General features: G+C 52.5%; 774 protein-coding genes, 10 tRNA genes, 1 other RNA gene, 26 pseudogenes, 1 riboswitch and 1 other annotated feature (1 of these 813 running past the window's edge). Of the genes and pseudogenes, 365 read left to right on the forward strand and 446 right to left on the reverse strand.

Annotated elements, in window-relative coordinates; genetic code table 11:
- On the reverse strand, positions 1–70 hold the 5' end (the start) of the coding sequence (gene sppA, locus J5067_RS03990; RefSeq protein WP_264650482.1) for a signal peptide peptidase SppA. Its footprint begins 1781 nt before the window's first position; 70 of the gene's 1851 nt are visible here — the first part of the coding sequence; its start codon is at positions 68–70; its stop codon lies beyond the left edge, outside the window.
- A 612-nt stretch (positions 71–682) separates the two neighbouring features.
- On the opposite strand from sppA, the gene J5067_RS03995 reads away from it, so the two are divergent.
- The 3 genes from J5067_RS03995 to J5067_RS04005 all read left to right on the forward strand — a co-directional run bounded on the left by J5067_RS03995 (position 683) and on the right by J5067_RS04005 (position 3485).
- Positions 683–1234: an NAD(P)H nitroreductase gene (locus tag J5067_RS03995; protein WP_264650842.1), complete on the forward strand. Its 552-nt coding sequence runs from the start codon at positions 683–685 to the stop codon at positions 1232–1234.
- 2 nt (positions 1235–1236) lie between these two features.
- Positions 1237–3165 (forward strand): DNA topoisomerase III, encoded by a 1929-nt coding sequence (locus J5067_RS04000; RefSeq protein WP_264642613.1) that lies wholly within the window; start codon positions 1237–1239, stop codon positions 3163–3165.
- Between the two features lie 74 nt (positions 3166–3239).
- Complete coding sequence (locus tag J5067_RS04005; protein ID WP_264643719.1) at positions 3240–3485, forward strand: YnjH family protein; 246 nt, start codon at positions 3240–3242, stop codon at positions 3483–3485.
- A 46-nt stretch (positions 3486–3531) separates the two neighbouring features.
- On the opposite strand, the gene xthA is transcribed toward J5067_RS04005, so the two are convergent.
- Positions 3532–4341, reverse strand: a complete 810-nt coding sequence (gene xthA / locus J5067_RS04010; RefSeq protein ID WP_264642614.1) for an exodeoxyribonuclease III — start codon at positions 4339–4341, stop codon at positions 3532–3534.
- A 142-nt stretch (positions 4342–4483) separates the two neighbouring features.
- Positions 4484–4576, forward strand: a riboswitch (glycine riboswitch).
- 133 nt (positions 4577–4709) lie between these two features.
- Between xthA and J5067_RS04015 the strand changes: the two genes are divergently transcribed.
- Positions 4710–5336: a trimeric intracellular cation channel family protein gene (locus J5067_RS04015; RefSeq protein ID WP_264642615.1), complete on the forward strand. Its 627-nt coding sequence runs from the start codon at positions 4710–4712 to the stop codon at positions 5334–5336.
- Positions 5337–5440: 104 nt separating this feature from the next.
- Positions 5441–6646, forward strand: coding sequence for an MFS transporter (locus J5067_RS04020; protein ID WP_264650483.1), 1206 nt, complete (start codon positions 5441–5443; stop codon positions 6644–6646).
- A 74-nt stretch (positions 6647–6720) separates the two neighbouring features.
- Here J5067_RS04020 and J5067_RS04025 read toward each other — a convergent pair.
- The 3 genes from J5067_RS04025 to J5067_RS04035 form a co-directional block, all read right to left on the reverse strand.
- Positions 6721–6805 (reverse strand) — tRNA-Tyr (locus J5067_RS04025).
- 156 nt (positions 6806–6961) lie between these two features.
- Positions 6962–7810: a formyltetrahydrofolate deformylase gene (purU, locus tag J5067_RS04030; RefSeq protein ID WP_264643720.1), complete on the reverse strand. Its 849-nt coding sequence runs from the start codon at positions 7808–7810 to the stop codon at positions 6962–6964.
- 140 nt (positions 7811–7950) lie between these two features.
- Positions 7951–8421, reverse strand: coding sequence for a YchJ family protein (locus tag J5067_RS04035; protein WP_264642617.1), 471 nt, complete (start codon positions 8419–8421; stop codon positions 7951–7953).
- A 151-nt stretch (positions 8422–8572) separates the two neighbouring features.
- On the opposite strand from J5067_RS04035, the pseudogene rssA reads away from it, so the two are divergent.
- The 3 genes and pseudogenes from rssA (at position 8573) to galU (ending at position 11767) form a co-directional block, all read left to right on the forward strand.
- A pseudogene (gene rssA, locus J5067_RS04040) lies at positions 8573–9487 on the forward strand (patatin-like phospholipase RssA).
- A 112-nt stretch (positions 9488–9599) separates the two neighbouring features.
- Positions 9600–10616, forward strand: coding sequence for a two-component system response regulator RssB (gene rssB / locus J5067_RS04045; protein ID WP_264643721.1), 1017 nt, complete (start codon positions 9600–9602; stop codon positions 10614–10616).
- A gap of 236 nt (positions 10617–10852) precedes the next feature.
- Positions 10853–11767 (forward strand): UTP--glucose-1-phosphate uridylyltransferase GalU, encoded by a 915-nt coding sequence (gene galU, locus J5067_RS04050; protein ID WP_264642619.1) that lies wholly within the window; start codon positions 10853–10855, stop codon positions 11765–11767.
- A 113-nt stretch (positions 11768–11880) separates the two neighbouring features.
- Here galU and hns read toward each other — a convergent pair whose 3' ends face one another.
- Positions 11881–12288 carry a histone-like nucleoid-structuring protein H-NS gene (hns, locus tag J5067_RS04055; RefSeq protein ID WP_222160708.1) on the reverse strand — a complete coding sequence of 136 codons (408 nt, stop codon included), beginning with the start codon at positions 12286–12288 and terminating at the stop codon, positions 11881–11883.
- Between the two features lie 620 nt (positions 12289–12908).
- Between hns and J5067_RS04060 the strand changes: the two genes are divergently transcribed.
- Positions 12909–13496 (forward strand): thymidine kinase, encoded by a 588-nt coding sequence (locus J5067_RS04060; RefSeq protein WP_264650484.1) that lies wholly within the window; start codon positions 12909–12911, stop codon positions 13494–13496.
- Between the two features lie 104 nt (positions 13497–13600).
- Here J5067_RS04060 and adhE read toward each other — a convergent pair whose 3' ends face one another.
- On the reverse strand, positions 13601–16267 hold the full coding sequence (gene adhE, locus J5067_RS04065; protein WP_264650485.1) for a bifunctional acetaldehyde-CoA/alcohol dehydrogenase: 2667 nt from the start codon (positions 16265–16267) through the stop codon (positions 13601–13603).
- Positions 16268–16874: 607 nt separating this feature from the next.
- Here adhE and oppA point away from each other — a divergent pair.
- The 5 genes from oppA to oppF all read left to right on the forward strand — a co-directional run bounded on the left by oppA (position 16875) and on the right by oppF (position 22541).
- Positions 16875–18575 carry an oligopeptide ABC transporter substrate-binding protein OppA gene (gene oppA, locus J5067_RS04070; protein WP_264650486.1) on the forward strand — a complete coding sequence of 567 codons (1701 nt, stop codon included), beginning with the start codon at positions 16875–16877 and terminating at the stop codon, positions 18573–18575.
- Between the two features lie 101 nt (positions 18576–18676).
- The gene (oppB, locus tag J5067_RS04075) at positions 18677–19597 is read left to right on the forward strand and encodes an oligopeptide ABC transporter permease OppB (RefSeq protein WP_264642622.1); all 921 of its coding nucleotides are present in this window, start codon (positions 18677–18679) and stop codon (positions 19595–19597) included.
- Between the two features lie 11 nt (positions 19598–19608).
- The gene (gene oppC, locus J5067_RS04080) at positions 19609–20514 is read left to right on the forward strand and encodes an oligopeptide ABC transporter permease OppC (RefSeq protein ID WP_264650487.1); all 906 of its coding nucleotides are present in this window, start codon (positions 19609–19611) and stop codon (positions 20512–20514) included.
- A gap of 9 nt (positions 20515–20523) precedes the next feature.
- Positions 20524–21537, forward strand: a complete 1014-nt coding sequence (gene oppD, locus J5067_RS04085) for an oligopeptide ABC transporter ATP-binding protein OppD (protein WP_264642624.1) — start codon at positions 20524–20526, stop codon at positions 21535–21537.
- Entirely contained in the window at positions 21534–22541 is a 1008-nt protein-coding gene (gene oppF, locus J5067_RS04090) for a murein tripeptide/oligopeptide ABC transporter ATP binding protein OppF (protein WP_264642625.1), read from the forward strand. Before oppD ends, oppF begins: the two co-directional genes overlap by 4 nt.
- Positions 22542–22585: 44 nt before the next feature.
- Here the strand turns inward: oppF and J5067_RS04095 are convergent, their stop codons facing one another.
- Together J5067_RS04095 and cls are read right to left on the reverse strand one after the other, a co-directional pair.
- The gene (locus tag J5067_RS04095) at positions 22586–22909 is read right to left on the reverse strand and encodes an HI1450 family dsDNA-mimic protein (protein ID WP_264642626.1); all 324 of its coding nucleotides are present in this window, start codon (positions 22907–22909) and stop codon (positions 22586–22588) included.
- A 94-nt stretch (positions 22910–23003) separates the two neighbouring features.
- Positions 23004–24464 carry a cardiolipin synthase gene (gene cls / locus J5067_RS04100; RefSeq protein ID WP_264642627.1) on the reverse strand — a complete coding sequence of 487 codons (1461 nt, stop codon included), beginning with the start codon at positions 24462–24464 and terminating at the stop codon, positions 23004–23006.
- Positions 24465–24667: 203 nt separating this feature from the next.
- Between cls and J5067_RS04105 the strand changes: the two genes are divergently transcribed.
- A complete protein-coding gene (locus tag J5067_RS04105) occupies positions 24668–24844 on the forward strand; it encodes a YciY family protein (protein ID WP_196907077.1) in 177 nt (58 codons plus the stop codon).
- Between the two features lie 78 nt (positions 24845–24922).
- On the opposite strand, the gene J5067_RS04110 is transcribed toward J5067_RS04105, so the two are convergent.
- Together J5067_RS04110 and J5067_RS04115 are read right to left on the reverse strand one after the other, a co-directional pair.
- Positions 24923–26578: a methyl-accepting chemotaxis protein gene (locus tag J5067_RS04110; RefSeq protein ID WP_264650488.1), complete on the reverse strand. Its 1656-nt coding sequence runs from the start codon at positions 26576–26578 to the stop codon at positions 24923–24925.
- 217 nt (positions 26579–26795) lie between these two features.
- Entirely contained in the window at positions 26796–27092 is a 297-nt protein-coding gene (locus J5067_RS04115) for a YciI family protein (RefSeq protein WP_264650489.1), read from the reverse strand.
- A gap of 138 nt (positions 27093–27230) precedes the next feature.
- On the opposite strand from J5067_RS04115, the gene tonB reads away from it, so the two are divergent.
- Positions 27231–27995, forward strand: coding sequence for a TonB system transport protein TonB (tonB, locus tag J5067_RS04120; protein ID WP_264650490.1), 765 nt, complete (start codon positions 27231–27233; stop codon positions 27993–27995).
- Between the two features lie 67 nt (positions 27996–28062).
- Here tonB and yciA read toward each other — a convergent pair whose 3' ends face one another.
- The 4 genes from yciA to J5067_RS04140 all read right to left on the reverse strand — a co-directional run bounded on the left by yciA (position 28063) and on the right by J5067_RS04140 (position 30510).
- Positions 28063–28494 (reverse strand): acyl-CoA thioester hydrolase YciA, encoded by a 432-nt coding sequence (gene yciA / locus J5067_RS04125; protein ID WP_264642631.1) that lies wholly within the window; start codon positions 28492–28494, stop codon positions 28063–28065.
- Positions 28495–28521: 27 nt separating this feature from the next.
- Positions 28522–29076 carry a septation protein A gene (locus J5067_RS04130; RefSeq protein ID WP_222160695.1) on the reverse strand — a complete coding sequence of 185 codons (555 nt, stop codon included), beginning with the start codon at positions 29074–29076 and terminating at the stop codon, positions 28522–28524.
- Positions 29077–29258: 182 nt separating this feature from the next.
- Positions 29259–30011 carry a YciC family protein gene (locus J5067_RS04135; protein WP_264642632.1) on the reverse strand — a complete coding sequence of 251 codons (753 nt, stop codon included), beginning with the start codon at positions 30009–30011 and terminating at the stop codon, positions 29259–29261.
- Positions 30012–30135: 124 nt separating this feature from the next.
- Positions 30136–30510, reverse strand: a complete 375-nt coding sequence (locus J5067_RS04140) for a YkgJ family cysteine cluster protein (RefSeq protein WP_264650491.1) — start codon at positions 30508–30510, stop codon at positions 30136–30138.
- 283 nt (positions 30511–30793) lie between these two features.
- On the opposite strand from J5067_RS04140, the gene ompW reads away from it, so the two are divergent.
- The gene (ompW, locus tag J5067_RS04145; protein WP_264642634.1) at positions 30794–31426 is read left to right on the forward strand and encodes an outer membrane protein OmpW; all 633 of its coding nucleotides are present in this window, start codon (positions 30794–30796) and stop codon (positions 31424–31426) included.
- A gap of 187 nt (positions 31427–31613) precedes the next feature.
- Here ompW and J5067_RS04150 read toward each other — a convergent pair whose 3' ends face one another.
- The 6 genes and pseudogenes from J5067_RS04150 to J5067_RS04175 form a co-directional block, all read right to left on the reverse strand.
- A complete protein-coding gene (locus J5067_RS04150; RefSeq protein ID WP_264650492.1) occupies positions 31614–32354 on the reverse strand; it encodes an oligogalacturonate-specific porin KdgM family protein in 741 nt (246 codons plus the stop codon).
- Positions 32355–32851: 497 nt separating this feature from the next.
- Positions 32852–33658 (reverse strand): tryptophan synthase subunit alpha, encoded by an 807-nt coding sequence (gene trpA, locus J5067_RS04155; protein ID WP_264650493.1) that lies wholly within the window; start codon positions 33656–33658, stop codon positions 32852–32854.
- Complete coding sequence (trpB, locus tag J5067_RS04160) at positions 33658–34851, reverse strand: tryptophan synthase subunit beta (RefSeq protein WP_264643722.1); 1194 nt, start codon at positions 34849–34851, stop codon at positions 33658–33660. Before trpB ends, trpA begins: the two co-directional genes overlap by 1 nt.
- Positions 34852–34916: 65 nt before the next feature.
- Positions 34917–36293, reverse strand: coding sequence for a bifunctional indole-3-glycerol-phosphate synthase TrpC/phosphoribosylanthranilate isomerase TrpF (trpCF, locus tag J5067_RS04165; protein WP_264650494.1), 1377 nt, complete (start codon positions 36291–36293; stop codon positions 34917–34919).
- 7 nt (positions 36294–36300) lie between these two features.
- Positions 36301–37982, reverse strand: a pseudogene (gene trpD / locus J5067_RS04170) (anthranilate phosphoribosyltransferase).
- The gene (locus J5067_RS04175) at positions 37982–39568 is read right to left on the reverse strand and encodes an anthranilate synthase component 1 (protein ID WP_264650495.1); all 1587 of its coding nucleotides are present in this window, start codon (positions 39566–39568) and stop codon (positions 37982–37984) included. The pseudogene trpD and the gene J5067_RS04175 overlap by 1 nt, the downstream one beginning before the upstream one ends.
- Before the next feature lie 66 nt (positions 39569–39634).
- Positions 39635–39738 (reverse strand) — a sequence feature (Trp leader region).
- A gap of 249 nt (positions 39739–39987) precedes the next feature.
- On the opposite strand from J5067_RS04175, the gene J5067_RS04180 reads away from it, so the two are divergent.
- Together J5067_RS04180 and J5067_RS04185 are read left to right on the forward strand one after the other, a co-directional pair.
- Positions 39988–40911, forward strand: a complete 924-nt coding sequence (locus tag J5067_RS04180) for a PHP domain-containing protein (protein WP_264650496.1) — start codon at positions 39988–39990, stop codon at positions 40909–40911.
- 22 nt (positions 40912–40933) lie between these two features.
- Positions 40934–41554 (forward strand): L-threonylcarbamoyladenylate synthase, encoded by a 621-nt coding sequence (locus J5067_RS04185; RefSeq protein WP_264642641.1) that lies wholly within the window; start codon positions 40934–40936, stop codon positions 41552–41554.
- A gap of 34 nt (positions 41555–41588) precedes the next feature.
- Here the strand turns inward: J5067_RS04185 and J5067_RS04190 are convergent, their stop codons facing one another.
- Complete coding sequence (locus J5067_RS04190; protein WP_264628544.1) at positions 41589–42434, reverse strand: N-acetyltransferase; 846 nt, start codon at positions 42432–42434, stop codon at positions 41589–41591.
- A 504-nt stretch (positions 42435–42938) separates the two neighbouring features.
- Between J5067_RS04190 and J5067_RS04195 the strand changes: the two genes are divergently transcribed.
- The 4 genes from J5067_RS04195 (at position 42939) to J5067_RS04205 (ending at position 46371) form a co-directional block, all read left to right on the forward strand.
- Complete coding sequence (locus J5067_RS04195; protein ID WP_264628478.1) at positions 42939–43661, forward strand: HNH endonuclease; 723 nt, start codon at positions 42939–42941, stop codon at positions 43659–43661.
- A gap of 345 nt (positions 43662–44006) precedes the next feature.
- Entirely contained in the window at positions 44007–44783 is a 777-nt protein-coding gene (locus tag J5067_RS04200) for a hypothetical protein (RefSeq protein WP_264627941.1), read from the forward strand.
- A gap of 306 nt (positions 44784–45089) precedes the next feature.
- Entirely contained in the window at positions 45090–45377 is a 288-nt protein-coding gene (locus J5067_RS23265) for a helix-turn-helix domain-containing protein (RefSeq protein WP_369076095.1), read from the forward strand.
- A 274-nt stretch (positions 45378–45651) separates the two neighbouring features.
- Complete coding sequence (locus J5067_RS04205) at positions 45652–46371, forward strand: inovirus Gp2 family protein (RefSeq protein WP_264650497.1); 720 nt, start codon at positions 45652–45654, stop codon at positions 46369–46371.
- Positions 46372–46872: 501 nt separating this feature from the next.
- Here J5067_RS04205 and J5067_RS04210 read toward each other — a convergent pair.
- From J5067_RS04210 to J5067_RS04230, 5 genes are all read right to left on the reverse strand, one after another.
- A complete protein-coding gene (locus J5067_RS04210) occupies positions 46873–48615 on the reverse strand; it encodes an ATP-binding protein (protein WP_264650498.1) in 1743 nt (580 codons plus the stop codon).
- Between the two features lies 1 nt (position 48616).
- The gene (locus J5067_RS04215; RefSeq protein WP_264627644.1) at positions 48617–49759 is read right to left on the reverse strand and encodes an SIR2 family protein; all 1143 of its coding nucleotides are present in this window, start codon (positions 49757–49759) and stop codon (positions 48617–48619) included.
- Between the two features lie 145 nt (positions 49760–49904).
- On the reverse strand, positions 49905–50474 hold the full coding sequence (locus tag J5067_RS04220; protein ID WP_264627645.1) for a recombinase family protein: 570 nt from the start codon (positions 50472–50474) through the stop codon (positions 49905–49907).
- A 334-nt stretch (positions 50475–50808) separates the two neighbouring features.
- Positions 50809–51423, reverse strand: a complete 615-nt coding sequence (locus tag J5067_RS04225) for a hypothetical protein (RefSeq protein WP_264650499.1) — start codon at positions 51421–51423, stop codon at positions 50809–50811.
- A gap of 12 nt (positions 51424–51435) precedes the next feature.
- Positions 51436–51678, reverse strand: coding sequence for a hypothetical protein (locus J5067_RS04230; protein WP_264627647.1), 243 nt, complete (start codon positions 51676–51678; stop codon positions 51436–51438).
- Between the two features lie 189 nt (positions 51679–51867).
- Between J5067_RS04230 and J5067_RS04235 the strand changes: the two genes are divergently transcribed.
- On the forward strand, positions 51868–52080 hold the full coding sequence (locus tag J5067_RS04235; RefSeq protein WP_264627648.1) for a hypothetical protein: 213 nt from the start codon (positions 51868–51870) through the stop codon (positions 52078–52080).
- Positions 52081–52202: 122 nt separating this feature from the next.
- Here J5067_RS04235 and J5067_RS04240 read toward each other — a convergent pair whose 3' ends face one another.
- Positions 52203–53864: a tyrosine-type recombinase/integrase gene (locus tag J5067_RS04240; protein WP_264650500.1), complete on the reverse strand. Its 1662-nt coding sequence runs from the start codon at positions 53862–53864 to the stop codon at positions 52203–52205.
- A gap of 113 nt (positions 53865–53977) precedes the next feature.
- On the opposite strand from J5067_RS04240, the gene rluB reads away from it, so the two are divergent.
- Positions 53978–54850: a 23S rRNA pseudouridine(2605) synthase RluB gene (rluB, locus tag J5067_RS04245; protein WP_264642643.1), complete on the forward strand. Its 873-nt coding sequence runs from the start codon at positions 53978–53980 to the stop codon at positions 54848–54850.
- A 72-nt stretch (positions 54851–54922) separates the two neighbouring features.
- Here the strand turns inward: rluB and cobO are convergent, their stop codons facing one another.
- Together cobO and J5067_RS04255 are read right to left on the reverse strand one after the other, a co-directional pair.
- Positions 54923–55513 carry a cob(I)yrinic acid a,c-diamide adenosyltransferase gene (cobO, locus tag J5067_RS04250; RefSeq protein WP_264642644.1) on the reverse strand — a complete coding sequence of 197 codons (591 nt, stop codon included), beginning with the start codon at positions 55511–55513 and terminating at the stop codon, positions 54923–54925.
- A 13-nt stretch (positions 55514–55526) separates the two neighbouring features.
- Positions 55527–56288: a YciK family oxidoreductase gene (locus J5067_RS04255; protein WP_264650501.1), complete on the reverse strand. Its 762-nt coding sequence runs from the start codon at positions 56286–56288 to the stop codon at positions 55527–55529.
- 315 nt (positions 56289–56603) lie between these two features.
- Here J5067_RS04255 and sohB point away from each other — a divergent pair, with 315 nt between their 5' ends.
- Positions 56604–57650: a protease SohB gene (gene sohB, locus J5067_RS04260; RefSeq protein WP_264650502.1), complete on the forward strand. Its 1047-nt coding sequence runs from the start codon at positions 56604–56606 to the stop codon at positions 57648–57650.
- A 51-nt stretch (positions 57651–57701) separates the two neighbouring features.
- Here the strand turns inward: sohB and J5067_RS04265 are convergent, their stop codons facing one another.
- The gene (locus J5067_RS04265) at positions 57702–57986 is read right to left on the reverse strand and encodes a YciN family protein (protein ID WP_264642647.1); all 285 of its coding nucleotides are present in this window, start codon (positions 57984–57986) and stop codon (positions 57702–57704) included.
- A 514-nt stretch (positions 57987–58500) separates the two neighbouring features.
- Between J5067_RS04265 and topA the strand changes: the two genes are divergently transcribed.
- From topA to J5067_RS04280, 3 genes are all read left to right on the forward strand, one after another.
- Positions 58501–61092 carry a type I DNA topoisomerase gene (gene topA, locus J5067_RS04270; RefSeq protein ID WP_264650503.1) on the forward strand — a complete coding sequence of 864 codons (2592 nt, stop codon included), beginning with the start codon at positions 58501–58503 and terminating at the stop codon, positions 61090–61092.
- A gap of 321 nt (positions 61093–61413) precedes the next feature.
- Positions 61414–62388 carry an HTH-type transcriptional regulator CysB gene (gene cysB / locus J5067_RS04275; protein ID WP_264642649.1) on the forward strand — a complete coding sequence of 325 codons (975 nt, stop codon included), beginning with the start codon at positions 61414–61416 and terminating at the stop codon, positions 62386–62388.
- Positions 62389–62420: 32 nt separating this feature from the next.
- The gene (locus J5067_RS04280; protein ID WP_264650504.1) at positions 62421–63428 is read left to right on the forward strand and encodes a S9 family peptidase; all 1008 of its coding nucleotides are present in this window, start codon (positions 62421–62423) and stop codon (positions 63426–63428) included.
- 15 nt (positions 63429–63443) lie between these two features.
- On the opposite strand, the gene nth is transcribed toward J5067_RS04280, so the two are convergent.
- The 10 genes from nth to J5067_RS04330 all read right to left on the reverse strand — a co-directional run bounded on the left by nth (position 63444) and on the right by J5067_RS04330 (position 73472).
- Positions 63444–64079: an endonuclease III gene (nth, locus tag J5067_RS04285; protein WP_264642651.1), complete on the reverse strand. Its 636-nt coding sequence runs from the start codon at positions 64077–64079 to the stop codon at positions 63444–63446.
- Between the two features lie 16 nt (positions 64080–64095).
- Entirely contained in the window at positions 64096–64800 is a 705-nt protein-coding gene (locus J5067_RS04290; RefSeq protein ID WP_264642652.1) for an electron transport complex subunit E, read from the reverse strand.
- A gap of 1 nt (position 64801) precedes the next feature.
- A complete protein-coding gene (rsxG, locus tag J5067_RS04295; protein WP_264650505.1) occupies positions 64802–65428 on the reverse strand; it encodes an electron transport complex subunit RsxG in 627 nt (208 codons plus the stop codon).
- Between the two features lie 9 nt (positions 65429–65437).
- Complete coding sequence (gene rsxD / locus J5067_RS04300; RefSeq protein ID WP_264650506.1) at positions 65438–66493, reverse strand: electron transport complex subunit RsxD; 1056 nt, start codon at positions 66491–66493, stop codon at positions 65438–65440.
- On the reverse strand, positions 66494–68536 hold the full coding sequence (rsxC, locus tag J5067_RS04305; RefSeq protein WP_264650507.1) for an electron transport complex subunit RsxC: 2043 nt from the start codon (positions 68534–68536) through the stop codon (positions 66494–66496).
- Positions 68529–69107 carry an electron transport complex subunit RsxB gene (gene rsxB, locus J5067_RS04310; RefSeq protein ID WP_264642656.1) on the reverse strand — a complete coding sequence of 193 codons (579 nt, stop codon included), beginning with the start codon at positions 69105–69107 and terminating at the stop codon, positions 68529–68531. The genes rsxC and rsxB overlap by 8 nt, the downstream gene beginning before the upstream one ends.
- Positions 69107–69688, reverse strand: a complete 582-nt coding sequence (gene rsxA / locus J5067_RS04315) for an electron transport complex subunit RsxA (RefSeq protein ID WP_264642657.1) — start codon at positions 69686–69688, stop codon at positions 69107–69109. The genes rsxB and rsxA overlap by 1 nt, the downstream gene beginning before the upstream one ends.
- 199 nt (positions 69689–69887) lie before the next feature.
- The gene (gene ydgT, locus J5067_RS04320; protein ID WP_264642658.1) at positions 69888–70103 is read right to left on the reverse strand and encodes a transcription modulator YdgT; all 216 of its coding nucleotides are present in this window, start codon (positions 70101–70103) and stop codon (positions 69888–69890) included.
- Between the two features lie 129 nt (positions 70104–70232).
- Positions 70233–71738 (reverse strand): L-arabinose isomerase, encoded by a 1506-nt coding sequence (gene araA / locus J5067_RS04325; RefSeq protein ID WP_264650508.1) that lies wholly within the window; start codon positions 71736–71738, stop codon positions 70233–70235.
- Positions 71739–71786: 48 nt separating this feature from the next.
- Positions 71787–73472, reverse strand: a complete 1686-nt coding sequence (locus J5067_RS04330) for a ribulokinase (protein ID WP_264650509.1) — start codon at positions 73470–73472, stop codon at positions 71787–71789.
- Positions 73473–73913: 441 nt separating this feature from the next.
- On the opposite strand from J5067_RS04330, the gene J5067_RS04335 reads away from it, so the two are divergent.
- The 4 genes from J5067_RS04335 to araC all read left to right on the forward strand — a co-directional run bounded on the left by J5067_RS04335 (position 73914) and on the right by araC (position 78606).
- A complete protein-coding gene (locus tag J5067_RS04335) occupies positions 73914–74897 on the forward strand; it encodes an arabinose ABC transporter substrate-binding protein (RefSeq protein ID WP_264642661.1) in 984 nt (327 codons plus the stop codon).
- A 121-nt stretch (positions 74898–75018) separates the two neighbouring features.
- Positions 75019–76542, forward strand: coding sequence for an L-arabinose ABC transporter ATP-binding protein AraG (gene araG / locus J5067_RS04340; protein WP_264642662.1), 1524 nt, complete (start codon positions 75019–75021; stop codon positions 76540–76542).
- 20 nt (positions 76543–76562) lie between these two features.
- Positions 76563–77549, forward strand: a complete 987-nt coding sequence (gene araH, locus J5067_RS04345; protein ID WP_264642663.1) for an L-arabinose ABC transporter permease AraH — start codon at positions 76563–76565, stop codon at positions 77547–77549.
- A gap of 121 nt (positions 77550–77670) precedes the next feature.
- The gene (gene araC / locus J5067_RS04350) at positions 77671–78606 is read left to right on the forward strand and encodes an arabinose operon transcriptional regulator AraC (protein ID WP_264650510.1); all 936 of its coding nucleotides are present in this window, start codon (positions 77671–77673) and stop codon (positions 78604–78606) included.
- 52 nt (positions 78607–78658) lie between these two features.
- Here the strand turns inward: araC and J5067_RS04355 are convergent, their stop codons facing one another.
- Positions 78659–79576 carry a YopJ family acetyltransferase gene (locus J5067_RS04355; protein ID WP_264628348.1) on the reverse strand — a complete coding sequence of 306 codons (918 nt, stop codon included), beginning with the start codon at positions 79574–79576 and terminating at the stop codon, positions 78659–78661.
- A 211-nt stretch (positions 79577–79787) separates the two neighbouring features.
- On the opposite strand from J5067_RS04355, the gene J5067_RS04360 reads away from it, so the two are divergent.
- The 3 genes from J5067_RS04360 to J5067_RS04370 all read left to right on the forward strand — a co-directional run bounded on the left by J5067_RS04360 (position 79788) and on the right by J5067_RS04370 (position 83190).
- Positions 79788–80834, forward strand: coding sequence for an oxidoreductase (locus J5067_RS04360; protein ID WP_264642666.1), 1047 nt, complete (start codon positions 79788–79790; stop codon positions 80832–80834).
- 138 nt (positions 80835–80972) lie between these two features.
- Positions 80973–81983 carry a bile acid:sodium symporter family protein gene (locus J5067_RS04365; protein ID WP_264650511.1) on the forward strand — a complete coding sequence of 337 codons (1011 nt, stop codon included), beginning with the start codon at positions 80973–80975 and terminating at the stop codon, positions 81981–81983.
- Between the two features lie 160 nt (positions 81984–82143).
- On the forward strand, positions 82144–83190 hold the full coding sequence (locus J5067_RS04370; protein WP_264650512.1) for an acyltransferase: 1047 nt from the start codon (positions 82144–82146) through the stop codon (positions 83188–83190).
- 30 nt (positions 83191–83220) lie between these two features.
- Here J5067_RS04370 and add read toward each other — a convergent pair whose 3' ends face one another.
- The 4 genes from add to manA all read right to left on the reverse strand — a co-directional run bounded on the left by add (position 83221) and on the right by manA (position 88159).
- Complete coding sequence (gene add / locus J5067_RS04375) at positions 83221–84234, reverse strand: adenosine deaminase (protein WP_264650513.1); 1014 nt, start codon at positions 84232–84234, stop codon at positions 83221–83223.
- Positions 84235–84332: 98 nt separating this feature from the next.
- Positions 84333–85319, reverse strand: a complete 987-nt coding sequence (locus J5067_RS04380; RefSeq protein WP_264650514.1) for an arsenic resistance protein — start codon at positions 85317–85319, stop codon at positions 84333–84335.
- Between the two features lie 56 nt (positions 85320–85375).
- The gene (locus tag J5067_RS04385; protein WP_264650515.1) at positions 85376–86938 is read right to left on the reverse strand and encodes a YdgA family protein; all 1563 of its coding nucleotides are present in this window, start codon (positions 86936–86938) and stop codon (positions 85376–85378) included.
- A gap of 48 nt (positions 86939–86986) precedes the next feature.
- On the reverse strand, positions 86987–88159 hold the full coding sequence (gene manA, locus J5067_RS04390; protein WP_264642673.1) for a mannose-6-phosphate isomerase: 1173 nt from the start codon (positions 88157–88159) through the stop codon (positions 86987–86989).
- Between the two features lie 190 nt (positions 88160–88349).
- Between manA and fumC the strand changes: the two genes are divergently transcribed.
- Positions 88350–89747: a class II fumarate hydratase gene (fumC, locus tag J5067_RS04395; RefSeq protein ID WP_264642674.1), complete on the forward strand. Its 1398-nt coding sequence runs from the start codon at positions 88350–88352 to the stop codon at positions 89745–89747.
- 5 nt (positions 89748–89752) lie between these two features.
- Here the strand turns inward: fumC and tus are convergent, their stop codons facing one another.
- Positions 89753–90682, reverse strand: a complete 930-nt coding sequence (tus, locus tag J5067_RS04400; protein ID WP_264642675.1) for a DNA replication terminus site-binding protein — start codon at positions 90680–90682, stop codon at positions 89753–89755.
- Positions 90683–90905: 223 nt separating this feature from the next.
- On the opposite strand from tus, the gene J5067_RS04405 reads away from it, so the two are divergent.
- Positions 90906–91382 (forward strand): OsmC family protein, encoded by a 477-nt coding sequence (locus tag J5067_RS04405; RefSeq protein WP_264650516.1) that lies wholly within the window; start codon positions 90906–90908, stop codon positions 91380–91382.
- Between the two features lie 61 nt (positions 91383–91443).
- Here the strand turns inward: J5067_RS04405 and J5067_RS04410 are convergent, their stop codons facing one another.
- Entirely contained in the window at positions 91444–92652 is a 1209-nt protein-coding gene (locus tag J5067_RS04410; RefSeq protein WP_264650843.1) for an MFS transporter, read from the reverse strand.
- A 252-nt stretch (positions 92653–92904) separates the two neighbouring features.
- On the opposite strand from J5067_RS04410, the gene J5067_RS04415 reads away from it, so the two are divergent.
- The 4 genes from J5067_RS04415 (at position 92905) to J5067_RS04430 (ending at position 97648) form a co-directional block, all read left to right on the forward strand.
- Positions 92905–93825 (forward strand): LysR family transcriptional regulator, encoded by a 921-nt coding sequence (locus J5067_RS04415; RefSeq protein ID WP_264643724.1) that lies wholly within the window; start codon positions 92905–92907, stop codon positions 93823–93825.
- Positions 93826–94001: 176 nt separating this feature from the next.
- Positions 94002–95219 (forward strand): ROK family protein, encoded by a 1218-nt coding sequence (locus J5067_RS04420; protein ID WP_264642677.1) that lies wholly within the window; start codon positions 94002–94004, stop codon positions 95217–95219.
- A gap of 150 nt (positions 95220–95369) precedes the next feature.
- The gene (bioD, locus tag J5067_RS04425; protein ID WP_264642678.1) at positions 95370–96035 is read left to right on the forward strand and encodes a dethiobiotin synthase; all 666 of its coding nucleotides are present in this window, start codon (positions 95370–95372) and stop codon (positions 96033–96035) included.
- A 317-nt stretch (positions 96036–96352) separates the two neighbouring features.
- Positions 96353–97648, forward strand: a complete 1296-nt coding sequence (locus tag J5067_RS04430; RefSeq protein WP_264650517.1) for a hypothetical protein — start codon at positions 96353–96355, stop codon at positions 97646–97648.
- A 57-nt stretch (positions 97649–97705) separates the two neighbouring features.
- Here the strand turns inward: J5067_RS04430 and J5067_RS04435 are convergent, their stop codons facing one another.
- From J5067_RS04435 to J5067_RS04450, 4 genes are all read right to left on the reverse strand, one after another.
- On the reverse strand, positions 97706–98056 hold the full coding sequence (locus tag J5067_RS04435; RefSeq protein WP_264642680.1) for a DUF1283 family protein: 351 nt from the start codon (positions 98054–98056) through the stop codon (positions 97706–97708).
- A gap of 160 nt (positions 98057–98216) precedes the next feature.
- Positions 98217–98966, reverse strand: a complete 750-nt coding sequence (gene ydfG, locus J5067_RS04440) for a bifunctional NADP-dependent 3-hydroxy acid dehydrogenase/3-hydroxypropionate dehydrogenase YdfG (protein ID WP_264642681.1) — start codon at positions 98964–98966, stop codon at positions 98217–98219.
- A gap of 114 nt (positions 98967–99080) precedes the next feature.
- Entirely contained in the window at positions 99081–100298 is a 1218-nt protein-coding gene (locus tag J5067_RS04445) for a glycosyl transferase (RefSeq protein WP_264650518.1), read from the reverse strand.
- The gene (locus J5067_RS04450) at positions 100291–101130 is read right to left on the reverse strand and encodes a mannosyl-3-phosphoglycerate phosphatase-related protein (RefSeq protein WP_264650519.1); all 840 of its coding nucleotides are present in this window, start codon (positions 101128–101130) and stop codon (positions 100291–100293) included. Before J5067_RS04450 ends, J5067_RS04445 begins: the two co-directional genes overlap by 8 nt.
- Before the next feature lie 329 nt (positions 101131–101459).
- Between J5067_RS04450 and J5067_RS04455 the strand changes: the two genes are divergently transcribed.
- Positions 101460–103433 (forward strand): methyl-accepting chemotaxis protein, encoded by a 1974-nt coding sequence (locus J5067_RS04455; RefSeq protein ID WP_264650520.1) that lies wholly within the window; start codon positions 101460–101462, stop codon positions 103431–103433.
- A gap of 79 nt (positions 103434–103512) precedes the next feature.
- Here the strand turns inward: J5067_RS04455 and J5067_RS04460 are convergent, their stop codons facing one another.
- Positions 103513–103779, reverse strand: coding sequence for a DUF3811 domain-containing protein (locus J5067_RS04460; protein ID WP_264642685.1), 267 nt, complete (start codon positions 103777–103779; stop codon positions 103513–103515).
- A gap of 172 nt (positions 103780–103951) precedes the next feature.
- On the opposite strand from J5067_RS04460, the gene J5067_RS04465 reads away from it, so the two are divergent.
- Positions 103952–104875, forward strand: a complete 924-nt coding sequence (locus tag J5067_RS04465; RefSeq protein ID WP_264650521.1) for a hypothetical protein — start codon at positions 103952–103954, stop codon at positions 104873–104875.
- 519 nt (positions 104876–105394) lie between these two features.
- Here J5067_RS04465 and ampC read toward each other — a convergent pair.
- Positions 105395–106537 (reverse strand): class C beta-lactamase, encoded by a 1143-nt coding sequence (ampC, locus tag J5067_RS04470; RefSeq protein ID WP_264628218.1) that lies wholly within the window; start codon positions 106535–106537, stop codon positions 105395–105397.
- Positions 106538–107069: 532 nt separating this feature from the next.
- On the opposite strand from ampC, the gene J5067_RS04475 reads away from it, so the two are divergent.
- Positions 107070–107783 carry an oligogalacturonate-specific porin KdgM family protein gene (locus J5067_RS04475; RefSeq protein WP_264642687.1) on the forward strand — a complete coding sequence of 238 codons (714 nt, stop codon included), beginning with the start codon at positions 107070–107072 and terminating at the stop codon, positions 107781–107783.
- Positions 107784–107842: 59 nt separating this feature from the next.
- Here the strand turns inward: J5067_RS04475 and J5067_RS04480 are convergent, their stop codons facing one another.
- Positions 107843–109306, reverse strand: coding sequence for an aspartate aminotransferase family protein (locus tag J5067_RS04480; protein ID WP_264650522.1), 1464 nt, complete (start codon positions 109304–109306; stop codon positions 107843–107845).
- Positions 109307–109323: 17 nt separating this feature from the next.
- The gene (locus tag J5067_RS04485; RefSeq protein ID WP_264643726.1) at positions 109324–110706 is read right to left on the reverse strand and encodes a diaminobutyrate--2-oxoglutarate transaminase; all 1383 of its coding nucleotides are present in this window, start codon (positions 110704–110706) and stop codon (positions 109324–109326) included.
- Between the two features lie 290 nt (positions 110707–110996).
- On the opposite strand from J5067_RS04485, the gene J5067_RS04490 reads away from it, so the two are divergent.
- Positions 110997–111278 (forward strand): VF530 family protein, encoded by a 282-nt coding sequence (locus J5067_RS04490; protein WP_264628876.1) that lies wholly within the window; start codon positions 110997–110999, stop codon positions 111276–111278.
- 68 nt (positions 111279–111346) lie between these two features.
- On the opposite strand, the gene J5067_RS04495 is transcribed toward J5067_RS04490, so the two are convergent.
- The gene (locus J5067_RS04495) at positions 111347–114052 is read right to left on the reverse strand and encodes a cation-transporting P-type ATPase (protein WP_264650523.1); all 2706 of its coding nucleotides are present in this window, start codon (positions 114050–114052) and stop codon (positions 111347–111349) included.
- A gap of 338 nt (positions 114053–114390) precedes the next feature.
- Between J5067_RS04495 and J5067_RS04500 the strand changes: the two genes are divergently transcribed.
- Positions 114391–115200: a hypothetical protein gene (locus J5067_RS04500; RefSeq protein WP_264642690.1), complete on the forward strand. Its 810-nt coding sequence runs from the start codon at positions 114391–114393 to the stop codon at positions 115198–115200.
- Positions 115201–115281: 81 nt separating this feature from the next.
- Here J5067_RS04500 and pemB read toward each other — a convergent pair whose 3' ends face one another.
- Positions 115282–116586 carry a pectinesterase PemB gene (gene pemB, locus J5067_RS04505; RefSeq protein WP_264642691.1) on the reverse strand — a complete coding sequence of 435 codons (1305 nt, stop codon included), beginning with the start codon at positions 116584–116586 and terminating at the stop codon, positions 115282–115284.
- Between the two features lie 238 nt (positions 116587–116824).
- Positions 116825–117688, reverse strand: a complete 864-nt coding sequence (gene pdxK, locus J5067_RS04510; RefSeq protein ID WP_264628626.1) for a pyridoxine/pyridoxal/pyridoxamine kinase — start codon at positions 117686–117688, stop codon at positions 116825–116827.
- A gap of 169 nt (positions 117689–117857) precedes the next feature.
- Between pdxK and hisN the strand changes: the two genes are divergently transcribed.
- Complete coding sequence (gene hisN / locus J5067_RS04515; RefSeq protein ID WP_264650844.1) at positions 117858–118649, forward strand: histidinol-phosphatase; 792 nt, start codon at positions 117858–117860, stop codon at positions 118647–118649.
- A gap of 6 nt (positions 118650–118655) precedes the next feature.
- On the opposite strand, the gene J5067_RS04520 is transcribed toward hisN, so the two are convergent.
- From J5067_RS04520 to J5067_RS04535, 4 genes are all read right to left on the reverse strand, one after another.
- Positions 118656–119693 carry an AI-2E family transporter gene (locus J5067_RS04520; RefSeq protein WP_264642693.1) on the reverse strand — a complete coding sequence of 346 codons (1038 nt, stop codon included), beginning with the start codon at positions 119691–119693 and terminating at the stop codon, positions 118656–118658.
- Positions 119694–119828: 135 nt separating this feature from the next.
- Positions 119829–121115, reverse strand: coding sequence for a glycoside hydrolase family 10 protein (locus tag J5067_RS04525; protein WP_264642694.1), 1287 nt, complete (start codon positions 121113–121115; stop codon positions 119829–119831).
- 41 nt (positions 121116–121156) lie between these two features.
- The gene (locus tag J5067_RS04530; RefSeq protein WP_264643728.1) at positions 121157–121993 is read right to left on the reverse strand and encodes an N-acetylmuramoyl-L-alanine amidase; all 837 of its coding nucleotides are present in this window, start codon (positions 121991–121993) and stop codon (positions 121157–121159) included.
- Between the two features lie 323 nt (positions 121994–122316).
- Positions 122317–123540: an MFS transporter gene (locus J5067_RS04535; RefSeq protein WP_264650524.1), complete on the reverse strand. Its 1224-nt coding sequence runs from the start codon at positions 123538–123540 to the stop codon at positions 122317–122319.
- A 115-nt stretch (positions 123541–123655) separates the two neighbouring features.
- On the opposite strand from J5067_RS04535, the gene J5067_RS04540 reads away from it, so the two are divergent.
- The 4 genes from J5067_RS04540 to J5067_RS04555 all read left to right on the forward strand — a co-directional run bounded on the left by J5067_RS04540 (position 123656) and on the right by J5067_RS04555 (position 131804).
- Positions 123656–124744, forward strand: coding sequence for an MBL fold metallo-hydrolase (locus J5067_RS04540; RefSeq protein WP_264650525.1), 1089 nt, complete (start codon positions 123656–123658; stop codon positions 124742–124744).
- Between the two features lie 175 nt (positions 124745–124919).
- Complete coding sequence (locus J5067_RS04545) at positions 124920–126326, forward strand: SrfA family protein (protein WP_264650526.1); 1407 nt, start codon at positions 124920–124922, stop codon at positions 126324–126326.
- A gap of 4 nt (positions 126327–126330) precedes the next feature.
- Complete coding sequence (locus J5067_RS04550; RefSeq protein ID WP_264650527.1) at positions 126331–129318, forward strand: virulence factor SrfB; 2988 nt, start codon at positions 126331–126333, stop codon at positions 129316–129318.
- Positions 129315–131804, forward strand: coding sequence for a putative virulence factor (locus J5067_RS04555; protein WP_264650528.1), 2490 nt, complete (start codon positions 129315–129317; stop codon positions 131802–131804). The genes J5067_RS04550 and J5067_RS04555 overlap by 4 nt, the downstream gene beginning before the upstream one ends.
- A 49-nt stretch (positions 131805–131853) precedes the next feature.
- Here J5067_RS04555 and J5067_RS04560 read toward each other — a convergent pair whose 3' ends face one another.
- The 4 genes from J5067_RS04560 to J5067_RS04575 all read right to left on the reverse strand — a co-directional run bounded on the left by J5067_RS04560 (position 131854) and on the right by J5067_RS04575 (position 136813).
- A complete protein-coding gene (locus tag J5067_RS04560; protein WP_264650529.1) occupies positions 131854–132945 on the reverse strand; it encodes a hypothetical protein in 1092 nt (363 codons plus the stop codon).
- 136 nt (positions 132946–133081) lie between these two features.
- On the reverse strand, positions 133082–133675 hold the full coding sequence (locus J5067_RS04565) for a HupE/UreJ family protein (RefSeq protein ID WP_264642701.1): 594 nt from the start codon (positions 133673–133675) through the stop codon (positions 133082–133084).
- Positions 133676–133965: 290 nt separating this feature from the next.
- Entirely contained in the window at positions 133966–135285 is a 1320-nt protein-coding gene (locus tag J5067_RS04570; protein ID WP_264642702.1) for an ABC transporter substrate-binding protein, read from the reverse strand.
- Between the two features lie 238 nt (positions 135286–135523).
- Positions 135524–136813: a Gfo/Idh/MocA family oxidoreductase gene (locus J5067_RS04575; RefSeq protein ID WP_264642703.1), complete on the reverse strand. Its 1290-nt coding sequence runs from the start codon at positions 136811–136813 to the stop codon at positions 135524–135526.
- Between the two features lie 149 nt (positions 136814–136962).
- Between J5067_RS04575 and J5067_RS04580 the strand changes: the two genes are divergently transcribed.
- From J5067_RS04580 to J5067_RS04600, 5 genes are all read left to right on the forward strand, one after another.
- Complete coding sequence (locus tag J5067_RS04580) at positions 136963–138579, forward strand: hypothetical protein (RefSeq protein WP_264650530.1); 1617 nt, start codon at positions 136963–136965, stop codon at positions 138577–138579.
- 290 nt (positions 138580–138869) lie between these two features.
- Positions 138870–139412: a methylated-DNA--[protein]-cysteine S-methyltransferase gene (gene ogt / locus J5067_RS04585; RefSeq protein WP_264642705.1), complete on the forward strand. Its 543-nt coding sequence runs from the start codon at positions 138870–138872 to the stop codon at positions 139410–139412.
- 175 nt (positions 139413–139587) lie between these two features.
- Positions 139588–140340 carry a fumarate/nitrate reduction transcriptional regulator Fnr gene (gene fnr / locus J5067_RS04590; protein WP_264642706.1) on the forward strand — a complete coding sequence of 251 codons (753 nt, stop codon included), beginning with the start codon at positions 139588–139590 and terminating at the stop codon, positions 140338–140340.
- 120 nt (positions 140341–140460) lie between these two features.
- Complete coding sequence (uspE, locus tag J5067_RS04595) at positions 140461–141420, forward strand: universal stress protein UspE (protein ID WP_264642707.1); 960 nt, start codon at positions 140461–140463, stop codon at positions 141418–141420.
- 196 nt (positions 141421–141616) lie between these two features.
- Entirely contained in the window at positions 141617–143389 is a 1773-nt protein-coding gene (locus J5067_RS04600; RefSeq protein ID WP_264650531.1) for a glycoside hydrolase family 3 protein, read from the forward strand.
- Between the two features lie 69 nt (positions 143390–143458).
- On the opposite strand, the gene pntB is transcribed toward J5067_RS04600, so the two are convergent.
- Positions 143459–144847 (reverse strand): Re/Si-specific NAD(P)(+) transhydrogenase subunit beta, encoded by a 1389-nt coding sequence (gene pntB, locus J5067_RS04605; protein WP_264642709.1) that lies wholly within the window; start codon positions 144845–144847, stop codon positions 143459–143461.
- 10 nt (positions 144848–144857) lie between these two features.
- Positions 144858–146387 (reverse strand): Re/Si-specific NAD(P)(+) transhydrogenase subunit alpha, encoded by a 1530-nt coding sequence (pntA, locus tag J5067_RS04610; protein WP_264650532.1) that lies wholly within the window; start codon positions 146385–146387, stop codon positions 144858–144860.
- 525 nt (positions 146388–146912) lie between these two features.
- Between pntA and ydgH the strand changes: the two genes are divergently transcribed.
- The gene (gene ydgH / locus J5067_RS04615; RefSeq protein WP_264650533.1) at positions 146913–147863 is read left to right on the forward strand and encodes a DUF1471 family protein YdgH; all 951 of its coding nucleotides are present in this window, start codon (positions 146913–146915) and stop codon (positions 147861–147863) included.
- A 174-nt stretch (positions 147864–148037) separates the two neighbouring features.
- Here the strand turns inward: ydgH and kdsA are convergent, their stop codons facing one another.
- Genes kdsA through hemA form a run of 6 tightly spaced genes read right to left on the reverse strand, consistent with a single transcriptional unit; the run spans position 148038 to position 153368 of the window.
- Entirely contained in the window at positions 148038–148892 is an 855-nt protein-coding gene (kdsA, locus tag J5067_RS04620; protein ID WP_264650534.1) for a 3-deoxy-8-phosphooctulonate synthase, read from the reverse strand.
- 41 nt (positions 148893–148933) lie between these two features.
- Positions 148934–149743, reverse strand: a complete 810-nt coding sequence (sirB1, locus tag J5067_RS04625) for an invasion regulator SirB1 (RefSeq protein ID WP_264650535.1) — start codon at positions 149741–149743, stop codon at positions 148934–148936.
- 2 nt (positions 149744–149745) lie between these two features.
- Entirely contained in the window at positions 149746–150138 is a 393-nt protein-coding gene (locus tag J5067_RS04630) for a SirB2 family protein (protein ID WP_264650536.1), read from the reverse strand.
- The gene (gene prmC, locus J5067_RS04635; RefSeq protein ID WP_264650537.1) at positions 150138–150989 is read right to left on the reverse strand and encodes a peptide chain release factor N(5)-glutamine methyltransferase; all 852 of its coding nucleotides are present in this window, start codon (positions 150987–150989) and stop codon (positions 150138–150140) included. The genes J5067_RS04630 and prmC overlap by 1 nt, the downstream gene beginning before the upstream one ends.
- Positions 150989–152071 (reverse strand): peptide chain release factor 1, encoded by a 1083-nt coding sequence (gene prfA / locus J5067_RS04640; RefSeq protein WP_264642716.1) that lies wholly within the window; start codon positions 152069–152071, stop codon positions 150989–150991. Before prfA ends, prmC begins: the two co-directional genes overlap by 1 nt.
- A gap of 40 nt (positions 152072–152111) precedes the next feature.
- On the reverse strand, positions 152112–153368 hold the full coding sequence (gene hemA / locus J5067_RS04645; RefSeq protein WP_264642717.1) for a glutamyl-tRNA reductase: 1257 nt from the start codon (positions 153366–153368) through the stop codon (positions 152112–152114).
- Between the two features lie 258 nt (positions 153369–153626).
- On the opposite strand from hemA, the gene lolB reads away from it, so the two are divergent.
- From lolB to J5067_RS04665, 4 genes are all read left to right on the forward strand, one after another.
- Entirely contained in the window at positions 153627–154250 is a 624-nt protein-coding gene (gene lolB, locus J5067_RS04650; protein ID WP_264642718.1) for a lipoprotein insertase outer membrane protein LolB, read from the forward strand.
- Positions 154251–154252: 2 nt separating this feature from the next.
- Complete coding sequence (ispE, locus tag J5067_RS04655; RefSeq protein WP_264650538.1) at positions 154253–155128, forward strand: 4-(cytidine 5'-diphospho)-2-C-methyl-D-erythritol kinase; 876 nt, start codon at positions 154253–154255, stop codon at positions 155126–155128.
- A gap of 152 nt (positions 155129–155280) precedes the next feature.
- Positions 155281–156228, forward strand: a complete 948-nt coding sequence (gene prs / locus J5067_RS04660) for a ribose-phosphate diphosphokinase (RefSeq protein ID WP_195313487.1) — start codon at positions 155281–155283, stop codon at positions 156226–156228.
- A 131-nt stretch (positions 156229–156359) separates the two neighbouring features.
- Positions 156360–156488, forward strand: a complete 129-nt coding sequence (locus J5067_RS04665; RefSeq protein ID WP_264642720.1) for a hypothetical protein — start codon at positions 156360–156362, stop codon at positions 156486–156488.
- A gap of 5 nt (positions 156489–156493) precedes the next feature.
- On the opposite strand, the gene ychH is transcribed toward J5067_RS04665, so the two are convergent.
- On the reverse strand, positions 156494–156766 hold the full coding sequence (ychH, locus tag J5067_RS04670) for a stress-induced protein YchH (RefSeq protein ID WP_222160621.1): 273 nt from the start codon (positions 156764–156766) through the stop codon (positions 156494–156496).
- A gap of 363 nt (positions 156767–157129) precedes the next feature.
- Between ychH and pth the strand changes: the two genes are divergently transcribed.
- The 3 genes and pseudogenes from pth to J5067_RS04685 form a co-directional block, all read left to right on the forward strand.
- Complete coding sequence (gene pth / locus J5067_RS04675) at positions 157130–157717, forward strand: aminoacyl-tRNA hydrolase (RefSeq protein WP_264650539.1); 588 nt, start codon at positions 157130–157132, stop codon at positions 157715–157717.
- 128 nt (positions 157718–157845) lie between these two features.
- Positions 157846–158940, forward strand: a complete 1095-nt coding sequence (gene ychF, locus J5067_RS04680; protein WP_264642722.1) for a redox-regulated ATPase YchF — start codon at positions 157846–157848, stop codon at positions 158938–158940.
- 87 nt (positions 158941–159027) lie between these two features.
- Positions 159028–159180 (forward strand): annotated as a pseudogene (locus J5067_RS04685) (IS3 family transposase); the annotation flags it as partial.
- A gap of 104 nt (positions 159181–159284) precedes the next feature.
- On the opposite strand, the gene J5067_RS04690 reads toward J5067_RS04685, so the two are convergent.
- Positions 159285–161120 (reverse strand): DNA/RNA non-specific endonuclease, encoded by a 1836-nt coding sequence (locus J5067_RS04690; protein ID WP_264650540.1) that lies wholly within the window; start codon positions 161118–161120, stop codon positions 159285–159287.
- A 461-nt stretch (positions 161121–161581) separates the two neighbouring features.
- Between J5067_RS04690 and J5067_RS04695 the strand changes: the two genes are divergently transcribed.
- The 14 genes from J5067_RS04695 to J5067_RS04760 all read left to right on the forward strand — a co-directional run bounded on the left by J5067_RS04695 (position 161582) and on the right by J5067_RS04760 (position 183568).
- Complete coding sequence (locus tag J5067_RS04695) at positions 161582–162166, forward strand: DUF4255 domain-containing protein (RefSeq protein ID WP_264642724.1); 585 nt, start codon at positions 161582–161584, stop codon at positions 162164–162166.
- Positions 162167–162949: a hypothetical protein gene (locus J5067_RS04700; RefSeq protein WP_264627679.1), complete on the forward strand. Its 783-nt coding sequence runs from the start codon at positions 162167–162169 to the stop codon at positions 162947–162949.
- 591 nt (positions 162950–163540) lie between these two features.
- Positions 163541–165100, forward strand: a complete 1560-nt coding sequence (locus tag J5067_RS04705; RefSeq protein WP_264642726.1) for a phage tail sheath C-terminal domain-containing protein — start codon at positions 163541–163543, stop codon at positions 165098–165100.
- A 78-nt stretch (positions 165101–165178) separates the two neighbouring features.
- Positions 165179–165649 (forward strand): phage tail protein, encoded by a 471-nt coding sequence (locus J5067_RS04710; RefSeq protein ID WP_264642727.1) that lies wholly within the window; start codon positions 165179–165181, stop codon positions 165647–165649.
- 49 nt (positions 165650–165698) lie between these two features.
- Positions 165699–166175 (forward strand): phage tail protein, encoded by a 477-nt coding sequence (locus tag J5067_RS04715; RefSeq protein ID WP_264650541.1) that lies wholly within the window; start codon positions 165699–165701, stop codon positions 166173–166175.
- A 198-nt stretch (positions 166176–166373) separates the two neighbouring features.
- Complete coding sequence (locus J5067_RS04720) at positions 166374–167027, forward strand: peptidoglycan-binding protein (protein ID WP_264628618.1); 654 nt, start codon at positions 166374–166376, stop codon at positions 167025–167027.
- Between the two features lie 14 nt (positions 167028–167041).
- Positions 167042–168835, forward strand: coding sequence for a type VI secretion system tip protein VgrG (gene vgrG, locus J5067_RS04725; protein WP_264650542.1), 1794 nt, complete (start codon positions 167042–167044; stop codon positions 168833–168835).
- Positions 168836–168854: 19 nt separating this feature from the next.
- Entirely contained in the window at positions 168855–169154 is a 300-nt protein-coding gene (locus J5067_RS04730; RefSeq protein WP_264628032.1) for a PAAR domain-containing protein, read from the forward strand.
- 29 nt (positions 169155–169183) lie between these two features.
- Complete coding sequence (locus J5067_RS04735; protein WP_264628031.1) at positions 169184–169633, forward strand: GPW/gp25 family protein; 450 nt, start codon at positions 169184–169186, stop codon at positions 169631–169633.
- The gene (locus J5067_RS04740) at positions 169633–173604 is read left to right on the forward strand and encodes a hypothetical protein (RefSeq protein ID WP_264650543.1); all 3972 of its coding nucleotides are present in this window, start codon (positions 169633–169635) and stop codon (positions 173602–173604) included. The genes J5067_RS04735 and J5067_RS04740 overlap by 1 nt, the downstream gene beginning before the upstream one ends.
- Positions 173597–174427 carry a hypothetical protein gene (locus J5067_RS04745; protein ID WP_264627592.1) on the forward strand — a complete coding sequence of 277 codons (831 nt, stop codon included), beginning with the start codon at positions 173597–173599 and terminating at the stop codon, positions 174425–174427. Before J5067_RS04740 ends, J5067_RS04745 begins: the two co-directional genes overlap by 8 nt.
- The gene (locus tag J5067_RS04750) at positions 174400–176802 is read left to right on the forward strand and encodes a hypothetical protein (protein ID WP_264650544.1); all 2403 of its coding nucleotides are present in this window, start codon (positions 174400–174402) and stop codon (positions 176800–176802) included. Before J5067_RS04745 ends, J5067_RS04750 begins: the two co-directional genes overlap by 28 nt.
- Positions 176799–180914 (forward strand): contractile injection system tape measure protein, encoded by a 4116-nt coding sequence (locus J5067_RS04755; RefSeq protein ID WP_264650545.1) that lies wholly within the window; start codon positions 176799–176801, stop codon positions 180912–180914. Before J5067_RS04750 ends, J5067_RS04755 begins: the two co-directional genes overlap by 4 nt.
- 11 nt (positions 180915–180925) lie before the next feature.
- Positions 180926–183568 carry a hypothetical protein gene (locus J5067_RS04760; protein WP_264650546.1) on the forward strand — a complete coding sequence of 881 codons (2643 nt, stop codon included), beginning with the start codon at positions 180926–180928 and terminating at the stop codon, positions 183566–183568.
- A gap of 216 nt (positions 183569–183784) precedes the next feature.
- Here the strand turns inward: J5067_RS04760 and J5067_RS04765 are convergent, their stop codons facing one another.
- The 5 genes from J5067_RS04765 to J5067_RS04785 form a co-directional block, all read right to left on the reverse strand.
- Entirely contained in the window at positions 183785–185353 is a 1569-nt protein-coding gene (locus J5067_RS04765; protein ID WP_264650547.1) for a hypothetical protein, read from the reverse strand.
- Positions 185354–185474: 121 nt separating this feature from the next.
- On the reverse strand, positions 185475–185909 hold the full coding sequence (locus J5067_RS04770) for a DUF4157 domain-containing protein (RefSeq protein ID WP_264650845.1): 435 nt from the start codon (positions 185907–185909) through the stop codon (positions 185475–185477).
- Positions 185910–185984: 75 nt separating this feature from the next.
- A complete protein-coding gene (locus J5067_RS04775) occupies positions 185985–187358 on the reverse strand; it encodes an ATP-binding protein (protein WP_264650548.1) in 1374 nt (457 codons plus the stop codon).
- Between the two features lie 260 nt (positions 187359–187618).
- Positions 187619–188053 carry a carboxymuconolactone decarboxylase family protein gene (locus J5067_RS04780; RefSeq protein ID WP_264627998.1) on the reverse strand — a complete coding sequence of 145 codons (435 nt, stop codon included), beginning with the start codon at positions 188051–188053 and terminating at the stop codon, positions 187619–187621.
- Positions 188054–188080: 27 nt separating this feature from the next.
- Positions 188081–188515, reverse strand: coding sequence for a GNAT family N-acetyltransferase (locus J5067_RS04785; RefSeq protein ID WP_264627997.1), 435 nt, complete (start codon positions 188513–188515; stop codon positions 188081–188083).
- A 101-nt stretch (positions 188516–188616) separates the two neighbouring features.
- Between J5067_RS04785 and J5067_RS04790 the strand changes: the two genes are divergently transcribed.
- Positions 188617–190026, forward strand: a complete 1410-nt coding sequence (locus J5067_RS04790; protein ID WP_264650549.1) for a PLP-dependent aminotransferase family protein — start codon at positions 188617–188619, stop codon at positions 190024–190026.
- On the opposite strand, the gene J5067_RS04795 is transcribed toward J5067_RS04790, so the two are convergent.
- The gene (locus J5067_RS04795; protein ID WP_264650550.1) at positions 190015–190500 is read right to left on the reverse strand and encodes a DMT family transporter; all 486 of its coding nucleotides are present in this window, start codon (positions 190498–190500) and stop codon (positions 190015–190017) included. The genes J5067_RS04790 and J5067_RS04795 overlap by 12 nt on opposite strands.
- Before the next feature lie 147 nt (positions 190501–190647).
- Between J5067_RS04795 and J5067_RS04800 the strand changes: the two genes are divergently transcribed.
- Positions 190648–191571, forward strand: coding sequence for a LysR family transcriptional regulator (locus tag J5067_RS04800; protein ID WP_264650551.1), 924 nt, complete (start codon positions 190648–190650; stop codon positions 191569–191571).
- A gap of 5 nt (positions 191572–191576) precedes the next feature.
- On the opposite strand, the gene J5067_RS04805 is transcribed toward J5067_RS04800, so the two are convergent.
- Positions 191577–192110 carry a GNAT family N-acetyltransferase gene (locus J5067_RS04805; RefSeq protein WP_264650552.1) on the reverse strand — a complete coding sequence of 178 codons (534 nt, stop codon included), beginning with the start codon at positions 192108–192110 and terminating at the stop codon, positions 191577–191579.
- 348 nt (positions 192111–192458) lie between these two features.
- Between J5067_RS04805 and J5067_RS04810 the strand changes: the two genes are divergently transcribed.
- A complete protein-coding gene (locus J5067_RS04810; RefSeq protein ID WP_264650553.1) occupies positions 192459–193571 on the forward strand; it encodes an anion transporter in 1113 nt (370 codons plus the stop codon).
- 135 nt (positions 193572–193706) lie between these two features.
- On the opposite strand, the gene J5067_RS04815 is transcribed toward J5067_RS04810, so the two are convergent.
- Complete coding sequence (locus tag J5067_RS04815; protein WP_264650554.1) at positions 193707–194780, reverse strand: alpha/beta hydrolase; 1074 nt, start codon at positions 194778–194780, stop codon at positions 193707–193709.
- Positions 194781–195150: 370 nt separating this feature from the next.
- On the opposite strand from J5067_RS04815, the gene J5067_RS04820 reads away from it, so the two are divergent.
- Positions 195151–196131: a GlxA family transcriptional regulator gene (locus J5067_RS04820; RefSeq protein ID WP_264650555.1), complete on the forward strand. Its 981-nt coding sequence runs from the start codon at positions 195151–195153 to the stop codon at positions 196129–196131.
- 78 nt (positions 196132–196209) lie between these two features.
- Positions 196210–197223 (forward strand): type I glyceraldehyde-3-phosphate dehydrogenase, encoded by a 1014-nt coding sequence (gene gap / locus J5067_RS04825; protein ID WP_264650556.1) that lies wholly within the window; start codon positions 196210–196212, stop codon positions 197221–197223.
- Positions 197224–197342: 119 nt separating this feature from the next.
- Here the strand turns inward: gap and fucA are convergent, their stop codons facing one another.
- A complete protein-coding gene (fucA, locus tag J5067_RS04830) occupies positions 197343–197990 on the reverse strand; it encodes an L-fuculose-phosphate aldolase (protein WP_264650557.1) in 648 nt (215 codons plus the stop codon).
- A gap of 565 nt (positions 197991–198555) precedes the next feature.
- Here fucA and fucP point away from each other — a divergent pair.
- From fucP to fucR, 5 genes are read left to right on the forward strand one after another with little or no spacing between them, the layout of a single operon-like run.
- Entirely contained in the window at positions 198556–199866 is a 1311-nt protein-coding gene (gene fucP / locus J5067_RS04835; protein WP_264650558.1) for an L-fucose:H+ symporter permease, read from the forward strand.
- Between the two features lie 30 nt (positions 199867–199896).
- The gene (gene fucI, locus J5067_RS04840; RefSeq protein WP_264650559.1) at positions 199897–201672 is read left to right on the forward strand and encodes an L-fucose isomerase; all 1776 of its coding nucleotides are present in this window, start codon (positions 199897–199899) and stop codon (positions 201670–201672) included.
- Between the two features lie 54 nt (positions 201673–201726).
- Complete coding sequence (gene fucK / locus J5067_RS04845) at positions 201727–203145, forward strand: L-fuculokinase (RefSeq protein WP_264627968.1); 1419 nt, start codon at positions 201727–201729, stop codon at positions 203143–203145.
- Between the two features lies 1 nt (position 203146).
- A complete protein-coding gene (fucU, locus tag J5067_RS04850; RefSeq protein WP_264642753.1) occupies positions 203147–203569 on the forward strand; it encodes an L-fucose mutarotase in 423 nt (140 codons plus the stop codon).
- 59 nt (positions 203570–203628) lie between these two features.
- Positions 203629–204363: an L-fucose operon activator gene (gene fucR, locus J5067_RS04855; protein ID WP_264650560.1), complete on the forward strand. Its 735-nt coding sequence runs from the start codon at positions 203629–203631 to the stop codon at positions 204361–204363.
- Positions 204364–204413: 50 nt separating this feature from the next.
- Here fucR and J5067_RS04860 read toward each other — a convergent pair whose 3' ends face one another.
- Positions 204414–206078 (reverse strand): phosphoethanolamine transferase, encoded by a 1665-nt coding sequence (locus tag J5067_RS04860; RefSeq protein WP_264650561.1) that lies wholly within the window; start codon positions 206076–206078, stop codon positions 204414–204416.
- Between the two features lie 98 nt (positions 206079–206176).
- Here J5067_RS04860 and J5067_RS04865 point away from each other — a divergent pair, with 98 nt between their 5' ends.
- Together J5067_RS04865 and J5067_RS04870 are read left to right on the forward strand one after the other, a co-directional pair.
- On the forward strand, positions 206177–206887 hold the full coding sequence (locus tag J5067_RS04865; RefSeq protein WP_264650562.1) for a response regulator transcription factor: 711 nt from the start codon (positions 206177–206179) through the stop codon (positions 206885–206887).
- A 10-nt stretch (positions 206888–206897) separates the two neighbouring features.
- A complete protein-coding gene (locus J5067_RS04870) occupies positions 206898–208130 on the forward strand; it encodes a HAMP domain-containing sensor histidine kinase (RefSeq protein ID WP_264650563.1) in 1233 nt (410 codons plus the stop codon).
- A gap of 24 nt (positions 208131–208154) precedes the next feature.
- Here the strand turns inward: J5067_RS04870 and J5067_RS04875 are convergent, their stop codons facing one another.
- Positions 208155–209111 carry a DKNYY domain-containing protein gene (locus J5067_RS04875; RefSeq protein WP_264650564.1) on the reverse strand — a complete coding sequence of 319 codons (957 nt, stop codon included), beginning with the start codon at positions 209109–209111 and terminating at the stop codon, positions 208155–208157.
- A 317-nt stretch (positions 209112–209428) separates the two neighbouring features.
- Here J5067_RS04875 and blc point away from each other — a divergent pair, with 317 nt between their 5' ends.
- A complete protein-coding gene (gene blc, locus J5067_RS04880) occupies positions 209429–209962 on the forward strand; it encodes an outer membrane lipoprotein Blc (RefSeq protein WP_264642759.1) in 534 nt (177 codons plus the stop codon).
- Positions 209963–210028: 66 nt separating this feature from the next.
- Here blc and hypB read toward each other — a convergent pair whose 3' ends face one another.
- The 8 genes from hypB to J5067_RS04920 are packed head-to-tail and all read right to left on the reverse strand — an operon-like array spanning position 210029 to position 215207.
- Complete coding sequence (gene hypB / locus J5067_RS04885) at positions 210029–210787, reverse strand: hydrogenase nickel incorporation protein HypB (protein WP_264642760.1); 759 nt, start codon at positions 210785–210787, stop codon at positions 210029–210031.
- An 18-nt stretch (positions 210788–210805) separates the two neighbouring features.
- The gene (locus J5067_RS04890) at positions 210806–211033 is read right to left on the reverse strand and encodes a hypothetical protein (protein ID WP_264642761.1); all 228 of its coding nucleotides are present in this window, start codon (positions 211031–211033) and stop codon (positions 210806–210808) included.
- On the reverse strand, positions 211030–211251 hold the full coding sequence (locus J5067_RS04895; RefSeq protein ID WP_264642762.1) for a CooT family nickel-binding protein: 222 nt from the start codon (positions 211249–211251) through the stop codon (positions 211030–211032). The genes J5067_RS04890 and J5067_RS04895 overlap by 4 nt, the downstream gene beginning before the upstream one ends.
- Before the next feature lie 3 nt (positions 211252–211254).
- Positions 211255–212034, reverse strand: coding sequence for a carbon monoxide dehydrogenase accessory protein CooC (locus tag J5067_RS04900; protein ID WP_264650565.1), 780 nt, complete (start codon positions 212032–212034; stop codon positions 211255–211257).
- Positions 212035–212094: 60 nt separating this feature from the next.
- On the reverse strand, positions 212095–214005 hold the full coding sequence (gene cooS / locus J5067_RS04905) for an anaerobic carbon-monoxide dehydrogenase catalytic subunit (protein WP_264642764.1): 1911 nt from the start codon (positions 214003–214005) through the stop codon (positions 212095–212097).
- A complete protein-coding gene (locus J5067_RS04910; protein WP_264642765.1) occupies positions 214005–214583 on the reverse strand; it encodes a 4Fe-4S dicluster domain-containing protein in 579 nt (192 codons plus the stop codon). The genes cooS and J5067_RS04910 overlap by 1 nt, the downstream gene beginning before the upstream one ends.
- Before the next feature lie 16 nt (positions 214584–214599).
- Positions 214600–214938 carry a hydrogenase maturation nickel metallochaperone HypA gene (hypA, locus tag J5067_RS04915; protein WP_264650566.1) on the reverse strand — a complete coding sequence of 113 codons (339 nt, stop codon included), beginning with the start codon at positions 214936–214938 and terminating at the stop codon, positions 214600–214602.
- Positions 214939–214961: 23 nt separating this feature from the next.
- Positions 214962–215207: a HypC/HybG/HupF family hydrogenase formation chaperone gene (locus J5067_RS04920; protein WP_264650567.1), complete on the reverse strand. Its 246-nt coding sequence runs from the start codon at positions 215205–215207 to the stop codon at positions 214962–214964.
- Positions 215208–215531: 324 nt separating this feature from the next.
- Here J5067_RS04920 and J5067_RS04925 point away from each other — a divergent pair, with 324 nt between their 5' ends.
- Genes J5067_RS04925 through J5067_RS04950 form a run of 6 tightly spaced genes read left to right on the forward strand, consistent with a single transcriptional unit; the run spans position 215532 to position 222910 of the window.
- Positions 215532–219323 carry a proton-conducting transporter membrane subunit gene (locus J5067_RS04925; RefSeq protein WP_264650568.1) on the forward strand — a complete coding sequence of 1264 codons (3792 nt, stop codon included), beginning with the start codon at positions 215532–215534 and terminating at the stop codon, positions 219321–219323.
- Positions 219324–219327: 4 nt separating this feature from the next.
- The gene (locus J5067_RS04930; protein ID WP_264642769.1) at positions 219328–220281 is read left to right on the forward strand and encodes a respiratory chain complex I subunit 1 family protein; all 954 of its coding nucleotides are present in this window, start codon (positions 219328–219330) and stop codon (positions 220279–220281) included.
- A 7-nt stretch (positions 220282–220288) separates the two neighbouring features.
- Positions 220289–220720 carry an NADH-quinone oxidoreductase subunit B family protein gene (locus J5067_RS04935; protein ID WP_264642770.1) on the forward strand — a complete coding sequence of 144 codons (432 nt, stop codon included), beginning with the start codon at positions 220289–220291 and terminating at the stop codon, positions 220718–220720.
- Between the two features lie 9 nt (positions 220721–220729).
- Positions 220730–221308 (forward strand): 4Fe-4S ferredoxin, encoded by a 579-nt coding sequence (locus tag J5067_RS04940; RefSeq protein ID WP_264650569.1) that lies wholly within the window; start codon positions 220730–220732, stop codon positions 221306–221308.
- On the forward strand, positions 221301–221831 hold the full coding sequence (locus J5067_RS04945; RefSeq protein ID WP_264650570.1) for an NADH-quinone oxidoreductase subunit C: 531 nt from the start codon (positions 221301–221303) through the stop codon (positions 221829–221831). Before J5067_RS04940 ends, J5067_RS04945 begins: the two co-directional genes overlap by 8 nt.
- Complete coding sequence (locus tag J5067_RS04950) at positions 221828–222910, forward strand: nickel-dependent hydrogenase large subunit (protein WP_264650571.1); 1083 nt, start codon at positions 221828–221830, stop codon at positions 222908–222910. Before J5067_RS04945 ends, J5067_RS04950 begins: the two co-directional genes overlap by 4 nt.
- Positions 222911–222952: 42 nt before the next feature.
- Here the strand turns inward: J5067_RS04950 and J5067_RS04955 are convergent, their stop codons facing one another.
- From J5067_RS04955 to J5067_RS04970, 4 genes are all read right to left on the reverse strand, one after another.
- Positions 222953–223624 (reverse strand): Crp/Fnr family transcriptional regulator, encoded by a 672-nt coding sequence (locus J5067_RS04955; protein ID WP_264642774.1) that lies wholly within the window; start codon positions 223622–223624, stop codon positions 222953–222955.
- Between the two features lie 169 nt (positions 223625–223793).
- A complete protein-coding gene (locus J5067_RS04960) occupies positions 223794–225704 on the reverse strand; it encodes a methyl-accepting chemotaxis protein (RefSeq protein WP_264650572.1) in 1911 nt (636 codons plus the stop codon).
- Between the two features lie 217 nt (positions 225705–225921).
- Positions 225922–226365: an acetyltransferase gene (locus J5067_RS04965; protein WP_264628244.1), complete on the reverse strand. Its 444-nt coding sequence runs from the start codon at positions 226363–226365 to the stop codon at positions 225922–225924.
- Between the two features lie 95 nt (positions 226366–226460).
- Complete coding sequence (locus J5067_RS04970; protein ID WP_264642777.1) at positions 226461–227252, reverse strand: MipA/OmpV family protein; 792 nt, start codon at positions 227250–227252, stop codon at positions 226461–226463.
- A gap of 125 nt (positions 227253–227377) precedes the next feature.
- Here J5067_RS04970 and J5067_RS04975 point away from each other — a divergent pair, with 125 nt between their 5' ends.
- The 6 genes from J5067_RS04975 to J5067_RS05000 all read left to right on the forward strand — a co-directional run bounded on the left by J5067_RS04975 (position 227378) and on the right by J5067_RS05000 (position 235321).
- Positions 227378–228073 carry a response regulator gene (locus J5067_RS04975; protein WP_264628630.1) on the forward strand — a complete coding sequence of 232 codons (696 nt, stop codon included), beginning with the start codon at positions 227378–227380 and terminating at the stop codon, positions 228071–228073.
- Between the two features lie 12 nt (positions 228074–228085).
- Positions 228086–229264, forward strand: coding sequence for a cell wall metabolism sensor histidine kinase WalK (locus J5067_RS04980; protein WP_264642778.1), 1179 nt, complete (start codon positions 228086–228088; stop codon positions 229262–229264).
- A gap of 99 nt (positions 229265–229363) precedes the next feature.
- Positions 229364–230500, forward strand: a complete 1137-nt coding sequence (locus J5067_RS04985; RefSeq protein WP_264650573.1) for an efflux RND transporter periplasmic adaptor subunit — start codon at positions 229364–229366, stop codon at positions 230498–230500.
- Entirely contained in the window at positions 230497–233583 is a 3087-nt protein-coding gene (locus tag J5067_RS04990; RefSeq protein WP_264650574.1) for an efflux RND transporter permease subunit, read from the forward strand. Before J5067_RS04985 ends, J5067_RS04990 begins: the two co-directional genes overlap by 4 nt.
- 221 nt (positions 233584–233804) lie before the next feature.
- Positions 233805–234884 (forward strand): histidinol-phosphate transaminase, encoded by a 1080-nt coding sequence (gene hisC / locus J5067_RS04995; RefSeq protein ID WP_264627922.1) that lies wholly within the window; start codon positions 233805–233807, stop codon positions 234882–234884.
- An 11-nt stretch (positions 234885–234895) separates the two neighbouring features.
- The gene (locus J5067_RS05000; RefSeq protein WP_264650575.1) at positions 234896–235321 is read left to right on the forward strand and encodes a GNAT family N-acetyltransferase; all 426 of its coding nucleotides are present in this window, start codon (positions 234896–234898) and stop codon (positions 235319–235321) included.
- A gap of 182 nt (positions 235322–235503) precedes the next feature.
- Here the strand turns inward: J5067_RS05000 and J5067_RS05005 are convergent, their stop codons facing one another.
- Entirely contained in the window at positions 235504–236799 is a 1296-nt protein-coding gene (locus tag J5067_RS05005) for an MFS transporter (protein ID WP_264650576.1), read from the reverse strand.
- A gap of 429 nt (positions 236800–237228) precedes the next feature.
- On the opposite strand from J5067_RS05005, the gene J5067_RS05010 reads away from it, so the two are divergent.
- The 3 genes from J5067_RS05010 to J5067_RS05020 all read left to right on the forward strand — a co-directional run bounded on the left by J5067_RS05010 (position 237229) and on the right by J5067_RS05020 (position 240022).
- Positions 237229–238089, forward strand: a complete 861-nt coding sequence (locus J5067_RS05010; protein ID WP_264650577.1) for an AraC family transcriptional regulator — start codon at positions 237229–237231, stop codon at positions 238087–238089.
- A gap of 28 nt (positions 238090–238117) precedes the next feature.
- Positions 238118–239182 carry a glutathione S-transferase gene (locus J5067_RS05015; protein WP_264642785.1) on the forward strand — a complete coding sequence of 355 codons (1065 nt, stop codon included), beginning with the start codon at positions 238118–238120 and terminating at the stop codon, positions 239180–239182.
- A 75-nt stretch (positions 239183–239257) separates the two neighbouring features.
- A complete protein-coding gene (locus J5067_RS05020) occupies positions 239258–240022 on the forward strand; it encodes an HNH endonuclease (protein WP_264642786.1) in 765 nt (254 codons plus the stop codon).
- A gap of 44 nt (positions 240023–240066) precedes the next feature.
- Here J5067_RS05020 and J5067_RS05025 read toward each other — a convergent pair whose 3' ends face one another.
- The 6 genes from J5067_RS05025 to J5067_RS05050 form a co-directional block, all read right to left on the reverse strand.
- On the reverse strand, positions 240067–240825 hold the full coding sequence (locus J5067_RS05025) for an amino acid ABC transporter ATP-binding protein (RefSeq protein WP_264642787.1): 759 nt from the start codon (positions 240823–240825) through the stop codon (positions 240067–240069).
- The gene (locus tag J5067_RS05030) at positions 240812–241555 is read right to left on the reverse strand and encodes an amino acid ABC transporter permease (RefSeq protein ID WP_264642788.1); all 744 of its coding nucleotides are present in this window, start codon (positions 241553–241555) and stop codon (positions 240812–240814) included. The genes J5067_RS05025 and J5067_RS05030 overlap by 14 nt, the downstream gene beginning before the upstream one ends.
- Positions 241556–241572: 17 nt before the next feature.
- Positions 241573–242415, reverse strand: coding sequence for a transporter substrate-binding domain-containing protein (locus J5067_RS05035; RefSeq protein ID WP_264650578.1), 843 nt, complete (start codon positions 242413–242415; stop codon positions 241573–241575).
- Between the two features lie 66 nt (positions 242416–242481).
- Positions 242482–243447: a glutathione S-transferase family protein gene (locus J5067_RS05040; protein ID WP_264642790.1), complete on the reverse strand. Its 966-nt coding sequence runs from the start codon at positions 243445–243447 to the stop codon at positions 242482–242484.
- A gap of 189 nt (positions 243448–243636) precedes the next feature.
- Positions 243637–245592 (reverse strand): autotransporter domain-containing protein, encoded by a 1956-nt coding sequence (locus tag J5067_RS05045; RefSeq protein WP_264650579.1) that lies wholly within the window; start codon positions 245590–245592, stop codon positions 243637–243639.
- A 120-nt stretch (positions 245593–245712) separates the two neighbouring features.
- The gene (locus tag J5067_RS05050) at positions 245713–248334 is read right to left on the reverse strand and encodes an EAL domain-containing protein (protein WP_264642792.1); all 2622 of its coding nucleotides are present in this window, start codon (positions 248332–248334) and stop codon (positions 245713–245715) included.
- 636 nt (positions 248335–248970) lie between these two features.
- On the opposite strand from J5067_RS05050, the gene J5067_RS05055 reads away from it, so the two are divergent.
- Entirely contained in the window at positions 248971–250548 is a 1578-nt protein-coding gene (locus tag J5067_RS05055) for a methyl-accepting chemotaxis protein (protein WP_264650580.1), read from the forward strand.
- 63 nt (positions 250549–250611) lie between these two features.
- On the opposite strand, the gene J5067_RS05060 is transcribed toward J5067_RS05055, so the two are convergent.
- The 5 genes from J5067_RS05060 to J5067_RS05080 form a co-directional block, all read right to left on the reverse strand.
- On the reverse strand, positions 250612–252891 hold the full coding sequence (locus tag J5067_RS05060) for an excinuclease ABC subunit UvrA (protein ID WP_264650581.1): 2280 nt from the start codon (positions 252889–252891) through the stop codon (positions 250612–250614).
- Positions 252888–253370, reverse strand: a complete 483-nt coding sequence (locus J5067_RS05065) for a MarR family winged helix-turn-helix transcriptional regulator (protein WP_264642795.1) — start codon at positions 253368–253370, stop codon at positions 252888–252890. The genes J5067_RS05060 and J5067_RS05065 overlap by 4 nt, the downstream gene beginning before the upstream one ends.
- 104 nt (positions 253371–253474) lie before the next feature.
- Entirely contained in the window at positions 253475–253984 is a 510-nt protein-coding gene (locus J5067_RS05070) for a ClbS/DfsB family four-helix bundle protein (RefSeq protein ID WP_264642796.1), read from the reverse strand.
- 84 nt (positions 253985–254068) lie between these two features.
- Positions 254069–254731, reverse strand: a complete 663-nt coding sequence (locus tag J5067_RS05075; protein ID WP_264628220.1) for an HAD hydrolase-like protein — start codon at positions 254729–254731, stop codon at positions 254069–254071.
- Positions 254732–254741: 10 nt separating this feature from the next.
- A complete protein-coding gene (locus J5067_RS05080) occupies positions 254742–255962 on the reverse strand; it encodes a multidrug effflux MFS transporter (RefSeq protein WP_264642798.1) in 1221 nt (406 codons plus the stop codon).
- 303 nt (positions 255963–256265) lie between these two features.
- On the opposite strand from J5067_RS05080, the gene J5067_RS05085 reads away from it, so the two are divergent.
- Entirely contained in the window at positions 256266–264854 is an 8589-nt protein-coding gene (locus J5067_RS05085; RefSeq protein ID WP_264650582.1) for a glycoside hydrolase family 94 protein, read from the forward strand.
- A 53-nt stretch (positions 264855–264907) separates the two neighbouring features.
- Here the strand turns inward: J5067_RS05085 and J5067_RS05090 are convergent, their stop codons facing one another.
- The 22 genes from J5067_RS05090 to J5067_RS05195 form a co-directional block, all read right to left on the reverse strand.
- On the reverse strand, positions 264908–265861 hold the full coding sequence (locus J5067_RS05090) for an ABC transporter permease (RefSeq protein WP_264650583.1): 954 nt from the start codon (positions 265859–265861) through the stop codon (positions 264908–264910).
- Positions 265858–266832: an ABC transporter permease gene (locus J5067_RS05095; protein WP_264642801.1), complete on the reverse strand. Its 975-nt coding sequence runs from the start codon at positions 266830–266832 to the stop codon at positions 265858–265860. Before J5067_RS05095 ends, J5067_RS05090 begins: the two co-directional genes overlap by 4 nt.
- Positions 266825–268309, reverse strand: a complete 1485-nt coding sequence (locus J5067_RS05100; RefSeq protein WP_264650584.1) for a sugar ABC transporter ATP-binding protein — start codon at positions 268307–268309, stop codon at positions 266825–266827. The genes J5067_RS05095 and J5067_RS05100 overlap by 8 nt, the downstream gene beginning before the upstream one ends.
- A gap of 54 nt (positions 268310–268363) precedes the next feature.
- Positions 268364–269347, reverse strand: coding sequence for an autoinducer 2 ABC transporter substrate-binding protein (locus J5067_RS05105; protein ID WP_264625190.1), 984 nt, complete (start codon positions 269345–269347; stop codon positions 268364–268366).
- Positions 269348–269692: 345 nt separating this feature from the next.
- A complete protein-coding gene (locus J5067_RS05110) occupies positions 269693–270802 on the reverse strand; it encodes a hypothetical protein (RefSeq protein ID WP_264628310.1) in 1110 nt (369 codons plus the stop codon).
- A 135-nt stretch (positions 270803–270937) separates the two neighbouring features.
- Positions 270938–272218 (reverse strand): cytochrome P450, encoded by a 1281-nt coding sequence (locus J5067_RS05115; RefSeq protein WP_264650585.1) that lies wholly within the window; start codon positions 272216–272218, stop codon positions 270938–270940.
- Positions 272208–273977 carry an ABC transporter ATP-binding protein gene (locus J5067_RS05120; RefSeq protein WP_264650586.1) on the reverse strand — a complete coding sequence of 590 codons (1770 nt, stop codon included), beginning with the start codon at positions 273975–273977 and terminating at the stop codon, positions 272208–272210. Before J5067_RS05120 ends, J5067_RS05115 begins: the two co-directional genes overlap by 11 nt.
- Positions 273968–275755 carry an ABC transporter ATP-binding protein gene (locus tag J5067_RS05125; protein ID WP_264650587.1) on the reverse strand — a complete coding sequence of 596 codons (1788 nt, stop codon included), beginning with the start codon at positions 275753–275755 and terminating at the stop codon, positions 273968–273970. Before J5067_RS05125 ends, J5067_RS05120 begins: the two co-directional genes overlap by 10 nt.
- Positions 275718–277244 carry an ABC transporter ATP-binding protein gene (locus tag J5067_RS05130; RefSeq protein ID WP_264650588.1) on the reverse strand — a complete coding sequence of 509 codons (1527 nt, stop codon included), beginning with the start codon at positions 277242–277244 and terminating at the stop codon, positions 275718–275720. Before J5067_RS05130 ends, J5067_RS05125 begins: the two co-directional genes overlap by 38 nt.
- Positions 277241–277993 (reverse strand): ABC transporter permease, encoded by a 753-nt coding sequence (locus J5067_RS05135; RefSeq protein WP_264650589.1) that lies wholly within the window; start codon positions 277991–277993, stop codon positions 277241–277243. The genes J5067_RS05130 and J5067_RS05135 overlap by 4 nt, the downstream gene beginning before the upstream one ends.
- Positions 277990–278943, reverse strand: a complete 954-nt coding sequence (locus tag J5067_RS05140; RefSeq protein ID WP_264642809.1) for an ABC transporter permease — start codon at positions 278941–278943, stop codon at positions 277990–277992. Before J5067_RS05140 ends, J5067_RS05135 begins: the two co-directional genes overlap by 4 nt.
- Complete coding sequence (locus J5067_RS05145; protein ID WP_264650590.1) at positions 278933–280468, reverse strand: ABC transporter substrate-binding protein; 1536 nt, start codon at positions 280466–280468, stop codon at positions 278933–278935. The genes J5067_RS05140 and J5067_RS05145 overlap by 11 nt, the downstream gene beginning before the upstream one ends.
- A gap of 54 nt (positions 280469–280522) precedes the next feature.
- Positions 280523–282739 (reverse strand): TonB-dependent receptor, encoded by a 2217-nt coding sequence (locus J5067_RS05150; RefSeq protein ID WP_264642811.1) that lies wholly within the window; start codon positions 282737–282739, stop codon positions 280523–280525.
- A 132-nt stretch (positions 282740–282871) separates the two neighbouring features.
- On the reverse strand, positions 282872–283825 hold the full coding sequence (locus J5067_RS05155; RefSeq protein ID WP_264642812.1) for an AraC family transcriptional regulator: 954 nt from the start codon (positions 283823–283825) through the stop codon (positions 282872–282874).
- A gap of 34 nt (positions 283826–283859) precedes the next feature.
- Positions 283860–285203: a salicylate synthase gene (locus J5067_RS05160; RefSeq protein ID WP_264643730.1), complete on the reverse strand. Its 1344-nt coding sequence runs from the start codon at positions 285201–285203 to the stop codon at positions 283860–283862.
- The gene (locus tag J5067_RS05165) at positions 285203–286867 is read right to left on the reverse strand and encodes a (2,3-dihydroxybenzoyl)adenylate synthase (RefSeq protein WP_264650591.1); all 1665 of its coding nucleotides are present in this window, start codon (positions 286865–286867) and stop codon (positions 285203–285205) included. The genes J5067_RS05160 and J5067_RS05165 overlap by 1 nt, the downstream gene beginning before the upstream one ends.
- Positions 286860–287564, reverse strand: a complete 705-nt coding sequence (locus J5067_RS05170) for a trans-aconitate 2-methyltransferase (protein WP_264650592.1) — start codon at positions 287562–287564, stop codon at positions 286860–286862. The genes J5067_RS05165 and J5067_RS05170 overlap by 8 nt, the downstream gene beginning before the upstream one ends.
- 4 nt (positions 287565–287568) lie before the next feature.
- Positions 287569–288330, reverse strand: a complete 762-nt coding sequence (locus tag J5067_RS05175) for a thioesterase II family protein (RefSeq protein WP_264650593.1) — start codon at positions 288328–288330, stop codon at positions 287569–287571.
- Positions 288327–289406 carry a Gfo/Idh/MocA family oxidoreductase gene (locus tag J5067_RS05180; RefSeq protein ID WP_264650594.1) on the reverse strand — a complete coding sequence of 360 codons (1080 nt, stop codon included), beginning with the start codon at positions 289404–289406 and terminating at the stop codon, positions 288327–288329. The genes J5067_RS05175 and J5067_RS05180 overlap by 4 nt, the downstream gene beginning before the upstream one ends.
- Positions 289403–290527, reverse strand: a complete 1125-nt coding sequence (locus tag J5067_RS05185) for a saccharopine dehydrogenase NADP-binding domain-containing protein (RefSeq protein ID WP_264650595.1) — start codon at positions 290525–290527, stop codon at positions 289403–289405. Before J5067_RS05185 ends, J5067_RS05180 begins: the two co-directional genes overlap by 4 nt.
- Complete coding sequence (locus J5067_RS05190; protein ID WP_264650596.1) at positions 290524–295938, reverse strand: non-ribosomal peptide synthetase; 5415 nt, start codon at positions 295936–295938, stop codon at positions 290524–290526. The genes J5067_RS05185 and J5067_RS05190 overlap by 4 nt, the downstream gene beginning before the upstream one ends.
- Entirely contained in the window at positions 295935–305579 is a 9645-nt protein-coding gene (locus tag J5067_RS05195; protein WP_264650597.1) for a non-ribosomal peptide synthetase, read from the reverse strand. The genes J5067_RS05190 and J5067_RS05195 overlap by 4 nt, the downstream gene beginning before the upstream one ends.
- Positions 305580–306035: 456 nt before the next feature.
- Between J5067_RS05195 and J5067_RS05200 the strand changes: the two genes are divergently transcribed.
- A complete protein-coding gene (locus tag J5067_RS05200; protein ID WP_264650598.1) occupies positions 306036–307277 on the forward strand; it encodes an amidohydrolase in 1242 nt (413 codons plus the stop codon).
- 14 nt (positions 307278–307291) lie between these two features.
- On the opposite strand, the gene J5067_RS05205 is transcribed toward J5067_RS05200, so the two are convergent.
- Positions 307292–308320 carry a Gfo/Idh/MocA family protein gene (locus J5067_RS05205; protein ID WP_264650599.1) on the reverse strand — a complete coding sequence of 343 codons (1029 nt, stop codon included), beginning with the start codon at positions 308318–308320 and terminating at the stop codon, positions 307292–307294.
- Between the two features lie 175 nt (positions 308321–308495).
- Here J5067_RS05205 and J5067_RS05210 point away from each other — a divergent pair, with 175 nt between their 5' ends.
- A complete protein-coding gene (locus tag J5067_RS05210; protein WP_264642822.1) occupies positions 308496–308657 on the forward strand; it encodes a hypothetical protein in 162 nt (53 codons plus the stop codon).
- 54 nt (positions 308658–308711) lie between these two features.
- Here the strand turns inward: J5067_RS05210 and J5067_RS05215 are convergent, their stop codons facing one another.
- From J5067_RS05215 to J5067_RS05255, 10 genes are all read right to left on the reverse strand, one after another.
- Complete coding sequence (locus J5067_RS05215; protein WP_264650600.1) at positions 308712–309524, reverse strand: hypothetical protein; 813 nt, start codon at positions 309522–309524, stop codon at positions 308712–308714.
- Between the two features lie 406 nt (positions 309525–309930).
- Positions 309931–310395, reverse strand: a complete 465-nt coding sequence (gene imm40, locus J5067_RS05220; protein ID WP_264628038.1) for an Imm40 family immunity protein — start codon at positions 310393–310395, stop codon at positions 309931–309933.
- Positions 310388–310660: a VENN motif pre-toxin domain-containing protein gene (locus J5067_RS23270; protein ID WP_369076098.1), complete on the reverse strand. Its 273-nt coding sequence runs from the start codon at positions 310658–310660 to the stop codon at positions 310388–310390. The genes imm40 and J5067_RS23270 overlap by 8 nt, the downstream gene beginning before the upstream one ends.
- A complete protein-coding gene (locus tag J5067_RS05225) occupies positions 310645–311004 on the reverse strand; it encodes a hypothetical protein (protein ID WP_264650601.1) in 360 nt (119 codons plus the stop codon). The genes J5067_RS23270 and J5067_RS05225 overlap by 16 nt, the downstream gene beginning before the upstream one ends.
- Positions 311005–311132: 128 nt before the next feature.
- On the reverse strand, positions 311133–311672 hold the full coding sequence (locus J5067_RS05230; protein WP_264628619.1) for an immunity 42 family protein: 540 nt from the start codon (positions 311670–311672) through the stop codon (positions 311133–311135).
- Positions 311669–313366, reverse strand: a complete 1698-nt coding sequence (locus J5067_RS23220) for a VENN motif pre-toxin domain-containing protein (protein ID WP_319802380.1) — start codon at positions 313364–313366, stop codon at positions 311669–311671. Before J5067_RS23220 ends, J5067_RS05230 begins: the two co-directional genes overlap by 4 nt.
- A 404-nt stretch (positions 313367–313770) precedes the next feature.
- A complete protein-coding gene (locus J5067_RS05240) occupies positions 313771–329163 on the reverse strand; it encodes a hemagglutinin repeat-containing protein (protein ID WP_264650602.1) in 15393 nt (5130 codons plus the stop codon).
- A gap of 49 nt (positions 329164–329212) precedes the next feature.
- Entirely contained in the window at positions 329213–330877 is a 1665-nt protein-coding gene (locus J5067_RS05245) for a ShlB/FhaC/HecB family hemolysin secretion/activation protein (RefSeq protein WP_264650603.1), read from the reverse strand.
- A 307-nt stretch (positions 330878–331184) separates the two neighbouring features.
- Positions 331185–331517, reverse strand: coding sequence for an HrpE/YscL family type III secretion apparatus protein (locus tag J5067_RS05250; protein WP_264628797.1), 333 nt, complete (start codon positions 331515–331517; stop codon positions 331185–331187).
- Between the two features lie 165 nt (positions 331518–331682).
- Positions 331683–332621, reverse strand: coding sequence for a LysR family transcriptional regulator (locus J5067_RS05255; RefSeq protein ID WP_264650604.1), 939 nt, complete (start codon positions 332619–332621; stop codon positions 331683–331685).
- 135 nt (positions 332622–332756) lie between these two features.
- Here J5067_RS05255 and J5067_RS05260 point away from each other — a divergent pair, with 135 nt between their 5' ends.
- Positions 332757–334172, forward strand: coding sequence for a M20 family metallopeptidase (locus J5067_RS05260; protein WP_264650605.1), 1416 nt, complete (start codon positions 332757–332759; stop codon positions 334170–334172).
- Positions 334173–334222: 50 nt separating this feature from the next.
- On the opposite strand, the gene J5067_RS05265 is transcribed toward J5067_RS05260, so the two are convergent.
- The 4 genes from J5067_RS05265 to J5067_RS05280 all read right to left on the reverse strand — a co-directional run bounded on the left by J5067_RS05265 (position 334223) and on the right by J5067_RS05280 (position 337939).
- On the reverse strand, positions 334223–335050 hold the full coding sequence (locus J5067_RS05265; RefSeq protein WP_264650606.1) for a MetQ/NlpA family ABC transporter substrate-binding protein: 828 nt from the start codon (positions 335048–335050) through the stop codon (positions 334223–334225).
- 68 nt (positions 335051–335118) lie between these two features.
- Positions 335119–336231: an o-succinylbenzoate synthase gene (gene menC, locus J5067_RS05270; RefSeq protein ID WP_264650607.1), complete on the reverse strand. Its 1113-nt coding sequence runs from the start codon at positions 336229–336231 to the stop codon at positions 335119–335121.
- Positions 336232–336264: 33 nt separating this feature from the next.
- Positions 336265–336924 (reverse strand): methionine ABC transporter permease, encoded by a 660-nt coding sequence (locus tag J5067_RS05275; RefSeq protein WP_264650608.1) that lies wholly within the window; start codon positions 336922–336924, stop codon positions 336265–336267.
- Positions 336917–337939, reverse strand: a complete 1023-nt coding sequence (locus J5067_RS05280; RefSeq protein ID WP_264642836.1) for a methionine ABC transporter ATP-binding protein — start codon at positions 337937–337939, stop codon at positions 336917–336919. The genes J5067_RS05275 and J5067_RS05280 overlap by 8 nt, the downstream gene beginning before the upstream one ends.
- A gap of 267 nt (positions 337940–338206) precedes the next feature.
- Between J5067_RS05280 and J5067_RS05285 the strand changes: the two genes are divergently transcribed.
- Entirely contained in the window at positions 338207–338992 is a 786-nt protein-coding gene (locus J5067_RS05285; RefSeq protein WP_264650609.1) for an alpha/beta hydrolase, read from the forward strand.
- 43 nt (positions 338993–339035) lie between these two features.
- Here the strand turns inward: J5067_RS05285 and J5067_RS05290 are convergent, their stop codons facing one another.
- The 3 genes from J5067_RS05290 to J5067_RS05300 all read right to left on the reverse strand — a co-directional run bounded on the left by J5067_RS05290 (position 339036) and on the right by J5067_RS05300 (position 341059).
- Positions 339036–339344, reverse strand: a complete 309-nt coding sequence (locus tag J5067_RS05290) for an AzlD domain-containing protein (RefSeq protein ID WP_264642838.1) — start codon at positions 339342–339344, stop codon at positions 339036–339038.
- Positions 339341–340084 carry an AzlC family ABC transporter permease gene (locus J5067_RS05295; protein WP_264650610.1) on the reverse strand — a complete coding sequence of 248 codons (744 nt, stop codon included), beginning with the start codon at positions 340082–340084 and terminating at the stop codon, positions 339341–339343. The genes J5067_RS05290 and J5067_RS05295 overlap by 4 nt, the downstream gene beginning before the upstream one ends.
- 108 nt (positions 340085–340192) lie before the next feature.
- Entirely contained in the window at positions 340193–341059 is an 867-nt protein-coding gene (locus J5067_RS05300; RefSeq protein ID WP_264642840.1) for an AraC family transcriptional regulator, read from the reverse strand.
- Positions 341060–341290: 231 nt separating this feature from the next.
- Here J5067_RS05300 and J5067_RS05305 point away from each other — a divergent pair, with 231 nt between their 5' ends.
- The 7 genes from J5067_RS05305 to J5067_RS05335 all read left to right on the forward strand — a co-directional run bounded on the left by J5067_RS05305 (position 341291) and on the right by J5067_RS05335 (position 348491).
- The gene (locus J5067_RS05305) at positions 341291–341974 is read left to right on the forward strand and encodes a GntR family transcriptional regulator (protein ID WP_264650611.1); all 684 of its coding nucleotides are present in this window, start codon (positions 341291–341293) and stop codon (positions 341972–341974) included.
- 135 nt (positions 341975–342109) lie between these two features.
- Positions 342110–343561: an NAD(P)-binding domain-containing protein gene (locus J5067_RS05310; RefSeq protein ID WP_264650612.1), complete on the forward strand. Its 1452-nt coding sequence runs from the start codon at positions 342110–342112 to the stop codon at positions 343559–343561.
- 17 nt (positions 343562–343578) lie between these two features.
- Positions 343579–344613, forward strand: coding sequence for a dipeptidase (locus J5067_RS05315; RefSeq protein ID WP_264650613.1), 1035 nt, complete (start codon positions 343579–343581; stop codon positions 344611–344613).
- 41 nt (positions 344614–344654) lie between these two features.
- Positions 344655–345698, forward strand: coding sequence for an ABC transporter substrate-binding protein (locus J5067_RS05320; RefSeq protein ID WP_264650614.1), 1044 nt, complete (start codon positions 344655–344657; stop codon positions 345696–345698).
- Positions 345699–345749: 51 nt separating this feature from the next.
- Positions 345750–346823, forward strand: coding sequence for an ABC transporter ATP-binding protein (locus tag J5067_RS05325; protein WP_264650615.1), 1074 nt, complete (start codon positions 345750–345752; stop codon positions 346821–346823).
- On the forward strand, positions 346820–347686 hold the full coding sequence (locus tag J5067_RS05330; protein ID WP_264650616.1) for an ABC transporter permease: 867 nt from the start codon (positions 346820–346822) through the stop codon (positions 347684–347686). Before J5067_RS05325 ends, J5067_RS05330 begins: the two co-directional genes overlap by 4 nt.
- 7 nt (positions 347687–347693) lie before the next feature.
- On the forward strand, positions 347694–348491 hold the full coding sequence (locus J5067_RS05335) for an ABC transporter permease (RefSeq protein ID WP_264650617.1): 798 nt from the start codon (positions 347694–347696) through the stop codon (positions 348489–348491).
- Positions 348492–348523: 32 nt separating this feature from the next.
- Here J5067_RS05335 and J5067_RS05340 read toward each other — a convergent pair whose 3' ends face one another.
- The 3 genes from J5067_RS05340 to J5067_RS05350 are packed head-to-tail and all read right to left on the reverse strand — an operon-like array spanning position 348524 to position 351061.
- Positions 348524–349114, reverse strand: coding sequence for a peroxidase-related enzyme (locus J5067_RS05340; RefSeq protein ID WP_264650618.1), 591 nt, complete (start codon positions 349112–349114; stop codon positions 348524–348526).
- Entirely contained in the window at positions 349111–349632 is a 522-nt protein-coding gene (locus J5067_RS05345; protein ID WP_264628404.1) for a CMD domain-containing protein, read from the reverse strand. Before J5067_RS05345 ends, J5067_RS05340 begins: the two co-directional genes overlap by 4 nt.
- A complete protein-coding gene (locus J5067_RS05350) occupies positions 349616–351061 on the reverse strand; it encodes an NAD(P)-binding domain-containing protein (RefSeq protein WP_264650619.1) in 1446 nt (481 codons plus the stop codon). The genes J5067_RS05345 and J5067_RS05350 overlap by 17 nt, the downstream gene beginning before the upstream one ends.
- Positions 351062–351321: 260 nt before the next feature.
- Here J5067_RS05350 and J5067_RS05355 point away from each other — a divergent pair, with 260 nt between their 5' ends.
- The 5 genes from J5067_RS05355 to J5067_RS05375 all read left to right on the forward strand — a co-directional run bounded on the left by J5067_RS05355 (position 351322) and on the right by J5067_RS05375 (position 356814).
- The gene (locus J5067_RS05355; protein WP_264627899.1) at positions 351322–352287 is read left to right on the forward strand and encodes a LysR family transcriptional regulator; all 966 of its coding nucleotides are present in this window, start codon (positions 351322–351324) and stop codon (positions 352285–352287) included.
- A 402-nt stretch (positions 352288–352689) separates the two neighbouring features.
- Complete coding sequence (locus J5067_RS05360) at positions 352690–353667, forward strand: tripartite tricarboxylate transporter substrate binding protein (protein ID WP_264642852.1); 978 nt, start codon at positions 352690–352692, stop codon at positions 353665–353667.
- Entirely contained in the window at positions 353658–354128 is a 471-nt protein-coding gene (locus tag J5067_RS05365) for a tripartite tricarboxylate transporter TctB family protein (protein WP_264642853.1), read from the forward strand. Before J5067_RS05360 ends, J5067_RS05365 begins: the two co-directional genes overlap by 10 nt.
- Positions 354125–355615 (forward strand): tripartite tricarboxylate transporter permease, encoded by a 1491-nt coding sequence (locus J5067_RS05370; protein ID WP_264642854.1) that lies wholly within the window; start codon positions 354125–354127, stop codon positions 355613–355615. The genes J5067_RS05365 and J5067_RS05370 overlap by 4 nt, the downstream gene beginning before the upstream one ends.
- 101 nt (positions 355616–355716) lie before the next feature.
- A complete protein-coding gene (locus J5067_RS05375) occupies positions 355717–356814 on the forward strand; it encodes an NAD/NADP-dependent octopine/nopaline dehydrogenase family protein (RefSeq protein WP_264650620.1) in 1098 nt (365 codons plus the stop codon).
- A 30-nt stretch (positions 356815–356844) separates the two neighbouring features.
- Here J5067_RS05375 and J5067_RS05380 read toward each other — a convergent pair whose 3' ends face one another.
- The 8 genes from J5067_RS05380 to J5067_RS05415 all read right to left on the reverse strand — a co-directional run bounded on the left by J5067_RS05380 (position 356845) and on the right by J5067_RS05415 (position 366353).
- The gene (locus J5067_RS05380) at positions 356845–358134 is read right to left on the reverse strand and encodes an aspartate aminotransferase family protein (protein WP_264650621.1); all 1290 of its coding nucleotides are present in this window, start codon (positions 358132–358134) and stop codon (positions 356845–356847) included.
- Positions 358127–359185: a phosphotransferase gene (locus J5067_RS05385; protein WP_264650622.1), complete on the reverse strand. Its 1059-nt coding sequence runs from the start codon at positions 359183–359185 to the stop codon at positions 358127–358129. The genes J5067_RS05380 and J5067_RS05385 overlap by 8 nt, the downstream gene beginning before the upstream one ends.
- Complete coding sequence (locus J5067_RS05390) at positions 359178–359912, reverse strand: SDR family NAD(P)-dependent oxidoreductase (RefSeq protein WP_264642858.1); 735 nt, start codon at positions 359910–359912, stop codon at positions 359178–359180. The genes J5067_RS05385 and J5067_RS05390 overlap by 8 nt, the downstream gene beginning before the upstream one ends.
- Positions 359913–360082: 170 nt before the next feature.
- A complete protein-coding gene (locus J5067_RS05395) occupies positions 360083–360907 on the reverse strand; it encodes an ABC transporter permease (protein ID WP_264642859.1) in 825 nt (274 codons plus the stop codon).
- Positions 360908–360925: 18 nt separating this feature from the next.
- Positions 360926–362197, reverse strand: coding sequence for an ABC transporter permease (locus J5067_RS05400; protein WP_264642860.1), 1272 nt, complete (start codon positions 362195–362197; stop codon positions 360926–360928).
- Positions 362198–362233: 36 nt separating this feature from the next.
- Positions 362234–363295: an ABC transporter substrate-binding protein gene (locus J5067_RS05405; protein WP_264642861.1), complete on the reverse strand. Its 1062-nt coding sequence runs from the start codon at positions 363293–363295 to the stop codon at positions 362234–362236.
- A gap of 327 nt (positions 363296–363622) precedes the next feature.
- Positions 363623–365074, reverse strand: a complete 1452-nt coding sequence (locus J5067_RS05410) for an NAD-dependent succinate-semialdehyde dehydrogenase (protein WP_264650623.1) — start codon at positions 365072–365074, stop codon at positions 363623–363625.
- Between the two features lie 13 nt (positions 365075–365087).
- On the reverse strand, positions 365088–366353 hold the full coding sequence (locus J5067_RS05415) for a 4-aminobutyrate--2-oxoglutarate transaminase (protein WP_264642863.1): 1266 nt from the start codon (positions 366351–366353) through the stop codon (positions 365088–365090).
- 156 nt (positions 366354–366509) lie between these two features.
- On the opposite strand from J5067_RS05415, the gene J5067_RS05420 reads away from it, so the two are divergent.
- The 3 genes from J5067_RS05420 (at position 366510) to J5067_RS05430 (ending at position 370182) form a co-directional block, all read left to right on the forward strand.
- A complete protein-coding gene (locus tag J5067_RS05420; RefSeq protein ID WP_264650624.1) occupies positions 366510–367997 on the forward strand; it encodes a PLP-dependent aminotransferase family protein in 1488 nt (495 codons plus the stop codon).
- Between the two features lie 204 nt (positions 367998–368201).
- Positions 368202–369296, forward strand: a complete 1095-nt coding sequence (locus J5067_RS05425; protein WP_264643731.1) for an ABC transporter ATP-binding protein — start codon at positions 368202–368204, stop codon at positions 369294–369296.
- Positions 369297–369564: 268 nt separating this feature from the next.
- Positions 369565–370182 (forward strand): LysE family translocator, encoded by a 618-nt coding sequence (locus J5067_RS05430; RefSeq protein ID WP_264642865.1) that lies wholly within the window; start codon positions 369565–369567, stop codon positions 370180–370182.
- Between the two features lie 29 nt (positions 370183–370211).
- On the opposite strand, the gene J5067_RS05435 is transcribed toward J5067_RS05430, so the two are convergent.
- On the reverse strand, positions 370212–370460 hold the full coding sequence (locus tag J5067_RS05435) for a GlsB/YeaQ/YmgE family stress response membrane protein (protein WP_264628123.1): 249 nt from the start codon (positions 370458–370460) through the stop codon (positions 370212–370214).
- Positions 370461–371181: 721 nt separating this feature from the next.
- Here J5067_RS05435 and J5067_RS05440 point away from each other — a divergent pair.
- Positions 371182–372459, forward strand: a complete 1278-nt coding sequence (locus tag J5067_RS05440; protein ID WP_264642866.1) for a PTS ascorbate transporter subunit IIC — start codon at positions 371182–371184, stop codon at positions 372457–372459.
- Between the two features lie 71 nt (positions 372460–372530).
- Here J5067_RS05440 and narI read toward each other — a convergent pair whose 3' ends face one another.
- From narI to J5067_RS05465, 5 genes are all read right to left on the reverse strand, one after another.
- A complete protein-coding gene (narI, locus tag J5067_RS05445; protein ID WP_264642867.1) occupies positions 372531–373208 on the reverse strand; it encodes a respiratory nitrate reductase subunit gamma in 678 nt (225 codons plus the stop codon).
- Positions 373195–373926, reverse strand: coding sequence for a nitrate reductase molybdenum cofactor assembly chaperone (gene narJ, locus J5067_RS05450; RefSeq protein ID WP_264650625.1), 732 nt, complete (start codon positions 373924–373926; stop codon positions 373195–373197). Before narJ ends, narI begins: the two co-directional genes overlap by 14 nt.
- Positions 373926–375482, reverse strand: a complete 1557-nt coding sequence (gene narH / locus J5067_RS05455; RefSeq protein ID WP_264642868.1) for a nitrate reductase subunit beta — start codon at positions 375480–375482, stop codon at positions 373926–373928. The genes narJ and narH overlap by 1 nt, the downstream gene beginning before the upstream one ends.
- The gene (locus J5067_RS05460) at positions 375482–379255 is read right to left on the reverse strand and encodes a nitrate reductase subunit alpha (RefSeq protein ID WP_264650626.1); all 3774 of its coding nucleotides are present in this window, start codon (positions 379253–379255) and stop codon (positions 375482–375484) included. Before J5067_RS05460 ends, narH begins: the two co-directional genes overlap by 1 nt.
- A gap of 515 nt (positions 379256–379770) precedes the next feature.
- Complete coding sequence (locus tag J5067_RS05465) at positions 379771–381171, reverse strand: NarK family nitrate/nitrite MFS transporter (protein ID WP_264650627.1); 1401 nt, start codon at positions 381169–381171, stop codon at positions 379771–379773.
- Positions 381172–381587: 416 nt separating this feature from the next.
- Here J5067_RS05465 and narX point away from each other — a divergent pair, with 416 nt between their 5' ends.
- Entirely contained in the window at positions 381588–383399 is a 1812-nt protein-coding gene (gene narX / locus J5067_RS05470; RefSeq protein WP_264650628.1) for a nitrate/nitrite two-component system sensor histidine kinase NarX, read from the forward strand.
- Between the two features lies 1 nt (position 383400).
- Positions 383401–384051, forward strand: a complete 651-nt coding sequence (gene narL / locus J5067_RS05475; protein ID WP_264650846.1) for a two-component system response regulator NarL — start codon at positions 383401–383403, stop codon at positions 384049–384051.
- 48 nt (positions 384052–384099) lie between these two features.
- Here the strand turns inward: narL and J5067_RS05480 are convergent, their stop codons facing one another.
- A complete protein-coding gene (locus J5067_RS05480; RefSeq protein ID WP_264650629.1) occupies positions 384100–384888 on the reverse strand; it encodes a PhzF family phenazine biosynthesis protein in 789 nt (262 codons plus the stop codon).
- Between the two features lie 359 nt (positions 384889–385247).
- Between J5067_RS05480 and J5067_RS05485 the strand changes: the two genes are divergently transcribed.
- Together J5067_RS05485 and J5067_RS05490 are read left to right on the forward strand one after the other, a co-directional pair.
- Complete coding sequence (locus J5067_RS05485) at positions 385248–386540, forward strand: acyltransferase (RefSeq protein WP_264642873.1); 1293 nt, start codon at positions 385248–385250, stop codon at positions 386538–386540.
- Positions 386541–386802: 262 nt separating this feature from the next.
- Positions 386803–387849 (forward strand): DUF481 domain-containing protein, encoded by a 1047-nt coding sequence (locus J5067_RS05490; RefSeq protein ID WP_264650630.1) that lies wholly within the window; start codon positions 386803–386805, stop codon positions 387847–387849.
- Between the two features lie 68 nt (positions 387850–387917).
- Here the strand turns inward: J5067_RS05490 and J5067_RS05495 are convergent, their stop codons facing one another.
- Complete coding sequence (locus J5067_RS05495) at positions 387918–388616, reverse strand: gamma-glutamylcyclotransferase (RefSeq protein ID WP_264642875.1); 699 nt, start codon at positions 388614–388616, stop codon at positions 387918–387920.
- A 307-nt stretch (positions 388617–388923) separates the two neighbouring features.
- Between J5067_RS05495 and J5067_RS05500 the strand changes: the two genes are divergently transcribed.
- From J5067_RS05500 to dauA, 3 genes are all read left to right on the forward strand, one after another.
- Positions 388924–389754 carry a siderophore-interacting protein gene (locus J5067_RS05500; RefSeq protein WP_264642876.1) on the forward strand — a complete coding sequence of 277 codons (831 nt, stop codon included), beginning with the start codon at positions 388924–388926 and terminating at the stop codon, positions 389752–389754.
- Positions 389755–390053: 299 nt separating this feature from the next.
- On the forward strand, positions 390054–391154 hold the full coding sequence (gene chaA, locus J5067_RS05505) for a sodium-potassium/proton antiporter ChaA (protein WP_264650631.1): 1101 nt from the start codon (positions 390054–390056) through the stop codon (positions 391152–391154).
- Positions 391155–391306: 152 nt separating this feature from the next.
- Positions 391307–393007, forward strand: coding sequence for a C4-dicarboxylic acid transporter DauA (gene dauA, locus J5067_RS05510; protein WP_264642878.1), 1701 nt, complete (start codon positions 391307–391309; stop codon positions 393005–393007).
- Between the two features lie 30 nt (positions 393008–393037).
- On the opposite strand, the gene J5067_RS05515 is transcribed toward dauA, so the two are convergent.
- Positions 393038–393442 (reverse strand): hypothetical protein, encoded by a 405-nt coding sequence (locus J5067_RS05515; protein WP_264642879.1) that lies wholly within the window; start codon positions 393440–393442, stop codon positions 393038–393040.
- Positions 393443–393760: 318 nt separating this feature from the next.
- Here J5067_RS05515 and rstA point away from each other — a divergent pair, with 318 nt between their 5' ends.
- The 5 genes from rstA to J5067_RS05540 all read left to right on the forward strand — a co-directional run bounded on the left by rstA (position 393761) and on the right by J5067_RS05540 (position 399702).
- The gene (gene rstA, locus J5067_RS05520; protein ID WP_264643734.1) at positions 393761–394507 is read left to right on the forward strand and encodes a two-component system response regulator RstA; all 747 of its coding nucleotides are present in this window, start codon (positions 393761–393763) and stop codon (positions 394505–394507) included.
- Positions 394504–395811 (forward strand): two-component system sensor histidine kinase RstB, encoded by a 1308-nt coding sequence (gene rstB, locus J5067_RS05525; RefSeq protein ID WP_264642880.1) that lies wholly within the window; start codon positions 394504–394506, stop codon positions 395809–395811. Before rstA ends, rstB begins: the two co-directional genes overlap by 4 nt.
- 123 nt (positions 395812–395934) lie before the next feature.
- Positions 395935–396429 (forward strand): acid resistance repetitive basic protein Asr, encoded by a 495-nt coding sequence (gene asr, locus J5067_RS05530; protein WP_264643735.1) that lies wholly within the window; start codon positions 395935–395937, stop codon positions 396427–396429.
- Between the two features lie 415 nt (positions 396430–396844).
- Positions 396845–397681 carry a serine protease gene (locus J5067_RS05535; protein ID WP_264642881.1) on the forward strand — a complete coding sequence of 279 codons (837 nt, stop codon included), beginning with the start codon at positions 396845–396847 and terminating at the stop codon, positions 397679–397681.
- Positions 397682–397920: 239 nt separating this feature from the next.
- Entirely contained in the window at positions 397921–399702 is a 1782-nt protein-coding gene (locus J5067_RS05540; protein WP_264642882.1) for a sensor domain-containing phosphodiesterase, read from the forward strand.
- 180 nt (positions 399703–399882) lie between these two features.
- Here J5067_RS05540 and hrpA read toward each other — a convergent pair whose 3' ends face one another.
- Positions 399883–403770: an ATP-dependent RNA helicase HrpA gene (gene hrpA, locus J5067_RS05545; RefSeq protein ID WP_264650632.1), complete on the reverse strand. Its 3888-nt coding sequence runs from the start codon at positions 403768–403770 to the stop codon at positions 399883–399885.
- A gap of 268 nt (positions 403771–404038) precedes the next feature.
- Between hrpA and J5067_RS05550 the strand changes: the two genes are divergently transcribed.
- The gene (locus J5067_RS05550) at positions 404039–404644 is read left to right on the forward strand and encodes an FMN-dependent NADH-azoreductase (protein ID WP_264642884.1); all 606 of its coding nucleotides are present in this window, start codon (positions 404039–404041) and stop codon (positions 404642–404644) included.
- A 126-nt stretch (positions 404645–404770) separates the two neighbouring features.
- On the opposite strand, the gene J5067_RS05555 is transcribed toward J5067_RS05550, so the two are convergent.
- Entirely contained in the window at positions 404771–405079 is a 309-nt protein-coding gene (locus J5067_RS05555; RefSeq protein ID WP_264650847.1) for a YnbE family lipoprotein, read from the reverse strand.
- A 25-nt stretch (positions 405080–405104) separates the two neighbouring features.
- Positions 405105–407690, reverse strand: coding sequence for a YdbH family protein (locus J5067_RS05560; protein WP_264650633.1), 2586 nt, complete (start codon positions 407688–407690; stop codon positions 405105–405107).
- 307 nt (positions 407691–407997) lie between these two features.
- Between J5067_RS05560 and J5067_RS05565 the strand changes: the two genes are divergently transcribed.
- The 3 genes from J5067_RS05565 to J5067_RS05575 all read left to right on the forward strand — a co-directional run bounded on the left by J5067_RS05565 (position 407998) and on the right by J5067_RS05575 (position 412493).
- Positions 407998–409551, forward strand: coding sequence for a PAS domain-containing methyl-accepting chemotaxis protein (locus J5067_RS05565; protein WP_264650634.1), 1554 nt, complete (start codon positions 407998–408000; stop codon positions 409549–409551).
- A 273-nt stretch (positions 409552–409824) separates the two neighbouring features.
- Positions 409825–411381, forward strand: coding sequence for a PAS domain-containing methyl-accepting chemotaxis protein (locus J5067_RS05570; RefSeq protein WP_264642888.1), 1557 nt, complete (start codon positions 409825–409827; stop codon positions 411379–411381).
- 119 nt (positions 411382–411500) lie between these two features.
- Positions 411501–412493 (forward strand): 2-hydroxyacid dehydrogenase, encoded by a 993-nt coding sequence (locus J5067_RS05575; RefSeq protein ID WP_264650635.1) that lies wholly within the window; start codon positions 411501–411503, stop codon positions 412491–412493.
- 24 nt (positions 412494–412517) lie between these two features.
- Here J5067_RS05575 and J5067_RS05580 read toward each other — a convergent pair whose 3' ends face one another.
- Together J5067_RS05580 and J5067_RS05585 are read right to left on the reverse strand one after the other, a co-directional pair.
- A complete protein-coding gene (locus J5067_RS05580; protein ID WP_264629310.1) occupies positions 412518–412805 on the reverse strand; it encodes a DUF333 domain-containing protein in 288 nt (95 codons plus the stop codon).
- A 377-nt stretch (positions 412806–413182) separates the two neighbouring features.
- On the reverse strand, positions 413183–413305 hold the full coding sequence (locus J5067_RS05585; RefSeq protein WP_264642890.1) for a hypothetical protein: 123 nt from the start codon (positions 413303–413305) through the stop codon (positions 413183–413185).
- A 639-nt stretch (positions 413306–413944) separates the two neighbouring features.
- Between J5067_RS05585 and J5067_RS05590 the strand changes: the two genes are divergently transcribed.
- From J5067_RS05590 to ttcA, 3 genes and pseudogenes are all read left to right on the forward strand, one after another.
- Positions 413945–414955 (forward strand): hypothetical protein, encoded by a 1011-nt coding sequence (locus J5067_RS05590; protein WP_264642891.1) that lies wholly within the window; start codon positions 413945–413947, stop codon positions 414953–414955.
- A 63-nt stretch (positions 414956–415018) separates the two neighbouring features.
- Positions 415019–415231: pseudogene (locus tag J5067_RS05595) on the forward strand (site-specific integrase); the annotation flags it as partial.
- 54 nt (positions 415232–415285) lie between these two features.
- Positions 415286–416218, forward strand: a complete 933-nt coding sequence (gene ttcA, locus J5067_RS05600; protein WP_264643736.1) for a tRNA 2-thiocytidine(32) synthetase TtcA — start codon at positions 415286–415288, stop codon at positions 416216–416218.
- 274 nt (positions 416219–416492) lie between these two features.
- Here ttcA and zntB read toward each other — a convergent pair whose 3' ends face one another.
- Positions 416493–417476 (reverse strand): zinc transporter ZntB, encoded by a 984-nt coding sequence (zntB, locus tag J5067_RS05605; protein ID WP_264642892.1) that lies wholly within the window; start codon positions 417474–417476, stop codon positions 416493–416495.
- A 254-nt stretch (positions 417477–417730) separates the two neighbouring features.
- Between zntB and uspF the strand changes: the two genes are divergently transcribed.
- On the forward strand, positions 417731–418165 hold the full coding sequence (gene uspF / locus J5067_RS05610) for a universal stress protein UspF (protein ID WP_264650636.1): 435 nt from the start codon (positions 417731–417733) through the stop codon (positions 418163–418165).
- A gap of 43 nt (positions 418166–418208) precedes the next feature.
- Here uspF and J5067_RS05615 read toward each other — a convergent pair whose 3' ends face one another.
- Positions 418209–419858 (reverse strand): peptide ABC transporter substrate-binding protein, encoded by a 1650-nt coding sequence (locus J5067_RS05615; protein WP_319802381.1) that lies wholly within the window; start codon positions 419856–419858, stop codon positions 418209–418211.
- Between the two features lie 204 nt (positions 419859–420062).
- Between J5067_RS05615 and mpaA the strand changes: the two genes are divergently transcribed.
- Positions 420063–420794 (forward strand): murein tripeptide amidase MpaA, encoded by a 732-nt coding sequence (gene mpaA / locus J5067_RS05620; RefSeq protein WP_264650637.1) that lies wholly within the window; start codon positions 420063–420065, stop codon positions 420792–420794.
- Between the two features lie 53 nt (positions 420795–420847).
- The gene (gene tpx / locus J5067_RS05625; protein ID WP_264642895.1) at positions 420848–421351 is read left to right on the forward strand and encodes a thiol peroxidase; all 504 of its coding nucleotides are present in this window, start codon (positions 420848–420850) and stop codon (positions 421349–421351) included.
- A 50-nt stretch (positions 421352–421401) separates the two neighbouring features.
- Here tpx and tyrR read toward each other — a convergent pair whose 3' ends face one another.
- The 6 genes from tyrR to pspA form a co-directional block, all read right to left on the reverse strand.
- Positions 421402–422973, reverse strand: coding sequence for a transcriptional regulator TyrR (gene tyrR / locus J5067_RS05630; RefSeq protein ID WP_264650638.1), 1572 nt, complete (start codon positions 422971–422973; stop codon positions 421402–421404).
- A gap of 142 nt (positions 422974–423115) precedes the next feature.
- Positions 423116–424174, reverse strand: coding sequence for a YcjF family protein (locus tag J5067_RS05635; protein ID WP_264650639.1), 1059 nt, complete (start codon positions 424172–424174; stop codon positions 423116–423118).
- A complete protein-coding gene (locus J5067_RS05640) occupies positions 424171–425568 on the reverse strand; it encodes a YcjX family protein (RefSeq protein WP_264650849.1) in 1398 nt (465 codons plus the stop codon). The genes J5067_RS05635 and J5067_RS05640 overlap by 4 nt, the downstream gene beginning before the upstream one ends.
- Positions 425569–425636: 68 nt before the next feature.
- Positions 425637–425996, reverse strand: a complete 360-nt coding sequence (gene pspC, locus J5067_RS05645) for an envelope stress response membrane protein PspC (protein WP_264643739.1) — start codon at positions 425994–425996, stop codon at positions 425637–425639.
- A 20-nt stretch (positions 425997–426016) separates the two neighbouring features.
- A complete protein-coding gene (gene pspB, locus J5067_RS05650; RefSeq protein ID WP_264642898.1) occupies positions 426017–426259 on the reverse strand; it encodes an envelope stress response membrane protein PspB in 243 nt (80 codons plus the stop codon).
- Positions 426260–426317: 58 nt separating this feature from the next.
- Positions 426318–426983, reverse strand: coding sequence for a phage shock protein PspA (pspA, locus tag J5067_RS05655; protein WP_264624540.1), 666 nt, complete (start codon positions 426981–426983; stop codon positions 426318–426320).
- A gap of 243 nt (positions 426984–427226) precedes the next feature.
- On the opposite strand from pspA, the gene pspF reads away from it, so the two are divergent.
- The 6 genes from pspF (at position 427227) to J5067_RS05685 (ending at position 434059) form a co-directional block, all read left to right on the forward strand.
- Positions 427227–428219: a phage shock protein operon transcriptional activator gene (gene pspF, locus J5067_RS05660; protein WP_264650640.1), complete on the forward strand. Its 993-nt coding sequence runs from the start codon at positions 427227–427229 to the stop codon at positions 428217–428219.
- Positions 428220–428601: 382 nt separating this feature from the next.
- Positions 428602–430296 carry an ABC transporter substrate-binding protein SapA gene (sapA, locus tag J5067_RS05665; RefSeq protein ID WP_319801658.1) on the forward strand — a complete coding sequence of 565 codons (1695 nt, stop codon included), beginning with the start codon at positions 428602–428604 and terminating at the stop codon, positions 430294–430296.
- Positions 430293–431258, forward strand: a complete 966-nt coding sequence (gene sapB, locus J5067_RS05670) for a putrescine export ABC transporter permease SapB (RefSeq protein WP_264642900.1) — start codon at positions 430293–430295, stop codon at positions 431256–431258. The genes sapA and sapB overlap by 4 nt, the downstream gene beginning before the upstream one ends.
- 178 nt (positions 431259–431436) lie before the next feature.
- Positions 431437–431625 carry a DinI-like family protein gene (locus J5067_RS05675; protein ID WP_264628155.1) on the forward strand — a complete coding sequence of 63 codons (189 nt, stop codon included), beginning with the start codon at positions 431437–431439 and terminating at the stop codon, positions 431623–431625.
- Between the two features lie 57 nt (positions 431626–431682).
- Positions 431683–431916, forward strand: coding sequence for a hypothetical protein (locus J5067_RS05680; protein WP_264650641.1), 234 nt, complete (start codon positions 431683–431685; stop codon positions 431914–431916).
- A gap of 172 nt (positions 431917–432088) precedes the next feature.
- Positions 432089–434059, forward strand: a complete 1971-nt coding sequence (locus J5067_RS05685; protein ID WP_264650642.1) for an acyltransferase family protein — start codon at positions 432089–432091, stop codon at positions 434057–434059.
- Positions 434060–434241: 182 nt separating this feature from the next.
- Here the strand turns inward: J5067_RS05685 and J5067_RS05690 are convergent.
- Positions 434242–434403, reverse strand: a pseudogene (locus tag J5067_RS05690) (IS3 family transposase); the annotation flags it as partial.
- Positions 434404–434835: 432 nt separating this feature from the next.
- On the opposite strand from J5067_RS05690, the gene J5067_RS05695 reads away from it, so the two are divergent.
- Positions 434836–435918 (forward strand): linear amide C-N hydrolase, encoded by a 1083-nt coding sequence (locus J5067_RS05695; RefSeq protein ID WP_264650643.1) that lies wholly within the window; start codon positions 434836–434838, stop codon positions 435916–435918.
- A 33-nt stretch (positions 435919–435951) separates the two neighbouring features.
- Here the strand turns inward: J5067_RS05695 and J5067_RS05700 are convergent.
- Positions 435952–436200 (reverse strand): annotated as a pseudogene (locus J5067_RS05700) (Arm DNA-binding domain-containing protein); the annotation flags it as partial.
- 24 nt (positions 436201–436224) lie between these two features.
- Between J5067_RS05700 and sapC the strand changes: the two are divergent.
- The 4 genes from sapC (at position 436225) to fabI (ending at position 439893) form a co-directional block, all read left to right on the forward strand.
- A complete protein-coding gene (sapC, locus tag J5067_RS05705) occupies positions 436225–437115 on the forward strand; it encodes a putrescine export ABC transporter permease SapC (protein WP_264650644.1) in 891 nt (296 codons plus the stop codon).
- A gap of 15 nt (positions 437116–437130) precedes the next feature.
- Positions 437131–438123, forward strand: a complete 993-nt coding sequence (gene sapD / locus J5067_RS05710) for a putrescine export ABC transporter ATP-binding protein SapD (protein WP_264650645.1) — start codon at positions 437131–437133, stop codon at positions 438121–438123.
- On the forward strand, positions 438123–438938 hold the full coding sequence (sapF, locus tag J5067_RS05715) for a putrescine export ABC transporter ATP-binding protein SapF (RefSeq protein WP_264643740.1): 816 nt from the start codon (positions 438123–438125) through the stop codon (positions 438936–438938). Before sapD ends, sapF begins: the two co-directional genes overlap by 1 nt.
- Positions 438939–439104: 166 nt before the next feature.
- Positions 439105–439893 carry an enoyl-ACP reductase FabI gene (fabI, locus tag J5067_RS05720; RefSeq protein ID WP_264642904.1) on the forward strand — a complete coding sequence of 263 codons (789 nt, stop codon included), beginning with the start codon at positions 439105–439107 and terminating at the stop codon, positions 439891–439893.
- 57 nt (positions 439894–439950) lie between these two features.
- Here fabI and J5067_RS05725 read toward each other — a convergent pair whose 3' ends face one another.
- Complete coding sequence (locus J5067_RS05725) at positions 439951–440856, reverse strand: LysR family transcriptional regulator (protein ID WP_264650850.1); 906 nt, start codon at positions 440854–440856, stop codon at positions 439951–439953.
- A 273-nt stretch (positions 440857–441129) separates the two neighbouring features.
- Here J5067_RS05725 and J5067_RS05730 point away from each other — a divergent pair, with 273 nt between their 5' ends.
- From J5067_RS05730 to J5067_RS05740, 3 genes are all read left to right on the forward strand, one after another.
- Complete coding sequence (locus J5067_RS05730; RefSeq protein ID WP_264650646.1) at positions 441130–443445, forward strand: FdhF/YdeP family oxidoreductase; 2316 nt, start codon at positions 441130–441132, stop codon at positions 443443–443445.
- Between the two features lie 197 nt (positions 443446–443642).
- Complete coding sequence (locus tag J5067_RS05735) at positions 443643–445580, forward strand: exoribonuclease II (RefSeq protein ID WP_264650647.1); 1938 nt, start codon at positions 443643–443645, stop codon at positions 445578–445580.
- A 258-nt stretch (positions 445581–445838) separates the two neighbouring features.
- Positions 445839–447905: a carbon starvation CstA family protein gene (locus J5067_RS05740; RefSeq protein ID WP_264642907.1), complete on the forward strand. Its 2067-nt coding sequence runs from the start codon at positions 445839–445841 to the stop codon at positions 447903–447905.
- A 69-nt stretch (positions 447906–447974) separates the two neighbouring features.
- Here J5067_RS05740 and J5067_RS05745 read toward each other — a convergent pair whose 3' ends face one another.
- Positions 447975–448583 (reverse strand): YitT family protein, encoded by a 609-nt coding sequence (locus J5067_RS05745; protein WP_264642908.1) that lies wholly within the window; start codon positions 448581–448583, stop codon positions 447975–447977.
- A 140-nt stretch (positions 448584–448723) separates the two neighbouring features.
- On the opposite strand from J5067_RS05745, the gene J5067_RS05750 reads away from it, so the two are divergent.
- Positions 448724–450151, forward strand: a complete 1428-nt coding sequence (locus J5067_RS05750; protein WP_264650648.1) for a PLP-dependent aminotransferase family protein — start codon at positions 448724–448726, stop codon at positions 450149–450151.
- Positions 450152–450153: 2 nt separating this feature from the next.
- Here J5067_RS05750 and araD read toward each other — a convergent pair whose 3' ends face one another.
- On the reverse strand, positions 450154–450849 hold the full coding sequence (gene araD / locus J5067_RS05755) for an L-ribulose-5-phosphate 4-epimerase (protein ID WP_264643742.1): 696 nt from the start codon (positions 450847–450849) through the stop codon (positions 450154–450156).
- 330 nt (positions 450850–451179) lie between these two features.
- Between araD and osmB the strand changes: the two genes are divergently transcribed.
- Positions 451180–451392, forward strand: a complete 213-nt coding sequence (osmB, locus tag J5067_RS05760) for an osmotically-inducible lipoprotein OsmB (RefSeq protein WP_264642910.1) — start codon at positions 451180–451182, stop codon at positions 451390–451392.
- Between the two features lie 42 nt (positions 451393–451434).
- Here the strand turns inward: osmB and yciH are convergent, their stop codons facing one another.
- The 6 genes from yciH to pgpB form a co-directional block, all read right to left on the reverse strand.
- Positions 451435–451761, reverse strand: coding sequence for a stress response translation initiation inhibitor YciH (gene yciH, locus J5067_RS05765; RefSeq protein ID WP_264650649.1), 327 nt, complete (start codon positions 451759–451761; stop codon positions 451435–451437).
- Complete coding sequence (gene pyrF / locus J5067_RS05770) at positions 451758–452495, reverse strand: orotidine-5'-phosphate decarboxylase (protein WP_264650650.1); 738 nt, start codon at positions 452493–452495, stop codon at positions 451758–451760. The genes yciH and pyrF overlap by 4 nt, the downstream gene beginning before the upstream one ends.
- A gap of 233 nt (positions 452496–452728) precedes the next feature.
- The gene (gene lapB / locus J5067_RS05775) at positions 452729–453898 is read right to left on the reverse strand and encodes a lipopolysaccharide assembly protein LapB (RefSeq protein ID WP_264642913.1); all 1170 of its coding nucleotides are present in this window, start codon (positions 453896–453898) and stop codon (positions 452729–452731) included.
- 12 nt (positions 453899–453910) lie between these two features.
- Positions 453911–454216, reverse strand: coding sequence for a LapA family protein (locus J5067_RS05780; RefSeq protein WP_264642914.1), 306 nt, complete (start codon positions 454214–454216; stop codon positions 453911–453913).
- Between the two features lie 113 nt (positions 454217–454329).
- Entirely contained in the window at positions 454330–454869 is a 540-nt protein-coding gene (locus J5067_RS05785; RefSeq protein WP_264642915.1) for a hypothetical protein, read from the reverse strand.
- A 274-nt stretch (positions 454870–455143) separates the two neighbouring features.
- Positions 455144–455923 (reverse strand): phosphatidylglycerophosphatase B, encoded by a 780-nt coding sequence (gene pgpB / locus J5067_RS05790; RefSeq protein WP_264650651.1) that lies wholly within the window; start codon positions 455921–455923, stop codon positions 455144–455146.
- Between the two features lie 294 nt (positions 455924–456217).
- Between pgpB and ribA the strand changes: the two genes are divergently transcribed.
- A complete protein-coding gene (gene ribA, locus J5067_RS05795; RefSeq protein WP_264642917.1) occupies positions 456218–456817 on the forward strand; it encodes a GTP cyclohydrolase II in 600 nt (199 codons plus the stop codon).
- Between the two features lie 87 nt (positions 456818–456904).
- On the opposite strand, the gene acnA is transcribed toward ribA, so the two are convergent.
- Positions 456905–459577 (reverse strand): aconitate hydratase AcnA, encoded by a 2673-nt coding sequence (acnA, locus tag J5067_RS05800; protein WP_264650652.1) that lies wholly within the window; start codon positions 459575–459577, stop codon positions 456905–456907.
- A 417-nt stretch (positions 459578–459994) separates the two neighbouring features.
- Between acnA and gstA the strand changes: the two genes are divergently transcribed.
- Complete coding sequence (gene gstA / locus J5067_RS05805) at positions 459995–460603, forward strand: glutathione transferase GstA (protein ID WP_264642919.1); 609 nt, start codon at positions 459995–459997, stop codon at positions 460601–460603.
- A 39-nt stretch (positions 460604–460642) separates the two neighbouring features.
- Here the strand turns inward: gstA and pdxY are convergent, their stop codons facing one another.
- From pdxY to anmK, 5 genes are all read right to left on the reverse strand, one after another.
- Positions 460643–461503, reverse strand: a complete 861-nt coding sequence (pdxY, locus tag J5067_RS05810) for a pyridoxal kinase PdxY (protein ID WP_264642920.1) — start codon at positions 461501–461503, stop codon at positions 460643–460645.
- A gap of 88 nt (positions 461504–461591) precedes the next feature.
- Positions 461592–462869: a tyrosine--tRNA ligase gene (gene tyrS, locus J5067_RS05815; RefSeq protein ID WP_264650653.1), complete on the reverse strand. Its 1278-nt coding sequence runs from the start codon at positions 462867–462869 to the stop codon at positions 461592–461594.
- A 136-nt stretch (positions 462870–463005) separates the two neighbouring features.
- A complete protein-coding gene (pdxH, locus tag J5067_RS05820) occupies positions 463006–463689 on the reverse strand; it encodes a pyridoxamine 5'-phosphate oxidase (protein ID WP_264642922.1) in 684 nt (227 codons plus the stop codon).
- An 84-nt stretch (positions 463690–463773) separates the two neighbouring features.
- Complete coding sequence (locus tag J5067_RS05825) at positions 463774–464106, reverse strand: MliC family protein (RefSeq protein WP_264628830.1); 333 nt, start codon at positions 464104–464106, stop codon at positions 463774–463776.
- Positions 464107–464228: 122 nt separating this feature from the next.
- Complete coding sequence (anmK, locus tag J5067_RS05830; protein ID WP_264650654.1) at positions 464229–465341, reverse strand: anhydro-N-acetylmuramic acid kinase; 1113 nt, start codon at positions 465339–465341, stop codon at positions 464229–464231.
- 393 nt (positions 465342–465734) lie between these two features.
- On the opposite strand from anmK, the gene J5067_RS05835 reads away from it, so the two are divergent.
- A complete protein-coding gene (locus J5067_RS05835; RefSeq protein WP_264642925.1) occupies positions 465735–466202 on the forward strand; it encodes a glycine zipper 2TM domain-containing protein in 468 nt (155 codons plus the stop codon).
- A 410-nt stretch (positions 466203–466612) separates the two neighbouring features.
- Here the strand turns inward: J5067_RS05835 and slyA are convergent, their stop codons facing one another.
- Entirely contained in the window at positions 466613–467059 is a 447-nt protein-coding gene (gene slyA, locus J5067_RS05840; protein WP_264642926.1) for a transcriptional regulator SlyA, read from the reverse strand.
- A 231-nt stretch (positions 467060–467290) separates the two neighbouring features.
- Positions 467291–467539 carry a DUF1289 domain-containing protein gene (locus J5067_RS05845; protein WP_264629429.1) on the reverse strand — a complete coding sequence of 83 codons (249 nt, stop codon included), beginning with the start codon at positions 467537–467539 and terminating at the stop codon, positions 467291–467293.
- A 315-nt stretch (positions 467540–467854) separates the two neighbouring features.
- Between J5067_RS05845 and gloA the strand changes: the two genes are divergently transcribed.
- Positions 467855–468262, forward strand: coding sequence for a lactoylglutathione lyase (gloA, locus tag J5067_RS05850; RefSeq protein WP_195312293.1), 408 nt, complete (start codon positions 467855–467857; stop codon positions 468260–468262).
- Between the two features lie 193 nt (positions 468263–468455).
- Positions 468456–469106: a ribonuclease T gene (gene rnt / locus J5067_RS05855; protein ID WP_264642928.1), complete on the forward strand. Its 651-nt coding sequence runs from the start codon at positions 468456–468458 to the stop codon at positions 469104–469106.
- A 96-nt stretch (positions 469107–469202) separates the two neighbouring features.
- On the opposite strand, the gene J5067_RS05860 is transcribed toward rnt, so the two are convergent.
- On the reverse strand, positions 469203–469559 hold the full coding sequence (locus J5067_RS05860; RefSeq protein ID WP_264642929.1) for a Grx4 family monothiol glutaredoxin: 357 nt from the start codon (positions 469557–469559) through the stop codon (positions 469203–469205).
- Positions 469560–469968: 409 nt separating this feature from the next.
- On the opposite strand from J5067_RS05860, the gene J5067_RS05865 reads away from it, so the two are divergent.
- Positions 469969–470886 carry a C40 family peptidase gene (locus J5067_RS05865; protein WP_264642930.1) on the forward strand — a complete coding sequence of 306 codons (918 nt, stop codon included), beginning with the start codon at positions 469969–469971 and terminating at the stop codon, positions 470884–470886.
- A gap of 82 nt (positions 470887–470968) precedes the next feature.
- Here J5067_RS05865 and J5067_RS05870 read toward each other — a convergent pair whose 3' ends face one another.
- Positions 470969–471058 (reverse strand): YnhF family membrane protein, encoded by a 90-nt coding sequence (locus J5067_RS05870; RefSeq protein WP_196907316.1) that lies wholly within the window; start codon positions 471056–471058, stop codon positions 470969–470971.
- 393 nt (positions 471059–471451) lie between these two features.
- On the opposite strand from J5067_RS05870, the gene purR reads away from it, so the two are divergent.
- The gene (purR, locus tag J5067_RS05875; RefSeq protein WP_264628173.1) at positions 471452–472477 is read left to right on the forward strand and encodes an HTH-type transcriptional repressor PurR; all 1026 of its coding nucleotides are present in this window, start codon (positions 471452–471454) and stop codon (positions 472475–472477) included.
- A 431-nt stretch (positions 472478–472908) separates the two neighbouring features.
- Positions 472909–474060, forward strand: coding sequence for a cyclopropane fatty acyl phospholipid synthase (gene cfa, locus J5067_RS05880; protein WP_264642931.1), 1152 nt, complete (start codon positions 472909–472911; stop codon positions 474058–474060).
- 66 nt (positions 474061–474126) lie between these two features.
- Here cfa and J5067_RS05885 read toward each other — a convergent pair whose 3' ends face one another.
- Entirely contained in the window at positions 474127–474777 is a 651-nt protein-coding gene (locus J5067_RS05885; protein ID WP_264642932.1) for a riboflavin synthase subunit alpha, read from the reverse strand.
- A 463-nt stretch (positions 474778–475240) separates the two neighbouring features.
- On the opposite strand from J5067_RS05885, the gene J5067_RS05890 reads away from it, so the two are divergent.
- From J5067_RS05890 to J5067_RS05910, 5 genes are all read left to right on the forward strand, one after another.
- The gene (locus J5067_RS05890; protein ID WP_264642933.1) at positions 475241–476608 is read left to right on the forward strand and encodes an MATE family efflux transporter; all 1368 of its coding nucleotides are present in this window, start codon (positions 475241–475243) and stop codon (positions 476606–476608) included.
- 206 nt (positions 476609–476814) lie between these two features.
- Positions 476815–476891, forward strand: a tRNA-Val gene (locus J5067_RS05895).
- 193 nt (positions 476892–477084) lie between these two features.
- Positions 477085–477567, forward strand: coding sequence for a cold shock domain-containing protein (locus J5067_RS05900; RefSeq protein WP_264642934.1), 483 nt, complete (start codon positions 477085–477087; stop codon positions 477565–477567).
- Between the two features lie 162 nt (positions 477568–477729).
- Positions 477730–478269, forward strand: a complete 540-nt coding sequence (locus J5067_RS05905; RefSeq protein WP_264642935.1) for a DUF2058 domain-containing protein — start codon at positions 477730–477732, stop codon at positions 478267–478269.
- Positions 478270–478351: 82 nt separating this feature from the next.
- Positions 478352–478597, forward strand: a complete 246-nt coding sequence (locus J5067_RS05910; protein ID WP_264628391.1) for a YmjA family protein — start codon at positions 478352–478354, stop codon at positions 478595–478597.
- 95 nt (positions 478598–478692) lie between these two features.
- Here J5067_RS05910 and J5067_RS05915 read toward each other — a convergent pair whose 3' ends face one another.
- The gene (locus J5067_RS05915) at positions 478693–479583 is read right to left on the reverse strand and encodes a LysR family transcriptional regulator (RefSeq protein ID WP_264642936.1); all 891 of its coding nucleotides are present in this window, start codon (positions 479581–479583) and stop codon (positions 478693–478695) included.
- A 115-nt stretch (positions 479584–479698) separates the two neighbouring features.
- On the opposite strand from J5067_RS05915, the gene J5067_RS05920 reads away from it, so the two are divergent.
- From J5067_RS05920 to nhaC, 4 genes are all read left to right on the forward strand, one after another.
- Entirely contained in the window at positions 479699–481120 is a 1422-nt protein-coding gene (locus J5067_RS05920; RefSeq protein ID WP_264650655.1) for a coniferyl aldehyde dehydrogenase, read from the forward strand.
- A 31-nt stretch (positions 481121–481151) separates the two neighbouring features.
- Positions 481152–481850 (forward strand): type 1 glutamine amidotransferase domain-containing protein, encoded by a 699-nt coding sequence (locus J5067_RS05925; RefSeq protein WP_264628401.1) that lies wholly within the window; start codon positions 481152–481154, stop codon positions 481848–481850.
- A gap of 80 nt (positions 481851–481930) precedes the next feature.
- Positions 481931–482929, forward strand: coding sequence for a LacI family DNA-binding transcriptional regulator (locus J5067_RS05930; protein WP_264642938.1), 999 nt, complete (start codon positions 481931–481933; stop codon positions 482927–482929).
- 157 nt (positions 482930–483086) lie between these two features.
- A complete protein-coding gene (gene nhaC / locus J5067_RS05935) occupies positions 483087–484535 on the forward strand; it encodes a Na+/H+ antiporter NhaC (protein ID WP_264642939.1) in 1449 nt (482 codons plus the stop codon).
- Positions 484536–484633: 98 nt separating this feature from the next.
- Here nhaC and J5067_RS05940 read toward each other — a convergent pair whose 3' ends face one another.
- Together J5067_RS05940 and J5067_RS05945 are read right to left on the reverse strand one after the other, a co-directional pair.
- On the reverse strand, positions 484634–486835 hold the full coding sequence (locus J5067_RS05940) for a bifunctional diguanylate cyclase/phosphodiesterase (protein WP_264650656.1): 2202 nt from the start codon (positions 486833–486835) through the stop codon (positions 484634–484636).
- Positions 486836–486940: 105 nt separating this feature from the next.
- Positions 486941–487093 (reverse strand): hypothetical protein, encoded by a 153-nt coding sequence (locus tag J5067_RS05945; protein ID WP_264642941.1) that lies wholly within the window; start codon positions 487091–487093, stop codon positions 486941–486943.
- Here J5067_RS05945 and J5067_RS05950 point away from each other — a divergent pair.
- The 11 genes from J5067_RS05950 (at position 487092) to J5067_RS06000 (ending at position 499078) form a co-directional block, all read left to right on the forward strand.
- Positions 487092–488240, forward strand: a complete 1149-nt coding sequence (locus tag J5067_RS05950) for an iron-containing alcohol dehydrogenase (protein WP_264650657.1) — start codon at positions 487092–487094, stop codon at positions 488238–488240. The genes J5067_RS05945 and J5067_RS05950 overlap by 2 nt on opposite strands.
- Before the next feature lie 895 nt (positions 488241–489135).
- Positions 489136–489690 carry a fimbrial protein gene (locus J5067_RS05955; RefSeq protein ID WP_264650658.1) on the forward strand — a complete coding sequence of 185 codons (555 nt, stop codon included), beginning with the start codon at positions 489136–489138 and terminating at the stop codon, positions 489688–489690.
- A gap of 50 nt (positions 489691–489740) precedes the next feature.
- Positions 489741–490457: a molecular chaperone gene (locus J5067_RS05960; RefSeq protein ID WP_264650659.1), complete on the forward strand. Its 717-nt coding sequence runs from the start codon at positions 489741–489743 to the stop codon at positions 490455–490457.
- A complete protein-coding gene (locus J5067_RS05965) occupies positions 490432–490992 on the forward strand; it encodes a fimbrial protein (RefSeq protein ID WP_264642945.1) in 561 nt (186 codons plus the stop codon). Before J5067_RS05960 ends, J5067_RS05965 begins: the two co-directional genes overlap by 26 nt.
- A gap of 7 nt (positions 490993–490999) precedes the next feature.
- Positions 491000–491737, forward strand: a complete 738-nt coding sequence (locus J5067_RS05970) for a molecular chaperone (protein WP_264650660.1) — start codon at positions 491000–491002, stop codon at positions 491735–491737.
- Entirely contained in the window at positions 491734–492507 is a 774-nt protein-coding gene (locus tag J5067_RS05975; protein WP_264650661.1) for a molecular chaperone, read from the forward strand. The genes J5067_RS05970 and J5067_RS05975 overlap by 4 nt, the downstream gene beginning before the upstream one ends.
- 60 nt (positions 492508–492567) lie before the next feature.
- The gene (locus J5067_RS05980; RefSeq protein WP_264650662.1) at positions 492568–495153 is read left to right on the forward strand and encodes a fimbria/pilus outer membrane usher protein; all 2586 of its coding nucleotides are present in this window, start codon (positions 492568–492570) and stop codon (positions 495151–495153) included.
- A gap of 8 nt (positions 495154–495161) precedes the next feature.
- Positions 495162–496256, forward strand: a complete 1095-nt coding sequence (locus tag J5067_RS05985) for a fimbrial protein (RefSeq protein ID WP_264642949.1) — start codon at positions 495162–495164, stop codon at positions 496254–496256.
- A gap of 45 nt (positions 496257–496301) precedes the next feature.
- Positions 496302–496535, forward strand: a complete 234-nt coding sequence (locus J5067_RS05990) for a FimD/PapC C-terminal domain-containing protein (protein ID WP_264642950.1) — start codon at positions 496302–496304, stop codon at positions 496533–496535.
- Between the two features lie 8 nt (positions 496536–496543).
- Positions 496544–497656: an adhesin gene (locus J5067_RS05995; RefSeq protein WP_264642951.1), complete on the forward strand. Its 1113-nt coding sequence runs from the start codon at positions 496544–496546 to the stop codon at positions 497654–497656.
- 228 nt (positions 497657–497884) lie between these two features.
- Positions 497885–499078: an MFS transporter gene (locus J5067_RS06000; protein WP_264650663.1), complete on the forward strand. Its 1194-nt coding sequence runs from the start codon at positions 497885–497887 to the stop codon at positions 499076–499078.
- Positions 499079–499139: 61 nt separating this feature from the next.
- On the opposite strand, the gene J5067_RS06005 is transcribed toward J5067_RS06000, so the two are convergent.
- Positions 499140–500066 (reverse strand): DMT family transporter, encoded by a 927-nt coding sequence (locus J5067_RS06005; protein ID WP_264650851.1) that lies wholly within the window; start codon positions 500064–500066, stop codon positions 499140–499142.
- A 413-nt stretch (positions 500067–500479) separates the two neighbouring features.
- Here J5067_RS06005 and J5067_RS06010 point away from each other — a divergent pair, with 413 nt between their 5' ends.
- Positions 500480–501034 carry a TetR/AcrR family transcriptional regulator gene (locus tag J5067_RS06010; protein WP_264642953.1) on the forward strand — a complete coding sequence of 185 codons (555 nt, stop codon included), beginning with the start codon at positions 500480–500482 and terminating at the stop codon, positions 501032–501034.
- A 14-nt stretch (positions 501035–501048) separates the two neighbouring features.
- On the opposite strand, the gene J5067_RS06015 is transcribed toward J5067_RS06010, so the two are convergent.
- Complete coding sequence (locus J5067_RS06015) at positions 501049–501942, reverse strand: ABC transporter six-transmembrane domain-containing protein (protein ID WP_264642954.1); 894 nt, start codon at positions 501940–501942, stop codon at positions 501049–501051.
- 93 nt (positions 501943–502035) lie between these two features.
- On the opposite strand from J5067_RS06015, the gene J5067_RS06020 reads away from it, so the two are divergent.
- On the forward strand, positions 502036–502596 hold the full coding sequence (locus tag J5067_RS06020; protein WP_264629186.1) for a TetR/AcrR family transcriptional regulator: 561 nt from the start codon (positions 502036–502038) through the stop codon (positions 502594–502596).
- A 121-nt stretch (positions 502597–502717) separates the two neighbouring features.
- On the opposite strand, the gene J5067_RS06025 is transcribed toward J5067_RS06020, so the two are convergent.
- Positions 502718–503932 (reverse strand): diguanylate phosphodiesterase, encoded by a 1215-nt coding sequence (locus J5067_RS06025; RefSeq protein ID WP_264642955.1) that lies wholly within the window; start codon positions 503930–503932, stop codon positions 502718–502720.
- A 481-nt stretch (positions 503933–504413) separates the two neighbouring features.
- On the opposite strand from J5067_RS06025, the gene umuD reads away from it, so the two are divergent.
- Positions 504414–504845: a translesion error-prone DNA polymerase V autoproteolytic subunit gene (gene umuD / locus J5067_RS06030; protein ID WP_264642956.1), complete on the forward strand. Its 432-nt coding sequence runs from the start codon at positions 504414–504416 to the stop codon at positions 504843–504845.
- A gap of 48 nt (positions 504846–504893) precedes the next feature.
- Here umuD and J5067_RS06035 read toward each other — a convergent pair whose 3' ends face one another.
- On the reverse strand, positions 504894–505391 hold the full coding sequence (locus tag J5067_RS06035) for a YgjP-like metallopeptidase domain-containing protein (protein WP_264642957.1): 498 nt from the start codon (positions 505389–505391) through the stop codon (positions 504894–504896).
- A gap of 237 nt (positions 505392–505628) precedes the next feature.
- On the opposite strand from J5067_RS06035, the gene umuC reads away from it, so the two are divergent.
- Positions 505629–506891, forward strand: coding sequence for a translesion error-prone DNA polymerase V subunit UmuC (gene umuC / locus J5067_RS06040; RefSeq protein ID WP_264642958.1), 1263 nt, complete (start codon positions 505629–505631; stop codon positions 506889–506891).
- Between the two features lie 57 nt (positions 506892–506948).
- Here umuC and J5067_RS06045 read toward each other — a convergent pair whose 3' ends face one another.
- The gene (locus J5067_RS06045; RefSeq protein WP_264628359.1) at positions 506949–507833 is read right to left on the reverse strand and encodes a LysR family transcriptional regulator; all 885 of its coding nucleotides are present in this window, start codon (positions 507831–507833) and stop codon (positions 506949–506951) included.
- A 142-nt stretch (positions 507834–507975) separates the two neighbouring features.
- On the opposite strand from J5067_RS06045, the gene J5067_RS06050 reads away from it, so the two are divergent.
- The 5 genes from J5067_RS06050 (at position 507976) to J5067_RS06070 (ending at position 513025) form a co-directional block, all read left to right on the forward strand.
- Complete coding sequence (locus tag J5067_RS06050) at positions 507976–509229, forward strand: FAD-dependent oxidoreductase (RefSeq protein ID WP_264642959.1); 1254 nt, start codon at positions 507976–507978, stop codon at positions 509227–509229.
- A gap of 14 nt (positions 509230–509243) precedes the next feature.
- On the forward strand, positions 509244–510473 hold the full coding sequence (locus J5067_RS06055) for an MFS transporter (RefSeq protein ID WP_264642960.1): 1230 nt from the start codon (positions 509244–509246) through the stop codon (positions 510471–510473).
- Positions 510474–510777: 304 nt separating this feature from the next.
- On the forward strand, positions 510778–511836 hold the full coding sequence (locus J5067_RS06060; RefSeq protein WP_264642961.1) for an NAD(P)-dependent alcohol dehydrogenase: 1059 nt from the start codon (positions 510778–510780) through the stop codon (positions 511834–511836).
- Positions 511837–511890: 54 nt separating this feature from the next.
- On the forward strand, positions 511891–512787 hold the full coding sequence (locus J5067_RS06065) for a LysR family transcriptional regulator (RefSeq protein ID WP_264650664.1): 897 nt from the start codon (positions 511891–511893) through the stop codon (positions 512785–512787).
- A gap of 161 nt (positions 512788–512948) precedes the next feature.
- Positions 512949–513025 (forward strand) — tRNA-Val (locus J5067_RS06070).
- Between the two features lie 450 nt (positions 513026–513475).
- On the opposite strand, the gene J5067_RS06075 is transcribed toward J5067_RS06070, so the two are convergent.
- From J5067_RS06075 to J5067_RS06090, 4 genes and pseudogenes are all read right to left on the reverse strand, one after another.
- Entirely contained in the window at positions 513476–514978 is a 1503-nt protein-coding gene (locus J5067_RS06075) for a tripartite tricarboxylate transporter permease (protein ID WP_264650665.1), read from the reverse strand.
- The gene (locus tag J5067_RS06080; protein WP_264642964.1) at positions 514975–515445 is read right to left on the reverse strand and encodes a tripartite tricarboxylate transporter TctB family protein; all 471 of its coding nucleotides are present in this window, start codon (positions 515443–515445) and stop codon (positions 514975–514977) included. Before J5067_RS06080 ends, J5067_RS06075 begins: the two co-directional genes overlap by 4 nt.
- A 70-nt stretch (positions 515446–515515) precedes the next feature.
- On the reverse strand, positions 515516–516484 hold the full coding sequence (locus tag J5067_RS06085; protein WP_264642965.1) for a tripartite tricarboxylate transporter substrate binding protein: 969 nt from the start codon (positions 516482–516484) through the stop codon (positions 515516–515518).
- A 405-nt stretch (positions 516485–516889) separates the two neighbouring features.
- Positions 516890–517768: pseudogene (locus J5067_RS06090) on the reverse strand (aminotransferase class I/II-fold pyridoxal phosphate-dependent enzyme); the annotation flags it as partial.
- On the opposite strand from J5067_RS06090, the gene J5067_RS06095 reads away from it, so the two are divergent.
- The gene (locus J5067_RS06095; RefSeq protein ID WP_264650666.1) at positions 517716–517883 is read left to right on the forward strand and encodes a hypothetical protein; all 168 of its coding nucleotides are present in this window, start codon (positions 517716–517718) and stop codon (positions 517881–517883) included. The pseudogene J5067_RS06090 and the gene J5067_RS06095 overlap by 53 nt on opposite strands.
- Before the next feature lie 133 nt (positions 517884–518016).
- Here the strand turns inward: J5067_RS06095 and J5067_RS06100 are convergent, their stop codons facing one another.
- Entirely contained in the window at positions 518017–518961 is a 945-nt protein-coding gene (locus J5067_RS06100) for a LysR family transcriptional regulator (protein WP_264650667.1), read from the reverse strand.
- Positions 518962–519263: 302 nt separating this feature from the next.
- On the opposite strand from J5067_RS06100, the gene J5067_RS06105 reads away from it, so the two are divergent.
- On the forward strand, positions 519264–520310 hold the full coding sequence (locus tag J5067_RS06105) for an MBL fold metallo-hydrolase (protein WP_264650668.1): 1047 nt from the start codon (positions 519264–519266) through the stop codon (positions 520308–520310).
- Between the two features lie 142 nt (positions 520311–520452).
- Here J5067_RS06105 and J5067_RS06110 read toward each other — a convergent pair whose 3' ends face one another.
- Positions 520453–521382, reverse strand: a complete 930-nt coding sequence (locus tag J5067_RS06110; RefSeq protein WP_264650852.1) for an aromatic alcohol reductase — start codon at positions 521380–521382, stop codon at positions 520453–520455.
- A 266-nt stretch (positions 521383–521648) separates the two neighbouring features.
- On the opposite strand from J5067_RS06110, the gene J5067_RS06115 reads away from it, so the two are divergent.
- A complete protein-coding gene (locus J5067_RS06115; RefSeq protein WP_264650669.1) occupies positions 521649–522554 on the forward strand; it encodes a LysR substrate-binding domain-containing protein in 906 nt (301 codons plus the stop codon).
- Between the two features lie 683 nt (positions 522555–523237).
- On the opposite strand, the pseudogene J5067_RS06120 reads toward J5067_RS06115, so the two are convergent.
- A pseudogene (locus J5067_RS06120) lies at positions 523238–523494 on the reverse strand (DDE-type integrase/transposase/recombinase); the annotation flags it as partial.
- Between J5067_RS06120 and J5067_RS06125 the strand changes: the two are divergent.
- Positions 523474–523669 (forward strand): annotated as a pseudogene (locus J5067_RS06125) (ABC transporter ATP-binding protein); the annotation flags it as partial. The pseudogenes J5067_RS06120 and J5067_RS06125 overlap by 21 nt on opposite strands.
- 123 nt (positions 523670–523792) lie before the next feature.
- Here J5067_RS06125 and ggt read toward each other — a convergent pair.
- From ggt to J5067_RS06170, 9 genes are read right to left on the reverse strand one after another with little or no spacing between them, the layout of a single operon-like run.
- Positions 523793–525415 carry a gamma-glutamyltransferase gene (ggt, locus tag J5067_RS06130; RefSeq protein WP_264650670.1) on the reverse strand — a complete coding sequence of 541 codons (1623 nt, stop codon included), beginning with the start codon at positions 525413–525415 and terminating at the stop codon, positions 523793–523795.
- Positions 525405–526934: a class I adenylate-forming enzyme family protein gene (locus J5067_RS06135; RefSeq protein ID WP_264642971.1), complete on the reverse strand. Its 1530-nt coding sequence runs from the start codon at positions 526932–526934 to the stop codon at positions 525405–525407. The genes ggt and J5067_RS06135 overlap by 11 nt, the downstream gene beginning before the upstream one ends.
- The gene (locus J5067_RS06140; protein WP_264642972.1) at positions 526927–527697 is read right to left on the reverse strand and encodes a VOC family protein; all 771 of its coding nucleotides are present in this window, start codon (positions 527695–527697) and stop codon (positions 526927–526929) included. Before J5067_RS06140 ends, J5067_RS06135 begins: the two co-directional genes overlap by 8 nt.
- On the reverse strand, positions 527694–528104 hold the full coding sequence (locus J5067_RS06145; protein ID WP_264642973.1) for a PaaI family thioesterase: 411 nt from the start codon (positions 528102–528104) through the stop codon (positions 527694–527696). Before J5067_RS06145 ends, J5067_RS06140 begins: the two co-directional genes overlap by 4 nt.
- A gap of 14 nt (positions 528105–528118) precedes the next feature.
- Positions 528119–529153 (reverse strand): zinc-binding dehydrogenase, encoded by a 1035-nt coding sequence (locus tag J5067_RS06150; protein ID WP_264642974.1) that lies wholly within the window; start codon positions 529151–529153, stop codon positions 528119–528121.
- 13 nt (positions 529154–529166) lie between these two features.
- On the reverse strand, positions 529167–530144 hold the full coding sequence (locus tag J5067_RS06155; RefSeq protein WP_264642975.1) for an ABC transporter substrate-binding protein: 978 nt from the start codon (positions 530142–530144) through the stop codon (positions 529167–529169).
- Between the two features lie 26 nt (positions 530145–530170).
- Positions 530171–530938, reverse strand: coding sequence for an ABC transporter permease (locus J5067_RS06160; protein ID WP_264642976.1), 768 nt, complete (start codon positions 530936–530938; stop codon positions 530171–530173).
- Between the two features lies 1 nt (position 530939).
- A complete protein-coding gene (locus J5067_RS06165; RefSeq protein WP_264627740.1) occupies positions 530940–531698 on the reverse strand; it encodes an ABC transporter ATP-binding protein in 759 nt (252 codons plus the stop codon).
- Positions 531695–532393 carry a GntR family transcriptional regulator gene (locus J5067_RS06170; protein WP_264627739.1) on the reverse strand — a complete coding sequence of 233 codons (699 nt, stop codon included), beginning with the start codon at positions 532391–532393 and terminating at the stop codon, positions 531695–531697. Before J5067_RS06170 ends, J5067_RS06165 begins: the two co-directional genes overlap by 4 nt.
- Before the next feature lie 302 nt (positions 532394–532695).
- Here J5067_RS06170 and J5067_RS06175 point away from each other — a divergent pair, with 302 nt between their 5' ends.
- Genes J5067_RS06175 through J5067_RS06195 form a run of 5 tightly spaced genes read left to right on the forward strand, consistent with a single transcriptional unit; the run spans position 532696 to position 536937 of the window.
- Positions 532696–533760 carry an ABC transporter substrate-binding protein gene (locus J5067_RS06175; RefSeq protein ID WP_264650671.1) on the forward strand — a complete coding sequence of 355 codons (1065 nt, stop codon included), beginning with the start codon at positions 532696–532698 and terminating at the stop codon, positions 533758–533760.
- Positions 533757–535064 carry an acyl-CoA thioester hydrolase/BAAT C-terminal domain-containing protein gene (locus J5067_RS06180; protein WP_264650672.1) on the forward strand — a complete coding sequence of 436 codons (1308 nt, stop codon included), beginning with the start codon at positions 533757–533759 and terminating at the stop codon, positions 535062–535064. Before J5067_RS06175 ends, J5067_RS06180 begins: the two co-directional genes overlap by 4 nt.
- Positions 535061–535819 (forward strand): ABC transporter ATP-binding protein, encoded by a 759-nt coding sequence (locus J5067_RS06185; RefSeq protein ID WP_264642980.1) that lies wholly within the window; start codon positions 535061–535063, stop codon positions 535817–535819. The genes J5067_RS06180 and J5067_RS06185 overlap by 4 nt, the downstream gene beginning before the upstream one ends.
- Positions 535764–536570, forward strand: coding sequence for an ABC transporter permease (locus tag J5067_RS06190; RefSeq protein ID WP_264650673.1), 807 nt, complete (start codon positions 535764–535766; stop codon positions 536568–536570). Before J5067_RS06185 ends, J5067_RS06190 begins: the two co-directional genes overlap by 56 nt.
- A gap of 46 nt (positions 536571–536616) precedes the next feature.
- Positions 536617–536937, forward strand: coding sequence for a hypothetical protein (locus J5067_RS06195; protein ID WP_264627687.1), 321 nt, complete (start codon positions 536617–536619; stop codon positions 536935–536937).
- A 229-nt stretch (positions 536938–537166) separates the two neighbouring features.
- Here the strand turns inward: J5067_RS06195 and J5067_RS06200 are convergent, their stop codons facing one another.
- Positions 537167–538585, reverse strand: coding sequence for a PLP-dependent aminotransferase family protein (locus J5067_RS06200; RefSeq protein ID WP_264650674.1), 1419 nt, complete (start codon positions 538583–538585; stop codon positions 537167–537169).
- A gap of 96 nt (positions 538586–538681) precedes the next feature.
- Between J5067_RS06200 and J5067_RS06205 the strand changes: the two genes are divergently transcribed.
- Positions 538682–539452: an arylamine N-acetyltransferase gene (locus J5067_RS06205; protein WP_264627688.1), complete on the forward strand. Its 771-nt coding sequence runs from the start codon at positions 538682–538684 to the stop codon at positions 539450–539452.
- Between the two features lie 201 nt (positions 539453–539653).
- Here the strand turns inward: J5067_RS06205 and J5067_RS06210 are convergent, their stop codons facing one another.
- Complete coding sequence (locus J5067_RS06210) at positions 539654–540853, reverse strand: MFS transporter (RefSeq protein ID WP_264627857.1); 1200 nt, start codon at positions 540851–540853, stop codon at positions 539654–539656.
- 171 nt (positions 540854–541024) lie between these two features.
- Here J5067_RS06210 and J5067_RS06215 point away from each other — a divergent pair, with 171 nt between their 5' ends.
- A complete protein-coding gene (locus J5067_RS06215) occupies positions 541025–541645 on the forward strand; it encodes a TetR/AcrR family transcriptional regulator (protein WP_264627858.1) in 621 nt (206 codons plus the stop codon).
- Positions 541646–541828: 183 nt separating this feature from the next.
- Here J5067_RS06215 and J5067_RS06220 read toward each other — a convergent pair whose 3' ends face one another.
- On the reverse strand, positions 541829–543031 hold the full coding sequence (locus J5067_RS06220; protein WP_264650676.1) for an MFS transporter: 1203 nt from the start codon (positions 543029–543031) through the stop codon (positions 541829–541831).
- 62 nt (positions 543032–543093) lie between these two features.
- Between J5067_RS06220 and J5067_RS06225 the strand changes: the two genes are divergently transcribed.
- Both J5067_RS06225 and J5067_RS06230 read left to right on the forward strand, forming a co-directional pair.
- The gene (locus J5067_RS06225; protein ID WP_264650677.1) at positions 543094–544116 is read left to right on the forward strand and encodes an AraC family transcriptional regulator; all 1023 of its coding nucleotides are present in this window, start codon (positions 543094–543096) and stop codon (positions 544114–544116) included.
- 274 nt (positions 544117–544390) lie between these two features.
- Entirely contained in the window at positions 544391–545206 is an 816-nt protein-coding gene (locus J5067_RS06230; protein WP_264650678.1) for a hypothetical protein, read from the forward strand.
- Between the two features lie 180 nt (positions 545207–545386).
- On the opposite strand, the gene J5067_RS06235 is transcribed toward J5067_RS06230, so the two are convergent.
- Complete coding sequence (locus J5067_RS06235; RefSeq protein WP_264650679.1) at positions 545387–546295, reverse strand: LysR substrate-binding domain-containing protein; 909 nt, start codon at positions 546293–546295, stop codon at positions 545387–545389.
- Positions 546296–546460: 165 nt separating this feature from the next.
- Between J5067_RS06235 and J5067_RS06240 the strand changes: the two genes are divergently transcribed.
- The 5 genes from J5067_RS06240 to J5067_RS06260 all read left to right on the forward strand — a co-directional run bounded on the left by J5067_RS06240 (position 546461) and on the right by J5067_RS06260 (position 549987).
- Entirely contained in the window at positions 546461–546994 is a 534-nt protein-coding gene (locus J5067_RS06240) for a sugar ABC transporter (RefSeq protein WP_264650680.1), read from the forward strand.
- A gap of 4 nt (positions 546995–546998) precedes the next feature.
- On the forward strand, positions 546999–547325 hold the full coding sequence (locus tag J5067_RS06245) for a hypothetical protein (RefSeq protein ID WP_264628497.1): 327 nt from the start codon (positions 546999–547001) through the stop codon (positions 547323–547325).
- 13 nt (positions 547326–547338) lie between these two features.
- Positions 547339–548178, forward strand: coding sequence for an MBL fold metallo-hydrolase (locus J5067_RS06250; RefSeq protein WP_264650681.1), 840 nt, complete (start codon positions 547339–547341; stop codon positions 548176–548178).
- Positions 548179–548749: 571 nt separating this feature from the next.
- Positions 548750–549250: a GNAT family N-acetyltransferase gene (locus J5067_RS06255; protein ID WP_264642990.1), complete on the forward strand. Its 501-nt coding sequence runs from the start codon at positions 548750–548752 to the stop codon at positions 549248–549250.
- A 146-nt stretch (positions 549251–549396) separates the two neighbouring features.
- The gene (locus J5067_RS06260) at positions 549397–549987 is read left to right on the forward strand and encodes a GNAT family N-acetyltransferase (RefSeq protein ID WP_264627909.1); all 591 of its coding nucleotides are present in this window, start codon (positions 549397–549399) and stop codon (positions 549985–549987) included.
- Between the two features lie 461 nt (positions 549988–550448).
- Here J5067_RS06260 and J5067_RS06265 read toward each other — a convergent pair whose 3' ends face one another.
- The 27 genes and pseudogenes from J5067_RS06265 to J5067_RS06395 all read right to left on the reverse strand — a co-directional run bounded on the left by J5067_RS06265 (position 550449) and on the right by J5067_RS06395 (position 575223).
- Positions 550449–551084 carry a CatA-like O-acetyltransferase, family 1 gene (locus tag J5067_RS06265; RefSeq protein WP_264650682.1) on the reverse strand — a complete coding sequence of 212 codons (636 nt, stop codon included), beginning with the start codon at positions 551082–551084 and terminating at the stop codon, positions 550449–550451.
- A 285-nt stretch (positions 551085–551369) separates the two neighbouring features.
- On the reverse strand, positions 551370–551588 hold the full coding sequence (locus tag J5067_RS06270) for a hypothetical protein (RefSeq protein ID WP_264650683.1): 219 nt from the start codon (positions 551586–551588) through the stop codon (positions 551370–551372).
- A 299-nt stretch (positions 551589–551887) separates the two neighbouring features.
- A complete protein-coding gene (locus J5067_RS06275) occupies positions 551888–552148 on the reverse strand; it encodes a PAAR domain-containing protein (protein ID WP_264650684.1) in 261 nt (86 codons plus the stop codon).
- 10 nt (positions 552149–552158) lie between these two features.
- Entirely contained in the window at positions 552159–552905 is a 747-nt protein-coding gene (locus tag J5067_RS06280; RefSeq protein WP_264642994.1) for an immunity 52 family protein, read from the reverse strand.
- Between the two features lie 9 nt (positions 552906–552914).
- Complete coding sequence (locus J5067_RS06285) at positions 552915–553289, reverse strand: restriction endonuclease fold toxin 5 domain-containing protein (RefSeq protein ID WP_264642995.1); 375 nt, start codon at positions 553287–553289, stop codon at positions 552915–552917.
- 109 nt (positions 553290–553398) lie between these two features.
- Positions 553399–553659, reverse strand: a complete 261-nt coding sequence (locus J5067_RS06290) for a PAAR domain-containing protein (RefSeq protein WP_264642996.1) — start codon at positions 553657–553659, stop codon at positions 553399–553401.
- 10 nt (positions 553660–553669) lie between these two features.
- Positions 553670–554365 carry an immunity 52 family protein gene (locus J5067_RS06295; protein WP_264650685.1) on the reverse strand — a complete coding sequence of 232 codons (696 nt, stop codon included), beginning with the start codon at positions 554363–554365 and terminating at the stop codon, positions 553670–553672.
- Positions 554366–554766: 401 nt separating this feature from the next.
- Positions 554767–555036, reverse strand: coding sequence for a PAAR domain-containing protein (locus tag J5067_RS06300; protein WP_264628450.1), 270 nt, complete (start codon positions 555034–555036; stop codon positions 554767–554769).
- Between the two features lie 272 nt (positions 555037–555308).
- Positions 555309–555821, reverse strand: a complete 513-nt coding sequence (locus tag J5067_RS06305) for a hypothetical protein (protein WP_264650686.1) — start codon at positions 555819–555821, stop codon at positions 555309–555311.
- Positions 555822–555838: 17 nt separating this feature from the next.
- Positions 555839–556744, reverse strand: a complete 906-nt coding sequence (locus tag J5067_RS06310) for a hypothetical protein (protein ID WP_264643002.1) — start codon at positions 556742–556744, stop codon at positions 555839–555841.
- A gap of 8 nt (positions 556745–556752) precedes the next feature.
- The gene (locus J5067_RS06315; RefSeq protein WP_264650687.1) at positions 556753–558657 is read right to left on the reverse strand and encodes a hypothetical protein; all 1905 of its coding nucleotides are present in this window, start codon (positions 558655–558657) and stop codon (positions 556753–556755) included.
- The gene (locus tag J5067_RS06320) at positions 558647–559498 is read right to left on the reverse strand and encodes a hypothetical protein (protein ID WP_264650688.1); all 852 of its coding nucleotides are present in this window, start codon (positions 559496–559498) and stop codon (positions 558647–558649) included. The genes J5067_RS06315 and J5067_RS06320 overlap by 11 nt, the downstream gene beginning before the upstream one ends.
- Entirely contained in the window at positions 559498–560076 is a 579-nt protein-coding gene (locus J5067_RS06325) for a DUF4123 domain-containing protein (protein ID WP_264628708.1), read from the reverse strand. Before J5067_RS06325 ends, J5067_RS06320 begins: the two co-directional genes overlap by 1 nt.
- The gene (locus J5067_RS06330) at positions 560073–562103 is read right to left on the reverse strand and encodes a type VI secretion system tip protein VgrG (RefSeq protein ID WP_264650689.1); all 2031 of its coding nucleotides are present in this window, start codon (positions 562101–562103) and stop codon (positions 560073–560075) included. The genes J5067_RS06325 and J5067_RS06330 overlap by 4 nt, the downstream gene beginning before the upstream one ends.
- A 93-nt stretch (positions 562104–562196) precedes the next feature.
- A complete protein-coding gene (locus J5067_RS06335; RefSeq protein ID WP_264643010.1) occupies positions 562197–562715 on the reverse strand; it encodes an Hcp family type VI secretion system effector in 519 nt (172 codons plus the stop codon).
- Between the two features lie 352 nt (positions 562716–563067).
- On the reverse strand, positions 563068–563427 hold the full coding sequence (locus tag J5067_RS06340) for a hypothetical protein (RefSeq protein WP_264627962.1): 360 nt from the start codon (positions 563425–563427) through the stop codon (positions 563068–563070).
- A gap of 147 nt (positions 563428–563574) precedes the next feature.
- Positions 563575–564675, reverse strand: a complete 1101-nt coding sequence (locus tag J5067_RS06345) for a hypothetical protein (protein ID WP_264650690.1) — start codon at positions 564673–564675, stop codon at positions 563575–563577.
- 105 nt (positions 564676–564780) lie between these two features.
- A pseudogene (locus J5067_RS06350) lies at positions 564781–565048 on the reverse strand (PAAR domain-containing protein).
- Positions 565049–565074: 26 nt separating this feature from the next.
- Positions 565075–566043, reverse strand: a complete 969-nt coding sequence (locus tag J5067_RS06355) for a hypothetical protein (protein WP_264628289.1) — start codon at positions 566041–566043, stop codon at positions 565075–565077.
- A gap of 175 nt (positions 566044–566218) precedes the next feature.
- Positions 566219–566486: pseudogene (locus tag J5067_RS06360) on the reverse strand (PAAR domain-containing protein).
- A 26-nt stretch (positions 566487–566512) separates the two neighbouring features.
- Positions 566513–567535, reverse strand: a complete 1023-nt coding sequence (locus J5067_RS06365; RefSeq protein WP_264650691.1) for a hypothetical protein — start codon at positions 567533–567535, stop codon at positions 566513–566515.
- Between the two features lie 285 nt (positions 567536–567820).
- Positions 567821–568789: a hypothetical protein gene (locus J5067_RS06370; protein WP_264627949.1), complete on the reverse strand. Its 969-nt coding sequence runs from the start codon at positions 568787–568789 to the stop codon at positions 567821–567823.
- Positions 568790–568854: 65 nt separating this feature from the next.
- Positions 568855–570465 carry a hypothetical protein gene (locus tag J5067_RS06375; RefSeq protein ID WP_264650692.1) on the reverse strand — a complete coding sequence of 537 codons (1611 nt, stop codon included), beginning with the start codon at positions 570463–570465 and terminating at the stop codon, positions 568855–568857.
- An 11-nt stretch (positions 570466–570476) separates the two neighbouring features.
- A complete protein-coding gene (locus J5067_RS06380) occupies positions 570477–571373 on the reverse strand; it encodes a DUF4123 domain-containing protein (RefSeq protein ID WP_264650693.1) in 897 nt (298 codons plus the stop codon).
- Entirely contained in the window at positions 571366–573336 is a 1971-nt protein-coding gene (gene tssI, locus J5067_RS06385; RefSeq protein ID WP_264650694.1) for a type VI secretion system tip protein VgrG, read from the reverse strand. The genes J5067_RS06380 and tssI overlap by 8 nt, the downstream gene beginning before the upstream one ends.
- A gap of 119 nt (positions 573337–573455) precedes the next feature.
- Positions 573456–573974, reverse strand: a complete 519-nt coding sequence (locus J5067_RS06390) for an Hcp family type VI secretion system effector (RefSeq protein WP_264643019.1) — start codon at positions 573972–573974, stop codon at positions 573456–573458.
- A 325-nt stretch (positions 573975–574299) separates the two neighbouring features.
- A complete protein-coding gene (locus J5067_RS06395; RefSeq protein ID WP_264650695.1) occupies positions 574300–575223 on the reverse strand; it encodes an AraC family transcriptional regulator in 924 nt (307 codons plus the stop codon).
- Between the two features lie 250 nt (positions 575224–575473).
- On the opposite strand from J5067_RS06395, the gene yqhD reads away from it, so the two are divergent.
- Complete coding sequence (yqhD, locus tag J5067_RS06400) at positions 575474–576637, forward strand: alcohol dehydrogenase (protein WP_264650696.1); 1164 nt, start codon at positions 575474–575476, stop codon at positions 576635–576637.
- Between the two features lie 63 nt (positions 576638–576700).
- On the opposite strand, the gene J5067_RS06405 is transcribed toward yqhD, so the two are convergent.
- Together J5067_RS06405 and J5067_RS06410 are read right to left on the reverse strand one after the other, a co-directional pair.
- Complete coding sequence (locus J5067_RS06405) at positions 576701–577807, reverse strand: NADH:flavin oxidoreductase (protein WP_264650697.1); 1107 nt, start codon at positions 577805–577807, stop codon at positions 576701–576703.
- Between the two features lie 71 nt (positions 577808–577878).
- Complete coding sequence (locus J5067_RS06410; RefSeq protein WP_264650698.1) at positions 577879–578349, reverse strand: MarR family winged helix-turn-helix transcriptional regulator; 471 nt, start codon at positions 578347–578349, stop codon at positions 577879–577881.
- Positions 578350–578518: 169 nt separating this feature from the next.
- Between J5067_RS06410 and J5067_RS06415 the strand changes: the two genes are divergently transcribed.
- The 3 genes from J5067_RS06415 (at position 578519) to J5067_RS06425 (ending at position 581717) form a co-directional block, all read left to right on the forward strand.
- Entirely contained in the window at positions 578519–579052 is a 534-nt protein-coding gene (locus J5067_RS06415; RefSeq protein ID WP_264643024.1) for a hypothetical protein, read from the forward strand.
- A 649-nt stretch (positions 579053–579701) separates the two neighbouring features.
- Entirely contained in the window at positions 579702–581114 is a 1413-nt protein-coding gene (pykF, locus tag J5067_RS06420) for a pyruvate kinase PykF (protein ID WP_264643025.1), read from the forward strand.
- Positions 581115–581480: 366 nt separating this feature from the next.
- Positions 581481–581717, forward strand: coding sequence for a major outer membrane lipoprotein (locus J5067_RS06425; RefSeq protein WP_195312335.1), 237 nt, complete (start codon positions 581481–581483; stop codon positions 581715–581717).
- Between the two features lie 217 nt (positions 581718–581934).
- On the opposite strand, the gene J5067_RS06430 is transcribed toward J5067_RS06425, so the two are convergent.
- The 7 genes from J5067_RS06430 to sufA form a co-directional block, all read right to left on the reverse strand.
- Entirely contained in the window at positions 581935–582948 is a 1014-nt protein-coding gene (locus J5067_RS06430; RefSeq protein WP_319802382.1) for a L,D-transpeptidase family protein, read from the reverse strand.
- 286 nt (positions 582949–583234) lie between these two features.
- Entirely contained in the window at positions 583235–583651 is a 417-nt protein-coding gene (gene sufE / locus J5067_RS06435) for a cysteine desulfuration protein SufE (RefSeq protein ID WP_264643026.1), read from the reverse strand.
- Positions 583652–583751: 100 nt separating this feature from the next.
- On the reverse strand, positions 583752–584975 hold the full coding sequence (gene sufS / locus J5067_RS06440; protein WP_264650699.1) for a cysteine desulfurase SufS: 1224 nt from the start codon (positions 584973–584975) through the stop codon (positions 583752–583754).
- On the reverse strand, positions 584975–586279 hold the full coding sequence (sufD, locus tag J5067_RS06445; protein WP_264650700.1) for a Fe-S cluster assembly protein SufD: 1305 nt from the start codon (positions 586277–586279) through the stop codon (positions 584975–584977). Before sufD ends, sufS begins: the two co-directional genes overlap by 1 nt.
- Entirely contained in the window at positions 586254–587000 is a 747-nt protein-coding gene (sufC, locus tag J5067_RS06450) for a Fe-S cluster assembly ATPase SufC (RefSeq protein WP_264650701.1), read from the reverse strand. Before sufC ends, sufD begins: the two co-directional genes overlap by 26 nt.
- A gap of 108 nt (positions 587001–587108) precedes the next feature.
- The gene (gene sufB / locus J5067_RS06455; protein WP_264643030.1) at positions 587109–588605 is read right to left on the reverse strand and encodes a Fe-S cluster assembly protein SufB; all 1497 of its coding nucleotides are present in this window, start codon (positions 588603–588605) and stop codon (positions 587109–587111) included.
- Between the two features lie 8 nt (positions 588606–588613).
- Positions 588614–588988 carry a Fe-S cluster assembly scaffold SufA gene (gene sufA / locus J5067_RS06460; protein ID WP_264643031.1) on the reverse strand — a complete coding sequence of 125 codons (375 nt, stop codon included), beginning with the start codon at positions 588986–588988 and terminating at the stop codon, positions 588614–588616.
- A gap of 444 nt (positions 588989–589432) precedes the next feature.
- Between sufA and J5067_RS06465 the strand changes: the two genes are divergently transcribed.
- Positions 589433–589834: a hypothetical protein gene (locus tag J5067_RS06465; protein WP_264643032.1), complete on the forward strand. Its 402-nt coding sequence runs from the start codon at positions 589433–589435 to the stop codon at positions 589832–589834.
- Between the two features lie 57 nt (positions 589835–589891).
- Here the strand turns inward: J5067_RS06465 and J5067_RS06470 are convergent, their stop codons facing one another.
- Together J5067_RS06470 and J5067_RS06475 are read right to left on the reverse strand one after the other, a co-directional pair.
- Positions 589892–590308: a hotdog fold thioesterase gene (locus J5067_RS06470; RefSeq protein WP_264629308.1), complete on the reverse strand. Its 417-nt coding sequence runs from the start codon at positions 590306–590308 to the stop codon at positions 589892–589894.
- 12 nt (positions 590309–590320) lie between these two features.
- On the reverse strand, positions 590321–593377 hold the full coding sequence (locus J5067_RS06475) for an FAD-binding and (Fe-S)-binding domain-containing protein (protein ID WP_264650702.1): 3057 nt from the start codon (positions 593375–593377) through the stop codon (positions 590321–590323).
- A gap of 372 nt (positions 593378–593749) precedes the next feature.
- Here J5067_RS06475 and ydiK point away from each other — a divergent pair, with 372 nt between their 5' ends.
- From ydiK to apbE, 3 genes are all read left to right on the forward strand, one after another.
- A complete protein-coding gene (gene ydiK, locus J5067_RS06480; protein ID WP_264643747.1) occupies positions 593750–594868 on the forward strand; it encodes an AI-2E family transporter YdiK in 1119 nt (372 codons plus the stop codon).
- A gap of 280 nt (positions 594869–595148) precedes the next feature.
- Positions 595149–595262: antisense sRNA RprA (rprA, locus tag J5067_RS06485), an RNA gene on the forward strand.
- A gap of 131 nt (positions 595263–595393) precedes the next feature.
- The gene (apbE, locus tag J5067_RS06490; RefSeq protein ID WP_264643035.1) at positions 595394–596440 is read left to right on the forward strand and encodes an FAD:protein FMN transferase ApbE; all 1047 of its coding nucleotides are present in this window, start codon (positions 595394–595396) and stop codon (positions 596438–596440) included.
- Positions 596441–596491: 51 nt separating this feature from the next.
- Here the strand turns inward: apbE and ppsA are convergent, their stop codons facing one another.
- Positions 596492–598867: a phosphoenolpyruvate synthase gene (gene ppsA / locus J5067_RS06495; protein WP_264650703.1), complete on the reverse strand. Its 2376-nt coding sequence runs from the start codon at positions 598865–598867 to the stop codon at positions 596492–596494.
- Positions 598868–599201: 334 nt separating this feature from the next.
- On the opposite strand from ppsA, the gene J5067_RS06500 reads away from it, so the two are divergent.
- The 6 genes from J5067_RS06500 (at position 599202) to J5067_RS06525 (ending at position 605247) form a co-directional block, all read left to right on the forward strand.
- Entirely contained in the window at positions 599202–600023 is an 822-nt protein-coding gene (locus J5067_RS06500; protein ID WP_264643037.1) for a pyruvate, water dikinase regulatory protein, read from the forward strand.
- Positions 600024–600356: 333 nt separating this feature from the next.
- A complete protein-coding gene (locus J5067_RS06505) occupies positions 600357–601403 on the forward strand; it encodes a 3-deoxy-7-phosphoheptulonate synthase (protein ID WP_264650704.1) in 1047 nt (348 codons plus the stop codon).
- Between the two features lie 203 nt (positions 601404–601606).
- Positions 601607–602656: a hemin-degrading factor gene (locus J5067_RS06510; RefSeq protein WP_264650705.1), complete on the forward strand. Its 1050-nt coding sequence runs from the start codon at positions 601607–601609 to the stop codon at positions 602654–602656.
- Positions 602653–603471 carry a hemin ABC transporter substrate-binding protein gene (locus J5067_RS06515; protein WP_264650706.1) on the forward strand — a complete coding sequence of 273 codons (819 nt, stop codon included), beginning with the start codon at positions 602653–602655 and terminating at the stop codon, positions 603469–603471. Before J5067_RS06510 ends, J5067_RS06515 begins: the two co-directional genes overlap by 4 nt.
- The gene (locus J5067_RS06520) at positions 603468–604472 is read left to right on the forward strand and encodes an iron ABC transporter permease (RefSeq protein WP_264650707.1); all 1005 of its coding nucleotides are present in this window, start codon (positions 603468–603470) and stop codon (positions 604470–604472) included. Before J5067_RS06515 ends, J5067_RS06520 begins: the two co-directional genes overlap by 4 nt.
- Positions 604465–605247, forward strand: a complete 783-nt coding sequence (locus J5067_RS06525) for a heme ABC transporter ATP-binding protein (protein ID WP_264650708.1) — start codon at positions 604465–604467, stop codon at positions 605245–605247. The genes J5067_RS06520 and J5067_RS06525 overlap by 8 nt, the downstream gene beginning before the upstream one ends.
- Before the next feature lies 1 nt (position 605248).
- Here the strand turns inward: J5067_RS06525 and J5067_RS06530 are convergent, their stop codons facing one another.
- The 12 genes from J5067_RS06530 to lolC all read right to left on the reverse strand — a co-directional run bounded on the left by J5067_RS06530 (position 605249) and on the right by lolC (position 616817).
- Complete coding sequence (locus J5067_RS06530; RefSeq protein WP_264650709.1) at positions 605249–606700, reverse strand: YdiU family protein; 1452 nt, start codon at positions 606698–606700, stop codon at positions 605249–605251.
- A gap of 89 nt (positions 606701–606789) precedes the next feature.
- Entirely contained in the window at positions 606790–607515 is a 726-nt protein-coding gene (locus J5067_RS06535; RefSeq protein ID WP_264643044.1) for an EAL domain-containing protein, read from the reverse strand.
- 127 nt (positions 607516–607642) lie between these two features.
- A complete protein-coding gene (locus tag J5067_RS06540) occupies positions 607643–608659 on the reverse strand; it encodes a lipoate--protein ligase A (protein WP_264643045.1) in 1017 nt (338 codons plus the stop codon).
- Between the two features lie 57 nt (positions 608660–608716).
- On the reverse strand, positions 608717–609184 hold the full coding sequence (locus J5067_RS06545) for an NlpC/P60 family protein (protein WP_264624007.1): 468 nt from the start codon (positions 609182–609184) through the stop codon (positions 608717–608719).
- A 132-nt stretch (positions 609185–609316) separates the two neighbouring features.
- The gene (gene btuD, locus J5067_RS06550) at positions 609317–610063 is read right to left on the reverse strand and encodes a vitamin B12 ABC transporter ATP-binding protein BtuD (protein ID WP_264650854.1); all 747 of its coding nucleotides are present in this window, start codon (positions 610061–610063) and stop codon (positions 609317–609319) included.
- A 45-nt stretch (positions 610064–610108) separates the two neighbouring features.
- On the reverse strand, positions 610109–610660 hold the full coding sequence (locus J5067_RS06555; RefSeq protein ID WP_264650710.1) for a glutathione peroxidase: 552 nt from the start codon (positions 610658–610660) through the stop codon (positions 610109–610111).
- 23 nt (positions 610661–610683) lie between these two features.
- On the reverse strand, positions 610684–611700 hold the full coding sequence (gene btuC, locus J5067_RS06560) for a vitamin B12 ABC transporter permease BtuC (protein WP_264650855.1): 1017 nt from the start codon (positions 611698–611700) through the stop codon (positions 610684–610686).
- Positions 611701–611824: 124 nt separating this feature from the next.
- On the reverse strand, positions 611825–612655 hold the full coding sequence (gene cobB, locus J5067_RS06565; RefSeq protein WP_264643048.1) for a Sir2 family NAD+-dependent deacetylase: 831 nt from the start codon (positions 612653–612655) through the stop codon (positions 611825–611827).
- 66 nt (positions 612656–612721) lie between these two features.
- Positions 612722–613636, reverse strand: a complete 915-nt coding sequence (gene nagK / locus J5067_RS06570; RefSeq protein ID WP_264650711.1) for an N-acetylglucosamine kinase — start codon at positions 613634–613636, stop codon at positions 612722–612724.
- A 34-nt stretch (positions 613637–613670) separates the two neighbouring features.
- Positions 613671–614918 carry a lipoprotein-releasing ABC transporter permease subunit LolE gene (gene lolE, locus J5067_RS06575; RefSeq protein ID WP_264643050.1) on the reverse strand — a complete coding sequence of 416 codons (1248 nt, stop codon included), beginning with the start codon at positions 614916–614918 and terminating at the stop codon, positions 613671–613673.
- Positions 614915–615622, reverse strand: a complete 708-nt coding sequence (lolD, locus tag J5067_RS06580) for a lipoprotein-releasing ABC transporter ATP-binding protein LolD (protein WP_264643051.1) — start codon at positions 615620–615622, stop codon at positions 614915–614917. The genes lolE and lolD overlap by 4 nt, the downstream gene beginning before the upstream one ends.
- Positions 615615–616817 (reverse strand): lipoprotein-releasing ABC transporter permease subunit LolC, encoded by a 1203-nt coding sequence (gene lolC, locus J5067_RS06585; RefSeq protein WP_264650712.1) that lies wholly within the window; start codon positions 616815–616817, stop codon positions 615615–615617. Before lolC ends, lolD begins: the two co-directional genes overlap by 8 nt.
- 136 nt (positions 616818–616953) lie before the next feature.
- On the opposite strand from lolC, the gene mfd reads away from it, so the two are divergent.
- A complete protein-coding gene (gene mfd, locus J5067_RS06590; RefSeq protein WP_264650713.1) occupies positions 616954–620403 on the forward strand; it encodes a transcription-repair coupling factor in 3450 nt (1149 codons plus the stop codon).
- 230 nt (positions 620404–620633) lie between these two features.
- Here the strand turns inward: mfd and J5067_RS06595 are convergent, their stop codons facing one another.
- Together J5067_RS06595 and J5067_RS06600 are read right to left on the reverse strand one after the other, a co-directional pair.
- Entirely contained in the window at positions 620634–621047 is a 414-nt protein-coding gene (locus J5067_RS06595; protein WP_264628757.1) for an N-acetyltransferase, read from the reverse strand.
- A gap of 134 nt (positions 621048–621181) precedes the next feature.
- Positions 621182–622624 carry an MFS transporter gene (locus tag J5067_RS06600; RefSeq protein ID WP_264650714.1) on the reverse strand — a complete coding sequence of 481 codons (1443 nt, stop codon included), beginning with the start codon at positions 622622–622624 and terminating at the stop codon, positions 621182–621184.
- Positions 622625–622722: 98 nt separating this feature from the next.
- On the opposite strand from J5067_RS06600, the gene J5067_RS06605 reads away from it, so the two are divergent.
- Positions 622723–623514: a helix-turn-helix transcriptional regulator gene (locus J5067_RS06605; protein WP_264650856.1), complete on the forward strand. Its 792-nt coding sequence runs from the start codon at positions 622723–622725 to the stop codon at positions 623512–623514.
- A 119-nt stretch (positions 623515–623633) separates the two neighbouring features.
- Entirely contained in the window at positions 623634–624986 is a 1353-nt protein-coding gene (yegD, locus tag J5067_RS06610; protein WP_264650715.1) for a molecular chaperone, read from the forward strand.
- Between the two features lie 41 nt (positions 624987–625027).
- Here yegD and J5067_RS06615 read toward each other — a convergent pair whose 3' ends face one another.
- The 21 genes from J5067_RS06615 to yceD all read right to left on the reverse strand — a co-directional run bounded on the left by J5067_RS06615 (position 625028) and on the right by yceD (position 642994).
- A complete protein-coding gene (locus J5067_RS06615; RefSeq protein WP_264643057.1) occupies positions 625028–625567 on the reverse strand; it encodes a glycine zipper 2TM domain-containing protein in 540 nt (179 codons plus the stop codon).
- 329 nt (positions 625568–625896) lie between these two features.
- Positions 625897–627204, reverse strand: a complete 1308-nt coding sequence (locus tag J5067_RS06620; protein WP_264643058.1) for an NAD(P)/FAD-dependent oxidoreductase — start codon at positions 627202–627204, stop codon at positions 625897–625899.
- A gap of 299 nt (positions 627205–627503) precedes the next feature.
- Positions 627504–628046, reverse strand: coding sequence for an alpha/beta hydrolase YcfP (gene ycfP / locus J5067_RS06625; protein WP_264650716.1), 543 nt, complete (start codon positions 628044–628046; stop codon positions 627504–627506).
- Positions 628047–628195: 149 nt separating this feature from the next.
- On the reverse strand, positions 628196–629083 hold the full coding sequence (locus J5067_RS06630; protein ID WP_264650717.1) for a phosphotransferase: 888 nt from the start codon (positions 629081–629083) through the stop codon (positions 628196–628198).
- Positions 629043–629621, reverse strand: coding sequence for a penicillin-binding protein activator LpoB (gene lpoB / locus J5067_RS06635; RefSeq protein WP_264643061.1), 579 nt, complete (start codon positions 629619–629621; stop codon positions 629043–629045). Before lpoB ends, J5067_RS06630 begins: the two co-directional genes overlap by 41 nt.
- Positions 629622–629641: 20 nt before the next feature.
- The gene (locus tag J5067_RS06640) at positions 629642–630028 is read right to left on the reverse strand and encodes a YcfL family protein (protein ID WP_264643062.1); all 387 of its coding nucleotides are present in this window, start codon (positions 630026–630028) and stop codon (positions 629642–629644) included.
- A 4-nt stretch (positions 630029–630032) separates the two neighbouring features.
- The gene (gene hinT / locus J5067_RS06645) at positions 630033–630383 is read right to left on the reverse strand and encodes a purine nucleoside phosphoramidase (protein ID WP_264650718.1); all 351 of its coding nucleotides are present in this window, start codon (positions 630381–630383) and stop codon (positions 630033–630035) included.
- A gap of 185 nt (positions 630384–630568) precedes the next feature.
- Entirely contained in the window at positions 630569–632002 is a 1434-nt protein-coding gene (gene ptsG / locus J5067_RS06650; protein WP_264650719.1) for a PTS glucose transporter subunit IIBC, read from the reverse strand.
- Positions 632003–632309: 307 nt separating this feature from the next.
- Positions 632310–633107 carry a metal-dependent hydrolase gene (locus tag J5067_RS06655; RefSeq protein WP_264643065.1) on the reverse strand — a complete coding sequence of 266 codons (798 nt, stop codon included), beginning with the start codon at positions 633105–633107 and terminating at the stop codon, positions 632310–632312.
- 19 nt (positions 633108–633126) lie between these two features.
- Positions 633127–634140, reverse strand: a complete 1014-nt coding sequence (gene holB, locus J5067_RS06660; protein ID WP_264650720.1) for a DNA polymerase III subunit delta' — start codon at positions 634138–634140, stop codon at positions 633127–633129.
- Positions 634141–634142: 2 nt separating this feature from the next.
- The gene (gene tmk, locus J5067_RS06665) at positions 634143–634811 is read right to left on the reverse strand and encodes a dTMP kinase (protein WP_264650721.1); all 669 of its coding nucleotides are present in this window, start codon (positions 634809–634811) and stop codon (positions 634143–634145) included.
- The gene (gene mltG, locus J5067_RS06670; RefSeq protein ID WP_264650857.1) at positions 634801–635826 is read right to left on the reverse strand and encodes an endolytic transglycosylase MltG; all 1026 of its coding nucleotides are present in this window, start codon (positions 635824–635826) and stop codon (positions 634801–634803) included. The genes tmk and mltG overlap by 11 nt, the downstream gene beginning before the upstream one ends.
- Positions 635827–635840: 14 nt before the next feature.
- Positions 635841–636641, reverse strand: a complete 801-nt coding sequence (gene pabC, locus J5067_RS06675; protein WP_264650722.1) for an aminodeoxychorismate lyase — start codon at positions 636639–636641, stop codon at positions 635841–635843.
- Between the two features lie 196 nt (positions 636642–636837).
- Positions 636838–638079 (reverse strand): beta-ketoacyl-ACP synthase II, encoded by a 1242-nt coding sequence (gene fabF, locus J5067_RS06680; RefSeq protein ID WP_264643069.1) that lies wholly within the window; start codon positions 638077–638079, stop codon positions 636838–636840.
- 82 nt (positions 638080–638161) lie between these two features.
- Positions 638162–638398, reverse strand: coding sequence for an acyl carrier protein (gene acpP / locus J5067_RS06685; RefSeq protein ID WP_012765204.1), 237 nt, complete (start codon positions 638396–638398; stop codon positions 638162–638164).
- Between the two features lie 154 nt (positions 638399–638552).
- Positions 638553–639287 (reverse strand): 3-oxoacyl-ACP reductase FabG, encoded by a 735-nt coding sequence (fabG, locus tag J5067_RS06690; RefSeq protein ID WP_264650723.1) that lies wholly within the window; start codon positions 639285–639287, stop codon positions 638553–638555.
- Positions 639288–639301: 14 nt separating this feature from the next.
- Positions 639302–640231, reverse strand: a complete 930-nt coding sequence (gene fabD / locus J5067_RS06695) for an ACP S-malonyltransferase (protein ID WP_264650724.1) — start codon at positions 640229–640231, stop codon at positions 639302–639304.
- Positions 640232–640249: 18 nt separating this feature from the next.
- The gene (locus J5067_RS06700; RefSeq protein ID WP_264650725.1) at positions 640250–641203 is read right to left on the reverse strand and encodes a beta-ketoacyl-ACP synthase III; all 954 of its coding nucleotides are present in this window, start codon (positions 641201–641203) and stop codon (positions 640250–640252) included.
- A gap of 6 nt (positions 641204–641209) precedes the next feature.
- The gene (gene plsX, locus J5067_RS06705; protein WP_264643073.1) at positions 641210–642256 is read right to left on the reverse strand and encodes a phosphate acyltransferase PlsX; all 1047 of its coding nucleotides are present in this window, start codon (positions 642254–642256) and stop codon (positions 641210–641212) included.
- 29 nt (positions 642257–642285) lie between these two features.
- Positions 642286–642456: a 50S ribosomal protein L32 gene (rpmF, locus tag J5067_RS06710; protein ID WP_009112338.1), complete on the reverse strand. Its 171-nt coding sequence runs from the start codon at positions 642454–642456 to the stop codon at positions 642286–642288.
- Positions 642457–642472: 16 nt separating this feature from the next.
- Complete coding sequence (gene yceD / locus J5067_RS06715) at positions 642473–642994, reverse strand: 23S rRNA accumulation protein YceD (protein ID WP_264650726.1); 522 nt, start codon at positions 642992–642994, stop codon at positions 642473–642475.
- A 158-nt stretch (positions 642995–643152) separates the two neighbouring features.
- Between yceD and J5067_RS06720 the strand changes: the two genes are divergently transcribed.
- Entirely contained in the window at positions 643153–643749 is a 597-nt protein-coding gene (locus tag J5067_RS06720) for a nucleoside triphosphate pyrophosphatase (protein ID WP_264650727.1), read from the forward strand.
- Positions 643750–643906: 157 nt separating this feature from the next.
- On the opposite strand, the gene rluC is transcribed toward J5067_RS06720, so the two are convergent.
- A complete protein-coding gene (rluC, locus tag J5067_RS06725) occupies positions 643907–644860 on the reverse strand; it encodes a 23S rRNA pseudouridine(955/2504/2580) synthase RluC (protein WP_264643076.1) in 954 nt (317 codons plus the stop codon).
- A 597-nt stretch (positions 644861–645457) separates the two neighbouring features.
- Here rluC and rne point away from each other — a divergent pair.
- On the forward strand, positions 645458–648796 hold the full coding sequence (gene rne, locus J5067_RS06730; protein ID WP_264650728.1) for a ribonuclease E: 3339 nt from the start codon (positions 645458–645460) through the stop codon (positions 648794–648796).
- 72 nt (positions 648797–648868) lie between these two features.
- Here the strand turns inward: rne and J5067_RS06735 are convergent, their stop codons facing one another.
- Positions 648869–649156 (reverse strand): putative quinol monooxygenase, encoded by a 288-nt coding sequence (locus J5067_RS06735; RefSeq protein WP_264650729.1) that lies wholly within the window; start codon positions 649154–649156, stop codon positions 648869–648871.
- A gap of 249 nt (positions 649157–649405) precedes the next feature.
- On the opposite strand from J5067_RS06735, the gene pyrC reads away from it, so the two are divergent.
- From pyrC to bssS, 4 genes are all read left to right on the forward strand, one after another.
- A complete protein-coding gene (gene pyrC / locus J5067_RS06740) occupies positions 649406–650449 on the forward strand; it encodes a dihydroorotase (protein WP_264643079.1) in 1044 nt (347 codons plus the stop codon).
- Between the two features lie 142 nt (positions 650450–650591).
- Entirely contained in the window at positions 650592–650831 is a 240-nt protein-coding gene (gene dinI, locus J5067_RS06745; protein WP_264624041.1) for a DNA damage-inducible protein I, read from the forward strand.
- An 88-nt stretch (positions 650832–650919) separates the two neighbouring features.
- Complete coding sequence (locus J5067_RS06750) at positions 650920–651177, forward strand: hypothetical protein (RefSeq protein WP_264643752.1); 258 nt, start codon at positions 650920–650922, stop codon at positions 651175–651177.
- A 197-nt stretch (positions 651178–651374) separates the two neighbouring features.
- Positions 651375–651629 (forward strand): biofilm formation regulator BssS, encoded by a 255-nt coding sequence (gene bssS, locus J5067_RS06755; protein WP_264624042.1) that lies wholly within the window; start codon positions 651375–651377, stop codon positions 651627–651629.
- A gap of 111 nt (positions 651630–651740) precedes the next feature.
- Here bssS and J5067_RS06760 read toward each other — a convergent pair whose 3' ends face one another.
- Positions 651741–652811: a rhodanese-related sulfurtransferase gene (locus J5067_RS06760; RefSeq protein WP_264650730.1), complete on the reverse strand. Its 1071-nt coding sequence runs from the start codon at positions 652809–652811 to the stop codon at positions 651741–651743.
- Between the two features lie 198 nt (positions 652812–653009).
- On the opposite strand from J5067_RS06760, the gene J5067_RS06765 reads away from it, so the two are divergent.
- The gene (locus J5067_RS06765) at positions 653010–654104 is read left to right on the forward strand and encodes an NADH:flavin oxidoreductase/NADH oxidase (RefSeq protein ID WP_264650731.1); all 1095 of its coding nucleotides are present in this window, start codon (positions 653010–653012) and stop codon (positions 654102–654104) included.
- A gap of 288 nt (positions 654105–654392) precedes the next feature.
- A complete protein-coding gene (locus J5067_RS06770; protein WP_264650732.1) occupies positions 654393–655313 on the forward strand; it encodes a Kdo(2)-lipid IV(A) acyltransferase in 921 nt (306 codons plus the stop codon).
- A gap of 88 nt (positions 655314–655401) precedes the next feature.
- On the opposite strand, the gene mdoH is transcribed toward J5067_RS06770, so the two are convergent.
- Both mdoH and J5067_RS06780 read right to left on the reverse strand, forming a co-directional pair.
- The gene (mdoH, locus tag J5067_RS06775) at positions 655402–657942 is read right to left on the reverse strand and encodes a glucans biosynthesis glucosyltransferase MdoH (protein ID WP_264643083.1); all 2541 of its coding nucleotides are present in this window, start codon (positions 657940–657942) and stop codon (positions 655402–655404) included.
- On the reverse strand, positions 657935–659470 hold the full coding sequence (locus tag J5067_RS06780) for a glucan biosynthesis protein G (RefSeq protein WP_264643753.1): 1536 nt from the start codon (positions 659468–659470) through the stop codon (positions 657935–657937). Before J5067_RS06780 ends, mdoH begins: the two co-directional genes overlap by 8 nt.
- Before the next feature lie 535 nt (positions 659471–660005).
- On the opposite strand from J5067_RS06780, the gene J5067_RS06785 reads away from it, so the two are divergent.
- Positions 660006–660380, forward strand: a complete 375-nt coding sequence (locus J5067_RS06785; protein WP_264650733.1) for a DUF2946 domain-containing protein — start codon at positions 660006–660008, stop codon at positions 660378–660380.
- 106 nt (positions 660381–660486) lie between these two features.
- On the forward strand, positions 660487–661908 hold the full coding sequence (locus J5067_RS06790) for a PepSY domain-containing protein (protein ID WP_264650734.1): 1422 nt from the start codon (positions 660487–660489) through the stop codon (positions 661906–661908).
- 54 nt (positions 661909–661962) lie between these two features.
- Here the strand turns inward: J5067_RS06790 and J5067_RS06795 are convergent, their stop codons facing one another.
- From J5067_RS06795 to J5067_RS06805, 3 genes are all read right to left on the reverse strand, one after another.
- Positions 661963–663564, reverse strand: coding sequence for a methyl-accepting chemotaxis protein (locus tag J5067_RS06795; protein WP_264650735.1), 1602 nt, complete (start codon positions 663562–663564; stop codon positions 661963–661965).
- A 696-nt stretch (positions 663565–664260) separates the two neighbouring features.
- Complete coding sequence (locus tag J5067_RS06800; protein ID WP_264650736.1) at positions 664261–664602, reverse strand: hypothetical protein; 342 nt, start codon at positions 664600–664602, stop codon at positions 664261–664263.
- A gap of 80 nt (positions 664603–664682) precedes the next feature.
- The gene (locus J5067_RS06805) at positions 664683–664964 is read right to left on the reverse strand and encodes an Arc family DNA-binding protein (RefSeq protein ID WP_264643088.1); all 282 of its coding nucleotides are present in this window, start codon (positions 664962–664964) and stop codon (positions 664683–664685) included.
- Positions 664965–665334: 370 nt separating this feature from the next.
- On the opposite strand from J5067_RS06805, the gene J5067_RS06810 reads away from it, so the two are divergent.
- Positions 665335–665520, forward strand: coding sequence for a GhoT/OrtT family toxin (locus J5067_RS06810; RefSeq protein WP_264643089.1), 186 nt, complete (start codon positions 665335–665337; stop codon positions 665518–665520).
- A gap of 40 nt (positions 665521–665560) precedes the next feature.
- On the opposite strand, the gene J5067_RS06815 is transcribed toward J5067_RS06810, so the two are convergent.
- Entirely contained in the window at positions 665561–665989 is a 429-nt protein-coding gene (locus J5067_RS06815) for a universal stress protein (RefSeq protein ID WP_264650737.1), read from the reverse strand.
- Positions 665990–666085: 96 nt separating this feature from the next.
- Between J5067_RS06815 and J5067_RS06820 the strand changes: the two genes are divergently transcribed.
- The gene (locus tag J5067_RS06820) at positions 666086–666454 is read left to right on the forward strand and encodes a DUF4186 domain-containing protein (RefSeq protein WP_264650738.1); all 369 of its coding nucleotides are present in this window, start codon (positions 666086–666088) and stop codon (positions 666452–666454) included.
- A gap of 70 nt (positions 666455–666524) precedes the next feature.
- Here the strand turns inward: J5067_RS06820 and J5067_RS06825 are convergent, their stop codons facing one another.
- A complete protein-coding gene (locus J5067_RS06825; RefSeq protein WP_264650739.1) occupies positions 666525–666947 on the reverse strand; it encodes an NUDIX hydrolase in 423 nt (140 codons plus the stop codon).
- Positions 666948–667193: 246 nt separating this feature from the next.
- On the opposite strand from J5067_RS06825, the gene mgtS reads away from it, so the two are divergent.
- Together mgtS and J5067_RS06835 are read left to right on the forward strand one after the other, a co-directional pair.
- Complete coding sequence (gene mgtS / locus J5067_RS06830) at positions 667194–667289, forward strand: protein MgtS (RefSeq protein ID WP_195312406.1); 96 nt, start codon at positions 667194–667196, stop codon at positions 667287–667289.
- A 249-nt stretch (positions 667290–667538) separates the two neighbouring features.
- Positions 667539–667913, forward strand: coding sequence for a hypothetical protein (locus tag J5067_RS06835; protein WP_264650740.1), 375 nt, complete (start codon positions 667539–667541; stop codon positions 667911–667913).
- Between the two features lie 115 nt (positions 667914–668028).
- Here the strand turns inward: J5067_RS06835 and J5067_RS06840 are convergent, their stop codons facing one another.
- Both J5067_RS06840 and J5067_RS06845 read right to left on the reverse strand, forming a co-directional pair.
- Positions 668029–668427, reverse strand: a complete 399-nt coding sequence (locus J5067_RS06840) for a hypothetical protein (RefSeq protein WP_264629366.1) — start codon at positions 668425–668427, stop codon at positions 668029–668031.
- A gap of 313 nt (positions 668428–668740) precedes the next feature.
- Positions 668741–668828: transfer RNA gene (locus J5067_RS06845), tRNA-Ser, on the reverse strand.
- Between the two features lie 228 nt (positions 668829–669056).
- On the opposite strand from J5067_RS06845, the gene yccA reads away from it, so the two are divergent.
- Together yccA and tusE are read left to right on the forward strand one after the other, a co-directional pair.
- Positions 669057–669716, forward strand: coding sequence for an FtsH protease modulator YccA (gene yccA, locus J5067_RS06850; RefSeq protein WP_264643095.1), 660 nt, complete (start codon positions 669057–669059; stop codon positions 669714–669716).
- Between the two features lie 154 nt (positions 669717–669870).
- The gene (tusE, locus tag J5067_RS06855) at positions 669871–670200 is read left to right on the forward strand and encodes a sulfurtransferase TusE (RefSeq protein WP_264643096.1); all 330 of its coding nucleotides are present in this window, start codon (positions 669871–669873) and stop codon (positions 670198–670200) included.
- A 7-nt stretch (positions 670201–670207) separates the two neighbouring features.
- Here the strand turns inward: tusE and yccX are convergent, their stop codons facing one another.
- Complete coding sequence (gene yccX, locus J5067_RS06860) at positions 670208–670486, reverse strand: acylphosphatase (protein ID WP_264650741.1); 279 nt, start codon at positions 670484–670486, stop codon at positions 670208–670210.
- Positions 670487–670687: 201 nt separating this feature from the next.
- On the opposite strand from yccX, the gene hspQ reads away from it, so the two are divergent.
- Entirely contained in the window at positions 670688–670996 is a 309-nt protein-coding gene (gene hspQ, locus J5067_RS06865; protein ID WP_264643098.1) for a heat shock protein HspQ, read from the forward strand.
- Between the two features lie 36 nt (positions 670997–671032).
- On the opposite strand, the gene J5067_RS06870 is transcribed toward hspQ, so the two are convergent.
- Positions 671033–671446, reverse strand: coding sequence for a CoA-binding protein (locus J5067_RS06870; RefSeq protein ID WP_264628471.1), 414 nt, complete (start codon positions 671444–671446; stop codon positions 671033–671035).
- 207 nt (positions 671447–671653) lie between these two features.
- Here J5067_RS06870 and J5067_RS06875 point away from each other — a divergent pair, with 207 nt between their 5' ends.
- Both J5067_RS06875 and J5067_RS06880 read left to right on the forward strand, forming a co-directional pair.
- Positions 671654–672304, forward strand: coding sequence for a DUF2057 family protein (locus tag J5067_RS06875; protein WP_264650742.1), 651 nt, complete (start codon positions 671654–671656; stop codon positions 672302–672304).
- 142 nt (positions 672305–672446) lie between these two features.
- Entirely contained in the window at positions 672447–672905 is a 459-nt protein-coding gene (locus tag J5067_RS06880) for a methylglyoxal synthase (RefSeq protein WP_264627459.1), read from the forward strand.
- Positions 672906–672947: 42 nt separating this feature from the next.
- On the opposite strand, the gene helD is transcribed toward J5067_RS06880, so the two are convergent.
- Complete coding sequence (gene helD, locus J5067_RS06885) at positions 672948–675002, reverse strand: DNA helicase IV (RefSeq protein ID WP_264650743.1); 2055 nt, start codon at positions 675000–675002, stop codon at positions 672948–672950.
- Between the two features lie 225 nt (positions 675003–675227).
- Here helD and J5067_RS06890 point away from each other — a divergent pair, with 225 nt between their 5' ends.
- Positions 675228–675674, forward strand: coding sequence for a YccF domain-containing protein (locus J5067_RS06890; RefSeq protein ID WP_264643102.1), 447 nt, complete (start codon positions 675228–675230; stop codon positions 675672–675674).
- 20 nt (positions 675675–675694) lie between these two features.
- On the forward strand, positions 675695–677824 hold the full coding sequence (yccS, locus tag J5067_RS06895; RefSeq protein ID WP_264643103.1) for a YccS family putative transporter: 2130 nt from the start codon (positions 675695–675697) through the stop codon (positions 677822–677824).
- A 98-nt stretch (positions 677825–677922) separates the two neighbouring features.
- Here the strand turns inward: yccS and J5067_RS06900 are convergent, their stop codons facing one another.
- Positions 677923–678540, reverse strand: coding sequence for a TfoX/Sxy family DNA transformation protein (locus J5067_RS06900; protein WP_264643104.1), 618 nt, complete (start codon positions 678538–678540; stop codon positions 677923–677925).
- A 221-nt stretch (positions 678541–678761) separates the two neighbouring features.
- Here J5067_RS06900 and sulA point away from each other — a divergent pair, with 221 nt between their 5' ends.
- Both sulA and ompA read left to right on the forward strand, forming a co-directional pair.
- Positions 678762–679271, forward strand: coding sequence for an SOS-induced cell division inhibitor SulA (sulA, locus tag J5067_RS06905; protein ID WP_264643105.1), 510 nt, complete (start codon positions 678762–678764; stop codon positions 679269–679271).
- 359 nt (positions 679272–679630) lie between these two features.
- Positions 679631–680719, forward strand: a complete 1089-nt coding sequence (gene ompA, locus J5067_RS06910) for a porin OmpA (protein ID WP_264650744.1) — start codon at positions 679631–679633, stop codon at positions 680717–680719.
- 91 nt (positions 680720–680810) lie between these two features.
- Here the strand turns inward: ompA and matP are convergent, their stop codons facing one another.
- Complete coding sequence (gene matP, locus J5067_RS06915; RefSeq protein ID WP_264643107.1) at positions 680811–681284, reverse strand: macrodomain Ter protein MatP; 474 nt, start codon at positions 681282–681284, stop codon at positions 680811–680813.
- Positions 681285–681497: 213 nt separating this feature from the next.
- Between matP and J5067_RS06920 the strand changes: the two genes are divergently transcribed.
- Positions 681498–683225: a Lon protease family protein gene (locus J5067_RS06920; protein ID WP_319802383.1), complete on the forward strand. Its 1728-nt coding sequence runs from the start codon at positions 681498–681500 to the stop codon at positions 683223–683225.
- Positions 683226–683315: 90 nt separating this feature from the next.
- The gene (gene fabA / locus J5067_RS06925) at positions 683316–683834 is read left to right on the forward strand and encodes a bifunctional 3-hydroxydecanoyl-ACP dehydratase/trans-2-decenoyl-ACP isomerase (RefSeq protein WP_264643108.1); all 519 of its coding nucleotides are present in this window, start codon (positions 683316–683318) and stop codon (positions 683832–683834) included.
- Between the two features lie 48 nt (positions 683835–683882).
- Here fabA and J5067_RS06930 read toward each other — a convergent pair whose 3' ends face one another.
- Positions 683883–684548 (reverse strand): tellurite resistance TerB family protein, encoded by a 666-nt coding sequence (locus J5067_RS06930; RefSeq protein WP_264628684.1) that lies wholly within the window; start codon positions 684546–684548, stop codon positions 683883–683885.
- 266 nt (positions 684549–684814) lie between these two features.
- Here J5067_RS06930 and J5067_RS06935 point away from each other — a divergent pair, with 266 nt between their 5' ends.
- Together J5067_RS06935 and J5067_RS06940 are read left to right on the forward strand one after the other, a co-directional pair.
- Entirely contained in the window at positions 684815–685453 is a 639-nt protein-coding gene (locus tag J5067_RS06935; protein ID WP_264643110.1) for an RpiB/LacA/LacB family sugar-phosphate isomerase, read from the forward strand.
- A 242-nt stretch (positions 685454–685695) separates the two neighbouring features.
- A tRNA-Ser gene (locus J5067_RS06940) sits at positions 685696–685785 on the forward strand.
- Between the two features lie 60 nt (positions 685786–685845).
- On the opposite strand, the gene J5067_RS06945 is transcribed toward J5067_RS06940, so the two are convergent.
- The 20 genes from J5067_RS06945 to J5067_RS07040 all read right to left on the reverse strand — a co-directional run bounded on the left by J5067_RS06945 (position 685846) and on the right by J5067_RS07040 (position 708412).
- On the reverse strand, positions 685846–687507 hold the full coding sequence (locus tag J5067_RS06945) for an iron ABC transporter permease (RefSeq protein WP_264650745.1): 1662 nt from the start codon (positions 687505–687507) through the stop codon (positions 685846–685848).
- A gap of 41 nt (positions 687508–687548) precedes the next feature.
- Positions 687549–688553, reverse strand: coding sequence for an ABC transporter substrate-binding protein (locus tag J5067_RS06950; RefSeq protein ID WP_264643112.1), 1005 nt, complete (start codon positions 688551–688553; stop codon positions 687549–687551).
- Between the two features lie 12 nt (positions 688554–688565).
- Positions 688566–689252: an ABC transporter ATP-binding protein gene (locus tag J5067_RS06955; RefSeq protein ID WP_264650746.1), complete on the reverse strand. Its 687-nt coding sequence runs from the start codon at positions 689250–689252 to the stop codon at positions 688566–688568.
- Between the two features lie 316 nt (positions 689253–689568).
- Complete coding sequence (phoH, locus tag J5067_RS06960; RefSeq protein ID WP_264643114.1) at positions 689569–690357, reverse strand: phosphate starvation-inducible protein PhoH; 789 nt, start codon at positions 690355–690357, stop codon at positions 689569–689571.
- Positions 690358–691032: 675 nt separating this feature from the next.
- Complete coding sequence (fliZ, locus tag J5067_RS06965; protein WP_264643115.1) at positions 691033–691542, reverse strand: flagella biosynthesis regulatory protein FliZ; 510 nt, start codon at positions 691540–691542, stop codon at positions 691033–691035.
- 138 nt (positions 691543–691680) lie between these two features.
- On the reverse strand, positions 691681–692403 hold the full coding sequence (locus tag J5067_RS06970) for an RNA polymerase sigma factor FliA (RefSeq protein ID WP_264643116.1): 723 nt from the start codon (positions 692401–692403) through the stop codon (positions 691681–691683).
- A 255-nt stretch (positions 692404–692658) separates the two neighbouring features.
- Positions 692659–693393 (reverse strand): hypothetical protein, encoded by a 735-nt coding sequence (locus tag J5067_RS06975; RefSeq protein ID WP_264643117.1) that lies wholly within the window; start codon positions 693391–693393, stop codon positions 692659–692661.
- 28 nt (positions 693394–693421) lie between these two features.
- Positions 693422–694627 carry an acyl-CoA reductase gene (locus J5067_RS06980; RefSeq protein ID WP_264650747.1) on the reverse strand — a complete coding sequence of 402 codons (1206 nt, stop codon included), beginning with the start codon at positions 694625–694627 and terminating at the stop codon, positions 693422–693424.
- Complete coding sequence (locus J5067_RS06985; RefSeq protein ID WP_264643119.1) at positions 694611–695693, reverse strand: acyl-protein synthetase; 1083 nt, start codon at positions 695691–695693, stop codon at positions 694611–694613. Before J5067_RS06985 ends, J5067_RS06980 begins: the two co-directional genes overlap by 17 nt.
- A complete protein-coding gene (locus J5067_RS06990) occupies positions 695680–697104 on the reverse strand; it encodes an AMP-binding protein (RefSeq protein WP_264650748.1) in 1425 nt (474 codons plus the stop codon). The genes J5067_RS06985 and J5067_RS06990 overlap by 14 nt, the downstream gene beginning before the upstream one ends.
- Complete coding sequence (locus J5067_RS06995; RefSeq protein WP_264643121.1) at positions 697101–698066, reverse strand: transketolase family protein; 966 nt, start codon at positions 698064–698066, stop codon at positions 697101–697103. Before J5067_RS06995 ends, J5067_RS06990 begins: the two co-directional genes overlap by 4 nt.
- On the reverse strand, positions 698060–698875 hold the full coding sequence (locus tag J5067_RS07000; RefSeq protein WP_319801661.1) for a transketolase: 816 nt from the start codon (positions 698873–698875) through the stop codon (positions 698060–698062). The genes J5067_RS06995 and J5067_RS07000 overlap by 7 nt, the downstream gene beginning before the upstream one ends.
- An 8-nt stretch (positions 698876–698883) precedes the next feature.
- Positions 698884–699627: an SDR family NAD(P)-dependent oxidoreductase gene (locus J5067_RS07005; protein WP_264628061.1), complete on the reverse strand. Its 744-nt coding sequence runs from the start codon at positions 699625–699627 to the stop codon at positions 698884–698886.
- A gap of 15 nt (positions 699628–699642) precedes the next feature.
- Positions 699643–700386 carry an SDR family NAD(P)-dependent oxidoreductase gene (locus J5067_RS07010; protein ID WP_264643123.1) on the reverse strand — a complete coding sequence of 248 codons (744 nt, stop codon included), beginning with the start codon at positions 700384–700386 and terminating at the stop codon, positions 699643–699645.
- Between the two features lie 10 nt (positions 700387–700396).
- A complete protein-coding gene (locus tag J5067_RS07015; protein WP_264627957.1) occupies positions 700397–700633 on the reverse strand; it encodes an acyl carrier protein in 237 nt (78 codons plus the stop codon).
- Between the two features lie 30 nt (positions 700634–700663).
- Entirely contained in the window at positions 700664–701755 is a 1092-nt protein-coding gene (locus J5067_RS07020; protein WP_264643754.1) for an FkbM family methyltransferase, read from the reverse strand.
- A gap of 47 nt (positions 701756–701802) precedes the next feature.
- The gene (locus tag J5067_RS07025; RefSeq protein ID WP_264643125.1) at positions 701803–702450 is read right to left on the reverse strand and encodes an acetyltransferase; all 648 of its coding nucleotides are present in this window, start codon (positions 702448–702450) and stop codon (positions 701803–701805) included.
- A gap of 25 nt (positions 702451–702475) precedes the next feature.
- The gene (locus tag J5067_RS07030; RefSeq protein ID WP_264650749.1) at positions 702476–703603 is read right to left on the reverse strand and encodes a DegT/DnrJ/EryC1/StrS aminotransferase family protein; all 1128 of its coding nucleotides are present in this window, start codon (positions 703601–703603) and stop codon (positions 702476–702478) included.
- Positions 703604–703799: 196 nt separating this feature from the next.
- On the reverse strand, positions 703800–707291 hold the full coding sequence (locus J5067_RS07035) for a methyltransferase regulatory domain-containing protein (protein WP_264650750.1): 3492 nt from the start codon (positions 707289–707291) through the stop codon (positions 703800–703802).
- Positions 707292–707536: 245 nt separating this feature from the next.
- Positions 707537–708412 (reverse strand): flagellin, encoded by an 876-nt coding sequence (locus J5067_RS07040; RefSeq protein WP_319802384.1) that lies wholly within the window; start codon positions 708410–708412, stop codon positions 707537–707539.
- A gap of 500 nt (positions 708413–708912) precedes the next feature.
- On the opposite strand from J5067_RS07040, the gene fliD reads away from it, so the two are divergent.
- From fliD to fliT, 3 genes are read left to right on the forward strand one after another with little or no spacing between them, the layout of a single operon-like run.
- A complete protein-coding gene (gene fliD, locus J5067_RS07045; RefSeq protein WP_264650751.1) occupies positions 708913–710319 on the forward strand; it encodes a flagellar filament capping protein FliD in 1407 nt (468 codons plus the stop codon).
- 25 nt (positions 710320–710344) lie between these two features.
- On the forward strand, positions 710345–710758 hold the full coding sequence (gene fliS, locus J5067_RS07050) for a flagellar export chaperone FliS (protein ID WP_264628968.1): 414 nt from the start codon (positions 710345–710347) through the stop codon (positions 710756–710758).
- Entirely contained in the window at positions 710758–711132 is a 375-nt protein-coding gene (gene fliT, locus J5067_RS07055; protein ID WP_264643756.1) for a flagella biosynthesis regulatory protein FliT, read from the forward strand. The genes fliS and fliT overlap by 1 nt, the downstream gene beginning before the upstream one ends.
- A 118-nt stretch (positions 711133–711250) precedes the next feature.
- On the opposite strand, the gene fliE is transcribed toward fliT, so the two are convergent.
- Positions 711251–711565 carry a flagellar hook-basal body complex protein FliE gene (gene fliE / locus J5067_RS07060; protein ID WP_264643129.1) on the reverse strand — a complete coding sequence of 105 codons (315 nt, stop codon included), beginning with the start codon at positions 711563–711565 and terminating at the stop codon, positions 711251–711253.
- 336 nt (positions 711566–711901) lie between these two features.
- Between fliE and fliF the strand changes: the two genes are divergently transcribed.
- The 13 genes from fliF to fliR all read left to right on the forward strand — a co-directional run bounded on the left by fliF (position 711902) and on the right by fliR (position 722827).
- Positions 711902–713629 (forward strand): flagellar basal-body MS-ring/collar protein FliF, encoded by a 1728-nt coding sequence (fliF, locus tag J5067_RS07065; protein WP_264643130.1) that lies wholly within the window; start codon positions 711902–711904, stop codon positions 713627–713629.
- Complete coding sequence (fliG, locus tag J5067_RS07070) at positions 713626–714618, forward strand: flagellar motor switch protein FliG (protein ID WP_264643131.1); 993 nt, start codon at positions 713626–713628, stop codon at positions 714616–714618. Before fliF ends, fliG begins: the two co-directional genes overlap by 4 nt.
- Positions 714611–715324, forward strand: coding sequence for a flagellar assembly protein FliH (gene fliH, locus J5067_RS07075; RefSeq protein ID WP_264643132.1), 714 nt, complete (start codon positions 714611–714613; stop codon positions 715322–715324). Before fliG ends, fliH begins: the two co-directional genes overlap by 8 nt.
- Complete coding sequence (fliI, locus tag J5067_RS07080; RefSeq protein ID WP_264643757.1) at positions 715324–716694, forward strand: flagellar protein export ATPase FliI; 1371 nt, start codon at positions 715324–715326, stop codon at positions 716692–716694. Before fliH ends, fliI begins: the two co-directional genes overlap by 1 nt.
- Positions 716695–716702: 8 nt before the next feature.
- The gene (fliJ, locus tag J5067_RS07085) at positions 716703–717149 is read left to right on the forward strand and encodes a flagellar export protein FliJ (RefSeq protein WP_222157430.1); all 447 of its coding nucleotides are present in this window, start codon (positions 716703–716705) and stop codon (positions 717147–717149) included.
- On the forward strand, positions 717146–718489 hold the full coding sequence (locus tag J5067_RS07090; RefSeq protein WP_264650752.1) for a flagellar hook-length control protein FliK: 1344 nt from the start codon (positions 717146–717148) through the stop codon (positions 718487–718489). Before fliJ ends, J5067_RS07090 begins: the two co-directional genes overlap by 4 nt.
- A gap of 155 nt (positions 718490–718644) precedes the next feature.
- On the forward strand, positions 718645–719124 hold the full coding sequence (fliL, locus tag J5067_RS07095) for a flagellar basal body-associated protein FliL (protein WP_264643134.1): 480 nt from the start codon (positions 718645–718647) through the stop codon (positions 719122–719124).
- A 5-nt stretch (positions 719125–719129) separates the two neighbouring features.
- Positions 719130–720143: a flagellar motor switch protein FliM gene (gene fliM, locus J5067_RS07100; RefSeq protein WP_264643135.1), complete on the forward strand. Its 1014-nt coding sequence runs from the start codon at positions 719130–719132 to the stop codon at positions 720141–720143.
- Positions 720136–720546, forward strand: coding sequence for a flagellar motor switch protein FliN (fliN, locus tag J5067_RS07105; RefSeq protein WP_264643136.1), 411 nt, complete (start codon positions 720136–720138; stop codon positions 720544–720546). Before fliM ends, fliN begins: the two co-directional genes overlap by 8 nt.
- The gene (fliO, locus tag J5067_RS07110; RefSeq protein ID WP_264643137.1) at positions 720546–720974 is read left to right on the forward strand and encodes a flagellar biosynthetic protein FliO; all 429 of its coding nucleotides are present in this window, start codon (positions 720546–720548) and stop codon (positions 720972–720974) included. The genes fliN and fliO overlap by 1 nt, the downstream gene beginning before the upstream one ends.
- A 29-nt stretch (positions 720975–721003) precedes the next feature.
- Complete coding sequence (gene fliP, locus J5067_RS07115; protein ID WP_264650859.1) at positions 721004–721744, forward strand: flagellar type III secretion system pore protein FliP; 741 nt, start codon at positions 721004–721006, stop codon at positions 721742–721744.
- 19 nt (positions 721745–721763) lie between these two features.
- Positions 721764–722033, forward strand: a complete 270-nt coding sequence (fliQ, locus tag J5067_RS07120; protein WP_195312453.1) for a flagellar biosynthesis protein FliQ — start codon at positions 721764–721766, stop codon at positions 722031–722033.
- 2 nt (positions 722034–722035) lie between these two features.
- A complete protein-coding gene (gene fliR / locus J5067_RS07125; protein WP_264650753.1) occupies positions 722036–722827 on the forward strand; it encodes a flagellar biosynthetic protein FliR in 792 nt (263 codons plus the stop codon).
- Between the two features lie 173 nt (positions 722828–723000).
- Here the strand turns inward: fliR and flgL are convergent, their stop codons facing one another.
- The 11 genes from flgL to flgB all read right to left on the reverse strand — a co-directional run bounded on the left by flgL (position 723001) and on the right by flgB (position 733212).
- Complete coding sequence (gene flgL / locus J5067_RS07130; RefSeq protein ID WP_264643139.1) at positions 723001–723963, reverse strand: flagellar hook-associated protein FlgL; 963 nt, start codon at positions 723961–723963, stop codon at positions 723001–723003.
- A gap of 30 nt (positions 723964–723993) precedes the next feature.
- On the reverse strand, positions 723994–725685 hold the full coding sequence (gene flgK / locus J5067_RS07135) for a flagellar hook-associated protein FlgK (protein ID WP_264643140.1): 1692 nt from the start codon (positions 725683–725685) through the stop codon (positions 723994–723996).
- A gap of 120 nt (positions 725686–725805) precedes the next feature.
- Positions 725806–726777, reverse strand: a complete 972-nt coding sequence (gene flgJ, locus J5067_RS07140) for a flagellar assembly peptidoglycan hydrolase FlgJ (protein ID WP_264643141.1) — start codon at positions 726775–726777, stop codon at positions 725806–725808.
- 1 nt (position 726778) lies between these two features.
- Positions 726779–727888, reverse strand: a complete 1110-nt coding sequence (locus J5067_RS07145) for a flagellar basal body P-ring protein FlgI (RefSeq protein ID WP_264643142.1) — start codon at positions 727886–727888, stop codon at positions 726779–726781.
- A 20-nt stretch (positions 727889–727908) separates the two neighbouring features.
- Positions 727909–728622: a flagellar basal body L-ring protein FlgH gene (gene flgH / locus J5067_RS07150; protein WP_264643759.1), complete on the reverse strand. Its 714-nt coding sequence runs from the start codon at positions 728620–728622 to the stop codon at positions 727909–727911.
- A 128-nt stretch (positions 728623–728750) separates the two neighbouring features.
- Positions 728751–729533: a flagellar basal-body rod protein FlgG gene (gene flgG / locus J5067_RS07155; protein WP_264643143.1), complete on the reverse strand. Its 783-nt coding sequence runs from the start codon at positions 729531–729533 to the stop codon at positions 728751–728753.
- 28 nt (positions 729534–729561) lie between these two features.
- Positions 729562–730314 (reverse strand): flagellar basal body rod protein FlgF, encoded by a 753-nt coding sequence (locus J5067_RS07160; RefSeq protein WP_264643144.1) that lies wholly within the window; start codon positions 730312–730314, stop codon positions 729562–729564.
- Between the two features lie 20 nt (positions 730315–730334).
- Positions 730335–731576: a flagellar hook protein FlgE gene (flgE, locus tag J5067_RS07165; protein WP_264650754.1), complete on the reverse strand. Its 1242-nt coding sequence runs from the start codon at positions 731574–731576 to the stop codon at positions 730335–730337.
- Between the two features lie 85 nt (positions 731577–731661).
- Positions 731662–732342 (reverse strand): flagellar hook assembly protein FlgD, encoded by a 681-nt coding sequence (gene flgD, locus J5067_RS07170; protein WP_264643146.1) that lies wholly within the window; start codon positions 732340–732342, stop codon positions 731662–731664.
- Positions 732343–732359: 17 nt separating this feature from the next.
- Positions 732360–732764, reverse strand: a complete 405-nt coding sequence (gene flgC, locus J5067_RS07175; protein ID WP_264626961.1) for a flagellar basal body rod protein FlgC — start codon at positions 732762–732764, stop codon at positions 732360–732362.
- A 31-nt stretch (positions 732765–732795) separates the two neighbouring features.
- Positions 732796–733212, reverse strand: coding sequence for a flagellar basal body rod protein FlgB (flgB, locus tag J5067_RS07180; RefSeq protein ID WP_264643147.1), 417 nt, complete (start codon positions 733210–733212; stop codon positions 732796–732798).
- Positions 733213–733370: 158 nt separating this feature from the next.
- Between flgB and flgA the strand changes: the two genes are divergently transcribed.
- From flgA to J5067_RS07195, 3 genes are all read left to right on the forward strand, one after another.
- A complete protein-coding gene (flgA, locus tag J5067_RS07185) occupies positions 733371–734042 on the forward strand; it encodes a flagellar basal body P-ring formation chaperone FlgA (protein WP_264650755.1) in 672 nt (223 codons plus the stop codon).
- Between the two features lie 146 nt (positions 734043–734188).
- Positions 734189–734485 (forward strand): flagellar biosynthesis anti-sigma factor FlgM, encoded by a 297-nt coding sequence (flgM, locus tag J5067_RS07190; RefSeq protein ID WP_264643148.1) that lies wholly within the window; start codon positions 734189–734191, stop codon positions 734483–734485.
- A 5-nt stretch (positions 734486–734490) separates the two neighbouring features.
- Positions 734491–734928, forward strand: coding sequence for a flagella synthesis protein FlgN (locus J5067_RS07195; RefSeq protein ID WP_264643149.1), 438 nt, complete (start codon positions 734491–734493; stop codon positions 734926–734928).
- Between the two features lie 23 nt (positions 734929–734951).
- On the opposite strand, the gene J5067_RS07200 is transcribed toward J5067_RS07195, so the two are convergent.
- The 15 genes from J5067_RS07200 to flhD all read right to left on the reverse strand — a co-directional run bounded on the left by J5067_RS07200 (position 734952) and on the right by flhD (position 751177).
- Entirely contained in the window at positions 734952–735362 is a 411-nt protein-coding gene (locus J5067_RS07200) for a flagellar protein FlhE (protein ID WP_264643150.1), read from the reverse strand.
- Positions 735359–737440, reverse strand: coding sequence for a flagellar biosynthesis protein FlhA (flhA, locus tag J5067_RS07205; protein WP_264643151.1), 2082 nt, complete (start codon positions 737438–737440; stop codon positions 735359–735361). The genes J5067_RS07200 and flhA overlap by 4 nt, the downstream gene beginning before the upstream one ends.
- On the reverse strand, positions 737433–738590 hold the full coding sequence (gene flhB / locus J5067_RS07210) for a flagellar biosynthesis protein FlhB (protein WP_264643152.1): 1158 nt from the start codon (positions 738588–738590) through the stop codon (positions 737433–737435). The genes flhA and flhB overlap by 8 nt, the downstream gene beginning before the upstream one ends.
- A gap of 218 nt (positions 738591–738808) precedes the next feature.
- On the reverse strand, positions 738809–739456 hold the full coding sequence (gene cheZ, locus J5067_RS07215; RefSeq protein ID WP_264650756.1) for a protein phosphatase CheZ: 648 nt from the start codon (positions 739454–739456) through the stop codon (positions 738809–738811).
- 9 nt (positions 739457–739465) lie between these two features.
- Positions 739466–739855: a chemotaxis response regulator CheY gene (gene cheY, locus J5067_RS07220; protein ID WP_195312472.1), complete on the reverse strand. Its 390-nt coding sequence runs from the start codon at positions 739853–739855 to the stop codon at positions 739466–739468.
- A 41-nt stretch (positions 739856–739896) separates the two neighbouring features.
- Complete coding sequence (locus tag J5067_RS07225; RefSeq protein ID WP_264643154.1) at positions 739897–740949, reverse strand: chemotaxis response regulator protein-glutamate methylesterase; 1053 nt, start codon at positions 740947–740949, stop codon at positions 739897–739899.
- Positions 740949–741821, reverse strand: a complete 873-nt coding sequence (cheR, locus tag J5067_RS07230) for a protein-glutamate O-methyltransferase CheR (protein ID WP_264626970.1) — start codon at positions 741819–741821, stop codon at positions 740949–740951. Before cheR ends, J5067_RS07225 begins: the two co-directional genes overlap by 1 nt.
- A gap of 39 nt (positions 741822–741860) precedes the next feature.
- Positions 741861–743477: a methyl-accepting chemotaxis protein gene (locus J5067_RS07235; protein WP_264643155.1), complete on the reverse strand. Its 1617-nt coding sequence runs from the start codon at positions 743475–743477 to the stop codon at positions 741861–741863.
- A gap of 112 nt (positions 743478–743589) precedes the next feature.
- On the reverse strand, positions 743590–745287 hold the full coding sequence (locus J5067_RS07240; protein ID WP_264650757.1) for a methyl-accepting chemotaxis protein: 1698 nt from the start codon (positions 745285–745287) through the stop codon (positions 743590–743592).
- A 126-nt stretch (positions 745288–745413) separates the two neighbouring features.
- Positions 745414–745911 carry a chemotaxis protein CheW gene (gene cheW, locus J5067_RS07245; RefSeq protein ID WP_195312477.1) on the reverse strand — a complete coding sequence of 166 codons (498 nt, stop codon included), beginning with the start codon at positions 745909–745911 and terminating at the stop codon, positions 745414–745416.
- A gap of 35 nt (positions 745912–745946) precedes the next feature.
- Complete coding sequence (cheA, locus tag J5067_RS07250; RefSeq protein ID WP_264643157.1) at positions 745947–747974, reverse strand: chemotaxis protein CheA; 2028 nt, start codon at positions 747972–747974, stop codon at positions 745947–745949.
- Between the two features lie 16 nt (positions 747975–747990).
- Positions 747991–749232 carry a flagellar motor protein MotB gene (gene motB, locus J5067_RS07255; RefSeq protein ID WP_264643158.1) on the reverse strand — a complete coding sequence of 414 codons (1242 nt, stop codon included), beginning with the start codon at positions 749230–749232 and terminating at the stop codon, positions 747991–747993.
- On the reverse strand, positions 749232–750116 hold the full coding sequence (gene motA / locus J5067_RS07260) for a flagellar motor stator protein MotA (RefSeq protein WP_264643159.1): 885 nt from the start codon (positions 750114–750116) through the stop codon (positions 749232–749234). The genes motB and motA overlap by 1 nt, the downstream gene beginning before the upstream one ends.
- A gap of 129 nt (positions 750117–750245) precedes the next feature.
- A complete protein-coding gene (gene flhC / locus J5067_RS07265) occupies positions 750246–750824 on the reverse strand; it encodes a flagellar transcriptional regulator FlhC (RefSeq protein ID WP_264643160.1) in 579 nt (192 codons plus the stop codon).
- A 2-nt stretch (positions 750825–750826) separates the two neighbouring features.
- A complete protein-coding gene (gene flhD, locus J5067_RS07270; RefSeq protein ID WP_264643161.1) occupies positions 750827–751177 on the reverse strand; it encodes a flagellar transcriptional regulator FlhD in 351 nt (116 codons plus the stop codon).
- Between the two features lie 648 nt (positions 751178–751825).
- On the opposite strand from flhD, the gene J5067_RS07275 reads away from it, so the two are divergent.
- Positions 751826–752977: an iron-containing alcohol dehydrogenase gene (locus tag J5067_RS07275; RefSeq protein ID WP_264643162.1), complete on the forward strand. Its 1152-nt coding sequence runs from the start codon at positions 751826–751828 to the stop codon at positions 752975–752977.
- Between the two features lie 39 nt (positions 752978–753016).
- Here J5067_RS07275 and J5067_RS07280 read toward each other — a convergent pair whose 3' ends face one another.
- Complete coding sequence (locus J5067_RS07280; RefSeq protein ID WP_264643163.1) at positions 753017–753943, reverse strand: DMT family transporter; 927 nt, start codon at positions 753941–753943, stop codon at positions 753017–753019.
- Positions 753944–754274: 331 nt separating this feature from the next.
- On the opposite strand from J5067_RS07280, the gene J5067_RS07285 reads away from it, so the two are divergent.
- Positions 754275–755996 carry a methyl-accepting chemotaxis protein gene (locus J5067_RS07285; protein ID WP_264643164.1) on the forward strand — a complete coding sequence of 574 codons (1722 nt, stop codon included), beginning with the start codon at positions 754275–754277 and terminating at the stop codon, positions 755994–755996.
- Positions 755997–756034: 38 nt separating this feature from the next.
- On the opposite strand, the gene dsrB is transcribed toward J5067_RS07285, so the two are convergent.
- Positions 756035–756241 carry a protein DsrB gene (dsrB, locus tag J5067_RS07290; RefSeq protein WP_264643165.1) on the reverse strand — a complete coding sequence of 69 codons (207 nt, stop codon included), beginning with the start codon at positions 756239–756241 and terminating at the stop codon, positions 756035–756037.
- Positions 756242–756264: 23 nt separating this feature from the next.
- Positions 756265–756669, reverse strand: a complete 405-nt coding sequence (locus tag J5067_RS07295; protein WP_264643166.1) for a helix-turn-helix domain-containing protein — start codon at positions 756667–756669, stop codon at positions 756265–756267.
- Positions 756670–756824: 155 nt separating this feature from the next.
- Here J5067_RS07295 and J5067_RS07300 point away from each other — a divergent pair, with 155 nt between their 5' ends.
- The 3 genes from J5067_RS07300 to J5067_RS07310 all read left to right on the forward strand — a co-directional run bounded on the left by J5067_RS07300 (position 756825) and on the right by J5067_RS07310 (position 758820).
- Entirely contained in the window at positions 756825–757379 is a 555-nt protein-coding gene (locus J5067_RS07300; RefSeq protein WP_264643167.1) for a flavodoxin family protein, read from the forward strand.
- Positions 757380–757517: 138 nt separating this feature from the next.
- Positions 757518–757727, forward strand: coding sequence for a hypothetical protein (locus J5067_RS07305; RefSeq protein WP_264643168.1), 210 nt, complete (start codon positions 757518–757520; stop codon positions 757725–757727).
- Between the two features lie 247 nt (positions 757728–757974).
- Positions 757975–758820 (forward strand): DNA/RNA non-specific endonuclease, encoded by an 846-nt coding sequence (locus J5067_RS07310; RefSeq protein WP_264627625.1) that lies wholly within the window; start codon positions 757975–757977, stop codon positions 758818–758820.
- A 63-nt stretch (positions 758821–758883) separates the two neighbouring features.
- On the opposite strand, the gene J5067_RS07315 is transcribed toward J5067_RS07310, so the two are convergent.
- The 4 genes from J5067_RS07315 to J5067_RS07330 form a co-directional block, all read right to left on the reverse strand.
- On the reverse strand, positions 758884–760050 hold the full coding sequence (locus J5067_RS07315) for a fimbrial protein (protein ID WP_264650758.1): 1167 nt from the start codon (positions 760048–760050) through the stop codon (positions 758884–758886).
- Positions 760051–760154: 104 nt separating this feature from the next.
- The gene (locus J5067_RS07320) at positions 760155–762755 is read right to left on the reverse strand and encodes a fimbria/pilus outer membrane usher protein (protein ID WP_264650759.1); all 2601 of its coding nucleotides are present in this window, start codon (positions 762753–762755) and stop codon (positions 760155–760157) included.
- A 73-nt stretch (positions 762756–762828) separates the two neighbouring features.
- Positions 762829–763497 carry a molecular chaperone gene (locus tag J5067_RS07325; protein WP_264650860.1) on the reverse strand — a complete coding sequence of 223 codons (669 nt, stop codon included), beginning with the start codon at positions 763495–763497 and terminating at the stop codon, positions 762829–762831.
- 79 nt (positions 763498–763576) lie between these two features.
- Positions 763577–764116: a fimbrial protein gene (locus J5067_RS07330; protein ID WP_264628749.1), complete on the reverse strand. Its 540-nt coding sequence runs from the start codon at positions 764114–764116 to the stop codon at positions 763577–763579.
- A gap of 926 nt (positions 764117–765042) precedes the next feature.
- On the opposite strand from J5067_RS07330, the gene J5067_RS07335 reads away from it, so the two are divergent.
- The gene (locus J5067_RS07335) at positions 765043–765963 is read left to right on the forward strand and encodes a LysR substrate-binding domain-containing protein (protein ID WP_264650760.1); all 921 of its coding nucleotides are present in this window, start codon (positions 765043–765045) and stop codon (positions 765961–765963) included.
- 47 nt (positions 765964–766010) lie between these two features.
- On the opposite strand, the gene J5067_RS07340 is transcribed toward J5067_RS07335, so the two are convergent.
- The 9 genes from J5067_RS07340 to J5067_RS07380 form a co-directional block, all read right to left on the reverse strand.
- Positions 766011–766277 (reverse strand): type VI secretion system PAAR protein, encoded by a 267-nt coding sequence (locus tag J5067_RS07340; protein ID WP_264628790.1) that lies wholly within the window; start codon positions 766275–766277, stop codon positions 766011–766013.
- Positions 766278–766312: 35 nt separating this feature from the next.
- Positions 766313–767020: a DUF2931 family protein gene (locus J5067_RS07345; protein WP_264650761.1), complete on the reverse strand. Its 708-nt coding sequence runs from the start codon at positions 767018–767020 to the stop codon at positions 766313–766315.
- Positions 767020–769014: a DUF2235 domain-containing protein gene (locus J5067_RS07350; protein ID WP_264650762.1), complete on the reverse strand. Its 1995-nt coding sequence runs from the start codon at positions 769012–769014 to the stop codon at positions 767020–767022. Before J5067_RS07350 ends, J5067_RS07345 begins: the two co-directional genes overlap by 1 nt.
- The gene (locus J5067_RS07355; RefSeq protein ID WP_264650763.1) at positions 769014–769811 is read right to left on the reverse strand and encodes a DUF4123 domain-containing protein; all 798 of its coding nucleotides are present in this window, start codon (positions 769809–769811) and stop codon (positions 769014–769016) included. Before J5067_RS07355 ends, J5067_RS07350 begins: the two co-directional genes overlap by 1 nt.
- Positions 769808–771835 carry a type VI secretion system tip protein VgrG gene (locus tag J5067_RS07360; protein WP_264650764.1) on the reverse strand — a complete coding sequence of 676 codons (2028 nt, stop codon included), beginning with the start codon at positions 771833–771835 and terminating at the stop codon, positions 769808–769810. The genes J5067_RS07355 and J5067_RS07360 overlap by 4 nt, the downstream gene beginning before the upstream one ends.
- A 114-nt stretch (positions 771836–771949) precedes the next feature.
- A complete protein-coding gene (locus J5067_RS07365) occupies positions 771950–772468 on the reverse strand; it encodes an Hcp family type VI secretion system effector (RefSeq protein WP_264643179.1) in 519 nt (172 codons plus the stop codon).
- Between the two features lie 862 nt (positions 772469–773330).
- Positions 773331–773669 (reverse strand): zinc ABC transporter substrate-binding protein, encoded by a 339-nt coding sequence (locus J5067_RS07370; protein WP_264628127.1) that lies wholly within the window; start codon positions 773667–773669, stop codon positions 773331–773333.
- Position 773670: 1 nt separating this feature from the next.
- Positions 773671–778800: a DUF637 domain-containing protein gene (locus J5067_RS07375; protein WP_264650765.1), complete on the reverse strand. Its 5130-nt coding sequence runs from the start codon at positions 778798–778800 to the stop codon at positions 773671–773673.
- 69 nt (positions 778801–778869) lie between these two features.
- A complete protein-coding gene (locus J5067_RS07380; RefSeq protein ID WP_264650766.1) occupies positions 778870–780465 on the reverse strand; it encodes a ShlB/FhaC/HecB family hemolysin secretion/activation protein in 1596 nt (531 codons plus the stop codon).
- A 539-nt stretch (positions 780466–781004) separates the two neighbouring features.
- On the opposite strand from J5067_RS07380, the pseudogene J5067_RS23225 reads away from it, so the two are divergent.
- Positions 781005–781215: pseudogene (locus J5067_RS23225) on the forward strand (hypothetical protein); the annotation flags it as partial.
- Positions 781216–781539: 324 nt separating this feature from the next.
- Entirely contained in the window at positions 781540–782460 is a 921-nt protein-coding gene (locus J5067_RS07385; RefSeq protein WP_264627902.1) for a hypothetical protein, read from the forward strand.
- Between the two features lie 189 nt (positions 782461–782649).
- Here J5067_RS07385 and J5067_RS07390 read toward each other — a convergent pair whose 3' ends face one another.
- The 3 genes and pseudogenes from J5067_RS07390 to J5067_RS07400 form a co-directional block, all read right to left on the reverse strand.
- Positions 782650–782859 carry a hypothetical protein gene (locus J5067_RS07390; RefSeq protein WP_264650767.1) on the reverse strand — a complete coding sequence of 70 codons (210 nt, stop codon included), beginning with the start codon at positions 782857–782859 and terminating at the stop codon, positions 782650–782652.
- Between the two features lie 164 nt (positions 782860–783023).
- Positions 783024–783914 carry an Rpn family recombination-promoting nuclease/putative transposase gene (locus tag J5067_RS07395; protein ID WP_264650768.1) on the reverse strand — a complete coding sequence of 297 codons (891 nt, stop codon included), beginning with the start codon at positions 783912–783914 and terminating at the stop codon, positions 783024–783026.
- Positions 783915–784125: 211 nt separating this feature from the next.
- Positions 784126–784220, reverse strand: a pseudogene (locus J5067_RS07400) (helix-turn-helix domain-containing protein); the annotation flags it as partial.
- A 381-nt stretch (positions 784221–784601) separates the two neighbouring features.
- On the opposite strand from J5067_RS07400, the gene J5067_RS07405 reads away from it, so the two are divergent.
- The 3 genes from J5067_RS07405 (at position 784602) to J5067_RS07415 (ending at position 786068) form a co-directional block, all read left to right on the forward strand.
- Positions 784602–785186, forward strand: coding sequence for a DUF2857 domain-containing protein (locus J5067_RS07405; protein WP_264628483.1), 585 nt, complete (start codon positions 784602–784604; stop codon positions 785184–785186).
- Entirely contained in the window at positions 785176–785385 is a 210-nt protein-coding gene (locus J5067_RS07410) for a TraR/DksA family transcriptional regulator (protein ID WP_264628482.1), read from the forward strand. The genes J5067_RS07405 and J5067_RS07410 overlap by 11 nt, the downstream gene beginning before the upstream one ends.
- 125 nt (positions 785386–785510) lie before the next feature.
- Positions 785511–786068 (forward strand): histidine phosphatase family protein, encoded by a 558-nt coding sequence (locus J5067_RS07415; protein WP_264650769.1) that lies wholly within the window; start codon positions 785511–785513, stop codon positions 786066–786068.
- Positions 786069–786161: 93 nt separating this feature from the next.
- On the opposite strand, the gene J5067_RS07420 is transcribed toward J5067_RS07415, so the two are convergent.
- The 3 genes from J5067_RS07420 to J5067_RS07430 all read right to left on the reverse strand — a co-directional run bounded on the left by J5067_RS07420 (position 786162) and on the right by J5067_RS07430 (position 789118).
- Positions 786162–786647 (reverse strand): N-acetyltransferase, encoded by a 486-nt coding sequence (locus J5067_RS07420; RefSeq protein WP_264628068.1) that lies wholly within the window; start codon positions 786645–786647, stop codon positions 786162–786164.
- A gap of 605 nt (positions 786648–787252) precedes the next feature.
- Complete coding sequence (locus tag J5067_RS07425; protein WP_264650770.1) at positions 787253–788020, reverse strand: TSUP family transporter; 768 nt, start codon at positions 788018–788020, stop codon at positions 787253–787255.
- A gap of 120 nt (positions 788021–788140) precedes the next feature.
- Entirely contained in the window at positions 788141–789118 is a 978-nt protein-coding gene (locus J5067_RS07430; protein WP_264650771.1) for a hypothetical protein, read from the reverse strand.
- A 202-nt stretch (positions 789119–789320) separates the two neighbouring features.
- Here J5067_RS07430 and J5067_RS07435 point away from each other — a divergent pair, with 202 nt between their 5' ends.
- Positions 789321–790190: a LysR family transcriptional regulator gene (locus tag J5067_RS07435; RefSeq protein ID WP_264627930.1), complete on the forward strand. Its 870-nt coding sequence runs from the start codon at positions 789321–789323 to the stop codon at positions 790188–790190.
- A gap of 75 nt (positions 790191–790265) precedes the next feature.
- Here the strand turns inward: J5067_RS07435 and J5067_RS07440 are convergent, their stop codons facing one another.
- Positions 790266–791303 (reverse strand): hypothetical protein, encoded by a 1038-nt coding sequence (locus tag J5067_RS07440; protein ID WP_264627748.1) that lies wholly within the window; start codon positions 791301–791303, stop codon positions 790266–790268.
- A 639-nt stretch (positions 791304–791942) separates the two neighbouring features.
- On the opposite strand from J5067_RS07440, the gene J5067_RS07445 reads away from it, so the two are divergent.
- The 12 genes from J5067_RS07445 to J5067_RS07500 all read left to right on the forward strand — a co-directional run bounded on the left by J5067_RS07445 (position 791943) and on the right by J5067_RS07500 (position 801592).
- Complete coding sequence (locus tag J5067_RS07445) at positions 791943–792221, forward strand: TrbC/VirB2 family protein (RefSeq protein WP_264650772.1); 279 nt, start codon at positions 791943–791945, stop codon at positions 792219–792221.
- Between the two features lie 10 nt (positions 792222–792231).
- On the forward strand, positions 792232–794928 hold the full coding sequence (locus J5067_RS07450) for a VirB3 family type IV secretion system protein (RefSeq protein WP_264650773.1): 2697 nt from the start codon (positions 792232–792234) through the stop codon (positions 794926–794928).
- 25 nt (positions 794929–794953) lie between these two features.
- Positions 794954–795670, forward strand: a complete 717-nt coding sequence (locus J5067_RS07455) for a type IV secretion system protein (protein WP_264650774.1) — start codon at positions 794954–794956, stop codon at positions 795668–795670.
- A gap of 10 nt (positions 795671–795680) precedes the next feature.
- A complete protein-coding gene (locus tag J5067_RS07460; RefSeq protein WP_264627651.1) occupies positions 795681–795908 on the forward strand; it encodes an EexN family lipoprotein in 228 nt (75 codons plus the stop codon).
- 7 nt (positions 795909–795915) lie between these two features.
- On the forward strand, positions 795916–796944 hold the full coding sequence (locus J5067_RS07465; RefSeq protein WP_264650775.1) for a type IV secretion system protein: 1029 nt from the start codon (positions 795916–795918) through the stop codon (positions 796942–796944).
- An 81-nt stretch (positions 796945–797025) separates the two neighbouring features.
- Positions 797026–797166, forward strand: coding sequence for a hypothetical protein (locus J5067_RS07470; protein WP_264650776.1), 141 nt, complete (start codon positions 797026–797028; stop codon positions 797164–797166).
- A complete protein-coding gene (locus J5067_RS07475; RefSeq protein ID WP_264650777.1) occupies positions 797159–797842 on the forward strand; it encodes a virB8 family protein in 684 nt (227 codons plus the stop codon). The genes J5067_RS07470 and J5067_RS07475 overlap by 8 nt, the downstream gene beginning before the upstream one ends.
- On the forward strand, positions 797839–798717 hold the full coding sequence (gene virB9 / locus J5067_RS07480; protein ID WP_264650778.1) for a P-type conjugative transfer protein VirB9: 879 nt from the start codon (positions 797839–797841) through the stop codon (positions 798715–798717). The genes J5067_RS07475 and virB9 (J5067_RS07480) overlap by 4 nt, the downstream gene beginning before the upstream one ends.
- A complete protein-coding gene (gene virB10, locus J5067_RS07485; protein WP_264650779.1) occupies positions 798714–799931 on the forward strand; it encodes a VirB10/TraB/TrbI family type IV secretion system protein in 1218 nt (405 codons plus the stop codon). The genes virB9 (J5067_RS07480) and virB10 (J5067_RS07485) overlap by 4 nt, the downstream gene beginning before the upstream one ends.
- Positions 799921–800952, forward strand: a complete 1032-nt coding sequence (gene virB11, locus J5067_RS07490) for a P-type DNA transfer ATPase VirB11 (RefSeq protein WP_264650780.1) — start codon at positions 799921–799923, stop codon at positions 800950–800952. Before virB10 (J5067_RS07485) ends, virB11 (J5067_RS07490) begins: the two co-directional genes overlap by 11 nt.
- Before the next feature lie 13 nt (positions 800953–800965).
- Positions 800966–801268: a TrbM/KikA/MpfK family conjugal transfer protein gene (locus J5067_RS07495; RefSeq protein WP_264650781.1), complete on the forward strand. Its 303-nt coding sequence runs from the start codon at positions 800966–800968 to the stop codon at positions 801266–801268.
- 18 nt (positions 801269–801286) lie between these two features.
- On the forward strand, positions 801287–801592 hold the full coding sequence (locus J5067_RS07500) for a hypothetical protein (protein ID WP_264650782.1): 306 nt from the start codon (positions 801287–801289) through the stop codon (positions 801590–801592).
- A 17-nt stretch (positions 801593–801609) separates the two neighbouring features.
- Here the strand turns inward: J5067_RS07500 and J5067_RS07505 are convergent, their stop codons facing one another.
- Together J5067_RS07505 and J5067_RS07510 are read right to left on the reverse strand one after the other, a co-directional pair.
- Entirely contained in the window at positions 801610–802158 is a 549-nt protein-coding gene (locus J5067_RS07505) for a hypothetical protein (RefSeq protein ID WP_264650783.1), read from the reverse strand.
- Positions 802159–802254: 96 nt separating this feature from the next.
- On the reverse strand, positions 802255–802881 hold the full coding sequence (locus tag J5067_RS07510; RefSeq protein WP_264650784.1) for a hypothetical protein: 627 nt from the start codon (positions 802879–802881) through the stop codon (positions 802255–802257).
- 39 nt (positions 802882–802920) lie between these two features.
- Between J5067_RS07510 and J5067_RS07515 the strand changes: the two are divergent.
- Positions 802921–803070, forward strand: a pseudogene (locus J5067_RS07515) (TA system toxin CbtA family protein); the annotation flags it as partial.
- Positions 803071–803252: 182 nt separating this feature from the next.
- Here the strand turns inward: J5067_RS07515 and J5067_RS07520 are convergent.
- Both J5067_RS07520 and J5067_RS07525 read right to left on the reverse strand, forming a co-directional pair.
- Positions 803253–803441 (reverse strand): annotated as a pseudogene (locus J5067_RS07520) (Rpn family recombination-promoting nuclease/putative transposase); the annotation flags it as partial.
- 28 nt (positions 803442–803469) lie between these two features.
- On the reverse strand, positions 803470–804423 hold the full coding sequence (locus J5067_RS07525) for an Rpn family recombination-promoting nuclease/putative transposase (protein ID WP_264650785.1): 954 nt from the start codon (positions 804421–804423) through the stop codon (positions 803470–803472).
- A gap of 351 nt (positions 804424–804774) precedes the next feature.
- Between J5067_RS07525 and J5067_RS07530 the strand changes: the two are divergent.
- Positions 804775–805028, forward strand: a pseudogene (locus tag J5067_RS07530) (helix-turn-helix domain-containing protein).
- A gap of 489 nt (positions 805029–805517) precedes the next feature.
- Here the strand turns inward: J5067_RS07530 and J5067_RS07535 are convergent.
- Positions 805518–805697 carry a hypothetical protein gene (locus tag J5067_RS07535; protein ID WP_264650864.1) on the reverse strand — a complete coding sequence of 60 codons (180 nt, stop codon included), beginning with the start codon at positions 805695–805697 and terminating at the stop codon, positions 805518–805520.
- A gap of 12 nt (positions 805698–805709) precedes the next feature.
- On the opposite strand from J5067_RS07535, the gene J5067_RS07540 reads away from it, so the two are divergent.
- Together J5067_RS07540 and mobC (J5067_RS07545) are read left to right on the forward strand one after the other, a co-directional pair.
- Entirely contained in the window at positions 805710–807515 is a 1806-nt protein-coding gene (locus tag J5067_RS07540) for a type IV secretory system conjugative DNA transfer family protein (RefSeq protein ID WP_264650861.1), read from the forward strand.
- Positions 807515–808261, forward strand: a complete 747-nt coding sequence (mobC, locus tag J5067_RS07545; protein ID WP_264650786.1) for a MobC family replication-relaxation protein — start codon at positions 807515–807517, stop codon at positions 808259–808261. The genes J5067_RS07540 and mobC (J5067_RS07545) overlap by 1 nt, the downstream gene beginning before the upstream one ends.
- A gap of 257 nt (positions 808262–808518) precedes the next feature.
- On the opposite strand, the gene J5067_RS07550 is transcribed toward mobC (J5067_RS07545), so the two are convergent.
- Positions 808519–809073, reverse strand: coding sequence for a hypothetical protein (locus tag J5067_RS07550; RefSeq protein ID WP_264650787.1), 555 nt, complete (start codon positions 809071–809073; stop codon positions 808519–808521).
- A 331-nt stretch (positions 809074–809404) separates the two neighbouring features.
- A complete protein-coding gene (locus tag J5067_RS07555; RefSeq protein WP_264650788.1) occupies positions 809405–810349 on the reverse strand; it encodes an ArdC family protein in 945 nt (314 codons plus the stop codon).
- 360 nt (positions 810350–810709) lie between these two features.
- Here J5067_RS07555 and J5067_RS07560 point away from each other — a divergent pair, with 360 nt between their 5' ends.
- Positions 810710–810928, forward strand: a complete 219-nt coding sequence (locus J5067_RS07560) for an AlpA family transcriptional regulator (protein ID WP_264650789.1) — start codon at positions 810710–810712, stop codon at positions 810926–810928.
- 121 nt (positions 810929–811049) lie between these two features.
- On the opposite strand, the gene J5067_RS07565 is transcribed toward J5067_RS07560, so the two are convergent.
- A complete protein-coding gene (locus J5067_RS07565; RefSeq protein WP_264650790.1) occupies positions 811050–811313 on the reverse strand; it encodes a helix-turn-helix transcriptional regulator in 264 nt (87 codons plus the stop codon).
- Between the two features lie 280 nt (positions 811314–811593).
- On the opposite strand from J5067_RS07565, the gene J5067_RS07570 reads away from it, so the two are divergent.
- The 6 genes from J5067_RS07570 to J5067_RS07595 all read left to right on the forward strand — a co-directional run bounded on the left by J5067_RS07570 (position 811594) and on the right by J5067_RS07595 (position 818201).
- On the forward strand, positions 811594–811845 hold the full coding sequence (locus J5067_RS07570) for a helix-turn-helix transcriptional regulator (protein WP_264628501.1): 252 nt from the start codon (positions 811594–811596) through the stop codon (positions 811843–811845).
- Positions 811846–812340: 495 nt separating this feature from the next.
- Positions 812341–813774 (forward strand): DNA cytosine methyltransferase, encoded by a 1434-nt coding sequence (locus J5067_RS07575; protein ID WP_264650791.1) that lies wholly within the window; start codon positions 812341–812343, stop codon positions 813772–813774.
- Positions 813775–813780: 6 nt separating this feature from the next.
- Entirely contained in the window at positions 813781–814248 is a 468-nt protein-coding gene (locus J5067_RS07580) for a very short patch repair endonuclease (protein ID WP_264628412.1), read from the forward strand.
- A 172-nt stretch (positions 814249–814420) separates the two neighbouring features.
- Positions 814421–815743, forward strand: coding sequence for an MvaI/BcnI restriction endonuclease family protein (locus J5067_RS07585; protein ID WP_264650792.1), 1323 nt, complete (start codon positions 814421–814423; stop codon positions 815741–815743).
- A gap of 795 nt (positions 815744–816538) precedes the next feature.
- Positions 816539–817588 (forward strand): DUF262 domain-containing protein, encoded by a 1050-nt coding sequence (locus tag J5067_RS07590; RefSeq protein WP_264650793.1) that lies wholly within the window; start codon positions 816539–816541, stop codon positions 817586–817588.
- Positions 817581–818201 carry an MAE_28990/MAE_18760 family HEPN-like nuclease gene (locus J5067_RS07595; RefSeq protein WP_264650794.1) on the forward strand — a complete coding sequence of 207 codons (621 nt, stop codon included), beginning with the start codon at positions 817581–817583 and terminating at the stop codon, positions 818199–818201. The genes J5067_RS07590 and J5067_RS07595 overlap by 8 nt, the downstream gene beginning before the upstream one ends.
- A gap of 379 nt (positions 818202–818580) precedes the next feature.
- Here J5067_RS07595 and J5067_RS07600 read toward each other — a convergent pair whose 3' ends face one another.
- From J5067_RS07600 to J5067_RS07645, 10 genes are all read right to left on the reverse strand, one after another.
- On the reverse strand, positions 818581–819840 hold the full coding sequence (locus J5067_RS07600; protein WP_264650862.1) for an integrase arm-type DNA-binding domain-containing protein: 1260 nt from the start codon (positions 819838–819840) through the stop codon (positions 818581–818583).
- Positions 819841–820042: 202 nt separating this feature from the next.
- A tRNA-Leu gene (locus J5067_RS07605) sits at positions 820043–820129 on the reverse strand.
- Positions 820130–820135: 6 nt separating this feature from the next.
- Positions 820136–820209, reverse strand: a tRNA-Cys gene (locus tag J5067_RS07610).
- 211 nt (positions 820210–820420) lie between these two features.
- The gene (cobA, locus tag J5067_RS07615; RefSeq protein WP_264650795.1) at positions 820421–821275 is read right to left on the reverse strand and encodes a uroporphyrinogen-III C-methyltransferase; all 855 of its coding nucleotides are present in this window, start codon (positions 821273–821275) and stop codon (positions 820421–820423) included.
- A 17-nt stretch (positions 821276–821292) separates the two neighbouring features.
- Positions 821293–823959, reverse strand: a complete 2667-nt coding sequence (locus J5067_RS07620) for a nitrate reductase (protein WP_264650796.1) — start codon at positions 823957–823959, stop codon at positions 821293–821295.
- On the reverse strand, positions 823956–828083 hold the full coding sequence (nirB, locus tag J5067_RS07625) for a nitrite reductase large subunit NirB (protein WP_264650797.1): 4128 nt from the start codon (positions 828081–828083) through the stop codon (positions 823956–823958). Before nirB ends, J5067_RS07620 begins: the two co-directional genes overlap by 4 nt.
- A 15-nt stretch (positions 828084–828098) precedes the next feature.
- Positions 828099–828893, reverse strand: coding sequence for an ABC transporter ATP-binding protein (locus J5067_RS07630; protein WP_264650798.1), 795 nt, complete (start codon positions 828891–828893; stop codon positions 828099–828101).
- Positions 828894–828905: 12 nt separating this feature from the next.
- Positions 828906–829835 (reverse strand): nitrate ABC transporter permease, encoded by a 930-nt coding sequence (ntrB, locus tag J5067_RS07635; RefSeq protein ID WP_264650799.1) that lies wholly within the window; start codon positions 829833–829835, stop codon positions 828906–828908.
- Between the two features lie 2 nt (positions 829836–829837).
- A complete protein-coding gene (locus J5067_RS07640) occupies positions 829838–831100 on the reverse strand; it encodes a CmpA/NrtA family ABC transporter substrate-binding protein (protein ID WP_264650800.1) in 1263 nt (420 codons plus the stop codon).
- Positions 831101–831540: 440 nt separating this feature from the next.
- Complete coding sequence (locus tag J5067_RS07645) at positions 831541–832830, reverse strand: nitrate regulatory protein (protein ID WP_264650801.1); 1290 nt, start codon at positions 832828–832830, stop codon at positions 831541–831543.
- 220 nt (positions 832831–833050) lie between these two features.
- On the opposite strand from J5067_RS07645, the gene J5067_RS07650 reads away from it, so the two are divergent.
- The 3 genes from J5067_RS07650 to J5067_RS07660 all read left to right on the forward strand — a co-directional run bounded on the left by J5067_RS07650 (position 833051) and on the right by J5067_RS07660 (position 835638).
- Positions 833051–833407, forward strand: a complete 357-nt coding sequence (locus J5067_RS07650; protein WP_264650863.1) for a YdiL family protein — start codon at positions 833051–833053, stop codon at positions 833405–833407.
- A 9-nt stretch (positions 833408–833416) separates the two neighbouring features.
- On the forward strand, positions 833417–833932 hold the full coding sequence (gene aroL / locus J5067_RS07655) for a shikimate kinase AroL (RefSeq protein ID WP_264650802.1): 516 nt from the start codon (positions 833417–833419) through the stop codon (positions 833930–833932).
- Between the two features lie 458 nt (positions 833933–834390).
- Complete coding sequence (locus tag J5067_RS07660) at positions 834391–835638, forward strand: MFS transporter (protein ID WP_264650803.1); 1248 nt, start codon at positions 834391–834393, stop codon at positions 835636–835638.
- 40 nt (positions 835639–835678) lie between these two features.
- On the opposite strand, the gene J5067_RS07665 is transcribed toward J5067_RS07660, so the two are convergent.
- Complete coding sequence (locus J5067_RS07665; protein WP_264643272.1) at positions 835679–836578, reverse strand: LysR family transcriptional regulator; 900 nt, start codon at positions 836576–836578, stop codon at positions 835679–835681.
- 623 nt (positions 836579–837201) lie between these two features.
- Here J5067_RS07665 and J5067_RS07670 point away from each other — a divergent pair.
- The 5 genes from J5067_RS07670 to J5067_RS07690 all read left to right on the forward strand — a co-directional run bounded on the left by J5067_RS07670 (position 837202) and on the right by J5067_RS07690 (position 843108).
- Entirely contained in the window at positions 837202–838437 is a 1236-nt protein-coding gene (locus J5067_RS07670; RefSeq protein WP_264643273.1) for an MFS transporter, read from the forward strand.
- A 131-nt stretch (positions 838438–838568) separates the two neighbouring features.
- The gene (gene ydiB / locus J5067_RS07675; RefSeq protein WP_264643274.1) at positions 838569–839435 is read left to right on the forward strand and encodes a quinate/shikimate dehydrogenase; all 867 of its coding nucleotides are present in this window, start codon (positions 838569–838571) and stop codon (positions 839433–839435) included.
- A gap of 76 nt (positions 839436–839511) precedes the next feature.
- Complete coding sequence (gene aroD / locus J5067_RS07680) at positions 839512–840270, forward strand: type I 3-dehydroquinate dehydratase (RefSeq protein ID WP_264643275.1); 759 nt, start codon at positions 839512–839514, stop codon at positions 840268–840270.
- A 76-nt stretch (positions 840271–840346) separates the two neighbouring features.
- A complete protein-coding gene (locus J5067_RS07685) occupies positions 840347–841942 on the forward strand; it encodes an acyl CoA:acetate/3-ketoacid CoA transferase (RefSeq protein ID WP_264643276.1) in 1596 nt (531 codons plus the stop codon).
- Positions 841943–841956: 14 nt separating this feature from the next.
- Positions 841957–843108 (forward strand): acyl-CoA dehydrogenase, encoded by a 1152-nt coding sequence (locus J5067_RS07690; RefSeq protein WP_264625854.1) that lies wholly within the window; start codon positions 841957–841959, stop codon positions 843106–843108.
- Between the two features lie 51 nt (positions 843109–843159).
- On the opposite strand, the gene J5067_RS07695 is transcribed toward J5067_RS07690, so the two are convergent.
- Entirely contained in the window at positions 843160–844071 is a 912-nt protein-coding gene (locus tag J5067_RS07695) for an AraC family transcriptional regulator (protein ID WP_264643277.1), read from the reverse strand.
- A 594-nt stretch (positions 844072–844665) separates the two neighbouring features.
- Here J5067_RS07695 and J5067_RS07700 point away from each other — a divergent pair.
- The 5 genes from J5067_RS07700 (at position 844666) to fadK (ending at position 849780) form a co-directional block, all read left to right on the forward strand.
- On the forward strand, positions 844666–845430 hold the full coding sequence (locus J5067_RS07700) for an electron transfer flavoprotein (protein WP_264650804.1): 765 nt from the start codon (positions 844666–844668) through the stop codon (positions 845428–845430).
- A 16-nt stretch (positions 845431–845446) separates the two neighbouring features.
- Positions 845447–846397: an electron transfer flavoprotein subunit alpha gene (locus tag J5067_RS07705; protein WP_264643279.1), complete on the forward strand. Its 951-nt coding sequence runs from the start codon at positions 845447–845449 to the stop codon at positions 846395–846397.
- Between the two features lie 74 nt (positions 846398–846471).
- Positions 846472–847761 carry an FAD-dependent oxidoreductase gene (locus J5067_RS07710; protein WP_264650805.1) on the forward strand — a complete coding sequence of 430 codons (1290 nt, stop codon included), beginning with the start codon at positions 846472–846474 and terminating at the stop codon, positions 847759–847761.
- Positions 847758–848051, forward strand: a complete 294-nt coding sequence (locus tag J5067_RS07715; protein ID WP_264643281.1) for a ferredoxin family protein — start codon at positions 847758–847760, stop codon at positions 848049–848051. The genes J5067_RS07710 and J5067_RS07715 overlap by 4 nt, the downstream gene beginning before the upstream one ends.
- Before the next feature lie 61 nt (positions 848052–848112).
- Entirely contained in the window at positions 848113–849780 is a 1668-nt protein-coding gene (fadK, locus tag J5067_RS07720; protein ID WP_264643282.1) for a medium-chain fatty-acid--CoA ligase, read from the forward strand.
- Positions 849781–850010: 230 nt separating this feature from the next.
- Here the strand turns inward: fadK and J5067_RS07725 are convergent, their stop codons facing one another.
- The 4 genes from J5067_RS07725 to J5067_RS07740 form a co-directional block, all read right to left on the reverse strand.
- The gene (locus J5067_RS07725; protein WP_264643283.1) at positions 850011–850970 is read right to left on the reverse strand and encodes a helix-turn-helix domain-containing protein; all 960 of its coding nucleotides are present in this window, start codon (positions 850968–850970) and stop codon (positions 850011–850013) included.
- Positions 850971–850982: 12 nt separating this feature from the next.
- Positions 850983–852281: an MFS transporter gene (locus tag J5067_RS07730; RefSeq protein WP_264650806.1), complete on the reverse strand. Its 1299-nt coding sequence runs from the start codon at positions 852279–852281 to the stop codon at positions 850983–850985.
- A gap of 71 nt (positions 852282–852352) precedes the next feature.
- On the reverse strand, positions 852353–853519 hold the full coding sequence (locus J5067_RS07735) for an acyl-CoA dehydrogenase family protein (RefSeq protein ID WP_264650807.1): 1167 nt from the start codon (positions 853517–853519) through the stop codon (positions 852353–852355).
- 386 nt (positions 853520–853905) lie between these two features.
- Positions 853906–854199: a hypothetical protein gene (locus J5067_RS07740; RefSeq protein ID WP_264628008.1), complete on the reverse strand. Its 294-nt coding sequence runs from the start codon at positions 854197–854199 to the stop codon at positions 853906–853908.
- Here J5067_RS07740 and J5067_RS07745 point away from each other — a divergent pair.
- The gene (locus J5067_RS07745; RefSeq protein WP_264628007.1) at positions 854161–854397 is read left to right on the forward strand and encodes a class II SORL domain-containing protein; all 237 of its coding nucleotides are present in this window, start codon (positions 854161–854163) and stop codon (positions 854395–854397) included. The genes J5067_RS07740 and J5067_RS07745 overlap by 39 nt on opposite strands.
- A 371-nt stretch (positions 854398–854768) precedes the next feature.
- On the forward strand, positions 854769–856715 hold the full coding sequence (locus J5067_RS07750; RefSeq protein ID WP_264650808.1) for a TonB-dependent receptor: 1947 nt from the start codon (positions 854769–854771) through the stop codon (positions 856713–856715).
- A 117-nt stretch (positions 856716–856832) separates the two neighbouring features.
- On the opposite strand, the gene J5067_RS07755 is transcribed toward J5067_RS07750, so the two are convergent.
- The 5 genes from J5067_RS07755 to uvrY form a co-directional block, all read right to left on the reverse strand.
- Positions 856833–857594 (reverse strand): NAD(P)H-dependent oxidoreductase, encoded by a 762-nt coding sequence (locus J5067_RS07755; RefSeq protein WP_264650809.1) that lies wholly within the window; start codon positions 857592–857594, stop codon positions 856833–856835.
- Positions 857595–857813: 219 nt separating this feature from the next.
- Positions 857814–857889, reverse strand: a tRNA-Gly gene (locus tag J5067_RS07760).
- A gap of 159 nt (positions 857890–858048) precedes the next feature.
- The gene (pgsA, locus tag J5067_RS07765) at positions 858049–858597 is read right to left on the reverse strand and encodes a CDP-diacylglycerol--glycerol-3-phosphate 3-phosphatidyltransferase (protein ID WP_264643290.1); all 549 of its coding nucleotides are present in this window, start codon (positions 858595–858597) and stop codon (positions 858049–858051) included.
- Between the two features lie 54 nt (positions 858598–858651).
- On the reverse strand, positions 858652–860484 hold the full coding sequence (gene uvrC, locus J5067_RS07770; RefSeq protein WP_264643291.1) for an excinuclease ABC subunit UvrC: 1833 nt from the start codon (positions 860482–860484) through the stop codon (positions 858652–858654).
- A 24-nt stretch (positions 860485–860508) separates the two neighbouring features.
- Positions 860509–861165, reverse strand: a complete 657-nt coding sequence (uvrY, locus tag J5067_RS07775; RefSeq protein WP_264643292.1) for a UvrY/SirA/GacA family response regulator transcription factor — start codon at positions 861163–861165, stop codon at positions 860509–860511.
- Between the two features lie 831 nt (positions 861166–861996).
- Here uvrY and J5067_RS07780 point away from each other — a divergent pair.
- Positions 861997–862221, forward strand: coding sequence for a DUF2594 family protein (locus J5067_RS07780; RefSeq protein WP_264643293.1), 225 nt, complete (start codon positions 861997–861999; stop codon positions 862219–862221).
- A 67-nt stretch (positions 862222–862288) separates the two neighbouring features.
- Here the strand turns inward: J5067_RS07780 and J5067_RS07785 are convergent, their stop codons facing one another.
- A complete protein-coding gene (locus J5067_RS07785) occupies positions 862289–862585 on the reverse strand; it encodes a hypothetical protein (protein WP_264643294.1) in 297 nt (98 codons plus the stop codon).
- A gap of 376 nt (positions 862586–862961) precedes the next feature.
- Positions 862962–863037 (reverse strand) — tRNA-Lys (locus tag J5067_RS07790).
- Between the two features lie 346 nt (positions 863038–863383).
- On the opposite strand from J5067_RS07790, the gene cycA reads away from it, so the two are divergent.
- Positions 863384–864787 (forward strand): D-serine/D-alanine/glycine transporter, encoded by a 1404-nt coding sequence (gene cycA, locus J5067_RS07795; RefSeq protein ID WP_264643295.1) that lies wholly within the window; start codon positions 863384–863386, stop codon positions 864785–864787.
- 186 nt (positions 864788–864973) lie between these two features.
- Here cycA and J5067_RS07800 read toward each other — a convergent pair whose 3' ends face one another.
- Positions 864974–865234 carry an anti-adapter protein IraP gene (locus J5067_RS07800; RefSeq protein ID WP_264643296.1) on the reverse strand — a complete coding sequence of 87 codons (261 nt, stop codon included), beginning with the start codon at positions 865232–865234 and terminating at the stop codon, positions 864974–864976.
- Positions 865235–865515: 281 nt separating this feature from the next.
- Positions 865516–865770 (reverse strand): annotated as a pseudogene (locus tag J5067_RS07805) (LysR family transcriptional regulator); the annotation flags it as partial.
- A 388-nt stretch (positions 865771–866158) separates the two neighbouring features.
- On the opposite strand from J5067_RS07805, the gene J5067_RS07810 reads away from it, so the two are divergent.
- Positions 866159–866234 (forward strand) — tRNA-Asn (locus J5067_RS07810).
- 160 nt (positions 866235–866394) lie between these two features.
- Positions 866395–867678, forward strand: coding sequence for an integrase arm-type DNA-binding domain-containing protein (locus tag J5067_RS07815; RefSeq protein ID WP_264641936.1), 1284 nt, complete (start codon positions 866395–866397; stop codon positions 867676–867678).
- A gap of 74 nt (positions 867679–867752) precedes the next feature.
- On the opposite strand, the gene J5067_RS07820 is transcribed toward J5067_RS07815, so the two are convergent.
- Complete coding sequence (locus tag J5067_RS07820) at positions 867753–867938, reverse strand: hypothetical protein (protein WP_264627904.1); 186 nt, start codon at positions 867936–867938, stop codon at positions 867753–867755.
- A gap of 129 nt (positions 867939–868067) precedes the next feature.
- Between J5067_RS07820 and J5067_RS07825 the strand changes: the two genes are divergently transcribed.
- Together J5067_RS07825 and J5067_RS07830 are read left to right on the forward strand one after the other, a co-directional pair.
- Positions 868068–868418 (forward strand): hypothetical protein, encoded by a 351-nt coding sequence (locus J5067_RS07825; protein WP_264641935.1) that lies wholly within the window; start codon positions 868068–868070, stop codon positions 868416–868418.
- Between the two features lie 344 nt (positions 868419–868762).
- Positions 868763–869683: a hypothetical protein gene (locus J5067_RS07830; RefSeq protein ID WP_264641934.1), complete on the forward strand. Its 921-nt coding sequence runs from the start codon at positions 868763–868765 to the stop codon at positions 869681–869683.
- 73 nt (positions 869684–869756) lie between these two features.
- Here J5067_RS07830 and J5067_RS07835 read toward each other — a convergent pair whose 3' ends face one another.
- Together J5067_RS07835 and J5067_RS07840 are read right to left on the reverse strand one after the other, a co-directional pair.
- Positions 869757–870707 carry an Rpn family recombination-promoting nuclease/putative transposase gene (locus tag J5067_RS07835; RefSeq protein ID WP_264650810.1) on the reverse strand — a complete coding sequence of 317 codons (951 nt, stop codon included), beginning with the start codon at positions 870705–870707 and terminating at the stop codon, positions 869757–869759.
- 177 nt (positions 870708–870884) lie between these two features.
- Positions 870885–871124, reverse strand: a complete 240-nt coding sequence (locus J5067_RS07840) for a helix-turn-helix transcriptional regulator (RefSeq protein WP_264628201.1) — start codon at positions 871122–871124, stop codon at positions 870885–870887.
- A 104-nt stretch (positions 871125–871228) separates the two neighbouring features.
- On the opposite strand from J5067_RS07840, the gene J5067_RS07845 reads away from it, so the two are divergent.
- The 10 genes and pseudogenes from J5067_RS07845 (at position 871229) to J5067_RS07890 (ending at position 877118) form a co-directional block, all read left to right on the forward strand.
- Positions 871229–871486: a helix-turn-helix domain-containing protein gene (locus tag J5067_RS07845; protein WP_264646094.1), complete on the forward strand. Its 258-nt coding sequence runs from the start codon at positions 871229–871231 to the stop codon at positions 871484–871486.
- A gap of 87 nt (positions 871487–871573) precedes the next feature.
- Positions 871574–871822 (forward strand): helix-turn-helix domain-containing protein, encoded by a 249-nt coding sequence (locus J5067_RS07850; protein ID WP_264646093.1) that lies wholly within the window; start codon positions 871574–871576, stop codon positions 871820–871822.
- Between the two features lie 242 nt (positions 871823–872064).
- Positions 872065–872274, forward strand: a complete 210-nt coding sequence (locus tag J5067_RS07855; protein WP_264629054.1) for an AlpA family transcriptional regulator — start codon at positions 872065–872067, stop codon at positions 872272–872274.
- A 2-nt stretch (positions 872275–872276) separates the two neighbouring features.
- Positions 872277–872861, forward strand: coding sequence for a DUF2857 domain-containing protein (locus J5067_RS07860; protein ID WP_264646092.1), 585 nt, complete (start codon positions 872277–872279; stop codon positions 872859–872861).
- Positions 872851–873060, forward strand: a complete 210-nt coding sequence (locus J5067_RS07865) for a TraR/DksA family transcriptional regulator (protein ID WP_264628375.1) — start codon at positions 872851–872853, stop codon at positions 873058–873060. The genes J5067_RS07860 and J5067_RS07865 overlap by 11 nt, the downstream gene beginning before the upstream one ends.
- Before the next feature lie 528 nt (positions 873061–873588).
- Complete coding sequence (locus tag J5067_RS07870) at positions 873589–875013, forward strand: hypothetical protein (RefSeq protein WP_264646091.1); 1425 nt, start codon at positions 873589–873591, stop codon at positions 875011–875013.
- Positions 875014–875624: 611 nt separating this feature from the next.
- Positions 875625–875951 (forward strand): hypothetical protein, encoded by a 327-nt coding sequence (locus J5067_RS07875; protein ID WP_264628132.1) that lies wholly within the window; start codon positions 875625–875627, stop codon positions 875949–875951.
- Positions 875938–876049 (forward strand): annotated as a pseudogene (locus J5067_RS07880) (hypothetical protein); the annotation flags it as partial. The gene J5067_RS07875 and the pseudogene J5067_RS07880, both read left to right, overlap by 14 nt.
- Before the next feature lie 229 nt (positions 876050–876278).
- Complete coding sequence (locus J5067_RS07885; protein ID WP_264628131.1) at positions 876279–876509, forward strand: hypothetical protein; 231 nt, start codon at positions 876279–876281, stop codon at positions 876507–876509.
- Between the two features lie 63 nt (positions 876510–876572).
- Positions 876573–877118, forward strand: coding sequence for an immunity 42 family protein (locus J5067_RS07890; protein ID WP_264628130.1), 546 nt, complete (start codon positions 876573–876575; stop codon positions 877116–877118).
- A 302-nt stretch (positions 877119–877420) separates the two neighbouring features.
- Here J5067_RS07890 and J5067_RS07895 read toward each other — a convergent pair.
- Positions 877421–877776 (reverse strand): annotated as a pseudogene (locus J5067_RS07895) (transposase); the annotation flags it as partial.
- Between the two features lie 598 nt (positions 877777–878374).
- Between J5067_RS07895 and J5067_RS07900 the strand changes: the two are divergent.
- From J5067_RS07900 to J5067_RS07920, 5 genes are read left to right on the forward strand one after another with little or no spacing between them, the layout of a single operon-like run.
- Positions 878375–878653: a TrbC/VirB2 family protein gene (locus tag J5067_RS07900; protein WP_264627749.1), complete on the forward strand. Its 279-nt coding sequence runs from the start codon at positions 878375–878377 to the stop codon at positions 878651–878653.
- Positions 878654–878664: 11 nt separating this feature from the next.
- A complete protein-coding gene (locus J5067_RS07905; protein WP_264646090.1) occupies positions 878665–881361 on the forward strand; it encodes a VirB3 family type IV secretion system protein in 2697 nt (898 codons plus the stop codon).
- A gap of 22 nt (positions 881362–881383) precedes the next feature.
- A complete protein-coding gene (locus J5067_RS07910; protein WP_264646089.1) occupies positions 881384–882100 on the forward strand; it encodes a type IV secretion system protein in 717 nt (238 codons plus the stop codon).
- A gap of 10 nt (positions 882101–882110) precedes the next feature.
- On the forward strand, positions 882111–882338 hold the full coding sequence (locus J5067_RS07915; RefSeq protein ID WP_264646088.1) for an EexN family lipoprotein: 228 nt from the start codon (positions 882111–882113) through the stop codon (positions 882336–882338).
- 7 nt (positions 882339–882345) lie between these two features.
- Positions 882346–883374: a type IV secretion system protein gene (locus J5067_RS07920; protein ID WP_264646087.1), complete on the forward strand. Its 1029-nt coding sequence runs from the start codon at positions 882346–882348 to the stop codon at positions 883372–883374.
- Positions 883375–883393: 19 nt separating this feature from the next.
- Here the strand turns inward: J5067_RS07920 and J5067_RS07925 are convergent, their stop codons facing one another.
- Entirely contained in the window at positions 883394–883516 is a 123-nt protein-coding gene (locus J5067_RS07925; protein ID WP_264646096.1) for a hypothetical protein, read from the reverse strand.
- Between the two features lie 73 nt (positions 883517–883589).
- Between J5067_RS07925 and J5067_RS07930 the strand changes: the two genes are divergently transcribed.
- From J5067_RS07930 to mobC (J5067_RS07960), 7 genes are all read left to right on the forward strand, one after another.
- A complete protein-coding gene (locus J5067_RS07930; RefSeq protein WP_264650811.1) occupies positions 883590–884273 on the forward strand; it encodes a virB8 family protein in 684 nt (227 codons plus the stop codon).
- Positions 884270–885148, forward strand: coding sequence for a P-type conjugative transfer protein VirB9 (gene virB9, locus J5067_RS07935; protein WP_264646085.1), 879 nt, complete (start codon positions 884270–884272; stop codon positions 885146–885148). Before J5067_RS07930 ends, virB9 (J5067_RS07935) begins: the two co-directional genes overlap by 4 nt.
- On the forward strand, positions 885145–886371 hold the full coding sequence (gene virB10 / locus J5067_RS07940; RefSeq protein ID WP_264646084.1) for a VirB10/TraB/TrbI family type IV secretion system protein: 1227 nt from the start codon (positions 885145–885147) through the stop codon (positions 886369–886371). The genes virB9 (J5067_RS07935) and virB10 (J5067_RS07940) overlap by 4 nt, the downstream gene beginning before the upstream one ends.
- The gene (virB11, locus tag J5067_RS07945; RefSeq protein ID WP_264646083.1) at positions 886361–887392 is read left to right on the forward strand and encodes a P-type DNA transfer ATPase VirB11; all 1032 of its coding nucleotides are present in this window, start codon (positions 886361–886363) and stop codon (positions 887390–887392) included. The genes virB10 (J5067_RS07940) and virB11 (J5067_RS07945) overlap by 11 nt, the downstream gene beginning before the upstream one ends.
- A 13-nt stretch (positions 887393–887405) precedes the next feature.
- Positions 887406–887708: a TrbM/KikA/MpfK family conjugal transfer protein gene (locus J5067_RS07950; RefSeq protein WP_264646082.1), complete on the forward strand. Its 303-nt coding sequence runs from the start codon at positions 887406–887408 to the stop codon at positions 887706–887708.
- 929 nt (positions 887709–888637) lie between these two features.
- Positions 888638–890443: a type IV secretory system conjugative DNA transfer family protein gene (locus tag J5067_RS07955; RefSeq protein ID WP_264650812.1), complete on the forward strand. Its 1806-nt coding sequence runs from the start codon at positions 888638–888640 to the stop codon at positions 890441–890443.
- Entirely contained in the window at positions 890443–891189 is a 747-nt protein-coding gene (gene mobC / locus J5067_RS07960; protein ID WP_264650813.1) for a MobC family replication-relaxation protein, read from the forward strand. Before J5067_RS07955 ends, mobC (J5067_RS07960) begins: the two co-directional genes overlap by 1 nt.
- Before the next feature lie 287 nt (positions 891190–891476).
- Here mobC (J5067_RS07960) and J5067_RS07965 read toward each other — a convergent pair.
- The 4 genes and pseudogenes from J5067_RS07965 to J5067_RS07975 all read right to left on the reverse strand — a co-directional run.
- Positions 891477–891647 (reverse strand): annotated as a pseudogene (locus J5067_RS07965) (zincin-like metallopeptidase domain-containing protein); the annotation flags it as partial.
- A gap of 74 nt (positions 891648–891721) precedes the next feature.
- A complete protein-coding gene (locus J5067_RS23275) occupies positions 891722–892231 on the reverse strand; it encodes a hypothetical protein (RefSeq protein WP_369076099.1) in 510 nt (169 codons plus the stop codon).
- A complete protein-coding gene (locus J5067_RS07970; RefSeq protein ID WP_264627695.1) occupies positions 892113–893582 on the reverse strand; it encodes a reverse transcriptase domain-containing protein in 1470 nt (489 codons plus the stop codon). The genes J5067_RS23275 and J5067_RS07970 overlap by 119 nt, the downstream gene beginning before the upstream one ends.
- 596 nt (positions 893583–894178) lie before the next feature.
- Positions 894179–894997, reverse strand: a pseudogene (locus tag J5067_RS07975) (ArdC family protein); the annotation flags it as partial.
- 403 nt (positions 894998–895400) lie between these two features.
- Between J5067_RS07975 and J5067_RS07980 the strand changes: the two are divergent.
- Positions 895401–896511, forward strand: a pseudogene (locus tag J5067_RS07980) (IS3 family transposase).
- 17 nt (positions 896512–896528) lie between these two features.
- Here J5067_RS07980 and J5067_RS07985 read toward each other — a convergent pair.
- The 7 genes and pseudogenes from J5067_RS07985 to J5067_RS08010 form a co-directional block, all read right to left on the reverse strand.
- Positions 896529–896657 (reverse strand): annotated as a pseudogene (locus J5067_RS07985) (helix-turn-helix domain-containing protein); the annotation flags it as partial.
- A gap of 215 nt (positions 896658–896872) precedes the next feature.
- Complete coding sequence (locus J5067_RS07990) at positions 896873–897271, reverse strand: hypothetical protein (RefSeq protein ID WP_264646078.1); 399 nt, start codon at positions 897269–897271, stop codon at positions 896873–896875.
- A 197-nt stretch (positions 897272–897468) separates the two neighbouring features.
- Positions 897469–897945: pseudogene (locus J5067_RS07995) on the reverse strand (IS3 family transposase); the annotation flags it as partial.
- An 80-nt stretch (positions 897946–898025) separates the two neighbouring features.
- Positions 898026–899524 (reverse strand): annotated as a pseudogene (ltrA, locus tag J5067_RS08000) (group II intron reverse transcriptase/maturase).
- Positions 899525–900130: 606 nt separating this feature from the next.
- Positions 900131–900532: an IS3 family transposase gene (locus J5067_RS23280; RefSeq protein WP_369076096.1), complete on the reverse strand. Its 402-nt coding sequence runs from the start codon at positions 900530–900532 to the stop codon at positions 900131–900133.
- A 44-nt stretch (positions 900533–900576) separates the two neighbouring features.
- Positions 900577–900894: a transposase gene (locus J5067_RS08005; protein WP_264628332.1), complete on the reverse strand. Its 318-nt coding sequence runs from the start codon at positions 900892–900894 to the stop codon at positions 900577–900579.
- Between the two features lie 74 nt (positions 900895–900968).
- A pseudogene (locus J5067_RS08010) lies at positions 900969–901454 on the reverse strand (winged helix-turn-helix domain-containing protein); the annotation flags it as partial.
- A 94-nt stretch (positions 901455–901548) separates the two neighbouring features.
- On the opposite strand from J5067_RS08010, the gene J5067_RS08015 reads away from it, so the two are divergent.
- Positions 901549–901779: a hypothetical protein gene (locus J5067_RS08015; protein ID WP_264650814.1), complete on the forward strand. Its 231-nt coding sequence runs from the start codon at positions 901549–901551 to the stop codon at positions 901777–901779.
- The last annotated feature ends 223 nt before the right edge of the window (positions 901780–902002 follow it).

Genomic DNA, 902002 nt, shown 5'->3' on the forward strand with positions numbered 1-902002 from the left:
CGCGGGTGAAATTGAGCAGACGCCAAGTCCACTTGAAAAGTCCGCTAAAGATTCGCCACAGTGTGCGCATGTTATCTCCAAAAACGCCAAACATAATGCCTGCTCGCTGTTCCTTTTGAGGGCAATGCAAGCAGTAAAGGGTTGCCCCGCGACATTCACGCTAATATGGGCGAACTTACTCTCTATCCTAATGAGCGTATAGGAAAATGCCAACTTCATTAGTAGCTTCCGTTGATAAAAATGTGTCTATTTTGTAATGAAAAGCGATTGCCTGCACAGAAGAAAAAGGCATTATCCGTATCGGTCACAATAAAGGCGGTGCCTTCGCCTTTCGTCGTGCAGGAGACGACAAGCTGATTGGCCTCGATTTTTGGAATCAGCTAAAGGTGTACCATCTGCGTCACGACGCGAAGTGATCGCGGCGCAGCATTGAGCGCGTTGCAGCTCACTGCGTTGGATGCGCAGGCAGGCGTTTGCTGCTTGCGCATCATTACCTGCCAACCGCCAGAACAGCGCCAGTAACAATCAGAATCTCCCCGCATTATTACCGGTATCCGCTATGATAGGATTGCCATAAAACCGTTACTGACGCACCGCGAGTTGTGATACCGTGGCGCGCAATGACAGGTAATGGCAACGCGTGGCGCTGTTTTTCACGCAGGCCGTTCACAGGAGAAAAATGATGGATGCACTGGACTTGTTACTCAATCGCCGTTCGGCCTCGCGTTTGGCCGCTCCGGCACCGCAAGGCGACGCGTTAGCCAACATTATTCACGCCGGTATGCGCGCGCCAGACCACGGCACACTGCAACCGTGGCGTTTTGTGATTGCACAGGATGAGGGGCTGGCCCGCCTGAGTGAGGTATTGCACACCGCAGCTCAACAGGAAGGATTGGACGCCGCCGCACAGGACAAAGCCCGTCAGGCACCGTTTCGCGCCCCAATGGTCATCACCGTGATTGCACACTGCGAAGATCATCCCAAAGTGCCCAAATGGGAGCAGGTGATTTCTGCGGGCTGCGCGGTACAGGCGATGCAAATGGCTGCACTGGCGCAAGGGTTCAACGGTATCTGGCGCAGCGGTCTTTGGACTGAACACGAACTGGTGCGTGAAGCCTTCGGTTGCCGCGAACAAGATGAAATTGTTGGGTTCCTCTATTTGGGAACACCGCAACTGAAAGCGTCCACCACGGTTGTGCCGTTGGACACGGAAAAATTTGTTCGTTATTTCTGATAATGCGCCTGTTTATTGCTGAAAAACCCAGCCTCGCCCGAGCGATAGCCGATGTTTTGCCCAAACCTCATCGGCGAGGCGACGGCTATATTGCCTGCGGTTCACAGGATGTGGTTACCTGGTGCGTCGGGCATTTGCTCGAGCAGGCCCAGCCCGATGCCTATGATGCACGCTATGCGCGTTGGTCATTAGCCGATCTGCCGATTATCCCCGAAAAATGGCTGTTGATGCCGCGCCCGTCGGTGAGCAAGCAACTGAATGCCATCAAGAAGTTACTGGGTGAGGCGACCGAGGTAATTCATGCCGGTGACCCGGATCGCGAAGGGCAACTGCTGGTGGATGAAGTGCTGGAGTATTTGGCGTTGGCTCCGGAAAAACGCCAGCAGGTGCGGCGCTGCCTGATCAACGATCTCAATCCGCAAGCGGTGACGCGTGCGGTGGAACGCCTGCGCGATAACCGCGACTTTGTGCCGCTGTGCGTATCGGCACTGGCGCGTTCGCGCGCTGACTGGCTCTACGGCATCAACATGACCCGCGCCTATACCCTGTTGGGGCGCAATGCCGGCTATGACGGCGTGCTTTCCGTAGGACGGGTGCAAACGCCGGTGCTGGGGCTGGTGGTACGCCGTGATGAAGAGATCGAAAATTTCGTCGCCAAAGATTACTTTGAGGTCAAGGCGCACATTGTCACGCCCGCCGATGAACGCTTTGTGGCGCTGTGGCAACCGAGCGAATCCTGTGAACCGTATCAGGATGAAGAAGGGCGCCTGCTGCACCGTTCTTTGGCTGAACATGTGGTCAAACGCATTGCCGGACAGCCTGCCACCGTCACGGATTACACCGATAAGCGCGAGTCGGAAACGGCACCGCTGCCATATTCTCTCTCTGCATTGCAGATCGAAGCCGCGAAACGCTTTGGCCTGAGTGCACAGCAGGTGTTAGACACCTGCCAGCGGTTGTATGAAACCCATAAGCTGATTACCTATCCGCGTTCGGACTGCCGTTACCTGCCTGAAGAGCATTTTGCCGGGCGTCACGCGGTTATCAACGCGATTACGGTGCACGCCTCCGGGCTATTGCCGCAACCGGTGGTCAGTCTTGAGCGCCGTAACCGCTGTTGGGATGACAGCAAAGTCGATGCGCACCATGCGATTATTCCCACTGCACGCAGCGCCAACGTCTCGCTGAGCGACAACGAGCGTCAGGTGTATGGGCTGATTGCCCGACAGTATCTGATGCAGTTTTGCCCTGATGCGGTGTTTCGTAAATGCGTTATTACCCTCGATATCGTCGGGGGGAAATTTATTGCCAAAGCGCGTTTTCTGGCCGATGCGGGCTGGCGTGCGCTGCTGGGTGCCAAGGAGCGCGACGACGAAAACGACGGCCTGCCGCTGCCAGTGGTGGCTAAAGGAGATGTGCTGCTGTGTGAGAAAGGTGAAGTGGTGGAGCGGCAAACCCAGCCTCCACGTCCATTTACCGATGCCACGTTGCTCTCCGCCATGACCGGTATTGCCCGTTTCGTGCAAGACAAAACGCTGAAGAAAATATTGCGTGAAACCGATGGCCTCGGCACCGAAGCCACGCGTGCAGGCATTATTGAGCTACTCTTTAAACGAAGCTTTCTGTTTAAAAAAGGGCGTTACATTCACGCCAGCGAAGCGGGGCGGGCGCTGATTCATGCATTACCGCCTAGCGCCGCGTTGCCGGATATGACCGCCAACTGGGAAGCCACCTTGACGCTGATCAGTGAAAAAAAACATCGTTATCAAGATTTTATGCAACCGCTCACCGAAACCCTGAGCGGATTGATAGCGCAAGCGCGGCAAAACCGGTCCGCATCGGCGTTTCGCGGGCTGCAAGCACCACAAAAAACACAGAAGAAAACACGTAAACCCACGGCGAAAAAGGCCGCGAAGGAGCAGAACGGATGAAATCATCACAGGTGATGTTGTTTGTCGGCGCACTGGCCTCTCTGCCCGCGTGGGCGCAATCTGCCGCGACGACCATGCCCGTGCCCTCTCGGGGCAACACGGATATCGTGGTTGGCGTACCGCCCAGTGTGATTTGGGGCGATAACAATGGTTCGACGCGGCGAGAGCCACAAAACCACTGTATGCGTTGCTGCGTGTTTGAGAACCGTAATTATACCGAAGGTGCCGTGGTGCGAACGGAAGGCGTGTTGTTGCAGTGCACGCGTGACAGGCAAACGTTGGGCACCAATAATCTGATTTGGCAGGTGCTGAAACAGTAATGGTTTTAGAGACAGGGCAGCCGCGAGCGGCTGCCGGTGCGGGGTGTTACAGCCCAGAGAACGTGGCCCAAATCGGCGCGTGGTCGGACGGCTTTTCCATGCCGCGAATCTCATAATCAATATCGCTGGCGGTGCAGTGCGATGCCAATCCCTGACTGGCGAGGATTACATCGATACGCAGGCCGCGGTTGTCATCAAAACCGGCAGAGCGGTAGTCAAACCAGGAATAGCGATCGGTACTGTCTGGCGCCAGCGCGCGGAAGGTATCGACCAATCCCCATCCCAGCAGGCGCGCCATCCATTCACGCTCTTCGGGTAAAAACGAACACTTACCGGTGCGCAGCCAGCGCTTACGGTTTTCTTCGCCAATGCCAATGTCCAGATCCGTCGGGCTGATATTGATATCCCCCATAACGATCAGCGGCTGTTCCGGGGTGTGATGCTGTGTCAGATAGCTCTGCAAGTCGGCATAGAAGCGCGTTTTGGCCGGGAATTTCACCGGATGGTCGCGACTCTCGCCCTGCGGGAAATAACCATTGATCACGGTCAGCGTGCCAGCGGGTGTGGCAAAATCCGCCATGATGATGCGCCGCTGAGCATCGGGTTCGTCGGTCGGAAAGCCGTAGCGCACGGCAATCGGTGTCTCTTTACACAACAATGCGACGCCATAGTGGCCTTTTTGCCCGTAGTAGTAGACCTGATAGCCGAGCTTGCGTATCTCTTCGAAGGGAAACATATCATCGTGCACTTTGGTTTCCTGCAAGCCAATGATATCCGGCTGATGCTGGGCGATGATGGCGGCCAGTTGGTGCGGGCGAGCACGCAGCCCATTGATATTAAAAGAAATAACTTTCATCTTCACTGCCATGTCAGGAAATTGTGACGCTGATGGTATCAGAAAAAACAGGCAAAGGTCACGCCAGAGGCGCACGGCGGATGCTATCTCAGGTCTGCCGAACGAACGGAAGGTTGAAGTAGCGATAGTAAGCCCTTATACTTCGCAGCTCGCAGGAGAGAGGACCGCGCAACGCGCGACCCGCCGAAGGCGCAAACTCCCATAATCGCTCAGGCCACCTTACTGCACTTTGTTGATACGCCGACTGGAGAGCGGTGTGCACGCTGCTTAGCGGCGTAGCCACCCACCGAAGGGGCAAGCGGCGTAAGCTGCATAAACTCTCAGGTAAAACGGACAGGGGGAGAGGCACATTTCACAGGAAAATTTGTGTGCTTACTTACATCTATCTGATCGCTATTACCGCAGAAGGCATGTCCGGCGCATTGGCCGCCGGGCGCAGGAACATGGATATTTTTGGTGTGGCGATGATCGCCTTTATCACCGCACTGGGCGGTGGCACCGTTCGTGATATTCTGCTCGGCAACTATCCCATTGGCTGGACGCAACACCCCGGCTATATCTATCTGACGATTGGTGCTGGCCTGTTCACTATCGTCATTGCCCGTATCATGCACCACCTGCATCGACTGTTCCTGATCCTGGACGCCATGGGGCTGATTGCCTTTACCATTATCGGCTGCAACGTAGCACAGAAGCTGAACTACTCCTTTACCGTGGTGATTATGGCCGGGATTGTTACCGGGATCTTCGGCGGTATTCTGCGCGACATCTTCTGCAACCGCACGCCGATGGTACTCAGAAAGGAGCTCTATGCCAGCGTATCACTGCTGGTAGCGCTGCTTTATCTCGGACTGAAAGCGTTACAGGTAGACCACGATATTAATCTGCTGGTGTCGTTTACGCTGGGGCTGTCGCTGCGTCTGGCGGCGATCCGCTGGTCATGGCAGTTGCCAGTATTTTCATACTCGCCGGGCAGTTGGAAAGGCAAAGCGTAAGAGATGTGGGGAACCGCACCGTAATCGGTAACAAAACAGCGTAATGTTGCTTCTTCATGACAATGTAGCAGACGGATCTGATCGTCTTCAGCTATCAGGATAATATGAAGAACAACTTCAACGTTTTTGTCGCGAGTTCTGCGTTTTCACTACTGGGAATAGAAATTTACCACATTACGCTGCCTTTGTTGGCGTTGAGTCTCAGCCTTGACCCTGTTCAGATTAGCTGGTGTGTGTTTGCCTTTTATTGTCCGGTGATTTTTATCAAAATAATATCCTCACCGCGCATAGAAAAATCAAATAAAATCAATGTACTAAAATTTAGCGAGTGTGGGCGCATCCTCTGTCTGGCGCTATTCCTGCTATTTCTCACCTTGTTCCGCGATGCCAGTTTCCTGTGGATTCTGGCGGTTTCACTCGCTTATGGCGTATTTACCGTGTTTACCGAAGTGGCTGAGCCTGTTCTTATCAAAGGGTTGCTTCAGGGCCATGCGTCTACTTCAGCCTTGTCAACCTACGAGATACGAACCCGCGCTGTTCAACTGGTGGCGCCCGCGCTGTGTGGATACCTGATATCCGTGAATGTTTTCTTTCCCTATTCCGTCAACCTGATATTTTCGCTGTTAGCCGTGTGCTTGCTGTTCATGATGCGTATCGATGTTCCGCAGACAGTAAGTCCTGCTCATTCCACGATGGGTGCGGATATTCAACAGGCATTTCGCTGGTTGCGAGACAATAAATTGTTTACCGTCATCGTTGCGCTGACGGCGGTTAACAATTTTCTGCATCCGATTCTCTATCTGACCGTGATATGGAGCCTGAAAGCGCAAAATACCGCCTTTGAAATAACCGGCCTGGTGCTTTCTGGGCTGGGAGCAGGCGGTCTTATCGGCAGCTTTATTTCACGCAAAGTGATTAGGGTATTGTCGCTCAGGCAGTTGGTTCTCACCGTAAACCTGGCCCGCGTGCTGATTTTTTTCGGATTTGTTGTTTTCACCGATCCCGTATCGATCTTTGTGCTGTTTGTCCTTAAAGCCATTATGGGGGGGATCTGGAACGTCAGCTATAACGTGTACACCCTTCAGCAGATGCCGCTCAAACTGGCGGCAAGGATTTCCGCGGTGAGTGGCACGATGGTTAAAATCAGCGCCGGTATTGGTAGCCTGGTGGCCGGTTATTCTTTAGGTTTTATCGGGGCAGACCTGACGCTGATTACCCTGGCTTCGTTGACCTTGTTCATGCTCTCCGGCTCTTTTGTCTGCAAAAAAGAGTACGGTAAATACCACGAGCAAAAAGCGTTAGAAGGGTAGGGAGTAAAATTAATATGCTAACAGGGAAGTGGAGTAAACAGTGAAGGTAAACCGGTGCAACGGACGCTGCGAGATGGTGGTGGGGGAAGGATTCGAACCTTCGAAGTCTGTGACGGCAGATTTACAGTCTGCTCCCTTTGGCCGCTCGGGAACCCCACCATGGCCTAACTGATTGTGCGCTTTCTTAGTAAGCGGGGCGCATCATACCAAATGCGCCGCCCCTGTAAAGCCCGAACGCAAAAAAACGCGTTTGTTTGCCGTTTTTTCACACGTGTTGCGGATTTTCCACTCAACGTTGAGTGGAAAAACAGCGGCTTAAAGAATAATGGTGCGATTGCCGTAAACGAAAACCCGTTGTGCCAGCACGCGGTAAAGGGCACGACTCAGGACGTTTTTCTCGACGTCGCGGCCGGCACGCATCATGTCATCGGCGGTATAAGTGTGATCAACGTTAATCACATCCTGCATGATGATCGGACCTTCATCCAGACTGTCGTTCACGTAGTGCGCGGTAGCACCGATGATCTTCACGCCGCGCTCATAGGCCTGATGGTAAGGGCGCGCACCGATGAACGCAGGCAGGAACGAGTGGTGAATATTGATCACCCGATTCGGGTAGTGCTGCACAAAAGCAGGCGTCAACACGCGCATGTATTTGGCCAACACCACGTAATCCGGCTTGTAGGCATCAATCTGCTCAATCATCACCTGGTCGTGCGCTTCGCGGGAAAGCCCTTCATGGCTCACCAGATGGAACGGGATATCAAAACGCTCAACCAGCGTCTGCAACGTATCGTGGTTGCCAATCACCGCGGCGATTTCAACATCCAGACCACCGTAGGCGCTCTTCATCAGCAAATCGCCCAGACAGTGCGCTTCTTTGGTAACCAGAACCACGATGCGACGACGGCCCGCATCGCTCAGTTCACGCACGGAACCTTCCGGCAACGCACCGTCCAAATCGGCCAACAGCGTGGTGTCATTGAAGATCCCTTCTAATTCGGTACGCATGAAAAAGCGCCCGGTACGGTGATCGACAAATTCATTGTTCTGCACAATGTTTAATTCGTGCTTGTAGCAGATGTTGGTAATTTTCGCGATAAGCCCCTTTGCATCGGGGCAAATGGTACGCAACACTTTTCGTTGTATTGCCTGAGATTGCATCGTTTGGGATTGCATGGAAATAAGAACCCTGTCCAAAATCGTCTGTCATCATGCCCGAAAGCTGCTACGTGCGTGCGATTTATCGCCGCGATAAGGGGAAGCATGCCACCGGGTTACATTTTTTGCCGTACACTACGCGCCTATCCACGCCCGCAGCACTGTTTGTATTTTTTGTCCGAACCGCACGGACAGCGATCGTTTCTGCCTGTTTGCAGATGCACGCCATCTACATAGTACCAGCGATCGAGGCGACGAAGGAAGCGCGAGCGCTCGCGCATCAACGAGGTTCGCGCTGGCTGGGCGGTATCGGTATAGCGCGCGGCGAATTCGACATAGCCTTCCTCCGCATCGCGGCCCGGGCTGGTAGCCAGCACGTTCAACTTTTGCCACTGCGTATCCTGAGCGCTTTCGGTGATTGAGGCACGCCATTTTTCAGGCTGAAGCGCCGGGTCCCAGGTAGCGATAAGATAATCAACGTCATGGGCCACGTAAGCACAATAGCGTGAACGCATTAATGCTTCTGGCGTGGGTGCGATGTCGGTGCGTTGCAGATAGGGAAGGCAGCATGCGGTATACTGCTTGCCACTACCGCAGGGACAGCTTTGCGGCACGGTGACTCCTGAATGTATTACTAACAGTAAAAAAAATTAAAAAATATCGATATTTGCGTGAAAATAACTCAACGGCGTGGCGATATGTTACCTAACAATCTCGGTGAGTGGCAATGTGCGCTAAAATGAATAGCGAGATGAGAAGGATATCATGAAGCAAAGAAAGATTGGTTTGGCGCTGGGATCGGGTGCGGCAAAAGGATGGGCCCATATTGGTGTCATTCAAGCACTGACCGAAATGGGTATCGTGGTCGATGTAGTCGCGGGCTGCTCTGTCGGGGCCTTGGTGGGGGCGGCTTATGCCACCAATCGCTTGAATGCCATGGCGCGCTGGGTGAGCGGGTTTCATCATTGGGATGTGATTCGCCTGATGGATCTCTCCTGGCAGCGCGGCGGATTATTACGAGGCGATCGGGTATTTAACCAGGTGCGACACATCTTGCGTACCCAGCAGATAGAGGAGTGTGCTATCAAGTTCGGGGCGGTGGCGACCAACCTGACAACGGCACGCGAGCTGTGGCTGACCGAGGGCGATCTGCACCATGCAATCCGCGCCTCGTGCAGCATGCCGGGGCTGTTTGCGCCCGTGCGACACAATGCCTATTGGCTGGTTGATGGTGCCGTGGTGAACCCGGTGCCGGTTTCTTTGGCTCGCGCGCTGGGCGCTGACGTGGTGATTGCGGTGGATTTGCAGCATAACGCAACGCTGGGACATGACGACATGCTGTCAGTGGCCGCGATGGCTGAGGAGAACCCTGCGGATTAGACGTCGCTCAACTGGCAGCACAAGCTCCGGCGGCGCTTGTCGATGGGATTGCAGCGTCAGCGTGCCAACCGCGCACCTTCAGCAATGGATATCATGACGGCCTCCATTCAGGTGTTGGAAAACCGTTTAAAAATGCATCGTATGGCTGGCGACCCGCCTGATGTGGTGGTGCAGCCCTATTGCCCGCAAATTGCCACGCTGGATTTTCACCGTGCGCAAGAGGCGATTGCCGCAGGACGCCTGGCGGTTGAGAAAAAGCAGGATGAATTGCAACTGTTGGTAAACCGAGAGGCAGTCTAGTGCGAGTCGCTGCGCCCTGATGGGTAGTGAAGCGGTTAAAAGTGTAGAGTGGCAGGGGTTAAGGCCGAACAACGCGAGGGAATTTGCATGAAGTTGACGTATGAGGTCATCGATGGGTCAGCCATTAACAGATAAGCACATTTTGATTGTTGAAGATGAGGCGGTGTTTCGTTCAGTGATCGCTGGCTATCTGACATCGCTCGGTGCGTCTGTGCGTGAAGCTGTCAACGGGGTTGATGCATTAGCCGTGATGCAAGACTATCACCCTGATTTGATCGTGTGCGATTTGGAAATGCCGCTGATGGGCGGCATTGAGTTCGTTGAAACGCTCAGATTGCACGATAATCGCACGCCGATTCTGGTGGTGTCTGCCACCAGTCAGATGGGAGATGTCGCCAAAGTACTGCGCCTGGGCGTACAGGACGTGATGCTCAAACCTATCCGCGATTATGCGCGCTTGCGCGAAGCCGTGATGACCTGCATGTATCCCGACATGTTTACTTCTCAACTCAACGAAGTTGAGCAGTTGATGGAGGACATGGATTCACTCAATCAATCGCCAGACGCGGTCAATCAACTGCTGGCGCAGCTACAGCCGCCGGTGCAACAAAAAATGGCAGGTTGCAGCGTGCGTTATCGCCAACTGACCTCATTGGAGCAACCGGGTCTGGTGCTGGATATTGCCGCGTTGTCTGATGATGATTTGGCGTTCTATTGCCTTGATGTGACGCAAGCTGTGAACAATAACGGCACGCTGGCCGCCCTGTTGCTGCGCACGCTGTTTAACGGGTTGTTGCAAGAGCACCTGGCTAATCAGCAACACCGTCTGCCCGAATTGCCCGTCTTGCTGCGACAGGTCAACCAATTGCTGCGCCAGGCCAATCTTAATGGGCGTTTTCCGCTGCTGGTGGGCTACTATCACCGGGGATTGAAACGACTCATCCTCATTTCAGCCGGTTTGCATGCCATGCTGAACGCGGGAGAGGAGCAGTTGGTGCTAAACAATGGCATTCCGCTCGGCACCCTGGATGGGGCATATCTTAACCAATTAAACTATGAGTGCGCCGCTTTCGAATGTCAGGTGTGGGGACGCGGTGGACGCTTACGACTGATGTTATCAACAGATTGAACGCCCGCGCCGTGTGATGAAGCCTACGGAATAGTCTGATAGGCGCTCATCATGCAATTTGTTGCATACTCTTCTCTTTCGTAATTAATTTTTATTTCCTACTATATAAAGCGTTGTTTTATTTTTATCATAGCCATCGCGTTTACCGGGTGTCGTCTCTGGCCGAGCAGGCTGGTGTATCCCGAATTAAACCCGGCAATAAAGTTCATTATTTGAACGGTATATCAGAGGTTGTTATGTCAACGGTGAATAAAAAAGTTAGAAAAGCGGTCATCCCCGTCGCAGGGCTAGGGACTCGGATGCTGCCGGCAACAAAAGCGATTCCAAAAGAAATGTTGCCGCTGGTGGATAAGCCGCTCATTCAATACGTCGTCAATGAGTGTATCGCCGCAGGCTTGAACGAAATTATTTTAGTAACACATTCATCCAAAAACTCCATTGAAAACCACTTCGATACCAGTTTTGAGCTGGAAGCGATGCTGGAAAAGCGTGTTAAACGTCAATTGCTGGAAGAAGTTCAGTCTATTTGCCCGAAACATGTCACCATCATGCAAGTACGTCAGGGACTGGCAAAAGGATTGGGGCACGCCGTTATGTGCGCACATCCTTTGGTAGGGGATGAGCCCGTCGCCGTTATTTTGCCCGACGTTATCATTGATGAATTTGAATCCAATCTGAAGAAAGACAACCTGAGTGAAATGCTGGCGCGTTTCTCCGAAACGGGTCACAGCCAAATTATGGTTGAACCGGTTGAAGAAGTGAGCAGCTATGGCGTTGTTGATTGCAAAGGGCAGACATTACAGCCTGGCGACAGTGCACCGATGGTGGGCGTAGTAGAAAAACCCAAGGCCTCAGAGGCGCCTTCAAATTTGGCGATTGTCGGTCGCTATGTGCTTTCGGCTGATATTTGGTCTCTGCTGGAAAAAACACCGCCGGGAGCAGGTAATGAAATCCAGTTAACGGATGCTATTGCCATGTTGATGGAAAAAGAAACCGTGGAAGCTTACCACCTTAAAGGTGTAAGCCACGACTGCGGAAACAAATTGGGTTACATGCGTGCATTTGTAGAATACGGCCTGCGTCACAATACGCTGGGTAATGATTTTGCCGCATGGCTTAATGAAACCGTTAATGAAAATGATGTGAAATAACCGGGTTCGATGGCGCTTTGCCTGTGGTTCGCGGGGCGTCACGAAAAACGGATATAAAAAAACCCCGGTTACCGGGGTTTTTGCTAAATAAGCACATCGATTCCGATGGGGAATTACAGCAGGAAATCGTCCAGCGATTTACCTTGCTCTTCAATAGCTTTCTTGATCACGGCAGGGGTGCGGCCTTGGCCAGTCCAGGTTCTTGCTTCGCCGTTTTCATCGGTATATTGATATTTTGCCGGGCGCGCGGCTCGTTTGCTTTTGCCCGGCGTTTTGGCTGCGCCCAAAGATTGCAACAGTTCATTCGGGTCGATGCCGTCAGCAATCAACATATCGCGATATTGCTGTAATTTGCGGGTACGCTCTTCGATTTCAGCTTGCGCCTGATTATCTTCGTCACGACGCTCATTGACAACGACTTCCAGTTTTTCCAGCATTTCTTCCAAAGTATCCAGGCTGCATTCTCTTGCCTGGGCGCGCAGAGTACGGATGTTGTTTAGAACCTTTAGTGCTTCGCTCATTGTGATAATCTCAAATAATATTATTGGTGGCGTATGTAGGGTGATAATAGATGGCTATTTTATTTTCTGCAATAGTCAAATTTGTAAGATTGTTAAAAAATGGCGTTTTTAAAACCGATATCACGTTGCTGCTCAGTGAAATAAAACCACGTTGTTAACGAATGAAATACCGGTTACTTGAGTATTACTCCGCACGCTGCGTTAAAGCGGTCAACGGCGCTGCTGACTGGGCGCGATATAAGCATTTTTTATACCCGGCAACGTTTACCTGTCGTCAGGTTGTCGCGTCGATAAACACAAATCAAGTTACTCGTTCCCTTACTCACAAGAGGGCGATTCCGCGTTGTTCTTGCCAATATCATACAATGCTAATTATTTACGCTAAATATCGCTCATGCTGTTAATGTTTTCCCCTGTATAGGAATTTTCACAATTGTCTATCGCCTTATATACGCCGATTACCTACGCCATTGTGGCGGTGATGGCGGCGTGAGCCCGACGTTTTGCCGCTCACGGCCCTTGGGGCAGCAAAGGCAAGCGGGCACCCCGGTTATTTCAAAATATGATACAATGCGCCGCCGCGCGTTGCGCGGGTAAAGCGCTCTTTTGGGGTTATAAACATGGCACAACTTTATTTTTATTACTCGGCAATGAACGCGGGAAAGTCTACCGCATTATTACAGTCCTCTTATAACTACCAGGAACGGGGGATGAGGACGCTGATTTTAACCGCTGAAATAGACCACCGTGATGGTATCGGGCGGGTCAGCTCGCGTATTGGACTTTCCGCCCCGGCCCTGGTGTTTAATTTACAAACTGATTTGTATACCGTATTGGTTAATGCGCAACGTGAGCAGCCGGTGCACTGTATATTAATCGATGAGTGTCAGTTTTTAACCCGTGAGCAGGTGAACCAGCTGTCGGACATTGTCGATGAACTGGATATTCCGGTGCTGTGCTACGGCCTACGTACTGATTTTCAGGGCGAATTATTCTCCGGCAGCCAGTATTTGCTCGCCTGGGCGGATAAGCTTATCGAGTTGAAAACGGTGTGCCATTGCGGGCGCAAAGCCAATCGGGTGCTGCGGCTTGATGCGCAGGGCAACCCGCTGCGTGAAGGTGAACAGGTGGTGATCGGCGGCAATGAGCGCTATGTGTCGGTCTGTCGCAAACACTACAAAAGCGCATTGGGATTAATCCGCGCGTGAACACAGGCAGGTAAAAGATAGGCAGATAAAAAACCCCAGCGAGGCGGTGCGTCGCTGGGGTAAAGGAGGCCCCCACCTTAACGGCAAGGGCGGGTTAGCACTTCTCAGCTAGCCTTTTTGCCTTTTTTCTCGGTTTTTGCCGGGGCTTTCTCTTCTTCAACACGCTCCGTATACGGACGGCCGTAGTAGGTGTCCAGCATGATCTGTTTCAGCTCAGCGATCAGCGGATAGCGCGGGTTGGCACCGGTACACTGATCGTCAAAGGCATCTTCAGACAGCTTGTCCACTTTCGCCAGGAAATCAGCTTCCTGCACGCCAGCCTCGCGAATCGAGGTGGGGATGCCCAGTTCAGTTTTGATTTCATCTAACCAGGTCAACAGCTTCTCAATCTTCGCGGCGGTGCGATCGCCGGGTGCGCTCAGCCCCAGATGATCGGCCACTTCGGCATAACGACGACGCGCTTGCGGACGGTCGTATTGACTGAATGCGGTCTGCTTGGTCGGGTTGTCGTTGGCGTTATAACGAATGACGTTAGCGATCAGCAGGGCATTGGCCAAACCGTGCGGAATATGGAACTCGGAACCCAGCTTGTGCGCCATGGAGTGGCAGACCCCAAGGAAGGCGTTGGCAAAGGCGATACCGGCGATGGTGGCGGCGTTGTGAACGCGTTCACGCGCAACCGGGTTTTTTGCGCCGTCACGGTAGCTGGCTGGCAAGTTCTCTTTGAGCAGCTTCAATGCCTGCAACGCTTGTCCATCAGAATATTCGTTGGCAAGCACCGAAACGTAGGCTTCAAGTGAGTGGGTAACCGCATCCAGGCCGCCAAAGGCGCACAAGGATTTCGGCATGTTCATCACCAGATTCGCATCAACGATAGCCATATCCGGGGTTAGCGCATAGTCAGCCAGTGGGTATTTTTGCCCTGTGGCGTCGTCCGTTACTACGGCGAACGGCGTCACTTCAGAGCCGGTGCCGGAGGTGGTGGTAACGGCAATCATCTTCGCCTTCACACCCATTTTCGGGAATTTGTAGATACGCTTACGGATATCCATAAAGCGCAGGGCTAACTCTTCGAAATGGGTATCCGGGTGCTCGTACATGACCCACATGATTTTGGCCGCGTCCATCGGCGAACCGCCACCGAGTGCGATGATCACGTCAGGTTTGAACGCTTGCATTTGTTCAGCGCCTTTGCGCACGATGCTCAGCGTCGGATCGGCTTCCACTTCAAAGAACACGTCGGTTTCCAAGCCGTGCTGTTTCAGCACCGAGGAGATTTGATCCACATAGCCGTTGTTAAACAAGAAACGGTCAGTGACGATAAAGGCGCGTTTGTGACCATCCTGGGCCACTTCTTCCAGTGCGATGGGCAAGGAGCCACGACGGAAATAGATGGATTTCGGAAGTTTATGCCACAACATATTTTCAGCTCGCTTGGCTACCGTTTTCTTGTTAATCAAGTGTTTGGGTCCGACGTTTTCTGAAATGGAGTTACCGCCCCAGGAGCCGCAGCCCAGGGTCAGCGACGGCGCCAGCTTAAAGTTGTACAGATCGCCGATACCGCCCTGAGAGGCTGGCGTATTGATTAAAATACGCGCGGTTTTCATCATCGCCCCGAAGTGGTTGACGCGTGCCAGCTGGTTATCCTGATCGGTATACAGACAGGAGGTGTGACCGATACCGCCCATGGCGACCAGTTTCTCGGCTTTGGCGACGGCGTCGTCAAAATCTTTGGCGCGATACATGGCAAGCGTTGGCGACAGTTTCTCGTGGGCAAAAGGTTCTGACTCGTCCACGTTGACCACTTCGCCAATCAGCACTTTAGTGCCAGCGGGGGCGGTAAAGCCGGCCATCTCAGCAATTTTTGGCGCTGCCTGACCTACAATCGCCGCGTTGAGCGAGCCATTTTTCAAAATGATCGATTGGATGGCTTCGAGCTCTTTACCTTGCAGCAGATAGCCACCGTGGGTTGAAAAACGTTCCCGCACCGCGTCGTAAACGCTGTCGACTACAATCACCGACTGTTCAGACGCACAGATCACACCGTTATCGAAGGTTTTCGACATCAGAATCGAGGCAACGGCGCGTTTGATATCTGCCGTTTCATCGATCACCACCGGTGTATTGCCTGCGCCCACCCCGATGGCCGGTTTGCCGGAACTGTAGGCGGCTTTTACCATACCGGGACCGCCGGTGGCGAGGATCATATTGATGTCCGGGTGGTGCATTAACTGGTTGGACAATTCAACGGAAGGCTCATCAATCCAGCCAATAATGTCTTTCGGTGCGCCGGCTGCGATGGCGGCCTGGAGTACGATGTCTGCGGCTTTGTTGGTGGCATTCTTGGCGCGCGGGTGCGGCGAGAAGATAATGCCATTACGGGTTTTTAAACTGATGAGCGCTTTGAAAATGGCGGTGGAGGTCGGGTTGGTCGTCGGGACAATCCCGCACAGCAACCCGATAGGCTCGGCGATGGTAATGGTGCCGAAGGTGTCATCCTGGGACAAAATGCCGCAGGTTTTATCATCCTTATAAGCATTGTAGATATATTCAGAGGCAAAGTGGTTTTTAATCACTTTATCTTCCACGATACCCATACCCGATTCCGCTACCGCCATTTTAGCCAGCGGAATGCGGGCGTCGGCGGCGGCGAGGGCGGCGGCACGAAAGATTTGATCGACTTGCTCTTGAGAAAAATTGGCGAAGACCTGCTGTGCCTTCTTTACGCGTTCAACCAATGCGTTCAGTTCAGCAACGTTTGTTACGGCCATAATGCTCTCCTGATAATGTTAAACTCTTTCAGGCAATGATCTGCCAAACCCTGTGCTGCCAAATCATTATTACAAAACGCTAAGTATAGATAACGACATCGCATTCGTGGCTGAATGCAGGGTTTACCTACTCATTGCCTGAAAGGGCTGTGGGTCAGCGGTGGCGTAATCTCCTCTCTTCCCGGTGGGTGATAGTGGTTCATTCCGCATCTTCTGTTTAACACTGTGAAAGCAGCATACCTATTAGTGGGTGCCTTTTGTGTGATCTTCATCCCGATTCAAAAATGCTGACTCCTTTCAGCAAGCATATTTGTTAACTGCTGTGGTTATTTGTAGTGTTATTGTTGCTTTTGTTGGTATTTATAACCTGCCATAGGCGGGAAAATATTTGGATTATTCTCTGAATATTTCGATTACCATAAAATTATTCACCTGTTACTTGCGTGAGAATAGCCCGTCGTTTATTGCGTCATTTCAGAATGGGCAGCGGTTGACCAGAATAACGTTTGAAACACTTTCCAGGAAACGTCTTGCATTTCCGTCAGAGCGGTTAGTCTTGACGGAATCCATGTGATATCAATGTGATAACATAGAGAGGACAGGAGATATGGACAACGGGTTATCGGGTTACGCTGTTTCACAAAAAGGAGATGCGACGCAAAAACGGCGTCAATGGCTGACGGGGACGACACGACTGGCCGCAACCGTGGCATTGCTGCTCGGCACGTGGGGAGGCGCTGTTCTTGTCGCGGAGGCGGCACCGCCGCCCGGCGCACTGTTAGCCAAGGATCAAGTGCTGGTGCGCAACAACGGTGCGGAAGTGGCCTCCCTCGATCCGCATAAGATAGAAGGCGTGCCAGAGTCCAACGTCTCGCGCGATCTGTTGGAAGGGCTGGTGATTACCGATCCGAATGGAAAAATAGTGCCCGGTGTGGCCGAGCGTTGGGAAAATAAAGATTTCCGCGTTTGGACTTTCCATTTACGCAAAGACGCGCGTTGGTCAAACGGCGATCTCGTCACCGCGCAGGATTTTGTCTACAGTTGGCAACGATTAGCCGATCCGGCAACCGCTTCGCCTTATGCCAGCTACTTGCAGTACGGACATATCGTCAACATTGACGACATTATAGCTGGAAAGAAAACGCCGGACACGTTGGGCGTCAAAGCCGTGGATGACCATACGCTGGAGGTGACGCTGAGCGAAGCGGTGCCTTATTTTGATAAACTTCCGGTTTATCCTGCCATGTCGCCCGTTAATCGTTCCGCGGTTGAAAAGTTCGGTGAGAAATGGACCCAGCCAGAACATTGGGTGGGGAACGGTGCCTATACCTTGAAAAATTGGGTTGTCAATGAACGCCTGGTTTTAGCGCGCAACCCTCACTACTGGGATAATGCCCATACTACCATTGAGCAGGTGACGTATTTACCCATCTCCTCAGAAGTGACGGACGTAAATCGCTATCGCAGCGGTGAAATTGATATCACCTACACCAATTTACCGATTGAACTGTTTCAAAAAATGAAGCAGGAAATACCTGATGAAGTGAAGGTGACACCTTATTTGTGCTCTTATTATTACGAAATTAATAACCAACGTGCACCTTTTACTGATGTGCGGGTGCGTCAGGCGCTGCGTTTAGGGCTCGATCAGGCGATTTTGACCAACAAGGTCAAAAACCAAGGTGATATGCCTGCTTATGGATTCGTACCACCGTATATTGATGGCTTAAAAGCCAGCGTGCCTGAATGGTTTACCTGGCCGCAGGAGAAACGTAATGCCGAGGCCAAGCGACTATTGCGTGAAGCAGGGTATTCGCCCGAAAAGCCGTTGACGCTGACGCTGCTTTATAATACTTCCGATCTGCACAGGAAAATGGCGATTGCCGCCGCGTCGCTCTGGAAGCAAAATATCGGCGTGAATGTGAAATTGGAAAATCAGGAATGGAAAACGTTTCTCAGCACGCGCCATCAAGGGAATTATGATCTGGCGCGCGCCGGGTGGTGTGCGGATTATAATGAGCCGTCGTCATTTTTGAACAGCATGTTATCGGACAGCAGCTCAAATACCTCACATTACAAAAGCGCGGCGTTTGATGCGTTTATGGTGAAATCACTGCAAGTGACCAATGACGAAGCGCGCACGGCCGTGTATCAACAGGCCGAAACGCAATTGGATCGCGATGCGGTGACGATACCGATATTTTATTACGCCAATACCCGGTTGGTGAAACCGTATGTCGGCGGCCTGACCGGAAACGATCCGCTCGACAATATTCATGTGAAAGATCTTTATATTTTGCAACATTAACGCCGTCCCTGAATGTGCTTCGCTGCTCTCTTGCCGAAAAAAATCCTCGGTGAAGAGGGGGCGAGCACAGTAACAGGTGCCATGCCTTTATAGGTAGAACCATGCTGAAATTTATACTGCGTCGTTGTCTGGAAGCGATACCGACGCTGTTTGTATTGATTACGATCTCGTTCTTTATGATGCGGCTAGCGCCGGGAAGTCCTTTTACTGGCGAACGCAATTTGCCCCCGGAAGTGATGGCAAATATTGAGGCCAAATACCATCTCAACGATCCGGTATTGAAGCAATATGGTAATTACCTGCTGCAATTGGTACAGGGGGATTTTGGCCCGTCATTTAAATATAAGGACTACTCGGTTAACGATCTGGTGGCGAGTGCATTTCCCGTTTCCGCGAAACTGGGTGCGGCCGCCTTCGTGTTTGCCGTGTTATTGGGCGTGACGGCAGGTACCGTAGCGGCGCTGTATCAAAATAGCCGTTGGGACTACACCATTATGGGATTTGCCATGACCGGCGTGGTGATCCCCAGTTTTGTGGTTGCGCCCCTCTTGGTGCTGGTGTTCTCGATTACCTTGCGCTGGCTGCCCGCCGGGGGATGGAACGGTGGGGCGGGAAAATATGTATTACTGCCGATGGTGGCGCTGTCGCTCTCCTACATCGCCAGTATCGCGCGCATCACGCGCGGCGCGATGATCGAAGTGCTGCACGCCAATTTTATCCGCACCGCGCGCGCCAAAGGGTTGCCGATGCGCCACATCATTCTGCGCCATGCGCTAAAGCCGGCCTTGTTGCCGGTGCTCTCCTACATGGGCCCGGCGTTTGTCGGCATTATTACCGGTTCAATGGTGATCGAGACCATTTTTGGTCTGCCGGGCATTGGGCAACTGTTTGTTAACGGTGCATTAAACCGGGACTATTCTCTGGTGCTCAGCCTGACCATACTGGTGGGCGGTTTGACGATCCTGTTTAACGCCATCATCGATGTGTTGTATGCCGTCATCGATCCCAAAATTCGTTATTGAGTGAGGTGAGGATGTTTAGAAAGCAGAATCATCACGCGCTAATGCAGATGGGGCAATCATTGGACATCAAAGGACGCAGCCTCTGGCAGGATGCCGGGCGGCGGTTTATGCATCACCGGGCCGCCGTGGCGAGCCTGATGATGCTGGGGAGCATTGCGCTGTTTGTTACGCTGGCTCCGCTGTTGTCCCCTTTCAATTTTGCCGATACGGATTTTGCCATGATGTCGCAGGGACCGGATTTGGCCTCAAAGCACTATTTTGGTACCGATTCTAACGGCCGCGATCTGCTGGTGCGCGTTGCCATCGGCGGGAGAATTTCGTTGATGGTGGGCATTGCCGCCGCGCTGATTGCTGTGCTGGTGGGGACGCTGTACGGGGCCATTTCGGGTTACGCGGGCGGCAAGGTCGATTCCATCATGATGCGCTGGCTGGAGATCCTGAACTCCTTCCCGTTTATGTTTTTCGTCATTCTGCTGGTGACCTTTTTTGGGCAGCAGCTACTGTTGATCTTTATTGCGATTGGCATGGTGTCGTGGCTCGATATGGCGAGAATTGTGCGCGGGCAGACGCTCAGCCTCAAACGTAAAGAGTTTATCGAAGCGGCAGTGGTGTGCGGCGTTTCTACCACGGGCATTGTGTTACGCCATATCGTGCCAAATGTGCTGGGCGTCGTGGTGGTTTACGCGTCATTGCTGGTTCCCAGCATGATCCTGTTCGAATCGTTTTTAAGTTTTCTTGGGCTGGGCGTGCAAGAGCCGCTCAGCAGCTGGGGCTCGCTGCTCAATGACGGAGCGAACTCAATGGAAGTGTCGCCTTGGCTGCTGCTGTTTCCGGCCGCGTTTTTGGTTGTCACCCTGTTTTGTTTTAATTTTATCGGCGATGGCTTACGGGATGCCCTGGACCCGAAGGATCGTTAAGGAGCCGCTATGATTGCAAAAGACGCAGAACAGAGAGGGGATAACCTGCGCGCGCTGCACCCGTTACTGAGCGTGACGGATCTCAGCGTGCGATTTGCCACCGAGGAAGGTGATGTCACGGCGGTGAACGCGCTGAGTTTTACCATTGATCAGGGCGAAACGCTGGGCATTGTCGGAGAATCAGGCTCGGGAAAATCACAGACCGCGTTCGCGCTGATGGGGTTGCTGGCGGCAAATGGCCAAGCCAGCGGCTCGGCCCGCTTTATCGGGCATGAGATTCTTAATCTGCCTGAAAAATCGCTCAATAAGCTGCGGGCGAAAGAGATCGCCATGATTTTTCAGGATCCGATGACCTCGCTCAATCCTTATATGCGCGTCGGTGAACAACTGATGGAAGTGCTGATGTTTCATCAGGGGTGCAGTCGCAGCGAAGCGTTCGACGGTGCGGTTAACATGCTGGATGCGGTGCGCATGCCAGAGGCGCGACAGCGGATGAAGATGTACCCCCATGAGTTTTCCGGCGGCATGCGCCAACGGGTGATGATTGCCATGGCGCTGCTGTGTCAGCCAAAGCTGCTGATCGCCGATGAACCGACCACGGCGCTGGATGTGACGGTTCAGGCGCAAATGATGATGTTGCTTGCGGATTTAAAACGGGAATTCAACACCGCCATCATCATGATTACCCATGATTTAGGCGTGGTGGCAGGCATTTGTGACAAGGTGTTGGTGATGTATGCGGGTCGCACTATGGAGTATGGCAGCGCGCGCGATGTATTTTATCGTCCCTCGCACCCTTATTCGGTAGGATTGTTGAACGCAGTGCCCCGTCTGGACGTCAGTGACGAAACGCTGGCCACGATACCCGGTAATCCGCCCAATTTGTTGCATTTACCGCCGGGGTGTCCCTTCCTTCCCCGCTGTCCTTATGCCATGGAGCGTTGCCAGGAGGTGCCCGCGTTAACCACGTTTGATGCGGGTCGGATGCGTGCCTGTTTTCGCGCGGTAGAGGAGGTGCTATGACAACCCAACAGGAAAAACGCGTCATCCTCGACGTACGTGACCTCTGTGTACATTTCGCTGTCAATGCGCGCAAAAAATGGTTCTGGCAACCCGCACAGTCGCTCAGAGCGGTCGATGGCGTCACGTTTCGCCTCTATGAAGGTGAAACGCTGGGTATCGTCGGTGAATCGGGTTGCGGTAAATCGACCCTGGCGCGTGCCATCATCGGGCTGGTGAAAGCCACCAGCGGACAGATTTGCTGGTTGGGTCAGGATTTGTGCCACATCCATCAGGACGGGTGGCGTCACGTTCGCAACGATATTCAAATGATTTTTCAAGACCCGCTGGCGTCTCTTAACCCGCGTATGACGGTGGGTGAGATCATTGCCGAGCCGCTGCGCACTTATCGTAACGATCTGTCCCGGCAAGTGATCAACGAGCGCGTCAAAAATATGATGCAGAAGGTGGGGTTACTGCCTAACCAGATTAACCGCTATCCCCACGAGTTTTCCGGAGGCCAGTGCCAGCGTATCGGTATTGCCCGGGCGTTGATTTTACGCCCCAAGTTGATTATTTGTGATGAGCCGGTATCGGCGCTCGATGTGTCGATTCAGGCGCAGGTGGTGAATCTGCTGCGTCAATTGCAGAAGGAAATGCAACTGTCGCTGATTTTTATCGCGCACGATCTCTCGGTGGTGAAACACATTTCCGATCGCGTACTGGTGATGTATCTCGGGCACGCCGTGGAGTTGGCCACCGATGACGCCTTGTTTGGCAACCCGTTGCACCCTTACACCCAGGCGCTGATGTCGGCAGTGCCGATCCCCGATCCCGACAAAGAGCGCAGCAAGCGGATACAGCTGTTGGAGGGGGAGTTGCCTTCACCGATTAACCCGCCCACCGGCTGCGTATTTTGCACTCGCTGTCCGATAGCCAGCGAAACCTGTGTCAAGACGCGCCCGTTGCTGGAAGGCAATTTTACCCATGCGGTCTCGTGTCTGAAAGTCGATCCGCTACAAGGCTGATCATAAAAAAGGCCTGCACATAGGCAGGCCTTAAGCGCGGCGAGTTACTCACGCCACAAGATATGGCACATCTTGTTGTCTTTTTCCCGGCAAATCAAAATACGCGCAAACACGTCGTCGATCGGGTCGCCATCTTTTGCTGCCAAACCAATCACCACTTCAGCAAAAAAGTCCGGATTCAAATCGACATCGACATGTTCCTGCCAGTCCTCGGCAGGATCGAATAATTCCGCACCGCCGCGCTCTTCAAATTGAAGATTGAACAGGATGATATCCGCCGGGTCGAGGTTGTCTGACGCCAGTTCAAGAAAGATATCGTAGGCTTGCTCAAGCGTTTCATCTTCCGTAAGACGGTTGTTCAGGTCCATAAGACATTTCCATAGATTCAGTAATGGCACTATTAGAACATGACGGCTCGGCTATTGACAGCGCAACGCACGGCGATTATCAGGAGCTCGTGCATCACAAAAACGGGCTGAAAAAGTAAAACAGGCGCTCGACAATACGCTGCCAGTAGGGACGCTGTTGCCATTTGCTTTCATCCATCAGGCGTGAACGTGCGATGTAGTCTTCCTGCACGCAGGCCAGATCGCTGCCAAAGCCGTCATCGTCGATCACCAGCGTGATTTCGAAGTTAAGCCACAGGCTGCGCATGTCGAGATTAACGGTGCCTACCAGACTGAGTTGTCCATCGACCAACACGCTTTTGGTGTGCAGTAATCCATCTTGAAACTGATAGATTTTTACTCCTGCGGCAAACAGCTCATTGAAAAAAGCGCGGCTGGCCCAGCCGACTAACACCGAGTCGTTTTTGTGCGGCAAGATAATGCTGACATCGACGCCGCGCTGTGCCGCGGTACAGATGGCGTGCAGCAGATCGTCACTGGGTACGAAGTAGGGCGTGGTCATGATCAACTGGTGTCGCGCGGAGTAGACGGCCGTCAGCAGCGCTTGGTGGATCATGTCTTCGGGGTAGCCCGGACCGGATGCAATCACTTGCACGGTATGTCCGCGTTCCTGTTCGAACGGCATCAGCCCGACGTCCGGCGGTGGAGGCAACAGGCGTTGACCCGTTTCCATTTCCCAGTCGCAGCAATAGATGATGCCCATGGTGGTAGTGATCGGACCTTCAATACGCGCCATCAAATCGACCCACTGGCCGACGCCCGCATCCTGTTTGAAAAAGCGCGGATCGACCATGTTCATGCTGCCGGTATAGGCAATCCGGTTATCAATCAGGATCACTTTGCGGTGCTGGCGTAAATCCATGCGACGCAGAAAAGCACGAAACAGGTTAACCTTGAGGGCTTCCACCACCTCAATACCGGCATCGCGCATCTGTGACGGGGCTGTGCTGTGGAAGAAATCGACGCTTCCCGCAGAATCCAGCAAAATTCGACAGGTTACGCCGCGTTGCGCCGCTTTTTTCAAGGCCGCAGTAACCTGTTCTACTAACCCGCCGGGTTGCCAGATGTAAAACACCATCTCGATGTCGCTGCGTGCCAGGTCGATATCCCGCACCAGGCCTTTGATGGTATCTTCAAAGGTGGTCAACAGTTGCAACTGGTTTCCCTTGATGCCGCCAATCCCCTGACGGCGCTCGCACAGTTGGAACAGCGAGCGAGCCACTTCACTGTTCTCCGTGGCGAAGATCTGCCGATACTCGGCCAGTTCCCGCAGCCATTTTGCCGTTGAAGGCCACATGCGGCTGGCGCGTTCGGCGCGCCGCTTACCCAGATGCAACTCACCAAACGAGAGGTAGGCGATAATACCGACCAGCGGCAGAATATAGATGACCAGCAACCAGGCCATTGCAGAAGGAACCGCACGGCGCTTCATCAAGACGCGAAGTGTGACGCCAGCGATCAGCAGCCAGTAACCCAGAACCAGTAGCCAACTTAACAGCGTGTAAAAAGTGGTCATAGCAGCGTACAGATCCCTTCAGCACACGATTGACATAAAGTGTACGCATAGTTTGTCAAAAGAGGAAATTCCTTTCGTCTGAATAGAATAGGGCGAAATTGCCGGTACCGACACAGCAAAAAGGCCAGGGTGCTTGGAATGACCTGAGAACGCGCTATACTACCACGCCGCACCCCCTCCCGTTTTCGATAAAGAGTGTTGTCATGAGACGCAGCAGAAATGAAGTGATCCGGTGGCGCATGTTACGCCAGGTTCAACGACGCAGAGGTCGTTGGTTGGAAGCCCAGTCACGCACCTATCGGCATATTCACTATGCCCGTTATCTGCAACAGAAACATCAGCGTCGTGCTCTGCTGTATGCGGTGGCCTACGAGTGGTAGTGGTCCAAACGGACATGCTAGCTGTCTGAACGGCCACAGGTTGTGGCCGTTGTTTGTTAGTGCGTTGTCCGTGCGCGGCTAGCGCGCCATTCCTAATAGTGCGGATGAGGCAGGTTGCCCCGTTTCCAGCGCGTTTGCGGTGGGCAGGGTGAAGAGGGTGACGGATGAGCGCAATTGCTCGGTCTGGTCCAGTAACGAATTGAAGGTATCGGCGCTGGCTTCGACCTGACTGACATTCTGTTTGACCGTATCGTTCAGGGTTTGAATGCGGTCAGTTACCGCCTGAATGTGCTGGGTTTGCTGCGAGGAAATGTCGGCGATTTCATTAAGAAAAGCACCGGTGCCCTGCGCGGAGCTGATGATATTTTGCAGACTGTCGCTCAATTTCTTGACCAATTTGGCACCGGTCGCGACGCTGCTGTCTGAGTCGCGAATCAGTACATTAATGTGCTGTGCCGACTGGCTACTCTGCGCTGCCAGAGTACCAACCTCACGGGCAACCACCGCGAAACCGCGTCCCAGTTCACCCGCTCTCGCGGCCTCAATGGCGGCATTCAATGAAAGAATGTGCGTTTGAAACGCCACGTTTTCAATCATCCCGATAGCATCCGTCATCTCTTTGGTGCGTCCGGTGATATCGGACATCGCAGCATGCACGTCATTCATCATCAATTCACCGTGAGCCGCCATGGAGCTGGTATTCAAGGCATGCTGGCTGGCCTGCTCGGTATGCTGGGTGTGCTGCGCCAGTTGTGCATTCAACTGAAGAATGTTGTCCGTGGTCGCTTTAAGCTCATTGGCTTGCAGGCGCGCCTGTGAAAACAGCGCCTGATTATCCACCGCGACGCGGTCAACGTGCTGCGTCATGCCGTCAATGCCGTGGCGCACTTGGCTAACAAGATTGGTTAACCCGGATTGCATTTGTGCCATGCTGCGATTTAACACAGCGATTTCGCGGGTGCAGCCGCTGTTCTCATCAAGTTGCTGGGAGAGATCTCCCGACGCAATGCGTCCAAGGTGATGAATAATGCGGTTGAGGGGGCGAATGATGATCCGGTTTACGGTGGCCCACACGCACAGCGAGACGGCCAGCAGCAGCCCGAGAACCACCATGAAGATGGTGTGAGTGCGGTCGAGGGAAATCAGAAATTGTTCGCCGTGCTGCTTTTGGCGTGAGGCATTATTCGCCAGATAGTGGCCGTATTTCTGCGTGAAATCATTTTGGTAAGCCTGAATCGGCACCATAAAAAAGATATCGATCTGATTGCTCTGTTTGATCCCGTCAGCCAGTTCGACCAACCCTTGATACAATTGTTGGTAGCTACGCAGTAACGCCTGACTGTCACTGTCATTGTCGTCAGGTTTTTCGATCTGTTGATAATAGTCCTGAGCCTGTTTGAGTGAGACTTGCGCCTCTTCCATCAGGCTATTCCAACTGCCGACGGAACCGGTTTCTTTATCAACCATCAGGTAGATGCCAGCCCGGTTTAGCTTATCGCTGGCGGTCATCGCCGCCATACGCGCCTGATCCAACAGCGCCTGTTGTTCACGTAAACGATCGTTGGCAGCGGTATCACGCTGTACCTGGGTCATGGTGTTGGAAATAATCGCGATTGACATCAGTTGCAGCAGTGAAAACAAACCGATAATCAGCAATAACCCCAAAAAAATGCTGGGTCGGAATCTGCGGAACAATGTCCCTTTTCCCTTCAGAAACGCGAATTGTGCTAGCATAAGTCCTGGCTCTCAATCAACAAGAGTCAGTACCCTAACATTGTTAAATGACTATATTATTTCAGCTTTTTCCTTCAGTGGCTGATGTTATTCAAATTCACTGAAATAGTTATGGCGTTGAATTGCTGCCAGTAATACAGCAAAAACGCGCCAAACCGGGCGCTTTTGCTGCGTCATAAATGCTGTCTTAAACAAAATAACCGTTGAAATTGCAGGGTTAAAATACCTTTTTATAGGGTTTTACGGTTACGCTCTGGTACACGCCTGCGGCCACGTAGGGATCGGCATCGGCCCAGCGCTGCGCATCGCTCAGAGAGGGAAATTCGGCGATAACCGCGGAACCGGTAAATCCTGCATCACCGGGCGTTTCACTATCAACGGCGGGTAACGGACCTGCCGTCAGCAAGCGACCTTCATCGCGCAAGGTTTGCAACCGTGCCAAATGGGCAGGGCGTGCAGCCAGACGATTAGACAATGAACTGGGAACGTCCTGAGCAAAAATGATGTACAACATCTTGATAATCCTCAAGGGAATAGCGTGAAAATACCATCATACTCCGCCCGTGGTTTTTTTAACAAACTATCGGGTTCTTATTGAATATGATTGCTATTTGCATTTAAACTTGGGCGGCTAAGAGGACAACGAAAAATTATGCCGCAAACAACTTTATTAGGTATCCGCCGCCAATCCTGGTCTTTTTTACTTTCTGTTGGCGCTCATGGTGGATTAATCGCCGTATTGTTATACGCATCGTTTAATGACGCACTTGAACTTCCGCAAGCGACGAAGCCGATCAGCGTCGTGATGGTTGCGCCTGCGGCGACGGAAGCGGCCCCTGCACCGCAGGCCGCACAGCCCGAGCCGGAGCCAGAACCGCAGGTTGAGGCAGTGAAACAGCCGGAGCCTGAGCCGGAACCCTTACCGCAGCCTGTCGCGATCCCGTTACCAGAGCCCAAGCCAGAACCGAAGCCCAAGCCGAAACCGAAAACGGAGCCGGTAAAGAAAAAGGTTGAGCCACCGAAGAAGACGCAAGAGAAGGCAGATGAGAAACAGCCTCCTTCGCCGTTTACCTCGGAGGATGCCAGCAAAACCCGTGACAATGCGCCTGTGCGCCAAGCCCCGGCACCGTCTGCCTCAGCGCAGTCATCAGGACCGCGGCCGTTGAGCCGTGCGCAACCGCAGTATCCGGCACGCGCTTTTGCGCTGCGCGTAGAAGGCCGGGCAACGCTTCAGTTTGATGTGGATAGCGAAGGGCGAGTAGACAATATTCGCGTGCTGAACGCCCAGCCGCGCAACATGTTTGAACGCGATATTCGTCAGGCAATGCGTAAATGGCGCTACGAAGCGGGAAAACCGGGCAAGGATTTGCAGGTAACCATCATCTTTAAAATTGATGGCGGTGCCGTGGTTGAATAAACCTGCCACTGCAAACCAAAAAAAAGAACCGCAAATGCGGTTCTTTTTTTGCCCAAGCCCGATGACGTTAGGGGGCCGGGTCGGGTGCGGTAAAGTGGCTTTTCCCGGCCGGTAGTTCGCAGGGATGGCCCGCTTCATCCACCGCAACGTAGGTGAAAAGCGCCTGGGTTGCACGGTAACGTTGCCCGATGGGGGCGGTGGAGACCTTCTTCACCCACACTTCAACGTTGATATCCAACGAACTGCGCCCGGTTCGCAGACAGCGGGCATAGCAGCAAACCACGTCACCGACGGCGACAGGCTTGAGGAAGCTCATGCCGTCAACGCGTACTGTGACAACGCGCCCTTCGGCAATCTCTTTCGCCATGATGGCACCGCCAATGTCCATTTGCGACATCAGCCAGCCACCAAAGATATCGCCATTGGCATTGGTATCCGCGGGCATGGCCAGCGTGCGCAGAACCAGCTCACCGTGAGGTGCAGTTTGAGTAGTGCTCATCGTCGTCTCAGGTTAACGGTTAAAGGATTACTGTTTGCTTTCGTTATTGTTCTGCTCAGGCGGCAGATGGCGATAGATATACACGCCACAGGCCAGTGTAAACAACAAGGTGAGCCCTGTCAGCCCAAACACTTTGAAGTTCATCCACAGCCCTTCTGATAACCAGAATGCGACATAGATATTGAGCAGTCCACAGGCAATGAAAAACAGCGCCCAGGCCGTATTCAGTTTACGCCACACCGGCTGCGGCAGCGTAATCTCTTTACCCAGCATGCTCTGAATCAGCGACTTGTTGAAAAACCACTGACCAATCAGTAACGCACCGGCGAACAGCGCATAGATGATCGTCACTTTCCATTTGATGAATTCGGGGTTATGGAAATAGATAGTCAGCCCGCCGAACACCGCCACCAACACCACAGTGACCAGCATGGTTTTTTCCACTTTGCGAAATTTGTACCAGCTGTAGAGAAAAGCAGCGAGTGTGGCAGCGATCAGCGCGCCAGTTGCCCAAAAGATATCGTGCAGTTTATATACGACGAAAAAAATAACTAAAGGTAAAAAATCAAGAAGTTGCTTCATTATATCGACCCATTACAACGCGAGGTGCCAAAGATTAACCACATTCACCCGTAGGCGATCGTCTGCTGCTGGTTGTCATTATCCTTGATTGCGCCATTCGCATCCTGTTTTATCGTAAGAATTTGCAGAACATTACTTTTCTGTTAATCAAACATGCCGCCCGCAGACGGCATGTTCGCTCATTATTGACGCAGCAACATATACAGACGGAAAAGGTAAATCAAAAAGAGCGCAGAGATCAGGTTACTCACCCCATTCATCAGGATTGCCATGGTGGTAGGCGATGCCAGCGGCAGACGCGCTACCAGCATCAGCAGGGCAACCTTTGCCAACAACCAAAAGAGCACAGCAGGAGCAATCAGCTTCAGATTGGCATAGGCGAGCTTTGCGCTGAGGCGGATGGAGGCGAAAACGCCTTTATTCTCAACCGCGGCGATCACGGGAGATAAACTGACTGCGATGGCCAGCAACACCCCCGGCACGATCAACAGCAGCATGCCCAGTTGCACTAAAATGGTACCCACCAGGATCAAAAAGAACAGTCGCGGCAGCAGCGGTGCGGAGGCACCAATCGCGCGCAGCGCGCTGGTGGCTTGTCCGGCCGAAACCTGTCTCACCAGCGTCAACACACCGCCGGTCAGCAACGCATTGCCGACCAATGCGGCAAAGGTGCTGGCTGCGGAAACTTTAAGCAGCACCATCTGTTGCTCGGGCGTCATTTGTTGAATCAGATCGTGCAGCCCCAACTGGCCGGTGCTGGAGAGATCGCCACTGACATTACTCAATAGCTGTAACTGTTCCGGTGCCGGTATTAATGCCTGATTTAACATGACAGTAATGACCGCCGTGAGTAATGACAGCAACAACAGGCCGATAAGTTGGTTACGCGTAAAATTCATAGTGTCACGGTAGAGGGTACCGGCCGTGATAGACATGAAGGCTCCTTGGCTATTCAACAGTGAAAACGACGCGTCTCCGCGCCCAATGATCCACATTGTAACCTGTTACCTCAAAAGGTTGCACCTTGCTGCACGTCTGAAAAGGGTATTCGCTGCAAATTTATTCGGCAGGGTAAAGCGGGGGCAAGCCATAGCGGGCTCTGGCGCGATTGCAGGCGTCATTTTCCTCACCGTTCTCACCAGACCGTAAAAACTCACGGCACGGTGAGGGGCGCTGTGCATAGATGTTGCAACTGACAGCCTGACCGATCTCGCCTTCAAGCGCAGCACAGCGGCAGTGCGCTGTGCTGTTGGTGCCCTGCATACAGCGGATAAACGGGGTAATGGGTTCTGTCAGGTTTGCTGGCGTCAGTCCGCCGCCGTCATCAGCCTCTGCCCAGTAAAATGAGACACGAAAAAAACCGCAGCAGGCACCGCATCGCAGGCAGCTGTTGAGGTTATCACCGATATTCGATTTCCGGTTCGACGTATCCATGGTTTACCTCTTCCACAACGTCATCACAGGGGGCCGGGCAGTCATTCACTATAGCGCTACGGCCTCAGCGCCGTGAAGGCTCAGTATCACTCTGCGCACTAAATGCGCTTTAAACTAAAAATTGATGTGAATCAATTTTAGGATTTTTAAGCATTTAGCTCATCTTGATGTGTTTTGGATTTCGCTTTTTTAGCGTGAAAGTTGTGATCTGGCTTAAAACAAGAATACCTACTTAGAGGTATTCTGCGCTCGACTTTAAACCATATAAAGGGAGTGGGTAATAATGAAAAAAACGTCTTTGGCTCTACTCGTCGCAACGTTGCTGCCTGTTTTCGCTCAGGCGCATCAGGCAGGTGATTTTATTGTGCGTGCAGGAACGGCTACCGTGCGCCCGAATGCGGGTGGGGACACGGTGCTGGGTGTCAGCTCTTTTAAGGTCGATAACGATACGCAGTTGGGGCTGACGTTCAGCTACATGGTCACGGATAACATCGGTGTTGAATTGCTGGCTGCAACCCCGTTTACGCACAATGTTGGGTTGCAAACGGTCGGTAATGTGGCACAGGTGAGCCATTTGCCCCCGTCTTTAATGGCGCAGTATTATTTTCGTGATGCGAAAGATAAGCTGCGTCCGTATCTGGGGGTGGGGATCAACTACACCCTATTCTTCGATGAGAAATTCAACGATCATGGTAAGAGTATGGGCTTAAGCGATCTCAGTGCGAAAAACTCGTGGGGGGTGGCCGCACAGGCTGGGTTGGATTATAACCTGGATAAAAACTGGCTGATTAATGCCTCGATTTGGTGGATGGATATTGATACCGACGTCCGTTTTAATTCGCCTGCTGGCCCACAATCGATCAGCACTCGGCTCGATCCGTTCACCTTTATGTTTGGGGTTGGCTATCGTTTTTAATATATATACAACCTGATAGTAACAATTATACCTGCGGCGCTTTCGAGCGCCGTATTTATTTCCAGATAAACTATCACGCACTAAACTATATATTCTACTGGCACAAAAAAACGGCGGGTATTAATCCGCCGTTTTTCAACACAGGGTAAAACCAACCAATAAGGCTAACGTAATAAACGGTTAGCTATTAGAAGTTGTACTGCACACCAACACGGTAACGAGTTTGACGCTCGTCAGTGGTTTTGGCGTAATCAACGTTGCCGACCTGAACGTACGGAGTCCAGTTTTTATCCACTTTGTAAGACAGTTTTACATCGTGGTTCATGTTGTAGTTGTCGTTGTCGAACAGGTAACCGTCTGAACCGGCTTTGTTGTTTTTGTTATATTCGAACTCATACTCAACCGTGAAGTTGGCAGGCAGTTTATAACCGAGGGTAGCGGTGATAGTATAACCGGTCATATCGGTCATTTTGTTCTGGCCGATGTTGCCGCTGAAACGTTGGTAGAACGGACGATAGCGCAGGCCAGCGTAGAAGGAATCCGTGACGTTAGCGGTACCTTTGATGTAAGGGCGGTAGTTGTTGGTAGTAGATGCCGATACCATGTTTAAGCCCGCTTCAACACCAAACGTTTTGTCGAACTTATAAGCATAGCTGGCAGTCACTTCGGTGCCGTTGCTTACTGGTTCATTATAAGCTTTGTTCGGGGTAATACGGTTACCAACAGTTTTGTCGTTAGGTTCACCGTTTTTCCATTTGCCTTCCAGAGAAAGACCGAAACCGTTATCAAAACGGTTGGAGATCAGCAGACGGTCTGCGTGGTCAGCTTTAGCGGTATCTTTCATTTCATGACGGTAGTCAATGGTCACAGCCATGGAGCTCATGCTGACTAACGAGGTTACCAACACCGCGAGTAATTTAGCTTTCATTATATCATCCCATGTCAAGAGAATTATTATTAAAGAGAAGACGCTACTTTTTTATAGCAAGTCCATTGTATGTATTCTTTCTTACAGTAATGTGAACAAGATCTTCAAAATCAGATATTAGTTCAGCTATTTCATTTTTGTGATTTCGTTCAATTAATCAAGCGAAATTTTATGTATTTAAAATTGAAATATCGTTTTGAATTTTATATATTTCTGTTTTGAAGTTTATCTTTCAATTGGAAATTATTTTTTACAAATTAACGCAAATTGAAATATATTTATTGTTGATTATTTGATTGTGTTAAAAATCGATTTCCCCAGCAATGAATTTCTCCGTAAAATAATCATAAATAGGGTCTTGTCAGGGCGAAAAAATATTTTTCCCACTGCCATGTCCGGTGCCAGGTCTGATAAACGGTGGGATTTGCGCGATAACGCAGTGAAAAATGCTATCCCCGCCAGAGGAATACCTGGCGGGGAGGGGAGAAAAGGCAGGATCAGACGCGCGTAGCGGCTTTCATACGACTGACGAAATCATGCAGTTTTGCCAGCATTACGTCGGGCTGGTGGTGATGTTGTTCAATGATTCGCACAATGGCGGAGCCAGAAATCGCGCCAGCGGCACCGGAAGCGATAGCCTCTTTTACCTGTGACGGTTCTGAAATACCAAAGCCTTGCAGAGCAGGCGCAGCGTGATACTCCGTCAGCGTGGCTATCAGGTGGTGCAACGGCAGCTCAGCGCGCTTCTCCGCGCCCGTCACGCCCGCACGCGACAACAGGTAAGTATAGCCGCGGCCATGAGAGGCAATCTCTCTGAGCAAGGCGTCACTCGCGTTAGGCGGGCAGATAAAAATCGGCGCAACATTGTGTCGCAACGCGGCAGTGCGGAAGGGCGCAGATTCTTCAATCGGCACGTCGGCGATCAGCACGGAATCAACGCCCGCGTCGGCACAGCGCTGATAAAAAGCATCGATACCGTTGCTGAATACCAGATTGGCGTACATCAACAAGCCAATAGGCATGGTGGGGTGCTTCTGACGGATGGCCGCCAGCATCTCAAAACAGTGTCCAGGGGTGACCCCCGCTTCAAACGCGCGCAAGGTTGCGGCCTGAATCGTGGGGCCGTCCGCCAACGGATCGGAAAAGGGAATGCCTAATTCTAACGCATCGGCACCGGCATCGATTAAGGTATGAATAATCTGCAATGAGAGTGCCGGGGTTGGATCGCCTAAGGTGACGAAGGGAACAAAGGCACCTTCTTTCTTTTCAGCCAGCTGTGCAAACCGTTGTTGATAACGCTCCATCAGATCTCCCCCCGACCTTTCAAAATATCGTGCACTGTAAATATGTCTTTATCGCCGCGGCCAGAGAGGTTAACCACCAGCAGTTGCTCTTTTTCAGGCTCCTGACGAATCATCTTCAAGGCATGTGCCAGCGCGTGAGACGATTCCAGTGCCGGAATGATGCCTTCATGGCGGGACAGCTCCTGAAACGCGTCGAGCGCTTCATCATCGGTAATAGAGACGTAGTCGGCGCGCCCAATGCTGTTCAGGTGGGCGTGCTGCGGACCGACTGACGGGAAATCCAGCCCGGCAGAAAGGGAGTAGGACTCCTCGATTTGGCCGTCGGACGTCTGCATCATGGGCGATTTCATGCCAAAATAGATCCCCACGCGGCCGTGTTTCAGCGGTGCGCCGTGTTGCCCGCTCTCAATACCCAGTCCCGCAGGTTCAACGCCAATCAAACGCACCGGGGTTTCTTCGATGAAATCGGCAAACATGCCGATGGCGTTGGAGCCGCCGCCGACGCAGGCGATAACGGCGTCAGGTAAACGCCCTTCGTGCTCCAGAATCTGCGCTTTGGTCTCTTCACCAATCATGCGCTGGAATTCACGCACAATCGTCGGGAACGGGTGCGGCCCGGCGGCGGTCCCCAATAAATAGTGTGCCTTGTCATAGCTGCCAGACCAGTCGCGCAGCGCCTCGTTACAGGCATCTTTCAGCGTGGAAGAGCCGCTGTGCACCGGGATCACTTCGGCACCCATCAGTCGCATACGGAACACGTTGGGTGACTGACGCTCGACGTCTTTGGCCCCCATATAGATACGGCATTTCAGGCCAAGCAGGGCACAGGCCAGTGCGGTTGCCACACCGTGCTGCCCTGCGCCGGTTTCGGCGATGATCTCGGTTTTCCCCATGCGCTGGGCTAACAACGCCTGGCCCAACACCTGGTTGGTTTTATGTGCGCCACCGTGCAGCAGATCTTCACGCTTGAGATACAGCGTGGCGCGTGTGCCCTGGGTCAGATTACGGCAGCGGGTGAGCGCCGTGGGACGACCCGCATAGTTTTTCAGCAGATCGGTAAAGGCGGCCTGAAATTCAGGATCTTTCTGTGCGTCAACAAAGGCCTGTTCCAATTGCTGTAACGCGGGGATCAGTATCTGCGGCACATACTGCCCGCCGAATTCACCAAAGTAAGGATTAAGTAACGTCATAATGTTCCTGTCTTTCCTGTCAGTGCTAATCGAAAAATTGAAGCGTGTCGCGCCGTACTGTCCGGCGATTATTGCGGGTAGAGCGGGGCAAAGGCGGCATGGATTTTCACCGCGTCTTTGATCCCGGGTTCGCTTTCGACACCTGAGTTAACATCCAGTCCGGCACAGCCGAGCTGTGCGGCTTTAGCGCTATTGAATACATTCACGCCACCGGCCAACAGCACGTTACTCAGATCGGCCTCATGCAATAAATTCCAGTCAAAACGCTCGCCGCTGCCGCCTTGTCCGTTATCGAACAGGTAGCGATTCACACCGGCAAAATCGCGTTTGGGCAGTCTTTTTTCAACGCTGAGCGCTTTCCAGATCTGGCAGGTGGCGGGCAGCAGCGCGCGCAGATCATCAATGGCGGTCTGATTTTCATTGCCGTGTAGTTGCACGGCGAACAACCCCAGTTGTCGGGCGGTCTGTGCAATCTCTGCGGCAGGCGCGTTACGAAATACGCCAACGTAGCGCAACGGTGCACCGGACATCACCGTCGGTGCGAACGCCGGTGTCACATAGCGTGGAGAGGAGGGCACAAAGATCAACCCGCCATACACTGCACCGGCGTTGTACGCCGCCGCGGCGTCCATGGCACGTGTGAGCCCACACACCTTATTCTCACCCAGGATCAGGCGGCGCACCGCTAACGACAGATTGGGCTCTGACATCAGCGAACTGCCAACCAGAAAACCGTTGGCATAGGCGCTGAGCTCGCGGATTTGTGCGGCGTTATGAATGCCGGATTCACTGATTACCGTAACATTTTTGGGCAAGCGCGGGGCCAGCGTGCGCGTGCGGTCGAGGTCGATAGACAGATCGCGCAAATCGCGATTGTTGATACCGACCACGCGAGCCTTGAGCGCGATAGCCCGTTCCAGCTCGGCCTCGTTACTCACTTCTGTCAATACGCCCATTTTCAGGCTGTGCGCCACCTGAGCCAGTTCGCGGTACTCATGATCGTCAAGCACCGACAGCATCAGCAGAATGGCATCGGCCTGATAATGGCGCGCCAGATAAATCTGGTATTCCGAGATGATGAAATCCTTGCACAGCACCGGCTGTCTGACGACAGCGCTGATGCGCGGTAGAAAATCAAAACTGCCCTGAAAATATTTCTCATCGGTCAGTACTGAGATAGCGGAGGCGTAATCGCTGTAGACGCGGGCAATGGCCACCGGATCAAAATCTTCGCGAATCAGCCCCTTGGAAGGCGATGCCTTTTTGCATTCCAGAATAAACGCGGGCTTTTTATGTTTGAGCGCCGCATAAAAATCGCGCTGGCTGGGAACAAGATCCGCTTGAAAGCTGGATAACGGCTGTGCTTGCTGGCGCGCAACAATCCAACTCACTTTATCTTTAACGATGTTACCCAATACGGTCTTGTTCAGTTCTGACTCTTGCATAGCACCTTTACCCTCTGGCGGCGAGCGCTGTCACGCGCTGATAGGCCTGCCCGCTGTGAATAACATCCAATGCCTGCTGCGCGTTCTGGCGCAAATCTTCTTGCCCGAACAGACGCAGCAATAATGCGACGTTGGCGGCCACGGCATTACCGTGCGCGCGTTCGCCTTTGCCTTGTAACAGACGCGCCAGAATATCACGGTTTTCTTCGGGCAGCCCGCCCTGGAGTGCAGAAAGCGAGGCGCTTTCCAGACCAAAATCGCGGTGGGTCAATTCATAGGTTTCCACCTTGCCATCACGTAATTCCGCCACCTGTGTAGGGGCGTGCAGCGCGACTTCATCCATACCGCCGCCGTGCACCACGGCTGCGCGTTGATAGCCGAGCACGCGCAGCGTTTCGGCGATGGGTGTCACCAGATGCGGGCTGTAAACCCCAATCAACGCCAGCGGCGGGCGTGCCGGGTTAATCAGCGGGCCCAGCACGTTAAACAGCGTGCGCGTTTTCAACAACTGACGTACCGGCATCGCATGGCGGAATCCGGTGTGGTACTGCGGTGCAAACAAAAAGCAGACGCCGAGATCGTCCAGCGCCTGACGCGATTGTTCGGGTGCCATATCCAGTTTAATGCCGAACGCGGACAGCAGATCGGATGAGCCGGAACGGCTGGAGACGCTGCGATTACCGTGCTTGGCAACCTTCACGCCACAGCCAGCGGCCACGAACGCGCTGGCCGTAGAGATATTGATACTGTTGGTGCCATCGCCGCCGGTGCCGACGATATCGGCAAACAGATAGTCGGGACGCGGAAAAGGTTGCGCATCAGCCAGTAAGGCCGCAGCCGCACCGGCGATCTCTTCCGGGTGTTCACCGCGAACCTTCATGCTGATCAGTGCGGCTGCCAACTGCGCGGGCTCCAACTCACCGTGCACAATCGCGCTGAACAGCGCCTGACTCTCCGCGCGCGAGATGGCCTGAGCGCCAAACAGTTTCTCCAGAATGGCTTGTTTTTCCAGTGTGGCGTCGATAGGTGCCGCGGCCAGCGTATTCACAGATGCGTGCATAACATATCCTTAAATTCGGTAATGATTTTTGTTGTGGGTCGCGATAAGGCTTATGCCAGCGCCCACGCCAGCGTCTGCTCCAGCAGACGGGCACCGTGAGTGGTCAGGATAGATTCGGGGTGAAACTGGAAGCCGCAGACGCGATCGGCGTCGTGACGCACTGCCATCACCATGCCGTTAAAATGGGCATTGACCGTGAGTTCATCAGGCACCTGACTGCCTACCAGCGAGTGGTAACGCGCGACCGGCAGTGGGTTAGGTAATCCCTGAAACATCGCCTGGCCGTCGTGCTCAATGGCCGAGGCTTTACCGTGCAGGATCTCACCGGCTTGACCCACGTGACCGCCATAGGCTTCAACAATCGCCTGATGCCCGAGACAGACGCCAATAATCGGCAAACGACCGCGCAGTTGGGTTAACAGCGCAGGCATGCAGCCTGCCTGTGCCGGGGTGCCGGGGCCGGGCGAGAGCATCAGCACCGGATTTTCCAGTGTTTTCAAGCGGGCAATGAGGGTGTCCACCGGTACCTGATTACGGTAAATCACCACGTTGTGGCCGCTGGCGCGCAACTGATCCACCAGGTTGTAGGTAAAGGAATCAATGTTATCGAGCAACAGGATATCGGCCATCAGAAGATCTCCTTGGCATGGTGAGCCGTGGCAATGGCGCGAAGCACCGCGCGCGCTTTATTACGAGTTTCGTCGGCTTCCGCCTGCGGTTGTGAATCGAGCACCACGCCCGCACCGGCCTGCACGGTAGCGATACCGTCTTCAACATAGGCAGAGCGGATGACGATGCAGGTGTCCAAATCGCCGTGAGCCGTGAAATAGCCCACGGCGCCGCCGTAGCTGCCGCGCCGTGTTTTTTCACTGTCGGCAATCAGTTGCATGGCGCGCACTTTCGGCGCACCGCTCAGCGTGCCCATGTTCATGCAGGCGCGGTAGGCGTGCAGCACGTCCAAATCCTTACGCAGCGTACCGACAACGCGGGAAACCAGATGCATCACGAATGAATAACGATCGACCTTGGTGAGGTCGGCCACGTAGCGACTGCCTGCTTCACAGATACGTGCCAGATCGTTACGCGCCAGATCGACCAGCATCAGGTGCTCAGCCAGCTCTTTATGGTCAGTACGCATTTCCAGCTCGATGCGGCTGTCGAGATCGCGATCCAGTGAACCATCCGCGCGACGGCCGCGTGGGCGCGTACCGGCAATCGGGTAGATTTCAATCTGGCGAGAATCCGCGTCGTATTTCAGCGAGCTTTCAGGCGACGCGCCAAACAAGGTGAAGTCTTGATCCTGCATAAAGAACATATAGGGGCTGGGATTGTTCTCTTTCAGCGTCTGGTACGCGGCCAGCGGCGATGGGCACGGCAGTGAGAAACGGCGTGACGGCACCACCTGGAAGATTTCACCGATGCGAATCGCTTCCTGCATTTGACGTACCACGTCACCGTATTCTTCATCGCTCTGGTTACAACTGAGCGTCATATCGGTCAGCGTCTGGCGCGGCAGCGCGGGTGCTGGCTGCTGCAACTGGTGCCCTAACTGTGCCAGACGGTGTTGCAGACGCTGACGTTCGGCGGCATCGGGCGTGAACAGACTGGCCTGTAAATGCGTGACGCGCTGTTGGTGATCGAGGATCAACAAGGTTTCTGCCAGATAAAAGCAGTAATCCGGGCAGCGTTGCTGTTGGCTGAGCGGCGGTAATGCTTCGAACCCGGCAACCAAATCGTAAGCGAACAGGCCACCGAAGAACATCGCTTCCCGCTCATCGGCGGGGCTGGTGACCAGCGTTTGCAGCAGACGCAACGCATCAAAAACTGACAGCGAACGCAGACGTGCATCTTCGTCTTGCAGGGTATCAACGGCGGGGAAGGTTAACTCACGACCGTTGGGGCGCACGGCGACATCGATATCTGCCGGTAATAGCTGGTCGAGCAATGGCAGCAGCGTCGCGCCGTTAGCGGTCAATGCCTGAATGGAGACTTGCTGCCCCAGTGCGGTGATCCGCAATGCACTATCAATGATCAACAGGCTTTTCAGATCCTGTTTACTGTCAATTTCCGCGGATTCCAGCAGCAGCGTCGCCGGTCGGGCACCGCACAGCTGATGGAAAACCGCGCTCGGATTATCGCGATAAGCGGCTTCGATGCGCAGCAGTTCAAGCTGCGGCTTATCGGTGGATGAAGATATCGTTGCTGATGTTTGCATCGTCGCTACTCTGGTTGTCTGCTGCCCGTTTATGTCGGTTTCACGTCATCGCACAGCAGTAAGTCATAAAAAAAACCCGCCAATTAAGCGGGTTTAGAGATTTTGCATGTTGTGATAACAGCTATGCGTTAATACTCCACCCGCCACAGGGAAGAGCGCCACCAACCAGCGGTTTTGAAGCTGCCGCGCGGGCTGCTGTTTACCATTGCGAGAGAGTGCGTTGCCATTATCACATTTCCATTTATTCGCTGAACTTGCGTACTAGTTAACTAGTTCATGAGCGCATTGTCAACGGGTTAACGTATTTTATTTTATCGATACCACACCGCCGTCGTGTGGTTCCCCTGCGGCGGTGTTTAATGGCATGATGTCCCGCGCCTCAGATTCCCTGAGCCGCATTAACAACCATAGGTGCCTGTGTGTCCGAACTTTCCGTTGCTCTGTCTCCCAGTCCGCTGTTTGATTTGCACAGCCACACTACCGCTTCGGATGGAGAACTGTCGCCCGGCGAACTGGTGCAACGTGCCGTCGAGATGCGCGTTGGCGTGCTGGCGATTACCGATCACGACACCGTGGGCGGGCTGGCCGCTGCGCAGCAGGCGATAGCCGCATTGAATCTGCCGTTGCGGCTGGTGCCTGGGGTTGAGATCTCCACGCTGTGGGAAAACCATGAGATTCATATCGTCGGTCTCGGCATCGACCCTGAACACGCCGCGCTGACAGACTTGCTTGAACAGCAAAAGCGCCGCCGCTGGCAGCGCGCGCAGGCGATCAGTGAGCGTTTGGAAAAGGCGCGTATTCCGGGCGCACTGGAAGGGGCGCAGCGCCTGGCCGGAGAGGGCGAAATCACCCGGGGTCATTTTGCCCGTTTTCTGGTGGAACAGGGCAAAGCCAGCAATGTGGGGCAGGTGTTCAAATCCTATCTGGCAAAAGGGAAAACCGGATATGTCCCGCCGCAGTGGTGTACAATAACAGAAGCCGTTGATGTTATTCATCATGCGGGCGGTGTAGCGGTATTGGCGCATCCTGGGCGCTATGATTTGTCGCCCAAATGGCTAAAGCGGGTGCTGGCCAGTTTTGTGGCAGCAAGCGGGGATGCGATGGAAGTGGCCCAATGCCAACAAGCGCCGGACGAACGCACTCAACTGGCGCGCTATGCGCAGGATTTTCAGCTCTATGCCTCGCAGGGCTCTGATTTTCACCGGCCCTGCGCCTGGATCGAGTTGGGTCGCAAGCTCTGGTTGCCCGGCGGCGTGACGCCGGTGTGGCAACATCCCTCGCTGGCAGTACTGCCTGTGAGCGCAGAAGCGCTGCACCGCGACGGATGCGACGCGTCGCGCTAAATTCGATGTTTAAGGACGTATCATGAGTCAGTTTTTTTATATTCATCCACAAAACCCGCAGACCCGGTTGATCAATCAATCCGTCGATGTGCTGCGTAAAGGTGGTGTGCTGGTCTATCCCACCGATTCCGGTTACGCACTGGGATGCATGTTGGGCGAGAAGAATGCCATGGAGCGCATTTGCCAAATTCGCCATCTGGACAGCAACCACAACTTCACCATCGTGTGTCGCGATCTTTCTGAAATATCGACCTATGCCTATGTGGATAATGCGGCGTTTCGCCTGATTAAAAACAATACGCCCGGTAATTACACCTTTATTTTAAAAGCCACTAAAGAGGTGCCGCGTCGGTTGATGAGTGAAAAACGTAAAACCATCGGTCTGCGTGTGCCTTCTAACGAGATAGCGCTGGCGTTGCTGGAAGCGCTGAATGAGCCGCTGATGTCGACCACATTGATGTTGCCGGGCAATGATTTTGCGGAGTCCGATCCGGAAGAGATTCAGGATCACCTGGGCAAACGGGTGGATTTAATTATCCACGGTGGATTTCTCGGACAAAAACCCACAACGGTGATTGATTTGACCGACTCCGCACCGGTGGTGGTGCGTGAAGGCACCGGTGATATCTCACCGTTTCAGTGAGATACGCGGATAAGATTGCACTGCCGCCATGCGCTTAGTTTTCCGTTTCTGACAGTGCGTGGCACAGGGTAAATTGGGTAATCGGGTGCTGTTCCCAGCCAGCCTGCAAAAATAACGGGGTCAACGCCTGCGGTACCGCGACAGGGGTAGAAATGCCCTGATGCAGTACGGCCAGCGCTTGCAGCAACCGTCGTGCATGACCTTGTCGACGGGCGGTGGGCGTGACATAAAGCGCCCGCAGCTGGGGTTTGGTAAACGCGGTGGCAACAATGGCATAGGCGTCATTGCCCGAGCGATATGCCTGTGCCGGCAGTGCGACCGTCCCCAACGGATCGAGCATCCAGGGTAACGCGTTATCAGGCGCGGCGATCATGCTGCCGATAACGCTGACCGGATCGCAACGTGTTAATGGTGCGGCTGTGTTTGTTGTTTCATCCGGTAGAGGGGCAATAAAGCCGCACAGGGTGTCCTGGCGCGTAAATCCCATCCTGTCATACAAGGCAATGCCAGCCACATTGTTGCTAATCACTTCGAGCCACAGGGCGCTGTCGCCCCGTTGACGCGCTTCATCCAGCAATCGCCCTAACATCGCTGTTCCCAACCCGCCACGACGCCAGCGCGGATGAATGGCAAAGGCAGCCAAACGGCAACGCGAGCCGCGACGCACCATGATTGCCAGCGCCACCGGGTTATTGTTGGCGCTCCAGATACGGCTCTCGGTCAATGACAGACCCTCTGCGTTAAAGCGCGTGGCAAACGTTGGGCCATCGAGGGTAAAAGGGATCACATAATCCGTGAAGCACTCGGTCAATATGGCGGCGAGCTGATGGCTGTCGTAGTGCGTGGCATCCCGGCAGACCAGCGGTGAAATTGATGTCATGGGCGTTTAACCTGTTGTGTCGGCGATAGCGTATACGGTTCCCTGGAAACAGGATTATCGGCCGATATAGCGTTGTACTCAAACAAGATGCGCTTTTTGACCTAAAATTCATGTAGAATGATCGGCCACTCGTGCTACGGGTACGGCGATGTGGCGATAAACAGAGGAAGGCATTGCCCGAATTCCTCTGCTAAACAGATACTCATCAGTGAGTTAGACGGAAAGTGACGTTAACTCATTGTTTTATCCGACGCCTGTGAAGGCGTGCAAGTGAAATATTAAAATATTTATAATCAATAAGTTAAATACTTCCAGTTAATGACTGTTACCACCTTGTGTGACAGCCATTAGTCACATCTTAACACTCATCCTGTATGTACACATTTCCCCTTCCATTTTACATTTCCACCTGACGGCTCTGCATGTTGTCCAAAATTTGTCAGTTGCACATTTTCTGCACTCTGGTTAGCCTGAGTTTAATATTAGTTTCAGATTGGGCCGACGATGACAACAGGAACAAACCGTGCTTTCAAGTACGGTAATCAGCCGATAAGAATCACTACTGTTCAGGTGGTAGAGGAGTTAGGTGGGGCTGCAACTATAAAGCAGGTCGATTCTTTTCTTAGAAGAATGTATCCTCACTATCGCGACAATACGCGCTCAAATCTTGTGATTAACACCGTAAATTGCAATCGAAGTCATTGGGATTGTAATAAAGTTGCAAGAAGAACAGATGATACCAATCATCGATACCATCAGTATGATCGATTATTCAAACGTGGAAACGTTTTTGAAGTTTATCAACCCTCTGTTCATGGTGTTTGGGAGTTGTACCAAGATCAACAAGGCAAATGGTGTTACCGCAAAGTGAAATCTGAGTTTGAAAAAGCTGTTGATGCTGCGTCAAAACTTTCCTCATCAGAACGCAAAGAGATTTTAAAAACGGAGAGTAAAACTCCCGAGCTAATCGTGGTAACAACACGAGTTTATAAGCGAAGCCCGTATGTAGTTGCCGAAGTTCTTTTAAGGGCTAATGGCAAGTGTCAAAGCTGTAAGCGTGATGCTCCTTTCCTGAAAGAAGATGGCACACCATTTCTTGAGGTTCATCACATTGAGTGGCTTTCTAATGGAGGCGATGATTCTGTGGAAAATGCTATTGCGTTATGTCCGAACTGTCACCGACAGGTACATTATGGGGTTTTGGCGTTAGTATCAATTAATAAATAAAGAATACCGGTTTGTGATAATATGAGTAGAGCAAATATCCTGAGGATTCTATGGGGATTGATTTGATATCTGGCTTAATTAGCACTATAATCGGCGGTATATTCACATTGTGGGGGACGATGATCGAAGGTAGACACCAGCAGAGAGGAAATGAAGAACAGACTAAGGATATTAAACTAAATGTATTGATTGGCGTTAAAGTGGAAATAATATCCCTCCTTGATGTTTATAATAATAGAATGTTTAAGGCAATCAAACTATATGATTGTTCTAGCCCATTTTTTCTATTTTTCCCAATCACACAATATAACTTTTCTTTCTATATGACTGGTAACGTGAGGGCTTATGAAAGGAATCTGTAAGTTATGTCTCGAAGAGAAAGAACTTCAGGAATCTCATAGCATACCCAGAAGTTATTTCAAACGTTTAAAGAAAAATGATTCACAGTTGATTACATGTCAGAAAGGAAGCAAACCAAAACGAGAAAATGTTGATCCGAAAGAGCCATTGTTATGCTTCGCATGTGAGCAGTTTATTAGCCATGAGTTCGAATCATATGGAACAAGGTTGTTGAGAAATCATCATAATATACGTAAAAACTCTGACCATATAATCATCAACTCATTCGATTACAAGCGATTTTATCTTTTCTTGCTAAGCATACTATGGCGAGCGTCCGTCTCTAAAAGCGTTCATTATTCAACAGTGAATGGTGTACCTGAGCTCGATGACTTGATGAGATATTGCATTAAAAACAAACAGGTGAGGATCAATAAACTTAGCCATTTGAAGGTGGACAACTTCATCCGTATTTGTGTGTTCAGATTGATAGACACTACTAATAACATTCCTGATCATGTTATTAAATCTATTCTTAGCAACTTTGCCTTTTTAAAAAATGATGAAACAGACAGTGTAATATGGTATTTTATTGTGGAAGGGTTTGCTATATTCTATGTTTTCTCTGCTTCTAAAGATTACCATGATGTCATTAAAATAAGGTTAAAATCACAGTTGACTATGGGTAGTCATCAGAAGATCTTTAAGATTGATATTTTTAAAGATGCACTTTTTTCAGAAATTTTTATTGATTTGCTTACTTCCGCAAGTGAACATAAATGATTATTTCATACTGGTGTGGCCGACTTTCAGTACAAAAACTCAGGTACACAAAAATAGTTGAATAATTTATAGTATGTACGACCATGAATCATTGTGCATGCTCTGGTTTGGGGATATAAAAAGTGCTATTAAATTACCGTTTTATATACCAATGTTTAACTTAAGAACTTGATGGTGATTATTCTCATTTATAGAATTTTATGATAAAATACTTTCCAAGTTAAATTTAATCAAAGAGAGTATATATTGCATACAGAGTTCATGTTGCCTGTGTTTAACCTCCCATTAAGGGATGAGCCTAACCGTATGGCGACTATCCTGAAGTCAGCAGGATTGACACTGACAACATCACGTATTGATATTTTGTACCACCTCACTCAAACTTCTATTCCTTGTACAGCGTCAGAACTTTCAAAGCTCTTGGACATCCCGCTGTCAACAACACACCGCAATCTTTCAGTATTGGCTTGTGCTGGTTTAGCCAATTACATTATTGACCGATCAGGGGTATCCCGCTGGTTTTTGTTGGTAAAGGGAAAGACTAATTTTTGTCCATGCTGCAATCAGGAATACCGTTCCGTTTGTTGTACGTAGTGGGTAACATTTTCCTGCTAAATCTTCCTCAATAAGTAGGGCAGGGGAAACTCGCGCTTGCAAATCTGGATGTATTGGTGTAGGGTTTGAAATGGATATTTATGTAAAAAAACTTTGTTCGAAAAAAATCCATCATACCCTGCACCTCTCGCCTCAGTTCTAAAGGGGCTTTTTGTCATGTCCTTTTGTTTGTTTTGCGGTGGTCTGATGGTAATAACTTGTAGTTTAGCTTGTGTATGTACGTGGGTTAATATAACTACCTGAAGGGGGGCCTTTGATAGAAAAGTCATATCCAGTACCAACTGATTCAATTATTACTCCATACAAAACCATCACACACGATTACGGTAGTTATCCACTTATTATCGGTGATCGCTTCCACCATAATGGCTACGCATATTTAATCAATACAACAGAACCTTCCGGTGTAAGGTTAGATATCCTCTGCCCAATAGCCGCAGAACTAGAAGCTATTCTGGCAACCTATAGCCGTGTATTTTTCGCTTGTTTTGAATTACGCTTGCCTAGTGGTAGTCCTGTTGAAGTTGGCAATAAGTGGGTGCGTCAGCTATTCAAAAAACTGCGTGAACGCCTCAAGTCTAAATACAAGAGACCGGAGGGCGTCACAAGTCCAATCAACGATTTTGCATTCGGCTGGGTACGGGAGAAAGAGAGAGCAAAACAAGACCATTACCATTGCTGGATTGCACTTCCGCATCGTCAGGTTCAAAGATTAGGCGGCCCGACATATGGGATTGGGGGTGCAGTTATGGATGTCTGGAGTCAGCTAACTGGCGGAGAACACACGCTGGTGGACCTTTTGGGCAAAGATGAACGGTATCCGAAAAGTTATGTTATTGAGCGTGGTAAGCCCGAAACACTTGAAGGTCCGTTATATTGGGTATCATACCTTGCAAAGGTGCGTGGAAAGTATCAAACTGGTAAAGGTGACCGTGTACATTCAACATCACAATTAAGAAATAAGAAATTGTAGTCTCCAAATCCTTCATAGGAAGGCCAGTATCTAAATTTGCACTATAAGCAGTACCAACCCATTACCCATATCAAAAAAACCTTATAGTGACGCACTCAGGATGTTTAACAGGGTTCTTTTCCCATCACCTTAAGTTAGATTTAAATTTATGAACATCATTCTCGATTTTGCTCAAGGATTAACCGTAGGGCTACCGCTTTAATCGGAGTAGCCCTTTATTGTTTTCTCAGATCTATTCACGAAAAATAAATATTATAAAAATGTACAACAAAACTATAAGTTTCATAAACCAAAAATGCTCAGATCAGAGCCATTTGATAGGTTACTACAAATAAAATAAGGTTTTTTTCAATACGTTATAGGCGTGAAACCAATAATCACTGTGTGAAATCTGTTGGTTTCCGCCTAAAGAACGATCTACTGTGCCAATGTATAGTTGTAAGAGGCCTAAGTTTTAGTTCGTCTAATGGCATGATGCTTTTAAAAGTAAACGCCGATTAATCATTTACTTTGATAGCGCCATTTCTTAACAACCAAATTAATCTGTTCCAAGGTCAGGGCCTGTTGTTGCCAACCCTTGTCAAAATCTACATCATTAGACCGAGGTAGTTGTTCTGCCAATAAATTACGAATCATAACCCTAGTAGGCAACGTTGCGGCTTGACCGACGAAAATAGCCTCTTGCCGCCGTAAGCCTGAAAGCATTTTTGTTAAACCGGACATTGAATCTGGCAATACACTACGGACGTGTTCTCTATCTGCATCATTGGTGATCCGTAGTACAATCCATGAATTACATTGTGATAAAACAGTAGCTTCAACTTCACTGGGTCTTTGCGAGACTAGCAATAAGCCAACGCCATATTTTCGACCCTCTTTTGCAATCCGGCGAATAGCTGATTGCGCTGCTTCATACTGTGCTTCGCCACGATTGGGAACATATCGATGCGCCTCTTCACAGACTAATAATACAGGGCTATTTTGACGCTCTGTTTCAGACTGCCAAACTTTAAGCTGAAAAACAATTCTTGCTATTGCTGCGCTTGCAACTCCAGCCACTTCATTTGGAACGCCAGAGAGATCAACTATCTGTACAGTTGTATTTTGAGTCAAAAATTGATTAACGACAATTGGTAAAGGATCTTGCTCTCCATCCCAACCATTCATCATAAATTTAAGCCGTCCATCTTTTAACAACGAATCGATCTTGCGAACGACTTTACTAAAGTCCTCATGCTTGTTTTTATCCTTACCATCTGGTCGTTGTATATTTATTGCACCAATTAGGCCTTCCTCATATAATACGCCACCTTTGCAACCAAAATGGTCTAACCCTTCAGCACTACCTAAAATATACGGAACTGGCGAATCAACAGTTAATTGACTTTTATCCAAACCAAGTCTCTCAGCTGTTTGTTCACGTACATAAATTAAAGCATTCTTAATGATATTAGATTGAGATGTAGCAGCGAACTCTGTTTTACCTATGAACAAACTTAACGATTCTTCTAGATCAAGTAGCCAGTAAGGTAATTTTAGCGTCCCTTCATCTGTAGATAACCGTTGATGCTTAGGAAATGCTTTGCCGTACTCATTATGTGGATCGAGAATGATAACTTGCGGATGCCAGTGCGTATGCTGAGCAATCTCACCACGTTCAAGAATGCTGTGGATCACCGCCGCTACTGTACCTGATTTACCTGAGCCAGTTGAGCCTAAGATTGCAGTATGTTTCCCTAGCAACTCATTAAGGTCGGCATAGCATGGAGCGCCACCAGAGCCGACATGCTCGCCAAGCTGTATTACAACACCTTTGGCATCACCATATATAAACCTAAGCTCTAATTTCGGTGTAAGATAAATTGTTTGCTGCGGCAAAGGGTAAGTAGCAACACCTCGTTCAAATTCAAGTGTAAACTCGCTTTCAGCCTTTAATCTCCATTCGCCTTCACCAAATAGTTCAGCTTCAATAATTCTCTCATCCGAACCAACAACCGGTATCCCTTTTTCAAGCTGATAATCCGATTTCATACGTAAACGACTAACCAATCCATAAATCGTACGACGACCAAAGTGAACTTTAATAATGGAGCCAAACTGACCAATGGGGTAGTTCTCCCCTGCAAAAACTCTGGATAATTCGGAAATGGAAGGATCAAGTTCTGCAATTATACGTGAACCATCTACCTCTATAATCTTACCAATAGCCAAATTTTCGATTGGTTTTGTATACTTACTATCCATATCAAACTCCGCCTTCAAGAATCTGTGTCAGATATTCAAATCTCCACCATTGAATACTGTGGGGCGATTCAATAGTAGTATCTGCATGGAAAAATCCTTTATCAGCAAAAATAAGTACTTGCTCACTGATAGCATTATCTTCATGCCAAGCCTTTAACACACCCGTGGGGTTTGCATCACTTGTGAAAACAATTATGGTCAAATTACCATGGGACGATTTTAACCCTTTATCAATCTCTAAATTGATATGTGCATCGCCAAAGCTATATCCGATAATTAATAAAACACGTTGATTACCATTTCTAGGGTTTAAAACAAGTCGAGCTCTTTGCATCAGATTTGCATATGGATCGAGCTGAGTTTCTCGATATTTTGTTGATGCAGGCCAAATCATAATTTTCGATGATTGATTTCTACTATGCTTAAGATGCGGGGCAATGCGTAAAGGCGTAGATGATAAAGGATGTTCAACCCAATTTATTGAACCATGCAGCTTTAATACTCGTGCTTCTAATCCTTTTTGCTCAAACGTAGAAGGAGACCACCACCCTGACACGCCACCTTCTAGACCATCAGCATAACGCAATTCGGACAATGCTAGAGAATCTTCAATTAATGTATCGTAATTCATCACTAGATAATCGATAGTTCCCGAATGGTTATCTTTTCCTGGCCTCATAGGTCGATGAAGTGCTTTCACAAATCGCTCATGAATTTCAGAATCTATGTCTATGTTGATAACTTCAAAAATCGCCAATTTGATTTCATCAATAACTTTCAACAATTGGTCATTACTATACTCTACATTCCCGATTTTTACGTTACTCGTATCAACACCACGGTTAGCACGGCGAGAAGTAATAGCTAACCAATCAACTAATTCACTTAAGTAGTCTTCGATGTGTGAGGCTGGATTTGCATCAGCAAAAGAAGATTGGATAACATTCAATATCTGCTTTGAATCCGCAGATAGTTTATCGCTTTCTAGTGCTTTGGCAGTAAGCTGATTAGTTAAAGGTAATCCCGCACAAGCGCTGGCTCCTGCTCCAAGCAATACAGATTTTGAATGTGAAAGCAGCTCCTCAAGCTTATTTAAAGCACTTCTGAATTCTTTTTTTTCAAAAATACTAATATCAAATGCCATACTCTCTCCCTGCTACCTTTACATAATCAAGAGTTGAATGTTCTAAAGCATTTTTGAATCGCCTGATTAGTTTTAACTTAGTGCAAACCCCACTTAATTGACTTTTCTTATTTAGAAAAATGATGAAAATTTAACAAAAACCGATTTAGATATTCCAATGGCGCTTAATGGTTGCTATACCCACCCCTAACGCGACAGCTGCTTTAGCTTGGCTCAAGCCTTGCGCTCTGGCCTCCTGTACTCGTTTGAAGGTGCCTGTAGCAGCGGGGCGACCTAATTGCCTTCCTTCTCTCTTCGCCCTCATTAAGCCCTCTTTGGTGCGTTCTACAATGCGTGATTTCTCGAACTCCGCAAAGGCTGAGAACATTTGCAGCATCAACTTACCTTCTGCACTGGCAAGGTTCCTCACAGGCAAATCCAAAGATACCACATCAATATTACGCTCAACCAACATTGCGATAGTCTGCTGTACATCAATATTATCGCGACCAAGGCGGTCGAGTTTTAACACAACCAATCGATCCCCAGCTTCCAGTTTATGATTGACCATATCGGCGAAGGATTTACGTTGCATTGCCAGTACACCACCGGAAACAACTTCCGATACAACACGGCTGTCAATTACCTCATAGCCAGCCTGACGGATCGCCATGATTTGGTTTTCTGTCGTCTGCTCGCTGGTGGAAACGCGACAATAGGCAAAAGTACGGCTCATAACATCCCCTCAGTTGGTATCAATATACGGTATCATAATCAATCTTTGGTATCTTTATGTCAATACCCTAATTTTTTGATACTAGTTCTGGGGGATGTACACTGGTGTCATAAAACGTTCGATTGTTGATACCGCTCTGACTACCATCTCGAAACCACTATGCTGATATTTGCCAAACATCCAGTAGCCCCCTTCGAGATAGAAATAACCTGCTTGATCATGCAATCCAAATTTGACGATATTTGAATTATGAAACATCGATTTAATGAAGGTGCTTTATGCGGATGTTAGGAGAGTAAAGTGAGGTAGCAAAAGTACTACCTCTAAGTGGGATTTAGCGAAAGTCTTTCATTGTGTACTTGTACGTTACAACATCGGAGCCAGCGTGAAGCTCGGTTATGGTCAACGCACTGCCATTAACAGAAAATACTACATTGAACTCAACGGTGCCTGAACCATTCCAGCGGTTGGAACTTTGCCCCGTTTCTTTCCATATCACATTTGCATCAGAAAGCTTGCAATCATAAGAAAAACGTTGACCATCAGATTGTCTACGGTAAGAAAGAGTGAATACGCCTGCTGTATTCGTTTTCTCTGCTTTGACACTATTCAAATCACGCCCAAACATCCCGGCGATTGCGCTTCGGCAAACCTGCATATCAGAGAACGGCTTTGTACTTGCCGCTGCCATGTTTGCTGGTGCTGCGGCTTTAACCTTAGCTACGCTCGTTGCTGCGAAGGTGGTGCTTGTCGGTGCAGCTGCTGCTTGGGGCGCAGATGATTTGTCAGAGCTGCTGCTACAACCTTTAATGACAGCAAAGACCACAATGGCAATAAAGATAAAACCACGCACAGGAGACTCATAGGGTTTTTTAACGCCGCAATTGGGACATATCTTTGCACCAGATGAAACCGCGTGCCCGCACTCCCTGCACATTTTCATTGCCATGATAATCTTTCCTTAATCATCAAGTTCAACAACATAGCGACCACCTTTATCTTTAATAATGTACTTGTACAAGTCATCACAGAAGACCGTGACCGAACCTCCAAAAGCTGCGGGATAGACGCCATTCACCTTGTTACATCGATAACCAGCCTGCTGTATCACAGCCTGACTTTCTGCCTTTAACTCAGGTGAGCCATCGTCTGCGAACGCACTACATGCACTTAATCCCAGAGCTACTATAAGAATCTTTTTCAAAATCAGTCTCCATCGCTGAAATGGTTAAGAAATAATCGGCATACACACAAAATTTATTAATTAGTAAAATCGATCATTAATATACTATCGATCGTTAAAACTGATCAATATGGTTATTATAATGATTGGGTGAAATTCTACACAGGTTGCTGAAGTGTAAGCGAACGTTCGGTACAGGAGGGGGGTAAGATGAAAGGCCATATATTTGTGATGTGTGGGTTACTAACGACGTTTGCCGCCGAGGCTGGGCGGATCACCATGAGCAATTCTGACGAACAGGAGTTGCAGGGCGAAAAGCGGTTGTGCTTTTACGAAAACAGCATTTACTTGTTTACACTGGTGACGCGCTCTCAGTCCTGCCCGCATACTATGACTTTCAATACCGCTGAGAATGAAAAATAACCAACCAAAAACCCCCATACAGGCGGGGTTAGGTGTATGCTGATTGTGTACATTTTCTATATATGTTATTGAAATATAGATATAATGTATTATCAATGTGTTAATAATGCACAGGGTTAGCATTACTGATTTGTTAAATCAACCACACGAAGTAAATCCTTCAAGGGTGGTGTATGTGTATATCTTGCTGTGATGCCTAGTGATTGAGTTCTACTATGACCTACGACAAACTGAACAAGCGATGAATTACCAACGGTAGCTATTGCATTGCTTATGAATGTATGACGTAACGAGTGCACTCTACGTTTGAGGCCATACTCGTTGTAGTGGGGAATGCCTAATTCATCCATCAAGCTTATCCAGTCTTCCGTAGTAGTCGTGTAGTTTGGAAGATTGCCAAAGACAGGATCGGAATCTTTTAGGTTTTCCACACAGGCCAAAAGCCCTGCTTCTATAATTCTATGAATTGGAACCTGTCGTCTGGCGTGTTCGGTCTTCCCTGTGTCAATAAAGATATACCAGCGCCCGGTTTCCTCATCTTTTCGTATGTGATTCTTACGGATCTCCGATATCTCACCACGCCGAGCACCTGTATAAACCAGTGTAAGGAAATACCATTTCCGATAATCACTATCTGGTAGGGCTAAAAGACGCTCTTTGATCCGGTTCAGTTCGCTGGCGTTGTAGTTTCCACCCCGGTTGGGTTTCACCTCGCAACTAATCTGATCAGTAGGAGATTTGGTCAGAATATCCTTCTGATCTACAAGATATGTTTTAAACAGCGAGCGCCAGAGCTTTAAATGCTTGTGGACGTGCTCACTGGCGATGAGGTCATCTTCGGGAACGTCATATTCGATGCAATCAGCAAGACTCATTCTGGAGTAGGGCAGTCTAGTCCTAGTAGGCAAATTTTCCGCAACCTTGAGAGCTTCCCTTATATGTTGTTTAGAGATTTTATCGACGGGAATATTACCAACAACATGGTAGAGGACATCAAAGAAGCGCTGATTCTCGTTTGCTGTCTGCTTACGCCACTTTTGACCTTTATCCTTTCTGAAGTCATGCCACGCTTCCAACAATCTTGGGCCGTGCGCTGTTTCAGTCTCGGCAATTGTCGTCATATTTTGCTCTACTGGCGTCGGGTTAACTGGCGAGACTGCATTTTGTAAAGCTGACCCCATCGAATCAATGATCTGCTGGTATCGTGGCAAATCACCAGAATAGAATGCTTCATAAGCCTGTGACATAAGGGCCTGATTCATATCTATCTGGCTGGCAATATGGTGAATCTGTTCAAGGTCGGATTCATTAACCGTTAACCTCTTCATTCTGAGTGCTGCAGTAATCATTCTGGCGGAAAAATTGTCGCCATTGTACATATTACTCAAATGGTGGCTTGCGTAGCCCCGCGCCTCTTTTGCCGTGTCTAGGGGCGATAAAGGTTCACCTGTAATCTGTTTGTGATATCGGCCTAATTCTGGTAACCGTTTAGCCTCTTCAATGCCACCTTTTAGCCAATTCAAAAGATATTCATCAAAGTCTTGTTTTGTGGCGGCGCGGTAGCCTTGCATTTTGTGTTTGAACTCTTCGAGGCTCATAGTTCCATTCTGCACAAGGGGAATGAAAGGGCGGAGCTGATTCATGATCACTTCTGCTTGCTTTCGGCTATCAGTGCCGAGAGTCAGACGTACAAAACTTGTTGAATCATTTAGTCTAAAGTTAGTGTAGAATGTGCGCCCACGAATCATTGTGTGTGGCAGCTTGTGTGACATATTGTTTGCCATGCTGTGTACCATGAAATAGTTATATATCAGTGAGTTAAGTTATTATTGGTGCTAACTCGTTGTTTTTGAAAGTATACCAGACGCCTGTGAAGGCGACACTCTGAGGCTGCTCAATGAGCGAAAAGTTACAAAAAGTGCTGGCGCGCGCTGGCCACGGCTCACGCCGCGAGATTGAAGGTATTATCCAGGCAGGCCGTGTGAGCGTGGACGGCAAAATTGCGACGCTGGGTGACCGCGTCGAAGTGACCAAGGCAACCCGCATTCGTATCGATGGTCATGTGGTTTCCGTTAAAGAAACCGAAGAAGCGGTCTGTCGTGTACTGATCTATTACAAACCGGAAGGTGAGCTTTGCACCCGGAGCGATCCCGATGGCCGCCCGACGGTGTTCGATCGCTTGCCGAAAATGCGCGGTTCGCGCTGGGTGGCGGTAGGGCGTCTGGATGTGAATACCTCCGGCCTGTTGCTGTTCACTACCGACGGCGAATTGGCAAACCGCTTGATGCACCCCAGCCATGAAGTAGAACGTGAATATGCGGTGCGGGTGTTTGGTGAAGTGGATGAGGATAAACTCAAGCTGCTGACCAAAGGCGTACAGCTTGATGACGGTCCTGCATCGTTCTGCACCCTGAAGTACAGCGGCGGCGAAGGATTAAACCAGTGGTATAACGTCACGCTGACAGAAGGGCGTAACCGTGAAGTGCGTCGTCTGTGGGAAGCGGTTGGCGTGCAGGTAAGCCGCCTGATTCGTGTGCGCTATGGCGATATTCCCTTACCAAAAGGGTTGCCGCGCGGTGGCTGGACAGAAATGCCGCTCGAGCAACTTAACTACCTGCGCGAACTGGTGCAATTACCGGCTGAAACCACCAGCAAGCTGCCGGTTGAGCGCGAGCGTCGTCGGGTGAAAGCGAATCAAATTCGTCGTGCGGTAAAACGCCACGGCCAGGCCGGTCCAGCGCGGCGCAGTGCGCCAAAGCGTAACGGCTAAGCGCGATGTTAAGGTAGTCGGTTTTACGCGGGGTGTGTCGTCGCCACACCCCGTGACATCAGTCCAATCTGCTTACCAATCAATCCCTTGTTGGGCCTTTATGCCCGCATCAAATGCATGCTTTGTCGGTCGCATTTCCGTTACCGTATCCGCCAATTCCAGCAACTCGCGGTGGCAGCCGCGCCCGGTAATAATGACGCTCTGATGGGCCGGTCGCTGTTGCAGTGCGGTCACCACGTCTTCCAGCGCCAGATAGTCGTAGCTCACCATGTAGGTCAGTTCGTCGAGGATCACCACATCGAGCGAAGCATCGGCCAACATACGTTTGCCGTGCTGCCAGACGGCTTGTGCTGCCAGCGTATCACCGGTGCGATCCTGTGTGTCCCAGGTAAATCCGGTTGCCATCACCTGAAACTCAACGCCGTGCTGGGCGAGCAGGTTGCGCTCGCCGTTGGGCCATTCACCTTTGATAAATTGAATCACGCCGACGCGCAGGCCGTGGCCTACCGCGCGTGTCGCGGTGCCAAACGCCGCCGTAGTTTTTCCTTTGCCGTTACCGGTAAACACCATCAGGATGCCGCGCACGTCGTTGGCCGCCGCGATGCGTTCGTCGACCCGTTGTTTCAGTTTTTGCTGGCGCTGCTTGTGGCGATCGTTATCCATGGTCAGGGCTCCCTTATACGGCTGGGCCGGGCTTTCTGCCCGGCTGTGCGTCGAAACTCATGCCGGTTTTGCGTTTGCTGTCATCACCCATTAAATAAAGGTAGAGCGGCATAATCTCGGCCGGGGTTTTGAGGCGTTGGGGATCTTCATCCGGGAACGCGCTGGCGCGCATTGCGGTGCGCGTGCCACCCGGATTGATACAGTTAACGCGCAAATGCTGGTTGCGGTACTCATCGGCCAATACCTGCATAAGCCCTTCGGTGGCGAATTTGGAAACCGCATAGGCTCCCCATTCAGCGCGACCGACGCGACCCACGCTGGAACTGGTGAACACCAGAGAGGGGCTGGCGGCTTTTAGCAACAGGGGTAATAGCGCCTGCGTCAGCATAAACGTCGCATTCACGTTAACTTGTATCACCTGATGCCAGTTCGTCGGATCCTGTCCGGCGATCGGTGCGATATCCCCGAGCAACCCCGCGTTATGCAGTACGCCGTCAAGGTGCGGTATCTGTTTTTCCAGGTCAGCCGCCAGCGCAGCGCATGTCTCGGCGGTGACTGTCAATAAATCGCAGGGCACAATCAGTGATGGTGTCCCGGTTTCACGCAGGATTTCTGCTTGTACATCCTGTAATTTATGTTCGGTGCGACCCAGCAGGATCGGCCGGGCTCCGTGGCGCGCGTAAGTGAGCGCGGCTTCGCGGCCGATGCCATCGCCCGCGCCGGTGACCAGAATAAGGCGGTGTTTGAGAAGATCATTCATGGGTTGATAATGCACGGTGCTTTCCTCTATACGCCGCAAACCATAGGACGTAACGGCAGTTATGCCTCAATGCGACGGTGAATTCAATGCGCGTCGGGCGCATTCTTGGGCCGCTGCGGTAAAAAACAGCAACAGGTGTAAAAAACCCATGAATAACATCGCCATATTTCACGCCATACGTTAGGCTGTCTTTTTGCTCTCGCGCTGGTTTGATGAAAACCGTGGAGTGGCGTAAGACGAGCGGTATGATGGTGTGGTGTGTCGCAGGCGACTGCGCAGGTTAACATCGGCGGCGTCATGATATGACTCAGTAAACGAGGGACGGTATTTGTGGAATTGCTTTCTCAGTACGGCTTATTTCTGGCAAAAGTAGTCACGATAGTGCTGGCCATTGGCGCACTGGTGGTGTTGACCTTTGGTGTCACGCAGCGAAAACGCCCGCGCAAAGGGGAGTTGCAGGTGATGAACCTGGGCGAACAGTATCGCGAAATGCAAAATGAAATGCGCGACACCTGCATGAGTGATGCGGAACGCAAACTGGTCGCCAAGCGTAAGAAAAAAGAAGACAAGGCTGCCGCGAAAGAAGAGAAACTGCGCGCCAAACGCGGCGATGAGAAAGTGCTAAAACCACGTCTTTACGTATTGGATTTTAACGGCAGCATGGACGCCGGTGAAGTCTCGGCACTGCGTGAAGAAGTCTCGGCGGTGCTGGCGGTGGCGACGCCGCAGGATGAAGTGCTGTTGCGTCTGGAAAGCCCCGGCGGCGTGGTGCACGGCTACGGGTTGGCCGCTTCTCAGTTACAGCGTCTGCGTGACGGCGGCATTCGGTTGACCGTTGCGGTGGACAAGGTGGCTGCCAGCGGCGGATACATGATGGCGTGCGTGGCCGACCGCATTGTTGCGGCGCCGTTTGCCATCATCGGTTCTATTGGCGTGGTCGCTCAGATCCCCAACTTCAATCGGTTGCTGAAAAACAATGATATTGATGTCGAATTGCACACTGCCGGTGAATATAAGCGCACGTTAACGCTGTTTGGTGAGAATACGGAGCAGGGGCGTGAAAAATTCCGTGAAGAGCTGAACGTCACTCACGGCCTGTTCAAACAGTTTGTCAAAGAGATGCGGCCCTCGCTGGACATCGATAAAACCGCCACGGGCGAACATTGGTTTGGCACGCAGGCACAAACGTTGGGACTGGTCGATGCGATTGGCACCAGCGACGATTTGCTGATCCAGGAAATAACCACGCATGAAGTGCTGAGCGTGCGTTATACGCGGCGCAAGCGCCTGTTGGACAAAATCATGGGAAACGCGGGTGAATCCGCCGAACGTCTGCTGCTGCGTTGGTGGCAGCGGGGCAGCCATCCGTTTGTTTGAGGCGTTTAACCCTGTGCGCGGCAAAATACACCGCGTACAGGGATATCCCGCTTAGTCGATCAGTTGATACTTCTCTGACAATTCATGCGCCAAATGCTTGAACATGTTAAACACCGCCGTGGTTTTTAATGTCGGCAGGCCGTTGTCATCCAGGAAATAATCCCCTTTAAACACCAGCACGCCGCTCTTCTGATTGACGTCGGTGGCAATCATGCCGTGCAGATAGTCATCATGGTTCTGAATCAAACGGTTAGCTTCTTCCAACAGCGTCTGGCGATCGATGTTAACCTTCTCTGTGGCGCTGTGCTCTGCGGCAATAGTCTCATTGTCTGACATGGTGTTACTCCTACTGAAACTCATGACGCTATTCTAACGCTACCCCGGCGGCATTCGCTTGTGCTTTTTTGCGCTTTTTTCGCAGAGCCTGTGAAAACAGATTGATATGACGACGTAATTTTTCTGAAGACTACGCCGTTTTCAGCCGATAACGATGAGCAGCAGAGGTTGGCGAAAACCGCGTTTCCATGCTAATTAGGTTGCGTGGCGGCATTTATCAGGTAGAGTGTGGGATTTTGTATCGTTAAGCGGAAAAAATTCTTTACGGTGTCGCAGCAGCGTTAGGCGGCACCGCGGGCAGTTAACCGTCATTACAGCAAAAAAACGTGGATGGTCATGTGGTTATGGAATGGTTTATTGACCGTTACGTACTCTTGAATCTCCACCCAGTGAAGCTGGAAGTACGCCAACAGGCGTAGCGGTAGAGAATAAATGACGTATATGCCCCTTGAAAAAGGGAGCAGACGCCCTCAACAACACGTTAATATGAAGCATTCGGTAGGTAACAATACATATGGGTAAAGCTCTCGTCATAGTTGAGTCCCCGGCCAAAGCCAAAACAATCAACAAATATCTGGGCAATGACTACGTGGTGAAATCGAGCGTCGGTCATGTGCGTGATTTGCCGACCAGCGGTTCTGCGGCGGCGAAGAAGAGCGCTGAGCCTGGCAAAGCGAAAAAAGCCGGCAAAAAAGATGAGCGCACTGCGCTGGTCAATCGTATGGGGGTCGATCCGTACCACGGATGGCAGGCTGATTACGAAATATTGCCCGGCAAAGAGAAAGTCGTCTCTGAACTGAAAACGCTGGCGGCCAATGCCGACCACGTCTATCTCGCAACCGACCTTGACCGCGAAGGGGAAGCCATTGCCTGGCACCTGCGGGAAATCATTGGGGGCGATGAAGGCCGTTTCAGCCGCGTGGTGTTTAACGAAATTACCAAGAACGCGATCAAGCAGGCGTTTGAAAAACCAGATAAATTAAATATCGACAGGGTCAATGCGCAGCAAGCGCGGCGTTTTATGGACCGTGTCGTGGGCTATATGGTTTCTCCGCTGTTGTGGAAGAAAATCGCCCGTGGGCTTTCTGCCGGTCGCGTGCAGTCCGTTGCGGTACGCTTGGTCGTGGATCGCGAGCGCGAAATCAAGGCCTTTATCCCGGAAGAGTACTGGGAACTGCATGCTGATTTGCTGTCATCGAGTGCCGCATTGCAAATGCAGGTGACGCATTTTGATGGCAAGCCGTTCAAGCCAGTCAATAAAGCGCAAACGGCGGCTGCGGTCAGCGTGCTGGAGACCGCGCGCTATGTGGTTGCGGAGCGGGAAGACAAGCCGACCAGCAGCAAACCGGGGGCACCGTTTATCACCTCCACGCTGCAACAGGCGGCAAGTACCCGCTTGGGGTTTGGCGTTAAAAAAACCATGATGATGGCGCAGCGTCTGTATGAAGCGGGCTACATCACCTACATGCGTACCGACTCTACCAACCTGAGTCAGGATGCGCTGACCATGGCGCGCGATTATATTACGTCCAGCTTTGGTAACGCTTACCTGCCGGAGAGCGCGAACCTCTACAGCAGTAAAGAAAACTCTCAGGAAGCGCATGAAGCGATCCGCCCCTCGGACGTCGCCGTTCTGGCAGAAGCGCTGAAGGATATGGAAGCCGATGCGCAGAAACTTTACCAGTTGATCTGGCGCCAATTCGTTGCCTGCCAAATGACACCGGCCAAGTATGACTCCACAACGCTGTCGGTGAACGCGGAAGGCTATCAACTGCGCGCCAAAGGGCGCACCCTGCGTTTTGATGGCTGGACCAAAGTGATGCCAGCGCTGCGTAAAGGTGACGAAGATCGCACGCTGCCGACCGTTGACGTCGGTGAAGTGATGACCCTGGATAAACTGCTGCCGAGCCAGCACTTTACCAAACCGCCTGCGCGCTACAGCGATGCCTCGCTGGTAAAAGAGTTGGAAAAACGCGGTATCGGTCGTCCGTCTACCTACGCTTCTATCATTTCAACCATTCAGGATCGTGGCTATGTGCGGGTAGAAAACCGCCGTTTCTACGCGGAAAAAATGGGTGAAATTGTCACCGACCGTCTGGAAGAAAATTTCCGCGAGTTGATGAATTACGATTTTACTGCGCGTATGGAAAGCAGCCTCGATCAGGTCGCCAACAATCAGGCGGAGTGGAAAGGGGTGCTGGATGAGTTTTTTGCCGAATTCAGCCAGCAGCTAGAAAAAGCGGAAATGGATCCGGAAGTGGGGGGAATGCGACCCAATGCCATGGTGCTGACCACCATCGATTGCCCAACCTGTGGGCGCAAGATGGGGATTCGTACCGCCAGCACCGGGGTGTTCCTCGGCTGTTCCGGCTATGCATTGACGCCAAAAGAGCGCTGCAAAACCACCATCAACCTGATTCCTGAAGCTGAAGTGTTGAACGTGCTGGAAGGGGATGAGGCGGAAACCAATGCGCTGCGCGCACGCCGTCGTTGCGGCAAGTGCGGCACCGCGATGGACAGCTACCTGATCGATAACCAGCGTAAACTGCACGTGTGCGGCAATAACCCGGCATGTGATGGTTATGAGATAGAAAACGGTGAGTTTCGCATCAAGGGTTACGACGGTCCGGTGGTGGAGTGCGACAAGTGTGGTTCCGATATGCACCTGAAAATGGGGCGTTTTGGCAAATACATGGCCTGCACCAATGAAACCTGCACCAATACCCGCAAGATTTTGCGCAACGGTGAAGTCGCTCCGCCGAAGGAAGATCCGGTTCCCTTACCCGAACTGCCGTGCGAAAAATCCGATGCCTATTTTGTGCTGCGTGACGGTGCCGCAGGAGTGTTCCTGGCCGCCAACACCTTCCCGAAATCGCGTGAAACCCGCGCGCCGTTAGTGGAAGAACTGGTGCGATTCCGCGATCGCCTGCCGGAGAAACTACGCTATCTGGCCGATGCGCCGGTGGAAGATGCCGAAGGCAACAAGGCGGTGGTGCGCTTTAGTCGTAAAACCAAGCAACAATACGTTGCTTCGGAGAAAAACGGCAAGGCGACCGGATGGTCTGCATTCTATGTCGATGGCAAATGGACCTCTGAGAAAAAATAATTCTCTGCCATGTGAATAAAAGCCAGCCTTTTGGGCTGGCTTTTTTGATCTGGGTAGGAAGATAGCGATCTAGCTGAGAGGATAATGCCGCCGTGCGCTAGAATGAGCGCCCCCACTCAGCTCACGTTGAGGGATCTATTTCTATCGATGAAAAGATAATAGTTATATAAAAATATTTTTTATGATTAAATGACCTTAATATGATGAAATAACCGTCTGCTTTTCATCGCATTGCAAACGTTGCGGCGTCATGAAAAAGTAAAGCAACGGTAGATAATTTATTCGTGCCTGATGCACATGCTCAATAACATGGGATGACATATGAAATTGCAACAGCTTCGTTATATCGTTGAAGTTGTTAATCATAACCTGAACGTTTCCTCAACGGCTGAAGGCTTGTACACCTCGCAGCCGGGGATCAGTAAACAGGTGAGAATGCTGGAAGATGAGCTGGGAATTCAAATTTTTGCGCGCAGCGGTAAACACCTGACTCAGGTCACGCCCGCCGGTCAGGAAGTGGTGCGTATTGCCCGGGAAGTGCTCTCCAAGGTGGATGCCATCAAGGCGGTAGCCGGAGAACACACCTATCCCGACAAAGGTTCGCTCTATGTGGCGACCACGCATACGCAGGCTCGCTATGCACTGCCGGATGTCATCAAAGGCTTTATCGATCGTTATCCTCGCGTTTCACTGCATATGCATCAGGGATCGCCGACGCAGATAGCCGAAGCGGTTGCGAAAGGGACAGCAGATTTTGCCATCGCCACTGAGGCGTTGCACCTGTATGACGATTTGATCATGCTGCCGTGCTATCACTGGAATCGCGCGGTGGTGGTGAAACCCGATCATCCGCTGGCAACCAAAAAAGATATCACCATTGAAGAGCTGGCGGCGTATCCGATCGTTACCTACACCTTCGGTTTTACCGGCCGTTCGGAGCTGGATACCGCATTCAACCGTGCAGGGCTGACGCCGCGCATCGTGTTCACCGCAACGGATGCCGACGTAATCAAAACATACGTGCGTCTGGGGTTGGGCGTTGGTGTCATTGCCAATATGGCCGTCGATCCGCGCACCGAGACAGATCTGGTGACCATCAACGCTAACAGCATTTTTAGCTACAGCACCACCAAGATCGGGTTCCGGCGCAGCACCTTCCTGCGCAGTTATATGTATGATTTTATTCAACGCTTTGCGCCGCATCTCACGCGCGATGTGGTGGATTCTGCCATTGCCTTGCGTTCCAATGAAGAAATTGAAGCCATGTTCAAGGACATCACGCTGCCAGTGAAATAGCGTCGGCTATTTGTTTGCAAGGAGGGCATAGCATGATCAAGCTGGTACTATCGGTAACGGCCTGTGCGCTACTTGTGATATCAGGCATTGTGCTGCATGGCCTCTCCGCTTTTGAACTCCCTGAACGCGCCCAGCAGACGTTATCGTTTTCGCTGGGCGATGCCCATCTTGAAGGCACACTGTTATTGCCTGATAACCAACAAAACCCGCCCGTGGTGCTGCTGGTGCATGGCGACGGTGCCCAGGATCGCTGGTCTGACGGTGGCTACCTTCCGCTGGTCAATGCGCTTGTTGCACAGGGGATTGGCGTCTTTTCCTGGGATAAGCCCGGCGTAGCGGCCAGCAGCGGTGATTGGCTGGCGCAAACGCTTCGCGATCGCGCCGAGGAAGCGGTTGCCGCAGTACAGACGTTGCGTGCGCGGCCGGAATTGAAAGAGAGTCGTCTCGGGTTTCTCGGTTTTTCTCAGGCCGGATGGGTGGTGCCCTATGCCAGTCAGCATTCAACGGCAGATTTTATCGTGTTGATTGGCCCCGCAATAAACTGGCGCGAACAAGGCTTCTACTATATGCAGCAGCGCTTAGCAGCAGAAGGCGCAGAGCCTCCAGTGATTGCCGCAGCCATCGCAACAGAACGTGCGGCCTATGCACAACGCTTTTCCCCCCAAACCGTGATGCAACCTTGCGCGTCACGTTGCACGCGCGACGATTTTGAGCGACGTAATGCGTTGTCGGACGCCCGTCAGGACATTGCCGCGCAGCGGGTGCCGGTGATGGTGCTGATGGGGGCTCAGGATCTCAATGTTTCCTCGAAGGAGACATTAACCGTGTGGAGCCGGTTGTTGCCGGTGGCTACCTCCCGCTGCTTGCGCGAGGTCAAGGATGCCACCCACGGTTTGCTGCGCGCCAAATGGTTTAATTACCAGCTAAGTGAACAATGGCCGCGTTGGACGCAGTGGGGATTTTTAGCCGCAGGGCAGTCTGCCTACGCGCCCGGTGCCCTGAACGCGATATCAGAATGGGTTTTGGAGAGACGTTGCTGAGCTTGTTGAGTGACGTCAGGGGTAAACTTTGTCACCGAACTCGCACAAATCTTCAATCAGGCAGGAACCGCAGCGCGGTTTACGGGCGATACAGGTGTAACGTCCGTGCAGAATCAGCCAGTGGTGACAGTCGATTTTGAATTCCGCTGGCACCACCTTCAACAGCTTTTCTTCTACCGTGTCCACGTTTTTTCCCGGCGCGAAACCGGTGCGGTTACACACGCGGAAAATATGGGTGTCAACGGCAATGGTAGGCCAGCCAAAGGCGGTGTTTAACACCACGTTGGCGGTTTTACGGCCGACACCGGGCAGGGCTTCTAACGCTTCGCGATTTTCCGGCACCTGACCCTGATGCTTGTCTAACAGAATACGGCAGGTCTTGATGATGTTTTCAGCCTTGCTGTTAAACAGGCCAATGGTGCGGATATAGGCTTTTACACCGTCAACCCCAAGCGCTAACAAAGCTTCTGGTGTGTTGGCGACCGGATAGAGTTTTGCCGTGGCTTTATTAACGCTGACGTCCGTGGCCTGCGCTGACAGCAGCACGGCAATCAACAGCTCGAACGGCGACTCAAAGTGTAGCTCGGTGGTGGGATGTGGATTCGCATCGCGCAGACGACGCAAGATTTCGCCGCGTTTTTCCTTGTTCATCGTCTTATCCTTGTGCTTATTGCGCCGTTCCGGTCAGCGTAGCGACGGGCGCAGCGTGCTGTTTTGCTTCGCTAACGGCGCGGCGGCGTTTCATTTTTTCGTCAATCAGATACTTGGCGGCAAGCAACAGCGCCAAACCGATAAACGCGCCGGGAGGAAGCATCGCCAGCAAGAACGGGGTATCAACGTGGATCACTTCAATGCGCAGCACTTTAGCCCAATTGCCCAGCAGTAAGTCTGCACCGTCAAACAGTGTGCCGTTACCCAGCAGTTCACGCAGCGAACCCAATACAAACATGGTACAGGTCGCCCCCATGCCCATGGCGAAACCATCCAGCGCCGAGAGGGCGACGGGGTTTTGTGCGGCGTAGGCTTCCGCGCGGCCGATGACCAGACAGTTGGTCACGATCAGCGGAATAAAAATGCCCAGCGACTGGTACAAGCCATAGGCGTAAGCATTAATCAGCATCTCTACCGAGCTGACCACAGCCGCGATAATCATGACATAAATAGGAATGCGGATTTCTGACGGCACCCAGCGGCGCATGGCGGAAATCGCTGCATTGGTACAGGTCAGTACCAGCGTGGTGGCTAATCCCAAACCCAGGGCGTTGGTGGCGGTGGAGGTGACGGCCAGCAGCGGGCACATGCCCAACAGTTGCACCAGCGCCGAGTTGTTTTTCCAAAGCCCCTGGACCAGAAGGCGTTTCGCTTCACTCATGTTACTCTGCTCCACAATTCGGCAATGTCGCCAGGCGCGCCGGGATGTTCTGCATAAAAAGTGCAGTGCGTTTGCTTGCGTTTACCACCGCGCGGGGCGTAATGGTGGCGCCGGTAAACTGATCGTATTCTCCGCCATCCTTTTTGACGGCCCACTGGCGATCGTCAGCGCCTTGCACGGTGCGCCCGGTAAAGCGGGTTATCCAGTCTGACACCCGCAGATCAATTTTATCGCCCAAACCGGGCGTTTCATGGTGCTCAGTTACCCGAACCCCGAGTACCTTACCATGGAAATCTGCCCCTATCAGCAGATGAATCGCGCCGGAATAACCGTCCGGTGCGCTGGATTCAACGGCTGCGGCCACCGGGGTATCACCTTTACGCGCAATGTAGAGATGGCGTGGGGATGCCGTGCCCAACGCCTCATCGGTGACAAGGTAACATTCTTGCAGAATGTTGTTGTCGTAACTATCCGGCGGAATTACCTGATCCAACAGCGCTTTTTGTTGCAACTGTGTTTGATGGGCAATGGTGGGTTTGGTCAGGCTATTGACCAGCGCCGTCAAGCCGGTGGTCAAGGCGGCAAACAGCGCCAGCGTGGTCGCGTGACGTCGCATCGTACTGATCATGCTATTTCCTTATCGACGATGGCCATAGGCGCGTGGCTGGGTAAAGTAATCGATGAGCGGCACGGTAATATTCGCCAGCAATACCGCAAATGCGATGCCATCCGGGTATCCACCGTAGGTACGGATCAGCCACACCAGCAGTCCAATCAGCGCGCCAAACAATAAACGCCCTTTGTTGGTGGTGGAGGCGGTCACGGGATCGGTGGCGATAAAAAAAGCACCGAGCATGGTGGCACCGGAGAACAGGTGCAACAGCGGGGGTGCGGCTTTTTCCGGCATCAGTAACCAACCGAGCGCGGCGCACAGCAGCAAAGAGAGCAGCATGCTGACGGGAATATGCCAACGAATGGCGCGGGTCAGCAATAACAGGATGCCACCGGAAAGGTACGCCACATTGACCCATTGCCAGCCCACGCCTGCCAGACTCTCCGCAAAGATCGGGTGTTGCAACACTTGGGCAGGGGTTTCCCCGGCCCGCAGGCCAGTTTTGAAGCCATCTAACGGTGTGGCCTGAGTAATGCCATCAATGTTCTGCATTAACCCCTGAATGTGCAAGCCAGCATCGGTCTGTCCGGTGAAAATCACATGCAGCGCATCAATAACGTTGACCGGCGCTACCTGCAATGCGGTGGGCGGCAGCCAACTGGTCATTTGGACCGGAAACGAGATCAACAGAACCACGTAACCGACCATGGCCGGATTAAACGGGTTGTTTCCCAATCCACCATAAAGTTGTTTGGCGATCACGATGGCGAAAAAAGTGGCCAGCACCACCATCCACCAGGGCGCTAACGGGGGCAGGCTAACGCCGAGCAAAATGGCGGTTAGCAGCGCAGATTGATCCGCTAGCGTGGTGCGTACTGCAAATTTCCTCAGTGACAACGTCACCGCTTCCGCCGTTAGCGCGGTGACCGAGGCGAGGGCGATTTGTATCAAGGTGCCGACGCCAAAAAACAGGGTCTGGGCAACGATACCGGGCACACAGGCGAGTATTACCCACAGCATGATGCGCTGGGTGCGCTGATGGTTATGGGTAAAAGGCGAACTTGCGATCTTGAAGGCCATCTATTCCTCGTGAGTGTGGATTAACGCCTGTTCGGCTTTACGTGCTTTAACGCGGGCAATGGCAGCGGCTACGGCGGCCTTGCGTGGGTCGCTGAGATCGGGCTCGGGTACGGCTTCGGGTTCAGGCGCGGTGACAACCGCTGCTGTGGTGGCGTCTGGTGCCTGCTGGGCTGCTTTTTTAGCTTTAACCCGGGCAATGGCGGCGGCTACGGCGGCCTTGCGTGGGTCGCTGAGATCGGGCTCGGGCACCGCTTCGGGTTCAGGCGCGGCGACAGCCGCTGCTGAGATAGCGTCTGGTGCCTGCTGGGCCGCTTTTTTAGCTTTAACCCGAGCGATAGCCGCAGCTACCGCAGCCTGTCGCGGATCCTCTGGCGCGGTTGCAACCGGTTGGGCTTGTTCAGCCTCGGCCTGTATCCGTTGCATTTCTCGCGCCTGGGTTTTTCGTGCTTCGCGCGCCGCGATGACCGCGCTGTTATCCGGCGTGTGATCGGGGTGTATCGCAATCGGGGCAAGCGCTTCAGTAAGCGTATTTTTGCTGCGCACGCGCTCCAGCGCAGCCTGCACGGCCTGTTTATCGGTGGTGGAAACCGTAGCAGCGGCTTGCTGATGGCGCCGTTCGCGTGCCGCTTTTTCTCGCTCCAGACGCAGCTGTTTCGCATCAAAACGCGCTTTTGCCTGATGTGCGCGCGATGCCTCAAGATCGATGGCGCGGATTTCGGCCTTTTCCTGACGATAGTATTGCACCAACGGAATATTGCTCGGGCAGACATAAGCACAGGCACCGCATTCAATGCAGTCAAACAAATGGTGCGCGCGCGCCTTTTCATGCTCCTGCCCACGGCTGAACCAGTAAAGCTGCTGTGGCAACAGGCCTGCCGGACAGGCGTCAGCGCATTTACTGCACCGAATGCAGGATTGCTCTTGCTCGGGCACCTGCATTTCGCTCACTGACGGCGCCAGAATACAGTTGCTGATTTTGACAATCGGAACGTCGAGCGCGGGCAGGGTGAAGCCCATCAGCGGCCCGCCCATGACAACCATCGGGGTTTTGTTTTCGGCATGAAACCCGGCCTGCTTCAGCAAGTGGCGCACTGGCGTACCGAGGCGCGCCCACACATTGCCCGGTTGACGCAGGGCTTCCCCGGTCAGGGTAACCACCCGCTCCGTCAAGGCTTCGCCGTCGATCACCGCACGTTTGATGGCATAAGCGGTACCAACGTTTTGCATCAATACGCCGATGGAGGCAGAGTGTTTATCAAACGGCACTTCCTTACCGGTCAAAATCTTGGTGAGCTGCTTGGCACCGCCGGAAGGGTATTTGGTGGGAACCACACGTAACCGGATGTCCGCGCGATCGGCCAGTGCATGACGCAGTGCCTGAATCGCCTCCGGCTTATTGTCTTCAATGCCGATCAAGGTCCGTTCAGGAGAAAGCAAATGCATCAGGATCTCAATCCCTTGCACAATCTCATCGGCATACTCTTGCATCAACCGGTCGTCGGCGGTGATATAAGGCTCACATTCAGCGGCGTTGATGATCAGCGTCGCGATACCGCGCAGCCCGCCTTTGAGTTTGGCCGAGGTCGGGAAGCCTGCGCCACCCAGACCGGCGATGCCTGCCTGATGTAAATGCGCGAGCAGGGTATCGATCGAATGCTGCTGATAATCAGGAAAACACTGCCTATCGCACCAGCGATCTTCCCCGTCAGGAATAATAATGATGCTTAACTCCGGCAAGGCCGAAGGGTGTGCCGTCATGTGCGGACGGATGGCATGTACGGTGCCGGAGGTGGGGGCGTGCACCGGCAGCATACGTCCCGTGCCGCGCGTCAGGGGTTGACCGCGCAGTACGCGATCGCCGACGTTCACGCAAAGTTCGCCTTCCGGCCCGAGGTGCTGTTTTAGTGGAATGATAAACTGTTCCGGCAGCGGAATGTGACGCATCGGCACGCGGCTGGATTGGGTTTTCATCTCCGGCGGATGAATGCCACCGTCGAAATCCCAAATTCTCTCTTTACGAAACAGGTTTAACAGCTTAAGCATGATGTTCTACTTGGATAAGGCGAACCGGAATGGTCTCGAGATCCCATTTCCAGTTGGACGTCGTGGTGGCTACCGGGCGCAGTTCGATGCAGTCTGTCGGGCAAGGGGCGACACAGAGATCGCAGCCGGTACAGAGATCGCTCACCACGGTGTGCACGGCGCGGGTGGTGCCAATAATGGCGTCAACCGGGCAGGCTTGAATACATTTGGTGCAGCCGATGCAGTTGCTTTCATCGATCCAGGCCACTTTGAGTGCCGGTTGCAGCTCCGGCGCGTCACCATCGAGCGGCTGCGGGTCAATATTGAGTTTCTCGGCCAGCTTCAACATCATGGCCTCACCGCCGGGGACGCATTTGTTGATCTGCTCACCGTTCAAGGCTACGGCTTCGGCATAAGGACGGCAACCCGGATAGCCGCATTGACCACATTGGCTTTGCGGCAGCATGGCTTCGACCTGTTCGACGATAGGGTCGGCGTCAACGTGAAAACGGCGTGAGGCAAAACCAAGAATCAAGCCGGAAACCAGCGCCAGCACACTCAACGCGGCAATCGCAATCCAAATGGCATTCATTAGAATTTCACCAACCCGGTAAAGCCCATAAACGCGAGCGACATCAACCCAGCGGTGACCAATGCAATCGATGATCCGCGAAACGGCGCAGGCACATCCGACACGGCAATGCGTTCACGAATGGCGGCGAACAACACCATCACCAGAGAGAAGCCAGCGGCGGCGCTGAAGCCATAGACCGTTGATTGCAAGAAATTATGTGACAGGTTGACGCTGATCAGCGCAACGCCCAGCACGGCGCAGTTGGTGGTGATCAGCGGCAGGAAAATCCCCAGCAGGCGATAGAGTTCCGGGCTGGTTTTGCGCACGGCCAGTTCGGTGAACTGCACCACGACCGCCAGGATCAGAATAAAGGCCATGGTACGCAGGTAGACAATCCCGAGCGGCAGCAGCACGTACTCGTTCACCAGCCAGGAGAACATCGAGCCGAGCGTCATGACGAAGGTTGTTGCCAACCCCATGCCAATGGCGGTTTCCAGTTTCTTGGACACGCCCATAAAGGGGCAGAGCCCGAGAAATTTCACCAGAACAAAATTGTTCACCAGCAGCGTGCTGACGAAAAGAAGTAGATAGTCGGTCATTACAATGCCTAAAAAATAAAACCGGACCATTATCCGGCATTGCAAGGCTTTCGACAACACACCCAGAATAGGGATATTCACCAAAAGCGGATATTTACCCCGCAGTTGGCAGGGTAAACCGGCATAGTGAAAGCCTTTTAGGCAAGTAACGCAAGGTGTGAGTAAACAGGCCGCACAGGAAACGACCGGTTGCCGGGCATTAAAGCACGAAACGCCAGACGGATTTGGGAATACAACCGAGGTCGTACAGTCTTCCCCCCGAAGAGAGTTCTGCGCGACGGTGATCGGCAGCGCGTGACATACTGATAATCTCCTTATTATCCGTCAGCGAATAATTCAAATGGTCGTAGAGTTTTTCAAGGCTGTCCAGAGTGTTCACTTTGCGAAACTTGAGTAAGTATTCAGCAGTGGTCATGATTTTTAATTTAATAATTATGTGGGTAGGGGATTTCAGTATATGCCAGAGAAAACAGGTGTCTAGCGCAATAGGAATTATGAATGAGAGGTGGAACCCGATCTTGATAATCGGGTTCCGTGCTACCACTTAGCGTGAGGTGAGTTTGTAGTACATGTCATTCCAACGCAGTGCGTCTTTGAATGCCGGAATGCGGGTTTCGTTATCAATCACCAGCAGTTCGATGTGATTTATCTCTGCATAGAGCCGCAGGTAATCCAGATCTAACGCCTGACTGAATACCGTATGGTGCGCGCCGCCCGCCAGAATCCAGGCTTCGGCAGCCTCTTCCAGCGACGGTTGTGCCTGCCAGATAGCCCGGGCAACCGGTAGTTTGGGCAAGGGGTGCGGCTGCTCGATGGTATCCACCACGTTGACCAACATACGGAAACGATCGCCCATGTCGATGACGCTGGCATTGAGCGCCGGGCCCGCCGGGGTGGAGAAGATCAGCCGTGCTGGATCGGCTTTGCCACCGATGCCCAGATGTTGCGCATCCAGTATCGGTTTCGCCTCTTTCGCGATGCTTGGGCACACTTCCAGCATATGGGAACCTACCACCAAATTGTTACCGTGGACAAAATGGTAGGTATAATCCTCCATAAATGAGGTGCCGCCTGGCAAGCCTTCTGCCATCACTTTCATGATGCGCAGCAGTGCCGCCGTTTTCCAATCGCCTTCGCCGCCAAAGCCATAGCCTTTTTGCATCAGGCGCTGTACCGACAGACCGGGCAACTGCTTAAGCCCATAAAGGTTTTCAAAATCGGTGGTGAAGGCGCGATAACCGCCTTGCTCCAGAAAACGGGTGAGCCCCAGTTCAATTTGCGCGGCATCCAGCAGATTCTGGCGGTTAGGGCCGTTGAGTTTGACAGCGTCGGTTAACTGGTAGCTGGCCTCATACTCGTCGATCAGCGCGTCGATATCCCCTTTGCTGACCGCATCCACTTCACCGGTAAGATCGCCCAATCCCCAGGCGCTGACGGAATAACCGAATTGGATTTGTGCCCCCACTTTATCCCCTTCGGTTACTGCCACTTCCCGCATGTTATCGCCAAAGCGAGCCACCTTAAGCTGTTTGCTTTCCGCAATGGCGGCGGCAACGCGCATCCATTTGGCAATACGTTGGTGGGCGTTTTTGTCCTTCCAGTGGCCGACCGCAACCTGATGCGATTGGCGCATACGCGCGCCGATAAACCCGAACTCACGCCCGCCGTGTGCGGTCTGGTTCAGGTTCATGAAATCCATGTCCATGGTGTCCCAGGGGATTTCCGCATTGAACTGGGTGTGGAACTGCATCAGCGGTTTGGTGAGTACGCTCAGTCCGGCAATCCACATTTTGGCGGGAGAGAAGGTGTGTAACCACACCAGCAAACCGATACAGCTATCCTGATAGTTGGCGTCGCGACACAGCGCCAGAATTTCGTCGGGCGATTTGGCGACCGGCTTGAGCACCAGTTTTACCGGCAGTCCGGCATCCTGATTCAGCCCTTGCACCACTTTTTCAGCATTCTCTTTTACCTGACGTAAGGTTTCCGGGCCATAGAGATGTTGACTGCCAATGACAAACCAGACTTCACGCTGTTGTAAATTCCCCATGATAACTCCTGCTTGCACGTAGCTTCGAAAACGGAAAATAACCGGTGATCAGTTTGTCGCTTTACGCTGCGCGGCATACGCAGGCTCGGCGAGACGACACCACTGTTGATAACGTTCATACAGCGCCTGATAGCGGGCCACGCGTGTGGCATCGGGCGTCAAAGTGCGCTCGATGCGGCTGGCCATGTGGCGCTGCGCGGTCGGAATATCGGGATGTACCCCAGCGGCCACGGCACCGAAGATAGCGGCGCCCAGGGCGCAGCACTGATCGGAGGCCACGACCTGCAACGGACGATTCATCACATCGGTGCACACTTGCATGATAGTTGGGGATTTGCGGGCGATGCCGCCCAGCGCCAGCAGGTTTTCCACCGGCACCCCTTGAGATTCGAAACACTCCATAATGGCGCGGGCACCAAAGGCGGTGGCGGCGATAAATCCGCCGAACAACACCGGGGCATCCGTCCCCAGGTTGAGATCGGTGATCACGCCTTTCAGTCGCTGATTGGCGAACGGGGTGCGTCGGCCGTTAAACCAGTCCAACACCACCGGCAGATGATCGAGTGAGGGATTGTCCGCCCAGCGTTGGGTCAAGGCTTCCAACAGATGGGCTTGCGTTTGTGCCAACTGCGGCTGAAGTTCGGGATGTTGTTGGGCTGCGAGCTGCAATGACCAGCCTAACAACCGGCCAAACCAGGCATACATATCACCAAACGCCGACTGTCCCGCTTCCAGTCCGACAAATCCGGGCACGACGCTGCCGTCGACCTGACCGCAGATCCCGGCAACCGGCGTGGTGCCCACGCGATCCTCATCGGCGATCAGAATATCGCAGGTGGAGGTACCGATAACCTTGACCAAGGTATAGGGCTGTGCGCCCGCGCCAACGGCACCCATGTGGCAGTCAAACGCACCGCCCGCCAGTACGGTGTCGGCGGGAACCCCCAATCGGGTGGCCCATTCGGCAGTGATGGTGCCTACCGGCAAATCGGCGGTCCAGGTGTCGGTGAACAGCGGATACTGTAAATGGTCAGTCAGCAGCGGATCGAGCGCGTGGAGAAAATCTTTCGGCGGCACGCCGCCCCATTCAGGATGCCACAGCGATTTATGTCCGGCGCTGCAACGTCCGCGTTTGATGTTATGGGGCGCTTGAGTCCCCGAGAGCAGGGCCGGAACCCAGTCACACAGCTCAATCCAGGATACTGCGGCCTGATGCACGGCGCTGTCGGCGCGCGAGACGTGTAAAATCTTGGCCCAGAACCATTCAGAGGAGTACACACCACCAATGTATTTGGTGTAGTCGGGGAACTGACCGCTTCGACACAGCGTATTGATAGCTTCTGCTTCTTCAATCGCGGTGTGATCTTTCCACAGCACAAACATGGCGTTGGGATTGTCGGCAAATTCCGGACGCAGTGCCAACACCTGGCCTTGCTCGTCAATCGGAGCCGGTGTCGAGCCGGTGGTATCAACGCCAATGGCGCGGATCTGCGCGCGCTGCTCGGGAGTCAACCGCTGCACCACCACCTGCACCGCCTGTTCCAATGCTTCTATATAGTCGAGTGGATGATGGCGAAATTGATTCTCCGCAGGCAGACAATAGCGTCCTTCCCGCCACCGAGGATAGTAGACCACCTCGGTTTCTAACTCCTGTCCAGATTGACAGTCAACGGCCAGTGCGCGCACTGAATCGCTGCCAAAATCCAGGCCGATTACTATTGCACCCGCGTTCATCGTTCAGCTCCTGTTGTTGCGTCACTGTGGGGGTGTGGATCGCGCTTAAAAGTGCGTGTTGTCATGGGACGGGATAAGCGGGAACGCACATTCCGGATGCACATACGATAATCAGCAGAAAAGCGCGCAGTGAGGAGGGGTTAGCTGGAAGTATGCATTTTTCTGCCACCTGTCATGATTTTGTGACATCAATCAAAGGTTAATGGCTGGTTAAATTCGCTAAATCTATGCACAAACCTGTCATTGTTTCGGGATGTGATAACGCTCTAGATTCTCGCGCAAAATACCCGCTACAAATACAGCGTCTGAATGTTGCACTGTGGAGGATAAATACTAAGTCCGTGTTTTTTCTCTAACCAGATTGAATGTGTCTTACCGAGAGTGATAACGCAGGCTGTGCCGAGCAACCTGCAAAAAAGAGAACCCCTACCGGAGAACATCATGCATAAATTCACTAAGGTGCTGGCTGCCATCGGACTGGCGACAGTTATGTCACAATCAGCTATGGCTGAAAATCTTAAGCTGGGGTTTCTGGTGAAACAACCGGAAGAACCCTGGTTCCAAACTGAATGGAAATTTGCCGATCAGGCCGGGAAAGATCTTGGCTTTGACGTGATTAAAATTGCAGTGCCCGATGGCGAGAAAACGCTGAACGCGATTGATAGCCTGGCGGCCAGCGGCGCGAAGGGGTTTGTTATCTGTACGCCAGACCCTAAATTGGGGCCAGCCATTATCGCCAAGGCACGCAGCTATGACTTGAAAGTCATAGCGGTGGACGATCAGTTCGTTAACGCCAAAGGTGAGCCGATGGATACGGTGCCATTAGTGATGATGGCAGCGACCAAAATCGGTGAGCGTCAGGGTGAAGAACTCTGGAAAGAGATGAACAAACGCGGCTGGAAAGTCGATGAAACCGGGGTGATGGCGATCACCGCCAACGAACTGGATACCGCACGCCGTCGTACCTCCGGCTCAATGGAAGCGCTGAAAGTCGCGGGCTTCCCGGAAAAACAGATCTATCAGATTCCGACCAAATCCAACGATATCCCCGGTGCCTTTGACGCCGCCAACTCGCTGCTGGTGCAGCATCCGAAAGTGAAAAACTGGCTGATTATCGGCATGAACGATAACACCGTACTGGGTGGCGTGCGTGCGACAGAAGGTCAGGGCTTTAAAGCGCCTAACGTGATTGGTATTGGTATCAACGGTGTGGATGCGGTGAATGAATTGTCCAAAGGGCAAGCCACCGGATTCTTCGGTTCGCTGCTGCCAAGCCCGGACGTTCACGGCTACAAGAGTATCCAAATGCTGAATGAGTGGGTGACCAAAGGGGTTGAACCGCAGAAATTCACGGAAGTGACCGATGTGGTGCTGATTACGCGCGAAAACTTCAAAGAAGAGTTGAAGAAAAAAGGCTTGATGTAACCACGGTGATACCGCCTCGAAGTGAGGCGGTATCGTTAATCGTGTCACCCAATCTTGACTGTGACGACCCCTTGCTGGCAAGGGTGTCCTCGTGTGGAGCACTACGATGGAGCACAACGACATGGCAACATCGTCGCCTTATTTGTCGTTTCACGGCATAGGGAAGATTTTTCCCGGTGTGAAAGCACTCGATGATATTACTTTTTCATGCCACGCCGGGCAAATACACGCCTTGATGGGAGAAAATGGGGCCGGTAAATCGACGCTGCTGAAAATCCTCAGCGGTAACTATCTGCCTTCCTCCGGGGAAGTGCATATTAAAGGCCAGCCAGTCCATTTCGCCAATACCATGGACGCGCTCAACGCCGGAGTGGCGATCATTTATCAGGAATTGCATCTGGTGCCAGAAATGACGGTGGCAGAGAATATTTACCTGGGGCAGTTGCCGCACAAGAAGGGCATCGTCAACAAAACCCTGTTACGTTACGAATCCAAGCTGCAACTGGAACATCTCGGGCTGGATATCGATCCGGATACGCCGCTGAAATACCTCTCTATCGGGCAATGGCAGATGGTGGAAATCGCCAAAGCGCTGGCCCGTAATGCCAAGATAATCGCCTTTGATGAACCGACCAGTTCGCTGTCCGCGCGTGAAATCGAGCAGTTGTTTCGCGTGATTCGTGAGCTGCGCAGTGAAGGTCGGGTGATCCTCTACGTGTCACACCGTATGGAAGAAATTTTTGCGCTGAGCGATGCCATCACCGTGTTTAAGGATGGCAAATATGTGCGCACCTTTGACGATACGGCGGCGGTGAATCACGAAATGCTGGTCCAGGCGATGGTCGGACGCGATTTAGGCGATATCTACGGTTATGCACCGCGCGAATTAGGGCCGGAGCGTTTTACGCTGCGTGAGGTGAAAGCGCCGGGGGTGAAAAGCCCGATCTCGCTGAGCGTCAAGCAGGGCGAAATTGTTGGTCTGTTTGGGCTGGTGGGTGCCGGACGCAGCGAATTGATGAAAGCGCTGTTCGGCGGTACCCGTATCACCGGCGGTGATGTGCTGCTGGACGGTGAACGCCAAACGATTAAAACCCCGATGGATGCGATTCGTCAGGGCATCATGCTGTGCCCAGAGGATCGTAAAGCGGACGGCATTATTCCGGTGCATTCGGTGCGCGATAACATCAACATCAGCGCGCGTCGCAAGAGTCTCAAAGCCGGGTTTGTCATTAATAACCAGTGGGAAGAAGAGAATGCGGAGCGCAGAATTCAGGCGTTAAACATCAAAACCCCTTCCGCTGAACAGTTGATCATGAACCTTTCCGGTGGCAATCAGCAAAAAGCAATATTAGGCCGTTGGCTCTCCGAAGAGATGAAAGTGATCCTGCTGGATGAACCGACGCGTGGCATTGATGTAGGGGCTAAGCATGAAATTTATAACGTGATTTATGCGCTAGCCAAGCAGGGGATCGCGGTGCTGTTTGCCTCCAGCGATTTGCCCGAAGTGCTGGGACTGGCTGACCGTATCATCGTGATGCGTGAGGGTGCCATTTCAGGCGAACTTTCACACCAAGAGGCCAGCGAGCAGAAAGCGCTGAGCCTGGCGATGTTACGAACTCCCGAAATCAACGCTGTGGTCGCGTAAACGCGAAGGAGCACACAATTATGTCAACGGTTACCTCTGCTTCACCTGAAAAAAACAAGCGCGCCGGAGGAATGTCGCGCATCTGGGATAACTACGGCATGCTGGTGGTGTTTGCCGTACTGTTTCTCGCCTGCGCGCTGTTTGTGCCCAATTTTGCCTCCTTTATCAATATGAAAGGGCTGGGGCTGGCTATCTCCATGTCCGGCATGGTGGCCTGCGGGATGTTGTTCTGTCTGGCGTCGGGCGACTTTGACCTGTCCGTGGCCTCGGTCATTGCCTGCGCCGGGGTGGCAACGGCGGTAGTGATTAATCTCACCGAAAGCCTGTGGATCGGCGTCGGTGCTGGCCTGCTGCTGGGCGTCGCTTTCGGATTACTTAACGGTTTTGTTATCGCACAGCTTAAAATTAACGCCTTAATTACCACGCTTGCCACCATGCAGATTGCGCGCGGTTTGGCATATATCATTTCGGACGGTAAAGCGGTAGGGATTGTCGATGAGCGTTTCTTTACGCTGGGTTACGCCAACTGGCTGGGGTTGCCTGCGCCGATTTGGATAACCGTGGTGTGCATGATTTTGTTTGGCTTGCTGTTGAATAAAACCACCTTCGGTCGCAATACCCTGGCAATTGGCGGCAATGAGGAAGCGGCGCGTCTGGCCGGTGTACCGGTGGTGCGCACCAAAATCATTATTTTTGCCTTGTCTGGGCTGGTGTCGGCCGCAGCCGGGATCATTCTGGCATCGCGCATGACCAGCGGGCAGCCAATGACCTCTATCGGCTATGAGCTGATCGTGATCTCTGCCTGTGTGCTGGGCGGCGTCTCCCTGAAAGGGGGGATTGGCAAGATTTCTTACGTGGTGGCCGGGGTCCTAATCCTCGGTACGGTAGAAAATGCGATGAACCTGCTCAACATCTCGCCGTTTGCTCAGTATGTGGTGCGTGGTCTGATTCTGCTCGCTGCGGTGATTTTCGACCGCTACAAACAAATGGCGAAGAAAACCGTATAGTCGCATCAGCAGTTAGGTGTTTATGGGCTAGCCGCCTGAGAGGATGTCGGGTAGCAGTGACAATGTCACTTATTGCGCTGCTACCTGGTTCTGTTTGCACCCGATGATTCCCGGAGGGCCGATGTACCAGCGCATGACGCATGAGTCGCAATCAAACCCATTGTTGCCAGGCTATTCATTTAACGCTTATCTGGTGGCGGGTTTAACGCCCATTCTGGCTGACGGGCCGCTTGATTTCTTTATCGACCGGCCGGATGGCATGAAAGGCTACATTATTAACCTGACTATCAAAGGCCAAGGCAGGGTATCTGACGGGGAAACCGATTTTTTCTGCAATCCGGGGGATCTGCTGCTTTTCCCGCCGAAATCCAAACATTTCTACGGTCGCTCGCCGCACAGTGATTGCTGGTATCACCGCTGGGTCTATTTTCGTCCACGCGCTTACTGGGCTGATTGGCTGGAGTGGCACAGTAAACAGTGTGATATTGGCCGCCTGACGTTACCCAACAATCACCTGTTGCTGGAGTTCGATCGCCTGTTTGCCAACATAGAACAGACCCATCGCTCGGGACGGCGCTTTTCCGAAGAGTTGGGCATGAATCTGCTGGAGCGGCTGCTGATCCGGGCCATGGAAGAGGATCCGCAAAGCCCGCAGCGTATTATGGATCCGCGCGTGATTGAGGCATGTCAGTTCATCACCAGCAATCTTTCCGGTGAGTTGCGTATTGATGAAGTGGCGCGTCACGTTTGCTTATCGCCTTCACGTCTGGCTCATTTGTTCCGCGAACAAGTGGGGGTCAATATTTTGCGCTGGCGTGAAGATCAACGGGTGATTCGGGCCAAGCTGTTACTGCAAACCACGCAGGAATCGATTGCCAATATCGGGCGGGTGGTGGGCTATGACGACCAGCTCTATTTTTCTCGCGTGTTTCGCAAACGTGTTGGCGTTAGCCCGAGTGATTTTCGGCGTCGTAGCAGTGAAATCAATTATCCCACGGCGGCAAAAGCGGAATCGGCGAATTGGCATGGTCAACGTACGCAAGCGATCGGCGTGTAGATCATTGCTGTCAGAGGTTAAGCGAGAGGCAAGGTAGTTAGCCTTGCCTCTATCATGAGGATGATAATGTTTTATTTGAAAGATCATAGCGATTGTTAAGCAGATCATCTCTTAGTGCTTTATATTCAGTAAGTCGCTTAATGTGGATCGACTTTGAGATTAATTTTCCATTAATCTCGGTATAACTGGCTTTAATATGATCCATGATTTTTTTATGTTTGCCATTGATTGGCTGATGTATGCTTTCTGGTTTTGTTTCTAAATATTCACTCATGCGTTTTAATCCCTGAGTATGTTTATAGAAAAGAACAGAAAGAAATTTGTCTGCAATGCCTTTGCTTTCCGCTAACGTGGACGTTTCAATTTTTCTCGCTGCGACTTCGTGATGTAACTTGAGAACGCATTCGTCATTTTTAAAAGCTTTTTTGGCTAAAGCCAGGCTGAAAATCCCACATTCATAGTCACTTCTTTGTATATCCATTTGTAATACAAGTGGTTTTTTTATCGTTGGCAATTCTCGCCCAAGGGCCGAGTTAATCCTCACTGCTAACAAGGCCGGCGCTGTACAATTTAATGATGTCGGTTCAAATAAAATCATTGATAGCTGATTATCAATAAATCTTGCATCAAGCATACCCATATGCACTTTATCATCACCAGCACAGATAATATATTTATGAGAGTGATAGTCATTAGGTGAGAGTGACATCAGTTGCTCAGGCAAGTCATAAGGGGAGTCAATATATGTCAAGTTCAACCCCGGTTTTCTTCTGTTAGCCAGTGCCACTAGATGTGGCATCACGACTTGATCTGTTAGGGAAAACTTCAGATCCATCCACGTGTTATTCTCAAGGCTTTCTTCTATTTTTTCGATATATTGTTCAAGTATATTCATCGGCAAATCTTCCGCATCGCTATATGCAGGAAATGAATGTGAGGATTTGATATTACAGCCACTGACACTAAACATGAATCATCCTTAATATATAATGATAACCGAGATGGAGCCCCTGAGATAACGCAATAAGCGTAACCTAAAATTTTACACAGAGCGTTGGCAGTATTCTTTTCTTATATTTTCGAAAGCGCCAGCCATTAAAGCGCATACAGCGCTACCATCGTTGATGCTATACTCATGCTAATGCCTTGATGACAAGGACAATACTACCGAGGGGACATTCATGAGTGATACCATTCGCGTCGGGCTGGTAGGGTATGGCTATGCCAGCAAGACGTTCCATGCGCCGTTGATTACCGCCGTGCCGGGGATGGAGCTGGTCGCCGTATCAAGCAGTGATGCGCAAAAAGTGCATGCGGATTGGGCCGACGTCAGCGTGGTTGACGATCCGCAGGCGCTGTTCAGCCGTTCCGATATTGACCTTGTTGTCATTCCCACGCCTAACGAAACCCATTTCCCTTTGGCCAAACAGGCGCTGTTAGCGGGCAAACACGTGGTGGTTGATAAGCCCTTCACCGTGATGTTGTCACAAGCGAAAGAGCTGGCGCAGGTGGCGGCTCACAGCGGCAAGCTGTTGTCCGTGTTCCACAACCGTCGCTGGGACAGCGATTTTCTTACGCTAAAACAGTTAATTGATACTGGTGTGTTGGGCGAAGTGGTTTATCTTGAGTCCCATTTTGACCGTTTCCGCCCGGAAGTGCGCCAGCGCTGGCGTGAGGATGGCCGCGTGGGCAGCGGAATCTGGTATGACTTGGGGCCGCATCTGTTGGATCAGGCATTGCAACTGTTTGGTCTACCAGTGGCTATCAATGTGGATTTGGCGCAACTGCGCCCTGGCGGTAAAGCGACGGATTATTTCCATGCCACCTTGATTTATCCACAGCGTCGTGTGGTGCTGCATGCCAGTATGCTGGTGGCCGCCGAGTCTGCTCGTTTTACGCTGCACGGCACCAAAGGCAGCTTCATCAAATATGGCCTTGATCCGCAAGAAGATCGTTTGAAAACCGGTGTACGTCTGCCGCAAACGGATTGGGGGCAGGATTCGCGCCATGGCGTGCTCACTCTACATCAGGACGGGGTAATGGCCGAGCAGGCGGTAACCACGTTGCCCGGTAACTATCCCGCCTATTACGCCGCGGTGCGCGATGCGCTGCAAGGCAACGGCGAAAACCCGGTGCCGGCCGAGCAGGCGATACAGGTGATGGAATTGATTGAGCTTGGCCTGCTCTCGCATCAGGAGCGACGTGCGGTGATGGTCAAAAACCAGTGATATCGCAATCGGACAGCATAATGCCTTATCATTTCATCTCCTTATGATGCAAGGTTAGTGTTGATCTTGTTGGCGTTTCGTTGATAAAGGCGATCGTAAGATTGCCTGTATTTTTTTAAAAAACAGCAGGTTCCTGTAATGGCTTCATTCTCTCCATCGTCATGGTTACAACGCCTTCGTATTGATAAATTTTTACTGGTATTGATTGTGGTGGTGCTGACAGCATCGATTTTCCCGTGCGAAGGTAACGCGAAAACGTTCTTCGAATATCTGACCACGGCAGCTATCGCACTGCTGTTTTTTATGCACGGCGCAAAGCTCTCGCGTGAAGCCATTACGGCAGGCATGGGGCATTGGCGCTTGCATCTGGTGGTGTTCGCCAGTACTTTTTTGCTCTTCCCGCTACTGGGTATGGGGATGAATGCACTGGTGCCCACGGTGTTGACGCCAACGCTCTATCTCGGGTTTCTCTACCTGTGTGCGCTGCCTGCCACGGTACAATCGGCGATTGCCTACACCTCCATGGCGGGCGGCAACGTAGCGGCTGCCATTTGCAGCGCGTCTGCGTCCAGCATTCTCGGTGTGTTCCTATCCCCGATTCTGGTCGGCCTGTTGATGCACACCCAGGGTGGGGAGACGGACACCCTGCACGCGATTGGCTCGATTATCCTGCAACTGATGGTGCCGTTTGTGTTAGGGCATCTTTCTCGTCCGCTGATTGCGGGCTGGGTCGAACGTCACCGCAAATTGATTAATATCACTGACCGGTCATCAATTCTTTTGGTGGTGTACGTGGCCTTCAGCGAAGCGGTGGTGCAGGGGATTTGGACGCAAATTAACGGCTGGTCACTGCTTGCCGTGGTGGTTTGTTCCATGGTGCTACTGGCGATTGTGCTGGTGGTCAATACCCTGGCCGCGCGTAAATTGGGCTTCAATACCGCCGATGAAATCACCATTGTATTCTGTGGTTCCAAGAAGAGTCTGGCGAACGGAATTCCTATGGCTAACGTGCTGTTTCCAGCCGCTGCCGTTGGTGCCATGGTGTTGCCGTTGATGATTTTTCATCAGATTCAATTGATGGTGTGCGCCGCGTTGGCACAGCGCTATGCCAATAAAAAGGCCAATGCGCAACCGGTGAAATCGGCGTAATGGTTCAGGCTGTTTAGTGATATTTTCAGGCCGGATAATCGTCCGACCTTAACGATCTTCCTCAGCAACAATCGTTTTCTGCATTATACCCTCGTAAAAATCACCAATACTTCTCCAACGTGAGTTATCTCGGACAATCTCTTGGTGATAAGGGCGAGGTATGCGAATTTATAGTCTCGATTTGATGAAGATTATTGCGATTTTTCTGGTTATTCTTTCACATGTTTCTCTCTATTTTATGAATCGCGATCCTCAGGACTTCGGCGTATTGTTTATTCGTCAGACTGGACAGTTTGGTGTGGCGATGTTTTATATGGCGAGTGGTTATTTTTTACTGAATAATCGCCATGAGGATCAATTTTGCTATGCCATGACTAAATCAAAAGCCATCGCCATCGCACTGGTTTTCTGGCTCTGTTTTTATTATCTGTATGACAATGTTGTGCTGACGCGCGTGCTGGGTGCACCGCATTACGATTTCTGGGCGTACCTTAATACCGATCGCACCGCGAGTGAGGCCAGCCACCTGTGGTTTTTATTCTCGATTATTGGTCTCTATTTTATCGTGCCGTTGCTGCGTCCTGTGTTTGTTGATGCCAACCGCCAGATGCTGATTTATGTTATTGCTGCGCTATTTCTATTAGCCAACGTGACGCTGGTTGAGAAAATAATGAATAGCCTGTTCGCTATTCCCTCGTTTATTCATCCGGCATTGTTGATGTCCAGCCAGGTATTTGGTCTGGTCAGTTTTCTTATTGGTGGCTATTTTGGATTGGTGTACCAGCATACTTCATTATCGGCACGTCACTATTTACCGGGGATCGCGCTGGCATTACTCAGTTTCTGTGCGTTAACTCTGCTCACGCAGCACTGGGGCATCGTGTTTTTCTACGGGAAGTTTTATAACCTGCCACTGCAAATCTCAGCCGTTTGCCTGTTTTATTTGATGCTACATACCCGTTTTACCCGGCTTGAAGGGATGATCAGTCAGGTTGGCAGTAAGACGTTGGGGATTTATCTGGTGCACAATATTTTCGTGATAGAGATTAACAACACCGCGCTTTATGACTGGCTGTATCCGGCGTTCAGCTTCTTAACCGTCTATGGCTTTATTGTGCTCTATGGCGTGCTGACCTTCGTGCTGTCATACCTGATTTGCTGTCTGTTAAGCCGGTTGCGCTGGATAAACCGTGTTATTAGCCTGTAGGGGCGAGGTGTCGCCCCTAGGAACCTGAGTTTATACGCGAGCGCGCTTACGTTGTACCTTTTCCCGAATACGCTGTTTGTCCCAATCGGAAAGAAACGCTACGGTCAATCCGTTGCTCTGAGCCTGACGCACTTCATCGGTAGTCAACCCGGCCTGCGGGGCGGCTGTGAGATATTCGTGCGCTATCTCGATCCCTTGTACTGCCGGATCGTCAGTATTAATGGTTGCGAGGATACCGTGGCGCAGAAAGTGGGGCAGAGGATGTTCGGCTAACGACATGACGGTACTGGTTTGAATGTTTGACGTCAGGCAGGACTCAATGGCGATCTGCTGCTGCGCCATGTGCGTCATCAGCGATTTATCCACAATGGCGGCCACGCCGTGACCAATACGTTCTGCCCCCAATTGACGAATCGCCTGCCAGATACTCTCCGCATCGGCCGCTTCACCGGCATGAACCGTAATATGCCAACCATTATCGCGCGCTTGACGGAAGTGCGAGGTAAACAAACCGCCCGGGAAGCCCAGTTCATCCCCAGCCAAATCGAGAGCCACGATATTGTCGCGGCAGGCTTGCAGCGCGTTTAACTCTTGCTGGCACGCCTCAGATCCAAAGGTGCGGCTCATGATACCAATCAGTTGGATATCGGTGTCGTAATCACGGCAGCCAGCCTGTATACCATCGATAACCGCTTCGACCACACCTTGCAACGGAAGCCCATGACGCTGCGCCATGTAATAGGGGGAGAATCGCAGTTCGGTGTAATCAATACCGGCGCGCACTGCATCTTCCACGTTTTCATAAGCAACGCGGCGACAGGCATCGAGAGAACCGAGCACGGCAACCCCCCAATCCAGTTTTTGCAGAAAGTCCAGCAAGTTAGCGGCTTTGTCGATGACCTGTACGTGCGGGATCAGCGTTTCAAGCGTTTGCGCGGGGAGGGTGACGTTAAACTGGCGTGCTAAATCGAGGATCGTTTGCGCGCGAATGTTGCCATCAAGGTGGCGGTGGATGTCTGTCAACGGGATTGAAGGATCGATCATAATGGCTTCTTTCGCTGCGCGCACCAAGGTGCAGTGAGCATATAAATTATTAAGGTACTGTTTAGTATAAACAATAAGTCATGGAATACCATTGCAGATTACACCGAGGGGCGATTTCTGCGCGTGTTACGCACCAGGCGAGGGATCACGTGCACATAGCAGGATTCCGCGATCAATTCGATCATGGTTTGCGCGACCAGGATCGCAGGCAGTATCGGCATGGCGCCTGGGATCGATAACGCCAGTGGCAGGATCACTAATGAATTGCGCGTGGCGCAGCTAAATGCCACCGCACGCCTGCTGGCGGTGTTCAAGCCAAAGGCGTGCGCGACCAACGCACCAATGCCAGGCGCGACGACGGCAAACAGCAGGTAAAACGGCAACGCCTGACGCACCGGGTCGATCGCCAGTTCCAGTTGCGGCACGATAGATGCAACCACTAAAAATATCACCATGACCGTCGCGGGCACCGGTAACCAACCGACAGCGTTGGCGATCCGTTGCGCGATCATAAAACGTGATTGAGCGTGTTGTAATACACCCGCGCCGATAAGCGGCATCAGGATCAACCAGATAAAGGCTTCAGCAAACGGGGCTGGCGAGATTAACGCCGCAGCCGCGTCATCCAGGAACAGCGTCAGATAGAGCGGTAACAACAGCAGTTGCATCGCCAGCAGCAGCGGGGTACAGGCAAGCAAACGCGCAGCATCTCCGCGTCCGAGGTGGCAGAAGGTCACGACATAATCGATACAGGGCGCTAACAGCACCAGCAGAATGCCGAATTGCACCAGAGGGATATCCGGTAACAATGGGCGGATCAGCAGCAGTAATAGCGGAACGCCGATAAAATTGGCGGCCAACAGCGCGCCAATAAAGCGCAGATTGCGCAACCCGTCGAGCAACGTTACCAGCGGCACCTGCATAAAGGTCACGAACAGCATAATGGCTAACGCCGGGTTGATGAACCTTACCCAACTGTCCGTTTCAGAAAAAATGTGGGCTGCCAGCCAGGCCAGTGCCATTGCGGCAAAATAAAGTAGGCTTTGGCGCGACTCGACGGTGTGTTTATCCAATGGTATGACCATTCACTCTGTGGATTCTGGGGGTTACCGCCTGCCAGAGTGCGCAGGCGGTAGATGCATTACTGCGCTTGCGGGGGAACGACTGCCGGCGCGTCTTGTGCTTCCGGCTCGGCATCATCGCCTTCGTCACCTTCATCGGTAGAGATATCGATAAAAGGGGCAATAAACTCCGCCAGTGAGATTTTGCGGCCGTTGAACTCAACCTGATTGTCAGCATAGTGCAGCGAACTGGTGATTGCGTCATCTTTGGTGACGGTGATCTGGTTCATTTCGCCTACGCTTGCCAGCATTTTCACTTGCTCCTGTGCGCTGGCAATCAGTTGCTGATGTTCTTGATCCGATTGTGCCTGTCCACCGGCCTGAACAACGCCTTCGGCCAGCATCGCCATCGGTGCGTTTAACGTCACATCCAGTTGTTTTACCGCACGGCGGATCACGCCTTCTTCATCGCTTTGTGCTGGCGGTGTTAACGCCGTGGTCTGCGCCGGATTACTCAAATTGAGTGAGGCGTTGAGCGTGCTTTCACCTTTGGCATTTTTCCAGCTCAAAGGCGCGATGGTAAAGTTCGGATTGCCTTTCAGCAGGCTGGGCAGGGCGTTGCGTACCGATTGCCCAAGTTCATACTGAAAACGCAGTGGGTCCATGACGGACTGGGACTCCAGGAATGACGCACTCAGGGTCTTATAAGTTTTGGCGAACTGCTGTGTCGCTTCACCATCCAGTTGGTTAAAACTGAAATTGAACTTCATGCTACCCAGGTCGCGATCTTTAAGCAGCAGCGCGTCTAATGACAAGGCTATCGCGCCAGCGATGTTTTTGTCGTCTTCGCTCATGGTGCTTGTGAGCACGAAGTTATTCAACGTGACAGGGTCACTTGTTGGCGGCGTGACCTTCATCGATTTCAGGGTAACGCTGCCGTCGCCGAGGTCCAGATTAAACTTGCCGCGGTGGTTTTTCGCTTCAAGCCCAACGCCTTCAAGAACGATAGTCTCTTTGCCGCCCTCATAGTTGGTGGTCTCTGATAAGAAATGAGAAACCGTGCCTGAGATGCGGCTGCTACGCAGATCGTGGGCAAGGTCTAGCGCAATGTCACTGCCGCTGAAGGTAAATTTAGTCCCTTCACTGTCAACATCGAGCGGGCGCAGAGAGATAACCGAAGCGGTATCCCCGTTGAATGCCACGCGCGTTTCTGCGCTGACGAACGGCTGGTTTTGAAGTACCACAAACAGGTCTTTGGTCGCTTCGGTGTTAGCCAGTTCGCTGTGAATGTGCGCCATGCTGGGACGGAAATTCATTTTTTTCAGCAGCGCAAGCGGCAGTGGGCCGTGTGAAACGGTTTCGTTGAGCACCACTTCATGTTTAGGCGCTAACGGGCGCGTTTCTGACGCAGAACCGTCAGGCTGCAACACCAGCGAAAACGTACTGCTAAACACGCCCCCTTGATAATCACGATACACCAGCTTGAAACCTGAATTCGGGTAGGTTTCCTGCAACTGCTTGTTAAATTCAGCAGTTACCGTATCGATGTTTTGTGCCAATTGCTTGCCCGTATACCATGACGCACCGGTCCACACGGCACCCAGCGCGACGATAATTCCGACGGCAACCAGAGACTTCTTCATAGTGTGATTCCTTTTCTAAGTAAGCATCCCTTTGAGGGAAGAATGTTTCTAACCATTATACACGCGCGCCAGTCGTCCACTTCCCTCTACGCTGACGGGAGACTCGGACGCACGCAAAAAGCAGGATTCGCCGGGGCGAAGCGTAAGTTGCTGGCCATTTTTCGTCAGCGTGGCTTTTCCGTCGATACAAAAGACAACGGCAGCGCTCTGTTGGTTCAGCGTTTGTGGCTGCGCCTTCAGGTGATGCAGAGAAAAGGCAAAATCAGCGACAGGTACCGGAAAATAGCAGGTTTCGCCGTCTTCAATCGGCTGAGTTAACAACTGGTTCGCCGGTTTGGCGGTAAATTTCACGTTCGCCAGCAGTTCGGGAATATCGATGTATTTCGGGGTCAGTCCAGCCCGCAGTACGTTATCCGAGTTTGCCATCACCTCCAGCGCCACGCCGTGCAGGTAAGCATGCGGGGTTTCGGCATAAAGAAACATCGCTTGTCCCGGTTGCAGCGTGATGACATTGAGCAACAGCGGGGAAAACAGTCCGCTGTCATTCGGGTACTCCTGAATGATGTTGCGCAGCGTCGCCCAAGGCTCACCCTGCTGTGAGGTAAGCGCGGCTTTTAACACCGCCAGGGCGCGATCCTTGCTCTCTGCGCGCATACTCAATAAGTTGGCAAACAGCATCGACAGATTTTTGTCATCGGGCTGCTGCAAATAGGCGGTGATGGACGGATGTGCGCTGGCAACGGGCTGCAATAGCGCCACGATATCGTCGTGCTCGCGAAAACCGTTCATCGCCTGAAAGGGCGTTAAGGCAAACACCAGTTCTGGCTTGTGGTTGGCATCTTTGTAGTTGCGATGGGGCGCATCGAGTGGGATCGCCTGTGCGTTTTCCCTGGCAAATCCTTGCTCTGCGGCGGGTTTGCTGGGGTGAACCTGAATGGAGAGCGGCTGTGCTGCGCACAGGACTTTAAACAGAAAGGGCAATTCACCAAACTGTGCAGCGATCGCGGCACCCAAGATCTCCGCGGGCGCATCGTTGATGACGTCACGTAAACGCTGCTCCTGACCCTGTTCATTCACCACCCACGAACTGCTTTTGGGATGTGCGCCCATCCAAAGCTCTGCCATCGGTAGATTGTCTTTATTCTCAATACCGTAGAGTTCGGTTAATGCTGTTTTGCTTCCCCAGGCGTAGTGCTGGATGCTATTGCGCATTTTTTGCATGTTCACACTCGATTGTTATGTAATTTGTTAAACTATGTGACTATAGAGGTTAATAAATGCATTAAATATGAATACACTGCCTCTGCTTGCAGACGATGGCGCTTGATGTGCATGTTAATGTTTTCTCAATCGCGATGCCAGACAAGGCCATGATCCCCGTCCTTTTTAGGAATGTTAGGAGAAAAAACCAATGACCACACGTATCGAAAAAGATTCCATGGGCCCGATTGAGGTTCCCGCCAATAAGCTGTGGGGGGCTCAAACGCAGCGCTCTTTGGAGCATTTTCGTATCTCTGAGGAGAAAATGCCGCAAGCGCTGATTTTCGCCCTGGCGTTGACCAAACGTGCAGCCGCACAGGTCAATAACACGCTCGGCCTGCTGCCGAATGACAAAAGTGCGGCGATCGTTGAGGCCGCCGATGAGGTGCTGGCCGAAAAACACCCAGGCGAATTTCCGTTGGCGATCTGGCAGACCGGCTCCGGCACGCAAAGCAACATGAACATGAACGAAGTGCTGGCCAACCGCGCCAGCGAAATATTGGGGGGAGAACGCGGTAACGCGCGCTTGGTGCATCCCAATGATGATGTTAACAAAAGTCAGAGTTCGAACGATGTGTTCCCCACGGCGATGCACGTGGCCGCCGTCATTGCCCTCAACACCCATCTGTTGCCCGAGCTTGATGCACTGTTGGCAACGTTACAGGCCAAAGCCGAGGCGTTCAGCGACATCGTTAAAATCGGGCGCACCCATTTGCAGGATGCAACGCCGCTGACCCTGGGGCAGGAGATTTCCGGTTGGGTTGCCATGTTGCAACATAACCGCAAGCACATTGAGAACAGCATTCCCCATTTGAGTGAACTGGCGCTCGGTGGTACCGCGGTGGGAACGGGTCTCAATACCCATCCTGAATATGCGGTTCGCGTTGCCAGTGCGCTGGCCGAATTGACCGGACAACCGTTCATTACCGCACCCAATAAATTTGAAGCCTTGGCAACCTGTGATGCACTGGTGCACGGCCACGGCGCATTGAAAGGGCTGGCGGCATCGCTGATGAAAATTGCCAACGATGTACGTTGGCTGGCATCCGGTCCGCGCTGTGGTATCGGCGAGTTGAGCATCCCAGAAAACGAGCCGGGCAGCTCCATCATGCCGGGGAAAGTGAATCCTACCCAGTGTGAAGCGCTGACCATGCTGTGTTGCCAGGTGATGGGCAACGACGTGGCGGTAAATATCGGGGGCGCGTCGGGAAATTTTGAGTTGAATGTCTATCGCCCCATGGTGATCCATAATTTCCTGCAATCGGTGCGTTTGCTGGCGGATGGCATGAAGAGCTTTGATGAGCATTGTGCCATCGGCATTGAGCCTAACCGCGATCGTATTGAACAACTGCTTAATGACTCACTGATGCTGGTGACCGCATTAAACACCCATATTGGTTACGATAAAGCGGCGGAGATTGCCAAGAAGGCGCACAAAGAGGGATTAACGCTTAAAGCGTCCGCGCTGAAACTCGGTTATTTAACCGAGTCGCAGTTTGATGAGTGGGTGCGCCCGCAGGATATGGTGGGTAGCCTGCATATTGGATAACCGTGTTACGCGCTTTCATCCAGATAAAGGTGAAGGCGCGGAATCAACAGCCGCAGCGCTTTAGCCTTTGGCCTGAATTTAGGTTGCGCGCTGTCGGCCAGGTAGTTTCCCAGTTCACCAATCACCGGGACACGTGACGGATCGCGGCACAGCACCAATAACGGCGACGGGCAGGGGTGCTGAACCTGTTTCTGTGCGTCCTGATACCATACGCGGGCAATCGGCTGCACTTTTACCGGCCGTTTAATCTTCAACACGGCGTCTTGCGGCAATTTTTTGATATCAATCAGTTCCTGAGTTACTCGAGCGTGCCATGTGACTTTGTCTGTCGGTGAAATTCCCCGCGTTGCCTGAAGGCTCTTCTCCAGTTTTTCTACTACCGCCTCTCGCGTCAGTGTATTGACTACATGCTTATTGGCCCAGCCAAACCGCACCGTGTCGGGTTCTGTTAACAGCGTGAGCGAACGATAGGCGCTCAGTGTGATCAATCCGGGCAGGTGAGCGTGCACGAATTCAAACCGTTGCTCGGCAGCCAAACCGGATTCGCGCGTAATCAACTGCTCCAGCGTCGCTTTCAAGGTGTTAATCGTCTCGGCGGATTGTCGGATATGTTGGTATTCAGTCTCCGTCACCTGAAAACACAGCGCACCGGGTAAGCGAATCGCGGCTTTGCTGCTCACCGTCTCGGCGTAATGATGAATAAATAAACGCTGAAAATGTGCCAGACCCGCCTCACAGGCCGCTTCGCCTTGCAACGCCGTAACGGGGATCTGGGTGATGGGATCGTGTTCTTTCCCTTTTTCCACCGTGGGGAGGGTGAATACGCGTGCATTGAGCAACGTAACCGAAGCCAAACGCTGCCGAAACGTCATAAGCTGCTGTTCCAGCGTGGAAAAAGTGTCGTGAAGGGCAGCAATCAGTTGATAGTGATCCATAGCATCTCATGGCTAATACGGCGATTTAGTTACAACATACTTATAATGTAACAACAATATTCTGGGTCAGCAACGGTGCTTCGAACCGGTCTGGCAGCGAGAAAGGGGGGTAAGGGAGAGTCTGTTACTACCATCGTGCGGTAAATAAGTGGACGGTGCCTATTTTAAGAATATATTGTTGTCTTACAACGTATTTTTCTAGAAACCACCAGGAGTAACCGCTATGTCACAGCGCGAACACCATTATCAGGTCAATATTGAATGGACCGGCAACAAGGGATGTGGAACCGAATCCTACCAAGCCTACAGCCGTGATTATGAAATATCCTCGGGAAATAAACAGATTATTGCCGGTTCATCTGACCCCGCCTTTTTAGGCGATGCTGCACGCTGGAATCCTGAAGACCTGCTTGTCGCGTCGGCATCAGCATGCCATAAACTCTGGTACCTGCATTTGTGTGCAGAGGCTGGCATAGTGGTTTACGCGTATCGGGATCACGCTGAAGGCACGATGGTGGAAGGTAAAAAGGGGGCGTTTACGAAGATTGTGCTTAAACCTGAAATTACGCTGCGTCCCGGTGATGATCTTGACCGTGCTTATGCGTTGCATCATCAGGCACATGAACGCTGTTTCATCGCCAATTCGCTTAATTTCCCGGTGACCTGCGAACCTGTTATCAAGCACCATTCTGCTTTGTGATTCGGGACGGTACATCCAGACAAGATGGATATACCGTCTGAAGTCTATTGCCGCGACTAATCTACAGGTTACGCCGCAAATACAGGCTGACATAGAGTGCAATCAGCAGCAGCAGCCCGATAAACAGCGCCACGCCCTGCCAGCCGTAATGTGACCAGAACACGCCGCCGAGCGTACCCGCCAGGCTGGAGCCAAGATAGTAGCAAAACAGATACATTGAAGAGGCCTGACCGCGCGCACGGCGTGCTCGCACGCCAATCCAACCGCTGGCAACGGCGTGTGCCGCAAAGAAACCGGCGGTAAACAGCATCATGCCGATAAAAATCAGCCACAACGCGCCAAAGGCTGTCAGGCATAACCCCGCAAGCATCAGCCCGACGGAGCCGGCCATCACCGCGCCGCGCCCGTAACGTGTCGTCATCGCGCCAGCACGCGGTGAGCTGATGCTGCCGGTGAGATACACCACCGACAGCAAGCCAACCATGGCCTGATTCAGGGTGAAGGGCGGTGCCAGCAGCCGGTAGCCAATGTAGTTGAACAGGGTAACAAAGGCTCCCATCAATAAAAATCCCTGAAGGAACAGCCAGGGCAACCCGGCGTCATGCCAGTGGATCTTGGTGTTAATCAACAATGATTTGGGCCGCAGCGAACCGGGCCGAAAATGACGGGAGTCAGGCAAGATACGCCAAAACATCAACGCCGCAAACAACGCGAGAACCCCCATAACCCCGATAGCCACGCGCCAGGGGAAATAATCAGTCAGCACCCCGGTAACCAAACGACCACTCATGCCACCGATAGAGTTCCCGCTAATGTATAACCCCATGGAGAAGGCCAGGAAGCTGGGGTGAATCTCTTCGCTCAGGTAGCTCATGGCCACCGCGGCTACGCCGCTTAGCGATAACCCAATCAGTGCGCGCATTAATAGCACGCCGTGCCAACTGGTCATAAAGGCGCAAATCAGCGTGCAGAACGCGGCCAACAGTAGCGAAATCACCATCACATTCTTGCGGCCCAGCGTGTCGGAGAGCGGGCCGGTAAACAATAACCCCACCGCAAGCATCACCGTAGCAATCGATAATGACAGGCTACTGGCTGCCGGAGAAATGCCAAAATCCTGCGACAACACGGGTAAAATCGGTTGTACGCAATACAGCAAGGCAAAGGTCGCGAGCCCGGCGGAAAACAGCGCCAGCGTCACGCGAATAAACGCGGGCGTACCACGGGTGATATACGGTGATTTTGGCGCGACGGGGGTTTTGCGATTCAGCGGCTCTTCGCGGCGATCGTCATCGGGTAGGGTGACCGAATCGGATACTGAAGAAAGTGACGTACTCAAAACTATTCCTTGGCAACAGGGGGAAAGTAGCAAATTTATGCGGCATTCTGCGTGCGATGCAGTGCAGGACGCGTAATGGATCATAGAAGGGTAAAAATGTTTTGTATAATATATTAATAATACCAATTGATATGTTTAAAATATGATTAGTGAATCCCATCCATTTGTTTGAGGGTGCTTGCCATCAACATCGAATTGCGTCACCTCCGCTATTTTCTTGCGGTTGCAGAAGAACTGCATTTTGGCCGGGCAGCTGAGAAGCTCAACATTTCACAGCCGCCACTGAGCCAGCAGATACAGGCATTAGAGGCGCAGATCGGCGCGACGCTGTTTGAACGCAACAACCGCAATGTCAGGCTGACGCCGGCAGGCGAAGCGTTTCGCAAAGCAAGTTGGGGAATATTGCACCAGGTGGAACAGGCATCTGCACACGCCGCCAGGTTACAACGTGGTGAAATCGGCGAACTGCGGATTGGTTTTACCTCCTCAGCGCCTTTTATTCGTGCGGTTTCACGCAGTTTGCTACATTTTCGGCAACGTTACCCGGATGTTCATCTGCAAATGTTGGAGCTGAACACCAAACAGCAGATAGACCCGTTGCTGAGCGGAAAGCTGGATATTGGGGTGATGCGCAATAATCCGTTACCGGCGGATTTACAGCACCAGTTACTGCTGCATGAAGCGTTGGTTGCGGTGGTGCATGAAACCCACCCGTTGGCAGACCAGCCGCAAATCAGCGTGCGGCAATTGGCTAACGAGCCTTTTGTCTTTTTTTCCCGGGAAGTAGGAACGGCGCTCTACGACGAAATCCTTCGTTTGTTGAAAAATTATGCCATTGATCCCTACATTACGCAGGAAGTCGGGGAAGCGATGACCATTGTGGGCTTAGTCTCTGCGGGGCTGGGCGTTTCGATTCTTCCCGCATCCTTTTTACGTATCTCCGTGGATGGCGTTAAATATGTGCCACTCAGCGAACCGGATGCCACCACGGAAGTGTGGCTGGTCACCTCGCGTCGCGCGGCACTTAATCCTGCGGCAAACACGTTGATTTCATTTATGTTGGAACAGGATGCGGGTAAATATGTGCACCAAATCACAAAATGAATCAAAGAGTTGACGCAATTCACTAAAAGCCCCACCATACCCGCAGTTTTTTTATTTTGCAGCGTGAAAAATACGCATTGATGCTAAGAACCTTCGCTGCACAATGTATGTATCAAATCACCTTATGCATCAGCGAACGCTCAGCGTGGCAATTCGTAGACAGTAGGAGCCGTTTTGTGATTGCGGATGGTCAACCCGGACATATCGATCAAATTAAACAAATGAACGCCGGTGCGGTATACCGGCTCATTGACCTGCACGGCCCCGTATCCCGCATTGCGTTATCAAAACTGGCCCAATTGGCCCCTGCCAGTATCACCAAGATCGTGCGCGAATTGATGGAAGCGCATCTGGTGAAAGAGACCGAGTACCAGGATGTCGGCAGTCGTGGCCGCCCTGCGATTGGATTATTACTGGATACCGATGCCTGGCATTATCTTTCAGTAAGAATCGGCCGTGAAGAAATCACGCTGTCGCTGCGCGATCTCAGTAACTCGTTGGTTGTTGAGGATTGTGTAAACCTGCCGGGCGACCATCCGCAGCCGCTGCTGGAACGTATCCTGCATGAAGTCGACCAGTTTTTTATTCGTCACCAGCGCAAACTGGAGCGGTTAACGGCAATCGCCATTACGTCACCGGGCATGGTCGATGCCGTCGCCGGGGTGATTCACCGCATGCCATTTTATGCGGTTGAAGAGATGGCGTTAGGCCCTGCGTTAGAAAGCCGCACCGGGCTGCCGGTCTTCCTTCAGCACGACATTTATGCCTGGACCATGGCCGAAGCGATGTACGGCGCCGCGCGGGGATCACAAAACGTTATTCAGATTGTTATCGATCACAATGTCGGCGCGGGGGTCATCACCGGCGGCCACTTACTCCATGCGGGCAGCCGTAACCTGGTTGAAATCGGTCATACGCAGGTTGATCCCTACGGCAAGCGCTGCTACTGCGGTAATAATGGCTGTCTGGAAACCGTTGCCAGTATCGAAAGCATGCTTGAGCTGGCGCAACAGCGCCTGAACGGTTCGATGAGCTCCTTGCTGAACGGTTCACCGCTTAGCGTAGAGAACCTCTGCGATGCCGCGATGAAAGGGGATCAGTTAGCCAAAGACATTATCAACGGCGTTGGCAGCAATGTGGGCCGTATCGCGGCTATCATGGTTAACCTGTTCAATCCCGATAAAATTCTGGTTGGCTCTCCGTTAAACAAGGCCGCGAGCATTCTGCATCCTGCGATCCTGGATTGTGTTCGACAACAGTCTTTGCCTGCCTACAGCCACAATATACAGGTGGAATCTACTGCGTTTTATAATCAGGGTACCATGCCGGGTGCGGCGTTGGTCAAAGAGGCGTTGTACAACGGTTCTCTGCTGGTGAAACTGTTGCAAGGCTGATGTGGTACAAAAATTTATAAAACGTTTCATGAATTACAAAACATTGCGCTAACGCAAGCCCTGCCTGATGTACATCACCTAGACTTTCACTATTGGAAGCCTTTTTGCTGTGTTTTTTATTTTCAGGTGGGACCTCCGGAGCTTATATCCATGTTAACGCGTCTTTTTGTTACAGGTACCGATACTGCCGTGGGAAAAACGGTGGTGTCACGCGCATTGTTGCAGTCGCTTGCTCAAAGCGGAAAGTCAGTTGTCGGTTACAAGCCGATTGCCAAAGGGTGCGTGGAGACCGAAGAGGGACTACGCAATAAAGATGCGCTGCTGTTGCAAGAGGCGTCAACGGTGGCGTTGCCTTATGACCACATCAATCCCATCGCGCTGCGTGAGGATGAAATCAGCGCGAGCCAGCACGCGATTGACTATTGCGCCATGACGCAAGGTTTACAGCACCTGTGCGGTATGGCCGATATGGTTGTTGTCGAAGGCAGCGGCGGATGGCGCACGTTAATGAATGATTTGCGCCCCTATTCGGAATGGGTGGTGCAAGAGCAGTTGCCGGTCGTCTTGGTGGTAGGGATCAAGCTGGGCTGTATTAGCCATGCATTGTTGAGCGCACAGGCAATAATCAATGATGGCTTGCCTTTATTAGGGTGGGTTGCGAACCGAATAAACCCTGGGTTGGCGAATTATGCGGATATCATTACGGCACTGCGCAAGAAAATTCCCGCACCACAGTTAGGGGAACTGCCGTATTTACCGCGTGCAGAGCAACGCGATCTCTCCGGTTATATTGATCTTTCTTCTATTCGTTATTAATTTATCCTTCATTCCCCATTCGTCCCCTACGACAGGGGATGATATCTATTTATTCCTCACCTTCTCATAAGATAATCGTATAATCTGTTTTTGGAAGTATTTCAACAAATAGGCTGTAAATTAACTGCTAGAGTTTAATTGATAGGGGAATGATATTAATATCATGGCAACACCACTCGATTTAAATACGCAGGCTGCATTATTTCACGAGTGATGATGTATTGTTAGATAATCTATAAATTCAGCACACTAAACATAACTTATCCACTTGCAATGCTATTCCATTAGCCTTATATATCACTAGGGGAGTTATCTCTGTGCAGGTAAATATTGAAAGAGCACATTCGTTACCCTTTGAATCTTTCCTCATGCCGAATCATTTCACTACGCCACCACGGCCAGTTTCTCTGGATATTGCACACATTGAAAATACCGTAGATGAACGCTCCTCGGAAACCAGTAGCAACTATTCGCTCTCGCAATTAAGTACCCTTAGCCAATTAAGTATGGTCTACTCTTCAAGTGATAGCCTCAGCGGAGCTTCAACGCCAGCATCGCCGTCTCCCATTCCTTTAATGTCCCCACCCGCCGCTTTTGGTAGTGAAGCCACACGAGATAGCCAGGCGAGCAGGGAGGTTTCTAATGCCGAATCATTGAAACAACGGGGAGAACGCTATGCCAGCAATATGGGGGCTGTTTTGCTGCGAAATAGCTTGTCGGTTGCGGTTGGAACGGGAATCCGGGAATATGTCAGACGCGGTGCGCTGTCTGAAACATTTGCCAACCTGCCTCGAAGTTCGCTGGCGCTTATTTCTTCCATCATTATTGCCACGCCGCTGGTGTTACACTTTTCTGGACTTGCTCGTGATTATTTCAGTGGTGGATTAAACGGGTCAGTGTTTATGGGTCGGCTCAGCAGTTTGTTATTTGTTGCCGTTACCGGCATGTGCTTGTGGTACAGCAATAATTTTGAGCATGCGGCACTGTTACTTGTTGCCGGGCTGGCTTATGTCCTATTGCGCGATATCGCACAATTTATCTTCCCGCTACGGGACAATAACAGTGACCAACTGTCACTGGCTGCGGTGACGGCTTCAGGCATTCTTTATTCCGGCAATCAAACCATGGTAGACATTGGTATGGATATCGCGACAAATGCGCTATCAGGATCAATGAGCGGCTTAATGGCGAATATAGTAGGCAGGTCGGCCGTCAATCTCATTGGTGAATTTGGCGATGAATTTTGCTATCGTGGCATTAATGCATTTCGCAAGAAAAATCCTGCGCTGAACGTCACATTGGCGATGCGTAATAAAGAGGATTTCACACGTAAAGCCATCATGGATTGTACGTTAAATACTATTGCGAGTCGGGCATCTATTATTGTCTCCGCCTACGCGGCGGCAAGTGCATTGCCCTTTGGCGGATATGCCGCCAGTGCGATAGTGGGAAGCACCATGGGTACCGCTTATGCCGGATTTGCCTATGCCCACAACCAGAATAGAAAAAATCCCTTACCGGAAACGGTGGAAATGGAAGACATTAAGACAGAGGAAAAGCAGGATGTAGAACAACAAGATGTCGTGAAGAGGAACGCGATGTTATATCTGTGATTCAGTCAGGACAAGATGCCTGGCGTTGAAGCCAGGCATAAGGCGCAATAGAAAAAATCAAGGTGCTATCGCACGACCGGTGCGGCGATCCAGACAACGGTCGCTATTGGCTTCCCAATAGGCATTGACGTTGCTGCTGGTATTGCATTTCTCTTGCAAATCAATGGATTTGTCGAACTTATCGAATTCTTTCTCTCTGCGGTTATTCACTTTGTTACGCAGTGAACGGGTGCTATCCCATTGCTCTTTGCTTTGACGCGCCGCTTCTTTAGAGAGCGCGCTATCGCCTGATTCCACAATGATGTGGCGGGTATCTGCGAGAGCATTAGCCTGCCATGCACCGGCCAAAACGACCAGCGACAGGGGGAACAGTGCACGTCGCAGTAATTTGAGGGTTTGATGGTTCATGTTTCATCCTGACGAACTAAAGGGTGATGACCCGCGGTGTTTCCACAAACGCGCCGATTGCGCGGGTGTCAGCATCGCAACAGAAGCACTATAGCATTCTTGTCTGCAATAACTCTATAACACCACACGCATCCTATGACACCGGCAGGGCTGATAAGTTTTATGCGTCGCGATGTACGCTCAAGCCCGCATAGGATTGACTCACCGGCATCATCTCCAGGGTATTGATATTGACGTGTGCAGGCAGCGTTGCCACCCAGAATACGGCTTCAGCAACGTCCTCTGCGCTTAACGGCTGGGTGTTGTCGTAGGTTTTGGAAACCTTGTCCTCATTGCCTTTGAATCTGACCGATGAGAATTCGGTGCCACCAACCAGTCCCGGCTCGATATTGGTGACGCGTACCTGTGTGCCGAACAGGTCAGCACGCAGGCCCAAACTGAACTGACGCACAAACGCTTTGGTGGCACCATAAACGTTCCCGCCAGCATAAGGCCAGTTGCCTGCGGTAGAGCCGATATTGATCACGTGGCCCTGATTGCGCTTCACCATTTCAGGCAACACGGCACGGGTCATGTAGACCAGTCCTTTGTTATTGGTATCGATCATCGTTTCCCAGTCATCCAACTGGGTGTTGTAAGCGGGCTCCAACCCAAGCGCTAACCCCGCGTTGTTGACCAGAACGTCAACATTGCGCCAGTCAGCGGGCAGGGCGGCAATCGCGCTTTCGACTGATTGACGATCGCGCACGTCAAACGTCACGGTATACACCGAGTCACCCAGCTCCGCTTTCAGTGCGTCCAGACGATCCTGACGTCGACCGCTGGCAATAACGCGGTGACCAGCCTGAATGAATTTACGCGTAATCGCCGTACCGAAACCCGCTGTTGCGCCAGTAACAAAAATAATCATGGTAGTCCTCACGTCTGATTCCATTAGTGCACGCTCGTCACGATCCCTCAGGGATCGTGGCAGAATGTCAGATATGCTAGCAGCTTACCGGAAAAAGGCATGCGGTTACTACTGTTACGCGGCGTCGTTATCCGCTTCAACGGCTTGATAAAGACGTTCCAGTATGTCAGGAAAGGCCGACTGCACCCGGTTCCAACTTGGCACGAAGGGCTTATCACCGGGGCTTTCACTGTATGCCTGGCCGGACGCGGTAATCACATCCGAGAACAACTCAACCGCCAGCTCTTCACCGTGGCGATCGAAAGCCAGGCCATTCATTTTGGCATCATGCTCGAAAGCATCGATCATATCCAATGCGGTACGGTAATAGGTGGCACGCAGCACGCGGAACGCGTCGGTGGTAATGGCGACGCCCTGTATTGCCAGCTTGCGGTACAGGGCTTTGGTAATGTCCATGGCCATGCGCTGCAATCCCGAGTCGGGATTGTCTTCAGACATGGGCTGATGTTTGTGATCGTAATTATCGGCGATATCCACCTGGCAAATGCGGCTGGTCGCCGTGCCGCGATGTATTTCTGACAACACACCAATTTCTAATCCCCAGTCGCTCGGAATACGCAGGTTATTCAGCACGTGGGTGCGCATCGCAAACTCCCCGGACAAGGGATAACGGAAGCTGCGCATGTAATCGAGATAGTCCGAATTGCCATAAACCTTTTGCAGCGATTTCAGCAGCGGAAAAACCAGAAGTCGGCCAACACGCCCATTGAGTTTCCGGTTAGCAACGCGAGCATAGTAACCTTTGCAAAAATCATAGTGAAAGTGCGGATTGGCAACCGGATAGAGCAGGCGAGCCAACATCTCACGGCTATAAGTGACAATGTCACAATCATGAAGTGCAATGCAGGCGCTACGGCGTGACGCAAGCGCATAGCCAATGCAGAACCAGACATTTCTCCCTTTGCCTGGCTCTTCGGGAGCCAACGATTTTGCTGCCAATTCCTCACTCAATGCGGTAAGCCGCGGGCCATCATTCCAAAGAATCCGATGCCGCTGTGGTAAACGAGAGAAAAAGGAGCGAGCGTATTCAAATTGCTCGCGGTCGGCGCGATCCAGCCCGATAACGATTTCTGTCAGGTAGTTAACCTGCGACAGTTCATCAATGATATGCGTGAGTGCAGGGCCTTCCAGTTCAGAAAAGAGCGACGGCAGTATCAGACCCATACTGTTTTGACCAGAAAAAACCTGCAACTCATACTCCAGTTCTTCGGGATTTCTTCTGGTAAGATTATGAAAATTGGTAATTATCCCATCCTGATAAAATTCACTCATCGCATACCTCGCGTTTCTTGTTGTCGGAAATGAAATGGCATAGACCTTCACTCCATCCCGTTGGCCCAGTGTCGTGCGTGAAATAGGCCTTGCCCGTGTAAGCCTCTCCCAGTGTGATGTGCTGCTGGCTTTGGCTCTTGATCACCACGGCATAATCGGTGCTTTGCAACAAAGCAATGTCGTTGGGGCCATCCCCCAGACTCAGTGTAATGGGTGTCGTTCCGGTAACTTGCTGATATTGCAGACGTAGCCAACTGGCCGCACGCCCTTTATTGATGCCTTTACCCATCACATGATAGAAGCGTCCACCTTGCGTCAACGCTAACCCGTGGCGATCCAACAGATGGATAAAGCGTTGCAGTGCAGCGTCATCGTCGTGCCACAGCAACGGCTCAGACGCTTGACGCTGGCGCGCGCGTTTGGCGTCGGCTAACGGCAAGCCGGTAAGTGTTGCAACGTCAGAATCGGTCAGGGTTGAAAAGCCGCTGAAGCTAAAGGACTGTTCCAATCGAAGACGTTCTAGTACAGCGCAAATCTCAACATAGCCAGCCGAAAATAGCTTACAAGGGTAATCAGCATGGGTGTGCCAGTGTTCAGGCAATGCGACGCTGGCCCCGTTCTCCGCAATAAAGGGACAGTGTTCCAGCCCCAACTCACGGCGAATCAGTAGGGTTTCGCAGGCGGTTTTACTGGTGGTAATGATGACGGGAATACGGTGTTGTCGCAGGCGCCGCAGCCAGTGCGCAGCGGGTTGCCAGTCGTAGGTATCGTGATCCAGCAGTGAACCATCCAGATCGCTAAAAATGAGCATATCATCACCAAGCTCAGGCATATCGCGTCTCCTGTCATCAATACCGGCGTCGACCACGCCGGCAATGTGTTGGAGCAGGACCAACCGTGTAAGCTGAGCCTACCGGGCCTCACAATGTGATGCAAATCACACAACAAACTGTATGTACAAATACGGGATAATGCAAAGCACCCCGGTTCAAAGCCCTTTCTTTTCGGAATAACCCCTGTTCTGTTGTGCGGCGATCGCTATTGATTTGCATCATTATCGTTAAATTAAAGTTAAATAATGAGTTGCCGATAGACTATTCACAGGGAGCTCGTCGCAATGGAATGTTGATTATAGGTAGGATCAACACCAGGAGAGCCATAATGGCCATACCCGCTATAAATAAAAAAACAATGAGTACTCGCGCACAAATGTTACTGACCGGTGCGCTGACCATCGCTCTCGGTTTTACTGTGACGATTGGCGTTCTGAGCTGGCAATCGAGCCGCGAACAAAAATTTCTGGCAGAAAGCTACTTGCAGCAAATCGCGCAGAGTGAGGCGCTGAAAATTCAGCAAGAGCTCAATTATGCGCGTGATGTGGCCCACAACCTTGGACACAGCCTGATAGCGCTTGCCGCCGCTGGCGTGCGGGATCGTGCGGTTGTCGACAAGCTGATGGAGCAGGCGCTGCGTGATAATCCTGACTACCTTTCTATTTCTGTGATTTTCGAACAAGACGCGTTCGACGGGCGGGATGCGGAGTTTGCCGCGCAACCCGGTCAGGCACCCAACGGCCGCTATGCCTGGTTTGTCGATCGCGATCAGGCAGGAAAATTCAACATGCATCCGCTGTTATCTTATGCGACGCCGGGACAGGGGGATTACTACCTGCTGCCGCAAAAGAGCCAAAAGGATACGCTGATCGAACCCTATTCCTACGCCTACAACGGTGTACCAACGCTGTTGACGTCCGTGGCGGCCCCCATCGTGTCACAGGGCAAACTGTGGGGCGTAGTGACCTCGGATATTTCTCTCGCATCATTACAACAGCGGGTTAACCAGATAAAACCCTGGGAAGGCGGCGGCTATGCGATGCTGCTTTCCAGCGCGGGTAAAGTGATCTCTTATCCGGATAAAACGCAAACCAGCAAAGCCTGGCAGGGCGAAACCGACAATTACACGTCTGCGGTACTACAACATCATGATGCCATTTTGGGTGAGGAGGCCTTGGTTACCTGGCAGCCGGTTACCATTGGTAACAGCGCTGACAAATGGTACCTGGGCGTGGTTGCACCGGTTAACGCAGTCATGGAAGCCTCTGAGCGTCAGTTACGCAATGCATTGATTTTAATGGTGCTCAGTATTCTTTTTGTCAGTGCGCTGCTGGGCATGGTGTTCAACCGTAAAGTGCTAAAACCGCTGGGCGGCGAGCCGCTCGAGGCTGCAACCATCGCCTTGGCCGTCGCGGAAGGACAACTGAGCAATACGATTGTGGTACAGCCCAACGATCGCAAGAGTCTGTTTTATGCGCTGAATACCATGCAAACACAGTTACGGCAGGTTGTGGGGCAAATCAAAGATGCCAGCGGTGCGGTGCGACAAGGCGCGGCAGAGATAGCCAGCGGCAATATCGATCTGGCCTCACGCACCGAGCAACAAGCCGCAGCGCTGGAGCAGACGGCTGCCAGCATGGAGCAGATTACCGCCACGGTAAAACACAATGCCAACAATGCGTATCAGGCAACGGTGTTGACCGAAAATGCCACTAAAATTGCCCTCAAAGGGGAAGGGTTGGTGAGTCAGGTGGTGAAAACCATGGCGGAAATCGATGAAAGTGCGAGGAAGATCGGTGACATCACCACCATGATCAACAGCATCGCATTCCAAACCAATATCCTGGCATTGAACGCCGCAGTCGAAGCGGCACGGGCAGGGGAACAGGGAAGGGGATTTGCCGTAGTGGCTTCAGAAGTGCGCAACCTGGCACAACGCAGCGCCAGCGCGGTCAAGGATATCGCCACCTTGATCGAAGAATCCAGCCAGCGCGTTGGAAGTGGTGTTCAACTGGTGAACGATGCGGGTAAAACCATGCAGGAAATGACGCAGGCGGTCAGTTCTGTACAAAGTATCATTGGTGAAATTGCCACTGCATCAGATGAGCAGGCGAAAGGCATTAGCCAGGTCAGCATTGCCGTCAATGAAATGGATGGCGTCACCCAGCAAAACTCTGCCTTGGTTCAGGAGATGTCCGCTGCGGCCAGTTCGCTTGAGGAGCAATCCCTCTTGCTGGCACAAACCATTGAACATTTCCGTCTGAATGCAGAACCAACGCTGGCACTGCCCGGCGCACGCTAAACGGCCGTACAACGCGTCACCCAAGGACGGTATCATTGGTTTATTATTCTGATGATACCGTTCACCACACCACGCGCGCCTAACGACGTCCCCGCACATGGGTATTGGCAGACCATTCATAGGTGGTATTAGTATCAGGTTTAAATTTATTTTTCTTCTGCTCTGCGCGAGCCTGCTTAGCTGCCGACTCGCGTTCTTTCATCAACTTATCGATGTAATCGTCTTTAATACGGTTATTTTCAGCGTTGGTTAACGTTCGACCTCGTTTCTTCCTTTCCTGATCCAGCAGCGTTTTGAGCTGTCGCTGTTCACTTTCAGTCATGTCTTTCTGTGTCAGTCTGGGCATAGGAGGGTATCTCGTCGTGGGTTAGAAAATCCATTGTAGAGTAAATTAGCCAATTTTACATTGGTTTCAATGCCATTGAACGTCAGATGCTTATATATAGGGCCTGGTGGTTATTTTGCTTCAGATTATAACCAGTGGATTTTTCACCAGGAAAAAAGATGAAAGGAATCTTATGAAGAAATTTGGGGTATTAATTTTCACCTTGACGTTGAATATTTGTGTACCCACCTCCGCTCAGGGAACCCTGTCAACAACGCCGCCACGGATGGATAATATTGAAAACGTTTTAGCGTTAAGCGGCCGAGCGGGGGTTATTCCTGCAAACAGGTTGGTTGTCTATTATGGGAATTTTAACTCTCGTAGAATGGGAATACTGGGTGAATATCCTGCACCTGAGCTGTGGAAAAGATTGACCGCTGAAGCTCAGGAATGGGAAAAAGCAGATCCCTCAAAGCCTGTTATTCCTGGATTGGAATACATCGCTACCGTAGCAAGCAACCAGCCTGGACGAGATGGCCTCTATCGTAACCGGATGAGTGATAAACAAATTGATATCGCGCTGTCAGTGGTAAGGATGACGCCGGGTGCTGTACTTATTCTGGACGTTCAGCCCGGCCGGAGCGATTTGCACCGTGAGATATCTCGCCTTGAACCTTTTCTTATTCAACCGGATGTTCATTTAGGCATAGACCCTGAATTTATCATGATGGGAAAATCCATTCCGGGTGCGAGAATCGGAACAATTAACGACAAGGATATCAACAGGGTCGTTGATTATCTTTCGGCATTGGTTGTAAAAAATAATCTGCCACCCAAAGTATTAGTGGTTCACCGTTTTACTAAAAAGATGGTGACAGGATTTGATAAAATAAAATCAGATCCAAACGTGCAGGTAATATTGAGCATGGATGGGTGGGGTGCTCCTGAAACAAAGGTTTCAACGTATGAAAAAGTGGTATCGGCTGAAAAAGGGGTATTGTATCCGGGTATCAAAATTTTCTATAAAAATGATATCAGAAAACCGCCACACAGACTGTTATCTAAAGCTGAAGTGCTCGGTTTGCAACCTCAGCCGGTTTATATTCAATATCAGTAGTTGTGGTGTGAATCGTCATGTAGATCATTCCAGTCCTGCAAAATAAGAGTTGCTTTATAACTATCTGTGAGCTTTTAAAAGACTATGTCTGCTTAAAACCTTGTCTATGTGATAAGTAATGCAGAAAGGAACGCCTTTATGGTCTGTCTACAATAGACATGCCCAAGTCTGGCTGGTGTTGCTTTGTGAAGATGCGTGCGTGATGGCGATGTGCGAGAAGCGTATCTCGTATCAGCCAGTAAAGTGGCGATGAGGCTGAAAAGTGGCACTTGATGAACGAAGAACAGTCGCTGGATTTACCAAAGCCCATCATGACCGCAAAACACCAGATTTCGCCTCCTTATCCATTGGTTCGCATAATGTATATTATGTTAAATTACATGTATGCAACCCAGAACACCTGTGCTACCTATCCCACCTCACCTCTTTTACTTGGTTGATCTTATCCAGATGCGATAAAGCCGCTTAATGGTTTATCGCACCCGGTCCTGTTTGAACGGTTGAACTGGGGTTATGCTGTTATTGCAATGCAGTGAGAATTTGCATCGCCGCTTTGACGCGCATCGGGTTAGGATAATTTTTATTAGCCAACATCACTATCCCAACCTGCTTTTCGGGAATGAAGGCAACATAGGCACCGAAACCGCCAGTTGCACCGGTTTTATGTACCCATGAGGCAGCCACAGGTGGTTGAGGCTGATTATCGATGACCTTTTGCGGACTCAACGCCACGGTGTTATCGCTGCCGGAGATTATCTTATCCGCCTGCCCAGGCCAATCGAGCATTTCCCAGCCCAGCCCTTGATAAAGTGCATCAGTGCGGTAGTAACGCGTCTGTGCGATATGAATGCCTTTTTGCAGCACGCGATCGGTGACCTGGTCGGGATTCATATTGGCTTGCATCCACGCTAACATATCTTTCGATGTCGTTTTTACACCATAAGCCTCTGCATCTAAGGCACCAGGAGAAACTCGTACCGGCTCACCATTTCGGTATCCCCACGCATAATCTTTCATGGCAGAGTCAGGTACTGTTATAAAAGTATGGGTGAGTTTTAACGGGCTAAATACGCGTTGTTGCATTGCTTGCTCATACGTCATCCCTGTATTTTTTGCCGCTAATGCGCCAAACAGCCCAATGCTGGAATTCGCGTATTGCCGCATTTCACCCGGAGCCCATTGTGGTTGCCAGTGCAGATAGAACTGTAGCAACGCAGAAGGCGTTGTCACCTCGTCTGGAACTTGTAATGGCAAACCGCCTGCGGTGTAGGTAGCCAATTGCAACAGCGTAATGTGTTGCCACTGAACGGTATTTAACGCCGGCCAGTACTTCTTGGCGGGATCGTTGAGCGCAATTTCCCCCTTCTCGACCGCCACACCGCCCAGCACGCCATTAAAGGTTTTACTGACCGAACCCAGCTCAAAGAGCGTATTTTCTGTCACCGGGCGAGCAGGTTTTACCTCCGCCAGACCATAATTAAAGAAGTAAGGCTTGCCGTGAATCAGCACTGCTACGGCCATACCAGGAATGTTTTGTGATTTGAGTAAAGGTTCAATGGCTTCATTTACCGTTTTTTTTACATCCAGTGTGGCCGATGCAATACTGGAAAAGGAAACGCACAGAGAGGCCGAAATCAGAATAGACGGAAACACATTTTTCATAATAAATCTCATGATAATAGTGAGCGCATTAGCACTTCTCATGGCCAGCATCATCACTGGCTATGTTGATTATAGCGCTTATTTTTTTAACAAAATCGAAACAGTGTTAATCCTGAGCGTGTTTCGCACGCTGTTTATGCCCACCTTATCCTCCAGTCTACCGCCCCGCTTCCCTTCACTGCCCCCGCTAATCCCTATCGAACGACGTTTCTACTGAAAGAAATGTTCGGTTTTTTTAGTTTTTGCATAATCAACCAAATAAATGAGGTTTTATCGAAAACACGTCTCATTATTTTTTCATTAAGTTGATGGTAAATAAGCCTTCATTTTGTTGCAAGTAACAATGACCATTACCCTGCATTCTCATTGCTCAGCGGTTTATTTTATCGACACCGCTTATATTATATTCTTGGCAAGGTAATAAAGATGGTTTTTTAGTTTATCTCATTAATGCGCCGTTATTTATGACGGCAGGGATCGCTTTTGTCTGCGGAGTTGTTGACGTTAATGTTATTTTTCTCGGAGAGATATAATGAAATTAAAGTTAGTTACGTTGGCAATGGCTTCATTGATCACACTCAACGCCCATGCTACCGCCATTGATTATCAGCATGAATTTAAAGATTCATCAAACGGGGAGCACAATGATAGCTTTAAGTTTTCGACGCTTTTTGAGCAAGGTTTTGGGTTGTCAGCAGAAGCGCGCTGGGCTCAGCATGCTAATGATAAATCGGAGAAAAGTCCGTTCAGCGAACGGGTCAGTAGCGGTACGGAAGTCGTCGCCAGTTACTCTTATGATGTAAACAAAGACTTTTCTTTGGAACCTGGGTTTTCGTTGGAATCCACTGCTGATTACAACAGCTATCGCCCTTATCTGCGTGGCAAGGCGAATATTACCAACGATCTTTCCGTATCATTGACCTATCGCCCTTATTATAAACGAAACAGTAAAAATATCGGAACACCGAAACAAACTACGGAAAAGGGGTATAATCTAACGTCAGCTATAGCGTATAAATTTCTTAATGACTATACGTTTGAATATGAACTGGATTATCAAAACTCCAATGAGGAAAAGGACAACCCGTCAGAAAACAAGAAATATGCATTTAGTCATGATTTTAAATTGAGCTATCAATGGGATAAAAATTGGCGCCCTTACCTTGCTGTCGGTAATGTTCCCGCGATAGACAAAGGGAATGATCGACAAACGCGCTACCGTATCGGGGTTCAGTATAGTTTCTGATATATCGGGGCGTAAAAAAGCCGACACCAGAGATGCTGTCGGCTTTTATTTTCAGATCGCTACGCTTTTAGTAACTGCAATGCGCACGCTTTCACACTTTCCAGCAGGAGTTTAACGTCTGCCAGGCAAACGGTAGGATTCAGCAAGGTAAGTTTCAGGCAAGTCACCCCGTCGGATTCGGTAACGCCCACATTGGCGCTGCCAGAAGCGAGCAGTGCGTCACCAATGCGTTGGTTCAGCAAGGCGACTGCCGCTGCGTCGCCAGACTCAGGGCGGAAACGGAACAGCACGCTGGCCAGTTGTGGTTGCATCACCAACTCCAACTGCGGCTGCTCGGTCACAAACTGTGCAACCTGTTGTGCCAGCGTTACGCCATTATCAATGATTTCGGCGTACTGCTTCTTACCCAATGCTTCAAGGCCCATCCACAATTTCAGAGCATCGAAACGGCGTGTTGTTTGCAGCGACTTCGATACCAGATTCGGCACGCCCTGCTCTTCATCAAAGCCTGAATTCAGGTAAGCCGCCTGATAGCGCATCAGTTCATAGTGGCGGGCATCTTTCAGCAAAAAGGCACCGCAGCTGATGGTCTGGAAGAATTGCTTGTGGAAATCCAGCGTGACGGAATCCGCCAATTCAAGGCCATCCAGGTAGTGGCGATATTGCTCAGAAAGCAACAGCGCGCCGCCCCAGGCTGCGTCAACGTGCAGCCAGATGTGCCGTTCGGCCGCCATAGCCGCAATTTCTGCCAAGGGGTCGATGGCGCCGGCATCGGTGGTTCCAGCCGTTGCGACGATGGACAGCACCTGCTCACCATTGGCGTCGGCCTGTGCCAATTTCGTGGACAAATCACTGAGATCCATGCGCGAGAACGCATCCGTTTTTACCAGCGTAACGGATTGATATCCCAGTCCCATCAACGCCATGTTTTTTTGCACGGAGAAGTGTGCATTTTCAGAACACAGCACTTTGATTTTGCTCAGATCGCCGGTTAAACCATGCTGCTGAACGGAATGTCCCTGACGTGCAAAAAAGGCATCCCGCGCCAGCATCAATCCCATCAGGTTGCTTTGGGTGCCGCCGCTGGTGAATACGCCAGCGTCACCCGCCGTATAACCTACTTGCTGGCGTAACCATTCGATCAGCTTCATCTCAATGATGGTGGCTGAAGGGCTCTGATCCCAGGAATCCATGCTTTGGTTGGTGGCGTTAATCAGCACTTCTGCCGCCTGGCTGATCACCAGACTCGGGCAGTGCAGATGGGCAACACATTGCGCGTGATGCACGGACAAACTGTCTTTAAGAAAATATTCAACAGCGCGCTCAATGGCGACCTGGTTGCCTAGCCCCTGAGACGTAAAGGATAACTGGATACGCTCACGCAACTGCTCAACGGTCTTGCCTTGATACATTTCGGGCTGCTGTAACCACGCCACGACAGCCTGGGTACTCTGCTCGATAGCGTCCTGATAGGCGGCAATGCTCTGCGCCGAACTTGACAGAATAGGGTTTATATCAGACATTAGATGGCTCACTCCGGTTAAACAGGCTTGACGCCAGCATTCAGCAATGCACTTTCGAATTTATCGAAGAAAATGTCCAACTCGGCATTGGTAATAAGCAATGACGGCAACAGACGCAATACGCAACCGTTGCGGCCACCCCGTTCAAGGATCAGGCCAGCTTCAAAGCATTTTTTCTGCAACAGCGCTGAGAGTTCACCGTCCGCCGGGTAGCATCCCATCTGATCCTGCGCTTCATGGGGTTTCACGATTTCAATGCCGATCATTAAACCAAGACCGCGCACATGACCGATCACCGGGTAGCGTTTTTGCAGTTCGGCCAGCTTGGCTTTCAGCCATTCGCCCTGTGCAGCAACCTTATCTGCAATCCGATCGTCTTTAAGGATTTTGAGCGTAGTCAGGCCGGTGGCCATCGCCAACTGGTTGCCACGGAAAGTGCCGGTGTGGTGACCGGGTGCCCATGCATCGAACTGCTTTTTGATGCCCAGCACGGCCAGCGGCAAACCGCCACCGACTGCTTTGGACATGACGATGATATCGGGTTCGATGCCCGCGTGTTCGAACGCGAACAGTTTACCGGTACGGGCAAAGCCAGCCTGTACTTCATCGATAATCAGCACAATGCCATGCTCTTGAGTCACTTTGCGAATGCGTTGTAACCACTCTGCCGGCGCCGGGTTGACGCCCCCTTCACCTTGTACGGCTTCAAGGATCACTGCGGCAGGCTTTCGCACTCCGCTTTCGACATCGTTGATCAGATTATCAAAATAGTAGGTCAGCGCTTTAACGCCCGCCTCGCCGCCGATGCCCAGCGGGCAACGGTATTGGTTCGGATACGGCATAAACTGAACTTCAGGCATCATGCCATCGACAGCTTCTTTGGGGGACAGGTTACCCGTGACAGCGAGCGCACCGTGGGTCATACCGTGATAGCCCCCGGAGAAGCTGATGACACCAGAACGACCGGTCACTTTTTTAGCCAGTTTTAACGCGGCCTCGACGGCATCGGCACCGGAAGGACCGGTAAACTGCAAGCAATATTCTTTGCCCTGACCCGGCAGCAATGACAGCAGATAAGAGGAAAACTCGTCCTTTAACGGCGTGGTCAGATCAAGGGTATGTAACGGTAAGCCACTGGTAATGACACTTTGAATGCTTTGAAGCACATCAGGATGATTATGACCCAGTGCCAGGGTTCCGGCACCGGCAAGGCAGTCAAGATATTGATTATTCTCAACATCAGTAATCCAAACGCCCTGCGCTTTGGCAATCGCCAAGGGCAATTTGCGCGGATAGCTCCTGACATTAGATTCAAATTCAGCTTGTCTTGCTAAAAAGGTTTCATTGCGTTGCGGTAATGAATTAGCACTCAAAGTATCAATACGGACTTTATCCGTCATCATATCACTCCTACAACCGCGGGTATGGTTAACGCCGGGTTGAATAATGGTTTAAGGGGTAAAAAACGCGGCTAATATATGTTGTTTAAGCAATGGACTCAATATTTTATTTTGTAGGGATATTGGCGGGATTTCACGCAGTTATAAATAACAAAAAAAACGCCAGACAGACTTAACTTAGTTAAATTGTAACTAATTATACCATTGCTGGTTGTGGGCTTTTCTTGTAACCTGCCGGGATTCCAGACGCATTTTGTTAATCACCAAAATATCACCTTACCGGACGTTACATGACCGCTCACATTTCAAAAGATCCTCTGCATGGCGTAACCCTTGAAATGCAAGTCAATGCGTTGGTTGAACGTTTTGGCTGGGTAAAACTGGGTCAACGGGTTAATATCAATTGTTTTAAAAGCGATCCCAGCGTCAAATCCAGTTTAAAGTTTCTGCGTCGCACCCCGTGGGCGCGCGCTGAAGTCGAAGCGCTGTATCTTGATTCGTTGAAAGAGGCGCCTGCCGCAAAAGCCGATGATGCCGATCCCTGGGCAAATAGCCGTGGTAACAAACGTTAACCTTTTCTCCCGCCAACGTTGACGCAGTGAGTGTGCCGCTCAGCAAAAGCGGCACACAGTAGCCTGCGTTACGATGAGCGCCAGCGTCGCGTCAGCGGTTTCTCCGCTTCAACAATCAAGAACATGACAAAACCAATGGCAAAGGTGATGAGCCAGTAACGGAATGGCAACGCCTCGGTGCCAAACAGCATTTGCATAAAGGGAAGGTAGATAATCGCCAGTTGCAGCACGAGCAATACGGCGCTGACAATCCAAATCCCCCGGTTGGCTAATAACCCCTTGGTCAGCGAAAAGCCGTTGGATACTCGGCAGTTAAGCATATAGAACCACTGTGCGGTGACCAGCGTTTGCAGCAGGACGGTACGAATCAGCTCGGCAGAGTGGCCTTGCGGTTGGAGCCAGGCTTCCAGTGCGAAGGCGCTGAGTGCAATCATGGTGCCGACAAACGCCACGCGCCAGATAGCAAAACCGTCCATTACGTGCAGGCTTGGGTCACGCGGCGGACGCTTCATGATGGTTTTCTCACCGGATTCAAACGCCAGACCAAAGGATAACGTGGCGGAGGTCGCCATGTTCATCCACAGGATCAGCACGGGAGTTAGCGGAATCAGATTGCCGGCTAACAACGCGATAATGATCAGTAAGCCTTGCGCCAGGTTGGTTGGCATAATAAACAGGATGGTTTTTTTCAGATTGTCATAAACGCGACGCCCTTCTTTCACGGCGCTGGCGATGGTGGCAAAATTGTCATCGGTCAATACCATGTCTGCGGCTTCTTTGGTTACCTCCGTGCCTTTTATCCCCATGGCGATCCCGACATCCGCTTGCTTCAGCGCAGGCGCGTCGTTCACGCCATCGCCGGTCATGCCGACAATCTCTTTTCGGGTTTGCAGCGCCTGCACCAGCCGGAACTTGTCCTCGGGGCTGGTTCGGGCAAAAATATCATAATTCTGCGCCGCGGAACTGAGCGTTTCCGCATCCATTTTTTCCAGCTCGCGGCCGGTAATCGCCTTATCCGCATTGCCGATACCGAGCATTTTCCCGATGCTCATTGCCGTTTCTGGATGGTCGCCGGTAATCATCTTGACGCGAATGCCCGCCTGCAAACAGTCGCTGATCGCGGTAATCGCTTCCGGACGTGGCGGATCCATCATGCCTGCAATACCAAGAAATACCGCGCCCTGTTCCAGATCCTGATGCGTCAGCGCCTGTTGCCCTTCAGCGGCGGGCTTCCAGGCGGCAGCTACCATACGCAGCCCTTCCCGCGCGTACTCTGCCATTTTGCTTTCCCAATAGCCCAAATCAAACGGTTGAACGCCGCCATCCGTTAGCTGCTGCTGACACAATCGGAACAGCACATCGGGGGCACCGGTGATCAAGATCTGCTCTTCGGTGCCAACCCGATAATGGGTCGCCATATATTTGTATTGGGAATCAAACGGGATTTTACTGCGCAGTGCCGTTTCCACGGCTGGCAACGTCGCCTTGGCGGCGAGCACTTTGAGTGCACCTTCTGTTGGGCCACCGGTGATTTTCCAAAAACCGCTATCGTCTTTGATCAGTTGGCTGTCATTGCATAAATCGATGGTGCGCAGATAGCGCGCAAGCAATGAATCTGCCGCGATGGATACCGGGTGAGAATCCTCCAGTGAGTGAATCGCGCCTACCGGTTCGTAGCTGTCTCCGTCGACGCGATAGACCGCATCCGCAGTGATAATGGCTTTGACTGTCATTTCATTCATGGTCAAGGTGCCGGTTTTATCAGAGCAGATAACCGTCATCGCGCCTAAGGTTTCTACCGTGGGCAGTTTGCGGATAATCGCGCGTTGACGCGCCATGGCTTGCACGCCCAGCGACAGAATGATGGAAATAATGGCTGGCAGCCCTTCCGGTACAGAGGCAACCGCCAGGCTTATCAATGAGAGTGTTAATTCAGAAACCGGCATATCACGGAACAGGATGCTAAAAACAAACAGCGCTGCCATCATCACCAAAATGAGGATAAAAATCGCCTTGCCCAGTTTGTCCATTTGCACCAACAGCGGCGTGCGATGTTTCTCAATATCGGCCATCATCTGGTTAATGTGGCCCAGCTCCGTGTCGCCACCGGTGGCGATAACCACCCCCTGCCCGCCGCCAGAACTGACCGTTGTGCCCGAGAACAGTAAATTGAGGCGATCGCCGAGCGGCAGATCGCCGCTTAACGCCCCGGTTTGTTTCTGCACGACCGTCGATTCACCCGTCAGGATAGCCTCTTCAACGCACAGGTTGTGCGCTTCGATAACCCGTAAATCGGCAGGGATGCGGTCTCCGGCGCGAATGACGACGATATCGCCAGGGACCAATGCCGTCGTCGGCACCGTTTCATGCTTTCCCTGACGTATTACTAATGCCTCACTGGAAAGCATGTTACGGATGCTTTTCAGCGATTTTTCTGCGTTGCTTTCCTGAATATGGCCAATCAGCGCATTGATAACGGCCACGCCAAGAATCACTGACATATCAACCCAGTGCCCCATGACGGCCTTTAATAGCGCCGCAGCAAGTAAAACGTAGATCAAGACATCGTTGAAATGGGCTAAAAAACGCAACCAGGCCGGCTTACCCTGCTTTTGCGGCAAGGTATTTTCACCGTAGGTTTGGAGGCGTTTCACGGCATCCTGGCTATCCAGTCCCGTCACGCTGGTATCCAGCCGGGCCAAGACCTGTTCTACATCGCGCTGGTAATCGTTATTCGCAGCGGGTTTGTCATTTGAAAGCATATCGTTGTGCATAAGCGCTGACCCTTTTCGTATTCATTTACCTGATACCCAAGCGGACAGAAACGCATTAACCTGGTGACAAACCAAGCTGAATTAAACGTAGCACAAGGTTATGGATTTTATAGGGTTAAGTGCGAATACACCTAAAAATATCACACAAGCATTTTTTCATGGTGATTTAATCTGAGCAGCATTCACCTGGCTTTTATCAAACAAGCTACAAGTATCAATATAACCGTAATGCCAAAAAATGACTCTACGTAGACGTGCCACTTCTGACTTTTATTGTTTTCAGGTTAAGCTGGATTTTCTATTTTCATTTTTACAACAAGTCATAATGGAGTGGGCTGATGAGAATATATTCGTCAATTATTAATCAAAATACTGACTCGTTAGATGTGGCCTTGGCAAAAAAAACAAAAAACTCTGACATTTCCAGAAAAACCCTTAATAAGCTGGTAAAAATCGCTACCAAATCCATTGGCTTATCCAAAAGTGATGCGAAAAGTATATTTCACAACACGGGAAAAACAATAAAAACGCCAGAATCAAAACAGCTGAGCAATGAAATATGCAAAGTCCTACGCCATGTATCCCATCAGCACGTAAAGCAGATATATACTACCTGGATGAAGAACTGCGGTGTCACCCTAACGCCTAAAACACCCGATGGGTGTTGTTACTCGGATTTTATGCATGACCACAGCAATATTATCGGCAGCGTGATTGCAGAAAGCAAAGAAGCCGTTGTGGTCGTTGATAAATTGCAAGCTAATCGTTTGATAAAAATCTTTTTCGACGGTGAATCACCGGGCATGATCAAAGATCAAACAGAGGCATTTAATCGTTATTACGGCGATGGTACCGCCAGTACGTTATCCGGTCGAGCGATTGTGTTAAACAATATCAGCGGTTATCCGCTGTCACAGGTACACCGTTTTCACGAAAATGCCGATGTCGATTTTGTGAAAACGGTGGCAAGAATGATTGATAAAGATGTGCATTCAATGGGATTGTCCAAGGATGATTTCTTATACAACGCGCAACATGAAAGGTTCCTCCCCATCGAGATGGAAACGCTCAAGGTCAACGCCATTAACCATGAGGCTTTGCAGTCAGCGCTGATCTATATCAGAGAACGGGATAGCGCTGGCAATTAGACGGTGCGCTACCTTGCGGTAAAGTATAATAAGAATGCCGGGTGTGAATCACCACCACCCGGCGCAGCAAGTAATACAATATTATTGGTTTAGCAATACGGTGGTTTTATATTCCCATAGCCGATTGTAATTAATGTCATCCAGATCGCGCTGTAGGTTTGCGTTACCTTTGAACGGTCTACGTGTGGTGGCGGCTGCACTCCACGGATTGAGCAAGTCATAGCCGCTATCAACGCTGCTGTCTCGAATCACCAGTTGACCATTTGCTGTTTTACCCGGCAAATAACCAGTTTGGCGCGCGCCCTGATCCCAGGCCCGGCCCATGTTGGCCTTTTGCTTGCCAGTCTTATAGCCACTGTCGGACGTCAGCGCGCTGTTGATCACCAGGAAACCGTGTTTTACCCACGGCATGGTGTCGGGAGCGAATACATAGGCTTCTTTTGATTTGCGCGTCGATACGGTATGGAAACGGACGTTATCAAACACGGCGGTGGCACGGCCAAAAACGTAGTCGACATCCCCTTCGATATAACTGTCTTTGATATAGGCGCGGCTGTAGTGATCGGTGACGTAATTATTCATTTTATCACTGGTGTTGACGAAGAACGTATCTTGCCGCCCAATCAAACGCACCTGCTCTAACTGAACCTTATCGCCATCCGTTCGCAACGCGACGCCCTGATGTGTGCCACTGTCTACCGTATCCAGCAGCGAGTTCACCACCGTCAGATTTTTTAACTGAAATTCATCGCTCTGTGACCATAAGACCGCGGCGCAGATGGTATCAATCGTTTTATTCTGCTTCGATGCGCAAACGTCATACATATACCAGGCAGGGTCGCCAGGCTGATATTGTTGATTGGCATTAACCATCGTGCGGTAGGTTTCCGGTGAAATCATCGAGTCCAATCCCAGCGATATCACGGTTTTTTCCGGCGTATCGCCAGCGCCAAACAGCGTGATCGGTGGCGCTTCAGCGGGTACGTAAACTGTGCCGATGTAGGTTCCTGGCTGCAATTTGATGTAAATACGCTGATTACCTTTCTGCTGTTTCAATGCCTCATTCACCGCGTCTTGTATCTGCGTATAACTGGCACCGTCAACCCCTTTTGTTGGCCCCACCACATAGGGCGTTTTTACTGAAGCGATGTTGATAGGCTGAGGTGTCCAGGCGTCGGCAATGGGGGAAGCATAGAGGCCGCGATAGGCAAAATAGTGCTGTTGTGTAAAACGCGCAGCCTCATCGCTGGACAGCACGGGCCGTTGTGCTGTTCCTGGGAACGAAGGCTGATACTGTGCCTGCGGCGATGTTGCCGTTTGACACGCCGCTAATAATAAGGAAACGGATACCGCAGCAGCAATACCGGAGAATGGCTGATATTTCACTTCTCACCCCATGCAGATTAGTAAAATGAAATCGAGTTTCAATTCTATTTGCAAGAAAAAGAAAAAAAGTGAAGCGCGATCATGATTTTAGTATTGTCTGCCCCACCAGGTACTGTTGACGGGGTTTTATCAACGAGAGGCGTTATCTCAGGAGAGTGGTTGTTGATATAATGCAATGTATGTTGTAACTAAATTAAGCTTGTACTGATATGATTCGAGCGTCATTGTCGTTATCCCCTTACACCAGCGGAGCCAGACACAGCTCTTCGCTTTCAGCCAACTGGGTTTTCAACACTGAGCGTTCCACCTGATGGCAGGCATGTTGTGCGGCCTGTGCCGGAGATTGTCCGGCGAGTAAAGCCGCGGTCAGTTCTGCACAGAACAGATCGCCAGTGCCTTTCGGCGCAATGGGTAAACGGTTATGCAGGATCGGTACCACCGCATCGCGTGTGACGCACAGCGCCTGAATCCGTTGCTTATCGAGGTTGCCCGGTGCACTGGTGACAACCACCCACTCCAGCGTTCCCTTTAGCAACGAACGTGCAGCGGCAATAGCCGATTCGGCACTGTCCAGCGTCATCGCCGATAAACAGCTCAGCTCAAACGCATTTGGCGTCAGCCCGGTAGCCAGCGGTAATACCTCATCGCGATAGCAGGCATTTATCTCGGCATTGACGTAGTAACCGCAGTCAGTATCCCCCATCACCGGATCGAGAATGATGTGAATATCCGGCCAAGAGGCGCGCACCTGTTTAAGCCAGGCAACCAACGGCGGCACCAGCGAGGTCGTGCCGATATAGCCAATAACGATAGCACGCGCATGTGTCAATGCGCCCCGCTCCAGCAGACCTTGCAGAAAACCTTCAAACCATTCGACCGGAATTTTCCCACCATAGCAGCTAGGATAATGAGGCGTATTGCTGAGGATGACCGTAGGCACCAATGCAACACGCAACCCATGTTGCGCCAGCGCCGGTACCGCGATACTGTTCCCTACGCAACCATAAACCACCTGCGACTGAATGGAGATCACATCATAGTGTGCAGGCCCGGAATGAAAATGGGCGCTTTCCGCGTCCGGCGTAATGGGTACGTACTGCATGTTATTCCTTTATCTGAATGATAACGTTATCGTTAACATCCGTAGCGAAGACCATCGTGTTCATGATGTCAGGATAGCGCAAACGTGCAATCCTGAATACCGACAGAAGCGCGCATTACCGAATAAACGGCACCCGCGCCGATATTAGAACTGCATTAGAAGGGAGATCATCGTGCATAACTTACCTGATATTGCTTTTTTTCACACGCTGGCCGATGCCGCCGCTGAGCAAACCCTGCCGCGCTATCGTTCAGCGCAAAATCTTCATATTGGCAATAAACCCAAGGAAGGTTTTCGCTTCGACCCGGTGACCGATGCCGATCGCGAAGCGGAACGCGCCATCCGAGCCCTGATTAGCGCGCACTACCCTGAACATGCGATTTTGGGCGAGGAGTTTGGCGCTGTTGGCAGCGGCGAAATCCAATGGATATTGGATCCGGTTGACGGTACCCGGCCTTTTCTGTGCGGCATTCCGGTGTGGGGAACGCTGATGGGCTTGCTGTATCACGGGCGCGCCGTCATGGGAATGATGAGCCAGCCTTTCACGCAAGAACGCTTCTGGGCCGATGGGATTCAGTCGTGGTATCGGGGCCCCTACGGTGAGCATGCGTTGCAAACACGTAAAAATCTACCGCTCGCGCACGCTATCCTACACACCACGTCACCCGAACCGGTGCTGAGCCACCCTACTGTCCATTTTCAGGATTTGACGCAACACACCTTGATGACCCGTTATGGCGGAGAGTGCTATGCCATGGCGATGCTGGCCGCTGGCCACATCGATATCTGCGTCGAGTATGGCCTGCAACCTTACGATATTGCCGCGCTGATCCCGATTATTGAGCAGGCAGGCGGCACCGTGACCACGCTCGATGGCGGGCGTCCCGAAGGCGGCGGGAATATCGTTGCTTCTGGCGATCCGCAACTTCATCAACAGGCGTTAGCCATACTCAATGGCTGACAGGTGCTAGTGCTCCTTCCCCCCTTCCAGCAGGCGCGCCCAGCGCGCGCCGCCATCGACTTGCTCGACAATCAGTTTCAGGGTCATGGTCAGCGGCACCGCCAACAAAATGCCGATCAGCCCCAATAATCCCTGCCACACCAACAGTGAAATCAGGACCACGCTGGTGGCGATATTCAGCTTCCGGCCGCACAGATAAGGGTCAACGATCCAGCCCAATATCAGGTTGATGACCAGGAACGCGGCCAGTGCCGCCATGCCGGTGCTCATGCCGTTAAAGGCAAATGCCTGAATGATAGGCGGTACTGCCGCCAGAATCGATCCCAGAACGGGAATAAAATTCAGCAGAAAGGCCAACACAGCCCAAATAAAGGCGAATTTAACCTGCAAAATGGTTAACAGCACCCAGATCGCCACACCGTTTAATACGCTCATCAGCGTTTTAAGCATCAGATACTGCGTCACGCTGTCAATACCGCGGCGCACGGCTTTCATGCCAGCGGATTCCGTGCGAAATAGCCGTTGGATTTTCTCCACTAATACCGGCACCTCGATCAGCATAAAAATCACGGTGAGAAACACCACCAATGCCGACGAAAAAAAACTGGATACGTGACTGAGCACGCGGGTAATCAGCCCAAGAAATTGCCCTGGGTCAATCAGCGACATCGCGGCTTCTGGCGATAGCGTTAGCCCCAACTCCTGTAATGGTGCCATGCCGACGGCAAGCTGACGCGTCAGCAAGCTGCGCATTTGCAGGCTCATTTGATTTAACTCGGGCAAAGCCGCCACCATCCGGAGCAGGACGTAGACCAGCAGCATCAGCAATACGCCGCCCAGCAACACCACAATCAGAGAGCGCGGTAAGCGTGTGCGACACAACAGCGCCACCACAGGCTCTAGCACGATAGCCAAAAACAGGGAAAGCAGGATAATGGAAAGAATGGAGGCTGCCAGATGGATCCCCATCATGACGATAGCCAATGCGGCTAATAGCAGCATGCGATGCAGCAACGTATCATCGGAGCACACAGGTGTTTTCATGGTGGCCTGCTTAGGGTTAACACGACGTTTAAATCCTGCCGCGCGCGGTAAAATCCATTTTTGAAAATGCGCGTCGGAAAGTCTGTTCTTCAACAGAAAATATAGCGGCTTTTCGCCGCAACGTCGTTGTAACCGCTATTTACCCCAGTGCGTTCTGAGGTATTCCACCGCCGGTGCGGTTTGAGGTTGATGCAGAAATCCTTCGCGAAAGAGCACGCTGCCTTTCACTTCCGGCAGCGCTTCATTGAGCGCCAACTGCCGCCGCAGTTCAGGCACGCCGCCGTCCCGCGCCCAATCAGGCTCCTTTTGCGCAGGCACGCCGACTTTATACAAGGCGACACCAATGTAGAGACGGGTTTTTGTTGGCCTTACCACGTCCGCCCACCATTTTACCAGTGTGTCATAACGGACGATTTCTCGTGAAAAAGGCCAGTAGATTTGCGGGATGATATAGTCAATCAAGCCGCGTTCCACCCACAACCGGGTATCCGCATAAGCGATATCGTAGGTTGCACCGCCACGCGTATCCGAGCCGCGTGCGTCATTCTCCGCGTTGCGCCACACACCCGCCGGACTGATGCCAAACTCAACCTGCGGCTTGACCGCTTTGATCGCCATCGATATTTGCTCAATCAATAGCAAGGTGTTATTGCGCCGCCAGTCCCCTTTGGTGGCAAACCCCTGTCCATATTGCCGATAGGTGGCATCGTCTTGCAAACGAGAAGCAGGCGTTTCGTAGTAGAAATAATCATCAAAATGGATGCCATCCACGGCGTAGTTGTTGATCAGTTCCACCACCACATTGGTGATCCACTGACGCACCTCTGGGATACCGGGATCCAACACGAACCGATCGCTCGCCGTGCGTATCCACTCAGGGTGTAGCGCATACACGCTGGAGGGTGAAGCGCTAAGGGTATGCCGCAGCGCGGCCACCGTTTTTGGCTGGGTATTGCTGGTCACACGGTAGGGATTGAGCCAGGCGTGAATACGCAATCCACGCTTATGCCCTTCAGCCAACATAAAAGCCAAGGGATCGAAACCGGGATCTTTGCCCACCACACCGGTTAATACGTCAGACCACGGCAGTAACGCCGAGCGGTATAGCGCCGTGCCATCCGGTTTTACCTGAAAAAAGACCGTGTTAACGCCCAGACTCACCAGATTGTCTAGTTTGTCAATCAGCGCCTGTTTTTGTAACGCAATACGGCGCGCATCAGACGGTTCATCACTTGACGCTGGCGTCGGCCAGTCAAGGCCAGAAAGCGTGGTCAGCCAAACGCCCTTGACGTTCTCCGGCACAGCCGGAGAAACGCGGACGGGAGCCTCAACCACGGAGGGAGGAGTGACTTTGCTGTTACTGCACCCAAGTAACCCACACACCAAACACAGCAAAAAACAGCGACGTCGATAACTCAGCATGTTTGGGCAATTCCTTGGCAGTAAAAAAGTCAATCACGGGTTCAGGTACGGTATTTTTCCACCAGCGCTTTGGCAATCGCCTCCGTTTGCGCATCGGCATTGCCTTCAATGTCCGCCGGGCGGAAATGCATCTGGAACGCGCTGATGGTCAAACGCGTATCTTTATCCAGCTCACCGTTTTGTGGAATTTTATCATAACCATACTTATGCAATGCTTTCTGAAGCGTCAGCACATCAGTCGGCGCAGTGGGCTGCCGTCCGGCCAGATACTTGTTCACCGTTGCGTCATCAGGCCAGGCACCAACGCCCATCTCCGCAAACCGTTTCCAGGGAAACAGCTTACCGGGGTCCTGTTTGCGCAGCGGTGCAATATCGCTGTGCGCCAGGACATTATCCGGCGTGATGTTGTTACGCTTGATGATGTCTTTGGTCAGCGCGGCAAGCGCGGTAATCTGCATTTCATTGTAAGGATACCAGGTGCGAACGCCAAGCATGTTATCGGTAAACCCGAGATTCACAATCTCAATGCCCACTGAAGAATCATTGACATTTACCCGGCCATTCCAATTACTGACCCCCGCATGCCAGGCTCTCATATCCTCTGGCACCAGTTGCATTACCACGGGCTTGTTATTACGCAGCGGTGGATATTTCGCGACCAGATAATGCGCGCTGACCTGCCCCTGGGTTAATACCTCTAACGAGCGCGCATCATTCAGCGCGGTGTAATGCAAAATCAGAAATCGGACACGCTCATTCTGGCCTTTAGCCGGATGAGTGGTATCCACGATGTAATCACCGCGATCGATTAACGTTGAGCGCGGCGTAGAACATCCGGCCACCACCAACGCGAGCCCCCCTACCGCGAGCCATTTCAGCCCGTGTGGGCGCATGGTTGATAAAAAAGAATTGAATATCATAGAAAAATTCACCTCCTTGGCGATTATTAACAGCAATAAACATCACAATAAGCAAGTAAACAGGTGCTTTGTTCTAATAATATTTACGCGGTTGCTATTAAATCATCGCTAAACCATTGCAATAATTAATCGTTTTATAGCATTTACCCATATTAATTACCCTTTTTAACAACAAAAAAGTGACGTCGTCACTCATTGCGTTAACCCTACTGCGGTAATCGTTTCTGTAAAACAGACAAAAAAAAAGGGAGCCGCCCGGCCCCCGTTTATTTCATTCGACGCTACAGTGCACGCTGTCGCGTTTCCTGCCCCAGCAGCACGATAGCAAAGACAGCAAGCAGTATTGCCAGGCTAAACAAGGCAAAAATACCGCCGATGGGCACGCCGCTTGCGACCAACGTGCCGACCAATAACGGGCCAAAGATCCCACCGATACGCCCCACTGCCGCCGCCATTCCAGCACCGGTAGCGCGAATGGATGTCGCGTATTGTTCTGGCGTATAGGCATACAGCGCGCCCCAGGCCCCGAGGTTGAAAAATGACAGCAGCGAACCGGAGAGCAGCAGTTGCGGTGCACTGGTAGCAACGCCGAAAAAATAGGCGCTGATCAGCGTTCCCAGCAAATAGACCACCAGCACAACCTTTCTCCCTGCGCGTTCAATCAGCCAGGCAACGGTAAAATAGCCGGGTAACTGCGCCAGCGTCATCACCAGCACGTAACCGAAACTTTTCACCATATCAAACCCTTTGAGCATCATCACGCTCGGCAACCACAGGAACATGCCGTAATAGGAGAACACCACGCAAAACCAGACAATCCACAACATCACGCTGGCACGCCGCTGCTCCGGTACCCAGAGTGCGGCAATCTTATGGCGAAAAGCACTTTTTTTCTCTTTCTGGCTCAGTTGCAGATAGTGCGGCGAATCCGGCAAACGAAAACGCAGGTATAACGCGTAGAAGGCGGGCAACGCACACAGGATCATGGCACCGCGCCAGCCAACGCTCGGCAACGGAATCAGAAAATAGGCGATTAACGCCGCCAGCAGCCAGCCAACGGCCCAAAAACTTTCGAGCAGTACCACCACGCGGCCGCGTACTTCCGGGGGCACACTTTCGCTGACCAACGTTGATGCCACCGGCAGTTCGCCGCCTAATCCCATGCCGATAAAGAAGCGCAATACCAGCAGGCTGCCGAATCCCCAGGCAAAAGCGCTTAATCCGCTGGCGATGCTGAACATTAACAGCGTGATCATAAAGGCAGATTTACGCCCTTTACGATCGGCATAGAGTCCGAAAACAAATGCGCCAACCGCCATGCCGATGGAGTTGACGCTGCCGATCAGCCCTAACTGTGCGGCGGACAGCCCCCACTCCAGTTTTAGCGCTGCCAGAACAAAAGACAACAGCCCGACATCCATGGCATCAAACAGCCAGCCGGTGCCACAAATGAGCAATAACTTATTACTGGATAACGCACCCTGTCTAACCTGAGATAAAATCATGATATTGTTATGTCATCGTCAATCACGGTTTGTTTAGCATACTAAACACGCGTGACGCTGTCATGCAGCTTTTTTACCCAGACAGCACAATTTCACCTTAAGGCGGAGTGATACCATGACCGAAAAGGCGATATCAAACACCACACCACCCCACTATTCTGCGGCTGAACGGCGTTTTCACAACGTGCGCCCCAGCGTATACCTGCACATGGGTTGGCGCGAACGCCTTTCGGTACTCAGACGCCTGTTGTTTACTGCACGATCCCGTATGCCGGAACAGCGTTTGCCCGAAGTCCCGCCGAATTGGCGGGAGTTTCTCAAACCGGACAGTAAAACCCGCGTCATCTGGTTTGGTCACTCCAGTCTGTTGCTCAACATGGATGGCGTCACTGTGCTGATCGATCCGGTATTTTCCGCATCCGCAGCCCCCTTTCCTTTTCGCATCAAGCGTTTTCAACCGCCGGTGGTCCCGATGGAAGCGTTGCCGTCCATCGATGTGATTGTGTTGTCGCATAATCATTACGATCATCTGGACCGCGTAACCGTTGAGTTTTTCCGCGATAAGAAAACCCATTTCGTTACCCCGCTCGGTATGGCAAAAACGCTGCAACAATGGGGCATCGCCGCAGAACGCATTACCGAACGGGATTGGTATCAGGCATACACGTGGAAGACGCTGAGATTAACCGCAACGCCAGCGCGTCATGCCTCCGGGCGCACCCCCTTCGATCATAACCGCGCGCTCTGGTGTTCCTGGGTGCTACAAAGCCCGCATGAAACCCTGTATTACAGCGGAGATTCGGCCTACGATGACCACTTTACGGCCATCAGAGAACGGTTTGGTCCTATCGATCTCGCGTTTGTCGAGAATGGTCAATACAACCGGCGCTGGCCCGATTCCCACATGACACCGGAACAAACCCTTCAAGCGGTACTCGATTTGGCACCGCGCACCTTTGTTCCTATTCACTGGGGCATGTTTACCCTGTCGCTACATCATTGGACAGAGCCGGTACAACGCAGCTACACGCTGGCCGCGCAGAAAGGTATTCAGATGCTTTGTCCGCGTCTGGGTGAAGTGGTGGACAGTCACTCATCATCGCCCCCACCGTTATGGTGGATGCCCTTTGTGCCCGAGAAAGCGTCGGTCCCCCTCCCGCCCGCATCACGAGGCACGGCATACTCGGAAAACGACAGCCCATAGAAAAAAACCGCCGATACGCGACGCTAAACCCAAGAAACAGCGTTGATAGGTCAAATATTTGGTGGTTTTGTCGTTTCTTTATCCGTTTGACATTGCCATTTCCGGTTTAAAGTACATTTTATAGTAAACTGATTTGATTTCAGCTTTTAACCCTCCATTTAATAAGGTCTTTTTCTTGGCAAAATCATTACTACGCAGCGGAAGTTTGGCCGATTTTTTTGCGCTGGGCGAAAATGGGCAACCGGTGTATGCATCGGCTCTTCAGTTGCGGGAAACTCTACGTTTACGGCGACAACAAGCAATCGCTGACTGCCTGGCCATTCCGCAGCCTAATGAAACGGGCGATCGTCTTGATTGGTATGCTCCCGGCGAAGGAAAAGTCACCTCATGGATGGCCGCTAGCGAGGAGGAACGGGAGGCAGCACTGGAGCAGTTGCAAACCTTTCTGACCACCGTTGCGGCGCTGAGTGAACGCGCGTTGGCGTCAGACAGTGCGGCGCAGCAACGATTTGGTGCCCTGCTCGCCAAAGCATTCCAATTTCCCGCGGCAAATTACGTTTATCTGGTTGATGGCCGCCCCGTCATCACCTTTTGGGGTTTTATTAATCTCGACCAAAAACCTCGAACCGACGCCTTAGCGTGCCTGCGCGAAGCCTTACCGGTCATCACGGCACAACCGCTGGTCGATCCGATTGCACCGCCCATTGCACAGCCCAACGCTGCCGCCGTCTATGCAGAAACGGCGTCACTACCGGTTGAGCCAGAAAACGAACCCGACGACGCGCCCAAGGTGGCGATCCCTGCTGTGCCAGCGACGGCACCAGGGAAATCGGCATTGCGTCGCTGGTGGTGGGTTGCACCGGGCGTGGCACTCGCCGGTGCATTAGTGTGGCAGTTCCGCGCTGGCGTACCGAGTAAACCGATAACTTCAGAACCCGTGGTGGCACATACGCCAGAAAAACGCGTGCTGCCTGCCACGGAAAAAGTCAAAGAAGCTGAGACCGTTGCACAAAACGCCACACCGATAGCACCACCGCCCGTTGCTGCTGAAACGCCGCCAGAAGCCGAAAAGGCGCCCGCCGTTGCGCATCCAGAAACAGCGCCGGTAGTAGCACAGAAACCGGCCCCGGTGCCCAGCGCACCACCGGTTGAAACCGTGGTAGCAGAAGCAAAACCGGAAGAAGCCAAGCCGGTAGACAAAAACGCGCTGGTAATGCCATCGTTGGCGGTCAAGCTGGGAAAAACCGATTTCCTCAACGGCACCTGGCGCGTAACCGCCGATACCAAAACCCCCACGATTGGCAAACCGGCCAGCCTGCGTTATCAACTGAAGGATGGTCAGGGTACGGTGCGCCTCACGCACGGTGAAGGAGTCAGCTGTCGCGCCAACGTTACTGCCGGATTAATGCAATCGGGCAATCTGATTATCAACAGCCGGGTAAAAGCGCGCTGTAGTGATGGGTCACGCTATCAAATGCCAGAAATTGTTTGTTCTCAGGGGGCCAGCGGCCCGGCTGAGTGCTCAGGCCGTTATGACGACGACAACCTGATCCCTTTGACTTTCAAGCGTGAGAGCGAATAACCCTATGCTGGCCACGATTACGGACTATAAACAAAAGATCACCCTCATCCAGGACAGCGGTCTGCAATTTTTGGATTTTGCACTAAAACCGGCTATCGATGCGCAAGGCCCAGGCAAGTTCGTCCGCAAAACGGCAAACGGTCCGCTGTTGCGTCTGATCCTCAATGATGAGAACGGCAAATATCTCCTGCCTGCGCCGCTGGGGTCTGTACCAGAAGTGGTACGCCCTGAATCCAGCTTTTCGCTGGGCCAATCGCTGCTGCTACTGAGTAATGTCTGGCTGCCGCTGCCTTTTATGCGCTTCAACCCGCCGCGTACCTTTATCGGTGGCCCGGATAACTGGGCGCGCATGAAAGTCGTTACTCTGCCAAGGCCGGATCAGGATGGCAACACCCACCGTATTTGCATCGTTTTCGACACCAAAGTCTATCCTGACGGTGAGGATAACGAACTGCTGGCACCGACCGAAAGCGACATTACCGCCGGATTGAAGTTTACGCTGGCGTACCACAGTGAAGAGTTGGGTGAATTCCTCGATTTAACCTGGGTCGATGGCTGGCTGCGCGAAGTCTTTACCCAACATGCCACCGCACGTGAACAGCGCAGTGAGGCCGATCAGCGCACCGCGCTGCGTGGTTTTGAGTATCAGGCGCACTACTTGAACCTGCTTGATATGCTGGGCAAACAACTGCGGATCCCGGAAATCACTCTGGTTGCCGGCACACGGCAAGAGCCGGACATTTCCGTTGACCTGATTCTCGATGTGGGCAACTCGCACACCTGCGGCATTCTGGTCGAAGATCATCCCGAAGCGCACAACGGGCTGAGCCAGAGCTACGAGCTGCAATTGCGCGACATGGAACAGCCTCATCAGATCTACAATGAGATGTTTGAAAGCCGCATTGAATTTGCGCACGCGCAGTTTGGCAAGCCCAATTTCTCGCTGGAAAGTGGCCGCGAAGACGCCTTCCTGTGGCCGTCCATCGTGCGCGTTGGCCGCGAAGCCAGCCGCATGGCGCTGGCGCGTCTTGGCACGGACGGAGCCAGTGGTCTCTCCAGCCCGCGCCGCTATCTGTGGGATGAAGAGAGCTACGCCCCCGGCTGGCGCTTCAGCAAAACCGTTGGCAATGCCGCGCTGGAGCCGCACGCCATCGCCGCACCGTTCACGCATTTGATCAATGATGACGGTCAGCCGCTGTTTACCGTGCCGTTCGACGATCGTCTTCCAGTGTTTTCTGCACAATACAGCCGCAGCTCGCTGATGTCGTTGATGCTGTGCGAACTGCTGGCGCAAGCGTTGAGCCAGATGAACAGCGCGGCGCAGCGCGCGAAAATGATGAATGACAGCGCACCGCGCCGCCTGCGTAACATCATTCTGACGCTGCCCTCCGCCATGCCAAAACCTGAGCGCGAAATTTTCCGCCGTCGCATGCAGGAAGCGATTGGTCTGGTCTGGAAAGCGATGGGATGGCACCCGGCGGATGATGGCTTCAGCACCGAACAAGAGAAAGCGGCCAGCCGCTTTCCCGTGCCTGAGGTGCAAATGGAGTGGGATGAGGCCACCTGCGGCCAGATGGTCTATCTCTACAACGAAAGTCAGGTCAATTTTGGTGGCAATACCAAAGCCTTTTTCGCCAGTCAGGCGCGACCAGACCGGGTACGCGATGCCGATGAGCAGCCGGGACAAACCCTGCGCGTCGCATCGATTGATATCGGCGGTGGCACCACCGATCTCGCCGTAACCCAGTACACGCTGGATGACAGCATCGGCAGTAACGTCAAAATCAGCCCGTTGTTGATGTTCCGCGAAGGTTTCAAAGTGGCGGGCGACGATATATTGCTGGACATGATCCAGCTCTACGTGCTGCCCGCACTGCATGCGTCACTGAAAAAAGCCGGGATCGCCACGCCGGACAGCCTGATGGATAAGCTGTTTGGCAACGCAGGCCGAATGGATGGTCAATCTACCCTGCGCCAGCAGTCCACCCTGCAAATACTGATGCCGATTGGACGCGCGATCCTGGAATCCTATGAAGGGTTCGATCCGCTCGACATGAGCGCCGAACTGGAAGCCACCTTTGGTGAACTGCTGCCACAGCGACCGACCGGCAAGGTACTGGACTATCTGAACGGCGAAATTCAGCGGGAACAACCGGCGGATGCTGCGGCGTTTGATATCCTGCACACGCCGCTTATCGTTCGGCTGAGCAAGTTGCACGGCGAGTTCTTGTCCAACCGCATCAGCATCACGCAAAATTTGCGTTCGCTGTGCGAGGTTGTCGCGCTGTATGATTGCGATGTGTTGCTGCTTACCGGCCGCCCGTCACGTTTCCCCGGCATACAGGCACTGTTCCGTTATCTTCAGCCGTTGCCCATCAGCCGCATCGTTTCACTGGATGGCTACCACACCAGCGATTGGTATCCGTTCAATAAATTCGGCCGCATCGAGAACCCGAAATCCACCGCGGCTGTCGGTGCCATGCTGTGCCTGTTGGCACTGGACCTGCGCCTGCCGGGCTTTTATTTCAAAGCGGGTGATTTTGAACCCTACTCCACCATCCGCTATTTCGGCATGATCGATGCCAATCAGCAGTTAACGCAGGATAACCTCTATTACAGCGACATCGATCTGGACACCGCCGATTTTGAATTGGACAAACGCGGCTACTTCTCGGTGCGCGGCGGTATTGGGCTCGGTTTCCGTCAGTTGGATAACGAACGCTGGCCAGCCACGCCGCTTTACACCCTGACCATTATCGATCAGCCGCTGGCCCGCAAGCTTGCGGGTGACAGCGTGTTACATCTGCGTTTGACGGTGGCGCGCGAGGCGGGGCAATCCACGCCGGAACGTTTCGAAATCGCGGATGCCACGCTGCAAGATGGCAGCCAGGTTCCTCTTCACTATCTGCGGCTGCGGCTTAATACGCTGGCTGACAGCGCTTCCGGCGCAACACACTACTGGATCGACAGCGGGAGCGTATTTAGCAAATGAGAGCACTGACGCCAAAACAACTTTCGACCCGGTTAACCACGCAGTTGACTGCCGTATCAGAAGGCATTGAGCAGGCCATAGAGTGGGTAGAGACAACCCGCTCCCGCTCGCCGCGTTTGGAGATGGAAGCCGATACGCTGACGATAAAACTTCGTCGTCACCGCAACAAGGCACAACGACTGGCAGACAGCGCAGGAAAAGAGATGGCCATCGGGCTGTTCGGTCAGGCACAGGAAGGCAAAACCTACCTGATCTCCGCGTTGGCCGCGGGCGAAAATGGCCGATTGGAGAGCGATCTCGGCGGCCATACCCTGGACTATCAGGCGCATATCAATCCGGAGAGCCAACTCGCCGGACTGGTGACCCGCTTTACCCGTCAGCCAGGCGTGAAAAACGCCACTTATCCGGTTCAATTGCTGCTGTTAAGCGAAGCGGATATCGTCAACATTCTGGCACAGGCGTATTTAACCACGGCCGTTGCTCCACCGTCGCCACGCAGTTTGGCCGAAGATGAGCAGCAACTGGTCGAGCAGATGGCGCTGCTGGCGATGCATCGTCAGCCCGAAACCATCCCGGGATTCAGCAGTGATGAAGTCATTGCCCTGTGGGACAGTCTGGCGCGTCACGATGGCAAACGGCAGAAGTGGCTGGAGACTCACTTTTGGCCCGCGGCCATCTCCCTTACGCCGGCGTTGACCATTGACGATCGGGCGCGGTTGTTCTCGGTGCTGTGGCAAGGCAAAGAGGAGTATACGGCGACCTATCGCCAGTTTGCGCATACGCTACAGCGCCTGAATTACAGCCATAAAGTGCTGGCACCGTTAAGCGTACTGGTCGATGACGTCTTGCTGCCCACCGATGGCATCATGAACCTGTCAACCGTCGCCTATCTCAATACCTCTTCCGATCCCAGCGTACATGTACGTCCGGTCATCAATAACCGGGCCAGCAAACCGGTTGAACTGTCACTGGCAGAGCTGGCTTTTCTCGCCGTTGAACTGGTGGTGACCTTGCAGTCACCGACGCGCGAACCGCTGTTTGAGCAAGTTGACCTGCTTGATATTCCGGGCTTCAATCCCCTCAGCAATGTACACGCCGCTTCCAGTGGCGATCGCGAGCACGGCGCGGTGCAACGTTATCCGGTGCTGATAAAAAATCTGCTGCACGCCAAGGCAAGCTATTTGCTGGAACGGTACACCGAGCAGCATGCCATTAATCTGTTGATGGTCTGCACGGCGGTAGACCGGCGCGCCGATGTCAAAGCGGTCGGCAAAGCGCTCGACTACTGGGTGAAACAGACGCAAGGGGAAACGGCGCAACAGCGCAGTCAGCATAAACCTGGCCTGATCTGGGCGGTCACCAAATTCGATCAGCGCGTGTTACACAACACGCACTACGATGAAGGCGTTCAACGCTACGTGGGTAACCCGGGAGAATCCTGGGGAACCATGCTGGCGACGGATGAACGCGGTGTAAAACGCATGGCTAACTGGCTGAATACCGAAGTCAAACGGGAAAACAAGCTGGCGCGGCTGTCAGAACAGTTACTCGAGATGCAAAATGAACTGTTTGAGCACATTCTCGGCGGCTGGTATCAGTCGGACAGTGAAATCTCGGCGATGAGAAAGCAGAAAGTGGCCGAATCCGTGTTGAAATCACTCCAGACGCGGCCAGGCGTACACGGCGAGTTGCTGGAGCGCATGTTACCTACGCGGGATGAGTTGCGCCGCCTTTACCAACAGCAGCGTCAATCCGGCGTTAGCCATGTCATCCATCCGGCCCTGGATAACACCAGTGCCATGACCAACGCCGATCCGTTTGGCATCGCCATGGACATCGATTTATTCAGCGACGCCCCGCTGGATGTGACACAGACGGATGAGTCCCACGCGCAGAGCGATGTGGATACCAATGCGGTCTTTGCCCGTCAGGTGTTGCGCTTTTGGATAAACCATATGCGCAATTTGCCGGACAACGCGCCGCTGGTTGAGCTGCTCGGGTTGGGCAAACCGACGCTGGAAATGCTGATGGAAGAGGTCATTACCGCCGGTCTGCGGCAAGGCATCAATCAGGCGTTGCACGCGGCACTGAACCAGGATGATCACCCCAGCGCCTACACGGACAATGAGATCGACAGTCAGGTTTCTCGCGCCCTGACGGTGCTCGGCGATTATATTGCCTGGCTGGGCTTCCAGAAAATGCCCGAGGAGCAGCGCCCGGAAAGCCGCATCAACCGTGGTCGTAAAATTTTTGCCAAGCCGGAAAAACAGGCCGTCAGTTGGGGCACTGCCAAGCGGTTGACCAAGTTGTCGCTCACCCCTACCAATAACACGGCGTTTTACGTGTACGATTGGCTGATTGGGCTCAACACCTTGATACTGCAAAACGCCGGGCACTCTGCCGGTGGAGAACTGGATACCGAACAACGCAAACAGTTAGGTGCCATTCTGCAAATTTTCAAACCCACCCCCTCTGGCGCAAAATAACTGCCCCGCCCCTGCTCGACGCAGGGGCAAAGCCTTCACATCGGGCCATTCACGGGTGGTTTTCGATACGGGTCGCGTTCATCTCAAGTGTGGCGAGTAATGATGAATGCGGGTTATCAACGATGTAATCGCGCAGTCGCGTCAGACTGACGTCGTAATCGGACACGCAGCACACGGCGAAGTACAGACCGTTTTCATCTGCCATTGCGGCAACATAGCGCTCAACGGCGCGCCTGATATCCGATAACGTCATTTCGAGGGTCGACGTCGATGCCTGCGTGGTTTTTTCCTGTGCCAAAAGCGGTACACACGCTTCTTTCATCATCAGACTGCTTGGCGATTGCGTCGACAACACCTCACAGCCGCCAAATTTGTTGACGTAACATTTTAAGATACTGCCCAGGGTCATCATGTGATCGCCGCGCGCCAGCGCCGCCATCGCGTGGTGTACCTGCGTTTTATATTCAGGCTCGCTGGCGATCAAATAGAGGCAATTGGCGTCGGCGATATCCTCAACGGGACGGCCCTTGACCGACATGCTTTTCGGATCGAGGCTTGCAATACCTAATACCTGTGACGATGAGGTAGGCGGATCAATCGCCAGCAGCACGGTAGCACCGCGACTTCTGTCACTCGTTGCACCATTCCCACCCCAAAAGGTATTGAAATAGTGTTGATCCGAACCGTACACGGCCAGTTTGCCTGATGTTATCGCAGCAAAGGCATCAAGGCTGTCGCGGTGTGAAAGACACTGCTGAGTGCCATCTGGCCCGTATTCGATGTCGATTACCCGCCAGTGTATGTCCTGATATCCATTGCATTGTAACTGCGCATGAATAAAGGACTCCATCAGCAACCCACCGGCCCCCAGTGAAAGCAACGTCAGCGGTTGATCCCGGTTGGGCATCGTCTGTCTGATATGGTTAACCACCTTGTTAAGGTAATTTACCCGACTGTGCAGCGAGGAGACATCCTCATGTTCACACCAGAAAAGCGCGTCCTGATAGCGATAGATCAATTGTCCATGCTGCCGGAGGTGGGTTTGACTCATCACCGCAGCAGGCGTCAAGGCAACGTGCTGCCGGGCACGGGAAGAAAGGGGTAACAGGGCGATGGATTCGGAAGTCACTGCTGGCAACATGGCAATATTCCGTGCAATTTTGTGGATTACACGATAACAGTTGCCAGTCCAGCCTGCGTTGTAAAATCCGATGTTGTAAAATCTGATATCCCACCGCCTCAGACGGTGGGAACCGGTCTCACATCGAGAAAAACACTCAGGCGAACAAACCACTCAACAGCCCTACGCCAAGCAGCGCAGAGCCCGCACCGATAACGCGCGGCCACCACACACTGCGTTTTGCCGCCAGCATCGCATAGCCCAACGCCAGCCCGCCGATGTGCAGCAGCACAGTAGCCACCACCATCCCTGACAAGGCAGCAAAGGAGTGAGACAACTCTGCACCGTGCGCCAGCCCATGAAACAGGGCAAAAGCACCCACCAGCACCGCGCCGGTGGCGGCTGACAGCTTCAGTTGCATCGCCACCATCAGTCCCAGGACCAGCAGAGAGGCCGCCACAATATGCTCAGTCGCAGGCACAACCAACCCCGCCATCCCAATCAGTGCCCCCACCAGCAACAGGCTGGCGAACGAGACCGGTGCCAGCCACCATTTTTGGCTATTCATGGCGCTCCACACGCCGACCAGTGTCATGGCAAACAGATGATCAAGGCCGGTAAGCGGATGGATAAATCCCTGCATAAAGCCGGTCACGTGGTGGGCGCCATCATCGGCCCCGATATGGGCAAAGGCGGCAACGGGCACGGCAAAAAGCGCAGCAGTGAAAAGGACCTTCATTGGGTTATTCATTTTCAATTCCATTAACAGGTTGGGAAGAGAGATAGCAACGCAACCGTTTTACCCAATACCGAGGCACCAAATTATGATTTAAATTAATTTTGTATGAACTATGGTTTTTAATGCCGTTATAAAAACAGATACAAAGATAAAAGCAGAACAAAAATAAATTAACAGCGTTAAATATCGAATAAATGATAATACGTCACTTTATCGATACCGGTGATGCGAGATAAAAAAGGCGTCATAGCATTGTGCTGATATAACGCCTTTACGGGTTTGTTGCTCGAAAGCGATTACGCTTAGCGGATGGCGCGTTTCAAAATGCGATTGGCGTTGTTGTAGAAGTCATCCGCGACCTCATTGAGCGATCCTTTGCCGTAATCGAGGCGCTGAACGCTGGTGGTCCACAGTTGTACCAGTTCCTGATTCTCCATGTAGGGCGATACCGGAACCTGAGTGGCAGGCTGTTCAGCCGCCGCCTTGTAGGCATTTGCCAACAGATTGGTCGGTGTGATCACCCCGCTCTGCTCCAGCAAGGTTACCGCTTTCGGGTTTGCCGGCATGCCGTTTTGTAACGCCAGCGCCTTGATGCCTTCCGGATTACTCAGCAAGAAGCCGATCAGCATCGCGGATTCTTTGGGATACTTGGTGTTTTTACCCACCGCAAACAGTGAAGACGGCTTGGTATTGATCGCTGAATCTTTGGCGTTACTCAGCATAGGATACGGACCCGGTTCCAGTACCGTCTCTTTTGGCATGTTGCTGGCGTAGGTGTAGATGGCGGAATCCCATAAATACATGCCGCCCATTTCACCGTTGATCCACGGGCGAATTTCATACACGTTAGTGCGACCAAACGACGAAAAATAACGCTGATCGGGTATCACATGGTTATCCACCAGCTTTTTATAAAAGCCAAACAGTTCGCGCACCTGCTCACGATTATAAGCCAGGCTCTGTTTGCTCTCGGCAATCATGTCAATGCCATATTTCTGCGCCATGTAGGCGCGCCCCAGCGTCAGAATATCGAGAACGTCAGAGGAGCCCTGCGCCACGCCGAGGGGGTAGAAATTGTCTCCCAACGCTTTTTTAAAGGCGGGTCCAGAGGCAAACAATTCATCCCAGGTCTTCGGGTAGGCAACGCCCGCTTTATCCCAGGTACCTTTGTTATAGATAAACCCGCGCGACGTCATGGAAATCGGCACCCCTTGCAGCTTGCCTTTCACCTCACCGGTTCTCAGGTACTGGGGCGGGAAATCCGTTAACGCCAGCGCGTCGCGCTGTTTATACAGATCGTAAAAACCGTCACCGTTGCGCGAAAACTGGGGCAGCCAGTTCCAGTCAATGCGGATCACATCCGGCTCTTGTCCACCCGCCATCTGGGTTGACAGACGCGACAGGTAGCCATCCCAACCCGCGTATTCGGCTTTCACTTTGATCTCCGGGTGCGCCTTTTGGAACGCATTGATGGCGGCCAGGGTGGCTTCATGACGCTGATTGCCGCCCCACCAGGAGATACGGACTTCAACAGGATCGGCAGCATGAACGGCAACGCTGCTGATTGGTAATGCGGCACATAACAGTAGGATACGAGGAATACGATGCAAGACTTTCGTCATAATAGAACCCTTAATTATAGTCATTGTGCTGGTATCACCCACACAGCAGAATATCGTGGGTACTCTATTCCATCGAAAAATGGTGATTTCATCGAAAAACGTGGGTCGCGCTGGGCCGTGTGTCCACCTCGCAAGCGACAACTGGGTACTCGCAGTTTGTGTTGGGTGGCCTCCCATGGCTATTTGCAGGTTTATTGTGGGCGACGCGTGAGAATTACGCCCCGCCCTTGTGTATCCGTCAGTCAGGCAGCTTGACGGCCAGATCGGCGATCTTCACCGGCTGTTCCAGTCGTAACGATCGGTTGGCGGCAATCCCGGTCAGGATGGAGCGCGCACCGTCGCGATAGTCGGCCGCGCGTTGCAGCGGATCGGGATCCGGCGTACCAAACAGATCGTTCAACATCACCAGATCGCCGCCGCCGTGCCCACCAGCCTGGTACACCACCGGCACCTTGTAGGGGGCATCAAACATCGGATAAACCGTGATTTCACACTGATCAAGCGCGCCTTCGTCCTCTTTCTGCCCGCCGCCGTTGACATAGGATTTCTCAACCAGCTTCATCTCCAACCGCCCTTTACTGCCGTTGAACACCACGTTCAACCCTTCCCAGGGCAGATAGGCATTGAGGGAGTAAGTCATGATCGCTTTGTTTTTGTAGCGCACCATAACGCCCATCACGTCTTCAATGTTGATGCCGTCGTCAAACACGCTCTTATCACGGTAGTAGCCATCCTCATGTTCGGCATCCAGATACAACGCCGTGAGTTGGGCGCTTTCACTCATATTCAAAGCAAACGGATCGTCCTTGGCCGCCGCGCTGTTGTGCGAACGCGCATAGAACTCGGTTACGCCGCGCGCTTCAGCGTTGGCCTTGCCGTAAAAGCGCAAATCGCCCTGGGCGTACACCGTTTCCGGTTCAGAGTGCAGCCAGAAATTCACCAAATCGAAATGGTGGGTGGATTTGTGCACCAACAGTCCGCCGCTGTTGCGTTTGTCACGGTGCCAGCGACGGAAATAGTCGGCACCGTGTTGGGTGTTCAACAGCCACTCAAAGTGCACCGAGAACACATCGCCTATCACACCGGAGGCAATCAGCTCACGAATCTTGCTGTGGTGCGGTGCGTAGCGATAGTTGAAGGTGACGCGCAGTTTACGTCCGGTGCGGGCGATAGCGTTGATGATGGCCTGACATTTCTCTTCGTCGATGGTCATCGGTTTTTCACTGATCACATCGCAGCCCAGTTCCATCGCCCGAATAATATAGTGGTGATGGGTGCGATCGATGGAGGTCACGATCACAATGTCCGGTTTGCACTCGGCGATCATGGTCTCGAACTGGTCAGCGCTGAAACACGGCACCGGCGCATGTCCGCACTCGCCAATCATTTTATTGGCATATTGCATGCGCGTCTGGTTGGTGTCGCAAAAGGCAACAAAGGTGCTGGTTTGGTGATAATCCCTGGCGATTGAGGTTAAATAGAGGCCAGCACGCCCTCCGGTGCCGACAACGGCATATTTTTTCTTCATTACTATCATTCCTTCTTTTCTGACGTTAACGCAATGTATCGTCGCCATTTTTCGAGCGCGTTAACCAATATCGCGTGCGCTCATTGACAACGCTTCATGACTCTTTGCTATGCTGGCGCGATGCATGACAACCACAGCGCTGTAACCTGATGAATGTGCTCCCCCCTTTACGCTTGCTGGAGGTCAATACGCCATTGATTTGGCACTGGCCGCATTTTCTCGAAGTGATTGACCTCATGGCGCGTTATCGCTTCAACGGGCTGATCGTGCATCAACAAAATATCCTGGCGTTACTGGCGCGCCCGCCGGCGCATAACAAAAACCCCGGCATTGAAAATCTGCATCACGAACGCGAAAGCACCTTGAGCTACCTGCAACGGGTGTCACACCACTGCCAGTCGCGCCATATTCAACTGTGGATCCAGGGTGAAGCCTTTCCCGGTGACGCCAAGATCAAACAAAAATTCCCGGAATTTTTTCTCGACGATGACACCGTCGCCACCAACGCCTCGTTTCTGACGCGGTTTTACAGTGAAACCGTGGACGAGATGCTGGCGGCCTTGCCGGACATCAGCGGGCTGATTCTGAGCTTGCAAACCCCGACGTTTCATCCCGAGCAGTGGAAACAGAGCATGAAAGTGCTGCACCGCATTTTGCGCCTGCACGGCAAAAAACTGGTGTTGCGTGATTACCTTGATGACAGCTGGCCGCGTCGCCAGTTGCACAACACCCTGAGCAGCCTGCCGGACGATGTGCGTGTCTCGATGAAGGCCACGGCGATGGATTACCGTCCCGGCTTTGCCAATAATCCTGAACTGACCTCTTTTCCCGGCAATAAAAAATGGATCGAATTCGATTTGTGGGGCATCGACTACGGCTGGACGCTGCTGCCCTGCATGCTGGTGGACGAAATTCAGGGGCGCCTGAGCTGGGCGCATGCCGTGGCGGGCGATGAACTGGAAGCAATAAGCGCTCGCATTAGCTGGGAGTGGATCAGCAACAGTTCGCTGCTGGAATCGATCAATGAAATCAATCTGTACGGATTGGCACAGCTGATCAACCACTCCGAGGGCGCTGAGCTGCATGCCGCCGCGCTGTTTCAACGTTGGTTGCAGGACAACCATGCCGTTAACGCCTCTGCCGTTACCAGCAACGCCGCAGGCAAACGGCTTGATAGCGTGCAATCGCTGTTTTTCAACAGCTATGACTGGATGTGTAAGACACCGTATTTCCTTGGACGCTTGTTGCACCGCCATAGTCAATTACCCCACACCCTGGAACAGGCCATTCCGTTATTGCATGCAGAAACCCGAAGCGCCAACTGGACTCACGCTTTTCAGCCGCTATTCCCGACGGACGATCGCGCGTTGGGCAGCCATCAATATGAGTTGGTAACGCTTGAACGCCAGCAATCTCATTTCTTTGCCCACCACCTGCGTCAATCCGCACGTGAAATTCACCATGCCCGACTGTTGCCTGAGCCGCTCTCGGCGCGGCTGGCCGCCAGTTGGGATTGCGCCTGGTGGTATACCGAACTGTGCGACCACGCGAAACAACTGGTTGCCGATTCACTGTTTACCCTGAGCTACGGTGCAGCCGTTGCCGCTCGGGAGCAACACTGCAATGACGCTCAGGCATTTGCTGAAAAATTGCATCACTGGCTGACACAGCATCAGTACGATTATCCGCACTTTCTGCCCATGTTGATGGCACCCGAGCGCTTGCACCAACTTGCAGAATCTTGCCGTCAACCCGCGTCCGATTGAATGACAGTGTCGATGAATGGATGTCAGCATAAGCGTTGCACCAATCAGGTGAAACGCTGTTTTGAAAGGGAAATTAGGTGAAACGGAAATATGTCACCAAGTTGTGAGATTTATCGCAAATACCACGGCTCATTGGTGACTCACATCACATTTTCGTGGCATTAAAACGTGACGTCATTCACTCTTTTCGCTGCTTTGCGTGATGACGATCTCAATTTATTTTCATTCGTCCAGGGTGTCGGCAATAATGGCGGCGATAACTGGACAAGCCGCATTGAGGGACCTGAATCATGCCACAACGCTTTTTACTGGATACCTTATCCACGCCGCTCGGGGATTTATTGATTATCGCCGATGAACAACAGCGATTACGCGCCGTGGAGTGGAAAGAATATGAAGAGGGATTATATCGCTTGCTGGCGCGGCGTTATAAAAATGATCCCTTCGAGTTAACAGAATCGGTCGATCCGGGGGGGTTAACTCAGGCTTTAGCGCGCTATTTTGCCGGGGATTTGCAGGTTATCGATACGCTTGCGGTCGCCAGCCTCGGTACACCGTTTCAACAGCGAGTATGGCAGGAACTGCGGAAAATTCCCTGCGGCACCACCATTACCTACGGCGAACTGGCTACCCGTCTCGGCTCGCCCACCGCGTCACGCGCGGTCGGCATGGCAAACGGCAGCAACCCTGTCAGCATTGTCGTGCCTTGCCACCGCGTTATTGGTGCCAATGGCGCATTGACCGGCTACGCTGGCGGTGTGCAACGTAAAGCGTGGTTGCTGGCACATGAAGGGGCGATGGCGCGTCAGGGTGCACTATCGTTATATAATTGATGATATATCGAGCATTCATGGAATAACGGGTAAAACGGTGTGACGGCTACTGTTTTTCTTTTAATGGCACGCTATGCCCCCTATTTATTCGTTTGATATACGAATGACGACACTTACCATCACCGATAAAAGCTGTTAAAATTGACCGATATCAATTATCGACTGAGCAAAGTCTATGATCCCGGAAAAGCGAATTATTCGGCGCATTCAGTCTGGTGGCTGTGCAATCCATTGTCAGGATTGCAGCATCAGCCAGCTGTGCATTCCTTTTACATTAAATGAGCACGAGCTCGATCAGCTCGATAATATCATTGAAAGGAAGAAGCCGATCCAAAAGGGACAAGCGCTGTTCAAAGCCGGTGATGAACTGAAATCACTCTACGCGATCCGTTCCGGGACCATTAAAAGTTACACCATCACCGAACAGGGTGACGAACAGATTACTGGTTTCCATTTGGCGGGCGATCTGGTCGGTTTCGATGCTATTGGCAATGCCCAGCACCCGAGCTTTGCGCAGGCGCTGGAAACCTCTATGGTGTGTGAAATCCCCTTCGAGACGCTGGATGACCTTTCTGGCAAAATGCCGAACCTGCGCCAGCAGATGATGCGGTTGATGAGCGGCGAAATTCGTAGCGATCAAGACATGATACTGCTGCTGTCGAAAAAGAACGCCGAAGAGCGTCTGGCCGCGTTTATCTACAACCTGTCGCGCCGTTTTGCCCAGCGCGGTTTCTCTCCGCGCGAGTTCCGTTTGACCATGACACGCGGTGATATCGGTAACTATTTGGGGCTTACCGTGGAAACCATCAGCCGTTTGCTCGGTCGCTTCCAGAAAGGTGGCATTCTGGCCGTGAAAGGGAAATATATCACCATCGAGAACATCGATGCCCTGTCAGAACTGGCCGGAACGACACGCGCTAAAGCCTAACCTATTGCCGGGTCATTGTTTTTATTTTATTGATCCGGCTCTCATCACCAGTTGTTAAAAGCAATTCTCATGAGGTACTCTTAATTACCGGCTGTAAGGTGACAGCTGTTAGGAGGACCTATGGCAACATATCAGCACTTACTGGTAGCTATTGACCCGAATCAGGATGACCAACCCGCGCTGCGACGCGCAGTCTATCTGGTTCAGCGGTTAGGTGGTCGTATCAAGGCATTCCTGCCGATTTATGATTTCTCTTACGAAATGACCACCTTGCTCTCGCCAGACGAACGCACGGAAATGCGCCAGGGTGTCATTGAGCAGCGTAAAGAATGGATTGCAGAACAGTGCGCCTACTACATTGAAGCCGGTATCCCTATCGATATCAAAGTGGTATGGCACAATAAACCCTATGTCGCCATTATCCAGGAAGTGATCGCCCATCAGCACGATTTGGTGTTAAAAATGGCCCACCAGCACGACCGGCTGGAAGCGGTGATTTTTACCCCACTGGATTGGCAACTGCTGCGTAAATGCCCCTGCCCGATGTGGATGGTGAAAGACCAACCCTGGCCGGATAATGGCCGTGCGCTGGTCGCCGTTAACCTTGCCAGTGAAGATCCTTATCACGATCCGCTCAACATCAAGCTGGTGTCAGAAACGATTGCGCTCGCCAAGCAGGTCGATAAAACCGAAGTGCATCTGGTGGGTGCCTATCCGGTTACCCCCATCAATATTGCCATTGAACTGCCGGATTTCGATCCCGGTGTCTATAACGACGCTATTCGTGGTCAGCACTTGATTGCCATGAAATCTTTACGCCAGAAATTTTCGCTGGATGAACGCCTGACGCATGTCGAAAAAGGGTTACCGGAAGAAGTTATCCCCGACCTGGCGGAACACTTGCAGGCGGGTGTGGTGGTGCTGGGCTCCCTGGGACGCACCGGGCTATCAGCGGCTTTTATCGGCAACACCGTTGAACACGTTATCGATCACCTTAAATGCGACCTGTTAGCCATCAAACCCAATGATTTTGTCTCCCCTGTCACCCTCGATGGCGAAGGTGAGGATACCAAAGCCTAGCGCTTCAAGGTTATAATCCGCTGCTATGGACGAAATCGACCTGACGGCCGATTTCGTTTTTTTATGTGCCCACAACCGTCACCTAACATGTTGTGCCGTAATCTCGTTTATGTTGCCAAACGGTTTAACGCGTTTTCTCGTTTATGCTTGTCTTAGATAGGATGAGTTAACACGTAATTAATACAGGAGACCGACCATGGACGTTCAGCAAATCCTACATGCCATGACGCTGGAAGAAAAAATAGGGCAAAAAATCATGTTGGATTTTCGCCTCTGGCAGCAGCAGGATATGATCGAACCTAACGGTGTCATCGCAAACCTGCTACGCGTCAACCACATCGGTGGCGTGATTCTTTTTGCCAACAACCTGAAAAACAAAGCGCAAATTAAAACGCTGACCACGTGGTATGCCTCACTGGAAACCCTTTCTGGCGTTCGGATGTTTATCGGCACGGACAATGAAGGCGGGAACGTATTTCGCTTGCCGCGCGATCAGTATGCCCCGTTCTCAGGCAATATGGCGCTGGCAGCCGCCGTTACCGGCGGCGGAGACACCCAACTGGCCTACGCGCAGGGCGTGCACATGGGGCACGATCTGCGGACGTTGAACATCAATACCAACTTTGCCCCGGTGGTCGACGTTAACAGCAACCCGCTCAATCCGGTGATTAATGTGCGCAGTTTTAGCGATGACGTCGCGACAGTCACGACACTGGCAGAAAAAGTCGCTGCGGGCATGCAGCAACAAGGGGTGATGACGGCCTATAAACACTTTCCAGGCCACGGTGATACCTCAACCGATTCCCATACGTCTCTGCCGCGGGTTGATCGCTCACGCCATGACGCCTTCGCCATCGATATCGCCCCCTTTGCGCAAGCTATCGAACACGGGTCAGCACCCGATATGATCATGACGGCGCACATTCAGTACCCCGCGCTGGATGACAGCCGCATCAAGACCTGCAACGGCGAAAGTATCCTGGTACCAGCCACCATGTCGCGAGAAATCCAGAGCAATCTGCTGCGCCAACAGTTGCATTATCAGGGGGTTACCATCACCGATGCGTTAGACATGGGCGCGATTGCCGACCACTTCACACAACAAGACGCGCTGGATGCCGTGTTTAGGGCAGGCGTAGACATCGCGCTAATGCCTGTCAGCATTGCAACGCCGGAACAGGGCGCAGCGCTGTCAGCGTTGATTGCCCGCATTGTTGAGAACGTGAAACAGGGTCACTACAGCGAGGCGGAAATCAACGAATCCGTAGCACGTATCCTCACGCTGAAACAGCGCTACCAACTGCTGGGCAACGCCAGTGCGCCCCCGCTAACCCCACCCAATGATGATACCGAAGCCCTGATTGCCGATCGTTCGATCACCGCCGTGGTTAATCAACACGCCACGCTACCGCTGCTCGAAAAAAACTTACGCTACTTTATCCTGACCCCCTGGATGGAGCAGGCTGACGGCATCAAAATGACGATGGCACAATACGGCTACTCTCACGTTGATGCAGCCAAGGAGTCACAATTAACCGACAGAGAGATTCGCCAGCGGATAGCGCAGTGTGATGTGTTTCTGCTCGGGACCCTCTCTACCCGTTTTACCCCGGTAGAAAAAGACGGTATTTCAACAGCGGCGAACACGCCGCAAAACGATACTGCGCGCTACCTTGAATGGTTGCGCTATGCGGGCTCGCTCGACAAAACACGGGTACATTTGTCACTGCGTGCCCCCTATGACATTGCCCTCTATGCCAATGACGTTGAGGCCGCCGTCGCCAGCTATGCCTATTTTGGCTGTGACAACGGGGTGTGGCGTGGAAAATCGATGATCTCACTGGCGAAAGTCCTGACAGGAAACGCCTCACCGCAGGGCAAGTTGCCGGTGGTGGTGTGGGAAGACTACGATGCAAAAACCAACATGGGTACGGTCGCCTTTCCGCGCGGTTTTGGTTTGAGCTGGTAAACGGACAATCAATAAAAAAGGGCAGGATTTCCCCTGCCCTTATCAACACGCGTTCAGGTGATAAACCGGTTACAACGCTTTCAGGATCGCTTCCACGCTTTCTTTGGCATCGCCAAACAGCATTTGGGTGTTTTCCTTGAAGAACAGCGGGTTCTGCACCCCGGCATAGCCGGTGTTCATGGAGCGTTTAAACACGATAACGTTCTGCGCTTTCCATACTTCCAGTACTGGCATTCCCGCAATCGGACTGCCCGGATCTTCCTGCGCTGCCGGGTTCACCGTATCGTTAGCACCAATGACCAGCACGGTATCGGTATCGGTGAAATCGTCATTGATCTCGTCCATTTCCAGTACCACGTCGTAAGGCACTTTGGCTTCCGCCAGCAGCACGTTCATATGGCCCGGCAAACGCCCGGCGACCGGGTGGATACCGAAACGCACCTTGATACCCCGTGCGCGCAGTTTGGCCGTGATGTCATGCACCGGATATTGCGCTTGTGCTACCGCCATGCCATATCCCGGCGTAATGATCACCGTGCTGGAGTTTTTCAGCAGTTCAGCCACGTCTTCCGCCGAGGCTTCACGGTATTCGCCCACTTCTTCGCTGGCACCGGTAGAAGAACCATCAGTACCGAACCCGCCGGCAATCACGCTAAAGAACGAACGGTTCATCGCCTTACACATGATGTACGAGAGGATTGCCCCCGAAGAACCGACCAGCGCACCGGTAACGATCAGCAGGTCGTTGCTGAGCATAAAGCCCGCCGCCGCTGCTGCCCAACCGGAATAGGAGTTCAGCATCGACACCACTACAGGCATGTCAGCACCACCGATGGATGCCACCAGATGCCAACCGAACACCAGAGCAATGGCGGTCATGAACAGCAGCGCAATGCTCTGTCCGGCCACGCTGCCGGTATTCACAAACCACAACAGCAGCAGGAACGACACCACCAGCGCAGCCAGATTCATCTTATGGCGATGCGGCAGCATCAGCGGCTTGGATGAAATAATGCCGCGCAGTTTGCCGAAGGCCACCACGGAACCGGTAAAGGTGACCGCACCGATAAAGATGCCGAGGAACACTTCCGTCAGATGGATATTCACCATCACCGGATCGGTGATTTCACCGTGATCCAGGAAGCTGTTAAACCCGACCAATACCGCAGCCAGACCGACGAAGCTGTGCAGAATCGCCACCAATTCCGGCATTTCAGTCATTTCGACTTTACGCGCCAGATAGATACCTACCGCACCGCCGATCGCCATCGCGGCAATAATCCAGCCAACGTTTCCGGCATTCGGCCCGAGAATGGTGGCAATCAGCGCAATCGCCATCCCGGTAACGCCAAAGATATTCCCCTGACGTGATGTTTCATGTTTCGACAGCCCTGCCAGACTGAAAATAAACAAAATAGCGGCAACAATGTATGCAGCTGTAACTAATCCTCCAGACATGTGTTACCCCTTAGTTTTTACGGAACATTTTCAGCATGCGCTGGGTGACGGTGAAACCACCGAATATATTGATGCTGGCGATCAGTACGGCAATGAAGGAGAAGAACGACACCCATCCGCCATGACCGATCTGCAACAGCGCCCCCACCACAATAATGCCCGAAATCGCGTTGGTTACGGACATCAGCGGCGTGTGCAGCGCATGACTGACGTTCCACACCACGTAATAGCCGACCACGCACGACAACGCAAACACGGTGAAATGCGATAAAAACTCTTTCGGTGCCACATTGGCCAGCCAGCCGAACAGCAAAATAGCCAGTGCCATAAAAGCGTATTTCTTCCACGGTGAAGCCGGTGCCGCGTCCACTTTCGGCGCAGCAGCTGCCGGTTTAGCCTGTTGCGGCTGGGCAGACACCTGAATCGGCGGAGCCGGCCAGGTGACATCCCCTTCTTTCACCACGGTAACACCGCGGATCACCACGTCATCGAAATCAACGGTGATGGTGCCATCTTTCTCTTTGCACAGCAGTTTCAGCAAGTTAACCAGGTTAGTGGCATACAGCTGTGAGGATTGGGTCGGTAAACGGCTCGGCAAGTCGGTGTAACCGATAATTTTCACGCCGTTTTCAGTGACGGTGACCCGATCGGCCACGGTGAGTTCACAGTTGCCGCCGGTTTGCGCCGCCAGATCGACAATCACGCTGCCCGACTTCATGCTCAGCACCATCTCTTTGGTGATAAGACGCGGTGCCGGTTTGCCAGGGATCAATGCGGTCGTCACGATAATGTCGACGTCTTTCGCCTGTGCGGCGAACAGTTCCATTTCCGCTTTGATAAAGGCTTCGGACATCACTTTGGCATAGCCGTCGCCACTGCCCGCTTCTTCTTCAAAATCAAGCTCAAGGAATTCGGCGCCCATGCTCTGCACCTGCTCCTTGACCTCGGGGCGGGTGTCGAACGCGCGCACAATCGCGCCCAGGCTGCCTGCCGCACCGACAGCGGCCAGTCCGGCAACGCCCGCACCGATCACCATCACTTTGGCCGGTGGTACTTTACCCGCAGCGGTAATCTGACCGGTGAAGAAGCGGCCAAACTCGTGAGCGGCTTCCACAATCGCGCGGTAACCGGCGATATTGGCCATCGAGCTCAGGGCATCCAAGGATTGCGCGCGAGAAATACGCGGCACGGAATCCATTGCCATCACGGTAATCTGACGTTCTGCCAGTTTCTCCAGCAACGCCGGGTTCTGGGCGGGCCAAATAAAGCTCACCAGCGTGCTGCCTGCACGCAACAGCGCCGTTTCATCCTCCAACGGCGCGTTAACTTTGAAAATGATATCGGACTGCCAAACATCCGCCGATTCCGCAATCGCTGCGCCCGCAGCGGTATAAGCGGCATCGTCGAAACTGGCCAACTTGCCCGCGTCACGTTCTACTGAGACCTCGAAGCCGAGTTTCAGCAACTGTTCCACCGTTTTCGGCGTTGCTGCGACACGCGCTTCATTGGCCAACCGTTCTTTTGGTATACCAATACGCATACTGATTCCCTATCGCTTATTTATACGAAGTTTTTATTGTCACCCCACCTGATAACTCGATTGCCCGGCAATGCTTGCGCAACGTTCTGTTATCAACAATCACAAGGCAATGACATATAACCTACTGAAAATGTGATCGATGATCCATATATAAAATCACTTTCCTGCAAATGCTTAGCAAACTTCGGCGAATGGCTCGAATTCAGGAGAAAAGCCGCCGCTATCTACCTTATTTTTATCATTATCTTCCAAAACGTATTTAGCGGTAATTCACAAAACTCGCTTGTTACAAGGTTGTTATTACTGACAACCCTTATAAATCTCACTTATCGCACGCAAATTATCATTAATGGGTATTATTCCCTTTTTTGTGCCGCGAATGCTTTACCCCCTGACGATACGCCGTTGCCAGACAAAATGCTGAGGCGAACGCGCTGATTACGTGCCATAATCGGCACCACGTTGTGTCATCAGGTGATGACGTTTTATGTCGCAACTTCCCTGCGTCAGGCGAAAGGATTTTTTATGAAGCTGAAGACCCGCGTTATCGCGTCTACCCTCCTCTCTCTCGCGGCTTTTTCTGCCCACGCGGCACAGGAATTGACACCAGAGCAGGCTGCTGCGGTAAAACCGTTCGATCGAATTTCTTTTAGTGGCCGTTTTGACGCCATTTTTGACGCGGTGGCTGAAGCGTCCAAACGTGCCGACAAAGCTGGCGCTGATGCGTTTTACATCCAGGCGATCAACGAGAAAAACCGAGGCAACAGTCAGACGGTCTATGTCGACCTGTACCATAAAGAAGCACCGAAAGCGGATGCCACCCCGGCACAGCGCACCTTTGATGGCATTCGCGAACTGCCACAATATGATGCTTACCATCTGGAACCGTTTGATACCGTCAGCGTCAGCGGGTATTTCTCTACCCAGCCCGACATTAATGCCGCCATCGCCAAAGCCGCTAAAGAGAAGAATGCAGCATCGTTCTTTATCGTGCGCCAGGTCGATATCAACAGCACCGGTACTAATCAGAAAATTACCGCTTACGTCTATAAAGCCGATGCGCCGAAACGTGTGGTGCAGAGCACTGACGTGATCCCCGCCGATTCTGAGGCAGGTCGCGCTGCCCTCGCGGCAGGCGGTGAAGCGGCGGCGAAAGTGGAAATCCCCGGCGTTGCCATGTCTGGCAGCCCGAGCCGTAACGTAGGTAATTTCTACGAAACGCAAACATCTAAAGGCGGACGCTATACGGTGAATTTGTCTGACGGCAAGAGTATTCAGGAATTGAACAAAGCCACCGCTGCGCAGATGACCCCCTTCGACTCCATCACCTTCCGTGGCAACTTCAACGGAACGACGGATGTGTCAGAAGCCGTGGCGAAACGTGCCGCCGACAAAGGTGCCAAGTACTACCACATCACCAAGCAGTGGTTTAATAAAGGCAGCAATATGACCATCAGTGCGGATCTTTATAAATAACCGCGGTCACTTTACCCCCGTTATCCCCGGCTTCTTTCTTCTCGTCATCCTCGGCGAAAGCCGGGGATCTCTGTGAGAAGAAATGCGTTTCTTCTGCTTGAGATTCCCGCCTGCGCGGGAATGACCGTGGTGGGCGGGAATCTGTTTTTAGAAGGGACTAAGAAAAGCGAGTACTCAGTTGTTGGTATCCAGTTCAGGGAAATGTTTTACCAGATCATCAATCGCTTTAATTTGTTGCAAGAAGGGTTCCAGCTTATTCAGCGGCAATGCTGACGGTCCGTCGCATTTTGCATTGGCCGGATCCGGATGCGCTTCAATAAACAACCCCGCCAACCCGACCGCCATGCCCGCACGCGCCAACTCGGTGACCTGACCACGACGACCACCGGAAGCGGCACCGAAAGGATCGCGGCACTGCAACGCGTGAGTCACGTCAAAAATCACCGGGCAACCGCCAGACACCTGCTTCATGACGTTGAAACCCAACATATCCACAACCAGGTTGTCATAACCAAAGTTACTACCGCGATCGCACAGAATGACCTGCTCGTTGCCACCTTCCTTGAACTTGTCAACGATATTGCCGATTTGTCCCGGGCTGATAAACTGCGGTTTTTTCACGTTGATCACCGCGCCGGTTTTAGCCATTGCCTCTACCAGATCGGTTTGGCGTGCCAGGAAAGCGGGGAGTTGGATCACATCCACCACGTCGGCAACGGCCTGCGCCTGCTGCGCTTCGTGCACATCCGTTATCACCTTCACACCGAAGGTCTGTTTCAGTTCCTGGAAGATTTTCATGCCCTCTTCCAGACCCGGTCCACGATAAGAGTGAATGGAGGAGCGGTTAGCCTTGTCGAACGAGGCCTTGAACACGTAGGGAATGCCCAGTTTTTGCGTTACCGTGACGTAATGTTCGCAAATACGCATGGCGAGATCGCGCGATTCAAGCACATTCATACCGCCAAACAAGACAAAAGGCGCATCGTTGGCAACAGGAATATCACCGACCTTGACCACTTTGTTCTTCATGCTGTTACCTTATCGGAGTGATTAACATTAAAAAAAACGCGTTAGTGCAACACAATATGTTTTTGCTCTATCGAGTGAATTTGCACTTTGATCATTTCACTGACCGGATCTTCAGGGCACTGTTCCACAAAGTAGCTTAAATCAGACACGGCGATATGGTCGCAGTCCAATTGCGCGTAAATCAAACCGCGATCGCGAATTTCATAAGGGTCTTCCGGATCGAATTGCAGCACGGCTTCGCTGGCCCGCAGCGCAAGCTCCATCTGCTTCTCTTCCATCAGCGCTACTTTTAACGTATCGAGCAATTTACGCACAATCAGCACGTTTTCCGCTTCGTCCAGATCTTCATCCATCAGTTGCGTAGACGGGCCGATGTTACCTTTAAGCCACACATCCAGTACGTGCTCGCTCAGGGTATCGCCGTTGAGCGGGTTGATAAGCCACATCTCGTTATCCATCCAGTCAGCGCGCAGGATCAACTGTGTCGGAAAAATCACCGGCATCATGGGGAGATCCAAGGCGTGAGCGATATGCAGGAACACAATCCCCAGCGATACCGGCATGCCCTGGCGAGACTCCAGCACCTTATCTAACCACAGCGCATCGGATAAACGGTAAACGCCACTGGCACCGCCAAATCCCCAGGTGCGGTAAAAAAGTGTCAACAACATATCCAGTTGTTGATCCTGGTCCAAATCGCGGGGAATGGCTTTACGCGCTTCATCGACCAACTGTTGCAGTTTCTTGCGTACATTCAGGGCGGAGAAGTCACTTCGCACTCTCTGTGAAACTAAAATAACCCCTTCACTTAACGGCGACTGATTGAATTCAAAATCCGCAATAGAACTCATAGTTATTCCATCAGAAATGCGAGTTTAGTGATTGCTGCCTGTGCAATCAGAAAGAAACACACCAATGCCAGGATAAACGCCACCCAGCGCAGGCTCAGGCTGCGTTGGCGTCGACCCAGCGCGATGTGTCCCAGTAAAATGTAAATGATAACGCCAAACAGCTTCGCCGTCAGCCAGCTTTCTTGAGCAGAGAAAGGATAAAAGCGATTGATTACGATCAGTGCAATACCGCTCGCTAACAGTAGCGTATCGTTAATGTGTGGCAGCACCTTGACCCAGCGCTGTTGCAGCGCGGGAGAGTGACAGCACAGCCAGTAAAAGCGCGTCACAAACAGCCCAAGCGCGACGGCAACGGCCAGCACGTGCACCGTAACAACGACGGAATGGTACGACATTATGCCTCTCCCCCAGCCGTCGGCCACTGCCCCAGCGTCACGCGCTCGTTACCGCCATAATCGCGACAGGTGGCAACCTGATGAAAACCGCGCTGTAGCAGCAACTGCCGCACCGGTTCACCTTGCTGCCAACCGTGCTCTAACAGCAACCAGCCATTATTTTTCAAATATTGCGGAGCCTGTTGAATAATCCAACGCAAATCAGCCAGTCCGCCTTCGGCAGCCACCAGTGCGCTGAGCGGTTCAAAGCGCACATCCCCTTCACGCAGGTGGATGTCTTCGGCATCGATATAAGGCGGGTTGCTGACAATCAAGGAAAAGCGCGTGGTCGCTACGGGTTCAAACCAACTGCCATGCAGAAAGTGGACATTAGAAAGATGCAATGCAGCACTATTACGTTGTGCCAGTGCTACCGCGTCCGGCTGAACGTCAACCCCGGTCACCTGGCAGTCCGGGCGTTCACTCGCCAACGCCAGCGCAATCGCCCCTGTGCCGGTGCCCAAATCCAGCACCGTCGGTGCACTGAGCGGCGCCATGCACTGCAACGCCTGTTCCACCAGACACTCAGTGTCAGGGCGCGGAATCAAGGTAGCCGGTGAGACCGCCAAGGGCAGAGACCAAAACTCACGCTCCCCCGTCAAGTAAGCCACTGGCTCACCGTTGATACGCCGAGCCAACAGCGCCGACAGGCGCTCAAGCTGGGCCTCATCAAGCAATGTTTCACCAAACGCCAGCAGAAACGTGCGCCCTTTGCCCGTGACGTGTTCAAGCAGAATTTCCGCATCACGTTTCGGGCTTTCACTGTGGGTAAGACGTTGTGCCGCCGTTGCCACCCAGGTGCGGTAATCCATTATTCCTGCTCGGACAGCGCGGCCAACTGATCGGCCTGATACTCTTGCACCACGGGTTGGATCAGCATATCCATCTTGCCTTCCATCGCTTCATCCAGTCGGTAAAGCGTCAGGTTAATGCGATGGTCAGTCACGCGTCCCTGCGGGAAGTTATAGGTGCGAATGCGATCGGAACGGTCGCCGCTGCCCAACAGGTTACGGCGCGTCGACGCTTCTTCCTGCTGGCGTTTTTGCATTTCTGCTGCGCGGATTCGCGCAACCAGCACCGACATGGCCTTCGCCTTGTTTTTGTGTTGGGAGCGCTCATCCTGACACTCGACCACAATCCCGGTTGGTAAGTGGGTGATACGAATGGCCGAGTCGGTGGTGTTAACGTGCTGACCACCGGCACCGGACGAGCGGAAGGTATCAATACGCAAATCCGCCGGGTTGATATCGGGGGTTTCCGCTTCGGGCACCTCGGGCATTACCGCGACCGTACAGGCCGAGGTGTGGATACGCCCCTGCGATTCTGTGGCGGGCACGCGCTGCACGCGATGGCCGCCCGACTCAAATTTCAGTTGACCATAAACGCCATCGCCACTCACTTTGGCAATCACTTCTTTATAGCCACCGTGCTCACCGTCGCTGGCGCTCATGATTTCCACCCGCCAACGGCGCGATTCGGCATAACGGCTGTACATGCGAAACAGATCGCCAGCAAACAGCGCGGCCTCATCACCGCCGGTGCCTGCACGCACTTCAAGGAAGCACCCGCGTTCATCGTCCGGATCTTTCGGCAATAACAGCACCTGAAGCTGCTGTTCCAGCACTTCAGTGTCAATTTTCAACTGTTTTAATTCTTCCTGCGCCATATCGCGCATTTCCGCATCGTCCAGCATCAATTCTGCGGTTTCACTGTCTTCTTGCACCTGCTGCCAGCGTTGGAAACAGCGCGTAATGTCCGCCAACTGTGCATATTCGCGAGATAATGCCCGAAAGCGCTCCATATCGGAGATAACGCTCGGCTCACCCAGCAGGGCTTGTACTTCCTCGTGACGTTCTTGTAACGCTTCCAGTTTGGCAACAATAGAAGGCTTCATGCGTGCGGTTAATTCCTGTCAACTAAGAATGGAGGGGGTGCTAGTCCAGCCCAAGGCTGTCGCGTAAAATGTGTAATCGGTTCAGATCGCCGTCGCGGGCAGCCTGCTGCAACGCGGCGGTAGGCGCATGAATGAGGCGGTTAGTGAGACGCGAGGTTAACGCGTCCAGCACCGCTTCCACATCATTGCCTTGCTGAATGGCCGTAAGCGCTTTCGCCGTCATCTCCGCACGAATCGCCTCTGCCTGTGAACGGTATTCTCGAATGGTCTCTACCGCAGACTGCGCACGCAGCCAGGCCATAAAATCGGCAGACTCTTGCTGCACGATGGATTCAGCCTGCACCGCCGCCGCCTGACGCTGCGCCATGTTGTGCTGAATGATGGCATGCAAATCATCCACGCTATAAAGGTAGACGTTGGGTAATTTGCCCACTTCCGGCTCGATATCGCGCGGCACGGCGATGTCCACCATCAGCATTGGCTGGTTGCGTCGGGCCTTCAGCGTCCGTTCCATCATGCCTTTTCCGATAATTGGCAGCGTGCTCGCGGTGGAACTGATCACGATATCGGCCTGTGCCAGATAGTCATCCAGTTCGCCCAGCGTGATCGCTTCAGCACCGACTTCTGTGGCAAGGACTTGCGCGCGTTCGCGGGTGCGATTGGCAATCACCATGCGCTTTACCTGATGTTCGCGTAAATGGCGCGCCACCAGTTCGATGGTTTCTCCCGCCCCGACCAGCAGCACGGTAACACCCACCAGTGATTCAAAAATCTGCCGCGCCAACGCACAGGCCGCAAACGCCACCGACACCGCACTGGCGCCGATATCCGTTTCCGTACGCACCCGTTTTGCCACCGAAAACGAGCGCTGGAACAAGCGTTCCAGCTCGCTGGAGAGTGAGTGACCGCGTTGGGATTCGGCAAAGGCTTTTTTGACCTGCCCAAGAATTTGCGGCTCGCCCAGCACCAGCGAATCCAATCCGCTGGCAACACGCATCAGGTGGTTAACCGCCGCATTATCCTGATGCCAGTAGAGGCTACTTTTCAGTTCGTCAGGGTGCAGATGGTGGAACTGGCACAGCCAGTCGACCACCTGTTCGCGCTGATTCTCCCGCTCATCGACACTGAGATACAGCTCAGTACGATTACAGGTAGACAGCACAACCCCCCCCTGCACCAGCGGCTGCGCAAGCAGGCTGTGCAGAGCATCGCCCAGCGCATCAGGGGAAAACGCGATACGTTCCCTGAGTGATACTGGAGCAGTTTTGTGGTTGATGCCAAGCGCAAGCAGGGTCATTGGGTCATTCTTGAATAAACGCCGTCAAGAGTAATGCCGACGTTAGTATGGTCTTCGAGTAGGGGCATTCTACTTGATGCGGCGCAGCATGAAAAGCGACGCGGCGCGAAGTACCTCTATAGACGTAGGTGATATTGCGTGGCGCGTTCCTTTTTCTCTGTCATACATTGCCGCTGGGCATCGCTTGCAACGCATGGCACACTGTATCCATTCGACATGATGACGGGGTTTTTCTACCCTTAATAGGATATATGCAACATGTTACGTCACACCGCCCGCGCCTTACGGTTTCTGCCTTTAGCCAGCTTGCTGCTGACTGCCTGTACACTGACCAAACCCTCTGGTCCCAGCGCAACGTCGGATTCTCCAGCCTGGTTACAACATAAGCAGCAGGTACAGCAATTAAGCCAGTATCAGACCCGTGGCGCATTTGCCTATCTCTCCGATAGCAAAAAACTGTCGGCCAACTTTTTCTGGCAAGAGTCCTCTGCGCAGCGCTACCGTCTGCTGCTGACCAATCCGTTCGGCGGCACGGAACTGGAACTGCGCGCGCAACCCGATGGCATTCAAATCACCGACGGGCAAGGTAAACGTTATATCGGCAAAGATGCCGAGTACATGCTGTCTCAGTTGACCGGAATGCGTATCCCGTTGACCAATCTGCGCCAATGGATGATTGGCCTGCCGGGAGAGGCGCAGCAATTTACGTTGGATGAGCACGCACGGCTCAGCACGGCAACGCTGGTGCAAAACGGCCTGACGTGGGAAGTGAAATACCTCGGCTACGATGAAAGCGTCATGCCCACCCTGCCCAACGCGCTGGAACTGACGCAGGGCGAGCAACGCATCAAGCTGAAAATGAATAACTGGACGGTGCAATAAGCATGAGCGATGCGGCACAACTGACGCAGTGGCCCTCCCCGGCCAAACTCAACTTGTTTCTCTATATCACCGGCCAGCGCGCCGACGGGTATCACCTGTTGCAAACGCTGTTTCAGTTTCTGGATTATGGCGACACCGTCGACATCAGGTTACGTAACGACGGTGTTATCCAGCTACTCACCCCTTTGCCCGGTGTGCCTGACGACACCAACCTGGCGGTGCGCGCGGCAAGGCTGTTACAGACCTATTGCCATGAGCAGGGGCGCCAACTGACACATAACGGTGCCGATATCGCCATCGATAAACGTCTGCCAATGGGCGGCGGTCTGGGAGGCGGTTCCTCGAACGCCGCCACGGTGCTGGTTGCGCTCAATCACCTGTGGCAGTGCGGCCTGGATGAGGACACGCTGGCACAACTGGGATTACAACTCGGCGCGGATGTGCCGGTGTTTGTTCGCGGGCACGCCGCCTTCGCCGAGGGCGTCGGTGAGAGACTGACACCCGCCTCTCCGCCGGAAAAATGGTATCTGGTAGTGCATCCCGGCGTCACCATTCCGACCCCGCTGGTATTTGGCGATCCGGACTTACCGCGCAACACACCGGTACGCTCATTGGATGAGCTACAAAAACAGACCTTCGTCAATGATTGTGAATCTACCGTAAGAAAACGTTTTCGCGAGGTTGAACAGCGACTTTCTTGGCTGCTAGAATACGCACCGGCGCGCCTGACAGGAACGGGAGCTTGTGTGTTTGCCGAATTCGACACAGAATCCGCCGCCCGTCAGGTGCTTGACCAGGCCCCGGAAACGCTGAACGGTTTTGTTGCGCGTGGCGTGAACACCTCGCCGCTGCACCGTGTGCTTTCCGGGCAACGTTAAGCGTTGAAAAATTTTTACCCCGTATGGCGGGTTTATGCATTAAGTTCAACGCTTAACTCATACACCCGTATGCATATTTTACCTGCTGCCTCGCATCGCCCTCGAGACACCGGGTACAATATTTCTCTGGACGCAAGCCTGAGGTTCTTCTCGTGCCTGATATGAAGCTTTTTGCTGGTAACGCTATCCCCGAACTAGCGCAACGTATTGCCAACCGTTTATACACCAGCCTGGGAGACGCCGCTGTAGGTCGCTTTAGCGACGGTGAAGTCAGCGTGCAAGTCAATGAAAATGTTCGTGGTGGCGACATTTTCATCATCCAGTCCACCTGTGCACCAACCAATGACAACCTGATGGAGCTGGTTGTGATGGTCGATGCTCTACGCCGCGCGTCAGCGGGACGTATTACCGCCGTTATCCCCTATTTCGGCTATGCTCGCCAAGACCGCCGTGTGCGTTCTGCGCGTGTGCCGATCACCGCCAAAGTGGTCGCTGACTTTCTGTCAAGCGTTGGGGTTGACCGTGTCCTGACCGTGGACCTGCACGCAGAACAGATTCAAGGCTTCTTTGACGTTCCGGTCGATAACGTTTTCGGCAGCCCGATTCTGCTGGAAGACATGTTGCAGCAGAACCTGGAAAACCCCATCGTGGTTTCCCCGGATATCGGCGGCGTTGTGCGTGCACGTGCCATTGCCAAACTGCTGAACGACACTGACATGGCGATCATCGACAAACGTCGTCCGCGCGCCAACGTCTCTCAAGTGATGCACATCATCGGTGATGTCGCAGGGCGCGACTGTATTCTGGTCGACGACATGATCGATACCGGTGGCACACTGTGCAAAGCGGCAGAAGCATTAAAAGAACGCGGTGCCAAACGCGTCTTTGCTTATGCCACTCACCCGATTTTCTCCGGCAATGCGTATGACAACATCAAGAATTCGGTGATTGATGAAGTGATCGTCTGCGATACCATTCCGCTGTCGGAAAATATCAAAGCACTGCCTAACGTGCGCACATTGACACTGTCGGGCATGCTGGCGGAGGCTATTCGCCGCATCAGCAACGAAGAGTCTATTTCTGCCATGTTTGAACATTAATCAACTGCGTCCATTTCTGTTGTCGAATTGTTGTTATAACAAAACGTCACCCTCGGGTGGCGTTTTTTATTTTCTCGTGGGTAGCGCTAGGTGCAAGAAAAATACCGTTCAGCGTGACAATAATATCGCCGATGAACAATGGCGATAATTATTACCGGGTTCAGCTAAAACACATGAAGAAAATGCTCTGCGCGCAAAGCGGGTATTTTCTGCCAGAAGAAAAAAACATCCCGACGCCTGCCGAAACAGCAGGCGTCTGATATTATCAGGAATGGGGTTGCTGACGGCGGCAGCGTTTGTCGAAATGCTTCACCCACCAGTAGCGATCGGCGACGGCTTCACGCCCGCCAATACGCGCCCCGACCAGCCAGGTCATGGCACCGGCGAAAATGGCCATCAGGTCGAAATAGGTAAAGTAGGCGGGCAAGTTCAGCTCCGGTAATTGGCTGATGATGGTGAAGGCGATCCCCCCGACCATTAACACCATACCGATGCCCATAAATACGTTGCCCAGCATGACAGCATTTTTGCGTTTCATCTGTCACCTCCTGTAATGGTCAGGTAAAATACGTGACCGATCGGAAAAATGAAAATGCTACGTAACCGTCCTTGTTCTGATCTAATTATAGACGCTGTAGGCAATAAGGTATTGCGTAGGCGATCACAGATAAGCAAGTGTAGAAACGTTTTTTTACATTTAGTGCTCACCGCGGGTGAATATAATTAATCACAAATTTGAATTATTACCAAAGTGAATTATTTTCAGCCATTTTCTGCTGCACGACCATCCAACGCGCGACAAACAACCTGCTGAAGGCTTTTTCACTGCCCTACTCCTGTGTAAACTACGCGTTTGACTTTCTCTTATCGGCGTCATGAGACGCAATATCTGGGACTTAACGTGAGCAGTATCAAATTAATCGTCGGATTGGCGAATCCGGGAGCCGAATACGCCGCCACGCGCCACAATGCCGGTGCCTGGTACGTTGACCAGTTGGCCGAGGCTTATCGGCAATCGCTTAAAGAAGAGGCCAAATTCTTCGGCTATACCTCGCGCCTCAACCTGGCCGGTCATGATGTTCGCCTGCTGGTGCCCACCACCTTTATGAACCTCAGCGGTAAAGCGGTGGCGGCAATGGCAACCTTTTACCGCATCCAACCGGATGAAATTCTGGTGGCACACGATGAACTGGATCTTTTACCGGGGGTTGCCAAACTGAAACTGGGTGGCGGGCACGGCGGGCACAACGGCTTGAAAGACATCATGAGCAAATTAGGCAACAACCCTAACTTTCACCGTTTGCGCATTGGCATCGGCCATCCCGGCGACAAAAGCAAGGTAACCGGCTTTGTTCTGGGCAAACCGCCCGCCAGTGAACAGACGCTGATCGACGGCGCGATCGACGAAGCCATTCGCTGCACCGAGATTCTGCTGAAAGACGATATGGTTAAAGCAATGAATCGGCTGCACGCCTATAAACCTGCGTGAAGTGAGATTCCTGCGCAGGCGGTTCGAGTTAATGCGCCATTCCGTGTATAATTGGCGCCAACGTATTTATTTGTTCAGATGTAAAAGCATAACCATCTGATTAATAAGCTATTTAAGGTGATGAAAGTATGGGATTCAAATGCGGTATCGTTGGGCTGCCTAACGTGGGTAAATCTACGCTGTTCAATGCACTGACCAAAGCCGGTATCGAAGCGGCCAACTTTCCGTTTTGCACCATTGAGCCCAACACTGGCGTGGTGCCGATGCCCGATCCGCGTTTGGACAAGCTGGCCGAGATTGTTAAACCGCAGCGTATTCTCCCCACCACGATGGAGTTTGTCGATATCGCGGGTCTGGTAAAAGGCGCATCGAAAGGTGAAGGCCTGGGCAACCAATTCCTGACCAACATCCGTGAAACGGAAGCGATCGGCCACGTGGTGCGCTGTTTCGAAAACGACAACATCATTCACGTAAACAATCGGGTCGATCCTGCTGATGACATCGAGGTCATCAATACTGAATTGGCACTCTCCGACCTGGATACCTGTGAACGCGCACTGCACCGGGTGCAAAAGAAAGCCAAAGGTGGCGATAAAGAGGCGAAAGCGGAACAAGCTGCACTGGAAAAATGCCTGCCACAACTGGAAAACGCGGGCATGCTGCGGGCGCTGAAAACCTTGACTGATGAAGACAAGGCTGCCATCAAATACCTCAGTTTCCTGACGCTAAAACCGACCATGTATATCGCGAATGTCAACGAGGACGGTTTCGAGAATAATCCTTATCTGGATAAAGTGCGTGAAATCGCCGATGCAGAAGGTTCCGTGGTGGTGGCGGTCTGTGCCGCAGTGGAATCGGATATTGCTGAACTGGATGACGCTGACCGCGATGAATTTATGGCAGAACTGGGCATCGAAGAGCCGGGCCTGAACCGCGTCATTCGCGCCGGTTATGAGCTGCTTAGCCTGCAAACCTACTTCACCGCAGGCGTAAAAGAAGTGCGCGCCTGGACCATCCCTGTCGGCGCGACGGCCCCACAGGCCGCCGGTAAAATCCATACCGACTTTGAAAAAGGCTTTATCCGCGCGCAAACCATCGCTTATGAAGACTTCATCACTTACAAAGGTGAGCAAGGTGCGAAAGAAGCAGGGAAAATGCGTTCTGAAGGGAAAGAGTACATCGTTAAAGATGGCGATGTGATGAACTTCTTGTTTAACGTCTAATTTGATTTTGTTGTCTTATGGGATCTCATCGCATCTCATGAAGACTAATGAAACCTCTAAAATCCACGCCGTTGCGTGGATTTTTTCTTTTCGCAATACGGTTTTAAGAAGCTTTATCAGGTCATTCACAGACAGGGTAACGTATGAAATTATAAGCGAGTTCGTGGTATTTATTGTCTGTTAAAACTGAATTTTCGTCGAAAAGGAAAACAACGTTTGCCAGTACGTAACCCGGCGCCATGAGTTCCACCGGAGGCGCTTAATCAGAGCTGGTGGATTGATTTTATGCACGATGTATTCCTATCCCTCTATAAACAATAGTGTTACGAAGAATGCATGCGCATCTAATGGTGGTGCACATTACAAAGAAAAGACTTGTCCATCCTCCCTTCTGTACAAATTGAATTTTTGCAGCGAGGGCCTTGTCCACCTTTCGTTTTAGCCACGCACCTATTCGGCAAAGTACCACCATACTTATTTGCGATATTACTGATGATATTTGGGTTTGTGTGAAAGACATCCAATGCTCCAACAGCAATCCCTTTCAATATTTGAACCTCTGGTAAACGTGCAGAGAGATATCTAAAACCTGGTATCGCCAACACGTTCTGTTGTAGAAATTCTATAACTGCCGACAGGTCGTACTCGTTATCGGAAAGAAATTGAGCCTGAGCGGTTTGGTTGCCAATTATTAAAGATAGTAATGGATCTAGAAGTGTTACTTGTGGCAAGCCGAATGTCGAAGCCGCAACGGTCAAAAGACCAATTTCTGCACGATTTGCAGCAATACGCGTGCCTCCTTCTTCAGTTAGTAGAAAGTCTCCACCTCGCCCAAGTAAATCAACTATTGCCTCGGCTGCAAGTCCGCGAAGGAGATGTGGCGAAAGAGCGAAAGCAGGAAGAAGGGGAAATGCGCTCCACAAAGCGGCACCAATTGCCAATTTTGCAGGAATTTGTAACACATCCCAAACCTCCAACGTGTTTCCATAATTCACAAGACTGTTATTTTTTGTTTGAATAACATAGGATTCGCCATTTGTGTAACGCCATTGGCGGATGTGTCTTGAGTAGGGAATCCAACTACCTTTACCACCTTGCACCCACCAAGTGCAATTCAAGGCTGTAGGAATATGATCCTCTGTTGCCATTACTTCATTCAACTCAGGAGTCCAACCATAGCGTATGATATTGGCAAAATACCGAGGCCATTCCCAAGGCCATCGGCCATAAACAGGCTGCACTCGATAAGTAATTGTTTTTCCTGCCTTAACAAAGTTTAGAACACTGTCTTCAACTTGATTCAGGTGACTGGCGGCTGATGGGTTGTTGGTTGATTGAGTGAGAGGAGTAAGGTTTTTCCATTCATCTCCAGGCCCACCCAATTTTCCTCGAAGTAAGTGACCGGCAACATAGTAAGATTGACCGCCTGGGTTTCGACGCATCATCAATGATTTGTATGAAGCGTTACTCGCCTTCAAGGTATCGGAATCAGTTCCGCTTCCATCAGGTTGGTTACCTGAATTCAAACCATTTACCTGCATAAATGATCCAAATCCCCGCCCAGTGAGCGGCCCCCACAAAGGTAAAGCTTTATTATTGTTGTCTTCAACGTTTCCACGAATCATTCCTGCAATGCGGTAACCTAACCCGATACCTATGTCGCTTAAATTGTTACCGATAAGCTTACGCCCTGCTAATTTGAACCAGTCTCCTGGCGAGGCGAAATAGCCGATTTTCAAATTCCCAGGATCGTCTCCCTGTACTCTAATTGCACTCAGTTTAAAATCTGATTCCGCTACTTCCAATATCTGTTTCAGTTGCTCAGGATCAGGATCGCTTTCAGATATTTGTTGAGTAACCCATTTGTGCGCGGCTAGTTTTCTATCTGTAGTTGAAACATTTTCATCTTTGCTTGCATACGTATCATCCGCAGAGTCAGAAAAATAACCATTACTTTCTTCTTTCTGAATAGCACGCTGCTGTTGATTTGAAATGTTGTCCTGGAATTGATCTATCTGCTGAATGTGTGGACTATTGTTCATCACGTTCTCTTGCAGTTTTCGTTGAGCAACAGCTTCTGGTCGATTATCCACAAACCCAACGCCTTGCTTTACATTATTTTCCTTCTGAGCAACCCTTTTACTTATATTCTTCTTCGGTTTCTCTACTTGTGCATACATATCTCAACCCATTTATTTTTCAGTGATTGTTATAGGCAATGAATAAAGCCTATAACATCCAGATCGCCGTCAAGTGACCTTTAATTGGACTATCTTTATATCTAAAGAGGGCTCTTTAACTCCCATAAATACTCTGCAACGCTTGAGCCCCTAAACCATCCGCTTCATGCTCTAACGCCGGGTTATCATTCACCGACAGTTCCAACTCAATTATAGTCAGTTTCTTATAGTCGTCACACTTGCAATGTCTTTAAACAATCCTTCCAGTAACTGATCTTCAGAGAGAAGAGACATTGCGCAAATCGCAATGATACAGGGACAACAACGTCATCAGATCAAACATCCTCCTGTTAAAAAAACCACAGAGCGTCATTCAAGGTTGTAAAACCCTCGACAAATGCGCTATAGCTATAAAATCCCAATTGGGAACGCCATTTCCTATTCTTAATCAGGAATATCCCATGCTAGACCTCTGCTTAGATTACTTAAAAGAAAGGATGAACCAATCCGTTAAGAACGTTTTTGATTTAGCCGATGATTTGGTGATTGTCTCGCCACCAACAGATCTCGATGGCTCAAAGTCGCCTAAAATACAAAACAAGATCCTCGTTTTCGTTAGCAACATTGAGAAAGACGCATTTTCTAAAAGTTATCGACAAGATTTCAACGCGATGAGCAATAGAACGGCGGTATCATCACAACCACTTTTTATCACCATGACGGTGACAGTCGCGGCTAACTTTAGTACCAACCATTACTCAGACGGGTTAAAGGTACTTTCCCATTTCCTGGCATTCTTCAACCGCCTTAGCAGTTTCAATCGACAGAACTCTCCCGATCTCCCGAAAAACATCGAACAAATCAACATGGAACTGGAGTCCATACCGGGTGATCAGCTTAATCACATGTGGGGAATATTCGGCTCACACTACCTGCCCTCATGTAATTATCGAGTGAGAGTACTCATACCGGATAGTGAGTCTATTCTGTCTCAGGTGGGTAACATCCATTTGTCAGCTACCACGATGGCAAAAAGAGAGAATTAAATGGCAGACTATCAATCGTTCTTAGCAGTTAGCGTTTTGCATGATTATTACAATGCAAACAGCAACGGATTAGCCCCTGTTGATCTTATACCCGACCGGGACACCGCATGGTTACTCAGGCAATACAGCATTCTGCTGAAATCCGCGCGAGGGTTTACACAACTGGTTGTCGATACTGAACAGTTTGCTGATTTAGCCGATTTGACCGATGAATTGGCCTTAAGGTTCTATCTCGTGAGCACAGACCCCGTCACCAGAAGCATCACACAAATGCCCAATATGTTCGATATTTCAACTATAAAGGCAGCATTTATAGATAGCGCAACGCTTGATATCAGCGCAGAACAGTGGGTTGATATAGATCAGTTAAATGCAACTACTGCCTACGAAGGGGTTGCCACTTATAACAAAAATTTAATCAGCATACTCACCGTCAGTCTTCCAAAGCACCACTTAACCTTAGAAAAAAAGTCTATCACGGTTCGGTTCAACGCCATCTCGACCTGTTGGAAATATTATATATTTTCGTTAAGTGGCACAAAAAAACTCACCATTTCCGACGCATTCACAGAGCAAGAGCATGAACAGATCGCCAATAAAACGGCAAGGGTTTTTCTATCTAACGATCAAATCCCCTTGAGGCAGGTTTATACAGAACCCTTTTCACTGTCAGATGATAAGAACGTTATTATTAAATCCCTTCCACTTCCTACACCAGATAATATTTCAATATTTATTGCCAAAGAGATAAAAAAATCTATCGCTCACATCTATGTCAACTGAAAACGCTATGATGTGTAACCCTCTCATGGCAATCATACGCAAGCACCGCAAAGTGACAATCGCTGAATAAAGCAGGAATACGTATCGGTGGGCATAAATCATGAAATTTTATGCGATTAAAACCATAAAAAATTTAATCATTATCTCTTTAAACATGGTTTAATCAGGATTTTATAGGGTAATTTCAGACCAGCAGAAACGCAGTGATACCGGGGTATTGGTTTCAGGAAAAACCAGTTGCATCATTTCTAAGTTGCGTCACGTGCTCTGGCCGTTTTTATCGCATGATAAAATTTACCCTGCCACAACAGGAAAAAATTTTTCATTATTTTCAATACATTAAAACACACCCTTCACCTTTCGTTGGCGCTAGAAACCAACCCGTGCCGCGAAAAGTCTATATTGGTAAAGATGAATAATGTCGCTTGAATTTCTCAACATCAACAGTTGACAGAAAACACAGCAAACGCTATACCAAACATATCATTTGTTAATCAGATAGTTCTTATTGAATGCCTTTCTTAACAGCGTTTTTTCCTGTGTGTTAACCGTTGGGCATGGTTGCCAATCAATTACATGAAGGTCCAAACTATGGGCGTAATGAAAACACCTGGCGTATATATTGTTGAGCAGAACGCATTCCCAAATTCTGTTGTTGAAGTTTCCACTGCGGTTCCCGCGTTTATTGGATATACAGAGAAAGCGGATAACGGTGGTAAATCGCTAAGTAATCAAGGATGGCGTATTACTTCCATGTCGGAATATCGGCAATATTTCGGTGGAGAACCACAACACTTATTTGAAATATCCGAAATTGGTGCCGCGCCTGATGCTAATACCAAAGAGGCATTTAAGCAGGCAGGGAAAACTTACCAAATAACTCAATCAAACACCCGCCATCATCTTTACTACAGCATGCTCTTTTTCTTTCAAAATGGTGGCGGCCCTTGCTATATCGTGTCTGTGGGTAATTATTCCGATGATATCGATGCAGGCGCATTAAAAAGCGGTATTACGCCTCTGATTAAAGAAGCGGAACCCACCATGCTGATTATCCCTGAAGCAATACAATTGGCAGAAGACGACTGTATTAACGTCGAGCAGGCCATGCTCGGCCATTGCGGCGGCAAGATGAAAAACCGAGTGGCTATCTTAGATATCTGGAACGGTTACAAAGACCGTCAGCATCCTGATGGCGACTGTGTTGAAAACTTCCGTTCTAAACTGGGTACCAATTATCTCGATTACTCTTCGGCTTATTACCCCTGGCTCAACACCTCTATCGTGCAGGACAGCGATGTCAGTTTCCTCAACATCAGCAATGTAGATAAGCTGGCAGAGCTACTGAATGGCGAAGTTGCTGCGATGTTCAGTGACTTAGAAGGCCTTTCGGAAGAAGAACTCAGTACGGGCGGTAACAAGCTGAGAGCGACGCGAAAACAAGCGATGCTCAATGAAATTGCTAAGTTAAGCAGCGAAATATCGAGACCTGATGCGGTGCTACTGCATAAGATTCTGTCGAATATGAGTCCGTTATACCAAACTATTATGGCGGACATTAAGTTTCAGCAAAATATCCTGCCCCCCTCCGCGGCGATGGCCGGTATTTATACCATGGTCGATAACTCTCGCGGCGTATGGAAAGCGCCAGCAAACGTCAGTGTCAATGCGGTGGTCTCTCCAACTGTTAATATCAGCGATGATGAACAAGAAGATCTGAACGTTACGACACAGGGTAAATCGATCAACGCTATTCGGCCGTTTATCGGTGAAGGCACATTAGTCTGGGGAGCCAGAACGCTTGATGGCAATAGCTTAGACTGGCGTTATATCAACGTCAGGCGCACGATGATTATGTTAGAAGAGTCCATTAAGCTTGCTTCAAAAGCGTATGTCTTCGAACCCAACGTCGCCAATACTTGGGTCTCAATGGAAAGCATGCTGGGTAACTTCCTGTACGGTATCTGGAAACGAGGCGGGTTAGCAGGTTCAACGCCAGGTGAAGCTTACAATGTGAGCGTTGGTCTGGGTAAAACGATGACCGGAAACGATATTCTGGAAGGTATTCTGCGTATTACCGTGTTGGTCGCTATGGTTCGCCCGGCTGAATTTATCGAAATCACTTTCCAGCAAAAGATGCAGGAATCCTAGATTCTGACCTCTGCATTACTGTGTGGTTAGCATTCAATATCGTCGAATATTACGTGGACAGCTTTTCAGGAGACTCCTATGGCAGATGATGGCTCAGCTCAATCCGAAACCGTATGGCCAATGCCGAAATTTCATTTCGAAGTGAAATGGGATGGCGGTGCTGGCGCTGGAATGGTTTCAGCATTTCAGGAAGTATCAGGGCTTGATTTAGAAGCACAGCCCATCGAATATCGTGCGGGTAATAGCCCGGTATTTTCGACCATAAAAATGCCCGGATTGATAAAAAGCGGTAACGTCACGCTTAAGAAAGGTATTTTTAAAAGTGATAATAAGTTCTACACCTGGTATTCGAAGATCAAAATGAACACAATCGCCCGCACCGCCGTCACTATAAACCTGTTAGATGAAAGTGGCGCGCCAGTGATGAGCTGGAAATTAAAAAATGCCTGGCCCACCAAAGTTACCGGCACCGATTTAAAGTCGGACAGTAATGAAGTGGCAGTTGAAACCATTGAACTGGCCCATGAAGGATTAGAAATCTCCGTTTGATTTCTTTCATTGAGCAAAGCCTTACTTCCGGGATAGAGAAAGTATCATCATGGGGACCTCAAAAGGCACTGGTGCAGTTCAGGGTGATGGTGACTGGCCTCTTACGGCTTTCTACTTCAGCGTTTCTATCAGTGGCTGTGCCGATGACACAGCCTTTCAGGAAGTCTCCGGACTAGAGTTCCAGATAGAAACTGAAGAGTATCGCGAGGGAGGAAATAACCTGGTTTACCATCTGCCCAAGACCATAAAAAGTAGCAATTTAACGCTAAAAAGAGCGGTGACGGATAAAACATCTAAATTACTTGCCTGGTGTCTTGGCATTTTGAATGATGAGCTATCAAAACCGATTCTGACGAAAAGTGTGTCGATCAATTTGCTAAATGAGAAAGGAACCACCTGCAAAAGCTGGACTGCCTCAAATGCATATCCAGTAAAACTGAAGATGGCACCTTTCAACGCAACGCAAAATGACATAGCCATTGAAGAGATTGAAATTTGTTTTCATCATTTGAAAAGGAACTTATAACTGTGCCATTAGAAATAAAACAGCTTGTGATTAAATCAAAAACGATAAATGACGATAATAAAAACCCGTCATTCGGCACGGATAGGTCAAGCGTTGATTCTGAAGTAAATCGGCCTGAGACAGCGCTTTGTTACCCATTGATAATGTCGCCTGATGAAGTAAGAGAAAGATAAGTGATTTAAACAAAGGGAATTCAGAATGGAAAAAATAACAATTAAATCAGTGACGTCTAAAGGAACTGTTGCCCAAACATTTTCGGCAACGTTAAATCCTAATAGCATTAAGCATAATTTTGGTATTTCTTACACGGATAAAGGCCCTCAGCAACAAGGTGATGTCTCACCAACAACGGTGTTTAAAGGCTATGAAAGCGAGAAATTGGACTTCGAACTGCTGCTCGACGGTACAGGAGTCACCGGCAATACGAGTACAAACACCGTGCAGAAGCAACTTGCCACGCTTAAAAAAGTGACCTACGTCTACAATGGTGAACAGCATGAACCTAATCCAGTAGTGATTGCATGGGGTTCATCTGTAAACTTCCAGGGTCGCTTAACCGCTATCAGTATTAATTACTCTCTCTTTGATTCTTCTGGTAACCCACTGCGGGCCACGGTATCACTTAGCTTTGCAAAGTATTTAACTCAACAAGAAAAAAATGCCTTAAAAAAACAATCCTCCCCTGACTTAACACATATCATTGAATTCAAAGCGGGAGACACGCTCCCCATGCTATGCCATAAGATCTATAACAACAGCAGTTATTATATTGAGGTTGCTCGGGCTAATAATTTGATCAGTGCCAGACAGATCAAACCCGGCACAAAACTTTACTTCCCACCGTTAATTTAGACATTGGATTAATTATGGCCATCTCTCCATTAAAGAATAGTAGTACTGGCGTAACCACCTACACCATTAAAGTCGGTGGCAAAGCGATTGACAGCGCCATCGGCATTATCGCCATCCATGTTCGTTATCAAATAAATCATATTGCCACAGCGGAGATAACCGTTAGCGACGGTGATATGCCCTCTCAACGCTTTGATGTTAGCGATGCCGATACGTTTAAACCAGGATCAATCATTTCTATTTCTGCTGGCTATGCGAGTGATGAAAGGACTATTTTCGAAGGCATTATTATTAGTCATGGTATAGAAATCACCGCGGATAACAGCTCATTCCTCAATATTGTTTGTAAAGATCAGGCGATTGCGATGACGATTGCCAAGCATAGCCAATGTTTTCTCGCTAAGTCTGACAGTAAAATCATTAGCAGCCTGCTCGCAAAATACCCCAATATCACAGGCTCCGTCGGCAGCATTACCGACCCCTACCCTGAACTCGTCCAGTTCAACAGCACTGACTGGGATTTTATCCTCACGCGAGCTGAGGCCAATGGCTTTGTAGTCACGAACCAGTCTAATAAAGTTACCGTTGATAAACCGGCAATAAGCGGTACGGCGGCCCTCGTTGTGACCTATGGAACGGATTTAATGTCGTTCTCTGCAAAAGTGGATGCGCGAAACCAGCTAAGTTCTGTCACCGCTACCGCTTGGGATTCTACTAAGCAAAACATGGTGACAGGTACCGGTTCATCTCAGTCTATCTCTGGGCAAGGTAATTTCGCGAGCGCCGATTTAGCGAAGGTATTAGGCATCAGCGATTACACGCTACAAACTGCCTCAACCATAAGTGCAGATTCACTAACCCGCTGGGCTAGTGGTCAGCAGGTTAAAGCCATGCTGAGTAAAGTTCGAGGCCGGGTTACTTTTCAGGGAAACGCTAGCGCGACGATTAACAGTTTACTTGAATTGGCTGGCGTTGGTGAACGTTACAACGGCCCACATTATGTTGGTGGCATTCACCACAGTATTGAGAAAGGTCAGTGGATTACCACAGCCGAGTTGGGAATGTCTGCGATGTGGTCGGCAGAACACCGCGATATTGGTGCCCCACCCGCTTCAGGATATTTACCGCCCGTAGATGGGCTACAAATCGGCGTAGTGACAAAATTGGATGGCGATCCAGATTCAAATTATCGCATCCAGATAAAGATCCCAACGTTGAATAGCGAAGCTAATTTAATCTGGGTACGATTAGCCACGTACTATGCTTCATCAGGGTGCGGGAACTTTTTCATTCCCGAAGTGGGCGATGAAGTGATTATTGGCTGTATCAATCAGGATCCCAGTAATCCCATTATTCTTGGCTCACTGTATAGCAGTAAAAATAAAATGCCTGAAGAGATTACGTCAGACAACCATATCAAGACCATCGTCACAAAAAGTAAAATGAAAATTATTTTTGACGACGAAAATAGCGTAATGACGTTAAAAACACCGAACGGCAATTCCATCGTGATTAGTGATAAAGATAAATCCATTACCCTGACTGATCAGAATAGTAATGTGATAAGCCTGGATAAAGATGGCATTGCTATCACCAGTAGTAAAGATATAACTCTCTCAGCCAAAGGGTCGGTAAAAATTGATTCCAGTCGCGATACCACTATTAAGGCCACTGGCGACGCTAAAATTTCAGCGTTAAATGTTTCAGCGCAGGCCAATACGGGATTAACACTGAAAGGAAATGCCACCGCAGAACTCTCATGCTCAGGAATGACGACCATCAAGGGTGCCCTGGTCAAAATTAATTAGCGATTAACGGAGTTGATATATGCCCTTTGCAGCAAGAATTACGGACTTACAGGTGTGTCCGATGGTAACCCCGGGGTTTCCTCCAATTCCTCACGTTGGAGGCCCCATTATAGGACCGAGCGTACCAACGGTCTTAATTGGATCTTTGCCCGCAGCAGTCGTTGGGGATAGTTGCGTCTGCGTTGGGCCGCCATCGACCATTGTTAAAGGATCGGCCACGGTGATGATTGGTGGGAAACCTGCGGCAAGAATGGGTGACACTACCAGCCACGGAGGAACGATCACGCTAGGATACCCTACGGTCATTATTGGCGGTTAACCACAGCCAACGAGGATTGCGTGAAATTTATGGCAAACGACAATGCATTTTTAGGAACCGGCTGGGCATTTCCGCCCTGCTTTACTGGACCCAATCATCAGATTGTCATGAGCTCTGATATACAGGATATCGAACAGAGCTTAACGATTCTACTCTCCACCACGCCTGGGGAGCGACTTATGACGCCCGATTTCGGTTGCCGAATTAATCAGTTTGTATTTGAAGAACTCACGCAGACGGTATTAACCCAGCTCGCCTCTGAAATTCGCCATGCCATTTTATTTTTCGAATCGCGCATCAATGTCGAGGATGTCCATTTTTTACCCGAACCCTTTTCTGGGAAATTGCTTATTCAAATTGACTACAGCGTTATCACCACCAACACGCGTAGCAATATGGTTTATCCCTTCTATTTAAGCGAAGGCACGTTGATAGCACCTCAGTTACTACCGTTATCAAACGAGTGGGATATCGCATAATGACCTCGCGGCAACAGCGGCAGGATGAGGCGATAAATTCATCCCTTTTTAACCCACACGAGCTTAGCTTTGAGCAGTTAGTGGTTTGGGCACACCAGTTTGCCCAACAATTGCCCTTCAAAAACCTGCAGGATCAGGCCGATGGTCACTGGGGAAATTTATTTCAAAAAAGTGAAATCGTGGTTTGTGCCGCGATATCAACCTGTAATACAAAACAGATTCAAGAACAATTCCAGCAAGCCCAGGCACACGGTGGAAACGTGGCCGTCGAGTTTTTACTCATCCTGTTAAAACGGTTGCAGGAGTGGTATCAACACCTCCCGGGCACCCCGGAGACCGCTTACCAGTTTAAATACTACCTGCTGCATGAATATCAGTATCACCTCTCGTTGCCGCTAAGCCTTATGATCACCCGCTTACCGGAGCAATTCCACCATCACGTACAAGCGCTTGATCCGTTGTGGAATCTTGATCAACAAACGCTAGACACCGCATCGTCAGTATTGCAGCACAGTAGCTTTAGTGAACAAACGCGCCACTGCTTCGCGAAAATAGTCTATGTCATTGAACAGATAAAACAGCAAAGCCAGCAGGTATTGCAGGCCGCTTTAGTGCATCAGGAAAATAACCCGCAGCAGGCACTTTATTTTGCCTTCCTGCAATTGTTTGAACGGGCCCAACAAAGCCTTAATCAATTCACGGAAAAACATCTGCAATTTTATTACCAGCAGGTTCTACAGCAAAGTAAGAAAGCTACGCCAGATAATTCGGTGTACCTAAAACTCTCATTAAACAATCAAACCAACAATTCGATTCAATTTGAGCAAGGTGCCGAATTTAGCCCTGGCGATGATCCTGATTTTAACCCGATCATTTATCGTAGCGGTTATCCAATTGAAGTCACGGATGCCGAGGTCTCTCACCTCTTCAACCTCACTCTACAGCGCGACCCGCTAGTTTCACCCGAAAAAGAATCTGGCTTGGTATGCGGAGTCAGCGGACAGCGCCTGCTGATAACGGCTAGCGCGACCGGGGACGATTTCCCGAAAGAACAGCACTTTAATATATTCAACAACAAGTATAAAACCGAAGACAGCACGCAACCGATGGGGCTGATTATCACGGATCCCCTATTTTCGATGCAGCAAGGCAATCGCAGTATCGAAATCGTGATTCATCTCAAAGAGGTGCGCTCGGGCATCGTTGCTCAGGAATTGCTGGCGGTGGATGATGATGATAAAGCCAGCGCAGCGTTAACGCGAATATTTACACAATTACTCACCCTGCATGCCTATCTGTTGGAGAATTGGGCTGCCCAGATAACCGCCAGCAAACTGGTAAAAGAGGTAACACCGGATCAACTCAACCAGTTTCAGCATCTCAGACCGTCACAGCGTGTTTGGGTAGCCTATAAGTTGTTTTATCTGCAAATGCTACAGGTTATCTGCTCAACCCAAGATAAAGGGGTGTTATATGGCCTCTCAAAGACGGACCTTCTCTTTCGTGTCATCGGTCAGATAGTAAGCCGACGCTGTCTTTACACGGTGTCATGGTTAGCCGAATCAGATATTGCGGAGATCCTCACTCGTTTGAAACCCATTCTTGCGGAAGAAGCAACTGCTTATACGACGATCAAAGAGTTACTCAGCCATTCCCTCACGGCGGCTTTTTATCAACTCTTTCAGGACGTTTTTCACCTTGAAGCCTCAACCGAAAATGGTTGGGAGGTGCTTGATAACGTGGAGATTTACCCCTGCTCCGCCAATGAGTGTCAAATTGGATTTAGGGTGAAATGTCATGTTGATACCGGTTTTGCGTCCATCATCCCTCGCCATGCGCATCTCCCGCACAGTGCATCGCTAAAAATAACGCTGAAGCGGCAAAGTAACTGCTTCCCGTATGCGATTTTCCGCGATTTTGAATTATCAAAACTGGCGATGTCATCGCATGTAAGCGGCGTAACCCAAATGCAATTATTTACCCCCGAGGGACAAGTTGATTCCTCACAGCCCTTCTTCCTATTTGGCTCTCAGCCTTATCTTGATGCCTATGTGGTTATTGCTAACGAAGAGATTGCCCGAAAATCCCTTAGCCAATTGTCGTTGCACCTCGATTGGGGGAACCTGCCGCGGGGCTCAGAGGGCTTCAGGCAGTACTATGCTCAATATCCTTACCAATACACCAACGCCAGTTTTCAAATGCGCGCAGCAGTGCTCGATAATGGGCAGTGGGTTGAATTCGGCCCGACTTTCTTACCGTTATTCACGCCGGCCAGCGGCGTCCTTCACCATGACAGACATCTTCATTTTCCGAAAATGAGAAACAGCTACACGCCAGTGGCTCGCCCGTGGCCAAAGACGCCATACAGTAACCAATCTGGCTTACGTAACGGTCTCTTTAAGCTAATGCTTACAGGCCCGGAACCGGCATTCGGCCACAAAGATTATGCGCCCTTACTGAGTGACACACTGACTTACAATGTCAGCAAAAAGCATAAAAGAACGTTGCCTAATCAACCCTATGCGCCGTTAGTCACCCGCATTGCCATCGACTATTCAGCGGAATCAACCATTGATTTATTAAGCATCGACAATCACAGCCAGAGTGAAATCGTTCACTTGCACCCTTTTGGCGAAAACGCCATTTATCCGCCGCAGCAAATTCTCCAGCTCCACAGACCGAGATTCTTCCCGAATTACCAAGAGGATAGCCATTGCTTTATCGGTATCACTGCGACTGAATTATCGGGGTATTTAAATATTTTCTTTGTGTTTGACGGTAACGCCCGACTGCTAATGCCCTATCCATCTACCGCATATCGCTGGTATTACCTGGTGGAAAATGAATGGCAGGCACTCAACCCGCACCAGATTATCCATGACACTACCCTCAACTTTCTCACCACCGGTATTGTCACCTTAGATCTACCGGATGACATCAATACGGACCACACCGTGATGCCGTCGGGTCTGTTTTGGCTACGTGTGAGTACCAATAAGGGGATTGACCGCTATCCTGACTGTTTGCATGTGGCAACACACGTCGTAAAAGTATCAGGTAAAGGCGCGCCCCTTGCCGATGATGGTGTCACCCCGCTCTCATTTTCTGCATGGCGAAGCACACCGCGAAAGGCGAATCTTGCCGCCATAGCGCAACTTAATGCGATGATAAAAATCCCCGAAACTGAAAGCGATAAACACTTCCAGATGCGGATCAGTGAAAGCTTGCGTCACAAAGGCAAAGCGTTAACGCCGTGGGATTACGAGCACCTTATTCTGGAAAACTTCCCGGAGGTGGGTTCCGTACACTGTTTCCCTACCCGCAGCTATCATTCTCATGCCCAGGAACCCGGCCGCGTATTGGTCATCGTGACCCCAGTCAATACCCACTGCGATCACTCGCTCTGTTCGCCAAAGCAGTTAGATTCTTCATACCTTCTCGCTATTCGCCGTTTCCTGTTGGCCGTGTCTCGCCCGCACGTACAAATAGAAGTCCGTCATCCTGGCTACGAAAAAATCCAGATCAGGTGCAAAGTCACGTTAAAAGAGGGAGTCAGTCATGGCCCCGCATTACGAAGACTCGAATATGCTATCAAATCGCAATTATGCCCTTGGGAGTCAGGCAGTCTTAACTCGGGGCTGGGATTCTGCTTATCACTTGAGAAGCTCAGCGCCTTTATTCTCAGACAAAAAAACGTCGTTAAGGTCAGTGCACTCTCCGCGCTGAAAATCAGCATTGATGAAGATACGGAGTACACGCTCCAGGACAGCGCGACAACCAATCAACCCATTCGTGCAGCCTATCCATGGTATTTGTTGATTCCAGAAGTGCATCAGTACATTCAAATTTCACCCGATAACCTTACCCACAGGCCCGTTACCGTTGGTATTGGCGAACTGGTTATCGGGGAACAATTTATTGTCAGCACATCAACAACGTCTAACCCTAAAGGCGCAAAAAATAATGGCTAAACGTAACCGAAGCACGCTTAAGAATTATTTTCGTCATGGGACCATGCCGTCAGCCGAACACTTTTCAGACTTGATTGACTCATGCGTTAATCAGAGTGATGAAGGGTTTATCAAGCCACCGGAAACGGGACTTCAGCTAAGAGCATTAGATCAGGAACATTTGCTGAGCTTTTACCAGCAAAATAGCCCCGACACCCCGCTGTGGCACGTTGGATTTGCTCCTCAGAGTATTAATCTACACATTTTCGCAAACCCAATTGCAGATATCACAGGAGAAAGCCCGGAGGATACCGGAGCAGTACCGTCCACCAATCTCTCAATGACGCCCAATGGACATGTAGGGATTAATACCGCAACGCCTCAGCAGACCCTCGACGTCAATGGCACCATCGCATCTCAAGGCAGAATGGGCGGCGTGTTGATTGATACGCCCATCCCCGCTGATGGCGAATGGCACGATATTACTCCCGATCTCGAAGGGTGCCATATGTTCGAAGTGGTCGCGGGGATCGGCATCCGATACAGCGGGCGCTATGCTCTTGTGCACGCCATCGCCACTAATACCTGCGCACCCAACAAACGGTGGTGGCACTGGGCAGATAAAAACCCTATTCATATGACTCAGGCATTTTTTCATTCTTCAGCAGACAAAATACAACTGCGCTGGCGGCAACACAATCACAGAGGCACCGTGCGCCCTTACGCATTGCAAATTCGCACCAATACGCCATTTGGAAAAGACCAAACCATCCAATACCATATTACACAATTATGGCATGACCCCTTTATGCAGCAATGCCAGCACAAAGTAATGGGGGAGTAAATTCAATAATGTCTAAGACTATTTCGAAAAAACGCCATAATGATAATCCGAATAGTTTTGAACATCTTTATCAGCTTGGCCTGACGTACATCCAGCAGCTAAGTGGTCATCTCTGGACTGATTACAATACGCACGATCCGGGCATGACTATCCTGGAGCAGGTGTGCTACGCCCTGACCGACCTGATCTACCGCTGTGAGTTTGAGGTAACCGACTATCTCAGCGAGCCCTCTGGGAACATTGATTACCGGGCTCATGGATTAGCGTTAGCGCAAGACATCATCCCGGCATACCCGCAGCAGCCTGAAGAATATGAGACGTGGTTATTAGCCCGGCTTCCTGAGCTCGAGAAAGTCTGGTTACGCTGGAGTGAAGATGCCCCGCAGTTGGGTATTTACACCCTTAATGTACAGCTCAACCATTTTTACGCGTTAAGCCAGCAGGGTCCGGTAGCTAGCCAACGTTCGGTCTATACGCAGCAACATGCCGCCATTCAGCGCATTCGCCATGAGTTTTATCAGGTTCGGGCGATTGGGGAAGATTTATCCGCCATTGAATTGACCGGACAACACCCGCTGACGCTCACCGCCGTCATTCATATCAGTGACGATATCGCGGATGTCACCTGGCTAGCTGCCAAGATCTACCACCGGATTGGCCTTTGGCTTGAAGCAAATACGCAAAACATGCCTGCGACTGTGATTAAAGAATCACTGCTCGCTGAAGACGGAATCCTACAAATTGATCGGCTAGAATTTAGCCAGCACAGTAGCAACATGGGTGACGAAGAGCCAACCCCGATTGATAATATCGCCCCTTTTTCTTATTTGACGCTTCCGCGACCCTCCGCGCATTCAGACATCGAGATAATCCAGTTTCAGCACCCGGTTAACCTCGACTACGCCAATCTCGCCATTCAAATAGAGCAGATCCAATACCAGCAACGTTTTGCCCAGCTCAAAACGGTCACGCCCCCCGCGCTGCCCGTTGGCCGATATTTTGAGTTCAGCCGCTATGAATCCATTCAAACGCTGTTTCCCAGGAACTATCATTTAGCGCCTGGGATGCCGAATCAATACCATGCGCAGCAGCAGGCTCAACGACATCAGCTTCGCAGCTACTTACTGCTGTTCGACCAACTAATGGCTAATTTTTGTGACGACGTTGCCGGGTTGAACTCGCTGTTCTCGCTCTCATTAACTACTGAGGCCACCTACCATGCGCATCGGTTACACGATGATGAGTTTTATAATATCGGCAAACATTACCCGCATGATGCGAGCACGCGTCTGGACCAGTTGCGAGCTCAGCTTGATGATTATCCTGAGCGGAAAAATCGCATCTTTAACTATTTGCTAGCCCTTTATAGCGAACGGTTCCCGGAGTGGTTACATCGCCAGTTCAATCCGTATTTTTCTGCCCAAACATTAGAAAAACAGCTTCTGAAATACAAACAAGTTTTTATCCTGAATATCGTTACGATGACCAATGGCCGGGGTATTGGTGATAATTTGCTTCAGCCTGAACATCAGGGTGGATACCGCCAGCGTCTTTCGCTGCTTCTAGGGCTATTCCCACTGGCCTCTTCCCAGGGGAGTTATACGCAGGCTATTGCCCGGTACTCACTGAACCTGGTGCCAAACTCATTCTACTTCCCCAGCGATACGGGCAAAACTGTGTTGTGGTCACTCAGCCCCGAAGCGAAGGCGAGCCTGCTGCCTTTAGCCGATAACCGCTTAGTCGAATACCCGAATGAAGATGATATTGAGCACACCCTATTAGCCACCTCCCTCTTCCACGGGCGAACGCTGCCTGATGTGCTGTTGCAGTTTGGTATTGATAACCGCAGATACCGCCTGCTGCCCCGCGCAGAGCATGATGATTATCTGCTGTTTTTTAATACTGGGATCGAAGGCACCCAAGAGGGGCTTTATATTGCCAGCCATTCTGACAAACAGGCACTCACCCAACTCTGCCATCAGTTGCAACGCTGGCTAATAGAGCTGAATCAAAGCAGTGAAGGGCTTTATGTCGTCGAACCCATTTTACTGCGTACTGGAGACGCTAGCGACTATGCCAACCGGGTCACTCTGGTGTTGCCGGGCTACACCGCTCGCTTTAGTAACCCCAGGTTTCGGGAGCATGCAGAACAACTCATCATTGAAAACAGTCCGGCTCACCTGCTGACGCAGTGCCTATGGTTGGATTTCGCTGCTTTTGGCCAATTCGAAACGTTGTATAGCCAATGGCGGCACGCAAAATCCAACGCGCTACAGCGCAAAGAAGATCAGCCTGAGTGCGATGCCATCGCTCAACAGCTTTACCAGTTTATTCAGCGGTCGCGCAATGAGACAGATGAGGCGTTGAGCCTATGAGCCAATTCCACAAAATTAATCACATTAGTCTCGAATTTGATTTCACCGGGTTTGCTGATGCAGAGACCTTTGAATCGCGCGCCGCGCAGTGGGTTGTTCAGCACTTTATCCCCGTGATGGAAACGGTATTTGATGAGGTCTGTCCTGAGCATCAAACCCTGGTTATCGATACGCTGACGCTCGATCTCGGTGAGATCAATGCAAGGATGTTTTACCAACAAGCACCAGAAAAACTCAAACACGTGCTCCAGACAACGCTGCGTTCACAGTTGCACCTAGCCGGACAGGCACGGCCATCCACGCATTCGGCTAACCCCAATAGCATGCAGGTGCGAAGCCAGCAACAACAGCGCTGGAACATACTCTGGCAATTTCTCAGCACCGGTGCGCTCCCGTGGTCGGTGCCCGGCGAACAGCCGCTGGAATCACTGGGTCTGTCTGACATGCTGACCGAACATTCCACCCAGTTGGTTGAGGCACTCAATAATATCCACCAGCCTGAGCACCTATTACGACGGATCGTTGAGCAATTTCCCGTCAGCCACATTGCAGCATTGTTTCCGTCGTTAGCGCCTTCGCAGCAATGGGAAATGATGTCACTTTTATTAACGCATCCTAAAGGCCGCCAGGGAGAAATCGCTGACCGACTGGCACTGGCGTGGTTTGCCCGCTTCGCGCAGCTATTAGCGCAACACAACCTGGCTCCGCTCCGTCCCGATTGGGAAAAGCTGATTTACCAGTTTGCGCCACAGCTGATAAAAGCCCTCTATCAGCGGCACACCGATAGCCAGCTCCCCTGGGCTTTGGTGCGTGATTTAACGGAAGCTGAGCGCCTGCTGCTGCTTAGCGTATTAACACCGCAGGAATATCCATTTTTGACCGCTATTCTGCGCGTACCAGACTGGTGGCAGGTAAAAAACCGCGCCGATTTAACCTCGCGCGACGTTCACGCTACACAGGCATCAAGCCCTGAAAAATCCGCCGCGATATTGCCCCCATCGCAAATTCACCAGCATGTGTGGCTTTTTACGCTCCAATACCTGCTAATCGATCGTGGCAGTGCGTTCAACCGCCAAAGCTATATGTCTGGCCTGGTGGTCCAGATGGCAAATTCGCAAAACCAAAAGGCAGATACGCTGCTGGCGTCGCTAATTGCGACGCTTGACAGCACCACCATCGACAGCGTGCTACAAGGGCAATTATTGGATTTACTCCACACCATCGAGCCCATTATTGTTTCGCCTGCGCTTTTAGGCGCACCTGATAAACCGGAGATCGCTGAAACACGCTTACCCGCCACCACGGCTCCCCAGACAGACCCTGATGAGGCAAACCGGCTAATCAGCGCAGTCCCATTACGCCATATTAACGAACTGGTTATGGCGCTCTGTTCAGGCCAGGAACATCAGCTCAGGCTGTATTGGCCACCACTTTCGCAGCCGTTTGCCGCCTTATTGCGCTGGTGCGGCCAACTGGAGTATGTGCGCCGCCATTGGTCCGAAACGTATTCTGATGCAACCTTATTAGCGCTGGCCGACGTGCTGGAACCGCTTGCATCCCCTTTATTACGACTCCTGATGGTGAAACATCCTCTGTTTGCCACCCAGCGTGCCGGGGCCACCGAGCGCGCAACAGTGACGAGTTTATGGAAATTCACTTTTGCGTTTCTCATTGTGGAAAGCGGCGGCGCGTTTAACCCAAAAAGCTACCTCTGTTATTTAATCCAGCAGATGGCAGCCTGGCGCAATATCTCTTATACCGACCAATTGGAAGCACTGAGAAATAGCGTTATCAATACCGGTGACTTTTCCCTGTCTGGCATCCCCATGAGCAGCCTTCTGAAAGAACTCGATCCGTCCAGGCTCCCGGGAAATGCCGTTCAAGGTGATGAACCATCGCCTTCTTACTTTCAGTCGCCACTCTCACCGTCGTTGATAAATGGCCTCTCTTTGACGCAGTTGGCTGACATCGAAAACATCACCACAACGCTGCAAAGTGCCAATCAAACTCAATGGAACAGCCACATTCATCAATGGCAGCGCGACCATGGGAAACGGCTACCACTGCTCATTTTCAGTGCGGGGCGCTCACTTTCCGTAGTAAAGCGCTGGGTGGCCAATTTTGATGATTCCGCATTATTCACATTAACCACCACCATCAATTCGCCTGCCACAGAGACCGTACAGGCTATTATTCGCGAGAGTCAAACCATCGGAATAGCCATAAGCCACGCGTTAAATCCGCTTAATATGAGTAATACCAGAAATGCCTTATGGGAACTGACGCTACACTACCTAATGAGCCGCCGAGGGAGTGAATTTAATCAATATCAATATTTACTGAATGTCACTGAACAACTTTCTGCCCGCTACCAGATTAACGTTGAAGTATTAATTCACGAATGGTTAAACCTGAGCGATAGCGGCTTTTTATGGCGCCAGCAGTTGGTTGACCTTGTCGAACATCAGAAACGGCCCCCCGTCACGGCACCTCAGTTGCTCGCAAATATTCAGTCCGATGTCCACGTATTGGTCATAAGTCAGCAGCAACGTACGATTTTACAGCACTATGCCGCAATCAATGCCAGTGCAATAGCAACACAGCTACAGACATGGAATATCCCACAGCTAACGCGCCTGATACGTATCATGCAGCCGCAACTCAGTGAGCGTACACTCGCGATGCTCCCTTTGCTGCTGGCGATCGTCCGGCAATTTACATTAGCCTTTCACTGGTTTTACCCACTGCTCCTCAGCCATGAATGCCCCGCCACGCCAGAGCAATGGCTTCAACGGCTGTTACGTCAGATGAACAAGCACCATGCGTCGTCTGAAAGTACGCACTACCACCAGTTGCAGCAATTCATCCTCAGCAGTAACGATACTCATGAGCCTCTGGCGGAACGCAGACGGTGGTTAGATAGCCTTCTCCCTGAAGAAACGTTACACGAAGGCTTACAGCTCTGGTTCGAGGGTAAAGCACCCGCACCGGAGCAGGGCTTGTTGACAGGGTTATCGCAACGCTCACCGCCGCATTCACTACGGCAATGGCTACAGCGTAGTCTGGCAAATCCGCGCCATATGCAGCGTTGGCTAGTGGAGATATCGCCTGAAACACATCAAGCGATTTTGCTCCCAACGCTCACCAGCGCCACCCTCGCATTGCTGGCATTACGCCAGGCATTTTGCCAACTCTTTGAATCGCCGAAACAGGGCGAATTCCTGTTTTGGCAAACGCTTTATCGCCAGCATTGGCTTAAAGGGATCACCATGACCGGCACCCCGTTCATGCATGCTGTTCTCATCGAGTTAAATCAATTATGGCGTGCTCACGCGCATCAGGACAAAGCATCTGACGATACGTCGGTTGCCGCGCTGATTGGGCGGTTACTGCCGCTCATATCCTCTACGTCACAGCAAAAAACGTTAGTACAGATCGCAAGCCAGTGCGAACAAAGTCCATCGGGAAAAACACCGTGGGCGGCACACCTGAATCTCCAGCAACCGGAAATTAAACAACTTATTGAGGCCATTGATATGACAGATAAGGACGTGAAGAAAAACGCGGAGATCTCATGGGAAAAACCGCAGAATAACGCAGAAGCAGTGGCTGAACCCGTCATCATTCACAATGCGGGATTAGTTATCGCCTCAGCCTATATCCCAATGTTATTTCAGCGGCTCGCGCTGACCGACGGGCGCAACTTTGTTGATACCCAGGCACAACTGCAAGCGCTGTTCTGCCTGCAATGGATGACGAATAGCACCAACAGCGCGCCAGAATATCAACTGTTGCTGAACAAAGTACTCTGCGGCGTTGCGCCCTCTACGGCCATTCCTCAGCAGGTTGCATTACCGGCAGGGGCCGAAACGCTCATCGAAGGTTTGCTTACGGCCATCATTGCCCACTGGCGAGTTCTGGGAAAAACCTCCATCAGCGGGCTGCAATCCACTTTCATTCAACGTGAAGGCGTGCTCACCTTCACCCCCCAACATTGGCAGCTAAATATCATCCCTGGCACCTTTGACATGCTACTCGACCAATTGCCGTGGAGCTTTCAGACCATTAAATACCCATGGATGGATATTCCCCTCTTTGTTTCATGGCGCTGAGGATAAAAACAATGATAAACCCTGGCTTCAGTCTGTTATCACGTATTCGTCAGCCAGCACAGCGCATCGCCAGAGGTGTGGTCTGCTGGCTATTGTGTGGCGGCCTGCTTTGCACTATCCCCTCGTTTGGTTACGCCGCGCAAAACGGCCCGGCTGACAGCGCCCAGCCGTTTAAAACGTGCAGTCAACAGTTAACGGCGAGTGATAAACGCAATTTCGGGAGAGAGATACAAACTCAGCTTGCTGTTTTGTACCAGAATGACAACAATTTCCAGGCCCAGTTGAAAAGAGGCCAGCTGCTGAACGATGGTATTGTTGGCCCTGCAACTCGCTACTGGCTGGATTACTTCTGTGGTGAATTTGCGTTCACCGCCCCTATCTCATCCAACGACCAACACCCGATATTTGTTGAATCTTTAATGATTGCGTTAAATCGCGCTGCTGAGCGTAATACACTTTTCCCGACGTGGCGCCCGACGATAACCCCCCCGGAGTTGCTTCATTTAACCTCAGCAGAGATTGAAATAAAACTCGGGCTTAGCGCATCAAAACCCGCTAAAGGTTCTGATACACCGAAACCCACAGAGCCTACGGCGCCTGAAAAAACCGCTAGTGATAGATCTCCCTACTATTACCAATTGACAGAAAAAGACTTCACCACCCTGACGCAGCTACAGACCGTACTGGCAACCTTTAAGAAGTTAGAAAAGCAGCAATTCGACCAACGCAGCCAACTTTATAACCAGCTCAGCGATTTATTTACCCAACTGATTAACTCACTTAACCAACTTAATATTCCTATTGCACAGCCCATTAATATCGACAATTTTATCGACGCTTACACGATAGAGCCCCCTCACCCCAGCACAAGTGCTACCACGAGCACGAGCACGAGCACGAGCACGAGCACGAGCACGAGCACGAGCCAAATTATGGATGGCGAAGCAAATAGTGTCGATGCAGAGAAACTAAATACCGCTGATAACCCTACCGACAATAACCATGCCCCTAGTACATCAAAGCAGGTGATTGAAACCAGCACACAAAGTGACACTCAAACGACAGCACCACAGTTAGTGTGGCAACTGAACCCTAATGCACTGAAGCAAACCATTGGGCAACTGCATATTACCTCGCTATCTAAAGATCAATTGAAAACACTTACGCCACTACAGGATGAAGTTTTTCCAAGTCTCTATCTATTACAAATGGCGATGAACGCGTTGGGAATTTCGCCAGCCAGTACGCAGGGCAAAAGCATTGTTGAATTAGCATACAAAAAAGGTCAAAGCCCTATCCGCGCCGTCCCTGTAAACTGGGAAGCCCCGCAGGACTGCGGGTGCCAGGACAGTACCAAGTCTATTTTTACGATAGGCACTTTTTATGGTTTCTATCCTTACTGGCAACACCTCGAAAAAGGGCAAACCATTGATTTTAGTCGCTTGGACCGCATTGGCTATGTTGGCGCAGTGATGAAACCTGGCGAGAATGGCAATACATTAGCACTGCCACAAAACTGGTCAGCCGACCCTACGTACAGCAAGTTTATTCAGACCACCCACCGCTATCGCACCAAGCTCGATCTGGTGGTGACAACGCCACGAGATCTCACCCAAGATCAACTGATCGCGCTGTTTACTGACGACATGGCACAGCGCCTTGTTGCATCCGTGACGATCCCCATGGACAAGTATTTCATTAATAATGTGCAGCAGTGGATCAGTCTTGGATTTGCAACCGTACTGCCCATTGCAGACGGCATTACTTTTGATATAGACCTTTCGGTCTTAGACACTCAACAAAGTCAGCAGGCCTTTTTATCATTCCTACAGAAGGTTAAAGCTGCCTTGCGTCAAAGCTATCAACATCAGTCTGGTATCAACGCACTCAACGCCTCTAAGGCAGACGATGATCGGTATTATGTGAATGTGATTGTTCCGGTAAAAGGCATCATAAAGCGTGAAGATGATTTTTATAGTTTCAGGAGTATCAATGAATTATCCAAAAATATCGATCTACTGCTCGTCCGACCTGGCTCACCGGAAAATAGCGATGGGGCGAAAGATGAACTGACTCAATTAAAGCAATTACAGAAATGGCTCAGCGAACAGCCGGATCAGGCCGACGTGCAACGGGTGTACAAGCAACTGGTTCCCGTGCTGATAACCGAAGACAATCGCAATCAAAAGTCGATGCTGAATCAACTGGTTAACTTTTCGAGCTGGAGCTTTTTGGGCGCAGCCTATTGGCCGCTGCCACTAAGCGCAGAAAATGAGACGCTGATTGATGATACATTCTTCCAGCAGGCCCCGCAGTACCCTAAACCGATTAATCAGATGATAAACAACATCAATAACCTGCTAAATTGGATCTGTGTTTATCGCTGGGAACTAAGAGCGGGTTTATTTGTATCGTTCGTGCTCATTCTCGTCTTTTTGGCTGCTTGTATCTGGTGTTACCCACTAAGAAAACATTTGAGTGGCATCCCCTTTGTGGCACTGACGTCGCTATCTATCAGCGGGTTAATGCTGGTGTTTGTGGCCGATCCCTTGTTTGAGAGTTATAAAGTGCCTATTTTGTTCGTTTTTATCGTAGTGATGGGATGGATATTATTTGCGGTCAGGATGGTGAGGAAGGAAGAGGATAAGCCTTAGGTGCCGGTCTTTAGTTATTGATGTTGATAACGGTTTGGTGCTGTTCAATACCCTGGCTACTGAACAGCACCTGATTGTCTGGTTCGGGGCATCTTCATATGCATGTAGAAGAGTGCTAATGCATTTTTCTATCGACTGCATTTATGGCAATTAGCTAAAAGTCGTTTCCAATGATTTTTTGAGCTTATGATTAATTTTTGAGTTTTAAGTCCATTTCTATAGATGCCAAGCGGGACTAAAATGAGTTCCAGCAAAAAAAACAAATAATGGTTCACTCCCTCCGTTATCAGCATGTTCCGTTACCTCATGCTGAGGGTTATGATATTCATCTGGCACCCCCTCATAGACAACATAAAGTTTATATTTCTTACCTGTTTGCTCGGTGACAAAATTTAATATATTTAAAGCCACATCTGCGGTTAGGTCAATATCTCCATCATTATTAATATTCAACCTTTCCCGATAAATACTAGCGCCCTCGCTCGAAATATCAATATCAGCGGCCTTAAATATGGAGATAATTGAGCAATTATTATCAGTTCCATCCGCAAACCCAATATCATAACATTGATCTACCCCTATTCTAGTAGCTTCAGACAATACACTTTTGTGCAGCACATCCTTTAAAGGCATTTCCTCTTCTATGCTTTCGTCAAATGGACTTGATTCTGACTCGATTTGAAAGCCACTTTTTATTGGTATTACGGCTTTTCGTTTACCCTGAACTTCACTTGCCTTCAACGCATAGCGCAGAAATTTTTCTTTTGCACTAATATTTTGTCCATCGTTTTCACTTAACTCATCGTCAGTATCCGAACCGATACAATCCAATACTGAAAAAGGAAAGACTGAAATACCGGACTCTTCCATTTTATCTAATGTTGTCGGCTCTGTTCCATAAGGGTTGACATAGTGGATTATAATTTTTGAGTTTTTATATTTTTTCGCCCAACAGATAATATCTTCAGTACACTCTTCACACGGGCTATTATTTATGGTTATTGTTATTTTCTTAGGTTCAGTTCTATTATTAATTAGAACCGAATCAATTTGTCGAAGTAAGATCATTTCAGCATGACCTCGATTATACTTACTGCCAGGTATATTACTTAGGTCAGATACATTACGAAGCTCAACATTAAAGCTATTTCCATCACTTAAAACCACTTGTGCAACAAGCGTTGTTACTGTAGTAAAAGAAAAATTTTTTATGGCCTGTCTTCTTTTAGTAACATCAACTATTCCTTTTTCCGAACTGCCCGTCGGTAATAAAGGCCTGTCAATATCTTCCTGAAACACATGCTCAAATGCTATTTTATCTGGCTCTATTTTTTGAAGATGACATCGTACCTGATTTAAGGAATACCACCCAGGAGCAGCACTTAGCTCTGCTATCACTTGCCTTATTTGGGCTTCTCTGCCTTTCCCTTTAATATGCAGGTATTGTGTAATCAAATTTTGCAATTGGTCTTCAGAGGCTAATTCATGCCTTTTACTTGTAGAATATTTTGATATAAATCTCTGTATAGGATTAACATTTTTTTCGAACTTATTTGGCGTTCTGGAAAGACAGGTGTCAGTTGCGAGAGGTTGGATATTACTGGACTCAATAACAGAGTTGTTTTCATTTATGTTCGTATAGTTCTTTATCACAAACTGCAAAGGCTGTATAGGCCTATTATCCACAAGCCCCAAACTTGTCTTCCGGTCACCTTTATTCTGAGAAGCAGCGTTGGCAACGGATCTATTCTTGTTCCTCTCCGTTTTTTCTATTTGTTTATACATATTCCAACCTTTTTTTTATTTTTGTCAAATCTTACAGGCCATTTATATTTATACGTAATATTTCAACACCCAAACTCATTATTACTTCACTACTTAATTAATAGCTATCCCCCCCAACGGTCTAAACGCCCCGTAACGCTTTAGCGCCCAACACATTAGCCTCATGCTCTAACGCCGGATGATCATTGACTGCCATTCCGGCAACCGAGGTGGTTGGGGCAACGCGCCCCTGCGCTTGTTGCACCACGTGCCCCAGTTCATGCGGTAGATGCTTTTCCTGCCCGGCACCAAGATGTATATCGCTGCCCTGTGCGTAGGCATGCGCCTGAACGGCAGCGGGTTTTGAAGAGTTATAATGCACCCGGACGTGATCCAGACTCATGCCACTGATATTTTCCATACCACTTTTCAGGTTATCGGGCAGGCCGGTTTTATTGGGCTGTCTTTGCACGGGCTCATTGCGATTGTCCTCCAGTGCCGTCGTAGCAAGGCGGGCTTTACGCTGCGAAACCGCCTGTCGGGTTGATGGATATCGTGTCGTTTGTTTTGAAAACATCACAAGCTGCCCTCTTTCTCAATCGTGCTATATCAAATCGGGATCACCCTTTCCGCTTATGTCACGCCGCTACATTCACTCAAAAAACATTTTGTTATCTTTTCTAAATTCCTGACGAATACTGGCAATAATGTCGTCCTGATTAACTACGCGTTCATCCCGTTGAATAGCCGTTAATGCACATTGGCGCAGCACGTTAATGATTTGCCCACCGGCCACTTCATAGCGATCGGCAATGGCGGATAAATTGACATCTTCAGCGAGTTCACACACGCCATGAAAGGCGTTTTGCCATAACTGTAAGCGCTCTTTCGGCCCAGGGATGGTAAATTGCACCATACTCTGAAAACGTCGGGTAAAGGCTTCATCCATATTGGTTTTTAAGTTGGTAGCAATGATCACCGTGCCGGGAAAATCCTCTATCTTTTGCAATAAATAGCCTGTCAGTTGGTTGGCATGCCGGTCATTGGATGAGCTGACTTCAGAGCGTTTGCCAAACAAAGCATCCCCTTCATCAAAAAACAGTATCCACTCTTTATAACTGGCGGCTTCAAACACACGAGATAGGTTTTTCTCCGTTTCACCAATGTATTTTGACACCACCATGGAGAGATCGACGCGATAAACATCCCGCCCGGTTGCTTTACCCAGCAGCGCCGCCGTCAGGGTTTTGCCCGTACCCGGAGGGCCAAAGAACACGGCCCGATAACCCGGCTTCACCTTTTTCACCAATTGCCACTCATCCATAAGCGTGTGGCCATAGTTGAGCCAGGCATGCAGCTCTTCAATTTGCGCCATTACGTTGGCATCCAGTACCAGATCTTTCCATCCCAGAGGGGATTCCAGTAAATGGGCCGGGAAGCTGGCACTTAGCTCAGGGCGCAGTCGCTCACCGGTCATAAAATAGTGCAACCACTCTTCATTTAATCGATAAATGCCCGCCCATTTGGGCACGCCTTCATCGACAGATAAAAGTTGAGTGACCTGCTCTGCCATCAAACGATGTGTGTTTGAAAAAATGGCGTGGACGTAGACGCGCCAGTCGGGGTTATTGGCACTGATAAGAAAGTTGAGTGTTTGCCCCGTCGGAATAAAACCGCTAAAAGCTTTGTCACTGACACCACCAAATTCAGTAAAAGGGCGATCAATAATGCGGTTAAGGCCAAAGAAAATATCAAGGGTATCGGGTTTCACGCTGGACGCCATGGCAAGCGCCAGGGCCAGACGGTCATAAATAGAGAGTTGCCAGTCAATAATCAGATTGGCATAAGGCGTGCCTTTTGCCAGTTCCGGTGGCGGAATATCCAGCCAGTGACGTTCATGCCCCTCTTGTTTAAGATAGCTGCAAATGACCTGATTGATCACCAGCGACAGCCATGCCATCTCGCGATAGAGCACAATGACATTGTTCGCTTGTTGATTATTCTCGATATCTGCTTGTTGAAGCATGCCAAATCCTTAAGAAGAGGTGCATCAAGCTTAGATCAGCTTTTGAGCAGAGGCGTATGCAACAAAATCATTATAGCACGTCATTCAACCCGGTTATTTTATCAACAACGCCAGTCGATGAATTTATCAAACAGCGAGGCGTACATCGTGTACCGGCAGTTAAAAGCGATCAGGAGCGCTGGCGTGGACTGCAATCGATATGCAGAATACTCATATATTCTTTTTCCCATTCCGGCGCTTCCCTGAACCCGACGTAAGGATTACTGACGCATGCCGATCGCCAGACGGTTGAATGCACTCATCAGCGCAATGGCAAAGGTCAGATCGGAAATTTCAGCTTCGCTGAAACAGGCCTTCAGAGGAGCATAATCCTCGTCAGGTGCATGTGTTTTATCTACGTGCGTCAGAGACTCCGTCCACGCGAGGGCGGTACGTTCACGTTTGCTAAATAATTCGCTGACGCGCCATCCTGCCAGGCTATCCAGTCGCGCGGCGCTTTCACCGTCAGCGCGCAAGGCTTTGGCGTGCATCTCCAAGCAAAATGCGCAGCCGTTAATCTGAGAGATCCGCAGCCAGACTAACTCAATCAGCGCTTTCCCAAGACTGCTCTTACTCAGTGCCTTTTTGGTCTCAGCAAACCCGTTATAGGCTTCCGGGGAAAGGGTGTAATACGGTAAACGTTGTGGGGTGTTCATCAGGTTATCTCCGGTTATAAAAAAACGTCATGCCAAGGACTGGCGAAAGTGCATGCCTGCCGCCAGCAAGCCTTGTCGATAGTAGAAACGTTGGCCCAGCGCATTACCTAAAGCGGTATCAAGCACCAGGTGAGTACAATTCTGACAGCGCGCCTCTTCGCGCAGAGCATCGATTAATTTCGCGCCCAGACCGTGGCTGCGGGCGCGAGGTGCCGTCACAAGATCATCAACATACAGAAAACGCCCGTACAGTAGATTTTCCGAGTGCCGGTAGCCGGTCAGAGCCAGTAGCGCTTGATCCTGCCAGATGCCCAGCAAGCAATAACCCTGTTCAGCCTGACGGTAAACACGGGCTATAAAATTCTCTGCATCGGTCAGGTGTGGTCGCAACTCCCGCATTAATAGGTACGCGGCATGGAGCGCCAGTTCGCCTTCAACCTTGTGTACTTCAAATGTCGCCATTCGTTCCTCCTGTCTACTGGCGGCAATATATCGCCGCAATGACCTATGCTACAGTGACAAGAATTACCTAAACTACCAGGACATATAACGTGGAAGCACTGATGCCAACATCCAGTTGGCAGCCGGACACGCCGCTCTATTTGCAGCTTTATCAGCGATATCGCGATGCCATCACTGCCGGTCGGTTGCGCCCGGGGGAACGCGTCCCCTCAATACGCAATCTCGCCAGTGAGCTTCATGTAGCACGGGGAACGGTGGAAATGGCTTATCAGATGCTGGTCAGCGAAGGCTATCTTGTGACGAAGGGAGCGGCAGGTACCCGGGTCTCGCCTCAACTGGCGACACTGCCGAACGCCGGAAATCCGTTACAACAACGCCGAACCTCAGCAGCGCAGCCGTATCAGACGCGCCTGGTGAGGAATATTTTACCGTTTCAGCCAGGTGTACCGGCACTGGACGCGTTCCCACGGAAAATATGGTCTCGTCTGTCGGGACAAACACTGCGCATGATTGAGTCATCGATGATGAATCAGCCCGATCCGGCCGGATATGCGCCGCTTCGGGAAGCTATCGCCACCTATCTGGGTATTTCTCGTGGTATCGCCTGCACGCAGGAGCAGGTGTTTATTACCATCGGCTATCAGGGAGCGCTTGAGCTGCTGTGTCGCACCGTTTTACGGACAGGCGACCGTGGTTGGTATGAAAATCCCGGCTATTTTCCCGGCAGAGACTTTCTGGAGCAAATGGGGATGGAGTTAACACCCGTTCCGGTAGATAAAGAGGGGCTACAGGTTGCCACCGGAGAGCAGTTGGCACCGAATGCACGATTTGCCGTCGTTACACCTTCACACCAAAGCCCCACAGGCGTCGCGCTGTCCTTACCCCGACGACTGGCGTTGCTGGCGTGGGCGAACCAAAAAGATGCCTGGATCATCGAGGATGACTACGACAGTGAATTCCGTTACCACGGCCACCCACTACCGGCCCTCAAAAGCCTCGATCATGAGCAACGCGTGCTTTATACCGGCACTTTCAGTAAAGTCCTTTTTCCCGGCTTACGTCTGGCCTATCTGGTGGTGCCCCCCTCTCTGCAACTGACCTTTCACGAGGCAGTTAACCACTGGCCCGGTCCGGGTTCGATTCTGCCACAAGCGATGGTGGCAGCGTTCATGCAACAGGGGCATTTTGCCCGCCATTTGCGCAAAATGCGTCAGTTGTACGCCGTCAGGCGTGGTTATCTTGTAGAGGCACTTGAAAGCATTTTCGGCCCTTCTTTGCACATCCAGCCTCAGGCAGGGGGGATACAGGTTATGGCCTACCTGAACGAACAACAATCCGATAAGGCACTGGTGATGGCAGCCCAAGCAGCAGGGCTTGGTGTTAAAGCGCTCAGCGAATGGGATGCAGGGATCCCGCAGCAGAACGGGCTACTCATGGGATTTACTAATTTTACCTGCGCGGAAGAAGCACAAGCGGCGGTGAAACGTTTAGCAGCACTGCTAGCGACATGAGACTCTTGGCAACGTGGTAGAAGCAGAAACAGGCGTCTGTTCTGCCCCACCGCCTCCCTTTCCCGTATGCTGCATGAGAACGGCTCCGGCAATAATGAGTATCACACCGGCTACCCGGGTTAGCGTGACGGGGTGTGGTGCGAGCCCCATCAAACCAAACTGATCGACAAGTATCGCCGCGATCGTCTGACCCGCCACCACCAGAACAAGGAAACTGGCAGCGCCGAGTTTTGGTGTTAAGGCTGTTGAACTGACGACATAAAGTGCACCAAATACACCGCCAATCCAAAGCCACCAGGGCCCCTCCAGGGCACTGCTCAGACGAGGGCCCGGTGCTTTGAAAAACCACAGCAGCGGTAATAGCACAAGCATACTGACTGTGAGCGAGACCAGTGCCCCCCACAGCGGGTGTCCCAGCGCCTTACCTACCGCAGCATTACTCGCTACCTGAAACGGCAACAACGCGCCGGCCAAAAGCGCAGTTCCTGTCGGGATAAGCGATAAGGCGATAACTTTAATCAACATGTGATACCTCCAGAAAAAGAATAATGCGATAGAGGCATCTTCCATTATTAGCTATATTTATTGAAATTAGTAATTTGTATACAGGACATGCATGAAATGGATGCTTTACGGAAAATTGATCTTAACCTGCTCCTGACGTTACATGCCCTGCTCGCTGAGAAACACGTTACGCGCGCGGCGCTCAGGCTCCATCGCAGCCAGCCGGCGGTGAGTCACTCGCTGGCACAACTGAGAGTTCACTTCAAGGATCCCTTGCTGGTTCGTAAGAACGGAAAAATGACGCTTTCGGCCAAGGCTCACGCCCTGCTTCCTCCGCTTGAAACTTTGCTTCAGGGGTTGAGTAGCCTGTTAGCGCCTTCCGTATTTGACCCCTATACGGCAAAACGACGCTTCAGGATAGCGATGTCCGATTACGCCGCAAGGATAGTATTGCCCTCTTTGGTGATTCATCTGCGACAACATGCACCGGGAATGGATCTGGCTATTATTCAAGCCAGTAGAGAAATGATGCTGGCACAACTTGAAGATGGTGAAGTGGATCTTGCGCTGGGCGTTTTCCCAAATTTTGTCGAAGGTATTCAGAAGGAGACGCTTTTCACTGAAGCGTTTATTTGTCTTGCCGACAGGCGCTTTCTGCCTGTGCGTAGTGATCTGACCCTGGAAGAGTGGCTGGCGAAGCCACACGTACAACTGGCAACGCTGCCGGATACGGTTGATGAAATTGAAAAAGCATTGATTGCCAAGGGGCTAAAACGACACGTCTGTGTGGCACTTCCTCATTGGAGTGCCGCAGCAAACCTGCTTGCCGGAACCGACCTGGTATTAACCATCGCCAGCCGTACCGTGGCACCTGAAGATTGTCATGATGCTCTTTGTCGCTTTAACCCCCCTCTTGAACTTCCCGATTTCGCGTTTGAACAAGCCTGGCATTTCAGGAAGAATGCCGATCCGGCTCATCATTGGCTACGTTGCGCGATCGTGGCGAGTTGTGAACGATTCAGAGAGGTTGCTTCTGCCTAACTTATTTATGCCCATTCCTTCTTAAGTAGCGCATAGATATAGGTGTCATCGTATTTTGCCTCATCATTCTGCCCTGCAAACGAAACGAACTCCTTAAAACACCCTTCGCGACGCATATGAAGACGTTCGCAAAGCCGCTGAGAGGCGAGATTGTAGTCCTCAACGTAGGCGTACAGGCGCCGAGCTTCTTTTTCAGTAAACAAGTACTGAAACAGCGCGGAGACAGATTCCGTCGCAAAGCCCTGTCCCTCATAATGGTGGTTAAAATGCCAGCCAACTGACCAGGTATTGCTGTCCGGCTCTTCTCTGTTATCGGCAAACAGATGCCCGATCAATGTGTCATTCTCTTTGAGGCACACGGCAAACTGGCTGGGATCAGCGGCTCTTCTGGTAACCTCTTCCCGAGCTTCTGCGAGTGAGCTCAGCTTTTCATCCTGAAAACAGGGAGTGCGCGGCGAAGACAGGTAGTCTAGCAGTGACAGGGCATCTTTTTCCCTGAAAGAACGAATGACAAGTCTTGGCGTGGTGACTACGATCATGATGTGGTGGGCCAATAAGATGAATGTGTACCTATTCTACCATTCGTCAACGATACACGCCCAAAATCTTCCAAAAAAACACATCTAAGCTATTGATAAAAATGGATAGTAACGATTGACTATGCGGACATTGCTGATAATGCCCATCCGCCTTGCTGGCCTGGCAACGGGCGCAGTGCGGTGATGGGCCCAGCATTGACAGAGAGGGTCGCCAGTCATTACTCTTTTGCCGCAGCTTCATGGTGTAAACCCGGAAACCATCCGATACGGAAGGGATAAAACACCCTGTCAGCGCAGAAATACTTGAGTGTTTTCTTTTTACACCTTGCAACAAGGGTTGCTGTCTGAATGAGTATGCCTTTTTTCCGCGCCTTACTGCGCGACCGTTTTTTGCACCTGTTATTGATTATTGGCGTCGGTCTTTGTTTCGCCGTGCCTTTCGCTCCTGCTACCTGGCCTGGGGCAATTGACTGGCATACCATCATCACCCTGAGCGGATTGATGTTATTGACGAAAGGCGTGGAGCTCAGCGGCTATTTTGATGTACTAGGGCGTCGTATGGTGAGGCGTTTTCACAGTCAACGGCGACTGGCGATATTTATGGTGCTGGCCGCCGCGACACTGTCCACCTTTCTGACTAACGATGTGGCGCTGTTTATTGTGGTGCCGCTGACGATTACCTTAAAGAAGTTGTGCAGAATACCGATCAATCGTCTGATCATTTTTGAAGCGCTGGCAGTTAACGCCGGTTCCCTGCTCACCCCGATTGGCAACCCGCAGAATATTTTGCTGTGGGGACGTTCAGACCTATCATTTCTGGCCTTCATCTGGCAGATGACGCCGCTGGCGCTGGCAATGATGGCGACATTACTGGTGTTGTGCTGGTTCTGCTTCCCCGATAAAACGCTTAATTATCTTAGCGGTGAGAAAAGTGTGGACTGGCAACCTCGACTCGTCTGGTGCTGTCTGGTTTTTTATCTGATCTTTATCGCCGCACTGGAATTAAAACAGGAGCTGTGGGGGCTGGCACTGGTGGCAGCGGGCTTTGTAGTGCTCGAGCGCCGGGTCATCCTGACGGTTGACTGGACTCTGCTGCTGGTTTTTATGGCGATGTTTATCGACGTTCACTTGCTAATACAGCTACCTGCGCTTCACGATGTTCTCAGTAGTACCCGGTATCTGTCACCGGCTGAATTGTGGCTGACGGCCATTGGTTTGTCGCAGTTTATCAGTAACGTGCCTGCCACCATTTTGCTACTGAATTACGTTCCGCCAGACACCCTACTCGCCTGGGCGGTAAACGTGGGGGGATTCGGTCTGTTGCCAGGTTCGCTGGCAAATTTGATCGCTCTACGTATGGCCAACGATCGCCGTATCTGGTGGCGCTTTCATTTCTACTCTTTGCCGTTGCTACTCTGGGCCGCCGTGGTGGGCTACGGTCTGTACTATTTCGGATCCTAGACTGCCCCTACTGATTGGCTGATTTGTAATAAGCACGCCCGAACACTCCGGCAGTGTCAGCAGGCTTAGAGATTTATAGCATAAGAAAACACCCGGCCAAGCCGGGTGTTGATACACACTGATGTTCACGCTGCTTTACTTGAGGCGATAGCAGTTTATCCCGGCGTTGAATGACAGTTCGTCATAAACGCTTTCACCGTTAAAAACGCGATTGAAAAAACGAAATGCTGAGCTGTTTGAGTTTGAGACCGCATCACCTTCAAAATACGCATGACTGCTGCCAACAACCTCTGTGAAGTCTACATAAATGGCCTGTTTTGCATCAAGGTTATGCAAATGATGACCCAATCGTGGCAATTGTTGCTCACCTAATTTTGCTCTTGATAATTTCAGTGCACTATCATCTTCATTAATCGTGATGTAGACAGACTTACGACAGGGTATTTTATCCACCCATTGTTTATGATCTTTATTATTGGCATCAGCAGCCGCCAATATGACATTATCGAACAGCAGTTCATGTGCGTTTGAACTCTCAGGGTACAAGGTATATTGATACAAATAGTTGCCCATGCTGTGTGTCATCATATTGATGGATATTGGGCATTTATCTTCCTGTAGCCGCATGATCAATGCATTACGCTTTTCCGTTGAAGCATTGCTCCCAAGTTGTTTATCGACTTTTTTTACAATCTCAATTTTTACCTTTTCCACCTGTTCCCTGAACAGTGCTGCCATGCGGCCCAGGCAGCGATCGAGGGCTCCCGTTGAGGCCCGCGCATCTCTTTTATCGCTAAGGTATGAGGCCGTACCCCATACGCCGCCCCCATTGGCTGGCCAAGAGAAAACCAACACTTCAACATTATAAAGTGCTTCCAGCCGTGCTGCACGTTCCAGCACATCCTCTATGTTATTATTATAACCATGGACAAAAAACAGCAAATTTCTTTTCTCTGCCTGTAATTTTTTAAACAAAACGGCAGCAACATAATCACTGGCATAATAAGTCACACCGGCGTCAGTCAGATTAACTTCTGTTTTCATTTTCTCAGTTATCTTATCGGGAAGAATATTAACCGTCCACTTACCCTCTTTTTTCTCTGCCGCTACCAATCGTAATTCATTAGGACCATTTTCATTAGCCGTATCACCAAACAGTTTCAAGTCCTTGCCATTTTTATTCACATTCCTATTCGTCACAATAAACATAGAAATCACCTTTAATAAAGATATATTTATTACGGAATGGTTTCACCGAAATGCATTTTTATTCATGGTGCTTTGGCCGCAGCTATCGGCAAAACACCGCGTGCAGGCACGCAGAGATGCATTAAGATGTGTTATGTAAAAATTTGAATTGAAACATTTGCGCGCGGTAACTATCACCGCTGACACAAGCGTAGACAGCGGAGCGCAACTTATCCACTGGCGTAGGATAAAACGCTGCGCGCTTTTAACGGTTTTTTGCTATTCCCAAGGTAGCCGCTGTGGTGAAGGTCTAGGCATCTCAGTAAAAGACCTCAATACGCACACACCGCCCCTGTCTTGACTTATTTTGCAAAAAGTATATTTTTCGGACATGAAGAAAATCCTGATTATCGTTCCCGATGGCGGCATGCTGTTTGAGTCTGCCGGTATTGCCGACATCCTGATGCAAGCGAACCAACTGCATACTGACGGGTTGGCGCATCCTCGCTATCACATCAATATTGCCACCACACAGCCGCATCAGGTGATCCACGGTCAATCTGGGCTGAATCTGCTTGCGGATCACCGCCTGCATGAGCTGGATCCCCGAGAGCCGCTCGACACCATCCTGATTACCGGCCGTGGGCAAAATGAGCAGGAAGGCATTGCCGTCGTCGATTGGCTGCGCCTTGCTGCGCCGCATGCTAGGCGCATTGCATCGATTTGCGGCGGCGCGATGCTGCTTGCTCAGAGTGGGTTATTGAACGGCAGGCGAGCGACCACGCATTGGAAACTGCTGGAAACCATGCAGTCGGCCTTCCCTGAGGTAAAGGTCGAAGCGGGTCCACTGTATATACAGGATGGCCCTATCTGGACTTCCGGCGGCGTCAGTTCTGGTTTTGATCTTACGCTGGCGCTGGTTGAGGAGGATTACGGCTTTAGCCTTGCCCGCGATGTCGCACAAGATCTGGTGATGTATCTGCGTCGCCCAGGTGGTCAATTGCAGTTTAGCCGTTACAATCTGCGCCAAACCGGCAATTCAGGTCCGATAAGCGATTTGCAGGCGTGGATACTCGACAACATTACCGCCGATCTCGGCGTGGAAGCGCTGGCAGAAAAAGTCGCCATGAGCCCGCGTAATTTTACCCGGGTATTTACCCGTGAAACCGGCGTTTCTCCGGCGCGCTATGTGTCAGAAGCGCGCCTTGCCGCCGCACGACAACATCTTGAACAAACTACCGACACGCTGGAGCGGATCGCCACCAATACGGGGTTTGGCAGCAGCATTAATCTGCGTCGTATTTTTGAAAAACAGCTGCAATTAACCCCCGGCGAATATCGCCAACGCTTCCATTGTCGCAAAATGGCGTAATGTGATCCTTTTTTGTCATTTACGCCAATAGCGCCATGGCCTACAGTCACTCCAGAGACAACCTATAAGGAGTGCATCATGGTCAACGTCGGTATCAATGGTTTCGGCAGAATCGGGCGCAACGTGCTGCGTGCCGCATTGGGCAACCCAGACATCAACATTGTGGCAATTAACGATTTGACGGACAGCAAAACGCTGGCCCACCTGCTGAAATATGACTCTCTGCTGGGCACACTCTCAGCCACCGTTGAAGCCACCAACGGGCAGTTGCGCGTTAATGGAAACCCCATCACCGTGTTCAGCGAACGCGACCCAGCACGCATTCCCTGGCGTGAGGCTGAGGTGGATATCGTTATCGAAGCGACGGGCCTTTTTACCGAACGCGAAAAGGCGGCGGTGCATATTGATAGCGGCGGTGCCAAGCGCGTCATCATCTCTGCGCCGGGCAAGAATGACGACTTAACGGTGGTGATGGGCGTAAACCATGGATTATACGATCCGCAAAAGCACTACGTTATCAGCAACGGAAGCTGCACCACCAACGGTTTGGCACCGGCGGCACAGGTTCTGCACCAGCACTTTGGTATCAAACATGGCCTGATGAATACCACACACGCCTACACCAACAGCCAGGCATTACACGATCAGCCGGAGAAGGATCTGCGTGGCGCGCGCGCCGCCGCATTATCGATTGTGCCCTACTCCAGTGGCGCGGCCAAAGCGCTGGGGAAAGTGATCCCGGAACTGGATGGGCGGCTGACCGGCTATTCCCTGCGCGTGCCGGTGCCTGTGGTATCAATCGTCGATCTCACGGTGACCCTTGAGCGCGAGGTGACGGTAGAAGAGGTCAACGACGCATTCCGTCAGGCGGCTGCCTCCGGCCCGTTACAGGGCATTCTCGGCTATAGCGACGAGCCGTTGGTCTCGAGCGATTATCAGGGCGATCCGCGTTCATCCATCATTGATGGGCTATCGACGCTGGTTATCGGTGGCAATATGGTCAAAATCCTCGCCTGGTACGACAACGAATGGGGATTTTCAAACCGCCTTGTCGATTTAGCGCTGATGATAAGCCAACGTGAACCGGCATAAATACCGTGACCGAACACCCGGTTAACCCGGGTGTTCATCGCCTGATAAAAGCCGCCGCGTGACCACGCCCTGTGGTTACCGTTAAGTGCAAACACCGCAGCAACCTGCCTGATGCCACCTTATTCTTCAATGCGCAAGCCATAGGTTTTGAATTTTTCCAGCACAATGGCAATCTCTTCCTCGCTTAATACCGGTACCGGATCGACAATGGCTAGCGTACTGAGATAGAGATGAGCCAGCACTTCCACTTCGTGCGCGAGCCACAAGGCTTTCTCCAGATTTTCTTCGCAGGCAATCAGACCGTGGTGCTGCAACAACGTGGCCTTACGGTGTTTGAGCGCAATGGCAACCTGTTCAGAAAGCGCACGCGTGCCAAATGTGGCGTAGGGTGCGCACGGAATCGAATTCCCACCTGCCGCGGCAATCATGTAGTGAATGGCCGGAATCGGACGATTAAGAATTGAAACCGCCGTGCAGTTAACCGCGTGGTTATGCACCACCGCGTTAGCATCCGGCCGGGTTTGGTACGTAACCCAGTGAAAACGCCATTCGCTGGAGGGCAATTTACCCTGTTCGTGTTGCCCGTTGGCATCGATATAAACAATGTACGATTCGGTGAGTTTTTCATAAGGAATACCCGTTGGCGTAATCAACATACCCTCCTGATAACGCACGCTCACATTCCCTGCGGTGCCTTGGTTAAGCCCCAGGCGAGTCATTTCCAGACAGGTGTCAATAATTTGCCTGGCCAATTTGCTGCGTTCCATTTATTACCTCTCTCAGTGATTCACAATAAAGTGGCTGAATCCCGGTGCAGTATCGCACCCGGTTCCATTAAATTAATCAGATTCGTAGTCACCATCATCACGCGGAATAACAAGAAGGATATTTACATCGCCGTTTTTTGTGACGGGACTCAATTAATTCGACGTAAAAAAAGATGAATCCATCAACAGCGCATTTTGAAAACGCCCGTTATTAACAAGATTATTAAAAACGGTCATTTTAAACATCCGTAAAAAATGCCCGTTTTGTAGCTATTTTATTAAATCGGTCATTGCCAATGTGGTTTTACGCAATAATTTTCTCAAACGGTCATGCCATCACGCTAATTAAGGTGATGGCAATCACATAAAAACACCAAGCATTGTCAAATGTGACAAGCATCATATTAAACGACGTGGTTTATTTGAAAATCAATTCATGCGTTCACCCGGCGTATTGATTTATTTATCCGGTGCATCCCCGAACTCGCATAAATTTGCGATTCGAACAGAATGCGAACTGCACGCCAATGGCTGTTGAACACCCTTCTGAACTGATGAGGTTGCTATGGGAAACACAACGATACAAACGCAGAGCTTCCGGGCTGTGGATACAGGACAAACAAAGCGTTACATCATTCCATTCGCGCTGCTCTGCTCTTTGTTTTTTCTTTGGGCGGTCGCCAATAATTTGAATGACATTCTATTACCGCAATTTCAGCAGGCCTTTACCCTGACAAATTTTCAGGCTGGGTTGATCCAATCCGCTTTCTATTTTGGTTATTTTATCATTCCCATTCCCGCAGGAATTCTGATGAAAAAACTCAGCTATAAAGCAGGGATTATTACCGGGCTATTTTTGTACGCGATTGGCGCCGCCTTATTCTGGCCTGCCGCCGAGATGATGAATTACGCGTTATTCTTGATTGGGCTGTTTATTATTGCTGCCGGACTCGGTTGTCTTGAAACCGCAGCCAATCCTTTTGTAACGGTATTAGGACCAGAAAGCGGTGGGCATTTCCGTCTCAATTTAGCGCAAACCTTCAACTCCTTTGGCGCTATTATTGCGGTGGTCTTTGGGCAAAGTCTTATTTTATCCAATGTGCCACACCAACCGCAGGAGGTGCTTGATAATATGGCACCAGAACAACTCAGTGCCTATAAACACAGTCTGGTGTTATCGGTACAAACGCCTTATCTGATTATTGTTGCAGTGGTACTCATCGTTGCACTGCTGATCGTGTTTGCCAAATTCCCTACGCTGCAAAGTGAGGAGCACCCTGATAGCGCGCAAGGATCGTTCAGTGCATCGTTTACTCGTCTGGTTCGCATCCGTCACTGGCGCTGGGCCGTGCTAGCGCAGTTTTGCTACGTCGGCGCACAAACCGCCTGCTGGAGCTATCTGATTCGCTACGCCATCGAAGAGATCCCCGGCATGACGCCCGGTTTCGCCGCCAACTATCTGACGGGCACCATGGTGTGTTTCTTTATTGGCCGCTTCACCGGCACCTGGCTCATCAGCCGTTTTGCACCACATAAAGTACTGGCGGCCTATGCCCTGCTCGCCATGATGCTGTGCCTCCTCTCGGCAGTCAGCGGTGGGCATCTCGGGCTGTTGGCCCTGACCCTGTGCAGTGCGTTTATGTCGATTCAATATCCAACCATTTTTTCATTGGGTATCAAAAACCTGGGACAGGATACCAAATACGGTTCGTCCTTTATCGTCATGACCATCATTGGTGGCGGCATCGTTACGCCGGTGATGGGGTTTGTCAGCGATGCCGCCGGCAATATCCCGACCGCCGAACTGGTGCCAGCGGCCTGCTTCGCCATCATCTTTATTTTTGCCCGTTTCCGTTCACAAACGGCAACCCACTAACGCTTTATCCGTATAACGTGAGGAATTGTGATGAAAAAAAGTAATTTACCCAAAATTGGCATTCGTCCGGTGATCGATGGGCGTCGTATGGGCGTGCGAGAATCGCTCGACGTGCAAACCATGAATATGGCAAAAGCCACCGCCGCGTTGATTACCGAAAAACTCCGTCATGCCAACGGTGCAAATATTGAGTGTGTGATTGCGGATACCTGCATTGCCGGCATGGCGGAGTCCGCCGCCTGCGAAGAAAAATTCAGCAGCCAGAACGTTGGCGTCACCATTACCGTAACGCCGTGCTGGTGTTACGGCAGTGAAACCATCGATATGGATCCCCTGCACCCGAAAGCCATCTGGGGCTTCAACGGCACGGAACGTCCGGGAGCGGTTTATCTGGCTGCGGCGCTGGCCGCACACAGCCAGAAAGGCCTTCCCGCATTCTCCATTTATGGTCATGACGTTCAGGATGCCAACGACACCTCGATTCCTGCCGACGTTGAAGAAAAACTGCTGCGCTTCGCGCGTGCCGGTTTGGCCGTTGCCAGCATGAAAGGCAAAAGCTATCTCTCGGTCGGCGGTGTCTCGATGGGCATTGCCGGTTCCATCGTCGATCATAATTTCTTCGAATCCTGGCTCGGCATGAAAGTCCAGTCCGTCGATATGACCGAACTGCGCCGCCGTATCGATCACAAGATCTATGATGAGGCCGAACTGGAAATGGCCTTAGCCTGGGCGGATAAACACTTCCGCTATGGCGAAGACAAGAATGCGCAGCAGTATAAACGTAACGCCGAGCAGAGCCACGCCGTGCTGAAAGAGGGCCTGCTGATGGCAATCTGTATCCGCGACATGATGCAAGGCAATAAGACGCTGGCGGAAAAAGGTCTGGTGGAAGAATCGCTCGGCTATAACGCCATCGCGGCGGGTTTCCAGGGACAACGCCACTGGACCGATCAATACCCCAATGGTGACACCGCTGAGGCGTTGCTGAACAGCTCGTTTGACTGGAATGGCGTGCGTGAACCTTTTGTCGTGGCCACTGAAAACGACAGCCTTAACGGTGTTGCGATGTTGCTGGGCCATCAGCTAACCGGAACTGCCCAGGTGTTTGCCGATGTGCGCACCTACTGGTCACCGGAGGCGGTTAAACGAGTGACGGGTCAGTCACTGAGCGGTTTGGCCGAGCATGGCATCATTCACCTGATCAACTCCGGCTCTGCCGCACTGGATGGTTCCTGCGCGCAGCGCGACAGCGAAGGCAAACCGACCATGAAGCCACACTGGGAGATCACCCAGCAAGAGGCCGACGCCTGCCTGGCCGCCACCGAGTGGTGCCCGGCGATCCATGAATACTTCCGTGGCGGCGGTTACTCTTCTCGCTTCCTGACCGAAGGCGGTGTGCCGTTTACCATGACACGCGTCAACATCATCAAGGGGTTAGGTCCGGTATTGCAGATTGCTGAAGGCTGGAGCGTCGAATTGCCCAAAACCGTGCACGACCAGCTTGATGCACGCACCGACTCCACCTGGCCCACAACCTGGTTTGCCCCACGCCTCACCGGCAAAGGCCCCTTCACCGATGTCTATTCGGTGATGGCGAATTGGGGCGCGAACCACGGCGTGTTGACCATCGGTCACGTGGGTGCCGATTTCATCACCCTCGCCGCGATGTTGCGGATCCCTGTGTGCATGCACAACGTGGATGAAGCCAACATCTATCGTCCTTCGGCGTGGGCGGCGCATGGTATGGATAGCGAGGGTCAGGACTATCGCGCCTGCCAGAATTACGGCCCGATCTACAAACGTTAATCCGTCACGCCCTCCGGCCGTAGGGAGGGCGTCTTTTTTGTTTCAGGAGCGGTTATGAAACAAGACGTTATGCTGGTGCTCGACTGTGGTGCCACCAATGTGCGAGCCATCGCCGTCAATCGCCAGGGAAAAATCATCACGCGCGCCTCGGTTGCCAATGCCAGCGAACGCGCCGCAGAAAATGGCAACTGGCATCAATGGTCGCTGGAGGCAATTTTGCAACGCTTTGCCGACTGTTGCAGAAAAATCAGCGCAGAACTGGCAGCGTGCCGTATTCGCGGCATCACGGTAACCACCTTCGGTGTGGACGGTGCACTCGTTGATAAACAGGGTGAATTGCTCTATCCGGTCATCAGTTGGAAATGCCCGCGCACGGCGGCCATCATGGAAGATATCCGCCGCGTTATGCCACCGCAACAGCTTCAGGAGATTTCCGGCGTCGGGGCTTTCAGTTTCAATACCTTGTACAAGTTGGTGTGGCTTAAACAACATCACCCGCAGTTACTGGCGCAGGCACACGCCTGGCTGTTTATTTCCTCGCTGATCAACCAGCGTTTAACCTGCGAATTCACCACCGATATCACCATGGCCGGCACCAGCCAGATGTTGGACATTCAGCAACGTGACTTCAGCCCGACAATTTTGCAGGCTGCGGGCCTCCCTCGCCGCCTTTTTCCACGCCTGGTGGCGGCAGGCGACGTGATTGGCACACTGCGGCCAGCGGCGGCAAACACACTGGGGTTGCCTGCGGGAATCCCGGTTATCGCTACCGGGCACGATACCCAGTTCGCACTGTTTGGTGCTGGCGCAGACCAGGATGAACCGGTGCTCTCTTCAGGTACATGGGAAATTCTGATGGTGCGCAGCGCAGCGGTAGACACACGGCTGCTTAGTCAACATCCTGGTTCGACCTGCGAATTGGATAGCCAGACTGGCCGTTTTAACCCCGGTATGCAATGGCTGGCGTCCGGGGTGTTGGAGTGGGTGCGTAAGCTGTTGTGGACACCAGAAACCCCGTGGCAGACGTTAATTGACGAGGCGGGCCCGATTCCGGCCGGCGCCGAAGGTGTCAAAATGCACTGTAACCTGCTCAATGGTCAGAATGCGGGCTGGCAAGGCGTGACGCTCAATACCACGCGCGGGCATTTTTATCGCGCCGCGTTGGAAGGGTTGACCGAACAGCTACAGAGAAATCTGCATACGCTGGAAAACATTGGTCACTTTAGCGCAAAAGAGTTATTGCTGGTCGGCGGAGGCAGCCGCAACACGCTGTGGAATCAGATCAAAGCCAACCTGCTTAACATCCCGATCAAAGTGCTGGATGAGGCTGAAACCACGGTCATCGGTGCCGCCCTGTTCGGCTGGTACGGCGTGGGTGAATTTGCCAGCCCGGAGCTGGCGCGAGCGCAGATACACTATCAATACCGCTATTTCTATCCGCAAACCGAACCCGAATTTACCGAGGAAGCGTGAGATGCTTAAAACAATTTCGCCATTAATTTCTCCCGATTTACTGAAAGTGCTTGCCGAAATGGGGCACGGAGATGAAATCATTTTTTCCGATGCCCATTTCCCGGCTCACAGTCTGGGTCCGCAGGTGATTCGCGCCGACGGTCTACGGGTCAGCGATTTGCTGCACGCCATCATTCCGCTGTTTGAGTTGGACAGCTATGCGCCACCGTTGGTGATGATGGCGGCGGTGACCGGCGATAGTCTCGATCCTGAGGTTGAAGCACGCTATCGCAACGCGCTGTCGCGGCAAAGCCCCTGCCCTGATATCACACGCATCGACCGATTTGCTTTTTATCAGCGGGCGCAAAAAGCCTTTGCGATCGTTATCACAGGCGAGCGCGCCAAGTACGGAAATATTCTTTTAAAAAAAGGAGTAACGCCGTAATCTCATGCCAGAACGCCCGCCTGATGTGGGCGTTCTGCGAAATGATGGGGTGAGAGAGAATGAAAGCGGCACGCCAGCACGCAATCGTCGAACTGCTGATGAATCAAAACAGCCTGACCACCGAAGCTTTGTCGCTACAGTTGAATGTCAGTAAGGAAACCGTTCGTCGCGATCTCAGCGAACTGCAATCACAAGGGAAAGTGTCACGTAAACACGGTCGCGCCAAGGTCATTCATCGCGAAAGCCACGACAGCGGCGATCCCTTTCATATCCGACTCAAAAGCCACTATGCTCACAAGGCGGATATCACCCGTGAGGCGCTCGCCTGGATCGAGCCGGGAATGGTGATTGCACTGGATGCCAGCTCCACCTGCTGGTATCTGGCTCGCCAGTTGCCCGATGTTGAGATTCACGTATTTACCAATAGCCAGCCGGTATGCCAGGCGTTGAGTAAGCGCGAGCACATTCAGCTCACCTGCTCAGGCGGCACCTTGCAGAGAAAGTATGGCTGCTACGTCAATACGTCACTGATCTCACAGCTTAAATCGCTCGACATCGATCTGTTTATCTTCTCCTGCGAGGGCATTGACAGCAATGGGGTACTGTGGGATTCCAATGCCATCAACGCCGACTTTAAATCAGTATTGCTCAAGCGCGCCTCACAGTCGTTATTGCTGCTCGACAAGAGTAAGTTTGATCGCTCCGGCGAAGCACAGATTGGGCATCTTGATGATGTGACACACATTATTTCTGATGCCAATGCCGGGGCTAGCGCAGCGGCAAAAGCACTCTGAGTACGGTGCCCTTGCCTCCTTAACGCTGCGCTGACAAGCATTATTGTGGGTCAAGCAACGGGAATCGGCTCTCGACAGGGCGCAAACACATCCAGTTCGGGTTGGTACACGGTGCTATGAACATCAAACAAGCCCAACAGGGAATGATACAAATTGTCGTGACTGTAGTCCTTGTTGTCGGCGTTTTTCCGCAGACAAGCGAGGTTAAGGTGGGCTTGTTGGGCAAATGTCGGTGAGAACCACATCACCATCGGCACCTGCGTTTGCTCCTTAGGCGCAATGATATAAGGCGTCCCGTGCAAATACATCCCCCGCTCTCCCAGTGACTCGCCGTGATCGGAAACGTAAATCATGGCTACATCACGCTGCTCGGAATAGCGTTGCAACACGTCAATGGTTTTGCCCAGCATCCGGTCGGTGTAGACCAGCGTGTTGTCGTAAGTGTTGGTGAGCGCTTCATTGGTGCACTTCTGGATCTGATTGCTGTCACAGGTGGGGCTGAAGGTTTTGTCTTGTGCCGGGTAGCGTTCGAAGTACGTTGGACCATGGCTGCCCAGTTGGTGCAACACGATCAGCATATCACCCTGCCTGGCATCAATGCGGGCGCTGAGTTGGTGCAGCAGCACATCGTCATAACAGGTTCCATCCTTGTTGACACATTGCTCGACAATGTTCAGCGTCGGCATATCCTCGGAAGGCACGCGCGCGCAGACCCCTTTACACCCCCCGTTGTTATTGTTGCGCCACAAGAGGTGTATGCCGGTGCGTTGCAGGATGTCGAGCAGATTCTCTTCGGTAGCTGCACGCACTTCATCGTAGCGCGAACGGGTCATACGCGAGAACATACAGGGCAGAGAAATCGCAGTGGCCGTACCGCAGGATGAGACATGTTTAAAACTGATGATGTCTTCGCGCTGCGACAAGGATGGGTTGGTCGCACGCGGATAGCCATTAAGCTCAACGTTCTGCGCTCGCGCCGTTTCGCCCACCACGACAATCACCAACTTGGGGCGCTGACCAGCCGCCGCCGCAGGACGTGTGGCATCTGCGGCCACAATACGCAACAACTGTGATTTCGTACGTTTCAGGTAGCGTTTCAGGTAGCCGTTGGTGTTGCGCACCACGTTAAAGGGCAGCGCTTGATCCTTGATTTGCAGATTATTGCGCAGCAGCGAGGCGTAGTCTTTGTAGAACGCCATGGTCACCACGGCCAGCACCGCGACTGTCACCAGTACATTGCCGAGCCACCACAGCACGGCTTGCGACAGCCGCCCGGTCTTTTGGGTCGGCAAGCACACCATCGCTACCGCAGGCAACACGCCAAGCGCAATAATGGTGAGCAGCAGGGGGATGGAAAAGTACGAGGTGAGTTCTGCCTGATTGGTCTCGAACACGTTCTGTATCATGCTGCGATCGATTAACACGTTGTAATAGAGCATGAAGTAGCTGCAACTGGCACTGATGACAACCAGCAACGCCAGCAGCGGTTTGCGCACATACGGCAAGACCAAAACTGGCGTGAGCAATAAATTGAAAAGGCAAAAAAAGAACACCGGTAGGCTGATAAAGAACAGTAAACTGTGGAGACTGTTGACTTCCACGTTGGACCATAGCGTTTGCCATAGCGCCACGTTACCCACGGTGGTGAAGAACAATGCGGCTACCCAGGTCAGTTGTACCGAGTTGAACCGCAGGGATATCAGATATTTATACACGCGCAATTCCCAACGAATAAAGAGTCTGCGCAGTATCAAAAAGTGGATGTCAGGAAGTTGTTAAGATGCCGTTTATCTTTTTAGGATGCCGATGACCCATGACACGCCTGCTTATCATTGAAGACAACCCAGAGCTGGTGGCAAATCTGTACGGTTTTTTTGAGCCGCTGGGCTATGTGCTGGACGATGCGCGTGACGGAGCCACAGGTCTGCACATGGCTACGCAGAATGACTATGACGCCATTTTGTTGGATCTGATGCTGCCGCGGCTGGACGGTATGACGCTATGCAGCAAACTCCGGGTGGAATTTCAGAATCCCGTGCCGGTACTGATGCTGACCGCACGCGATCCCGTAGAAGACCGCGTACAGGGCTTGGCGCTGGGTGCCGACGATTATCTGGTCAAGCCCTTTTCACTCAAGGAACTTGACGCCCGCATCAAGGCGCTGGTGCGCCGTGCCCAAGGCCGACAGGTAGAAGGCACACTGGTCTGGGAAGACTTGCTGGTGGACACTCGCGCACCGCAGGCATGGCGCCAGGGCCAGACCATCAACCTGACCCCCACCACGCATAAATTGCTGCTGTGTCTGGTACGCGCCGCACCTGGCGTGGTTAAAAAACAGCAGATGGAATACCTGCTGTGGGGCGACGAACCGCCTGAAAGTGGTGCGTTGCGCACACACATTCATGACCTGCGCCTGCGAATTGACAAAAACTTCACATCTGCTCTGATAGAAACGGTGCATGGCGTCGGTTTACGTCTCCATACGCCCGGGGAGGTTACGCCGGAATTATCACACAGCGAGTAGAACCACCATCATGAAATCCCTTTACCAGCAGATGACGCTCAAGACACGCATTACGATTTCGTTTGTACTGCTGATGGTGGCTGTCATGGGGTTTGTGGTTATCGCGGAGCAACTTGATTACGATGAGTTGCGATCGTATGTGATCGAGAAAAGCCTGCGCGAAGAGATGCCTCGGCTGGAAACGGCTATTACCAACGGTACGCCTCCCACCCTGCCTGAAGGCAGCCAGTTTTATGATACGCAAACCGTACCCGATGCCCTGCGCCACTACGCTCCGGGCTACCACCGCCTGGAAAAACCCAACCATTGGTATCTGCTGGTGTTTGAACTCGACGTTCAACGCTACTACCTGTTACAGGATGGCAAATACTACTGGTTTTTAGAGTACATGATTGACGGCTTCGCGCCGCTGGTGATCCTGCTGTGTATTTTGTGCGCGTTCTGGATTGGCCGATTGACCTCGGCGCGCGTTACCGCCCCGATTACGCGTCTGGCCGACGTGGTACAGCGCAAGCAGAAGCCCTTACCGTTTCAGGATGCCAGCGACGAAATCGGCGTGCTGGCGCGCGCATTTGCGCAACACAGCGATGAACTGGAGCAGTTTCTGCACCGTGAACGATGCTTTGTGAGCGATACCAGCCATGAATTGCGCACTCCGCTGGCTATCATTGGCGGCGCGGCGGAAACCATCGTGCACCAATTGCCTGCTGACAGTCACTTGATACCCAGCGCGGAACGCATCGTGCGTACCACGCAGGAAATGCAGCGCCAACTGACCTGTCTGTTGCTGCTGTCACGCGATCCGCAAACCCTGGCTCGAACCGACGTGCCACTGCGTCCGTTGATCGAGGAATGCATTACACGCTGCCAACCCTGGCTGGCAAAAAAACCCGTGGCACTGATTCTGGATGCAGCGCAAGCGCCCCACCTGCACACCAATGCTGAACTGGCGCGCAGTGTTATCTGGAATCTGCTGCGCAATGCCTGCCAGTACACGGCGCAAGGTGAAGTGCGCATTGCCCTTAATGACAGTACGCTTGTCATTTCGGACACCGGTCCTGGCCTACCGCCCAGCATCGATCCGCAGCAATTTCAGCGCTTTCTGCCCAGTGCGCATCAACGTGGCGAAGGACTGGGCTTGTCCATTGTGCAACGCATCGTGGAGCATCTGGGTTGGCGCATGCAGGTCGATAGCTCGGAAACAGGCTGTCGCTTTACGCTGGAAATGCGCCGTAGCGATTGACGCATTTCCCCCACAGCTAAAAAATTACTGTTTGGTGCACATCGCTTCTCCCGGTGACTTAAAGTCTCCGCACTGCCATTCATTCACCCCATCAGAAATAACGTTCTCATCGACGGTCACTTTGCTCGCATCCAGTCCGGCTAACCGTTCTGGCTCAATTTTCACGAACCAGACTGATTTACCGTCGGAGACAACATAATCGGATAATGCTTTAAGGTTTTTCACATCGGTATCCGCTGTAAAAATCGGGAACGGTTTACCGTAAATATAAAAACCTTTTTTATCCGCCGTCACACTGAATGAAAGACAGGTAAAGGTGCTTGCATCCAACTCGCTGTTTTTTTCACCACGATAATAAAGCGCATCATCAATAGTGGCCCAGCCAAAACATTGCTCAAAAATGTTAACGCTTTTTTTATAGGGTACGATGGCTGAATGACTTTCTCTGAAATAATAGTGTTTTTTATCGAAGGCCTGATTCGTTCCTTTTGTCTGGAACGTCGCAACGTCAGCGCCTTTTAACACCGAACCGTCACGCATAAAGATGTGTTTGCCATCGCTGAAGAAGGGAAAATCCAGGGCTTCAAATTTCTTCCAGTCGATGTTAACGGTCATTTTATTGCAATAGGCGTAGGTTCCAACTTCACTAACCAGATAGGAATCAATTGCTTTGGCGTTCTCCGGGTTAAATGCCTTGGGCAAGGCAGTCGCATTGCAGTAATAGGTGTCGTTCGCTTTCCCTACCCCAAATGCCGTATCGGAATAGACCACCGAGAAACTCTCCGGCTTGACATTTTTCATCGGCACAGCGGGAAGATTCGCGGCACTTTGATAGTGCAATACACCGTCAATCACTTTATACGGGTATTTCACATTGCTATAGGTGACCGCAGTTTTTTCTGCGGCAATAGCGGATAAGTGAACGATGCCAAACACCCCACCAATGAGTGCCATACATAAATTAAGAGTTCCTTTTCTCACGATCTTTATCTCCTTTTAAAGGTTAACACCAGAAAATAATATCCCTACCAGAGGATAAATGTTTTTCCTGGGTATAATTTGCCGCGATAAAATATCAATTTACGCACATAGCGTAAATTATAAAAGGCACATTAAGCATATCTAAAACAAATCCACACAAACGCTAATGCCTAATGTTTTACAAACACAAAAATACAGAATAAAACACCAGTGGCAGTGATTTTAATGAGGTAATATAGTTAACACCACGTATACGGTAAAAACAGCATTTCCTCGCTATACTTCCTCACTCCCTCAAAAACACACAAGGAGTACGCATGAAAATTTGGCCAATCCTTACCGGTGTCGCGCTATCACTGGCGCTGGTTGCTTGCAAGTCGCCCTCGCCCCCCAAAGGCGTAACGCCTGTTGCCAATTTTGATGCCGAGCGTTATCTGGGGAAATGGTATGAAATAGCGCGTTTGGAAAACCGTTTTGAGCGAGGTTTGCAACAGGTTACGGCAACCTATGGAAAACGCAGTGACGAGGGGCTAAGCGTGCTGAATCAAGGCTACGATCCGCTTAAGAAACAGTGGAAATCGAGCGAAGGCAAAGCCTATTTCACCGGTAAAGCCACAACGGCGGCGCTCAAGGTTTCCTTTTTTGGTCCCTTTTATGGGGGATATAACGTCATCGCGCTGGATGACGATTACCAATACGCGCTGGTCAGTGGGCCAAACCGCGATTACTTATGGATCCTGTCGCGCACGCCTGAACTCCCGGCTGAGGTAAAACAAAATTATTTGTCTATTGCGAGAACCCTCGGTTTCGCGGTGGATAATCTGGTTTGGGTTAATCAGCAGCCGCACTGATATCACTGGCAGTGATCCATCAGCGAAGATCGCGCAAGCCGGTTCTTCGCTGATACACGGCGTCTTTCACGCTGGGCTCACGCACCGCTCGCCGAGCCATGCCAACCATGGCGCCCAATGGTGCGTGGTTTTGGTTGAAAGCTGCAATACCTCACTCCCCGGAGCCAACAGCGCCACTTCCTCGCGCACGCGCTCAGGACTGAAATCGTCAAAATAGGGCAATAGATCCACCTTGGTCACCAGCACCGCTTCCGCCTGGCGGAACATCACCGGGTATTTTTCCGGTTTGTCATCCCCTTCCGGCACGGACAGTAGCACCACGTTGTGGTGTTGACCGAGATCGAAGCTGGCCGGGCACACCAGATTGCCCACGTTTTCGATAAACAATATGTCCACCGGCTCACAACAGAGCGTTTGCCAGGCGGTATTGACCATTTGCGCATCAAGATGGCAGGCCATCCCCGTCGTGATTTGCACTACCGGGATACCTTTGCGGCGCAGGCGTAAAGCATCGTTTTCGGTTTCCAAATCTCCTTCTATCACCGCCACTTTTACACCGCGCGCCGTAAGCTGTTCGATGGTGACCTCCAGCAGCGACGTCTTACCGCTGCCCGGCGATGACATCAGGTTGAACACCCGCGTGCCGTGCGCGTCAAATTGCCGACGGTTCTGCGCCGCCCGGTCGTTATTCTCCTGCAACAGGTTCTGCATCACCGCCAGCGTGCGCGGTTCAACGGCTTTGAATGGCCTTATCGCCCGGATGGTGCCGTTGGCTAAGCGCAGTTGGCTGGCAAGCGGGATATTGCAGCCACAGTTATCACACATGGTGTCACCCTCGCCCCGTTAGCCGCGCAGTGAGACAGGCTTGAGTTGCTGCGCCATCACGTTAAGTTTTTCACTCACCGCGGTCATCTGCGCAATAACCTCGCGGCACTGTTGTGCCAGTTCGCTTTGCCCTTCCGTTTCCAGCGCGCGCAGGTATTTTTCCATCTCTGCGATATGTTCGTCGTTGTGTTCAATCCAGTGCGGCACCAGCACATTGAGTTTTTTCATCAAGGGAATAGCAATCATCGGTGTTCTCCGTTTTGTGTTTCGGCGCTACGCTGAACCAACAGCACTTCGTTGCGCAGGCTATCAATGTATTGAATATCAAAACCGCGCAGCTCGCGCGGCGGCTCAAATAAGGCAGAAAGCGTAATGTTGTGCGGCGTAACCTGAATTGCTGCGATATCGTTCAACGCCTCTTCGCGCCGATCGGCATACCGCAGGCGGACACGCAGTTGGCACATGGGTTAAGCTCCCTGATTCAGGGCGGCGAGACGCTGTTCTATCACGGCAAGTTCCGCCATAAACGCGCCACCAAGATCGTAAGGCGCGCTGCCGCTGAGGTCTGCGTCACGAATGGTGTCATTCAGCGACAGGTAACCCAGCAATTGCGCGGTATTCAGCGCCGAGGCCAAAAAAGCCTTGTCGGAGGGTTTGGCGATTTTACTGCCGACATAGACTACGTTATCAATGCCGATATCGGCGGCCAAGGCACCAATTTGGCGTGCGGTTTGAATGCTGCGTTGGCCCGGCTCCACCACCACAATCAACACATCCACCGCTTCCGCCGTGGAACGGCCCAGATGCTCGATACCGGCTTCCATATCCATGATCACCACATCTTCCCGTTCGAGCAGCAGGTGGCTCATCAAACGGCGCAGCAAGGTATGTTCAGGGCAGACGCAGCCCGTGCCGCCGTGTTCGACGGTTCCCATCAGCAGCAAACGTACTCCGGCGTGCTGCACGCAGTAGGCATCCGGCAGATCGTCTACCTTTGGATTGAGGATAAACAGGCTGCCATACCCGGCACCGGCCCCCGTGCGCTCCGTTGCCAGTGCTTTCATACGGGAAAAAGGTTGCAACAATGCATAGCGTTCGGCCGGAATGCCTATTGCAGAAGCCAGATTGGCATCCGGATCGGCATCAATCGCCAGTACCGGTTTTCCCTGTGCCGCATAGGATCGCGCCAGCAATCCCGCCAGCGTGGTTTTTCCCACGCCGCCTTTACCCGCGATAGCTATTTTCATATCACCCTCGTCAACCGATGTTGCCAGCCAGCCGCCTGATGGCGCTGGCTGGGCAATGCGTTAGATCCCCAGCGCGCGACGCTTCTCTTTCATTACCGCCACCAGTTTCTCGGCGGCCAGTGCGGGATCGGTTTCCACCAGGAAATAGCCACCAAACAGATCTTTAGCCTGCGTGGTGATTAAATCGGTCACTTGCTGCGAACCCGTCACGTGCGGCACCACGCCGAGGTGAGTCGGCAGGCCTAACGCCACGCTCCAACTGGCGATAGCGATGGCTTTTTCCGACATTGCCTCCGGCGCAGAGGCCACCAGCGGCAGATCGCTCAGATCGACATTCAGTTTTTCCGCCAGCGCTGTCGCTAACATCACCGCACGGCTGTTGTCCACGCAGGAGCCCATATGCAGCACCAACGGCAGCGGCCCTTCTAACCCAGCCGCTACACCCACAGCAGTCAGTACCGCTTTTAAACTGTCACCCGCCCAGCTTTCTGTTGCTTGCGCGTTCATCAACCCGTTCTTGGCGAACGCCCCGGCACCGCAGCCCGTCGCCAGCATCAGTACGTTGTTACGCGCCAGAATTTTGGCAATGGTTTGAAAACTGTCATCCTGTTTGACGCGAGTGGTGTTGCAGCCCGCAAACAGCGCCACGCCGAGAATATTGCCGTTGGCGATATTCTCTACCAGCGGGGCCAAAGGATCGTCCGGATTGAGCGCCGCCAGCGCTTCCATCACCGCTTCGGTGCTGAAGCCGACTACCGCCGTCTGCTTGATATCGGGGATTTTGATACGCGTTGCATCGCGGCGACCGTAGGCATCGATGGCATACTGCACAATCTTGCGCGCGGTTTCTCGAGCGTGCTCTTCGTGGAAGCTTACGTGACGTGCACCCGGAATTTTGTTTTCATCCGCAGTGGTGATGAATTCCGTGTGGTAGCACTCGCTGATCGGCGACAAGGACGGCATGATGCACTGCACATCCACCACCATGGCATCCAGCGCGCCGGTGAAAATCGCCATTTCCTGTGACAGATAGTTGGTTGCCAGCGGAATACCGTGACGCATCATCACTTCATTGCCGGTACAACAAATACCCACGATGTTGATGCCTTCGCTGGCTCCGGCATCGCGTGCGATGCTCTGCATTTCGCCAGCCACATCGCAAATCACTTCGCTTAGCAGCGGATTATGGCCGTTCACCGCGATGTTGACCGCCTGCTTTTTGATAACACCGATATTGGCCTGCGTCACCACCGGCGTTGGCGTACCAAACATCGCATCGGACAACTCCGTCGCCAGCACCATGCCATCAAAATCAGACAGCGCGCCGCGAATACCGCCCAGCACCAGATTGGTCGGGTCAGCGTCGCAGCCAATATGGGTGCGCGACATGATTTGCGCCACGGTGGCATCAATGTTGTGCGGCAGCACGCCCAGTTTACCGAGCAGTGACAGGCGTTTAGCCGGCAGAGAGGCATTGAGCCAGTGGCACGGTTTTTTGCTGTCTTGATTCTGGTAATCTTCCAACGTTTTGGTCGCCACATCGTAGGCGATATCGCGCGTGGTGCGTCCCTCCACCTCAATAGCCAGACGTTTGGCGACCGCAATCAGCTTTTTCGGATCGCGAATCTGATAATCCGGCAGTTCACCCTTGCCTACGCGCTGCATCGCCAGCGCAATGTGCCGACCGTGCTCCGAGTGACCGGCCGCCCCGGCGGCCATCATGCGGATCAGATTGCGCGCGACGATGGTGTCTTTGGTCGCACCGCAAATACCGTACTGTGGCCCATCGCCAAAGGGATCAACCCGGCAAGGCCCTTTCCAGCAGATACGGCAGCACAGCCCGAGACTGCCGAAACCACATTGTGGTTGTTGCATCTGATGACGATCGAACACCGTGGCAATACCTTCGTGTTCCGCCACCGGACACAGGGCAATGGTGGCGGGATCGCTTGTTCTGGTTTTGATATCCATTACCTTCCCCTTAATGCCAAATCGATATTTTTCTGAGAATGCGCCAGCTCTTTCGCTCTGGCCTGAATCAATGCCTGACGATAGGTTTGCATATCCACCAGACTGATGGCTTTGGTGGGGCAAGCTTCAATGCAGGCGGTTTGGGTTTTGCCCTGCGCTTCTCGCCAGGTGACGCACAGATCGCATTTTTGTGCCACGCCCTGATTAGTGACGCTGTAACCTTTTTGCTGTTCGCTGCGCCGCACGGTGATGGAACCAAACGGGCACACCATCACGCACAGTTTGCACCCCACGCAGTTGGCTTCGTTGATCTGCACTTGCCCATTACTTTGGCGACAAGCGCCGGTGGGACACACCAGTGCGCACGGCGCGTTGTCACACTGACGGCACTGCATCGGTAGGTTGACATCGCCCGCCACCACCACCTTCATCCGGGGATGCAGCGGCAGTTGTTGTTTCACCGCATCAAACAATCCGCTATCGCCACCGTGGCTGACCGCACAGGCCATCTCACAGCTATGGCAGCCAAGGCATCGCTGCGCATTGGCGTAAATCATGACATTTTCCTGTCTTTTCATTTCGTTACCCTCTACCTCAGGCATCAAAACTTTCAATGTAAAGCTCATCGCCCTGAATCAGTCGCACCCTGCGACTGTGACAACCTGAACATTGAAAATGGAATTTGATCACTTCAAAATCCTCACCGCACGCGTCACAGCGCGCGATGGCTGGCAACGCCTCAATAATCAATTCAGCATGCTCAGCCAGCGTCCCGGCACTGAACGCGTTAAAACAAAACGCCATCGACTGAGGCTCAACCGCACGCATCTTTCCAATCCTCAGCCGCACGCGCGTTATGCGTGTCACCTGATGGCGCTGTGCCTCAGCAAGCAGAATGTTCACCAGTCCCTGCGTTAACGCCGCTTCGTGCATGGTGACTTCCTCCCCCGTTGCGCTCAGTCAAGTTCGTCTAACTCACTCAAGGCGATCAACATTTCAGCCGCTTGTTGTTCATCAAGCCGCGCCATGGCAAACCCCACGTGCACCAAAACCCAGTCACCGATACAGTCCTGAGCGGCATGCTGCGGGCCAACCAGACACGCGATGCTGACTTCCCGCTTCACGCCCGCGACAGACACCACGGCAATCAGATTGGCGGCATCTTTAATTGCCAGAATTTGACCTGGAATACCCAGACACATCGATAACGCCCCCTTTGATTGCCTGAAACACGCATTTTTATTGACTGAGATCATCTTTATTGAGATAAAACCAAACGCGACCATAAAAAAATAGTATTTCTGCGTTCACCCCAATACGTCGTATTAATATTCATTCTCAGTTATAAAGTGATGGCGATCATATTTTATTTCTGCGGATGTTAACTTCTTATTAATAACCTTCCGTCTGGGCATCATATTCCCAGCTTTACCCACGAATATCTGTCAGCCAGCCGACAGACAGTGTGGGTAGCATTGATTACATTCACTCCCGCCTATCCGCTCTCTACGTATCGCGAGGAATAAATGGGAGTATCACTGTTCGGCATTCCATTATTAGCCTGGTCTGGAACCTTATTATTATTGGTCGGCGAAATAGTGGCGTTATTGCATTTACGCAATCTCTCCAGACTGCTGTTGTTTTCCACGCTGGCAGAATTGGGATATGTACTGCTGGGATTGGGTTTGAACAATGCGTCAGGCGAAACCGGGGCGTTGTTGCATTTAGGCTTGCAAGCGATTATGCGCCTGTTAACCCTTACCAGCGCCGCCTACCTGATAAAGCGCAACGGCTCCAGCGAACTATCCGTGCTGGCTGGCAGTGGTTCGCGTATGCCTTTGGCATCGTTGCTGTTTGGTTTTGGCTTATTTTCCGTGATGGGACTCTCACCGTTTAAAGGCTCATTCAGCAAATTTCTGATTTTATACGGCGCGATGGAGCAAGGTGAATGGGCCATCGCCGCGGTGGCGACAGTCGCGACTATTTTGGCCTCGGTGTATTATATTATTGTCATTCAGCGCGTCTGTCTGGAGAGGGATGAGAATGTCATTTTAGCGCCCTTTCATTTCGCCACATTACTTTCTCCGCGCTGGCTGATAATGCTGCTACTGACCGCAATCACCATTGCGGTCAGTATTGCGCCAGAACCGTTATTGCATCTTGCCGAGCATTATGCGACACCCTCGATAACCGCAGCAGTACCCAATTTCGAGACCCCCTGGCATTACTGGGTAATAGTGCCCTATGTCGGCGGATTTTTACTGTATGGCGTGGGAGTAATTAATTCCCGATTACGCGATCGGGCTGCCGTCGTTATTGCGCTGGCGACACTGTACGGCGTGTGGCAAATGGATGCCAGCGACAGCCTGTCGCATTTATTCAGCGTCCTGTTCGCTGGCCTGATAGCCGTAGTGGTGATCTATTCCCAGGGCTACATGCGCAATGATAAACACGCCAATCGCTATTATTTCTTTCTGTTTTTAATGGCAGGGTCGCTTATCGGCGTCACCACGGCAGGAGATTTCGGTAATTTCTATCTGTTCTGGGAATTGATGACCTGGAGCTCCTATTTTCTGGTGGTGCATGAACGCACGTCACAGGCGCTCAAGGCCGGGCGTAAATATTTCCTGATGTGCTGTACCGGCGCCTATATCATGCATTTCGGCATTCTGGTGTGCCATACCCAGTTTGGCAGCTTTGATATGGCGTTGATCGCCTCACAGGCCGCTCAGCTTACACCGGGATTCGCCACGGTCATTGGCCTCTGTTTTCTCATCGGGCTTGGGGTGAAAGCCGGTTTGTATCCGCTGCACGGCTGGCTGCCTGATGCCCACCCGGTAGCCCCTTCGTCCATTTCCGCACTGATGTCCGGTGTTTTAACCAAGGCTGGCGTCTACGGACTGGCAAAAATCATGCTGGTGGTGCTGGGAACCAGCCTGACCGGGCAGTGGCTCACCGCCGGTGCGCTCCCTGCCTTTGGGTTGGCCCTTAGCCTGTTGGGTTGTCTGACGGTGATTTATGGCGAAGTGAAGGCGCTGCGTGAGCAAAACCTGAAACGCATTCTGGCGTTCTCGACGCTGGCACAGGTGGGAGAAATTCTCGCTATGCTCGGGCTGTTGACCAGCCTGAGCGTTGCCGGTGCTTTGTTCCACGTGATAAACCATGCCATTTTCAAAAATCTGCTGTTCCTGGCGGCAGGCGGATTGATCGCGCGCGCCGCCGGTAAACACCTGTCAGACCTGGCCGGACTCGGCAGGGTCATGCCCTTTACCGCGCTGTGCTTTGCCATCGGCGCGTTGGCCGTGATGGGGTTGCCCCCGTTCAGCGGTTTTTACAGCAAATTTCTGATGATCTACGCCGCGGTACACGCCAATGCCGTCACCGTGGCGCTGCTGTTTTTGACAGGCAGCGTGTTGGGGGCAATATATTACCTGCGCATCGTACGCGTGCTGTTCTTCGCCCGTTATCAGGGCACGGGCGTTGTAGAGGAAGCGCCGCTGGCGATGCGTGTGGCTACCGGCCTGTTGGCGGCGCTGGTCGTCCTGGGCGGCGTGTTCCCCGATTACGGGTTACAACACTGGATACAGCCGGCCATTGCGCAGATTGCCTATCATCAAGGTTGGCCCGTCACGCCGCTGCCGACGCTTAATCTGGAGTGGTCGCCCGCCACGGCAATCGCGATTATCGGCGCACTGTTGACGTTTTTACTCGGAAAGCGCGCACCGCGTCGTGCGGGAATGCTGGCGGTCGGCGTCATGGCGTTGACGCTGGGAGCGGTGCTGTTAGATGCGGGTCGCTACGATCTGCTGTCTTACTGGTTTGCCGTCTTGATAGCCGGCGTTGGCCTGCTTAACCTGTGCTATGCCATCGGCTATATGGCACATGGCCATAGCCAACACCGCTTTTTCTTCTTCTTCATATTTATGATCGGCGGCCTGTTAGGGATCACCGCCAGCAAGGATCTGTTCAACTTCTTCGCGTTCTGGGAAATCATGAGCAGTTGGACGCTCTACTTCGTGATTATTCACGATGAGACCGAAGAAGCATTGCAGGAAGGCTTCAAATACTTCATTTTCAATTTTGTCGGCGCCACCTGCATGTTCCTCGGTGTCGCCATCTTGTGCGCGCGCAGCGATGCCTTTAGCTTCGATGCTATTCTTGCTGCCGCTCAACATATGCCGCTTCCCTGGCTCGGCGCCGGATTGTTCCTTTTGTTGTCTGGGTTGCTGATGAAATCAGCGCAACTGCCCTGGCGCATCGACTACCAGATGCACCCCCCGACAGCCCCCACGCCGGTCAGCGGCTATATCTCCGCCGTGCTGCTAAAAAGTGGGATCTATGGCGTGCTCAAGCTGTTCGCACTGGGCGGTGCCGGGATGCTGTTTGTTCGGTTCGGCTCACTGGGCGATACCTCTGGCGTGATGTACAGCATCGCGCTGATCGCCACGGTTACCCTGCTTTATGCCGGTGCCATGGCGCTGATCCAGAACGGCATCAAACGACTGTTGATCTACAGCACGGTGAGCCAGTTGGGCTATATCCTGCTCGGGCTGGCGTTAGCCACCCCGGAGGGGATTGCCGGAGGGCTGATGCATCTGGTTAACCATCTGCTGCTCAAAGACATTCTGTTTCTGGCGGCGGGTTGCATCCTGGCGCAGGTGCACGTAGTGAGTCTCGATCAACTTAGCGGGCTGGGGCGTAAAATGCCGATCACTTTTGCACTCTTCCTGTTCGCCGGGCTGTCGCTATCCGGCATTCCACCGCTCAACGGCTTCGCCTCCAAATGGCTCATTTATCAAGCCGCATTCCAGAGCGGACACTATCTGCTGGCACTCAGCGCCATGATGTCCAGTCTGTTTACCCTGGCCGCCGTGCTGAAATTCGCCCATGCCGCGTTTATGGGACAGCCTGCCGCACATCTGGAAAACGTCACTGAAGCCCCGCGCTCGATGCTGTTGCCAATGGGCGTGTTGAGCGCGGCGGCGCTGGTCATCAGCCTGCTGCCAGGGGTGTTGCTGGTGCCCATCAGTCATCTGATGGCGCAGGCCGGTCTCGGCCAGATAACGGCCAGTTGGGGCGGTGCATTACCCGGCCTTCACGGCTGGCACCCTCTGACTTTGTGGGTGTTGGTGGCGATGGTGGCAGGCTGTGGTGGCGTGTTCTACCGCCTGAGCAACCGCCAGTCGCAGCACATTCATTTACATCAGGGCGGCGTCACCGATATCACTCCCGCGCAAGCGCATGTTCCCGCCTCCGCGCTGTATCAGGCACCGGAACGTTTTATTCGCCTGGCGCTGCACGCCCAGAACAAGGACTAAGGTCATGATGACGTCGATTTTTGCACCGCTGATGATTTTTCCGCTCGGAGCCGCCGCGCTGATTTTCGGCCTGTGGCTCAAAGGGGTCGATCGCATCCTGATTGCGCGTTTACAACGGCGTATCGGCCCCCCGCTGCTGCAACCCTTTTTCGATATTATCAAGCTGATGCGCAAGCAGACGCTGGTGCCGCACGGTGCACCGCGCGCCTTGTTTCTGGCGTTGCCCGCCGTCGGCGTCGGCAGCATGCTGATCGCCATTGCACTCATCCCCATCGCGCAGATCTATCAGCCCGCCACCGCGTTGGGAGACCTGCTGGTACTGCTGTATTTGCTCACCGTGCCTGCCGTGGTGTTGATGCTAGCCGGTTCCTGCTCAGGTTCGGTGTACGGTGCCATCGGTTTTTCCCGCGAAATGGCGCTGGTTTTGGCCTACGAAGGACCGTTGCTGCTGGCACTGGCAAGCGTGGCGCTAAAAACCGGGCTGGCGCAAGGCGGTTGGGTAACCTTTTCATTGTCCGAGATCGTTGCCTATCAGCAGCAGCACGGCGCGTTTGTGTTCGATCCCTGGATGTGGCCTGCGCTGGCGGCCTACGTGCTGTTTATGCCCGCCAACCTCGGCATTGCCCCGTTTGATATCCCGGAAGCGGAGTCCGAAGTGCTGGAAGGGCCCATTCTGGAATACACCGGCCCCGCGCTGGCACTGTTCCATCTGATGTCTGCCTTGAAAACACTGGTGGTCGTGGCGCTGGGCATCACGCTGTTTTTCCCCAACGGCCCGGAAGGGATCGCCGGTGTGGCGGTGTTTCTGGTGAAGTGTCTGATTGTCTCCTGCCTGTGCAAGACGCTATTGCGCGCCATGGTGGGGAGAATACGCATCGATCAGGCGTTTGTGTTTTATCTGAAGTGGCCTGAGTTACTGGGTGTAATCGGCCTTATCAGCGTAATCGCTCAGGCATAGGAAAAAGATGATGACGTTATTAACGGCTATCGCCACCCGCTCACCCTGGCTGTACCGCATCAACGCCGGTTCCTGCAACGGCTGCGATGTCGAGCTGGCAACCACCGCCTGCATTCCGCGCTACGACGTGGAACGACTGGGCTGCCAGTACTGCGGCAGCCCAAAGCACGCGGATATCGTGCTGATCACCGGGCCATTGACGATAAGAGTCAAAGAGAAAGTGCTGCGCGTGTATCAGGAGATCCCAGAACCCAAGGTCACTGTGGCGATTGGCATTTGCCCGATTTCCGGCGGCGTGTTCCGTGACAGCTATGCCATTGCCGGGCCCGCTGACAGCTACCTTCCCGTGGATGTCAACGTGCCAGGCTGCCCGCCGCGTCCGCAGGCCATTATTGAAGGGATCGCCATGGCTGTCGACATGTGGCGTCAACGCATTTAGGAACCCAGCATGAATTTTTTGAAAATCCTGATCCGTAATCTGCGCCAGGGGCCTTCCACCGACCCCTTCCCGTTTGGTGAGACCTTTACCCCCGACGCGCTGCGCGGCCGCATTGCTTTTGACGCCGCCCGTTGCTCGGTGTGTCGGATGTGCGAGCACGTATGCGCAGGCGGGGCGATCCGTTTTGAGGAAACGCCGCAAGGCGTCGAGTTTATCCTGTGGCACAACACCTGCACCTTTTGCGGATTGTGTGAACATTACTGCGTGCCCAAGGCTATCCACCTCACCAATGACTGGCATCTGGCGCATCGGCAGGAGGACAAATACCGCATGACGGAGGAAGGTGCAATGCCCTACCACACCTGCATCGGTTGCGGTGCCGCCTTTCTCGCCCCAAGTGCAGCGCTGCTGGATAACGTCTACCAGACGCCGGGTGGCGTCGACCCGGCGCTGAGTCTGCGCTGCCCCGACTGTCGCCGCACGCACACCGCCGCTCAGCAAAACACGCCGGGCATCAACCAGATTAACCATCCTGGCATTACCTACCGGACGTTGCCCCCTCATCTCTGCGAGAAGCACCATGATTGACGACATTACACAGGTTGAAAGCCTGTTTAATCAACAACTCACCGCCGGTTTCTCCTTCGAAACGCGCATTAACAAATGGGGCGTCGTCAGCGCCTGGAGCCGTCTGGCTGACACGGAACAACTGTTACCCGCCGCGCTTGCCATCAAGCAGTTGGGCGGAAGGCTGCATACCATCAGTGCTTATCAGCGCCTGGGCGGCGAACCGACCGACATCCACGAGATTGCCTACCATTTTGACCTTGATGGCTCAACGCTGACCCTGACGGTGTTTCTTGCCGCAGGCCAGCGCGATGTGCCGTCACTGACGCCGGTGTTCTGTAACGCCGACTGGAATGAGCGAGAATTTATGGAACTGTACGATCTGAATGCGGTGGGCCATCCCAATCCCACCCGACTGTTTATCGATGAAAACATCGATGCCGCGGTGCTGCAAAAATTCATTCCGTTCTCAGACATGGTCAACGCCGCCAGCACCAAGGCGCTGTGGGAAAAAATCATGCAGCAACGCGGGGAGAAGTCATGACACGTTATCAGATGCCGGTCGGTCCGCTGCACGTGGCGTTGGAAGAACCGATGTACTTCAAACTCGATCTGGAAGGGGAAACCATCAAAGGGTTGCATATTTCCGCCGGACACGTGCACCGGGGAATGGAGTATCTGGTGATGAAACGTAACTTTTACCAGAATATCACCCTGACAGAGCGCATCTGTTCGCTATGCTCCAACAGCCATCCCACCACCTTTTGCATGGCGCTGGAAGAGATCGCCGGTATTGAGGTGCCGCCGCGCGGTCACTATTTGCGCGTGATTGCCGATGAAATCAAACGCGTGGCATCAAACCTGTTTAATGTCGGCATCATGGCACACATCATCGGCTTTACGTCGCTGTTTATGCATGTGCTGGAAACGCGTGAAATTGTGCAAGATATCAAGGAGACGCTGTACGGCAACCGCATGGATCTCGGCGCCAACTGCATTGGCGGCGTGAAATATAACCTGGATGCCAAGCGCATCGCCTACCTGATCACGCGGCTGAATGAAATAGAACCGGCGGTAGCGGAAATTCACCAAATCTACAGCACCCATCGCAGCATACTGAGCCGCACCCGCGGCGTCGGCGTACTGCCTCTGACCATCGCCCGCGAGTACGGGCTGATCGGCCCGGTGGCGCGCGCTTCTGGCGTGGAATACGACGTGCGGGCCAAGACCCCTTATGCCATTTATCCCGAACTGGATTTCACCACCATGACCCGTCCCGATGGCGATGTGTGGTCGCGGGCGATGGTGCGGTTGGATGAAGTACAAATGGCGATTAAGCTTATCCGCCAGTGCCTGACGCAACTCCCTGATGGGCCCGTAGCGATAGTGGGCATGCCGACGATCCCCGCCGGCGAAGCGGTTGCCAAAACCGAAGCACCGCGCGGTGAGCTGATTTACTACCTGCGCACCAACGGAACCGATATGCCGGAACGCATGAAATGGCGCGTGCCGAGTTACCCGAACTGGGATGCCTTGCACGTGATGATGCGCGACAACACCGTGGCCGACGTGGCGCTGATTGTTAACAGCATCGATCCCTGTATTTCCTGCACCGAACGTTAATACAACCGGCCTGAAGTTCAGGCCGGTAAACGGGCACCCGGCTTACTTTTTAAACTCAGCCAGCCGGGTAGACAATTGCTGCATATTGACAATGGCATAGCGGTTTTTGGCGATACGCATAATATCGCCGTCTTTCATCAACACATTAAACAACGATGACGTGGTTTGCCGCGTGGCGCCAATAATCAGTGAAATGTTTTCCATGGTTAAATCACAATCGAACTCGATGCCGTTTTCAGTCATGTTACCGTTGGCGCGTCCCAGTGATAAAATAAACGCGATCAAGCGAGTTTTGGCATCATGAAAAATAATGCCTTCAATCACATCCCAGGAACTTCCCAGCATGTCACCTAATATCCCCGTCATCAGCAACGCAATTTCCGGGTGATCCACGACTTGTTGGCGAAACGCTTTGATAGGCGTCAATAAAATAACAGAATCCTTCACTGCTTCAATAAACGCGCGGGTGTGGGTACTAAAGATATCGCCCTGTTCCAGATAATAGAGCGTAAATTCGCGCCCTTCGTAAGAAAGAAAAACCCGCAGCCGTCCGGCAGAGACAATCAGTACGTCATCACTGGCCTTATCGGGGCCGCTGACTCGGTTTCCTTTTGGGCAGCGTTTGCTGCGAAATTGCTGCAAAATATGATTGTGCTGTTGCTGATTCAGTAACTCAATCAAATTTATCGCCGACACTCTCATTTTTGATCGCATCAAAAATGTCCTCATGACATCAGCCTGGGAAATATATCCCGTATTGTTTACCGCCTATTTTCATGCCAATGAGAGACAAATGCCATTAAGCAGATCGAAAAAATACTTCATGGTGTCAAAATAATGGAAACGAGAAAGGCGATTTCCCGCCTTTCTCGTTGTGAGGCGGTTATAAGGTAAAGCGCGACACCACCTGTTCCAATTGATCGGATTGATCTTCCATGGACTGCGCCGCTGCCGCGACCTGCTCGACCAACGCCGCATTTTGCTGGGTGGTGTTGTCCAACTGGTTAATGGCAACGTTGATCTGATCGATACCTTTGCTCTGCTCTTCGTTGGCAGAGCTGATTTCAGCGATAACACCAGTGACGCTGTTTACGCCGCTCATCAACTCTTCCATGGTTGAACCAGCCTGCCGCACCAGATTACTGCCCTGCTCAATGTTGGTGACCGATTCTTCGATCAGCGCTTTAATTTCCTGCGCAGAGGTGGCACTCCGTTGCGCCAGTGAACGCACTTCTCCTGCGACCACGGCAAAACCACGCCCGTGCTCACCAGCCCGCGCCGCTTCAACCGCGGCATTCAACGCCAGAATATTGGTCTGGAAAGCGATGCCATCAATCACACTAATGATCTCGACAATCTTGTTGGATGACGCGTTTATCCTGGTCATGGTGGAGACCACTTCATTCACCACCGATGCGCCTTTGTGGGCAATACCTGACGCATCCTCCGCGAGTTTGCTGGCGTGGCGCGCGTTGTCGGCGGTCTGGCGTACCGTTCCCGCCAGTTCTTCCACGGACGCTGCGGTTTCGACAATCGATGAAGACTGTTCCTCGGTGCGCGACGAGAGATCGGCGTTACCGCTGGCAATCTGGCGCGACGCCGAGGACATGGCCAGCGCGCTCTGACCCACCTGCTGCATCAGCTCTTGCAGGTAGGCGATGAAATCATTAAAGCTCTGCACCACCGCGTTAAATTCAGGATTTTTACTGGCGGGCAGTCGTTGGGTCAAATCAGCACCACCGCTGGAGAGCGCCTGAATATTATGCTGCAACAGTTTTAAATTTTTCATGAAGATACGGAAGAAACTGACCAGAACAATCAGCAACAGAAAGCACAGCGCTCCCTGCACCACGGTGAGTTTTGTCAGTATGCTGCTGGTGTGGCGTGACAAATGGCTGGAGGGAATATCCGCCACCAGATACCACGGGCTGCCGGCAATCGGTTGAACTAACAGCGTATGTTCTCCGTCAGTCCCGTCGTAGGTTCCATCGGTGGCGGCGTTACCGGCACGCGACAGCAATGCCTGCAACGGTGACGCCGCTGGGGTCTTCAGATCCTTAAGATTGAGCAGCGCCGCGCTGCCTTGCTCCGGTTGACCGTTGCCAACCACTTTCCCATCGGCTTCGACAATCAGTACCTTACCTTCAACGGCGGCACTCATCTCCTTGGCGAGCTTGTTGAAGAAGCCTAAGGTGACATCGATGGTGGCAACGCCCCAGGGTTTACCGTCGCGGCTTATTGCCATGGCACAGTTGGTACGCGGTTGCGGGCTGGCGGCATCCTGATAGGCTTTGGCCCATGCGCACTGGCCTTGCGCCGCATTCATCCCCTCTTTATACCAGGGTTGCTCCCAATATTTTTCTGACTGCGGCTGGTTCCACACCGTATTGACGTGCAGTTGGCCTGCCGCATCGCGGGCAAAAAAGGTGCTGAAGCGATCGCGCGCCGCATCACGCACGCCCGGTAATGGCCAAATCCCCCCGCCAAACACGTTCAGATCGTTGTACTGATTAACCAGATTGGGGAGCAGCGTATCAATCTGCTCGCTGCTTAATACGCTGACCAGTTCGGTGATGGTTTTCTGTTGCGCCTGCACCCGGTTCATTTGTTCGGTGATCGCTCGTGCCTGACGGTCAACGGTGAGGCGGATCAGATTGCTTTCATTTTCAATCAACTGGGGAGAAACAAATTGGCGGATAACCACAAACGTGAGAATGAGTAATAGTCCGAAAAAGCCGATAAGAAATAGGCTAAAGCGCGCTTGCGTGGTTTTTAAAATGCCATTTTTGCACATGCTACACGTCCATATTTTATAGGGGATACGTTATTTTTAACGACGTTAGCAGGGATTTCTTTAGCGGGACAGCGGTGATTTTCAACCCCTATCACAGAACAAAACAGTCAATGCAAAATGCTGATATTGTTAATTATTGCGTTCACAGGCAATGACTGAGCCGTCATCAATGTCGACAACCCTCAGCTCTCTCGTGGTAGCAAAGCGAGAGACAACATCATAACGGCGACAGATATTGCAAATGCAGCAACGGATAGGCCCGCCCTTGCCCGTCGAGCGCAGAGCGCCCGGTGCGCACAAAACCCAATCGTTGATAGAAAGCCAGCGCTTGGACATTTTGTTCATTCACATCGGTGGTCAGTTGCGGATAGCGCGCCAACGCAGCTCCGATCAGCGCACGGCCAATGCCTTTGCCATGAGAATCGGCATCGACAAAAAGCGCTTCCAGATGCCCATGATGTAAATACATAAAACCGACGATGTTACCGTTGGACTCCAGCGCCAGCGTGAGCGTAATCTGAGGGAAAAAGGCGCAAAGTTCTGCATCAATCGCCGCGCGATCGCGTGGTGTCAGAAAATGATGCGTTGCATCAACGGCGTTACGCCAAATAGCCATAATACGCGGAATATCGTCTGCGGTTGACGGGCGGAACTGAAGCATAACTAACCTCATACTGGCTGGCAGAAAACCCTATATTACAACAAGATTATCCTCGCCGGGTGTGAGCGCTGCCAACCACAAATGGATGAGTACCCTCAAAAGGTATAATTCACCGCCATGATGCCACTGGTCTGATTACGGCGGTACACAATCGGACTCTCTGCCGCCCGGTCGCCGAGCCAGGTGTAACCCACGCTCAGTGACGTTCCCCAGTGCGGCGTAAACTGATGTCCCCAGGTCAGACTGCTCTCCACCGCGTAAAATCCGCCCTGCGCATCGAAGCGGGAATAGCCAGCGCGTGCGCTTTGCTCACGGTTAACCCCGTAAAAACGGTTCATATAACGTGCATCACCAAACAGTGCAGCACTTTGTAATGCAAGCGTATCACTGCTGCTTTGAAAAGGGATCACGGTCAGCGCGGTGCGGTATTGTCCGCCCTGTGAATCGCTGAGTGGCAACGTGGCGGCACCTTCCAGCTGCAACCACGGCGTTAGTGCCCATCCAACCGTCAACGTGGTGTTAACGCTGGGATCGATTTTCCCCATGCCTTTCAGTTTATCTGAACCCGCACGCCAATTGCTGTTTCGATCGCTACGGCCGGGATTGATACCCAGACTGTGTTCAAAATAAAGCCCGGTATCGTTTTGTACGTGATAGCCAATCCCTCTCAATGCGTCAAAGAACCACGCGCCATACTGCGCCTGAATCACCGGTATTATTTGCAGGCTTCCCTGGTCAGCTCCGCTGTAGCGCGGCGAGTATAGCCCACCGACGCCAAGCGTGAGGCTTTTGGCACTCGCGTTCTCGCCTTCATCAGCCCTGGTGCCCTGCGCTATGCCACCTATCAGGAGGCAAAGCGTAGGTAGTATTATTTTTCTGGTTTTCATCTTGTCACCTCACGAGTAAATTGTTTTTGCGCTACCGCGCTCAAGGTTCTGGTCGGTGACTGGATTATGAATGGGCAATATCAACAAACCGTCAGGGATTTATGAAGAAATGGTCAAGATGACACATGCAGACTAAACGTATTCTGATCATCGAGGATGACGCAGATGCAGCCAACGTGCTGGAAGCCTATCTGCGGCGGGAAAACTACGAGGTCACGCTGGCCAGCGATGGTCTGTCCGGGCTGGAACTTGCGCTGCGCCTAAAGCCCGATTTGATCTTGCTTGATGTGATGCTTCCGGGCATGACGGGCACGGAGATCCTCGCGGCGGTGCGTCGCAAGAACGATACCCCCATCATCATGGTTACAGCCATGGGCGATATGCCCGACAAAATTGGCGCGCTGCGTTACGGAGCCGATGATTACGTGGTCAAACCCTACATTCCAGGGGAAGTTGTCGCCCGCGTGCAGGCCGTGCTGCGCCGCAGTCAGGGCCAGAATGTGCCCAATGAATTACTGCGTTGGGAAAAACTCGAAGTCGATACGCTCGCACGCACGGCCAGCGTGATTCGGGTTGACGATCCCCCTTATTACCTTGAATTGACCCCAACCGAATTTTCACTGCTGGCGACGGTGATGCGCGCCCCCACCAGACCGTTTTCCAGACACTATTTGCTCGAACAGTGCCTGCCGGAAAGTGACGCCTTAGAACGGGTGGTAGACACGCATATGTATAACCTGCGCAAGAAGTTGGAAAATGCCGGCATCAGCGAGGTGTTAATCAATGTCCGCGGCGTCGGTTACCGGTTTCGTCAACCATGAATGATGTCACCTATGAATAACACAAATCGCTACTCCTTCTGGCGTTGGATTTGCCTGCACATCCTCACCCTGGCTATCGGCACCGTGGTGATTATCGCGCTCTGTATGTGGTTGCGTTTCGAGATTTATAATTACTGGGTGATGCACGATATGCCGACGGCGCTGCGTGAAGAGTTCGAAGCGCTACGCCAGCACCCGCAAACCAACCCCGCACGTTTTCATGAGATCTTTGATGCCTGGTGGGGCATTGAATATACCGATCCCTCGATAGCCTCCTCCGACTGGATTATGGTCGGCGTGTTGGTGGCCGTGATGATCCCGTTCATCGTACTGATGGGCCTGCGCAGCGCTCGCCCGCTTTCCCTGCAGTTCGATCATCTGCGGGCCTCAGCACAGGCCGTCACTCAGGGCACATTCACTACCCAGGCGACGCTTGTCAGCCAGGCACCGGAGGAAATGCTGCGCTTTGCGCAGGATTTCAATAGCATGACGCAGCAGTTGGCCCGCTATGAGCGTGAACTGCACACGTCCCACGTTGCCATGGCCCATGAATTACGTTCGCCACTCACCGCCGCCATTGGTCGGCTTCAGGGCATGCTTGATGGCGTATTCGCACCCGAACCACAACAGCTAGCAATGGTGATGAAACAGTTGCAACATCTCAACCGCCTGATTGACGATCTGCACCTGATTTCTCTTGCCGACGCCGACAGGCTGATACTGGATCGCCGTGAGCACAATCTGGCAGACTTGATGCGCGAACGCGCGGCCTGGCTCAAGCCGCAGTCAGAAGCCGCAGGCATGCTGATTACCGTGCAGGCCGATACGCCTTGTCCTTATGTGGGTGATGCCTTTCGGCTTGGGCAGACCTTCACCGTGCTGATGGAGAATGCGCTGCGCTATGCCAGCGAAGGTCAACGCTTGGATATCACACTGACCGCCACAGAAAGCGGATATCAGATAGCATTTCGTGACTTTGGACCGGGTGTAACACCCGATTTTATTACTGACATGTTCGAGCGTTTTACCCGCGCTGACTCGTCACGCGCCCGCCATTCTGGCGGAAGCGGCCTGGGTCTTTCCATTGCGCGCGCTATCTGCAAAGCCCACGGTGGCACCATCACCGCCGAACTGCCAACGGGAAAAGGGTTACTGTTTCGGATTCAGTTGCCCGTTTCCCCTCATAAATAGCAAAAAAACGGCGACCCTTGATAAATCCTTGACAGAACATTCAAGAAATCTCGACAGGCACGGGGTGTAATGGCCTTCTCTTGAACAGGGAATGACGCCATGTGTGACACCTTTTCAACCTGTGCCCGTCACGGGTTACATCATCTTTTATCCCATTTGCCCGATATCAAGGGTGTGCTGATCCTGGCAGTATGGCTGCCCGCGCTGCTTGCCGGGTGTGATGGCAATAACGTGGCAAAAGACAGCGTGCCGCGCGCGGTGCGCTATACCACCGTTCCCTCACCCTCAGCGACCGCTGCTGGCGTATGGATTGGTGAGATACGCGCTCACGATGAAACCACGCTCGGGTTCCAACTGGAAGGACGGATCCTCAGCCGGCAGGTTGAAATAGGTGACAACGTCACCAAAGGCCAGCTTCTGGCGACCCTGGACAGCGACATCAACCGCAATCAACTCAACAGCGCCCAAGCCGAGGTCGAGAGCGCCCGCGCCGCCGAACAGGTCGCGGCCGCTAATCTGCGCCGTATGCAGGCATTAATGCCCTCCGGCGCTATTGCCAGGGTTGAATTGGACAATGCCACGGCAAACTGGCAGGCGGCACAATCGCGCAGGAAAAGCGCGCAAGCTACGCTTAACAATGCGCAAGAAAATCTGTCATGGACCCAACTCACCGCACCGCGCGCCGGTGTTATCACCGCCGTCAACGCGTCCGCCGGGCAGGTCGTGAGCGCAGGGCAAGCGGTATTCACCCTCGCGGCGGGCCAGGAACGCGATGCGGTATTCGATGTCACCGATCCTCAGGCAATGGCCGGACAGGGCGAATCTCGACTCAACGTCTCCCTGCTGAGCACGCCAGCGCTCACCACACCGGGGATATTGCGCGATATCAGCCCGCAGGCCGATCCGCAAACGCGCACCTGGCGCGTGCGCGTGCGGCTGGAAACACCCCCGGTTGCCATGACGCTGGGGGCGACGGTACGGGCGCAAATGCCTCGGGCGGCACCGGCAATGATGACCCTTCCCGCTTCCGCATTGACTCGCGCCGATGAACAGGCTGCCGTTTTTATTGTTACCCCGCAGAACCAACTGCAACTGCGCCCCATTGCCCTGGGCGGTTACTCCATCGCGTCGATTTTTGTCACAGCGGGCATTGAACCGGGTGAAAACGTGGTGACGGCGGGTGTGAGTAAATTGCGGGCTGGAGAAACCGTGGTCCTTGGGGAGAAGCAGCAATGAATTCGGCACGAAAAAAAGCGTGGTTTAATCTCTCTGATTGGGCACTCAAGCATCAGCAACCGGTGACATTTTTTATGCTGATGATTATTGCCGCCGGTATCTTCAGCTATGAAAAACTGCCGCGCAATGAAGATCCCGCTTTCACCATCAAAACCACCGTTATTGCAGCACAGTGGCCCGGTGCAACACTGACGGATACCGTCAATCTGGTTACCGATACCCTAGAGAAAAAGCTGCAAGAAATTCCCGGTCTGGATTATATCGAGAGTGAAACGCGCGCCGGACAGTCATTTATTTACGTCAACCTGCGCGATGATACTCCGCCAGCAGCAGTGCCTGATATCTGGTATCAGGTGCGCAAAAAAATGCAGGATATCGCCCCCTCACTGCCGCAAGGCGTTACGGGACCCAGCGTTAATGATGAATTTGATAACACCTTTGGCACAATCTATGGCTTTACCGCAGAAGGTTTTACTCCCCGTGAGTTGCGCGATCGGGTTGAGGACGTGCGACGTTCACTGATGAATCTGCCGGATATCGGCAAAATCACCCTGATAGGCGAACAGGAAGAACAGATCGTTATTGCTTTTTCACCGCAAAAACTGGCCGGTATGGGACTGGATGTGCAACAGGTGATGGCGGCCTTGAGCGCGCAGAACACCGTTGCCCCCGCAGGAACGCTGCGCACGGACCGGGATAATATTGCGTTGCGCGTCAGTGGTGCATTTCGCTCAGAAGAGAGCCTGCGTGATGTCACGCTCAATATCGGCGGACGTTACCTTCCCCTTACGGATATCGCTACCCTCAGCCGCCAACCCGTTGAACCGCCGGCATTGGCATTTCGGGTGAATGGACAACCCGCGATCGGTTTGGCGATTGCGATGGCTCCCACGGGCAACATGCTGCGTTTTGGTCAGGCGATTACGCACCGGATGACGGCCATTCAGGCACAGTTGCCCTATGGCATCGAATTAACCCAGGTTGCCAATCAATCCGCCGTGGTCGAACAGGCGGTTCACGGCTTCGTCAAGGTGCTGATCGAGGCGATAACCATCGTGCTGGCCGTTTCGTTTGTTTCGCTGGGATTACGCGCGGGTCTGGTGGTGGCGGCAGCCATTCCGTTGGTGCTGGCGATGACGTTTACCGGGATGATGTTGGCAGATATTGGCCTGCAACGCATCTCGCTGGGCGCACTGATCATTGCGCTGGGGCTACTGGTCGATGATGCCATGATCACCGTGGAAGCGATGGTGTCGCGTCTGGAAGCCGGTGACACCCTGCGACGTGCGGCCACCTATGCCTTTGAGACAACCGCGTTTCCAATGCTGACCGGCACGCTGGTGATGATCGCGGGTTTTATTCCGGTCGGTTTTGCCGCATCGAGTGCCGGAGAGTACTGTTTTTCCCTGTTTGCGGTCGTGCTGATGGCATTACTCAGCTCATGGGTCGTCGCCATTCTGTTCTCGCCGTTAACAGGCACCTGGCTGTTACCGCGCCGTCTGCCAGCCCGTTCCCACACTCAGGGCAAATTTATGCACGGTTATCACCGCTTGCTGCGGCACGTATTGCGTCATCGTTGGATAACCGTGACTTTAGCAATCGCGCTATTGGCGCTCTCCATGCTGGGTGCCACCTTTCTGCAAGGCGAGTTTTTCCCAACCTCCGATCGTCCCGAATTGCTCGTAAGCCTGACGCTGCCAGCCAATGCCTCGCAAACCGAGACTGCACGCCAAACCCAGCGGCTTGAACAGGCACTGCTCAGGAACCCCGATGTCGTTCGTCTGTCAAGTTACGTGGGCGGCGGTGCCATCCGTTTCTATTTACCGATGGACGTCTTGCAGGATAACGAAAATACCGCCCAGTTGGTGGTGGTCGCGACAGATTTGGCCGCCCGCGATCGGCTGAAGCAACAATTAAACGAGATACTGACGCAGCAATTCAGTGACATTGTCACGCGTGTTTCTCCACTGGAATTAGGCCCGCCCGTGGGCTGGCCGGTAAAATACCGTGTCACCGGGCCAGACTATGCCCAGGTACGCCATATCGCACAGCAGGTGGCGGCCATCGTTGGACAACAACCTGCGGCGCGCGAAGTGAACCTGACCGCCGGGGAACCCCAGCGCGTCATGACCTTCCAGATCAATCAGACTGAAGCTCGCGCACTGGGTTTATCGTCCAACAGCGTGGCACAGATGCTCAACACGCTGTGGTCTGGCAGCGTGGTGACCCAGGTGCGCGATGGGAATCATTTGATTGATGTGGTGCTGCGCGGCAGCGATGCGGAACGACAGAATAGGGATACCCTTCAGGCGCTAATGTTAACCACGCCTTCAGGCAAAAAGGTGCCGCTAGGCCGGATTGCATCACCGCTATGGGGCGTGGAAGATCCGGTGATATGGCGTCGTCAACGCTTGCCGTTTATCAGTGTACAAACCGATGTGGCACCGGGTATACACGCTCAGGCACTGTCTCAAGCGTTACGCCCTCGCGTTGATGCGCTACGCGCCACGCTGCCTGCGGGTTACCGTATCGAAGAAGGCGGTGCCAGCGCCGAATCAGACAAAGGCAATCGCTCGGTATACGCCGTATTGCCGGTCACACTGCTGACCATGCTTTTTTTGCTGATGGTTCAGTTGCAACGGTTTTCGCGGATGCTACTCGCCTTGATGATGGCGCCGTTTGGCTTACCAGGCATTGTGGCAGCCATGCTGCCTACCGGCACGCCAATGGGGTTTGTGGCGCTGCTCGGGGTGATTGCCTTAGCCGGAATGATTATCCGCAACGCGGTTATCCTGATCAGTGAAGTCGACAATCATTCTCGTCAAGGGTTGGCGCACGATGATGCCATTGTCGCCGCCGCGTTGCATCGCGCTCGGCCTATCCTGCTTACGGCCTGTGCCGCTATTCTCGGCATGATCCCGATTGCGCATCAGGTATTTTGGGGGCCAATGGCTTATGCGATTATCGGCGGGTTGATCTTCGCCACGCTGGTGACATTGACGCTACTGCCCGCCGCGCTCAGCCTGATGATGCAGCGGGAGAAAAACACACCGCGGACCATGCTCACCGCACCGACAGCCTAACGCCTTCTTTCTGTATGCCATCCTCCGCCTAAGCGGAGGATGACGTGTTGGTGGAGTGATAGTGTCCATTGCCTGTCACGCCTCATACCCGATACGGCTTTGCTTATGTTTTTTTGTTTATGGCCTGACACCAAATGTCCTGTTTATTGCCCCGCCTCCTCTGCCAACATGGCATAACACCCTCTATTGTCATTGCAAACATCTGGCAGGAATCCCTCACTATGCACTATCGTCCGGTTTTAGACGCGCTTCGCCGCTTTGATCCGCCGCAGGCGTTGCAAGACGCCAAAGGCCCATTGATCAATCTGGCGCTCAATGAAAACAGTCTTGGCTATTCCCCGCTGGTCGCGCAGGCACTCGGCGCGGCGCTGACCTCCGCCTCGCGCTATCCCTCCACCTTCTGCGACGAACTGCGAGAAAAGCTGGCTCGCCATCACGATATTGACCCGCAGCGTCTGGTATTTGGCAGCGGCATTTTTGAGATACTGTCGCTGATCAGCGCCGTATTCGTCAGCGACGGGGATGAGGTGGTGATCCCCACGCCCTCTTTCGGCTGGTATAACCTGACCACGCGGTTGAACGGCGGTACCGTGGTTGCCGTGCCTTTATCCGAACACGCCATTGACCTTGATGCCGTGCTGGCGGCTATCACGCCGCAAACGCGGTTGATCTGGCTATGCAACCCGCACAACCCGATGGGAACGATGGTTGCCTCGGGGGCGTTACAGGCGTTTCTCGCCAAGGTCCCTGCCGATATTCCCGTGGTGCTCGACGAAGCGTACCGTGAATATGCCGTGGCACCGGATGTGCCAGATGGCATTGCGTTGGCCCGCCAATACGCCAATCTGATTGTGTTGCGTACTTTTTCCAAAGCCTATGGCCTGGCGGGGTTGCGTATTGGTTATGCGGTCGCCAGTGTCGAAACGGCCAGTCTGTTGCATAAAGTCAAAGTGCCCCCCAATGTGAATCATCTGGCCCAAATTGCTGCCAGCGCCGCGCTGGAGGATAGCGATTTTCTGGCACGCTCTGTCACACTGGTGCGCGAGGGATTGGCCGATTACTATGCCTGCTGTGAGGCGTTGGGATTCGACTATATTCCGAGTTTCGCCAACTTTCTGATGATCAACCTGGAACGTGATGGCGACGAGGCCGCAAACGTGTTTCTCGACGCAGGCATCGTGCTGCGCTCAGGCCGGGAAGTGGGCCTTCCCTCGTGGATTCGCGTGACGATCGGCAATGCCGATGAGAACCAGCGGGTATTCGCAGTACTGTATCAACTGGCCGCGCAACGTCCGGCATGACAGGAAATAACATGGAAATAATCAGAGTGGCAGAACCCTGGCAGCTCGCTGCCGTGCACTACCTCCGGATTCAAGTGGCGTTGAGTCTGGATATTGCTATTTCCGGTGAGATCGACGAAAAACCGGGCGATAACTGCGACTATCTGCTGATCATGGACGGTGAAACGCCCGTGGCTACCGGGCGTCTGCGTCATTATCACGGACAGGCAAAATTCGAGCGGATCAGCGTTGCGGTTGGCTATCAGGGCAAAGGCATCGGCAGCCTGCTGATCCGTGAGATGGAAGTCTGGGCGGCAGAACTGGGGTTTACCCAGGTACTGATCACCAGCAAGTGGGACGTGCGCCAGTTTTATCTACAACTGGGCTATCAGACCGAAGGCGACATCATCGAGGGCGGCCTGTTCGCCTTGATTCGCGTGACCAAAACCTTGAATTGATGGGGCCCTAACCACAAAGGGCTCTACTCTCACCGTCATTCCCGCGCAGGCGGGAATCTCTTGCAGGTGAAACGCGTTTCTTCTGGCAGAGATCCCCGGCTTTCGCCGAGGATGACGAGAGGTAAAGCGACTCAGTGATCAATTTCAGGGCACCTCCGGTGCCCTTTAAACGTTTCCCTCGCTTATGCCGTCGTGGTGCCTGACTGCGATCGCGCCTGCCACAGGGCAAGCACCAGCCACACCGCACCCGCACTGGCGTAAGCCACTGGCGCGACATACATTGCCACCCCCAGGGTATAGCGATCGGACAACTGACCAACCAGCTCCGGACCAATCACACCGGCCAGGCCGGACGTCAATACGATGGAATAAGCCATGGCGCTGTTACGCAAATGCGGCGGCACCGTTTCAACAATCAGCGTGGTCAAGGTTCCGGCGCTAAAGCCAAAGGCGGCAATCCCGGCCGCAATCCCCACCTGCGCGTGTGACAGCGTCGGGCTGCTATAGGCCAACGAAAATGCCAACGCCGCCAGCAGTGAAGTGCTGGCTAAAAACAGCGGGAATCCCCAGCGATACTGACGCAATAACAGGCTGGAAAAATACCCGCCAATCAGCCCCATTGGCAGCGTGTACAGCAACACCTGCGCCAAAAAACCTGATGCCTGCGGATTGGTGAGCGCAAAAACGCGATGCAAATAAGCCGGTATCCAGATTTGTACCGACATAGCGATAAAAAACAGCAACAAGGCAACCGTGTGCAGCACGTAGGCCGGAAAACGGAACACCGCCAGACTGTCCCGTATCCCGGTTTTTTCGCTTATCGTGTTTCCCGGCTGCGCGCCATCCATCGCACCAATGGTCGGCTCTTTCACGCGCAGCAACAGCAGTACCAGCACAATACCCGGCAACCCCGCGACAAAGAACGCCGTGCGCCAGCCATACTCGCTGGCCAGCAGGCTACCGAGCGCAAGCGCGGCGGCGGTACCGATTTTATTTCTCAACATGTATAGCGAAAACACCACGTTGCGCCAACGCGGACGGTAAAGATCCGCCAACCAGCCCGGTGCGACGGTGTTATAGGCCGCCTCACTGAAACCGGTGAGCACGCGCCAAAACAGCAAACCGATAAAACCGGCAGCCAGCCCCGTCGACAATGACGCCACGCTCCACACCGTCGCGCCAATCAATAACACCGTTTTACGACTAAACCGGTTCGCCAGCGTGCCCATAATCGGCGCACCAAGGATACCAGCCAGGGTGAACATGGAAGAGAAGCGCCCCATTTGCTCATCGCTGAAACCAAACTCCGCTTTGATGGGCGTCAGCAGGGAGGAGATAATGGCTGAATCCAGCACGCACACCACGCCCAACATCCAGATAAACGCCAGAGACAGGTGGCTACTTTGCTGCCACCCGGACGCCGCAGGCAAGGCCTGATAATACGAGTCACTCAATAATTCTTTTTGCGATACCGCCATGGCAATGCCCTCACCAATACTATTTTCAGTAATCCATCGGTCGTGATCGCTATTGTTTAATAACAGACGCTGACGGCAAAAGGACAATCCGTGCCACGGATAGATGAAAACAGACTTTCGTTAGCTGTTTTATTGCATTGCTATTGAGGGGATATCCTGATTACATTTTTAGTCATGATGACATCACCACAAAGCACCAGGTGAAAAATGGAATCGCAACGCGCGGGTATGCTGTCGCCGAACAGCAGAGGCCCTGTCCCGGCACATCAACCGCTCGGGACCAATGACCGATTTTTTACATTATTTCAAATATCAGGTTTATTACTCTCTTCAGCCAATAAATCTATTTTAACTGAGACATTGCAACAGCAATTTGCTATTTATCCTACACAGCGAGATTGGTCATCCACTACCATTTCCTATCAGGAAATGCGTTATATTTTTGAGCATCTGTGGTTGGGAGAAGATAAAGACCGGAGCGCGTGTTTATTCAACCATGCGGCGCGGATTAATTACACCAGTTTTGGTACGATCAGTCTGGCAGCAATGGCATTAAACAACGGTGAGGAAAGTATTCGTTTTTGTGCCAAACATTTCCAAACGCCGTGGAGTGCGGTGCCAGAAGCCAATCGCAATGGAGGCCTTAGCCTGCTGCACATTCCCAGATTTTACGATCCGGAGCTGCGCGCGACGCTTGAACACTTTCACTTTGTGAACTGCTTTGCGGTTTCCCGTTCCCACACGCCGGGCATCCCTATTGCAGACAGCGTGCGCTTTACGCGCTCCTGCGGCATTGCTAAATCCACGCTTGAGCACTATTTCGGCTGTCCGGTTTTCTTTGATGAGGGGATCGCGCAAATCGATTTCTCACTCCAGTGGCTTAACCGCCCCACACCCGCGCTAAACAGTGCACTGCGTACGCAGGCCGAGCGGCTGGCGGCCACAGTGGCGGGCCGCATCAGGGATAAACACAGCCTGCTTCAGTTTTTGCAGGCACATCTGGACACCATTCATTCTGCCGACGACATGGCGCGGCTGCTCAGCATCAGCCGCCGCACGCTGGCCCGCGTCCTCGATCAGCAAGGTGCCAGCTACTCCATTTTGTCGCGTGAAGTGCGTCTCACCGAAGCCCGTCGCCTGCTGCGCAGCGGTGTTACCACAGAGCATATCGCCGAGCGCTTAGGGTTCTCTGATGAACGCAGCTTCCGGCGCGCCTTTAAATCCTGGTGCGGGAGTAGCCCATCCGACTACCGCAGTGGTCAGGAGCAGTTTTTACATTCGTTGAAATGATCGCCAGTTACCCTGATGAGGAGTGGTTATGTCTACCGTGCTATACCCAGAAAAAACCGTTGAGCAAACCGATGATGGCGGGTTTCGCCGCCAAAGTAACGCTTTCACCAGCCGTTTCGGCACAGGCAGCCATCAACTGCCGGTCGAAGCAGGTCGCTACCGCCTGATCGTCAGCGCTGGCTGCGGCTGGTCACGGCGCGTTCTTATTTTACGTCGCCTGTTGGGGTTAGAAACGGCAATCTCCGTGGGATACGTATCGCATCGCGACAGCGACGGTTGGCTGTTTGCCGGTCAACCTGACGGCGTTGATGCGGTGCTTGGCGTTAAACGACTCAACGATCTCTATCGCCGCACCATCCCTGACTACACCGGGCGCGGCACCGTACCGACGCTGGTCGATTTGAAAACCGGTAAGGTGGTTAACAACGACTACCACACCCTGCCCTACGATCTCGAAACGGCGTGGGCTCCGTTGCACAGTGCAACGGCACCGGATCTTTATCCCAGCGCGTTACGTCCCGCCATCGACCTGCTTAACCAGCAGATTTTTGACGATGTCAACAATGGCCCGTACAAGATCCTGTTTGCCAACTCCCTGCTGGCCGCGCGGGTAGCCAAAAATATCTTTGAAGCGCGACTGGCCGATTACGACCACCGCCTGACGACCCGGCGCTATCTGTTCGGGGCCCAGATTACCGATTCTGACGTGCGCTTATTCCAAACATTGCTGTCGTATGACCGGGGATACCGCCCCAGCCTGCCTCCCGAACTGGGCACCGCGTTCGCCATCAGCGATTTTCCGCACCTGTGGGCCTATGCCCGCGATTTGTTTGCCACGCCGGGCTTTGCCGATGATGCCGATAAGGTTGCCACCGGCTTGTTGCCTCAGGCCGATGGCACCTATCGCTATGGGTTTGGCACCGAACGCATCGCCAGCGTTACCGACGATGCGGCGCTGACGCGCTGGCAAGCCCCTCACCAGCGCGATGTATTGACTGGCTCACCGTTGGCCTCCGGCCCCGGCGGCGCTGGCACGGAGCGCTATTGGTCCTGGCTTGAGAGAACAGCCGCGGTGAATTCAACGAACGTATAGGTATGCAATGGCCGCCCAGCCTGGCATAGTAAAGGTTACAGATAACGCGTTGAATTACTTGCCGGGAAATCGCTTATGGCGGCCATAAATCGCTGGACGCGGGAACAGTTACTGGTGGCTTTTACGCTCTACAGTCAGATCCCTTTTGGAAAATTGCATGCGCTCAATCCTGATATTATCCATTATGCAGGGTTGATTGGCCGCACACCGTCGGCACTGGCGATGAAGCTGGTGAACATAGCCAGTCTGGACCCTTTTATTATCGAATCAGGACGTCGCGGTCTGACGGGCGCATCGAAAGCGGATCGCGAATTGTGGCAGGAGATGGATCGGGATAGCGATGCCTTTGAGCAGCAATGCCAATCCGCGATGACCACGCTGGAAAAACCGCTGACGGCGTTGCAAGAGACTCCCGCAGCAGATTTCAGTGGCAGAGAAAAAACCACCATCATCAAAGCGCGTGTCGGGCAGCAACTGTTTCGCAAACGGGTGTTGGACGCCTACGAAAACCGGTGTTGTCTAACCGGTCTGGAAGAGCCGATGCTGCTGGTTGCCAGTCACATCCGTCCCTGGAATAACGCGGTTGAACATCGCCTTGATCCGAGTAACGGCCTGTGCCTTTCCAGCTTGCATGATAAAGCCTTCGATCGCGGATTGATCACCTTTAACGATCACCTCGAACTGGTGCTTTCCCCCCGCATCAAGCAGCTAAAAAGCGCGGCGAGTGAACAAAGTTTCGCAAAATATGAAGGGCATGCGCTCAGGCTGCCCATCGCCTTTCCGCCCGATGTCAGTCAACTCGCGTACCACCGCCAGCATATCTTTATCGCTACGCACTAAATCGCGTGAAACACGCTCCCCACAGGGAGCGCGATGCGTGTTGTTTAAATCTGGTATTCGGGCTCTAACCGTCGGTAGTAGCGGGCCAGAAACGCTTTGGTGCGCTCATGTTTCGGGTTATCAAACACCTGCTGTGCGCTGCCATCCTCAATGATTTTTCCCTTTTCCAAAAAAAGCACCCGGTTGGCAACCTGACGCACAAAATCCATCTCATGGGAAACAATGATCATGGTATTGCCCTCCAGCGCCGCCTGTTTAATCACATCCAGCACCTCCGTCACCAATTCGGGATCCAGTGCCGATGTCGGTTCATCCAGCAGCAAAATTTGCGGCTCCATCGCCAATGCGCGCGCTATCCCTACCCGCTGCTGCTGCCCACCGGAGAGGTGGCGTGGGTAATAATCAGCACGCTCAGCCAGCCCAACCTTTTTTAATTGGGCCATCGCCACCTTTTTTGCTTTTTCTTTCGGGTATTTTTTGACGATGGTTAAGCCTTCCATTACATTCTCCAGCGCCGTTTTTTGCTGAAACAGGCTGAATTGCTGGAACACCATGGCCGTGCTCTGTCGCAGACGAACCAAGTCACGACGCGGTAATGTCGCAAGATTGAACACCTCGCCAGCGATGGTCACTTCGCCGTGTTCGGGCTGTTCAAGGCGATTGATGCAGCGCAGCAGCGTTGATTTCCCCGCGCCCGAAGAGCCAATAATCGCCATCACGTCCCCTTTCGCGAGGTGGAACGAGATATCATTCAGGATGGTGTCGTTCTGAAAGGTTTTCGATAAATGTTTAATGTCGATCACTGGCTATCGCTCCCTTATTGACCAGCGGACGCTCAGGTATCCGAATTCGGGCTTCTATTACTTTGATCAGCGCCTCAATAATAATGGTGAGCCCCCAATAAATCAGCGCCAGCGAGACATACACTTCGAAATAGCGATAGTTGCTGCTCGCCAGGATCTTGCCGCGCGCAGTTAATTCAATCACCGAACAGACAAATGCCAATGAGGTGCCCTTCAATAAACCGATCAAGGCGTTGCCTAAGGTGGGCAGTGCCACCACAAAGGCTTCTGGGATCGTCACGCGTCTCAACACCTGAAGGGGCGTCATGCCCAGCGATTGGGCGGCTTCGATCTGTTTTTTATCCACCGACAATAGCGCGGCCCGAATACTTTCTGAATTATATGCCGCTTCATTGAGCGAAAAAGCCAATAACACAAACAGTAGCGTGGGAATATCATTGACGCTGTAATCGGTCTGGTTGTAATAATTGTAATATTTTAGCAGGATAGGAATGCCGTAATAGGTCAGGTAGAGCTGGACAATCAACGGCGTCCCACGAATAAAAGAGACAAACACGCCCGCGCCTGAATTAAGCAACCAGATGCGTTTAATTCTGATTAACGCAATAGCAAACCCCAGAATAACACCGGCGATCATTGAAAACGCAGTGATCAACAGCGTTACCGGTAAATACTCCAGTAACGCCGGGATCTGCGTAAAAACCAATTTTATGTCAAAAATAGTAGGCATTCAGCGCAGACCTTCTTTTATTTGGGTGCGTAGTCGCCGTGGAAATATTTCTGACTGATCGCCGTTACCGTGCCATCCGCGATCAATTTCTGTAACTGCGCATTGATGTCGTTCGCCAGGATCTCTCCCTTCGTGCCTTTGGCAACCAGGAAGTAGCTGTAAGGCGCAGCGATAAGCCCGCTTTCTTCTTTGCTAAGCGGTATCACCTTCAGTTTCAGCTGGTACTCTGCGATGTACTGTTCCAGCATCGATTTATCAATCAACTGGAAGTCTGCTCTGCCACTCTCTACGTTCTGCAATACGGGTAACAGCTCCGCTTCGGTGTACTTCAGATTGACCGGATTCTCTTTATGTTGCTGGTTATACTTTTCCAACGCGGTGGTGAAGTTGATACCCGGATTGACTTCCGTGGATTTCCCCAGCAGATCTTTCAAAGAATGAATACTGTCATTTTTTTCACTGATGGCAATCACAAACTGGTTTTCAAATATCGGCTGCGTAAAAATGTATTTTTCTTTGCGCTGTTTGTTTTCAGCAAAGTTATTTGCACCGACCTGAAAACGGTCGGAATCAAGTCCGGCCAATATTGAGGGGAATTCGGTGGTAGTAAAAGAGACTTTATATTGCGGCAGATGGCTGAACACCGCTCTGGCGAGATCAATATCATAGCCTACCAGCTGATTATCCTTATCAAAATAGGTAAAAGGTCGCGGGCCGGCCGAAGTGGCGACCACGATATTAACCGGTTTATCCGTCGTGGCTGCGTTGACAGGGTCAATGCCATAAAAACCGCCGATAGCCACACCGGCACCCACTAAAAAGAACGACGCAACCGCGTGCCTGGTCATCTGTAAATTCATGGTTGTTATCCTGATCGTAAGAAATAGGTTGTTATCTCGCATCCACTATCATGCGCAATTGTCGTATTACAGCGCGGCGCGCTGGTGGGAGAAATGCCAGAGCGATACATCAGGCCCTTTTGCCAGAATTTGATACGGGTTGGCGTTGAAATCGCCTAACTGGTAACCCTGTTTGATGGCATGAAAATCGGTGGTGTCGCCAAAACCCGGCGTCTGGTAGAGATCGCGCGCATAGCCCCATAAATGCGGAAAATCGATCACGCGATTGCGGTTGGTGCGAAAAACGCTGTAGTACGCCACATCAAAGCGCGCCAGCGTGACGTATAACCTGACGTCCGAATCCGTAATGCGGTCACCAAACAAATAGCGTTGGCTGGCAAGGCGCTGCTCTAAAATATCCAAGCGATTAAATAAAGTGTCCCATGCGGATTCATAAGCAGATTGCGTCTGCGCAAATCCGGCTTTATACACGCCATTGTTGACGTCATGGAAAATAACCGCATTCAGTGCATCAATCTCCGTGCGTAACGCTTCAGGATAGAGATCGGGGGCATCCGGCTTATGAAATTTTTTAAATGCCACTTCGAAATAATTCGTCAACTTAAAATAGTCGTTATTTACCACAATCCCCTTTTTCACATCGACCACGGCGGGCACCGTGGCACGCCCGGTATAATTGGCATCGCTTTTGGCATAAATTTCGGGCAAATAATGAATGCCCAATACCGGGTCAACGCCACCTTCATCCAATGAAAAGGCCCATCCACGCGTGGTTCTCACCGGGTGTGCCGTTCCCAGACTGATAACATCCTCTAATCCCAACAGTTTTCTCACAATCACCGCACGGTGCGCCCAGGGGCAAATAGGCGTCCACAGCAGACGATAACGATCCTTTTCTACTGGAAGTTCACCCGGCTTATCACCGAAAGGGGTGGTAAAACGATTCTGTTGTCTGATAAATGCGCCATCTTGCGCAATTTCATGAGTAATTTCTGATGTGGCAATATTACTCACGGTGTTAGTTGTCATCATCCTGTCCTTTAGCCAATAGGGTGCCGATGCTTATTCTTAAAAGAGAATAAAAGCTTAATTGAAATATTTTTTTGAATTATGCGCGCTACGATAAGCAAAGTTAAATGCGGAAAACGGATATGTTTAGCAAAAAAAAACCTGCGACAACCTTTGTTATCGCAGGTGAAGGTAAAGGTTAATGCGCGGTTATCAAAACATCCACTGAAGGCCCAAGGTATATTGCGTTTGATCGCCGTCATCATGGGAAAAACGGCTGCCCACTTCGGTGTAGACATTCAGGTGTTTTTCCGTCACCCACTGTAAGCCCAGCGCGGCACGACCAAAATGTTTATCCGGTGATGCCACTTGCACGCTACGCGCCCCGCCGCCATCGCGCGCATGAACGGTAAAACGGTCATTTAATCCATCGGCCAACTCATTGACCCAACTCACTGACGCATAAGGGTGCAGTGAGAAGGTGGAATTGAGATCGATATTACCGCGCACGCGCCAGCCAAGACGCGCTTCCAGCGAGTTCAGGTTCTGTTTTTCATAGCGAACCGCAGTGCGTAAAGATTCCCGGTCATCAAAGCCGTTGATGCGATAATGGCTATAATCCATCTCGACCAAAGGGCCGGTGCGCCACGCGCCCAGTGAGAAATCATAACCGCTCATCAAACGCGTGCTGATAAACTGGGCTTGCGTTTCACCGCTCAGCGTATTATCCAACAGCACCGGCCCCCCCGCAGACTGGATATGCACATCACGACGGGTATCGATTGAGGCGCGCCCGCCTGAGATATCCCCAGCGGCCCACAGCGGACCGCCGTCATGCCACAGGGAATAGAGTCCGGCCTGCCAGGTATCACTTTTCAGGTGCCCATTACGTTCCAGTTCATCGGTATTGCGCATGACGCTCAGGCTGCCACCAACGGTGACGCTGTCACTTAGTGTATAATCCAGCAGTGCGTAGGCCATCACCGCACGCGCATTTTTTTGTGGAGCCAGATCGAACCCGGAAGATGGCAGTTGCTGCCCTTCAATCCCGACGGCACCGTCCAGCGATCCTGTCCGTCGTGGCAAATCCTGGAGCATCGACCAACGCTGGCTGTGAAGATCGGCCAACGATTGATGCTGGCGTTTCACACTGTCTTCCATGGCGCGCTGCATATCTGCCGCCGACATTGCAGAATGAAGTCGATCGGTATCGGAGATTTCCAGCAGCAAACGCGAGATCAGGCGAGAAACGTCGCTCAGCCGCTGCGCCACGCGATCGGGACCCAACGCGTCTGTCAGCACCGTTTCGTTGTCAAGGGCGGGGTTATGCCAGGTTGCGCCACCGGGAATGGCCGGATTCGTGGTCTGTTCATAACCGTCTAAATCGCCGATGTTCCAGTTGGTCGCCTCCATATACAGCACCGGGATGTTAAAGGCATTGTTAAAACTGTCACCGTCGCTACAACAGCCGGTACCAGCGGGATAATCAGGATTAAGGCCCGGGTTGGTAAACAGCGCTATTCCCAACTCTTTGGCGATACGCAACGTCTGTTCGCGCAAGCTGGTCAGCGCGGGATTTGCCACGCTGTTGCTGCCCGCATGGGCATACAGCATGTCACCGGTGATCATGCTGTCCATGTTGATCATCGCCTTGAGATTGCCGTCATAACCGTCGGCCTGCAAGGCATTGACCAACGCCTGCGAGCCACGCAGCCCCTCTTCTTCCGCACCGAATGCGGCAAATACCAGGGATTTCTCTGTTTGAACGCCGCTGAAATTACGCGCGATTTCGGTCAGGATAGCCGCGCCAGACGCGTTATCGTCGAGCCCTTGTAACGTCGGGCGATTGAAGTACGTGTCAAAATGCGCGCCGGTGATGATGTAATCGTTGCTTACCCCTTGATTATAAACCAGCACGTTTTGTGAGGCGCGCGAACTGCCCCCTGCCGTCCAGGTAAAATCCTGTCTGACTGCGGTATACCCGGATGACAGCATGCGCTGCTCCATCCAGTCCGCTGCGCCGGCAAAATTATCCGTACCGCGATAGCGTCCGGGGTAATCATGGATCAGACGATCCACGGTCACCTGTGCGTAATCGCCATAGTCCACTGCCCATGCGGAAGAAGAAAGACACGCCAATCCCACAGCCACTGCTATTTTTTTTATCATTTACTGCATCCCTTATGATTTTTGCTGGTGTAACTGTTTCCAGCGTAAGGGTTTATGCAGTTTTTCGTTAATACGTTAATAATATGAAACATTAGGAAACAATCCGGCTCACGCGCGAATTTAGTGACTCTGCGTATCCTCAATAGAGACAGAGCCATCTGCATCGCACTGTTTGCGCGCCGCTAACCAGCAGCCCATCTGGTCAGGTGCCATCGGCTTGGCAAACAGGTAGCCTTGCGCCACCGGATAGCCCTGTTCGCGCAGAAACCGATTTTGCGCTGGCGTTTCAATACCTTCGGCAACCACGGTGAGAGACAGGCTATTGCCAATCCCTAAAATGGCGCTGCTCAACGCCCGCGCCGCTTCATCTGCCTCCAAATCGGCGACAAAACTGCGATCCAGTTTTAGCTCGGTAACCGGCAAGCGGCGCAGATAGCTGAGACTGGAATAGCCGGTGCCGAAATCATCCATCGACAGGCGCACCCCTTGCTCACGCACTTCAGCAATGGTTTTCATGGTATTGGGGTTGGTATCGAGCAGCACGCTCTCGGTGAGTTCGAGGGTTAAATGCTCCGGCGACAACGCATGACTGGCGAGGGTAGACGCAATCATGCGCGGCAGATCGAGGTTGTGGAAACTGGTGGGCGACAGGTTGACAGAAACCGAGGGCACCGGCAGTCCTGCATCCCGCCAGGCGGCCAGTTGGCAGCAGGCTTCGCGCAGCGCCCAGCGGCCCAAATCGGCGATCAATCCGCAATCTTCTGCCAGCGGAATAAAACGCGTTGGCGGAATACTGCCAAGCTGCGGGTGCGTCCAGCGCGCCAGCGCTTCCACACCGTACAGTTTCCCGGTTGCCAGCTCAATTTGCGGCTGGTAGTGCAAGGAGAGTTGATTGAGCTTCAATGCCTGGCGCAGTGCGGTTTCCAACGCAAGACGTTCTTGCGCCAGTTGATTCATTTCATTGCTGTAGAAACGGGATTGCCCACGTCCACCACTTTTGGCCTGATACATCGCCATATCGGCGCGATGCAGCAGCGTATCCAAATCTCGACCGTCGGTCGGAAACATGGCGATCCCGACGCTGGCGGATATCGACACACTGGTGCCCAGCAGCAGCATGGGTTCAGCCAGTACCGATTGAAGCTGCTCAACCCTATCGCCCACCTGGCCCATGCCGCATCCCGGCAAAATCACCACAAATTCGTCACCGGAAAGTCGCCCGGCAATGTCCACCGCCCGCAACTCATGACGCAAGCGGGCGGCCACCTGTCGCAACAGTTCATCCCCCGCCGGATGTCCCAGCGAATCGTTGATTTGTTTGAAGCGATCGAGATCGATAAACAAAAACGCCATCTCGTCGTCGTCGCGGGTGGCGGCGGCGATAGCCTGATCGGTAGTGGCTTCGAGCAGGCTGCGGTTCGGCATTCCCGTCAAGCTGTCATAGAACGCCAGTTGGCGCATGCGCTGGCGTTCATGCTCACGCACCAGCGCCAGCGCACATAAATGGGTACAGGCATCGATCAATCCTTGATGAAACGCTCTCGCCATGGTGTTGCGCGGCGTGCGGAAGTAGAGCGCGAAGGTGGCGATAACCTGCCCATGGTTGTTGCGGACCGGCGTAGACCAACAGCCAATGTAACCGAGCGGCAGGATCAACTGGCGATAACCTTCCCAGAGGGGATCCGTCGCAATGTCATCGACAATCACCACCTCGTTGCGAAACGCCGCGGTGCCGCATGCCCCGGCTTTTGGTCCTATCGAGCTGCCGTCCAGCGCCTGAGAATACTCATCGGGCATGCTGGGTCCGGCCAGCGGATGCAGTTTGCCGTAATTATCGACCTCCAAAATGGTGGCCGCGATATCGGGCGCAATGCGCTCCACTTCGCGACACATCAGATTAAGCACCTCTGCCAGCGGACGCTCTGCCACCAACGCTTCAAGCGCCTGATGCTGTAATACCTCATGCATCTTTGCGCTGGTAATATCGGTCAGCGTCGATACGGTATACAACAGGCTGCCCTCTGCGTTCATGACCGGGTTCGAGATCACTTTTGCCCAATAACGCTGTCCGTGTTTTCCGACCAGAACCTCTTCCCGCTCGAACGGTTTGCCAGAACGCAAAATGGTGCGTAGCCCCTCCACCATCACGCTATCTTGTTGGGGCGAAATCAGGGCTATCGGCCTTTGCCCTATCGCTTCGTCTGCCGTCCAGCCAAACATATGCACGAAACCAACGTTGACATAGATAATCTGCCACTGCGCATCGCTGATCAGCACCGCGGTATCCGTGGCATCAGCCACCAGTGACAAACGCCGCAGGCGCTCATTCTGGTCATGTTCGTGCTGGACTCTGACGCTGACATCCATGGCGATTTTCAGAATATGCTGCACCTCGCCGCCGTCGTCACGCACCGGAATGTAAGTGGCTTCAAGCCAGAGTTGCGCCCCATCGCGGCGCTGACGCTCAACCAGATCGGAATGGGGCGCGCCTTGACGCAGACTGTCCCAAAATGCGGAATACGCCGGGCTGTCGGCAAACGCAGGAAAGCAAAATTGACGGTGATCCCAGCCACAAATCTCATCGGCACGGTAGCCAAACAGCGAAAGATAGTTTTGATTCGCTCGGCGCAACCCGCCATCGAGATCAAATTCCGCAATCGCCATGCCCTGATCCAACGCGTTAAATTGCTGTGCTATAGCCTCGGCAGAGAGCGATTCGGCTCGGTTAAGTGCTCCAAACATTGTTTTAGCTCCTCATTATATGAACCGCGATCGTCCCTTATCCGAGGCTCTACGCCAAAAAAGTTAATTCCGGAGGCAATCCACATAACGCGCAAATATAAATATCATTGATACGCAAATATTCAGCATAAAGCGCACGTTGTGTATTTTTTATCATGTGGAAAAATAGCGTATTCACAGCAAATAGCGGTTATAACCACCTTTAACCTGGCCATGAAATAAATAAAATTTTTGTCACACCCGTTAATTAGCACGCTAAATATTCAATGATTTCATAATGATAATAACGAGACATGCAGCAGCAACGGCATCCATAGACAGTATAAGTATGGTACTAAATCGGCATAAGGCCATTTTTCTATAAAGAAGCAGGTTAGCGTGCCGATAGAGGTATTAATAAGGAAAACCAATAAATAATATGGACTTATCTGCCTAATAAAACGACAGGTGGTGTAAGAGTACCACGTTGTAAATGTTATCTGCGGCTGCCAAGGATGGGCGGTTGGTGAGCCAGCCCTCCCTCCTTGCATCTTCAGACTGCACGTTTTCACAACGCCGTCATTTCCTTATTGAAACACTACGCCAGCGCCTAGTGTGACGTTTGATCTGCTTGAAAACGAGAGAAGAGACTACACCATGAAACTACGCACTCGGATTATGCTGCTTTGCGGCGCAACACTATTGGGTCTATTGATTTTATCTGCTGTAGCGTTGAATACACTCTATTCTTCGCTGATGAAAGAGCGCACCAGCCACCTGACAACGTTGGTTGAGTTAGCGCAAGCCTCCGCACAAAAAGCGTATGACCGGGAAAAGGCAGGTCAGATCAGTCATGACGAAGCCATGGCCGAAGCCAAACGTGCCATTGGCAGCTTTCATAAAGATACACGCTATTTCTTCGTACTCGGCTACAGCGATGACGTGAACTATGTTCACCCTGACGCCAAACGCGTCGGTATTGTGGATGCCAACGGCGGCCGAGAATCCGGCGTGCGTAACCGTGATGCGCTTAAGCAGGCCGCGCAGCAAGGCCAGCCCCTAGCCTTCACCTCGGGTAAGGGCATGCGCCCCGGTACGGATGGCCTGGTTGATAAACTCTACGCCATCACGCACTTCGAACCCTTCGACTGGATCATTGGCACCGGCGACTATATCGATGATATTCAGCAGACGTTCTGGCGCAATGCGCTGATGCTGCTGGCGCTCGTTACCGTGTTAATACTCGCCACCACGCTGTTGGCCTGGAACATGCTGCGCACGTTACTGCGTCAATTGGGCGGTGAGCCGCAATACGCGGTAGAAGTGGTACGTGAAATCGCTGACGGTAACCTGACCGTTGACGTGCAAACGCGTCCAGGCGACAACAGCAGTATTTTGTTTGCCATCAGAGCCATGCGCGACAAACTGGCTGATTTGGTGAGCCAGGTACGCAGCAGCACCCACTCCATCACTACCGCATCGATGCAAATTGCATCCGGTAACGAAGACCTGTCATCACGCACCGAATCGCAAGCCAGCGCGTTGCAGGAAACCGCCGCCGCGATGGAACAACTCACCTCGACGGTACATAACAACGCAGAGAATGCCCGCAACGCCAATGCGTTGGCGCAGTCTGCCTCCGACGTCGCTGTTCGCGGTGGTGCTGTGGTTAAACAAGTGGTGAATACCATGGATTCCATCAACGGCTCGTCGCGTAAAGTGGTGGACATCATCGGGGTGATTGACAGCATCGCCTTCCAGACCAATATTCTGGCGTTAAATGCCGCCGTCGAAGCGGCGCGTGCCGGTGAACAAGGTCGCGGTTTTGCCGTGGTCGCCACCGAAGTGCGCACGCTGGCACAGCGCTCCGCGTCTGCCGCCAAGGAGATCAAGGGCCTGATCGATGACTCAGTATCCAAAGTGGATGAAGGCACCACGCTGGTGAAACGTGCCGGTGTTACCATGAGTGAAGTGGTTGAAAGCGTGCAACGCGTGACAGCCACCGTTGCTGAAATCAGCGCCGCCAGCGCAGAACAAAGCTCAGGTATTGAGCAGGTCAACCTGGCCGTTGCGCAGATGGATCAAAGCACCGAGCAAAATGCCGCACTGGTGCAAGAAGCGCTGGCCGCCGCCAAATCGCTCAGCGATCAGGCTCAGGGATTGTCTCGCACCGTGGCTCAGTTCCGCGTTGACGATGGTAGTGACATCCTGCCCGCGTTGGCACGGTTAAACTAAGCCGAAAACCGCCTGGCGCGAGAGCGCTTATCTCGCCCAGGCGTTCGGTTGATGGCGAACCGATCATGCATTCATCGCGGCCTTGAGAAACGGGCCGGTAATCGAATCCGGTGCATCCATCATCGCTGAGGCCGTTCCCGCAAACACCACCTGTCCACCACGGTGCCCGGCACCCGGCCCCATTTCAATCAGCCAGTCAGCATGTGCAATCACATCCAGATTGTGCTCAGCCACAATCACGGTATGACCGCGCTCGACCAGCCCATCAAACAGCGCCAGCAATCGGTCCACATCCGCACGGTGTAAACCGGTGGTAGGTTCATCAAACAGATACAGCGAACCGCCCTCTTCCAGTTGAGATGCCAGTTTCAACCGTTGTCGTTCACCGCCGGAAAGTGTACTCAGGCATTGGCCCAACGGCGCATAGTCTAAACCGACGCGCTGCAAACGCTGCAATAACCGCACAATGGGCGCATGACCGGAAAAATGCACCATGGCTTGCGCCACAGAGAGCGCCAGTGTCTGCACCATGTTTTTCCCTAAATAGTCCACCGCACGCGCAGCATGATTAAATCCGCTGCCTGCACAGGCTTCGCAGGGCGTTTCAACGCTGTCCATAAACGCCAGATCGGTGTGTATCATTCCCAGTCCTTTGCATTCCGGGCAAGCCCCTTGTCCGTTGCTGCTAAACAGGCTGGCGGGATGCCCACTGACACGCGCAAACAACGCGCGGATAGGCTCCACTATCCCCATATAGCTGGCAATCGTTGACCGACGCGTTCCGCCAAGCGCGCGTTGGTCAATCAGCACGGCATGCGGATAGTGGCGTGGCAACAGTCGGTTCACTAACGTGCTTTTCCCCGCCCCCGCTACGCCGGTGACAACGGTGAGTGCTCCCATAGGGAATGTCACATCGATATGATGCAGGTTATGCAACGAAACATCATGCAACGACAATTGCCCGGTCGTCACGCGCGGTTGGGTATTAAGACGTAAGGGACGGGAAAGCGCACGGGCGGTTGGCGTATCCGCGAGTCGTAATCCGGCATAATCCCCCTGATAGACCACGCGCCCGCCGTCAATACCGGCGGCCGGCCCCATATCAACAATGTTATCGGCGATGGCGATAACCGCCGGATCGTGCTCCACCACCAGCACCGTATTGCCTTTGTCACGCAAACCGCGCAACAAGGTATTGAGTTGATGCACATCGCGTGGATGCAAGCCTGCACTGGGCTCATCAAAGATATAGGCGATATCGGCAAGGTTGCTATTCAGATACCGCACCATTTTGACTCGTTGCGCTTCTCCGCCGGACAAACTTGCTGTCGCGCGCGCCAGACTCAGATAATCCAATCCCAACGTCGCCATTTGCTCCAGTCGCTCGATCATTGCCGCTACCACCGAGACAACCGGAGCAATCGCCAACCCGCGCAAAAAAATCAGCAACTGCCCGACCTCCATTGCCGCACAATCCGCAATCGACTTGCCCGCAATGTTGCACGACAGCACGGTGGGGTTAAGCCGCGCGCCCACACAATCAGGACAGGTCTGGCGCGCGATCACCGCGGCCAACCCTTCACGCTCCGCCTGTGTCAAACGGCTGGGTTCATGATCGAGATAAGCGCGTCGAAAGCGCGGGATCACCCCCTGATAGCGCGCGGTTGCTGGCCATCCAGGTAAAGGCTGCGTCACCGCGCGATCGTCGTCATACAGTAAGGTCTGCCACTCGGCGGACGAATAGTCTGACAGCGGTTTGTCATTATCAAACAGCCCAGAGCAGACGTAGCGTTTCCAGCGGTAGCTACCGGGCGCAAACGTGGGAAAGCGAATCGCGCCCTGATTGAGCGATCGGCGGCGATCGAACAGCCGTTCAATATCAAGCTGATCTACCACGCCGAGCCCCTGACACTGGGGGCACATACCCTGAGGATGATTAAAAGAAAACACGTTTGCATAGCCAATAAAGGGCTGACCAGCACGAGAAAACAACAGGCGTAGCAAAGGCTGAATATCGGTCGCGGTGCCGACCGTGGAACGCGCATTACCGCGCAGCGGTTGTTGATCGACAATAATGGATGCGGGCAGATAACGTAAGGCATCAGCCTGCGGCTGACCGTAATGCGTGAGTCGATGGCGGATAAACGCGCTGTGGCTTTCGTTGAACTGACGCTGTGATTCTGCGGCTAGCGTGTCAAACACCAGTGAGGATTTGCCAGAGCCGGATACGCCGGTAAACACGGTGATACACCCTTTGTGAATACGCAAGCTGACATTACGCAGGTTATTTTCACGCGCGCCGATAATCTCCATATCACGATAACCTCGGATCGCGTTGCTCATGGTTGATCCGCCCCGGCCCGCGCCTCCTGCATGGCTAATGCCGCACTGACCTTCTCGCACAGCTCAGTGAAAATGGCTTGCTCACCCGCAGACAGGGCTTCCATTGCGCGCTGTGCCGCATCGCGGCGGCCGTCTGCCGCCCGCGCCAGAAAATCGCGCCCGAGTTCGGTTAATACGGTAACTTGCGCACGCCGATCGTCATCGTCCTGCACCTGTGCGATCAGCCCCAAATCTTTCAAAACGCGTAGGGATTTGGATACGCCGGTGCGAGCAATACCCAGTCGCTCGCCCAATGCAGAAGGCGTCATTCCGCCTTGCAGTCGCAGCAGTTCCAAAATGTCATACTGCCCCCAGCTTACGGCTTCTGGCGTATAACGCGCTCGCCGAGCCACCAGCACACACTGCAAACCGGACAACGCGTTTTCCAACGCGCTGGGTTCCGGCAGCTTGCCGTGTTCAGACATCGATAACCTTGTCACTTGCATTCCTTACAGAAACCAATTTGGCTATAAATCGTGATTTATATAGTAAATTGGTTTCTATTTGGAAATCAAATGATCATTGCACACCTGCATTGAGTGCACTAATCACCTTTCCCCTTACGCCATTTACGCAAACGCCCATGCGCGTTGTTATAAGGGGAAGAGGTATTGAATTGAATCATGCGGCCTTGCGTCCATTTTCCGTACCACGGCTGGCCGTAAAGTTGCTCATCGCTGCTGGCGTTGATGTGAGCAACAATGTGCGCCTGAGCGGCGATCAGACGTTCAATCACCTGCGTAAAAGGGAGTGCCTCATAATCGTGATAGAATTTTTGTGCCAACCGACCCAGCTCATTCCATTTGAACCCTGTTTCAGGAAAATCAATGGGCTCACCGGCGGCATCCCGCGCCAGCCATTTCAGCACCAGTTCATTCCATCCCAACAGATAGGCGGCGAGGTTGTTCACGCTCATCATCGTGTCTTTAGCGTGTCCCGGCAGGCTTGGTTCATCCACAACTGCGGCAGGCACCTGCGCAAACTCCTTGCACAGCTTACTGAATTCGCCGTCGATTGCCGCCAACAACGCGGCTTTGTCTTGTGGAACCGCCATCCTCTTTCCCCGTCTTAACGCGAATACTGCTGAGCGATAAGACTACCGCACGTTGATATCCCAGACAGTGATCCTGCTCCGATACTAACGCGCGGACGTCGTGGCTAGCGCATGGATAGCCGGAAGCAAATCCGCTGGCGATTGGCACAACCGGTCTGCGCCGCTGCTGACCAACTCTTGTAACGAGCCATATCCCCAGCGTGCGCCAATCGATAACAGGTGGTTATGCTGCGCGCTAACAATATCTTCTTTACGGTCGCCGACCATGACCGATATGGAGGGCGGCAAACCCTGCTTGCCCACCAGATGCGCCACCAGCAGCCGTTTATCGTCCATGCTGCCATCCAGCGGTGTGCCGAGAATGTCGTCAAACAGCGCGCTGATGCCGATACGCGCCACTATCCGTTCCGCAAAAGGTTGTCGTTTTGAGGTGGCGATAAACAGCCGATGTCCCTCGGCGTGCAGCGTTTGAAGCACCGGCTCAATGCCCGGATACATCAATCCCTGAAGTAACCCGACGCGACCATAATGTTCACGATAGAGCGCCACCGTCTGCGCTACGCGATCGTCACCAAACGGTGCCAGCAGCGTCGCGACAATCTGATCCATCGGTGGCCCAATCAAGGCGGTGATGTCCGTCTCTTCGGCCATACGGTGCCCTTGCTGTTCCAGCGCGTAGGCCAGACTGGCGCGAATCCCCGGCACAGAATCCACCAGCGTACCGTCCATATCGAAAATAACATTCATCCCTTGTTCCTTAATCGGGTTCACCTGCCGCGTTTTTGGTGCCGACACCGGTCACCATTGCCGCACTGGCGACGGTAAACAACGCCATAATCCATGCCATGGTCCACGGCGTGCCATCACTTAACCACGCCAGCAACAGCGAGGAGATGATGCCGCTACCGTATTGCAATGCGCCGATCAACGCCGAGGCCGATCCGGTCATGGTCGGCACGGCGTCCAGCGCGGCGGCGGTGGAGGTTGCCGCCACGATGCCGTTCATCGAGAAGAAAACAAACACCAGCACCACGATAGCCAGACTGCCGCCCCACTGCATCTTGACGGCCACCGCCATAACCAGCATGGCCAACGCTGCGATCCGCGTGGCGTATTTTACTAATATTTCCAGCGTAAAGCGCTGCACTACTGTGCGATTGACCAGACTCAGGGCCATCACCCCGAGAATATTGACGGCAAAAAGCCAGCCATAGTGCTGCGGATCAATGCCGTAATAACGGATGTAGACCAACGGCGATCCGGCAATAAACGCATAGGCCGAGACATAATAAAAGGTCACACACAGGGTAAACCGGCGATAGCTCGGGTTTTTCAGCAGCGAATAATAGTTGCGAAACGCATCGGTGAATGAGGCATTGACGCGCTTTTCCACCGGCAGCGTTTCCGGCAGCCACAGCAACGAAACAAACATAGCGATGCCTATCACTGCCAACAGCCAGAAAATCATCGGCCAGGTACTGACACGAATAATCTGCCCGCCCAGTAGCGGGCCGACAATCGGCGCAATCGCCATCACCACCACCAACGTGGAGAGCATCTGGGCGGCGCGCGTGCGGGCAAACAGATCGCGGATCATCGCGCGCGCCAACATCGGCCCGGTGCAGGCCCCCAACGCCTGGAAAATGCGCCAGAACACAATCTGCTCAATAGAGGTCGAACGGGCGCAGCCGATGGAGCCAATCACAAACAGCACCATACCGATAAACAGCGGCCGACGTCGCCCAATGCGATCGCTGATCGGGCCCCAAATAAGCTGCGCGATGGCAAAACCAACCAAAAATCCGGTAATGGTTAATTCGGCATTGCCGTGCAGATCGCTACCCATCACCGGCATCGCAGGCAGATAGATATCGGTAGACAGTGAAGTGAAGGCCATCAAGGCGCTGAGGATGACAATAAATCCCCATCCGCCCTGTTGTAATCGTTTGCGGGTAGCGGGTTGTTGCGATTGATTCATGTTTATTCACTAAGCAGTTAGCATTAAGGCCGACAGCAGAGCGGGTCCCCTGCATTCGGCGTACCCTCACATCCTATCTGACGGTCAGCACCGCATTAATCCCTCAAAAGCACAATAGCGTTATGAATTGAATTCATGACCCCTTTCGCCATTACTTTGCCTTGAATTAATAATCAGTCAATAAAGTCAATTGAAGTGACAGTAACAGTGTTTAATATCGCAAAAAGGCCAATTACTCGATATTTAATCTATACTCAAACCAATTTGGCCGCAGTGTAGACCTAAACGGTGATGAGCTATCTGATGAAAATACGTTTAACGCAATGGTTTTCCTCCCTAAAAAAACAACGGCAACAGTCCCCTGCCTGGTCTGCAACGCCGGACGCCGATGATGACACTCTGAAGGCGGCACTCTTCTCCAGCGCACAAATGGCACAGTACGGAAAAACGCTGGCGCAATCCCATAAACTCTCTGCCACATCAATGCCTTACCATTTAACCCGGCGTCTGGCGGAGAACGAAGCGGTCATCACGCGGCATTGCTCGATGCTCAGTGCCGCCGATAAGGCCAGCATTACGCCCGCCGGGGAATGGTTACTGGATAATTACTATCTGATTGAAGAGCAGATTCGTCTGGTTAGGCACCATCTGCCCAAGGATTTTGGCAAAGGGCTGCCTGTTCTACTCCCTCCCCGCCATCGTCCGCGTATTTATGATATCGCTACTGAAATTATCGCCCACGGCGATGGGCGTTGGGACAAAGAGAACCTCAGCCATTTTATCGTTGCCTATCAAGAGGTGACACCGCTCACGCTGGGAGAGCTCTGGGCATTGCCCGGTATGCTGCGCCTGGCGTTGATCGAAAATTTGCGGCGCGTCAGTATTGAAGTGGCGAACACCCAGCAAGCGCGTCAGTTAGCTGAGCGCTGGGTGACTAAACTTGTCGCCTGCGCCGAACAACGCCCATCAGAACTGGTGATGATGATTGCCGATTTAGCCCGTTCCAGACCGCCATTAACCAGCGCTTTCGTGGCCGAGTTGGTGCGCCGCTTGCAGGGGCGAGGCAATCTGCTGATGCTGCCGCTGACATGGTTAGAACAGCAACTGGCGGATAACGGCACTTCCGCTGATGCACTGACCCAGCGCTTTAGTCAGCAACTCGCCGCCCAGCAGCTTTCCGTCAGTAACAGCATTAACGGGTTGCGGTTGCTGAGTGAAACCCACTGGGCCGATTTTACCGAAGCAATGAGTCTGGTTGACCGGACGCTGCAACAGGACCCGGCGGGCGTCTATCCCGAGATGCATTTTGATACCCGGGATCACTATCGCCATGTGATTGAGATGCTGGCCCGCCACAGCCGCTACAACGAAGGGGAGATAGCACAGCAGGTGCTTGCCCTGGCGCGCGCGGCGGATGCCAGCACCACCGCCCACCATGTGGGCTACTATTTGATTGGCGATGGAAGAGCGCGGCTGGAACAACAGTTGGCAACCGACATTTCATGGATGGCGCGATTACGGGACGGTTTTAATCAGATTCCGCTGCTTTCCTGGCTGGGCAGCCTTAGCCTGCTCACCACGGCGTTCACCGCCCATTTACTGCTCAAAACCCACGAACAGGGCATGGGCTGGACGCTGTGGTTGCTGGCCGTGCCGCTGATGCTGGTCGCCAGTCAGTTAGCCACGTTCCTGCTGAGTGAAGCCACAACGCGCTGTCGCACGCCTACGCCGCTGCCACGCATGGATTTTTCCCGCGAGATACCCGCCGCTTTCAGTAGCATGGTGGTGATCCCCTGCCTGCTGACCAGCCGCGAGAGTATCAGTAAACTGCTCAAGCGGCTCGAGGTATGCTATCTGGCAAACACCAGCGCGCACCTCTATTTTGCGCTACTCACCGATTTTGTCGACAGTACCACCCCTGATGCTCAGGAGCACAACGATCTCCTGGCATGGGCGGATGCACAAACCCGCGAACTCAACCACCGCTATGCCCGCGACGGCGATCCGGTGTTCTATCTGCTGCACCGCGCCCCCGCGTGGAACCCGAAACAAGGGGTGTGGATGGGCTATGAGCGCAAACGCGGTAAACTGGCGCTGTTAAACCGCTGGCTGCGCCATCCCGAAGGGCAATTTGCCCACATTGTCGGTAACGTGACGGGCCCGGTAAACCGGATCAAGTATGTCATCACGCTGGATTGCGATACCGTGCTGCCGCGCGATACCGCGCACAAACTGGTTGCCACGCTGGCACATCCGCTCAACCAGCCTAAGTACGATCCCGCCAGTCAGCGCGTGATTGAAGGCTATGGCATTTTGCAGCCGGGCATGGCAGAGGAGATCCCCCGTTACGGGCAAGGCCGCTATGCCACGCTGTTCAGCGGTGCGGCAGGCAACGATCCCTACACCATGATGTCATCCGACATTTATCAGGATCTGTTTGGCGAAGGCTCTTTTGTCGGCAAAGGCATCTACGATGTGGATACCTTCGTTACCGCAACGCAGCAAGTGTGCCCGGAAGATTTGGTGCTGAGCCACGATCTGCTCGAAGGCTGTTATGCCCGTTCGGGGCTGGTCAGCGACGTGCTGTTGTATGAACAGTATCCGAACCATTATCTGGCCGATGTAGCGCGCCGCACTCGTTGGATTCGGGGCGACTGGCAACTGCTTAACTGGCTGAAACCTCAGGTGATGCGTGCGGATGGATCGCACAGCAAAAACCCATTGAGCCTGCTGTCGCGTTGGAAACTGTTCGATAATTTGCGCCGCAGTCTGGTGCCGCCCGCCTTTTTGACACTGCTGTTCTGCGCCCTGTTGGCCGTGCCCAATCACGCCTATTGGCTGTCGGCATTAACGCTGACAGTGCTGCTGCCCACGCTGCTGTCCACGTTTCAGGACATCATCAGCAAGCCTCGGCGCCGTCCGTTCGAGCAGCATGTGCGGTTGGTGATTGTCGGCGCGCGCCAACGTTTGTTGCGTATGGGCGTCGAGATCCTCACCTTGCCGCACCGTGCGGGGTATTCGCTTCACGCCATTGCCATCACCCTGTGGCGACTGGGTGTCAGCCGACGTAATCTTAATCAATGGACTACTTTTGCGCAGTGCAGCGCACAGCGCGACGCCGCACCGGGGCGCTTTTACCGCGCCATGTGGCTCAACGTAGCGATGGGGTTGGCTCTCCCGTTGCTGAGCGCACAGCTTGCGCCCATGCTGCTGGTGGTGGCACTGCCTCTGGGGGCACTCTGGTGTCTGACGCCGTTATTGCTAAGCTGGATGAGCCGCGAACCTCAACGTCAGCGAACGGCGCTGAACGCCAAGCAACAGCGACGGCTGCGACAAAACAGCCGGGAAATATGGGCGTTCTTCGAGACCTTTGTCACCGCAGACGACAACTGGCTGCCGCCGGACAATTATCAGCAAGCGCCGCACGCGGTCATCGCTCACCGCACGTCGCCTACCAACATCGGCCTGTCATTGATGGCAACGCTGACCGCCTGGGATTTCGGCTACCTGCCGCTGGAACAGGCTCTGACACGCATCGCGGACACCCTGGATACGCTGGACAAACTGGAGCATTATCGCGGCCATTTGTACAACTGGTACGACACGCGCACGTTGGCCCCGCTGGCCCCGCGCTATATCTCCAGCGTGGACAGCGGCAATATGGCAGGTCACCTGCTCACGCTGCACGCGGCCATGCGTGCACTGCGCCATCAGCCGGTTTTTGATGCTGCACAGGTTGTGGCCGGTCTTGATGATACGCTGCGCATTCTGGTCAGGCACTGGGGCCGTAATGCGCCAACCACACTGCGCCAAATGCAGCGTCACTGTACGCGCGCTGCCGCCCTCGCGCCCGCGGCCTTGTTGGGCGAGTTGCTGCACATGCGCGACCTCGCCTGCCGGTTACTCAACCTGTGTCCTGCGGATGAAGAGCCGGTTCGCCGCTGGGTTGAACGTCTTCATCATCAGCTCAGCGCACTGTGCGATGCCTGGTCGGCACTGCTTGGTTGGCTGCCAGAGGACTGGGGCGACGCCCCGTTACCGTCACTCTCCTGGCTGGCTCAGGCCAGCCCTGCCGGGTCGGGAACGCCCAGTGAGACCACGGTTGGCGCTGCGCAGGCGCAGCTTAGCCTGATGGCAGACATCGAACAGCGTCTGCACCAACATGCTCAGATGGATTTTGCGTTTCTCTACAATGTCACTACCAACCGGCTCAGCGTGGGATTCAGCGTCGAAAACAACATGCTGGACAGCAGCCATTACGATCTGCTGCCCTCAGAGATCCGTCTGACCAGTTTTGTGGCTATCGCCAGCAACCAGTTGCCGGTGAAAAGCTGGGCGGCGCTCGGTCGGTTATTCACCAAAATCGACAATGAAACGGCGCTGATGTCCTGGAGCGGTTCGATGTTCGAATACCTGATGCCCAATCTGGTGATGCCGACCTATCCCGGCAGTCTGCTGGAGAAAATGAGCCAGTCGGCGGTCGAGCGCCAGATACGCTGGGGACGAGAGCGCGGCGTGCCGTGGGGCATTTCCGAATCGGGTTATTACGCTTTCGATGCCTCACAAAATTACCAGTATCATGCGTTCGGTGTACCGGGTCTCGGCCTGCGTCGCGGGTTGGCTGATGATACGGTGATCGCTCCTTACGCCACGCTGATGGCGCTGATGAACGCCCCGGACAAGGCCTGCGATAATCTCGCTCGTTTGAAAAAGCTCGGCGCGCACGGTGAGTATGGCTTCTATGAAGCGCTGGATTACACCCCGTCGCGTTTAGCCAACGGACAGAGCCATGCCATTGTGCGTTCGTGGATGGCACACCATCAGGGCATGGCCTTTCAGGCGCTCTCTTATGTGTTATTGGGTGCGCCAATGGTTGAACGTTTTATGTCCAGCGCCGCGTTTCAATCTGCGCGCCTGTTGCTGCAAGAACGCGTTCCTGAGGCCATTGAGCTTTACAGCCCCCGTCGGCACTTCGATGCCTATGATGGTCGTCTCAAACCTGCGCAATACCAACCGCGCCGCTTTCACGACGCCGACACGCTGTTCCCTGAGGTGCAGTTGCTTGCCAACCATGACTATCACCTGATGGTCACGCAGTCGGGCGGTGGCTACAGCCGCTGGCGAGACATCGCACTGACCCGCTGGCGCAGCGACACCACCTGCGATAACTGGGGAAGTTACTGCTATCTCAGCGATCCGCAAACCGGTGAGGTGTGGAATACCACCTGGCAAACCGACAGCGATGCAGCCAGCCACTACGATGTGATTTTTACCGATGCCGGGGCGGAGTTCACCCGCAAAGCCGATAGCCTGCGCGTGAAAACCCATATCGTGGTGTCACCGGAAGATGATATCGAACTGCGCCGGATAACCCTGCTGCATCGGGGCCGTCACCCGCGCACCATTGCACTGACCACCTATGCCGAGGTGGTGCTGGCCCCGATGGCAAGCGATCTGGCCCATCCGGCCTTCAGCAACCTGTTTGTACAAACCGAACTGGTCCCTGACAAGGACGCTATTTTATGTCACCGCCGCCCACGCGCTCCGGAAGAGCGCGGGCCCTGGCTGTTCCACATGGCGGTGGTGCGCGGGCAGGTGGAAAGTACCGTGTCGTTTGACACTGACCGAGCCGCCTTCCTGGGACGCGGACATATTCCCGCCACGGCCACCGCGCTGCACCAACCCGGCCCACTGAGCAACAGTGCCGGTGCCGTACTCGATCCTATCCTGGCGATACGCCAGTGCGTGGTATTGCAACCCGGCGTGCCGGTGACGATTGACGTGTTCTATGGCGTGACGGAAAGTCGCACCCACAGTCAGGCGCTGATGGAGAAATACCGCGATCGCCCCATTGCCAACCGGATCTTTGAATTGGCGAGTTCCCACAGTCATATTTTGCTGCGTCAAATCAATGCCAATGAAGATGACGCCGCCCTGTTTAACCGCCTTGCCAGCGCCGTGCTGTTCCCGGTGGCTGAATTGCGCGCCGAAGGGCACGTCATCACGCGCAACCGCCGCGGGCAATCGGGTCTGTGGGGATGGGGCATTTCTGGCGACTTACCGATTGTGCTGTTGACCGTCACCAGCGATGAAAGCATGGCGCTGATTACCACATTGATTCAGGCGCACCACTACTGGCGGCTAAAAGGCCTGAAGGTGGATATGGTTATCCTCAACACCCGTCAGGGTGGCTACCAGCAGGAGCTGCATCACCGCATTATCAACCTGATCACCGCTTGCGCAGAAGGCAATCAAATCGACAAGCCGGGCGGCATCTTCGTGCGCAACGCTGAACAGCTCTCCGCCGAGGATCGCCTGCTGTTGATGAGCGTGGCGCATATTTTGCTCGACGATCGTGCCGGTGACGTAGCGACACAGTTGAGCCAAAAACTGTCCGGCGCGCAGGCCCCGCAAACCACGCGGGCAGCACGGGTTGCATTGGACAGCGCGCACTATCAGCCCTGGAATCCCGATACGAATAACCTGCAATTTTTCAATGGTCTCGGGGGATTCTCTGCGGATGGGCGGGAATATCACGTTGTGTTGAACCAGGGTGACACAACACCCGCCCCCTGGTCGAATGTACTGGCTAACGCCCAGTTCGGCAGCGTCATTTCAGAAGCGGGTCAAGCCTACACCTGGCATGAAAATGCCCATGAATACCGATTAACACCGTGGGAAAACGATCCGATCAGCGACCGCTCCGGGGAGTCCTTTTACTTGCGTGATGAAGAGAGCGGCGCCGTCTGGTCACCCACCACGCTCCCCGTACGCGGTCAGGGCGCTTACCTGTCGCGTCACGGTTTCGGCTATAGCGTGTTTGCCCACCGCGAAACCGGCATTGACAGCGAATTAACCGTGCTGGTCGCGCTGGAGGCCCCGGTGAAACTCGCCATGCTCACCCTTCACAACCGTTCCGGCCGCACGCGCAAGCTTTCGGCAACCGGCTACGTTGAATGGGTGCTCGGGGTTTCTCGCCTTTCCAGCGCGCTGCACGTCGTGACGCGTCCGGCCTGCGTGCACCAAGGCTGCGGAATTCTTGCCACAAACCATTACGGCAGCAACGGTTCTGAGCAGACGGCGTTTTTCGCCGTCAGCGGCGCGCAGTGTACTTTTACTGCCGATCGGCGTGAGTTTCTCGGACGCAACGGATCGCGCTATCGCCCGGCGGCCATGGCACAGGGCGCGCTGTCGGAGAAAACCGGCGCGGGGTTCGATCCCTGTGCCGCCGTGCAGTCGGTTGTCACATTGATCGACGGCGATCGACAGACGTTGGTGTTCGCACTGGGTATCGGCAACAACCCGCAGGAAGCCGAAGCGCTGATCGCGCGCTACCTGAACGAAACGGCCGCCCAGAGCGAGTTGGCCGACGTACACCGTTACTGGCACCAGATGCTTGATACGGTCATCGTCAACACGCCAGACGCCGCCGTCAATCTGTTAGCCAACGGCTGGCTGCTGTATCAGACGCTGGCGTGTCGCATCATGGCGCGCAGTGGTTATTACCAATCCGGCGGCGCATTTGGCTTTCGCGATCAGCTTCAGGATACGCTGGCACTCAGCCACGCCGCCCCGGAGCGACTGCGCGATCAACTGTTGCTCTGCGCCTCACGCCAATTTATTGAAGGGGATGTGCAACACTGGTGGCACCCACCTTTGGGCAATGGGGTGCGCACCCGCTGCTCTGATGATTATCTCTGGCTGCCGCTGGCGCTGTGCCACTATGTGGAAACCACCGGCGATCTCTCTTTGTTGGAACAGGCGGTGCCCTATCTTGAAGGGCGGCAACTGCTTCCCGGAGAAGAATCGGCCTATGAGCAGCCGGTGGTCAGCGCGCAGTCTGAAACGCTATGGCAACACTGCGTGCGCGCTATCGAGCACGGGCTTGCCACGGGTCGCCACGGTTTGCCGCTGATGGGGGCCGGTGACTGGAACGATGGCATGAACCTGGTGGGGCTGGAAGGCAAAGGCGAAAGCGTCTGGCTGGCCTTCTTCCTGTACGATATTTTGCAACGCTTTTCCGCACTGGCCGAGCGGCGACAGGAACACCAGCTTGCCACCCGCTGCCGCGAGCATGCGGCGCAGTTACAGCAAAATATTGAAACCCACGCCTGGGACGGTGCCTGGTATCGCCGTGGCTATTTTGATAACGGAGAGCCGCTGGGATCGCACCTGTCGACGGAGTGCCAGATTGATGCCATTGCCCAGAGCTGGTCGGTGCTGTCGGGCGCGGGCAACCCGCAACGCTGTGCACAGGCGATCAAGGCGCTGGATACCCACCTGGTCAATCAGGACGCCGGATTTATTCAACTGCTGACGCCGCCGTTTAATGGCAACGGGCCAAACCCGGGATATATTCAAGGCTACGTGCCCGGCGTGCGGGAAAACGGCGGACAATACACCCACGGGGCGATTTGGGCGATCATGGCATTTGCGCAGAGCGGGAACCCGTCGCGCGCCTGGGAGCTTTGGTCGCTGATCAATCCGATCAATCACAGCCTGACGCCGCAAGCAACGGCACGCTACAAAGTGGAGCCCTATGTAATGACGGCGGATATCTACAGCGTCGAACCCCACACCGGACGCGGCGGCTGGAGCTGGTATACCGGTTCGGCGGGCTGGGCCTATCGCCTGATAGTCGAAACGCTGCTGGGCGTGACGCGCCACGGTGATGCACTCACCATTGCCACCTCGTTGCCACACGACTGGCCGTCGGCCAGCCTCAGCTATCAGTTCGGCAGCAGCCGTTATGACATCACCCTGCGCAACAGCAGCGGTGAATATCGCCTGACGCTGGACGGCACCGCGCTGCCGCCAGGCAAGATCCCGCTCATCGACGACGGGCAACCCCATCAGGTGGATATTGCGTTGGGTGATAACGTGGCAGGATAAATGCCGTTGACGCCCCGGTAGCGGACAACGATAAGTTCGCTACCGGGCCATAATTACGCTTTGTTGAGCCCCAATTGCCCTTTCGCACCGATGAAACACAGCAGCAGAGCGCCCCACAGTGCCAGAGTAAGATACGGGCTGACGCCCATAATATTGAAGCCACTTTCAATGGTTTGCAGCAGGATCAGCGCCAGCACCATGCCGATAATCTTTCCGCTGCCGCCATCGGGATTCACACCGCCCAGCACCACCGCCAGAATGGCGGTCAGCAGGTAAGATTCCCCGTAAGAGGCTTTGGCGGAGTTGAGTTTCGACATCATTAAAAACGCCGCCACGGCGCACAACAGCGCTGAAATCACATACACCCACAGCAGCACCCGACGCGTATTGATGCCAGAATAGGCGGTGGCGCGCTCATTAGAGCCGATAAGATAAATCGCTCTGCCAAGTGTGCTGCGCTCCAGCACCAGCCACAGTCCGATGGCAACCACCACAAACAGCCACATCGGCAGCGGTACCCCAAACCACTGTGCGCGATTTAACCACAGCACCCATTCGGGATAATTGGCAATAGCACTGCCACCGGTAATCAAAATATTGATCCCCTTGAGCAGCGTCATCATACCGAGCGTCGCCAGGATTGGAGACACCCGCAGACCCGCAATCAACACGCCGTTGCACAGCCCAATCAGCGCCGCCGCCCCCACGCCCGCCACCAGCGTGGCAACGATGGATAACAGCGATGGCGGGTAGCTGACCGCCACCCAGGCCATCACCAGCGAGCAGGCATTTGCCGTCGAAATGATCGACAGGTTGATGCCACCGCACAGCATGGTGACCGCCATGCCCAACGTTAATATGCCAAGCACCGGCATCTGCGAGGCGATGGACTGAAAGTTATTCACCGACCAAAACACCTCCGGCATGGTGATGCTAAAACCAACCACCGTCAGCACCAGCAAGCCCATCAGGTAGGTTTCTACGTTCTCGCGCAGCGATATCTTCATAGTAGACTCCGGTTTTGGTGCTGGCTCCACGCCGTGGCGCTGATGCTGACCACAATAATGATACCGGTGATCAAGGTCTGCCAATAGGAAGAGACCCCCAGCAAATTCAGCCCATTCTGCAACACCGCCAGCAGGATCACCCCGAGCACGGTGCCAATCAGCGTGCCGCGCCCGCCCACCAGGCTAGTACCGCCCAGCACCACCGCAGCCAGCACCGTCAGTTCGTAGCCCAGCAGCGAGTCCGGTGCCACGGTGCGCACCGTCCAGGATTGCACCACGCCCGCCACGCCGGACATCAGTCCCATATAGCCATAAACGAAGCATTGCAGCAGCAATACGCTAAAGCCAAGGCGACTGGCCGATTCACGGTTTCCACCCAAGGCGTAAATCTTGCGCCCAACGGTGGTGAAATTCATGATAAACGCAGTCAACGCCAGCACCGCGAACATGGTGAGCATGGGCAAGCCCAGTCCGTAGTCGTAGCCGTCAGCGTCGGTGTACTTGAACAGCATAAAGCCTGATTCAAACCACGCGGGAAAGTCGTACAACCACACCCCTTTGCTAAACCACAGCAGCAGACCGTAAAAGATGTTCAGCGTGGAGATGGTGATGATGATGGAAGGCACACGCAGCCGATTCACCAGAATGGCATTCACGCTGCCCAACAGAATGCCCACACCGCCAGCAATCAGATAAGCCACCACGAAGTTGCCGCCAATATCGCGCAACACCAGCACCATCACGTACTGTGCGATGATCGCCATGGCCGGAAAAGAGATATCGATTCCGCCGGAAATCAGCACCATAAACAGCCCGCAGGCCAGAATGGTCAACATGGCGTAGTTGTTGACCAAATCGTACAAATTCCCCAGCGTCAGAAACTCGTCGCTACGCCAGGCCAGCACGATAAACAGCACCAGAATCAGCAACGCCAGCCAGATTTCATGCCGGTAATTTTTAACATCAGCCATTGACGACTCCGGCAATCTCGGTGGGGTTACTGGTGCCCGGCGTGAACGTATGATGGATTTCCCCCTGTTTCATCACCAGGATACGGTGACTTTGATACCAGGCTTCATCCAGTTCGTCACAGATCATCAGAATGGCGATCCCTTGCGCCGCCAGTTCGCTGATAATGTGATAAATACCGGCTTTATTGGCGATATCGACGCCGACCGTGGGGCTGTCCAGAATCAGTACCCGGGGTTCGATTGCCAGCCATTTGGCAATCGAAATGCGCTGCGCGTTGCCTCCCGACAGCGTACTCACCGGCAAGCGCGGATCGGGCGCTTTGATACTGAGCGCGGCGATCAGCCGGTTCACTATCGCCTGCACCTGTTTTTTGCGGATCAGCCCGCAGGCATTGCGCACTTTGTCGAAAATAGTGCTGATAATATTGTCCTCAATGGACTGCGCCATCACCAATCCGCGCGACATACGGTCTTCCGACACATAGCCAATACCGTAGCGCAGTGCGTCACGGTTACTGCGCAACTGCACCGTTTGACCGTCGATGAGTATCTCTCCGCTGTCAGGCCGCGTCATGCCAAACAGGCTCAGGCAGAGTTCGGTGCGCCCCGCCCCCAGCAGCCCGATGATGGAAACTATTTCTCCGGCACCGATTGAAAACGAGATATCGCGGTATTCCCCCGCGCGGCTGAGTTGCCGCACCTCGAGCACGTTGCGCGATGCATCGCCCTGCCAGGGTTCGCGGATGTGGTAGTCAAAAGCTTGCCCGGTCATCAGCATGCCGAGCTGGCGTGTGCTCATGTCGTTGGCCGGATAGGTTCCCACCAGATTGCCGTCTTTCAGCACGGTGATGCGATCGGATACCGCCATGACCTCTTCCAACCGGTGGCTAACGAACACCACGCAGATACCGCGCTCACGCAGTTGGCGTACCACGTGCAGCAACCCTTCTACTTCCTGATGCGTCAAGGAGGCGGTGGGCTCATCCATAATGATCAGCCTGGCATCCTGCGCCAGCGCCCGACAGATAGCCACCAGTTGGCAGCGCGCAATCGAGAGCGACTCCACCTGCGCATCGAGCGGTACGTTGACGTTGATGCTGGCCAACGCGCGCTCGGCAATCTGGCGCAGCGCCGTGCGTTTAACCAGCAGGCCGTGATGATAGTGGTTGATAACGATGTTTTCCCAGACGCTGAGATTGGGAAACAGCGATAAATCCTGATAGATAACCTGGATACCCTGCGCTACCGACGCACCCGGCGTCAATTTAGGCCAGATTTTACCGCCCAGCGCGATGCGCGCCTTGGCATCCGGCTGGTAGACCCCGGAAATAATCTTGATGAGCGTGGACTTGCCGCAGCCGTTTTGTCCGGCAAGGCAGTGCACTTCGCCCGGCATAAAAGTGAGCGAAATATCATTGAGCGCACGCGTGCCATGAAACGTTTTACTGACATGGCTCAGGGACAGGAATGGTTCCATAACACCCCCTGGCAAACGGGAAAGCGGGGCGCAATGCGCCCCGAATAAGCAGAATCAATAGAGCGTATCGATGTTTTCTTTGGTCACCAGCAGGACTTTGTGGAAACGAATGATCCGTTTTTCGTTATCCACATCCGCTTTGCCAAGATTTTTAACCGAGAAACCCTCGGCGATCGCTTCACCGTTGAGCAAGGTGCTGGCCACCGCCGCTAACGCATAGCCTGCGCTGGCAGGATCGTAAGTGATGCCCGCGGTGATATCGCCGCTTTTGATCAGCGACGCCGCTTGCGACGGGATCATCATGCCGTACACCGCCACTTTATTCTTCGCGCGTTTCTCCTGCACCGCCCGCCCGGCGCCGATGGGGCCGTTCGAACCGAAGGACACCACCGCTTTCATATCCGGATACGCGCGCATCAAATCCAGCGTGGTGCGACGCGAATCATCCACGCTTTCCGCCACCGGCATACGCTTGGTGACTTCAAACATGTCGGGGTAATGTTCTTTCTGGTATTTCACCAGCAAATCTGCCCACAGGTTGTGCTGCGGCACCGTCAGGCTACCCACATAGATGACGTAGCCCCCTTTCCCCCCCATACGTTTCGCCATCTGCTCCACGTATTCGGCGGCGAATTTTTGGTTATCAATGATTTCGACATCCCAGTTGGCACTGGGTTGTCCCGGTGATTCGTTGGTCAGCACCACGATGCCGCCATCACGCGCTTTCTTGAACACCGGCTCCAAAACGTTGGCGTCGTTTGGCACGATGGTAATGGCATTGACTTTGCGGGCAATCAGATCCTCGATGATCTTGACCTGTTGGGGCGCATCGGTACTGGCGGGCCCCACCTGCGTCGCATTGACGTTAAAATCCTTACCGGCCTGAACGACACCTTCGCCCATACGGTTGAACCAGGGCATACCATCCACTTTCGCGATATTGACGACCGTTTTTTGTTCTGCATAGACTGGTGTTGCGATAAGCGACATGCCCAACAGCAGGGAGGACACTACGCCACAGAGAAGACGTTTTTTCATCATTTTCAGCCTCGTTATTCACCATTTGCCAGGACACTGCGCCACGGTGACCTACCCGTGTTGCGGTGTTCCACATAACGCCGCCGCGTCATCTGCCGATGGAGGTTATTTTTTCAGCTTACGTTTGTTGTCTTAGTAGGGTGATTTTTCGGTAAAAATCCAAGAAAGGGTAATCTTGGGGCGGGCGACGAGAAATGCAGTTTCCTGCTATTTATATGGATAAACACCCCATCTCGTCAGAATGTGATGCAACTCGCATTGTTAGCATCAATATAATAAGCGACGGAATGATTTGACTGCATCATTCATAAAAAATCGCTGCTTACCTTCATAGCATAGTTGAAATTAAAAGCGGGGAAAGCGGTCATCTGTGGCAACGATCACACTGTAATGCGCCTGTTCGACATTGCACTCAGCATAGGGTAATTGGCTGTCATGAACGTTGATGCCCAATTGATAAATCAGATTTTCAGAAATGAGGTGGGTAAAGTTTTCCCACTGTTCAACAGACATATCAGATAAATAGTCATTGCCATTTTTCTGGTATTTTATTTTCCTTAATGCTTCTGGCAATGCTTCCCTTACCGCCTGTGGTGAATACAGGGTAAACTCACCGTTAGCAATGGTATTGTTGTAAATCAGCGCATCAACACATTCACCATCAGACATCGATAAATAACCATAAATTTCGCCCATATTCTCGATAGCGTTGTTTATCGCCGCGTGTATTTTAGGTTCCCAGCCGTTATTTTCTATTTTCCGTAAAATAACGGATTTATCAACATCCAACCAACTTTCATCCCTATCATGCAGCATCAAAGCTGCCCGAAACTGGCAGGCACCGTCTTCACTCAATGCATAGCGCAGTTGACGGTTGTTGTGGTTAAAGGTTGCGTAATCGACCGCATCAAACGTCCCTTGTTGCGGTGTATACCATTTCGGTTTAATGGGTAAACCGTCGAGCTGCATAATTTTTTCTTTCACCAAGGCCGGAATATTATCCACGCAGGGTCCCTCGTCCTTGAGGTGCGTACCGGCGATAAACAGCAGCGTAAGTCGGTCCTGTAGAAAGGTATTGTTGATCCACTGGGGGAAATCGGTGATTAACGACTGACACTGGGCGCGCGCCTGTTGGGCGAGGTCGGCAGTTCCGCCCTCATCCTGGCACACGATACGGCAGAGATGATCCTGGGCGAGCGTTGCCACCTCGCCTTTTCCCAGAGCGATATTTTGTAATAACTCAAGACTCTCACCACAGTTGTTTTTTGCTTGATGATATACGCTATCAAGATGTTGTTTTACGCTGAGACCATCACCGCCGTCACGATGCAGAGATGTCCCTTCGATAGCCGCGGAAATAAGCACATCAAGCCGATGGCTATGCAGTTTCGAATCATAAAAGGGTGATGATGGAATTAGCGATGAGCACGATCGGTGCGGGACTAAGATAGACATAACGATGACTTTCCGTGTAAAAGATAGCGTGGTTTTACACCGTTAACCCGAGATATTCATTCAAAAAATAAGCCGTTATTTTTTAACGGCTACTGTCTCTCCTTTATGACAAGAGAGGATTGACACCACCAGCCGTTATAACCCTGTGTAGCGCAGTGGCATACGCCGAATACCGGTGTGCTTATTGCTGCGCACCCACTCCACCGGACCATTTAATGCGAAAGTATCAATGTGGTTTAGCAATTCCCGAAAGACAACCCGCATCTCCAGGGTCGCCAACTGCGCCCCCAGGCAGCCGTGCCCGCCACTGCCGAACGCCAGATGGGCATTTTTTTCCCGACTGATATCAAAGGTAAAGGGGTTTTCAAACTGCTGTTCATCGCGATTGGCCGAGGCCCACCACAGTGTCACTTTCTCGCCAGCTCTGATGCGTTTACCCGCGATATCAACATCGCGCGTCGCGGTGCGGCGGTTGTACGGCGTCGGTGAGGTCCAGCGCAAAATTTCCTCCAGCGCCCGGTTCATGCGTGCAGGTTCACGTTGCAGCAACTGCCACTGTTCCGGGTGCTGAATAAACGCCAGTATTCCGCCCGCAATGGCATTGCGCGTGGTTTCCAAACCGGCCACCATCACCACGCTAAACACCATGACCTGCTCCATAGGGGTCAAACTGCCCAGTTCCGCAGAAAGTTCTCCCGCAATCGCCAGCGAAACAATGTCATCACCGGGGGCTTGGCGACGCTGTTCCACAAAGCGCTGCGCGTAAGCCATAAACTGCTGCATGCCTTGCTGGCTGCTGACACTGCTCTGCCCCAATTGGCGATCGGCATAATCAAGCACCGCATTGATCCAACCTGAGATCGGGTGCCGGTCTTCGGGGGGGATCCCGACCAAATGGGCAATGGCAAACAGAGGAAGTTCGGCGGCGATATCAGAGACAAAATCCCCTTCGCCTTTGGCTAACGCACTCACCACCGCCTGACGCGCCGCCACAGTAAGAATCGGCTCCAATGCAGCGATGCGCCCACGGGTGATCCCCGGCGCCATCAGACGCCGTAAGGCTTTGTGGCGCGGATCGTCCATCATATTGATGACAGTCCCCGGCCCTGCGGCGCTGGGGAGATCCTCTATCATGGTTCCGCCCCCGGCACGATCTCCGCCTCGGTGCGAGGAGAAGGTATCGATGTCTCTGGCGAGTGGCACAATATCCTGATAGCGAGTAAACACCCAAAAACCTTCGTTATCAGGCGTCAACGGCGTGGCCGGATGATACAGCGCGCCGCTATTTTGTCGCAATTGCGTGAACACAGAATGGGGGAAACCTTGCGAGAACAGCGTCAAATCGGTTAAATCAACGTCAGGCAGCGGCCAACGCGTGGCGCAATGCTGACTATCACACAGCGGCTCAGACATCATCTTCTCCTGGTTCTTCGCGGGGATGTACAATGCGCCATCCTTCGGCGCGCACTTTTGCCTGCCAAAAGGCCGCATAGCGTCCGTTCATGGCCAACAACTGTTGATGGTTGCCCTGCTCCACGATTTGCCCGTGATCGAGGACCAAGATGCGATCCGCATTGCGGATGGTGTGCAGTTGATGTGCGATGACCAGCATCGTGCAGCGACCGCGCAACGCGCTAAGCCCCTGTGCGATCGCTTCCTGATTTTCCGGATCCAATGCGCCAGTTGCTTCATCCAACAGCAGGATTGGCGCATTTTTCAGCAATGCGCGCGCCAGTGCAGCACGCTGACGTTCACCGCCCGACAATAATCCGCCCCCTTCTCCAACCCGGTTATCCAGCCCCAGCGGTAAACGCTGCACCACCTCGTCCAAACGCGTCAGTTTCAGGACGTTTTGCAAGGTGTCATCATCAGCGGCAGGGTTGCCCATCAGCAGGTTTTCCCGCAGGGTGCCACTGAACAGATAATTGTCCTGAAACACCTGTGAAATCATGTTCATGTGTTGCATGACCGGAAAGTTTTTTACATTAATGCCACCAATCTCAATCACCCCGCTATCCGGATCGAAAAAACGGGCAATCAATTTGGTCAAGGTGGTTTTCCCCGAACCGGATGCCCCCACCACGGCGGTCATGCTATTGGCTGGCAGCGTCGCTGAAACATGTTGCAGCACCCGAACGCCAGGTTGGTAACTGAAGTCCACGTCCCGCAATTCGATGGCGTAGTGTTGCGGTGAAGGCACGGACTCGGTCGGTGCCGGTAACGACAGTTGTGACAGCACGTTTTCTGCCGCCTCCATCTGGGTTGACGCCATACGGATGCCGGAGCCATAAGAAGCCACTTCACTCAGGGGGTCGATAACCCGGCTCACCAGCACCAGTAAGGCAAACAGCGTGGTTTGCTGCGCGGCATCCCCCTCCATCACCACCAGCCAGGTAATTCCCGCCATCAACGTCATCAAGGCTAATTGCCCCAACCAGGTGTTCAGCAGCAGCGGCGGCAACACCAGCCACAGTTGACGCCGTGCGGCCCGGCTCTGCGCCACCAGCGCCTGATCAAATTGCCGATACCCCTGCGCAGCCTTGCCATAGGTGCGTAACACCGGCTGGCTTTGTGCGAACTCCACCATGCGATCGCACGCCTGTGCATTGGCGGTCTGAACGGCCCGATCGGCGGTGCGTCCCAGTCGTCCGGCCCACCAATACACCAATCCCAGCATGGGAAACAGGCAGGCGGCGCACAGTGCTACGCGCCAGTCGAAAAAACTGGTTGCCACCACCACCACCGCGGGCGTGATTACCGCCCGCAACAGGGGGGTTAACTGGTGGGCGGGTAAGCCCAGGATCTCCATCACCCCCTGACTGAGCAACAGGCCCAACCGGCTGGTATTGGCGCGCACAAACCAGCCAAGCGGAAGTGTGACCACATGGTCGCCGATGCGACGGCGCAGTTGGTTCATCAAGGTTGCCGCCACCTGAAACCCACTGTGCGCAGCGCGATAATGCAGATATCCTGTCAGCACCACGCCCACGCCTAGCGGCAGCAACCACAACGATGCATCATCCACGCGGTGATCCAGCAGGGCGCGAATGATGGGCACCACCAGCACAAAGGTCAGCCCTTGCATCAGACAATAGCCGCACACCCACAGCAAATAATGACGCAGCAACAGCGCGTGAGATTTCCCCATCAGTCTGGTCAATCGCATCAACAGCATATCGCCTCCTGCTGCCCTTGTTGTGCCGCCCACAGCCGCGCATATTCACCGCCGCGGGCCAGCAAATCGGCATGGCACCCTTGTGCCTCAATGCGGCCGTGCGACAGCACGACAATGTTGTCGGCGTGCGTGATGGTCTCCAGCCGGTGGGCGATCACCAGCACCACCTGACGACGCTGGTGGGCGATCAACGCATTGAACGCAGCCTGTATCGCCGCTTCTGATTCGGCGTCCGCCTGTGCGGTAGGCTCATCCAGCACCAGCACGGCGGGTTGCAGCAACAGCGCACGGGCAATGCTGACCCGCTGCGCTTCACCGCCAGACAGTGTGGCATCATCGCCGTATACCGATTGATAACCGCGCGGCAAACGCAGGATGCGTTCATGAATATACGCGGCCTTGGCAGCAGCAATGACCTGTTCTTCACTGGCCTGCGGATCGCCCAACGCGATGTTGTCATACAGGCTCATACGCAACAGTTGCGTGTCCTGAAACACCGAACCGATCTGGCGATATAAATGTCGGCTGTCAATCTGGCTCAACGCAACGCCCCCCAACGTGATTTGGCCGCGATCGGGGACATCGAAGCGCAACAATAAGCGCGCCAGGGTTGATTTCCCCGCGCCGGAGGCACCGACCAACGCGGTTACCGTGCCAGGAGAGAGCGTCAGCGAGAGGTTGTGTAACAGGGGGGCACAGGGCTGATAGCCAAAATCAATCTGGTCAAACACCACCTCGTTATTCTGAGGAAAACGGCTGGGTGTCGGCTCCGGTTGCAGCGGTATCGCCAGCAGCGTGGCGAGCCGTTCTAACGCGGCTTTCGCCATGCGCAGCGATTGCGCACTGTGGCTTAGCGTGGTCACGGGCACAGAGATTCCGAGCGCAATCACCAAAAACGGCAACAGTTCTGTCACCCCGAGCATACCCTGACGCATAAACCCGATACCGCCGACCAACATCAACATCAGCAAGGTAATGGGCGCAATGATCACCGCAGACAAACACTCGGGTTTGATCAACGGCAGCGCCCAATCCAGGAAAAAACGCTGAAAATCCGTTGTTGCCCGACAATACGCCTCATGGGCTTTACCGCTCAGGCCAAAGGTCTTAACCACGGTGATGCCCTGCACGTACTCCACCACAGATTGGTTCACCTGTGCCAGCGCCGTGCCGTATTCAGACATTTTGCGTTGACACCCTTTCTGTACCTGCCGATAGAACACCATAAACAGCAGCAGCGGTACCAGGGCAACCAACGTCATGCGCCAGTCAACCCACAGTAGGTAGCCGTAGACAAACAACAGCGTGGCGCATGCATTGGTGATATTGAGCCAGGCGTGCGCCACCAGATGATGAATCGCCGTGACATCGTCCTGAAGCCCCTGTTTGATCCGTCCGCTGCTCTGGGCGGTAAACCAGCCAAGCGGAGCCTGAGACAAACGTTGTGCTAATTGGCGACGTAGCGACAAGGCCAAATGATTATCAGCCAGATGGGTGATCAGCTCCGCCAGACCGCGCAAGGCCAAACCGGAAGCCAGACAGGCGCAGGCCAGCATAATGACGTGCCAGGCCTCCTGATGTCGCGTCGGCGATACACTCATCAGCACCTGAATCAATTCACACAATTCAACCAGCGGAACCAATACCAACCCTGCCGAAAATATTTGCAGCAGCGCGGCGAGCGCAATCCAGCCGCGAATAGGCGCTAACAGTGACGCCGGTTTGATACTCTCAAACGAATCAGTGGGTGACGATAGAGGGATTATCGGCTCCGGCATTAACGGGCTCTCCTTGTTGCTGGGGTAATGAAGGGGTGATGCCCGACGAGGGGCTAAGCAGTAACACCCGATGGCACAGCGCACGCACGCTTTCCACCTGATGCGTGATCAGCAACAGTGCCATGTGATGCTCATGGCAAAGTCGTTGTAACAGCATAAGAATCTCTCTGGCGGTGAGCGCATCCAGCGCTGAAGTGACTTCGTCACAAATCAATACAGCGGGTTTACCTGCGAGCGCGCGCGCCAGGGCAACCCGCTGCAACTCCCCGCCGGAGAGCTGTGCCGGAAAGCGACGCGCATAAGCGGCGGGCAAGGCAACCGTTGCCAGCAAGCGTTCAACGCTGTCCTCCTGTTGAGTGCCGTAACGCCGCAATGCCTGTTGTAACTGTGCGCCAATGCGCCGAAAGGGATTGAGGGTTCGAACCGGATCCTGCGGCACCAGCGCCACCGCCTGCTGTTGATAACGTTGACGCTGTTTCACCACCGCCGCCAACGGCTCCCCCGCTAGGCGCAGCGTTCCTTGCCGAGGTGCCAGAAGCCCGATCACGGTTTTAGCCAGCGTACTTTTCCCCACGCCGGACACCCCGTGTAACGCCACCATCTCTCCGGCAAAAAGCAGCAAAGACAACGGCGGTAACGGCGGGCTGGAGCACGGCAGCGCCAGCAGCAGGCGATCGAGTTCGAGTACCGGGGCCGTGCGGGTAGTGACCGGAATCGGAATCGGAATCGATGAAATGTCCGGTGCCTGCCACTGTTTCAGCAAGGGAATAGCGGTCTGGGCCAGCAGGCTAGACACTGGGCCATGCGCCTGCGGCTGTCCTTGCTGCAATACCAGTAGATGGGTTGCCACGTCGCGTACACTGACCGCATCATGGCTGATTAGCAACAGCGCACAGCGATGCTGCCGCCGCCAGCGATTCAGCAGCGCAATCATGTTACGCCGCTGGGCTTCATCAAGGCCGGCAAAGGGTTCATCCAACAGGAGCAATTGAGGCCGCTTGAGCAGCACGCGAATTAACGCCACGCGTCGCCGCTGACCGCCGGACAGTTGATATGGATAGCGTTGCAGGAAGGCCTTATCCGCCGGTAAACCCAATGCGCGCAGAAACGTGACGGCGTCACTTATCGTTGCGGGCGTTTTTGCAATAAACCCCAGCAACAGTTGCTCAATGCGCTGCGTCGGCACCAACTCCTGCGCCGGATCCTGCCCCAGCCAGGCACACTGCTGCGCGCGCAGCGTCCGTAAACGCGCAGCATCAGCATCATGCACCGCACAACCGCAACAGACGATCTCCCCCGTCACCCTGCGCATGCCCGGTGCCAGTTCCCCGAGTAACGCACGCAGCAGCGTACTCTTTCCCGCCCCGCTACGCCCGACAACCGCCAAGGCGTCATCAGCAGCAAGCTGGAAGGAGACCCCTGCCAGCACCGGGTTGCCTGCGGCGTCTTCAACGCCTAATTCCGCGACCTGCAACACCGGCGATATCATCCGTGCCCCCGGCGGTCAACCGCCCGATTGATCAACATCATCACGCTGGCGATGCTGACGGCGGGCAATAACAAGGCACAGGGATTGAGTACCATCCCTTCAAGGCTTTCACGGACCATGCTGGCCCAGTCATTCCCCTGTCCGACCGCATTGATCCCAAGAAAACTGGCAGCGGAAAACAGATAAAAAGCGCCCGCCAGACGCGTTGCCCCGTCGCCCAACAGCGCCGGATACACTCCCGGCAGGATTTCACGCCGGAGCAACAGCCCGGTAGAATCGCCCGCGGCGCGGGCAACCATGACGTAATCGCTGTCCAACATAGGCTCGGCCAGCGCGCGGATAAAACGTGCGGTAAAGGGCGCGCTCAGCAGCATGATGGCAAACAGCAGCGTTAAGGGTGAGGGACCGAGCGCGTAATAGGTCATCATCACGATCAGCAATGGCGGCAACATCAGGATACTGTCTAACAACGCGGTCAATTGATACCCGCGATCGGGCAACACCAACAGCACCAGGCCCGTAACGAGCCCGGCAAGGGACGCTGCCACCGTTGCCATCAGCGAAAACAGCAGCATGGCAACACCACCGTGCAAGGTACGGCTCAGCACATCGCGCCCCAGCGCGTCAGTTCCACACCAAAACAGCGCATCCGGCGCTTGCCACGGCAATCCAACGCTACGCGCCGGATCATAAGGTGCCAAACCCGGTGCGATCAGAACGCACAGCACCACCAACAGCACCGTTTTCATGCGGTTGTGCGCCGCGTTATCAGGCTGGAAAGGATATCCGCCACCAGCCAGCACACCGCAGTATTCAGCGCCAGCAGCATCACAATCCCCTGAAGCAAGGCACCGTCTCGGGCGTTAAACGCGTCAACCCACAGGCTGCCCAGGCCGGGGTAACCAAACAAGCGCTCGACCACAATGGCTCCCCCCAGCAGGTAAGGAAGGGTGGCTGCAACAATCGGAATCAGCGGGGCCGCCGCGTTCGGCAATAAATAGTCGCGCAGCAATACTCCCGTCGCCACACCGTTTAATCGGGCGCTGATAAACCACGGTGCCTGAACCTGCTGCAACAGCGTGATCCGCACCATCCGCAGCAGGTAACACCCAGCAACCAGTCCTAAGGTCAATGCGGGCAGCACCAGATTACGCGCCTGCTCGGCAACGCTGGCGGTGTCGGCCAGCAGGGATACCGCAGGCAATCCCCCCAACCACACGGAAAACAGCAGAATGAGCAGCGTGGCAATCACAAATTCAGGGATACTCAGTCCTGCCAGGGCCAGCGCGGATAACCATCGATCGGGCCCGGCCTTGTGACAGAGCGCGGCGACAACGCCCCCCGTGAAGCCCAGCAGCAGCATGACAACGGCCGCACAGGCCGCCAGCGTCGCACTGCGCTTCATCGCGGGCAGAATCACGTCTGTCACGGGCCGTTGGCTCGTCAGTGAGCGTCCCCACTCACCGCTTAACGTGCCCTTGAACCAGTTCAGATAGCGCTCCATGACCGGTTTATCCAGACCGTATTGATGACGCCAGTAGGCCAGGGCCGACGGCGTTGCCCGCTCGCCCAGCGCCCGGTCCACCGCGTCACCCGGTGCTGTTGCCACTGCATAAAACGTCAGCACGCTCACCAGCCACAGGGAAAGCAGCGTGGTCAACACCCGCAGCAGGCAAAATCGTTTGAGATTAACGACCATTTGCCAGCGCGCCTTTTATCCAGTCAGCATCGGCAAACAGCGGTACGCCTTGACTTAACTCCACGCCCTGCAAGTCAGCAGCCGCCGCTGACAACTGATCCCGGTAGCCCCACACCAGATAGGGTCCGTCATGCATCACTTGCATTTGCAACTGTTGCAGCAGCGGTTGCTGCAATGACGGTTCGGGCGTAGCGCGCAGGCGTGTCACCCGCTCGGCCATACTGGCGGGATACCACCCTCCGTAGTTATAGGGATTGTTGTCGCCGAACAACACGGGCAAGGCGGCCACAAAGGGACGGTTGAGTGCAAACATCGCCATTAACGGCGTTTGATGGAGTCGCCCAACATCACTGAGGTAGTCTGCCGGGTTAAGCCGCACCAGCGTCAGGGTGACGCCAATCTCCGCCAATTGCTGACGCAGCAGTTCGGCGGCGTTGTTTAGCCCTGGGGTCAAATCGGCCGTCAGCAGGGTTAACGTGGTAATGCCTTTTTGTGCAAACACCTGACGCGCCGCCTCGACATCGTGTTTTATCGGCCAGGCCAGCGTATTCCCGCCGGGTAAACCTTGACCGAACAGATCGTTCCCCGGATAACCATAGCCTTCCAACACCACATCCACTAAACGTTGGCGATTCACCAGCGCCTTCAACGCCTGACGCACTTCAACATCGTTAAACGGCGGAATACGCGTGTTCATGGAAAAATAGAAGGCGTTGGCTCCGGCAATACCGCTGCGCAGCACGCGGAATTTAGGTTGGTCTTTCAACATACGCGCGCTGCTGACGGGGATATCGAATGCATAATCGGCGGCACCGCTCAGCAACGCATTGACACGCGCAGCCGCATCGGCCAAGGGACGAATAACGATGCGCTGAAAGTAAACGGCGGGCTGCCAGGCATAGGGATTACGCGTGAGTTCGGCACCGTTGATACCGTCAAACAGACTCACCTGCCAGGGGCCGCTGCATACGGGGAAATCGCCCGCCCGCGCACCGGCTTTCCACACCATGCTGGCTGCCGCCAGCACCGCAGGCACCAGATCGGCGCGCGGATGTCGCAGTTGCAACTTCAGCGTCAGGGCATCCGGTATGGCACTCTGTGCGAAATCAACATCCTGAAAAAAACTGCCAAAACCGATGGACTGCGACAACTGCTGTAGGCTGGTCAACACGTTGGTGGCCGATAAGCGGCTACCGTCAGAGAAATAGACATCGGGGCGCAGACGTATTGTCCAACGCGTTGCATCCTCATTCGGTTCAATGGCCGTAGCCAGCTGATACTCCAGCCGCCCATTGCGCCACCTGACCAGCACATCACACACGTTTCCCATCACCGCCCAGGGAAAGTAGGTTTGTGCCTGACCATACTCCAGCGTCTCATTTTGACTGCCGAGCATCACCACCCGCAGCGTTTTGTCATCGCGTGTGGGATGAGATATGTCGCTATGTCCCCAGAAGAACCCAACGGCAGCAACCAGCAAAGCAAGAAGTACAACAACCCGCAGTGTTATTCTCTGTTTTCTCATCCGAATCCTGAATCCTGATAATGCCAGCGTGCGCCGCCCAGCGCGGCGCAGCGGTTACATGTGTACCTTCATCCCGGCACCTAGCACGCGCCCGTGTCCCACGGTGACCACGTTCACACCGGGCATGTAGCTTATGCCGGTGTACTGCGGCCGCTCATTGGTTAGATTCTGTGCAAACAAGTACACATCCAATGACGGAAACTCTAACCCGGCCCTGAGATTGAGCTGGCGATAAGCAGGCAGCGTAAAATTGTTATCCACATTCGCCTCACGCTGAGCGATAAATTGGTGCTGTGCCAGCGCAAACAGATTGGCGTCCGGGATCCCCAACGCGGCGGCCGAGTCGTAATAGGCCAGGGTTAGCGAAGTGGTAAAACGGGGAACGGCAGGAACACGATAACCATCGCGCGCCCCGGTTTTATCCGCCACGCTGGTGGATACGTTGCGCAACGCTGCATGGGTGAACCCGACACCGCCACCAAGCCGCCAGTGCTCCGCCACTTGCCATCCGCCTTCCAACTCCGCGCCATAGCTTGCGGTATCGATGGACTGTGGTGTAAAGACCATCGAATTCTTCTCTTTGGCAAACAAGTGCTCGTTGCGCACCTGGTTGTAAAATAGCGCCAGGTTCCATTCGCCACGCCCACCATCGACGCGATTCTTGCTGCCAACCTCATAACTCCACGACGAGGACGCCTGATAAGGGTCGTCGCGCATACCGCTGGGCGCATTATTGGTGAAGTTGGGGAAGCCCCCGCTTTTGGCACCGCGCGCCACGCTGGTATACAGCATGGCATCACGAGTCAGCTGATAGTGTAGCGCGGCGCGTCCGGTCACCATGTCATATTGCAATCTTCCTTGCTGATCGAAGGCGGCAACGTTACCGAGGTGACCATTGTTTTGAAACTGAGCGTGATAGCCCTTGCTGTCGTGGGTGTAACGTAACCCCAGCGTGCCCTTCAATTTTTCACTCTGCGTCAGCGCAGAGGTCAGTTCGCCAAACAGCGCGTAGCTGTCCGTTTGATAATCGTTATGGCGCACCCCGTTGATCATTGAACTGTCGCCGCTCGGTGCCAACATCGAGGTCGTGGTGTAATCGCTCATCAGACGGTAGTCGTCGTGCAGGTAGTTAATGCCACCGACCCACCCCACCCGCGCCTTATCCAGGCTGCTCAGCCGCAGTTCCTGATAGAAGCTACGCTGTTTTTCGTCGTAGGTACTCCAGTCAAGTGCAGGTAGAAATGCTGCGCTGGGCTGGTTAAACCAGGTTCCGTAGGTGAGTGCTTCGGAATTGTTGGTCAGGTTGTCAAAATCATAGCGATTCAGTGCGGTAATCGAAGTCACTTGCAGAGCGCTCAGCGCGCGAGTGGCGGTCAGCGACAGCGCACCGGTGTCCCGATGTGCCCAGCCTTTGGGATCCAGCGCCACTGCGGGAAAGTTCGGCGTACCTTGCAGCACAAAATTGGAGGGGGTCAGACGATCGCGCCCATAGCTGAATGCCAGCACCAGTTGGGTGATGTCATCGGGCGTTGCCAGCAGCGTGGTGCGCATTGCACCGTTCTGCTCTCGCCCCATCCATCCTCCGACCTGATTGCGCACGTCACCGCCCTGATCGGCATAGGCGGCAGAAAAACTGCCTTTCAGCGTGTCGTCACGCAGCGGGCCGGAAAATGTCAACTGCCCGAGATTCTGGGAACGTCGATCCAGCGCGCCTTCCGCACGCAGCGTGTGCTGTGCGTCATCGCCTGGTTGACGCGTAATGATATTGATGGCTCCAGCCTGGGCATTGCGCCCAAACACGGTGCCCTGCGGTCCGCGCAGCACTTCAATGCGCTCAACGTCGAGAAAACGCAAGTCAGAGCCAAACAGTGGCTGCGGTACGCCATCAATATAGGTCACTACCGAGGTATCATCGTGCCCGAGCGGCTGCGCCAACGTACCGACGCCCCGCATGGAGAGGTGCGTGGAACGCCCATCGCCCAGTGCGCTCATGCCCGTGTTCGGCACATCGCGTATCAGCCGGGCAATATCATCGATACGGCGGTCTTCGAGCATTTGTTTGTCGAACACGCGCAAACTGAGCGGTACGCGCTGGGGATCTTCTTTGATCTTGCGCGCAGTAACCCAAACGACGCTGTCATCTTCCGACGCCGTAGGGGTTTGCTCGGCATCGATCGGCATCGCGGCCACTGCCCCACACATCAGGGAACCAACGCTTGCGCACAGCGCAAATTTTACCCGCTTGTGACAAAGGTACGTATTGTTCAGCATGTCTATCCTCAGCGCAGCAAAAAAAACGAAATGATAATTATTTTCGGTGCGAAGAGTGTATGAGGAGGTCCGATGCCGCCACAGCGAACTTAACTATGAGAAAAGCCAAAACAGCTGTGACTGGAGCCAGCATCAGGCATTTAACGCATCACGAGGGCAACGACCAAACTTGCGACGGTAGGCGGTAGAGAAATTGCTGGGATGCTGATAACCGACATAATAGGCGGCCTGCTTCACCGTCCATCCTTCCGATTCCAGCCCTTTTCGGGCACGCATCAGCCGCTGCTCACGCAAGAAAGAAAACACCGATTGCCCCATCACCGCATTGAATTTACTTTTAAGCGCACTGATGCTGATCCCGGCTTCACGCGCTAAATCGCACAGGCAGTGATTGTTATCCAACTGCGCGAGCAGCTTGTCGCGGACTTTGAGAATGCGCACCGTATCCCGACAGGGTGCGGCATAGGGCATCAAGGACGGTGTCTGTTCTGCGGCGTGCAACCCCTGCGCCAACAGATCCAACACGCAGCTATGAATATGTAAACGTCCAGGCACACAGCTGTCGCACAGGGTAAACAGGCTTTCGGCCAGCGTCAGGGTGTGATGCGGGACCATAAAACTGTAAATACCTTCATGCTGTAGCAAGCGTTCAATCTGCTGAGCCAATTCGCTATCGACAATACGCCGTGGTGCCGCCTGAATAACCAGACTCCGGCTATGATGACCACGCGGATTGCGGCACCAGAGGCGGAGCGGGCTGCGCGCGGCAATCACTTTGGCCACGCCAAGCTCCATTACCAACATGCTGCCGTCATCCAGATAATAATTTGGCGTATCCCCGTCCAGGGTCAACAGAATGGTCAGACACTGTTTGAGCGTGGCGCTGCGATAATCTTCCTCACGGGTAGTGATGTCGTTAAGACAAAGATCGATCCCATACGGCAACGTCACGGCCCGAAGCGTGCCCTCAAACGTTACCTCATGGGCCGGGCTTTTTTCTGCCACGACCATTTCACATTCGTAGTCCCAATGGCGTGCCAAATCGCTTAATTGTTTTAGCGATGAGAGATTCTGTACTGATGACATGTAACCCTTCCTCCAGTCCCTCGACGTTGCATCCTTACCGCGTTTTTTGCTGGAAGACCAGATAAGGCGCAATACTGTCCAACTTTTCCTGCGTTTCAGTGAGTTCGCGTATGGGTGATGACTGTGCAATCACCCCGGCACCGGCCTGTAACCAGCGCTGATGGCTATCCTGAAACGCTGAGCGCAGCACCAGCGCCGCTTCAAAATGCGTTTTACCGTCTAACCAGAGTATGGCTCCGGAGTAAAGTTCGCGCGGGGATGATTCCAGTCGCGCAATCGCCGACAGCGCCGCACGTTTTGGCACGCCCGTGGCGGTTATTGCGGGGAACAGAGCATCAAAGGCATCCCACGCGTCCTTTCCGTAGCCCAATTCACCGCTGACGCGCGATCCGAGGTGCTGCACGTTGCCGCGCTGGCGTACCGACATTAAATCATTGATAACCACGCTCTCCGGCTGACACAGCCCTTTCATCTCTTCTACTGCCGCTCTGACCGACATCACGTGCTCAACAATCTCTTTGTCGTCGCTTAAGGAATGGCTCAGCAATGCGTTTGACGTGGCAGCGTCTTGATGCTGGACGCAAGTGCCCGCCAGCGTATCGGTGCTCACCCTATCCTGCTCGACGGACATCACCAGCTCAGGACAAAAACCGACGGCTTCACGGTCTCCCTGCTTCAATAAAAACGTGCGTACCGGCGTATTGGCCTGACGTCCGCGCAGCAGCGTTGCTGCCATATCCACGGGTTGCTTGAGCGGCATGACCCGCGCCAGGATCACCTTGCTGTAGTGGGCATCGTGAATTTCTTCAATCGCCTGGCACACGCGCTGGCAGTAGTCACCCTGATCGCAGGCGAGTTCGGCAATGTGCGCCAGTCTGGCATCCCCCCCTCGACGTTTCGCCACGGTAGCCGCGCTCAGCACCCAGTCAGACAATTGCCGGCAACGCTGTGCATCCTCCGCCAACACCGTGACGCCGTTGTCGCAAAAGATCAGCTCCTCACGCGGCACAATCAGATTCAACACCGGCCAGCGACCCGGTTTGTAACCTTGTTCCTGAACACAAAGCGCGTAGTGAAACCCCGCCTCGCCGTAGATACGCAGATTTTCACCACCGTGTTCGGCTTGAAAGCGACGGGCGTACTCCGCCGGCGATCCCTTGACGCGTGTGGTATTAATGCCGTTATCGGTAATGGTGGTCGCCTGCTCGCCGGCAGCGTCGACGGTCAGCGATGCCCGCTGCCCTAACGCGAGATACCAGCAGGATTGACGCTCGTAGACATAATGGTCTTCCCCTTTCAATTGGTTGAGCATCTCTGCAATGATTGGCAGCGTTTGAGCCTCAGGCAAAATCAGATGCCGTCTGCTGTGATATCCCATCATGATTGCTCCTTTACCTGTTCCCTTACGCGACCGATAATGCGCACCGTTAGCGCCTGTTTATTGATTTTTCCCATTGGGGTAAGCGGCAATGCTTTCACCACGCTCAGCGCGTCGGGCCATCGTGATACAGGTACGCCCTGTTGTTCCAAAAACGCACACAAATCTGCCAGCAACAGTGAGCGTTTGGCGACCACCACCGCATGCACCGTTTCATCCAGACCGGCCACCACGGCCACGTCACGCACATCAGGGTGCAAGCGCAGCGCATCCTCGATGTCGCCAGCACCCACGGACTCGCCGTGGCGATTAATGGTTTCCTTGATGCGCCCTTCGACGCACAGATTGCCATCTGCTAAACGTCGAACCCGATCTCCACTACGGTAAAAACCCTCTGACGTGAACGACTGCGCGTCTCCAGAGCGGGCACGGAAATACCCTCGAATCGTATAGGGTCCGCGAACCCATAGCTCTCCGGTGTGACCGGGGGAAACGGCACTCCCGGCGGGGTCCACAATGCGAATATCATCATCCTCACACAGCGGCCGCCCCTGTGTGGTGAGGATGGTGTGTGGCGTGTCGTCCAGCCGCGTCAGGGTGATTAACCCTTCCGCCATGCCAAACACCTGTTGCAATTGGCATCCGAAACGATTCAGCATTGCACCAGCACGAACGGCATCAAGTTTGGCACCGCCCACCTGAATCAGGCGCAGTGAACGCAAATCAGGGAGTTCACTGTCAAGCGCCTCCAGCCAGCATTGACTTAACGAAGGCACCAGCGCGGTGAGCGTGACACGAAAACGGGCAATCGCGGCGAAAGCATCTTCCGGGGCGGGCGTGGCTGGAACCACCACGCAGCCACCGCGCGACCACACCCCTAACGCGCCGGGACACGCCAGCGAAAAATTATGCGCCATCGGCAAAACGGCCAAATAGCGATCCCGTTCGCTCAGCGCACACAGTTCAGCACAGCGCTGAAAGTTATAGCCATAATCTGCATGGGTGCGCGGAATCAGTTTCGGTATGCCGGTGGTTCCGCCTGACAGCAACAGCAGCGCAATATTGCCCGCGTCATCCCCAGGCGGCGGTGAAGCGATCATCGCCTCCTGGCAAAAACAAAAGCGATCCGTTTTGCCACTGAAGAGTGTACGGCAGCCGTGCTCAGCCAGTTGCGTTGTTAACGCATGGTTCTCGCTCTGGCACAGGCTTGCGCTGCCCAGATAGCGCCGGGCTCGCGCCTGCGCCGCCACCTGAACGACCGTTTGGGTGCACAGTGTCGGCACCACCAATACCGGTACGGCCCCCATCAGCAACAACGCAAACAGGGCGACGGCGAAATCAGCACCGTTTGGCAACTGCACCAACACCGTGTCGCCAGGAGACACCCCCTGTTGCCTGAGCATGGTGGCAAAACGCCTGCCTTGACCCATCAGTTTCCAATAAGGCCACGCGTGCCCTTCGGCAATCAAGGCGGTGTGTTCGCTGTAGGTCTGTTGCCAGCGGATGATGTGGGTTGATAACGTATCCGCTTGCCAGTAACCCGCATCCTGGTAGCGCTGGGCGATTTCCGGCGGCCAGGCAAGCGGCGGCGGCAATCGCCGGGCATCAGAATCGTGTAAACGGGTATCGGTCAGATAAGCATCCTGCGCATCGTTGTTATGCATAAAGCACCCCGGCCTGAGCGGTGAGACGTTCTGCGCGCAACCCCGCTTCCTGCGCAAGTTCCGCCAGACTAAATGTGTGCCAGACGCTCTGATTACGGATCACCTGCGCCGGACATGGTCCGCCGCGCACCGTCCAACAGGACGTCAGCAGCATAGTATCGTCTGGCCCCGGTTCCCCTTGCAATGATGCGGTGTAATGCCGTTTACCCACCGTTTCACAAGCGAGCGGAAAGGCCGGCAACACGATCGGTTTTTCCAGCGGCAGCAGTTCTACAAAAATCGGGGCCCCCGCCGACAGGCGCGGTAACAGTAGCTGCCAGAGCTGCTGACGTTTTTCCCGACACATATGCCCCAATACGCCATAGGCCACCACGGCGCCCAGTTTTTCCGGCAGGTGCAGTTGATCCACGGGCTCAGCGACCACGGTCACTCGCTGACGCAGATGCGGATCGTTGATAACGCGGTGCATCAACACGGCGCGCATGGCCGGAGCCGGTTCCACCGCCAAAATGTCGCACTGCGGCACGCTGTCGGCAATGGCCGCGACCGTGCGCCCGGTTCCCGCCCCGAGATCCAGGATCGGTTCGCCGTTTAAGGGAGTGGCCGCCAGGCGTTCTCGCAGCACGGTATCGCCTTCTGAATGCGCTCTGGCCACCAGGTCATAATATTCCGCTACGGGTGAGTAGAAATCATCCATCGTTTTATCCTTTTGTGCACGGGGTGAGCGAGGACAGAAACGCCTGTTGCACGGCGTTAATCACCGCGTCGCGTTGCTGATTGATAAAGAAATGGTCGCCGGGGAAAATATGCACCTGACACGATGCTGAGGTGTAATCGGCCCAGGCACAGGCTTGCTCGGCGGGAAGATCGGGATCGTCCCGTCCGGCGAGCACATCGATCGGACAACCAATCACCGGCGTGTCATGAGGTCGATAATTTTCGATCAAGCGATAGTCGCTGCGAATAATCGGCACCAGCAGCGCAGCCAATTCCGGCGATTCCACCAGCGCATTATTGCGCGGATTCAAACGACGCAGTTCGGCCAGAATATCGCTGTCGCTACTGCGATGAACGGCGCTGTCGCGCGGGTGATAACGGGGTGGTTGCCGACCAGAGACAAACAGATGTCGCGGCGGCATGCCCTGCGCTTCCAATCGCACCGCCAGCTCATGCGCAATCGCGCCACCCATACTGTGCCCCAGCAGCGCGTAGGGCCGGGCCGCGATGTCGCGTTGCAACTCGGTCATCAGCGTGTCCAGCAGGCGTGACATATCATCGATGGTCGCTTCGTTAAAACGATCTTCTCGCCCTGGATATTGCACGGCGGCAACGGCGATCTGCGCATCAAACAGCGTTGACCAGGCACGAAACGCGCTGGCTCCGCCCCCGGCATAGGGCAGACAAACCAGCAGCGGTTGCAACGCCGTGGGCGGAGAAAAGAAACGCAAGAAGTGACGGGTCATTCGGCCTCCTGTCGGCACAGTTGCTGACACAGCGCCACCACCGGCGGCGCATCGGGTTCAATCAGCGCGGGGGGACCGAGCAGGGTTGAAATCTGGTGCCAACTGCGCGTGACGCTCAATGCCCAAGCGGATTGGCTCTGCGCCAGCGCCGGGTTCCCGATGCTGGCAATAAACGCATCCAGCGCCCGATTGATCGCCTGCGGCCATTGGGTATCGAACACGGCGCGAAAGGTGTCAGGCTCACTGCCCGGCAGGGTGCTGCTGCTCAGCGCCGCCAGACGTTCTGTGCCCGGCCCGTCCAACACCAGACGGTGCGTGGCATCACGGTGCGTGTGCAAGCGCGGCTGCCACAGGGCGGGACCGTGCGTATCCGCCAACGTCAGAACACCGCCTTCCGTCGCCAGCGACATGCGATGCAGCAGCAACGCATGGTTATCGGCATCCCCCGGATGAATTTGGTTTTGCACGCGCAGGGTTACCGGTACACCGCCGATATCCCCCTGAAGCGTGGTGTAGGGGCCGGTCTGTGCAGGCTGTGACAACGTCAATCGACAAGGTTGCAAACGCCCCAGCGCCCGCGCCGCCATATCCAGCCAGGGATACAGCACTTGTGCGCCGCATACTCCCTCCAGATAAGCGATCGGCTGCTGCTGGCGCAGCAACGTCGCGGCCTGCAAGAAATGCATCACCGCGCGCACGTGGGGATAAAACGCATTGACGTCATAGCGCACGCGATGCTGATGCGCGGTACGAAAACAGTGCGCCAGCTCATCCGGGTGCAGTGGATGCTCCTGCAAAACATGGATCCCCCGGCGCAACAGTGCACACGCTACCTCCGCGCCGCTACCGCCGGACACCCCTGCGCGTACCACCACGCAGGCCAGGGTTACCGTCTCCGGCAGCGCCTCTACCGCGTGATAATGCGCGATACCCATCTCACGCGCGCAGCGTGCGGAAGCGTCAGAACCGCGCGACAGGATCCCAACCAGTTCAATGTCCGGGTGCAGCGCCAACGCGCGCAGATAAAATCGACCAAACGCGGTGCCGCACACCACGGCCTTCATTTTGGTGGTCATAATCTTCCCTCTTCGAGACGTTCATCGGGCAGGTATTGGCGAATCTGCGTGCCCGGATGCAGGCGGACAACGTCGTTAAAGGTTTGTGTCGCCATCAGGACGTCATCCGCAAAATGCACGCCAGGGGAAATGTCACCGCGTAATAACGCATTCACCGTGCTCACCGTGACGGCGGCGGTCAACGCCGCGCTGCTGTCGGTAGAGATCACCGCTCGGCGGCGCGGTTTGTTATGGGGGAGAAGATCGAACACCAGTCGGTAATAGGGCGAGTGCCCCAGCAGATCGAGCTCGCTGGCCTGCTCAACCTGCGCCACCGCCTGCGTCAGGCGTTCAGCATTGTTCACCCAACCGCGCAGACCGGTCAGCGTCTCACGCAAGAAGCTTCCGCTAAACACGTTATACCAGCGCAACTCGCGCAACTGATGGCGTGTCGCCAGACGCTCTGCATCGCTGCTGAGAAACGGCAGCAGCGTCACTTCACCGGGAAAATGCGCCAAATCATCGCGCAATTCTGTCGGTAACCGGCGCAAATGCGGCTCCCCCTTAACCCAGAAGGCGCTCGATTCGCCATACCAGTAACTAGCGGCCGCTACCGTGCCGTACTGATCGTTAACCGATAGCACCAGATCGCCCGCTGCCGCACCGCGCACGCTTTCACGCCCTCCGCTGTAAACGGTAATCGCATCATCAGGCAGCACGCCCAGCCAGTCAGGAATCAAATTGGCTAACCCCGGCAACATGCCTGCCGAGAGTACTGCGGTCCAGTCCCGTGCGCTGGTCGGTGTTTGTTGCAGCAAATGCCATACCGGGGCATCGCCGGACACATCAATATAATGAGCACCGGCCCGAGCGGCACTGCGCGCAACCCGATCCAGCACCAGATAAGATGGCCCCGCACAGTTCACCACCAGTGCGCATCCCTGACTAAACGCATCCAGCGCCTCTTGCTGATAGAGATCGACCACCTGAGCGTGCGCGTTGACCTGCTGCGCCAGCGCGTGCAAGGCCTCAGGCTGTCTGGCACCGAGGCGCAATGTGTATCCCGCCGCGCCCAGCCAACAGGTAACTTCTCGTCCGATACTGCCCGTCGCCCCCAGAATCGCGATGCAATACCGCTTCACAGCGCCTCCTCCGGGCGAGTGTGCCGTGCGATGCAGTTCGCCAGTGACGCCGCATGTGGCTGCGCCATACAACTAAAATGGTCGCCCGGCGTGTCCACCACGGTCAGATCGCCAAGGCTCAGACGCTGCCAATAGTCGGTGACATCCTGCGGCGTACCGGGCAACAACGGATCGCTTGCGCTGTTGCGTATCAACAGGGTTTTTCCGGTCCAGGGCGCAGGCTGGTGTTCACCCACGGCGGCCATGCAATGGTGGAACAGCGCGTGGCGCTCGGCAAAGGCTTGCACTTCACCTTCGGGAGCAAAGTAGGCCCCCTGCTCAGCACCGTCGGTCTGCAAGGCGCGCAGCCGCTCATTCAGCGGTTTTATTGCCCATTGGCTCAGCGCGTCGCCAACGGGCTGATAGGCGTCGGGTAAACGGTCAAATGCACCGGCGGGAATGTGGGAAGGCGTTTCGCGCAGCACGTGATGAACCGCCTCAGCCAGCGCTGATTCCGACGGCAAACGCAACGCTTCCAGGCAGGCTCCGTGTGAACGGGCAAACACGTACTCGACCAGACGCACATCCTCCACGCGCGGAGGCTGCCAGGCACTGATCACCACCAATTGTTGCACACAGACGCCGCGCTCGCTGAGTTGGCGAGCCATTTCTGCTGCCAGTAATCCCCCCAGACAGTAGCCGATTAACGTGAAGCGCTCGCCACGCTCGCACAACGCATCGGCATACTGTCCCGCCAGCCTCACCAACGCTTGCGGCGGTGGTAGCGCCATAAACGCCGCCGGTGAAGGCAGTTCAATTCCGATGCCGCAGGAATAGGCGGATTTATCCAATTCCGGCAGCACGTGACGGTAGGGCTGCATATCGCCACTTCCCGCATGCAACAGCACACAGGGGTGCGATGACACGCCCGCCGTTTCCCATAAGGTCACCAGCGGAACCGGCGTGGATGACGCCGCCGTTTGGTTTTTTTCCACTTGACGCAGTCGCGCAGACAGGGCTTTTAACGTCGGATCTTGCAGTAAATGACGCAGTAAACTGCCCCAGGTCAGGGCGCTGGCTGCGGCGACACGCTCGCGCAGTCGGCCAATCATGCGCGACAGCAACAGAGAATCGCCGCCACAGGCATAAAAATCCGCGTCCCGCGTAACAATCTCGGTATCCAGCACCTCGCTCCAGATAGCGGCAATGTCGTGTTCCAGCGCGTCACACAGCGCATCGCCTTGCACCTGTGACGCTGCGGTTGACGCGTGGTTCAACAGCGTTTGCGCCAACGCTGGCCTATCGATTTTGCCACTCGCGTTGCGCGGCAAGGCATCCCAAACATGCAGTTGGGTCGGGATCATGTGCGCCGGTAAACGCGTTTGCAGGTACACCCGCAGGCGCGCATCGCACACACTGGCGCGATCGGTTTTGAACTGAGCAATAAAAACGCCCTGTCCCGACGTTGCCAATGCGCTGTGCGCGGCAGGTGCGCAGTCAAGCAACGTCGCGCCGGCCTGCTGCAATAAATCGAGCCACTGTTCACGGGTAAAGAAGGTCTGGTCGGTCTCGGCGCGCAGGTCGGTGAACCCGGTCAGCTCGGGGAAAAACTCCATCGACACCAACAGCGGGTAGTTATGACGCCGCACCGGCTCAATGAACACCAGAATGCCGCCCGGTGTCAGCAGTTGCGCCAAACCGGCCAGCACCTCGCCCGCATGCCGCGCATTGTGCAGCACGTTGGCGCACAGGATGACATCCATGCTATTGGCCTGCATCCCCTGCGACGCGGCGGGCAGGTTCATATCGAACAGGCCGTAGTGCATACCGTGGTAGTTAGCGAAGCGTTTACGCGCCTCTGTCAGGAAGAACGTCGACAAATCGGTAAACCAGTATTCGGTACCATAGGCCGCCAGTGCCGGCACCAACTCGCTGGCGGTGCCCGCCACCCCCGCCCCCACTTCCAACAGGCGCAATGGGCGATCGCACTGCTTGGCAAATTCGGTAATGGCCGCAATGGCGATGGCATTCATACTGCGGCTTGCCACGTTATCACGGTAAGCGGCCTGCGCCGTCGACAGTTCGCCTTGTGGAAACAGCAGCCCGCGTACATCGCGCTCACCGCGCAACAGCCCAGCGAGATCCTCACTGCACGCCCGGATGTAATCCAACGTCAGACTGCCATAGCGGGTACGCTGTTCAAGGCGATCAACCTGTTGCCAGGCATCGTCAAGCGCGGCGTTATCGCTCGGCATCAGGTCACGGTAATGGCCTTGCGCATCGCGCATTAACGCCCGCCCCCCCACCAAGGCATCCAGCCAACGGCGCAGCAAGCGTCGATGCGTCTGCGCCACGTGCGTTGCCTGATAGATCTCATCCAGCGAATGGTGAACCTGCTCCGTGCCGAATAGCCCATCGGCACGCAATCGGGCTGCCATCGCGAGCATCGCCACCCGGTCCGCCGCCGCCATCAGCGCGGTGAACGCCGGGGCATCCATACCCCGTTCGAGCTGTTGCGCACAGTCGCGGGCGGCGTCTGTCACCGAAATGGCGGCGGACTGCTGTCCGGCAGCCGTTTCTACCACGCCGTGCAGGGTGCCGTCCGCTGTCAACAGCGCTACGCCATCCGCAACCGCCGGATGTTGGCGCAGCGTCGCGGTGATCTCACCCAGTTCCACCCGGTGACCGTGGATTTTCACCTGCTGGTCATAACGGCCCAGAAATTCGATGCGGCCATCGGGCCAATAACGTCCTCGATCGCCGGTAAGGTAGCGGCGTTCACCATTGCGAGCGGTAACAAAACGCTGCGCAGTTTTTTCGGCATCCTGCCAGTAGCCGTCAGCCAGACTGGCTCCGGCGATGGCAATCTCTCCCGCCACCCAATCGGGACGGTCATTCATGGCATCGTCCACAACGTACAGGCGCTGATTGGCGAGCGGCGCACCATAAGGGGCATGAACCCAGTGCGCCTCCAGCCCATTGACCGGGCAGCACACGGACCAAATGCCCGCTTCTGTGGCCCCACCCAGCGCGAACAGCTCGGCAGATGCCTGCAATGCCGATAGCGATTCATGCAGGCCACGCGGTACCCAATCCCCGGAGACCAGCGCCACGCGCAGCGGTGCCAACGGTTGCTGGAAATCGCACAGCATCTGCAACTGCGACGGCACGCTGTTCCACAAGGTGATGTCATGACGCTGGATCTGCGCCGCCCAGTGGGCCGGATCGCCCTGCTGTGCGACGTGGGGATAGACCAGACGCCCTCCGGCGGCCAGCACCCCGAACAGGTCGTAAACTGCGAGATCGAAGGAGAGATTAGCCAGCGCCAGCATCGCGTCCTGCGCGCCCACGGCAAAGCGGTGGTTGATGTCGGCCAGCGTATTCCAGGCAGCCCGATGAGACATCACCACCCCTTTCGGCGTGCCGGTAGAACCCGAGGTATAAATCAGGTACGCGGGCTGCTCCGGTGCCACCGCCACCGGCGTGAAGGGGTGTGCAGGTTGTTCACCCCGCCAGTCAAGCGCGTTGATCCCTGCGGGAAGCGAGGTGAGATCGTCAGCAATGGCCCACGCAATATCAGCATCCTGCAACATCAGGTCACGGCGTGCTGTCGGTTGCTTCAAGTAAAACGGCACATAGCATCCCCCGCACAGCAGCGTCGCCAACGCGGCCAACGCCTGTCCCCGCCCTTTGTCACAGAAAATGGCAACCCGTTGCGCAGGCTGATGCCCCGCCTGCTGCAACCGTGCGGCCAGTCCGGTGGCCTGCGTCAGCAGTTGCTGGTAGCTCAGTGTGCCATGCTCATCAATCAGTGCGGTTGCCTCGGGACGCCGTTCAGCCTGATCCACCATCCCCTGATGCAGCAACTGGGCCGGATAGGCCCGACAAGACGCATTGGCACGCTGGCGCGCGTGACAGAACGCGGCGGGCAATGACACCGGGCGAACCTGTTGCATACAGCCTTCACCCTCTTCAATCAATCGATTGATCACGCTGCAATACAAATCGAACGCCTGTTCAATCAGGGCGGGAGGAAACAGCGCTTCACGCGAATCCCATGCCAGCAGGATCCCTTCGGGTTGCTCCACCACCTGGCAATCGATGAGCACCTGCGGTGTCTGCGTCATGCCTTGCACAATGTGATAGAGGGCCTTATTCCCATCGTTTTTTCCGCGTTGCCCCAACGTGCTGGTAAACACCACGGGCATTAACTGGGCCTCCCCGCGGCGGCGAGAACGTTCTCTGAGCAGTTCCAACCCGGAGTAGCTGGCGTGATCCATCGCGTCACACAGGCGCTGTCTGAGCGCACGTAGCTGCTCGCCAAACGGGGCCGTACCTTGTAAATCAACCTCGAGCAGCACGGTGTCGGTAAAATCGCCCAGCACGCGCTGGATATCGGGATGCCGTTGATCGCGACGAAACACGGGCAAATTCAGCGTGAAATGACGCTGTTGACTGTAGAGCGCCAGCACTTGCGCAAACGCCCCGAGCAACAGCACGCTCAACGTCACCTGATGTTCGCCAGCCAGTGAGCCGAGTTGCCTGACCTGGCTCGCCGACAGCAGCCGCTGACGGCGCAGAAACGGCGCATCGGCCGTGGCTTCTGCCAGCGGCAGTTGCGGTGCATCCGGCAGCGCATCAAGGCGCGCCAGCCAATAGTGACGATCGTCTCGATAGCGCTTACCTTCACGTGCGGCACGCCGTGCAATCACGCAGTCACGAAAGGTAATGTCAGGTACGGGAGGAAGCTGTTCAGGGTTGAACAACAGCAGCGCAAGTTCATCGACCAACAGATAGAGGCTGGCCGCATCCAGCGCGATCAGTTCAACGGCCAGCAGCAACTGTGTCTCACGGGCCAACCGGACCGCATGCGCCGCGAACAGCGGCCAGGTGGCGTAGTCGGACGGGGCCGATAACAGGGTATCGCGTAGCCTGTCCACGGCGCGCTGCGCCGGTTCAGCGCCACGCTGGCGCAGATCGCTGGTGGGCAGCGCAAAATCAGGTACCGTCGACAAGACACGCTGAAAGCCTTCCTCTTTCACCACCACCCGTAGCATGTCATGGCGCGCAATCAGTTGCTGCAATGCCTGCTCCAGCCGCGCCGGCTCCAGCGCCGCCGGGAAACTCACTGCGAGAAAACCGCGACACGACAGACCGCCGTAAGCAAAAGCGCTGTGACGCCCCATCAGCCACGCCTGCTGGGTTTCCGTCAGCGGGAATGGTGTAAAGCGGCCTTGACGATCGCAGAGCATCGCCTCGCTCTCATTCCGGCTTGCCAGGTAGGCCAACAGCGCAGGCTTGTGTTCGCGCAGCGCCCCTTTCACCGTTTCACTCAAGGTTCCGGCAGGCGCACGAAAGTGCAGATTATTCTCTTCACACCACAGCTCAATGCCCTGTAGCTCCAGCGTGGCAACAAAATCGGCGATATTCATAGCGATCCCTCCTCCATTCGAGCGCGGTCGGCTAAATGCCTTTCAATGCAGGCACACAGACCAGATAAAGTTGCGTCAGAGAAAAACTCCTTTATGGTCAAGTTGATAGAAAATCTTTCACACACCTGAGCCACCAGTTTTGTTCCCAGCAGCGAGTTACCGCCCGCACGGAAGAAGGAATCAGTGCCCGATGGCGGTGGCCCTTCCACCAGTTGTTGCCACAACGCAGCGACCACATGCTGCAACTCACTGATTTTTTCAGGAAGAGGAGACGTTGAGTGCGGCGGGGACAGCGCTAACTGACGCCTGTCGATTTTTCCGCTGGGGGTCAGCGGCCAGGTGGTCACCGGGGATATTGCCCCCGGAATCGCATAGCCCGGCAAAGTGATACGCAGTTCGTGATGCAGTGCGCTCAAGAGCGCGTTGATCTCTTCTTCAGCGGCATCCATCTGGACAAAAGCGTGCAACCCTGCCGTAGCGCCATCGCCTTGCACCACCGCAACGGCGTGACGTACCTGTGGATGACGCAGCAAAGTGGCTTCTATTTCACCCAATTCAATTCTGTGACCCTGTAACTTAACCTGACTGTCGATACGCCCCAAAAATTCCAGCACCCCGTCTGGTCGATAGCGTCCGCGATCGCCAGTACGATACCAGCGCCACGGGTAATCGCCGTTGAAGTGCAGCGCCGTCAAGCGCGCATCAGCACAATAGCCGCGCGCCACCCCCAACCCGCCAATCCACAGCTCACCGGGCACCCAGTCGGGCGTGTCATTGCCCAAGGCATCCACCACGCGGAAACGTTGATTCCTCAATGGGAAACCGTAGGGAACCGTGTGACACCCTTCCGGTATCGGTGACGACATTGGCCATATCGTGGACCAGATAGCGGCTTCTGTGGCCCCGCCCAACGCAAATGCCTGTGCCGACGGCGCGAGCGTGCGCAGCCGTTCACCGCTGTCAGGCTCCACCCAATCCCCCGACAGCAATGCAATACGCAGATCGGGCAGCGTCACCTGCCGCGTACAGGCCAAGGTGTGCAGCATATCGAACAGAGCAGGCACACTGTTCCACACGCTGACACCGTGGGTAGACATCAGTGTTAACCATCGGTCCGCATCATGATGGGGCGAGTCCTCCACCAACACCAATAATCCCCCCACGCTCAACGCGGCGAAGATATCAAACACCGACAGGTCGAAATCCAGCGCGGAAACCGCCAGAAAGACATCCTGCGCCGAGATATCAAGTTGCTGACACACCGCTTCCAGCGTATTGAGCACGTTACGGTGTTCAATCATCACACCTTTGGGTTCCCCGGTGGAACCGGAGGTAAAGAGCACATAGGCGAGCGCATCGTCCGGCGGAATGATCGGTGCGGTTAACGGCGCGTTGTCGCGCAATGAGGCCAGCGAAAAGGTTGGTAAGGCGAACGAGAGATCGCTGTCGCAGATAACGGCTTTTGCGCGCCCCTTACGACACAGCAGTGCGTGACGCGCGGCGGGATGCGCCTGATTGAGGGGCAGATAGGCCGCCCCGGCCGCAAGGATGCCGAGCAGCGCCACCATGCGATCGCCACCTGACGGCAGGCACAGTGCGACACAATCACCCGCATGAATGCCGCGGTGCAGCAGCCCGGCCGCTACCGTCAGCGCCTGTTCACGCAGCGCGCCGTAGCTCAGGTAGCCGTTCACACTATCCCACAGCGCTGGGCGCTCAGGCCACTGCTGCGCCTGACTAAAAAAGGCGTCATGCAGTGCCCGGTGGCTTGGCATCGGACCACCGGTGGTGTTGGTCTGGAGTCGCATCTGACGCTGGGCAACGGGCAAATCCCGAATCGGCGGCGCAAGCCAGTCGCTGCCTGCCAACGCGCGCAGCGTGTGACAATACCTGGTAAACATCTGCTCAACCATGTCGGGCAAAAACAGTTCTTCCAGGTAATCCCAACTGAGCAACACCCCATCGGCTAAATCAATCGCCTGATGATCAAGCCACACCTGCGGCGTTTGCGAGCTGGTGTAGCTCGGCCAGGGCACCGCCTTAGCCAGTGCATCCGCCACCCCCAGCATACTGGTGAACACCACGGGTGCGGCCTGCATCTCATTGCCTGCCCGCTGCGCCAGCGCGCGCTGTACCGAAATGGCGGACACTGAGGCATGGCCAAGGTCGCGCCACACTTGTTCCTGCAAGCGCTGGGCGTGCCTTAGCCAGCTATCTGCGTTATCGGCGTGATACTCCGCCAGCGTCAGCGAGGTAAAATCCCCCACCACGCGGTTGATGTCGGGATGAAGCGGCTGGCGATCGAACTGCGTCAAGGTGATCACCAACGCTTTTTGCCCACTCCACCGACTCAGCGTTTCCGCAAAGCAGGTCAGGAGCAGCACCGAAGGAGTAATTTGCGCCTGACGCGCGCGATCGCTGAGCTGTCGCCACAGAGCAGGTTCGAGCCGCGCTTCCAACCGACGAAATCGCGGTGTGATGATGGAGGCAGGCACCATGCGTGTCGGCAATGCGGGCGCAGGCGGCAGCGCATCAAACCGCTGTTGCCAGTAGACGATATCCTCTTGCGCCTGCCCCTGCTGCGCACGCCAGCACTGATAATCACGGAATTGTATCGTCAGCGCAGGGAGTTCGGTCTCCGGATTTTGGTAGCATTCAAACCATTCACTAAATAGCGTCAACATGCTTAAACCATCGACAATCAAATTGTCGAACAGCACGGCAAGTCGCGATTTCCCTGCACCATAGTCAATCAGCGTGATGTCATAGAGCCTGCCACTACCGGCAGCCAGAATCTGATGTGCCATTCGGTTTCTCAGCAGCGCCAACTGTGCTGACGCATCCGTCAAATGGCGTAAGTCGTGGTAACGGAAGTAAAAATAGGGAACCTCTTCCATGATGTGCTGTTGACCATCCTCTCCGATGACGCAGCGCAGCATATCGTGCCGAATGACCAACTGGTTCCAGGCGTGCTCAAGGCGCATCAGATCGGCGTGTTGCAGTTCGTATTCGTGGTAGCTTTGGGCGGCGATACCGCCCAGTACGAACCCATCGCGTCGCCCGAGCCAATAGGCCTCCTGCACGTCATTCAGCGGGAACGGGCGATAGCGCTGCGTGGCATCATGGTGCAAACGGATCTGCTGTTCGGGCATCACCTCCCGCAGCGTTGCCGCAAACGCGTGCAGCACCGGCTGACGAAACAGTGACGCCAGCGTACCGTGAAGCCCTTCCTGCGGCAGACGGCTGATTAACCGGGTAGCAATCAGACTGTCGCCGCCCAGCGCAAAAAAGTTCGCCTCACGCGTAACCGTGTCCAGATCAAGCAATGCGCCCCACAGCGTTGCCAGCACCTGCTCTGCGCGGCCGACGGGCAGAGCCCCGGCCCGTTCATCACGCAGGCCGCTCAGATAGGACTGCACCTCGTCACCAATTGCCGCTCGGTCAATTTTGCCATTGGCCGTCAAGGGCACACGGGAGATGCGTATCAGATGTTCAGGCACTTCATACGCGGGTAACCACGCCTGTAGCGCCTTTTTGATAGCCGCCATCTCGGTCGTCTCAGGGCACACCAGCGCGGCGGCTACCTGCTGCGAAGGGGCATCGAGCACCACGGCGACCGCTTCATCAACCTCAGGCAGACGCGTTAACGCGCCTTCAATTTCCGCCAGTTCGATGCGATATCCTCGCACTTTGACTTGCCCATCGGTGCGCCCGCAGAAAACCAGCACGCCGTCGTCACGGTAGTAGGCCCGGTCACCGGTGCGATACCAGGTTGCCCCCTGCCGCACAACAAACTTCTCCGCGCTGCGTTGCGCATCCCCAATGTAACCGTCCGCCAGCCCTGCGCCACTGACCCACAGTTCGCCTTTCACCCCATTCGGGCAATCGCGTTCCTGACCATCCACCACCCGACAGCGCATATTTGCCAGCGGCTCGCCATACGGGGCCGCAGGCCACCAGGGTTCATCCGGTGTGACGATGTAGCAGGTGGCATGAATTGCCGCCTCTGTCATACCGCCCAGGGCCGCAAAGCGTGCTTGAGGTGCCAGCGCCCAGACCTGGTGCGGCAAGGGATACAAGATGCGGTCACCGCCCACCATCACCAGCCGCAGTGACTGCGGCAACCCACGGTCATGGGCCGCAATGGTCAACATCTCCACTTGCGCAGGCACAGCGCTGACCACGCTAACCTGCCAGCGCGCCATCAACGCTGCCCAGGCGGCGGCATCACGCCACTGAGGCTCTTCCACCACGGCCAGCGAAGCACCGATGCCAAGGAAGGTGAAAATATCAAAGGCTGACAGATCAAAATCCAGTGCAGAAAGCGTAATGGATCGATCGCTGACGCTGAGATCAAAACGGCGGGCCACGGCATCAATGGTATTGGCAACCGCACCATGGCTCACCACCACCCCTTTTGGTGCGCCAGTGCTACCGGAGGTAAAAATAACGTAGAGCGGCGCATAGCTGGGTTGCATCACGGGCTCTGGCAACGGCGCACAGGCCAGCGCGGTGCTCAGCGCCACCACGGGAAATGCGGCAGGCCAATCGAGGTGCGTCAGGCTCTCATCGTCAGTCAGAATCCAGCGGACCTGAGCTGCCTGGTAAATCTGCACGCGCCGCGCCAAGGGTAACGCAATATTGCAGGGTACATAGCAGCCTCCCGCCGCCAGCACCCCCAACACGCCGACAATCTGCGCGGCCCCCTTGCGGTGGGTGATCGCCACCTTATCGCCAGGCTGTATACCCTGTTGCACCAGATACGCCGCCACGCTCAGCGCCTGGCGCGTCATCTCACCGTAATGCATCACGCCGTGATCGCCCCATACCAGCGCCGTTGCTTGTGGCGCACGTTGCGCCTGAGCAAATACGCGCAGGTAGGGCGCGGTGTGGTTGCCGAAATCCATTGCCGTTTGGTTGATCTGCGCGCGCAGGCGCTGCTGTTCAACGGGCAGCGACAGCGTGATCGGCTGGCACCAGTCAGCCTGTACCAGACTTTCAACCAGATGGCAGTAAGCCGCAAACAGACTGTCGATAACGCCGGGCGGAAACAGGGCTTCCACCACGTCCCACTCCAGCAGCAGGCACCCGTGCGATTCGCTGACTTTGGCATCGAGCCACACCTGTGGCGTTTGTGTCAGCGTATAGTGCACGCGGGGAAACGCATCCGACAGCGCCATCGACGCATCTTTTTCCAACCCCAGTACGCTGGTGAACACCACGGGCATCGTGGCCATGCTTTGGCCGTGATAGCGGGCCAGTTCGCGCAGCACCCGCACCCCCGAGAACTGCCGATGGCTTAGCCCTTCCCCCACCTGCTGTTGCAACTGCATGGCCGCCTGACAAAAATCGCTACCCTGCGCGGTGTCATAACCGAGCAACAGGATGGAGGCGAAATCCCCCACTACACGGTTAATATCGGGATGCAGCGGCTGTCGATCGAACAGCGTAAAGTTCAGCGCCAGCGCAGACTGATTGCTCCAGAACGCCAGCACTTCGCCATAGGCCGCCGCCAGCGCCACGCTGACGGTGATGCCATGCCGCTGTGCCTGTGACATAAAACGCTGCCATGACTCCGCGGGCAACACATAGCGTCTGCGCTGGAAGCGGGGCTTGGCGATGGTCTCGGGCCTCACCGCCAGCGGCAAGGCGGGTGCAGCGGGCAACGTTGCCAGTCGCTCCAGCCAGTAGGACTTAGCCTGCGGCATCAGCGCCGCGCTACACTCCGCCTGCCCACATTGATAATCCCGATAGTGGATGCGCAACGCGGGCAGTGCCGCCGTCGGATTGCAGTACAATGCATCCCATTCGGTGAACAGGATCATGATGCTACGCCCATCGAACATCATACTGTCGAGACTGACCATCAGCCGCTGGCGCGCATCGCCCCCTTGCTGATAATCCACCACATGAATGGAAAACAGCGGCCATTCACGCACATCGTAAACCCGGTGCGACAGCGTATCGCGCCAGGTTTGCAACGCCCCTTCGACATCGTCGCAGGCGCTATGACGTTCAATGCGATAGGGCCGCGTATCGGGCAGCACCTGCTGCTCTCCGGCTTCTGTCACCACCGCACGCAGCATGGCGTGGCGCGCGATCAACTGTTGCCAGGCAGCTTCAAGCCGTGCGACATCCAGCCCTTCGCCATCAAACTCGATATAAAAATGCGAGCCGACGCCGCCCAGCGTCATCTGTTCGCTGCGGCCAATCCAGAAGGCGCGCTGAATGTCACTGAGCGGGAAGGATTTATAGCGTCCGGCCTCGTCGGCGACCAGCGTCGGCAGTGAAACGGCGCTTTCCGCTTGCACGTAATGGCAAAAATCACGCAGTTCAGGGGAAGTGAATAAGGCATGCAACGGCGCGCTCAACTGACGTTCGCGTAGCGCTGCAATCAGCCGCGTGGCAATAAGGCTGTCGCCACCCAGCACGAAAAAATTATCCTCACGGCTGACGTTGTCGACGTTCAGCAGCCTGGCCCACAGCGCGGCAACCTGCCGTTCGATAGCGTTTTCAGGGGCGCTGCGCGCGGTGCGTGCCAGAGCAATCTGTGACGCGGCGAGGCGTTCTACGCTCGCTCGGTCCGTCTTGCCGTTTTCCGTTACCGGCATCTCGGGCACAACCACGTAGTGTTCGGGAATGGCATAGCGTGGCAGCAGCAGCTGCAACCAGCTTTGCCAGACGCTGGCGCTATTATTTTCACCGGTAACCAGTGTGGCACAGAGTTGACGAGCCGCAGGCTCTACCACCGTCACACAGGCGCTGTGAATGGCGGGATGGCGCATCAGAGCGGTTTCCACTTCACCCGGTTCGATGCGGTGCCCGCGGATCTTTATCTGCTGGTCATTACGCCCCAGATAGTCAATGGTGCCATCAGGCCAATAGCGTGCACGGTCGCCGCTGCGATACCAACGCCGCCCTGCACGTTCAACAAACTTTTCTGCTGTGCGCTCCGCATCGTTGCGATACCCCAGCGCCAATCCCGGACCGCTGACCCACAGTTCACCGGCCACCCACGGCGGGCAATCCCGTCCCAAGGCATCAACAATACGGCAATACATGTTAGGCAAGGGCGTACCGAAAGGCACCGTAGTCCAGCGCGGATCGTCGGCATGCAGCACGAAGAGTGTGGAGTGGATTGCCGCTTCCGTCATGCCCCCCAACCCGACAAAGGGCGCGCCCGCCGTGCGCCGCCACCAGCGCTCCGCCAGTGCCACGGGAATACGATCGCCCCCCAGCATAACCAGCCGGGCAGAAGATAATGGCGAGTCTCCGGCTGCTGTGAGAATCATCTCCAACAGCGCGGGTACACAGCTGATGATGCTGACATCATAGCGCTGTATCAGCGCCAGCCATTCATCGGCATCCCGGCGTTGATGTTCGTCAACCACCGCCAGCCGAGCGCCACGGCTCAGGCAGGAGAAGATATCGTAAGCGGAAAGATCGAAATCGAGCGCCGACAGCGTGATGGTGCAATCCCTGGGCGTGACAGTGAAATGCGTATCGACTCCGTCCACGGTATTCGCCACCGCACGGTGCGAAACCGCGACGCCTTTCGGCTCGCCGGTGGTACCGGAGGTGAAGATGACATACATCGCCTGCTGCTCATCCACCTCGACCGATGCCGCAAGCGGCAACGCCTGCAACCCTTGCACCAGCGGGAACACCGGGATACCCGGCGGCCACTCAGGCTGATAGGCGCTGCGCGAGTCACAAAGCACCAGCGCAACATTCGCCAGGCGGTATACGGCTTCACGCCGCGCCAGCGGAATATCGATACCGCAGGGAACGTAAGTTGCGCCTGCGGCCAGGGTGCCTAACACCGCCATCACCTGCTCCGGCCCTTTCCCCATGCTGATGGCGACGCTATCACCCGTTTTGATGCCCTGCTCCTGAAGAAAACGGGCGATGCACAACGCGTTTTGTGCCAATTCGCCATAGTGCAGCACACCGTGCTCACCCCACTGTAAGGCGATGGCATCGGGTTCTCGCTCGGCCTGCATAAAAAAGCGGTGCAGCAGCGTCGGCGCACCGGCGGGTTCGGTTGCCTCCGGCGGCCAGGGCGCTACCGGTTGCGGCACCGGCAGCGGGCGCTGCCAGCACGTTATATCGTCAAGTAGCGCGAGCACCTGTTGCTGAAACGCATCGAACATGGCATCAATCACGCCGGGTGCAAACCTATCAGTGCGCACATCCCAATTGAGCATGATGCCGTTCAGGTATTCCGTAGCCTGTGCGTCAATCAACACCTGCGGCCCCTGAGAAACCGACCACACGGGCTCCCCTAACACCGCGCGCACCTGGGGTTCGAAGAGATCGCCCAGTGCCAATGCGCTGGTAAACACCACCGGCGCCAGGCTGGCATTGCTCTGCTGCTGCCGCGACAGATCGCGTAACACGTCAACGCCACTCCACGCCGTATGCGCCAGCGCCCGGTGAAGCTGGGTTTGCAGTTGACGCGCCTGCTCGACAACGTTCACGGCGCTGCCCGGCTCAACGCTAATCAGCACCGAGCTGGAAAAATCCCCCACCAGCCGATCGGCATCGTCTATCTCTTCATCGCGGGAAAATACCGGCAAATTCAGCAGAAAGGGAGCTCCGCCGCTCCATAGACCAATACACTCACTAAAGATCGTCGCCAGCACTACCGGGACAGTCAGACCGGATTGGTGACTCATTGTCGTCAATTGCTGCTGCTGCGTATTGTTAAGCCACAGGTAACGTCTTTCTGTCACCGGTGCCGTTTTCTCTGAGGGCTGAAGGGGCAAGGCGGGCGATGCCGCCAATCGGGATAACTGGGTTTGCCACCATGCTTTGTCCTGTTCACGGCGGCATTGATGCTTTTCTTGCCAGCGTTGCTGGTAAGCGCGATAGCTTGACGTCAACCGGGGTAATGCATAATCCGGTTGGCGATAACCTTGTGCCAGCTCGCGCAGCAGGATACGCAGGCTGGCGGCATCGCCGGCTATCATATCCAAATCGATATGCAGCCGACTGTCGCCCGTTGGCAGCAGCGATAGCGCCAACATCAGCGTTTCGCCATTGGCGATATCCAACTGCTGATGGGTATAGCGCTGACGCAACGCGGCCAGACGCGCCTGACATTGCTCCGCAGACAGCTCACGCAAATCATTGATCTGTAGCTTGCAAGGGCTATCCGGCGCAATGTGCAGACGCGAGTCCTCGTCAATACGCAACCGCAGCATGTCATGCCGTTGAATCAGGCGGTTCAGCGCGCTCGCCAACGGTTGCGGATCGAGCGCTTTGCCGTCCAGCTCGGCATAAAAATGGGCGCTTACGCCCCCAAGTTGCTGCCGCTCATTACGCCCAATCCAAAAGGCGTGCTGCATGGTGGCAAGTTCGAACCCCGGCGTATCGCACTGCTGAGTATCCGCATCGGCCACCGCGCAAAACTCGCCAGCAGCAGATACCACCTCGCGCCACTCTTTTACGGTCCGTTTATCAATAAAATCCGAGAACGTCACGGCGACCCCCTCGCGCCGTAACCAGGTCGCGGCACGCATGGTGCGCATCGAGTCCATTCCATGGTGCATCAGATTCCTGTCGTCGTGTAATGCTGCTTCGGGAACGTCGAGTATCCTGCTCAATAAAGGGATCAACAGCGCATCCTTTTTGGCCATCTGGTTCACTCTCCTTTTGCTTGCCGAAGTCCAACTCCGGCTTGACTCACTGACAGAGACCTATGATGTTTATTTATTGCGGCCAAGATCATGTTTTATAAGCTATGCCAAAAGACATTCATCTATGCGTTGAGCCAAAATAACGGCAACGTTGAGATTTCTGCATTCAGAAAACAGGAATACATTGTTCAAATCTGCCACTTTCTGCCTGTGTGATATGCTATTCCTCACTTTTTGTTGGCTTTTTTCTGTCACGAAATAAATATTGATACGCGTCTTATAGACACGCAGGGAAATATAAGCCGGTACAGTATTCTTCCTTTATTCACGGCGCTGAGAAGCGTGCGGGGCGGCGGTCGTTCTGCTTTACAGTCATAAAATATAACCAGACGATATTTATTTCGCGTCGAGGGATCCGCTACGGTTGATAGCAGGCAATCCATGGGGAGAAGTGAGATGACAACCCGTACACCTGCGCCAGAAGCGCCCTGTAGTACCGATAGTAACGATACGCGCAGTACCGATGCGTTGGCACGTCGCGTTATTGAATGGCGGCGTGAGCTTCATCAATTTCCTGAACTGTCTGAGCAAGAGCATCAGACCACCCAGCGCATTACCCGCTGGCTGGATCAACTTTCGATCTCCCCCTTACCCCTTTCGTTGAAAACCGGCGTTGTCGCCGATATTGGCGCGTCCTCGGGGCCCGTGGTTGCGTTACGCGCAGATATCGATGCGTTACCGATCGTCGAAGACACCGATGTCCCTTTCCGCTCACAACATCCTGGCGTGATGCATGCGTGCGGACACGATTTTCATACTGCGGTGATGCTGGGCGCAGCGGGGCTGCTGAAAGCCCGCGAAGCGCAGTTGCCTGGCCGTGTGCGCCTGCTGTTTCAACCCGCGGAAGAGGTTTCCGTCGGTGCGCGACAACTGATTCACGCCGGCGCGCTACAGCCGGTCTCCGCCGTGTTTGGCTTACACAACGCGCCGGAGTTGCCAAGCGGCACATTTGCCACGCGCTCGGGGGCTTTTTACGCCAACGTCGACCGATTTTCCATTCGCATTACCGGTAAAGGGGCACATGCCGCCAAGCCAGAAGAAGGGATCGACAGCATTATTGCCGCCAGCCATATTGTCATCGCCCTGCAAACCCTCCCCAGCCGCCGGGTGAGTTCACTGGAATCGCTGGTGGTCAGCGTGACCCGTATCGAAGGCGGCAATACCTGGAACGTATTACCGCAAACGGTCGAACTGGAAGGAACGGTACGTACTTACAGCACGCAGGTGCGGGAGCAGGTGCCAGATATGATGCGTCAGGTTATCCACGGCACGGCTGCTGCACTGGGCGCACAGGCCGAACTGGTGTGGCACCCCGGCCCACCCTCTGTGGTCAATACGCCGTTTTGGGCCAATTTTAGCCGCCAGGTGGCTACGGAACACGGCTATCAGGTTGAAACCGCAGAACGGCAGATGGGGGGGGAAGATTTTGCGCTTTATTTGCAGGGCTGCCCCGGTACGTTTGTCAGTATCGGCTCTGGCAGCCCGTTTGGCCTGCATCATCCTGGCTTCAACCCTGATGAGTCGGCTATCTACCCTGCATCGCGCTATTTTGCCGCACTGGCAGAAGCCGCATTGCATCAGCTAGCACAAGAGCAACACGCGTCACCGACCAGCAAGGCAACCGCGTCGACCCAGTGATGGGATTTAGCAGATTATTCGCGCTCGGCTGGGGTAATCTGCTGCGCCAGGCTTTGAGCGCATAGCGCCAATTCCGTCACGGTGAACACCCATTGCTGCGTCATGGCGTTTTCAGTACGATTAAGACAGTCCTGCACAAACTCGCGGAAAAAACGCCGCTCGACGTTGCCCGCCGTCGCGATACGCTGCTCGCCCTCCTTATTCACCAGATAGAGAATGTTGCTTTCGCCGCGCGTGATATCGACATATTTACGCAGTTCAATATACCCTTCTGTGCCCAAAATGGTGAGACGCCCATCGCCCCAGGCGCTGAGCCCGTCCGGCGTAAACCAGTCACAGCGAAAATAGCCTGTGGCACCGTTTTCACCGCGCAGCATGGCATCGCCAAAATCCTCGAACTCAGGCGTGTGCGGATGATGATAATTGGCCACCTGACTGGCAACCACGCTCGCCGCCGTATTGCCGGTAAAATAGAGGAACTGCTCGATTTGATGGATACCGATGTCGCATAAAATGCCGCCGTAGCGCTGGCGCTGGTAAAACCAGTCAGAACGCGTACCGCGTTCGCGATGCGGCCCAACGCCGATGGTCTGGAGAACCCGCCCGATCGCGCCCTGACGCACCAATTCGCCCGCGTACAACACACTGTCCACCACCACATGCTCATTAAAATAAACGGCATATTTGCGCCCGGTTTGTGCCACAGCGGTTTTTACCGCTTCCAACTGTGCCAGCGTGGTCAACGGCGGTTTGTCGGTAAAATAGTCTTTACCTGCCGCCATGACGCGTAGACCGAGATCGGCGCGTTCATCAGGCACTGCCGCGCTAGCGACCAGGTGAATCGCCGGGTTTGTCAAAATCGCATCAACGCTGCTCGCCAGCGCCACATCAGGAAAACGCGCGGCAAAGCGTTCACGCTTAATCGGATCAGGATCGTACACCGCAACCAGCTCCGCGCCTGCGCCAATCAGATGGCTGCACATGTCATAGATATGGGTGTGCTCTAACTGCACTGCGGCAAAACGCAGTTTCTCGACGCTCATATTACCTCCGGTATGCTGTGCGGGGACTTCGGGAAGACAGCGTGCGTAAAAGCCTTTACACTGTGCGTTCTTCATCAGCTGTGATCTGAATCGCGTTTTAGTCAGACGCAGTGTAACCCATGCCCGTTCTGTGCACGGTAATACGTGCTGCATTATTCAATGAAGTAGCCTGCTTATGACCAAAAAATGCCTGCTGATCGCCATCGTGTTATTGCTGCTTTATCTCAACCGTGATGCCCTAAACCCGTTTAAACCCGATTGCACGGCGATACCCGCTGGCACGCCGAAGCCCGACGCCTGCCAGGTGAAAGAAGTTGCGCCGGGATTTGAGATTTGACGCGTGTTACACCGGGATTCCCCACGGGTAAATACTGGTCGTTGGCTGGCTCATTCAGTTGGTTAGCACACTGCGGATCACAGCTGCGGCTTGTTGTGGCGGCAGTGCAAGAATGTGGCGATACAGCTGTAATGTAATGTCACAGGCCTTTTTGCGATCGACCTGTTTTGCTGCAGGATCGACAATCATCTGCAAATCAGCGCCATATTGCCCATACAGCCGCTGTATTACCGGCTGTAATACTTGTGCGGCGGCAGCATTTTCTCGCGTTTTATCGGCGATTCTGGGAGAGGTATACGACGCAGCCACTAATTCACTGTCGGCACGCATTCGACGTTGAATAAGCGCAGCCGAATTCAGCGCTAGTGGATTCACCCCACCGCTGACAAAAGGGAAGAAAAATTTGAAACAGGCCTCATCGCTCTGCTGCTGAATATTCTCACCTTGTTCGAGCATCACTTTCAGCGTGGTGATAACGTTGTCATCAGGCGCAGGATACAGGCGCGACAGTAAAAAGGCCGATGAATCAGCCTGCACCAGATCGATCGCCTGCTGAAGATCTTTGCCCTCGGCTTTAGCGTCAACCACTTTTTCCTTGAGGGCTTGGTAGGTTTCCGGCGCATATTGCTTCATCGTTTGAAAAATAGGCAATTTCACCATTGATGATTCCGCATATTGCAATTCCAGCGAACGTGTTTTACCCGGCATCAGGTAAGCCGTATCAATCACATTCCACCCAATGATCGCTGCAACGAAGATAACAGCCCCCGTAGCCTTACCAATCCATTGTTTTTTCCTCATCCACGTGAGAATGCTTGCCACGACCAGCGCAACCGCCGCCGAGAAGAACACATGCTGCCAATTCATTGAAGCTCCTTGTCAATTTTTTTACGCTTTTGATGCGCTGAAAAGCGGCGCTCTTTATGCTCCAGGTAGCTTAGTATACCGCCGTTTTGCGGCGTGCCTTCTTTTAGGCAGCGTGGAGAGAGCACCGACAGATTGCTTTTCGCTTTCGGATAAATTATTGATAGTTTTGCCAGAATGCAGATCGTTTATGATGCTCTGGGCCACAAGGTCCGCCACAAACTCGCCGCTCGCCGCACCCAGTACTCCCCACCCGCAGCTCAGGCCAAAGGTCGCGGGCTGACAGATCTCTCCTATAACACCAGTCAGTCTACTATCGTCACTGTAGCGCACAGGCGACGGGTGACTTAGGTTGAACTGAGAGTCTGACCGGTAAAATGACGATCCCGGCGCTAGGGCCGGGATCATTTCAACCTTTTATTGTAAAGGTGATATAAATATTATCAGCTTGTAGTTTTCTTAAATGCTCTCTTGCATGATTGCAACTATCATAAGGTGTTACCAAATTACAGTGCCAGTCTGCATAAAAATTATTCATTTTATTATTTTCGCATTGATACACATCCCCGCCAAGTACTGTCCATTTAGCTTTTTCAAATAACTCCAGAGCTTCATTTGCGACAGATATCGGAAGCACTACATCATTAATCCCATCATCCAAAAGGCTTTTTCCACACCGAGCATATAATTCTAATATTTTATTAATCATATTGTCATCCTTAAAGAAATCACCTGCGCTAATAGAAATTCTCTTATCAGATGATTCAGAGATATAGTTAGTACCTGTATTTTCTACAGGTTGAGGGTTTATGAATATTCCATCATCTTTCCCTGGCTGAGATTCAGGAGAGATTGTAATAAGAGGATTACTCATGCCAGACTGATCCGGCGTCGTCAGCGTGGTGGCAGTGTTCTCCGTCGGGGCCGGGTTTTCCAGTATACTGACTATTGGTTAACCCGGCTGCGATACCCATCTGATGCATTACACCACGGCAGGTGGCATTCTTCACACAGGCTTCGAAGGCTTTTTCACCTGCTTTAACAATGATGCTCAGCGAGTTATTCTCAACCGCACTCCTGCCCGCCTGCGCACCACTGGCGGCTGAGGCCGTATCACCCGATGCTAAACCTGAAGCCAGCCCCCCGCATCCTTGCCTGAAAGCTGTGCCACCACCGCACCGACTATCGCGTGGCCCATCAGGTTGGCGGCTCTTTGCTCAGTGGTGGGTTCACCTTTGGCCTGCAGCGTAGCTTCTTTCAGCAACTGATCCAGATAAAGCGCGGCACTGCCTCTATCGTTTGCTTGATATCGCCGCCTGCCAATGCCGTATTGCTTCATCGCCTCTTTGTCTAGCGGCGTTTGCACTAAAGCGGCTTTGTACGCTGCCCATTCTTTATCTTTATCACTAGCTCTCTCTGCCTGGCATGAGCGGCACACCTCACCGGGCTCTTCCGCCTTTTTCAACGCACTTTGAGTGCGCACGACATCCACCACTCGACTGCCACTTTTCCCAATAGGCAGAGCCTAGCGCAGACGCTGTTGCTCTTTGTTAGAAATCGGACTCATGGCATTATCAGGCATCTACGATGTTAAAATATAAAATAAAAAAACTATATTGATGCGTAATAATCAATGGCCGATTTAATGATCCTATTCATTTCATCTTTATCTAAAATAACATCTACAATATATGGTTCTGAAACGTCCACCCAATGAAGCCCATTTGCACCTTCTTTTAAAATGCTTAATTTAGATCCTACAACCCGTATGTTATTTCCGTTGGAAATCGCAAAGAAAAAACAACAGTCGTTTTCTAAATTATATGTTGAGGCTTGATATCTATAGGAAGTAATAAAATCATCATGAATTTTTTCTTTCGATTTAACTCTTTCAGGCAACATGGTTTCTAACATTGTATAAAATGCTTTTCCTTTATCCATCAAGAATAAATTTATATCATTCACTGGTGATGTCAGTGCATTTCCATCAGATAGACAAAACACATCACCACCTAAAGTGGCAACTTTAGTTTTATCAGGGTATATGCTACCTTTCACACAAAAGTGGAATAATCCATTTTTATAACCATCTCCCCATTCAGGAATATATTCAATGAGAATAGCAAAGCGATTGGGATCTCCAAAAATCATGATTGCCTCCATTTACCTGGCAGACCTAATTGTTTCTTAATATCTGATGGAATATCACTTTTGGGTATTGCTACACTTTTATCTCCCGTACTACCTGACCAATGCCATGATCCATCATTAGTGTTAGTAAATTGATGTACATTACCTTCACTATCTAAGGAATATCTTTTTTTACCACTACCAATAGAATTTCCAAATAGCTCGATAGAGTTTGCTGGCTTCGTTCCGGCATCACGATTATATCCCATTTGACCAGGTGTGTGCTTCGGATTGGATTTATAATCTATTCCATTAGATGCTGTCGTTTTTTCTGCAACTGGGAGTGAACTTCCTTTGCCCCCCTTGCCAATCACCCCCAACGCTGCCAAGGACTTACCACCGACAGCGGAGCCCAGCCCTAATGCTTTTACCGCTTCTTTACCGTTTAGCGCAACCTTCACATAATCAGGCATCGCCTGATAGATCGCTCTGGCACTGTCTTCATTTTCTGCTAGTACAAAGCGGTCGAGCTGTGCGAGGTCATCGCTGCTTAGGCCAGAGAATATGGGTAACCGTTTAAGACTGTTCGCAATATCTGAACCCGCTGCTGCCTCAGACAATGTGCCATTGGCACAGAGCGGGTTGCCAGAGCAATCCTCAGCAACTGCTGATTCGCGGTTCTCCTTGCTGATTTCAGCATACTTTTCGTAAATAGCGAGTTTGTCTGTACCCTTCTTATCAGCTTCCTCAAGCTCTTTGAGCATATCCAGCACATTTTTAGAATTGAGATAATTATTCTCAACCGCATTCCGCCCGGCCTGCGCACCACTCGCGCCATCCGCCGTATTACCCGATGCCAATCCTGATGCCAGCCCTGCCGCCAGCGTCGACAATGCGCTGAGGGATTGCTTTTCGCTTTCGGACACATCCTTCACGTCTCTGCCATCGAACATCTTCTGACGAATAACCTCGGCGGCCAGTTCACCGCTCGCCGCTCCCAGTGCACCGGATCCCGCATCCTTGCCGGAAAGCTGCGCCACCACCGCACCGACTATCGCGTGGCCCATCAGGTTGGCGGCTCTTTGCTCCGTGGTGGGTTCGCCTTTGGCCGGCAGCGTGGCTTCTTTTACTAACTGCGCCAGATACGGCGCGGCACCTCCGGCTATCGCCTGCCTGATATCGCCGCCCGCCAGTGCCTGTATCGCCGCCGTCGCAGCCTGCGCCGCCTGCTGATAGCTACTGCCAACGCCGTATTGCTTCATCTCGTCTTTGTAGCTTTGCGTTTGCGTTAAAGCGGCCTTGTACGCAGCCCATTTCTTATCTATATCCTTATCGTTGGCATCATCTGCCGGGCGCGGGTACCCTACCTCACCGGACTCTTCTGCTTTTTTCAGCGCACGTTGCTCGCCTTCCGTGCGCACAATATCCATCACCTGACCGCCAATCTCCCCAATTAGCTGGGCCTGGCGCAGGCGTTGTTGCTCTTTCTCTTTGTTAAAGATCGGACTCAGGGCATTGTTGGCATGCTCCACGTCGTGGCTCAGCGTGGTCACATCCTGCTGCTGATTCGCCGTATCACGGATCAGCAGGCTGCCCTCGCTGACAGCGGCGTAGGTGGTGCTTGATGCACTGCCATTGCTGCCGAGCGACATCAGCGCCGAAGGCATTGTCATCGCCAGCGAAGAGAGCATATTGCCCTGCATCGACGGGCTCATACTGATACCCGCTCCCGAATGTTCTACCTTGAAGTCCGCCTTGTTGTCCAGCCCGCTCCAGCCCAGCGTGCCGGTTTCCAGTGCGTTTTTGTTTGCACTGACGGTGGTACTAAAAACCGGAGGGACTACAGATTGACAGGTAAAAAAAGCCCGGCCTTTTTAGAGGCCGGGGTATATATTACCAATTACTCTAAATCTTTCGGTAGTAGAAGAGCCAGTAGACAAATCCAACTCCAATCCCCACTGAACCTGTCTTCAATACCTTGTGAACGTTATCTCTCAAGTATCTCAACATCTGGTCCCCCCCCCCGATCCAATACCCAAGAACTTGAAAAACAAGACTTACAAAAATAAGCATTAGGGAGAAGGCAATGCATAAGTATAGTAGTACTAGTAATGATTTTTTACTTATTAACATTGCTATTATCCTTATTTTTTATGGAGTTTTGCAATTCATCAGAGAACCAGCCAGAAGCAGCTGAGTCGGCTATATTCCCTGAAAGAGAAGGGATATTACTTTGAGGAGCGGGTTTAGTTATTGTCCAAACGCCTGTTGGAACCCATTCATACTGCTTAGATATTGGATTGAGTTTTTTATCCATTGGTATTTTGATAATGTTACCAGCCGCATAACCTACTGATGCCCCAGTCTTACTTAGCAGAGCCCCCATAAACGGATCATCACCACTGATTTTCGCCTGATAATAACCGCCTGCTGCATTCCAAGTTACTGTTGGATTGTAGCCTTTACCTGCAGTAATTAGGCCGATAATTCCGGTTCCTATAACGTCAGATAATTTGACTTCACCCGTTTGGCTTGTTCCATATTGGATAGCTGTATTAGCAGCACTTGATACTCCCGCAGCGATTAATTGCTCTTTGACTCCAGCACTATTAGTGATGATGGCTTTACCGCCCATCACGGCAACTGGCCATGAAGTCGGATCGCTGATGACAGACAGTAGACGATCCCCGCTAGTGATATTCTCTTTCAGAAATTTTAGATCGGCTCCGTTGAGATAATTCACTAATGCCGCTGCATCAGGATCCTTCAGCTTTTCATCCAGCCGGAACTGCAATGGATGTGCATCATTGGCGACATTTGTATGAGCCTGAATAAGCTCTTCCCAGGTTACACAAGTAACCCCTCCGCCGATACAGGCTTCGGTTAGTTCCTTGCTATTCTTATTGCTAATCTCAATGTACTTTTCAACTACGGAGGTGCAGTCACTGCCTTTCGCTTTACAATCAGACAGTTCTTTATCCAGTTGTCGGGCTTCTTTAGAACTTAAGTAGTTATTCTCAACCGCATTCCGCCCGGCCTGCGCACCGCTCGCGCCATCCGCCGTACTGCCCGATGCCAATCCCGATGCTAACCCTGCTGCCAGCGTCGACAACGCGCTGAGAGATTGCTTTTCGCTTTCGGACAGATCCTTTACGTCTCTGCCATCGAACATCTTCTGACGAATAACCTCGGCGGCCAGTTCACCGCTCGCCGCACCCAGTGCACCGGCCCCCGCATCCTTGCCGGAAAGCTGTGCCACCACCGCACCGACTATCGCGTGGCCCATCAGGTTGGCGGCTCTTTGCTCCGTGGTGGGTTCGCCTTTGGCCGGCAGCGTGGCTTCTTTCACCAACTGCGCCAGATACGGCGCGGCACCTCCGGCTATCGCCTGCTTGATATCGCCGCCCGCCAGTGCCTGTATCGCCGCCGTCGCGGCCTGCGCTGCCTGCTGATAGCTGCTGCCAACGCCGTATTGCTTCATCTCGTCTTTGTAGCTTTGCGTTTGCGTTAAAGCGGCCTTGTACGCAGCCCATTTCTTATCTATATCCTGATCGTTGGCATCATCTGCCGGGCGTGGGTACCACCCTACCTCACCGGACTCTTCTGCTTTTTTCAGCGCGCGTTGCTCGCCTTCCGTGCGCACGATATCCATCACCTGAGCGCCAATTTCCCCAATAAGCTGGGCCTGGCGCAGACGTTGTTGCTCTTTCTCTTTGTTAAAGATCGGACTCAGGGCATTGTTGGCATGCTCCACGTCGTGGCTCAGCGTGCTCACATCCTGCTGCTGATTCGCCGTATCACGGATCAGCAGGCTGCCCTCGCTGACAGCGGCGTAGGTGGTGCTTGATGCACTGCCGTTGCTGCCGAGCGACATCAGCGCCGAGGGCATCGTCATCGCCAGCGAAGAGAGCATATTGCCCTGCATCGACGGGCTCATACTGATACCCGCTCCCGAATGTTCTACCTTGAAGTCCGCCTTGTTGTCCAGCCCGCTCCAGCCCAGCGTGCCGGTTTCCAGTGCGTTTTTATCCGCACTGGCGGTGGAGCCAATCACCGCGGCATCCAGTTGAGTATGTGCGCCCGTCTTGACGCTGTACCCCTCGCTGCCCGCAAACAGCCCGGTCTGCTGCTGCACGCTGTCAAAGTTGCTATGAATTTTGTCTTTGCTGAAACTCAGGTAGCCGCTGCCGGTCATCGAGCCGATGGAGAAACTGCCGCCTGCGGAAGCGCTGGTTTGCTTCGAGTCATAGCGCTCGCTGTCCTGCTGGCTTTGCAGCAGCAGATCGCGCCCGGTCACCAGTTCAATTCGTTCGCCACTCACCTGAGCACCGATGAGTTGTGTGTCGCGTCCGGCGTTCACTGTGGCTTTGTTGCCTGCATCCAGCGTGGTTTCAGACCAGGTATTGCCTTTGCCGGTTTCCCGTCCTTTTGAGACGTTGGCATTGGCGAAAATACTGATACCGAAACCGCTGTTGCCGACACCAATGCTGGCCCCGATGGCTCCACCGCTGCTCTTGTTGCTGCCTTCCATCGATTCCGTGTTGCGCGCGGAGAGCAGTTTGACGTCTTGCGCCGCGTTAAGGGCAATATCGCCCCCGGCTTTGACCTGACTGCCCGCGACCGTCACATCGCCGCTGCGCGCGGTGATCGCCACATCCTGCCCGGCATTGAGCGTGGTGCCAAAACTTTGCTGCTGTTCACTGCTTTGGCTGGATTTCGAGGTTTGTGCGCCAAGGGAAATGCTGACGCCAACAAACGCGTTTTCCCCTTTGTTGTTGAGATCCGACTGGCTGCCCTGATAGGCCTGATAGCCTGATAACCCCGCCTTCATGCTTTGCAACAGCGCCAAACGGCTATCACTTTCCTGCGTGGCGGCCTGAATACTTTGCACTGCGCTGTTGAGCGCTGAGCCGACCACACCAGAAAGAGCGATGGTGATGCCACTGCTCTTCTGCACCGTTTCCTGCTGCTGTTTGCGCAGGTCATAACCCGGTTGCAGACTGACGTCGCTGCCTTCCAGCCGGATATCTTTTTTCGCCACAATATCCGTGCCTTCAATACGCACTTGCTGCCCGGCTTTGATATCGACCGATTCAGTGGTACTGCCGATAGTGCTGACGCTTTGACTTTGCGTCGCCGCCTGATCGCGCATTTTTTGGCTCATCGAGGTGGAGCCAATGGTGAATCCAATGCCGCCGCTGCCGATCAAGCCGCTCTTTTTCTTCTGATATTCTTGATAATTGAGGTAGTTTTCCACGCTGGCGGCGGTGTTGACATCCTTCCCAGCCACAATCGCGACGTTTTTGTCCCCGGCGATGGCCGAGCCTTGCAGATTGACATCCTGACCGGCGGCAAGGGTTACGCTATCCCCGGACAGCAAGCTGGCTTTCTCGTTGGTTTGCTCGGTTTCTCGCAACGTGCGGGTGACCGTTTTCGAAAACGCTTTCTTTTTGACCTTGGTTTCTTCAAAGAAGGTGTGTTCAGTTTCCGTTGCTGAGACCAGATTGAGGTTTTTGCCTGCCTGCGCGGTCAATGCACCGCTGGCTGTGCCTTGTGCGGCTTGCAGATTGATATCATTGCCAGCACTAAGTGCCAGATTGCCCGCCGCCGTGACCGTGGTGCTATCTTGTTTTTCGGAACGCTGCCAGTCGGCATGGCGTTTCCAATTATTGGCGCTGTAGGTTTCCGTTTCCTCAGAAAGCAGGTTCAGATCCCGCCCGGCTGCCAGCGCTGCATTGCCTTTTGCGTTCAGGCTGGCAGCTTCTGCGGTGATGTCTTGCCCCGCTTTCAGGGAAAGCTCACCACCACTCAGTAACTGCGCGGCACTGATGCCCTGATTGGTGCGCTGCATCGCATTAACACCGCTGCGGCTGGCCGTTTCCGCCAGCGTCTGCTGCGCGCTGAGCAGAATATCCTGCCCGGCCGTCAAGGACAGGCCGCTGCCCGCCGTTACCCGGCTGGCATCAATCGTCAGGTCTTTGCCCGCCGTGGCGTTGAAGGCGTTGCCCGCCAGAATCTCGCTGCCCTGCACGGTAGTGCTACGCGTTGACGCGGTGCTGCCACCGTATTGATCCAAGCGGTTGTTGGTGAGCGTCAGGGATTCCAATGCCAGGTTGTTGCCTGCGGCCAGCGTCATGTCTTGCGCCGCACTGAGCGTCGCCGCCGTGTTGCGGATGTCGTTGCCCGCGGATAAATTCAGGCTGCCCGCCGCGCTGATGGTCGCGGTGTTTCCTAATCCGGTGTAGGTCAAGGCACCGCTTCCGGCGGCGGTTTGCCACTGGCGCGTCACCGTCTCGTTGACGATGTCGCCATTCACGCTCACCAGTTGCACCTGGTTGCCTTTGATTTGGCTGCTGGTGTTGGTGATATTGTTGAGCGCCACCAGATTCAGACCGCCATCGGAAGCGATGATGCCGCCCTGCTGGTTATCGATTTTATCGCCACTGGCGATGGCCAACAGCTCCACCGCTTTCAGGGTGCCGCTGTTGGTAACGCTGCCGCCCACTTTGAGATCGAGCGTGTTGGCGACGATGGCGCTGCCCTGCACATTGGTTTTATCCGCCTGCGCCAGATACAGCTTGGGGGCCAGCACCGTTTGACCATTAACCTCGACGTTTTCCCACCACACGATACTGTGCGTCAGTTGCGCTACCTGCGCGTCGCTCAGGCTGACGCCCAGCGTCAGGTTCAGCGCCTGTTGGGCGCTGGCGGCATTATCCAGCAGATATTGCATCTGTTGCAGATCGGTGCCCATGCCGTTGAGATAGCGCGTGCCGCTCTGGCTCAGCACCGCATTGCTGATATAGCGGGTATCGAAGGCAGCATCGCCCAAAAAGCGGTAATCCCGTTCTGCATCCAGATTCAGTTTGCCAAGCAGATATTCGGAGCCCAGCACCTTGTCGGCTTGTGTCCATTGGCTGGAGGTTTCAATCTGCGGTGCCGTCGTGGGTTTCTGTCCCAGCAGCGCATTGAGATCGTTAAACAGTTGGTTATCCACCTGCCCCAGTTGGTCCAGTTTGGGGTTGGTGTGGATCAGGTAGCGGCTGTCGCTGGCCGGATCGAGCACCATCAGGCCGTTGCCGCCGGTCGGCAGCGGATAGTCGACCGGCGCGTTGTTATTCAGGTTTTGCAGCCCGTTCTGGATTTCGGCCAGCAGTGCGTTAGGCGACAACGGCGCAGTGCCTGACACATTTTCCACCTGCGGCTTGAGCGGATCGAGGGTGACGCTGCCCGGTTGAGCTACCGCAATAGGCGTCTGCGTCGCGCTGGTTTGCGATGACACTGGCACAATATTCGGTTGGGCAAGGTTAATGTCGGTGTGGATCGCCACCGGTGCAGAACCCAGTGTATCGGTAGCGCTAAGTGCGCCACCCGTAATCGGCTGAATCGCCCCGCCGGTTTGCGCCGTTTGTGCCTGTTCCGGCCCTTGCAGCGTCAGGGTTTGCGCGGTGATACCCTGCTGCGGGGCATTGAGCTGGCTATTGCCGGTGGTCAGCGTGTCAGTATTCAGCGTGGTTTGGCTAACGGGTGCCAGTGACAACGTTTTTCCGGCTGCCGTCACCGTGGCATTCGAATCCGACAGCGTGGCAGAACTGCCGGGCGCGCTGCGCAGATCGATCAGCGTAGTGGTGGTTGAGGTGATTTTTCCTGACAGCGCTTTGGCGTTCTGCTGCTGCACGCCGGAAAGCGCCTGCGTGGAGGACAGCGTCGGCGCTATCGTCGTTGGGGTATAATTGCCGTTGCCCGCTTGCACCGTGGTATTGCTGATATCGTGCGTTACATTGGCGGAAATGGTGCCGCCGGCCTGGATTAGGGCGTTGTAGGATTGGTTAGCTGTAACTTCAGTTCTTGGTGTTCCTTCCAAGGTAAATACAATTACGTTTTGCTCCCAGCGAGGGCTAGAAACATTAGTCCATTTCTCGGTATATGTTGTCTCCCATTCCCACTGGGGGTGGGAGATTATTGGCGCTTGTCCATTATATTTATAAACAGCATACTCTTTTGAAGATCCTGCCAGGTAAGATATATTATTGATCTGCCCCCCTTCGATACTAATGTTTTTTTTCGCCGTAACTTCTGATGCAGAGTTAATTAAGTTACTAGCCATGAAGTAAATGCTACCGCTGGAATTTATCTTGGCTTGCCCAGAAGTAGCCTCTACATTTACTGATTTTTCTGATATCAAATATTCTTTTCTATCATACCCTGCATACATAGCAGGTTTCCAAAGGGTCACATAAGTCTCAAGACCCCAATCATTGTCATAAACACGAGTGCTCTCCTGGATTTCATCGTAATATCCCACGCCAACATAATTAAGTTGTTCAGGTCTGATAACCAACGTCGTCCCCGTCGGTTTAATCTCCTGAGACGACACATCCACTTCGGTCTCAGTGACCACAAACCCTTCCCGCTGATTGGTCAGGTCGCCGGTGACAATGGTGATATCGCCGTTTTGCGTTTCGATGGTGCCGGAGCTGTTGAGGACTGAGGTATTGGCGTTGCCCTGCGCGTCACGCTGAATCCACAGGTCTTTGCCCGCCAGAATAGTGCCGAGGCGGTTGGTGACGCTGTCCGTCAGCAGCCGCATGGTGCCGCCAGCATACAGCAGGCTGGTGTTTTCCAGTGCGCCACCGGCTTTGACCAATAGATCCCCAGCGGTGCCGATAAAACCGTGATTGGTGGCGCGGGTATCACTTTCCAGTGTCAGGTTGCCACCGGTTTGAATGCTGCCCGCCTCTGCCTGTTGGAAAGTGTGCGCCGTAATGCGTGACTCTCCGGCACCGGACACAATCGAACCCTGATTGCTGAAATTACCGCTGCTGGTGAGCAGCACGGCGTCGCCTTGCAGCGTGCCGCGCTGATCGAAATCACCGTTAACCGTGACCGACAGGCGTTTGCCCGCCGCCATTTGCTGAGTAAACAACAAAGGTGCGGTAAAGGTGGCATCGAGGTTGCCCAGCGCCAGCAGTTGGCCCTGCTGGTTCAGCTCAGCGGTGTCGAGCAGCAGATCCTGTGCGCTGAAGATTTTGCCGCCTTGCAGGTTGGTCAAACGCTGTGTATGCAGCGCCAGTTGGGTTAAACCGAGCAGCGTGCCCTGATTTTCCAATTGATCGGCAACGATCTCCAACTGCTGCGCCTGTAGCGTGCCCTGATTACGCCACTGAGGGATATGCAGGCTGAGTTTTTCCTGTGCCACCATCTGGCCCTGCTGCGTCAGTTGCTGACTCTGCACCGCCAATTCTCGCGCTTGCAGATACCCCAGGTTGTTGAGCAGATTCGCGCTTAACGTGGCATTACCGCCGGACAGCACTTGGCCCGGTGTCTGGTTGGTGAGCGTAGTACGCCCGGCCAGCGTCACGTCATCGCTGCCCTGAATCAGCCCGGCGTTGTTGAGCGTTTCCCCGTGCAGATCGACAGTGGCCGCGCTGATCGTACCCCGGTTGTCGATTGCCGCTGCGTCAGCGCGCAGCGTACCGTCACTGCTGATGACTGCGCCGGAGGCATTGCTCAGCGTGCCACCCAGTGTGAACTGGGCCGACTGTTGCCCGCGCAGCCTGCCCTGATTGGTGACCGCTTGTGCAGTGAGCAGCAGTTGCTGCCCCTGAACCGTGCCCGCATTGTCTACCGCGTTGGCCGCTAACGTCAGCGCACCGCCGCTCGCCACTTCACCGGTACCGTTGTTAACAAAATCCCCACTCAGGGATATATCGGCCTGATTAACCCCGAGCAGTTGCGCCCAGTTTTCCGCCTGTTGTGCGGTTAAATGCAATACGTCCGACTGCCACAGCCCCAGATTGCTAAAGCGTCCGGTGCTCAGCACACCGTCGCCACCGCTCAATAAACGGGCATTGCTCAGGTTATTGATTTGATCGCTGTAGCGGAGTTCGAAACCGCTCAGCCCGGTCAACAGCCCTGCGTTATCAAAGCGCGTGCCGGTGCCGTTGATGCTGCCTTGCGAGAACAGCTCTCCCTGATTGCGCAACTGATCAACCTTGAGCGTCATGCCATTGAGCCCGGCCAGCAGCCCGCTGTTTTCCAGAGCGTCACCATCGATCTGTAGCGTGCCCGCTTGCCACAAGCCCGCATTATCAATCTGCTGTGCGGATACCGTGGCGCTGCCCTGACTCAGCAGTTGCCCGTTCTGTAACCCGCGATAGTGGCTCAACCCGCTCAGCGAGAGGGATTGCGTTCCCTGAATGCGCGCGGCGTTATCCAACGTCGCAGCCTGTAATTGCAGCGTATTGCCCTGCATCAGCCCCTGGTTATTGATGCTGCCACTGCGCACAACCTCATCGCCGTGGCTGAGCAGTTCACCTCCTGCGCGGTTGGTCAGCGTGCCCGTATTGGTCACGTCTACCCGTTCCACGCCTAACAGGCGCCCACCGTTATCCAGCGTGTCGCTGGTGACCGTCAGGCGCTGTGCCGCAATCTCGCCATCCAGTGTGAGTTGTTTGGCATTGATAGCGCCTTGCCCATCGCTCAGCAGTGCCGAGAGCGCACTGCCCCAGTAGCCGGTGGCCGCATCAAGCTGAAACTGCTGTTTACCTAGCAGCGTTCCCTGATTGCGCACCTCATCCGCAGTGAGCAGTAATGTATTGCCCTGCAAGAAACCCTTGTTATCGATGCGCTGTGCGTTCGCATTCAGCGTCGTGCCAGCGAGCATCTGGCCGTTAGTTCCCATGGTGAGCGTATCGGTCAGCGTCAGGGTGATACCCTGTGCGCCCACCAATGCACCTTGCTGATCGAAGGTGCTGCCTGTGAGCGTGATATCTTGTCCCTGCCAATGGCCCTGATTGCTCAGATGTTCACCGGACAACGCCAGCGTTCCACCGGTGACAAGCCGTCCCGCGCCCTGATAATTACCGCTCAGGGTTAATGCGCCGTCAGCGATAATATCGCGGGTATTAAGCAGGGTGTCGCCCGTCAGCGTCGCCTTGCCGAGCGTGGAGAGTGTGCCGCTGTTTTCAATGGCGTTAGCGCTTATCTGGCTGTCGCCGCCGCTCACCAGCGTGCCCTGATTCAACAATTTACTGGGAGACGTCGTCGCATTGAGCGCCACTGAAATACCGTGGTCGCCTTGAATGCGCCCGGTATTGATCAACTGGTTGCCTTGCAACACAAGCGCGTTTGCTTGCCATTCGCCCTGATTCACCGACCGTGCAGCGTTGAACGTCGCCAGCCCGGCAGAAAGCAGTTTGCCGTTCTGCCGGTTGGTCAAACTGTCGCCGATACTGAGCGTCAGCGCATCCAGCCCTAGCACCTTACCCTGATTATCCAATACTGCCGCATTAACACCGACCTGACGCCCTTCCAGTGATCCCGCCTGTTGCACGTTATTAGCGGTCACCTGTACTGTGCCGCTGCCGCCAATCTGGCTGCGGTTATCCAACTGATCAATCAGCGTCAGTTGCAGGTCGTCAACGCCGAGCAGTTGGCCCTGATTGAGGGCAGAAAGTGCGGCGATCGCCAAGCGCTGGCTGCTGATGTTACCGCTGTTTTCCAGCGTCTGGTTCAGGCGCAGTGAAGCGGTGTCATACCCTGTCAGTTGCCCAAGGTTAGTCAGCGTATCGGCAATCAACGTCAGGGCCTTGCTTTGCAGCGCGCCCGCGTTGGTTAAGGCATTATTCAGCGTGACAGTCAGCACCTTAACGCCGGTTATCGTGCCACGGTTTTCCGCCTGCTGCGCGGTGGCGGTCAGGTGGTTGCTGTTCAGCGTGCCACGGTTGTCAAGACGCTGCGCAAGCGTGAGATCCAGACTGTCGACACCAGTGATGTCGCCCTGATTATCGAGCGAGCCCGCGCCGAGCGTTAATGCTGAGCCATATAGCGTACCGTTGCCGGTGTTATGCAGCGCACCGCTAGCGAGCAGAGTAAATGCATCAATGCCGTTGATCTGGCCGTCGTTTTCGATGTTTTCGGCATTCAGCGTCAGCAGATAGCTGTTGATGGTTCCTGCGTTGTTAAGCCCGGCATCGAGCAGCAGGTGCATCGCTTTCACGCCAGTGAGTGCCCCCTGATTGGTGACATGATCTGCATAAAGGGTCACGTCATCGCCCAGCAGACTGCCGCTGTTGGTGAGCGTCAGGCCGCGCACATCGAGGTTTTTTCCCTGCCAGACACCGGCGTTTTCCAGTGAGTCGCCGCGAAAGGTCAGTTGACCATCGGTGGTCAGATTGCCCGTGCCACGGTAGTTGCCTTGCAGCGTTACGCCTTCGCTGGCAACAATGTTACCGCTGTTGAGCAGGCTATTGGCCGTCAACCCACTCTGACCTTGGCTGGAGATCACGCCGCTGTTGTCGATCAGCGCGGCGGCCAGTTGGCTGGAGCCACCAGAAATCAGGCGGCCTTGATTATGTAATGTGCTGTGCGGATCGGCAGCGAGATCCATCGTCAGCGCGCTGTTACCCTGAATGCGTCCGCTATTGGTGACGCGCGCGGCGCTGAGCAGCAGGCGATCGGCTTGCCATTCCCCCAGATTGGTGACGTCAGCGGCATGCAGCGTCGCCACGCCCTGCGACAGCAGTTTGCCGGTTTGCTGATTGTTCAGCCCACCTTGCACATCCAACGTTAACGCAGCGAGTCCGAGGATCTGCCCCGCGTTATCCATCTGCTGCGCATCCATGTGCAGGCGCTCTGCCTGCACCGTGCCCTGATTATCCAAACGCGCGGCCTGAATGACGCTTTCGCCCTGCGACAGCCATTTACCGCTGTTTTTCACCTCAGCCACAATCGCCAGCGTCAGTGCATCAACGCCGAGCAGCGTACCGCTATTATCCAGCGTATCCGCGTGGAGGGTCAGCGTTTGTGCTTCCAGCGTGGCAGCTTGCTGCACCTGCCCAGCATCGACGCGCAGCGCGCCCTGTCCGCTGATCAAACCGCGATTATTCAACTGCGATTGCAGGTGCAGATAACCGTTTTGGGTGGCAACAATATTGCCGTCGTTAGCGAATGCGTTTGCATCAAGCATCAGCTGACGGCCAGCCAGCGTACCGCTATTGTAAACATCCCCGAGCACGTGCAATTCCAGCGCGGTTGCGCCGGTTACCTTGCCATCGTTGAGCAGATTGAGCGCATCAACACCGAGCCGTTGACTGTAGAGCGTGCCGCTATTTTCAAGATCCTGCGCGACGGCCAGCGCCAACTGCGCTTTTCCCGATACATCACCGCTATTGGCAATACGTTCAGCGACAATAGCAACATTTTCACCGCTGATGGCACCATCATTATTCAGTACGGAGCTCAGTTCAGCGTTCAGGGTGGTTAATGCCGTAATATCACCGTGGTTACGCAGCGAATGCGCGCCAATGTGCATTGCGTCACTGAGCAGCGTACCGCGGTTTTCTATCTGTTGTCCGTTCAGGTGCAGTTCCCCGCCGGATAGCAACGTGCCCTGATTGGTTAAGCTTGGTTGCGCGGTTTGCGCGCCAAGCGCGGCAATACGCCCGGTGAGCGGTGCCGGTGTTACAACCGTTTCAATGCTTAACAGCGCATCACCCTGCATGCGCCCTTGATTATCAAACCGGTTGGCCTGCACCACCAACTGCGACGCCTGCCATTCACCGAGGTTGACCACATTTGCTGCATTGATGCTGGCAATGCCCTGGCTAAACAGTTTGCCGGAAGCGCTGTTATCAAGGCGCTCCGCTAAGGTCAGCGTCAACGCATCAACCCCCAGCATGCTGCCACTGTTGGTCAAGCGCGCCGCATTGACATCAATACGTTTTGCCTGCCACTGCCCGGTATTCTCCAGTGCCGTGGTTTGAATGCTGGCATCACCCTGACTGAGCAAATAACCACTGTTGAAGATAGCGTCGGCGACATGCAGGGTTAACGCCTCTACACCCAGCAATTTGCCGCGGTTGTCCAGCGAGGCGGCATTCAGCGTCAGACGCTGCCCTTCCAGCGTACCCCACTGCTGGAGACGCTCCGCTGTTGCCTCCACCGCTCCCTGTGCCGTGATAACGCCGCTGTTGTCGAGGCTGTCGGCCAGATGCAGTTCCATTGCGTGCTGGCTGGCAAGTGAACCGCTGTTGGTGAGCGTGGTTGCACGCAGCGTCATATCGCCCGCATTGACGTTGCCACGGTTATCCATGTTGCCCAACGTCAGCGCGAGCGTTTGGTCTGCGTCAATCTGACCGTTATTGAACAGATCGGTCAGCGACAGCGCTACCACGTGGGCGCGTAACGTGCCGTTGTGGGTAAATCGGGTGGCGTTCACCGTCAGGCTATCCGCCTGCCACTCACCGTTTTGGCTTAACCGCTCGCCGTGAAGCGCCAACTGCGCCGCCGTGCTGAGCGAGCCGTTGCCTTGATAGTTACCGTGCAGCGTCAGATTGTCGCTGGCGCTAATGCTGCCGTCATTTTGCAGCGACAAGGCGTCAAACAGCGCCGCACCACGGCTGGAGATGGCCCCCTGATTGTCCACACTGGCCGCGCGCAAAGTGCTGTTGCCACCGGCGCTTAACGTTCCGGCATTGCCCATTGCACCGTCCAGCGTGAGCGTCAACGCATCCGCGCTCTGAATGGCTCCGGCGTTGGTCAGCGAATGTGCTGTCAGCGTGATGTTTTCTGCCTGCCACTCACCCAGATTAGTTATCTGCGCGGCATGCAGCAGCGCGCTGCCGCGCGATTGCAATTTCCCGGTCGCGAGGTTATCTAGCGCCGCAGTGGCGCTCAGCGTGAGTGCATTGGTGCCCAGCAGTGTGCCCGCGTTGCGCAGCGTTTGCGCCGTTAGCGCCAACGCATTGCCCTGCCATTGTCCGTCATTGCTGAGCTGCCGCGCACTGGCGGTGATCGTCCCATGGCTGAGCACCTCGCCGCCGTTGCTTAATCGCTCATCGACGGCGAGAGTGAGTGCCTCGGTGCCCATCAGCACGCCCTGATTATCCAGGTCGCCGCTCAGTGTAATCGACAGACGGTTTGCCCCCGCCATCTGCCCACGGTTGGTCAAGGCGGTTCCCGCCGCGCTTAACGTTAACCCTTGCAGGTCGCCGTCATTGATCAGCGTAGGTGCGAACAGATCGAGGGCGTTGGCCGCGAGAATCGAACCGCTGTTGCTTATGCGTTCACTGGCCGAGATACCCAGCGAGCCCAACGATTGGAGCCGCCCCTGATTGATAAGGGTGTCACCTTGCCACTCGAGCGCAGCGGATTGCCAACTGCCGCTGTTGACCAGCGAAGCGCCCGACAGCACACCGTTGCCGCCCAGCACCATTTGTCCTTGGTTGCGCCAATCCGTCACCTGAATGTCGCCGTCGCCGCGAATACCGACGCTGCCTTGTTGCAGCCAGCGCTGCGCTTTCATCACAAACTGTTGTGCCTGAATGTCGCCCTGCGTGTCCGCCGTCGCGGCATCAAGCGCCAGTTGCCCGCCCGCCAACAGCGTGCCCGCGTCGGTTTGCGTTAATGCTTCCGCCACCGCGATGTCAGCATCCCGGGTCGCTTGCACGTTGCCCTGATTGCGCAGGCTGTCCGCCTTCAGGTGGAGATCCGCCGCGCTCAGCGTGCCCTGATTATCGAGGTGTCCGGCCTGTACCCGTAAGTCGTGCCCGGACTGCACCATCCCGCGATTGGTCAGCGTGCTCCCCAGCGCCAACGTCATTTTCTCGCCCGCGCTCAGCGTACCGCTGTTATTCAGCGTGCCGCCCTGTAAGGCAATCAGCCGTTGGGCATTGAGAACCCCCGCGTTATCAAGCGTCTCGGCCTGCACCTCAAGCTGCTGTTCGGCAATCACATCGCCCTGATTTTGCAGTGACTGGACGTTAAGCGTGATGTTTTCCGCCTGCACCTTACCCTGATTGAGCATGCTGAGTGACGTCAGTGAGAGCGCATCACCGGCCAGCAGGTGGCCCTGATTATCCAATACGCCCTGAAGCTCCAACGCCAGCGCCCGGCTGGCGCTGAGCGTGCCCGCATTGCTCAACGCGTTGCCCTGAAGCTGAAACGTCTGGCCTGCGGCCAGCGAGCCGCGGTTATTCAGGGTTGCACCCTGCCAGGTAAGGTCGCCACGCGCGGCGATATCCCCGAGGTTGGTCAAGGCATCCAGTTGTAGCGTGATAGTGTCAGCAGCGAGCATACCGCGCTGGGTCAAAGTACCGCCATTCACCCGCAATGCATTGCCCGCCGTCATCGCGCCGGACCATTCACCTTGCTGTGACAGACCGAGGTTTGCCCCGTTTTTCGCCTGCCACTTGGCACTGGATTCCCCCTTCAGCGTGTGTGCCTCCAGGTGAATATCCTGTGCGTCAGCCTCCCCGGCCAACGTTAGCGCGCTGCCTTGTAATGTCAGTTGTCGACCGGCCTTGATGCCGCTTTTCGCATCCTGCGTGAGCGCGTTTGTTGCCTGCACCACTACATTGCCAGCGGCAAGTTGGGTTGATGAAAGGGTGACATTGTCACTTTTTAATCTGAGATTCTGCTCATCGCCGACCGTGCCCTGAGCGTTCACACCGGCACTGAGCGTGCTGTTGCTGGCCTGCAACCTACCGCCAGCCTGCGCGTCAATCTGCTTTCCGGCACGCAGCGTGGCATCTTTTATGTTGATATCCTGTTGCGCACTCAGGGTGAGCGCACCGCCAGCCTGCTGCTTGCCTTGCAGTGCCAACGTATCACCCGCCGCGCTCAGGTTGCCCTGCGCCACCGCATCGCCGACGCGCAACGTTCCGTTCGCCGAGAGCGTAATATCACCGCTGCGCGCACTGATATTGCCCAGATTGACGCCTACGCCCTTATCATTGGAAATCAGTACGATACGGTTGCTGTACATGCCGCCCAGCGCACCACTGTCCAGCGCCACTTTTACGCCATCCTGCGGAGCAGTTTGTGCCGTTATCGAACCGTCCGCGTTGACCTGATTCGCGCCTAACACCACACGTACATCGTTGCCGTTTAGTCCGGCATCAATTTGCGCGGTACGGGCAATCAGGCTCAGGTAATCGCTCTTGCTGGCGTCCAGCCCTTGCCCGCTTAGCGTAATATCGCCGCGCTGCACGTTAATGCTGTGTAAGTTCCCCTGAGCATCCAACTGCGGCGTGCCCGTGGTTAAGGTGACGTTAGGCGTGTTAATAAACCCGCAGCCATCGCAGGTGATGCCGTTAGGGTTGGCAACAATCACGCTGGCCTGTTTGCCACCCACCTCCAGGTATCCCGCCAATTGACTGCGCTGGGTTGATACCACTTCGTTAATGATGGCGTCGGCGGCTTTGCCTTTAAGGTTGGGGTTATTCTGAATCAGGCCGCCGAGTTGGGTTGCAGTAAGCTGATCGGTGCCGTTGTTGAGGATCAGCCCTTTTTTATCCACATTGAAGTCGTGGTATTGATTATGAGAAACACCTGCCGCATTGGGTGTGGCGATATTGATGACCGGCACACCGTTACCCGCTTTATCAACCGCGGTGTTACCGGTCGCTACATTGACGCCCGCCGCGAAAGTCGGTAACAACGGTTGCCAGGCAATCAACCCCATAAGGAGATAAGTCATGTAGCGCTGCGCAGTGTTAATCGTTCTCATCCCTGACCTCTTGTAGCCACCTGGTACATTGATAAAAAAATACTGACGATTAAAAAGCTATGCCAATGCGGTAATAGGCAACCACCGCATCGGGCTTCATCCAATCCGGATGGCTGAGCGGCCACCCCACCGTGATTTGCTGTGAAAGATGGGTGTTGGCAAGCCCCATGCCGAGTGCCGCGCCCCACAGGTTTCCTGCGGAGTCACTGTCGGCACGGGTGGCGACCAGATGACCGCCATCCAGCGCGGCGGTCAGGGTTAGTTGCCCCAAATAGGGGATCTGCCGCGCACGCCAGTTGATCTCGTTACGCCAGTAGCCGCCGCGATCGCCCAACAGGTAGTGTTCTTTGAAACCACGCACCGAACTTTCCCCACCCAGCGTCACTTGCTCACTGCCGTAGAGCGGATGGGGTGAGTATTGGCCGTAGAAACTGGTGAGGTAGTTGACACTGTCGCTTAAGGGGAGGTAGTAGCTGGTCGCCAGCGTCACTTTATTGAACTGCGCGCGGGGAGAATCGGCCGTGACACCCTCATCGCTCTGTGCGCCAAACCAGCGCACGCCGCGGCTAAACGCCGGATTGAAGGTAGCCAGCCCGCCCCACAGCGACTGACTGTGATTGACGCCAAACACCAGACTGCTCAACCGACGACTGCTGGATTGCAGCAGCACATCCTGCATGTAGTTGTGCGCGATGCGGTGCGTCATTCCCGCCGACAGGCTGGTTTTTGCGTCTGCGTTACGAAAAACCACGCGTGAAAGCGCAACACGGTGGGTTTGCGTATCGCCGGTAGAACGCCAAAGATAATCGCGATTCAAAAAATCATTGCGATAGCGTGTTTTGGCAAAGTCATAATTGATGTTCCAGTAGCCATACGGCAATGACACGCCGGTTTGCAGACTGCGGGCATGGTGCGCGTCGATAAAATCGCTGCTCTGCCCACCGCTGATAAACCATTGATCCGCCAAACCCAATACATTATCTGCCCATAAACCGCCGTTAAGCTGATGCTCCCCCGTCGATTCTTGTCCGCTGTTATCAAAGGCGATATTGCCAGAGAGCGGTACGCGCGACTGGCGCGTCAGTTTTACCTGAGAGAAGCCGGGCTGTTCGCCGGGTAAAATATCGATCTTGACCTGCTGCGTGGCAAGGCGATTGAGTTGCTCCATCCCTTGCTCAAGATCGCGCAGGTTGAGAATATCCCCTTTCCTGGCCGGTATTGCCATTTTCAGTGCGCGTGCTTCACGATCGTTGATCGTGATGGTTTCAATACGCCCTTCCAGCACCATCAAGGTCAATATGCCGGTAGACAGATCCTGTTCACGCAGAAAAGCGCGGCTGGTGACATAGCCTTGGGTAATATACCAATTGCTGACGTCATGGATCAGTTGATTAATATCATTAACATTCAGGCAACGATTAATATACGATTCGGTCAGACGCTGTTTATTACGTACCGATAATAAGGTGCTATTAACAAACTCGACCTGCCGAATAGTAAAGCAGGTGCTATTCACTATCGGCGTTGGCTGCGCCGCGATAGGTTCAACGCGATTAGCGCGGGTTATTTCCTCACGCTGGCGCTGCGCTTGCTCAATCACGTCAGATTGTCGTTGCGAAATCTCCCCCCGCTCCGCCGGTGTTAAGGGTACGGCGTTGGCGGAAAAGGAGAACAGAAAAAGTAACAAAGACCATCGCTGCAAAGGGTATTGCATACGCCATCCATGATAAATTTATTTAATATCAGACAAATAAATAAAATTTAAAAAATTACGATGCGCGCTGTAAACAGCGCACATCGTGAATAATGTTTTTTGGGATGATAGAAGGAAGGAATGGCAAACTCAATATAGCGTCAAAGATTTGCGTCTGGAGATTTTTATTTGCATTAGCGCGTTATTTTATTTCACCCTAACAAAAATAAGAGATTTGATTAGGTTGTAAAGCAGAACAATGCAGCCTGCGACACTTTATTTTTTACTATCGTTACCAGCCTAATAATATAATAAGCGATGGATGGCGTTACCACTTCAGCATAAATGAGCCACCTTCGGTCATTAACCGCATTTCACCCGGCATTAATGTCGTATCAGCTTCAAGATGCCAGCCCAAATGCGCGTGCTGGCTGAGCCACGACGCCACGTCGGTCTGTTGCATCGGATGGCAATAGAGTACGCCCCGCCCCCCACCGCCCTGACGGCGTAACGACCGTCGCAGCAGAGCCATTGAAAACGTGTGTTTTGGCGAAATCGCTTTTGCGCGATAAGCAGTGTGTAATCGGTGGGTAACCGGGCCATTAAAACAAACAGATCCCTTCCTGCTGGCATAGAATGCCATCGGCCGCTTGCGTAACATAACGTATCTCCATGTGTTTCCTCAGCAAAATACCGTCGTCCCAACAAGGCGGGTCGAACAACGCGAGTGACTCTGCTGATACATCGACCATGCTACACCAATGTTATCGAGAGTGTTCTGAACACAAAATCCGATTTTTACCTGAAGTTAACGCAAGGGCCCTGCTTATGTCAGCGACTTATCGGTCTCAAACAGCGTATTGCAGTAACGCTCGGCGTCGTAAAACGCGTCTTGCATCATAGTGATAAATGCCTGTTGCATACCAGTGAGTGTATGTCCGGACTGGATTTGTACCTGCAAGGCGCGCTGCTCCAGCTGGCGCATCGCCAAGGTTGCCAGCCGGAGCGGCGCTTGTCGGCACTTGTACATCACCGAGTAAAAGCTGCATGCCGTTACCGCCTGCGGCGTGGAGAGTACATAGTGATAGAGCGTGGTGAAATTGCTGCAACAGAGCGTAGGCTCCAGGTAGGCACCCTGCATGCGGCAGGAGAGATCGAACAGTTGACGCAGCGTGGTGGTCGGCTCCGGCAACGCCAACGGGTAAGCGGCCAGATCGGCTAACATGATGGTGTTGCCCGCCAGCGGGTGATCCTCCGCCATCAACAACAGTAACGGCGCGGGTAGCGAAAGCAGCACCTCAACACCGTGCTCTGGCGCAAACGCGAATTGCAACGCCACGTCCACTTCACCGTGACGCACCATCTGCGAGACCTGCTGCGCCGATCCCACCTTCAGATGAAACGCGGTTTCCGGGTGTGATTGTTGAAACTGGGCAAATAAGTTGGGCAACGCATCGAAGGCCATCCCCTCGGTACACCCGACGCTGATCAGCGTTTTACGCTGCGCGCTCAGCCCCTGAATTTCAGCCACCGCCGCATCTAGATCCATCATGCTTTTGCGCACATGATTTTCCAGAATACGGCCTGCGTCAGTCAAAATCATGCCGCGCGCGTGGCGCTCAAACAGCAAGACCCCCATGCGCTCTTCCAAACGCTGAACCTGTCGACTGATGGCGGATACCGCCACGAAGAGCTGCTGGCTGGCGGCACTCAGTGAGCCCGTCGTAGCCACAGCCAGAAAATAGCGGAGTTCACTGCTCAACATGATGTGAGAAATTCCTAATAAGCCGTTTGAGGTTTATATGAAAAGCAAAGCTTGATTGCAAATTTTATTATGGTGGCAAAGCCCATTTTTCCCTTAAATAGCCTTTGCTTTTCCAAATTAATCATAAAGGACTCTATGACACGTTCCGATGTCATTCACCGCGCCACCCGCTGTGTGACGCGTGGCGATTTTGCTCATACTCTGGCACGTCGCCTGGCGCTGGCCACCGAGAGCCAAAAAACCAATAATCATGCCGCCCTGCGCGCTTACCTGAGCGATGAGCTGCGTCCGGTATTGGAAACCATGGGCTTTGTCTGCCATTTTCTCACCACCGAGGCGGCACCGGAGATGCCTTTTATGCTGGCGGAACGCATTGAAGATCCTGCGCTTCCCACGCTCCTTTCCTATGGGCATGGGGATGTGGTGTTCGGCGATGCGGCCAACTGGCGCGCGGGGTTGGATCCGTGGCAACTGATCGAAGAGCAGGATCGCTGGTACGGGCGCGGCAGCGCGGATAATAAAGGCCAGCACACCATCAATTTACTGGCGCTGGAACAGGTCTACCTGGCGCGCGGTGCCCGGTTGGGATTTAACTGCAAGCTGCTGTTTGAAATGGGCGAAGAGATTGGCTCTCCGGGGCTGGCCGAGGTGTGCCGCCAACATGCGGCGCTGCTGGCAGCGGATATTTTTATCGCCTCCGATGGCCCGCGCCTGCATGCCGATAGCCCAACGCTGTTTTTAGGCTCGCGCGGCTGCATCAATTTCAAACTGCATGTGCAGGAACGCGACCGCGCTTATCACTCTGGCAACTGGGGAGGGCTGCTCAGCAACCCCGGCACACAGCTTGCCAACGCTATCGCCACGCTGGTTGACGGCAGCGGCAAGATACTGATCGAGGATTTACTGCCACCACCGCTGACACCCGCGCTTCGCACCATATTGCAAGATGTGGTGCCAGCGGGCAACCCAGGCGACCCGGATATCGACCCACACTGGGGTGAGCCGGGCCTGAGTGCCGCCGAGAAATTGCTGGGATGGAACGCGCTCGAGGTGCTTTCGTTTGTTACCGGCAATCCGGCACGCCCGGTCAACGCCATTCCGGCGTCGGCGACGGCGGTGTGCCAACTGCGCTTTGTGGTCGGTACTGACAGCGATCGGCTGATTGATCATGTGCGTCGCCATTTGGCTCAGTACGGCTATGGGCACATTGCGGTGGAACTGCTCAACAGCTCCCCTGCCACCCGTTTTGATCCACAAAACCCGCTGGTGGATTGGGTACTGGATCTGATGCGCGAGATCAGCGGTAAAAACCCAACGCTGCTGCCCAATCTGGGTGGCTCGCTGCCCAATGACGTGTTTGCGGATATTTTGGGATTGCCGACGCTCTGGATCCCGCATTCTTATCCCACCTGCGGCCAGCATGCGGTCAATGAGCACCTTCTGCGCCCGGTGGTGGAGGAAGGATTGGCGATCATGACAGGGCTGTTCTGGGAACTGGGTGAACAAGGTAGTGCCCTGCTGGCGAAACATCGCGAGTACAGCCAGGAGTAGCACACAAAAAAGGCCGCTGACGCGGCCTTGGTTTTATGGCAATAATTCGCCTACGGCTTGTGACGCGCCGTCATCCATTCCGGTTTCTGGAACGCCGAGAACATGGTGTCTTTACGATCGAAAAAGGCTTCGAACTCCGGCGATTCCACTGCGGCTTTCAAATCATGCGCAAACGGTTTATCGGCATCTTCAGTGCGCACCACAATCATGTTTTTCAGGTCTTCCGGCAGAATATCCAATTGAATGGCATCAGCCAGTTTCAGCCCGGCGGAGATGGCGAAATTGGCGTTGATCAATGACCCGGTTACGCCCCCCAACGCGCGTGGCAGCTGTGCGGCTTCCAACGGTTTAAACACCAATCCCTTCGGGTTTTCGGTGATATCGCGCAGCGATGCCTTGGTGGGAGTGATATCCGGATTGATCTTGATCAGCCCGTATTTTTGCAGGAAATCCAGCGAACGCGCCAGATTGGACGGATCGTTCGGTAGCGTCACCACATCACCGGCTTTCAGTTCATCAAGGTGTTTAACCTTGTTGGAATAGAAGCCCATGCTCGCCGTTGGTACGGTGATAACTTCAGACAGTTTCAGGCCTTTATCGGCGCTAAACCGGTCCAGATAGCGGCGGTTTTGGAACAAGTTGGCATCAATACTGCTGTTGGACAGCGCCAGGTTGGGCTGAATATAGTCGCTGAATTCGCGTACCGTAACGGTATAGCCTTTCTTTGCCAGCTCCGGTTTGATGGCCTGTTTTACCATATCGCCATACGGACCGGGGGAAACGCCGATCGTGATCTCTTTCGCCGCATCAGCGGCATAGGCTTGCCCAAACCCCAGCAAGGGAACGAGTAACAGCGGTAACCATTTCTTCAATGTCATGTTGCGATTCCTGTGTTAGTAGAGTGGGCGCTTCCCTGGTGGTCACGCCCCAATGCTGAACCTCAGCATTAAAAGTGGAACGTTTCTTCGCCGTAGCAATAGCGCTGATACAGCGTGGGATTGATATCAAAACCGATACCGGGCGCGTTTGGCACCGCGACGCAGCTATCCGCATCCATTTCCACCAGCGGCAGCATAAAGTCTTCATGCCAGTAGCGGCTGGAAGGCGGAATATCGTGGGCGTAAACGAAATTGGGCAAGGTGGCGACCGCAATGTTGTGCGCTTTGCCCACCGCCGTGTCCAGCATGCCGCCGCACCACACCGGGATCTGGTGCGCCTGACAGTAGTCATGGATCAGTTTGGTTTCGGTGATACCGCCAACCCGCGCCACCTTGATATTGATGATGCGGGCGCTACCCAACTCGATGGCTTTGCGTGCATCTTCCACGGACGCAATGCTTTCATCCAGACAGATAGGCGTGGCAATCGCCGCCTGAAGTTTGCGGTGGTCGACAATGTCATCGTGCGCCAGTGGCTGTTCAATCATCAGCAGATTGAAGCGATCGAGACGCTTGAAGAAATCGATATCGTCCAACGAGTAGGCGGAGTTGGCATCGGCCATCAGCGTAATGTCGCCAAAGGTGCTGCGCAGTGCCTCGATGTAGTCGATATCCTTGCCCGGTTTGATTTTGATTTTGATGCGGCGATAACCTTCATCCAGGTAGCCAGCGACCACCTCGACCAGCTTTTGCGGGGAAGATTGAATGCCGATGCTGACACCCGCTTCCACCCGATCGCGGGTGCCACCAATCGCCTGATGCAGTGGAATGCCCTGCTGTTTGGCAAAGGCATCCCAGATACCGCCTTCAATCGCCGCTTTGGCGCAGTTATTGCGCTTCACCGGCATAAAAATTTCACGCACTTCAGAGGGATGGGTAATCGTGCCAGCCTGCTTCACCATCGGGATCAGAAAATCCCGCATGATGTGCCAGGCCGTGACGTTAGTCTCTTCGTTGTAAAACGGCAACGAAATCGCGGAGCAGTCACCATAGCCGATAACGCCCCCGGCATGGACTTCCGCAATGGTGAAGTGCTTTTCCGTTTGAGTGGCAAAACTGGTGGTAAACGGCGTCTTCAGCGCCATCTTCATTTTGCGCAGTACAATCTTGTCAATTTTCATGCGTCTTTAACCCTGTATTCTCAGTGTCTGGCCTCAGCGTTTCTCACGCTTGTTGGCCTGGCGTGATACCCAATCCCCGGCGGTTTGTACCAGTTGCACCAGTACCACCAGCGCGATGACGGTGATCACCATCACTTCTGTTTCATAACGGTAATAGCCAAAACGGATCGCCAGATCCCCGACGCCACCGCCGCCGACAATACCGGCCATCGCCGAATAGCCAATCAGGCTGACCAGCGTGATGGTCAACCCACGCAGCAGCCCCGCCAACGCTTCCGGCAACAACACGGTCGCGATGATCCGCATTGGGCTGGCACCAAACGCTTCTGCCGCTTCCACAATGCCGGGATCGACCTCACGTAGCGCGGAGTCCACCAGTCGGGCATAAAACGCGATGGCTGCCACCGACATCGGCACTGCCGCCGCCACCGGGCCGATGGTGCTGCCCAGCAACCACTGTGTGAGCGGCAACAGCAACACCAGCAGAATCACAAACGGCACCGAGCGAATAATATTGACCAGCACGGTGGAGAGCAGGTAAACCACGCGGTTCTGCCAAAAAAGATGACGATCGGTCACATAGATGGCAATACCAAGTGGCAGCCCAAGTAACACGGCCCCCAGAGTAGAAATCGACACCATGGTAAAGGTTTCGCCAAACGCCAGGCTCAATTCACCCATTAATTCATTCATGGACAACCTCCACGCCAAAGGTGTGTTGACCAATATAGGCCAATGCGGCACCGACGTTATCTGCCTGCGCGCCATCCTGATGCGAAATCTGGGCAATGATATGCCCGAGCGCGCGCTCATTGATGTATTCAATATTGCCGTGCAGGATATTGATTGAAACCTGAAAACGCTGAGCCACCTCGGATAGCACCGGTTGCTCCACAGAGTCATCGGCAAACAGGATTTTCAGCAACGGGCCTTTGTCAGAACGATAAAAACGCTCGGGTAAGTCTATCTTGTTGGCGTGCTGTACCAACTGCCGGGTAAACGGGTGTTTTGGCGCGCAGAACACATCAAACACGTCGCCCTCCTCCACGATATTGCCGCCCGTCATCACCGCCATACGGTGGCAGATGCTTTTGATGACGTTCATTTCGTGTGAGATAAGCACCATGGTAATGCCTAACTGGCGATTAATATTTTTCAACAGCGCCAGAATCGAGGCCGAGGTTTCCAGATCGAGCGCTGAGGTCGGTTCATCGCACAACAACACATCGGGATGGTTGGCAATGGCGCGAGCAATACCCACCCGTTGTTTCTGGCCGCCGCTCAGCTGCGCCGGATAAGCGTTACCGCGTTCGGACAGCCCCACCAGCGTGAGGATTTCCGGCACCCGTTGTGCGATCTCCGCACGGGATTTCCCGGCAGCGCGTAGACTAAACGCCACATTTTCAAACACGGTGCGCGTATGCATCAGGTTAAAGTGCTGGAAGATCATACCAATACGCTGACGATGCTGACGCAGTTCGCGTCCCGCTGCCTGACTGATAACCGTCTCACCGATACTGATACGGCCCTGCGTAGGACGTTGTAGCATATTGATGGTGCGTAACAGCGTGCTTTTCCCTGCGCCGCTGGTGCCGACAATGCCGAATACTTCGCCGGAGCGAATGGTTAAATTAACATCGTTGACGGCCCTGACCTGACCGGTTTTACCACCGGGAAAGTCTACGCACACGCCTTCTAACCGAATCATGACCGGGTTAACTCCTCTCGTGAATGCGGATAATGGATACGTTGCAGGAACATCGCTACTGGCGGAATCCGGCTGTGCGCTGCATGTCTGTTTGGCTACTTATTTATGTCACGAGGGGAACATCAAGATAAATAACACATATAAAACAACAACATAAACATTATTATATCGTTATGTTAAAGTAGTGAGAAATGAGCGTTGCGTCAATGAATAAAAAAGCAAACCAGCTTTCTCATTTTTAGAAGAGAGAGGCAAGGAAACAGGGTGATGCACAACAATCTGCAATATCAGGTTTTTACCGAACAATATGGCACCGACCCGCACCAGACCGGGGATTTATACATCCCCACCCAGAAAAGCAAGGGGACCGTCTGCCTGTTTCACGGCGGTTTCTGGAAAATGCCCTACGATAAAAGCCAACTTGATGCCGTGGCAGTAAAACTGGTTGAAAATAACTTTTCTGTCTGGAATATCGAATACCGGCGAGTAGGCTATCTCCAGCAAGGGTACCCAGAGACGTTTATCGATGCGATCGAGGCCATCAATGTATTAGCCCCGTTGAGCGAAAAATATCCCCAGATTGATCTAAGTCCAGTATATATTGCCGGTCATTCTGCGGGAGGGCATTTGAGCCTGTGGCTCGGCAATCATAAAGCCCGCTTGAGTGAGCATGCATTGAACATTATTCCCGACGCTTTTATCGGTCTGGCCCCGGTGGTGGATTTAGTAGCAAGCTACCGCGATGTGCAGCGGCGGGAATTTATCACGGCATTCCTTGGCTGCACGCCCGATGAAAACAGGGATATTTACCAGCATACCTCTCCTATTGCCCAGCTACCTGCCCAGGGTAAACAGGTTATTTTTCACGGCGAGCATGATGAAGTGCTCCCGATTGGCGAAATAGATGACTATGCACGGCACGCTCAGCAAAAAGGCACGCCCGTCGAATGCATAACCATCGCGCAGGGAACCCACATGGATTTTTGCGATCCGGATAGCCAATCGATCTCTCGTTTTATCGATTGGCTCGATGCGCAATCCGAGTCGCGATAGGATGTTCTGAGCCCGGGATAAAAACGGCCTTTGCCGTCGCCTGTTAGAGCGAAAGCAAAAGCGCAAAAAAGATCAAACTCAGCAGCACCGCCAGCAGCATATTGCGGATAAAGAAAGCGATAATCACGCTGAACAGTGCGCCCCACAAATAGGGGTTATCGCCGAGCGGTCGCACAATACCGTGATCCATTAGGATGATCGGGCCGCAAATCGCCGTCAGCAGGCAGGGGGCGGAATATTTCAGCGCTTGCTGTACCAGTCCGGGCAGGCGAATCGGCAGACGCGGTTCGAGAAAAAGATAACGGTTGAGAAACACAATGCCCGCCAGGGCAAATAACAACGCGCCACTCATAGCACCTCCCCCCCGCGTCGTGACAGCAGTGCTGAAAAGAACATGCCGCTCAGCCCGGCGATCACCACCGCGCCTTCCACCTGGAAATAGGCCAGCACCATCGAGAGCGACAGCGACAGCACCACGCCCAGCAACGTACTGATGCTGCGCACCATCGGTACCACGATGGTAATAAAGGTGGCAATAATCGAGAAGTCCAGATGATAGCGGGCCAAATCCGGTATTCGTGTCGCCATGGCGATGCCCGCGAGGCTGAAGATCACCCAGCAGACATAAAAAAATCCGCCAGCGGCAATCAAATAGCTGACTGAACGCGGTTGCTGTGCCGACTTGCCCCCGCTCAACGCAAACAGTTCATCGGTCAGCAAAAAGCCAATCGGCAGACGATAGCGCAGCGCCAGACGGGAAACGTAATCACGTAAGGTCAGCGCGTAGATAATGTGTTGAGTGGTGATGAAGAAAACGGTGATCAAAATCGTGACGACGTTGGCACCGCTCATCACCAACCCCAGCGTAACCAACTGCGCCGCACCGGCAAACACCAACGCCGACAGCCCAACGGATTGCCAGAGCGGCAACCCCGCCTGCACTGCCATCGAACCGGCCAGAATGCCCCAGGGCAGCACCGCCAGACAAAACGGGAACATATCCAGAATACCGGCGCGGATATCGCGCCACCGCGCGTCGGGTTGGCTGGCGTTGGGCACAGCGCCCGGTTGTGATAAAGCATGCTTTTCCATAGCGTCCTGAGACCTTTGTAATAGAGTGCGGTCATTAGGCTAGCCAAACGTCAGGGACAGCGTATTGAACAAGATTGCTGTCAAACCCAGCCGTTTTAACGCGGTTGATTAACCTAACAGCGGTTCTCGCGCCGTCTGATCCCAGACAATGCTTTGAATAAAACTGCCGGGCGTGGCGCCAAAGGCATTTTTAAAATGACGGGTGAAGTGGCTCTGGTCGGAGAAACCGCACTGCGACGATACCGCTGCAAGCGTATGCCCATGCAGCATCAGCGTCTTCGCCTTGCGCAACCGCGCCTGCACCTGGTAGGCATGCGGAGGAATGCCCACCAGCGCCTTAAATTGACGTAAATAGTGCCACGGACTCAGCTCCGCCATCGCTGCCAACGTGGTCAGCGACCACTCTTGCTCGGGCGTATCATCCAGCAGCATTTTGGTCTGTAGCACACGCTGCTCGGAAAAAGGCAGCGGGCGCGGCGGGCGGCGGGTTTTGCTGTAACGCAGCATCAACCAACTCAGCGATGAGAACAGCAGCGTCTCTTTTAACAGCGTGTTACCCGGTTGCGCCAACAGGCGAAACGCCATCTGTAACTGCTGCGCCAGACCCGGATCGTGCAGCACTGCGTCAGGAAACCATGGCACCGTCCCGTCGGACTGATGGAGATCGTGGGAGATAGCGCGAAACAGATCCGGATGTGGGTAGATAGCGCGATAGGCCCAGCCATTTTCACGGGCCGAGCATCCGGTATGAACATCATCCGCATTGACCAAAATGATGTCGCCCTGTGGCGCAACGTGCTCACCGCCGGTGCGATAAAAACGCTGAGCGCCTTCTTCAATCACACCGACACAAAAGGTGTCATGCACATGGCGGGAAAAGCGTTGGCGATAATAGCGTGCCTGCAACATTTCCAAGCCGCCAAAGGCTTCCAATCGATGGTACTGCGCCTGTTCACGTGGCGTTGCTTTGCTCATAGAGTGCCCCCTGCTGTTACCGCTTCTGTTAGCAGTATCCGGATATTCACACCATTGTCACTCCGCATTCTCTACGGGTTTAGAACAAAATTGCGCTGCCACGCATTTTTCTCTTCACGATCGCCGCGGATAACCGGTTTCTTTTCCGGTGGCCGATGCGCGATGATGCATCATATTGTATAATACGCCGATTGAAGCGACAGGAATGCGCTGTTTTCTTGGGGTGAATGCGTGAATTATCCAATAGGGCAAATCAACCACAGTTATCTGGGTTCCAGTGTGTACACCATGCTGCGCGAAGCGCTGATTATGGGGCGGCTAAAACCGGACGATCGGCTGCGCATTCGCGAACTGGCTGCGCAAGTTGGCACCAGCGTCACTCCGGTGCGCGATGCCATCCTGCAACTCGCCAAAGAGCAGGCGCTGATTCTGAAAACGCCGCGCGATATCCGCGTACCGCAGCTCACCAGCGCGCAGTTTATTGAGATTCGCACCTTGCGCGTATCGCTGGAAGGCAGCGGCGCGCTGCACGCCGCCGCGCTGATGACGCCGGGTAAGCTTGCCGAATTGGATGCCAATATCACGCAAAACCTTCAGGCCATAGACGATAACGATTTGAGCGCGGCGCTGCGTCTCAACAGTGAGTTTCACCTGATGTTGGCGCAGATGGCTGACATGCCGCTGCTCAGCCAGTTTATCGGCAGCCTGTGGATGCGCACTGGCCCGCTGATTGCCCAGGCCTATGCCCATTTTTCCCATCAGATGGCGATTGAGCACCATCAAGAGGTGGTGGCAGCCCTGCGCAAACAGGACGGAACCGCCGCACAGCACGCCATTGCGCAGGATATTCTCGATGGCAGCGATACCATGCTGGCGTTCATTGAGCACGCGGAAGAGAATCTGTCGCAAGCGTAGTTCCCCTCATAAGCAAATGCGATTAAAGCATTTAAATATCACATGATCAGCCTGCAATAATGCGAATTAATAATTATTCGCCACGTACCGCCCTGCTGCACGGCGGTACGAATTTACACCAGGTATCGCACGATCATGACATTCCCAGAACTTCCGCTTTCTCACCTGGCACAACGCCTGAGTGCCGATCTGGCACTGTTGGAATTACCCGCACGCCCCTGGTTGAAAGAGAGCGCTCCCGATTTCGATGTGATTATCGTCGGTGCCGGGCTGTGCGGTTTGACCGCCGCCGCCGCGCTAACCCTGGCGGGCGTAACCCGCATTCTGTGCCTGGATAAAGCCCCCGCCGGACAGGAAGGCCCATGGATCACCTCCGCGCGCATGAACGATCTGCGCACGCGTAAAGAAGCGGCGGGACCGGCGCTCGGCATTCCCTCCCTCACCTTCCGCGCCTGGTATGAAGCGCAATATGGCGCGTCGGCCTATCAGGCCATGTCGCGCATCCCGCGCGCACTGTGGATGGCCTACCTGACGTGGTATCGCGCGGTGCTGAATCTGCCGGTGCGTAACCAGGCGCAAGTGACACGGGTCGAGCCGGGCCAACGGGGCTGGGTTGAAGTGGATATCGCGACGGCGCAAGGAAAGCAGCAACTGCGTGCCCGGCGCGTCGTGTTGGCGACCGGCATTGATGGGCTTGGCGGACCAGCATTACCCGCGGTGGCCCGGCAGATACCGGCGCATTACATCGCCCACAGCGCAGACATCATCCATCCCGACCAGGTTGCTGGAAAGCGCGTGGCAGTAGTCGGTTCCGGTGCGTCGGCAATGGACAATGCCGCCTTTGCTCTGGAAAACGGGGCCGAACGGGTCGACATCTTCTATCGTCGTCCCACGCTGCCGCGCATTGATAAATTTACCGGTATCGGCCATCAGGGACTGACGCTAGGGTATGTCCATCTGCCCGATGAAACCAAATGGCAGTTGATGCTGGCAGGAGAGCAAGCCCAAATCCCGCCGCCGCGTCACAGCGTGCAGCGCGTAACGCAGCATGCCAACGTGGCCTTCCACCGTGCCAGCCCGCTGATCTCACTGTGGGAGCAGGATAAGGCAGTGACGCTGCAAACGCCGCACGGCCATTTCCACGCTGACTTTATTATTTTTGCCACCGGCTTTCAGGTGGATTTTCAGGCTCGCCCTGAATTTGCCTCATTCGCCCACGCGGTGTGCCAGTGGCGCGATCGTTATCACCCGGCCGCTGACCAGCAACATGACGGATTAGCCTCTGCGCCTTATCTGGGTGAACACTTTGAATTATTGCCCAAACCGGGCGCAGACGCCGAACAGGCAGCGATATCGACCCTCTACTGTTTCGCGTTCCCGGCGGTGCTGAGTCACGGCAAATTAACCAGTGGTATTCCCTCGATCGCCGAAGGTGCCCAACGCTTAACCCGCGGCATTGTCAGTTCACTGTTACACGAAGACCGCGCCGAACTGCTTGCCCGTTTTCAGGCTTACGACACGCCGGAACTGCTCGGCGATGAGTGGCAAGAAGCCGACAATTTCAGCGCGCTGCCGCTCACACCATAGCCAACCAGGGAGTCACTATGTCCAGCGAAAAAGAGACGTTGCACCAACAATCCATCGTGATTGATGGCCTGCAAACCTGCGACTGGAGTCGCGCCATATTTGAAGAAATGCGCGATGGCGGCATTACTGCCGTTAACTGCGCCTCCCTGCTGTGGGAAAACTTCCGGGAAGGCATCGATTATGCCTCGCAATGGCGACGGTTTTGGCGCGAAAACGATGACCTGATTCGACCGGTGCGCACGCTGGCTGATATCCATGCCGCCAAAGCGGAGCAGCGGACCGGGATTATCCTCGGTTGGCAAAACACCTCCCCGCTGGAAGACAAACTGGAATACGTCGAGATATTCAAAGACCTCGGCGTCGGGGTGATGCAGTTAACCTATAACACCCAAAACTACTCGGGTGCCGGCTATCTGGAAACCCGTGACAGCGGGTTAACCGGGTTTGGGTACGAAGTGCTGGCGGAGATGAACCGCGTCGGCGTGCTGTGTGACCTCAGCCACGTGGGCGATCGCACCAGTGCCGATGTTATTGCGGCATCCCGCGCGCCGGTGTGTATCTCTCATGTGTTACCCCGCGCGCTCAAAGACGTAAAACGCAATAAACCCGACGAGTTGCTGGTTGGCTGCGCACAGGGGGGCGGCATTATTGGTATCAGCCTGTTCTCCCCCGGTCTGGCGGCAGGCAATGATGCCACGGTCGAAGACTATCTGGATGCCATGAGCTATGTCATCGATCTGGTCGGAGAAGACCACGTCGGTATCGGCACTGACTTTTCTCAGGATCGTCCGCGTCCGGGGCCCTGGTTACTGTGGGCCAATCGCGACAAGGGAACGGCACGCACATTAGCGCCCTTCGGGTCAGCAAAAATCAATAAACCACAGGGCATTGCACGCATTCGGGAGTTCCCCAACCTCACTAACCGGATGCTGGCGCGCGGATGGAGTGAAACGCGTGTGCGCAAACTGCTGGGAGAAAACTGGCTGCGGGTTTTGGGCGCCGCCTGGCAGCCCGGTGCGAGCGGGACACCCTCATTGCCATTACCACAATAATAACCACCACAATAACAACCATAATCACCAGGAGATTCACCATGTCTGCTACTACAGGTTTGCATCGCAGCATCCTCGCACTCACGCTGTTGCCGCTGTTTGCACAGGCGGCCCCCACTACCGTTAACGTGGTGGGGTTTTCCGGCGTGTTTGCGGACAACTACCAGAAACTGGTTATCGCCCCCTTCGAGGCACAGCACCCGGATATCAAGATCAACTACCAGCAAAGCAAGAACTCCGCTGAATCGCTGGCGTTATTGACCTTGCAGCGTAACGATCCCCATGTGGATGTGGCGCTGCTGGATATTTCCGTTGCCATCCGTGCCAATACCCAGGATTTGTTTGCGCCACTGGATAACGACGCGGTCAAAAACCTGAGTGCCCAGCCCGATTGGGCGGTTATCAGCGGTCAACGCTCCGTCGCCTTTTCACAGGATAATCTCGCCATTCTGTATAACACCGATCGGGTCAAGCAACCGCCTACCAGTTGGAACGATCTGACCGATACAAAATACAAAGGGCGCATCGCGGCGCCGTTAGCGGACACCCGTGGCGTCACGTTATTGCCGATTCTGACCCGATTAAAAGGCGGTGACTACAAGCAGGATATCGAACCGGGCTTTACCGTGCTGAAGGCCATCGCCCCGAACGTCGCCACCTGGGATCCCGCACCGGACTGCTACGCGGTGGTACAAAGTGGTGAAGTGGATCTGGCTATCTGCTGGAACGGGCGTGCGCAGTATCTGCATGATAAGCAGGGGGGAAAAATCGGTATTGCGCTACCGCGTGAAGGCAGCATCGGCCAGATCAATACCATCAGTCTGGTAAAAGGCTCCAAACAGGCCAGCGCAGCGCAGCAATTTATTGACTACGCGCTCAGCGCCGAGGCGCAGCGTACCTTCGCCGAGCAAAGCTTCTATGGGCCCGTCAACACCCAAGTGACGTTGAGCGCACCGGCGGCGGCGCGTATTTATGGCAGTAAAGAGGCACAGCAGGCGCAATGGGCGCTCGACTGGCCTTGGGTTGCAGAACGCTACGCGCCGTGGATCCAGAAGATTCGTCGCGATGTGATCGCGCTGCATTGATGGCGGGCACGCCACGATTACCCCTGTTATCGCTGAAGAGATAGACGCCGTATGTCCGATGTTCACCTTTCCGTCAACCAATTGGCGAAATCCTATCCGGGGGCTCCGGCCCCCGCCGTTGATGACGTCAGCCTGCACGTGCCGCGCGGCGAAATGCTGGCGCTCCTCGGCCCGTCGGGCTGTGGCAAAACCACCCTGCTGCGGATGATAGCGGGTTTGATCGCCCCCACAGCGGGCAGTATTCAGCTTAATGGCCGGGACATTTCGGCCATTCCCGTGCATCAGCGCAACATGGGCATGGTGTTTCAAGCCTATGCGTTATTTCCCCACCTGAGCGTGGCGCAAAACATCGCCTTCGGGCTCGAGATGCGGGGCATCAAACGCGCCGAGCGCGCCAAACGGGTACAGCAGGCACTGGCCTTGGTTAAACTTGGCGGATTAGGCGATCGCCGCGTCAGCCAGCTCTCTGGCGGGCAGCAGCAACGCGCAGCCATCGCCCGTTCGTTGGTGATTGAGCCAGAGCTCCTGCTGTTTGATGAGCCGCTGTCTAATCTGGATGCCAAACTGCGTGATGAAATGCGTGATGAAATCCGCGATCTCCAGCGCCGAACCGGAATCACCGCACTGTTCGTCACGCACGATCAGGATGAAGCGCTGTCGATGGCCGATCGTATTGCCGTGATGTCGCACGGAAAACTTGAGCAGATCGGCACCCCGGATGCCATTTTTGATCAACCGGAAACCGAGTTCGTGGCGCGTTTTATCGGCAACGGTAATTTCTTTGACGCCACGGTACTCCAGCCCCACCGGGTCCACATCGAAGGTCTGGGGGAACTGCACCTCGCAGATGCGTTGACGCCCGGCAGCCGGGTGCGCCTGTTAATTCGCCCGCACCGCCTGCGCTGCGTATCTCCCGGCGTTCCGTCACCGATCAACACGTTTTCTGGCCGTGTCACGCAGCGTGTTTATCGTGGGCAGCACCACACCCTCAGCGTGCAGGTCGGCCCGCACCACCTACTCGCCGATCTGCCTACCCAGACGGGTATCACTTCAGCACTCGGCGACAGCCTGATGCTGACGGTAGCACCCGCCGATATCACCTGGGTCGGGAGGCACACGCCATGACCGTAACGCGCCCAACCACACGACGCTCACGATTGCTACTGCTGGCGTTGCTGCTGCCAAGCTTGCTGACACTGGGGGTGACCTTTGCCGCCCCGTTGGCGTGGTTGATCCGTGCCTCCTTCAGCCCCATCGGCAGCCTGATCGCCCCCTCTGCGCCCTGGAGCACCAGCGCCTATGCCGCCGTGCTGTTCGATCCCTTTTACTGGCGCGTGGCTGGCAATACCTTATGGCTGGGGCTGATGGTCAGTCTGCCCGCCGTCGTACTCGCCTACCCGATCGCCCTGTTCCTGCACCGCAGCACCAGCCGCTGGAAAGGCGTACTGACTGCATTAGCCATCGCCCCGCTGCTGACCTCCTCCGTGGTGCGCACCTACGGCTGGATGGTGCTGTTAGGCGACCGCGGGGTAATCAATGCGACGCTACAGGCGTTATCACTGACAGCAACGCCCTGGCGTCTGAGTAACAATACGCTCGGCGCGACCCTTGCGTTGATTGAAATCCTGATGCCCTACGCCATTCTCGCCATGCTGAGCGGTTTCGGACGGCTTAATCAGCAACTGGAAGAAGCCGCGCAGATGCTGGGTGCCGCACGCTGGCGCGTGTTTTTACGCATCACGCTGCCGCTCAGTTTGCCGGGGGTATTAACCGCCGCACTGCTGGTTTTCGTGTTGGCCATCTCGGCGTTTGTCACCCCGCGCCTGATGGGTGGTGGACGGGTGTTTGTGCTGGGTACCGAAATTTTCAGCGAAGCGACCGTGACCCTCAACTGGCCGCTGGCAGCGGCACTTTCCGTACTGTTGCTGGTGTTGTTCAGTAGCATTATTGTGCTTTATCAACGTGCCTTACGGGCACTGGAACAGTGAGACCACCATGATATCTCGCGCTTGGCAGCCAGGCACTCTCGCCTGGCACAGCTTTATCTTTCTACTTTATCTTTTTCTGCTGGCACCGATTATCATCGTGTTTATTATTTCATTCGACACGCGCCAGTATCTTGCCTTCCCACCCGCTGAGCTGTCGCTGGGCTCGTATATCAAGGTGCTGCATAATCCGGTGTTTATTGCCGCGTTTGGGCGCAGCCTGACGCTGGGGATTTCCGTGGGTGTTGGGGCCATTGTGGTGGGTGTACTGCTGGCTTTCGCCCTGACGCGCTTTCAGTTTCGCGGCCGATCTGTTATCGCCTTTCTGGCCGTGGCACCGTTTTTGGTACCGCATATCGTATTGGCCGTCGGGCTGATGTTGGTATTGGCACCGCTTGGTCTGCTTGATACTTATACCGGTATTGCTGTGGCGCACCTGGGCATTACGCTGCCCTATACGGTCAGAACCGTGACCATGAGCCTGCTCGCCGTCGATCCGCGCATTGAAGAGGCGGCGCGTATCCACGGCGCATCGCCCTGGCAGGTGTTTCATCGCATCACGCTGCCGCTGATTCGTCCGGGTGTTCTGGCGGGTGGCGCAATCGCCTTTTTGATCTCCTTCGATGAGGCCACCCTGTCGCTGTTTCTGGTCTCCACCCGCGCCTCCACCTTGCCGACCGAGATTTACCGTTATCTTGAATACGCCACTGACCCACAGATAGCCGCGCTGTCGGTTATTTTGATCCTGATATCCCTTGCGGTGGTGGTGGTGTTGGAGCGGCTGATCGGGCTACGCAAGGCGTTGTAAGGTGCCGGGAATGTCCCGGCATAGTGGCAGGGTTAGCGGCGCTGGGGATGACCGAGGGTGTGCATCAGGCGGTTGGCCCAGCCAAAGATCGCGGCGGAATGCATCAGATCGATAATGTCACCGTCGTTAAATCCCTGCTGGCGCAAGGCGGTGACATGATGAGGTTCAACCGCCACAGGGGTCTGTGACAGGGCACGGCAAAAATCGACCAGCGCCTGGGTTTTTTCATCGAAAGGCGCATCCAACCCGCGCGTGTATATCGCACTGATCACATCGTTACGCGCCGACAGCGCTTCATACCGCCGCGCGTGAACCGAAGCACAATAGGCGCAGCCGTTAACCGCAGAAGCCACCAGCGCACCCAGCTCTCGTTCGGCGCGACCTAATCCTCCCTCGCTGTACATAATGGCGTTAAACAGCGTGGTGCGGGCCACATAAGAGTCAGGATCGTGTGCCAGGGTTCGCACATAGGGAGAAACCTGAGTGCTTGACGGCGTCACCTGCATTGCGGCCCGTTGCGCGGGCGTGGCGTTATTCACATCCACTGGGGTCAGATAGGGCTGCCAGGTCAGGGGCAGCACGCGGACCTTTACCGCAGGTATCGTGGTTTTCCCAGGCTTCATTGTCCCTCACCCAGCGCTGACAACCCAGCCACAATGCGCGATTCAAAATTGATAAAGGCGATCAGTTCGGATAGCGCAATGATTTGCGGCGTTGTCCACCCCGCCTGTTGTAAACGCCCAAGATCCTGCTGCGTGCTCATCGCGGGACTATTCGTGACGTTGTCACAATGATAAACCAACGCCTGAAAGGCTGCATCGTCGCCCTTGCCGTTTGCGCCCAGCCCCTGATGCGATTGCGAGGGCGGCAAATCATCCGCAAGCCGTTGGTAAAAGGCCACCTGCGCTGACACACCCAATGCGAGCGCCATACGTAAAGCGAGCACCACACGCAGCGCGGCCGATAATCCTTGATCGTCTTGCGGCGTCAACACGCTGCAACGACAGGCCTCCACGCCAGAAACATATTCCGGGCGTAACCGACGTAGCCTATCGCGCGGTGAGCCGGCATCAATGCCTGCCATCTGATTGATCAGGTCGTTTCCCGCTTCCTGCAAGGTGATATTACTGTGCATCAGCATCGTACCACTCATCTCCCAGCAACTCGGGCGTATCAAACGCGGTTAACGCGTCGTAGTGTTGCGTGCAATCCTCGACAAACAGGTGGCGCGCGATCCCCTGAGCCAATCGTTTTGCGCCTTCGCTCACCGCGGGAATATCCCCCGATAGCTTGCCGTGTGTCAGCGTCGAGGGGTAATTGAAGCAATGCAGACGCGAAATCAACGGGCTGTTCTCCGGCGTTTTCGCCTGAAACTCAAAGGCCGGTCCCAGGTAAGGCGATGACGCCAGTTCGCGGTTCTCCTGCCCCGCGGGCGGCGTATACACATCCGACCAAAACAGCATCTCATCAGCGAAATGGCGCAATTCGCCGCGCTTGGAGACATCAACGTCAAAACCCGTGGCAAAGATCGCGAAATCAACCTCGTAGCGCCCTTTGGGCGTGGTCAGCACCAGGTGCTGCTGAGCCTCCTCCAGGGTGACGATCGGGCTTGCCAAATGAAAATAGGCGTTGGCATGGCGTGACACCCGACGGGTAGAGTCGCGCGGGGGCGGCGTTTGTGCCGAGAGCGTCGTGGCAAGAAACTGCCACTTCCAGGCATCGCTAAGTCCGACGAATCCCTGCACCACCCCCTGACTGGAAATACCGGTAAATTTATTAATACGTGGAATATCGTCGCGTCGAATGAAGAGATCGACACGCTGCGCGCCAGCTTCCAGCGCCGTCGCCGCGTTATCCATGGCGGAGGCCCCGGCCCCCACTACCGCCACCCGTTTGCCTTGTAGCGCGGAGAAATCGATCGGTTGCGCCGAGTGCGCCCAATAGCGCCGATCCACCCGGTGTGCGATATCCGGCACAGCGGGCCCGCCCAAACCGTCGCGGCCATTCGCCAGCACCACACGGCGCGCGTAGTAGCGCTGCGTTGCACCGGTGAGTCGATTACGGGTATCCACCGCAATCAGCTTGTGCTGATAGGGCGTCAGCGCCACGATTTCCGTGTGATTGATTACCGGCAACGCCAGCACGCGGCGGTACCAGGTAAGATACTCCATCCACTGGGTTCGGGAGATTTTATCCAGTGCTTCCCACGCCGCAGCGCCGAATTGCGCCCGATACCAGGCGCGAAACGTCAACGCCGGCAACCCCAAGGCCGGACCGGTAAGCTGCTTTGGCGAACGCAGGGTTTCCATGCGCGCGTAGGTTACCCACGGGCCTTCCTGGCCTGCGGGCGCACGATCGAAACAGAGTATATTATCCACCCCCACCATGCGCAGCGCTGCCGCCGCCGTCAGGCCACACATTCCCGCGCCGAGGATAGCCACATCCAGCACCGGATGTTCCTCGACATAGTGCAAAGGCACCCAGGGTTTGGCTGGCAGTTCCAGCAGGCTCAAATCGTCATATAACCGGGCTTCCAGCGCAGAGAGTCCAGCCCCCTCACTCGTGTTCATTTCGCTCCGTTCCTTTGATGATGTTGCTTATTCGTCACAACTTTAATTATGCGTTATTTGAATTATTATCCATTGTTAATGCTTATTCTTAATAATTATTCCGCATGAGGATATGCAAAAAAGGAAATATACAGCGCGCGCATTTTCACGCATGCTTGGCACCATGCATTACCATCACGCCAACGCGCCACGTGGCGGGTACACCGGGGGGTTAGGGTGTATAGTGGCAGGCTGGCTTCCCGGTTGGAAAATAACGCACTATGTTGAAAACGCCCTTAATCGAAGATTTGGATCTGCGCCAGTTGGAAGCTTTTTCTGCGGTGATCTCAGCGGGAAGCATTACGGCCGCCGCCAAGCAGTTACATCGCTCGCAACCCGCCGTAACGCGATTGATTCAGGAATTTGAAAGCAAGATTGGTTACCCGCTGTTTGTGCGCAACGGGCCACGCATTCACCCCACCGAGCAGGCACTACAGCTGCATGAATCGGTGGAACATGCCTTGATTTCGCTGCATCAGGTGCAGGTGCGCGCTCAGGAGATCAGTGCTGCGGAAGAGAAACCGCTGGTGATTGCTGCCACGCCAGCCATGGCTGCGGGGTTATTGCCTGACGCACTGGCAAAACTGGCGCTGACCATGCCGCTGCAAATCCTCAGTTATACGGCGGAACAAGCGGTGCACAGCGTGATCGAGGGACGTGCCGATATGGCTATCAGCAGTTTGCCGCTGGAGCACAAGAATGTCGAACGGCACTGGATCGGGCAAACGCGCTGCGTGGTGGTGTTACACGAGGACGATCCGCTGGCACAGCAGGAGCGCATCGCGCTGGACGCCTTGGCAGCGCGGAAAATCATCACGCTGTACAATCCGTACCGCCAGCGTCACCGTTTTGAGCTGGCGATGAAAAAGGCCAAGATTACACCGCAGTACGTGATTGAAACCAACGCCTCTGCCAACCTGTTGGCGTGCGTGCGCAGCGGATTGGGCGTTGCCATTACGGAACCGGTGACGGCCTATGGCTTCCCGTTAAGCGGGGTGGCGGTAAGAGAGCTGGACGTGGATATTCCCTATTACTTTGGCGTTATTACGCCTCAGGCAAAAACAGTGCGCCCTATCGTTGTGCAATTAATTGATGCACTGGAGCAAAGCGCGCGGGAATTACTCCCTGCATTTACGCTATTTCATTCTGATGAGCACCATAAAATCATGGTGTCGCTTAATAGTTAATGTTGGGAACAGCATATACCCTAAATAATTCGAGTTGCAGGACAAAACGTTTACGTTTTGAACAGCGCTTGCGCTGGCCCTTCAGGGCGAGACTCATTTATGAGTCTCGTAACGCGGCAAGCGAATGAATCCCGATGAGCTTACTCAAGTAAGTGATTCGGGTGAATAAGCGTAGCCAACGCACATGCAGCTTGAAGTATGACGGGTATAAACGTCATTTTAATTTTTGCCACGTAAGTGGCGCATAAATATATCTCTATTATTTTTGTCATACCTGACAAGAACGCATAGTCATACCTTAAATACGATTAATCACTAAAACAGCACCAGGTATTATTTTTCTCTGAACATTATTTTTAATTTCAACGTTAATTTCGCCACATTATTGCGATAAGGAAATGTATGTCATCAACACTATCTCGTGGAAATCATTATCGTGCAGCGTTTATTATGCTTGCCGCCGCATTACCGGTTAGCAGTTACGCCGCCTACCCGGATAAACCGATAGAAATGCTGGTCGCTTTTGCACCCGGTGGCGGCACGGATATTGCGGCACGCTCTATTGCACATTATCTGGAAAAACATTTGGGTAATAATGCGCGCATTGCCGTGATCAATAAACCGGGCGCTGGCGGAGAAATTGGCTGGACCGCGCTGGCACGCGCCAAGCCCGACGGTTACACCATCGGCATGATCAATCCCCCGGCGATTAATGGGCTCGTGGTAGAAGGCAAAGCCAAGTTCACCATGAGTGACTATCAGCCCATCGCCAATATTGTGTACGACCCGGCGATCCTGGTGGTGAACAAAGACAGCCCCTACCAAACGTTGAGCCAGCTTATCAGCGCGGCACAACACGCGCCGGAAAAACTGGTGATAGGCACGTCCGGCGCATCAGGCTCTTCGGAGCACATTGCGATCCTTAACCTCAATCGCCTGACCGGAGTCACGTTTACCCCCGCATTTTTCGGCAGCACGGCGCCGGTACGTCAGGCGATTCTGGGTGGACACGTTCCCGCCGCAACCATGAACCTGAGCGAAGCTTTGCAACTGGCCCGCGACGGTCAAATCCGCGTGCTGGGTCTGATGGCAGATAAACGTGCTGATTATCTGCCTAACGCGCCCACCTTTCGTGAGCAAAATATCGATCTGATTGCCGGTGCTTCGCGCGGTATTGCCGCGCCGAAAGGCACGCCGCCAGAGGTTGTCAAAGCGCTGGAGAAAGCGCTGGCGGGCGTGATCGCCGATCCCGACTATCTCGCGGCAGCGCAAAAAGCAGAGATCCCGCTTAACTATCTGAATGCGGCGGAATATCGCACGCTTATCGACCGTATCAGTGCCGATCTCTCCGACACCTGGAAGGTGACACCATGGCGTTAAGTGCTTCACTAACCCATCGGCGGGCGGATGTGGTGTTTGCGACCGTATTGATTCTGGCCGCAGGCACGCTTTATCGGGAAGCGGGCCATTTCAGTGGCACCGGCGCTGCATTTCCACGCGTGTTAACCGTACTGCTGGCGCTGTGTGCGCTGGCCGTCATCGTGCGTGAAATCAAGTTTCCGGCAGGCGATGAACGCCCTCTGTTCGCGCAACCAGTCCGCGTGGTGATGGGCTTTTTGCTGATGTTTGCTTATATCACGGCGATGGATGCGATCGGTTATGTTCCCGCCAGCGTAATTTTTGGCCTCGGAATACCGTGGCTGTTCGGTTACCACCACTGGCGTCTGTCGCTGCCGGTGGTGTTGGGTACGCTCTGTTTTATTCTGGTGGTGTTTCGTCTGCTGCTTGAGCGCCCACTGCCCTCAGGCGCGCTAACCGCATTACTGGAGCCCCTGCTATGATTGACGCTCTGCTCAGTGCATTACCGCACGTGTTTGCACCGGCCAATTTATTTGCCGTGGTGCTGGGCACCGTAGCGGGATTGGTTGTAGGCGCGTTGCCCGGCCTGACGGTCACCACCGGTATCGCCATTCTGATCCCCTTGACGTTCGGCGTCGATCCGCTGTTTGCACTCGGCATGATGGCCGGGATGTATAACGGCGGCAGCTATGGCGGTGCCATTCCTGCCATTCTGCTACGCATTCCCGGCACACCCGCCTCGGTCGCTACCGTACTGGATGGCTACGCCCTGACCCGGCAAGGAAAGGCAGCCTATGCGTTACAGGTAGCGGTCACGTCAGGGGTGATCGGCAGTGCACTTTCTGCCCTGGCCCTGATTCTGTTCGCGCCGGGCCTGGCCTCCATGAGCCTGCTGTTTGGTCCGGCGGAGTATTTCTGGATGGCGCTGCTGGGGCTGGCTACCGTGACCTCGTTACTCGGTGATGATTTTATCAAGGGTGTCATTGCCGCCATCATCGGTCTGCTGATCGGCACCGTCGGGCTGGATATTTCCACCGGCGATGAGCGCTACACCTTTGGTATTCTTGAATTGACCGAAGGGCTGGACCTGGTGGTGTTGTTGACCGCGCTGTTCGCGTTCCCGCCTCTGATTCATATGCTGGAACAGGCCATTACCGCGGGCATGCCCGGTCACTTGCTGAAACTCAAACGACAGGGATCGGTACTCGCGCAATGGCGCAGCTTCTTGCCCGTTTGGCTGAGAAGTTCGGTGATTGGCATTATCGTCGGCGTACTGCCGGGTGCCGGCGGCAGCATGTCTTGCTATCTGGCCTATAACGACGCAAAGCGGCGCGACAGCGATCCGGACAGCTACGGTAAGGGCAACCCCAAAGGCGTCGCCGCCTCAGAAGCGGGCAACGGTGCCGATAATGCCGCCTCGTTGATTCCGGCCTTAACGCTGGGTATTCCCGGTTCGGGAATTGCGGCGGTGATCCTTGGTGGCCTGCTGGTTCAAGGGTTACGCCCCGGCCCGCAGCTGTTTCAGGATTATCCCGATATCGTGTACGGATTTATGCTGCAAATGCTGTTGTCAGCGTTATTACTGGCCGTGGTCGGAGGATTAACCGCAACGCGATTATTTGGTCAGGTATTAAGACTCCCCAATATATTGCTGGTGCCAGTAATCATGTTGTTTATTACCGTCGGGGTCTATGCGGTCAATAATACCCTCTTCGATCTGTATCTTTTCTTTAGTATTGGTGTGGTTGCCTATTTCCTGGAAAAACTGGACTACCCTAGCGCACCGATTATTTTGGGTGTAATCCTGGGCCCTATCGCCGAAACACAATTACATCTCGCGTTGACTATTTCCGGCGGTAACACCCTCGCGTTAGTCAGTTCGCCGCTGTCAATCATTCTGGTGCTGCTCACATTATTTATTTTTGTTACCCCTTATTGGCGTTTTCGCCGCAAGCTACGTGCAGCCTGAAATAACCCAGGTTTGGACACACAGCGACCTAGGGTATTACGCAAGGTGAGGCATTCACCTTGCCTGATGCGTCATTCGCGTGATTGAAAGGATAATCACAGATGAAAATAGCACTGTTAGGTGCAGGGAACATTGGATTTGCCAGCGCAGCCTGGCTCTGCCATCACGGCCACCAGACGGTGCTCTGGGCCAGGGATGCGCACACGCTGGCAGGTATTTCTCACGCCCATTCAGGGCTTCACTATACCGGCGTTATCGAAGGAGAATGTCGCCCGGCCGTTACTACTGACATCGCCGCTGCGGTACGCGGCGCGGATGCCGTGCTGCTGTGCGTTCCGGGTTATGGCCATCGTGCAGTGATGGAAGCACTGGCACCCCATCTGACAACCGGACAGCCGGTTATCATTAATTCCGCGTGCTCATTGAGCGCCTTGTTTTTGTCGCAACTGCTGGCACAGCGCGCCATCCGCGCACCGATTATTACCTGGGGAACCACCGCATTCACCGCCCGACGCAAAGCGGAAAACGGCGTCACCCTGATGACCGCACGCCGCTGTGTGCATGTCGCCACGCTCCCCGCCGCACACAATGCCGAGGCAATCGCCCTGTGCGAGCAGCTGTTTGGCAAACGGTTCCAGCCGCAATCCAATATCCTGGCGACGTCATTAATCAATATCAATCCGATTGCGCATTTGGGGTTGGCGCTGTGCAATGTCACACGCATCGAGCATCAGGAGCGCTGGCCGCAATATCACTATATGACAGATGGAGTGGCGAACCTGATTCTGGCACTGGAGCAGGAACGGCAAGCCTTGGCACAGGCATTTGGCCTGAGGCTGCACAGCATTGAAGCGCATTTTCAGCAATCGTTCGATGTATCCTGCCGTACGTTGAGCGAGATCGCCGCCGAGTTGCACCGTCGGCGCGGTGGACCACCCGGCCCGACCGATATGAATACCCGTTTTATTCTGGAAGATACGCCCTACGGGTTGGTGTTCGCCGAAGCGGTTGCACGCAAAGCAGGGATCGCGCTGCCGCTACACAGTGCATCGATTACCCTCGCCAGCGCCGTGTGGCAGTGCGATCTTCGGGCCCAAAATGATGTATTGCCGTCCCTGGAACTGGATGCCCTCTCGCTCGCTGATTTTACCCGATCGTTGCAAGAGGGCATTAGCGCATCACAGGTCCGCGTGTGGTAATCGCTAACGCCCACCCGACAGGCGCAGCCGTTAGCGCTGCGCCACTTCTGTCAGCACCGCATCCAGCGTATCGAGAAACAGCGCGGCATGCTGTTCACTGAACACCAGCGGTGGCCGAATCTTCAGAATATTGCCCGCAGGCCCGGTGGCGCTGATCAATACGCCGCGCTGGCGCAGGGTGTTTACCACTGCTACCGCCTCAGCGCTGGCTGGCGTTTTGTTTTCACGGTCGCTCACCAGTTCCGCGCCGACAAACAGCCCGCTGCCGCGCACGTCGCCCAGCAGTTCATGACGCTGCGCCAACGCGTGCAACCCTTCGCGCAGGCAATGCCCGACCCGCAATGCATTTTGTTGCAGTTGCTCTTCGCGGATCACCCTAAGCACCGCGTGTGCCGCCTGACACGACACCGGGTTACCGCCAAAGGTATTAAAATAGCGAACGTCGCGGCCAAACGCGGCAAACAGCGCCGATTTTCCCACCAGTCCGGCGATCGGATGCCCGTTACCCATCGGCTTGCCCAGGCTGACCAGATCCGGCACCACCTGATGACGGGCGAACCCCCACATGGCTTCGCCGGTGCGGCCAAAACCCGGCTGCACTTCATCGGCAATAAACAGCCCGCCTGCATCGCGCACCCATTGTACCGCTTGCGCCACTTCACCCTTCGGGGGGGAGAAGACGCCGTCGCTGGAAAAAATGGTATCGAACAGCAGTGCCGCAGGACGAATGTCTTCTGCACGCATCTCCGCCAGTGCCGCCTGCACCGACGCCAAAAACGCGCCGGGTTGGCGATAGCTGTCTGGTGCATCAATCAGTTTTACATAATTGCCGCGCGCCACGCCGTCGCCAAGGGACGGGGAGAGTTCCGCCAGCGCGCTGGTAACACCGTGATAGGCCCAACGTGTCACGATAACCCCGGTGCCGCCCGTCACATGCCGCGCAATGCGCAGCGCCAAATCATTGGCTTCACTGCCGGTGCAGGTCAGCATCAGGTTATCCAGCTCCGCCGGAAATTCACGCAGCAGGTCTTCGGCAAAATCAACGATGGCATGATGTAGATAACGGGTATGGGTATTAAGCTGCGCGCTCTGCCGGGCAATCGCTTCCACCACCGCCGGATGGCAATGCCCGACCGATGCCACGTTGTTGTATACGTCCAGATAGCGTTTGCCCTGCGCATCGAACAACCACACGCCCTCTCCGCGCACCGGATGCAACGGCTCCTGATAGAAGAGTCGATAACCCTGACCCAATACGCGCTGGCGGCGCGCCAGTAGTTCAGCGCTGTCATTCACGGGTGACATTGTCACTTCAGCCATTATTTATCTCCTTTATCCCCTGCCATATCCGCTGGCAGAACCGATCGTGTGAATAGCGGGATATCTGTTGCAGGCTGCGCCAACTGCGCGGCAAATTGCGCAACAAATAGTCACGATTGTCCGGATAGCGTGCGGCACGCCACTGCGCGATAGTCATGATCAGCGCCAGACGCGTCATGATGAGATCGGGCAATAGCGCAATCTCCTGCTCGGTCAATGGCAAATGTGCATGATAAGACGCGGTAAACGGCACGATAAAAGCGAAGGGATCGTCCCCGTCATGGACCTGATAGGCCAATGCCGTCGCCAGGTCATTGATCAGCGGTGCATACAGGGCATCACCAAAATCGATAATGCCGCTTACGCGCGTAGCATCACCGGTATCTGCCAGCACGTTATGCGGATTCATGTCGTTATGGATGGTCTGCTGACGCAGCGTTTTTAACTGCGGCGCGACGTGGCTATCGTAGCGTTGCAGGATCTGCGTGATAGCCTGTTGCTGCTCAGGGTCGTGCACAAACGCAAGATAAGGCCGAATTTGCTCGGCGCGACTGATGTCCCACAACAGTTGCCTTTTCTCTGCCGGGTGTGAAAAACGGCCCAATGCCACATCCAGCTGTGCCAGCGTGCTGCCTAAACTTTCCATCAGCGCGATAGAGGGCCTAACCGCGTGCAGCGGTGTGCCTTCAAGAAAACTCACCAGACGAATGCGCAACGCGCTGCCGTCAATGTCCACCACCGGTTCCGCCTGCTGATAGCGCGTCAGTATCACGCGCGGCACCGGCAGCGCCGCCGCCTGCTGGGCAACATGCAGTAATAGCGCGGTCTGGTAATGGCTCTCGGCCACCGATTCAGCGGCATTGATCACCTTTAGCATATAGCGCCGCCCGGAGGGCACGGTCAGGCAGAAATTTTTATCCCGTTCGCCGGTGAGCAAGGTGACATTCCCTTGCAGGCCGTAGTATTGCCACACCAGCGCCTGCGCCTGCTGGCAAGAAACCTCTGGTACCGCTTGTGTCATCAGCGTGCCCGAGTCCTGCGCGTCACACATGCTGGCCTCCGTTAACCTGAATTTCCGCGCCATTAACATAGGAAGCGCCGCTGTTGCACAGGAAATAAATCAGGCTCGCCACCTCTTCGGGTTTGCCCAGGCGCTGCATCGGAACCTGACGCGCCACGATCTCATCGGTACCCGGTGACAGGATGCTGGTTTCAATTTCACCCGGCGCAATCGCATTGACGCGAATGCCGTAGCGTCCAAATTCGTTTGCCATTTCCCGCGTCAGCGCAGAGAGTGCCGCTTTAGAGCTGGCATAGGCGCTGCCAGCAAACGGATGCACGCGCGACCCGGCAATCGAGGTGATATTGATGATGCTGCCCTGACTGGCACGCAGTTCATCAAACAGTCCGTTAGCCAGCAGTGCGCAGGAGAACAGGTTGACGTTAAACACCCTGAGCCAGGTGGCGTAGTCAGTCTGGCGCACGCCAAGGCGGCTGCCATCCACGCCTTTTGGCGAAATACCGGCGTTATCGACCAACGCATCCAGCCTGCCGCCAAGTTTTTCTTTGATCAGCGGCAGCGTCTCCTGCACGCTATCGATATCCTCCAGATCGAGGTGGATATGGTTCAGCACCCCTTCCACCCACGGGCAATCCTCCACCCAGTTCTGCCGTGAGGCGGTGAAAATACGCCACCCGGCGGCATGGAAATGCTTCACCGTGGCGTGACCGATCCCCCGACTTGCGCCGGTCAACAGCAAGGTCTTTTGCTCGGACATAGGCACCTCATTAGATATTTGATGCATCATAAAATCAGCGTTAAAAAAAACTGAAACAGCGCACTGTTCAGTAGAATTCTGTCTGTAAGCCCGACAACGCTTTGTTGCACGGGCTTCAGGATATAATTAGCAGCACTATTTCTTCACAAGAATGCGCTAAACCGACACCATCACCCAGGGCGACCGCCTCTGAGCTTCTCCGCACGGCGGCGCAGCACTTCCATCACAATCAGCAGCACCAGCGCTGCACCCACCATCATAGAGGCGGCCGCCGCAATGGTGGGATCGAGGTTTTCCCTGATACCGGCAAACATTTGCAGCGGCAGCGTGCGCTGACGCGGGCTGGCGAGAAACAGCGTGACGATCACTTCATCGAACGAAGTGGCGAAGGCAAACAGCGCGCCGGAGAACACGCCCGGTGCGATAAGCGGCAGCGTCACTTTGCGAAACGCATACAGCGGCGGCGCGCCCAGACTGGCGGCTGCGCGGGTCAGGTTATGATCGTAATTTTTCAGCACCGCCGTTACGGTGATCACCACAAAGGGGACGCCGAGCATGGCATGGGCCAACACCAAACCAAGATAACTATTGAGCAGCGAAAGTTTGGCGAAGAAGAAGAACATCCCGACCGCCACAATCACCACCGGCGCAATCATCGGGGAGATCAGCACCGCCATCACCAACGCCTTGCCGCGAAACTCACCGCGTACCAGACCGATGGAGGCCAGCACGCCAAGCACCGTGGCTAACAGGGTTGAGAGCGGCGCAATCATCAGGCTGTTGCCGAGCGCGCCTAACCAGGCGCTGGAGCTGAAAAACTCCTGATACCAGCGCAGCGAAAATCCGGTCAGCGGATAGCTGAGAAAAGAACCGGCGTTAAACGACAGCGGCACGATCACCAGCACCGGCACCACCAGGAACAGCAGCATCGCCGCGCCGTAAAAATTAAAGAAGCCTTTCCATAAACGCAGGACCACGGCACCTTGTTGTCTCATCAGGGTTCTCCTTGCGTCTTAACGCGCCGCCGCTTCGGCGTCGGTGCGGGTCACGCGAATATAAACAATATAGAGCAGCGTCACGATGATCAGCAGTTGGGTACCCAACGCTGCCGCCATGCCCCAGTTCATGGTGGTGTTGGTGAAGAACGCCACGAAGTAGCTCAGCATCTGGTCGCTCGGACCACCCAGCAACGCCGGTGTGATGTAGTAACCGATCGCCATCATGAACACCAGCAACGCCCCGGCGGTAATCCCGGCGTAGGTTTGCGGCACATAGACGCGCCAGAACGCCTCAAACGGGTGTGCACCCAGCGAAATGGCCGCGCGCATATAGCTGGGGGAAATGCCCTTCATCACCGCATACAGCGGCAGGATCAAAAACGGCAACAGAATGTGCGTCATTGAGATGTACACACCGACGCGGTTAAACACCATCACCAGCGGCTCATTGATAATGCCGATACTCAGCAAGGCGCGGTTGATCAACCCGCCCGATTGCAACAGCACAATCCAGCTGGCGGTGCGCACAATCAGTGAGGTCCAGAACGGCAGCAGTACCAGAATCATCAGCAAGTTGGCGCGATTGGTCGGCTGTTTTGCCAACCAGTAGGCCAGTGGATAGCCCAATCCAACACACAGCAGCGTCACCACACCGGCCATCAGCAGCGTGCGCAGCAGCACATCAACATACAATGATTGTTCCGGCGGTTGGGCAACAATGTTTCCCGATGCCGGGTCGACACGATAGTCGAACACCGCCAGCAGGTAATAACTGGTGAAAGGACGCGAAGCGCGATCCAGCGTGCGCCAGGTGGAGAGTTCTCCCCACAGCGGTTGCGTTTGAATCAGTTGTTCACGCACGTTGCCGCTATCGGGCGCGGGCAACTGGCGCAAGGTGCGGTTAATCAGGGTGCGATAATCAGACCCTTCATAGCCGAGACGTTTGGTTATCATGGCAATTTGCCCGGCGCTGCGCGCCTGACGCAAATCAGCGGCCACGGCAGTAAACGCCGCGTCATTGGGTAATTCGTTGCCAGACCATTGCCGCAACGCGGCAATGGTCATCGGCATGGCTTCCCGCAGTTCTGGATTCGAGATACTTTTTCCCAGAATCGAAAAAATCGGAAAGAGAAAGCTAACAACCAAAAAAAGGAACAGCGGCGCAATCAACAGCAATGAACGTTTTTTATACAGCGCCTCAGCCGTTTTGAGCTGCTGTTTCAGCAGCGGGCTCCCTTCTCTTTCGTTGGCGGGCGGCAACGCCGCGGCCAGGTTATTCTGGGACATACACTTACCTCCAATCACAGATACGGCAAAACCAACTTACTGCGCAGCCCAGGCGTTAAAGCGCTGTTCCAGTTCTTCACCGTGGTCAATCCAGAACTCAGTGTCTACCTGCAAGGCCTGTGCCAGGTTATCCGGCGCGGTCGGCAGGTTTTTCACCACATCAGGTGAAATCAGGCTGGTGGTTTTAACGTGCGTTGGGCCATAGGGGATAGTTTCAGCAAACACTTTCTGGTTTTCTGGCTGGTTGGCAAAGGCGATAAACTGTTCTGCCAGCGCTTTGTGCTTGGTGCCTTTGACGATGGCCCAGCTGTCCAGATCGTAAATACTGTCATTCCACACGATGCGGAAATCATGCCCTTCTTTCTGCGCCGCAGTAACGCGACCGTTGTAGGCGGAGGTCATCACCACATCGCCAGACACCAGCCATTGCAGCGGCTGTGCACCGGATTCCCACCATTGGATATTTGATTTGATTTGGTCCAGCTTTTTGAACGCGCGATCGACACCGGCAGGGGTTGCCAGCACTTTGTAGAGATCTTCGCGTTTTACGCCATCCGCCAGCAATGCAAATTCCAGCGTAAACTTGGCGCTTTTACGCAGCGCACGTTTACCGGGGAAGGTTTTCACATCCCAGAAATCAGCCCAGCTTTTCGGTGCCTGCGGCAGTTTGGCCGCGTTATAAGTTAGTACGGTAGACCAGAGGAAAATCCCTGCGCCGCACTCAGAAACCGCACCCTGCACAAAGTCAGAGGGGTTGCCCAGTTTTTTCCAATCCAGCGGCTCAAACATCCCTTCGTTACAGCCGCGTACCAGCTCCGGCCCTTCCACTTCAACCACATCCCAGCCAACCTGACCGGTTTCCACCATCGCGCGAATACGGGCCATCTCCCCGTTGTATTCACCCGCTTCTACCGTTCCTTTACCCGCCGCAGCGAAAGGTTTGTAGAACGCTTTATCCTGAGCATCTTTGTTCAAGCCGCCAAACGAGACGACGGTTACGGTTTCAGCATAGGCCTGTGAAGCCATGGCAGTAACCAGGGCGCAGAGCGCCATTTTTTTCACTGCGGACAGCTTGGTCGGTAACTTTTGGGTCAACATAAGTGCGGCTCCTGGAGAGTTCGTCAACGTTAAATGCGGGCTGTACCCATCACAATTTATTTGATGCATCATGCATCAAATAAAAAGCATAATCTGTGCCATGAATTCGGATTACCCCTGGCTGATTAGCAGAATTACCGCGATTGGAGCCTGAAAAAGGCATAGGGAATTTTTATGGCCGGCCGCACTATCCTATAACGGCGTTTTTTGCTTTGTTGTGGTGCATCCGGTGACACACTGCACCAGCACAAGGCGGAGGCTGCCAGCAACCTCGCGCCAGAATGCGGCACGGTCAGAAATGGTTTTCTGAACCGTGCCACCTTGGCATTACGACAAATCTACGCAGAGATATTTCATCTCCAGATAATCTTCAATACCGAAACGCGAGCCTTCACGGCCTAAACCGGACTGTTTCACCCCGCCGAACGGGGCCACTTCGTTAGAGATAAGACCGGTATTGATGCCCACCATGCCGTAATCCAACGCTTCCGGCACCTTCCACTGGCGCACCGCATCACGGGTATAGACATAGGCGGCCAGACCGAACTCGGTGTCGTTCGCCATGGCGATAACCTCGGCGTCATCCTTAAACGGAAACAGCGGCGCCACCGGGCCAAAGGTCTCTTCACGGGCAAAGCGCATTTGCGGTGTGACATCAGCAATCACGGTCGGGGTAAAGAAGGTGCCGCCAAGCGCATGCAGCTTGCCACCGGTCAGTAACGTCGCGCCTTTGCCCAACGCATCGGCAATGTGTTGCTCAACTTTAGCGACCGCATCGGCATCGATCAGCGGCCCTTGCGTGACGCCCGGCTGCGTGCCTTCGCCCACATTCAGCTTCTCAACCTCTTCGACCAGACGCTGTTTCAGTGCCGGGTAGATGCCCTGTTGCACGTAGATGCGGTTAGCGCAGACGCAGGTTTGCCCGCTGTTACGAAACTTCGAGGCCAGAATGCCTTTGATGGCGGATTCCAAATCAGCATCATCAAACACGATAAACGGGGCATTGCCGCCAAGTTCCAGCGACAGTTTTTTCACCGTGGGCGCGCTCTGCGCCATCAGGATACGGCCTACTTCGGTCGACCCGGTGAAACTCAGCTTGCGAATCACCGGACTGTCGCACAGCACTTTACCGACATCCGCCGCTTCACCGGTGATCACCTGCAACACACCGCGCGGAATGCCCGCCTGGTTAGCCAGCTCTGCCAACGCTAACGCGGTAAAAGGCGTTTGTTCGGCCGGTTTGACGATCATGGTGCAGCCTGCCGCCAGTGCCGGACCTACTTTGCGCGTGATCATCGCCGCAGGGAAATTCCACGGCGTGATAGCGGCACACACGCCAATCGGCTGTTTGATCACCAACAGGCGCTGATGCCCTTGCGGTGTCTGCAACACGCTGCCTTCGATGCGTTTTGCTTCTTCGGCAAACCACTCGATAAACGAGGCGGCATAGGTGATTTCACCTTTGGCTTCCGCCAGCGGTTTGCCCTGCTCAGCCGTCAGGATCGCTGCCAGCGCATCCTGATGTTCTACTATCAGACGTGCCCAGGTTTGCAGCAGGCTGGCACGGGCTTTCCCCGTCAACGCCCGCCAGCTCACCATCGCCTTTTCCGCGGCCGCAATGGCTGTCGATGTTTGTGACGCTGTCACTAATGGTACAGAACCGAGCACGGCCCCAGTCGCCGGGTTGGTCACCTCAAGGGTGTCGCCGCGTTCGCTGTTCTGCCATTCACCGTCGATCAAACATTGCTGACGGAAAAGCACGTTGTTTTTCAATTGCATAATATTCCTCTGGTTACTTCGCCAACACGCTGGTCAAAATCTTCAGCGCCTGACTGAACTGCGCATCAGGGATGGTCAGCGGATACAGGAAACGAATCACGTTGCCGTGTACCCCACAGGTTAACAGTAGCAGACCTTGCTCCAACGCCGCCTGTTGGTAACGGCGCGTCAGTTCTGCGCAAGGTTTGCCGGTCGCCGGATCGTTGAACTCGACGGCCACCATTGACCCTTGGGCGCGAATCGCCACAATCCCCGGACACGATGCCTTGGCACCTTGCAACGTTTCCACCAATTGCGCCCCGAGGCGTTGCGCTCGTTGGCACAGCTGTTCTTCATCGATGATATCGAGCACGGTCAGCGCAGAAGCCACGGCCAGCGGGTTGCCCGCATAGGTGCCGCCCAATCCGCCAGGGCCAGGTGCATCCATCACATCGGCACGGCCTACCACGCCAGAAATCGGGAAACCACCGCCTAAGCTTTTCGCCACGGTGATCAGATCCGCTTTCTCCGCATAGTATTCCATAGCAAACAGTTTGCCGGTGCGCGCGAAGCCGGTTTGTACTTCGTCGGCAATCAGCAGGATGCCGTGCTGGTCACACAGCTTACGAATGGCGGTGATGAATTCCGGCGGTGCCGGGACAAAACCCCCTTCCCCTTGGACCGGTTCAAGAATAATGGCAGCCACTTGATCGGCACCGATATCGGTATGCAGCAGAATATCCAGGCTCTCCAGCGCGCGTTCCACCGAGATGCCGCGCGCTTCATTCGGGTACAGCGCATGGAAGATAGAACCGGGGAACGGGCCGACGCCGGTAGAATACGGTGCCACTTTGCCGGTTAACGTCAACGTCAGCAGGGTGCGGCCATGAAATGCGGCGTTAAAGGCGATGATGCCCGGACGTTTGGTGTAGGCACGGGCAATCTTCACCGCATTTTCTACTGCTTCGGCACCGGTGGTGAAGAAAGCGGTTTTTGCGGTTCCTTCAATCGGGGCACGTTGATTGATACGCTCAGCCAGTTCCACATAGCTGCCGTAGGGAACCACCTGATAGGCAGTGTGCGTGAAGCAATCCAGTTGCTTGCGCACCGCGTCGACAATTTTCGGGTGACGGTGGCCGGTGTTCAGCACGGCGATACCGGCAGCGAAATCGATGTACTCGTTGCCTTCCACATCCCACAGCGTGGCGTTCTCGGCACGCGCCGCATAAAAATCACACATGACAGCCACACCGCGCGGTGTAGCGGCTAAACGGCGTTGATTCAATTCGCTATTACTCATTTTTCAGCTCCCGATTACGTTCGCACCCAAAGCACAAGGTCGTGTTGACGGGCCGGTGAATGCCATGGCGACCAACCCGATATCAAATTTGATTCTATTTATGCGCGCTCTGGTCCTATAATCCAGAGCCAGTTTATACAATTTGAGGGATCCACTTTGCGCTCGCTGCTTACCGACTTACTGATGCAACGGTTAGCCAAACAGACGTCAGGCACGCTGAACAAGCGGCTATACGATACGCTGCGTCAGGCGATACTGGCGCGCGCTATCACGCCGGGCAGTCGTCTACCCTCATCTCGCGATCTGGCGCAGCAGCTCAATCTGTCACGTAATACCGTGCTGGCGACTTATGAACAGTTGCTGGCAGAGGGATACATCGAAACCCGGCCCGGCAGTGGCACTTTTGTCACGGAACAACTGCCGGATGGCAATATGGAGCGCGTACCCGATGCGCAGGAGGGTGCTTCGCACTCCGCCGCGCCGGCGCTGTCGCGGCGTGGTATGAACCTGCTGGGTTACGCCGGTGCTTCAGCGCGCCAATGGGGCGCGTTTATGCCGGGCATTCCCGATATTGCCAGCTTTCCACACGACCTGTGGCGGCGCACGCAAACGCGATTGATGCGCCGCATGAAACCGGAACAGCTCTCCTACTCCCCCATGGGTGGCAGCCCGGAGTTGCAGTTGGCGCTGACGGAATATCTGCGCGTGGCCCGCTCGGTGGAATGCACGCCGGAACAAGTGCTGATCACCGAAGGCACCCATCAGGGCATGGATCTGCTGGCCAAAATGCTGTGCAACCCCGGTGATACTGCATGGATTGAAGACCCCTGCTACTGGGGAATGCGCAACGTACTCACCATTAATGGATTACGCGTAACGCCCATTACCGTGGACGATCAGGGGATGGCCCCGCCGGAAACGCCGCCCCCAGGGCGCGCACCGCGGCTGATTTGCGTAACCCCGTCACACCAGTATCCGCTGGGTGCGGTGATGAGTCTGGCGCGCCGCCAACGGCTGCTGGCACTGGCGCAGGAGCACAACAGCTGGATCGTGGAAGATGATTACGACAGCGAATTCCGCTTCTCCGGCAACCCGGTACCGGCGTTACAAGGGTTGAACAGAAATGCGCCGGTGATCTACATCGGTACCTTCAGCAAGACGCTCTATCCCGGTTTGCGCGTGAGCTACATGGTGCTGCCGCCGCCGTTGGCACAGGAGCTCAAAGTCGCCCACGCCGAGTTGTACCGTGGCGGGCACTGGTTAACGCAGTCCACGCTGAGTGAGTTTATTCGTGAAGGACACTATGCGGCGCACATTCGCCGTATGCGATTGCTTTACGCCCGGCGACGCGCGCTGTTGACCCAACTGATTGAAACCCACCTTGGCAGCGAGTACGTCGGCGACCGCAGCAATGCCGGGCTGCATATGCTGTTAAAGCTGCCTGCGCAGGTGGACGATGTGTTGCTCAGCACCCAGATTCTGCGCCACGGCGTTATGGTAAAACCGCTCTCCAGCTACTACCTGCGCCCCACCGCCGAACGCGGCCTGCTACTGGGCTATGCCAGCGTTGAAGAGGGTGAGATTGTGCGCGCTTTCGACGTGGTGGTTGCCTGCCTGCGCACCCTGCCCGGCCATACTGACTAGCGCCCTGTTATCGTGCGCCGCCCGCGCGGCGCACTGCACCACACGCAGGCAAACCCCGTCGGCAACGCCCCACCATGGCGCATACCAATAACCGCTCACACCCGGTTTTGACTTTTAACCACTTAGTTACACAACGGTTTCATTGAATGGGCATGCTTTATGCATAACGGTTGTGATGATACCGTTACGCGAGAGATTGGACGCATGAGAACCTACGTCAGCTTCAAGAATATTCAGAAAACCTACGACGGCGATCGTCTGGTGGTCAAGAACCTGAATCTGGACATTCAGGAAGGGGAATTTTTAACGCTGTTGGGCCCTTCCGGCTCCGGTAAAACCACCAGTTTGATGATGCTGGCCGGGTTTGAAACCCCCACTCAAGGCGAAATTCTGCTAAAAGACGCCCCGCTACACAGCCTGCCGCCACACCAGCGCGGCATTGGCATGGTGTTCCAGAACTATGCGCTGTTTCCGCACATGACCGTTGCCGAGAATCTGGCGTTTCCCCTCTCGATTCGTCGTATGAACAAGAGTGATATCAAGGAAAAGGTAGATCGCGTGCTGGATCGCGTAAAACTGACAGAGCTGGCGGATCGCTACCCGGCGCAGATGTCCGGTGGGCAGCAGCAACGCGTGGCATTGGCGCGCGCCTTGGTGTTTGAACCGAAACTGGTGCTGATGGATGAGCCGCTGGGCGCATTGGATAAACAGCTGCGCGAGCACATGCAGTTGGAGATTAAAGCCCTGCATGAATCTTTGGATCTGACCGTGGTGTATGTGACGCACGATCAAAGCGAAGCCATGACCATGTCGAACCGCGTCGCCGTATTCAACGATGGCATCATCCAGCAAATGGACAGCCCGAGCGATATTTATGAACGCCCACAGAACACCTTTGTCGCACAGTTCATCGGCGAAAATAATACGCTGGTTGCCACGCAAAGCGGCACTGACGGCGATTACTATCTGGCAACGTTGGACGATGGCACCGTGTTACGCGCCCTCAAGGTTCGCCCCAGTTCACCCGGTAAAAAAATCAGCCTGTGTATCCGTCCGGAACGTATTCGCGTCAACGCCAACCCGCTGACTGCCGGTGCAGAACAGGTTCGCGCGCGTATTCAGCAATTTATCTATCTGGGCGATCATGTGCGCATGATGACCGAAGTGGCAGGCCAATCGCCTTTTATGGTGAAACTGCCCGCCAGCGAAATCCAGCCACACTGGAAGCCCGGCACGGAATTGATGCTCTCCTGGCAGCCGGAACACCTGCGTGCGCTGGATGTGATTGTTAGCCATTAACCGCCTCGCCAGGGCGAGGTTGTTGACAAACCGGTCTAATACGGTCATTCCCGCGCAGGCGGGAATCTCTTACAGACTAAAGGCGTTCATTCTGTCAGAGATCCCCGGCTTTCGCCGAGGATGACGTGACGGTAAAGTGACGTTGTAATCAGTCTGACTTGAGCTCAGCCAGGGTTTGGTCGTCAACGCCAAATCCCCTCGCCCTGTCACAGCCTTTCAGGTCGCGATCCGCTACAATCAGCTGACAGACACATTTTCGGCTAACCGCATGGATGTTATCGGATTTATCGCTACCATGATGCCCATCGCCCTGTCGCCCGGCGCCAGCTTTACGCTGGCGCTGAATAACGCGGTGACACAGGGCGCGCGTGGCGTACTGCGTATTATTGTTGGCACCGCATTGGGTATTTATACCCATGCGATACTGGCAAGCATAGGGATCTCTGCGCTGTTGATGCGCTATCCAGCGCTGATGCGCGCCCTCACGCTACTCGGCACCGGCTATTTGGTTTATCTGGCGTTACGCCTGATACAGCGCGGCTGGCAAGGTGCCGCGCGAGCCCCTGCATCCGGCCGTTTATTGGGGATTCGTGCCGCCTACGTTGCCAATGTGCTCAATATCAAAGCCATTTTACTGTATGTGACGGTAGTGCCTCTGTTTGCAGGCGCTACGCGTGACAGTCAACCACTGGAACAGAGCGTGATGAGCTTTATGGCGTTGGCGACGGTGCACGTCGCCATCATGAGCGGATGGTTGCTGCTGACAACACAGGTGCTGCTGCGCTCGGCGCGCGCCGTCAATATGCAGACCATGGAAACCACCATCAACCTCGGTGGCGGGCTGATGCTGCTAGGGCTGACGCTGTGGCCTTATCTACAAGGGTAAAGGCGGGACAGTGATCCCGCCTTGTGCGATTACGCGCGAATTTTACGGTACACCAGCAGCACCACCAGAGCGCCAACCACCGCAACGCAGAAACTGCCAAGATTGAAACCGTCCACGCGGCCAAAGCCAAAGAAAGTGCTGATATAACCGCCCACCACCGCGCCAACGATGCCGAGCAAAACCGTAATAATAAATCCGCCACCGTCTTTTCCCGGCATGATCCATTTTGCCAAAACACCCGCAACCAACCCAAAGATAATCCAGGACAAGATTCCCATAACCACCTCATGTTTTACAGATGAAAACGCGCATCCAGGACACACGCGAACGACCAGTACTTCATCAAGTATAGGCACAAATGGCAGCAAGCGAGTTGTGCTGCGTTGAAGATTTTTATGGACAATTCAATTGGAGATTAATGAGTTAACGTTAAACGGGTAAAACAGATATTAAAAAATGCATCACCTTCTCTCTACTGGCGTTTTATTCTTAGAACCAAGAATAAAGGGTATTCTACAGATGAAACTCCCGTCGGGTTATATTGCATAAAAAAGTGATAACAAACAATTAACCAACGACAATAACAAAGCGTTAAAATAATAATAGCGCTTTCGATAAAATAGTAAAAATCCCATATACAAACACAAAGAAACATTGTTTTACAATTTTGGAACGATGTTTTATTTTTCTGATTAAGATCTCATATTAAAAAAATCGCACTGAGAAAAATTGGTTATTCGTGCTGTAGTAGCGTGGCAAGGATTATTGTAAAGATAAATTATCAAGACGTAGAGCCTATCCCAGTGGGCATCATTAGCGTAGCCAGTTTGTTTACGGGCAGCGCGCAGAAACCAGGGACAGGCTCTTAATAACACCAACGAATGTAGCATAACGCCAATGAGAACAGGTTCGCCCTGCCTCTGTGCACGCTCACGCCTGGCGTGCACACAACGGCTGTTCTGCAAACACGTTTGCTATCACTATACCTACAGGGTCAACATGGACATATTGTTAAGTCTGGTTAAAACGCCGTCTGTCATCATTGCCATTGTCGCTTTTTTAGGATTATTATTCCAAAAGGCCACGATTTCACGATTAATAACAGGGACGTTTCTCTCCTTTATTGGCTTTACCATGATAAAAGTAGGCGGGAGCATTTTAATGAAAGTGCTTACCGCTTTTAGCAGCTTATTTTCACACGCCTTTAATATTGTTGGCGTGGTGCCCAGTAACGAAGCCATCATGGCGGCAACTATTGATAAGATAGGTGCCACGGCGGCGTTGATATTGCTGTTCTCGATGATCATCAATATCCTGCTCGCCCGTTTTACTCGTATGAAAAATATCTATTTATCGCTACATCTGGTGCTGTTCATGGCATTCGCTCTGACCGCCGTGTTAGCACAATTAGGCTACAGCGTGTTGTTTATCGTGATCATCGCGTCGGCTTTCATTGGGTTCTACATGGCATTTGCCCCTTACGTATTGGGGCGATTCAGCCGCAAAATCATCGGCTCTGATGAATACTCCATCTCTCATGCGGCAATTTCTTCCTATATTCTCGGCTCTTACATGGGAAAATGGTTTGGTAACACCCAGCATGACACCGAGCATTTGGAAATCAGCAACCGTTTCGACTTCTTGCGCGAGCCCAATGTGGCCACGTTGTTGACCATGCTGATTTTGTTGGTCATTTCCTGCATTTTTGCCACTCAACCGCAAATCAAAGACGCCATGGTGATGGTGTATGGCAGCGGCGCGGCGGATAAAAACGTATTGATTTTCATTTTGGAACAATCCGCGACCTTCGCCTGCGGCCTCTATTTGGCAAAAGCAGGCGTAGGGCTGTTCACGGCTGAAATCGTTCCGGCATTTAAAGGATTTGCCAAAGTCTTCGCGCCCGGCGCGGTGCCGGCAGTTGACGTTATGGTGCTGTTTGACAAAGCGCCGAACGCGACGCTGATCGGCTTTTTGGTGAGTTTCCTGGTTGAGCTGATTTGTATTCTGATTTTCCCGTTTATTGGTCTGCCTATCATTGTGCCCGGCATTATGGCGAGCTTTATCACCGGCGGCGCAGCAGCCATTTTCGGCAACGCAACCGGCGGCTTCAGAGGTGCCATCATCGCCAGCTTTATCAATGGGTTGTTGCTGTGCGTATTGCCAGCCCTTACGCTGCCGTTGTTTGCCGATCTGGGTGCCAAAGGTGTGACCTTTGCTGACCCGGATTTCACGATACCCTCTCTGATCCTGAATTTTGTGCTGGGGCTGTTTAAATAAGCACAAAAAAATCCCGCCAACCTTTATGGGTTACTTCAAAAGAATGGCGGGATTTTCTGTATCGCTATCGCTTAGCGGCGGTTACGCACCAACTGATAACGACGCGTGAGATATTCCACCGGCGCGCTCCAGATGTGCACCAGGCGGCAGAACGGGAACAGCACAAACAGCGTCAACCCCAGCACGATATGCAGTTTGAACACCCAGGCGACCCCTTCCAGATGCGCTGACGCCCCACCGTGGAAGGTCACAATCGACTGCGCCCAGCCGACCAGCTTCATCATTTCGCTGCCGTCCATGTGCTGCGCAGAAAACGGGATGGTCAACAGGCCCAACCCGGCCTGAATCACCAACAGCGACAGGATAAGAATATCGCCAACGCTCGATGTGGCGCGAATACGCGGATTCGTCAGTCGGCGCTTGAGCAGCAAAATACCGCCCACAAACGTCAGTACACCGGCCGATCCGCCACCAATCATCGCCATTTTTTGCTTCACTTCAATCGGCAAAAAGGCTTCGTACATCCAGTGCGGTGTCAGCATCCCCAAAAAGTGACCGGCAAAAATCCCCAGGATACCCAGGTGAAACAGGTTCGAGGCCAAGCGCATACCTTTTTTGTCCAGCATCTGGCTGGAACCGGCACGCCACGAGTATTGCCCATAGTCATAGCGCAGCCAGCTTCCTACCAGGAACACCGTGCCTGCCAGATAAGGGTAGATATCAAACAACAGCATATTAACGTAGTGCATGGTTTTTTCCTCCGGCAGGTTGTGCGTCAAGATCCAGATACTGGGGTACTACCGCGCCTGCAAAGCGACGCTGGTGCGCGGTCTGCTGCGCGTTTTCGCATCCCTGATCCGCAAAGAACTTCACCTGCTCTTCTTCCCACACCGCATCCAATGCCTGTGGCGTGTCGTCACGGGCTTCATCTGCCACTTTATGCGTAACATCATCACTTTTTAACGCACTGCCTGAGAGCGCCAGTAGCACATCAAACAGCAGGGCATAATCGCTGTCACGCTGCTGTAAACGCGCACCGAGCAACGCCAGAATCGGCGCGACATCCAGTAGCCCTGCACGACTTTCTGCTGGCTCCAACCGCGAGAGATATTCCAGATAGAGCGGCAAGAAATCCGGCAGTTCACGGCAGTCAAGCTCAAGGCCCGCCGCATGGTAATGCTGCATCAAGTCGACCATGGCCTGACCGCGATCGCGCGATTCACCGTGCACATGTTCGAACAGCAACAGCGACGTCGCCCGGCCCCGATCGAACAGCGCGCTGTATTCGGCCTGTTTATCCAACAGATCCTGCGCACACTGTTGTCGGATAAACTGCGCCAGTCGCTCGCGCAGTGGCGGTGACAGCGTGCTGTCTTGCGCCAATGCCTCGATAAGCTCCTGGTGATGTGCCCACAGCTCCCCATCGGGATAATCGAGCAGGCGGGCAATAATGCGTAACGTCATCATCAATCCTCCTGCATCACTTTGCTGTTCATGTCACGCGTTTTGCTGGTGACATCAATGGCATCAATGCGTTTGCTGTTAAACAGGTTGAACTTGCTGTCGCTGCCGTGACACCCGTCGCCGAAGCTGAAACCACACCCTTTGCTTTCCGGGAAGGCTTCACGCGCCAGCTCACGGTGGCTGGACGGCACCACAAAGCGATCTTCATAGTTGGCAATCGCCAGATAGCGGTACATTTCCTGCGCCTGAGCTTCGGTCAAGCCTACCTGCTCCAGCGCACGGGTATCGATCACCCCTTCTACGGTTTCTGCGCGCTTAAAGTGACGCATCGCCAGCATACGTTTCAGCGCCAGCAGTACCGGTGCGGTGTCGCCCGCTGTCAGCAGGTTCGCCAGGTACTGCACCGGAATACGCAGACTTTCCACGTCCGGCAGCACACCGCTGTGTGCCAGCGCGCCCGCATCGGCGGCAGACTGGATCGGTGACAACGGCGGAACGTACCACACCATGGGCAGCGTGCGATATTCCGGGTGCAGCGGCAGCGCCAGTTTCCACTCCATCGCCATTTTGTAGACCGGCGATTGCTGAGCGGCTTCGATAACCCCGCGCGGCACGCCATCTTTCAGCGCCTGAGCAATCACGGCCGGATCGTTCGGGTCGAGGAATACCTCAAGCTGACGTTGGTAGAGATCCTGCTCGTTTTCCGTGGCCGCTGCTTCAGCAATACGGTCGGCGTCATACAACAGCACGCCGAGATAACGAATGCGACCTACGCAGGTTTCAGAGCAGAGCGTCGGCTGTCCACTTTCGATACGCGGGTAGCAGAAAATGCATTTTTCTGATTTGCCACTCTTCCAGTTGAAGTAGATTTTTTTGTACGGGCAGCCGGTCAGGCACATGCGCCAGCCGCGACATTTATCCTGATCGATCAGCACAATGCCGTCTTCACCCCGTTTGTAAATCGCGCCGCTCGGACAGGTCGCGACACAGGCCGGATTCAGGCAGTGTTCACACAGGCGCGGCAAATACATCATGAAGGTGTTTTCGAACTGGCCGTACATCTCCTTTTGCATATGCTCAAAGTTTTTATCTTTGGCACGCACGCTGAACTCACCGCCCAGGTCATCTTCCCAGTTCGGCCCCATTTCGATTTTCTTCATGCGCTGACCGGTAATCAGCGAGCGCGGACGCGCTATCGGCTGATGTTTCCCTTCCGGCGCTTTACGCAGGTTTTCGTAGTCGTAATCAAACGGCTCATAGTAGTCATCGATTTGCGGGACATCCGGGTTGGCGAAAATCTTGGACAGCACGCTGACGCGGTTGCCCATGCGCGGCTCCAGCTTGCCGCTGATTTTACGGATCCAGCCGCCTTTCCATTTTTCCTGATCTTCCCAGGCGTGGGGATAGCCCACACCCGGTTTGGTTTCGACGTTGTTGAACCAGGCGTATTCCATCCCTTCACGGCTGGTCCAGACGTTTTTACAGGTGACGGAGCAGGTATGGCAGCCGATGCATTTGTCCAGATTCAGCACCATGCCCACTTGGGAACGAATTTTCATCAGGCTTTCTCCTGCGCGGTCAGTGAACGGGCTGCGGGCTGTTCGTAATCCTGGCCTTCATCATCCAGCCAATCGATACGTTTCATTTTGCGTACCACCACGAATTCGTCGCGGTTACACCCGACTGTGCCGTAGTAGTTAAAGCCGTAGGCTAACTGCGCATAACCGCCGATCATGTGCGTCGGTTTCGGCGTAATACGCGTCACCGAGTTGTGAATGCCGCCGCGCTGCGCCGTGATCTCTGACCCTGGCAGGTTTACGATACGCTCCTGCGCGTGGTACATCATGGTCATGCCTGCCGGTACACGCTGGCTCACCACCGCACGCGCCGTCAGCGCGCCGTTGGTGTTGAACGCTTCCACCCAGTCGTTGTCCACGATGCCCAGATCCCGTGCATCATCCTCACTCAGCCAGATAACCGGCCCACCGCGCCCCAACGTCAGCATCAACAGGTTGTCGCTGTAGGTGGAGTGAATGCCCCACTTCTGGTGTGGCGTCAGGAAGTTGAGCGGCTTCTCAGGGTTGCCGTTCGGTTTCTGATTAATCACCGGTGCCACCGCACGGGTATCCACGGGCGGGCGGTACACCAACAGGCTTTCACCAAAGGCACGCATCCATTCGTGATCCTGATACAGTTGCTGACGGCCCGACAGCGTGCGCCAGGGAATCAGTTCATGTACGTTGGTGTAGCAGGCGTTGTAGGAGACATGTTCATCTTCCAACCCTGACCAGGTCGGGCTGGAGATAATTTTGCGCGGCTGAGCCTGAATATCGCGGAAGCGAATTTTTTCGTCTTCTTTATTCAGCGCCAGATGCCTGTGGTCACGACCGGTAAACTTGCTCAACGCCTCCCAGGCTTTTACTGCCACCTGGCCGTTGGTTTCCGGTGCCAGCGCCAGGATCATTTCCGCCGCATCGATGGCGGTGTCAATTTTCGGACGACCGGCCGCTGCGCCATCAGCCTTGGTGTAGTTGAGTTTTTTCAGGAAATCGACTTCGGTTTGCGTGTTCCAGCCAATGCCTTTACCGCCGTTACCCAGCTTGTCCAGCAACGGCCCTACGGAGGTGAAGCGTTCGTAGAGGTTCGGGTAATCGCGTTCTACCACCATCAGGTGCGGTGCAGTTTTGCCGGGGATCAGATCGCACTCGCCTTTTTTCCAGTCATCCACGCCGAACGGTTGTGCCATTTCGGCGGCAGAATCGTGTTGGATCGGCAGCGTCACCAGATCGGTTTCCACACCGAGGTGCCCCTGACAAAGGCTGGAGAAGGTTTTGGCGATGCCTTTGTAGATTTCCCAATCACTCTTGGCATCCCAGGCTGGATCGACGGCGGCAGAGAGCGGGTGAATAAACGGATGCATATCCGAGGTATTCATGTCGTCTTTTTCGTACCAGGTGGCCGTCGGCAATACGATATCGGAATAGAGACAGGTGCTGGACATGCGGAAATCCAGCGTCACCACCAGATCCAGCTTGCCTTCACCGCCCTGCGCCTGCCACTCCACCTCTTCTGGCATAACGCCGCCCTGCTTACCGAGATCCTGACCTTGCAGGCCGTGTTCGGTGCCGAGCAGGTATTTGAGCATGTATTCGTGCCCTTTACCGGACGAGCCCAGCAGGTTGGAGCGCCAGATAAACAGGTTGCGCGGGAAGTTTTGCGGATTGTCCGGCTGTTCAGCGGCAAACGCGATATCGCCGGTTTTTAGCGCCTGTACGGCATACTCTTGCGGCGTCATCCCCGCTTGCTGCGCGTTGGCGGCAATACGGAGCGGGTTGACGTTCAACTGCGGCGCAGAGGGCAGCCACCCCATGCGTTCGGCACGCACGTTAAAATCGATCATGCTGCCGGTAAAACGGGATTTATCCGCCAGCGGCGACAGGAATTCTTGCGGTGCTACCGTTTCGTAACGCCATTGGCTGGAGTGGTTATAGAAAAAGGAGGTACTGTTCATGTGGCGCGGCGGACGCTGCCAGTCAAGACCGAACGCCAGCGGCGTCCAACCGGTCTGCGGACGCAGTTTTTCCTGGCCGACATAGTGCGCCCAACCGCCACCGCTTTGGCCGACGCAGCCGCAGAACACCAACATGTTGATCAAACCACGGTAGTTCATGTCCATGTGATACCAGTGGTTGATACCGGCACCCACGATAATCATTGAACGGCCGTGCGTTTTGTCGGCGTTATCCGCGAATTCGCGCGCGATACGCACGATGTTGTGGCGAGAAACACCGGTGATCTGCTCGGCCCATGCCGGGCTGTAGGCTTTCACCTCATCGTAGTCACGGGCGCAGTTATCATCGTTCAGTCCGCGATCCAGCCCGTAATTCGCCAGCGTCAGGTCGTAAACGCTGGCAACCAGCGCTTCGCTGCCATCGGCCAGCGTCAGGCGTTTTACCGGCAGTTTATGGCGTAACACTTCGTCGAGTGCGACGCTGCTGAAGTGCTCGCTTGGCAATCCACCAAAGTACGGGAAGCCAACCTCCGCCACCTCATCGTGCGCACCCAGCAGGCTTAAACGCAGTTGTACTTCTTCACCACTGACGCCGTCGCGTTGCTCCAGATTCCATTTACCCTGATCGCCCCAACGGTAGCCAATTGAGCCTTGCGGCGCGGTCAGATTGCCACTCTGCTCATCAATCGCCACCGTTTTCCACTGCGGGTGATTCTCCTGACCGAGGTTGTCCACCAGATCGGACGCACGCAGCATACGGCCCGCCGCGTAGTAACCCTCTTCACGCGGTTCCAATAGCACCAGCATCGGCATGTCGGTATAGCGGCGCACGTAGTCGGTGAAATAGCGGCTTGGGTTGTCCAGATGAAACTCTTTGAGGATCACATGGCCCATCGCCAGCGCCATGGCGCTGTCAGTGCCCTGTTTCGGATTCAACCACTGGTCACACAGCTTGGCGATTTCCGCATAATCCGGCGTGACGGCCACGGTTTTGGTGCCTTTGTAACGCACTTCGGCAAAGAAATGTGCATCCGGGGTACGCGTTTGTGGCACGTTGGAACCCCAGGCGATGATGTACGACGAGTTGTACCAGTCGGCTGATTCCGGCACGTCGGTCTGCTCGCCCCAGGTTTGCGGCGACGCCGGCGGTAAATCGCAATACCAATCGTAGAAGCTCAGGCAGACACCGCCGAGCAACGAGAGATAGCGAGCACCCGCCGCATAAGACACCATCGACATCGCCGGGATTGGCGAGAAGCCGATAATGCGGTCGGGTCCAAAGGTTTTAGCGGTGTACACGTTGGAGGCCGCGATCAGTTCGTTGACTTCGTTCCAATCAGAGCGGACAAAGCCGCCGCGACCACGGATTTTCTTGTAGTAGGCGGTTTTTTCCGGGTCCGTCACGATGGAAGCCCAGGCATCGACCGGATCGGGATGCGCCAGTTTGGCTTCGCGCCACAGCTTGAGCAGCCGCTTGCGCATCATCGGGTACTTCAGGCGGTTTGCGCTGTAGAGATACCAGGAATAGCTGGCACCGCGTGGGCAGCCGCGCGGTTCATGGTTTGGCAGGTCCGGACGGGTTCGAGGATAGTCGGTCTGCTGCGTTTCCCAGGTGACCAGACCATTTTTCACATAGATTTTCCAACTGCACGATCCGGTGCAGTTGACGCCGTGCGTTGAGCGTACCACTTTATCGTGCTGCCAACGGCTGCGGTACCCATCTTCCCAATCCCGGTTGGTATTGAGCGTTTGACCGTGCCCATCTGCAAAGGGTTCGGCCAATTGTTTAAAGTAACGTAACCGGTCAAGAAATTTGCTCATCCGGACTCTCCTGCTGCGAAGCCTGTTGGCTTCTGTCGTTATGAATGCGCGTAGCCGATACGGTGTGTTGCCTACGGCACATTGCTCCAATTGGCGCTAGGGTAACGACCTGAGGCGGGTTCGAAATTGATACCGATCAAGCTCCTCCGGGGTGCCAAACGGCAACGCCGAGTGAAATACCACCAAGGGATTACGAAAATAAAAACTGATATCCATATGAAAAATATAGATATTAATAACCTTTATACCCAAAGGGATAACAATGATTTCCACTCGTGACTATTTGGAGGTAGGTAGAGTGGTGAGAGGTGGATAGAACGCAAAACGCGGCGCAAATGTGCGCCGCGCGAGGTTGCTGAAAATTCACTTTACGCTTCATCATCCCCGGCTCTATTCCTCGTCATCCTCGGCGAAAGCCGGGGATCTCTGTCAGAATGAACGCGTTTCTTCTGTGCGAGATTCCCGCTTTCGCGGGAATGACGGACGCGGCGGGTAGCCCACCATCAGGTTAGCGGCTAGCGCGCTGTTTTACGCCCATAAAACAGCCAGGTGACCAACACGCACACCACATAACACAGGATAAACACTTTTATCGCCCCTGCCGGTGAACCGGTCAGTTCGAGCGACGTCCCGAACGCTTTGGGGATAAAGAATCCGCCGATAGCGCCAATGGCAGAGATAAAGCCAAGCGCGGCAGCGGAGTCCGTCGCCGCTTCACGCAGCGCATCGTCATCGCTGCCACCGCGCGCTTTAACGCGCTCTGCGGTCAAACGTCGGAAAATCACAGCAATCATCTGGAAGGTCGATCCACTGCCCAACCCGGCGGTGAGGAACAGCAGCATAAACAGCCCAAAGAACACGGCGAAGCTGCCCGCATGACCATCAGCAGCCAGCGACAGATAGAGCAATATCGAGAATATCGTCATCAGGATAAAGTTGATCAGCGTGACGCGCACGCCGCCGAAACGGTCGGACAGCATTCCCCCTACCGGTCGCGCCAATGCCCCGAGTAACGGGCCAAAGAACGCGTAGTGCAGAATCACGATATCGGGAAATTGCGTTTTGGCGAGCATGGCAAACCCTGCGGAGAACCCGATAAACGAGCCAAACGTGGAGAGATAAAGAAAGCTGAGTACCCACAAGTGCAAGCGCTTGAGCACCGGCAACTGCTGACTGATTGAGGCTTTGGTGGTGCTCAGATCGTTCATGCCAAACCAGGCCGCCAGCGATGCTACCAGCAGGAAGGGCACCCAAATCCAGGCGGCACGGTACAACCACACGGTACTGCCATCAGCCTGCGCTACGCCACCGGCGGAGCCGAGTAAGGGCAAGAAGATAACCAACGGCACCAGAATTTGCATCACGCTGACGCCGAGATTGCCCAACCCGCCATTTAGCCCCAGCGCACCGCCCTGTCTGGCTTTGGGGAAAAAGAAACTGATATTTGCCATGCTGGAAGCAAAATTGGCCCCGGCAAAACCGCACAGCAACGAGATGATGACAAAGGTGTGATACGGCGTTTGCGTATCCTGCACCACAAACCCCAGCCACAGACACGGGATCACCAGAATCGAGGTACTCAGCGTGGTCCAACGCCGCCCACCAAAAAGGGGGATGACAAAGGAGTACGGTACGCGCAGCAGCGCACCGGACACCGAGGGCAACGCGGTTAATAAAAACAGTTGATCTGTCGAGAAGTGAAAACCCACTTTATTCAGGTTAACGGCCACGGTGCTAAACAGCATCCAGACACAGAAAGAGAGCAATAAGCACGGGATGGAAATCCACAGGTTACGGGTGGCGATGCGCTGACCGTGCCGTTGCCAGAAATCGGGATCTTCCGGATACCACTCCCCAATGGTCGCGTTAAGCGGCTTTCTCGTAGGATCATTTTTTGTTGTTGTAGGCTGCGTCATAAAAACCTCAGTGAGTAAAAACTCGGTATATAACCCTGAGGAAATAACAGGGTATTCAGGGCGCAACATGAGGGATGCCAGTGTAAATAAAATTGATATGAATCAACGCGCTGTCAGGTAAAAAACGCCCTACCAACGCCACCCACCCCCTTGTGAGTAACCCTGAGTTAAAAAATAAAAACCGCGAATTCAGCCCGTTAACGCGGCATTAACCTCAACTACTCCCAGCCATGATCCGCGATGGATATTTGTGGGTACTTATTAAGGGGTATAGGGTTATATCAAAGGATGGTGAAGAATGCAGACCTATCAGATACCGTTAGCGTTGCCGCGCTATTCAGCCACAACGCACACGCGCAAAAACAGGACATTCGTTGAACAACAATGTGAGCGAAGGATGGCGACGTGGAGTTCTCATGGTTAAACGCCTTTTGCTGCCGCTGTCACTGACACATCAGGTAGCGATGCTGATGCTGTTACTCGGACTCCTCGGCATTGCGGGCATGGCCATATCCAGTTGGATGTCACAGAACATTCAAGGGAATGCGCACGCCATCAATAAAGCGGGCTCCTTGCGCATGCAGAGCTATCGCCTGCTCTCCATGGTGCCGTTATCCAACAGCAACCACATTTATCTGGACGATCTCGAACGCGATGAGGCCAACAGCGATTTGCAACAGGCGGTGCGTCGCGAAGGGTTAAGCGAACCGTTTTCTGAATTGCGCGCGTTCTGGCAAACCCAACTTCGTCCTCAGTTACAGCAGGCATCGCGACCCGACGAAGCCGCCAGCGATGTCGCCGCCTTTGTTGCGCAGTTGGACGCACTGGTGTCCGCCATCGATCACAGCACCGAAGAGCGCATCGCGCTGGTCACCAAAATCCAACGCCTGTTTATCGCGCTAATGGGCATGGTGCTGCTGGCAACCATTCTCTATTTGCGCCACCGTTTGCTGACGCCGCTGCGTAAACTGGTCGCCATGGCACAGGCCATCGGCCACGGTGATTTCAGCGAACGTGTCAGCCTCTCCGGCAAAGATGAAATGAGCACGCTGGCGCAAGCGCTGAACAGCATGTCGGACGAACTTTCTGCCATCTACCACCAGTTGGAACAACGCGTCGCGGAACAGACCACCCGTCTGCGTCAGAAAAACGATACCCTTTCCTTCCTGTACCGCGCCAGCCGTCGGTTGCATACCAATGCGCCGCTGTGCAGTCGGGTGATGCCTATTCTCAACGAGCTGCCCGCCTTAACCCCGCTGAAAAATATCCAACTGCGGCTCTATGAGAGTAATAATCAGGAGCAGTTTCACCAGTTTAGTCACCAAACGCCTTACGATGCGGCAAGCTGTCCTGACACCAACTGCCAAAGCTGTGGTTTATACAGCAGCGCGAATACCGCCAGCGGCGAGCCGGTATTTTGGACGTTACACGATCAACACCATCAATACGGCATGGTGCTGGCCACGCGTGCCAGTGAGTGCGAACTGAGCCCCGATCAACAGCAGTTGTTGAATACCCTGTTGGGCCAACTCACCAGCACATTGGCGCTCGAACGCCAATCTGAGCACCAGCAGCAGTTGATACTGATGGAAGAGCGTGCGGCAATCGCGCGTGAATTGCATGATTCACTAGCCCAATCGCTCTCCTGCCTGAAAATTCACGTCAGTTGCATTCAGATGCAAGGCGGAAATCTGTCGGATGAGGTACGCAGTCAGTTGACCGAGATGCGCGAAGAGCTGAACACCGCCTACCGTCAACTGCGCGAGCTGTTGACCACCTTTCGACTTCAGCTCAACGAATCCGGCCTGTTGGCCGCGCTGCGCGCCACCGTTGAAGAATATGAAAAACGGTTGGGATTCCCCCTGCGTTTGCATTATCAATTGCCACCGCAAGCGGTATCGGCCCATCAGGGGATTCATGTCCTGCAAATTGTGCGTGAGGCGCTCAGCAATATCTACAAACACGCGCAGGCCAGCGAGGTGGACATTACGCTGGTGCGGCGCGAAAAACGTATCGAATTGACCGTGCGGGATAACGGCATCGGCATCGTTCAGGATAGCCAGCGCGCCAATCATTACGGTTTGATTATCATGCGCGACCGCGCGCACAGCCTGCACGGAGAGTGCGTCATTGCGCGCCATCAGGATGGCGGAACACAGGTGAAGGTCACGTTTGACGCAGAAAACCGCTACCGCCCAGAATTAACAGGAGAACACCATGACGAATGAAGTGACAAATGACGATAGCGCGACCCTTTTATTGATTGACGATCACCCGATGTTGCGCAATGGCGTAAAACAGCTGCTCAGCATGGTGCCCGGTTTGTGCGTGGTGGGTGAAGCCAGCGACGGGGAACAAGGGGTGATATTGGCAGCAGAGTTGGACCCGGATCTGATTTTGCTGGATCTGAACATGCCCGGCATGAATGGATTGGAAACGCTGGTGCGTTTGCGAGAAAAGGCGCTCTCTGGCCGCGTGGTGGTGTTTAGCGTTTCCGATCATGAAGATGACGTGGTGAGCGCGTTGAAAAACGGTGCGGACGGCTACCTGCTCAAAGACATGGAACCGGAAGATCTGTTGGCGTCGTTGCATCAGGCCGCATCGGGAAAGATGGTGCTTAGCGAAACCCTGATGCCGATCCTCGCCGCCAGCCTGCGTGAAAATCGTCAGGGTAGCGATCGCAGCATTCAGCAGTTGACGCCCCGTGAGCGCGATATTCTGAAACTGCTGGCACAAGGGCTTGCCAATAAGGTGATTGCACGCAAACTCTCCATCACGGAAAGTACCGTGAAGGTGCACGTTAAGCATCTGCTGAAAAAAATGAAGCTGAAATCGCGTGTGGAAGCGGCAGTATGGGTGCTGCAAGAGAAAATATTTTAATCGCCGGGAGCCGTCGTAAGCGACATCCCGGCGGCGCCGCGTTGGCGGTTATCGCAAGAAGATTTTGCCTTCCGAATAGGTGATAGCCTGGCCGCTAATCAGCACCCGATCGCCTTGCCATTGGCAATGCAAATCGCCGCCACGTGCGGAAACCTGGCGTGCACGCATCGCGGTTTTTCCCAAACGATCGTGCCAGTAGGGGATCAGCATGCTGTGCGCCGAGCCCGTGACCGGATCTTCGGCAACGGCTTCTCCCGGGCAGAAAAAGCGACTGACAAAATCATAGTCGTCTCCAGGCGCCGTCACACACACCATTTTGCCCAGGGGCTTCATGGCGTGAATATCTGGTGTTAACGCCTCTACCTGCTGCTGGTTTTCCAACACCACCAGATAATCGCGCGCCGCGCGCACCTCTACGGCTTTTTCGATCCCCAAACAGTGCAACAGCAGCGATGGCGGCGTGACCGGCTCCGCCTGCCAGGCGGGGAAATCCAGCGTCAAGCCTGCGTCACTGCGCGTGACCGTCAGTTCCCCGACGAACCGGGTCGAGAAACGGATGGTGTCTCCCGCATGCCCAATGGCGGTGAAAATCACATGCGCTGCTGCCAGGGTGGCATGTCCACACAGGTTGATTTCGCCCTGCGTAGTGAACCACCGTAACGCATATCCCTGCTCGCTCGGCACAAAAAAGGCCGTTTCCGATTGGTTGTGCTGGCGCGCCATCTGCAACAGGCGTTCATCCGGCAACCAGGCTGCCAATGGGCATACCGCTGCCGCATTGCCACCAAACGTGTGCTGCGTGAACGCATCGACCAAGTAAAAATCCACGGTTAACATTGTTACTCCTTGATTGTCAGGCGGCTTAGCGCTGTCCTGTGAGATGTCAGGACCCCATAAACGTTACTATCATTGATGTGTGAGAGCGAATTTCCTTCACCGAAAAACCTGAATGCCGATAACATATGAAAGCCCATCATCCTTAAGAAACTTTACGTTTCTTTTCAGTTGGTTAAATAACATCATGAATATTAAACCATTCCTAAACAATATCGGGGATTATCGTCATAATCCTACTTATTCCCGGCAGTTACTTCGCTAAACTCACATTAAGAGTCATTTTTTGCCATTTGCCACAGCCATGATGTGCGACGCCTTCTGGCGCAACGCGCATCGCTGCTCGGCCCAGAGGGATAATCATGGTTAAACCGCGTACAGAACGCTTTATCGGACTGGAATGGCTGCGTTTTCTGCTCGGCTGCTATGTGATGATCTATCACACTGCACATATGTATCCCCAGATAAAACGTGTGCCTTTTTTAAGTGAACTGACCAGCATGGGTTTTTTCGCCACCAGCACCTTTTTTGTGCTTTCCGGTTTCCTGCTGGCCCACGTTTATATTCGCGGTGGGCAACTGCGCGAACCCGCCCGCCATTTTTGGGCCAAACGGCTGTTCACGCTCTATCCCATCCATATCATGGCGCTGCTGGCGTCTATCGCCGTGGTCACCCTGATGCAATGGCTGGCGGTGCCGCCGGAAGGTCAGGTCGCCAGCGCACGCTTTGTCATTTATGACACCAACGAGCCGAATGTCGATCCGGAAAGCCTGCGCCATTACATGACCAACGCGCAATTGCTGTTCAATAGCCTGCTGCAAGTGTTTATGCTGCAAGCATGGAACCCCTATTTTCTGACGTTCAATGCCCCGCTGTGGTCGCTCTCAACGCTGTTTTTCTTCTATTTGCTGTTTCCTGCGTTGGGCCCACGCTTACTCAACAGCCGCCACCCCTGGATTTGGCTTGGCATTATTTGTCTGCTTTATTTGATACCGCCGGCCTGGATTATTTGGAAGCAACAGTTTGGTATGCCCTACACCGGTTTGCTGCAACGCGGACCTATTTTCCGTTTGCCGGAATTTTTAGCAGGGATTTTGGGCTATGCGCTGTTCCGCCATTACCGCGATCGCGCCAGAATGCCACTCACCAGCGGCCAACGCACCGGGGTTGTCGCGTTCATTGTGCTGAACTTCATCGCGGGTGCCTGGCTGTTCACTAACGGCGAAGCCTACTGGTATTTCTTGTTGCACAACGGTCTGCTGCTGCCCGCTCAGGTGGGATTGGTGTGTCTGAGCGCGCTGGCACGCGATCCGGACAGCCACTGGCTGCGCCATTGGTCACCGCGATTGGGTGCGGCATCACTCTCTATTTTTGCGTTACATGTTCCGCTGTTCAACCTGTTCCGAACGCTGGAGCAGCTAGTACGCGGCGATCCCATGACCTGCTTTAGCGATTGGGAGCAGTGCGCCGTGGCCGCCGGGAACGTACAGCTTTCACTGCCCGGCTACGGCATCTTCCTGCTGGCAACCGTGGTTATCTGCTTACTGTTCCAGGAGCAAATCGTGACGCGGGTACGCCAATTTCTCACAACACGTTTCCTGCCGCGCAAAGCGCGTCCTGAGAGAAACCTGCGCAAGCCGCAACAAACAGCGTGATGTCTCCCCCTCTGCGCACCACCGGACGGCGCAGAGGGGATAGCACGCCGATTGAAATGTGATTTTGTTCTCGTTATAGCGCTTAATCATCATTGATATGTTTTATAACAATTTAGATTCTAACGAATTGATGATTTATTGTAGAGCCAGATCACATTTCCTGTTACTGTTTGCAGTGCCGAAATTAACGGCCCAACTGCTTTAGCCAGCGCCATTGGCAGCATTATTCATCAACAACTTCCACTGTATTATCTCCCAAAAAATGACACATACTAAACGCGCATTATCTTCCCTGGGGTTGGCCTTTGCTTTGGCAACGGCTGGCACATCTGCAAGCCACGCCGATACGGTCTGGCTCAACAACGGGGACAAAATTACCGGGAAAATTACGCTGCTTGACGGCGGCAAACTGTTTGTCACCACGGATTATGCAGGCTCCGTTTCTGTCGCCTGGGATCAGGTCAAAACCTTTCAATCCGACCACGGGTTGGTTATTCAGGGCGAGCGCTATGAAAATGGCGTGCTGTATCCGAGCCTGAAAGCGGGTGAAACCCGTTCCGTCGTCGGCGCGCCTGCCGGTGCAGGTCAAGGTGAACAAACGCTGGCGCTGACCAACATCAAATCCATCGTTACCGCTAAACCGCTGGTCACTGACTTCTCCTGGAAAGGCAACATCGACGCAGGGATGTCGCACAAGAAGAGCTCTACCGAGACAGAAAACTACGATGTCACCCTCGATACCCGGATGCGTCACGGCACCTGGCGTCACAACGTGGATGGCACCTACCACGAAGCCACCGAGAATGATGTGCGCAGCACCAAGAATGCCTCCGGTGAATACGCACTGGATAAATTCCTGGATGAGCAATGGTTCGTCCAGTCTCGTTACTATTACAAACGCGACTGGATCGAAAACATCAAGGTTAACCGCTCGTTCGGTCTTGGTCCCGGTTACCAATTCTGGGACAATGATTTAGGCGCGTTCTCACTGACGTCGCTGATCAACAGCCAAACCTTTACCTACCAAAACGAAGCGGAAGGCAAAGAAGATAACTTCTACTCTGCCGGTCTGAAATGGGCCTACAACCGTTATTTGTATAGCAAAACCATTGAAGCCTTCACCAACGGTGAAGTTGGGCGTTCATTGGATGGTACTGCACCCATCTATTTGAAAGCGGAAGGCGGCTTGCGCTTCAAGTTGACCGACTGGTCCTCATTGAGTATGCGCGTGGTGCGTACCCGCATCGAAAGTAATCAAGGGGATGTGGACGATACCATGTATACGCTGGGCCTTGGCGTAGGCTGGTAATCCGTTTGGTCGCCATTGGCTGGTTTTTTGCGGTCAATGGCGACGCGATGTGATGTTGATTGACGAAGCTAAACGCCCCACCAGTCACCCTGCTGGGGATGTGCCTGCTTCGCCTGTTCCTGAAGCTCTCGCACCCGCTGCGCCAGCGCCGTTAAACAGTCATCGGCCATGCCGTGTTTTTTGAGCGCGTCCTCCAGTGCAAACAGATACTGTGCGTTGGTGCCCAGCGGACCGCTGGCTTTGGCAATCAGAGGCGCGACGCGGTGTATGCAGGTATCCGCTTCAATCAGCGGATGCTGCTCTTGCGAAACAAACACCAACGCCGTGAGTATCTCGCCGTTTTGACAGTGCAGATCGCACCATTCCGGACGGTAGCAACCGGTTATCATCTCGCGTTTCCAGAGCAGTTCCAGATCTTCACGCAAGGAAACTTCCGGTAAGCGAAATGCCATTCCCGTCGTTTTCCCACCGGGCGTTAATGCCAGCATACGCCCAGGTTGCGTTGCCGTGCCGCGTCCTGCGGTAAGGCGCAGGCAAAACGCACGCTGCCAGCCGGGAAGTGTGGCTAAACGGGCTTCCTCCGGCGTAAACACCGGATTCCACATCAGTGAGCCGTAACCAAAGACCCACACGGGGCTATCAGGACGACGCGATAGCGTCTGGTTCAGGGAGTCCGCTCGCTGCGAAGGCGTGAGCAGCAAGTTTTCTTCGATACAACCAAAAGACGTACCACAATCAGCCTTTTGTAAAAAATCGCGTGTTAACAATACCTTAAAACCCCCAACAGCCAAAAACTTAACAATAAGCGGTACTTTCTTTCCGACAAAAACAGCGTAACTGCTTAAAATTTCTGCAACTCATTCCAGAATATGCATTCTTTGTGTGGCAATCAAGCTTGATCTTAATCACAAAGGGTTAATGTAACGCTGAAACCGTAAGAAAAAATGTTGAACAGTGCGTTTTTAGCCACGCGTGCTTTTTGCCTGTCACTAAAATGATAATCACTATCATCAACATGCTATGATGTTGTCCATCAAATCAATAATGATATCGGCTGAATGATGGAGAAATTTAATGGCTCATCCGACAGGTATTCGCCCAGCCCAACCCCGATTAATTCAGGTCAAACGCATTAGCGATCTCTCACCGCATTTACGCTGCATCACCTTTCACAGCGACACCCTGCGCGACTACCCGGCAGTCGAACGACATGCCGCGCATATCAAACTGTTTTTGGCTCGTCCCGGCCAGAGTGCGCCGACGTTGCCCACATTGGGAGAACGCGGTCCGCAGTGGCCGGAAGGTGAGGCGCGCCCCATCGTGCGCACCTACACGGTTTATGCATTCCGGCCCGAGTTGGGTGAAGTGGATGTTGCCTTTGCCCTGCACGACCACGGCGGCCCCGCCGTGACCTTTGCCCGCAACGCACAGCCCGGTGACAGCGTAGGCATTAGCCAACCGGGTGGTCCGCACCCGATGCTGCCTGCGTCCAGCGCCTACTATCTGGCAGGCGACCCCTCTTCGTTGCCCGCCATTGCGGCGCTGCTCGGCGCGCTGCCCCCCGATGCCACCGGCCATGCGGTTATTCGCATCGACAGCGAGGCCGATCGTTTGACACTGGCCGCCCCTAGCGGTCTCAGCGTGCATTGGGTGGTCGGCTCGACCGCCAGCACCGAGACGTTGCTGCAACAGTTCCATGCCGTGACGCGTGACGTTGACGCCAGCACCGCCTTTTTCTGGCTGGCGGGCGAAGACCGCATCGTGGTGCAACTGCGCCGTTACGTACGCAGAGAACTCAAGGTTGAGAGAAATCAGCTCTACGCCGTGCCATACTGGCGTGAAGGGTTAAACGAAGAGGATTACCACCAGAAACGCCACGATGTTATGGATAACCCAGATGACTGAGTGGACTAAAATTCACTAGCTACATCAATACAGTGGGGAGAAAACTGCCAGATTCTCCCCGCTTGCCTTTTTTTCATCACCAAGAATGTAAAATTACTTAAAATCTCCCGCCTGCTGCGCGCATTCTGCTAATCTGCTTTTGTTTTTTAGGCTATAACTATCTCTAAGCCACTTTTTCCGCAACGTCACACCCTTGCACATGGATTGCCGTCGCTACCCGCCTGGCATGAGTGAAGAGAACAATAAGGCGTGCGGCACTGCCAGTGAGATTCAATACTTTTGATAAGGAACCGCCTGCCATGAAGTCGCACACTGAGGTGATCAAAACGCGTCACCACGAATATTCCCTGATCTTCCCCATTATCGCGCTGTTTATCTTGTTGCAATGGAGCGATGCGCAAAATCTGATTGCGGTCCTTGGTATCAACTTTATTGCGCTGGTGGGCATCCTCGCCAGCGCCTTTAGCGTAGTGCGCCATGCTGACGTGTTGGCCCACCGACTGGGCGAACCCTACGGGTCGCTGATCCTCAGTCTCTCCGTCGTTATCCTTGAAGTGAGCCTGATCTCTGCGCTGATGGCTACAGGCGATGCCGGTCCTGACCTGATGCGTGATACGCTGTACTCCATCATCATGATCGTCAGCGGCGGCCTGGTCGGGTTTGCCTTACTGCTGGGCGGTCGGAAATTTGCCACGCAGCACGTCAATTTGATCGGTATCAAACAGTACCTGATGGCCATTTTCCCGCTGGCGATTATCGTACTGGTGTTCCCCACCTCACTGCCGGGCGGTAACTTCACCACCGGGCAAGCGCTGATTGTCGCCCTTATTTCCGCCGCAATGTATGGCGTATTTCTCCTGATCCAAACGCGCACGCACCAGAGCCTGTTTATCTACGAACATGAAGATGAAAGTGATGACGGCGACCCGCACCATGGTAAACCCTCTGCGCACAGTTCGCTGTGGCACACGGCCTGGTTGCTGGTTCATCTGGTGGCGGTGATCAGCATCACCAAAATGGACTCCGCGCCGCTCAACGCGCTGCTGACGCGCATGAATGCTCCAGAGCAATTCACCGGCTTCCTGGTGGCTCTGCTTATTCTCTCGCCCGAGGGACTGGGCGCTATCAAAGCGGTGCTGCGTAATCAGGTGCAGCGTGCGATGAACCTGTTCTTCGGATCGGTGCTCGCCACCATTTCACTGACCGTGCCAGCAGTCACCGTGATTGCCAGCTTAACGGGCAATACGCTGAATTTTGGTCTGGAAATGCCAAGCATCGTCGTCATGGTCTCGGTGTTGATGCTGTGTCATATTTCGTTCTCAACGGGCAGGACCAATGTGTTGAACGGCAGCGCACACTTAGCCCTGTTTGCCGCCTATTTGATGACAATCATGCTGTAATCCTACGGGAAAGCCCTGATTTTGCGTCAGGGCACCCTGCATTTTGATGTAAGTCGTAACACTCCCCGCTCAACAGGCGTATCCTACACTTCACTTATCGACGACGGGCCAACTGCCCGCCATTTTTTTGTCCTTTTTTGGTCTGACATAAGATGAAAACGCATGGAGTAAGCGGGGTTACACCCTTTAGTGCGCTGATCGCCGCCTGTTGGCGCGAAAAATATACCGCACAACGTTTGGTTCACGACATTATCGCGGGCGTTACCGTAGGGATTATCGCCATTCCACTGGCAATGGCGCTGGCGATTGCCAGCGGTGTTCCACCGCAGTACGGACTTTACACCTCGGCGATTGCCGGGATTGTTATCGCGGTAACCGGAGGGTCACGCTACAGCGTTTCCGGCCCAACGGCGGCCTTCGTGGTGATCCTTTACCCGGTTTCGCAGCAGTTTGGCCTGTCTGGGCTGTTGGTAGCTACGCTGCTTTCCGGGGTGTTTCTGGTGTTGATGGGCGTCTGCCGCTTTGGGCGACTGATTGAATATATTCCGCTGTCAGTCACCTTGGGGTTTACCTCCGGTATCGGTATCACCATTGCCACCATGCAGATTAAAGACCTGTTTGGTCTGCACCTGACCATCGTGCCAGAGCACTATATCGAAAAAGTGATAGCGCTGGCACAGGCGTTCCCCACCCTGACGCTGGCTGACACGCTGATTGGCCTGACAACGCTGGCGGTGCTTGTTTTTTGGCCGAAACTGGGCATCCGCTTGCCGGGCCATTTGCCTGCGCTGCTGGCGGGCGTTGCTGTGATGGGTATCATGTCGCTGATGGGCCACGATGTCGCCACCATCGGTTCACGCTTTAGCTATATGCTGGCTGATGGCTCGCAGGGTCAGGGTATTCCGCCCATTCTGCCGCAGTGGGTGCTGCCGTGGAACGTTTCCGCCGCCGGTGAACCGGCCATGACGCTCAATTGGCAGAGCATTTCCGCCCTGCTGCCTGCGGCATTTTCCATGGCGATGCTCGGCGCTATCGAATCCCTGCTGTGTGCGGTGGTGCTGGACGGTATGACCGGTAAAAAACACAACTCCAACGCCGAATTGATGGGGCAAGGCTTTGGTAACCTGGTAGCACCGTTCTTTGGCGGCATTACCGCCACCGCGGCTATCGCGCGCTCCGCCGCCAACGTACGCGCCGGGGCAACCTCCCCCGTCTCGGCGGTGGTGCACGCGCTGTTAGTGCTGCTGGCGCTGTTGGTGCTGGCCCCCTGGCTCTCTTATCTGCCGCTGGCAGCCATGGCCGCGCTGCTGCTGATCGTCGCCTGGAACATGAGCGAAGCCCATAAAGTGGTGGATTTGCTGCGTCACGGCCCCAAAGATGACATCATTGTCATGCTGCTTTGCATGTCACTGACCGTGCTGTTTGATATGGTGATTGCGATTACGGTGGGGATTGTGCTGGCATCGCTGCTGTTTATGCGCCGCATTGCCCAGATGACCCGGCTCAGCGAACGGCCTGAAACCTCGTCGCCGACGCGACTGGTGCTGCGGGTTAACGGTCCGCTGTTTTTCGCCGCCGCAGAGCGCATTTTCAACGATATCCTGCAACGCAGCGAGAATTATCAGACCATCATTCTGCAATGGGACGCGGTGCCGATTCTGGATGCAGGAGGACTGAATGCGTTCTTGCGTTTCAGCGATGCCTTGCCCGCTGACAAGCAGCTATTGATAACCGATATTCCGTTCCAACCGCTGAAAACCTTGGCGCGCGCCAATGTGCATCCCATCGCGGGACGCCGCACGTTTTACCCCACGCTGGCGCAAGCGTTGGAAGCAACGGAGTCTATCGATTAATCGGACTGACAATGGGGCCGCGCAAGCGGCCTAGACCGGTGTAATCTGGACGTTCAGGCATTCATTGCGCTGCGACACCGTTGTCGACGCCGCGCAGGCTTCGCGGATCGTCACCAACTGTTGTGACGTCAGCGGATACGGCAGCACAATATTCAGTGCGGTCAGTTTCTGTTGCTGTGCCAGCGCGATCAGTCGCGTCAGGTTGGTTTCATCGTTGACCTGGGTGGAAAGCACCTGCATTGCCAGCATTTTCATTTGCTCTTGCGGGGCAACCTGACGGGTCGACGCAGATTTCGTCACCATTCCGATAATCGGCAACACGCCATACATGGCATCAATAAAACGCCAGCGTTTATTACACAGCGCTGCCAAATACTCAGCGTAATCAATACTTAACGCCTCATTGGAACACACAGACTCTGGGTTATCTCCCATGTCCTTCTCTCCTGTTCGCCAGTGGGTTCATCGCGTCACTTGTACGTCAATCACCTTTCATCAAGCGTCGATAATACATCTGCCCTGTTTTACCAGGCTCACGGGTTACCCCCCTATATTGTCACGAGCGTGAGTGATTTGACAGCGCGAGCACGTTATCAAGTTCACGATATTGCAATGAAATCCGGTATCTGCGCGTTATACCCTTTTACGCTTCACTGCTGGCGCCGCCAATGTGTGGGCGCTATGCTAACGCAAGACGAAAAACGGTTTGCCACACGGCAGGCTGACGATAGAGCAACAATAGCTACGGTGACTATGCATAAGATTGCCTTTGTGGAAGATGACCCTGAAGTGGGCAAACTGATTGCGGCTTATCTGGGAAAACATGACATAGATGTTCATCTGGAGCCGCGCGGCGATAAAGCGCTCGACTTCATCGCGCAGCAAAACCCCGATCTGGTGCTGTTAGATGTGATGCTGCCGGGCAAAGACGGTATGACCATCTGCCGCGAATTGCGCCCCTTGTACAGCGGCCCGATTGTGCTGTTGACCTCCCTTGACAGCGACATGAACCACATTTTGGCGCTGGAAATGGGCGCAGATGATTATATTTTGAAAACCACGCCACCCGCCGTGCTGCTGGCCCGCCTGCGACTCCATCTGCGCCAGTATTCAACGCAGCCAGCCACGCAGGCCGCGCCCGAAGCGCCCTCGGTGCAGGCGCAGGTTCAGGTGCACAAAACGCTGCACTTTGGCTTGCTGTGTATCGATCCGGTTAACCGCGAAGTGACGCTGGCGGAAGAGAATATTGTGCTCTCCACCGCCGATTTCGATTTGCTGTGGCAGTTGGCGACCCATGCCGGGCACACCATGGACCGGGATCTGTTGCTTAAAAATCTGCGCGGTGTCAGTTATGACGGCATGGATCGCAGTATTGACGTAGCCATTTCCCGTCTGCGCAAAAAGCTGCACGACAATGCGCTGGAGCCGTTCCGCATCAAGACCGTGCGCAACAAAGGTTACCTTTTTGCGCCGAACGCCTGGGAGAGCGCCACACCATGAGAAAACTGTTTGTGCAGTTTTTTCTGTTACTGTTTGCCAGCTTCGTGGTGATGACGCTGCTGGTGGGCCTGGTCTACAAAATGACCGCAGAGCGCGCAGGCCGTCAGTCAATGGACGATCTGATGAAAAGCTCGCTCTATCTGATCCGCAATGAGCTGCGCACCATCCCACCGCGCGAATGGCATAAAACCATCAACGAGATGGATTTGAACCTGTCGTTCACGCTGAACATTGAGCCGCTGAGTAAATACCGCTTATCGCCGAAAGCGCAGCAGCGGTTGAATCAGGGTGAAATTATCGCGATTGAAGACCAATACACCTTTATCCAGCGTATCCCGCGCTCTCACTACGTGCTGTCGGTCGGGCCAATCCCTTATCTGTTTTTCCTGCATGAGATGCGGCTATGGGATTTGTTGTTTGTGATGCTGATAGGCCTTTCTCTGGCACTGCCAGTGTTCTTGTGGATGCGGCCGCATTGGCAGGCCATGTTGAAGCTGGAAAATGCCGCGCAGCGATTGGGGGAAGGCCATCTTGAAGAACGGCTGCACTATGACAACACCTCAAGCATGGTGCGACTGGGTATCGCGTTCAACCAAATGGCCGATAACCTGAATCAACTGATCGTCAGTAAAAAACGGCTGATTGACAACATTGCCCATGAATTACGCACCCCGCTAGTACGCCTGCGTTATCGCCTCGCCATGAGCGACAATCTGAGTGAGGAGGAACAAACGGCGCTCAACCGCGACATTGGGCAATTGGAAGCCCTGATCGACGAGTTGCTGACCTATGCTCGCCTCGATCGTCCGCAGGTCTCGCTCCACCTGACGCAGATTGATGTTGCTGCTTGGCTGCAAAACAAAATCGATGAGTGGCGCATGCTGCACGCGGATAAAACATTTGAGCTATCGATGCCGCCCGATACCGATATTGGCTATCTCGATATGCGCCTGATGGAGCGGGTGCTGGATAATCTGGTCAATAACGCACTGCGCTTCTGCCACTCGCGCATTACCGTCAGCGTATCGCGCGCTGGGCCAATGGCCTGTCTTCAGGTGGATGACGATGGCCCCGGCATTGCTCAGGAAGATCGGGAAAATGTGTTTGAGCCGTTTATCCGTTTGGAGGCAGGGTTGGAAAACAGCAGCGGAGGCTGTGGACTTGGCCTCGCGATTGTTTATGCCATCGTGCAGGCGTATGACGGCACCATCGTGGTAGAGAGTAATGAATGGGGCGGCGCGCGTTTCCGTTTCTGCTGGCCGATTAAAACCGATATCCCCGTTCGCCCTGCACTCCCGTCCTGAGGGTGTACATTGCGTTACACACCGATACCAATGACTCACAGACCCCCAACGGGCTTTTTCTTATGCTTCTTTCACCGGGCCGCTTCAGGGCCCACATGTGAACGGAATAATGAGGAATTGATGATGAATAAAGTATTAGTGTTGATCGCAGGTGCAGCTCTGGGTCTCTCCTCTGTCGCGTTTGCAGCGAACACCACGGCAGCGCCAACATCCACACCTGCTGCGCATGCTCAGGAACATGCGAAGAAGACGGTGAAAAAAGCCGCTAAACCGGCTGAACAACAGGCTCAAGCGGCTAAAAAGCACGTGAAAAAAGCCAAACCGGCTGCTGCACAGAAAGCGCAAGCCGCTAAGAAACACGTGAAGAAAGCCGCTAAACCTGCTGCACAAAAAGCGCAGGCTGCTAAAAAACACGTGAAGAAAGCCACTAAACCTGCTGCACAAAAAGCGCAGGCTGCTAAAAAACACGTGAAGAAAGCCACTAAACCTGCTGCACAGAAAGCGCAGGCTGCCAAAAAACACGTGAAGAAAGCCGCTAAACCTGCTGCACAGAAAGCGCAGGCTGCCAAAAAACACGTGAAGAAAGCCGCTAAAAAACCGGCTCCGACCGCAGCGTAATCGCATCACCGCTTCTTGTCTCAAGATCCCTGCTCCGGCAGGGACGAGTTAGCCACAAAACGTGAACCGTTCCGCTTCCAACACCGAACGGTTTCACGCAGTGATAATGAGTCTGACACCCGGTGAATCGGGTGTTTTTTTATGACAGGCATTCCAGCCGTTGCCTCCCGGTAGCCGCCGTATGCCCATACGCACACGGTATGTTTAATGGGGTGCTTGATGATGTTCCATCGCTACTCATTTGAAATCGCGTTTTCGTTGGTGCTGGTGTGCGGATTTATCACGCTGCTGTTCTTTTTATGACGAGCACTCACGCACTCAGGGTCGCGCCCGCCCCCGCAACGCTGGCAAACCCGGCTATAGTTAGTGGGTGACGTAAAAAAGATATCGCTTTTTCCGCAAGGTAATCCTATTGATGCGTAAACTGGCTTGGTTGTTCTGTTTGATAGCGTTACCCGCAGCCCCTGGCTGGGCTGAACAATCCCCCTCTGAAGCGGAACGTCAGCAAATCCTGTTCTTTAATCATGACGATCGCGATCCGGTGCCGACACCCAACGCCTGGCCCTGGCAGGCCATTGGCCAACTGGAGACCGCCAGCGGCAATCTGTGCACCGCCACGCTGATTGCTCCGCATCTGGCATTAACCGCAGGCCACTGCGTCTTAGTCCCGCCATCAGGAAAACCCGATAAACCGGTTGCGCTGCGCTTTATTGCGGTCAATGGCGAATGGCAGTATGAAACGCACGCCATCGAAGCGGTGACCAATAGCGCGCTGCGCAAAAAATTGCAGCCCGACGGCGAAGGGTGGATCGTTTCTCCCGCCGCGGCACCGCTGGACTATGCCCTGATTTGGCTACGCGATACGCCTGCGGGTATCACGCCGTTAACCACCTGGAATGGCACGCAGTCAGAACTGAATGTCGCGCTGGCGCAACAGCAAGCAAAAGTCACCCAGGCCGGTTATCCCGAAGACCATCAGGAAGCGCTCTATCGTCATCAGGATTGTGTGATTACCGGTTGGGCCGCGTCCGCGATTTTATCGCACCAGTGCGACACCTTACCCGGCGATAGCGGTTCACCGTTGATGCTGAAAACGCTGCAAGGCTGGAAGTTGATTGGCATTCAAAGCTCTGCACCCGATGCCAGCGAACGCGATCGCGCTGACAATCATGCCGTTGCCCTCTCCGCCATTCAGCGTCAATTGAAGGCGCTGGCGCGCCATGCGATGAAAAACGCTGCTGATTCAGAATAATTTATCGCCAAACGCGGCGTAAAGCTAAACGCCGCGCATACAAGCGCTAGCCAGGCGATCGGTTTCATGTAAAATCGCCTTACTACGCCCTTCTCGTTTTCATCAGATAATGCAAACGCGGTACTTCTCCGGTTTTTTATCCTGTGAAATATCATGAATAGCGGTGCCTAATGACAGGTTTGTCCCCTATTGAATAGGCTAAGATGAGGTGTTCTTATAGCGCAAAAATGGAGTCATCAATGCTAAGACAGTTGAATCATGATGAGGAGCAGCGGATGCATGCGCTCGATAGGTTATTGTTTCACCTGGATACCTCTCAAGATAATGTGCTTAGCCAAATCACAACGTTGTCCAGCAAGATATTGAATATGCCCAGCGCGCTGATCACCGTCAGTGATACCCATTCATTGCATATCAAAGCCAAACATAATTTCGTTCTCAACGAGATGCGTAAAGTCGGCGCGCTCGATCAGTACACCATGCAAACCAACGAACTGCTGGTCTGCAACGATGCTTCGCAGGATGACCGCTTTAAGAACAGCCCGTATGTCAGCGGTGAGCCCCATATCCGGTTTTATGCCGGTATCCCGCTGATTACCAAAGCCGGTTATGCCATCGGCACCCTGAGCGTGGTCGACTATGTTGCGCGTTCGTTTTCGAAAATGCAGCGCCGTGATTTAAAAACGCTGGCGTCGATTACCATGGCGCTGATCGAATACCGCAACGCCATTGGCCTGATCGATGCCGTGACCTTGTTGCCCAATCGTCAGCGGCTTATCGAAGACATCAGCCAGTCCACGGATATTTTTGAAGATTTCGTGCTCATCCTGCTCGACAGTATCGATCTCACCTATATCTATGAAATGGCGCGCTCACTCGGGATGCCAACCGTGGAAAGCGTACTCAAGGATATCGGCCTGTTCCTGCGGCTGAATATCAGCCGACAAGCCAGCATCTACAGCATTTCTGCGGGTCGTTTTGCACTGCTGGTCAAAAAAGAGCAACAAGAGCAGGTACTGGGTACGCTGATGTCGTGTGCCGACCGCATTCAACAGAGCATCACCAGCCATATCCCATTGAAACTGGAAATTTTTATCGGCTACACCGAATTTCAGATTCCGATTGACGATCCGCAACGCATTCTGCGTGAGGCGTTGAGCGCACTTCACGATGCACTCAAGAAAAACACCCGGCTGATGGCGTATCATAAAGAGAGTGATGAGTACCAGAAGCGCGCCTTCACGCTGCTTAACGATTTATCGGATACCTTGCAGCACGGCCATCCGGGGCTGTATCTGGTGTATCAACCCAAATTGCACATCAAAACCCGGCGCGTTATTGGTGCTGAAGCGTTGATCCGCTGGCGACACCCTGAATTCGGTGAAATCTATCCGGACCAATTTATTCCACTGGCCGAAGATACCACCCTGATGCGCCCGTTAACGGAGTGGGTGATTCAGCAGGCGGCGCGGCAAGTGAGAAAATGGCGGCAATCTGGCATTAATATCGCCGTCTCAGTCAACGTCACCGTCACCAACTTCGCCGAAGAAGATTTGATTGAACGTTTACAACGCATCCTACGAACCAATGAACTCAGCATCCATGATATTGAATTTGAATGCCTTGAAACACAAAAAATTGTCGAAAACTCCGCCGCACTCTCCACCATTAAAAAACTGAAAGACCAGGGCTTCATGATCTCCCTGGATGACTTTGGAACCGGTTACAGCAATCTTAACTACCTGAAAAATACCCCTGCCCACGTGATCAAGCTCGATAAATCCCTGATCAAGGATATGAAGACCGATAAGAGCAGCCGCATTATCGTGCAACACACCATCGAGATGCTGCATAAATTGAATTATCTGGTGTTGGCGGAAGGCATTGAAGATGAGGAAACACTCCACTATTTAGGGCAGTACAATTGCGATCAAGGCCAGGGTTATTATTTCTCACGCCCGCTGGTGGCCGACAATTTTGCACAGTGGTTAGAGCTACATGATGCCAGCATAAAGTCGTAACCCCCGTCGTTTTATCACCTGCAACCGCTTTCATCTTGCACCCCAGCGTGCTCGCCAGCGCGTATCGTTTACATCACTCCCCCTAACCGCCCTTTTCCTGAGACAGCGTGCGCAAAAAAAGCGGGCGTACCGTTTTCCGTTACGCCCGCATGCCGGTGTACCGTAATGCCTCACTGACGCTTACAACACAATCTGCTCCATGGCTTGCAGCACCCGTTTATCCGAAATCGGATAAGGGGTACCCAGCTGCTGGGCAAAATAGCTGACACGTAGTTCTTCAATCATCCAGCGGATGTTTTTCACGTTGTCATCATCGCGCTGCGCTTCAGGCACCTTATGCCACCACTGCTGCCAGGCTTGCTGCACCTGTTCCACCTTCAGCATTTGTGCTCTATCACGGTGAACATCCTGCGCCAATTTTTCCAGCCGACGCTCAATCGCCTGCAAATAGCGCAACACATCGGGCAGTCGCTGCCAGCCGACATCGGTGACAAACCCGCGGTATACCAAGCCACTCAGTTGCGCTTTGATATCGCTTAACGCCAACGCCAGCGCCATATCGACCCGGCCTTTAAGCCGTTTATTGATAGCGAAAACGGTAGTCAGGATCTGCTCAACCTGCCTGGCGATATCGACAACGGTGTCGTTAAGCTCCGCGCGCACCTTTTCATGTAACTGCTGGAACGCGGTTTCTTCCCATACCACGCCCCCCGCCTGTACCACCAGTTTATCAACGCCGCAGGCGATGCAATCATCAATCAGATCCAGCACTTTGCCGTAGGGATTGAAATAGAGCCCGAGCTTGGCTTTGTTCGGCAGCTTTTCATGCAGGTATTTGATCGGGGACGGGATATTGAGCAGCAGCAGGCGGCGCAGACCGTGGCGCATCGCGTGCTGCTGCTGTTCCGGTGTATCAAATACCCGGATGGCGACGCTCTCTTTTTCGTCCACCAATGCCGGATAAGCCTTCACCGAGTAACCACCGCGCTTCTGTTCATAGCGTTCCGGCAGGGTGCCAAAGCTCCAAATATGCAGTCCCTGCTGCTCCAGCCCATCGTCGGCGACGGCGGACAAGGTCTGCTGCACTTTCTCTTTGAGCTGGGTTTTCAGCACCGCCAGATCTTTGCCTTCGCGTAACGTATGATTTTTTTCATCGATCACGCGAAACGTCATTTTCAGATGATCGGGCACCTGTTCCCATTGCCACTCTTCACGCGGCACGGTCACGCCGGTCATCAAGCGCAGTTCACGCTCCAGCGATTCCAGCAGACCTCGCTCCAGCGGCGTGGCGCGCCCGAGAAACGCTTGAGCATAATTCGGCGCCGGCACAAAATTGCGTCGCAACGGTTTGGGCAGCGATTTGATCAGGGCGATAATCAAATCTTCACGCAGGCCGGGAATCTGCCATTCAAACCCGTCTTCACGCACCTGATTGAGGATGGGCAGAGGAATATGCACCGTGACACCATCCGCATCGGCACCGGGCTCGAACTGGTAGGATAAACGCAGTTTAATCGCCCCCTGATGCCAGAAATTGGGGTAATCCAGTGCACTAACCTTCTCCGCGCCCTCTTTGATCAACATGCTCTTTTCAAAGTTGAGCAGATCAGCATCTTCGCGGCTGGCGGCTTTCCACCAGTTATCAAAGTGACGGGCAGAGATAATCTCGTGCGGGATGCGCTGATCGTAAAAAGCAAACAGCGTGTCGTCATCGACCAGAATGTCGCGACGCCGCGATTTGTGCTCGAGATCCTCCACTTCTGCCAGCAGTTTTAGGTTGGCGCGAAAGAAAGCGTGCCGCGTTTGCCAATCCCCTTCCACCAGCGCATGGCGGATAAACAGTTCACGCGCCAGCACCGGATCAATCTGGCTGTAGTTAACCTTGCGCGCCGCCACAATCGGCAAGCCGAACAGCGTGACTTTCTCCTGCGCCATCACCACGCCCTGCGCTTTTTCCCAGTGCGGCTCGCTGTAGCTGCGCTTAATCAGGTGCTGCGCAACCGGTTCAATCCATTCCGGTTCAAGGCGGGCTGCCATGCGCCCCCACAAGCGACTGGTTTCCACCAGTTCCGCCACCATCACCCATTTCGGCGGTTTTTTAAACAGCGCTGAACCGGGGAACAGTGCGAAGCGTGCATTGCGCGCGCCGGTAAATTCCTGCTTTTCGACGTCTTTCTGACCGATATGGGACAGCATGCCGGTCAACAACGCGCTGTGTACACTGAGATAGTCTGCCGGTTCGCTGTTGACTGGAATGCCCAACGTTTTCACCACCTGGCGCAGTTGGGTGTAAATATCCTGCCATTCACGCACCCGCAGGTAGCTTAAATAGTCACTGCGGCACTGTTTACGGAACTGGCTGGAGGAGAGTGCCTGCTGCTGTTCACGCAGGTAGTTCCACAGGTTGACCAGCGTGAGGAAATCGGAGGAGGTATCGACAAAGCGCCGGTGTTTTTCATCGGACGCCTGCTTTTTGTCCAGCGGACGTTCACGCGGATCCTGAATCGACAGCGCCGCAGTAATTACCATTACTTCACGCACGCAGCGGGTTTTGCTGGCTTCCAGCACCATGCGTGCCAGACGCGGGTCGATGGGCAACTGCGCCAACTGCCGCCCTGAAGGTGTCAACCGGTAGTGACCGTTGTCGGCCGTAGCGATCGCCCCCAACTCTTCCAGCAGGCGCACACCGTCCTGAATGTTGCGGTTGTCTGGCGCTTCGACAAACGGGAAAGCGGCAATATCGCCCAGCCCGAGTGATGTCATCTGCAAAATGACCGAGGCCAGATTGGTGCGCAAGATTTCCGGGTCGGTAAATTCAGGACGCGACAAAAAATCGGGTTCCGAATAGAGCCGAATACAAACCCCGGCGGCCACGCGGCCACAGCGGCCTTTACGCTGATTGGCCGACGCCTGCGAAATGGCTTCGATCGGCAAGCGCTGAACCTTGGTGCGATAGCTGTAGCGGCTGATGCGCGCCGTGCCGGGGTCAATCACATAACGGATACCCGGCACCGTGAGTGAGGTTTCCGCCACGTTGGTGGCCAGCACAATGCGCCGCCCGGCATGGGATTGAAAAACACGGTTCTGTTCTTGATTGGATAAGCGCGCATAGAGCGGCACCACTTCAGTGTGCAGCAAGTCCAGCTTATTGAGCGCATCGGCGGTGTCACGGATCTCCCGCTCGCCGCTCATAAACACCAGAATATCCCCCGGCCCTTCGCGACTCAGCTCATCGACGGCGTCGAAAATTGCCTGTAGCTGATCGCGGTCGCTGTCATCCGCCTCTTCGACCACCGGACGGTAGCGCACTTCCACCGGATAGGTACGCCCTGACACTTCCACGATCGGCGCATTGCCGAAATGGCGTGAAAAGCGCTCGGGATCAATAGTGGCCGAGGTGATAATCACCTTGAGATCGGGGCGTTTAGGCAACAGCTGGCGCAGATAGCCCAGTATGAAATCGATGTTCAGGCTGCGTTCATGCGCCTCATCGATGATGATGGTGTCATACTGCATCAATAACCGATCTTGCTGAATCTCTGCCAGCAAGATACCGTCGGTCATCAGCTTCACCAGTGAGGTTTCCCCCACCTGATCGTTAAAGCGCACTTTATAGCCGACACAGCCGCCCAGCGGCGTGTCCAATTCGGCGGCAATGCGATCGGCCACGGCACGCGCGGCCAGACGGCGCGGCTGGGTATGACCGATCATGCCTCTGACACCGCGTCCCAGTTCCAGGCAGATTTTCGGTAACTGGGTGGTTTTACCCGAGCCGGTTTCACCGGCAACGATCACCACCTGGTGATCGCGCACCGCGCGCAAAATCTCGTCACGCTTCTGGCTTACCGGCAGTTCGGGCGGATAGCTGATGGTGGGACAACTGGCCTTACGCAGCGCAACGCGGGTTTGCGCCGCCGCGATGTCTACACCGAGTTCTTGCGCAATAGCGGCTTGCGCCTGTGGGTTACGCACTTTCGCCGCCCCCTGTAAACGGCGTTGCAGGCGCAACCTATCGCGCAACATGAGCTCATCCAACTGAGATGACAATGCTGTAAGGGGTGATGTCACAATCCTGTTCCTCAAACGTATATCGCGCCAACGCGGTAGCGCAAGCGCCACGCAGGCTGCCTCTGCGCCTGCGTTTTATCATTCGGCGGGCATGTTATCACATGCCAGCGCGGCTGTTATCACCGCGCCCTTTTTCTCTTGTTCAATAAAATCGAACAATGCCCTCGAAATATTGCACTTTCAACCTGTTGGTACACTGCATAAGATGCTAGTCATCCGGGGGCAATGACAAGACGTACCCCATCCAAACGAGAAAAGGAATGACACAATGAGCAAAGTACTAGTTCTTAAATCCAGCATTCTGGCAGGGTATTCCCAGTCAAGCCAACTGGCGGATCACTTCGTCGCCGAATGGCAAGCCGCGCACCCTAACGATACCCTGACCGTGCGTGACCTGGCAGCCAACCCGGTTCCGGTGCTGGATGGTGAACTGGTGGGTGCACTGCGTCCTTCCGATGCGCCGCTGACCCCGCGTCAACAAGAAGCGCTGGCACTGTCTGATACCCTGATTGCCGAATTGCAGGCGCATGACGTGGTGGTACTGGCCGCACCGATGTACAACTTCAATATCCCGACCCAGTTGAAGAACTACTTTGACCTGGTTGCCCGTGCCGGTGTGACGTTCCGCTACACCGAACAGGGTCCGGAAGGTCTGGTGAAAGGCAAGCGCGCTATCGTGCTGAGCAGCCGTGGCGGCATTCATAAAGGCACCCCGTCTGACCTGCTGGAACCGTACCTGCGTCTGTTCCTCGGTTTTATCGGCATTACCAACGTGGAATTTGTGTTCGCAGAAGGCTACGGCTACGGCCCGGATGTTGCTCAGAAAGCGACCGAAACGGCAAAAGCGCAGCTCTCTTCACTGGCAGCAGCCTAACCCCTGCTTGCCGTTGTCTGATGGCGCCAGCGCCATCAGATCCCAGATTCATCATTACTACCCTGTCTCAATATTGTGTGTTTTGGTTAGCCACTGCGCGTCTTTCGACGCGCTTTTTTTTTGCTTTCAGCGCCCCTGTGCCGCCGCCGCGGCGGGACTGACCACCGTTTCTGCCCGCGCCTGCTCGCGGGTTGTGGTTTTAACCCGGCTTTCGCTTTCATTCACCGCATCCACCGCCGCGTTATTACCGGATTCCAGCAATCGCGTGGCGTCCTTATCGGCACGAATGGTGATGTCGTGCTCCACCCTGACGTTCATGTTGATGGTGATCGGAGTGGTAGGTGCAGCCACCTCAATGCGCGGCACACAGCCTGCCAGCAACAGGGTTAGCAGGCTTATAGCCGCGTGATGCACGCAGACAGAACCACGCCGCATGCGCGCCCTGCCGCTCTTCCTGAATTTATTCTCGTTCATTGGCTCGTTGCTCTAGTGTGTCCTGCACGGTGCCGCCAAAGCGCAGGCTTTGCCAAAGCTGGCTCAGATCCTGCCAGTGGCGGTAATTAAGTATGACCGGTTTTTGCATGCTACGCGTGGAGTTCTTGCCTTCGATATGCGCCAGCAGCGCCATTTCACCTTGCGGCGTCATGTCCACAGAGGCATAGGCACGGCTGATTTCCAGATAACGCAGCCAGTTCACCACGGCACCTTGCGCCATATTACGTTGCGCCAGCTCATCGGCCAACTGTTGGTCAAGACGCAGCGTGAGTGACTTATCGTTACGCAGTTGCCCGCGCGTAATCATCTTGTTCGGGTCGGTGAAATCCAGCGGCAGAACGCCGCTCATTTTTCCCGAAAGGGCAAACTGCTTTATCTTGAGCGCGGTCACCAGTTCACTGAGATCGACACCCTCAACGGTAAACAACACCGGATCGCGCAGCGGCCAACGCAGCGCGGAGAGGCTGACCCGCCCCCCGAGTACGCCCATCTCCGCCTGCGACAAAATCAGAGGATGATCCTCACCGAAAGGATAAGCGCCCTGCAATGCCAGATGGATATCCTGCATGGTGAAGACGCTGACCAGTTTGTCGATATGTAGCGTGACGGGATGCCTGACACCGAATTCCCACCGATGCTGCGCAAAGCGATACGGTAAAACAAAATTGACGCCGCGCACTTCCCCATCCGGCAGCCAGGCGCTGCCATTCTTCACCACCCAGTGTCCGCCTGCACTGAAGCCCTGCTGGCGGGCAGCCGAAAAAGCCACCTGCGCATAAAATTCACCCGAACGCACGTTGATGTTGAGTTTTGGCGATAGCAGTGGCTGAAACACGGTTAACGGCTGTGCCGCCCACCACCCCATACCGCGCAGACGCTCTCCATCCCAGCGGCCACGCAGCGCTACCGGACCAATCGCTTGGGCATTGAGATCGCCCTGCCATTGAAAATTTGATGGGCTACGTCCGTCGACGCTAAACAGCAACTGTGAGGGAGGAAGGTATCCGCCTTCCCCCAGGTCAACCCGCTGTGATGTCAAGCGCAATGCACCAGCGAAATGTTCTTCCCCTGCTTTACGCTGCCACTGCAAGGGGGCCGTCAGGGTTAAACGCGGTTGGTGCGCCAGTACATGGCCATAGCGCAACTGATCCAACCCGCTGGAGAGTTGCTCAACCGTGATAAGCGAATCTTCCCAGCGTCCATGTCCGGCGACATCCCACTGGCTCCCGAGCGGCGGCAAGCGCCCTTCCCCCCAATAGCGCCACTGCCAGCGGCCGCTGTCCGGCCAGAAATCATGTGCCTGTCCATCCAGATGCAGCGCGATACGGCCCCAATAGCGATCTTGCGCGCGGACGATCGCCTGTAACCGACCATTCACCCCGTTGGCATTCAGCCGCAGGCCGGCCAGCGGCCAGCGCGCCTCCTCCAGCACCGTCTGCGCCGAGGGGCGTCCCCAGGCACGCAGTAGCGATCCCGGCAACAGCGCCAGGGTGGGGTTGATAACAGAACCACGGATCTCGCCGGGAATGGTGGCACTCAACGAGATATCGGCTAGATTGGCCTGCCCGGTAAGCTGGAAGCGTAAGGCGCTGTCAAGCAGCCCCAACCGCCCAGGCCCCAGCACCAGCACCGCGTTTGCCCTGCCGTTATGCCCTTGCGTCAGCATATTCAGACGCGCATCAATGCGCGTTTGCTGCCAACCGTCGCGCCAGTCGTGCAGCGTCATCGAGACATTGCCTGACAAGGGTTGCGCGGCGTAAGGCCAACGCCAGACGCCGTTTTCGATATCGATACGATCGGGACTCATTTTCCACGGCAGCGATACCAGCGGCGTGCTGTCATGTTGCGCCTCCAAACGCAGAACCCCTTGCGTTCCCTGCCAGTTCAGCGCCAACGTGAGCGGATCGGGGATGCTGCCGCTTTCCATGCGCCCTTGCAAAGCGCCACGCAGCGGCGGATGCGACACGCTCTCCGCCAGATCGGCCTCACCGCGCAGCACCAGACGAGAAGCGACATCAGGCGCAGAGAACTCCGCACTCTCCAAGGTGAAATGCGCGTCTTCCACTTTTGCCGTCAGCGATAACAGTTCACTTCGGTAACGCAGGGATTGCTGCTGGCGGTCAAGCACCAGATGCAGTTGCCCGGCATAGCTGTCCCACGGCAACACTGCCAGACGACCGATATTGATTTCAGCAGCGAACAGCCGCGCCTGCCACTGCGCGAGTAACGCCGGTTCGGCGTCTGCACCATCGGAGGAAGACGCAGGCAGACAGGCGGTATCGAGCGTCAAGCGGTCAATGTCCACGCGCCAACGGTGTGGTGCGCGCGTGAGCTGGATGTTATCGACATCCAGTAGCACACAGTCGCCCAGCGCAATGCGCACGCCCGCCGTGTTCACGCCCTGGATCCAGACAGGACGTGATTTCAAGGTGAAGGATGCGCCTTCAGGCAATACACTTCTCGCCGCAGCGGCCAGCCACTGGGGTGAGGTATACCAGACAACCAGCGCAAGCAGCATCGCGCTTCCTGCGGCAAACAGACACTTTCTCATTGCTCATCCGATCGGCAGCAGTTTTTTTCACCTGTGCAGAAGTGTGTATACTTCTTTATTATTAACATTCATTAACCTATTCAGTCACGCCTTACACCATTCAGCGCACATATTACTTACAGATTAGTGATAAAATGTTTACTTACGCGTAAAAGCTGCAATGCTTTAGCACCAAAATCATCGCAGGCTTAAGGCACAGTGATAAGCATAGAAGTGCCACGGCCACGGGTAACAGCATGCAGGTTAGGTAATACATTTCTTGTGATGCAAACGTTGTACCCGGAATTTGTACTTAAAGGACTACGTCATGCGCAAAAATCTCCCCATCCTCTCGCAGCGCTATCCATTGGACGCTGAGACACGGCTTATGTCTGTGACCACGCCCGGTAGCTTTATTACCTACGCCAACAAAGACTTTATCCAGGTCAGCGGCTACCACGCCGAGGAGCTAATGGGGGAGCCTCATAATATTATCCGACACCCGGATATGCCGCCATCCGCGTTCGCGGATATGTGGAACACACTCAAAAAGGGCAAAATCTGGACGGGTATAGTCAAAAACCGCCGTAAAAACGGCGAGTTTTACTGGGTTAAGTCGAGCACCACGCCGTTAAAAACGGGCGATCGACTTACCGGGTATATGTCGGTGCGGATTGCCGCTACCCACGAGGAAATCGCCCAGGCGGAAGCCCTGTATGACCGGGTTAACCGCGGCAAACTGACACGCCAAACCTTTTTTCAAGGCCTGTTAGTCTATCGCGGCCTGTGGGGGTGGTTGAACCTGACAAAAACCTTACCCTTGCGCTGGCGTATTCGTATCTGCTTTCTGCTGTGCAGCCTGTTGCCCCTGTCACTGGCTGGCGCAGCCCTGCATACCACCCCCTCTGCGTCCTTATGGCTGGGGCTGCTTGCCGCCTGCTCCCTCGCCGGCTGCGAATTACTGGTTCGCCAGGTAGCAGCTCCGCTGGCGCATATTTTGCAGCAGGCGATGCGCGCCGCCGCCGGTCAGGCAGACTCCATGGAGCAACTGGATCGCGTCGATGAAATAGGCATGCTGATGCGTGCAGTAAACCAATCCGGCCTGAACTTTCGCACCTTCGTTGACGACGTCAACAGCAACCTGCAAGCGCTGAATGCCGCCTGCCGTGATATTGCAGAGGGTAATCATACGCTGTCGCAATGCTGTGAAGACACCGAGGACAATTTGCAACAGACGGCGGCGTCGGTAGAACAACTCACCGCTACCATTAAAAGCAATGCGGACGCCACATTGCAAGCGTCTCATTTCACACAGGACGTCAATCGGGCGGTCAACAGCGGCGAGGAGGCGGTAGTTCAGGTCTCTGCGACCATGGCGGCGATCACCCAGTCCAGCGCGCGCATTACCGATATTATCCGCGTGCTCGATGACCTTGCCTTTCAGACCAATATTCTGGCACTCAACGCGGCGGTTGAGGCCGCACATGCCGGAGAACAGGGGCGAAGTTTTGCCGTGGTGGCCGGTGAAGTGCGCTCGTTGGCACAAAAGAGCGCCGCATCGGCGCGTGACATCGCCGCCATCATTGATGAGACGCTTAACACCATCCGCGCCGGTGAACACCAGGTTTCTCATACCCATTCGTCCATGAGCAACATTCTACAGCAGGTGCAGCGTGTCACCAATTTGATGCAAGAGATCAGCCTTGCCACGCAGGAGCAATCACACGGGCTGAATCAGATCAACAGCGCGGTCACCAAGATTGATGAACTGACCCATCAAAATACGGTATTAGCGGGACAGTCGCACAGCGCGACCGATCAGTTGGAGCGACAAATTGCCGATATGGCCCGCGCCATTTCCGTTTTCAACGCCCCGCGTTAATCCCTCGGTTCAGGGCCGGATAGGGACACTGTCCGGTCTTTTTTTCTCACACGAAAAACATTGCTGCACCCTTCAAAATTCTGGACGTCACCTATAATGAATAGGGTCGTTTTTTGTTATTTATCACGCTTCGCCATTATCACAAAAAAGTCATTAGCCTCCTCACGGTTTCCGGTATTTGCGGGTAATCAGCCTGAGCGGGGTTATGTGTATTGTCATTATCATTCGAACCTTTATCGCTGTCGTATTGGCATTAACGAAAAGGACTGGCAAATGCGAAAGAACTTTCCTGTAAGCGACATTCAGTATCCATTAGATGAAAAAGCTAAATTAATGTCGGTCACAACACCGACCGGACATATTACCTATGCCAATGCCGACTTTATTACCGCCAGCGGTTACAGCTCCGACGAAATTCTTCAACAGCCGCACAATATTGTGCGACATCCCGATATGCCGCCTCTGGCATTTGCAGATATGTGGCGTACCCTGAAAGCAGGAAAGCTCTGGACGGCGGTGGTAAAAAATCGGCGAAAAAACGGGGATTATTATTGGGTTAAAGCCAGCTCTACGCCGCTGATGAAAGACGGCGAACTGGCGGGATTCATGTCCGTGCGCACGCCCGTCGGGCAAGAAGACATTCAACAGGCCAGCGCGCTGTATCAGGAAATGAATGATGGCAAGCTCACCTATCGAACCCTTTACCAGGGCGTGTTGATATTTACCGGGCCGCTAAAACTTCTCAGTATCGGCAAAGTCATCCCGTTGCGCTGGCGTATTCGCAGCTATCTCTTGATGCTGTTTGTTTTTACCTTGATGGCCTTATATGTCACCATTCCCATTACGCCGCCGCTCGCCCTCTTTTTGCTGTCATTCTTTTTCGCCACCTTGCTTGCCAGTGAGTTTCTGGTGCGACATATTGCCGCCCCGTTAGAAAAAATTCTGTCTCAGGCAATTAACTCTGCATCGGGTCAGGCAGACAACCACTTCCAATTAAATCGTGTCGATGAGGTTGGCATGTTGCTGCGTGCTGTCAATCAATCAGGCATGAATTTTCGCACCTTTGTGGATGACGTGAACGGACAACTGCGAGAAGTGCGCAGCGCCTGTGTGTCCATCGCCCATGACAACCTGACGCTAAGTCAGCGCTGTGAGGATACGGCGCAAAGCCTGCAAAATACCGCAGCGTCAATGGAACAGTTAACCGCTACCGTCAAAAATAACGCGACCGCTTCCCACATGGCTTCGCAGTGTGCCATGGATGCCAACAGCGCGGTTGACGTGGGCGGAAAAGCGGTTCAGCAAGTCGCCAGTACCATGGATACCATGACGCAATCCAGCCAGGCGATTAACGAGATCATTAGCGTGCTGGACAATCTGGCCTTTCAAACCAATATCCTGGCGCTCAACGCCGCCGTGGAAGCCGCGCATGCCGGCGATCAGGGCAGAAGTTTCGCCGTGGTAGCAGGTGAAGTGCGCACGTTGGCGCAGCGCAGTGCTATCGCCGCCAAGGACATCGCGAGCATCATTGATACCACCATCGATAACATCAGCCGAAGCGATAAGCTGGTGCACCATACCAGTGATTCGATGGAAAATATTCTCACTCAGGTGCAGCAGGTCACCCAGCTGGTGGGTCAGATCAGTTTGGCAACCCAGGAACAGTCCATCGGACTCAATCAGATTACTGATGCGGTTAATAACATTGACGAGCTAACGCGCCAAAACACGCTGCTGGCGACCCACTCCAGTTCCGCGATTGACTGTCTGGAAAAACAGATCTCCACCATGGCAGATGCCGTTTCTGTGTTCAGCACCGTGCGCAGATAATAACCTGATTTTTCTGTGCTTTCTTTTTCAGCAAACCACCGCGATACCGCAGTCGGTGGTTTGTCTCGCCCTGATTTTCTTGCTAACGTAGCGGAAGTATTCTTGCGGAGAGACGCGTGATGAAAATCGCTATTTACAGCACCAAGCAGTACGACCGTAAATTTTTGGAAAAAGCCAACCAGCAGTTTGGTTACGAGCTTGAATTTTTTGATTTTATGCTGAGCGCGCAAACGGCCAAAACGGCGGTGGGCAGTCAGGCGGTGTGTATTTTTGTCAACGATGACGGCGGCCGCGAGGTGCTAACCGAACTGGCACAACTGGGCGTAAAAACGCTAGCCCTGCGCTGCGCCGGGTTTAATAACGTGGATCTCGAGGCGGCAAAAGAATTGGGCATCGACGTGGTGCGCGTGCCCGCCTATTCACCTGAAGCCGTTGCCGAGCACGCCGTCGGGCTGATGCTGTGCCTCAACCGCCGCATTCATCGTGCCTACCAACGTACCCGCGATGCCAACTTCTCTCTGGAGGGGCTGATTGGATTCAATATGCACCAGCGCACCGCCGGGATCATCGGTACCGGGAAAATAGGCATTGCGGCGATGCGTATCCTGAAAGGATTCGGCATGAAACTGCTGGCTTTCGATCCCTACCCCAATCCTCAGGCGTTGGAACTGGGCGCACAGTACGTGGATTTGCACACGCTGTATGCGCAATCTGATGTCATTTCTCTGCACTGCCCGCTCACCCCGGAGAACCACCATCTGTTGAATGCCGATGCCTTTTCGCAGATGAAAGATGGTGTGATGATCGTTAATACCAGCCGCGGTGGTTTGATTGATTCGCAGGCCGCGATTGACGCTCTGAAACAGCAGAAGATTGGCGCGCTCGGGATGGATGTGTACGAAAACGAACGCGACCTGTTCTTTGTGGATAAATCCAACGATGTGATTTTGGATGACGTGTTCCGTCGTTTATCTTCCTGTCACAACGTGCTGTTTACCGGCCATCAGGCTTTTTTGACCGAAGAGGCTTTGCTCAGCATTTCTCAAACCACCCTGAGCAACATCAAGCAACTTGCCCAAGGTGAATCCTGCCCTAACCAGCTGGACGCATAACCCTGACCGGCGGGCAATAGCAACTCAGCCCGCCGGACACATCCCGTTCAGTAACGATGATTCATCGCAACGCTTACCGTTGGCTAACTGGCAGGTGCCGATATTGCTGCCATTCAATTGCCGAGATTGCGCCATGGTGCCGCCCGCCAACGTACAATTGACCTCTGCCGGCGAGTTGCTTTTCAGCAATAATGCGGTCTCATTCCGGCTTATCGTATTGGCCTCGCTCTGCGCAACCGAATGATTGTCACTGCTGCATGCGGTTACCAGCACAGCGCTGATACCGACCAATAGCCATTGATACCCTTTCATTCATTGGCTCCATTACTTGTTTTATTCTCATTACGTGAGGGTCTTCGCGTCGCTACCGTCAGCATTGCGCGGCAGGTCACGCCACCCGCACTATTATTTTTCTGCTCCACGGGCGGAATGACGACGTGATAATTTTGCGACACACATCACAAAAAACTTGCATTGTGTGACGAAAGTCATATTATAGACAGCAACAAGGCAATAACAGATATCGCCAACTTATTAACGCTATACGGAGTCAACAATGAAAATTCGCGCTTTCTTCAAAGACATCATCGATTCCTATATCAAATTATTCGAAAATGCCCCGAAAGGCGGCTTTTTCTAAGCACCCGTGTTATACGAAAAAAAGCTGCTTCGGCAGCTTTTTTTGTGCCTTACAGCCTCCTTCCGGTCAACAACGCCTTCGCATTAATAGTGGAGGTTGCCCACTCACTGCTTCCCCCATCACCAATCGCCCAATCGGCCTTATCCATACCAGAGAGAGTCGATGACGCCATCACCATCATTGTTCTTTAATCAATGGAAAATATTGCCATGAATATTTTTTCCGTCATGAAACTTATCCAACCAAGAATTTAAAAAACTAAAAATATTATTTATTAATTGGCTCTTCATCTCATAGCCTGTAGAAACCGAGCAATTACTGAAATAAGAGTTCCGGGCGATTAATCATAACGAGTAAAAATCAACTGCATGATTGAAAACATTTCCAAGCGAAGATGCATTCACATAATCAGCATTGATATAATATTTTGAAAATAAAACACCGGATAAATTATAATTCTCCATACTTACCATTTAAACTCAAATAGTTAACTATAGAAACCGTTGGTCACTGTCTTTGATAATGTTAATATTTACATTTCCTTTGAATGATAAAACATAATGATTATCATATCATGCGCGTAAATCTCAGTAGCAAATAACAATCAATGCAAAATATCATAAATCCTTCAAATTAAATACGGTATCGTTATTTGTAACAAAATCAGTGTTATTTAAACTAAGTTAACAATTGAACCAATTCGGTTTTATTTACAATTGTAGTCTTATCAGCTTAAAACTATAGTCTTTACCGACAACGATATAAACCATAGTGTTAAAACTTAGAAATTGATATTTAAAATGGAGTTTCAATGCAGACGAATGCTATCACAAGCACCCATCATGAAAATACCGCCATACAACATTACCATCGTGAAACCCAATCAAATGAGACGCTAAATCAGATATCCACTGTCTCTAACTCTCAAGAAGATCATACGCTACACAAGCCTTGTTCAAGCTCATCCGATACGCAACGATCGTTACTTTGTTCTGTACGTGAATTTTTTTCTCCGTCATCATCAGCATCGACACAGAAAGCAACACCTGAAGAACTGAGGTTCATAGAGGAAGGGAGGTCATTGGTACTAAAAAGTGATAAGTTAATTCAACAAAATCAGCAATACAATAATTTTTCATTTTCCACTGCGCCCTCATGCGGATGGAAAACGATATTTGGATTGGGCTTACTTGCAGGTGCCAGTGTAAGTTGCGGCGCTTTTTTGTGGGCGCGACAACAAAACAATATAGTACCTGGTAATAGTTGCCCACCAAATGACCACTCACCGTTAAGTCCATTTTCAATGCCCCTATCGTCGGCGACACAGTCAACAACCGAAGCTATGCAATTCAGACCCGACACGGATCAATCCGCACAAAAAGCAGAAGCGTTAACCTCAAGCGCGAGTACGATAAAATCAATACAATCAATGAGAAAGAACCCAAGGGGAGATTTTTTTAAACAAACAAAAGTGTGTGATAATTCAACAACTCATTATAAAGATTGCCATGTCAGGCATATTAATACTGATAACTACCAGAGATATTGCTTCCTTTACTCAAAAGAAAAGCCCTGTGAAAATCCAGAGGATGTCAATAAACCAGTGGTGAGAGTGGTCGAACCCCAAAGAAATATAGACACAAAAAAACTTAACATTAAACAAAGGATAAAAAGCACTCAACTCGATAGCTGTACACAAAAGAATAGTTTATGTATACCCTATCCCTTAGAGGAGAACCCTGACATTTACATTCAGAAATGTTATGACTATGAAACCAAGTCCAGTTGTTTGATAAAATTAAAAGACTACCAAACAGAGTAATATTTTAACCAATGTCCGACAAATCCTCGCCCAATGTGGGTGGGGATGGTGGCACAATTATCGAACTCAGCAGTAAAACGATCTGGCATTCGTCGCCGTAATCCGTACCATACGCGCCATACTTATACATGCAGGTTGCTTTCTGCAAGAACCAACCCCTGGTTGATCACTACACAAAGGGAGCATGAAAATGCACAATAGGTATATGAAATCTAGGGCAAATGGATAGAAGACCTGAATGCAGATCGGGTCGGAATGCTGAATAAACGGCTTTCCCTGTGCATCGATTTGCCCCTGTGGTGCCCCCCAAGCGTTTGGAAAAGAAATAAAATGCAAGAAAATCAACAAATTAATCAAAAGCAGCAATACAACCTCAACAAACTGCAAAAGCGTTTACGCCGCAACGTGGGTGAAGCGATCGCTGACTTCAATATGATTGAAGAGGGTGACCGCATTATGGTGTGTCTCTCCGGCGGTAAAGACAGTTACACGCTGCTGGAAATACTGCGTAATCTGCAACAGAGCGCCCCGGTGAATTTTTCACTGGTGGCCGTCAATCTCGATCAGAAACAGCCGGGTTTCCCTGAGCATATTTTGCCGCAGTATCTCGACAGTCTGGGCGTCGAATACAAGATTGTCGAAGAGAACACCTACGGCATCGTGAAGGATAAGATCCCTGAAGGGAAAACCACCTGCTCGCTCTGCTCACGGCTGCGTCGCGGTATTCTCTACCGCACGGCGACCGAGTTGGGAGCCACCAAAATTGCGCTGGGTCACCACCGCGACGATATCCTGCAAACGCTGTTTCTCAATATGTTCTACGGTGGCAAGCTAAAAGGGATGCCGCCCAAGCTGATGAGCGACGACGGTAAACACGTGGTGATTCGCCCATTGGCCTACTGTCGCGAAAAAGATATCGAACGTTTTGCCGAAGCGCGTGCGTTCCCGATCATCCCCTGCAATCTGTGCGGATCGCAGCCTAATCTGCAACGTCAGGTGATCAAGGATATGCTGCGCGATTGGGATAAACGTCATCCCGGTCGCATTGAGACCATGTTCACTGCCATGCAAAACGTGGTGCCTTCCCATTTGGCCGATCATCAGCTTTTCGATTTCAAGGGAATTCAGCACGGCAGCGAAGTGATTGACGGTGGCGATTTGGCGTTCGATCGTGAAACGCTTCCGCTCCAGCCGGTCGGTTGGCACCCCGAGGACGATGCCGTTGCCGAACCTGAGCGCCTTAACGTTATCGAAATCAAATAATGCCAGGGCACTGCGGTGCCCGCCTGACCTTCAGGCAAAAAAAATGCCGACATAAACGTCGGCATGGTGTGAATCAATTGTGCTATGCAGTAATTCAAAAAAGGAAGTAAGACAATATGGAGCGCAACGCCCATCGCTTGACGTTGCATTCACCTGCGAGAGTGATAGTGCCGTACCTGAGTGCATGAAATGTTGATATTTCTCAATATATTCAATTTTTTTTGAAGACACTCAACATAATGTGATAGCAAACGCAGTAACTCGTTGGAAAATTTCATAGCCATTTACTGCGCTTTAACCACAGGGCAACGCCCCCCACCAAGGCGAGCAACATCAGGCAAAAGGTGATAAACCCCATGGATGAGCCACCGCCGGGGATCCCGCCCAGATTGACGCCAAACAGCCCGGTTAAGAAGGTGGTTGGCAAAAATATCATCGCCAACACCGACATACTGTAGGTGCGTCGATTCAGCGCCTCTGTCATCTGTGAGGTAATTTCATCGGCCAGCACGGTGGTGCGGGCAACGCTGGCGTCCAGATCGTCCAATCCGCGCCCAAGGCGTTCGGCAATTTCCTGCATCCTGCGGCGATCGTCATCGCCCATCCAGGCCAGGCGTTCGCCAGAAAGGCGGGAAAAGACATCGCGCTGCGGTGTCATGTAGCGCCGTAGCACAATCAGTTGCTTGCGAATCAATGCCAGCGTGCCGCGCGCCGGAATTTTCTGCTCCAGCAGGTCATCTTCCAAATCGATGATTTTTTCGTGCAGGTCGTCGATAAATTCACTGGTTTGGTCTGTCAGCGCTTCCGCCACCGACACCAGCCAGCTGCCGCTGTCGGTGGGCCCGTTGCCCTCCTGCAAATCGGTCAGCACATCATTGATAGCGGCAATTTTACGACGGCGCGTTGAGATAATCAGCGTATCCGTGATAAAGACCCGCACGGCCACCAGTTGGTCTGGGCGCGAATCGGCATTGAGGTTGATGCTGCGCAGGGTGATAAGTGTCCCCTCCCCCAGGCGCGTGACCCGAGGGCGCGCACTCTCTCCGGCCAGTAAATTACGAATGCCGTCAGGCAGCAGCGGCGTTTCATTCAACCAGCGCGCACTGCCGGGCAGGCTGTAATCCAGGTGCAGCCAGCAAGGATGCGTGCTATCGACCTGCCCCTCCGCCGAAATCGGTTTGATTCCGCCCTGCCCATCCAACTGGCAGGCATGAACCGCCTCTGAATCCTGCAATATTTTTCCTTCAAACGGCTTCATGTTTTTCTCTCCTACAGCCCTTACGCTACAACATCACAATGACGGTGATACCGTAACGGTTTTACAACAGCTAAAGCCTAGCGATAATTAGATTTTTCGCAAATTCAATCAGTAACAAAATCGCTCCCGGTCGTTACGCGTGTGCTTTATCGTCGAATAGCACATTTTTGACACATATCACTGCCCGTTTGTAAAAACCGGCTACAGTGTAGATGAGCTCTTGTTTCCGCATCAGATAATAAACAGGAGGTGATATGTATAAGACCGTGCTCGTTCCCATCGACATATCTGAAAATGAGTTAACGCAACGCGTTGTTACGCACGTAGAGGCGTTGGCGAAGCTCCATGACACCTACGTGCACTTTGTTACCGTGCTCCCTTCATACCCCTACTACACCACCCTTGGTGTTACCTATCCTGCCGGGCTGCCCGATATTGAGGAGATGAAACGCAACACCAGCGCGGCATTTACCGAGGTTATCAAGCGTTTTAACCTGCCGGAAGACAGGGTTATGCCTCACATCATGACCGGCACGCCCAAGGAGCAGATCCTGAAGCTTGCTGATTCGCTTGATGCTGACCTCATCATCATAGGCTCCCACCGCCCCAGCGCCACAACCTTTTTACTGGGATCCAACGCGGCCGCCGTGGTGCGACACGCCACCTGTTCGGTGCTTGTCGTTCGCTAGCCGTAGGCAGCCCGCGCAAAACGGGCTGCCTAATCGCTGACAGTTACGACCCGTGTTTCAGGATATAGAGGGTATGGCTGTAAGCCACGTCTTCGGGATTGGTGATCGGGTAGCCTTTTACCCAGGGTTTGATCAAACGGCCGTTAGTGTATTGATAGATAGGGGCGATAGGCGCGGCGTCCAGCAGCAGATTCTCGGCCTGGTTATACAGCGTGTTGCGCGCTGCCGCATCGGTTTTCATGCTGGCATCGTTGACCACCCGATCGTAATCCGCACTGCGAAAACGCGCAATATTTCCACTGTGCGTTGAGGTCAGCAATGACAGAAACGTCGAGGCCTCATTGTAGTCGCCCACCCAGGACGCACGGATCACGTCGAAATCACCGCTGTTGCGGCTATTGATATAGGTTTGCCACTCCTGATTGGTCAACTTGACGTTGACGCCCAGCTTTTGCTTCCACATCGAGGCGATGGCGATAGCGATTTTCTGATGGTTTTCCGCCGTGTTGTACAGCAGTGACAGCGTTAGCGGGCGATCGGGCCCGTAGCCTGCCGCGGCCATCAGCGCTTTGGCCTGCATATCCAACTCTTCCTGCGAGTAGTGCTGCAACAGGTTAGCTTCAGGTGTAAAGCCTGCCGTCACATCAGGCGTAAAGCGGTAGGCCGGTTTCTCTCCGGTGCCGAGCACTTTTTCGGCAATGATCTTGCGATCGATCGCATAGGAGAGCGCCCGGCGCACGCGCGCATCATTGGTTGGCGCACGCTGAGTATTAAAGGCGTAGTAGTAGGTTCCCAACTGCTCCGGCGTGTACACCTGCCCCGGCACATCCTTAAGCAGCTTCTGGTACATCTGTTTGGGGAAGGATTCGGTGATATCGATATCGCCCGCCAGATAGCGCTTGGTAGCGTTGGATTCCTGATTGATCGGCACAAAAGTCACCTTGGTCAACCGGGTGTTGGCACGATCCCAGTAGTAAGGGTTAGGCGCCAGCACCAGCTTCTCGTTAACCACACGCTCTTTTAACGCAAAAGCGCCGTTACCCACCAGATTTCCCGGTTTAGTCCAGTCGTTACCAAATTGTTCAACGGTTTTCTGGTGCACCGGAAACAGGCTGAAATGGGCAACGAGGTTAACAAAGTAAGGCACCGGCTTATTCAACTGCACACGTAGCGTATGGGCATCCACCGCCGTCACGCCTAACTGGTCGGGAGCCTGAGTCCCGGCAATGATCTGCTCGGCATTGACGATTCCCGCCAGACGGGCAAACCAGGCGAACGGCGAGGTGTTAGCGGGATCAACCAAACGCCGCCAACTGTAGACAAAATCCTGTGCGGTCACCGCATCGCCATTCGACCAGCGTGCATCATCACGCAGCGTAAACAGAAAGGTGCGGTTGTCATTGGTTTGCCAGCGCAGCGCAACGCCGGGGATCGCCCGTCCTTGTGCGTCCTGATTCAGCAGCCCTTCAAACAGATCGCGCGACACCTGCGCCTCGGGCAAGCCGACCGCTTTAATCGGATCCAGAGAGGCGGGTTCATCTTTGATATGGCGGACAATTTCCTGCTTATCCGCCAATATCGCATCGGCGGGCACGCTGGCCGCTACCGCACTGCCCGTTATCGAGCCCAAAATGACCGCCAGCAGGCTGCGTGATACGCCCCGTTTCAGCCCGGTATTATTAGGGTATTGCATAGCCATTCACCTCATCCATCATCAGGTTACGGTATCAGTCACAGTGTATTGCAACCATGATAGCGGGAAATGGGCTATGCCGCCTTATTGGGTTGGCGCTCTGTGTGTATCAATGCGAAACGGGGCACGAATAAGACTTTTTTCATCACACCGTTTATGATGAAGTAGTCAAATAAATGACCACAATAAGGCTTGGGCATCATCATGACGGGCACGAGTTTACTGACACCACGCCACCAGCGTGGACCCCTTAAGATATCCGGTGAACGCTATGGTTCATCCGCGCTGGGCGCGCCGTTACTCTACTTCCCTGCCGAGCACGCCAGCAGCGATACCGGACTGATTCTCGCGGGCACCCACGGCGATGAAGCCGCATCGATCGCCGTTCTCTCCTGCGCCTTGCGTAGCCTGCTCCCCGGACAGCGCCACCAGCATCTGGTGCTGTGCGTTAATCCGGATGGTTGCCAGCTTGGTCTGCGCGCCAACGCCAATGGCGTTGATCTGAACCGGAATTTCCCCACCGGTAACTGGCAGGAGGCCAATACGGTCTACCGCTGGAACAGCGCCACGCCTGAACGCGACGTGCAGCTTTCCACCGGCGCCTATCCCGGCTCCGAGCCTGAAACCCAGGCACTGTGCTCGCTGATTGAACGTCTCGATCCGGCCTGGATTGTCACCTTCCACGAACCGCTTGCCTGCGTTGACGACCCGGACCGTTCTTCGCTGGCAGGATGGCTGTCACAGGCCTTCTCGTTGCCACAGGTCGAGCATATTGGTTATCCCACGCCAGGCTCTTTTGGCAGTTGGTGCGCAGAGCACCAGTTGCCCTGCATTACCTTAGAGCTGCCCGCCGTTTCCGCCGATGATGCCAGCGAACGCTATCTGTCCCCGTGTGTCACCTTGTTGCAACAAAAGTTTTTATATCAATGTTGCTAATGTTGCCCTACACTGATGACCGTGTTAACCACCTGTAATTGAAGGACAAAGAAATGTCAAAAAATGTGCATTTTCAAGGCAATCCTGTCACTGTAGCCGGAAGCTTTCCTGAAAAAGGCGGTAAGGCTCCTGCCTTCACACTGGTTGCCAAGGACCTTTCCGATGTCGCGCTCACCCAGTTCGCCGGTAAGCGTAAAATCCTGAATATCTTCCCAAGTATCGATACGGGTGTCTGCGCCGCTTCCGTGCGCAAATTTAACCAATTGGCTTCTGAGCTGGATAACACTGTAGTGCTGTGTATCTCCGCCGATCTGCCGTTTGCACAATCGCGTTTCTGCGGTGCAGAAGGTCTGAACAACGTGGTCGTGCTCTCTTTGCTGCGCGGTGCGGAATTCAAGGACAACTACGGCGTCGCTATCGCCGCTGGCCCGCTGCACGGGCTGACCGCGCGCGCTGTGGTGGTGTTGGATGAGCAAGATAACGTGCTGCACAGCGAGTTGGTGAACGAGATCACCACCGAACCTGATTATGATGCCGCGCTGGCCGCACTGAAATAAGCCTCAGCGGATAAAAAGAAACGGCTGCCAAAGGCAGCCGTTTTTGTTGGTTACTCATCCGCCTCATCGGTGGATTTTCGCTGGCTCAAGCCGTATTCACGCAATTTGTTGGCAATGGCGGTATGGGAAACACCCAGACGTTTTGCCAGTTTACGCGTGCTGGGATAAGCCTGATAAAGGCGGGTCAGCACCGAGCGTTCAAAGCGCTTGCTGATATCATCCAGTGAACCTTCAAGCAAATCATCGCTCTGTACGGTATCGAGAGTGAACGAAGGAAGATCGATATCCTGCACGCGCAGTTCACGCCCTTCCAACTGAGTCAATGCACGATACACCGTGTTCTTCAACTGGCGCACATTACCCGGCCACCCGTACTGCGGCAGCAGATGATACAGTTCCGGCGCAATGCGTGGTCGGGCAATGCCCTGTTCATCGGCAAAACGCGCCACAAACAGTTCGGTGAGCGCCATGATATCTGCCGGACGTTCGCGCAGTGGCGGCAAGGTGAGCATCAGTACGTTAAGCCGGTAATAGAGATCTTCACGAAACTCACCGCGCTGCACCAGTTCCAGCAGGTTTTTCTGCGTGGCGCAAATCACCCGGACATTAACGTGCACCTCGTGCTCTTCCCCTACCCGACGGAAGGTGCCGTCATTGAGAAAACGCAGCAGCTTGGTTTGCATCTGCGGCGACATTTCACCCACCTGATCCAGCAGCACCGACCCGCCATTGGCCTGCTCAAAGAAGCCTTTTTTGCCTTCCAGCGCATTGGGATAAGCGCCCGGTGCGTGGCCGTACAGTTCACTTTCCATCACATCGTCAGGCAGTGAAGCACAATTGAGCGCCAAGAAAGGCTTTTTGCCGCGAGAACTGCGCAGATGGCACGCACGGGCCAGCATATCTTTACCGGTTCCGGTATCACCCACGATCAGCAGCGGCGCATCGAGCATCGCCAACTTTTTGCCTTGCTCAACCACCTGCCGCATTTTCGGGCTGACGGCGACGATATGATTAAATTCATTCTCATCGTTAACCGCCAGATCTTGTAACTGACGGCCCATGCGCACCGCCGATTTCAGCATGACCAGCGCACCGGCAATCACGCTTTCGCCCGCTTCATTATCCAAGTGCACCGGCGTGATTTCCAACAGGAAATCCTGCCCGCGAATCACCACACGCTCCGCTTCCAGCCTGCGCTCATCGTGCTCCAGCCAGCGTGTGAAGTTGTAATTGGGGATCAACTGGCTAATGGTGACCGCACTGATGCTGTCAGCCGATTGCTCAAACAGCGCCAACATCGCTGGATTGAACAATTCAATGTTGCCTTTCAGATCGAGAGAGAAAACCGGCTCAGGCATCGATTCCAACACGGCGCTCATCGCCCGTTGCTCTCGCTCGGAAGGCATGAACGCCACGGTGCGCACATCGCGCACGCTTTCGATCCGTCGAATTTCCGCCATCAGTACGCGAAAATCGTCAAATCCGAGCGTGGCAAAATTCAGGTAAATCCGTCCGGCGGGGTCAATTTCAATGCCACGCAAATCAATAGCGCGCGAGGCCAGTAAATCTAACAACTCGCGCGTCAGGCCAATTCGATCTTCACAAAAGACTTCCAGACGCATTAACAGCTACCTTCTTCCAGGGGAATGGATATCACAGGCATCATACCGCGTCCCCTTCCACGGATGAAGCCACCTGTCAGCAAAAGTTGACAGGTGGCAACATCTTTTTTTCCGTTGACGGTGTTTCGAGCGTTCGTGGGCGTTACGGCGGCGTTAGTGTGGATTTTTTTTGTACCACGGCCTTGATCTGCCCGACCAATTCACGCCGGAAATCCCCAAGCTGCGGCTTATCGTCAAGCCAGGGCAATGGCCGACAGAGCTCCATGGCCTTGATGCCCAGTCGCGCGGTCAGCAAACCGGCGCCAATGCCCTGCGCGGCGCGGGCCGAAAGGCGCGCAGCCAGATCCTGCGACATCCAGTCCATACCGATTTCACGCACCATTTCTGACGCGCCAGCGAAAGCGATATTCAACAACACCAATTTAAACAGGCGAATGCGGCTAAAGTAGCCCAACTCAATACCGTAGAGCGCGGCAATGCGATTGATCAGGCGCAGGTTACGCCAGGCAATAAAGGCCATGTCCACCAGTGCCAGCGGGCTGACCGCAATCATCAGCGTCGATTCGGCGGCCGAACGGCTGATCTCGCGACGTGCGCGGTTATCCAACACCGGTTGCACCAGATTGGCGTAAAGCACCAGTACTTCTTTGTCGTTATGCGTTTCATGCAGCGACGCACGCCAACGCTGGAGTGCGGGATGCCCGCTATCCAACCCGGCCTGCTGCGCCAGTCTTTCACAAAAATCGCGCCCCTGACCGACACCGTGACTGCCGAGCAGCTCACGGGCTTTATCACGCGCTTCGGCGCGGGCCCGCAACCGGTACAAGCGCCGCCACTCCGCCATCAGGGAGCCCGCACCGGCGACCACGATCATCCCGCCCGCCGCCAAGCCGCCCAGCGTGATCCACTGCTGTTCCAGCCAAGCGGTATGTACCGATTGAATGCCCTGCGCAACCGCGCTGGCACCGAATAAGGTGACGCCCGCCAGCACCAGTTTGCGCCACAGACTGCGACGGGGTCGCAATGCGGCTTCAACGGCGGCTTCCGCCTCGCCCTCACTGTTCAACGCCGCTTCCGGCAGCGTCGGAGCAAAGTGACGCGACGCATCATCATCAAAGGCGACGGTACTGCGCAAGCGGGGTGCGGTTGCCGAAGGTGCCTCATCATCAAAGGTGATGCGCGGCTTTAGCGGTTCACTCATCGCAATTTATCCCCCAATAAAAATTCCATGACGCTGTCCAGCCGAATGTGCGGCAGCGGCGTATCAACGTTCATCGCTTGAGGTCGAAAATCTTCAAAATGGAAACCCTGTTGCTGCCAAAAGGCGGCACCGGGCAAACGCGCGGGCACTTCACCGGGATAGAGCGTCAACGGTTCACCGTCGCCAAGACGATGTCCGCGCAGCGCGGGCAGGTTCTGCCCGTGATACTCCACGATACCGCTTTGGGTTGACTGCACGGATGCAATGCCCGCGCAATCCATGGTGATGCCTTCGAACGCCGCGTTCTGCCAGGCTTCCTGTACCAGTTGCTGCAAGAGCGACACCAGATTGGCATGCTGATCCGCCGTGATATGGTCCGCTTTGCTGGCCGCAAACATCAGTTTATCGATGCACGGCGAAAATAGACGGCGCAGCAAGGTACGTTTGCCATAATGGAAACTTTGCATCAGTTGCGTCAGCGCCAGACGCATATCGGTAAAAGCGTGCAGCCCGCGGTTGAGCGGTTGCAGGCAATCCACCAACACAATCTGGCGGTCAAAACGTGAAAAGTAGTGTTTGTAAAACCCTTTCACCACCGACTGGCAGTAATAGTCATAACGACGGCGCAGCATGCCGAGCGTGCTTTTTTCATCCGCCTGCGCCAGCGCGACGTCACCGAGCTGCTGTGCCTGTGGCCACGGGAAAAATTGCAGAACCGGCGCACCGGCCAATTCCCCCGGCAGCACAAAGCGTCCCGGCTGAATAAAATGCAGCCCCTCTTGCTTGCAGCGCAGCAGGTAATCGGTGTAGCGCTGCGCAATCTCGGCCAGCAGATTTTCATCCGCAGGTGCCAGCGGATCGAGTTTGTTGCACAGATCTAACCACGGCTTGGCCCACAGGGCGCGCTCACCTTGCAACAACCCGAGCATTTGCCGCGACCAGGCAAGATAATTTTGCTCCAACAGCGGCAAATCCAGCAACCACTCACCGGGATAATCGACAATTTCCAGATAGAGCGTGGAGGTATCCTTAAAGTGGCGCAGCAGCGAATCGTTGGAGCGGTAGCGCAGCGCCAGGCAGATTTCGCTGACGCCGCGCGTCGGCGTCGGCCACTGCGGCGGATCGCCAAACAGCGACATCATGCCTTCGTCATAGGCAAAGCGCGGCACCGCCAGATTTCGCTGAGGAACCCGCTTTGCGCCAAGCAATCGCCCTTCCCGCACCGCGGAAAAAAGCGGCAACTGCGCGCCGTTGTGTACGTTGAGCAGTTGGTTGACAAATCCGGTAATGAAGGCGGTTTTACCGCTGCGGCTCAGTCCGGTGACAGCCAACCGCAGTTGGCGATCCACGCTGCGGTTAACCAGGGCTTCAAATTCATGCTGTAAATGATGCAAAGGTTGCTGTAAGGGCAATCCGTCACTCCTTGTTCTATACCTCATGATTCATGCGCCAGTAGGTGACATCACAGTTGACGAAAACGGCTTTGTACCGCAAAGGTGTCCGAGGTGACATAACGCTCCATGTCACGCAGGCGCGCTTCACTGTCACGCAGTACCGCATCGGCCTCGTTCAGCGTTTGACTGGGTCGCACGGCGTCATCGTCGTGGTCATAAGCGCCCGCTGGTGCCGGGTCGAGAACAAAGGTCAGCACGATATACGCCACCAGCGTAAAGAAAAACAGGCCAAAGAACAGCGACAGCACCACAATAACGCGCAGCAGTTTCACCGGCACATCCAGATAGCGCGCCAGTCCGGCGCACACGCCTTTGATCATGCCCTCTTGCGGTAACCGGTACAGCTTGCGCCCGTGCGAATTCATCATCGCGTTCAATTTTCCTTTTATCATGATTGCCTCCAGTGGGGATGTTCTGCATCCAGAATCTCTTCCAGTGCCTGGATCCGCTCGCGCATCTGCTTCGCCTCTTGAGACAGCGCGGTCAAACGCTGGAGATCGCCTTGCCCCCAGGATGCCGCCCCTTGCGCCGCGTCACGTTGCTTGCGCTGACTGTAGTGCAGCCAAAGCCATACCGGGGCCACGAACAACATGAAAATGGTCAGTGGGATGGCAAGAAACAAAGCGCTCATTATATCTCCTTGATAGGCGTGTTAGTGTAGTGCGAGCGGTCCAACAGACTGGCCGCCATCAGGCTTCCGGTTTGATTTTTGCTTTTAACGCTGCCAACTGGGCGCTGATTTCATCATCAGCCTGCAATTCGGCAAATTGCTGATCCAGCGATTTCTGTTTACCGAAACCGACGCTCTCTGCTTCTGCTTCCATCGAATCAATGCGGCGTTCAAACTGTTCAAAACGGGCCATCGCTTCATCCAGTTTACCGCTATCGAGTTGACGGCGCACATCGCGAGAGGAAGAGGCCGCCTGATGACGCAGCGACAGCGCCTGCTGGCGGGCACGGGTTTCCGTGAGTTTGTTTTCCAGCTCGCCAATTTCACGTTTCATGCGGGTCAGCGTTTCGTCTACATTTTCCGCTTCACGGGTTAGCACCGCAATCACGTCGGCCAGTTTCTGCTTTTCAAGCAGCGCCGCACGCGCCAGATCGTCTTTGTCTTTGCGCAACGCCAGTTCAGCTTTTTCCTGCCATTGCCCCTGCTGGGATTCAGCCTGCTCGACACGGCGCGCGATCTGTTTTTTCTCCGCCAGCGCCCGCGCTGACGTGGAGCGTACTTCTACCAGTGTGTCTTCCATTTCCTGGATCATCAAGCGCACCAGCTTTTGCGGATCTTCCGCTTTGTCCAGTAACGAATTGATGTTCGCGTTTACGATATCGGCAAAACGAGAAAAAATACCCATTACAGTGTCCTCTTGGTCATGTCACAGTGCGCATGCACTGGTTGGTGATGTTGATTCGTCATGCTTGATGTCGACCAACCTTAGCGTTCCCTCTTGCTATTACAAGATGCATGCCAACATTGCGACAAATCTATCTAACTGTAATTATTGATTATTATTTTTTTGACAAATAAGTCTCATCGGATAGATTAGTAAAATACACCAACAGTTAGCAAAATTAACCGCAATAAAAGGTGACATCTGATGGATAAAGGCCAGGAAAATCTGCTGGGTGAAGCCAACAGCTTTGTTGAGATGCTGGAGCAGGTTTCACAATTGGCGCAGCTCACCAAGCCTGTGCTGGTATTAGGTGAACGCGGCACCGGCAAGGAGTTGATTGCCAGCCGTCTGCACTATCTGTCGCCACGGTGGCAAGGCCCGTTTATCTCCCTGAACTGCGCGGCGCTCAATGAGAATCTGCTTGATTCAGAGCTGTTTGGCCATGAAGCCGGGGCGTTTACCGGGGCGCAACGCCGTCATCTGGGCCGTTTTGAGCGCGCCGACGGCGGCACGCTGTTCCTCGATGAGCTGGCAACCGCGCCGATGCTGGTGCAAGAGAAATTGCTGCGCGTCATCGAATATGGCGTTTTGGAGCGAGTGGGAGGCAGCCAGCCGCTTCAGGTTGATGTGCGTCTGGTGTGTGCCACCAATGAAGATCTGCCCGCACTCGCTGCTGCGGGCAAGTTTCGCGCCGATCTGCTCGACAGGCTTGCCTTCGACGTGGTGCAACTGCCCCCGCTGCGCGAACGCCAGCAGGATATCATGTTACTGGCAGAACACTTCGCTATCCAAATGTGCCGGGAATTGCATCTGCCGTTGTTTACCGGGTTCTCTGCACGCGCTCGCCATGCCCTATTACAATACGCCTGGCCCGGCAACGTGCGTGAATTGAAAAACGTGGTAGAACGTTCGGTCTATCGGCACGGGGCGACCGCCGAACCACTGGATGCCATTATCATTAACCCGTTTCAACGCACCGTTGAACCGCCCATCGCCGACACCGCCGAGGACACCGCACTGCCGCGTCTGCCGTTGGCGTTACGCGAATGGCAGCAGACGCAAGAAAAAGCGCTGATCGAGCAGGCGTTGTCTCAAGCGCGTTTTAACCAGCGCAAAGCGGCTACGCTACTCGGGTTAACCTACCATCAGTTGCGTGGACTGCTGAAAAAACATGATATCGCCAGCGCAGAGGCGTAAACCGCAGGCAAAAAAAAAGCCAGCAAACGCTGGCTAAAATAATACTGGAAGCAATGTGAGCAATGTCGTGCTCCCCTTGCGCGCTTACTTGAAGCCGTTTGGAGTGCGAGATGAATGATAATAGTTATCAGTATCAGTTGTAAAGCACTTTGTTGAGAATTTTTCTCATTTCCGTAGTAACGGTAGGGTTCTTCTCTGTTTACCCTGGCGACCCGATACGCTCTTCGGGCTGTCGATCAGCCCCGTGAGGTGTCCTGTTCGTATTTCTTGAAATTTGGTGGAAAATACAGCAGGTGAGCATCTACGGAGTGGGGCACTTTAGCAGAGTGCGGTACACTCTTATCATGACAACTCTGATTTTCAGCCAACTTAAGCGCATCGTATGTCTGGATACACCTCCTGCCTGATAAAAATAGGCGCGCTGTTCTCCGCCTTCCTGATAGGGTCTGCGTTCGCCGCAGCCCCCGCACAGGCGCAGCGGGAAGATATACGCCGCAGCGGTTTCGTATACTGCGTCAACGGCGTGGTCAATACTTTTAACCCACAGATGGCGCGCAGCGGCGTGATCATCGATACGCTGGCGGCACAGCTTTACGATCGGCTGCTGGATGTCGACCCTTACACCTACCGTTTGATGCCGGAACTGGCGCAGCGCTGGGAGGTGTTGGATAACGGCGCAACCTACCGATTTTACCTGCGCCACGATGTGCCGTTTCAAACCACCGACTGGTTTACGCCCACGCGCCCGTTAAACGCCGATGACGTCATTTTCAGCCTGCAACGGATGCTGGATAAAAACCATCCGTATCATGACGTGAACGGCGGTGAGTACCCCTATTTCACCAGTTTGCAGTTTTCCGATGTGGTGCAAAGCATCCGCAAGCTGGGTGACTATGCGCTGGAAATCCGCCTTAACAGCCCTGATGCCTCTTTTTTGTGGCACCTGGCGACCCACTACGCCCCAGTACTTTCCGCCGAGTATGGTCAGCAGTTGATCAAACAGGATAGAAAGGAGCAGTTAGACCGTGAGCCGGTCGGTACCGGGCCTTATCGTCTCGAAGCCTATCGCAGCGGTCAATATCTGCGCTTGATGCGCAACGATCGCTACTGGCGCGGCAAACCGCGGATGCAGCAGGTGGTCGTTGATTTGGGCGTCGGTGGCACCGGGCGTCTGTCGAAATTGCTGACTGGCGAATGCGACGTGCTGGCTTATCCCGCCGCCAACCAGTTGCCTATTTTGCGCAACGATCCGCGCTTGCGGCTCTCGCTGCGTCCTGGGATGAACATCGCGTATCTCGCCTTTAACGTGCGTAAACCACCGTTGGACGACATGCGCATTCGCCGCGCCATTGCGCTGGCGATCAACAATGACCGTTTGATGCAGTCTATCTATTACGGCACGGCAGAAACCGCAGCGTCGCTGCTGCCCCGCGCCTCCTGGGCCTATGACAGCGAATCGCGCATTACCGAATACAATCCGGAAGAAGCGCGCCGCTTGCTGACAACCCTGGGGGCAACCGATCTTAACCTCAAGCTGTGGGTGCCCGTCGCCTCGCAATCCTATAATCCGAGTCCGTTAAAGACCGCTGAGCTGATTCAGGCGGATTTGGCGCAGGTGGGGGTGAAAGTGACCATTGTCCCGGTTGAAGGCCGTTTTCAGGAAGCGCGACTGATGGAAATGAGCCATGACCTGACGCTCTCAGGCTGGACCACCGACAGTAACGATCCTGACAGCTTTTTCCGTCCGCTGCTCAGTTGCGCTGCAATTCACTCGCAAACCAATTACACGCATTGGTGCGATCCTACGTTCGACAGCGTGCTGCAAAGCGCTCTCACCTCGCAGCAGTTGTCCAAACGCATTGAGTACTACCAGCAGGCCCAGCAGATACTGGCACAGCAGTTACCGGTGCTGCCGTTAGCCTCTTCGCTGCGTATGCTGGCTTACCGCTATGACATGAAAGGGCTGATATTAAGCCCGTTCGGCAATGCCTCTTTTGCCGGGGTGTATCGCGAGTTTGGCGAGACGCCGACGCCAGAAGGGCCACCGCTGGTGGGTAACGAGGGAGAGCAGCCATGATCATTTTTACCCTGCGTCGCCTGTTGCTGTTGCTGATAACCCTGCTGCTGCTAACGCTGGTCGGCTTTAGCCTCTGTTATTACACGCCCAACGCCCCGCTGGGCGGTGCGACGCTGTTTGACGCCTATGGTTTCTTTATGCGCAGCCTGATGCGCGGCGATCTCGGCATTTCGTCGATTAACGGCGAATCGATCAGTGTGCAGTTAAAAGAAGTGCTTCCCGCCACCATCGAGCTGTGCGTGCTGGCCTTCTCACTCTCGTTGTTGGTGGGTATTCCGCTCGGCGTCACCGCAGGCGTGATGCGCAATAAAACCCCCGACATCATCATCAGCGCCATCGCCTTGGTGGGCTTTTCTATTCCGGTATTCTGGCTGGCGCTGTTGCTGACGCTGCTGTTCTCGCTGCAACTCGGCTGGTTGCCGGTTTCAGGCCGTTTCGATCTGCTCTATCAGGTTGAACCGGTGACCGGGTTTGCGCTGATTGACGCCTGGTTATCCGATTCCCCTTATCGCGATGAAATGCTGATCAGCGCCGTGCGCCATCTGATTTTGCCGATTATTGTACTGGCCGTTGGCCCCACGATGGAGGTCATTCGCCTGATGCGCATCAGCACCACGGATGTGTTCAGCAAGAATTATGTCAAAGCCGCGGCTACCCGCGGTCTGTCGCGCCTGACCATTATTCGCCGCCACGTGCTACGTAATGCGCTGCCCCCTATCGCTCCGCAACTGGGACTTCAGTTTTCCACCATGTTGACGCTGGCGATCATCACCGAGGTGGTGTTCAGTTGGCCCGGTATAGGGCGCTGGCTGGTGGATGCCATTCGCCAGCAGGATTATTCCGCTATCTCCGCCGGGGTTATGGTGGTCGGGGCGATGGTGATTACGGTCAATGTGCTGTCCGATATTTGGGGCGCAATGGCGAATTCACTGAAACACAAGGAATGGTATGCCCTTCGATAAATTATTTCATTAAATTAAAAATTTATTAATTATCAATGAATTGAGTTTTTTTTAATTTGAATTAATCATTATAAAACACACAAGTGTTTTACACTGAATGTGAAATACTTTGACTCCTCATTGCATGATAATTACTGTATATAAAAACAGTTAATTAATATCTACATGCGAGGCCACCATGAAAGTCGAAGGCACGATCGCCAAAGAGAAGACGTTACCCAACGGTGCCGCTGAAGCGCTGCAAAAAGAGTTTGGCCGCCGACTGGCTGCGCGGTACCCAGATTGCAAGTTAACGGTGCGTAGGGCGGGTCGCGACGGACTGACGGTATATCCTGTTTTATATGGCGGCACAGCTTGCACTATCTGATGATGGGTTACAGCGTGTCGTTAACAAGATGCATGAGATAGGAGCCGAAATCCGCTGATGATCAAAACAGATTTTCAAGGAACGACAATCTGCGTACTTGCTAGCAATGACAAACTCATACTGTGCCCGGAAGGGTTTTACGCCGTGATCGAAGACTCTGGGTTCTATGTCGTTCTTCTGGTGACTGGTAACGATGCCTGGACCATCCATCCTGATCTGGTATTCACGCTGGAAGATGCGCTCGACATTATTGCCGAGCGACGAGGTTTGTTACTCGCTCCCTCACGTTAACAAATCAAAAACGAAATACCTTTTCAGCACCAAACCACTATCAAAATCAAAAAATGACGCATTCTTAACGATATCCTTTCACAAAAAGTAGATTCGTTAAGAATCATCTGTTAAAGTGAAATCTAATTATTTACATTGACCCTCCTTTTTTTTCACTCGTTTATTTTATCCTATGAATATAAACTATCGTCCCGATATTGATGGCCTTCGAGCCATTGCCGTTTTATCCGTTATCGCTTTTCATTTAAATCCGCACTGGCTTCACGGTGGCTTTATTGGCGTTGATATTTTCTTTGTAATATCGGGTTATTTAATCACTAAAATTATTTACACCGACATCTTAAACAAAGAGTTTAGCTTTAAATCTTTTTATCAGAGAAGAATTAACCGCATTTTACCGGTCTTTTTTGTGGTCATGTTCTGCACGACTTTTGCAGCGTGGTATGTGTTATTGCCGAATGATTTCACGCTGTTTATGGAGAGTTTAAAGTCAACCACTTTCTTTTGGGAAAATATGTGGTTTGCTTATAATACAGGTGGCTATTGGGATTCATCGGCAACAGATATGCCAATACTACATACCTGGAGCTTAGCCGTTGAAGAGCAGTTTTATATTGCACTGCCTTTTTTATTATTCTTTTTTTTTAGATTAAGATTTAATCGTTCAAAAATTTTAGTGACGCTTGGGCTAATTGCGTTCATCTCATTTTCACTGGCGCAACTGTCACCGCTATCAGCATTTTTAACCAAGTATAATTACTATTCACTTATCACAGGCAGAGCTGGTGAGCTATTAATTGGATCTATCATTGGCATTTTGTCAGTTAAAAGATCAATGAAAATTGGTGAGATAGTGCGTGATGATAAAAATCATCTAACTATTAAAAATAGCTTAACAATAATCGGATTTTTGATGATGTTATTGTCAATTATCTTCTTATCTGAAAAACATCTATTTCCGAGTTTTTGGGCAGTTATTCCCACTATCGGCGTAGCGTTAATTATTTTTTGTTACGATAAGAATACTTATGTAGCTAAATTACTTTCGATTAAACCCATCGTTTTCATCGGCACAATTTCATTTTCGTTATATTTGTGGCACTGGCCGATTATTGTGCTTGCTCGTAAATATTCATTCATTGATAACTTTACGACTATCAATGAATATTTAGTCGTTATTTTACTTATTACTTTTCTTTCATTATTTAGCTTTTATGTGGTTGAGAAACCTTGTCGTAAATATAAGAAAACCTTTAAATTCTCATTGATTGCGTATTACATGATCCCCTCTGCTATAATTCTTATGATTTATGCATTTGAAGGAAAAATAAATTCATCATCTTATGCAAAATATGAAGAAGCAGTTAAGCCATATAAATTACAAACACAATACTTAAATCCTGAGAATGATTTTTGTGACGGAAGAATTATAGGAAATTGTGTGTTTGGTGATAAATCTAAAAAACCAGAAATATTGATGATTGGGGACTCTCATGCCGGGCATTACTCTCCTTATTTGGATGAGGCAGGTAAAAAATATGAGTTTGCAGTAAAAATCATCAGTTACCATGGATGTGAATTTTTACCTGAGCAAGAAGATGAAAACGAATGGGCTGTTTTATCGCAAAAAGAACCTTGCATAAAAGCAATGAATGATATAAAAAACGAAATTGACCAATATCCAATAATCATCTATGCCTTAAAATATAACTTATTTCCAATAGGATCTGAGTTTTTAGCGAGTAAATACTTGCCCAAGATGGTTTCAAAATTAAAAGAACAGCAAGTGATTGTGTTAGCTCAAGTTCCAACGATTAGCGAAAATGAACGGTTAAAGTTTATGAATGCTTTTTTAAAAGGGAAACATTACCAATCTAATGAATTTTTAACTTATGGAGAGACAATTGCAAATAACTTAGTTAAAAGTGAGTTGAAAGGTAAAGCTATATTTTTCGATCCTTTATCATATTTAGATGAAAACGCTAAAAAAGAATGGCCTATATACCATGGATTAATGGCGTACTCATTTCATAGCCATTTAAATGAATATGTTACTCGAAAATGGTCTGAAGAGGTACTTCCAAAGCAAAAAGAATTTTGGGAGAGTGTTTTAAAAAAGATGAATAATAAAGCGGTAAATTAGGTTTAGTTAAAAGGCAAGGTAACCAGTTAGTATAACTGGTTTAATGAGACTATAATTTAAATTGTGTAATTGCCTGTTTTTGATGTGTTCACGCCAACAACGGAGACAGGCACATTATGGACGAAAAGAAGCTTAAGGCACTCGCTACCGAACTGGCCTAAGGCCTTAAAACAGAAGAAGATCTCTGGGCTGACACCACCAAGGTGACTGTGTTGGCGCGTCCGGTTGTAGAAGACTTCAATGTAATCGAAGATATCGGCGCTGGCCAGCGCGCGGGTTTTGTAGATCCGCTTACTGATGCGTTCTTTTTTCAGCGAACTGAAGAACGATTCTGCTACCGCATTACAATAAAGGAATCATTAATTCTTACGTTACTGAATTAAAAGATCTCCATAAGCCAGATCCCGTGGATAGCCAAAGAAAATATATTCCTTAAGAGCAGTGCCGATGACCCTGTCGCTGCTGCTTATCGTCCCTGATGTTTGCAAACCCAAGCGTCGCATCCCCTATCACCTTCGGTTCAGTATGGTCTCTGCCCCGGCGTGGCAACGCTTTCTGTTAGCTTCCTGCCGTGCGCACCAAATAAACAACGATCGATTATTCGAAATATTCACGCATCCGGATAGCATTACACTCATCAAATCTTTTGCTATGTTGCTGTAACCTGTGCGGATTTAGCGCTATGATAGAGGGTGATTATAATAGAATTTCAGCTATGGGCGGCAGAGATACTTAATTGATATCATTATATTTTTTAATCATAAGGAGTATCTTGAATGAAAAAAAAACACCTTCTTTATTTTATGTTTCCGCTGTTTTTTTCTGTGCAATTTAGTGCAGAATCCTGTACCAGCCTGGCCATTTTGGATACCAACAATAATTTATACCATGGCCGTACGCTTGAGCTAACGACAGACCTCCCTTCCTGGATAACCTATTATCCTGAAAACACGGTTTTTCAGAAGAAGACACCCGATGGAGAAAATGGGGTACGCTATCAGTCTCATTTCAAAATACTTGCGATTAGTACCAAGGTATATGACGATGGTGATATATATAACATTTTCCAAGGAATGAATAGCGGAGGGCTTTCATTCAGTGCCAACATGATAAATAGCGCTGAGCTTGATGATTTAAAGCCCAATGAATATAAAGATGCCATCCCAGTCACTGCGATAGGCGAATGGGCCTTATCTCAATTTTCTAGCGTCAGTGAAGTCAAAGCGTCGGTAGAAAAGACTAAATTTCGCTCGCCTGTGATTAAAGGATTTGGCAACATTAAAGCGCCATTTCATTATGCGTTTTATGATAAAAACGGCGGCAGTATCGTTATTGAAGCTGTTGATGGTAAATTAAAGGTCTATGAAAATCCAACTCGCGTAATGACCAATGGACCTGGTTTCCCTTGGCACTTGCAGAATCTGAATAACTATACGCAACTGACCAATGTTGATCGCTCTCACGCAACCCTTGGGAACATCCCCGTCAGTCAACCCGACAGCGGTATTGCCGTTTCGGCGCTGCCATCGTCAGACACCTCTGTAGGCCGATTCATTCGTGGTGTATTTTACACGACCTATGCGCAAAAGCCGGCAAATTCACAACTCGCGATGAATACGCTAGCGCACATTATGAACCGCTTTGACCGTATCAAAGATAGTAGTGTGGATGAGAAAAATGGGCAGGGAGACGCTAAACCATCGCAGACGGAATATACCGTATGGACAAGCCTGTCTGACCTTACGCAAGGGAAAATGTTGGTGAAAGGATATACCGATATTAACTACACAGAATTCTCTTTTGATAAAATCAAAGACAAGAAAACGCCCTTTTTTGAAAGAATAAATGTGGAACAGTAAACGGCATCCAGGCAGTCCGCAGCGCAGGTGGTGACCTTCGGTGATCCAGGTACCAAATTGCTGCCCGCGCTCTCTTGCCTGCGACGGGGATATAGAAGGATAATCACCTATGCTTAATGCTGCGGGTTTCTTTTCCCTGCGGCATCGGTAAGTAGCGCTACCGGAAATCGAGAGCCTGACATTCAGTCTATGTGAATCATAGATTACCTCTACTTTGTTTCGGTGCTTTCCTGATCCAAGGTAATGATATGATTGATATAAGTAGAGTAACACCACATGCATCAAAAGCAGTTCAAGTGACATCATATGCCCTTCGATAACGTTTACAGTGAAAAGCGCCTGCCCAGCCGGGTGCGTGATATCTGGCAATTTTTCCATCGCGATACGCTGGCGATGATTGGGCTGTACGGCTTTTTGGCGCTGCTGTTTCTGTGTCTGTTTGGCTCAGCCATCGCCCCTTATGCCGTCGATCAGCAATTTTTGGGCTATCAGTTGTTACCGCCCTCCTGGTCACATTACGGTGAAGTCTCCTTCTTTCTCGGCACAGACGATCTCGGGCGCGATCTGTTAAGCCGGTTACTAACCGGTACGGCGGCGACGGTCGGCTCGGCGCTAATCGTCACCTACGCGGCGGCTTTCTGCGGCATTGTGATCGGCACCTTAGCCGGCGTAACCCACGGCCTGCGCTCCGCATTATTGAACCATATTCTCGATACGCTGCTGTCAATACCGTCATTGCTGCTAGCCATCGTGGTGATCGCCTTTATCGGCCCGGATTTGGTCCATGCCATGCTGGCCGTGTGGCTGGCGCTGCTGCCGCGCATGGTGAGAACGCTCTACACCGCCGTGCACGATGAGATGGATAAGGAATATGTGATCGCCGCCCGGTTAGACGGCGCATCAACCCGCTATATCATTTGGTACGTGGTGTTGCCCAATATCGGGCCGGTGCTGGTGTCCGAGTTTACCCGTGCGCTCTCTATCGCCATTCTGGACATTTCCGCGCTGGGCTTTCTCGATTTGGGGGCCCAGATGCCGACGCCCGAATGGGGTGCCATGTTGGGCAATTCGTTGGAACTGGTGTATGCCGCGCCCTGGACGGTGATGTTGCCGGGTGTGGCCATTACCCTCAGCGTGCTGATTGTCAATCTGCTGGGTGATGGCATCCGCCGTTCCCTGCTGTCGCAAATGGATTAATGGCGGAGACGAACCATGGCACTACTTGATATTCGTAATCTGACCATTGAATTCCTTACGCCTGACGGCCCGGTCAAGGCGGTCGATCGCGTCAGCATTACCCTGACCGAAGGGGAGATTCGCGGTCTGGTGGGCGAATCGGGATCGGGCAAGAGCCTTATCGCCAAAGCCATCTGCGGCGTGACCAAAGATAACTGGCGGGTAACCGCTGACCGCTTCCGCTTTGATGATATCGACTTGCTGCAACTGTCGCCCCGCGCCCGGCGTAAACTGGTCGGCCATAACGTGTCGATGATTTTTCAGGAGCCGCAATCCTGTCTCGATCCTTCCGAGCACATTGGCAAACAGCTGATGCTTGCCATCCCCGGTTGGACCTATAAAGGCCGGTGGTGGCAACGCTTTCAGTGGCGCAAACGCCGCGCTATCGAGCTGTTGCACCGGGTTGGCATCAAAGATCACAAAGATATCATGCGCAGCTACCCCTACGAATTGACGGACGGCGAGTGCCAGAAGGTGATGATTGCCATCGCGTTGGCGAACCAGCCGCGCCTGCTGATCGCCGATGAACCGACCAATGCGATGGAATCTACCACCCAGGCGCAGATTTTCCGGCTACTGTCGCGGCTGAACCAGAACAATAACACCACCATTCTATTGATCAGCCATGACCTGCAAACCATGAGCAAGTGGGCCGATCGCATCAACGTGCTGTACTGCGGACAAACGGTGGAAAGCGCGCCGAGCGAAGATTTGATTACCGCACCGCACCACCCTTACACCCAGGCGTTGATCCGCGCCATGCCCGATTTCGGGCGCTCGCTGCCGCACAAGAGCAGACTCAACACGCTGCCGGGAGCCATTCCGTCCCTTGAATACCTGCCGGTAGGCTGCCGTTTGGGCCCGCGCTGCCCCTATTCGCAGAAAAAATGCATGCAGACGCCGCTGTTGGTATCGACCAAAAATCACTGGTTTGCCTGCCATTTCCCGCTTAATACGGAGGAGCAATGATGGATGACATTCTGCTCGAAGCGCGCAACCTGACCAAAACCTTCCGCTACCGTACCGGGTTGTTTCACCGCCAACACGTTGAAGCCGTGAAATCGGTGAGTTTTACGCTGCGCGCGCGGCAGACGCTGGCAATCATCGGCGAGAACGGCTCGGGAAAATCGACCCTGGCGAAAATGCTGGCGGGCGTCATTCCACCGACCTCCGGTGAACTGCTGATTAACGATCATCCGTTATGCTACGGCGATTATCGCTACCGCTGCCAGCAGGTACGCATGATTTTTCAGGACGCGGGCAACGCGCTCAACCCGCGCCAGCGTATCGGCCAACTGCTCGATATGCCGCTGCGCTTGAATACCACGTTGAACGGCCACGAGCGGGAAAAAATGATCAACCAGACGCTGCAACAGGTAGGCTTGCGCCCTGACCACGCCTATTACTACCCACAGGCGCTGGCCCCCGGTCAAAAACAGCGCGTGGGGCTGGCGCGCGCGTTGATCTTGCAGCCCAAGGTGATCGTGGCGGATGAGGCACTGGCTTCGTTGGATATGTCGATGCGCTCGCAAATCATCAATTTGATGCTGGAACTCCAGGAGGAACAAGGGATCTCCTATATTTATGTCACTCAGCATCTGGGCATGATGAAGCATATCAGCGATCAGATCGTGGTGATGCACGCCGGTGAAGTGGTAGAGCGAGGCAGCACGGCAGACGTGCTGGCAGCGCCGCTGCACGATTTGACCAAACGCCTGATTGCCAGCCACTTTGGCGAGGCGCTCAGCGCCGATGCCTGGCGCCGCGATGGTGCACAGTTTTAGCCGGATTCGCCAGCGCGACATCGCGGCAAACGCGCGGGTGATACTGCTCGGAGTACCCCACGGGGGGCAACCATGCTAGAATCGCCCGGTTTACTCACTTCGAACGCCCCGATTAACGCATTCTGTGCAGGCGTTCGCAGCAACTATAATCACAAGGATTACTGCTATGGGTTTTCTAACCGGTAAGCGCATTTTGGTAACGGGTGTTGCCAGTAACCGCTCAATTGCATTCGGTATCGCACAGGCGATGCAACGCGAAGGCGCTGAACTGGCGTTTACGTACCAGAACGACAAGCTGAAATCGCGTGTTGAAGGTTTCGCACAAGAACTGGGTTCCAGCATCGTACTGCCGTGCGACGTTGCGGAAGATGCCAGCATCGAAGCCCTGTTTGCAGAACTGGCTAACGTATGGCCGACCTTTGACGGTTTTGTTCACTCCATCGCGTTCGCCCCGGGCGATCAACTGGATGGTGATTACGTCAACGCCGTGACCCGTGACGGGTTCCGCGTGGCGCACGATATCAGTTCCTACAGCTTCGTGGCGATGGCTAAAGCCTGCCGCGCCATGCTGAACCCGAACTCTGCGTTGGTCACCCTCTCCTATCTGGGTGCCGAGCGCGCTATCCCGAACTACAACGTGATGGGTCTGGCAAAAGCCTCTCTGGAAGCCAACGTTCGCTACATGGCGAACGCCATGGGCGCGCAGGGTGTGCGTGTTAACGCCATTTCCGCCGGCCCGATCCGCACGCTGGCCGCGTCTGGCATCAAGAACTTCAAGAAAATGCTCTCCCACTGCGAGGCCGTGACGCCTATTCGCCGTGTGGTCACGATTGAAGACGTGGGCAATACCGCCGCCTTCCTGTGCTCGAATCTGTCCGCCGGTATCTCCGGTGAAGTTCTGCACGTAGATGGCGGCTTCAACATTGCTGCGATGAATGAGCTGGAACTGGATTAATTTCCAACCGCTATCGATGAAAACCACCGGTATCCGGTGGTTTTTTTTCGTCCCAACTTAATCCGCGTTTTCTGCCAACCACGCCTGAGCGAAAACAAAGAAGTTTTGCGCCAGTGCCGTCACCTTACCGACCGGAGCCACAACCAGTGCCGCCTGACGCAGCATCGGTGGCAACGTCAGTGGGCGAAAACGCAGTGCGGGTATCATGTCCGGCAGCAGGCTTCCCTGTGGCACGACGGCGCAGCCCAATCCTAAAAAGACACTCTGCATCAGTTGCATCACCGAGGCACTTTCCACTTTAACCCGCGGCGTCACACCCGACTCGCGAAAGTGTCCATCGAGATAGCGCCGAAAATAGCGGCTGGGCTCTGCCAGACACAGCGACACATCGGCCAAATCCGCTAATGCCAGCGGCGTCTCTCCGATCATCTGCGGGAATGCCTGCGGGTGATACACCAGCGCAATGTCGCTGCGGTGCAAGGGTGCCGCCTGGAAAGCCAGCTCTTTGAGCGTGGCAAGTTCGAAAAATCCCAGACCAATATCCACCGTATGGGCATTGAGCGCTTCCAGAAGCTGATCGGCACTGAATAACGAGACCTGATAGTCGAGCTGCGGGTAGCGTTCATGGGCAGCAGCCAGCAGTTGCGGCAGCACCATTCCCGATTGCGGCACGGCACCGATACGCAATACGCCGCTCACGCCGCGCTTGAGCGATGCCACTTCCAGCTTCAATCCCTGATATATCGAGACGATTTCACGCGCCCAGGCTAAAACGCGTTCTCCCTCCGCGGTGAACCCTTCAAAATTGTTACCGCGATTAATCAGCGACAAATCGAGCTCACGCTCCAGGTTTTTCAGCCGCATAGAGAGCGTGGGTTGGCTGACGAAGCTGGCCTCCGCCGCGCGCCCGAAATGACGCTCTTTCTCAAGATTGCACAGGTAAATAAGCTGTTTGATGTCGATAATATCGTTTCCTGTCGCACACTCGCAATAAGGGAGAGGTCCCCGCAGAAGTGACAGTGAAACCAATTTTTCCGTGCACCGCAAGTCATTCGCGTCGGAGGGTTTATAAAATGTGAAATATACCAATCACATAAATTCAATAGTCCTGGCTAATCGCGCCATAGCCACAGTCGATTAGACGACTGTCGTCCTCACTCTTAGACTGATCACACATCGCAAATATTTAATATAAAATTTACATAACATAAACATTCAACACCTGCGGACACCACCATGAAATTCAAACCCGCCATCAAGCCCTATCAGAGCGCAGCAGGTGGTTGGGGCTCTTTAGAAGCCACAACCCGCTTTGTGCTCGACAGCAAGCAAGCGCTGAAAAATATCCGAAACTTGCTGCGCGTCAATAAATCGAAAGGATTTGACTGCCCCGGCTGTGCCTGGGGTGACGATAACAGCAGCACCTTCAGTTTTTGCGAAAACGGGGCCAAGGCGGTGAGTTGGGAAGCCACGCGCAAAGCCATCGATCCGGCGTTCTTTGCCGCCCACAGCGTGAGCCGTCTGCGTCAGCAAAGTGACTATTTTCTCGAGTATCAGGGGCGGTTGACCCATCCGATGCGCTACGACCGCGCCAGCGATCGCTATGTCCCGATAGAGTGGCAGGAGGCTTTTGCGCTGATCGCCCGGCACCTTCAGGCACTGGAACACCCCAACCAGTTGGAACTGTACACCTCGGGACGCGCCAGTAACGAAGCGTCTTACCTGTATCAGCTGTTTGGTCGCCTGTTTGGCACCAATAATTTTCCCGACTGCTCCAATATGTGCCACGAAGCCAGCGGTACCGGTTTGAAACAGAGTATCGGTGTCGGTAAAGGCACCATTCGCCTTGAAGATTTTGAACATGCCGATGCCATTTTCGTCTTCGGACAAAATCCCGGCACCAACCATCCGCGTATGCTTCACAGCCTGCGTCATGCCGCCGATCGCGGCGCGCACATCGTGTCATTCAATACGCTGCGCGAACGCGGTCTGGAGCGCTTTGCCAACCCGCAAAACCCGCTGGAGCTGCTGACACCGCTGTCCGGCACCATCAGCGAAACCTACCTGCAACCTCATCTCGGCGGCGATATGGCCGCCGTGCGCGGTATGGTCAAGGCCCTGCTGGAGACACATCGTCAGCGTCTGGCGCAGCAGCAGCCGGGTCTGTTCGACAGTGCGTTTATCGCCAGCCACACCGCCGATGTTGAAGCGTACCTGGCGGTGGTGGATGCCACGACATGGGACGAGATTGAACAGCAATCCGGTTTAGGCGAAGCGCAATTACGCGCCGTGGCCGATATCTATCAACGCTCGCCGCGCGTCATTTGCACCTGGGCCATGGGTGTCACACAGCACAAACACTCCGTGGCTACGGTGCGCGAGATCGCCAATCTGCAACTGCTGTTCGGTCAGTTAGGCAAGCCGGGCGCAGGGTTGTGCCCGGTGCGTGGACACAGCAATGTGCAGGGAAACCGCACCATGGGCATTGATGAGAAACCGAGTCAGGCATTTCTCGACCGCCTCGGTGCGCACTTTGGTTTCCCACCACCGCGCGAATCCGGCCATAATACCGTGGAAGCGCTGGAAGCCATGCTGCGCGATGAGGTTCGCGTGTTGATCGCGTTGGGCGGCAACCTTGCCGCCGCAGCGCCGGACTCGCCGCGCACCGAAGCCGCCCTGCGCCGCTGTCAGCTCACGGTACACATCAGCACCAAACTCAACCGCAGCCACCTGATCACCGGAGAGCAAGACGCGCTGATCCTGCCGACGCTGGGACGCACCGAGCGCGATATCCAAGCCAGCGGTCCGCAGTTTGTTACCGTGGAAGATTCGTTTAGCATGGTGCACGCCTCAGAGGGCGTGGGCTATCCGCTTTCAGAACAGCAGCGTTCTGAGACCGCTATCGTCGCGGGCATTGCCGATGCAACGTTGGGCAGCCAACCGGTGGATTGGCTGGCACTCGCGGGGGATTATTCACTGATCCGCGATCACATCGCCGCCACCCTGCCCGGTTTTAACGATTTCAACCTCCGTTGTGAACAGCCGGGCGGATTCTATCTGGGCAATGCGGCGGCTGAGCTTTGCTTTAACACCCCGAATCGCAAAGCCAATTTCTGCGCCGCTCCGCTGCCGAAAACCCTGTTCCCACAGCTCGGCGCGCAGCAGGCCCCCTTTACCCTGCAAACCCTGCGTTCGCACGATCAGTACAACACCACCATTTATGGCCTGGATGACCGCTATCGCGGCGTTTACGGGCAACGCGAAGTGCTGTTTATCAATCCGCAGGACATCGCGGCGCTGGGGTTGGCTGACGGCGACAACGTAGACATCGAGACACTGTGGCACGATGGTGTCACGCGCAAGGTGAGCGGGTTTCGCCTGGTCAGCTACAACATTCCTCGCGGCAATTTGGCCGCCTATTACCCGGAAACCAATCCTTTGGTGCCGCTCTCCAGCGTAGGTGATGAAACCTCTACGCCGACCTCAAAATCGGTGCCCGTAGCCATAACCCGCAGCCAACGCGATACACAACCTGAGCGACGCATCGCCTGACGTTCAGGCGTCCCGGCAGCAACCGGGACGCCTGCGTTGCAATCGCGTTACGTGATGCATTAGCGGTTATTCTCAAAACGCGAAGATTGCCCTGATTGATATACATCACGCTTGCCGCCAGCACAGGTTTCGCGTAAAACTGTTTGCCATTCATTAGTGTCGTTAATAACCGCATCTGGACATCTCTTTTACTTATTATGTTTCAAGATAATCCGCTGCTTGCCCAGCTAAAACAGCAACTTCACTCCCAAACTCCGCGTGCTGAAGGCGTGGTAAAAGGCACTGATAAAGGGTTTGGTTTTTTGGAAGTCGACGCACAAAAAAGCTATTTTATTCCGCCACCGCAGATGAAGAAAGTGATGCATGGCGATCGCATCGTTGCGACGCTGCACACCGATAAAGATCGTGAAATCGCCGAGCCGGAATCCCTGATTGAACCCTTTTTGACGCGCTTTGTTGGCCGCGTGCAGAAAAAGGATGACCGCTTTGCCATCCTGCCCGATCATCCGCTGTTAAAAGAGGCGATTCCCTGCCGTACCGGGCACGATGCGAATCACACCTTTCAGGACGGCGATTGGGCCGTGGCGGAAATGCGCCGCCATCCGCTTAAAGGCGATCGCAGCTTTCATGCTGAATTAACGCAATACATCACCACCGGTGACGATCCGCTGGCACCGTGGTGGGTGACGTTGTCACGTCATAACCTTGAGCGTACTGCGCCAGAGATGGACAGCGAATTGACGCTCAATGACGGCAACCTGACGCGCGAAGATTTGACCGATCTGACCTTTGTTACCATCGACAGCGCCAGCACCGAAGACATGGACGATGCGCTGTACGCCAAAGACAACGGCGACGGCACGCTGGAACTCACTATCGCCATTGCCGATCCTACCGCCTACGTGGAAGCGGGCACTACGCTGGATACGCTGGCGCGTCAACGCGCGTTCACCAACTATCTGCCGGGATTCAATATTCCGATGCTGCCGCGCATGCTTTCCGATGACCTCTGCTCCCTGCGCGCCCAAGAGCGCCGTCCGGCGGTAGTATGCCGCGTCACGGTCGCGGAAGACGGTACGCTGGGCGACGATGTGCAGTTCTTTGCCGCCTGGGTAGAATCCAAGGCCAAGCTGGTTTACGACAACGTTTCAGACTGGCTGGAGCAACAGGGTGAATGGCAGCCGGAGAACGATGCCGTTGCCGAGCAGATTCGTTTGCTGCACCGCATCGGTCTGGCCCGCAGCGCCTGGCGAGCCACCCATGCGCTGGTGTTTAAAGATCGTCCCGATTACCGTTTCCTGCTCGGCGAGCAGGGCGATGTGCTGGATATCGTGGTTGAGCAGCGCCGTATCGCCAATCGCATCGTCGAAGAAACCATGATCACCGCCAATATCTGCGCCGCGCGCATGCTTAAAGAGAAGCTGGGCTTCGGCATTTACAACGTGCATAACGGCTTCGAACCGACGCAGGTCGATCAGGCCGTGACGGTGTTGAGCAACAACGGCATTGAAGCGGATGCTGCCGCGTTGTTGACGCTGGACGGTTTTTGCAAACTGCGCCGCGAGTTGGATGCGCTTCCAACGTCATTCTTAGACAGCCGCATTCGTCGGTTCCAAACCTTCGCCGAAGTCTCCACCACGCCGGGGCCGCATTTCGGTTTGGGGCTGGACGCGTATGCCACCTGGACCTCGCCTATCCGTAAATTCGGTGACATGATCAACCATCGCCTGCTGAAAGCGATTATTTGCCAACAGCCTGCCGAGAAACCGCAAGATGACATCACGCAACAAATGGCGGAGCGCCGCCGTTTAAACCGGATGGCAGAGCGTGACGTCGGTGACTGGCTGTATGCGCGTTTCCTGAAACCGAAAGCCGGGAGCGATACTCGCTTCAACGCCGAGATCATCGATGTGACGCGCGGTGGTCTGCGGGTGCGTTTGCTGGATAACGGTGCCGTTGCCTTTATCCCGGCCTCGTTTATTCACGCGGTGCGCGATGAGTTAGTCAGCAGTCAGGAAACTGGCACGGTCTCCGTCAAAGGTGAAGTGGTCTACCGTCAAAGCGATACGCTGGACGTGGTATTGACCGATGTTCGCATGGAAACACGCAGTATCATTGCCAAGCCCGCAGCATAACGTTTTGGTGTCGCCAGCCTGCCGGTTGGCGACACTGTTTTCCCCACATCAGGTTCTCCCCGCACCCATCATCGTTAGCCAAAACTGCATTTAATTTACAAAAATTCACTCTTGCTCACATTTTCTCATCTGCACCTGCCGCGCATCACGCTGAAATACACTATGTTTTTAATGGTCACGCCGTTTGCTATGGCGTCACTCCCTATAAAGCCAGCAAAACTCTCGCCCCATTAGTTGGGTAACGAAGGAGCCGTTGTCATGAATAATGTCAAGAGCATAGTGATCTGGCTGTTGGTCGCATTAGCGGGGGCTATCGCCTTCGCTATGCTGGCCTTAAGCCGCGGAGAACACGTTAATGCCGTGTGGTTGGTCATTGCTGCCGTATCCTGCTACAGCATTGCCTACCGCTTTTACAGTCTGTTTATTGCTAAAAAAGTGTTTGAACTGGACGACCGCCGCGTCACGCCGGCCGAGCGCCACAATGACGGGTTGGATTATGTTCCCACCAACAAGTGGGTGCTGTTTGGTCACCACTTCGCCGCTATCGCCGGGGCAGGCCCGTTGGTTGGCCCAATTCTCGCCGCGCAGATGGGCTTTTTGCCGGGTACCATCTGGATTTTGGTCGGGGTGATGTTCGCCGGTGCGGTACAGGATTTTCTGGTGCTGTTTATCTCAACGCGCCGCGATGGTCGTTCACTCGGGGAAATGGCAAAGCAAGAGTTAGGCACCTTTGCGGGTGTGGTCACCATGCTGGGTGCACTGGGGGTGATGATAATCATCCTTTCCGCACTGGCTCTGGTGGTAGTCAAAGCGCTGGCACACAGCCCCTGGGGGGTGTTTACCATTGCAGCGACCATTCCGATTGCGCTGTTTATGGGCGTCTACATGCGCTTTCTGCGCCCCGGGAAAATTGCTGAAGTCTCACTGATCGGTTTTGTGTTGATGATGATGGCCATCGTGTACGGCGGCGACATCTCTGTACACCCTTACTGGGGCCCTTTCTTTACCTTGCAAGGCACCACGCTAACCTGGGCGCTGGTGATCTACGGCTTTATCGCTTCGGTGCTGCCGGTGTGGCTACTGCTGGCCCCACGCGATTATCTTTCCACCTTCCTGAAAATTGGTGTGATTGCCGGTTTGGCCGTGGGCATTGTGTTCGCAACGCCGGAACTGAAAATGCCGTCAGTGACACGCTTTATTGACGGTAGCGGCCCGGTATTCTCCGGTAGCCTGTTCCCCTTCCTGTTTATCACCATCGCCTGCGGTGCCATCTCTGGGTTCCACGCGTTGGTCTCCAGCGGTACCACGCCGAAGCTGATTGAACGCGAAAGTCACATTCGCATGATTGGCTATGGCGCGATGCTGATGGAATCGTTTGTGGCGATCATGGCACTGATTTGCGCTTCGGTGATCGATCCGGGCGTCTATTTTGCCATGAACTCTCCGTCTGCGCTGATCGGTACCACCGTGGAGCAAGCCTCTCAGGTGATCAACGGCTGGGGCTTTATGATCACACCGGAAGCCCTGAGTGAGATTGCCAAAGACGTGGGCGAAGCCTCTATTCTGTCACGTGCCGGGGGGGCGCCGACCTTCGCCGTCGGTATGGCGCATATCATCACCGAAATTTTTAACAGTCGGGCCATGATGGCATTCTGGTACCACTTCGCCATCCTGTTTGAAGCGCTGTTCATCTTGACCGCCGTCGATGCCGGTACCCGTGCCTGTCGTTTCATGGTGCAAGATCTGGTTGGCCTCGCCGTTCCCGGCATGGGCAAGAGCCACTCCTGGCTCGGTAACATGGCGGGCACCACGGTGGCAGTCGCTGGTTGGGGCTTCTTTGTCTATCAGGGCGTTATCGATCCGCTCGGCGGGATCAACACCTTGTGGCCGCTGTTTGGTATCGGGAACCAGATGCTGGCGTCCATGGCGCTGATTCTTGGCACCGTGGTGCTGTTCAAAATGAAGAAACAGCGCTACGCCTGGGTGACCATACTGCCAACCATCTGGTTGTTTATCACCTCGATGACCGCCGGCTGGCAGAAAATTTTCCATGAAAAAGCCAGCATTGGTTTTCTGGCTCAGGCTAAACGCTTCTCGCAGGGCATTGAGCAAGGCACGCTAATCGCGCCGGCCAAGACCCTCAAAGATATGGAAACCATTGTGTTCAGCAACCAGATCAACGCCGCACTGTGCGGGTTCTTTATGCTGGTAGCGGTTACCATGCTGGTTTCTGCCTTTTTCGTGATTCGCCGTGCTCTGGCAAGCGAGACGCCGACGGCAAAAGAAGTGGCTGTTATCTTGCGTGAAGAGACGCCGCACCGTTAACCGCCTCATTAACGGTGCTGTTTGCCCATGCCCGTCAGCAATGACGGGCATTTTTTTACGCCTTCGGCACTAGGATGAGGCCTTCGGTTGCAGCGCGCGTTCGCGTGACTGCCCGACAAAATAGGGCAAAAACAGTTGGATCAGCGGGCCAATCGCAAAGGCATACACCACTGTACCCACGCCCACCGTGCCGCCGAGAATCCATCCCACCACCAGCACCGTCAGCTCGATTCCGGTACGCACATAGCGAATTTGCCATCCGGTGCGCGCCACAATCCCGGTCATCAAGCCATCGCGGGGGCCGGGGCCAAAACCGGCACCGATATACATGCCCGTGGCGAGCCCGTTGGTAATGACACCCCCCACCAACAGCGCTGTGCGCGCCCCGAGGTGCTCGAACTCAGGCAGTAAATCCAGACCCACGTTGGTTGCCAGTCCAATCACGACAACGTTACTGATGGTCCCCAACCCCGGTCGCTGGCGCAGCGGGATCCACAGCAGCAGCACCAACGCGCCGATCAGGATAATGATGGTGCCCACACTCAGGGGCAGATGCTGCGCTAACCCGAGGTGAAACACATCCCACGGGTCCACCCCTAAATTTCCCCGGATCATCATGGCGATTGCCATGCCGTACAGCGCCAATCCCACATACAGTAACCCAAGCCGATACGCCATAGTACTCCACCCCACCATAAGCCCTTCGTCACCAACAGGGTGACGTCATCAAGGAAGTTGTGCTACCTTGACGCAAAATGGACTTTATTTTAAGGTCCAGTTTATCGAAAGTGGCTTTTTAATCCGTCTGGGAGTTGACCATGGCTGCACGGCGAATCGGCTCGGCCTCATTACAGCGTCTGCTCGGTAACTGGCAGCAACCCGCATCGCGCATTCCGGCCTATCGCCAGTTGGCAGATAGCCTGCGGCTGCTGATCCTGGATGGCCGTTTGCCGCTGGATACCCGCCTTCCGGGCGAACGCGATGTGGCGGAAATATTGCACATCAGCCGCACCACGGTGACCGGCGCGTTGGCCGAGCTGCGCAGCGAAGGCTATCTTGCCAGCCGACAGGGCTCCGGCTCCCTCACGACGCTGCCCATCGCACGCACGGAGCCGAATTCGGCCAGGCTGCCGTTGCCTGCGGTCGATCTCTCCTGCGCCGCCTTACCCGCGGGCCCGGAGATCCATCAGGCTTATACGCGCGCGCTGTCTCAGTTGCCAGAGTATCTCGAACTGAGCGGCTATGACGCTGCCGGACTGCCGCGGCTGCGCACCGCGATTGCACAGCGTTACAACGCGCGCGGTCTGCCCACCACGGCAGATCAGATCATGGTGGTGAACGGGGCGGTCAGCGGTTTTACCCTGCTGCTGCGGCTACTGACCGGTCCCGGCGATCGGGTGATTATTGAACACCCGACCTATCCTCATGCAATTGGTGCGATAAAAGGCGCGGCCTGTCGCCCGATTCCCGTGGCACTGCCCGATCAGGGATGGGATACCGACGGCCTTGCCATCACGATTGCTCAGGCAGCGCCACGCCTCGCTTACCTGATCGCCGATTATCACAACCCCACCGGTCGCTGTATGGACAGCGCCACGCGCCGCACCGTGGCGGAGATCGCCGCACGCACGCGCACGCCAATGGTGGTGGATGAAACCATGTCGGAACTGTGGTACGACGTGCCGCCGCCACCGCCGCTGGCCGCCTTTGACGACAGCGGACACGTCATCATGCTGGGTTCGGCGGGCAAAAGCTTTTGGGGCGGGCTGCGGCTCGGCTGGATTCGTGCCAGTGCACGCACCATCGCCGCGCTGATCCAGATGCGCGATACCGTGGATTTGGGCTCACCATTATTGGAACAGCTCGCCTGTGCGGAACTGTTGCAGGATGCAGAACAGATTTTGCCTGCGCGCCGCGCCGGGTTGCGTCAACAGCGGGACGAGACCGGTGCCGCCATCGCGCGCCAGTTTCCTGAGTGGCAGTTGAATACACCCAGTGGCGGTCTCTGCTGGTGGGCAGAGCTGCCACAACCCGTTGCCACCATGCTGGCAGCCAATGCGGAAACTTTGGGGATTCGAATTGGCGCAGGGCCACGTTTTGGGATTGAAGGGGCTTTTGAACGCTTTTTACGCGTCCCGTTTACGCTGCCTGTCAGTGAAATCGAAGATGCGTTAATACGCATCAGACCGGTGTGGGATCGCATAGCAGCCCACCGCGTCAGCTATCCACGCGGTGGGTTGATTTAAGTTTATTGCCCGTAATAGGCGTTTTTGCCGTGCTTGCGCAGGTAGTGTTTATCCAGCAGTTCCTGCTGCATCGGGCCAACATCCGGTGTCAACTGGCGGGTAAAGATGCCCATGTAGGCGATCTCTTCCAGTACCACCGCGTTGTGCACGGCGGTATCGGCGTCCTTTCCCCAGGCGAAAGGCCCGTGCGCATTGACCAACACGGCGGGGATATCCAAGGGGGAAAGCTGGCGTTGGTGAAAGGTTTCTACAATCACATTCCCCGTTTCCCACTCATAGCGGCCGTCAATCTCCGCGTCTGTCATCAGGCGGGTGCAAGGGATGGCGCCATAAAAGTAATCGGCATGGGTGGTGCCAAAAGCCGGTAAATCTTTACCCGCCTGCGCCCAAATCGTCGCATGGCGCGAGTGCGTATGCACGATGCCACCAACCTGGTCAAACGCCAGATAGAGTACGCGATGTGTGTCTGAATCCGATGATGGCTTCTTGTTACCTTCAACCACGCGCCCGGTCGCCAATTCAACCACCACCATATCTTCGGCGGTCATCACGGGATAAGCCACGCCCGACGGTTTAATCACCATCAGGCCCTGTTGACGATCGACTGCACTGACATTTCCCCAGGTAAAGGTCACCAGGTGATGCGCTGGCAGCGCCAGATTCGCCTCCAGCACCTGCTGTTTGAGTTCTTCCAACATCATTCGCCCCCCTTTCATCCGATAGGATATTGTCGGGGAGTCGGAGGGCGGCACCCATGGGCTAACTGGCTATAAACCCTGCTAGGTTCTGCTGCGCATCAGCCTTTATGACCGGGAAGTCATTTATCACCGCGCTGCCTTAATGACGTCAATAGCATTTACGGCAAACCCTGCGTGAAGCAATTAGGATTTTTCCACCTGCCCAGAGCACTTCCGACGATTATACTAAGTGAAAGAGTGAGATGGCCGACAAGGTCAGATTAAATAGTGCAAATATCGTGTAATGCGATATTTTCCCGCCGTCGCGGGCGAAAACATCAGGAGATCACCATGATTGTGAAAAAAGGTTTCGTCGTTACTGCCCTCGCCGTTGCGTTAGTCATGACGCTTAGCGGCTGTTCCAACATGTCCAAACGCGATCGTAATACCGCCATTGGCGCTGGGGCTGGCGCAGTCGGTGGGGCCATCCTGACCGGTGGCGGCACGCTGGGCACGCTGGGCGGCGCTGCTATCGGTGGCGTTATTGGGCATCAGGTCGATTAATCGCCGGTGACAGCAGGGGCCTCCCTGCTGTCACGTTTCTTATCAGCCGCCTGCCAGCTTAACCTTCAATCCCTTCGCTTCCAGCAACTGTTTTAACAGATCGCGCTTATCGCCCTGAATCTCAATGGCGCCCTCTTTCACGGCACCGCCACAGCCACATTTCTTTTTCAACTCTGCGGCCAACGCGGTCAGTGCGGCATCATCCAGATCGAGGCCGGTGATAATGCACACGCCCTTTCCTTTGCGCCCGCTGGTTTGCCGTTGAATACGCACCACGCCGTCGCCTTTCTCACGCGTTACCGGAGTCGGTTCTTCCTTGATGCGTCCGGCGTCGGTGGAATAGACCAACCGACTGTTGCTCTCACTCATGCCTGCCCTCCCGCCAACAACGAATGCCGAATCTGAGCCAGCGTTTGCGCCGGATCGGCAGATTGGGTGATCGGACGCCCAATCACCATGTAATCAACCCCTGCCGCCTGCGCCTGTTCCGGCGTCATAATGCGGCGCTGATCGCCACTGGCGCTGCCCGCCGGACGGATCCCCGGCGTGACCAACGTAAACGCGTTACCGCATACCTGTTTCAGGCGTTGTGCTTCCTGCGCCGAACACACCACACCATCCAATCCACAATCACGCGTCAGCACCGCAAGACGCTCGGCCTGCTGCGCCGGTGTCGCGGTAATGCCTAACGCCAGCAGATCGTCGGCTTCCATGCTGGTCAATACGGTCACGGCAATCAGCAACGGCGCATCGGCACCAAAGGGCTGCAATGCGGCTTTCGCCGCTTCCATCATACGCCGACCGCCACTGGCATGGACGTTGACCATCCACACCCCTAACTCTGCCGCTGCTGCCACTGCATGCGCAGCCGTGTTAGGAATGTCGTGAAATTTGAGGTCCAAAAAAACGTCAAAACCGCGCTGCTGTAACGCGTTAACAAATTGCGGACCGAATAGGGTAAACATCTCTTTGCCCACTTTCAGCCGACAATCCTGCGGACTGATGCGATCGACGAACGCCAACGCGAGATTCTGGTCAGCATAGTCCAACGCGACAACGATCGGCGACGTAACGGCATGCGGTGGGGTGATGTGTTCGCTCATGTGGCCCTCAGTTTTGCTTGGCGATTAAATCCGTGGAGTGAGATTGGTCCGCGTATGAAAATTTTTCGCCGCATTCTACCCTTCTCGCCCCCGAAAGCCCAGCGGCCCTGCTGGACTGCGCTGCATTTCGCGCGGTGTTCACCGCGGATTTGCTGTCAAACATAAGTATGTTGTAACTAAATTGGCGTTTTTATAAACCAGACAACGGCATAAGACGTACCTTACGCCTCAGGCTATTGTCCATCCAGACCACGGATTGGTTTGATGCTGGCCCAGGCGCGGCATGACGGACAGTGCCAGTAGAGGGATTGCGAGGTAAAGCCACACTTCTGGCAGCTGTAGCGCGGTTTGGTGCGTATCTGTTCTCCCACCATATCGCGCAGCACCAGCAGGCTCTCTTTGGCCCGACCATCTTCCGCTTCACTTAAGTGGAAATCCATCAGACGATGGAAAACCCGCATTGTCGGGTGGCGCTGTAACTGGCGGTTGATGTAGACCTGCGCCACTTCAGCCCCTTCTTTGCGCTCAAGGATATCCGCCAGCATCAGATCGGCGCTAGCGCCGGTGCTCTCTTCGACACAGCGTTTGAGAAAATCTTCCCATGCCTCCGACGCAGGCAAGTGCTGGTAACAGGTCTCCAGCATCGGCAAGGTTTCGCTGACAAAGGCTTTATCTTGCTCAAGCACCTGCTGGAGCACTTCTACCGCAGGCGCATAACGCTCCTGAGCGATATGGATGCGCCCCATCATGATCGACGCACGCGCGCACGCTTTATCGGTTGCTGCGCCCTTTTTCAGTAGCGTCAGGGCTTTATCCAGATCGTCACTGCTCATCGCTTGCAGCGCCAGTTCACAGTAGAAATGGGCGATTTCCGTATTCAACTGCGGCTGACCAAGCTTGACCAGTTTTTCCGCAATATCGATAGCCTTCTGCCAGTCACTGGTGGCCTGATAGATCTGCAACAGTTGTTGAAGCGCGCTGCGACGAAAATCCTCTTCATCCACCAGTTGGGCGAAGATCTCTTCAGCGCGGTCATACAGCCCGGCCGCCATATAATCACGCCCCAGTTGCTGCACCGCCAACAGGCGCTGTTCGAACGACAGCGATGCGCTTTCCGTTAATGCCTGATGAATACGAATCGCGCGATCGACCTCGCCGCGAGAGCGGAACAGGTTACCGAGCGTCAGGTGTGCCTCGAAGGTGTTACTCTCGTCCTTGAGCATGTCAAGGAACAGCTCAACTGCTTTATCCTGCTGATTGGAAAGCAAAAAGTTTACGCCCGTCACATACTCTCGCGACAAGCGGTTGGCTTCCTGATCCTTGTCTTGCTGCGCGCTTCTGCGGCCCATGTACCACCCGTATGCGGCGGCCACCGGCAATAACAGAAACAGCAGTTCTAACATAGAGGAGGATCCTTAGTGGGAAGCAGAGGGCGCAGAGGGCGGCGTTTCGCTCTCTGTCACAGACTGTTGCTGTTCCAGACGTTTGATTTTACGCTGCGCACGGCCCAGCGTGATGCGCAAACGCAGGTAGAATAAACCGCAGATCACCCACCCCAGCACAAAACCTACCGCGAACAGCGTCGCAAGTAGCGTGGAAACGCGATATTCGCCCTGCGCCAGCAGATAGTTGAAGGTGACAACCTGCTCGTTATGCGCCCCCAACGTAATGGAAATGATGAATATCGCCAGTACCAATAAGAAGATCAGCAAGTATTTCACGTTCTTGTTCCTGTGATATCGCCTTAACCTGATGATTATGCCAAATGTTGGCGCTAAACCCCATAGAATTATCCATTATAGCCCGATAAAGGGCACGGCTAACTGAGGTAGCATCAGGCAACAGCGGCAGCGCCGCCTGTTTTTGCGCAACCTGATAACAAAAAGCGATGATCGACAAAACGCGATTCAGGCAAAAGCAATTTTATATAGGGCAAGAGCGCATAGCGGGCTTCAGCCGGAGGCATAAAATGGCCGCTGGCATTACTCCAAAAAGCCAGCCGCTGTTGAACGAATTTTAGCACCCCGGCGAAATGCACCTTGGTGACATTCACAAACGAAGAGTGCCCCTTGAGGGGGATCCTGCTTATCGGTTCTTCCGGGCAGGCCAGCGCGGCACACTGGATCTTATACGGCGCGTCGACAGGGATAATGAAAACATAATAACCTTCAGTGTGTGAGGCTACGCCTTCGATCGCATTGACCATTCGGTACTCCGCGCCCCACTTTTCCAAGGTAAAAATTTCGCTCGGGCCGTAAGGCAATTGCACCGTTTTGCCTTTGACGATGGGGTGTTGCGACGCCAGTGTGACTTTCAGCCTCAGATGTAAACTCTCTAGCGCGTCTTGTAATGTAGTTCCATCATTGGCCATCACTTGATTTAACCTTGCCCGCACCCCCGCGTTCACGCACCTTGTAGGGACCAGCACCACAGGGACCCGTTTGCGTTTGCGCTGGTGTGTATTGGTCACGCAGAGGACGTTACGTATCAAGCGGTTCAACGGCATCCGCCACGATGTGTGATCGTGACCGATTGTCCATCTGCATGGCACCCCGGAGAGGTTCACAGCCGGACCAACAATGCCAGAGATCATACCGACGTGACCCTGACGTCGGCGTTGCTCGCACTGCAATACAGTGAAAAACGCATTACGGGATAGGTCCCTTGTTCCCCTTTTGGGGGTCATCTTCACTTTGCGTTTCCTGAGGTGAGCGCGTTAATGGACCGCACCAGCGCTGCGCCAGCGTACAAGCCAGCACCACCAATACCCAACTCATCAGAGTCGCCGCGATCAAATCCTGCGGCCAGTGCATGCCCAAGACCAAACGACTGCCCATCACTCCCGACGCCCACACCATCAACACCACCACGGTTTTATAGTGTCGCCGCGCCCACAGCAACCCAACCGCCAGCAACGCCCAGGTTGCCGCAAACAGGGTATGCCCGGACGGGAAGGCAAAGCCCGTTTCAAATTGCCAATGGGCGCGCAGCCATTCAGGTATCTGCGTCTGTGCATTCAACTGTTCAGCCACCAGACGCGCGCGTTCAGGACGGGGCAACGAATAGAAATAGCGTTCGTCGACCTGATAGGCCTTTTCCAACCAGACCACAAAGGGGCGCGGCTCCTGAAGCCGCTCTTTAATCAACGATTTCATGCCCTGGCCGACCAGCACCGTCAACGCCATGATCGCCAGCACGCCCAAGGCCGGTTTGAAACGAAAGCGTAAGCACCACAGAAACCAGAGCGCCAACAGCGCGCTGGTCACTATCCCCCAAGGACGCGTCACCGTTTCCGTAACCCAGAACAGTCCGTGTAGCCACACCCCCTGTGTTTCGGGCTGCCATTGCCAGCCGCTCAGCCCTACGGCAATCGGCAATAACAACAGAATACCCGCACCGAGGGCGGTGCGTTTGGCGATGTCGTACATAGCTTCCCCTGTATCTTCCCGTCATCAGTAACCGCAGAAACACACGACTGAAGACGGGGTGCAATTCACAAATTTTTCATAAATTTATCATGAAATCTCAGCCCCTTCGTCAATGGAACGTAAACTACTCCATCGTTATGTCAGTATCTGTGCTGCTGTACAGGCATGGTGCGGAGGCAATCGGATAAGCCTGCGCAGTTTGCTTTTGGTTTTGTTTAACAACGGCGTTTTTACTGGTTAATTGCGTTATCCGGCAGTAGGATATGCCCAATCTTTTTGTGTTGGAGATGTAAAATGCAGCTTAAACGGGTGGCCGAAGCAAAATTACCCACCCCCTGGGGCGATTTCCTCATGGTAGGATTCGAAGAGTTAGCCACAGGACACGATCACCTCGCGCTGATTTTCGGTGATATCTCCGGTCCAGCGCCTGTTTTGGCACGTGTCCATTCCGAATGTTTAACCGGTGATGCATTGTTCAGCTTGCGCTGCGATTGCGGTTTCCAACTTGAAGCGGCTCTGGGCCATATTGCTGAAGAGGGGCGTGGTGTGCTGCTCTATCACCGACAAGAAGGGCGTAATATCGGCTTGTTAAACAAGATTCGCGCCTATGCGTTACAGGACCTGGGGGCCGATACCGTCGAAGCGAATCATCAACTCGGCTTTGCGGCTGATGAGCGCGATTTCACGCTGTGTGCGGATATGTTCAAGCTGTTGGGCGTGAATGAAGTGCGTTTGCTGACCAACAACCCGCAAAAAGTAAAAATCCTCAATGATGCAGGTATCAACATTGTTGAACGTGTGCCGTTGGTGGTGGGACGCAACCCCAAAAATGAGCGCTATCTGGCAACCAAAGCCGCCAAAATGGGCCATATGCTGGATCTCCCGCCGCGTTAATGCTGGTGTATAGCGACGTACCGCTATCAACCATACATTGACGCTGCTATCGGGGCCTTCCGGCCCCGATATTTTTACCTCTGACCATCACAACATCTTGCGAATGACGTAATGCAAAATGCCGCCGTGCTGATAGTAGGTCAGCTCATTACGGGTATCGATACGGCATCGAGTCGCAATCACCTGCGCGTGTCCCTGGCTGTCCGTGAGGGTGACGTCTACCGTCGCACCCGGCGTCAACCCTTGCAGGTCGGTAATCGAAATACGCTCTTCCCCCGTTAGCCCTAAGGTTTTACGCGTCACCCCAGGGGCAAACTCCAGCGGCAAAATTCCCATGCCGATCAGGTTGGAGCGGTGAATACGCTCAAACGACTCCGCAATCACCACTCTGACCCCCAGCAAGCGCGGCCCCTTTGCCGCCCAGTCGCGGCTGGAGCCCGAACCGTACTCTTTTCCGGCAATCAACGCCAACGGCACCTGTTCATCCTGATAGCGCATTGCCGCATCGTAAATGGCCATCACGTTTTGTGACGGAATATGGCGCGTAAAGCCCCCTTCGGTTCCCGGGGCCATCTCATTGCGGATGCGCACATTGGCGAACGTGCCGCGCATCATCACCTCATGGTTGCCTCGTCGGGAGCCGTAGGAGTTAAAATCGTCTACAGTCACGCCGCGATCGAGCAGGTAACGGCCCGCCGGGCTCTCTTTTTTGATGCTGCCCGCAGGAGAGATATGGTCGGTAGTCACTGAATCCCCCAACAGAGCAAGGATTCGCGCCCCGTGAATATCCTGTATCGGATCGGGCGCTTTGCCCATAGTAGTGAAAAATGGGGTCTCGCGGATATAGGTGGAATCCTGTGGCCATTCGTAGGTAGGGTTATCCCCCACGGCTATCGCCTGCCACTCGGGGGTGCCTTCAAATACAGCGGCGTACTCTTTATGAAACAGGTCAACGCTGACATGCTGCACCGCGTCGGCCACTTCCTTCGCGGAAGGCCAGATATCTTTCAAAAACACCGGTTCACCATTGTGTCCGACGCCCAGCGGATCGCGGGTCAAATCCAGCGTCATGTTGCCCGCTAATGCATAGGCCACCACCAGCGGCGGCGATGCCAGCCAGTTGGTTTTCACCAGCGGATGGATGCGTCCTTCAAAGTTGCGGTTGCCCGAGAGCACGGCACCCACCGTCAAATCGGCGGCTTTAATCGCCTGTTCTATCGGCTCCGGCAAAGGCCCTGAGTTACCGATACAGGTAGTACATCCATACCCCACCAGTTGAAAACCCAGCGCATCAAGATAAGGGGTTAATCCCGCTTTAGCGAAGTAATCCGGTACCACTTTGGAGCCGGGCGCCAGCGACGTCTTCACCCACGGTTTACGCCGCAGACCGCGCTCTACCGCGTGTTTTGCCAACAGGCCCGCCGCCATCAACACGCTGGGGTTGGACGTATTGGTGCACGAGGTGATCGCCGCAATCACCACCGCTCCCTGACGTAACGAGAAAGTTTCATCCGCCAATGTCACGTCAATCGCTTCAGCATGGGCATTGCCGCTGCTGAGCTCCAGTTCACGGCTGGCGGTAAACGCATCGGGGACCTGTGCCAACGCGACGCGATCCTGCGGGCGTTTTGGCCCCGCCAGGCTGGTTTCCACCGTCCCCATATCCAACGCCAGTTGGCTGGTAAAACGGGGTTCATCCCCAGGATGCCGCCACAGTCCCTGCGCTTTACTGTAAGCTTCTACCAGCGCTATCTGCTCGTCGCTACGGTTGGTTAAGCGCAAGTACGCCAGCGTGACATCGTCGATAGGAAAAAAGCCGCAGGTGGCACCGTATTCGGGGGCCATATTGGCAATGGTTGCCCGGTCAGCCAGCGCCAGGTTGTCCAGTCCATCGCCGTAGAATTCAACAAATTTCCCGACAACGCCGTGCTTACGCAGCATTTGCGTAACGGTAAGCACCAGATCGGTTGCCGTGATCCCCTCGCCCAGTTTCCCGCTGAGTTTGAACCCCACCACATCCGGCAACAGCATCGACACTGGCTGTCCCAACATGGCAGCCTCGGCTTCGATACCGCCAACGCCCCACCCTAACACGCCCAGACCATTGATCATGGTGGTGTGTGAATCGGTGCCGACCAGCGTGTCGGGATAGGCAATGGTTTTGCCCGCCTCGGTTTCACTCCACACCACGTTAGCCAGATACTCCAGATTGACCTGATGGCAAATACCGGTACCGGGCGGCACCACGCGGAAATGGCGAAACGCTTTTTGCCCCCAGCGTAAAAACTGGTAACGCTCATGGTTACGCGTCATCTCCAGCCGCGTGTTTTCTACCAGCGCCTGCTGATTGCCAAAGTGATCGACCGTCACCGAGTGATCTATCACCAGATCGACCGGTGACAGTGGATTCACCCTGTTGACCTCGCCCCCCAAACGGTGCACCGCATTGCGCATCGCCGCCAAATCCACTACGGCCGGTACGCCGGTAAAATCCTGCATCAACACGCGTGCAGGGCGGTAAGCAATTTCACGATCGGAATGGCCGTGTTCTAACCAGGCGGATACCGCTTCGAGGTCCGCCTGTTGCACCGTCTCACCATCAAGATGGCGCAACAGGTTTTCCAGCAGTACGGCCAGAGACTTCGGTAATTTTTTTAATGAACCTAACGATTTTTCTGCCTGAGACAGGCTGTAGTAGTGATAAGTCTGTTGCCGAACAGTGAGCCTATCCAGATATGCATGGTGTAGCGCCTGTGACATGCTGCCTCCCAATGGCTTGACAGGTTATCGATATTATCGCGCCGCCATGTCACAGGGAGAGAAATATCCCGCTGCTTCATGCGGTCTTATTTAAAGATAACACAAACAAAAAATAACGTTTTAATAACAAGGTCGTCATTCGGCTATTAATGCCGTTACCGTTACAAATCGGGCATTTCTGAAATATCTGGCCGAAAACCGGTACAAACGTGTAAAAACATCGTTTAGTTATTGTCAGGAATATGAATTTTATATATCACAATCTAATTGCGAGTGATCGCACACCTTGTTGAATGGATTTAGGGCACGATAGAGAGTGGTTGGGGCGTTTGAAACACACCACGGTCTGGCGCATTATTTTGTGGAAAGGGTCTTCCGCTCTCCATGTCCTAATCTAATGATAAGAAGGAGCTGTTCATGAAGTTGTATTATACAGCAGGAAGTTGTTCGCTTTTTCCCCACATTGTTTTACGCGAGGCCGGTCAAGATTTCACGTTAGAAAGTGTCGATATCAAAAAGAAAAAAACGGCCGGCGGTAAGGATTTTATGGCCATCAACCCGAAAGGGATGGTGCCAGTGCTTCAACTGGATGACGGTACGGTGCTCACGGAAGGCGTCGCCATTGCGCAGTATATTGCTGATAAAGTGCCCGAATCCAACCTGATTGCGCCGATAGGCACCATGGCGCGTTATCACTGCGTAGAGTGGCTCAACTATATTTCCGCCGAACTGCACAAAACGTTTACGCCCATTTTTCGCCCTGGCACACCGGAAACCTATAAGGAACTGCTACAGGAATACCTTCAGGTTCGCTTCCGTTATATCAACATCGTGCTCAGTGAACAAAACTATCTGGTGGGAAACCGTTTTTCCGTCGCGGATGCCTATCTGTTTACCGTGATGCGCTGGGCACAGTCGTTAAAGCTCGATATGTTCCGCTATCCGGCGCTGGCCGCTTATCTCGACCATATTGCAGAACGCCCGGCGGTATTGACGGCATTGAAAGTTGAACGATTGAAAGGGTAAGAGAGAGTGCGGCACCCAAGGGTGCCGCCTAACGCGCCATTAACCGAGGCGTTCCGCCTGAAAATGATGACGTGGGTTGGCAATGCCATCCTGTGCCGCCACCAATTGCAGTTCGTACTCATCCATCTCTTTGGTCACCAGCATCACTTCATACACCGCCGCCGTGGTGTGCTCGAGCGCCTTATCTAACGCGACGCCTTTGAGCAGGTTCACCAGTAACAGGCCGCTGGTTAAATCCCCCACGCCAACAGGCTGACGTTCAAACTCCACCAGCGGACGGCTGATATGCCAGGCGTCAGTAGGCGTGACCAGCAACATTTCAAAACTGTCGGCGCGGCGTGCTGCGCGGCTGAGGTGTTTGACCAACACAATCTTCGGCCCACGTTCACAGAGCTGACGCGCTGCGGTAACGGCTTCATCCACAGTGTGCACCGTCACGCCAGCCAACAATTCCAGCTCTGGCAGGTTCGGCGCAATCACATCGGCAGCCAGCAGTGACTGGTTGCAGTGGAAACCCGAAACACCGGGTGCCACAAAACAGCCTTTTTCGGGTGTGCCCATCACCGGATCGCAAAAATAGATCGCCTGCGGATTTGCCGCTTTAACCTGACGGACGATATCCAGAATACTCGCACCCTGCTCGGGGGAGCCGATATAGCCACTCAGCACCGCATCACAGCGTGCCAGTTTGTCGATATTGGCAATCCCCTGCGCAATGTCGGTCAAATGGCTGGCGTCCATCACACTGCCGGTCCACTGACCATACTGCGTGTGATTGGAAAATTGCACCGTATTGAGCGGCCAAACGTTTGCGCCCATACGCCGCATCGGAAACTCTGCGGCGCTGTTCCCTGCATGTCCAAAAACCACATGGGACTGAATAGAAAGAATGTTTTTCATTTACCGACAACCTGACCTTGCATATCACTGACTTGAGAGTATTACCAAGAATAAAGGGAGCCTTCGCTCCCTTGTACATGCTGTTTTCTTATGCTGCCCAGCAGATCAGGCAGTAGTGTTTTTTACCGCGGCGTAGCAGCGTGTAACGGTCAAACAGACGATCGCTATCCGCGAAAACATATTCAGGGTTAGCCTGTTTTTCGCCGTTGATGGTCACCGCATTTGAGGCGATCATGGTACGCGCCTGACCTCGGGAAGGGACCAGTTCAGCCGACACCAAGGCCTGCTGCAAGTCAGCGTCTCGGCCCAGTTCGATAACCGGCATGCCATCCTGCGCCAACTGGGCAAAGTCATTTTCGGTCAGATCATTCAGGGCGCCAGAGAACAGGCTCTGAGTGATGCGCTGCGCCGCTTGCAGGCCTTCTTCACCGTGAACCATACGCGTGACGTCTTCTGCCAGCACATACTGGGCGCGCGGCGCCTTGCCGCTGTTTTTGTCCTCTTCTTCCAGCGCAGTAATCTCTTCGATGCTGAGGAAGGTAAAGAACTTCAGGAAGCGATACACATCCGCATCAGCGGTATTGATCCAGAACTGGTAAAATTTGTACGGACTGGTTTTCTTGGCATCCAACCAGACTGCGCCGCCTTCGGTTTTACCAAATTTGGTGCCGTCTGATTTGGTGATCAGCGGAACGGTCAGGCCAAACACCGTCTTCTGGTGCAAACGGCGGGTCAGATCGATCCCGGAGGTAATATTGCCCCATTGGTCGGAGCCGCCGATCTGTAACGCAACGCCATGTTTTTCATTCAACGCCGCGAAATCATAGCCTTGCAACAGGTTGTAGGAGAACTCGGTAAAAGAGATGCCCACATCATCACGGTTCAAACGCTGTTTGACCGCTTCACGGTTAATCATCTGGTTAACGGAGAAGTGCTTACCGATATCGCGCAGGAAGGTCAGCACGTTCATGCCGCCAAACCAGTCATAGTTGTTCGCCATGACAGCGCTATTATCTCCGCAGTTAAAATCCAGGAACGGCGATACCTGATCGCGGATCTTTTCAACCCACTCGCCCACGGTTTCGCCGGTATTGAGTTTACGCTCTGTGGCTTTAAAGCTCGGGTCACCGATAAGGCCGGTAGCACCACCGACCAACGCGACGGGTTTGTGCCCCGCAAGCTGGAAGCGACGCAGGCATAGCAGCGGCACCAGATGCCCCAAGTGCAAGCTGTCAGCGGTCGGATCGAAACCGCAATACAGTGCAATTGGCCCTTGCGCCAGCTGCTCTGCTAACGCGTTTTCGTCCGTTACCTGGGCAACCAGGCCCCGCTCTTGCAATTGTTGAATCAGGTTACCACTCGCCATCAATAGCTCCATTTTCGTAAAATAAACAATGTTTGAAAAACAGTATTCCAAGGGAAATTGAGAAACGTCTTAGAATAAAGCGCTCCCGATGGGAGCGCCAGCATTTAAAGGGGATATTTGCTGCAATTCACCGCACTTAAGGTGCCAAACGATCGATTTGCCAGTTATCGCCATCGCGCTGATAGATAAAGCGGTCATGCAGGCGATGTGCCCCGCCCTGCCAAAATTCGACAGTGTCGATGACCACGCGGTATCCGCCCCAAAAACTCGGTAACGGCACTTCGCCCTTCATGAATTTTTGCTTTAATTCTAAAAATTTACTTTCCAGCACGCCACGGGCTGAAATTCGGCTCGATTGTTGTGAAACCCAGGCACCAATCTGGCTCTCTTTCGGCCGACTGTGGAAATATTTCAGCACCTCGATAGTGGATAAACGCTCGGCATGCCCCGTTACAATCACCTGGCGATCCAGGCTGTGCCAGGGAAACAGTAAGCTGATACGCGCATTCAGTGCCAGATGCTGTGCCTTGCGACTGCCCAGATTGGTGTAAAACACCATGCCTTGCTCATCGACGTGTTTAAGCAACACGATGCGCTGGTAGGGCTGCCCCTGCTCATCGACGGTGGCAACGCACATCGCAGTCGGATCGGACAGGCGCGCATCGCACGCCTGTTTGAGCCACTTGTCGAACAGATCGAGAGGGTTGGCGGTCAATTCATTGCGGCGCAAACCGCCGCGGGTATATTCGCGTCTGACGTCCGCAATTTCATCTTCGGTGGGAAATGCGGCGGAGGGAGGTGAAGTGTTGTCCTGTGTCATAACATCCTGCTGTGGTGTATCGGGACGAAAATCATCGTTCCATTCTGCGCCCACAGCGGGAAAATCTCAATGTAACGCGTCGCGTTAAGGCTCATTCTGTAGCAGGCAGTCGTCCGCAATGATGTGCCCATTGCGCTCGATAAAGGCGCGATCCCCTTTGCTCCAGAAGGTATAGCGGTTATTGCTGTATTTGGTGCCCGAAGCAGAAATCACCTGCGGAAGTTGCAGGCGCTCGCCATCCAGCAAGAAATGCACTTCCTCTGGCTGGACATCCTGTTTCAGCGTCACGGTGAGTGGCAGGGTGCCACACTGATAATGCAGCGTTTTTACCGGTGCTGGCCGGTTAAAACCGCTACAGCCGGACAGTATCATAAGCCCTAACAGCACAGCTGCGCGGCCCGATAGCATGATTTTCATTGTTATTTTCCCGTTGTTACCTGTCTAAAGGTTATCGCCACATGACCACGAAACAGCCTGTCGAGTCACAGATAACAACAGTGTAACAACGGGTTTTACAACAACCTCTCAGCAAAATCTGATTAGTCGTTCAGAACGGGAAAAATGGCCCCCAATACGCTCGCTTTGCTGGCACCGGTCACTGACGGCAGGTTACCGGGCAAGCCAGACAGCGTGCGCGCCGCAAGCCAGGCAAAAGCCAGCGCTTCCATATCATCGCCGTTCACGCCGAACTCATCGGTGGTGTTGACCTCAATGCCGGGCAACAGCGCAGACAGACGCGCCATCAGCAGGGGATTGCGCGCCCCGCCGCCGCACACCAGCACACGCTCACAGCCGCCTGTTAACAGCACCTGATCGGCAATGCTGACCGCAGTCAGCTCCGCCAGCGTGGCCTGAACATCCTGAGGAGCAAGCGTGCCACATCCGGCAAGCTGTTTTTCCAACCAGCCCAGATTGAAGTATTCGCGCCCGGTACTTTTCGGCGCGGGTAACGCGAAATAGGGATCGGCCAGCATACGGCGCAATAAGGAGACATTCACGTGCCCGGTCGCCGCCCACTGCGCGTCTTTATCATAGGGTTGCCCCTGACGACGCCAGATCCAGGCATCGAGCAACATGTTCCCTGGCCCGGTATCATAGCCACGTACCGGGCAGTCAGGTGCCAGCAGGGAGATGTTGGCAATCCCCCCGATATTGAGCACTACGCGGCGTTCATCAGGGTGCATCAGCAACGCATAGTGAAACCCTGGCACCAGCGGCGCACCTTGCCCACCGAGCGCGATGTCACGTCGGCGAAAATCGCCCACCGTAGTGATACCGGTCAATGCTGCAATCTGGTTGTTATCGCCGATTTGCAACGTACAGGGTGCGCCACCGACCGGCTCATGCCACACCGTTTGTCCATGACAGCCAATCGCCATGATATCGCTGGCATTAAGTTCAGTCTGTTTCAACAGCATCAGCACCGCCTCGGCAAACAGTTTGCCGAGACGCGTATCCAGTTGACCGAGCGTAGACAGCGTTACCGCCTGCCCCTGGCAGACGTCCAGAATCGCTTGCTTCAATGCCAACGGCATTGGATGACAATAGCTTGCCTGCTGCGCGACCGTGTGGTCATCAATCGCCGCGAGAACCACATCGACACCGTCCAGACTGGTGCCCGACATCACTCCGATGTATCTGCCTGATTTCATACCGGTGTATTTCCCATCCCGCACTGTACACGCACACAAAATCCCCATAAACCACGCTGCACTTGTTTACAAAATAACATGGCGAGCAGGCAAACGGCTCAGCTATTCTTCATTGTAGGGTGGATTCGACGTCCCATTCTTTGAATGCGCGTTTATTTTGAGGAAAAAAAGGCCATTTTTTGCTATAAAATGAACATATGCGCCAATAGGATGAGAGAGAATAGTGGCAGCAAGGAACTTTAGCCATTTTTCATTATCAATATAATCCTATTATATCAGGGTGAGTTGTGCGCAACGGCCATTTGGCGTTTCGCAGTAACCGTTTGATAAGCATTACCACGTTGGCCTTCAGTAACGGAAAGCTGACACACTGCGATTACAGGAGTCTTATATATGATGAAGCGTTTACTTGTGATTACTTTAGCCGGTATGACACTGGCGGGCTGTGCCAACACCAGTTCGCTTTCCGGTGACGTTTATCGCGCCTCTGAAGCCAAACAGGTTCGTACGGTAACTTATGGCACCATCGTTTCATTACGACCTGTTCAGATTCAGGCTGGCGATGAGAATGGCACCATGGGCGCTATTGGTGGCGCAGTACTGGGTGGGTTCTTGGGTAATACCATCGGTGGTGGCACGGGTCGTTCACTGGCAACCGCAGCAGGCGCGGTGGCGGGTGGCGTAGCGGGTCAAAGTGCACAAGGTGCGATGAACCGCGTTCAGGGCGTTGAGTTGGAAGTTCGTCGTGATGATGGTACCACCATCATGGTTGTGCAGCGCCAGGGTGATACCCGTTTCAGCGTGGGCCAACGTGTTGCCATGTCCAGCAATGGCCAAAGCGTGACAGTAGCACCACGATAAACACCCCCCATTTTCTGTTATCACCACCGACCCGGTGGTGATAACCTACATTATTACTTTGGTCAATAATGTTACTTCGCACGAAAAGTTCATTCGATCGTAATGCAGCATCAATCGCACAGACATGCTGAAAAAATAATTGCATTGGCAAAAAACACGTCGGGTACAACACATTTTTGACGAAAAATAGCACATCGTCTAAAAAACATGTCAAAAGGTATATCACCCGCTTAGGTTGAAACCTCATCAGCTTTTTTCAGAAAAAAACATTCACACAACATCAATAATTCACCAGAAATATCGCGCAGGTAAAGGATCGCAGCATGATGCCATGTTTGAATGCAGAGCGTTATTCAATTCGGCTTGATGGACATTTATTCTACCCAAGCATTATTCTGTCTGATGACGCATCAATGATGGCTTTCATGGCTCTCATGTAAGGCGAGTATATTTTTTTCCAGGCGGGCAATAAGCCCTGTCAGTGCACTGACTTCCTGTACCGAAATACCCAGCAATATCTCACCACGCGTTTGGCTTATCACATCATCCACCGCCTGGATGATCGGCTCTGCCGCATCGGTCAACGCGATGCGTTTTGCACGCCGATCGTGTGCACAAATACTTCGTGTAATCAAGCCCTTTTCTTCTAACTGATCCAAGGTTCTTACCAGCGATGGCTGCTCGATACCAATGGCTTTTGCCAATTGAATCTGCGACTGCCCCGGAGGCAGTTGGTATATATTATGCAGCGTGACCCAATGGGTTTGGGTTAATTCCAGCGGTTTCAGGCGAAAATCAATTAATGATCGCCACACGCGAACCAATCTGGCCAAATCAGAACCTAACGGCAATTCCATAACATCTCCTTATTATTAGCGTACTAAGTTATATCCCTGGATTGCAATCAAATCTGATTTTAAAAAAAATGAAAAAGGCATCTTGCTTAATAATTTATCCATAAATGGCAGTAGCCACATTGCTGTTATACCAAATATATTCACCTTGAGGAAATTCTCTCACCGCGTGAAACTGCAAAAGAGTTGTTCTCTCTGCATTATGTAACATATGTTATTAGGGCCAGAGGCGCACTAATCATCGTTGAATAACGAAGGCTGCTGCCACTCGCTATTCAGTGTAGCCTTTTCCGAACGTAACAGCCGTTTCTCGCGTTGTCGGCAAAGTCTTAACACGTCCTGTTTTTGCGTATCGCTCATCTGCCCCCAGGAGAAACGCTCGCTGCGACTGCGGAAGCACCCCAGACAATAGCCGCGCGCATCCGATTGACACACGCCACGACAAGGGTTTGGAACAGCAAAGAGCTCAAGTTGCTCAGGCACTGCACCTCCGCAACCCATCACGTTCATTGAAGCGTTACAGGGCGACAATGGCAAGCTTTAGGTGTAGAGCGGCGCTGGTTGTAAACGATACTCAGTATTATATATTGTAGCGCCGAAGATTTCTCTAGCGACACTATTTATTTAGTCTGTCATTAATATACCGCAAGGTTATGTCATAAATGTGATTTCCATCCGCTGCGGCACCCAGGGTGTACCTTCTACATCAAGGATTTGGACTCAATCCCGTGACAACTGGTATACTTTGTAACGAGCCTTTGTGATGGCGGTCAACCACAGTAGTCAATCGAGGATATTATGCGCTTACTTCATACCATGTTGCGTGTTGGGGATTTACAACGCTCAATCGATTTTTACACCAAGGTACTGGGGATGCGTTTGCTGCGAACCAGTGAAAACACCGAATACAAATACACGCTCGCTTTCGTGGGTTATACCGAAGAGAGCGAAGGGGCCGTCATTGAACTGACGTACAACTGGGGCGTTGATAAATACGATTTGGGTAATGCCTACGGGCACATCGCGCTGGCCGTTGAAGACGTTGCCGCAACCTGCGAACGTATTCGTCAGGCAGGCGAGAAAGTGACGCGCGAGGCCGGTCCGGTCAAGGGTGGAACCACGATTATTGCCTTTATCGAAGATCCCGATGGTTACAAGATTGAGCTGATTGAAAAAGCACAATCCGGAAACGGACTCGGCAACTGATTGTTTCTCGATGCTGTGCGGCGGCCTCTGCCCGCCGCTTTTTCGCTTCATCTCTCCCCTTCTCCGTTACGCGTCGCTGATTCGATTGCCCGCCGCTTCCCCCCGTCAGGGTGCTGAAGGCATCAGGCTTACTGCATTGGCGCCAGGAATTTGCCATAATGCGCGCTGCATTTAGTAAATGACTAAAGAGAACATGGCTGATAAAAATAACCTGAACGCGCTGAGTGGCCGTTTCCGTGGGTTTTACCCGGTTGTTATTGATGTTGAAACCGCGGGGTTCAACGCGAAAACTGACGCACTGCTGGAAATTGCCGCCATCACAATGAAAATGGATGAGGACGGTTGGTTACAGCCCGATGAAACCTTGCATTTTCACGTTGCGCCATTCGAAGGTGCGCTGCTTGATCCCGCCGCGCTGGCGTTTACCGGCATCGATCCCCATAATCCGCTGCGCGGTGCCGTCTCTGAATACGACGCCTTGCATGAGATATTCAAAATGGTGCGTAAAGGTATTAAAGACAGGGGCTGCAATCGCGGGATTATCGTCGCTCACAACGCCAATTTTGATCACAGCTTTTTGATGGCAGCAGCGGAACGTTGCGGGCTCAAACGCAACCCGTTCCACCCGTTTGCCACGTTTGACACCGCCGCGCTGAGCGGATTGGTACTGGGACAAACCGTATTGGCAAAGGCCTGCATGACTGCTGGCATCGCCTTCGACTCCGCGCAGGCTCACTCAGCGCTTTATGACACGCAGCAAACCACGGCGCTATTTTGCGAACTGGTTAATCGTTGGAAGCGGCTGGGCGGTTGGCCATTGCCCGTGGAAGACCAAACGGTCTGAGTTCCCCCATCGGGTTCATACCAACATTAAAGGGACCCTTATGCGGGTCCCCTCTTCTGCATCAGATAGCGGCAGTATACCGCCAACAGGCACGATTTACTGCGCGCTGTCGCCGTCCTGCGGCTCACGGTATTTGTCTGCGGTTTCTTTGATCAACGGCTGCAATTCACCACGTTGATACATTTCAATGATGATATCGCATCCGCCAATCAGTTCGCCGTCAATCCACAGTTGGGGAAAGGTCGGCCAGTTGGCATATTTTGGCAGCTCAGCACGAATATCCGGGTTTTGCAAAATGTCTACATAGGCGAAGCGTTCACCACAGGCCGACAGCGCTTGCACGGCCTGCGCGGAGAAACCGCAACTCGGCAACTTCGGGGAACCCTTCATGTACAGCAGAATCGGGTTTTCTGTAATCTGGCGCTGAATTTTTTCAATCGTTGTCGTCGTCATGCTTATTGCTTCCTCAAACGGTGTTTCTGCGAGCCATTACGCTGCCCTCTTCATGGCGGAGGGATCGCACGGCATCATTATGTAACGGGGTATTATCGCACCATTGTCGCGTATGCGCTTTGTGATCCACGCGATCCCAAAGCACATTTACCGTTGCGTCATTGTAGCGAGAGCGGTCATGACAAAAAAACGCCATTTTTTGTAGGGTCTTTTCCTGTCACCGTTCTCCCCAGGTCCCTCGGTGAAATATGCCGCAATAAATGATGATATTTACAGCGGGAAAACAATTATTAACGTTTTCTCATGATTCTGTTAAGCGAAAAGGTGATTTCCTGCTTTTTTCTCATGGCGTTTTCGTCAATACTGTTCGAATTGAGCGAGTTAAGGATTGTATTCGGTCTCTTTTATCATGCGCGTATTTATTACTCTGATCTTTGTTTTCTTCAGCCATCTGTTTATTAATGTTGCCCAGGCAGCTCCGCACACCAATGCGGAGAAGAAAGCCAGCGCCAGCACCGATGACAAGCACCTGAAAAAAAACCAGACCACCAAAACCACTAAAAAGCCACAAACTCCGCCGGAACCACCGAAGAAAAAGGCGACGCCGGAAAAAGCGAAAGCCAAAGCGCAGCCTGAAAAAAAGATCGCTGAGAAAAAGGTAGTTGAGAAAAAAGCCAAAATAGCCCCAAGTACGAAACCGACCAAAACCACGGCCACTAAAAAGATCTCTGGCGACGTTGAAGCCAAGACCGCAGCATCAAAAACCACGTCATCGCGCTACCACAGCGCAACGCCGGCAAAGCTGGTAAAAGGGCTCAAAAAAGGGGCGGAAACGACTACGCAAAAAACGGCGGCGATAAAGCCAGGCGCAAAAAAAGCGGGCAAAGAGCCAGTGCTGAGCGAAGCGCATAAGCGCCGCTACCAGCATGCAAAAATGACGGCAATGAACAAGCTGATGAGCCAGATCGGTAAGCCTTATCAATGGGGCGGTAACTCGCCTTACACCGGTTTCGACTGTAGCGGTCTGGTCTATTATGCCTATAAGGATGTGGTGAAAATTCCTATCCCACGCACCGCCAATGAGATGTATCACCTGCGCGATGCTGCTCCCATCAATAAGGGTGAACTGGAGATTGGCGATCTGGTGTTCTTCCGCATCAACGGCCGTGGCACCGCCGATCATGTCGGGGTTTATCTTGGCAATGGCAAGTTTATTCAGTCACCGCGTACCGGTGCCGATATCAAGATCAGTAAGTTGAGTGAGGACTACTGGCAGGAACACTACATTGGCGCACGTCGCGTGGTGACACCACAAACGATTCGCTAATCGCCCAACCGACGCATTGATACGTTACAGATAATAAAGACCAGGTGATGCCTACGCAGCCTGGTCTTTATTTTAATCGCTGTCAGTTCAATACGGCAACAAAGCTAAATACCATGATCATGACTAACGCCCCAACCGTGGTCAGTAATGACATTTTCAAATCAGTATTCATTCTATCTCCTTGAAACACAGAAACGCGTGGAAATTGCCGCCGCATTGGATGCCACATTGTTTTTGCACGCCAATCGCCGCAGCACAATGACGCCAAGAAGGTATTGTTACACAATTTATAGGGAAAATCTCCGATCCCGGCTGCACTAATTATATCAATTATCCCTTTCACTTTCGCGGCAAATCAGCCAGAATTCGCAGTTTACCGTGCGCTGCGTCGGTGTCCGAACACGTCATCTTCAATGGGATCAATGCGTCCCCTTTAGGTACAAAGTACGTCGGCAGTCTCCTTCTGATATCCTGTTTATTCCATCAGAAAGAGAACATTACGCAAAAGCAAACGATTAACAAACTATATACTGCCGTAACAAGTAGGTTCAGGAGTCATTTTTAGATGGCAACGATCAAAGATGTGGCAAAGCGTGCTGGCGTTTCAACTACAACCGTCTCTCACGTCATCAACAAAACACGTTTCGTCGCCGAAGAGACCAAAACGGCCGTGCGGGAAGCCATCAAGGAATTACACTACTCCCCGAGCGCAGTAGCGCGGAGCTTAAAGGTCAACCACACCAAATCCATCGGACTGCTCGCCACCTCGAGCGAAGCACCCTACTTCGCAGAAATCATCGAAGCGGTTGAAAACAGTTGTTATGCCAAAGGCTACACCCTGATTCTGTGCAACTCGCACAATAACCTGGAAAAACAGCGAGCCTATCTTTCCATGCTGGCGCAAAAACGGGTCGATGGCCTGTTGGTGATGTGTGCGGAATATCCGCCCGAACTGTTGGGCATGTTGGCGGATTATCGCAGCATTCCCATGGTGGTGATGGATTGGGGTCAGGCACACAGCGATTTCACCGACACCATTATTGACAACGCCTTTGAAGGCGGATACCTGGCTGGCCGATACCTGATTGAGCGCGGCCACCGCGACATCGGTGCCATTCCCGGTATTCAGGAACGCAACACCGGCAGTGGGCGTTATCTGGGTTTTCTCAAAGCCTTGCACGAAGCGGATATTACGGTACGCGATGAGTGGGTTGTTCAGGGCGATTTTGAACCGGAATCCGGCTATAAAGCCATGCACCAGATTTTGGCGCAGAAACAGCGCCCGACCGCCATTTTCTGCGGCGGCGATATCATGGCGATGGGCGCTATCTGCGCGGCAGATGAGCTAGGGCTACGTGTACCGCAAGATATTTCCGTGATTGGCTACGATAATGTTCGCCATGCGCGTTATTTCACGCCGGCCTTGACCACCATCCACCAGCCCAAAGAGCGTTTGGGTCAATCTGCCTTTACCATGCTGCTCGATCGCATCACCAGCAAGCGCGAAGATGCACAGGTGATTGAGGTTCATCCGACCCTTATTGAGCGGCGTTCCGTGGGTGATGGTCCGTTCCGCGACTATCGCCGTTAATGTTTAAGACGATTTTCTTATAATATATTGATTTTTATATTCTTCATGGCTGCATCAATCAATTTCGACTTGTCCTCTGATTGAAGCAGTCATACACTGTTTTTCATTCGGACAATATCCCTACACTTATCCTTATTACAAAAAGCGCAGAATTGCGTATCAGGATACGTGCCCCTACGTGCTACCACGTACCGGCTTTGACTCTTCATTCCCTCTGGGTATCCAGAGAGTAGACGATGGATGTTATGCCTGCTGCCACTGTGCAACGGGCAAGCATAAACGGCTGCGCACGAATGCAACCGCTTACTCTTTGAACAACGGGTAACTTGCCCGTGATTCGAACACGCTGTGCGCAAACCGCAGCGTTAGGGTTGATGAAAGACTGTCTATGCTGTTCCTTGCGGCGCTGCCTGGCAAGGTTGGGAGAAGTTATGAGTTCATCATATGTAGAGGAACTGGCAGAAAATAACACGTCCTGGTTCCGGATCGTTCAAGCGTTATTGGCTATCGCTGATATCAAAATCAATGGTTCTCGACCGTTTGATATCAGGGTACGCAACCCCGATTTCTACAAGCGCGTTCTGCGTGAAGGCTCACTGGGACTCGGGGAAAGCTATATGGACGGTTGGTGGGAGTGCGATCGTTTAGACTGCTTTTTTCGGCGTCTCTTACGCGCGGGGCTTGAGAAAAAAGCCCCTCATCATCTCAAAGACATTTTGCATATTGTCGCCACGCGCTTGATTAACCTGCAATCGCGCAAGCGTGCCTGGATTGTCGGCGAGGAGCATTACGATCTGGGCAACGATCTGTTTAGCCTGATGCTCGATACGCACATGCAATATTCCTGCGGCTACTGGAAAGAGGCCACGACCCTTGAGCAGGCGCAACAGGCCAAACTGCGCATGATTTGCGAAAAGCTTCAGCTTCAGCCGGGCATGACCCTGTTGGATATTGGCTGCGGCTGGGGCGGACTGGCCGCCTATGCGGCACGCCATTATGGCGTATCGGTTTACGGCGTGACCATTTCGCGTGAGCAGCAAAAACTGGCTCAGGCGCGCTGTCACGATCTTAACGTTACCATTGAATTGCAGGATTATCGTGACCTTAACCGACATTTCGATCGCATCGTGTCTGTCGGCATGTTTGAGCACGTTGGACCGAAAAATTACGACACCTACTTTCGCGTCGTCAGCAAGAACCTCAAACCCGAAGGGCTATTTCTGCTGCATACCATTGGGGCAAATAAAACTGATTCGCAGGTTGATCCCTGGATTAACAAATATATCTTCCCCAACGGTTGTCTGCCCTCCGTTCGCCATATTGCCGCGCGCAGTGAACCTTATCTGGTGATGGAAGATTGGCACAATTTTGGGGCCGATTACGACAAGACCCTGATGGCCTGGCACGATCGCTTTGTTGCCGGTTGGCCACAGTTAGCGAACCGTTACTCACTGCGTTTTAATCGTATGTTTCGTTACTACCTGAATGCCTGCGCCGGGGCGTTTCGCGCACGCAATATTCAACTGTGGCAGGTATTGTTTAGCCCTCAAGGGATTGAAGGCGGCGTGCGTGTAGCGCGCTGATAGCGGTCTGCTAACGCCGTACAGATAAGGGTACGGCGTTATGTTATTGCCTGTTCAGGTCAGACTTCAGGCGCTCTGCGCGGCATTCGCCGTTGCGGCCTCTTGTGCCTGACGCTGCGCCAGCACACGTTCAACCGTGTCGATCACGGCCTGCGTTTGCGGATCGATTTCGATATTGATCCGGTTCCCCAACCGTTTCTGCCCGAGGGTGGTGCGTTGCAGCGTTTCGGGGATCAAATGCACGCAGAAACGACTGCGTGTCACCTCACCCACCGTAAGGCTGATGCCATCAATACCGATAAACCCTTTGTGCAGCACATATTTCATCTGCGATTCATCAGCCAATCGGAACCAGATTTGGTGATTGTTTTCTGAGGTCAGAATTTTAACCACTTCGGCCGTGCACATAATGTGCCCGGACATCACATGCCCGCCAATCTCATCGCCATATTTGGCGGCGCGTTCAATATTCACCAGATCCCCCGGCGTGATATCGCCCAGGTTGGTCAGGCGTAGCGTCTCTTTCATTAAATCAAAACTGACCCGATCGCCATCAATTGCCGTCACCGTCAGGCAGCAGCCGTTATTGGCGATCGAGGCACCCGTCACCAGACCGGTCAGTAATTCGGGAGGAAGTTTTACCACATGCGTGCGGAAGTTCGTTTTTTCATCGATGGACACCACCGGCGCGGTGCCTTGAACAATACCGGTAAACATACGCTTGCCTCTTAATAAATCAGTGAAATAACTGAATGCTACTGTGCCAGTCGCCCCTCCCTTCGTTACCGTGGCAAGCCGCGAGGGAAGAAAGACTGACAAATCATCTTGCAGTTTGCCTCATAACGACTGGAAAACCAAACGTATTCCCCCCTTTGTCCCCCGACAAATCCGATAAGACAACAGACCCTCTCTATAGACACAATATCTTACGAAGAAGTTGGTTTACTTATGCCAAGCCGCTACACTAGAACAACGTTCTGTCATCGATCGATTTTCCATCTCAGATGGATGGCTGTGAAAGCCATTTATGCTCATTATCTCGCTTGCGGTTGTTTACTTTCTTTCACCCCAACCCCCTGCTGGAAAAGCAACGCGCCACCTCGCGGTGAGGCCGTATGACAGAGCGCGAGGTGGTATCGACGTCAGTGTCTCGTTTTAACAATTCAAGGAAGGTGTTTGCGTGCAGAAATATTTGTCAGAGGCGCGGAGCCTGTTAACGCTCGCGGTTCCTGTCATTATTGCGCAGGTTTCCCAAACGTCCATGGGTGTCGTGGATACCATTATTGCGGGTGCCTATAGCGCCACCGATATGGCGGCCGTGGCGGTCGGTACCTCCGTGTGGTTGCCGGTCATCCTGTTTGGACATGGTCTATTGATGGCGCTCACGCCGGTGGTGGCCCAGCTCAACGGCTCCGGTCGACGCCCGCGCATCGCCCATCAGGTTCAGCAGGCGTTTATTTTGGCAGCGATCGTTGCGGTTATCACCATGGTGGTGCTGTACAACGGCAAACATGTTATTGCCATGATGCACACCGACTCACCGGAGTTGGCGAATGTTGCCATCGGCTATCTGCACGTGATGCTGCTGGGGGTGCCGGGCTATCTGTTTTATCAGGTGCTGCGCTGCCAATGTGAAGGGCTATCCAAAACCAAGCCGGGCATGGTGATTGGCTTTATTGGCGTGCTGATCAATATTCCGCTGAACTATATCTTTATCTACGGCAAATTTGGCATGCCCGAACTGGGCGGCGTAGGTTGCGGCGTCGCGACAGCATCCACCTACTGGATCATGATGCTGATGATGGCGTTTTACAGTATGCGCGCACATTGGTTGCGTGACATCAAGTGGCAGCGCTGGCAGATTGATTTCTCCGCCATGCGGCGTCTGTTTTCGCTCGGTTTGCCGATTGCGCTGGCCCTGCTGTTTGAAGTATCGCTGTTCGCCATCGTCGCCCTGCTGATCCTGCCGCTCGGCGTGATTGACGTTGCCGGACACCAGATAGCACTGAATTTCAGTTCACTGATGTTCGTGCTTCCATTGTCGATCGGCATCGCCTCGACCATCCGCGTTGGCCATCGACTGGGGGAAGGTTCCGTGGAAGATGCGCGTATTGCGGCCTATACCGGCATTGCGACCGGCGTGATGCTGGCCTGTTGTACCGCCATTTTCACGGCACTGCTGCGTGAACAGATCGCCTTGTTGTATAACAAAAGCCCCGAAGTGGTCGCCATGGCGGCACAGTTGATGCTTTTTGCCGCGATTTATCAGATTTCAGATGCAGTGCAGGCTATCGGCAACGGTGTATTGCGTGGCTATAAAGATACGCGATCCATTTTCTACATCACCTTCGTCTCCTACTGGATACTCGGTTTACCCAGCGGGTATTTGCTGGCAATGACCGATTATTGGGTGCCACGCATGGGGCCCGCCGGTTTCTGGTGCGGTTTTATCATCGGACTCACTGCGGCCGCGATCATGATGGTGCTGCGTATCCGTTATCTGCAACGTCAACCGCCCGGCGATATTCTGGCTCGCGCGGCGCGCTAACCCTGATGTCACCCAGCGCCAAGGGGCAATACGCCATTGGCGCTGGGTGAAAAAAACACAAAGTGAATACAAGCGCAGCAGTCGTGCAGTTCAACCGCATAAATTTTGCATTTGCGTCTTGCCAGCACCCTATTCACTCGCTACTATGCGCCCCGCACGGCAGCACAGGGTATCGTCCGCTGCTTTAGCAACAAGCCTCACAGAATGCGTTCTTAGCTCAGTTGGTTAGAGCACCACCTTGACATGGTGGGGGTCGATGGTTCGAGTCCATTAGAACGCACCATTTCTGGTTTCTCAGCGTTCCATTTCCTACTCTATTTTCACTCTCCTGATAGCCCGATTCTTGCAGAAATGCACGCCATGTTCTTACCGGACATTTATCACCAACAGGTAAAGTAAAGAGGTGGTCTGCGCAGGGATTGTGCTTTACACTGCGCGCTGCAAAAATAGGGCAATAAACGATTACGTAGGCGGTAATGGCGATGAACGGAACGATCACAACCTGGTTTAAAGATAAAGGGTTTGGATTTATCAAAGATGAAAACGGTGATAACCGTTATTTTCATGTGATTAAGGTTGCCAACCCGGATCTGCTTAAAAAAGGCGCGAGCGTCACTTTCGAACCCACCACCAATAATCAGGGTCTATCGGCATATGCCGTGAAAGTTGAACCGGAAAGCAAATACATTTATATCGCAGGCGAACGCATCAAGCTTACCGCCATTAAATCCTTTCTGGTGTTCAGCGAAGAAGTGCCGGCCGATACCCGCATTGATAAAGAGAATACGGTGCTTTCTGTGGGCGCGCTGATGGGAAACATCAGGCCGAAATCAGCCGCTAAATCCAGCGAAGTTCGCTCGATGAAAAAGCTGGCGATTACCACCTTTCAGGGTTCAACGTTAATCTTCACCGAAGATGAGATAGACATAGACGCCACAGTGAAACTGCTCAAGGTGTGAAACCTTTTCGCTGGCCCCGTGTCAGCAGCGAACCGTATTCACTGCGCCCCTGATGGCGTCCTCCAGACCAAACGCCATCGCGATCGGGCTCTGCGCCCGGTTACAGCCTTGACGATTACAGGTATAATCCCACCCATTATTCTTACGGGTTTCGAAACGACGATGACAAAACTCACCTTACAAGAGCAACTGCTGAAAGCGGGATTAGTGTCCAGCAAAAAAGTGGCCAAAGTGCAAAGAACGGCCAAAAAATCACGCGTTCAGGCGCGTGAGGCCCGAGCCGCTGTAGAGGAAAATAAAAAAACACAGCTCGAGCGCGATAAACAGCTAAGCGAGCAACAAAAACAGGCTGTGTTATCTAAAGAGTATAAAGCGCAGGTGAAGCAACTCATTGAAATGAACAAAATCGACATTTCAAAAGGTGATATTAGCTTTAACTTCACGGATAACAATTTAATTAAAAAAGTGGTTGTGGATAAGCTTACCCAAGCCCAGTTGATTAATGGTCGTCTCGCCATCGCTCGCCTGGTTGTTGATAGCAAGGGTGAGAGCCAATACGCGATCATCCCCGCGAGCGTAGCTGAGAAAATTGCGCAGCGGGATGCAAGCAGTATCGTTTTACACAGTGCGCTGAGTCAGGAAGAGCAAGATGAAGAAGATCCCTATGCCGACTTTAAAGTGCCTGATGATTTAATGTGGTAATTGACGCTGCATGTTGCAACGGTTTAATGCAGCATTTAACCACCTAACAGACGACAGAAACCTTACCCCGTGGGGACGACGCATGAACAATGAAATACCCCTTAAATATTATGACATTGTGGATGAGTATTCGACGGAAGCTGCCACATTGGTGAGCGAGTCAGAACGTGACGCTCTGGCGCACTATTTCCAATTACTGCTCACCCGCTTAATGAATAATGAAGAAATCAGCGAGCAGGCTCAGCAAGAGATGGCCCGTGAAGCCCATATCGACGAACAACGCATTGATGAGATAGCGACGTTTTTGAATCAATGGGGCAATGAGTAGCGTTGCACCGCACATCACTCAAGGGCGGTGCTGAATTTTTCTCGCGCATCGCCCGTCAATGACCCGTGCCACGCCCTTCCCCGTCCGTTCCTCGTTTAATCCGGGTTACCAAGCCTGTTCAGTAGGATCTGTCGGGTGTGTGCCAGACGCGGCTGACGTAATGCACTCGGCAGCCACACCAGATTGTAACGAATTTCGGTGTCTCCCACCGGGGCTTTAATACGGGCCAGCTTACCTTCAGCAAGATGCGCACGGCACAAAAATTCCGGCATCACCGTCCAGCCAAATCCTTTACACAGTAGGCTTCTCTGACCGCGTAAATCCTGACCGACCATTGCAGGAAGCAACGAACCGAATTTTATCCGATTCTTACCCAGCCAGTGTTCGATCAGTGAAAGCTCAAGGTTGTAAGCCAGCAGCGGCTCATTCAGTAAATCCCGGCCAAAATGCTCACTGCTGTTCAGGCGTTCGGCAAGGGCGGGCGCTGCAATAGCGATCACGCGGTCGGTAAAAATGACATCCCCTTTTAATCGCGTATCGGTGACAGGGTGCGCGGTGATACCCAGATCGCAATGTCCTTCTATCACCATCTGGGAAACCATCGGGCCATCTCCCGCATGCAAATGCACGCGAATACCGCTTTCCAACAATGGCAGCAGTTCACCCGCCAATTTTTCTGCCATAAAGTCAGAATGACCAATGATTTGCAGGGTTCCCGCGACATCCATGGACCTTGCCCTTGCTGAGGCGAGCGCGGATTCAGCGTCATCCAGTTTATTACCGATATCCGCCGCGAGATCGTCAGCGACCACCGTCGGTTTCACCCCCTGCGGTTGGCGCTCAAACAGGGGCCTTCCAATGGCCATTTCAAGGCCGCTGATGTGCTGGGAGACCGCAGGCTGCGTCAGGTTTAACACGCGTGCCGCACCCGAAATCGAGCGTTGGCGGTACACCTCCATAAAGGTGCGTAGACGCAACAGTGACATAGTTTACCCATAAATTAATTTATACCCCTGACAAAATAGCGTTGTTATCTGCAAACATCCAGACCCGTTATGCTGTTCCCAACGCAGGAAATCTCAGCACCAACAGGAAAGTGAAATGAGCGAACAACAGCATTCTCAGACGTTATCAACCATCCTTGACGCCATGAAAAAGCATCATCGACAGAATGAACCTGCCACGGCGGCCTTACGCCGCGATCGCCTTATGCGCAGCGCCGCCTTGATCCGTGACCACCATGCGGCCTTGACCGAGGCGATCGGCCGCGATTTTGGTCACCGTAGCGGTTATCAGACGCAGGCCGCCGATCTGATTACCACCATCAACATGCTGATGCATTCCGCTGAAAAGCTGGAGCAATGGATGCAACCGGAGGCGGCGGAGGTGCCGGTTCCGGGGATGCAGGCCTGGATCGAACCACAACCGCTGGGCGTTGTGGGCATTATCAGCCCGTGGAATTTCCCGATAAACCTCGCCTTCGGTCCGCTGGCGGGTGTCTTTGCGGCGGGCAACACCGCGATGCTGAAACCCTCGGAGCTGACGCCGTTCACCTCTGAATTGCTCGCGGAGCTTGTCCCCCATTACTTTGATTCGAATGAACTTGTCGTGGTGTTGGGCGATGCGGCCGTGGGCCAGGCGTTTAGCCAATTACCGTTCGATCATCTGGTCTTTACCGGCAGCACGGCGGTTGGTCGTCACGTCATGCGGGCGGCGGCTGAAAATCTGGTGCCCGTCACGCTGGAACTGGGTGGAAAATCCCCGGTGGTGCTGGATACTGACGCAGAAATCAGCATCGCGGCCGAACGGATACTGACGATAAAGACGTTCAATGCCGGACAAATCTGCATCTCCCCGGATTATGTCCTGTTGCCTGAATCGTCCGAAGCGGGCTTTGTCGACGCGGCAAAACGTTTTATGCGTGCGAGCTATCCAACGCTTCAGCACAATGTGGATTACACCGCTATCATTAACGACAGACACTATCAACGATTGATCATGCTGCTGGACGATGCCGCCCGCAAAGGGGCTGACATCATCAGTCTCGCTCCCGACAACGAACCTGATGTCGATCCGCACAGCAGAAAGATCGCGCCACACCTCATTCTTGGCGTCACGCAGGACATGTTGGTGATGCAGGAAGAGATCTTCGGACCGCTGCTGCCGCTAAAAACCTACGCTGCCGGGATCGGTGACGCGATTCGTTACATCAACGCGGGCCCGCGCCCGCTTGCTGCCTACTACTTTGGTCATGACGCGGAGCGCCAGCGCCAGATAGCCACAAGGACAACGTCAGGTGCCTTGGTGATCAACGACGTCATGACCCATGCCGCGATCGACAGCCTGCCCTTTGGCGGCATCGGGGCTTCAGGTACCGGTGCGTATCACGGTATCCATGGTTTCAGACGTTTCAGTCATGCAAAACCGGTTGTTGTTCAGGACAGCGCCGCCATAACCAATCTTCGTCTTCGCGCGCCTTATCAGGATAAAGCGGCTGTTGCCGAAGCGTTCCTCAACAATTAATTCACCTGCACCCGCACTATCGAGGTTAACAATGAAAATTTTAATGGTTCTGACATCACATGCCGAACTGGGCAACACGGGCAAGAAAACAGGCTTTTGGCTGGAGGAGTTTGCCGCACCCTACTATGTCTTTAAAGATGCGGGTGCTGAGGTGGTTCTCGCTTCCCCGGCGGGCGGCCAACCGCCACTAGATCCGAAAAGCGATCTGCCTGAATTCCAGACGGCACTGACGGCACGTTTCAAAGCCGACAAAGATGCGCAGGACGCGCTTTCTCAAACGATAAAACTGGACACCGTGTCTCAGAACGATTTTGACACCGTGTTTTATCCTGGCGGCCACGGCCCGCTTTGGGATCTCGCGGAGTCCGCCACCTCGATTGCACTGATTGAGTCTTTCGATCGCGCCGGAAAACCGGTGGCCTTTGTCTGTCATGCGCCAGGCGTGCTACGCCATGTTACCGCCGCAACGGGCGATCTGCTGATCAAAGGCCGTCACGTCACCGGCTTCACCAACAGTGAAGAAGAGGCCGTCGAACTCACCCATATCGTCCCGTTTTTGATCGAAGATACGTTTATTGCCGCTGGCGCACATTATCAAAAAGGTGCCGATTGGATGCCGTTCGTCGTGGAAGATGGCAATCTGGTAACAGGGCAGAATCCGGCCAGTTCAGAAGCCGTCGCGGTCGCCTTGCTGAAAAAATTGAATAACGAAAGCTCAATGAGCCATTAAAAATTACAGGGTGCGATATTGGGTTAGCATAATTAACTGTGATAACACAGTAGCTCTCAATGCAATGACAGGGAGTCATCATGGCTACAATGAAGGATGTAGCCCGCCATGCGGGTGTTTCTGCGGCAACGGTATGCCGAGTGATCAACAATACCGTTTACGTTAAGCCGGTTACGCGGGAACGGGTTGAGACAGCGATGCGTGAGTTCAACTACCAGCGTAATGCAGCCGCACTCGCCATGGCAAAAAGAAGTGGTAAGACACTCGGGCTGCTGACCGGCAACCTGGACGACCCCTTCTTCTCGCGCATGGCGCGGGGCATTGAAGATACTACGCGTAAAGCCCGAGTACAGTTGGTGGTTTGCAGCGGCGGGCACCGTTCCGAGTTGGAAAAAGCAGGTCTGGATTTCCTGATCAATCAGGGGTGTGAAGCCATTGTCGCCCACCTGCCCCGCATGGATGAGGAGGATATCTTACGCTATGCGGCCCATACTCCGGCATTGGTGGTGATAAATCGCTATTTGCCGGTCATCGCCAATCGCTGCGTGTGGCTGGATAATGTGGGTGCCGCTCAGGCCGCGACCAACCAGCTTATTCAACACGGTCATCGCAAAATAGCCTGTATCGCGGCAGATATTCCCATTGATGACAGAACACACCGTGTCGAAGGCTACCGCAAAGCCATGGAAATTGCCGGTATCCCGGTAGCCGATGACTGGATCATCAGCGTTCCCTTCAATGAACAAGGGGGCGAGCAAGCCGCAGAAAAACTGCTACACGCCGGGCTCGCCTTCACGGCGTTGGTCACCTTCAATGATGTCATGGCCGCTGGCATCATGCGCACCTTTCACCACCATCAGGTACGCGTACCCGACGACATCTCCATGGTCGGCTTTGATGATATTGCCTGGGCCAAATATCTGCACCCCACCTTGACCACCATGCACAATCCGATTGAGAAAATGGCGCGCCGTGCCGCGACGCTGGCGTTACAACTCAACGCCGGTATCGTCGGGCCGCCACAAAATAATTGCTATTGCGCTGAGCTTATCCCGCGAGCATCGGTCAGGCATCTTTAATTCCGCCTTGTCAGCCCGGCGCAAGCCAGAAAAATGCGAATGGCGTCGCAGTGATTCAGCCAATGAAACCCGTTACACCCACGGCAGTCCGGGATCACATTTATATCGCCTCACTCTGAATACGCTGGGCCCCTTCAACGCTTAACAGGAGTGATAAATGAAAGCCAAAAAGGAGCTTAATCTGGGATTGGCGCTGCTGCCCATCGTTGCCATGCTTACATTGTTGGTTATTGGTTATGGTCAGTATAAATTGCCCATCGAGGCGCTATTGCTGGTTTCGGCTGCCGTTGCGACAGCAGTAGCCTATTGGCAAGGCTACCGCTGGGTGGAGGTCATGGACGCTATTGTCACTAAGCTGGCCAAAGCGATGCCGGTGATACTGATATTGATTTGCGTCGGTGGCATGATCGGTGCCTGGATGCTGAGCGGCACGATCCCTTATATGGTGTATTGGGGCCTGAAACTGATCAGTCCTCAATATATCGTTATCACGGCCTTTCTTATCACCAGTGCAACGTCGGTCTGCACCGGTACTTCGTGGGGCACCGCAGGCACCGTGGGTGTGGCGTTAATGGGCGTCGCCGCAGGCCTCGATGTCTCTTTAGCCGCCACAGCGGGCGCGGTGGTGTCAGGGGCCTATTTTGGCGACAAACTGTCACCGCTGTCTGATTCCACCAATTTTGCGGCCATCGTCGCTGAGACCGACCTTTACAGCCATATCCGCCATCTTATGTATACCACCCTGCCGAGCTTTGCTTTAGCCGCGGGAGTCTATCTGTTTTTCGGATACACCCACCTCCCCAGCCACGCGGCAAATCTGGACAAGGTGAATGAAATCGTAACGTCGATAGCGCATCTGTATCACTTTAACGTGCTCCTGCTCTTCCCCCCCATCTTGGTACTGTGGGGGGCCATCACCAAACGCCCGGTGATACCCGTGATGTTGGCAGCGTCAGTCATGGCGATAGGTATCGGCGTCGGCCTCCAGGGATTCACCCTGCAACAAGGGTGTATTTCATTGATTCACGGTTTCACCACGTCCATGTTTGCCGCACAGGGTACTGATGTCACCGGCCTGCTCAGCGACATTCCCCGCCTGCTCGATCGCGGTGGGATGTTCTCCATCATGGGCACCATCCTCTTGGTACTCTGCGCCTTTTCCTTTGCCGGGGCCTTAACCTTGACGGGTGCCCTGACCGTTATCATTAACCGGTTGCTAAAGGCGATCCGCGGTGTGGGTCAGCTGATTGCGGCCACCGTGGCAACCACCCTGTTGGTCACTGGAGCCACCAGTGATGGGAAATTGGCACTGCTTATTCCCGCTGAATTGTTTAGAGAATCTTACCTGCGTATGGGATTGGACACTAAAAACCTGTCGCGAACGGTGGAAGACGCGGGCACAGTGACAGAGCCGTTACTGCCCTGGACCTCGGCCGGGGTGTATATGGCCAGCACCCTGGGGGTTAGCACACTGGATTTTGTCCCTTGGGCAATCCAATGCTATGCGGCAATTTTCTTCGCGCTGATATACGGCTTTACCGGATTTGGTATCGCTAGATTACCCACCGGCGCCAGCACGGCACCGCAAGGCCTAAACCCGGTGTAATGCAGGCGGCTCCAAAATAATCACGCCCAGCCATCGCGTCACGTTGGCTGGGCGCAAAACGCTAATATTCACACCGCCGTTACTCATAAAAAGCCTGATTACGGATTAACCCTCTTTCTAAATGACTGCTGTACAAGCCCGAATTGTGTGGCAAAGGCTTGCGCCTCCAGCGGCTTGCCAAACCAATAGCCTTGTCCTTCCTGACAGCCGTGCTGGCGTAAGTCATGCCATTGTTCTGCGGTTTCAATGCCCTCCGCAATCGCTTCAATCTCGAAATTGCGGGCGATATCAAGAATGGCGTAGGCGACAGACGCATCACGTCGTGATGTGAGCAAATTTTGAATAAATGAACGGTCGATCTTTATGCGTGTTACCGGATACTGATTGAGCATACTCAACGAGGCATAGCCCGTACCGAAATCATCGAAGGCAATAGAGACCCCCATATCACGAATTTTTTGCAGTGTGTCCGACATGATTGAATCATTGTTATTATTAAGGGCGATGTTTTCCGTTAATTCAATTTCCAGTGCTTCTGCGGGAAGACCGTGGCGTTTTAGCACGTCCGCAATCTCTGCGGCCAGATCCCCGGTGGTCAGTTGCACATCGAACAAGTTCACGCCAATGCGAAAATCAGGCGCACCACAACGACGCCAATAGGCCGCCTGTGAGCAGGCTTCATCGAGGATCCAGGAGCCCACGCTGACCGCCATTGGTCCGCGCGCTAATGTGGTTAAAAACTCCGAAGGAGGTAATAGCCCACGCGTCGGGTGTACCCAGCGAATTAACGCCTCAGCGCCGGACAATGAGCCGTCGCTCAGTTTTATCTGCGGCTGATAAAACAGCACAAACTCGCTGTTGTCCGTTGCACGCAACAGCTCCATGGCATGGTGACGGCGCGCCGTCGCCTCCTGACGTAGCTCCGGCGTAAAAATATACAGCTGATTTCGTCCCGTGCGTTTCGCCCTTGATAGGGCCAGATCGGCATTGGCAATCAGCTCCAGCGCTTCATAGCCGTGTTTCGGTGCCAGTGAAATGCCCCCGCTGACCGTTACACTTATCGGGCTGCCCTGCACCAGAATCGGCTGAGCAATATGCGCCATGATCTGCTGGGCATAAAAACCGGCCTCGGCCTGATCGTAAATATCCGGCAGCAGCACAGCAAACTCATCGCCGCCAATGCGGGCAACAATCTGCGTTTCCTTGGTTGATGTCAGCAGGCGATGGGTGATTTCACATAAAATTTCGTCACCGGCAGCATGCCCAAAAGCGGCGTTGACATCCGAGAAACCATCAATATCAATCATCATGATGGCTGCATTGGGGTCTCGCAATACAGCGTCTTCGACGCAACGATAAAAGCGGCGTCGATTTCTCAGCCCGGTTAGCGGATCGCAATCGGCACTGATGGCAACGGCCTTTTTATCCTGCCGGTAACGCGTCATGTCGCGTAACGCGGCGGTAAACTGTAAATTACCGCCACAACATTCACAAAACAGCGATAACACAAAGAACAGCTTGCTGCCGTTTTTATGACGGCCACCAACCTCAAAAGGCGGTGTTTCACTGCATGTGCCGTCCGCAATAACACGGCGGATGGCGTTCCAGAATTCGGTATTTTCATCAATGCCAAACAGATCGCTGACCACTAATTCGGCGCTTTCATCCTCAGCGTAGCCACATAGCTGCGACGCCGCCGCGTTCCAACCGGTAATGCGCAAGGCCCGATCAAAGTGGATAACCGGCGCTTCCCCCGTCAATACCGCAGTGTTCCTATCGGCGTGATGTTCGCTGGCTACTTCAATGCGTCGCAGTTCAAGACGATCGGACGCCATTCTGGCCAGTTCGGTCAGACGTGCGTGATCCTCAGCGGTAAAATTTTGATGGGGGGTGTTATCCAGAATACACAAAGCACCCAGTGCATACCCTTCGGGAGAGCGTAACGGCACCCCCGCATAAAAACGGATATGGCTCGGCCCGGTCACCAAGGGATTATCATGAAAACGCTCATCCCGTTCGGCGTCACGCACAATCATACCGTTTTCGGTAAGAATGGCATGGGCACAGAAAGAGGCATCTCGAGTCATGTCAACGGAGCCATCACCCAATCCATGGCTTGCGGCAAAGAAGACGCGATCGCTGCCGATCATATTGACCGCGGCAATGGGCATATCGAACATACGGGACGCGATGCGCACGACCGGCGACAAACTGGACAAGGTAGCTCCAGGATCAAGCGCATACTCGCAGAGCGCTTTCAGTCTTTGTGAATCATCATCAGGAATGCTCGGACACTTCATGGAGTCTCCTTAATACCAAACCATACAGAAAATCTTACAAAAAACCTCACAGACTTAAGCGTAGGCCAAAGTTACATAATTCCGCCACTCCTACGCTTTTTCATCTCACGCCAGCAACCAAAAAGGCTGTGAAATTTTTCCGCCATGTTGATGGCAATCATGCGTTTCAGTTTGTGAACCGCCTGAAAATAGATACATTACTTGTTTTAATGAGCCGCACAGGTTTGTGCAGGTTGATGCGATAAAGGAGTTTTCCATGCCCCTGTCATTTTCTGTAGTAAGCCCCGGTGAAATTCGTTTTGGACGCGGTGAAGCCGCGGGCGCCTCCACCTGGCTGGCCGCCCGCGCCCGGCACGTTCTGCTGGTTCAGGGTGCCAACCCGCAACGTGCCGCTTTTCTCGTCGAGCGGCTCCATGCGGCACAGGTGCGCGTCAGCACGTTCACGGTCGCTCACGAGCCCACGCTTGCCGACATAGAGCAAGGGGTCGAACTCGCCCGGCAGCGTGGCGTAGAGGCCGTTATCAGCCTGGGCGGCGGAGCGGTTATCGATGCCGGTAAAGCGATCGCTGCTCTGGTCAAGGCACACGGGCCGCTGATTGACTATCTGGAGGTGGTCGGCAATGGCCGAATCTTGGAGTCAGCCCCGCTGACCTTCGTTGCGCTGCCCACCACCGCCGGAACCGGTGCCGAGGTGACCAAAAATGCCGTCATCAACGTTCCGGCACACCGTCGCAAAGTCAGCCTGCGTGATAACCGCATGCTGCCAGACCTCGCTATCATCGACCCAGCCCTGACAGACCATACGCCGCGCAGTGTGACGCTCGCCTCGGGACTGGACGCGCTGACGCAGGTGATTGAACCTTATATATGCAATCGCGCTACGCCTTACACGGATGCGCTGTGCCGTGCCGCGATCCCACAGAGCATCAACGCATTAATGCAATTGATGAAACAAGAGTGTCCACAGAGTCGGGATACTCTGGCGTGGGTAAGCCTGTGTGGCGGTCTGGCACTGGCAAATGCCGGGCTTGGCGTGATTCATGGCTTGGCAGGCCCGTTGGGGGGGTTATGCGATGCCCCACACGGTGCGCTGTGCGGTAGCCTGCTTCCCTTTGGGTTAATGCTGAATAATGCTCAGGTCACCGATCCGACGTTACTGGCGCGCTTTGATGAAATACGCCGTTGGTTTGCCAATGCGCTCGGGGTTGCTCCAATGCAGGCCTTTGATGCGCTCCGCGACTGGCGTTGCCAGGCTGGGTTAGGTTCATTGAGCACGCTCGGTGTACCACATGATGCGCTTGAATCAGCGGCCTTGGCGGCCAGCAGTGCATCATCGATGAAGGCCAATCCGGTGCCGTTAACCTACGATCAATTACTCGGGATGTTACACCTGGCGTGGGAATAACACGAACAGCACCGCAGTACAAACGCGATAGCGACATTTATACCGAGGCAGGCGCTACCAGGCTTGCCTTTGGTCTCAACGCGGGGTAATGGTACGGTATAAATAAACATGCATTTATTGTGGAATAATGTACTGGGTACCTTGCGATAACATATTCTTGGCAATAGATAAAATCACAAACAATGCTTTTAAATTATAGAACTCTCTTATCCTTTCTGCCATGTAATGATGTGTATATTATGCCGTGCATTTATTTTAGGATTATAATTACAAGCGATATTTTTTACTTTAAATACATAACCTTGCCAATAAGCCCTGCTCACTAGCGATTTTCAAACCGCCACGCAAAAAGCAGTGTAAAACACCAACCATAAATAAAAATCCAAGAATTAAAAACCATGGAAATGAAAAATAACAGCATATAAATAATTTGCTTACGTTAAAAAAGGATAGATTACGTAAATAAAACCAACATCAGCGCCAAAAAAAACATTTCTGGCAATGCCATAATTATATAAAATCGCTGCAACTGATGCTTCTACCGCATTCACTGTATTTACATCAACACTGAATGATGCACCAGTCAGACGATAACCTCTCATCAAAAACCGATGAGAGAAAATGAATCGAATAAGCGGTCAACGCTGTATATAGGAAGCAGCACTTTATAGAAAGCAACATCCTTAATCGATGATGCAACGTTAGCGTCATAGTGTAAAACCTGGAAACATTGTCGTTATATGTATATAGCATACGTTTTTTTGTAAATACCACAAGTGCTAATCATTATAACGATATAAAAATCAGCACTGTTGTATTTTTTCCCATTTTCACCAGGTATTAGGGAAAGACAAAAAAATTTCAAATCTATTTTACTAAATGTCAGGAGTTTACAATGAAAAAATCATTATTCGCATTAGCCCCGCTGGGTCTGTTGCTGCTGGTTGCCAATAACGCGTTGGCGGCTAATAACGCACAAATCACCATCACGGGCAGCGTGGTAGCCACCTCTTGTGATATTAACTTGAGCACCACGTCATTGGATCTCGGCAACGTCGCACAATTAGCATTCGCCGCAGCGCTTACCCCCGTGGATTCCAGCCAGCGTGATTTCTCACTGACGCTGAGCAACTGTGGTACACCAGATGCCAGCCAGGTTGCGCAGGTGCAAGTTACGGGTCCGGTATTACCGGGGCAGACCAACATCTTTAATAGCGATACCACACGCAATACTGGCGTGATGATCAGCAACGCCAGCACGCCATCGGTTTACATCGAGAACAATGAGGTTTTGGATATTGCCACCGCTGATGGTACCGACCCAGATGCCAGCGACTTTGATGGCCAACGCCTGAACTTGCGAGCCGGACTGGCATCAACCACAACTAATGCTAATGTTGATCTTGGAGGAGTAGCCGCACCGATCCTTTTCAACTTTATCACCAATTAATTCCGGCTGGGCGGCATAGCCGCCCCGCTTTTTCAGACAAGGACTGGCACATGCAACGCATATCGTTGGTTATGGCTCTGCTGCTCTCTTTGTTTACAGTGCCCACCACTTCGCAGGCTGACGGGTTTGGCATTAATGCCTCTCGCCTTATTTACCCGCAAGGTGCTGACAGTATCAGCGTTTCCGTCCGCAATACGACGGTATCGCAACCTTATCTGGTTCAAGCCCGCGTCAGTCGCGCGCAGGCCAACTACCAGCCCGCGCCGTTCCTTGTCAGACCGCCGCTATTTCGTCTTGAACCCGGAGCCGTTAATCAATTACGCATCTCAGCCCAAAATATTAATGCGCCGACCGATCGCGAATCTCTGTTTTATTTTCACGCCAGTGCCGTACCAGCGTCCACTCCCCCCGCCGATCAAAATAGCGCAAGCAAAGTGCATGGCGCGACCCAATTTGGCGTGGGGTCCATTATTAAGCTGTTTTATCGCCCGAGCGGATTGCCCTCTACATCCCGAGAGGCACAGCAAAATATTAAATTTTCTCGTGTGGATGGCGGCATAAAAGCGGAAAACGCCTCAGCGTATTTTATCAGCTTTGCCAGCCTTCAGGTTGGTGGACAACATATCCGCCTGGACACCCCAGAAAAACTCACGATGGCACCGTTCTCGAATCAAATATTTAAAACCAGTGCCACCCGAGGTGATGTCCGTTGGCAAACCATCAATGACGAGGGGGCCGTCAATGCATTTACCCAAACGTTGCCTTAATGCATTTATCATTGGCGGCGTGATCAGCACGCTAAGTATTTTCTCTGCGTCGGTACAGGCTATTACGATCAACTTCTCGGCCACGCTGATTGAAAGCACCTGCGCATTCAGTCTGGATAAATCCACGCTGGATCTCGGGACACTGCAACAAGCGCAATTAGTCCCCTCCTCACTGCTGGCCGCACAGCCTTTCGTTCTGAGCGTACGAGATTGTAATGCCGTGGGTAACAGTCAGCTTCCCGTGGTAAATGTTACCGGACCAGGAGTCCTTCAGGACACTAAATGGCTGTTCCGCGCCGCGTCATCCACGGCCACCAATGTGGGGGTGATGCTGGTCCATACCAACGCACCGCCCTCCTTCTCGGATATCGAGGTCAAAAACAACGATGATATTCCATTGGCCGATCGTGGAGATGCGCCCGTCGACCAAGACCTCACCTTTTATGCCGGGTTAACCTGTGGCATTGCAAGTTGTGCCAGCGTAACCCCTGGCACATTAACGGCGCCAATTTTATTCCAACTCGCTTATCGCTGAGGGAAACATGGCACAACCTGCATGGAGAGGGCTACTGTTCTGGGGCACTGGCACATTGCTGTCGGGCATGCTCCCTGCGTACGCCGTGTTGCCAACAGAAGGCGGTATCCGTCTGAATCAGACGCGGATCGTTTTTCCTGCCAGCGAAAAAGCGCAAACGGTAACCATCACCAATAGCGACACGCGAACCTATCTGGTGCAGAGCCGCGTGCAGCTCGAGGCAAATAACACCGCGCCAGCGCCGTTCTTTGCCACGCCCCCGGTGTTTTTACTCAAGCCTGATAGCCGCCAACTGTTACGCATCGTACCGCAGGGAGGCACACTGCCCAGCGATCGTGAATCCGTCTTTTACCTTTCGGTAGTGGCGATCCCCTCTCGACCGACCAAAGATGATGCTCCGGTGCAAATTTCGGCGGGGTTACAGTTTTTGATTAAACTGTTTTATCGCCCGCCAGCGCTGCCTCCTGTCTCGGAGACAACCGCCTGCCCACTGCATTTCAGTCGCCAGGGACAGGCTATTCGTGTGCAAAACCCGACGCCCTATCATCAAACGCTGGGACGACTGGTGTTTGATCAGACAGGGGTAAATTTACACACGCAGCCCGCCATGCTGGCACCGATGAGCACGCTGACCTTTACGGTCTCCGCATCGCCTTTACAGGCTGAATGGCAAACCATCAACGATTACGGTGGATTATCCGCACCTTGCAAACAGCAGATCACCACGATGCAGGAGGTGCCATGATATCCCTGTTCTTTTTACAGCGTCGATGGTTAGCGGTACTGAGTCTGCTGGCAGGCTGCTTTATGGCGATTAGCGCACACGCCGAAGAGCGAGAGCCGCAGGGCATTACCTTTTATGTGTTGCGCGTTATCTATATGGCCAGTGATAGGCAAGGCGTCGCGCTTACGGCGTATAACAAAACGCCACGTCCTTATCTGATGCAATCCCGCATGCGCCCTCAGGATACGGCTACCGGTGATGTTGATAACACCGCAACAGGCAGCACGGTGGTTCCGTTTATCGTCACGCCACCGTTATCCCGCTTAGAGCCAAATGACAACCTGACACTGCGTATCCGGCGTAACGGTCAACCCTTGCCGGACGATCGTGAGTCGGTGTTTTTTATTTCAATGAAGGCTATCCCGGCTCAGCCTGCCGCCGCGCAGCAGGACAACGCGGCAAAGGTGATCCTGACCATCACCAATAACTTAAAGGTGTTCTATCGCCCGGAAGGATTAAAAAAACAAGCTGTCGCCGAGATGGCACCCAAACTGCGTTTTAAGCGCGAGGGAAACCAACTGGTTGCTGATAATCCCACGCCCTACTGGCTAACTTTTTCTCGATTGAAAGTCGGCACGCACGCGCTGAGCAAGCCCCAACTGAGGCTGATGGTGCCGCCCTTTGGCAAACAATTTTATGCTTTGCCACCTGGCGCTACGGGAAAAAACGTCGTCTGGCAGTTGATTGACGAAGACGGGTGGAATACAGAGGTAGAGCAACGCGCCTTGTAGTGCATTCCCCTTACGCTGCTGAACAGTAGCTAACCCTTTGTGACTTAAGAGTCGTCAACAATGCGAAAACAAAAACAATATTTTGACGCATTTCCTCTCTCGCCTCTGGTTGGCGTGTGCATGTTGGCGACGGGTAACGTCTGGGCACAGGACTACTTCGATCCGGGCCTGCTTTCACTGGGCGGCGCGCAGTTAACAACTACCGATCTTAGCGTGTTCGACAAGCCCGGCAATATTCCTCCCGGCACCTATATGGTTAACGTCTTCGTCAACCAGTTGGATCAGGGGCAACACACGCTGGTCTTCAACGCGAATGCGCAGGGAAAAGTCGAACCAGAACTCACGCCCGCGATGCTGCATGAGCTAGGTATTAACACGCAAGCCTTGCCCGCCTTTGCGCGTTTGCCTGCGGAAAAGCCGGTAGAGAATCTGGCAACCCTGATTCCCGAATCCTCTGTCCGCTTTAATTTTAACCAGCTACGGTTGGATCTCAGCATCCCACAGGTTGCACTGCGCCCCAACATCCGCGGTGCCGTCGATCCTGCACTGTGGGACCACGGCATTCCGGCTTTTTTACTGAATTACACGGTTAACGGCGGACGCAACTGGCAAGATGCGCAGTACGGCATGGAAAAGCAGACGCAGACCAACCTGTTCGCCAACCTGCGTGCCGGGATCAATCTCGACGCCTGGCGGTTACGCAGCACCATGACGTATACCCGCAACAGCGCCAGTCGCAACGGCGAAGAAAACCAAAGCAATCAAAATACGCAGTTCACTAACACTTACCTGCAACGGGACATTACGCCCTGGCGTTCTGAAATATTGTTGGGTGAAAGCACCACCAGCAATGACGTGCTCAACAGCGTCCCCTTCCGCGGTGTCAAACTTAACTCCAACGATGACATGTTGCCGATCAGCCAGCGTGGTTTTGCGCCGGTGATCAGCGGTATTGCGCAAACCAACGCCCGCGTCACCGTGAGCCAGAACGGTAACGTGGTCTATCAGACCTTCGTGCCACCGGGGCCGTTTCGCATCAGCGATCTGTTCCAGACCGGCCAGTCGGGCGATCTCACCGTTACCATTGCAGAAGCGGATGGCACGGTGCGTACCCAAACGGTGACGGCAACGTCCCTTCCGGTGATGCGTCGTCCGGGCAGCCTTAAATATGAAGTAACCGCAGGGCGCTACAACGGCGGCATCACCGTCAATTCTCAGGAGGCGACGTTTGTTTCCGGCACCGCAATTTACGGTCTGCCGCAGGATATCACGCTGTACGGCGGCGGCCTGTTTGCTAATGACTACCTGTCGCTGGTGGCTGGTTCGGGCATTTCATTAGGCGCATGGGGAGCGCTTTCGGCGGATGTCACCACTTCAAGCACCACACTGCCACAGCAGAATGACCGCAAGCACGGCGCTTCATACCGGATTCGTTATGCGAAAAGCGTACAGGAGACCGGCACCACGCTCGATCTGGCGGCTTACCGTTATTCCACCGAGCACTACTACAACTTTACCGATTTCAACAGTCTGGGGCACCGGCTCAGCTATGGTCAGGTGCCCTGGGCGTTAACGCGCCAACGCTCCAGTTTTGAGATGCGAATCAGCCAGCAGGTGGGAAGCAATGGCTCATTTTACCTTTCCGGCGTACGCAGCGACTACTGGGGCAATGAAAATGTCATGAACACGCTCTCTGCCGGTTACAACGGCAACTATCGCGGTGTCAGCTATGGTTTGGCCTACAGTATCGACAGGATTAAAAGCAACAATAGCTGGCCGGAAAACCGGCAGTTCTCCGTAAACGTGCAAGTACCGATGAGCCTGTTCAGTTCATCCGCCTCATTGAATCGTCTCTATGCCAGCTACCAAATGACGCACGACAATCACGGTCGCGTACAGCAGCAGGCCGGTCTTAGCGGCAGCACATTGGACGATCGTCTGAGTTACAGCGTCATGCAGGGGTGGTCAAACGATCAAAACAACAGCACCAGCACGTTAAACACCAGTTATCAGGGCAGCAGAGGCAACGCCACCCTGGGTTACAGCTACAGCCGTAACAACCGCTCCCTCAATCTGGGCGGCAGTGGTTCCGTGGTGGCTCATCCCCAAGGGGTGACGCTGGGTCAGATGATAGGCAGCTCTGCGGCGCTGGTCAGTGCGCCCGGCGCAGGCGGCGTCAGTATTATGCAGGGCAACGTACAAACCGACAGCCGCGGCTATGCGCTGGTGCCCTATATGTCGAACTACCAGCGCAACAGTATCGATCTTAACCCGGCGACATTGCCGGACGATGTGGATATCACCCAATCCAGCCTGAACCTTTACCCCACCAAAGGGGCGGTGGTGTTAGCCAACTTCGCCACTCGCATCGGTTATCAGGCGTTGATCACGTTGCAGTTACCCACCGGCAGCGTGCCCTTTGGTGCACTCGCTGCGGTCGATGGCGCGCAGCAAGATGACATCAATACCGGCATTGTCGGCGACGATGGGCAGGTGTATATGAGCGGTTTGCCGGAACGCGGCACGCTGAACGTCAACTGGGGACGGGAACAACAGCAACAGTGTCGGGCACGTTTTGATCTCAGCAAACTGCCCAAACCCACGGCGAGCAACCCGATACGGTCATTGGCCGTACGCTGCGAATGAGGTAATGCATGAGCTACTTTATCACTATCAAGCAAACAGCCAGCATAGCAGCGTGGTTGATGTTGTTTAGCGCTCAGGCCTCGCAGGCCAATACGCTGACGATTGGCAAGGGTTCGGGTGAGGTTTGGCGAGGGGCCCCCTTTACACTAGGCCTGCAAACACAGAATCAAAATAGCGCAACGACGGCGACGCGAGGCGCGGCCTCGATAACAAATTCAATGACGGAATGCCTTACAAGCTCCAGTCTTGTCAATATTGCTAGTATTGACGCCTTTCCCATTGCACCAGGCATCGGGTTAGTACCAACAGCGAGTTTTAACGTAAATACCTTCACAAATCTGTCACTCTACCCCGTAAACATGGCTGGAACGCTTGGGATGAATGGCACTGCCGGGACGTTGTCTGGCAGTGACTTTCCCCAAGGGGGTGATGGTGTTGTCCCGCCAAATCGCGCGTGGTGTATCAATTTTTTCAATACCAACACATCAATTCTATTGAATCTCTCGCAAACCATGAGTGGTTCGGGTGAATGGGTAATAGTGACTGATGGAACACAACAATCAGGTACTTATCCCATGCCAACGATGTACGGAGCGACTTTCTCTGATAGAGATCAAAGTACAAAAAACATCCTTCCCTACACTTTTTTACGTGTAAATCTGGTCTCCTGCTCCATTACTACCCCCACCAGTGTCGATTTTGGTACCGTGGCGCGAAATACCTTACATGCCGCTGAACTGGCAAATATGCCTCAACCATTCACTGTTTCATGTGGACAAGATAATCCCAATACTATCGACACCAATATCAACGTCCAATTCAGCGGCAATGTGTTTGAAGGTAACACTGCGCGGTTAGCATTAAACGAAGGGGGTGGCTATATCACAGGAGAGATCAGTAACGGCGTCACTGGCAGCGGCACCTGCGATGCCTCTACTGGAGTCAATTTTAATAGTACCGATATCAATGTCGGCGTGCTCACTGCCAGTACGCTAAGCCAAACTTTCACCAACCAAATAATCTGGCGGCTGTGCTCAGGTGGAAGTGCTTTGCCTATCGGCCCGGTAAACGCCTCCGCCAATGTGGCGGTAACCTATAACTGATAACCAGATGCAGAGGGTTAATCTTACGGCGATGCCACCGGCAGCGTGCCGTTTGGCGTACTCGCCGCAGTTGATAGCACGCCGAACGATGACATCAATACCGGCATTGTCGGCGATGACGGACAGGTCTATAGGAGCGATTTGCCGGAACGCGGCACGCTGAACGTCAACTGGGGACGGGAACAACAGCCACAGTGCCAGGCACGTTTTGATCTCTGCAAACTTTCCAAGCCCATGGACAATAACCCGATACGGTCACTGACCGTACGCTGCGAATGAGGTGATACATGAGCCACTTTATGACTGTCAAGCAAACCGCCAGCATAGCAGCGTGGTTGATGTTGTTTAGCGCACAGGCCTTGCAGGCCAATACGTTGACGATTGGTAAAGGTTCGGGGGTGGTATGGCAGGGGTCACCGTTTAGTGTAAACAATCTTTCCATCACTTATCAAAACGATTCAACCATACTCACCAGCGGCGGTATAGCCGCTATCAGTGATTTAACGACAGACTGTATTTCAACCACCAAACTCAGCACCATCAATAGTACTCAAGCGTATACCATTAGCCAAGGTGTCGGTATCGTACCTATTGCCACAGCGCTCACCACACTTACTGTTGGTGCTACCATGCCTGTAGAAATAGCCGCTTTAACGGGAACCATTGGTTTAAATGGTACCCAAGGGACTTATACATCAAACTCTACTTCTGGCAATGCCATCGTACCTACTAATAGGGGCTGGTGCTTATCATTTGCAGACCACGGTTCTCCTTTTCCCTTCACTATATTCGGTAACGAGCGACAAACAGCGAACATTTCTGGTTTATGGGCAATTGTTACCGACGGTACACAGCGTACCGGCACGTACGTTATACCACCGATGTATGCTATCACCTCAACCCCCAGCAACAGCCAATCTCAAATAATCCAACCCTATACTCTTCTGCGTGTGACCGCCATTGCCTGCTTAATTGCCACCACCACCAGTGTCAACTTCGGTACCGCAGCGCGCAATACGACACAATTCGCCGAGTTGGCTAACGTCACCGCTCCGCTCACCGTTACTTGCGATCAGGATGCGCCGGACACCATCGATACCAATATCAACGTGCAATTCAGTGGCAATTTATATAACGGTAACGTAGCGAGGTTGGCATTAAACCTAGGAGGGGGCTATATCACCGGTGAGATCAATAATGGCGTCACCGGTAGCGGCGCCTGTGATGCCACTACCGGGGTCACTTTTAATTACGCCGACATCAATGTCGGCGTGCTTGGTGCCAACGAGTTAAACCACACTTACACCAACCAAATCACCTGGCGATTGTGCTCGGGTGGAAACGCTTTACCTACCGGCCTGGTAACAGCATCCGTCAATGTGGCGGTAACCTACAACTGATAACCAGGTGCAGAGGGTTAATCTTACGGCTACACCCGCGCACTCCTGACTATGCGAGAAATAAAATACGCGATAGCTGACAACCTTAGCAGGATATGCAACACTCTCTCGTACAAATGTACGACGCAAAAAAACGATTATTGATGGTGAATATTCATAACCGGTCAATAATCACACTCACTGCTATGCGTGCTGTGCAACCCGATAATGCGAGTAAGGTTGGTTGTTATGTCTTCATCCGTTTTGCGTCAAAAAGTGGCGCTATTCGCCCTGATGTTTTTGCCCGGCTTCGCCTGGAGTTCCTGGATCACCCGAACGCCGTTGATTCGGGACACGCTGCATGCCTCTACTGAGGTTTTCGGGTTAATTCTGTTTGGTTTTTCCTGCGGTTCCATGGTGGGAATACTCTGGTCAGGAAAACTGATCAACAAGTACGGCATTCGCCGCGTTGCGCTGGCGGGTTTTATGTTGCTGGCCGTCGGTTTCCTGCTGCTGGCCGTAGCGCTGCTACTGGCAAATCAACAGATGGCTTTCTGTGCGCTGGCGCTGTTTGGTATGGGACTGGGCATGATTGATATTGTCTTGAATATCGAAGGTGCCGCATTTGAACAGCATATCAATCAAGTCATCATGACCACGCTGCACGGCTTTTTCAGTCTGGGCACGCTGGTCGGCGCGCTGATCGGCATGGGGATGACCGCACTGGACATCAGCATCAACCTGCATTTTGGCATAATTATCATCCTGACTGCGCTGACGCTGGCATTACAATTTACCCATATGCCTTGGGCCAGTGCTCTGGTGGCAGAACAGCACAGTGACAACCGCAGCTATAAAGCGCAGGTGATTCATGAACTGAAAGACACACGCCTGGCGCTTCTGGGCGTAGTGATTTTAGCGATGGCGCTGGCGGAAGGCTCTGCCAATGACTGGCTGCCGTTGTTGATGATCGATGCGCATGGTTTCAGCCATACCTCAGGCTCGCTGTTCTTTGTCGGGTTCGCCGCTGGCATGACCGTCGGGCGCTTTGCGGGCGGTTACATCGTCAACCACTTTGGCCGCACGGCCATTCTCAAATTCAGCGCGGTTTCAGCCGCCGTGGGGCTGGGGCTGATTATTTTAACCCACACACAGTGGCTCGCCGCCCTGGCGGTAGTCCTGTGGGGGATTGGCGCATCGTTGGGCTTTCCGCTCACTATCTCCGCCGCTGGCGCTACCGGGGAAAATCGCGCGGTGCGCGTCACCCTTGCTGCCATCCTCGGCTACATCGCTTTTCTCGTCGGGCCGCCAGCGCTGGGTTTTATCGGCGAACATGCCGGGCTGCGCATCGCCATGCTGCCGGTATTGTGCATGGTAATCCTGGCGTTTTTCTGCACCTCAGCCGCCAGTGAGAAAAAAGCCCCGTTGAAACATCCCGCGTGATGCGTTTTGACCTCGCCGTTGGTGCCTGTTGTCTGGCACCAACGGAAAAGCGAGACAGTCATTATCTTGAGGATGGCCGCCACGCCTGACGATTGACCATTCCGATGCCGGCACACACCAGCACCAACGCGATGGCATAGCGCCATTCCAGCATTTTCTCGCCCAAAAACAGCGCAGAGAGCAGCACACCGGCAACCGGGATCAGGAAGTTAAACGGCGCAAGCACACCCACTTTGTTGTATTTCAGCAGTTGGCTCCACAAGGCAAAACTGACCGAAGAAATCAGCACCAGATATAACAGCACCATGCAGGCCGTACCGCTTTCGACGCGAATACTGCCCCCCAAAAGGTAGCCCGCCACAAGCATCACCACGCCGCCAATCGTCAGTTGATAGCCCGTCATCATTGTCGCATCCATGGCAGCAGAGATACGTTTACCGTAAATACTCGCCGCAGAGATTAAAAACGCCGACATCACGATGAAGCCGTCGCCCATCAGCGTAAACGTGAAATCGCCCAGCCCGTTGATATTCACGATGGCAACACCCATAAAGCCCACCAGACAGCCGATACTTTTATTGATGCTCAACTTGTCATTGTTGTACAAATAATGCGCCAACAGTACGCTGAAAAACGTCTGGGTGGCATTCATGATCGATCCGTTAACCCCAGTGGTGTGCGCCAGACCAATATAAAATAGCGTATACTGCACAGCGGTTTGGCTTAACCCGAGGATCACCAACTGTTTCGGTTGACCCGGCATTAACTGCGTCAGTGAGCACCCTCGTATTTTTGCCAGCAGCAGTAACAAGATTCCTGCAATCGCAAAGCGATAACCGGCAAATAACAGTTTCCCTGGAATATCGCCGTCAGCGATATGAAAAAGCGCATAGCCATTTTTTATCGCTGGATAAGAACTTCCCCACAGCAGGCAACAGAGTGTCGCCAGCAAAAATACCACTTTCTTATTGGTATAAAATGCAACCATGTTATTCAAAACAGTCTCCTTCCCCGACTCTCAACGTCAGTACTCTCACGACCAACGCATTTTCAGGCCTTGGTTTTCGAGATAGTTTGGATTATGGGTTCAGAATAAAGACTCACCCAACGGTGCAACAGCCACATATTTGAATAAAATCCCATGGCATTCCACTTTAAAAATAAAAATCACAGTAATATATTGATTATTAATCATTTTATTTAAATGAAAATATTTTCATTTATGAATTTGAAGAATATCACAGACTGAGATAACGGATGAAATAGCTGTATATTGACTATCTTTTAGAATGAAACACCAACGACAGCGATTATCGCCTCATGGTGCCGGATAGCGTAGAATGCAGCAGTGGTAACTTTCACTAGCCCAGCGCATCAGTAATGGGGAATAAGGAGCAGGATATGGCCGTTTCGTGCGATCGGGAAGACAATGGCACAGATACACGGACCAGAATCGCTCAGGCAACGTTAACCGTGATCCTTGAGCACGGCGTGCGCGGGGCAACCTATCGCCGGGTGGCGGCACAAGCGCAACTGTCGCCGGGAACGTTGACGTACCGTTATAAAAGCATTGATGCCCTGCTGATCGACGCGTTCATCGTTATGATTGACGAAATCTCTCACGCCTTTCATCAACGCCTGGCACAGGCAGAAGACATTGACGATGCCTGTGAGGCCGTCGCCGATCTGATTTGTGGAAATATCTGGGCAACGCCGAACCACCTGACGTTAAGCTTTGAACTCTATGCGCTGGCTTCGCGCCAGGAAGCCTATCGCGCGCTGTTGCAGGAGTGGATGTCGCGCAGCAGAGCCGCCCTGCACCGCCATTTTAGCGAGGAGACATCATGGACGCTGGATGTGTTGATTGAGGGGTATACCATTCATAATTTTTTTAATCGTCACCCCATGAGCCGGGAAAAAATTTTACAGGCGATCGCCCGACTGGTGCGGGAATAAACCGGTAACCCGCGTCAACCGAGACCCGTATTCACGCGTTTACCAATCTCTTTCAACTGCGCGTACTTTTCCAGCAACGCCGGGCTGTCATCCAGACTCATCACAAACATCCATAAGTAGGTCATCACCGAATAGACGTGTCCGGCATCAATGCCTTTTTTCCCTGCCATCAGCATGATGGCACCGCCAAACAGCAGTGCCGATGCGGCACCAATCGCCAGATAACCCCATGCTTCACGATCGGAAAGGCGAATTCGTAACCGGGCCATCACATCATAATGACGGTGCAGTTTTCCTTCTCCGGCGTTACTGACGATCGTAATATCCTTTTCCAGCCGATTATTAAGCCGTTGGTACAACGCCTCATTGCGACGCGTGTACTCCGCCAGGAAAAAAGCGAAAAAAATCAGTATCCCCAGGCAGAGAAACCCAGCCGTCCGCTCAATCGCCAGCAGCATGACAACGGCACCGCACATCGATGCCAATGACGTAATGAACAGGGGTAAATGCGTTTCAAAAAAGCTGACAAATTCCCGAGACAGCGCCACACGGGCGGCAATGGTAGAGTTATTCTGCGCGTCCTCGCGCTGCGTCAAAATCACCGGGACAGCAAGCGCGGCATAAATACGCGCAAAGGTACGCGTATCGATACTGCGCCGCGCGGCGCCGATCACCCACATAAATAGCACCAGCACGGCATAAAAAATCCCCTGCGCCGCCTGACCGCTCATAATCGCATTGATGGCAAACCCCGCCAGTAAGGGATAGAGCAAATAGACCACGTTCTCCGCCACAACCAGCAAGAGCGTTAAAAACAGCTTTTTCTTATGCCTGACGGCCAGTTTTTTCAGTGTGCCCATCGCGCTATGAGAGCGCGCAGTGCTGACATGGTAAGATGTGTTTTGCATGGTCATTCATTCGTGAGTGATAATTTTGAGCACCTGCTCAAAACCGAACAAAGTGTATTTGAGCGATTGCTCAAAGTCAATGCGGACAAAAGTATGAAAGAAGATCGCACCACACTGCGGGAAAAAATTCTGGATACCGCTATTGCCCTTTTTATCGAAAAGGGCAGTGAAAATGTCACTACGCGCGAGTTAACAGAAGCATTGAATCTCTCACGCAGCCATATTTACCACTATTTTTCGGACTGGCAGACACTGTGTCTCGACGCTTATTCGCGTTTTATGCTGACCGATTTAGATAATTTCACCCAAACCGTGCAGGCAGCGCCGCCCGAGCAACAGCTGCGCGCGTTTATTACCGGATATTTACCCGAAACTACCGATGCTATCTGGCAGCTTTATAGCGCATTGTGGCGCAAAGCTATTCGTGAAGCGCGTTATGCCGAATTGGCGTTAGCAATGACCCATGCCTGGGATCGGTTATTGAGCGACATTATTGCAGCGAATGTCACGAAGGATATCGATGTGATGCAGGTCACCCGCCAACTCAGTGCATTACTCAACGGCTATGCCGACCATCTGATGATTAATCCAACACCAGAGGCTCGCCGTCAGGCAATGAATGATATTGACGCTTTTCTCCAGCGTAGCTTATAGCGACAAACATCAATGCCTTGGGAATACAGGCTGCGGGCATAAGTGCCCCAGTACATATTTTGGGAAAACGCGGTTGATAAACGCGGGTCGGTTGGTTGCCCTGTAACGTTTTGCTCGGCAATCAGCCCCGCCGATGTGGCCAGCAAATCGCGGGCGCGCCATTAAGTTTGGGTTTGGCAAAGAGGAATCCCTGAAAACGCCGAATGCCCGCGGCTTCTAACCAGCACCACTCTTCCACCGTTTCCACCCCTTCCGCAACGACACTGATCTCCAACTCCGCGCAACATTTAACTATCGCCTGGACGATAGCCTGCTTGGGCCCATGAGCCTGGATATCCGTTACGATACTGCGATCAATCTTGACCTTTCCGGGCTGAAACTTCGCGAGCAGCGATAGTCCGGCAAACCCGGCACCAAAGTCATCGATAGCCAGACCGATCCCCGCCGAACGTAATTGCCGAATAGCGGAGGAGAACGCGTCAAAACTGGAAATGACTTCATCCTCCGTCACTTCAACGATGACCTGTTCAGGCACCAAGCCATTGCGGGCAATCTGCTCCAGTAAAATATCAACGGCATTCGGCACCTTGACCAGCGACATTGGCAGCAGGTTAATAGAAATTTTATGGCTACCAATATTGATATTTTTCGCCAACGCCAGCGCCCACGCTTTGGACGAAAGATCGGTTTCATGCAGTTTGTCAGGCGGGATCGACGCAAAAAAAGCCTGTGGCGACTCACCGTTCGGACCACGAATCAGCGCTTCAAACGAGCTGATTTGTCCGCGCAGCGGCTCAACGATCGGTTGCAACGCGAACTGGCAAGGTTGCCCCAAAAACGACGATTCTGGTGGTGAAGCAAAGGGCGGCGCTTCTGATAAGAAGCCCCACGACTCAGGCTCGCTGCTGTAGGCCAGCTGTTTCTTCCAGCGCCCTTCCACAAAGGTACGAATAAATTTATAAATCCGGTCATCACTCGCCAGGTTATAGCGCAGCGCGCCGGTTTTTATCACCGCACGCAGCACGGCACCGGGTTTATCATGGCGTAAATCAAACAGTGCCATGCCCATATTGATAAAACGGCGCTTCGCCGCATAATCACGCATCAACTCAACCACGCTGTCATGGCGAGGATCGTCGCAGATAGCGTCATATAGCTGATTCACGATGTCGGGTTCACCTTCCAAAACCTGAAGAAAATGGCTGCCATCAAAGATCAGAATACCGGTCAGTTGCAGCGTCACATTACGCGCCTGAGACTGCGCCACTAGCTTATCGAGCAGCGATAGATCAAAGATTCGGCTTGCACGGCTTCGGTAAATCAATGTAGACAGCATAAGACTCAGACTCTTAGAAGAAAAATAGGTGTTTCAATATACCCACCATCAGGGAAAGGCATTGTGGTAGATAAGATACCAGACAAGACGCGTCACGCGTATCACCGTTTTTCCTAAACGTACTACGCCGACAATCCATGTTCAGCGGACGATTACGGCTGGTAAGGTGTCCACTAAAAGACACGTTCATGGACAAAGATTAGCAGCAACAAAATTCATCCTCCAGTTTTCAATGCCCTGCATTGCACCAATAACCCGTTGACATCAATCACTATGCCTACAAACCGTCATCGATAACTACGGTAGAAAAGCGTTTCTTGCTAATGTTGTGAGTGCATCCGACGGAGAACGCGTCACCATACTAATCTCGCCTTTAAATCATTCAGCATATCAGGCTATTACTGGAAACTATCAGAAAACCGCTTGATCGATGAGCATCGCACATATACTGTATTTATATACATATATAGAGAAAATCATCATGCCGTTATCCACTCCCGCACTGCTCCCACGCCTCAGCGTCAATACCGCTTCGTTGCCCTTTTTTATCGAACACGTCCCCTGTGGTTTCCCCAGCCCAGCGCAGGACTACGTGGAGGATCGGCTCGATATCAATCAACTGGTGATCAAGCACCCCAATGCCACTTACTTTATCCGTGTCAGCGGTGATTCGATGATTGATGCCGGCATTGGCAACGGCGACTTACTGGTGGTTGATCGGGCATTGACGGCACAGCACGGTGATATCGTGGTGGCCGCCGTGGACGGCGAATTTACCGTTAAGGAGTTGCGCACCCGCCCTTTTCTGCAATTGGTGCCGCATAACACGCGCTATTCACCGATACACTTTCAGCATGAGGAAGCGCTTGAGATCTTCGGCGTGGTTACTTTTACGGTAAAAGCCATGCGCTAGCGGGAGAAAACATCAAAATGCGTCTAGCGCTCGACGCATCACATTCGGTTAAATCAGCCCTTCTTCTTTACAGATCAACCATAAACGCATGTCAAACTCGTACTGATGGTAGTCCGGCTCCATGTGACAACAGAGCTGATAAAAGGCTTTGTTGTGGTCTTTCTCACGCAGGTGCGCCAGTTCATGCACCACGATCATGCGTAAAAAGGCTTCCGGCGCGTTCCTGAACAGGGTTGCTATCTTGATCTCATTCTTGGCTTTTAACTTCCCGCCATGATTTTTGGAGATAAACGTATTGGTGCCGAGCGTGCCTTTAACCGGATTTAACGCGCCGTCATACATAATTTTGGCAAGCGCGCTTTCCTTTTTCAGATAGCGGTTTTTAATGCCATTGACATACTCGTAGAGCTGCTTGTCATTTGTCACCGTATGCGTCGCTGGGTACTTTTGTTTAATCACCGCAGCCAGCTTGCCAGATTGCAGCAAGCTATCGACACTCGCGATCAGTTCTGATGGGTAATGCTTTATGTAATCCAGTTTGCTCATCGTGGCCGTAAACGCGTCAGTATCCGTGAATGCACAGGGCGAAAATTTACCGACATGCTAATCGATTTTGCTCACCGAGGCTATCATGGAGCATGTGTGTCATTTGCCTGCACGTGCGGCGAATAAAAATAGTTATCCCGCCCTATCAATGCATTGCTGGCAGCACATGCAATACCGCTTGATCGTCCCACCCTCACAAATGTACTGTATATAAATACAGATACAGAGATTTACACCATGTTTGCCCTTATCGACGTCAATAACTTCTATACCTCCTGTGAAACCCTGTTTCGCCCGGACCTGCGCGGAAAACCGGTGGTGGTGGTGTCCAACAATGACGGTTGCGTGATATCTCGCTCACGAGAAGCCAAAGCGCTGGGGATAAAAATGGCAGCGCCCTATTTCATGATGAAAAAAGCGTTTCCCGATGCGCAAATAGCCGTGTTCAGCTCGAACTACACCCTCTATGCCGACATGAGCAACCGCGTCATGGCCACGTTGTTTGAGCTAGCGCCAACGCTGGAAATCTATTCGATCGATGAAGCCTTTATGGATTTGTCCGGCGTCAGCAACGCCACGCCTCTTGCTCTGTTAGGCCAGCAGATCCAGCAAAAAGTGCTTAAAGAGATCGGGCTGCCGGTCGGCGTCGGTATCGCACAAACCAAAACGCTGGCCAAGCTGGCAAATCATGCCGCCAAGATGTGGCAAAAAACAGGCGGCGTGGTGGATTTGTCGAATACCGATCGACAGCGCAAGCTGCTGTCACTGGTGCCGGTCAGCGAGGTGTGGGGCGTGGGTCGGCGTATCAGCAAAAAACTCAATCTGATGGGCATAGAAACCGCGCTAAACCTGGCGGAAAGCCCAACCTGGCTGATTCGCAAACACTTTAACGTGGTGCTGGAACGCACCGTGCGTGAATTGCGCGGCGAACCCTGCCTCGGACTGGATGAGTTTGCACCAACAAAACAGCAGATCGTCTGTAGCCGTTCATTCGGTTATCGCATCACTGATTATGTCGATATGCATGAGGCTATCTGCGCCTACGCCGAGCGCGCCGCCGAAAAGCTACGGCAGGAGCAGCAATATTGCTGTCAGGTGAGCGTGTTTTTGCGCACCAGCCCACATGCCGATGGTGAAGTCTTCTATGGTAATCAGGCCTCCGGCAGAGTGAGTATTCCCACCAGCGACACGCGCGACATTATCCGTGTGGCTACTCAGGCGCTCGATCGCATCTGGACCAACGGACACCGTTACATGAAAGCCGGTGTCATGCTGAGCGATTTTTACAGCCAGGGCACGGCCCAGCTTAATTTGTTCGACACCAACCAACCGCAAGCCAATAGCGCGACGCTTATGCAGGTTATTGATCAGGTAAATACCTCAGGAAAAGGGGCGATATGGTTCGCCGGACAAGGCATTCAGCAGCCCTGGGCGATGAAGCGCAACATGTTGTCACCTGCGTATACCACCCGGTTTGCCGACTTGCCGATTGCAAAGTAGACGACAGCACTCACCAGCATGGCACGCACAACCCACTGCGGTAGAAACACGGCGCGATTATTGCGTCACCATATCCATGACCGGCGTCAGTAATTTATTTTTTCGGTTACGACGTAAAAAACTCAGGTATATCGATTTATTGATTTTCTGCTTTAGCGGAATAGTCACTACATGCTCACGTTTATATAAATCAACAATTGAGCTGGAAAATAGCGCAATGCCCGCATTGCTCTCAACCATATCCATCACAATATCGATCTGGCTACACTCTTTATACTGTCTGGGCTTAATACCCGCCAGAGAAAATGCCGTTGAAATAATAGAATATGCCCCCGTATCCTTTTGCGGCAAAATAACGTTTTCATGCGCCAAGTCTGACAAACCTATCTCCGATTTCGACGCCAGCGCGTGCTGTGGCGGCAACACCGCGACAACGTGATCTTCCAGCACGAGATGATGATCCAGCAGACCATCGTCAAGCTCCTCTTGTGACGGGGTACCGAACGCCGCCAGCAACGTTGTATTTTTCACTTTTTCAATCAGGGCATGGCTGGAGCCGTCGACAAAGGAGTAATTAATATTTTTGGCGGTCTGATTTAATGCCAGGAAGTTTTTAAAAAAATCCATACGCCCGACAGGCGGAATAACGCCGATAAAAGCATGATCTAATGTCCCCTGCTCCTGATGAGCATCGACGATCGCCATTAACTGATCGAATTCATCGACAATGCGCTCACAGCGCTGCGCAAAAATAGCACCAAATTCCGTCAGTGAAAAAGTGCGTGTCGTGCGGTTGATTAATTTGATGTTGATCTCTTGTTCTAATTTTGTAATTGAGTGTGTTAAGTTCGATTGTGAAATATTTAACATAATCGCGCTCTTGGTAAAACTGCCAACTTTACTAAGAACCTGAAAATGAATGATATTTTTAATATTCAACATGAAATGAAAAACCTTTTTTATCGAAATTATTAATAAATGATATCCATTATTTCAAAAAAAATAATGTGAGGCTAATCCCACTATCCTGATCGCTGTTCCGCAACTATAGCCGCCATCAATTTATCGGCGAACAGGAGTAACAATGCTTCAAAATAATTATGACGTTGTGGTGATCGGCGGCGGTGCCGGCGGTGTTGCAGCAGCCATTGGCGCAGCACAGGCAGGGAAAAAAGCGTTATTGGTGGAAAGAAACTCCTATTTGGGAGGGCAAGCCACGCATTGTTCAATTCCGACTTATGACGGCTTTTTTACGCGTCATGAAAATAGCGAACAAATAGCGGGCGGCGTCGCCAGCATGGTAATGGAGAAACTCAAACAATACCACGGCTGCGGCGAACCGCTGAGATCGCCATGGGGCAACGTTATGTTCCCGGTGAACAACGAAATGACCAAGATTGTATTGGAAGAGCTGGTCATGCAATCCGGTGCCCACCTGTTGCTAAACAGCCAGCTGTGCGACGTGGTGCGCAGCGGAAATACCATCAAAAGCATTACCTTACTGACCGATGGCGGCAAGATAAACATCACGGCACAGGCCTTTGTCGATGCCAGCGGCGATGGCAACCTGGTTTACCTGTCCGGTGCGGAACACACGTCACCCGACGTAGAAAACCTGCAATTCGGTTCGCTGCTGACACGCTTTGGCGGCGTGGCAAGCGATGCGGATGTCAGCCCGACAGCGCTGCGTGCCGCCATCGCCCAAGGCAAGGCGGCGGGCATTACACCGCTCAGCAAAGACAGCGGTTTTGCCATGCGTATCGTCGGTACCGAGGATGTCATCGCCATTCTGTGCAATGAGAAGGTGAACCCGCTCGACGCCGACAGCCTGACACAAGGACAAATTCGCGCACGCAAGCAGGCGATGGCCTATCTGGACACCTTCAAACGCTACTTGCCGGGTTTTGAACAGGCCTACGTCATCAACACCGGACCGCATATCGGTATTCGCGAATCGCGCCATGCGGTGGGTGAATATGCGCTGACCGGTGACGATGTGGTCAATGCCGCCACCTTTGACGATGCCATCGCACGCGGATGCTGGCCGATTGAACGCCATACCTCTGCCAACAAGATGCAGGTATATACCTGGATCAAAGATGACGGCTATTACGAAATTCCACTGCGCAGTCTGAAAAGTATCAATATCGATAATCTGTGGTTGGCGGGAAGAATTATTTCCTGCGACAACGAAGCCTTTGCTTCGGTACGCGTTATGGGTACGGCATTTTTAACCGGTCACGCCGCAGGTATTGCCGCCAGCATGAAAAACACGCCAACAGAAAACGATATAACCGCGATCCAAAGCGAATTAAAACGACAAGGCGCGCTCATTTAAATCAGGGAAACACAATGAAAACAGAAACGATGGTTCAACCTACCTCGCATATTACCCGAAAGCACATTACGATATTTGTGCTGGTGTATGCCTGCTATTTACTTTCCTTTTTTTCACGGTTATTGATTAACCCAATAATCCCCACCATTTCCGTCGACCTGGGGTTAACCAAGGCGCAAATGGGCGGATTTATGTCTGCCTTTTATCTCGGCTACGTGTTGACCAATCTGCCGGGAGGCCTGTTAACCGACAAACTCGGCTACCGTAAAGTGATTCTCGGTACCCTGTTGGCATTAGGTATCAGTACCCTGCTGTTTGGCACCGTGACCAGCTATAACACCGGCTTTATGATCCGCGTGCTGGCCGGTATCGGCTCCGGGGCCACGTTCTCCGCTTGCCTGCGTGCCATCTTTGAATGGTTCCCGAAAAACAAAGGGATGGCGACCGGCATTCTGCAAACCGGCACCACCGGCGGATTACTGCTGGTGAATCTGGCAGCACCGCCGTTTACCGAGCAGCACGGCTGGCAATACACCTTTTTTATTATGGGATTGATACCGCTGGTGTTCTTTGCGCTGTCCTTCTTCTACCTGCCTAACCCGGTGCAGACCGATAAGCCCAAAGCCAGTAGCGCCCCCTCAACGTTCTGGCGTGACGTGCTGTCGATGTTCAAGAACCGCAATCTGGTGTTACTGGGCCTCTCTGGCTTCTTTGCCATGGCTGCCACCTGGGGCACAGCATCATGGGCAAACACCTACCTGAACGGTCAACTGAACTTGTCACTGGTGACTGCCGGTTCCTGGATGTCGCTGTATGCCATTGCTTCCGTGATCGCCAAGCCGCTGACCGGCTCCCTGATGGATAAATTCCAACGCAAAAACAAGAAATATTATCTGTCAACATTGCTGCTGGTGCTGGTGCCTGCGCTGATGTGGTTTAGTCGCAATAACAGCGTCAGTGCGCTTTATGTGCTGATTCCGCTGTTAGGGATCACCGCCTTCGCTTACAGCCCGGTAATGAATACGTTTATCGGTGAGCTGGTTCCGGTAGAAAAAACCGGTGCGGCAGTGGGATTCCTTAATACCATTTGGCAATTGGGATCGTTATCCGCACCGATCGCTATGGGGATGATTCTGGACACCTTTGGTAACAGCTATTATTACGCCTTCTCTGCGCTGGCTGTCTGTGCGTTTATTTCTGGGATTATCGTATTGTTTATTTCCTTGCCCCAGAGTGAGAAATAAAAAAAGATGCCCGAATATAACGTTCGGGCATCGCGTTATTAGCCACACAGCGCGCTGTTCACTCTGCACGCCCACGTCGATAATCACGATAGCAATGGCAAACAGCATGCCTCACGTCGAGATTCATGAATTATACTCATTGGTGCATGCACATTTTGCTATCTGGTATCGGATTACGCGATGCGCTACGCTCGACGTAATACCGTGTCGCGCCGCCATAACACGACGATGCGCGCTAATCGCCAGCCGCATCATCCTTTTATTTCGACGCAGACCGTCAATCACGCCAAACAGAGAGCCTACCATGAAAACTATCGGTTACGCCGCATTGAGCCCCAGCACGCCGCTCACCCCGTTCACCTTTGAACGCCGCGCCCTGCGCGCCAATGATGTGGCTATGGAAATTTTATACTGCGGCGTGTGTCACTCGGATTTGCATACGGCACGCAACGACTGGGGTTGGACGCTCTACCCCGCCGTGCCCGGCCACGAAATTGTTGGACGCGTCACCCAGGTCGGGGCCGACGTTACCCGTTTTCGCGTGGGCGATGCGGTTGCAGTGGGTTGTCTGGTCGACAGTTGCCAAGAGTGCGACCATTGCCACCAGGGCGAGGAGCAGTTTTGCACCAATGGCAGAACCGATACCTATAACGCACCCGATCGCATTACCGGAGAAAACACCTACGGCGGCTACGCCAAGCATGTGGTGGTGCGTGAAGAGTTTGTGCTGCGCGTACCGGATACCCTGACGCTGGCGCATGTCGCGCCGCTGCTGTGCGCGGGCATTACCACCTATTCTCCGCTGCGCACCTGGAATGTCGGCCCCGGCAGCCGGGTTGGCGTCATTGGGTTGGGCGGTTTAGGCCATATGGCCGTCAAACTGGCGGCGGGTCTCGGCGCTGATGTTACGGTAATGAGCCGCACCAACAGCAAAGAAGCCGATGCGTTATCGCTCGGGGCTGACCGCCTTCTGGTCTCCAGCGACAGCGCTGCCATGGCGGCCGCACAATCCCATTTCGATCTGATTATTGATACCGTTCCGGTCAAGCACGACGTGAACCCCTACATGCCGCTGTTGAAAGTCGACGGCACGCTGGTGTTGGTGGGGCAAGTTGGCCCGCTGGCAGAACCGACCACGGTGCCGTTGATCCTCGGACGTCGACGTATCGCAGGGTCGCTGATTGGCGGCATCCGCGAAACGCAGGAGATGCTTGATTTCTGTGCGAAAAAACAGATCCTGCCCGATTGCGAAATGATTCGTATGGACCAGATCAACGAGGCTTTCGATCGTATGGAACGCGCCGATGTGCGTTACCGTTTTGTCATCGATATGGCCTCACTGCCTGCGCCCAGCGCACAGTAATCATCTGAACAACGCGCCGCCGCACAACGCCGGTGGCGCAAACCGGAAGGTTGCATGCTGAAAGAAAACTTCAACGATCTGATGTCATTTTTGGCGGTTGCCAGAGAGCGCAGCTTTACCAAAGCCGCCGCTCACCTTGGCGTATCGCAATCCGCGCTGAGCCATTCGGTACGCAGTCTGGAAGAGCGTCTGGAACTGCGATTACTCACCCGCACCACGCGCAGCGTCGCGCCGACGGAGGTCGGCGAACAGCTCGCAAGCCGTCTTGAACCACATCTGGCCGATATTGAAAACGAACTCATCGCGCTGCGCGACATGCGTGCACGTCCGGCGGGCAATATCCGCATCACAGCCGGTGAACACGCCACCGATTATGTGCTGTGGCCCATACTGAAATCATTCCTCGCGACCTATCCGGATATCAACATTGAAATCACGGTTGATAATGCACTCACCGATATCGTCAGCGAGCGCTTCGATGCCGGCATTCGTTTAGGCGAACAGGTGGCAAAAGATATGGTGGCGGTGCGTATCAGCCCGGAGATGCGCATGGCCGTTGTTGGCTCGCCCGCCTATCTTGAGCGCAACGGCGTGCCCTCATCCCCTCAGGCGTTACAGCAACACCGTTGCATTAATATGCGTTTGCCTACGCTGGGCGGATTGTATGCCTGGGAGTTTGCCCATGCCGGTCGCGAAATGCGAGTACGCGTGGATGGGCAGTTAACCTTCAACAGTTTGCGCCAGCGCATTGATGCCGCATGCCACGGTTTCGGCCTGGCTTACGTACCGGAAGATGCGGTTTCCAAGGAACTTGAAGCAGGCACACTGACGCGGGTGCTGGAAGAATGGTGCGCGCCGTTTCCCGGCTACTACCTTTATTATCCGACACGCAAGCAGCACCCCACGGCATTCGCCCTGTTTATCGATGCGATACGCTATCAGGATAAATGACCTACGGAAAACCGTGCAGCACAAACATTCAGCACTCGGTAAAAAAGCGGTAACAAAGCACTTGCCATCATGGGAGGACAACGCCATAATAGCGCCCACTCCTCCAGCGGGAGTGTCAAAAAATGTATCTAATCAACTAATTGATTGATACTACATACAGTACGACCATAGCTCAGTTGGTTAGAGCACCACCTTGACATGGTGGGGGTCGGTGGTTCGAGTCCACTTGGTCGTACCAATTCATGTTCTATAGACGCCTATCGATGTCTATAACACTCTGAAAAGAAGAAAAATTCTATCTTCTTTTATTCCAGTATAATCTATCGACGTCCACTCAAATCCGATGACTTTAAGTACACATTTAAGTCCATTTGAATGCGGGTGATTTCGGTTCCAGATTGTTACTGTTAGGCAGCACCACCGTGAACAAAAATCCAGCTCTGGTCCTTATCAGGAGCGACGATCATGGTACTTTCTGCTATAGCTCTGTTCGCCAAGCCGTGCTGACGTGCGCGATGCGTGAGTTTCCCGCATCAAGATGAGGCGAGTGACCGCAAGCGTCCGACATAGAGAATAAGCGAATCGGCATGAGGTATAGCAATCACTGACTCATCCAACGTTAGCCGTTATCCAGATACTGGCTGATACCACGTATTGCGCATGCATAAGCGATACGCCACAGGTGTCATTATTCAGTGAAAATATGCTCGCGCTTTGTTTTGATCGAAGGGAGTACAGTGATTGCTAGCAGCACCAATGCCATTAACAGCAAACACAGACTGATGGGTTCTTCGATGAAGACGGCATAACGTCCTCGCGACATCATCATGGCCCGACGCAGGTTTTCCTCCATCAACGGCCCGAGAATAAAACCCATCAGTAAGGGGGCTGGCTCGTAGTCATAAGCCACCAACGCGAATCCAATCAGCCCAAATAGCGCCGCCGTAAAAATATCGAATGAACTGCTCGCCACACTGTATATACCAATGCAACAGAACATAATGATAACCGGATACAGTAACCGATAGGGAATTCGCAACAGTTGTACCCATACCCCGACCAGTGGCAGATTGAGCGCCAGCAGCATGATATTGCCAATCCACATACTCGCAATCACACTCCAGAACAGAGTGGGTTGGTCCGTGATAAATTGTGGGCCCGGTGTAATACCGTGGATCATCATCGCACCCGCCATCAAGGCCATGGTGCCATTAGAGGGGAGACCCAGCGTTAATAAGGGAATAAACGACGTTTGAGCCGCTGCATTATTAGCAGACTCGGGCCCCGCGACACCGGCAATCGCGCCGTGACCAAATTGCTCAGGATTTGCCGACACCTTTTTTTCTACCGTATACGAACAGAACGTTGCCAGCGCCCCACCGCCACCGGGCAGCAGTCCAAACAGCGACCCAATCAGCGTACCGCGTAACACAGGACCCGCCGATTGACGGAGATCGTCACGGCTTAGCAAAACGCGCCCGTGGGGAATAACGTTGCCCGTAGATTGTTCCCGAAGGGAAACCACACGGATGATTTCGCTGATACCAAACAGCCCCATCGCCAACGCAACAAAACTGATACCGTCCGTGAGTTGGATAATGCCAAAGGTATAACGCTCTGTCCCTGAATTGACATCAACCCCCATCAATCCGAGCAGCATCCCTAGCACCATTACGGCAAACGCCTTAAGCAACGATCCCTGTGCCAGAACAATCGCACCGACAAGGCCAAGCAGCATTAACGAGAAATAATCAGCAGGCCCAAAAAGCAACGCCAGAGAGGAAAGCAGCGGCGCACAGAGTGCGATAATGATCGTCGCTACACTGCCTGCGAAAAATGAGCCAATCGCAGAGATAGCCAGTGCTGGACCTGCCCTGCCTTGCCGCGCCATCGCATGGCCATCGAGGCAGGTGATTACCGATGAGGTTTCACCTGGAATATTGAGCAAAATTGACGTGGTAGAGCCGCCATAGGCTGAACCGTAATAAATCCCCGCTAACATAATCAGCGCAGCACTGGGATCGAGTAAAAAAGTGAACGGCAGCAACAGTGCAATCGTCACCAAAGGCCCTACGCCGGGCAAGACACCGACAAATGTCCCTAGCAGGGCACCGAGAAAGCAATAGAAGAGATTATTCAGGGTGAATACGGCATCCAGACCGCTGGCAAAACCGTTAAACAATTCGCTCATTGCAGGGGCCACTCGTTAAACGGAATAGCGAGTACTTTTACAAAGAAAAGATCCGATAGTCCGGCCATAATAATCGCCAGGATAATAATCTCTTTGGTTCGCGTTTCTCGCGTACCCAGTGCAGCACCGGCAATAGCCAACGCACTGGATACAATCACTCCCGCTACGCTGATGATGTATCCAAACAGAATAATCACACCGAGAATAAAAAACAGCGGACGCACGGCTGAATGAAATTTATCGGTTTTCCAAACCTGGCTTAACGTTCCTCGCAATGCAATGATAAAACCCAACAGAGCAAGCAATCCACCAAGAAGCGCGGGAACATAGCCCGGCCCCATTTGCGATGCGTTTCCTACAGGGTATTTGACGATCGCTATCGTCATTGCAGCACTACCGATGAGCAGTAGAAACCCACCCGACACGGTATCGTCACGCGTATACAATAATGACTTATCAGACATCATGGATCGCTTCCGAAAAAGACCAACGAGAGCGTGATATCAGCAGGATAAATCCGTTATCCCGCTATCACGATTATTTTGCTTCAATGCCAGCCAGTTTCGATAAGCGTGCCCATTCAGCAATTTCGCTCTTCACAAAATCACGCAATGCCGGTGGCGCAATATTTCCATAGGGTTGATAGCCAAGCTCGGTCAATTTAGCGCGGATAGCCGGGTCGTTAATCGCCTGATTAAAGGCTAGGTTGAGCTTTTCCACCACGGGCTGGGGCGTCCCCGCAGGCGCAAAGACGGCTGCCCAGGCATTGGCATTGATCCCTTTGATACCGAGTTCATCCAATGTCGGTATAGTGGGATACTCCGGGAGACGTTCGGGAGAGGAAATAGCCAATATCTTCAATTTATTCGCTTTCACCAAGGGAGCCGTTGCCGCCATTCCATCAAACATTAACGCAACGCGACCAGCCACAAGGTCCACCAACGCAGGAGCGGAGCCACTGTAAGGGATTTCGACGGTATTAACACCTGCGATTTGATTAAACAAAATGGCTTTGAATCGCGTTGGTGAACCTTGCCCGGCAGACGCGTAATTATATTTACCCGGATTTGCTTTCAGCAGTTGGATCAACTCATCAACTGAATTAACCGGCAAACTTGCAGTGACCACCAGCGGCGAAATAAATTCGGCCAACAGAGCAACGGGTTCAAAATCCGTGACCGGGTTATAGGAGAGCCCCGCTATCTGTGACACGTTCGCTGCATGGGTCGATGAACTCCCCAAACCGATGGTATAACCATCCGGTTTAGCATTAGCAACAGCCAACGCCCCTAATGTGCCAGCCGCCCCGGGTCGGTTTTCTACCACAAGCTGCTGCCCGAGGATATCACTGACTTTAGGCGTAATATGCCGAATAAGGATGTCTTGGCCACCACCGGGATTGAATGGCACGATGAAGCGAATTGGTCGTTCGGGATAAGCCTGCGCGGTGAAAACAGCAGAAAACATTAGAAATAAAAAGAGGATAACACGACTAACAGTGTTCATTATTATTGCCCCTGTGCAATAAAAACCCATCGTTTAAAATGATATAAAACAGTTATCGATATAGGCTAATGCTTTTATTATCACTGAATCTGAATAAATTAAATTTCTAACCCCATTAAAATAAACCTCTCATGCAGTTTATTTTTTGTCAAAGCAAATTTTCTGCTTTGCTTTCTCAAAACCACACAGACAGACTGCAATCTGTTGCTCTTTGATAATAGCTAAAGGGCCGATAATAAAATGCGTTTTATAGACTCATGTGAAATATTTTCTTTGCCAATTCCATTATTGTATTAATATTCCCCGTTCATTAGAAAGCCGTTGCCAACAAGAAGGCCCGCGCAATCGCGCAGGCCTTCTTGTTTCATTTCCGTCGCGCCAATGGAAGGCCGCGCAAAGCGTGGATTACTGCACCCGCACATCAAAACCAGGGAAGTATTTTTTCGCCAGTTTCTCGACCGTGCCGTCATCCTGCACCTGCTTGATGGCTTTATCCAACGCCACTTTTAGCGCCGTGTCGCTTTTACGCAGGCCGAAACCGATGCCGCTACCGAGAATAGTCGCGTCGTCCACCGCCTTGCCAATAAAGCCAAAACCTTTACCTTCCGGTTTATCCAGGAAACCGGATTGTCCTGCTGCGGCCATCACCAGCGTGCCGTCCAGGCGGCCTGCCGCCAGATCTTCATAGGCCAGATTCTGGTCTTTAATCAGTCGTTTTACCATGTCGCTGTCACTTTCATCGCTGAAGTTGGCAAAGCTCGCCAACATGAAGAACGAACCGGCGGCGGGCAATAATTCAAATAGGCCGTTCTGTAAGGCACTCACCAGTAGATCGCGTTTGTGTTGATAGAACGTTCCGAGTGACAGGTAGGTTGCCGGGTCCGCCATATACTCCGCAAAGGCGTACTGCATCGGCGTGTCGGCGGAAAACATCATAAATTGGTGGATTTTCAGGATCTCGTCCATCAACGCGGCGGGGGCTAAGCAGTAACCGACGCGCCAGCCAGTGACATGAAACGTTTTACCGAACGACGAGACGATCACACTACGTGAAGCCAGTTCATTGTGAGTCGCCATGCTGTGATGACGCTGGCCGTCAAACACCACGTGTTCGTAGACTTCGTCAGAGAGGATCACAATATCGGTATTGTGTGTCAGTCGTGCCAATTGCGTCAGATCGTCAGCACCTAGCACCTGGCCGCTCGGATTATGCGGCGAGTTGAGGATGATCATGCGGGTACGCGCAGTGATGGCAGCCTGTACTTCATCCCAATTGATGGTGAAAACCGGTGCGGCTTATTATCTGGTGCATCGACCAGGGCTGGGGGGACGCGTGCAGGCGGAATGGTTAACGGATTTTCTTGCCACTTTTACTGATTGCCTGATGGCTGATGGCTGATGGCTGATGGCTGAAATGACCTTGTCCCTGAAAAAAGTATTACGTCTCTAGCCACCCGTTTGCCCCCAATGCCAACCCCAAATTGGGCAAACACGAGTCTCAGGCATGATGGGTATTTCTATTCAGTGTGGCGTTAACCCCTAAATTTATTGATGCGATTTTGTTCCGCTTCATATAGCATCTGAGTAAAAATAGAGACCTTTGAAGGTCTGAATTTTGCTGAAGGATAAACGGTATAAATGCCACCAGATGGCAGTTGCCAGTCAGGTATTACCTGAACAAGCTTTCCTGATTTGATGTCATCATTGACCATAAAATCTGGCAGAACTGATAGCCCCGCCCCCTCACGAACAGCAGATAACACCATTGATGTCGAGTCGATGAACATGACAGCATTCATCTCCAATGAGGCTAATTCACCGCTCTTACCGGAAAAGTGCCAGTATAATGGATCATTCAATATCAAATTTGCGATGAATGGAAAATCGACTATTTCATCAGGATTGCAAGCAGTGCGAATACGTTCACCTAATTTTGGAGAACCGACGATCAACTGTCGAAATGTGCCAATTTTTCTTGCCTGTGACGTGGAATCAGCCAACCAACCTAAGCGTATATCAATATCGAGTTTTTCATTATAAATATCCAGCTTTTGATCACTCACTTTTAATTCTATTTTGCAATTGGGGTAGCGATTACAAAAGTCTGTCGCAACTTTCATTACCATTGCCGAAGCATAATCATAAGGGGCTGATAACCTTAATAAACCCGTTGGTTCCTCAACAGCCTGGGCAAGCTCATCGAATGCATTTTCAGTCTCCCCTAAAATCGTCATGCATCTGGCATGCAGATGTTTACCCGCCTCGGTGGGATGAACATAGCGGGTAGTACGAATCAGAAGTGTGACTCCGGTGTCTTCTTCCAAACGAGCTACCTGTTGGCTGACAACCGCTTTAGTAACCCCGAGATTTTCGGCAGCACGCGTAAACGAACCGGTATTTACCACCGCTGCAAAATAAACCAGTCGGTTAAGATTGAATTTAGCGTTAATTGTCGCTTTACGTTTAATTTTTATCATCCTTAGCCGTATAGTAAAAGCATACAAACTGTCAATTTTGTTTATCTTCTATAATAACATTTTTAGTGGCATTATCTTTGTGTTGACTATGAAAATAGATATTTTGATCCTGGTTAACCGTTCTTTTCTGTTAACCAATGTGTTCATTGCATTTTATCATTTATGCTATGGAATACGCATTGGCTGGCTCATAATACTTTATAAGCTAACCTGGTGCTGAAAACAACAGTCTCCCGGATCGGGATAAAAATAACGACTCGTGTTAATGCACCAGTGGCGCTATATGCAGTGGAATAATTAACATGACGAAATTGCGTTTAACATCTCTCACATTATTGATGTCTCTGTCAGCATTTGCCAACACCGTATACGCTGAGGTTGCAGAAGCACCGTCTACGGTATCAGCCCATTATCGGGTACCATCCAGTACAACCGTCTTGCAACCGGGAGAGAAAGTAGCCAACCTGTTTAATCTGAACATGCAGGGCGGGTATGTACTGCAAAGACTGACGCAACAAACGTATTGGTTCCAGTCCGGCTTTTACGCGACCATTTTCTATGTAGGCGATAACGGTGTGCTGCTGTTCGATCCACTAGAAGGCCATGCAAAACAACTGTTAACTGCCATACAGTCTGTAACGAAAAAACCAATAACGGCTATCGTATATTCGCACGACCATGCGGATCACATCGCGGATACGCCAGTGTTGCTTGCTGAGCTAAAAGGACAACCTCACCCGCCACGGCTGATTGCCTCAAGTGCAACTGCCGAGAAAATGATCCGGCTTAACAGTTCATTACCGCGTCCGACAGAGGTCGTAAGCTGGCCGAATGGCAGTTTCACCTTCGAAAAGCTTACGGTTCAACTTTACGGTTTTGAGCACGCCGCGCACACAGAGGACCATGCAGCCTGGTTGCTGAAAAATGAACGCATACTCCATGCGCCGGATCTGCTCAATCCCGATCAGCCGCCATTTTGGAATTTCGCTGGCTCAGAACGTTTTACATACCTTGAGCAGAATATTAAGCAAGCCGACAGTCTGCCTTGGGACTACTTCAGCGGCGGACATGGTAATATCGGTTCACATGATGATTTCTTTTTTCATCTGAAATTTATTGGCGATCTCAAAACCGCAGTGTCGAAAGCGATGAAGGCAGTCCCGTTTGGTGCGGGCGTAGATACAAAAGCGATCAATGCTCATACGGTAATGCTTCCCTCCTGGTATGGCGAAATAGCACGACGCGCAACGGAAGAATTGCGTCCCGTTTATGGAAAATATTATGGTTTTGAAACAGCTACGCCAGCCAATGCACAGATGGTTGCCGAATATTTCCTGAGCTATCGCTAAATTAACGCGTTGACCCGTATGGTGATCGGTAAGTTAGCCACCTCACGATTAACAGAACGGGTCATTGCTCCTGCTTTATACATCTTTTTGTCCAGACGCCGCGAACTATAAGAACCGGCTTTGCCGCAGGCAAATAAGCGAATCAGGCCTCCAGCAAACGTGGCAGATAGTGCGCCACGTCGACCGTTTCAATATTGTGACGCGCATTAAAGGTGTTCGCCTTGTTCCACCACATGCCGTCGCCCAATGCGAAGGCGGCACGGTAGCGCACCATGACGTTATCGGGTGCAAGAGCGAGATCGGCATGCAATTTGTCCAGCGTCCACAGCGTCTTCTCGAACGTCTGGCCGGTGATGCGCTCGATGACATCGGCCAACTCACCGTATGAAATCGTGTCCCCGGCAACGAATACCACCTGATCGACGATGCGCGGTTCAGCCAGCAGGATTTCCGTGGTGAGCCTGCCGATGTCTTCCGGCGTGGTGACCGTGACCTTGGTGTCCCACGAGCCCAGACCGTGGATGGTCCTCGCCGTCAGATTCACCACGTCGAACTCTGGCTCGAACAGGAAACTGGTGAACATGCCCGTGGAGACGATCACCCACTCGGACTGCCGCTGGGCGCGCAGCAGTTGCCGCACGTCGTATTGCTCGTCGAACACCGGCTGGCCACTGCCCTGCCCCACCACGTCGTAATCCACGCCGAACTGCCAGGGAAAGTAGCGCTCAATGCCTGCATCCAATGCGGCGCGGGTGATCTTGAGCTGGGTACCGGGACCGGCCACGAAGCCAGTGCAATTGATCACCGTACGATAGCGCTCGAACAATACCTGGAGGGCGGCGACATCGCTGGTCAGGTCAAAGCCGATGACCTCCACTCCAAGCGCTCGCAGGGCATCAAGGCTCTCCATGTTGCCGGGAGTGGAACTGGAGAGTGTATGCGGCGAGACGATAACCGTGACCGACTGACGTAGTGCGGCCGCACGTGGAGCGAGTGCGCGCAGTACCGCCATCCCCAGTTGGCCGGCCCCAAGGACCAGCAGGTCGCGGCGTTCGGGTTCGTTGTTTAACATTGCCATAATTTTCTCATTCCGAATAAATGAAGGATTTCGCATTCGACCTTACCTGCGGGTCATAAAGCGGTCTATTGACAGTCATTGTCTGAATATCATTGTGATATGCGTCAACACCCCGGTATCTTAGAATCACCTAAGCAGATGAAAAAGCGGACAGGGTAACTTTCATAATTCGAATAAATGCAATAATAAAACACGTCTTTCCCCTGCGGGGGATGGAATAAACGCTTCACTCCCGTGTATCGGCTCCCAGGAGATATTCTATGGACAGGCTGCAAGCCATGGAGACCTTCGTACGTGTGATCGAGGCCGGCAGTTTCCGTCAGGCCGCCGACACGCTGAACGTGCTCCCCTCTACTGTTACTCGCAACATCAAGGAATTGGAGTCGCATCTGGGCGCACGGCTGCTCAATCGCACCACACGCGCCCTCAGCGCCACCGACGCCGGCCTGCGCTTCTACGACAGTTGCAAGGCTATCCTGCGTGAGTTGGAGGAGGCCGAGGCACTGGCATCCCAGCGGGCCGAAGCGCTGCGCGGTACCATCAAGATTGGTACCACCTCATCGCTAGCCAGACATTGCCTCATTCCTGCGTTGCCAGCGTTCACACGCCGCTATCCGCAGATCGAACTGGATCTGCGCCTGTCTGACACCACCGTGGACGTCGTACAACAGGGCCTGGACTGCGTCATTCGCACCGGTGCCCTGCGCAGCTCACAGTTGGTGGCCCGACGCATCGGCAACTTCCACTGGATCGTCTGTGCGGCCCCGGACTACCTCGCACAGAATGGCACACCCGGCGATTTGCAAGCATTGAAACAGCACGTCGCCGTAGGCTATCTCGGCGGCCACGCAGGGCGCTTTGCCCATTGGCAATTTCAGGACGGCGCACAGGCGGCCGCGATAGGCATGAAGGAGAGTATTCGCGTCAATGATACCGACGCCTACGTGGATGCCGGCATCGCCGGCTTGGGCTTGATACGCGTGGCCAGCTACATGGTGCGCGAACACCTGACCTCAGGGCGGTTGATCCGCGTACTCGAAGGTTTGCATGCCGAACCGGAGCCGATTTCAGTACTGTATTCATACAGTCGGCACCTCTCCCCGGCCGTGCGCGCCTTCGTAGACTGGAGTGCCGAGGTGGTGGCCCAGGCTTCAAAACAATGGTAATCACGCGTTATCAGGACAACAACAAGCAAAGCACCAGATGATGAACATATTGCCCGAGTGTCACCACCGATATTCGGGCGTATCGATATGCAGGGGCATAATACATTCTACTGCTGCAATATTCTTAAGGCGTGCTGAACCTATTGAGTTTTAATGCTAACAATGAATTACTTTCTTAACGTATTTTGTCACTTCATGCCTGTCGACCCCTCCTTGTCCTTATAGAGAACTTTTGCGCCTGTATTGCCATAAAATAGCCATGACAATTCTGCAATACGGCGATGCCATTTTCGTTCAGCACCTCAGCATCACCTGGCTCTATCACCTCAAATGCAGAGAAATTCGCCTCCTGAAGATCATCATAGAGATGAATACACCCGGCATTTTCCGTTAACCATTTGGTCTTAAAGGCCCTGTCGTCCTTCCCTAACCAAAAATGGCCGTTATTATCCCGAGAGCAAAATGTCACGGTTCCTCGGAATGCAGGCGAATGGTTTGGTTTTCCCAGGTTCACCACCAGGTGAACCGGTTCATCTGATTCACATGCAAAAGGGTTCGGCCCCAGCGCAGGTCTAGGCTTCACTGACGTTGAATCAGGGCTGAATAGCTCTACCATCAGACGGGAAAAGAGTCAGTACGTGACGCCCAATGATTGAAACTCATTGCCCCTGTTTTTGCGTATCACGCTTCCGCAGCGCCATTAGCCGTGCGTTCAGCACGATATCCTTCGTCATTCTGGCCCGCATCGACCAGCCAACGATTTTACGGGAAAACAGGTCGACCACCACCGCACGATAAAACCAGCCTTCATGCGTTCTGATGTACGTTATATCTGTCACCGAGCCATCGGGTTAAATTGCCGCTGGAGCTTGTTGGGTGTCACAATGTTTGCTTCACCTTTGTACGATCTTGGACTGCGATAACCGACTTGAGCCTTTATAACGCCTGGCTTGCGACGGGGACCACTCTGCTGTTCGTGACCCATGATGTGGAGGAGGCATTGTTTCTTGTCGATCGCATTCTGATCATGTCGGCAAAAACCCAGTAAAATCGTTGAGGAGATAACACTCGCTTTTACCCGAGAACGAAATATTGAAACCTTAGCCGAACATCCCCCCCTACTACGCCAAGATCAATGTCTGGTGCACTTTATCGTTGGCGTTCTCGCCGAACTGAATGCCCTTATAAAAATATAAGGGCATGACATGCGTGAAATATTCCCTGGGTGGCGATTAATATCAGAAACCGAGTGCCTGACCGTCCCGTCGGCTATCGCTGGCAGCAACATAGCCGTGATTTGGGTCATTTGATAGACGCCAGATAAACTGTCCAGCGCCGAAATCCATATAGGGATCGTCAACAGCCTTTAACGTGTGGCCTCGTGACTGTAATTGCTGTGCTACGGCTGGATCAAAACGGGTTTCCAGATCGAGGGTAAAATCCCGGTTAACCTTCCAGCGCGGGGCATCGCAGGCGGCCTGAGGTTGCTGATGGAAATCCAGCATTCTGACCACCGTCTGCACATGACCTTGAGGCTGCATATCCCCCCCCATCACGCCGAAACTCATTTGTGGCTGACCATCCTTGGTGAGAAACGCGGGGATAATGGTGTGGAAAGGTCGTTTACCGGGCGTCACCACATTGGCGGATTTTGGGTCACTGGAAAATCCTGCACCTCGGTTTTGCAAGCTGATGCCATATCCCGGTACCACCACACCAGAACCAAACCCCATATAGTTGGATTGAATAAATGACACCATCATGCCGCTTTCATCAGCGGTCGTCAGGTATACCGTGCCGCCGCTGCGTGGTATTCCTGCAACGGGCAGCGCAGCGCGGGTCAGATCAATTTGCGCTGCACGTTGTTTTAGATACTGGCTATCCAGCATCTGTTGTGGCGTGACCTCCATTGAAGCCGGGTCGGCAACGTAGCGGTACACATCGGCAAACGCCAGCTTCATTGCTTCTATTTGCAGATGTTGAACATCTACGCCATCCAACGTCAGGCTTTGCAGATCAAATTGTTCCAGAATACCCAATGCGATCAATGCAGCAATACCTTGGCCATTAGGGGGGATTTCATGCACTTCATGGCCTCGATATTGCTGGCTTATTGGTGTCACCCATTCTGGCTGATAGGCCCGTAAATCCTGCAATGTCAAACTACCGCCTGTTTGCTGTGACCAACCGACGATGGCCTCAGCAATTTCCCCTTCATAGAATGCCCTTGCCCCCTGATCCGCCAGCGTGCGTAGCGTTTTGGCGGCAGAGGGGAATCGAAATATTTCGCCTGTTTGAGGCGCATGTCCGTTTGGCATAAAAGCGTCGGCAAACCCCGGCTGCTGTGCAAGGATGGGTACCGCCGCTTGCCATTTACGGGCTACCATGGGCGCCAGAGTGACACCACGTTCAGCAATCTCAATGGCACTGTTCAGCAACTGGGAGAAAGGCAGTTTGCCAAAGCGGCGGTGCAATGCCTCCCAGCCTGCAACTGCGCCCGGCACAGTGACGGAATCCCAACCGCGTTCAGGGCGCTGTGCCAGACCCTGCGCATTGTTACCATAACGGCGGCGAAAGTAATTCACATCCCAGGCCGCTGGTGCCGGGCCAGATGCGTTCAGTCCGTGCAATTTCCCGTCCGCCCATACCAGTGCGAAAGCGTCACTGCCCAATCCGTTTGATACCGGTTCTACCACCGTTAACGTGGCTGCTGCTGCGATCGCCGCATCCACTGCATTCCCCCCTTCCATTAAAATACGGTTTCCCGCCTGTGCAGCGAGGGGATGCGACGTTGAGACGACATTACGTGCAAATACCGGGGTACGGGGGGTGAGATAGGGGTTATGCCAGTTAAAGGTCATGCGCGTTCCCTCTGTTTACGCGTTGCTCCGCTGCCGTCTGTAATGCTCGACGGTCGATCTTGTTGGTTCCCGCCAAGGGAAAGTGGTCAGTGAGCCAAATATGACGTGGATGCAGATACGCCGGACCGTGTTGCAGCACCCAGTTTTTCAATTCCGATGGGTCGACTGACTCTCCGGCTCTGAGGATCACCCATGCAGCCGGTTTCTGTCCTTTGATATCATCCGTCACTGGCACAACACAGGCTTGTTGTACTTGAGGGTGGCTTTCCAATAGCTTTTCAACTTCACCCGGCCAGATGTTCTCTCCCCCACAAACGAACATATCGTCATGGCGGCCAACGAACCAAAAAAAGCCATTTTCATCACGACGGAATACGTCTCCGGTAATGTAATAGCCATCCGCGCTGAACGGCTCGGGCACATCGGGTCTTCGATGATAACCTTGCATGAGCGCCGGGCTTTTCATTTCCAATACGCCTTCATCTGCCAGCACCCCGATATCATTACGCAACCGCACACTGACTGCGGGATGCGGATACCCGGGTGAACCCGCTGGCGTTGTCAGGCCCTGCGGGTGTTGAGCAAATACCACAGGCCCGGCTTCCGTTGTGCCATAAGCGTTAATGATGCGTGCTTGTGGTAGCCAGTGGCGCAATGATCGATACAAGCTATTGCTAACGGGGGCGGAGCCCATACGGATCACCCGTATGCAGGAGAGGTCATAGGCTTCCAGCAAATCTTTCTCCTGTAACATCATGGCAAGCATGGGGGGAACGGCTGTCAGCCAGGTACAACGGTAGTGGTTCATTGCCTCAAGATAACGACGTGCTTCAAATTGCGGCAGCAGCACGGTGGTTACCTGGCTTGCCAGTGTAAGCAGAGCCAGTGCCAGCGCGTTCATATGGTAGAAAGGTGCGGCAATCAATACTCGTTCACCCGTTAATTCCTGTGCTGCCAGTCGGGTCTCAACCACCCAGCGGTGGCTGGCGTGTGTCAGCCGCACGCCTTTGGGCATCCCGGTCGAACCGGAGGTGTACAGCATCAATGCCAGATCGTCGTGGGCAGGTGTAAAGCATTCCAACTGACCTACGCGTTGCAGCGCGGTCAGCTCAGCGCCAAAGGGCACTCGGGCGATATCGCTGACAACGCGTTTGAGCTGATCTTCATCACCCAACAGCAGGCGACTCTCACTGTCGGTGAGGATGCGTTCGATGGTATCGACTGGGAAACGAAAGTTGATCGGTACCGCGACCAGTCCGGCACGCATAATGCCGAGCAGGCTGGCAATATAGTCAATCGAATTACGGGCGAGAACCGCGACGCGAGATCCCTGTGGCCAGTCAAAACGTTGTAATCCAAGACCGATGGCGTTAGCCCTATTATCTAACTGCTGGAAAGTGATTTCGCGCGGCTGACCATCGGTAAATGGCATAATAAATGCGGGTTGATTACTGTGACGTAATGCGTCACTGAACGCCCCGAGATTGTCCGAACGCGTAAATGACGGAGAATCAGGCATGGTCAAACTCCAGTACCAGCGTTAAGGCAGGAATTGCCACTTGCAGGCGTCCACTCCGTTGCTCCAGCGGTAAATTAAGCTGTTGGGCTTTTTGTCGGATGGTGCGGGTATCTCTGCCAGAAATCCGGATACTTGCAAATCGGCTTTCGCGATCATCAATCAGAGGGAGTAAAGTGCCATACTCTGCCTGCCATTCCTCGTGGCTGATCACCTTAAGCAGTTCGGTGTCGCCTAACTGTGCGTACTGTGCTCGGGTTGCCGCAGCATCATGCGCCACCACGGTTAATGTCTGAATCTTGCCCGGCTGTAACCAGGCATCACGCCACACCCATTCCGGGGTGTGATGCTGGCAGAAGTACACCCGGCCGGCACTGAAAGTCCCCGATGCCAGACGTACGGTGCTGAACCGGGCCTCGCCTCTTTCTGTGCCACAGACGACTTCACGAGAAAAGTGTTGCACCGGTTGTACAATAAAACCGGCAGATTGCAGGGTTGCTTTGGTTTGTTCGGCGCTGTCGCTGGCAAACACCAACCCGTCAGGACCGGGAGGATTGTCGAGCAGTTCTCGACGCAGCGGTTCGTCTTCGCAGGGTAGTCCAATCAACTCCAGATAGTGGTCGGAAAACATGATCAGATGGTTGATCGATCCCAGGCTGTGATACCCCTTAGGTGTTAAGGTGAATCCCAGTGCCCGGAACAGTTCCGCGCTGTTATCCAGCGCGAAGTGGCTGTTTATCACCAGATGATCCAGTTTCAGGATCATACTGCCCCCTGTTCCGTTGGCATGGCATACAGACCCCGACCGCTGGCAACCAAACGACCTTCTGCGTCATACACCCAGGCCTCTGCGCAGGATGCCTGTTTGCCGAGTTTGAGCACTTTCGCTTTTACCGTCAGGTCACCCCGGGCAGGTCGGTGATAATCCACATGCAGGTTGAAGGTGGGTACGCCTTTGCCTGTCCAGGAGAACAGCGCCCAGTCTGCAGCAAGGTCAACCAATGTGGCGAGAATGCCACCGTGAATATATTTCCCGTCAGGATTGACGATAAATTCATCGCGAAAAGGTACCTGTAGGGTTATTTCACCCTCGCCAGCGTGTTGTACTCTTAAGCCCAGCCATTGGTGATAAGGGCCTTTCAGTAATTTTTGTTCGATATCCTGTGCGTTCATGCTTTGTTTCCGAATCAGGGGGTAACAACCACTTTGCCTAATACTTCGCGGTCACGAATCAGTCGTAACCCTTCCACCGCTTGTTCCAGCGGTAGCACACGGTCAATCAATGGGGTAATGCTTCCTTCAGCGACCAGCGCCAGTAGCGCAGTCAGATTTTCTTCATAGAAGCTGTTGGAACCTTTGATGTTGAGCTCGAAACTCCAGACGTAGCGCAGATCCTCCTGAGGGTCATAGCCTGCGGTGGCGCCACATACCAGCAGAGTGCCGCCACGTTTCAGACATTTCAGCGACGGGCGCCAGGTGTCTCCGCCGGTGAAGTTGATCACCACATCGACGCCACCTTCGTGGGTGCGCCGCTGTGGTTTGCCATATTTTTCAATGGCCCAGCGCGAGAAATCCTGTTCGCGGTAATTCACGACATGGTCAGCGCCAAGCGCCTGCAGAGCTATCGCTTTTTCATCACTCCCCGCGCACGCGATCACTTCTGCGCCGAGGTATTTCGCCAGCACAATACAGGCGGTGCCGACACCACCACTGGCCCCGAGGATCAATACCCGGTCCCCGGCTTTGATGGTGTTGTGGGTGATTAACATGCGATGTGCAGTGCCATAGGCCACAGGAAGTGCGGCAGCCTGCTCGAAGGTAACGCCATCCGGCAAGGCGATAAGCTGACGCGCATCGACCAGCGCATACTCCGCCATGCCACCATCGGCCATTTCTCCCAGTAGACCAATACCCGGTTTTAGTGGGTTCACCAGCACCCGATCGCCAATGCGCCAGCCCGTCACGTCTTCACCGATGCTGTCGATGGTGCCGGCTAAATCGAGTCCTGGCACTACCGGCAGTGGGATTTTGATACCCGGCATCCCCTGTACAGTGAATACATCGTGGTAATTGAACGAGGATGCTCCTACACGTACCACCACATGTCCGGCCTGGGCTTGCGGTCGAGCTTTCTGGCTATCAATCTGTAATTGCTCGAGCCCACCATGTTGCTGTAATACCAATGCTTTCATCGTATTACTCGAAAAAAGTGTGTTACTCACGTACATCTCTCCGTTATTTCAGTTTTTTCGAAGCGAGATAAGGACGCTGATCAAACAAGTCGTTATTCAGCTCGCCTTTAATAGAACCGCTGCCTAACAGCACCGCGTGTTCACGTTTCAGGGTATCGATGTCAGCCGTTTCAAAGGACATCTGATTCATGCGGTCCCATAGGCTAACGTAGGCACGCGCCTGGTCTTCCGGCAGACTGGCTTTCACTTTAAGGATATTTACAACGTCATCAGGGTGAGCACGTCCCCAGTCCAGCGTGTCGCGCAGTGCCGCGATCACTTTTGCGACGGTTTCTGGCTGCTGGGTAAGCAATTCATTGCGCACGGTACCTACGCCGATATAGGGCTGAGCATCGCTGTGGGTCAGTTTTTTCCACTCATCCGCATAGGTACTGATAACCCGCAATTTCAGATCCGGTAATTGCTTTACCGTTAAGGTCCGTAAGGCTGCTGCATCCACCTGCTTTTGCGCCAGGAACTGTGCCAAACGTGATTCATTTCCTCCGACCAGTGAAAATGCATTTGCCGCAATACCCGCGTTTTCCTGCAACAACGTAGTACCAATCACGGCGACGGAAGAACCGGCGGGTGACATGCCCACTTTTTTACCTTTTAGCTGGGAAAGCGATGTGATCGGTGAGTCGGCTGGCACCACGAATGCCACATCCGCAGGTTGCGTGGCCGCGATGATTTTCACCGGCACGCCCTCACTGGCAACGCTGAATACACCGGCAACCGGTGCACCAAATGCCAGATCGATAGAACCAGAAGCCAGAGCCTTCAAGGGGGCGTTAACATCAGGAAAGTGAACGAACTCAGCATCGACGCCACGTTTCTTCAGGAAATCCTGACTTTCGAGCACCGCGCCGTAGCCAAGGCTGACGCCGGATGTCCAGTAACCAATACGCACTTTGCCGTTAGCAAAGCTCAGTTGCGGCAGAAGTCCTGCCAGCAGGGCAAAAACAACGAGCAGTCTTTTCATGTTATTACCTCAGATTCAATGAAATGCTATGAACGTTTTTTCCAGCGAAACAGATGCCGCTCCAAGGGTTTCAGCAACCCCCCTTCCAGCAGCAACATCAGTGAGACGAGTAACAATGTCCAGGCGAATACCTGGCTGGTTTGCACCAGATCGCCGGCCTGACGCAGGCGGTACCCAATGCCATCCGATGACCCCAGCGTTTCTGCCACCAGCGATACGCGCCAGCCGAAACCAAATGCCAGCCGGGCCCCCGAAAAGAAGTAGGGCATAATGGTGGGGAGATAGATTTTGTGCAGCGTCTGCCAGCGGTTCATTCGGAAGCTATGCGCCAATTCGACATACTGCGCTTCGACGTTTTGCGCGCCTTGCCAGACATTGGTGAGGATCAGCGGCATCGCCGTCATAAACACCACAAAAATGGTGGTGGCATCAGAAATGCCGAACCAGATGATGGCGAAAATGGCCCAGATAGCAGACGATACCGTGTTAAATACCGCTAACAGCGGCTCACAAAAGCGAGCCACACGCTGGCTGGCACCCAGTACCAGGCCGAAGACGGTGCCTACCAGTGCAGCCAGTACAAAACCAGAGACAACGCGGCCGAATGTCACTTTGATGTCGTGCAGGAGCGTTTCTCCCTGCCACAGAGAGAGCAATGCCTGCAAGGTGCTGCTGGGACTGGGTAATACAAACGTCGGAAGATGCAGTGACCCTTGCCACCATGCGAAAAGGAATATCGCCAGTAATACCAGTCGTTGCAGGAGCAGGCTGAAGGTGCGCGAAAATAGTTTCATCTCATACCTCAAGACGCAGTAGTCGAATCTGTTCGTTCACGTCAGGGTGGGTGGCAACACGCGGGCGCGGAAGATGCAGCGTGGCTTCAAGATGGATGCGCCCTGGTTGTGGTTTCAGAATGACTACGCGATCTGCCAGTACCACCGCCTCTTCCACATCATGGGTTACCAGCACAACGGTCATACCGGTCAGTGCCTGGATACGCAGTAATTCCTCATGCATAGAGCCGCGGGTTTGGGGATCGAGGCGTGAAAAAGGTTCGTCCATCAGCAGAATTTGCGGCTGAACCACCAGGCTGCGTGCCAGCGCTACGCGGCTGCGCATGCCCCCGGATAATTGATGTGGCCAATGGTGAACAAAAGCGGAAAGGCCAACCAGCGTCAGCGCGTCAGCCACGCGTCGACGGCGCTCCTGTTTGCTGAGTGCACTGTTTTCCAAGCCAAAATGCACGTTCTGTTCAACGGTTCGCCACGGCAGTAAGCGATCTTCCTGAAACAGATAGGCAATGCGTTGCCAGTGCTGAAACTGCCTGGCAGGGACACCCTGAATGACGATATCGCCACTGTCGGCAGGTAATAGACCCGACATGAGGTTTAATAGCGTACTTTTACCGCCACCCGATGCGCCTAATAGCGCAACAATTTCACCTTCTTTAATCGTCAGCGATATTCTTTCCAGTACCTTCTGGCTGGCAAAAGATTTACTGACGCCGCGTAATTCAATGCTGTCTTTTGTGGCGGAAAGTAAGGAAGTATTCATTCAAATATCTCCCGTGGCAATACGGGTAATAGCGTGCCTTCTTTACTTAACGTGGCGTAGATTTTTTCCAATGTCATGGCTTGGAATGTTTCAATATGACGGCGAGCGATAAATTCGACCCGTTTAACATCACCGGCAATAAACGCATCAATCATGGCATTATGATCGTGTTTTATTTCTGGCTTAACGCGTTGCACATTAAAACCCAAGGCCACCAGTCGCGCCATTTCATCCATTAACCCTGAAAGGGTGCGGATTAAATGGCTGTTACCCGTGGCTTCGACAATGGTTAAATGAAATCGCTTATTGGCGTTCATAAACACATCAATTCGCGTCGATAGCGGTGCAGCAACTTCAACTCGGCACTGTGCTTCAAGTGTTTTGAGTAAATCAATATCGACTTTGCCGACAGCCAGACGCGCGGCGAGTGGTTCCAGCGCGGCGCGGATGGTGAAGATTTCTTCCACATCTTGCAGTGTCACTGGGGCAATACGGTAACCCTTGCGCGGGCGTGAAATCACCAGTTTTTCCTGGCTCAGGCGAGTCAGTGCCAACCTGATGGTGCTTTTCCCTGACGGGTAGCGCTCCATCATTTCGGACTCTGTTACCAGCGATCCTGGCAACAGACGACACGTTAGAATATCGCGACGAATCGTGTGATAAACATGGTCGCTTAAAGATAGGGAATGGGTCACTCCGGTCCTCTCAATTCACCTCTGTGAGCATCTCACAGCGTCACGTTGAATACCTTAATGGACGCATTCTGTCGCAGTGCCGAGGACTAAACTAATAATTAAATCAGCAATGGAATGTTATTATTTGCATTAACTGAGGTGCTCAGTAGATATATAAAAGATATTCAGCATTTTTTTGCAGCCCACTGTGGGCATCTCACTTCATCCAAGATATGCACATTATTAGATAAAGTTATTCGTTCTGATTTGCAGGCCACCGTTTTACCTTTCCCCACAGGAAACCTATTGAGCAAGGGGCGTATATGCGTTTGAAGTGGTCGTTATTATCTCTCATATTTATGGGTGTTTCCCAGGCGCAAGCTCTGGATGAAGTGACTATCGCATTAGCGATCCCGCCAGCGGTCCATGACGGAGCGCCTTATGCTGCAGCCCAGGAACTGGGGTTGTTTAAAGAACAGAATCTGTCTGTCAAACTGATTGTATTTCAAGGTGCAGGTGCATTGCTGCCGCAGGTGGCCAGCAAACGGGTTACTTTTGGTTATCCTGTATCGGAACCCGTAATTTCAAGTTATTTCAACGGGAAAGATCCGTTACCACTGCGTTATTTTTATAACGGCACTCCCGCCCAGACGATGGAATATACCGTGCTGGCGGATTCTCCCATTAAAACGTTATCTGATTTGAAGGATAAAAAAATCGGTGTTGGCGCACTGACGTGGGGCACGATACCAAACAGCCGTGCTGCTTTACGGGTAGCCGGTCTTGAGCCGGGTAAAAACGTTGAGTTTGTTGCTGTTGGTGTGCTGGGTTCCGGCTTTCAGGCACTGCGCAGCAAGCAGGTGGATGCGCTGAACTATAACAGCAGTTGGGGCGATATTTTTGAGTTTACCGGAACAAAAATCCGCCGTATTGCATACCCCGATGTCTTTCAGGAAAACCCTGGCAACGGTTTTATCGCGCATGAGGATACCTTTAAAGAACATCCCGATCTGATTCGGCGCTTCGGTCTTGCCTATACCGAAGCACAATACGTCTGTGATGTGAACCCTGAGTTCTGCGTGCGGGCTTTTTGGCGTCAATATCCCGAAAGCAAACCTGCTGATGCGGAAGGCAAAGGGCTAGAGGAGGCAAAGACGCTACTCTCCCGTCGTTTGCAACGCACGTTGTATCGGGAAGATGGCTCACGCCGTACGCCAGGGGAGTACGATCTGCCGGTGATCCGAGCGGCAATCAGCGCTATGGCAAAAAATGGGGAGTTTCCAAAAGCAGATGTGCCAGTAGAACGTATTTTTTCTAACGCATTCATTGCGGCATTTGATGACTTCGATAAGGAGGCCTTGAAAATCCGGGCGGAGGAAGCCAAATGAGCGCGACGCTAAGAATAGATACGCCGGATGGCCTGATTGATGTGTCGCGTAAGATTCGTGCTGACGGACTTGCCCCTGGCCGGGTGCGATTTATGGCCGATTTTACCCATACGGATGGCAGTATCTGGCACAGTGATGCGGTGTTTGACGTTGGAGATGACGGCGTGCTGGATCTGGAAACTGCCCTCCCCTTGTCTGGTGACTGGCTCGATGCTGAACCGATGGCGCCTGTCTGGTCACTGCGTCTGGTGTCTGAACCGGTTAATCCTGCCTTAAGCGATAGCCTTGACGCCCGCCATGTCACATTACGTGTGGAAGATACAACTGGCGCCGTGGCTGAAACGACATTGATTCAACGTTTGCTGGCACCGGGCGTGACGCGCCAGGAAATTCGTACCAATGGACTTTCTGCAACCCTGTTTACGCCAGAAGGCGCTGGCCCTCATCCATTGGTCATTGTTCTTAATGGTTCTGGCGGAGGAACGCCAGAGCAACGTGCTGCACTATTCGCCGCTCACGGGTATAGCGGGCTGGCGTTGGCGTATTTTAACGCGCCAGGAAGGCCTGATTCTATTTCCGCGACACCATTGGAGTATTTTCAGCAGGCGCTTGATTGGGCGGTGGATACGTTGCAGCCGAAAAAGGGGTTTATAGCCGTGGCTGGGCATTCTCGCGGTGGTGAACTGGCACTGCTGCTAGGCGCGACATTTCCCGAGCGCGTCTCTGCAGTGATTGGCTATGTTCCCAGTGCCGTGGTGCATGGCACCCTGCGAGCAGGCCGCCCTGATGAACCTCGGGATGCCACTGCCTGGACCTGGCATGGGCAACCTCTCCGTAATGTTTGGCAGGGTAACCCGGAGGCAGACTGGCACGCCTTCGATCATCCACCACAACCCGGTGCACCTATTCGTCAAGCTCCGGCGTTTGTCGCGGTTCTGCGTGATACAGAGAGTCTGGCTGCTGCACGTATTCCGGTAGAACGTATTACCGGTCCTGTGCTGTTGATTTCAGGTACTGATGACGGATTCTGGCCATCATCGGATTATTGTGAGCACATTGTCACTACTCTGGCGGATAAACAGCACCCTTGGCCCGTCGAGCATCTGCGCAACGAGCATGCCGGACATGCCATCGGATTTCCGTTCCTCCCGACAACGGAGATTGCCAAAGTGCATCCAGTCGCAGGAGTAGTGATTGATGGCGGCGGGACACCGCTTGCCAATGCCCGGGCAAACCGACAGAGCTGGCAGCGCGTACTGGCATTTTTGTCTGCGGCAACGGCGACATCTGAGGCGAAAGCATGACTGCTGCGCTGGAACTGCGGGATGTCAGCCTGACCTATGCAACGCGCAGAGGAGAGATTAACGCGCTGGCTGAGGTCGATTTACGGGTAGGCACAGGGGAGTTTGTCGCGTTACTGGGCCCCTCTGGATGCGGCAAGTCTACTATCCTGAAGCTTGCTGCAGGACTGATGTCCGCCACCTCAGGACAAGTACAGGTGGCCTCTCGAACTGTCGTTGGCCCAAGCCGACACACAGGGGTGGTATTTCAGAAACCCAATTTACTGCCCTGGAAAACGGTATTGGATAACGTGCTGCTTCCTGCTCGCACGCTGGGGTTGTCAGATGCAACTGCCCGAGTGCGGGCACGACAATTACTTGATCTGGTCGGCCTGGTCGACTTTGCGAGCGATTATCCCTTCGAGCTTTCCGGGGGGATGCAACAACGAGTAGGCATCGCACGGATGTTGCTACACGATCCTGATTTATTGTTGATGGATGAACCCTTTGCCGCTCTGGATGCCCTGTCACGCGAATTCTTGATGTTGGAACTCCAACGCATTTGGGAGCAACAGCGCAAATCTGTGTTGTTCATTACTCACAGTATTCAGGAAGCGGTATTTCTTGCCGATCGGGTGTTGGTGATGTCGCCTCGCCCCGGGCGCATTATTGAGAGTGTGACAATTCCACTACCCCGATCGCGCACGTTGGATACGCTGGCTAATGATGAGTTTATGGCACTGTGTCAGCATTTACGGAGATATTTCACCCATGCATAGATTTTTCTCCCTGTTATTCCCCTTGGTGAGTCTTGCCGTGTTGGTTCTTATTTGGGATGTGTCTGTACGTGTATTTTCTGTTCCTGATTATCTTCTGCCTCCGCCTGCAGCCGTGTTCCGCGCATTACGCGATGGATTCAGCGATCAGAGCCTGTGGCCGCATATTGCGATGACTGTGGGTGAGACGTTGGCTGGATATATCATCGGCAGTTTGCTGGCGGTTCTGCTTGGCAGCGTGCTGGCAGAGTCGCAGATGTTTGAACGCTTTGTCTATCCATTGCTGATTGCGTTACAAGCCACACCCAAAGTGGCATTGGGGCCGATTATCCTCGTCTGGTTCGGTTTTGGCGTGGCATCTAAAATTGTGCTGGTGACGTTGGTTTGTTTTTTTCCTCTATTTGTCAACACCGTTAATGGTATTCGCCGCACCGATGTTGAATTACTGGATACCTGTCGTGCATTTTCGGCATCCCGTTATTATTTATTGTTTCATGTAAAGTTGCCTTCAGCGGCAGGCGATATTTTTGCCGGATTGCAGATTGGTGTGGCGTTGGCATTAATTGGTGCGGTTGTGGCTGAATTTTTATCTGCACAACGTGGTTTGGGGTATTTGATAGCATCCAGTTCTGTGAATATGAGTCTGTCCACTATGTTTGCGGGCGTGTTTTTACTGGCATTGATCGGGGTGTGTGGCGCACAAATTGTACGCTGGTTACAACGTAAGGTTGTTTTCTGGCAATCGGGAGGATGATAGCGACCGAATATCATGTTACATCTGTATAGCAGGTAATCAAATTGTGCAGTTTACGCTCCAGAAATCATCGCTGATCACGCTCAACACCCTGGCTAATTTGAAAAATCTTGCCGCAATTCTACCTAAAAGGCTGATCGACGAGGCGAACACCAGCACACTGTGCTTTATCTCCATCATCCCCTCCGGAGGCGTGGAGACAGAATTTGCGTTACACCGCTTCTTTCACCAATACAGGGTGGATAAGAAGGGACTTGGTAGAGAATGGTTTTCTTATACGGATGAATTGCGTGAGTTTATCGTTACCCTAAACACCTATATTGCCAGTAACATTACTGGCAATATAGATTATCTCGTACACCTGTAAAGATACACATTCCTAGCCACAGAGTACGGCCGCGGATTAATGGTGACTCATGAAGAGGTCATGCTACGCTATAAACAGGGTATAGAAGCCATCAATAGTGAAATCGCGCATCTACAATGCAGTTAGCATCACGGTCTGTCCGCTCCTGGCACAAAACCGCCCTGGCATTGATGTGCTGGTGGCATATATCGAGCTGAAGGTATTCGCGACATGGGCGCATATAAAACTATTACTCACTTCTCGCCAGTTGGTGACAAAGTGCTCCGAGCTGTTCCACGGTATTTAGCAGGTGAGGTGTGGGTTCGTTCGCACAATTTAAGCGCAGGAAGTTTTGTAATTCCGCCCCGGGGGAAAACAAGGGGCCAGGGCTAACACCAATGCCCAGCGCTAGCGCGCAACGATGTACCTCCAGCGCATTTATCTGCTGCGGGAGTTCTACCCATAACAAGAAACCGGCTGTTGGCACGGTAACGCGCGTACCCGGTGGGAAGCTAGCTTCGACCCGTGCTGTAACGACTTGTACCCCCTGCGTAACCCTGGATTTCAGGCGCCGCAGGTGACGCTCATAGTCGCCACTTGCCAGTACCTCGCTCGCGGCGGCTTCAAGCAACGGCGCGCCTGCCCAGTCCCCGGCCATGCGAGCCTGCAATACCTGCATATGATAGCGTCCGGCCACAATCCAACCGATTCGCCAGCCCGGAGCAAGGGTTTTGGATAACGAACTGCAGTAAAGCACACTCCCACTCTGGTCGAACGCTTTGCAGGCCGGAGGACGCTGACCTTCGCCGGCCAAATCACCATACACATCGTCTTCTATTAAAGGGATGCCTGCACTTTCAATCAGGGCAACCAGTTCCTTCTTGCGCGCGACGGGCATACTGGCACCGAGCGGGTTCTGCACCGTGGGCGAGGCCAGAACGGCGGCCGGGCGGTGACGCTCAATGGCGTCAGCCAGCGGTGCCAGCAACAAACCTTCGGCAGGATCCGTGGGGATTTGCAATGCTTTCAGACCTAAATCCTCCAGCAGCAGGAGCGTGCCAAAGTAGGCGGGCTGCTCGATCGCCACAACATCACCTGGCTGACACACTGCCCGCAGAGCAAGACGCAGCGCCTGCGTCGCGCCTGTGGTGATGACGATGTCATCCGCGCCAAAATGGGCCCCCCACTGCGCTGCGTGAGCGGCAATCTTATTGCGCAGGTCAGCCCTCCCCGGTGGCAGGCTGTAGCTTTGCCCGTGGGCGGCCAGGCGACGGCTTGCTGCATGCAGTGCCCGCTGCAGGATATCGCCAGGTAGCCAGGTGGGATCGGGTAGCGCGGCCCCAAGTGGCACCAGACGCGCTTCTGCACTACTGAATAGTGACCGGGCTACGGCTGACATTGTCACAGGGACGGGACCAGGCAAAGGATGGGAGGACGTATTGACCTGACTGACGAAGTAGCCCGAGCGCGGACGCGCAACAATCAGACCTTCTGCCTCAAGACAGCGGAGCGCTTCCAGTGCCGTTGGCAGGCTAACGTGCTCGCGTTCGGCCAGCTTACGCGCGGAGATCATCCGGTCACCGGCTCGCAGCGCACCTGAGTCGAGGGTGAGGCGCAGCATTGCCGCAATTCGGCGGTAATGTGGAGACGATTGGGACGGGACGGACATGGCGATCTGTACAGTCTGATTTTCGATAAATCTGACTATACAGCTAATGATGTTCACCATCTATAGTGGCGAACACTACTCAGTCACGGAGGCATGATGCATAGCGACAACTTTGATCTTTCTACTTATTTACGCCGTATAAACTATACCGCTCAGGTATCTGCCAACAGCGCCACACTCTATGCGCTGATGCGCCATCAACTCTTTTCGGTGCCTTTTGAGAATCTGGATGTGCAGGCAGGCAAGGTTGTCTCGCTGGTGCCAGAAGAGATTGTCGACAAACTGCTACAACGGGGTCGGGGCGGCTACTGCTATGAGGTCAACGGGCTATTTGCCATGGCGCTGGAAGCGTTAGGAATCCCCTACTGTTTCGTGGCGGCACGTCCGATGTTCTATCCGGTGCGTCGGCCGAAAACCCATATGGCGTTAATTGCAGAAGTCGATGGCCGTCAGTGGCTATGCGATCTGGGTTTCGGTAGCTACGGTATCCGCGCGCCGTTGGCCTTAGACTTGCTCGACACCGACATTAATCAGGATTTCGATATGTTCCGACTTACCCGTGACGCAAAGGGTGAGTACCTGTTGCAGGCGAAGGTTGAGGGTGAATGGGCTAATCAATACGGCTTTGATTTGATCCCTCAGGAATGGATTGATTTCGTCCCGGCAAACTACCTCAACTCCACCCACCCTGATGCCATTTTTGTGCAGAAGCTGCTGATCGTGCAACATCTCGCCGAGGGGCGCCTGATTTTGCTGGGTGATACACTCACAACAGTGACCGCGCAGGGGGTAGAAAAGCAGCAAGTGGCGGAAAAAGACCTTCCCCATATACTGAAATACCACTTTGCTCTGTCTGTGCCGCAGTAAATTGGAGTGACGATGTGCTCCAGCCCTCTCTATACCTGATGCGGAGTACAGAGGGCTGACTTATCAGGACGCGCATTTAGCGCGTCAAACTCACTGTTTTCAGTTTTAAGCCAGAAGCGGACTTACCTGTTATAAATTACAACGCAACCCACGCTGTAGTAAGGCTGGACATAATTATTTGTATCCAGCCCATTATTTCATTTATTGATTTCTGGCACCTGGCCTGAAGGCATGCGTTTTCCCGATGTAAGCGATGAGAAAGGCGACCGCCATAAAGACCATCAGTGCCCAGGGAAAGGATGCCGCACCGGCATTATTGAGGAGCACGCCCCCGACAACGCCGCCGCTTGCGATAGCCAGATTCCATGCGGTAGTTACCATCGCCTGAACAACATCGACATGATTGCCGGCCGCATCAGCCGCTGCTGTCTGCATCTGGGTTGACGCACCGCCAAATGACCATCCCCACACGATAACCGCCAGCATGACAACGCTCTGCTCTCGCATGCCCGCAGCTAGCACCACTGAAACAGTAGCCAGCGCTGCAAGGCTGAGCAGAACTAGTTTACGGAGGTGACGATCAACCAGCGTTCCGGTAATCCAGATGCCGACAAGTGCGGTAAGACCGAAAACAAGCAGGACGAGGCCGATGCGCTCTGTCAGACCCGACAACTCCAGAAATGGCCCTATAAACGTATAAAGGATGTTGTGGGCGGTCATCCATAAAAAGATGACCGCCAGAACTGGACGCACGCCGGGCATCATAAAAACCTTCAACACGGGCAAACGCCGCTCAGCCTGTTGTCCCGGCAGATCAGGAGCCACCACTAACGTCCAGATAAACAAAATAACCGCCAACGCTGCCATGAGACCAAACGACACTCGCCACCCCATTATGCCGCCCAGCCATGCTCCTGCCGGAGTGCCCAGTGACAGAGCAATCGGAATGCCGACCATAGCAATAGCCAGCGCGCGGCCTTGTAAATCAGCCGGAACGAGGCGCCGCGCATAGCCAGCCAGTATCCCCCATGCCAACCCTGCCGCCACACCGGACATAAAGCGAGCCGCAAGCGTCAGCGAGTAACTGGTCGAAACGGTCGTAATCGTATTGAAAACCACAAAGGTTCCCACCGCCAGCAACAACACCTTTTTACGGCGCCATCCGCTGGTAAGCACCGTTAGCGGAATCGCTGCGAGCAGCGAACCCAGCGCATAGATGCTCACCAGTTGACCCGCCATCACCTGTGAAACGCCAAGGCCCTCTCCGATGGCCGGAAGCAGGCCCGCCGGAAGCGTCTCAGTCAGGATGGCGATAAAGCCGGTCATGGCAAACGCCAGCAAGGTCGCCAGAGGCAACCTACGCGATGTTATCGAGGTCGGAAATTCTGTATTAACGTGCACGATGAGCCCTTTTTGATATTACTGAAATAGCTGAATAATTCGCAAAATCATATTGCGAACACATATATACTAATTGGTATATATATTCGAAGCTATAGATCACCTTGCGGGTTGTCAAGAACATATGTATCGATTAGTATTTATGTATCATTTGCCAGACGAGGAGAAGGTATGGCTAAGATGGGACGTCCACGAACATTCGATCGCGACGAAGCAATTCGTCAGGCAATGTACCTTTTTTGGCAGTATGGCTATGAGTCCACTTCGCTTGCCTTGCTTAAAGCAAATCTCGGTAACGGCATAACCGCACCGAGCTTTTATGCGGCATTTGGTTCGAAAGAAGCGCTGTTTGAAGAAGTTGTTGATTGCTATTCGTCAACTTATGGTCAGGTTAACGATTGCCTCTGGGATGACAGTCTCAACCCGCGTGAGGCTACTGAACTGGCGTTGCGACGTTCAGCAAAAATGCAGACAGAGCAGGGACATCCAAGCGGCTGTCTTATCGCGTTATCTATTAATACCTGTTCGCCCGGGCACGAGCATATTGGCCAGATTCTTGAAGCACGACGCACCCGTACCCGCGAAGGATTCCTTAAGTGCGTCCTTAGAGCAATTGATTCGGGCGAGCTGGCCGCAGACACCGATGCACGGGCGCTGGCCATATATTTGCACAGCTTTGAGATAGGCCTGTCAACTGAAGCGCGTGATGGCGTAACAGGCGAAGAACTTAATGCCTCGGTATCATTTGCGATGAAGGCTTGGGACGCAAATAGTTTGCTGAGTGAGAATTGATGATAAAGAGATGTTATCAAAGTCCGCTCCTGGCACGAAGGAGACGCGCGAGGAAGGTCAGCTAAGAGCTGGCTAGCGAACAATACATTGAGCAGAAAGGCGTAGGAAATCTCGCTACTTTCTTTCAGGCCAACCACCCGGTTCAGTTGGCCTTCATTTGAAACCTTGTTATATGGGAATCGGTCAGGTCAGCGCAACCCTCACCTTTAGTCCAATAATGAGCGTGGCAAAAAACATTATGCAACCAGCGGTGATGAAAACACCTGTTACGCCGCTGATACCAAAGAGTAATCCCCCCAACGCAGCACCCGCAGCAATTGAGGACTGAACTGCTGCGACTACCATGCCGCCAGCGGTTTCAGCCTGATCGGGAACGGAACGCGCTACCCAGTTTGACCACGCAACGGGTACGCCACCAAATGCCATCCCCCATAACGCGACGAACAACATCAATCCTTTTTCCTCTAGTGGCAGCAAAATCATGCTCAATGCCGCTAAACCGACAAGCGCTGGCATTAGTATCAGGGTAAGACGCAGGCTTCTCTCCATCAGCCACCCAGCCAGCAGCGTACCGATAAAATTAGCGACGCCAAATCCAAGTAGTATCAAAGACAAATGATCCACATCAAGTTGGGCAATATTTTCAAGAGCCGGACGAATATAGGTAAACAGCGCATACTGACCAGTATGGGCAATCACACACCCCGTCATTCCCATCGCAATACCTGGGCGGCGGAGTAAATCCATGACAGATGCCGTTATCATCATTCTACGCGGAGCCATTCCAGGAAGGGTAAACAGCTGAAAGAGTAGTGTCAGCACGCCTACTGCGGTTGCAGCGATAAAAGCACTACGCCAGCCATAAAGCCCACCTAAATAGCTCCCCAGCGGGATCGAAACTACGGTACCAACAGCAATACCGCTAAAAATAATGGAGAGAGCACGCGGGACACTTTTAGCAGGGACCAGCCGCATAGCTACGGCAGCAGCCATACTCCAGAAGCCTCCCAGCGCGATGCCCAGCAATATGCGCATGACTAACAGAACGGTCAGACTGGATGAAAGTGCGACAAGCAGGTTGGAGGCAATCATCAGCACGGTAAAACCAAGCAAAACATTTCGGCGATCATAGTTACGCGTCAGGCGGGGAACCATCAGACCAGCAAACAAAGCCACCACAGCCGTTACCGTCACAGCCTGACCGGCAAGAGCTTCGGTCACACCGAGATCGGCGGCCATGGGTGTCAACAGGCTGGCAGGAAGATATTCCGCAGTCAGCAAGCCAAACACGCCCATAGTCAGTGAAATAACGGCCATCCATGCGGATTCTTTGGGTTCAGAACTATTCAAATTAGCGGATACAGCTTCAGTTGCTTCATTTCTCATAACACACTCTTCTTGGAGAAAAATTACAACGCCAAGTCTAGAGTCGAGCAGTTGGACGATCTATGATGCCATATCCTGATTTTTTACCCGAAACTCCGAATATGCATGTGAACAAACATTTTGCCCTGTCATCCGAGCTCATCAGTGAATTGCTGCTGGAAATGCGCCTGCGTGGCGTGCAGTATCGCCGTTTACAGACTGGCTCTGAGTTTGGCGTCGGTTTTAGCAACAGGCCGGGACATGCCTATTTTCATTACATCGCTGTGGGCACTGCTCTGCTTCGCACACACGACGGTACGTTGTACGAACTGAAAGCCGGAAGCATGGTATTCATGCCGCAGGGTGAAGATCATCAGCTTGTATCGGATGTCAGCTGTTCATTTCAACATATCGACACGTTAGGCTCTGCTCCTTTAGGCGAGGCCGTCAGCGGAATCAATACTTGCCCGAGTTTGCATCCGACACCCAGCACGGTTCTGTTTTATGGCTGTATGGAGTTCGATCTCGGTGGAATGCAAGGTCTTGGTAAACTGATGCCGCAAGCCATAGTGGTTGAGGCAAATGAACAGATTTATCCGGGGCTGGTTCCCATTCTGGGCGCGATGAAATTTGAAATCTGTTCAGGACGAGCTGGCTTCGCGGGCATTCTGGCACGCCTCGCAGAAGTGGCGGCTGCCATGATTGTGCGTGGATGGATCGAAAACGGCAGCGAGAACGCCGCAGGTCTGATCGCTGCGTTACGTGATCCGCGACTTGCCCGTGCTATTCTGGCCATTCATCGCGATACGAGTCGGGAGTGGTCTGTTGCTGAGCTTGCTGCCCAGTCGCATGTGTCACGCTCTGTTTTTGCTGAACGCTTCAAATCAATCATCGGCACACCTCCCCAGCGCTATGCAAGGGAGGTGCGAATGCGCATCGCAGGTCACTGGATTATTCACGATAAAATCTCAATTGACACCGTTGCCCTACGCCTCGGCTATGCCTCACAGGCAGCGTTTAGCAGAGCCTTTAAGCGCATCAATGGATATCCGCCGGGCGCTATGCGTCAGCGACCAATGAGAGGCGTTAATACAGTAAATGAGTGAATGTTATCTTTATCATTTGCTGGATTTACTATAGGAGGTCGCTCTCAACATTAAAAACTGAGCTAAAAGCAGACATCAGTAATGATCATGTAGCCAGTCACCTAACATACATGGCGTAGGCTAAAGGGTGGATGCAAAACGATATGAAAATCATAATAAATTTTGAGCCAGACTACCGTCAGCATGGCTGAAGAAAACGTTGTTATGTTTGTTATCGCTTTCCCCAGATTGGTTTATATTGACCTTTTTTCGCTGTCCCCTTACAGGATGTAACATGTTTAAACACGTGATTGTTGTATTGCTTGTGACTCTACTCAGTGGCTGTGTCCGTCCAACTACCCAGCCTGCCTCGCCTTCTGCTGTTGATAAAAAGGCGCTTATCGGAATCTGGGCGATGCTACCATTAAAAAATGGTATCGCTAATGTTGTGGAGTTCCGCGCCGATGACCAGGTGCTACTGCATTCATTTAACTGTGAAAACCCACAGGTAAAAATGGGTGTTGAGCAATATCACTATGCGGTTGACAAAAGTAGCCTGACTATTCGTCTGACATCGCCCGACCATGCCACCCAACTGAAGATCCTTGGTATCGTTGGGCGGGCGATGAAGCTGAAACAGCCTATTGGTTTTGAGAATGAAAGCCTGACCTTTTCCTATCTGAAAGTGGCGCAAGTCGTGCCCTTCTGTGAAATGTATAAACCAGAGGACAAAAGTCCAAAAACGGCCTTTAAGCCCGGCGATTTTATTGCAGCGCCGGCGATCCCTGAGCATAAAGATCTCGATAAATTCGTTGGCAAATGGCGGTCGGAAAAGGCTACTCAGTTAGAGATCGTTAAGGACAAACAGGGTCGATTCACACTGTTCCAACCGGCAGATGATAATTGGCGTTACCTGTTTAATAATGTGCATTGGGTCGGCGACGAGTTGAATTTCAACAGCTATGCCTATTCCGAGAAGCCTAAGCTGTTTGATCACCCGTTCCACAAATCACAAATCCCGACTCAAATCCGTCTGTTGCCTAATGATAAAATGCGTATGACTATCGACATTGACGGTGATAAGAGCGCTTTTGAATTGACGCGAGAATAAGCTCATCCTGGCAAAGAAACCGACCATATTGATGCCGTCGGTTTTTTTGTGAAAAACACGCCCATGTTGCAGCGTCTGACAATTAATCGTTTCAGCGCTGCTGACCCGTTGAACTCACGGCACGCAGCGGACAGGCTGAGTGGTCATCAGGCCTGCTATGAGCGAGGGGCGGACGTAACGTCACCGTTCTGCATTAAGGCTGGTGAGCGTATTCATTTCAGCAAGCAACCAGCGTTCAAAACTTTCCAGTGCAGCCTCATTGATTCCCGTTTCCGTCGGTTTTACTAAACAGAATTTTTTGCTCAGGCAGTCTGAGGCTGGCCAGGGCGAAACAAGCATGCCGCAACTCAATTCATTCTCGACATAGATACGCGGAACCAATGCTACGCCTTGTCTCGCGATGACGGCAGCGATGGCCATTTCATGGAGATCGTACCGCACACCCTGATCCAGATTATCGAGGCGTATTCCACTTTCCCGGGCATAGTGATGCCATGCGTCAGGATTCTGTCGACGGTGAATGCGCGGAAGTTCGTTTAACTGTCGATTGACGTCGCTATCTGTTAACAGTGCGGGATGGCAAACAGGAAGCAAATTTTCCTGAAACAGAAATTGCATACGCATGCCTGCCCATGCGGAATGTTTAAAATGAATGACCGCGTCAAAGCCACTTCCAGGCAAAATGAACGGATCCGTTCTCGCCGCAATATTTAACGTTATGTCTGGGAATAAAGCGTTAAAGCCGCTCAGGCGGGGAATAAGCCAACGGCTGGAAAAGGTCGGCAGGACGGCGATATCCAGACTCTTACTGCCCTCAGGCATTCCCATGATGTACTGCGTATCTCTTTCGAGCCGATCGAGCGTTTCACGCACGTGATGTGCATAGCGCGCGCCAACAGGGTTAAGCTTTACCCTGCTTCCCATACGGTCAAACAGTTTACAGTTCAGCAATGCTTCAAGACGCGCAATCTGACGGCTAATCGCCCCTTCGGTTAACGATAACTCCTCTGCGGCCCGGGCAAAATTACCGTGCCTTGCGGCGGCATCAAAAGCCTGCAGGGACGCACTACTGGGTATTTTTCTGCGCATAAAATCTGTTCCTTGCTCAGTGCCTGCAACGTGCTTTCATTGACTTAATATCACTAACCCGTGACATATTATCGTTTTTAAACCTCATAACCAGCCTGTAGCATGATGAAAAATCATTGAGCAAATGTATTTGCTCGCGTTTATAACTCATGTGGAGATCGGCTGATGCTCTATACCGTGGAATGCTCGTATAACGATCCTGAAAGCGAGACAGAATGGAATGCCTTTTACAGCCAGCAAAAACTACCCGCATTGATATCTGTTGCGGGCTTCACGACCTCTCAACGCTTTCGCGCCGTCAAATCCGGCTGCCCTGTTTACCTTGCCATTCATACGATTAATGATGCGGACATTCTCAGCAGTGAGGATTACCGTTTAAAAGGAGGCGGTAATTTCTCTCGTTGGCAGGACTGCATTACTGACTGGTATCGTAACCTCTATGAAGGTGAAGGCCTTGCTCCAGCCATCTCTTCCGATGAAATTCTGCTATTGAGCGTAAAGCCAATAGACTTTTTAGAAACAGAACTGGGATATCGGGGTCTGGAAATGCATGCGGTGGGGCTGGATAAATCCCCTGACTATCGCGTTGCATATGTCTTGCCTGTTGAGAAGGCCTCGCTGTTTACAGATATGTCTGGTGTGTCTCTCTACGGGCCTCTGACACCGCAGTTGCAGAGTGCTGAAAAAGGGAAGCCATAACATCATGCCTAATCTGACTTTTTATATTTCTGAAAATCACTCTGACAAGTTTAAAAACCTTGGTGATTTTACCCATAAATGCAGCGCCCTCTGCTGTGACATCCTGGGTGCAGACCCCAAAAACGTTCATATCATTTTTGTCGATGTAAAGCCGGGATGCGGGCAACCGGTTTATGCCGAGCTCTTTTATCGTCTGACCACATTGCGAACCCATGAAGTGATGGAGAACTTTATGCGTGAACTGGATTTTGCCACTCAACAGGCCTCTGGTCTGATGACCCGTATTCGCTGTTTTGGCTCCCTAGCAGAACACCTGTTCGCCCGCAACTGATCCCGAGGTAGTGATGAGCCATCCCCTTTCGTTCCGTCAGATTGGCGATTTTCAGATAACTGCGCTGAGTGACGGTAATATGTCAGCGAGTCTGGATTTGTTGTCAGGCATTGAAAAAGCTGATGCGGACGTTATTCAATGCCGTGCCGGAATCAGTGAGCCCGGTGATATCCATATAAATTGTTACCTTATCCGCGGTCTGGGTCGGATCATTTTGGTTGACGCTGGCACAGGCCCGCTGAACAACATGGCGGGACAACTCAACGCAAACCTTGCCGCAGCGGGTGTCAGCCCTGACGACGTCGATACCGTTTTATTGACGCACTGCCATCCGGATCATATTGGAGGCCTACTGGATTCTGAGAAACAGCCGGTTTTTAACCACGCTGAAATTATTCTTCATCCTCTCGAAGCGCAACACTGGCTGGATGATGAAAAATTCAACATAGCAAATGAGCGCGGACAACGTAATTTTTGGCTGGTCCGCCAAACCTTAGACGCTTATGCCCGGAAGGTGCGTTTTTTTAACGGCGACAAAATAGCAGAAGGCATTCTGCCGGTATGGCTACCGGGCCATACGCCGGGACACACAGGGTTTCGCATCGATTCGGATGATGAGTGCTTATTAATATGGGGAGACATTGTCCACTATCCTCATATTCAGTCAGCGCAACCAGCTGTTTCTATTTTATTCGACACCGATCCCGCGCAGGCCGAGGAAACAAGGAAAAATATTATGGAACAAGCTGTCAGCGAAAAACTGATCATTGCTGGCATGCACTTAAGTCAGGCAGGGTTTACCCGCATTCTCAGGGAGGGTAGTGGATACCGCATTTCCTACGCTGAAAAATGAATGGATATGCCTGACAGGGTTGTTATTGATTAGCACCGTTCAAGGTCATCAGTGTTCACTTCTGGCACGAAGCAGTCCGCAGAAGTCAGTAGCTTTGAAAATAATAGGATCACTGTTTCTCAACGACAATATTAGCTATGTTTCTACGTCAACAAATGTTGTTTTTCAATCGTTCGTGTAGAAGATATGAGGATTGATGGCGTTGGCATGTATGTCTTCTCGAAGACTTTGCCGTAAGTCTTCAAGCTATCGACAATCAGCCTTCTTTGGGAGGCATTATCGCATAGGTGTGAAGCCGCCTATTCATTGATGCTGTCCGATTAACTAATGCAACAAACACAATAGTCTCCCTGAATACTGCGGCGCTGCCACACCGGTACGGTGCCAGCAGACATTCCCCACTGAATTGGTCTGCTCATAAATGGGAAATTGGCTGGGCTAATCATGCCATTTTAGCGGTAAAACTAATCATCCGTAATATGACAATTTACCGACAGACCATTTGGTAACTACGCGCCCTTGTGAACTGGGCAGGTACTGATGACCACATGTTCTGAAACACTGACGCAGCATGACGCAAATCAGCAAAGAACCTCAGAGGAAAAAGATGAGCACTCTCAGCGCTAAAAAAATAACCATTGAAACCGCCACCGCAGACGACTTTGTACAGTGGTTGCCGTTATGGAAAGATTATCAGCTATTTTATGGCGTCGATATTTCCGAAAAGGTAACCAAGCTGGTATGGCAACGTTTTCACAGCCCGATTGAACCCGTTTTCTGCGCCGTTGCAAAAGAAAACGGACACATAGTCGGGCTGGTTCATTATCTGTTCCATCGTTCCACCTGGTCTGAAAATAACTATTGCTACCTCGAGGACCTGTATGTCAGTGAGGACATGCGTGGCAGACTGATTGGCAAAAAACTCATCGAGTTCGTTCAGAAGCAGGCCCGCAAGCATCGCTCTAGCCATGTTTACTGGCATACGCACGAAACCAATTTCCGTGGACAGCGGCTGTATGACTGGGTTGCCAGTAAAAGCGGAATGATCGAATACCGGATGCAGGTTCGATAAATTATGCTCGGATACAGTGCCGAAGAGTTACGAAGCCCTATTCATGCTAATCGGCGTTCCCGGCTTCTTCTCAGACCAGAATGAGATCGGGGAGAACCATTAATGTGTAATCCCCATCTACATAAAATAACCTTGAGGTCACAAATATGACTCCTGTTCTACAAGGATCTCTTGTAACACTACGCCCGCTACTTCACGCTGATGCACAGTCACTTGTTAATGCGGCGGCGGCCGGAGAGCTTTGGTCACTGCCGTTCACCGTCGTGCCTTCTGCAGACACCGTTGATGCGTACATCCAAAAGGCCCTTAAGGGGCAAGCCGAAGGCACCGTCATGCCGTTTGCTATTACGCTTTCAGCCGATCAAAGCATTATCGGGTCAACGCGTTTCTGGAAGATCGACCGCGAAAATCGCAAACTCGAAATTGGCCACACCTGGTATTCACAGCGCTGGCAAAGAACAGCTGCCAATACGGAGAGTAAACTGCTACTGCTGCGATACGCCTTTGAGCAGCTTCAATGCGTTCGTGTTCAGTTTACTACCGATGTGTTGAACGAGCGTTCTCAGGCAGCAATTCTTCGCATTGGCGCAGCCAGGGAAGGCATTATCAGAAATGAACGGATCATGCCCGATGGCCGAAAACGCACTTCTATACGCTACAGCATTATTGATGATGAGTGGCCGCAGGTGCAGGAACGCCTTGAACGCAGCCTCTCCAGTTACGGACAAGAGAAATAATTGCTGTCATTTTGGCGGCTTCGCCAGCAGAAGATAAATCAGGTAGCTGTTTGAAACGGCCTGACTTCACTTAACTCCAAACTGAGAAAAAAAGTGATGGTTTTATTTCTACCGAATGATTTGAAAGTCTGACAATAAGAAGGGAATGTCTGTTGCCCTCTTTCTGACGAGAAGATAATTCATGTTAGTGCGTGATGATATTAGTGGTAATAAATCAGCACCATATTTCGATATGTGCTGGTCAGCTTTGTCAGAGCAACATCCGGTTACGGCTGCTTAGAAACTTGCCGGTTAATGAACTTTCGAAAAACTGCACCTCACCAGACCTGCTATTCAGCTTTCGGGTGCAGTTCTTTACAGGGTATTTTTTCGCCTACAGAGCAACAGGTTACGATGCCCACCTAAGAATCTCAGTAACGCTCTGGCGTAATTTGCTTTTTACCTACTAAAACACGTCAGGATCAGGGCCTGTAAAGCGCATCTGGACGGTCAAAATAGTCTTCAACCAGAGCAAAGAAACGGCCTGCATGAAGACCATCAACAAACGCATGGTTAAATTTGCACGCCACCGGAATTATTCCATTTTGTAACTTTCCCCAGGTCAGCGTAGGAACGGCCCCGCTAAAATGAAATTCAGCGTGAGTGATTGAGCTGAAATGAACCCATGGAAGGCAACTTGCGCATAAAAACCCCTCATCTTTAACAATCATTGGCCCTGGGTCAGAGGTTTTTACAGCATCAATTTTTGCAGTCACTTGTTGCGTGAAGTTCGGATAGTCAGGCGTATTTTCACACAGAATCTGACGAAATCCTTCGCTCTCAGTCATGATTGGAGTCATGACGTTAATGCTTGAATATTCAATAACATCCTTGTTTAACAACCGTTGCTTCAGTTGGGGAACTGAGTTTGCTGCACGAAGGATGGCATACAGCGCCAGTTGAAAAAACGATTCATTTTTATCTCTGGCAAAATCATATAGTTTTTGAGCTGGAACCGGAACGCATAGATTGAAACAAGGGTTATCAAACTTACTATAAAAATTGAAATGCGCTTTCCTGTGCCATTTATCTTTATCAATTACACTATAACTATTCATAATTCGCTCATCTCGACAATTTTTCTTATTATAAGATCTAGCCAGACGATAAAAATAGCAAAAAATAGGTTTAACAGGCAACAATAGATAAAATCAGCCTGATATTAAAAGGGCTTTTATAAAGTTATTCCCGTTACATCAAGACAGATGTCACTTCACTTCCTGATGCAGCAGAAGATGGGGAGCTTTGTTGGCTGCTGTTCACCGTCAGTCACTTGTTCGACGGCAATACCTTTTTCCTTGAAATCGCTTATTTTCCAGAATGGGGGTATTACCGAATATAAATTATTTATTCTGGAAGAGCAGTGCCCGCGGCCGGGTTTCCAGAACTGACAGCGTTGTTTCAAAATCTGATTTATCGATATCAACAATCAGCGAGCTGAAAGAGCGCAGCCCTTCCCCCTCGGCAATCATAACCTGAATACGCTGATGCTCGGCAGTGCTGAATTCTCTGTGCTGATCCCCGGCAACCACAGAGGAGTGAGAGTGGTCATATGCTCCCATTGGAACAGCCTCAGGAGTTGGCAAGAAAGATCGCTGCATGGCTACCGAGCTCGTAAGTTTACTGCATGTTCATCTGGCAGAAATGTTCCTGAATTGCGTGGTAAAGCTTTACCGCACGATAAGGTCTGCTCTTGGCACGCAGCGGACAGACAGGGTGGTCATCAGGTCTGCTATGAGCGAGGAGCCGACGTTTTATGTCCTTTTAGTCAGATTAAGCGCTGAAGAGATAATATACGGGTAACGCTATTCAGAATTTAAGTTACATCTTCTGGTCTGGGCCGCTTCGTTGCAGGCAGCTTTCATTTAATTTTTGCCGAACCTTGGCTTGCGATTAGTACTGCGCCACAAGTACTCTGCATCCCTGCAACGGCCAGCTTTTTGCCTTTATATTTTACCAAATGTGGAGCTTCTGATATTGGATAAACCTCTTTGCAAAGGGGGCATCCGACTAGATCTCCTACGCAGGCCACCGCAATACCCTGAGCAGTAAGCCCTGACTGTGTAGATATTACTTTTCCGCCATGTGAGGTGGCGTCATTAACGAGAATTATTCTTGCCATTTATTTCTCCTCAGAAGATATCTTTATACGTTGGCAATATATTGTGCGATACCAGTAAAACCTCCAAATCATTTGCCTGTTTTATATCATTCTCATTGTTACCATCAAAAAATCCTCTTTTACTTAAAAATAAAGTTCCAATAGACTTACCCTCTTTGGTTATGTTATGCATTTCCCCATTAAGACCAGCTAATTCCCCATTAATCACTTTATCTATATAAAACATCCATCCAACAGGCAGTCTGTCTGGAAAAACTTTTTTTTCATTAATGCTGTAATTATTCGTTTCTACCGATATGATTCTTGGTGATAATTCTGAGATTAAACCACTCAGACATTTTGATACGAAATCTATTGCAAGATCTTTGTTATCTATCTTGCAGACTATCCCATAAGAAAAATAATTTACGTTACTTTGCATATAATTTCTACAAAGGATTGAATCTCCAGGTTCGTTCCATATTTTCTCCACAACTAGTGGATAGTCATTCATAAATTTATTAGACATTAATGAATTTGCTTCGTCAGTAATGTGAGCGTTACTGATCACTTTCTTTTGCATCGCATCTTTTTTTGATGATCCTGGTAGAAACCAGTTGCACCCGCTTCTGAGTTCAGTCAAAGCATTTGCGATGCTGAGAAAACGCTTAAGCACAGTTGTCACACCATTGGCAACAGCGGAAGCTCTATCTATCTCATTTTCAACTTTTTTGAAGCCTATTTCTCTTAGATAAATCTCGATTTCTACTTTCAGCATGTAACGTTCCTAGGGCGTATGGAAAATTTTCATATTTGAATACCATGAGATGGGCTCTCCATCTTGGTCGAAAAATTGGTCATAGCGTCCCTTTGCTTCAAGAAACAGGCAGCGCTCAGGTTTCCAACCATCAAATTTAACTTTCTTTTTAGAAAAAAGCAGTCTGGGATCGCGAAAAGCAAATTCCTGAATGTAGTTCTTACTGTTGGTATCTTCGCGAACGGCTGTTGAGCAAATTCTCGCCTGATACATCAGGTTGATTTTTGCCCCGTCAAACAACTCTTCTTCAGGGGTCACTTTGGGTATAGCCGGGCACTCTTCACAGGATTTAGAGGAGTCGGCAACCATAGCCGGTACCGCTAATGCCGCTAAGGGTAATGGCATAGTTATGTCCTTTTAGCCAGATTGAGCGCTGAAGGGATAATATACGGGTAACGCTGCTCAGAATTTAAGTTAAATATTCTGGTCCGGGCCGCTTCGTTGCAGGCAGCTTTCATTTAATTTTTGCCGAACCTTGGCTTGCGATTAATACTGCGCCACAAGTACTCTGCATCCCTGCAACGGCCAGCTTTTTGCCTTTATATTTTACCAAATGAGGGGCTTCTGATATTGGGTAACCCCCTTTGCAAAGGGGGCATTCGACCAGGTCGCCCACACAAGCAACCGCAATACCCTGTGCAGTAAGCCCTGACTGCGCAGATATGACTTTTCCGCCGTGTGAGGTGGAGTCATTAAGGCGAATGATCTTGTCCATTTATTTCTTCTCAGAAGATTTCATCATATGTAGGAAGAACATTGTGTGCAGCTAATAAAGTTTCCAAATCATTTGCAGTTTTAATATCCTGCTCATCCTCACCATTGAACAATCCCTCTTTGCTCAAAAACAGGGTTCCAATTGATTCTCCTGATTTATTTACATCTATTGCTCTATCGCCTAGGTCAAAAGCGCCTTCCCCGTACGCATGACCAATATACATAAGCCAGCCAATAGGGAGCCTGTCAGGGAAGACATATCTCTTTTTGAGTGCATAATCCTCGGTTTCAAGGGTGATGATTTTAGGTTCAAAACGGCTTATCATTTCGGTCAGCAGATTCATCACCTTTCTTACATCAATGTCATCTTCTTTTGCCAATACTAAGCTGAAACAGAAATTATCGATACTGCTACCTAAATAATTTTGCACAATCAATTGTGTGCCATTTTCAGACCACATAGTTTTTGAAACCAGGGGATGACTGGTTAAATCTTTCTTTAGAAAGTATACAGCTTTATCAGTTAGTTTTTCATCTCTGATGATAAGCTTCTCCATGGCTTTTTTTTTGCTTTTAGCTGTCAAAAACCAATCAACACGTTGCCCTCGGTAAATATTATCCAAGCTTGAAATTTGTTGAAAAATACCCAGTATGGCCCCAATCTCAGCACCAATAACCTTCATATAGATATTAAATTCAATTCGCATTATTTAACGCCTTAAGGTGTATGGCATGTTTTAATACTTTTAAAGTTGATTAATCGGTTTGAAAAATACTCAAAACTCATCGGTTGCATAAAATGCCAATGGCACTGAGGCATTTTACCACAAAGGTCGATTGCGTTTTGCTGCCTATTTACCTGAGAAAGTATAGCGTCAGCTAGCGTCCGAGTAGTGCATAAGCACCACAAACCATCAGCCAATAGTCACACGTCCACCGCCGATCATGACACTATCATGGCGGATATTGGCGAGTGACTTACGCCCGGTATCAAAAGATATTCGTCAATTATCGTGCGCAGTGTTTGTTCACAGCGGCCATTCCTTGCTTTGATAAATGATGGAGTATCACTTGTCCTGTTTCATGTGAAATTATTACCCTGTAATCACTACTTACGGTTGTAATTCCCCGCACATGAGGATGACACGCTACAGCCACAGGCCAGTTTCCCTGGCTCAAATATCATGGGGCGTCCATTCTGAACCGCTGCACCATCACCGCCTGAAACCAGCGGAAACGTTCCTTTGTGGGTAGGACATACTGCGTTATCGCCAAGCAGACACTGCGGAACGCCATTAACAGGAAAGCCACTGGCTTCAATCATTTTTCCTCCACCTGAATGGGCATCCCCCAGGCGAATGGCACCACGTCCTGACATAGACTTTCTCCTTCGTTACACCGCACCGTCAATTTTATCTACCATCGCAACCGAGTTTCTTGCGCATCTGGTATCTCATGATAGCGGCTACCTGTTCTGACTGATCGTTATAAGCCCTGTCCACATTCTCACACCCTTTCGGCTGTGGTGGTGGCGTATCGCTTTTGAGCGTTCCCCATGCCACATAGAGAGAGAAAACGACTATCACGGGTAGCACCAACCACAAAAATATTCTGGTCTTACAGCGGTAAAGTTCGTCCCATATACTCTCTTTATTGACACAGCGCCTGAAATAGGCTGACACCTGCGCCTGCCCATAGCGCTGTGCCGCCCGTTGCCAATGCTTTGTGGAACTCTACAGTGTCATTGACACCACCTTCTCCTGGACGTCGGTAGAGGAAGAGGTATCGACCTTTCATCAGTTGTTCGAGCTTCGCCAAATCCTGCGCGAACCCATCCATTCCCATCGAATGATGAGATAGCACAATCACCCTGTCGCCAAAGTGCACTTTCACCGTATCGTCGTCGTAATCAAATTCGGCGGTGAAGGTATCTCCCAGTTTGTCTTCCAGCCACTCGACAATACTGAACGTGCCTTCTTTATAATCCAGAAAGTAACCATAGATTGTGATCAAGGCATCCACGTAGTTGTCTACGGATGATGTCGCCGGATAGTCATCGAACTCGCTGTATTGCTGGAGCAACGCCTCTCGCACAGCCTGTGCCTGCTCGTCACCGGAAGCAGCGAACACAGCAGAAAGTTGTTCCCACGTTGGAATTTGCATGGTAGCGGCTCGCTCTCTCATAGGCCTGAAGGCAGCACCTGCGGATCACGCTGACGTACCACTTCAAGAAAGCGGTCAAGCAGCTCATCGCGCTCTGTCACTTCTCCTGGCAGACAGGTAATCGCGGCATAGGGTGTTTGCATCAGTGGATGGTCGATGTGAGCTGGGTTCGTCAACCCCACGATTTCACGCAGACGCAATATAGCCAAGATCTCTGTGGGGTGGACTGCGAGGAAAACAGAGTTGAACTCAAATTGTTTAGCTTGCTGGTTGGCTTCTCTCTCGGTCACGGCGATGCGCTCGACATGCGTATTACAGGCACCGAGCAGCACAGGTAAGAACTTTTCAGGATCGGGTTCGCGCCAGTGAGCGACCAACTGGCCCCAGGCGGGGTCGCGTGGTAAGGCGTGTTTGTCCAGATCCAGCGGTTTGCCTAACCAGTCGCCGATAATAGTCAGGCCGAAGGCAGCATAGCGCAGCGTGGAACTGATCGGAGGCTTGCGCCCATCATGAACACCATAACCGCCGTTGAGACTATCGAAAATTGCTTCGTGGAATGGTTCAAGGAGCTTATGGTTGCCTGTAGCTATAGCTCCAAACATGAAGTGAGTAAGGGTGTCGAGGCTATAAATGAATAAGCGATCATTTGTCCTCATGTCGTTAAGGTCTATCAATTGAGAGTATATAAACCTTCTGAACGCATGTGCCATATGAACATTGGCTTTGCTTATATTGTCATCAGTTAATAGTAGGCTTTGCTTAACTTTCACCATACTATGCTTGAATAAGTCAACAGTAGCGAGAGCAAGGTGCCCTTGTCCACTCACATAAACTTCAACCCGATCACGAGGCAGAAAACCATCAGAAGCCCACTTTCTAACTTGTGGCAAAATACTACCGAGTCTACTTTTATCCTTTTTCATCTCGTCCTCTACCATGTGTTAATCTGAATTCCAGAGCCATTTCCGACAGTTTTGCTTAGTGCTCCTTGCGAATCAAAAAATACTTGGGCATGCAGAAACTTGATTTTTCCTAATGCAACAGCGTCCTCAATAGCATTAAGTTTATCTTGGACGTTGGGATCAACCTCCAACATTTTTGCTTTACTCCATCCTCCAGAATCTAAGCCAATCTTAGCTTGGAGGTCTGAGAGTTTGCCTGCCCCTGTTCCCTGTGTCTTATTAAATCCCGGTGTCTTAGTCAAACCCAATGTCGCTTTGGTTTCAATCACCAGCAACGTATCTTCCTTGAAGGTTAGCGTCTGGGTCGGTGCAGGCGTACTCTTTGCCCCATCCATGCTGTGGCGCATGGTGTTGGAAGTAGGAACTCGCACGGTCAGCGACGGCGGCGGTGGCACCCAGACCAGCATATCCAGGCCGTGGCCGCTCTTGTTCGTCAGCCCGAAACGACTGGGCACTCCGGCTTTATTACTGTAGCCGAGGATGCGTTCAGCGTTGAAGCCCATTTTTTCCACCATGGCAGCGGCAAAGGCCTCTTCACCCGCATCACCGACCACTTTACAGATACGGCCTATTACTTTCAGGCTCCCACCGCGCTGGATAATCAACGACGTCAGATTGCTGCGCAGTGTATTGCTCATCACACAATAATTCGCCTTACCCGTGGCCGTGGTCAGGGCAACCTGGCTGCGATTGGTATCTAATGATGGCCTGTTTCGCCATTCGATGTCGCCGGTTTCGTCATGGCGCCCTGCCGGTCTGCGACCACGCAGTTCAATCGCCAGCGGCTCACCGCTGGTATGCCCCCCTAGTCGGCGGCGCTCTTCTTCGCTGATGGCATCGGTGTCGAAACGGGCGCTGACGGGGACATCCCTCCGTATCTTGCGCAGCACCCAGCGTGTTGCGCCCAGTGCCGCTGGGGAAAGCATCGCCAGGTTGATGAACATAAAAACCTGACGGCCACGCTCTTTGCCGTCTTTCGGATCGAACGCCTTGCCCAGACTTTCAAAAAGGGCTTCGCCGTGGTCAATTCCTTCGCCAGTGATCAGTGTCGTGCTGCCGTTGGCAATGGCGTTGGCGGCAAGTGCCGCGTCAATAGCCGCAAAGGTATACCGTATCCCTTTGTAGAGGCCGAAAAGCCCTCTACCTACACCCACGACAGGAATAATCGACAGGACGCCAAGTCCTATCTGTGCGACGGCTAATACGCGCATCCAGAGTTGGTTCAACGTTTTAGCCTGCTGATAGTGTTGAGCCAACGCCTGTGCGGCCTGCGCTGGGTCAAACAGGCCGGAAATCGTCCACTCAAACTGCGTCAGAGCAAGGCGTTGTCCATCCGCGCCCACCAGTGAGTCTTCTCGATAACGGGCAGACGTAAATGTCCAGAAGTAGATACGGCTCCCCAGAAAGACACAGTTTGTCTGGTTACAAGAGATCGTGGGGCGCTCGGTTATGTCTCCCCGGGTCACTTCCATTAGAAAGGCGGGCGTAACGTGGGTTTCCGTTTCCATGTCGTCTTCCAGACAATGGAATTCAATCCCCTGTGCCGACTGAAACGCATGGAGCTCGGCGAGATAAGCATCACCATGCCGCTCTCCCAGTTGGTAAAGAACCCGTGACAGAAAGGTATTACGGAAGTTTTCGACACGATCGGTGATCCAGGGATTTTGCATGAACCAGTCAGGTGTGGCCGAATCATCATAAGAGGGGATACCCAGCCATTGATCCGCGTCCCGTGGCCCGTCGCTGCCATTGATCGAGAACGGTACGCCGAGTCCGGCACAATCGGTGCAAATCGATGCCGGGCTGGGTACATTGCCATCCATTGCATCCTGAGAAAGTTGTTCAAAACTGGCACTGAGGGCGTTAGTCGCCATTGGATGCCTCCTCCGTGAGAGTATGCTGATGCCGTTGCAGAAATTGCAGCAGGAGATGTTGGAGCTGGTGTGGAGCCGCTATCTTCCTGTACAGCACGTCATGCAATTCGGTGAATAAGGGGTTGCGGTAAAAGAAACGGCCAAAGCTCAAGGCCAGTAATACATGGTGGCCCAAATAAAGTAGCTGGTGCGATTGCAGGTGGTGCAAATCATCACTAGGAAGGGGTATCCGTCCGCCCATATGACGAATGCCAACCTGCTCATAGACTGAATACTTCCGGCGCTTGACGGGAGGCAACGCCAGTTGGTGCAGCGCATCCGCCTCATAGGTTTCAAACAGTATCTGTACATGCTGAGACTCATTGATGCCGTACAGCAGTGCGGATTGCTCAAAGGCTCGCCAGATGTTTTGTGCCTGTAATGCGCCAGGATTGATTGACAACAGCGTGATAAAAATCTGATGCGCTTGCGGCATAACACGTTCAATCTGTTGCCTCAGTGTAATGGCGGTGTTAACAACCAGATTCAGCCGGGTCGGTTCAGGGAGCCCCGGCGCCGTCAAAATCGGATTGAGGGTGGCTTGATGGATATCATTCTGCCATCCCAGACCCAGCAGCAGGCTCAGGGTAATGTGTGTGTTGTATTGACGCCCATCGCTATATCCCGCCGTTATTGCTTCTTTACCGGCGGCGTCAACAAAAGCAGGCATGTATTGCGGTGTGCTGGGCAGACGGGGTAACAGCGGAGCCAGTGTATCGCACAAGTACCGTGACAACCGGATATCCGACTGCTTTCTGGCAACACGCGCCATGCTGTCGAGATCGATAGCATTCAGCATCATCAGGCCTCCTGATCAACGGGAAGATCGAGCCAGACCAGACAACCATCGCACTCGGCTTCTTCATGGCGCTGTTGCTCAAACAGGGGTTGTACGCGCCGTGACAGTGATGCCTGTGGGTCGTGGAAATACATCTCTTCAATCTCACCATCGGCGAAAAAACGTGATACAGCGGAAGACGTATGCGCAATGGAAGCAATATAAAGTTGCAGGGCTGACGGGGTGCCCAGACGCAAAATAAACCGCCGTGTTCCCTCCACAAACTTACTGAAATGCCTCAGATGTCGCCGCACCTGATCCGGTGACATGCGGGCAAATAGCACAATCATGGGCATCGTCTCAAACGCCTTGCCCAGCCACAGATCAAAGTCGCTGTCAGGCTCTGGCACACAAAGCCACGGTGTATATGGCTCAAGCCCTGCCTGTGCATCCAGATGCCATAACGGATAATGGACCACCTCGTGAAACTCCAGCCGTGCCAGCAGATTTCGCTCGGCACGGGTTTCCGTCAGTACATAGAGGTGGGTACGACTATTGCGAGTCGGTAGCCCGGCTTTCTCCAGTTGTTGATAGAGGCTCATTCTTTGCCCTCTTTAAGGGGGCACTCTTCAACCAGTGGTGTTCCTTGATTGATCGCCGCTTCAATGGCCTGTATCTGGTCGCCAGAGGGAGACGTAATGCTGACATTCCCTTTTAGTTGAATATTCGGCGCATTCAGCGTAATACCGCTGCCATCAAGCAGGATTTTGCCTGCCGGGCCGCGAATTAAAATACGATCTGTGCCTTGCAGGATATATTCGGTCGTCAGTAGTCGCTGACCACTTTTGGCCTCAATGGACTGTATGCCTTCAATGACTACTTTTTCATGCTCGCCAATCGTGACGAGATGGCTGGCAGTAATATCTTCCTTCAGCGTATTACCGATATTGCGTACCTCGTTACGATCAATGGTGACGAAGACGTCCTGGCGGATATGCTCTTTGCGGTCGCGGCCAACCGTATTGGCTTCATCCTGACCAATATTGGTTGTGCGATCGCGCGCTACGGCAATTTTCTGATCGTTGCCGATAGCGTGCGTCTCATCATGATTGACCTGAATATTCTGGTCTTTTTGTGCATGGATAAAAATTTCTTCGTTGTCTGCGGCATCTTCAAAACGCAGTTCGTTGAAACCATCACCCTGGTGTGTTGCGGTGCGCAATACGGTGCGCGTTTTGTTGGCAGGCAGCGGATACGGCGACGGATTGGTAGCATGGAAAGTGCGACCAGTAACAATCGGCTGGTCCGGGTCACCCTCCAGGAAACTGACAATCACCTCATGACCAATACGGGGAATGGCGATCAGGCCGTACTGGCCGCCTGCCCAGCCCTGACTGACACGCACCCAGCACGAACTCTGGTCATCGCTGGATCCGTAGCGATCCCACGGAAATTGCAACTTCACCCTGCCATGTTCGTCGCAGTAGATTTCTTCCCCCGCCGGACCCACCACGGTGGCAATCTGCGGACCATCCACCATCGGTTTGTACGGCAGGTCAGCGCGCCAGGTAGTACTGGCTTTGACCACCTCAAAGCAGTTGCTATAGGTGGTCGGTTCGCCGCCGCCTTCCTCTTCCAGCGCCTGTGGCTGTTGGCCGCTGTGGGTAATCGCCACCAGTTGCCAGGGGATGTTCAGTGCCGTATTGGGGTGTTCCGTGAGCGTAAAGCTGCTGCCGGGCATCAACATCGCGGCGTTGGATTCCCCGGAGCCGGTCATCGCACCCGCTCTTAGCGCATCCAGCCGGTAACCGGTAAACGCCTTGCCGCTCGGGTCCTGTTTAAAACGCCCCGGGTAGTCAAAGTGCTGGTAACTTTCACGCTGGTGCGCCAGTTCAGCGCTTAGCTTGCTGTGCAGCAGACCGTAGGCTGGCGTTTTGAAGCTGTAATCCTTGAGGGCGACTTCTGCGGTGCTGACCGCCTCGGCATAGCGGAAACGGCGCACATACTCGCCTTCACTCAGCCCCTGCGCAGCAAGGTTGAAGAACAGCCCGGGGCCCTGGCCGAGCGCCCCGGCATCATCAGCAAACACCACGCGGTGGCTACCCGCGTCAAACTCGTGGAAGAAGTACAGACCTTCCTCAGCCGCCAACCGGGTGATAAACGCCAAATCGCTTTCCCGGTACTGCACACAGTATTCACGCACCGCATGGTCGTTACGCAGCGCAAAGGCGTAATCGGTAATGCCAGACTCTTCCAGCAAGGTACCGATAATCATCTCCGGTTTTTGTGCCTGAAAGATGCGGGCGTTGGTACGCAGACCCAGCCGCCACAGCGCCGGACGCACTTCCGCCTGATAGCGGGTGCGCCGGAAGCCGGTATCGCCTTGCGCGAAGGCACTGACAATCCCGCTGACTCTGCGTTTCAGTTCACCGTCGTACCACACCAGCAGCTCACACGGTTGGTCCAGCACCGCGCCAAAATCGATACCCGGCTGGGCGCTGGCCAGATTCAGCGACAGGGCGAACGGCTGACTCAGCGCCTCGTTCAACTGAAAATCCACCACGGCAAAGGTGCTTTCCGGCAATGCGCCGACCTTTACCGTGAACTGTAATCCTGTACTGTTTGCCACACGCCCTCCAGATACCATCATCCACACTCAGGCATGGCGCAGGCCATGACTCAGGGTAGAAAACCCGGATGCAACGCCCGGGTTTGAGGGATATCAGGCTTCGACCGGTGCGCGCCAGTCGTCAGAACCGGAGGTTCCAGCCACTGTGTGTTCCCAGTCGATTTTGCGGTAGGCCAGCGACACTTCGATCAACTGGGTGTAGTCCAGTTTTGCCGGGTCCTGGCAGTGTGGCATCTGGCAGTTGATGTCCACGATGGTGGCGTCGGTGAGCACGGTGGAGAAGAAGTGCTCCTGCTTGCCTTCCACCGAGGTGCGATACCACTTCAGGGTCACGGTCGGCAGCATTTCACCGGAGGCCAGCGAGTTGTACATCAGCGGTACGGCTTTGTTCAGCGCGACGGTGAATTTGAACGGCTTGTGGACGCGTTGACCAGAAGGCTGACCTGATTGCGGGTCAGTCGGTACGGTAACCACGTGTTTGAATTCCTGTACCAGCATTTCATCTTCGTGGCCCTGCACGTAGATGTTGCCGACGGAGTCCGAGGTGAAAGCCCCTGCGGTGATATTGCCCTGAGTTTTACCTTCAATGCTGATATAGCATGGAGTTGGCATTGTGTTGCTCCTTGTTGTTGAACGGGTTGAGTCATTGCACCGTTTGCACAGCAATTCGCATGCCAGATTTTATCTTATTGTTTTTAATCAGTAATTAATTTAGCACTCTCTTCCTTACGTCGAGCCTGAGCAAAAAGTTGCGTCAACCTCGTGAAAAAACGGCATAAATTGCGTGAAAAGTGATTTGCACCATAAAGTGAGCAAAAAGTTGCGCAGAATGCGCAGTTGTTCTGGGAATTTGGCTTAGCCACATGCACCAACCCTCTCTTTGAGAGAAAAAATCGAGTAATATCTGTCTATTGGCTTTACCAGTATATTTTATGTGACCGACGTGAACGGCGTAATGCTGTGGTTAACGTTTTTTCTCTACCACACCTTTGGTGACCTTGCGGTTATACTCACCAACCACCACACTGAGCTGGCGGTGATTGAGCAGCACAAAACTCAGAACCCCTACAAGTAGCGCCAGCCAGCAGAACAGAATTTTTACCCCGCCGACACCGCTGAACAACAGAATAAAGGACAGCGCGAATCCTGGAAAAAACACGATGGCGGCAGTTCCTGCCAATACACCACTCAGCCACTTAACCGTCGGCGAGTAGAAGAAAGGCGCAAGGATAAGAATTGTCGCCAGCGGGCTTAAAATAGTGATCAACAGCGCGTAGCCCGGTTCTTGCATCAGAAACCTCAAATCAAAAGGTAAAGCCAGCATAACTCATCTCTTTAGAGGTAATTGTAAAAGTGGACGGAAGTGATCACACATCAGCTTCGCCCGAATCAGTCTGGGAAATGCATTGATGCCAATGTGATACAAGGAGACACTTTTATTAAAAAATGGAACGATAAACAATGCGATGATTCAATTCATGATCTCTGAAATTGGCAGTAAGGAAGAGAAGAACGAAAACAACTGCTCAAAGTGGATAACGACCTGGTGCTGTTTTACTTCAATGGGAACCGCGAGTATCAGCGCTATCGCCAGAGCGGTGCCAACCAAAAAGTAGCGAGCGCGGCTAAACACAACATTTAACTTTTTGCGGCGCTGGATATGGGCGATGGGGGCAATGCCAAATACTCGATGCAGTTTATCACGCGTGATCACCCACTCATCACCACGGCGCACGGCACGTCCAATCAGCAGACAATGGGAGCCTTGTCTAAGAATATATTCACGCTCAATCTCACGTCCGCTGCGCCGCTCTGCATTAACCGATAACAGATGGAAATCCAGGCCGATGGCATCGACCAGCACGCTACCCGTGCTGTCACGCAGCAGAAAGGGATGGCAGCACTGCTCTTCGTGAATTGTCCGGTAATGCGTTCTTCCCTCAAGGTCGCGATCTTCTTCACTGATACAGTGGTAATAACCAATACAGCTCTCTTCGCTCAGCGGTGCCAAGATCCGCTGTTGCGCCACCAGTTTGCCTTTCAGTTGAACCATGCCGGTCGCCATTGAACGCACGTTACTGCCAGGCAACATTTCCTGAAAACGCATAAAACGGCTCTGCGCGGATGGCTGCATAAAGCGGAAAATCACGATACCTATAAACGCGACAATGCCCAATATGCCGAAAAAAGGAATCAGTATCAGCGCGATAAGCGTCATAGCATTCAGCACAATTCGCCACAACGATACGCGTTTTGTCGTAGTGGTTGTGATGTTTGCTTTTAGTCTACTGGTAGCAGACTTGCGGGATGCAGCCTTTTTCTGTGGCGGTTCAGAAGTACCCTGGTCATCATCCTTAACGACGCGCAGCAGTGCCGAAATGCCATAAAATAGCAGAGCAGGCACGACAATCAGCGCAATAATCCCAACCGGCGTCAAGAGCTTATCGGAAAAAGCATCGCCAAAGATCAGATGAAAAATTTTGCCTGCTGCAACAAGCAGAACAGAGAGTATGACCGGTAACAGCAGAAAACCGACGCCATTAAAAAAACGAGACAGATTTTTAAGCCACATACTGATACACCAACGCCCCTGGTGGTTGTACGCTCGTCCTGAGCGGAAAGAAATTCCGGCAAATATGCTCCCAGCGTCCGAGTAGTGCATAAGTACCACAAACAATCAGCCAATCGTCACACGTCCACCGCCGATTATGATACCGCCACAGCTAACGGCTGTCCCCCGTATGTGTAGCGGATTTGCCGTCAATAAAGACACTGGATGAACCGCCGCTGATGATTCGACGATATCCGTGCAGAACCAGAGGATGGCTTTGGCGTGCCAGTGGCAGACCATCAATCTTAAAGGTTAAGGAACCCGCTACGACTGATGTTGGCGGATAACTTCCGTGCCCGGTATCGGTATTGCCTAATTTAACGGCGTTGCCCATACGACAATCCTCATTGTAAATAGAGGTCAAATTACAGGAATGAACTTTCCATCAATAAAAGAGAATATGGGGGAGAAATATTTCATTTTCTTCTTTCCGTCTTGGTTTTCAGTAAAGTAAGAAATAGGGGAAACAAGAGGGCTTGATTTATTAACAAGACGAACCATTCTTTTGTTATTCATCACTTCTATTTCATAATCATTCCAATTGATAGATACCATTTTGAATGAAGGATCTTTAAATGATTCGGAAAAATTTGTGCTGTTATATATCTCAGCAACGCTATCGCCTGTGGTTACCGACCATGCGTGTAGTGATTCACTGAGAGATGATTTGATTGCTTCTTGATTTCTTTCAGCAAAAAGATGCCAGAGATCGAGATAGGCAATTTTTAGTGCCTGGGTCTGTTCAGGTTTACCGGTAAAGGGTGTGGCTTGCGTCCATTTCCACTCTGGGAGGCCTTTAAGATAGACTTTCTGCGTAAACTGATAGAGCTCCATTCCTACGGGGAAATTATTATCCCTAAAATAATTATCAGGAATATGTCCCTTTTCTACCTGCTGCGCTGTGATTTTTTTTACTGATACGTTTTCAGCTTTAGCGCTGTTCTCTTCTCCACCTGATTGCGCATAAGGAATGCCGTCTTTACCGATTGCAATCGTGAGCTGGCTTAATACCTTTGACTCTTTGCCTTTAAATGCGGTTAAAGCGACTTTACAACCCGCATCGGGCTTAAACGACTTGCGCGCTTCATCACCGATAGTTTCCTTTGAGAACCAGCCCAGCGCTCCGATTTCAACCGTGATCTCATTCTCTCCATTTTCCAACGCAAGCAATGCGTTAGTGCTGGATGTGCCAAACCCTCTCCCTGCCACCGCCGAATGACGGTTATCCATACCAAGCACACCGTTGGTCTTGATAGCGCAAAACGCCGAGTTAATATCGAATACGCTGCAGACCCTTAACGGCTCATTAGCGGCATTCGCGGTAGACATCACCATTACGCCTGACAGTATTAGGCATTTCCATTGAAAAAACGGCCTCATCATGTGCTTTCCTTATATTCCTAATGTTTAGGATTGGATTCCATCGCCCAGGGCTCCTGATTCGTTTTTTTCACTTCATTATATTTGGAATTCGATCCCACGGCTGGGCGGGTATCACAGCCAGTCAGCCAATCATCACACGTCCACCGCCGATTATGATACCGCCACAGCTAACGGCTGTCCCCCGTATGTGCAGCGGATTTTCCGTCAATAAAGACACTGGATAAACCACCACTGATGATTCGACGATGTCCGTGCAGAACCAGAGGATGGCTTTGGCATGCCAGTGGCAGACCATCAATCTTAAAGGTTGAGGAATCCGCCACGACGGAGGTTGGAGGATGACTTCCGAGCCCGGTATCGGTATTGCCTAATTTAACGGCTTTGCCCATACGGCAATCCTCATTGTAAATAGTGGTCAAATAACAGGAATGAACTTTCCATCAACAAAAGAAAAGACTGGAGAGAAATATCCAATGAGTTTACTTTCCTCATCATTCCCTGTGAAATAAGATATAGGTGAAAAATTGGGATTGGATTTATTGATAAAACGTACCATTCTACTATTATTTAATATTTCAATTTCATAGTCATTCCAGTTAATAGATATCATTTTGAATGAGGGATCTTTAAGATCTTCAACAAAAATCTCATTGTTGTATATCTCATCAATGCTGTTTCCAGTAGAGATAGCCCACGCTTGCAATGATTCATTAAGGTATTTCTTTATTTTCTGATTGTTTCTTTCAGCAAAAAGATGCCAGAGATCGAGATAGGCAATCTTTAGCGCCTGGATCTGTTCGGGTTTCCCAGTAAAGGGCGCCGCTTTTGTCCATTTCCACTCTGGGAGTCCTCTAAGATTGACTTTCTGCGTAAACTGATAGAGTTCCATTCCGACAGGGAATTTATTTCCTCTAAAATAATCATCAGGAATATGTCCCTTTTTTACCTCCTGCGCTGTGATTTTTTTTACTGACAGGTTTTCAGTTTTAGCGCTGTCCTCTTCTCCGCCTGATTGCGCATAAGGAATGCCGTCTTTACCGATAGCAATAGTGAGTTGGCTTAATACCTTTGACTCTTTGCCTTTTAATGCGGTTAGAGCAACTTTACAACCCGCATCGGGCTTAAACGACTTACGCGCTTCATCACCGATAGTTTCCTTTGAGAACCAGCCCAGTGCCCCGATTTCAGCAGTAATCTCATTCTCTCCATTTTCCAAAAATAACAATGCGTTAGTACTGGACGAACCAAACCCTCTCCCGGCCACCGCCGAATGACGGTTATCCAGACCTATAACACCATTGGTCTTGATGGCACAAAACGCCGAGTTAATATCGAATACGCTGCGGATCCTTAACAACTCATTAGCGGCATTCGCGGTAGACATCATCATCACACCTAGCAGTATTAGGCATTTCCATTGAAACAACGTCCTCATCATGCGCTTTCCTTGTTTATCTAACGTCAGATTGGGTCCCATCACCCAGGGCTGGGCGGGTATCACTACAATAAGCACCATAGCCAGTCAGCCAATCGTCACACTTCCACCTCCGATCATGACTCCGCCACAGCTAACGGCATCTCCCGATCGCCTTGGCGTGCCAGCCAACCTTAACGGTAGAAGAACCTGCTACGACAGAGGTTGGCGAATGACTTTCGTGCCCGGTATCGATATCGCCTAATTTAGCGGCGTTGCACGTGCGACAATCCTCAGTGTAAATAGTGGTCAAATAACAGGAATAAATTTTCCATCGATGAAGGAGAATATAGGAGAAAAATACCCTACACTATTATCTCCATCGTCATCTTTGAATGTATAAGAAAGAGGAGATATAGTAGGGTCTGATTTATTAACAAACCGCACCATTCTGCCTTTATTCATCACTTCAATTTTATAATCATTCCAATTAATAGAGCGAATTTCAAATGAAGTGTTTTTTAAATCCTTTTTAAAACCACGATCGTTATATATTTCATCGATAGAATTTCCGGTTGTGAGCGCCCATGCTTGTAAAGATTCATTAAGGTATTGTTTTATTTTTACATCATTTTTTTCAGCAAAAAGATGCCAAAGGTCGAGATAGGCAATTTTTAACGCCTGAATTTGCTCGGTTTTTCCAGTAAAAGGAGTGGCTTTTGTCCACTTCCACTCCGGGATATTTTTAAGATGGACTTTTTTTGTAAATTGATAGAGATTCATCTCAGTTGGGAAATAGTTATCAATCAGATAATTGGAAGGAAAATGTCCCATTTCAATCTGCTGTGCAGGAATTTTCATTACTGACACCTCTTCAGCTTCGTCCGTTTTTTCACTTGGTTGCGCATAGGGAATCCCGTCTTGACCGATCGCGATAGCAAGCTGGCTCAATACCTTCGACTGTTCACCTTTAAATGCGGTTAAAGCGACTTTACAACTCGCATCCGGTTTAAACACACTGCGAGATTCATCACCGTTATTCCCTTTTGAGAACCAGCCCAACGCCCCGATTTCGGCAGTAATCTCATTTTCTCCATTTTCCAAAAATAACAATGCGTTAGTGCTGGAAGAGCCAAATCCTCTCCCGGCAACTGCTGAATCCCGGTTATCCATCCCAAGCACGCCGTTGGTCTTGATGGCGCAAAAGGCCGAGTTAATATCAAATACGCTGCGGACCCTTAACGGTTCATTAGCGGCATTCGCGGTAGACATCATCATCACTCCTGACAGTATTAAGCATTGCCATTGAAAAAACATCCTGATCATGCGTTTTCCTCATCATTCTAACGTTTCGGGTTGGATCCCATCGCCCAGGGCTCCTGACTCGGTTTTTCCACAGCATTATATTTGGGATTCGATCCCATTGCCCACGGCTCGGCGGGTATCACTTTTGGTTTTTCGATAACTCTCTCTTTACCAAACAGATTCACTCTCATCGCCGATTGATCCGCGTCTAATGGTCCAGCCAGTTCCGTTGTTGATTTGTACGAATATTCATCGTCCGTATCACCTTTCACACCACGATCTGGTGATGATTTAAAATCAGCCATTAATGCCACTTCAGCCTTGATACCATCGTGGTATCCCACCAAATCAATACCCTCAGCATGCGGATCCAGCTTCATTCCCGCTTCTGTTTTGAGTACGCCTAGAGCCTTTAGGGCAACTTCAACAAACAACACTTTGGTTTCAAATGCCGTACTGATCACCCCTTCCAGCAAAAAGGCCAGCTTGTTATTGTCATCCTCAGGTGTGAAAGTCCATTGCGCCTGTTTATAGGCCGCACCGACGGAAAAGTGCAGCTCTGCCGTCAATTTTATATAGCACTCAAGGGAACTGCCGCCCTTCTCGATATATTCCCGACACTTCGCGGCAATACGATCTATTTTACAATAAGCAGCCAGAAGCTGTATCAGATCTATTTTCATACTCATGCTAAGGAAGGGTGCTGCATAAAGCCCCATATAATGCGTGGCATCATCAACACTGTCCTTGCACTGATACGCGTAGGACACCCCCAGATTAATCGGCTCAACGGAGAAATCAAAGAGGCGATATTCGCGCGTTCCCTTTTTCTTGGGATCGGGGTCGGGCAGGAGATATTGGTTGATATTCGATAAAAATCGCTCCACTTTGCCAATCTGCTCCAGCGTCTTAACCGTTTTGACTTTATTGCGGGTCAGTTCGGCAAACGTGGCCGAATATTCCGTACCACCGATTTTCAACCCGTACTCAACATTCAGCTTCTGCTCCTGCGTGATTTGGAACTGATCGGTATGCAACGTCCAGCCGCTTCGCAGCTTATTGCCATTTTTAGGCAGGGTATTCTCCATCTTTTTTCTGGCAGCTATCTGTTCATCCCGTCGCTCTTTCCACGTGCGCTCTCTTCCAGCCAGTTCGTAACTGAAACCAATGACAGCCCGTAGCTCCACTTCAGGATAAACCTCTATTTGTGCATAACTCGCTTTACCCGTGCAGCCCTGCGTAATCAGTTGATAACGATGGGGAGTGGCAATGGCATCAGAGGGCAGATGAATACGATTGAAATAGGACCATATCGGATCGACGGGCAGATCGGCCTGCTCGCTATCGGCGGGTTTCTTGTAATAGAGCGTGATGGGGTTTGGCACACCCTTCTTTAACGCAATTTTTTCATTTCCACTTTCCAGCGTGGCCTGCGGACAGGTGGGTTTTTCACACTTTCCTTCGATTTTTATCGTTCCCTGGCTGCCAGTGCCACCATCCAGAACTTTCAGGCGAATATTTTTCTCCACAGGCCAGACATGGGTTTTCTCATCAAATGCATCAAGCGTTATCTCATAAGTACAAGGATCGGGATTATTGCAGTTGGCGCAGGCACTGCCCGCAGCGAGTGAGATTTTTCCTTCAGACATACGCTTTTCCTTTAACGGGGAATATATCCCAGTGTATCGTTAAGCAAACGTTCAACCCGGTAGTGACCAGGAAAGCTTTCATTACTTAATAGGTCCTGCCATTGCGCAGGAAGTTTTTTTATTGAATATATATTTTTTTCTACCAACAAATGCAGTAGTCCGCGAATAGCGCGATCATCTTCAATGCCTTTTGCCTTACAAAAATGATAACACTCACTCACAGACTCGTTGACCGTAAGGCGTTCAGGTTCATCTCGCAGACCATGATAAATACCATCCCCCTGACTTATTTTCCATTCGGGAGTCTGTGATACACTATGTTGTATGTTTTCTGCGTACAGGGTTATCATTTTAGCCGTTAACCCCTCAATGTATTTCACTTCCGCATAGTGATTCAGTAAATCAAGCTGTGGCTGGCTAATTTTCAAAAACTTCATTCGATGCTTAGCCGTTGGCGGAAACTGGTCACGAATGGGCTGAAAATGCTCCTCCCGAATTCTTCCATCATAGACCGTCATCATTTTTTCAATCGGGCCCAGAAAACAGTGCAATTCCCATTCACTCAGAACATGGCATAAATCCCAGATATTCCGGGGATCATAAAAACGAAAAAAAACGGGTTTCTCTTCAGAGGTAAGAAGAACCTGTAAATATTTACGCAGATGGTGGCGTAAATCCTTCATGCTGACCCGTGTATATAAATAGATCCCCCATGGCGAGGTTTTACTCACCAGCCAGGTTGAAACCTCATGCGTGACTTCAACTAAATAGGGAGCCAGCGGGACTAATTCCTGCTGCAAGGGCTCCGCATATAAGCAACAATGCGGCGGATCGTGTTCAGCCAAAAAATCCAGTAGTTCTTCTTCAATTGAGCCATCGATAACGGCATATTGCACAGTCTCACTCACGGTTTTCTTTCTCCTTGGCCGGACAGTGCGCGACGAACAGCGTCCCTGCGGCCGCGGCCGCTTTCAATATCGCAGGATCGGCTGGGAGTGCCACATCCCCTGGGCTACCGCCTGAGTTCAGGTTGATAGCCGGACCTTTGATATCCACCCCTCCGGCATGGATAACCACAAAGCTGCCTCCGACCCTGAGCGTTAATTTGCTGCCGCTTTGCAGCGTCAGATCGCCGTTGCTGTCCACGCTGAATACACCGCTGATTTTCTGCGCCAGATCGCCCTTAACCTGTATGCCCCGATCGCCTTCCGTCAGCGATAAATGGTTGCCCGTGGTTTTGTAATCCTGATTGCCTTCCACCGTAACCTTGCGATTATTGGCAACCACCAGTTCTTCATCATGTCCGATGCTGGTTGTACGGTTATAGTCCACACGCTCATCTTTGGAATTGAGCACCCGCACAGCCATATTCTTCTGAGCGTGAAGGAAAATCTCTTCGTTATCCGTGGCATCTTCGAAACTCAGCTCGTTAAATCCCTGACCTTTGTGCGTCTGGGAGCGCAAAATGGTGCGGGTTTTATTGGCGGGCAGCGGATACGGTGACGGATTGGTGGCGTGAAAGGTTCTACCCGTCACGACAGGCTGGTCCGGATCGCCTTCGAGGAAACTGACAATCACCTCATGCCCGATGCGCGGAATGGCTATCAGCCCGTACTGACCGCCTGCCCAGCCCTGACTAACCCGCACCCAGCAGGAACTTTGGTCATCGCTGGCGCCGTAGCGGTCCCACGGGAATTGCAGCTTCACCCGGCCATGTTCATCGCAGTAGATTTCTTCCCCCGCCGGACCCACCACGGTGGCTATCTGCGGGCCATCCACCATCGGTTTGTACGGCAGGTCGGCACGCCAGGTGCTTTTGGCACTGATAACCTCGAAGCTGTTGCTGTAAGTGGTGGGTTCACCGCCGCTTTCTTCTTCCAGAGCTTGTGGTTGCTGCCCGCTGTGGGTTATCGCGACCAGTTGCCAGTCGCTATTCAGCATCGAATTGGGGTGTTCGGTCAGGGTAAAGCTGCTGCCCGGCATCAGCATCGCGGCATTGGATTCGCCGGAGCCGGTCATGGCATTGGCGCGTAATGCATCCAACCGGTAGCCGGTAAAGGCCTTGCCGCTCGAGTCTTGTTTAAAACGTCCGGGATAGTCGAAGTGTTGGTAGCTTTCGCGCTGGTGCGCCAGTTCAGCGCTCAGCTTGCTGTGCAGCAGACCGTAGGCTGGCGTTTTGAAGCTGTAGTCCTTGAGGGCGACTTCTGCGGTGCTGACCGCCTCGGCATAGCGGAAACGGCGCACATAGTCGCCTTCGCTCAGACCCTGAGCGGCTAGATTAAAGAACAGCTCGGGGCCTTTGCTGAGAGCCCCGGCATCATCCGCAAACACGACACGGTGTTTACCCGTTTCAAACTCGTGGAAGAAGTACAGACCTTCCTCAGCCGCCAACCGGGTGATAAACGCCAAATCGCTTTCCCGGTACTGCACACAGTATTCACGCACCGCATGGTCGTTACGCAGCGCAAAGGCGTAATCGGTAATGCCGGACTCTTCCAGCAAGGTACCGATAATGACCTCCGGCTTTTGCGCCTGAAAGATGCGGGCATTGGTACGCAGACCCAGCCGCCACAGTGCAGGACGCACCTCTATCTGATAGCGGGTACGGCGAAAACCGGTGTCCCCTTGGGCAAAGGCGCTGACAATCCCGTTCACTCTGCGCTTCAACTCGCCGTTGTACCACACCAGCAGCTCACAGGGCTGGTCCAGCACCGTACCAAAATCGACATCCGGCAAGGCACTCGCCAGATTCAGCGACAGGGAGAATGACTGGTTAAGTGCTTCGCTGAGTTGAAAATCCACCACGGCAAAGGTCGAGGCGGGCAATGCACCGACCTTTACCGTGAACTGCAATCCTGTACTGTTTGCCACGTCTATTCCCTCGCTTCCCGTGATGAAAACCGCGCTGTCTGCACTCAGGTCTGGGAGAATCAGACCTCAGGGCAGGACACGCAGAAAACCCGGGCAAGCCCGGGTCAGTGACAGAAGGATTACGCTTCAACCGGCGCACGCCAGTCATCAGAACCGGAGGTTCCAGCCACTGTGTGTTCCCAGTCGATTTTACGGTAGGCCAGAGAGACTTCGATCAACTGGGTGTAGTCCAGTTTTGCCGGGTCCTGGCAGTGTGGCATGTTGCAGTCGATGTCCACGATGGTGGCATCGGTCAGGATGGTAGAGAAGAAGTGCTCCTGCTTGCCTTCCACCGAGGTGCGATACCACTTCAGGGTCACGGTCGGCAGCATTTCACCGGAGGCCAGTGAGTTGTACATCAACGGTACGGCTTTGTTCAGCGCGACGGTGAATTTGAACGGCTTGTGGACGCGTTGGCCGGAAGGTTGGCCTGATTGCGGGTCGGTCGGTACGGTGACAACGTGTTTGAATTCCTGCACCAGCATTTCGTCTTCGTGGCCCTGCACATAGATGTTGCCGACAGAATCAGAGGTGAAGGCACCGGCGGTAATGTTTCCCTGGGTTTTACCTTCGATGCTGATGTAGCATGGAGTTGGCATTGTGTTGCTCCTTGTTGTTGAACGTGATGAGTAACTTCACGCTGCGTACAGCAATCCATATGCCAATTTTTATCTTATTGTTTTTCTGCTATTAATTACCTCAACTCAAATTCTGTTGAGCCAACTTGCGCAAAAAATTGCGCAAACCTCGCGAAAAAACGGCATTCATTGCGTAAATAGTGATTTACACCAGAAAGTGAGCAAGAAGTTGCGCAGAATGCGCGGTTATGCTGATAAAGTAGTCTGACACAACGCCCTGCACGGCATAATGCACGTTGTTCCTGCCTCTTTTCCGTTTACCTGCCAATTTAGCGGTCTGGTTATTTCAGCTCTCTTCAACCGCCATATTGGTGACTTTCAGCCGTGCTACTTCATCGCCTGGCGTCGCGCCAAAGTAGCGTTTAAATTCCCGACTGAATTGCGACACGCTCTCATACCCGACGCGCACCGCCGCTGCCCCGGCCCGCACGCCGTCGTTGAGCATCATCAGGCGCGCTTTGTGCAGCCGGTAAGACTTCAGGTATTGCAGCGGTGAGGTATTGGTCACTGCTTTAAAATTATGATGAAACGCGGACACGCTCATATTCACTTCCGCCGCCAGTTGCTCCACATTCAGGTTATCCGCATAGTGATTTTCAATACGGCGCAGCGCTTTGGCAATCTGGCTGAAATGGGTATGGCGGTTGACCAGCGCCTGCAACGCCGCCCCGCCCTCCCCGCACAGAATATGATAGGTAATCTCTTTAACGATCATCGGCCCCAGCACGCGAGCGTCACGGGGGGTTTGCATCGCATCAAACAATCGTTCAACCGCACACAGCATCTCTTCGGTAAACGGCACACTGTTCACACCGCAAGAGCCAGAGCACGGGCGAATCACGCTATCATCATCGCCAATATCCAGCAGCAATGCCTGAAGCACCTGCGGATCGATGCGGATAGAGATGCCCACCAAAGGCTGTTCAGCGCTGGCAACCGTCTCACATTCAAACGGCAACGGCACCGTCATCAACAAATAGTTTTCTGCGTCATACTGAAAAACGGTATCGCCCACATAGCCAATCTTCCGGCCCTGAAACAGGATGACTATCGTCGGGTCATACATCACCGGCACGCGCGGATGGGGTTGGTCCGCGTAAAGGATTTTCACTTGCGCTATCGGCGAGGGCGTGACCCAGTGTTGGGTGGTGTAACTGAGCGCCTGCTTGATTATCTTGGCAAACACCGGATTTGTTTGGGCACGCGTCATCAGTCAGGCCTTATTTGGGGTGGGTACAGTCTCTTCAATAGGAAAACAACATGACACAAACGTCATTATTTATCACCCAATTCTCCGAGTAATTGTAGGAATAGGCAATAACCCAACAGAAATGTGCATTGAATGCCTGCGGTCAGGTGCTGATAATAGCCCACATCATTCATACTGAACGATCGGTATCCACCTCCCGTATGCGTTACTCGGGATTTCTTATCAAGGCGTTGAACTGGATAATTACCCTATGCAAAATTTCACACTTCATACCCCGACCAAAATTCTGTTTGGTGAAGGCAAAATTGCCGAAATAGGCAAAGAAATTCCTGCTGATGCGCGCATCCTTATCACTTACGGTGGCGGCAGCATCAAGCGTAACGGCGTGTTAGATCAGGTTTATCAGGCATTGGAAGGCCGCAATGTGCGTGAGTTCGGCGGTATCGAACCGAACCCCTCTTATGAAACGCTGATGAAAGCCGTTGAGCTGGTGCGTGCCGAAAACATTGATTTTCTGCTCGCAGTGGGCGGAGGGTCCGTCGCCGATGGCACCAAATTTATCGCTGCCGCTGCGCACTATGACGCCGCACAAGATCCCTGGCATATTCTGGAAACCAGCGGAGCACAGGTGACCAATGCCGTGAAAATGGCCTGCGTGCTGACTCTGCCAGCGACCGGTTCCGAGTCTAACAATGGTGCCGTTATCAGTCGTAAAACCACGGGTGACAAACTGCCCTTCTTCTCCCCCTACACCTTCCCCCTGTTTGCCGTGCTCGATCCGGTGGTCACCTACAGTTTGCCGCCGCGTCAGGTTGCCAACGGCGTTGTCGATGCGTTTGTGCATACCGTTGAGCAGTATCTGACCTATCCGGTGGATGCCAAGGTGCAGGACCGTTTTTCTGAAGGCTTGTTGTTAACGCTGATTGAAGAAGGTCCGCGCGCGCTGGCAGAACCGGAAAACTACAAAGTTCGAGCCAACGTGATGTGGAGTGCCACCATGGCACTGAACGGGTTGATTGGTGCTGGCGTGCCGCAGGATTGGGCTACCCATATGATGGGCCATGAATTGACCGCATTGCACGGCCTTGACCATGCGCAAACGCTGGCGATCGTGCTGCCTTCTCTGCTGCAAGCGAAAAAAGCGCAAAAGCGCGCCAAACTGTTGCAATATGCAGAACGCGTGTGGGATTTGCGTGAAGGTAGCGAAGAGCAGCGGATCGATGGCGCTATCGCGGCCACGCGTGCGTTCTTCGAGAAAATGGGCGTACCCACCCACATGGCGGATTACCAATTGGATGGCAGCACCATCCCGACGCTGGTGTCCAAACTGAAAGAACACGGTATGACGGCGCTCGGGGAACACGCTGATATTACGCCGGAAGTGAGCCAGAAGATCTACGAAGCGGCACGTTAAGCGCCGCCCCTCATTGCTGTGTCTGCGAAGGGAGCCACTGGCTCCCTTTGTCATAGCGGTATATCAGGCGAGTACGGCCAAATCTGCCGCATTAAATCCACGCAAGGACGCCGTCTGACCCGACTGGACTTTTTCTGCCCAGTGCGCATCAGAAAGCAGAACACGCCCTACGGCGATCAGGTCAAACTCGTCCCGTTCCATACGCGTGTAAAGGTTATCCAGCGCCGCAGTACCAGAGCCTTCACCGCCGAAGGCGGCAAAGAAGTCAGAGGTTAACCCCACCGACCCGACGCTGATGGTGGCCGCACCGGTTAATTTCTTCGCCCAACCGGCAAAATTCAACCCTTGCTCGCCGTCAATCTCCGGGAACTCCGGCTCCCAGAAGCGACGTTGAGAGCAGTGCAGAATATCAACGCCCGCGTCAACCAACGGTGCCAGCCACTCCGTCATTTCTTGCGGTGAGGTTGCCAGACGCGCTTTATAATCCTGCTGCTTCCACTGACTGACGCGCAGGATCAGCGGGAAATCAGGGCCAACGGCAGCGCGAACCGCACGCACAATCTCCGCCGCAAAGCGAGAACGCTCGCGGATGGTTGCTCCACCGAAAGCATCGGTGCGTTTATTGGTTCCCGGCCAGAAGAACTGGTCAATCAGGTAACCATGCGCGCCATGCAACTCCAGCGTGTCAAACCCTAAACGTTTAGCATCCGCCGCCGCCTGAGCAAAGGCGGCTACCGTGTCAGCGATATCCTCTTCGGTCATCACCACACCGCGCGGAGCATCCGGTCCAAGCAGCCCTGAAGGGCTTTCCACCGGCGCATCCGGCTCCCATTCTCCCGTGCGCGTCGACCCGGTATGCCAAATCTGTGGGCCAATCTTACCGCCCGCCGCATGGACGGCATCAGCCACGCCCTGCCACCCGGCCAGCGCCGCGTCACCGTGGAAAAAGGGGATGCCCGCCATATTGCGCGAAGCAGGACGGTTCACCACCGTGCCTTCCGTCAGGATCAGCCCCACGTTGCCTTGCGCGCGACGACGATAATATTCGGCATTTTCCGGGCCAGGAATGCCCTCTTTCGCCATACCGCGCGTCATCGGTGCCATTACGATTCGGTTAGGCAGTTGCAACCCTTTCAACGCGAAGGGAGTGAACAAAATATTGTCGGACATGGACCTTTCCTTTTTAGCAAGTAACGTTCACGAAGTGAGGTAAACACAGTCAGCGTTCAAGACAGGCTGCATCACAGGCATCGGTGAGGCGGCTCGGTAGCACCATCGCCGCTGTCATCAAGGCAATCGATGCACGCTTCAAGCAGTTGATGCAACGCAGCCACCCGTTCAGCACCCAGTTGTGCCACGATCGCCACCTGCGCCTCTTGCCACACCCGCTGCGCTTGCGCCTGTTTCTCCCGCCCTGCCGCAGTCACTTCAATACGGCGACTGCGCGCGTCACTCCCGGCACAAATTTTTAGCCATCCTTGCGCAACCAGAGGCTGCATATTGCGTGTTAAGGTAGAGGCATCCATTTGCATGTGTCGGGCCAGATCGACCGGGCGAACAGGCTCCAGGCTCACGGCATACGACAACAGCGCATATTGGGTATTTTTCAACCCACATGTCGCAACGTAGTGATCGTAATGTCGCGTCACCATCCGCGTAAGCTGGCGCAGCTTGAGGTTGGTACAGCCCTGAGACGTGTCTGTGTTTTTCATGTCGTTAATTGTATATGCAACCATTGTATATGCAACATTTTTACATCAGGAAGATCGCGGTATTGGTCCACTATCCGGCTAATAACGCGCGCATTATGTGAGTGTTTACGGTTTCACTCAAACCAGATTAGCGATAAGCTCATGTTTTTTCTATCTCTTTGGAGTTAGTGTGAAACGCCTGTTATCGACCTTGCTTCTGGCAACGCTCACCGCTTATCTACCCGCAGCGCCCGCTGCCACGGATATCACCATGACAACGCAATCCCAGCAAGATACGGATGCCGGGTTGGCAAAAAAGCATCCCAGCGAACTCTATCTGCACGCCAAGCAGTTGTTTGAAACCGGCCATAAAGATGACGCTGTGGCTTGGTTTTATATCGGCCAATTGCGCTGGCGCTACCATTTACTGGTGCACCCCGAACTGCCGCCCGATGGTGAACCGGCGGCCATGGATGCCCTTAATGCCACGTTGGGGCAAGCGATCAACGAATGGGCGGGCGGTTCTCCCAAGGCCTGGCGCGCAGCGATTGGCAAAGCGCTGGCATGGGATGCATCACACCCTAACCCTACCACACCCAAAGAGCAGTATGGCGCGCAATGGCAACAGGTGCGTGCCGGGCTGATGCAACTCGACGGTTATATCCGTGATAACGAAAGCCAGATTCGCGCTGAACGTCAGGCACGCGGTTTAGAAAACCGCTAAACAGATCTCTTCTGGCACGACACACAGAAAACCGCATTAAACGCACTCAGGCTGCCCTTTTCAAACAGAAAGGCGGCCTTTTTCTCCTGCGACATCTCGGTATTGTTCACTATGACATCAATCGCTTACCAACGCCGCGATGGTTGCTCAGCCAGCGCTACCACAGGGCACAGCGCTAAATCACTACTGTGCAGTTGCGCAATAAAAAGAAAGAAAATGAGGGAAAATGACAAAATCGTTGGTTTTTTTGCGCAAACACAAGAAAACAGGGTATCTTAGCAGCGTAATTATCTTGTTTCCCCACGCGTTATAACTATAATACGAAACGTTGTTTCATTGAATGGTTTCAGCAAATCGACGTGCCGAAAATACTACGATTAGACACTGTTACTGCAAACATAACTGCCCGAGACGCGCTCAGGTTTAAAAGACGCGTTTTACCGGTGGCAAGCAACACGGTTGCAGCGCATTTCCGCTCTCGGCTTACCGCCGGTGGTAACAGGCCACGTCCATCATCTTTCATTCATCGTTACCCGCTACAATTACTATTCGCTCTGGACTCGCAAACACATTCGCTTCGTCGGCCTGGTATCCGGTGCCCGCGAACTCATGATTTTTTTATCCATCACAACTTGTAGAAAACACTCGTATGAAAAAGACTAAAATCGTTTGTACTATCGGTCCGAAAACCGAATCAGAGGAAATGCTGACCAACATGCTGAATGCAGGCATGAATGTGATGCGTCTTAACTTCTCACACGGGGATTATGCTGAGCACGGGCAGCGCATCAAAAACATGCGCGCGGTTATCGAGAAGACCGGTAAACAAGCCGCCATTCTGCTGGATACCAAAGGGCCAGAAATCCGTACCATGAAACTGGAAAACGGCGCGGACGTTAGCCTGGTTGCTGGTCAGACTTTTACCTTTACCACTGACCAAACGGTTATCGGTAACCAAGATCGCGTTGCGGTCACCTACGAAGGTTTCGCCACTGACCTGACCGTCGGCAACACCGTACTGGTGGATGATGGTCTGATTGGTATGGAAGTCACCGCCATCAACAACGGTGAAGTGGTTTGTAAAGTGCTGAACAACGGCGACCTGGGCGAGAAAAAAGGCGTTAACCTGCCGGGCGTGTCCATTCAGTTGCCAGCACTGGCTGAAAAAGACAAGAGCGATCTGGTTTTCGGCTGTGAACAAGGCGTTGACTTCGTGGCGGCCTCTTTCATTCGTAAGCGTTCTGACGTTGAAGAGATCCGCGCGCATCTGAAAGCGCACGGCGGCGAAAATATCCAGATCATCTCCAAAATCGAAAACCAGGAAGGTCTGAACAACTTTGACGACATCCTGGAAGCGTCTGACGGCATCATGGTTGCCCGTGGCGACCTCGGCGTAGAAATTCCGGTTGAAGAGGTTATCTTCGCGCAGAAGATGATGATCGAGAAATGCAATAAAGCACGTAAAGTGGTTATCACTGCCACCCAAATGCTGGATTCCATGATCAAAAACCCGCGCCCAACCCGCGCAGAAGCTGGCGACGTCGCTAACGCCATCATTGATGGTACCGATGCCGTGATGCTGTCTGGCGAAAGTGCCAAAGGGAAATACCCGTTGGAAGCGGTCACCATCATGGCGACTATCTGCCAGCGCACTGACGTGGTAATGAAAGCCCGTCTGGACGCACAGCAAGACTCTGCCAAAATGCGTATCACCGAAGCGGTATGCCGCGGTGCAGTAGAAACCGCAGAAAAACTGGATGCGCCGTTAATCGTGGTAGCCACCAGTGGCGGCAAGTCAGCGAAATCCATTCGTAAATACTTCCCGCACGCGCGCATTCTGGCACTGACCACCAATGCCATCACTGCACGTCAATTGCTGCTGAGCAAAGGCGTTGACACGCTGCTGGTAAGCGAAATCGCCTCTACCGACGACTTCTACCGCATTGGTAAAGAAGCGGCGCTGAAAAGCGGTTTGGCACAGCCGGGCGACATCGTTGTCATGGTATCGGGCGCGCTGGTTTCCAGTGGCACCACCAACACGGCATCCGTTCACCGTCTCTGATCGTTGCCACGGGCTGTCGCCGTTAAAAACACGACAGCCCGTCAATTTGCGATCGTGAGTGAATGACCGATAGTAAAAAAGCGCCGCAAAGGGCGCTTTTTTATATTTTTATGTTATCAATCGACTACACTCAAGAAATAAGACCTATTCCGCTCCACCTATTTCCGCAGAATATATCTCCAATTCGCATCATAAAATACCGCTGTTTTCACTCCTTTTTTAACTACTCTGTAAAACTCGCTGCTTCTTTGAGCGAACGATCAAAATTAAGCATGTTCTCATCAAAAATTTATTCTCATTAGAAAAAGCTTTGTGTAATACTTGTAACGCTACATGGAGATTAACTCAATCTAGAGGGTATTAAGAATGAATCGTACTAAACTGGTACTGGGCGCGGTAATCCTGGGTTCTACTCTGCTGGCAGGCTGCTCCAGCAATGCTAAAATTGACCAACTGTCTTCTGACGTTCAGACTCTGAACGCTAAAGTTGATCAACTGAGCAACGACGTGAACGCAATCCGCGCTGATGTACAGGCTGCTAAAGATGACGCAGCTCGTGCTAACCAGCGTCTGGACAACCAAGTTCGTACTTACAAAAAGTAAGAATTGGTTAAGTAGTGAAAATGGCGCACAGTGTGCGCCATTTTTTTTTGCCCGCCATTTCGCTTATTCAGCCTCTGTCATTACCCTCTGCCGCAACCCGCTGATGCACGCCACAAGATTCAGATAATCTGTCATTTAAGAGGATAGGTTCCCGGCTTGAAACGGGGAATGGCATTAATTCGCGCCCAACGGCCGCTGAGCGCGTTTTATCTATGAACTACTGCGAGGCACTCACTGAAGAAATAGGCGCAGCCTGGTGCGTCTCAGGCGCTGTTAGCACAGGTTCCTGAAAATGTTCGACGCTTTGCCCGGCGCTGACCAGAATCGGCATCCCGGAACGGCGCACAATGGCATCACCAACCATTTGGCTATCGGTTTCCGACGCATGGATAAAGCTCTGAATCTGTTTATTCAGCGGGATTGCCATGGTTTGCGGATCGTCCTTGGACGATTTAGACAGCGGCTGATGCACTTCGATGTAGCGTTTGCCGTCTGGCTCCACCGAGGTTTTCACCGCATCGTTAATGATCTGCACCCGGGTGCCTACCGGTACGTTATTGAACAACCATTCGATGTCATCGGCACGCAGGCGGATACAGCCGGAACTGACACGCATGCCAATACCGAAGTTAGCGTTAGTACCGTGCAGCAAATACACGCCGCCATGGGCCGCCAGACGCAGCGCATGCAGCCCCATCGGATTATCCGGTCCCGCCGGGACAACCGCCGGAAGTTTGATGCCCTCTTCTTCCAGATAACGCTTGCGGATGTTGGCCGTCGGCGTCCAGGTCGGGTTCGCGCGTTTTTCACTGACCGACGTCACCATCAACGGGGTGTTACGCCCCTGCTGACCGATGCCGATCGGGAAAACCAGGACAGTGCCCTTCCCTTTTGGATAATAGTAAAGGCGCAGTTCAGCCAGATTGACGACAATGCCCTCGCGCGGCGTATCAGGTAGCAGCATCTGCGTCGGGATGGTCAAGGTGGATCCCGGCGTCGGCAAATAAGGATCGGTGCCGGGATTGGCTTCCAGCATATTCAGCAGGCCGATTTTAAAATCGGACGCGATAGCTTCCAGCGGCCGACCATCATGCGGCACCGGATAGGCAATGTTCTCACCGATCAGTCGGCTACCCGCTGGGGGCAATGGGTATTCGGTGGCGCTCGCCGCCGAGCTTCCTACCAGGTAGGTCGCCAGTACCATACCCAAAAATGTAAACATACGCTTCATACGAAAATCTCTACAGGTTGACGTTATTATTCGTTTGCCATTGATACCAGCCGGGGCCTGAATGCGACCACTTCCGTCGGATTCTGCAAGTGTAGCATGCCAAAAATATCCACAGGTTTTATTTGCTAATCAATGCGTTAATATGCAGTTCTTGACAAAGCACAATGCCAGAATAAAAGGAGTTGGCGGTAATAACCAGTGGGGTAATCTGAAAAAACCGGGCGGTTGGCGTACAAACGCCATCGTGGAGTGATCCAGCCCGTAGTATACGGGCTGGCAGGTAACGTCAGGCCAGGGTAGACGCTTTGGCGCGAATGGCACGCAGCATCGCTTCCAGCCCCTGTGAGCGTGATGGCGTCAAATGCTGACTCAGCGCCAGTTCCGCAAAGAAAGGCCGCACATCCAGCGCCAGTGCTTGCTGCGCCGTCAACGCGTGATACAGGCTAAAGACCACGGCAACCAGTCCCTTGACGATAGCGGCATCGCTGTCACCGCTGAAAATCAGGCGGCCCTGCTCATCACGCGTCATCACAATCCACACCTGACTCTGGCACCCGGCAATCAGGTTCTCGGGTTGACGCCATTGGTCAGGCAACGGGTCTAAACGACTGCCCAGCTCGATGATATACAGATACTTCTCTTCCCAATTGTTGCAACGAGAAAAGTTTCGCAACAATTTTTCTGGCTCTGGCAAGCTTGCCATGAATTCCTCCCAACAGGCTGAGCACGCCCACCCCATAGCCGCCTGGTGACAGCACCAAAACAAAAACACAAGGGAAAACGCAGGCGCGCATCGAGGCTTATCAGCCTCCCAGCAAACGATGAATACGCTGTAGTCCGGCAACCAGCCGATCTATTTCTTCGCGGGTAGTATAAACCGCTATCGAGGCGCGGCACATACTGGGTACGCCATAATGTGCCATCAATGGCATCGCACAGTGATGGCCGGTACGAATGGCAATCCCGTACTGGTCAAGGAAACTGCCGACGTCATAGGCGTGATGCTTGCCGAGGTTAAAGGCAATCACCCCTTTTCGCTCGGCCGAACCGTAGAGGATGATATCCGGTACCGAACTCAGCGCATCCAGCGCGTAGTGCATCAGCGCCGTTTCGTGATCGTGAATAGCGTCCAGCCCGATTGCAGAGACATAATCCAGCGCCGCGCCCAGCCCCATGATCCCGCCGGTATTGGGCGATCCTGCTTCAAAGCGCCACGGCGCATCGGCATAGCGGGTACCTTGCGTCAGGCTAACGTCACGGATCATCGCCCCGCCCCCTTCCCACGGTGGCATGGCATTGAGCAGCGCATGCTTGGCGTACAGCACGCCAATACCGGAGGGGCCGTAAATTTTATGCCCGGAAAAGGCGTAAAAGTCGCAGTCTAACGCCCGTACGTCCACACGCTGATGCATCACCGCCTGCGCACCGTCCACCAGCACCGCGCTACCGACCGCCCGCGCCCGCGCAATCAAGGTGTCCAGCGGGTTTTCTGTGCCCAGCACGTTAGAGACCTGAGTCACTGCCAGCAAGCGGGTACGCTTATCCAGCAGTGCATCCAGTTGGCTTAAATCCAGCGTACCTTGCGCCGTCAATGGCAGCACGCGCAGCTCAACGCCTTGGCGTTCAGCCAGCATTTGCCACGGCACGATATTGGCATGGTGCTCCATTTCGGTGATCAGAATATTGTCACCGGCTTCAATAAAAGCGCTGCCATAGCTGTTGGCGACCAGATTGATCGCTTCCGTGGTGCCACGCACAAAGACGATCTCTTCCGCCGAGGCCGCGTTGATATAGCGCGCAACCTGCTCACGCACCGCTTCCATCGCGCTGGTGGCCTTGGCGCTTAGCGTATGAATGCCACGGTGCACCGCAGCATATTCATTACTGTAAAACGCCACTTCCCGGTCAATCACCGCCTGCGGTTTCTGCGCGCTGGCCGCGCTGTCCAGGTAGGCCAGAGGCTGCCCGTTGACCTGCTGCGCCAGCACCGGGAAATCGCGGCGAATCCGCTCAATCGGATAATTCATTAGACTACTCCTGCCGCGTTCGGCAGGCGCAACGCAATACGCTGCAACACCGCCTCTTGCAGCGTGTCGTTATCCAACGCTTCCGTCAATTCGGCGGCAAACGCGTAAATGATCATCTGCTGTGCATCCTGCTGTGAAATACCGCGCGAACGCAGGTAGAACAGTTGCTCTTCATCAATGCGCCCCACCGTGGCACCGTGGCTGCACTTCACATCATCGGCATAAATCTCGAGCTGCGGCTTGGTATCCACTTCCGCCAGACGTCCCAGCAGCAGGTTGTTGTTGGTCATCTGTCCGTCGGTCTTCAATGCGCCCGGCGCAACCTTGATCATACCGTTGAACACCGCCCGGGCTTTGTCACTGACAATCGCCTTGTGCAGTTGGCGGCTTTCGCCGTGGCCCTGATTATGTTCAAGGTAGGTGCGGGTATCGCACACTTCGCTGCCAATCGGCAAAATCAGGCTATTGATAGAGAGGTTGACGCCTTCACCGTTGATTTGCGCGCTAGTGTGATGCCGGGTTAATCCGGCACCCAGCAAGAAACTGTGGCTGCGCACGCGCGCATCCCGTTCCAACACCAAATCGTTGTGTGCAAAGTGGTAACTGGCAGCAGCCTCAAACGCCAGCTTGAGGTGTTTTACCTGGCTGTTCGCCGCCGCATGCACCGTCAGGCGCGTACCGGTGAAGTGCGCCTTGTCATCCAGACTGACGTAGTGCTCGATAATCGCTGCGCTGGCCCCCGCCCCGACATACAGATGGTGGCGTTGGTGTGCCATATTCAGGCTGGCAGACTGCCCGCTGCTGATATGCAGAATATACAGCGGTTTCTCCGCCTGGCATCCCGTCGGTAAACGGATGGCGGTGTGCTGCGCCGCCAGACTTTCCGTCAGGTGCAAAAACAGTTCCGGCTGAACGGCCGCCAGATCGGTGGGTGCCGCATGGGGCGCATTCACCGCAATCTGGTAGGGGCCCCACTGCGCATCGCTCAACGCCGCGTTAAATACGCCATCGACAAACACCAGACGCCAACTCTCCAGCGCCAGTGCGTGTGCTGCCAACGTCTCTTCATCAACGGACACGGCATCCGGCGCGCTGAACGTCTGCGTCAGCAACCCATCCAACAGCGTATATTTCCAATGTTCGTGCTTGCGCCCCGGCAAGCCGAGCCGCATCACTTCCTGCCAGTGATGCTGAGCACTGGGTGCATCCGCCGCGCGTGACGCGTTAAACAACGCCTGCCACTGCTGGAGCGTTTTGGCCTGTTTTTCAGCCAGCGTGTTACTGTTGGTCGGTAAGCCAGCCATAGCCTTGCTCCTCCAACTGTTTCACCAGCGAAAAATCACCGGATTTAACGATACGACCTTGATAAAGCACGTGCACATAATCGGGTTGGATATAATCCAGAATACGCTGGTAGTGGGTCACGATAATAAACGCACGTTGCTGGTTACGCAGCGCGTTAACGCCGTTGGCAACAATCTTCAGCGCATCGATATCCAGTCCGGAGTCCGTCTCATCCAGAATACACAGCTCCGGCTCCAGCGCCGCCATTTGCAAAATGTCATTACGTTTTTTCTCGCCGCCGGAAAAACCCACGTTAACCGAACGGGTCAACAAATCTGCCGGCATTTTTAGCAGTTTGATTTTATCTTCAATAAAATCGGCGAAATCGAAGCGGTCCAGCGGCTCTTGCTCGCGGTATTTGCGCACGGCGTTTACGGCGGTTTGCAAAAAGAACTGGTTACTGACGCCGGGGATCTCAACCGGGTATTGGAAGGCCATAAAGATGCCCTCACCGGCGCGATCCTCCGGATCTAACTCCAACAAGTCTTTGCCTTTGAACGCCACCGTGCCGTCGTTCACTTCATAATCTTCACGGCCCGCAAGCGTGGCGGAAAGCGTACTTTTACCAGAACCGTTGGGTCCCATGATGGCGTGAACTTCACCGGGTTTTATCTCGAGGTTCAGTCCGTTCAGGATCGCCTTACCTTCAACGCTTACGTGTAAATTCTTAATGCTTAACATAGTTTATCCTTGCGGCGTCGTGCCGAGCACGCCTGATAACATCAATTCGCGTGGGGTGCTGTCAGATTGACATTCGGCACCCCGCTGCATTTTTAGTCTGCGACGCACTTAGCCGACGCTGTGTTCCAGACTGATCGCCAGAAGCTTCTGCGCTTCGACGGCAAATTCCAGCGGCAGCTCCGAGAACACATCCTTACAGAATCCGTTCACGATCATCGAAATAGCATCGTCTTCGCTGATGCCACGTTGCAGGCAATAGAACAGTTGGTCTTCGCCAATGCGTGAGGTTGTCGCCTCGTGCTCCAGCTGCGCGCTGTTGTTACGCACTTCCACATAAGGGAAAGTGTGTGCGCCGCAGTCGCTGCCAATCAGCATCGAGTCGCACTGGGTGAAGTTGCGCGCATTGGTGGCGCTCGGCATGATTTTCACCAGACCGCGATAGGTGTTCTCACTGTGTCCGGCAGAGATCCCTTTGGAGATAATCGTGGAACGGGTGTTCTTGCCGATGTGGATCATCTTGGTCCCGGTATCCGCCTGCTGATGCCCGCTGGTCAGCGCAACAGAGAAGAATTCACCCACCGAGTTATCTCCGCGCAAAATCACACTCGGGTATTTCCAGGTGATGGCGGAGCCCGTTTCAGACTGGGTCCAGGACATCTTGGCATACTCGCCGGCACAGAGCGCGCGCTTGGTAACAAAGTTAAGGATACCGCCCTTGGCATCCTGACCGGAGAACCAGTTCTGCACCGTGGAGTATTTGACCTCAGCGTTTTTGTTGACGATCACTTCCACCACGGCGGCATGCAGTTGGTAGCTGTCGCGCACTGGCGCTGAGCATCCTTCGATATAGCTGACATAGCTGTCGTCATCGGCAATCAGGATGGTGCGTTCGAACTGCCCGGTTTTCGCCGCATTGATGCGGAAATAGGTGGAGAGCTCCATCGGGCAACGCACGCCTTTGGGTATATAGACAAAGGTGCCGTCAGAGGCTACCGCGGCATTGAGCGCGGCAAAAAAGTTATCGTTGGCAGGCACTACCGTGCCGAGGTATTGGCGCACCAGATCGGGATGTTCCTGAATCGCCTCGCTGAACGAGCAGAAAATAATCCCCTGCTGCGCCAGCTCTTCACGGTAGGTGGTCGCCACCGATACCGAGTCAAAAATCGCATCCACCGCCACGGCTTGCCCTTCGCGCACTGGCACGCCGAGCTGATTGAAGGCATTTTCAACTTCAGCAGTCAGGTAGCTGTTCACCTCGGCAATGCTGGACTGCTGCTTGGCACCGGGTTCAGAGCCGCAGGTGTCATCACAGTGGCCGCAAGAGGGTGCTGAATAATAGCTGTATTCCTGATAGTCCAGCTTGTCATAGTGCGCTTTTAGCCAGTGCGGCTCCTCCATCTCCAGCCAGGCGCGATAGGCATTGAGACGGAACTCCAGCATCCACTCAGGTTCGTTGCGTTTGGCGGAGATCGCTCGCACCACCTCTTCATTGACGCCACGCCCCAGTTGGTCTGTGGCCAGTTCGGTGAAAAAGCCCTCTTTGTAGCGGCCATCCCCCATCCAGATTTGCACATCGTCGGGTACATCTACATTGCTACGCGCCATATCAGTCATCACTCAACGCCAAAGCTTTCGCCACACCCGCAGGCATGCTGCGCTTTGGGATTATTAAATTTGAAAATCTGGTTCAAGCCTTCACGCACATAATCCAGTTCGGTACCATCGATAAAGGGCATCGCCTTTAGGGGTACGTACAAATGTGCGCCCTCGCGCTCGAACACCAGGTCGCCGGCATCCGGTGCGTTGACCAGATCCAGCACATAACCAAACCCTGCACATCCTGATTGCTTGACGCTCAAACGTAACCCTTTCACCGTGTCATCAGACTGGACCAGGCGCAGGATCTGTTGAGCGGCGCTGGCCGTCAGCGTCAGCCCTTTCCAGGTGTTTTCATCCAGTGAAAATGTTTCTACGTTTCCCGTTTGCATCCGCCATACCTCGTTTCAGAAAAGCTCTGTCTGAGCCTAATGTTAGTGATAATGATTATTGCTTCAACCTCTTGTTTCGAAGGGGTATTTGTAACATTTCACCGCAACCTAAAAAAAAACGATTTTTTTTTGCCTGTCAGCACGTTCATAAGCTGACAATAAAAAAATAACCTGTTGATATAAAATAACTAATTTACCACCACGTGACAGACAGATGAATTAGTATAAACATATTGTTATCATAATTATAACATTCATAGACGATACCTATTTTTAAAACAGGAAAAATCGTGACCGTTTTTATCGTTTGATTGCGCATTTATTGACCATAAAAAGATTTATCGGGCCGTACACTTTTTTTTTCGCAGGCACCGGGTGATAGGTTGATCCCGATGAACATTAGAAATATGATAATGATTATCATTAATATCCATGGTAATCCCTATGCAATCCGTGAACGCCTGGCTACAGCATCAGATTGACGAGTACAAGTTCTTGATCCGGGATGTCACCGTGGATTTCTATATGGCCGAAGCGCGGCTGAATCGGCACGAAAGCCATATCGACCACTTGCGCCGCTACCACAATGCCTGCATGGAGATGATCGATCTGTGCCGGAAGAACGGCGACGATGAGAGCTATTTGCACGCCCTGGTCAAATTGCATAACCGCTTGATTAAAGAAATCAACAATGAAGGGCGTTGCCACCTTTTTCGCGTGCAGAGTTACTACTTTGCACGCAACACGCTAAAGCTGATTTGCCACCAGCTCAGCCTTGAAGGCTGTTGGGATAAGGCCACCGCGTTTCAGACCGATTTTGTGCGGCGCGTCCCCTTTTTGCCTTGACGAGCGCAAGAATGAAAATGCGCGCCGATTGGCGCGCATTTTACCGTTACGGCGAGATTAAGGCGTCACCACTGCCGTGGTGAGACGAGAAGTGCAACACAGACGGTTACTCTCGTCGTAGATGTCAATTTGCCACACCTGATTGCGACGTCCCACGTGCAGTGCGCGACACACGCCACGCACGTGTCCTGAAGTCACTGCGCGCAGATGGTTGGCATTAATCTCCATCCCCACCACGCGCTGTTCTCCTTCGGTACACAGGTAGCCTGCAACCGAGCCGAGCGACTCCGCCAGCACCACCGATGCTCCGCCGTGCAGCAGGCCGAAGGATTGGCGCGTGCGCGCATCCACCGGCATTGTGCCTTCCAGGGTATCTTCTGCAATATGGGTAAAACGGATCCCCAGATGCTCCATCATACAGCCCAGGCTGTGCTGGTTAATCAGCTCCAGCGTAGCCGCTCTTTTCCACAACATAACGCTCTCCTGTCAGACGAGATCCAGTAATGCCTGCAACGGATGACGCAATCCTTGGCCTTCCATACGCTTCACCTGACTGCGGCATGAATAGCCGGTTGTCAGACAGCGCGCAGAGGGTAATTTTTGCAACGCCTGCTGCCAGGACAAGGCATAGATCCCCTTGGAGTCAGCCAGGTTCTTGCTTTCATGACCATAGGTGCCAGCCATACCACAGCAACCGACGTTGACGTTTTCCAGTCGGACACCGAAACGGGCAAAGATATCGGCCCACTGTTTGCTGCTGGTCGGCAGCGAAGTTGATTCGGTACAGTGACCAAACAGATACCAGGCATCATCGCGCAGTGCGGTCGTCGGTGTTCTCGCCGACAGCAGCGGCAGCAGCCACTCATGCACCAGTTGCACCTGAAAATCGCCGCGTTTGTCACCCAGAATTTCGCGGTATTCATCGCGATAACAGAGCACCAGCGCCGGATCGACGCCAATCATCGGCATACCCAGCCTGGCGACCCGGTTCAGGAAATCCGAGGTTTTCGCCGCCGTTTTAGCAAAACGCGTTAAAAAGCCTTTGATATGCTGCGGCTTACCGTTGGGTGAGAAGGGCAGCAGTACCGGCTTGAGATCCAGTTTTTCCACCAGATGCACCAAATCGGCTACCACTTGCGCGTCGTAATAGCTGGTAAACGGGTCCTGCACGATCAGCACGTAGCGATCGCGTGACGCTGCGGCAACGCTTTCCAACTGCTCAAGCGTAGTCGTCATTGCCGGGTGTCCGGCAAATTGCTGACGCAACGAAGGAGAAGAGAGTAACGGCAGATCGGTCATACCGATCGTCCGGCGGCTCAAGGCGTCAACCAGTGGCATTTTCAGGAAGAAGTTGAAGGTCTTGGGGCTCAGCGCCATCAACGGCGCGTAACTTTCCACACTGGCCACCAGATAATCACGCGCGGGACGTAAATAACGCGTGTGATAAAGATGGAGAAAACGCGCGCGGAATCCCGGCACATCTATCTTGATCGGGCATTGGGTTGAACAGGCTTTACAGGCCAGACACCCGGACATGGACGCTTTAACTTCGTGAGAGAAGTCATACTCGCCCTGGTGCGCGCGCCAGCTGTTACGCGTCTTTTCAATCAAGCCACGCAAGCTTGGTCCCCGCTCGGCCAACGACTGCTCCAGCGTCACCGGATCGACGCCCTGTTCGGCAAGCAAGCGCAGCCATTCGCGCACCAGCGTCGCTCGCCCTTTCGGCGAATGAATACGGTTGCCGGTGATCTTCATGGAAGGACACATCGGGCTGTTCACGTCAAAGTTGAAGCACAGACCGTTGCCGTTGCACTCCATCGCACCACGGAACGACGTACGTACCGCCAGCGGAATGCGGCGATCGAAGGTGCCACGCTTCTCGGCATCAATACGCATCATCGGCGCATCGACGGCCAACGGCGCGCAAATCTTGCCGGGATTGAGGCGGTTATGCGGATCGAAGGCGGCTTTGATGCGCCGCAGTTCGTTATACAGTGCCTCGCCAAAAAATGCCGGGCTGTATTCGGCGCGGAACCCCTTACCGTGTTCCCCCCACAGCAGGCCGCCATATTTGGCCGTCAGCGCAACAATCTGATCGGAAAGTTGTTTCATCAACACTTCCTGTTGCGGATCGCACATATCGAGCGCCGGACGCACGTGCAGCACGCCCGCATCCACGTGACCAAACATGCCGTAGGTCAGGTTGTGGCTATCGAGCAGCGCACGGAACTCGACGATGTAATCCGCCAGATGCTGCGGCGGCACACAGGTATCTTCCGCAAACGGGATCGGCTTGGCCTGCCCTTTACTGTTACCCAGCAGCCCCACCGCTTTTTTACGCATGGCGTAAATGCGCTCAATGCCAGCAAGGTCATGGCAAATCTGATAGCCGATCACCCCAGCCTCACGGGCCGAGAGCAGGCCCTCAATGCGCTCGCATAGCGCGCTGACTTGCCCATCGATCAGCGTTTCATCATCCCCGGCAAATTCGACGATGTTCAGGCCCAGCATCTCTTGACCAGGCACATCCTGGATCAGTTCGCTGACCGAGTGCCAAACGATATCTTCTCGCGCCAAATTCAACACGCGGGAATCAACGGTTTCTACTGAAAGCGCCTTGGCTTCCACCATAAAAGGCGCGCTGCGCAGCGCTGAATCGAAGGAGTCAAACTTGACGTTGACCAGACGTCTGACCTTTGGCAAGCGCGTAATATCCAGCTTGGCTTCTGTGATAAAGGCCAGCGTACCCTCTGCGCCCGTCATGATGCGCGTCAGGTCAAACGTTTGCATATCATCGCTGAACACGTGACGCAGATCGTATCCGGTCAGGAATCGGTTCAGTTTGGGGAATTTATCGAGGATCAGCGCTCGCTGGTCGCGGCAACGTTCAAAAACGGTGCGGTATACGCGCCCTATCGGTGAAGATTCTTGCGCCAACTGCTGCGCCAGCGCCACGGGCATCGCCTGCGTATCCAGCATGTCACCGCCCAACAGCACGGCGCGAACCCCCAGGACATGATCCGAGGTTTTGCCGTACACCAGAGAGCCTTGCCCTGACGCATCGGTGTTAATCATGCCGCCCAGGGTGGCGCGGTTACTGGTGGAGAGTTCCGGCGCAAAGAAATAGCCATAAGGCTTGAGGTACTGATTGAGCTGATCCTTGATAACCCCAGCTTCAACGCGAACCCAGCCCTCTTCGGGATTGATTTCCAAAATCCGGTTCATGTAGCGGGACATATCCACCACAATGCCCTGGTTCAACGCCTGCCCATTGGTGCCGGTACCGCCGCCGCGCGGGGTAAACGTCAGCTCACGGTAAGGCTCTTGTACTGACAACTGGGCCAGCAGTGCCACATCTGCCGTCGAGCGGGGAAACACCACCGCATCGGGCAACAGCTGATAAATGCTGTTGTCGGTCGACATGGTTAAACGATCGGCATAGCTGGTGGCGGTATCGCCGGTAAAACCACGTTGCTTCAAAGCATCCAAAAAATTTAGCACCGGCTGAGCCAGCCCAGGTGCATGAGAGATCTGTGGGATCATTATGTGTTGACCCTGTCTGTCGACTAAAAAAATTATTAGCGTGTTGTGAGTGTGTTTGTTGTAAAAATCATTGTGCGAAATCGCGGTTTTACGTTTTATCACATTTCCGTGCTATGCGCCGCCATCCCAGGAAAAACTTTTTGTCTGGCGGCACAGCATGATTTTTGGAGCCCTGTCCGTGAATGCGTTAACAAAATAACTCACTCGCTGTCAAAAACGCGAGAAATACCCCATGATAAGTTATCCCCGCCGGATGACCCGAGCGATCGCAGGGAACTTGTTCAACGTTGGGTCTCTCTACAGAGGTATTGTCCATTGACGAAGTCATCATCGCCAAAACCGCTGGCCGCGCACTCTCCACTGTCGGCAACGATGCCGCAAAACACGCGCCAGCAGCGTTTTGATTTGCCACGAATCCTGTTTAGTCTGCTGTTTATCACTATCATGATCATCGCCTGTTTCTGGGTGGTGCAACCCTTTATTCTGGGCTTTGCCTGGGCCAGCATGGTGGTGATTGCCACCTGGCCGCTGATGCTGAAAATGCAAAATCTACTGTGGGGCAAGCGCGCGTTGGCGGTAACCGGCATGACGCTGTTACTTTGCCTGCTGTTTGTGATGCCGATTTCCATCCTGGTCAGCACGGTGATGGACAATACCTCCGCCATCGTCAGTTGGGCCTCCGGGCAAGAAAAACTGACGCCTCCCCGCATGGAGTGGCTGACGTCCCTGCCTTTCGTCGGCGACAGGCTGTTTTACAGTTGGCACAGTTTGCTGCAAAGTGGCGGCAGCGGCGTGTTTGCCAAAGTGCAGCCCTATATCGGCCAAACCGCCACCTGGCTGTTATCGCAAGCGGCACACATCGGGCGTTTCCTGATGCACTGTGGCCTGATGCTGATTTTCAGCGCCCTGCTCTACTATAAAGGTGAAGCGGTCGCCCAGGGCGTGCGCCATTTTGCGCTTCGTCTGGGACGCGAGCGCGGTGATGCGGCGGTGATCCTGGCAGCACAATCGATTCGTGCCGTCGCGCTCGGCGTGGTGGTGACTGCCATCGTGCAATCGGTGCTGGGCGGCATTGGCCTCGCTATCTCCGGCATCCCCTATTCAACCTTGCTCACCGTCGTGATGTTCCTGTTCTGTCTGGCGCAGTTGGGGCCGCTTCTGGTGCTGATCCCCGCGATAATCTGGCTTTATTGGAGCGGAGATACCACCTGGGGCACCATTCTGCTGGTGTGGAGTTGTGTGGTGGGGACGCTGGATAACGTCATCCGCCCGATGTTGATACGCATGGGCGCCGATCTGCCCATGCTGCTGATTCTGTCCGGTGTGATTGGCGGCCTGTTGGCCTTTGGCATGATTGGCCTGTTTATCGGCCCGGTGGTGCTTGCCGTTTCATACCGTTTGCTCTCCGCCTGGATGAAGGAAACACCGTTGCCCGAAATCATTACCGGCGCATCGTCACCGCCGAACGATCGGCCGACACACTCGCAATAAGATCGCTGCCGCAGCGTGGACACACAGCGCTGCGGCCAATCCATTAACAAAACCATCAATAGATAAATAATCTTAATGATTTATGCGCAACACCCACGGATTATTCTGATAATCTCGTAATTACCCCTTAAATTACATCAAATAGTTTGACAGGCTGTATCTCTGCGTGACAAATCCATTAAAAAAACGTTAACCATTAGGATGATTCTTAATGACTTAATGCCCCACAGCTTCTAGCATTATTCATGAAACGATTGTCAACCGTTGTCTTGCTGAACAAACGCTTTTTGTAATGACAACGCGAGTTTGCCAATGAGGTTTCCTCCTCGTCAGAGCTAGTAACGAATTGCTGTGTGTAGTCTTTGCCCATCCCCTAAGATGGGCATTTTTTTTGTGGTTTATTCTGTACTTTCCCGCTGTGGTTACTGAGAAATTGCGCCTCATCCTGTTTTTATCAATCACCGCTTTGCAAGCGTGCATTAATGGATTATTTCTAACGTCTCTTTTTATCAGGAGTCATTTTCTATGTCACATTCCCCACTGGCACGCAGGGTGTGCCTGATTCTGGTCAGTCTGGCGGTCTATAACACCGCGATGGCCGACAGCCGGCCATTGACCAGCCTGGAAGGTAAAACCATGGGGACCTTTTACAGCGTAAAGATCAGCGGCGACCTGCTTGAAAATAAGGCGCATCTGCAACAGGAGATCGATGCCCTGCTTGAACAGGCCAACAACGATATTTCCACGTACCGCGAAGACTCCATCCTGTCGCGCTTTAACCGGTATCAAGGCAGCGATCCGCAGCCCATTCCCGGCGGCATGGCGGACATTATTCTGGCGGCCCAGCGGATTGGCCGGGCAACAGACAATGCCATGGATATCACCGTGGGACCGTTGGTGAATCTGTGGGGATTTGGACCGCAAAAACAGCCGGTGACCATTCCCACCCAAGCACAAATCGATGACGCCCGTCAGCGCGTGGGCTTGCAGCACCTTACGCTTACCAGCAACAGCAAGGGAGAGTGGTTGCAAAAAGATCTGCCCTCGCTGTATGTGGATCTCTCGACGTTAGGTGAAGGTTACGGTGCCGATCTGTTGGCACAGTTGATGACGCGCAAGGGCATTACCAATTATCTGGTCTCCGTCGGCGGCGCCATTTCAAGTCGCGGGGTCAATGGACAAGGGATGCCATGGCGGGTAGCGATTCAGAAACCCACCGATGGGGAAAACGCCGTGCAAGCGGCCGTCGATCTGCAAGGGTATTCCATCAGTACCTCGGGCAGTTATCGCAACTACTTCGAGCAGGATGGCAAACGCTACTCCCACGTGATCGACCCCAGCACCGGTCACCCCATCAACCATACGCTGGTGTCTGCCACGGTGATTGCCAAAACCGCGCTCGAAGCGGACGGTTGGGACACGGGATTAATGGTATTGGGAACGGAAAAAGCGCTGAAAGTGGCCGAGCAGCACGGGTTGGCCGTTTACCTGATCACCAAAACCGACAACGGATTCGAAACGGTAATGACCCCTCAGTTCAAGGCATTCTTGCAGCAAGAAGCCAAACCGTAACGCCGGATGAAACAGGCCCCGACATCGCCGGGGCCTGTTGTTATTGCACGATTACTTTTCTGCCAGCGTTAGCCAGGTCTGCACCACGGTATCCGGATTGAGCGACAGGCTGTCGATGCCTTGCTCCATCAGCCAGATGGCAAAGTCTTCGTGATCGGAAGGGCCTTGTCCGCAAATCCCCACGTATTTCCCCTGCGCCTTGGCCGCTTTGATCGCCATCGAAAGCAGCGCTTTCACCGCCTCGTTGCGTTCATCAAACAGTTCAGACACTACGCCAGAATCGCGATCCAGACCCAACGCCAACTGCGTCATGTCGTTAGAGCCGATGGAGAAACCATCGAAATGCGCCAGGAACTGATCCGCCAGCAGCGCGTTCGACGGGATCTCACACATCATGATCACCTTAAGGCCGTTCTCGCCGCGCTTGAGCCCTTGCTGCGCCAGCTCAGCGACCACGGCTTCCGCCTGCGCCACGGTGCGCACAAACGGGATCATCACTTCTACGTTGGTCAGCCCCATGTCATTACGCACGCGTTTCACCGCCGCGCATTCCAAGGCAAAACACGCTTTGAAATCCGGTGACACATAGCGTCCGGCCCCACGGAAGCCCAGCATCGGGTTTTCCTCATGCGGCTCATAGCGCTCACCGCCCACCAGGTTGGCGTATTCGTTGGATTTAAAGTCGGACAGGCGCACAATCACGCGCTTCGGCCAGAACGCTGCCGCCAGGGTAGCAATCCCTTCCGTCAGGCGCGCAACGTAAAACTCAACCGGATCGTCATAGCCCTGCATCAACCCTTTGATCTCTTTTTGCAGCTCTGGCGTTTGACTGTCGAACTCCAGCAACGCACGCGGGTGCACGCCGATCATTCGGTTAATGATAAACTCCAGCCGCGCCAGGCCGACGCCATCGTTGGGCAGGCAGGCGAAATCAAATGCCCGATCGGGATTCCCCACGTTCATCATGATTTTCAACGGCACAGGCGGCATTTCGTTGACTTGTGAACTCTTGACCTGAAACTCCAGCAGATCGGCATAGACGTATCCGGTGTCCCCTTCCGCACAGGATACCGTCGCTTTTTCGCCATCATGGAGACGTTCGGTGGCATCGCCACAGCCCACTACCGCAGGAATGCCCAGCTCACGCGCAATAATGGCTGCGTGACAGGTACGTCCACCGCGATTGGTCACGATAGCTGCGGCTTTCTTCATGATCGGCTCCCAATCCGGGTCGGTCATGTCGGTCACCAGCACATCACCCGCCTGCACCAGATGCATTTCGCTGATATCCTGAATCACTTTTACCGGACCGGCACCGATGCGATGACCGATGGCACGACCTTCCGCCAGCACCTTGCCACGTTTGATCAGTTGGTAGCGCTCCATCACCTGACCGTTGGAGCGTACCGTCTCCGGTCGCGCCTGTACGATGTAGAGCTTGCCGGTATGCCCGTCTTTCGCCCATTCGATATCCATCGGACGACCGTAGTGTTTTTCAATCAGCAGCGCCTGATGCGATAACGCTTCCACTTCGGTATCCGTGAGGCTGAAACGCACGCTCAGTTCTGCGGGCACATCCTCAATACGCACCTGTTTGCCGTGAGCCTGACTGTCGGCATACACCATGCGGATTTTTTTCGAGCCCATGGTACGGCGCACAATGGCCGGTTTCCCGTTAAGCAGCGTCGGTTTGTGCACGTAGAACTCATCCGGGTTCACCGCCCCTTGCACCACCATTTCCCCAAGGCCATAGGCGGACGTGATAAACACCACCTGATCGAAACCGGATTCGGTATCCAGCGTAAACATCACCCCCGATGCCGCCAGATCCGAGCGCACCATGCGCTGCACCCCGGCGGAGAGCGCGACGCCACGATGATCGTAGCCCTGATGCACACGGTACGAGATGGCGCGATCGTTAAACAGCGAGGCAAACACATGCTTCACCGCCACCATCACCGCATCGATACCCTGCACATTGAGGAACGTCTCCTGCTGCCCGGCAAAGGAGGCATCCGGCATGTCTTCTGCCGTCGCGGAAGAACGCACCGCAAAAGAGGCCTCTTTCTCCCCTTCGGCCAGTTGATCGTAAGCCGCAGCGATCGCCTGCTCCAACTCAGGCTGGAACGGCGTGTCGATAATCCACTGGCGGATTTGCGCACCCGCTTTGGCGAGCTGGTTGACATCATCGATATCGGTACGATCCAGCAGCTCATAGATTCGCTGGTTGATACCGCTCTGCGTAAGGAAATCGTTAAACGCCTGCGCCGTTGTCGCAAAACCATTGGGAACCGATACGCCAAGTTCTGACAAATGGGTGATCATCTCACCCAGAGAGGCATTCTTGCCGCCCACCCGCTCAACGTCATGCATGCCAAGCTGGTTATACCAAAGGACATTACGCAAATCAGGGCCGTTATTGGACATCGAAAATAATCCTTTCTGCATACGATTTCGGTCTGCATACCACAGGGTATGGAGACCATTGGGGATAGGTAAAATGTTGGTTGGGCAATTGCCTCAACGCCATGAATGTAGCATAGCGTTTAACAAACCTGGGAAAGGTGAATCGTTCAACCTATGAAATAAAAACGATTTCACTGCTGAATCTTGCTTAACGGGGTAAAAATACAATACTGTAAAAGTTTAACTGGTTTATCATGAAGATAATGAAATACCGTTTCATTAAAAATATCGTTCAACGCCAATTTTTGAACGAGTTTAGTCATTATTTTTCGCAGACATGAAAGCAGGGGTTGATGTGGAAAGAAGCGTCTTTTATATCTCCGATGGTACCGCCATCACCGCCGAAGTGTTAGGTCATGCGGTACTTTCTCAGTTTCCTGTCAACACGGTTAGCTACACGCTGCCGTTTGTGGAAAGTGAAGCGCGCGCCAACGCAGTACGTGAACGCATCAATACGCTCTATCAGCAAACGGGTGTGCGCCCGCTGGTGTTTTATTCCATCATTAACCAGACCGTGCGGGATATTATCAACAGCAGCGACGGTTTTTGTCAGGATATCGTGCAGGCACTGGTTGCGCCATTGCAGCAAGAACTCAATATCCCTCCCGCGCCGGAGGCCAACCGCACCCACGGCCTGACAGCTAAAAACCTCGGCAAATACGATGCGCGCATCGCTGCCATTGACTACACGCTCGCCCACGACGATGGCATTTCATTGCGCAATCTCGATCAAGCGCAGGTGATATTACTCGGCGTGTCCCGCTGCGGCAAAACGCCCACCAGCCTGTATCTCGCCATGCAGTTTGGCATTCGCGCCGCCAACTATCCTTTCATCGCCGATGACATGGACAACCTGCGCCTGCCTGAAGCGCTAAAATCGTTTCAACACAAGCTGTTCGGCCTGACCATTGATGCCGAACGCTTGGCGGCGATCCGTGAAGAGCGGCGCGGCAACAGTCGCTATGCGTCATTGCGCCAGTGCCGGATGGAACTGAGCGAAGTGGAAGCACTGTTTCGTCGTCATCAGATCCCTTACCTCAACACGACAAACTACTCCGTGGAGGAGATTTCAGCCAAGATCATCGACATATTAGGCATGAGTCGTCGCATGTACTAGTACATTATCATTTTTTAACAAAAGCGGGTTGAATTGCCCCCTGATTGAGTTATCGTGGATGCCATGACTTCCCGACATGTCGTCGTAGCGAAGCAACCCATTTGGTAGGAGAAGGGGAAAATCTGACACTCGCTTAGCGCCCAAGCGCCCCGCCGCCGTCTGACACGATGCGCGAACCATTCACTCACACTGGCCTTATCTTCAAGAAGATAAATGCAGTGTGGGCGATGACTTATTTCTATGCGCGTCACCCCTTGGTTCAGCGGCGTTTCTTTGCGAGACGAACCGCCATGCGACACGGTCCCCTGATCGACCCGTAAGTAGAGATATTGCATGTTAAAAACTGATGAGTTACGCAGCCAGCGGCTCGATCGTCTGATCGCGCCGCAGGCGCTGCTGGCGCAGCTGCCAGTTTCGTCCGCCGTTGCTGAAAACGTGACAACGTCACGAAACAGGATAGAAAATATTCTCACCGGAAAAGACCCCCGTTTGCTGGTGATCGTTGGCCCTTGTTCCATTCACGATGTTGATGCTGCGCTGGATTATGCACGGCTGCTATCTGCACTGCGTAATCGCTATCTGGATCGCCTGGAAATCGTGATGCGTACCTATTTTGAGAAACCGCGCACCGTTGTCGGCTGGAAAGGATTGATTTCCGATCCGGCCCTTGATGGCAGCTATCAGGTCAATCACGGTCTGACACTGGCACGCCGTCTGTTACTGGATATCAACGCGCTCGGCCTGCCCACAGCAACAGAATTTCTGGATATGGTTACCGGTCAATATATTGCCGATGTCATCAGTTGGGGAGCCATTGGCGCGCGAACCACGGAAAGTCAGATCCACCGCGAAATGGCCTCCGCCCTCTCCTGCCCGGTGGGTTTCAAAAATGGAACCGACGGCAATCTGCGTATCGCCATCGATGCCATCCGAGCCGCGCGCGCGTCGCACCTGTTTCTGTCGCCGGATAAACAAGGGCAGATGACCATCTACCAGACGCACGGCAACCCCTATGGTCACATCATTCTGCGCGGCGGGAAAAATCCCAATTATCACGCCGCCGATATTCAGGCCGCCTGCGAGCTGCTGCGCGAATTCGCCTTGCCGTCACAGCTGGTGGTGGATTTTAGCCACGGCAACAGCTACAAACAGTACCAGCGACAAATGGATGTGTGCGCCGATGTGTGCCAACAGATACGTTCGGGTTCGCGCGCCATTGCAGGTGTTATGGTGGAAAGCTTTCTGGTTGAAGGTCAGCAACCGTTGGCTGCGCCGCAAACGCTGGTTTACGGCAAATCGATTACCGATGGTTGCCTGGGCTGGCAGGAGACTGAAACCCTGCTTGCACAGTTAGCCGATGCGGTAGACAGCCGCTTCTAACGCCCTACTGCCTTTCAACCGCGCACGGTCATTTCTGGCCGTGCGCTGCCGCTCTGTCATCCCCGCTGGCTCGTCTGTTTCCCACGTATTAAGAAATCTTCACTTGATGTCACCTTTTGGCAACATGAAAATGATTCTCATTTATTAAGTAAATTATTTCTAATACGATAACACCCATCGCAGAACGACCACAGGAACAGACAATGCCGAACGCGATTTATGCTCAATACCTGCAAGCCAAAAACAACAATCCCCGCCAGTACGCCCGTGATATCGCCACGACGCTCGGCATCAGTGAAGCAGTATTGACGCACGCCCGCGTCGGTCATGATGCGCAACGCTTGCAAGGCGATGCCAAGCGCTGGCTGCTGGCGTTGGAGAAGGTCGGCCAGACCAAATCCATTACGCGCAACACCTATGCGGTACATGAACAGGTCGGCGTTTACCAAAATCAGCACTTAGACGGCCATGCGGGACTGATCCTTAACCCTTACGCGCTGGATCTTCGCCTGTTTTTGCACCAGTGGAATGTGGCCTTCAGCCTGCGGGAAGAGACCGCGCGCGGCGAACGTCAGAGCATTCAATTTTTTGACCATCAGGGTGATGCCATCCTGAAGGTGTATGCCACCGAACAGACCGATATGACGGCATGGGCCGCGTATCTGGCCGAATTTGTGACGGAGGTTAACCCTGAGGTGCAGTTACGTCCGGAAACCCCGGCGGCCACTCAGGCTCCCAGCATCGACCAGGCAGCATTTGAGGCCGAATGGCGTGCCATGACGGACGTACATCAATTTTTCATTCTGCTCAAACGTTATAACCTTACGCGTCAACAGGCGTTCCGCGCCGTGAAAGACGATCTGGCCTGCCAGGTCGATAACAGCGCCCTGTCGCAGATTTTGGCCGCCGCGCAGCAGGATCAAAACGACATCATGGTGTTCGTTGGCAGCCGTGGCTGCGTACAGATCTTCACCGGCCCCATCGCACGGGTGGAGAAAATGGCGCAGCACGCCGAGTGGATCAACATTTTTAACCCGGATTTCACCCTGCACTTGATTGAAGATGCCATTGCCGAAAGCTGGATCACCCGTAAACCGACCACAGATGGCGTCGTCACCAGCCTGGAACTCTATGCAGCTGACGGCACGCAAATCGCACAGTTATTCGGCCAGCGCACTGAAGGCACGCCGGAACAGGCACAATGGCGCGCACAAATCGAAGCGCTCACCGCAAATAAGGAACTGGTCGCATGAAAAACTGGCTTTACGCACTGCTCCTGACGCTGCCGCTGGGTGCCAGCGCCAATGAACGTATCGTCTCCATTGGCGGTGATGTCACCGAAATTATTTACGCGCTCGGCGCTGAGCAGCAGCTTATCGCCCGCGACAGTACCAGTACGCACCCGGCCGCAACGCAAGCACTGCCGGATGTCGGCTATATGCGCCAGTTGAATGCAGAAGGCATTCTGTCGTTAAAACCGACGTTGGTGATTGCCAGTGAGTTGTCGCAACCCTCTCTGGTGCTCAAGCAAGTGGCAGACAGCGGCGTCAAGGTGATCATGGTGCCTGCGCAACCGACGCTGGAAAGCATTCCGCAGAAAATCAGCGCCATCGCACAGGCGCTGCACAAAGAGCGCGAAGGCAAGGTGCTGACCGACCGTTATCAGCAACAGGTATCCGCCGTGGCACAGCAACCGCTGCCCGTCAAAGCGCTGTTCGTTCTCAGTCACGGCGGTATGACGGCCATGGCGGCGGGGAAAAACACCCCTGCCGATACGGTGATTCGCGCAGCCGGGTTACAAAATGCCATGCCTGACGTGGTGCGCTACCAGCCGTTGTCGCAAGAAGGCGTTATCGCCAGCGCGCCCGATCTGCTGTTGATCTCGGCACAGGGTTTGCAGAGTTTGGGTGGCGAAGAGAAAATCTGGCAGTTGCCCGGTGTGGCATTGACCCCGGCAGGCAAACACCGCCGCGTGGTGGTGGTCGATGATATGGCGATGCTCGGCTTTACGCTGGAAACTCCGGCGCTGTTAACCACACTGCGTCACGCCGCCGAGCAGGTGAAATGAGGCTACGAGAACGTCCCCGCCTGATGTTGGCGGGGCTGATGTGTTTCACTCTGCTGTTAATGCTGGGTGCCGCCAATATGGGGGCACTTACGCTTTCGTTACGCCAGCTGTGGCATGCTCCGCTCAGCGATCCGCTGTGGCATATCTGGCTCAACATTCGCCTACCGCGCGTGATGCTGGCACTGCTGGTGGGCAGCGCGCTCGCCGCGGCTGGGGCAGTGATGCAGGGGCTGTTTCGCAATCCGCTAGCTGACCCCGGTTTGCTGGGCATTAGCAGCGGCGCAGCCTTGTTTGTCGCGTTTGCGCTGTTGATGCCTTTGGGCCTGCCTCCGTTATTAGCACTCTACAGCCCGATGTTGGCCGCCTTCGCGGGCAGTCTGGCGGTGACCGCCATTCTGTTTATGTTGGGACGCGATGAGCGCGGCGGCGTTACCCGCCTGCTGTTAACCGGCATTGCTCTGAATGCGCTGTGCGGCGCTGCCGTCGGCGTACTGACCTACATCAGTAACGATCAGCAACTGCGCCAGTTTTCACTCTGGGGTATGGGCAGTCTGGGGCAAGCGCAGTGGCCAGTGCTGCTGGTGGCCGCTTCGCTGATCGTTCCCGCCATGGTGGGCGTACAGTGCTATGCCCGCAAACTCAATCTGCTCCAGTTAGGTGACGAAGACGCACACTATCTGGGCGTGAAGGTCAAACAGACCAAGCTGATTTTGCTGCTGCTCAGCGCGCTGCTGGTTGGCACGGCGGTGGCGGTCAGCGGCGTGATTGCGTTTATCGGGCTGGTTATCCCGCATCTGGTGCGCATGAACCTGAGCGCCGATCACCGCTGGTTGCTGCCCGGTTCAGCGCTGGCAGGCGCGGGATTGCTTATCGCCGCCGATACGCTGGCACGAACCCTGCTGGCCCCGGCGGAAATGCCCGTGGGTTTGCTCACCAGTCTGATTGGTGGCCCCTACTTCCTCTGGCTGATTGTCACGCATAAGGGACGAACTCATGACTAACCGTCTGACAGCCCAGCATCTGCACTATCAGGTTGCCGGACGTACCTTGATTGATGACGTTTCGTTGGACATTAACGGCGGTGAGATCGTTGCGATTATCGGTCCGAACGGGGCGGGAAAATCCACGCTGCTGCGCTTGCTCACCGGCTATTTGGCCCCGGACAGCGGTGAATGCCAGTTGGCCGGAAAAGCGCTCGCTGACTGGCAGCCTGATGCCTTGGCTAAAACCCGCGCCGTAATGCGCCAACACGGGGCACTGAATTTTCCGTTTAGCGTGCGCGACGTGGTTGCCATGGGACGTGCGCCCTATCGCCACGATCGCGCGGGTGACAGCGTGGTCGACCATGTTATGGCGTTAACCGAATGCACCGCGTTGGCCCGGCAGGATTATCGCCACCTTTCCGGCGGGGAGCAGCAGCGGGTGCAGTTGGCGCGCGTGCTGGCGCAGTTATGGCACCCGACACCAACGCCCTGCTGGCTGTTTCTGGATGAGCCGACCTCGGCACTCGATCTCTATCATCAGCAACACCTGCTGCGTCTGCTCAAGCAGCTCACGCAACAGCAACCCCTTGCGGTGTGCTGCATCCTGCACGATCTGAATCTGGCTGCACTGTATGCCGATCGCATTGCTCTGCTGCATCAGGGAAAACTGGTGGCACAAGGCACACCGCAGGCGGTATTGCAAAGCGAAACGCTCACACAATGGTATCAGGCCGACGTGCTGGTACACCCACACCCCGATGACGCGACGCCGCAGGTTTTTCTGCGCCGTTAACCTAGCTGGAACAAGACACTTCCAACGCTTTCCCCCACGCTGGCGGCGCTGCCGCCAGCGATTGGTATTCAGGCTGTTCGTCATACGGGCGCGAAAGGGCCTGATGCAACTGCGACAGCGGGCCTATATCATCCTGCTCTGCCGCTTCAATCGCCTGCTGCGCCAGATAGTTACGCAGGATATATTTCGGGTTGGCTGCTTTCATGCTGCGCTGACGTTGGGCATCGCTCTGCGTCTCCAGCGCCAGCCGTGCACGATAGTCGCGAAACCAGGCGTCAAACGTCACCCGGTCGATAAACAGGTCGCGCAGTGGCGAATCGGCGCTCTGCACTTCGGTGTCACTCAGCAGGCGGAAGGTGCGGGTATAGTCGCTGCGCTCACGCGCCATCAAATTCAGCAACCCCACCAGCAGATCGTTATCGCTGGCATCGGTATCGAAAAAACCCAGCTTGGCGCGCATCAGTTGGCCAAAATGCGCCATCAGGGCCGGTTCATAGCAACCCAGTGCGGTTTCCAGTGATTCCACTGACAACAACCCCGAGAGTGCCTGCGCTAAGCGATGCAAATTCCACAGCGCCACCGCAGGCTGGTTATCAAACGCATAACGACCGTTGTAATCGGAGTGATTGCAGACAAAGTCAGGTTGATAGTCATCCATAAAACCGTAGGGACCATAATCAAACGTCAGGCCCAGGATCGACATATTGTCGGTGTTCATCACGCCGTGGGCGAACCCCACAGCCTGCCAATGGGCGACCATGCGCGCCGTGCGTTCGACAACATCGGTAAACCACAGCGAGTAGCGCTGTTCGTCGTGCTGCCACTGCGGCCAGTGGTGTGTGATGGCGAAATCAGCCAGTTTTTTCACCTGCTCCGGCTGACGCGCATAATAAAAATGCTCAAAATGGCCGAAACGCAGATGGCTTTCGGCAACACGCATCAGCATCGCGCCCCGCTCCTGCCGTTCGCGCTGAACGGGTTCATCGCTGGTAACGATCGCCAAGGCGCGCGTAGTAGGAATGCCCAGATGATGCAGTGCTTCTGACGCGAGAAATTCGCGAATCACCGATCGCAGCACCGCGCGACCGTCGCCCATGCGCGAATAGGGTGTCAACCCCGCTCCTTTCAGGTGCCACTCCATGCCAGTGCCGTTTGCCAGCCGTTGCTCACCCAGCAAAATGCCCCGCCCATCGCCCAGTTGTCCGGCCCATGTGCCAAACTGATGACCGCTATAAACCTGCGCCAGCGGCAGCATACCGGGCAGCAGCGTCTTGCCTTGCCAGATATCAATGTGTTCAGGCTGAAACCAACTGGCAGGCACCGCCAACTGCTCCGCCAGCTGCGCGCTGTGATACAGCAGGCGAGCACCCTGTAACGGTGTGGGTGAAAGCGCCGTGTAGCATCCGGGCAAGGCGTCATGGTAGTGGTGGGTAAATCGTAGTCCCTGTGTCATCGTCGTTCTATCACTCTACTGCGTCTGTCAACCTTGAGTGTAGAACGTCAGCGGGGAAATAAACACGGAGTAAATGCAGGGGTACTGGTTTAGGCGGCCGGAGTCAGCTCCCGCTCCAACGCATGCAGCGGGATGGCGGGCCATAGCTTGCCTTGTATCGCATCCACGTTGAGGTGATGCACTTTTTTCAGATGATCGAGCGTATCAATCCCTTTAGCAATCACCCCGAGGCCCCGCTGGTGGCTTTTCATCACGTTAAGCAACGGGTCCATGATCAGGTCGGGGGCCGGACGCGAAAGAATGTCCCACACCAGTTTAGGATCGATTTTCACATAGCTCAGCAAGCCATCATGGAACGCTTTGAGATTTACCTTGCCAGAGCCGAAGTTATCCAGCCACAGGGGAAACATATTACTGAGTTCGGTGATACCCCGGTTTCCTTTACCTTCGCCGAGGTGAGGAAACGCCTCGTTAATTTCCAGATGAACAAAGGGTAACGCACGAATGGCGTTGCGGCGTGGAATCGATGCCATCAGCAGTTCGGCGCAATGTTTCTCAATGCGCCACACCAGCAAAAACCGGTGCAGTTTGAGCCACTCCGCTTTGCGTTGAATGATATCGATTTGTTCATCCAGCAACGTCAGTTTTTGCGCCGTGGTCAACATACTCATCAGGATATCGCCCGGCACGGTGAGTTTGCCATCCGCACTATTGAAACAACCTGTCATTTCCAAGGCCAATAGCCGTTCATCCCGACTATAGATAGGCCAGAACAGGTATTCACTTTCGTAGTCAATGTCTAACGTGATTTTCATGATCGAGATCTGCGGAGATAAGCGTGCAATATCACTCTAGCGCCAACGATGAGCGCTCAACAATCCCTTTTTCGTTATCCTGATGCTCCCCTTACAGTGATGTCACGCTGTTAACGATTATCCTGCTTTAGCGGATATTCTCCGCCAGCCATTGGTGCACCTGTTGCAGTTCGGGCTGCTGTTCAGGAAATTGTTCAAACAGCGCTTCACCCGCCGCGATGATATCGGGCACACGGTATGGGCGACCCTGCAAGGCCTGCGCCAGCGCCTCTAACGGCGCGGGGTTAAGACTGTCCGTAAACAGCTGGCTGCGCGTAATGACACCGCGATCGACATCCATATGCAGTTCAATGCCACCCCAGGGAAAGCGCGTATCCAGCATATGGGTAAAATCCGGTGCCTGACCAAAATTCCATTCCCAACTGCTTTGCTTGGCAAATTGTTCGCGAAAGCCGGGGAGATCGGGCATTTGCTCGGGTGAAATGTGCTCCGCGGTGCAACTGTCCGCGTAATAGGCAAAAAATGCGTCACGCACCGCCTCACACACTTGCGCGTGATCGACCGTCGGCAACAGTTCCACCAGGTTGGCAACGCGGGAGCGTACTGAGGTGATGCCTTTGGCCTGCAATTTCTTCACATCCGGGTTGAGGTAATTTGCCAAACGCGAAAGATCGGCATTGAGCAACAGCGTACCGTGATGAAAGCCGCGATCCTTGGTTTCGCGGTAGGCAGACCCCGAAACCTTACGTTCGCCCTCTGCGGTCGCCACCACCAGATCGTTCCGCCCTGAAGCCGAAGCCGTAACGCCCAGCGCGGCCAGCGCATCGAGAATGATGGCGGTAGAAACGCTTTTATCGTAGCCCGGCTTTCCGGCCATAAAAGTAAAGCAGGTGTTGCCCAAATCGTGAAAAACGGCACCACCACCGCTGCTGCGGCGTGCAAGTTTGATGCCGTCTGCCTCCATCTTGCGGGTATTGCACTCTTTCCACGGGTTTTGCGCCCGACCAATCACCACGGTTTCCGCATTGCGCCAGAGGAACAGCACGTGCTGCGTGGGTGACATTTGGCGAAAGATGCACTCTTCGACGGCCAGATTAAACCAGGGATCGTAAGAGTCAGACAGCAATAAACGGAGTGATGACATTGAGGCTCCATGCGCAAACGGCCTGCCGGCAGCGGCAGCCGCTATTTCAGAGTGGAATCAGATTCGGCGCGCCTGCCAGTAGGCCCGCTTCCAGTAGACGTTATCCAATGACGATCGCATTACGCCCTGGCTGGTTGAGGCGTGAATAAACTGATCGTCTTTATCATAAATACCCACATGCAATCCGCTGCTGCCGCTGCCAGTTTTGAAAAACACCAAATCGCCCGGCAACAGATCGTCCCGGTCAATGCGGGAGCCCAATTCCGTTTGCGCTTCGGTGGTGCGCGGCAGTTGCATACCGAAACGATCGCGAAAGGTTAAATAGACAAAGCCAGAGCAATCGATGCCGCGGTGATCCAGCCCGCCATAGCGATACGGCGTGCCACGCCACTGCGTGAGCTGTTCATTAAGTTGGCTTATTACCATGATGGAGTCGCCCAGACGCGGATTGGGCGGCGGCGCGCGATGGCTGCTGCACCCAACCAAAAACAAACTTGCGATCAGCAACCCCTGAATCAAGCGCATCTGCGGTATCCTGCGAGTATCGGTTCGTGTTCACCGCGTCCTGCGGGGAATGTCACGCTATCAGAATGATATTGCTGCCTAATTTAGCGTTGATTTCACTGTCTTGGCAAGTCTGATGCGGTAAATGACCGGTTACTCGGACACCGGCACCAGCCAGTCGCTCTCGCCCACGCGATGACGTTGGAAATCAATGCCAAAAACCGGTGCCAGTCGTTCAGGCTGCATGACCTGTGCCGCATCGCCAGCATCAATCAACTTACCTTTTGAAATCAACCAAATATCATCAGCCTGCTGTAGGCTGTGATTCAAGTCGTGGGCGCTGGCCAGCACAATCAACCCAGCCTGACACAACACTTTCAGCATGGCATCAAGCGCGACACGTTGCGCCACGTCCAGACCGGTGGCGGGCTCATCCAGCACCAACAGGCGGGCATGCGGATTAAGCGAAGGCCACACCTGCAAGAATACGGCGGCAAGGCGTACACGCTGCCACTCGCCGCCGGAGAGTTCCGTCAACGGCCGCGTCAATTTATCGGTTAACATCAGGCGCGTGGCGATCTGAGCGACCACTTCATCGACCGCCATCACGCTGACCTGCCTCGGCTGGTGTAACGCCAGATATTGGAACACGGGCATCAGCGCCCCCGGGCTTTGCTGCTGAGACAGATAAGCGCGACGCAGCGCCAGGTCTCGCGCAGACAAATCGGCAATCGGCATGCCGTCCAGCTCCACGCGCCCTTCTCCCTCCAGCAGTCCGGAAACCCGTGCCAGCAAGGTGCTTTTCCCAGAACCATTGGGCCCAACCACGTGAATCAAGCGACCGGCATAGGCGCTGACGCTGACGGGCTGTAAACGCCGCCCGCAGGCAACGTGGGTCAGACGCAGCGCGCAGGGAACGTGATGCTTCAACTCTTGCGTCAACAATTACTCGGCCACCGCAGCATCAATGGCGTTAACAATCATTTTGTCATCCGGGGCGATATCGGGAGAGAAACGCTGGATCACCTGACCATTGCGCCCGATCAGGAATTTTTCAAAATTCCACAGAATATCTTCAGGATGCTTGGGCGCACGGCCTTTATTGAGTAACCGTTCGTAGAAGCCGCTGAGCAGATTTCCCTTGGCTTTAGGCTGTGCGGCAATCAGGTGACGGTACAGAGGATGGCGTTGCTCGCCATTCACCTCAATCTTGCTGAACATCGGGAACTGTACGCCAAAGGTGGCACGGCAAAATTCCTGGATCTCGTCGTCGCTGCCGGGTTCTTGTCCGGCGAACTCATTGGAAGGAAAACCCAGTACCACAAGGCCGCGCTCGCGATAGCTTTCATACAGTTTTTCCAACGCATCGTACTGTTTAGTTAAACCGCACTTGGAAGCCACATTAACAATCAGTGCGACCTGTCCCTGATAAGCGCCAAAGGTGGTCGCTTCGCCGTTGATGGTGGTCAGCGGGATTGCATAGATGTCGTTACTCATAGTCACCTTCCTGTTGTACGTCATTAGGTTACATTTACCGGATTACCCTGGCGCAGCAGCAGCCAGATAAATAACGGTGCGCCGAGCGTCGCGGTGATCACACCGATAGGCAACTCGGCCGAGGGGATCACCACGCGCGCCATGGTGTCAGAGAGTGACAGCGTCATGGCACCCGCCAGCCCGCAGCCCGTCAGTAAGTAACGTTGATCGGTCAACCCGATCAGGCGCAGCGCATGGGGTACAATCAGCCCGACAAACCCGATAACGCCGGCCAGCGCTACGCTAATCCCCACCAGAATGCCCACGACCAGCACCAAAAGGTTACGCCAGCGGTAAACGGAGATCCCCAACTGCCGTGCTTGAATCTCACCCAGCGAAAGACGGTTGAGCGTCTGTCCCTGGCGGCTTAACCACGCCAGACAAGGCAGCAACGCCACCATCAACCACCCGTAGCGCCAGTCAACGCCGCTGAATCCGCCCAGCATCCAATACATCAGTTGGCGTAGATCCAGACTGGTGCTGAAATAGACCGCCCAGGTCATCACCGCGCTGCATACAATCCCCAGCGCCACGCCAATCAGCAGCAAACGCGCGTTGGAGATATGACGTCGGGCAAAGTGTAATAGCAAGAATGTGGTGGCGAGCGCACCCACGATAGCGCCGACGCTCAGTACCCAAACGGGCTGCAACCCCTGCCCCAGCATTACGCCAAGCACCAGCGCCACGCCCGCGCCATTAGCAACGCCCAGCAAGCCCGGTTCTGCCAGCGGATTATCGAAAATGGCCTGCATCACGGCCCCTGACATCGCCAGGCTCGCCCCTACCAGCATAACAGCCAGCATTCTCGGTAAGCGCAACTGCCAGATGAAAACGCGCTCGGCGTCATCCCACCACGCCCAGGGCATTACCCAACGATCGCCAGCACATAACCCGATGATCACGGTCACCGCCGCCAGTAGCGCCAACACCACGATGCGTTGACGGTCGTGATAGCGCTGGCGCAAACGCAACAGCGAGTATCCCTTGTTCAATGACTGCATAACGCTATCCTGTACCCTGCGGTCACACCCCGCAAACTCAACTCTGCTTAACTCGACCGCCATGTCGTGTAGCGTCACTGCACGCCGTTCATCTCGTTCAGGCATTCAGGATGCCTGGTAGCGATTAAAACGCCACTTTACGCCGCCCCGTCAGCCAGGCACCGACAAACTCAGGCACCACCGCCGTCGCCGCGCCGTAGATTTTTTCATCAAACTGGCTCTCTACCTGACTCGGCTCGAGATTCAGTTCGATGGTGTAAGCGCCATGGGTGTGCGCTTCATGAACGAACCCTGCGGCCGGATAGACATGGCCGGAAGTCCCGATGGCGATGAAATAATCGGCTTGCGCCAGCGCCTGATAGATGCGCTCCATGCCAAGGGGCATTTCCCCGAACCACACCACGTGCGGACGCAGCGGCGCGGGAAACTGGCAACAGTGGCAGCGTTCATCGGCAGCAATATCACCGGTCCACTCGATAACCTGCCCGCTCTGGCAACAGCGCACCTTGAGCAATTCGCCGTGCATATGGACAACCCGCTGGCTGCCCGCACGCTCATGCAAATTATCGATATTTTGCGTCACCAACAGGAAGTTATCCCCGAGCGCCGCCTCAAGATTGGCTAACGCCAGGTGCGCCGCATTGGGTACCACCTCTGGCTGCTGCAACTGCTTACGGCGCGCGTTGTAAAACGCTTGCACCAGTTGCGGATCGCGTTGAAACCCTTCCGGCGTGGCGACATCCTCCACCCGGTGCTCTTCCCACAGACCATCCGCCGCACGAAAGGTGCGAATGCCGGATTCCGCTGAAATCCCGGCGCCGGTCAGAACCACCACGCGCGGGCTTTTTGATTCATTCACCGCCAGATAATCCTTATGGAAAATACGTGAACGCAGACGCTGCTGACGCAGTCGCTTTCCTTGATGAAACCGGATCATCCGTTGACGCGTATGCATGTCTGCTCCTGTGAAAGCTGGGTGGAATGCCTGCTTGATTGCCAATAACCGTGTATCGCTAAAAAACTAATGCGAAGAAAAGTGCAGCAGGGCCGCGCCCCGAACGCCGCCAGCATCGCCGTAGCGCGCCTTCTCAATGCGCGGTAAGCGCGCCACCGGCAGCAAATACTCAGGCAACCGTGCCGGGAGAAACTGATAGATCTCGTCAAAATTAGACAAACCGCCGCCCAATACCAGCAGGTGTGGGTCAAACATCGTCAACAGATTCCCCACGCAGGCCGCCAGCACGCTCATATAGCGATCGACGTGCGCCAACGCGTTTGTCTCACCCGCCCGATAATGGCGAATAATGGTGACCGCATTGAGACTCTCGCCGTAGGTGTGCGCATAAAGCCACTCAAAACCCCGGCCAGAAATATAGTTTTCAATACAGCCCGACTGACCACAGCCGCATTTAACCCGGGGAATATCCTCACCCATGATATCCAGCGCGTCCACCGGTAACCGGAAATGGCCGAACTCGCCGGTTATGCCGTTGCGCCCATCAATCACTTCGCCGTTAATCACCAGACCGCCACCGACGCCAGTGCCAAGGATCAGCCCCAACACCACAGGGTACTGACGAAACTCCCCCTCCCAGGCTTCCGAAAGCGCGAAACAGTTGGCATCGTTGGTCATGCGCACGTCGCGCTGTAACAAGCGTTGTAAATCGGCCTGTAACGGTTTTCCCATGGTTGCAGGCAGGTTAGCGGTAAACAGCGCGCCATCATCCCCGTCGCGCATACCGGGAATACCAACGCCGACCGTCCCCGTTTTTCCGCTCAGCGCATCGGCTTCCTGCGTGAGCGCAACAAAGGCCGCCAGCAACGCATCGTAGTCATTACGCGGCGTAGGCACGCGTTTTTGCCACACGGACTTCATGTCCGCATCAAAGACGCCGACTTCAATCTTACTGCCGCCCAGGTCAAAACCATAATACATGGCTCACTCCTCTGTGGCTGAATAGGTTGCGCGATTACTGCCCGCTTAACACGCGAGCGGGCTCAATACGGCTGGCACGCCGCGCCGGATACCAACTGGCGAGCAAGCTCAACGCCACGGCAGTGAGCAGCACCAGCACCACATCCGTCATGTGCAATTCTGACGGCAGGAAATCGATAAAATAGATATCACCCGACAGAAAATGGTGTCCGGTCAGCGATTCGATCCCGCGAATAATCGCACTCAGTTGCAACGTTGCCACCACGCCAATCACAGCACCGATCACGCAGCCGAGCAGGCCCGCCAGCAAACCGTACCAAATAAAAATGGCGCGGATCAGTCTGTCGCTCGCCCCCAGGGTGCGCAATACGGCGATATCACTGCTTTTGTCTTTCACCGCCATCACCAGCGTGGAAACAATGTTAAAACAGGCCACGCCAATCACCAGTACCATCGCTAAATACATGATAGTCCGAATCATCTGGATGTCGCGGTACATGTAGCCGTAGGTGCCAATCCAGTCATGGATAAAGATATAGGTGTCAGTCACTTTCCCGGCATCACGCACCAGTTTGCTGGCGGCAAATACGTCATCAACCTTGATGGCAATGCCACTGACATCATCCCCCATGTCCAGATACTGCTGGGCGTCAGCCAGCGGGATCAACGCCAGACTGTGATCGAGTTGCCCGCTGAGTTGCAGAATACCGCTCACGTGCAGGCGAATGCGTTTTGGCTGCAACAGTTTCATTTGCGGATCGCTGTTGGGGATCATCACTGTCACCCAATCCCCGGTTTTTACCTCAAGTGCCTGCGCGACGCCCTTCCCGAGAATAACCTGCTGCTCGCCGGCCTTAAAATTGGCCCACGCGTTTCCTGCCACAAACGTTGGCAAGGTGCTGAGGCGTTGTTCCTGTTGTGGATCGACGCCTTTCATCTGTATCGCGCGCAGTCTGGCACCGCTTTCCAGCAGCCCGGTGAAATGCACATAAGGCGCAGCGGCAACGATACCAGGCACCTGCTCAATGTTGGGCAACATCCCCTGCCAACCGGTGAACGGCGGATTGACCGGTTCCATTTCACCATGGGGCACCACCGCCAGAATACGATTTTTCAATTCACGTTCGAAACCGTTCATGGCGCTGAGGCCAACGATCAGCACCGCCACCCCGAGCGCAATACCGATGGTAGAAATCACCGAGATCAGGGAAACCATGCCACCGCGCCGACGGCCCCGGCTAAAACGCAGCCCAATCAGCAGGGAAAGCGGGGGAAAACTCATTGCGCAGCTCCCATCAGGGTTAACTCTTGCTGAAGTTGCCCGTCACGCATTTCCAACTGGCGACGCAAACGCGCAGCCAGCGACAAATCGTGAGTCACCACCAGAAACGCCGTGCCCTGACGCACGTTTAATTCGCCCAGCAGTTCAAAAATGGTATCCGCCGTGCGCTGATCGAGGTTACCCGTGGGCTCGTCCGCCAACACCAGCGACGGGCTATTCACCAGCGCACGGGCGATGGCCACGCGCTGACGCTCCCCGCCGGACAATTCGCTGGAGCGGTGCTCGCGCCGTGCATCCAGTCCCACGGCGGCCAGCATGGCGCGCGCTTGATCCTGCGCCTGCGCGGGCGGCGTGTTGCCAATCAGCAGTGGCATCGCCACGTTTTCCAACGCGGTGAAATCCGGCAGTAAATGGTGAAACTGGTAGATAAAGCCCAGTTCGCGGTTGCGTAGCGCCGATTTGGCGGCGGCAGAGAGCCCGCTGAGCGCTTCTCCTTTGAAGATAACATCGCCCGTGGTGGGCGCATCCAGCCCGCCCAGCAGGTGCAACAGGGTACTTTTCCCCGACCCGGAGCTGCCGACAATCGCCATCATTTCACCGGCTTGCATGCTGAATGTCACATGACGCAGCACCTCGGTGGACAGTTTTCCTTCCTGATAGGTTTTGCACAGGTCATTACATTGCAGCAACAGGGAATCATTCATAGCGTAAAGCCTCGGCGGGATGAACGGCGGCGGCGCGCCAGGAAGGATAAAGGGTAGAGAGCAGTGCGACGATCATCGCCACCAACGCGATGGTCACCACCTGCACAGCATCAATATGAACCGGCAGCGCGGCACCATCCAACAATAATCCCAATGCCGGGATCAGGGTATTGAGCTGGCTGGCCAGTAGCGTACCGAGCACTGCCCCCAACAAGGCACCCACCACCCCGGCGCTTCCGCCCTGCACCATAAACACTGCCATGATCTGGCGTTGAGTCAGCCCCTGCGTTTGCAAAATGGCGACCTCACCCTGCTTTTCCATCACCAACAACCCCAACGACGTAATGATATTGAACGCCGCGACGGCGACGATCAGGCTTAATAACAGCCCCATCATGTTTTTTTCCATGCGAACGGCCTGAAACAGCTCGCCCTTACGCTCGCGCCAATCCTTCATCACCAGCCCTTGTGGCACCGGCTGCGCACTGAACGCCACAATATCCAACGGGTTTTCCAGCCACAAACGCCAGCCGGTAATGTGCCCGGTCGGGTAACGCATCAGACGCGACGCATCCTGCTGATTGACCAGCATCTGGTAACCATCCACTTCGCTGCCCGCAGCAAAGGTGCCCGCCACGGTAAACAAGCGCTGGCTGGGAATGCGTCCCATCGGCGTGAGCTGGCTGGCACCGGTAACCATAATACGCAGTTGTTCACCGCGTTTAACCCCAAGCTGCGAGGCCAACTGCTCGCCAAGGATCACCTGATATTCACCCGGCTGGAGTTGGGTGAGCGCGGTATTTTTCAAATAACGTGACAAGGGCTCAGGCTCGTCGGGATTAATGCCGAGCATCACGCCCACCGCCACGCTGCGCGCGCTCTGCAACACCACTTCGCCCGTGGTGATAGGGGCAATGCGCGTCACGCCCTGTAAGCTACTCAGCGACGATGCGGGCAACGCCTGCGGATCGAGTGAACCATTTGCCGTGGTCACCACTGCTTGCGGCATCAGCCCCAGGATGCTTTCCTCAAGCTCCCGTTCAAATCCGTTCATCACCGACAATACGGTCACCAGTGCCATTACGCCTAACGTGATGCCAATGGCCGATAACCAGGAGACAAATCGCCCGAAGCGATCCGATGCTCGCCCACGCATATAACGCAGGCCAATAAATAAAGCGACAGGTTGATACATGAAATCCGTCTGGATAAGGTTGCTAAAGCAAAGTGATCAAGGATAATAAAGGGTCATATCACTTTATGGAACCCTACCCCGCTTTCTACACTGCTTTTTCTTATGCTGGAACGGGGCAACACCAGATATTCGGAATATGCCTGAAAAAAATCGCTATGCTCTGCCCGTTAAATCGGGTGAACAACGTCTGTTGGGTCAGCTAACCGGCGCAGCCTGCGCCGTCGAGTGTGCCGACATCATTGAACGCCACGCCGGACCGGTGGTGCTTATCGCACCCGATATGCAAAACGCGCTGCGGCTACGCGATGAACTTCAGCAGTTTACTGCGCATCCGGTCACCACGCTGTCTGACTGGGAGACGCTGCCTTACGACAGCTTCTCGCCGCATCAGGAGATCATCTCCGCGCGCCTCTCCACGCTGTATCACCTCCCAGAGATGACGCGCGGCGTGCTGGTGTTACCGGTCAATACGCTGATGCAGTTGGTTTGCCCGCACACTTTCCTGCACGGTCATGCATTGATGGTGAAAAAAGGGCAACGCCTGTCGCGCGATAAACTGCGCGCGCAGTTGGAGCAAGCGGGCTATCGCAGTGTCGATCAGGTGATGGAGCACGGGGAGTTCGCCACGCGCGGTGCGCTACTGGACCTGTTTCCCATGGGCAGTGAGGAGCCCTACCGCATCGATTTTTTCGACGATGACGTAGACAGCCTGCGCGTATTTGATGTTGATAGCCAGCGCACGCTGCACGAAGTGGCACAGATTAGCCTGCTGCCTGCGCACGAATTTCCTACCGACAAAAATGCCATTGAACGCTTTCGCAGCCAGTGGCGCGAAACCTTTGAAGTGCGTCGCGATGCCGAGCATATTTATCAGCAGGTCAGCAAAGGCACCTGGCCCGCCGGTATCGAATATTGGCAGCCGCTGTTTTTTGAACAGCCACTCAGCACGCTGTTTAGCTATCTCCCCAGCAATACGCTGCTGGTCAACACCGGCGATCTTGAAGCGAGCGCCACCCGTTTTTGGGCCGACATTCAACAGCGCTTTGAAAGCCGCCGCGTAGACCCAATGCGCCCGCTGTTAGCGCCGGAATCCTTGTGGCTGCGTGTCGATGCGTTGTTCAGCGAACTGAAAGCCTGGCCGCGCGTACAGCTCAGCAAAGAGACGCTGACGGAAAAAGCGGCGCACCGCAACCTGGGTTACCAAACGCTGCCAGACATTGCCATCCAGCACCAGCACAAATCACCGCTGGATGCGCTGCGGCGTTTTTTGGAAGGCTTTTCCGGACAGGTCATCTTTTCCGTTGAAAGCGAAGGGCGCCGCGAAACCCTTCAGGAATTACTGGCACGCATCAAACTGGCACCAACGCCGATTACCCGGTTGGATCAGGCGGACAAGCCCGGCGCTTACCTGATTATCGGTGCCAGCGAGCACGGTTTTATCGACACCATGCGCCAGCGCGCGTTGATTTGTGAAAGCGATCTGCTCGGCGAACGCGTCGCGCGTAGACGCCAGGACAGCCGACGTACCATTAATACCGATACGCTGATCCGCAATCTGGCCGAACTGCATCCGGGCCAACCGGTGGTGCATCTGGAGCACGGCGTCGGGCGTTATGTCGGCCTCACGACGCTGGAAGCGGGCGGCATCATGGCCGAGTACATGATCCTGACCTACGCCGGGGAAGATAAACTCTACGTCCCGGTTTCGTCACTGCACCTCATCAGCCGTTATTCCGGTGGCGCGGATGACAACGCGCCGTTGCACAAACTGGGCGGCGATGCCTGGTCACGCGCGCGACAGAAAGCGGCGGAGAAAGTGCGTGATGTGGCAGCCGAACTGCTGGATATCTACGCGCAGCGCGCAGCGAAAAGCGGCTTTGCCTTTAAGCACGATCGTGAGCAATACCAACTCTTCTGCGAAGGCTTCCCGTTCGAAACCACGCCGGATCAGGCGCAAGCCATCAATGCCGTGCTGAGCGACATGTGCCAACCGCTGGCAATGGACCGCCTGGTGTGCGGTGATGTCGGCTTCGGCAAAACTGAAGTCGCGATGCGCGCCGCGTTTCTCGCCGTGGAAAACCACAAACAGGTGGCGGTGCTGGTGCCGACCACCCTGCTGGCACAACAGCATTACGACAATTTCCGCGATCGCTTTGCCAACTGGCCTATCCGTATCGAAATGCTCTCCCGCTTCCGTAGCGCCAAAGAACAGACGCAGGTGCTGGAACAAACGCAGGAAGGCAAGGTGGATATTCTGATCGGCACCCACAAACTGCTGCAAAGTGACGTGCACTGGCGCGACCTTGGGCTGCTGATTGTGGATGAAGAGCACCGCTTTGGCGTGCGCCACAAAGAGCGTATCAAAGCGATGCGTGCCGACGTGGATATCCTGACGCTGACCGCCACGCCGATCCCGCGCACCCTGAATATGGCGATGAGCGGAATGCGCGATCTTTCGATTATCGCCACACCGCCCGCGCGCCGCCTGGCAGTAAAAACCTTTGTACGCGAGTATGATAGTTTGTTGGTGCGCGAAGCGATGCTGCGTGAAATTCTGCGCGGTGGACAGGTGTATTACCTCTACAACGACGTCGAAAATATCGAGAAAGCCGCTCAGCGCCTGACGGAGTTGGTGCCTGAAGCGCGCATCGCGATTGGTCACGGCCAAATGCGCGAACGGGATCTGGAACGCGTGATGAGCGATTTCCACCATCAACGCTTTAACGTGCTGGTGTGCACCACCATCATTGAGACCGGCATCGATATTCCCAGCGCCAATACCATCATCATTGAGCGCGCCGACCATTTCGGTCTGGCTCAGTTGCACCAACTGCGCGGCCGCGTCGGCCGCTCGCACCATCAGGCCTATGCCTATCTGCTGACACCGAACCCGAAGGCGATGAGCACCGATGCACATAAACGGCTGGAAGCCATCGCATCATTGGAAGATCTGGGCGCAGGCTTTGCACTGGCAACCCATGATTTAGAGATTCGCGGTGCGGGTGAACTGCTTGGCGAAGATCAGAGTGGGCAAATGACCACCGTCGGTTTTTCGCTCTATATGGAGCTGTTGGAAAGCGCGGTCGATGCGCTCAAAGCCGGGCGCGAGCCCTCTTTGGAAGATCTGATCAGCAGCCAGACCGAGGTGGAATTACGCCTGCCGTCCCTGCTGCCGGAGGCCTTTATCCCTGACGTCAATACCCGTTTGTCGTTCTACAAGCGCATTGCCAGCGCCAAGGATGATAACGCGCTGGAAGAACTGAAAGTGGAGCTTATCGATCGCTTTGGCACCCTGCCGGATGCCACGCGCCATCTGTTGCAGATTGCCGCGCTGCGCCAGCGCGCACAATCGCTGGGTATCAAACGTATCGAGGGTAACGAAAAAGGCGGATTTATCGAGTTCGGCGCCCATAATCGGGTCGATCCTGCGCATCTGATTGGCCTGTTACAGCGCGATCCTCGCGTCTATCGTTTGGATGGCCCTACCCGTTTGAAATTCATTAAAGACCTCAGCGAAAGACCGCAGCGTGTCGATTTCATCACTGGACTTCTGACAGACATGGCCCAGCATACCTTGGCGGCATAAGCTCACACAGTGGTGGCTAGTATCTCTTAGCCACCACTGTGTACGGGGTTGAATAGAGTGTAACCAAACGGTAACCCCCAGGAATAAGCGCCAAGGCTAAAACTCGCCCTGGATCAACATAAATTGCATGTCATTGAGCACTATTATAGATATCAAATTTATTAAAAAGTGAGTGTGCTCTGTAATAATACCGTGCGTAAAGATATATTTCGAAGGCGTGATATTTTCTATTAGCGAAGTGGCTTCACAAGATAATGCCTTGAAAATTTTAGATAAAAACCATCCAGACTGCCATATTCTGAATAACCCAATTTTATATAAAACCCGCGGGCCTGAAAACTGAAGGTGTCAACATAAGAAAAATGGCAGTCTCTCTTTATCGCTTCCCCCTCTGCCATTAGCATCAACTCGCGCCCGACGCCGTTTTTTTGATACTCAGCCGCAACCCACAGATATTGAATGTCTAATCCGCCCCACCATGTTCTGGCTATTATCCCACCCTTTATATTACCTGATGCATCATTAACCGTGACTCTTAATGGTTGAATGTCGACAGGTGCAAAATGGTCATTATGTTTCCATAAGCCATCAAGTATCTGCTTCTCTTCATTTTCATCAGGCGTGCAGTGTAATAGGTAATTCATCGGTCCCCCTTGTGGTTGAAAATAACTCACCTAGCTCACTGCATTAATCTTATCGACATAAAACTATCCAATACTGAAATAAATATAAAATACCAAGTGCTTTCTGAATTTTTAATAGGATTCAATACACTGCACTACCGTGCTCTAGCCAGCAACAGCAATAACACATAGACCAGCATGGCCGCACCCAGGTTATAGAACATCCCCGCCACAAAGGCATCGGCGTACTGGCCTGCCTGCGCTATCACGCCATCATCGGTGGTCAGCGCCTCAGCAAACAGGAGGCCGACCACCGCCACGCCCAGCGCCGCGCCCACTTGTTGCACCGTAGAAACTACCCCTGACGCCATACCAGCCTGCGTTTCAGCGACAAAGCCCAGCACCACATTCAGCAATGGCGTCATGATGAAACCCTGACCGGCACCGACCACCACCAGCACGGGAATCAACCGCACAGCGACCAACTCCGCCCCGGCCATTCTCACCTGCACGATCAGCCCGCCGATGGAGAGCGCATAGACCAACGCCCCCACCACGATCGCTCGCATGCCAAAGCGTGCCACCAGCCTCGGTGCGGCCAGCGACGCCAAGATAAAACCCAGGCTACAGGGTGCAAAGATGCTGCCCGCCACCAAGGGATCGAGACCCAGACCGGTTTGCATCAGCAACGCGAAGCACAAAAAGAAGGAGCTCGACGTCGAGTAGACCAGCAACACCAGCACAGCCCCCAACGCAAAACGGCGTTGCGATAGCAACTGCATGTCGACCAGAGGGATTCCGCCGCGCATCCGCCGCCACTCTTGCTGCCGATAAAACAGTGCAAACAGCACCATTGCCGCACTCATCGACCAGAAACTCCACCCCGGCCAGCCTTGTGCGGGCCCCTCGATCAGTGCCACCAGCAGCAGTGTCAACCCCGCACTGCTCAACACCATCCCCGTCCCGTCCAAGTCTGAGCGCTGTGGCGCGCGAGTTTCTGGAATACAGCGCGCAGCGACGAGGGCAAACAGACCCATGGGCACATTGATAAGAAAGATGCTGCGCCAGCCCAGCCCGAGCAGATCGGCATATACCATCCAGCCACCCAGCACCTGGCCCGCAATCGCGGACAGACCGAGCGTCATCCCCAGCAGGCCGAAGGCACGGCGGCTGTCATCTCCGCCGAAGTTGACGCGAATGGACGCATAGACCTGGGGGAACAGCAAGGCGGCGGCCAAACCTTGTAACACCCGTGCGCCGATCAAAAAGTTGGCGCTGGGTGCCAGTCCGCACAACACCGATGTCAGGGTGAAACTCGCCATGCCGACGATGAACAGTCGGCGGCGACCAAACCGGTCTCCCAGCCGCCCACCGGTGATGAGCAAGACACCGAAGGCCAACTCGTAGCCAGCCACGATAAAACCGACCTGCGCAAAGCTCGCACCCAGCCCGGTTTGCATGCTGGGAATCGCCACGTTGACCACGAACAGATCGAAGATGGTCATGAAACCGGCGAACAGCAGCACGGACAACCCCAGCCACGGTGGAGCACTGACGGCGCGCTCGGACGACAGCGTACAGCAAGAATTTGAGTTCATATTGCGTTTCCAGAGTAAAGAAGCGAACATTCTCAAATTCTTTTTAAACGATTACAATTTAACACGTTATGCTATTACTAAAAGCAACGAGGTAAATGATGCGAACTCTGGAACGAACCCGCCCCGATCTGGCGGCTTTCCTGCGCACGCTCCGTGAGCGTCTTACGCCAGCCGAGGTAGGGCTGCCCAGTGGCAACCGACGTCGCACGCCGGGACTGCGGCGCGAAGAGGTCGCCGCACTCGCTGGCGTTGGCCTGACCTGGTACACCTGGTTGGAACAAGGGCGTGACATCGGGGTGTCGGCCAGCTTTCTCGATAATCTGGCGCGGGTGCTTAAACTGGACGCGGCCCAGCGCAGGCACCTGTATCTGTTGGCCCACCAACGCCCGCCCGCAGAACCTGGAAAAACCTGGTGCGTGCTGCCTCCATTGGTGCGACGCCTGATGCACGACCTGCCGCATCCAGCCTTCGTGCTCAACCTGCGTTGGGACGTACTGGGCTTTAATGCCGAAGCCGATAGGCTTTTCGGCTTTGGCAAGCACGCGCCCGAACGGCGCAACTTACTGTGGTTGCTGTTCACCGATCCGTTGCTGCATCAACGCATAGACAATTGGGAACAACAAGCGCCCCTGATGCTATCGAGCTTTCGCCGCGACTTCACTCGCGGTACGCAGGAAGCCGATATTCACCAACTGGTGGATGAACTGGAGCGGGTGTCGCCGGAGTTCAGGGCGTGGTGGCGGCAGCACGACGTTCATGCCTCCTGTAGCGGCGTGCGCAAGCTGGTGATCGACGGCCAGCCATCCCCCTTCGAGCACACCTCGTTGACGGTGGATGAGGACCGGCACCTGCGGTTGGTGGTTTATGCACGCGCTGCCAGCGCGTCTTAGGCGATCGCACACAGACGGATTTATCCTCGGCCAGGGACTCTGAAAAAGGTATCCCTCTATACAAGCCGCTTCGCACGCAGTAAAATCCCCGCCTTTTTCTTATTACCGGGGGAGATAACATGTTTATCGGCTTTGACTACGGCACGGCGAACTGTTCCGTTGCACTAATGCAAAATGGCACGCCACGCCTGTTGCCACTGGAAAACAACTCTCCCTATCTCTCGTCTATGCTGTGCGCGCCCACGCGTGAAGCCGTCAGCGAGTGGTTGTGGCGTCATCATCAGGTAGACGCTCAAGGCGAAAATGCGCAGCTGCTGCGGCGCGCCATCAGCTATAACCGCGATGAAGATATTGCCGTTGAATCTCACAGCGTACACTTTGGACAAGCGGCGCTGGCGCGTTATATGGACGATCCGCAAGAAGTGTGGTTCGTGAAATCCCCGAAGTCGTTTTTAGGTGCGGTAGGGCTAAAAGCGCAGCAGATCGCCTTTTTTGAAGATCTGGTGTGCGCCATGATGCTGCATATTCGCCAGCAGGCGGAGCAGCACGCGGGAGATGCCATCACCCAGGCGGTGATTGGTCGGCCTATCCATTTCCAAAGTATCGGTGGCGACGCTGCGGATAAGCAAGCGCAGGACATTCTTGAACGTGCCGCAACGCGCGCCGGGTTCCGTGATATCGCGTTTCAGTTTGAGCCGGTTGCCGCCGGGCTGGATTTCGAAGCAACGCTACAGCAGGAAACCCGGGTACTGGTGGTCGACATCGGCGGCGGTACCACCGACTGCTCGATGCTGCTGATGGGGCCTGCGTGGCACCGCAAGCAAGAGCGCCACGACAGTCTGCTGGGACACAGCGGGTGCCGCACCGGCGGCAACGACCTCGATATCCAACTGGCCTTCAAACAGTTTATGCCGCTGCTCGGTATGAATGGCATGACGGAAAAAGGCATTGCCCTGCCGACTCTGCCCTGGTGGAACGCGGTCGCGATTAACGATGTGCCGGCGCAGAGTGCGTTTTATCACAATGCGACCCGCACGCTGATTAACGAGATGATCCGCGATGCGCGTGAACCCGCGCAGATCAAACGCCTGTTGAACGTCTGGCAGCAGCGTTTGAGCTATCGGTTGGTGCAGCAAGCGGAAGCCTGCAAAATTGCTTTATCCGATGCGCCCATCACCGACGCTGCGCTGGCGTTTATCGAAACCGCGCTGGCAACACGCGTCTCTGCCGAAGAGATGGTGCAGGCTATCGCTCAGCCCGTGTCGCAGATTCAAACCCAGATTCGCCAGGCGCTGGAGGACAGCGGAACACGTCCCGACGTGGTTTATCTGACCGGCGGTAGTGCGCGCTCGCCGCAGTTGCGTCTGGCGGTACAACAGACATTGCCTGATGTGACAATCGCCAGCGGCGATGATTTTGGTTCCGTCACCGCCGGGTTGGCGCGCTGGGCAGAATTGCTGTTTCAGCGTTAAGCGGTGACTGACACGCCCTGACGGGCGTGTCAGATTTCCACTTATGCCTTTTGATTCAGCACCAGTTGCCCATTTCTGTCCAATGGGATTTGGGTGCCGGGATCGCGGTCCATACGGATCTTGCCTTGCTGCGCGCCAATTTTGTAGGTGACGTCATAGCCCAGCACTTTCTGCGATTTGTCATATACCGTCTGACAACGCTGTTGCGTCGTGCTGTAGGTATCATTGTTCTGCATATGGCCCTGAACCTGATTACCTGCATACCCGCCCGCCAACGCGCCCGCAACCGTGGCAATATCCTTTCCTCGGCCCCCGCCGACCTGATGGCCCAATACGCCACCGGCCACTGCGCCGAGCACCGACCCCGCCAGACGATTCTCATCTTGCACCGGACGACGATGGGTCACGCTGACATCACGGCACTCCTGACGCGGCGTTTTCACCGTTTCTTTAATCGGTGTTGCCGAGATAACCTGGGCAAACTGCGGCTCGGTTGAAAAAACCTCCATGCTGGCAACCGCCGCTACGCCTAAAGCAGCAGCCACACCAATACCCACCCCCGCTAACATGGATTTATTCACAGAAACCTCCTGAATGACTACCCGCACCTGCTTTATCCGCTGTATCCCTGAGCGTTAGGGGACAATGCCCTTAACGTCGGTGTCAGCCATTGCAGCGTGCGTTGTTTCGTTGATCACTGGCGAAAGTGTGCATTCGAAGAGAAAAGCTGACAATCGGATTAGTTAACCAAAAGCGTAGATATGTTAATAAAATGCGGTTATTTGGGATTTTTCTTAGGGGAAATTGGCGTTAAGGCGAGATGTTGTTCTGAGAGTAAAAAGACTGCGATGCAAGGCCCGTCAGCACAACGTGCCGCCCTGACAGGCAGCACGTCGTAGCACCCGGTCTGTTAATGCAGTTTCAGACGCGGACGAATCACACGGTTAATGCCACCCACCAGCATCATCAACCCAGTCTTGGTGTAGCCGTGCAAGGCAATCTGGTGCATACGGTACAGTGAAATATACACCACGCGCGCAATGCGCCCTTCCACCATCACCGACCCGCGCATCAGGTTACCCATCAGGCTGCCGACGGTGCTGAATTTGGACAGCGACACCAGCGATCCGTGATCCTTATAGACATAAGGCTTCAACGCCTGACCGTTAAGCTGGGCGAGGATATTGTGATAGCAGCGCGTCGCCATCTGGTGCGCCGCCTGGGCGCGCGGCGGCACAACGCTGCCGCTCGGTTGCAGGCACGAGGCACAGTCACCGATGGCATAGATGTTTGCATCGCGCGTAGTTTGCAGCGTCGGTTCCACCACCAGTTGGTTGATGCGGTTGGTTTCCAGACCGGCAATCTCTTTCATGGCATCCGGGGCTTTGATCCCTGCGGCCCACACCATCAAATCGGCTTCGATAAACTCGCCCTCTTTGGTGTGTAAACCGCCGGGCTTCGCTTCCGTGACCAGCGTTTTGGTCAGAACGCGCACACCGATATTGGTCAGTTCCTGATGTGCAGCGGCAGAAATGCGCGGCGGCAACGCAGGCAAAATGCGCTCACCGGCTTCCACCAGCGTCACGTTCAACGCCTGATTGTCCAGCCCGTCAAAGCCGTAGCTGTGCAGTTGCTTCACCGCATTATGCAGTTCTGCGGAAAGTTCTACCCCGGTCGCGCCGCCGCCAACGATGGCAATGTTGACCTTTTCCTTGTCGTCGTTAGCGTTTGAGGTGAATTTCAGGAACAGGTTGAGCATTTCATTGTGGAAACGGCGCGCCTGTTTGGGACTGTCGAGAAAAATGCAGTTGTCCTTGACGCCTGCGGTACCGAAATCGTTGGAGATACTGCCCAGCGCGATCACCAGAATGTCGTAAGGCAGCGAACGTTCAGCCACCAGCATTTCACCCTGCTCATTATCGATTTCGGCCAGTCGAATGCACTGGCTTTCACGATCGATATTCATCAGCGTGCCTAACTGAAAATGGAAGCCATGGTTGCGTGCATGCGCCAGGTAGCTCAGCGCGTCAATGTCATCATCCATCGATCCGGTGGCCACTTCGTGCAGCAACGGTTTCCATAAATGACTTTGATTACGATCGACCAAGGTGATCTCAGCTTTGCTTTTGCGCCCCAGCTTATGACCCAGGCTGGTGGCTAATTCCAAACCGCCGGCTCCACCGCCGACAATAACAATTTTTTTGAGTGCTGATGTCAAAACGACCCCCTGATTGTGAACCAATAGTTAATAAGGCGTAAAAAATAATATCCTTATATTACATAGGGTTCTCATAAGTTAAATGCTAAATCTGTGGGAAGAATAGCACGCCAGGTCATTTGGTCATACCAAAATTGATATATATCAATTTATTTTTTATCCACTTGATTCGCAGCTAAAATTTTCCTTTTGAATTCATCAAATTATTTTGCAAAGGGTGATAGCAGTATAGGACACACGGCGTTGGACGAGGAACGTCAAACGCCGTGACAGGGAAAAATGGAGAGGATTGTTGTCGATTAACCGAGCGTTTTGAACGCCTTAATGCGTTGAAGGTGCGGCGAGATACTCTTGAATTTATGCGTCTGGATATCGTCCCAAATCACTTCGTAGAACGATCCCAGCAGCGCGGCGCTGCGCTGGTTATCCAGCATTTCATCGTTGCGCGACAGCACGGTCAGACAGCGATCGCGATTCTTCTCTCGGAAATTGGCGACACACTTGGTGGCAATATCTGCATACTCTTCGGGTCTGTCGATTTTTCCCACCATATTCTCTTGCGGGAACAGGTTTGGATTAAAAATGACCTGGCGAATATCACACAAAAAGCCGATACGTTCGGCCCAAAAGCCGCCCAGCCCTACACCGCAAATCAGCGGGCGCTCATCCTGTGCACGCTGAATCAGCTTGTCGACTTGTTTGAGCAAATGTTGCATATCATGCCGGGGATGAAGCGTACTGTAGCTCAGCAGCTCAACGTCCTGGTCAATAAACTGCAACTGCAACACTTTTTCATGGTTGCCGGGGCTAGTGGAATCAAAGCCATGCAAGTAGATAATCATTTGAACTTCATCCTCCGGTTACAGCCAACGCGAAACGTCGCTGCCATCACGGCAAGCAAACGCTCTTTGATAATACACCTGATGTATTGTGCCTGCATTGACCGGTGACAGGTTATCTACCACACGGGCGTGTGGATTATCCGTTCGGATTACGCGTTTACCCCCAGAGCACGACGCGATGCCGAACCTGCCGCTAAAAACGCCGTTTGCCCCGTTTGATGCCAGCACACCTCACACCACATCAGAATAAGAAAATCGGCCCAGGGCAACCACTGTTGAACCGATGCGTTCAGCGCCTGCGCGCTAAAGCCGGGGCGTTGCTGCTGGTAGTTTCGCAGCAAGCGTCGTTGTGATGCACCGTCAAGCCCGTTGCCACGCACCAGCAGCGCCAGTTCCAGGCCAATATCACCATCGGCGGCGTATTCCCAATCGATAAGCAGCAGCGAACCCTGCGGCGTGATCAAGACATTCTCGCTATGCACGTCAAGATGCAGAGGAGCCCACGCGAGCAAGTCAGGCTGCGCACTGCGCTGAAAATGCTGGTGCCAGCGCAGCAGCGCTGGCGAGCGGCGACGCGGATCCATGTTTTGCCAATGGTGGGTGAACTGCACCGGCAAATTCAAGCGATAACCACAGCACGGCTGGCGGTGAAGTTGGCTGAGCAGCTGTGCCAGCGCACCGTTTTCCAATATGCAGGAAAAATCCTGCGCGCACGCCGTCGTCCCTGCGGCCCATTCCACGATGAGCCACCCGTCGCGGTAGATGACAGGCTTGGGTGCCAACTGCCGTGCCGAGAGTTGACGTAACACCCGATATTCACGCTGCCTGAATACCCCCAACTGCGCCGCCTCGGCGGTTTGTGGCCGCGCCAGCAGCTCACGATGGCCCACGCGAACGCGCCAGCAGCCGCTGCCCGAACCGTTGACGGCATCGAAATGAAAACCGGCGGTATCGACCGCCGGAAAGTGTTGCGCAAGCAGACGTTCAAGCGCCGATTTACTGTTGGACGGCACCATTTCCCGACCACACGATTTCACCGGTTTGCACCAGCATCAGTTGCATGTCCAACTGCGGCGTCTTCACATCACCGCTCACGTCGCTGTAGAGCACATACTGTGCGCTCACGTAGCGCGCCAGGCCAATGGCTTTAGTGCGCGAGCCCAGACTGTCCTCTGCCGATAACCCCAGCGTCTGTTTCGCCACGGCGACCTGCTCACGCGGCACCAGCGTGAACGCGTTACCACTCGCCAGTGCCTCGTAAATCGCCGTTGTCGCCTTCGCGACCGGCAGCGATCCGTTAGTGTTGTTCTTCACGCTGTCAACCAGCAGGATGCTGCCGGGTGCTACGCCGCTGGCCTGTCGCAGTTGTGCTACTAACGGCCCGACGCTGCCATCCCAGTTCAGGGTTTGAATTTTCGGAGGCGTGGGCACCGACTGTCCCGGCGGCGGCGTAACCACTTCCGGCTGTGACGGTTTTACCGGCTCGATCTGCGCCGGTGGCTGTTGCTCTGGCGGACGCGTCATACAGCCGGTCAACACCATTGCAGCGAACAGCAGCACAAGATACTTTTTCATGCTTTCCTCTCTAAACGCTTTTACAGAAACAGATGCAGGCGTACTTGCTGAACATTCTGACCTTCATGCGCGCCGGAGATACGCGCTTCGCTCTGCGCTGGCACCAGCACGCTGCGCACCTCGTCATAAGGCAGCACATCTAACCCCTTTGCGTCATACCAGTAGAAACGGTACTGCACCATCACTGACTGTGATGCGGTATTACGCAGCACTGCCGACGCCCTGCCGCCTTCACTGCGCGTGGTCAGATCGGGTTTCGATGCCGTAATCCCGGCGGAAAGCAGCGAGGCATCAAGCACTAATGTTTGCCGTTCGTTGATGGTCAGCACGGGCGGCTTACTGGAGCACGCGACGGCCCCCAATACCAATAAGGCAGATAACAGGCCGCGCACAATCTGGAAGTTCATGACGTTAGTCCGACAGCAACGGTCCCAGAGGACGACCACCCAGCAGGTGCATATGAATATGATAGACCTCCTGGCCGCCATGACGATTGCAGTTGACGATCAGGCGATAGCCGTCTTCGTCAATGCCCGCGTCGCGCGCAATCTTGCTGGCGACGGTGAACAATCTTCCCAGCGCCTGCTCGTGCTCAGGCAAAACATCGTTTACGGTCGGAATCAATACGTTAGGCACGATCAAAACGTGCGTTGGCGTACGGGGAGCGATGTCACGAAAAGCGGTCACCAGCTCATCCTGATAGACGATGTCGGACGGAATTTCCCGGCGGATAATTTTACTGAAAATGGTTTCTTCAGCCATGTTTGAGTTCCTTGTAAACGTGTAACGCCGAATGGTTACGGCAGTATGAGTGACTCTTTCGGTTGCTTTCAACCTTCTTTCTGTTTTTTCTTGTTCAGACATTTGAATTTCAGCGTGTTCACCGCAGGTCAGCGCCCAATAAAAAAGGGAGCTTACGCTCCCTTTATCACTCCCCGGACCACGAATCAGTGATTACGGATGTAATCATCCATATCCGTTTTCAGGTTGTCCGATTTAGTACCAAAAATTGCCTGTACACCGGAACCTGCGACAACAACACCGGCTGCACCCAGTTTTTTCAGGCCTGCCTGATCCACTTTGGCAACATCACCGACGCTGACACGCAGACGCGTAATACACGCATCCAGATTGGTGATGTTCGCTTTGCCACCGAATGCGCTCACCAGCGCCGCTGCCATTTCACTGTTGTTATGCGCAGACTGTTCAGAGGTGCTCTCTTCACGGCCCGGCGTTTTCAGATTCAGTTTGGCAATCAGTACGCGGAAGATGGTGTAGTAAGCCAGCGCGTAGCACAGGCCAACAATCGGGAACAGCCACAGATTGCTACCGTTACCGCTCAGCACCACGAAGTCGATCAAACCGTGGGAGAAGCTGGTGCCATCGCGCATGCCCAGCAGGATACAGATAGGGAACGCCAGACCCGCCAGAATGGCATGAATCACGTACAGGATCGGTGCCACGAACAGGAAGGAGAACTCGATCGGTTCAGTGATCCCGGTCAGGAACGAGGTCAGCGCCGCAGAGAGCATGATACCGCCCACTTTAGCGCGATTCTCCGGCTTGGCTGAGTGCCAGATGGCAATCGCCGCCGCAGGCAGACCGTACATTTTGAACAGGAAGCCGCCCGCCAGTTTACCCGCGGTCGGGTCACCGGCCATGTAACGCGGGATGTCACCGTGGAACACCTGACCCGCTGCGTTGGTGAATTCACCGATCTGCATCTGGAACGGCACGTTCCAGATATGGTGCAAGCCAAACGGCACCAGTGAACGTTCAACAATACCGTACAGCCCGAATGCCAGCACCGGGTTCTGATAGGCAGCCCAATGCGAGAACGTCTGGATTGCGGTCCCTACCGGTGGCCAGATAAAGGAGAGCACCACGCCGGTGATGATCGCCGTCAGGCCGGAGATAATCGGCACAAAGCGCTTACCGGCGAAGAAGCCCAGGTATTCTGGCAACTGGATGCGGTAAAAGCGGTTGAACATGTAGGCCGCAATCGAACCTGCGATGATCCCGCCGAGCACCCCGGTATCCGCCAGATGTTGTTTGATGATCACTTCGGGCGGCAGTTGCAGCACCAGTGGAGCCACCGCAGCCATCGTCTTCACCATGATGCCGTAGGCAACAACGGCCGCCAGCGCGGAAACCCCATCGTTATTGGTAAAACCGAGGGCAACGCCGATGGCAAAAATCAGTGGCATATTGGCGAATACGGAGTCACCCGCTTGCGCCATCACGCTTGAGACGATGGCCGGTAGCCAGCTAAAGTTGGCCGATCCGACGCCCAGCAGGATACCTGCAATGGGCAGTACGGAAACAGGCAGCATTAGCGACTTACCTACTTTTTGCAGGTTGGCAAATGCATTCTTGAACATAATTGAGTGTGCTCCTGAGTAATAGTGCTTTACGGCGTTATAGCAACAAAAGGCGGGGAGGATACCCTTTGTTATTTGAGGGATTTATCCCTCTTTTAATTTTTACGCAGAGTAAAATAAATGAATCATTCAATGTTTGACTGCTATCACGTTTCATTGCGCCAGCAGGTCGAGTAGCGCACAAAATCACTATTTCTGTCCCTAACAGGCAGGCAGAATTTCTGTCGCTGGTGGCGAAATCACCAACCAGCGCACAGATGAGCGTCAATTAATTACGCGGCACAAAAAAACTCGGCCATTTTAATCACTAGACGGCGGCGGTCAACCGCTGCGAATCGATGTGGAACAGGCGGGAGAAATTGTCTGTGGTAGCCGTCGCTAATTGTGCAAGATCAACACCTTTTAGCACGGACAGGTACTCGGCGACATCGCGCACATAGGCAGGCTGGTTCTCTTTGCCACGAAACGGCACCGGCGCCAGCCAGGGCGAATCGGTTTCAACCAGCAGGCGATCCAGCGGAACAAACCGGGCAACGTCGCGAAGTTCGTCTGCATTGCGAAACGTCACAATGCCTGAAAACGAGATGTAGAACCCCATATCCAGCAGCGTGCGCGCGGTCGCGATATCTTCCGTGAAGCAGTGCAACACGCCACCACAGCGCTCTACCCCCTCTTCTTTCAGGATATCAAGGGTATCCTGACGTGCCGAACGGGTGTGCACGATAACCGGTTTGTTTAACTCACAGCCGACACGAATGTGTTCGCGAAAGGAATCACGCTGTTGCGCCTGCGTTTCCGGCTGATAATGGTAATCCAGGCCGGTTTCCCCCATCGCCACCACGTGCGGATCGGCGGCCAGTTGGCGTAGCTCGGCATAATCATACGGCGCGTCCTGATTAAGAGGATGCACGCCGCACGAATAAGCCACCCCCGGCCGATCGCCGATCAGTTCACGCATGGTGCGAAAACCGGGCAGTGTGGTTGCCACCGCCAGCACAAAGCCGACGTCACGCGCCCGCGCTTTGGTCAACACATCAGACACATCTTTATGCAGAGATTGATAATCCAGACCATCAAGGTGGCAGTGCGAATCCACTAATAACATGCTATTTACTCAACGCTTATCAAACAGAGAAAGGAGGGAGGGAATTCAGGCTTGCCGTTTGGAACCGTTGTTCCCATTCCAGCAGCACATCGGCCAGCAGAAGTTCACGGTTCACGCCTGTCACCGTCAACAGTTGATGGCGGCAGCGCAGCCAACGCGCCAGCACCGCATCGATTTCCGCAGCGGGTAATTGGTTGGCTAACAGCGCTATCAGCGCATCCTGATCGAGGTTGACGCGCGCGCTCGCAGCTCCACGCTGTATTTTTAACGCATCAAGCAGCAGCGAGGAGAGCCAGTGAAGACGCTCCGGTGCGTCCTCGTGGTTCAGTTGCGGCAACAACGAATAAAACGCACACGTTGGCACCGCGTTTGCCAGCGCCTGACATAAGGCGGTGCGCTGACGCGCGGTGTCGTCTTGCAGCAGGTGCTCAGCCGCCAGCGGCGCACCGGCCTGCAACCGCAGCGCGGTTTGCAGCGCCTGCGCAGGCGCAGGGTGTCGTTTATTCAGCCAGACAACGCTCTGCGCTTCGTCGGGTGTTGGCAGATACAGGTGCAGGCAGCGGCTGCGCAGCGTCGCCAACAAACGCGCTGGCTCATGGCAACCCAGCAGAAAATAGGTCGATTCTGGCGGCTCTTCCAGGGTTTTTAACAGCGCGTTGGCCGCCGCTTCCGTCAACTGTTCGCTGTTTTCAATCCATACCAGCTTGGCTCCGCCCTGCCGTGAACGCTGATAGAGGTTTTCCAATACGCTGCGTATCGCATCAACCCCTAACGTCTGCTTGCCCTTTTCCGGGCTGAGGGCATACCAGTCAGGGTGCGTGCCCGCCATCATCAATTTACAGGAATGGCACTCGCCGCAGCTTTTCATGCCCTCGGGCTTCTGGCACAGCACGCGTCTGGATAACGCATACACCAGAGATTCGCGACCCATACCGGGCAGCGCGTGCAACAATACCGCATGGTGCGCCCGCCCCTCCTGATATCCCTCAATCAGTTGCCGATAGGGTCCATTCAACCAGGGATACCATTCCATGCTTAGCGCTCCTGTACCGACAGCGGCGCAGCTTCTGGTGCCGGCTGCTGACCAAGCCACTGCACCAGCGCGGCTTCAATATCAGCACTCACCTTGTCCAACGACTGCGAGGCATCAACGGTAACGATGGTGGCATCGGCGGCGGCAAGCGCCTGATAGCGTGCGCGGGTGCGGGCAAAGAAATCCAGCGATTCCTGCTCAATGCGGTCGAGTGCACCGCGCTGACGCGCGCGCGCCAATCCCTGCTCCGGCGGAATATCCAAATACAAGGTCAGATCGGGGCGAAAGGTGCCCAGCACGGTATCGCGCAGTGACTGCATCAATTGTTGATCCATACCGCGCCCGCCGCCCTGATAAGCCTGCGAGGAGAGATCGTGGCGATCGCCAATCACCCAACTGCCACGCGCCAAGGCGGGTTTGATGACATTTTCCACCAGTTGCACGCGCGCGGCATAAAGCATCAATAATTCCGCTTTATCCGTGATTCTTTCGTCGTCAGCGCCCTGTTTTATCAGGTCACGCAGCCGCTCGGCCAGCGGCGTACCGCCCGGTTCGCGGGTAAAAACCACATCCTGCACCCCGTGCGCCCGTAAAGTGGTTAATACGGTGTTCTGCGCACTGGTTTTGCCTGCGCCTTCCAATCCTTCAATCACGATAAATTTACTGTTCATCCCGGTCCTTCAGCGTTGAGCGGTAAGCGCGCACTGCACGGTTATGATCGGCAAGGTTGGTGGTGAAACGGTGCCCACCCTTACCGTCCGCCACAAAATAAAGATAATCTGTTTTTGCCGGATGCGCGGCGGCTTCAAGTGCAGCTCGACTCGGCATGGCGATCGGCGTCGGCGGCAACCCGGCAATCACATAGGTATTATACGGCGTCGCGGTGTCCAGCGCGCTACGCGTTATCACGCCACGATAATCCTCACCCATGCCATAAATCACGGTAGGATCGGTTTGCAGACGCATGCCAGCACGTAGACGATTCACAAACACCGAGGCGACCTGAGGGCGCTCCTCTTTGACTGCCGTCTCTTTTTCAACGATGGAGGCCATGGTCAGCAGTTCTTCCGGCGACGCATAGGGCAAGCCCGCTTCGCGGTTTTTCCACACCCCGTCCACCACACTACGCATACGATGATGTGCACGCAGCAGCAGATCGCTGTCGCGCGTCCCAGCGGTGTAAAGATAGGTATCGGGATAGAGCCAGCCTTCCGGGTTCTCTGCCTCTTTAATGTCCAACAGCGCGGCGATCGCTTGCGGCGTTTGATCCTGCACGCTGTGCGTCAGGTAAGGTGCGGTTTTCAACGTTTCCAGCCAGTCGCGCAGTCGCGATCCTTCGACAAAACGAATAGAGAACTGCGCCTCTTTGCCGCTCGCCAGCAGCGCCAGCATCTCCCGTACCGTCATGCCCGGCATAAAGCGGTAGGTCCCGGCTTTAAACTTGGCTAATTCGGGCTCTGCGCGCAGCAACCACTGAAACAGCACGGTTGAAGGGATCACCTGCTGTTCTGTCAGCGTCGTTTCCAGCCCTTCTCTACCAGTTCCGGCCGGAAGGGTGAAAATGGTCTCATGTTCAATCAGCAGCGATGAGCGGGCAAACTGTTGCAGGTTATGCCATGCAGCGCCGAGTGCCGAGGCGAGTACTATCACCAACAGCAGGAAAAATAGCGTTTTCTTTCTTTTCATCATTCAACCATCGACTAACCGTTAGGGCTCAGTAGTTGGTACAACGCTCTGGAGCGATAACACCAGGTATCAATTTGATTGACCGGAAGCACCGGCATCAACGCATTACACACCAACACTTCATCAGCATCGGCGAGCGTCGTCACGGGTTCGCGCACCACCTGTAGTTGATAATCGGGGTAGTGGGCCAAGCGGGTCATCACCTGCTGGCGCGCTACGCCACTCACGCCCGCCGCTGACAGATCCGGCGTAAAAACCTGACGGCCCTTGCGCCAAAACAAATTAGCCGCACAGCATTCCACCAGGTAGCCCTCAGTGTCAAGCACCACCACGTCATCGACAGCTTGTGCTTCCATCTCCTGGCGTATCAGGATCTGCTCCAGCCGGTTCAAGTGTTTAATGCCCGCCAATCGTGGGTTGCGCCCTAATGTGACCGGACTGATGCCAAGGGTGATGCCCTGCTTGCGCCATTCGATGTAATGCGCTGGATAACCCGTCTGCATCACAATGCGCGTCGGTTCGCCACAAGACAGTGTGCTGTAACCTCGACCGCCACTGCCGCGCGTTAGGATGGTTTTCACTACGCCTTGCTCAACCCCCTGCGCCGCCCGCTCCATTTCGGCTTGCAGTGTATCCCATGCCGCAAACGGAATAAGCAAACGCTCAGCGTCCTGACGTAACCGCGCCATATGCAATGCTAACCACACGACCTTGCCTTCCAGCACGCGCGCGGTGGTGAAGCATCCATCACCGTACTGGAGGCCACGATCGGCAACGGTTATCTGCTCTTGCACCTGACCATTTATCCAAAACATACGCAGTCCTCACCCAACACGTTCATTTACACTGACGCCAACAACACCAATAGCCGCGGCAGTAGCGTGACGTTCAGAGTGCCAGTAACCCAGGGCGGCAACAAGTGGCGTGTTCTGAATTCTGCCCTACCACAATGATGGGTGACAGGCAAAAAAAAACCCGGTTGCCCGGGCTTTTAGCGGTATCGCAACGCTGTTACACGCGGCGGAATACCAGTGAACCGTTGGTGCCGCCAAAACCGAAGGAGTTACACAGTGTGTATTCCATATCGGAAACCTGACGTGCTTCATGCGGTACAAAATCCAGGTCGCAACCTTCGTCCGGATTATCCAGATTGATGGTCGGCGGAACAACCTGATCGCGCAGCGCCAGCGCCGTGAAGATAGATTCCACAGCGCCCGCAGCCCCTAACAGGTGGCCGGTCATGGATTTGGTTGAGCTCACCATTACGCGGCTCGCTTGTTCACCAAACACGGATTTCACCGCGTGCGTTTCCGCCAGGTCACCCGCAGGCGTTGATGTGCCGTGCGCGTTGATGTACCCAATCTGAGCCGGGGTGATGCCCGCATCGCGCAGAGCGTTTTGCATCGCCAGCGCCGCGCCCGCACCGTTTTCCGGCGGTGACGTCATGTGATAGGCATCGCTGCTCATGCCGAAGCCAACGATTTCGGCGTAAATTTTCGCGCCGCGTTTCTTCGCATGTTCATACTCTTCCAGCACCATGATCCCGGCACCGTCACCCAGCACGAAACCATCGCGATCTTTATCCCACGGACGGCTTGCCGCCTGAGGATTGTCGTTACGCGTGGAAAGTGCACGGGCTGCGCCAAATCCACCAACGCCCAGAGGCGTACTGGCTTTTTCCGCGCCGCCAGCCAGCATGATATCTGCATCGTTGTAAGCAATGATGCGCGCCGCATGGCCGATATTATGCACGCCAGAAGTACAGGCAGTGGCAATGGAAATACTCGGACCACGCAGTCCGAACATGATGCTCAGATGCCCAGCCACCATGTTAACAATGGTGGAAGGGACAAAGAACGGGCTGATTTTACGCGGACCGCCGTTCACCAGTGAACTGTGGTTCTCTTCAATGAGCCCCAGGCCACCAATGCCGGAACCGATCGCCGCACCGAAGCGCGTCGCGTTTTCTTCCGTCACTTCAATACCGGAATCGCGCATGGCGTTAATGCCCGCGGCGACACCGTATTGGATAAAGGCATCCATCTTGCGCGCTTCTTTGCGCGAGATGAAATCCTCGCTATTGAAATCCTTTACTAAGCCAGCAAACCGAGTTGCATAGGCAGTAGTATCGAAATGGTCGATCGGGCTGATGCCACTCTGACCGGCAAGAAGAGCAGTCCAGGTGGACTCAACTGTATTGCCGACAGGAGTTAACATGCCCAGTCCGGTCACAACTACACGACGCTTAGACACGCTTGTCCTCCAGGGAGGGAAAATATGACACTGCGGGACAAAGAAAACTTAGGCGGTCGAATGACCGCCTAGATATGTTCGCTTACTGCTGGTTAGCCTGAATAAAATCAATGGCTGCCTGAACAGTTGTGATTTTTTCTGCTTCTTCGTCTGGAATTTCAGTATCAAATTCTTCTTCCAGCGCCATTACCAGTTCAACGGTGTCAAGAGAATCAGCGCCGAGGTCATCAACGAAGGAAGCGTTGTTAACCACTTCTTCCGGTTTAACACCAAGCTGTTCAACGATGATTTTCTTAACGCGTTCTTCGATAGTGCTCATACTCTTAAATTTCCTATCAAAACTCGCTTTCGCGATGGTTTTCGTAGTGTATAAAATGTTGAAAAAGATGCAACAAAATCCCGGCTGGTCTAACCACGATTTTGTGCTATTTTGCGGTTTTCACCGCAAATAACGCAAATAAATTCCGAGCTATTTAGATCATATACATGCCGCCGTTGACATGCAATGTCTCACCCGTAATATAACCAGCCTCATCGGAGGCCAAAAAAGCAACAGCACTGGCGATTTCTTTAGCGTCCCCAAGACGGTTCGCAGGAACCTGGCTCAAAATGCCTGCACGTTGTTCTTCTGTCAATGCCTGCGTCATATCGGTTTCGATAAAACCTGGCGCAACCACATTGACAGTAATGCCGCGTGAGGCCACTTCGCGCGCCAGCGACTTGCTAAAACCAATCAGGCCCGCTTTCGCTGCCGCATAGTTCGCCTGTCCGCCGTTCCCCATGGTCCCGACTACGGAACCGATGGTGACGATACGGCCAAAGCGCTTTTTCATCATGGCACGTAACACCGCTTTTGACAGACGGAATACCGATGTCAGGTTGGTGTCGATAATATCTTGCCACTCATCGTCTTTCATTCGCATCAACAGGTTATCACGCGTAATACCCGCGTTGTTGACCAAAATGTCGATTTCACCGAAATCCGCACGAATGGCTGTCAGTACTGCTTCAACGGACGCCTGATCGGCGACGTTGAGCCTATAACCTTTGCCATTGGCACCCAACCACTCGCTGATGGCTTGCGCGCCATTTTCGCTGGTGGCGGTTCCCACCACGGTGGCACCGCGAGCAACCAGCGTTTCTGCGATCGCACGGCCAATACCGCGGCTGGCACCCGTTACCAGGGCGATTTTTCCTTCAAAGCTCATGGTACTCTCCGTTCTTATTGTTCCAGGGCCGCAGACAGTGAAGCCGGATCGTTAATCGCCGCCGCACTCAGGGTATCAACGATACGCTTTGTCAGCCCGGTCAATACTTTGCCCGGTCCCGCTTCCAGCAAGGTGTCAACACCTTGGGCTGCAACGTAGGCGACACACTCGGTCCAGCGCACCGGGCTGTACAGCTGTTTTACCAGCGCTGCACGGATGGCATCGGGATCGGTTTCGCTACGCGCATCAACATTGTTTACCACTGGAATGGCTGGCGTAGTAACTGTAATCGTTTTTAACGCCTCTGCCAGTTTTTCTGCCGCAGGTTTCATCAACGCGCAGTGGGAAGGCACACTCACCGGCAGCGGCAACGCACGTTTGGCCCCGGCGGCTTTACAAGCAGCACCGGCACGCTCAACGGCTTCTTTGTTACCCGCGATAACCACCTGCCCCGGCGAGTTGAAATTCACCGGAGAAACCACTTGCCCCTCGGCAGAGGCTTCACAGGCCGCCGCAATGGCATCGTTATCCAGACCGATGATGGCGTACATGGCGCCCGTCCCTTCCGGCACGGCTTCCTGCATCAGTTTGCCGCGCAGTTCAACCAGACGCACCGCTTCCTGAAAATCCAGCGCACCGGCACACACCAGCGCCGAATATTCGCCCAGACTGTGGCCTGCCATCAGCGCGGGCTGTTTGCCGCCCTGCTGCTGCCACACCCGCCAAATCGCCACCGACGCCGTCAGCAGCGCTGGTTGAGTTTGCCAGGTTTTATTCAGTTCTTCCGCCGGGCCTTGTGCAGTGAGCTGCCACAAGTCATAACCCAATACCTCAGAAGCCTGGGCAAAAGTTTCTTGTACTACCGGGTACTGTGCCGCCAGTTCAGCCAGCATGCCGACTGTCTGGGAACCTTGCCCCGGAAATACCATTGCAAATTGCGTCATTTTAAACGTCCCGTTTGATCAAAAACGAACCAGCGCAGAACCCCAGGTGAACCCGCCGCCAAAGGCTTCCAGCAGGATCAACTGACCGGGTTTTATCCGCCCATCGCGCACCGCTTCATCTAGCGCGCAGGGTACGGAAGCGGCCGACGTATTGCCGTGGCGATCGAGTGTCACCACAACCTTGTCCATGCCCATGCCCAATTTCTTCGCCGTGGCACTGATGATACGCAGGTTAGCCTGATGCGGCACCAACCAGTCCAGTTCGCTCTTGTCGAGCTGTGCGGCATGCAGCGTTTCTTCAACGATGTGCGCCAGTTCCGTCACGGCCACTTTGAACACTTCGTTACCGGCCATGGTCAGGTAGGCAGGTTGATCCTGATGCGCACGATCCTGATGAGGCAGCGTCAACAGATGGCCATAGCGACCATCTGCGTGCAGATGGGTTGACAGGATGCCGGGCTGTTCCGATTGCCCTAACACCACCGCGCCCGCACCGTCACCAAACAGAATGATGGTACCGCGATCGGCAGGATCCAGGGTGCGCGCCAGTGTGTCTGAGCCAATCACCAGCGCGTAATCTACCGCACCGTTTTTAATATATTGATCGGCAATGCTGAGCGCATAGGTAAACCCTGCGCAAGCCGCAGCGACGTCAAAGGCGATGGTGTCGCGGATCTCCAGCATCTGTTGAACCTGACACGCGGCGCTTGGAAACGCGTGCGTAGAGGACGTGGTTGCGACAATCAGCAAGCCAATCTTGTCCTTGTCAACGCCCGCCATCTCCAGCGCGTTCAGCGCGGCCTGATGTCCCATGGTCGCCACGTTTTCATCCGGCCCGGCAATGCGGCGCTCACGGATACCGGTGCGCGTCACAATCCACTCATCGGAAGTGTCGACCAATTGTTCTAAATCAGCGTTCGTCCTGATTTGTTCAGGCAAAAAACTGCCCGTTCCGATTATTTTAGTATACATGTACGCTCAGTCACTCTTGGGTAATACAGTTTTCAGGCGCGCCGCAATTCGGTCAGGAAGTTGCCGCTGCACCGCCTGCATTGCCTGTTCGATAGCGACGGCAAACGCCCGTTGGTTTGCCGCGCCATGGCTTTTTATCACGGTGCCCCGCAGCCCTAACAGACATGCGCCATTATATTGATCAGGATTGAGATGTCCGAACCGTTTCGCCAAACGTTTTTGGATAAAACGGCCGATCAACGTGAGCCACCACGCTTGCTTTGCTTTATGCCCGACATCGGTCGACGACGATTTAAGCAGTGACAGGAACATCCTTACCACGCCTTCCATCGTTTTCAATGTGACATTACCCACAAAGCCGTCACAGACCATCACGTCGGTTTTGCCCGTCAACAACTCATTGCCTTCAAGATAACCAATATAGTTAATCGAGGGCGTATTCTTTAGCTGCGCAGCCGCATCGCGAATCGCGGCCAAGCCTTTGGTCTCTTCTTCGCCGATGTTCAGCAGGGCGACGCGCGGATTGTTCAGCGCTAGCACTTCTTCGGCCATCACTGAACCCATCACGGCAAACTGTACCAATTGCGCGCTGTTACACTCGACATTGGCACCCAAATCCAGCACCACCGTTTTGCCCTGCTGCTGATGCGGCAGCACCGTCACCAAGGCAGGACGATCGATACCTTCCAACGGTTTGAGCAGCAGTTTCGCCAGTCCCATCAAAGCACCGGTATTTCCTGCGCTCACGCACGCCTGTGCCCTACCCGTTTTAATCAGTTCCAGCGCAATGCGCATCGACGTGCCACGACTGGCACGGATCGCCTGCGACGGGCGCGCATCACTCGCAATAACCGATTCAGCCGGCACAATTTCCAACCGGGAGAGTAAAGCAGAATCGACTTTGGCGAGTAATGGATAAAGCGCAGCGGGATCGCCGACCAATAACAAGTGAAGACCCGGATTAGAAGCCAGTGCCTGCAATGCCGCAGGCACTGTAACGCAGGGACCGACGTCCCCGCCCATTGCATCTAACGCCAGTGTGAGGCGTGTCAAGGTATTGCCTTGCTAATAATTCGTGAGAATTATTTGGCAATAACCTTGCGACCGCGGTAGTAACCATCCGCAGTGATGTGATGACGCAGATGAGTTTCGCCAGAAACTTTGTCTACGGAAACAGAAGAGGTGGTCAGCGCATCGTGAGCACGACGCATACCACGTTTGGAACGGCTAGGTTTGTTCTGTTGTACGGCCATGGACCTTACTCCTTAATTACTTACGCTTTAAACTGGCTAATACGGCAAACGGGTTCGGTTTCTCCGCCTCTTCAGGCAGTTTACCGAACACCATGTCCGCTTCGGACACTTCACAGTGTTCAGAATCGTGTACCGGAGCGATGGGCAATACGAGAATAATCTCATCTTCAACCATCGCCAGCAAATCGACCTCGCCAAACTCATCGACATCGATCGGCTCATACGCTTCCGGCAGAGCCTCTGCCTGCTCGTCATTGACGACAGGACTGAAACAAAATGTGGTGTGAATCTGATGTTCGAACGGCTTTTGGCAGCGCTGGCACATCAGCGTAACGTCCACTTGTGCACTGCCGTTAATCACCGCCAGGCGCTGATTATCGATATTAAACGATAAAGAGACCTGAACATCACTATCCACACTTGCCACAGACTCGGCAACGCGTGCAACTTGTTCAACCGTGTAGACACCAACATAGTCTAACCGTTTTTGAGCCGTGCGAACCGCATCCAGGGTCAGGGGTAATTTTACCTTTTGCATAGGGCGCGCATATTAACGTCGTAACGACATAGAGTCAAAGAAAAAGGCTGCGTTGTCTCACTATTTTATCAAGATTCGCATTCGCCCAGATTCGCTTTCTCAGCGGCGCACAGTGTAAAATGCCTTTTTTGATTACGCTACGGTTTATCGTAAAAATTATGTCTCAGATAGTGCTCGCCTCTACCTCTCCTTACCGTAAAAGCCTGCTCGACAAGCTGGGACTGCCGTTTCAGTGTGCCAATCCCGATATTGATGAAACCCCACGTGCACAAGAAAGCGCCGTCGCGCTGGTTGAGCGATTAGCACGGGAAAAAGCGCAGGCACTGGCGAGCCGCTACCCCGCACACCTGATTATCGGCGGCGATCAAGTCTGCGTGCTTAACGGTGTCATTACAGGAAAGCCGCTGATAGCGGAGAAGGCGGCGCAGCAGTTGCGTCAGGCCAGCGGCAACCGCGTCACCTTTTATACCGGTTTGGCGCTGCTCAACAGCGCCAGTGGCGTGCTGCAATCGCAGGTCGAGCCCTTTGACGTGCATTTTCGTGCGCTGAGTGAAGAAGACATTGCTGCCTATCTGACGCGGGAGCAGCCCTGGCATTGCGCAGGCAGTTTCAAAAGTGAAGGATTGGGCATCGCCCTGTTTGATAAACTTTCCGGACGCGACCCGAATACGCTGGTTGGCCTGCCGTTAATTGCGCTGTGCGAGATGCTGCGCCGCGAAGGCGTCAATCCGCTAACGCTGACCGGGTTAGGGTAACCTACATGCCTGTGTTTCCCGGCGAATCACGACGAGGGGCGCTCCGGCGGCTTACGCCGCTACGACCCCATCGCCGCACTTCGCCTAACAACGGACTTTGTCATCCGTCTGAGGCCAACACCACGCTGACGTTTTTAATTACTAAACAGCACTGATGCTATTTCTGCTGCCGCAACACCTGCAAGCAGTGGCGTAACGCCGCATCGAGCGGTGCTTCGATACGCATCGTCTCGCCGGTACCGGGATGTTCAAAAGTCAACGACTGCGCGTGCAAGAACAAACGCGACAGCCCGGTGGCAGCCAGTTGCCGGTCAAATTCTCTGTCGCCATAGCGATCATCGAACGCAATGGGATGGCCTGCGTGCAGCGTATGCACACGGATCTGATGGGTGCGTCCCGTCACCGGGCTGGCGCGCACCAGCGTCGCCTGCTCAAAGCGTTCTTCCACCTTGAAACGGGTTTCCGAAGGTTTGCCTTCACTACTGACGCGCACCACGCGCTCGCCGCTTTGCAAAATATTCTTCAATAGCGGTGCCTGCACCGCTTTGCAGTGGGATTGCCACTGACCGCGTACCAGCGCCAGATAATTTTTCTGCATTCCCTTAAGCCGCAGCTGCTCGTGCAGCGCACGCAGCGCCGAGCGTTTTTTCGCGATGAGCAATACGCCGGACGTATCGCGATCGAGCCGGTGCACCAATTCCAGAAAGCGCGCTTCAGGCCGCAGTGCACGCAGCCCTTCAATGACGCCGAAGCTTAGCCCGCTGCCACCGTGTACCGCCGTGCCGGAAGGCTTATTGAGCACGATCAGGCTGTCATCTTCATACAGAATGCAATTGGCCAACGCGGCAACCTTACCGAGGCTGGCAGACACCGCAGGCTCGTCGCGCTCCGCTACGCGCACGGGAGGAACGCGCACCACATCGCCATCCTGTAGCTTATATTCCGGCTTGACACGTTTTTTGTTCACACGCACTTCGCCTTTACGCAAGATGCGGTAAATCATGCTTTTCGGCACGCCTTTGAGCCGCGCGAGCAAAAAGTTGTCGATACGCTGCCCTGCTTCATCGGCAGAAACTGCGATAAATTGTACTGATGGATTCTCTGTTTTCATGATGCGCGATTCTAAATAGCCCGTGCAGATAGCGCCACTTCTTTTTATGTGCTTAACTGTCTGTCAGGTACTTAATGGGCTGTTGCACAGAGATTGGGCCAACTGATTGCCATCGAGCTTGCGGACTTCAGACATAGTGTTCGTGCGTTTGATAAAAATCAGGACAACAATCTTGTTGCACATCCGTAAAGTCACCTTGCTATAACAGTACCAGCAATGGAATAATGCAGTGGTTTTACCCGCCTATCTTCCTGAAACAGTGGAAAGGGCAAAATAGGTAAATTTGCCTGATAACGTATAAACGCGGCAATGGCGTAAGACGTAATGCGGAATCAAGCAGTTAGCGGGCTGCGGATGGCAGCTTGGCCGGTAAATGGAATCAGATCTGGTGACCCTTCTTCAGAAGCTGTTCCCTCAATAAATGTGCTGTTTTCCACCAGGAAATACAGGCTACCGAAATATGCGCCTCTATGCAGGCGACAACCGGGAGGTTGACGTCCCTGCGATAAGCCACGAGGCCATCGGTGAACCCGGTCATTCAGCATCTTTGTCCGTAGCTCTATCAATGATGCAAGTAAAAATAACGAGTAAGTTAAGATGAAAAGAATGTTAATTAACGCAACTCAGCAAGAAGAGTTGCGTGTTGCTTTGGTTGATGGTCAACGGCTCTACGATCTGGATATTGAAAGCCCAGGTCATGAGCAGAAAAAGGCCAATATCTATAAAGGAAAAATCACCCGCATCGAACCCAGTCTTGAAGCTGCTTTTGTCGATTACGGCGCTGAAAGACACGGTTTCCTTCCCTTAAAAGAGATCGCTCGCGAATACTTCCCCAGTAACTACTCCTCACATGGTCGTCCCAACATCAAAGATGTGTTGCGCGAAGGTCAGGAAGTGATTGTTCAGGTGGACAAAGAAGAGCGTGGCAACAAGGGCGCAGCGCTGACCACCTTTATCAGTCTGGCGGGCAGCTATCTGGTGTTGATGCCGAACAACCCGCGCGCGGGTGGCATTTCTCGTCGCATCGAAGGCGACGATCGCACCGAACTGAAAGAAGCACTGAGCTCGCTCGAACTGCCTGATGGCATGGGGCTCATCGTGCGTACTGCGGGTGTCGGCAAATCCGCCGATGCGCTTCAGTGGGATCTGGCGTTTCGTCTGAAACACTGGGATGCCATCCAAAAAGCGGCGGAAGGTCGCCCTGCTCCCTTCCTGATTCATCAGGAAAGCAATGTGATCGTGCGTGCATTCCGCGACTACCTGCGCCCGGATATCGGTGAAATCCTTATCGATAACCCCAAAATCCTCGACCTTGCCAAAGAGCATATCTCTGCCCTGGGCCGTCCGGATTTCAGCAGCAAAATCAAATTGTACAGCGGTGAAATTCCGTTGTTCAGCCACTATCAGATCGAATCGCAAATTGAATCCGCCTTCCAGCGCGAAGTGCGTTTGCCTTCTGGCGGCTCCATTGTCATCGATACCACCGAAGCGTTGACGGCGATCGATATCAACTCGGCCCGCGCAACGCGCGGCGGCGATATCGAAGAAACCGCCTTCAACACCAACCTCGAAGCGGCTGATGAAATCGCCCGCCAGTTGCGTCTGCGCGACCTCGGTGGCTTGATTGTCATCGACTTTATCGATATGACCCCGGTTCGTCACCAGCGTGAAGTGGAAAACCGACTGCGCGATGCCGTTCGTCAGGATCGTGCCCGTATTCAGATTGGTCGCATCTCCCGCTTCGGCCTGCTGGAAATGTCCCGTCAACGGTTGAGCCCGTCGCTGGGTGAATCCAGTCATCACGTCTGCCCTCGCTGTAGCGGGACGGGTACTATCCGTGATAACGAATCCCTGTCGCTCTCTATCCTGCGTCTGATTGAAGAAGAAGCACTGAAAGAGAACACCCGGGAAGTTCACGCTATCGTGCCGGTGCCTATCGCGTCTTATCTGCTGAACGAAAAACGCGAAGCCGTGAATGCGATTGAAAAACGTCAGGGTGGCGTGCGCGCTGTAATCGTGCCGCACGATGGCATGCAAACGCCGCACTACCATGTTATGCGCGTGCGTAAAGGTGAAGAAAAAACCACGCTCAGCTATCTGCTGCCACAGCGCCTTGATGCCGAGGCACAACAGGTTCAGGAAGAGCAATCCCTGGAGCGCAAGGTTCCTGAGCAACCGGCCCTGGCCACGTTCACCATGTCTGACCTGCCTGAATCGCCGGTAATCACACCGAAGCCGACCGTTCAAACCGCACCAGAGCAAGCCGCTGCGCCTGCAACACCTGGGCTGTTTGGTCGTCTGTTCGGCGCGTTGAAAAACGTGTTTGCCAGCGCTGAAAGCCAACCGGAAAGCACCGACACGCAAGAGCCTGCCTCAACGGAGCAGCGTCAGGAGCGCCGTTCTGGTCGTCGTCAAGGTTCAAACAACCGTCGCGATCGTAATCAACGTGATGGTGCCCGTGACAGCCGTGATGGTCGTGATGGCAACAAGGAAAACCGTGACGGTAACCGCGAATCACGGGATGAGAACCGTCGCAACAAACGTCAGAATGCCCCAGCAGCGGTGGCGGAAACTGTCGCCCCCGTTGAAGAAGCAGTTGAAAAAGCGCCGCGTGACGATCAGCAGCGCCGTGAACAGCGCGCTGAGCGCCAACGTCGTCGTCAGGATGAAAAACGTCAAGCCCAGCAAGATGTTAAAGTCCTGAACCGTGATGAAGAAAACACGCAGGAAGAGAGTGAACAGGAGAAACCGACGCCGGTCATGCCGCGCCGTCAGCGCCGCCAGTTAACTCAGAAAGTGCGTATCATTGACGGTGACGCAGTACAGGCTGATAGCCAGGTTGAAGCATCAACATTGCCTGCACCAGTGGCAGAACACGCCCTGCCGCTGTTGACGGACGCCACGGCAAACCCGCCAGTGGAGACCGAAACCAACGCAGAGCAGGCAGATGCGGGCCGTAATGATGCCAATATGCCACGTCGCTCGCGCCGTTCACCGCGTCATCTGCGCGTGAGTGGTCAACGTCGTCGTCGCTATCGTGATGAGCGTTATCCGACACAATCACCAATGCCGTTGGCGCAGGCTTCTGCTTCGCCGGAAATGGCGTCCGGTAAAGTGTGGATCCGCTATCCGGTGGCTGCGCTGGCGCAAAACGACGAACTGTCAACCGAGCTGGCACCGGCCGTAGAAGCACCGATTGCCGCACTGCCGGTCATCGCTGCACTTGAGGCGGAAGCACAACCTGTCGCGACACCAGTGACGGACGACGTCATTGCACCGCCTGTCGCCGACACCGTCAGCACCGCGCCTGTCGCACCTGAACATGTCGCACCTGAACATGTCGCACCTGAACATGTCGCACAAGACACCGTCGAAGCACCAGCTACCGTTGAACCGGCCGGAGTCCCAGACGCGGTAGAAACAACAGAACCTGTTGATGTCGCTGTCGCGGAAACCGCCTCAGTGCCGAGCCCTGTTGTTGCAGAACAACCGGTGGTGGCACCAACGGTAAGCGCAGCAAGCGCTGAGCAGGAAGCTGTCGAAGCTGTCGAGCAACATACCGCAGTAGCGGAGGTTTCTCTGGCAACGGAAGAAACCGCACCAGCGGTTGAAGCGGTTGAAGCGCCTGTCACCACAGCCGACGCGATTGAGACCGTTGCACCCGTTGCCGCTGTCGAGACCGCACCGCAGGTGGCAGAACCCGCTGTTCCGACCACGGTTCGTGCGGTACAGCCGTTACGCGGCGCGGCTAAACAGCAGCACGCTGCCTCCGCGCCGATGACCAAAGCGCCTGCGCCAGCCTATGAGGTGGAAGCACCGCGCCACAGCGACTGGGTACGCCCGACCACCGAGTTCGCCGGTAAAGGCAGCGCGGGGGGTCACTCTGCCGTTAATCATGCAACAGCAGCAGCGGCAAAACCCGCCTCGTTTGAGTAAATACGCCGTTCAGGCACAAAAAACCCCTCTTCGGAGGGGTTTTTTTTATATCCACATTGAAAGCACCGCCGCTTACACCAGCGCGCGCAGCGGGGTAATCACCATACCCAGCGTTTTGCCTTCCAACTCGGCCACCAGTTGCTGAAAGTGCGGGGTTGCTTCGTGCTCCGTCAACACGTCACGACTTTCCCAGCGTTCAAAAAAGACGAAGGTATCCGGCGCTTCCAATGATTCATGCAGATCGTATTGCAGGTTTCCCGCTTCGGCACGGCTGGGTGCCACTACCTTTTTCACCGCTTGTGCGACGGCATCGACGTGCTCTGGTTTGGCCTGAATAGTGGCGACAATGCGCAATTCCATATGTTGCTCCTGTTAGTTATCCCAACGGGCCTTGAATGGCCTGGCTGAGAAATTAGCGATGGGACTTACCATACGCTACTCTTTCCCTCCCGTGTACCTTGCAGCGCCGTGGTTAGCACAGAACGCCACTCACCTCGAATAAGGGTTCGCCAGCAACAAACGGGTGCATTCCCCGCACTTTGCGCTTATGCTTGTGTCCCGCCGTATCTGCTCGTGACATTTAGCATTTAGCCCGCTGGAGCATTTTCCATGACAACACTGTCTACCGTTTTAAAAATTCGCCGTCCTGATGACTGGCATCTTCACCTGCGCGACGATGACGTACTCGCCACCGTGTTGCCGTTTACCAGTCGTCATTTTGGTCGCGCGATTGTGATGCCCAACCTGACACCGCCAGTGACCAGCATTGCCAGTGCGCTGGCCTATCGCGAACGAATTCTTGCCGCGATCCCGGCGGGTGACAATTTTCAACCGTTGATGACCTGCTATCTGACAGACTCGTTGGACGCGAAAGAAGTCGTTTCCGGCTTCCAACAAGGGGTATTTACCGCCGCCAAGCTCTATCCGGCGAATGCGACGACCAACTCCAGTTTTGGTGTTACCGATGTCGCCAATCTCTACCCGATCCTCGAACAGATGGCAGATATCGGCATGCCGCTGCTGATTCACGGCGAAGTGACCGATCCGGCGATCGATATTTTCGACCGTGAGGCCCGTTTTATCGAATCGGTGATGGAGCCGCTGCGCAAACGCTTCCCTACGCTGAAAATCGTGTTTGAACACATCACGACCCGTGAAGCCGCGCAGTACGTGTTGGACGGCGATCGCTATCTGGGCGCTACCGTGACGCCGCAACACCTGATGTTTAACCGCAACCACATGCTGGTAGGCGGGGTACGGCCTCACTTGTATTGCCTGCCGATTCTGAAACGCAATATTCATCAACAGGCACTGCGCGATGCAGTCGCCAGCGGTTCTGACCGTTTCTTCCTCGGTACGGATTCTGCCCCCCATGCACGCCACAAGAAAGAAGCAAGTTGCGGCTGTGCCGGGGTATTTAACGCGCAGGCCGCGCTCTGTGCCTATGCAACCGTATTTGAAGAGATTGGCGCACTGGATAAGTTAGAAGCGTTCTGCTCGCTTAATGGGCCCGCCTTTTATGGTTTGCCAATCAATGAGGACTGGATTGAACTGCATAAGGCTGCCACGACCTTCCCGGAAAGCATCGCGTTGGGTGATGATGCGCTGGTGCCCTTCCTTGCAGGCCAAACCCTGAACTGGCAAGTACGTTAATCTCTCCGCCAGCGCGCTGCACACTCGCGGCGCACTGGCTGTTACCGACCGTTGCATTTCACCGCCCAAATATTTATTTCAACCGTATTGCCCTCCCTCACCTTTAACTGTATAAATAACCAGTCAATTAAAGGAGAGTATCATGCGCGTAGAACTCACATTAGCCAAATCAGCCCCCTTACCCGCTGGCGCCATTGAAGCCTTGACGCACGAATTGACCCAGCGCGTACACCGCCATTATCCCGATAGCGCCATTCAGGTGCGTTACGCCGCGGCCAACAATCTGAGCGTGTTGGGCGGCAACAAGGATGATAAAGCGTTAATTTCCGAAATCCTCCAGGAAACCTGGGAGAGTGCCGACGATTGGTTTAGTGCGGAATAATCACTGGCATTAATAATCGAGACCTTCTATTTTATCCTTGTAGTCTTCACACTAGCCGGTAAATGGTCGATGACGGAGGGACATGACAATGACGGTAGAGAAACCAGAACAAGCCATGACGTTCGGCGAATTATTAGCGCTGATTGGTGACCAGCAGCATAAGATTGATGCGTTGGAACTGGCGTTTTCCTCCCTGGCATTTGCATTGGATGAAAGAACGGCACAGCTGTTGCTGCATAATTTGAAATTGGAATCACACAACGAACATCGCTCAGAACAGACCAAAAAACATCTGGCGTTGCTTATTGCCGTGTTTGAAAAACATGCTGGTATCAGCGCCGAATAGCCCGTTTTGCCCCCGCTTAACTGATATCCCCCTGAATATAGGGGATATCATATCCAGAAATTTTTCTTTGCAAAAAGAGTCAAAATAACTCACCTGTTGTACAAAAGTCACAGTATACTTAAGTTGCTCTTGTCAATAAGGAGCCGCCCAAGCCTCGTTAGTCACTCATGTTAGTAACTAGTCAATAAGGGGTATGTATGGACAGAAAAAATGAAGTTATTCAGACACATCCTCTTGTAGGATGGGATATCAGCACCGTTGACAGTTATGACGCCATGATGATCCGTTTGCATTATTTAACCACCCCAGACCAGGCACCCGCAGACGCAAACGTAGGCCGAACCTTGTGGCTTACTACCGATGTAGCACGGCAACTTATTTATATTCTTGAAGCGGGTATCGCTAAGATTGAGTCGACAGATTTTCAGCCACAAGATTTACTTAAGCACTAGTCTACCGATTTCACAGTAACCGATTATCCCTCAACGACACCGCCTGATGGCGGTGTCGTCATATTCAGCGCGCTTAAGTTTCCCGATTAGCCGCGCCCCTTAAATATCCTGTCACTGTTCACTGCCGCCGCTTTCGTCAGGCGCGGGGATACGCAACGACCCTCTAAGCCGATCGCGTGATTTATTAAAAATCTTCATGCTGGTTTCCCGTCCACGACGTCGCTCACGCTGCTGTTCCAGCGGCAACGCCAACTCACTCTGGCAGGCATCGCTACAACAGCCCTGATAGGCCGCCTGACAGCGCGGACACTGAATAAACAACAAGTGACACCCTGCATTGCGGCAGTTGGTGTGGGTATCGCACGGTTCGCCACATTGATGGCAGTGGGCGATAACATCGTCGGTGATGCGTTCCCCCATGCGTTCATCGAAAACAAAGTTTTTACCCCTGAATTTCACCGGTAAGCCCTGAGCCTTGGCCTGACGGGTGTATTCAATGATGCCACCTTCCACATGGTAAACATTCTTGAAGCCCTGATGGCGCATATAGGCGCTGGCCTTTTCACAGCGAATGCCGCCGGTGCAATACATCACGATATTTTTGTCCCGCGCATCAGCCAGCATTTCTGCTGCCATCGGCAATTGCTCACGGAAGGTATCGGAAGGCACTTCGAGCGCATTTTCAAAATGCCCCACTTCATATTCGTAATGATTACGCATATCGACAAACAGCGTGTCCGGATCGTCCGCCATGGCGTTAACCGCCTCGGCTTTCAGGTAGGAGCCAACATCGCTGGGGTTGAAGGTCGGATCGTCGATGCCATCCGCGACAATGCGATCGCGCACTTTCATGCGCAGCACCCAAAAGGATTTTCCGTCATCATCCAGTGCCACATTCAGCCGGATGCTGTCCAATGCCGGGTGCGCGCCGTACAGCGCCGCTTTGAAGTCGTCGAAGCGACTGGCGGGCACGCTTACCTGCGCATTGATACCTTCAGCCGCCACATAGACACGGCCAAATACCTGACATTGCAGAAATTGCAGGTAAAGGTTATCGCGAAACGCTTGTGCATCATCAAGCGAAAAATATTTGTAAAAGGAAACTGTGGTGCGCGGCTCGGTTTCCGCGAGCATACGCGCTTTCAGTTCCTCATTGGAAACACGGTTGTGTAACACTGGCATGGTGTACGTTCCTGTCTTCAGCGAGGGTTAACCAGATTATAACGTTACGGCGACATGTGCGTAACGCGCGGGATTATAGCCGATTGCGGCGATTACGCCAGAGGAGGTATTTGTGCGGCATGGAGAAAATCGTCGACACGGCAAAAATATCTCGGCGTATGATGGTTTATTCGCTTTTTCTCGGATAAGGAAACCACCATGAGTCGGCTATTTACCCCACTCGCGCTAGGCCCCGTCACATTGCCCAACCGCATTATCATTGCTCCCATGTGTCAGTATGCGGCCCAGAACGGTCTGGCAACCCCATGGCATACCATGCATTTAGGTAATCTGTCCCATTCAGGCGCCGGGTTGCTGATCATTGAAGCGACAGCGGTTGTACCTGAAGGCCGTATATCTCCTCAGGATTTAGGGCTGTGGAATGATGAAACCGAGCAGGCACTCGCCACCGCAATCAACGCCGTTAAAGCCTACTCCGCCATGCCACTCGGCATTCAATTGGGCCACGCCGGGCGCAAAGCCTCCACCGCAGTACCGTGGCAAGGGCGGGCTCGCGTGAGTGAACAGCAAGGAGGCTGGCTGCCTGTTGCCCCTTCGGCCCTGCCTTATGACGATAATGAAACTGCACCAACGGCGATGTCGGCCCAGCAGATCGCGGATGTCGTCGCAGCCTTTGCCAATGCCGCTCAGCGCGCCGATCGCATCGGATTTGATGTGTTTGAAATCCATGCCGCACACGGCTATTTGCTGCATCAATTTCTGTCACCGTTGTCGAATGCGCGTGACGATCGCTATGGCGGGGATTTGAATAACCGTATGCGTCTGGTACTTGAGGTTTTCCGCGCGGTACGTGAGGTTATCCCCGCGCACAAAGCCGTTGGCGTGCGCATTTCCGCCACCGATGGAGTGGAAGGCGGATGGGATCTCGAGCAGTCTGTTGCGCTCAGCCACGCGCTGCACGCTGCTGGCTGCGATTTTATGCATGTCTCAAGCGGCGGGCTCTCTCCGGCACAGCGTATTCAGCCAGGACCCAACTATCAGGTCAGCTATGCTGAGCGCATCAAGCGTGAGGTGGGGATCACCACCATCGCAGTTGGTCTCATCACAGAGGCCGAGCAGGCTGAAGCGATTGTGGCGACAGGTCAGGCGGATGCTATCGGCATCGCGCGCGCTGTGCTCTATAACCCGCGCTGGCCATGGCATGCGGCCGCACGCCTGGGCGCACAAGTATCAACGCCGCCGCAATTCTGGCGTAGTGAACCGCATCACATTAAAAATCTGTTCCAACATTGAGTATTCCCCCTCCCAGCCTTAAACGGGAGGGGTCTCTTCAGCACAGACATCCCACCAAAGGTTAAACATCATTATTCTTCGATGCTAAGATAAAAGATGGATATTGATCATTGGGGTATTCCACATAGCCTTATGCAGGGTTAGCCTTCCAGTGCCGGAACGCTTTCCCGCATCATTATTACGATTGATGATGCACCGCACCACATTAGACACTATCACCTGGTGTGACTGACTTCTTTTAACAGCAAGCGCGTATAACTGCGCCTGCATTTTTTGATACTGGAACTCATGACACAACTCCCATCATTCACGCGTTCATTATTACACCCTCGTTACTGGCTGACCTGGCTGGGGATCGCCACCCTCTATCTTGCCGTCTTACTGCCTTACCCGGTTATCTATCGTCTCGGCACCGCGCTAGGCCGTATCGCCATGCGCGTGATGAAGCACCGCGTGCACATCGCCGATCGCAATCTGGCACTCTGTTTTCCTGAGATGACCGAGCACGCGCGCGCCGCGTTGTTGCGTAAAAACTTTGAATCCGTGGGCATGGGGCTTTTAGAAACCGGCATGGCCTGGTTTTGGCCAGACTGGCGCATCGCCCGCTGGTTCACCGTCACTGGCCTTGAGCATCTGCGACCGCTGCGTGCAGAAAAACGTGGCGTACTGTTGATTGGCTTGCACTTTCTTACGCTGGAACTGGGGGCACGTATTTTCGGCATGCATAACCCAGGGATCGGCGTTTACCGACCCAATGACAATAAACTGATTGACTGGTTGCAAACCTGGGGCCGCATGCGCTCAAACAAGACCATGTTGGATCGCAAAGATCTCAAGGGCATGATCCGCGCCCTCAAGCAGGGGGAGATTATTTGGTATGCCCCCGACCATGACTATGGTCCGCGCAGCAGCGTGTTTGTTCCCTTTTTTGCCATGGAGAACGCAGCCACCACCAGCGGGAGTTATTTGTTGGCAAAAGTGGCCAAACCCGCCATTGTGCCGTTTGTCCCTCGGCGGCGAGAGGGTGGAAAAGGCTATGAATTGATCATCCAGCCCGCCGAATTTAGCGTACCGTTAGAGGATGAAACCACAACAGCCACCTGGATGAACACGCTGGTAGAACAGAATGTGCTGCTGGCCCCCGACCAATATATGTGGCTACATCGCCGCTTTAAGACGCGTCCGGAAGGCGAACCTGCGCTGTATTAAATCGCCAGACATTACCGGCAGTGCAATAAAAAAACAGCGGCATAGCCGCTGTTTTTTATGGGTAAAACACGCCGTTACGGTAAAACCGTCAGGACTCCAACGCACGGTAGCGCTGATGCCAGGCGGCAAACTGCTGCGGGTTGTGCCACACCGCATAGTGCAATCGGGAGATCGTTACGGGATCGCTCAGCAGCACCAGACGTTGATTGTCGCTCAGCGCATCCAGATCCTGTTTCAACGCATCCGCCACGCGCTGGGCTCGGCCCTGCTCAACCGCACGGCTAAAGCCATGACGCGCCGTTGCCATTGCACTCGCCAACGCATTGAGCGAAGGATCGAAGACAGCCTGCACGAAACCATTTTCCAATTTACGCGCACGGTTGGCACGGAAATAGGTGTCCGTCGCCACCAGCTCGCGCGGCGGCTCGTACTCTTCCGGAATCAATAGCAGATTAGCACGCTTGCACGCCAACCCAATCGAGGCACGGCTTGACATCACCGACACGAATGGCGACAGGATAAGCGAGAAAACGATCGGCGACAGCCACCACAGGAAACGCAAATCCAGCCAGGCCATGCCAATGGCCCAGACCAGACCCAACACCAGTTGCGAGCCGTGACGCGCAAAGGCTTCGCTCCACGGCGTGGCATCATCATCACGCTGCGGTGATTTCCACTGCACAGACCATCCCAGGAAGGCACTGACCACGAAAACGGTGTGGAACAACATACGCACCGGGGCCAGCAACACCGAAAACAGCATCTCCAGCAGCAGCGACAGGAAAACGCGCACGGCACCACCGTAAGGCTTCGCCCCCTTGGCCCATACCAGAATCACGCTCAGTAATTTTGGCAGGAACAGCAGCACCAACGTGGTCGAGAACAAGGCAATCGCCAATTCAGGACGCCATTGAGGCCATACAGGGAACAGCTGACGCGGTTGAAGGAAGTATTGCGGCTCCATCAGCGTATGCACCACTTGCAGTGCCGTTGACAGTACCAGGAACATGAACCACAGCGGCGCGGAAAGGTAAGACATTACCCCGGTCAGGAACACGGCACGGTGTACCGGGTGCATCCCTTTCACCAGGAACAACCGGAAGTTCATCAGGTTACCGTGACACCAGCGGCGATCGCGCTTAAGTTCATCGAGCAGGTTGGGCGGCAGTTCCTCATAGGAGCCGGGCAGATCGTAGGCAATCCATACTCCCCAACCCGCACGGCGCATCAGTGCTGCTTCAACAAAGTCATGGGATAAAATCGCGCCCGCAAACGAGCCTTCACCGGGCAGCGGCGCCAGCGCACAGTGCTCGATAAACGGTTTCACGCGGATGATGGCGTTATGGCCCCAGTAATGCGACTCGCCCAGTTGCCAGAAATGCAGGCCGGCGGTAAACAACGGCCCGTACACGCGTGTCGCGAACTGCTGGCAGCGTGCATACAGGGTATCCATCCCGGAGGCTTTGGGGGACGACTGGATAATCCCGGCATTGGGGTTGGCTTCCATCAGACGCACCAATTGCGTCAGACATTCACCGCTCATCACGCTGTCGGCATCCAATATCACCATGTAGCTGTATTGGCTGCCCCAACGGCGGCAGAAATCATCGATGTTACCGCTCTTACGTTTCACGCGACGGCGACGTCGGCGATAGAAGATACGGCCAAACCCATCCACTTCACGGCACAGGTCCATCCAGGCTTTCTGCTCTGCAACGCATTTGTCCGGGTCGTTACTGTCACTCAAGACATACAGATCGAAGTGATCGAGCTGTCCGGTGGCCGCTACCGATTCGTAGGTTGCCCGTAATCCGGCGAACACGCGTTCAACGTCTTCGTTACAGATGGGCATGATCAACGCCGTTCTGTGCTCGGGATTGAGTGGCTCATCCCCTACCGTCGTCGACGAAATACTGTATTTGTCTTTGCCGATCAGCAGTTGTAAAAAGCCCATCAGCGCAGTCCAAAAACCGGCCGAGACCCAACAGAACAACACGGCAAACAGCACCAAAATACCGCTTTGCAGGATATAAGGCAGAACCTGCATAAAGGAGCGCAGGAAAGGCTGATTCACCATCGCGAACGGATCGATCAGCGCCCATCCCTGATAAGGCAAAATGGTTTTCATGTACCAGGTGGCGATTGCCGTTTGGAACAATGTCAGGATAAGCAGGGTGTAACGGCGCAGCGTACCCACCATTCTCCAGCGATTCTCGGCAATCTTCTCTTCCGGGCTGGCATGAGGACGGCTCGGTGCCGGGGAGCGCCCCAGCATACTTTCCCACCAGCGCACCAGCGGGTTGGTGCGCCACATATCAGGAAACATCGACGCACGTTTGATCGTGGGCATCGCCTGTAAGGCGGCGCGCCCTTCTTTGTCAGCAGCCACCGGTTTAACCGCCGTCGCCGTATCGGGCCAGGCGGCATCCAGACGCGCCTTAACGGATTGCAGCGGCGAATCATCTTCCGTCAGCAGCGTCGCAGGGGATTCCCCCTGCGCCAGAGCCCGATGTATGGCAGAGGGATTTTCACGCTCAGCCTGAGGCAACGCATGCTGCAACGCCTCCGCCGCTTGCGCGGACAGAGGCAATTTCCCGATATAATCAGGGCTCGAGATTAACTTATTCATTGGCAGGTAGCTGATAGCTCCAGGTTTCCGATAACAGCGTTTCGCCGTTCACCAACGCAGCGCGCAGCTCGGTTGGCTGTTTAGGATCTTTCACACGCAGACGCAGTGTCAAACGCCAGCCGCGCGTTACCGGATTATAGCGAACATTGTTCTCAACGATTTCACCGTTGTCGCCAATGCTGACTTGAGAGGTCACAGGCGTCGCCTCTTCCATCTCTTTCATCATCGGACCGGCAAAATCGACCAGGAACGCAACGGTGCCATCCGGTTGGCGAATCAGGTTAGACTGTTTCACATCCCCGGTGGAACGCATGGTGCGCTGAACGTAGGCCAATTCAGGTGAATGCAATTGCTCTTCGTCACGCGTGAAATGCAGGCGATAGCCCACTTCCAGCGGCTTGCCGATTTCAGGCAGCACTTCCGGCGTCCAGAACGCAACGATGTTATCATTGGTTTCATCGGCTGTCGGAATTTCCACCAGTTCGACTTTCCCTTTACCCCACTCGCCCTTGGTTTCAACCCAGCCGCTGGGGCGCAGATCGTAACGGTCATCCAGATCTTCATAGCTGGAGAAGTCACGCCCACGTTGCAGCAGACCGAAGCCTTTCGGGTTTTCAATCGAATAGGTGCTGACCGACAGGTGTTTCGGGTTATTCAGCGGACGCCAAATCCACTCACCGTTGCCCGCGTGAATAGATAAGCCGTTGGAGTCGTGCAGCGCTCCACGGTAGTTCAGCGTCGGTGAAGGCTGGTTCGGCCCAAACAGGAACATACTGGTCAACGGTGCCAGCCCCAGTTTGCCTACGCGAGCGCGCAGGAACACTTTGGCCTGAACGTCAACCACGCTGTCGCGTCCTGGGTAAATGACAAAACGGTATGCGCCCGTGGCACGCGGTGAATCGAGCAGCGCGTAGACCAGCAGGTGCTTATCATTGGGTTTTGGACGTTCGATCCAAAACTCGCGGAAGCGCGGGAACTCTTCCCCGGAGGGTAATGCCGTGTCAATCGCCAGACCGCGAGCAGAAAGGCCGTAAGTCTGCCCTTTGCCAATCACACGGAAATAGCTGGCACCCAGCATGCTGACAATCTCGTCATCCTTGCCAAGCTTATTGATGGGATACAGGATTTTGAAGCCTGCAAAACCGAGATTCTTCACGACCTCTGCATCGTGATTCACCGTACCGAAATCGAAATATTCCGGTGAATAGGCGATCTCGTTAACCTCAGTGGCCGTCACTTCGTTGATTCTCACCGGCGTGTCAAAATACATGCCCTGATGATAGAACTGAATGCGAAACGGCGTTTGCAGGTTATTCCAGTATGACTTCTCCTGGTTAAAACGAATCTGCTGATAATCAGCAAATTTCATATCGCGGAACTGGGCGGGAAGATTGCTCTTCTGCGCTTCATAGCCTTTAGCTGCCAGTTTTTCAGCTTGCGCCGCCACATCATCCAGCGAGAATGCCCAGGCAGGCAACGCAGTGAAAGACAACACAATCGCTGCGGACAGCCAGCGCAGATTCGCCACTCGACGTTCAACCCCAAAATTATTAACCAGCACAGCTCCCCCTGTTCGTGTGCTTAAATCAACTAAAATCCATATTAATGGATAAGTTAACCTTCCGACAACTTGATAAAAGCCCGGTTCATCATGATAGGTCAGCGTTTAAACAACGCAAACTGCAACCCCGATAAATTTCTGTAAAAAATCGAAAATTAGAGTGGATACTCCGTCACCGGTCAGCCGTTGGCAACCCCTTGGGGTTATTTATGCCATCGACGTGATGCTTACCTACAATTCTACCTGTTGCACTGTTAGCAAAACACCCTATTTATGCTGTGGTTGCAGAGAAAACATGCTTCTTTTGTTAACACGGTTACCATGAAGTTTCCTCATGCGCGTTTTTCAAGAATAATCCGAACATTTACGCGCTAGCGCATTAAAAAACTCGGTTGCAACACGGATTGCACCCGTTGGTAACAAAATCGCGTTAAATCAGGTACAGTAGGATGACATATTCAAGCCTGTCCACCTACTTGCATCGACGCTGACTGATTCTCACATGAACACATTGCGCCACAATAAAATCGCCACCACGCTAAGCCTCTTCGCGTTGCTGCTGATTTTTATCGCGCCAATCGTTTCACAGGCGTTAATGCGGCATGATTATACTCCGCCCGCTCATACTCAGCACCATCATTCTCATAGCAAACCGGCAACACCGTCACCGATGTCATCCGGCGTAACCATGGAGCACGACGCTTGTGGTTACTGCGGGCTGTTATCTCATCACCCGGCGCTGTTTCCTGAAAACTCACCGCCGGTTGCTCCACGGTTCGTCCCTCAGTTACCCGCGAATGAACAACATCCACGGCACAAGATTGCCACCGCGTTTTATCGCGCCCATTCGCCTCGCGCACCGCCGACAGTCATATAACACAACCCTAAGCACAAAAATTTGATATTGGATAACGTCCTGTCACAAGACGACGTCTCCTTTTCCTTTATTTTCTTCTTGTTACGATGACAAGGGCTCCCATGCTATGGATACCGTAATCGCTGAAAAAAAGCCCCTCTCTGCGGCGGTAATGGCGCTTTTCTTACGCTTGCATTTCTATATCGGTCTGTTCGTTGGGCCATTTATCTTTGTTGCTGCCCTGACCGGCACGCTGTATGTGCTGACACCACAGATTGAAGAACGTCTGTATACGCAGCAACTGCATGTTGATGTGTCCGGCGCGGCGCAACCGCTCGCCGCACAGATAGCCGCCGCGCAGGCTGCACTGGCTGAGCAGCCCGCAGCCCAATGGCTGGCGATACGCCCTGCGCCCACGCCGCGCGACACCAGCCGTGTGCTGTTTCGCCTCCCAGATTTCGCTCCTTCTGAATACCTCGCCGTGTTTGTTAATCCGAGCACGCTGGCGATACAGGGTCAGTTCAAGGTGTATGGCACATCAGGAATATTGCCGTTGCGAACCTGGCTCGATCGTTTGCATCAGGGGTTGTTTCTCGGTTCCGTTGGCCGCCTCTATAGCGAACTGGCCGCCTCATGGCTGTGGATCGCCGCACTCGGTGGCGTCTATCTGTGGTGGAGAACGCGTATGCCTTCGCGAGTCGCGCCTCGCCGTAAATTGCCGCTCGCAGCCCGCTTGCGCTCTGTGCACAGCACGCTGGGGCTGACGTTACTCGTCGGGATGCTGTTTTTCTCCGCCACCGGGCTGACCTGGTCACAATGGGCGGGCAATAATATCGGCGTATGGCGCAACGCATTGGGTTGGCAAACCCCAGCACTGAATACCGCGCTTATCCACCATCCCGCCACAGCCGCACCGGACGCCCATGCCGAACACCGCGGCGAGGCCATGGTTCATCACTCCGCACCGCCATTGGTATTAGATAACGCCGATAGTGTATTGGCGATAGCACGGCAAGCGGGGATCAGCGCAAATAAACTGGAGATCCGCCCGGCAAAAACCGCACATAACGCCTGGACCGTGACTGAAATTGAGCGGAGGTGGCCGACGCAGGCCGATATGGTTGCCATTAATCCCGACAGCGGTGCTGTCGTCGATTACGTCAGATTCGCCGATTACCCTTTTGCAGCCAAACTGACGCGCTGGGGGATCGATGCCCATATGGGCGTATTGTTCGGATTGCCGAATCAATTGATTCTGGCGGCGTTCGGCCTGGGGCTGTGCGCCCTGATTGCGTGGGGATACCGCCTGTGGTGGCTGCGTCGGCAGCGCCCTGGCGGCCAACCACACCCGGCTAACACCCTTTTCGCCGCGTTCACCGCATTGCCGCTCGCGGTACGCGTACTGGCAGGCAGCATCGCGCTGCTACTGGGCGGGTGTTTACCGGTCATGGGCGGCAGCCTGTTGATATTCTTGTTGATAGACATCGTGCGGTGGCGACGTTATCAAGCAATACAAAACGCGGATGCGCTGCCGCACACAACGCAGTGATTGCTCACGAAGGGAATAACCCGGCTCTGCCGAGGGTGCAGAGCCGGGAGAACCTTATGCGCCGGACATCAAGCGAAGGGTGCCTTGATGCGCTACCGGGTCCTCGTGGTAGCTGCCCAGTTTGAAAATGCTGACCGTGCTGGTCAGCGCCTGAGCTTGCTCTTGCAAAGACAATGCCGCAGCAGCAGATTCTTCAACCAGCGCCGCATTTTGCTGGGTGGTGGTGTCTATCTGCCCCACGGCCAGGTTGATCTGATTAACGCCATCGCTCTGTTCACGGCTTGCCTGAGCAATTTCGGTGACGATGCCGTTAACCCCTTCAACGTTAGTGACCAGTGTTTGCATGGAAACGGCGGTTTTCTCCACCAGAACCATCCCCTGGCGCACCTTTTCTACGGAGCCATCAATCAGCTCTTTAATTTCTTTCGCGGCTGTCGCGCTGCGCTGCGCCAGCGCGCGAACCTCGCTCGCCACCACGGCAAAACCACGTCCCTGCTCGCCGGCACGCGCCGCTTCAACGGCCGCGTTCAGCGCCAGAATATTGGTTTGAAAAGCAATGCTGTCAATCACACCAATGATTTCCGCCATCCGCTGTGAGGATTCACGGATGCCGCGCATTTCGGTGGTGACATCATTCATCAACTCACCGCTCTCGCGTACCGTTTGTGAGCCCTGAGCGGCGAGCTGTGTCGCTTCCGTAGTATTATCTGCGGTGTTTTTAATGGTTGCCGTTAATTGCTCCATTGAGGAGGCCGTTTGCTCCAGCGAACTGGCCTGCTCTTCCGTACGCGCGGACAAATCCTGATTGCCTGCGGCGATCTGGCCTGCGGCACTGGATATACTTTCCGCCCCATCCCGCACCTGGCTGACAATATGGCGTAGGCTGTCATTCATATTCCTCAACGCCTGTAGCAATAAACCGGTTTCATCCTGGCGCGTGACAAGAATATCCGAAGAGAGATCGCCGGTAGACACGCGTTCAGCAATGGACAATGCCTCGTTAAGCGGGTGTGTAACGCTGCGTGTGATGGCGGCAGCCACGATCACGCTCAGTAAAATGGCGGCAAGGATCATGCCCACCAGTAACAAGCGGGTGTTCGTATAGCTTTGCGCCACCTGCTGCTGTGAAACAGACATCTGGTCATCACGGTGGTCAATAAATGCGCTAATGGCAGATTTGTAGGCCTGAATGCTTTTCTCTGTTGCCGTTATAAACTCGTTGCGTGCAGCAGCGGTATCACCGGCGTTGATAAACCCAGAGAATTTGGTGCTGGAGGTATGAAAATCCCCACGGGCCTGATTAATATCCTGCAATATCTCCTGTGAGCGCGTGTCATTGGCGGATTTACGTAACTCTTCCATCAGGGCTGAAACAGTGACCGTTCGCTGCTTCATCGACTCCATCTCTTTTTTGATATCCTGTTCTGATGTCGTCAACAATACGCGTTGTTGGCTAAGTGCATAGCCATTAAGTTCACCAATCAGTTGGTTCCCCTTTACCGTGAGCGGATAGTCACTCGCCACAATTTTGTCTATCTGAGTGTTAAAATCGGCCAGTCGTCCCAATGACACCACGCCAACGACCAACAACATTAATACCAGGAGTGCAAACCCTATTCCTAGACGATATCCAATACGCCAATTTGACAGATTCATATAAATTCCTTTATTCATCTTTACTATAAACGTTGCGGCATGATTGCTGACCGTTTCGTTCAACAGAAGTCTATTCACTGAATAGCGGCATGCGCTATTTATCCCTGTAGATTTGACATCAACACATTGCATCAACCAAAGGATGGCGACACACATGCGAGATAATCGAATATGTTAGCTGCGCGAGTGCGGCATTAAATCTTGCATGAAACCCGTTCATTAGAACAATCCTTGTCATTGTTTAATACGCCGCACCATCAATAAAAAGCCAATAAAATTCATTAAGATAAACACAAATCAACTTTCTGATAGTTACGAAAAAAACCATACTCTCATCCCGGGTATGGCTGTATTCACGCAAATCCAGAGACTTATGTTCAACGGCATATTATACGATTTCTTTACTGATTGAATGAAATTTATATGTCTATTTTTATTTACAAAAGCCACATACCACCATAATCGATCATTATGCACATATTTATCTGTATTCAAGGTAAATTATAGTCGCTGGCCGTGCAGATTCAGCCTTAACAAATTTAAAACATTTTTGAGTAAATAACCGGGGAGGCTTCCCCATAGCAAACAGGATAATCAGAAAACCGATAGACGTTAATGCGCACATTGCTCCCTTGCCTTTAAGCAGGGGAGCAATATTATTGATATGTTAATCACAGCCATCTTAAAATATCGACGTCATTGCAGAACAGCAGTTTTGTGCATTTCATTAAAATGTAATTCGCACTCTACTCTGGCATTAGGGAGATAATTTGATTTTAATAATTTAAAAGGAACGGTTATTTCCCAATCTGGTATTTTTTCACCCTGATCAACACGGATATCCGATAAATAAATAACAGCGAAATAGCCTCCGCGGCGCTCATTTTTGAAAATCTCATAACGATAAAACAGATTGTCATCCTGATGCTGAAAAATGAGTGTTTCTTTTAATATACCCAGTAACATCTTCTCCCCTCCCAGTGCCTGAACTTTTTTCATTTCATCGGCAAGGGCAGGAAAAACCTTAAAACAAGGCATCAAAAATACGACACCGATCGCTATAGAAAAAAGAAAACCTCACCGTCATCAGCAATACGGTGAGGTTTCATTTGGCAACATCACTTTTTCTTGGAGGCGCCTTTGCTTTTATCTTTAATCAACTGTCTGATTTTTTTCAATTCTTTTTGGCTTAATGGTTGCTCAACAACCTCTTCGGTATGCTGGTTATCCACATCCGCCTGTTCAGCGTCAACACTATCCTTAGCGACGATATCAAAACTCTTCGCCAAACGCGCTGCTACTTCTGCGCTAATCGAAACCTCATTTTCCAAGGCAGCCGCTTTGATTTGCTCTTTCAACTCTTGGGGGATCTTTAAGGATAAACTGGATATCTCACTCATTTTCTTACCTTTCTTTAAGAGATAAAAGGACACGTTATGTTAGTCGTATGATAAAGTCTAGCATGACACAAAAATTTAATATTTCTGTCATGGAAAATACACCACGTTATGCAGTCTCAGTCACTTATCTATTTTGACACCGCAGCACGACTTTCATGATACACCGAGCAATCATGGCAGCATCGCAGCTCTGCGAGCTGAATTATGGCGAAAATAGATGACAATAATAATTATTGGTGAGTCAATTATTTTACTTACAATGGAGAGAAGGTAAATGACTTGCGATCGGTGCCACAACATCAGGCTTAACGCGTTGATCATAATATATTAACACATTAGAATAGCGCGCCGCCACGAAAAGGAACCTGCTGTGTCACACCACGCCGTCTGGGAATTTATCAAGCATGCCTACTTGTTGGGAGCCATCATTGCGATGGTGATAACCTTTTTGCTAAGCCGAGATAAATCCCTGTTGATGCGTTTTCTGGCCTCGCTACTGATCGGACTGACCTGGCCACTCAGCTTTCCCCTGGTATTACTGTTTTCACTGATGTAGCGGCGCGTCATGACTGACAACGCCGCACAACAGCAATACACTATCTCACGACCAGTACCGTCGTCGTTGCATGACGCACGATGGCCGCTGCGTTAGAGCCGAGCAGATAGGTTTTCACATTGGGTCTGCGTGAGCCGACCACGATCAAATCCGCACCAATCTCCTGCGCTAGTTGCAAGGTCTCGTCACGTGGGGAACCGAAGCTTACGCTATAGTGCAAACGCTCAGCCGGAAGGTCGGTCGTTGCCACCAGCGCTTTAAGCACCTCGTTTGCTTTGACTACGGCTTGATTCTCAAACTCTTTGATACCAAATGAGTAGGCAGACATGAAGGCCGAGGCATCGGGCAAGGCATGAAACAGGTGAAGTGTCGCACCCGACGCCTTTGCCAACTGCACCGCATGTTGCAAGGCATTTTGCGTTAATGCCTCTTCTTCCAGATCGATGGGGACCAGTATCGTCGTATACATAGCAGCTCCTTATTGCAGATTTCCGCTTAAGAAAAGCATATCCCACCCCCGTATGATGTAAAATAACGCTTTATAAATCTGTGAGGTAGGTATTCTATGGACGATCTTTTCTTGCGATTGTCTCGCTCTGCATTTCGACAACGTTTTACTCTCGGGCCGAAAGAGTGTAGCTATCTGAATCAAAAGGGCTTCGATGTCATCAAGCAACATGCTGCTGATTTCATTGCCCAACGTTTAGCGCCCGCCGAACCGCGCAACGATGGCAAACAAACCCCAATGCGTGGCCATCCGGTATTTATTGCACAGCATGCCACGGCAACCTGCTGCCGGGGATGTTTAGCAAAATGGCATGGCATTGCCGCCCACCGCGCGCTTAGCCAACATGAGCAAGACTATATCGTAGCCGTCGTGATGACATGGCTAGAACGGGAAATCGCCCAGCGAGGGCCGACGATACAGGGATAACAGAGGTGTACCGCCAAATGGCACAACGCGTGGCAACGATTTACCCCGTAGCAAGTCCCAGCAACGCGAGCTATAACATGGCCTTGATACCATCAGGAAACACGGTCAGCGCATCACTCAGTACGGCCGTCTGATCAATCCAACGCAGCACGAGCGGCATGCCATTAGACTCCATCCCGTGCACCACATCCTGCTGATAAAAGGCCTTATCGGCAAACTGGCCTTCATAAACAAAGACTATTTCGTGCCCCGGTTTTCCGTTATATTCGAAAATATTCTCGGATACGCCCAACAATGTCAAACCGATGGCATCAGCGCCAATCTCTTCTTTGACTTCACGTATGGCCGCCGCCACCGACGTCTCACCAAAATCAACGCCGCCACCGATGGGTAACAAATAATGTGAGTCCTTGACCGGATCGTGCCCTTCCGCTAACAGCACTCGCCCTTGGTGGCGAAAAAGGCAGACCGCTTTCGCTCTTATCTTACTCATAATTAATGCTTCCTTAAGAAAAAGGGCCGAGAAGATTACCTGAGGGAGTGAAAGCAAATTGAGATCGCGGTCAAAGAATGAGCCCACTATTTTTAATTTCGTGCATTCTCCTGTAACGCGGCAAAAAGTGGCGATTATTTAAAGCCCGTTTAGGGTCTATATCTTAGAATTGTCGTTGACATTTAGTCAGGCTGTATTTACCGCAGAGGATTATCTATCGAATTACTTAACCCAAGGAGTTTTACTATGTTGGCAAACGAAAATGTATTTATCAGCGTACTCGCTGTTATCGTGGCGGTAGGCTTTATTATCGCTTTCTTTAGCCCTAAATGGGATGACTGATGAACACTGATCCCCCCAATCGATGACTCCTCTCGTGCCATAATGGCGGAGAGGAGGCATGCTTTAATTAGCCACCTAACGATACCGATTGCTCGTCCCCCCTACTTAAACACCTCAACGTTTATCTCAATCCACCAAAACTGTGCGGCTATCCGGCAATTTAGCCACAATTATCGCCTCTACCCTCTGAATGGAATCCCTGAAAAAGTAGCATTATCGTATTCCTTCACTTTGTTCAGGAAAATACGAATGTCCATCATTGAAACATTGGCTACACGCACCTCTTTGACATCATCCGCATCACGCCTGGTTGCATCGCAAGGAAGTGCTTTCGATGTTGAGTTAAAAAAAGCGGTAGCTAAAGAACATCCCGCTCACCAAGAAAATGCTGTCAGTGCTCTACCAAAACAAGCCTCTCAACAGTCTGCTGCTGCACAGGAATTGCAAGAATGGCTTGAGATGTCTCCCGAGGAGCGACTCTTTTTCACGGTTCTGGCCTCAATGGGGATCTCCAAAGAAGAGTTTGAGGCCATGTCGCCCGAGGATCAGGATCGAATCACTCACAAGGTACAGGAAAGCATCAAAGAGAATATAAAGGAAGGTCTGCAAACGCAGATCGCCTGAATACGCTGGCGGCGTAAATATGGCCACCTGACAACAACACAGGTGGCATAATATCAACCGCTTTAAGCATGATATTCAGTCATCGTGCCCACCGGGTTCCATCGTCCAAATGATGCTAGCGGCAAAGTTCCTTGGAAAAATCAGCACTCCCTCTCCCACTGACACACCGCTGGCTGATATCTTTACTGTCTATTTTCCAGGTATCATCCACCTTTGATAACTGATAGATATAACGCATTGCCGCCACTGAATCATCAGTGGGAATATCTTCCTCGATAGTCACTGTTGCACGCTCGGGAGACTCAACGGAGTCACCGGATACCGTCTGCTTGATCAGTAACATAGAGGGAATTTCCTGAAACCCCTCCCCTCTGTCTTGCAAAGCGATAATTAGCGGCACTGATCGATCAGCCTGCACACTATTGTTGCTCTTGTCGACGTGTTCCGCCTGTTGCGCATCGCACCCTGATAACAGCCCCATCGTTAATACCGCTATCGTTTTAAATAATTGCATGACACCACCTAAATTTTTATGTGTATAACCGTTAATTCAAAATAAGCAGCGATCATGTCACAGGCAATATTTCGTTCTTTAGGAATATGATGAGTTTCTGTCAAAAAACGGAAGCTGTTTTGTTGTCATTTAGGTTTTGATAGCGGCTTGGCTATCTCCGCCGTCTGCATCAGGAGAGGGGAGAATCAGAGCGAGTAATGATAAAGCAGATAAAGTACCAACAAAAAAGTCCCTGTTAGGGGACTTTGATGCTGCATCTTATGCAAGATAAAACCGAAGACATGTTGATAACGCATCGATTCTATTGAATGAGTGGCGGAGGAGGTGAGATTCGAACTCACGGAGCTGTTACACTCGGCGGTTTTCAAGACCGCTGCCTTAAACCACTCGGCCACCCCTCCACAACGAAGCGAACTATAAACACAGCCCGACAGGTTGTAAAGCCTGATAATGTTCAACTGCGCTAAAAATAACCTATTTAGCGTCAACTGAACGTAATATCATCATAATGCTTATAAAATTAGCATCTCACAGCGTAAAGAAGGGTAAAACGTCTTTAATAACCCTGTGCAACTATCTATGCTGATATCCTGAGTCATAATAATCATTTAACAGAGAGAGTCGCTGCCATGGATCGTATTGTTGTCTCTTCCAGACAGGAAAGCTCACTGCTCAGCACGCACAAGGTGCTGCGTAACACGTATTTCCTTTTATCGCTTACGCTGGGTTTTTCCGCACTTACCGCAACCGTTAGCACCGCGCTAAACCTCCCTGCGCCTGGCTTGTTACTGATGCTGGTAGGGTTTTACGGACTGATGTTTTTGACTCACAAACTCGCTAACAGTCCCGCAGGCATTCTGGCGGCGTTTGCGCTCACCGGATTTATGGGGTACACGCTGGGCCCGATTCTAAGCTCACTGATTGCTGCGGGTGCCTCTGACATTATCATGCTCGCCTTGGGTGGCACGGCCTTGGTCTTTTTCTGCTGTTCTGCCTATGTGCTGACAACGCGCAAAGACATGTCATTCCTGTCCGGAATGATGATGGCAGGATTCGTTGTTCTGATCGTCGGTGTGATTGCCAATCTGTTCCTGCAACTCCCTGCGTTGCATCTTGCGCTGAGCGGCTTGTTCATTCTGTTCTCTGCCGGTGCCATTCTCTGGGAAACCAGCAACATCATTCACGGTGGTGAAACGAATTATATTCGCGCCACGGTTAGTCTGTACGTTTCCATTTATAACCTGTTCGTGAGCTTGTTGAGCATTTTAGGCATCATGCGCAACAACTAACCGGATTGAGGCTTATGCCGTTGTCATTCCACTGATGGAACAGGCCTGAGTTTGGCATCTTTGCCGCTCGGGCCTTTTTATTACCCCGACTACCCCATTCTTCCGACCAAATTTCTTTGCTACACTTCGCTTAAAACCGGGGTCACGAGGCACTATGTTGGAGTTTGAAGGGCGTTTTATAGAAACGGATGCACAAGGATACTTGCTTAACAGCGCTGATTGGCGTGAATCTCTCGCACCGCTGCTGGCAGAGCAGGAAGATATCGCGTTAACCGATGCGCATTGGGAAGTGGTGCGCTTTGTTCGCCACTTCTATCTGGAGTTCAATACCTCCCCGGCGATTCGTATGCTGGTAAAAGCGATGGCACAAAAGTACGGTGAAGAAAAAGGCAATAGCCGCTATCTGTATCGACTCTTTCCCAAAGGCCCAGCCAAGCAGGCAACCAAAATTGCAGGGTTACCCAAGCCGGTAAAATGTATCTGATGCTCGGCTAATAGCGGATTGAAAAACCAGTGTAATCCATCATCGCGCGGGGTTCGACAAGAACGAGCTCAACACGAGCACTGCGCGGCCCACCCGCTTTTAGCCAAGAGATAAGTTGTTCAACCTGATGCGGTTCACCACAGGCGACCACTTCCACACTGCCATCCTCACAATTTCTGGCATAACCTGTCAGACCCAGCTGTCGGGCCTGATGTTGTGTGTGATAACGAAAACCAACGCCTTGCACCACGCCATATACATAGGCTGTCACACCGTGTTCAGTCATCTAAACGCCTCCTCAATCATCAATCGGCAGGCACCTTTATTTCCTGCACAGTGATGCAATATGCATCATACTATTAACAGTAAAATAACCTCGTTCCAGTAGCAAATACGCTACGTCGACTTTCAACAGGCGACTTGAAATCTGGGCGTTCACTCCCATATAGCAGTAAGGTTACAGAGTCAGATCATCTCAGGAGGCATTATGATTATCTGTAAATTTGGTATTGGAGAACAGATTCGTCATAAAATGCTGGGATACCCTGGTGTCGTGATTGATATCGATCCCGAATATTCGCTGGTAAGCCCAGCGTGGGAGGAACTGGATGCCCACGATACGCTTCGTTCTGCACCTTGGTATCATGTCGTGATGGAAGATGAACAAGGGGAAGCCATTCATACTTATCTGGCAGAAGCCCAGTTAGTGCAAGAAGCGCCAGATGACGACAGGCATTCTTCTCTGGATGAGCTTGCCAAAGAGATTAAGCAGAGAGCGCCTCGCTTACATCATTAATACCGGCCGTGATGGCCGGTATTAGGTGCAGGCCTCTTACCTGGCAAGGCCCAAGCGCGGAATCTCAATTTTGGGGCAACGATCCATCACAACGTCAAGTCCGGCATCTTTTGCTAACACCGCTGCCTGCTCGTTAATGACACCAATCTGTAGCCACAGCACTTTTGCGCCAATGGCGATGGCTTCTTTAGCCACCTCGTAAGCCGCCTCTGGCTGGCGAAATACTTCTACCATATCCACCTTGCCGGGAATATCTGCAAGTGACGCATACACCCGTTGACCATGGAGTTCCTGCCCTGCCAATTTAGGGCTGACGGGGATCACGGTATATCCTTGCTCCAATAAATAAGCCATCACACCATAGCTGGGACGAGAGACTTTTTCACTGGCACCGACCAACGCAATCGTTTTTACCTTCTCCAACACCGATTTAATCTCTGCATCCTTCATTGTTGTTACCTCGTATCGCATGGGCTCTTTTACAGTGTACACCACCGCGCCGACTTATTTTTGTCTTACATTGACGACAGATCGGGCATTCAATCTGACATGCCTAAAAGGAGAACACCCGATAAAAAACTGTTAAAAAATGAAAACTTTGACACATTTAGCCAAATACTCAACAATGGCGCGATAAATGATGCCGGAGGAAAGCTGATGAAATTGTACCGTGTTTTAATGCTGCTTTTCTTCGTTACAAGCAGTATGGTCAGCGCGGCCACCACCCTAAAATTACATCAGGATATTGAACTGCTCGCCGTCGATGGGCAAAAAGTGTCCAGCTCGCTGTTGAAAGGTGCCGATAGCCTGGAACTGGACAACGGTCAGCACCAATTGCTGTTTCGGGTGGTAAAAATTATTTCCGTCTCAGGCAGCGAAAAACGCACCTATTCATCGCCGCTGTTGTTGGCCGCGTTCAATATGCGCAATCAGGACGTCATTACCATCCTGCTGCCTGCACTCGACACGCCCAAGGCACGGGAGCGTTTCGACCTCGACACTCACTATCAACTCGTGGATAACCACAATAACCCTATCAGCGCGCGAGTGGATAGGCTGGAACTGAGCAATGATGAACTTGCTCACCAGTTGGAGTCCATTCTGGCGCAGTACAATGCCGCCAATAAAACTGCATCCGTAACCGCATTTACCTCGCCCAAACAGAACGCTAAAACCTGGCCCGACAATAATGCCGCCAATGCCCAGGACAGCATTGATCCCTTTCTTATTCTCAAATACTGGTTTCGGCAGGCAGATAAAGACACTCAGGATCGCTTTCTGAAATGGGCGAAGGAAAAAGACAAGTAATACAAACGCAGCGCTTTTTGATTATTTTAACCGCAGTTGCGCCAATGCGTCGGTGGTTAGTCGCATTTTTTTCATCTATATCTTTTCAGCGAAATAGCGTTCTCGTAATCTGTGTTTATTATTCTGCTGAAAGGACGTAAACATGGAACTCACCACCCGTACTATCCCTGAACATAAGCACATTGCTTTAGTGGCACACGACCACTGTAAGCAGGCTCTGCTGGATTGGGTGAGTACACACAAGAACACGCTGTCCGAACACCACCTTTACGCGACAGGCACTACGGGAAATCTGATCCAACGCACCACCGCGCTCCCGGTCAAGAGCATGCTAAGCGGCCCGATGGGGGGAGACCAGCAGGTCGGTGCCTTGATTTCGGAAGGAAAAATCGATCTGATGATCTTCTTTTGGGACCCACTGAATGCGGTTCCACACGATCCTGACGTCAAGGCCCTGCTGCGCTTGGCAACCGTTTGGAATATTCCGGTCGCAACCAACCGTTCCACCGCCGACTTTTTGGTTAACTCCGCCCTTTTTAAACAGCCCGTTGAGATCGCCATTCCAGATTACCAACGCTATCTGAATGAGCGTCTGAAGTAACGCGGCGCGTTCAGCGCTACCCGGTTGTTGGTAGCGCTGTTGTTAAGGTTTTCTCTGTAGCGGCACACCGACACGCTGTAATTGCTCAACAAAGACTGACGGTGCGTCTCGATCGTAGAGTAACCAGACCCGGTGTTTCGCTCGGGTTAGCGCTACATACAGCAAACGACGTTCTTCCGCATCAGCAAAAGGTTCCGGCTGGGGCAGCAAGACCTGCTCCAGCAAACTTTCGCGAGACAAGGCTGGGAAACCCTCTTTGCCATCATTCAATCCCACAATCACCACATAGTCAGCCTGTTGCCCCTTGCTGGCATGGATAGTCATAAAATCAATAGCCAGGTTTGGCCACCTCACACTCGCTTTATCCAGCATCGCAGGCCGCAAATGGTGATAGCGCGCCAGCACCAGAATATGCTCATCAGGCGTGACGTAACTGCTGAGCTTATCAAACAGCGCTTCCAACTGTGTTTCAGGCAGCAACATGACCGCTTTTTTGTCGCCAGCGCGCAGGCTGTTGAGCGGTTTCTTTAATTGATGCGGATTTTGCTGCACAAAGGTATTAGCAATCTCGCCAATGCGGTCGTTAAAGCGATAGGTGGTATCCAGCGCACAGCGTTCACCACGCCCAAAGTGATGCTCAAACGCGGTGGTCAGCGTCAGTTCCGCGCCACTGAAACGGTAAATCGCCTGCCAGTCATCGCCGACAGCAAAAAGGCAGGTACGCAGATTTTGCCTACGCAGCGCGGCCAACAGTTGCGCACGCTGGGGCGAGATATCCTGAAACTCATCGACCAGAATATGCTTCCAGGAGCTGATAAAGCGCCCTTTATCCAGCAGATTTACCGCCTGGTGGATCAGGCCGGAGAAGTCCACTGCGCCTTCTTCTTTCAATGCCGCTTTCCATGCTTTAAGCAAAGGCGCCATCAAGCGTAAACCACGCTGCAATCGCGGGCGTTGCTCATCATCGGCCAGCGCCAGCATGTCACTTTGACTACCGCCCTGCATGCGCATAAGTCCGAGCCAGCGATCCAGACGACCACTGAGGCGCGCGGCCAGACGCGTATCCAGCCAGAACTCGCCGTCAGGCACGTTCCACGCCATCTCTTCGCTCAGCCACTCCCGCCATCCTTTGGCCTGCGCTTTCTTCTCCGCGCACTGCTGCTGCCAGGTTTTAATCAGCAGCTCATGTCGCTGCGCGCCATCGCTTTCCAAACGGCTGATAGCCGGCGCTTTCCGCGTAGCATGTTGAATAATATGCAGAGCCAGTGCATGGAAGGTTTTGGCCTGCACCGCATCCGTGTGCAAGCGCTCTTGAATCCGTTGGTTCATCTCCTGCGCGGCTTTACGGCCAAAAGCAAGTAACAGGATTTGTTCCGGCATCGCTTCGTTTCGGTGCAACAACCAGGCGGCACGAGCCACCAGCACGGATGTTTTTCCACTGCCCGCACCGGCCAGCACCAATACGGAATCTTCACCATTGATTACGGCGCGACACTGCGAAACATTCAGCGGGGTGGTTTCAACGCCGTCAAAAAATGCCTGCTCTGAGGAGAGCGTTTTTTCCATCCAGGCCTGGTTACAGGCTGTTCGGCACGATTCACCCTCAGCGAGCCACTGCTGACAAAGGGTGTAGCTGTCACAGCAGTTGACAAACTCCGTCAGTCTCGCGGCAGGCAGCGGCAAGGATGCCAGCGTTGCGCGAATAGCCGTCTGCAATTCAGCCAACGCATGGCGTGAAACCCACCCATGGTGGTTCGTCATTTGCTCGATGTCGGTGACCTGGCGCTGCAACGCGTCGGCACACACCGCGCTCATGTCGTCACTCCACTGACGCCACATTTTCATCAGGTAGCGGTAGAACTGCTGGGTTTCCTGCCATTCGGTGCCATGCAGCCGCACAACCTGGTTGTCCGGCAGCACAAATTCCAACTCCCCCCATACCAAACCACGCTTGCATTGAATATCAAGCAGTTGGTTAAAGGGAATGACATACTCGTGTTTCTCACCGCTCACCTGAACGCCCGCATTGAGCAGCTTCACCCGATTGTAGGGGTGTTGCGCCAGATGTTTGCCTAAAGAGGTTGCTTTTAGTTCCATTTTCGTTACGCCATGAAAAAAACGGCTTTTCGGTAGTTTACCTGCGACACAGACCCCTTCTCCAGTGTTAAAACACGTTAAGATATCCCTGCGCTTGATGTAGTATTCGTTCTGATGACATCATACGCGATGTGTGCTGAAGCAACGCCATGAGATGTCTGTATTTTGTAATGATAGATACCCTATTTGCGATACCTTCGCTACGCCTGACATCATGGAGCAACAATGCGAGCCGTGTTGAACATTCTTAATTTTGTGCTGGGCGGATTTTTCACTACGCTGGCATGGTTTATTGCAACGCTAATCAGCATCGTTCTGATTTTCACATTGCCACTGACCCGATCATGCTGGGAAATCACCAAGCTATCGCTGTTCCCTTACGGCAATGAGGCCGTTCACATCGATGAGGTAGAACCTGAGCGTAAAAATGCCGTATTGAGCGCGGGCGGGACAGTTCTCAACGTCTTCTGGTTTATTCTTTTCGGATGGTGGCTGTGTATATCGCACATTGTCAGCGGTATTGCGCAATGCCTCACGATCATCGGTATTCCTGTCGGGATAGCCAACTTCAAACTGGCGGTCATCGCGCTGTGGCCTGTAGGCCGTCGCGTGGTTTCTATTGAAGAAGCACAGGCGATACGCGAAAGAAACGCACGCCGTCGCTATCGCTAACCGTCGGTAAGGAACAGGCGTTGTTGACTTTCATCTCAGGATTTCGGCGTTACCTATACAACAGCGGTTGGTTATACAACGCGCGTATCTTTATTGCCTTAGCTGGCGCTGCGTTGCTGCCCTGGTGGATGGACCAACCCACCACCACCATTCCGTTAACGCTTGGGGTGGTTGCCGCTGCGCTGACCGACCTCGACGATCGGCTAACCGGCAGATTGCGCAATCTGTTTATTACGCTGCTCTGTTTCTTTATCGCGTCGGTATCGATAGAACTGCTTTTTCCTTACCCGTGGTTATTTGGCGTCGGACTGGCCTTTTCTACTGTAGGTTTTATTCTGCTTGGTGCATTGGGTCAACGCTACGCCACTATTGCTTTCGGCGCGCTGCTGATTGCCATTTACACCATGCTTGGCGTGTCCCTGTATGACAATTGGTATCAACAACCGCTTTTACTGCTCGCAGGTGCCTTGTGGTACAACCTGCTGACGTTGATGGGGCATGTTATCTTCCCCATTCGTCCCTTGCAGGACAGTCTGGCGAGGTGCTTTGAGCAACTTTCCCACTATCTGGATGCCAAAGCGGCACTGTTTGATCCCGATATTGATGATTCGACAGATAACCCCTTGATCGATGTGGCGCTGGTCAACAGCGATGTGGTGGCAACCCTCAATCAGGCTAAAGCCTCTTTGTTAACCCGGTTGCGCGGGGATCGCGGCCAGCGCGGAACCCGCCGAACGCTGCACTATTATTTTGCTGCACAAGATATTCACGAACGCGCCAGTTCCTCGCACGTGCAGTACGCACAGTTACGTGAAACCTTTCGCCACAGCGATATTCTATTTCGGTTTCAACGGTTACTAACGATGCAGGCACGCGCCTGTCGCCAATTGGCGCAATCCATTCTGTTGCAGCAAAAATATCAGCACGATGGCCGTATCGAGCGGGCGTTTGTTTATCTGGATGCCGCACTTCATGCTTTTTTTACGCAAGATGGCGCAAATACAGCCCAAGGAAAAGCATTACGTCATCTGCTGAATAACCTGCGCGCCATTGATGCTCAGTTAATGAATATCGAATCAGAGCAATGGCTGGAATCGCAGCAACAGATGGAAGAAAGTCTGGCGGATGATGGGCTGACCGGCTGGAGCGATATTCGACTGCGCATCGGTCGCCATCTTACCCCGCGCTCAGCACTGTTTCGCCACGCGATCCGTATGTCTGCCCTGCTGTGCGGGGGGTATGCGCTGATTCAATTGACACACATGCAGCACGGCTACTGGATTCTGCTCACCAGCCTGTTTGTGTGTCAGCCAAACTACAATGCAACGCGGCGACGTTTGGCACTGCGTATCATCGGGACGCTGGCGGGCATTCTGATTGGGATACCGGTACTCTATTTTGTCCCCTCTCTTGAAGGACAACTCACGTTGATTGTTATCAGCGGCGTGCTGTTCTTTGCCTTTCGCAACGTACAATATGCTCATGCCACCCTGTTTATTACCCTATTGGTGCTGCTCTGCTTTAACTTGCTGGGTGAGGGTTTCGAAGTGGCAGGGCCGCGCATTCTGGATACGCTGATTGGATGTGCCATTGCCTGGGCGGCTGTCAGTTTTATCTGGCCGGACTGGCGTTTTCGCGGTTTACCTGCGGTAATAGATAAAACCATCAACGCCAACTGCCGTTATCTGGATGCCATTCTTGAACAGTATCATCAAGGGAAAAGCAACAGCTTGCGTTATCGTATCGCGCGCCGCGATGCGCACAACGGCGACGCAGAGCTGGCCTCTGTCGTCGCTAATATGTCTTCTGAACCCCATGCCATCAGAAATACGCTCGATGATGCGTTTCGCTTTATGTGCCTCAACCATACGCTGTTAAGCTATATTTCAACGCTCGGTGCCCACCGAGAAAAGATGGTGATGCCGCAGACGCTGCAACTGTTGGATGATGCCATCTGCTACATTGATGCAGCCCTGCATCATCCTGACATTGACGTACAAGCGCAGCGAGAAGGATTATTGACGCGTCAGCAACAGGTACAACAGTTGGCACCCGATCCAGACAGCAAGGAACAACTGGTGTTGCAGCAAATCGGTCTGATCATCGATGTCTTGCCGGAACTGACCCAGTTGAAAGGGGCTATTCGGTAAAGTACGCACCGTCAAAATCGGTGCAGAGAAGACTCAAAAGCGTAAAAGCCATGTAGCGCGGCATCATTGCCTCTAAAGATACCGCGCGAGATGACGTTTCAGGTTTTAGGCAACGGCGCAGAATGGTGTTTATACCATTCAATCAGCTCGTTTCTTACCCCTTTAGGCAACGCGGCTTGGTGCGTTCTGCAAATCGCGCCCGCCAACGCCAGTAAAATATTCACACTGGCATGTTTACTGACAGCTTTTAACTTCAAGTAGCTCTCCTTTGCACCGTGTTGTTGCAGCTCGTCAGCATTTCTGATTCCCGCCTTCCATAGCATCCGCTCGAGATCGTGATTCAGATTGGGCAAATCTTTTAACCGTGTGCAATGCTCACGTTCCGATTTATCCTGCTCTGCGCCCTCAAGCGACATCTTGGCCAGTTGCAGCAGTTGAGTCGGATCCTCCCATAAGACCTCCCCCACCAAATAGTAACTCAACGGCACGGGCATGCCGCGTTTGGTATAAACCAGATGCGGCATATTCAGTGCAAGGAAATGTGGCTCACAACGCTTGCTCGCGCGTAAATAAAGCTCTCCGTTGGAGATAAGGCCAAAGATCGTTTTATTTGCTGCGATGCTATAACCGCCGAATTGAGAACGGGTGGTAATTTCTCCCAACGAGGAGAAAGAAACTTTTGATTGCAAAATCCTTTTTTTGCATAACTGATTCATACAACACCCTTTAGTATTGAAAATCAATCCTCTGTCTGTATATGTGTTCTTAACGTGTTAAAGTAATTAATCACAAGGTTGGTAAGGCTTCAAACACAAAATGTGATCTCCCCCCACCGCCATGCCAATTATGCGAAGCGCTTCCAAAAAAAGCAGGTTGATTTTCATCCATAGCCGATATACTGTATAGACATACAGTAACACTAAGGATGAAACCCATCATGCGTGCGCACTCTATTCGTTCAGAACGTCATCAGCCGGCCTCACTGCACAGCGCCCCGTTGCCACAGCACGCTGTTACAGGATACGGCAGCGGTATCATCAGCGAAATCGACTACAGCGTTGAGCACCCGATGACAACGCTCCTACTACTTCCACTTTTGCAACAATTAGCGGCGCAATCGCGCTGGCTGTTATGGCTGGCCCCACAACAAAAAATCAGCCGCCACTGGTTACAGCAATCGGGTTTGCCCCTTGATAAAGTGATCCAACCTTATCACCTCAACCCCAATGAAACCGTGGATGCAATGGAAAAAGCACTGCTAACGGGAAATTACAGCGTTGTTTTATGCTGGCTTGAGCATAATTTAACGGAAGAAGAGCGTATGCGTTTAAGGCAAGCGGCCCAAAAAGGAAACGCCTACGGATTTATCATGAGACCACAGTGCATAAGCGGAGAAGAGGATGGACTATTTTCTCGCCTAAAAATTCATTCGACGCTGTACCATTAAGTAAATTAAGAGTTTTCTCATCTGCGTATCGTCATCCTGGTTTGTTTGACGTAAAAATCACGGATATGCAGGTGTGATGCGTGTCAACCATTACGGATAAACGTTGCGATTCGCCAAAATAAACTATTATTTGTTAGGAAGTATGTATGAAACGCTGTTTTTTCTACAAGGCAGATCATATCGTACTTGTAACTTTCGTATCACGTTGTAGACTTTAACCCGCTGGAGTTGCTCTTTGCATAATGCCAGTTGTCTGGCAGCAAGCTATAAATAAAGAGCAGTGGCTTCAGTCAAGGATTTAACCAAAGGCCTATTGGCATTAATGCTGATTGCCGGTTTGGATGATAATGAGGCGTAAAATGAAAAAAACAGCTATCGCAATTGCAGTGGCACTGGCTGGCTTTGCTACAGTAGCACAAGCAGCCCCCAAAGAAGAAACCTGGTACGTTGGCGGCAAACTGGGTGTTTCCCAGTTCCACGACACCGGCTTCTACGGTAATGGTTTCGACGGTATCAACAACAACCCGATCAAAAGTAAACTGGGCGCAGGCGCATTCGTCGGCTATCAGGCAAACCAATATCTGGGCTTTGAATTAGGTTATGACTGGCTGGGCCGTTTGAAATATTCAGGCTCCCAGAACAGTGCAACTGACAGTGCCGCTTTCAAAGCTCAGGGCGTTCAGTTGGCCGCGAAATTAAGCTACCCGGTAATGCAAGATCTGGACGTCTATACTCGTCTGGGCGGCATGGTATGGCGTGTTGACGCAAACGGCAAAAATGGTGCTACTCAGTTGAGCGACAGCGACACTGGCGTATCCCCGCTGGCTGCTGTTGGTATCGAATATGCTTTCGATCGTGACTGGGCTGCGCGCGTTGACTACCAGTGGACCAACAACATTGGCGATGCTGGCACCGTTGGTGCACGTCCTGATAACCTGCTGATGAGCGTTGGCGTTTCTTACCGTTTCGGTCAGGGTGATGCTCCGGCACCGGTTGTTGCTGCTCCGGCACCTGTTGCTGCGCCAGCTCCGGTTGTTGAAACCAAGCGTTTCACACTGCGTTCTGACGTTCTGTTCAACTTCGGTAAAGACACGCTGAAACCAGAAGGTCGCCAGTCTCTGGACCAACTGTACAGCCAACTGAGCAACCTGGATCCTAAAGACGGTTCTGTTGTTGTTCTGGGCTTCACTGACCGCATCGGTTCTGTAGAAGCTAACCAGGCGCTGTCAGAGCGTCGTGCTCAGAACGTCGTGTCTTACCTGGTATCCAAGGGTATCCCGGCTAACAAGATCTCTGCTCGCGGTATGGGTAAATCCAACCCGGTTACCGGCTCTACCTGCGATAACACGAAACCGCGTGCAGCGCTGATTGACTGCCTGGCACCGGATCGTCGCGTTGAGATCGAAGTGAAAGGCATCAAAGACGTTGTTGCTCAGCCTCAGGCTTAAGTTATTCGTTTCTGAATAACCGGGTACTGATAAAAAACCTCGCGATTGCGAGGTTTTTTTTTACTTCCTTTTTAAACGGTTCTTTTTTTGATCAGCGCTTTTTTGTATCGCTGTCGTCTTGAGAAAGAATCGCTTTCAGATCCTGCTTTAGCAGTGACATTTGATTGGCATAGCGCTCTTTGGACTCAGCATCTTCTATCAGTTGCACTACGGTTTCTGACAGTGTCACATTGCGACGGGTTGCCAATGCCGCCAGCCGTTGCCAAACCAGATATTCAAGATCGATAGATTTTTTGCGCGTGAGTTGGCTTTCGGCATTGAAATGGCGCTTACGGCGTGCACGTATCGTTTGCTTAAGACGAGTCTCCAATCCAGGGTTCATGCACTGTTTAATCCAGGCAAGCACCAGCACCGGTTGGTTCGCCATTTTCAGCAACGCGTCTACCGCATCATCAGCTGCACTCTGCTCAATAAAACGCGTGATGGCTTCACCTTCCCGGTGTTTTTTCACCAGATATTTCCATTTCCAACCGCACTCAAGATTCTCTAACTGTTGATATTTCATGATAAATTCTTCAGTGACCGTGTAACGCTTACCTTAGCATAACAGTTTTTAGTCAACTTTCCTCTCAGGGCTCACGTTTTTGCCAACAACGTCAAGAGGTGGCGTCATCACACATCAATTATCTATTTCCTTAACGTTCCAACACTTCGTCTGTGCAGCAGGTATTATTCTTGTATAATCACGCTCTTCATTCAGACAACTACCTTTGATACTTTGACCAATAACCAACTTGCATGGCAGCATCTGCTGCCCGACCATACGCCTTACCAGTCTCTGTTCGATCGGGCAGACACGCTTGAATCGCTGGATTTTGCTGCGCTTCAGCCCCGGCTGGCAGATAGCCTGAAGGTATTTTGCCATCCTCACTCACCGTCTCCCTATATGTTGGTGAAGGCAGAAGAGACCCATGATTACCTCGCGCTCATTACCGGAGCGGTAAGGCATCTGTGCCCACCGATCGCGGCCCCGCGCGGCAGCCGTTATCGTATTGAGCACGATCGGATTGATATTCAACCGGCGCAGCAACTTGACGATAATTTCGCGGCCCAGCAGGCATGCGAGTTCAAGGCATGGATCGAAGCAGAACAGTTATTCGGCTGTGTCCGTTATTTTCAGGAACGCATTAGCCTGCAACCCGGATTATTACACCGTATCAATGGCGGGACGTTGATCCTGACTGCGCGAACCTTGTTAGCACAACCGCTACTGTGGTTACGCTTAAAGCAAATTATCGCAGAAGGCCAATACCATTGGCTTTCACCGGATGAAAGGCGTCCTTTGCCTCTCGCGATTCCGTCAATGCCGATGAATATTCGGCTGATGGTGGTCGGCGACCGCGAAAGCCTTGGCGATCTGCATGATATTGAACCCGACCTGCGTGACTTGGCCGTGTACGGTGAATTTGAATCCGAGTTGCCGCTGATTGACGAAGAGGATATGTCACGCTGGTGTGCATACATTAATGCGTTATGCACCGCCAATCATCTCCCCTTGCTCGCAGCGGATGCCTGGCCTTCACTGCTGCAATTAGCCGTGCGCTACAGCGGCGATCAGGGCAGCCTGCCGCTTTGTCCGCAGTGGCTTACGCATCAGCTCAAGCACATTGCCATTTACGCTCAGGAAGCGCATATCACTGCGCAAACCATCACGGATGCGATCGCAGCCCAACGCTGGCGAGAAGGCTATCTGGCCGAGCGTATGCATGACGAAATTGAGCTGGGACAGATAGTGATCGAAACCGAGGGCGAAGTCGTTGGCCAAATCAACGGGCTTTCGGTGCTTGAATACCCCGGCCATCCGGTGGCATTTGGTGAACCCACACGCATTAGCTGTGTTGTTCATCCTGGCGATGGCGAATTTACCGATGTCGATCGCAAAGCTGAACTGGCGGGTAATTTGCACGCCAAGGGCATGATGATCATGCAGGCATTTCTGATTTCCGAACTGGAGCTTGAGCAACAACTGCCCTTCTCCGCATCGCTGGTGTTTGAGCAGTCCTACAGTGAAGTCGATGGTGACAGTGCATCGCTGGCCGAGCTGTGCGCATTAATTAGCGCCTTGTCGCTGCAACCGATCAATCAGCAACTCGCCATTACCGGTTCGGTCGATCAGTTTGGTCGCGTGCAGCCCATTGGCGGCGTCAATGAGAAGATCGAAGGCTTCTTTGATATTTGTCAGCGGCGAGAACTCACCGGCAATCAGGGTGTCATTATTCCAGCGGCCAATCTTCGCCACTTGAGTCTGAATGCCGATGTGGTTGAGGCCGTTCGTGCCGGGCAATTCCATATCATTCCGGTGGAAACGGTGCCGGAAGCCGTCACGTTACTGACCAACATGCTCTATGACGATGAACAACAGCCAAATCTGTTGGGCTTGATTAAAGAGCGTATTGCGCAATTCTCACCGCCAGAGCGACGCCGCTTCCCGTGGTTTTTTCGGTGAGAAACTGGTTTAACCAGATGTTTCTGGGTTGCTCAGCTTACAGGTGTAAGCTAACCTGCGTGCTTCACTAGAATAAGGCTTACTGAGAATATGGTAGATAAACGCGAATCTTATACGAAAGAAGACCTTCTTGCCTCTAGCCGCGGTGAACTGTTCGGCCCTCAAGGCCCCCAGTTGCCTGCCCCGAACATGTTGATGATGGACCGTGTCGTCAAAATGACGGAAGACGGCGGTAATCATGGCAAAGGCTACGTTGAAGCCGAGTTGGATATTACGCCTGACCTGTGGTTCTTTGGTTGCCACTTTATCGGCGATCCGGTAATGCCTGGATGCCTGGGATTAGATGCCATGTGGCAGTTGGTCGGGTTCTATCTCGGCTGGCTGGGCGGTGAAGGTAAAGGCCGTGCGCTGGGCGTAGGTGAAGTGAAATTCACCGGTCAGGTATTGCCAACGGCTAAAAAAGTCACCTACCGTATTCACTTCAAGCGCGTTATCAATCGCCGTTTGGTGATGGGCATTGCCGATGGTGAAGTGTTGGTTGATGGAAAGCAGATCTACACGGCTGACGAATTAAAAGTGGGCCTGTTCAAAGATACCACCGCGTTCTAAGCGCAACATGTGGACGGTTTCCCGACCGTCCACGCTTTCCCCGCGCCGTTACAATACGGCTCGCTTGGTCTGCACTTCATTACCGATCGATTCACAGACGTCTGCCGGAATTTTCAGCTCCTGTGCGAGCGCACCGAGGTAGCTTTTTTCCATAAAGTGGTCGACATCAATCACCGCACAGCTTAAAAAGTAGACCTCCAACGCTTCATCCTCATTCTTGACGCCACGCGCTAGCAATGCGGGATCCAGCGGCTGGTCAATAGCCTCTTGTATCCAGGTTTCGGCTTCAGCTCCCAGTTGCAGCTCTTGAACGTTCTCTTTTATCCGTTGCTGCTCTGCCGAATCAATATGCCCGTCGCTCTTGGCCGCAAAGACCAATGCCATGATCAAACGACGGGCACGCACGTTATCGCTGGATGACTGAGCGCCGAAATCGGCATCCTCAACGTGGGTATCGCGTACACGCTTTTTGTATTGATTCCACAGCATGACGCCCGCAGCAGCGCTCCCGCCGATGATCAAGGCATTTTTACCCAGAGACCCCAGCATCTTTCTTGTGGATTTGTTCGCCAGCAACACCCCGGCCAACCCACCAAACGCCGCAGGTTTCAGCATATCGCCCAGGTTGCCGTTTTTAGTGCTGCTCGCTGCCGAACCCGCTTTTGCTCCCGCAGCTCCCAGGAGCGTTTGTATCTGCTGCATCCATTGGCTCATGGCCGTTTCCCCGTTGTTGATATCATTATCATCTGTGCTCGCCAGGCGAACATTACCTGTATCTATGCATAGTAGAGCCTGTTATGCCCGTTGTTTGTCAGGTAATGTATAACAATGAAAATGTGGCACAGGCCCGGTTTTGCCACAGCAAAGGCAATTCTACGTTGGGATGATTTGCGCTTTATTTTTGACAAGGTATACTGCACCCATCGAAATGAAATAGTGTTTTAGTATTTGTAGTTGTCCGTCACAATAAAGGAACGAACATGAAAATTGCATTGATTAACGAGAACAGCCAGGCTGCCAAGAACGCTATCATTGCCGAAGCGCTGACTAAAGCCGTTGCACCGCAAGGTCACACCGTATACAACTACGGTCAGTACGCCGTTGATGACGCAGCACAACTGACCTACATCCAGAACGGTATTCTGGCAGCTATCCTGCTGAACTCCGGTGCTGCTGATTTCGTGGTAACCGGTTGCGGCACTGGCCAGGGTGCGATGCTGGCCTGTAACTCTTTCCCGGGCGTGCTTTGTGGTCTGGTTGTTGACCCGTCCGATGCGTACCTGTTCTCCCAGATCAACAACGGTAACGCGGTTTCTCTGCCGTATGCCAAAGGCTTCGGCTGGGGCGCAGAGCTGAACCTGGAAAACCTGTTCACTCAGCTGTTCAAAGAAGAAGGTGGCCGTGGCTACCCGAGCGACCGTGTTGTTCCGCAACAGCGCAACAAGAAGATCCTGGACGCGGTAAAAGAAGTTACCTATAACGATCTGATCTCCATCCTGAAAAATCTGGATCAGGATCTGGTTAAAGGTGCTATTTCTGGTGCTAAATTCCAGGAATACTTCTTTGCTAACAGCAAAGATGCAGAACTGACCAGCTTTATCAAATCGCTGCTGGCATAATTCCCCTATAGGGAAAGCTGCCGTATCGATTAATCAGCCGCGGGTGGAAACACCTGCGGTTTTTTTATGCGCCAATGCTCGCTTGTTCGCGTGTCGCTCGTCGTGTTATCGCATTCAATTCCCTCCGTTTCACGTCAGGCGTTCACTGTGTAATCAGATGCGTGAAATCCATAAAATTCTGCTTGACCGAAGGCGGCCGACTCCCTATAGTAGCGCCCCGTTGCCCTTGAACGGCAACCCCCGGTGAGGTGTCTGAGTGGCTGAAGGAGCACGCCTGGAAAGTGTGTATACGCGAAAGCGTATCGAGGGTTCGAACCCCTCTCTCACCGCCATATAAAAGAACGCCCCTGAGTAATCAGGGGCGTTTTTGCTTTTAGGGTGTAGCCAGGTTCTCATTCCCCCTGCTGAAAACGCTGATACAAATGAATCCCCAGCAGCATGGTTACCAGACTTACCGTCATTGCCACCGTTGCCATCGCCATTCCCTGCCCTACTGATCCCTGCTCAAACTGTCGCCAGATAAAGATAGCCGTGGTTTGCACACCCGCCGGTGCCAGGAGCAATGAGGTCACCAGTTCACGAACGGCTACGGCAAACACCAGCAACATCGCCGCCAGCAAGCTGGGGAAAATGAGCGGTGCCACCACGTAGCGCAATGCCTTCAACGTCGAGGCGCCATGAACGCGTGCGGCAGCTTCCAGGTTAGGGCCAAGTTGACGCAATGCCGCACTCACATAGCGGATGGGATAAGGCAACAACAAGCAACTGTAGGCCAATAGAAGAATCGCCCAGGTGTTGTAGGGCGTAATCGGCCAGAAGCTTCGGTTCCAGGCCAATATCAGCCCTAAGCCAACCACAATGCCGGGCAGCGCCACGGGCAACAGAGAAAGACCATCCAATAGCGCTGCGCCGCGCACACGTCTTACCGTCACCAGCCAGGCAACCAGCGTGCCGACAACCCCAGTCAGTAGCGCAGTGCCACTGGCCAATCCCATGCTGCTTGAGAGCGCACTTAGCGCCTGGTTCTTACCGCTTAGTACGGCACTGAAATGCCTTAGCGTTACATTGTCTGCGGATAACCCGCCGGATAGGGTGCCGGAAAAGGCGGTTGCCAACATGGCGCTCACCGGAATGCCTACCGCAATCACCGCGACACACGAGAACAACCCGATGATGGGCAAGGTCCAGCGCCCCGGATCGCGAATGACAATAGCCGCTGGCTTCCCGGTAATGGTGCCAACGTCTTTTCCCGCAGTGAGCGCGCGCTGAACCGTATAGGCCGTCAATGCCAATGCAACCAGCAACAACGACAGCACGGCTGCACCGGAAAGATCGATGGGCCAATCGGCAAGACGTTGCTCAATCCCAGTGGTAAGTGCCTGGATCCCTGCATGCGGGCCAATCGCGGCAGGCACACCGTACTCCTCGATTGCCAGCGCGAACGCCAGCAGGGTACTGGCCGCAATCGCAGGCAATGCCAGCGGTAATGTGATACGGAAAAATGCCGCCCATGGACCCGCGCCATGTACCCGGGCAACATCCGCAAGACGCCCGCCGTGACTCGCCATACTGCGCGAGACGGCAAAATAGACCACAGGAAAAATATTTAACGCCATCACTATCGCCATGCCGGGCAATGAGAACAGCAGCGCATTGAACTTGAACGAGAAAAGCTGTTCCAGATAGCCACGCGTTTGCAATGCAAGCATCCACGACAGGGCCGAGATATAGGGAGGGATCAAAAAGGGGATTAGAAATAACAAATCCCACACGCGGGCATAGGGAATATGGAACAACCCGCGCAAGGTGCCCAGCGTTACCCCTAACAAGCCGCTCAATAATGCAACACCGATACCAATGCCGAAGGTATTAGAGAGCAATGGACCAAGTCGGGGATCCTGTGCCACGGCAATAAATGCACTCAATGGCTCACGCATCGAGCCTTCTTCAAGCCCCGGGAAAACGGCTTGCAGCACGACAAAGATAACGGGAATACCCACCAGCACGAAAAGTATTGCCACCGTCACCAGTGGCAATAATGCAAAACCTCTCATGTTTAACTCCTGCGCCAGCAGTGGGCTGGCGCTGCTGATCCTTAACGTTGCCCGAACTGGCTCGCAAAACGCGCCAGAATAGCGTTACGTGAGGTGCTGGCGGCATCACCTTCCGGGAGTAGCGTCAGAGATTTAAACAACGGGCGTTTGGCATCAATATCCTGACGTGCAGGCATCAACCAGGCCTCAGCAACGGCCTCTTGCCCAGCGGGAGAGAGCACATAATCGACGAATGCTTTTGCCTGTTCCTGATGCTGACTGCTTTTCAGAATCATCATCGGACGCGGCGCAATCGCGGTGCCGCTGGTGGGGAAAATCACCTTGATCGACTCACCTTGTTCAACGCTGTTATAGGCCACGTAATCCACCGCACCAAATACGGCAGCCTTGGCGCCTTGCAGCACTGGCGTCAACGCTTGCGCGTTAGGGCCAGACACGATCATCCCGTTGTTTTTCAAGGTATCAAATAGTTTCCAGGCGTTCTCACCTTGCGCATTTTGTAACCCGATAATCAGGTCTAACGAAGCACCTGAAAGCGCCGGATCGGGCGTGGTCACCTTATCTTTGAATGCAGGCTGGGCCAAATCTTGCCAATCTTTCGGCTCTGGTGTCCCACTCTTGCTGTTCCACACAATGCCCAGCGCAGAAATGCCCTGTGCAACGTAATAAGGGGTTTTAAACGGTGCAGGCACCTGGGCTGCGTTTTTACTTTCATAGGCCAGCAGCCAGCCACGCTGCTGCAAATCCGTAGCGGTGTCCCACGAGGCGGAGATCAACACATCCGCGCGCGGATTCGCTTGCTCGGCATCGAGCCTGGCCATCACTTTGCCGGTGGTGGCTTGAAAGATATCGACTTTAACGCCGGTTTCCTTTTCAAACCCGGCTGCCAGCTTGCTGCTTAACGATCCTGGACCGGCGGTATACACCGTCAATGCCAGCGCACTGCTGCTTGCCATGACCAAAGAAAGCGCCATACCTGTTAATACTCCTGAGGTTAACTTTTTGCTGAGGGAAACTGTGCTGAGGTTTACTGTGTTCATGTTCATCGTATAACGCCCCTACTCTGTCTTTAAGGTGGAAACGGAGACCAGTTGGCCCGCGGATAAAGTGGCAATCGCATCGGCCATGGTGTTCGCCTCTTCGCGATCGTGCGTGACATACACCGCTGTCGTGCCTAACTGACGCAGTAATGCCGACATCTCTTTACTGAGTGACTCGCGGAGATCGCGATCAAGATTGGAAAGCGGTTCATCGAACAGCAGGATCCGAGGCTCGGCCACCACGGCGCGCGCCAACGCGACACGCTGTTGTTGCCCTCCCGACAACGCGGAGGGATGGCGCTCGGCCAACGTTTGCAGCCCGACACGTTCCAGAGCGGCATCCGTTTTCTCTTTACGGCGCGCCGCATTAAGGCCGCGCATTTTCAACGGAAAAGCCACGTTCTCACGCACCGTCATGTGCGGCCACAGCGCATAGTCCTGAAACACCATGCCTAAATCACGTTGCTCCGGCGGTGCGCTAAAACGCGCCTCCGCGACCCGAACGCCACCGAAGTCAATGCTGCCATCCGTCGGTTGCAGTAGCCCCGCCAGCAGTTTGAGCAGCGTGCTTTTGCCGCAGCCGGAAGGACCTAACAACGCAAGGACCGTGCCGGCAGGCACGTGCAGATCGATGTCACGCAGAATCGGTTGCTGCGCAATGTGAAAGCAGAGGCCGCTCACCGTGATATCCACCGAGCGGTTCATCGCTCCGCTCCACGTAGTGAACGATAGAGGTTTTGTGCAACCCGGCATTGCCATAGCAGCAACGCGAGATAACGCAGTGGGGAGGACAGGCGTGTAAAAACCGCCTGACAGTAAAGCAGGAAAAACATAAACATACGGGCATCCTCTTTGGGACTTTATATCGGAATTGGTAGGGTAAAAAAGCAATGCGACGGCGTGATGACAGAAAAAAGACGTTGGCGTTTCAGGGGGGGATCTCAGTGGCAAGCATAGGGCCGAACAGCGAGGGTCGAAAAGCTGCCGTCAGTGTAAGTCACTACGCTGACGGCAGAATGTATCAGTTATAAGCGAAGAGCGTGCGCTGGCACAATTGCGAGCGGACACAATCCGATGCGCGGAAAGAAACAATGCCGATCATGTCATCATCCTGAAAACGATCCAGTGCATCCTGCAAACCGGATTTCACCCCGATAGGCAAATCGCATTGCGTAATATCACCGTTGACAATCACCGTGACATTTTCACCCAGACGGGTCAGGAACATCTTCATCTGATTCACCGTGACATTCTGTGCTTCATCAAGGATCACCACGGCATTTTCGAATGTACGCCCGCGCATATAAGCAAACGGTGCGATTTCCACTTTCCCAATCTCCGGGCGCAAGCAGTATTGCAAGAACGATGCGCCAAGACGCCGCTGCAATACGTCATACACCGGGCGGAAATAGGGTGCGAACTTCTCAGTAATGTCGCCAGGTAAAAAGCCAAGGTCCTCATCGGCCTGTAGCACCGGCCGGGTAACAATTATCCTTTCAACCTCTTTATGAATCAGCGCTTCAGCCGCTTTGGCCGCACTGAGAAACGTTTTGCCACACCCCGCCTCACCGGTGGCAAAGATTAACTGTTTATTTTCTATTGCAGACAAGTAATGCTCCTGGGCGATGGTACGCGCAGCAATCGGTGACGTATCGCGATTTTCTCGCGCCATACCGATGGCCTCAATTCCCCCCATCTGGACCAGAGAAGTGACCGATTCTTCTTCACGCTGGCGATGACTGCGTGAATCACGACGAATAACGCGTTTAGCTTCACGACGCGCTTTGATCACTGCTTTTTGTCTTCCCATAGTGGCACCTTACAGTTTGTTTCACTTACCGCACATAACCACTGTGCGTGACGTTTCACTCACAAACGAGGTTGGCTTCCTTATTAAGCCGATACTGGAGACAAGCGTAGCGCACCGCCAATGACGGCGGCGGACGATAATATCGTCCCGCAAGGTGGGCGCGAGGGCTAAAAAATGATGAAGCAGTAGAGAAGAATAATGACAAGATGTGCTGCGGGAGAAATTCACACGGGCAGTGAGCCCCTCACCTCCCTTTATCGACCATCGCGTTTGATGACGGCGACAACAGAGGTGATATTGAAAACGACATGTCAGAAGTTGCTGATTGGGTCCCCAAAAGGACATTACCATGTGCGTTCCTCACTGTAGCAACAACTATTCCACAGAATAATGATTGACCGTATTAGAACTCCCGATCATCACCCGGAAAAAATAACGCGGGTTGATGTCAGTAAGATGACATTGCAATAAAATGCCCTGCGTTGGCAAGCGTTTTTTACAGTTCCATAACATTTATCTATGGCAAAAAATATAACCCTTTGCCGTTACAGACTTTTACCGCTTCATTTTTTTCTGACAGACCGGACAGGGCCGCAGGCAGGGACACCGCCCTGCCCGCCTGACACACAGCGAGATGCCGAACACGACGACTACCGGTTCGGTATCGTTAAAAGATCAATAGAGGCGTTGCCAGGAGAGATATTGGTCATATTTACGCAACGCACTGCGATACAGCATGTGCTCTTTCTCGGGTAAATATTCACCAAGTCGTTGTTGCACACCGGCGGGTGAAAACGTCTCTGCCGGATGATTCTTCGCCAGCAGGATGTCATCCAACCGCCGCAGCCGGATAACATATTCGCGCATGGTGCTATGGCGGACATCCGTTTGGTCGATCAGATATTGGGTAAAATCTTTGATCTTGAAATAACTGGTGTGTGTGTTACAAAAAACTTCGCTGCAAAAACGACACACCGGAATAAGTTCATCTTGTAGCGACAGCCATACATCCTCTTCAATCAAGCGATCGAAATCACCCAAACTTTTTTTATTAATAAGCTGGTTGCGAAACACCAGCGATACGCGATCGAGGGGTTTTCTGCAATTTGAGCAATGGGTTTGCTTGTGTTTGAAGTCTTTCAGATAGCGGCTAAGAAGCTGCTTTTTTCGCGGTGAAGATAACATGAATCCATTCCATGAGAGTGGATATCACGGTTACACAGCCGAACACGCCGCAGCGACATGATGTGCCCATGACGCGGTGAGACATGCTCGAGCGTAAAGCCTGATATCCTTTGATAACACTATTCCTGCACGCAGTGGTTACTGTTCCTGCATAAGCTTCGCGCGCAGTCGCTTTATCGCCTGGCTATGCAACTGGCTGACACGAGATTCACCGACATCAAGAACCGCCCCAATTTCTTTCAGGTTGAGTTCTTCCTGGTAATAGAGCGTCAAAACCAATTTCTCACGCTCGGGTAAATTCTCGATAGCGTCCATCACGCGATGGCGTAAACTGCCTTCCATCAGCTGATGTAGCGGATTCGCTTCTTCGTTGCCTTCCAGAAGCGCTTCAGCGCTGTCGCCGTGTTCTTCACGCCACTCATCGTAAGAAAACAGCTGGCTATTATTGGTATCCAGCAATATCTGACGATAATCTTCCAGCGTGATGCTCAACGACTGCGCCACTTCTTGCTCCGTGGGCGCACGGCCAAGTTGTTGTTCCGCCTGTTGCATCGCCTGTGCCACTTCCCGCGCATTACGCCGCACACTGCGCGGCACCCAATCCCGGCTGCGCAACTCATCCAACATCGCGCCTCGGATGCGCTGCACGGCATAGGTGGTAAAGGCGGTTCCCTGCAAAGAGTCGAAGCGTTCAACGGCACTCAGCAGGCCAATGCCTCCTGCTTGCAGCAGATCGTCCAGCTCGACGCTCGCGGGAAGGCGAACCTGTAAACGCAAGGCTTCATGGCGCACTAAAGGAACATAGCGCTGCCAGAGGGAATTTTTATCCATTGTGCCTTCGGCGGTATACAGATCGCTCACAGTGACAAATACCTACGATGATAATGTTATCGACACTATTATGCGTTTGCGTAGAGTGTCCAATGCTGCGAATAGGGGTGTAAAAGGGGGGCTATTTGGGGTATGTGATGGCGATAGATTTATCTACCCACCATCACACGCCATCATTTTCATGCATGATTGTCGTAGCAACCGCGTTATAACAATGCTCAATGACGCTTGATGGCTTCGAAGACCATATACATGAAAAAGGCTATTCGCGTAGCAGAAGCGCGATTACGCTGATTTTTTCTCTCTGTCACGGATCCATCTATTTCGCTTTTCTTTTAATTTGGCGAGCATAGCCAAACTTTTTCCTTCATCAGCAGTGAGATCGGCAAGATAAAAATCTTTTGTTTCCTGTAACCAGGCAAACAGATCCGGGGTGTCCCACCAGGCCAAATCAATCAATGCTTCACGAATTTTTTCAGAAAACCGAAAACGGATCAGTTTGGCCGGGCTACCCGCATAAATGCCATAGGGCTCTGATCTGAAATTAGGGGGCAGTAGCGCTCTTGCACCAATCACACAGCCATTTTCAATGATTCCGCCGCCCAACATCATGACTTCGTCACCGATCCAAACGTCATTTTTTATGATGGAGTCTGAATACTGTGGCGGAGATGTATTGGTCAAACCACCGCCAAACACGGAAAACATTGACGTAGATATAGTGGTCATATCATGTTGACCGTTCAGTAAAAATTTAAGCCGCAGCCCGCCAGCGACAAAACGTCCAACGCGCAAGCTTTGAATACCTGCGTCATATTTTACGATCGACCCAACCCCGAAACCCGACGCTTTACTGATATAGAATGTTCCAGTATCCGACTCTTCCCCTAACCAGTCCTGGAAGAAGCCATGTGGTATAGAACTATGAAAACCATCTTGGTAGCAAATGATTTTAAACTGTTTTGCCCAAGGGTGGGTTTCATCGAACCCCGTACAATCGTCATCCGTTGTAATTTGCATAGAAATCTCAAAACATAAAATCAGTTATTCAAAGTGACACAGATACTGTGCGCGAAAGGGTGTAAATCAGGTCATAACCATCCCAATGCAGATTGAAGTCCATGGTTTTACCCACAGCGACCACTCTATCAATGCCAGCAGGACGATAATCGCGTAAAAACGCGTCGATATTTTCTTTCTCCACGCCGAGAACGGAGAGTGTTTGGCAGCGCTCATCACATACCGGGAGAATTTCAGCAATATCCTGAGCCAGATACTCAAGGAAGTATCCGCCGACCTCGGTAAACCCCATGGTGGAGTCATCAAGAGCAGCAATTTGTACCCGGTAGACCAGATTATTACTGTCAGAAGCCTTCTTTACCCCTGCTTTGGTGGCACTCAGTACACAGAACTGCCCCAGCTTTTTGATGGCAACCGCTTCCTGCAACTGATACTTCTCCTGCGATAATTGCTCAAATTCGCTCCAGAATGCAGCGCGCGCGCGCGTTGTCACCGAATCCTCACCGAGCCACACCACCAGCCGGGGTGAGGTACACGCGTTCTGATCGGTCAGGAAGGTATCATTATAAAAACGATCGGCTATCGCACGTTTATCCGACATTGTCAGGTAATTTGCCGCATCAATCAGGGCAAACGAATATCGATTGGCAAACGCGATATCTATCCCCCGCGCGCCAAGGGGGGACTGCCGCAGTGCGCCGATGGTGTCATCGCCGCCCCAAATGAGTCGGCTCTGGCAGTAGGCTGACAGGGTGTCATTGATCGATTTGTTGCGATCGTAACGAATCAGACACAGGAATGGCGCCATAGCCGGCCATTCACGCAATGTATCGCTGAGCGCCTCGCATATTATGGAGACCTGCATGAAATCGCGCGAAGGCACCCTGACGATATTTGCATTGCCGCTCAGGAGCCCCACGACCAGTGAATAGGCAAAGTTAACGGCAACGTTAGACGGTGCGATATGGAATGCAATGCCGCGTCCTCGGCGTGATGACAGGTCCGGATAAGTCTGGCGCATCTGCAATACAGAACTTTTTCGACACCAAAATGCGAAACTGATCACATCAGGAAAAGGTTTCGCTGATGGTTGACGCATCAGGCGCTTCGCCAGCGCATCAAGAAAATCGATGACCAGAGCATCAAACGGAGGCAATGCACGCTGCTCGACCATTTGTTCAAGCACACTGCGGTCGCCAACCAGGAAGGATATATTGTCAAAATTGTGCGGCATAGGTATCACTGCATCCTCGCAATTCGGCATTTTTTACGCGTCCAAGGATCTTGAAGTATTTTCCTTTCCTGCCACAAACGCAGTCATCCTCACCTAAAATCACCCCTTGATCTTCCGTCAAGAGTGAATGGCCCGGATAGGATTCAGGAAGGAGGGACAACACCTGGATGATGCCGGGTTGCCCGTGCTGGCATACAGAAAAATCATGATGATCGCGGATGATAATATCGGAGAAGATACTGGCATGCAGATGCCCTGCTTCACACTGCATATAGATACACCCCGTTTGTTCCACCATTCCGTAGTAATCGTGAACGCGTGGAATACCGCATACACCATGCAGCGCAGCAGAAAAATCCGCAGGCGACACGGCTTCAGATTGCAGTTTTTTCCAGCCGCCGCCATGAATCAATATGCCCGCAGACAGATCCAGTTTCTCGTCCAAGGCCAAAAGCGATTTGTAGAAATGCTGCCAGACCATAAACGTGAAACCAAACAGCAACACGGAACGCCCTTGGTGTTTCGCCAAAAACGCGCGCACCGCATCCAGATTGAGCGTCATATCATCATTCAAGGCGTAGGTTTTGTCTGCACCGAAGATGGAGAACCCCAAGATGCCGGCACCGCGCGCAGAAAACAGACGGCGATCTTTCATGACTGAGGGCGAATCGATAATCAGTAAAGGCATACGCGAAGTGCCAAGGAAATCATTAACGATTTTTACCAAGGTCTTTTGCTGGCCGGTCGCCGTTGCTTTGTCTAAGTAAATTTTTGATACGGCCTGCCCGGTGGTCCCCGAAGATGTCATGGTTTTCACCACCTGCTCCGGTTCAACGCTCAGTAAATCGATATTTTTAAACAATGAAACGGGCAACAACGGAATATCTTCAATCGCATTCAAGGAATCAATATCGGTGCCCTGCGCGTCGAGGATGCGGCGATAGGCGGCACAGTGCTCATAATGGTGTAACGTCAGCCCGCGTAAGCGCTCCATCATCAGCGCCCGTTTTTCATCGCGCGCCAATGAATAAGGCAGGTGCGTTAGGATCTCATCAAATGGCGTCATAATGTGCATCCAATTGGCTATAGAGGATCTTTCCGGCATTGTTTTTTGGCAAGACCGTCAGCACTTTCACGCGTATCGCGACATGATTTAACTGCGTCTTTTGCACAACCAGCTGTTTAACTGCCTCACTCGATTTATCATCTGTGATAAACAGATACAGCCGATCATCCGTTCCCCCGCACGCACACTCAAGTTCAGGGAAGGCCCCTCGGATTATGCCTTCCACTTCATCGAGCCCAATACGGTTACCAAACATTTTCAAAAAGCGTTTTTTACGGCCGACAACATAGTAATAACCGTCATCATCGCGGCGGACCATATCGCCAGTGACCAAACGGCCGTTTCTTTCATCGCCTTTTTGCAAATCGTCACCGCATTGCGCATAGCCTAGCGTTACATTGTCGCCAAAGTAGACCAATTCGCCTACACGATCGCTGCCCTCGATCGTATTGCCTTCTTCATCAATGATACTAAAGCGCCCGCCCGGAATCGGTTTGCCCATACTGCCGCACTTTTCCAGCGCCTTATCGGCGGGTAAATAGCCCATGCGCGACGTTGCCTCTGCCGCCCCGTACATCACAATAAACGCTCTGCCGCTCTCCTGCGCATAGCGGGCAAATTCGAGATGTAAATCGGGGTGAAGCTTACCTCCCGCCTGAGTCAAAGTTTTGAGTGACGGAAGTTTCATCGTCATGAAGCGCAGTTTTTTTAGCATTTCATAGGTATAAGGCACTCCGGCGATCGAACTGGCTTCATAGTCCTTGATAAAAGCCCAAAACTCTCTTTGCATGATGCCACGGGTTGTCAGCAATATCGTAGCGCCGCGCAGTAAATGGCTGTTGATGATCGACAGCCCGTATACGTAGTTCATGGGCAAATTCAACACCGGACGTTCACCGCTGTCGATCGCCAGATAGTCTGCAATACTGGTCGCATTACTCAGCAAATTAAGGCGGCTTTGCCGCACCAGACGCGGACTCCCCGTTGAGCCCGACGTAGACATCAGCAGCGCCAGGCTCTCATGCATCGGGTAACCATCGAGCCCCGTGGACACCAGTTCATAGTTTGCCACGGTAAAAAGCGCATCATGACAGGGTCCATTCTCGCCGAATGGCCGCCACAGATAACCCGGGCGATAGGTCGCGATAAGTTGATCACACAGTGCAGGATCGAGATCTTTATCCAGCATCAAGGGGACGATGTCATGCGTCAAAAAACTCACATAGCCAATCAGCGACCCCAAGGTATTTTCGCAAAAAGAAAACACCAACGACCTCGCAGGAAGACAGTTAGCCAACAGGGTTCCTTGAGAACATAACTCTCCGTAACTCAGTTGGCATCCTTGTTCATCGATTGCAGCTATCGCAGCCGGATTGCACTTACACAGGTCAAGAAACACAGCGATACTCATCCATTATATTTTTGAATAGACTCAGCGATACCCTCTGCGGTCAATCCACATTGGGCCAGCAGATAAGCGTAATCACCCGCGTCTGGATACCCTTGAGGTATTCCCAATATCATCTGCGGCGGTCGTTGTCGCTTCGCGGCTAAATGTTCAGCAACCGCACTGCCCAATCCGCCGATAACACTATGTTCTTCCACTGTCACAATCAGCTTCTTGCCCATTTGGCGATCGAGCATCTCTGTGTCCAATGGCTTAATGGTGTGCATATCGATAACCGTGGCGTCAATCCCGCGAGCGGCCAACAGTTCCGCCGCTTTCAACGCGAAGTGCACCATGGTACCCGTGGCCACAATACTGATATCTGCCCCTTCGCGTAGGCTGATAGCCTGCCCAATCGTCAATTCATAATCATCTTTATAAACGGTGGGGGCGCGCATATTACCGGTAAGACGCAAATAAACCGGGCCATTATGATTGAGTGCGGCTTCGGTCATTTTAACGGTTTCGGTACAATCAGCAGGGGAAAGAATAGTAATATTCGAAATGGAGCGAATAGCGGCAATATCTTCAATGCCATGGTGCGTTGCGCCGAACATGCCGGTCGCCAGGCCGCAGGCTAGACCAACCAACTTCACATTCTCATTCATATATCCCAGATTATGACGCACCTGCTCCCCAGCGCGCATAGTCAGGAAGTTGGCAAACGACGTAACAAAAGGAACATATCCCCCCGCGGCCAATCCCGCAGCCATACCCACCATGTTTTGTTCCGCGATGCCAGCGTTAAAAAAACGCTCTGGGTATGTTGTATTAAAACGATCCAAGCCGGAAGACTTGCCCAAGTCAGCGGACAGAGCAACGAGGTTGTCATGTTGCTGTGCCAATTCAAGCAAGGTTACGCCAAAAGTACCCCGAGAACCGAGCATGGACCATGAGCGAATAGAGGTAGGTTTAATGACTAACACGATATTTCTCCCTCCAACTCTGCCATCGCAGCAAGGTACTGCTGCTCTGAAAGTCTATTCCGGTGATATTCTTTATTGTTTTCCATAAAGGAAACGCCTTTTCCTTTAACTGTGTGTGCCACAATCGCTTTCGGTTTTCCATTATGGGGGGCATCTAAAGCACCGAGCAGTGCATTCAGATCGTTGCCATCACATTCAACCACTTCCCAGCCGCACGCCGCCCACAGAGCGGGAAGATTCAGATTTATAATGTCCTGAGTAAAGCCATCCGATTGCAGCCCATTGCAGTCGACAATCACGGTCAAAGAATCCAGTCGCTGATGGGCTGCGAAGAAAGCACCTTCCCAAATAGCACCTTCGTTACATTCACCATCACCAACCAGAATATAAGTCTGCCAGGGCTGTTTTTTCAAACGACGACTGAGCGTGAGGCCGATACCAAAAGATAATCCCTGGGCCAGGCTGCCACTGGAAAAATCAATACCTAATTCCGGATATCGTGTCGGATGAACTTGCAGAGGAGAGCCGTTGATCTCGAAAGAGTCGAGAGTTTCACGACTAATAATACCAAACTCACACAGTGCGGCGTACAGCCCTAATGCACCATGCCCTTTGCTTAAGATAAACGTATCTCGATTAGCATTGGTAATATCATGCGGCTCATAGCGTAACTTAGCGCCATACAGTGCCGTCAAAATATCAACAAGTGACAATGCTGGTGAAATGTGTACACCATCACTCGGTGCGTGAAATGCCACCCGTAATATATTTTTACGAATATCACGTGCAGCCACGAGCAGTGATTGCATGTTTCTGCTCATTTTAATCCTCCATCAACACGGATAACTTGGCCGGTAATATAACTTGATAACTCTGACGCCAGGAAAACGGCTGTATCAGCAATTTCTGACGGTAATCCAGCCCGGCGTAAATCCACCGTATTCTTAGTTTCCTCCAGAATATGGGCCGGCAAGGTATCCAGCATATCAGTATCAGTAATCCCCGGTGCGATACAGTTAGCTCTGATGCCGATTTCACCCAATTCAGCCGCAATGGATTTCGTCATTGCAATTACTGCGGCCTTGGAAGCGCCATAAGCTGATTTGCCCGGATTGCCATCTTCTCCAGCAGTGGAGGAAATATTAATGATGCTACCGTGCTTCTGACGTGTCATAAATTTGGCAATATATTGCGTAAACAGGAAAACAGAAAAGAAATTGACCTCAAACTGTTTTCTCAACACCTCGTCGCTCGTCATCTGAAACAGTGCATTCACCGTAATGCCTGCATTATTAACAACGGCATCAATAGGGCGTTTATCCGCCATTATACGCTTAATAGCCAGTTTCATGGCTGCGTAATCCGTCATATCAAAACAAAGCGGCCAGATCTCAACCTGATGTTCTTTTGCAACAGCCTGCAACTCGGCCAGCCACGTGGCGTCTTCTTGCCGCGCATGGGCGTAAATGTTTGCCCCGTTGGCAGCAAAAGCAGCAACCATTGAACGCCCCATCCCGCGCCGAGTTCCAGTAATCAGCACATTCTTTCCTTGCAATAACATAGGAGATCCTTATGTTTAACCGATACCGCCGTCAATACGCACCACCTGCCCTGTAATATAGCTGGATGCGTCAGACGCCAAATAAAGAATCGCATTGGCAACCTCTTCGGGTAAACCAAGACGCTTCAACTCGCAACGTGCCATCTGACGACGTAGCACTTCCTGCGGCAAGTTCGCGGTCATTGCAGTTTGTATCACTCCAGGTGCCACTGCATTAACACGAATGCCCTTGGGGGCCAGCTCAGCAGAAAGTGTTTTAGTTGCTGCAATAAGCGCTGCTTTAGACGCCGCATAAGAAAGCTGTCCAGGGTTGCCATCCAAAGCAGAAATACTGGCAACGTTGATGACACTTCCCTTTTTCTGTCGCAACATCATTTTTGTAATGTATTGGGTAAAAAACATTTGCGAAAAAAAATTAATTGAAAATGTTTTTTTCATTTGTTCCATCGTGACCATATGGAAAAGGGCATCTAGCGTGACACCAGCAACATTGACTAATACATCAATGTTTTTTTTGTCTTTCAGGATAACGCTAACCCCATGTTTTATCGCTGTTTCATCCAGAAAATCAAAATAGACGGGAATAATACTCACGCCATATTTCTCAGACAAATCAATAGTATACTTATCAAAATCAGCATCTTCATTTTGACAGCAGGCGTATACATTTGCCCCTTCACGGGCAAATGCTTCTAACGTGGCACGTCCTATGCCCTGCAAGCATCCGGTGATCACCGCATTCTTTCCAGGCAGCAACATGAATGACTCCTTATAGCTCCACGTCATATTTTGTTAAAATTTCTTTACCCTTGGCATAGGAAGAGAAATCAATAATATCTTCAGTATCCATCATGATATCAAAAGCTTCTTCCAATGACGCGATCATGGTCATATGCCCGACGGAGTCCCAAGAAGGAGTATCCTGATATTTATAATCTGGCAGCATATCCTCTGTAATTTCAAAAACCTCAATAAAAACGTTGTTGTATTTTTCTAAATTACTCATTCCAATCACCTCTATAAGATAACAATAAAATCACACAATAGCATAGAGTACCATATCGACGGAAAAATAACGTTGATGGCATCTTAAATAAAATTTGTAATCTGGATTTAACTCATTTAAATAGCTCGGTATTTCAATAAGATCTTCAGGCTTATGGTATAAACTAATCGCCAATTTAGGTTTGTAATCACGAATTGTTTTCGCTGCGCCTTGTAATGCAGCCAACTCAGCGCCTTCAATATCCATCTTGATAAATGTTGCTTCATCGCCCTTTAGCAGAGAATCAATAGAGACAACATCGATAACGTCGGATTTATTATCCAAATCAACTCTTGATAATTCACCTATACCTTGTCGAAAACTGAGTTTTGTATTTACACTCCACGCGCCAGAATTAACAACTTGACAAAAATCAAACTGACTCACAGTACTGACAAGTTGTTTAAAATTACTACTATCCGGTTCCAGCCCATAGATTTTACGTGGATTGATAAATCCTTTTTCCCGGTAATTAGCTAAAAAGGATAATATCGTATCCCCAGTATAAGCGCCGCAATCCACAAACACTTCATTCTCTGAGAAATTAATTATCGAATCTAAAAAATAAATATTTTCAAAGAAAACCCTATTGAAATACTCTGTTTTGCAACTGATCCGCTGGTTTATAAAAGCAATTAATGCGTCTCTTGAAACATCATCCTCAAGCTTGTCAAAAAACCATTGTAATTTATTTTCATTCTCTTTGATAAAGTCATAAGAAACGTTTTCATGATTTAAATTCAAAATATCATAAAAAAATACCACCGCAGAATTCGATGAAATTAATCTAACGTAATCATCATTGTGAGGTTGGAAACCAACAATATAATTATATAACCCCTCATTGGCAGCAACATCCTCGAGCGGAAGCACTTTTTTCCCAAGAAAAAACACTTCCTTGTCAAGGTATTTTTTGTTCACTGACACGATATCGACTTGCACACCATTATCTTTCAAAAACTTGTGCGCAATGGATGCATATTGAGATGTGCCAATCAAGACGACAGGATATCCATTTTTTTTGATTGTTTCGATATCTTCATACATCTCTATCGGACTTGTCTCTGTTATCTTAGACAGCATATTCAAAATGTCTCCTTGGTAAGGGTAATTCAACATAAAGTCAACTATCAGTGAAACACGCCATTGCCTTCATTTCTTCGCATCACTCGAGCAGGATTTCCCAACGCGATCACATCATTTTCGATGTTTTTCATTACGATAGACCCCATGGAAATAATTGTATTATCACCAATAATTGTACCTTCTTTAACAGAGGCACTCATTCCAATAAAGGTACCACTACCAATTTGGCAATTTCCGCCCAACGTAACAAACGTAGAGATAATACTATTTTCACCCACGACCACATCATGTCCCAGGCTAGATGTTGGTTGGAGAAAAACATTGTCACCTAATATTACATCACAGGAAAGAAATGCATTTTTACATAAAACAACACCGTTCCCGATACTCGTACATGCCGTAAGACGGATATCAGGGTGAATTAATGTTGCCAAGGTTAACTCAGCAGATTTTACTTTTTCAGCCAACAACACTCTAATTCTCGGTTCACCAACTGCAATGACAATTTCGATATTCTCAATTTTTTTTGCAGTATCGAAATCCAACACAGGGACGCCCTTAAGCTCGCGCCCTGGATTCACATCATCGATAAAATAAATATCACTCCAGCGTTTCTGATTCTCCTCGATAATCTGAGCCAGAACCAACACTTCACGCCCCAAACCGCCTGCGCCATAAATACCCAGTTTCATCGTGCTGTCCTCCCTATCTTTTTTCTTAAACTGCACGAGGCGTGCTAGCCTGCTGCAAAATGACTGAAATCACCCGATCTTGCTCTTCAAGCTGTAACTCGGCATGAATCGGCAGACACAGCACAGCATCAGCAACAGAACGAGCGATAGGCAAATTATCATCTTTAGCACTATCAAGCCCACGATACATTGGGAATGAACTGATTAAAGGGTAAAAATAGCGGCGCGCGAAAATCCCCTCCTCTTTCAATAAAGAATAAAGTTCATCGCGGGTGCAAGGGAAGTTTTCATCAATAAAGACAGGGCAGTAAGCCTGGTTCCAATCAATATCCTGAGGAACCTGAGCCAATCTGAGTCCGGGTATATTTTTCAGCGCGTTATGATAACGTTGGTAAATTACCCGCCTGTTTGCCAGTGCCTGATCAATATGAGAGAGTTGCAACACACCAAATGCCGCTTGCACTTCGTTCATCTTGCCGTTGATACCTGGGGCCATCACGGTCACTTCGTCAGCGAAACCAAAATTTTTCAGATAATCAATGCGCTTTTTAGTTTTCGCGTCAGGGCAAATGATTGCCCCACCCTCAATGGTATTGAATACTTTGGTAGCATGAAAACTCAGGATAGACAGATCACCATGGTTTAAAATACTGGCCCCATTTTGCTTCACACCGAATGCATGCGCAGCATCATAGATCACTTTTAACCCATAGGTATCCGCAATCTCCTGAATACGCTCAACGTTTGCAGGTATTCCATAGCAGTGTACTGGCAGGATAGCCGACGTTTCTGGCGTAATGGCACGTTCAATCTTTTCCGGATCCAGATTGCATGTGACAGGATCGATATCTACAAATACCGGTTTTAAACCATTCCACAAAAGCGAGTGCGACGTAGCAACAAAGGAATAAGGTGTGGTGATCACCTCACCTGAAATACGCAAAGCCTGCATGGCCGTGAGCAACGCCAGAGTGCCATTGGAGAACAGGCTCAGGTAGTCAACGCCCAAATATTCAGCAAGTTGTTTTTCAAGTTGCTGGTGGAACGGGCCGTTATTAGTCAACCATTTGTTGTCCCATATCTGTTCAAGATAAGGAATGAACTCGGTTAATGGCGGAAGAAGCGGGCTGGTAACGTAAATATCTTTCATCATCGGTTCTCGGTAATATTACGGGTGCAACCACACGCGAGGTATTCATTTTACCTAATCATATAGAACTACCGTTGTACATGCCAAGCCAAAGGCTACCGGTACAACGTGAATACCACGTTCAGGCCCACACAGTTGTGTATCAGCAAGGCAGCACTGTAGGCTGCCTAATGTGCCGACTGAAAATGTTTAGACAACATCAATAACCAAACGTACGGCTTTGAGCTGGCGTATTTTCGCAATAGTCTTGCCACACTGCACGCAACATTTCCTCAAAATGGGTTGCTGGCGTAATGCCGTCAGGCTTGGGTCGTTCAAATTTGGAACGCATTTCTTGTCGGTATTGGTTAAGTTCATCAAGGCGGGTAGACCATGCGACAGCCTTGGTGACATAATCCGCTTTTGAGGTGGCAACAAAACCATTCAACCCCAGCCATTGCAAAGCCGCAACGCCTTGTTGTGTTGGAAGGGTTTCCCCTGAGATCGTCAAGGTCGGTACGCCCATCCACAGCGCATGGTTAGTGGTTGTTCCACCAGTGTAGGGATAGGTATCCAGAAGCAGATCGATTTCATGGTGCGCAGCCAGATATTCGTGCATTCCCATTTTTTCAAGGAAAAGTAACTGTTTGGGTTCCACTCCCAACGCTTCAAGCTTGGCACGGATAATATCAATATTTTTCTGCCCAGCTAACGCACCAATGATAATTCTGCTATTGGGTACCGCTTTCAATACTGCCGCCCAGGCCTCAAATATATAGTCATTCAATTTCTGCATGCGGTTCATACTGCCAAAAGTGAACTGGCCACGTTTAATCGCCGGTAACTCATTCACATCAGGACTATTATCGGTCGGTTTGAACTGTTGAGTACTGCGCACATAGAGTGTCTTTTCGGTAAACTGTCGATCAAAACTCTCAGGAAGCGGTTGCAAATTCAAGATAAGGAAATAATCCATCGCCCGCATGCCGGTGGTGCCCGGATAACCAATCCAACTGATCTGAATCGGCGCGGGTTTAAACGCAAACATCGGCAAGCGGTTATGCCCCGTATGGCCTGAGAGGTCGAATAAAATATCGATTTGTTCCTGGTTAATCAACGCAGCCAGTTCCACATCGCTCTTGTCATAAACGGCATGCCACCCTTGCGTCGCCTTTTGCAATTTACGGGACATATCGTCGTATTGATGCGACGTTGCAAAGGCATGGATGGAATAAAGATCGGTATTGAGCGATTCCCAGAAAGGACTCAAAAAATTACTGACAGGGTGTCGGCAGAGATCGCCTGAAACAAATCCAATACGCAATTTACGCTCAGGATCACGAAGCCCTGAATACGAAAAGTTACGTTGATACTGTTGCGCTCGCTTCTCAACCATATCACCGAACTCACAGTGTTCGGCGAACAATGCCTCTGAAGAAATTTGCACATCGTGAGACAGACTAAACAAGTAGTTGCTATGCAAAATGTAATTATCAGGAGCAAGGGTACGCATACGGCGAAAGCACTCAACGGCCTCCGCCATGCGCCCTTGATTACTCAGCAGACTGGCTAAGTTACTCAGAATATTGGCATCGTCGTGAGAATACTGTTCCGCTTTACGCAGACAGGCTTCAGCCTGAATTGGGTTATTGCTCTCTTTATATAACGCCCCCAGCAAATTCCAGGTTGCGACATTGCTCGGATCGCAACGTAAAATTTTCCTTGCCAAACGCCCGGCATAGTAGTTTTTATCGGTGTGCCAAAAGACATGCGCTGCATCAAGGTACACTGACCAACTGGTCGCATGCAGCGAAAGCGTTTTCATCAAAGCGGCTAATGATTCATCAAAAGCGTTGGTCTTTAGATACGTTTGCGCTAGCAAATGCTGATAATGAATGTTGTCAGGCATTTTGCCCACCAACGTTTGGGCGGCCTGACGCGCTTCAGAAAAGTCATTATTGTCGATAAAATCGATAATACGTTGATAGATCTTTTTGTCTGGCGTCGGTGCTGCCATTGCATCCTTGCTACGCTTGCTTTTGCCTTGATGACGCGACGTTTTCTTATATCCACCCACGCTGGTTTCACTGGCATAAATAATCAGTGAGCCCAGGTAACGCTCACTGGTAGATGAGAAAACCTGGAGCAATTGCTGAAAATAGTGTTGCCATGCATTTGGATTTCCCCACAGAGCACCTGCCCTACGTAACCGCTCCAGGAACTGATAGCACTCGGCGTGCAGCGGCACGTCTTTCTGCTCTAACAGGAGCTGTAAATACGCTATTTCTAAGGGTTCTACGGCTATTTTTATCTTTTCATGCCAAAAATTGAAACCGGTAATAGCTTGGGCTGCACCGTTCCGTTTGTGCCATAAGGTCGCTAACTCCGGTAACAATCTCACTGTCGATGCAGGACAAAGATTATAGCGAGACTCTTGAAGACTATAGTTCAGCTCAGAAATACCCCGGGTATACAGGATTTTCAACGCAGCCAATACATCCTGTCGGTGCTGTTCGTCCTCACCTTGCCGTTCAGGAGCACGCGTATTAAACACCAGTTGTTCGAAGCTGACGCTATGCGGCCAGGCATCACATATCACGTCCATCAGGTGCAACGTCAGATCGTGGTTAACGCCGATCGTCACCCCTTGTCCTGAAAGGTAAGTGTTAGTCACTGTCCCCGTATCCGTAACCACACGCTCAAAGTTGCCGCCCCAATGAAAATCCTTTAAGCGGCTCAACGCTGGCTCAGGAAGAATCTCATTCGCCCGACTGTCTGGCACTAGCAGGCTGAAACGCTCGCTACGCCCCACGGCAAAATCGAGATATTGTTGCCGCAGTATCTTGTTGTGCCCAGGAGAAACCGTGTCGGTTAATTTTGCTACTTCGCCGCCATAATGTTCAGCTAATTCTCGCTGTGGCAGGACATCACCAACAAAAGTTAAACCGTTCTGAGCGGCCATCGCATGAAAGTCAACCAGATAGCACGGTTCATTGATTCCCTCCAAATAGCAAAGAGAGAGCATCAGGTCAGTCTGTGTTTCCGCCTGCTCGATTAAGGGATGCAGTACCCCCTTGAGTGGATTCCGATCTGCGCTGCCGAGGGATAAATACGTTAACATCGCTCGGGCGCTCGCCACTTTTTCGTCCTGACTTTGCGCCTGACTACCATGAAGCTGAAAGGCATCGCGCAGCACTTCCGCCGCTTTCCATCCTGGATAGGCGTTCCATGCCATTGCGATAACGCCACGCTCACTCAAATGACGTTTTGCCCACTCCAACAACGCGCTGCGAATACCCTCATTTACTGCACTGAAAGGGCCATGAATGATCACATAATCAAACATACCCAATTCACTGCTGAGTAACTCATCAAGGCTGGCGGTAGCGAACTGCACATTCGTCAGGCCTAATGACTGAACCAACTGATTTCCAGAAGAAACAGCGGCGTCATCAAGATCGACACCAATCGCACTGCCCTGCGGATAGGCCGCAGCAAAAGACAGTAAGTTACCTCCGGTGCCGCATCCCAGCTCTAACACCCGAGCCGTTTCCACTCTTGGACTGAAAATACCATACAGGTGTGAAGCGGCCCGAATATGACTCGCAGACACATCAGGGCTAATCATCTGAAAAGGATCATCTTCGCTGGGCGTATTTTTCGCGTTAATAGTGTGAGGTGCATCGACAGTGCGGGTATCTAACGTGGCCAAAACAAAAATCCTTTACCAAGAGTAAATAATTTATCCTAGTTTATTCTTCCCATCACGCTTGCAATCTCCTGAACACCGCACAGAAGCGGGCTTAATTCAGGGCTGAGTATTACTCTTGATGGGAAATAGGAGCAGTTCACGGGTAGAGCAGGCGGGTTAACGGTACGCAACGCAAAAAAAAAGCCAACCTTACGGTTGGCTTTATATGTCCAATCACCCAAAGGCGATTAGCGATAATTTGACCATTAACGCAGCAGGGACAGAACAGTCTGCGGAACCTGGTTTGCCTGTGCCAATACGGAAGTACCAGCCTGTTGCAGGATTTGGTTCTTGCTCATGTTGGACACTTCGGTCGCCACATCAGCATCCTCAATACGGCTACGCGCAGACGTCAGGTTGGTGATGGTGTTGTTCAGGTTAGCAACGGTAGATTCAAAACGGTTCTGAATCGCACCCAGGGAGCTACGTTGAGTATCAACTGCTTTCAGTGCAGCATCAACGCTTGCCAACACGTCGGTCGCCAGAACGTCGAAGCCGTCAACGCTAACTTTACGATCGCTAGCAGCGGTAACCTGACCACCCGTCGTACCTGCCGTCAAGGTTCCAGTATGTTTGTTCCAGCCTTGGTTGGAAGTCAGAGAGATACCGATGGTTTCGCCATCGTTTGCACCAACCTGGATGCTGATGGTGGTATCAGTGTTGGTGTTAGCCAGAATTTTGATGCCGTTGAATTGGCTCTGGTCAGCAACACGGTTGATTTCAGCAACACGTTCGTTGATTTCAGACTGCATGGAGTCGATATCAGAAGCAGAGTAAGTGCCGTTTTTCGCCTGGTTAGCCAGTTCACGAACACGCTGCAAGTTGTTGTTGATTTCGTTCAGAGAGCCTTCAGCAGTCTGAGCCAGAGAGATACCGTCGTTAGCGTTACGTGCAGCCTGAGTCATGCCGCGGATGTTAGCGGTGAAACGGTTAGCAATCGCCTGACCAGCAGCGTCGTCTTTTGCGCTGTTGATACGAGAGCCAGAAGACAGACGTTCGATAGCCGTCCCCAGAGCTGACTGAGATTTGTTCAGATTGTTTTGAGCCAACAGCGACAAGCTGTTAGTATTGATGACTGCCATAATTGTATTCCTTTTCCAATTCAGGTCGGGTTAGGGATTGGGCTATCGCCCACGGCTTTTATCACCGTAACCCTTGTATCGGCCTATGCCAAAGAAGCTTTAATTTTTTTTGAAAAATTCTTCAAGCAAACCGTTTTTATTCTTATCCCATGCATTGAAACAACAACAAACCACTTAATATTCAACGAATTAAATGATACCACTAAAAAATCCCACTTCGACGATTACAGAACCACCGTTAAATAGCGGGGTCGTCATGCGTGTGGTTAACGACCTGAGAGCCGTTTTCGGACATAATAATGATAACGGTTCGAAAGCAGCAGTCGTCTATTGGTGTAGGTCTTTACGCGTTACCGCGTCGAACGCACGGTTTAGGCATCATAGAGAAAGGCAAATAGCCAATAAGAAGAACGCGCTTGGGATAGTAACAAACAATGCTAAACTTCTGCTTCAAGCCGCCGATAACCACGAAATACTGGTCACAACATTAAGGATTGATCATGGCAAGCATCAGCTTTACGGGTTCAACAAGTGGACTCAGTAGCATTCTCCAGCAATTGACCGAACTTGAGCAGACCCGGATAAACCCGATCAAGACTCAGCAAACCTTATATACCAATCGCAGCAAGGCTTTCGATACGCTGAGTGCGGCAGTTACCAAGTTAGATACCGCTAATGATGCGTTAGCTAAAGCGAAGACCATCAACCAAACTACCGTAACCAGCACCAATACGGCCTTTGCGGCCACCACGGCGAACGGTGCGGTATCGGGTTCTTATCAGGTTGAAGTACAAAACCTTGCCACGGCCCACTCCCTGCTGTCAGGCGAATTTGACAGTAATAAAACACAGTTAGGGGCAACAACAGGCGGCACGCGCACGCTGACTATCAGCCAGCCGGGTCAGGAAAAACCGTTGGAAATCAACCTGACCGACGGTCAAACGACGTTGGAAGGCATCCGTGATGCAATCAATAAGGCCAACGGCAATGTCGGTGCCAGCATTATTAAAGCAGATGATGATTCCTATTATTTGGCTATCACCTCCAAATCGACCGGCACCGATGGCAAGATGACCATCAATGTGACCGGTGATGATACCCTCAAGGGAAAAATCGGTTACACCAGCGGCGTCACTGGCAACATGTCTGAGCAAGTCGCTGCTGAGAACTCGGTGATTAAACTGAATGGTTCCGTAACGGTTACACGCCAGAGCAACACCGTTGCCGATGCCATTGACGGTGTCACACTGACGCTGAAAGCGGAAAACACCGCTGGAAAACCAGAAACGCTGTCGATTGATACCGATACGGCGCCGATGGAAGCGGCAGTGAAGAACTGGGTTGATGCCTACAACGCACTGCAAACCACCATTGGCACGTTGACCAAATTTACCGCAACTGAGGTGGGCGCGTCGTCGCCAGATACCAGCAATGGCGTCTTGCTGGGTAACAGTACGGTGCGTGGGATCCAGACCCAATTGAAAATGCAACTCTCGAGTGCTCAGTCGGGAAGCATCGCCAACATGTCGCAGTTGGGTGTAAAACAGAACGCATCAACCGGTATGCTGGAAATTGATTCAACCAAGTTGCAGGCCGCGCTCAAAGATAACCCGACAGCCGTAGAGGACTTCTTTGTTGGTGATGGAAAAAATACGGGTTTCGCCACGCAAGTTGGCAGTTATCTTGATGGCGTCCTGAATTCCACCGACGGTACGATCAAAATCGCCAAAGACGGGATTGCCTCAACGATAAAAACGCTTAAACAAACGTATGACCGAACTCAACAAAGCATCGATGACAACATCACACGGCTTAAAGCACAATTTACCCAGTTGGATAAACTGGTGTCGCAAATGAACAGTACCAGTGATTATTTGACCACCCAATTAGCCCAACTGAGCAGCTAAGACAGGTGACCTGAGAGGCCTATTGATGTACAGCAGAACAGGTAGTCAGGCCTACGCGAATGTAGGCCTCGAAAGTAGTGTAATGAGTGCCAGTCCGCATCAACTCATTACGTTGCTTTTTGATGGGGCGCACAGCGCACTAGCGCGAGCAAAAATCCTCATGAATCAGGGAGACATTGCAGGCAAGGGCAATGCGTTATCTAAAGCCATTGACATTATCAACAACGGTCTCAAAGCGGGACTGGATATGGAAAAGGGAGGCGAGTTAGCGGAAAATCTCTCAGCCTTGTATGATTACATGACGCAGCGGTTGACCATCGCTAATTTGCACAATGACGTCCAGGTTATTGACGAAGTGAATACGCTATTGGCAAATATCGCGGATGCCTGGCGACAAATAAACCCTCAGCAACAGGCTGTTAGCAGTGGAGTTGCATGATGACATCGCTACAGCAATTACTTAGTGAGTATCAGCAATTACAGCAACTTAGCCGGAGCATTCTTGCTTTGGCAACGAATGGCTTATGGGATGAGGTGGTGGAACAAGAAATCATCTACATCCAGACGGTAGAACACCTGAGTAAAACGCCAATTCCAGAAAATCTTGATAGCGTTATTCAGTTGCAGTTCCGCAAAATTTTGCGGGAAATTGTTGAAAGTGAAGCTCAAATAAAGGCGTTGCTGCAAAAGCGGATGGATGAGCTCAGTGCTCTGATGCAAACATCATTAAAGCAGCATAGCGTTAACGCTGCCTACGGTGAATTTTCACCGCAAGGGATTATCCCCGGGCATGTAAACCACAACAACGAATAATGCTGTTTGCCACCCGTTTGCTGTGAATTGTTCTGCCCCTCAATGTTAAAAAGGCCCTCGACGCGAGTCATCGCTTGAGGGCCTTTTGCCAGAATCAAGAATACTATTTCCTGACGGTTTACACCGACATACTCATCATTTCCTGATACGCCGCAACCAGTTTATTGCGCACCTGGATACCCATTTGCATATTGATTGAAGATTTCTGCAAATCCACCATCACATCATTCAACGCGACACCCGGCGTACCCAAGGTGAATTTCTGCGCTTGCTCACGCGCGGCTTGCTGCGTGCCACTGATGTTATCCAATGCAGATTTTAGTTCGCTGGCAAAACCGGGCTCGATAGTCGGTTTCACGACAGGCGAATTTCCCGCCTGTAACGCGGTAGCTTGCAATTGCTGCACGACGCTCTCAATACCTTGAACTGACATTATTGCTCACCTTTTTCCGACGGCATCACTACTACATGCTCAAGACGCTACGCGCACGTAAGACACCGTAAACGATCACGCGATGGCTCACTTTATCCATCGCACAAAAATCACCCGATTAACACAGTGCACTAAGCTACCATATCAGCCTTATCCTAAAAGGCGTAAAAGACGGGGAAAATGCCACGTTATCGGAGCATCGTTTTTACCGTTACGGAAAATAATACTATGCCGACAAAAGTAGGTGCATGTCTTAACGATTGCGCAATCAGGGAGTGCTGTTTTGTTACGTACCAACGTTAATTTTATCGCTCAACAACCAAGCAGAGAACGAGTATGAACGCCACAACCGGTTTTGCGTCCGGTGGGAAAGGGTTTGGCGAGATACTCAACCGCTTGCGCGCCAATCCTAAAATTCCCCTGCTCATTGCTGCGGCAGCTGCGGTTGCCATCGTCGTTGCTATGGTGTTATGGGCCAAAGGGCCTGATTACCGGGTGCTCTACAATAACGTCACCGATCGTGACGGTGGAGCCATTGTCAGTGAACTGACAAAAATGAACATTCCCTACCGATTTGCCGAAGGCGGCAGTGCGATACTGATCCCCGCGACAAACGTGTATGAAACCCGTTTACGTTTGGCGCAATTAGGCTTGCCCAAAGGTGGCGCGGTGGGTTTCGAATTGCTGGATCAGGAAAAATTTGGTATCAGCCAGTTCAGCGAACAGATCAACTATCAGCGCGCGCTGGAAGGTGAACTGTCACGCACGATAGAAACCCTCGGACCGGTACAAACTGCGCGGGTGCATCTGGCCATTCCCAAGCCTTCGTTGTTTGTTCGCGAACAGAAAGCGCCCTCTGCCTCCGTTACCCTGAGTTTGCAACCGGGTCGCGCCCTGGATGAGGGACAAATCAACTCCATCGTCTACATGATCTCCAGCAGCGTATCCGGTTTACCGCCAGATAACGTCACGGTGGTAGACCAGATGGGCCGCCTGCTGACCTCCGCCGGTGCCGCTGGGCGCGATGTCAATGCCACACAGCTGAAATACGTGACTGAAATTGAGTCCATGTATCAGCGGCGCATTGAGGCCATTATCGCCCCGATCGTCGGCGGTGGTAACGTGCATGCGCAAGTCACTGCACAAATCGATTTTTCAGCGCGTGAGCAGACCGACGAGCAGTATCAACCCAACTCCGCGCCAAACCAGGCTGCCGTTCGTTCGCAACAAACCAGTCAGAGCGAGCAACGTGGCGGCCCTAACGTCGGCGGCGTACCGGGAGCCCTCTCTAACCAGCCTGCTCCGGCACCCACGGCACCGATTACCACACCGGCAAACAACGCCGCGAATGCCAATAACGCAAACCAGAATCAGAACGCCAACCAAAACCCTCAGGCCAATCAGCAAAACAATGCGGCTGGCACACAGGGGAATGCGGTGGTGCAAACGTCAAACTCACGTAATGATGCAACCACAAACTACGAGGTTGACAAGACGATCCTGCATACCAAACACAGTACCGGTGGTGTAAAACGCCTCTCCGTTGCCGTGATTGTCAACTATCTGCCGCCTGGCGAAGACGGCAAACCTATTGCGTTATCAGACGATCAGATTAAGCAAATTGACACCGTCGCGCGGGAAGCTATGGGCTTTTCAACCGATCGTGGTGACTCGTTAAACGTGGTCAACACACCGTTCATGTCCACCAACGATACGGCCAGCGAACTGCCCTTCTGGCAGAAGCAAGCCTTCTTTGAGTTGATGATTGAAGTCGGTCGTTGGCTGCTGGTGCTGCTGGTGGCGTGGATCCTGTGGCGCAAGCTGGTCAGACCGCAAATCAAGAAACGGGAAGAACAGCAGGCCGCCGCTCAGGTTGCCACGCAAATGCGTAATGCCAACAACGATGTTGTGGTCAAGTTGAGTAAAGACGAAGAAGAACTGCAACGTCGCTCACAACAACGCATCAACACCGAGCTGCAAAGCCAGCGTGTTCGCGATCTGGCAGAAAACGATCCGCGCGTCGTCGCCCTGGTGATTCGCCAATGGATGAGTACTGAACTATGAGTATGACAGGCACAGAAAAGAGCGCCATCTTGTTGATGACCGTGGGCGAAGATCGCGCGGCAGAGGTATTTACCCACCTCTCCACGCGTGAAGTGCAGCATTTAAGTACGGCAATGGCGAATTTGCGCCAAGTCTCACCGCAACAATTGGCGGAAGTACTCAAAGAGTTCGAAATTGAAGCAGATCAATACGCCGCGCTGAGCGTCAATGCCGGTGATTATCTGCGCTCGGTACTGGTGAAAGCACTCGGCGAAGAGCGCGCATCCAGCCTGTTGGAGGATATTCTTGAAAGCCGCGAAACCAGCGGCGGCATCGAAACCCTCAACTTTATGGAGCCGCAAACTGCCGCAGATGTCATCCGCGACGAGCACCCGCAGATCATCGCAACCATCCTGGTGCATTTAAAACGGGCGCAGGCTGCCGATATTCTGGCGCTGTTCGATGAGCGACTGCGTAACGATGTCATGCTGCGTATCGCCACCTTCGGCGGCGTTCAGCCTTCGGCGTTGGCAGAACTGACCGAAGTGTTGAATGGCTTGCTGGATGGTCAGAACGTGAAACGCAGCAAAATGGGCGGTGTTCGTACTGCGGCCGAGATTATCAACCTGATGAAGAGTCAGCAGGAAGAGGCGGTTATCGATGCGGTGCGCGAGTTCGATGGCGAACTGGCACAAAAAATTATCGACGAAATGTTCCTGTTCGAAAACCTTATCGATGTCGACGATCGCAGCATCCAGCGTCTGTTGCAGGAAGTGGAGTCGGAATCGCTGCTGTTGGCACTGAAAGGCTCCGACGAGCCATTGCGCGAGAAGTTCCTGCGCAATATGTCGCAGCGTGCGGCAGAAATTCTGCGCGACGACCTTTCGACGCGCGGCCCGGTTCGCATGTCTCAAGTGGAAAACGAACAGAAAGCCATCCTGCTTATTGTGCGTCGTCTGGCCGACAGCGGCGAGATGATCATCGGTGGCGGCGAGGATGCTTATGTCTAATGCCGCTGACAACATGGCCTGGAAGCCCTGGAAGCTAAAAGACCTGGCCTCCCCCTTTGATGTTGAGCCCGAACCGGAAATCAACGCCGTTGAACCGGAAGAGGTGGCATCAGAGTCGGTAGACCAATTCCGCTCGTTTGAGGCGGAACTGGAAAGCATGCGTGAACAGACCATGCGACAGGCACGTGAAGCGGGTTTTGCCGAAGGACGCCAACAAGGCTATGACGCAGGGTATCAGGAAGGGTTAACCGCCGGTACGCAGCAAGGTACCCAAGATGCCTTGCAGCAACAGCAACCGATGATTGAGCGCATGCAGCAGATGGTGAGTGGGTTCCAGCAGACATTGGATGCCATGGACACAGCTATTCCAGCGCGTTTGACGCAATTAGCCCTGACCGTCGCGAAACAGGTTATTGGTCAGGCACCGCTGTGCGATGCCACAGCACTGCAACATCAGATTCAACAGTTGATCCAGCAAGAGCCGCTGTTTAGTGGCAAAGCGCAATTACGGGTCAACCCCGGCGATCTCGAGCGTATCGAGGCGGCACTGGGTCCGACGCTGGAGCAGCACGGCTGGCGGTTGTTGGCCGACGGTCAACTGCATCCTGGCGGATGCAAGGTGAGCGCAGAGGAAGGCGACCTTGATGCCAGCCTCGCCACGCGCTGGCATGAGCTATGCCGTTTGGCTGCGCCGGGAGAGTTATGATGACCCATCACCTCGCACGTTGGTTTGCCGAATTGGACGCTTTCGAAAAGCGCATCAAAGAGACACCGTCCGTGCGTCGTTACGGGCGGTTAAAGCGTGCGACCGGGCTGGTACTGGAAGCCACCGGGCTGCAAATGCCCTTGGGTGCCACCTGCCTGATTGAACGCCATATGGGCGCCAAGACGGATGAAGTTGAGTGCGAGGTGGTTGGCTTTAATGGTCAAAGCCTGTTCCTGATGCCACTGGAAGAGATGGAAGGCATCACGCCAGGTGCGCGTGTCTATGCCCGTGCAGCGACTCAGGGCGTGGTACAAGGGAAACAATTGCCTTTAGGGCCAGAACTGCTTGGCCGCGTGCTGGATGGCAGCGCTAAGCCGCTTGATGGCTTACCGCCTCCGGATACCGGCTATCGCGCGCCGCTGATGACTGCGCCTTTTAACCCGCTACAGCGTACACCGATTGAAGATGTGCTGGATGTGGGGGTGCGCGCTATCAACGCGTTGTTGACCGTGGGCCGCGGCCAACGTATGGGCTTGTTTGCCGGTTCCGGTGTGGGTAAAAGTGTGCTGCTGGGTATGATGGCGCGCTATACCAAAGCAGATGTGATCGTCGTCGGGTTAATCGGCGAACGCGGTCGTGAAGTGAAAGATTTTATTGAAAACATTTTGGGTGACGAAGGCCGCGCCCGTTCAGTGGTGATCGCCGCACCTGCTGACGTTTCGCCCCTGCTGCGTATGCAGGGTGCCGCTTATGCGACACGCATTGCTGAAGATTTTCGCGACCGCGGTCTGCACGTGTTGCTGATCATGGATTCGCTGACGCGTTATGCCATGGCGCAGCGTGAAATTGCATTGGCCATCGGTGAGCCACCGGCTACCAAAGGCTATCCGCCTTCGGTGTTCGCCAAACTCCCTGCACTGGTCGAACGCGCAGGCAATGGCATTCACGGTGGCGGCTCGATCACCGCGTTCTATACGGTGCTGACTGAGGGTGACGACCAGCAGGACCCGATTGCCGACTCGGCGCGTGCTATTCTGGATGGACATATTGTCCTGTCGCGGCAGTTGGCCGAATCCGGTCACTACCCGGCCATTGATATCGAAGCCTCAATCAGTCGCGCCATGACCGCGCTTATTGATGATAAGCACTACGCCACGGTCAGGTTGTTTAAGCAGTTACTCTCCAGTTACCAACGTAACCGGGACTTGATCAATGTGGGGGCTTACGCGCCGGGCAGCGATCCGACGCTTGACCAGGCCATTCGCCTCTACCCACAGCTTCAGGATTTTTTGCAGCAGGGCATGTTTGAACGCAGTGGTTATGAAGCCTCTTGTCAGGCTTTACACGTCATTTTTCCCCGTAACGAGTAGGAGGACAGATGAAAACGCAGTCACCGCTGGTTACATTACGTGAACTGGCCCAAAAAGAGGTCGAAAAAGCAGCGACCCAGTTGGGGCAAGTGCGTAAAGCCTATCAACAAGCTGAACAACAACTGAATATGCTGTTAAACTATCAGGAAGATTATCGCGGCAGGTTACAAGTGACGATGTCAGAGGGCATGGCCAACACCAGTTGGCAGAATTTCCAGCAATTTATTCAAACGCTGGACGTCGCTATTGATCAGCATCAGAAACAATTGCAACACTGGAATTCACGCCTGGATCTGGCGATGAAAACCTGGCAAGAAAAACAAAAGCGCCTCAATGCGTTTGAGACGCTACAAGAAAGAGAAGATATCAGGCAGCTCGCGCACGAGAACCGCCTCGATCAAAAACGGATGGATGAATTTGCCCAACGGGCCTCTCTGAGGAAAACAGATTTATGATGCTGCCAATCGTTACCACAACAGCAAGCACCGGCGTTAGTGACACCGCAGGATCGGCTTCGGGGTTGCTTACTACGGATGAACTGCCTCAGGATTTCGTTCAACTGTTGTCTTTGCACCTGCCGAAAAAAGCTGCCGTCACTGCCGTACCGACTGACAATACGTCGGCGCTGAGCGGGAAAGACAGTAAGCAAAAGCTGTTGGATGCGTTGTCAGCACAAGATATTGATTTAAGCCAGCAGGATCTGAATACGCTGCTCAAAGCCGTCAATGGGCAAGATAATCTGGATGACAAAACGCTGTCAGAGCTGGTGACGTCATTACGTAAGTCTTTTGCTCAAGGCAAAGAGGCGACCCTTGAGAAGAGTAGCGATGAACTGCCGTCAACCGATACGCAAGCGGTACAAGCGTTAATGGCGATGTTAGCGCCGGTGGTAACCCCCGCTACGCCACAAAGCAGCGACATGTCATCGTTGCTTCAGGCTGCACAGTCACTATCGATACCTGGCCTGAATAATACGGCTCAGCAGAACACCCAAGACAGCGCAACAGCGTCAGCATCCGCATCATTGTTCAGTTCGCTCGCCCCGCGCGACGCGGTCACCAGCGCAAGTGATACGCTGGCAACAGCGATATCCAACGCCAAGAACAGTCGATCGACAGCGAACGATCCGTCTCGTGCCCAAGCGCAGGTTGATGACAGCACCGCCGTGCAGGATAAATCGGCAGTCGTGGCACACACCATCGCCGATGTGACCAAACAGGATATCAGCGGCAACCAACTGCCGTTGACCGCACACACTGCTCCGGTGAGTCTGGCCCCCAATGCGCAGACGTCAATGACCAACAACATTGCACAACCGGGTGCCAGCGCCCAGTTAAATGCCCAACTGGGCACCACGCAGTGGCAGGATTCTCTCGGTCAGCAAATCATCATGCTGAGCCGTAACGGACAGCAAAGTGTACAATTGCGACTGCACCCTGAAGAACTGGGCACGTTGCATATCTCGTTGCGTCTGGATGATAATCAAGCACAAATTCACTTAGCATCGGCAAACAGTCAGGTGCGTAGCGCCCTTGAGGCCGCGTTGCCTCATCTGCGTGCAGCGATGGCAGAAAGCGGTATTAACCTGGGCCAAAGCAACGTAGCGAGTGATAATAGCGGTTGGCAACAAGCCCAGCAGCAAATGGCGGGCAATAACAACGATACCGGTGATAACAGTGCCTCTTATCGGCAGCAATTTGCGTCCTCTGTGCCCTATGGCGATGATGTGAGCGAGATTGAAATGTCAAGCACAGTCCGCGCGAGACCAGTGAGCGGTGTCGATATTTTTGCATAAACATCAGGTAAACGAACAAGTTAGCGCGATTTTTCTGGTTTATTCCTTGTATTGAATGGACGAATAGACAGGATAATCATTAACATCATATATTCATTTAGTGCTGCAAAGTAATAGCATTAGATATTGATTAATAACAGGAATTCTCTTTGGCTATGTCTGACATGCAAGCTGGTTCACGGCGTAAGCGATCTATCTGGGTGATACTGCTTATTATCATTGCGCTGGCGGCAACAGGAGCTGCGGGCGTAGCATGGTGGATCTTGTACCACAAGTCCCCCTCCTCTGAGCAGCAGGTGGCACCGCCGCCCCCAGCGCCAGTGTTTATGCCGTTGGACACGTTCACTGTCAATCTAGTCAATGCAGACAATAACCCCGATCGCGTACTTTACGTCGGTTTCACGTTGCGTCTGTCAGACGAAGAAACCAGAACACGCTTGACGAATTACCTCCCTGAAGTGCGTAGCCGCTTGTTATTGCTGTTGTCGCGTCAGGATGCCATCTCCTTGGCAAATGAGCAGGGTAAGCAGAAGCTGATTGAACAAATCAAGCAGGTGCTAAGCCCCCCACTTGTCCCCGGACAGCCGAATCAGGTCGTTACTGACGTGTTATTCACTGCCTTTATTTTGCGGTAATCCTTATGGGCGATAGCATTCTCTCTCAAGCAGAAATTGACGCATTGCTCAACGGCGGCAGTAGTGATGACGCCAGCAGTGCCAACGCCGCCGCGAAATCGGACGGCGATGTCAAACCTTATGATCCCAATACGCAGCGACGTGTCGTTCGTGAACGTATGCAAGCGTTGGAGATCATCAATGAACGCTTTGCACGTCAATTCCGTATGGGGTTATTCAACCTGTTACGGCGTAGCCCGGATATCACCGTTGGCGCCATTAAAATACAGCCTTACCATGAGTTCGCGCGCAACTTGCCTGTGCCGTCGAACCTGAACCTGATCCACCTGAAGCCGTTGCGTGGTACGGCGCTGTTCGTGTTTTCACCAAGCCTGGTATTCATTGCGGTAGACAACCTGTTCGGCGGTGATGGCCGCTTTCCCACCAAAGTGGAAGGACGCGAGTTCACCAACACCGAGCAGCGTATCGTAAAGCGCATGCTGCGTTTGGCGCTTGATGCCTATGGCGAAGCCTGGAATGCCATCTACAAACTCGACATCGAGTATGTACGTTCAGAGATGCAGGTAAAATTCACCAACATCACCACATCACCGAACGATATTGTGATAACAACGCCTTTTCATGTTGAAATCGGTACGTTGTTGGGTGAGTTCAGCATCTGTATCCCCTTCTCGATGATTGAACCGTTGCGCGAAGTGCTGACCAATCCGCCATTGGAAAACTCACGCCAGGAAGATAAGAATTGGCGCGAAACGTTAGCCAAGCAAGTACAACATTCTGAATTGGAGTTGGTGGCCAATTTTGTGGATATACCGCTGCGGCTTTCCAAAGTATTGAAACTTCAGCCGGGTGATGTACTGCCTATTGATAAACCCGATCGCATCATTGCACACGTCGATGGCGTTCCGGTACTGACCAGCCAATACGGCACGCTGAATGGGCAATATGCTTTGCGCGTCGAACATTTGATTAACCCTATTTTGAATTCTCTAAATAATGAGGAACAGCCCAATGAGTGACACCAAGCAACCGTCCGACGACAAGGAATCCGTGGACGATCTGTGGGCTGATGCGTTTAACGAGCAACAAGCCGCAGAAAAACCAAGCGCAACGGACAATATCTTCAAAAGCCTGGATCCTAGCGATGCACTCGGCAGCTTGCAGGATATTGACCTGATCCTTGATATTCCGGTGAAGCTGACGGTTGAGCTCGGTCGGACCAAGATGACCATTAAAGAGCTGCTGCGTTTAACGCAGGGCTCCGTAGTGGCGTTAGACGGGTTGGCCGGTGAGCCCTTGGATATTCTGATCAACGGCTATCTGATTGCTCAGGGTGAAGTGGTGGTGGTATCGGATAAATACGGGGTTCGTATTACGGATATTATTACGCCTTCTGAGCGGATGCGTCGTTTGAGTCGCTAATGGCCGATACCCAACCTCTTGCCCCTGCGCCGTCGGCACCGACCTCTCATGCCACGACGCAGGTTGCCACAGCTCCCTTCCCCGCCAGTTCGTTGCTTACCCAGGTAGGCACCGTGCTGGTGGGCGTTTTGATACTCATCCTGGCGATTGCCTGGGTGGTGCGTAAGCTCGGCTTAACCCCGCCCGTCAGACAAAATAAGCTGGTCAAGGTAGTTTCAAGCTGCCAGGTTGGGCAACGCGAACGCGTTGTGGTGGTCGAAATTGAGGATACCTGGCTGGTACTGGGTGTAACGGCACAACAGATTACGCCCTTGCACACCCTGCCCGCTCAAGAAATGGACGACGCGCCTGCTGGCGAGATGGCCCTACCGGCCAATTTCCGGCAATTATTAAATAAAGTCATCAAACGTCCGGAAAAATCGGAATGAAAGTGCGTGTTCATGTTCCATTGTTATCCATGCTAAAGCGTGGACTGCCGGCACTTGCCGCGGTTATGGTGCTGTTTAGCCCCGCTGTCTGGGCACAGTTGCCGGGCATCATTAGCCAACCCCTTGCCAACGGCGGTCAGAGTTGGACATTACCGGTTCAAACGCTGGTTTTCCTGACGTCATTGACGTTTATCCCGGCGACCATGCTGATGATGACCTGTTTTACGCGCATCATCATCGTGCTGGGTTTGTTGCGTAACGCATTAGGCACTCCTACCGCTCCCCCCAACCAGGTGTTGCTGGGGTTGACGCTGTTTCTGACTTTTTTCATCATGTCACCGGTTCTGAACCGTGTTTATGATGAGGCCTACGTGCCGTTCAGTCAGGATCAGATCAGCATGCAAACGGCTATTGAGCGTGGCGCTCAGCCTTTACGCGAATTTATGCTGCGCCAGACACGGCAATCCGATCTGGCATTGTTTACCCGTCTGGCTCAGATGGGCGAGATCCAGGGACCAGAAGCGGTTCCGATGCGCGTATTGGTTCCTGCGTTTGTCACCAGTGAATTGAAAACCGCCTTCCAGATTGGCTTTACCATTTTTATCCCTTTTTTGATTATCGACCTGGTGGTTGCCAGTGTGCTGATGGCGCTCGGTATGATGATGGTGCCACCGGCCACCATTTCGTTGCCGTTCAAGCTTATGCTGTTCGTGCTGGTTGACGGGTGGCAATTGTTGCTTGGTTCACTCGCGCAAAGTTTTTACAGTTAATTCCTACTAAGGTCGCCCGATGACGCCAGAATCCGTAATGGCTTTAGGCTATGAAGCAATGAAGGTCGCACTGGCACTCGCAGCCCCACCGCTGCTGTCAGCGCTGTTTAGCGGCCTGATTATCAGTCTGTTACAGGCGGCAACCCAGATCAACGAAATGACGCTGTCCTTTATCCCTAAAATTCTGACGGTGTTTTTCACACTGGTGATTGCGGGACCCTGGATGCTTAGCTTGATGCTGGATTACATGCGCACGCTGTTCGGCCAACTGCCAACGATCATCGGCTAGCCATGCTGACGCTTGATAGCACACAGTGGGAGATCTGGGTCAATCAGTTCCTGTTGCCCCTGATACGCATTCTGGCGTTAATCACCACCTGCCCGGTGTTCAATGAGCGTGCAGTTCCGGCTCGCGTGAAGATCTGCCTCGCCGTTGTGATTACCCTGCTGGTCGCCCCCTACTTGCCCGTCAATACCACACCGATATTTTCTGTTGGCGGTATCTGGATCATTATTCAACAGTTACTTATCGGCGCTGCGCTCGGATTCACCATGCAATTGTCCTTCGCCGCGGTCAGGTTATCGGGAGAGCTTATCGGTATGCAAATGGGGCTGGCCTTTGCCACCTTTTTTGACCCCACCGGTGGGCCGAACATGCAGGTACTGGCACGCTTTCTCAATATCCTGGCGATGTTGCTGTTTATGGCATTCAACGGCCATTTATGGATGATCTCACTGATTGCCGACAGCTTTTATACCTTGCCAATCAGTACTGCACCGCTCAGTGGTGATGGTTTTCTGGGACTGGCCCGGGCAGGAAGCATGATATTTATTAACGGCATGATGCTTGCCCTGCCGCTGATTACACTGCTGCTGGCACTCAATATCTCGCTCGGTTTGTTAAACCGCGTTGCCCCTCAGCTCACCGTGTTTGTGATTGGTTTTCCACTGACATTAAGCGTGGGAATCATGACGCTCGGTATGCTGCTTTTCCTGTTAGCCCCTTTCACCGAACACCTGTTCAGTGAAATCTTCAACGTTCTCGCTGACGTGCTGACCAAACTGGGACGAACCCCCGGATAGACCCGCCGACAATGATTTAGGGCATTGCCAGCGCAGTGACTCGGTTTTAAGGGGATCGGGAATGCAGGCAGATAAGGGAACAAAAACAAAAAATGGCACGCCATTTAAAAAATGACATGCCCAAAGAACACGCCCGGTTTAAGCGTATTCAAATCTGTGCTGCATCACTGCTTTTACCTGTTAATTTGGAACAGTGACATTCCCTGCATATTTTGGTAGGTGGTGTAAGCCGCCTGTAAAGAGGCCTGCTGCATGATATAGGAGGAAATAGCCGGAACCCAGTCGGTATCCACTAACGCGCTCTTTGCCTGCGAGTTAGCCATTTTGCGATCGGCGCCAATGGCATCAAGCTGATCGAGCTCTTGCGACTGGATACCAATGCTTGATTCAACGGAGGAGACGTTATTCAGTGAGTTGCGTAGCCCACGGTTTGCCGTATCCAATGCAGCCTGAAGTGCCTCTTGTGCAGCAGTATCACCGTCCGCGATAGGGGTTCTCAAGGCATTGATGGCGATATCCAGGGTGGCAAACAGATCTTTCTGCACTGAACCATCGGGTTCTTTTGCTGCATCCCCCGTCGCGCTGTTGAATACATCCGGCCCGACATTACTCACCGTCATGGTACGATTTGAATCAACCTGCTGTGAAATCGGCGTGAAACCACCGACATAACTCACGACTTTGGTAGTAGGATCCTGCACGTAGGGCGCGGTCGTGGTCTGATAACCAGCAAAAATGTAATTGCCATTGCCATCTGTGGTATTGGCGATGTTCAACAGCTGCGCTTTGAGACCTTCCAGTGCTTGAGCCTGAGTAGTACGGTCATCATTACTTTTTATGCCACCCGAACTGATAACTTCGGAGGACGCCGTCGTTACTGCGTCAACGATACTTCCCAACACCGACAACTCCAGTGACATGTTCTGACGAGAGAACGTTCTGGCGAGCGTGAACTGATCCGTTTCCGCCTGCGCCTGACCGATCATGATAGCCTGAGAAGCAGCGATAGGATCGTCTGAAGGTGTAGTTACCTTGGTGCCCGTGGCCAACTGCTCACCGGCCTTTTGCCAAATGGACTGACCATTCAGAATACCGTTCATATTCTGCTGATATATCATGCTGGTGCTTAAACGCATGGTATAAATTCCTCTTTATTCGATCGCCAATTAGCTGCGCATGGTGAGCAGCGCGTCAAAAAGTGCCTGTGCGGTTTTAATCACTTGCGCGTTTGCCATGTAATACTGCTGGTAACGCATCAAATCGCCATATTCTTCGTCCAGGTTTACCCCAGACACCGATTGCTGCTCGGCCGTTAACTGTTTCACCACATTTTGCTGTGAAGTGTTATTGATTTTCAGCGCGCTGGTCTGGTTGCCAATATCCCCCACGATGCCCGCATAGGCTCCCGAGAAGGTGGCATTACCGCCAACAATCTTCTGATTCTGCAAGGCCAGCAGCGCCTTGGCATTGGTATTGTCACTCGCGCCGCCAGATTCGCCGGGCACTGGATTACCATTTTCGTCAAGCTTGGTCGATGCTGCCGCCACCGCCTTCGGATCGGTGATGGCAACGCTCATATCGATAATCACGTCGCTGACCGGCTTAAGCAGATAGGTATCGCCAGCCGCCAACGGGGTGCTTCCTGCCGTGACGGTGACTTCAAGGCCGTCAAAGGTCAGCTTGCCGGTAACAGGATCCGGTGTCAGACCTGACACGGTGGTATTGGTTGCAGTGCGCGTAACATCCCATGATGTGCCGTTGAAGCGCATCGAGTAATCCGTAGCCTGCACGGCGGAAGTGTCTTTATAAGACGCACTCAGCACCGCATTGCCAGTATTTCTACTGTTCTCGTAAGCGACAGGGCCACCAAAATTAAAGAAATTCTCGCCAGGGTTACCCTCATAGTCATACCCGGCTTTATGTTGGGTATTGAACGCATCCGAGAATGCCAGCGCCAATTGGTTGACCTGGTTACGTGTGGTATCAAGGGTATCGGTTCTGAAAGAGATTAACCCGCCAAGTTTACCGCCGGAGATGGAGGTGTCACGAAGCTCGCTGACGCCAACGGTAGGATCGTCATACCCAATGGAAACACGCTGCGGGTCACTGCTGGAGGCAACCGGAACCAAATCAAAGCTGCGCGTGCCCTGAACCAGGTTCATGCCATTTTTAAGCGACACATGGTAAATAGAGCCATCTTGAACCGTAACATCCACGCCCACCAGTTTATTGAGGTCATTCACCAACTGATCGCGCTGATCCAGCAGATCGTTGGGTTGAGCTCCCTGATTAGCACCCTGCAAGCGGGTAATCTCTTTGTTGAGATTGGCAATCTGGCTGGAGTAGGTATTTACCTGGCCGAGCACACTTTTAATTTCGCTGTTAATGCTGGAATCCATGTCGCGCAGGTATTTGTCGGTGACCTTAAACTGGTTCACCAGCCCTTGCGCTTTACCAATCATGGTTTGACGCGCAGAAGAGTCGCCTGCGTTATTGGCCACGTTTTGCAGGTTGGTAAAAAACTCCTGCAAGGAGGACGAGAGATTGGTGGTACTGCTTGCCAACAAGTTATCAATTTTTGAGATTTGTTCGTAGCTGGTGGTCACCGAACTGCTGGTGCTTTGCGCTGCACGCAGTTGGTTGGCAATAAAATCGTTGTAATCACGATTGATTGAAACCAAATTCACACCGTTACCAACATAGGCATTACCGTTCTTCGTGCCCGATGCTTGCTCAAGCAGCACGGTCTGGCGGCTATATCCAGTCACCGCTTGGTTACTGATATTGTTACTGACCGCGCTTAATGCTGCTTGCGCTGCCTTCAGCCCACTCATCGCAGTATTTACTAAATTGGCCATGTAAACGTCCTTTCCACGGGCATGAATCCCATACAAATAAAACTTATACAGAAAGTGATTTGCTCACTTTCATCGCTAATACCAGTTATCGGCAAGACAGGAAAAACCTTCAGAGAAAAATCAAAACAGTTGGCTTAAATCATGGGTATAAGCTTTGACCGCTTTTTCACTGGTATTCTTCATCTGCTGAATCATGTTGATCAGTTTTTGCGCATACTGCGGATCGGTCGCATAGCCCGCACGCTGCAAGGCATGAGCGGCTTGCTCAGCGGTTCCCGCCGCCGCCACGTTGCTATAACGCGGGTTATTGGTCAGCAATTTGACGTAATCACCCAGCGCATCCCGATAGGAGTCATACACGCGGAAGCTGGCCTTGACCTTCTTGGCCACGCCATCTTCATATTCGGTTGTGGTGATCTCGGTGACAGGACCGTCCCAGTTGCTGCCCGCTTTAATACCAAACAGGTTGTGGCTGGGGCGACCATCCGCCGTCGGGATTTCGCGCTGTCCCCAACCGGACTCCAGCGCCGCCTGGGCCATAATCAGGTGATGGGGAATGCCGCTTTGCTGGCTGGCCATCTGCGCCGGTCCGGCAAGTTGCGAAATGAAATTGCTGCTGGACAGCGGCAACGCTGACCCCATGGAGGGCAATTTTGGCACCGCTTTGCGTACCATCTGCTCCACTTCGGCTGTCGGCATGGTTCTGAGCAAGGCACCGTCAAAACGCAACGGCACGGCAGGGGCATTTTCCTCTGCGGCCGCCGCAGAAGGCACGCCCGCATTTTGCGTAGACGTCAGTTGCTTGACCATCACATCCGCCAGCCCCAGTCCTTTGCCAGAGGCAATCTGCTGCCCGACCTGCTGATCGTACATCGAGGTATAAAGCCGCGTTTGATCGTTATTCAGCAACCCATCTTCCAGTGAAGCCGAGCGCATGCTTTTCATCATCAGTTGGACAAAAATGCCTTCCATCTGGCGCGCAACCGCTCGAATCCCCTCTTTACTCTGCGGATCGCTAGAGACTTCACGCTTGAGCGAATTTAATGACTGCGCGTCATACGCAGCATTATTGAGCGACTGAATATCGGCCATATTAGATGATTTCCAGTTTAGCGCGCAGACAACCTGCACTCTGCATCGCTTGTAAAATTGACATCAGCTCCATCGGCGTTGCGCCCAGAGAGTTTAATGCGCGAACCACATTGTTCAGGTTGGCGCTGGCGTTAACCCGTTGCAATGCGCCGCCGCCCTGCTGAAGCGAAATCTCGGTTTGCGGCGTCACCACCGTTTGACCACCGGCCAGCGGGGTATCCGGCTGACTAACCACATTTTGCTGGTTGATAGTGACAGAGAGATTACCCTGCGCAATGGCACAGCTTTGCAGGGTCACTTCGCGGTTCATCACCACCGATCCGGTGCGAGAGTTAACGATAACCTTGGCATCCTGAACGCCGATATTGACATCGATATTCTGGACATCAGCCAGAAAACGCACTTGCGAACTGTTTCCGCGCGGCGCAATCACCTGAATGGTGCGCGAATCAACCGGTGCCGCACTGCCGCCCAACCCGGAGCGGTTAATGGCATCACTGACGCGCTGCGCCATGGAGAAGTCATCCTGCTTCAGTTGCAGCATGATCAAATTAGAGGCACCAAAGGTGGAAGGCAGTTCGCGTTCGATCACCGCACCGTTGGTGATACGCCCGCCCGCCAATTGGTTAACCTGCACACTGCTGCCGCCTGCGGCAGCACCGGCACCGCCGACCAGCACGTTACCCTGCGCCAAAGCGTAAACCTGATTGTCTACCCCTTTGAGTGGGGTCATCAATAACGTACCGCCGCGTAGACTTTTGGCATTACCCATCGAGGAGACAACCACGTCAATCGCTTGCCCGGTACGCCCAAACGCCGGCAGTTTCGCCGTGACCATCACCGCTGCCACGTTTTTCAACTGCATGTTGGTACCCGCCGGTACGGTGATACCCAACTGTGACAGCATGTTGGTCAGGGTTTGGGTGGTAAAGGGGGTTTGCATGGTCTGGTCACCCGACCCATCGAGCCCGACCACCAAACCATAACCAATCAAAGAGTTTTCCCGCACGCCTTGTATATCAACAAGGTCACGGATCCTGTCGGCCTGCGATGACGCAGGCATGAAAGCCACCAAGGCTAACATCAGGCTAAAAAACGACGCGATCCGCATTCTGTACCTCTTTACTTAGCTTAGAACGGAGAAACGTTGAGGAAGAAACGCTGCAACCAACCCATATTTTGCGCTTCATTAATGTAACCGTTGCCCACATATTCGATACGCGCATCCGCCACCTGCGTGGAAGGAACGGAGTTAGCACCGCTGATGGTTCTTGGGTTCACGATACCGGAAAAACGGATAAATTCAGTACCCTGATTGATGGCAATCTGCTTTTCACCGACCACCTGCAAGTTACCGTTAGCCAACACCTGCCCCACCGTCACCGTGATCGTACCACTGAAGGTGTTATTGGCATTGGCGCCGCCTTTACCGGCAAAGTCATTTTTACCCTCGGCGGCCACATCGGCGCGATTATTGCCCAGCGGCCCTTCAAGGTAGCGTGGCACCGTGGTCATACCAAACGAGGTGGAACCGTCGCGGCTGGCAGAAGCAGAAGAACTTTTGCTGGCGCTGACATTTTCCTGCAAAACAATGGTCAGAATATCACCGACATTGCGCGGTCGACGGTCTTCAAACATCGGCTGATAGCCATAATTCATCGGCTGAACCGCCTGGAAGATGGAGCCATTGGGCGCGGCTGCCGTTGGCGGCGCGGGCTGGGCCGAGGTGGGACCGGTAACCACTTTATCATGAGGAATATAGGCGCAACCGCTTAGCGTCAACATCACGACCAACGCCAGCGAACGCGGCTGGCACAACGGTTTGATAACCGGCTTTTGCATCATCATCACTACGGATATCGCCTTAAAAGGTTGCCCATTTATTCATGCTCAACGGGGCAATGACAGAGGTAAAGCGGGTAACCGAAGCATCACCGTTTTATCCTTGTCACCGCCCCGTTAATCGCCCGGTTTTACAACTGGGTCAGTTTCTGCAACATCTGATCGGAAGAAGAGATCGCCTTACTGTTGATCTCATACGCACGCTGCGTCTGGATCATCGAGACCAATTCTTCTGCCACGTTGACGTTAGACGTTTCGACAAATTTTTGGTACAGCAACCCGGCACCGTTCAAACCCGGGTTGGTTTCATTTGGCGCACCGGAACTGGTGGTTTCCAGATAGAGGTTTTCACCAATACTTTCCAAACCGCTGTCATTGATGAACGTTGCCAAGGTCAACTGCCCGATCTGGTTCATCGCTGTTTGGCCTTGCAGCTTCACGCTGACGATGCCATCACGCCCAATGGAGAGCTCGGTGGCATTGGCCGGGATAGTAATGGCTGGCTGTACCAGATAGCCGCCAGAAGTTACCAACTGGCCGTTTCCGTCCAGTTGAAACGCACCATCGCGCGTGTAGGACGTCGTCCCATCAGGCATTTGCACCTGGAAGAAACCTTGCCCACGAATCGCAACGTCTTTGGAATTACCGGTTTCCGTCATGCCACCTTGGGTATGAATACGTTCGGTTGATACCGGACGAACCCCTGTCCCTAATTGCAGCCCGGAAGGCAACGTCGTTTGCTCAGAAGACTGGGCACCCGGCTGGCGAATGGTTTGATACAGCAGATCTTCAAACACGGCACGTTGGCGTTTAAAACCATTGGTGCTGACGTTCGCCAGGTTGTTGGAGATAACGTCCATATTGGTTTGCTGTGCGTTCAAACCGGTTTTTGCAATCCATAACGAACGGATCATAAAGCAACTCCTTCACGCAATGAGCGCGTTAGCTTATAGCCAATAACTGATTGGCACTCTGAGCATTAGTGTCGGCACTGCTAATCACTTTCATCTGCATATCAAAGCGACGTGAGTTAGCAATCATATCCACCAGGGTACCAACCGAGTCGACATTGCTGCCTTCGAGTACGCCGGGCATGATACGCACGGTGGGATCGTTCTGTAATACATTGCCACGCTGCTGCTGAGCCGCTGGGGTCAAGCGGAACAAACCATCATCAGAACGCGTCACTTCTTGTCCCGTTGCTTTCACCAGCTTCAAGCGGCCCAACTGCGCAATGGTATTCGGTGCATCACCCGCGTTCAACGAGGAGATGGTACCATCGGCAGAGATGCTGATTTGCGCATTGGGCGGAATCTCGATCGGACCACCGTCCCCCATCACAATGCGTCCCTGGATGGTCAACTGCCCATCGGCATTGAGTTCCATATTACCATTGCGGGTATAGGCTTCACCGTTAGCGGTTTGCACTGCCAGCCAACTCTCTTTCGGCAGTGCAACATCCATGGAACGACCGGTGTAATCCATCACACCTGCCGACATATCCGCGCCCGGCGTAGAAGCGACAACCAGCGTCCGGGTGTGATTCGTCGGTCCATTGATGGGCACGGCACGCAACGCCGCCAATTGCGACTTGAAACCCGGCGTTGAAGCATTGGCCAGGTTGTTGGCGGTAATCGCCTGCTTTTCAAGTGACTGGCTGGCACCGCCCATCGCTGTATAAATTACGTGATCCATGGAGTCTCTCCGCTAAACGATTAACGCATGCTGACCAGCGTTTGCAGGATGGAGTCCTGCGTTTTAATGGTTTGCGCATTAGACTGGTAGAAACGTTGGGCAACAATCATATCCACCAACTCTTTACTCATGTCCACGTTTGAGCTTTCTGTCATATTGCCCAGCAACGTCCCCACGCTCCCCACACCCGCCTGACCGATGACCGGCTGACCGGATTTATCCGTGCTGGACCAGGTGTTATCGCCCTCAATGGACAGGCCTTCCGGGTTGGAGAAACTGGCCAAGGCAATCTGGCCCAGGGGCTGCGTTTTGTCGTTGGAATATTTACCGGTAATCACGCCGCCATCGCTGACGCTATAGCCAATCAGGCTGCCCGGGCCATAACCGTTCTGGACCGGCGCTTTGTTGCTGTTGCCACCAAAGTTCTGCTGCACGCTGCCCGCGAAATCGAGGGTAAACGAGGAAGCCAGCGATCCATCCAACGATGGCAGGGGAATAGTACTCTCCCCGGTAACGGTTGTCGCAACCGGGGGCGTACCGAGCATTTGTATCTGCCGCTGCTCTTTCAACGCGCCGCTTTCGGTGAATTCCAATTCAAGTTTAGTGAATGCCGATCCGGTAACAGAACCATCCTGCACGTTGACGTTCCACTTGTTCGGGCCGGTCTTTTCGAAATACAGCCCGATGTTATGCGGGTTACCCAGGGTATCGTAAACGGTAATGGAACCCTTGTAGTTTGCCGTTTCCCGGTTTGCCGGATCGAATGCTTTAACCGCGTCAGACGAGTTCAGGTTGGCAACAATGGAGGCGACGGTGGTCTGCTGAGCCGCCATTGGCGTTTCAGGAATGGTCAGCGGCACCGGGTCAGCCCCTTGCTGAACGACCGGTGGCGTACCAACAACCGGATAGCCCGTCAGCAACATGCCTTGCATATTGACGATATTGCGGGTCGCGCCATCGAGGGTGAACTGACCATTACGGCTGAAAAGGACTGTGCCGGCAGCGTCCTGTAGGCGGAAGAATCCATTGCCGCTGATCGCAACATCCAGCGCACGTGAACTCGAGTTTAACGGACCGTCACCAAAATCCTGCAATGTGGAAGAGACCTTGGTCCCCAAGCCGGTACCGCCAGCAAACAAATCTGCAAAGGCAATGGTGCCGCTTTTAAAACCGACGGTTGACGAGTTGGCGATGTTGTTGCCAATAACGTCCAGTTGCTTCGATGCGGCATTCAAGCCGCTGACCGCTTGATAAAAACTCATGGTGCTCTCCGGAGAAATCGGTTAAATCATGCTTCAGAAACGGTTTCAAGGTAAGCCGGATTCTGTGCGTAACACTTTCATTTAGTTACAAAATCTGCCGCACGTCATCCAACGTCGCTTTGCCTTGCAGCCCCAGATCCAACTGGGCACCAGAGTCATTGCGAACCACCCCATTAACCAGGGCATAACGTAATGGCTGTACAGTTTGTTGCGCGCCGCTGGTGCTGGCGGCAACGGTAAAGGTATAGGAACCGTCAGGTGCCGCTGTACCATCGGTCAGCTTGCCATCCCATCCCCAGGAGTGCACGCCCGCGGTCTGTGCACCCAGTTCTTGAGTGCTCACCACCTTACCGGTGCTGTCACTGATGGTGATCGTCACGTTTTCTGCCGCACTTTGCAGCTCAATGCCAAACGGTGTGCTGGTCTCTTTGCCCACCAGAATCTCGTTACCCGGCACCATCACGCCATGGCCAATCAAGGTCGTTGCCTGAATGGACTGGTTATTGTTGATCTGCCCGGAAATAGACCCCAGCGTGGTATTCAGCTTCTCAATGCCACTGACCGTGTTCAACTGCGCCAACTGACTAACCAGTTGGTTGTTGTCCATTGGGTTGGTGGGATCCTGATTTTTTAACTGGGCGACCAGCAGCGTCAAGAATTGATTCTGTAGATCGGCACTGGTGTTTGCCGTTACTGACGTTGACGAGCTGCTGCTGGTGCTGCTCGTTTTGCTGGCGGAAGTAGTATCATTAACCGTGACCGACATTTGTACGTATCTCCCGATTATTGCCCAAGAGTTAATGTTTTCAGCATCATCGTTTTGGTGGTGTTAAGCACCTCAACGTTGGCCTGATAACTGCGCGATGCAGAAATGGTGTTGACCATCTCCGCCACCGGATCCACGTTTGGCATACGCACATAACCTTGCCCATCGGCCAACGGATTACCGGGTTCATAAACCAGACGCGCAGGTGAGGTGTCTTCGATAACATTCGCCACCCTAACGCCCCCCGTCGCCTGTCCTGCGGGTGCAGCCACCTCGAATACCACCTGCTTGGCGCGATAGGGCTGCCCATCAGGACCGGTCACGCTGTCTGCGTTCGCCAGATTACTGGCACTGACGTTCAAACGCTGAGATTGCGCGGAGAGCGCGGAACCGGAAATATCAAATATGCTTAGCAGTGACATAACGCCTTAGCCTCCTCTTCCATCGCTCTCATTACGAGCCTGATTGCAGTACTGACATCATGCCTTTAATCTGACCGCCTAAAACGGTAAGACTGGTTTGATATTTCAGGCTGTTGTCGGCAAAATTGGTACGTTCACGATCCATATCCACCGTGTTGCCATCCAACGCCGGTTGATCGGGAACGCGATACAGCATATCCAGCTCTGGCGGCTGGAAATTCTGTGCCGGAATATGGCGAGTGGAGGTGGTTTTCAACGCAACGCCAGTGCCGCTCACTCTGCCTTGATCCATCACTTTATTAAGTTGGCTGGCAAAATCGATATCTCGCGCCTGATAACCCGGCGTGTCAGCATTGGCAATATTCGCCGCCAGGATTTCCTGTCGTTGGGCACGCAGATTCAACGCTTCTTGTTGAAACCGTAATGAGGCGTCAAGTTTGTCAAGCATGCTCCCTCCGCAAATGAGAATTTGTAGCTGGTAGGATAATTCCGATGCTGATAACACCATCGCGAGAATAAGCGCAAAATGCGACGCTATTTGTTGCCTTAACGCACCCCCAAGACCTTTACACTAGGCATGGCCGTGATTATCAAGAGGTGAAGTCAGTGAAAACCAAGTTTTACTCTATTTTTTTTGCACTACTGACCACCCTGATGGGGGAGATAAACGTCGCTGCGGCTGCCGATTTGCAGGCGCAGCTTGAGCAGTTTTTTCACGCCCGCTTCCCTGACAAGCAGACCAGCCTTGCCGTGGTGATCAAAACGCCGCAGGAACAATGGCCGCAGTGTCAAGCGCCGCTGCTGGCGTTATCAAGCAATACACGCGTATGGGGCAACGTCAGCGTCTCCGTGCGCTGCGGCGAGCTGCGACGCTTCATTCAGGCAGAAGTGCAGGTCACAGGGAATTATCTGGTCAGCGCCCGCCCGTTGCGGCGCGGCGTTACGCTGGCGGCGGCAGACCTGCGCCAAACCACGGGGCGGCTGGATCTGCTGCCACCGCGCGCATTGTTGCTCCCCAAAGATGCCATGGGTGCGGTATTATTACGCGACCTCCCTCCTGGTCAACCGCTCACCAGTGCGATGCTACGGCGCGCCTGGGTGGTCAAGTCCGGTCAAACGGTGCAGGTGCTGGCGCAAGGCGTGGGTTTTAGCATCAACAGCGAAGGTAAAGCGATGGGTAACGCCGCTGCCGGACAGTCGGTGCGCGTGCGCGTGACGTCAGGGCAAATCGTCAGTGGTGTTGCAGGTGAAGACGGTGTTATCTATATTGCGCAATAATAAATTAAAGTATTTGCCGTTGTTGCCGATGATACTAGCAGAGTAAATTTTGCGTCGCCCCTTCCTTTCGTGTGGCGTTTATGTAAACCTGAGTGGAATCAGGTTATTATTTAACCTTTTGACACCTCATTTTAGAGGGTAACCTTATGAGCATTGAACGCACCCAGCCGCTGAAGCCCGTTAGCCAAGTACAGTCTCGCGATGCCAGTGAAGCGACGAAGCAAAAACGTGTACAGACCCCCGCGCAGAGCGAAGTGGCCGGAACCCAGGTTAAGCTGAGTGACGCACAAGCGCGTTTGATGCAGCCTGGCACGCAGGATATCGATATGAACCGTGTGGAAACGCTGAAGCAAGCTATCCGTGATGGTTCTTTGCAGATCGATGCGGGTAAAATCGCGGATGCGCTGATCAAAGATACTCAAGACTTCTTAGCGAATAACTGATACTTATGGAAAAATTGCAAGCAACCCTCGATGCGGTACTGGAAAACCTGAACCAATTGAGCGGTATTTTATCTGAAGAGCAAACGTTGCTCTGCGCTGGTCATATCAATAGTGTTGCGCTACAAAAAGTCACTGATATCAAAAGTGCTACGTTAGCGACGGTGCAATACCTTGATAAGAATCGGCAAGAAATTGAAGTGCGCTTGCAGCTTCAGGCTCCCTATGAGGCCGATACCGAACTGTTCGAACGTTGGCAAGCAATTCAAACATTAACGGCCAGCTTGCATGATATGAACAAACACAACGGTATGTTGTTAAATCAGCACATCAATTATACCAATGAAGCCATTGCCATATTGAAACCGCGCCACGGTCAGAGCCTGTATGGCCCTGATGGACAGTCGGCGGGATTGGTGGTAGGCGGCAGGAAAATCAATCTTTAGCGCACTGTCTCGCGCACAATCCATTATTGGTAATTAACGGCGATCTCGACTTGCCGTATGTCTATTGGGCGATAAACGCGCCCCTTCCCTTCCAGGAAATAGGTGAAGCGGAATTCGCTGGTTGCAGGTAATCCCCGAAAGGCTTGAGTTTCCCCACTGCCGCCTTCAATGTCAGCGCAGCGCTGTACCGTACACAGTTTCACGCGCAAGCCAGGATCGTATATCCCATCGACGGCATAACGCCAATAGACCACGGTGATCGAATTCTGTGGATTGACGCCCTGAGCGGGGGTGGGTGCCAAGGGAGCCGAGTTAAACAGTTGACCTCGATAGGTCAATGTCACTCCGGATTTACTGGCATTCCACCCGCCTTGCCCCGCCGATACCGTCAAGGGCACAAGCAGTGCTGCCAGCACGGAAAATCGCTTGATCACTGCGCCTCCCCAATCATCGCTGTCATTCTTATCTGACGGCTGTCGCTGATTTCAAGATTGGACAGCACCGCCATCTGCGGCAAACTGCGGTGCAGAAAGCGCGCTAGCAGACCGCGCAACGCATGGTTTACCAGCAGCACCGGAGGAGCCCCCAGCATTTCCTGACGGCTTAGTGCCTGCTTGGCCTGCACCAGAAGTCGATCGGCCAGTCCCGGTTCCAGCCCGCCGCCACCTTGCAGCGCTTGCAGTAAGATACGCTCCAGCGAACTATCCAAACCAATCACTTGCAACTCGCCTTCGCCCGGGAACCACTGTTGGGTGATGGCACGGCCCAAGGCGACGCGTACCACGGTGGTGAGTTCATAAGGGTCCGGTTGCACCGGCGCATGTTCGGCCAGCGTTTCAATGATGGTGCGCATATCGCGAATAGACACTTTCTCTTTGAGCAGGTTTTGCAATACCTTGTGCAAGGTGGTCAGTGTAACAACGCCAGGGATCAAATCTTCGGTCAGCTTAGGCATTTCCTGCGTGACGCGATCCATCAGTTGCTGCGCTTCCTGACGGCCAAACAGCTCACTCGCATAGAGGCTAATCAGGTGGTTAAGGTGTGTGACCACCACGGTGCTCGCTTCCACCACCGTATAACCTTGCGTTTGCGCCTGCTCCTTCAATACACCTTCGATCCACACGGCTGGCAGGCCAAAGGCCGGATCTTGCGTCTTGTCACCCGGTAACTCGCCAAACGCATTTCCCGGGTTAATCGCCATCCAGCGACCAGGATAGGCTTCACCGTGCCCTACTTCCACGCCCTTCATCAGGATGCGGTAACTTGCCGGCGGCAATTCCATGTTGTCGCGAATGTGCACTACGGGCGGCAGGAACCCCATCTCTTGCGCGAATTTTTTGCGAATACTGCGAATGCGCCCCAGCAACTCCCCATCCTGCTGGTGATCGACCATCGGGATCAGCCGATAACCCACTTCCATGCCCAGCGGGTCTTCTAATTGCACATCAGACCAGGTGGCTTCAATAGCCTTCGGTTTCTCATGCTGTTGTGGCTCAGTGCCCACGGCAGGCGCCGCGCTTTCGCGTTGCTTCATCCACCAGGCCAATCCCAGCAACGCGGCGGTGAACAGCAGGAATACAAAGTTGGGCATCCCAGGCACCATGCCGATGAGCCCCAGCACTCCCGCACTCAACATCATTACCCGTGGGTTATTGAATAACTGGGTAACCATCTGCTGACCAACATCCTGGTCAGTGCTGACGCGCGTCACGATCACACCCGCCGCCGTGGAGATAACCAATGCCGGTATCTGGGCAACCAGGCCATCACCGATGGTCAGCAGCGTATAGCTTTCTGCTGCTTGTCCCATCGGCATATTGTGTTGTACCACCCCAACCAACAACCCGCCGACAATGTTAATCACCATGATGATCAAACCGGCGATGGCATCCCCGCGCACAAACTTACTGGCACCGTCCATTGAGCCGTAGAAGTCAGCTTCCTGAGTCACTTCCGTACGACGTTTTTTTGCTTCATCTTCGCCGATCAAGCCGGCGTTCAAGTCCGCATCGATCGCCATCTGTTTGCCGGGCATCCCGTCCAGCACGAAACGGGCACCCACTTCAGCAATACGCCCGGCACCCTTGGTGATAACCATAAAGTTGATCAGCACCAGGATGATGAACACCACAATACCGATGGCAAAGTTGCCGCCTACCAGGAAGTGACCGAAGGCTTCTACCACGCGACCTGCCGCCGCGGTACCGGTGTGCCCTTCAAGCAAAATGATACGGGTCGAGGCGACGTTCAACGACAGGCGTAACAGGGTGGAGAACAGCAAAATGGTCGGGAAGGCAGCAAAATCCAGCGTGCGCTGGGTGAACATCGCCACCAATAACACCATGATGGACAGGGCGATATTGAAGGTAAACAGCAAATCCAGAATGAAGGGCGGCAGCGGCAACACCATCATGGAAAGGATCAGCAGGATGAGAACCGGGCCAGCCAAAATTTGCCACTGGGTATTTTTAAATGCGGTCGGTAGACGCAGTAAAGAGGCCAAATCAGGCATCGGTATTCATCTCTTCATGGGGTACAAAATCGAGCGCTGTCGGGACTGGAAGATTCTTAGGTTTACGCGGGATGAGTCCCCCCTCACGCCGCCAGCGTCTTAGCTGGTAAACCCATGCCAATACTTCCGCCACGGCAGCATACAGTGTTGCCGGAATATGTTCGCCTATTTCTGCATGGCGAAACAGTGCACGCGCCAACGGCGGTGCCTCCAAAACGGGAATACGGTGCTCAGCGCCAAGCTCGCGGATGCGCAAGGCAATTTCGCCAGCACCTTTCGCCAACACCTTGGGTGCATTCATCTTTTTATCATCATATTGCAGAGCAACCGAATAGTGTGTCGGGTTGGTGACGATCACATCCGCTTTTGGCACATCGGCCATCATACGCCGCTGAGCCAGCGCGCGCTGCTGTTGCCGTATCCGCCCTTTCACATGCGGATCGCCTTCACTCTGCTTATGCTCATCGCGGATATCCTGTTTACTCATCCGCAATTTTTTAAAATGGCTCCAAAGCTGCCAGAATACGTCAAATGCCACCATGGGAATCAATCCCAGGATGACAAAGAAAGCGCATATTGCGACCAGTTCCAGCGCATCACCCAGTGCTGCAATTGGGGCTTCAGAGACTAAACGCAGCATCGCCGCCCAATTGTGCATCAAGAACCAACCGGCAATGGTTCCCACCAGCACGGACTTGAGGATGGCTTTGAACAGTTCGGCCAATACCTGTGAGGAAAATATGCGCTTCAGACCGCTGATCAGGCTCAGCTTTGTCAGGTCGAATTTGATAGAGCTGGGGCTGAACAGCACGCCCCCCAGTAGCATCGGAGCAGCAATCGCCACCAGTACCGCGCCAACCATCAGGGGAGTCAACGCTGAAACGCCCTGCATCAGCAGCGATCCCAAATGGTTTAATAGCAGCTTGTCGTCTCGGATCAAGCCAGGATCGAAATGGAGTCCCTGCGCCACCATGGCGGAAAGCTTTTGCGCCATCGCACTACCGCCCAGCCACAACAGCGCCAACCCTGAGATCAGCATTAACATCGAGGTCAGTTCGCGCGAACGCGGAATCTGCCCCTCCTCTCTTGCCTTCTCTTGTCGGTGGGGTGTGGGGGCCTCTGTTTTTTCAAGGTCGCTATCTTCAGCCACAGCCGTGTTCCGATCGCATACTGTCAGGTTGAGGGGTAACGCTTAGCATGACAAATGTCCGCAATCCTTATGGCTTGAACAACGAAACAAACCTATAGCTTATTCAGGGATAGGGTAAAACAAACAGAAACACCGTGACTGATCCACAGATCACTCACGGTGCCAATGAAGCGATCGTCAGTGGGAGGCTCTGCATTGCCGCACTCCCTCTGACTGCGTTAGAAGCCCAGGCTGTCGAGCAAGTCATCAACCTGATCCTGACTGGATACCACGCCAGCGGCGCTTTTATCCATCTGAGGACCATTGAGCAAGCTGTCATTTGGCCGTTTCTTCTCAGCCGATTGCTCAGGCATGTTTTCCAACAATACCATCAGCAATTGTTTTTCGATTTCCTGAATCACCGTCATCATGCGTTTGATAACCTGACCGGTAAGATCCTGGAAGTCTTGCGCCATCATGATTTCCATCAGCTGCGCATTGGTGAAAGAGGTGTGCTGCGGTACGTCATTCAAATAATTACGCGTATCCGTGACCAGTTCTTTTGCTTGCGCCAGTTCAATCGGATTTTCGAACCACTGATCCCAACGCGTTTTCAGCGCCTTGGCTTCAGACTCCAGTTGGTTTTGAACGGGTTGCGCGGCCTCAACGCTGCTTAATGCGCGTTCAGCCGCCTGCGCCGTCATTTGTACCACATAGTCGAGGCGATCGCGCGCATCGGGAATCGCTTCTGCGGCTTCCGCGATGGCCTGATCCAACCCCAGTTCACGCAAGCTGTCACGCAGCATGCGCGTCAATTGGCCAATACGGGAAATGATCTCCGTTGCAGAGGCGGTATCATTCACCGGTGGCATAGGATGTGACGTCATACGATCCCCTTACATGCCTAATTTTTCGAAAATCTTATTCAGTTTTTCTTCCAGGGTCGCAGCGGTAAACGGCTTAACCACATAGCCGCTAGCGCCCGCCTGAGCGGCAGCGATGATGTTCTCTTTTTTCGCTTCCGCCGTGACCATCAGGACAGGCAGACTCGAAAGAGAACCATCAGCACGGATCGTTTGCAGCAGCTCCAGACCATCCATATTGGGCATATTCCAGTCGGAAATCACAAAGTCAAAACCGCCTGCGCGCAATTTATTCAACGCGTCAGCACCATCCTCTGCTTCTTCCACATTATTAAAGCCCAGTTCCTTCAGTAGGTTACGAACAATGCGGCGCATCGTCGAAAAGTCGTCCACTACCAAAAATCTGAGTTCTTTATCGGCCATACCTACTCCTAATTTTTATTGCTCCCTGGGAGCTGCTGTTGCTATATACGTAATGCCTGTCCGGCAGAAATTTGTGCCAACATACGCTGGCTCACCTGGCTTAAATCTACCACTTCATCGACGCCCCCCGTCGCAATGGCTTCGCGTGGCATACCAAACACCACACAGCTTGCCTCATTTTGCGCCAGAGTGTAAGCGCCAGCCTGATGCATTGCCAGCATCCCGGCTGCGCCGTCGTTTCCCATCCCCGTGAGGATAACCCCCACAGCATTTCGCCCGGCATACTGCGCAACCGAACGAAATAATACGTCAACCGACGGACGATGCCGGTTTACCGGCGGCCCGTCATTCAACCTGACCTGATAGTTGGCACCACTTTTCACCAACTCCAGATGGCGCGCACCGGGTGCGATATAGGCGTGTCCGGGTAAAACACGCTCACCATCTTCTGCTTCTTTTACCGTAATCTGACACAGTTTATTCAAGCGCTCAGCAAAAGATTTGGTGAAACCCGGCGGCATATGCTGGGTTATCAGCAATGCCGGGCTGGTCGCCGGCAACGGTTGCAGCACCTGGCGAATCGCTTCGGTACCGCCCGTCGATGCACCGATGGCGATCAACTTTTCACTGCTCAGTATCGGCATGTGCTGCATGATTTTGGTCGGTTCGCTGGACGCGCTGCGCTGCGGCAAGCGTGCCTTGGCCGCCATGCGGATTTTCTCAGCGATCATCTCGCTGTAGGCTAGCATGCCTTCGCGAATGCCCAACTGCGGCTTGGTGACAAAATCCAGCGCGCCCAGTTCCAACGCACGTAACGTCACCTCGGACCCTTTGCCCGTCAACGATGAGACCATCACCACCGGCATAGGCCGCAAGCGCATCAGTTTTTCCAGAAAATCCAATCCGTCCATGCGCGGCATTTCCACATCCAGCGTCAATACCTGCGGATTAAACTTTTTGATCAGATCGCGGGCAACCAGCGGATCGGGTGCGGTGGCAACCACTTCCATATCTGGATGGCTATTAATGATTTCCGTCATGATCTGACGCATAAGCGCTGAGTCATCTACACAAAGTACTGTAATCTTGCTCATTATCTTTCCTTAGCCAGCCCATAGACCGTCTGCCCGCGCAAGTAGAACTCCCGACTGATCTGGCTGAAGTTTTCTGAATGGCCGGCAAATAATAACCCACCCGGCTTAAGCATAGGAACAAAGCGACGCAAAATACGCTCCTGCGTCTCTTTATCAAAGTAAATCATTATATTACGGCAGAAGATAGCATCAAAGGGCGCCGGAACATCCCAGGTCGGTGCCAACAGGTTCAACTGTTGAAAATGCACCATCGCGGCGAGTTCCGGCCTTACGCGTACCAAACCGCTGTGTGGCCCGGTTCCGCGTAAAAAAAACTTTTGTAACTGTTGGGGAGAAAGCGTGCGCAGCTCCTCCTGGCGATAAATACCCGCCGTGGCTTTTTCCAGCACCTGGGTATCGATATCACTGGCCCAGACCTGACACCCACTGACGCGGTTACCCAGCACCTCTGCCAGCGTGATAGCCAATGAATAAGGCTCTTCACCGGTGGATGCCGCCGTGCTCCATACGGTGTAGCCATTCGGCCTTGACCGTGCATGCTCGGCAAGGATCGGAAAGTGGTGCGCCTCACGAAAAAACGCCGTCAGGTTAGTCGTCAGGGCGTTAACAAACGCCTGCCATTCCGGGCTGTTGACGTCCGCTTCCAGCAGCGCCAAATATTGCCCAAAATCATTGAGCCCCAGAGTGCGCAGCCGCCTCACCAGGCGGTTGTAGACCATTTCCCGTTTATGATCGGCCAGCACAATGCCAGCACGTTGGTAAATCAACTGACTGATACGCCGAAAATGGGTATCCGACAAGGGCAATCTATCGACCATCTGCGTCAGGATAGACGCAGATTCAAGGCGATTTGGCGATGGGTTATTTTTCATATCAAACCGCTCAAACATCAATTAAGGTTATAGAGAGAGTCAATCCAGCCTTTCCTTCAACGCGAGTGCAGGTGTTACTTTGTAAGTATTAGTCGATATTTCATCGTCGGTCACGTCAAGACGGAAAACTGAAACTGCATCCGTCAACATCATCGCCTGAGCTTCCAATGCCTGAACGGCGGATGAGGCTTCCTCCACCAACGCCGCATTCTGCTGCGTTGCACTATCCATTTCGGTTACCGCCTGAGCTACCTGCTCAATACCCCTGCTCTGCTCATCGGACGCAGACGCAATTTCGCCCATGATATCGGTCACACGCTTCACGGAGGTGACGATATCATCCATGGTGTTACCCGCGTCCTTCACCAGCACAGAGCCTTGCTCAACGCGCCCAACCGATTCCTCTATCAGCGCTTTGATCTCTTTAGCTGCCTGCGCACTGCGCTGTGCCAGACTGCGCACTTCGCCGGCTACCACGGCAAATCCACGCCCCTGTTCGCCCGCGCGTGCCGCTTCAACGGCAGCATTCAGCGCCAGAATGTTGGTCTGGAACGCAATGCCATCGATCACCCCGGTAATATCACTGATTTTACGTGAACTGACCGCAATATCCTGCATGGTTTTCACTACGCCGGCGGTAATTTCGCCCCCTTTATGGGCGGTGTGGGTAGTCTCCTGCGCTAATTTGGACGCTTGGTGCGCATTGTCCGCATTTTGCTTCACGATAGCGGTCAGTTGTTCCATGCTGGCGGCCGTTTGTTCTAACGCAGACGCCTGTGATTCGGTACGTGATGACAGATCCACGTTGCCGGAGGAAATCTCCCGCACGCCAAGCAGCATCCCCGTGGCACCTTGCCGCACGGTATGTACCGTCGAGGCCAGCGAGGTCTGCATATGTTGCAGCGCCGTGAACATCACCCCGATCTCATTCTGACCGTAGTCGGCAATTTTTACCGTCAGGTGCCCGCGCGCGATATGCTCAAAATGCTCACGCATGGTGGTCAACGGCGTCAGAATGATTTTCCGCAGCCACACCACGGCTACAGCAACCAGGGCCAGGGAAAGCACCACGACAATGCCAAATGACCAGGTTGAGTGGTTATAGGAATCACGGCTTGCCTGACCGGCCTGCTGCAAATGTGTCTGGACGTAGCTCAGATAGGCAGAAAAGCTCTTCTCAAAATTATCCTGAAATGACTGGGTAGGTTGGTCAAGGAAAGGTTGCAACTGGCCTTTATCCAGGAAACCAATCAGCTCTGCCAACGCACCGTTGAGCTTGTCGTAGCTCACTTTGGTGCTCTCTGCCAGACGCTGCCCTTCCTCCGTCAACTGCGTGGTAGCAACGAACTGTTTGAAATAGACATCCGCCTGCGCCAGCGAGGCGCGCGCACTGTTCATCAACACCGAGACTTGCTCTTGCGGCACGTTACGCGCCGCGCGCGTTGCCGCTCGGTTCAGGGTATTGCGGGTTTGCAGTAGCGCTACCCAACTCTGGCTCAAACTGTCGCGCTGCTGGCTGACCGTCTCCACGCGCGTAAAATTCTGATAGTCCGTTTTGAACGCCGTAAAGGATAAGCTACTGGATAGCAACTGCACGGCACAAAACACAAACAACAACACAAACAAACCGGTAGAAACACGAATTCGCGTCAACATACTGCCTCCAACCTGGGTGATCGGTCGGCGCTATGCCGACACGATCGATACGTTCTTGTTTTAAACTGCTTCTGTATGAATCACTGTGCCAGAAATACGCGTGGTCGTTCGGTTAGAACGTTTCCCAGTTGTCTGAGGTCACTGCCTCTGCCTTTTTCTTACTGCCCGCCGAGGCGCTCGGCAGCAATACCGGGCGCGCGGTATTATCAACCGAGGCCGTTGCTGGCGATGCAATCCGCGAACGCCCACCCGTTGCAGGCAACTGGAAGACCGCAACGGCCTGATTCAGCCCAATAACTTGTTGTTCAAGTGCGGCGGCGGCGGCGGCGGATTCCTCTACCAATGCAGAGTTTTGCTGCGTCACGCGGTCCATTTCGGTAACGGCCAGCCCAACCTGCCCAATGCCTTTGCTCTGTTCGTCAGAGGCAGAAGCAATTTCGCCCATGATGTCGGTCACGCGTGTCACCGAGCTAAGAATCTCGCCCATGGTTTCGCCCGCACTTTCTACTAATACAGATCCTTCATCGACACGATTTACAGAATCTTCAATCAAACTTTTAATTTCTTTCGCTGCCTGGGCGCTACGCTGTGCCAAATTGCGCACCTCTCCCGCTACCACGGCGAAACCACGGCCCTGCTCTCCCGCACGCGCCGCTTCAACCGCGGCGTTCAACGCCAGAATATTGGTCTGGAACGCGATGCCATCGATAACGCTGGTAATATCAGCAATTTTCTGTGAGCTACCGGCAATGTTGTGCATAGTTTTCACGACATTATCGACCACCTTGCCACCGCGTTGTGCGGTTTCTGACGCACTTAACGCCAGTTGGCTCGCCTGACGCGCATTTTCCGCATTCTGTCGTACCGTTGCGGTCAGTTGTTCCATGCTGGCCGCCGTTTGCTCCAGCGACGACGCCTGCTCTTCGGTACGCGATGAGAGGTCGTTATTCCCTGCGCTGATTTCTGATGCCCCGGTGTAGATGGCATCGGCACCCTGGCGCACCGCGCTCACCGTGCTAATCAATTCAGACTGCATGTGGCGCATACTGTCTGCCAGTGTCCCCATTTCATTGCGGCTATGATAATTCATCTTCTGTGTCAGATCGCCACGTGCAATGTGTTGCGTGTGCTCCACAATATTATGCAGCGGATGAATTAATATACGTTGAATAGCAAACCAGGCAGACAAGATTAACGCGACAACAACAGAAATCACCGCAGCCAAAATCCAGAGAGCCGATTGATAAGCGCTTTCGTTGCGTGAAATTTCTGTGTTATATAATTTTTCACTTTCAACTTTATAAGCATTGTACGCTTTTTCAAATCCATCCTGATAGCTTTGCGTTGGCTGATCGATAAACTTTTTTATATCCCCAGCGGAAAGCAATTGAATTAACTCCGCCAGTGCCACATTTAGCGTCTTGTAATTCTGCTTGACATCTTGCGCGATGGCATTGCTCTGCTGTGCCGAGCGCGCTACACCTTCATAGTCTGCGAAGTATTTGTTTGCGCTGACTAATTGCCGCTGTGCATCCTCCAGCAACGTTTTTACCGATGACCCAGTGCCGGCTCCCGTGGCATCGAGCGCAAATCGACTTCCTGCCCGATTAAGGGTGTTTCGCGTTTGTAATAAATAGGACCAACTCGCATCAAGCGCCGATTTTTGATTATTAATGATTAGCGTATTACCAAATACTTCTTTATCATTTTTTAACGCATTGAAAAATAGCCCACCGGAAACAAGTTGTAGCACACCAAATAGCAGCAATACACAAAGTAGCGCTGTGACAATTTTGATACGATTTAGCATATGACGCCTTTTAAGTGAACGAATAGCCGGAAGACCGGCATCAAAGTGGGGTGAGTTCCAGATAACCTAAATAGAGAAAAGAGCAAGAAAGGTCAGAGCCATCCAGCGATGGCCCTGAAAAAAAGATTATGCTTTTGCAACGATATCGACTAATGCCATTTCTTCACTGCTGAGCAATTTCTCAATATCGACCAGGATGAGCATTCTCTCACCCAGTGAGCCGAGACCTGTCAAATATTCTGTGGACAGGGTTACCGCAAATTCCGGCGCAGGGCGAATCTGATCCGCCGTCAGCGACAGTACGTCAGACACGCCGTCAACCACGATCCCAACCACGCGTTGCCCCAGATTGAGGACAATGACCACGGTGTTGTCATCGTAATCCACTTCCTGCTGGGCAAACTTAATGCGCAGATCGACGATAGGCACGATAACGCCACGCAGGTTAGTCACCCCTTTGATGAAGGAGGGCGTATTGGCAATGCGTGTAACCTGATCGTAACCCCGGATCTCTTGCACCTTAAGAATATCGACGCCGTACTCCTCGTCGCCCAGTGTGAAAATCAGGAACTCCTGTCCCACAGTTTCACCGGCTATTTTTGTGACGTTGGCAAGTCCAGTCATGTTTTTCACCTTAATTATTCACGTTCTATGTGTTATTACGCCGCGGTCTCAACAACGCGCTTTTCACGGTTCAATGCCTGCAACGCCGAAACGTCGACAATCAATGCCACGCTGCCGTCACCTAAAATGGTCGCAGCGGAAACACCTGGCACTTTGCGATAGTTGCTTTCCAGGTTTTTCACCACAACCTGGTGTTGACCAATCAGTTGATCAACCAGCAGGGCATAGCGGCGACCTGCGCTCTGTAGAATCACGACGATACCCTGAGTTGCGTCGGTCTTCGCGCCTTCAACATCAAAAATGTGGAACAGCTCAACCAGAGGCAGATATTCACCGCGCACTTGCAGCACACGCTCACCGCCTGCCAGCGGATAAATATCCTCGGCGCGCGGTTGTAACGATTCCATTACTGCACCCAGCGGCAGAATGAACACTTCTTTGCTGACCTTGACGGACATGCCATCCAGTATCGCCAGTGTGAGCGGCAGCAGGATACGAATAGTGGTGCCCTTGCCTGCCTGGAAGTGAATTTCAACGTGCCCACCCATCTCCTGGATGTTACGTTTTACCACGTCCATGCCGACGCCGCGTCCGGAGACGTCTGTCACTTTTTCGGCCGTTGAGAAACCTGGCGCAAAAATCAGCATTCCGACGTCTTCGTCGGACATGTTTTCATTCACCGCCAAGCCTTGCGACAGCGCTTTCGCTAAAATACGCTCACGGTTCAAACCCGCACCATCGTCGATAACTTCAATGCAGATATTCCCGCCCTGATGTTCGGCTAACAGCGTCAAATTACCCACCGGCGATTTCCCGGCAGCAATACGTTTCTCTGGCGATTCAATACCGTGATCGAGGCTGTTGCGCACCAAGTGGGTAAGAGGGTCAATAATGCGCTCAATCAGGCTCTTATCCAACTCGGTGGAGCTGCCGATCTGTGTCAATTCCACCTGTTTGTCCAGTTTGGCGGCCAAGTCGCGCACCAAGCGTGGGAAGCGGCTGAACACGTATTCCATCGGCATCATACGAATGGACATCACCGATTCTTGCAAATCGCGCGCGTTTCGCTCTAGCTGCCCCATGCTGTTCAGCAGGTCGGCATGCACCACCGGATCGAGCGCCGTAGAGCGCTGTGCCAGCATGGACTGCGTTATCACCAGTTCGCCGACCAGGTTGATTAACTGGTCAACTTTTTCTACCGCTACACGAATACTGGTATCACCGGTTTTTTGGCGGTTTTTATTGGCATCGTGTGCGGGCTGTTGAGCCTTCGCCGCAGCAACAGGTGCGGTAGGCGCTGCGACCTTCGCTTCAACCACAGGCTCTGGCGCGCTGGGCACGACGGTCAGTTCCGGCGCTGGCTCGGCGGCGGGAGCAGCACTTGGCGTGGGAGCTGAAGGCGCACCAAAATGAATCTGTTCAGGTTCGAGCACAAAGCAGAGCACTGCGCTGATATCGTCTTCACTTTCAGAGGTAACCAGCGTGATATCCAGGCTGCTGTCCGTCTGCTTAGGATCTTTCACCGTTCCCAGGTTGCCCAGTTCTTCGAGCATTTGCGGAATTTCTTGCGTTTTGAGCCCGGTGAGCGTGATATGCAATTCACCGTTTCCCGCTTGCGCGAGCGTGGGTGCGGCCGCAGCCGATGCGCTTACAGCAGTGGCAGCCGGCGCGCTACCTTCCCCTTTGGCATCGAGCGCCAGTTGGCGCAGTGCCTGACAGATATACTCAAAGCTTTCGGCATTGGGTTCCTGTGCGGTTTTATAAGCGTCCAACTGATCCTGCATAATATCTTTTGTTTCCAAAAACAGGTTGATGATATCGGTACTCAAACGCATCTCTCCGCGTCGCGCACCATCAAGCAGGTTTTCCATCAAGTGGGTAGTTTCCTGCAATACGGTAAAACCGAACGTTCCCGCGCCGCCTTTAATGGAATGGGCAGCACGGAAAATGGCATTCATTTGCTCAGTATCAGGGGCTTGTGGATCTAATAACAACAAATGTTGTTCCATATCCGCCAGTAGTTCATCTGCTTCATCAAAGAAAGTTTGATAAAAAGCACTCATGTCCATGCTCACGTGATCACCTCTGCTGCGAATCGTGGCTTATTGATGAAGGTGTTGCCTGGCTGTCCGGAGCGGCTGGCAACGCGGTGGTCGGTTGCTGGCGCCCTGAAGCAGGTACTCCATTCCCTGTCTGCGGCGATGCTGCACCGCCGCTATTACTTGTATTGGTATTACTGCTACTGCTTACATTGCTGGTACTGGTGGCGCTGTTGTTATTGGTTGTGGTACTGCTCGAACTGGTGTTGTTGCTACTGGGAGGCGCACTGTTCGTTGGCCCCACGCCCGTGGCTCCCCCCGGGACCGGTGCATTGCTTGCACCGCTATTGCTATTGTCGGCAGCAGGCTCGTCGGGTTTAGTGTTCTCCGCGGGCAAATTTTGCAAAGTTTCCGCTTTATCGATATCAATCGCACGGCTTTCGCTATTTTCTTGCTCAATGGCGCGTTGCGCATCACGGTTTAGCACCATTAAGCTGATGCGGCGGTTGATGGCGTCATTTTTATTGGTGGCCTGTTTCAAACTCATGGTATCCGCCATGCCCACCACCCGCAGCACCTTGCCGTCAGAAAGGCCGCCGGCAATCAGCTCGCGCCGGGATGAGTTCGCGCGATCGGCGGACAGCTCCCAGTTACTGTAGCCACGTTGCCCCTGCGCGTATTGCACGTCATCGGTATGACCTGACAGGCTGATTTTATTGGGGATATCATTAAGAATGGGGGCTATGGCACGCAGGATATGACTCATATAGGATTCAACCTGCGCACTGCCGGTTTTGAACATGGGGCGATTTTGGCTATCAATAATCTGGATGCGTAGCCCTTCATCGACCATTTCAATCAGCAGGTGCGGGCGCAGCGCTCTGAGGCGCGGGTCAGATTCGATCAACTGTTCCAACTGCTCGCGCAATTTATTCAAGCGAATATCGTCGAGCCTGTCGCGCTGATTGGCTTCGGGAGGCATCTCAGGTTCACGTTTGACGACGCCTTCCTGCTGGGTGTAATCATTCCCCCCGCCAGGGATCGGGCTGCTGTCTTCACTGACGCGAGAGCCTGAGGTTAACGCGACTTTGAGTGGCGTTCGAAAATACTCGGCGATCTGCGTCAATTGTGATGGGCTGGCAATGGCGATAAGCCACATCACCAAAAACAGCGCCATCATGGCAGTCATAAAGTCAGCATAAGCTATCTTCCACGAGCCGCCATGGTGCGCCGCGTGGCTAGACTTCCTTTTCTTGCGTATTATCGGATGCTGATGTTTCATTAGTCACTTTCCGCAGCCTGCTGAGCCGGTGCTTTCACACGACGAATATGCTCTTCCATCTCAGCGAAGGTCGGACGGACTGTGGAGTACAGCGTTTTGCGCCCAAACTCAACGGCAATCTGCGGCGCATAACCGTTCAGGCTGGAAAGCAGCGTCACCTTGATGCATTGCAGGACTTTTACCTTTTCCGAATTCTTTTGGCGCAGCAGTGAAGCCAGTGGCGAAACAAAGCCGTAAGCCAGCAGGATCCCCAGGAACGTCCCCACCATGGCATGCGCGATCATCATACCCAGTTCAGCAGCAGGGCGATCGACATAGGCCAGGGAGTGCACCACCCCCATGACCGCCGCAACGATACCAAACGCAGGAAGGCCATCCCCCATAAGGTTCAGACTCATCGCCGGCACTTCAAGCTCGTGCTCAAGGGTTTCGATTTCTTCGTCCATCAGCGTTTCGATTTCGAACGCATTCATGTTGCCGCTGATCATCAGCCGCATATAGTCTGTGATGAATTCAATAATGTGGCTGTCTGCAACCACACGAGGATAGCTGGAGAAAATCTCGCTTTCACGCGGGCTATCGATATCGCCTTCCAAAGAGAGCATCCCCTGCTGACGCGATTTCGCCATCAGACGAAACAACAGCGCCATCAGGTCCATGTAGAGGTCCCGGCTATACTTGGACCCCTTGAACAGTTGTGGGAAGGCGCGAATCGTACCTTTAATGGCTTTGGCATTGTTACCGACGATAAATGCGCCGACGGCCGAACCACCGATAATCAACAGTTCCGAGGGCTGATACAACGCACCCAGCGCCCCGCCAACCATCAGGTAACCACCCAGTATCGAACCTATTATTACGAGATAACCCAATATAACAAGCACAAGAATTCCTTATAACAAATCGCGGGTGGAAGCTGAGGTAAAACATCCGTCGAGCAGGAATTTCTTAAGGAGGGATGTACTCAGCCCGCAACAACACGGGCTGAGACAGACTCACAACCGCCACCAGGCTCAGACAGCATGCTTTACCGGTTCATCCAGTAGTTGCGGTAGTATATCGGCAAGATTCGGTGAAAGTTTACGTCTTTTTACCGCTCTGGAGGGTGGCTGACACAAGCTGCAAACAAAACTGTTTTTCGGCAGATGAGCATGCGTAATAAACATCCCGTTGCAACAATTGCACGACGATAGCTGTAGCATACCGCTATCCACGAAACGCACCAATGTCCAGGCGCGGGTCAAGGCGAGTAACGGCGTATCATTGTTGGGCGAGCACTGTTCAAGATAAAGACGGTAGGCTGTGATAACGGCTTCAACGCCATTACAATGACTGGTCTTTAGCAAAAAAGCGTACGCATTATAGAACATCGAAGAATGAATATTTTGTTCCCAGGTCATGAACCAGTCCGTGGAAAATGGCAACATTCCTTTTGGAGGTGGGCTCCCCCTCAGCTCTTTATAAAGTTTAATTAAACGCCCACGACTTAATTGTGTTTCACTTTCCAGCATCTGCAATCGAGCACCCAGAGAGATCAATTCCATCGCTAACTGGATGTCTTTTGCTTCCTGAACAATACTCTTTTCCGTCATTATTATGCCCTTTTCTTAGGCAAGTTATCGTCTTTCGAAGATAACTGGTTTAATAAGTGACTCGACAGCAAAATTCCAGTATGGATTTGTTGTAAATCATCCACGCGGGATTCTTGTGTTAATAACTTGATCGTGTTGTGATCGTCAAAACGAAAATGACAAATCAGTTGATTGGTTTCCGCCAGTTTAACCATCTGAGGCAGTGTGAGCTGCATCAAGGTATCCGCCATGGTTTCATTAATACCTAAACGGAACATCGCAGAAGCTTTTTCGTCATTGATTAAACGTTGTGCCAGTAACAGATAAGACAGATTTATGTCATAAATGTGCTTGAGTAATTCAGAGGTACCCATATTTCCCATCTCGACAGGCTATGTACAAAGCATAAGTTGGGGGATAGAGGCTATCGCCCGGTTAAAAATCACTCTCCATTGATGGCATGAAAGCATTCGGTGCCAGAGACTATCTTTTGTTACTTTACTTTCTTATTATGACAATCACATGCTACTGCCAACTTCTTTTGCTGCCCAACTCGCTTATCCATTTACCCCGTATGACAACCCAAATCACTGCTTCAGGAAGCATAGGATTATTCCTAAATCCTCGCAACTGTACCGCCTAATCCCTCAAACACACAACGCGACCAGAGAATCATTTTGGTAATTATGTGACCAACATCACATAATTGAAAGGTATTATCCCGAAAAGCCATCTGGTAAGAACTCCTACCAGAACGTTTGTTACCCATCTTTTTGACAAGAAACATTTCACTTCACTGAAGCAGATACAGTTATACATTTTTCAAATGGTTTTATCTTAATGATAGATATATAAAAAATGTAACAAGATTACGCGCGTATCAGCGATACCAAAAGTGAGCGCCCAACGGCAATAAGTGTAGGAGAGGATAACCATTATGTCTCAACCAAATGTCACTCGCCCTGACTTTGCAGTAGTATCAAAGTCGTTTTTTGTTACTTTGGATCTGGGGCGATTATAAAATGTACAACTTTAGTTATTATAACCCAACGCGTATCGTGTTTGGTCAGGGAAGAATTGCAGAGATTAGCCAACACATCCCCGCCAATGCGCGCGTGTTGATTACCTACGGCGGGCAAAGTGCGGAAAAGTACGGCACGCTTGCGGAAGTCAGGCAAGCACTGGGTCAACGCTTCTCCGTGGAGTTTGGCGGCATTGAAGCCAATCCCCACTATGAAACCTTGATGAAGGCCACGCAGTTGGCAAAAGAGCAGAATGTCGATTACCTACTGGCCGTGGGTGGCGGTTCGGTGGTTGATGGCACCAAGTTCATCGCCGCAGCCTATTACCATGAAAACGTATGGGATCATTGGGTTAATAAAATACCGCTCACTCAGGCACTGCCCATGGGCTGTGTCATGACGCTGCCCGCCACCGGTTCGGAGATGAATGCCACTTCAGTGGTCTCCCACATTGCGTCGGGGGCCAAAGTCGGTTTTAACCATCCGTTGCTTTTCCCCCAGTTTGCGGTTCTCGATCCTGAGAAATCCTATACCCTGCCCGCTCGGCAAGTCGCCAACGGCGTGGTAGACGCCTTTGTTCACGTTATCGAGCAATATCTCACCTTCCCTGTCTATGGCAAAGTGCAAGACCGCTTTGCCGAAGGGTTACTGCTCACCCTGTTGGAAGAAGGTCCCAAGGCGCTTACGCAGCCTGAAAATTACGATGTGCGCGCCACCCTTACCTGGAGCGCCACGCTGGCGTTGAACGGGCTTATCGGCGCAGGTGTGCCACAAGACTGGGCTACGCACCGTATCGGCCATCAGCTCACCTCGCTTTACGGTTTGGACCATGCGCAAACGCTCGCCGTATTACTTCCTTCTTTATTATATGTCCAACGCAATAATAAGCATGAAAAGCTTTTACAATATGCCACGCGCATCTGGCAAATAACCGAGGGTGATGACGAGACCCGCATTTCCCAGGCGATTGCAAAAACGCGCGATTTCTTTGAGCAGATGGGGATAAAAACCCGCATGCGCGATTATGGATTACCACCGGATGCGGTGGAGGCGATAATCCACAATCTGAAAGCCTTTACTCTTTTACCGCAGGGTGAAAGGCAGGATATTGACGAAGCAATGGCAAGAGAAATTCTGACACTCAGCTATTAAAATCGCTCCCCTTCGCCGCTACACGAAGGGGATATCGGCTTATTTTGTCTGGGGAACCCGGTTAACCAACCCAATCCCCAGACACACCAGCACCAAAGCAGCAGCATAGCGCCATTCAAGAATGCTCTCATCAAGGAACAGCGCCGAGAGCACGGCACCGGCAATCGGGATCAAGAAATTAAAAGGTGCGACAGTGCCGACCTTGTTATATTTCAGCAATTGGCTCCATAGCGCAAAGGTGATCGATGAAAGCAATACCAGATAGAAAAGAATCAATACAGAATCCCAACCCTGAACGCTCAGCGATCCACCGCTAAAATACCCAATCAACGTAAGGATTATACCGCCAATCGCCAGTTGGTACCCTGTCATGACAATCGGATCCATGGTTTGAGAAATACGTTTCCCGTAAATTGTTGCCGCTGACAAAATTAATGCTGCAATAACAACAAAACCATCCCCCATTACTGTAAAACTGAAATCATCCAGGCCATTTATATTAACGATAGTGACACCTAAAAATCCCAGCAGGCAACCGAATGCTTTATTCGGCGTTATTTTATCATTGGCATAAAGACAATGCGCAATCAGTACGCTAAAAAACGTACTGGTGGCATTCATAATAGACCCTTTAACCCCTGTGGTATAAGCGAGCCCGATATAAAAAAAGATATACTGTAACGTTGTTTGTGTGATCCCGAGTACCGCTAACTGCCTAAGTTGCCCCGGTTTAAACCGCGCAATCGCCTTACCACTCGCCAGCGCCAACAGCAGCAACAACCCGCCCGCCAGCACGAAGCGGTAACCGGCAAACACCAGCTTTGACGCGATGTCCCCCTCTGCTATCAGGAACAAAGCATAGCCATTTTTGATGGCCGGATAGGCGCTTCCCCACAACAGGCAGCAAAGGGTTGCCAGCGCAAAGACTATTTTTTCATTGGTAAAAAATGCGGTTGTATTCTTCAAAAAAGACTCCAATAGAAACAGCCCACTGATGCAATAAAAGTAGGCGAATCGGTATTTATTTTTTCACGACAAATTTTTTTACAGCGGCGTTACGAAATTTCACAAGCTACTTTATCAGCAACTAAAATGAAAATACGTTTTAAAAAGCAAAAATTGTGATCGAGATCCCGACGACTACAATTAAGATTTTTCACTATAGGCCGATTATCTTTTATATTAGTTACGACTAAAAGGAACACTCGTTGTTACTGTAAGGGTGCTGAATACCAAAGATGCGTGATGTGTCTTGTTGTTTGGTAAATTGTAATCACTTTTCCTGAAAAATGAGCGAATGGACATGAAAATAACTTCACAATCTGAGCAGCAGGGGAAAACAGGTGTGTTGAATAATTTACGCTTAGTGCCTTTATTCGTTATCATTCTCGGCGGCATCATGTTGATGTTCGCCTTGTCGATAGGGACTTCCAGCTATTTTCTGGCACGCAGCAATCAGTACCTTGCCGACGTCACGCAAGAAATCGACGTTCGCATGGGGCTTTCCAACAGTTCCAATCACCTACGCACCGCGCGCTTACTCCTGATTCAGGCGTCTTCCGCTGCACGTATCGGTGATTCAGCGGTCTACAATGAAAACCTGAAGCAAGCAGCGCAACGCGTCGAACAATCGCAAAAAGCCTTTCAGCTGTATGAAAATCGCCCGATAAAAACCGAGTATGATATTTCGCTTGATGCCGGATTAACCAAAGCGTATGAAGACTATATCAAACAAGGCATAACGCCCATGATGGCGTCGGCAAAGGACGGTCTGTTCGAAGAAGTCCTGAGTCATGAGGCCGAAGAAGTTCGCGTGCTTGATGCTAACTATAACAAACCGCTGCTGGATGCGGTCGCTTACCGTACCGAGCGTGCACAGCAACTCAACAAGATAGCTACAGAGAACGCCACCTTAGGGTATGCCTTGATGGGTGCCAGTTTCGGTATCGCCCTGTTGCTCTCCTTGCTGACCTTTACGTTCCTGCGCGGTGCCTTGATCAGGCCGATGAACGCACTGGTGATGCGTATTCAACGCATTGCCCAAGGCGATCTCACGCAGCGCTCGATGAATTACGGCTCGAATGAAATTGGCACGTTAGGCAATAATGTGCAACACATGCAGGCCTCACTGGTTAACACCGTTGCCACGGTGCGTGAAAGCGCTGATTCCATTTATCAGGGTTCAACCGAAATCTCTTCCGGCAACACGGACCTGTCATCTCGCACTGAACAGCAGGCTGCCGCGTTAGAACAAACGGCCGCCAGTATGGAACAGTTGACGGCAACCGTTAAGCAGAACTCCGAAAACGCACACCACGCCAGTCAGTTGGCTGCCAACGCCTCCAATAAAGCGAAACAAGGGGGCAATATCGTTTCTAATGTTATCGAAACGATGGATAGCATCTCCGGCAGTTCGCGCAAGATTTCTGAAATCACTAACGTGATTAACAGTATCGCTTTCCAGACCAACATTCTGGCGTTGAACGCCGCCGTTGAAGCGGCGCGTGCCGGTGAACAAGGTCGTGGTTTTGCTGTGGTCGCCAGCGAGGTTCGTAGCCTGGCGCAGCGCAGTGCGCAGGCGGCAAAAGAGATTGAAACATTAATCTCTGAATCGGTATCGCTGGTGAGCAGTGGTTCGACACTCGTCGATCAAGCCGGGCAAACCATGAAAGAGATTGTTGATGCCGTTACCAATGTGACCGACATTATGGGTGAGATCGCGTCCGCGTCAGATGAACAAAGCCGTGGTATTGGTCAGGTGGGGCAAGCCATTGCCGAGATGGACAGTGTCACGCAGCAAAACGCCGCGTTGGTGCAGGAAGCAACGGCAGCGGCGTCTTCGCTCGAAGAACAAGCTGCACTGCTGACTCGTGCCGTGGCGGTGTTCAAGTTGCAAGAACAGCGTGCAACGCCGACACCGGCGTCATACACGCTGGCATCAAGCAAAAGTGCGCCAGCAGCACTGCCGCCAGGTAATAAGAAAGCCACCAACAGTAGCGAGCATTGGGAAACATTCTAACCGCTGACTGACCGAGCAGGTCTGCTTGCAGACCTGCTTCACTTCCGATGCGCGTCTTGCGGTTTCAGCTCCACAAAAAGACCTTCCGGGTTTTCTTCTTCATTAAAAAACCAAATTCCCGCCGGATAATCCGCTAGGGCGACAAGGTACATCGTCCCTTCCAGAAACGGTTCCACCGCTAACACCACGCCTTCCCTTCGCTCTGCGCCGTCGGTTTTTACTGTAACAATATCATTTACTTTCACGGCGTATGCCCTCAACGTCGTCTTTAGCTGCTGGTTGCTGCGTGTAAACGGTCATACTGTTCCTGTGCCAAACGCACTGATTCAATATTGGATTCTGCCCAATGCGCCAGGCTTTCGAACGTTTCCACCAACGTCAACCCCACGGGCGTCAGTGAATACTCTACGGTAACGGGAACCGTGGCAAATACACGACGGGCAACCAGACCATCCCGCTCCAGCTTTTTCAGCGTTTGCGACAAGACTTTCTGGGTGATGCCTTCGATATCCCGTCGCAATTGATTAAAACGCGTCTCACCTGATTTCAAACGACCAATAATCAGTATGGTCCATTTGTCGGCCAGTCGCTCCAAAAACTGGCGCGCCGGGCAGTGCGATGAATACACGCTGTAGCCGGCTGCGGTATCGCCCTCAATGGGGTATCTCTGCATGGTATCCTCCAGGAAACCTGGTATCGTTCAGGTGCCTTCTTGTCAACGCAGTATACCATATATACTATCTTTCCATTGAAAACTGATGCTACCTTCAATCGCTTACCAAACTATTGCATCCGTCCCTGTTATTACTGACGAAAGGAAAAGTGAACATGAGTAACACTGTTGTTGTTTATTTCTCAGGATATGGCCACACCCAACGCGTTGCAGAGTATGTTGCACAAGGTGCTGATGCAACGCGTATCGCCGTGGATGAAAACGGTGATATTACCGCTGAGGAGTGGGAGACGCTGAACGCCGCGGATGCCATCATTTTTGGTGCTCCCACCTACATGGGTTCAGTGCCTTGGCAGTTTAAAAAATTCGCGGATGCTTCTTCTAAAGCCTGGTTTACTCGTGCCTGGCAGGATAAGGTTTTTGGCGGCTTTACCAACAGCGCCAGCCTGAACGGTGACAAGCAGGTTAGCCTGATTTGGATGCAAACCCTGGCTTCCCAACACGGTGGTCTGTGGGTGAGTCTGGGCTTACTGCCCGCTAACACCAAAACGGCTACACGCGAAGATGTTAACAACCTGGGTGGCTCTGTGGGTCTTCTGGTGCAATCGCCTTCCGATGGCCCGGCAGATGATATCCCTTCCGGTGATTTGGAAACCGCGAAGCAGTATGGTGCACGCGTTGCCGCCGTTGCATCACGCCTGCGCGGATAATCTATCCTTCGTTACGCTTCGGTTATCAAGCCAGCGACGCGCTGGCTTTTTTATTTAACACACATTCTCCCTTTCGCCGTCATCATAGTGTCATCATTTATACACATAATGGTGGCACGGCCCTCTGGAGATGAAAAAATGATAACCCTTCATGCCAAAAGTACCAGCGAAGCTGAACAGTTGCTCTCTTCCGGTACCGCCAGCAAAGTCCTTCTTGATTATTCCGTGACTACCGACGATTTTTTCAGAATCGCTGATGCATGGTGTGCACAAGGTGCAAAGATCAGCAAGAAAGCCGGGATGTTTGTTATTTCGTTAAAGGGGTTCCGCATCCCCCCCAACGATTAATCCACCTGCCGAGATAAAATAGTACCTCGATGTCGTCGTTCCCTCTTCGGTGATGCCACGTGAGAGCGTCGCCGCAAAAACTATTTCCGTTAGGAATAGCGCTCTCAATATCATCATTTACTTTTATTGCATTGATTGATATTAAACCGCCGTTTAATCACCTCATGTCACGTTATTGTTGCACGCCGCTTTTTATTGGGTTGCCGTTATCCCTCTATCCCGATGTTGTCAGCAATAGGACGAAGCCATGAAATATACTTTTTTTCGACTGCTCCCAGTCATTTTTCTTGCTGCCTGTACCACAACAAAACAGCCCGAGACGGTAGCAACACACACATTTTCACCGATGAGCGTCTCGGTAGATGAGCCAGAGATTGATAACTGTGCGGTGGGGTGTCCTACAGGGGGAAGTCAGCAAACGCTGATACGTGAAGCTTACACATTAAACAACAATCGCGACACCCGATTTGCCAATTGGGTAGCTTATAAAGTCACACATTCCAGTATTGCCAGCGGCGGAACCAGAAACTGGCGACGCGATCCCGTGCTACCAGAATCGGATACTCTCGCTCCAGCGGCTTACACCGGCGCGAATGCCGCCCTGTCCATCGATCGCGGACATCAGGCACCGCTGGCCGGACTGGCGGGCTCATCCGATTGGCAATCGCTAAATTATCTGTCGAATATTACGCCACAGATGTCAGCCTTAAACCAAGGCCCGTGGGCCCGTTTAGAATTGCAAGAGCGCTTGCTGGCCAATCGCCCGGACTCGCCCCCCGTTTACGTGGTGACCGGTCCCTTATTTACGCGCAAGATAGCAACGCTGCCAGCCGCCCCTGACGTCGAGATACCGAGCGGTTATTGGAAGGTTATCTTCACCGGCAACAGCCCTGAATCCGGCGAGTTTGCCGCGTTTATCATGGATCAGAACACGCCACGAGCCGCCAATATCTGCCACTTTCAGGTCACCATTAAAGAGATAGAGGCGAAAACCACACCGAATTTAAATATCTGGCCCTATTTGCCTGAGGACGTAGCGGCCAAGCTCAAATCACGCAAAGGAACGTTAGCGAAAGCCATGGGATGTTTATAAGCACGGCAATGTTTAAGCCATGGCTACGGCAGGTAGCCATTAAAAATAACGCAGCACGGCGTGCTAGTAATAGTTAATCGTAAACACCACTTTGCCATCTGCTTTTCCCGCAGTCGCAACGGCATCCGTTTGGATATAGCGCGCGGATAACGGAACCCGGATCGTCGGGCTGCCCTCTTTTGGTAAGGCCATAGCGTGCTCTGAGGAGAAATTAAACGGTGTTGGCGTTTGGCTATTCAAGCCCCACCCAATCTGGATCCCGACGCCTGACGCCGCGCCGGGCACCGACGCGTCAATGGCCATGATGCCGTTGACAGCATCTTTCACTGCCGTGGTGGGTGTCAATCGCACACCGATGCTGTTATTGATCGATGGCGTCGCCACCGCACTCCCGGTATTGAAATCCATCAGTGTCGTGGTGTTCGTTTGATTATAAAATCCATGAAACATCGGGCAATTTTGCAGCGAAATAGACGCATCAATCCACGGCGTAGTGGAATGGGGTCCCCTGAAATGTTCCCGTATATCATAAGTACCCATCGCCACATTGACGTCCGGCGTGGTGCAGGTTTGCGCTGTTACCGTCAGATTTCCGGTAAAGGTGACGCGATTTAATTGGAGCGGCAAGCCTTGGATTTGCTCGCCAGAACGCGAATTCACCATATTATCGCTTGCCGTAGGGAAACTGGATGCCGAGATAGCATAGCTCCCAGGCGTCAGCGGACCGATTTTAATCAGCGAGATATAACGTGTCGCGGCGCCCAGCGTCACTCCACCATAGGGTTCGTTACCGAAAATAACGTCTTCGTTACGATAGCCAAATACGCCGAGCGTTGCGGCAGCACTTTCGTTATGACGTGATATCGCGACCCCAATCCCTGGGATATTGGTTTGATAGACGGCGCCGGCAAACGGGCCGGTATTCAACCCGCTCAGCGGCAGTGGCGCTTGCTCAATGCCTACCGCCCAGTTGAAGGGGAAACCGCCGCCAGGCGATCGGCATTCAATATCCACCGTGGGTGCATTCATCCAACGCCCCTGATAAATAATGGTGCCTATCGGTATATCCGCACCGGCCGATATGATCGGCGGGCTTAACGGCACGCTGAGCGAGGACGCGCTGAAGCCCGCCTGATAGCCACAAGATATTGCGGCCCAACTGTGGCTACTGACCATGGCTAACAGCATCGTGCCGAGCAGCGTTAAAAGAGGAATGTTCAAATACTTCATACTGTTTCTCCAGCGTTCGGCATCGGCCGCAAAGGGCAGGCAGTGAATAACTGCCCTCACCTGTTGTGGGCACGCGAGTTTTTTTTAGGCAATGTCGCTTCTGTCTATGCAGAAGCCACCGCAGAGGTGCACACGGAATTGAATTGCTGAATCTGGCGTTGTTCTTTCCCTTTCGCCATTGGCATCAGCAAGTAGCCGACCGTACACGACATATCCGGGTCCTCTCCCCATTGCACCCGCAGTTGTCCCTTATCTTGTGACACACGTGCATACAGTTGTCCGCCCTGCCCGACGGCACCCACGCTGTTGCCTTGGCTGTCAAAGATATCGGCACCGAAAGGCACGGGTTCTCCCTGGTAGGTGGCATTCACCAGAATCGGTGTACCGCTCTTGGCGTTGTATTTCACCTTCACCACCGCACCGGAATGCGGAGCCACTTTCATGCTGGTATTATCCAGCTCCAGATTCGCTGACGCGCCTTTGGGATCGAGGTTGATCTCGTTCATCTGGTACGGGCTTAAATACGGCACCACGGCATAACCGCGAGAGTCAATACTCACCCCCGGATACGATGACACGCTGGCGCCTTGTGCGCCTTTGGCCTCTACCAACGCAAAGGTCTCTGACGAGTACGGCGTGAAGCTCACGCCACCCGCATGGCCGATAACCGTACCGTTCATCCCGGCAGACGCACTGTGATAGCCCTTACCGGTGCTGTAGGCTCCACTCAACGCTGTCGCCGCGTTACGGTAGCTGCCACTCAACGAACCACTGGATCCCATATTCTGGTTGGCGTGCATCGCCGTTACCGCATAGCTGAGCGGGTTATCTGCCCCTACGGCGCCAGACACACTGGCCTGCTGACCATAGCGACCGCTGCTGTCGTGAGACAGATCCATACGCAAATAGGGCGTATGGGAAGCATCGTTGCGGCCCAGTGGCATGCTGAAGCTCAACAGATAGTTCGTCTGTGCCGTACCCAGACTGGAGAAGCTGCGATTGACGCTAAAGCCGTAAGAAAGATTCTTATAACGGTTGTTATAGCCCATCTGGTACTGCTTTTCGCTGCCCGCCTTATTCCAGTAGTTCTGCAACGATCCGCTGAAATACAGTTGTCCGCCATTCTCTGGCAGCCCCTGTCCGGCAGTGACCGTGACGCGGTTTTTCGCTCTGGAAATCGCCCCCGGTGAATATCCCTCAGCCAGCGCGTTGCGTGTACGCATCGCGGTCATAAAATCCATGTAACCCGCTGTCGAAAACCGGTATGCGGCCAACGACAGGTTGCTGTTAGTTTCACTAATTAGTTTACTGTAGCTTACGCGATAGCTTTGCCCATTAGAGCGGCTCCCCGCCGGGTGTCGACTTTCCGCGTTAGCCGGATTATCCAACTGTGTACGCGCCTGGGTCGCATCAAACGCCAGCGCACCGATCGACGTGCCTAGTGCCGCGCCCAACTGCAAGGCGGCGTAATTTTCACTGGCCTGAACACCGCCATACCCGGTAATCGCGTTGGTCAAACCGCGTTGATACGTCGCCTGATAGAGTGATGGCTTATCGCGCAGATTATCACTGCGCACTTCTCCGCCGGTGATCGCATAGCGTGATGAGCCTGGACGCAACAGTTGAGCCACCGACGCATAAGGCACACTGAAATGTTGCTCGGTGCCATCAGACTCACGCACCGTGACATTCAGATCGCCACCGTAGCCGGTTGGATAGAGGTCGTTGATCAGGAACTCTCCGGGGCTAACCGTGGTTTCATACAAAATCTGCCCCCCTTGCCGCACCGTGACTCGCGCATTGGTGCGAGCAATACCACGAATCTCAGGCGCGTAGCCGCGCAAGGACTCAGGTAACATCCGCTCATCGGTCATCAGTTGCGCGCCGGTGAAAGGCAGCGTATCGAACAGTTGCCCAACCGTGTTCGATTGCCCCACCAGCATCCGCGCTTTCAGCGTCGGAATGTCGCGTTGAAGGTAAGTGTTGATGCTGCTGTATTTACTGGGCGCGTTATCCATGCGGGCATAAGCGCCGTTGTGCCGTAAATACCAGGATCCCACGTTGAGCCCGGCATTCAACCCGGCAAATAACGAATTAAACGTTTTACCCTGGGATTCACTGGTGTAGCCATTGACGTTATAGCCCATCATTAGCGCAGAAATACCGTCATCCCATAATGCCGGGCTCACCGTGCCGCGTGCAGTGTTCTGCATGTATATCTGCGGAATAACGATATCCAGTCGTTGCTCGTTACTGTCAAAATTAATTTGCGCTTCGGTAAGTTTTTGCTGCAAATCGACACATTGCTCGCCCGCATTCTGTGAGCCAAAAAAATCCGCGGGCAACGTAGCGTAATTAAACGCAATATGCTTAATCACGTCGATAGAGAGACACGGATATACTTTTTTATCCGTATGGGCTTTAAATTCGACATCCACGTTACTGACCCATTGCGCATTAACATAGACTGCCGTTTTATAAATCCCCGGTAAAACAGAAGCACCGTCGGCGAAACGACTCAGATCAACCAAAACCGCATTATCAACATTCAGGAAAGAAGCATCGAACTCCACATTATTTGCATTCTCCAGAGACATGGCGGGTGCAATTTCAGCATTTACATTGCTCATCACGAGCGCAGATAAAATAGCCACATGCCATAATGGCAGCTTATTTTTGGATTCGGTTTGAAAATACTTTGACATAACAAGTCCTGTCAACACCCTTTTCCTGAATGATGATGGGTATAAATTTAAAAAATTGACTGTGTGGGAAGCGTTATTTCACGACAGATTCAAAGGCATGTACGGCGCCATAATCATTAACAAAACTGCCACTGATCTTATTCCCGACACTGGCCGGTAATTCCAATACCATGGAACTGCGCGGTGCGAGCATCGCATAATCACTTTTTTTGCCCTTTACGGTGATATTTACCAAAGAGACATAATACGGTGTCGGGTTGGTTGCCTGAAGGCGATTGCCCTGAGCATTCCAGGTGATAGCGTTTGCCGCGTCATTGGCATTACCTTCCAGACCCGCCGGGCGATAAAACAGCTTGATTCGCGAACGAAAAGCCATCTGCAAACGGTTCTCTTCACTTTTGGCCTGAGATTTAGCCGGCACTTCCAACACGTTTAGCCAAAATACCGATTCTCTGTCCGATGGTAATGTATCCCCGGTATAGCTGATACGCAGCGTTTGCCCTTTGCCCGGCTCCACGCGGTTCATCGGCGGCGTCAATACAAACGGCACTTTGATTGCGGATGGCTTGGCATTGACATCGCCGTTATCGATCCAGCTTTGCAGCAATACCGGAGATGGGCCACCGTTATTGATTTTAATACTCACTTCATTGGCATCTGCGGGATATATCACCCGGGTGCCGCTAATGACGACGCTGGCTTGCCCTGTCATGCTAAACAAAGCAGCTGCGAGCAGGCACATCCGCTGAAGAGTAAAAGAGGGAAATTTCATACGAGACTCCTGACGGAAAACCGGGAGGGAATGCCCCTCCCGTAGACCATTACTGATACTGAATAGAGTAGACAACGTTGCTAACAACCGTACCCGCAGTAGTTGCACCTTCCGCAAAGTAGCGCACGATGTACGGCAGGTTGGCGCTGCCTGAAGTAATATCTACATAGGTGTTACCGTTGAGTTGACTCTGGTTACCCGCTTCAACTACCGCACGAGACGGGCTGGAACCATCAAGCAATTGCAGGCTGACGTTGGCCGCTGTCCCGGTATTATTCAAACGCCCCGTCACAGAATCCACGGTTGCCCCCGCTTCGAAGAATGCCGATGCGGTTTCCAATGTGCCCGCACAATTATTCAGTGCCAGGGTAAAGCCCGTATCACCCGCCGTTTGGCCGGTGGTGGATAACTGGTTCGTTCCAATCGTGGGCAACACAACGGTTGCATCCGCGGCCTGACCATCGACAACGACATCACAGGTATTAGCGTTCAGTTGTCCATTAAAAGTGATCGTGCCGGTTGACGCCGCGTGTGCCAGACCAACAGACATCATTGCGATAGCAATGGAAGAGAAAACGATCTTATTCATTTACATATACCTTACTGGGTTATAATTCCTAATGTTGATATTTAAATATCGCCTGAACATTCACATGACGATAAATTAAACATCTTTGTTCAAAGCCGCTGACGTTTCCCATAAACATGAAAAACGTTTATTTAGTCACCTGGGATGCTTTCAATAGACTTCCAGAAAAGTAAAACAAAAAAAACACACCAACATCGACTAGCGGAATACACTATAAAGCCCGTCAGATAATGGGGTAAAGAAAGTAATTTTTATCAGTGATAAATTAATGCTATCTCTTCATTTTAACCAGACAGAAAAGCACAAAACTTTTCAAATTAAAAACAAATTTACATTACACAACGCTGTATAAAATGGCAAGAAAGTGATGGGACACGATCTTTTTACCCGTTTGCTGGGCTCATCAAGGGCGTTCTCTTTTAAAGGGTAAAATCGAACAGCCTGATAAATAGCCATTTGTTTTTGGTGATGCCATTTCCCTATCAGCGATAAAAATTACTTTACTAGAATCACCCGGTATCATTGAGCCAACGCTGAAAGGCGACATCAATAATACGATTTTTTCGCACAATCTTTTTGTTGATATTTTTATTTAACCGCTTACTCCCTTGCAATTTTATATACGTTCAGATTAAATACGCCGCTGTGACAAACGTAATCTCTTTTTCTCCCGCTGCCATTTAGGTGGATACCCATTTTCTACAGACATTCCCTTGCACAAGGTCTGTAAAACGGTGCCACCGTGCGTTAAAACAAGGGGGCGTTGACGGCAAAACGTTGACATTGTTTGTCTGTAGAGCATGATATTTAATCATGCTTCTTCCGCCAGTTATGGTCAATAAAACCATTTTTTCAATGGGTTGTTGCCAACAATAAAAATCCGTCTACCTTAGAAAAGACGCGTCCAATAATGCTGATGGTGCCCCATGAAAGAACTCCCCAAAATTAATCAACTCAGGAATTTTCAGGCAATCATTCGCTATGGGAGTATCAGAACCGCATCACAGGCGCTGTTTCAAACTCAGCCAGCCATGACGCGCAGTATTCAGGAACTGGAAAGAATATTGGGTGTTACCTTATTAGCCCGCGGGCCTCAAGGCATGGTATTAACCAAGATGGGCCGCATTTTTGAACCCCGAGTAGCAATGCTGCTCAACGATCTGGAAAGGGCCGTTGATGAACTGCACCAAGCCAGCCAGATATCAGAAGGCACCGTTGTGTTTGGCTGCTCACATTTGCCAGCCTTCAGCATCATGCCCGCCGTGATCAACACCTTCCAAAAAGAACATCCGACCGCCACGATTACCATCATAGAAGGGCAATTGTCTGAACTTATCACGTCGTTACGCTTAGGCAGAATAGACTTCTATCTTGGTATTGCTTCACCGGAAATATCCATGAACGAGTTCTTTATCGAAAATGCCATCAAGACCGAGTTTTGCATTATGGCACGACATGGACATCCGTTAGCGGGCAGCACCGCACTCAGCCAATTGCAAGGGTGTAAATGGTATTTCCCAAATGCCAGAACGGGATACTACAAGGAACTGGAGAAACATATTTTCCCCAATGGCAAGCAGGCTGACAGTCGCATCATTTATGGCGATTCTATGACGATTGGCGAGCAGTTGGTGACCAATGAGGATTATCTGTTTATTGGTCCCAAAGCGATTCTCAGCGTCGATCACATCAAAGATATCGTATCGATCGTTCCTGTCAAAGAAACGCTGCCTGCTGCCGAGTATACGCTGATCTACAAACAGCAGTTGGGGCTAACCCCCTTGGCTAAAGAGCTGATGGACGAAATCAACGCAGCTTGTACCGCATTTCTCACCAACCCGGTGTAGTGCAATGTAGGCCCTTTTGCTCCGCAAAAAAGGGGTTCCAAAGTACATCAACCGATAGTGACACTTCCCCCGCCTATCAACACACCACCGCAGCCAACGGTGTCTCCGGTGCGCGCAGCGGGCTTGCCGTCGATAAAGACACTGGATGAACCGCTGCTGATGGTTCGACTGTGCCCGTGTGGAGAGAGAGGATCCCCCTGACGAGCCAATGGCAGACCATCAACCTTAACGGTTGATGATCCCGCCACGACTGATGTCGGCGGATGGCTACCGTGCCCGGTATCGTTATCACCTGTTTTTACTGCGTTACCCATTTCTCATCCCTCATTACCCTCTATCCCGAACTGTTTTATTTGACCGGGTGCTGATCGGTTCTTGGCTGCTTTGCGCGGTAGTCATCCATTATCGGGGCCCAGGCCATTCCCTGGGGTACCGGATATTGCTTAAATAATGCACCATATTCTTTGTCGAATTCCTCGAGTGTGACGGTATATTGGCTGATGCCTATTGGGAATTTTTTATCGTACCAATTATCCGTGACCTCTTCGGCAATGCCTCGGGTTAGCAAAATATCCGGGCTTGCTCCAGCCAAGTCCCCCATTAACAGGACCTCATAATACCCCCCCGGGGCTAACCCAAAATAAAGCCAATTCCGCTGATCGGTGCGTCCGTTAACTTGATAACGCTGCTGCATTTGTTGCCCCAGATCAGCAGGTAAACCCACCTTGATGCGATAGCGTTTGCGATCGTGGAAGGAGACCATTTCGACTACCGCTTGATCGGGAACAGCCATTCCATCCACAGGTAATCCCCCGCCTCCGGCCCAGTAATATCGTTTTTCTGTAATGCGTTTCGTGCTGGCTCCCGGCCCCATACCTCCACCAGGATATCCGCCCAGTAATGTCCCATTCCGATAAAAGGCAACCTTGGTGATCGCAAGCTCATCAATATTACTGCCGTGACCGTAGCTCCATCTAACATGGCTGGTTGTGTTTGGGCTTGAGCACGCTACCAGAGAAAGACTAAGCCCAATGAATATAATCAGATACCTGAACATCATACCTCCTGATTGCCGATGATATGCCGCCGTTCCTTGCTGACGGAGCCTTCCCGCTTGTTGGTGTTAGCCGGATTGGCGATCCCCTGATTTCTGGCGCTGTGGTGCACGTAGTCACGGCGCAATGCCCGGTAAACCTCGGGTGATAACTGTTCTCCCAGCTTTTTCACCACTCCCGGTTCAGTTGCAGCCATCGCCCAGCGTTGATCCAGTTCCGTCAGGTTAACCGCAGGCTCTTTAGCGGCCCCAGAATCAAGTCTATGACCTGTGACCGTCGGGTCCCACGTTCTAAATGGCACCCCCACAGCACGCCCCGCCTCCACCATTATATGCAGCGGAATGCGGGAGTATTCCCCTTCCACCACCCGGCTCATCATCACGTCGACATAGACTGCTTTTTGTGGCCAGGGGTCATCCTTTCCGCGTCGGCGAATATAGGCATAGGGAATCAAACTGATTGCCCCCACCTGCGGTGTCGCGCTACGCACCGATTGCGTACATATGCGATCAACCCATCCCAGAGAGACCTTCTCCTCGGCATAGGCTCGCGCCTGCTTGAAGGCGCGGCTTTGTATCTCAGCGGTGGAAACCTCTTCCTGGCTCATAAAACGTTCCAACTCAATGCATTCGATCAGCGCCGGATCGCTGTTCGGATTCGCCAGGCTCCAGCGACTGTAATACCCGCCTCCGATATCCGAATGTGCACCCGGCAGAGCCAGTTCGGTAAAATGGGGGGGAATACTGGTACCGATCGCCGTCGGAGTAATGCGCGTCAGCGGGAAATGGTGGCGGACTTCATCCAGCGCCGTCAGGTGCACCACCCGATCGGCACAGTCATCCTGCAAACGGGTCTTAACCTTGAGGTTATACGACGAGGTGACGGTATCAAAAATTCCTAAAAAGGCAATACGCACATCGTCCCGGCTGCGCCAGTCAAACCCGGCTTTGAGGCGGAGAGAGGGATCCTCCGCCACCGCCTGCACCAGCGGATGATCATCCTTCTGGTCGATAACATTGACAAAATGGCGTGCTGCTGCTGCACCTCGACTAAAGCCAAACACATCAAACACAATACGGTGGATGCAATCAATATTGGGTAATACTTGCCTTAGATCTCTTTGGATGGCCTCTGCAATCCCTTGTCCACAGGCCAGATTCACTTTCCCAACGATGGAGGTGTCTTCCCCCATAACGCTGAGATCCATAGCCAGTGCCAGCGTCACATCTGAGCGGTATTCCTGACCTTCATTCCCTGGGACCGGATCGCGGGTACCAATCCCGCTGATATAACAATGCGCATTCAACGTTTCAGGTCCAATGCGGTATTGATCGTATAGCTTGCCGACATTGGTCTTATCATTTGCCGCACTGTCACTGACCGGCAACTGTCCTCTCTGACAGCCGAGCAGTTCTTTCTCACGCTGCGCTGGGTCTGAACAGGTTTCTGCCAGCCACTGTTCCACCTTTTTCATGCCAGATTCGGCATTACTGGTGTTATTCCCGGTGCCATCGAAGAAAACGCCGATGCGCAACACATTGAGGGTATAGCCTTTTACCTCGATGACGTAGGCATGTTTGGTAAAGAAACGCGCCTCTCCGGCTTTGCCTTCCTGATGTGCCTCTGGCAGTGGCTGCTCGGGGGCCGTCAGACACAGGTCGCCGGTGGTGACATTTACGTGTTCACGCGCTGTTTTCTCATGCCCGACGAGTTGTGTCGTATAAGCCGGTACGGCACTCTGCCCCTGTTTAAGCATTTCACGTGATTGCGCGGCCTTAAGCCAGGGTTGAGTCTCCAGTTTTACCGCTATCGGGCCGACGGCAAAACCGCGCACCAGCGTAGGCCCGTCTTTAAGCGTGACCGTCTGAGACTTGCCAGTCTCATCGGTCAATGTCGCCTTTAGCCCCTTAAAGGAAACATTGTGTTCATCCCGAATATCAATTTCGATCCAGTTATCATAACGTTCACAAGGAATACAGTGCGGATCTGCGGCCATTAATTCACTCCCATCAATTCAGCGTGCTGCGCCATCCAGTGGCGGATCTGTGCCAGTTCAGAGTCGGTCAACATCAGCGGCGCGCGAATGCTTTCCAGCGGTAGCCCTGCCTGCACGGTCAGGGTGCCCGCCACCACACCATCAAGTACATCGTCCTGAAGCTTGTCGGCATTGGCTTGTCGGAGTACCGGTAAGATCGTGCTGGCCGGGTCCGGATGGCGCTCCATCGTCGTCGTCATGACCTGCCAAAAACGGCGGCGAAGAATATAGGCGTGGCGGTTTTCGTCATACAGCGCAGCAAGATGGCGTGAATGGATAGCAAACCACGGGGCTTTTAATGGCGGATGACTGAGAGGGGCAGCATTACGTGTAAACGCCTGGCCGGCAATCCAGAGCCCGGAACAGGGGCCCAGAATGGCATCTTGCTCGTTTGGCGTCATGGCGAGCAAGATTGGCAGAAAAATACGCGGATCAGCGAAACGAAATATAACGGCTTCGCCTTCCCGTATCACCTCGATCAAGCTTTGCCAGTGACGGCGAACAACCTCGAGCGACTGCTCACTCATCAGATAGAATCCGCTTAAATCGGGTGAGCCCGACACAAACTCAGGCGAAGGTGCAGACAGCAGCCAGGGCCCCAGCGCAGCTTGATCGCCGAACGCGGTGCCGGCAAACAAAGGAAAGGCTTCCCCGTCGCTGAGTTCATAGAACCGGGCTACCGCTGAGCGATCAGCGGCACCGTCGACGATGGCAAACAGGTTTCCACTCTGCTGCGTTTGCCACTCACTTACCTTCATACGTCACCTCCCGTGGCGAGCGGGCAAGGTTTGGCAAGTGGAGCCATGGACGCCATGCTCTTATGAATGGCCGGAGCAGGCAAAGTGGCGGGCGGGGCGGGAGGCACCGCAACATCGCCCGGGAGTTCAGGGCTTTGTCCTGCCCAGCCTGAACCACTGCCAGCGCTTCCTCCGGAGTTCATCTTGATGGAAGGGCCCACGACCGTCACCCCGCTGGGGTCAATCTTCACGAAGCTGCCGCCAACTTTCAGGGTCAGCTCAGCTCCCGCTTCAAGCACCACTTTGGCCCCGGATTTCACGTGCACTTCCTGGCCAGCTTCGACCAGCAAAGCCTGCCCCAGTTTCTGGTGCATCGAGGCATTCACCGTCAGCGAATGATCCCCCGTAACCTGAACACGCATCTCGTTCTCTACGGTCAGGTGATCGTTGGATTTAATGCGCGTGATGCGGTTGTTATCAATATCAGCGTGGGCATCGTGTCTGATATGCCAGACAACATCGTTCTCAATGCACGCGTTAAGATCTTTTTGTCCGTGCAGATAGATTTCCTCCTGTCCGGCCTGATCTTCAAAGCGCAGTTCATTGAATCCTTCTCCCTGATGCGTCTCGGTACGCAACACGGTGCGAGTCTTGTGAACCGGCAGGTCATAAGGAGGGCGCTGGGTGGCATGGTAGGTTCTGCCCGTTACGATGGGCTGATCGGGGTCCCCTTCAAGAAAACTGACGATAACTTCATGACCAATACGCGGGATGGCGATCATGCCATACTGACCGCCTGCCCAGCCCTGACTCACGCGCACCCAGCACGAACTCTGATCGTCGCTGGAACCGTATCTGTCCCATGGGAATTGCAGTTTCACCCGGCCGTGCTCATCACAGTAAATCTCTTCCCCGGCAGGGCCAACCACCGTGGCGATTTGCGGACCATCCACCATCGGTTTATAGGGCAATGCCGCACGCCACGTGATATTGGCATTAATCACGTCAAAACGGTTGCTGTAGGTGGTAGGCTCCCCGCCGCTTTCTTCTTCCAGGGCTTGCGGTTGCCGCCCCTTATGGGTGATGGCCACCAGTTGCCAGTCGGTGTTGAGCGCTGGATTGGGATGCTCGCTGAGCGAGAAACGGCAGCCCGGCATCAGTGCCGCTGCGTTGGATTCGCCTGCGCCCGTCATCGCCCCAGCACGCAATGCATCTAACCGATAGCCAGTTAATGCCTTACCACTTGGGTCTTGTTTAAACCGTCCGGGATAATCGAAGTGTTGATAGCTCTCCTGCTGGTGTGACAGATCGCCGCTTTTCTTTTTGTGTGATAATCCATACGCTGGCGTTTTGAAGCTGTAGTCCTTTAGTTCCACCTCTGCGGTGCTGACAGATTCGGTATAGCGGAAACGCCGAACATACTCCCCTTCACTCAGCCCCTGTGCCGCAAGGTTGAAAAACAGCTCAGGGCCTGCCGCCAGCGCCCCGGCGTCATCGGCAAATACCACCCGGTGCTTGCCTGCTTCAAACTCGTGAAAGAAGTACATCCCTTCTTCTGCCGCCAGTCGAGTAATAAAGGCCAAATCAGTTTCCCGATACTGCACACAGTATTCTCGCGGCGCATGATCGTCGCGTAGCGCAAAAGCATAATCACTGATTCCTGCTTCTTGTAGCAGGATGCTGATAATCTCCTGCGGTTTCTGCGACTGAAAAATACGCGCGTTGGTGCGTAAACCCAGTCGCCATAGCGCTGGACGGACTTCCACCTGATAACGCGTGCGGCGAAAGCCAGTATCACCCTGAGCGAAAGTGCTGACGACCCCGTTGACCCGTCGTTGCAGGTTACCGTCATACCACACCCGCAGTTCGCAGGGCTGGTCGAGTACATCACCAAATTCGATATCCGGCTGGGGGCTCGCCAGATTCAACGACAGGGCAAATGGCTGATTTAATGCCTCGTTGAGCTGAAAATCCACCACGGCAAAGGTGGATTCTGACAATCCGCCGACCTTGACCGTGAACTGCAATCCCGTGCTGTTTGCCACCGTTGTTCCCCTCGTTTCCCGTGATCAAAGCCGTATCTGCACTCAGGTCTGGGAGGCCAGAACTCAGGACAGTACGATACAGAAAACCCGGCGCCGGGCCGGGTTTTCTGCCTATTAGGCTTCGACAGGCGCACGCCAGTCGTCAGAACCGGAGGTTCCAGCCACCGTGTGTTCCCAGTCGATTTTGCGATAGGCCAGTGAGACTTCGATCAGTTGGGTATAATCCAGTTTGGAAGGGTCTTGGCAGTGTGGCATTTGACAGTTGATATCCACGATGGTGGCATCGGTCAGCACGGTGGAGAAGAAGTGCTCCTGCTTACCTTCTACGGAGGTGCGATACCATTTCAGCGTCACGGTTGGCAGCATCTCACCGGAGGCGAGCGCGTTGTACATCAGCGGTACGGCCTTGTTAAGCGCGACGGTAAATTTGAACGGTTTGTGCACGCGCTGACCGGAAGGTTGGCCCGATTGCGGATCGGTCGGCACCGTTACTACGTGGTTGAATTCCTGAACCAGCATCTCATCTTCGTGGCCCTGTACGTAGATATTGCCGACAGAATCAGATGTGAACGCCCCTGCGGTGATGTTGCCCTGCGTTTTACCTTCGATGCTGATATAGCATGGAGTTGGCATTGTCTTGCTCCTTGTTGTTAGACCGGGGTTATAACAGTCTCAGTAATAAGCAAAAACGATACCAATTTGTAATTTATTGTTTTTTATGAAAATTAAATCATCTGGGTGATCGACAATGCCAACTCTGAGCAAGATATTGCGCAGACCACGCTGATCGTTTGTAAACATTGCGCAGAAAGTGATTTATGCTAGAGAGTGAGCAAGAAATTGCGCAGAATGCGCAATTATGCTGCCAGGTGCTCATTGCTGCCACTGAGAAGTCTCAAAAACAAAAAAACCACCTTGCGGTGGCGTAATAATATTTATAACCAATTGTTTTTATTAACTTAATTGATGGTGCCGGGGCGGGAATTGAAAAACACACCATTTCTATTGAATATAAAGAGCTTATGCTAAAATTCTGCATGATATATACCCTCATTTATACCCACAATCCACTTCGCTTACCCTACCGTTCCGGTACGATTCCCTGTAACTACTTCAGTGGTCAAATCACAGGGTGAATAATACCTGTGTCGTGAAGAGAGATCAAACTAGTCCCCCTTCATTCACAATCCTGTTTTATTTATTTCTTACTGGTAGCAGGTATATCACTTGTGCATTTATGAGTATATGTTCAATGCTCATTTTTATTAAACTTTCGAGGTGCATAGGTTTTTCTGTCTCTAGATGCAGTACCATGGCAACCACCCTTTGGTAGTTGCCTTCTTGAAAAAAGCATTTCTCATTTTTATCAACGTAACTATGCTAGGTTAGCAAACTCGGACAAATTCACCGCTAGCGACCAGCAAAGGCCGTTAGCGGCGAAAAATTAATCAGGTCTAGTCTAATTATCTACTTTCATATACCAAAACAATACCGCCTATTTTCTTGGCCCTTCCCAAAGGAGCTTAGATCTCATTTCTTGAGGAACAATTTCAAAAAGAGATGCTATAAGTTCTTTTTGCCCTCCATAAGCGATTGAAATATCCTCACTACAATTTTCTATATAATATTTCGCTTGAGTATTTAAAAAATAAATATCATGATCTTCAAACTCTGGCGTCAAGATAGTATAAGCCAAATTATGGACAAGCTCTGCCTCAAGATAGCATGATAAATCAGGAGATTTTTTAAATGTCTGTCTATTCCTTATATAAGGGATAGAAAGCAACAACATCTTAATGTATATTTCGTTCTTTTTGAGTTTGACCTTGTTCATTTCACTTCCTTACTGGCATTGCAGTTGAATCTACAGGAACTTTATTTGTGCGAGTCCAAACACCATTTTTCAATAGGTTGTTTATGAAAGTTGAATCTCCAGTTTCCTTATAAATCTCCATAGCAGCAACCATCCTATGGTTACCTTCACTGATATAGTATCTACCATTATTGTCTACGTAGCCAGCGATTATACCTTTTGGTTCTGAGTATAAAAACCTCCCATTCAGCATATCGTTTTTTATAAAATCGACTTGTTCAGGATTTCTTAAACCAGTTTGCAGGCTCTTTATGTTTGATAAAGGCCCTTGTGATGATAAAGCGCCTATTTCAGATATGTAACTTTTTATAACGGGCGCTAAATACTTCCCTGCCAAACCGGACAGCGCATACCCTGCCAACTCACCTGCAGTTTCTTTAGCAAAAAGCGTTAATCCACAGCTATAGCTAATATCCATGCCACAACTATTGAATCGTTCGTAAGCATTTAACCCCATTTTTTTAAACTGATTGGATAAATCAAATCCAATCTGCTTTTCCAACTCATTATATCCAGAAGCGGCGGAAATTCCATATAGCAGATCATTGATACACGTTGAATCCCCAGCCGATCGGCACCCCTCAAACATTGCTTCATTTTTTGCCGATGTTTTATTAATTTCCTTACGAACATCTACTTCACACTCTGGGCTTCCGTTACATGCAGCATATTTTTCAGCTAGTTTCTTCGGTTCTTCATGCATTAAGAAGTTAAATTGTAAAACGCTTTCAGCAGAATTAGCCCCACTATTTACTCCGCTAGTTTTACCAGTAATCGCGGCACCAGTTAAAGCACCAATAATTCTTCCGGTAGAGGTTATTTGAATTTCTCTTAAAGCAGGATCAACAAATGTATTACCTAATGTGATTGCAGCTAATTCTGCCGCCAAAGCACCTACCGCAGCACCTTTCACATTTCCGCCACCAATTTCAGCAGCAACACCAGCAACGACGGCATGACTCAGCATCTTGCCCGGTGCTTCAAGCACTGCACCGTTTTCTCCAATAAGGAATGCCCCTTCCGCCTGAAACTGATTACCGATATTTGCCAGCAGCGCCGTAGTAAAATTATCTTTAAAACTGCCGCCATTGATGGTGGTATTCAGGCTGGAACTGATGATTGACTGTCCTGCCACACGCTGGGCAATCTTGCTCCAGTCACCGTTACTGAGCAGCGGCAGTTTGGCATTACCAGCGTTAGTGCCAACTGTACCACCTGCGGCTTTATCAAAGCCCATCACGGAGTCAAACCCCGAGAGCGCGCCACCAATCACCATAGATGTGACTAGCGATTTAACGGAGTTGCTGCTGCTCAATGCTTGCAGCGTTTTGCTGATATTGCCCTGATTGTCTAGCAACGCCACGGCAGCTTGGGAGGTGATTGCCGTAATTCCGGAATAAGCGGCACCATAGGTGGCGGCAGTGACTGCCGCGCTGGTGCTTCCCAACGTACCTGCTGCCAAATCAGCCCCATAGGCTGCCAACCCCGCGCCTGCAGTTACCGCCGCGACCGCAATGGCTATAACCGCACCAACAACCGGATTGAGGCTCTGGCTCTTGTGATTCCAGCTACTGTAGGCATCCTGCACCTGCGTCCATTGCACGTCTTTGCGTGTATTGAGATCTTTCAGCCAGGCGGTGCCCGGCGTATTTCCGAGGGTCAGCAGTACATTTTGCAGAGCCTGAGCATTTTGCGCCTTCACATCCGCACTCACACCGTTTGCAGCATCAACGGTGAGTTTTCCACCGGTATAAACGGTCGGCAATACCCAGGTATCTTTGGTGTAGCCTTTGTCCGCGTTCTTAATGAAAAACCCTTTCGAGGTGGTAATTGTCTGCTCAAACGCGGTATTTTTCACAGCTTTGAAGTTGACCTTGCCGTTGGTACTGGTCAGTTTGGCATTTTTCCCCGCGTTGATTTTGCTAGCTTCATAAGTACTGTCATCACGGCTTAACAGATTGATATCGCCGCCTGCGGTAAATTCAGTCACTTTATTGGTCACATTGTGACTGACTTGTCGAATGGTGGTTTTCTTGCCATACCACTTGCGCTTGGTGGTGGTTTTTTCATAGTGGCTGGACTCTTCCATCGCTTGTGCGTAGAGGAACCCGCCCTTAGCCGCTGCATCTAACGCCCCTTTGGCGATAAGTTGCGTCGCCTGAAACAGAATGCTGCCGTTGGAAAGCAGGGTAAGGACACCACCGCTGTTAAGGGTGGCATTTTTCTGCGTCACTGTTTCGCTGTACGCATTTCCCTCTTCGCGGTAGATATGATTACTCACCGCGTTCAGCTCCATTTTTCCACCGGAACTGAGCGTCATATCGTTTCCGGAAGTGAAATCCGTGCCGTTTGCGATGAAATCCCCATTGGCTGCCAGCGTCAGTTTCTTTCCCGCATGCACGCGTGCCGTGATATAGCGATCGTCTTTGTTATTATCATTGGCGCTATCAATCGCTGAATAGCCCGTTGCAAAGAGGCTCAGGTTGTTGCCTGCCAGCAGAGTGGTATTGCCCTGTGCAGATAGATCAGCGGATTGAGCCAGTAAGTCTCTTCCACTGGAAATCAGTAACTGATTACCCGCACTAAGACGACTACTCAGCTCTGCCTGTCGCGATTCAGGGAAAAGGGATTCTGGGATCGTCGCCAGTACTCTGGGGTTAAGATTAATATCCTCCCCTGCCGTCAGGTTAATTGTATTGGTGGCATTAAGCGCTACGCCTGAAATATCAAGGGTTTTCCCCGCATTAAGCGTAATATCACCAGTGGTATTTATTGCATTAAGCTGTTTTAAGGTATCATTGAAATAGGCCTGTTTTTCAGCATCGGTACTGCTTGTGCCAAGGCGTTCTAACCTCAGGAATGCATCATTACTTTTGATGAGCAGGTTATTACCTGCGGTTAATGTAGTATTCTTATTCTTTAGATAAACTACCCCTGTCAGCCCAAGGTTTCTGGCCGCATGAATAGACAGCTCATCGGATGCATTGATTTGACTCAGTTGCCGGATTCCGTTTTCATTAAAGTAATTTACAGCGGCATCAGAATATACATTAATATCACCGGTACGACTTTGTAGACTGACCGTTTCCCCTGCCAGACTACTCTGCTTAGCATCGATACTATCGCCGGAAATTATTGATAGAACATTACCGGCCATCACCTGACTATTATTTAATTGAGCGCTCTCATCAGCAACAAACGTAATGTTTTCGGATGCATTAAAATTGCTCTCGTTGTTTATCAACCTTGCATGAAGAAGGATATTTTTTGCCTTCAAATTTACAGAAGGATTTGAAATTTTCACTTCATCAGTTTTTTCATCAGTATATTTTTTAGTGCCAATATTAATGCTATCTGAAAAATCAGCAACCAGATTCCCCCCCGCACTCAACTGCGCTGGATAAATTGATTTGGCCTCCCAGCTTTTTTTCTTATCGACCAAGTTAACAACATACATTGCACATGTTGCGACACAATAACCGTGAACATCTTCGGTACCAGTCACCTGATAAGTATCAAAATTATTTAACGCACCGGTAATAACATTGTAACTATCTAATTTTCCCCCAGTTAAGATGAGATCTTTCTCAGCTGAGATCTTGCTGGAAAAATTATCCACCAGGTCAGAATTTAGATATAAGTTCTTACCAGATGCAATATTAGATTCGGCACCAACCAAGGATAGAAATGATTCACTCCTTGCGATGTTAATATTTAAAGGCCTACCTACTGACATGTACATTGAATATACGTCAATTTCACCAAACCACTTTTCAGGATGTCCATCTTTATAGATCGCAAACATGCTAAAGTATGCTTTGTTCTGCGCCTCCAAATTCGAACTTTTTTCAAGTCCTTTCTTATCACCCTTCGTAGGAATAATATCAGTTGTTGTCACACCGAAATTATCCCGCACATTCTCTAACTGCTCCGTACGTATCACCAAATCCCCCGTCGTGGTCTTTATCGTCCCCGAACGGTTCTCAACCTTAACACCTTTGTTCCCCACCGCATCTTTCTGGATCCACAGGTTATTATTCGCCTGGATCGTAGCCTGAGTATTGGTCAGGTTATCGTTAAACAGACGCATGTCTTTCCCGGCACTCAACGTACCCGCGTTGTTTAACGTGGTACTGGCAACGGTAATGTCACGCTCACTTTTAACCGTCGCCCCTTTGATGATGTCGGCCTGTTTCGCGGTGATATTCAGATCGGTTTTGGCAGCGGTATTGCCTAGCTGAATTTTGCCTTTGGTATCGAGCGTAATTCCTTGCTGCGTAGAGGTCAGATTCGCCAGATTAACCCCAACCCCCTCTTCGTTAGCCACCAGCCGGATTTTGTTGGCATACATCCCACCCAGCGCCTTGGTGTCGACCGCTAATTGCGGCTGTGCGCCTTCACCGGCTATTGCCGTCAGCGTACCATCCTTATAACTGGCACGGTTGGTCCCCTGTGTCAGAGAGAGATTTTGTGCGGTAATTTTCCCATTAAGCTCGGTAGCCCGACTGATGATATCGACATAATCCTGCGCGCTGGCATCCAGTCCTTTACTGCCAATAATGATGCTGCCCTTCTTCACTTCCAGCGCGTCTAACGCCCCTTGTTTGTCGAACTGGGGTTTCCCGGTGGTCAGCGTTATCACTGGCGTATTGATAAATCCGCAGCCATCGCAGGTGATGCCATTCGGGTTGGCGATCATCACGTTAGCTTTGGCACCGAAGACCTCAAGCTTGCCGTTGAGCTCTGAACGGGTTCCGCCGGTCACTTCATTGATAATCAGGTTGGCGGCATTCCCCTTGAGGTTGGTATTGGCATTAACCTGACCGGCCAGTTGGGATTTTCCCGCCACAGTCGAGTTGTTCAGTACCGCACCGGGGGCGCCAACGTTGAAATCTTTGTAGGTATTATGAGAAATACCTGCGCTGTTAGGAGTGGCTATATTAATAACCGGTACGTTACCCGCCTGTACCTGAGTAGTGGTGTTCGCCGGATTAATACCGGCCGCAAAGGCAGGATGCAGTGGCTGAATGGCCGTCAGATAAATAAGCAGGTAACTGATACCGCGACCCAGAGGATGGTGCAATTTTTCCATTGTTGTATTTCCGTTAGCTGTGGTCCATGTCATAAACGTGCATGTGCGCAAAAGCGCTAAAGAGTGGTGCTATAAGGTCACGGTCGCCTGCCAATAACCGACCCAGTTGTCTGGGTGTAATTCGCTGGGAAAAACCAGGGGCTTGCCTATCATCAGCGAGTGGGTAAACCAACGCCCGTTAAGCGTCAGTCCCAGTGCAGATCCCACCACCTTGCCGCCGTCGACCAGTCCTCCCTGACCGCTGACCCAGCCGCCATCCAACGCCCCGGTGAGCGATACTTCACCCGCGACGGGAAATGACGCCAGTTGCCAGTTCACTTCGTTACGCCAGTACGCGCCACGATTACCGGACAACAGTTGCTCTTTAAATCCGCGTACTGAATAAAGGCCACCGGCCGTCACGCGCTCGCTGGCATACAGATTGTCAGGGGAGGTTTGGGTATACGCCGTCGTCAGGTAGTACAAAGACGGTGTGAGGGAATAGAAGACGCTGGCATTCAGGCTGAGCTTACGAAACTGCGCGCGGGGTGCATCGGGATAACGGGCATCATCACGCTGCGCGCCCATAGCACTCAGCCCCTGACTTACGGTGGGATTAAGGGTGAGATAGGCGTTGCCTGCGCTGCGGCTGTAATGCGGGCCCAGCGCCACGCTACTGACCACCGCACTGCTGTTAGAGAGCACCTGCCCCGCGATACGGTTTTCCGTATGTCGCCGCGTAACAGACATATCCAGCGCCAGCTTCTGTTGACCATCCCGCAACAGTGTGCGGTACGCACCCAGCCGATGTGATTGCCCCATACCCTGATAGCGCCAGGCGCTGCCCGGGAAGGAAAGATCCTGATAGAAGTCGTTCCAACTGCTCTGATAGCTGAACAGCCAATAGCCATAAGGCACGCTCAGATTGCCCGAAAGACTGCGGCTGCGCCTGTCCTGCACAAAAGCGTTGTCGCGTGAGGCAGATAGCACCCACAGATCGGCCATCTGCAACGGGTTGTCTAACGTCAACTGCGTACTCATCTGGCCCGTTCCGGTGGCTTTGCTGCCGCTATTATCCGCCCCCAGATTCATATGCAGCGGCAGCGTATTTCCGGCAGGCACCACCACCACACGGGAATAGCCGGACTGACTGCCCGGCTGAATGTCAATGGTGACAGGCTGTGAGGTAAGGCGGTTAAGCTGTTCGAGCCCTTGTTCCAACTCCCGCAGATTCAGCACATTTCCAGCCGCAGTGGGGAACGCCATGCTAAGGGTAAGGGGCGTTTTTTCCTGTTGAGTGATGGATTCGATACGGCCTTCCGTTACCGCGATCTGTAGCGTCCCGGAAGAGATGTCCTGCTCGGGCACCCAGGCTTGCGAGGTGATATAACCGCGCTGCAAATAGGCCTGAGACACCGAACGCACCAGCGCCTGAATATCCGACATCCTCATGCACTGCCCAGCCCAGGGCGCGGTTAACGTCTGCTGTACCGACGAGGAAAGTGCCGTGACACCTTGTAATTCAATTTGCTGAATACGATAGCATGGTGCATCATCCGCAACAGGCTGCACTTCAGGAACCGTGGGTAACACGGTACTGTTCTGTAGCGCTTCGCGCTGCCGTTGCGTCTGTTCTAACAGGGCTTTTTGTTGCTGTTCAATCAATGCCCGATCAGCTGGTGTCACGTTCTCTGCGTGGCTTACAGCAGAGCAAATACCGAGCGTAAACAGGCTGATAAGGGAAAGAGGCCTACGCAAAATAAACGCAATCCTTACGTTAATTTACAATTCGGCGCATTTTTACCGTTAATGACAGCAGGCGGCTATCAAAAAGAGAGACCAACGCTAAATTCGATACGTCATGCTTATAAATACAATTGTGTAAGAATTAAACACTAATAATCATAGTTATGATTAGCGCACTGATAAATAACAATATCATTAATACAGTTAGCTGGATAATAATGACTATTATATATAATACTGAGCCCTATATTTTATATTCAACATATCCGTGTAAATTCATGCCAGGCGTTATCAAGAAAATGAAATGAGCCGGGTCAGTGGGTAAATCTGCGAGTTACCAGCCAAGAATGCTAATTCAGGGCCATGCAGGTGGCCCTAACAACACAGCTTAATCCTTTGGTTCGATATCACGTGTCTGGAACTCCTTAAGTAAATGCGCTTTCAAGCATGGAGAACGACGAACTGTCGTTTGTCTCCTATACTGTGCCGAAGCGCGCACCGGACTTTGCCATTGCCTCAATTTTATCGGTGATGCACCGATCACCTTTGCCGAGAATGAGGTCTACGAATCCACGCCTGAGAGCCTGTGCCAATGAGGTCATGGGCTGACGGCAATTTGCCTTGCTTATACCTGCCCTCACCGATATGCAAGAGCGCACACAAGCGCAGACAAACAAGATAACAGTCTGACTATGATATAACCCCAATCGTCAGTGAAGATAGTTGGGGTATATTTACGAAGAGTCTTGCATTAACGAATTATTCTTCGTTGCCGCTCGCATTTTTTATCATCATCTTTTCAAATAAAGATTTCATTTCTTTTCTCCACCAAAGAACATTCCTAAACCCAACCATATAAAAGCCATGGGCATTATTTTAAAAACACCTGACTTAGGTTCAACCATTCGATTCCTTGAAATTAAAAAGTGTTAAATTATCGACACACCGTTTAAATTTAACATGATGAGTAATGATAGCATCGTAACGTCAGCCCAGGTCATAAGGAGACGTGTTATGCAAAAACATGATTCATTTGCAAAAGCTGGCAGCAAGATGTCCGACTGGGTGACAGTTAATGAAGCTGTTCACATTATGAAAAAACAAGCCAGTCTGGATTTATCAGATAGTGATGTATACAGATATGCGGTGTGCAATAAACTGCACTTATCGATTTACTTTCAATCGCCAATTAGGCTTAGAAAGGTAAGATTGTCAAAAGGTAAAATACACCTGATTAAAATTGATGATTCACTGGTTGACCGTCTATGTTTACTTGACAGTTGCAGTTTTTTTAACAGAAACGATTTAATACCCTGCACAATAGGTGAATACATTTCGCCTCATTCCAAAATCATCGACACAGCGTTAGTTGGACATGAACACATTGAAATACAACAATTATTGGCAACTACGCTTCATCTACATCGTCCATTACAACAAAGTTGTGGCATAAATTATGGTATCTCAGTCATACATGCCGGAGAGTTATTTCAGGTGTTCGAAATATGTTCATATTCCGATAGAATAAAACGGCAAATGATGAGGTTACCCAAAGCCTTAGCGGAAAAGGTAAAACAGAATATTCCATCCTGCTACCTGAGAGATCATTGCAAAACGAGGCATTTTCCTATCTATCATATCCCTCGGGATGCTTGTTTTGTACTCCGTCAGGCAGAACTTAATAAACTGCGTAGATTGTTATCAAGAAAAAATTCAACAACCCAATCATCCACGCGTATATCATCCCCGCTAGCACGTTATTTTTGGCTTGCTTGTAAGCATAATGAAGTCATCACTCCATTAATTAATCAGCCGTATAAGCTGGTATCTATCTTTGAGCAGTGGGCGCTGGCTGATGGGTTCAGTGATCGACTCAGTGGCGACACACTGAAAGCAGCGCTTGAACGCGGGAAGCCTCATATATTTAAAGGATAAAGTTTAATACGGGGATCGTTATCTTAAAGCCAATGTTATTTATTGGATGACCCTCAAACGAGTACCAGCTTTATGCTATTCAAAATAGCCTAACTGGGTGCGTCAAAACTCCCCGTAGAAGTCAGTCAGCCATTCACGAGAGCAGACCAGCGCTCATGCTGACAACACGCGTTATTGCTCGATAATGTGTTAATGGCAGATCTGCGCTAACTCGTCTTCCGAGAGACCCGTCATTTTCATCACCGTGGCGTCATCCATGCCATTCTGCCGCATGTTGCGGACAACTTTGAGTATTACTGCGAGTCGGCCTAGTTCATACCCTATTTCAAACCCTGTTCTAAACCCTCTCCTAAATCCTATTTCCATCCCCTTCTGTTCAAGCTGTTGTGCTATGGTCATCAGTTACTCCTTACGCTGTAGCATTCAACGGAACTGCTATGAGGATGGCCTCCACAGATCAGTCAAAATAGTATTGCCAAAAAAAGATAACATTACATTCAACATGTCACTCTGCAGGAATGTATCCGTACTCAGCAAGCAGGTTAGTACCTGATAAACAATTTTTAACGGAGCTTTGCCAGTTCTTCTTTTGTCAATCCCGTCAATTTCATCACAGCGGCATCATCCATGCCATTCTGTCGCATATTGCGGATAACTTTGAGCATGGCTTCGCGTCCGCCTTTTTCCATGCCCTTTTGCTCTAATCGCTGCGCTATGGTCATCAGTTCTTCCTCATGCTGCGGCACCCGATGTGCCAGTTCAAAGACAAAGGCCTCTACGTCTAACGCGTCTCCTGCCTCTACCATGTAGTTTACCAGTGATATCGTCTGTTGTCTGGTCATGTAACCCGCCAACAATAGCGTTACCAGTCTGTCCATCAGCTCCGCCAGATCGCGCTGACGAATATGCTTTTGCAACAGAGTCAGTGCTGCCATGCTGCGATGCTCCATGATCTCATCATCCGGGATCACTGTGACATCAACCAGCGGAAAAGGCTTACTGTAAAGCCGTTCAGCCACATCAGGGTAATCAAATCCGGCTAACCAGTTGGTGGAATACGGATAGGGGCTGGTGCTGCCTGCATAAAACAGTATCGGGATCACCAGCGGTAATGTCTTGTGTTTCGCGTCAAGATACTTTTGCATGGCCGCGATGGCGTATCTCATCAGGCGAAATGCCATGTGCTTGTCCGCTGAGCTTTGGTGCTCAATCAGCACATGAATGTACCCTTCCCCTACCCGCGTTTTTACACTGTAGAGCACATCGCTGAAGTAGGCGCGCAGGTCATCTTCAATAAAAGAGCCTGACTCGAGTTTCAGAGTGGTAAGGTCACACAACTCCCGCAATTCGCCAGGCAAATGCAGTTGCATAAAATCTCTGGCGGTATCCGAGTTGGTCAGAAACTGTTTGAAAGTCGCATCATGGGGCGTCGGCGTGTTGCTGCTCTTTTTCATTGCGCCAGGCTCAATAAATCGTCTGTCACGATGTTAACAATCCTGACCTCTCAGCTTCGTCAAAGAGAATGTGATAGCAGCTAACGCGCTGCGCTTGTTGGCTCCTGACGGAATATCTATGAAATAGGTATCCCGTCAGGAGCGCTGAACTCAAAACACTGACCCACAACTCTCCTTGTCCACCATGACTACGTTGAATGTTTCGATAGCGCTAAGGCCAGATTTTTCCGGTTGTGTGTTTAACGCATCGGCAATCAGGCGTTCTCCTTTGGGCCAGTGTCGGGCTAACGTATTCGCTAACGTTGAATATTGAAAACGGAGAAAGAAGGATAAATGTGGTTGAATTTGTTCACATCGCCAGCCTGTTATTGGTAGATCCCTTAGCGGTTCAAATAAAATAATCATTAAATAACATGGTGGTATTCCTAATAGTCCGGAACCTCACCTGATGGCTGGATTTATTATTCACTAACAATATGATCTACTCCCTAATTATCTCAAATGCTCCGACATCAAAACCCGTATTAAGCACTGAATGATCCTTAATACGGGTTCATGTACTTTCTCTCCTGCGCCTTATGTGTTGTTGTATTAATACACATGGCACTTTGTGAACTGAGGAGAAAAAAATGACACCCCATCCGTTGTTGTGTTTAAAACAAGTAAAAATCAGGAGGATGAATAGCCATGATCCCCTCACTCAACTACATCATATTGATTAATGTTTTGCGCGCGTTAAAAAATGGGAACATTCGTTACTGCGAAAAATTAGGTTTCAATCACGATGAAATGATAGCGATCAACCGAATGACACTGGATGAATTTTTTATTATCAGCAGAGCATCTACCCAGTTTATGAATGTGAGAATTCACCATGAGGCTTTGCACCGTCTTCTGATCCAATCCGGTAAAGAGGTGGAACTTCAGCATCAAATTAACCGGGCAATTTCGCTTGGCGGTTCACTTGAACTTATAAACCGGTATTTTGGCCTTACCTGTCACGAAACGTGCGCCCGTCGCCGATTGCTCGGTATCCGAGTTGCGCAGGGAAGAACGCCGCATCCGGATGAAAATACCGATAGCGCTATCTGGCTACGCTGGCAAAAGCAAGGTACGGAGAACATCGAATCACTCCACGCACTCGATACCATGATGCAAATCACCGAAGAACTCTCTGGTGTTAGTGATGCTCCGAGCCTTACTGCCGTCTGGCATCGCATCACTCGTTGTGAAAAGGAGACGTTAATCAGGAGAAAAGCGCATGCCGGATGACATCGACCGCGATCAGGAATTTAATGAGCAGCAGTTGGAAGCAATGATTGAAAAAAACCGTTTTAAACCAGCTGTAACACCTTCGCTATTTCATTGCCGACGCTGTGGTGACCCCATTCCAGACAAACGCCGCCAGACCTTGCCCGGTGTGACCACGTGTATTGATTGCCAGACCCAGATTGAATGTAAGCGTTGTTAGCCACACCACCTACAGTAGAATGGCTGCACACGATGAAGTTGCAAACTCAAACTATTTCTCGTCAGAATACACAGATAAATATTTTCACCTTCTGACCAGGCGTTAATAAAAGGATGAGCCAGCCGATGGAAATTATTCTGATGCGTCACGGTAAACCCAGTTTTACTGGTGCCCGAAAAGTAACTACGCATGAAATGGCCAGTTGGATTCAGCAATACGATCTTTCTTGTATCGGCAGTGATCAACCACCAGAAGCCTGTCGAGTGCAGGCTCACAGGGCGTTAGTGGTTTTCAGCAGCCCCCTTCCCAGAGCAATGTCTTCTGCACGCAATCTCAATGTTGAGCCTGAGATAATCGATAACGTATTCAGGGAAGCAGGGTTGCCTGTATATCTGATCCCTGTTGTTAAGTTATCTCCCTTCAGTTGGGTTATTTTTTTCCGTCTGATGTGGCTTTGCGGTATGTCACAAAAGGCGGAATCTTTAGCGATGGCAAAAAGGCGCGCACATCAAGCTACAGGTATGCTGGTAGAGCATGCCAGAGAGAACACCGGGCCCGTGCTGCTGATAGGGCACGGAATTATGAACCGTCTTATTGCTAATGAATTGATATCATTGGGCTGGAAAAAGCGTACCCGTGCCGGTAAAGGATACTGGGAGGCAGGCGTTTATGAGTTCTTTTAGCATAGCCCCTCAGTATGGTTGCCCCTCAAGAGCGTAAAGCGGGCTTATTATTTTGGTGTGTTTATCAACAAGGAGTGGCTTTGCTTGAATACTTCAGTCGACACCACCGGCAAGCTCATCTAAAGTTTGACCAAAAACTCGATGGTAGTTAACGCTCTTGATAACCTGAGCACCGAGAGACTCATAAAACTTTTGCGCCAATGGATCTGCTGCCACCGATAACCAATCGAGTTGAAAGCACCCCTGCTCTTGAGCACGGCTTGCGATAAAACCCATCAGCTTTCTGCCAATTCCTGCCCTTCTGAAAGGAGCAGAAACAAACAGCTCTTTGATAAACATTTGCCCACTGAAACGTGGCGAGGGGTACATCACTGAAACACATGAAAACGCAGCGATGACGCCATCACAAACCACTTTATGAACTTCAGTACTGGAGCCAACTGCAAAGACCTTATCCTTCAGATAAGCGGACATGTCACTCCTGGACAGGCAAAGTTTTTGGTTATAGTAGGTTTCCATTTCGATAAAAATATCAGCCAAATCATCATATTCGTATGGTTTGCAGATAGTGATATCCATCTATGCTTCCTAAGAAAAATGTAAACATTCATCATAGCCTAACGACAAGCCAAAGTGGTGGCGCTATCACCAAAGATCGCTACAGCGCATCTTTAAAACTGCCAGAGCGCTAATGTTTGCGATTAGCATTTAGCTGCTTTCAGCAGCTATGAGCGGACGTTCTTGTGCTAAGCAGGTAGTTTGATTACAGCGAAACTATTCATTGTAAAGTACATCGAAAAAATACTAATCATTTGTCTAAAACCATAACTAATTTAACCATCAGGAAATTAAAAATATGAGCATGCGTTTATGCAGGGATAACCGAAAAAAAGTACGAAACACTCCTCGTCGTATAGAACTACTTAATCGTTAGGCAGAAATTTTTTCACCCCAATCGTTAAACAGGACGATTTATTTTTATCAGCCTGAGACCCAGCGTGATGAGTCGGTTATTTAAGCTCGGATTGAGATGACGAATGGCGCACGATAAAAAAATTCAGGAAAAACACTACTGATACAGAATTTTCTATAGAAGACATTGTACTGAAGACGGCTGATTTTTCATATCCATTATACCGTTTAATCAAAAAAACATACAGTCTGGAACTTGCTTTCAGACTGATTCAGAGAATGGAAATCCCCATCCGCCCGATGAGAAACAGTAATAGTATAAGAAAGAAGACCCTGATAAATCCACTACCATATCGCAAGGCTAAAAATACACCTGTAACAGCCCCTGCAACATTACAAATACCGACTACACCTCCTATTACCCACAATACATTCCCTGACGGTACAAAAAAACACAGTGCGGCAGTAAAAGTCCCAAGATTTATTAATTTGGCTGATGCAGATGCATTCAGAAAATCAAAGCCAAAACATTTAACAAAAGCAAACAATAATAGACTTCCACTGCCTGCGCCAAAGATGCCATCATAAAATCCGATAAAAGCGCCTAACACTATCCCCAACAGTATCTCTTTCAGACCAATACTGATATCAGCATGTAGCCGTCCCAGATCCTTTTTTATGAAGGTATAGACTGCCATAACAATAAGAATTACAAAAATCAGATACTCCATAAACTCTCTTGGTATAAGAGAGACAGTGTATGCTCCAGCGAATGAAAAAATAAACGCGGCACCCATTGTTGGGATAATGAGTCTCCATATAATCTTTACCCGGCGGAGATACCCAGAGATAGAAAATGTGTTCCCGAGTAGTACTGCCAATTTATTGGTACCAAAAATCGTTGCCAGGCTGGAGCTAGGTAAAGCATGAATGAGAGCAGGAATTTGAACAAGCCCTCCGCCACCAACCGCAGCATCGATCAGGCCACCACAGAAAGCAAAGCCTCCCAATGCAAAAAGAGAAATATCAATATTCAACACTTATTACAGCCCCCGCAAATGCATTAAAGACATATTTTAAATTTATTTCTTCTGTAACACCTGAGCATTGTTTCCTGCCTCATAACAGACAACGAAAAATACGATAGCAAGTTCTTTATTTCAGTGAGTCAGAACGTTTTGTAATGCAGAAAAGGCGATGCCAACTCTTCTGTTATAATCAAGCATGACATGCTTAAGTCGTTCTGTATTGAATGAAAGCTTCGCGATACGACTAAAGGCCTGTAACGCGGCCAGCGCATGTAAACCATGCCTGTTTTCTACCTCCCCGGCATGCCCAATGACGTAACCTTTGGCGTTACGAAGCGCTTTGGTGTCCTCATTTAACGACGCATTAAAGGACAATAATTTCCCCTCTATAAACTGGGCAAGAAAATTGTATTCGCGTCCGTTCCAGAGTTCAGATGCGACAGAGACCATCATGGCATCCACGACAGACTGCTGATATTCAGTAGAATGCATTGCAGACTTATGTTTTGCAATGCCGGTATTGTAGAGGAAATCAGAGAATTCATTACACTCATTGATTTTATATTGATCATCAACCCAGGCTGAAGCCCCAAAAGCATTTGTCATATATTTATACATTCCGTCATGCCCCTTTTGACCAAGACCAAAGTCATCTTTTGATACTTCATGCATATGGGCCAGCACGTTATGATAGATAGCCTGATTTTCTTGTGAAATGTAAAGTGCGTCAGCGGATAGACGCATGATTATTTTTCCGGATACCAGGCTCGTCGTTTTGTGCGTTTCATTCCAGCCGTTGAAAAAGCTGAGGACTCCGGGTTCAACTTTTTCCGTTTTCAGAAAGGCAAGAAAAGTCCCTTCCGCATAAGCCTGAGCCTCCTGGGTTATTTCATGACAAAGAACGTCGTACATCATATTCTGAAGTTCTTTAACATGTTCAATATACACGGAGATGGGTGGCCTGCGAGCATCTCCGGCTATCCATCGACCAGGCAGTTTTAACATTGCGATATGTTCAGGCAAACCATCGACGAATACCTCCCCCAGTTCCTGCATAGAAAAAGGTTTAGTTGATATGTCATTACTACATTGCATAGATAATGAAATCATATATCCACCTCGGTTATTCACGAACTAAAAATATTAAAGACCTCTGAACCATTTATTGGAAAATGGATGATAAAGTTATTTTTTTATTACAGCATTTCAAATAATATCTGATTCCACCTCCAGGCATTGTACGGTGATTGATTAATACACTACAACTGACTTATAGTGAGTTAATTATTCACTTTTAGTGAGGTGTAAAGGGATGGATATATCTCAGCTGAAAATGTTTAAAACCGTTGCCGAGCAGGGTAGTATCGCCAGAGCATCCGAAAGACTGCACTGTGTTCCCTCAAATATCACAAACAGAATCAAGCTCCTGGAAACGGAACTGGGTGTTTCTCTTTTCATCCGTAAGGGGCGCGGACTGGTCATCACACCTTCGGGAGAAATACTGCTGGAGTACGCCAGCAAAATACTGACTTACTGCCAGGAAGCCCGCCAGGCACTTAAGCCCTCATCAGAACCTGGAGGGGTCCTGCGGATCGGAGCTATCGAATCTGCAGCAACAGGACGGCTACCGATGGTTCTTCCAAAATTCAACCAGAGCTATCCCGCAGTCCAGGTGCAATTCAGTACAGGGACATGGCAACAGTTAGTCAGCGATGTCGCCGAACTTAAACTCGATTGCGCGGTTATCGCGACAAAGGATGACCATCCGGATATCACTTATGTGAAAGCCCACCAAGAATCACTGGTATTGATTGCTTCTCCTTTTACAGGAAAGATATCAGCGCCTCAGGATCTAGAAGGTAGACACCTTTACATGTGGCCTCACGGGTGCCCTTACCGCCAGGCCCTGGAGCGTTGGGTAAATCAGCATCAGATCACAGTCGATATCACCAGCATTGCAAGTTATGGAACTATTCTTGGGTGTGTCAGTTCCGGTACAGGTGTCTCGCTGGTACCTGCTGGCTTTTTTGAGCAGTTTAAAAGAACCGGTAATATCAGGGGGTATACAGTTAGCGAGTTATTTCCCGTACAAACTTACTTTATAAAAAATAGCAGAATAGACCTTCATCACGCACGTAATGCGTTTGAAACGTTATTGCGTGCAGAATTAAACAATGTGTGAATTTTCTACGGCCATAATCAGCACATCACACTGGAAGGCGACGTCTGAAAACTATCTTCACCGCAATGATGCTTGTCATCGAACATTCGAGGACATTATCGCCTTCATATCACTGGAAAGCGCCTCTGCCCGCTTTTCCAAGGCAGCTAACATGAGGTCTTTTTTATCTTTTACTTTAACTAGATAATAGAAAGGTTCACTATTAGTGCAGGTTAAACGATAGATTGTAAAGTCATCATCATGCGGTATTAATGCGCGATAGTTTCCTTCAGAGATAAACATAAAACGGGTATCAGGATGTTCGCCAAGCAACATATATTCATTATTGCAATAAAACGTATCGCGCGTATCATACTTCATAGCCAATTCGAAACCAAATTTTAAGATAGACAGCGCCTGTACATCAAGTGCGATACATGAAATATAGCCAATCATATACAGCGGAGCAAAAATAGACATTGAATAGGTCATGTTAAAAGAAGGATTTCTTTTTATTCTTTTTGCTTGCGAGGTGATAGAAGATAAGATAGTAATAAAAACAAACCAAATAATGTAATAGAAGATAAAAATTAAAAATAAAGCTGCAACTACCGTTATGAGTTTATTAAGTGTAGTATCAAAAGGAATGTCAAACGAATTAGATATTAGTGAACGTGCGAGATAGTACGAGATCAATGAAACGATTAGCCATGAATATTTAACTCCTAGTTTTACTCTCAGAGCCATTGTTTTTTCTTTATTATCGATCGATTTTATATGAGATACGACAGTGTAGATAATTGACAGTGCAGTTATAAAGATCAGCGCATTCGGAATGACGATGCTGGTATAATTGGAAATATCAAAGGAAATACAGGTTACCAAAAATAGCAATGCTGAAAGCAATGCCGCTCTTGGCGTTTTTTTATGATTATTCCGGAATCGAGTGACAGATTGATTAAACGATGTTTTATTCCAGTAAAAGTGCACGATTTGTCCGCTAAGGATAATCATCCCTAACCAAACAATAATGGGATATAGCTGTGTGGTCTGCGGCGTAACGAAGAGCACTGCCATATAGAACAATAAAAAATGCGCGACACCGAAGTTTAATGAACCCCATATTTTTTTCATAGAAGGTCTGTTTACAATCAAGTTACCCCATTGAGTTTTATACTTAGCATTTATAACAGATGCCAGCGAGATAGGAAATTAAATTATGCTCACGAAAAGGAAAAAAGTGAATTACAACACATTTAACAGATATATCAGAGGATATGTTCTCAAATTTTCTTCAACCGTCATCCTCTGAACAACGCATTTTAGGTAATGCCTGATACATTCAAGCGGTGAAACCTATTAACCATGCAGCAATAGCCATTAATTCCCCCTTCTGATACAAAGCAGCCGACCAGATTAAGCGCGCAACTAAACCACAAAAACATCAGTCCCTATCTGAACTAATACCACTAACCCACTCTAAAAACTCCCCTTTTTTCTTTCACTTTTCCAATCTGAGTTTCCCCTATCGAAACAGCTCCCCCTAGCGCACCCTACTCTCGCCAGCAAAGTCTGGAGAACCACAGGGATGTCTATTCGTCTCGGTAAAGTATCGCTCTTTAACAACAGGGACCGGGCTGTCACATAACCACAATTCAGGGTGCCGCTGAATGTCCTCGCTGACCCGTTAGAACCGGAATGCAGGATCGGGATGTGACCTGTTTATTGCCTCAATACCTTGCCGTTATCTGTCATTAATAAGGAGCCGCCCCCATGCACAAGCGAGAATATTGGACCACGATGTTCATCACCCTATTCATTTCAGCGCAGGCGCTGGCCGCTGACAGCGGTTTTACCAAAGCCAACGACACGCTGAACCATACCTCCGCAGGCCTGCTCGGTCTGGCCGCAGCCACCATCACGTTAGCCACCATGTGGATTGGCTACAAGGTGCTGTTTGACGGCAAAAGCCTGCACGACATGCGCAACGTGATCATTGGGGCCATCCTGATTGTCGGTGCCTCCGGCTTCGGTGCCTATTGGGCGTCATAGGAGAAAACCGATGACTACCCTGAATAAGGCACTTACCCGTCCCGCCACCATCATGGGTATTCCTCTGGTGCCCTTCGTTATCGTCAGTGGATTTATCGTTCTGTTGTCGGTCTATCTCAGCTATTACCTCGCGCTGTTACTGATCCCGGTCTGGGTGGAAATGAAAGTGAAAGCCAGGGCCGACATGCATTATTTCGGGCTGCTGTGGCTGGCGTTTAAAACCCGGGGGCGGTTTGCCACCAATAAACGGTTTGGCGCAAATGCCCTGCTGGCCGGGCAATACGATGCCGTCGATATCTCGGAGTTTATGCACACGATGAAATTAAACCAACGCATCACGCTGGATAAATACCTGCCCTATTCCTCCCACGTTCACCCGCAGGTCATCAGAAACCGTCACGGCGATTTGGTTGCCACCTGGGAAGTGGGCGGAACCCTTTTCGAGGGTGAGCATGAGCACCACCTGACGTTAATGGCAAATCATCTTAATAACGTCATTCGCGCGTATGAGGGATTGGCGGTGACGTTTTACGTGCACCGTATCCGGGAAAAATACCACGATGCCTTTGCCGCCACGTCAGGTATCCCGTTCTCAGATGACGTGACCGAAGGTTATTACCAACCGGTTAAAGACAAACCGTTCTGGCGACATCGTATTTTTTTCACCCTCTGCTATGCGCCCCGTTCAGCACCTGATGAGGCCTTAAACGTGATGCTGGAATACCGGGAAAATCTCTCGACCGCGTTATCACGTTATCAGGCACAACCGCTGGGTTTGTTCGAAGAAAAGCGCCGGGTGTACTCTTCACAGCTGTCGTTTTATCACCGCCTGATAAGCGGAAAATGGCAGCGGGTGGCAGTAACCCGCACCCCGTTTTATGACCTGCTCGGCACACCAGACCTGTTCTTCAGTACCGACACCGCCGAATGCCGCACCCTGTGGGGTTCGCGTTTCTTTCGCGCTCTGGAAATCAAGGATTATTCGCCGGAAACCGCGACCGGATTGCTGGATGCGCTGCTGTATGCCGAAAGCGAATACGTTCTTACGCAGTCCTTCACCTGCATGGCGCGCGATGAAGCACAACAGCATATCCGGCTGGCAGAAAAGCGGCTGAGCTCCACCGAGGATGACGCCTTCTCACAACATGAAGAGCTGATTGTGTTGCGTGACCTGCTCCAGTCAGGGCATGTGTCGTGCGGGAAATACCACTTTTCCCTGTTGGTATCGGCCGACAATGCCGATCAGGTGGTCAAGGACACCCATGCGCTGGCCCAGCCCTTTGTCGATCTCGGTATCATGACCACCCTGTCCACCCAGTCGCTGCCTGCCGCCTGTCTGGCACAACTGCCGGGCGTGTATCACCTGCGCCCCCGACTGGTGGTCATCAGTAGCCAGAACTATGCGGACATGGCGAGCTTGCATAACTTTCATCCCCACAAGCGTGACGGCAACCCGTGGGGCGAAGCCATCGCTATTCTGACATCGCCCGGTGGCGGCGGTTATTGTCTCAACCTGCATGACAGTCAGGTCGGGCGCGATGACTTCAACGAAAAAACGCCAGGCAATACCGCCATTATCGGTAAAACCGGCTCAGGCAAGACCCTGCTGATGACCGTGTTGCAGCAGCTGATGCAGAAATACCGTAACCCGGCCACGTTTGCCGGATCGGCCACCATCAAACGACTGACCACCGTATATTTTGATAAAGATCGGGCAGCGGAGATGGCGATCCGCCAGATGGGCGGCCATTACTTCCGGATCCGCTCAGGAGTTCCGACCGGGTTTAACACGTTTTCACTGGCCCCCACCCGGCGCAACATCGGCTTTATCAAGCGACTGATACGCATGCTGTGCCGTCGCAACGACGCGCCGTTAGATCCGCGCGACGAACAACGGATCAGCACCGCCGTGGAAACCATCATGCTGGACTACCCGCAGGCATACCGCCGCTTTGGTATCACGCGGCTGCTGGAAGTACTGCCCGAAGCGCCCACCAGAGAGGCCAGAACCAACGGGTTACGTATCCGCCTGAAACCTTGGGCACAGGGCGGTGAATTCGGCTGGGTGTTCGACAACGAGCAGGACAGCTTTGACATCGGTGACAGCGATAATATTGGTATCGACGGCACCGAGTTTCTCGATGATGACGACATTCGCGGGCCCGTCACCTGTTACCTGTTGTACCGCGTGACCGGCCTGCTGGACGGTCGCCGACTGGTGATGTTTATGGATGAATTCTGGAAGTGGCTAGCCGACATCGAGTTTTCTACCTTCTCGCTCAACATGCTCAAGGTGATCCGCAAGCTGAACGGCATCTTTATCGCAGCCACCCAGTCACCGGATGAGATCGTCAGGCACCCGATTGCCCCGGCCATTATTGAACAGTGCAGCACACAACTCTTTCTCGCCAACCCGAAAGCCAGCCGTGTTGATTACGTAGAGAAACTGAAAGTCCCGGACAGCGTTTACGACATCGTGAGAAACCTCGATCCCGGCGAGCATTACATGGTGGTAGTGAAAACACCGTTACACACCGGAGAGACCCGCCCCTTTATCGCGCTGGCAAAAATGGACCTGTCCGGCCTCGGCAGACTCACCAAACTGCTCAGTGGGACGGAAGACAACCTGAAGCTCTTTGACACGCTCTACCAGCCGGGCATGCCACCCGGAGAATGGAAAGAAAAATTCCTCGCATTAGCCATCTGACACCACCACCACAGAGGTGATCATCATGCCTGTCCGACACGCCATGCTGGCGCTGTCGCTGTTTATTGCCCTACCGGCAATCGGCGGCGGCATCCCGGTATTCGACACCATACAGAACGCCGAATCCATCAGACAGTGGACTCAGGAATTAAAGCAATGGGAGGAGACCGTCACCCACTATAAAAGCCAGCTTGATGCCTATCAAAAGCAATTAGCCACCGCAACCGGCATTCGCGATATTCAGGGTTTTCTCAGCGAGACCCGAAACCTTAAAACCGATATTGATGCGTTACGCAAAAACGGGATTTCACTCGATACGTTACTGACCCAGCCGGACGGGGAATATTCCTCCGCACTGAATACGTTGTACGACAAATATCAGGCTTTCAATGTATGCAACCCGGCCAACGCCTCTGACTACTATCAGGCTATCTGTCGGCAAATCGTCCTCAATCAGGCGCTCGCGATTGAGAATACCCGTGACGTTGAAACACGCATCGGCAACGCGCTCAGCGATATAGCCCTGTTATCCGCGCGCATCACCGATGCCAAAGACACCAAAGAATCACAGGATCTGGCCAATGCCATAGCGGCCCGAAGTGTGCAATTAAACGTACTGACTCACCAATGGGAGATGACCGTCAAACAAACTGAGCAACGCGCCGCATTGCTGGAACAGCAACGGCGGCAGGCATTCAACAAGCAGCAAGCCACCGCCCCCATTCCTGACTTTAATCACTGAGAGGTCAACCATGAAAACCCCTTTTCTCCTTTATCCAGCCCTGCTCGCTACATTATTACTGGCAGGGTGTGATTCTCCCAAATCAATAGCGTGGTACAAGGCGCACCCGAATGAATTAACCGTCCGATATAAAGAATGTGAATATTCCGGTGACGATTCTCAGGATTGCCGCAATGTGCGTGAAGCACGGTTTCAACTCAGCCAGGAGAACGCCCCGGTTCCCAACTTCAATCAATGAGGTCCCCATGTCAGCAGGTCTCTTTGTCGGAATGGACAAGGCCATCACTGACGGGTTACATGCCGTACTACAGGGGCAAACCGCTGTGTACGGCAATATGATCCGTGTTATCGCCGTGAGTTCATTCACCTTGTTTATCACTTATCGCGGCTACCAGACGCTCGCCGGAAAACGCCAGACCCCGTTTGAAGATATCGCCTGGGATATGGGACGCATGGCGTTAGTCATGACGTTCGTGTTAAATCTCGGCGGCTGGCTGGATATTGCCCTGCTCGCCATAGATGGATTGCGGGAGGGCGTCAGCGGCAATGACAACGTCTGGGCATTACTGGATACGGTGTGGGAAAAGACCCAGGTTATTGCGCAACAGCTCTATCAACGGGATGAATCAACCTACCTGAAGTTGAATGGCAGTCTGGCGGAAGGTCTGGTGTGGGGCGGTGCGCTCATTACCTTATTGCTGGGTACCGCCGTTAACCTGCTCGCTGAGATCACTATTCTGTTGATGACCACCACCGCCCCGCTGTTTATTTTCTGCCTGCTGTATGGCTTTCTGATCCCGATGTTTAATAACTGGCTGAAAATTATCTTCACCGCCATTCTTACCGTGATGTTTTCCGCACTGTCGATACGTATTGTGATCACTTATCTCAACGGGGTATTCGATGAGGCGACGCATTTCGCCGACAATGCCAATATCATCACGCTGGGCGCGCAATGCGCCATTGCCGGAGCCATTGCGGGTATCATCATTTTCTTTTCAGCAAAAATCGCCAGTGCATTAGCCAGCATCGCCGTTCACGCGGCATTGCAGGGTGCAGCGATGGCGGGCATCGGCGGCGGAATAAGAAAATCCGCTGATGCCACCAGGCCAACCCTCAAAGCAGGTGCGTCCGCAGCCAGACTGGTGGCAAAAGGCAGTATTACAGCGGGTAAGGCTATCGCCAGCACTACCGGCAACGCGATCTCCGCCTGGCAAAAACGCGCCGCGTCCATCGAAAGTATGAAACACCTCAACCTGCAACGTCACCGCTAAGCATTCTCCCCCATTCCCTCACCGTACCCGCACCACGCCGTCAGGCGCGGTGGGGTCACGTTCATCATCGAAGGAGTTGCCATGAAACCCAGCCTGTTTCTCCTGCTGCTGTGCGCGCTTATCGGCTGCGCACAGCATAACGACGACCTCCCGCCGGTCTCCGGTGACCGGGAGCCCGTCAATTCCCCGGCCATCATTCAGGAGGTCACCGCTCATGTCTGAAACCGAAAAAATCATCGCCTCGTCCCGCCGCTTTGAAAACGTCATGCTGGAAAAAGAGGCCCGCGAAATAAAGCTCGCCTGGCGTCTGGCAGCGACAGGCTCCCTGCTGACCGCGCTGGCGCTCATTGCCATCATTCTGCTGCTGCCGCTGAAAACCACCGACGTTGAATTATGGTCGGTGGATAAGCAAACCGGGCGTTATGAATATATGACGCGCATTAAGGAACGGGATATTGCCACCCAGGATGCCCTTGCTCATGCCTTCTCAGCGCAGTACGTCACATTGCGCGAAGGGTATAACTATTTTTCACTTCAGCGCGATTACGACGAGGTGCAGTTATTTAACAGCGACAGCGTGAACCGGGATTATCTGGACGAATTTAATGGCGTACAGGCACCGGATATCCTGTTTAATAAAGCGGAATACCGGGTGGAGATCGACATTATTTCCAATGTCCATGCCCCGGCCACCCAGCCGGATAATCTCGCTACCCTTCGCGTCAAACGCACCCTCAGGCACATTGCCGATAACGCGGTCAAAACCGATTTCTGGAATATCCGCCTGACCTACCGTTACCTGCCTCGCAAAGCGCTGACCGACAGCCAACGCGAGATAAACCCGCTCGGGTTTATCGTCACCAGTTACCAACGCGATAAAGAGTTGAGGAAAGAATGATGCTGAACATTATCCTGCCCCTCGGCCTTCTCTTCATGTCCTGCGTCTGGGCCGCCTCGGTGCCCCAGAGCAGCAGATACGATCGCCGGATACAAAACGTCACCTACAACAGCCAGAATGCCACCGAAGTGAACACCCGCCCCGGCTATCTCACCACGTTGCTGTTTGACGATGATGAACAGGTTATCGACGCGCAAACGGGCTTTGCCAAAGGATGGACGGTCACCAAAAACGGCAACCGGGTGGACGTCAGCCCCACGCCCATCAGCCAGCCGGTCACCGATGCCCCGGGCAACGGCGTCAATCAGGTGTTTCTGCCGACCGGCAAGGACTGGAACACCAATCTGATTGTGGTGACCAGCAAACGCGTTTACAGCATGGAGCTAAGGGTACTGGATCAGGATACGCCCGCGCTGGCGTTCGTTATCCGCTACCACTACCCAAATGATGCCCGGCAAACGGCGGCCAGCTCAACGCAGCAAAAAACCGTGCAGGAAGAGAAACAGCGTATCGCGGCCGCATTCAGCCGGTCGGGCACAGCGCGCAACTGGGATTACACCAAACGGGTAGCCGCACACGCCGCCTTTATCGCACCTGACTTCGCCTATGACGATGGTCGTTTTACCTATCTCGGCTTTTCACCGTCGAAAACCCTGCCTGCACCTTTTCTGGTGGTTAACGGTCAGGAGCAGGTTGTCACGCCCGGGGTGATGCAGCAAGGCCGCTACACCGTGCTGACGCTACGTGCCCTTTCGCCGCAACTGGTGTTGCGCTACGGGCACGCCGTGGTCGGCATTGAAAACAGCGCCTTTGGCAAAAGGCCGTTGACCAGGGGTGACACCGTGTCGCCAGACGTCGAACTGGAGGCCAAATGACCGATACGCCTTCGACCGACACTGGGAAAACCACTGCTGAGAGGGAAGCAGAAGCCCGCACACGCCTGCGTGCCGAGAGGACCCCACATACGCAAGAGCAGCGACATGACCCCAACCAGCCTGAAGTGGCCCGTTTTCGCAAGCCCTCCGGGCATCGCACACTGATTGTCATTCTGCTGAGCCTGGCCTTATCGATAGCGCTGTCGCTGGGCGGCAGTCGCTTTTTTGGTACGCTGAAAACCGGTGGTAAGAAAGAGGCGGGAAGTACGCCCCCCTCAGGGATTGCGTCAGCACATGCGCGCCGTGGTCTGGGTATGGACAGCAACCCTTTCGGACAACAGACACCGCCATCCGTCACAGCGTCGGCCAACCAATCTGCCGCCACGTTGCCCCCAGAGCTACCAAGGTTAAATAAGGCGGCGGCGCTGGCCGACAGCGCCGGTACAACCACTGCCCCCTCAGAGCGCAGCTCGACCGTCCCCTCAGTGACATTGGTTAAGGGCAAAGAAGAGCAGCCATACCCCAATGAACAGGACGCGTCGCCCCCAGACAGTACCCATAGCAGCGCGACTTTAGCCTCTATCACCCATGTCAGGCGACTGGGACTCGATCCTGATCTGTATATTCCGGTTGATCGCTATATCCCTTGTTCGATGATGCGACGTTTCGTTTCCGAGGTGGGCGGCAGGATCTCCTGCCTGATCGGCGAGGACGTCTACAGCGCCAGCAACCACGTCAGGCTGATCCCGGCAGGCACGCTGGCGCGGGGGATCTATCGCACCGGCGCATTGCAGCACGGACGCAGCCGGATGTTTGTTATCTGGACCGAATTGCGCACGCCGGAGCCGGGTAGCCTGCAAATACCGCTGACCAATACCGAGGTCACTGGCCAACTGGGCGAAGCCGGTATCGCGGGCCGGATCGACAGCCATTTCTGGCAACGGTTTGGCAATGCGCTGATGCTGAGCACGGTGCAGGATGTGGCCGCCGCAGCCGCAGGTGCAGCACCGGGCAAAGACCGCCATACCGATTACACCGAAAACACCCGTGCCGCCACGGCCGAAATGGCAAAAATCACGCTGGAGAACAGCATCAGCATCCCTCCGACGCTCTATCTGAATCAGGGGGACATCATCGGCATCATGACCGGTGCGGATATTGATTTTTCATCCATCTATCAGTTACGGCTGAAAGCGAGGAGATATGGGCGCTGAAAACCTGTCGCTGGATTTTATGAAACAGCAACTGTTCGGTGATCTACTGCCGATTGAAGGACTGACTGAAATCGCCATTAACCGACCGGGCGAGATCCACACCAAAATATACGGAGCATGGCAAAGGCACGCTGCCGCCATCACCCTGCGCCAGTGTTATGCCTTTGCCAACGCGCTGGCCGCCTGGCACGAGGACAATATTGATGATGTGTCACCGATCCTTTCTGCCACACTCGGATCCGGTGAGCGCGTTCAGGTGATTATTCCTCCGGCCTGCGAGCGTGATACCGTTTCCATTACGCTGCGCAAGCCCGCCTTTGAACAAAAAGCCCATCAGTTGTATATCGATAACGGGTTTTATCACCGGGTAACGAATAAGCAGCAGGAGGAAAACCACGATGATGCGCTGACGCAATACTATCACCGGGGCGATATTCCCCGTTTTATGGAAAAGGCAGTGGAATACGGCAAGACCCTTTTTATTGTCGGTGAAACCGGTTCAGGTAAAACCACCTACATGAAAATGTTGCTGCACTATATTCCGCTGCACCTCAGGCTGATCACCCTCGAAGACAATCCGGAAATCAAGTTTTATCGCCACACCAATTATGTGCACCTGTTTTACCCGGCAGATGCCGGAGAGGAGGCGATCATTACTCCCGGCAGGTTGATTCGAGCCAATTACCGCATGAATCCGGACCGCATCCTGCTGGCAGAAATACGCGGCAAGGAAGCCTGGGACGCATTAAAAATAATCGGCTCCGGCCATCAGGGACTGATGACCTCACTGCATGCGGGCAGCCCCAGAGAATGTATTGAAGGGATCATCGATCGCTGCTACGAAAATCCCGACTGCCACAACATCCCGTTTGATGTGCTACTACGCAAGGTGCTGAACAGTGTCGATATTATCGTCAGCGTGAATATCGACGGTGATATTCGCCGCATGGGTGATATCTATTTTAAACCGCTGCATCTGAAAGGTATGAAGGAAACCTTCAACAGCACGAACCGTCATTAAGGAGGAGATCACGATGCAGAAACCCACACTCTCCACGATTGTTTTTTGCGCTTCCACGCTATTTACGTCATCGGTTTTCGCCGCTGACGCCTGTGAAACGGTGTTATGCCTGTACGGAAAAATAACCGGAAGCGATACCGGCAGTGAATGCCACACCGCCGAGCGGGCCTTTTTCAATATTGTGAAAAAGAGCCGCTGGGGATCTCTGCCCGCTGCCACCGCTGAGGCGCGCCAGGCCTATTTAGCGGAATGCGCATCCGCAGACCCGGCCATTATCCGCCAGATAATCACGCGATTAGGCCGTCTGCGGGGTTAACCAGGAGAAATAACCATCATGACAAAACCCGGCTTTATTCAGCATCCCTGGTCACCTCTGCGGGGTGATTTTCTTCGCGCCGACTGCGTTATTCGAGATATTGAACACGAGGAGGTACGCGGGTGTGGACTTTATTATGAAATTTATCATTACCGCGTACTGTGTCGGTTGCTTGGTCTGTACGACACCCTTAATGAAGATGACAAGCTGACATTTACCCAGGAAGCGGCCAGACGTGGATTTAATCTGGATGAAAACAGTGTCAAGGAAAGTCGCCAGCATTATCAGGACACGCTCGCAGCGATCCGCTATCACGAAGAGTAAGGAGGCAATCGCTATGATCACCTACCGCTGTGCATCGGATGCCAGCCATTTCCCTCTTTCGCGCTGTAGCGAACATTCTGTAGAGGTTCACGTTTCCACTGACCATGACTGTCCCTCACAATCTCGCTGGCCTGTACGCGGCACTGGTAGTTCAAGGTATCGGACTCCAACTGGAACTGATATTTTTTGCCTTTTTCCGGAATAAAGCTAGCGGTAATCAGGCATGAGTATTTACTTTCCACATAGACGTTGACAATCGCGGTTTCAAGACCCGGCATTAATGGCGTTTCGTAATAGTCAATATCGTATTTTTCTCCAGATATTTTTGGCATTCCGCGATCCTGGGTGTTCTGTAAAACCCATTCACTGGAACGAATAAGACCGCCAATGCGTTTGCCGTTCAACGTCTGGTAGATACTGGTCTGCTCGGTGTTATCTACGACACGTACCCATGGCGAATCATTTTTTTCAGTTGGTGGGATAAAAAAGGAGTTATTCGGCATGATGGAGCAGCCTGACGCTAAAAGAGCTATCGCAGCAAGATTAGCTAGCCGTAAAAATTTCACTGTCATTTCCTCAATCGCTGGGCTATTCAGATCGTCTGATGAGAGGGAGTAATATCTAAATGCTTTATTCAACCAGAGTAAAAATAAGCCTTAGCATTACGCTGAGGCCACACCACATTCACTGTACATTCGGGGGAAGTAGTCGTTGATTTTTGCGTTATCAAACAGTCTATCCATGGTAAAATCGACGACATCTGACACGACAATGCCACGATGTAACTCGCTGGGAAAATCGCCTATCGAACCATAAACTGTAGGCGTTAAGAAGCGAAAGTAATCACCCATTTTCGTGCTACCTTCATAACCAGCAAGATAATCTTCGCCTTCGAAACTTCCCTCAATCCCATGATAGACAAAAAACCCCTTTACTGAGGGGAGATTATATTCCCCGATTTTTTGTTCATGACCAGATCGCTGTTTGAGCCATTGTTCAAATTGTTCTCTGCTCGCCATATGGCTATATCTTAAACCGGAATAGAGATCTGACACAGTCAGACCACTCTTATTCTCAGGATAGACATTAAATTGTTCAGATTCTTCCCATAAATACTCGTTCAACTGGTCGAGTAATGTCTCGGCATCATTGATTGATAAAAGCGCTTTCGGCAGATCGCCAAAGCAGTTGTTAACCATTACGGCAATTTTTCCATGCTTATCCATCGCAAACCAAGTGAAAACTGTACCGAATTCAGGTTTCCAGCTTATGTTTAACGCATTCATCATTATTGTCCCTTCGCGCGGCTAACAATCACTTTTAACAAAACGCTTGCTGATGCTGTGAACTTTCTGATGGACGGCTATGAACGGGTACGCACTGACCGAAAAGAATTTATATGCCAGGAGCAAACGCCCTCCCTGACCGCGACCAATATTCTCAGAGCAAGGAAAGCTACCGCGCTGATGGGCACGTGAGTGATATTAGCCCTCTTCGCTATTCCTCCTTTATTTACCCTTAAAAAGGAGTTAAGGAATTTTCAGGCACCTGTATAGGCACCTTAGAAAGGTTGAATCAGAAATTAGATTATATATTTCAATTAATTACATCGTCACTTCCGATACTGTCAGGCCATTAGCCGCGTTCGCAGCATTTTGCATCAATGCCGTAGCTTAGCTAATTCCTCTTCAGAAAGGCCCGTCGATCTCATAACAATACCCAGCTCCACACCGTTTTCCAGCATGGCTTTGGCTATTTTCAACGTTGCTTCGCGCTCACCCTTCTCGATACCTTTCTGTTCCAACTGTTCCGCTATGGTCATCAGTTCATCTCCATGTTGCGGTACACGCTATTAGCAGCGTTCGCAGCATTTCGCATCAATGCCATAGCTCAGCTAATTCCTCTGGAGAAAGGCCCGTCGACTTCATAATAATATCCGGCTCCACACCGTTTTGAAGCAGTTCGCGGGCGATGTTCAACGTGGCTTCACGCCGCCCTTCTTTGCTACCTTTTTCGATGCCTTGTTCGATGCCTTTTTCAATGCCTTGTTCGATGCCTTTTTCAATACCCTTCTGTTCCAACTGTTCCGCTATGGTCATCAGTTCATCTCCATGTTGCGGCACCCGTTGTGCCAGTTGCCTTACATAAGCTTCAGCATTTGATGTGTTGCCTGCCTGTACCATGTAATTTATCAGCGATATGACCTGTTGTCTGGTCATGTTAGTCGTCAGCATAATCGTTACCAGCCGGTCCATCAAGTCAGACAAATCCCGTTCGCAAATGTGCTTTTGTATCAGTGTCAACGCGGCCATACTACGATGCTGCATGATGTCCTCATCAGGAATGATCGTCACATCAACCAGCGGGAAATCTTCACTGTATAGCTGCTTAGCTAAAGCCGGATCGTCGAACAGTTGTAGCCAGTTGGTGGAGTTCGGGCAAGGGCTCGGCTTGCCCGCATAAAACAGTATCGGGATCACCAGAGGCAGTGTCTTGTTTCCCACATCAAGGTGCCGTTGCATTGCGGCAACTGCGTAGCGCATCAGCCTGAATGCCATATGCTTGTCCGGCTTGCTTTGGTGCTCAATCAACACATGGATATACCCGGCTCCCGCGCGGGTCTGTAGGCTGTAAAGCACATCGCTGTAAAACGCTCTTAAATCATCCTCAACAAATGAGCCAGACTCCAGTTTCAAGGTGGTGAGATCGCAAAGCGCCAATAGTTTCTCAGGTAAATGCAGTTGTATAAAATCTCGGGCGGACTCTGGATGCGTCAAAAACTGCTTAAACGTCGCATCGTGCGGGAAGGTAGTTTTGTTGGCCTTTTTCATTAGCGCGGACTCTGAAGGTTATCCGCAGCAGTTTAGCGATCTTGACCTATCTGGTTCCTCAATAGGTGGTTATTCCTGCGCTGTTTACACCCTGTAATGCCTGATAAAAAATCGGAATGCAGCGGTCAGCATAACGCCTATCAACGGGTATGTTGGATGCCTTCTTAAGGACAAAATCAAAGTACAGTGAGAACCAGTACCGAATTGGCGATATCGCACCAGAGTCAGATTCCGGCAACGCTTCTAAGCCAGCAGTTATAAATTCGCCTGCCCTCAGCTCCGTTTGATGATTTTAAGCCTACTTTTATTTTCCGCGTCCCACCATAAGCCATTTCACTGACGCTGGCAGGCATCAACCTAAGGCGCTTTCGGTGGCCATCCGGCAGATATCATCGCTGTTTTAACAAAGAAAGGCACAACACTGACAGCATTTTCCCGACGGGCCGGGCTGGCTTCATCTACTTTGGGGAAATACGTTATTCCGCCATTGGCCTAAGGGAGAACAATTAATCGTAGAAGCCTTACATACTCGTCCTGAGACGATCTGGCCTTCGCGCTATCTCAACAGACAACATAGGAAAGATGGCGATAGTACAGCAGATTAAAGGACCGCCATTTAACCTGCCGTAATAGGGTCTGTGACGCTGTTATTCAGGCTGATTAATTCATGCGTTCTGCATGAATTAATCAGTGGCGTGCGGCGAGTAAATTCAATTTCGCAGAAATTGCTAATTGGCGTCGCCCGCACCCACCGGCGAGCGTTCCCCCCAGGGAACCGAGCAGGCCGGGGGGAGCCAAATAAATTTTGCCGCCCCAGCGAGCAAAAAGACGCGCCCACGCGTCGGTTTATTTGGGGGGCGCAGCCCCGCACACCGTCGCCGCTAAGTCTCCGGCCAACAGCCGGTAGCGTGGCGCGACCAACCCCTTTAAAGGTTCGCTTCCCGCTTATTTCACGTTGCAAGGAACGCGCAAGGGAAATAAAGGGCCAAAGCGACCGTCTTAAAGGGGTTGGTCGCGCGTAGCGCGCGACGGTGTGCCGCCCTTGACCCTGGGGGTTTTGGTGCGGCGTCCAGCCGCGACATTACCCCCATGCGTCAGGCAATAAGGGCGTCCAGCCCGCATGAACTGGCGCACGCCGTTCGGGCCGGGAAGTATACCTCCCGGCACATGATCGCAATGCGGTCACCCGCTTTCGCCCCATGCGCTCGCCCTGCCTCTTCGCCCAACACCGTGGGGCGAATGGCCGGGGCAATGCGTTGGGGCGAGTGGCTCACGAAGGAGGCTCCATGATTTTAAATAAACTGGCCATCTCACTCTCTCCGCTAGTCAATGGCGCACTGACCTTTATCGCTTTCACGCAAGCTTATCAACTGTTGCTGGCCTTATTCTCGGGTCTGACCATGCCCTTTTTACTGGCCTTCAAAAGCGATGGTCGGCAACATATTGTGTTATGGAAAAAACTGATTATGGGGTTTTCCCTGTTATGTTTTTTCTCTGGCACAATGGTCCCGGTCGTTATCGAATTTTTTCAGTGGCTGTATAACATCAGGCTCACCAGTGATAACACCGTACTGGTCTGGTCACTACGGATGGTTTTCACCGTAACCGGGATCATTTTTCATATTATGCTGCGCCGGGTATTAACACCGGAACTGGACAGGATAAAGACACGTCTCGTCAAAAAGACAACGCTTGAAAGAGCGCTGCGAACGGATATCCGCACGGTAAAGTCACTCCTGCCTGACACCCTGCATTATGATCCGCTGGGTTATATCAACCTGAGCAACGGCATCTTCATCGGTCTAAATCGGGAGAAACACCCCATGTATCTCCCGTTAAAAGACTGGCAAAAGCAACATGCCGATATTATCGGGACTACCGGTGCCGGTAAGGGTGTTGTCACCGGAATATTACTTTATCAAAGTATTCTTGCCGGTGAAGGCGTATTTATTATGGACCCTAAAGACGATGAATGGGCACCGCATCTTTACCGCAAAGCCTGTGAGGATGCTGGTAAACCCTTTGTCCTGATTGACCTGCGAAAACAGCATTACCAGTTAAATCTCATTAAGGATATTACCGATGACGAACTGGAGGAATTGTTTGTTGCAGGATTCAGTCTGGCGGAGAAAGGTCAGGAGTCCGACTTTTACCGTATCGATGACAGAAAGGCAGCACGGATGGCGGCACAATTTGTCCGCCACCATCCAGAGGCTACCCTCCGGGATATTTATAACGGTGATTATGTTCAGGGCATTGCGGAGAACATGAAAGCTTTTTACGGCAAGATAGAAGAGCTGGCATTACTCAATGCCATCAACGCACCGGGAGGATATGCACTTAAACAGACTTTTGAGGAAGGCGGTTGCTGCTATGTCATCGGCTCGATGCGCAACAGCAAAATCATTACCGCCCAACGCATGTTGCTGGTTCGCCTTTATCAGTTAGCCGAGCGACGCGACCGGATAAATACAGCGCCCCGCCCCATAGCCATCTTTCTCGATGAACTGAAATACCATTTATCCAAACCCGCATTGGAGGGATTGGGGGCGGCCCGGGATAAAGGCGTACATATCATCATGGCGCATCAATCCATCGCCGATCTAAAAGACTGCCCGGCAGATTTGAACGGTGAGGCAGTTATTGGCGCTGTCGTTGAAAACGCCAAATTCAAACTGGTTTATCGTGTTATGGATCCGGATACCGCTGAATGGGTGGCGAGAATGTCCGGCACCATATTGGTCGATGATGAAATCCGCAAGGCACAAACCAATGCAGTACTGACAGAGACCATCGACAGTGAACGTAGCATCAGGCAGGCGGAACGCTTTTTTATCGACAGTAATATGATGCTGAACCTGCCCGACTTTGTCAGTTTCATCTTTACGACAAATGCCCTGCCCACAGCCTCGTTGATTTCTCCCATCAGAGTGAAGAAACGCACGCTGGAGATTTGTTCCCTTTCTTCTGATATTGCTGCCACTGCAGCGACGGTAAAAATCGCACTGGCTTTCAGTGATGAAGAAGAAAGTACAGCAACGCCGGCATCCGATGAAGCAGGATCATATTTACCCGATAATCAGGAGGATTAATGCTTATCTCAACACCGGACGAACGCACCGCACTGAATAGCGGGAAGATAAAAAAATTACTGTGCTTTCTGAAAGAAGAAACCTACAGCGACTTTAAAATGCTGATGCTGCTGTTTGATTTCAAAGACCACAAGTCGCTTTATACGCTGCTGGCAAAAGTCGTGGGGCTGGGGTTAATCCAAAAAGTTGTGCTCAAATTACCCCACATAAAAATTTCATTATGGGGGATCACCAATGACGGGCTGGCCGTTGTGTTAACCCCTGACGATGATATCTTCCCGGCTCGCTTCGAGCCCTCAAAAATCACGGGCTGGACGCTGGCACATCACCTGGATAATCAGGCAGCCCGGCTGATTCTGGAGAAGAAAGGCGCTTCCGGCTGGATAAACGGTGACCGTTCAGGCTTTGTCAGACAATATCAGGTAAAACACCGCCCGGATGGGGTGATCACACTCCCGGGCGGCAAAGTCATTGCTATCGAAACCGAAAGACACCTGAAAACCAAAGCGCGCTACCAGACGATTATCGCCAACCACTTACTGGCACGTACCCACAAGCAGTGGATGTACGTTTTCTATATCGTGCCAGACCTACAGAAAAAACGCGCCCTTGAACTGCTGTTTGCCAATATAAAATACGTCATCGTGAATCATCAGCATGTTCCGCTGGAGGCACGTCATCGGAACGTTTTTCGTATCTATACTCTCGATGAACTGCAACAACTGGAATTGGAACGATATTCATAAAATGGATGAGGTGTTACATCGCTCAGTTGAACTCACCGCGAGAAGTAGGCCGCCTACCTACAACGTATTAGTAGTCATATAAGGACAAATGAAAATCACCGCTGTACCTACATTTAGTATATCTGCGTGAACTAAATATCATTCTTAATATTTCTATCATGAACGACAACGCGAGATGTAACTATTAACAAAACATCCAGAGAAAAAAATTTTTTATTCCCACCATTAAATCGCCCGATAGCATATACTAGAAGGAATCATGAAACCATATTCATCGCTACTCCAATAACCGCCATACACATACTGCTCGCTAGTAATGCGACAGAATAGTATGCATAGTTATTAAACTTAGTAAATAACCATATATATCTCACCAACGACAATACTGCAATTGATATAGAGGAAACAAACATAAGAAAAGCATATATCCCAGCGATCACCCACCCGGTTTTTTCGTAAACCTCTTTTAATGAAAAGAGAAGAATAGTTAAGTAAAATGCTGATAAAGCGAGCCCACTTAAAAAATCATAAAAATCAATATACGTAATATTTTTCCCAACTTCAGGAAGACCAATGAATTTTTTTAATTTCTCATCACCGAACTGTGACAATAATCGGCTAATGATAGGCGAGAGAATTGCAAATACAATCACCAAATGCACAAATAACAACGCTAGCTTAAGCCTATTATCGGGCGATTGATTCAGTGGCCAATTAGATATTATTGAAAAATCCATTTTCACAAGAAAAATGAACAAAATAACAGAGGGGATGTATTCTGAAGACAATATCATTCGTATCCATTTAATCATTTGCATCTATCCTTCAGCTCATGGGAATTGTAAAACGGCGAAGTAATTACATCACCAAACCATTAATTGGTCATTTCATGGTTGCATATTCATAGCAAACCAGTCGAAATTTTTTCCAAAATAAATATTTCATAAAATTTTAATCTTATCTATTAAAAAATCAAGCGGTTTAACTCACAACACTTATCTGCTCGTGAGAACTGATTGAAAAAAGTGCCTAAGCATGACATAACTCTTCAATGCCAAACATGACTGAACGTCATCTCACTATGGCTCTACAACATTAAATCTATAACCTAAAAGGCAGCATTCCTTTGCTGCCCCGTCTAATTCAGAGTCTATCCATCAAATAGCGATGCGCTTTTGAGGCCGCACTGGCCGCTTTGAAAATATAACGCTTGTTGTCTTTCAGTGCCTTTAACCATGCGGCGATATAGCTTTCATGCTGAACCTCGCCGGTAATACCCAGATCGGCCATCAGGAACGCGCTTCCGAGCTCAGCAATCAACTCCTCAAACGCATAATCCTCACTGCCAAAGCGCCCTTTCATATCACGGTTCAGACGGCTTTTGGCACCCGTCCAGTGCACCAGTTCATGCAGACCGGTCGCGTAGAAATTAGCGGCATCAGAAAAAAGACGGCGCTCTGGCAGCCAGATTTCATCGGTTGATGGCCGGTAAAACGCGTTTTGTCCTTTCTCGGTAATGGTCGCGCCACTGTGGTGAAAAAGGGTTTCAACGCGCGACAACGTCTCGAAGGTTTCAGCGGGTAGTGTTGGCGCATCGTCCCGTGACAAACCGTCAATCTGTTCAACGTTAAAGACAATGAACGTTTTTAACATGGGGAAATGCTCGATATCGCCCGCCTCGTTTTCCTTCTCCACGGTGGTATAAAAAATGCCCGTGGTGCCGTGTTCACCTCTGCGCACTTGCCCGCCCACTGCCTTCGCCTGCTTGTAAGTCATCCAGCGCGGATCGCTGAATCCCTGTTTAGAGGCACTGCACCATAACAGCATGATATTGATGCCGCTATAAGCGACGCCAGTGGCAAAGTTAGACGGTAAACCTGACATGCCGGGCACACGCTGCCAGGGACAGATCCAGGGTTTTACGCCCGCTTCCAGGGCAGCGATGATGTGGTTGGTAACGGTCTGGCAGATATCCGTCTGGGTTTGAGACCATTTCGTTTTTGAGGAGCCTGACGGGTCCAGCGGGGATACGCTGGTCGCCGTTGCAGTGTTAGGGGCGCTGGTCCGGGTATGCAGGGAAGTTTTCATGGTTTTTTCTCCGTCGGTTGTGTGGTTTTCGTCTTCGTATCGCCTGACGGTTCGCTTTCCCGGCATCGTTCTGGCACGCAAGGGCGCAGCATGCGTGCACTTCACCCTTGCGTGACGGGTTGTGCTGGGAAACGATTAACCGGAAGCAGAGACGAACGAAAAACACACGGGAGAAAAAACCAGCCCTGCATATCCGGAGCTAGCGCCCCTTGGTCTGCAGCGGTGAAAAGCAGGATTTCAGAGAGCACGACGGACATCAATAGAGCCCCCCTCCAATTCTTAAAGAGAAAGTCGTCATGCATCAGGACACGCGCGTGCCGGTTTTCTTCCACCCTTCATCTTTCAGAAGGAGTTCGACTCATGACCCATACCCACCCACAGCATTCTGCAAATAACCCACTCGTTGATATGGCCTATATCACCGCGTATACCGGCATGACCGACAAGTGGTTCTATAAACTGATTAAGGACGGCGAGTTTCCGAAACCGATCAAGCTGGGCCGCCGATCGCGATGGCTAAGAAGTGAAGTGGAAGAGTGGATGCAGCGACGTATCGATCGCTCGCGTCCGTCGTCATAAAGCAGTAGGATTAACGTCGAATTGCACCATTAGCCAATCAACGCATCAGAAGGGGGAACCCGACCTCAAAAAATCGGATCCCCTCCACTCCTAATTTACATCTACTGGCACCAAAGAATAGTTACTCAAGCTTTCGCCTGATCTGCTTTTGACGATCAATAGGGTTGCCCGCTGAATCAAAGTAGCGGCTTGGCCAGATCTCCGAAGGATGAATCCCTAATGCTCCTGCGAGCAGGAATTCACCTTTCGGCCACGGTCGGATAAGGACATTAGCCAGTGTTGATGAACTAAGCCCAGCCTGTCTGGATAGCGCTGCCAGCGTAATCCGTTTCTTGTGCAACATAGCAATAATATCTGCTGGATGTTTATCACTCTTCCTAGCCATGTTTCCTCCCTGTTTGAAGTGACAGAAGACGTTTCCAACACCAATACTAAGTAATACTTAGTCACGCCCAACATACAGCTCTGAAAATCACTGTTGGCTATACAAGATGTCGATAGTTGCGCTCTTTAACAGAAACCGCACCGCGCGTTAAGTCCGCTTTATCCCTGTATTCGAGCATAAAAGCGCTTATTTTAAGACACTTAACTAAGTAATACTTAGTATATTTCCTAACAGAGTACGTCAACACTAAGGATTCCACATTGGGTTGGTCGGGATTGTCATGCTGCCACAGCGTTTAAAAGAAGCCAGATTGAGAGCAGGCTTGTCGCAACAGCGGCTTGGCGTTCTTGCTGGCATTGATGAATCCACGGCAAGCGCACGGATGAATCAATATGAGCGAGGAGTACATACCCCTGATTTTGATCTTGCCTGTCGTTTGGCAACAGTGCTTGATATTCCTGCCAGCTACTTTTATACCGTCGAAGATGAGCTTGCCGAATTAGTTCTTAATTTTCGCTCGACGAAAAAATAGCCCTCAACAGCGTGTTATCGCTGTGTTGGAATGGTGAAAGCTATGCTACCAGATCGCCCCCTTAATACTAATCCCTTCTTTTGTATTCAAACTAAAGGGCTAGGTAGTCTACAGGGATGAGTCAGTTGAAATTTAAACGCTGTTAACTTTAACCAAGCTCCGGCATACGGTATGCCTTCAGCGGAGATCGCTATACACAAAACACGATTCACCGAACACCAGCTCTTTGCTATTTTAGGGTGTATTGAAGCCGAACATGCTGTCAAAGGTATCTGCAGCTAATCGGGGACACATGAAAGGCTGGAAAACGATATTTTGTGGTATAAAAGTGCTAATCAGCAAAACAATGAAAAGATTTTTCGAGTGAAAGAACACTTATTAAACAGAGCATTGCTGTATATAGTCAATTGAAAACACTGTATATACATACAATTTATTTCTTCTGGGTAAAATACGTGATATGGTGTCACTAATTTGACACTGCTGGACACTAAGATGAAAGAGTTTATCTCATACGCTCAAGACGTGAATGAAAAATCGAAGGCTACACAACAACAAAAGCTTGAGGAAGATAAAAAGTTAGTTTACCAACTTCTTGAATCTTATGACCAAAAGTCTATAGCTAAAATATTACGAGAAACAGGTTGCAGCGACTGGACAAGAGAGACGCTTAGTCGATGGCTCAGTGGGAAAACCTTCCAAAAACCTCTGGTTGAAGCTGAGGTTGAAGTCCTTAGAAACATGCTACCAAAACCACCGAAAAACCATCCATGCTATGATTTTCGATTCATTGACTTGTTTGCCGGAATTGGTGGTATCAGAAAAGGGTTTGAGGCTATAGGGGGACAATGTGTTTTCACCAGCGAGTGGAATAAAGAAGCTGTCCGTACTTATAAAGCAAACTGGTTTTGTGATCCAGAACAGCATGTGTTTAATTCTGATATCAGAGAAATAACTCTAAGTGATAAAGAAGAGATCAGCGAAGCAGACGCCTACAAGAACATCCAAAAAGAAATACCGGATCACGATGTATTGCTAGCAGGATTCCCATGCCAACCGTTCTCACTAGCAGGTGTGTCGAAAAAGAACTCACTCGGACGAGCACACGGATTCGAATGTGAAGCTCAGGGAACGCTGTTTTTTGATGTTGCAAGAATTATTGCATCAAAAAAACCAGCCATATTTTTACTTGAAAATGTGAAAAATCTGAAAAGTCATGATAAGGGTAAAACATTCAAAGTAATTATGAACACTCTTGATGAGTTAGGCTATACAGTCGCAGATGCTGAATTTTCAGGTCCATCAGATCCTAAAATTATTGACGGGAAAAATTTCCTTCCTCAACACAGAGAGCGGATTGTGTTAGTAGGGTTTCGCCGTGATTTGAATATCCATCAAGGTTTCACTTTACGTAATATCTCACAGTATTTCCCTGAAAAACGCCCCACATTTGGCGATTTACTTGAGAACAGTGTCGATGATAAATATATTCTTACACCAAAGTTATGGAAGTATTTATACAACTATGCAAAAAAACACCAAGCTAAAGGCAATGGATTTGGGTTTGGCTTAGTATCCCCTTCAAACAGTGAAAGTGTAGCGCGTACCTTATCAGCACGTTACCATAAGGATGGCTCAGAGATACTGATTGACCGCGGATGGGATATGAAGCTTGGAGAAGTCGACTTTGACAATCCAGAAAATCAGAGGAACCGACCTCGGCGGCTCACACCCAAGGAGTGCGCCCGATTAATGGGTTTTGAGAGCCCCAAAGGGGATACTTTTTTCATACCTGTATCAGATACGCAGGCATACAGGCAATTTGGTAACTCTGTTATCGTCCCGGTTTTTTCCGCTACAGCACAATTATTGAAACCTTTTATATTGAAGGCAGTACAATTACAGAAGAAAAATAATCAGGCGGCATAAACCACTATGGCTGATGTCCACGACAAATTGACTCGCAGAAAAAATATGCAGGCAATACGCAACTGTGACACAGCCATAGAAAAAAAAATTTCCAGAATTCTTGATGAACTGGAAGTGGATTATAGCCCTCAGGTAAAAGAACTTCCTGGCCGGCCGGATTTTGTTATAGAACAATACCGGGCTGTTATCTTTGTGCATGGATGCTTTTGGCATGGGCATCAGTGTGACCTTTTCAAGATCCCAAAGACAAGAACTGAATTCTGGTTGAAAAAAATTGGTGATAATGTTCATAGAGATCGTCTGGTTATACATAAATTGATAGCAACAGGATGGAAAGTGTTACTGATATGGGAATGTGCTCTTAAAGGCCGCTCAAAAGCATCTCAAACAGAAGTATCAGAGCGAATAGAAGAATGGCTCTGCGCAAGTGATGTAAGTGCAGAGATCAATACAAAAGGCATAAACAAGATATAACAATATGATTACATTGACTTTAATAAATGATCACTAAAATATTAACAACCATGTTGCCTTCCATCCTCAGACCTCCCTCATACTAAATCTCATTCAATTTTCTCATCAATCGGGTTACCCTGTATCTAAGATTTTTCTGTGATGGATGACGCTGACTGATGGGGAAGTCAAAATGAACAAAGGCTCAGTTAATTTTGAAAAGATATGCAGTGTTTTGTCAAACATGGGTGCGGAAAGAGTCATCGTAAAAAGACTTGCTAATAATGATAACTCTAAACAACAGATATACCTTGGTTCAGACTATTCAGTTATCCAAGGCCTGCCTATTGGAGAAATAATATATTCAGGAATATCATCCAAAGGTGACACACTTAATGCAGCCATAAATTTATTTTGGATCACTCCTGATGGGAATAAGGAAGTTGCACCTGGTTCACAAATAATTTTATATCCACAATACCCGGAAGTTAGGCTTTCAGGGACACTGAAAAAATGTAAACTTTCACCATCTCATCTTATGCGGCCACCGACAAAGCAGGAGAGAGAACTTAGAAAAAACATGCATCGATATCTTATCATTGGTGTATGTAATAACCATGTTTTAACATATATGAGTGCATGGGACGATAATGTATCATTAGAAATAAAAAGCGCAATAGAAAGAAAAGAGTTATCAATTGTTTTTTCCGTCTTTTATGAAGTCCCTTCCTTAATTCAGAAAAGCAAAACAGTTCTTATAGAAAAACTAAAAGAAATTCATGAATACGGATATATAAAATCAAGAAGATTAGATAAAACAGGGAATGTTATAGATTACAAAGCTAAAAACGGTGCTGGATTTACTCTTGAAAGTTTCTTCGGAATAATACCTAACGGTAAATCTGAACCGGATTTTTTAGACTGGGAATTAAAAGCACACTCTGGTTCTGTAGTAACATTAATGACTCCTGAACCTAATACAGGGAAATATATTGAAGATATCCATTCATTCATGCATAATTATGCATCCAGTAAAAGAGAAGATCGGGTTGACTTTGCCAGTATACATAAAATTGGAGATACAAATAATAAAACAGGCTTATCATTAAATCTCGAAGGTTATGACTTAATCAAAAACAAAATCATAGACATGAATGGGGGATTATTTCTCAGGGATCGTTCAGGAGAGCTAGTTGCTGGATGGAGCTTTGAAAAATTACTAAACCACTGGAAAAGAAAACATGCAAAAACGTGTTTTGTATCTTATGAATATCAAGACTCTGATTCTGAAAGATATTATCGTTATGGACCTTCAGTAACACTAGCAACAGGTGCAGAATTTGAAAAGTTTTTCTCTGCATTAGCTGCTTCGACTATCTATTATGATCCCGGCATCAATATTAAATACACAGATAAAAAGGCTACTGTTAAAAAGAGAAATCAGTTTAGAATAAAATGGAAAGATATAACTGGTATATATACAGCCGTTGAAGAGTTAGATTTAACAAATTGTTGATATCAGCATGGGGGCTTGAATAGCTCTCATGCATCCAATCAATTCTTGTGCAATCGAAGCTTGTTTTATAGTAATTCAGTAAGGCAACACCAGACAGCCATTTTTAACTTTCGTGCAACATCATTAAAAATAATAAAGGCGTTATTATGAATAATAGGTCAGTGAGTAGGAATATTTACAAAATAAACTCAGATGTCATCGAATGCCTGCAGCACTAAGTGATAACTACAATCGTTTTAACAGTGCAGAAGAAACTTAGACGATATAGACAAAGTTCTATTGACAGAACAAAGCGCCCCACTGCGTTGGTAGTATACCAACTTATCCCGACAGAGGTTGAAAATATAGACTGCCAAGGCAGTTAACTCTTTAAATTGACTAAAGCAGTATTGTCAGAGATTGCGAGAAGAAGGAAAATTTTATTGCTCCACTTTCAAAGCTCTGATATAAAAAATTTACTGATATTGGAAGACCTGAATTTATCACAACAAAGTGAAATATTTAATGACACACAAAGCCCACATCGAAGCCATAACAGGTATTCCAAATGTCTCAGCGAGTGGAACGAACGTTAAACTTATCATTCATCAGCTTGATTTTTAGATCATTCAGGATAGCAAATATGTTAATTTACAATACAATCAACACGTTAGCAAAAAACACACCAATAAGCATCAAATTTAATCTGTTCACAAGTATTGTTTCTGCCCTGCCTAACCTGTAATAATGAGGGGTAAAATCAGTATTTTTATAAATCATTATTTTCCTAATTGTTAGTGATTTGACGGAGCAGCCATGGTTGATATTGAAGAAGTTATAACCAAGAAAAGAAATTCGCTAAAAGCAGATCGCTTAGATATGTCTTTTGGTGAACTGATGAATATGTACGAGGATGGTGATTTATTCATCACCCCTGAATACCAAAGAGCATTCCGATGGTCTAATTTTCAACAAACAAGATTTATTGAATCAGTATTATTAGGAATTCCGATCCCTCCAATTTTCGTAGCCGAAGATGACAAAGGTAAATGGGAAGTTGTTGACGGGCTTCAACGCATATCTACAATTTTTTCATTTTTTGGGATACTTTCTAGCTTTCCTGAAAAAAATAACCTTCAACTCTGTGAAGGTGAAATAGTCTCTGAGTTAGTAAACATAAAAATCAATGACTTACCTATAAGATTAAAAACCACAATTAAGAGAGCTGTGTGTCGTGTAGAAATAGTCAGATGGGATAGCAATGAGGATATTCGTTATGAACTTTTTAACAGACTCAATACTGGCGCAAGCCCACTTTCTGACCAAGAAATAAGAAACTGTATATTTAGATCTTACCCTGTAGATCTAAATCAAATTTTACGTGATGTGGCTGCGATGCCTAATTTTATTAATTTAATAAGTCCCTCACCAACAAAAAAAGAAGAAATGTTTTTAGAGGAACTTGTTTTACGCTATTTTGCATTTAAACATTTCAATGATGATTTCAAGACAACTATACCGAATTTCCTTTCAGATTTCATGCGAGTTGTTTCGAAAGGAGAGTTCGCCTTCGATTTAGATGCTGAAAAAAAATCCCTTATTGATTTAATCGATTTTCTAGTAATAAATAACGGTAGGGAGCTGTTTAGACCCAAAGGTCCATTTGCACTTCATTTATTTGACTCAATGTCTTACGCTTTACCAAAAGTATATGACACCATTAGTGGTAATGAGGATAAAATTTTAAGATCGATTAGCACCCTTTTAACTGATGAGGCATACCAAGGTATAAGTGTTTTAGCATTTTCAACTACACGTATCCGTAACCGTATGGATCGTGCATTGGAGATTTTCAGGAGTGCATAGTTTAGTAGAAGAGATCAATGAGACAAATGCCTGGAGGGATGGGGAATTTGCAAAATTTAGAGTCAACCCTCATCAGGTAGAAAGTATATTATGGGGGCGTATGTGCGTACCTATGATTTATGCAAATTGGGAGGGTTTTGTTGTAAGTTCACTAAAAATGCTTTTACAACATTTAAATAGTCTAGGATTAACCCCTTTACAAATCCCTACCCGGCTTGTTGTTGTCGGATTGGGTGATACTTATAGGAGTTTAAGTGGCAAACAATCATTTGAACAGAGATGTACTTTTACTGATAAGTTCAATGAATTGTTGAGAAATACTGTTAGATTTAATACAAAGATCGAAACAAAATCTAATTTACATAGTGAAGTTTTGAAGGAATTATGCCAGATGTTTAACTTTAACTATGCACGATTTACACACTTAATCAGTACACTAGACCGTCTGGTACATGTCAGAAATTGTATTGCTCATGGTGAGAACTCAATATTACCGACTCAAGAAAATATAGAAAAATTTATTGATGCAGTAAAACACAGCATAGATATTTTAATGGACGAGATCGATATTTTTTTAATGCAAGAGAGCTATTTATATCAGCAACAAGCATGAACGAAGAATGCCGTCTACATAAGCGGCATCTTTGAATACACTTAAATTATCTAAGTAAAACGATCTGACTTCTGTTTTCAGTGCAAACCGTGTGAAAACCCTAGCTAAAAACTGATATACTTGACGCTATGAAAAATATTACTTGGTTCTGATGATTATATCAGTCAAGTTTCCGTAGGAATGCAATTTTGTGTCATTTTTCCACTTCTGCAACAAAAATATTCACATGTTCTAGATAATGCATGGGTTTTTAGGAAGATAGTTTTTAAACCGAAAATTTATGATTACACGCTGCACCTAATATAATATTTAGCAGTGTTCCGATAAATAAGCTGTTATCTGATCCAGCCAGAATAACAGCCTACTTATCCACTACACACTAACCCGCCGTCAACCTCCCAAAATCAAACGGACTCACCGCCCTCTCCCGATTCGCATCAAGAAAATCCGCCCACCATTGCAGCATCAGCTTACGCTCATCCAAATGTTCCGCCTTATGGATATACGCAGCGCGCACACCATTGCGCTCCTGATGACTCATCTGCCGCTCAACTGCATCCCGCGACCACAACCCCGACTCAATCAACGAACTACAGGCCATAGTGCGAAATCCATGACCACATACTTCCGTTTTCGTGTCGTAGCCCATGGTTTGCAGCGCCTTGTTCACCGTTCCCTCACTAACCGGTTTACGTGGTGAATGATCGCCAATGAAAACCAGCTCATACTGCCCGCTCACCTCTCGAATCTTTTTAAGGATCTCCAGTGCCTGACGGCTCAACGGAACCAGATGCGCTGTGTGCATTTTTGAGCCGCGCTCAGAGAACTTCACGCCGGGGATCGGTTTACGCTCTGGCGGGATGGTCCACAAAGCGCGTTCAAAGTCGATTTCCGGCCAGCGGGCAAAGCGCAGTTCACTGGAGCGGATAAAAAGCAGCAGGGAGAGATTAATCACCCACTTGGTAAACTCCCGACCTTTATATCTGTCAATGCGGCCCAGCAGTTCAGGCAAACGTTCAAGCTCTAACGCCGGGCGGTGTTCAACCTTGGCGGGCATAATTGCCCCGGCCATATCATGTGCCGGGTTATAGTCAATCAGGCCGTTTTGCACGGCATAGGTCATGATGACGCTAACTCGTTGCTTCAAACGTTTGGCTACTTCTACCCGCCCTGAGCGTTCAACACTTTTGATCGGGGCCAGCAAGTCGCGCGTTTTCAGATCTGCTATGTGAGTACTACCGATAGCGGAGAAAATATTGTCGCTCAGGCTTTTCAGGATCCGTGCTGCATGTGCATCCGACCATTTCTTGTTGTCGGCATGCCATGCGCGGGCCACTGCCTCGAAGGTTTGTTCAGCATGGTGCTGCTGAATTTTAACTTCCTTCTTGTGCTCGTTGGGATCAATGCCCGCAGCAATCAGTTTTCGCGCTTCATCGCGTTTCTGTCGCACTTCAGAAAGGCTAACTTCAGGATAGAGTCCCAAGGCCAGCGTCTTTTCTTTGCCATCGGAGCGATAACGCAAGCGCCAGTATTTTGAACCATTGGGGTGTATCAGGAGAAACAACCCATTGCCGTCGGTGAGTTTGTAAGCTTTCTCTTCCGGTTTTGCTGAACGTACCTTCATGTCCGTGAGTGCCATCATGCAGCTCCTTCAATAAAAGCGATGTTGCGGGTACAGAGATTTATTGAACCGAAATGTACCCGTATTTGTACCCGCACACGCAAGTTGATGTCGATAGAATTGTGTTGATACCGGGAGAGTACGGAACGAAGGAAAAGCTTGTAACTCGTGGATTTTAGACAAAAAAATAGACGTCTGTTGACGTCCATTGATGTGATGATGGTGCCCGGGGCGGGACTTGAACCCGCACAGCGCGTACGCCGAGGGATTTTAAATCCCTTGTGTCTACCGATTTCACCACCCGGGCGAAAATTGGAGGCGCGTCCCGGAGTCGAACCGAGGTGGGCGGATTTGCAATCCGCTGCATGGCCACTCTGCCAACGCGCCTTTATTCTGCCTATTGACCTGATACTTCTGGTCATATCAACAAGTTTTCACTTATAACTTATTGATTAAATAAGATTTTTTCATTTCCGTTTCAGGAATGGACGCTATTATGGACTGGTTACGTGCTGATGGCAAGCCCTTTGTCGCCGGGATAAAACCGAACGCTCAAAAGCTCACCACGGCAGCCCATTATTTACAACTCTCGCTGAATTTAACAGCAAAATGGCTGTTTAGTCGGCACAAGTTCATCAGTCCACTGCACAGCGATGTCATCATCCGGAGTCAGCGTCAATGCCGGGTAACGACAAAAACGTACAACATCGCCCACCACCAATAAACCTGGCGACTGAGGTTGATACTGCGCCAGCAGTCTCGGTAATGTCGCCAAGGTTGCGGTCAGTAGCCGTTGTTGTGGCTGAGTGCCACGCTCAATAATCGCTAACGGCGTGGTGCCTGCCATACCATGCGCAATCAGTTGCTGAGAAAGTCGATTGGCATGGCTCAATCCCATATAGAACACTAACGTCTGTTCGCCTCGCGCCAGCATCGGCCAATCAAGTGCGGGTTCACCCTCTCGGCTATGCCCGGTAATAAAACGCACAGACTGTGCACAATCGCGGTGTGTCAGCGGCAATCCGACTGCGGCAGCGCACCCTGTAGCCGCCGTGATACCCGGCACAATACAGCAGCGAATACCCTGATGCTGCAAGAAGTTCATCTCTTCTCCGCCTCGTCCAAAAATAAACGGATCACCGCCTTTCAGCCGCACCACTCGCTGCTGCGCTTGCGCCAACTCCGCCAGCAGTTGGTTGATCTGGGTTTGCGACAGTGGATGACGTCCACGGCATTTACCAACGTCAATACACAGTGTCGTCGCAGGTATCAATGCCATAACCTGCTCGGAAACCAAGCGGTCGTGCACGATAACATCGGCTTGCTGGATCACACGCAATGCCTTGATCGTTAACAGCTCTGCATCGCCAGGGCCAGCGCCCACCAGCCAAACATCGCCAGGGTTAACGGCCTCTCCTGCCGGAATCTGGCAGTTTTTCGTTACTTTTTTCATCTGTTACCTTTACCCCGTTATCCAGCATGCTGTAAGGCGATGGTTTCACCGTGTTGTCGTATCAATGCTTTAAGCTCAGGAATACAGGAACCGCAGTTGGTGCCGCATTTGAGCTGAGTGCCTAACGCTGCCGCCGTCTGGCAGCCACCGCGTATTGCCTGCATAATCGCCCCCTCCCCTACACCAAAACAGCTGCATACGGTGGCGCCCATTGCATCTTGTTCAGTGCAGGCGCCGCCAGACAGTAAAATTCGGCTGCGCTCCGCAAGCGGTAAATCGTCATTCAAAAGCGTCTCATAGATCACTGCGCTTGCTAGCACCAGCGGTTCGCGTTGTGCGTAAAACGCCATCACAGCCTGCTGACCTTGCCAACCAACGGCATAGAACAGCCCATCGCCACTCTGTGCCCATTGATAGGTCAGTTGCTGAAAGGTGCTCGCCATCGATGCGGTGTAACGCGCCAGCCATTGCCAACCGTCACCGAAAGGCTCACGCTCTGCCATACGATAATGACTGATACCCGTTGCCGTGATTTTGCTCCAGTAACCACAGGGAGGCGGAGGCTGTTCCCCCAGCAGGAAAATTTCGCCAAACCAGCGTGTGGCCCACGGCTGGATGCGTATTCGCGCGTGTTTACTTTCCGGTTGTCCTGAATGGGGATCGGTTACTGGCGCAATCAGGCTCCCTACGCGAGCTTGTCCACTAAACTGTTGATTCCAATGCATCGGAACAAAAACGCTGCCACGCTGTTGCCCGCTGTCCAACTGCGCCTTGGCTAACATCCATCCGTGCGCTGAGCTCAATCGCACAATCTCACTGGCGTGTATACCGTTGTCGGCAGCATCCTGCGGGTGCATCTCACAATAGGGTTCACTCAGGTGACGGAGCAAACGGGCGGCTTTTCCCGTTCGCGTCATGGTGTGCCACTGATCGCGAATACGCCCGGTATTGAGTATCAATGGATAGTGACGGTCAGGGGCTGCGGCAGGCAGGCTGGGTACAATCGGGATCAACCTCGCTCGCCCATCAGGGTGCCAGCATCGCCCCTCACTGAATAATCGCGCGGTTCCTTGAGTCGCATCCGCGGTGACCGGCCATTGAACCGGCGTTAACGCGTGCCATTGCGCATCGCTTAATGTTGCCAATGCGCTGATATCAAACGCACGCGTACCGTGATTCTCAAAACCAGATAGCGCTGCATGTTCGCGAAAAATCTGCGCCGGATGGGTATAGGAAAATGCGGCGGTGAACCCCAGGCGCTGTGCAACCTGGGTGAGTATCCACCAATCCGCGCGCGCTTCACCGGGCGATGGCAGAAAAGCCCGCTGGCGCGAAATACGCCGCTCTGAGTTAGTCACGGTGCCGTCCTTTTCTCCCCACGCCAATGCGGGCAGCAGCACGCGCGCGCATGCCGTGGTGTCGGTATGGCGCATAACATCTGAGACGATCACCAGCGGGCAGCGCTGTAGAGCACGCCGCGCCCGATCGGCATCCGGTAATGAGACTACCGGGTTGGTCCCCATAATCCATATCGCTTTTACTTCGCCTTGCTCAATCGCCTGAAAGAGCGGAACCGCGTTTAACCCAGGGTGTTGGGCCACACGGGTTGTTCCCCAGAAACGCCCAACGCGATCGATATCCTGTGGTGTAAACCCCATGTGCGCTGCCAGTTGGTTGGCAAGCCCCCCGACTTCCCTTCCCCCCATCGCATTCGGTTGACCGGTTATCGAAAACGGTCCACTGCCGGGATACCCCAGCTTGCCGCTAAAAAGGTGGGCATTGATGATGGCATTGCATTTATCACTGCCGGAAGACGATTGGTTGATCCCCTGCGAATAGACCGTCACCACGTTATCCGTGTCGGCGAACCAGCGGTAAAACAGCGTAATCTCTTGCTGTGACAACGCGCAAAAATCGGCGGTCTGTTCCGGTGTCCAGCGCTGTGCATGATCTAACGCCGTCTCGCCGTCGGTCAGGTCGAGATGGCCGCGCCGATCGCGCTGTGCCAAATAGTGAAGTAACCCGTTAAACAATCCCGCATCGCTGCCGGGACGCAGTGGCAAATGCAAATCGGCAATATCGCAGGTTGCCGTTCGACGCGGATCGATAACCACAACGCGCAGTGCGGGCCGCTGTTGTTTCGCCTGTAACAGACGTTGATACACCACCGGATGAGCCCAGGCGGTGTTGGATCCTACCAGTACCACCATGTCTGCTCGTTCGATGTCCTCGTAACTGCACGGCACTGCATCCGCGCCAAAGGCGCGTTTGTAACCCATCACCGCCGATGCCATACACAACCGAGAGTTGGTATCCATGTTGGCGCTGCCGATAAATCCCTTCATCAGTTTGTTGGCCACATAGTAGTCTTCGGTCAACAGTTGGCCTGATCCGTAAAACGCCACCGCCTGCGGACCGTATTGATCGATAATGGCACGCAACTCATTCGCCACCTTATCCAGCGCGTTATCCCAGGCAACGCGTTTGCCGTCGACCATCGGCCACAGCAGACGGCCCGCCAGATCGAGTGTGTCACCCAGCGCCGCACCTTTGACGCACAACCGCCCAAAGTTCGCCGGGTGCGCTTTGTCACCGCTGATGGCAACCTGCCCTTCGGCTGTCACCTCCGCCAGCACACCACAGCCTACGCCGCAGTAGGGGCATGTGGTGCGGCAGGTGTTCATGATGCCTCCGCGACAGGCGAAAACGATGCCATGGCGCGATGTGCCACCCAGATTTTTCCCTGTTCGACTTTCACCGGCCAGGCGCGAACCCGCAGGCAGTCATTATCAGAGCTGATGCCATCTTCAAGCCGAATGCGTTGTTTATAGAGCGGCGAAATAACCACAGGTTCACCGTCAACATCACCAACAATACCGCGATACAGTACGTTGACCGCGCTCCCCGGTTCATGGTTGTCCAACGCATAGATGTGTGGCACCGGCCCCGCCAGATGGAACAGGGCGATTTGCTGTTCCCCAACGCGTGCCGCCATGCCGGCGTTGGGTGGAATATCCGCCACGGTGCCGACGCAGGTCCAGCCTTCTGTGGTCAACGTCGCTTCAGCTGTAGGTATCGGCAGTGCATCGCGCGGTGCGGGGCGAGGTTGTCCGCGCTCAGCAATCTGCACCACACCTTCATCGGGCACGTCGCTATTGATAAAGCCACGAAACAGCGCCAGACGATCGGGGCTTTCCAGCGTGGTGCGCCATTCGCATTGATAACTGTCCACCACCCGTTGCATGTCACTTTCCAGCGTGTCGGCAACGCCCAGCACGTCATCAATGACAACCTCGCGCAGGTAGTCGATACCGCCTTCCAGATTATCCATCCAGGTGCTGGTGCGTTGCAGGCGATCGCCGGTGCGGATGTAAAACATCAACAACCGGTCGATAAAGCGGATCACGGTGTCAGTATCCAAATCACTGGCAAATAAATCCGCATGGCGCGGTTTCATGCCGCCGTTACCGCAGACGTAGAGATTCCAGCCCTTATCCGTAGCAATCACGCCAATGTCTTTGCTCTGCGCTTCAGCGCATTCACGCGTACAACCGGACACGGCCATTTTGATCTTGTGCGGGGCGCGCAATCCCTTGTAACGGTTCTCCAACCGGATAGCCAGAGCGGTAGAATCCTGCACACCGTAACGGCACCAGGTTGATCCCACACAGGATTTCACCGTGCGCAGCGATTTGCCGTAGGCATGACCGGTTTCAAACCCGGCGTCGAGCAATTCCTGCCAGATAGCAGGCAACTGTTCGACCCTGGCCCCGAACAGATCGACTCGCTGACCGCCGGTTATCTTGGTGTAGAGCTGATAACGCTGAGCCACCTGTCCAATGGCGATCAGCGCCTCGGGCGTGATCTCTCCGGCGGGAATGCGCGGCACCACTGAGTAGGTGCCGTCTTTCTGAATGTTGGCAAAGAAACGATCGTTGGTATCCTGCAAAGGCAAATGCTGCGGTTGCAGCAGATAGTCGTTCCAGCAGGAAGCGAGTATCGAGCCAACCAGCGGTTTACATATTTCGCAGCCACGCCCTTGCCCATGGTTAGCAATCAGGTCATCAAAGGTGTGGATGTCATTGACGCGAATCAAGTGATATAACGCCTGACGATCGTAAGCAAAGTGCTCACAGATGTCCTTTTTAACCTCAACGCCAGATTGCGTGAGCTCATACTCCATGACCTGTTTTACCAGCGCCACGCAGCCACCGCAGCCGGTTCCCGCTTTGGTACCGCTTTTTATCGCCCCCAATTCATGGCAACCGCTCGCCACTGCCGCACAAATATCCGCTTTGGTAACATTATGGCAGGAGCAAATCTGTGCGGTTGCAGGCAAGGCGGCTACACCCAGCCCTTTCGCCGGTGCGCCTTCATGCGCGGGAAGAATAAGGGTTTCTGGATGCGCGGATAGCGTCATGTCGTTGAGCTTCATTTGCAGCAGCGTGCTGTAGTCGCTGCTGTCACCGACCAACACCGCTCCCAGCAAGCGCTTGCCGTCCTGCGACACCACCATGCTTTTATAGACTTCACGTGGACCATCATGCCACTGATAGTGTCGGCTACCCACGGTTTTGCCGTGAGCATCACCGATAGACGCTACCTCGACGCCCAGCAGTTTTAATTTGGTGCTCATATCGGCACCGGTAAAGGGTTGATTCTGTCCGGCGAGGCTCGCCGCCACGCTGCGTGCCATCTGGTAGCCGGGGGCCACCAGCCCAAATACCTGCTGTTGCCAGCAGGCGCATTCACCAATGGCGTAAATGTTGGCGTCAGACGTTTGCCCGAGATCGTCAATCACAATGCCGCCGCGCGCGCCGATCTCCAGTCCCGCGTCACGGGCCAGTTGGTCACGGGGACGAATGCCTGCGGAGAACAGCACCAGATCGCTCTCCAGCTCACTGCCATCGGCAAAGCACAGGCGATGGCGTGCCGCCGAACCATCCACAATCGCCTGTGTGGCTTTCCCGGTATGCACCTGCACACCCAAGGCCTCAATCTTGCGCCGCAGCATCGCGGCACCGCCGTCATCCAGTTGCACCGCCATCAAACGCGGCGCGAATTCCACCACGTGGGTTTCCAGCCCCAGTTGACGCAGGGCATTGGCCGCTTCCAGCCCCAATAACCCTCCGCCGATAACCACGCCACTGTGCGATTGCGCGGCACAGTCAGCAATCGCATCGAGATCGTCCAGGGTGCGATACACCAGGCATCCAAGACGATCGCTGCCTGACAGCGGCGGCACAAAGGGATACGACCCTGTTGCCAGCACCAGTTGGTCATAAGGCGTTTCTTTTCCCTGAACATCGATTACGCAGCGGCGCTGACGATCAATGGCCGTCACTTCGCACTGGGTACGCAGCTCGATGTCATGACGTTCAAAAAAACCCGCTGACACCATAGAAAGATCGTCAGCGCTGCGTCCGGCAAAATATTCGGACAGGTGAACCCGATCGTAGGCAGGGTAGCGTTCTTCACCAAAAACAATGATGTGGTACTGCTGATGCAAACCACGCTCGACCAACTGCTCAAGAAAATGGTGGCCGACCATACCGTGGCCAACAACAATCAATACAGGTTTACTCATCATACGACTCCTCGCAGACTGCGGCACGGCTTCAACCGCCGTGGAAGAGAGACCAAATAGCAGAGGAGCAGGCTCAAGGGCTGCCCCCGCCTTCATCACCGACAACAGATGTGCACTGTCCCCGGCATCACCGAACAGCAGCGCGCCACGCAGGCGTCCGGCGCGAAAAATCAGTTGGCGATAACGCAGCGTCAGCGGATCAAACAGCGTGTGTACCTCGTCATCCGTCTGCGGCGTCAGCTCACCGGCACTGACCACCTCAATCCCGGTGACTTTAAGGCGCGTTGCCAGCATTTCTGAGTGATAATCCTCGACGGGGTGTCCCGCTAAACGCTGCGCCAATACCTGAGCCTGCGCCAGACAAGGCGCAACCAGCCCAAACGTTTCTCCCCGCAGCTCACAGCACTCGCCTAGCGCGCTGATCGCGCTATCCTTCGTGCGTAACTGCCCATCGACCAGAATGCCGCGCGCACAAGGCACACCGCTGTTACGTGCCAGTTCACACTCCGGCTGAACGCCGGTCGCCACCACCACCAACCCGGTGGACAGGCAGCGGCCATCGGTTAGCTGCACCTGTTCCACACGGGGGTTTCCCTGCAGCGCGGCGACCTCTACCGACATGAGGCACTGGATACCCCGTGTTTGCAGCGACTGCACCAGCAGCGCGCTGGCTGTCGCATCCAGTTGTCGGTCCATCAAGATCGAGGAACGATGCACTAGCGTCACCGGTGCACCTCGCTGCCGCAGCGCTGCCGCCGCTTCAATGCCGAGCAATCCCCCACCGATCACCACCACGGGAACCTTGGTGCTTACCGCAGCAAGCATGGCTTCGACATCTTGCAGGGTGCGAAACCCCACGACACCCTCCAGGTGAACGCCGGGCCACGGCGGCATCATCGGACGCGCCCCGGTGGCAATCACCAGATGGTCATAACCGGTTTCACCGCCTGACGTGACGACACAACGCCGTTCACGATCAATGTGGTATACGGCTTCCCCCAGGCGGTAACAAATACCGTGCTCGGGTGCCACAGCGGGCAACAGGATCTCCGTAAAGGATTTTTCGCCGCCCAGCACCGGGGAGAGCATAATGCGGTTATAGCTGGCGCAGGGTTCAGCACCGAACACCGTGATCCGAAAACACTGCTCTGCGGCGTGCAGCAGGTTTTCCACCAGCCGGGCGCTGGCCATGCCATTACCGATAATCACCAGTCGCTTCATGCTGCTACTCGCTTATCAGGCTGCTTTGGGCTGTTTTTCATACAGAAAATAGAGCACCTGCTGGCGATACTGGTGGTAGCGCGCATCGTCTGCCAGCGTGACGCGAGATCGCGGACGAGGCAAATCGACGGTCATGATCTCTCCCACCGTAGCCGCCGGACCGTTGGTCATCATCAATACCCGATCCGACAGCAATACGGCTTCGTCCACATCGTGCGTGATCAACACAATCGTGGTGTTAAGCCGTTGCTGAATGTCCATCACGGCATCCTGCAAATGCGCACGCGTTAACGCATCCAGCGCACCAAACGGTTCATCCATCAGCAGCACTTTGGGTTTCATCGCCAGCGCGCGCGCAATGCCAACGCGCTGCTTCATGCCGCCGGAAATCTCGTTAGGTCGCTTGTCGCTGGCGTGACTCATATGCACCAGATCAAGGTTGTGCAGAATCCAGTCATGGCGTTCCGCTTTGCTCATGGTGCGACGCAGCACCTGATCAACCGCTAGCTCTACATTCTGGTAGGTGGTGAGCCACGGCAGCAGTGAGTGATTCTGAAACACCACGGCCCGCTCCGGTCCCGGCCCGGTGATTTCGCGGTTATCACACAGCAATCCGCCGTCACTTGGCGCAGTTAATCCGGCGATCAGGTTGAGCAAGGTGGATTTGCCACAGCCCGAGTGACCAATCAGGCTGAGGGTTTCACCGGCCTGAATATCAAAGCTGACGTTGTCCAGGGCCAGAAACTCGCCGCTGGCGGTCGAGAAGCGCTGGCTCACCTGTTGAACTTGGATAATTGGCGTTGATGACATGGCGATATCCTCTTATTGGTTGTCGTAACTAAAACGTTTTGCCAACAACATCAGCCCCTGCTCCAGCAGCAACCCCACAACGCCGATAACCAGAATAGCGATCAAAATGTTTTCCACGTTCAGGTTGTTCCACTCGTTCCAGATCCAAAAACCGATGCCAATGCCCCCGGTCAGCATCTCGGCGGCAACGATCACCAGCCAGGCAATACCGATAGACAGGCGCACGCCGGTTAACACATGGGGCAGCACGGCAGGAAACAGGATTTTCCACATCAGGTTCCATTCGGAGAGGTTGAGCACGCGCGCGACGTTCAGGTAATCCTGAGGAATACGGCGCACACCTTCTGCCGTGTTGAGGATCATGGGCCAAATCGAACAGATAAAAATGGTCCAACTAGAAGCGGGTTCTGCGCGCTGAAACAGCAGCAAACCGATCGGCAACCAGGCAAGCGGGCTGACCGGGCGCAGCAGTGCGATAACCGGGTTGAGCATGCCAGCGAGAAAACGAAAGCGGCCAATCATAAACCCGGTGGGGATCCCCACCAGTGCGGCCAGCCCAAACCCGATAGCGACGCGTTTCAAAGAGGCCAATACGTTCCAGCCAATGCCCTGATCGTTAGGACCCGCGACATAAAAAGGATCGGCGAACAGCACGGCGGCTGATTGCGCCGTCTGCCACGGCGTCGGGAATCCTTCACTATTGAGCGCGGCCACTTGCCACACGCCCAGCAGCAGCACGATGCCCAACAGCGCGGGCAATATCGCCTGCGCCAGACGCCTGGCCTGAACCGGCCAACGAGGCGTCCGTAATGCTGGCGCGGAAACCGGGGGCGACGATGTTATGGGGCGAGCGGTCTCCGGGAGTGAGAGCACCTGCGCGCTGTGAGGCTCGGTTTCCACAACCTGTGCCACAATAGGAACAACCTGTGCCTGAACTTTCATGGCTAGCCTCGCTTATTCACACTAAAACCGTTGGCGTATCCCACCGGATCGCTGCCATCCCAGCGAATGCCGTCGATGAGCGTACTGCTGCGCATGTCGCTGCCCGGCAGCGGCACATTGCCCACGCTGCTGGCAGCCTGCTTGTAGAGTTCGGTACGGTTGATTTTTTTGGCTATCGCCAGATAATCCGGATCGCTATCGAGCAACCCCCAGCGCCGGTGCTGGGTCAGAAACCACATACCGTCAGAGAGATAGGGATAATTCACCGCTCCGTCGCGGTAGAAGCGCATGGCGTGCTCATCTTTCCAACGCTTACCCAGGCCGTTGTCGTAATTGCCCTGAATACGATCGACGATTTGCTCCGCCTTGGTATTGACGTAGGCGCGTCCGGCAATAACAGCAGCGGTTTCACGCCGATTGTCATCAGAAGCATCAATCCAGCGCCCGGCCTCCAGCACGGCGGCCGTCAGCGCACGGGCGCTGTGCGGATTTTCATCGACCCAGGCGGCGCGAGTGCCTAATACTTTCTCGGGATGATCGGGCCAGACCTCTTGCGACGTCGCGGCAGTAAAACCGATCCCTTCGCTGATGGCACGCTGGTTCCAAGGCTCACCCACGCAGCAGCCCACCATGTTGCCAATCTTCATGTTCATCACCATCTGCGGCGGTGGCACCACCACGGTGCGGATATCGTTAAACGGATGGATACCCGACGCGGCCAGCCAGTAGTAAAGCCACATGGCATGCGTACCGGTGGGAAAGGTGTGCGCAAAAGTGTGTGTGCCCGCCGGACTGGCGGCGATAAATTGCTTCAGTGACGTGCCATCGGTCACACCGGCATCACGCAGTGCATTCGCCAGCGTAATGCCCTGCCCGTTCTGATTCAGGGTCATCAGCACCGCCATATCGTGCTGTGGACCCGCCAGCCCAAGCTGCAAGCCGTAAACCTGGCCGTAGAGAATATGCGCGGCATCCAGCTCGCCGGAGACCAGTTTGTCTCGCACGGCAGCCCAGCTCGCCTCTTTACTCGGCACGATGCTGATACCGTATTTTTTATCGAACCCTTTTTCTGCGGCCATCACTACCGAAGCGCAATCGGTCAGAGGGATAAAACCAACGCGGATCGTGGTTTTCTCCGGTGCGTCAGAACCGGCCGCCCAAACGCTATTCATCAACCCCGGTAATAAAAAACTTCCGCCGAGTGCGGCACTTCCCGCGAGAAACTGGCGGCGGGAAAATGATGTGTTGTTTTTCGTCTCACTCATCAACGCGACCCTTACGTCAACAGCCGGTAGGACTGTAAAAAACAAAAAAGGCGTCCATAAGCCATGCGCGAACGCATGCTGATGGACGCCTTTGCCCGTGTTCCCCAGCTACCGCCGTTGGCAGAAGAGGAGCACTTAATCATGTTTACTGTATGAATCCGTTGCGATCCCCGAGGTTTCGCAATGACTCATCGCTGCACGAAGTTAAAAGCAACAACCATACCAACATCGGTGTAACACAAAAAAAACTGCAAATAGTGTGCGCTGAAACACCGTTAACACCATAACTTGCAGGGAGATAACCTTCACAACGCTAACGGTAAGGCCATTGCCAGCGAGCAGCCAATCGCTCTATAAGCTGAAATATGACGCACAGGATTGCACACTAATCTGGCAACGCACGCACGATTAGTGTGCATATAAAGCCGCTGACGACGGCGTCAGGGAGGGCTTTGGAACACATCGGCCACCGCCAACATGGCAGTGGCAATCTCCACCAGCTTTTTATTTTGACTCATCGCCAGACTGCGCAGCGTTTTATAGGCTTCATCCTCCGTCATGCCGCGATGCTGCATCAGCATGCCTTTGGCACGGTCGATTTGCTTGCGCTCGGTTAAAGAAGCGCGCATCTCGGTCAATGCGCTATCGAGGCGTTGCAATCGTCGTGATTGCGTCTGCACCAACGATAGCAAAGAGCGCCCCAACTGCGGACACACCCCATCGCTGCTGATCCACTGGGCTGCACTCTGTGAGGCCGCCATCTCTTCACCCGGCATAAACACCGAATAACCATGCGCATGGTCCTGCTGCTGTTCAAGCAAGCTTTCAACGCTGGCGGCCTGATCGCGGCAGGCCGCTTCTGCGGCCGCGATACGCTGCTGGCACAGCGCCATCAACGTTTGCTCCAGGGCATCTTCCAGGCGTTTCATCCCATCGATACGCGCCGTCGCCAGTGCAAACCAGCGCATGCTTTCCCCTGCATTCAGCGCGCCCGCTGCCGTGCGCGTGCAGGCAATACGCCGCAAGCGCTCAAACTCGCGGTCGGTGCCCAGTTGCTGCCAGCGAGCCTTGTTGTCATCATCGGCAAAATCGACAAAGGTATCGAAACACCGTTCTTGCCGTTCAATCAAATCCAGCAACGCCTGCTGGCGATCCGGGGTAAATGCGCCGGTGGCAAAGGCTGCTGCACCTAACGCGCGCTCTTGTCCGGCAAATTCTTTGCCCTGCATAAAGCTGAACATGGCAATCAGCGCCCGGGCAATGCCCGGCTCTGCGGCGGTATCAGACACCTCAAACACCAGCGCCAGCAGGTGACGAATGGTATCGTTGAAGGCAGTCATCACGTCTGGCTGAGACAGGCTGCGCTGCCGTAGCTTTTGGCGTAATGCCGGCAGCAAACTGAGGCTGTAAACCACACTCGCCGCTCGGCTGAACAGTCGACTCGCCTGAGGCAGCAAATCGGTGCGTTGTTCGAGTTGCAGCAGATGGGCCATCACCTGCGCTTGTGCCACACCGACATCCTGCTCGCGCAATCTCAGCTCGTCAGGCGCCACGCTCTGTTGCGCACACAAAAACAGGTTCGAAGTTCCGCGCTCCCGTTGCAGCATATGCACCAGTTGGCTTATTTTGCCAACCAACTCACCGCTTTGCAGCAGGCAGCGCAGGCTGTTCAGTTCACACTGCCGCGAGGTCATCAAAAATTGCAGGGTGGTTTCAGGGTTCGCTACCATCAGATTACTCCGCGCACAGGCCTTCTCATCAAACACACTGCTATCACAGCGGTGAGACAATTTATTGCAAAGATCGAGTATTGCAAAGATCGAGCCAACCTGTATCACACTGCAAATAAACAATGTTGCACAGAATAGTGTGACAGCAATCAAGCCGGTAAATAGGCAATAATGTTATTTACTGACAGGATAATTCGTTGCGTTGTGGAGTGGTATTATGATGAACCATTTAGAGCTACAAGCCTTACGTCAACTCTTTTTTATGAATATTGAGGAAGCGGCCACCTATATTGCCAACGGCGCTGAAAGCGAAAGCTGGCGTTTATGGGAAAGTGGCTCACAGCCGATACCCACAGACGTTATTGATACGCTGACGCTGATGAATAAAAAACGCAAACAGCGGCTCAATGCCATCATCGAAAAAATCAATAATCGCATCGGGAATAATACCATGCGTTTTTTTCCGGATTATGCTGACTTTCGCACCGTCTATACCGAAGGTGATTATATTGAGTGGAAAATATACCAATCCGTTGCCGCTGAACTTTACGCGCACAACCTGGAACGGTTATGTTAAGGATAATAGATGACTCATTCGATTATTTTAGTCGGCCCGCGTGCATCCGGTAAAACGACGGTGGGTAAAATGCTGGCAGCCCGGCTACACCGGCACTTTATAGACACTGACGATGTGGTGCAAAAACAAACGAATAAAACCATCGCGCAAATCGTGGATGAGCAAGGCTGGGATCGTTTTCGCGAAATCGAAAGTCAGATTCTCAAAGACGTTATGTTGGGTGATGCCGTGGTCGCAACGGGCGGCGGGATGGTGATATCGGAAAAAAACCGTCATTATATGAAAAATAACGGCATGGTGTTTTACCTTGCCACCTCTGCCGACACCGTGGTGGCTCGACTGAAATCAAACCCAGCGGTCAGTCAGCGCCCCTCACTCACCGGCCTGTCTATTACTGAAGAAATCACCGGAATTATTAAAGAACGCGATCCGCTTTATCAGGAAAGTGCGCATTACGTCATTGATGCCAATAAAGATAAGACCGAGGTATTACAACAAATTTACGCGCTCTGCGTTCCGTTATAATCGGTAGCAAAATGATAAACAGAAATCTATTTTTACCCCGCCCAAGCCCTCTATTGAGAGATAAATCACAAATTAACCACTTTATTACGCGGGAGAAAATCACCATTACCCTCAAGAGAAATTAATCAATAGCGCATCGTCTGCCCGGTGTTACATATCCGTATCTTTTTCATTGAATAAATAGAAAGGTATATCGGGGTTTTCAGCATAAAAATTAACATCAATAACATTTATCGGGTTTGCCGATAGAGACAATCTATGAATTAATAAAAAAAAAGGAATTATTCATTTCCCGAAGGGATTGTTAGCATCAAAACATCTTAAAAACCGGCCGTAAATCTGTAGGTTATGTCAATTGAACACGACAGGACACCAAGATAAGACTGGAATTATGCATCAGGGCAGGAAAACGACAGAGTTTCCTTTTCCACTCAGGCGTTTTTCTCACAAGGCTAACTATGAAAAACAAATATATACCAACCGCCTTCGGATTATATCTCAATTATATGGTGCATGGCATGGGCGTGATATTAATCAGCCTGAACATGCCGCATCTGGAGCAACAGTGGCAGACCGACGCCGCAGGGGTGTCCGTGGTGATTTCATCGCTGGGCATTGGCAGACTGAGCTTGCTGCTGCTGGCGGGGATGTTGTCCGACCGTTTTGGCCGTAAGCCGTTCGTGTATCTGGGGATGATATGCTATCTCGGCTTTTTCGTTGGCATTCTCGGCTCGCACAGCATTGCTGCCGCCTATTGCTTTGGCTTTCTCGCCGGGATGGCAAACAGCTTCCTCGATTCCGGCACCTACCCGTCACTGATGGAAGCGTTCCCCTCTTCCCCCAGCACCGCTAACATTCTCATTAAAGCCTTTGTCTCCAGCGGACAGTTTCTCCTGCCGATGATCATCAGCCTGTTGGTATGGGCAGATCTGTGGTTTGGCTGGTCGTTTATCATCGCGGCGGGCATCATGCTGCTCAATGGCATTTGCCTGTTCCGTTATCCATTCCCGGCACATCCGGGAAAAGCGGCACAGAAACCCCTGGCTGCCGACGTTCCTGTGACACGCACGACCACACAACACGCCTGCTCGTTGGTGGATCTCACCAGCTATACGCTGTATGGCTACATCGCCATGGCAACGTTTTACCTTATCAGCCAATGGCTGGCGCAATACGGCCAGTTTGTGGCGGGCATGAGCTACACCATGTCAATCAAACTGCTCAGTATCTACACCGTTGGCTCTCTGCTCTGTGTGGTGATCTCCGCTGTGTTAGTGAGAAAAACCGTCAGTTCGACATCACTGTTGATGCTCTACACGTTTATCTCTTTCGTGGCCCTGCTGGGTGTGTGCCTGTATCCCAGCCCGAACACCGTTATGGTGTTTTCTTTCGTGATTGGCTTCTCCGCTGCGGGGGGCGTGCTACAACTGGGGCTAACGCTGATGGCAGTACGGTTTCCCCACGCCAAAGGCAAGGCCACCGCGATTTACTACAGCGCAGGCAGCATCGCCACCTTCACGATCCCGCTCATCACTGCCAGACTTTCACAAACCAGCATTGCCAGCATTATGTGGTTTGATACCGGGATTGCTGCCGTCGGTTTCTTGCTGGCGTTGTTTATCGGCTACCGTAATCGGAAAACGCGCGACAACCTTCTTACCGAGGATGAACTTCAGGTTGACGATGCGCTGCGTCGTCCATCCTGATACCGCTCCGCTGTGCCCTTGGGCACAGTAGCATCAAACGCTAAAATTGCAGGGTCTGGCAGGCGGTAAAGACAAATTTTTTAAACCCCTGAGCCGCCGCTGACAGCATTTTGTCTTTACGCGTAGCCAGATAGATATAGCGGGTTGGGCCGGGATCGCGGATGCGCATCACATGCAGATCCGAGCGTGAGAGCGTGCTGATACGCGGCATCACGGCAATGCCGTAGTTGACGCTAACCAATCCCACCATTGCCGTATCTTCTTCAACGTAGCAGGCAATTTCCGGGATCAGTTTTTTCTGCATAAACATCTTATCGATAAACTGACTCAGCCCGCTTTTCGGCGAAAAGAAGATAAACGGATAGGAAATCGCCTCTTCCAGTGAGATATCTTCCTGCGCTTGCTGAGCCAACGGGTGTTGGCATGAGGTCACCAGCACCAGTTCCTGGCTTATCAGCGGCAAAAACTCTATTTCATTCTCATCCGCGACGAGCGAACAGATAGCCATATCGTATTTATCCGCTTTCAGGTCGTCCACCAGCGCTGACGTGGTGCCCTGATAAAAACAGAAGCGCTTGTTGTCATTACCCGGTTGATGGACAAAACGATCGACCAGGCGCGGCACCACGGTTTCACCCATGGTGTAGATAAATGCCAGACTGATCACGTCATCCTGTGGGCCGCACATCTGACGCAGCGCCAGACGGCCATTCTCCAGTTCCAGTAACGCATTGTCCACATAAGGTAAAAAAAGCTTGCCCGCATGGGTAATGCGTACATTCCTGCCCGATTTTTCAAACAGCATCACCCCCAGCTCTTTCTCCAGTTCTGCAATAGCGTGGCTGAGCGACGGCTGCGTAATAAACAGGCTCGAGGCCGCTTCAGTGTAATGCTGTTTTTCAGCCAGGCGTTTAAAGTAGTGCAGCTGTTTTAAATTCATAACCAGCCTCTTGGCAAGGTATCACGGCATCATTCGCACGCAGTGAGAGTGGTGAGTTCCTATTGCCAGCATATCCCGCTTTTACCGTTGCCACTGCCCGTCAAACAGGGCTAATGCAACATTGTTTCGGTGCTGTGCAATATAAGCGGTACGCCTGTCGGCGCAGCAAAAATGCGCCGCGTAACGCAATTGTTAATGAGTAAAAACATAAATCAGACAAGAATGACACTGCGTTATAGCATATATACGCCATCTGATAAATTGAGAAAATAATACTGCCTGTGAGATCACAAAATAGTGTCTGCTCGTGAACACAATGTGATGCACACCCGCCTTTTTCCAGATAGCGTTATTGTAGGGCACTTGTGAAATAAAAACATTTCATCAACATCCCCCCTCTCCCCTTTCTCACATTGCACAGCAATAAAGTTGGCAACTAAAACGGCATATTACGTATTTATTATTCCCCGCATTTAATACATTACATAACGAGAATAAACCATCTCTCACGCAGCACCGCTCATTATTGAAATACAAAAGGTCAGGAAAAACGAAAACCGCTATCCCTGGTTATAAAAAATATCAACAACAAGCAGAATCATTAACGAAATGCGGAGAAAAGCATGAGCCAGAATAAGGCCTTCAATGCGCCCTTCTTATTAGCCGTCGTCGGTATCTATCTCAGTTATTTTTTACATGGCGTCAGCGTTATTACGCTGGCACAAAACATGACATCCCTTGCGGAGAAATTTGGTACTGACAATGCGGGTATTGCGTACCTGATATCGGGCATTGGCTTAGGCCGATTAGTCAGTATTCTCTTCTTTGGCGTCATCTCTGACAAATTTGGCCGCCGTTCTGTCATCCTGCTGGGTGTCAGTTTATATATTTTGTTCTTCTTTGGTATTCCCGCCAGCCCGAATCTGATTGTCGCCTTCGCCCTGGCCGTGTGCGTCGGCGTTGCCAATGCGGCGCTGGATACCGGTGGCTATCCGGCACTGATGGAGTGTTATCCCAAAACATCAGGTTCAGCCGTCATTCTATTAAAAGCCATGATCTCCTTTGGGCAGATGTTATATCCGATGCTGGTCAGCTACCTGCTGCTCAGTCACATCTGGTATGGCTATGCGATGATCATCCCCGGCGTGCTGTTTGTGTTGGTATCGTTACTGCTGCTGAAAAGCAAGTTCCCCAGCCAGTTGGTGGATGCCTCCATTGCCAATGAATTACCGCAGATGAACAGCAAGCCGCTCGCCTGGTTGGAAGGGGTTGCCTCTATCATTTTTGGCGTTGCCGCATTCTCTACCTTTTATGTCATTGTGGTCTGGATGCCCAAATATGCTATGGCATTTGCCGGTATGGCAGAAGCCGATGCGCTGAAAACCATCTCGTATTACAGCATGGGTTCACTGGTGTGCGTATTTATTTTCGCCCTGCTGTTGAAAAGCATGGTGCGTCCGGTATGGGCCAACGTGTTTAATACCGGGGTTTCGGTGATTACCGCCACGATTATTTATCTCTACCCGTCACCGTTGGTGTGTAATGTGGGCGCCTTTGTTATCGGCTTTTCAGCCGCAGGCGGGATATTGCAGCTCGGCGTTTCTGTGATGTCCGAATTCTTCCCAAAAAGCAAAGCCAAAGTCACCAGCGTTTACATGATGATGGGCGGTCTGGCTAACTTCTTAATTCCGCTAATCACGGGGTATCTGTCAAAAATCGGTCTGCAATACATTATTTTGCTGGATATCGCTTTTGCCCTGTTGGCCTTTGTTACTGCCATCTTGGTTTTTATTCGCTACTACAAAGTGTTCAAAATCCCGCAAAGCGATTTACGGTTCGGCGAACGTTTCTTTCAATAACGCCGCCTCAAGAATGTGAATATAGATTTCAAAACCTGAACAGAACGGCAATCGACAATTTGCGCGATAAGCGCCCGCCTATTGCCTGAATAACTGCACCACCAATTATTACCTTGTGTAAGGAGTTTAGAATGGATGTTACCGCAAAATACGAACTGATTGGATTAATGGCTTATCCCATCAGACACAGCCTCTCGCCGGAAATGCAAAACAAGGCGTTGGAAAAAGCGGGTTTGCCTTTCACCTATATGGCTTTTGAAGTGGACAACACCACCTTCGGTAAAGCAATTGAAGGCCTTAAAGCGCTGAAAATGCGCGGCACTGGCGTTTCCATGCCCAATAAACAATTAGCCTGCCAATATGTGGATGAATTAACACCGGCCGCCAAATTGGTCGGTGCCATTAATACCATTGTTAATGATAACGGGTATTTGCGTGGTTATAACACCGATGGCACCGGGCATATTCGCGCCATCAAAGAAAGCGGTTTTGATATTCAAGGCAAAACCATGGTGTTGGTCGGCTCGGGTGGCGCATCAACAGCAATTGGTGCTCAGGCAGCGATTGAAGGCATCAAAGAGATCAAACTGTTCAACCGTAAAGATGAATTTTACGAGCAGGCACTCGCCTTCGCAAAACGCGTTAATGACAACACCGATTGCACCGTCACTGTCAGTGATTTAGCGAATCAGAAAGCCTTCGCCGACGCCATCGCACACGCCGATATTCTGACCAACGGCACTAAAGTCGGCATGAAGCCACTCGAAGATCAATGCGTTGTGAGCGATATCGCCATGTTGCGTCCGGAACTGTTGGTCACCGAATGCGTTTACAACCCGCACATCACCAAGCTGCTGCAAATGGCTATGGACGCAGGCTGCAAGACCATTGATGGCTACGGCATGCTGCTGTGGCAAGGGGCTGAGCAGTTCAAGCTCTGGACCGGTAAAGAGTTTCCGCTGGAACACATCAAAAAAGTGATGGGCTTTAACGCCTAAAACACGTCGGTACGCGGCGTATTCCTCACGCCGCGTTATCGGACTGTGTGGAAAAAGATGACGTAAAGGGAAAAGCATGAAAACCGTAACCGTAAAAAATCGGGTGTTTGGCGAAGGCGCACCAAAAATTATCGTCTCGCTGATGGGCAAAGACATCGCCGCCATCAAATCTGAAGCCCACCATTATCAGGACGGCGACGTCGATATTCTGGAGTGGCGCGCCGATCATTTCGATGACGTTACCTCCATCGCCAGTGTGTTGGAGGCTGTGCGCACGCTGCGCGACGGCATCCCCGACAAACCCCTGCTGTTCACCTTTCGCAGCAAGCAAGAAGGTGGGGAAAAAGCGCTCTCTGCCGAGGCCTACATTGCCTTGAACAAAGCGGTGGTGGAGAGCGGGTTGGTGGACATGATCGACCTGGAGCTGTTTACCGGTGATGCGCTGGTGAAAGATACCGTGGCGTTTGCCCATGCTCACGGCGTGAAAGTCATCATGTCCAACCACGATTTTCACAAGACGCCACCAAAAGAAGAGATCGTCAAACGCCTGTGCAAGATGCAGGAATTGGGTGCCGATATCCCGAAAATCGCCCTGATGCCGCAGAACAAAGACGATGTGCTCACCCTGCTGGCCGCCACGCTGGAAATGCATGAGAAGCACGCGGACCGCCCGATCATCACCATGTCCATGTCAAAAACCGGTGTTATCTCCCGTCTCTCCGGCGAACTGTTTGGTTCAGCCGCCACCTTTGGCGCACTGAAAAAGGCCTCTGCCCCAGGACAAATTGCCGTTAAAGATTTGCGCGCCGTATTGACGGTATTACACCAATCCTGAATAGCGATGGCACGGCTATAGCCGTTTGCGCCGCCAAGGGCAGCGCACGTTCATTCGCTTATCACGAGGAGTTGCAATGAAACTGGAAAAACCGAAAAGAATTAATGGCCGAGTGCCGGTGCTCTCGGCACAGGATGCGGTCAATTACATCCCCGATGAAGCCACCCTGTGCGTATTGGGGGCCGGCGGTGGCATTCTGGAAGCCACCTCACTGATCACTGCCCTCGCCGACCGCTATAAAACCACGCAGTCACCGCGCAACCTGTCGCTGATCAGCCCAACAGGATTAGGCGACCGCGCCGAGCGTGGCATCAGTCCGCTGGCACAGGAAGGTCTGGTCAAATGGGCGCTGTGCGGCCACTGGGGACAGTCACCGCGAATTTCCGATCTGGCAGAACAAAACAAGATCGTCGCCTATAACTACCCGCAAGGGGTGCTGACGCAAGCAATCCGCGCCTCCGCTGCTCACCAACCGGGTATTTTGAGCAATATCGGTATTGGTACCTTTGTCGACCCGCGCCAACAGGGCGGCAAACTGAATGAAGTGACCAAAGACGATCTGATCAAACTGGTCGAAATCGATAATCAGGAATACCTGTTCTACAAGGCCATTGCGCCGAATGTCGCCTTTATCCGCGCTACCACCTGCGATAGCGAAGGATACGCGTCTTTCGAGGATGAAGTGATGTACCTCGATGCGCTGGTGATTGCACAAGCGGTACACAACAATGGCGGTATCGTGATGATGCAGGTGCAGAAGATGGTTAAAAAGGCCACGTTGCATCCTAAATCCGTGCGCATTCCCGGCTATCTGGTCGACATTGTGGTGGTTGATTCAACGCAAACCCAGCTGTATGGCGGTGCGCCCGTCAACCGCTTTATCTCCGGCGATTTCGTGCTGGATGACAGCACCAAAATGGCCATCCCCCTCAACCAACGCAAACTGGTGGCACGTCGCGCGCTGTTCGAAATGCGCAAAGGTGCGGTCGGTAACGTCGGGGTCGGCATCGCCGACGGCATCGGTCTGGTGGCTCGCGAAGAGGGCTGTGCCGATGACTTCGTGCTGACGGTGGAAACCGGCCCCATCGGCGGGATTACCACGCAAGGCGTAGCCTTCGGTGCCAACGTCAATACCCGCGCCATTCTGGACATGACCTCTCAGTTCGATTTTTACCACGGCGGTGGGTTGGATGTGTGCTACCTGAGCTTTGCTGAAATCGACCGACACGGCAACGTTGGCGTGCATAAATTCAACGGCAAGATCATGGGTACCGGCGGGTTTATCGACATCAGCGCCACCTCGAAGAAGATCATCTTCTGCGGCACCCTGACGGCGGGCAGTTTAAAAACTGACGTCGGCGACGGCAAGCTGTCGATCGTGCAGGAAGGGAAAGTCAAAAAATTCATTCAGGAAATCCCGGAGATCACGTTCAGCGGAAAAATTGCGCTCGAACGCGGGTTGGATGTGCGTTACATCACCGAACGCGCCGTCTTCACCTTAAAAGCCGACGGTTTGCACCTGGTTGAGATCGCTCCCGGCGTCGATCTGGAAAAAGACATTCTGGCACAGATGGACTTTACCCCGGTCATTTCGCCCGACTTAAAACTGATGGACACACGCCTCTTTTTCGATGACGTGATGGGTTTTGTATTGCCTGACGCTGAACAATAACAGGAGTAAAAACGATGGACTTTGCCTTAACTGAAGAGCAAGAGCTGCTGCTTGCCAGTATTCGGGAATTGATCACCAGTGATTTCCCGGAAGAGTATTTCAGAACCTGCGACCAAACCGGTACTTATCCGAAAGAATTTATGCGGGCGCTGGCCGATAACGGCATTTCCCTGCTGGGCGTGCCGGAAGAATTTGGCGGTATTCCGGCGGACTATGTCACCCAGATGCTGGCGCTGATGGAAGTGTCTAAAAACGGCGCACCGGCGTTCCTGATCACTAACGGTCAGTGCATCCACAGCATGCGTCGTTTTGGTTCTGCCGAGCAGTTGCGCAAAACCGCTGAGAGCACGCTGGCTACCGGCGATCCGGCCTATTCACTGGCCCTGACCGAACCGGGCGCAGGCTCGGACAACAGCAGTGCGACCACCAGCTACACGCGTAAAAACGGTAAGGTGTATCTCAACGGGCAAAAAACCTTTATCACCGGTGCCAAAGAGTACCCTTATATGCTGGTGCTGGCACGCGATCCCGAGCCGCAGGATCCGAAAAAAGCCTTCACCCTGTGGTGGGTGGAATCGAATAAGCCCGGTATCAAAATCAACCCGTTGCACAAAATCGGCTGGCATATGCTGACCACCTGCGAAGTCTATCTCGATAATGTCGAAGTGGAAGAGAGCGACATGGTGGGCGAAGAAGGCATGGGTTTCCTGAACGTGATGTACAATTTCGAAATGGAACGCCTGATCAATGCCGCGCGCAGCACCGGCTTTGCCGAGTGCGCCTTCGAAGATGCCGCACGTTATGCCAACCAGCGTATCGCTTTTGGCAAGCCAATTGGTCATAACCAGATGATCCAGGAGAAACTGGCGCTGATGGCCATCAAAATCGAGAACATGCGTAATATGGTGCTGAAATGCGCCTGGCAGGCGGATCAGGAGCTGTCATTACGCACCAGTGCCGCGCTGTGCAAACTCTATTGCGCACGCACCGCGTTGGAAGTGATCGATGATGCCATTCAGATCATGGGCGGGCTGGGTTATACGGATGATGCACGCGTATCCCGTTTCTGGCGTGACGTGCGCTGCGAAAGAATTGGCGGCGGCACCGATGAGATCATGATTTACATTGCCGGACGGCAGATCCTGAAAGATTATCAAAGTAAATAACTGACGGGTTGAGACGCCGGTTCACACTGGCGTCTCAACCGAGTATCCCCCTCACAGCAACAATTCTGAGCTCTCGCCAAACTCCGTTATATACTCCAATCCATTCAGACTATTTTTGAACTGTTTACGGTATTCGCTGGGTGAACAGCCAACATGGCGCATGAATAATTTGGCGAAGTGATCGACATTGTCATACCCGACGCGAAGGGCTATCTCGTTCAAACTGCACTCGGTGTTAGTTAGCGAAAATTTTGCCTCAGTGATCCGGCGCTTAATCACATAGTTGATGGGAGAGATATGATATTCCTTGGTAAATTCATGGCAGATGTAGCTCACGCTGGCACGGAACTTTTTAGCGAGCTGATCCAGGGTTATCTTTTCCCGATAATTATTATTCAGATAAACCAATATATCTTTTACCAACACTTCCTTGCGGATATATCCGGATTCTGAACGGTAGGCATTCTTAAAGTTTTCATAAAACAACGCGGTCAAGGCATAGCCGAAAGCATCGTAGACTGGCGAGGATAAAAGATTTTTTTGCTGGGGTAACATCACGCCCAGTTCGTGAAATATACTCTTTATTACTTCTTTTCCTTTCACCACCGACACCACCGGACAGGAATTGGACTGCATGATCTGATTCTCATCCCTGTCGCGGAATTTAAATCCGTAAACGGCGCAGGTATAGGTGGTTGCCGGGGACGCATTATCGGAGGCGACGGCGTGCAATCGGCCACGCTCCACCACCACAATATCCCCGGTCTGTGCAACATAATTGGACGAATCGATGATAAGCCGGGCTACGCCACTTTTCACGTAGATCAGCTCCGTTTCAGCATCATGCACATGGTGTCCTGACTCCCAGTTTGGGTCATCACTGATCACAAAACGGGACAATTTGGGCGTCATTCCCTTTTCAAACAAGGTATCGGTATTATTGTCAAACCAGCGCTGATACATGACAACCTCCACGGGAAGCAGTAAGGTGTAAGCCAATTATTTAGGGGTAAAGTAGCGCAACGACCTGTACTGTATATCACGTTTTAAACCACGCAAAACAAGATTGTTTGCATATCATGCAAGATTACACCGCCTGATTGCCCCACCAGAAAAGGGGGTGTTTTTAACGCATAACCCTGACTGTTTTTTCTCATTTAAAATACGCACTTCCTACATACAGAAAACATCACATTTACAATTCCCTGAGATTTTCATTATTTAGTGAGCGTGTTAATAATTCCAATTAAAAAAAAGCCTCGCATTTATGATGCGCATCACATCTTATTTTCACCCTTTGTTTTCAGCGAGAATGCACAGTAGCAAATGTCACCGTGATGTTTAAAGGTGATAGCGCATTAGCAATATGTCATGGAATACATTTATCTGCCGCCGCGCACAATTTTTTTGCAAGATTGTTGGTAACTAAAACATATTATCATGTCGTTTTTTACCCCTATCCCCCGCACACTATTTCCATCAAATTTTTATATCTCTCTGAGGCACATCGATATTATTTTTCGATGCACCGCCTGCGAGCGACCAATAGGAGACGCCATGAAAATAATAACCTGCTTTAAGCTGGTGCCCGAAGAGCAAGACATTGTGGTTACCGCCCAACGCACGCTCAATTTCGACCGCGCCGATGCAAAAATCAGCCAGTTTGATTTAAACGCCATCGAGGCCGCCATCCAGTTGGCCGGTGCCGATGGGCAGGTCGCGGCGCTGAGCGTCGGCGGCAGCCTGCTGGACAACACCAAAGTGCGCAAGGATGTGCTGTCGCGCGGACCGAATGAACTGTTTCTGGTACAGGATGCACAGTTAGACAATGCGCTACCCAAGGATACCGCACAGGTGTTAACGGCGGCGGCCCGCAAGATTGGCTTCGATCTGCTGCTGTTCGGCGAAGGTTCTGGCGATCTCTATGCGCAGCAGGTTGGGCTGCTGGTCGGTGAAATGTTGCAGTTGCCTACCGTCAATGCCGTGAGCCAGATTGAACTGCTGGACAACCGGGTGCGCGTGGAACGCACGCTGGAAGAGGAAGTGGAAATTCTTGAGTTGCCGCTGCCCGCTGTGCTTTGCGTAACATCAGATATTAATGCGCCAAAAATCCCCTCCATGAAGGCGATTCTGGGCGCGGGGAAAAAGCCGGTAACCCAATGGAAAGCCGACGATATCAGTTGGCAGCGCACTGCACCTCACACCGAGCTGGCGCAGATCCACGTGCCACCACAGGCGGAACGTAAGCACATCATTCTGGAAAGCGATTCGCCGGAAGCGATCGCCGAACTGGCCGAACACCTGAAAAAAGCGCTGAACTAACCCGGAGAATATCATCATGAGTCAATTAACCAATGTATGGGTGTTCAGCGATAACGTTGAGCGCTACGGCGAATTAATGACGGGCGCACGCCAGTGGGGACAGCAGGTTTACGCCGTTGTGCAAGATGACACGCAGGTTGCCGCCGTTAAACCGCTCGGCGCGCAGGGGCTCTACGTGTTGGGCAAAACGGCACAGCAACGTATCGAAAACTATGCCGAAACGCTGGCATCGCTGATCGAAAAACCGGCAGCGACGGATTTTCCCGCCACGCTGATCCTGCTGGCGGCCACCAAGCGCGGTAAGGCGCTGGCGGCCCGGTTAAGCGTGCTGCTTGATGCCGCCGTCGTCAACGACGTCACTACCCTGACGGTAGAAGAGCACGCGCTGTATGCCGAACATCGTATGTACGGTGGCCTGGCGTTTGGCAAAGAGAAAATCAATACCGCGGTTGCCATCGTGACGCTGGCAGCGGGTGCCATCGAGCCCGAGACGGCCAATGCGACGTCTGAATGTCCGGTTTATCAGGCTAACTATGTTACACCGCGCCAGGAAATCCTGTGTGTTGAACGCCGCGCCAAATCGTTGAGCAGCGTCGACTTGAGCAAGGCCAAACGCGTTGTTGGCGTGGGCCGTGGATTAGTTTCACAAGAAGATTTGCGCATGGTTCAAGACCTGGCAACGGTATTGGGCGCGGAAGTCGGCTGCTCACGCCCGATTGCTGAAGGGGAACACTGGATGGAGCGCGAGCGCTATATCGGTGTCTCTGGCGTGCTGCTGAAATCCGATCTCTACCTGACACTGGGGATCTCCGGTCAAATCCAGCACATGGTGGGCGGCAACGGGGCAAAAACCATCGTCGCCATTAACAAAGACAAAAATGCGCCGATCTTCAAATACGCCGACTACGGTTTGGTCGGTGATATCTACAAAGTGGTCCCGGCGTTGGTTGAGCAATTGACCCGCTAACCCTCATTTGTTGGTCTTTTCGTTAACAGCACGTATCCCGCCACGCCACTGTGGCGGGATAGGGAGCAGGAACCATGTCGGAAGAAAAATTTGATGCCATCGTCGTCGGTGCCGGGGTTGCGGGCTGCATCGCCGGTTATGTGATGGCGCAAGCCGGGCTTGATGTATTAGTCATTGAACGTGGCAACAGCGCAGGCAGTAAAAATATGACCGGTGGACGCCTCTACGCCCACAGTCTGGAGAGCATCATGCCTGGGTTTGCGCAACAGGCCCCGGTTGAACGCAAAGTCACGCGAGAAAAAATTTCCTTTCTCACCGACGAAAGCGCCGTCACCATGGATTACCACAGCGAACAGCCGGATATCCCCGCCAAAGCCTCTTATACCGTGTTGCGTAACCGGTTCGATCCCTGGCTGATGGAAAAAGCCGAACAGGCTGGCGTGCAGTTTATTCCCGGCGTGCGGGTAGATGCCCTGTTGCGCGAAGGCAACCGGGTCACCGGCGTGCAGGCGGGGGAAGATGCGCTGGAGGCAAACGTGGTGATTCTGGCCGATGGCGTGAATTCGCTGCTGGGCCGTTCCGTCGGTATGGTTCCGCCTCCGTCACCGCATCACTATGCGGTCGGTGTGAAGGAGCTGATTGCCCTGCCCGCATCGCAAATCGAAGACAGGTTTAACCTGGCACCGGGAGAAGGTGCGGCCTGGCTGTTTGCCGGTTCGCCTTCCAACGGGTTGATGGGCGGTGGTTTTCTCTACACCAATAAAGACTCAATTTCACTGGGTCTGGTCTGCGGTTTGGGCGATATCGCCCACGCCAGTAAAAGTGTGCCGCAGATGCTGGAAGATTTTAAACAACACCCGACGATCCGCCCCTTGATTCAGGGGGGAGAGTTGCTGGAGTACTCGGCACACATGGTGCCCGAAGGCGGGCTGGAGATGGTGCCCAGTCTGGTGGATGACGGCGTGATGATCGTCGGCGATGCGGCCGGTCTATGCCTCAATCTGGGCTACACCGTGCGCGGCATGGATCTGGCGATTGCCTCTGCACAGGCAGCTGCCAACGCGGCGATTGCCGCAAAACAGCGGCAGGACTTCTCATCCGCCAGCCTGATGGAATACAAACGCACGTTGGAACACAGCTTCGTGCTGCGCGATATGCACCACTATCGCAAGGTGCCCGCCATGATGGAAAACCCACGCATGTTCACCCAGTACCCACGCATGGTGGCCGATATCATGAGCGATCTGTTCATCATTGATGGCGGCCCTAACGTGCCAGTGCGGGCAAAAATCATGAAGCGTGCCAAACAGGTTGGCCTGATAAACCTGTTGAAAGACGGCATCAAAGGAGCGACAGCGCTATGAGTCACGACAACAGCGTCAATGTGGACGTCAAACTGGGCGTCAACAAGTTCCATGTGGATGAAGGCCATCCACACATCATTCTGGCCGACAACCCCGATATGGCTGAGTTTCGTAAATTGCTCAAGGCTTGTCCGGCGGGGCTCTACAAGCAGGATGAGGCAGGAAATATCCATTTCGACTCTGCCGGTTGTCTGGAATGCGGTACCTGCCGGGTACTGTGCGGTGAAACCATTCTGGAGCAATGGGAATACCCGCAGGGTACGTTCGGCATCGAATTCCGCTTTGGTTGATCCCCCCGTAAAAGTGATCGACGGCCGTCCTGGCGGCCGTTAAACACTGAGACAAAAACACATGACCGTTTCAATAGCATTTAACGCTGAACGTCGGGCGTTATACCGTCAGCAAGGATTCTGGGGAGACGCCTCACTCGCCGACTATTGGCACCAAACACAAAGCGCCATGCCGGACAAGATTGCCGTGATTGACCATCAAGGGACGTCTTACACCTATGCCGCGCTAGACCGCGCAGCAAGCAGTGTTGCAAGCTTTCTACTCACCTGCGGGATTGAACCCGGCGATCGCGTCGCTTTTCAGCTACCAGGATGGTGTGAGTTTACGGTTATCTATCTGGCCTGTCTGAAGGTGGGCGCGGTATCCGTACCGCTACTCCCAGCCTACCGTGAAACCGAGCTGGTATGGATCCTCAATAAATGCCAGGCTAAAGTGCTGTTCGCCCCCACCCTGTTCAAGAATACTCAGCCTATCGACCGGGCCATTCCACTGCGTGGGCAGTTGCCTCACCTGCGGCACATCGTAGCCGTGGATAAATTGGCGCCCGCCAACGCGACCACGTTGGCGCTCAGTCAACTATTGCAGGATTTTGCACCACTGGAGACGCCGATCCGCGTGCACGGCGATGCATTGGCCGCCGTACTTTTTACCTCCGGCACGGAGGGCGTGCCCAAAGGGGTGATGCTGACACACAACAATATTCTGGCCAGCGAACGCGCCTACTGTGCGCGACTGAACCTGACCTGGCTGGATACCATCTTGATGCCAGCACCGTTGGGCCATGCCACCGGCTTTTTACACGGTGTCACCGCCCCCTTTATCATCGGTGCGCGTAGCGTACTGCTGGATATTTTTAATCCGACAAACTGTCTTGAACTGCTACAGCAGGAACGCTGTACCTGCGTGCTGGGCGCGACGCCGTTTGTCTACGACCTGCTGTGCTGCGTACAGCAAAAACCTTACGACCTGTCATCGCTGCGCTTTTTCCTGTGCGGCGGCACTACGATCCCTAAAAAGATCACCCGAGATTGTATGCAGATGGGCATCAAACTGCTCAGCGTGTACGGGTCAACGGAAAGCTCACCGCACGCCGTCGTGAGGCTGGACGATCCCACAGCACGGATCGTCAACACTGACGGGCAGGCGGCGCCGGGCGTTGAAATCAAAGTGGTCGATAAAGCGCGCAACACCGTTGCGTATGGGGAAGAAGGTGAAGAAGCGTCGCGCGGCCCAAATGTATTTATGGGTTATCTGGATGAACCGGAATTAACGGCGCGCGCGCTGGATGAAAATGGCTGGTATTACAGCGGCGACCTGTGCCGCATGGATGCCGACGGCTATATCAAAATCACCGGGCGCAAGAAAGATATCATCGTGCGCGGCGGCGAGAATATCAGCAGCCGCGAGGTGGAAGATCTTCTGATGCAACACCCGCGCATCCGCGATGCGGGCGTGGTCGCCATGCCCGATGAACGTTTGGGAGAACGCTCATGCGCCTATGTGGTGCTTAAAGCCCCCTACCACGTGCTGACGCTAGAAGATGTGATTGCCTTTTTCAGCCGTAAACGCGTGGCAAAGTACAAGTACCCCGAGCATCTGGTGATCGTCGAGAGTTTGCCGCGCACCGCATCCGGGAAAATAAAGAAATACCTGCTGCGACAAGACATTCTGCAACGCCTCGGGCTGGATGAACACCAGCAAGTCCACCCTTCCCTGTTCTCCGCCTGATCCCAACAACAAAGGCTCTCGCTAAGAGAGCCTCAGACTGATGACAAAGCCCGTTGTTAGGCGAAGTGCGGCGATGGGGTCGTAGCGGCGTAAGCCGCCGGAGCGCCCCTCGTCGTGATTCGCCGGGAAACACGGACGTGCCGAAAACGGTTTGTCAGCAATCTCAGTCTCTCGCTAAGAGAGCCTGATTGTTATGCCAATAATCAGTAACCCGCGGTACAGGTTATCACTTACGCCAATGCCTCCCAGCAGGCAGCCTCGCTCAATGGGCAGTCACATTCTTGCTGCGCCGCATCCGCGGCCATCTGCTTTACCGCTAATTCACGAAACAGTGTCGGGCTAACGCCTACGTGTTTGTGAAAGAATCGGGTGAAGTAGGCTTCATCATTAAAACCTAACGTCGCCGCCAACTGTTTGATGGTTTTAGCGGTATAAACCAACTCCCGCTGCGCTTCCTGAATCACTCGACGATTGATCACATCCAGACTGGACATCCCCAGCGTCAAGCGGCACAGACGGGAAAGATGGCCGGGAGTCATACCCATGTGCTGCGCATAGCTGTTCACCGCCAGCCGTTGGCGAAAGCGCTCCTCAACCAGGGCCAGAAACTTGTTCACCTGCGCGGTCTTGCGCGAACACACTTCATAGGTTTGCGGCGCACTGGCCCGCCCACTAATGCGCGCAATGTGCAACAGCAAAGACGTCAGCAGCGACATGCCCATGGCCGTTTGTGTCGAGCTCGGTGTGTGCCATTCACGCAACAGAACCTCAAAAGCGTCCTGCACCACCGAACATTCCTCCGGCATCTGAGCCAATGAAAACATACAGGGCGTTGCCAGAAGTTTTATCACATTGGGCGCCAGCAACTTAATGACCGACTCCAGCGGCTTTTGTGAAACCGTCACCGTTAGCCCTTCAGAATCAGGCGTGTAGGCCAGACAATGCACGGTTTGCGCAGGCACCAAAATCAGGCAAGGCGCTTGCGCCGTGTAATGGCTGTAATTGAGCAACAGATCGACGCTTCCACGCTCGATAAACAGCAGTTGTATCAACGTCTCATGTACGTGGGGGGATACTTTCCAGTTCAGCGCGCGGGAACGAAACGAAATCCGCTCTACGTTGAAGAAGTTCTCCCAGCTTAGCGCTGTTTGCTCGCCATAGAGCGTATAGGCAGGAATAGTGGTTGCCATAACAGATTCCCCTTAACGCACCGGGTGGGCAGCATGAGCAGACGTCTGCTCACGGCTGACAATGGGTTGAATACGCGCAGCCCAGATAAACAACGCGCCACAAATGGCAACAGTGGCTCCCAGATACAAGGCATACTCATACCGGCCGGTAATATCGATGATTACCCCAGAAAATACCGGTGCCAAGATACCCGCTGTGGTGCCGAATACCCCGTTCAGTCCCACCAACAGCCCGGTATTGCTTTGCGAGAATGTCATCGGGATGGAGAAATGTGCGCCCATCGTAAAGCAGAGAAAAAAGTTGGAAGCAGAGATTAACGCTGCCGCCGCGCCCAGGCTGTTAGCGCGTGTACCCAGAATCAGAAACATCCCTGCCAGCAGCAGCCCCAACATTGGCGTAAACTTCCGGCCTGCGCTTTGTCCCATACGCCGAACCGCCCAATCGGTAATTGTCCCTCCTAAAGGATAGGCGATGATGGCGGCCAAATAGGGCAACATGGAAAATATCGCACTTTGTTTTAAATTGATGCCGCGCCCCAACGCAAAATAGGTCGGAAGCCAGGTCATAAACAGGAAAAACAGATAATTAGTACAGAAATAGCACAGCGCACAGCACCACACGGAAGGTGTTGAAAAAATATCGCGCCGACTCAATGGCGGGCTATTTTGCGTGATATTATCCCCTTGTTGACCCGCGTAGATATAATCGCGCTCTGCCTGGCTAACAACCTTATCGTCCTGCGGGCGATTAGCGCCCCAGCGCCACCACAGCAGGCACCACAGCAGCCCCGGCAACGCCAAAATGTGGAACACCCGTTGCCAGCCCCAGAGTTGTACGATCGCCGCGGCAACGATCATTGCCACAGCGATCCCGGCGGGGCATCCCACCTGTAACCATCCGGTCGCTTTTCCCGTTTCACTTTTTGGCACCCAGTGGGCCAACAGTGAAAAGTTGGCAGGCACCAGCAACCCCTGCCCAACGCCAACCAGAATACGTAACGCCATCATGGCCCCCAGCGTCTCGCCTAACGGGGTAAGGAAAGTAAAAAGCGCCCACCACAACGTGCCTGTGACCAGTACGACCCCGCCGCCCAAACGATCGGCAAGCATACCGGCAGGCAACATGGTTACGGCATAGCCAATAAAGAATGCGGTGGAAATCCAGCCGAATTCGGTGGCACTCCAGCCAAACTGTTGCATTAACGCAGGCCCACATACGGACATGCTGCTGCGGGCGACAAACATAACAAAGTAATCGACGATCAGCAGGGCAATGATACCCCAGCGTCTGTTTCCAAGAGATGCGTTCATGATGACTCCCAGGGGGGGAACGCCGCAGGACGTGCCTTACGGCGGTCACTATTGCAGGGTGTAGGGCGTTATCACAAAATGACGCCGCGGCTTTCAATCAACGGACGGGCGATGGTTAGACGCTGCACCGTACGTGGCCCTTCCTCGAACCATAACGCGCGTGCATCACGGTACATTCTCTCTACCGGGCCATAGGGGTTATCTTCGAAATAGCCAATACCGCCGAAGATTTCCAGGCAACTGTCAGAGACCGTGCGTACCGTGTCGATGCCGTGCAGTTTGCACATGGCGGATACCATTTCGATATCCTCACCGCGATCGAATTTCTGCGCACAGTCACGCAACATGACGCGTAACGCATGCACCTGGGTGCCCATGTCCGCCAACGTTTGTTGAATCGCCTGGCGCGCCACTAGCGGTTTACCGAAAGTCACTCGGTCTTTGGCTCTCGCAATGGCCAGTTCAAGAAAACGCTGCGACATTCCGAGACAGGTTACCGCGATCATCGCGCGGGAATGCGCCAGGGCATTCATAAAGATATCCAGCCCATCGCCTTCCTGGCCCATGATGTTATGTGCTGGCACTTCGCAATTTTCAAAGCGCAGATAAGCATGCCCAGCCCCTCGGCATCCCATCATGTGCGGCATCGGATCAATGTAGTAACCGGGGGTATTCGTTTCGATAAAGAATGCGGTGAGGCCGCCCTTTTTCCGCTTGGCTTCATCGGTAACCGCTATCACGTAGGAAGCATCGGAAATATCGGTGTGTGAGATCAGCGTTTTACTGCCATTGAGTATATATTTATCGCCCTTTCTTACCGCCGTGGTGCGAATATCAGCCCCCGAACCGCAATCGGCTTCTGTCAAAGCAAAGTTGATGTAAGCCTCTTTATTGGCCAGTTTGGGCAACCATTTTGCGCGCAGATCTTCTGCCCCGTGATCGTGAAGAATTCGCCAATTCAAGCCGTTGGCATGATGCAGATTCATGCGCATCCCACCAGGGCCGCGACAAAATTCTTCCATTACAGCAAAGAATTGCTCGCAGTTAAGTCCCATGCCGCCATAGGTCTCAGGGATGGCCAGACGAAACAGATCGTTTCTGCGGCAAACATCATAATAGGCATCGGGAAAAACATTGGTTCTTTCCACTTCCAACTGTAATTCTTCCAAATCATTTTCCGTCACACGGCGAATTTTTTCTTTCAACGCAACCAGTGCCTGCTCTGATAATAGGGCCATGATATTACTCCATTTAGAATGAGTAGATTTATTGTGTGTTCCCGTTTCTAAACTGAGTATAGATTTGGTGCTAATTATCCAACCAGCGACATTTAAAACACAAAACTGGACAAATCAAACATAAAATAAAAAATCATTTAAAATCAATGAATAAAAGAAAATTAAAAAAGTAATCAGTGCTGAAATAGCCTATGATTTATTATTTCATATGATTATTATTTTTAGGATCGATTTATCCAGGAAAATAAATAAAATGTCTATGGGATTATTTTTCTTTCACGTTATTTTAATGGAAATATTCATCACAGAAATATGATCTGCGGAGGTTTATAATGAAGTTATTATCCACTACGCCAAAAAACAGTAAACCTACGGCGACACAGCGCTCAATGCGCCACAAAAATAGCACCAAACCCTCCTTTTACATGCCGATACCCCAGTTCTACCAGTGTGAGCGCTGCCTGCGCCTGATGATCGACGTTGCTGGCAACAACCCATCCCAGCCACCTGATTGCTGTGGTCACGTAATGAAACACCTTCTCGCACAGACACCTGACGATGCTCATCACATCACTCTCACGGTAAGAGGCGGTTTCGAGAGCAATAGCCTGAGCGTCACTGTCGGTCAACCTGTACACCCAATGACGCTCCCGCATCACATTGCCTGGGTGTATCTGCATACCTTCCAGGGGGGGCAGTTAAAATTTATGGCCCCAGGAGAAGAAAGCACAGTGATGTTTGCCCTGGCAGATAAAGATGCCTACGTTTATTGCGATCGCGCCATATGCAAAGGGCGCGACTGCAAATTCAACTGTAAGCGTGGTTTTTGTGTATGGATCTATTGTAACCAACATGGATTGTGGCATTACAGCCTGTAGCCGCTATTGCCGATCTCTCGTTGTCGATCTCTTATCACTCATCCCTCACACATCATCACCCTGAAAATCGGTGCGTGATCGTCCACTCATTTGATAATAAAAATAGTTATCATTTACTTTTAAAAAGAGTAAACGCCCATTAAGATACGTCATGTTATTTCAAATTATTACAAAAGATGCATTTAACATGGATGTTACATTCAGCCGAAATGCACGTGCTTTACTGCTGCCACCATCAGGCATGGATGCATTGGCGCTTAATGCATATCACTCGCGAACCGGCCTTTAATATCTCTATTTTGATGATTTAAAACGACAAAAAAAATCACAGTATTTTTTCTTTGCGCGCTTCAACCACGGAGTTTTTTAACATGCAGCAAAATGTACCACGCCGCCTGGTTTTTAATACCCTCTATCGCACCCTTTTCGCCACAGGATTGACCGTCCTTTCCACTGGAGCGATCGCGGAAAATGTAACAAATGAAACGTTTGTTGTTACCGCCACACAGACAAAACACACCACGCTCAGCGCACCGGCCAGCGTTTCGGTCGTCACCCGCGCCGAACTGGAAAAAATGTCGGTTAACGACGTTTCTGATGCTGTCAGAAAACTGCCCGGTATCAGCATTAATCCTTCAACCACCTACGGCCGCAAAGAGATCAAAATTCGTGGCATGAAATCCGACTATACGTTATTGCTGCTCAATGGCCGACGCATCAACTCGCGTGAAGCGCTCGCCAGCAACATGGGTAACGATTTCGATCTCTCCACGATCCCCGTCTCCGCTATCGATCGCATTGAAGTGATTCGCGGCCCGATGTCATCCCTGTACGGTGCCGACGCGCTGGGTGGCGTCGTCAACGTGATCCTGCGTCAGCCGGGTGAAACGGCAGCGGGTGAAATAGGTTACGGTTTTGAAGCCCCCACGGAAGGCGATGGCGGCGGGCGTAACCGCTTGAGCGGCTACCTCAGCGGCCCGTTGTTGGACAATAAACTGCTCGGCAGCGTGATCGTTGACGGGGGGAAACGTGATGCCTGGCGCACCAATCAATCCCGCAACCCCAACTCGGATGCGCTGGAAGCCCGCGATACCTTCAATGCACTGACCAATCTGACCTGGCTTATCGATGACAGGCAAAATATTGAATTCGACACCACTTACGCAAAAGACGATCGTGATGTGCTGTGGAATAACAACGGTGCATCACCACGAAATATTCAAAAAATGGAACGCATTGGGTTTGGCCTGACACACAATGGTAGTTGGGAGTACATCGATACGCGCTTACGTTACTACTTCGAAAGCGTCGATTTGATGGATAACTCGCAACTCAACGGCGGCAAAGCCTACATTACTCAGGATAATAAAACCCTGGATGGGCAAGTCTCTGGCTACCTTGGCGATCATTTGATCACAGCTGGCGGCGAATATCGGAACACCGAATTACAACACAGCCTGAACTTGCAAAATGGCAACGTGGCGGTAAGCCAGAAAGCGTTTTTCTTGCAGGATGAATTTAAACTCGGCGATCTGGCTCTGACGTTTGCCGGTCGAGTCGATTCGCACGAAATTTACGGCTCAGAATTTAGCCCGCGCGCCTACGCGACCTACAGCCTGAGCGATAACTGGGTGGTTAAGGGGGGGGTAAACAAGGCGTTCAAGGCACCAACCATCGCGCAATTTACCCCAGGCTTCGCCGTGATCTCTTGCCGCATTTTCTGCCATACGGTAGGGAACCCTGACCTGAAGGCAGAGACCGCTGTCAGCTATGAGTTGGGCACTGCCTATGAGGCTGAGCATTATGGTGCGGGTCTGACCCTGTTCAATAACGACCTTAAGGATATGATTCAGGCTCAAACCTGGGATGGCAAAGCGACACTGCTAACCTATGAAAATGTGAATAAAGCACGCATTCGCGGTATTGAGACCTCCGTATGGGTCGATCTGACCGAAAGCCTCAATTGGGCCACCAATTGGACCATCGTCGATGCGGAAGATCGCAGCACCAAAATGCGTCTGAAGCAGACGCCTAAGAATACGGTCAATACCCAGTTAACGTGGCAAGTGCTGGACAACCTTTCTACGTCGCTCTCCTATCAATACACGGGCAATCAATATCTGCTCGATAAGCAGTCGAGAAGAACCAGAGGGTTCAATACCGTCGATCTGGGCGCGACCTATACGCCGATCAAACACGTTGATCTGAAATTGGGTGTCACCAATATCACCAATGAAAAACGCGATTATATGGCTACCGCGAATGACTACTTCCTGTCAGGTCGGACAATTTATGGGGGTATCAGCTATAAATTCTAAGTTGCTGTTATCAACGCGCACAGCCTGATTGGCTGAGCACAAGAACCGGGGGAGTGAGCCGTTATTAGTGGTTCACTTCCCCATTAGCACCTCACGCGTATTTCTCCGGCGCGTTCGCTATAACCCCGCCAGAGAGCGTTTAAGCCGCACTTTATCCTCTGCTATCTGCGGCGCTTTAATCACATCGAATGAGCCAAACACCGGCAATATAGCAAATCCACAGAATTTATAGACTGCGGTGGTTGAGGAAAACAAGTCTTCCAGGGAGCGCCCGGCATAGAGTCGTTGGGCCGGATCGTCAAACGCCTCTTTAGGCGTATTCATGGTCAGCGAAAGCAGGAATGTTTTACCGTGCAGCTTGCCACCCGTTCCATATTGCTTACTCGGGTCGTTCGCTATGCGGCCATCGTCAATCAAAAAACTTTGCTGGCTCATCCCTGCTGTGAAGACTTCATCAACATATTTCTTGTAGAGCCAGGGCGTACCAAACCAGAACACGGGCGACTGGGTGATGATAATATCTGCCCAAAGGTGTTTCTGAACTTCCTCGTTAATGTTATAGCCCTTCTCAATATAGGTTTGCTGGGTGCGATACCCTTTTTTGTCCATTTCATCCTTAATCAACGCGACATACTCTCGATTAAGCGCCCCTTCGCTAAGGCCAGGATAAGTCTGATGTGCATTGATGATAAGCACGTTTTTTACGCGAGGCTGTGCTGCACCAATCGCACCAGTGGCAAAACCGGGTAACACTGCGGCAGCGGTAGCCACCAACCCGGCTTTAATAAAGTCACGCCGCTCTTGAGCCACGCCCCCCTCAATATCGCTTTGTTTACCAACAAATTTGCAGTAAGGGAACCGCCAGTTCTTGTCTATCATGTCAATTCCTTTTGCCGTTTTATAGAGAAAAGCCCACCCACCCACGATGGCTAGAATAAGCAGGTATAGCTAACGAGGATGACAACGATGGGGCTTTTTTTCTGATGCCGAGGGCGAGCACGTAGGAGGACTCCACAAAGGAGACCTAAAAGAATAATGGGATAAACGGCGCGGAGATAATGCAGAAACAAAAAAAGAACCTTTCGGTTCTTCAAATGTTGGAGCGGGAAACGAGACTCGAACTCGCGACCCCGACCTTGGCAAGGTCGTGCTCTACCAACTGAGCTATTCCCGCATCATGCTATAAACACTGGACATCGCAACGGTATAAACGGTTACGCGGTTAGCGTTGGCCACCAACCTGTCCATGGCGAGCATTTTACTGACCTGCCCTGACCAGTCAATAAAATTATCCCTTAACGCTCATCGATTGCTGTTTTTTACGACGTCGAGGTCAGGAATCCAGCAAATCGCGCCACGCCGCACTTAAATACTGGAACATGGACCAAAAGGTCAACACGGCGGCGATGTAGAGCGCGATAATGCCCGCCCCTTCGACCATAGGCTCAGGACGCCAAAGTAGCCCAACCAGCGCCAGCATTTGCGCCGTTGTTTTCACCTTCCCTACCCAAGACACCGCTACGTGACTGCGTTTGCCAATCTCAGCCATCCATTCGCGCAAGGCGGAAATAATGATTTCTCGCGCAATCATCGTGGCGGCCGGCAAGGTTATCCACCACACATGGTAATGCTCAGCCACCAGCACCAACGCCACTGCGACCATTACTTTGTCAGCGACCGGATCGAGGAAAGCACCGAAGCGCGTGGTTTGCTTCAAACGACGCGCCAGAAAACCATCAAACCAGTCGGTAACCGCCGCGACCACAAAAATAAAGGCGCACAGCAGCGGAGCCCAGACAAAAGGAAGATAAAACGCCAGCACAAAGAACGGAATAAGGACAACGCGAAACAGAGTTAGCAATGTTGGAATGTTCAATTGCATAGGGATTGGCTACTTTGGCTGGTGTGGGTTGGTGGATATGTTGCTACATTGTCCCTAGTGTTTCAATGCATGAAAGATTTTTTCTGCCAATGCATGTGAAATTCCTGGCACATTCGCAATATCATCAATGCTGGCATTTAACAGTGGCTGCATTCCACCCAGGTATTTCAGCAGCATTTGTCGACGCTTCGGCCCGACCCCTTCAATCAGTTCCAGTGAACTGGTGTTTTTTACTTTTGCACGTTTTTTGCGGTGCCCGGCGATAGCGTGGTCGTGCGAGTCATCTCGAATATGCTGGATAACGTGCAGCGCTGGCGAATCCGCAGGCAGAGCGATCCCTTCCCCGGTCGCTTCGAAAAACAGCGTTTCCAATCCTGCTTTACGCTCCGTGCCTTTGGCTACGCCAAGCAGCAGCGGTTTGCGTTTGTCCCACGGCACGTCTAACTCATCAAACACCGCAAGCGCCTGCCCCAATTGGCCCTTACCGCCATCGATAACGATCACGTCGGGAATCTTGCTCTCTTCCAACGCTTTGCCATAGCGACGTTTCAGAACCTGATTCATCGCCGCGTAGTCATCCCCCGGCGTGATGCCACTGATGTTGTAACGACGATACTCCGAGCGCAGCGGCCCGTTAGCATCAAACACCACGCAGGACGCCACGGTCTGCTCGCCCATGGTATGGCTGATATCAAAACATTCCATACGCGCGATGTGTTCCAGATGAAGCACCTCGGCCAACGCCTTTAAGCGCTGATGGATGGTAGATTGCTGCGAGAGTTTGGTGACCAATGCCGTGGCCGCATTGGTACGCGCCAGTTTCAAATAGCGGGCGCGATCGCCGCGCGGTTTGGTTTGGATATGAATGCGTCGCCCCGCGACCTCAGACAGCGATTCTGCCAATACCTCTTTCTCTGACAGCGCAAAATCCAACAAGATTTCGCCCGGCAGTGTGCGAGACAAACTGCCTTGCAGATAAAATTGCCCGACAAACGTCTGCACCACTTCCGCCAGCTCCGTGCCTGCCGGCACTTTCGGGAAATAGCTGCGGCTCCCCAGCACTTTGCCTTGACGAATAAACAGCACATGTACACAGGCCATACCGGCATCGAAGGAAACACCAATCACGTCCAGATCTTCGCCATCGCCGGAAACAAATTGCTTTTCGGTAACGCGACGCACCGCCTGAATTTGATCGCGAATACGTGCCGCTTCTTCGAAATCCAACTGACGGCTGGCGGCTTCCATACGTGCGACCAGTTGATTGAGCACCTGCTGATCTTTGCCTGAAAGGAAAAGTCGCACATATTCTACCTGCTGGCGGTAGTCTTCTTCACTGACCAGACCCGCAACACAGGGCCCCAGACAGCGCCCGATCTGATACTGGAGACAAGGCCGCGAGCGATTTCGGTACACACTGTTTTCGCACTGGCGAATGGGGAAAAGCTTTTGCAGCAGCACCAACGTTTCACGCACCGCATTGCCGTTTGGAAAGGGGCCAAAATATTCCCCTTTGGCGTGCTTGGCACCGCGATGCACCGCCAACCGTGGGTGAGTATCACCGCTAAGAAAGATCATCGGGTACGATTTATCATCACGCAGCAATACGTTATAGCGCGGCTGATAAAGCTTGATGTAGTTGTGTTCCAACAGCAGCGCTTCGGTTTCAGTGTGAGTGATGGTGACATCAATCTGGTGAATAGCCTTCACCAGCGCTTCCGTCTTACGACTGGCAACGTTGCTGCGAAAATAGCTTGCGAGGCGCTTTTTGAGATCTTTTGCTTTACCGACATAGATGACCGTGTTGCTCTCATCGTACATACGGTATACACCAGGCTGGCTGGTGACGGTTTTTAAAAACGCGGGGGAATCGAAATGTTCACTCACTACTTAACCTTCGCTCACTGCCTGTTATTCACTGCTCATGGACGGCTCCGCGTTAAACAATCCGTGGCGGATAGCCAAATGTGTCAACTCAACATCACCACTCACATTCAGTTTGCTAAACATGCGGTAACGGTAACTGTTTACGGTTTTCGGACTCAGGCTCAACCGTTCGGAAATTTCCGTGACCTTTTGCCCCTGAGTGATCATCATCATAATTTGTAATTCGCGTTCAGACAAACACGCCAGCGGGGTTTCGGTGTGCGGAGCCAATTGGCTCAACGCCATGCGTTGTGCAATATCAGACGCAATATAGCGACTACCCGCATGCACCGCGCGAATGGCGCAGATGACTTCCTGCGGCGCAGCCCCTTTGCTGAGGTAACCCGCAGCACCCGCCTGCATGACTTTAGCAGGTAATGGATTCTCGGTGTAAATGGTTAGCATGATAATTTTAATTGCAGGCGCAAAACGCACTATCTTGCGCGTGGCTTCAAGCCCACCAATGCCCGGCATGTTCATGTCCATCAAGACGACATCGACAGGATGCTGGCGGCACCACTTGACCGCATCTTCACCACACTGCGCCTCGCCAACCACCTTTAACCCTTTGGTGTCGTCGAGAATGTGCCTTATCCCTGTGCGCACCAGTTCATGGTCATCTACAAGAAAAACGCTAATCAAAAATTATTCTCCGAAAAGGGTGTAACGCTGAACGCCAGGCAACCGCAGATGGAAGCGACAATTTTTTGAGAAAATGATAAAACAGCGATATTTCACATTTACACCTTGCATAATTCGCGTTGCAGGACAGCGACAAACGAGAAAAATGTTTGTTACACATTCGAGCAGCCTCTGCACTTGGCCGAAAGGTGAACGTTAGAAACGCCGTTCATTAATCTCGACACTCACTCAAAAGTGATTGGGATCAACAAACGTAACGACCGCGCGTGCAACGTGAAGTATGACGGGTATATCAACGTATTTAGCAACAATAACCCAGTGTCGCTGAATCAGAGCAACAAAATACCTAAAACATCATGATACACATCAGTCACAGCCATGCCACATAAATTTGATGTTTCAGCGGTAAGAGAGTGGTTTTATTCGTTATTCAGTGGATTGAGCACGCTACGTTCATTGGCGTGGCATTGGACTTTTGCTATAAGAAAGCGCACATGCATTAATTTAAACAGCCTTTACATTTTCTTTTCAGTGCGCTGTCATTCCCTATTCTCATATCTATGTTGATAAGCTGACATATACAATTGAAATGAAATGTATCGCTCGCAACATTTACAATACATAATGCGAATCTTGTCGGTTAAAAAAGATAAAAAAGTTGCGTTGCGAACAGAAAAGCATCATTACTTCCCTGACATAATCAATCCAACACCACCGCGTAACGCACTATGCTATACTCTCGCGCATTCCAAAGCCCTACTGCGAGAATGAGCCATCATGCTCATAGCAGAATATGGCGTTCCACAATATTGTGCTTGTTAAGGAGAGCGCATGAGCAACGTAGATTTTTCTACTGGTAAATCCGTTGAAACACTGGCAGATGAAGTAACCTGTTTAAAAGCAATGATTACGCTGCTGCTAAAAGCCATCGGTCAGGCTGATGCCGGAAAAGTAATCATCAATATGGAAAAACAGATCGCTCAAATCGACGATGCCGCTCAGGCAGAAGTCTTTTCCACCACGCTGAAACAGATTAAACACGCTTATCGTCAATAACAACAGCAGGTTAAGTCTGAAGGCCAGATCCTTCTGGCCGTTTCTATCTCGGCACACCGTCTCAGTGTCACATCTGACGTTCACTCATCAGCGTTTGCAACTTGAGCAACAGCGCGTGTTCCATCGATTTATAGTGCGTCAAATCCAGAACATAAACCTTATCGAACAGGCGTTTTCGGGAAAGTTGCTTGATTTCATCGACCAGCGACTTTAACTCACTGTAACACCCATTAATTTTGTACTCCGACGACTGCTCGGTACAGATAATCTCATGGATTACCTGACTGAGTGCCGAAAGCGGGATTACGGCATTTGGATCCTGATAGCTTGTTTCAACCACTGCCAAGAGTTTTTCTATCCCCATGAACCCCTCCTGATTGAATGAAGTTGTTGCATGACATATCTGGAGCGCTACGCTACGCATCAAGGCCAACAGCGCTTAACAACGTGCAAGCCGTAGTGCAAAAAGTATAGCAGGTCTACATCAAACAGGAGACGCGAGACACGCCGTCAGTGATCTACGTCGCGACAGAAACAACGCATTATGCCATGACGAAATGGAAACCATGACTCAACAGCCAGAGGATTATTTAATAATGGAGGAAGAGTAAATGAAACATAAATAAGAGGTGGATATGTTATATCCAAGGATAATGAATAAAAAACAAATACCGTTCCTATGAAAAGCGCTTATTACAAATAACGGGTTTAATAGCGAAGAATAAAGCAGTGTGGAATGTTGGTGGGTCGTGCAGGGTTCGAACCTGCGACCAATTGATTAAGAGTCAACTGCTCTACCAACTGAGCTAACGACCCAACGCCGTGGATTATTCTCTCGTTGCCTGCCGCTGTCAAACGGTTAATTCGATTTTTTTCTTTTCGCTTCCAACCATGAAAATCCGATTGTCGGCAAAAGCCGATTTTGTTAGTCTTGCCCGCGTTTATATCCGTCATCTCAATTCCTAGTATGCCAGCCTTGTTCGAACAGAAAATACACAGACGTAAAACGTGCGAATGTTCACCTTCTCTATGCCACGTCCTCGGTATCATGCGCGGCATTGTCAGGTTGGTTTAACGGGATCTATTTATACCTATCACTATCATCAGAGAGCCATTCAAGAGCTCAACACAACATCACCGACAAAAACAGGAAACTTAACACATGGTAGATAACGTCAAAGAGGTCGACGACCTTACCTCAGGCCATGATGAAGGCCTAAGGCGCAACCTGACTAACCGGCATATACAGCTTATTGCTATCGGTGGCGCTATCGGCACCGGTTTATTTATGGGGTCGGGTAAAACCATCAGCCTGGCTGGCCCTTCGATCATCTTTGTCTATATGATCATCGGGTTTATGCTGTTCTTCGTTATGCGCGCAATGGGCGAGTTACTGCTCTCCAATCTGGAATACAAATCTTTCAGCGATTTTGCCGCTGACCTGCTGGGGCCCTGGGCCGGTTTTTTCACCGGATGGACCTACTGGTTCTGCTGGGTGGTAACGGGCATCGCCGATGTGGTCGCCATCAGCGCCTACACCCAGTTCTGGTTTCCCGAACTTTCTCAGTGGGTGTCTTCTTTATTGTGCGTGCTGCTGTTGCTTACGCTCAATCTTGCTACGGTCAAACTGTTCGGAGAAATGGAGTTCTGGTTCGCCATGGTCAAGATCGTGGCAATTGTCGCACTGATTATCCTCGGCGCAGTGTTGGTCTTCATGCACTTCCCTTCCCCATCAGGTTCAGTCGCCTCTTTCACTAATCTGTGGGATCACGGTGGCATGTTTCCGAAAGGGATAAGCGGATTTTTTGCCGGATTCCAGATAGCGGTCTTTGCATTCGTAGGGATCGAACTGGTCGGTACTACCGCCGCAGAAACCAAAAACCCGCAGGTGGTGCTACCGCGCGCCATCAATGCCATCCCCATCCGCATCATCATGTTTTACGTCTTCTCACTGATCATGATCATGTCCGTTACGCCGTGGAACGCGATTGCCGCCGATCGCAGCCCCTTCGTAGAGATGTTCGTGCTGGTCGGGTTCCCAGCCGCCGCCAGCGTGATCAATTTTGTCGTGCTGACGTCGGCAGCCTCTTCCGCCAATAGCGGCGTATTCTCTACCAGCCGGATGCTGTTCGGGTTGGCAAAACAGGGCGATGCACCTGAGGCATTCGCTCATTTGTCAAAACGCGCAGTCCCTGCGACAGGATTGCTGTTCTCTTGCATCTGTCTGCTGAGTGGCGTGGTGCTGATTTACCTGATTCCAAATGTGATGACCGTGTTTACGCTGGTCACAACGGTTTCCGCCATTCTGTTCATGTTTATCTGGAGCATTATCCTGTGCTCTTATCTTAAATATCGTAAAACACGGCCTCAGTTGCATGCCAATTCAACCTACAAAATGCCGTTCGGTATTGTCATGTGCTGGGTATGCCTTGCCTTTTTTGCTGGTGTAATTGTTCTGCTGACATTACAGCCGGACACATTGCAGGCACTTATCGTGACACCGCTTTGGTTTGTCCTTCTTGCAATTGCTTATCAGTTCTTGCTGAAGAAAAAACGGAGCGCTTAATCCCGTATAAATCATTGCAGGCATTCATACTAAAGACGCTTATTATTGGCGTCTTTAGTTTTTAATGGGTTCCCTGCACGGGTAACGCACCAATCAAAACAGGGTTAATAACTCTAGGCATAATTAAAGATAAAATGTGACATAGGCTTTCATTTAGCAAATAGATGATGCTATAGAGCCGTTCAATCACTCAGGCGAATGGATAGATGCCATTCCACTGATATTTCTCAGAAGCAGATACACATCGTCTTTTTCGCCGACAGGCATCGTTTCTCGCCTTACAAGGAGATCAATCTCCCCTTTCAATTTGATCAATTTATGATCATCCATTGTGGAAATAACCGCAGAGACCAGCATTTCAAGAGATGCGACACGCGTCTGAAGCCGCTTCTCATCCGCCTCCTTTTGCGCCAGCTTGATGAGTAATTGAGAAAGAAGAGTATTCATTTGAACTCCTTCATCAAAAATAATGCACCTGTGAGCAACCCAGTATAAAGTGATATACGCCTGCGGAAAAAACAGGAATTGAGATTAATGTAACACTAGAATTGCATCTTCTACTAGCATCAGAATAAAAACATTATTCAGTTAGCGCGCGGGCTGGCAAATAATACGAAAGGAGCCTGGATTAGTTACAATCGAATCCAACGGCGGTCAGTGATAAAGAGAGATGACCAGCCATCATGACGATGGCTGGTGTTGCACGGTCAGATATTAACAGCCTGCCGGACACTATTGACGGCAGTTTTCGCCTGCTCACATTGGTGCAGGATAGTTTGTGCGTGTGAGTAAAGAATTTTCCCTGCTTCAGTCGGCGTAACACCACGTCGGCTACGAACTAACAGTTGCTTTTCCAATTCACTTTCCAGCGTCGCCACCTGCTGGCTTAATGCTGGCTGTGCAATGTGTAACAACTCGGCAGCCTGTGTCAGGCTACCAATATCAACGATTTTAACAAAATATTTGAGCCGTCTTAGATTCATTTTCGCCTCCTGAGTAGTTACCCTTTAGAGGTAGCAAGAAGCGCGCCACTTTGTTCTACATTGCGATTCTCATATTCATTTTGTGAGCACAGTTGCCCGTAAAATAAGGAAAAGAAATGGTTGGCCTATTTTTTTGCACTATCGCCACGACAAGGCACAGCCAGAAAAGCAACAAGCCAATGCACCAGGATAAGGCAAAACCTGCCATATCAGGGTGCAACCCCTTATTGACAGCCTGAGGATGGGCAGTGTCCATCATGACAAAATCGCTTATCAACACCATGATAATTCGAAGAATTGACTATTAGATCGGCAATCGATAAAGATTGTGCATAACACCCTTTGACAAGCCCATACGCTATCGCTATTATCCTCCGCACTCACCGATTCCTCTGTAGTTCAGTCGGTAGAACGGCGGACTGTTAATCCGTATGTCACTGGTTCGAGTCCAGTCAGAGGAGCCAAATTCTTGTTCTTATGCATCCTTGCGAATCCCTATGTGTTTTAGGTTCAACAGGTTAGCGTGAAAACCTTTCCCGATGCGTTCTTACTTTTCCCTCTGCATCGGGCGAATTTGGTGGTCAGATTTGGGGTCAGATTGGTTCGATAATGGAGTGACCCCAAATGGCTCTTAACGATCTAAAAATCCGCAACTTAAAAACATCCGCTAAACCTTTTAAAGCCTCCGATTCACACGGTCTGTATTTACTCGTCAATCCCAACGGTTCACGCAACTGGTATCTTAAATATCGCATCAAAGGCAAAGAATCCCGTCTCAGCCTGGGGGCTTATCCGCTGATCACCCTTGCCGAAGCACGTCAGCAGAGTGAAACCATCCGCAAGCAGTTGGCGCAGAACATCAACCCGATGCAGCAGCGTATCGCTGAAAAGGCTGCCAGTTCCCCTGAAAAATGCTTTAAAACCGTCGCACTTGACTGGCATCGCAGCAACAAGGCCTGGTCAGAAAACCACGCCGCCCGACTGCTTGCCAGCATGAACAACCATCTCTTTCCGTCGATTGGAAACATGCTCGTGACGGAGTTAAAAACGCAGCACTTCACCACTCTGCTAAAAGGCATCGAAGCAAAGGGATTGCTGGAAGTCGCATCCCGCTCCCGGCAGTATCTGTGCAACATCATGCGTTATGCCGTGCAGCAGGGGCTGGTAGAAAACAACACGGCGCTGAACCTTGAAGGGGTAACCGCACCGCCGGTAAAGCGTCATTACCCTGCCCTAGAGCTTGAGCGCTTGCCGGAGTTGCTGGCGCGCGTTGGCGATTATACGGCCGGAAGGCATTTGACTCGATTAGCGGTGATGCTCACCCTGCATCTGTTTATCCGCTCCAGTGAATTACGTTTTGCCCGCTGGGGTGAGTTTGATTTCAAAAACAAGATATGGACCATTCCCGCCACCCGGGAGGCCATTACTAACGTGCGCTACTCCGGGCGCGGAGCAAAAATGTGCACCCCGCACCTCGTCCCCCTTTCTCAACAGGCCGTAGCTATTCTGCAACAGATACAAGATATCTCCGGCCATCAGGCATTGGTGTTCCCCGGCGACCATAACCCGTCCAAACCGATGAGTGAAAACACGGTTAACAGGGCACTGCGGTTAATGGGGTATGACACCAAAAATGATGTCTGTGGTCATGGGTTCCGCGCGATGGCATGCAGTGCCCTGATGGAATCGGAACTGTGGTCGCGGGATGCCGTCGAGCGCCAAATGAGCCATCAGGAGCGTAACAGCGTGCGGGCAGCCTATGTTCATAAAGCGGAGCACCTTCATGCGCGCATTGCGATGATGCAGTGGTGGTCGGATTATCTGGATGTAAACCGTGAGGGGTACGTTGCGCCGTATATTTATGCGAGAAGCTGTCGGGAAAATGAAAAGAGCAGAGTCAGTGGTTAAGGCGTTTCTACCCTTCTCTTAGCGAAAAGGTTAGTAAGGGGCCATGCAATACAGGTGGCCCCAACCAGACTCACTTAACCTTTTGGCTCGATACCAAGGCGCTTTAACTCTGCCCGGGCAAGCGTTTTCAACCAATTACCGAGACTCATCCCTGCATCCGCCGCTGCCGATTCGAGCTGCGCTTTCAACTCAGGATGAATGCGCATATGGAACGGAGGCGATTTTCCTGCACCGCGCGCCTGACTATCCCTGATTGACATGTGTACACCTAAAGCGTAGAGTAACATTTAGGTGTACACCCTATCATGGTAATACCGGTCAAAACAACGCCCCAACAGTGCTGTAACACTGCCAGGGCGTCTAACCACAACATTAAGGAGATTAATGCTATGGCTGATATCGATTGTAACACGAGCACGCCTTATCAATCACTGGCGGAGTGCGATAGCCTCTATTCTGCCATGAGTGCCGCACTGGCTCATCTGGACTTCGCAAGCATGAACAAGGATGAGTTGTCGCTGACCGCCTATTACTGTGCCGAGGCGCGCGCCGGGCTTTGTCATTGCCTCAATTTTATTGGCGATGCACTGATCACCTTTGCCGAGAATGAGGTATACGAATCCACGCCTGAGAGCCTGTGCCAATTAGGTCATGGGCTGACGGCTATCTGCCTACTTATTCCTGCCCTCACCGATATGCAAGAACGCGCGCAAGCATTGACTAGCAAGATTAGTATCTGACTGTGATAAGTCCCCAACCGTCAGTGAGGATGGTTGGGGTATGTTTACGAGGAGTTTTGCATTAACAGAATATTCTACAAATTATTTTTTCATTGCTGCTCGCATTTCTTTATTAAAATCATCTTTGCAAATAAAGATTTCATTTCTTTTTTCCCGCTAAAGAAAATTCCCAAACCCAACCCTCTAAAAGTGATGGGCATTATTATAAATAACACCCAGCTCAGGTTTAACCACTCGATTTTTACTCTTGAGAAGTATTAAGTTATCGACACACACCGTTTAAATTTGACATGATAATTAATGATAGCATCGTAACGTCAGCCTAGGTCACAAGGAGGCGTGTTATGCAACAACATGATCCATATGCAAAAGCTGGCAGCAAGATGTGCGACTGGGTGACAGTTAATGAAGCTGTTCACATTATGAAAAAACAAGCCAGTCTGGATTTATCAGACAGTGACATATACAGATATGCTCTGTGCAATAAATTACATTTATCCATTTACTTTCAATCACCGATTAAACTTAGAAGAGTACGATTATCGCAAGGTAAAATACATCTGATTAAAATTGATGATTCATTGGTTAACCGTTTATGTTTTCTTGACACTCACAGTTTTTCTAACGGAAACAATTTAATACCTAGTGCAACAGGTGAGTATATATCGCCTCACTCCCAAATTATTGATACGGCGTTAATTGGACATGAGTTTTTTGAAACACAACGATTATTAGCAACTACGCTGCATCTACGTCGGCCCTTGCAGCAAGACTGTGATGTAAACTATGGTATCTCAGTCATACATGCAGGAGAGTTATTTCAGGCATTTGAAATAAACTCATTATCCGAAAGAATAAAACAACAAATAATTAGGTTACCCAAAGCATTAGCCGAAGAGGTTAATCAGCATATTCCTTCCTGCTGTCTAAAGGATCATTGCAAAAAGCGGTATTTTCCTATCCATCATATCCCTCAGGATGCTTGCTTTGTACTCCGTCAAACTGAACTCGATAAACTTCGTAGAATATTATTAAAAAAAGATTCAACTCCACCCTCATCCACGCGTATATCATCTCCTCTCTCACGTCTTTTTTGGCTTTCCTGTAAGCATAATCAAATCATCACCCCATTAATTAATCAGCCGTATAAACTGGTGTCTATCTTTGAGCAGTGGGCTCAGGCTGACGGGATCAGCGATCGACTCAGTGGCGACACATTGAAAGCTGCACTTGAACGCGGCAAGCCTCATATATTGAAAGGATAAAACTCACTACGAAGACAGACTCAGGCATACTCATCGCCCATGCTCACAACGCGCGTTGTTGTTTGATAAGCGATTACTGATGCAGTTGCGCCAGTTCCTCTGCTGTCAGCCCAGTCATTTTCATTACAGCCGCATCATCCATGCCATTCTGCCGCATGGTGCTAACAATTTTCAGTATAGCCAGGCGTTCACTGCGCTTTCCTAATTCCACGCCTTGCTCAATTCCCTTTTCAATACCCTTTTTGATACCTTTCTCAATACCCTTCTGCTCTAGTCGCTGCGCTATGGTCATCAGTTCTTCCTCATGCTGTGGCACCCGGTATGCCAGTTCTCGGACAAAAGCCTCTACGTCTAACGCGTCTCCTGCCTCTACCATGTAGTTTACCAGTGATATCGTCTGTTGTCTGGTCATGTAACCCGCCAGCAACAGCGTCACCAGTCTGTCCATCAACTCCGCCAGATCGCGTTGACGAATATGCTTTTGCAACAGGGTCAGCGCCGCCATGCTGCGATGCTCCATGATCTCATCATCCGGGATCACCGTGATATCCACCAGCGGGAAAGGGCTACTGTAAAGCCGTTCAGCCACGTCCGGGCGATCGAATCCGTCTAACCAATTGGTGGAGTACGGATAAGGGCTGGGACTGCCTGCATAAAACAGAATCGGGATCACCAGCGGTAATGTCTTGTGTTTCGCGTCAAGATGCTTTTGCATGGCCGCGATGGCGTATCTCATCAGACGAAATGCCATGTGCTTGTCCGCTGAGCTTTGGTGCTCAATCAGCACATGAATGTACCCGTCCCCTACCCGCGTTTTTACACTGTACAGCACGTCGCTGAAGTAGGCACGTAGGTCATCTTCAATAAAAGAGCCTGACTCGAGTTTCAGGGTGGTAAGGTCACACAGCTCCCGCAGTTCACCCGGCAAATGGAGTTGCATAAAATCTCTGGCGGTATCCGGGTTTGCCAGAAACTGTTTGAAAGTCGCATCATGGGGTGTCGGCGTGTTGCTGCTCTTTTTCATTGTGTCAGGCTCAATAAGTCGTCTTTCACGATGTTAACAACCCTGACCTCTCTGCTTCGTCAAAGAGAATGTGATTCTTAGGCAACAGCCCCTAACGCGCTGCGCTTGTTGGCTCCTGACGGAATATCTATGAAATAGGTATCCCGTCAGGAGCGCTGAACTCAAAACACGGCCCCACTACTCTCCTTGTTCACCGTGACCACGTTGGATGTTTCGATAGCGCGAGGGCCAGATTTTTTCCGGTTGTGTGTTTAACGCATCGGCAATCAGGCGTTCTCCTTTGGGCCAGTGGCGGGCTAACGTATTCGCTAATGTTGAAGACGCCAGTCCCGCTTTCCTTGAAAGCGCCGTCATGGTTGTCCCCCGCTTTTTTAAAGATGCAATGATGTCAGCAGGATGCCAGTCACCTTTTTCCATATCAGTCACTCCTCTCAGTAACAACCCCAACCAATTATCCCATTTTGGGATAACAACTAAAATGATCAATATTCCATTTTAGGATATCAGTCAAGGCTTGCGACATGGCATCAATTTATTCTGATGAATATCAAATGGTTATAAAAAAACTCCGCGATACCCGAATTCAGAAAGGTATGACCCAGGCAATGCTGGCGAAGTGTTTGGGGCGCCCACAATCTTTTATCGCCAAAATCGAAAATGGAGAAAGGAGGATAGATGTTGTTGAGTTTGCTCACATCGCTAACCTGTTATTGGTAGATCCCTCAGCGATTTTAGATAGAATAATCAATAAAAAACATGATGATAAACCTATGAGATAACGTTCAATAACAGACAATAAAATCCCATTTTGGGATTAATCATTAGAAAGCTGATAGTTGATTACTTATTTTTTACGGATTGAATTGATGGCCTCCATTTACTCTGATGAATATCAAAGCATTATTAAGGCATTACGTGAGGCTCGTATTGCTAAATGCATCACACAGGAAAATTTAGCGCGTGCGCTAAATCGTCCCCAATCCTTTATCGCCAAGGTTGAGAATGGGGAAAGACGGTTAGACATTGTAGAGTTTATCCATATTGCCCGCCTGCTCGCCGTAGATCCTTCCTCCATTATTGAAAAGATCTCAAAAAAATACAAGCCACTGGTTTAGATCATCTGTTTAAAGCCTGTAGGGTTAAACCCCAAATATTATAATCCAGAATCTCGCCTGAGAATCTGGATTTATTATCACTAACAACATGATACACCCTATCCCTCTGTCAAAAACGCCGATATAAAAACCCGTATTAAGCATTGGATGATCCGTAATACGGGTTCATATACTTCCTCTCCTACACCGTCTGTGTTGTTGTATTGATGCACATAACACCTTTCGGTTTCAGGAGGAAAGCAATGACATCTCATCAATTACTGCGCTTGAAACAAGTGAGAGAAAAAACAGGGCTTAAACGTTCACAAATTTATTTGTATATGAAAACAGATGATTTTCCGAAATCTATTAAAATTGGCCCCACCAGCGTTGCCTGGCTTGAATCCGAGATTAATGAATGGATTGAACAAAAATTATCTGGCCGTAGTCAGAAAAAACAGGAGGGTGAATAGCCATGAGCCCCTCACTCAATTACGTAATATTGATTGATGCCTTACGCGCGCTAAAAGAAGGGAACATTCGTTATTGCGAAAAATTAGGCTTCACTTACGATGAAATGAATGCGCTCAATCGAATTACCCTGGATGATTTTTTTATTATCAGCAGAGCATCTGCCCAGTTTATGAATGTGACCATTCACCATGAGGCGTTGCATCTTCTTCTGATCCAATCCGACCAGGAAGTAAAACTTCAGCATCAAATTAATCGGGCAATTTCGCTTGGCGGTTCGCTTAAGCTCATTAATCAGTATTTTGGCCTTAGCTGTCACGAAACATGCGCCCGTCGCCGATTGCTGGGTATCCGCGTTGCTCAGGGAAGAACACCGCATCCGAATGAAAATGTCGATATCGATATCTGGCTACGCTGGCAAAAGCACCGCACGGAAAACATCGAATCTCTCCATGCACTCGATGCCATGATGCTAATCACCGAGCAACTCTCTTGTACTGACGACGCTCCGAGCCTTACTGCTGTCTGGCATCTCATCACACGTTATGAAAAAGAGACGTTAATCAGGAGAAACGTGTATGCCGGATGACATCGATCGCGATCAGGGATTTAATGAGCAGCAGTTGGAAGCAATGATTGAAAAAAGCCGTTTTCAACCGGCCGTAACACCATCACTATTTCATTGTCGACTCTGTGGTGACCCCATTCCAGACAAACGACGTCAGACCTTGCCCGGTGTGACCACATGTATTTCTTGTCAGAAAAAAATTGAAGGCATTCGGCGCTAAAAATACAGCGTTAGACACAAAACATCTTTTTCGCTCGGGAACACAGAACACTAGGCTATGAATGTTCAGACTTGGGCTAGCGGTGTTCTGCGTTTTCACAGGATAAAACCTGACAGTCCGAAATGAGCGAGGACCGGACATTGCTTACATCGCGGTATATTAACCATCGGGGAGCAGGTCTCAGGAAGTGGCCAGGCGCGTAACTGAGCATTTATGGCCCTACTAGGCAGAGCCAACCTTGATAGCTTAATGTTTATCGATATCTGTATTTATTGAATGATTGTTCTTATGTGTCAAAGTTCTTGAGAGCTTTTTTAACGAGTTCATTGCTCACACTGCGGATGGGTGACAAAATGAAAATCGATAAGCGTTCCGAGCTAAACCTGTTATAAATCCTACCGACATCCCCTTTTTGATGCATAATGTTTTCACTCCGTTACTGACTAAAGGTCATAGGAGTTAACAACCCCTTGTTAGTCAGATTATGGACAATCACTTAAGTGAATATGGAATAAATAAGGTTTACGAATGACGGCCCCAAACTCCGCAAGCTATCCCATTCCTGCTGATTGGCAAAATTTTGAGAGACTTTGCATCACTTTGATGAGCGAAATCTATGGTTGCAAGTTTCAGGCCTATGGCCGTAGCGGGCAGCGGCAGAACGGCGTAGATGCGCTTGGCATTCTTCCAAATGGAGATGTAATCGCAGTTCAGTGCAAAGGTAGGGATCAAGGTTATGGTAGTAGACTTAAACCAAAGGATATTCATACCGCAGTTAGAGAAACTAAGAATTTCAAGAATAGAATCGCTTACTTCTACATTCTGTCGACCTGCCCAAATGATGTTGCTCTTGAAGATGAAGCCGTGCAGATTACTCAGTCGCATTTGCTTCAAGGACGCTTTCCGGTAACGTTTTGGGGGTGGCAGACACTTGAAAATCAAATTAGGAGGTATGAATCTGTACAGCGGGAACATTTTGGGTATTGGTTCAAGCGTTTATCCACTCTACAGTGGGCAATGCGAATTGCTATTGGATGTCTGTTGATCATTAGCAGTATTTACGTAGTTCATCAGTATCTAACTTATCACAATGCTCAGGTTGATCTCAGAGAGAACACGGATAAAGACATCTCTCAGTTTTTAACTCTGACCAATAAACTGGATCATGCATACAGCACATGTCTGAAGACCCTTGATGAAAAACCATTTTTATCATCATGGGAACTGGATACATTCTGTGCAAGACCGGTGTCAATATCGCTGGGGGAAATTGAATCTCAAGTGAAAGAAACTGGGTTAAATATAGACGCGCGTGCTTTTGACAATCTGTCCGCTATTTTAAAGATATTTCGTGTAGATTATAGGCAAGTGCTAATTGCGTCCGACAGAACCCGTTCATTTGAAAAAAATGTGCTACATAATATGAAAGCTCTTTGTCCGCCATTCAAGGATAAGGGGATTATGGATCGTATGTTCATTGAGCTAAGAGAACCTGCAGAAGCTGCACAAATAAGCCAGCTTGAGTTTTACTTTGTTCTCAGTGATTTCATAATGCCAAGTTTAGATGCGGTAAGGGCACAGGTTCTTGTCTCTACCAGGCAGATAAATAACCAGCAGATACCACAAACCCTTATGGAAGAAGCAAAAGAACTGAACCAACTTATCAGTGAGCGAAATAATTATAATATCGAACCACCACAGTTCCCATTTAGTCTAGCAGTAGTTAAGTCAATGAGCTCGCGGTCAATAACGTTAACTGGAGAGATGTCAGATCAAGTACAAGGAGAGGAGACTCGTTGGGCCAATTTGATGTTGGGAAGTATGGCTTTTGCAATGGAGGGCAATCCAAAAGAGGTTGACGAATTGGTTCAGTGCGGTTTATATAAAACAGAGACACCTAATATTATAAAAAATAGAAATCAAGAGAAAATTTTAAAATCACAAATTCAATAATTGGAATGAGAAGTAAAGATATTTTTTATTTTGAGAGTTATGCATTGCAAATAAAAGCACCACAAGGAGTTAACATGCCTGGATCAAAATCATATAAATTTGAAGTAAGAGATTGATGAAGTTGCCGAAAAGGCAATTGAAGCATTTAAATTATCTTATTACAAAACTGCTCATTCAAATCTGCATGACCCATTCATTAGATAGTGTGATTTTATTAATTCCGACCGTCGCTGTGCATTGGGCCACACTCCCTCGCCCATGCTGGCAAGGCTGTAACAAGCAACTTCGGCGGCCATATCAGCGCTCCGGATTAGGTCAGAATATGCACTTAATGTTTGCGATTAGTGACCTGCTCACCAGTGATTACTACAAAATGCTGTAACAACGTCCGCTCCTTGACACGAAGCAGACCTAAAGAAAGGCAGTTAGGTCTGCAGTGAGCGAAGTCCGGAAATTCGTTTTCGGGTAACATAATCCATATGCAAGAGGATTTCTAAAAGAGAATGGGGCGTCTAAGCGGGATACTTGCAACGATTCTTGCCGTATTCACCGTAAGTACTCTGTTTGGCGTATTTTTAATCAAATAGCAAACACCAATAAAAGGAATTTTCATGAACAATCTTCCATCTATGCCGCAGTTAGGGATTTATGTCTCAAAAATCGATCCCACCCTTTGCATCACTGTAACCGCCGTTGATATTGTCGATGACTCTCCTGATGATGAATTGTTTTATTTAGTCCGCTGGATCGAGGGGGAAGATGAAAGTGATATGTCTGCGATGGAATTTGAGCTAGATCCAGCAGAGTGGAAGGCTTTCGTTGAGTCTGAGCAATTAGTGTTTGAGCGCGATCCCTACATTGATTCAGTCCCTGAAAATTCAAACCTTGCGAAAATTCGGGATTTACTTATGAAAACTAAACAGAATGACCGTTCGTAAGCACCCATCAGGAAAGATGGCTTAGGGAGTGTTATCCATTTGGGACAAACGGCAAACGAATTCGCAAGCAACTTGTCACCAAAGGTGAAGCACTTTCTGTTCTGGCGTGTAGTTAATACGCGTTCTTCGTTTCATGGCAACACCCCCTTGATTAAGGATAGCGTTGCATCGACTCATTGAACTCACAACGAGGAACGGACGTTTACACCTCACGAACGAACTTAAATATAAAATTTTTCCAGTTATGCAGTGGCTATAAGGAATGTATTGACATGATATCTATGCCAAAATGAATTGAATTCAATCATTTACGGAGTATTGCAAATCATGGCTATAGTGTTCATTCCTGCCCTTGTTTCGCTGCTTGAAGCCAAAGAGAAGGACTTCAGACGAGAATTGACACGAGAGGATGTTGAGTCGATCCGAGATAATGCTACTGCTATTGAGTTACCTGCAGAGATTGCCTGGGACATGATCAAAAGCCTAGGCTATCCCGATATTGATGTGCAAAATGCCTGGGATGAGTGGTTACTATATAAAAAAACCATAAATTTTTAAGAGCATAGATGTTCTTCGAACAGAACTTCTCTAAATCGGTAAACTATTCGGTAAAGGAATATTATGATTTTTGGTGATCCCTATCGCTTTGCAATCTGGATTGAATACGTTCCGCAATGGGGCGATTCTATAAAGAATGGTTTCTTCTATTTCTTTTTGAACGGGAGTATGTATCCTAATGATATCCGCACATCGACCTTATTCGTTGATTATGATGATGTTATTGATTCTGAAAATGCTCTTATAGCTATGCCATGCGATGATGAAATATTTAATGCATCAACAGATGAAGCTTTTGAATATCTGTATAAAATGGCTTACCCACAGCCCACGCCAGAGAATGAATATCCTGATGGAATTTGTAAGTTCAATGCTTCACCCACGATCATTTTAGAATCTGGAGCATGTTTTTTTGCCGTTTCGAACAAAAATTTCGTTAGAATCTTAGGTGGTAAGGTATCTGAATTAGTCGATCATGGCGAGAGGCGCGTTTGGCAAGATATTAAACACCCTATTATAGAAGATATAACTATAGAAAAAATTGAAATTAATAAAATAATTTCAAGCTTTAAGAAATATACCACTTCTTTATTACAAATAGATCGTTAATAACATTCAAGGGCTAGGAATTTTGCATTTAAACTACTTATATTCTCATCTGAGAAAATCACAGCGAGGGCGTTTGTAACGCCCAGTATTCAGCTTAAATATACACGAAACTCCTCTATTTAATGGGCATCAACCATGTTGCAAACTTCCGCTTCACGCCCTGAGACATTCGACAAGCTTTTTATGGCTTCAGTAAGGGCGACTTTCGCGCTTCCAGTGCCAGCAAGTATTTCGCTTCGTCGTACAGGGTTTTGGTCTTCCAACAGCGGTAAATGATCCTTATCCATTTAAACGCTAGAGCCCGGATAACGTAGCATCAGGTCTAATGCCAGCTCAGCATCCTGCGGATCATCCTTCGTACCGCTGGGCCAGAAAGCCTGTCGGTAGCGGGCCAGTGACAAGGTGTGTACTGGAAAAACAGTGACAAATGGGTACTTCTGGAGGCATACACCACCGGGCCTTTCTTCAGCTCAACGGCAATAGCAATCCTGCCTTTTGCCTTCTGGTGTAACTCATTGAGCCAGATATCAAGCGCCTCAGGCGTATGTTCAATCACATGGAATATGCGATCACCATTTTTAAACTGAACGCAGATATCGTGTTTTTTATCCGCCCAGTCCAGACCAACATGAGCAGCAAACTGATCTATAGCAGTCATCACCAACTCCTTTTACCGGGGATTGGTATGCATTCCACGCTCTTCGAAAGAAATATAGTCAGCAGTTTGTCTGCATGCCCTGAGTATTCGTTAGCGAACGTGGAGCACTTACTGGCTCGAAAGCAAAGCGGCAATCATCAAATCACATGATTCTGGCACAATATTCGTAACCAATAAGCGCATACCCTGAATCACTTAAAAGTGTAACTCTCAGGGTTCGAATGACTATATCTGGCACAAAGCGGTCGGCCTGATTAGAGCCGTAAAGCGTCACCCCACACTTAACCAATAACGCTAACCCACTCTAAAAACTCCCCTTTTTTCTTCCACTTTTCCAATCAGAGTTTCCCCTATCGAAACATCTCTCCATAGCACACCCTACTCTCGCCAGCACCGCCTGGCGAACCACAGGGGCGTCTATTCGTCTCGGTACCGTATCGCTCTTTAACAACAGGGATCGGGCTGTCACATAACCACAATTCAGGGTGCCGCTGAATGTCCTCGCTGACCCGTTAGAACCGGAATGCAGGATCGGGATGTGACCGGTTTATTGCCTCAATACGTTGCCGTTACTTGTCATTTATAAGGAGCCGTCACCATGCACAAACGAAAATATTGGACCACGATGTTCATCACCCCATTTATTTCTGTACAGACGCTGGCCGCCGACAGTGGCTTTACCAAAGCCAACGACACGCTGAACCATACCTCCGCAGGCCTGCTCGGTCTGGCCGCTGCCACCATCACGTTGGCTACCATGTGGATAGGCTACAAAGTGCTGTTTGACGGCAAGAGCCTGCACGACATGCGCAACGTGATCATCGGGGCCATCCTGATTGTCGGTGCCTCCGGCTTCGGTGCCTACTGGGCCTCCTAGGAGAAAAACCAATGACCACGCTGAATAAAGCGCTTACCCGCCCCGCCACCATCATGGGTATTCCGCTGGTGCCCTTCGTCATCGTCAGCGGCTTCATCCTTCTGTTGTCGGTCTATATAAGCTATTCCCTCGCGCTGTTACTGCTCCCGGTCTGGGTAGAAATGAAAGTGAAAGCCAGAGCCGACGTACATTATTTCGGGCTGTTGTGGCTGGCGTTTAAAACCCGGGGGCGGTTTGCCACCAATAAACGGTTTGGCGTCAATGCCCTTCTGGCCGGGCAATACGATGCCGTCGATATCTCGGAGTTTATGCAAACGATGAAATTAAACCAATGCATCACGCTGGATAACTACCTGCCCTATTCTACTCACGTTCATCCTCAAGTTATCAGGAACCGTTGCGGTGATTTTGTTGCCACCTGGGAAGTGGATGGAACCCTTTTCGAGGGTGAAAATGAGCATCACCTGACGTTAATGGCAACTCACCTTAATAACGTCATTCGCGCGTATGAAGGGTTGCCGGTGACGTTCTACGTGCACCGTATCCGGGAAAAATACCACGATGCCTTTGCCGCAAACTCGGGTATCCCGTTCTCAGACGAGGTGACCGAACGTTATTACCAGCCGGGTAAAGACAAACCGTTGTGGCGACATCGCCTGTTTTTTACCCTCTGCTATGCGCCCCGCTCCGAACTTGATGAGGCCTTAAACGTGATGCTGGAATACCGGGAAAATCTCTCGAGCGCGTTATCACGCTATCAGGCACAACCGCTGGGTTTATTCGAAGAAAAGCGCCGGGTGTATTCCTCACAGCTGTCATTTTATCACCGCCTGCTCAGCGGAAAATGGCAGCGCGTGGCAGTCACCCGCACCCCGTTTTACGACCTGCTTGGCACATCAGACCTGTTCTTCAGTACCGACACCGCCGAATGCCGCACCCTGTGGGGATCGCGTTTCTTTCGCGCTCTGGAAATCAAGGATTATTCACCGGAAACCGCGACCGGATTGCTGGATGCGCTGCTGTATGCCGAAAGCGAATACGTTCTGACGCAGTCCTTCACCTGCATGGCGCGCGATGAAGCACAACAGCATATCCGGCTGGCAGAAAAGCGGCTGAATGCCACCGACGATGATGCGCTTTCGCAGCGTGAAGAACTGATTGTGTTGCGTGATTTACTCCAGTCCGGACATGTGTCGTGCGGCAAATACCACTTTTCTCTGCTGGTATCGGCCGACAATGCCGACCAGGTGGTGAAGGATAGCAACACGCTGGCCCAGCCCTTTGCCGATCTCGGCATCATGACTACTCTGTCTACGCTGTCGCTGCCTGCCGCGTATCTGGCACAGTTGCCGGGTGTGTATACCCTGCGCCCCCGGCTGGTGGTGATCAGCAGCCAGAACTATGCGGACATGGCAAGCCTGCATAACTTTCATCCGCACAAGCGGGACGGCAACCCGTGGGGCGAAGCCATCGCTATTCTGACATCACCCGGTGGCGGCGGTTACTGCCTCAACCTGCATGACAGTCAGGTCGGACGCGATGACTTCAACGAAAAAACGCCGGGCAATACCGCCATTATCGGTAAAACCGGATCGGGCAAGACCCTGCTGATGACCGTGTTGCAGCAGTTGATGCAGAAATACCGTAACCCGGCCACGTTTGCCGGATCGGCCACCATCAAACGACTGACCACCGTGTATTTTGATAAAGATCGGGCAGCGGAGATGGCGATCCGCCAGATGGGCGGCCATTACTTCCGTATCCGCTCGGGTGTTGCGACCGGTTTTAACCCGTTTTCACTGGCCCCCACTCGGCGCAACATCGGCTTTATCAAGCATCTGGTGCGCATGCTGTGTCGTCGCAACGGCGCACCGTTAGATCCGCGCGACGAACAGCGGATCAGCACCGCCGTGGAAACCATCATGCTGGACTACCCGCAGGCATACCGCCGCTTTGGTATCACGCGACTGCTGGAAGTGCTGCCCGAAGCGCCGACCAGAGAGGCCAGAACCAACGGGTTGCGTATCCGCCTGAAACCCTGGGCGCAGGGCGGTGAATTCGGCTGGGTGTTTGACAACGAGCAGGACAGCTTTGACATCGGTGACAGCGATAATATGGGCATCGACGGCACCGAGTTTCTGGATGATGACGACATTCGCGGGCCCGTCACCTGTTACCTGTTGTACCGCGTGACCGGCCTGCTGGACGGTCGCCGACTGGTGATGTTTATGGATGAATTCTGGAAGTGGCTGGCCGACGTCGAGTTTTCTGACTTCTCGCTCAACATGCTCAAGGTGATCCGCAAGCTGAACGGCATCTTTATCGCAGCCACCCAGTCACCGGATGAAATCGTCAGGCACCCGATTGCCCCGGCCATCATTGAACAGTGCAGCACACAACTCTTTCTCGCCAACCCGAAAGCCAGCCGTACCGATTACGTAGAGAAACTCAAAGTCCCGGAAAGCGTTTACGACATCGTGAGAAACCTTGATCCCGGTGAGCATTACATGGTGGTAGTGAAAACACCGTTACACACTGGGGAGACCCGCCCCTTTATCGCACTGGCAAAAATGGACCTGTCCGGCCTCGGCAGACTCACCAAACTGCTAAGCGGGACGGAAGACAACCTGAAGCTCTTTGACACGCTCTATCAGCCAGGAATGCCGCCCGGTGAGTGGAAAGAAAAATTCCTCGCGTTAGCCATCTGACACCACCACAGAGGTGATCACTATGCCTGTCCGACACGCCATGCTGGCGCTATCGCTGCTTATTGCCCTACCGGCCATCGGCGGCGGCATCCCGGTATTCGATACCATACAGAACGCCGAATCCATCAGACAGTGGACTCAGGAATTAAAGCAATGGGAGGAGACCGTCACCCACTATAAAAGCCAGCTTGATGCCTATCAAAAGCAATTAGCCACCGCAACCGGCATTCGCGATATTCAGGGTTTTCTCAGCGAGACCCGAAACCTTAAAACCGATATTGATGCGTTACGTAAAAACGGGATTTCACTCGATGCGTTACTGACTCATCCGGACGGGGAATATTCCTCGGCGCTGAATAAGCTGTACGACAAATACCAGGCTTTTAATGTATGCAACCCGGCCAGCGCATCTGACTACTATCAGGCCATCTGTCGGCAAATCGTCCTCAATCAGGCGCTGGCGATTGAGCATACCCGTGACGTTGAAACACGCATCGGCAACGCGCTCAACGATATAGCCCTGTTATCCAAGCGCATCACCGATGCCAAAGACGCAAAAGAATCACAGGATCTGGCCAATGCCATAGCAGCCAGAAGTGTGCAATTAAACGTACTGACTCACCAATGGGAGATGACCATCAAACAAGCCGAGCAACGCGCCACATTGCTGGAACAGCAACGGCGACAGGCATTCGACAAGCAACAAGCCACGGCCCCCATTCCTGACTTTAATCACTGAGAGGTCAACCATGAAACCCCCTTTTCTCTTTTATCCAACCCTGCTCGCTACGTTATTACTGGCAGGGTGTGATTCTCCCAAATCAATAGCGTGGTACAAGGCGCACCCGAATGAATTAACCGTCCGATATAAAGAATGTGAATATTCCGGTAACGATTCTCAGGATTGCCGCAACGTGCGTGAAGCACGGTTTCAACTCAGCCAGGAGAACGCCCCGGTTCCCAACGTCAACCAATGAGGTCCCCATGTCAGCAGGTCTCTTTGTCGGAATGGACAAGGCCATCACTGACGGGTTACATGCCGTACTGCAGGGGCAAACCGCCGTGTACGGCAATATGATCCGAGTTATCGCCGTCAGTTCATTCACCTTGTTTATCACTTATCGTGGCTACCAGACGCTCGCCGGAAAACTTCAGACCCCGGTTGAAGATATCGCCTGGGATATCGGACGCATGGCGTTAATCATGACGTTCGTGTTAAATCTCGGCGGCTGGCTGGATATTTCCCTGCTCGCCATTGATGGATTGCGGGAAGGCGTCAGCGGCAATGACAACGTCTGGGCATTACTGGATACGGTGTGGGAAAAGACCCAGGCTATCGCACAACAGCTCTATCAACGGGATGAGTCAACCTACCTGAAGTTGAATGGCAGTCTGGCTGAAGGTCTGGTGTGGGGCGGTGCGCTCATCACCTTATTGCTGGGCACCACCGTTAACCTGCTCGCTGAAATCACTCTTCTGTTGATGACCACCACTGCCCCGCTGTTTATTTTCTGCCTGCTGTATGGGTTTCTGATCCCGATGTTTAATAACTGGCTGAAAATTATCTTCACCGCCATTCTTACCGTGATGTTTTCCGCCTTGTCGATACGTATTGTGATTAATTACCTCAACGGGGTATTCGATGAGGCGACGCATTTCGCCGACAACGCCAATATCATCACGCTGGGCGCGCAATGCGCTATTGCCGGAGCCATTGCGGGCATCATCATTTTCTTTTCAGCCAAAATCGCCAGTGCATTAGCTGGCGTCGCCGTTCACGCAACATTACAGGGTGCAGCAATGGCGGGCATCGGCGGCGGAATAAGAAAATCCGCTGAGGCCGCCAAACCCACCCTCAAAGCGGGTGCATCCGCAGCCAGACGGGTAGCAAAAGGCAGTATTACAGCGGGTAAAGCTATTGCCGGCAGTACCGGCAACGCAATCTCCGCCTGGCAAAAACGCGCCGCGTCCATCGAAAGTATGAAACACCTCAACCTGCAACGTCACCGCTAAGCATTCCTCCCCTATTCCCTCATCGTGCAATCACCACGCCGACCGGCGCGGTGGGGTCACGTTCATCATCGAAGGAGTTGCCATGAAAGCCAGCCTGTTTCTCCTGCTGCTGTGCGCGCTTATCGGCTGCGCACGGCATCACGACGAGCTCCCGCCGGTCTCCGGCGACCGGGAGCCCGTCAATTCCCCGGCCATCATTCATGAGGTCACCGCGCATGTTTGAAACCGAAAAAATCATTGCCTCGTCCCGCCGCTTTGAAAGCGTCATGCTGGAAAAAGAGGCCCGTGAAAAAAAGCTCGCCTGGCGTCTGGCAGCGACAGGTGCCCTTCTCACCGCGCTGGCGCTCATTGCCATCATTCTGCTGCTGCCGCTGAAAACCACCAACGTTGAATTATGGTCGGTGGATAAGCAAACCGGGCGTTATGAATATATGACGCGCATTAAAGAGCGGGACATTGCCACCCAGGACGCCCTTGCTCATGCCTTCGCAGCGCAGTACGTCACATTGCGCGAAGGGTATAACTATTTTTCACTTCAGCGCGATTACGACGAGGTGCAGTTATTTAACAGCGACAGCGTGAACCGGGATTATCTGGACCAATTTAATGGCGTGCAGGCACCGGATATTCTGTTTAATAAAGCGGAATACCGGGTGGATATAGAGATTATTTCCAATGTCCATGCCCCTGCCACCCAGCCGGATCATCTCGCTACCTTACGCGTCAAACGCACCCTCAGACACATTGCCGATAACGCGGTCAAAACCGATTTCTGGAATATCCGCCTGACCTACCGCTATCTGCCACACAAGGTGCTGACCGACAGCCAACGCGAGATAAACCCGCTCGGGTTTATCGTCACCAGTTACCAACGCGATAAAGAGTTGAGGAAAGAATGATGCTGAAAATTCTCCTGCCCCTCGGCCTTCTTTTCATGTCCTGCGTCTGGGCCGCCTCGGTGCCCCAGAGCAGCAGATACGATCGCCGGATACAAAACGTCACCTACAACAGCCAGAATGCCACCGAAGTGAACACCCGCCCCGGCTATCTCACCACGCTGCTGTTTGATGATGATGAACAGGTTATCGACGCACAAACCGGCTTTGCCAAAGGATGGACGGTCACCAAAAATGGCAACCGGGTAGACGTCAGCCCCACGCCCATCAGCCAGCCGGTCACCGATACCCCGGGCAACAGCGTCAATCAGGTGTTTCTGCCGACCGGCAAGGACTGGAACACCAATCTGATTGTGGTGACCAGCAAACGCGTTTACAGCATGGTGCTAAGGGTATTGGATCAGGATACGCCCACGCTGGCGTTCGTTATCCGCTATCACTACCCGGATAATGCTCTGCAAACGGCGGCCAGTACAACGCAGCAAAAAACAGAGCAGGAAGAAAAACAGCGTATCGCGGCCGCATTCAGCCAGTCGGGTACAGCGCGCAACTGGGATTACACCAAACGGGTTGCCGCACACGCCGCCTTTATTACGCCCGACTTTGCCTATGATGATGGCCGTTTTACCTATCTCGGCTTTTCACCGTCCAAAACCCTGCCTGCGCCTTTTCTGGTGGTTAACGGTCAGGAGCAGGTGGTCACGCCCGTGGTGATGCAGCAGGGCCGCTACACCGTGCTGACGCTACGCGCCCTTTCGCCGCAACTGGTGTTGCGCTACGGGCACGCCGTGGTCGGCATTGAAAACAGCGCCTTTGGCAAAACACCGTTGATCAGGGGTGACACCGTGTCGCCAGACGTCGAGTTGGAGGCCAAATGACAGACACGCCATCGACCGAAACAGAGAAAACAACCGCAGAGCGGGAAGCGGAAGCCCGCACACGCCTGCGTGCGGAGAGGACCCCACATACGCAGGCGCAGCGGCATGATCCCAACCAGCCTGAAGTGGCGCGTTTTCGTAAAACCTCCGGGCATCGCACACTGATTGTCATCCTGCTGAGTCTGGCCTTATCGATAGCACTGTCGCTGGGTGGTAGTCGCTTTTTTGGTACGCTGAAAACAGGAGGAAAGAATGAGGCAGGAAGCGCGTCACCCTCAGGCGTTACGCCAGCGCCTGTGCGCCGCAATCTGGGTATGGACAGCGACCCTTTCGGGCTGTCCGGGCAACAGACACCGCCTTCCGTCACAGCGCCTGCCAGCCCACCTGCCGCCACGTTGCCCCCTGAACCGCCAACGTTAAATAAGGCGGCGGCGCTGGCCGACAGCACCGGTACAACCACAGCCGCCTCAGAGCGCAGTTCGAGCGTCCCCTCTGCGACATTGGTTAAGGGCAAAGAAGAGCAGCCATACAGCAGTGAACAGAACGCGTCGCCTTCAGACAGTCCCCATGACCGCCCGGCATTAGCCCCCATTACCCATGTCAGGCGGCTGGGGCTCGATCCCGATCTGTATATCCCGGTTGACCGCTATATCCCCTGCTCGATGATGCGGCGTTTTGTTTCCGAGGTGGGCGGCAGGATCTCCTGCCTGATCGGTGAGGATGTCTACAGCGCCAGCAACCACGTCAGGCTGATCCCGGCAGGCACCCTGGCGCGGGGAGTCTATCACACCGGCGCATTGCAGCACGGGCGCAGCCGGATGTTTGTTATCTGGACTGAATTGCGCACGCCGGAGCCCGGCAGCCTGCAAATACCGCTGACCGATACCGAGGTCACCGGCCAACTGGGCGAAGCCGGTATCACGGGCCGGATCGACAGCCATTTCTGGCAACGGTTTGGCAATGCGCTGATGCTGAGCACGGTGCAGGATGTGGCCGCCGCAGCGGCAGGCGCAGCGCCGGGCAAAGACCGCCATACCGACTACACCGAAAACACCCGTGCCGCCACGGCTGAAATGGCAAAAATCACGCTGGAGAACAGCATCAACATCCCTCCGACGCTCTACCTGAATCAGGGGGACATCATCGGCATCATGACCGGGGCGGATATTGATTTTTCTTCCATCTATCAGCTACGGCTGAAAGCGAGGGGATATGGGCACTGAAAACCTGTCGCTGGATTTCATGAAACAGCAGTTGTTCGGTGAACTACTGCCGATTGAAGGACTAACTGAAATCGCCATTAACCGACCGGGCGAGATCCACACCAAAATACACGGGGCATGGAAAAGGCACGCTGCCGCCGTCACCCTGCGCCAGTGTTATGCCTTTGCCAACGCGCTGGCTGCCTGGCACGAGGACAATATTGATGATGTATCCCCTATCCTTTCTGCCACACTCGGATCCGGTGAGCGCGTTCAGGTAATTATTCCTCCGGCGTGCGAGCGCGATACCGTTTCCATTACGCTGCGCAAACCCGCCTTTGAACAAAAAGCCCATCAGCTGTACATCGATAACGGGTTTTATCACCGGGTAACCAATAAGCAGCAGACGGAAAGTCGCGATGATGCACTGACGCAATACTATCAGCGGGGCGATATTCCCCGTTTTATGGAAAAGGCGGTGGAATACGGCAAGACCCTTTTTATTGTCGGTGAAACCGGTTCAGGTAAAACCACCTACATGAAAATGCTGCTGCACTATATTCCGCTGCACCTCAGGCTGATCACCCTCGAAGACAACACGGAAATCAAATTTTATCGCCACAGCAATTATGTGCATCTGTTTTACCCGGCGGATGCCGGGGAGGAGGCGATTATTACCCCCGGCAGGCTGATACGTGCCAATTACCGCATGAATCCAGACCGGATCCTGCTGGCAGAAATACGCGGCAAGGAAGCCTGGGACGCATTAAAAATAATCGGCTCAGGCCATCAGGGACTGATGACCTCACTGCATGCCGGCAGCCCCAGAGAATGTATTGAAGGGATCATCGATCGCTGCTACGAAAACCCCGACTGCCACAACATCCCGTTTGATGTACTGCTGCGCAAGGTGCTTAACAGTGTCGATATTATCGTCAGCGTGAATATCGACGGTGATATTCGCCGCATGGGCGATATCTATTTCAAACCGCTGCACCTGAAAGAAATGAAGGACACCATCAACAACACGCACCCATCTTAATAAGGAAAACACTATGCAGAAACACACCCTATCCACGATTATTTTTTGCACGTCCACATTATTTACTTCATCGGCTTTCGCCGCTGATGCCTGTGAAACGGTGTTATGCCTGTACGGAAAAATAACCGGAAGCGATACCGGCAGTGAATGCCAAAACGCCGAACGGGACTTTTTTACTATCGTGAAAACCAACCGCTGGGGCTTTCTGCCCGCTGCCACCGCCGGGGCGCGCCAGGCCTATTTAGCGGAATGTGCATCTGCAGATCCTGCCATTATCCGCCAGATAATCACGCAATTTGGCCGCCTGCGGGGTTAACCAGGAGAAATAACCATCATGACTAAACCCGGCTAAGCAGCCAGACGTGGATTTACTCTGGATAAAAACAGCGTTAAAGAGAGTCGCCAGTGTTATCAGGACACGCTCGTAGCGATCCGCTATAACGAAGAGTAAGCATGAGCATAAAAATAACGGCCCCCCGACAAAACCCCCGCTGAAAATATCACCCAGAACCCCGACCTGTTTTTAGCAACGGATGGCGATAGCCCCCCCGGAGGGGCGGGGCAAATTACGCCGTAATTTGGGCAAGTCCGGCGCAGGGCATGGCGCTTTCAGGCTTTTTAATGCTTGCCCCGCGCAGGCATTAAAAAGTGGTGTGCGGTGAGTAAATTCAATTTCGCAGAAATTGCTAATTGGCGTCGCCGCACCCACCGGCGCGCATTCACCCCAGGTGAATCGCGCTGGCCGGGGGGAGCCGAATAAATTTTGCCGCCCCAGCGAGCAAAAAGACGCGCCCACGCGTCGGTTTATTTGGGGGGCGGCAGCCCCGCACACCGTCGCTGCCAAGTCTCCGGCCAACAGCCGGTAGCGTGGCGCGACCAACCCCTTTAAAGGTCCGCTTCCCGCTTATTTCACGTTGCAAGGAACGCGCAAGGGAAATAAAGGGCCAAAGCGACCGTCTTAAAGGGGTTGGTCGCGCGTAGCGCGCGACGGTGTGCCGCCTTTGACGTTGGGGGTTTTGGTGCGGCGTCCAGCCGCAACATTACACCCATGTGCCAGGCAATAAGGGCGTCCAGCCCGCATGTACTGGCGCACGCCGTTTCGTGCAGGGAAGCATGCTTTCCTGCACATGGCCGCACAGCGGCCACCTTCTTAACCCCAGACGTTCGCCCCGCCTTTTCGCCCAACACCGTGGGGCGAATGGCTGGGGCAATGCGTTGGGGCGAGTGGCTCACAAAGGAGGCTCCATGATTTTACATAAGCTGGCCATCTCACTCTCTCCGATAGTCAATGGCGCGTTGACCGTTATTGCTTTCACGCAAGCTTATCAACTGGTGCTGGCATTATTCTCGGGTCTGACCATGCCCTTTTTACTGACCTTCAGAAACGATGGTCGGCAACATATTGTGTTATGGAAAAAACTGATTATGGCGTTTTCCCTGTTATGTTTTCTCTCTGGCACCATGGCCCCGGTCGTTATCGAATTTTTTCAGTGGCTGTATAAGATCAGACTCACCAGTGATAATACCGTGCTGGCCTGGTCACTACGGATGGCTTTCACTGTCACCGGGATTATTTTTCATATTATGCTGCGCCGGGTATTAACACCGGAACTGGACAGGATAAAAAAACGTCTCGTCAAAAAGACAACGCTTGAAAGAGCGCTGCGAACGGATATCCGCACGGTAAAGTCACTCCTGCCAGACACACTGCATTATGATCCTCTGGATTATATCAACCTGAACAAAGGCATCTTCATCGGCATAGATCGGGAGAAACGCCCCATGTATCTCCCGTTAAAAGACTGGCAAAAACAACATGCGGATATTATCGGAACCACCGGTGCCGGTAAGGGGGTAGCCACCGGAATATTACTTTATCAAAGTATTCTTGCCGGTGAAGGCGTATTTATTATGGACCCCAAAGATGATGAATGGGCACCGCATCTTTACCGCAAAGCCTGCGAGGATGCCGGTAAACCCTTTGTCCTGATTGACCTGCGAAAACAGCATTACCAGTTAAATCTCATTGAGGATATTACCGACGACGAACTGGAAGAGCTTTTTGTTGCGGGATTCAGTCTGGCGGAGAAAGGTCAGGAGTCCGACTTTTACCGTATCGATGACAGAAAGGCGGCACGGATGGCAGCGCAATTTATCCGCCACCATCCAGAGGCTACCCTCCGGGATATTTATAACGGTGATTATGTTCAGGGTATTGCGGAAAACATAAAAGCTTTTTACGGCAAGATAGAAGAGCAGGCATTACTCAATGCCATCAATGCGCCGGGAGGATATGCACTTAAACAGACCTTTGAGGAAGGCGGCTGTTGCTATGTCATCGGCTCGATGCGCAACAGCAAAATTATTACCGCACAACGCATGTTGCTGGTTCGCCTTTATCAGTTAGCCGAACGACGCGACAGGATAAACGCAGCGCCCCGCCCCATTGCTATTTTTCTCGATGAACTGAAATACCATTTATCAAAACCGGCACTGGAAGGATTGGGGGCGGCCCGGGATAAAGGCGTACATATCATCATGGCGCATCAATCCATCGCCGATCTGAAAGACTGTCCGGCAGATTTGAACGGTGAGGCAGTTATTAGCGCTGTCGTTGAAAACGCCAAATTCAAACTGGTTTATCGTGTTATGGATCCGGATACCGCTGAATGGGTAGCGAGAATGTCTGGCACCATATTAGTTGATGATGAAATCCGCAAGGCACAAACCAATGCGGTACTGACAGAGACGATCGACAGTGAACGTAGCATCAGGCAGGCGGAACGGTTTTTTATCGACAGTAATATGGTGCTGAACCTGCCCGACTTTGTCAGCTTCATCTTTACGACAAAAGCCCTTCCCACAGCCTCGTTGATTTCACCCATCAGGGTCAAGAAACGCACGCTGGAGATTTGTTCCCTTTCTCCTGATATTGCCACCCGCACAGCAACGGTAAAAGTCGCACTGGCTTTCAGTGATGAAGAAGAAAGCGCAGTCGCACCAGCATCCCATGAAACAGGATCATACTCACCCGATAATCAGGAGGATTAATGCTTATCTCATCACCGGGCGAACGCACAGCACTGAATAGCGGGAAGATAAAAAGATTACTGTGCTTTCTGAAAGAAGAAACCTACAGCGACTTCAAAATGCTGATGCTGCTTTTTGGTTTCAGAGATCACAAGTCGCTTTATACGCTGCTGGCAAAGGTCGTGGAGATGGGGTTAATCCAAAAACATGAGCTCAAATTACCTCACATAAAAACTTCATTATGGGGGATAACCAATGACGGACTGGCCCTCGTTTTAACCCCTGACGATGATATATTCCCGGCTCGCTTCGAGCCCTCAAAAATCACGGGCTGGACGCTGGCACATCACCTGGATAATCAGGCAGCCCAGCTAATTCTGGAGAAGAAAGGCGCTTCTGGCTGGATAAACGGTGACCGTTCAGGCTTTGTCAGACAATATCAGGTAAAACACCGTCCGGATGGGGTGATCACTCTCCCGGGCGGAAAAGTCATCGCCATCGAAACAGAAAGACACCTGAAAACCAAAGCGCGCTACCAGATGATTATCGCCAACCACCTACTGGCGCGGACCAATAAGCATTGGATATACGTTTTCTATATCGTGCCAGATCTACAGAAAAAACGCGCCCTTGAACTGCTGTTCGCTAATATAAAATACGTCATCGTGAATCATCAGCATATTCCTCTGGAGACACGCCATCGGAATGTTTTTCGTATTTATACCCTTGTTGAACTGCAACAGCTGGAGCTGAAGCAATACTCATAAACCGGGTAAGGTGTTACTCAATCTGACTGTCGGTTAAGAGCGAGGCGCTCACCGACAGAGTCAGGATCCCTCTCATTACCTATGTTATCAGGTCAATATGAAATGGACAGATTTTTATTACTCACAATTATCCTTCTGGGATTGATAATCAGCAAGGAAATAGCGGCTGCACCAGTAAACAGTGCATCGCTATTAAAGTCGGCTTGATTCTGATCGTTATTTCTCTATAACACTACCAATTAACGCTATAATTCCAAAGGCAGCATTCCTTTGCTGCCCCGTCCAATTCAGAGTCTATCCATCAAATATCGATGCGCCTTTGAGGCAGCGCTAGCGGCTTTAAAAATATAACGCTTGTTATCTTTCAGGGCCTTTAACCATGCGGCGATATAGCTTTCATGCTGAACCTCGCCGAGAATCCCCAGATCCGCCATAAGGAACGCGCTTCCAAGCTCAGCATTGGGTCGGGAGGATCATGTCTCAGAGAGAACATGCCTCTCCCGCCCACCGAACCGGACGTGATAGTTTCCCATCATCCGGCTCTCCATGTTTGCCTGTTCCCATTCCCGTTACGTGGTTTCAGTGTTCCTGCATGCAGAGACTTGTGGCATGTCAGGCACAAAACGATTCGCTTGCGCCGTCTTGCTGCCGCCACCTGCTTCCAGAGTGGTGTATCCTTCATATCCGCAAGCTTACGGCTGTGATGGATTTCACATGGAACGCCTGTTGCTCCGCAGTATTCACACTGTCGGGCTAAAAGCCTGTCCATAACATCAGAACGTCCGCTGGTAAACCAGGGAACTGCCAGTTTATCAACTTTGTTTCCGAGATTCGGAAGCTGGTTCAGGTGTTTCAGACTGAACACGGCAACAGCCCGTTCTTTACCATGTATACAAAAGCGAACCACGAGACCATTTCTTGTTTTAAGACGATGAGCCACCTGATTTACGGAAAGGCGTAATTTGAAGGCCAGCGTTTTGAGCAGGCTGGTTTCCCAGAGGAACCACAGCTTGCGTAGGCTGAACTTCGCACAGTAAGCCAGACGGTAATAATTGGCCAGCCCCCCGCATTTCCGCGTTATAGGCTAAAACGATTTCCAGCAGGCTGCTGTCCACCAGATGACGCCGGTGTATCGCTTTCAGTCGACCGAGATCGCCATAGCCATTACGCTGATTAAACCGGACCAGCCTTTCAGGCGGAACAAGAAGATGGATCCGACCCGCCGGGTCCCTTGAACGAACTACGCGTCTGCCCAGTTTCGTTCTTCTGATCCGACTGTCGGTGATCGCTCTCACTGTATAACCAAGGAAAATCGTTCCATCCGTCGCCTTACTGATTTTGCTCTTTTCCTGAGACGCCTCCAGATGGAGAATTTCAGAAAGAAATGCTGTGACTTCGCGCATTATTTCCCGTGCTTCGTCTCTGGAACCGATAACGCCAATCAAGAAATCATCAGCATACCGGCAGAACATTAACCGTTTATAGCCCGGATCCATGCCGTCTTTTGATGGCATGACGGACCGTTCCTCTTCAAGACAACGGACCGAGGTGAGGATTACCTGAGCATCACCTTCACGGCCTTCACTCAGTAATTTCTCAGCCCTGCGTCTCCTCTGATATATACGCTGTGTAAGACGCTGGTATTGCGGGTTTTCCACACGGCGCTCACCCTTATTGAACTGTGATTTTTTCTGTATCAGAAACTGATCCAGCTCATGCAGGTAAATATTGGCAAGGATGGGTGAAACAACGCCGCCCTGTGGCGTTCCGCTATAGGTGGCGCTGAACTTCCAGTCCTCCATATAACCCGCTTTCAGCATATTGTTTATCAGCCTGAGGAACCGTTTATCCTCGATTTTCCTGGATAACAGTGCCAGCAGTACACGGTGATCAATGTTGTCAAAAAAGCTGACCACATCTATGTCGATCAACCACTTAACTCCAGTCCAGTGATGTTTAATATCCAGAAGTGCATCATGGCACGAACATCCCCGCCGGAAACCGTATGATTTTGGCGAAAACACCGGTTCATAGATGCGCTCAAGAATAATTTTCACCACTGACTGCACCAGTTTGTCACTCGCCGTTGGAATGCCCAGAGGGCGGGTCTTTCCATTGGCTTTGGGAATGAGTACCCGCCGCACAGGGGAGAACCTGTGGGTGCCGTTACTGACCTGATCGATAATTTTGGTTAAACGCTCCAGAGAGAAACCATCCAGCGTGTCGCTGGAGACTCCCCGGGTCGTCGCCCCACGGTTAGGTGCAATATCTTCATACGCCTGCAACCAGAGCTTCGGCGCAGTCATAATCCGTGACAATCCATTGATTCTCTTCCCCTGTTTCGACAGGACGGGAATTGATTCCAGTCGCCTTTGCAGAGTATCGGATAGCATCAGCACACCCCCTCTGTAGGCAGACCCGAATCGCAAACACTGCTGCCCTTCACCTGATCAGCGGATACTCCCGGCCCGGTCACCCGGAACCTTTCGTTCCCGATCATCCACCCTGAGATGGCTGTCCTGAGCATTACCTCAGGCATTTGGCTACTATGGCAGCTCTGTCGCCATGTGGGTCGCAAAACTCGCGCCCATTTAGGCGATCCCGTAGTTACGCGAATATGGAGATACGATGCGGACAGGTGCCCCGTTCGTCCTTTTGATCCCCCTGACAGGGGGCAGACCGTGCTGGCTGGGCCGAAGATGTTTAGTCGCACCATCTTCTTCAGACCGGGCCTGATGGCATCCCGGTATCGGCACGGCACGACGTTGCAGCCACCGCTACGTCGTTGTTGAGGATAAAACTCTGAGGACTGAGGTTCAGGCAGTTTAGCTTTCACCATACGCATCTTGCGATGACCCGCCCGGCCTACGATGGCTTCGGCAGTTTGAGCCTTTTCCTGACATGCTATGGTTCCGTTCCCCTTTTGGGATTTCAACCAGTTCATCACCGGCACCGGTAAGTCAGGCTCGCATGGATTTTCCCAGCTATCCAGAATAATCATATCCACTCCAGTATTCGCGCCTCTACGGCGCACAATCAGTTCCTCAAACGCATAATCCTCACTGCCAAAGCGTCCTTTCATGTCACGGTTCAGACGGCTTTTGGCCCCCGTCCAGTGCACCAGTTCGTGCAGGCCAGTTGCGTAAAAACTAGCAGCATCCGCGAACAGACGGCGCTCTGGCAGCCAGATTTCATCGGTTGATGGCCGGTAAAACGCATTTTGGCCTTTCTCAGTAATGGTCGCGCCGGTGTGATGAAAAAGGGCTTCAACACGCGACAACGGCGCGAAGGTTTCAGCGGGCTGTGCTGGCGCAACGTCCTGGGACAAACAGTCAATCTGTTCAACGTTAAAAACAACGAACGTTTTTAACATGGGAAAATGCTCGATATCGCCCTCCTTATTTTCCTTCTCCACGGTGGTGTAAAAAATGCCCGTGGTGCCATGCTCACCTCTGCGCACCTGCCCGCCCACTGCCTGCGCCTGTTTGTAGGTCATCCAGCGCGGATCACTGAATCCCTGCTTTGAGGCACTGCACCACAGCAACATGATATTGATGCCGCTGTAAGCAATGCCGGTGGCAAAGTTAGCCGGTAAATCTGACATACCGGGCACTCGCTGCCAGGGACAGGTCCAGGGTTTTACGCCCGCTTCCAGGGCTGCAATGATGTTGTTGGTAACGGTCTGGCAGATATCCGTCTGGGTTTGAGACCATTTCGTGTTTGAGGGGCCTGACGGGTCCAGCGGGGATACGCTGGTCGCCGTTGCAGTGTTAGGGGCGCTGGTCCGGGTATGCAGGGAAGTTTTCATGGTTTTTTCTCCGTCGGTTGTGTGGTTTTCGTCTTCGTATCGCCTGACGGTTTGCTTTCCCGGCATCGTTCTGGCATGCAAGGGCGCAGCATGCGTGCACTTCACCCTTGCGTGACGGGTTGTGCTGGGAAACAATTAACCGGAAGCAGAGACGAACGAAAAACACACGGGAGAAAAAACCAACCCTGCCTACCCGGAGCTAGCGCCCCTTGGTCTGTAGCGGTGAAAAAGGGTATGGGGTATGGGGTTTGGGGTTTGGGGTTTGGGGTTTGGGGTTTGGGGTTTGGGGTTTGGGGTTTGGGGTTTGGGGTTTGGGGTTTGGGTGTAAGTATCCCGGTAAACCGAACCATTCACTTTTAGAGATCTTCCGACATACTGATTATGTCCCGTTGAGGAGATCGCTATGCGCAAAGCCCGATTTACAGAACACCAGATCATCGCCGTGTTAAAGTCCGTTGAAACCGGACGTACCGTCAAAGACGTCTGCCGAAAAGCGGGAATATCCGAGACATCGTACTACAACTGGAAATCCAAATATGGCGGTATGGAGTCCTCTGATATCAAACGGATGAAAGAGTTGGAAGAGGAAAATCGCCGATTAAAGCAAATGTACGCATCCCTGATGCTTATATCATGAAATTCTTAAGGATGTTGTTTCAAAAAAACTTTAACGGTGCCTGAGAAGCGTGAGCTGGTGCGTTATGTTATGACGGAACATCAGGCCAGCGAACGACGCAGGTGCCGGATTATCGGTATCAGTCGAAGTCTGTTGCATTATTGCCCGAACACAACACGGGATCTGCCTGTGGTCGAGGCACTACAAAAACTGGCGCACCAGTATCCGTGCCTATGGTTTTGGGCTTATGTTCAATAAGTTACGACAGGCAGGGTTACTGTGGAATGCAAAGCGGGTTTACCGGATCTATCGGTTGTTAAAACACAACTTTCGGCGCAAAGGGAAAAAACATTTACCTAACAGACATCCACAGCCGTTGGTTATACCGCATAAAATGAACCACTGTTGGTCTGTTGATTTTATGAGTGATGCCTTGAGCGACGGGCTGCGATTCAGGTTATTTAACGTCGTCGATGACTTTAATCGGGAAGCGTTGGCCATCGACGTTGATTTAAATATACCAGCTCATCGTGTTGTTCGCATTCTGGAACGATTAAGCGCAGAACGAGGCTACCCGGCTTTTATACGAAGTGATAATGGGCCAGAGCTCACCGCTGCAGCATTAGCCGAATGGGCAGAACGCCACGGTGTGAAACTCAATTTTATTCAGCCCGGAAAGCCGATGCAGAACGGATTTATCGAGCGATTTAACAAAACGCTACGAACAGAAATACTCGATATGTATCTGTTCAGAACCTTGTCTGAAGTGCGCGAACTCACAGAGGACTAGCGCACAGAATATAACCAAGAACGCCCACATAGCTCACTGGGTGATATGCCGCCTGTTATCTATGCGCGGCAAAAACTGGCCGGAGATCCTCATTGGCGGTGGTACTAAAAACCGGAGAGACTACACCGATAACGGTAAAAGGTATCGCGAGAGACACCCATGATTTTACAGGCTTTAGAAGCATTGCTGAGTTCTTTAGCAAGATGGAGCGAACCTGTTTTGTGTTTGATGACAGGATTGTTAGTATGAATCATGAGAGTTACCTCGTGTTTTGTATAAGGATTCGGTACCCATATCAAAACCGATAAAACTCAACCGTTCAAGGTCATGAGTCAGATCAAGTCGCAACTATTACACATCATTATTTGAAAAATTAAGGATGTTTTTTTAATTAAATTAAAAAATAGGCGATCCGATTCAAATATTACATTATTGATAATAAGGGATCGCCCCTTTCTCTTGACCCGATTTAGGATGTAGGCCGCTCAAATAACGGCTTCCAAGGTTCTTTGCCAGCTTTGCTCTGAAACAGAATAGGTAAAGAGTTGTTTGGACAAGTTTCAGGCAATACCAATAATAATCCTTGATCATTAAATCCTAAAGGTTTTTTATAAATTTTTGTCCCTAATATCAAGCATAATGATTTAGCTCTGTGCATTTCATCCATATCATTCCAAAAACCATATCCATCTTTATGAAAAGCAGTGCTGGTATTTTCGAGCATTTCTGCGACATAAATTTTATTAATTTCTAAATGTCGCTTAAGAATCTCATTAACTTTTGCTTCACCTTCTTCAGTTCCGACGATAGCGATGACTAATAAGGGAATTTTTTGCTGTTGAAGATTAGTTCCAATGGAATTTAACAAAGATTAAATTCCATCTGAAAGGGTTTCACCACTTACTACAACATCGTCTACCAGTACTATAGCTTTAGGGACAGGAGTTTCTGTAGTTATAGATGAAATTCTTTTGATAAGCGAGTTCAATTCTACAATACAATTACTCGAAATTGAATTACTCTTAGCATACATACGAGCATACTGTGTGAATCGCTACGGGTAATCTAGACACTTTCGAGTCGTTGATAATACTGCTGTTCATATTCATTCGGCGACACCTGATTGCTCGAGCCATGTCGACGCCTGCTGTTATAAAACATTTCGATGTAATCAAAAATATCGCTTCGGGCTTCCTCCCGCGTTCCGTAGATCCTTTTCTTTATCCGCTCACGCTTGAGAAGCTTGAAAAAACTTTCGGCAACGGCGTTATCATGACAGTTGCCGCGTCTACTCATGCTACCTTCCAGACCATGTGACTTCAGGAATGACTGCCACTCGTGGCTAGTATATTGACTGCCTTGGTCTGAATGTATCAACACCTGTTTTTGCGGATTACGCCTCCACAGCGCCATTAGCAATGCGTTCAGCACGATGTCCTTCGTCATTCTGGCCTGCATCGACCAGCCAATGATTTTACGGGAAAACAGATCGACCACTACCGCAAGATATAACCAACCTTCATGTGTTTTAAGTAGAGTAAGAGACAGGGCGTAGTCGGACTATTTCCCTGCCTCTCCTCTCCGAACCGGACGTACACCTTTCAGCGCATCCGGCTCTCCGTTTAAACGCTGGCGAACGCCATTGCCACTTCCGGATACCGTGATGTATAGGTGTTTCTGGCTTCTGTCCTCAGGTAAGGGTTTCCTTCGGGCAGACGCCAGCGGAACAGCTTCTTACCTTGCCCTACCAACCGGTAAAGTACTTCACCGTTGAGCTTCCCGTGGTTGGTTTTACCAAATAATACCCACGTTTTACTCTGACCCGGTTTCGGTGGTTTACACCACCACCTCATCAGGTATGCGATACCTTTACGGTATTTTCGGGCCAGCCAGTGAGCCAGCTTCCAGAACACCACACGATCGACAGAACTAAACACTTTGGCCTTAAAATCAACGAACTGATAGAACGCGGCCCAGCCTTTCAGTTTCCGGTTGAGTATCTCAACCATATCGATTTTGCTTTCACTGTAATTGCCTGATAACAGAGACGTCAGCGACGCGGCGAAGTTTCTGGCTTTCTCCTTCGGGATCGTCGATACCACCCGCATATCACCATAAAGGCTGCGTTTGCGGATAATTCTATGACCCAGAAAGATAAAACCGTCATTAACATGGGTGATTCTGGTCTTGTCCATGTTCAGCCTGAGTTTCAGGCTGCCTTCAAGTACGTTTCGGCACTCTTCCCTGATGGTTTCCGCCTGTGCTTTGGTGCCTTTGACAATAAGCACAAAGTCATCGGCATAACGGCAGTACGCCACGGCAGGTTTCCATTGCCAGTTTTCTCTGACTGCAGTACTTCGGCCCCGCTGGATACTGCTATTCCAGTACCAGCGATCCTTGCGGGCTTTTTCGCTCAGGTAGCGTTTATGCAGATACTGGTCGAACTCATTCAGCATGATATTCGACAGCAGCGGCGATATTACGCCTCCCTGTGGCACGCCTTCACTGGCCGACCTACATCAACATGCCCGGCCTTAATGGTTTTCCACAGCAGGCTCATAAAGCGTGCGTCACTGATCCTGCGGCGCACGGCTTTCATCAGCAGTCGATGATGCACAGTGTCGAAGTAGCTGGACAGGTCACCCTCAATCACCCAGCGGCCCCGCGTTTCGCCGCAGTCGGTAAGTTGTAATTTCACCGTGCGGATCGCATGCTGGACGCTGCGTTCAGGCCGGAAACCATATGAGAATGTATGAAAATCACTCTCCCAGATCGGCTCCATGACCATCAGCATAGCCCGCTGAACAATACGATCTCGCAAGGCAGGGATACCCAGCGGTCGCTGTTTGCCGTTGCTTTTAGGGATGTAGACCCGTCTGGCTGGCAGGGGCTGGTAGTGACCTGAGAGGAGTTCATCCCTGAGCTTTTGCAGCTCAGCAGCCAGACTGGTCTGTAGCGTTGCTTTGTTCACACCATCAACGCCGGGGGTATGTGCCCCCCTTGATGAGAGCGTGATCCGCGCCGCTTCAGTCAGCCATTCTGGTTGTGTTATCAGACGTAGCAGACGCTCAATCCGTCGGGACGGATCGGTTGCTGTCCATGTGGCAAGCTTGCGTTGCATTTCGCTGATTATCAAAGGTCTTCACCTCGTTAGGTCAGTTAATTCACGTCGCAAACACATTTAAACTGCTCCCCTTCGCCATGTAATGGGCTTTCCCCATCGCAGACTACTACGGAAGCTCCGCCAGCCAGTGCGTCATCGGAGCCATGCCCCCTTAACATTCGTCGCTGACCTTCCCCGGTTCACCTGCCTGGACTCAGACGTATTGAGGAGGCTGCCCGTCGCACTCTTTGTCCTTGCTTGCCGCAAGTTGGCAGAAGTCAGCAATGCGAGTGTGATAGACGCTGCTGTTCCAGTGTTTCGAATATATTTCAAAACACCTTCGACTGCCAGTGCTTACGTATCACTGCCAGTTCCTTCTGCACGGCTTGTCAGATCACGTAGGCCGTGGTGACATTTTCAACCCACAGAGGTGGATTAACGGGTTCATGTTCTTCAGCCTTTCAGTACTCAACCTTGAGGATCATCTCGGCTTAGTGATCTCGCCTCAATCCCCGTTGTCAGCGGGTTACGTCACGCTGCGGGCATGCCGCAGGTCACTGCCGCTCAGGTTCTCCACCGTCACACCCGGTGGGATTGTTGGGTTTCTGATGGCGAGTTACCGGTTCAATATTCCAGACAGACTCGTGGTTCATTTGAGCATCCATGCTCGCCCTGAACTCCGGGCACACTATAACTTATGTCACCACACCAGACCTGGTTCGGTGAGGCCGGCATGAACCGTCTTTTCAGCAGGTTCGGCGAAGCGAGGGACGTTTCCCTACTTCCTAGATATCGGTATTTTCCTGGCTGTCGGCTGAGTAAACCACATTCCTGCATCAATTTTCTTGCCAGCCAGCGCCCTACAGCATGACCATTCCGACGCATAAGTAAACTTAGTGTTCTGCTGCCGGCAGAGCCACGGCTTATCTGATGTAGCTCGCGCGCCAGCGCCCGTAGTTGCAAGGGTTTAACATCAACCTGTTGATGCCGTGAGGCGTAATAAACACTACGCGTTATATTCAGCAAACGGCACAGTTCCGTTACCGACCATTTCGTGTTTAGCCGTGTGATTAACGCGCAGATTTGACGGGGATTTCGCTCATCAACACGGCCGCCTGCTTTAAAATTTCTTTCTCCATGTCAAGGCGTCGAACCTGTTTTTCCAGTTCCTGAATCCGACATTGATCCGGTGTCAACGCCACACCAGCAGGAGTGATGCCTTGAATTTCAGCTTCATACTGACGTATCCACTTGCGAAGTTGGCTGGGGTCCAGGTCCAGCGATTGGGCAACATCAACAGCACGCTGTTGGTATTTAATCACCTGCTCGATAGCTTTCAGCTTGAACTCGGGAGAAAAACGACGTTTGGTTCGCTTACGTTGAGTCATTGCTCGATCACCTCAATTTTCTGTTGTTACATTAACAGGCTATTGAGGTGTCCGGAATCAGTGAACCACTACAGTTCATTACCGGCGCTTTCTTTTAAACTTTCATAATATTCAATGAACTGCTTCTGCTTTTCTTCACTGAATTTATGAGGAATGCCTGCGGGTTTCTTGTAAGTGAAACCATGGCGGTACAGCCATTTGTTCATGCCGGGAACGCTGAAACGGATGCGCCAGCAATGAGCAACATAAGCCACGATTTCATGGGTATGATGGAACAAATACTGAGATAAGTGTTGGATTAACTTATCGGTTTGGTCAGCGTTGAGCAAGCTGTCAGAGCCGCCGTTTTCAGGTTTGAGCTTCCGGTCATTAAGATAATCACTGATATGGCGGTTGATAGTGCTCTCATGCAGGCGAAGAGCCTGAGCACTCATGGGAGAAAGCCATCCTTCAGATGCCAGAAGGATGGCTTTGATGCGATCGCAAACCCGCTTGTCACGACTGGTATCATGGAGGCGCTCAAGTTCAGTCTTTTGATCAACAGTGATAAAAATTTTCATGTGCGAGAGCATGGATCTCCTTGCTACGTAAAATCAAGCACCTTCAATGATCACGGCTATAAACAATAAATTACCTCTTTTTCATGGTTTTTACATGATTGACCGTCACCCCCCCTTACCGATCGCGCCGAAAGGTACTGGCGGTCTGCTCTGTGCCGAATTGACAGCGGCCTCACTCGAAGGGCAATCTCCGGCTCAGGCATCCCGCCATGCCGGTCATCAGGTGGAACGCTCTGTATTGAAAACCCAGTTGGCTGAAAGCAAAGAACTTTGTCTGGCAACGTTATTTAAACGGTCCCCTACTTACAACGCGCTTACAATGTAAAACGTAAATGTTGACGGAGATCAAATTATTAATTTCACATCTATTGATATTAAATTTTGTATCATTTGAAATGTTTAGCATTACAACAAATAAAAAAACAATACGCTAAAATTAAATATAAAAAAAATCAAAAAAAACATAATTTCCATCTGTTTTTATACGCATGCAGATAATTCTGGAATCTCTGCTATTATCAATAATGTTACAAGTAAAATTTGGTTAA

The organism is Candidatus Symbiopectobacterium sp. NZEC151 (assembly GCF_025962655.1).
Classification (GTDB): domain Bacteria; phylum Pseudomonadota; class Gammaproteobacteria; order Enterobacterales; family Enterobacteriaceae; genus Symbiopectobacterium.

Coding starts and splice junctions, on each gene's coding strand:
- J5067_RS07415 (WP_264650769.1), top strand. CDS start 785,511: ATGGAAATTATTCTGATGCGTCACGGTAAACCCAGTTTTACTGGTGCC.
- fabI (WP_264642904.1), top strand. CDS start 439,105: ATGGGTTTTCTAACCGGTAAGCGCATTTTGGTAACGGGTGTTGCCAGT.
- J5067_RS07015 (WP_264627957.1), bottom strand. CDS start 700,633: ATGAGTAATTTAGAAAAATACAACAACGTTTTTATTGAGGTTTTTGAA.
- J5067_RS07745 (WP_264628007.1), top strand. CDS start 854,161: ATGACGCTCCCGCATCACATTGCCTGGGTGTATCTGCATACCTTCCAG.
- J5067_RS04930 (WP_264642769.1), top strand. CDS start 219,328: ATGATGACGTCGATTTTTGCACCGCTGATGATTTTTCCGCTCGGAGCC.
- J5067_RS05535 (WP_264642881.1), top strand. CDS start 396,845: ATGCGTAAACTGGCTTGGTTGTTCTGTTTGATAGCGTTACCCGCAGCC.
- J5067_RS05350 (WP_264650619.1), bottom strand. CDS start 351,061: ATGAACACGAGTGAGGGGGCTGGACTCTCTGCGCTGGAAGCCCGGTTA.
- chaA (WP_264650631.1), top strand. CDS start 390,054: ATGAAGTCGCACACTGAGGTGATCAAAACGCGTCACCACGAATATTCC.
- J5067_RS05040 (WP_264642790.1), bottom strand. CDS start 243,447: ATGATGACAACTAACACCGTGAGTAATATTGCCACATCAGAAATTACT.
- J5067_RS05310 (WP_264650612.1), top strand. CDS start 342,110: ATGACATTCCCAGAACTTCCGCTTTCTCACCTGGCACAACGCCTGAGT.
- sufS (WP_264650699.1), bottom strand. CDS start 584,975: ATGAATTATCCGATTGAGCGGATTCGCCGCGATTTCCCGGTGCTGGCG.
- J5067_RS07950 (WP_264646082.1), top strand. CDS start 887,406: ATGCAGAAACACACCCTATCCACGATTATTTTTTGCACGTCCACATTA.
- sapA (WP_319801658.1), top strand. CDS start 428,602: ATGTCTGGATACACCTCCTGCCTGATAAAAATAGGCGCGCTGTTCTCC.
- J5067_RS07375 (WP_264650765.1), bottom strand. CDS start 778,800: ATGGAAAAATTGCACCATCCTCTGGGTCGCGGTATCAGTTACCTGCTT.
- trpA (WP_264650493.1), bottom strand. CDS start 33,658: ATGGAGCGTTATCAACAACGGTTTGCACAGCTGGCTGAAAAGAAAGAA.
- sufB (WP_264643030.1), bottom strand. CDS start 588,605: ATGGCGCGTAGCAATGTAGATGTACCCGACGATGTGCAAATCTGGATG.
- J5067_RS06870 (WP_264628471.1), bottom strand. CDS start 671,446: ATGAAGGATGCAGAGATTAAATCGGTGTTGGAGAAGGTAAAAACGATT.
- J5067_RS06005 (WP_264650851.1), bottom strand. CDS start 500,066: ATGGTTGCATTTTATACCAATAAGAAAGTGGTATTTTTGCTGGCGACA.
- gstA (WP_264642919.1), top strand. CDS start 459,995: ATGAAGTTGTATTATACAGCAGGAAGTTGTTCGCTTTTTCCCCACATT.
- J5067_RS04060 (WP_264650484.1), top strand. CDS start 12,909: ATGGCACAACTTTATTTTTATTACTCGGCAATGAACGCGGGAAAGTCT.
- J5067_RS05500 (WP_264642876.1), top strand. CDS start 388,924: ATGGCTCATCCGACAGGTATTCGCCCAGCCCAACCCCGATTAATTCAG.
- J5067_RS04540 (WP_264650525.1), top strand. CDS start 123,656: ATGACCGAAAAGGCGATATCAAACACCACACCACCCCACTATTCTGCG.
- virB10 (WP_264650779.1), top strand. CDS start 798,714: ATGACCGATACGCCTTCGACCGACACTGGGAAAACCACTGCTGAGAGG.
- J5067_RS07555 (WP_264650788.1), bottom strand. CDS start 810,349: ATGAAAACTTCCCTGCATACCCGGACCAGCGCCCCTAACACTGCAACG.
- mdoH (WP_264643083.1), bottom strand. CDS start 657,942: ATGAATAAGTTAATCTCGAGCCCTGATTATATCGGGAAATTGCCTCTG.
- J5067_RS07865 (WP_264628375.1), top strand. CDS start 872,851: ATGCCGGATGACATCGATCGCGATCAGGGATTTAATGAGCAGCAGTTG.
- ppsA (WP_264650703.1), bottom strand. CDS start 598,867: ATGTCCAATAACGGCCCTGATTTGCGTAATGTCCTTTGGTATAACCAG.
- J5067_RS04365 (WP_264650511.1), top strand. CDS start 80,973: ATGGCTTCATTCTCTCCATCGTCATGGTTACAACGCCTTCGTATTGAT.
- J5067_RS07320 (WP_264650759.1), bottom strand. CDS start 762,755: ATGTCAAAGTATTTTCAAACCGAATCCAAAAATAAGCTGCCATTATGG.
- virB9 (WP_264650778.1), top strand. CDS start 797,839: ATGATGCTGAACATTATCCTGCCCCTCGGCCTTCTCTTCATGTCCTGC.
- J5067_RS06875 (WP_264650742.1), top strand. CDS start 671,654: ATGAAATTGTACCGTGTTTTAATGCTGCTTTTCTTCGTTACAAGCAGT.
- J5067_RS05205 (WP_264650599.1), bottom strand. CDS start 308,320: ATGAGCGTCGAGAAACTGCGTTTTGCCGCAGTGCAGTTAGAGCACACC.
- gloA (WP_195312293.1), top strand. CDS start 467,855: ATGCGCTTACTTCATACCATGTTGCGTGTTGGGGATTTACAACGCTCA.
- yceD (WP_264650726.1), bottom strand. CDS start 642,994: ATGCAAAAGGTAAAATTACCCCTGACCCTGGATGCGGTTCGCACGGCT.
- J5067_RS07445 (WP_264650772.1), top strand. CDS start 791,943: ATGCACAAGCGAGAATATTGGACCACGATGTTCATCACCCTATTCATT.
- J5067_RS04740 (WP_264650543.1), top strand. CDS start 169,633: ATGACCTCGCGGCAACAGCGGCAGGATGAGGCGATAAATTCATCCCTT.
- J5067_RS04000 (WP_264642613.1), top strand. CDS start 1,237: ATGCGCCTGTTTATTGCTGAAAAACCCAGCCTCGCCCGAGCGATAGCC.
- J5067_RS06205 (WP_264627688.1), top strand. CDS start 538,682: ATGCATAGCGACAACTTTGATCTTTCTACTTATTTACGCCGTATAAAC.
- blc (WP_264642759.1), top strand. CDS start 209,429: ATGAAAATTTGGCCAATCCTTACCGGTGTCGCGCTATCACTGGCGCTG.
- J5067_RS04150 (WP_264650492.1), bottom strand. CDS start 32,354: ATGAAAGCTAAATTACTCGCGGTGTTGGTAACCTCGTTAGTCAGCATG.
- J5067_RS07575 (WP_264650791.1), top strand. CDS start 812,341: ATGAAAGAGTTTATCTCATACGCTCAAGACGTGAATGAAAAATCGAAG.
- J5067_RS06250 (WP_264650681.1), top strand. CDS start 547,339: ATGAGCCATCCCCTTTCGTTCCGTCAGATTGGCGATTTTCAGATAACT.
- acpP (WP_012765204.1), bottom strand. CDS start 638,398: ATGAGCACTATCGAAGAACGCGTTAAGAAAATCATCGTTGAACAGCTT.
- J5067_RS05680 (WP_264650641.1), top strand. CDS start 431,683: ATGATCAAAACAGATTTTCAAGGAACGACAATCTGCGTACTTGCTAGC.
- J5067_RS07440 (WP_264627748.1), bottom strand. CDS start 791,303: ATGAAAAAAATATGGGGTTCATTAAACTTCGGTGTCGCGCATTTTTTA.
- J5067_RS06505 (WP_264650704.1), top strand. CDS start 600,357: ATGTTAAAAACTGATGAGTTACGCAGCCAGCGGCTCGATCGTCTGATC.
- J5067_RS06605 (WP_264650856.1), top strand. CDS start 622,723: ATGCGAACTCTGGAACGAACCCGCCCCGATCTGGCGGCTTTCCTGCGC.
- sapF (WP_264643740.1), top strand. CDS start 438,123: ATGGATGACATTCTGCTCGAAGCGCGCAACCTGACCAAAACCTTCCGC.
- J5067_RS05195 (WP_264650597.1), bottom strand. CDS start 305,579: ATGGCCAAAAAGGATGCGCTGTTGATCCCTTTATTGAGCAGGATACTC.
- J5067_RS04865 (WP_264650562.1), top strand. CDS start 206,177: ATGACACGCCTGCTTATCATTGAAGACAACCCAGAGCTGGTGGCAAAT.
- J5067_RS05905 (WP_264642935.1), top strand. CDS start 477,730: ATGACAAAACTCACCTTACAAGAGCAACTGCTGAAAGCGGGATTAGTG.
- J5067_RS05925 (WP_264628401.1), top strand. CDS start 481,152: ATGAAAATTTTAATGGTTCTGACATCACATGCCGAACTGGGCAACACG.
- J5067_RS05580 (WP_264629310.1), bottom strand. CDS start 412,805: ATGAAAGGGTATCAATGGCTATTGGTCGGTATCAGCGCTGTGCTGGTA.
- J5067_RS07225 (WP_264643154.1), bottom strand. CDS start 740,949: ATGAGCAAGATTACAGTACTTTGTGTAGATGACTCAGCGCTTATGCGT.
- J5067_RS07300 (WP_264643167.1), top strand. CDS start 756,825: ATGAGTAACACTGTTGTTGTTTATTTCTCAGGATATGGCCACACCCAA.
- J5067_RS06015 (WP_264642954.1), bottom strand. CDS start 501,942: ATGCAAAACACATCTTACCATGTCAGCACTGCGCGCTCTCATAGCGCG.
- araC (WP_264650510.1), top strand. CDS start 77,671: ATGTACCAGCGCATGACGCATGAGTCGCAATCAAACCCATTGTTGCCA.
- J5067_RS06280 (WP_264642994.1), bottom strand. CDS start 552,905: ATGCTGAAAGTAGAAATCGAGATTTATCTAAGAGAAATAGGCTTCAAA.
- J5067_RS07325 (WP_264650860.1), bottom strand. CDS start 763,497: ATGTGCCTGCTCGCAGCTGCTTTGTTTAGCATGACAGGGCAAGCCAGC.
- J5067_RS07020 (WP_264643754.1), bottom strand. CDS start 701,755: ATGCTGTCTAAGATAACAGAGACAAGTCCGATAGAGATGTATGAAGAT.
- J5067_RS07305 (WP_264643168.1), top strand. CDS start 757,518: ATGATAACCCTTCATGCCAAAAGTACCAGCGAAGCTGAACAGTTGCTC.
- imm40 (WP_264628038.1), bottom strand. CDS start 310,395: ATGAGTAATCCTCTTATTACAATCTCTCCTGAATCTCAGCCAGGGAAA.
- J5067_RS05910 (WP_264628391.1), top strand. CDS start 478,352: ATGAACAATGAAATACCCCTTAAATATTATGACATTGTGGATGAGTAT.
- J5067_RS05160 (WP_264643730.1), bottom strand. CDS start 285,203: ATGGGATATCACAGCAGACGGCATCTGATTTTGCCTGAGGCTCAAACG.
- J5067_RS04280 (WP_264650504.1), top strand. CDS start 62,421: ATGATCAAGCTGGTACTATCGGTAACGGCCTGTGCGCTACTTGTGATA.
- J5067_RS04755 (WP_264650545.1), top strand. CDS start 176,799: ATGAGCCAATTCCACAAAATTAATCACATTAGTCTCGAATTTGATTTC.
- J5067_RS05295 (WP_264650610.1), bottom strand. CDS start 340,084: ATGGAAAAGCATGCTTTATCACAACCGGGCGCTGTGCCCAACGCCAGC.
- J5067_RS06020 (WP_264629186.1), top strand. CDS start 502,036: ATGAAAGAAGATCGCACCACACTGCGGGAAAAAATTCTGGATACCGCT.
- ribA (WP_264642917.1), top strand. CDS start 456,218: ATGCAGCTTAAACGGGTGGCCGAAGCAAAATTACCCACCCCCTGGGGC.
- J5067_RS04190 (WP_264628544.1), bottom strand. CDS start 42,434: ATGACATCAATTTCACCGCTGGTCTGCCGGGATGCCACGCACTACGAC.
- J5067_RS06035 (WP_264642957.1), bottom strand. CDS start 505,391: ATGAGCAAACTGGATTACATAAAGCATTACCCATCAGAACTGATCGCG.
- narJ (WP_264650625.1), bottom strand. CDS start 373,926: ATGATGACGTTACGCATTATTGCCCGCCTGCTCGATTATCCCGATGGG.
- araG (WP_264642662.1), top strand. CDS start 75,019: ATGGCAACATCGTCGCCTTATTTGTCGTTTCACGGCATAGGGAAGATT.
- J5067_RS06365 (WP_264650691.1), bottom strand. CDS start 567,535: ATGATGAGGACGTTGTTTCAATGGAAATGCCTAATACTGCTAGGTGTG.
- J5067_RS05865 (WP_264642930.1), top strand. CDS start 469,969: ATGCGCGTATTTATTACTCTGATCTTTGTTTTCTTCAGCCATCTGTTT.
- pabC (WP_264650722.1), bottom strand. CDS start 636,641: ATGTTTTGGATAAATGGTCAGGTGCAAGAGCAGATAACCGTTGCCGAT.
- J5067_RS05180 (WP_264650594.1), bottom strand. CDS start 289,406: ATGACCACCAAAATGAAGGCCGTGGTGTGCGGCACCGCGTTTGGTCGA.
- J5067_RS06975 (WP_264643117.1), bottom strand. CDS start 693,393: ATGCAAATTACAACGGATGACGATTGTACGGGGTTCGATGAAACCCAC.
- manA (WP_264642673.1), bottom strand. CDS start 88,159: ATGCAAAAAATGCGCAATAGCATCCAGCACTACGCCTGGGGAAGCAAA.
- J5067_RS06175 (WP_264650671.1), top strand. CDS start 532,696: ATGCGTTTGAAGTGGTCGTTATTATCTCTCATATTTATGGGTGTTTCC.
- J5067_RS05900 (WP_264642934.1), top strand. CDS start 477,085: ATGGCGATGAACGGAACGATCACAACCTGGTTTAAAGATAAAGGGTTT.
- J5067_RS07630 (WP_264650798.1), bottom strand. CDS start 828,893: ATGTCATCAACGCCAATTATCCAAGTTCAACAGGTGAGCCAGCGCTTC.
- J5067_RS05300 (WP_264642840.1), bottom strand. CDS start 341,059: ATGAGCAAAGCAACGCCACGTGAACAGGCGCAGTACCATCGATTGGAA.
- J5067_RS05425 (WP_264643731.1), top strand. CDS start 368,202: ATGAGAACCTACGTCAGCTTCAAGAATATTCAGAAAACCTACGACGGC.
- J5067_RS04195 (WP_264628478.1), top strand. CDS start 42,939: ATGACAACAGGAACAAACCGTGCTTTCAAGTACGGTAATCAGCCGATA.
- J5067_RS04220 (WP_264627645.1), bottom strand. CDS start 50,474: ATGAGCCGTACTTTTGCCTATTGTCGCGTTTCCACCAGCGAGCAGACG.
- J5067_RS06270 (WP_264650683.1), bottom strand. CDS start 551,588: ATGGGAGCATATGACCACTCTCACTCCTCTGTGGTTGCCGGGGATCAG.
- J5067_RS05100 (WP_264650584.1), bottom strand. CDS start 268,309: ATGGAACCATTCCTGTCCCTGAGCCATGTCAGTAAAACGTTTCATGGC.
- anmK (WP_264650654.1), bottom strand. CDS start 465,341: ATGAAATCAGGCAGATACATCGGAGTGATGTCGGGCACCAGTCTGGAC.
- J5067_RS05250 (WP_264628797.1), bottom strand. CDS start 331,517: ATGTTACGCAAGCGGCCGATGGCATTCTATGCCAGCAGGAAGGGATCT.
- flhD (WP_264643161.1), bottom strand. CDS start 751,177: ATGGGTACCTCTGAATTACTCAAGCACATTTATGACATAAATCTGTCT.
- J5067_RS05190 (WP_264650596.1), bottom strand. CDS start 295,938: ATGAATATCGCCGATTTTGTTGCCACGCTGGAGCTACAGGGCATTGAG.
- J5067_RS05685 (WP_264650642.1), top strand. CDS start 432,089: ATGAATATAAACTATCGTCCCGATATTGATGGCCTTCGAGCCATTGCC.
- J5067_RS04460 (WP_264642685.1), bottom strand. CDS start 103,779: ATGCCCAGACTGACACAGAAAGACATGACTGAAAGTGAACAGCGACAG.
- J5067_RS05390 (WP_264642858.1), bottom strand. CDS start 359,912: ATGTCCGAGCAAAAGACCTTGCTGTTGACCGGCGCAAGTCGGGGGATC.
- J5067_RS04665 (WP_264642720.1), top strand. CDS start 156,360: ATGAACAATGGCGATAATTATTACCGGGTTCAGCTAAAACACATGAAG.
- rsxG (WP_264650505.1), bottom strand. CDS start 65,428: ATGATCAGTACGATGCGACGTCACGCGACCACGCTGGCGCTGTTTGCC.
- J5067_RS05335 (WP_264650617.1), top strand. CDS start 347,694: ATGATATCTCGCGCTTGGCAGCCAGGCACTCTCGCCTGGCACAGCTTT.
- flgJ (WP_264643141.1), bottom strand. CDS start 726,777: ATGGCCGATATTCAGTCGCTCAATAATGCTGCGTATGACGCGCAGTCA.
- J5067_RS06540 (WP_264643045.1), bottom strand. CDS start 608,659: ATGTCATCACTCCGTTTATTGCTGTCTGACTCTTACGATCCCTGGTTT.
- J5067_RS07825 (WP_264641935.1), top strand. CDS start 868,068: ATGGCTGATATCGATTGTAACACGAGCACGCCTTATCAATCACTGGCG.
- J5067_RS06880 (WP_264627459.1), top strand. CDS start 672,447: ATGGAACTCACCACCCGTACTATCCCTGAACATAAGCACATTGCTTTA.
- J5067_RS07755 (WP_264650809.1), bottom strand. CDS start 857,594: ATGATAGACAAGAACTGGCGGTTCCCTTACTGCAAATTTGTTGGTAAA.
- J5067_RS04210 (WP_264650498.1), bottom strand. CDS start 48,615: ATGGATAGTAAGTATACAAAACCAATCGAAAATTTGGCTATTGGTAAG.
- J5067_RS06355 (WP_264628289.1), bottom strand. CDS start 566,043: ATGTCTACCGCGAATGCCGCTAATGAGCCGTTAAGGGTCTGCAGCGTA.
- flgM (WP_264643148.1), top strand. CDS start 734,189: ATGAGCATTGAACGCACCCAGCCGCTGAAGCCCGTTAGCCAAGTACAG.
- J5067_RS04385 (WP_264650515.1), bottom strand. CDS start 86,938: ATGAAGAAGTCTCTGGTTGCCGTCGGAATTATCGTCGCGCTGGGTGCC.
- J5067_RS06215 (WP_264627858.1), top strand. CDS start 541,025: ATGGCTAAGATGGGACGTCCACGAACATTCGATCGCGACGAAGCAATT.
- ydfG (WP_264642681.1), bottom strand. CDS start 98,966: ATGATTATTTTTGTTACTGGCGCAACAGCGGGTTTCGGTACGGCGATT.
- fliI (WP_264643757.1), top strand. CDS start 715,324: ATGACCCATCACCTCGCACGTTGGTTTGCCGAATTGGACGCTTTCGAA.
- J5067_RS06945 (WP_264650745.1), bottom strand. CDS start 687,507: ATGAGAGGTTTTGCATTATTGCCACTGGTGACGGTGGCAATACTTTTC.
- J5067_RS06375 (WP_264650692.1), bottom strand. CDS start 570,465: ATGTCTGAAGGAAAAATCTCACTCGCTGCGGGCAGTGCCTGCGCCAAC.
- J5067_RS05130 (WP_264650588.1), bottom strand. CDS start 277,244: ATGATATCGCCGGTGTTGCAGGTCGCGGAATTAGGCGTTGAAGACGCC.
- sufA (WP_264643031.1), bottom strand. CDS start 588,988: ATGCAAACGGGAAACGTAGAAACATTTTCACTGGATGAAAACACCTGG.
- J5067_RS06085 (WP_264642965.1), bottom strand. CDS start 516,484: ATGAACACTGTTAGTCGTGTTATCCTCTTTTTATTTCTAATGTTTTCT.
- J5067_RS07565 (WP_264650790.1), bottom strand. CDS start 811,313: ATGGCTAGGAAGAGTGATAAACATCCAGCAGATATTATTGCTATGTTG.
- J5067_RS04225 (WP_264650499.1), bottom strand. CDS start 51,423: ATGGCAATGAAAATGTGCAGGGAGTGCGGGCACGCGGTTTCATCTGGT.
- fliQ (WP_195312453.1), top strand. CDS start 721,764: ATGACGCCAGAATCCGTAATGGCTTTAGGCTATGAAGCAATGAAGGTC.
- J5067_RS07355 (WP_264650763.1), bottom strand. CDS start 769,811: ATGAAGGTAAGTGAGTGGCAAACGCAGCAGAGTGGAAACCTGTTTGCC.
- J5067_RS04565 (WP_264642701.1), bottom strand. CDS start 133,675: ATGAATAACCCAATGAAGGTCCTTTTCACTGCTGCGCTTTTTGCCGTG.
- J5067_RS05570 (WP_264642888.1), top strand. CDS start 409,825: ATGCGAAAGAACTTTCCTGTAAGCGACATTCAGTATCCATTAGATGAA.
- J5067_RS05030 (WP_264642788.1), bottom strand. CDS start 241,555: ATGCCTACTATTTTTGACATAAAATTGGTTTTTACGCAGATCCCGGCG.
- J5067_RS06095 (WP_264650666.1), top strand. CDS start 517,716: ATGCGGGTACGCGCAGTGATGGCAGCCTGTACTTCATCCCAATTGATG.
- cycA (WP_264643295.1), top strand. CDS start 863,384: ATGGTAGATAACGTCAAAGAGGTCGACGACCTTACCTCAGGCCATGAT.
- J5067_RS07645 (WP_264650801.1), bottom strand. CDS start 832,830: ATGGTAGCGAACCCTGAAACCACCCTGCAATTTTTGATGACCTCGCGG.
- J5067_RS06390 (WP_264643019.1), bottom strand. CDS start 573,974: ATGCCAACTCCATGCTACATCAGCATCGAAGGTAAAACCCAGGGAAAC.
- ompA (WP_264650744.1), top strand. CDS start 679,631: ATGAAAAAAACAGCTATCGCAATTGCAGTGGCACTGGCTGGCTTTGCT.
- J5067_RS06600 (WP_264650714.1), bottom strand. CDS start 622,624: ATGAACTCAAATTCTTGCTGTACGCTGTCGTCCGAGCGCGCCGTCAGT.
- J5067_RS07550 (WP_264650787.1), bottom strand. CDS start 809,073: ATGATTAAATGGATACGAATGATATTGTCTTCAGAATACATCCCCTCT.
- J5067_RS04465 (WP_264650521.1), top strand. CDS start 103,952: ATGAAGAAATTTGGGGTATTAATTTTCACCTTGACGTTGAATATTTGT.
- flgD (WP_264643146.1), bottom strand. CDS start 732,342: ATGTCGGTCACGGTTAATGATACTACTTCCGCCAGCAAAACGAGCAGC.
- J5067_RS05695 (WP_264650643.1), top strand. CDS start 434,836: ATGAAAAAAAAACACCTTCTTTATTTTATGTTTCCGCTGTTTTTTTCT.
- J5067_RS07780 (WP_264643293.1), top strand. CDS start 861,997: ATGAGCAACGTAGATTTTTCTACTGGTAAATCCGTTGAAACACTGGCA.
- tpx (WP_264642895.1), top strand. CDS start 420,848: ATGTCAAAAAATGTGCATTTTCAAGGCAATCCTGTCACTGTAGCCGGA.
- J5067_RS05985 (WP_264642949.1), top strand. CDS start 495,162: ATGAGCTACTTTATCACTATCAAGCAAACAGCCAGCATAGCAGCGTGG.
- J5067_RS07090 (WP_264650752.1), top strand. CDS start 717,146: ATGATGCTGCCAATCGTTACCACAACAGCAAGCACCGGCGTTAGTGAC.
- phoH (WP_264643114.1), bottom strand. CDS start 690,357: ATGGGAAGACAAAAAGCAGTGATCAAAGCGCGTCGTGAAGCTAAACGC.
- lpoB (WP_264643061.1), bottom strand. CDS start 629,621: ATGAAAAAGTATCTTGTGCTGCTGTTCGCTGCAATGGTGTTGACCGGC.
- J5067_RS07315 (WP_264650758.1), bottom strand. CDS start 760,050: ATGAAGTATTTGAACATTCCTCTTTTAACGCTGCTCGGCACGATGCTG.
- J5067_RS07705 (WP_264643279.1), top strand. CDS start 845,447: ATGAGTCAATTAACCAATGTATGGGTGTTCAGCGATAACGTTGAGCGC.
- J5067_RS05360 (WP_264642852.1), top strand. CDS start 352,690: ATGTCATCAACACTATCTCGTGGAAATCATTATCGTGCAGCGTTTATT.
- cheR (WP_264626970.1), bottom strand. CDS start 741,821: ATGAAAAATAACCCATCGCCAAATCGCCTTGAATCTGCGTCTATCCTG.
- yccA (WP_264643095.1), top strand. CDS start 669,057: ATGGATCGTATTGTTGTCTCTTCCAGACAGGAAAGCTCACTGCTCAGC.
- J5067_RS06515 (WP_264650706.1), top strand. CDS start 602,653: ATGAAAAACTGGCTTTACGCACTGCTCCTGACGCTGCCGCTGGGTGCC.
- menC (WP_264650607.1), bottom strand. CDS start 336,231: ATGAAAATTGACAAGATTGTACTGCGCAAAATGAAGATGGCGCTGAAG.
- J5067_RS04820 (WP_264650555.1), top strand. CDS start 195,151: ATGAAGAAAATCCTGATTATCGTTCCCGATGGCGGCATGCTGTTTGAG.
- J5067_RS05080 (WP_264642798.1), bottom strand. CDS start 255,962: ATGAATCAATCGCAACAACCCGCTACCCGCAAACGATTACAACAGGGC.
- pgsA (WP_264643290.1), bottom strand. CDS start 858,597: ATGCAATTGAACATTCCAACATTGCTAACTCTGTTTCGCGTTGTCCTT.
- J5067_RS06300 (WP_264628450.1), bottom strand. CDS start 555,036: ATGTCAGGACGTGGTGCCATTCGCCTGGGGGATGCCCATTCAGGTGGA.
- prfA (WP_264642716.1), bottom strand. CDS start 152,071: ATGAAGCCTTCTATTGTTGCCAAACTGGAAGCGTTACAAGAACGTCAC.
- J5067_RS06640 (WP_264643062.1), bottom strand. CDS start 630,028: ATGAACTTCCAGATTGTGCGCGGCCTGTTATCTGCCTTATTGGTATTG.
- J5067_RS05170 (WP_264650592.1), bottom strand. CDS start 287,564: ATGGATGATTTCTACTCACCCGTAGCGGAATATTATGACCTGGTGGCC.
- xthA (WP_264642614.1), bottom strand. CDS start 4,341: ATGAAAGTTATTTCTTTTAATATCAATGGGCTGCGTGCTCGCCCGCAC.
- J5067_RS04890 (WP_264642761.1), bottom strand. CDS start 211,033: ATGATTGCTATTCCCTTGATGAAAAAACTCAATGTGCTGGTGCCGCAC.
- J5067_RS04975 (WP_264628630.1), top strand. CDS start 227,378: ATGCAGACTAAACGTATTCTGATCATCGAGGATGACGCAGATGCAGCC.
- J5067_RS04570 (WP_264642702.1), bottom strand. CDS start 135,285: ATGACGAAAGTCTTGCATCGTATTCCTCGTATCCTACTGTTATGTGCC.
- J5067_RS04985 (WP_264650573.1), top strand. CDS start 229,364: ATGTGTGACACCTTTTCAACCTGTGCCCGTCACGGGTTACATCATCTT.
- J5067_RS06225 (WP_264650677.1), top strand. CDS start 543,094: ATGATGCCATATCCTGATTTTTTACCCGAAACTCCGAATATGCATGTG.
- rne (WP_264650728.1), top strand. CDS start 645,458: ATGAAAAGAATGTTAATTAACGCAACTCAGCAAGAAGAGTTGCGTGTT.
- J5067_RS07850 (WP_264646093.1), top strand. CDS start 871,574: ATGGCCTCCATTTACTCTGATGAATATCAAAGCATTATTAAGGCATTA.
- J5067_RS04750 (WP_264650544.1), top strand. CDS start 174,400: ATGCCAGCACAAAGTAATGGGGGAGTAAATTCAATAATGTCTAAGACT.
- fliJ (WP_222157430.1), top strand. CDS start 716,703: ATGAAAACGCAGTCACCGCTGGTTACATTACGTGAACTGGCCCAAAAA.
- J5067_RS06185 (WP_264642980.1), top strand. CDS start 535,061: ATGACTGCTGCGCTGGAACTGCGGGATGTCAGCCTGACCTATGCAACG.
- flgC (WP_264626961.1), bottom strand. CDS start 732,764: ATGTCACTGCTAAGCATATTTGATATTTCCGGTTCCGCGCTCTCCGCG.
- ychF (WP_264642722.1), top strand. CDS start 157,846: ATGGGATTCAAATGCGGTATCGTTGGGCTGCCTAACGTGGGTAAATCT.
- J5067_RS06805 (WP_264643088.1), bottom strand. CDS start 664,964: ATGAGTGAGATATCCAGTTTATCCTTAAAGATCCCCCAAGAGTTGAAA.
- J5067_RS07815 (WP_264641936.1), top strand. CDS start 866,395: ATGGCTCTTAACGATCTAAAAATCCGCAACTTAAAAACATCCGCTAAA.
- gap (WP_264650556.1), top strand. CDS start 196,210: ATGGTCAACGTCGGTATCAATGGTTTCGGCAGAATCGGGCGCAACGTG.
- lolB (WP_264642718.1), top strand. CDS start 153,627: ATGTTACGTCACACCGCCCGCGCCTTACGGTTTCTGCCTTTAGCCAGC.
- J5067_RS07475 (WP_264650777.1), top strand. CDS start 797,159: ATGTCTGAAACCGAAAAAATCATCGCCTCGTCCCGCCGCTTTGAAAAC.
- J5067_RS07470 (WP_264650776.1), top strand. CDS start 797,026: ATGAAACCCAGCCTGTTTCTCCTGCTGCTGTGCGCGCTTATCGGCTGC.
- add (WP_264650513.1), bottom strand. CDS start 84,234: ATGATCGATCCTTCAATCCCGTTGACAGACATCCACCGCCACCTTGAT.
- cobA (WP_264650795.1), bottom strand. CDS start 821,275: ATGAAAAAAGTAACGAAAAACTGCCAGATTCCGGCAGGAGAGGCCGTT.
- J5067_RS04950 (WP_264650571.1), top strand. CDS start 221,828: ATGACACGTTATCAGATGCCGGTCGGTCCGCTGCACGTGGCGTTGGAA.
- J5067_RS06080 (WP_264642964.1), bottom strand. CDS start 515,445: ATGATGTCTGATAAGTCATTATTGTATACGCGTGACGATACCGTGTCG.
- J5067_RS07340 (WP_264628790.1), bottom strand. CDS start 766,277: ATGGGTAACGCAGTAAAAACAGGTGATAACGATACCGGGCACGGTAGC.
- cls (WP_264642627.1), bottom strand. CDS start 24,464: ATGACCACTTTTTACACGCTGTTAAGTTGGCTACTGGTTCTGGGTTAC.
- J5067_RS07005 (WP_264628061.1), bottom strand. CDS start 699,627: ATGTTATTGCAAGGAAAGAATGTGCTGATTACTGGAACTCGGCGCGGG.
- adhE (WP_264650485.1), bottom strand. CDS start 16,267: ATGGCCGTAACAAACGTTGCTGAACTGAACGCATTGGTTGAACGCGTA.
- J5067_RS05095 (WP_264642801.1), bottom strand. CDS start 266,832: ATGGCTGATGTTAAAAATTACCGGCATGAAATCTGGCTGGCGTTGCTG.
- J5067_RS04790 (WP_264650549.1), top strand. CDS start 188,617: ATGCCAACATCCAGTTGGCAGCCGGACACGCCGCTCTATTTGCAGCTT.
- J5067_RS06115 (WP_264650669.1), top strand. CDS start 521,649: ATGGACAGGCTGCAAGCCATGGAGACCTTCGTACGTGTGATCGAGGCC.
- J5067_RS07310 (WP_264627625.1), top strand. CDS start 757,975: ATGAAATATACTTTTTTTCGACTGCTCCCAGTCATTTTTCTTGCTGCC.
- sapB (WP_264642900.1), top strand. CDS start 430,293: ATGATCATTTTTACCCTGCGTCGCCTGTTGCTGTTGCTGATAACCCTG.
- J5067_RS04900 (WP_264650565.1), bottom strand. CDS start 212,034: ATGAAAATAGCTATCGCGGGTAAAGGCGGCGTGGGAAAAACCACGCTG.
- J5067_RS05325 (WP_264650615.1), top strand. CDS start 345,750: ATGTCCGATGTTCACCTTTCCGTCAACCAATTGGCGAAATCCTATCCG.
- J5067_RS06025 (WP_264642955.1), bottom strand. CDS start 503,932: ATGCTGTCTACATTGATTTACCGAAGCCGTGCAAGCCGAATCTTTGAT.
- J5067_RS05995 (WP_264642951.1), top strand. CDS start 496,544: ATGAGCCACTTTATGACTGTCAAGCAAACCGCCAGCATAGCAGCGTGG.
- J5067_RS04235 (WP_264627648.1), top strand. CDS start 51,868: ATGAAAGGCCATATATTTGTGATGTGTGGGTTACTAACGACGTTTGCC.
- J5067_RS06275 (WP_264650684.1), bottom strand. CDS start 552,148: ATGGCAAGAATAATTCTCGTTAATGACGCCACCTCACATGGCGGAAAA.
- J5067_RS06140 (WP_264642972.1), bottom strand. CDS start 527,697: ATGATCCTGAAACTGGATCATCTGGTGATAAACAGCCACTTCGCGCTG.
- aroD (WP_264643275.1), top strand. CDS start 839,512: ATGAAAACCGTAACCGTAAAAAATCGGGTGTTTGGCGAAGGCGCACCA.
- J5067_RS06815 (WP_264650737.1), bottom strand. CDS start 665,989: ATGTATACGACGATACTGGTCCCCATCGATCTGGAAGAAGAGGCATTA.
- J5067_RS07930 (WP_264650811.1), top strand. CDS start 883,590: ATGTTTGAAACCGAAAAAATCATTGCCTCGTCCCGCCGCTTTGAAAGC.
- J5067_RS04970 (WP_264642777.1), bottom strand. CDS start 227,252: ATGAAAACCAGAAAAATAATACTACCTACGCTTTGCCTCCTGATAGGT.
- ogt (WP_264642705.1), top strand. CDS start 138,870: ATGCCACAACGCTTTTTACTGGATACCTTATCCACGCCGCTCGGGGAT.
- fliO (WP_264643137.1), top strand. CDS start 720,546: ATGGCCGATACCCAACCTCTTGCCCCTGCGCCGTCGGCACCGACCTCT.
- araD (WP_264643742.1), bottom strand. CDS start 450,849: ATGTTGGAAGAACTCAAACAGCAGGTGCTGGAGGCGAATCTGGCGCTG.
- J5067_RS05115 (WP_264650585.1), bottom strand. CDS start 272,218: ATGATGTCTGAGCCGCTGTGTGATAGTCAGCATTGCGCCACGCGTTGG.
- J5067_RS07580 (WP_264628412.1), top strand. CDS start 813,781: ATGGCTGATGTCCACGACAAATTGACTCGCAGAAAAAATATGCAGGCA.
- rstB (WP_264642880.1), top strand. CDS start 394,504: ATGAGAAAACTGTTTGTGCAGTTTTTTCTGTTACTGTTTGCCAGCTTC.
- J5067_RS04815 (WP_264650554.1), bottom strand. CDS start 194,780: ATGTTTATTGTGACGAATAGGAATGTGAATAAAAATGGCAAGGACTTG.
- J5067_RS06475 (WP_264650702.1), bottom strand. CDS start 593,377: ATGATCCCACAGATCTCTCATGCACCTGGGCTGGCTCAGCCGGTGCTA.
- J5067_RS04355 (WP_264628348.1), bottom strand. CDS start 79,576: ATGTTTAGTGTCAGTGGCTGTAATATCAAATCCTCACATTCATTTCCT.
- bssS (WP_264624042.1), top strand. CDS start 651,375: ATGGACAGAAAAAATGAAGTTATTCAGACACATCCTCTTGTAGGATGG.
- ycfP (WP_264650716.1), bottom strand. CDS start 628,046: ATGATTATCTACTTGCATGGCTTTGATTCCACTAGCCCCGGCAACCAT.
- J5067_RS05255 (WP_264650604.1), bottom strand. CDS start 332,621: ATGTTGAGCAGTGAACTCCGCTATTTTCTGGCTGTGGCTACGACGGGC.
- J5067_RS04555 (WP_264650528.1), top strand. CDS start 129,315: ATGAGAGCACTGACGCCAAAACAACTTTCGACCCGGTTAACCACGCAG.
- J5067_RS07420 (WP_264628068.1), bottom strand. CDS start 786,647: ATGGATATCACTATCTGCAAACCATACGAATATGATGATTTGGCTGAT.
- J5067_RS06595 (WP_264628757.1), bottom strand. CDS start 621,047: ATGAATTACCTATTACACTGCACGCCTGATGAAAATGAAGAGAAGCAG.
- J5067_RS05050 (WP_264642792.1), bottom strand. CDS start 248,334: ATGTTTGGAGCACTTAACCGAGCCGAATCGCTCTCTGCCGAGGCTATA.
- purR (WP_264628173.1), top strand. CDS start 471,452: ATGGCAACGATCAAAGATGTGGCAAAGCGTGCTGGCGTTTCAACTACA.
- J5067_RS05950 (WP_264650657.1), top strand. CDS start 487,092: ATGCCCCTGTCATTTTCTGTAGTAAGCCCCGGTGAAATTCGTTTTGGA.
- prmC (WP_264650537.1), bottom strand. CDS start 150,989: ATGGATTACCGCACCTGGGTGGCAACGGCGGCACAACGTCTTACCCAC.
- ggt (WP_264650670.1), bottom strand. CDS start 525,415: ATGACCTTTAACTGGCATAACCCCTATCTCACCCCCCGTACCCCGGTA.
- matP (WP_264643107.1), bottom strand. CDS start 681,284: ATGAAATATCAACAGTTAGAGAATCTTGAGTGCGGTTGGAAATGGAAA.
- fliT (WP_264643756.1), top strand. CDS start 710,758: ATGACATCGCTACAGCAATTACTTAGTGAGTATCAGCAATTACAGCAA.
- J5067_RS06790 (WP_264650734.1), top strand. CDS start 660,487: ATGGATACCGTAATCGCTGAAAAAAAGCCCCTCTCTGCGGCGGTAATG.
- J5067_RS06110 (WP_264650852.1), bottom strand. CDS start 521,382: ATGTTAAACAACGAACCCGAACGCCGCGACCTGCTGGTCCTTGGGGCC.
- J5067_RS05675 (WP_264628155.1), top strand. CDS start 431,437: ATGAAAGTCGAAGGCACGATCGCCAAAGAGAAGACGTTACCCAACGGT.
- tyrR (WP_264650638.1), bottom strand. CDS start 422,973: ATGCGTCTGGAAGTCTTTTGTGAAGATCGAATTGGCCTGACGCGCGAG.
- J5067_RS06265 (WP_264650682.1), bottom strand. CDS start 551,084: ATGAATAGTTATAGTGTAATTGATAAAGATAAATGGCACAGGAAAGCG.
- J5067_RS05135 (WP_264650589.1), bottom strand. CDS start 277,993: ATGAAAACGGTGCTGTTGGTGGTGCTGTGCGTTCTGATCGCACCGGGT.
- J5067_RS05860 (WP_264642929.1), bottom strand. CDS start 469,559: ATGACGACGACAACGATTGAAAAAATTCAGCGCCAGATTACAGAAAAC.
- rnt (WP_264642928.1), top strand. CDS start 468,456: ATGGCTGATAAAAATAACCTGAACGCGCTGAGTGGCCGTTTCCGTGGG.
- J5067_RS06325 (WP_264628708.1), bottom strand. CDS start 560,076: ATGAGCCTCTATCAACAACTGGAGAAAGCCGGGCTACCGACTCGCAAT.
- J5067_RS04110 (WP_264650488.1), bottom strand. CDS start 26,578: ATGCTAGCACAATTCGCGTTTCTGAAGGGAAAAGGGACATTGTTCCGC.
- J5067_RS04695 (WP_264642724.1), top strand. CDS start 161,582: ATGCTAGACCTCTGCTTAGATTACTTAAAAGAAAGGATGAACCAATCC.
- mpaA (WP_264650637.1), top strand. CDS start 420,063: ATGACGGGCACGAGTTTACTGACACCACGCCACCAGCGTGGACCCCTT.
- J5067_RS07145 (WP_264643142.1), bottom strand. CDS start 727,888: ATGCGGATCGCGTCGTTTTTTAGCCTGATGTTAGCCTTGGTGGCTTTC.
- J5067_RS07350 (WP_264650762.1), bottom strand. CDS start 769,014: ATGGCCGCAGATCCGCACTGTATTCCTTGTGAACGTTATGATAACTGG.
- J5067_RS05970 (WP_264650660.1), top strand. CDS start 491,000: ATGGCACAACCTGCATGGAGAGGGCTACTGTTCTGGGGCACTGGCACA.
- J5067_RS05585 (WP_264642890.1), bottom strand. CDS start 413,305: ATGGCGTCATCGACTCTCTCTGGTATGGATAAGGCCGATTGGGCGATT.
- J5067_RS07685 (WP_264643276.1), top strand. CDS start 840,347: ATGAAACTGGAAAAACCGAAAAGAATTAATGGCCGAGTGCCGGTGCTC.
- helD (WP_264650743.1), bottom strand. CDS start 675,002: ATGGAACTAAAAGCAACCTCTTTAGGCAAACATCTGGCGCAACACCCC.
- J5067_RS03995 (WP_264650842.1), top strand. CDS start 683: ATGGATGCACTGGACTTGTTACTCAATCGCCGTTCGGCCTCGCGTTTG.
- cheZ (WP_264650756.1), bottom strand. CDS start 739,456: ATGACGTCACATCCTATGCCACCGGTGAATGATACCGCCTCTGCAACG.
- J5067_RS06405 (WP_264650697.1), bottom strand. CDS start 577,807: ATGTCCGACAATATTTTGTTCACTCCCTTCGCGTTGAAAGGGTTGCAA.
- J5067_RS07900 (WP_264627749.1), top strand. CDS start 878,375: ATGCACAAACGAAAATATTGGACCACGATGTTCATCACCCCATTTATT.
- topA (WP_264650503.1), top strand. CDS start 58,501: ATGGGTAAAGCTCTCGTCATAGTTGAGTCCCCGGCCAAAGCCAAAACA.
- J5067_RS04965 (WP_264628244.1), bottom strand. CDS start 226,365: ATGCTTCAGTTCCGCCCGTCAACCGCAGACGATATTCCGCGTATTATG.
- flgL (WP_264643139.1), bottom strand. CDS start 723,963: ATGCGTTTAAGCACCAGCATGATATATCAGCAGAATATGAACGGTATT.
- araA (WP_264650508.1), bottom strand. CDS start 71,738: ATGGGGAATTTACAACAGCGTGAAGTCTGGTTTGTCATTGGCAGTCAA.
- J5067_RS05060 (WP_264650581.1), bottom strand. CDS start 252,891: ATGAGCAACGCGATCCGAGGTTATCGTGATATGGAGATTATCGGCGCG.
- rsxB (WP_264642656.1), bottom strand. CDS start 69,107: ATGAATGCCATTTGGATTGCGATTGCCGCGTTGAGTGTGCTGGCGCTG.
- J5067_RS04490 (WP_264628876.1), top strand. CDS start 110,997: ATGACCGCTCACATTTCAAAAGATCCTCTGCATGGCGTAACCCTTGAA.
- J5067_RS06800 (WP_264650736.1), bottom strand. CDS start 664,602: ATGCCTTGTTTTAAGGTTTTTCCTGCCCTTGCCGATGAAATGAAAAAA.
- J5067_RS06075 (WP_264650665.1), bottom strand. CDS start 514,978: ATGAGCGAATTGTTTAACGGTTTTGCCAGCGGTCTGGATGCCGTATTC.
- J5067_RS04240 (WP_264650500.1), bottom strand. CDS start 53,864: ATGGCAAACAATATGTCACACAAGCTGCCACACACAATGATTCGTGGG.
- J5067_RS05330 (WP_264650616.1), top strand. CDS start 346,820: ATGACCGTAACGCGCCCAACCACACGACGCTCACGATTGCTACTGCTG.
- dinI (WP_264624041.1), top strand. CDS start 650,592: ATGCGCGTAGAACTCACATTAGCCAAATCAGCCCCCTTACCCGCTGGC.
- fliZ (WP_264643115.1), bottom strand. CDS start 691,542: ATGTTATCTTCACCGCGAAAAAAGCAGCTTCTTAGCCGCTATCTGAAA.
- J5067_RS06980 (WP_264650747.1), bottom strand. CDS start 694,627: ATGCCGCACAATTTTGACAATATATCCTTCCTGGTTGGCGACCGCAGT.
- J5067_RS06060 (WP_264642961.1), top strand. CDS start 510,778: ATGAAAACTATCGGTTACGCCGCATTGAGCCCCAGCACGCCGCTCACC.
- purU (WP_264643720.1), bottom strand. CDS start 7,810: ATGCAATCTCAGGCAATACAACGAAAAGTGTTGCGTACCATTTGCCCC.
- J5067_RS07910 (WP_264646089.1), top strand. CDS start 881,384: ATGCCTGTCCGACACGCCATGCTGGCGCTATCGCTGCTTATTGCCCTA.
- J5067_RS06105 (WP_264650668.1), top strand. CDS start 519,264: ATGACGAAATTGCGTTTAACATCTCTCACATTATTGATGTCTCTGTCA.
- J5067_RS05465 (WP_264650627.1), bottom strand. CDS start 381,171: ATGACGCAGCCTACAACAACAAAAAATGATCCTACGAGAAAGCCGCTT.
- J5067_RS06310 (WP_264643002.1), bottom strand. CDS start 556,744: ATGAAAAAGGATAAAAGTAGACTCGGTAGTATTTTGCCACAAGTTAGA.
- J5067_RS04115 (WP_264650489.1), bottom strand. CDS start 27,092: ATGTTGTACATCATTTTTGCTCAGGACGTTCCCAGTTCATTGTCTAAT.
- rpmF (WP_009112338.1), bottom strand. CDS start 642,456: ATGGCCGTACAACAGAACAAACCTAGCCGTTCCAAACGTGGTATGCGT.
- J5067_RS05375 (WP_264650620.1), top strand. CDS start 355,717: ATGAAAATAGCACTGTTAGGTGCAGGGAACATTGGATTTGCCAGCGCA.
- hinT (WP_264650718.1), bottom strand. CDS start 630,383: ATGGCTGAAGAAACCATTTTCAGTAAAATTATCCGCCGGGAAATTCCG.
- J5067_RS04185 (WP_264642641.1), top strand. CDS start 40,934: ATGAGTCAGTTTTTTTATATTCATCCACAAAACCCGCAGACCCGGTTG.
- J5067_RS07430 (WP_264650771.1), bottom strand. CDS start 789,118: ATGATTTCATTATCTATGCAATGTAGTAATGACATATCAACTAAACCT.
- J5067_RS05825 (WP_264628830.1), bottom strand. CDS start 464,106: ATGAAAATCATGCTATCGGGCCGCGCAGCTGTGCTGTTAGGGCTTATG.
- mgtS (WP_195312406.1), top strand. CDS start 667,194: ATGTTGGCAAACGAAAATGTATTTATCAGCGTACTCGCTGTTATCGTG.
- J5067_RS05835 (WP_264642925.1), top strand. CDS start 465,735: ATGATGAAGCGTTTACTTGTGATTACTTTAGCCGGTATGACACTGGCG.
- J5067_RS07235 (WP_264643155.1), bottom strand. CDS start 743,477: ATGTTGACGCGAATTCGTGTTTCTACCGGTTTGTTTGTGTTGTTGTTT.
- pntB (WP_264642709.1), bottom strand. CDS start 144,847: ATGTCTGGAGGATTAGTTACAGCTGCATACATTGTTGCCGCTATTTTG.
- J5067_RS07715 (WP_264643281.1), top strand. CDS start 847,758: ATGAGTCACGACAACAGCGTCAATGTGGACGTCAAACTGGGCGTCAAC.
- holB (WP_264650720.1), bottom strand. CDS start 634,140: ATGGAATGGTATCCCTGGTTGAATGGACCCTATCGGCAACTGATTGAG.
- J5067_RS06430 (WP_319802382.1), bottom strand. CDS start 582,948: ATGAAGCGTATGTTTACATTTTTGGGTATGGTACTGGCGACCTACCTG.
- nth (WP_264642651.1), bottom strand. CDS start 64,079: ATGAACAAGGAAAAACGCGGCGAAATCTTGCGTCGTCTGCGCGATGCG.
- J5067_RS05110 (WP_264628310.1), bottom strand. CDS start 270,802: ATGTCTATCTTAGTCCCGCACCGATCGTGCTCATCGCTAATTCCATCA.
- J5067_RS04020 (WP_264650483.1), top strand. CDS start 5,441: ATGAAGAACAACTTCAACGTTTTTGTCGCGAGTTCTGCGTTTTCACTA.
- J5067_RS07800 (WP_264643296.1), bottom strand. CDS start 865,234: ATGAATACTCTTCTTTCTCAATTACTCATCAAGCTGGCGCAAAAGGAG.
- btuC (WP_264650855.1), bottom strand. CDS start 611,700: ATGCAGTCATTGAACAAGGGATACTCGCTGTTGCGTTTGCGCCAGCGC.
- J5067_RS05200 (WP_264650598.1), top strand. CDS start 306,036: ATGACAACCCGTACACCTGCGCCAGAAGCGCCCTGTAGTACCGATAGT.
- fliS (WP_264628968.1), top strand. CDS start 710,345: ATGTACAGCAGAACAGGTAGTCAGGCCTACGCGAATGTAGGCCTCGAA.
- J5067_RS05965 (WP_264642945.1), top strand. CDS start 490,432: ATGCATTTACCCAAACGTTGCCTTAATGCATTTATCATTGGCGGCGTG.
- J5067_RS06155 (WP_264642975.1), bottom strand. CDS start 530,144: ATGAAAAGACTGCTCGTTGTTTTTGCCCTGCTGGCAGGACTTCTGCCG.
- J5067_RS05055 (WP_264650580.1), top strand. CDS start 248,971: ATGAAACTACGCACTCGGATTATGCTGCTTTGCGGCGCAACACTATTG.
- J5067_RS05870 (WP_196907316.1), bottom strand. CDS start 471,058: ATGAATACTGATTTGAAAATGTCATTACTGACCACGGTTGGGGCGTTA.
- rsxC (WP_264650507.1), bottom strand. CDS start 68,536: ATGCTTAAGCTGTTAAACCTGTTTCGTAAAGAGAGAATTTGGGATTTC.
- pdxK (WP_264628626.1), bottom strand. CDS start 117,688: ATGCAGTACGTACCCATTACGCCGGACGCGGAAAGCGCCCATTTTCAT.
- yqhD (WP_264650696.1), top strand. CDS start 575,474: ATGCAAAATTTCACACTTCATACCCCGACCAAAATTCTGTTTGGTGAA.
- apbE (WP_264643035.1), top strand. CDS start 595,394: ATGTCACATTCCCCACTGGCACGCAGGGTGTGCCTGATTCTGGTCAGT.
- J5067_RS07465 (WP_264650775.1), top strand. CDS start 795,916: ATGTCAGCAGGTCTCTTTGTCGGAATGGACAAGGCCATCACTGACGGG.
- J5067_RS05540 (WP_264642882.1), top strand. CDS start 397,921: ATGCTAAGACAGTTGAATCATGATGAGGAGCAGCGGATGCATGCGCTC.
- virB9 (WP_264646085.1), top strand. CDS start 884,270: ATGATGCTGAAAATTCTCCTGCCCCTCGGCCTTCTTTTCATGTCCTGC.
- J5067_RS05265 (WP_264650606.1), bottom strand. CDS start 335,050: ATGACATTGAAGAAATGGTTACCGCTGTTACTCGTTCCCTTGCTGGGG.
- J5067_RS06890 (WP_264643102.1), top strand. CDS start 675,228: ATGCGAGCCGTGTTGAACATTCTTAATTTTGTGCTGGGCGGATTTTTC.
- J5067_RS04405 (WP_264650516.1), top strand. CDS start 90,906: ATGTCACAGCGCGAACACCATTATCAGGTCAATATTGAATGGACCGGC.
- J5067_RS06425 (WP_195312335.1), top strand. CDS start 581,481: ATGAATCGTACTAAACTGGTACTGGGCGCGGTAATCCTGGGTTCTACT.
- tyrS (WP_264650653.1), bottom strand. CDS start 462,869: ATGGCGAGTGGTAACCTGATTCAACAATTGCAAGAGCGGGGCCTGGTT.
- yegD (WP_264650715.1), top strand. CDS start 623,634: ATGTTTATCGGCTTTGACTACGGCACGGCGAACTGTTCCGTTGCACTA.
- tus (WP_264642675.1), bottom strand. CDS start 90,682: ATGGATCACTATCAACTGATTGCTGCCCTTCACGACACTTTTTCCACG.
- pspB (WP_264642898.1), bottom strand. CDS start 426,259: ATGAGCGCTTTGTTTCTTGCCATCCCACTGACCATTTTCATGTTGTTC.
- J5067_RS05555 (WP_264650847.1), bottom strand. CDS start 405,079: ATGCGGCGTGGTTCTGTCTGCGTGCATCACGCGGCTATAAGCCTGCTA.
- mobC (WP_264650813.1), top strand. CDS start 890,443: ATGCTTATCTCATCACCGGGCGAACGCACAGCACTGAATAGCGGGAAG.
- J5067_RS08005 (WP_264628332.1), bottom strand. CDS start 900,894: ATGACTCAACGTAAGCGAACCAAACGTCGTTTTTCTCCCGAGTTCAAG.
- J5067_RS05085 (WP_264650582.1), top strand. CDS start 256,266: ATGAAAATACGTTTAACGCAATGGTTTTCCTCCCTAAAAAAACAACGG.
- J5067_RS04380 (WP_264650514.1), bottom strand. CDS start 85,319: ATGGTCATACCATTGGATAAACACACCGTCGAGTCGCGCCAAAGCCTA.
- J5067_RS04600 (WP_264650531.1), top strand. CDS start 141,617: ATGGACGTTCAGCAAATCCTACATGCCATGACGCTGGAAGAAAAAATA.
- J5067_RS07690 (WP_264625854.1), top strand. CDS start 841,957: ATGGACTTTGCCTTAACTGAAGAGCAAGAGCTGCTGCTTGCCAGTATT.
- flgE (WP_264650754.1), bottom strand. CDS start 731,576: ATGAGTTTTTATCAAGCGGTCAGCGGCTTGAATGCCGCATCGAAGCAA.
- J5067_RS07010 (WP_264643123.1), bottom strand. CDS start 700,386: ATGTTGCTGCCTGGAAAGAATGCGGTGATCACCGGATGCTTGCAGGGC.
- tusE (WP_264643096.1), top strand. CDS start 669,871: ATGTTGGAGTTTGAAGGGCGTTTTATAGAAACGGATGCACAAGGATAC.
- J5067_RS04475 (WP_264642687.1), top strand. CDS start 107,070: ATGAAATTAAAGTTAGTTACGTTGGCAATGGCTTCATTGATCACACTC.
- J5067_RS05345 (WP_264628404.1), bottom strand. CDS start 349,632: ATGCTGATGCACAGTAATATCACCTTGCAGGAAGCGGGAAACGACCTG.
- J5067_RS07025 (WP_264643125.1), bottom strand. CDS start 702,450: ATGAAACTGGGTATTTATGGCGCAGGCGGTTTGGGGCGTGAAGTGTTG.
- J5067_RS07295 (WP_264643166.1), bottom strand. CDS start 756,669: ATGCAGAGATACCCCATTGAGGGCGATACCGCAGCCGGCTACAGCGTG.
- mobC (WP_264650786.1), top strand. CDS start 807,515: ATGCTTATCTCAACACCGGACGAACGCACCGCACTGAATAGCGGGAAG.
- J5067_RS05490 (WP_264650630.1), top strand. CDS start 386,803: ATGACACATACTAAACGCGCATTATCTTCCCTGGGGTTGGCCTTTGCT.
- ompW (WP_264642634.1), top strand. CDS start 30,794: ATGAAAAAAACGTCTTTGGCTCTACTCGTCGCAACGTTGCTGCCTGTT.
- cobO (WP_264642644.1), bottom strand. CDS start 55,513: ATGGATAACGATCGCCACAAGCAGCGCCAGCAAAAACTGAAACAACGG.
- J5067_RS05370 (WP_264642854.1), top strand. CDS start 354,125: ATGATTGACGCTCTGCTCAGTGCATTACCGCACGTGTTTGCACCGGCC.
- narI (WP_264642867.1), bottom strand. CDS start 373,208: ATGCACTACGTTAATATGCTGTTGTTTGATATCTACCCTTATCTGGCA.
- J5067_RS04870 (WP_264650563.1), top strand. CDS start 206,898: ATGAAATCCCTTTACCAGCAGATGACGCTCAAGACACGCATTACGATT.
- ydiB (WP_264643274.1), top strand. CDS start 838,569: ATGGATGTTACCGCAAAATACGAACTGATTGGATTAATGGCTTATCCC.
- J5067_RS05340 (WP_264650618.1), bottom strand. CDS start 349,114: ATGAAGCCTGGGAAAACCACGATACCTGCGGTAAAGGTCCGCGTGCTG.
- hns (WP_222160708.1), bottom strand. CDS start 12,288: ATGAGCGAAGCACTAAAGGTTCTAAACAACATCCGTACTCTGCGCGCC.
- cheA (WP_264643157.1), bottom strand. CDS start 747,974: ATGAGTGCTTTTTATCAAACTTTCTTTGATGAAGCAGATGAACTACTG.
- J5067_RS05575 (WP_264650635.1), top strand. CDS start 411,501: ATGAAAATCGCTATTTACAGCACCAAGCAGTACGACCGTAAATTTTTG.
- uspF (WP_264650636.1), top strand. CDS start 417,731: ATGTATAAGACCGTGCTCGTTCCCATCGACATATCTGAAAATGAGTTA.
- ydiK (WP_264643747.1), top strand. CDS start 593,750: ATGCCGCAAAACACGCGCCAGCAGCGTTTTGATTTGCCACGAATCCTG.
- J5067_RS04775 (WP_264650548.1), bottom strand. CDS start 187,358: ATGCTTCAACAAGCAGATATCGAGAATAATCAACAAGCGAACAATGTC.
- ydgT (WP_264642658.1), bottom strand. CDS start 70,103: ATGACCACTGCTGAATACTTACTCAAGTTTCGCAAAGTGAACACTCTG.
- J5067_RS05940 (WP_264650656.1), bottom strand. CDS start 486,835: ATGAAGTGTCCGAGCATTCCTGATGATGATTCACAAAGACTGAAAGCG.
- oppD (WP_264642624.1), top strand. CDS start 20,524: ATGATTGCAAAAGACGCAGAACAGAGAGGGGATAACCTGCGCGCGCTG.
- slyA (WP_264642926.1), bottom strand. CDS start 467,059: ATGGAATTGCCGTTAGGTTCTGATTTGGCCAGATTGGTTCGCGTGTGG.
- J5067_RS05975 (WP_264650661.1), top strand. CDS start 491,734: ATGATATCCCTGTTCTTTTTACAGCGTCGATGGTTAGCGGTACTGAGT.
- J5067_RS07970 (WP_264627695.1), bottom strand. CDS start 893,582: ATGCTATCCGATACTCTGCAAAGGCGACTGGAATCAATTCCCGTCCTG.
- J5067_RS05430 (WP_264642865.1), top strand. CDS start 369,565: ATGGATGTTATCGGATTTATCGCTACCATGATGCCCATCGCCCTGTCG.
- fliL (WP_264643134.1), top strand. CDS start 718,645: ATGTCTGACATGCAAGCTGGTTCACGGCGTAAGCGATCTATCTGGGTG.
- J5067_RS07620 (WP_264650796.1), bottom strand. CDS start 823,959: ATGAACACCTGCCGCACCACATGCCCCTACTGCGGCGTAGGCTGTGGT.
- fucU (WP_264642753.1), top strand. CDS start 203,147: ATGCTTAAAACAATTTCGCCATTAATTTCTCCCGATTTACTGAAAGTG.
- fabG (WP_264650723.1), bottom strand. CDS start 639,287: ATGAGCTTTGAAGGAAAAATCGCCCTGGTAACGGGTGCCAGCCGCGGT.
- fnr (WP_264642706.1), top strand. CDS start 139,588: ATGATCCCGGAAAAGCGAATTATTCGGCGCATTCAGTCTGGTGGCTGT.
- J5067_RS04940 (WP_264650569.1), top strand. CDS start 220,730: ATGAATTTTTTGAAAATCCTGATCCGTAATCTGCGCCAGGGGCCTTCC.
- ampC (WP_264628218.1), bottom strand. CDS start 106,537: ATGAAAAATGTGTTTCCGTCTATTCTGATTTCGGCCTCTCTGTGCGTT.
- acnA (WP_264650652.1), bottom strand. CDS start 459,577: ATGTCACAGGCGCTACACCATGCATATCTGGATAGGCTCACTGTTCGG.
- J5067_RS06055 (WP_264642960.1), top strand. CDS start 509,244: ATGAAAACAGAAACGATGGTTCAACCTACCTCGCATATTACCCGAAAG.
- J5067_RS05615 (WP_319802381.1), bottom strand. CDS start 419,858: ATGCAATACCCTAATAATACCGGGCTGAAACGGGGCGTATCACGCAGC.
- J5067_RS04550 (WP_264650527.1), top strand. CDS start 126,331: ATGCTGGCCACGATTACGGACTATAAACAAAAGATCACCCTCATCCAG.
- J5067_RS04005 (WP_264643719.1), top strand. CDS start 3,240: ATGCCCGTGCCCTCTCGGGGCAACACGGATATCGTGGTTGGCGTACCG.
- J5067_RS06220 (WP_264650676.1), bottom strand. CDS start 543,031: ATGAGAAATGAAGCAACTGAAGCTGTATCCGCTAATTTGAATAGTTCT.
- J5067_RS05735 (WP_264650647.1), top strand. CDS start 443,643: ATGTTTCAAGATAATCCGCTGCTTGCCCAGCTAAAACAGCAACTTCAC.
- J5067_RS06465 (WP_264643032.1), top strand. CDS start 589,433: ATGCAATCCGTGAACGCCTGGCTACAGCATCAGATTGACGAGTACAAG.
- J5067_RS06245 (WP_264628497.1), top strand. CDS start 546,999: ATGCCTAATCTGACTTTTTATATTTCTGAAAATCACTCTGACAAGTTT.
- J5067_RS05930 (WP_264642938.1), top strand. CDS start 481,931: ATGGCTACAATGAAGGATGTAGCCCGCCATGCGGGTGTTTCTGCGGCA.
- J5067_RS05145 (WP_264650590.1), bottom strand. CDS start 280,468: ATGAGAAAACAGAGAATAACACTGCGGGTTGTTGTACTTCTTGCTTTG.
- J5067_RS04360 (WP_264642666.1), top strand. CDS start 79,788: ATGAGTGATACCATTCGCGTCGGGCTGGTAGGGTATGGCTATGCCAGC.
- J5067_RS07160 (WP_264643144.1), bottom strand. CDS start 730,314: ATGGATCACGTAATTTATACAGCGATGGGCGGTGCCAGCCAGTCACTT.
- fucI (WP_264650559.1), top strand. CDS start 199,897: ATGAAAAAAAGTAATTTACCCAAAATTGGCATTCGTCCGGTGATCGAT.
- vgrG (WP_264650542.1), top strand. CDS start 167,042: ATGGCCATCTCTCCATTAAAGAATAGTAGTACTGGCGTAACCACCTAC.
- J5067_RS06010 (WP_264642953.1), top strand. CDS start 500,480: ATGGCCGTTTCGTGCGATCGGGAAGACAATGGCACAGATACACGGACC.
- fadK (WP_264643282.1), top strand. CDS start 848,113: ATGACCGTTTCAATAGCATTTAACGCTGAACGTCGGGCGTTATACCGT.
- lolC (WP_264650712.1), bottom strand. CDS start 616,817: ATGTATCAACCTGTCGCTTTATTTATTGGCCTGCGTTATATGCGTGGG.
- J5067_RS04140 (WP_264650491.1), bottom strand. CDS start 30,510: ATGGATACGTCGAACCGGAAATCGAATATCGGTGATAACCTCAACAGC.
- J5067_RS06370 (WP_264627949.1), bottom strand. CDS start 568,789: ATGATGATGTCTACCGCGAATGCCGCTAATGAACCGTTAAGGGTCCGC.
- virB11 (WP_264650780.1), top strand. CDS start 799,921: ATGGGCGCTGAAAACCTGTCGCTGGATTTTATGAAACAGCAACTGTTC.
- fucR (WP_264650560.1), top strand. CDS start 203,629: ATGAAAGCGGCACGCCAGCACGCAATCGTCGAACTGCTGATGAATCAA.
- J5067_RS06735 (WP_264650729.1), bottom strand. CDS start 649,156: ATGGAATTGCGCATTGTCGCCACTATTCAGGCCAAACCAGAGCACGTC.
- J5067_RS06545 (WP_264624007.1), bottom strand. CDS start 609,184: ATGCGCTTGATTCAGGGGTTGCTGATCGCAAGTTTGTTTTTGGTTGGG.
- J5067_RS06260 (WP_264627909.1), top strand. CDS start 549,397: ATGACTCCTGTTCTACAAGGATCTCTTGTAACACTACGCCCGCTACTT.
- J5067_RS07365 (WP_264643179.1), bottom strand. CDS start 772,468: ATGCCAACTCCATGCTATATCAGCATCGAAGGTAAAACGCAGGGCAAC.
- J5067_RS05215 (WP_264650600.1), bottom strand. CDS start 309,524: ATGAATTGGCAGCATGTGTTCTTCTCGGCGGCGGTTGCGCTGGTCGTG.
- pspC (WP_264643739.1), bottom strand. CDS start 425,996: ATGATGAATTCGCACGGGCGCAAGCTGTACCGGTTACCGCAAGAGGGC.
- J5067_RS05400 (WP_264642860.1), bottom strand. CDS start 362,197: ATGTCCCAGAATAACCTGGCCGCGGCGTTGCCGCCCGCCAACGAAAGA.
- J5067_RS04705 (WP_264642726.1), top strand. CDS start 163,541: ATGGGCGTAATGAAAACACCTGGCGTATATATTGTTGAGCAGAACGCA.
- J5067_RS04575 (WP_264642703.1), bottom strand. CDS start 136,813: ATGAAGAAAAAATATGCCGTTGTCGGCACCGGAGGGCGTGCTGGCCTC.
- sufC (WP_264650701.1), bottom strand. CDS start 587,000: ATGTTAAGCATTAAGAATTTACACGTAAGCGTTGAAGGTAAGGCGATC.
- J5067_RS07570 (WP_264628501.1), top strand. CDS start 811,594: ATGCTGCCACAGCGTTTAAAAGAAGCCAGATTGAGAGCAGGCTTGTCG.
- J5067_RS06765 (WP_264650731.1), top strand. CDS start 653,010: ATGAGTCGGCTATTTACCCCACTCGCGCTAGGCCCCGTCACATTGCCC.
- tmk (WP_264650721.1), bottom strand. CDS start 634,811: ATGAACAGTAAATTTATCGTGATTGAAGGATTGGAAGGCGCAGGCAAA.
- J5067_RS05355 (WP_264627899.1), top strand. CDS start 351,322: ATGTTGAAAACGCCCTTAATCGAAGATTTGGATCTGCGCCAGTTGGAA.
- J5067_RS06785 (WP_264650733.1), top strand. CDS start 660,006: ATGAACACATTGCGCCACAATAAAATCGCCACCACGCTAAGCCTCTTC.
- J5067_RS04095 (WP_264642626.1), bottom strand. CDS start 22,909: ATGGACCTGAACAACCGTCTTACGGAAGATGAAACGCTTGAGCAAGCC.
- pdxH (WP_264642922.1), bottom strand. CDS start 463,689: ATGACACAGGACAACACTTCACCTCCCTCCGCCGCATTTCCCACCGAA.
- J5067_RS07345 (WP_264650761.1), bottom strand. CDS start 767,020: ATGTTCAGGTATCTGATTATATTCATTGGGCTTAGTCTTTCTCTGGTA.
- J5067_RS07385 (WP_264627902.1), top strand. CDS start 781,540: ATGCAAAAACATGATTCATTTGCAAAAGCTGGCAGCAAGATGTCCGAC.
- J5067_RS05515 (WP_264642879.1), bottom strand. CDS start 393,442: ATGGGAGATAACCCAGAGTCTGTGTGTTCCAATGAGGCGTTAAGTATT.
- J5067_RS04730 (WP_264628032.1), top strand. CDS start 168,855: ATGCCCTTTGCAGCAAGAATTACGGACTTACAGGTGTGTCCGATGGTA.
- J5067_RS04715 (WP_264650541.1), top strand. CDS start 165,699: ATGGGGACCTCAAAAGGCACTGGTGCAGTTCAGGGTGATGGTGACTGG.
- J5067_RS04215 (WP_264627644.1), bottom strand. CDS start 49,759: ATGGCATTTGATATTAGTATTTTTGAAAAAAAAGAATTCAGAAGTGCT.
- J5067_RS07650 (WP_264650863.1), top strand. CDS start 833,051: ATGAACCATTTAGAGCTACAAGCCTTACGTCAACTCTTTTTTATGAAT.
- hypB (WP_264642760.1), bottom strand. CDS start 210,787: ATGTGTGATAACTGTGGCTGCAATATCCCGCTTGCCAGCCAACTGCGC.
- J5067_RS06950 (WP_264643112.1), bottom strand. CDS start 688,553: ATGAACATGAACACAGTAAACCTCAGCACAGTTTCCCTCAGCAAAAAG.
- tonB (WP_264650490.1), top strand. CDS start 27,231: ATGCCGCAAACAACTTTATTAGGTATCCGCCGCCAATCCTGGTCTTTT.
- J5067_RS05635 (WP_264650639.1), bottom strand. CDS start 424,174: ATGAGTGAACCGCTAAAGCCGCGCATCACCTTTGATGATGAGGCACCT.
- J5067_RS07435 (WP_264627930.1), top strand. CDS start 789,321: ATGGATATATCTCAGCTGAAAATGTTTAAAACCGTTGCCGAGCAGGGT.
- pspF (WP_264650640.1), top strand. CDS start 427,227: ATGGATAAAGGCCAGGAAAATCTGCTGGGTGAAGCCAACAGCTTTGTT.
- flgG (WP_264643143.1), bottom strand. CDS start 729,533: ATGATCCGTTCGTTATGGATTGCAAAAACCGGTTTGAACGCACAGCAA.
- J5067_RS05730 (WP_264650646.1), top strand. CDS start 441,130: ATGAAATTCAAACCCGCCATCAAGCCCTATCAGAGCGCAGCAGGTGGT.
- J5067_RS05000 (WP_264650575.1), top strand. CDS start 234,896: ATGGAAATAATCAGAGTGGCAGAACCCTGGCAGCTCGCTGCCGTGCAC.
- galU (WP_264642619.1), top strand. CDS start 10,853: ATGTCAACGGTGAATAAAAAAGTTAGAAAAGCGGTCATCCCCGTCGCA.
- J5067_RS05385 (WP_264650622.1), bottom strand. CDS start 359,185: ATGTGTGACGCGCAGGACTCGGGCACGCTGATGACACAAGCGGTACCA.
- ispE (WP_264650538.1), top strand. CDS start 154,253: ATGAGCGATGCGGCACAACTGACGCAGTGGCCCTCCCCGGCCAAACTC.
- J5067_RS06230 (WP_264650678.1), top strand. CDS start 544,391: ATGTTTAAACACGTGATTGTTGTATTGCTTGTGACTCTACTCAGTGGC.
- J5067_RS04560 (WP_264650529.1), bottom strand. CDS start 132,945: ATGTTGCCAGCAGTGACTTCCGAATCCATCGCCCTGTTACCCCTTTCT.
- J5067_RS05125 (WP_264650587.1), bottom strand. CDS start 275,755: ATGCCGGAGCCGATAATCCCTCTATCGTCACCCACTGATTCGTTTGAG.
- J5067_RS05480 (WP_264650629.1), bottom strand. CDS start 384,888: ATGTTAACCGTGGATTTTTACTTGGTCGATGCGTTCACGCAGCACACG.
- flgB (WP_264643147.1), bottom strand. CDS start 733,212: ATGCTTGACAAACTTGACGCCTCATTACGGTTTCAACAAGAAGCGTTG.
- J5067_RS06045 (WP_264628359.1), bottom strand. CDS start 507,833: ATGTTGAATATTAAAAATATCATTCATTTTCAGGTTCTTAGTAAAGTT.
- sirB1 (WP_264650535.1), bottom strand. CDS start 149,743: ATGAGTTCTATTGCGGATTTTGAATTCAATCAGTCGCCGTTAAGTGAA.
- J5067_RS07840 (WP_264628201.1), bottom strand. CDS start 871,124: ATGGAAAAAGGTGACTGGCATCCTGCTGACATCATTGCATCTTTAAAA.
- fliF (WP_264643130.1), top strand. CDS start 711,902: ATGAACGCCACAACCGGTTTTGCGTCCGGTGGGAAAGGGTTTGGCGAG.
- J5067_RS07845 (WP_264646094.1), top strand. CDS start 871,229: ATGGCATCAATTTATTCTGATGAATATCAAATGGTTATAAAAAAACTC.
- J5067_RS07870 (WP_264646091.1), top strand. CDS start 873,589: ATGACGGCCCCAAACTCCGCAAGCTATCCCATTCCTGCTGATTGGCAA.
- mltG (WP_264650857.1), bottom strand. CDS start 635,826: ATGAAAAGAAAGAAAACGCTATTTTTCCTGCTGTTGGTGATAGTACTC.
- flhC (WP_264643160.1), bottom strand. CDS start 750,824: ATGACGGAAAAGAGTATTGTTCAGGAAGCAAAAGACATCCAGTTAGCG.
- J5067_RS04700 (WP_264627679.1), top strand. CDS start 162,167: ATGGCAGACTATCAATCGTTCTTAGCAGTTAGCGTTTTGCATGATTAT.
- J5067_RS06305 (WP_264650686.1), bottom strand. CDS start 555,821: ATGCAAATTCCAACGTGGGAACAACTTTCTGCTGTGTTCGCTGCTTCC.
- J5067_RS04335 (WP_264642661.1), top strand. CDS start 73,914: ATGCATAAATTCACTAAGGTGCTGGCTGCCATCGGACTGGCGACAGTT.
- J5067_RS07335 (WP_264650760.1), top strand. CDS start 765,043: ATGAAAGAACTCCCCAAAATTAATCAACTCAGGAATTTTCAGGCAATC.
- pyrF (WP_264650650.1), bottom strand. CDS start 452,495: ATGAGCGAACACATCACCCCACCGCATGCCGTTACGTCGCCGATCGTT.
- J5067_RS04105 (WP_196907077.1), top strand. CDS start 24,668: ATGAGACGCAGCAGAAATGAAGTGATCCGGTGGCGCATGTTACGCCAG.
- J5067_RS04760 (WP_264650546.1), top strand. CDS start 180,926: ATGATAAACCCTGGCTTCAGTCTGTTATCACGTATTCGTCAGCCAGCA.
- lolD (WP_264643051.1), bottom strand. CDS start 615,622: ATGAATGATTCCCTGTTGCTGCAATGTAATGACCTGTGCAAAACCTAT.
- J5067_RS05745 (WP_264642908.1), bottom strand. CDS start 448,583: ATGGCGTATCGGCTTGGGTTACTGTATGTGGGATTGGCGCTGTACGGC.
- J5067_RS06065 (WP_264650664.1), top strand. CDS start 511,891: ATGCTGAAAGAAAACTTCAACGATCTGATGTCATTTTTGGCGGTTGCC.
- J5067_RS05105 (WP_264625190.1), bottom strand. CDS start 269,347: ATGAAAAAACGTCTTCTCTGTGGCGTAGTGTCCTCCCTGCTGTTGGGC.
- J5067_RS04895 (WP_264642762.1), bottom strand. CDS start 211,251: ATGTGCCAACTGCGTGTCCGCCTGCGGTATGCCGATCGGCGCGAAGAG.
- umuC (WP_264642958.1), top strand. CDS start 505,629: ATGTTTGCCCTTATCGACGTCAATAACTTCTATACCTCCTGTGAAACC.
- J5067_RS04480 (WP_264650522.1), bottom strand. CDS start 109,306: ATGTCTGATATAAACCCTATTCTGTCAAGTTCGGCGCAGAGCATTGCC.
- J5067_RS04450 (WP_264650519.1), bottom strand. CDS start 101,130: ATGCCTGAGCTTGGTGATGATATGCTCATTTTTAGCGATCTGGATGGT.
- J5067_RS07030 (WP_264650749.1), bottom strand. CDS start 703,603: ATGATGAAAGATATTTACGTTACCAGCCCGCTTCTTCCGCCATTAACC.
- J5067_RS06180 (WP_264650672.1), top strand. CDS start 533,757: ATGAGCGCGACGCTAAGAATAGATACGCCGGATGGCCTGATTGATGTG.
- J5067_RS06770 (WP_264650732.1), top strand. CDS start 654,393: ATGACACAACTCCCATCATTCACGCGTTCATTATTACACCCTCGTTAC.
- J5067_RS05150 (WP_264642811.1), bottom strand. CDS start 282,739: ATGCTGAACAATACGTACCTTTGTCACAAGCGGGTAAAATTTGCGCTG.
- J5067_RS05740 (WP_264642907.1), top strand. CDS start 445,839: ATGAATAATGTCAAGAGCATAGTGATCTGGCTGTTGGTCGCATTAGCG.
- rstA (WP_264643734.1), top strand. CDS start 393,761: ATGCATAAGATTGCCTTTGTGGAAGATGACCCTGAAGTGGGCAAACTG.
- fliG (WP_264643131.1), top strand. CDS start 713,626: ATGAGTATGACAGGCACAGAAAAGAGCGCCATCTTGTTGATGACCGTG.
- yciA (WP_264642631.1), bottom strand. CDS start 28,494: ATGAGCACTACTCAAACTGCACCTCACGGTGAGCTGGTTCTGCGCACG.
- J5067_RS23220 (WP_319802380.1), bottom strand. CDS start 313,366: ATGAGCCCGTCGATGCAGGGCAATATGCTCTCTTCGCTGGCGATGACA.
- J5067_RS07285 (WP_264643164.1), top strand. CDS start 754,275: ATGGACATGAAAATAACTTCACAATCTGAGCAGCAGGGGAAAACAGGT.
- J5067_RS04500 (WP_264642690.1), top strand. CDS start 114,391: ATGAGAATATATTCGTCAATTATTAATCAAAATACTGACTCGTTAGAT.
- J5067_RS07585 (WP_264650792.1), top strand. CDS start 814,421: ATGAACAAAGGCTCAGTTAATTTTGAAAAGATATGCAGTGTTTTGTCA.
- J5067_RS06955 (WP_264650746.1), bottom strand. CDS start 689,252: ATGAACCGCTCGGTGGATATCACGGTGAGCGGCCTCTGCTTTCACATT.
- nirB (WP_264650797.1), bottom strand. CDS start 828,083: ATGAAGCGACTGGTGATTATCGGTAATGGCATGGCCAGCGCCCGGCTG.
- J5067_RS04980 (WP_264642778.1), top strand. CDS start 228,086: ATGAATAACACAAATCGCTACTCCTTCTGGCGTTGGATTTGCCTGCAC.
- J5067_RS04710 (WP_264642727.1), top strand. CDS start 165,179: ATGGCAGATGATGGCTCAGCTCAATCCGAAACCGTATGGCCAATGCCG.
- J5067_RS04925 (WP_264650568.1), top strand. CDS start 215,532: ATGGGAGTATCACTGTTCGGCATTCCATTATTAGCCTGGTCTGGAACC.
- J5067_RS06285 (WP_264642995.1), bottom strand. CDS start 553,289: ATGCCATTACCCTTAGCGGCATTAGCGGTACCGGCTATGGTTGCCGAC.
- J5067_RS06930 (WP_264628684.1), bottom strand. CDS start 684,548: ATGAGCCAATGGATGCAGCAGATACAAACGCTCCTGGGAGCTGCGGGA.
- J5067_RS05165 (WP_264650591.1), bottom strand. CDS start 286,867: ATGCATAACAACGATGCGCAGGATGCTTATCTGACCGATACCCGTTTA.
- J5067_RS04770 (WP_264650845.1), bottom strand. CDS start 185,909: ATGTTTTCAAAACAAACGACACGATATCCATCAACCCGACAGGCGGTT.
- J5067_RS07725 (WP_264643283.1), bottom strand. CDS start 850,970: ATGGCAACCACTATTCCTGCCTATACGCTCTATGGCGAGCAAACAGCG.
- J5067_RS05315 (WP_264650613.1), top strand. CDS start 343,579: ATGTCCAGCGAAAAAGAGACGTTGCACCAACAATCCATCGTGATTGAT.
- J5067_RS05590 (WP_264642891.1), top strand. CDS start 413,945: ATGCAGACGAATGCTATCACAAGCACCCATCATGAAAATACCGCCATA.
- J5067_RS04765 (WP_264650547.1), bottom strand. CDS start 185,353: ATGTATAAACAAATAGAAAAAACGGAGAGGAACAAGAATAGATCCGTT.
- J5067_RS05750 (WP_264650648.1), top strand. CDS start 448,724: ATGGCTGCACGGCGAATCGGCTCGGCCTCATTACAGCGTCTGCTCGGT.
- J5067_RS06290 (WP_264642996.1), bottom strand. CDS start 553,659: ATGGACAAGATCATTCGCCTTAATGACTCCACCTCACACGGCGGAAAA.
- J5067_RS06135 (WP_264642971.1), bottom strand. CDS start 526,934: ATGCCTGATTCTCCGTCATTTACGCGTTCGGACAATCTCGGGGCGTTC.
- J5067_RS04785 (WP_264627997.1), bottom strand. CDS start 188,515: ATGGCGACATTTGAAGTACACAAGGTTGAAGGCGAACTGGCGCTCCAT.
- J5067_RS04720 (WP_264628618.1), top strand. CDS start 166,374: ATGGAAAAAATAACAATTAAATCAGTGACGTCTAAAGGAACTGTTGCC.
- J5067_RS07695 (WP_264643277.1), bottom strand. CDS start 844,071: ATGTATCAGCGCTGGTTTGACAATAATACCGATACCTTGTTTGAAAAG.
- J5067_RS06935 (WP_264643110.1), top strand. CDS start 684,815: ATGAAAATTGCATTGATTAACGAGAACAGCCAGGCTGCCAAGAACGCT.
- J5067_RS05560 (WP_264650633.1), bottom strand. CDS start 407,690: ATGAGAAAGTGTCTGTTTGCCGCAGGAAGCGCGATGCTGCTTGCGCTG.
- J5067_RS06985 (WP_264643119.1), bottom strand. CDS start 695,693: ATGACGCCATTTGATGAGATCCTAACGCACCTGCCTTATTCATTGGCG.
- J5067_RS23265 (WP_369076095.1), top strand. CDS start 45,090: ATGGCGACTATCCTGAAGTCAGCAGGATTGACACTGACAACATCACGT.
- cheY (WP_195312472.1), bottom strand. CDS start 739,855: ATGGCCGATAAAGAACTCAGATTTTTGGTAGTGGACGACTTTTCGACG.
- J5067_RS06345 (WP_264650690.1), bottom strand. CDS start 564,675: ATGTGGCTTAAAAATCTGTCTCGTTTTTTTAATGGCGTCGGTTTTCTG.
- J5067_RS07560 (WP_264650789.1), top strand. CDS start 810,710: ATGACCCATACCCACCCACAGCATTCTGCAAATAACCCACTCGTTGAT.
- rsxA (WP_264642657.1), bottom strand. CDS start 69,688: ATGACCGACTATCTACTTCTTTTCGTCAGCACGCTGCTGGTGAACAAT.
- bioD (WP_264642678.1), top strand. CDS start 95,370: ATGTTAACGCGTCTTTTTGTTACAGGTACCGATACTGCCGTGGGAAAA.
- J5067_RS05915 (WP_264642936.1), bottom strand. CDS start 479,583: ATGTCACTGTTGCGTCTACGCACCTTTATGGAGGTGTACCGCCAACGC.
- J5067_RS04535 (WP_264650524.1), bottom strand. CDS start 123,540: ATGATTTTATCTCAGGTTAGACAGGGTGCGTTATCCAGTAATAAGTTA.
- J5067_RS05015 (WP_264642785.1), top strand. CDS start 238,118: ATGTCTACCGTGCTATACCCAGAAAAAACCGTTGAGCAAACCGATGAT.
- ydgH (WP_264650533.1), top strand. CDS start 146,913: ATGAAGCTGAAGACCCGCGTTATCGCGTCTACCCTCCTCTCTCTCGCG.
- J5067_RS05120 (WP_264650586.1), bottom strand. CDS start 273,977: ATGCTGTTGATGCGATTGACCAGACTGATGGGGAAATCTCACGCGCTG.
- J5067_RS08015 (WP_264650814.1), top strand. CDS start 901,549: ATGATTGACCGTCACCCCCCCTTACCGATCGCGCCGAAAGGTACTGGC.
- hypA (WP_264650566.1), bottom strand. CDS start 214,938: ATGCACGAAGCGGCGTTAACGCAGGGACTGGTGAACATTCTGCTTGCT.
- J5067_RS07395 (WP_264650768.1), bottom strand. CDS start 783,914: ATGAAAAAGAGCAGCAACACGCCGACGCCCCATGATGCGACTTTCAAA.
- J5067_RS07905 (WP_264646090.1), top strand. CDS start 878,665: ATGACCACGCTGAATAAAGCGCTTACCCGCCCCGCCACCATCATGGGT.
- J5067_RS05155 (WP_264642812.1), bottom strand. CDS start 283,825: ATGTCATCAGTACAGAATCTCTCATCGCTAAAACAATTAAGCGATTTG.
- J5067_RS05415 (WP_264642863.1), bottom strand. CDS start 366,353: ATGAGTAATAGCGAATTGAATCAACGCCGTTTAGCCGCTACACCGCGC.
- J5067_RS06535 (WP_264643044.1), bottom strand. CDS start 607,515: ATGAAAATCACGTTAGACATTGACTACGAAAGTGAATACCTGTTCTGG.
- J5067_RS04265 (WP_264642647.1), bottom strand. CDS start 57,986: ATGTCAGACAATGAGACTATTGCCGCAGAGCACAGCGCCACAGAGAAG.
- J5067_RS07890 (WP_264628130.1), top strand. CDS start 876,573: ATGATTTTTGGTGATCCCTATCGCTTTGCAATCTGGATTGAATACGTT.
- pdxY (WP_264642920.1), bottom strand. CDS start 461,503: ATGAAAAACATTCTTTCTATTCAGTCCCATGTGGTTTTTGGACATGCA.
- J5067_RS05920 (WP_264650655.1), top strand. CDS start 479,699: ATGAGCGAACAACAGCATTCTCAGACGTTATCAACCATCCTTGACGCC.
- J5067_RS06510 (WP_264650705.1), top strand. CDS start 601,607: ATGCCGAACGCGATTTATGCTCAATACCTGCAAGCCAAAAACAACAAT.
- J5067_RS04370 (WP_264650512.1), top strand. CDS start 82,144: ATGCGAATTTATAGTCTCGATTTGATGAAGATTATTGCGATTTTTCTG.
- J5067_RS04455 (WP_264650520.1), top strand. CDS start 101,460: ATGGCCATACCCGCTATAAATAAAAAAACAATGAGTACTCGCGCACAA.
- J5067_RS07330 (WP_264628749.1), bottom strand. CDS start 764,116: ATGAATAAGATCGTTTTCTCTTCCATTGCTATCGCAATGATGTCTGTT.
- cfa (WP_264642931.1), top strand. CDS start 472,909: ATGAGTTCATCATATGTAGAGGAACTGGCAGAAAATAACACGTCCTGG.
- J5067_RS05460 (WP_264650626.1), bottom strand. CDS start 379,255: ATGAGCAAATTTCTTGACCGGTTACGTTACTTTAAACAATTGGCCGAA.
- J5067_RS05405 (WP_264642861.1), bottom strand. CDS start 363,295: ATGTTGACCCAAAAGTTACCGACCAAGCTGTCCGCAGTGAAAAAAATG.
- J5067_RS04945 (WP_264650570.1), top strand. CDS start 221,301: ATGATTGACGACATTACACAGGTTGAAAGCCTGTTTAATCAACAACTC.
- flgH (WP_264643759.1), bottom strand. CDS start 728,622: ATGATGCAAAAGCCGGTTATCAAACCGTTGTGCCAGCCGCGTTCGCTG.
- J5067_RS06050 (WP_264642959.1), top strand. CDS start 507,976: ATGCTTCAAAATAATTATGACGTTGTGGTGATCGGCGGCGGTGCCGGC.
- J5067_RS05955 (WP_264650658.1), top strand. CDS start 489,136: ATGAAAAAATCATTATTCGCATTAGCCCCGCTGGGTCTGTTGCTGCTG.
- motB (WP_264643158.1), bottom strand. CDS start 749,232: ATGAAACATCAGCATCCGATAATACGCAAGAAAAGGAAGTCTAGCCAC.
- J5067_RS05260 (WP_264650605.1), top strand. CDS start 332,757: ATGACACGTTCCGATGTCATTCACCGCGCCACCCGCTGTGTGACGCGT.
- J5067_RS07920 (WP_264646087.1), top strand. CDS start 882,346: ATGTCAGCAGGTCTCTTTGTCGGAATGGACAAGGCCATCACTGACGGG.
- J5067_RS06320 (WP_264650688.1), bottom strand. CDS start 559,498: ATGATGCTGAATGCTATCGATCTCGACAGCATGGCGCGTGTTGCCAGA.
- J5067_RS07860 (WP_264646092.1), top strand. CDS start 872,277: ATGAGCCCCTCACTCAATTACGTAATATTGATTGATGCCTTACGCGCG.
- J5067_RS04960 (WP_264650572.1), bottom strand. CDS start 225,704: ATGTGCAAAAATGGCATTTTAAAAACCACGCAAGCGCGCTTTAGCCTA.
- sapC (WP_264650644.1), top strand. CDS start 436,225: ATGCCCTTCGATAACGTTTACAGTGAAAAGCGCCTGCCCAGCCGGGTG.
- J5067_RS05035 (WP_264650578.1), bottom strand. CDS start 242,415: ATGAATTTACAGATGACCAGGCACGCGGTTGCGTCGTTCTTTTTAGTG.
- J5067_RS04780 (WP_264627998.1), bottom strand. CDS start 188,053: ATGAACACCCCACAACGTTTACCGTATTACACCCTTTCCCCGGAAGCC.
- J5067_RS07820 (WP_264627904.1), bottom strand. CDS start 867,938: ATGTCAATCAGGGATAGTCAGGCGCGCGGTGCAGGAAAATCGCCTCCG.
- J5067_RS07785 (WP_264643294.1), bottom strand. CDS start 862,585: ATGGGGATAGAAAAACTCTTGGCAGTGGTTGAAACAAGCTATCAGGAT.
- fliR (WP_264650753.1), top strand. CDS start 722,036: ATGCTGACGCTTGATAGCACACAGTGGGAGATCTGGGTCAATCAGTTC.
- sulA (WP_264643105.1), top strand. CDS start 678,762: ATGCGTGCGCACTCTATTCGTTCAGAACGTCATCAGCCGGCCTCACTG.
- J5067_RS07450 (WP_264650773.1), top strand. CDS start 792,232: ATGACTACCCTGAATAAGGCACTTACCCGTCCCGCCACCATCATGGGT.
- araH (WP_264642663.1), top strand. CDS start 76,563: ATGTCAACGGTTACCTCTGCTTCACCTGAAAAAAACAAGCGCGCCGGA.
- J5067_RS06145 (WP_264642973.1), bottom strand. CDS start 528,104: ATGAACGCACAGGATATCGAACAAAAATTACTGAAAGGCCCTTATCAC.
- J5067_RS07855 (WP_264629054.1), top strand. CDS start 872,065: ATGACATCTCATCAATTACTGCGCTTGAAACAAGTGAGAGAAAAAACA.
- J5067_RS05980 (WP_264650662.1), top strand. CDS start 492,568: ATGCGAAAACAAAAACAATATTTTGACGCATTTCCTCTCTCGCCTCTG.
- J5067_RS05240 (WP_264650602.1), bottom strand. CDS start 329,163: ATGAGAACGATTAACACTGCGCAGCGCTACATGACTTATCTCCTTATG.
- J5067_RS06750 (WP_264643752.1), top strand. CDS start 650,920: ATGACGGTAGAGAAACCAGAACAAGCCATGACGTTCGGCGAATTATTA.
- J5067_RS05020 (WP_264642786.1), top strand. CDS start 239,258: ATGGCGGCCATAAATCGCTGGACGCGGGAACAGTTACTGGTGGCTTTT.
- J5067_RS04485 (WP_264643726.1), bottom strand. CDS start 110,706: ATGACGGATAAAGTCCGTATTGATACTTTGAGTGCTAATTCATTACCG.
- J5067_RS06990 (WP_264650748.1), bottom strand. CDS start 697,104: ATGAGTATCGCTGTGTTTCTTGACCTGTGTAAGTGCAATCCGGCTGCG.
- J5067_RS07750 (WP_264650808.1), top strand. CDS start 854,769: ATGCAGCAAAATGTACCACGCCGCCTGGTTTTTAATACCCTCTATCGC.
- J5067_RS07735 (WP_264650807.1), bottom strand. CDS start 853,519: ATGGCCCTATTATCAGAGCAGGCACTGGTTGCGTTGAAAGAAAAAATT.
- J5067_RS07670 (WP_264643273.1), top strand. CDS start 837,202: ATGAGCCAGAATAAGGCCTTCAATGCGCCCTTCTTATTAGCCGTCGTC.
- J5067_RS06700 (WP_264650725.1), bottom strand. CDS start 641,203: ATGTATACTAAAATAATCGGAACGGGCAGTTTTTTGCCTGAACAAATC.
- J5067_RS05090 (WP_264650583.1), bottom strand. CDS start 265,861: ATGAAGATATCGCTGCGCGAGAACGTAGAAACCTACCTGATGGGCTTG.
- pspA (WP_264624540.1), bottom strand. CDS start 426,983: ATGGGTATTTTTTCTCGTTTTGCCGATATCGTAAACGCGAACATCAAT.
- trpCF (WP_264650494.1), bottom strand. CDS start 36,293: ATGCAAGAGTCAGAACTGAACAAGACCGTATTGGGTAACATCGTTAAA.
- J5067_RS05010 (WP_264650577.1), top strand. CDS start 237,229: ATGCGTTATATTTTTGAGCATCTGTGGTTGGGAGAAGATAAAGACCGG.
- J5067_RS07495 (WP_264650781.1), top strand. CDS start 800,966: ATGCAGAAACCCACACTCTCCACGATTGTTTTTTGCGCTTCCACGCTA.
- J5067_RS07370 (WP_264628127.1), bottom strand. CDS start 773,669: ATGAACAAGGTCAAACTCAAAAAGAACGAAATATACATTAAGATGTTG.
- J5067_RS05440 (WP_264642866.1), top strand. CDS start 371,182: ATGGACATATTGTTAAGTCTGGTTAAAACGCCGTCTGTCATCATTGCC.
- J5067_RS07540 (WP_264650861.1), top strand. CDS start 805,710: ATGATTTTAAATAAACTGGCCATCTCACTCTCTCCGCTAGTCAATGGC.
- ptsG (WP_264650719.1), bottom strand. CDS start 632,002: ATGTTCAAGAATGCATTTGCCAACCTGCAAAAAGTAGGTAAGTCGCTA.
- J5067_RS06255 (WP_264642990.1), top strand. CDS start 548,750: ATGACGCAAATCAGCAAAGAACCTCAGAGGAAAAAGATGAGCACTCTC.
- pntA (WP_264650532.1), bottom strand. CDS start 146,387: ATGCGTATTGGTATACCAAAAGAACGGTTGGCCAATGAAGCGCGTGTC.
- J5067_RS05140 (WP_264642809.1), bottom strand. CDS start 278,943: ATGGTCGTTAATCTCAAACGATTTTGCCTGCTGCGGGTGTTGACCACG.
- J5067_RS07915 (WP_264646088.1), top strand. CDS start 882,111: ATGAAACCCCCTTTTCTCTTTTATCCAACCCTGCTCGCTACGTTATTA.
- sapD (WP_264650645.1), top strand. CDS start 437,131: ATGGCACTACTTGATATTCGTAATCTGACCATTGAATTCCTTACGCCT.
- J5067_RS04580 (WP_264650530.1), top strand. CDS start 136,963: ATGAATGTGCTCCCCCCTTTACGCTTGCTGGAGGTCAATACGCCATTG.
- J5067_RS07460 (WP_264627651.1), top strand. CDS start 795,681: ATGAAAACCCCTTTTCTCCTTTATCCAGCCCTGCTCGCTACATTATTA.
- J5067_RS04130 (WP_222160695.1), bottom strand. CDS start 29,076: ATGAAGCAACTTCTTGATTTTTTACCTTTAGTTATTTTTTTCGTCGTA.
- ntrB (WP_264650799.1), bottom strand. CDS start 829,835: ATGAAAGTTCAGGCACAGGTTGTTCCTATTGTGGCACAGGTTGTGGAA.
- osmB (WP_264642910.1), top strand. CDS start 451,180: ATGATTGTGAAAAAAGGTTTCGTCGTTACTGCCCTCGCCGTTGCGTTA.
- J5067_RS07600 (WP_264650862.1), bottom strand. CDS start 819,840: ATGGCACTCACGGACATGAAGGTACGTTCAGCAAAACCGGAAGAGAAA.
- J5067_RS07835 (WP_264650810.1), bottom strand. CDS start 870,707: ATGAAAAAGAGCAGCAACACGCCGACACCCCATGATGCGACTTTCAAA.
- J5067_RS07710 (WP_264650805.1), top strand. CDS start 846,472: ATGTCGGAAGAAAAATTTGATGCCATCGTCGTCGGTGCCGGGGTTGCG.
- J5067_RS04435 (WP_264642680.1), bottom strand. CDS start 98,056: ATGAACCATCAAACCCTCAAATTACTGCGACGTGCACTGTTCCCCCTG.
- J5067_RS04810 (WP_264650553.1), top strand. CDS start 192,459: ATGAGTATGCCTTTTTTCCGCGCCTTACTGCGCGACCGTTTTTTGCAC.
- oppA (WP_264650486.1), top strand. CDS start 16,875: ATGGACAACGGGTTATCGGGTTACGCTGTTTCACAAAAAGGAGATGCG.
- J5067_RS06100 (WP_264650667.1), bottom strand. CDS start 518,961: ATGATAAAAATTAAACGTAAAGCGACAATTAACGCTAAATTCAATCTT.
- J5067_RS05435 (WP_264628123.1), bottom strand. CDS start 370,460: ATGGGAATCTTGTCCTGGATTATCTTTGGGTTGGTTGCGGGTGTTTTG.
- J5067_RS04990 (WP_264650574.1), top strand. CDS start 230,497: ATGAATTCGGCACGAAAAAAAGCGTGGTTTAATCTCTCTGATTGGGCA.
- kdsA (WP_264650534.1), bottom strand. CDS start 148,892: ATGAAGAACAAAGTGGTCAAGGTCGGTGATATTCCTGTTGCCAACGAT.
- nagK (WP_264650711.1), bottom strand. CDS start 613,636: ATGTATTATGGTTTTGACCTGGGCGGCAGTAAGATTGAAGTCGGCGTC.
- J5067_RS07665 (WP_264643272.1), bottom strand. CDS start 836,578: ATGAATTTAAAACAGCTGCACTACTTTAAACGCCTGGCTGAAAAACAG.
- J5067_RS07700 (WP_264650804.1), top strand. CDS start 844,666: ATGAAAATAATAACCTGCTTTAAGCTGGTGCCCGAAGAGCAAGACATT.
- J5067_RS05275 (WP_264650608.1), bottom strand. CDS start 336,924: ATGAATGAATTAATGGGTGAATTGAGCCTGGCGTTTGGCGAAACCTTT.
- J5067_RS05320 (WP_264650614.1), top strand. CDS start 344,655: ATGTCTGCTACTACAGGTTTGCATCGCAGCATCCTCGCACTCACGCTG.
- fliD (WP_264650751.1), top strand. CDS start 708,913: ATGGCAAGCATCAGCTTTACGGGTTCAACAAGTGGACTCAGTAGCATT.
- lapB (WP_264642913.1), bottom strand. CDS start 453,898: ATGTTAGAACTGCTGTTTCTGTTATTGCCGGTGGCCGCCGCATACGGG.
- J5067_RS04805 (WP_264650552.1), bottom strand. CDS start 192,110: ATGATCGTAGTCACCACGCCAAGACTTGTCATTCGTTCTTTCAGGGAA.
- J5067_RS07730 (WP_264650806.1), bottom strand. CDS start 852,281: ATGAACGCATCTCTTGGAAACAGACGCTGGGGTATCATTGCCCTGCTG.
- J5067_RS05395 (WP_264642859.1), bottom strand. CDS start 360,907: ATGAGACAACAAGGTGCCGTGGTCCTGCGTTTATGGAAAGGCTTCTTT.
- J5067_RS06530 (WP_264650709.1), bottom strand. CDS start 606,700: ATGACACAGGGACTACGATTTACCCACCACTACCATGACGCCTTGCCC.
- yccX (WP_264650741.1), bottom strand. CDS start 670,486: ATGACTGAACACGGTGTGACAGCCTATGTATATGGCGTGGTGCAAGGC.
- J5067_RS04495 (WP_264650523.1), bottom strand. CDS start 114,052: ATGCACAACGATATGCTTTCAAATGACAAACCCGCTGCGAATAACGAT.
- J5067_RS05550 (WP_264642884.1), top strand. CDS start 404,039: ATGAGCAAAGTACTAGTTCTTAAATCCAGCATTCTGGCAGGGTATTCC.
- J5067_RS04745 (WP_264627592.1), top strand. CDS start 173,597: ATGGCTAAACGTAACCGAAGCACGCTTAAGAATTATTTTCGTCATGGG.
- umuD (WP_264642956.1), top strand. CDS start 504,414: ATGCCGTTATCCACTCCCGCACTGCTCCCACGCCTCAGCGTCAATACC.
- pykF (WP_264643025.1), top strand. CDS start 579,702: ATGAAAAAGACTAAAATCGTTTGTACTATCGGTCCGAAAACCGAATCA.
- J5067_RS04690 (WP_264650540.1), bottom strand. CDS start 161,120: ATGTATGCACAAGTAGAGAAACCGAAGAAGAATATAAGTAAAAGGGTT.
- J5067_RS05285 (WP_264650609.1), top strand. CDS start 338,207: ATGCACAACAATCTGCAATATCAGGTTTTTACCGAACAATATGGCACC.
- J5067_RS07955 (WP_264650812.1), top strand. CDS start 888,638: ATGATTTTACATAAGCTGGCCATCTCACTCTCTCCGATAGTCAATGGC.
- J5067_RS05945 (WP_264642941.1), bottom strand. CDS start 487,093: ATGGAAAACTCCTTTATCGCATCAACCTGCACAAACCTGTGCGGCTCA.
- J5067_RS05175 (WP_264650593.1), bottom strand. CDS start 288,330: ATGACCCGTCACTTCTTGCGTTTCTTTTCTCCGCCCACGGCGTTGCAA.
- J5067_RS06000 (WP_264650663.1), top strand. CDS start 497,885: ATGTCTTCATCCGTTTTGCGTCAAAAAGTGGCGCTATTCGCCCTGATG.
- J5067_RS07275 (WP_264643162.1), top strand. CDS start 751,826: ATGTACAACTTTAGTTATTATAACCCAACGCGTATCGTGTTTGGTCAG.
- sufD (WP_264650700.1), bottom strand. CDS start 586,279: ATGGCTGGCTTACCGACCAACAGTAACACGCTGGCTGAAAAACAGGCC.
- dauA (WP_264642878.1), top strand. CDS start 391,307: ATGAAAACGCATGGAGTAAGCGGGGTTACACCCTTTAGTGCGCTGATC.
- ychH (WP_222160621.1), bottom strand. CDS start 156,766: ATGAAACGCAAAAATGCTGTCATGCTGGGCAACGTATTTATGGGCATC.
- aroL (WP_264650802.1), top strand. CDS start 833,417: ATGACTCATTCGATTATTTTAGTCGGCCCGCGTGCATCCGGTAAAACG.
- J5067_RS05230 (WP_264628619.1), bottom strand. CDS start 311,672: ATGATTTTTGGAGATCCCAATCGCTTTGCTATTCTCATTGAATATATT.
- J5067_RS07590 (WP_264650793.1), top strand. CDS start 816,539: ATGGTTGATATTGAAGAAGTTATAACCAAGAAAAGAAATTCGCTAAAA.
- J5067_RS06825 (WP_264650739.1), bottom strand. CDS start 666,947: ATGAGTAAGATAAGAGCGAAAGCGGTCTGCCTTTTTCGCCACCAAGGG.
- J5067_RS05290 (WP_264642838.1), bottom strand. CDS start 339,344: ATGAGTGGCGCGTTGTTATTTGCCCTGGCGGGCATTGTGTTTCTCAAC.
- J5067_RS04290 (WP_264642652.1), bottom strand. CDS start 64,800: ATGAGTGAAGCGAAACGCCTTCTGGTCCAGGGGCTTTGGAAAAACAAC.
- oppF (WP_264642625.1), top strand. CDS start 21,534: ATGACAACCCAACAGGAAAAACGCGTCATCCTCGACGTACGTGACCTC.
- J5067_RS06720 (WP_264650727.1), top strand. CDS start 643,153: ATGTCTCAGATAGTGCTCGCCTCTACCTCTCCTTACCGTAAAAGCCTG.
- J5067_RS04920 (WP_264650567.1), bottom strand. CDS start 215,207: ATGTGTCTGGGTATTCCAGGTCAAATTCTGGCAATTAAAGATGCCGCC.
- asr (WP_264643735.1), top strand. CDS start 395,935: ATGAATAAAGTATTAGTGTTGATCGCAGGTGCAGCTCTGGGTCTCTCC.
- cooS (WP_264642764.1), bottom strand. CDS start 214,005: ATGGATATCAAAACCAGAACAAGCGATCCCGCCACCATTGCCCTGTGT.
- rsxD (WP_264650506.1), bottom strand. CDS start 66,493: ATGGCCTTCAAGATCGCAAGTTCGCCTTTTACCCATAACCATCAGCGC.
- J5067_RS05005 (WP_264650576.1), bottom strand. CDS start 236,799: ATGGCGGTATCGCAAAAAGAATTATTGAGTGACTCGTATTATCAGGCC.
- fliN (WP_264643136.1), top strand. CDS start 720,136: ATGAGTGACACCAAGCAACCGTCCGACGACAAGGAATCCGTGGACGAT.
- cysB (WP_264642649.1), top strand. CDS start 61,414: ATGAAATTGCAACAGCTTCGTTATATCGTTGAAGTTGTTAATCATAAC.
- yciH (WP_264650649.1), bottom strand. CDS start 451,761: ATGAGTGAGAGCAACAGTCGGTTGGTCTATTCCACCGACGCCGGACGC.
- J5067_RS04525 (WP_264642694.1), bottom strand. CDS start 121,115: ATGCTGAGTTATCGACGTCGCTGTTTTTTGCTGTGTTTGGTGTGTGGG.
- rluB (WP_264642643.1), top strand. CDS start 53,978: ATGAGCGAAAAGTTACAAAAAGTGCTGGCGCGCGCTGGCCACGGCTCA.
- J5067_RS06240 (WP_264650680.1), top strand. CDS start 546,461: ATGCTCTATACCGTGGAATGCTCGTATAACGATCCTGAAAGCGAGACA.
- J5067_RS06655 (WP_264643065.1), bottom strand. CDS start 633,107: ATGTTATTAGTGGATTCGCACTGCCACCTTGATGGTCTGGATTATCAA.
- J5067_RS07390 (WP_264650767.1), bottom strand. CDS start 782,859: ATGACCATAGCACAACAGCTTGAACAGAAGGGGATGGAAATAGGATTT.
- J5067_RS07455 (WP_264650774.1), top strand. CDS start 794,954: ATGCCTGTCCGACACGCCATGCTGGCGCTGTCGCTGTTTATTGCCCTA.
- fliP (WP_264650859.1), top strand. CDS start 721,004: ATGCTAAAGCGTGGACTGCCGGCACTTGCCGCGGTTATGGTGCTGTTT.
- J5067_RS05045 (WP_264650579.1), bottom strand. CDS start 245,592: ATGATAAAAAAAATAGCAGTGGCTGTGGGATTGGCGTGTCTTTCTTCT.
- fucP (WP_264650558.1), top strand. CDS start 198,556: ATGGGAAACACAACGATACAAACGCAGAGCTTCCGGGCTGTGGATACA.
- pgpB (WP_264650651.1), bottom strand. CDS start 455,923: ATGTACGACATCGCCAAACGCACCGCCCTCGGTGCGGGTATTCTGTTG.
- J5067_RS06525 (WP_264650708.1), top strand. CDS start 604,465: ATGACTAACCGTCTGACAGCCCAGCATCTGCACTATCAGGTTGCCGGA.
- J5067_RS04935 (WP_264642770.1), top strand. CDS start 220,289: ATGATGACGTTATTAACGGCTATCGCCACCCGCTCACCCTGGCTGTAC.
- fliE (WP_264643129.1), bottom strand. CDS start 711,565: ATGTCAGTTCAAGGTATTGAGAGCGTCGTGCAGCAATTGCAAGCTACC.
- J5067_RS06760 (WP_264650730.1), bottom strand. CDS start 652,811: ATGCCAGTGTTACACAACCGTGTTTCCAATGAGGAACTGAAAGCGCGT.
- J5067_RS04800 (WP_264650551.1), top strand. CDS start 190,648: ATGGATGCTTTACGGAAAATTGATCTTAACCTGCTCCTGACGTTACAT.
- hspQ (WP_264643098.1), top strand. CDS start 670,688: ATGATTATCTGTAAATTTGGTATTGGAGAACAGATTCGTCATAAAATG.
- J5067_RS06470 (WP_264629308.1), bottom strand. CDS start 590,308: ATGTTGTGGAAAAGAGCGGCTACGCTGGAGCTGATTAACCAGCACAGC.
- virB11 (WP_264646083.1), top strand. CDS start 886,361: ATGGGCACTGAAAACCTGTCGCTGGATTTCATGAAACAGCAGTTGTTC.
- rluC (WP_264643076.1), bottom strand. CDS start 644,860: ATGAAAACAGAGAATCCATCAGTACAATTTATCGCAGTTTCTGCCGAT.
- J5067_RS05280 (WP_264642836.1), bottom strand. CDS start 337,939: ATGATTCGGTTAGAAGGCGTGTGCGTAGACTTTCCCGGTGGTAAAACC.
- narH (WP_264642868.1), bottom strand. CDS start 375,482: ATGAAAATTCGTTCCCAAGTGGGCATGGTGCTGAATCTGGACAAATGC.
- J5067_RS07040 (WP_319802384.1), bottom strand. CDS start 708,412: ATGGCAGTCATCAATACTAACAGCTTGTCGCTGTTGGCTCAAAACAAT.
- J5067_RS05245 (WP_264650603.1), bottom strand. CDS start 330,877: ATGCAATACCCTTTGCAGCGATGGTCTTTGTTACTTTTTCTGTTCTCC.
- J5067_RS06555 (WP_264650710.1), bottom strand. CDS start 610,660: ATGAGTAACGACATCTATGCAATCCCGCTGACCACCATCAACGGCGAA.
- fabD (WP_264650724.1), bottom strand. CDS start 640,231: ATGACGCAATTTGCAATGGTATTTCCGGGGCAAGGTTCCCAGACAGTC.
- J5067_RS07510 (WP_264650784.1), bottom strand. CDS start 802,881: ATGATGAATGCGTTAAACATAAGCTGGAAACCTGAATTCGGTACAGTT.
- zntB (WP_264642892.1), bottom strand. CDS start 417,476: ATGAAGCCGTTTGAAGGAAAAATATTGCAGGATTCAGAGGCGGTTCAT.
- J5067_RS04135 (WP_264642632.1), bottom strand. CDS start 30,011: ATGTCTATCACGGCCGGTACCCTCTACCGTGACACTATGAATTTTACG.
- narX (WP_264650628.1), top strand. CDS start 381,588: ATGGTTAAACGCCTTTTGCTGCCGCTGTCACTGACACATCAGGTAGCG.
- fucA (WP_264650557.1), bottom strand. CDS start 197,990: ATGGAACGCAGCAAATTGGCCAGGCAAATTATTGACACCTGTCTGGAA.
- J5067_RS06795 (WP_264650735.1), bottom strand. CDS start 663,564: ATGAATCTGTCAAATTGGCGTATTGGATATCGTCTAGGAATAGGGTTT.
- J5067_RS05960 (WP_264650659.1), top strand. CDS start 489,741: ATGCAACGCATATCGTTGGTTATGGCTCTGCTGCTCTCTTTGTTTACA.
- pyrC (WP_264643079.1), top strand. CDS start 649,406: ATGACAACACTGTCTACCGTTTTAAAAATTCGCCGTCCTGATGACTGG.
- sufE (WP_264643026.1), bottom strand. CDS start 583,651: ATGGCAAGCTTGCCAGAGCCAGAAAAATTGTTGCGAAACTTTTCTCGT.
- lolE (WP_264643050.1), bottom strand. CDS start 614,918: ATGAGTTTTCCCCCGCTTTCCCTGCTGATTGGGCTGCGTTTTAGCCGG.
- J5067_RS06200 (WP_264650674.1), bottom strand. CDS start 538,585: ATGTCCGTCCCGTCCCAATCGTCTCCACATTACCGCCGAATTGCGGCA.
- oppC (WP_264650487.1), top strand. CDS start 19,609: ATGTTTAGAAAGCAGAATCATCACGCGCTAATGCAGATGGGGCAATCA.
- J5067_RS07525 (WP_264650785.1), bottom strand. CDS start 804,423: ATGAAAAAGGCCAACAAAACTACCTTCCCGCACGATGCGACGTTTAAG.
- J5067_RS05485 (WP_264642873.1), top strand. CDS start 385,248: ATGGTTAAACCGCGTACAGAACGCTTTATCGGACTGGAATGGCTGCGT.
- J5067_RS06160 (WP_264642976.1), bottom strand. CDS start 530,938: ATGAAACTATTTTCGCGCACCTTCAGCCTGCTCCTGCAACGACTGGTA.
- J5067_RS05565 (WP_264650634.1), top strand. CDS start 407,998: ATGCGCAAAAATCTCCCCATCCTCTCGCAGCGCTATCCATTGGACGCT.
- J5067_RS04910 (WP_264642765.1), bottom strand. CDS start 214,583: ATGAAAAGACAGGAAAATGTCATGATTTACGCCAATGCGCAGCGATGC.
- J5067_RS05075 (WP_264628220.1), bottom strand. CDS start 254,731: ATGAATGTTATTTTCGATATGGACGGTACGCTGGTGGATTCTGTGCCG.
- rssB (WP_264643721.1), top strand. CDS start 9,600: ATGGGTCAGCCATTAACAGATAAGCACATTTTGATTGTTGAAGATGAG.
- J5067_RS07500 (WP_264650782.1), top strand. CDS start 801,287: ATGACAAAACCCGGCTTTATTCAGCATCCCTGGTCACCTCTGCGGGGT.
- J5067_RS04175 (WP_264650495.1), bottom strand. CDS start 39,568: ATGCAAACATCAGCAACGATATCTTCATCCACCGATAAGCCGCAGCTT.
- J5067_RS06820 (WP_264650738.1), top strand. CDS start 666,086: ATGGACGATCTTTTCTTGCGATTGTCTCGCTCTGCATTTCGACAACGT.
- flgK (WP_264643140.1), bottom strand. CDS start 725,685: ATGGCCAATTTAGTAAATACTGCGATGAGTGGGCTGAAGGCAGCGCAA.
- J5067_RS07240 (WP_264650757.1), bottom strand. CDS start 745,287: ATGCTAAATCGTATCAAAATTGTCACAGCGCTACTTTGTGTATTGCTG.
- J5067_RS04200 (WP_264627941.1), top strand. CDS start 44,007: ATGAAAGGAATCTGTAAGTTATGTCTCGAAGAGAAAGAACTTCAGGAA.
- fucK (WP_264627968.1), top strand. CDS start 201,727: ATGAAACAAGACGTTATGCTGGTGCTCGACTGTGGTGCCACCAATGTG.
- J5067_RS07640 (WP_264650800.1), bottom strand. CDS start 831,100: ATGAGTGAGACGAAAAACAACACATCATTTTCCCGCCGCCAGTTTCTC.
- J5067_RS07405 (WP_264628483.1), top strand. CDS start 784,602: ATGATCCCCTCACTCAACTACATCATATTGATTAATGTTTTGCGCGCG.
- flhA (WP_264643151.1), bottom strand. CDS start 737,440: ATGCCTGATTTGGCCTCTTTACTGCGTCTACCGACCGCATTTAAAAAT.
- J5067_RS06410 (WP_264650698.1), bottom strand. CDS start 578,349: ATGAAAAACACAGACACGTCTCAGGGCTGTACCAACCTCAAGCTGCGC.
- J5067_RS06520 (WP_264650707.1), top strand. CDS start 603,468: ATGAGGCTACGAGAACGTCCCCGCCTGATGTTGGCGGGGCTGATGTGT.
- J5067_RS07000 (WP_319801661.1), bottom strand. CDS start 698,875: ATGCAATCACTGCTCGTGGCTGCACGTGATATTCGTAAAAATATATTA.
- J5067_RS04735 (WP_264628031.1), top strand. CDS start 169,184: ATGGCAAACGACAATGCATTTTTAGGAACCGGCTGGGCATTTCCGCCC.
- J5067_RS06835 (WP_264650740.1), top strand. CDS start 667,539: ATGTCCATCATTGAAACATTGGCTACACGCACCTCTTTGACATCATCC.
- hisC (WP_264627922.1), top strand. CDS start 233,805: ATGCACTATCGTCCGGTTTTAGACGCGCTTCGCCGCTTTGATCCGCCG.
- cobB (WP_264643048.1), bottom strand. CDS start 612,655: ATGCATACGCGTCAACGGATGATCCGGTTTCATCAAGGAAAGCGACTG.
- J5067_RS06295 (WP_264650685.1), bottom strand. CDS start 554,365: ATGCGAATTGAATTTAATATCTATATGAAGGTTATTGGTGCTGAGATT.
- J5067_RS07875 (WP_264628132.1), top strand. CDS start 875,625: ATGAACAATCTTCCATCTATGCCGCAGTTAGGGATTTATGTCTCAAAA.
- uspE (WP_264642707.1), top strand. CDS start 140,461: ATGGCAACATATCAGCACTTACTGGTAGCTATTGACCCGAATCAGGAT.
- J5067_RS07885 (WP_264628131.1), top strand. CDS start 876,279: ATGGCTATAGTGTTCATTCCTGCCCTTGTTTCGCTGCTTGAAGCCAAA.
- J5067_RS05885 (WP_264642932.1), bottom strand. CDS start 474,777: ATGTTTACCGGTATTGTTCAAGGCACCGCGCCGGTGGTGTCCATCGAT.
- J5067_RS07660 (WP_264650803.1), top strand. CDS start 834,391: ATGAAAAACAAATATATACCAACCGCCTTCGGATTATATCTCAATTAT.
- cheW (WP_195312477.1), bottom strand. CDS start 745,911: ATGACTGGACTTGCCAACGTCACAAAAATAGCCGGTGAAACTGTGGGA.
- J5067_RS07830 (WP_264641934.1), top strand. CDS start 868,763: ATGCAACAACATGATCCATATGCAAAAGCTGGCAGCAAGATGTGCGAC.
- J5067_RS06335 (WP_264643010.1), bottom strand. CDS start 562,715: ATGCCAACTCCATGCTATATCAGCATTGAAGGTAAAACTCAGGGCAAT.
- fabA (WP_264643108.1), top strand. CDS start 683,316: ATGGTAGATAAACGCGAATCTTATACGAAAGAAGACCTTCTTGCCTCT.
- fliM (WP_264643135.1), top strand. CDS start 719,130: ATGGGCGATAGCATTCTCTCTCAAGCAGAAATTGACGCATTGCTCAAC.
- fumC (WP_264642674.1), top strand. CDS start 88,350: ATGACCACACGTATCGAAAAAGATTCCATGGGCCCGATTGAGGTTCCC.
- J5067_RS06165 (WP_264627740.1), bottom strand. CDS start 531,698: ATGAATACTTCCTTACTTTCCGCCACAAAAGACAGCATTGAATTACGC.
- J5067_RS05410 (WP_264650623.1), bottom strand. CDS start 365,074: ATGCAATTGAAAAACAACGTGCTTTTCCGTCAGCAATGTTTGATCGAC.
- ttcA (WP_264643736.1), top strand. CDS start 415,286: ATGCAAGAAAATCAACAAATTAATCAAAAGCAGCAATACAACCTCAAC.
- virB10 (WP_264646084.1), top strand. CDS start 885,145: ATGACAGACACGCCATCGACCGAAACAGAGAAAACAACCGCAGAGCGG.
- J5067_RS07740 (WP_264628008.1), bottom strand. CDS start 854,199: ATGCAGATACACCCAGGCAATGTGATGCGGGAGCGTCATTGGGTGTAC.
- J5067_RS05365 (WP_264642853.1), top strand. CDS start 353,658: ATGGCGTTAAGTGCTTCACTAACCCATCGGCGGGCGGATGTGGTGTTT.
- J5067_RS06395 (WP_264650695.1), bottom strand. CDS start 575,223: ATGACGCGTGCCCAAACAAATCCGGTGTTTGCCAAGATAATCAAGCAG.
- nhaC (WP_264642939.1), top strand. CDS start 483,087: ATGAAAGCCAAAAAGGAGCTTAATCTGGGATTGGCGCTGCTGCCCATC.
- J5067_RS05210 (WP_264642822.1), top strand. CDS start 308,496: ATGACCAAAAAATGCCTGCTGATCGCCATCGTGTTATTGCTGCTTTAT.
- J5067_RS05380 (WP_264650621.1), bottom strand. CDS start 358,134: ATGGCTGAAGTGACAATGTCACCCGTGAATGACAGCGCTGAACTACTG.
- oppB (WP_264642622.1), top strand. CDS start 18,677: ATGCTGAAATTTATACTGCGTCGTTGTCTGGAAGCGATACCGACGCTG.
- J5067_RS06340 (WP_264627962.1), bottom strand. CDS start 563,427: ATGCTGGCTTTACCTTTTGATTTGAGGTTTCTGATGCAAGAACCGGGC.
- hemA (WP_264642717.1), bottom strand. CDS start 153,368: ATGACCCTGCTTGCGCTTGGCATCAACCACAAAACTGCTCCAGTATCA.
- J5067_RS07410 (WP_264628482.1), top strand. CDS start 785,176: ATGCCGGATGACATCGACCGCGATCAGGAATTTAATGAGCAGCAGTTG.
- J5067_RS04330 (WP_264650509.1), bottom strand. CDS start 73,472: ATGAACGCGGGTGCAATAGTAATCGGCCTGGATTTTGGCAGCGATTCA.
- J5067_RS06315 (WP_264650687.1), bottom strand. CDS start 558,657: ATGGCGACTAACGCCCTCAGTGCCAGTTTTGAACAACTTTCTCAGGAT.
- J5067_RS06900 (WP_264643104.1), bottom strand. CDS start 678,540: ATGAATCAGTTATGCAAAAAAAGGATTTTGCAATCAAAAGTTTCTTTC.
- J5067_RS06840 (WP_264629366.1), bottom strand. CDS start 668,427: ATGCAATTATTTAAAACGATAGCGGTATTAACGATGGGGCTGTTATCA.
- J5067_RS06190 (WP_264650673.1), top strand. CDS start 535,764: ATGATGAGTTTATGGCACTGTGTCAGCATTTACGGAGATATTTCACCC.
- J5067_RS07195 (WP_264643149.1), top strand. CDS start 734,491: ATGGAAAAATTGCAAGCAACCCTCGATGCGGTACTGGAAAACCTGAAC.
- J5067_RS04955 (WP_264642774.1), bottom strand. CDS start 223,624: ATGCGATCAAAAATGAGAGTGTCGGCGATAAATTTGATTGAGTTACTG.
- mfd (WP_264650713.1), top strand. CDS start 616,954: ATGCCTGAAAAAAATCGCTATGCTCTGCCCGTTAAATCGGGTGAACAA.
- J5067_RS04520 (WP_264642693.1), bottom strand. CDS start 119,693: ATGAAAACACCTGTGTGCTCCGATGATACGTTGCTGCATCGCATGCTG.
- J5067_RS04630 (WP_264650536.1), bottom strand. CDS start 150,138: ATGTCGTACCATTCCGTCGTTGTTACGGTGCACGTGCTGGCCGTTGCC.
- J5067_RS05070 (WP_264642796.1), bottom strand. CDS start 253,984: ATGGCGGTTCCACAAGACAAAGCCGCGTTGTTGGCGGCAATCGACGGC.
- J5067_RS04445 (WP_264650518.1), bottom strand. CDS start 100,298: ATGAGTGAATTTTATCAGGATGGGATAATTACCAATTTTCATAATCTT.
- J5067_RS06235 (WP_264650679.1), bottom strand. CDS start 546,295: ATGCGCAGAAAAATACCCAGTAGTGCGTCCCTGCAGGCTTTTGATGCC.
- fliH (WP_264643132.1), top strand. CDS start 714,611: ATGTCTAATGCCGCTGACAACATGGCCTGGAAGCCCTGGAAGCTAAAA.